The organism is Enterobacter sp. JBIWA003, assembly GCF_019968825.1.
GTDB classification, from domain to species: Bacteria; Pseudomonadota; Gammaproteobacteria; order Enterobacterales; family Enterobacteriaceae; genus Enterobacter; species Enterobacter quasiroggenkampii.
This window is the reverse complement of sequence record NZ_CP074170.1, coordinates 3602773-4522629: the sequence shown is the minus strand read 5'-3', so window position 1 is coordinate 4522629 and position 919857 is coordinate 3602773. Positions and strand designations below refer to the sequence as shown.

Sequence of the window (919857 nt, the reverse complement as noted above, 5' to 3'; positions counted from 1 at the left end):
GCACGCGGATGACGGAGTCCAGCTCTTCTGCGCTGTAGTTAAATTGCTTCTGGTAGCTGGCGAGGGTGTCATCGTCCAGCTCGCGGCTGCCCACTTCTTCGTCCGACAGATCTTCAAACGGCACCAGACGACGCACGTTTTTCTCCATCCACTCTTTGTACGGGTGGCGGCTCTTCAGATCGTTGTCGGTTTCGGCGGAGTGCAGGATGCGCCCACCGCGGGTGTCGATCACCATCAGCTCGCCCGGACCGACGCGGCCTTTCTCGACCACTTCGTCTGGCTGGTAATCCCAGATGCCGACTTCAGAGGCACAGGTGATGAGCTTGTCTTTGGTGATGACGTAGCGCGCCGGACGCAGGCCGTTACGGTCCAGGTTACAGGCGGCAAAACGACCGTCGGACATGACGATGCCCGCCGGACCGTCCCACGGCTCCATGTGCATGGAGTTAAAGTCGAAGAACGCGCGCAGCTCAGGATCCATATCCGGGTTGTTCTGCCAGGCCGGTGGCACGAGCAGACGCATAGCACGCACGATATCCATCCCGCCCGCCAGCAGCAGTTCCAGCATGTTATCCATTGAGCTGGAGTCCGAGCCGGTTTCGTTCACGAACGGCGCGGCATCGTGCAGATCGGGGATCAGCGGCGTCTGGAATTTATAGGTACGGGCGCGGGCCCACTGGCGGTTACCGGTGATGGTGTTGATCTCGCCGTTGTGCGCCAGGTAGCGGAACGGCTGAGCCAGCGGCCAGCGTGGTACGGTGTTGGTGGAGAAGCGCTGGTGGAACAGGCAAATGGCCGATTCCAGACGCAGGTCCGCCAGGTCCAGGTAGAAGCGCGGCAGGTCAGCCGGCATACACAGACCTTTATAGATGTTCACCAGGTTAGAGAGGCTACAGACGTAGAACTCTTTATCGTCCTGGAGACGTTTTTCAATGCGGCGGCGGGCAATAAACAGACGGCGTTCCATATCACGCGGACGCCAGCCCGCAGGCGCGTTGACGAAAATCTGTTCAATACGAGGCAGCGAGGAGAGGGCGATTTCACCGAGCACCCCTTCGTTGGTTGGCACATCGCGCCAGCCGACAATCGACAGGGTTTCACGCTGAAGTTCTTCTTCGACGATGCGGCGTGAGGCGGCAGCCTTTTCAGGATCCTGATTCAGGAACAGCATGCCGACAGCGTAGTTTTTGGCTAAACGCCAGCCGCGCTCTTCCGCCACGATACGGAAGAAACGATCCGGTTTTTGCAGCAGCAGGCCGCAACCGTCGCCGGTTTTACCATCGGCAAGGATGGCGCCACGGTGCTGCATACGGGCCAGTGCGTGAATAGCAGTACGCACTACCTTGTGGCTAGGTTCGCCTTCTATGTGGGCGATCAGGCCGAAACCACAGTTATCCTTCTCAAGGGATTTATCGTACAACATATCAGTGAACCTCCCCAGGCTCGTCGGGCTTCCCACTGAACTTTACCGTGGCGCACAGGCACAGAAAGAGCATGGCGACGGGGTTTGCGTTTCATACGCGGACCTCGCATTCGCCCTCTTTTTCATCCTTTCGCGCAGGTAAACAAGTTTGAGGACTTGCTTCAGAGGGAATCTCAATTACTGCATAAATATGATGAGCAGGCCGCTCATCCAGAAAGCTTCCAGCGGATTTCCAACTTATCGGGAATTGGTACACAGGTCAAATGGCAATCTTATTTATACAAAAATGTGCTAAAGAGTGATTATCTGATTGTTTCTAAAGGTTATTTAACTAGTTTTACATTGATTGAATGCCCTGAAAGAGCGCAGCGGAGTGTGATCTGACTCACTATATGAAAGCGGTATTATCAATGTAGCGTGCTGAATAGCGGTTTTATAGCAGAATAATAATCTGGCATTGTCTGCAAACCCGCATAAACACACTGTTTTTCAGTGCTGGCGTTATAAATGAAAAAAACAATCAGAACATAAGGAAAAGTAATCACGTACGGCGTGAATGAAATTGCAGTAATCCTGAGTATTTATTCATATAGATAAAGGCCGTCCAGGGCGATTGATCCAGGTCATCGCCGAAAGAGGCTAAAAATGGCAGGCTTGTCCCCTTTCTTCGGGACGGTCTATCAGATTATGCAGTTACAGAAATTAGTCAATATGTTTGGTGGGGATCTTTTGCAGCGGTACGGGCAAAAGGTTCATAAGCTGACGCTGCACGGCGGGTTTAGCTGCCCGAATCGCGACGGCACCATCGGGCGCGGCGGCTGCACCTTCTGTAACGTCGCGTCGTTTGCCGATGAGGCGCAGCAGCACCATTCTATCGCTGAGCAGCTTGCCCACCAGGCCAGCCTGGTGAACCGCGCGAAGCAGTATCTGGCCTATTTTCAGGCTTATACCAGCACGTGGGCGGAGGTGCAGGTACTGCGTTCGATGTATCAGCAGGCCGTCAGCCAGGCCAGTATCGTTGGGCTGTGCGTGGGAACGCGTCCGGACTGCGTTCCGGACGCGGTGCTGGACCTGCTCAGCGAGTACAAAGAACAAGGCTACGAGATCTGGCTGGAGCTGGGCTTGCAAACGGCACATGACAAAACGCTGCACCGAATTAACCGTGGGCATGATTTTGCCTGCTACCAGCGCACCACGCGCCTGGCCCGCGAGCGCGGGCTGAAGGTCTGTTCGCACCTGATTGTTGGGTTACCCGGCGAAGGTCAACAGCATGGCCTTGAAACGCTGGAAAAAGTCGTTGAAACCGGCGTGGACGGCATCAAGCTGCATCCGCTGCATATCGTGAAAGGCAGCATTATGGCGAAAGCCTGGGAGGCCGGGCGGTTAAGCGGTATCGAGCTTGAGGACTATACGGTGACGGCGGGGGAGATGATTCGCCACACGCCGCCGGAGATTGTCTACCACCGCATCTCGGCCAGCGCCCGCCGTCCAACGCTTCTGGCACCGCTGTGGTGTGAGAACCGCTGGACGGGGATGGTGGAAATAGACCGCTACCTGCAGGAGAACGGCGTACAGGGTTCGGCGCTGGGCCGCCCGTGGGTTCCCCGTTTACCTGCGACGGCCGCCTAACAAACTCCCCAGCATGCCGCGCACGATCTGATTGGTGACCTGTCGGGCTGCGCTTTTCGCCATGGTCTGCACTACGCCATCGCGCTTGCCGCCGCGCGGCCCGGTGCTGCCGAACAGAATGTCTTTGAGCCCACCAAGAATGCCGTCATCCACGGCGACTGATTGCCCTTTAGCGGCAGGTGCATCCTGCGATTCCGTTGTCGCCTGGACCCCTTTTTGCAGCATCTCGAACGCGGACTCGCGATCCACCTCGTCTTCGTATTTCCCGTAAACCGGAGAGTGGTTAATCAGGCCGTTGCGCTCATCGTCGGTCACCGGCCCCATGCGCGAGCAAGGTGCAATGACCATGGCGCGTTCCACCACGGACGGGCTGCCCTTCGCATCGAGGAACGAGATCAGCGCTTCACCGGTGCCTAACGCCTGAATCGCCGCTTCGGTATCAAAGGCCGGATTGGCGCGCATGGTTTGCGCGGCGGCTTTCACCGCTTTCTGATCTTTCGGCGTAAAGGCGCGCAGGGCATGCTGCACGCGGTTGCCGAGCTGCCCGAGCACGTTGTCGGGGATATCCGACGGGTTTTGCGAGACAAACCAGACGCCGACGCCTTTGGAGCGGATCAGGCGGATAACCTGTTCGATCTTATCCAGCAGTACCTGAGGTGCATCGTTAAACAGCAGATGCGCTTCGTCAAAGAAGAAGACCAGCTTCGGTTTTTCCAGATCGCCTGCTTCAGGTAATTGTTCATAGAGTTCGGAGAGCATCCACAGCAGGCTGGCGGCGTAGAGTTTCGGCATCTGGTAGAGCTTCTCTGAGCTCAGGATGTTGATAATGCCTTTGCCACTGCTGTCGGTGCGCATCCAGTCTTTGATATCCAGCATGGGTTCACCAAAGAAATGTTCAGCGCCCTGTTGCTCAAGCGTCAGTAGCCCACGCTGAATAGCGCCCACCGAGGCGCTGCTGATGTTGCCGTACTGGTTCTGGAAGGATTTGGCGTTATCGCCGATGTACTGCGTAATGGCGCGCAGATCTTTGAAATCAAGCAGCAGTAGCCCCTGGTCATCGGCAATGCGGAAGATAATATTCAGCACGCCGGACTGCACGTCGTTGAGGTTAAGCAGACGGGCCAGCAGCAGCGGGCCAAGATCGGAGACGGTGGCGCGTACCGGGTGGCCTTTTTCACCGAAGATGTCCCACACCACCACCGGGTTACCGTGCGGCGTCCAGTCCGTGATGCCAATATTTTTCAGCCGTTCGAGCAGTTTTTCAGAGGCCGTCCCTTCCTGAGCCACACCGGTTAAATCGCCTTTTACGTCAGCCATAAAGACCGGTACGCCAATCTCCGAAAGCGACTCCGCCAGCTTTTGCAGGGTGACGGTTTTCCCCGTCCCGGTCGCGCCGGTGATCAGACCGTGGCGGTTCGCCATCGCGGGCAGTAAATAGAGCTCTTTTTCCAGCGTCCGGGCAATTAACAATGGTGTACTCATGATGCGCTTCCTCTCTTAGTCCTGGGTGGAGTATAGGCAACCTGATAGCAATTTGGTTGAGTAAATTCCTGACTTTGCGGCGCATTATCCAGCGCGGACTATGCTTTTGCATACGGTTCACAAAATAGTGGGAAACTATGTCCAGATTCTTCTTTAACGATCGCAAACAGCTGGTCAACGATGCCATTGAAGGCATACTGCTTTCTGCGCCACATGCCAATCTCGTCAAGCTTGATATCGATCCGGCCATCAGGATCGTCGCACGCGGCGACTGGGACAAAAGCCGCGTGGCGGTGATCTCGGGCGGCGGCTCAGGCCACGAACCCGCACACGCCGGGTTTGTCGGCAAAGGGATGCTGACGGCGGCAGTGTGCGGCGATCTGTTTGCCTCGCCGAGCGTGGATGCGGTGCTGAATGCCATTGTCGCGGTCACGGGCGATCGCGGCTGTCTGCTGATCGTCAAAAACTACACCGGCGACCGCCTGAACTTTGGCCTGGCGGCCGAAAAGGCCAAGCGCTACGGCCTGAAGGTGGAGATGGTGATTGTGGCAGACGATATCGCGCTGCCGGATAACAAGCAGCCGCGCGGTATTGCCGGTACGGCACTGGTGCACAAGATTGCGGGCTATGCGGCGGAGCAGGGGAAATCGCTGAGTGAGGTGCGGGATATTGCGCAACAGGCCTGCGATAACCTCTGGAGCCTGGGCGTGGCGATGCAAACCTGCAACCTGCCGGGCAGCGACGATGAAGAGGGGCGCATTAAACAAGGCCATGTCGAGCTGGGCCTGGGCATTCACGGCGAGCCCGGGGCTTCCGTGGTGGATACGCAAAACAGCAAAGCCATTATCGACACCCTGGTGACGCCGTTAAGCGCGCAGGCGGGTGAGGGGCGTTTTGCGGTGCTGATTAACAATCTTGGCGGCGTATCGGCGCTGGAGATGGCGCTGCTGACCAAAGAGCTGGCGCATTCGGCGCTGAAAGAGAATATCGCGTACCTGATTGGCCCAGCGCCGCTGGTCAGCGCGCTGGATATGAAAGGCTTTTCTCTGACGCTGCTGAAGCTCAACGATTTCTTCGAAAAGGCGATTCACGCCGACGTCGAGACGCTGGGCTGGCAGAAGCCCGTCGCGTTTGCGCCACTGCGCACCGTGGCGCATAGCGCCATTCATGACCGTGTGGAGTATACCCCCTCTGACAATCCCCAGGTGCGTGCGTTTGTCTCCTCCGTGTCGACAACGCTAATCCAGCTGGAAAACCGCCTGAACGCGCTGGATGCCAGGGTGGGGGATGGCGATACCGGCTCTACCTTTGCGCAAGGGGCGCGGGATATTGCGCAGCGCCTGGAGGAGAACACGCTCCCGCTTAATGACGTGTCTAAGCTGCTGCTGCTGGTTGGCGAGCGTCTAGCCACGGTGATGGGCGGGTCGAGCGGGGTGCTGATGTCGATCTTCTTCACCGCGGCCGGGCAAAAGCTTCACGATGGTCAGACGCTCCCGGAGGCCTTGCTCAGCGGACTTGCGCAGATGAAGCAGTACGGCGGAGCGGATCTTGGCGATCGCACGCTGATCGATGCGCTGCAACCGGCGCTGGAGGCGTTACAGAAAGGCAATATTCAGGCGGCAGCGCAGGCCGCGCAGCAGGGCGCAGAAGCAACGGCAAAAATGGCGAAAGCCGGCGCGGGACGCTCGTCGTATGTCAATAAAGAGAACCTGGATGGGGTGATGGATCCGGGAGCGGTCGCGGTAGCGGAAGTATTTAACGTATTGGCGCAGCAGTGAAAGTAGGCCGGGTAAGGCGAAGCCATTACCCGGCAATGTCATATCAGAAATCTGCTTTCAACACCACGCGGTAACGGGCTTTGCCGTCGCGCACGTGCTGGATCGCTTCGTTGATTTTCGACATCGGATACAGTTCGGTGGTCGGCGCCACTTTGGTGCGTCCGGCAAATTTCATCAGTTTGCGCAACTCGTACGGCGTACCGGTAGCGGAGCCTGACACGCTGCGATCCCCACCGATCAGGGTAAACGCCGGAACCGGCAGCGGCTTCATCACCGCACCCACGGTATGGAAGTTACCGCCGTAGGCCAGCGCTTCAAAGTACGGCTGCCAGTCGAGATCCACGTTAACGGTGTTGATGATCAGGTCAAACTGGCCCGCCAGCGCGTTCAGCGCTTGCGGATCGCGGCTGTTCACCACTTTATCCGCCCCCATCGCCAGCACTTCTTTCTCTTTCGCCGGGTTCGAGCTGAACGCCGTGACTTCACAGCCCATCGCGTGCAGCAGCTTAATGGCAATATGCCCCAGTCCGCCGATACCGATGACGCCGACGCGGCTGGTGGCGGTGATATGGTGCATTAGCAGCGGTTTGAAGACGGTGATACCACCACACAGCAGCGGACCGGCGGATTCGATATCAATGCTTTCCGGCAGCGGGATAACCCATTGCCAGTCGGCGCGCAGTTTATCGGCAAAACCGCCTTTGTTCAGAATGGTGGGAACGGCGCCTTCGAGGCAGTTGATCTGATTGCCGCTGATACAGGCATCGCAGTGACCACAGCTGCGCGCTGTCCAGCCAATGCCTACGCGCTGGCCCACTTTCAGCCCTTTGTCCTGCGCGGCGCTACCGAGCGCCACGACGCGGCCAATGACTTCGTGTCCGGCAACCAGCGGATAGCTGGAGAAGCCCCATTCGTTATCGATCATCGAGAGATCCGAGTGGCAGATCCCGCAGTAATCAACCTGTACTTCGACGTCTTCTGCTTTTAGTTCGCCCGCATCGTACTCGTACAGCTCAAGTTCTGCACCCGCCTGCGGTGCGGCGTAGCTTTTTATCTTTGACATCGTGTTTCCCCCGTTGTGGTGTGAACTGAGAGTGTAGAGCATTCAGTTTACAGCCGCTTAACAGAAGAGGGCAGGAACGAAAGTTACAGACTTTTCAGCATCCTGACTTCGCAATCAACGTGGCCGGTACAGCCCAGCGGCGCATCGATATGCTCAAAGCCCAGATGTTCATACAGGCCGATGGCCTCTTTGAGGAAGGCGGTCGTTTCCAGGTAGCAGCGGGTAAAGCCCTGCTTGCGCGCGTGGTCCAGCGCCATCAGCGCCAGCTTTTTGGCCAGTCCTTGTCCGCGTGCCGTTGGCAGGAAATACATTTTTTGCAGTTCGCAGATATCCGGCTCGCTGCAACTGAGGGGCGCCACGCCGCCGCCGCCGACTACCTGGCCGTTCTGCTCGATTACCCAGTAGGCATGTCCCGGCTGGCTGTAAAGCTGGAAAAGCGCGTCCAGATTCGGGTCGGCAACCGTGTAGCCTTTGTCAGCCGTCAGGCCATATTCGGCAGAAACGGTGCGAATAACGGCGGCGATAGCCGGATTATCCTGCTCAGTGATCCGACGCATCGTCGTCGCGACGGGGGTAATCACGCTCATAGCATTACTCATTACAAAAATTGACACATAACTGCTGTTAATAGCACCGCAGAAAGGGGAGTGCAAGCGAGGAGTTTTCAGGAAGGTTACCCCTTACGCCCTGAAGCGTAAGGGGTAAAAGCATTACAGGGCAGCGATAACCGCCTGCTGCTCAATCAGCTTGGTCTTCGCATCGGCGAAGGCAACCAGACGCTCACGCTCTTTCGCGATGACCGCTTCCGGCGCGCGGGCAACAAAGCCTTCGTTCGCCAGTTTGCTTTCGATTTTGCCAATTTCCACGTCGACCTTCGCCACTTCTTTCGCCAGACGAGCCAGCTCAGCGTCTTTGTCGATGAGACCCGCCATTGGGATCAGCAGCTCGGCACCGTCGATGATTTTGGTCACGGAAACCGGACCTTTATCATCCGCAGGCAGCACGGTGATGCTTTCCAGACGCGCCATGGTTTTCAGGAAGGTGTTGTTCTCGGTGACGCGACGAATGGCCGCTTCGCTGCAGCCGCGCAGCAGCAGCTCCAGCGGTTTGCCCGGGGCGATGTTCATTTCAGCACGAATGTTACGTACCGCCACGATCGCCTGCTTCAGCCACTCGGTATCCGCAGACGCCGCTTCATCGACTTTCGCCGCATCGAATGCCGGGAACGGCTGCAGCATGATGGTGTCGGCGTTGATGCCTGCAATCACCTTCACGCGCTGCCAGATGGTCTCGGTGATGAATGGAATAACCGGGTGCGCCAGGCGCAGCAGGCCTTCCAGAACGGTAATCAGCGTGTTACGCGTGCCGCGCAGCTCTGCCTCAGTGCCGCCGTTCATGACCGGCTTCGCCAGCTCCAGATACCAGTCACAGAACTGGTTCCAGGTGAATTCATACAGAATGCCCGCCGCGATGTCGAAGCGGTAGCTGTCCAGCGCCTCGCGGAACGCTTTCACCGTCTGGTTGAATTCCGCAAGGATCCAGCGGTCAGCCAGGGAGAGAGTCATCTCGCCGCCGTTGAAGCCGCAATCCTGATCTTCGGTGTTCATCAGCACGAAGCGGCTGGCGTTCCACAGCTTGTTACAGAAGTTACGGTAACCTTCCAGACGCTTCATGTCCCAGTTGATGTCACGACCGGTCGAGGCCAGTGCCGCCAGGGTGAAACGCAGGGCGTCGGTACCGTGAGCCTCAATCCCGTTCGGGAACTGCTTCTCGGTGCGCTTGCGGATTTTCTCCGCCAGCTGCGGCTGCATCATGTTGCCGGTGCGTTTTTCCAGCAGCTCTTCCAGAGAGATACCATCAACCATATCCAGCGGGTCGATGACGTTACCCTTGGATTTGGACATCTTCTGGCCTTCGTCGTCGCGGATCAGACCGGTCATGTAGACGGTATGGAACGGAACCTGCGGCTTGCCGTCTTCATCTTTGATGAAGTGCATAGTCATCATGATCATGCGGACAATCCAGAAGAAGATAATGTCGAAGCCGGACACCATCACGCTGGTTGGGTGGAACTGACGCAGCGCGTCGGTGTTTTCTGGCCAGCCGAGGGTGGAGAAGGTCCACAGCGCGGAGGAGAACCAGGTATCCAGCACGTCTTCGTCCTGACGCAGGGCTACGTCAGCGCTCAGGTTGTTTTCCTGACGCACTTCATCTTCGCTGCGGCCAACGTAAACGTTGCCGTCGTTGTCGTACCATGCCGGGATACGGTGACCCCACCACAGCTGACGGGAGATACACCAGTCCTGAATATCGCGCATCCAGGAGAAGTACATGTTTTCGTATTGCTTCGGTACGAACTGAATGCTGCCGTTTTCAACCGCTTCCACAGCCGGTTTCGCCAGCACGTCGGCACGTACGTACCACTGGTCGGTCAGCATTGGCTCGATAACCACGCCACCACGGTCGCCGTACGGCACGGTCAGGTCGTGAGGCTTGATCTCTTCCAGCAGGCCCAGTGCGTCAACGGCAGCCACAATCGCTTTACGCGCGGCAAAGCGTTCCAGCTTCTGGAACTCGGCCGGGATGTCGCTGGAATAAACGTCGGATTCGTTGCCTTTGGTGTCGTACACTTCTGCGCTTTCGCGGATATCGCCGTCGAAGGTCAGAATGTTGATCATCGGCAGGGCGTGACGACGACCCACTTCATAGTCGTTGAAGTCGTGCGCCGGGGTGATTTTCACGCAGCCGGTGCCTTTTTCCATGTCGGCGTGTTCGTCGCCCACAATCGGAATACGGCGGTTTACCAGCGGCAGCACCACGAATTTGCCAATCAGATCTTTATAACGCGGATCTTCCGGGTTAACGGCCACGCCGGTATCGCCCAGCAGGGTTTCCGGACGGGTGGTCGCGACCACCAGGTAATCTTTACCGTCGGCGGTTTTTGCGCCGTCGGCCAGCGGATAGCGGATATGCCACATGGAGCCCTTGGACTCGCGGTTTTCCACTTCCAGGTCAGAAATTGCGGTGCGCAGTTTCGGATCCCAGTTGACCAGGCGTTTGCCACGGTAAATCAGGTCTTCTTTGTACAGACGGACGAAGACTTCTTTCACGGCGTTGGAGAGGCCTTCATCCATGGTGAAGCGCTCGCGCTCCCAGTCCACGGAGTTACCGAGGCGGCGCATCTGACGGGTAATCGTGCCGCCGGATTCCGCTTTCCACTGCCAGATTTTGTCGATGAACGCGTCGCGACCGTAGTCGTGGCGGGTTTTCCCTTCTTCAGCGGCAATTTTACGCTCAACCACCATCTGGGTCGCGATACCCGCGTGGTCAGTCCCCGCCTGCCACAGTGTGTTTTTACCCTGCATGCGCTGGTAGCGGATCATGGTGTCCATGATGGTCTGCTGGAAAGCATGACCCATATGCAAACTGCCGGTGACGTTCGGCGGCGGGATCATGATGCAGAAGGACTCTTTGCTTTCGTCGCCGTTAGGCTTGAAATAGCCCTGCTGTTCCCAGTGCTCGTAAAGCGGCTGTTCGATATCGCGTGGGTTATATGTCTTTTCCATTATTTCCAGGTTGCCGTATTCAGGTTAAAACCAGCCAGGCGGTACGCTTTATAGCGTTCGCGCGCCAGTTGTTTCAAAGATTCTTCGTAAGGGACAAAGTCTACCACTTCTGTGAAAGCGGTGGCAAAATCTGCAAAATCTATCCGCAGGCTAATCAGAATGTCGCGCGCGCTGCTGTTGCGCTTTTGCGGCCAGGCAATTTCAACCGGTGCCCCGACGCGTGGCCCTTCGCCTGACAGGTTATGCGGAACAAAACTCTCCGGCGGGCGAGCCCACAGCGCTTCATCGAGACGAATGGCCTGCTGCTCATCTTCACAGGCGATCAACACGCGTTTGCCTGCGCGCCAACGTTCTGCGGCAATTTCACACACCAGCTGTTCGACGGCGCTGAGGCCATCCTGATGGGTGTCGTTGTCCAGAAGGTAGAACGTTGCATTCTTCATATATGGGGCTTCTTAGTTTTGGATTCAAATGCAAAGCCGGGTGGCGCTACGCTTACCCGGCCTACGGTTGAATGACGTTGTAGGCCGGGTAAGGCGAAGCCGCCACCCGGCATTTTATATCATTCGTCGCCGTTAAAACCCGCACGATTGAGCAGGAACTGCGACAGCAGCGCTACCGGACGACCGGTTGCGCCTTTGGCCTTGCCGGATCGCCATGCGGTACCCGCGATATCCAGGTGCGCCCAGTTGTACTTACGGGTGAAACGCGCCAGGAAGCAGCCCGCGGTGATCGCCCCGCCAGGACGTCCGCCGATGTTCGCCATATCCGCGAAGTTAGACTCCAGCTGCTCCTGATATTCGTCACCCAGCGGCAGACGCCATGCGCGGTCACCGGCCTGCTCCGAGGCACCAATCAGCTCGTGCGCCAGTGGATTGTGGTTCGACATCAGGCCTGTAATGTGGTGGCCCAGCGCAATCACACAGGCGCCGGTGAGCGTGGCGACGTCAATGACCGCTTCAGGTTCGAAGCGCTCAACGTAGGTCAGCACATCGCAGAGTACCAGACGGCCTTCGGCGTCGGTGTTCAGTACTTCAACGGTCTGGCCGGACATGGTGGTCAGGACGTCACCCGGACGATAAGCGCGACCGCCAGGCATGTTTTCGCAGCCCGCCAGAACGCCGATCACGTTGATGGGCAACTGAAGTTCCGCGACCATGCGCATGACGCCGTAAACCGCCGCCGCGCCGCACATGTCATACTTCATCTCGTCCATGCCTTCGGCAGGCTTGATGGAGATACCGCCGGAATCGAAGGTCAGGCCTTTACCGACCAGCACGACAGGGCGCGCGTCTTCGGCCGGGTTGCCCTTGTACTCGATGACGGACATCAGGGATTCGTTCTGCGAACCGTTACCGACTGCCAGGTAAGAGTGCATTCCCAGCTCTTTCATCTGCTGTTCGCCGATGACGCGGGTAATGACGTTTTTGCTGTAGGCGTCGGCCAACTGACGTGCCTGAGAGGCCAGGTACGCCGCGTTACAGATGTTGGGTGGCATGTTGCCGAGATCTTTAGCCGCTTTAATGCCGGCAGCAATCGCCAGACCATGCTGGATCGCGCGTTCGCCGCTGGTCAGTTCGCGACGGGTTGGCACGTTGAAGACCATTTTACGCAGCGGACGACGCGGCTCGCTTTTATTGGTCTTCAGCTGATCGAAGCTGTACAGGCTCTCTTTTGCCGTTTCGACCGCCTGACGCACTTTCCAGTAGGTGTTACGCCCTTTAACGTGCAGCTCGGTCAGGAAGCAGACGGCTTCCATTGAACCGGTATCATTCAGCGTATTGATTGTTTTCTGAATCACCTGCTTATACTGACGTTCATCCAGCTCGCGTTCTTTGCCGCAGCCAATCAGCAGAATGCGCTCTGAGAGTACGTTCGGAACATGGTGCAGTAACAGCGTCTGCCCAGGTTTGCCTTCCAGTTCGCCACGGCGCAGCAGGGCGCTAATATAGCCGTCACTGATTTTATCGAGTTGCTCGGCGATCGGGGAGAGTCGGCGTGGTTCAAAGACGCCCACAACGATGCAGGCACTCCGCTGTTTCTCCGGGCTACCGCTTTTTACACTGAACTCCATGCACTACGCTCCTGAATCTTAAAGACAACGGCGGCTGCTACGGATAGAATTGAAACCTTTCGTAACTCATGTCCGCTGTTGTGGTGACTTCGTGTTAATCTTACGTTACTACGGTTTCGACACGTCAGAAAAAGTCCTGAAGCGTGAATCCGCCGGATGTTTTAATCTTAGCGATGATTTCGACGACTCAAGAGAATAAATGACGTTTAAGCCATGAAACAAGCGATTTTCCAGCAAAGAGACGGGTTTTTACGGGCGTATTTAAAGTGATAATCATAAGATATCTGGTGCGGGAGACGCTCAAAAGCCAACTGGCGATCCTCTTCATCCTGCTGCTGATTTTTTTCTGTCAGAAGCTGGTTAAGATCCTCGGTGCGGCCGTTGACGGCGAAATTCCAACAAATCTGGTGCTTTCCCTGCTTGGTTTAGGGATCCCGGAAATGGCGCAGCTTATCCTGCCGCTAAGTCTTTTCCTTGGCCTGCTCATGACGCTTGGGAAACTCTATACCGAGAGTGAAATCACGGTGATGCATGCCTGTGGCCTGAGCAAAGCGGTCCTGGTGAAAGCCGCCATGATACTGGCGCTGTTCACGGGTATCGTTGCGGCGGTGAATGTGATGTGGGCGGGCCCCATGTCTTCCCGCCATCAGGATGAAGTGCTGGCCGAAGCGAAAGCCAACCCCGGCATGGCGGCGTTAGCCCAGGGGCAGTTCCAGCAGGCAACCGACGGAAACTCCGTGCTGTTTATTGAGAGCGTTGACGGCAGTAAATTCAACGATGTCTTCCTGGCGCAGCTGCGTCCTAAAGGTAACGCACGTCCTTCCGTGGTGGTGGCAGATTCCGGTCAGCTGGCTCAGCGCAAAGATGGTTCTCAGGTCGTGACGCTGAACAAAGGCACCCGTTTCGAAGGCACCGCGATGCTGCGTGACTTCCGAATTACGGATTTCCAGAACTATCAGGCCATTATCGGCCATCAGACGGTGTCGCTCGATCCAACCGATACCGAGCAAATGGACATGCGTACCCTCTGGAATACCGATACCAACCGCGCGCGCGCTGAGTTCCACTGGCGTATTACGCTTGTCTTCACCGTGTTTATGATGGCGCTGATTGTCGTTCCGCTGAGCGTGGTGAACCCGCGTCAGGGACGCGTGCTCTCTATGCTTCCGGCGATGCTGCTTTACCTGATCTATTTCCTGCTGCAAACCTCGATTCGCTCCAACGGCGCGAAGGGCAAGCTGGATCCCATGATCTGGACGTGGTTCGTCAACAGCCTGTACATCTTACTGGCGCTGGGGTTAAACCTGTGGGATACGGTGCCTGTGCGCCGCATACGTGCCCGATTCTCGCGTAAAGGAGCCATCTAATGCAGGCGTTTGGCGTTCTTGATCGCTATATCGGTAAAACCATTTTTACCACCATCATGATGACGTTGTTCATGCTGGTGTCGCTCTCCGGCATTATCAAATTTGTCGATCAGCTGAAAAAAGCCGGGCAGGGGAGCTATGACGCGCTGGGCGCGGGGATGTATACCCTGCTCAGCGTGCCGAAAGATGTGCAGATCTTCTTCCCGATGGCGGCCCTGCTGGGGGCGCTGCTGGGGCTGGGTATGCTGGCGCAGCGCAGCGAGCTGGTCGTTATGCAGGCCTCGGGTTTTACCCGCATGCAGGTCGCGCTGTCGGTAATGAAAACCGCCATCCCACTGGTGCTGTTGACCATGGCGATTGGCGAGTGGGTCGCGCCGCAGGGCGAACAGATGGCGCGTAACTATCGTGCTCAGGCGATGTACGGCGGCTCACTGCTCTCGACTCAGCAAGGTTTATGGGCCAAAGACGGAAAAAACTTCGTCTACATCGAACGGGTGAAGGGGAATGATGAACTGGGCGGAGTGAGCATCTACGCTTTCGATGACCAGCGCCGTCTGCAGTCCGTTCGCCACGCCTCTTCGGCGAAGTTTGACGCCGAACATAAGCAGTGGCGGTTGTCCCAGGTTGATGAATCTAACCTGACCGATCCGAAACAGATTACGGGTTCTCAGACGGTAACCGGTACGTGGAAAACCAACCTGACGCCCGATAAGCTCGGCGTCGTGGCGCTGGATCCTGACGCGCTCTCCATCAGCGGTTTGCACAACTATGTGAAATACCTGAAGTCGAGCGGACAGGATGCGGGACGCTATCAGCTCAACATGTGGAGCAAAATCTTCCAGCCGATGTCCGTGGCGGTAATGATGCTGATGGCGCTGTCGTTTATCTTCGGCCCGTTGCGCAGCGTGCCGATGGGGGTTCGCGTCGTGACCGGTATCAGCTTCGGCTTTGTGTTCTACGTGCTCGATCAGATCTTCGGTCCGCTGACACTGGTTTATGGCATTCCGCCGATTATCGGTGCGCTGCTGCCAAGCGCCAGCTTCCTCCTGATCAGTCTCTGGCTGCTGTTGAAACGCTCCTGATTGACCTTACCTCGCTTCCGGTTGCCCGGGAGCGAGGCTAATCTCCTGTTTCACCCCGCACTTTTTCTCACAACCTTCAACGTCCTGCCGCGAATTTGAGTATTATTGAGCGATAACGTCGTGAAGGGATCCTCTATGAAGCAAATTCGAATGCTTGCCCAGTATTACGTCGACCTGATGATGAAGCTTGGGCTGGTGCGTTTTTCCATGCTGCTTGCGCTGGCGCTGGTCGTTCTGGCCATTGTCGTGCAAATGGCGGTTACCATGGTTCTGCATGGTCAGGTCGAGAGTATCGACGTCATCCGCTCCATCTTCTTTGGCTTGCTTATTACTCCCTGGGCGGTCTATTTCCTTTCCGTAGTGGTTGAACAGCTGGAAGAGTCCCGTCAGCGTCTGTCTAAGCTGGTGGATAAACTGGAAGAGATGCGCGAGCGCGACCTCAAGCTCAACGTCCAGCTCAAAGACAACATTGCGCAGCTGAATCAGGAGATTTCAGATCGTGAGAAGGCGGAGGCCGAGCGTCAGGCCACCCTGGAGCAGCTGAAAATCGAAATGAAAGAGCGCGAGGTCACGCAGATCCAGCTTGAGCAGCAATCCTCTTTCCTGCGGTCGTTCCTGGATGCGTCGCCGGATCTGGTGTTTTACCGTAATGAAGATAAAGAATTTTCCGGCTGTAACCGGGCGATGGAATTGCTTACCGGGAAAAGCGAGAAGCAGCTGATTCACCTGAAGCCGCAGGACGTTTACTCTGAAGAGGCGGCGGCCAAGGTCATGGAGACCGACGAAAAAGTCTTCCGTCATAACGTCTCGCTGACCTATGAACAGTGGCTGGATTACCCGGACGGGCGCAAAGCCTGCTTTGAGATCCGTAAGGTGCCGTACTATGACCGCGTGGGCAAACGCCACGGCCTGATGGGCTTTGGCCGCGACATTACCGAGCGTAAGCGCTACCAGGATGCCCTGGAGCGTGCCAGCCGCGACAAGACCACCTTTATCTCCACCATCAGCCACGAGCTGCGTACGCCGCTTAACGGCATCGTCGGGTTGAGCCGTATTCTGCTGGATACCGACCTGACCGCAGAGCAGGAAAAATACCTCAAGACTATCCATGTCTCAGCGGTCACGCTGGGTAATATCTTCAATGATATTATTGATATGGATAAGATGGAGCGCCGCAAAGTTCAGCTTGATAACCAGCCGGTTGATTTCACCAGCTTCCTTGCCGATCTGGAAAACCTGTCCGGCCTGCAGGCGCAGCAGAAGGGCCTGAGCTTTGTTATGGAGCCCACCCTGCCGCTGCCGCATAAAGTGGTGACTGACGGTACGCGACTGCGCCAGATCCTGTGGAACCTGATCAGCAACGCGGTGAAATTCACCCAGAAGGGGCAGGTGGCGGTGCGTATCCGCTATGACGAAGGCGACATGCTGCACTTCGAGGTAGAGGACTCCGGAATTGGTATTCCGCAGGAGGAGCAGGACAAGATCTTTGCTATGTACTACCAGGTGAAAGACAGCAACGGCGGGAAACCGGCGACCGGAACAGGCATTGGCCTGGCGGTCTCTAAACGTCTGGCGAAGAGCATGGGCGGTGATATCACCGTAGCCAGCCAGCCGGGCAAAGGGTCAACCTTCACGCTGACGGTCCATGCGCCAGCGGTGGCGGAAGAGGTAGAAGATACCTTTGAAAATGACGATATGCCGCTGCCAGCCCTGCACGTCCTGCTGGTGGAAGACATTGAGCTGAACGTGATCGTGGCGCGCTCGGTGCTGGAAAAACTGGGCAACAGCGTGGATGTCGCGATGACCGGCAAAGCCGCGCTGGAGATGTTTAAACCCGGCGAATACGATCTTGTTCTGCTGGATATTCAATTACCGGATATGACCGGGCTGGATATCTCGCGCGAGCTGACGCGTCAGTACGCGGCCGACGAACTGCCGCCGCTGGTTGCCCTGACGGCGAACGTGCTGAAAGATAAAAAAGAGTATCTCGATGCCGGTATGGACGATGTACTCAGCAAGCCGCTGGCGGTGCCTGCTCTGACCGCTATGATCAAAAAGTTCTGGGATACCCATGATGAAGAGGAGAGCACCATGACGTCTGTTGATAGCGCAAAAGCCCAAACGATACTCGATACCGCGATGCTGGAGCAGTATATCGATCTGGTGGGGCCGAAACTGATTACCGACGGTTTGGCCGTGTTCGAAAAAATGATGCCGGGCTATCTGAGCGTGCTGGAATCCAACCTGACGGCCCGTGACCAGAAGGGTATCGTGGAAGAAGGACATAAAATCAAAGGTGCAGCCGGCTCGGTTGGCTTACGCCACCTGCAGCAACTGGGACAACAGATTCAGTCGCCTGATTTACCTGCATGGGAAGATAACGTGGGTGATTGGGTTGAAGAGATGAAGCAAGAGTGGCAAAACGATGTTGCGGTGCTTAAAGCCTGGGTTGACGCCAGAAAAAAATGACCCCGGATTAACCGGGGTGCGCGAATACTGCGCCAACACCAGGGAAATCGTGGCTGCGCCTGTTTTTAAACGTTATTTTCGAAAGGGCGCTGCCTGAAAAATTTAGGCCGCACGCAGATAAGATAGCAAATCTTAAATGGTTTGTTACATGAATCAGTGAAATGTGTGAAGCATAACGTTTTAATCAAAATTATTAATGTGCTTCAGCAAGTTGCAGAAAAGGATTGTCATGATGAAAAAGATTGGTGTCGTGCTCAGCGGATGTGGTGTTTACGATGGTTCTGAAATACACGAAGCCGTCATTACGCTGCTGGCCCTGGCTAAGCAGGGAGCAGAGGTGATTTGTTTTGCGCCAGACAAAAATCAGGCGGATGTGATTAACCATCTGACCGGTGAACCAATGGCGGAAACCCGTAACGTGCTGATTGAAGCCGCACGTATTGCGCGAGGTGACATCCATCCTCTTATTCAGGCAGACGCCGCAGAGCTTGATGCGCTCATTGTGCCGGGGGGATTTGGCGCGGCCAAAAATCTCAGTACCTTTGCCGCGCAGGGCGCGGAGTGTCAGATCGATCCTCATCTCAAAGCGCTGTCGCAGGCCATGCATGCGGCAGGGAAACCGCTGGGCTTTATCTGTATTGCACCGGCGATGTTGCCTAAGATTTTTGATTTCCCGCTGCGCCTGACCATCGGGACGGATATTGATACTGCGGAGATCGTCGAGGAAATGGGGGGCGAACACGTTCCGTGCCCGGTGGATGACATTGTGGTTGATGAAGATAATAAAATTGTCACCACGCCGGCCTATATGCTGGCGCAGAATATTGCAGAAGCGGCTACGGGAATCGAAAAGCTGGTCGCCCGCGTGCTGGTGCTGGCTGAATGAGTCGTCAATCCGGCGCAGGTGCGTGGGTAAAACGTACTTTATTGCGCATCGTTCTGGTGCTGGCGGTGTTTTGGGGCGGTGGACTCGCCCTGTTCAGCATTATGCCGGTTCCGTTCTCCGCCGTGATGGTTGAGCGTCAGCTCGGTGCGTGGCTCAGCGGTGATTTCGGCTATGTCGCCCATTCTGACTGGGTAAGCATGGACGAGATCTCGCCGTTCATGGGGCTGGCGGTCATCGCAGCGGAGGACCAGAAATTCCCGGAGCACTGGGGATTCGATGTGGCCGCGATTGAGAAGGCACTGGCGCATAACGAACGTCATGAAAACCGCGTGCGTGGCGCGTCAACGTTGTCGCAGCAGACGGCCAAAAATCTGTTTCTTTGGGACGGCCGCAGCTGGGTGCGAAAGGGGCTGGAAGCAGGATTAACCCTGGGCATGGAAACGGTCTGGAGCAAAAAGCGCATTCTGACCGTGTATCTCAACGTTGCCGAGTTTGGCGACGGTGTTTTTGGCGTGGAAGCTGCAGCGCAGCGTTATTTCAATAAGCCAGCCAGCCGTCTGAGCATGTCAGAAGCAGCGCTATTGGCCGCTGTTTTACCGAATCCCATCCGCTTTAAAGCCAGTGCCCCATCAGGGTACGTGCGAAGCCGTCAGGCGTGGATTATGCGCCAGATGCGTCAGTTGGGAGGAGAAGGGTTTATGGAGAGCAACAAACTTATGTAGGGCGGGTAAGCGCAGCGCCACCCGCCTGAAGGGGAGAGACCTTAATCTTCGTCGAACCCCGCGTTAAACAGCGCAATCACCGCCGCCAGCGCTTCCTCTTCCTGAGGGCCGGTGGCTTCGACTTCAATCTGACGCCCTTTGGCGGAATCCAGCATCAGCAGCGCGATCACGCTGTTCGCTTCCGCTTCGGTACCTTCGTCATTCCGCAGCAGAACTTCTGCATCGAAACCCTGCATCAGCTCAAACAGCTTCATCGCCGGGCGCGCATGCATGCCCAGCTTATTGGTGATCTCAACGGTCTGTTTTACGGTCATGTTTTACGTTTTTCCAGCGTGCGATGACGGGACTGAACGTTCTTCCCGCGCGAGCGGAAATAGTCGGCCAGCTGTTCGGCGATATAAACCGAACGATGTTTACCGCCGGTACAGCCAATCGCTACCGTCAGATAGCTACGATTGTTTGTCTCCAGCATAGGTAACCATAGCTCAAGGTAGCTTCGCGTCTGGTAGATAAAATTGTGAACTTCTGTGTGCCTGTCGAGGAAGGCCGCAACGGGTTTATCCAGACCGGTCATGGGACGCAGTTTCGGATCCCAGTGCGGGTTCGGCAGGAAGCGCACGTCGAAAACATAATCCGCATCGATCGGGATACCGTGCTTGAAGCCAAAGGATTCGAACACCATCGTCAGTTCGCGCTCGCGTTTACCCAACAACCGGGTACGCAGCATTTCTGCCAGCTCGTGAACGGACATCTCAGAGGTGTCGACAATCAGGTCGGCACGAGAACGCAGTGGCTCCAGTAGATCGCTCTCTTCATCGATAGCACTCTCCAGAGAGAGGTTCTTACTGGAAAGCGGGTGCAAACGACGGGTATCGCTGTAGCGGCGGATCAGGGTATTACGGTCTGCATCAAGGAACAGCAGCTGCGGCGAGAATGCGTCGGGCAGGTTACTCATGGCCTGTTCGAAGATCTCTGGCGATTCCGGCATGTTACGAACGTCGATACTGACGGCGGCCGAGGTTTGTCTCTCCGCCAGCGTACGGGCCAGTTCGGGCAACAACACGACCGGCAGGTTATCGACGCAGTAAAAACCCATGTCTTCCAGCGCGCGCAGAGCAACGGATTTCCCCGACCCTGAACGGCCACTGACAATCATCAGCACCATGTTCCGTTTCTCCTCAGGACAACAGATGTGAAGGCCATCTCCTGGTTATGCATCATCCTGATTGCCTTCTGCTTCAGTGATAATTTGATAGAGCTCTTCATCACTTTGAGCCGAGCGCAGTCGACGGCAAATGGTTTTGTCAGCCAGACGCTTGGCGACCAGCGACAGCGTATGCAGATGGGTTTTCGTCTGGTCAGCAGGCACCAGCAGCGCGAAGAGGAGATCGACGGGCTGGTTATCAATGGCATCGAAGGCGATCGGTGTTTCAAGCTGCACAAACACACCGACGGCACGCAGGGTATCCTCTTCCAGTTTGCCATGCGGGATCGCGATGCCGTTGCCGATACCGGTACTGCCCATCTTTTCACGGGTCAGAATCGCTTCGAACACCACCTGCGGCGGCAGGCCCAGCTGTTTTGCGGCCAGTTCACTGATGATCTCCAGCGCACGTTTTTTGCTCTGGCAGTGAACCGCACTGCGGGTACATTCCTGGTTAAGGACATTGCTCAGTTGAAGAGCGGAATCGTTGTTCATCATAATTTCACCTAAGCGCTAACTGTACAAATGGCCTGTTGTGTTTCACAACAGGCCGTCCTGCACCCGTTAACTGCCCGGACAATTAGTGTTGTTTCAGTTTATCTTTATGTTTATTGAGCTGTCGCGCAAGCTTATCAATCAAGCCGTCGATAGCAGCGTACATGTCTTGCCCTTCCGCACTGGCATGCAGTTCACCCCCGTTAACATGCAGGGTGGCATCCGAGATATGAGTCACTTTCTCCACTTTCAACACAATATAGACCTGATTGATCCTTTCGAAATACTGCTCGAGTTTTGCAAACTTCGTGTTCACAAAGTCGCGTAAAGCCTCAGTAATTTCGACGTTTTGTCCAGTGATGTTGAGCTGCATAGTGTCTTCCTTATCGGTTGTGTCAGACCAGCTGTTTACGCTGGTTAGACGGCGGAATGGATAAAGACTCTCGATACTTCGCAACAGTACGACGAGCCACCATAATACCCTGATCGGACAGCATGGTGGTTAACTTACTGTCGCTTAGCGGCTTCGCGGGGTTCTCCGCGGCGATCAACTTCTTCACCAGGGCACGAATGGCCGTGGACGACGCTTCGCCGCCGCCCTCGGTATTCACATGGCTGGAGAAGAAATACTTAAGCTCAAAAATACCGCGTGGACTGTGCAGATACTTCTGCGTGGTGACACGGGAAATGGTTGATTCATGCATCTCGACGGCCTGGGCGATATCCGCCAGCACCATCGGTTTCATATACTCTTCACCCTGCTCAAAGAACGCCTGCTGCTGTTCGACAATGCAGCGGCTGACGCGTAGCAGCGTATCATTTCGGCTCTCCAGACTTTTGATCAGCCATCGCGCTTCCTGCAAATTGCTACGAATATATTGATTGTCGGAGTCGTTACGCACGCTGGTGCACATGGAGGCATACTGCTGGTTGATTTGCAGGCGAGGGATACTGTCAGAGTTCAGTTCAACGACCCAGCGACCGTTATTTTTTCTGACCAGCACATCCGGAATCACGTACTCGGGTTCGCTGGTCTGGATCGACTGACCGGGGCGCGGATCGAGCGACTGGATCAGATTCACCGCTTCTTTCAGCACCTCTTCTTTCAGGCGCGTGACGCGCATCAGGGTGCGGAAATCGTGGTTCGCCAGCAGATCAAGATGATCGCTGATGATCACGCGCGCCTCGTCGAGCCATGGCGTCTCTTTGCTGAACTGAGAAAGCTGGATCAGCAGGCAGTCGCGCAGATCTTTTGCGGCTACGCCTACCGGATCGAAACGCTGGATGCGCTTCAGAACAGCTTCAACTTCCTCAAGCTCAATCTCGTCGTCGCCCATGCTTTCCAGAATATCGTCCAGCGTGACGGTCAAATAGCCAGTGTCGTCAACGGCATCGACAATTGACGTGGCAATCGCGCGGTCGGTATCGGAGAAGGGGGTGAGTTCCACCTGCCACATCAGGTAATCCTGCAGCGACTGGGTGGTTTCTCCCTGATAGACCGGTAGCTCATCGTCCTGGTAGTCTGCACGCGTACCGGAAGGGGTGCCGGCGGTGTAGATTTCATCCCAGCTGGCATCCAGCGGAAGCTCGTCGGGCATCTCTTTTTGTTCGAGTGCATCCGCGGTATCGAGCGCTTCTGTATCCTGCGATTGCTGGGTATCTACCTCGTCATGAAGATCGGTTTGTTCCAGCAGGGGGTTGCTGTCCAGCGCCTGCTGGAGCTCCTGCTGAAGTTCTAACGTGGACAGTTGCAACAGGCGAATTGCCTGCTGTAGCTGCGGCGTCATCGCCAGTTGTTGGCTGAGCCTTAATTGCAAACCTTGCTTCATGTTCAGAGCATTTTTCTCCGGTTCGGCGTTACGTTACCTCTACCCTATCAGAGTCTGAAGTCTTCCCCAAGATAGACGCGCTTAACATGATCGTCTTCGAGGATCTGCTGCGGCGTACCGTGGGCGATCAGATTGCCCTGGCTCACAATATAGGCGCGTTCACACACGGCCAGCGTTTCACGCACGTTGTGGTCGGTGATCAGTACGCCAAGCCCGCTGTCGCGCAGGTGTTCAATGATACGTTTGATGTCGATAACGGAGATCGGGTCAACGCCCGCAAACGGTTCATCCAGCAGGATAAATTTCGGGTTTGCGGCCAGCGCACGCGCAATCTCAACACGACGGCGTTCGCCCCCGGAGAGTGCCTGACCGAGGCTGTCGCGCAGATGCTCGATGTGAAACTCTTCCATCAGCTCGTTGGCACGATCCTGACGCTGTTCGTTGGTCAGATCGTTACGAATTTGCAGGACCGCCATCAGGTTGTCGTAAACGCTGAGACGACGGAAAATGGAGGCTTCCTGCGGCAGATAGCCGATCCCGCGACGCGCGCGCGCGTGCAGCGGCAGAAGGCTGATGTCTTCATCGTCAATGATAATGTTGCCGGCATCGCGCGGCACAATACCCACGACCATGTAGAAGGTTGTCGTTTTACCTGCACCGTTCGGGCCAAGCAGCCCCACGATTTCGCCGGAATTAACGGTCAGACTGACATCTTCTACGACACGGCGGCCCTTATAGGCCTTCGCGAGATTTTTTGCAGTTAATGTTGCCATAACGAATTAGTTACTCTTCTTCTGTGCCGGGGCCTGGCCCTTGCCTTTATCCTGCAGTTGCGACGGAACCAGAACGGTGGTGACGCGTTTGCCTTTCTCGCTGGAGGCCTGCATTTTTTGCTCTTTAACCAGATAGGTAATCTGGTCGCCGGTAATGTTGCTGTCCAGCTGTTCCAGATAGGCATTGCCGGTCAGGATGACCAGGTCCTTCGCCAGCTCATAGTGCATGTGCGTGGCGCGGCCTTTCACCGGCTTGCCGTTGTCCTGCATCTGGTAGAAGGTCGCCGGATTACCATAGCCATCGATAATCTCTTTGCCCTGCTCGCCACCCGGACGGGTCACGACCACTTTGTCGGCGTTGATTTTGATGGTGCCCTGGGTCATGACGACGTTACCCGTGAAGGTGACGACGTTACCCTGCATATCGAGAGACTGGGTGTCGGACTCGATATGGATCGGCTGGTCGGTATCGCCCGTTACAGCAAGCGCGGGGAGACTGGTCGCCAGCATCGCGCTGGCGATAATTACTTTAAGGCTGAGTTTGTTTGTTTTGAATTTCATAGGAGGTTCTAACCTTTTCAATCAGCTCGGCGTTCTTGCTGCGTAAGTTCCCGCGCATTCTCAAACCGCTGGAATTAAATGTTGTGCCATACAGTGTGACCAGATCCTGCGACGTCACGTCCTGGGTTACCAGGTTGATCTGGGCATTATCCGTCGTAATTTTTCGCAGTTGCGAGTCGGCGGTCAGGGCGTTGACTTCAACGTGACCATACAGATAAAGCATACGGTCATTTGTCAGTTTTGCCCGATCTGACTTAATTGACCACGTCGGCACTTTGTCCTTATCGAAGGTGGTCATGACAGGCTGGGTAAACCACGAAATACCGTCATCTGAAAAATATTCAACATGCTGGGCAATCAGGCGATAGTTCAGCGCGCCTTCCGGGCTGTAGACCACGGTGTCGCTGTGATCGCTTTTATAGGTTGGATCGTTATTGTTGATCACTTCCGTTTGCGTATCGTCGCGATCGGCAAGGTTCACGCCAATCAATACCAGTGCGACAAGCGAAAGCAAAATGATAATCCAACGTCTGGTTTTACTCATATCGATTGCCCTTTGGCCTCATCAAGCTTGCCCTGCGCCAGCAGAAGCAGATCGCAGACTTCACGGACAGCGCCGCGGCCACCGTTGATGTGGGTAACGTAGTCGGCACGCGGAATCAGCAGCGGATGCGCATCGGCAACGGCGATGCTCAGCCCAACTTCAGCCATCACGGGCCAGTCAATCAGGTCGTCCCCGACGTAGGCCACGTTTTCCGGCGCGATAGCCAGTTTACCCAGTAAATCATTGAACGCCGCCATCTTATCGGATTGGCCCTGATACAGATGGGTAATACCTAAGGTTTCACAGCGGTCTTCTACCAGTTTAGCGTTTCGCCCGGTGATGATCGCCACCTCAATCCCCGAGGTGAGCGCACAGCGGATACCGTAGCCATCGCGAACGTTAAACGCCTTCAACTCTTCACCATTATTGCCCATGTAAATCAGGCCGTCGGAGAGGACCCCATCCACATCCAGGATCAGCAGACGAATGTTTTCCGCCTTTGCCATCATCTGTGTACTGACCGGCCCATAACAGGTTGCAAGGGATGCACCCGCATTACTCATTGTCTTATCCTTCATTACACTACGCCTGCGCGCAGCAGATCATGCATATGTACCACACCCAGCAACTGGTCGCCATCGGCAACCATAACGGAGGTGATATGGCGGGACTGCATCAGGTTCAGCACGTCCACGGCCAGCGTACCCGGACGGACGCGGATACCGCCGGGCGTCATTACATCGGCAATACCGAGCGTGCGGACATCGACACCCATATCGAACACGCGACGCAGGTCGCCATCGGTGAAGATCCCCTGAATTTTCATCAGATCGTCGCACACGACCGTCATCCCCAGATTCTTGCGGGTGATTTCCAGCAGCGCATCACGCAGGGAGGCTTCTTTACTGACGTGAGGGATCTCATCCCCGGTGTGCATAATATCGTTTACCCGCAGCAGGAGCTTGCGCCCGAGCGCGCCGCCCGGGTGGGACAGCGCGAAATCTTCCGGCGTAAAGCCACGGGCTTCCAGCAGCGCCACGGCAAGCGCATCGCCCATAACCAGTGCCGCGGTGGTGCTGGAGGTCGGCGCCAGGCCGAGTGGACAGGCCTCCTTGGGAACCTTCACGCACAGGTGAATATCGGCTGCGCGCGCCATGCTGCTTTCCGGACGGCTGGTCATGCAAATCAGCGGCACCTGCAGTCGCTTCAGTACCGGGATCAGCGCCAGGATTTCATTGGACTCACCGGAGTTGGAGAGTGCGATGACGATATCCTGCGGCGTGACCATACCCAGGTCCCCGTGCGCGGCTTCCCCCGGGTGGACAAAGAAGGACGAGGTGCCGGTACTGGCAAAGGTTGCCGCCATTTTGCGTCCAATGTGGCCGGACTTGCCCATCCCCATCACCACGACTTTGCCGGCACAGTAGAATATCTTCTCACATGCCAGACTAAAATCCTGATTTATGTACTGATCTAACTGCGCCAGACCTTCACGTTCAATCTCCAGAACGTCTTTGCCTGCTTTCTGAAAGTCAAAACCCGGCTGCAATTCTATTTGCGACATAATGCGTTTCCGTTTACCCAGAGAGAAGAGGCGAGAGCCAGTACAGCATCGCCATCCATACGATAAATCCACCCGTCAGCAGCGCGCCTGCGCCTTTACCGATCTGTCGTTGCCGCCGCCAGCAGAGCAGGGCAAAAATCACGCTGACCAGCAACATCACGCCGTAATCACGTGAGAACGCCAGGGGATTAAAGGGCCCTGGCGAAATCAGGGCCGGCAGGCCCATCACAATGGCGATATTAAAAATGTTAGAGCCGATGATATTACCAATGGCAATGTCATCCTCACCTTTACGGGCCCCCGCAATGGCGGTGGCCAGCTCCGGCAGGCTGGTGCCGATGGCAATCACCGTCAGGCCAATGGTCAGCTCGCTGATGGCAAAATAGTTCGCCAGCACCGTCGCATTATCCACGACCATGCGCGTTGCCATCGGCATGATGATCAGCGCGACGCCCAGCCAGAGCAGGGCAACAGGCAGCGTGCCTTCTCGTGGAAGCTCGGCGACCTGCTCACGCGTGAGGCTATCCTGACCCTGCTTTTCAGCCTGACGGGCGATTTTAACACTATACAGCAGCCAAATAACGGCCAGCGCCAGCAAGAAAATGCCGTCGCTGTAGCTCAGTACGCCATCGTAAAATACGCACCCTGCCAGCAGGCTTACGAGTAACATTAGCGGCAATTCACGGCGCAGAACATCAGAATGCACGCGAAATGGATGGAGCAGCGCGGCCAGGCCCAAAATCAATAAAATATTGACGATGTTAGAGCCAATCGCGGTGCCGACTGCCAGGTCTACCTGGCCATGCAGCGATGCCGAGACAGAGACGATGATTTCAGGAAGTGACGTTCCTACGCTGACCACGGTCATCCCGATGACGACAGGCGGTACGCCACTCAGGCGACACAGGATAGATGCAGCAAACACTAAACGGTCAGCACTGTAGACCACCAACAGTAAACCAATTATTAACAGTGCTGTTGCTAAAAGCATCAAAAGTCCTTTCTTCAGGTATACTCGTCGGTCCATTGCTCGGGAATGGCTGGACTGCATACAGTCTGAGGCGTAACGAATTCCTAATTTTGACTTTATGCGCCGGAAAAGTAAAACAAATGCCAGCTTTCGCTAACCTCTACGGTTATTATTCTGTAAAAATGCTGAGTTTAGGGCTGATTCAGGCTACATGCCTTAACGTGAGCAGGATAAGAAAGGAACCATAAATGAGCCAAACCATGGCGAATTTAGTCGATGTCCGCGGGGTGAGTTTTTCTCGCGCCAACAGATTGATATTTGATGATATTTCGTTGACCGTGCCGCGTGGCAAGATCACTGCCATCATGGGGCCGTCCGGGATCGGTAAAACGACCCTGCTTCGCCTTATTGGCGGGCAGATCCCACCGGATAGCGGTGAGATCCTCTTTGATGGCGAAAACATCCCGGAGATGTCACGCTCGCGCCTGTATACTGTTCGCAAACGCATGAGCATGCTCTTTCAGTCGGGTGCCTTGTTCACCGACATGAACGTCTTTGATAACGTGGCCTATCCGCTGCGCGAGCATACCAGCCTGCCGCCTGCGCTGCTGAAAAGCACGGTGATGATGAAGCTTGAAGCCGTCGGGCTGCGGGGCGCCGCGAAACTGATGCCTTCGGAGTTGTCCGGCGGGATGGCGCGTCGTGCCGCGCTGGCGCGCGCCATCGCACTAGAACCTGATTTAATCATGTTCGACGAACCGTTTGTCGGGCAGGATCCCATCACGATGGGCGTGCTGGTGAAGCTCATCTCTGAACTGAATAGCGCGCTTGGCGTCACCTGCATTGTGGTGTCTCACGATGTACCTGAAGTGCTGAGCATTGCCGATTACGCCTACATCGTAGCGGACAAAAAGATCGTCGCACATGGTAGCGCCCAGGCGCTGCAGGAAAATTGCGATCCACGCGTGCGGCAGTTCCTTGACGGTATTGCCGATGGCCCTGTGCCGTTCCGCTACCCGGCGGGCGACTATCGTGACGATTTACTGGGAATAGGGAGTTAAGCCACTCATGCTGTTAAATGCGTTGGCCGCTCTCGGACACCGTGGCATAAAAACCATCAGGACGTTCGGGCGTGCCGGATTGATGTTATTCAACGCGCTGGTCGGCAAGCCGGAATTCCGTAAGCACGCGCCGCTATTGGTGCGGCAGCTTTATAATGTCGGCGTGCTGTCGATGCTCATCATCATTGTCTCCGGTCTGTTTATCGGGATGGTGCTGGGTCTGCAAGGCTACCTGGTGCTGACTACCTACAGTGCGGAAACCAGCCTCGGGATGCTGGTGGCGCTCTCGCTGCTGCGTGAACTGGGGCCCGTTGTGGCGGCGCTGTTGTTCGCCGGGCGCGCGGGGTCAGCCTTAACCGCTGAAATTGGCCTGATGCGCGCGACCGAGCAGCTCTCCAGCATGGAGATGATGGCGGTCGATCCGCTGCGTCGCGTGATCTCGCCGCGTTTCTGGGCGGGGGTTATCTCTTTACCGCTGCTGACGATACTGTTTGTCGCCGTGGGTATCTGGGGCGGTTCGCTGGTTGGCGTGCACTGGAAAGGCATTGACGCCGGTTTCTTCTGGTCTGCCATGCAGGACGCCATTGACCTGCGAATGGATCTGGTTAACTGCCTGATTAAGAGCGTGGTATTTGCCATTACGGTTACCTGGATTGCATTGTTTAATGGTTACGATGCGATTCCGACGTCGGCGGGCATTAGCCGCGCTACTACACGTACAGTCGTTCATTCGTCGCTGGCCGTACTGGGTCTGGATTTTGTGCTCACCGCACTGATGTTTGGGAATTGAGTTCATGCAAACGAGAAAAAATGAAATTTGGGTCGGTGTATTCCTGCTGCTGGCGCTGCTGGCCGCGTTGTTTATCTGCCTGAGAGCGGCAGATATCACGTCTGTACGCACCGAGCCGACGTATCGCATCTATGCCACCTTCGATAACATCGGCGGGCTGAAGGCGCGTTCACCGGTCCGTATTGGCGGCGTGGTGATCGGCCGCGTATCTGACATTACGCTGGATGAAAAGACCTATCTGCCGCGCGTCGCGATGGATATCGAAGAGCGTTACAACCACATTCCGGACACCAGCTCCCTGTCTATCCGGACTTCCGGTCTGCTGGGCGAACAATATCTGGCGCTTAACGTCGGTTTTGAAGACCCCGAGCTGGGAACGACTATCCTTAAGGACGGGAGCGTGATCCAGGACACCAAGTCCGCCATGGTGCTGGAAGATATGATTGGTCAGTTCCTTTACAACAGTAAAGGGGATGATAAAAAGTCTGACAATGCCCCTGCGCAGAGTGAAGACCATACCAATGCCGCGCCGACCCCAGGTGCTGCGAATTAATATCAGGAGAAGTCATTCATGTTTAAACGACTGTTAATGGTTGCCATGCTGGTCATCGCCCCTCTCACCGCGGTGCACGCGGCGGATCAGAGTAACCCGTACAAACTGATGGACGAGGCCGCGAAGAAAACCTTCGATCGTCTTAAAAACGAGCAGCCTAAGATTCGTGCTAATCCTGATTACCTGCGTGACGTGGTTGACCAGGAGCTGCTGCCGTATGTGCAGATCAAATATGCAGGAGCGCTGGTGCTGGGCCGCTATTACAAAGACGCGACCCCGGCGCAGCGTGAGGCCTATTTTGCCGCTTTCCGTGAATACCTGAAGCAGGCTTATGGTCAGGCGCTGGCGATGTACCACGGTCAGACCTATCAGATCGCCCCGGAGCAGCCGCTGGGTGATGCGACCATCGTCCCTATTCGCGTAACGATCAACGATCCTAACGGCCGTCCGCCGGTGCGTCTGGATTTCCAGTGGCGTAAAAACAGCCAGACCGGCCATTGGCAGGCGTATGACATGATCGCCGAAGGCGTAAGCATGATCACCACCAAACAGAACGAGTGGAGCGACCTGCTGCGCACCAAGGGGATTGATGGCCTGACCGCGCAGCTGCAGTCCATTGCTCGTCAGAAAATCACGCTGGACGAGAAGAAGTAATGTCACAGCAACTCAGCTGGTCGCGTGAAGGTGAGACATTAAAGCTGTCCGGTGAGCTGGATCAGGATCTGCTGAACCCCTTATGGGATAAACGCCATGAGGCCATGCAGGGCGTGACGCTCATTGACTTAACTGACGTCACGCGGGTGGATACGGCAGGCGTTGCGCTGCTTGCCCATCTGGTTGCGGTAGGGAAAAAGCAGGGGGCGAGCGTCACGCTTCGCGGCGCGAGCGAGAATGTCGTGACCCTTGCGCAGCTCTACAATCTCCCTCAGGACGTATTGCCTCGTTAATATTTTCAGTGCGTTACTTCCGAAAGCCCTGACAGTTTCATCGTCGGGGCTTTTTGCTTGTTTAAGACGACGCCACTTTGCTCTAAGATGTTGGGCTTGTTTTCACTATCAGATGATTAAGAACCCATGGAAAATCATGAAATCCAGACAGTGCTGATGAATGCACTCTCCCTTCAGGAAGCCCACGTCACTGGCGATGGCAGTCACTTCCAGGTTATTGCTGTGGGTGAGATGTTCGACGGTATGAGCCGTGTGAAGAAACAGCAGGCTGTGTACGCGCCGCTGATGGAATATATTGCGGATAACCGCATCCACGCCCTGTCGATTAAAGCGTTCACCCCGCAAGAGTGGGCACGCGATCGCAAACTAAACGGTTTTTGAGCTGAGGGCGACAGGCCCGCAGCACGGTTGAATTTATAAGAGAGCACACAATGGATAAATTTCGTGTACAGGGGCCAACGCGTCTCCAGGGCGAAGTCACAATTTCTGGCGCGAAAAACGCCGCGCTGCCCATCCTCTTTGCTGCGCTGCTCGCGGAAGAGCCGGTAGAGATTCAGAACGTACCGAAGCTGAAAGATATCGACACCACCATGAAGCTGCTCACCCAGTTGGGCACGAAAGTCGAGCGTAACGGTTCCGTCTGGATCGATGCCAGCAAGGTAAACAACTTCTCTGCGCCTTACGATCTGGTGAAAACCATGCGTGCTTCCATCTGGGCGCTTGGCCCGCTGGTGGCGCGTTTCGGTCAGGGTCAGGTTTCGCTGCCGGGCGGCTGCGCCATCGGTGCGCGTCCAGTTGACCTGCACATCTTTGGTCTGGAAAAACTGGGCGCAGAGATCAAGCTGGAAGAAGGCTACGTTAAAGCGTCCGTCAATGGTCGTCTGAAAGGCGCGCACATTGTTATGGACAAAGTGAGCGTAGGCGCAACGGTAACCATTATGTCTGCGGCAACGCTGGCAGAAGGGACCACTATCATCGAAAACGCCGCGCGTGAACCGGAAATTGTGGATACCGCTAACTTCCTCGTGGCACTGGGCGCGAAGATCTCCGGTCAGGGTACCGACCGTATCACCATCGAAGGCGTTGAGCGTCTGGGCGGGGGTGTCTATCGCGTACTGCCGGACCGTATCGAAACCGGTACCTTCCTGGTCGCTGCCGCGATCTCTGGCGGGAAGATTGTTTGTCGCAACGCACAGCCTGATACGCTGGATGCGGTGCTGGCGAAACTGCGTGATGCGGGAGCGGATATCGAAATCGGTGAAGACTGGATCAGCCTCGATATGCATGGACAGCGTCCAAAAGCGGTCAATGTGCGTACGGCGCCACACCCGGCGTTCCCAACGGACATGCAGGCGCAGTTCACCTTGTTGAACCTGGTCGCCGAAGGGACTGGCTTCATCACTGAAACCATTTTCGAGAACCGCTTTATGCACGTACCGGAGCTGATCCGTATGGGTGCACGTGCTGAGATCGAAAGTAATACCGTGATTTGCCATGGCGTTGAGACACTGTCCGGCGCTCAGGTGATGGCAACCGATCTGCGTGCGTCTGCCAGCCTGGTGTTGGCGGGTTGTATCGCGGAAGGTACAACGATCGTGGATCGTATTTATCACATCGATCGTGGCTATGAGCGTATCGAAGATAAACTGCGCGCGCTGGGTGCCAATATCGAGCGTGTGAAGGGCGAGTAATCGTTCCGGCAGCCCCCTGCCAGACATGACCGGGGGGTTGCTGTTCCTGTCAAAAAACGCGTTATTCCTGCGGTTCTTTTTTTACTTTTCTCTGGCGAATCATGCGCGATCTGTCGATAAATTCATGGGTAACGGGATCGTGGTAGCGCGAAGGCCAAATCACCCACGGATGCGTATCCAGCGCCGTCGCGATAATTAATTCTCCTTTTGGCCAGGGGCGGGTGAGGGCGTTTGCCAGAGTTGAAGAACTCAGTCCATGGCGGCGGGACTCTGCTGCCAGTGAAGTGCCTCTTTTGCGCAGTGCGGCAATAATATCAGCCGTGTGCCAGTCGATAAATTTCGTATCCATAACGCCGTCCTTAAGTTCGGATTCACCTACGCCGTTTCTTCTGAAACGACGGGTTTACTATACCCATTTCGAACTCTTGTTCTAAAAAGTTCGCGTTACTTGAAGGAATATTCAGAATAAGACACGGCTTTATTCATGCGGTCTCTAAACCGATGAATTTACGTGAATGCGGAATTTACGGGTGTGTACTGGAATCTCCCCGCCAGGAACGCGGGGAGAGAAAGCAAGATTAACGGTCGCGCTGAACGGCGATGTGGGCAAGGCCAATCAGTGCCTCGCGCCATGGGCTGTCGGGAATGACCTGGAGTGCTTCGATGGCTTTGTCGGCTTCTTCTTCCGCACGCTGACGCGTCCATTCCAGCGAGCCGCAGATCGCCATGGTTTCCAGCACGGGTTCCAGAAGATGGCGGCCATTTCCCTGCTCAATCGCTTCACGGATCATTTTCGCCTGATCGGCCGTTCCGTTACGCATGGCGTGGAGCAGCGGCAGGGTCGGTTTGCCTTCGTTCAGGTCATCGCCAACGTTTTTGCCGAGCGTTTCGCCGTCCGCACTGTAGTCCAGCAGATCGTCAATCAGCTGGAAGGCTGTGCCCAGATAGCGGCCATAGTCCTGCAGGCCTTTTTCCTGTGCTTCGGTACAGCCAGCCAAAATGCCGGAACACTGGGCCGCCGCTTCAAACAGACGCGCGGTTTTGCTGTAGATGACGCGCATGTAGTTTTCTTCGGTGATGTCCGGGTCGTTGACGTTCATCAGTTGCAGCACTTCGCCTTCAGCAATGACGTTTACGGCTTCGGACATCACCTCCAGCACTTTCAGGGAACCCAGGCTGGTCATCATCTGGAAGGCGCGGGTATAGATAAAATCCCCCACCAGGACGCTGGCGGCGTTCCCGAACGCGGCGTTAGCCGTGGCTTTACCACGACGCATATCCGATTCATCCACCACATCGTCGTGCAGAAGCGTCGCCGTGTGGATAAATTCGATGAGCGCTGCGATAGTGATGTGAGCATTTCCCTGATAGCCAACGGCTCTGGCAGCCAGAATGGCAATCATCGGACGAATGCGTTTACCGCCGCCGCTGACAATGTAATAGCCCAACTGATTGATCAGCTGAACGTCAGAGTTGAGTTGCTCCAGGATTGCTGCATTCACACCCGCCATATCTTGCGCGGTTAACTCGTTGATTTTTTCTAAATTCATCGCAAAAGCCGGGCTTTTTATCCTGTTGATCCCATCTTCAATGGGGTAACGAAGGGTTTCGGTTTATCAATAGTAGTGCTGATTGTACTGAAAAAACGGCTCAGATAAACGTTACCGTACGTGTTGTGTTTTTTTTCTTCATGTATTGACGGTAGCACTTGTCAAAGGCTCGCGTTTTGCGTAATATTCGCGCCCTATTGTGAATATTTATAGCGCACTCTGATTCATACGAGGACGTGCGCGGAAGCGGAGTTTATATGTACGCGGTTTTCCAAAGTGGTGGTAAACAACACCGAGTAAGCGAAGGTCAGACCGTTCGCCTGGAAAAGCTGGACATCGCAACTGGCGAATCTGTTGAGTTCGCGGAAGTTCTGATGATCGCAAACGGTGAAGAAGTCAAAATCGGCGTTCCTTTCGTTGATGGCGGCGTTATCAAAGCTGAAGTTGTTGCACACGGTCGTGGCGAGAAAGTTAAAATCGTTAAGTTTCGTCGTCGTAAGCACTACCGTAAGCAGCAGGGCCACCGTCAGTGGTTCACTGATGTGAAAATTACTGGCATCAGCGCCTAAGACCTGAGGAGAGATTTAAATGGCACATAAAAAGGCTGGCGGCTCCACACGTAACGGTCGCGATTCAGAAGCTAAACGCCTGGGCGTTAAGCGTTTCGGTGGCGAATCCGTTCTGGCGGGTAGCATCATCGTTCGTCAACGTGGTACCAAATTCCACGCTGGCAACAACGTAGGTTGCGGTCGTGACCACACTCTGTTTGCTAAAGCAGACGGTAAAGTGAAATTTGAAGTTAAAGGCCCGAACAACCGTAAATACATCAGCATCGTTGCTGAGTAAGGTTTTCTCGGTCCGGTAACGGATTAAAGCCCCGCACCCTGTTGCGGGGCTTTTTACATTGGAAACCCGGTAATTTTTTCTGTAGGGAAAACGGGCATGAAGCAGCAGGCCGGCATAGGAATTCTTTTGGCGCTCACAACCGCAATGTGCTGGGGTGCGCTGCCAATTGCAATGAAGCAGGTACTGGAAGTGATGGAGCCGCCTACGGTGGTCTTTTATCGCTTTCTGATGGCAAGCATCGGCCTCGGGGCGATTCTGGCCGTCAAAGGTAAGCTTCCACCCTTGCGGCTCTTCCGTAAACCGCGCTGGCTGGTGCTGCTGGCTATCGCGACGGGTGGTCTGTTCGGTAACTTCATCCTGTTCAGCTCTTCCCTGCAATATCTCAGCCCCACGGCGTCGCAGGTGATTGGTCAGCTTTCGCCGGTGGGCATGATGGTCGCCAGCGTCTTTATCCTCAAGGAGAAGATGCGCGGTACGCAGATTATCGGGGCCAGCATGCTGTTGTGCGGTCTGGTGATGTTCTTTAACACCAGTCTGATCGAGATTTTTACCCGCCTGACGGATTACACATGGGGTGTCATTTTCGGTGTGGGGGCAGCAACGGTCTGGGTGAGCTATGGCGTCGCGCAAAAGGTGTTATTGCGTCGGCTTGCCTCACAGCAGATCCTCTTTTTGCTGTACACTTTGTGTACAATAGCATTACTGCCATTAGCGAAGCCGGGCGTAATTACCCAGCTTAGCGACTGGCAACTGGCGTGCCTCATTTTTTGTGGGCTGAACACGCTGGTCGGTTATGGCGCGCTGGCCGAGGCGATGGCGCGCTGGCAGGCAGCACAGGTGAGCGCGTTGATCACGCTTACCCCGCTGTTTACGCTGTTATTTTCAGATTTGTTATCAATGGCCTGGCCCGATGTCTTCGTCAGACCGATGCTCAACCTGTTGGGTTATCTCGGTGCGTTTGTCGTGGTTGCGGGCGCGATGTATTCCGCCATTGGTCATCGTCTCTGGGGACGTTGGCGCAAAAATGAAGCGGTTGTAGTAGTCCCCCGCTCAGGCGAATGAGTTACGGAGAGTAAAATGAAGTTTGTTGATGAAGCGACGATCCTGGTCGTGGCTGGTGATGGCGGCAACGGTTGCGTGAGCTTCCGCCGTGAAAAGTATATCCCTCGTGGCGGTCCTGATGGCGGCGACGGTGGGGATGGTGGTGACGTGTGGCTGGAGGCGGATGAGAACCTCAACACGCTGATCGACTACCGTTTCGAAAAATCCTTCCGCGCTGAACGTGGTCAGAACGGCCAGAGCCGTGACTGTACCGGGAAACGCGGTAAAGACGTCACCATTAAAGTGCCGGTCGGTACGCGTGTGATTGACCAGGGGACGGGTGAAACCATGGGTGATATGACCAAACACGGTCAGCGCCTGATGGTGGCGAAAGGCGGCTGGCACGGTCTGGGTAACAGCCGTTTCAAATCTTCCGTTAACCGTACGCCGCGTCAGAAAACGATGGGTACGCCGGGCGATAAGCGCGACCTGCAGCTGGAGCTGATGCTTCTGGCTGACGTGGGCATGCTGGGTATGCCAAACGCAGGCAAATCGACGTTTATTCGCGCCGTCTCTGCAGCCAAGCCAAAAGTGGCGGACTATCCGTTTACCACGCTGGTACCAAGCCTGGGCGTTGTCCGTATGGATAACGAGAAGAGCTTTGTGGTTGCCGATATTCCGGGTCTGATTGAAGGCGCCGCGGAAGGGGCGGGTCTGGGTATTCGCTTCCTGAAACACCTTGAGCGCTGCCGCGTGCTGCTGCACCTTATCGATATCGATCCTATCGACGGTTCCGATCCGGTTGAAAACGCCCGCATCATCGTTAGCGAGCTGGAGAAATACAGCGAAAAACTGGCGAATAAACCACGCTGGCTGGTCTTTAACAAGATCGACCTGATGGACAAAGCCGAAGCGGAAGCAAAAGCAAAAGCCATTGCTGAAGCGATGGGTTGGGAAGATAAATACTACCTGATCTCTGCGGCAAGCCAGGTCGGCGTGAAAGATCTGTGCTGGGATGTGATGACCTTCATCATTGAGAACCCAATTGTTCAGGCGGAAGAAGTCAAACAGCCTGAAAAAGTCGAATTCATGTGGGATGACTACCACCGCCAGCAGCTCGAAGAGCTGGAAGCGGAAGAAGACGATGAAGACTGGGACGATGACTGGGATGAAGACGACGAAGAAGGCGTCGAGTTCATCTACAAGCACTAATTGCTGTTCAAAGCCCCCGTTATGGGGGCTTTTTTATTCCAGCGTTGCGGGCAGCCAGCAACTGGCGATTAAACCGCCTTCAGCGCCATTCTCAAGCGTCAGCCTGCCGTGGTGGAGCTGGACGATGCGCTGCACGATGCTCAGGCCCAGACCGCTGCCTCCGTAGCGCTGGTCAAGACGGCGGAATGGCTCGGTAATGGACTGCCGGTGCGCTTCATCAATCCCCGGGCCCTGATCGATAACGCTGATCTGCGTCCCGCCGTCGACCTCGGTTAATGTCACTGTAATCGTTGTCCCTGCCGGGCTGTAGCGCCCGGCATTCTCCAGCAGGTTGCGCAGCATCAGGCGCAGGAGAACGGCGTCTCCCTGAACCGTGAGCGCGCTTTTAGCGGGCCAAATCACCGTATGCTCTTTGGCTTCATGCCCAAGGCCGAGAGGTTCGATGATATTTTCCGTCCAGCTCACGGTTTCGTAGTGGCCGCTCGCCATTGCCTGTCCGGCACGGGCCAGCATCAGCAGCTGTTCGACGGTATGCATGAGCTGATCGATACGGCTAACCAGCGTGGCGGCCTGAGGCGCACCTGACTGCGACATCAGCTCCAGATGGAGCCGGATACCGGCCAGAGGCGTTCTCAGTTCGTGTGCGGCGTCTGCGGTGAAGAGACGCTCCTGTTGAATGGTGCTATCCAGCCGGGCCAGCAGCTGGTTCAGGGAGGTCGTCACCGCGCCAATTTCTTCCATGTCGGAATACATAGGAAGCGGGGTTAAGTTATCGGCTGAGCGGTTAGCGAGGCTGTCGCGGAGCTTATTCAGCGGCCGGGTTATCCAGGTGACGGCCCAGAAGGAGAAGAACAGGGTAAAACCGACCATCACCAGGGAAGGGACCAGCAGCGAGGCAATCGCTTCGCGGATCTCTTTCTCAACGTGATTATTGCGCGCTTTCGCTGACAGCGTTTCGTTGACCAGAAAACCAATCTGTTCACGGCTTTCATGCCACAGCCAGATGACGCTTATCAGCTGGAAAAATAACAGAATGACCGCCAGCAGCACCATCAAACGCCGACGCATGCTGTTCATTTCTGGCTCTCCAGACGGTAGCCGACGCCGCGAACGGTTTTGATCCTGTCTTTGCCGAGCTTACGCCGCAGGTTATGAATATGGACCTCAAGGGTATTGGACCCGGGATCGTCCTGCCAGGAGTAGATATCCTGCTGGAGCGTTTCTCGGTGTACCGTTTGCCCGCTGCGCATAATCAGACGCGTAAGCAAGGCGAACTCTTTTGGCGTCACCTCTACGGCCTGATCCTGACGCAGCACCTGCTGGGTTTGCAAATTCAGCGTTATATCGCCGTCGGTCAGTAAGTTATCACTATGGCCCTGATAGCGGCGAATCAACGCTCGTACCCGAGCCTGCAGCTCCGCGAGCGCAAAAGGCTTCACCAGGTAATCGTCTGCGCCTGCATCGAGGCCGGTGATACGGTCTTCAATGGCATCACGTGCCGTCAGGATCAATACCGGGTTGGCGATGCCGCGACGTCGCCACTGGCTGAGCAGCGTGGCGCCGTCTTTATCCGGCAAGCCCAAATCGAGGATCACCAGGCTGTATTCGCCGCTCTGGATCAGGGCATCCGCCTCTGCTGCGGTGCCTGCACAGTCGAGAGCATACCCTTCATTGGCCAGCCCCAGCGCCAGCCCTTCCTGCAATAACAGATCGTCTTCAACTATAAGTAGTTTCATCGCTAGTTATTCTGGTAGATGTCCTTATAAAGCCTGCTTTCGAAGCGAACCAGTGGAATACGACGATTGCGCTGGTCGGTCGGTTCGACGGCATAGCCGGAAAGATACTGCACGAATGCCATGCGCTGTCCGCTGGCGGTAGTGATGAAGCCTGCAAGGTTATAAACCCCCTGCAGTGAGCCTGTTTTCGCGGAGACTTTGCCATCCACGCCCGCGGCGTGAAGCCCTGCGCGGTACTGCAGTGAACCGTCATGCCCGGCCAGCGGCAGCATTGAAATAAAGTTTAGCTCAGTGTCATGTTGTGCAATGTACTGAAGCACCTGCATCATCGTGGCCGGAGAGATCAAATTATGGCGCGATAGTCCGGAGCCATCGACGGCGATGGTATTACCCAGATCGATCCCCGCCTGCTGGCGCAGGATCTGCCGAACCGCGTCTGAACCCGCGCGCCAGGTTCCCGGCACGCCGAAACGGGCGTGACCAATCATGCGGAACACCGTATCGGCAATCATGTTGTCCGACTTTTTCAGCATTATTCGCAGTAAATCGTGCAGCGGCGCAGACTGTTTGCTGGCGATGACCGTGCCGGGCTGGTTGACCTGCGTCTGACGAAGCAGGGTGCCGGAATAGGTTATTCCCGCTTGTTTCAGCTCATCTTTCAGAATGGCGCCTGCATAGCTTGCGCCATCCTGTATCGCAAAAGCCAGCGGCAACGGATCGGCGCGCTGCGTCAGGCAGCCGGTCAGCGTGAAGCGGTTAAGATCGCCTGGCACCACATCCAGTTCGCAATACTGTGCATCAGGAGAGCCCTTGGCCAGCGTGCGGACCTGACTAAACATGGTGACCGGGTAGTAGGACGCTATGCGGATAAACGCTAAATCATCCGGCTTTGGCGCACTGTAAAGCGAAACCGAGAAGCAGTTGCGGTCAACAATCGCGGCGGCGGGCGGGGCGCTAAAGCACTGCGTCATGTCGTTCCACGGCCAGCCCGGGGCTTTATCGTGGCTGGCAAAGATGGAGGTATCGATCAGCACATTGCCGTCAATTTTCTGCACGCCGGTTTTTTTCAGCACCGCAACCATATTGCGGATATCCTGGCGTTTAAAGGTCGGATCGCCGCCAAAACGGGCGATAAGATCGCCTTTTAGTTCGCCACCCTCGACGTTACCTTTGGTTTCAAGGGTGGTAGTAAAACGGAAGTCAGGCCCGAGCTGGAGCAGGGCGGCGAGGGCGGTGATCACCTTTTGGGTACTGGCAGGCAGCGCCATCTGTTGACTGTGATAGTCAATCTCGGGAGCCTGTGCGCCAACCTTCTGCACCATCAGGGCGAGGTTCGCGCCTGCGGGAAGCTGATTAATGTACTCATCAACATTCGCGGCCTGAGCGGTGAACGTTATACTGGTAGTCAATCCGATGATAAAACTGGAAAATCGCATAATCTCGCGCTAACAACCCGAAAACAAACCGTCATACTACGGTGCATGGCACTGCAAAGTAAACGATGACCCATAGTGAACTTCGCGGTAAAATGCGTATCAAATTGAAAAATTGCTGCTGACCTGGGGCATCGCTCCCGGGTCGGTTTTCTTTTTGCTTCTTGCCCGCTTAAAGGGGGGCAGGAGCAGGGAACACTGCTCCCAACAGGAATGTTTAAGAGGTATAACAAATGCAAGCTATTCCGATGACCTTACGTGGTGCCGAAAAACTGCGCGAAGAGCTGGATTTCCTGAAATCCGTGCGTCGTCCTGAAATCATCGCCGCTATCGCGGATGCGCGCGAGCATGGCGACCTGAAAGAGAATGCTGAATACCACGCCGCGCGTGAGCAGCAGGGCTTCTGTGAAGGGCGTATTAAAGATATCGAAGCAAAGCTGTCCAATGCGCAGGTTATCGATATCACTAAGATGCCAAATAATGGCCGTGTGATCTTTGGTTCTACCGTTACCGTGCTGAACCTGGACAACGACGAAGAGCAGACCTATCGCATCGTGGGTGATGATGAAGCTGACTTCAAACAGAACCTGATTTCGGTGAACTCGCCGATTGCTCGCGGCCTGATTGGCAAAGAGCAGGACGATGTTGTCACCATCCGCACCCCTGGTGGTGAAGTAGAATACGAAATTATTAAGGTTGAATACCTGTAATTCGCTTCTCGACTAAGATGTTGATACATTGTAAAGAAAAGAAAAAGGCCGCGTAGCGGCCTTTTATCAACTCAAGGAGCATGGCATTTTGCTCGCCTGCTGACAGAAATCCCTCGTTTCACACAGAAAATGTGTTTAATTCAGGATATCCTTAACGTGGCAGCGAGATTTTACGCTCTTTAGACGGGCGGTAGAGCACCAGCGTTTTACCGATGACCTGTACATTACAGGCGCCGGTTTCGCGCACGATGGCTTCCACGATCAGGTTTTTAGTGTCTCTGTCTTCAGAGGCGATTTTCACCTTGATCAGCTCGTGGTGTTCCAGCGCTTGTTCAATCTCGGCAAGCACCCCTTCGGTCAAACCATTGTTGCCAAGCATCACTACAGGCTTGAGCGGATGTGCCAGACCTTTAAGGTGCTGTTTTTGTTTAGTACTCAGATTCATCGTATATTTTTGCTTACGTTGGGATTGAAAACGGTTCATTCTACCGCCATCTCCCTTATATCGCCAAATAGCTGCGTAGAAATTTACGTCACAGGCAAGCAACGATGAACCAGGACGGAAATGTTAAATGACAGGTAAAAAGCGTTCTGCCAGCTCCAGCCGCTGGCTCCAGGAACACTTTAGCGATAAATATGTTCAACAGGCACAGAAAAAGGGGTTGCGTTCCCGTGCCTGGTTTAAACTTGATGAAATACAGCAAAGTGACAAACTTTTTAAGCCGGGGATGACGGTTGTTGACCTCGGGGCGGCACCTGGCGGATGGTCCCAGTATGCGGTAACGCAGATCGGCGGAACGGGCCGAATCATCGCGTGCGATCTTTTACCAATGGATCCCATCGTCGGTGTCGACTTCCTTCAGGGCGACTTTCGTGATGAATTAGTGCTGAAAGCGTTACTTGATCGTGTAGGTGACAGTAAGGTCCAGGTTGTCATGTCAGATATGGCACCAAATATGTGCGGAACACCGGCGGTGGATATCCCCCGCGCCATGTATCTGGTGGAGCTAGCGTTAGAAATGTGTCGTGATGTACTAGCGCCTGGTGGTAGTTTTGTTGTGAAGGTGTTTCAGGGCGAAGGTTTCGAGGAGTATCTTAAGGAAATTCGCTCCCTGTTTGCGAAGGTCAAAGTTCGTAAGCCGGACTCTTCCCGGGCCCGTTCCCGTGAAGTGTATATTGTAGCGACCGGGCGAAAATGATAACCGGGAGATTTCAGACGAAAGTTTGAATGAAACTGGATATAGAGTATCCTGACGCTGTTTTTAACACAGTTGTAATATGAGGTTAATCCCTTGAGTGACATGGCGAAAAACCTAATACTCTGGCTGGTCATTGCCGTTGTGCTGATGTCAGTATTCCAGAGCTTTGGGCCCAGCGAGTCGAATGGCCGCAAGGTGGATTATTCTACCTTCCTGCAGGAGGTCAATCAGGACCAGGTTCGCGAAGCGCGTATCAACGGACGTGAGATCAACGTTACCAAGAAAGATAGTAACCGTTACACGACTTACATCCCGGTGAACGATCCTAAGCTGCTTGATAACCTTCTGACTAAAAACGTCAAGGTGGTAGGTGAACCGCCAGAAGAACAAAGCCTGCTGGCTACTATCTTCATTTCCTGGTTCCCGATGCTGCTTCTTATCGGCGTCTGGATCTTCTTTATGCGCCAGATGCAGGGCGGCGGTGGCAAAGGTGCCATGTCGTTCGGTAAGAGCAAGGCGCGTATGTTGACGGAAGATCAGATCAAGACCACTTTTGCGGACGTTGCCGGGTGTGACGAAGCGAAAGAAGAGGTCGGTGAACTGGTTGAATACCTGCGTGAGCCGAGCCGTTTCCAGAAACTGGGCGGTAAAATCCCGAAAGGCGTGCTGATGGTTGGCCCTCCGGGTACCGGTAAAACCCTGCTGGCGAAAGCCATCGCGGGTGAAGCGAAGGTGCCGTTCTTTACTATTTCAGGTTCTGACTTCGTCGAAATGTTCGTGGGTGTTGGTGCATCTCGTGTGCGTGACATGTTCGAGCAGGCCAAGAAGGCAGCACCGTGCATTATCTTCATCGATGAAATCGACGCCGTAGGCCGCCAGCGTGGCGCAGGCCTGGGTGGTGGTCACGATGAACGTGAACAGACGCTGAACCAGATGCTGGTTGAGATGGACGGCTTCGAAGGTAACGAAGGTATCATCGTTATCGCGGCGACTAACCGTCCGGACGTTCTTGACCCGGCGCTGCTGCGTCCAGGCCGTTTCGACCGTCAGGTTGTTGTCGGTCTGCCGGATGTTCGCGGTCGTGAACAGATTCTGAAAGTTCACATGCGTCGCGTACCGCTGGCACCCGACATCGACGCGGCAATCATTGCGCGCGGTACTCCGGGCTTCTCCGGTGCGGATCTCGCTAACCTGGTCAACGAAGCTGCACTGTTTGCCGCTCGTGGTAACAAGCGCGTCGTGTCGATGGTGGAGTTCGAGAAAGCGAAAGACAAGATCATGATGGGTGCGGAACGTCGCTCCATGGTGATGACGGAAGCGCAGAAAGAGTCCACGGCTTACCACGAAGCCGGTCACGCGATTATTGGTCGTCTGGTGCCGGAACATGATCCGGTGCATAAAGTGACGATTATTCCGCGCGGTCGTGCGCTGGGTGTGACCTTCTTCCTGCCTGAAGGCGACGCGATCAGCGCCAGCCGTCAGAAGCTGGAAAGCCAGATCTCAACCCTGTACGGCGGTCGTCTGGCCGAAGAGATTATCTACGGTCCGGAACATGTTTCTACCGGTGCGTCGAACGACATTAAAGTGGCGACAAACCTGGCGCGTAACATGGTGACTCAGTGGGGCTTCTCCGACAAACTCGGTCCACTGCTCTATGCAGAGGAAGAAGGCGAAGTGTTCCTGGGCCGCTCCGTGGCAAAAGCGAAACATATGTCCGATGAAACAGCTCGTATCATCGACCAGGAAGTGAAAGCGCTGATTGAACGTAACTACGGTCGCGCGCGTCAGATCCTGAATGACAACATGGACATTCTGCATTCCATGAAAGATGCGCTCATGAAATATGAGACCATCGATGCACCGCAGATTGACGACCTGATGGCGCGCCGCGAAGTGCGTCCGCCAGCAGGCTGGGAAGACCCAGGCGCTTCCAATAACTCTGACAACAATGGCACCCCGCGTGCGCCGCGTCCGGTTGATGAACCGCGTACGCCAAACCCGGGCAACACCATGTCAGAACAGTTGGGCGATAAGTAAGTCACTGCTGTTGAAGCGTTTGTCTGTAACTCAAACCCTGGAGCTTGCTCCGGGGTTTTTCATTTCTGTTTAACCATTTAGATATCAGGGTTTTCGCCATGAAATTATTCGCTCAGGACTCGCATCTCGATCTTTCACATCCCCATGTGATGGGGATCCTGAATGTTACCCCTGACTCCTTCTCTGACGGTGGCACGCATAACACGCTTATCGAGGCGGTTAAGCACGCGAATTTAATGATCAATGCAGGTGCCACCATCATTGACGTTGGCGGCGAATCGACGCGTCCCGGTGCGGCGGACGTGTCTGTGGAAGAAGAGCTGGCGCGCGTGGTGCCGGTCGTTGAAGCTATCGCGCAGCGGTTTGAAGTGTGGATCTCCGTTGATACCTCCAAACCGGAAGTGATCCGTGAAGTGGCGAGAGTGGGCGCTCACATTATCAATGATATTCGTTCACTTACCGAACCGGGGGCGATTGAGGCGGCTGCGGAAACCGGGCTGCCGGTTTGCCTGATGCATATGCAGGGGCAGCCGAAAACCATGCAGGACGCGCCGAAGTATGACGATGTCTTTGCCGACGTAAACCGCTTCTTTATTGAGCATATCGAACGCTGCGAACGTGCAGGTATCCCAAAAGAGAAATTGCTGCTCGACCCGGGGTTCGGTTTCGGTAAAAATCTCTCCCACAACTATGCGCTGCTTGCGCGCTTATCGGAATTTCATCACTTTGGCCTGCCGCTGCTGGTGGGGATGTCGAGGAAATCGATGATTGGCCAGTTGCTGAATGTAGGCCCGAGCGAACGCCTGAGCGGCAGCCTGGCCTGCGCGGTGATTGCGGCGATGCAGGGTGCGCACATCATTCGTGTCCATGACGTCAAAGAAACAGTAGAAGCCATGCGTGTGGTGGAAGCCACACTGGCAGCGAAGGAAAACAAACGCTATGAGTAATCGTAAATATTTTGGTACCGACGGTATCCGCGGGCGCGTAGGCGATGTTCCCATCACCCCTGATTTTGTCCTGAAGCTCGGCTGGGCTGCCGGCAAGGTTCTGGCGCGTCATGGCTCACGTAAAATTATCATCGGTAAAGACACCCGTATTTCCGGCTATATGCTGGAATCCGCGCTGGAAGCGGGGCTGGCGGCGGCTGGACTGTCCGCCTCTTTTACAGGCCCAATGCCAACGCCTGCGGTCGCGTATCTGACGCGCACCTTCCGTGCGGAAGCGGGGATTGTTATCTCGGCCTCTCATAACCCGTTCTACGACAACGGCATTAAATTCTTCTCTATTGATGGCACCAAGCTGCCGGATGAGGTGGAAGAAGCCATTGAAGCTGAAATGGAAAAAGAGATCACCTGTGTTGATTCCGCAGAGCTGGGTAAAGCGAACCGTATCGTTGATGCGGCGGGTCGCTATATCGAATTCTGTAAAGGCACCTTCCCGAATGAGCTGAGCCTGGCGCACCTCAAAATTGTGGTGGACTGCGCAAATGGCGCGACCTACCACATCGCCCCGAATGTCTTCCGCGAGCTCGGTGCGAAAGTGATCGCCATTGGCTGTGAGCCGGATGGTCTGAACATCAACGAGCAGGTCGGTGCGACGGACGTTCGTGCCCTGCAGGCGCGCGTTCTGGCAGAAAAAGCCGATCTGGGCATTGCGCTGGACGGCGACGGTGACCGCGTGATCATGGTTGATCACGAAGGTAACAAGGTCGACGGCGACCAGATCCTCTACATTATTGCGCGTGAAGGTCTGCGTCAGGGTCAGCTGCGCGGCGGTGCGGTCGGGACGCTGATGAGTAACATGGGCCTGGAACTGGCGCTGAAACAGCTCGGTATTCCGTTCGTTCGCGCGAAAGTGGGTGACCGCTATGTGCTGGAAAAATTGCAGGAGAAGGGCTGGCGTATCGGCGCGGAGAACTCAGGTCACGTGATCCTGCTCGACAAAACCACCACCGGTGACGGAATTGTGGCCGCGCTGCAGGTGGTTGCCGCAATGGCGCGCAACCATATGAGCCTGCACGACCTGTGCAGCGGCATGAAAATGTTCCCACAGATTCTGGTCAACGTACGTTTTACTGCCGGCAAAGGCGACCCGCTGGAAAATGAGAACGTGAAAGCGGTGATGGCGGATGTTGAAGCGGCCCTCGGCAGCCGTGGACGCGTGCTGCTGCGTAAGTCTGGTACCGAACCGCTGATCCGCGTAATGGTGGAAGGCGAAGACGAAGCGCAGGTAACCGAATTTGCGCACCGTATTGCGGATGCCGTAAAAGCTGCATAATCTTGCACGCTAAATGTTTAAAAAGGCGGCGTTTGCCGCCTTTGTTTTAAGCAATTAATGGCTTTTTGCTGTTTTTTTCCGCAGTTGATACAATGCGTCGAAAATGCCCTTGCGAAGGTGATTCGCTTTGGTTAGTATTCACACCCGCTTCAGTGGGAAACAAAAATCCTGCTAATTGGTCGAAGCATTGGTATGCGGCAAATCCGCAAGGAACAGGTTGATTATGTACGAAGCTCTTTTAGTTGTTTTCCTTATTGTAGCCATCGCTCTCGTAGCGCTGATTATGCTGCAGCAAGGTAAAGGCGCTGATATGGGAGCCTCCTTCGGAGCAGGCGCTTCCGGTACGCTGTTTGGTTCAAGTGGTTCTGCGAACTTCATGACCCGCACTACGGCGATTCTGGCTACGCTGTTCTTCATCATCAGCCTGGTGCTTGGCAATATCAACAGCAACAAGACCAGCAAAGGAAGCGAGTGGGAAAACCTGAGCGCGCCAGCGAAAACTGAGCAGACTCAGCCAGCTGCACCGGCTAAGCCAACCAGCGATATCCCGCACTAAGTATTCTGTACCGAGGTGGTGGAATTGGTAGACACGCTACCTTGAGGTGGTAGTGCCCTAACGGGCTTGTGGGTTCGAGTCCCATCCTCGGTACCAATATTCCAGAAGAAAGACGTCGAAAGACGTCTTTTTTTTCGTCTGTAAATTATGTGTAGTTTTTCGTAGGCCCGGTAAGCGCAGCGCCACCGGGCAAAATGGCGGGTGGCGCTGCGCTTACCCGCCCTACGAAAGGCCAAATAAAAAAGGCGTCCCCAGGACGCCTTTTGCATGCTACATCAGCGATTATTTCTTATCGCTGTGCTCCAGGTTTTCAACCTGCGGCAGGCCGTTACCTGAACTGGCTGACAGCAAACCGTTCTCAACATAGTTGAACAGCTTCTCACGGGTATCGGTGATGTCCAGGTTACGCATGGTCAGCTGGCCAATACGATCGTCCGGTGAGAACACGGATTCACCTTTCTCCATGGTCAGACGCTCTGCTTTATAGGTCAGGTTGTCAGACACGGTGTTCAGAATGGAGTAGTCGTTACCGCGACGCAGTTCCAGGGTCACTTCACCGGTGATTGCACTCGCCACCCAACGCTGCAGCGCATCACGCAGCATCAGCGCCTGCGGATCGAACCAGCGGCCCTGATACAGCAGTTTGCCCAGCTGACGGCCATGAGAGTGATACTGCTCAATGGTGTCTTCGTTGTGAATGCCGGTCAGCAGACGCTCGTAAGCGATGTGCAGCAGCGCCATCCCCGGGGCTTCATAGATACCACGGCTTTTCGCTTCGATGATACGGTTTTCAATCTGATCGCTCATGCCCAGACCATGACGACCGCCGATGCGGTTTGCTTCCAGCATCAGCTCCACATCGTCAGAGAAGGTTTTGCCGTTCAGCGCAACCGGATGACCGCGTTCGAAACGAACGGTCACTTCTTCTGCCGGGATCTTCACGTTCTCGTCCCAGAACTTCACGCCCATGATTGGGTTAACGATCTTCACGCTGGAGTTCAGGAATTCCAGGTCTTTCGCTTCGTGCGTCGCACCCAGCATGTTGGAGTCGGTGGAGTAAGCTTTCTCGACTGACATCTTATAGTCAAAACCGCAGGCGATCATAAACTCGGACATTTCATGACGACCACCCAGCTCGTCGATGAAGTCGGTATCCAGCCACGGTTTGTAAATCTGCAGTTCGGCGTTGGTCAGCAGGCCATAACGATAGAAACGTTCGATATCGTTTCCTTTATAGGTGCTGCCGTCACCCCAGATGTTAACGCCGTCTTCTTTCATGGCGGCAACCAGCATGGTGCCGGTCACCGCACGGCCCAGCGGAGTGGTGTTGAAATAGGTCAGGCCGCCGGTGGTGTTATGGAATGCACCACACTGAATCGCCGCGATACCTTCCGCGACCAGTTGCTTACGGCAGTCAATCAGGCGCGCGTTCTCTGCACCATACTCTTTCGCGCGACGAGGAATAGCATCATAATCGTCCTCATCCGGCTGACCCAGGTTCGCAGTATAGGCATACGGAACCGCTCCCTTCTGGCGCATCCACAGCAGTGCAGCGCTGGTATCCAGGCCACCTGAGAAAGCGATGCCAATACGTTGTCCTACCGGAAGATGCTTGAGAATCGTCGTCATAGAATAAAACCCTGCTTGATTGACTGATTAGAGACCGCTTTCGCTCTCTTGTGCATTTTTATGCAAAATAAGTGAGTATTCATTTAATCATCTTTTGGCGAAGACCGGAAGAGACTCGTGCGTTTTTTGTAAAAATTTTGGTCTGATCGATCTGGCGGAAGTCGCCTTGACAGGTGGGGTCAACTATCAATATACTAAACGCCGATTTTACGTCCCGTCTTCGGTACCAAATCCCAGCATTATTTGCAAATTCTGTCCAAAACGCGTAGAATTTGCCACGTTTCAGGCGCGGGGTGGAGCAGCCTGGTAGCTCGTCGGGCTCATAACCCGAAGGTCGTCGGTTCAAATCCGGCCCCCGCAACCACTTTCCCATAAAGTTCTTTTTCAAATATACTGTGAAGACTTAGAGCCTTCGTAGCTGGATTTGAAAAAATTCTTTAGGAAAGTGCTCCAGGCCACAGTTGTGGCTATAGGGTTCAGTTATCTAAAGCCCCGATTTATCGGGGTTTTTTGTTATCTGACTACAGAATAACTGGGCTTTACGCCCTTTTTTTATGTCTTGGGGGTGGGCTTGTCCACATTAGAGCAAAAATTAACAGAGATGATTACTGCACCGGTCGAAGCACTGGGCTACGAACTGGTCGGCATCGAATTCGTTCGCGGCCGTACATCGACGCTGCGCATCTATATTGATAGTGAAGATGGCATCAATGTTGATGATTGTGCTGATGTCAGCCACCAGGTGAGTGCGGTTCTTGATGTTGAAGACCCAATTACCGTTGCGTACAACCTGGAAGTTTCCTCACCTGGCCTCGATCGCCCGATGTTCACGGCCGAGCACTATGTGCGCTTTACCGGTGAAGAAGTGGCTCTCGTTCTGCGTATGGCCGTACAGAACCGCCGTAAATGGCAGGGAATTATCAAAGCCGTTGATGGTGAAATGATCACGGTGACAGTCGAAGGCAAAGATGAAGTGTTCGCGCTGAGTAATATCCAGAAGGCGAACCTGGTTCCCCACTTTTAACAGTCTGGATTGAGGTGAAAAGCCCGCGATGAACAAAGAAATTTTGGCTGTTGTTGAAGCCGTCTCCAACGAGAAATCACTGCCGCGTGAGAAGATTTTTGAAGCGCTGGAAAGTGCACTGGCTACAGCAACCAAGAAAAAATACGAACAAGAGATCGATGTTCGCGTAGAAATCGATCGTAAAAGCGGTGACTTCGATACATTCCGTCGTTGGGTAATCGTTGAAGAAGTGACCCAGCCGACCAAAGAGATCACGCTGGAAGCCGCCCGTTTTGAAGACGAAAGTCTGAACGTGGGTGACTACGTTGAAGATCAGATTGAATCTGTGACCTTCGACCGTATCACCACCCAGACCGCTAAACAGGTTATCGTGCAGAAAGTGCGCGAAGCCGAGCGCGCGTTGGTTGTCGATCAGTTCCGCGATCAGGAAGGCGAAATCATCACCGGCGTGGTGAAGAAAGTGAACCGCGACAACATCTCCCTGGAGATCAAATCCGAAGGATTGCCGGGTAACGCTGAAGCCGTGATCCTGCGTGAAGATATGCTGCCGCGTGAAAACTTCCGCCCAGGCGACCGTATTCGCGGTGTTCTGTACGCCGTTCGCCCTGAAGCGCGTGGTGCACAGCTCTTCGTGACCCGTTCTAAACCAGAAATGCTGGTAGAACTGTTCCGTATCGAAGTACCGGAAATCGGTGAAGAAGTTATTGAGATTAAAGCGGCGGCTCGCGATCCGGGCTCCCGTGCGAAAATTGCGGTGAAAACCAACGACAAGCGTATCGACCCGGTCGGTGCTTGCGTCGGTATGCGCGGTGCGCGTGTCCAGGCAGTTTCTACTGAGCTGGGCGGCGAACGTATTGATATCGTTCTGTGGGATGACAACCCGGCGCAGTTCGTGATCAACGCAATGGCTCCGGCTGATGTGGCGTCTATCGTTGTTGACGAAGACAAACACACCATGGATATCGCTGTTGAAGCGGGCAACCTGGCGCAGGCAATCGGCCGTAACGGTCAGAACGTACGCCTGGCGTCACAGCTGAGCGGCTGGGAACTCAACGTCATGACCGTTGATGACCTGCAGGCTAAGCATCAGGCTGAAGCCCATGCGGCGATCGATACCTTCACGAAATACCTGGATATTGACGAAGACTTCGCCACTGTTCTGGTTGAAGAAGGTTTCTCTACGCTGGAAGAACTGGCCTATGTGCCAATGAAAGAGCTGCTGGAAATTGACGGTCTGGATGAACCAACCGTTGAAGCCCTGCGTGAACGCGCTAAAAACGCACTGACCACCCTGGCACTGGCTCAGGAAGAAAGCCTTGGCGATAAGAAGCCGGCTGATGACCTGCTGAATCTGGAAGGTCTTGATCGTGCGATTGCGTTCAAGCTGGCTGCCCGTGGTGTTTGTACGCTGGAAGATCTCGCTGAGCAAGGCGTTGATGACCTGGCTGATATCGAAGGTTTAACCGACGAGAAAGCCGGCGAGCTCATCATGGCCGCACGTAATATTTGCTGGTTCGGCGACGAAGCGTAATAAACTGTAGCAGGAAGGAACAGCATGACTGATGTAACTGTAAAATCGCTGGCTGCTGAGATTCAGACCTCCGTGGACCGCCTGGTACAGCAATTTGCTGATGCAGGGATCCCGAAGTCCGCTGATGACTCGGTGACCGCGCAAGAAAAACAAACCTTGTTAACGCACCTGAACCGTGAACACGGCTCTACGCCTGACAAGTTAACGCTGCAGCGCAAAACGCGTAGCACGTTAAACATCCCTGGTACCGGTGGCAAAAGCAAATCGGTACAAATTGAAGTCCGCAAGACGCGCACCTTTGTAAAACGTGATCCGCAAGAGGCAGAACGCCTTGCTGCGGAAGAGCAGGCACAGCGTGAAGCGGAAGAACAAGCTCAGCGTGAGGCGGAAGCAGCCGCCAAACGTGAAGCAGAATTAAAAGCTGAACGTGAGGCCGCAGAAAAAGCGAAACGCGACGCAAGTGATAAAGTGAAGCGTGACGCTGCGGAAAAAGACAAAGTGAGCAATCAACAGACAGACGAAATGACCAAAACCGCCCAGGCTGAAAAAGCCCGCCGTGAAAATGAAGCTGCCGAGCTGAAGCGTAAAGCGGAAGAAGAAGCCCGCCGTAAGCTGGAAGAAGAAGCTCGCCGCGTCGCCGAAGAAGCGCGTCGTATGGCTGAAGAAAATGAGAAGAACGGTGTTGATACCGCTGAGCAGTCTGAAGACACCAGCGACTATCACGTGACCACTTCTCAGCACGCACGTCAGGCTGAAGATGATAACGACCGTGAAGTAGAAGGCGGCCGTGGCCGTGGTCGTAATGCAAAAGCAGCGCGTCCGGCGAAAAAAGGTAACAAGCACGCTGAATCCAAAGCTGACCGTGAAGAAGCACGCGCGGCGGTTCGCGGTGGTAAAGGCGGCAAGCGTAAAGGTTCCGCTCTGCAGCAGGGCTTCCAGAAGCCGGCTCAGGCCGTTAACCGTGACGTTGTGATCGGCGAAACCATTACCGTTGGCGAACTGGCGAACAAGATGGCGGTTAAAGGCTCTCAGGTCATCAAAGCGATGATGAAGCTGGGCGCGATGGCAACCATCAACCAGGTGATCGATCAGGAAACTGCACAGCTGGTTGCGGAAGAGATGGGCCACAAAGTTATCCTGCGTCGTGAAAACGAGCTGGAAGAAGCAGTAATGAGCGACCGTGACACAGGTGCTGCGGCAGAACCGCGCGCACCGGTAGTGACCATCATGGGTCACGTTGACCACGGTAAAACCTCTCTGCTTGACTACATTCGCTCTACCAAGGTTGCCTCTGGCGAAGCGGGTGGGATTACCCAGCACATCGGTGCATACCACGTAGAAACTGACAACGGTATGATCACCTTCCTGGATACCCCGGGCCACGCCGCGTTTACCTCTATGCGTGCTCGTGGTGCTCAGGCGACGGATATCGTTGTTCTGGTTGTTGCGGCGGACGACGGCGTCATGCCGCAGACCATCGAAGCTATCCAGCACGCGAAAGCAGCCGGTGTGCCGGTTGTGGTTGCCGTGAACAAGATCGATAAGCCAGAAGCGGATCCCGATCGTGTTAAAAACGAACTCTCCCAGTACGGTATCCTGCCGGAAGAGTGGGGCGGCGAAAGCCAGTTCGTACACGTGTCTGCGAAAGCGGGTACCGGTATCGACGAACTGCTGGACGCGATCCTGCTGCAGGCCGAAGTTCTGGAGCTGAAAGCCATCCGTAACGGTATGGCGAGCGGTGCGGTTATCGAATCCTTCCTGGATAAAGGACGTGGCCCGGTTGCTACCGTTCTGGTTCGTGAAGGTACGCTGCATAAAGGCGATATCGTTCTGTGCGGTTTCGAATACGGTCGCGTTCGTGCGATGCGTAACGAACTGGGTCAGGAAGTGCTGGAAGCGGGTCCGTCCATTCCTGTGGAAATCCTGGGTCTGTCCGGTGTTCCGGCTGCCGGTGACGAAGTGACCGTTGTGCGTGACGAGAAGAAAGCGCGTGAAGTGGCACTGTATCGTCAGGGCAAATTCCGTGAAGTTAAACTGGCTCGTCAGCAGAAATCTAAACTCGAGAACATGTTTGCCAACATGACCGAGGGCGAAGTTCACGAAGTGAACATTGTGCTGAAAGCCGACGTTCAGGGCTCTGTGGAAGCGATCTCCGACTCCTTGCTGAAACTGTCTACCGACGAAGTGAAAGTGAAGATCATCGGTTCTGGCGTAGGTGGTATCACCGAAACCGACGCAACCCTGGCTGCTGCGTCCAACGCTATCCTGGTTGGCTTCAACGTTCGTGCGGATGCGTCTGCGCGTAAAGTGATTGAATCCGAAAGTCTGGATCTGCGTTACTACTCCGTCATCTATAACCTGATCGACGAAGTGAAAGCAGCGATGAGCGGCATGCTGTCTCCTGAGCTGAAACAGCAGATCATCGGTCTGGCTGAAGTACGTGACGTGTTCAAATCACCGAAATTCGGTGCGATCGCGGGCTGTATGGTTACCGAAGGTAACATCAAGCGTCACAACCCAATCCGCGTACTGCGTGACAACGTGGTTATCTATGAAGGCGAGCTGGAATCCCTGCGCCGCTTCAAAGATGACGTTAACGAAGTCCGTAACGGCATGGAATGTGGTATCGGCGTGAAGAACTACAACGACGTTCGCGTTGGCGATATGATCGAAGTGTTCGAGATCATCGAAATTCAGCGTACCATCGCTTAATTACCGATTGTAAGCCGGGATCGCCTCGCGCCACCCGGCAATAATTTCAAAAAGGGGCTTTAGCCCCTTTTTTGTCTGGAGAATTTATTATGGCGAAAGAATTTGGTCGCCCTCAGCGCGTAGCGCAGGAAATGCAGAAAGAGATCGCACTCATTCTGCAACGTGAAATTAAAGACCCACGCGTCGGCATGATGACCACCGTTTCCGGTGTGGAAATGTCCCGTGACCTGGCCTATGCCAAAGTGTTCGTCACCTTCCTGAACGATCAGGACGAAGCCGCAGTGAAAAACGGCATCAAAGCGCTGCAGGAAGCGTCTGGTTTCATCCGCTCTCTGCTCGGTAAGGCGATGCGCCTGCGTATCGTGCCTGAACTGACCTTCTTCTACGACAACTCGCTGGTCGAAGGTATGCGTATGTCCAACCTGGTGACCAGCGTGGTTAAACATGACGATGAGCGTCGTGTTAACCCGGCGGACGACAGCAAGGAGGACTGATGAGTCGTCCTCGTCGTCGTGGTCGCGACGTGCATGGTGTGCTGCTGCTGGATAAACCCCAGGGCGCTTCCAGCAACGACGTGCTGCAGAAAGTTAAGCGTATTTTTAACGCCAACCGTGCGGGCCACACCGGCGCGCTCGACCCGCTGGCAACCGGCATGCTGCCGGTCTGTCTGGGAGAGGCGACAAAGTTTTCCCAGTACCTGCTCGACTCCGATAAGCGTTACCGCGTTATCGCTAAGCTGGGCCAGCGCACGGATACCTCCGACGCGGATGGTCAGGTCGTGGAGGAGCGTCCGGTGACGTTCAGCGCGGAGCAGCTTGATGCGGCGCTGGAGAGCTTCCGTGGGGATACGATGCAGGTACCGTCGATGTATTCGGCGCTGAAGTATCAGGGGAAAAAACTCTACGAATATGCGCGCCAGGGCATTGAGGTCCCGCGTGAAGCCCGTCCGATTACCGTGTATGAGCTGCTCTTTATTCGCTATGAAGGCGATGAGCTGGAGCTGGAAGTGCACTGTTCGAAAGGGACCTATATTCGCACCATCATCGACGACCTCGGTGAAAAACTGGGCTGCGGCGCGCATGTGATTTACCTGCGTCGTCTGGCGGTGAGCAAGTACCCGGTGGAGCGGATGGTGACCCTGGAACATTTGCGCGAGCTGGTTGAACACGCTGAAGCGCAGGGGATCGCGCCGGCAGATTTGCTGGATCCGCTGCTGATGCCGATGGACAGTCCGGCTGCGGACTTCCCGGTTGTTAATCTTCCTTTAACATCGTCCGTTTACTTTAAGAACGGCAACCCGGTTCGTACGGCGGAGGCACCGCTGGAAGGCCTGGTACGCGTGACCGAAGGTGACGAAGGGAAATTCATCGGGATGGGCGAAATGGATGGCGAAGGGCGCGTTGCGCCGCGTCGTCTGGTCGTCGAATATCCGGTCGACGCGTGACGGTGATAACGGCTCACCTTGCGATAAGCAGGGGAGACGAGTAGAATATCGCCGCTTAACGCCTGGTAAATTGTTTAACAATCTGCGGGGCGTACATGGGATTGCTGAATTAGAGATCGGCATCCTTACATTCTTTATACTTTGGAGTTTGAAAATGTCTCTAAGCGTTGAAGCTAAAGCTAAAATCGTTTCTGAGTTTGGTCGTGGTACTAACGACAGCGGTTCTACCGAAGTTCAGGTTGCACTGCTGACTGCACAGATTAACCACCTGCAGGGTCACTTTGCAGAGCACAAAAAAGATCACCACAGCCGTCGTGGTCTGCTGCGTATGGTTTCTCAGCGTCGTAAACTGCTCGACTACCTGAAACGTAAAGATGTTGCACGCTACACCGCGCTGATCGAGCGTCTGGGTCTGCGTCGCTAATTCTTGCGAGTTTCAGAAAAGGGGGCCTGATGGCCCCTTTTTTCAAGCAGACGGCAGCAATTCACTGGAAACTATTGTATTGTTGCTATAAATGATCTTCATTGCAGAGGTTCGCGCGGCTAATGAGAGGCTTCACCCAGGGGGGTGTTGGTTGTCATTAGTCGCGAGGATGCGAAGAAGGTCGGGTCAAATCGACAGCACACCGGTGGTGTGCTGTCAAACATTTAAGAAAGGACAGAACTTTGCTGAATCCGATCGTTCGTAAATTCCAGTATGGTCAACATACCGTCACGCTGGAAACCGGCATGATGGCACGTCAGGCTACTGCTGCCGTTATGGTAAGCATGGATGACACCGCGGTATTCGTTACCGTTGTGGGCCAGAAAAAAGCTAAACCAGGTCAGGACTTCTTCCCGCTGACCGTTAACTACCAGGAGCGTACCTACGCTGCCGGTAAAATCCCGGGTGGCTTCTTCCGTCGTGAAGGCCGTCCAAGCGAAGGCGAAACCCTGATCGCGCGTCTGATTGACCGCCCGGTTCGTCCGCTGTTCCCGGAAGGCTTCGTTAACGAAGTACAGGTTATCGCGACCGTTGTTTCCGTTAACCCACAGGTTAACCCGGACATCGTGGCGATGATCGGTGCGTCCGCTGCCCTGTCACTGTCTGGTATTCCATTCAATGGCCCAATCGGTGCCGCGCGCGTCGGTTACATCAACGACCAGTACGTGCTGAACCCAACTCAGGAAGAGCTGAAAGAAAGTAAGCTGGACCTGGTGGTTGCGGGTACCGAAGCCGCTGTGCTGATGGTTGAATCCGAAGCAGAACTGCTGAGCGAAGACCAGATGCTGGGTGCTGTGGTCTTCGGCCATGACCAGCAGCAGGTTGTTATCCAGAACATCAACGATCTGGTGAAAGAAGCCGGTAAACCACGTTGGGACTGGCAGCCAGAAGCAGCTAACGACGCGCTGAATGCACGCGTTGCAGCTCTGGCAGAATCTCGTCTGAGCGATGCGTACCGCATCACTGACAAACAGGAGCGTTACGCTCAGGTTGACGTGATCAAGTCTGAAACTATCGCAACGCTGGTTGCTGAAGACGAAACGCTGGATGCTAACGAGCTGAGCGAAATTCTGCACGCTATCGAGAAAAACGTTGTTCGTAGCCGCGTTCTGGCAGGCGAGCCGCGTATCGATGGCCGTGAAAAAGACATGATTCGTGGTCTGGATGTGCGTACTGGTGTGCTGCCACGTACTCACGGTTCCGCGCTGTTCACCCGTGGCGAAACGCAGGCGCTGGTTACCGCGACCCTGGGTACGGCACGTGACGCACAGATCATCGACGAACTGATGGGCGAGCGTACTGACAGCTTCCTGTTCCACTACAACTTCCCTCCGTACTCCGTAGGCGAAACCGGTATGGTTGGCTCGCCGAAGCGTCGTGAAATTGGTCACGGTCGTCTGGCGAAGCGCGGCGTGCTGGCAGTCATGCCAGAAGCAGACAAATTCCCGTACACCGTACGTGTGGTGTCTGAAATCACTGAATCCAACGGTTCTTCTTCTATGGCTTCCGTGTGTGGTGCCTCTCTGGCGCTGATGGATGCAGGCGTGCCAATCAAAGCCGCCGTTGCGGGTATCGCAATGGGCCTGGTGAAAGAAGGCGACAACTATGTTGTTCTGTCTGACATTCTGGGCGACGAAGACCACCTGGGCGATATGGACTTCAAAGTAGCGGGTTCCCGCGACGGTATCTCTGCGCTGCAGATGGATATCAAAATTGAAGGTATCACCAAAGAGATCATGCAGGTTGCTCTGAACCAGGCTAAAGGTGCGCGTCTGCACATCCTGGGCGTGATGGAACAGGCTATCAACGCGCCACGCGGTGATATCTCTGAATTCGCACCGCGTATTCACACCATCAAGATCAATCCAGACAAGATCAAAGATGTTATCGGTAAGGGCGGTTCCGTAATCCGTGCGCTGACCGAAGAGACTGGCACCACCATCGAAATCGAAGATGACGGTACTGTGAAGATCGCAGCAACCGACGGCGAGAAAGCGAAATTCGCGATCCGTCGCATCGAAGAAATCACTGCAGAAATCGAAGTGGGCCGCGTCTATGCAGGTAAAGTGACCCGTATCGTTGACTTTGGCGCGTTCGTTGCCATCGGTGGCGGTAAAGAAGGTCTGGTTCATATCTCTCAGATCGCTGACAAGCGCGTTGAGAAAGTGACCGATTACCTGCAGATGGGTCAAGAAGTACCGGTTAAAGTTCTGGAAGTTGATCGCCAGGGCCGTATCCGTCTGAGCATTAAAGAAGCAACCGAGCAGTCTCAGCCAGCTGCTGCGCCAGAAGCACAGGCCGCAGAACAGCAAGGCGAGTAAGTTGCCATTTGCCCTCCGCTTTGCGGAGGGCCTATTATCAGGCAGGACGCCTTGTTAAGCCGCCGGGGGACAGGACGTTCATCCAATAGTTGTCTTCGGGAGTGGGAAATGAAGCCTTTTTTGCGCTGGTGTTTCGTTGCGACAGCTTTAACGCTGGCAGGATGCAGCAACTCTGCCTGGCGTAAGAGCGAAGTCCTCGCAGTGCCATTGCAACCGACTTTGCAGCAGGAAGTGATCCTGGCACGCATGGAACAAATACTTGCCAGTCGGGCTTTAACCGATGACGAACGCGCACAGCTTTTATATGAGCGCGGAGTGTTGTATGATAGTCTCGGTCTGAGGGCATTGGCGCGAAATGATTTTTCACAAGCGCTGGCTATCCGACCTGATATGCCTGAAGTATTCAATTACTTAGGCATTTATTTAACGCAGGCAGGCAATTTTGATGCTGCCTATGAAGCGTTTGATTCTGTACTTGAGCTTGATCCAACTTACAACTACGCGCACTTGAATCGCGGTATCGCTTTGTATTACGGCGGTCGTGACAAGTTAGCGCAAGATGATCTGCTGGCGTTTTATCAAGACGATCCTAATGATCCTTTCCGTAGCCTGTGGCTTTACATCGTTGAGCGGAAGCTCGATGAGAAGCAGGCAAAAGAGGCACTGAAACAGCGCTTCGATAAATCGGACAAGGAACAGTGGGGATGGAACATTGTCGAGTTCTACCTGGGCAACATTAGCGAAGCAACGCTGATGGAACGCCTCAAGGCGGACGCAACGGATAACACCTCGCTCGCTGAGCATCTCAGTGAAACCAACTTCTATTTAGGTAAGTACTACCTAAGTCTGGGGGATAAGGACAGCGCTACGGCACTGTTCAAATTAGCGGTTGCTAACAACGTACACAACTTCGTTGAGCACCGTTATGCATTGTTGGAATTATCGCTCTTGGGCCAGGAGCAAGACGACCTGGCAGAATCGGACCAGCAATAGCTGACGACATAAACATCAGCCCGTAATCTTTTGATTGCCATCACCTTAACTGGTGAGGGCGTTGTTGTTCGTCAATACACCTACTTTGAGCCGGTTCACACTTTTCAATGAAAATTGCTAATCATTTTCACGATGAGCTAAGTAGACTGGCCGCCATTGACATTGAGGCACTCGTACTACATGGCTGAATTCGAAACCACTTTTGCAGATCTGGGCCTGAAGGCTCCTATCCTTGAAGCCCTTAACGATCTGGGTTACGAAAAACCATCTCCGATCCAGGCTGAGTGTATCCCACACCTGCTTTCTGGTCGTGACGTGCTGGGCATGGCCCAGACTGGTAGCGGTAAAACTGCAGCGTTCTCGCTGCCGCTGCTGAACAACATTGATCCGGACCTGCGTGCACCGCAGATCCTCGTTCTGGCACCAACCCGTGAACTGGCTGTTCAGGTTGCAGAAGCCATGACGGAATTCTCTAAACATATGCGCGGCGTAAACGTGGTTGCCCTGTACGGCGGCCAGCGTTATGACGTGCAGTTACGCGCCCTGCGCCAGGGCCCACAGATTGTTGTCGGTACGCCGGGCCGTCTGCTGGATCACCTGAAGCGCGGTACCCTGGACCTCTCTAAACTGAGCGGTCTGGTACTGGATGAAGCAGATGAAATGCTGCGTATGGGCTTCATCGAAGACGTTGAAACCATTATGGCGCAGATCCCGGACGGTCATCAGACCGCGCTGTTCTCTGCAACCATGCCGGAAGCTATCCGTCGCATTACCCGCCGCTTCATGAAAGAGCCGCAGGAAGTGCGTATTCAGTCCAGCGTAACCACTCGCCCGGACATCAGCCAGAGCTACTGGTCTGTGTACGGCATGCGTAAAAACGAAGCGCTGGTACGTTTCCTGGAAGCGGAAGATTTTGATGCGGCGATTATCTTCGTTCGTACCAAAAACGCGACCCTGGAAGTGGCTGAAGCCCTGGAGCGTAGCGGCTACAACAGCGCAGCGCTGAACGGTGACATGAACCAGGCCCTGCGTGAGCAGACTCTGGAGCGTCTGAAAGACGGTCGTCTGGATATCCTGATTGCAACCGACGTGGCAGCACGTGGTCTGGACGTTGAGCGTATCAGCCTGGTTGTTAACTACGACATCCCGATGGATTCCGAGTCTTACGTTCACCGTATCGGCCGTACCGGTCGTGCGGGTCGTGCTGGTCGTGCGCTGCTGTTCGTTGAGAACCGCGAGCGTCGTCTGCTGCGTAACATCGAACGCACCATGAAGCTGACCATTCCAGAAGCGGACCTGCCAAACGCAGAGCTGCTGGGCAAACGCCGTCTGGAAAAATTCGCCGCCAAAGTACAGCAGCAGCTGGAAAGCAGCGATCTGGATCAGTACCGCGCGCTGCTGTCGCAGATTCAGCCTGTTGCTGAAGGCGAAGAGCTGGATATGGAAACCCTGGCTGCAGCACTGCTGAAAATGGCTCAGGGCGAACGTAGCCTGATCGTGCCACCAGATGCGCCGATGCGTCCTAAGCGTGAATTCCGTGACCGTGACGATCGCTTCGAACGTCGTGGCGACCGTAACGATCGTGGCCCACGTGGTGACCGTCCAGAGCGTGGTGGTGAAGACCGTCCACGTCGTGAACGTCGCGACGCAGGTGACATGGAACTGTACCGCATTGAAGTGGGTCGTGATGATGGCGTTGAAGTTCGTCACATTGTTGGCGCGATCGCTAACGAAGGCGACATCAGCAGCCGTTACATCGGTAACATCAAGCTGTTCGCATCCCACTCTACCATCGAGCTGCCAAAAGGCATGCCGGGTGAAGTACTGCAGCACTTTACGCGTACCCGTATCCTGAACAAGCCGATGAACATGCAGCTGCTGGGCGATGCACAGCCACGTCCTGACCGTGGCGGCGAACGTCGTGGCGGTGGTCGCGGCTTCGGCGGCGAGCGTCGTGAAGGCGGTCGCAGCGAAGGTCGCGGTGGTGAAGGTCGTCGTTTCTCCGGCGAGCGCCGCGAAAGCCGTGGTCCACGTCGTGAAGAAGGCACCAGCCGTCGTCGTTTTGGTGACGCGTAAGCCTTACGCTTCTGACGTAAAGTAAAATATACAGCCCCGATACATGCTATCGGGGCTTTTTTTATTCCCTTTGTACTCTTGTACTGGTACAGTGCGTCACATTAAAATGCAGAACCGCATGATTGACTGGAGAAAAGGCTGTATGGCGACACTAACCACCACCCAAACGTCACCTTCGCTGCTTGGCGGCGTGGTGATCATCGGCGGAACCATTATAGGTGCCGGGATGTTCTCCCTGCCCGTGGTCATGTCCGGTGCGTGGTTCTTCTGGTCGCTGGCCGCGCTGGTCTTTACCTGGTTCTGTATGCTTCATTCCGGGCTGATGATCCTCGAAGCCAACCTGAACTACCGCATTGGCGCGAGCTTTGACACCATTACCAAAGACCTGCTGGGCAAAGGCTGGAACCTGGTGAACGGTCTGTCCATCGCGTTTGTGCTCTATATCCTGACCTACGCATATATTTCGGCGAGCGGTTCGATTCTGCATCACACCTTCTCTGAGATGTCGCTGAACGTTCCGGCGCGTCTGGCCGGGCTGTGCTTTGCGCTGGGCGTGGCGTTTATCGTCTGGATGAGTACCAAAGCGGTAAGCCGGATGACGGCAATCGTACTGGGCGCGAAGGTCATCACCTTCTTCCTGACCTTCGGCAGCCTGCTGGGGCACGTGACGCCCGCCACGCTGTTTGACGTTGCCGAAGTGAATACCTCCTATACGCCGTACCTGCTGATGACGCTGCCTTTCTGTCTGGCGTCGTTCGGCTACCACGGCAACGTGCCGAGCCTGATGAAGTACTACGGCAAAGATCCGCGCACCATTGTGAAGTGTCTGGTCTACGGCACGCTGCTGGCGCTGGCGCTGTACGTCATCTGGCTGCTCGGAACGATGGGCAACATCCCGCGCCCGGAATTTATCGGTATTGCGCAGAAGGGCGGTAATATTGACGTGCTGGTGCAGGCGCTGAGCGGCGTGCTGAACAGCCGCAGCCTGGATCTGCTGCTGGTTATCTTCTCTAACTTTGCGGTGGCGAGCTCTTTCCTCGGCGTGACGTTGGGCCTGTTTGACTACCTGGCGGATCTGTTCGGCTTTGATGATTCTGCGATGGGGCGCTTCAAAACCGCGCTGCTGACCTTCCTGCCGCCGATTGTGGGCGGCCTGCTGTGGCCGAACGGCTTCCTGTACGCCATCGGCTATGCCGGACTGGCGGCAACCATCTGGGCGGCAATAGTGCCCGCGCTGCTGGCGCGTAAATCACGTAAACGCTTCGGTAGCCCGAAATTCCGCGTCTGGGGCGGTAAGCCGATGATTGCGCTGATCCTGGTGTTCGGCGCGGGCAATGCCCTGGTACACGTGCTGTCGAGTTTTAATCTGTTGCCTGTCTATCAGTAAATGCAAAGCCCGGTGGCGCTACGCTTACCGGGCCTACAGGGATCGCGTAGGCCGGATAAGGCGCAGCCGCCATCCGGCAAAAAACTACCCCACCAACTCCTCTTTCACCTGCATGGCTAGCTCAAACGAGTGCAAACGCGCCTGGTGATCGAAAATCTGGCCGTTAACCATAATTTCATCCGCCTGCGTTTCACGCAGTACCGCCTCCAGTCCGTGACGCACTTTCGCTTTATCGCCTACCAGCGACATGCTCAGCGCCTGCTGAACGCCATACTGCTCTGAAGCTGACCACAGCTGATGCATATTCTCCACCGGCGGCGGAAGCTGGCCCGTCTCTCCGCGACGCAGCTTCACAAACGCCTGTTGCATGGAGGTGAACAGGAATTCCGCGTCGCGATTGCTGTCGGCAGCAATGATGTTGATACACACCATCGCGTACGGTTTCTCCAGACGCTCGGACGGTTTGAAGTGCGTACGGTAAAGATGCAGCGCCTGATGCAGCATATCCGGCGCGAAATGGGAGGCAAACGCAAACGGCAGCCCCAACTGGGCGGCGAGCTGCGCGCTGTAGAGGCTTGAGCCCAGCAGCCATACCGGGATCTTCTCGCCGTAACCCGGTACCGGGCGCACGTGCGGGTTCGGGTCACGCGCGTCGAACCAGTCCACCAGTTCGGCCACGTCGCGTGGGAAGTTATCAATATCGCCGCTCATATGGCGACGCAGGGCGCGCATGGTCGGCTGGTCGCTGCCCGGCGCACGGCCAAGCCCTAAATCGATACGGCCCGGATAGAGGGTATTCAGCGTGCCGAACTGCTCGGCGATCACCAGCGGGGCGTGGTTCGGCAGCATCACGCCGCCGGAGCCCAGGTGCAGCGTGGTGGTATTTGCCGCCAGATAACCAATCAGTACCGAGGTGGCGGCGCTGGCAATGCCCACCATGTTGTGGTGTTCGGCCAGCCAGTAGCGGTGATAGCCACGCTTTTCGGCCAGCTGAGCCAGATCCAGAGAGTGCGAAAAGGCTTCTCTCGCCGAGGAGCCTTGTGGGATCGGCGCCAGATCCAGCACCGAAAACGGAAGGGTTTTGTCAGTCATAACAGCTCACTTTGTCGACGGTCAATCTTTAATACTGCATTAAAAAATGATAACCGTTGTTAACAAAGTGAGCCTTTTTTAGGCCTGCAGTTCCAGCCCGGCCAGACGCTTCCAGTAGCCGTTACAGTCGCTATTCGCCGTCAGCGGCAGCGGAGCGGCACCGTTTTCGTTGGCGCGGAAGGCATCCAGCATCGCGAACACGCCGGTATCGAGCGGCGACAGGCGCACCATATCTACCAGCCCGTCCATCGACGCCAGCTCGTTGCCGAGGTTATAGACATAGCCGCTCATGGTCTGGATACCGTTGAGAACAAATACCTGCTGGTTCTCCTGCGACAGCATGCTGCGCCCGTTTGGGTACTTAATGCAGCAGGTTTCGCACTCGTCTTTCGGACGGTCTTCCGAGCGTGCGGTAAAGCAGCGGGCGGAATAGGCCAGCGGCAGATGCCCGTAGCTCAGCACTTCCACTTCAAACTTGTTGCGAATGCCCAGCTCTTCGCACTGCGTGAGCAGGTTTGCCAGCCAGTCGCGGGAGAGTTCAACCGGCATGCACCAGCGCGTCATGCCTTGTTTGAGCAGCAGGCGCAGGGTCACGGCGTTGTAGCAGTTCAGGGCATGGCCCGCGACAAACGGCAGCCTGCGTTCAGCGCACATGTTCACCACGCCGAGATCGCTCGCTTCCAGCAGGAACTCGCCGTTCTCTACGTAGCGTTTCAGCTCGCCCAGTTCAGAAGAGGCCTGCACCAGCGCGAGGGTGGAGAGCACGACCTGTTTGCCGCTGCCGGCCAGGCTTTTCGCCATCTCCAGCCAGTCGCCCACTTTGGTGGCCCGGCGCTTACTGCACACCGCCTCGCCGAGGTAAATCACATCGACGCTGCTGGTGGCGGCCTGTTGGTAAAAATCTTCCAGCGTCTCTTTTGGCCAGTAGTAAAGCACCGGCCCTAATGAATATTTCATGATTTTCTCACTGCCATTTACGGTGATACGCGCCCAGCGTGGTTTGCGTGCCTTCGGACATCGATCCGAGCGTCTCCATCCAGGCCTGCTGCGGAGCGTAGTTCTGCGGGTCCGCCATGCAGCGGTCGATGGCCTGACGCCACACTTTCGCCACCTGGCTCACGTAGGCCGGGCTACGCTGGCGACCTTCGATTTTCACCGAGGCAATATTGGCCGCCAGCAGTTCCGGCAGCAGCTCCAGCGTGTTGAGGCTGGTGGGCTCTTCCAGGGCGTGGTAACGCTCGCCGTCGACCAGATAGCGGCCTTTACACAGGGTGGGATAACCGGCGTTTTCACCGTCCTGATAGCGGTCGATCAGCACCTCATTCAGGCGGGATTCCAGCCCCTGCGGCGTTTGCTGCCAGCGGACAAAGCGGGCAGGGGAGCAGGCCCCGACGGTATTAGGCGACTCGCCGGTCAGATACGAGGAAAGATAGCAACGGCCTTCGGCCATAATGCACAGGCTGCCAAAGGCAAAAACTTCCAGCGGCACTGGCGTGACGCGTGCGAGTTGCTTAACCTGATGAATAGAGAGCACGCGCGGCAGCACCACGCGGGCCACGTCAAAGTTTCGGTGATAAAAACGCACGGCCTCTTCGTTGGTGGCAGATGCCTGAACAGAGACGTGGCGCTCAATATGGGGATAGCGTTCTGCCGCATACTCAAGCATGGCGAGGTCGGCCAGAATCAGCGCATCGGCACCCAGTTGTGCCGCCATATCCACCGCGCGCTGCCAGCGGGCGTACCCGTCAGGATGAGCAAAGGTATTGATGGCGATATGCAGCTTGCGGCGGTGCTGGTGAACGAAGTTAACGGCTTCCTGAAGCTTTTTCTCCGTAAAGTTGAGGCCAGCAAAATGGCGGGCATTGGTGTCATCTTTTAGCCCGATATAGACCGCATCGGCCCCATTTTCGATGGCCGCCTTAAGCGCCGGAAGGTTTCCGGCAGGGCAGAGCAGCTCCATAATTTATCCTGATGTTGTCGATCGCAAAAATGTTAACGAGCTGGGATTTTAATTAACCCATACGCGACAATTTTTGATTTAAGGCAGCTAATGGCGTATTGATGGCACCAATAATGAGGTTGTCCGGACGACGGTTTGTTGATTTACGCCGCTATGTTGTGCGTCGGATATGGCAAAATAGCAGGACTATAGATATCAGGGAGTAAAGCTCGTGCTGGATAAACTGCGTTCACGTCTCGTACAATTTGGTCCATCAATGCTGAGCGTGCCGGTCAAGCTGGCGCCGTTCGCGCTTAAACGTCAGGTGCTGGAGCAGGTTCTGAGCTGGCAGTTCCGCCAGGCGCTGCAGGATGGCGAGCTGGAATTCCTGGAAGGCCGCTGGTTGAGCATTGAGGTGCGTGACATCGGGCTGCGCTGGTTTACCTCCGTTGAGAATGACCAGCTGATCGTACGCGAAACCGCCGAGGCGGACGTGAGCTTTAGCGCCAACGCCAGCGATCTGCTGATGATCGCCGCGCGTAAACAGGATCCGGATACGCTCTTCTTCCAGCGCCGTCTGGTGATTGAAGGCGACACGGAGCTGGGGCTGTACGTGAAGAATTTAATGGATGCCATTGAGCTGGAGCAGATGCCGAAAGCGCTGCGCGTGATGTTGATGCAAATGGCAGATTTCGTTGAGGCCGGGCTGAAAGCCCCGCCGGACAGTAAACACACTTCAGTAGGTGAGCCATGCTGATTCGAGTCGAAATAGGGATTGATGCGCCGGGGATCGATGCGCTGCTGCGCCGTGCTTTCGCGAGCGATGCCGAAGCCCAGCTGGTCCACGATCTCCGCGAAGACGGTCTGATTACGCTGGGGCTGGTCGCCACCGATGACGAAGGTCAGGTGGTGGGCTATGTTGCCTTCAGTCCGGTCACCGTTCAGGGCGAAGAGCTGCAGTGGGTCGGTATGGCACCGCTGGCGGTGGATGAAAACTATCGCGGGCAGGGGCTGGCGCGTCAGCTGGTCTATGAAGGACTGGATTCGCTCAATGAGTTCGGTTATGCGGCCGTTGTTGCGCTGGGCGATCCGGCGTTCTATGGCCGTTTAGGCTTCGAGCAGGCCGCGCATTACGATCTGCGCTGCCGCTGGCCGGGTACGGAATCCGCGTTCCAGGTGCACCGTCTGGCGGACGACGCGCTCAACGGCGTCAATGGCCTGGTCGAGTACCACGACCATTTCAATCGCTTTTAATCAGGCTCTCGCGTAGCGCCTCAAAGGAGCCGTCTCCGGTCACGAGGCGCTCTTTCTGGCGCTTCGTCAGCTGTTTGATGCGGTATTCCAGCCTGAGCGCCAGCGATCGGTCACCGACGGGCGCCGAAAAGGCGAGCTGTAATTCCCCTTTCCCTCGCAGCGCTTTTGCCCCTTTCCCCGTTTGATGTTGTAAAAAACGCCGCGCCACATCGGTGGTTATCCCGGTGTAGAGTGCGTTATCAGCGGTTCGGACAAGATAGAGAAACCAGCACACGGTAAACAGATTCAGTATGTTAAGGTGAACGCACCATAGCATGAGAGAGAACGAAAATGGAAACACTGGCAGCCATCAACCGCTGGCTGGCGAAGCAGCACGTCGTCACCTGGTGCGTCTACAGCGAGGGTGAGATGTGGTGCGCAAACGCGTTTTACTACTACGATCCGGAGCGCGTCGCGTTTTATGTCATGAGTGAAGACAAAACGCGTCATGCACAGATGACCGGCCAGCAGGCGAAGGTCGCGGGCACGGTGAATGGCCAGCCGAAAACGGTCGCGCTGATCCGTGGCGTGCAGTTTAAAGGGGAAATCCGTCGTCTGGACGGAGAAGAGAGCGACGCGCGTCGTAAGCACTACACGCGCCGCTTTCCGGTTGCCGCTGCGCTAAAAGCCCCGGTGTGGGAAATCCGCCTCGATGAGCTGAAATTTACCGACAACACCCTGGGCTTTGGCAAGAAGCTGCACTGGCTACGCGCCGAGCAGGCGTAGCGCTTCGCGGTTAAACGCCGGGAGATCGTCCGGGGTCCGGCTGGTGATCAACTGGTCTTTGTCGTTGACCACCTCCTGATCGTAAAATTCGGCACCCGCATTTTTCAGATCGATAACGATCGGTTTCACCGCCGTGAGCTTACGCCCGCGGACAACCTCCGCGCTGATGAGCAACTGCGGGCCGTGACAGATGGCAAAGACCGGTTTGCCGGTAGAGACAAAGTCCCGGGTGAAGGTCACGAAGCGCTCGTCTCCGCGCAGGGAATCCGGTGAATGGCCGCCGGGTAACAGCAGGGCGTCAAAATCGGAGGGGCTAACGTTATCGATAGTCTCGTCGATGGTCACGCTGGCCTCGCCCTTATGGCCTGTCACCGTTTTGCCCGCCTCTTTTTCAATGGTGATGACCTCATGTCCCGCCTTGCGGAACGCCTCTGCAGGAGATGTGAATTCTGAATCTTCAAACTCGTCGGTAATCAATACTGCGATTTTCTTGCCCATGCTTCCTCCGTTGTTTTGGCTTCAGACTGATTTTTCTCCGCTTGTGGTAAATACTTACCTGTAACAGACTTCTAAGTGTGGTCGACGACGCTGAGTTCGCAAACGGACAATTCTGTAAAGGGGATACGATGAGTCAGGTACTGATTACCGGGGCTACCGGGCTAGTGGGCGATCATCTGCTGCGGCTGCTGATTCAGGATCGCCGCGTGAACTACATCGCCGCCCCGACGCGTCGACCGCTGGCGGACATCTCCGGCGTCTTTAATCCGCACGATCCTCAACTGACGGATGCGCTGGCGCAGGTGCAGGATCCCATTGATATCGCGTTTTGCTGTCTGGGCACCACGCGGCGGGGAGCAAAGAGGCATTTATCCACGCCGACTATACGCTGGTGGTGGACACCGCGCTTACGGCGAAAAAGCTGGGGGCCAGACATTTTCTGGTGGTCAGCGCGCTGGGCGCCAGTGCCGGATCGCCTTTCTTCTACAACAAGGTGAAGGGCAAGATGGAGGATGCACTGATTGCGCAGAAATGGGAGCAGCTGACGATTGTGCGCCCCTCGATGCTGATCGGCCACCGCGACGAGCGCCGCTTTAACGAGTCGATCCTGGCCCCGCTGTTTCGGATCCTTCCCGGCAACTGGAAAGCCATCGAGGCGCGGGACGTCGCGCGGGCGATGTTAAAAGAGGGACTGGCCCCTTCAAAAGCGGGCGTAAACATTATCCCTTCGGCAAAACTGCGTGAAATCGCGCAGGGCGAGGCGTAAACTCCCCCGGCTAATTACTCATACTCTCCGGGGAATGCTATGACTGGTCAGTCTTCATCTCAGGCGGCAACACCTGTTCAATGGTGGAAGCCCGCACTCTTCTTTCTCGTGGTCATTATTGGCCTCTGGTACGTGAAATGGCAGCCGTACTACGGCAAAGCCTTCACCGCCGCCGAAACGCACAGCATCGGTAAATCTATTCTCGCTCAGGCTGATGCCAATCCGCTTCAGGCGGCGTGGGACTATGCCATGGTCTACTTCCTTGCCGTCTGGAAGGCTGCCGTCCTGGGCGTGATCCTGGGTTCACTGATTCAGGTGCTGATCCCGCGCAACTGGCTGGTGAAAACCCTCGGACAGCCGCGCTTTCAGGGGACGCTGCTGGGAACGATCTTCTCCCTGCCGGGCATGATGTGCTCCTGCTGTGCTGCACCCGTGGCGGCAGGGATGCGCCGCCAGCGCGTATCAATGGGCGGCGCACTGGCGTTCTGGATGGGCAACCCGCTGCTCAACCCGGCAACGCTGGTGTTTATGGGCTTTGTCCTGGGCTGGCATTTCGCGTTCATTCGTCTGGTGGCCGGACTGCTGACCGTGCTGGTGGTGGCGACGCTGGTGCAAAATCTGGTGAAGGATAAGACGCCAGAGTCCGCGTCTGTTGAGCTGGACGTCAGCGAGCCGCAGGGCGGGTTCTTTGCCCGCTGGGGCAGGGCGCTATGGCAGCTTTTCTGGAGCACCATCCCGGTCTATATCCTGGCGGTGCTGGTTCTCGGGGCGGCGCGCGTCTGGCTCTTCCCGCATGCGGATGGCGCTATCGACAACACGCTGTTGTGGGTCATTGCGATGGCCGTTGCAGGCTGCCTGTTTGTGATCCCTACCGCCGCAGAAATTCCCATTGTTCAGACCATGATGCTGGCCGGCATGGGCACCGCACCGGCGCTGGCGTTGCTCATCACGCTGCCTGCCATCAGCCTGCCGTCGCTGATTATGCTGCGTAAGTCATTCCCGGCGAAAGCGCTGTGGCTGACCGCAGGGCTGGTGGCGTTGAGTGGGGTGATGGTGGGGAGTATTGCGCTTCTGTGAAAAACGCCCGGTGGCGCTACGCTTACCGGGCCTACAAAAAAATCCCCTCACTTGAGGGGATTTTTTTATTTAATGTAAGTAAACGCGGTGGTGACGTGCTTCACGCCGCTCACCCGGCTGGCAATATCGGCCGCCGCTTTCCCTTCACGGTCGGTCACCAGACCCAGCAGGAACACTTCACCGTTTTCCGTCGTCACCTTCACGTTGGAGGATTTCACCTGGTCCGAACCCAGCAGTTGGGAACGCACTTTGGTGGTGATCCAGGTATCGGAAGAAGCATCACCCAGGCCAATTGGCTTGCCCTGACGCACTTCGTTAAACACCTCAGTGGTCCCTTCAACGCCCATCGCAATCTGTTTCGCACGCGAGGCGAGTTCCATATTCGGCGCCTGGCCTGCCAGCAGCACTTTGCCCTGGTAAGCCGTCACGTTGATACGCGCCTCTTTCTTGATCTGTTCGTCTTTCGAGAGCGCACTGTTGACGCGCAGCTCCAGCGTACCGTCATCCACCTGTGTCCCCACAGAGCGCGGATCGGTTGCCGCTTTGGTGCCTACTGCGGCGGTACCCACAACGGCCGCAGCGATACATCCCTGAAGCAGTAATGCAGACATAAGGACTGCGAGGGTCGATAAAGCCTTCATAAGAACTCCTTAATCATCCTGGTGAGGGAAAAGCGTGTTATCGATCAAGTCACATAAGCAGTTCACCGTGAGCATATGCATTTCCTGAATACGCGCGCTCCGGTGAGACGGAATGCGGATTTCCACATCCTGCGGCCCAAGCAGACCCGCCAGCTCACCCCCGTCATAGCCGGTTAAGGCCACGATAGTCATGTCGCGGGTGACGGCGGCTTCAACGGCTTTGACAATATCCCGGCTATTGCCGCGCGTGGAGATGGCCAGCAGCACATCTCCGGCATGACCCAAGGCTCGCACCTGCTTTGCGTAAATTTCGTCATGCAGACGATCGTTAGCAATCGCCGTTAAGACCACATTATCGGTATTAAGTGCAATGGCAGGTAAACTCGGGCGTTCTGTTTCAAAACGATTGATCATGCTGGCAGCAAAATGCTGTGCGTTGGCTGCTGACGTGCCGTTGCCACAACAGAGGATTTTGTTGCCGTTTAGCAGGGATTGCACCAGCGTCATTGCGGCACGCGAGATAGCATCCGGAAGGGCTTCCGCCGCGGCAATCTGAGTCTGGATGCTTTCTGTGAAGCACACTTTAATTCTTTCGAGCACGTTATCCCTTTTAAATCTTAATTATGCGTCTTCGCCAAAAGCGTTTTTAAGCCATTCGATCTCATTTCCGGTGAAGGCTATCACATCGAACCGGCAATCCACAGTATCAAAACTCCCATTATGGCGGGCAAGCCACAAGTGGGCAGTCTGTAATAATTTATGTTGTTTGGCGAGCGTCACGCTGGCGGCAGCACCGCCAAAACGGGAGGACTGTCGAAAGCGCACTTCTACAAACACGATGACCTGACCGTCTTTCATGATCAGGTCGATTTCGCCGCCACGCCCGCGGACGTTGGCGGCGATGAAATGCAGTCCTTTGCCTTCAAGCCAGCGACGCGCCTTTAGCTCCCACGCATCGCCGGTCTGTTTACGGCTTAACTGGCCGGGACGATCTGCCCCTGCTGGTATTTGAGCCATGATAACTTCCTGTTAATCACACAATCCTGAGTGGCGGTCAGATCGCCGGTGTTGCCGTTAAGCTCGAAGCCCGGTACCTGACGCATCTGGGTAAAGTGGTTCGCCAGCGCCCACGCATCAACCCCCATCGCATACAGACGCGCCAGAGAGTAATCGTTACGCACCGCGCTCAGCGCCTGCTGCATCAGGGATGGATTGCTGCCAGCCAGCATCGGGATTTCACTGTACTGCAGACCGTCCATTTCCAGACGGAAATCCGGGCCTGCGGTGCCTTGTGCGCTGCGGGAGCTGGCGTAGAGCGTTGCGCCGCTCTGGCTGCCGTTACGCATTGCAATCATCGGTTTGATAAAGGCGATCTCCTGCGGTGTGGCAACGATATAGGCCGCATCCACTTTACCGCCACCGCTAATCTGCGCGTCGGTTGGCGGCGCAGGGATCGTCAGGCCGCCAATCGTCACGCCCTGCTGCTGTGGCAGGCTCGCGGTGACCGGGCTACCGTTAAGCGCGATACCCGCCCCGCCGTTGACGCCCGCGCGCAGTTCAGAGACGGAACCGAATTTCTGCTGCAGTACCACGCCGCCGCCCAGCTTCTGCCACTCATCGGCAAAGGCATTGGCCACGCGATCGCCCAGTGCGCTGCGTGGGATGAGCAACAGCGGTGCCTGCTTACCCTGCTCGTGAATATGACGCGCCGCGTCGCGGGCTTCATCTTCCGGAGAGAGCGCGAAGTAGCAGATATTGGCCCGGTTCTGAACCTGCTCTGGCTGGTTGAGCGCCAGCACGTTCAGCGTGGTATTGCTCTTCATCAGCTCTTCCACGTTGTTTTTCAGCAGCGGACCGACAACGATGCTCGCGCCATCCTGTTGAACCTGCGCCAGAACCTGGTCAAGCGGCTGCGAACTGGTATCGTAGATTTTCAATTCAGCGCCCGGGTTGGCGCTGGTGGTTGCCACGGACTGCGGCTGCGCGGCAGGTTGAGCAGTCGGCTGTGCAGGCTGCTGTTGAGGCTGTTCTGCTGTTGTGGCTGGCGCTGGAGCAGATGCTGGCGCCGCTTGCGTCTCGGCCGGAGCCTGGGTCGCTGGTGCTGTAGTAGACGGAGCTGCTGTCGCTGGCGGTGTCGTCGGGGCCGTCACCGGGTTTTGCATCGTGCCCTGCGCTGGCGCTTGCGCCGTGGTCAGGTCGCTGGTCTCTGCGGCGGATGGGCTGACAACATCATTCACGTTAGCCGCCTGGGCCGCCTGTGCGGGAACGGCGCTGCCGGTGACCGCCGTCGTGCCGTTTTTCGCCGCTTCAAAGCCCTGCTGAATGGTGCGTCCAAATACCGCCGCCTGGCCGTTGAGTGGCAGAAGGAGGGCGATTTTGCTGGTCGAGGCAGGCTTAAAGTTCTGCACGTTCACCAGCTGGGTTGGCAGCATTTTCGCGCCCGGGTTTTGTGGGTAGCGCGTCTGCCAGTCCGTAATGCCGGCTTTCAACATCTTAGGATCGCTGCGGTTGTTAAACCACATCTGCTGCAGATCCAGCCAGCCCTGCAGGACGTTTTCATCCGCGTTGATGACCAGCGCCTGCGCCTGTTCCTGCGTCATCGACGCCAGCGCTTGCCAGGTGGCATCAATATTTTTCTGCTTATCAGCACCGCCAAGCAGCGGCTCTTGCGCGACGAGCGCACGGAGCAAGGTCAGGGAAGGACGTCCCTCCTCAGCGGTAATGCCCGCCTGCCAGAAGCGCGCCTGCTGGTTTTTATCCAGCGCGCTCACGTCGATATCACCGAGGATCTTCTTCGCGGCGGCGTAATCTTTCAGCGCAACTTTCAGCTCGGCAGCGAGCAGGCTCTGCTCACGACGCTGGGCGTCGTTAAGATCTTTTGGCAACTGGTTAAACAGTTCGGCTGCCCGCTGGGTTTTACCCTCTTTCAGCAGTGCACGAATGGCGAGTAATTGCCAGTTGGTCTTGGTATCATTTGAACTCTGCGACATTTGTTGCAGATAAAAGCCAGAATCAGCCTGAGCAGAACCCTGGAGATGGGCGGTGCTCTGGTCAGGTGCCTGGGTGCCACAGCCTGCAAAGATCAGGGCTGCCAGCAGAAGCGGCACGCTGCGCGCGGCTTTTTTTCGAAGAAACGTTAACGGTACCATACTGTATCCAGTGATTTTTTTTACGCAATGCTCAATATTAAATCGGCAATACGGACGAAACAATGAAACAACACGAAACGGCAGATAATTCTCAAGGCCAGCTTTATATTGTACCTACTCCTATCGGGAATTTGTCTGATATTACCCAACGTGCGCTGACCGTACTGCAAGCTGTTGATTTAATTGCTGCTGAAGACACCCGCCATACCGGCTTACTGCTGCAACATTTCGCGATTAACGCCCGTTTGTTTGCTCTGCACGATCACAATGAGCAACAAAAAGCCGAAACGCTGGTGGCCAAACTGAAAGAGGGGCAAAACATTGCCCTGGTCTCCGATGCCGGTACGCCGCTGATCAACGATCCGGGCTATCACCTGGTGCGTACCTGTCGCGAAGCCGGTATTCGCGTGGTACCCCTGCCGGGACCGTGCGCCGCGATTGCTGCGTTAAGCGCCGCAGGTCTGCCGTCTGACCGTTTCTGCTATGAAGGCTTCCTGCCCGCTAAATCCAAAGGCCGCCGCGACGTCTTAAAAGACCTGGAAGCGGAACCGCGTACCCTGATTTTCTACGAATCCACGCACCGTCTGCTGGAGAGCCTGGAAGATATGGTGACCGTCTGGGGGGAAGGCCGCTACGTGGTGCTGGCGCGCGAGCTGACCAAAACCTGGGAAACCATCCACGGAGCGCCGGTAGGTGAACTGCTGGCGTGGGTGAAGGAAGACGAAAACCGCCGCAAGGGTGAAATGGTGCTGATCGTCGAAGGGCACAAGACGGAAGAAGACGCGCTTCCCGCCGACGCGCTGCGTACGCTGGCGCTGCTGCAGGCGGAACTGCCGCTGAAGAAAGCCGCTGCGCTGGCGGCAGAAATTCACGGCGTGAAGAAAAATGCGCTGTATAAGTATGCGCTGGAGCAGCAGGGGGAGTAAGGCATCCCCTGCCCGTTTTTGCCGGGTGGCGGCTACGCCTTACCCGGCCTACAGATCTTTAACCGTCTTTTAGCTAGCAGGTATCGCCTCAAACACCAGCGTTTCCAGCGGTTGCAGCGTAATCACCACGGCGTTTTTGTACGCCTCCGGTACGGTTGAATTACGGCCATACACCGCCTTCAGACTAAACTGCGCCGCGTTTCCTGTCGGGACTTCGAAATCTCTCGTCAAATCCAGGTAGTAGCTTTGTGGCTTATCCGACGGGTTACGCAAGCCGAGAATCGCTTTGTCCTTGCTCCATGATGCCCAGCCGTAAACCTGCAGCGCCGTTGGGTCGCCGCCTATCCAGTGGGTGTCCACCAGCACGCTGGCGTTTTCCCGGGACCATTTCGCGGCCTGCGCCAGGGTGTCCCACTTCGCCTCATTCAGCATTGACGGGGTGATATACAGCTCCTGCAGCTGCGTACCGGTCGCGAAGTAGCTCCAGACCTGGTCGGCAAAATCGCTGTCCGTTTGTACCTTCTCCAGACCGTAGTAGGCATTCTCCGCGCTGACGATCCCGTGGTACATCAAGGAGTTCAGCGGGAACAGCGGGCCCTTGCGCACAATCGAGCGGTACGTTTCCGCATCGCGGTAGGTCATCCACTGCTGCACCGGCGTGCCAGGGCCGTACAGGTTGATGTCGTCCCCCTGGCGCCAGATCGAATCAGCGTAGAACAGCCAGGACGGGCTGGCGTTGGTCCCGGTGGTCAGGTTGATAAACAGGTTTGGGTTAGCGCTGCGCATGTTATGCAGCAGGGCGATAGAGGCGTCAAAATCCGAGGCGAACGGACTGCCCTTAATATGCGAATTGGCGTTTCCCATCCCATCAAGTTTGAACGAGGTAATATGTTCGTTTTTGATCAGCTTAACGATCTGCTCATTGAAGTTCTTAAAGTAGTTCGGCCCTGACAGCGCCAGCTTCCCGTCGACGGTTTCGAATTCATACTCTTTTGCATGCGAGACGCGAACGTCGCGGGGCTTGTTGTAGCCTCCCCACGGTGAGAGCCACAGCCCGACCGAGCTGTGCAGGCTGTCGGCTTTTTCCCGTACCTTGCCAAAACCGTTGCTGAATGCCGGGCCAAACAGCCAGCGCCCGGTAAGGTCGTCCCAGCCGTCGTCCAGCAGGAACGCGTCCAGCGCCACGCCGCGTCCGGTGATAAATTCCTTATTCCACTCGTCCATCCGCCCCAGCACATCCTGCTCGGAGTAAGGTGTAAAGAAGCCGATGTCCATCCAGCTGTTGTAGTGCAGATAAGGCTTGTTCGGTCGCGGACGAACGGCATCAATAAACTGGTTCACGCTGCGGCGCAGCTGGCTGATTTCCGGGAAAGTGCCGAAATACATCGTGTAGCTGACCGGCGTTTCAGGCTGAATGGGGGTTTTCAGCTCGACGTTGAGGTTGGTCGTCGCTTCATAGGCGTAAGTATTCACGATCGGTTTATCCGGCAGAATAAAGAACGAATCAGCTACGATCGGCGAACTGTTAATGGCCCCGTCAACATATGGTGCCTGTGACTGCTTTTTCGTCGGGAAGAAGGTGATTTTCGCCACGTCTCGCGGCTGACCAACAGCCGCGAGGGTGTAATCGATACTGGCATACTTATCCTTCACCAGATTCAGCTTCACCGTTACGTTAAAATCCGGGCGCGTAAAGTCGATGACAATCGCGTTGTCCCGCTTTTCGACATGCTTGATGGAGAAATCAGCGGCGTGGATTTTTGTCTCATCCGGCAGCGTCAGAAAGAACAGCTCCTGGGGCGTGAGCGGATGGTTAGCCTTGCTGTCCTTCACTACTACCGTTGCGTTTGCATCATCAAACGAAAGGGCAATATTGTCGTTATTGAGCGCGTAGTTGGCGGCCGCCGCGCCATGAGAAACAGAGAGAGCCAGCAGCGAAAGAGTGAGCACTTTTTTCATCGGGTTTAGATCCTTATCAGTAATGCTTCAGCATTCGGGTGATGGACTGCTCCAGCCAGTAGCGCTGGGTGCCGAAGTTAATCCGCAGGTAGTTTTCGCCGTTTTGCACGTAGTGGCTGCCGTCTTCAATGACCACGCCCGCCTGCCGGGCAAAATGTTGGGTTAACTGGGTGGCGCTGCGCTCGTCGGCGCTCACGTCTATCCAGGCCAGATACGACGATTCCGGGTTCATCATCTTCCACGCCGGGAAGTGGGTCTGAATCGCGTCCGCAAGGTAGCGCGCGTTGCCTTGCAGATACCCGTTCAGCGAGTCGAGCCACGGCAGACCGTGCTGGTAGGCGAGGATAATCCCCCATACGCCGAACATATTGGGGGAAGTAATCGAGTTCTTCTCAAGCTGCTGGCGGAAGCGCTGGCGCAGCGAATCGTCCGGGATCATCGAATAAGACGTTTTCAGCCCGCCCAGGTTGAAGGCTTTATTGGGCGACGTCAGCACGATCAGGTTGTCCTGCGCGGCACAGCCCGAAGTCAGACAGCTGACGAATGTACCGTCCAGAATGTGCTCGGCGTGAACCTCATCGACCACCAGAATCGTGCCGTAGCGTTTACAGAGATCGGACACCTGCCGTATCTCATCTGCGCGCCAGATTCGGCCCGAGGGGTTATGCGGCGAGCAAAAGAACCACAGTTTTGGACGGTGGGTTTTGAGCTGATCTTCAATCAGATGAAAATCCAGCTGATAGCGGTTTTCCTCAACGCGAAGCGGGTTAGCGAGGACCTTAACGCCCTGGCGCTGTGCCGCCATTGCAAACGGGTCGTAGACCGGGGTGTTCATCATCACGCTGTCGCCAGCCCTGCAGAACGCCTGAACCGTGTAGTGCAGTGTGGACACGGTGCCGTAGGTTAGCGTGATCCACGACCTGTCTACCTCAACCTGATGACGCGTGCGCTGAAAGGCGATCGTCGCATCGTAGAATTCGTCGAAACACCACGTATAGCCAAAGGTGCCGTGCTCCACGATGCGCTGGAAGCCTTCAATAACGGCGGGCGGTGAGGTGAAATCCATATCTGCGATCCACAGCGGAATAAACCCCTCCGGAACATCACCAAAGCGTGAGCAGACAAACGCATGGTCCCATTTACGGCACTTATCGCTTTTACGCTCGATGATTTTGTCGAAATCAAACACAACGACCCCCTGTTAAATTAAGGCTTCAATGCCGGTTTTGACGCTCTGCACCTGCGGGCCGATGATCACCTGTACGCTGTGAGCATCCAGCACCACCACCGACAGGGCGCCCGCTGCTTTCAGCGCCTGCTGATCGATAAGGCCCATCTCTTTCACCACCAGACGCAAGCGGGTGATGCAGTTGTCGAGCGACTCGATGTTCTCTTTGCCACCGAGCGCCTGCAGGATAAGCCCATGATCGTATTTCGATTTTCCACGCGCGCGGGTGTTGGCTTCGACAGCCTGCTGTGCAGCCTGTACATCCACTTCACGTCCCGGCGTCTTGATATCGTGTTTGAGGATGTACCAGCGGAAGACGACGAAGTAGATAGCAAACCAGGCGATACCGACCGGGAACAGCAGATACCATTTGGTCGACATCCCCTGCATCACGCCAAAGATCAGCAGATCCAGAATCCCACCGTCGGTGTTGCCGATGGTCACCCCAAGCAGGGCCATCACCATCAGCGCCAGGCCCGACATCACGATATGGAAGGCGTAAAGCGCAGGGGCGATAAACAGGAACAGGAACTCAATCGGCTCTGAAATACCGGTAACGACGGACACCAGCACGCCGGAAAGCAGCAGTCCCTTAATCACCGGGCGGTTTTCCGGACGCGCGGTGCGGTAGATGGCGTAGGCCACGGCAGGTAAGCCAAAGATAAAGGTCGGCATAAACCCTTGTGACAGAAACGCGGTAACGTGCGGGCTAAACGGCAGTCCGGCTTTCAGCTCGGCGTAGAAGATATTCAGCGCGCCGGCCACCTCATGGCCGTTGACCATCTCAATCCCGCCTGCTGGCGTGAAGCGCACCATCGCCAGCAGAATGTGGTGCAGGCCGAAGGGTTTAAGCAGCAGCACGCCCACGCCGTAAAGGAAGGGGCCGAAAACGCTGGTGCTCTGGATAATATGGCCAATCCCGGCAATCCCCAGCGCCACGTATTCCCACAGCAGGGGAATGAACAGCCCGACCAGCGAAAGGATAAGGGCGGTGATAATCGGTACAAAACGGATGCCGCTAAAGAAGGCAAAGGCGTCGTGGAGGACCGTGTCCTGAAAACGCTCGTGCAGGAAATAGGTAATCACCCCCACCACGATGCCGCCCAGCACGCCCATCTCCAGGGTCTGGATCCCCAGCACGATCGATTGTCCCACCTGTCTCATGGTCGCGGCATCGGCAAGCTGGTGGGTGGCGGTCAGGTAGTAGTTGATGCTCATGTTCATCAGCATGTAGCCAACGAACCCGGCAAAAGCGCCCACGGCCTTGTTGCGTTTCGCGAGGCCCATCGGGATCGCCATGGCGAACATCAGCGGCAGATAGGTAAAGGCGAAGCCGCCCACCATGGCGATAAAGCCAAAGGTCAGCTGCGTTAACTCGCCGCCCAGAAAGGGAAAGCTTTTAATGGTGGAAGGGCTGGTGACGGAGCTACCGATCCCCAGCAGCAACCCCATAAAGGCCAGCAGGGAGACCGGGAACATAAAGGTCTTTCCCAGGCTTTGGAAAAATTCCCACGCTTTCGATTTAAACGACTTTTCCTGTGTCATGTAGGGACTCCTCGGATTTTTAGGATAATGGAAGGCGCTGTCCGGCTTAAGGACGCGCCTTCATATTTGCGAGGCTTATAGTTATTTTTAAGTACTGACGTAATGCGCGATGGGATCAGGCTTCCGCTGGAAGCAGCAGCCGGTTTGCGGAGCCGCAAACGGTGATTTTGCTTCTGACCACCTCTTTCATGGCGTCCATGCCGACCCGCATATAGAAGCGCGGATCGTTGCCCTGCGGGTTGTCGGCAAACCAGGCTTTCACCGCGTCAGAGAAGGCGATTTTCAGCTCGGTTGCCACGTTAACTTTGCACACGCCCAGTTCGATGGTGCGACGCACATCCTCATCCGGCACATCGCTCGCGCCGTGCAGCACCAGCGGCACGGTGACCACTTCACGGATCTCGGCCAGCCGCTGGAAGTCTATTTTTGGGCGCTTGGTATACAGGCCGTGAGCGGTGCCGATGGCGACGGCAAGGCTGTCGACGCCGGTCAGTTCGACAAAGCGTTTCGCTTCCTGTGGATCGGTGAGAAACGCGCTTTCCGCATCAACACTCATGTCATCTTCCACACCGCCCAGGCGGCCCAGTTCGGCTTCGACGCTGCAGTCGTTGAGGTGGCAGAAATCGACCACCGACTTCACCAGCTTCACGTTCTGTTCAAACGGATAGTGGCTGCCGTCGATCATCGCGCTGCGCACGCCCGCGTTGACCTTGCGGCGAATATCGTCCAGCGATTCGTGGTGATCGAGGTGCAGCGCCAGCGGCATGTCGTAGGTGAGGGAGTAGGCGCTGCACAGGGCGTAAATCTCTTCCAGCGCAATATGCTTAAAGGTGCCCGGCGTGCCCGCGAGGATCACTGGCGATCGCATTTCGCTGCACACTTCGAGGATCGCCTGGATCGTCTCCGCGTTGTGGATGTTGAACGCCGGAACGGCATAGCCTTTTGTCTGCGCGTCCTGGAGAAGATATTTCGTCGAGATAATACTCATAATCAGATCCTCTTAAGCCTGCCACGGATGAATAACAACGCCCTGCACCACGCGATTGACCGTCCCGCTGGCGGATGGCGTATCGGGCGTATTGCCTACGCTGAGCGACTGGGTAAGGGCAAAGACCTGCGCATACACCAGGAAGCAGAACGCCTGTTCCATATCGCTAAACGGACGGGAAGGCGGCAGGAGAATATGCGGCCCCGCTTCAATGGCCGGATCGTTTTCAGCGGCGATGGCGACGACGCGCAGGGCCTGGCGATCGCGGCGCAGTTCGGCCAGCAGATCCAGATCGTACTGGCGCGTATACGGATGGCTGGAGATGAACACCACCACCAGCGTTTCGTTATCCACCAGCGACTTCGGCCCGTGACGGAAACCGGTGGGGGAATCGTAGAATGCCGCCAGCTTGCCCGCCGTCAGCTCCAGCACCTTCAGCGCCGATTCGCGCGCCGCGCCCTGCAGACCGCCGCTTCCCAGATACACGATCCGTTTCCACGGTTCGCTGCCAAAGACGCCATGGCTGAAATCGCCGAGCGAGGTGAGGATCGCCTGACAGCGATCGGCCACGTCGCGGAAGGTGTGACTGTTGATCGTTTCCGGGGCGAATACGGCCAGACAGCTCGCCATCATGGTGGTGATGCTGCTGGTCATCGCGAACCCGCGATCGTGCGTTTCGGCAGGCATCAGCAGGGCATAAGCGTTATCGCTGTCGACGGCGGTCTGGTAAAGGCTTCCGGCCTCGTTACAGGTGATCGACAGGTGGTAGCACTCCGGTACGAACTGATTGGCCAGCTCAACGGCTGCAACGCTTTCCGGACTGTTGCCGGATCGGGCAAACGAAACCAGCAGCAGCGGATGCGCAGGGCTGAAGTAATCCATCGGGTTTGTGACCAGGTCAGTGGTCGGGACGGCGGAGATAGTTTTCCCGGTGTGGCTCGCAAGCCATGGCGCAATGATATCGCCGATAAACGCGGACGTGCCCGCGCCGGTCAGGACGATCCGCAGATCGTGCTTGCGCAGCAGCGGCGTAAGGAAGCTGTCGATCGAAGAGCGCAGGCTATCGATATTGTTGAGCGAGCGGATCCAGCTGGCAGGCTGCTGGCGGATCTCTTCCTCGGTCCAGGTGCCGGTTGCGGCGGTGGTAGTTTGTGGCATAACTCAGTCCTTAGTCGTGTGAATTCCACATCAGACGCTGGCAATCGTGTCGCTATCTTTCGTTTCGTTTCACTTGTTCACTTTAGCAGTTAAATAAAATCTATAGAAAAGAAATCGAAACTTCAATGAAAGAAAAGAAATAAAACGAAAAGTGTGATCATGAAAGGAAGAGGCAGATTAAAGGAAAGGAAAAGAAAGGCCTTACGGTTTCAGGCCGTAAAGCCAAAAGGAGACACAATGAAAGGGCTAAAGGGGGAGAGCCTGGCCCTGAATCCAGATCTGCTGGAGGTGTAAACCCCCGTTCAGCGCGTTGAGATTCGCGCGTTTACCCGGCGCTAACGAACCGAGTTGGTTATCCATACCCAGCAGGCGGGCGGGATGCAGCGAGGCCATATGAATGGCGTCTTCGGCAGTGATGCCCGTATGTTCCACCATATTGCGTACAGCGGCATCCAGCGAGAGCGTGCTCCCGGCCAGCCCGCCGGAGCCGGTTCGAACCACGCCGTTTTGCATCGTGACCGCTTCACCACAGAGCGTATACCGACCGTCCGGCATACCGGCTGCCTGCATGGCATCGGTGATCAGCACCAGGCGTTCTTTTGCACAGCAACGGCATAACCGCATGGCTCCCGGATGGACATGGTGGCCGTCGGCAATCAGCTCCAGCCACGCCCGTTTGTCCGTCAGCCCTGCGCCGACCATGCCGGGTTCCCTGTGGTGCAGTCCCGTCATGCCGTTATAGCAGTGCACCAGCCCATCGGCACCCGCGTCAAACGCGGCGAGGGTTTGATCGAACGTAGCGGCGCTGTGGCCCAGCATCACGCGTATTCCGCGCTGTTTGAGATGGCGAATCGCCAGCAACGCGCCAGGTTTTTCCGGCGCCAGCGCCACCACCCGTAACGTGCTCAGTGAAACGTCAATCAGGCTGTCCAGCTCGGCGATATCCAGTTCCCGGAACAGGTCAGGCGGATGCGCCCCTTTGTTCTGCGGCGTAAAGTACGGTCCTTCCAGGTAGCTGCCCAGGATCTGCGCGCCGGGGCCGCCCGACTGACAGCGACGGGCGATTCGCGCGAGCGCGCCGTGGATAGCCTCCAGCGGCGCGGTAACGGTAGTGGGTAAAAAGGCGCCCACGCCTTCGCGCGCTTTATGCATCGCGAGAATATCCAGCACGTCAGGCGGATCATCCATCACGTCCACGCCCGCGCCGCCATGGACGTGCGTATCGATATACGCCGGGCAGAGCAGTTCCGCATCGCGCGACGTCACGCCCGCCGGGACAGGCTCAATAGCCGCAATCACGCCGTTTTCAATGCGTAGCTGGTGGTCATCCAGCCAGCCCTGTTCGGTAAGCACCCGCCTCGCGCGCAGCAGCTGCCTCATATCCCTTCCTCGGCAGGGGCTTCCTCGCGACAACGTCCCAGTTCGTCTACGAGGCTCGTCAGGCCGCGGTGCCCGCACTCCAGCGCCTGCAGACGAAACGCTTCGCTGCTTAATCCGTCGCGCTCCAGCACCATCTCCAGCAGCAGCTGCAGGTTGGTCCCGGTGATCACTTCGCTGCCCGGCCGTTGCATGGCGAGCGTCGATGCCACGCGAAACGGCGTGCCGCCGAGCAAATCGGTGAGAAACACAATATCGTGCTCTGCATCGAGTTCACTCACTGCCTGCTCAAGCTGAGCGGTCAGTCGCGCGGTGGTGGATGTTTCAGGAAAATCGATGGCGATAAACTGCGGCTGCTCGCCGAGGATCTGCTTCATCGCCTGCTCAAGCCCGCTGGCAAAACCGCCGTGACCCGTCAAAATAATGCCTAACATCGCAACCTCTTTGCTTTTACAGGAAGTGACAGAACTTACCGACTACGCCCAGCAGCACGGTGATACCGATCAGCCGCAGCGGGCTCCAGCCGCGGCGCACCAGCCAGAACATGGTCAGGGTGTAGACCAGCGGCAGGAACGCGGGCATCAGCTTGTCGATAACGTCGGCCTGCAGTTTGACGACGGCATCACCCGCCTTAATTTCAAGCGTCGTATTGAGTCGGACATAGGTTGCCACCAGCGCGCCAATCACCGTCATCCCGACGATAGACGCCGCGTGACCGACCTTTTTGGTGTTGGCTTTGATCAGCGGAATGGCCGCCACGCCCATCCGGTATGCGTAGTGCGCCAGACCAAAACGCAGGCCGAGGTGCACCACGTTAAAGAGTACGATAAAGACCACGGCCCCCAGAATCGACCCTTGCAGCGCCAGGCTGGCGCCGATACCGCCGCAGATGGGCAGCAGGGTTAGCCAGAACATGGCGTCGCCGATACCGCCGAGCGGCGCGCCGACGGCAATTTTGGTGCTCTGGATGCTGTTCACATCCTGCTTGGAGCGCTCCATCGCCAGAATGATGCCGATAACAAAGGTCACCAGGAACGGGTGGGTGTTAAAGAAGCCCATATGGCCTTTCATTGCCCGCGCCAGATCCCGCTTGTTGGTGTGGATCTTTTTCAGCGCGGGCAGCAGCCCGTACAGCCAGCCGGAGGCCTGCATACGTTCATAGTTAAACGAGGCCTGCAGCAGCATTGAACGCCAGGCCACGCGGTTAATATCTTTTTTCGTCAGTTCGGCACCGATGCTCTGGTCTTCGTAGACGTTTTCGTTGACGCCGGTCAGCAGCGTCTCTTCGGATTCAGACACGCCCGGTAACGTTGTTTGATTAGATGCCATCTTCGAATTCCTCTTTCTGGGCCGCTGTAGCCGTCGGTTCAGGTGATTTACGCATCAGGTCGATCAGCGCCATGGCCAGCGCGGCGGCCGCAATCGCCAGCACCGGAAGCTTGAGCCAGGCGGCGGCGACAAAACCGATAATGAAGTAAGGGATGTAGACGTTTTTCATCATGATCTTCAGCAGTACGGCGAAGCCGATGGCAGGCATGATGCCGCCCGCAACGCCGAGGCCGTCAATCAACCGTGCCGGCAGAACATCAATGGCGGTTTTCGCATGTTCCGCACCGAAGTAGATCGGCAGGAAGGCGCACAGAAAATAGAAGATGCCGAGCGCCAGCAGCGCAAGATAGTTCACCCGTTCAATACCGTGAGTATCTGCATTGGCCGCCATGCGATCGCAGCGTGACATCACGCCGGACATCACCGAGAAGAGGAACGTAATTCCCATCTGTACCGCGACGGCAAACGGGACGGCGACGCCCACGGCAACTTCTGGCTTCACCCCGGTGCTGATGGCAAATGCGGTACCCACAATGGTGCCGATAATGACGTTCGGCGGCTGGGCACCGGCGAGCGGGGCCAGCCCCATCCAGACCAGCTCTAACGTGCCGCCGGTCAAAATACCGGTATGCAGGTCGCCCAGAATCAGGCCGACCAGCGGCCCGAGCACCACCGGGCGGTGCATGTGTGTTAACCCGTTAAACATATCCAGACCGGCGATAAAGGCGAGTATGCCCAACCCCAGCGCCTGCAACAGACTGATTTCCATTGTGAATCCCTCAGAGCAGTTTAAAGAGATCCAAAGCAGTTTCTGTTGGAACGCCCTGAACGAAGCATTCCACCCCGGCCGCTTTCAGGCCGTTGAACGCGGCGATGTCGTTCGCGTCGACAGAGACCGTTTTGGCAATTTGTTGTTTGCCACTGGCGTAGTGCATGTTTCCTACGTTGATACGGGTGATGGGCACGCCGCCCTCAACCAGCTTCAGAAAATCAGCGGGTGATTTGCAGACCAGCAGGATTTTCTGGCGGTCAGCGGCGCGGTGAATGTTGTCGATCACTTTTTGCAGTGACCAGAAGCGCACGGCGATCCCTTCCGCGAGCACCATCTCCATCAGGTTCTGTTGAACCGGATCTTCAGCCACCTCATCGTTGGCGACGAGTACCAGGTTTGCCCCCGCAAACCCCACCCACTGCACGCCCACCTGACCGTGAATCAGGCGTTCATCAATGCGGCATAAGACAATGTTTGGCATAGCGCTTTCCTCTTTTTATTATGCGTTTTGCGTTGTTACACCTTCGCAGGCGGCGTGGTACTGCTGGAGTATGTCCTGAATGTGGTCGATGATGAGTTCCCGCGGCGTTGACTTGAGAGCGCCCTCGCGAACTTTCCCGTACTGCAGCGGCAGGTACTGGCTGATCAGCGGCAGCGGAATGGGCTCGTCTGCCAGGTTGCGCACCAGCCGTTCAAAAGCGTCGTCAATCTGGCTGTCCGGCCAGTAATAGCGCACGCGGTCAGAGTAGCTGTAGCCGCGGGCCAGGCGACGCGCGTTGCCGTCACCGTGGTAATGGCTTTGCCAGTATTCCGGGCGATCGAGCATGACGTTTTCCAGCACGTGACGCAGGCCAGAAACGGCTTTCGCTGGCAGCAGTTCCTCTTCGATGGCGGCCAGCGCGAAGAGCGCTTCGCGCAGGGCGAAGGTCAGGGCAGGGCCAACCTTCAGAATCGCAAAGTGATCGTTGACCAGTTTTCGCAGCGCCTGCGGCGTCTGGTAGTCGGTGGAGTGGGCTTCAAACACCAGCGTGTCGTAGGCTTCAACCATTTTGCTCAGGGCGACGGCTTTCTGCGGCTGATAGTCGCAGACGTGCGCATGGTCGAACTCCACGCCGGGCTGGACGACCAGACCAATAATGCGCGGCCAGATGTCGGTTAAGCCTTCCTTTTCGAATGCATGACGGTGCGCTTCAAGCGTGGCGCGGGCCGCGTCCGGCGTGGTGACTTCAAGTTCGGTGAGCGTCTCGTGCGCGCCACCGGGAACCGGTACTTCCGTGCCGATAACGTAGACCAGATCGGCTACACCAAACTGCTCGCGACAGGTCGCTTCGGCAATCTTCGCCAGGCGTGCGGCGCGTCCGGCGACGATCGCATCGGTCAGGGGAACCGGATCGTCCTCACAGGACATGCTGCAGTCGAGGTGGATCTTTTTGAATCCGGCAGAAACATAGCTTTTGATCAGATCGTCTGCGTTGGCCATCGCCTGTTCCGCAGGGAGATTTTGCCAGCGGTTGGGGCCTAAATGATCGCCGCCGAGGATCAGCTGCGACGTCGGGAAACCGAGCGACTCGGCAAGCTTGCAGACAAACCCGTGAAAATCAGCGGGCGTCATGCCGGTATAGCCGCCAAATTGATCCACCTGGTTGGAGGTGGCCTCGATCAGCAACGGGGATCGATGCGAATGCGCATAACGAATGGCCGCTTCCAGTACCAGCGGATGCGCGGAGCAGACGGCGTAAATCCCGTTTGAATTCCCCCGTTTATGGTGTTCCACCATTTCTGTCAGATGTTTCACTTTCCTCTCCATTTCGGATGGCAATGATATTTATCTTTCGTTTTGTTTCATTTAATCCTGCATCATGGTGATATAAAAATAAAACGAAAGATAATAGTTTTCCGATCTGTTTCACAAAAGAAACATAATGAAAGGTTTCAGCGCGATGCCAGCTTGCGTATCGTCACCATGCAGGGCTTGCATTCCCTTAAAGGAAAGGCCTTAATAGGCAAAACGAAATGAAACGAAAGAATATTGATTAAGGAGCTCGTATGAGCAGCACCGATTCATCCGCAGAAAAGCGCATCACCGGCACCAGTGAAAGGCGAGAACAGATCATTCAGCGGTTGCGGGCGCAGGGAAGCGTGCAGGTTAACGATCTGTCTCATCTGTACGGCGTTTCGACGGTGACGATCCGCAATGACCTCGCCTTTCTTGAGAAGCAGGGCATTGCCGTTCGCGCCTACGGCGGGGCACTGATTTGCGAAGGTAATGTGCCGGGCGCTGAGCCTTCCGTGGAAGATAAAAGCTCGCTGAATACGGCGGTTAAGCGCAGCATTGCTCAGGCCGCTGCCGCGCTGGTCAAACCCGGGCACCGCATCATTCTGGATTCGGGTACCACGACGTTTGAAATCGCCCGCATGCTGCGCCAGCACACGGACGTGATTGCGATGACTAACGGCATGAACGTAGCGAATGCGCTGCTGGAAGCTGATGGGGTGGAGTTGCTGATGACCGGCGGGCATTTGCGTCGTCAGTCGCAATCCTTCTACGGTGACCAGGCCGAGCAGTCGCTACAGAATTACCATTTTGACCTGCTGTTCCTGGGCGTCGATGCCATCGATCTCGATCGGGGCGTGAGTACGCATAACGAAGACGAAGCCCGACTGAATCGCAAAATGTGCGAGGTGGCGGAGCGTATTATCGTTGTTACTGACTCCAGCAAATTTAATCGCTCAAGCCTGCATAAAATCATTGATACGCAACGGATTGATATGATTATTGTCGATGAAGGTATTCCAGCGGAAAGTCTTGAAGGATTACGGAAAAGCGGGATTGAGGTGGTGTTGGTTTAAATTTTTTTACCCTCTCCCTGGGGGAGAGGGTAGAGTGAGGGGAAATCACGTCACCGGTGCCGGGTTAAACACCGCCAGCTGGTTGTGTAATCCCCACTGATCCGAAAAGGTTTTCTTCCGCCCGCTGGCGACATCGAGAATGAAGTGGAACAGCTTCCAGCCCACGTCCTCAATACTCTCTTCTCCGGTGGCGATGGTGCCCGCGTTGATATCCATTAAGTCATACCAGCGGTTCGCCAGCGCGGTGCGGGTCGCCATTTTAATCACTGGCACCGCCATCAGGCCGTACGGCGTGCCGCGCCCGGTGGTAAAGACCTGCACCGTAATGCCGGATGCGACCTGCTGCGTGCCGCACACAAAATCGCTGGCCGGCGTTGCCGCGTAGATCAGGCCGCGTTTCGTCGGGCGCTGTCCCGGAGAGAGCACCTCTGCAATGGCGCTCTGCCCGGATTTGGCAATAGAGCCGAGGGCTTTTTCCACCACGTTTGCCAGGCCGCCTTTCTTGTTCCCGGGGGAGGGATTGGCGCTGCGGTCGGTTTTGCCCATATCGAGATAGTTATCGTACCAGGCCATCTCCTCAAGCAGGCGCTTGCCGACCTCTTCATTAACCGCGCGCGGCGTCAGCAGATGGATGGCGTCTCGCACTTCGGTCACCTCGGAGAACATTACCGTGGCGCCGCAGCGAACAAGCAGATCGGATGCAAAGCCCACCGCCGGGTTGGCCGTCACGCCGGAGAAGGCATCGCTGCCGCCGCACTGGGTACCCACAACCAGCTCAGAGGCCGGGCACGTTTCGCGCTGGCGGCGGTTGAGCTTGTCCAGATGTCGCTCTGCTACCTGCAAAATATCGTCGACCATTGAGCGGAAACCGACGTGGCGTTCGTCCTGCAGGCGCACGATGCTGGCCTCGTCTGCCGGGATGGCTTTGACATCCTCGGTCCCCTGCAGCAAACGTTCTGGCTGCAATTTTTCACAGCCGAGGCCAATGACCATCACCTCGCCGCCAAAGTTCGGGTTCAGGGCGATATTGTGGATGGTCCGGATAGGCACCACGGCAGCGGGCGCGTTAATCGCCACGCCGCAGCCGTAGAGGTGGTTCAGGCCCACCACGCCGTCGACGTTCGGGTATTTTGGCAGCAGATCGCGTTCGATGATTTTCACCACGTAATCCACTACACCCGCCACGCAGTGCACGCTGGTGGTAATGCCGAGCAGATTTTTGGTGCCGACGCTGCCGTCCGCATTGCGATAGCCTTCAAAGGTATAGCCTTCCAGTGGGGGAAGCGGTTCCGGCACGCGGGTTGCCAGCGGAAGCGTATTCAGCGGCGGCGCTTCTGGCAGCGCCACCAGCGACTCCTCCACCCAGCTTCCCTGCGGTATCGAACGAACGGCATAGCCGATGACTTCACCGTAACGCACGATTTCGATGTTAACAGGGATATCCACCAGGGCGACTTTATGTCCCTGCGGAACATGCTCAATCAGTTCCAGCCCGTCCGGAAAGCGGGTTCCCGCTTTTAAGCCATTGTCGTTGACGATAATCGCTACGTTATCGGCGTCGTGCACTTTTATATAAAACGCCGTCGGCGGTGCCTGTCGAATTTCAATGTCGGCCATTGTTCAGTATTCTCCAGCAAAAAGTCTGATAATAAATTCAGCCATTTTTCTAATGGTAGAAATAAATACGCGGCTTTCAGAAATAAAGCATGTCAGCAGAATGAATCGCAAAATGTGATCCCGATCGCTTCAGAACCCGTAATCCTTGATTCTGTGCATTAGCGCCCAGTGCTTTGTGCATATGCAAAAATTTTTATCAAAATATACCGTAATACCTGAGCATTAAAACAATGTGCGGTCGCGGATAGCGTCTTATACTGAATGACGTTTTTATCACGCCAGAATACGGCAGAATAATAAATATCATGCTGGCGCGGTGTCTGAATAAATAAAATGATGCTGAAAAAGGCTGCTGAATTAAAAAGGTAAATACGATGAATAACGCGATCTTCCCGAATAAATTTAAAGCGGCTCTCGCGGCGCACCAGATTCAGATTGGCTGCTGGTCCGCGCTGGCAAATCCCATCAGCACCGAAGTGCTGGGCCTGGCCGGTTTCGACTGGCTGGTGCTGGACGGCGAGCATGCGCCGAACGATATCAGCACCTTTATTCCGCAGCTGATGGCGCTGAAAGGCAGCCACAGTGCCCCGGTGGTGCGTGTCCCCACCAACGAACCGGTGATTATCAAGCGTCTGCTGGATATCGGCTTCTACAACTTCCTGATCCCGTTTGTGGAGACGGAAGAACAAGCGGCACTGGCCGTTGCGTCTACGCGCTACCCTCCCGAAGGGATCCGCGGCGTCTCCGTTTCACACCGCGCCAATATGTTTGGCACCGTCCCGGACTATTTCGCGCAGTCCAACAGCAACATCACCATTCTGGTTCAGATCGAGAGCCAGCAGGGCGTTGATAACGTCGACGCGATTGCCGCCACAAACGGCGTGGACGGGATCTTCGTCGGTCCAAGCGATCTGGCTGCCGCCTTTGGCCATCTGGGCAACGCCAGCCACCCTGACGTGCAGCGCGCGATCCAGCACATCTTTGCCCGCGCCAAAGCACACGGTAAACCGTGCGGCATTCTGGCGCCGGTTGAGGCTGACGCACGCCGCTATCTGGAGTGGGGAGCCACGTTCGTTGCCGTCGGCAGCGACCTCGGCGTTTTCCGCTCGGCTACGCAGAAATTAGCGGACGCTTTTAAAAAATAACCATCATTGAGGAAACAGATTATGACGCTGAAAGTGGGCTTTATTGGCCTGGGGATCATGGGTAAACCAATGAGTAAGAACCTCATCAAAGCGGGTTACTCACTGGTGGTATCCGATCATAATCCACAGGCCGTGGCTGAGGTGATGGCGGCGGGAGCAGAAACGGCCACCACCGCGAAAGCGATTGCTGAGCAGTGCGATGTCATCATCACCATGCTGCCAAACTCCCCGCATGTTAAAGAGGTTGCGCTGGGTGAAAACGGCATTATCGACGGCGCGAAGCCAGGCCTGGTGCTGATCGATATGAGCTCTATCGCACCACTTGCAAGCCGTGAAATCAGCGAGGCGCTAAAAGCAAAGGGCGTCGATATGCTGGATGCGCCGGTCAGCGGCGGTGAGCCGAAAGCGATCGACGGCACGCTGTCAGTGATGGTCGGCGGCGATAAAGCTATTTTCGATAGATTTTACGACCTGATGAAAGCCATGGCGGGCTCCGTGGTGCACACCGGAGAGATTGGGGCGGGTAACGTGACCAAGCTGGCAAACCAGGTGATTGTGGCGCTCAACATTGCCGCCATGTCTGAAGCGCTGACGCTGGCAACCAAAGCGGGCGTCAATCCGGACCTGGTCTACCAGGCCATTCGCGGTGGTCTGGCGGGCAGTACCGTGCTGGATGCCAAAGCGCCCATGGTGATGGATCGCAATTTCAAACCTGGTTTCCGCATCGACCTGCATATCAAAGATCTGGCCAACGCGCTGGATACCTCCCACGGCGTGGGCGCACAGCTGCCGCTGACCGCAGCGGTCATGGAGATGATGCAGGCGCTGCGTGCCGATGGCCTGGGCACGGCCGATCACAGCGCAATTGCATGCTACTACGAAAAACTGGCGAAGGTGGAAGTGGCGCGTTAATCACGCCTTACCTGTACCTGAGGGTGACAGCGGCGCGCAAACCCTCTATACTGCGCGCCGAAGCTGACCAGACAGTCGCCGCTTCGTCGTCGTCCCTTTCGGGGGAGACGGGCGGAGGGGAGGAAAGTCCGGGCTCCATAGGGCAGGGTGCCAGGTAACGCCTGGGGGGGAAACCCACGACCAGTGCAACAGAGAGCAAACCGCCGATGGCCCGCGCAAGCGGGATCAGGTAAGGGTGAAAGGGTGCGGTAAGAGCGCACCGCGCGGCTGGTAACAGTCCGTGGCACGGTAAACTCCACCCGGAGCAAGGCCAAATAGGGGTTCACATGGTACGGCCCGTACTGAACCCGGGTAGGCTGCTTGAGCCAGTGAGCGATTGCTGGCCTAGATGAATGACTGTCCACGACAGAACCCGGCTTATCGGTCAGCTTCAACTTCTTCTAAAACAATTCGTTGGTGTGCCTCAGGCCTTCACAGGCGAAAATGAAACACAGACTGTGATACAAACGAGGCACACCAACGGCTGTTCCATCCCGACTATCCTGAAACCTGGCAACCGCGACAGCCTTCATTTCTGACTACCTTCAGGTGGTTTTTTCGTATGTCTCTGGATTGCGATTCATGTTTATTCCCTGTCAATATTTGATCTACAGACCACCCTGGCTCACTAAAATGTATGAGAAAAATAAATGAATCGTTAATAAATACAGTTTACCCCTAATTAATTTCTGAAAATGAAGAGGGGCTATTGCTACAGGATGATAAGAGCGCTTAACTCAACGCCTAATTTACCCATCGGTATTCAGTTGAGCATGAACAAAAAAAACAAACGAAAAAAACTGATTAAATATCATAGAAATATGCTGAAAAATCGCCGATACCAGCCTGATTTGGCAGGTGCAGACCTGCGGTTTATGGATCTCAGGGGGCTCTATTTATGCAATATTGATTTATCGGGATGCGATATTTCGTTTTGTGATCTTCGTGGAGCCGATTTCTCCTGTGCTAATCTTGCAGGCGCTAATCTTAGCTACTGTAAAACGGAAGGTACTATTTTTAGTCATGCTGATTGTACTTGCGTGGATTTTACTGGAAGCGATATCCATAATGCCTGCTTCAACGATCGCACCGGGCCATTGACGGAACATGAGAAAATTGAAAGTGACATGCCACTATCCCGACCACTCATCTCCATCTATATGCCAACCTGGAACCGCCAGACATTGGCGATCAGAGCCATACAATCGGTGCTGAATCAAGACTATGTGCACTGGGAACTCATTATCATTGATGATTTCTCATCGTCATTTGACCAGCTCTTGACGTATATCACTGAACTGAATGACCCGCGCATTACCTATATTCGCAATGAATTTAACTCTGGCGCTTGTGCAGTTCGAAATCAGGCTATACGGATGGCCCGGGGTGATCTTATTACGGGTCTGGACGATGATGATGAATGGCTGCCGACACGCCTGTCCTCCTTTCTTACTTGTCAACATCAACTTCAGTTGCACAGTTTTTTATACGCAAATGATTATCTCTGTGACGGTACCGGATATCATCACCCTGATGAGTTGCAGGTATATCCGAAACCGGCTTATAAAAAAAGCCTGTTTGATAAAAGGAATATTATAGGCAACCAAATGCTGACCTTAACCAGTAGAATGCAACAGATCCTGTTCGACGACGCCTTGCCTGCGGCTCAGGATTATGATGCGTTTTATCGGCTGGCAGAAACCTTCGGTGAACCTTTCAAACTGGATGACATCACCCAGGTGCTTTATGTCAATCACGGCGACGTCCGCATTACCTGCTCAGGACGAAAATTTTCAGGTTATCTACGTTTTTACCGGAAACACAAAGCCAAATTAGACGTACCGAGTAAAAAATATCAGCTCTTCACTCTTTACTACATTCGCAACAAAAAAATGCGCCCGCAAACCCTGATGAAATTGATGACGCTACGCAATCTGAAACGCTATCTGATGATGTATACCCGCTTCCGGAACAAAAAGTTCTAAGGCGTACAAACGCCAAGAGTCGTGGTGGTGTTCAGAATGAGTAGATTGATACGGAAATCTTAGCGACGAGGGGCTGGATAAGTCGCCGGGAATCACCCCGGCAGACAACCACGACGAACGGGTAAGCGCTGCGCCACCCGACAACCACACAAACGACATCAATTCTCATATTTGCGACATTAAGCACATTTCACTGTTTTTCCCTTATCAATTCCAACCCGGCATCTGCATACGATCGACATCACAAAATTTAAATCCAAAAAACCGACGATATGTAGTATTGATAATTTGTTATGATTGTTAGCTTAATGATCGCAAATCTTTTCTCGTTTGATATGCACATATTGAAATCAAATACATTTCTCCCATGAATGTGTGACGTATTCCACTCTTTTCCTGAAGTCTGAAAATTCACGCCGTAAAAAATTGATAAATTGAAAGAATGTTTCAAACAAATAACGGTTATTTATTGGTCTTTAATTGCCTGAAATATCGTCTTTATTGATTTTTTAAGAGCGGTGAAATTTATCCGGGTTATCGCCATAAAATAAATTTATTCCCGCTATTTTTGTTGATCAATATCAGCGTTGTAGCGTATTTTTATGTTTCTACTCTGTTGATTTGTAAGGTTTTTAATGGATTTTTGAGAGGTGAGGTAAAAGGGCTGAAAAGCAAATTGTGAGTAACAGCACATACCCCTTTAAACATAATTGAGTAGAATTCACCCCGTCATAGGGAAATAAGCGCAGAATATTATGAACACTATTATTCTACCGAAAACACAGCACCTCGTGGTATTTCAGGAAGTCATTAAAAGTGGCTCCATAGGTTCTGCAGCAAGGCAGCTGGGCCTGACGCAACCCGCCGTCAGCAAAATCATCAGCGATATTGAGTCCTACTTCGGCGTGGAAGTGATGGTGCGCAAAAACACCGGCGTGAAACTGACCGCCGCGGGCCAGGTTCTGCTCTCGTACTCAGAGTCGATCACCCGCGAAATGAAAAACATGGTGAGCGAAATCAACAGCCTGAGCTTCAGCACTGTTATGGATGTCTCCTTTGGCTACCCGTCACTGATCGGCTTTACCTTCCTGTCCGGGATGATCAAAAAATTTAAGGAAGTGTTCCCGAAAGCGCGCGTCTCAATGTATGAAGCCCAGCTCTCCTCTTTCCTCCCGGCCATTCGCGACGGTCGTCTGGATTTTGCCATCGGTACGCTGAGCGACGAAATGCTGCTGCAGGATCTCCACGTCGAACCGCTGTTTGAGTCCGAGTTTGTGCTGGTCGCCAGCAAAACGCGAACGTGCACCGGCCCGACGACACTGGCATCGCTCACGCACGAGCAGTGGGTGATGCCGCAAACCGATATGGGCTACTACAAAGAACTCCTGACTACTCTGCAAGACAACCACATCAGCATCGAAAACATCGTCCAGACCGATTCGGTCGTCACCATTTATAACCTTGTCCTGAATGCCGATTATCTGACGGTGATTCCCCGTGACATGATCGCCCCATTCGGTTCGGATCAATTTATTGTGCTGCCTGTGGAAGATGAATTACCCGTGGCGCGTTATGCCGCCGTGTGGTCTAAAAATTACAGAATTAAAAAATCGGCGTCCGTATTAGTTGAGCTGGCAAAACAATATTCGTCGATGAATGTCGAAAGACGACGATAAATAATAAGTTACTATTTTAAAAATACCCAGAGCTTAACGCATTAACGCTCTGATACCCTGACTTTGCCTGAAAAGAATGAATTATTATAACGAGGATATTATGCATATTACTTACGATCTCCCGGTAACCATTGAAGATATTCAGGATGCCAGAAAACGCCTGGCAGGCAAGATATATAAAACCGGTATGCCACGCTCGAATTATCTCAGTGAACGTTGTAAGGGCGAAATATTCCTGAAGTTTGAGAACATGCAGCGTACCGGTTCGTTCAAAATTCGCGGCGCGTTTAATAAATTAAGCTCGCTGACCGATGCTGAAAAACGCAAAGGCGTGGTCGCCTGCTCAGCGGGAAACCACGCGCAGGGGGTTTCCCTTTCCTGCGCCATGCTCGGCATCGATGGCAAAGTGGTGATGCCAATGGGCGCACCAAAATCCAAGGTCGCCGCGACGCGCGACTACTCAGCGGAAGTGGTGCTGCACGGTGAGAACTTTAACGACACCATCGCCAAAGTCAGCGAAATCGTCGAGATGGAAGGGCGTATTTTTATTCCGCCTTACGATGACGCCAAAGTGATTGCCGGTCAGGGCACCATCGGCCTGGAAATTCTCGAAGATTTATACGACGTGGATAACGTGATTGTCCCTATCGGTGGCGGCGGTTTAATTGCCGGTATTGCAACGGCGATTAAATCCATCAACCCGACCATTAATATTATCGGCGTACAGTCTGAAAACGTGCACGGAATGGCAGCCTCCTGGCAGGCAGGAGAAATAACCAACCATCGCGTCACCGGCACGTTAGCCGACGGCTGCGACGTCTCTCGCCCGGGCAAATTAACCTTCGAAATCGTTCGTGAACTGGTCGATGACATTGTGCTGGTGAGCGAAGACGATATTCGCAACAGCATGATTGCTCTTATTCAGCGAAATAAAGTGGTGACGGAAGGCGCTGGCGCACTGGCCTGTGCGGCGTTATTAAGCGGCAAACTGGATCACTATATTCAGGGCCGCAAAACCGTCTGCATTATTTCCGGCGGCAATATCGATCTCTCCCGTGTTTCCCAAATTACCGGCTTCGTTGACGCATAAAGGTGACCTATGAGCAACACAGAAAGCATTATCGTTGGCCAGACAAAAACGTCCTCCTGGCGTAAGTCTGATACCACCTGGACGCTTGGCCTGTTTGGTACCGCCATTGGCGCAGGCGTGCTGTTCTTCCCCATTCGCGCAGGCTTTGGCGGATTAATCCCTATCCTGCTGATGCTGGTTCTCGCGTTCCCGATTGCGTTTTACTGCCACCGCGCGCTGGCGCGCCTCTGCCTGTCCGGCAGCAACGTCTCCGGCAACATCACCGAAACGGTGGAAGAGCATTTCGGTAAAACCGGCGGGGTGGTGATCACGTTCCTCTACTTCTTTGCCATTTGCCCGCTGCTGTGGATTTACGGCGTCACCATTACTAACACCTTCATGACCTTCTGGGAAAACCAGCTCCAGCTGCCTGCGCTGAACCGCGGCGTGGTGGCGCTGTTCCTGCTGCTGCTGATGGCTTTTGTTATCTGGTTCGGTAAGGACCTGATGGTGAAGGTGATGAGCTTCCTGGTATTCCCGTTTATTGCCAGTCTGGTGCTGATTTCGCTGTCTCTGATCCCTTACTGGAACTCCGCTGTGATCGACCAGGTCAACCTGAGCGATATCGCCTTCACCGGCCATGACGGCATCCTGGTCACGGTGTGGCTGGGGATCTCCATCATGGTCTTCTCCTTTAACTTCTCGCCTATCGTCTCCTCGTTTGTGGTTTCCAAGCGCGAAGAGTACGAGCCGGAGTTCGGTAAAGAATTCACCGAGCAGAAATGTTCCAAAATCATCAGTCGCGCCAGCATGCTGATGGTCGCCGTGGTGATGTTCTTCGCCTTTAGCTGCCTGTTTACGCTCTCTCCGCAGAACATGGCGGATGCCAAAGCGCAGAACATCCCGGTGCTCTCTTACCTGGCGAACCACTTTGCCTCCATGTCCGGCACCAAATCGACGTTTGCGACGGTACTGGAATACGGCGCTTCCATTATTGCCCTGGTCGCTATCTTCAAATCCTTCTTTGGCCACTACCTGGGCACGCTGGAAGGGCTGAATGGCCTGATCCTCAAGTTCGGCTACAAAGGCGATAAGAAGAAGGTCTCTTTCGGCAAACTGAACACCATCAGCATGGTCTTCATCATGGGCTCCACCTGGATTGTGGCGTACGCCAACCCGAATATTCTCGACCTTATCGAAGCCATGGGCGCGCCAATTATCGCCTCTCTGCTGTGCCTGCTGCCGATGTACGCCATCCGCAAAGCGCCAGCCATGGCGAAATATAAGGGCAAACCCGAGAACATCTTCGTCACGGTTGTGGGCCTGCTGACCATTCTGAATATCGTTTACAAACTGTTCTAAACCATTGCTCAGGAAGAGCGGAGTCACATGATGATTGAGTTTCCGGTTGTACTGGTAATTAACTGCGGTTCGTCCTCTGTTAAGTTTTCGGTGCTCGACGCCAGCAGTTGCGACGCCTTGATGACGGGCATTGCTGACGGCATCAACACTGAAAAGGCCTTTATTTCCGTGAACGGGGGTGAGCCAGCCAGACTGGTTCACCAGGACTACGAAGGGGCGCTGGCTGCCATCGCCCTGGAGCTGGAGAAGCGTGACCTGATGAGCAGCGTGGCCTTAATTGGCCACCGCATTGCGCACGGTGGCGACCTCTTCAGCGAGTCGACCCTGATTACGGAAGAGGTGATTGAGCAGATCCGCCAGGTCTCTCCGCTGGCGCCGCTGCATAACTACGCCAACCTGAGCGGCGTGGAAGCCGCAGAGCGTCTGTTCCCGGGCGTGCAGCAGGTCGCGGTATTTGATACCAGCTTCCACCAGACGCTGCCGCCGCAGGCGTATCTGTACGGTTTGCCGTACCGCTATTTTGAAGCGCTGGGCGTGCGCCGCTACGGCTTCCACGGCACCTCTCACCGCTATGTGACCGCGCAGGCTCATTCGCTTCTCGGGCTGTCCCCCGATGACAGCGGCCTGGTGATCGCCCATCTCGGCAACGGGGCGTCCATCTGCACGGTGCGCAACGGCCAAAGCGTGGATACTTCCATGGGGATGACCCCCCTGGAAGGACTGATGATGGGTACGCGTTGCGGCGACGTGGATTTTGGCGCGATGGCGTGGATTGCTCAGCAGACCGGTCAGTCGTTTGAGGATCTGGAGCGCGTGGTCAACAAAGAGTCCGGGTTGCTGGGGATCTCCGGCATCTCTTCTGACCTGCGGGCGCTGGAGAAAGCCTGGCATGAAGGCAACGAGCGGGCTGTGCTTGCGATCCAGACCTTCGTTCACCGCATTGCGCGACACATTGCCGGGCACGCGGCGTCGCTGCACCGCCTGGATGCGGTGATCTTTACCGGCGGCATCGGCGAAAACTCAACGCTGATTCGCGCCCTGGTGGCTGAACGCCTGAAGGTGTTTGGCGTCATCCTCGACGACGCCAAAAACTCCCTGCCGGGCAGCGCGGGTGAGCGCGTCATCAGCACCGATTCGTCCCGCGTGGTCTGCGCGGTGATCCCTACCAACGAAGAAAAAATGATCGCGCTGGACGCCCTCCGTCTTGGGAAGGTTACCCCGGCTGCGGCTTACGCCTGATAAAGCGAGAAACACATGAACGTAACAATCGATACGGGCGTCGCCCCCTACAGCGACGCATGGGCCGGGTTTCGCGGTGAAGAATGGAAAAACGCCGTCAACGTGCGCGATTTTATTCAGCATAACTACACCCCTTACGACGGCGATGAAGCTTTCCTCGCGCAGGCGACGCCAGCAACGACGGCGCTGTGGCAGAAGGTGATGGTCGGCATTCGTCAGGAGAATGCCACCCACGCCCCGGTGGACTTTGACACCAACATTGCCACCACCATTACGGCCCACGGGCCGGGCTATATCGACCAGGATCTGGAGACGATCGTCGGCCTGCAAACCGACAAGCCGCTCAAGCGCGCCCTGCATCCGTACGGCGGGATCAACATGATCCGCAGCTCGTTTGAGGCCTACGGGCGGGAGATGGATCCGCAGTTTGAATATCTCTTTACCGAGCTGCGCAAAACCCACAACCAGGGGGTGTTTGACGTCTATTCGCCGGAGATGATGCGCTGCCGCAAATCCGGCGTGCTGACCGGTTTGCCGGACGGCTACGGGCGCGGGCGCATCATCGGCGATTACCGCCGCGTGGCGCTCTACGGCATCCGCTATCTGGTACGCGAGCGTGAACTTCAGTTCGCCGATCTGCAGGGCAGGCTGGAGCGCGGCGAAGATCTGGAGGCGACGATCCGCCTGCGTGAAGAGCTGGCGGAGCACAAGCGCGCGCTGCTGCAGATCCAGCAGATGGCGGCGAACTATGGCTTTGATATCTCACGCCCGGCGATGAACGCCCAGGAAGCGGTGCAGTGGCTCTATTTTGCCTACCTGGCAGCGGTGAAATCCCAGAACGGCGGAGCCATGTCGCTGGGGCGCACGGCCTCGTTCCTCGATATCTACATCGAACGCGACATGCAGGCGGGACGCCTGAATGAGGTGCAGGCGCAGGAGCTGATCGACCACTTCATTATGAAGATCCGCATGGTGCGTTTCCTGCGCACGCCGGAATTCGACACGCTCTTCTCCGGCGATCCGATCTGGGCCACGGAAGTGATCGGCGGCATGGGGCTGGACGGCCGCACGCTGGTGACCAAAAACAGCTTCCGCTATCTGCACACGCTGCACACCATGGGACCCGCGCCGGAGCCGAACCTGACGATCCTCTGGTCAGAACAGCTGCCGATCGCGTTCAAGAAATATGCCGCGCAGGTGTCGATTGTCACTTCGTCGCTTCAGTATGAAAACGACGACCTGATGCGTGCCGACTTCAACAGCGACGACTACGCGATTGCCTGCTGCGTCAGCCCGATGGTGATCGGTAAGCAGATGCAGTTCTTTGGCGCGCGCGCCAACCTCGCCAAAACGCTGCTGTATGCGATCAACGGTGGGGTGGACGAGAAGCTGAAGATCCAGGTCGGCCCGAAAACCGAGCCGCTGCTGGACGACGTGCTGGATTACGACACCGTGATGGCGAGCCTCGATCACTTTATGGACTGGCTGGCGGTGCAGTACATCAGCGCGCTGAATCTCATTCACTACATGCATGATAAGTACAGCTACGAAGCCTCGTTGATGGCGCTACACGACCGGGACGTTTACCGCACCATGGCCTGCGGCATTGCCGGGCTATCGGTAGCGGCGGACTCCCTGTCCGCCATTAAATACGCCACGGTGAAGCCGGTGCGCGACCATACCGGTCTGGCGGTCGATTTCGTGATAGAAGGGGACTATCCGCAGTACGGCAACAACGACGATCGCGTGGACAGCATCGCCTGCGATCTGGTGGAGCGCTTTATGAAGAAAGTTCAGTCGCTGCCAACCTATCGCAACGCGGTACCGACCCAGTCGATCCTGACCATCACCTCCAACGTGGTTTACGGGCAGAAGACCGGGAACACGCCGGACGGACGCCGCGGCGGCACGCCGTTTGCTCCAGGCGCGAACCCAATGCACGGCCGCGACAGAAAAGGGGCGGTGGCCTCGTTAACGTCGGTCGCCAAGCTGCCGTTCACCTATGCCAAAGATGGCATCTCCTACACCTTCTCCATCGTGCCGCAGGCGCTGGGCAAAGATGAGCTGGTGCGTAAAACCAATCTGGTAGGGCTGCTGGACGGGTACTTCCATCACGAAGCGTCTATTGAAGGCGGGCAGCACCTGAACGTTAACGTGATGAACCGGGAGATGCTCCTCGATGCCATTGCGCATCCCGAGAACTACCCGAACCTGACCATCCGCGTCTCGGGCTATGCGGTGCGGTTTAATGCCCTGACGCGCGAGCAGCAGCAGGATGTGATTTCGCGAACGTTTACCCAATCTATCTAAATGTGAGTTCTCATGCCCCCTCAACGCAGGGGGCTTTTTTTTGCCCGCTAAACATACAAAATTGTTTATATAATTACTCACACATATTCATCCGCTCTTGAAAAACAATACGCCTGCTTTCCCCTATAACAGAATGTAAGGACAGTAAGATGATGAAAATGACCCGTATTGCGTTGGCCGCCGCCACGCTGGCCGTGTGCAGTTTTACGGCACAGGCCGCTAACGTTGAGGCTGCTCCGTCTCCATCGCAGGACCCGCTGGTTCAGCACCTGAAGCTCAGCAACGAGCAGGTTAAGAAGATTGACGATCTGCATAAGCAGCTGGAACAAAATGTCAGCAAGATCCCAATGACGGGCGTGAAGGACGGTGCGCTGATCGACATGTTCCAGGCGGGTAAATGGGACGAAAGCACGGTGAAAAGCCAGCTTAGTGCATTCAGCAAAATTGAAGAGCAGACCCGCTATTACCGCGTGAAATATTACTTCGACGTCAGCCAGGTGTTAACACCTGAACAGCGCAAACAGATTAGAACGGATATGGCTAACGCGCTGGCTGAGTAATCCTGAAATCATTCATTAGAAATGAGACCTCACAGAATCGCTTTAAATAGATTCTGTGAGGAATGATCCTGACTTTCATGCTGATGCCCGTTCATTCCATGCATCTGAGAATTGAATGTTCCCATCGCAATAGGTCCAGGTCGCTTTTTCGTAGCGCAATTGAATAGATTCAAGGTGGCCAGTACCAGGACAGTGACGAGTATCGTTAACAATTGGGGAGATAGAGACAACTTTCACACTGTCCAGCTCAGTTTTAAAATATTCTACCTCCCGACCTGCGTCATTAATTCGGTAATATCTAATCTCAACTTTCTTAAGGTTTTGTCCTGTCGCTACCGCCTTATAAAGATAGGGAGATGAGCTATCAATTTCCTTCTCGAAAAGAAAAGGAGCGTGTTTCCTCGTCCCGGTTAATCTTCCGGAGAGTGGATCGGTTGGAATACTCACATTATGGGTTAAACCTCTAATTTCAACACTCCCTTCACGATCCTGAACATCACATGAACCTTTAATGAGTGAGCCACCATCGTCATAGAACCAAATATGAACAGGTACGGCCATTATAAATACTCCTTCTAAATATCAATCGTGTATCCATTTACCTGCTTTAACCGCTTCGGCAAACATTCTTACCGTCAATGGCTTTGATATTTGCTTAACCGGTTCTTTAGTAAACCATTTCCTGAAAAACCAGGTTTGAGTCCAGGGGAAATAATTTTCAGTGTTAACGTCGATAAGGTACACTTTTTCAAATCTCTCAATGGCATATACAACATCATCCAGATCGGTGTAATCCTGTAGAACATCATCCATCTCAAGTGGGATTCGCTTGCCAGTAAATGTTCCTTGTTCTGGTAAAATATCTCTGAAGAATTTCAAAACATCCGTTTCACTCGTCATATTCACCAAATCCGATCTTTAGGATGAGCAATTGTATTATAGCGTGAGAGCGTTTTGTAACTTATCATTGCAACATCTGCAGTAAGTATGGTTATTCCTAATGCCGGTATCCATCTACCGATGAATGCACCTAAGTTTTTTGTATACATTGGTTTTCGGTATCTGAAGCTTGCAAGTGTAATTGTAGGTAGTCGGTGTGGTAGCTGTACATTCAGTAGATCTCGCAGGTATTTAGATGCTACAGATGTGCCTATTGTAGCCGTTTCTGGCTTTGTTCTGGTTTCAAGTATCGGTAAACCAAGAACCATAGTGGCCATCATTACGACATCCTTTAATCCGCCGAACTGTTCATCGGTGGCATCCAGAAAAATCCAAAAAAATAACTCAGATGCTGAGATGTTACATACTCCTTTATAAAAGTATGTTCCATTGAGTTCTTCAACGCTGTCCATAGTAACCGTAATCATCCGGTGGTTTGTTGAAATATCATCCTATAAAAAAGAAAAGGCGGAGAGTAGGGCTTTCATCTTTATAAATTCTGAAATATTCTCGTTTTAATGATGATATGATTTCTTGAACTGAATCACTTTTGGAAAATGTTATCTGTTTTTGATGGTTTAATAGAATTTCTTACTCTTAATGCGGAAAACTCTCATAAAAGTTGTGACTTTTTTCTCCCTCGCTCCGGTTAAGATTTTCTCACACCAATAACAAGCACCTGCTGCCATCTGAATCGCAATCGCTGGCGATCGGAACCCTATAAAAACAACTGTTTACCCTACAAAATAAGCGAGTGCCCCATGGATACGGCAACAAACAGCAGTGTCATTGTGAATGATTCCCCCGCGGCAAGGCGGGCGGGAATGAGTGAAAGCGAGTGGCGAGAGGCGATTAAATTCGATAGCACCGACACGGGTTGGGTCATCATGAGTATTGGGATGGCTATCGGCGCGGGGATTGTTTTTCTCCCCGTGCAGGTCGGATTAATGGGGCTGTGGGTATTTTTGCTCTCCTCCATTATTGGTTATCCCGCCATGTATTTATTCCAGCGGTTGTTTATTAACACGCTGGCGGAATCCCCGGAATGCAAAGACTACCCGAGCGTAATTAGCGGGTATTTGGGTAAGAACTGGGGGATTTTATTAGGTGCGCTCTATTTCGTCATGCTGGTGATCTGGATGTTTGTCTATTCCACGGCCATTACCAACGACAGCGCCTCGTATTTGCACACCTTCGGCGTGACCGACGGTTTGCTCTCGGAAAATCCGTTCTACGGTTTATTTCTGATTTGCATTCTGGTCGCGATTTCTTCACGCGGTGAGAAGCTGCTGTTTAAAGTGTCCAGCCTGATGGTACTTACCAAGCTGTTTGTCGTTGCGGCGCTGGGGCTGTCAATGATTGGCCTCTGGCATTTAGCCAACGTGGGCATGCTGCCGCCGCTGGGGCTGCTGATTAAAAACGCCATCATTACGCTGCCCTTTACCTTAACCTCCATTCTCTTTATTCAGACCCTGAGCCCGATGGTGATCTCGTACCGTTCACGTGAAAAATCGGTGGAGGTGGCGCGTCATAAGGCACTGCGGGCGATGAACATTGCCTTTGGCATCCTGTTTGTGACAGTCTTCTTCTACGCCGTCTCCTTCACTCTGGCGATGGGGCACGATGAGGCGGTCAAAGCCTACGAGCAGAATATCTCTGCCCTGGCGATTGCGGCGCAGTTCATCAGCGGCGACGGCGCGGGCTGGGTCAAAATCGTCAGCGTGATCCTCAATATCTTCGCTGTAATGACTGCGTTCTTCGGCGTTTATCTCGGCTTCCGCGAGGCTACGCAGGGTATCGTCATGAACATCCTGCGCCGCAAAATGCCGGCAGAAAGAATCAATGAAAACGCTGTCCAGCGCGGGATTATGCTGTTCGCCATTCTGCTGGCCTGGAGCGCGATAGTCCTGAACGCGCCGGTGTTGAGCTTCACCTCCATTTGCAGCCCCATCTTCGGCATGGTGGGCTGTCTGATCCCGGCATGGCTGGTCTACAAGGTACCGGCGCTGCATAAATATAAAGGCGTATCGCTGGTGATAATCATCATCACCGGACTGCTGCTTTGTGTTTCTCCTTTCCTCGCATTCTCCTGAGGGTCATTAAGGTCGTAACGATGTCTGAGCAAACTCATCCTTTATGGAATCAATTTATTCGCGCGGTGCAGGAAGAAGTGAAGCCTGCCCTTGGGTGTACCGAACCCGTCTCTCTGGCACTGGCCTGTGCGATTGCCGCAGACTTTCTGCCGGGGGAGGTCACACGGATTGAGGCGTGGGTCTCGCCGAACCTGATGAAAAACGGACTGGGCGTGACGGTGCCGGGTACCGGCATGGTCGGGTTACCGATTGCGGCGGCGCTGGGCGCGATTGGCGGTAACGCGCACGCCGGACTGGAGGTGTTGAAAGATGCCACAGCCGATGCACTGGTCCGCGCCAAAGCCCTGCTTGAGGCTGGGAAAGTGCAGGTAAAACTGCAGCAGCCCTGTGATGAGATCCTCTATTCCCGGGCCTGCGTTTATGCCGGGGATATCTCGGCGATGGTGACCATCGCGGGCGGGCATACCCGGGTGGTGGAAGTGGTTTGCCAGGGGGAAACGCGCTTTACGCTGGATAAGCCAGTAGCCGAGACAGATGGCGATCCGCTGGCGGTACTGTCGCACGCTACGCTGTCGCAGATCCTGGAGTTTGTCGAGCAGGTGCCGTTTGAAGCCATCCGCTTCATCCTGGAAGCAGGACAACTGAACGATGCGCTCTCTCGCGAAGGGCTCAGCGGGAAGTGGGGGCTGCATATTGGCGCAACGCTTGATAAGCAGCGCTCGCGCGGATGGCTGGCGCAGGATCTGGGTTCAGACATTGTTATTCGCACCAGTGCCGCCTCGGATGCCAGGATGGGCGGCGCGACGCTGCCAGCGATGAGCAATTCGGGCTCCGGTAATCAGGGGATCACCGCCACCATGCCCGTCGTTGTTGTGGCTGAGCATCTTCAGGCCGGTGACGAACGGCTGGCGCGGGCGCTGATGCTGTCGCATCTGTCGGCGATCTATATCCATTATCAGCTTCCACGCCTGTCCGCACTGTGTGCGGCGACAACGGCGGCGATGGGCGCTGCGGCGGGAATGGCGTGGCTGATGGGTGGCCGTTACCAGACCATCGCGATGGCGATCGGCAGTATGATCGGCGACGTCAGCGGGATGATTTGCGACGGCGCGTCAAACAGCTGCGCCATGAAGGTCTCTACCAGCGTCAGTAGCGCCTGGAAAGCGGTGATGATGGCGCTGGATGAGTCGGGCGTGACGGGCAACGAGGGGATTGTCGCGCACGATGTGGAGCAGTCGATCGCGAACCTGTGCGCGCTGGCGTGCCGCTCGATGCAGGCAACGGACCGGCAGATTATTGAGATTATGGCGAGTAAGGTGTCGTGATTTAATCCCACCCGTTATCCCTCACCCTAACCCTCTCCCCGGGGGGAGAGGGAACCGATCGAGCGAGGGAGCGTGTTTATCTTAAACCGGCAAATCAATCAGCAGCGCGCGCAGTGGCGTATCCGCCACCAGGGTGATATTCGCTTCATCACGAATAAACGCCCCGTCGCCGCAGGTGAGGGCTTCTTTCTCTTCCGTGTGCGTCACCGCATGCACCGTACCGTGAATGGACTGCAGATAGGCGCGCGGACCATGAAGCTGGAAGCTTGCCTGTTCACCTTTTTTCAGCTCGATATGATGCAGCCACACCTGCTGACGCAGCTGCAGGCTCCCTTTGCTGCCATCCGGCGATGCAATCAGCTGCTGCTTATCGCCCGTTAAATCTAACTTCTGTACCAGCGGATTTTCCCGCTCAGGGCAGGCGTCGAGCCACAGCTGCATGCGCGTCAGCGTTTTGTCTTTGCTGAGGTTATGCTCGCTGTAGCTGATGCCCGGCTGCGTGGAAATTAACAACGCTTCGCCAGCCTTTGCCTGGACATGATTGCCCTCGCTATCGCGGTATTCTGCCTCGCCTTCCAGGATCAGGTTCAGGATATCGACTTTCGGGTACGTACGCGGCTGGAAGGAGGCACCCGGGGCGAGCACTTCCTGGTTCAACACGCGCAGTGAAGCGTAACCGAGGAGTTTAGGGTCAAAGTAGTGTCCAAAGGAAAAGGTGTAGCGGGCCTGCAGCCAACCGAAATCGGCTTGTCCGCACTGTTTAGCTGTTCTTGTCGTAATCATAAACTTGACCTCTCTTTACACTAAAACAATGGTAAAGGTATGGACGCTTCATTGTTAGTCAGATATTCTGCCTGGTATGTTCAAATTTCCTGAATGAGAACGAGATGGCTAAAGAGAGAGCATTGACGCTTGAGGCGCTTCGCGTCATGGACGCGATTGACCGGCGCGGCAGTTTTGCGGCGGCGGCCGATGAACTGGGGCGCGTTCCGTCTGCGCTGAGCTACACCATGCAGAAGCTGGAAGAAGAGCTGGACGTGGTGCTTTTTGACCGCTCCGGTCATCGAACAAAATTCACCAACGTGGGCCGAATGCTGCTGGAGCGCGGCCGCGTGCTGCTGGAAGCGGCGGATAAGCTGACGACAGACGCCGAAGCGCTCGCGCGCGGCTGGGAAACGCATCTGACGTTAGTTACCGAAGCGCTGGTCCCGACCGAAGCGCTGTTCCCGCTGGTGGATCGCCTGGCGGCGAAGGCCAATACGCAGTTGTCCATCATCACCGAGGTGCTGGCAGGGGCGTGGGAACGTCTGGAGACGGGCAGGGCAGATATCGTTATTGCGCCGGACATGCACTTCCGCTCATCGTCAGAAATCAACTCGCGCAAGCTCTACAGCGTCATGAACGTCTACGTTGCCGCCCCCAACCACCCGATTCACCAGGAGCCGGAGCCGCTCTCTGAAGTCACACGCGTGAAGTATCGCGGCGTGGCGGTCGCGGATACCGCGCGTGAGCGTCCGGTGCTGACGGTGCAGCTGCTGGATAAACAGCCTCGTCTGACGGTGACCTCACTGGAAGACAAACGGCAGGCGCTGCTGGCCGGTCTGGGCGTGGCGACGATGCCGTACCCGTTTGTGGAAAAAGATATTGCGGAAGGGCGACTGCGGGTCGTGAGTCCGGAGTACACCAGCGAAGTGGATATCATTATGGCATGGCGTCGCGACAGCATGGGCGAAGCCAAATCGTGGTGCCTGCGTGAAATTCCAAAGCTGTTTGCGCACCACAACAAATAAGCATGTAGGCCCGGTAAGCGAAGCGCCACCGGGCTTTTTTTTATGCGCCGATCTTAGGATCCGGACCAAAGCGGTTTTCGCCCGGCGTCCCACTCTGACAGTTGAAGATCAAAATCACAATCCAGCCCACGATCGGAATCAGCAGCAGCAGTAACCACCACGCCGAACGATCGGTATCGTGCAGTCGACGGAACAGTACCGCCCATGATGGCAGCAGGACTAACAGGCCATAGATGGTGGTCAGTACGCCTTCACCGCCAGCCCGCTCCCAGCCGAGAATTTTATCCACGATGCCCAGCACCATAATCAGGACGAAGTTCACCAGAACAAACATCCAGTACTCTTTGCGGCGGGCGCGGCCACCAAATCCAATGTAGTTGCGCAGTACTTTTAAATACCAGTCCATTTTCCTTGCCTCAATAATCGGTCAATCACTTGTTTTCTAAGCAATCAAAGTAAGGATAGATGGAGATTGTGAATTAAAAAAGGGCATCTGGTGATGCCCTTACTATTTATCCAAAACGCACGTCGCGCCCGTGCGGTTCATCCAGGTCTTGCCAAGGGCCGATGGAGATAATACCCGTCGGGTTGATGGTCTTGTGGCTGCGGAAATAGTGGGTGCGAATATGGTCGAAGTCGACCGTCTCCGCGATACCCGGCATCTGGTAGATGTCGCGCAGGAAACCATACAGGTTCAGGTAGTCGCTGATGCGGTGTTTATCGCACTTAAAGTGGGTGACATAGACCGGATCAAAGCGAACCAGCGTGGTCCACAGGCGAATGTCCGCTTCCGTCAGGCGATCGCCCGTCAGGTAGCGATGCTGGCCCAGAATCTGTTCCAGGCGTTCCAGTGATTCAAACACCTTCCCGACCGCTTCGTCATACGCTTCCTGGCTGGTGGCAAAACCGGCCTTATAGACACCGTTGTTGACGTTGTCGTAAATCCAGCTGTTCAGCTCATCAATCTTATCGCGCAGTTCAACCGGGTAGTAATCCCCGGCACGGGCGCCGTGGGCATCAAATGCGGTATTGAACATGCGGATGATTTCCGCAGACTCATTGCTGACAATCGTCTGGTTTTTCTTGTCCCACAGCACCGGCACGGTCACGCGACCGGTGTAATGCGGATCGGCGCGCAGATAGAGCTGGTACAGGAAATCGTGGTGATAGAGTTCGTCGCCGGTTGCCGCAGGGAAATCACTGTCAAACGTCCAGCCGTTTTCCAGCATCAGCGGGTTAACGACGGAAACCGGAATGAAGGATTCGAGACCTTTCAGCTTGCGCACGATCAGCGTGCGGTGGGCCCACGGGCAGGCGAGGGAAACATAAAGATGATAACGATCTTTCTCAGCCGCGAAGCCGCCTTCGCCGCTTGGGCCCGGCGCACCGTCGGCGGTCAGCCAGTTACGGAAGGCCGAAACAGAGCGCTTAAAGCGACCTCCGGTGGATTTGGTGTCATACCAGACATCCTGCCAGACGCCGTCTACGAGTTGTCCCATTTTTTCTCCTCCGTCAGATAGCAAAAGCGAGGAGATGTCTCCTCGCTTTGTGTTTATTCAGTATAGCGTGCTTACCATTTCTTATTCAGAAGACGGTCGATGCTGTATGCGCCCGGGCCAGTAACGGCCAGCAGCAGGAAGCCACCCGCGATGGTCAGGTTTTTCATGAACATCAGAGAGTTCACGCCTTCCGCAAAGTTGCTGTGGAAGATGAACGCTGTCAGCACGGTGAAGCCTGCAGTAAACAGCGCGGTGGTGCGGGTCAGGAAGCCGAACAGGACTGCCAGGCCGCCGCCGAACTCAAGAAGAATGGTCAGTGGCAACAGGAACCCCGGAACGCCCATGGCTTCCATATACTGCTGGGTACCTGCATAACCGGTGATTTTTCCCCAACCTGCCACGATGAACAGAATTGGCATCAGAATACGCGCTACCAGTACACCAACATCTTCTAATTTTTTCATTTTACTCTCCAGGAAACCACATCAGCGGCTGAACATTATTTGTCTGCAATTCCGGGTAGATACCGCGTCGTTGCTGTCGATGGAGAGCATCATAAACGTGACGGTGGGCGATTGTTAGCAAGGAAAACTGTCAATCTTCTTCAAAGATATTGAGTAAGGGAGGCGGAGAGGATTTTGCCGGGAGGCGCTGCGCTTACCCGGCCTACGCGTGCAAGTAGGCCGGGTAAGGCGTAGCCGCCACCCGGCGAGAAGGCTACCGCAACTGCTGCTGACGAATCGTGGCTTTCACCAGACGCCAGGCGCTCCAGGCACCAAATCCACGTCGCGCCCAGCGGATCAGCATATTTGGATGACGAACCGTCCAGATAGCCATCACGCTGCTGCCGACCAGCGCCCATGAACGCAGGCTCAGGAAGGTGTTCCAGCCCCGGTCAAACCGTCGCGTCGCGTCAATCCAGTCGCGGCGGCTCGCCGACAGATCCAGCCGTTGCTGCTGGATCTGGCTTAGCAGGTACGCTTTTCGCTTTTGACGTTCGGCTTTACCGCTCACGGCTTGTCATCCTCCAGCAGGGCGCGATCGTTAGCCAGCTCCTGACGCGTATGACGCAGGAACGTGGATTTACGCGCTTTACGCAGCGTCCAGATACCGCCTATCAACGCGGCGACCAGCAGAACGACAGTGGTGGCAATCATCGCGTTAAGACGATACTGCGGGTCAATGGCCCAGATGATTAACACCATCAGGCTCATCAGACCAAACGCGGCGAAGAGCATGGTAAGTCCGAGCATCAGCAGCATCTGGAAGAGGTTGGCTTTCTCCTCTTCCAGCTCCACCACTGCCAGTCGGACGCGCGTTTCGGCAATCCCGACCAGCGTCGTTAAAATACGCTGGCCGATGCCGAGGACGTTGTTAGCAGGCCCTTGTGCGTGACGAGGATCTTCCATATCAACGACGCGTCAGCAGGACACCCAGTACCACACCGACTGCGGCACCAATCCCTACGCCCGTCCATGGATTATCACGCACGTATTCGTCCGCACGCGCGGCCGCTTCGCGGGTCTGTTTTGCCAGTGCATCACCGGTTTCACCCAGGCGATAGCGGCTCTCCTTGAGCGCCTGCTCCGCTTTGCTGCGCAGCTTGCTGACCTCTTCTTTTGACTTGTCAGCAGAGGAGTTCAGCACCTCTTCAAGGGTATCGGCCAGGGATTTCAGTTCAGCGCGCAGATGTTCAGACGTCGTATCTTTTGACATGATTCTCTCCTGTTGAGATTTCCGTTAACTCAATAATCGCGAGCTTCCAGCGCTTTCAGGTCGTCCTGCGCTTCTTTCAACTTCTTCTCGCGCTTAGCAATTTTTTCCGCATCCCCTTTCTCTTTCGCTTCCTGCAGGTCGCGACGGCGCTCGGCTATCTCGTCCTTCTGTTCAGCGATTTTCTTCTGGTGGTCGGCACGAAGCTTGCTGTCTGAACAGTTCGCTTTCACTTCGCTCAGCGCTTTTTTGAGACCATCAACACGGTGCTGATTGTTATGCTTTTCGGCATAACCGATCTCACGCTGAATATCCTGTTCTTTCTCCTGACAGAGAGAATTGGCGAAGGATGCTGTGCTTAAAGAAAAAAGGGCCAGAGCCAGAGTCATGCGGAATTTCATTATCGAAACCTTCCATTGTGTTGCGGCGTAAGCCGCTATCCAAAGTTATGCGGAGTACAGTCGAGGGGTGCTCCGCGTACTTAAGCATAGTAAGTAAACGGGGGATTCACCAAAGTGAGTGAAAAGATTCGGAATCCTGGTAATTATCCAAATCGATGCGACGTATCGCGAATCAGCGACAGCCAGGCTGCAGGCTGGCTGTCATCTTCCTGCTGAGCAATGATATACCCCTGCGGCAGCGTACGGTCGAGAACCACTTTTGCGGCGGCACTTTGCGCACGGGAATCAAACTTGATCAGTAAAACATCGTCCTGAGGGGTGATGCTCTTAAAACGTATCCCGTTCGCATCCAGATGATGCCAGACAGAAAAACCGTCAGGCACGCTGGCACCCTGGTTCACCGGGCGAATGGCCAGCGTGGATTCCTGGTGCGAAAGCGCGCTCCATACCAGCAGCATGGCGCTAAGCACCACCAGCGTCATCACGGCACAGGCAAAACGGCGCAGGGCGAGCGGTGAGATAGCCATCGTTAGCCTCTGGCTCCGTATTTCTTTTTCCACAGCACGACCAGAGAGCCGATCAGGCCGAAGACCAGCAGCACAACGGGCAGCAGCATCAGGCAGGACATCAGCTGGTCTTCATATTTCATAAAGACCGGCGTTTTACCCAGGGCATAGCCGAGCGTTGTCAGAATAAGCACCCATAACAGACCGCTCATCCAGTTAAAGAACTGGAAGCGCGCGCTGCTCAGCCCCGACAGACCGGCAATGGTCGGCAACAGGGTACGTACAAACGCGATAAAGCGGCCAATCAGCAGCGCGGAAAGCCCGTGCTTATGGAAAAGGTGGTGCGCCCGCTGATGATAATGTGCAGGCAGGTGCGAGAGCCAGTTCTGGACGATCCGGGTATTGCCCAGCCATCTTCCCTGGATGTAACTCACCCAGCAGCCGAGGCTGGCCGCGACGGTCAGTAATAAAATGGTGTGCGGAAACGCCATCGCCCCTTTGGCACACAGCACGCCGACGAGCACCAGCAAACTGTCACCGGGCAGGAAGGCTGCAGGCAGCAAACCGTTCTCAAGGAACAGGATCATAAACAAGACGAAATAGAGCATGCCAATCATGGAAGGGTTGGCCAGCGTTTCAAAGTCCTGCGCCCAGAGGGCATGCAGTAGTTGGGTCAAAAGTTCCATTCAGTGTTCCTGGAAATCGGTTAACGTCACGCCTGTTATCCGGGGCAAACAGCACGGCGACATTGTTGTGATTTCATTATGGTCGCTCGCGGACACATTGCGGTGTGGCCAACACGGTTCCCTGTTAATTGGCTGGTTAGCAAGCACTAACTTACAAAATAACGAAGTGAATCCAATTGTAACAAAGCCCAACGTTCTGCGTCACAGAATTTGCAGGCGTGAGTTGATTTTGGCGTAAGCCCAGGAAGTGAGCGAGGGGATTTACAAAGGCTGACACTATATATGTTTTGCTTACCCACTGAAGCCAGAAGGCGCAGCGAGGCGCCTGCCAGCGGGAAGGTCATCTATTTTGCGGCACTGGGGGCCGTATCGAGATGAACAACGGGATTATCGGCGAAAAGATAGCGGTCAGCGTTAAATTCGAAGTCATCGCTGGTTTCATTGAACAGCATCTGCTTGGTGTTCTCCAGGTGCTGCCACATCGCCAGTTTAGCGGCATGCGGATCTTTACGAATCAGCGCCTTAAGGATTTGGTCGTGATCGTCACACCAGTTGTCGACGGTACGGGAATCGATATGGTCGTGCAGTTTTTTCCAGTACGGGTTGTGAACGCGCTGAGTCCACATTTTCTCAACGATTGCCGCCAGCGCCGTATTCTGGGTTGCCAGGGCGACCTGGACGTGGAACTGCAGATCCCACTCTGAATCGCGGAAACATTTTTCCTTACGGGCATTCTCCTGGATTTCCATCAGCTTCATGATGTCCTGCTTGGTCACCTGCGTCGCCGCAAATTCGGCAATGTTGCTTTCAATCAACTGGCGAGCCTGGAGCAGCTCAAACGGACCATAGCTGGCAAATTCCAGACTTTCGTCCGCGACAGGCGAGTGTTTCGGCAGATTGGAAATGACGTGAATGCCGGAGCCTTTGCGTACCTCAACGTAGCCTTCCACTTCCAGCATGATGATCGCTTCGCGCACCACGGTGCGGCTGACGCTTTTTTCATCCGCGATGAAGCGCTCGGCGGGCAGTTTATCACCGACAAGATAGACCCCTTGCTCGATGCGATCTTTCAGCTCCGCAGCAAGTTGTTGATATAAACGACGTGGTTCGGTGATTTCCATATGCGCTCCAGACAGGGTACGGCAGATGATTTGTTATACCACTTTTGCGTGCCACTCTCCAGATTTGCCATTAAAAAAGCCGCTACTGAGCGGCCTTTAAATGCCCGGTGGCGCTTCGCTTGCACGGGCCTGCGGGTTTTGTAGGCCGGGTAAGCGTAGCGCCACCCGGCGGGAAAATGGTTGCTAACTCTGCGTCGCCGGTTTCCCGAGCGACTCTTTCGCCAGCTCCTCTGCCGATTTGCTCTTGAGCACCGTCCAGATCACCACCGCGCCCAGCAGGTCGAAGATAGCCAGCACGGCGAACAGCGGGCTGAAGCCGATGGTATCTGCCAGCGCGCCGACGACCAGCGCAAACATCGTACTCGCGGTCCAGGCGGCCATCCCGGTCAGGCCGTTGGCGGTGGCCACTTCGTTACGACCAAAGACGTCAGACGAGAGCGTAATCAGCGCGCCGGACAGGGACTGGTGCGCAAAGCCACCGATGCACAGCAGGGCAATCGCGACGTATGGGCTGGTGAACAGGCCGATCATGCCCGGGCCAATCATCAGCAGGGCGCCCATGGTGACTACCATCTTACGGGAAACAATCAGGTTCACCCCAAACCAGCGCTGGAACAGCGGTGGCAGGTAGCCGCCCACGATACAGCCCAGGTCAGCGAACAGCATGGGCATCCAGGCGAACATCGCGATCTCTTTCAGGTTAAAGCCGTAGACTTTAAACATGAACAGCGGGATCCACGCGTTAAAGGTCCCCCAGGCCGGTTCTGCCAGGAAGCGCGGCAGGGCGATACCCCAGAACTGACGGGTGCCCAGGATCTGCCAGACGGTCATTTTCTTGCCGTTGTTGGTCTGATGCTGTGCTTCCTGACCACCAATGATGTACTCGCGTTCTTCTTCGGAAAGTTTTTTCTGATCGCGTGGGTGCTTATAGAAAACCAGCCACGCGATTGCCCAGGCGAAGCTCAGCACGCCGGAGATGATGAAGGCCATCTGCCAGCTGTGCATCACGATAGCCCACACCACCAGCGGTGGCGCAATCATTGCCCCGATGGACGAGCCCACGTTGAAGTAGCCAACAGCGATAGAGCGCTCTTTTGCCGGGAACCACTCGGAGCTGGCTTTCAGGCCCGCCGGGATCATCGCAGCTTCTGCCGCACCGACCGCACCGCGCGCCAGCGCCAGGCCGCCCCAGCTTCCCGCCAGCGCGGTGGCTCCGCAGAACACCGCCCAGGCGATGGCGAAGAAGGCATAACCGATTTTGGTACCGAGGATATCCAGCACATAGCCTGCAACAGGCTGCATGATGGTATACGCCGCGGAATAGGCGGCAATGATGTAGGAGTATTGCTGTGTGGAGATATGCAGCTCTTCCATTAACGTCGGCGCTGCGGCTGCCACGGTGTTACGTGTCAGGTAGCCCAGCACGGTGCCTAACGTCACCAGTGCGATCATATACCAACGTAACCCTTTAATTTTACGCATCTAAAACCTCATCGTTATGTTATGTCCGCGCCAGAGCACGGCAACTTCTCAACCGTTTCCGGGAGCAGTTGTGTAACGGGAGGGGCGTAGCCGGAAGCATGTCCCGGAACGGCCCGAACCTTGCCATAAGTAAGCGTGCATAAGTCGGTATCCGTACCGTTAAACCCGATGCCTCTCACACCGGTAATGCATTCCGTCGGCTTAGCGTTTGCGACGGCGAAAAGATAACTTGTCATACAACTTTAAAAGGTGAGTGACATCACAAATGTATGATTCTTTGTAGGGACATTTATCGCTGCGCGCAAAGTCAGTAATGGCGCGGCCTGTAGAAGGGTTTACGCCTTAGAGGGTAATTTATTTGTTAGCGTTTATTGATCTCACTCACGAAAAAAGCTTCGGTGGCTGGAAATTGGTGTGATAACTTTGCAGCATATTAACATACGCTTTCTGACGCTCCCGTAATGAGGAAGACGATAATGACGCCGTTTATGACCGACGATTTTTTGTTAGATACCGAATTTGCTCGCCGCCTGTACCACGACTACGCAAAAGACCAGCCAATTTTCGACTACCACTGCCATCTGCCGCCGCAGCAGGTTGCCGAAAATTATCGTTTCAAAAACCTGTATGATATCTGGCTGAAGGGTGACCACTACAAATGGCGCGCCATGCGCACCAACGGTGTGGCGGAACGCCTGTGTACCGGTGACGCCACCGACCGCGAGAAGTTTGATGCCTGGGCGGCGACCGTCCCGCACACCATCGGTAACCCGCTATACCACTGGACGCACCTTGAGCTGCGTCGCCCGTTTGGCATCACCGGCAAACTGCTCTCCCCAACGACCGCCGATGAAATCTGGGAGCGGTGCAATGCGCTGCTGGCTGAGGAGAACTTCTCCGCGCGCGGCATCATGAAGCAGATGAACGTGAAGATGGTGGGCACCACCGACGATCCAATTGACTCCCTGGAGCATCATGCCGTTGTCGCCAAAGACACCTCGTTTGATATCAAAGTGCTGCCAAGCTGGCGCCCGGACAAAGCCTTCAACATTGAGCAGGCCACGTTTAACGACTACATGGCGAAGCTGGCGGAAGTGTCCGATACCGACATCCGTCGTTTCGCCGATCTGCAAGCCGCGCTGACCAAACGTCTGGATCACTTCGCGGCGCACGGCTGTAAAGTCTCTGACCACGCGCTGGACGTCGTGCTGTTCGCGGAATCAAACGAGGCCGAGCTGGACAGCATTCTGGCGCGTCGCCTGTCCGGTGAATCGCTTAGCGAGCACGAAGTGGCGCAGTTCAAAACGGCGGTGCTGGTGTTCCTCGGCGCGGAATACGCGCGTCGCGGCTGGGTACAGCAGTACCACATCGGTGCGCTGCGCAATAACAATCAGCGCCAGTTTAAGCTGCTGGGCGCGGACGTGGGCTTTGACTCCATCAACGACCGTCCGCTGGCGGAAGAGCTGTCAAAACTGCTGAGCAAACAGAACGAACAAAACCTGCTGCCGAAAACCATTCTCTACTGCCTGAACCCGCGCGATAACGAAGTGCTGGGCACCATGGTGGGCAACTTCCAGGGCGAAGGGATGCCGGGCAAGATGCAGTTCGGCTCCGGCTGGTGGTTCAACGATCAGAAAGACGGCATGGAGCGTCAGATGACGCAGCTGGCGCAGCTTGGTCTGTTGAGCCGCTTTGTCGGCATGCTGACCGACAGCCGCAGCTTCCTGTCCTATACCCGTCATGAATATTTCCGCCGCATTCTGTGCCAGATGATTGGCCGCTGGGTGCACGCAGGCGAAGCGCCGGCGGATATCCAGCTGCTGGGCGACATGGTGAGAAACATCTGCTTTAACAATGCGCGTGACTACTTCGGCATTGAACTGAACTAAGGCCGTTTGAGGTTGATATGCAATACATCAAAATCCATTCGCTGGATAACGTGGCCGTCGCGCTGACGGATCTCGCTGAAGGCGACGTGGTGACCGTTGATAACCAGAGCGTCACCCTGCGTCAGGCGATTGCTCGCGGACACAAGTTTGCCGTGAAGCCTCTCGCGAAAGGGGACAACGTCATTAAGTACGGTCTTCCGATTGGGCATGCGCTGGCGGATATCGTGCCGGGTGAACATCTTCATTCCCATAATACCCGCACCAATCTGAGCGATCTGGACGAGTACAGCTATCAACCTGATTTACCTGGGGAACACGAGCAGGCGGCGGATCGTGACGTGCAGATCTACCGCCGCGCCAGCGGCGACGTGGGGATCCGCAACGAGCTGTGGATCCTTCCGACCGTCGGCTGTGTGAACGGGATTGCGCGTCAGATCCAGACGCGCTTCCTGAAAGAGACCAACAATGCCGAAGGCACCGACGGCGTGCATCTGTTCAGCCACACCTACGGCTGCTCCCAGTTGGGGGATGACCACATTAACACCCGCACCATGCTGCAAAACATGGTGCGTCACCCGAACGCGGGCGCGGTGCTGGTGATTGGCCTGGGCTGCGAGAACAACCAGGTTGATGCCTTCCGCGACACGCTGGGCGAGTTTGACCCTGAGCGTGTGCATTTTATGGTGTGTCAGCACCAGGATGACGAAGTGGAGGCGGGCGTTGAACAGCTTCACCAGCTGTATAACGTGATGCGCCACGACAAGCGCGAGCCGGGCAAGCTGAGCGAGCTGAAGTTTGGGCTGGAGTGCGGTGGGTCTGACGGCCTTTCCGGTATCACCGCCAACCCGATGCTGGGTCGCTTCTCGGACTATGTGATCGCTAACGGCGGCACGACGGTGTTGACCGAGGTGCCGGAGATGTTCGGCGCGGAACGTATTCTGATGAGCCACTGCCGCGACGAGGAGACGTTTGAAAAAACCGTCACCATGGTGAACGACTTCAAACAGTACTTCATTGCCCACAATCAGCCCATTTATGAGAACCCGTCTCCGGGTAACAAAGCGGGTGGGATCACCACGCTGGAAGAGAAATCTCTCGGCTGCACCCAGAAAGCGGGTGCGAGCCAGGTGGTTGACGTTCTGCGTTACGGCGAGCGCCTGAAAACGCACGGTCTGAACCTGCTGAGCGCGCCGGGTAACGATGCTGTCGCCACCAGCGCGCTGGCGGGAGCTGGCTGCCATATGGTGCTGTTCAGCACCGGTCGCGGCACGCCGTACGGCGGTTTTGTGCCGACGGTGAAAATCGCCACCAACAGCGAGCTGGCGGCGAAGAAAAAACACTGGATTGACTTTGATGCCGGGCAGCTTATCCACGGCAAGGCGATGCCGCAGCTGCTGACGGAATTCGTGGACGCGATTGTGGAATTTGCCAACGGCAGGCAGACCTGCAACGAGAAGAACGATTTCCGCGAGCTGGCGATCTTTAAGAGTGGTGTGACGCTTTAAGTACTTTGTCGGGTGGCGCTAGCGCTTACCCGACCTACTGAACCCTGTAGGCCCGGTAAGGCGTAGCCGCCACCGGGCTTTTCTTTTTAACTGCGCAGGGCGTTCTTCGCTAAACGCGCGTCTTCCGCCTGGCACACGGCGGCGGTAAACATCACGTCGGTGGAGGAGTTGATCGCGGTTTCGCAGGAATCCTGCAGCACGCCGATGATAAAGCCTACCGCAACCACCTGCATGGCGATCTCGTTCGGGATGCCGAACATATTACATGCCAGCGGGATCAGCAGCAGGGAACCGCCCGCCACGCCGGATGCGCCGCAGGCACACAGCGAGGCTACCACGCTCAGCAGCAGCGCGGTTGGCAGATCCACCGGAATACCCAGCGTATGCACCGCGGCCAGCGTCAGCACCGTGATGGTGATGGCCGCTCCCGCCATATTGACGGTCGCACCCAGCGGAATGGATACGGAGTAGGTATCGCGGTCCAGATTCAGCTTCTCACACAGGGACATGTTGACCGGAATGTTTGCCGCCGAGCTGCGGGTGAAGAAGGCGGTCACGCCGCTTTCGCGCAGGCACATCAGCACCAGCGGGTACGGGTTACGACGGGTCTGCAGAAACACCAGCAACGGATTAATCACCAGTGCCACGACGGCCATACAGCCAATCAGCACCAGCAGCAGCTGCGCATAGCCCCACAGCGCGCCGAAACCGGTGGTAGCCAGCGTGGATGCCACGAGGCCAAAAATACCAATCGGCGCAAAGCGGATGACAACCGTCACGATAAAGGTTACGGCGTGAGAAAGATCGTTAACCAGGTTTTTGGTCGTGTCGTTGCTGTGGCGCAGAGCGAAGCCCAGACCGACGGCCCATACCAGAATCCCGATGTAGTTCGCGTTAATCAGCGCATGGATCGGGTTGGCGACAATGCTCATCAGCAGGCCGTGCATCACCTCAACAATACCCGCGGGCGGCGTAATGTCGGTCGCGCCGGTGGTCAGTTGCAGCGTGGACGGGAAGATAAAGCTCACGACAACCGCCGTCAGCGCAGCCGAGAACGTCCCCAGCAGATACATCCACAGAATCGGGCGAATATTGGTTTTCTGCCCCTGCTGGTGGTTGGCGATTGAGGCCATCACCAGCGTCAAAACCAGAACCGGCGCGACCGCTTTCAGTGCGCCGACGAACAGTGTGCCGAGCAGGCCAGTGGCCTCGGCGGCAGGTTTTGAGATCAGTGCCAGCGCGACGCCGAGCACCAGTCCAACCAGTATTTGCTTAACAAGGCTGCCGCGCGACAGGCGCGCAAGCAGGCCCGATGAGGTTGTCGTCATGAGTGTTCCTTAAGTGAAATTGCGTTCCATCCCGGATGTGCTCTTAGTCACATTTATGTCCGGATGTAAGTAAATGTTTGCCTGGTCGAGTATAGGGAAAGCGTCTGCGGAGGGAAGCGTAAAATGCTGGATTTTACGTGTTGCGTCATGTTTTTTAACTATTGATTAACGAAAGTGCCGGGTGGCGTTGCGCTTACCCGGCCCACGAGGTGTCGTTGTAGGCCCGGTAAGCGCAGCGCCACCGGGCAAAACGCACTAAGCCTGCTGCTTCTTATCGTGCTGGCGGTTAACCCAGGTATTGATGATCAGCGTCACGATCAGAATGCCAAACACCACGCCGAGCGAAATGGCGATCGGGATATGGTAGAAATCGACGATCAGCATTTTAATACCGATAAACACCAGGATCACCGACAGGCCGTACTTCAGCATTGAGAAGCGCTCCGCCGCGCCTGCCAGCAGGAAGTACATGGCGCGCAGGCCGAGGATGGCGAACAGGTTAGAGGTCAGGACGATGAACGGGTCGGTGGTCACCGCAAAAATGGCCGGAATGCTGTCCACGGCGAAAATCACGTCGCTCAGCTCAACCAGGATCAGCACCAGCAGCAGCGGGGTGGCAAACAGCAGGCCGTTCTTGCGTACGAAGAAGTGCTCGCTCTCGATCTTGTCGGTCATGCGCAGATGGCCGCGGATCCACTTCACCAGCGGGCGATCGCCTATCGCAGAGCCGTCCTCTTTCGCCAGCGCCATTTTGACCCCGGTGAACAGCAGGAACGCGCCGAAGACGTACAGCAGCCATTCGAACTGAGTAATCAGCCAGCTGCCAGCGAAGATCATGATGGTACGCAGGATAATCGCGCCCAGCACGCCGTAGACCAGCACGCGGCGCTGCAGGGCCGCAGGTACGGCGAAGTAGCTGAACAGCATCAGCCAGACGAAGACGTTATCGACCGCCAGGGCTTTTTCAATCAGATAGCCTGTGAGGAAGGCGAGGGCCTGAGGATCGGCCACCGCGCGGCCTTCGGTCGAGGCCAGATACCACCAGAAGGCGGCACAGAAGAGCAGGGAGAGGGTGACCCACACCAGCGACCAGGCCGCAGCCTGTTTCATGGTCATGCCGTGCGCGCCGCGACGCCCCTGTAAAAAGAGGTCGATCGCCAGCATGATGAGCACGACAACCGCGAATCCGCCCCACAACATGGGAGTGCCGACAGAATGCATACTATTTTCCTTACACATAAAAAACAAAAACGGCCATGGTCAGAAGACGATAGCCGTTAGCTTTTTATGCATAGACCTCGCCTTCCGGCAAGGTCTCACTTACAACCACGAGGGTTGCCCGGCGACCGGATGCGGTATTGCACGCATCGTAATGACGATCCACCGACGAAGAAGTTACTCCCCTTTGCAGGTAACAAAATATGTCAGACCATTGGTTTCGTCAATGGTCTGCGCCGTTTCATTACACAGCTTTACGCGATAACTTCCGCGCTCACGCCGTCTGCCGGGAACACCACGCCGGTCTGACGGCGGATCTCCGTTTGCAGCTTCGCCGTGGTGCGGCTCACCGCAAGGCCTGGGTGATTCACTTCGTTGTCTTCCACCAGACGGGCGAAGACCTCTGCCTCATAGAGCATAGTGTTTATATGCTGAGGCTGCGTCAGCTCCTGAGCTTTGCCGCCGCGCGGCACAAAGCTCACCTTCTGGCACTCGGAGATCTTCTCGATGACCAGCGAGCCCGCTTCGCCCTGAATTTCGCTCGGCAGGACAGAGTCGCTCACCTTGGAGTGCTGCAGCGTCACGCTGAAATCACCGTAATCCAGCACCGCGACACCGTGCGCATCCACGCCACTCTCCAGCAGGCTGGCGGTGGCCGTGACGCCGTGCGGCTCGCCCCACAGGGCCACGGCAGAGGCCAGGCAATAGAAACCGATATCCATAATCGAGCCGTTAGAGAAGGCCGGATTAAAGGTGTTCGGGTTCTCGCCGTCGAGATAGCGCTGGTAGCGCGACGAGTACTGGCAGTAGTTGATAAACGCTTTGCGCACTTTGCCCACCTTCGGCAGGGACTGCTGCAGCAGCAGGAAGTTCGGCAGGCTGGCGGTTTTGAAGGCTTCGAACAGCACCACCTGGTTTTCGCGGGCAAGCGCAATGGCGGCTTCGACTTCATCGATGTTCGACGCCAGCGGCTTCTCGCAAATCACATGCTTTTTATGGCTGAGGAACAGCTTCGTTTGCGGGAAGTGCAGGGAGTTCGGGCTGGCAATATAGACCGCGTCAATGGCGTCGCTTTGCGCCATCTCATCAAGCGAGGTGAAGAGATGCTCGACGAGGTAGTCGTTGGCAAAACTCTGCGCCTGCTCAAGGCTGCGGGAATAGACTGCGGTAAGTTTCAGTTTGCCGGTTTCGTGGGCGGCGTCGACGAACTGGCGCGTAATCCAGTTCGTTCCAATGACTGCGAAACGTATCATAAACGTTTACGTACTCCGTAGCGGGGAACCTTTAGCCACTGTAGCACGTCATCATGACAATTCGCGTGCGCTATTCCGCATTACCTTTTAACGATAAATGCGTAAGCCACAGCCGGGTATCAAACTCCAGCTGGTGGTACTGCGGCTCCATATGGCAGCACAGGGAATAGAACGCTTTGTCGTGCTCTTTTTCTTTCAGGTGTGCCAGCTCATGGACGACGATCATCCGCAGAAAGGCTTCCGGCGCGTTGCGGAAAACCGTCGCGACGCGGATTTCGGCCTTTGCCTTCAGCTTGCCGCCCTGCACGCGGGAGACGGCGGTGTGCAGGCCGAGCGCGTTTTTCAGCACGTGGATCTTGTTGTCGTACATCACCTTGTTGATCGGCGGGGCGCTCTTCAGATACCGGTTTTTCAGATCCTGCGTATACTGCCAGAGGGCCTTATCGGTCGCGAAATCGTGGGTGCCGGGGTAGCGTTTTTCCAGCACCGCGCCCAGCTTCTGCTCGGCAATCAGGCTGCGAACCTGAGTCAGTAAATGCTCCGGGTAGCCCTGGAGATAAGTAAGTTGGTTCATCAACGCCCCAAATCGACAATAAAACGGGTATACTCACGCACCCTTTTCAGGGATACGCCAAATTTTACCATTCAGGAGGGCCGATGAGCCACTTAGACAACGGTTTCCGTTCACTCAACCTTAAACGTTTCCCGGAGACGGACGACGTTAACCCGCTTCAGGCGTGGGAAGCGGCGGATGAATATCTGCTGCAGCAGTTGGATGACACTGAAATCCGCGGCCCGGTTTTGATCCTGAATGACGCGTTTGGCGCCCTGGGCTGTGCGCTGGCGGAACACACGCCGTACAGTATCGGCGACTCCTACCTGAGCGAGCTGGCGACGCGTGAAAACCTTCGCCATAACGACATCGAAGAGTCCAGCGTGAAGTTCCTCGACAGCACTGCGGACTACCCGCAGGCGCCGGGCGTGGTGCTGATCAAAGTGCCAAAAACCATGGCGCTGCTGGAGCAGCAGCTGCGCGCGCTGCGTAAGGTCGTCACGCCAGAAACCCGCATCATCGCGGGTGCCAAAGCGCGCGATATTCATACTTCGACGCTGGAGCTGTTCGAGAAAGTCCTTGGCCCGACCACCACCACGCTGGCCTGGAAAAAAGCGCGCCTGATCAACTGTACGTTCGCCGCCCCTGAGCTGGCTGACGCGCCAGAAACGCTGAGCTGGACGCTGGAAGGGACCGACTGGACCATCCATAACCACGCGAACGTCTTCTCCCGCACCGGTCTGGATATCGGCGCGCGCTTCTTTATGGAACATTTGCCGGAAAATCTGGAAGGTGAGATTGTCGATCTTGGCTGCGGCAACGGCGTGATTGGCCTGACGCTACTGGCGAAGAACCCGGAAGCCAGCGTGGTGTTCAGCGACGAGTCGCCGATGGCGGTGGCCTCCAGCCGTCTGAACGTAGAAACCAACCTGCCGGACGCGCTGGACCGCTGCGAGTTTATGATCAACAACGCGCTGTCGGGGGTAGAGCCGTTCCGCTTCAACGCCGTGTTCTGCAACCCGCCGTTCCACCAGAAGCACGCCCTGACGGATAACGTCGCGTGGGAGATGTTCCACCACGCGCGCCGCTGCCTGAAAATCAACGGCGAGCTGTACATCGTGGCGAATCGCCACCTGGACTACTTCCACAAGCTGAAGAAGATTTTCGGTAACTGCGTCACCATTGCGACGAACAATAAGTTTGTGGTGCTGAAGTCGGTGAAGCTGGGACGTCGTCGTTAAGATTGTTTTGCCCGGTGGCGCTTCGCTTACCGGGCCTACAATGGCCTCGGACCCGTAGGCCGTGCAAGCGCAGCGCCGCCCGGCAATGTTCTAGATCATCAGAGCTAATTTCGTCCCCTGCACAATCGCGCGCCGCGCATCCAGCTCCATCGCCACGTCACACCCGCCAATCAGATGCACCGTTTTACCGGCCTCGCGCAGCGGATCGGCCAGATCGCGCTTCGGCTCCTGCCCGGCACATAAAATCACATGATCCACGCGCAGCAGCTGCGGCTCGCCGCCGATCGTGACGTGCAGCCCTTCGTCGTCGATCTTCTGATAGCTGACCGCCGGGATCATCTTCACCCCGCGTGAGAGCAGGGTAGCGCGGTGGATCCAGCCGGTGGTTTTGCCCAGCCCTTCGCCCGGCTTGCTGGCTTTACGCTGCAGCATCACGATCTGACGCGGGCTTTTTGGCAGCTGCGGCCCTTCGGGGCGCAGTCCGCCGGACTGGCTGAGGCTGGTATCAATGCCCCATTCGACGCAAAACTCGGCAATGTTCTGGCTGGTCGCCTCGCCCGGCTGGCTCAAATACATGGCGGTATCAAAGCCGATCCCGCCGCAGCCGATAATCGCCACCTTCTCGCCAACCGGTACTTTGTCACGCAGCACGTCGAGATAGCTCAGCACTTTTGGATGATCGATACCCTCGATCGCAGGCGTGCGCGGTACGATCCCGCTCGCCAGGATCACCTCATCGAAATCAGTCAGATCCGCCGCGTGGACAAACTGGTTAAGCCGCAGCTCGACGCACGTCAGCTCGATCATCCGGCGGTAGTAGCGCAGCGTTTCGTAGAACTCCTCTTTGCCGGGGATCTGTTTGGCGATATTAAACTGCCCGCCAATCTCCCCCAGCGCATCAAACAGCGTCACGCTGTGCCCGCGCGAGGCGGCATTGACCGCAAACGCCAGGCCCGCAGGCCCTGCGCCGACAACCGCCAGGCGTTTTTTCGCTGTCACCGGGATCACCGGCATTTTGGTTTCGTGGCAGGCGCGCGGGTTGACGAGGCAGGAGGTCACTTTCCCGACGAAGATCTGATCCAGGCACGCCTGATTACAGCCAATACAGGTGTTGATCTCATCCGCACGGCCGCTTTGCGCTTTGGACAGCAGCTCGGCATCGGCCAGGAACGGGCGCGCCATCGAGACCATGTCGGCATCGCCGCGTGAAATCACATCGTCCGCCACCTGCGGATCGTTAATGCGGTTGGTGGTGACCAGCGGAACAGACACTTTCCCTTTCAGCCTGCGCGTCACCCAGCTGAACGCCGCGCGCGGCACCGGCGTGGCGATGGTCGGAATGCGCGCCTCGTGCCAGCCGATGCCGGTGTTGATAATGGTGGCCCCCGCGGCTTCTATCGCCTGCGCCAGCTGCACGGTTTCGTCAAACGTGCCGCCGCCCTCCACCAGGTCGAGCATCGACAGGCGGAAAATAATAATAAAATCCGCGCCCGCACGTTCGCGCACGGCGCGCACGACTTCTACAGCAAAGCGCATCCGGCGGGCATAGTCACCGCCCCATTCGTCGTCGCGCTGGTTGGTGCGGGCAGCCAGAAACTCGTTAATCAGATAGCCTTCAGATCCCATCACCTCAACGCCGTCGTAGCCCGCTTCACGCGCCAGCGCCGCGCAGCGGGCGAAGTCGTCAATCAGCGCCAGGATCTCGTCGTGGCTCAGGGCATGCGGAGTGAAGCGGTTAATCGGCGCCTGAATGGCTGATGGCGCGACCAGATTCGGCTGATAGCTGTAGCGTCCGGTGTGCAGAATTTGCAGGGCGATTTTACCGCCCTCGTTGTGTACCGCGTCGGTCACAATGCGGTGGTGCGGCAGCTGTGACGCATCGTTCAGCACCGCGCCGCCCTCCATGCCGACGCCGGAAGGGGCAGGGGCCACGCCGCCGGTGACGATCAGCGCTACCCCATGGCGGGCGCGTTCGGCATAGAAGGCTGCCAGACGCTCGGCCCCGTCCGGATGCTCCTCCAGCCCGGTGTGCATCGAGCCCATCAACACGCGGTTTTTGAGTGTGGTGAACCCCAGATCGAGGGGGGCGAATAACGACGGGTAGCGGCTCATAGTCTCTTCCAGTGTAAAATTATTGTTATGTGGTCGGATGAGTTACTAATTTAGCCAGCGGCAGCGGAAAGGTAAAAGCGGGATCGAATGATTGTGATAGATCTCAAAGAACCTTCCCCCCACCCTAACCCTCTCCCCGGAGGGGAGAGGGGACTGGCCGGTGCGGCCTTAAAGAATCAACTCGATCTGGTTTTTTCCCTTTCCCCTATGGGGAGAGGGGGATGGGTTTTTACTAACCCCGGCGCCTGCCACATCGACGTCGTCAACCCGCTGTCCACCAGCCCGAGCTGGTCCGCATATACCGCCTGCCATTTCTGCATCATGCCGTCGTACAGTTCGCGATGTACCGGGTTTGGCGTGAATTCGCGGCTCCATTTCACCAGCCGCTCGCCCGTCGAGGCCATATCTGCAAACAGCCCCGCGCCAACGCCTGCCGCAATGGCGCAGCCCAGTGCCGTAGCCTCTTTGACCTCCGGCACGCGCACCGGCAGGCCGGTGACGTCGCTTAAAATCTGACTCCACAGCGCACCTTTCGAGCCCCCGCCCGCAAAGACCAGGCTTTCAAACGTCACGCCGGAGAAGTTGGAGATCTGCGCCAGGTTACAGGCCGAGACGATCGCCGCGTTCTCCTCCAGGGCGCGGAACAGCGTCGCTTTATTGCATTTTTCCGGGTCGATGGAGAGGTTAATAAACGACGGCGCGGCGTGGTACCACTGCTTAAAATGCATGGCGTCGGAGAAGATTGGCATCACCCCGTGGGAGCCCGCCGGCACCCGGCTGGCCATCTCTTCCAGCAGAGAATAGGTGTCCATCCCCATCCGCTCGGCAATCAGCTTTTCCTCGGCGCAGAATGCGTCGCGGAACCAGCGCATGGTCAGCCCGGTAAAGAAGCTGATCGACTCCGCCTGCGCCATGCCGGGAATCACGTGCGGGTTCACCCGAATGTTCATGCCAGGGTCGGTGCGCACCTGCGGCAGGTTCACGACCTGCTGCCAGAAGGTCCCACCCAGCACCGCCGTTTGTCCGGCGCGGACTACCCCCAGACCCAGACAGCCCAGCTGCACGTCGCCGCCGCCCATGACGACCGGCGTGCCTTCGCGCAGGCCGCTTTGCTGTGCGGCCTCTCGGGTGATAGCGCCCAGCACGGTGCCGGTCTCTTTTACCGGGGAGAGAATATCGGCGCGCAGCCCGGCCATGTCCAGCAGCGCCGGACGCCAGTCGCGGGAGAAGAGATCCAGCATGCCGGTGGTGCCCGCGTTAGACGGGTCGACCGCCAGCTCGCCGGAGAGCTTCGCTGCCAGCCAGTCGCTGATCATGGTGATGGTGGCGGCGCTGCGGTAAATATCCGGACGATGGTGTGCCAGCCACAGCAGGCGCGGCATCGCGCTCAGCGCCAGCGTCTGGCCGGAGACGTCATACACTTCGGATTCAAAATGGTTGTCGTGGATCTCTTTGAGTTCGGCCACCTCGCGGCTGGCGCGGGCGTCAACGTTGGCGCAGGCCCAGATGGCCTCGCCGTTGCGGTCGTAAAGCACTATCCCTTCGCGCATGGAGCAGCAGGCGACGGACTGAATATCCGCCGCGCCCAGATTCGCGCGCGTCAGCGCCTGATGAATGCACTGGCAGGCCAGCCGCCAGTTGGTGTCGAGGTCGAACTCCATCGAGCCCGGCACGTTCTCCACGCTCAGGTGCTTCCACTCGGCCTGGCCGACGGCAATCTGGTTGCCCTGCAAATCGAAAATCACGGCGCGAACGCTGCCGGTCCCTGCATCTAACGCTAAAAGGTAACTCATGAGCTTGCCTCGCTGTTAGCGCAGGGCGGGCTCTTACTTGGCCAGAGCCAGCACCGCGCGGGCTGTCGTCTCCTCCGTCACCAGGCCATTGATACGGCGACCCTTCAGTGCGGCATAAATCGCATCGGCTTTCTCTTCCCCTCCGGCCACGCCAACGATGGTGGGCAGCTGCGCCAGCTCATCAAGCGAGACGCCGAGTAATTCTTTATGGATCTCCAGCTCCTCGACGCACTCCCCTTCGGCATTGAGGAAATAACCGAGAATATCGCCGACCGCGCCTTTGCGGGCGTACATCAGCTGTTCACCTTCGCTGATGTAGCCGGAGCGCAGGATCGTGGCATCGCGGCGCTGGTTGACTGAACCAATACCCACCACCGCGACGTCGGCAGCGGTGGCCGCGAGGATCACGTCCCGCACGCTGGTTTCGCGTTTTAAGATCCCGGCCACCTCTGCGGAAGACACGCGAAGCGGGGCGGGGATCATGCTGACGCTGCAGGCCGCGTCCAACTGGCCGATACCGGTCATGTACGGCCCGACGCCGCCGGAGAGCGTCACCAGGCGGATCTGCTGTGAGCTGATAAATCCGCTCAGGTGCTGCAGGCTGCTCATGGTGGTTTCACCGAACCCCACCGCCAGCAGCTGGCCGGGTTCCAGCACGCCCATCAGCGACTGTGCTGCGCCAATGCCCAGCCGTACGTTCATCGGCGGCGTGTTTAAGGCAGGCATCACGCGCACCAGCTTCAGGCCAAAGCGCTGCTGCAGCTCGGTTTCCAGCGCCAGACAGCCCTCGTAGCGGGAGTTGATCTGCACGCGGATCACCCCGGACTGACGGCCTTTCTCAAGCAGACGGGAGATTTTTAATCGCGGCAGCCCGAGGCGTTCGCCGATATCGTTCTGGGTCAGCCCGTCGTGGTAGTAACACCAGGCCACGCGCGCCACCAGCTCCTCTTCCGCCAGCGCCAGCCCGGCAAACCGTCCTTCTTCCGCAGTGCGTTTATCGCTCATAGTTGAACTCTTATAAAAATTTAGATCATATGTTCGTAATGGCGCGAAGGGAAAGTGTGAGCCACGCGACAAAACGGATCATTTCGATCGTTTCTGGTTTATCTGAATCTCAATCGATAAAACTGTGATCCCTGCACGGTTGTAAATATAGTTCACCGTCTACGCTTTTGAACATTATTAAATCTAAAAATCATTTGTTCAATAGCGGAGCGATGATGACCTCACTTCTCGACGCGCGGAATATCAGCAAGCAGTTCTCAGGCGTGCCGGTTCTAAAAGGCATTGATTTCACGCTGCTTGCGGGCCAGATGCACGCGCTGATGGGCGGAAACGGCGCAGGAAAATCGACGCTGATGAAGATCATCGCCGGGGTCGAGACGCCGGATGATGGTGAACTTTCCGTCGAGGGGCAGTCATATGCGCGGCTGACGCCCGTGCAGGCGCACAGGCTCGGCATTTACCTCGTGCCGCAGGAGCCGCTGCTGTTCCCCAACCTGACAGTGCGGGAAAATATCCTGTTCCGCCTGCCGCGCGAGCGCGATCGGGAAAAGCGGCTGGCGGAAAAACTTGAGCAGTTGCAGTGCCAGCTCAACCTCGACGCCGCCGCCAGCACCCTGGAAGTGGCGGATCAGCAGATGGTGGAGATCCTGCGCGGATTAATGCGCAACGCCCGGATCCTGATCCTCGACGAACCTACGGCCTCCCTCACGCCGGGCGAAACCGAACGGCTGTTCCGCCAGATCCGCGCCCTGCAGGCACTCGGCGTCGGGATTGTTTTTATCTCCCATAAGCTGCCGGAAATTCGCGTGCTGTCGAGCCACGTCTCGGTGATGCGCGACGGCGCGGTGGTGCTGAGCGGGGAAACCGCGCAGTTCGACGATAACGCCCTGATTGCCGCCATGACGCCGGTGAGCCGGGAGAAATCCCTGAGCGATACGCAAAAGCTGTGGCTGGCGCTGCCGGGCAACCGTCGCACCCAGCCGCAGGATTTCCCGGTGCTGCGGGTGGAGGATCTCACCGGGGAAGGGTTTATCGATCTGAGCCTTGAGATCTACGCCGGGGAGATCGTCGGCCTGGCCGGGTTGGTAGGCTCCGGACGTACCGAGTTTGCCGAAACCCTTTACGGCCTGCGGCCGGTACGCGGGGGACGCATCTGGCTGGAGAACCAGGAGATCGCCAACGAGCCGGTGCGCTCGCGGCTAAACAGAGGCCTGGTCTACCTGCCGGAAGACAGGCAGGTGTCCGGCCTGTTCCTCGACGCGCCGATCCGCTGGAACACCGTGGCGCTGAACGAGCCGTCGCTCTGGCAGCAGCGCAAGCGGGAGTCTGCGGTCGTGGAGCGCTATCACCGGGCGCTGGGGATCAAGCTCAACCATGCGGATCAAACCGTGCGCACGCTCTCCGGCGGCAACCAGCAGAAAGTGCTGCTGGCGCGCTGTCTGGAGGCCAATCCTTTACTGCTGATCGTCGATGAACCGACGCGCGGCGTGGACGTCTCGGCGCGTGCCGATATCTACCAGCTCATCAAAAGCGTGGCGGCGCAGAACGTGGCGGTACTGATGATCTCAAGCGATCTTGATGAGTTTCCGGGCCTCGCGGACCGCGTGTTGGTGATGCACCAGGGCGTGCTCAGCGGCGAGCTGCCGCGCCATGCCGTCAGCCTCGATCGCATGATGGCGCTGGCGTTTGGAGGGCAAGCATGAAGATCTTACTGAAAAACCGCGAGCTGAGCGCGTTTCTCGCCATTCTGGCGCTGTTCGCCGTGCTGGTGGCGCTGAACCCGTCCTACTTCAGCCTGCAGACGCTGGGGATGATTTTCGCCAGCTCGCAGATCCTGATCCTGCTGGCCATCGGTGCGGCGCTGGTGATGCTGACCCGCAATATCGATGTCTCCGTCGGCTCCACGGTCGGGCTCTCCGCCATTGCCGTCGGCGTGGCGCTGAACGGCGGCTACAGCCTGCCCGTTTCCATTCTCTTCGCGCTCATGGTTGGCGCGCTGGCCGGGGCGTTCAACGGGTTGCTGGTGGTGGGGCTGCGCATCCCGGCGATCGTCGCCACCCTCGGCACGCTGGGGCTGTACCGTGGAGCGATGCTGCTCTGGACCGGCGGAAAGTGGATTGAGGGGCTGCCGCCGGGGCTGAAATCGCTCTCTGAGCCTGCGGCCATCGGCGTGTCGCCCCTTGGCATGGTGGTGTTGATTATCGTGGTCACCGGCGCGTGGACGCTGTCGCGCACCGCGTTCGGGCGTGATTTCTACGCGGTGGGGGATAACCTCGCCGCCGCGCGGCAGCTGGGCGTGGCGGTGAACCGCACCCGCATGAGCGCCTTTACCCTGAACGGCATGCTGGCGGCCTGCGCCGGGATTGTCTTTGCCGCGCAGATTGGCTTTGTGCCCAACCAGACCGGAAGCGGGCTGGAGATGAAGGCTATCGCCGCCTGCGTCCTCGGCGGCATTTCGCTGTTGGGCGGTACGGGCACGCTGATCGGCGCGTTGCTCGGCGCGTTCTTCCTCACCCAAATCGACACCGTGCTGGTGCTGTTCAGGCTTCCTGCTTGGTGGAATGATTTTATCGCCGGGCTGGTGCTGCTGGGCGTGCTGGTGCTCGACGGGCGTCTGCGCCAGGCGCTGGCGCGGCATCAGCGGGCGCTGAAGTATGGTCGCTTCCAGCCGGGTAACAGAGGGGGAAAGCACGTCACCCCCTTTCCCAAACGCAAAAAAGAGGTGGCGTAAATGAGGCTTAACTGGGAAAGCGCGCTGCTCATTTTGCTGGTGCTGGAGATCCTGCTCTTCGGCGCCATCAACCCGCGCATGCTCGACATCAACATGCTGTTATTCAGCACCAGCGATTTTATCTGCATTGGCATCGTGGCGCTGCCGCTGACGCTGGTGATTATCAGCGGCGGGATCGACATCTCCCTCGGCTCGACCATCGGCCTGTGCGCGATTGCGCTGGGGGTGATGATGCAGGCCGGGTGGCCGATGGCGGTCGCCGTTCCGCTGACGCTGCTGCTGGGACTGCTGTGCGGGCTGGTAAACGCGGCGCTGATCCACTACACCGGCATCAGCCCGCTGGTGATTACCCTCGGCACGCTCTACCTCTACGGCGGCGGGGCGCTGCTGCTCTCCGGCATGGCGGGGGCCACGGGCTACGAAGGCATCGGCGGCTTCCCGGACAGCTTTACCGCCTTCGCTAACCTCACGGTATTTGGCCTGCCGATCCCATTGGTCTTGTTCGCGGCTATCACCGTCTTCTTCTGGCTCATTACCCACCGCGGGCGCTTTGGGCGCCATCTGTTCCTGATTGGGCAGAATCCGCGCGCGGCGCGCTATGCGGCGCTGTCGGTGAACGGCATGCCCTACGCGCTGTACGGACTGGTGGGCGTAGCCTCGGCGATTGCCGCGCTGGTAATGGTCTCCTATTTCGGCTCCGCGCGTTCGGATCTGGGGCGCGATTTACTGATGCCCGCGCTCACCGCCGCCGTGCTCGGTGGTGCCAATATCTACGGCGGGTCAGGTTCGGTTGTCGGTACGGCGCTGGCGGCGCTGCTGGTGGGGTACCTGCAACAGGGTTTACAGATGGTCGGCATCCCCAACCAGGTGTCGAGCGCGCTGTCAGGGGCGCTGCTGGTTGTGGTGGTGATGGGACGTTCGCTGAGTCTGCACCGCGAATGGGTGCGATCTCTCTTTAGAAAACTATCCGGAGCGTAAGATGAAAACAAAACTGCTCGTCCTGGCAATGGCTCTCAGCTTCGCTTCGGCGCAGGCGGCGGACCGCATTGCCTTTATCCCGAAGCTGGTGGGCGTCGGCTTCTTCACCAGCGGCGGCAACGGCGCGAAAGAGGCGGGGAAAGATCTTGGCGTGGACGTCACCTATGACGGTCCGACCGAGCCGAGCGTCTCCGGTCAGGTGCAGCTCATCAATAACTTCGTCAACCAGGGCTATAACGCCATTATCGTCTCCGCCGTGTCGCCGGACGGGTTGTGTCCGGCGCTGAAGCGCGCGATGCAGCGCGGCGTTAAGGTTCTGACCTGGGACTCCGACACCAAACCGGAGTGTCGCAGCATCTACATCAACCAGGGGACGCCGGAACAGCTGGGCGGCCTGCTGGTGGACATGGCGGGCAAGCAGGTCACCAAACCGAATGCCAAAGTGGCGTTCTTCTACTCCAGCCCGACCGTCACCGATCAGAACCAGTGGGTGAAAGAGGCGAAGGCCAAAATCGAGAAAGATCATCCGCAGTGGCAGGTCGTCACCACCCAGTTTGGCTATAACGACGCCACCAAATCGTTGCAAACCGCCGAGGGGATCTTAAAAGCGTATCCGGATCTGGATGCGATCATCGCCCCGGACGCCAACGCCCTGCCTGCCGCGGCGCAGGCGGCGGAGAACCTGAAGCGGGAAGGGGTGGCGATTGTCGGCTTCAGCACGCCAAACGTGATGCGTCCGTACGTTGAGCGCGGCACGGTGAAGGCCTTTGGCCTGTGGGATGTGGTGCAACAGGGCAAAATTGCGGTCAATGTCGCCGATCGTTTGCTGAAAAAAGGCGATCTTAATGTCGGCGACAGCGTGGACGTAAAAAACATCGGGGCGCTGAAGGTCGAGCCGAACAGCGTGCAGGGCTACCAGTATGAGGCGAAGGGCAACGGCATCGTGCTGCTGCCGGAGCGGGTGGTGTTCACCAAAGAGAACATCAGCAAATACGATTTCTGACGGGGGAGCAAATGGCTGATTTAGACGATATCAAAGACGGTAAGGATTTTGGCATCGGCACGCCGCAGCAGAATGTGCCGTTCACGCTGAAGGGCTGCGGCTCGCTGGACTGGGGCATGCAGTCCCGCCTGGCACGCATCTTCAACCCGCAGAGCAACCGTACGGTGATGCTGGCCTTTGACCATGGCTACTTTCAGGGGCCGACCACAGGCCTTGAGCGTATCGATCTCTCCATTGCGCCGCTGTTTGGTGAAACCGACGTGCTGATGTGTACCCGCGGCATCCTCAGGAGCCAGGTGCCTGCTGCGACCAATAAACCGGTCGTGCTGCGCGCCTCCGGTGGTAACTCGATTCTGGGCGAGCTGTCCAACGAATGCGTGGCAGTGGCGATGGAAGACGCGTTGCGCCTGAACGTCTGCGCGGTGGCGGCGCAGGTCTATATCGGCAGCGAGTTTGAGCATCAGTCGATCAACAACATCATCAAGCTGGTGGACGCGGGGGCGCGCTACGGCATGCCGACGCTGGCGGTGACGGGCGTGGGGAAAGAGATGGCGCGTGACGCGCGCTATTTCTCGCTCGCCAGCCGCATCGCCGCCGAAATGGGGGCGCAGTTCGTCAAAACCTACTATGTGGATGAAGGCTTTGAAAAAGTGACCGCCAGCTGTCCGGTGCCGATCGTCATCGCCGGGGGCAAAAAGCTGCCGGAGCACGAGGCGCTGGAGATGTGCTGGCGCGCGATTGACCAGGGCGCGTCGGGCGTGGACATGGGGCGCAACATCTTCCAGTCCAGCGCGCCGCTCGCCATGCTGAAGGCGGTGAAGAAAGTGGTTCACGAGAACTGGAATGCCCGCGATGCGTTCCAGTTCTGGCAGGAAGAGAAACAGGGAGAAGCAAAATGAATGTGACGCTGGTGGAGATCAACATTAAGCCCGAGCGGGTAGACGAGTTTCTGGACGTGTTTCGCGCCAACCACGAAGGCGCGATCAGGGAGCCGGGGAACCTGCGCTTTGACGTGTTGCAGGACCCACGCGTGAAAACCCGGTTCTTTATCTACGAGGCCTACAAAGACGAAGAGGCGGTGCTGGCGCATAAGCAAACGCCGCACTACCTGGCGTGCGTGGATAAGCTTGAGGAGCTGATGTCGGAGCCGCGCAAAAAGCGCAGCTTCGTCGGGCTGTTGCCGGAGTAACCTCGTGTCCGATGACGTGCTTTTGCGCGTCATCGGAAAGAAAAGCGTTCGGGCTATCCTTTGGCTTTCTGAATCGCCATGATTAATGCATCAGCAGAAACATTGCCGGACATAACGCTAATGCGCTGAATGACGGGATCTTTTTCCTGAGGCAAAACGACAAACGCTGGCATGTTGGTAAAACCGATCTGCTTCACTAGCGTCACGTTTTCCTGTGATGCTTTGTTTGCCGACCCGGCTGAAGGCAATTTTTTAAAGATAAAACGTACATCCGGATTGGCATTGATAAGCTCTTGTGTGATGTTGCAGTTCACACAGTTTTCCTCCACGAAAGCCACCACGGCGGCTTTTGCGTCAACGGGGCCGACGACGGGATCGCCGGCGGCAAGTAACCGATCGCGATGGATCACGGCATTTTGCACCATGGCTTGCTGCTGGGCTATCTGTTGGCGCTGGCGAAGGCTTTCGCCCGCCGCAACCAAAAACTCAGGATGCTCGGCAAGATAGGTCGAGACAATTTCTCCTATTTTTTCAGGGTGTGCAGCGAAATAGGCTTCTGCCGCTTTTCCTGTTTGCTCGATCTGCTGGGGCGTGGCGGGCTCTGCCTGCGTTGCGGTGGAGAAAACAAGTGCCGCAGCAAGGGGGACTGAGAGGCGACAAAGGACGGTAGGGATTTTCATACTATTATTCCGTAAAAAGAGTAAGAACTGGACTACGGCAAAAGTGTTTGCATTCGAACAGGCATAATGCGGCCATAGTCATTAATCGTTTGCCAGCGTACCTGGCACAGCGCGGCGTCTTTACAGCCTTCGAGCTCGCGCTTGCTAAAAGGGGCGACAACGCCGCCGTCGGGTATGTTCTTCCCCCCGAGGCTGAGCTGATAAAGCGTGATGTAATAAGGCGTCGGGTTATACACGACGACCTTACTTTTGTTTCGCGACCAGCGTAGAGTCTGATAAGCATCATCAGGATTACCGGTGAGCCCGGCGGGGCGATAAAAAAGTTTAAAGCGTGAACGCACTGCAGTCTGAACGCCTGCGGAGTGCTTGTTCGCAGAAGGAATGGCCGAAACGCTTAACGTGAACAGCGTTTCGCGATCTTCAGGTATGACGCCTCCCGTAAATATCAGGCGAACCGTATTTTCACGTTCAGGATGCAATGAAAACAGCTGTGGCGTGGCGACAAATGCTGATTGCAACCCGGGCGGGGTTTCAGAGCCTGCCCAGAGACCGCCTGGCTCGACTTTGGTGTAGATCAGGTAAGAAGCGTCAGAAGGGTTACGGACAGAAAAACTGATTGATTTCTCTCGTTCCGGATAGACAAAACGTGTTCCACCGATCGTGACCCCAGCCCTTGCCTGGGGCACGATCATCGAGAATAAAAAGAGAAGCAGCATCGTCGCCGGGAATAAACGTTCACGCATAATTAAGAATAAATGTCGTCGTCGCATTTGCCGTCCCCGTGGTGACGGTACTGGCAGTGGCAATGTAGCGGGCGTAAAAATGCAGAATGGCGTCGCTTTGATGAGGGATAATCAAGATATCCTGGCTTTTACTTCCGATGGAAATCAGCGATTTGTCCTGATTGTAAATACCTACACCGATGCCCGTCGCATAGCCTTCACCGCCGATGAGCGTGAGCAAATCGGGGTTTACCGTGTCGGGTGTGCCATCAAAGGTAATACTGACGGAGCCTTCTGTTCCGGCACAGTTTTCCACATTAATGGCAAACGGGTGATAATCGGCCCCCATACCCGGTTGGGTGAAGTAGAGGCTTTGAACGCTGTCCATTGGAACCGTCAGCGTCTGTGAGTCAGGCGCGATAGTGCACGTCTTTTTATGGATAACGCCAGTGATATAAATTGTACCGTCGTGCGCCAGTGTACATTCAGAAAACAATGCCACCAGAAAAAGCGCGGTGAATATCATTGTTAATTTTTTTTTCATTTCCGCATCCTACTGATAGAGCAAATCAAAATACATAATGGCCGTTGCATTCCCAGGCGTAACCGCTGGCAGAGTAGATTTATACCGTAAATTAAACGTCAGGCTATTATCGCCTTGCTTTAACGGATAGATTGCTGATTCCACATTATTTATCTTGATTGGATTCAGTTCGGCATTGAGAAGCTCCACGCCAACGCCGGTCGCCATTTCGGTGGCCGTGCCTTTACCCGTGTCGCTCAGGGCTAACAGATCGGGATTATTACTATCGGGCGTACCGCTGAACCAGACTTTTGTTCCCTGGATGGCACGTGAACAATTATTCAGGTCGATGGTAAACGCTTTTTCTGGCGACGTTGTTCCCGGTACTGGAAATTCCGATGCGTCAAAGTCGCCCAGATCAACCGTTTGTTCTTTACTGTTCACATCAACATCACAGGACTCACCAATAATGGTGCCGAATATCTGGAGGTTAATTGACGCGCCATCATCCGCATAGGTGACCGGCATTCCGGAAAACAGCATCGCCAGCGGGAAAAAATAAATGATTTTCATTATTCACCCCTTACGCAAAATCGATACGTAAACATGCCAGAGCTGTGAAAACACCTTCTGCTGGAGCATTGCCTGTGGTGCTGATAGGGTAGGTTTTTAACGTTACATCGGCATGGCCCGTATCATCAGTAATAAAATCAGCGACACTGGACGTGTCGTTAGGGATCATGACGGTGCCATTTTCGTTGGTTACCACGACGCCAACATCTTTATTATCGGTTGCAAGCGCCTGGCTAACGTGTGTGTCTGCTGTTGCCACCAGTCGAAGCGTGAGATGCGCGGGTGATATCACGTCCGCATTACATTCGACAGGAACGTTAAAGGTTTTTACCGGCGCGTTATACGGCTTCTCACCGACGGTCGTGAATGAAGAACTGTTTAGTTTTCCCAGATCAACAGTGATCACCTGTCCCGCATTAATGACGCAGTTTTGCGGCACGGTTACGGCGCCGTTGTAGGTAATTTGATAAACAATAGTATTCAGCGGGTCAGTGTTCGTTGTTGTAACATAAACATTGAACATCACTTTATTGGGGATAATCACCGTGCCAATAAACGGTTTGACAATTTTTATTCTGAACACCAGATTGGAATCATATACTGAAAAGGGTTCGTTAAGATCTTCTCTATCGATCCTCCAGTCTTTCCCCATATGGATGTAATCCGCAGGGGGATAATAATCACCAATATCAGAGTCGGTAATGCGCATCGCCCCCGCGATATAGGTTGGGTCGAGGCTCATATATTTCCACTGATCTTCTGTGAAGATAACCGGAAAGGGGCTTCGGTATGAACGATAGGTTCGAGAATCCCCGTCAGGGTGTTGCGCGCATATGGCTTCGACGCCCACATCCTGTGACTTAATCAGTTCAACAGCCTTTCCCAGCTGGTTTTCTTCTTTGGTCAACGTCGTTGACAGATCGTAATTTACAATCGTAATGCTATTTGAAAAATTATGGCAGATCACCGCCAGGCTTTTCGCTGACGTGACAAGACTCAGTAATAAAATAAAAATACGTAATTTCACCTATCGGCACTCCGCTTTTAAACGCACGAGGGACTGCTTTGTTTCAGTTAGCTTATAGATCGCAATACATTTTTTATCGCGGGTGTCGCCCCATTGCGCTGTCAGGGTGCCTGTTGAGCCCAGCCCTGACAGATAAGCTTCGCCGTTCTCGCCTACAATCGTGTCTCCCCCTTCATCACCGCGCGTGACAATGGCACCAAAGGGCACCGGTTGACCGTTATGAATTAATGAGATCATGGCACGATTGCCGGAGCGGGCTTTGAAGGTCGCGCGTACAAGGGCACCCTGGGTGGGAACAACCTGGGTAACGGCCTCGTCAATGTCCAGGTCGTCGCTCAGGGAGTTGGTATTCAGCGCCATACGGTTACGGTGGTATGCGCTGGCGTACGGCACAACGGCATAGCCTCGCCAGTCAGTGTGGATCCCGGGTCCGTCTTCAACCTTAACGTTGCTTGCGCCTGGCGCTGCGATCAGGACATTGGTATCGCCTAACGGCTGGCTCAAGGTAATGCCATTGCGGTGGGCGACAATACCGCCGCTGAGGCCATAGTTTATCTGTTGGTAGTCACCGTTATTACTGTAGTTGTACCCCAGGTTCGCATTACCGTAGGCGCTATCATATTCCGTACTGACGCTACCGCTGGCACCGGCATGCTGGTTTTGATAACCCTGCTGAACGCTGTAGCTCAGGTTGTTATCCTCAAGCAGCGTTCCGTTAATGCCCGCTGTGTTGGTAACCCTACCATTATCATCGGCGCTCATGCCGTAAGTGGTATAAATGCTGTTTAAACGTTTGGTCACGTCTCCACCCGGGTGGAGCCAGAGATTAAGCGGGAATGAGAGCGTTAACGAATAAATGCGATCGCTGTTGCTCATGCCTGGCGCTTTATTGTAGTTATACGTCAGGTTATAGCTCACGCCTGCTGCCGTTCCGCTATAGCCTAGCTGCAGAAGCGTGTTTTTTTCATCGGTATGCCAGTATGTTTGCTGACTGCCGTTGAGGAAAATCGACCCGGCCTGACCCAATTGCTGGGAAATATTGGCCTGTAACTTACCGCGTTTGGTGTAGTAGAGATTGTAATAATCAGTCCACACGGGCTCATGGTCTTCGGTGCCGTTATTCGGATCGTCCTGGCCGATATACCCTTTCATCTGCTTATAGGTGGTTTCATCCAGCGTATAAAAACCGGATGTTGAGTAGCGATAACCTAACAGCTGAAAGTTGGTTCCAACGTTGTTCAGCGATTTTGCATATAAAAAACGTATTGATTGCCCGCTGTGTGAGCTACCGTCGCTCAGTTCGCTTTGGGCATGGGTGAAATCGGCCGAGACAGCACCAAAGTTACCCAGGTTTACGCCGGAACCGGCGGCAAAGGCGGCGTATTTTTCCGTCAGCTGAGAACCGCCATAAACCGTAAACCCTTTGGGTAAACCCCAGATGAGCGTCCCCTGGACAAAGTTCACGTCCTCTTGCTGATCGCTGCTACTGCGATAACGGGCAGCGGTAGCGGAATATTTTACGCTACCTTCACGCTGTAAAACCGGAACCGCAGAATAGGGTACGGAGTAACTGTTGATCGTACCGTCAGATTCTTTTACCTCGACATTCAAATCGCCGCTGGATGAGGTGGGGTAAAGATCGGTAATCGCAAATGCGCCTGGCGGGACATAGCTTTGATAGATGGTGTAACCGTTTTGTTTAACCGTCACCTGGGCATTGGATTTCGCGATCCCGCGAATGGTGGGGGCAAAACCCTTCATGCTATCCGGCAGCATGTTTTCATCCGAATTGATCTGCACTCCCCGAAACGGCAGGCTATCGAAAATATCCGACGTTGTGTAATTTTCACCTATTGTGAGCTTGCTCTTCAGTGGGATAACGGCACGTTCGACGTAGGTTTTAATGTGCTGCCAGTCTGTGTAAGTCTCTGAACCGCTGCTGCTGTAGTTCCATGTGGAAAAATCCCGCAGTCGCCAGGGACCCAGGTTAAACCCGCTGTTCATTCCTAAAAAGTAGTTGTCGGTTGTCGAACCATGATCGCCGCTATTACGGCTGTGTGAACCCGTAAAGTCGTAATTCAGCAACAGGGCATTGATCCCTTCATCCCATTGTTCTGGAGGAATATAACCACGTGCGTTATTACGCAGCGCAGCTTGCGGGATGCTGATATCCAGGCGTTGCCGTTCAAAATCAAAAAGGGTGCTGGCCGCAGGGATGGCAGAAGGTAAGTCCGCACACTGGCTCTCTTTTTCGTCTTTCAAGCCCGGAAATGCATCGACATTAACGCCCATTGCATCCAGTGATTTGAGCGATAAACAGGGCGCGAGCCCCGTATCATCATCTGTGGGTTTTGACACCTTACGAATATTAAAGGTGATGTCGCGCGTGGCGATAAAATTGTCATTCAGCCAGACGTCTACGCGGTAAACCCCGGGCGCCTGACCTGAAGTACTAAAACGGGATAAATCCGCAACCGCAGCAGGATCGCTTGAGAGGAAGGCAGGGTTGAAATAATAGTTTGCATCCGCGCTAACGGATGATAAGGCACCGAGCATGGCCAGTGTGAGAGGGGCCAAACGATGAATGACAATCCTTGTCTGATACTTACGACACTTCATTTTTCCTGCCTGCTTCAACGCGCTATGTTCGTGTTTTTTCGGGAACGTTATGCTCCAGGGCATGACTGAACAGGTGTGGTAGCACCAAAATCATTAACCGTCTGGAAACTCACCTGGCTCCCGCTTCCTGCCGGGAGATCAATGACCAGACTGTTCATGGGCGAAACCATTGTGTTTGTTAATTTCGCGCTTCCGACTTTGAGTTGAACCAGAGAAACGTAATAAGGCGATGGGTTTTTGATGGTCAGTTTGCCGTTAGCCAGCGCGCAACGCAGCGTCTTTGGCGCATCAATGGACGGCGTCGGTAACTTTTTAGGACGAATAAAAAGCTTAATAACGCTTTGGGTTGCAATCTGCAGCGTATTTCCCTGCAACTTGCTTTTATCGACCGCCGGGATGGCTTTACTGTTGAAAAAAAAGACGCTTTCTCTGTCCGTAGGCAGATCCGGTCCAGCGTACATTATTCGCACAGTGTTTTCTTTTTTTGGATGCATCACAAAAAGTGGGGGAGTAACAATAAAATCCTGAGATTTAGACTGGTCAGCATTTGCTACCCAGGATTGCACTAAAAAGGCATTGTTCTCGGAAGTATTCGTAACAGGCAATGAAATCTGCTTATCACCCTGCGGATAAATGATTCGCGTTGCGCCAAGGCCGATACCACCAGCGTGAGCCATAGTCAGCATTGAAGCGGCTAATAAGAAAGAATGAGTAATCAGCTGGCTGATAAAAGTTGCTGGAGTAATTCGTGTCATTTATATTTCACTTTCTTAAATATATAACTGAATACACAGGACACCGTATTTCGTTTAATCCTCTGTATTCAATACATATAAAAATGCGTGTTTACATTGAAAAAACCTCCTTCACACCGGGGCGTGAAGGAGGTTCAACAACCTTCCGTCCAGATCAGGAATAAACCATCTGGAAAGTTGCCGTAGACGCTACGTTACCCGGTGTTGCCGCGCCAGTCGCGATATAGTCAACGCTCAGTGGAATGATATTTTCACCGTTAATCAGACCGATCGCTGAAGACGTGGTTCCCAGGTCAAGTTTTTTACCGTCAGGGCCAAACAGTTGCAGAGCAACGTTCAGCGCAGACCCTGCACCCGCAGTATTCGCCATCGCACCCGGCTGAGTGGCATCCTGCTGGGCGTTAAAAATGACGGCAGCATTTTGGCTCACGGACGTGTCGCAGTCTTCCAGCTTGATGTGGAAATCTTCTTTCTGATTGGCCAGCATTCCGCTTTCAGTCAGTTTTACGGTACGAACCTGGCTAAGAATTACGGTCTGGTCGACGGAGTCTGCAGCGACTGAACACGCTGCATTCACAACCTGACCTACGAAGTTAACGGTACCGCCACTTACCGTTACCGTTGTGCTTTCCGCTTGTGCATTCATGGTTACAGCGCTTGCCATTGTGGCCGCAACAACCATTGCTAAGACATGCTTTTTCATACAAATCCTTTTAAATAAACAGTTCTCTGTCAAGTTGAAACAAAATTGTAAATACCTGAATCAAATAATGCTGGTTTAAAAAGCCTTGATATACAGCATTATACAATAAATATGTTTCGCACATTCTCATGATGTTCCGGGGAATTATTTTATGCGCTGATAAATATTATATCAATCTGTTGATTTCTCATTTTAAATTAGAAATTCTAAATGTATTTTTAACTTTATCTTTATTAATTTTTAGTATGAGTTAGTACAGTAAATACTCGCCGCGGTGAAATTTTGCGGGTTTGTATCGCTGAGATTGATAATTGGAGTGTATTATTAAGCGTTGTCTTACAGTAAAGATTAAATATTTAATTTCGGGCTGAAATTACACGTCAAGTGAAGAGGCTATTCATTTTCATTATGGAATACTTGATTACAAATTGAAATGATTCGCGTCGGCGCTAACGTCACCTCTTCTTGCGAAAGCTGTACGGTCCGGGAATGAAGTCAATATCTGTCAACTCTGTTCCCGGACCGTACAAAAGAAAAGAGGAATAATTATATTTCTTCCACTTTTACCCGCAGCGCCACCAGCGCTTTACGCGCCGCTTTCAGCACCTGCTCACACTGCTCAATCGTCAACGTCAGCGGGGGTTCCACGCGGATGGTTTTTGAGTTGTTGAGCGTGCCGGCCACCAGCACCCGCTGGCGGAACATCTCGCTCGCGAAGCTGTAGCCGATTTCGTTGTCAACAAACTCAATGGCCATCAGCAACCCTTTGCCGCGCGCATCCTGGATCAAATCCGGGAATTCACGGCCCAGCTGGCGGAAGCCATCCAGCAGCATGTCGCCTTTTTGCTCCGCCTGCGCAGGCAGGTTTTGCTCCAGCAGCACGTTGATGGTCGCCAGCGCCGCCGCACAGGCCAGCGGGTTACCGCCAAAGGTGGTGGTATGCAGGAACGGATTGTCGAACAGCACCGAGAACACCTCTTCGGTAGCCACCGTTGCGCCAATCGGCATGACGCCGCCGCCCAACGCTTTCGCCAGGCACAGAATGTCCGGTTGAACGTTCTCGTGCTCGCAGGCAAACATCTTGCCGGTGCGCCCCATCCCGGTCTGGACTTCGTCGAGGATCAGCAACGCGCCAAACTCATCGCACAGCTGACGCACGGCAGGCAGATAGCCCTGCGGAGGGAGGATGACGCCGCCTTCACCCTGAATCGGCTCCAGGATCACCGCCGCCACGTCATCGCCGGTTTTACGGCATTCGCTTAGTGCGGTGCGCATGGCGTTAATGTCACCGAACGGCACGTGGCGGAAGCCCGGCAGCAGTGGCATAAACGGTTTGCGGAACGTGGATTTCGCGGTCGCCGACAGTGCGCCCAGGGATTTACCGTGGAACGCGCCGCTGGTGGCGATGAAGGTGAATTTCCCGCGCGGCGACTGGTACGCTTTGGCGAGCTTAATCGCCGCTTCGACCGATTCCGTGCCGCTGTTGCTAAAGAAGCTGTATTTCAGTTTGCCGGGCGTTAAGGCCGCCAGCGTTTTCGCGAGCATGGCGCGAAGCGGGTCGAGCAGTTCCTGGCTATGGAGAGGTTGTTTCGCAAGTTGATTCTGTACGGCGGAAACCACAACTGGATTACGGTGCCCCACGTTGAAAATTCCAAAACCTCCCAGACAATCGATAAACTCCTGTCCCTGGGTGTCGACAAGCGTGTTCAGACTTCCCGCTTGCCACTCTACGGCTCCGTAATCCCCGCCGGCGGTAACAGATTTGCGATACTCCAGAAACCCTGGATTGACGTGCTCTTTAAAGTAATCGATGACCTCTCGGTTAAGTTGTTTCATCTCCTCATGATCAAGCGTTCGCTTCTCAATGAGATTCAGTGCGTGCGCGGTACAGGCAAGAGCCGAGGCGCTGGAAGGTAACCTGTTCAAAATGTGCTCCCGGGGATCGCGTATCACATGATACTGGTTTAAGTATTGCAGGGATTACGCCACTTCAGATGCCTTAACGAAAATCGGGATAAACGCCAGGTTAAAATAATGTTGCACAATATTTAATCATGCCGATAGAAGCCAAACGGGATTTAGCGGTACGGGGCAGAGAATATAAAGAAGGGGGTAAAAGCGCCGCTGCACTAAAGAAGTGCATATGATGCGACTTAAGCGGGCATTAACGGGTCATGCTTTGTGGGTAATTTCTCTGCGAAAGTATTTGAAATCAATGGATTAAAAAATCGTACAAAAAGTATGGTTTAAGTCAAATCTGCGATCTCCATCAAGTTTAACAACTAAAGATAAATTGTTTACCGCCGAAAAAACAATGACCCACAAAATTAACATTCAAATAACCTGCAAGGGATGCACGCCATGTCCTCTCCAACCTATGTCACCCAGAATGAATATCCTCTGGACGATGACACCACCTTAATGTCTACCACAGACATCCACAGCTACATTACCCACGCCAACGACACCTTTGTGCAGGTGAGCGGTTACCAACTCGATGAGCTGACGGGCCAGCCGCACAATATGGTGCGCCATCCCGATATGCCAAAAGCCGCGTTTGCCGATATGTGGTACACGCTGCAGCAGGGCGAGCCGTGGAGCGGGATTGTCAAAAACCGGCGCAAAAACGGTGACCACTACTGGGTGCGTGCTAACGCGGTGCCGATGGTGCGCCGCGGGCAGGTGACGGGCTATATGTCGATTCGCACCAGAGCCACAGCGGAAGAGATCGCCGCCGTGGAGCCGCTCTACCGGGCGCTGAACGACGGGCGCTGTAAAAAACGTATTCACAAAGGGCTGGTGGTGGGAAAGGGCTGGCTGGGTAAACTGCCGGCCATGCCGCTGCGCTGGCGCGTGCGCAGCGTGATGGCGGTGCTCTTTGCCGTACTCGCCGCCACGCTGGCCGCGACCTCCGCAGGCTGGACGCCGCTCGCCGCGGCCGCGGTGGTGATGCTGCTGGGAACGCTGCTGTTTGAGCAACAGATTGTCCGCCCGATCGAGAATGTGGCTCGACAGGCGTTGAAGGTCGCCACCGGCGAGCGCAATAGCGTGCAGCACCTGAACCGCAGCGACGAGCTGGGCCTGACGCTGCGCGCGGTAGGGCAGCTTGGCCTGATGTGCCGCTGGTTGATCAATGACGTGTCGAGCCAGGTGGTGAGCGTCCGTGACGGCAGCGACAGGCTGGCGCAGGGAAATGAAGATCTGAACGATCGTACGCGTCAGACCGTCGCGAACGTGCAGCAGACCGTCGCGACAATGAACCAGATGGCCGCGTCCGTTCAGAGTAACTCCGAAACCGCCGCCGAGGTGGACAAACTCTCCGTGGCCGCGAGCAGCGCGGCAACGAAAGGGGGCAATGCGATGCAGACCGTCGTTAAAACGATGGATGACATTGCCGACAGCACGCAGCGAATTGGCTCGATTACCTCTCTGATTAACGATATCGCTTTCCAGACCAATATTCTGGCGCTGAACGCGGCGGTTGAAGCGGCAAGGGCAGGCGAGCAGGGTAAAGGGTTTGCCGTGGTCGCGGGCGAAGTCCGCCATCTTGCCAGCCGCAGCGCCAGTGCGGCTAATGATATTCGTAAACTCATTGATGCCAGCGCCAGCAAGGTGCAGTCCGGCTCTGAGCAGGTACACGCTGCGGGCCGTACGATGGATGATATCGTTGTGCAGGTGAAAAACGTGACGCAGCTTATCGCCCAGATCAGCCACGCGACCTCCGAGCAGGCAACCGGATTATCAGAGTTAACCCGTGCGGTGGCTGAACTTGACAGCATCACGCAGAAAAACGCCGATCTGGTGGAGGAGAGCGCGCACATTTCTGCCATGGTGAAACATCGCGCCGGACGTCTTAAGGATGCGGTGACCGTGCTCCATTGAGTCAGTCATGTTCCAAAAAAGCCGTTTATACCATAAGGAATAAACGGCTTTTTATTTTTCCTATTGTGACTATTAATGTGGTTTATTGTTAATTTAATATTAAATAACTAAAGAAAGTGCCTCAGTTATTTATTCCTGCCTAAGTCAGTTCTTCAGAATCCTGTTTCAAAAATACCCCGTTTGACGGTCTGGTAACGATCGATGAAGCAATATTAATAGCCTGCACCTATGCATTGTGAGGGTTATGAAATAAAAAAACGATCAAAGTCATAAAGTTAGCCAATCCGTTACCGATAACAGCGATCGTCTGAGAAATAATCACATCGATGGAGTAAATATGTTCTTACATGACGTAAAGATCGGCACGAAATTATTTCTGGCGTTTGGGTTCTTTATTGTCCTGATGGCGATCAGCGCAAGTGTGTCTTTGCTGAGCCTGAACCGGGCAAATAATGGGATGCAATCCATTATTACCCATGACTATCCGACCACGGTAAAAGCGAACCAGTTAATCGATAACTTCCAGGAATTTATTAGCACTCAACAGCTGATGCTGCTGGACGAGCAGGGTACTTACACGGGGCAATCTCAGCAGCGTCTGAAAGAGATCAGCGAGCATATTACGGTGATTCTGGGCGAGCTGAACAACGCCTTGCAGGATCAAAAGTCTCAGCAGGTGCTGGCGGATATCCGCAGCGTGCGCCAGCAGTATCTGGATTCGCGCTACCGTATTTTGCAGGCAGTGCAAAACAACAACCGTGCGGGCGCCATTCAGGAGATGATGACCACCACCCTTGCCGTGCAGCAGGCTTATAAAGCGAAGGTGAAGGAGCTGATTGCCATTCAGAACAGCGAGATGCAGCGTGCGGGTACGCAGGTGGAAGGGGATTTCAGGTCTAACCGTCTGCTGCTGATCCTGCTCACGCTCTTTAGCGTTGCGGCAGGCAGCCTGATTGGCTGGTTTATCGTGCGCGCTATCACCCGCCCGCTCGGTGAGGCGGTGAATTTCGCAAAAGCGATTTCAGAGGGCGATCTGACGGGCAGCATCACGCCGCACGGTAAAGACGAAACGGGCTTGTTGCTGCATGCGCTGATGGAGATGAAGACGCGTCTGCTGGACATTGTGCAGCAGGTGCAGACCGGCTCGGAGAATATCTCCAGCGCAGCCGCGCAGATTGTCGCCGGGAACCAGGATCTGGCCGCACGTACGGAAGAGCAGGCCAGCTCCGTTGAACAGACCGCCGCCTCGATGGAGCAGATCACCGCGACGGTGAAAAATACCGCCTCGCATACCGGTGAAGCGACCAATCTTTCTGCCGATGCCGCCACAGTGGTCAAAAACAACGGTGAGATGATGAAGCAGGTGACCAGCAAAATGCGCCTGATTAACGAGACCTCCAACCGGATGTCCGACATTATCGACTTGATCGACGCCATTGCATTCCAGACCAACATTCTGGCGCTGAACGCGGCGGTGGAAGCGGCGCGCGCCGGTGAGCACGGCCGCGGCTTTGCGGTGGTCGCCGGAGAGGTGCGCCAGCTTGCCCAGAAGAGCGCGTCGTCTGCCAGCGAAATCCGGGAGCTGATTGAGAGCTCCACCAGCCAGACCCAGGACGGGATGAACCTGGTCGAAAAAGCGAGTGGGCTGATTAACGGCATGGTCGGCAACGTGGAGGAGATGGATGCGATCCTGCGTGAGATCCGTCAGGCCAGCCATGAGCAGACGGAGGGGATCTCGCAGATCAACAGCGCGATTGGCCTGATTGACGCCACCACCCAGCAAAACTCCGCGCTGGTGGAGGAGTCCGTCGCGGCGGCGGCATCGCTTAATGAACAGGCGATGCACCTTAAAGAGCTGGTACGCGTCTTCCGCGTGAGCGAGCACGCACCGGCTTAATCCAGCTGGGAGATCTCCAGCGCCGCGCGGTCAATCACGCCGATAATCTGCTTAAGCTGCGCGTCGCTGAGCTCTCCCTGATTTACCTTCAGGTCCAGTACCGCTTTGAAGTTATCCAGCGCCCGCTTCATCTGCGGGTTTTTGCGTAGCTGAAAGCCGACGCTGCGCGCTTTGATACGCACCTGGATCTGTTCCAGCTGTTCCTGGTTTTCATCCAGCCAGCGTTGTCCTTCAGCGGTAATCGCAATGCGCTTACGCCCGTTTTCTTCTTCCGTAATGGTGATAAATGTCTGATCCTGCAGATAATCCAGGGTGGGATAGATGACGCCCGGGCTCGGGGTGTAGTTTCCCTGCGTCAGGTTCTCGATCTCTTTGATCAGCTCGTAGCCGTGGCTTGCGCTACGGGTCAGGATATCCAGAATCACCAGCCGCAGATCGCCGTGGCCAAAAAAGCGCGGTCGACGTCCGCCGCCATCGTGTTCGTGTCGCATAATATGCCCTTCATTTTGATATATCTAAACTATATCTAAGATATATTCAGATGCAATCTAAAAGATCTTGCATTTTTCCTTATTAGTAATCATTATCATTTGAAAATTGATTTAGATATATCGTATTCACCAGAAAAGGGTCTAAAAATGGCATCTACCCGTTATCCACAGCGTGTTCGTAATGACCTGCGTTTTCGCGAACTGACGGTGCTCCGCGTTGAGCGCGTCAGCGCGGGTTTCCAGCGCATTGTGCTAGGCGGCGAGGCGCTGGAGGGCTTTAGCTCCCGCGGTTTCGACGACCATACCAAAGTCTTTTTCCCGGCACCCGGGACGACGTTTACGCCGCCGGTGGTCACCGATGAAGGCATCGACTGGGGTGACGGCGTGCGTCCGCAGGCGCGCGACTATACGCCGCTCTATGATGAGGCCCGTCATGAGCTGGCGTTGGATTTCTTCATTCATGACGGCGGCATAGCCAGCGGATGGGCGCTACAGGCGAAGGTAGGCGATAAGCTGACCATCGGCGGCCCGCGCGGTTCGCTGGTGGTGCCGGAGGATTACGCCTGGCAGCTGTACGTGTGCGACGAGTCCGGCATGCCCGCGCTGCGTCGACGCTTAGAGAGTATTGCGCAACTGCCAGTTCGCCCGGATGTGCAGGCGGTCGTGACGGTTGGGGATGAATCGTATAAGGACTATCTGGCGCACCTGAGCGCGTTCAACATCACCTGGGTGGTGGGCCACAGCGAGCAGGCAGTCGCGGACCATCTGGCGACGCTGACCGTTCCGGGGGACGATTACTTTATCTGGCTGACCGGGGAAGGGAAGGTGGTGAAAAGCCTGAGCCGTCAGTTTGAAGCCGACGCCATTGACCCGCAGCTGGTGCGTGCCAGCGCATACTGGCACGCCAAATAATCAGGCTGCCGAATCCAGCTGCGCTTCGCTCACCTGATGTTCGAGCGAGGTGCGGACCTCGTGCAGCGCTTTCTCCTGCTGAGCAAAGTACGCTTCCATATTGCTCAGCGAGGAGACCAGCAGCCAGGACTCCTCTTTCTCCAGCTCCGCCAGCTCGTTCACTAAGGTGTCGATCTGCTCGCGGACCTGCGCCATTTTTTTGCGGATACGTTCCAGATCGTTCAGCCTGTCGCTGGCCATCAATGGCTCGAAGCCCTGCTGCAGGCGGGCCACCAGCGAGCGAATGGCTTTCACATCGCCGCGCTGCTTCGCCTGGTTAAGCTGCACCATCATGTTGTTGGCTTCTTCTTTCAGATCGTCCGCCACCAGATCCGGGTGGCAGAGCTTGCTCGCCTGCCGCCAGAGACGCTTGAGTTCGTTCTGATCCTCTTGCGAAAGATGCTTACCTTTGCGCAGCCGCACTTCGGCATCGTGATGCTGTTCGCGATACTTCTCATACTCTTCGTTGGCCTCGTCGCGAGCCTGACGCGCAGGCTCCTCTTCGCGCGTTAAGCCGCTCTCCAGCTCCTGCGCTTCGGCCAACAGGTTGGCAATCAGATTGCTTTGCTGCTCCAGATGCTTACGCGCCTCGGCGGCCTGGACGGAGTCCGCCGGGAGATCGCGCCAGCGCTGGGTGAGCGTCGCCAGCACTTCTACCGCCTGCGCCATATAGTGCTGGCAGCGACGGTAATCCTCCTCGCGACGACGCGCTTCCGCCTGCTGACGACGCAGGTTCAGCTCCGCCAGCGTTTTTCGCAGGGCGAGGATCTGCTGCATCAGAGGCCCGAGGCGGGAGAAATAGAGATCGTTGAACTCATCAAGCTGCTGCACCCGCGCGTTGCGGCGGTCAATCAGATCGCGCAGACGCTCTTCCAGCGCCTTCAGCTCCAGCTTGCTGGCCGCCACCTGCGGATCGCGCCACGGGGTCACGGCGCGCTGGCCCTGCAGCCAGGCGGTAATTGCCGCCATGGCCGCGGTGTAGTTCTTCTCCTCGAGCGCCACGACGATTGCCTGTAGCTCATCGTCAAACGCTTCATTTTTCAGGCGTGTCAGCTGGCTCTGGATGATGTCGTCATCTTCCAGTTCAATGGCATTTTTAATGATTTCTAGCCGTTTGATCGGTGTGCTCATGATGCCTTTCGCTTTGGCGCTTAAGTATTTGAGTTAAGGTTAGTTGTTGTAAAAGCTACAGGAAATAATACACACGGATGATGATCGGCGCGATGGGGGATTTCTTTAGTTTTGCAGTTTGGGAGTAAAGGAACTGGAGGGGTTGAGTTTACGGTTCCCGCTCTGCCAGTGTTGCCACGCTTGAAGAGTGAGCCAACATTGGCGATTCGTTGTTCAAAGAGTATTAATAAACTCCTCAAAATCCAACGGCACGCGCATTTTTATTACACTAAACCTAAATTTATTTTTTTTAGTTGACCTTTATATCTATGAGTGATTTGTTAATAGCATTCAGGGATGTTAATGCCTCGGGGTGTCTCTCTGAAAAATAAGCAAGGATATATATAAAGGTAACTGTATGCGATTTTTAAAATATATAATTATTCCAGCAATAGTGAGTCTTTCTGGCTGCAGTACTTTCTTTCCTGAGCCGAAAATGTACACGCCACCGCCGAGTAGCGAGGATGTCGCTAAGCTTCGTCTCATTGGCCCACCGATGAGTTATGGCATCTATCAGTATGATAAATCTGGTAAAGAAACAGGTGGGTGGGTACTTAAGCACAATCGTTATTTGAACCCTTTCCTTGGGTCGACGAAAGATATTGGTCTCCCTAAAGTCACGGGGAAGAAATACGATAAAGACTATTTCGAAACGTTGATTGTGCCAGATGAAAAAACCACTATCCAGCACGCTTTATATCAGGGATGTAATGTATCGCTGACTTTCACGCCAGAAAAGAAAAAGATCTACGAAGGGCATATTAGCTATAGCGATAAAACGGGATATTGCGTGCTTTATATGAAAGAAGTCGCGCTTGATACCGTCAATGGCATTTATGTTGAAAAGGATTTTGTACAGTGAAAGCCATTAACTTTTTAGGTGTGGCGTTAGCCTGTCTCCTGAGCGTCTCATGTGCATCGAACTACGACGGAACCAAGGCGACCAGCCTGGCTCAGTATTCGGAAAAAGAGATAAAGCAGAAGCTGATCCCAGAGGTCACGACCCGCAAAGATGTGCTGATTGCTTTTGGCGTACCAGCAAATACGGCTGACTACAATAATACGCGCCACTGGGAGTATACGTCGCAGATCATCGATCGTCGTATCTATCTCATCATTCCTCTTAATCTGGATCGCAAGCAGCACCTGTCCGTCGATTTTTCTGACAAAGGAATTCTGACTTCTTACAACTACATCGAAAAATAGCGTTTAAAATCAACCAAAAGGCTGGCGAATCTCGTCAGCCTTGAATTTAGTATCCTCAGCTTACTTCGCTATAGATCCCCACCACGCGCCCTACCGTTTTTATCTCGTCGATACCGCATTCAAAGGGAACCTTGCCGCCCGCCACGTGAAGTTTTTTCCCGGGCAGCAGCGTCAGGTCGCGGATGCTGGCGGTGCCTTCAATCTCAACAAGCCACAGTCCGTCGGTTAACGACGCCTCTTTTTCGATAAAGTGCAGTTTCCCCTCCGCGCGGACGGCGATGCCGCGCGTCAGCGGTTTGCTAAAGAAAGCAGCGTCGATACTCAAAATGGAATTTTCTTCCAGCCTTCCGTCACTGAGTGTGAATGTCGCAACCGAAACGGGATCGCCCGGGGCGGGGTTTCCTGCAAACTGCGCACCCTGGCCGGTCATCAGCCAGCGGAGGCTGGCGCCAGTGTCCAGCGCACACTGAACCGCAAAGTCGTAAGAGATGGTACCGCGCGCGTAGCGGTTCTGAAGCGAGCTGGCGGCGATATTAAAGTGTCGGGCCAGCTGAATTTTCTGCGTGAAACCATATACCTGACAGATTCTATCGAGCAATTCTTCATTATTCACTTGAGAATCTAGTATCAAAATATATTCCTTTGGGTGTTTACTAATACTCATTTGGGTATTAGTATCATTACAAATTCGGGCAATCAGCGGCAGACGTTGGCAAACTGAGGCTAATGATTGCAGGCATTATCAAAATGGGAATCATGCAGCATGGCTTCCGAAATCGCAATCCTCAAACGGCGGAAAAAGCCGTGCTCTGCCCGTTTTGAACGCATTAGCGTGCATACATTTACGCGAGGGGAGATATGGCGATAGAAGCTGCCCGTGCAAGGGTTCCACTAAGCGTGGGGGCGCGTCTTAGCGGGCTTAACCACATCGCTGAACTGCGCGCCCGCTACGGGAGCGATAGCGGGAAAGAGCTGGCACGGTTTATGACTGACATGCGCGATAAGCGCGATCCCTTTTTTGAGGAGAACAGCAGGGCGCTGGCCGCTCTCTTTTTCCTGGCGAGATTACCCGTCGCCCGTCATGAGTGCGATATCAGCGAGCTGACCACAGAGGAGAAAAGAGCGCTAATTACCGCGATGAATCATTTTCGTGCTGTTGTGAGTTTATTTCCTGAACGGCTGACCATGCCGTTGTAACCCAACCCAAAAACGAATGGCGTAAACCCGCCGGGCACCCTGTTGCCTGAATTTAAGGAGAACGCGTAATGCGACACAGTGAAAACCGCCCTTATCCGATCGGAAGTGAAGAACTGCAACGCCTGCTGATGGAGGCAAAAACAGAGGAACGATGCGCGCGCGCCCTTGCGGTCTCCCTGCGTCTGGAGGCGCTGGCAAGCCAGATCTACAAAACCGGCATGAGCGGAGAAGACGTTGCCGAACTGCTGTGCCACGAGGCGGCCCGCTACGAGCGTGAATCCCAGGAGCTGCACTGATGGCCGATTTTATCGATCTTGCCCAGGCGCGCGAGCAGGAAGACAGAGAGCGCCACATTAATAGCGCCCGCAGACGACCCGCATCGCCTTCGCGTTTCTTCTGCGAGGAGTGTGAGGCTCCAATACCGCAGGCGCGCCGTATGGCGGTGCCCGGCGTGGCCCTGTGCGTCACCTGTCAGGAGATCGCGGAGATGAAAAATAAACACATCCGGGGAGGGTGAGTTGGCTACGTCATTCGCTTATCCGTGGAATGCGCCGCGGTCAGCTATTGCCAGCCCTTATCTTACCCATGCCCAGCAGCAGCGTCGCGATCGCTTCTTCGCGGCGCTGCAGCAGGCAAGAATGGCCCTCTCACAGCAGCCTGACTGCGTGCGTTTTGAGGTCTGGCGCGCCGTTGACGCCCTCGAACAGCATCGGGGCAATCCGCAGGCTAACGCCTTTTTGATCCGCTTCTGCAACAGGATATTGCCCCGCCTGCGGCGGGTCTCTGAACGCTATGCCTGCGCAGGTTTGCATGACGCAGTCTCCCGAGCCGTGTTTAAAGGCCATTTCGATACCCAGCTTCTGCAGTACCTTGCCTCGCGAATGGTTGAACTGGTTGCCCGCTATAACCGTCTGCCGGATATGTCCCGCGCGGATATCGACCTGCTGGCTGGCGATATTGCCAGCTTTATTCGCGGCGAGCTGGCGAATATTAACGATGCTGATATGGGCGAATACCAGACGCTCTTCATCTGGTATCAGCGCGCTGGACTGATTGCCCGGCAGTTTAACGTGGAGCCTCCGCACTGGGAGCGGGTATCGAAGACATTTTTCAACAAAGACGATGTTGCCGCCGCGGTGATGCGGATGTTTTCCGAGGCGTGGTGGCGCGGGCGTTTACGTCGGATCGCGGCTGCCTGGCGCGAGCATTTGCAGATTGCCCTCGGCAACGTCAGCAAAAAGAGAATGGCGTACGCGAGCAAACGCTGCGTGACCGAGTGGCGCGAGCAGAAGCGCCGCACCCGTGAATTTCTCAAGGGCATGGAGCTGGAAGATGAAGAGGGCAACCGCATTAGCCTGATTGAAAAATACGATAGCTCGGTGGCCAACCCGGCGATACGTCGCTGTGAGCTCATGACCCGCATTCGCGGGTTTGAAAATATCTGCCAGGCGCTGGGCTATGTGGGCGAATTCTATACCTTAACCGCCCCCGCGCAGTATCACGCCACCGTGAAATCGGGCTACCCCAACGCGAAGTGGAACGGGGCCAGCCCGGCGGATACGCAAGGCTACCTCACCCGGGTGTGGGCGCGCATCCGCGCAAAGCTGCACCGGGAGGGCCGCCGTATCTTTGGTATCCGCGTCGCGGAACCCCATCACGACGGTACGCCCCACTGGCACATGCTGATGTTTATGAGGCCGGAAGACGTCGAATGCGTTCGCCGGATTATAGGGGACTACGCCCGGGAGGAGGATGCCGCTGAGCTGCAGAGCGAAAGCGCCAGACAGGCTCGCTTTCACGCGGACGCGATCGATCCGCAGAAAGGCAGCGCTACCGGCTATATCGCCAAATACATCTCAAAGAATATCGACGGCTATGCGCTCGATGGCGAGACCGATAACGAAAGCGGCGGCCTGCTGAAGGAGACGGCGTCCGCCGTATCGGCCTGGGCAGGGCGCTGGCACATTCGCCAGTTTCAGTTCATCGGCGGCGCGCCGGTAACGGTCTACCGCGAGCTGCGCCGACTGGCAGACGCAGAGACCGCGCGTGGTCTGAGCGTCGAGTTTGCTGCCGTCCATGAAGCTGCCGACGCCGGTGACTGGGCGGGTTACGTCACTGCACAGGGCGGCCCGTTTGTGCGTCGCGATGATTTACAGGTGCGCACGCTGTATGAGCCGGGTACCGGGTTTAACCAGTACGGCGAAGAAACGGTCCGCATCCGCGGCGTGTACGATTCCGCCGTCGGCGCGGGCAGCCCGGTTTTAACCCGGCTCACGCAGTGGAAAATTGTGCCGAAGCGGGCCCAGGAGCCTGAGGATGTATCTGCGCCTTCTCGGAGTTCTGTCAATAACTGTACGCTGAGCGATCTCTCTCAACCCCTCAACCGGCGTGCGAGACGGGCATTAACCGAGCGTATTAAGCGCATCCGGCCCGGCGCAGCGGCGCCCTTTGTCTACGAGCGGGATCCGCAAAACGGGGTCCCGGAGAAGGTGATTGATGAGGTTCGGCTCGCCACCGGAATCGCCATCAGCCGCGCAGAGGCCCTGCATCTTATGGCGGGCGGCGTAAGCCGTTTTAACGACAAATGGTGCAGAGGCGCAGTTGACGGAACGCTCTTTCCGGCAGCGCGTTCTTATCAGCATAAGGCGCGGAAAATCCTTGAGCGTATTGGGCATTTATCGGATCTGTTCGCTCTGAGAGCACGCTAATCTCCATCGATATCATGCACATACCGTGAAGAGTTCTGATTTTTCGCTTCACTCTTTTTATGAATACGTGCTACTGTATGTTTATACAGTATCTCGTGGTGGAGGTTGTGTGGACAGAGAGTTGAACGAGCAGGTCATGATTGAACGCGTCGAGATGATTGCTCGACTGACGACAGAAGGAACATGTCAGGAAAGAGATCGTGAGATTGCCCTGAATTTGATTGCTGAGATTGCGCGGGGAAATTTAATCAAAAACAACGCGTTTACCGTTGTTTTCTCAGCATCGCCTGTTCCGGAACGCATCAAAAAAGAGGGTAACGTTCGGGTGAACATTACGCTTGATAAAGACCAGCAGATTGGCCATGGCGTCGTCGAGGCCTTCCAGAACGAACTGACCCGCCGAATAAGATCCCTGTTCCCGTCATCGCGGGTGACCGTGAAAATAGGATCGATGACGGGAGTAGAGCTCCAGGGGCTCGAAGGAGAAGCCGATCGCGAGCTGCTGGATAATATTCTCCGGGAAGTCTGGGAAGACGAGAGCTGGCGCTAGCCCAGCATCATTACCCGAATGCACGCCCTCATTCTGATTTTGCGCTTTCGTTGACCCACGCTTCGCTGCTTGTGGACGGTCTGTTGTGTCCGCGATTGTCCATCCGTCAGCGATAGCGAAAAGGCCGCCAGCCCGGGAAACTCTACAGTACCTGGTAACCGGATGTTGGGAGCGTCTGATGAAGATCTATGCAATGCAGGGGGACACGCTTGATGCCGTTTGCGCCCGCTATTATGGGCGCACGGCTGGCGTCGTAGAAGCCGTTCTGAAGGCCAATCCTGGCCTCGCGGAGTCAGGCGTTATCTTGCCTCACGGCACGCCGGTAGAGATGCCGGAGGTAAATAGCGCCCCCACCAAAGAATCCGTAAATCTATGGGACTGAGCCTGGAGAAAATCACCACGTTTATCGCCTACTGGCTGGCCGTGGCGCTGGCCTGGTTCGGGGCGATGTCGCCTGAAAAGGTCGCGCTGTACGTGGGGAGTGTTTGCGCCATTTTTACCGCACTGACGAACTACTGGTTTAAGCGAAAAACCTGGCGCTATCTCCAGTCGCTGGGCCTCGATAAGAAGAGCATTCGTGAACTCAATCATTAAGCGTTGCAGCGTCGCCGGCGTGCTGGCCCTGGCTGTGCTGATGCCCGATTTTCGTTTACTGAAAACGTCCCCTGAGGGGCTGGCGCTGATTGCCGATCTCGAAGGATGTCGCCTCTCGCCCTACCGGTGCAGCGCTGGGGTATGGACGTCAGGCATTGGCCACACGGCAAACGTTGTGCCGACGCGGGACATTACCGAGCGTGAGGCCGCGGTAAATCTGGTTGCTGATGTACTCAACGTTGAGCGACGACTGGCGACGTGCGCGCCGGTGGAGATGCCGCCGCGGGTCTACGACGCGCTGGTGAGTTTTACCTTTAATGTTGGCGCAGGCGCCGCCTGCCGTTCGACTCTGGTGTCTTTTATTAAGCGTAAACAGTGGTCGCAGGCGTGCGAACAGCTTACCCGCTGGGTGTACGTCAACGGCGTCAAAAATACCGGTCTGGAAAACCGCCGTGTCCGCGAAAAGGCCTGGTGCATGAAGGGGCTGCCATGAGAGTCCTCATGCTGATGCTGGCCGGGCTGCTGGCGATCGCGCTGTGGCTTCGTCATGACAACCAGACCCTGTCCCGTTCCTTAGCCACGGCCAACCGGGTCGCCAGCGAACAAAAAAATGCCCTCGCCACGCTCAACCATCAGCTGTCCCAGTCGCAACGGATGGCCAGAGCAAACGAAAACGCCCAGGTCAGGCTCCGTGAAGAGCTTGTCGCTGTGGGTGAGGAGAGGGCAAGACGGGAAGCGACTATCGGGAGATTACTCAATGAAAATGAAGCGTTACGCCGCTGGTATACCGCTCAGTTGCCTGATGCTGTCCGCAGGTTGCACACCCGCACCGCCTGCGCCTCCGCAGCCCATTGTTTACAACGCCTGCCCGAAGGTGAGCCGCTGCCCGATGCCGGGAAGCGAACCCGCCACTAACGGCGATCTCAGCGCCGATATTCGCAGGCTTGAGTACGCCCTTATCGCCTGCGCGCTGCAGGTTGAAACCATTAAAGACTGTCAGGATAAACTCGATGCACAAACTCAAGAGCCTGCGTCAGGCATTAATTGACGCGATCCCCCAACTGAATGCCAACCCGGAGCGCCTGCAGATGTCGGTCGGCAGCGGCAATATAGACGCCCGCCTGGCCTCCTCGCTCTCCTTTGAAAAACGGTATGTGCTGAACGCGAAGGTTAGCGGTTTCACCGGCGACAGCGAGGGATTTTTTGTCCCGATACTGGCCTGGCTGCGGGAAAACCAGCCGGACATTTTTACCCTCGATGACGGACGCAAAAACGGATACACCTTCGCGATCGTTTTAAACGATGACGCTACGATGGATATCAGCATCAGCATGCAATTAACCGAGCGCATTCTTGTTTCCGAGGAACAGGGCGTTCTGCACACGACCTATTCCCCGGAGCCGCCGCTGCCGGAGCCCGTCACGCGTCCGAAGGCGTTGTACATCAACGGTGAGCTGGTCAGCCAGTGGGAGGACTAAGCTCCCCACGCTGAAGGCCGCCAGCCGCCAGCTGTCTGGACCGCTTGTTGTATCATCCCGCAGAAAACCCCGTCTCGTTGCTGCCGTTCCTCCTGAACGGCATTCTCTTCTCATGAATACATTAACTTCCATGCACGGTATCGCTCGCGCGATCCGCAATCTGATTCGTATCGGTGTTGTGACCGACGTTGACCTCAACAGAGGGCTTTGTCGTGTCCAGACCGGCGGGATGAAAACCACCTGGCTGAACTGGCTAACCTGCCGTGCGGGACGTTCGCGCGTGTGGTGGGCCCCTTCCGAGGGAGAGCAGGTGCTGCTGCTGGCCATCGGCGGTGAGCTGGATACCGCCTTTGTGCTGCCCGGCATTTTCTCTGACGACCATCCGGCGCCGTCCGGGTCGCCTGACGCATTCCACGTCGCGTTCCCTGACGGCGCGGTGATCGAGTACGAACCCGGACGCGGGGCGCTGAGGGTTTCAGGCATTAAAACGGCCGACATTTCCGCTTCTGAATCGCTGACCGCCACCGTGCCGGAGGTGCGGGTGATCTCAACGTCCCGTATCACGCTGGATACGCCTGAAGTGGTGTGCACCAACAAGTTAATTACCGCCTCGCTGGAAGTGCAGAAGGGCGGGGTGATGACCGGAAATATTGAGCACTCCGGCGGTAAATTGACCTCCAACGGAGTGCAGGTGGACAACCACGCGCACGGCAGTGTGCAAAGCGGCGGAAGCTGGACTAAGGGGACACAATGACGGTGCGTTACAGGGGAATGAACAGGCAGACCGGGCTAAGCCTTTCAGAGGCTGACCACATCCGGCAGAGCGTGCGCGACATTCTGGTTACGCCGATTGGCTCGCGGGTCATGCGCCGGGATTACGGCTCGCTGCTGGCGGCGATGATCGACAGGCCGCAGAGCCCGGCGCTGCGCCTGCAGATCATGGCCGCCTGTTATTCCGCCATCCAGAAATGGGAGCCGCGGATAAGCCTGACGGCCATCACTTTCGAACGTTCGGAGAACGACGGGACGTTGTATGTCGATATCACCGGCACGCGCCCGATCTCCGGACAATCTTTTTCTATCACCATTTCACTGAGTTAAACGCTATGGCTATTGTTGATCTGAGCCAGCTCGCCGCGCCTGATGTCGTGGAGGAGGTGGATTATGAAACGCTGTTGGCAGAACGAAAGGCCACCTTTGTCTCCCTCTATCCGGAAGAGGAGCGAGAGGCGATTGCACGGACGCTGACCCTGGAATCCGAGCCGATTGTGAAGCTGCTGCAGGAGAACGCCTACCGGGAAGTTATCTGGCGCCAGCGCGTAAACGAGGCTGCACGGGCGGTCATGTTGGCCTATGCGGCAGGCCGCGACCTGGACCAGATCGGGGCAAACGCGAACCTTGCGCGTCTGACAATTACCCCTGCCGACGACACCACGTTACCGCCCACTCCGGCTGTGATGGAGTCCGATACCGACTTTCGGCTGCGCATCCAGCAGGCACCGGAAGGGCTGAGCGTGGCCGGTTCAACGGGCGCGTATCAGTTCCACGGCCGCAGTGCAGATGGTCGGGTGGCTGACATTTCCGTCATTAGCCCACAGCCCGCAAACGTCACGGTTTCCGTGCTCTCCCGGGAGAATAACGGCGTAGCGTCTGAGGAACTGCTCGCCGTTGTTCGCAATGCGCTGAACGATGAGGACGTCAGGCCCGTCGCCGACCGCGTGACCGTCCAGTCGGCCAACATTGTCGACTACAGCATTGAAGCATCGCTTTTCCTTTTTCCCGGCCCCGAAAGTGAACCGGTACTCAATGCGGCAAGAGCCCGATTACAGACCTACATCACGGCTCAGCATCGGCTGGGACGCGATATCCGCAAGTCAGCCATTTACGCTGCCCTTCACGTGGAAGGGGTGCAGCGGGTGGAACTCACCGCACCCGCGGCTGACATCGTGCTTGATGAAACCCAGGCCTCCTGGTGCAGCCACTACAGCGTAACCGTGGGGGGAAACGATGAATAATGCCCGCCTTTTACCGGTTGGCTCATCGGCGCTTGAGGTCGCCGCGGCGCGCGCCTGCGCGGACATCGAAAATACGCCGGTTCCGCTGCGTCATCTCTGGAGTGCGGACACCTGTCCGGCGAATCTGCTGCCCTGGCTGGCGTGGGCGTTTTCGGTTGACCGCTGGGATGAGAACTGGCCGGAGGCCACCAAACGGGAGGTGATCCGCGCCGCGTGGTTTATTCATGCCCACAAGGGAACGATAGGCGCTGTACGTCGCGTGGTGGAGCCGCTTGGCTATCTGATTAACGTTACCGAGTGGTGGCAAACCAACGATCCGCCCGGCACCTTCCGCCTTGATATCGGCGTACTGGACACGGGCATCACCGAGGAAATGTATTACGAAATGGAGAGGCTCATCGCCGATGCGAAGCCTGCCAGCCGCCACCTTATTGGCCTGAATATCATCCAGGACATTCCGGGTTATCTCTATACCGGTGCCCTGAGCTATGACGGCGACATCATCACGGTTTATCCCGGATAAGTGAGAGCACAATGACAGTGAAATATAAAACGGTTATCACCAAAGCCGGTGCCGAAAAACTGGCTGCCGCGACCGTCCCGAACGGCAAGAAAGTCAATTTTACGGCGATGGCCGTGGGTGACGGTGGCGGCACATTGCCGGTTCCTGATGCCGGGCAGACGAAGCTGGTTAATGAAGTCTGGCGCCATGGGCTGAATAAAATTAGCCAGGACAATAAAAAGCTTAACTATGTAATCGCGGAGCTTCTCATTCCTCCCGAAGCGGGTGGTTTCTGGATGCGTGAGATGGGGCTTTACGATGACACCGGTACGCTGATTGCCGTCGGCAACATGGCGGAAAGTTACAAACCATTACTGGAGGAGGGATCGGGCCGTGCACAGACCGTGAGAATGGTGATCATGGTCAGTGATATCGCCTCGGTCGAGCTCTCGATAGATACGTCTACGGTGATGGCGACCCAGGAGTACGTTGATGAGAAGCTTGAAGAGCATGAGCAGTCTCGCCGTCATCCCGATGCCACGCTAACGGCTAAAGGATTTACGCAGCTCAGTAGTGCGACTGATAGTGTGTCTGAAACGCTGGCCGCAACGCCGAAAGCGGTTAAGGCTGCCTACGACTTTGCCCGTGGTAAGTATACGGCTCAGGATGCGACTACCGGACAAAAGGGGATTGTTCAGCTTAGCAGTGCGACCGATAGTGCTTCAGAGACGCTTGCGGCCACACCAAAGTCTGTGAAGACTGTCAGTGATGATCTCATAAAACTGAAAAACAGTCTGGGTACTGCTGCTGGTAAAAATGCCCAGGAAAGTCGTGACGACATCACGCCCGGGCGCGTGGTGGTTAACGGTGGTGCGCTTGCTATACGGTCTGTTGCTGCTGAAGCGAGCAGAGAGATTAAAGACGCAAGCGGTCTTCCTGCTAATTCCGTAAGTTTCTGTTATGCCAGTGCTGCCTATTCACCTGGCTATGAGGCGACAATTCTTGATGTGGGAGGACTGGGTGGTAACTATCGGGTGCAATATGCTGCGTCTTATAGTGATGGTGGTAAACAACTAAAATTCCGTACCTTAAATGGAGATAACGGATACTGGGGGAGCTGGACGAAAGTTCTCACAAACTACGGGGGAAGCGTTGATTATCTCGATGGTGCAAAGTATTACGCCACTAAGCCGGAATACTGGCAGGGAGGTGGGGCATTTGCACATCAATATACGAATGGCTCAGCACCGTTTTTTGTTGGTGGATACACTACCGCTAAAGATAATTCGGTATACCTTCCGATCGTGAAAGGAACGTCTGTAACGAGTGGTCATGGATATGGCGCTTCTGTTAGTTTTGGCATATTACGATCGGGTAAAAATGATTTTGGTTCCGCAGTCGTTCATATCATTGGGGATTCTGGCAGTGGTGCCCTGTATTCTTTTGATGCAAACGGAACATTCAATGCACCCCAACGGCTTTATAGCGGTGACTCAATTTTTGCTGCTGGGCAAATTAACAGCGGAGGCAATATCGTTGCGGGTCAAGGGGTGTTTGAATCCGGCGGGCAGGTAAGGGTTTATTCTTCGAACAACCCACCACCGAACCAGTCAGGGTCGACCACCACCGGAAACAGCTCCGCCTATTACCGTCACGGCAACGGTCAGGTGTTCATGCAGTGTATTGGCGGGGTTGCTTCCAACTCCAATTCCAACCCGGATGTCACTGTTTATCTTCCGGCTGCTTTTCCTAACGGAATCCTCGCAATAGGTGGCTCTTTCAGCGGAACAGGGGGAAATGACAAAGATTCTTACTGGACAGCTAACCCTTTAAGTGCAAGTGCTTTCTCTCTTCACTCGCGAAATATGAGCGGCTATTTCTCTTTTGTGGTAACAGGATATTAGTTATGCATAGTCAGTTATTCAGCAATAAAACGCGCGGCTTTTATCCGATTAAAAGTTTGCGCTATTACAAGTCTGTTAACGCTCTGCCGGATGACCTTGTCCGGGTCCGTGATTCAGAGCATGAAAAATTTGTCGGCGCCGCTCCCGTTAACTGCGCCCCCAGTTACAACGTCGAGAGCAAACAGATGGAGTGGGTCACTGTAGCCGCACCGGTCAGGGCACCAGAAGAAATCCTCGCGGCTAATCGCAGAGAGCTATTGAGCAGGCAACGCGAGGCGGCGGTAAGCGCTTTTCCGCTGCAGTCTGCAGTTGATTTGGGGATGGCTACCGAGGAAGAAAAAACACAACTGGAAGAACTGAAAAAATACGTTGTTGAACTGACGGGGGTTGACCTCAGTGTACCAGACTGGCCTAAAACTCCTGAGTGGATATCTGTTTAAACTGTCTTATTATAAAGAAAAGGCCCGCATCACGCGGGCTATTTCTTATTTATAGGGGCATCACTCATATTTTTCTGTTTTATTACCGATAAAAAATTTGAGCCAGTAATAACCAAAAATTCATCATGCAGTCAGACCGCCAGCTAACCAGAGTAAAATCGTTATTACCTCGTTAATGGCGCAACGATATCGATAATATTCACTCATTAATAATGGTAATCGACGATCAATTACTTATGATTGATCGCTCAAAACGCTCAGTCACCTTTCCCGCGCGGGTCAACCACTCACTCTATGTTGTGCTGCCCTACCTCCAACGGCATTACGTTTCATACCTCCTTCGCCCAAGAGAAAATAGCCTCACCACTAAACGAAGGAGTTAACCGGATGGGCGACTATCACCACGGCGTGGAAGTTATCGAAATCAACGATGGCACCCGCACCATTTCCACCGTCTCGACGGCAATCATCGGTATGGTCTGTACGGCCAGCGATGCTGACGACAAGACATTTCCTTTAAACGAGCCCGTGCTCATTACCAACGTGCAAACTGCGATTGCGAAAGCTGGCAAGGCGGGGACGCTGTCCGCTTCTCTGCAGGCGATTGCTGACCAGTGTAAACCGGTTGTCGTTGTTGTTCGCGTGGCTGAAGGCACCGCTGAAACCCCGGAAGAGGCGCGCAAACAGACCGTTTCCAACATCATCGGTACCACCGATGAAAACGGTAAATATACCGGCCTGAAGGCGCTTCTCACGGCGAAAACGGTAACCGGCGTTAAGCCACGTATTCTCGGCGTGCCGGGGCTGGATTCTCAGGAAGTGGCAACCGCGCTGGCCGCGATGTGCCAGAGCCTGCGCGCGTTCGGCTATGTCAGCGCATGGGAATGTAAAACCATTTCTGAGGCGATCGACTACCGCAAAAACTTCAGCCAGCGCGAGCTGATGGTTATCCACCCTGATTTTCTGGCATGGGATACCACCACGAACGCAACGACGACGGCCTGGGCAACCGCTCGCGCGCTTGGCCTGCGCGCCAAAATCGACCAGACCATCGGCTGGCATAAAACCCTGTCAAACGTTGGCGTCAACGGCGTCACCGGCGTAAGCGCTTCTGTCTCCTGGGATCTGCAGGAACAGGCTACCGATGCGAACCTGCTTAACCAGGCGGGCGTCACCACGCTGATTCGCAACGACGGCTTCAAATTCTGGGGTAACCGTACCTGCTCTGACGACCCGTTATTCGTCTTTGAAAACTACACCCGTACCGCGCAGGTGCTGGCCGATACCATGGCGGAAGCGCACGCGTGGGCGATGGATAAACCCATCACGCCAACGCTTATCCGCGACATCGTTTCCGGTATTAATGCCAAGTTCCGCGAGCTGAAAACCAACGGCTATATCGTCGACGGCTCCTGCTGGTATGACCCTGAGTCTAACGACGCAACCACCCTGAAAGCGGGGAAACTGTATATCGATTACGACTACACCCCTGTCCCGCCGCTGGAAAATCTGACCCTGCGCCAGCGCATCACCGATACCTATCTGGCAGACCTGTCAGATTCGGTTAATAGCTAAGGAGCTGAAGCATGGCGTTACCACGCAAACTTAAGTACCTGAATATGTTCAACGATGGCCTGAGCTATATGGGCGTTGTTGAGTCTGTAACTCTACCGAAGCTTACCCGCAAGCTGGAGAAGTATCGTGGCGGCGGTATGCCGGGCTCGGTCTCTGTCGATCTCGGTCTGGACGATGATGCCCTGGCGCTGGAGTGGACCGTTGGCGGTCTGCCGGACGCCGCGCTGTGGGCGCAGTACGCCTCTCCAGGCGCGGACAGCGTGCCGCTGCGCTTTACCGGCTCTTTCCAGCGTGATGATACCGGCGAAATCTCCGCCGTCGAAATCGTCATGCGCGGCCGTCATAAAGAGTTTGATGGCGGCGAGAACAAGCAGGGCGAAAGCGGCACCACCAAGATGTCCACCGAGTGCGCGTACTACCAGCTGACCATTGATGGCAAAGAGATCATCGAGATCGACATCATCAACATGGTGCTGAAAGTCGACGGCGTCGATCGTCTGGCTGAACACCGTAAGGCCATCGGCCTGTAACCCTTTAACCGGCCGGGATAGCCGGCCGGTAAGCTAACTTTCAGAAGAGTAATGAAATGGAAAATAGCAACGAGAACGCCATGAACAACAGCTCATACATTGTCACGCTTGATAGTCCCGTTCTGCGCGGCGAGCAAAAAATTGAACAGGTGACGGTCTCCAAACCGAATGCCGGGACTCTGCGTGGGATCTCGCTGGCCTCGCTGGCGCAATCCGACGTTGATGCGCTGATCAAGGTGCTGCCGCGAATGACCTCGCCGGCTCTGACCGAGCATGAAGTTGCGCGTCTGGATGCCTGCGATCTGCTCTCTTTTGCCGGTAAGGTGATCGGTTTTTTGTCACCGGCTTCGGCTCGCTGAGATTTCCCGAAAATCTGTCGGTCGACGATCTGATGGCGGATATCGCGGTGATTTTTCACTGGCCGCCGTCAGAGCTGTACTCCCTTAGCGTGACCGAACTCCTCTTATGGCGCGAAAAAGCGCTGCAGCGAAGCGGAAACCACCATGAGTAATAATGTCAGTCTTCAGGAGTTGCTTAAGGCAGTTGATCGTGCAAGCCGACCGCTTAACGCTCTCCAGAACGCCAGCCAGACTCTCGCGAGCGATATCCATGATTCGCAGACGGCGCTGGGGGCGCTCGACGAGCAGGCGGGGCGCATTAACGGCTTCAGAAAAGCAAATGCCCAGCTCGCCACGACGGAGCAGTCGCTTGCTCAGGCGAAACAGCAGGCGGCGGCGCTGGCGTTGCAGTTTAAAAACACACAAAATCCTACTCAGGCACAGGCTGATGCGCTGTCCGCAGCCCGAAAATCGGCAGCCAACCTCAAGCTTGAGTACAACAGCTTACGTTACTCGGTACAGCGTCAGCGGACTGAACTCGCTCAGGCGGGAATCAACACGCGAACGCTTTCGTCGGATGAGCGTCGTTTAAAAAGTCAGATCGGCGAAAAAACGCAGCAGCTTAACCGACAGCGGGATGCGCTGGCCCGCGTCAATCAGCAGCAGGCGCAGCTGAGTACCGTTCAGAATCGCTACGAGTCAGGCAAACGCGCTGCCGCGCGGGTGCATCAGCTGGCTAATGCGGGCGTGGGCATGGCCAAAGCGGGCTTTGATCAGACGTCCCGGTTTATGGCGCCTGGCATCAGTTTTGAAAAACAGATATCGACTATTCAGGCAAGCCTTGGTCTGGAGAAGGGCGACGCCCGGCTTGAGGCCATTCGTCAGCAGGCGCGGGAGGTCAGTGCCAGGACCGGAGTCCCCGCAGATACGGTCGTCCGTGCACAAACCGAACTGGCTCGTTCAGGCTACGACGCCGATGGGGTTATTGCTGCCACTGTACCCACGGTTAACCTCAGCCTGGCGGGGAATGTCGACGCGGCTAAAGCGGCCGATATGATCGCCAGCACGCAGGCCGCCTATAACCTGACCGATACGGATGCGGGACGCATCGCAGATTTACTTACCCGCGGGTTTACCTCTTCGAACACCAGTCTCGTTGAGATGGCGGCGGCCGTCACCTCCGCTGCGCCCGCTGCGGATGCGACCGGTATGGGTCTTGAAGAGACAATCGCGCAGCTTGGCGTTCTGACGGAAAAGGGAATGAACGGTGCCGCCGCCGGGGACGCGCTCAGCGCGATGCTGCGACAGCCACAGGCTCCGGATGCACTGCGTTCAGCCGCGGGTAACGGCGCGCTTGATAAAAAACGCCAGCAGTTGCAGGGGGCAACAGGCAGTGCCGCGCTCGTGGCTTCCGTGCAGACCGACAATCTTGACGGCGATATCAGCAAATTCCAGGCCGCGTGGAGCGGGCTGAAGATTGACGTATTTGATAAAGCAGATGGCGCTTTGCGCAACCTGATAACAACCGCAACCGGCTGGCTTGGCACGGCCTCCCTGTGGGTGAATGCCAACCCTGAGCTGACGCAGACCCTTGCCAGCATTGTTGTCGGCGCGCAGGCGTTTGCTGGGGTACTGGGTGGCGTAGGCACGGTTATTGGTCCGGTTTTGACGGGCATCAATATGGTTATTACCGCGGCCGGGATGTTAGGAACGGTATTCAGCGTGGTGGGCGGTGCCGTCATGACGGTGCTGGGCGCCCTTAGCTGGCCGGTGATAGCCCTTGGCGCGGCGATTGCCGCCGGAGCCTTGCTGATTTTCAAATACTGGGAGCCCATCAGCGCCTTCTTTGGCGGGGTGATTGAGGGACTGTCTGCAGTCTTCGCACCGCTGGGCGAGTTGTTCTCTCCGCTCTTACAGGCGTTTGGTTTTATCTCAGAAAAACTGGGCGGGATCTGGCAGTGGTTCACCGATTTGATTGCGCCGATTAAGGCGACGCAGGAAACGCTGGATAGCTGTAAAAACGCTGGCGTGATTTTTGGTCAGGCGCTGGGGGATGCGCTAATGGCACCGCTTAATCTCTTTAACAGCCTGAGCGGTAAGGCCAGCTGGCTGCTGGAGAAACTCGGACTGATCAAAAACGAGTCGGGTCATCTCGACGCCGCGGCGGCAAAAGCAGACACGGCATCTTCTCCTGCGGGCAGTGCGTCCATTCCGGTGGCGGGGATCTCTGGCGGCGGCCAGGGGTATCAGCCAACCCTCGTGCCGGGAGGACGCTCTTACGTCGATCAGAGTAAAAGCGAATATCACATCACACTGCAGGGGAGTGCGGCCTCCGCAACGGATCTGACGCGTCAAATCCGGGAGGAAATCGAGAACAGTGAGCGTGATAAAGCGAGACGGCAGCAATCCAGCTTAATGTATGGTTGAGGAGAGATAAAATGTTAATGGTGCTGGGTCTGTTTGTCTTTGAACGACGAACCTTACCCTATCAGACAATGCAGTTTACAAAGGATTACCGCTGGGCGTCCAACGATCGGATCGGGAAACCTAAAGCCTGGCAGTACCTTGGCGAAGGCGAGACATCTTTTACCCTCTCCGGACTGCTTTACCCGGAACTCACGGGAGGGCGGCTTTCCCTTAAGGCGGTCGAGCTGATGGCGAATGAGGGGCGGGCATGGCCGTTGATAGACGGTACCGGCATCATTCACGGCATGTTTATCATTGAGAAAGTCACGCATACGCATTCGGATTTTTACAGTGACGGTACTGCCCGAAAAATTAATTTTACGCTGGAACTGAAACGCGTGGACGAATCGCTGGTGACGATGTTTGGCGATCTGAGAACCCAGGCCGAAGAGCTGGTGACGAGCGCACGTAATAGCATTGGAGGGCTGGTGGGATGATCACCGAAATGAATATCCGAGCGGGTGGGAAAATCGCCCCTGATTTTATGCTTAAGCTTGACGATCGCGATGTCACACAGAATTTCAGCCACCGTCTTATCAGTCTGAGCATGATCGACAAACGTGGGCTGGAAGCCGATCAGCTGGATATTCAACTGGATGATTCCGACGGGCTACTAGACTTGCCGGCCCGGGGGGCAAGGCTCTCCTTATGGCTGGGATGGGAGGGAACCCCGCTTGAGGAGAAAGGGGACTTTACGATTGATGCGATTCAATTCCGGGGCGCGCCGGACACGCTGACCATCCGGGGATTCAGCGCAGATTTTCGTGGAAAGCTAAACGTGCGGCGCGAACAGTCGTGGCATGACACGACGATTGGCGCGATAGTCGATACCATCGCTCAGCGTAACCAGTTGACCGCCAGCGTCGCGTCGGGGCTTGCATCCATCGCCATCTCTCATATTGACCAGTCTCAGGAGACAGACGCGGCGTTCCTCTCCCGCCTTGCTGAACGTAATGGAGCATTTGTTTCAATCAAAGCCGGGAAGATTATCTTTATGAAAGCGGGCCAGGCCGTGACGGCCAGCGGCACGCCGATTCCCTTAATGATGATTGAGCGTGGGGATGGTGATAAGCACCTTTTTTCCGTCGCTGACCGTGAAAATTATTCCGGCGTGACGGCCAAATGGCTGCAAACGCGCGACCCAAAGCAACAAAATCCTCAATTGAGTATTTCACGTCAATCAGGGGGGCAGCCGACAGAAGCACTGCAGCACCCGGATGCCGTCGCACCAGTAGCGGAAACAGGAGGCAAGGAGCAGAAGCCGCAAGAGAGGCTGGTGGGATCGGCGGAAAACGTATTTGAGCTCACCACGGTCTATGCCTCTGAAGAGCAGGCGCTCAGGGCCGCAGAGGCTAAGTGGCGCGCGCTTCAGCGGGGAACCGTAGAGTTTTCCATCCAGCTTGCCCTGGGACGCGCCGATCTGTTCCCCGAAACGCCGGTGCTGGTAAACGGTTTTAAACGCGTCATCGACGAGCAGGCGTGGATCATCAGCGAAGTGGTGCATACCCTCAACGATAGCGGATTTACCACGCAGCTTAAGCTTGAGCTGAACGTCAGCGACGAAAAATTTACTGTTGATAGTGAGTAATGTAGTTGCTATTGGTTTTATTTTGGGTATTATTGATTCACAAAATGTGAATTAAGTGGAGGGGTACATGTTTCATTGTCCTAAGTGCAAGCATTCAGCGCATGCGCGTACCAGTCGCTATTTAAGTGAAAATACCAAAGAGCGCTATCACCAGTGCACAAATGTTGACTGCAGCTGTACGTTCGTGACGATGGAGTCCGTAGAGCGTCTGATTGCGACCCCTGGTGCCTCTGGAGGTGTCCAGACGGCTTCGCTGAGCCAAGGTTAGCGGGTTCAAAAAAACAATAAAAAAGCCACTCAATCGAGTGGCTTAATTATATGATTCTAAAGCTAAAATTTGGTGGCCCCTGCTGGACTTGGACCAGCGACCTGGCAATTCTTAGCCCCATTTTAAAGGCTTATAAGTCAATGATTTACTCTGTTTTTTTAATGGTTTTTTTGCATCGAATAATGTTAAATATGAAAGCATAGTGAATAGATCTGCTGCCATTTTGCTGACAACGATGCCTATAAAAAATGATAATCGCCATTTAAGAGGTAGAGGGCTAAACCAATCATAAAGGAGCCGAACAGCGAAAACACAGTGTTATACCAGTAGAAGTAGATAGGTGTTTCGGATCGGTAGATGTAGTAATTTTCATATGTGCCTTTATACCAACCGACGAAGACCCCACTTCTAAGAGCTTTTGCTGAATGAAAAATCATCCACAATCCGCAAAGAAGTACACAGATCAATACTAATAATGTATCCCATTCCATAGCTTGTCTTCTAAAAATAACGGCTTATCAAAGTGTTAGTGGGTTGAGCAATGTCGCTTCGTTCAGGTGACAAGGTGTAAAGTGAGCATAGCGCATCGTTACCTTAATATCAGTGTGTCCGGGAATACGCTGGAGTACAAGGATATTGCCTCCGAGCATCATAACCTCTACATCCGAAGGTGGCGCATCAACAACTTTCGTACTGGTCCGCTGCTGGCGTGTTTTTTATGAAACTCCTGCTGCCATTTTGCTGCCAATGGGATTTGAATAAACAAAAAGGCCACTCGGGAGAGTGGCCTAACTGTATGTATTTACTGCTAAAATTTGGTGGCCCCTGCTGGACTTGAACCAGCGACCAAGCGATTATGAGTCGCCTGCTCTAACCACTGAGCTAAGGGGCCGTGGCGGTGAATTATAAAGTAACTCCCCGCAGCAATCCAGCCATTCACACCTGCCTGCTGTTTTTATAAACAACGCATAATCAATCCTTTATACTTCCATAACGATGTATCAGCGGGAGTAAAGATGATCAACGATATTCTGGCCCCTGGCCTGCGGGTGGTGTTCTGCGGAATTAACCCGGGCAAGTCCTCGGCGCACACCGGTTTTCACTTTGCCCATCCGGGCAATCGCTTCTGGAAGGTGATCTATCAGGCCGGGTTTACCGACAGGTTACTCAAGCCTGAAGAGGAGCAGCACCTGCTGGACACGCGCTGCGGCATAACCATGCTGGTCGAGCGGCCGACGGTGCAGGCAAGCGAGGTCAACCTGCATGAACTGCGCAGCGGCGGGCGGGAGCTGGTGAAGAAGATTGAAGACTACCAGCCTGCCGCGCTGGCGATCCTCGGCAAGCAGGCCTACGAGCAAGCATTTAGCCAGCGCGGGGCTAAGTGGGGTAAGCAGAGCATCATGATTGGCGTGACGCAGGTGTGGGTGTTGCCGAACCCGAGCGGGCTCAACAGGGCGACGCTGGACAAGCTGGTAGAGGCGTATCGGGAGCTGGATGAGGCGCTGATGGTGCGGGGGCTTTAAGCCTCTGCGGCCTGATGCCCTCACCCTCTCCCCACATGACTGAGGGATCCCCACAACGTTATGGCAGCACGGAACAGTCCCCTCGCCCCTCCGGGGAGAGGGTTAGGGTGAGGGGAATATACGGCCGTGGTGGTCATTCCGTTCACTTTATGTTCCTTGCTACTCTGTCACGACATGACCTGTGAACGTGCCAGGATGGCTCAGTCGCCACCACCCTGGCGACCCGCCCTCTCGGCGCATCCATGCGCCTCGCCCCGGCCTGCAGGAAACGCCTCAGCGATTTACAGCCGGACCAGAGCATCGCTGAAAGTCTTCACTCGTTCTGAAACAAGGTTATTGCTTCTGCTTATAAATTACTGGGGAGCCCACAGTCCAAAGGGAGAGGGAATAAACAAAAAAAAAGCTCCCGATTGGGAGCTTTTTCACGGTCAGGACAGGTTAGTCGTCCAGGAAGCTACGCAGTACTTCAGAGCGGCTTGGATGACGCAGCTTACGCAGCGCCTTCGCTTCGATCTGACGGATACGTTCGCGGGTCACGTCGAACTGTTTACCCACTTCTTCCAGCGTGTGGTCGGTGTTCATATCGATACCGAAACGCATACGCAGGACTTTCGCTTCACGGGCGGTCAGGCCAGCCAGGACGTCGTGCGTTGCGGCACGCAGGCTCTCGGTGGTGGCAGAGTCCAGCGGCAGCTCGAGGGTGGTATCCTCGATGAAATCACCCAGATGCGAATCTTCATCATCACCGATTGGTGTTTCCATGGAGATTGGCTCTTTGGCGATCTTCAGCACTTTACGGATTTTGTCTTCCGGCATCAGCATGCGTTCGGCCAGCTCTTCTGGCGTCGGCTCGCGGCCCATCTCCTGCAGCATCTGGCGGGAAATACGGTTGAGCTTGTTGATAGTCTCAATCATATGCACCGGAATACGGATGGTGCGCGCCTGATCCGCGATAGAGCGGGTGATAGCCTGACGGATCCACCAGGTTGCGTAGGTAGAGAACTTGTAACCACGACGGTATTCAAACTTGTCTACCGCTTTCATCAGACCGATGTTGCCTTCCTGAATCAGATCCAGGAACTGCAGACCACGGTTGGTGTATTTCTTGGCGATAGAGATAACCAGACGCAAGTTCGCTTCAACCATCTCTTTCTTCGCACGGCGGGCTTTCGCTTCACCGATGGACATGCGACGGTTGATGTCTTTGACCTGCTCGATGGTCAGGCCGGTCTCTTCTTCAATCTGCTGCAGCTTCTGCAGGCCGCGATACACGTCTTCTTTCACGTCGTGCAGTTTTTCAGACCACGGCTTGTTCATCGCAATAGCCGCGTTGAACCAGGTTTCGCTGGTTTCGTTGCCGGTGAAGAGGGTGATGAAGTTCTTCTTCGGCATTTTGCACTGCTCAACGCACAGCTTCATGATGATACGTTCCTGGGTGCGTACGCGATCCATCATCACGCGCATGCTGTTCACCAGGTAGTCGAACTGTTTTGGCACCAGGCGGAACTGTTTGAACACTTCAGACAGCTTCAGGATCTCTTCCTGAGCGGCAGCGTGGCTGCGGCCTTTCGCTTTGATGGTGTCACGCGTCACTTCGTACTGGGTACGCAGCTCGGCAAACTTCTCGCGCGCCAGCTCCGGGTCGATGCTGTTGTCATCGTCCGCGGTGTCGTCGTCGCTCTCCTCCTCATCTTCGTCTTCGTCGTCATCCATCTCTTCCTGAGACAGCTCAGAACCGACGTGAGTGGCGGTAGGCGCCATATCTTCTTCAGCGTTCGGGTCGACAAAACCGGTGATCAGGTCAGACAGGCGCGCTTCTTCCGCTTCAACGCGATCGTACTGCTCCAGCAGATAGGTGATCGCTTCCGGGTACTCGGCAACAGAGCACTGAACCTGGTTGATCCCGTCTTCGATGCGTTTTGCGATGTCAATTTCGCCTTCGCGGGTCAACAGTTCAACGGTACCCATTTCGCGCATGTACATGCGGACCGGGTCAGTGGTACGCCCGATTTCAGATTCCACGCTGGACAGTACCTGTGCAGCAGCTTCTTCCGCATCTTCGTCAGTGTTGTTGGAGGTTTCAGCCAGCAACAGATCATCGGCATCCGGTGCTTCTTCCATCACCTGAATGCCCATGTCATTGATCATTTGGATGATGTCTTCGATTTGATCTGAATCGACGATATCTTCCGACAGATGGTCATTGACCTCGGCATAGGTCAGATAGCCTTGCTCCTTACCACGTTGGACAAGAAGTTTCAGCTGTGACTGCGGGTTTTGCTCCATAAGACGGTATCCACACTTAATTCGTTTGATTGGTGTCGGCGATGGGGCTGCCAACCTTTAAAGCGAGGGCGTACTTATATTTTTGCCGCTGCCTCTCAGTGCGGCTGCCGGGGGCTTCCCGATCGATATTCGGCACTTAAGCCGTTAAATACTTCATCCTTCACGTTGTCTCTGCGTTAGCTGCGTTCTCTCATCCTGATCATGTACTTATGTACACTCCCAGGACTTCGTTCGCTTGCTGCCTTGATACAACGCGAATGATTTTGTCTTTCACTTATTTTCTTGCCAGTTCCTGGTTAATCATCCAGAGCTCCCGGCGTTCTTCGCTGCTTAAACCGTGTGTGCGCTCGCGAGCTATCAACTCTTCCTGGCGCAGCTCAAGCATCGAATCAAACATATGGTTGAGTGAGTCGGTGAACGTTTTTTCTGCAATGTCCTTATCTGCTATATCGTCCCACATCGACAATTTTTCAAGGGTAGCGGCCTCTTTTGTGCCGCGATAATGCTCTAAAAGTTGTCCGGTGGTCAGACCTGGCTGAGACAAACACGTGTTGACCAGTTCTGAAAATAAGCCAAGTCCGGGCAATTTTTCGTGGTTCAAACCCGCCAGCGACGGCACCTGTGGCGCCAGCTCGGGGTTTTGGACCAGTAACCCTATCAGTATACGCATGGTTGTGCGTTTTAGCTGAGGCGCGGGGCGAACCGTGCCGTTTTCAGCCTGTTTAGGCATTAAACGTTCAAGCTGGCTGTCATCCAGAATGCCGAGCTTGTTGCCTAGCTCCTGACGCAGGTAGATGCGCAGCGTTTCGCCGGGCACCTGACTGATTAACGGCAGCGCCAGCGTGCTGAGCTGCGCGCGCCCGTCAGGGGTACTCAAATCGACCTGCGGCATCAGGCTGTTAAACAAAAACGTGGAGAGCGGCTGAGCCTGCTCCATCCGCGCTTCAAACGCCGCTTTACCCTCTTTACGCACCAGCGTATCCGGGTCTTCACCATCGGGCAGGAACATAAAGCGCAGCTGACGCCCGTCGGTCATATAGGGTAGCGCGGTTTCCAGCGCGCGCCAGGCGGCATCGCGTCCGGCGCGGTCTCCGTCGTAACAACAAATCACGTTGTTGGTCACGCGGAACAGCAGCTGAATGTGATCCGCTGTCGTGGACGTTCCTAACGACGCCACCGCGTAGTTGATGTCGTACTGCGCCAGCGCAACGACGTCCATATAGCCTTCGACGACCAGAAGACGCGGAGGTTCCGCGTTATCCTGCTGCGCCTCATAAAGACCGTAAAGCTGGCGGCCCTTATGGAAAATATCGGTTTCCGGGGAGTTGAGGTACTTCGGCAGGGCATCACCCAGCACGCGACCACCAAAACCAATTACCCGGCCTCGCTTGTCGCGGATTGGGAACATCACCCGTTCGCGGAAGCGGTCGTAGCTTCGTCCCTGGTCGTTGGTGACCAGCATGCCTGCATCGATGAGAGATTTACGATCTTCGCTATTGCCGCCAAAACGCTTTAACACGTTGTCCCAGCCGGGCGGGGCGTAGCCAATAGCGAAACGCGCAATGACATCGTCGCTCAGTCCGCGCTTGTTCAGATACTGACGCGCAGGCTCAGCCGCAGAGTGCTTAAGAGACTGTTGGTAAAACGAATTCAGGCCATCCATCAGTTGATACAGCGTTTGCCGTTGATGGCGCTCGATCTGACTTGGCCCACTGCCTGCTTCATACGGCACTTCAAGGTTATGCATTGCCGCCAGCTCTTCGACGGTTTCAACGAACTCGAGCTTGTCGTAGTTCATTAAAAAATCAACGGCATTACCGTGAGCACCACAGCCGAAGCAATGGTAAAACTGCTTTTCACCGTTTACGGTGAAGGAGGGGGTTTTTTCGTTATGGAACGGACAGCACGCATGATAATTCTTGCCCTGCTTTTTCAGCTTTACCCGCGCGTCGATGAGATCGACGATGTCGGTTCTGGCGAGCAGGTCATTGATGAAAACGCGTGGGATTCTTCCGGCCATATGCCCCAAAATTTAAGCGACTTATAAACGAAAACAAGCCGCGCATTCCTTCCGGAAGCACGGCCTTACGACTATTACTCTGTCTGTCAATTGAGGGCTGAGGCCCTCAACCAATTAGTACAGACGAGTACGGCGTGCGTTTTCGCGAGCCAGTTTCTTCGCGTGACGTTTCACAGCGGAAGCTTTAGCGCGCTTACGTTCGGTCGTTGGTTTTTCATAAAACTCACGACGACGAACTTCAGCCAGAACACCTGCTTTCTCGCATGAACGTTTGAAGCGACGCAGTGCTACGTCGAACGGCTCGTTTTCACGTACTTTAATTACCGGCATGTAACTCTCACCTTTAATAAATTCGGTTTGCCGCTGGCATCAACGCCAGCTTATTTCAAAATGGTGCGGAATTTTACTGCAAATGCTGCTGCTTTGTAAAGCACCGATGCGATTTTGAAAGGGACTTTAATAAGGGTGAGGAGTATACACGAGCCTTCTTCCTGGGGCGAACAAAGTTTTACATCAACCCGCCCAGGCTCTACACTGCGCGGTATTGAAACGAGGTAAAACAAGTCATGCGTGTACTGGGTATTGAAACATCCTGCGATGAAACCGGCATCGCCATTTACGACGACGAAAAAGGGCTTCTGGCCAACCAACTGTATAGTCAGGTGAAATTGCACGCTGACTACGGCGGCGTCGTGCCTGAACTGGCCTCTCGTGACCACGTGCGTAAAACGGTTCCCCTGATCCAGGCGGCGCTGAAAGAGGCCGGGTTAAGTTCAACCGATATTGATGCCGTGGCCTATACCGCCGGTCCGGGCCTGGTCGGTGCGCTGCTGGTCGGCGCGACCGTTGGCCGTTCGCTGGCCTTCGCGTGGGACGTGCCGGCCATCCCGGTTCACCATATGGAAGGGCACCTTCTGGCGCCGATGCTGGAAGAGAATCCGCCTGAATTCCCGTTTGTGGCGCTGCTGGTCTCCGGCGGCCATACGCAGTTGATTAGCGTGACGGGCATTGGCAAGTACGAGCTGCTGGGCGAGTCGATCGACGACGCCGCCGGTGAAGCGTTCGACAAAACCGCCAAGCTGCTGGGACTCGATTACCCAGGCGGCCCGATGCTGTCCAAAATGGCGGCGCAGGGAACGGAAGGGCGCTTTGTCTTCCCGCGTCCGATGACCGACCGTCCGGGGCTGGACTTCAGCTTCTCCGGGCTGAAAACCTTCGCGGCCAACACGATCCGCAATAACGACGACAGCGATCAGACCCGCGCCGATATCGCCCGCGCGTTTGAAGATGCAGTGGTGGATACGCTGATGATCAAGTGCAAGCGCGCGCTGGATCAGACCGGCTTCAAGCGTCTGGTGATGGCGGGCGGCGTCAGCGCCAATCGCACGCTGCGCGCGAAGCTCGCCGAGATGATGCAAAAGCGTCGCGGAGAAGTGTTCTACGCGCGTCCGGAATTCTGCACCGATAACGGGGCGATGATCGCCTACGCCGGGATGGTGCGCCTGAACGCTGGCGCAACGTCTGACCTGAGCGTGTCCGTGCGTCCGCGCTGGCCGCTGGCGGAACTGCCTGAGGCGTGAGTTTTTTTGCCGGGCGGCACTTCGTTTGCCCGGCCTACGGTTTTGTAGGCCCGGTAAGCGCAGCGCCACCGGGCAACAAACCGCACTACACCCGCAGCATCCCTTTCTCTTCCAGAAACGCAATAATCGTCCCCAGGCCGTCCCCCGCCTTCAGGTTGGTAAAGGTCCATGGACGCTCGCCGCGCATGCGGTTGGTATCGCGCTCCATCACCTCCAGCGAGGCGCCGACGTACGGCGCGAGATCGGTTTTGTTGATCACCAGAAAATCGGATTTGGTGATCCCCGGCCCGCCCTTGCGCGGAATTTTTTCCCCTTCGGCCACGTCGATCACGTAGATGGTCAGATCCGCCAGCTCCGGGCTGAACGTCGCGCTGAGGTTGTCCCCGCCGCTTTCCACGAAGATCAGATCCAGATTACCGAATTTCTCGCTGAGCGCTTCCACCGCCGCCAGGTTCATTGAGGCATCTTCGCGGATGGCGGTATGCGGGCAGCCGCCGGTCTCCACGCCCACAATGCGCTCCGGCGCCAGCGCGCCCGCTTCGGTCAGGATGCGCTGATCCTCTTTGGTGTAGATATCGTTGGTTACCACCGCAAGATGGTAGGTATCGCGCATCGCCTTGCAGAGCGCTTCCAGCAGCGCGGTTTTACCCGACCCTACCGGGCCACCCACGCCCACGCGCAGGGGATGTTTGTAATCAGCCATGTTGACTCCTCAGGAACGGAATAGTCGTGAATATTGGGTTTCGTGGCGCGCAGAGGCGATGGCGGACAGCGGCGTTGCTGCCCCCAGCGCGTCGTCGCGACGTAAAAAGGCCTGTTCAAGCCCGGCGGCAAAATGGTCGCTCAGTTCGATAATCAGCTGCTGCGCGGCCTGCTGCCCAAACGGCACCAGCTTGACGCCCGCCATGACCGCGCTCTCAATCCAGCTGTATCCCAGGCTCAGCGCCAGCTCGCGCACGTCAATGCCCCATCGCACGCCGAGCCACGCCATGCCGCACAGCTGGCTTTGCCTGCACAGCGCCAGCCATTCTGCCGGGCAGTCCGGCTCCCAGCTTTTAATCAGGCGCGTAAAGGCCGCTCCGCGGTTGCGTTCTTCTTCGCGCAGCTCGCGCGTTTCCCGACAGGCGAGCAGGTATGCCGTCCAGCGTCTGGCCGTTGCCAGATCGTGCCTATCGCAGGCCTGACAGAGACGGTGAAACAGCGGCAGATCGACGCAGAAAAAGCTCTGCTCCATCTGCTGGATCTGCCAGCGTTTAAAGGCGTCGGCGTCCGTGACCCAGCCCGCCTCAACGGCCCACTCCAGCCCCTGCGACCAGGTAAACGACCCGACCGGCAGGCTGCTGCTGGAGAGCTGCATCAGGCGCAGCCTCTGGCGGGCGTGCTCCATCAGCTCATCAGCGCCAGCAGGGCGGAAACAATCAGCCCGCCGCCAAAGGTTTTACGCAGCCCGTCGTGACGGCGCAGCAGCAATCCTGCGGCGAAACTGGCGCACAGCACCGTGGCGCTGGCGAACATAAACCCGCTGGTGAAGAGCCAGAAGTTATGGCCGGACATCTCCACGCCGTGCGCCCAGCCGTGGAACATCGCCAGGGCAGGCACCGCCAGCAGCAGGCGATTTTCGGTTTTAAACATCATCACGCCGCTGACCGCCAGCGAGGCGATAATCAGCATCTCCATGCCGCTAAAGCCGCCGAGCAGACTGCCCGCAACGGCACCGACAAGCATCATCCCGAGGGTGGCAAACGGCAGCAGGAGCTTGCGGCCGCTCAGCGCCGACAGCACGCCTGCACCGGTCAGCATCAGGAGATGATCGAGCCCGGTCAGCGGGTGGAAAAAACCGGCCTGAAAGCTGTCGGCGCCGTGGCCGGGATGCGCGAGCGCGGGAACGGAAAAGGCCAGCAGTAACAGGGGGAGTAACTTGCGCATGATGGATCCTTAATGTGAATGGGTATGAGCGTGGCTATGGCTGTGGGCATCGCTGGCGTACGCGCCCGCTTCCGGTTCAAACGGCAGGCTGGCGTAGGTTACCTCCAGCCCAAACTGGCGCAGCATGTCGTCGAGAACGTGATCGTGGTGATAGCGCAGCTCGCCGGGCATGACCTGCAGCGGCACGTGGCGGTTGCCCAGGTGGTAGCAGGCGCGGGCGAGCAGGAACGGATCGGCGCAGCGCACCACGGAGACTGACTCAGGTGCGGCGATCACTTCGATCACTTCACTGCCGTCGTCGGTGGTCAGCAGGTCGCTCCCGCGCAGCAGCAGGCCGCGCGGCAGCATCAGCCCGGCTTCGCGGCCGTCGTTAAGCGCCACGCGGGCGCGGCTTTTCACCCGCACGTCAATCGGCAGCGTGACGCTGGCGGTAGTCTGATGCGCATGGTCCAGGCGTTGGGTCAGATAAATCATCATCACTCCTCAAAACAGGAAATAGCGTTGCGCCATCGGCAGAACGTCAGCCGGTTCGCTGGTAATCAGTTCGCCGTCGACTCGCACCTCGTAGGTTTGCGAATCAACGGTGATGTTCGGCTGCAGAGCGTTGTGGATCATGTCGGCCTTTTTCACCGTCCGGCAGCCTTTTACCACCGCCGTGGCGCTCTGCAGGTTGAGCTGCTGGGGGATACCGTTCGCGTGAGCCGCCTGCGAGACAAACGTCAGCCGCGTGGCGTGGCGCGCGGCACCCAGCGCGCCAAACATCGGGCGGTAATGGACCGGCTGCGGCGTGGGGATTGAAGCGTTGATGTCACCCATCGGCGCACAGGCGATCATCCCGCCTTTGACGATGGTGGCGGGTTTTACGCCGAAGAACGCCGGGGACCAGACCACCAGATCTGCCAGCTTGCCCGCCTCAATCGAGCCTACTTCATGGGCGATACCGTGGGTCAGCGCCGGATTAATGGTGTATTTGGCGACGTAGCGCTTCACACGGAAATTGTCGTTCTCGCCGGTCTCTTCCGGCAGCGCGCCGCGCTGGACCTTCATGCGGTGCGCCACCTGCCAGGTACGGATAATCACTTCCCCGACGCGGCCCATAGCCTGCGAGTCTGACGACGTGAGCGAGAACGCGCCGATGTCGTGCAGCACGTCTTCGGCGGCGATGGTCTCCCGACGAATGCGGGATTCGGCAAACGCCACGTCCTCGGCGATATCCGGGTCGAGGTGATGACAAACCATCAGCATGTCGAGATGCTCGTCGATGGTATTCACCGTGTAGGGCAGCGTCGGGTTGGTGGAGGAGGGCAGAATATTCGGGTGCGCGCAGGCGGTGATGATATCCGGCGCGTGGCCACCGCCCGCCCCTTCGGTGTGGAAGGTGTGGATGGTGCGCCTGCCAATGGCGGCCAGCGTATCTTCGACAAACCCGGACTCGTTCAGCGTGTCGCTGTGCAGCGCCACCTGAATGTCCATCTCTTCGGCCACCTCCAGAGAACAGTTGATCGCCGCAGGCGTCGCGCCCCAGTCTTCGTGGATCTTAAGCCCGATGGCGCCCGCGGCAATTTGCTCGCGCAGGGCGTCCGGATTGGATCCGTTACCTTTGCCGAGCAGGCCGATGTTCACCGGCAGCGTATCGGCGGCCTGCAGCATGCGGGCGATATACCACGGCCCTGGCGTGCAGGTGGTGGCGTTGGTGCCCGCTGCGGGTCCGGTGCCGCCGCCGATCATGGTGGTGACGCCGGAGACCAGCGCCTCCTCCGCCTGCTGCGGGCAGATCCAGTGGATGTGGGTGTCGATCCCGCCTGCGGTGACGATCTTCCCTTCGGCGGCGATGACTTCGGTTGCGGCACCAATCGGGATCGTCACGCCGGGCTGAATGTCCGGGTTGCCGGCTTTGCCGACGGCAAAAATCCGCCCGTTCTTGACGCCGATATCGGCTTTCACGATCCCCCAGTGATCGACGATCAGCGCGTTGGTCAGCACCAGATCCACGCAGTCGTCTGCGGTCATCTGCCCCTGGCCCATGCCGTCGCGGATCACCTTCCCGCCGCCGAACTTGACCTCTTCGCCGTAGATCGTGAGATCGTCTTCCACTTCAATCCACAGCTCGCTGTCGGCCAGCCGCACTTTATCGCCGGTGGTGGGGCCGAACATATCGGCATAGGCCTGGCGCGAAATCTCAGCCATGTTTCACCTCACCCATTACCTCGCCGCGAAAGCCGACAATGCGCTGCGCACCCGTGACCTGAACCAGCGTCACTTCGCGCTTCTGGCCGGGCTCAAAGCGCACGGCGGTACCTGCCGGGATGTTCAGCCGGTAGCCCCGGATCACCTCGCGGTCAAACTTCAGCGCCGGGTTGACCTCGTAAAAGTGATAGTGCGATCCGACCTGGATCGGCCTGTCGCCGTGATTTTCGACAACCACGGTTTGGGTTTCGCGCCCGACGTTGATCGCAATCGCGCCGGGCTGGATCTGGTATTCGCCTGGGATCATCACGCGCTCCTTAGACGATCGGATTGTGGACGGTGACGAGCTTGGACCCGTCCGGGAAGGTGGCTTCCACCTGGATATCCGGGATCATCTCCGGCACGCCCTCCATCACCTGGTCGCGGGTCAGGACGTGGCGGCCCGCCTCCATCAGCGAGGCGACGGTTTCACCATCGCGCGCGCCTTCCATGATGAAGGCGCTGATCAGCGCGACCGATTCCGGGTAATTGAGCTTTACCCCGCGCGCAAGGCGGCGTTCGGCAACCAGCGCGGCGGTGAACAGCAACAGCTTGTCTTTTTCTCTGGGGGTCAGTTCCATAACGTTTCTCTTATGTCTGCCAGATACGCGGCGAACAGGCGGTTTTGGTGGTGAGAAGCGGGCGAAGCGACTGCCAGACGTCGCGCATCACCCGCTGACAAATCAGGTTATCGTGGGAGAGAAAGCGCACCGACATGAGATCGTCTGCGAGCGTGGCGCCCGCAAACGTATCCAGCGGGGCGAGCAGCGCACGCGCCGCGTCGAGATGTTCTTCTCTGGCCGGGTAGAACAGCAGCGTGCCAATCCACGGATGCCCGGCGACGGGCGTGAGATCGCCGTCGGCAAGGTGCTGACGTTCAATCAGGCGTGGCTCGTCCTCAACCCAGACTTCAAGGCGGCTTTCCAGCGTGCCGTGGCTGAAGGTCTCATTGATTACCGGTCGTCCCAGGCAGTACAGCTCCCACGCCAGCAGCGTGCTGGAGGCCTTCAGGTGGAAGACGGAGCGCAGCGCGGCATTCGCACCGGGGAAGATAATGGTGTCCTGCGGCAGCCACTCCAGCGTGGATCCCTCATCGAGATAAAAGTGCTGATGCAGGCGAGCCTGCGGGCCGCTGCTGCGATAGAACTTGCTGGCGCCGGGCATGGTGATAAGCGCATGGCTTTTGGCCTCCAGACGCACGGTGATATCCAGCGTATCCCCGCCCACAACCCCGCCCGGCGGGTGCAGAAGATAGAGGTGGCAGGTCTCGCCTTCGGGATAAAATGGACGCTGAACGGTAAGCGGCCCGACGTGATGAGCGGAGTGCAGGAGGGTTTTCTCAGGGGTGTGACAAAACTGCAGGGCAAGCGACGCCTGCCAGCCTTTGTACGAATTATCAGTGACCTGAGCTGCTAACATGCTGCATCCATCTGCTCATCATCGGGTCGTTTCAGTATGCCCTGGCAGAAATGAAGGCTGTCATATGAGTCGCTTATGGATAGCGGTTAAGACGAAACAAAAAAGCACGCCCGGAGGGCGTGCTGTCTGACAAACATCGCGATGCCGTTATTTCAGGTGCTCATGCAGCGCTGCGCCAGCCTGCTCCAGGGCTACCTTGACCGTAGGCTCTTCGCTCAGGGGATTGAGCAGGCCGTAATCGTGGATCATGCCGTTATAGCGCGTGACGGTCACCGGGACGCCAGCCGCATCCAGCTTACGCCCGAATGCTTCACCTTCATCCCGCAGAACGTCCAGTTCTGCTGTCTGAATCAGCGTCTCCGGGAAGCCTTTCAACTGCGCGGCGCTGGCGCGAAGCGGAGAGGCAAGGATATTGTTGCGATCGGCCGCGTTGGTGGTGTAGTTATCCCAGAACCATTTCATCATGTTTTTCGACAGGAAATAGCCGTTCTCGAACTGGTTATACGAGGCAGTATCAAAATTCGCATCGGTCACAGGCCAGAGCATGACGTTGTAGCGAATTTTTGGCCCATTAAATTGTTTTGCCTGCAGCGCCACGGAAGCCACCATATTGCCGCCCACGCTGTTACCGACCAGACCCAGACGGCTACCGTCCACGCCAATTTCCTGACCGTGCTCGGCTACCCATTTTGTCGCTTCAAAGGCCTGATGAATGGCCACCGGGAAATGGGCCTCAGGTGACGGCGTGTAATCAACGTAAACCGCTGCGGCACCTGACGCGCGAACCAGATCTCGGATTAAGCGTTCGTGGGTTGGGAAATCACCCAGCACCCAGCCGCCGCCGTGGAAGAACATAAATGCCGGGAGCGTGCCGGTCGCCTTTTCAGGTTTCACTATTTTCAGTTTGATCGCCTGACCATTTACCTGGATCGTTTTTTCTGAAACCTGAGCGGGCGGCAGTTTAGCGCCTTGCTGCGCGCCGATCAGTACCTGGCGGGCCTCCTGCGGGGTCATCTGTTCCATTGGCTTGCCCTTGCCCGAATTCAGAACATTAAGAAATGCCTGTACGCCTGCGGTCGGGGTAGGAGTATTGGTGGTGTGAGCGGACGCTGCAGCAGACGCGAACACGGAAGAAACCAGGATGGCGGCTAATGTTTTCATGGTAGTACCTCTTTAAGCGAGAGTTAAACAGTGACGTTATTTAAGTAGTGCGCTATTGAGTTGTTGTTGTAATACTTGCGCGCAAGATACTTTTAGTCAAACTTTATTTATAATTTTTTTATAAAACTGACTAAGGGTTGAAAGAGAAATGAAAGAAAACAAGACGTTAGATGATTTACTTTGCTTCTCACTGTACTCGGTCACCAACGCGTTCGTTCGGCAATATCGTCCCTTATTGCAGGAAATGGATCTTACCTATCCGCAATTTGTTGTTTTGATGGCGCTTTATGAGAAAGACAACATTCCACTTCGCGACCTCAGCGATAAGACGTTTTTTGATTCGGGCACATTGACCCCGCTGGTGCAAAAGCTTGAGGTAAAAGGGTTTCTCAACCGTATCGCGGTTGTGGGTGACGAAAGAATGAAAAATGTCGTTCTGACGGAGAAGGCTAACGCACTGAAAAAGCAGGTGATGGCGCTGCCGGACCAGATACGCTGCAGCATGCGGATGAATGATGAAGAGCTTGAGATGCTGAAAAAACTTTCCCGAACGCTGCTGGATGATTTGTAAGAATCCTTCGGTGGGGTTAACCCACCGAAGCGAGGTCATTATCGGTAATCCTCCGCATCCACATCATACCCCGACGGCTCCCAGCGGATCGCCAGCAGCGAGGCCAGGCCGATAAACGGCGCCAGCGCAATTACCCAGAACACGGCGGTATCGAGTGAGGCGACCAGCAGCGGGAATAGAAACAGCGACAGCGTCGAGCTGCTGCGCATCAGCGTCTGGTTAAGGCCGACGCCAACGCCGCGCAGCGAGGTCGGGTAGCTCAGCGAGGCAAACGTCATGGTATGTGCGCCCGGGCCGAAGCCCTGGCCGAACAGGAATAGCGCCAGCATCGCCACGGCAAGCACGCCTTCGGTGGCGCCTTCCGGACGACCAATCAGCCTCAGGCCCAGCAGCGCGACCAGCTGGCAGGCGTAACCCGCCAGCGACATTCGCCATGCGCCGAAGCGTGGCACGTATCGTACCGCCAGCAGTCCGCCAACGAAGGCAAACAGCAGGTTAAGCGCCAGAGATATCAGGATGGTGGTCAGCATCGACTGGACAAAGAAGCTGGAGATGATCACTGGCAGACCAAACGCCACCGCGTTATAGGCGAACGAGGAGACGACGGACAGCAGCGTGGCGAGCGTGGTGCGCCGCAGATAGATCCCGCGGAACAGGTTCAGGTAGTTGGATCATTTCGCTTTATTCACGACGGGGGCTGGCTGGCTCAGCGCATCCTGCGGTACGTGGGCATTGATGTTGTATGAGTGGCGTAAAATGGACGCTGCCTCCTTCAGGTTGCCCTGATTTGCCGCCCAGACCGGCGATTCGCTCATATAGCGGCTGCGGATGGCAATAATCACCAGCGCCGGCACGGCACCAAAGCCGAGAATCAAACGCCACAGCCAGTCGCTGTGGCTTTCCGGCAGCACGGCGTAGAAGAAAAGCACCAGCAGGTAGGAGATACTGATGGCGGCATACCAGGTGGGGCACCACATGGCGACGCTGGAGGCCTTATTGCCGGGGCCTTTCAGCCTGGCGAACTCGCTTAAAAACGCCATCGCCACGGGCAGGTCGATCCCGACGCCAAGCCCCATGACAAAGCGGGCACCCGCCAGCACATATTCGTTCGGAGCCAGCGCACAGGCAATAGCCGCTACGACGAAGAACACCATATCAGCCATAAAGACGCGATAGCGCCCGATTTTATCCGTGAGATAACCGCCGAGCAGCGCCCCGACAATGGCGCCAAAGGTAATGGCCGAGGCCACCATGCCGGTACCGGCGGGCGTCAGGTTAAATTCGCGGGTGATGTCTTTAATGCCGAAGGCCAGCGCGCCCAGATCGTAGGCATCGAGGAAAATCCCGCCCAGCGCGATACCGACCACGATGCGAGCATTGGCCCGACCCTGAGAACCGTCATTAACGAGGCGTGAGACATCCGAGGCGCTGCGCACCCACTGGATGTCGCCATCGGGGTGTTTTCCTGCCGTTGAAAGGGGAGTGGTTTCTGTGATTTCTGCCATTTTCTTCTGATGTGGTTGTGTTGTGTCATTAACAGTTACCACAGGCAGAAGGTGACCAAAATCACATTTGGCTATAAGGCATAACTAACCTTACGGGGCGTCTTTTTTCTTCCTCTTGAGCTTCGTCCAGATTTTTGTCTCCTGACGACGCCACAGGCGCTGAATATTATCGTGATGACGCAGCAGGATAAGGCAGGAGAGCATCGACACCGGGAAGGTAAACTGGGGCTTGAACCACCAGACGTAGAACGGCGCGATCAGCGCGCTGACGATGGCGCCCAGCGACGAATAGCCGCTCAGCAGAATGGTCAGTAGCCAGGTCCCGGCCATCACGCCGGTTAGGTCCCAGCCGATAGGCGCAATGGCACCAAAGGCGGTCGCCACACCTTTGCCGCCTTTAAAACCGAAGAATACGGGCCAGATGTGGCCGACACAGGCAGCAATCGCAATAAGCCCCAGCCAGAACGGCGTGACGCCCAGTGCATACGCGCCCCAGACGGGCAACATCCCTTTCAGAACATCAAAAATCAAAACCGCTACGGCTGCTCCCTTGCCGCCAATTCGTAGTACGTTGGTCGCTCCCGGATTCCCGGAACCACTTTCACGCGGGTCAGGTAACCCGGCGATGCGGCAGACCAGAATGGCGCTGGAGATTGAGCCGCAAAGATAGGCGAGGAGGATCATTCCAGGCGCGATTGCACTCATAACGCTGTTCCGTTTTGAAAATGTATCTGTATTCTCAGCATCTGTGGATAATACGCATAATTCGCCGGAAGTGGTATCCGGTTTAGCCAAAAAGCAGGCAGGTCGTGATGGATATTGTATTTATAGAGCAACTTTCGGTAATCACCACTATTGGTGTTTACGACTGGGAACAGACCATCGAGCAGAAGCTGGTGTTCGATATCGAAATGGGCTGGGATAACCGCAAGTCGGCAAAAAGTGATGACGTGAATGACTGTCTGAGCTACGCCGATATCAGTGAAACGGTCATCGCCCACGTTGAAGGGCAACGTTTTGCGCTGGTCGAACGGGTGGCGGAAGAAGTCGCAGAACTGCTGCTGAAAAAATTCAACTCACCGTGGGTGCGCATCAAGCTGAGCAAGCCGGGCGCGGTGGCGCGCGCCGCCAACGTTGGCGTCATCATCGAGCGTGGCACAAATCTGAAAGGCAAGATTTAACGTCATAATAGCTAAACCCTTTTAGGTTATATCTGTCTTATAGCTGTATCTTTCACGGTAGCCGTTGGGGCGACCGTTTTTTTTATTTTTTTTTAGGGGTTTATAGATGAGCGATATGCACTCGCTGCTGGTGGCGGCAATACTGGGTGTGGTCGAAGGATTGACGGAGTTTTTACCGGTTTCCAGTACCGGCCATATGATTATCGTTGGCCATCTGCTGGGCTTTGAAGGCGATACCGCCAAAACGTTCGAAGTGGTTATCCAGCTGGGTTCGATTCTGGCGGTGGTGGTGATGTTCTGGCGCCGTCTGTTTGGCCTGATCGGTATCCATTTTGGCCGTCCTCCGCAGCACGAAGGGATGAGTAAAGGCCGCCTGTCGCTGATCCATATTCTGCTCGGGATGGTCCCGGCAGTGGTGCTGGGGCTGGTTTTCCACGACGCCATCAAATCGCTGTTTAACCCAATTAACGTGATGTACGCGCTGGTGGTGGGCGGCTTCCTGCTGATCGCCGCGGAAGTGCTGAAGCCAAAAACGCCGCGCGCGGAAGGGCTGGACGATATGACGTATCGTCAGGCGTTTATCATTGGCTGCTTCCAGTGTCTGGCGCTGTGGCCGGGCTTCTCGCGTTCAGGCGCAACCATCTCCGGCGGGATGCTGATGGGCGTAAGCCGTTACGCCGCGTCAGAGTTCTCTTTCCTGCTGGCGGTGCCGATGATGATGGGTGCCACCGCGCTTGACCTCTATAAAAGCATCGGTTTCCTCACCACGGGCGACATTCCCATGTTCGCCGTTGGCTTCATCACCGCGTTTATCGTGGCGCTGATTGCCATCAAAACTTTCCTGCAGCTGATTAAGCGTATCTCGTTCATTCCGTTCGCGATCTATCGCTTCATCGTTGCCGCTGCGGTATACGTGGTCTTCTTCTGACCGATGGCCCTCAGTCTTTTGGCTGAGGGCAATGCTTTTCCTTCCAGTCAGAGACCGCCTGAATTCGCCGTTTCGTGAGTTCTTCGCGAATTTCCGGTCCTTTGAATCCCGCCTCGACGACGTCCTTCGTCGGCACCGCTTTCGCTACCTCCCAGGCTTTACGCAGTAAACGTCCCTGCGGGTAGTCGCACGCTTCAAACCCGGTACGCCCGCGCACGTCAGCTTCGCTGGTCAGCGCGATTTGCTCCACGCGCTGGGGTTTGCGCCAGGCGTCGATGTTATCGAAAAGCTTAACGATGGTGGCCGGTTTCAGGATGGGGAAGGTGTGGATCAGATCGTGGAATTCGGCCACCAGTTTCGCCAGATCGCGGATTTCGTTCGGCACGCGCAGACGCTGGCACAGCCCCTCGACCAGCTTCACCCCTGCCGGACCGTGACCGTGGTGCCGTGGCCAGAGCTCTTTTGGCGTTAAGCCTTTGCCCAGATCGTGGCACAGGGTGGAAAAACGCACGTCCACGTCAGGGCTGAGCATGGCCGCCATGCTCAGGGTCATCAGCGTGTGCACGCCGGTATCAATTTCCGGATGCCATTTCGCCGGAGCCGGGACGCCAAACAGCGCGTCTATTTCCGGGAACAGCACCTTCAGCGCGCCACAGTCGCGCAGGACCTGGAAAAAGACCTGCGGGTTACGCGTGGTGAGGGCATTCTCCGTCTCTTTCCAGACGCGCTCTGGCGTCAGGTGTTCAAGTTCGCCCGCCTCGGTCATGGCGGTCATCAGCGCCATTGTCTCATCGGCAATACGGAAGCTGAGATGGGCGTAACGCGCGGCAAAACGCGCCACGCGCAGCACGCGGAGCGGATCTTCAGAAAACGCCGGGGAGACGTGGCGTAAAAGACGGTTGCGCAGATCGTCCTGGCCGCCATAAGCGTCAACAATCTGGCCGTGCTCGTCCTGCGCCAGCGCGTTAATGGTCAGATCGCGACGCAGGAGATCTTCCTCCAGCGTGACGTCAGGCGCGGCATAGCAGGTGAAGCCCGTATAGCCCGAACCTGATTTCCGCTCGGTACGCGCCAGGGCATACTCTTCGCGGGTTTTCGGGTGCAGGAACACGGGAAAATCGCGGCCTACCTGCTGGTAGCCCGCGTCGAGCATCTCTTCCGGGGTGGCGCCCACCACCACCCAGTCTTTATCTTTGACCGGCAGACCTAACAACGCATCACGAACCGCACCACCGACCAGATAACTCTTCACGCCTGACACTCCCGTTTTCTCTTTTCCAGAATGATACGTAAGTCTGGCAGAGAAGACGAATTAGTTCATCCAGCGATCTTTACGCTTACGGCTTGGGATCAGGTGCGGCAGAACCAGACCCAGCACCAGACCGACGCCCAGCACGCCGCCGCCATACATAAACCACTGCATGATGATGGTGCGCTGTTTGTCATCGAGCTGCAGGTTGGCGGCATTCACTTTCTTCTGCGCGACAATCAGCTCGTTTTTCAGCTTCTGGTTCTCTTCTTTCAGCCCGTTAATCACACCGTCGCTCTGCGCCACTTTCTGCTGCATTTCGGCGGTACGCTGGTTCCAGGTTCCGTCGATGTTGTTCAGCTTGTCGGTCAGGGTTTTCACCTGATTTTCCAGATCCGGCACGCGGGTGCGCAGGCTTGGCACGGTGCTCAGCTCTTTCAGCGGGATCCAGGACGTACGGCCAGAGCTGTCGCGAACCTGACCGTAGTTGGTGTCCGCGTTGGTCTGTAACAGGGTGACTTCCTCGCCGGCATTGACCGTGCCCACGAGGCGATAATTATCTCCGGGGCCACTGCGTACCCAGGTGTTCAGTTCGTCAGAAACGTAACGCTTCTCTTCAGCGTGCACGGCTGTTGCGGCGCTAAAAGCGAGTAAAGTAAGTCCAATCAGGCGTAATTTAAGCATCATTAGTCGTTATTTTCATAAATAGTGGAACGATAGTAGTGGCAACAGTGTCTCTACGCAAAGCATTCGTCAGCAATCAGAATCATCTGTGTCACGACTCTGGACATTTACGCCCGACAAATTGCTCATTGCATGGCAATTTGGCGCAAAATACTATGTACTGACAAACAAATGGCGAGGAAGTTCGCCCTCATTGACGCGTCTGTGACGCCCGCAAAAGTACAAGGCTATGGCTCAGGAAATCGAATTAAAATTTATCGTCGAAAAAGACAGCGTTGACGCACTCCGCCAGCATCTGCATACGCTCTCCGGCGAACACCATGCACCGGTACAACTGCTTAATATCTATTACGAAACGCCGGACAACTGGCTGCGCCGTCACGATATGGGGCTGCGCATCCGTGGCGCGAGCGGGCGCTACGAGATGACGATGAAAACTGCCGGCCGCGTGGTCGGCGGGTTACATCAGCGTCCGGAATACAATATCGACATCAGTCAGCCAGAACTTGAGCTCGAACGCTTCCCGGCGGACGTCTGGCCGGAAGGCGAGCTGCCTGCCACGCTGGCAGAACAGGTGCAGCCGCTGTTCAGCACCGATTTCTGGCGCGAGAAATGGCTGGTGACGGAAGGTAAAAGCCGCATCGAAATCGCTCTCGATCTCGGTGAGGTGAAGGCGGGGGAGTTCCAGGAACCCATTTGTGAACTGGAGCTTGAACTGCTGGAAGGGGACGCAAATGACGTGCTGAAGCTGGCGCGCAGGCTGGTGAGCCAGTCCGGACTGCGTCAGGGAAGCCTGAGTAAAGCCGCGCGGGGTTACCATCTGGCGGCCGGAAATGCGCCGCGCGTCCTTAAAGAGACGACCATTTTGCGCGTTGCGCCGAAAGCCAGCGTTGAGCAGGGGCTGGAAGCTGCGCTGGAGCTGGCGCTTTCGCAGTGGCAGTACCACGAAGAGCTGTGGGTGCGAAATGTGAAAAACGCTAAATCTCACGTTCTCGCGGCGATTGCCCTGGTGCGCCATACCCTGGCGCTGTCCGGCGGTATCGTTCCTCGCAAAGCGAGCGCTCACTTACGTGATCTGCTGACGCAAACCGAAACGCTGATGTTCTCGGACGTCTCGGCGCAAACGGCGATTTACAGCCCGCAAGCCGCTTCGGCAAAACTGGCGCTGACCGAGTTTCTGGTCACGCGCGGCTGGCGCGCCTTCCTGGATGCGAAAGCCGAGGCCAAAATCGCGGAAAACTTTAAGCGTTTCGCGGACATTCATCTTTCCCGCCATGCCGCTGAACTGAAGAGCGCCTTTGCGTATCCGCTCGGCGATAAGTATGGCGATCAGCTTCCCCGTCTTTCGCGCAACATCGACAGCATGCTGCTCCTTTCCGGTGCCTACGACGGGCCACAGGCGCATGCGTGGCTGGAAAACTGGCAGGGGCTGAAGCATGCCATCGAAACCCGTCAGCATATTGAAATTGAGCATTTCCGTAATGAGGCCATTTCGCAGGAGCCGTACTGGCTGCACAGCGGAAAACGTTAACTCTGGCAAGGAACACCTAGAATGCCGCTTTCTTCACCGTTACAGCAGCAGTGGCAGACCGTTTGCGAACGTCTGCCTGAGTCATTACCGGCGTCATCGTTAAGCGAGCAGGCGAAAAGCGTACTCGCCTTCAGTGATTTTGTGCAGGAAAGCATCGCCGTCTACCCGGACTGGCTGGCTGAGCTTGAGAACGCACCGCCGCAGGCGGACGAGTGGCGGCATTATGCCGGCTGGCTGCAGGCCGCGCTTGAAGACGTCGCGGATGAGGCGACGCTGATGCGCGTCCTGCGTCAGTTCCGCCGTCGTGTGATGGTGCGCATTGCCTGGGCGCAGGCGCTGGAACTGGTGAGTGAAGAGAGTACGCTGCAGCAGTTAAGCGAGCTGGCGCAGACGTTGATTGTCGCCGCGCGCGACTGGCTCTACGCCGCCTGCTGTAAAGAGTGGGGCACGCCGTGCAGCGAGGAAGGGGTTCCTCAGCCGCTGTTGATTCTGGGGATGGGCAAGCTGGGCGGTTGCGAGCTGAACTTTTCCTCCGATATCGACCTGATTTTCGCCTGGCCTGAGAACGGCTCCACGCGCGGCGGCCGTCGCGAGCTGGACAACGCCCAGTTCTTTACCCGTCTCGGTCAGCGTCTGATTAAGGCGCTGGATCAGCCGACGCAGGATGGTTTTGTCTACCGCGTGGACATGCGCCTGCGTCCGTTCGGCGATAGCGGGCCGCTGGTGTTGAGCTTTGCCGCGCTGGAAGATTACTACCAGGAGCAGGGGCGCGACTGGGAGCGCTACGCGATGGTCAAAGCGCGGATCATGGGCGACAGCGAGGATACTTACGCCAACGAGCTGCGCGCCATGCTGCGCCCGTTCGTGTTCCGTCGCTATATCGACTTCAGCGTCATCCAGTCCCTGCGCAATATGAAAGGGATGATTGCCCGTGAGGTTCGCCGTCGCGGGCTGAAGGACAACATCAAGCTTGGCGCGGGCGGTATTCGCGAAATCGAATTTATCGTCCAGGTCTTCCAGCTGATTCGCGGCGGGCGCGAGCCGTCGCTACAATCCCGCTCGCTGCTCCCGACGCTGAGCGCCATTGAGCAGCTTCACCTGCTGCCGGACGGCGACGCGCAAACCCTGCGCGAGGCCTATCTGTTCCTGCGTCGTCTGGAAAACCTGCTGCAAAGCATCAACGACGAACAGACCCAGACCCTGCCGGGGGATGACCTTAACCGGGCGCGTCTTGCCTGGGGCATGCGCGTGGATGACTGGTCAACGCTGACCGAACGGCTCGATGCCCACATGGCAGGCGTGCGCCGCATCTTTAACGAACTGATTGGTGATGATGAAAGTGAATCGCAGGACGATGCGCTTTCCGAGCACTGGCGCGAGCTGTGGCAGGACGCGCTCCAGGAAGATGACACCACGCCGGTGCTGACGCATTTAACCGACGACGCGCGCCATCGCGTGGTGGCGCTGATTGCCGATTTCCGTCTTGAGCTGAACAAGCGCGCCATCGGCCCGCGCGGTCGACAGGTGCTGGATCACCTGATGCCGCACCTGCTGAGCGAGGTCTGCTCGCGGGCGGATGCGCCGGTGCCGCTGTCGCGCATGATGCCGCTGCTGAGCGGGATCATCACGCGCACCACGTACCTTGAACTTTTGAGCGAGTTTCCGGGGGCACTCAAGCACCTGATTACGCTCTGCGCCGCCTCCCCGATGGTGGCCAACAAGCTGGCGCGCTATCCGCTGCTGCTGGATGAACTGCTCGACCCGAATACCCTGTATCAACCCACGGCGACGGATGCCTACCGTGACGAGCTGCGTCAGTATCTGCTGCGCGTGCCGGAAGAGGACGAAGAGCAGCAGCTGGAGGCGCTGCGTCAGTTTAAGCAGGCCCAGATGCTGCGCGTGGCGGCGGCGGACATCGCTGGAACGCTGCCGGTGATGAAAGTGAGCGATCACTTAACCTGGCTCGCGGAGGCGATCATCGACGCGGTCGTGCAGCAGGCGTGGGTGCAGATGGTGGCCCGCTACGGCCAGCCGAAGCACCTTGCTGACCGCGAGGGACGAGGGTTTGCCGTGGTCGGTTACGGCAAGCTCGGCGGCTGGGAGCTGGGATACAGCTCCGATCTGGATTTAATCTTCCTGCACGACTGCCCGGTTGACGTGATGACCGACGGCGAGCGCGAGATTGACGGGCGTCAGTTCTATCTGCGCCTGGCCCAGCGCATTATGCACCTGTTCAGCACCCGCACCTCGTCGGGCATTTTGTATGAAGTCGATGCGCGCCTGCGTCCGTCCGGCGCGGCGGGCATGCTGGTCACCTCAACGGAATCCTTCGCCGATTACCAGAAGAATGAAGCCTGGACGTGGGAGCATCAGGCGCTGGTGCGCGCCCGCGTGGTGTATGGGGATCCGCAGCTCAAAGCGGAGTTCGATGCCATTCGTAAGGACGTCATGACCACCCCGCGCGAGGGCAGTACGCTGCAGACCGAAGTGCGTGAGATGCGCGAGAAAATGCGCGCGCATCTGGGTAATAAACACCGCGATCGCTTTGATATCAAAGCCGACGAGGGCGGGATTACCGATATTGAGTTCATTACCCAGTATCTGGTGCTGCTCCACGCGCACGACAAGCCGAAGCTGACCCGCTGGTCCGATAACGTGCGCATTCTGGAACTGCTGGCGCAAAACGACATCATGGACGAGCAGGAGGCGCAGGCCTTAACCCGCGCCTACACGACGCTGCGCGACGAACTTCACCACCTGGCGCTGCAGGAGCAGCCGGGCCACGTGGCGCTGGACTGTTTTGTCGCAGAACGCGCTCAGGTAACGGCCAGCTGGCAGAAGTGGCTGGTGGAACCGTGCGTAACAAATCAAGTGTGATATTATCGCGCGCAAATTGTGAATCTTTCTGGAGTCAGGAATGAAAGTAACACTGCCAGAGTTTGAACGTGCTGGAGTAATGGTTGTTGGGGATGTGATGCTGGATCGCTACTGGTATGGACCGACCAGCCGCATCTCTCCGGAAGCACCGGTACCGGTGGTTAAGGTCGACACCATTGAAGAGCGTCCAGGCGGCGCGGCAAACGTGGCGATGAACATAGCCTCTCTGGGCGCGCACTCGCGTCTGGTTGGCCTGACCGGTATCGACGATGCGGCGCGCGCGCTGAGCAAGTCGCTGGCGGACGTGAACGTGAAGTGCGACTTCGTTTCTGTTCCGACCCACCCAACCATCACCAAACTGCGCGTGCTGTCACGCAACCAGCAGCTGATCCGCCTCGACTTTGAAGAAGGGTTCGAAGGCGTTGATCCCGAGCCGCTGCACGAGCGGATTAACCAGGCGCTGGGCAATATCGGCGCGCTGGTGCTGTCCGACTACGCGAAAGGCGCGCTGGCCAGCGTGCAGACGATGATCCAGCTGGCGCGTAAGGCCAGCGTACCGGTGCTGATCGACCCGAAAGGCACCGACTTTGAGCGCTATCGCGGCGCAACCCTGCTGACGCCAAACCTCTCCGAGTTTGAAGCGGTGGCGGGCAAATGCAAAACCGAGGAAGAGCTGGTTGAGCGCGGCATGAAGATCATTGCTGACTTCGAGCTCTCTGCGCTGCTGGTGACCCGCTCCGAGCAGGGGATGACGCTGCTGCAGCCGGGCAAGGCGCCGCTGCATATGCCAACCCAGGCGCAGGAAGTGTACGACGTGACCGGTGCCGGTGATACGGTGATCGGCGTGCTGGCGGCGACGCTGGCCGCGGGTAACTCCCTGGAAGAGGCGTGCTACTTCGCTAACGCCGCGGCGGGTGTGGTCGTCGGTAAACTCGGTACCTCAACCGTGTCCCCAATCGAGCTGGAAAACGCGGTGCGCGGCCGTGCTGACACCGGTTTCGGTGTGATGACCGAAGCCGAGCTGAAGGTGGCTGTCGCCGCCGCGCGCAAGCGCGGTGAGAAAGTGGTAATGACCAACGGCGTATTCGACATTCTGCACGCGGGCCATGTCTCCTATCTGGCGAATGCGCGCAAGCTGGGCGATCGTCTGATTGTGGCAGTGAACAGCGATGCGTCGACCAAACGTCTGAAGGGGGAAACCCGTCCGGTGAACCCGCTGGAGCAGCGTATGATCGTGCTCGGCGCGCTGGAAGCCGTGGACTGGGTGGTGTCGTTTGAAGAAGACACGCCGCAGCGCCTGATTGCCGGTATTCTGCCGGACCTGCTGGTGAAAGGCGGGGATTACAAGCCGGAGCAAATCGCAGGCAGCGAAGAAGTCTGGGCCAACGGCGGCGAGGTGATGGTGCTCAACTTTGAGGACGGGTGTTCCACCACCAACATCATCAAGAAGATCCAGAAAGACAGTCAGTAAAAAAAACGGGCCAGTTGGCCCGTTTTTTTATGTCGGGTGGCGGCTGCGCCTTACCCGACCTACGCGTTCATGTAGGCCCGGTAAGGCGTAGCCGCCACCGGGCACAACAGGCCGCACTTACTCCTGGTCGTCCACCGGTGGAATAGCCGGTGCCGGCTTCACTTCTTCCGGTGCATTACGGTTTTCCAGCTCGGTCAGACGCTGTTCCAGCAGTGCCAGCTTCTCGCGGGTGCGCAGCAGAACCTGGGTCTGCACGTCAAACTCTTCGCGGCTGACTAGATCAAGGCGAACCAACTGCGCCTGCAGCGTCTGGCGGATTTTCTTCTCAACGTCATCACCAAATTCACGAATGCCTTTCGGCATGGATTCATGAACCTGACGCGCAATTTGCTCAATTTTCTTCGGGTCAATCATTGTCGTTTCCCTTGATGGAAAGGTGTCAGTGTCCATTGTAGCGCGTCATGCCCGGGGTAAACAAAATTGTTTGATGCTTATGCATTGCCCAGGATAATCAATAGCGTTATAGTTATCTCGCTTATTCTCAGGGCGGGGCGAAATTCCCCACCGGCGGTAAATCAGCTTAACGCTGAAAGCCCGCGAGCGCTTTGGGTGAATTCTCAAAGGTCAGCAGATCCGGTGTAATTCCGGGGCCGACGGTTAGAGTCCGGATGGGAGAGAGTAACGATCCAGTCGGGCATGGGCCCGCTCACGTTATCTTTTTGCCGCTTATACGGCGCTCCTAAGACTGCCCTGATTCTGGTAACCATAATGTTAATGAGGTTTTTTTACCATGAATCAGACGCTACTTTCCTCTTTTGGCACTTCAACTCAACGTGTTGAACATGCACTGGATGCACTGCGCGAAGGCCGCGGTGTGATGGTGCTTGACGATGAAAACCGTGAAAACGAAGGCGACATGATTTTCGCCGCCGAAAACATGACCGTTGAACAGATGGCGCTGACCATCCGTCACGGCAGCGGCATCGTATGCCTGTGTATTACTGAAGATCGTCGTAAGCAGCTCGAGCTGCCGATGATGGTCGAAAACAACACCAGCGCCTTTGGTACCGGATTTACCGTGACCATTGAAGCGGCGCATGGCGTGACCACCGGTGTGTCTGCGGCTGACCGTCTGACCACCGTACGTGCCGCCATTGCTGATGATGCGAAGCCCTCCGATCTGCATCGTCCAGGCCACGTCTTCCCACTGCGCGCGCAGGCTGGCGGCGTCCTGACCCGCGGCGGCCACACCGAAGCGACCATCGATCTGGTGACGCTGGCGGGCTTCAAACCTGCGGGCGTGCTGTGTGAACTGACCAACGATGACGGCACCATGGCGCGCGCGCCGGAGTGCATCACCTTTGCGCGTCTGCACAACATGCCGGTGGTCACGATTGAAGATCTGGTCGAGTACCGCCAGGCGCACGAGCGCAAAGCCAGCTGAAACAGCTGATGTGAAAAAGCCGGGGAAACCCGGCTTTTTTACGTTTAGTGGTAGTTAATTTTGAACAGCACCACGGTTTCAAACGGTCCGGACTGGATCGCCTTACCCGGTACCGGCGTCAGCTCAGCGGTATAGGTCTGTTCGTACTGCAACGTACTGCCGGTAAAATCGGCATACTCTTCGTATCGGTTAAAGGTGTAGGGCTGCGTTCCGTTCAGGATGCGTAATTTCAGGCCGTTACCGATGAGCAGGGCGGTATCTTCTTCGCTCAGCGTCTCGTTCGTATAGAAAGACGAATCCATTTTAAACCCATCGGAACACTCGGCGTCCTGTATCTTGGTCGTTCTGACCGAGAACGTGCGCGTTCGCTTTCCCTGATTCATTATGTCGCGAGCGCTGAACGTACCAAAATCAATCTCCTGATTTTCCGGATAGATGCTGAAGGTCGCCCCGCAGTCCAGCACGGTGATATTGTTCAGGCCATTAATATGATACTTCAGGTTTTTCGCGTCGGACATCTGGTTGACGCCGCCCTTGCCGTCGAACTGCACCACGATATAGTCCCCGAGCGTGCTGACGTAGCCGTGCGGCGGCATGACCTTGATTCTGACGTACAGACGAAAGCGCACGATGAACGTGCGTGAGGTGTGAATGTCGTTCGCATTGCCGGAACAGATGCGGTTCTCCCAGCCCATTTGCTGGATTTGGGCGGGGGTATAGATAGTGATCTGTTTGTTATCAAGGCACTGGGAGGTATCAACCCCGTTGGGTTGCCCCGTCGCATCGTAGTCAATCCCTTCATAGGTTACGCCGAGCTCGTAGTAGGGATCGGACGCCGACGGGTAGGGGTTAACCCAGGCGTAGATGTCCTCTTTTTCAAAATTACTGGTGGTGTTGTGGTCGCAGGTCACAGGGACTTTGATATCGTCAGATTCCCATATCTTTTCCCCCACCTGCGCGTTGCTGGGAATGGCAAAAGGGGAGATCGTTTTTGTCTCCTCGACGGGCCCGCCGGAAACGCCGAGATAGCAGTCAAGCGCCAGCGCCTCTCTGACGGGAAGAAGGGTAAACAGCAGCAAAAACAGACAATTAACGAGCTTGCGCATTGTTTTGACCCTTCCGCTCGCTGAGCTGGCATGGCGCCTTACCCGCACAGGTAACGTCCACTTTTTTCAGCGCGCCGTAATCATCAATGTAACCCACGCTGTAGTAGCTCCCGTGGTAGTCGCCGGTAGAGGTGGACGCCGTGGCAAACGGAGCAATCATCAGGCTGTCGAAGCCCGGCAGCTGGGTTTTCGCATTTTTACTCAGCCACGCGAGGGTGATGTAATAGGGCGTGGGGTTATGCACGCTGAGCCCCGTTGCGGTGGCGGTAATTTCCATGCGCATTTCGCTTTGATCACCCGGCTTTTTGGTGATGGCTTTTGGCCGCCAGAACAGCTTAATGCGGCTCTGCATGGCCACCTGCATAACGCTGCGCGCCTCGCTGGCGCCGCTTTTGGGCGGAACTTCGCGCAGGTTGAAGTAAAACAGCGACTCTCTGTCCTTCGGCAACTGCCCAACCGCCGCCTGCTTCACAATCCTGACCTGCGATGATGCGCCCGCTTCTATGCGCTGAATGGGCGGCAGCGCCATGAAGTGGCTGTCCTCTTTGCGCCCGTTTTCGTCTTCAATCCAGGAAAGCGCCAGGTAGGGTAAGGTTTTGCTCTGGTTATCGACTTTCAGGCTGCTTGCCTTGTCCCCTTCGGGAAAAACGATCCGCGTGCGGTCCAGGTTAATGGCGGCATGCGCGTTCAATGCGGTGCCGAGCAACATCAGGCTCAGGGCCTTGAGTGGGGTGAGTTTCATCATGGTTTCTTACTGGCAAGGCAGCATGAGCTGCATACTGTTTTCAAGGTGAGAAGGTAACGAGAAGCGACACTGTTGGTTGTCTCCCCACGTGACCAGGAACTGTTGCTCAGGCTGGACGGCGCCCAGCCAGACGCGGCCCTCCTCGGCGACCATGCCGACCTGCAGGCCGTTATCCTGCAGGCGGACCAGGGCGCCGAGCGGCGGTGTCCCGGAAGGCGTTCGCAAAATGCCGGCAATATCGTTACCGGCTCGGGTCGCGATTTGACGATAGCCGATGGCGCCTTCTGTCCAGGTGGAGGTGACCACCCGCGTATCGACGTCAACGCCGTCAGGCAAATTGTTCATGTTGACCCGCACGCTGGCCGGGGTATAGCTGGAAAACGACGGCAGAACGCCGATACCCGACGCGTTGGTTTCGTCATGCGATACGTTCAGCGGGATATGGCCCACGCCGTCAGTGCTGACCATGACGCGTGGCTCATTGCCGTAGCTGCGACGGTGCAGGGCAAACCCTTTCGCCGTCCCGGTAAACGATCCGTTCCAGCTGGCGCTCATTGAGTTGTACTCATTCGCCTTATAGCTGCCCGAGACGTTGAGATCCCCCAGTGAAGAATAGTGCTGATAGTTTCCGCTGAACTGTGCGCCCGCATCGGCTTTTTCGCTCTCGGTGCCAGCAGAAACGCCCCAGGTATTGTTCCGGTCAGAGGTATCGTACCAGGAGACGCTCTGGCTCAGGCTGTCGCCGTTCCGCAGGTCGTAGTTCAGGCGATGGTCAGGATCGAGCGGCACGCTCAGCGAGAGATAAAACTGGTTATCGTCCTCTTCATCATCTTCGTAATGGGTTCTGCTCAGCGACAGGGTCAGGCCAAGGTTTTTCCAGCGGCCAAGGTCGAAGTTATAGCCTGCGGTGACGCTGCCGGTCGTGGAAGGCGAGTCGTCCCACCAGGTTTGGCGCAGCATGCTCAGATAAAGGTTTAGCGAGAGGGCCGATATGTACTGACTGGCGGTGACGCTGAGGGTCTGTTTTTCCGTCTGGCTGTCGCTGTTGTCGTCATCCAGATAGCGCGCATAGCTCAGGAACTGACGGTCCGAGTAGCGGTAGCTCGCCAGCGTAAGCTGGCTACCGGTGGTGTCGAACCGTTTACTGTAGTTAAAACGGTAGCTATAGCCCGTCTGCGGATCCGCGCCCGGCAGCTGGCTGGTGGCCCGGGTGATATCAAACGAGAGTGCGCCCAGATACGCCATGTTTTGTCCCAGCCCGGCGGCCAGAGCGCGGTAGTGGTCACCATCGGCCAGCGTTCCGCCATAGAGCGAGGTTTGCGACAGCATACCCCAGGAAAACTCGCCGCTCATGAAGGTGCTGTCCTCAACGTCATGCGATGCGTCCTTTCGCGGCTTGCCTGCCGCCAGCTTGTAGCGAACCTGGCCCTGACGCGTCAGGAAGGGGACGGATTCGGCGGAGACCTGGAACGTACTCACCCGGCCATCTTCTTCCGTCACCTTCACGTCGAGCGTGCCCTGCACCGACTGGTTGAGATCCTGAATGATGAACGGGCCCGGCGGGACTTTTGTTTGATAGATGACCCTGTCGGCAAGGCTTACGGTGACCGTCGCGTTGGTTTGGGCAATACCGGAGATTTGTGGCGCATAGCCGCGCAGTGACCACGGCAGCATGCGTTCATCGCTGATAAGCGACGCGCCGGTGTAGGTGAAGGCGTCGAAAATTGACGACTGGAAATCCGTCTCGCCGAGCATCAGCTTTGCGCCCATGGTGGGGAGGGGGCGGAACATATAAACGCGCGAGAAGCGCCCGTTATGCTCTGAACCGCCGTCCGCGTGCGTCTGGTTGTATTGATAATCGCTGCGCAGCCGCCAGGCGCCGACGTTCGCGCCCGCCGTGCCGTAAGTGTTGGCATTATCTGAACTGCTACCGCTGTTGGGCTGGTAGTGGCTGGCAAAAAGATTGTAGTCCAGCAGGACGCCCGCCACGCCGTTATCCCAGGTTGACGGGGGCATCCAGTCGGCAGAACGGTACTGCAGCCACGCCTGGGGAATGGACACGTTTAGCGTCTGGCTTGCTTGTTCAAAGGTAAAATGAATGTCCGGCAGCGGGGCGAAGTCTATACAGCCCTCTTTTTCAGTGAGCGATTCCCGTATTTTATCCTGCAGGCCGAACGTGTCGGCCAGTTCGGCGGGAATACAGACCTGAACTGCATCATTCACTTTTTTCCACGTTAACTGCCAGCCGTTTGCTAAGGGGGTGTCATTAATTGAAACCGTAACAAAATAACGACCGGGGACGACGGAGGCGCGATCTTTAAACTGTGTTAAATCGACGCTGTTGCGCTGATCTTTATCGATGGCATTAATATTAAATTCGGTACCAGAGGCGACTTTCGTCATTAACAGGGTGGTAATGATGATTATGCATGTTGATTTATGTTTCATCATCCTGTTGCTCAAGGTAAATATAAAATGCCGACTGGCATAACGAGCCAGTCGGTAGATAACGAGGTAAATTCGAATTATTTATATGCCAGCACATAGTTTGCGGTGGCTTCAACCTGACCCGGCGTTGCCGTTTTGCCGCTCAGCACTTCCATCTGCGCCTTAAAGTGCAGCGTCTGGGTGGCGGAGCCTGCCAGCAGGGTAACTTCACTGGCGCTACCCAGGGTGATGTTCGCTTCCGCATTATCCAGCAGACGGACGCCCACGTTCTGCGCACCGCTGGCATACGTGTTGGTCATCAGGCTGGTATCCGTTGTATCTGTGGCGGAGCTGGTGAACGTGACGTCAACTTTGGTGATTGGGGTATCGGTTTCATCGCCTGGATCGTCCAGCTGGCAGTTTTCCAGGTTGATATCTACCGCAACGGGTGACGATTTTTTATTGGCATTAATTACGGCAGTCGTAATTTCACCCAGATCGACTTCTTTATCAACGCTATCAGGAGCAATGCTGCACGGCGCATCAATCACCACCCCTTTGAATTTGATCTTGCCTGAGCCTTGTTCTGCAGCCAATGCCGATCCAGAAATAAGCGTGGCCATTGCCACGGCTAAAAGCGCTTTTTTTCCTGTAAACATGAAAATATCCTTTTTCAGTTGAATTCATATCCTGAATATTAATCAGAATATTGCCAGGAAAGTATACCGATCTCCGGATGGGCAATGCGATTAACCACGCTTAAAAATCATTGTAGATATAATTAAAATATAAATATGGGTTATTGTAACTGGATGAATTTCAAGAAGTGTAAATTATAATGCCGGATGCATTGTTTAGTGTTATTACGCACAGTAATGTTCAATAAAAAACTTGATTTTTTTATAAGGAAGGAGGCGGGGCGTATATTGCGTAAAAAGTTATTCCTTTAACAAATAATAGGCGCCTCCGTTTCAGGAGGCGCCCGTCACGTCAGCCAATGCCTGCGGCCTGAAGTAAGACCAGACTTAGCCCCATCACCGACATCCCGCACAGGACGCCATAGCTTGGGTTGTTGTTTGGATCGATCTCTTTCGCCAGCGGCATCAGCTCGTCTACCGACAGCGCAACCATAATCCCCGCAACCGCGGCCATAATGGCAGCCATGACGACCGGCGAAACCAGGCTACCGAGGATGAGCCAGGCCAGCACGCCGCCAAGAATTTCCGCCATGCCGGAGATCCCGGCCCAGAAGATTGCCGTGCGCTTTGAGCCCGTAGCGGCATAGACCGGACCGGCCACCGCGAGTCCTTCAGGAATATTGTGCAACGCCACCGCCAGGGCGATGCCGAGGCCCATTTCCAGGTTGCTGCTGGCGGTGACATACGTCGCCACGCCTTCCGGGAAGTTGTGCAGGCTTATGCCGAGCGTCAGCAAAATGGCGGTGCGCTTAATGTTGCGCGGCGCGGGCGCTACGTTTTTTTGCATTAAGTCCTGAGGGTGCGCGTGGGGCAACATGCGGTCGAGCGCGAAGTATCCCAGCAGGCCAACGACAAACATGCCGTAGCCCAGCAGCGGAGACATGCCTTCCGTGCCCAGCGCCGCAGGGAGCATCTCCATCAGGGAGATGAGCAGCATGATCCCGGCAGCAAAGCCCAGCGAGAAGGCCAGCACGCGGTTTGATGGCTTTTGACCAAGCACGCCGAGGATCGCGCCGATGAACGTCGCGGCGCCCGCCAGTATGGTCAGGATCAGAGGGACTGACATGCATTGCTCCTTATGATAATGATTCTCATTAATATAAATGATTCATTTCTGGCAAAGCGAGGGGCGAACCCCGGCTTTACACATTCCTTACATTCAAATTTCCTGATGATGATCTTCACGCTTATCTGCGTTCATCTTTGCCGGATTGCGCGTAATGTAGCACCATTAAATTGACACCTTCTGTAAGGATATCATCATGACTTCTTCCCGTATGCCAGCCCTGTTTTTAGGCCACGGCAGCCCAATGAACGTTCTGGAAGACAACGTCTATACCCGCGCATGGCGTAGCCTGGGCGAGACGCTGCCGCGTCCAAAAGCGATTGTGGTGGTATCCGCGCACTGGTTCACCCGCGGCACGGGCGTGACCGCCATGGAAGCGCCAAAGACCATTCATGATTTTGGCGGCTTCCCGCAGGCGCTGTATGACACGCACTATCCGGCCCCCGGCTCGCCTGAGCTGGCACAAAGGCTGGTGGAACTGCTGGCGCCTGTTCCGGTTGCGCTGGATAAAGAAGCCTGGGGTTTTGACCACGGCTCGTGGGGCGTGCTGATTAAAATGTATCCTGATGCGGATATCCCGATGGTGCAGTTGAGTCTCGACAGCACCAAACCGGCCGCCTGGCATCTGGAGTTGGGCCGTAAGCTGGCAACGCTTCGTGATGAAGGCATCATGCTGGTGGCCAGCGGCAACGTGGTGCACAACCTGCGCACGGCACGCTGGCACGGTGAGAATACGCCTTACCCGTGGGCGACCGCTTTTAATGACTACGTTAAAGCGAACCTGACCTGGCAGGGTCCGGCTGAGGCACATCCGCTGGTGAACTATCTGGACCATGAGGGCGGTTCGCTCTCTAACCCGACGCCGGAGCATTTCCTGCCGCTGCTGTACGTGCTTGGCGCGTGGGATGGCCAGGAGCCGGTGACGATCCCGATCGATGGGATTGAGATGGGAAGCCTGAGTATGCTGTCGGTGCAGGTGGGGTGAAAATATGCCGGGTGGCGGCTTCGCCTTACCCGGCCTACAGGTCGAGCGTAGGCCCGGTAAGCGCAGCGCCACCGGGCAAGTCTTACTCCACAAAAATATGCGGATAGAACCGTGACAGGTCCTGCGTGATCAGCGCGCGATCTTCGCGAATGCCAATTCCAGCAGGTTGATCGTTAATGAGCCAGCTGCCAATTAGCGTATAGCTGTCGCCAAACTTCGGCAGTGGATAGAACTCCTGGACGATCATCCCTTCTTCACCGTACGGCCCTTCAACCGCTTCCAGCGTTTTACCGTTTTCGATAATCGACACGTTCGCGCCTTCGCGGGAGAAGATCGGCTTAACGACGTATTTCTCCATCTGCGGGTAATTATCTTCCGCGAAGTACGCTGGCAGCAGGTTCGGGTGATTCGGGAACATTTCCCACAGCATCGGCAGCAGGGCCTTGTTGGAGATAATGCTTTTCCAGGCCGGTTCCAGCCAGCGTACGCCCGCGTCTTCCAGCTTGGTGGAGAACATCTCGCGCAGCATGTATTCCCACGGGTAGAGCTTGAACAGGTTGCTGATCACCTGATCCTGCATGTCCGTGAACTGACCTTTTTCACCCAGGCCGATATCCTCGATATAGAGGAACTCGGTCGCCACCTCCGCTTCGGCGGCGCAATCCTGCAGATACTGAACCGTGCCACGGTCTTCTTCCGTGTCGCGGCAGCAGGCGAGATGCAGCAGGTTAAAGCCAAACTGCTCGCGTAGCTCGGCGAAGCGCTCGATCAGCTTCTCCTGCAGGCTGTTGAACTGGTCGCTGCCTTCCGGCAGGTTGCCGGCATTGGCCTGGTCTTCCAGCCAGATCCACTGAAAGAACGCCGCTTCGTACAGGGACGTTGGGGTATCGGCGTTGTTTTCCAGCAGCTTAGGCTCGCCTTTGCCGTCCCACGCCAGATCCAGGCGAGAGTAAAGCGAAGGCTGATTCGTTTTCCACGACTGGCGGACAAAGCTCCAGGTGTGCTTTGGAATGCGGAACTTGGCCATCAGCTCGTCGCTGTCGATGACCTTTTCCACGACCTTGAGGCACATCTGGTGCAGCTCGGCCGTTACCTCTTCCAGCTTCTCAACCTGGGCCAGCGTGAGCTTGTAGTAAGCGTCTTCACACCAGTACGGCTCGCCGTACATGGTGTGGAAGTTAAAGCCGTACTCGGTGGCTTTTTCACGCCAGTCCGGACGCTCGGTAATACTGACTCGTTCCATGATCAGCCGCCCATTGAGCGAGTAGAAGAGGTGCCTGTCGCGCTGCGCTGCATGCTGGTCTGTTTCGCCACAGACTCACCGAACCCGCCGCGGGTGATTGTGCTGGTGGTCGCAGGCTTCGGCGCCATCGCCGTTTTCGGTACCGTCACGGTGCGGCCAGGGGTGGCTGCGCCGTAGCCTTTGCCGCTGGCATCGGTATATTGACCATAAGCCGGGCTGGCCGGGTTTTTCGAGCTAAACAGCGGCTGCTGCTGGTAGCCTGCACCGCCGCCCATCAGACGACCCATCATGTAACCGGCCATCAGCGGCATCCAGAAGCTGCCGCTGGACTGCGCCTGCGCCTGATTTTCTGGTGCAGTGCCGGCCTGAGCCGGTGCCTGCTGGCATTGACCTTCGCCAAACTCCGCTACGCAGTCTTCGCGTGAGGCATATTTCGGCGCGGTGCGTTCCGCTTCTTTCAGCGCGCTGGTGTAGGCCGTTTTACATTCGGCCGCTTTACCGGTGGCGGCGGAGCAGTCGTCCGCGTTTTGATACAGCGAAACCGTTTCATCGTTTTTTTCACAGCCTGCCAGCATAAAGACAGCGGTAACCGCCAGCGCAACAGGAGTGAGGTGACGTGCGTTCCAGCTCTTGCGGAACGACGCGTGATTGATCGTTTTTGTCCGTTTCATATTTGTCTTCCAGGACCCAGTGGTAATAACGCTCAGGATAGAGGATGAGTGGTTGAAAATGAAGCGAAGAGGGGCGGAATCAGGGGGATCTTTACGTTGGCTTACGTTCGGATGTTATTTTGCGCCGGCTGGCGCTGCGCTTACCCGGCCTACGATTCAGTAGGCCCGATAAGCGCAGCGCCATCGGGCAATGCTTAGTTACGGAACGGATTATTGCTCTTGCTGGCAGGCGCGGTAGTGCGCGCGGCAGCAGGCTGTGCAGCAGGGGTCGTGCCGTTAGCGTTGAAGTTATCAACCGCGGCAACCTGCTCAGGGTTCTCCGGCGCAACGCTGTCAGGAGAGGTAGAGACCGGCTTGCCCAGTGCGCTGTTCAGCATCTGCAGGTCTTGCTCGTTCAGCGTACCCAGAGCCTGCTTAATGTTCAGCTGGTTAATCAGGTACTGATAACGCGCGCTGGAGAGCTGCTGTTTCGCGTTGTACAGCGTGGTGGTCGCGTCGAGCACGTCAACGATAGTACGTGTACCGACGGAGTAACCGGCTTCCATCGCGTCCAGGGAGCTTTGTGCAGACACAACGGCCTGTTTATAGGCGTTGATGCTGCTGATTGAGGCGTTCACGTTGTTGAAGGATGAACGTACGGTCTGCACCACGTTGCGGTGGGCGCTTTCCAGCTGCTCGCTCGCGCCAACAAAGTTGTACTGCGCCTGTTTCACCTGGGAGTTGACCTGACCGCCCTGATACAGCGGCAGGGAGAAGCTCAGGCCCACCTTGTTCTGGCCCATATTGCTGTCATTATAACCCTGCGAATTGGCACCATTCGTTTTAGAGCCACTGTAAGTGGTGTCAGAGATGCCGGTAGAGGCGCTCAGGCTCAGGGTTGGCAGATGGCCGTCCTGCGCCTGACGAATTTGCTCGCGGGCCAGGTCCTGGCTCAGACGCGCCTGCAGCAACGTCAGGTTGCGGTTTTCCGCCTCTTTCAGCAGGGCGTTAACGGCCTGCGGCTTATCCGTTTTGAAGCTGTCGACGTTCAGGGAGGCCAGCTCAGGATAGTAATTTCCGGTAACCTGACGCAGGGATTCCAGCGCGTTGTCGAGGTTGTTACGCGCGGTCACTTCGTTGGCCAGCACGGTGTCGTACTGTGAACGAGCGTTCTGCACGTCGGTGATCGCCACCAGACCCACGTTGAAGCGCTGGGTGGTTTGATCTAACTGACGGTAAATGGCCTGTTTCTGCGCTTCGGTGTAGGAGAGCGCGTCAATGGCGCTCAGCACGTTGAAGTACGCCGTGGCCGTGTTCAGGATCAGCGTCTGCTGGTCGGTCTGATAGGTCACATCCTGGATGCCTGCGCTTTTTTCCTGCAGGGTCAGAGCACGCCATTTGGACATATCAAACAGCGTCTGTGTTAATTGCAGTGAGGCGCTGGTAGCATTGGAGTTTACGCCGTTAGCGTCGCGGAAACCGTTGCTGTAGGTATAATCTGCACCTAACCCTAACTGTGGCAGCAAGGGGCTACGCGCTTCGTTAATCTTTTCAAACGCAGCATCACGATCGGCCGCTGATTTACGTAAATCAGGGTTGCCCAGACGTGCCTGCTGGTAGACCTGTAACAGGTTTTCCGCCTGGCTCATTGCACTGAAGCCCGTCAGGCTCAGGCCGATAAGGATGGGGAGCAATTTCTTCATTTGCATTCCTTGTTGTGAAGCAGTATTAGCGCTGATCTAATTAAAAAATAATTGCCGATTCTAACAGAATCATCCACACCAAAAGGTTGGCGTTACGTGCCATCTGGCGGTAATTTGCACCAATCTACCATATAGCCTTACAAACGGCAGCCAAACAGCCTTGAAATTCACAATTTCATCACCATTGCTACCAGGACTCGACTCATGCAAAAACCAGATAAGTTGCCCGTGACTTTCGCCAAAAACGATGTAGAAATTATTGCACGAGAAACGCTTTATAGCGGTTTTTTTTCAATGGATCTTTACCGTTTCAGGCATCGCCTGTTTAACGGGGAAATGAGCGGCGAAATCAGACGCGAAATTTTTGAGCGCGGGCATGCGGCAGTCTTGCTACCCTTTGACCCAGTGCGTGACGAAGTTGTGCTGGTGGAGCAGATCCGCATCGCCGCTTATGACGTCAGTGAGAGCCCGTGGCTGCTGGAGATGGTGGCCGGGATGATCGAAGAAGGCGAGTCGGTTGAGGACGTCGCCCGGCGCGAGGCGCTGGAAGAGGCGGGGCTGGTGGTCGGCCGTACCAAACCGGTGCTGAGCTATCTGGCAAGCCCGGGAGGCACCAGCGAACGCTTATCCATAATGGTGGGCGAAGTGGACGCCACGACCGCAGAAGGCATTCACGGTCTGGCTGATGAAAACGAAGATATTCGGGTTCATGTGGTAAGCCGGGAACAGGCTTACCAGTGGGTAGAAGAGGGGAAAATCGACAACGCAGCGTCTGTCATCGCCCTGCAATGGCTGCAGCTGCATTATCAGACATTACGAAACGAGTGGAAAAAATGAAGCGCTATACGCCTGACTTCCCAGAAATGATGCGCCTGTGCGAAACCAATTTCGCACAATTGCGCCGCCTGCTGCCGAGAAACGACGCACCCGGCGAAACGGTAAGCTATCAGGTGAGCAACGCGCAGTATCGATTAACGATAACAGAATCAACGCGCTACACTACGCTGGTGGAAATTGAGCAAACGGCTCCCAGCATTAGCTACTGGAGCCTGCCGTCGATGACGGTACGCCTCTATCACGACGCGATGGTCGCTGAAGTGTGTTCAAGCCAGCAGATCTTTCGCTTCAAGGCGCGGTATGATTACCCGAATAAAAAGTTGCATCAACGCGACGAAAAGCATCAAATTAACCAGTTTTTAGCCGACTGGCTAAGATATTGTTTAGCACATGGAGCAATGGCGATTCCGGTTTGTTAGCGTCATAAACCTACCTAAGGACACCATTTGGAAAGCCTGTTGAACCTGACTGTTGCTGGTGGGGCACCAGTCAGGATATTACAAATCACCGATACCCACCTTTTTGCCGAAAAGCATGAAACGCTGCTGGGGGTGAACACCTGGGAGAGTTATCAGGCGGTACTGAGCGCCATTCACGCTGAAAACCGTGCATGCGATCTGATTGTCGCAACGGGCGATCTGGCGCAGGACCAATCTTCCGCGGCCTACCAGCATTTTGTTGAAGGCATCGCGAGCTTTAGCGTGCCCTGCGTCTGGCTACCAGGCAACCACGATTTCCAGCCCGCCATGTACAGTTCTCTTCAGGATGCGGGGATTTCTCCGGCGAAATGTGTTTTTGCGGGTGACCAGTGGCAGATCCTACTGTTGGATAGCCAGGTGTTTGGCGTCCCGCACGGTGAGTTAAGCGAGTTTCAGCTCGACTGGCTGGAGACCAAACTGGCTGCTGAACCTGAACGTCACACGCTGCTGTTGCTTCATCATCATCCTCTGCCGGCGGGCTGCAGCTGGCTCGATCAGCACAGTCTGCGCAACTCCGCGGCGCTGGATCGCGTGCTGGCGAAGTTCCCGCGGGTGAAAAATCTGCTGTGTGGGCATATTCACCAGGAGCAGGATCTCGACTGGAACGGGCGCCGCATGCTGGCGACACCGTCGACCTGCGTTCAGTTTAAGCCGCACTGCGCCAACTTTACGCTGGATACCATCGCGCCAGGCTGGCGCTGGCTGGAACTGCATGCCGACGGCACGCTGACCACGGAAGTCTGCCGTTTGACCGGCGCACAATTCCGCCCGGACACCGCTTCAGAAGGCTATTGATGTCTACGCTCCTTTATCTGCACGGATTCAACAGCTCGCCGCGCTCCGCAAAAGCGACACAGTTTCGCCAGTGGCTGAGCGAGCATCACCCCGACGTTGAGATGATTATCCCTCAGCTGCCGCCTTACCCGGCAGAAGCCGCGGAGATGCTGGAATCCATTGTGCTTGCGCACGGCGGCGAAACCTTCGGTGTGGTCGGTTCATCGCTGGGCGGGTATTACGCCACCTGGCTCTCGCAATGCTTTATGCTGCCCGCCGTGGTGGTTAATCCGGCGGTACGGCCATTTGAGCTGCTGCGGGACTTTCTTGGCGAAAACGAGAACCCCTACACCGGCCAGCAATATGTGCTAGAGTCACGCCATATTTACGATCTCAAAGTTATGCAGGTCGACCCGCTCGAGGCGCCGGATCTCATCTGGCTGCTGCAGCAGACGGGAGATGAAGTGCTGGATTACCGCCAGGCAGTGGCGTATTACGCCTCCTGCCGCCAGACTATAGAAGAGGGCGGAAACCATGCTTTCACTGGCTTTGAGAATCATTTCACCCAGATTGTCGATTTTCTTGGACTGCACAGCCACTGACAATCAATGCGAATTGCTAGTTTAAATCATGACGCAAACCTATAACGCTGATGCCATTGAGGTCCTCACCGGGCTTGAGCCGGTTCGCCGCCGCCCGGGGATGTACACCGATACGACGCGCCCAAACCATCTGGGCCAGGAAGTTATTGATAACAGTGTGGACGAAGCGCTGGCGGGCCATGCCAAACGCGTTGACGTCATCCTGCACGCCGATCAGTCGCTGGAAGTTATTGACGACGGGCGCGGCATGCCGGTGGATATCCACCCGGAAGAGGGCGTCCCGGCCGTTGAGCTGATCCTCTGTCGTCTGCATGCGGGCGGTAAGTTCTCCAACAAAAACTACCAGTTCTCCGGCGGCCTGCACGGCGTGGGGATTTCCGTCGTCAACGCCCTGTCCAAACGCGTGGAAGTGAACGTCCGTCGCGATGGTCAGGTGTACAACATCGCGTTTGAAAACGGCGAGAAGGTGCAGGATCTGCAGGTTGTCGGGACGTGTGGCAAACGCAACACCGGCACCAGCGTTCACTTCTGGCCTGACGAGAGTTTCTTCGACAGCCCGCGCTTTTCCGTTTCCCGCCTGACGCACCTGCTGAAAGCCAAAGCGGTGCTGTGCCCGGGCGTGGAAATTACCTTTAAGGATAACGTTAACAACACCGAGCAGACCTGGCGCTACGAAGATGGCCTTAATGACTATCTGTGCGAAGCGGTAAACGGCCTGCCGACGCTGCCGGAAAAACCGTTCGTCGGCAATTTCACCGGCGACACCGAAGCGGTGGACTGGGCGCTGCTGTGGCTGCCGGAAGGCGGCGAGCTGCTGACCGAAAGCTACGTTAACCTGATCCCCACCATGCTCGGCGGTACCCACGTCAACGGCCTGCGTCAGGGGCTGCTGGATGCGATGCGCGAATTCTGCGAATACCGCAATATCCTGCCGCGCGGCGTGAAGCTGTCGGCGGAAGATATCTGGGACCGCTGCGCCTACGTGCTCTCCGTGAAGATGCAGGATCCGCAGTTTGCCGGTCAGACCAAAGAACGCCTGTCGTCACGCCAGTGCGCGGCGTTCGTTTCCGGTGTGGTGAAAGATGCGTTTACCCTGTGGCTGAACCAGAACGTTCAGGCGGCAGAAATGCTGGCTGAAATGGCGATTTCCAGCGCCCAGCGTCGTCTGCGTGCCGCGAAGAAAGTGGTGCGTAAAAAGCTGACCAGCGGCCCTGCGCTGCCGGGCAAGCTGGCAGACTGTACCGCGCAGGATCTCAACCGTACCGAACTGTTCCTCGTGGAAGGGGACTCGGCGGGCGGGTCGGCCAAGCAGGCGCGCGATCGTGAATATCAGGCGATCATGCCGCTCAAGGGTAAGATCCTGAACACCTGGGAGGTCTCGTCTGATGAAGTGCTGGCCTCGCAGGAAGTCCACGATATCTCGGTCGCGATCGGCATCGATCCGGACAGCGACGATCTGAGCCAGCTGCGCTACGGCAAGATCTGTATCCTCGCGGATGCGGACTCCGATGGTCTGCACATCGCCACGCTGCTGTGCGCGCTGTTTGTGAAGCACTTCCGCACGCTGGTGAAAAACGGTCACGTCTATGTGGCGCTGCCGCCGCTGTACCGTATCGACCTCGGCAAAGAGGTGTACTACGCACTGACGGAAGAAGAGAAAGCGGGCGTGCTGGAACAGCTGAAGCGTAAGAAGGGTAAGCCTAACGTGCAGCGCTTTAAAGGGCTGGGCGAGATGAACCCGATGCAGCTGCGCGAAACGACGCTGGATCCGAACACGCGCCGTCTGGTGCAGCTGACGATCAGCGACGAAGACGAACAGCAGACCAACGCTATGATGGATATGCTCCTTGCCAAGAAACGTTCGGAAGACCGTCGTAACTGGCTGCAGGAGAAAGGCGATATGGCGGATATTGAGGCCTGATGCTGAAAAAGCCCTGCGATGCAGGGCTTTTTTTTGCCCGGTGGCGCTGCGCTTACCGGGCCTACGATCGATCCCCTCGCCCCTTTGGGGAGAGGGTTAGGGTGAGGGGAACACCCCGCACTGACATCAAAACTCCATCTTCACCGTAAACTGCACTTCGCGCGGGTCGCCAATCTGGTTGCCCAGGTTGTTGGTCGCAATGGACGACGTGTAGTAGGTCTTATCAAACAGGTTCTTCACGTTCACCTGCAGCGTCACCGGATACTGCAGCTTCATTTTATACGCTGCAAATACATCCGCCACAAAATAGCCCGGCAGATAGTAATCCGCACCGTTGGTTGCGGAACGACGGCTCACGCCGTGCCCGCCGCCGCCCAGCGTCAGGGTATTCCCGGCAAACGCATTATGAATGTCGTAGGTCAGGAACAGTGAGCCGGTGTGGCGCGGCACGTTCGGCAACGGTTTGCCCGCGTAGTCCGGGTCTTCCAGCACCTTCGCGTCGGTATACCCGTAGCTGGCGATGATATTGGTGTTCTCGGTCAGCGATCCGGCAAGATCCACCTCCACGCCCTGGGAGCGCACGCGGCCCGCGGTTTTGGCGATGGTTTCACCCCCCACGCTTTCGTTGTACAGCACGTTGCGTTTGTGAATATCAAACAGCGCGATATTGGCCGTAACCCCGTCGAACAGGTCGAACTTCGCGCCCACTTCGTAGGCATTTGAGGTTTCCGGTGGCAGGTCGCCGATGTAGCTCGCAATGGACGACTGCGGCATAAACGTCTGCGAGTAGTTGGCAAACAGTGAGACGGATGGCGTGAGCTTATAGACCAGCCCCAGCTTTGGCGTCCACTGTTCGTCGCGGCTGTCAGTGTTGACGTTGAACGGGCGGCCTTTGCCCGCGTACTGGGTGTAATACTGATAGCGCATCCCGGCGACGGCGATCCACTTATCGGTCAGGTACAGGGCATCCTGCGCGTACGCAGAGTAGCTTTCCTGCTTGAGCGTCTGGTCGCTGTCGGACGCCGACACGGTGGTGCATTTGCCGAGATGGCCATACGTCGGGTGATAGATATTGAAATCCTTGACGTTTTTACAGCGCATCATGTCCGTGCGCAACAGATCGTAATTCTCATACGACACGCCAGTCAGGATCTCATTGTAAAAGCCCGCAATATCCACATTCCCCTGCAGATCCGCGCGGGTGCTGTGCATGCGTTGGGTCGAGCCCTGGGTCGCATCCACGCGGCGGGTCAGGTTGCCGGTTTTTGCATCGTAGGCCATGACGCGGGCCTGGTTATCGCTGTATTTGTCCTGGCTGTAGCTGTAGTCGAACTTCGCGGTCCACTGGCTGTTAAGACGGTATTCCGCGTTCAGCTGAGCGAGGTCGGACTGGCCGTCGGTGATGTTAAACGGTTCGTCAAAGCGGGTTTTGCGATCGACATCAACGGCCTTTTTGGTGTTGAGATCGAAGATCGTACCGCGATCGAACGGCGTCTTATAATCGCGATGTGAATAGAGCACGGTCACGGTGGCATCATCGCCGAACCAGGTGAGCGACGGGGCGATAAAGGTGCTGCGTTCGTTGCCAAAATTACGCCAGTAATCTTCGTCCTGATACTCCCCCGTGAGGCGATACGCCAGGCGCGTGCCGTCGATCGGGCCTGTCACATCGACCTGTCCGGTGCCGCCGCCAAAGCTGGAAGAGGTGGCAGAAATTGAACCGCCGAAGGTCTTCTCCGGGCGTTTGGTGACGACGTTAATCAGGCCGCCCGGATCGAGAATGCCGTACAGCGTGGAGGCCGGGCCTTTCAGCACCTCCACGCGCTCGGTGGCGGCGTTAAAGCTGCGCGGCAGGACGGTGCGCAGGCCGTTGGTCATGATTGACCCGTCGCGGTTCGCGCCAAACCCGCGGCGCACAAAGGCATCCTGCGTACCGCCCAGGGTATTGGTCTGCACCACGTTGCTGACGTTATAGAGCGCTTCATCCAGCGTGGTGGCGTGCTGATCCTCCAGCACGTTATCGCTGACGGTATTGACCACCTGCGGGATATCCAGCATCGGCATGTTGGTCAGCGTTGCGGTGGAGGTATTCAGCGGCTGGTAGCCGTTGGTGGCTTCCGCCGAAGTATTTGGATCGGCGATGACGGTAAGCGTTTCGCCGTCTTTAGCCGCGGTGGTGTCTGCTGCCTGCACCAGCGGCGCCATAAACAGCAGTGAAAAGAGCGCGCGCCCTTTTATCCCTGAGAGTGAAGGTGTGAACGTAGCCATTACATCTGTTATCCCGAAATATCCCGCGAATGCGTTCGCGGCAAACTGTGTGAGTCATTGCCCTTTACGGTCTGTCCGTTAGCCGGAAATGGCATCGGACATGTAATTGAGAATCATTCAATCATGAGGGAATGTAGTAGTAAATGGAAAAAAGAAAAAATCGACTACAGCAGTTAACCGCGTGCGTAAGCGCAGTGGGTTGATGTTTAACTCGTTGAAATAAATGTTATTATCAGCCTTGCTGGATTCATTTTCTCTCAGGTTTAACCCTGGTTTTTCCAGGGTGTTTCTTCGCTTGACTACTACATGGCGCAGCGTCAAACTCTCAAAAGAGAATGAGTTTTATTTTTATTTGTTGGTTTTTCATTACGTTGGCGTTCACGTGGCTCACAACACACACAAACCGGGTCTGGTTCTGGAGAACCTCTCTGCGGGCTATCAGAAAAAAATCATCGTTGATGATATCTCCCTTGCGATCCCTCAGCAGAAAATGACGGTGCTGGTCGGGGCGAACGGCTGTGGAAAATCCACACTGTTGAGCACTATCGCGCGGCTGCTGCAGCCGCTTGGGGGAACCGCGCTGCTGGATGGTAAAGCCATTCATGAGCAGCCCACCAAAGCGGTCGCCCGTCAGCTTGGCATTCTCCCGCAGTCGCCGCTGCTGCCGGAAGGGTTAACCGTTTTTGAACTGGTCTCGCGCGGGCGTTTTCCCTGGCAAAACGTTATGCGTCAGTGGAGCGACGAGGACGAGCGAGCGGTGGAAGAGGCCCTGCGACTGACCGGAACGGCAGAGTTTGCCCATATGCCGGTGGAAAGATTATCCGGCGGCCAGCGCCAGCGCTGCTGGATCGCCATGGCGCTGGCGCAGCAAACGCCGTATATCCTGCTTGACGAGCCGACGACGTACCTCGATCTTCGCTATCAGGTGGAGATCCTGGAACTGCTGCACGCCCTGACCCGCCAGCACGGGCGTACCGTGGTGGTGGTGCTGCACGATCTCAACTTTGCCGTGAACTACGGTGATTCACTGGTCTTTTTACGCCAGGGGAAAGTCGAGGGGGTGTTACATGAAGGCGACGCTTGCACGCCGGAGCTGATCAAAGCGGTGTTTGATGTGGACGTGCATATGTCCATCAACCCCTTGACCGGCAAACCGTTCTTTATGCCGTTTCGCCAGAGCCTTGAACAGCCATGATGCGCGCTTCTCTCGCCTTCCTGATTTTTACATTACTGCTGGCGCTGGGCGCGATTGTGCATCTCGGTATCGGGGCGCGGTTTATCCCTCCCCGAACGGTAGTCGAGGCATTCTTTCACTTCGATCCGCGCAATTTCGACCATAACATCATCATCAGACTACGGCTGCTGCGCCTCTGCGCCGCAATGGTGACAGGCGCCGCGCTCGGCGTGGCGGGCGTGCTGCTGCAGTCCGTGATCCGCAACCCGCTCGGCGAGCCGCATATTCTGGGGCTCAACGCCGGGGCAGCGCTGGCGGTGGTGATCGCCAGCGCGCTTGGACTTTCGCTGCCGTTTGGTCGCCCGCTGATTGCCGCCGCCGGTGCCGCCGCGCTGTTTCTGCTGGTGCTGATGTTCTCCTCGACCGGTCGCACCGGGCTCACGCCGATGAAGGTCACCTTGTGCGGCGTGGCGATGTCGGCGTTTGCCTCGTCGATTACCGCCGCGGTGTTAATCCTGGATGAACAGACGCTGCTCTCTCTGCGCACCTGGCTGGCAGGTGATATCGCCGGAGTCAACGCGCAGATGCTCCAGAGTGCCCTGTGGGCTGCAGCAGCCGGTTTTGTTCTTGCTATCGGGCTGTCGCCCTCGCTCAACATGCTGGCGCTGGGCGACAGAATGGCGCAGGGGCTTGGCGTGTCGCTGCTGAAAACCCGCCTCCTTGCCCTGCTGGCCATCGCGCTGCTCTGCGGCACGGCCGTCTCCCTCGCCGGACCGATTGGCTTTATCGGCCTTGTGGTGCCGCAGCTCCTCCGCCGTCTGGTGTCGGTCGATTTGCGCGTGATGGTGCCGCTGTCGGCCCTGTGCGGCGCGCTGGTGTTGCTGCTGGCGGATATCGCTGCCCGCACGCTGTTTACCCCCTGGGAGCTGGCAACCGGCATCATGACGGCCCTGGTCGGCGCGCCCGTGTTCATCTTTATGGCGTCGAGGATGTTCAAATGAACCGGGCCGGACTCCGCGCGATCCGCGTTGGCCACCTGTCGGCGCTGATTCGCCCGAAAGCGCTGGCGTACCTGTCGCTTTTCGCGCTGGCGGCGCTAAGCCTGCTGGGCTTTGGCCTGACGCACGGTTCTCTGCCCATTCCAACCTCCGCCATCGGGCGCGCGCTGTTTTCGCCTGAAAGTCTGACGACGGAGACGCGCTACGTCGTGATGGATATCCGCCTGCCGCGCCTGCTGATGGCGGTGCTGTGCGGCGCGATGCTCGGCATGGCGGGGGCGGCGATGCAGTCCATCACCCGCAACGGTCTGGCTGACCCGGGGCTTATCGGCGTGAAGGAGGGCTGTAGCGCGGCGGTACTGCTGCTGATTTTTCAGTTCCCGGCGCTGAGCCTGGCCTGGCGTCCGCTGGTCGGCATGGCCGGTGGGCTGCTCACCGCGCTGCTGGTGATCGTCCTGGCGCGCGATATCTCGCGCCCGCGGTTCATCCTGATCGGCATCGGCGTGTCGTGGGCGTTTGCCGCAGCGATGGGCGTCTTTATGACCACCGCCGACGTGCGTGACGTGCAGACGGCGATGCTGTGGCTGGCGGGAAGCCTGCATGCGGCAAACTGGACGCTGGTGGGCCTGGCCGCACTCTGGGCCGCCCCCGCGTTTGCGCTGCTGCTGTTTACCGCCCGGGCCGCGGACGTGGCGTTGCTCGGCAATCAGGCCGCTACGGGCCTTGGCGTGCGCACAACCCGGCTGGCGCTGCTGCGGGTTCTCGCTCCGGTGGTGCTGACGGCGGCCTGCGTCTCCTGCGTGGGCAGCATTGGCTTCGTGGGGCTGATTGCCCCGCACATGGCGCGCCTGCTGCTGCGCGGTGGGCAAACCGCGCTCCTGACGGGAAGCGCCGTGCTGGGGGCGTTGCTGGTGCTGCTGGCGGATAACGTCGGCCGTCTGGCATTCCTCCCGCTGCAGCTGCCGGCGGGAATTGTGATTTCATTGATTGGCGGACCGTTTTTCCTGCTGCTGCTCTGGCAGCGTCGGGACAGATTTTAGGGGACTATGATGCGCGTACTGTTTTCGATGCTGTTGCTGGTGGGGTTCGCGGTGAGCGCGGCGGAGCCGACGCAGGTATTTACCGACGATTTGGGACGCAAGGTCGTTGTGCCGGTTCATCCGAAGCGGATTGCTTCCTTACACGACCTGGATATCACCATTCCGCTGATTGAGCTTGGCGTGCCGCCGGTGGCGAGCCATGGCCGCACGCGGCCGGACGGCAGCCACTTTCTGCGCTCCAGCGGCATGTTAACCGGCGTCGACTTCGATAATTCCGATATCAAATTTATCGGCACGGCGGATATCGACATCGAAGCCATCGCCGCCGCAAAACCTGACCTGATCGTTACCGAACCGACCCGCAACACCCCGGTGGCACAGCTGGCGAAAATTGCCCCGACGGTGAGCATCGATCATCTCGACGGCGGCGCGCCGGAAATCTACCGCAAGCTGGCGCAGCTCACGGGCACGCAGGCAAGGCTAAACATTCTGGAACGGCGATATCAGGAACAAATCAAGGCGCTGAAGGCGACCATCGACACGCGCAAAATCACCGTGTCGGTGATTCAGGCCAATCAGGGGAAAATCAACGCCATGCACAGCTACCACTCGCTGGGCCGCGTTCTGCGCGACGCCGGATTCAAATTCCCGCCACTGATTGAGTCCATCCCGGAAGGGGGGCGGATCGACGTCAGCGCCGAGCGCCTGCCGGAGCTGGATGCCGATTTCGTCTTCGCTACCTGGCGCGGGGATACGGGCGGTAAACCGCAGGACGAGCTGGCGGCAATGGAGGCGGTCATGCCGGGCTGGTGTCAGTTCCTGACTGCCTGCCGAACCGGGCACTACGTGCTGATCTCGCGTGAAGAGGCGATCTCGAATTCGTTCGCGTCATTAGGGCTGATGGCCGCGCAGGTGCAGTCGCAGATTGCCGGGCGTCCGCTGCCGGAGGCGTCACGGTGATCCGCAAAGAGAAAGGGCGCGTGGATGTCTATGGCGACCGCTTTCGCGCGCGGGCGCATCAGCTGACGCCGCGTCTGCTGCAGGTCGCACGCTATATCCATGACAACCGCGAGGCGGTGATGGAGCAAACTGCCATGGAGATTGCTGCCGTAGTGAAAACCTCGGATGCCACGGTGGTCCGCGCCATACAGGCGCTGGGTTTCGCCGGGCTGCGCGATCTCAAACAGACGCTGGAACAGTGGTTTGGCCCGGTGGTCACCTCCAGCGAAAAGATGTCCACCACGGTGAACACGCTCGCCAGCGACGTCAACGCGAGCATTGATTTCGTGCTGGAGGGACATCAGCACACCTGCGAGGTGTTATCTGAGCCCCACAACCGCTACGCGATGGCGCAGGCGGTCTCACTGCTGGCACAGGCAAGGCAGGTCGCCATATTTGGCATTGGCGCCTCCGGCATTCTGGCCGAGTACACCGCCAGGCTGTTCAGCCGTATGGGGTTACCCGCCACGCCGCTCAACCGTACCGGGATAGGGCTTGCCGAGCAGTTGATTGCGCTTCAGCGCGGTGACGTGCTGGTGATGATGGCGCAGAAATCCGCGCACCGGGAGGGGCAAACCACCCTGCGTGAAGCAAAACGTCTGGGCATTCCCACCATCCTGCTGACAAACGCCCTTGATTCGCGTTTCAGTAAGGAGGCCAGCGTGGTGATCCACGTTCCGCGCGGTGGCGAAAAGGGTAAAATCCCGCTCCACGGCACGGTGCTGCTCTGTCTGGAGATGATCATTTTGTCCGTCGCTTCTACCGAGCCGCAGCGCACCATCAAGTCAATGAAGCGCATCAATGAGCTCCATCGCGGGTTAAAACCGGGGAAGAAAAGCAGCTAAAAACAACAAAACCCGGTGGCGCTAGCGCTTACCGGGCCTATGGTTCAGGTTTTGTAGGCCGGGTAAACGCAGTGCCACCCGGCAAATTCCACGAACTTAAACCCCTTGCTCCAGGATGCGGATGTGGGTTTCCAGCACGTCGCCCTTCACCGCGTCGCTCCACGCTTTCATGTGCGCGGTCTGCAGATGCGCTTCAAGATGCGCGACGGTTTCCCACTGCTCAACCATGATGATCGAGTCCGGCGCGGTCGCCTGGAAGCTGGCATCAGTGGCGGCATCCACCATCGGCGCGTAGCCGTGGCAGCCTTCTTCTTTCAGTACGGTCGGGATAATTTTCGCGAACTGATCCAGCACCGCCTGGCGGTGATGTTGACCTGGACGAGTACGGATTTCTGCGATAACGGTAAGCATGTTTACTACTCCTTTAATTCCAGGCTACCAGTTAAGCAAAAATTTTCGCGAGATGCTTGCGATATTCTGCGATATAGCTCGGGACATCAGGCATTTTAATCACGTCGTTGACGATAAAGGTCGGCAGCGGATCCATGCCCAGGAACTGATTCGCCTTGTGGAACGGCAGGTACGCGCCGTCCACGCCCACGCCTTCGAAGAACTGCTCTTTATCGGTGAAGGCTTCCAGCGGTGCGTTCCAGGTCAGTGACAGCATATATTTTTTGCCCTGAATCAGGCCGCCTGAACCGTATTTTTTGGACGCGTCGGAGCGGGTGCGGCCATCGCTGGCATACAGAGAGCCATGACCTTCCGTGAACACGTCGTCCATGTATTTTTTCACGGTCCACGGCGCGCCCATCCACCAGCCAGGCATCTGCCAGATCACCACGTCAGCCCACAGGAAGTTCTGCACTTCGGCTTTCACGTCGTAGTTGCTGTCTGCACGCACGACCTTAACATCATGCCCGGCGTCGCGCAGGAAACCATCCGCGACCTCGGTCAGGGTGTCATTCAGCTGGCCTTTAGAGTGCGCAAATTCTTTTGCACCGTTAATAATCAGAATGTTGCTCATTTTTTGTCCTCGGTGATGAGAGTATGCCGGGTATTCTACGCGCGAGGACGGAGCGGAAAAATGAGCAAAATGTGCAAAGTCTTTTGCTGGAGATGCAATAATCCGTTACCAGTTGACCTTCACCTCAAAGCCGCCTTCCGCCGCATTGCTCAGCGAGACGCGCATTCCGTGCAGCGCGGCAATGCGCCTGACGATAGAGAGTCCCAGCCCGCTGCCCGTGGCGTTCTGGCCAGGTGGACGATAAAAACGCTCGCCGATGCGCGCCAGCACCTCGGGGTCAACGCCGGGACCGTTGTCGCGCACGCTAAAGCTACGCGCGTCCAGCGTAACGTCCACCACGCTGCCGCGCGGACTGTAGCGGATGGCATTGTCCAGCAGGTTGCGCACCAGCAGGCTGAGCAGCAGGGGCTGTCCCTGACGCTTGACCTGCGGGGCATGGTTGTTGAGGCGAATATCAATCCCTGCCTGCTGCGCCGGATGCCAGATATCCAGCACCGCCGACTGCAGTAAATCGGCAAGCGTTATCGGTTCGACATCGTCCAGGTTGTCCAGCGAGTCCAGACGCGACAGCGTGAGGAGTTGGTCCACCAGCCGGGAAGCGCGGTCGATTCCCGCATGCAGCTGCGCCAGCGCTCTTTCCCGCGCCTGCGGATCGTCCTGCGAGAGCTGCGCCACGTCAGTTTGCACCTTCAGGGCCGCCAGCGGGCTGCGCAGCTCGTGGGCCGCGTCGGACGTAAATCGGCGCTCGCGCGTCATCATCTCCTGGGTACGCGCGAAGAGGTGATTCAGTGAGTCGAGCAGGGGGCGCACTTCCGTGGGGACGCCCTGAAGCACAAGCGCCTCGGTCGCATCCGGCGAGCGGGAGCGCAGGGTCTGTGCCAGCTTTTTCAGCGGCCTCAGCTCCCGGCTCAGAAGGAGAATCAGCAAGAGCAGCATCACGGGCAGCGCTACCAGCCAGGGCGTGAGCTGCGAGCTGACCACGTCCAGCGCCATATCCTGGCGGTACTCCCACTCCTGACCGACCACCACGCGGTACTTCCCGTCGGGTGAGGTCAGCCACAGGAAACGCCATTCGTCGTTATCGTCCTGGAGCCGCCCGTTAGCAAATCCGTCGCGGCGATAGTGGTACGGAATATCGCGCCCGTTCTCGCCGTCGTTTAGCAGCATTTTGCCGTCGACGGCGTAAATGGCGAAAGCCAGCGCGTCGTCATCGAGACGGCCATGCTTCACTTTTTTCGGGATCTCGCGCATCCGTTCGGGGGCGCGGATCTCGTCAAGATCCATCGTCAGCAGCCGTTTGGCAAACAGCATCTGCTGCGTGTCGAAGAGCTTATCCAGCTTGTGGGTGGTCTGCTGCCAGGCCACCAGGCTGGCGGCAAACCATGCCGTCAGGGAGAGCGCTAAAAAGAGGAGCGTCAGGCGCAGCTTCAGGCTCAGGCGTTGCGTCAGCTTCATGCGTCACCCAGGGTATAGCCGATGCCGTGCACGGTGCGGATAAACTCGCTGCCAAGCTTGCGGCGCAGGTGATGAACGTGGACTTCTACCGCGTTGCTGGAGACGTCGTCATCCCAGGTATACAGTTTTTCCTCAATCGTCTTGCGAGGGAGCACGCGGCCTGCATTGCGCATCAGCAGTTCCAGCAGCGCGAACTCTTTCGGCTTCAACGTCAGCGGTTCACCGTCCAGCGTGGCGACGAGTCGGGTCGGATCGAGCGTGACCTTGCCGTGGCGTAGCTCGCTATGCGTCTGGCCGTGGCTGCGGCGGACCAGCGCCTCAAGGCGGGCGCCCACTTCAATCAGCGCGAACGGCTTGCAGAGATAATCATCCGCGCCAAGACGCAGCCCCTCCACGCGCTGGTTAAGCGCATCCCGCGCGGTCAGGATCAATACCGGCTCGCTGCGCCCGCTTTCGCGCCACGCGCGCAGGATGTCCAGACCGTCGATTTCCGGCAGCGTCAGATCCAGCACCACGGCATCATAGGGCGCAGACGCGAGCGCGGCCTGACCGGTTTTACCGTCGGTAAACCAGTCCACGCTAAAGCCCATTTTGCTTAAACCCGCCCTGATACCGTCGCCGATTAACGTGTCGTCTTCTACCAGTAAAATGCGCATATTCCCTCCTTGATGCCGTCAGTAAACCCTCTGTAAGCGCCTGCTGTACAGCAATAATAAATAAATTTTTCCCTTAAGAAGTTGTTAAGGATTACCCTGTTTAATGGACTGCGAAACCAGATTAAAGGGAGAGTTAATATGAAAAAATTCGCTGCTATTGCCGCCATCATGATGATGACCACTGCCCCCGTTTTTGCCGCGCAGGGCGGATTTAACGGCCCGTCTGCCGCACAGACCCAGACCCAAACGCAGGCAGGCGGTTTTGTCGATAACGACGCCAACCTCACCACCGCGGTGAAGGTCAAAGAGATGAAGGACGACAGCTGGGTGAAGCTGCGCGGGAACATCACCCAGCGCCTGTCCGATGACCGCTACACCTTCCGCGATGAGACCGGCACGGTGAACGTGGAAATTGACCACAAGCGCTGGAACGGCGTGACCGTCAGCCCTCAGGATAAAGTGGAAATCCAGGGCAAGGTCGATAAAGAGTGGAACGATTTTGAAATCGACGTGAAGCAGGTCATTAAGCTGAACAAATAACCCGGAAAGGGCCGCATAAGCGGCCCTTTTTCTTTGTGACTCAACTCGTCAGATAGGGTAGTATCTGCGGCAATATTGCCTGAAACCCTTCGGTTTCTGAGTTGAGGAATCACACGTAATGAGCGATATGGCAGAGCGCCTCGCGCTACATGAATTCACGGAAAACGCCTACCTGAACTACTCCATGTACGTCATCATGGACAGGGCGTTGCCGTTTATCGGGGATGGCCTGAAGCCCGTTCAGCGCCGCATCGTGTATGCGATGTCCGAACTGGGGCTGAACGCCACCGCCAAGTTCAAGAAATCCGCCCGTACCGTCGGTGACGTGCTGGGTAAATACCATCCGCACGGCGACAGCGCCTGTTATGAAGCGATGGTGCTGATGGCCCAGCCGTTCTCTTACCGCTACCCGCTGGTGGATGGTCAGGGGAACTGGGGTGCGCCGGACGATCCGAAATCCTTCGCGGCGATGCGTTATACCGAATCCCGCCTCTCTAAATATGCCGAAGTGCTGCTGGGCGAGCTGGGGCAGGGGACCGTTGACTGGGTACCGAACTTCGACGGTACGCTGCAGGAGCCGAAGATGCTGCCTGCGCGTTTGCCGAACATCCTGCTGAACGGCACCACCGGGATTGCGGTCGGTATGGCGACGGACATTCCGCCGCACAACCTGCGTGAAGTGGCGAAAGCCGCCATCACCCTGATTGAGCAGCCGAAAGCCTCGCTCGACGATCTGCTGGATATCGTGCAGGGTCCGGATTTCCCGACCGAAGCCGAAATCATCACCTCGCGTGCGGAAATCCGCAAAATCTACCAGAACGGTCGCGGCTCCGTGCGCATGCGTGCGGTGTGGAATAAAGAAGACGGCGCCGTGGTCATCACCGCGCTGCCGCATCAGGTTTCCGGTGCCAAAGTGCTGGAGCAGATCGCCTCCCAGATGCGCAATAAAAAGCTGCCGATGGTCGACGACCTGCGCGACGAATCGGACCACGAGAACCCGACCCGTCTGGTGATCGTGCCGCGCTCCAACCGCGTGGACATGGAGCAGGTGATGAACCACCTGTTTGCCACCACCGATCTGGAAAAAAGCTACCGCATCAACCTGAACATGATCGGCCTCGACGGACGCCCGGCGGTGAAAAACCTGCTGGAGATCCTCACCGAATGGCTGACATTCCGCCGCGATACGGTACGCCGTCGTCTGAACCATCGTCTCGAGAAAGTGCTTAAGCGCCTGCATATCCTTGAAGGTTTGCTGGTGGCGTTCCTCAATATCGACGAGGTGATTGAGATCATCCGTACCGAGGACGAGCCGAAGCCTGCGCTGATGTCGCGCTTTGGCATCAGCGAAACCCAGGCCGAAGCGATCCTTGAGCTGAAGCTGCGTCATCTCGCCAAACTGGAAGAGATGAAGATCCGCGGCGAGCAGAACGAGCTGGAAAAAGAGCGCGATCAGCTGCAGGCGATCCTCGCGTCCGAACGCAAGATGAACACCCTGCTGAAGAAAGAGCTGCAGGCCGATGCCGACGCGTTTGGCGACGACCGTCGTTCTCCGCTGCACGAGCGCGAAGAAGCGAAGGCGATGAACGAGCACGACATGCAGCCGTCCGAGCCGGTGACCATTGTCCTGTCGCAGAGCGGCTGGGTGCGCAGCGCCAAAGGCCACGATATCGACGCGCCGGGGCTCAGCTACAAAGCGGGCGACAGCTTCAAAGCGGCGGTGAAAGGCAAGAGCAACCAGCCGGTGGCGTTTATCGACTCCACCGGGCGCAGCTACGCCATTGACCCGATCACGCTGCCTTCCGCGCGTGGGCAGGGCGAGCCGCTTACTGGTAAGCTAACGCTGCCGCCGGGCGCGACGGTTGACCATATGCTGATGGAAGCCGATGACCAGAAGTTGCTGCTGGCGTCTGATGCGGGCTACGGCTTTATCTGTACCTTCAACGATCTGGTTTCCCGCAACCGTGCCGGTAAGGCGCTGATTAGCCTGCCGGACAACGCTCACGTGATGGCACCGCTGGTGATCGAGAACGAAAGCGACATGCTGCTGGCGATCACCACCGCCGGACGCATGCTGATGTTCCCGGTCAGCGATCTGCCTGAGCTGTCAAAAGGCAAGGGCAACAAGATCATCAACATCCCGTCGGCGGAGGCCGCGAAAGGCGAAGATGGCCTGGCGCACCTCTTCCTGCTGCCGCCGCAGAGCACGCTGACCATTCACGTCGGCAAGCGCAAAATCAAGCTTCGTCCGGAAGAGCTGCAGAAGGTGGTGGGTGAGCGCGGTCGCCGCGGTTCGCTGATGCGCGGTCTGCAGCGTATCGATCGCGTGGAGATAGACTCTCCTGCACGCAGCGCTGCGGGTGACAGCGAAGAGTAATGTCGTGATATCCCCCTCTGTCCGGAGGGGGAATTTCAATAAAATTTCCCGTAAAATCGTTGTTAATTCGTGCGTTGCGATTAACAATACGCGCTCGTAATAAAGTCCTTACCTGGCCACAGGTGAAGTATAATTGTCAGCTGTTAGGGCTTCAGAGGTCGCTATGCTATATATTGTTCGTCTTATTCTTACCGTTATCTACTGCATTCTGGTCTGTATTTTCGGCTCTATTTATTGCCTGTTCAGCCCGCGTAATCCGAAGCATGTCGCCACTTTTGGCCATATGTTCGGGCGCCTTGCGCCGCTGTTTGGTCTGAAGGTTGAAAAACGTCTGCCGGAAGGGGCGGAGAATTTCGGTAACGCCATCTATATCGCCAACCATCAGAACAACTACGATATGGTGACGGCCTCTAATATCGTGCTTCCACCGACCGTGACGGTGGGCAAAAAAAGCCTGCTATGGATCCCGTTTTTTGGTCAGCTTTACTGGCTTACCGGTAACCTGCTGATCGACCGTAATAACCGTGCAAAAGCGCACAGCACCATTGCGGAAGTGGTGAATCATTTTAAAAAGCGCAAAATTTCAATCTGGATGTTCCCGGAAGGGACGCGTAGCCGCGGCCGCGGCCTGCTGCCGTTTAAAACCGGTGCGTTTCATGCCGCAATTGCGGCAGGTGTTCCAATTATTCCTGTGTGCGTTTCCAATACTTCGAATAAGATTAATCTTAACCGCCTGAATAACGGGCTGGTGATTGTCGAAATGCTGCCACCCGTCGATACCAGCAAATACGGTAAAGACCAGGTGCGCGAGTTGGCCGCGCACTGCCGTGATCTGATGGCTGAGCATATTGCGCTGCTCGACAAAGAAGTCGCAGAGAGAGAAGCCGCCGGTAAGATTTAATCCGGCGTTGAAGGGAAAACGAATTCCCGCGTTGTTAGTCGTTTCAGATGGAGCTTATATGTCACTCAGTCGGCGTCAGTTTATTCAGGCTTCGGGGATCGCCCTTTGTGCGGGTGCGATGCCGCTGACAGCCAGCGCCGCCGGGCAGCAACAGCCGCTGCCTATTCCGCCACTCATTGAATCCCGTCGCGGTCAGCCGCTTTTCCTGACGCTGCAGCGCAGCCACTGGTCCTTTACCCAGGGGACGCGTGCGCCGGTCTGGGGCATTAACGGACGTTACCTTGGGCCGACCATACGCGTGTGGAATGGCGATGACGTTAAGCTCATCTACAGTAACCGTACCCCTGAAAATGTCGCCATGACCATCAGCGGCCTGCAGGTGCCTGGCCCGCTGATTGGCGGCGCGGCGCGCATGATGTCACCCAGTGCCGACTGGGCGCCCGTTCTGCCGATTCGCCAGAGTGCGGCAACCCTGTGGTATCACGCCAACACGCCTAACCGCACGGCGCAGCAGGTCTATAACGGCCTGGCCGGCATGTGGCTGGTGGAAGATGAAGTCAGCAAATCCCTGCCGATCCCGAACCACTACGGCGTGGATGACTTCCCGATTATCATCCAGGACAAACGTCTGGATAATTTCGGCACGCCGGAATACAGCGAGCCGGGCAGCGGTGGCTTCGTCGGCGATACCCTGCTGGTTAACGGCGCGCAGAGCCCGTATGTCGAAGTGTCCCGTGGCTGGGTGCGCCTGCGCCTGCTCAACGCGTCTAACTCGCGCCGCTATCAGCTGCAGATGAGCGATGGCCGTCCGCTGCACGTCATATCCGGCGATCAGGGCTTTTTACCGGCGCCGGTGTCCGTCAAACAGCTGGCGCTCGCGCCGGGTGAGCGTCGCGAAATTCTCATTGATATGACCAACGGGGATGAAGTCTCTGTCACCTGCGGTGAAGCGGCCAGCATTGTCGACCGTATTCGCGGGTTCTTTGAACCGTCGAGCATTCTGGTCTCTACCCTGGTGTTGACCCTGCGTCCAACCGGCCTGCTGCCGCTGGTGACCGATAGCCTGCCCATGCGTCTGCTGCCGCAGGAGATCATGAGCGGCTCGCCGGTGCGCAGCCGTGATATCAGCCTGGGCGACGACCCGGGCATCAACGGCGCGCTCTGGGACGTCAACCGCATTGATATCACCGCGCAGCAGGGCACCTGGGAGCGCTGGACGGTGCGTTCAGATATGCCGCAGTCGTTCCATATTGAAGGGGTGTCGTTCCTGATCCGCAACGTCAACGGCGCGATGCCGTTCCCGGAAGATCGCGGCTGGAAAGATACCGTCTGGGTGGACGGTCAGGTGGAACTGCTCGTCTACTACGGCCAGCCTTCGTGGCCGCACTTCCCGTTCCTGTTCCACAGCCAGACGCTGGAGATGATGGACAGGGGGTCGGTTGGGCAAATGCTGGTCAACCCGGCGCCGTAAAACGAGTCGGGTGGCGGCTTCGCCTTACCCGACCTACAGCCCCCCAGGCCCGGTAAGCGTAGCGCCACCGGGCAATAAATACCCCTTCATTTCCCACAATGATCCAGCGTATAATCCCCGCCCTTTTGTCTATTTTTTCTTCGGAAGCATTATGAGCGCAATTTCCCTGATCCAGCCGGATCGTGACCTCTTCTCCTGGCCCCAGTACTGGGCGGCCTGCTTTGGACCGGCGCCGTTCCTGCCGATGTCCCGGGAAGAGATGGACCAACTGGGCTGGGACAGCTGCGACATCATTCTGGTCACGGGCGATGCCTATGTTGACCACCCGAGCTTCGGCATGGCCATCTGTGGCCGTATGCTTGAAGCGCAGGGCTTCCGCGTGGGGATCATCTCCCAGCCTGACTGGAACAGCAAAGACGACTTTATGCGTCTGGGTAAACCCAACCTGTTCTTCGGCGTGACCGCAGGCAACATGGACTCGATGATCAACCGCTATACCGCCGACCGTAAGCTGCGTCATGACGACGCCTACACGCCGGATAACGTGGCGGGCAAACGTCCGGATCGCGCGACCCTGGTCTATACCCAGCGCTGCAAAGAAGCCTGGAAAGACGTCCCGGTGATCCTGGGCGGCATCGAAGCGAGCCTGCGCCGTACCGCGCACTACGATTACTGGTCTGATACCGTGCGCCGCTCGGTGCTGGTGGATTCCAAAGCCGACATGCTGATTTACGGAAACGGCGAGCGTCCTCTGGTGGAAGTGGCGCACCGTCTGTCGCAGGGCGAGCCGGTGAGCAGCATCCGCGATGTGCGCAATACCGCGATCATGGTAAAAGAGGCGCTGCCGGGCTGGCGCGGCGTGGATTCCCGCATCATCGATATGCCGGGCAAAATCGACCCGATCCCACACCCGTATGGCGACGATCTGCCGTGTGCCGATAACAAACCGGTAGAGCCAAAGAAAGCGGAAGCGAAGGCTATCGTCGTGCAGCCGCCGCGCCCGAAGCCGTGGGAAAAGACCTACGTGCTGCTGCCGTCCTATGAGAAGGTGAAAGCCGATAAGGTGCTCTACGCCCATGCGTCCCGTATTCTGCACCATGAAACCAACCCGGGCTGCGCCCGCGCGCTGATGCAGAAGCACGGCGAGCGCTTTATCTGGATCAACCCGCCGGCCATCCCGCTCTCCACCGAAGAGATGGACAGCGTCTTTGCGCTGCCGTACAAGCGCGTGCCGCACCCGGCGTACGGCAACGCCCGTATCCCGGCGTATGAGATGATCCGCTTCTCGATCAACATCATGCGCGGCTGCTTCGGCGGGTGCTCCTTCTGCTCCATTACCGAGCACGAGGGGCGCATCATTCAGAGCCGTTCGGAAGAGTCGATCATCAACGAGATCGAAGCCATTCGCGACACCGTACCGGGCTTTACCGGCGTGATTTCCGATCTTGGCGGTCCAACCGCGAACATGTATATGCTGCGCTGCAAGTCGCCGCGCGCGGAGCAAACCTGCCGCCGTCTCTCCTGCGTCTATCCGAGCATTTGCGAGCACATGGATACCAACCACGAGCCAACGATTAACCTCTACCGACGCGCGCGCGATCTGAAGGGCATCAAGAAGATCCTCATCGCGTCCGGGGTACGTTATGACATTGCCGTGGAAGATCCGCGCTACATCAAAGAGCTGGCGACGCACCACGTCGGCGGCTATCTGAAGATTGCGCCGGAGCATACCGAAGAAGGCCCGCTGTCGAAGATGATGAAGCCGGGCATGGGCAGCTACGACCGCTTTAAAGAACTGTTCGATACCTACTCGAAGCAGGCGGGCAAAGAGCAGTATCTGATCCCGTACTTCATCTCCGCGCACCCGGGCACGCGTGATGAGGACATGGTCAACCTGGCGCTGTGGCTGAAGCAGCGCCGCTTCCGCCTGGATCAGGTGCAGAACTTCTATCCGTCACCGCTCGCCAACTCGACGACCATGTATTACACCGGCAAGAACCCGCTGAGTAAGATTGGCTACAAGAGTGAAGAGGTGGTGGTGCCGAAAGGGGACAAACAGCGTCGTCTGCACAAGGCGCTGCTGCGTTACCACGATCCGAAAAACTGGCCGCTGATCCGCCAGGCGCTGGAAGAGATGGGTAAAAAACATCTGATCGGCTCGCGCCGCGACTGTCTGGTACCGGCCCCGACGCTGGAGGAGATGCGCGAAGCGCGTCGCCAGAACCGCAATACGCGCCCGGCGCTGACCAAGCACACGCCAATTGTGCATCAGCGTTCGAACGGTGGAGCGGGAATGAAGAAGAACGTAAAACGTAAGATCGGTTAAACCTGTAACAAAGCCCGGTGGCGCTGGCGCTTACCGGGCCTACAGGTCAGCGCGTAGGCCGGGTAAGGCGCAGCCGCCACCCGGCTTTTTTCTGCATAAGGGTAGGAGGCCCAAAATGAAAATTAGGAAGTTAACAGGAGCGATGCTGATTGGCCTTACGTTATGCGGTTGTGTAATGCACCGCCAGACACAGCCAGAAGTGGAAGGACGTCTAATCGACAGCGCAGGTAAGCCAGTCCCGGGCGCTAAAATAACATTAGAGAGGGAGCAAACGCTTTCTGACGACAACGGTCGTTTTGCTTTTCAGAGCCAGCATGAGTGGATCTTTTTTCTGCCAATAGGTCCGATGGACTGGATTTATCACACCCCGCTCCAGATAAGCGTCAACGGAAAGGAATATGGTGCAGAAGTAGGCGGCGGTCTCGGTGGGCCACATAAACTGGAAGGGAAAGCGTACAACGTTATTTGCACATTACCTGATCTTCCCGGAGAAGCGAGATGTCAGTCCGGTTTATAAATTAAAACGAGCCCGGCGGAAGACCGGGCTCGTTTTAAGTATTATCCGCCAAACTGATCCGGGTCAGGCCCTAAACGCTTGCCCTTATCCAGCTTCGCAATCTCGCCCAGCTCATCTTTGTCCAGCCGGAAATCCCAGACGTCGAAGTTCTCGGCGATGCGCGATGGCGTGACCGATTTCGGGATCACCACCAGGCCGTTGTCCAGATGCCAGCGAATGACGATTTGCGCCGGGCTTTTGCCGTATTTATCCGCCAGTTCACGGATAATTTTTTGATCGAACACGCCCTGGCCACCCTGCGCCAGCGGACTCCAGGACTCGGTCTGGATTTTGTGCGTGGCGTTCCAGGCATGAAGCTGCCGCTGCTGCAGCAGCGGGTGCAGCTCGATCTGGTTAATGACGGGCGCGACGCCCGTCTCGTCAATCAGCCGCTGCAGGTGATGAACCTGGAAGTTACAGACGCCGATACTTTTCACCAGCCCCTCTTTCTGCAGTTCAATCATCCCTTTCCAGGCATCAACGTAATGGTCGATGGCCGGAACCGGCCAGTGCATCAGATACAGGTCGACGAAATCGAGCTGGAGTTTCTCCAGGCTCTCCTGCAGGGCTTCGCGGGGACGCTTTTGATCGTCATTCCACAGTTTCGTGGTGATGAACAACTCATCGCGAGGGACACCGGCGCTGGCCAGTGCGGTACCTACGCCGTCCTCGTTTTTGTACGCGGCGGCGGTGTCAATCGACCGGTAGCCGACTTCCAGGGCTTTATGAATGGCGGAGACGACCTCGTCGTTACCGGCTTTCCATACACCTAGCCCCAACTGGGGCATCACGTTGCCGTCCTGCAGCTTGATTACGGTTTGGTTTGCCATTTTTCCTCCTTCAGGTGCGCATCGCCGGAGGGAGACTCCGGCGATGGGGTGTGCATTAAGTCTGGACGAAATGTCAAAAAACGAAAGTCGGGGGGACAAAAACGCTTAGCGTGCCGCCTCGTAAATACGACGGCTGACGTCCAGCGTGATGTCGCCGTGCTCGCCCAGATGGGTCATGCCGTGCTCTTCGAGTTTCGCCAGCAGGGCTGGGATGGAGCTGCCGTCCAGGCCGTAGCCAGACAGACGCGTTGGCACGCCCAGACCTTCAAAGAAGCTGCGGGTTGCTTCGATGGCAGCATCAATGCGCGCGTCGTCAGAACCCTCGGTAATGTTCCACACGCGCTCGGCGTACTGCAGCAGCTTGGCGCGTTTGGTGTCGCGTTTTTCGTTCCACAGTGCAGGCAGCACAACGGCCAGCGTCTGCGCATGATCCAGACCGTGCATCGCCGTCAGCTCGTGGCCCAGCATATGGGTTGCCCAGTCCTGCGGCACGCCAGCGCCGATCAGGCCATTCAGCGCCTGTGTAGCCGCCCACATCACGTTGGCGCGAACGTCGTAGTTTTCCGGCTCTTTCAGCGCTTTCGGACCCTCTTCGACGAGCGTCAGCAGAATGCCTTCCGCGAAGCGATCCTGAATTTTGGCATTCACCGGATACGTGACGTACTGCTCAACGGTATGTACAAAGGCATCGACCACGCCGTTCGCCACCTGACGCGCTGGCAGGGTGTAGGTGTAAACCGGATCCAGAATGGCGAACACTGGCTGAACGTGTTCGTTCATGAAGGCCTGCTTGTCACCGGTGGTTTTACGGGAGATCACCGCGCCCTTATTGGATTCAGAACCCGTCGCTGGCAGGGTCAGCACGGATCCCATCGGGATGGCGCTTTTGATGTCGCTGCCGCGGGTTTCCAGAATGTGCCACGGATCGATGCCGTCAGCGTAGTGCGCCGCAGCGGCGATGAATTTGGTACCGTCCAGCACGGAGCCGCCGCCGACCGCCAGCAGGAAGGTGATGTTTTCTTCGCGGGCGATTTTTACCGCATTCATCAGCGTTTCGTAGGACGGGTTTGGCTCAATGCCGCCGAACTCACGCACGTCCAGACCGTCCAGCGCGCTGTAAACCTGATCCAGCACGCCGGTTTTTTTCACGCTGCCGCCACCGTAGGTGATCAGCACGCGGGCGTCAGCAGGGATCTGTGCGCGCAGGTCAGCGATAGCGTCTTTACCAAACAGAATGCGGGTTGGGGTGTGGAGATTAAAGTTGTTCATTGCTCGTTCCCTTTAGTGGGTGAAAAACCGTGGTGCGCAGAGGGCGACCTGATGCTGCTCATTGTGGCGATCCGGGGCTACGCCCTCAATGCACATTCCTGCCGATGTCTTGCCCATTTCTACAGAGCGCTGGAGAAAGCGCGGAAAACAACGCACACTGTCAACGTCGAAAACCGCACCCGGAGTAACGCAAGATGAACCGTGAGGCTATCTGCCAGCAGCTCACTGTGCAGATTAAGAGATTGATAGATAATGAAAATCGTGCCAGCGAGCTGCTGCCGGACATTCGCCTGCTCTATGGTACGCAGCCGGGGACACGCACGCCGGTCATGTACCAGCCGGGCATCGTTTTTCTCTTCTCGGGCCATAAAATTGGCTATATCAACGAGCGCGTGTTCCGCTACGACACCAATGAATATCTGCTTCTGACGGTACCTTTACCCTTTGAATGTGAAACCTTCGCGACAGAGGCGGTTCCGCTGGCGGGTATTCGCGTCAATGTCGACATCCTTCAGCTGCAGGAGCTGCTGATGGAGATTGGCGAAGATGAACTCTTCCAGCCTTCGATGGCCTCAAGCGGGATTAACTCGGCGACGCTGTCGGAAGAGATCCTCTGCGCCATTGAGCGTCTGCTGGATGTGATGGAGAGGCCGCTGGACGCGCGCATTCTGGGCAAGCAGATCGTCCGCGAGATTCTCTACCACGTGCTGCTGGGCCCGGGCGGTGGCGCGTTACTCGCTCTGGTGAGCCGACAGACCCACTTCAGCCTGATAAGCCGCGTGCTCAAGCGTATCGAAAGCCAGTACACGGAAAACCTCAGCGTCGACCAGCTGGCGGCGGAAGCGAACATGAGCGTCTCGGCGTTTCACCATAACTTTAAATCGGTGACCAGCACTTCGCCGCTGCAGTACCTCAAAACCTACCGGCTGCATAAGGCGCGGATGCTGATGATCCACGACGGCATGAAGGCCAGCGCGGCGGCGATGCGGGTGGGCTATGAAAGTGCCTCGCAGTTCAGTCGGGAGTTTAAGCGCTATTTCGGCGTCACGCCGGGAGAGGATGCGTCACGTATAAGAACGATGCAGGGAGTCTGACGAAAAACGTAGGCCGGGTAAGCGATAGCGCCACCCGGCTTTGTTGAATTATGCGCTGCAGTACTTCTTCTTAATCACCACCGCGATGGTTCCCACCAGACCCGCCACCAGCAGGAACATCGGCAGCACCATTAGGAAGGTCATCACCTGATCTTCGTGGTGTTTCACGAAGGGGATCATATTCAGCGCGTAGCCGAGCGTTGTGACCACGCCAACCCACAGCAGGGCGCTCAGCCAGTTGAAGAACTGGAAGCGGCGGTTCGACAGACCGGAAATGCCCGCCATCGTCGGCAGAAGGGTGCGAACGAACGCGAGGAAACGCCCGGCCAGCAGCGCCAGCAGGCCGTGCCGGTCAAACATGCAGGTCGCGCGCTGATGATATTTATGCGGCAGCTGCGCCAGCCAGCTTTTGACGACGCGCGTGTTCCCCAGCCAGCGGCCCTGCAGATAGCTCAGCCAGCAGCCCAGGCTGGCAGCGGAGGTCAGGATAACCATCGTTGGTGTGAAGTCCATGACGCCTTTACCGATTAACGCCCCGGCAAGTAAAAGCAGGCTGTCACCGGGTAAAAACGAGGCTGGCAGTAATCCATTTTCCAGAAACAGAGTTGCGAACATCACGAAATAGACGATACCGACGACGTGAGGATCCGCCAGCGCGGCAAAATCGTGGTGCCAGAGCGCCGCGATAATATCTTGAATAACAGCCATGGACTTTCCTGTGGAACAGCAGATATAGCGCTATTGTACTCCCTTATTCGCCCGTCGGGTTTGATCCCGGGCGCAACTCATGCAGACTTTTCCGCTTGCGGTGTCCACAAAAGCGTCCAGGGAGTACATTTTCAGCCAGCACTCTACACGATACGCTCGAACCCTGCTGCTAAATCCGCAATCAGATCGTCAACATTTTCTAAACCAATATGCAGTCGAATCAGGGTACCGCTGAAGTCCACGTCGCCACCGGGGCGCAGGGCCGCAATCTGTTCCGGCTGGTTAGCCAGGATCAGGGATTCAAAACCGCCCCACGAGTAGGCCATGCTGAAGAGGGTAAAATTATCCAGATAGCTTGCCAGCTCGTCATTATTCAGCCGTTTTTTCAGCACGAACGAGAACAACCCGCTGCTACCTGTAAAGTCACGCTGCCAGAATTCATGGCCTTTACTGCCGGGTAGCGCGGGATGATTCACGCGCTCAACCTGCGGATGCTGCGCCAGCCATTCGGCCACCGTCAGACTGCTTTCATGGTGCTGACGCAGGCGAACGCCCAGCGTGCGAAGTCCGCGGCTGGTCATGTAGGCCGTGTCGGCATCCACCATCTGGCCCATCAGGTAGGCATTTTCACGCAGTTGATCCCAGCAGCGCGCGTTGGAGACCGCGGTGCCAATCATCCCGTCAGAGTGGCCAATCAGGTACTTCGTCGCCGCCTGAATCGAAATATCAATGTCGAAGTCCAGCGCTTTGAACAGCACGCCTGCCGCCCAGGTGTTGTCGATCATAACGATCGCCTCTGGCGCTTTACTGCGCACGGCCTTCACGATAGCCGGCACGTCGTGGACTTCCATGGTGAGTGACCCCGGCGATTCCAGGAACACAATGCGCGTGTTTGGCTGAATAAGTTCGGCAATACCTTCACCAATCAGCGGGTCGAACCAGCCGGTCGTCACGCCGAGCTTGCTGAGGATTTTGGTACAGAAGTCCTGGCTGGGCTCGTAGGCGGTGTTGGTCATCAGGATGTGATCGCCCTGTTCCACAAACGCCAGAATGGTATTGGCGACCGCCGCCGCCCCGCACGGGAACAGCGCGCAGCCTGCACCGCCTTCCAGCTCGCACATCGCTTCCTGCAGAGAAAAATGGGTTAGCGTGCCGCGACGGCCATAAAACAGCCCGCCTTTTGCGCGGTTGCGCGTGGCGATTTTTTTCTCCTCAACGGTGTCAAACACCAGCGAGGAGGCGCGTTGAATCACGCTGTTAACCGATCCCTGGGTATATTTTTTGCTGCGTCCTGCCTGTACCAGCGTGGTATCAAGATGCTTCGTTGTCATGTTCGCTAACCCTGTTTTTATACGTCTGGACGTCCAGACTACCACGATTGGAAAAAACTGCACCCGCAGGCTTATCGAATAAGCAGAAAATATTAGCAAAAAACCGCATAAGAAATTTTTACTGCGTAAGCGCAAGGAAAGTGAACGAAAATTGCGGCACTATGCAAATACTAATGAGAACTACTATCAATTCGACGACGTTTTGATATTATTACGTTCAGATTTTGTGATTTGCGTCCTGGAGATACAGAGTGGGTAATAATTTGATGCAGGCGGATCTCTCCGTTTGGGGCATGTATCAGCATGCTGACATCGTGGTTAAGATTGTGATGATCGGCCTGATTCTGGCGTCCGTTGTCACCTGGGCTATCTTCTTCAGTAAGAGCGCCGAGTTGCTTTCGCAGAAGCGTCGCCTCAAGCGGGAACAGCAACAGCTGGCAGAAGCCCGCTCTCTGGATCAGGCTTCAGATATGACCTCATCCTTCCACGCGAAAAGCCTGACTACCCTGCTCGTGAATGAAGCACAGAACGAGCTGGAACTCTCCGCGGGCAGTGAAGATAACGAAGGCATCAAAGAACGTACCGGTTTCCGTCTGGAGCGTCGCGTGGCGGCCGTTGGCCGACACATGGGGCGCGGTAATGGTTATCTGGCGACGATCGGCGCGATCTCACCGTTTATCGGTCTGTTCGGTACGGTCTGGGGCATCATGAACAGCTTTATCGGTATCGCGCAGACTCAAACCACCAACCTGGCGGTTGTGGCCCCGGGTATCGCAGAAGCGCTGCTGGCGACGGCGATTGGTCTGGTCGCGGCGATTCCGGCGGTGGTTATCTACAACATCTTCGCGCGCATGATTGGCAGCTACAAAGCGACGCTCGGTGACGTTGCCGCGCAGGTACTGTTGCTGCAGAGTCGCGATCTCGACCTGAATGCCAGCGCCGTTAAGCCGGTGCACGCGGCGTCCAAACTGCGCGTGGGTTGATATTATGGCGATGCGTCTAAACGAAAATCTGGACGATAACGGCGAAATGCATGAGATCAACGTGACGCCGTTTATCGATGTCATGCTGGTTCTGCTGATTATCTTCATGGTGGCCGCGCCGCTGGCCACGGTCGACGTGAAGGTGAATCTTCCGGCCTCGTCCAGCCAGCCGCAGCCGCGTCCGGAAAAGCCTGTCTATCTGTCCGTGAAGGCCGATAAATCCATGTTCCTTGGCAATGACCCGGTAACGGCCGACTCTGTCATCCCGGCGCTGGATCAGCTTACCGGCGGTAAGAAAGACACTACGGTCTTCTTCCGTGCGGATAAAACCGTGGATTATGAAACCATGATGAAGGTAATGGACACGCTGCATCAGGCGGGTTACCTGAAGATTGGGCTGGTCGGCGAAGAGAAAGCGGCCAAAAAATAGAACGAAAGCTGGCGAAAGCCAGCTTTTTTGTTTTCTGCCACGCAACATCGTTATTATTTTCTGCTGTATATCCCCATTCTTCATATTTCTTTATCAATAAAGCCAACGTTAATAATGTATTGATAGTTAAGTAAATATCAGTATTCGGCTGCGCCATTAAAATATATCTTTTGCTGAAATGGCGTCGTGGAACATCCCCACTACGCTTAAAAAAAGATAATAAAAACAGTCCTTCTTCGAAGGATCTTTTCACCTGCACAGCAAGAGACTCCCTATGGCTACGATGACATGGCTGTATCCGCACGCGCCTCAAAACGATCTGTTTTCGCTTTCTGCCATTCGACGACGCGCCGACAGGCTAATACTGGTGCTCATCTGGTCGCTGTGGGCCATCTCGCTGGGCGTGGGCTATATCAACGAAAACATCATACAGGGGGCGATTGTCGGCACCTCTCTGGCCTGTTTATCGACGCTGCTGACGATGGTGTTCCCCGGCGCGCTGTTGCTCCGCCTGAGCTCTGCGTTTGTGCTAATGGCATTTTCCGCGCTGCTGATTCATCTGGGCGAAGGTGAAACCGAATACCATTTCTCGGTTTTCGTCCTGCTTTCCGCGCTCCTTGCCTGGCGAGACTGGCGCCCGCTGGTGATGGGGGCGGCGGTCATCGCATTACATCACCTGGTGTTCAACTATCTGCAGGAAAACGACCTGTACGGCGTCGTGGTGTTCATGCACACCGGCTTTCATATGGTGGTTTTCCACGGGCTGTTTGTGGTGGTCCAGACCGCGATCCTGGTTCTGCTGGCGATTCGTATGGAGCAGGACGCCCGCTCGGCGAGCGAGGTGGCAAGGCTGGCGGGGGTGATCAACCGCGAACCGGGGTACCTCACGCTGGCCGTCGATGCGGCACCCGCAGAGTCTCCCTTTGCCCGCACGTTCAGCCTGACGCTGGGCACCATGCGCGCCACGCTTGAGCAGGTCAGCGCCAATATTGGGCAACTGCTGGAGGCATCCCGCGCGTTAGGACAACGCAACAGCGCGCTGTCGGAACGTACCGATCACCAGGCAAGTTCGCTGGCGACGGCGGCCAGTGCGATGGAACAACTGAGGGCTGTCGCTACCCTGACCAGTGAAAAAGCCCGCCAGGTTCGGGAGGTGGCGTTCAGTACCAGTAATGTGGCGGAGCAGGGAGGCCATAACGTACGGCAGGCGATTGCGGCGATGGAGCACATTCGCGAGGAGTCGCAGCGCATTTACGCCATTCTGGAGCTGATCGACGGGATTGCGTTCCAGACCAATATCCTGTCGCTCAACGCCTCGGTCGAGGCTGCCAGAGCGGGGGAACATGGCAAAGGCTTCGCAGTAGTTGCCTCGGAAGTGCGCGTGCTGGCCCAGCGCAGCGAGGGGGCTGCAAAAGACATTCGCCAGCTGCTGACCGCATCGCAGGCAACCACGCTGCAGGGCGTCGAGCAGGTTGAGCAGGCCGGTATGACAATGAAGTCGATCATTGAGAGCATTGAAGGGCTCCGCTCGCTTCTGGAGGAACTGTCGCAGATGAGCGAGCAGCAGCGGGCGAGCATTGCGCAGATGAACGACAGTATTGCCAGCATCGATGCCAGCGTGCAGGAGAACGTGCGTCACGTAGCGCAAACGCTGCAGGTGGCTGAAGCGCAGCGGCAGCAGACGGGGCAGTTAAAAGAGGCGATTGCCGTATTCAGATTTAATTAGCGTTGCGGTTCGGAAGGGGCGCTGGCGCCAGACGCCAGCGCGTCCTCATCAAGCGCAACGCAGGTGACGTTTGAGGTACGGTACTCACCGTCTGACAGTTTGCGCGTCAGGCGCAGAGTGGCGATTTCTCTGGCAAGCAGATACTGGTAATTGGCCTCGAGGCGACCCAGAAGCTTCTCTTTCAGCTCTGGCCGCTGTTCCATGATGGCGTTCATCACGGCACCGTAAATTTCTTCTTTGACCTGTAGCGGATAAATTTCACGGCGATTCTGCCATTTCAGCCGCACCAGCGTTGCCGGGATCGATACCAGGTCCTGGGTAATACGCGTCATCTCGTCATTTTTTGTGTTTCGCAGCGCATCGAGATTTTGCTTTAAGATAAATTCATCACTTTTCTTATCATCTAAAGTCAAATAAACGTCGTTGTTTTTAACTTCCTTCACGTTAATCCTCCCCCAGGCTATAAAAGATTGGGTTGTTTTTTTCGCGCGTAATTAAGTTAAGCCAAATTTCATTGCCCGCTTCGTTAATTTCTTTGGTCTTTTCGGCCAATATTTGACTTAGTTTCTGGGCATCTATTTCTCCTTCGGCCTGCAGATCGTTCAGCAGGTGGACGAAGGCTTCAATTTTTATGGCGCGAAATAAGCGGTCTTTAATATGGCGATCGTGCTCTTCCAGCAACATATTACGGGATTTGCCGGTGCGGGAAACACCAATTAATATATCAGGCTCGAAATCAGAGAGCTTTCTTTTCCCCTGAGTGAAACTGACCTCTTTTTCTGCTTCCGTCGGTTGCTGTTCCACAGGCGTAATGTGGTACTTAGCCGGGACGAGATAGTCGGGCAGCATTTTTAATTTCCTTTAATTTCAACAGGGTGGGGTTGGTAAAGGCGTGAGATTCGTTGACAATATCATGAGGCAAATTTAAAATCAAAAAAAATGGAGCCTACCCATGAACAGCATCTTTTTTACGGTCATCACATTACTATTACTGACCGCTGGTGTGCTTTTATTGATGCAGGAGTTCAATAAAACGAAAGTGTCGAAAGACGCCAGTGAACCGCCGCAACCGGAACTCATGACAAAAGAGGAAGGAGAAGACCATTTCTCTGTATTGATGAACTCCGCTACGCCTGTCTGGTACTGGCGGGTGAACCATGAATATATCGACTTTTTACACGCGACAATTAAACGCATGAAAATGTCGGAAATTAATGACACGCCAGGACTGTTTGAGGCACAGCGTCGCTGTAGCGACCTGAATTCAGCCGTGTATAAATATTATGACAATATCAAAAAACGCTGCCTTAACGGCGAGAAGGTCTCATATTCCGATCTGGACGTATTAAATTTGCGTCAGTGTTTTCGTGAGTTCAGCCTGGAAGCCTACCCGGAGCTGGTGGTGCTGGTCTGGCCGGAGTATGCCCGTCCGGAAGTTAACCCCGACAACGTCTGAGTCACCAGACTGGTGAGTTATTGCAAACAGTCAGCGCCATTGGGATATACTGGGCGCTGGTTTCTTTTGCAAACAGGACTTTATGGAACGCTTTTTTGAAAACGCCATGTACGCCTCTCGCTGGATACTGGCCCCCGTCTATTTTGGCCTTTCGCTGGCGCTTATCGCGCTGACGATTAAGTTCTTTCAGGAAATCCTGCACGTTCTGCCGAACATTTTTTCTATTGCCGAGGCGGATTTGATACTGGTTCTGCTGTCGCTGGTGGATATGACCCTGGTGGGCGGACTGCTGGTGATGGTGATGTTTTCCGGCTACGAGAATTTTGTCTCCCAGCTGGATATCGACGAGCGTAAAGAGAAGCTCAGTTGGTTGGGCAAAATGGATGCCTCGTCGCTGAAGAATAAAGTGGCCGCGTCGATTGTGGCGATCTCTTCTATCCACCTGTTACGCGTGTTTATGGACGCGAAGAACGTGCCGGATAACAAACTGATGTGGTATGTCATTATCCATCTGACGTTTGTGCTGTCTGCGTTTGTGATGGGGTATCTGGATAAGATCAGTAAGAAGTAAAGTACACCTTACCCATCACTCTAACCCTCTCCCCAAAGGGGAGAGGGGACTGCTCTGTGCGGCCTTATTTATCCGACGACGCCTGCCACAGATTCAACTCTCCATCCGCAACATGCTGGTCAATCCGCTTGAGTTCGTCCTCAGTAAAGTGCAGGTTATCCAGCGCCCGAACGTTCTCCTCAATCTGTTCCGGGCGGCTTGCGCCAATCAGCACTGACGTCACGCGCGCGTCTTTCAGCAACCAGCTCAACGCCATCTGCGCCATGGTCTGACCCCGCGCCTGCGCCATCTCACTCAGCAAACGCAGGCTGTTCAGGTTGGCTTCGGTCAGCATTTTTTCGTTCAGACCGCGGACTTTCTTGCCTTCACGCTGCATGCGAGAATCTTCAGGAATACCGTTCAGGTATTTTCCGGTCAGCAGCCCCTGCGCCAGCGGGGTAAAGGCGATACACCCGGTCCCGTTTGCTGCCAGCGCATCCAGCAAACCGGTCTTATCGACCCAGCGGTTGAGCAGGTTATAGGACGGCTGGTGGATCAGCAGAGGGATCTTCCACTCGCGCAGCAGCTCGGCCATTTTTTGCGTGCGCCCGGTTGAGTAGGAGGAAATGCCCACATACAGCGCTTTCCCACTCTGCACCGCCTGTGCCAGCGCAGAGGCTGTCTCTTCCATCGGCGTGTTTTCATCCACGCGGTGGGAATAGAAAATATCCACGTATTCGACGCCCAGGCGCTTCAGGCTCTGATCGAGGCTGGCGAGCAGATATTTGCGTGACCCGCCCGAACCATATGGCCCCGGCCACATGTCGTAACCGGCCTTGGTGGAGATAACCAGCTCGTCGCGGTACGCGGCAAAGTCCTCCCGCAGCAGGCGGCCGAAATTCTCTTCCGCGCTACCCGCCGGAGGTCCGTAGTTATTGGCCAGATCGAAATGGGTGATGCCGAGGTCGAAGGCTTTGCGCAGCAGCGCCCGCTGGGTTTCAAGAGGCTGGACGTGACCGAAGCTGTGCCACAGTCCCAGCGACAGCGCGGGCAGGCGCAGGCCACTCTTGCCACAGTGGCGGTACTGCATATTCTCGTAGCGGTCAGGGGCAGGGTACCAGGACATGATGTCTCCTTTTCTTATCGATAATTTTTTGAAACGTCGTTTTCATTCTGTCCTTATCAAAACACAAATCCCGGGGAGAAGCGATGGCAGAACTCCCTGCCAGCAATTTTCCCCGGGATGCGTCAGACATTGAGCCCTGCACTGCCCGGTACACGCAGGTCACCGGGCAATCAGACGACTATCAGAAGCTATAGCTCATCCCCGCCTGTACGCTGGCATCGTTATCCACATCGCCAGTACCGACATAGACGCCAGTGGTCAGGGTGAAGTTATGGGCGATGGTGGCGTTGATGCCTGCCCCAAAGATGCCCATGGTGTTGTTGTGACCGGCGGTATTGTGATAATCCGCCGCCTGAATGTCGGTGTTATCGCTGAACTCTTTCTGGAAGCGCGCGTCGATCCACGGCATCACCTTCACGTTTTTGTTCAGATCGCGAAGGGTGGTGGTGAGCCTCACGCCCGCGCCGCCGTTCCAGGAAGAGACCTGGCTGTCGGCAAAGGTGACTTCGCTGTCAGAGAAGCCGTTCGCTTTGGTTTGATCCCAGCCAAGAGTGGCGTAGGGTTGCAGCAGCGTTTCGCCTGGCAGCAACACGTTCACCCCGGTGCGGGCCTGCGTCAGATACAGACTGCCATCGGTGGAGCCGTGCAGCGCTTCCGTCATGCCGCTGGTATCGCCCGTCACGTTGTTGGCAGACAGCGAGTAACGCATATCGCCGTAGCTGAAGCTGCCGTCAGCAAACAGACCCCAGGTTCGGCCGTTCAGCGCCTGCTGCCAGCCGCCATACAGGCTGTAGTAGTTACCGTAAACGCTGTCTTTGAAGCTATCCGCGCCGTCGCTGGTGTCCTGCACGCGGCTGCGCGTCCATGCCAGCGCGATACCGCCGGTGACGCTGTCGCCGTTGTCCAGATGCGCCGTCCAGTCTACGCCGCCCTGTGCACCCTGAGTGATGCTTTTATAGTCGACGTCGTTGCTGAAATTACCGTTTTGATAAAGGAAATCGCCCCAGACCTGCGCACCGTCCTGCTGTTCTCCCAGCAGGTTTGCCAGATGCACCTGGTTCATGTGGTTGCTGATGTCATCCGCTACCTGATGCCCGGCCTGTTCCGCTGCATCCAGGCCGGCTACCAGCCCCTGAACGTCGCTCGCAAGGTTGCCCTTCTGGCTATTAAATTCAATATTCCAGCTCTGGCTATTATCTGCAGTCAGCTGAGCCTGAGGCACGCTGTCGGCTGCAACAATATTCAGACTGTTGTTGTAGTTATATGCGCCGCTACGGTTCTCCACGGTCTGGTCGCCGTTGGTAAACGTGGCTGCTGCATAATTCTGCGGCGCACTGCTGCCCGACGTGGTGAAGGTCCCCAGGACTATCCCCTGCTGATTTTGCGCTGACGGCGTAATGCTGTTCACCACCACGGCGTTATTTGCGCCGGTAATATTACCGAAATTCACGTAGCTGTCGGTGCTCATGGTAACCAGCGCATTGCTGCCGGTGGTGCTGGCAATCAGGGTTGAACCGTTTTGCAAACTCCAGTTGGTTGCATCGTTAATTTTATCAATGGCAATGCTGTTATCGCTGGTGGTATTTACCGTTTCAAACTGGCTTATTTGTCCGGATATGGAGCTGCCCGCATCCATTGACAGAGTATCGTTGCCGTCACCACCGTTAACATTGCCATTGACATGTGAATCATTGGTCAGCACGACCGTATCATCACCTGCACCCGTTGTAATATCACCGTTGACGGTTGCGTTGTTCTGCAGCGTAATTGTGCTATTGCCCGTATTCTGGCTGGTATTTATCTCGCCATTCACGGTGCTGTTATCCACCAGAACGGAATTTGCGGAGTTACCATCGACGGTCACATTGCCATTTACCACGCTGTTATTGGTCAGTGAAATCAGCGTGGTGCCGTTTTCGTTAAAGGCCCCAATGTCGCCGGTGACCGTGCTGTTATTCAGCGCCAGCGAATCAGCCTTCGTTCCGTACATCGCGATGGCGACATCGCCAAAAGCATCCAGGTTGATGTCGCTGAAGGGCTTGTATTCGCTCAGTTTTACCGCCAGCGTGTCGATGTTCTGCGCGATTTCGCTCTGCGAGGCATCCACGGAAGCGTTAGTCAGCGTAATATTGGTATCAGATTTATCGCTACCCGCGTAAATACCACCTTTATCCATCGTGCTGTTGCTGATGGCAATATTTTGTGCACCGGCTCCGGCACTGAGAATACTGCCGTGCAGCATGCTGCCGTCCTCAACGTTGACGGTGTGGTAACCTTTATCCATGGGGTCGAGGTAAATGGCGGAACCCATCATATAGGCTTTCTTGCCCTCGTAGCTTCCGGCGTCATTTTCGCCATTCAGCGTGGCGTCATCGATGGTTACCGTCGTATTGGTGGTTGCACCGGTATTGCCCACTTCGATCATATCGACGGTGGCGCCGTTATTCACCGTAATATTAGCCGTCCCCCCGTTGCTGCCCTGAATATAATGGCCGGACATGTCGGTACCAGAAACGGTTAATGATTGGGTATCCCCTGATTCACGGCTTCCATCCATAAAGATATTATTTGCGTTGGCGTCGGCCATAATGGCATTAGTCACGCCGGGATCTTCATAGAAACTATTATCTTTATATTTCGATAAGCCGCAGGTCTGCGACGTCACGCCAGGCTGACAGGGCGTAGCGGGAGTGACGGCAGCCTGGGCACCAAATGACGTTAAAGCCACTAAGACACATTGCGAAAGCAACGTACGATTCATTAATTTGCGCATTTTAAGTTCTCTGGATGAGTCGAAAATTGTCCGGCTATTTTTAATTGAATTTATTTAAAATAAGAACTTTCCTAGCAACTAAGGATGTAATGAAATCTAAAGATATATATCGAGCAATAATTGACGTTTAAATAATTAAATCTAATTAATAAATTTGAATTAATTCATGAGATAAATATTTTTGAATGATTTGCATACAAATTAAAGGGTTTCTTGACCGGTCGTGCGGTTCTTTGACCTTTTTATTCACCGGGATATTAACCCTTTCGGATTATGAGGTTAATTAACTGTTTGCCTGTTTTACATTTTGACGGCTGCTGAAATATGGAAACATGTATTGTGCAGTTAGATTTACCCCGCGGCGATTATCCTTCTCCAGCGAACGGCAGGGTAGTGAAGATTTTTATAAAATTACGCGCGAAATAGTATAACTTCGCCAGTTTCTGCCGATAACGAGGGTAAGACTCGCCTCTGGGCGAATTCACCCTCACGGCAAGGAAGACTTATGAATATGCTCCGTAATTTCACGATCCGTTTCGTCATGCTGACGATTCTCGGGATCTTTTGTGTAATGTGGGCGGGTGTTGGCTTGTACAGCACCTGGTCCCTGTCTCGCGTTTCAGATGGCAACGAGGTGGACCGCCAGCTGGTCAAGCAGATGACGGTGCTCAGCCAGGGGAACGATCAGTATTTCCGCTTTGTGACCCGCCTGAGCCGCGCAATGGAAGTCAAAGCCGCAGGCGGCACGCCGGATCTGGCCTCTGCCCAGCAGGCGCTGGATAACATGGGCAAGAAGCTGGCCGAGATGAAAGCCATTTCTCCAGGCCCAATGGATGAGCAGGTCTCTTCACGGGTGATCGGTGCCTGGCAGGCGCTGCTCGAACAGGGCGTGACGCCGCAAATGCAGCAGGCGAAACTGGGCGCGCTGGACGGCTATCGTCAGCAGGCCAACAACGTCACCCCACCGCTGAGCCGCGCGTTCGGTGCGGCGGCTGAAGAGTTCAACAATGCTGCCGCGAAGTCGCTCGACAGTACCCGCGTGGTGGTGGACGGCCTGACCAGCATGACCCGCACGGTGATTATCATCGCCACGATCGTCGGCCTGCTGATCCTGCTCTTCACCGACCGTTACCTGGTGGCGATGCTGGTTAAACCGCTGGATCGCATTCGCCAGCAGTTCCGCCAGATCGCCCAGGGCGATCTCAGCCAGCCCATCGAGCCGTTCGGCCGCAACTGCGTGGGCCAACTGGTGCCGCTGCTGAGCGCCATGCAGGACAGCCTGCGCGAAGCGGTCAGCACGATCCGCTCCGGCAGTGAAAATATCTGGCGCGGCGCGACGGAGATTTCCAGCGGTAACAACGATCTCTCCTCCCGTACCGAAGAGCAGGCGGCGGCGCTGGAAGAGACGGCTGCCAGCATGGAGCAACTGACCGCCACGGTGAAACTGAACGCGGAGAGTGCGCGCCAGGCAAGCCAGCTGGCCGATGTGGCCTCAACCACCGCCAGCCGCGGTGGCTCGCTGGTGGAAGAGGTGGTGACCACCATGAGCGGTATTTCGGAAAGCTCGAAGAAAATTGCTGAAATCACCAACGTCATTAACAGCATTGCCTTCCAGACTAATATTCTGGCACTCAACGCGGCGGTTGAAGCGGCGCGCGCGGGTGAACAGGGCCGAGGCTTTGCCGTCGTCGCAGGCGAAGTTCGCAACCTGGCAAGCCGCAGCGCCAATGCGGCAAAAGAGATTGAAGGGCTGATTACTGACTCCGTGTCCCGCGTCGAGCAGGGGGCGAAGCTGGTGGGCGATACCGGCACCACCATGGATGCGATTTTGCGGGACGTGACGGAAGTGACGACCATTATGAAGCAAATTGCCTCGGCCTCTGAGGAGCAGAGTAAGGGTATTTCGCAGGTCGGAATTGCCATTACCCAGATGGACGGTGTTACCCAGCAAAACGCCTCGCTGGTGGAGGAGGTTTCCGCGGCGGCGGCGGCGCTGGAGCGTCAGACCGAAGATCTTCAGCGCTCGGTGCAGAAGTTCCGCCTGACGGCATAACGCAACGTGATAAGGCCGCCTTGTGCGGCCTTATATTATTAATGCCTTCCTCATTCAGCGGCGCTGAAACTGCTATTCTTTTGCTAACCCCTGACGTTCTGGGCTCTCTTCTACGAGGTGTTGCTATGAACAGATCGTTATCTTTTATCCCTGTCCTTTCTCTCATTTTTCTGACGCTTTTCTCGGTTTCCGCCAGTGCGACCCAGCAGGCGCAAGAACGGCGCGTAGCGCGTGATGTCAGGCAGGAAACCCGCGATGCGTCACGGCAGGTGAAGCAGACCTGCGTGGCGAACAATAACCAGAGTAATCACGACTGCCGCCAGGACAAGCGTCAGATGAAACAGGCCGGACGGCAAAAAGCGCGGGATATTAAGTATTAACATAACAGGTAAGGCGGCATGCAAGCGTATTTCTTGCCGCCTTTTTAAAAAACGTAAGTCAATATTTTTTAAATATTAAATTATTCACTTGTAACAATATATTTGGCATTTTCTGCACATTCCAGAACATGAAAATTAATATTGTCTTAAGATTTAGTCGACATAATGAATTATCTTCTTGATACCGGAAATAATTCAATTTATGAAAAACCGTATTATTTTATTTGCTGCCCTGGCAGGTTTTGCCGTGGTCAATACAGCGATGGCCCAGAGCGTCACGGTCGATGTTCCTGCCGGGTATAAGGTCGTGATTGTTCCGCAGTCAGCTACGGTTCCTGAGGCGGTAAGCGTTGCGCCTGCACCTGCACAAACAACATATGCCGCCCCTGCACCGGTCTATCATCCGCGTGCACGCCATGTGGCGAGCGTGGCGGAAGGGATGGTGATTGAGCATCAGTATGACGATCACCATTGATGTATTCCGGGTGACATTTCTGACCATAAGTTGAGGGCAAATAGTCGAGATTGGGTGCAGGGAGTTATTACTGAACAGCCATGAGGCCGGGCACGCGCTGCGACGCCCGGCGAAAACTATTAGTGCGTCGCTTCACCAATCAGCGCGCCCGTGCCTGCGCCAACGGCTGCACCTTTCAGCACGCTCTTGCCGGTAACCGCCGCGGCACCTGCGCCCACGGCAGCCCCTACGGCGCCGCCTTTACGCGCGGCTTTACCTTTGTCGCCGTTTTTGAACATGGCACCCGTGCCTGCGCCAACAACGGCACCGCCAACGGTCGATTTCAGATCTTTGCCCGTGGCCGCGCCAATGGCAGCGCCTGCTACCGCGCCAGCGGCGGTTTTATCGATGGCCATTCCCGAGGTGGAAAAAATGAGGGCGCTGATAACCAGCGTTGTTTTAATAACTTTCATAACAGATCCTTTGTGACTGCTGTCGGTTGATACGTTGCTTCTCACTCTGAGATGAGAAAAACGCACAGATAGTGCCAGCAATACCGGCTCAACCTTTAGGCCAATCATGCCCTGAGCAAGGATCTCTGTTGCCGGGCGGCGATCCGCCCGGCAGAACATTACGCCTGACGCTTATCTTCCGTATTCGTCTCGAAGTCGCTCGCCGCGTGGCGTTCGTGGAGCTGCTCGTTCAGCTCGCCGCTGGTGCGGTTAACTATGCGTCCGCGCTTAACGGCATGGCGATTCGCCACGTCTTTCGCCCAGCGCTGCACGTTGGTGTACTTCTCTGCATCCAGGAACTCGGCGGCGTTGTACACGCTGCCCAGCGCCACGCAGCCGAACCATGGCCAGATGGCGATATCCGCGATGGTGTACTCCTCACCCGCCACGTAGCGACCACGCGCCAGCTGTTTATCCAGCACGTCGAACAGGCGTTTGGCTTCCATGGTGAAGCGGTCAATCGCGTACTCGATTTTCACCGGGGCATAGTTGTAGAAGTGGCCAAAACCGCCGCCGAGGAACGGCGCCGCGCCCTGCAGCCAGAACAGCCAGTTCAGCGTCTCGGTGCGTCCCGCCGGATCTTTCGGCAGGAAGTGGCCGAATTTCTCTGCCAGGTAGAGCAGGATATTGCCGGATTCAAATACGCGCGTTGGTGGGTTCGTGGAGTGGTCACGCAGCGCCGGGATTTTCGAGTTCGGGTTCACCTCAACGAAGCCGCTGGAGAACTGATCGCCCTCGCCGATGCGGATCAACCACGCGTCGTACTCCGCGCCCGTCACGCCCAGCGCCAGCAGCTCTTCAAGCATGATCGTCACTTTCTGGCCGTTCGGTGTGCCCAGCGAGTAGAGCTGCAGCGGGTGAGAACCGACAGGAAGATCTTTCTCATGGGTCGCGCCGGAAATGGGGCGGTTGATGTTGGCGAACGCGCCGCCGTTGTTCTTTTTCCATTCCCACACTTTGGGGAGCTGATAGGTGTTGTCTGACATGTTGGCCTGCCTTTTTTGTGATGTGTTGAGGCAGTGTAGCAGGAGATTTGTGAACCGTTTAACGTTGTGAGCGCAAGCAATTAACCGCTATTCCTTCTGCTGCTTATATATATCAAATCCGGCATAAGCTTAATCGAAAATCGCATTTTCATAACTAATGCGTTAATGGATAAAGCTGCATATGATGCTTCAACATAAATAAAAGATGCAGTCATAAACACTTTATAAGGCAAGGAGTTAGTGAGATGCGCAAGCTTCTGTTATCGGCAGTGGTCGTTTCGATCGCGTTAGGCCTGGCGGGCTGTGATGATGCGAAAAATAAAGAGACCAATACGCCCCCTGCGGCAAAAAGCGACGCGCCAAAAGCGGGCGGTTCGCTGATTATCGGGATTACCTCCGGCGATCCGTTAGCCGTGAATCCGCTCTATGCCAGCGACCGTACCACGTTAACCATCATGCAGGCGCTCTATGCCCCGCTCTATAGCTTCAACAACGGTAAGATCGAGTGGGGCCTGGCGGAAAGCCTGACGCCCTCCGCCGACAACCTGAGCTACACCCTGACGTTAAAACCCAACCTGAAATGGCAGGACGGACAGCCGCTGACGGCGGACGACGTGGTCTTTACGTTCAATAAGCTGCTGGATGCCAAACAGCACAGCTTCTTCCGCAGCATGTTCACCTACGGCGGCAAGCCGGTACAGGTAAGCAAGGTTGACGACCGCACCGTTAAGTTCACCTTACCGCAGGTCAGCGCGGCCTTTACCGGCACACTGGTACAGATCTACCCGATCCCGCAGCACGTGTTCGCCAGCGAAGGCGACCTGGAAAAGAGCAGCAAAAACGATGCACCGGTCGGCTCCGGGCCGTTCAAATTTAAAGAGTACCGCGCCGGACAATATTACGCCCTGACCCGTTTTGACGATTACTGGAACGGCAAAGCGAAGCTTGATTCGGTCACCTACCGTTTCGCCAAGGACAGTAACGCCGCCAACCTGGCGCTGCAAAACGGTGAAATCAACCTCAAGATGGTTGATCCGCAGGATGTGAACCGTCTGAAAAACACCGGTAAGTTTGACTTCGTGGTCTATCCGGAAGGCCGCCTGGCCTATATGACGTTCAACCAGAACGTGCCGGTGATGAAGAGCAAAGAGCTGCGTCAGGCCATTGCTTACGCCATCAACAAAGACGAGCTGACCCAGACCGCCTTTACCTCGCTGGACTACGCCAAACCGGCGACCTCGTTCCTGACGCCCGATACGCTTTACAAAACGGATGACGTTGAACAGTACACATTCGATCTGCAAAAGGCCAAAGAGCGGCTTAAAGCATCCGGCGCGCCGGACAACCTCAAGCTGCGCCTGGCGTATGTGAACACCAACAAAACCCAGGAGAGCATGGCGCTCTATATTCAGCAGGCGCTGAAGGGTATTGGGGTGAACGTGGAGTTGATGCCGCTGGACTCCAACGCCATGTCTCAGCGCAGCCTCGATATGAACAATACCGCGTGGGAGCTCAACCTGGGCGGCTACATCATGGGTTCCGAGCCGGACGGCTACAAATCGCTGTTCATGAGCAACGAAGCCTATAACTACGCGCATTACAAAAATCCGCAGTTTGATGCCCTGTGGGATAAAGGCGCCGTGGAAACTGACGCCGCGAAACGGGCTGATATCTACAAGCAAATTCAGCAAACGGTGGCGAACGACATGACGTACTACCCGATCGCCTATACCAATGCGACCGTCGCGGTGGACAAGCGTTTTGGCGGTACCGAGGAAGCGGAGCCGAAACCGGTCTATCTGTTCCAGGATCTGTCAAAAATCTATCAGAAATAAGCGATTGCCCCGACCGTCGGGTCGGGGCCTTGGTAAGGGCATGTCGTGAACACACTTCTCACGCGTCGGCTGCTGCAGCTGCTGCCGATGCTGTTCTTTATTTCGCTGGTGGCGTTTTTGCTGGTCAAGCTCGCGCCTGGCGATCCGGTGGCGGCGTACATTACGCCGCGTATGGCTCCGGAAGATATCGAACGTATTCGCCAGAGCCTGGGGCTGGATAAGCCCCTGGTCACGCAGTACGTCCTGTGGCTGAAAAACGTCCTGCAGGGCGATCTCGGCTATTCGCTGATCTACCACCGTCCGGTGCTGGAGATGATCGGCGAACGCATTCCAGCCACGCTGGGGCTGATGGGCGCGTCGCTGCTACTGGCGATCGTGCTGGCCATCCCGCTCGGCCTGCTGGCGGGGGCATTTAAGCACCGCTGGCTGGATCACGTGCTTAACCTGTTTGCCTATATCGGCATCTCGGTGCCGATTTTCTGGTTCGGCATCTTGCTCATTACGGTCTTTGCCGTGCAGCTTAACTGGTTCCCCAGCATGGGGATGCGCACCATCGGCATGGAAGATAATGCGCTGGACGTGCTGCGTCACGGCGTGCTGCCGTGTATTGCCCTCACGTTCTACAACCTCTCCAGCTATGTGCGCTACATCCGCTCCAACACCATCTCGCAGCTCTCGGCCGACTACGTGCAGACCCAGTTGGCTTACGGCGCCACGCGTTCCAGCATTCTGTTCCGCCACGTGCTGAAAAACGTGCTGCTGCCGGTGATCACCCTGTTTGGGCTGTCGTTCGGTGAGCTGATTGTGGGGGCCTATGTGACGGAAAGCGTCTTCTCGTGGCCGGGGATGGGGCTGCTTGGGATCCAGTCGATCGCCTCGCTGGACTACCCGCTGATCATGGCGATCATCATGCTCTCTTCGATGATGCTGATCGTCGGTAACCTGATCGCCGATCTGCTTTATCGCTTCGCCGATCCCCGCATTCGTACGCTGAGGTAACCCGGATGAGCAGACGCTGGCAGCAGGTTCGTCACCAGCTGCGCCGCAATCGTCCGGCGCAGTTCTCCCTGTTTGTGCTTTTTATTTTCGTTGTCGCCGCGCTCTGTGCGGGGTTAAGTCCGTACGATCCGGATCGGATGGCGCTCGGCGCACGCACGCTACCGCCGGATGCCGCACACTGGTTCGGCACCGACGAGTATGGACGCGACTACTTCACCCGCGCGCTATATGGCGGCCAGATCTCCCTGATGGTCGGTTTTCTTGCCATGCTCTTTTCCACGCTTATCGGTACGGTGGTGGGAACGGTAAGTGGCTATTTTGGCGGCTGGCTGGATAACCTGATGATGCGCGCCGTGGATATCCTGATGGCCATTCCGGCCTTCTTCCTGCTGCTGGTGGTGAATGCTTACCTCAAGCCGGGCGTGGATAACATCATTCTGATCATCAGCCTGCTGACGTGGATGAACATGTCGCGGCTGGTGCGCGCAGAAACCCTATCGGTGAAAGAGCGCGAGTATGTGCTTTATGCCCGCGCGTCGGGGGAAAACCCGCTGCGCATCATCGTGCGCCACATTATTCCCGGCGTGCTGCCGACCATTATCGTGGCCGCCACGCTCAATATCGCCTCGGCCATTCTGATGGAGTCGACGCTCAGTTTCCTTGGGCTCGGCGTGCAGGCACCGGCGGCATCGTGGGGAAGCATGCTCAACAACGCCCAGTCGTATATTGGCGAAGCGTCGTGGCTGGCGATGTTCCCCGGTATTCTGATCCTGCTGACGGTGTTCAGCTTTAACGTGCTGGGCGATGTGTTCCGTACCGCCTTTGAGCCAGGAGCGAATCGCGATGAGTAACCTGTTAGCGCTTGAGAACCTGCAAACCACCTTCCGCACCCGCGAGGGCGAGGTTCACGCGGTGCGCGGCGTGAGCTTTCAGGTGCAGCCGGGCGAACTTGTCGGCATTGTTGGCGAGTCGGGCTGCGGGAAAAGCGTCACCTGTAAGTCGATCATTCAGCTTCTGGGGAACAATGGACGGATAACCGGCGGCAGCATTCGCTTCCAGAATGACGATCTGGCGCAGAAAACCCCTGCGCAGATGCGCGCCATTCGCGGCAACGAGATCGCGATGATTTTCCAGGATCCGATGACCGCCCTGACCCCGGTGCTGACCATCGGCAAACAGATGGCCGAGATCCTGATGCGCAATAAAGGGCTGACCAAAAAAGCGGCCAAAGCGGCGGCGATCGCCATGCTGGAACAGGTGGGGATTGCTGAGGCCGGGCGCCGATACGACCAGTATCCCCACGAGTTTAGCGGCGGGATGCGCCAGCGGGTGATGATCGCCATTGCGCTCTCCTGCAACCCTAAGCTGCTTATTGCCGATGAGCCGACCACCGCGCTGGACGTCACCATTCAGGCGCAGATCCTGCGTCTGCTGAAAAGCCTGCAACAGCAGACCCAAACCGCGATTCTGCTGATCACCCATGATCTCGGCGTGGTGGCACAGGTCTGCAGCCGCGTGGTGGTGATGTACGGCGGGCTGGTAATGGAAGAGGGGAGCGTGGAAGACATTTTTTATCGCCCTGCGCATCCTTACACCCAGGGGCTGCTGGCCTCGCTGCCGCGCCCGGATGAGGTTAATCAACGTTTATCGCCCATTGAAGGCGCGCCGCCTGGCCTGCTTAACCCGCCGCCGGGCTGTCCCTTCGCCGAACGCTGCCCGAAACGCATGCCCCAGTGTGAACGGCAGCCCGCTTTTTACGCCATGGGAGAGGGCCATCGCGCCGCCTGCTGGCTATGGGCCGATAAGGAGATGCAGGCATGAGTGAACAACATGTGCCATTAGTGAGCGTGCGCGATCTGCGCAAACACTATCCGCTTAACGGCAGTTTGCTGCGTAAAGGCGCGGCCGTGAAGGCGGTTGATGGCGTGAGCTTTGATATCCAGCCCGGCGAGACGTTTGGCCTGGTGGGGGAGTCAGGCTGCGGGAAATCCACTCTCGGGCGCGCCATCCTGCGCCTCTTCGATATCACCGCGGGCGAAATCCACTTTGCCGGACAGGCGATTGCCCATGCTCGCGAAAAAGAGCTCAAGCCGCTGCGTAAACGGATGCAGGCAATTTTTCAGGACCCTTACTCCTCGCTTAACCCCGGCATGACGGTACGACAGCTGGTGGCCGAGCCGATGCAGATCCACGGCTACAGCCGTGAAGAACAGCGCGAACGGACGGAAACGCTGCTCTACAAAGTGGGGCTGAAGCAGGAACATCTTGAGCGGTTCCCGCATGAGTTCAGCGGCGGGCAGCGCCAGCGCATCAGTATTGCCCGCGCGTTATCCGTACGCCCTGAATTTGTGCTGTGCGATGAGCCGCTCTCGGCGCTGGACGTCTCGGTGCAGGCGCAGGTGGTGAATATTCTGCAGGATCTGCAGCAGGAGCTGGGGCTGACCTATCTGTTCATTGCCCACGATCTCTCGATGGTGCGTCATATCTCCAGCCGCATTGGGGTGATGTACCTCGGTAAGCTGGTGGAGGTGGCGCCGGCGAATGAGCTGTATCAGCGTCCGGCGCACCCTTATACCCGCGCGCTGCTGGCGGCGGTTCCCCAGCCCGACCCGCGCATTCGCAACCTCGAAGACGCAACCCTGCGCGGCGAAATGCCCGGCCCTACGTCCGCGCTGCCGGGCTGTAAATTCTGCAGCCGCTGCCCGCATAGCATGCCGGTTTGCCAGACACAAGAGCCAGCGATGCAGGAGATCGCGCCAGGACATTTTGCGGCGTGCTGGTTGTTTAAGATGTGAGCCTTAAACGTGTCGGGTGGCGCTTCGCTTACCCGACCTACAGGGTTTTGTGTTTTGTCGGCCGGGTAAGGCGAATTATTTACCACGCAGGTGTATGATAAACGCTCCTCTGTCAGGTTAATTACAACGTGCAGACGACGACAACCTATAAAAATTGCCGCCTGCCTGTTTTAGGTTGGATACATGCGTAAAGGAACGTTAAGCAGTGATGCGCCCTTCGGGACATTGTTAGGCTATGCGCCCGGTGGCGTGGCGATTTACTCTTCAAATTACGGCAGTCTGGACCCGCGCAACTACCCGCAAGACGCGGATTTTCGCAGCTACATCGGCAACGAATACATGGGCCACAAGTGGCAGTGCGTTGAGTTTGCCCGCCGTTTCCTGTTTCTCAACTATGGCTTCGTGTTTACCGACGTCGGCATGGCGTGGGAAATTTTCTCTCTGCGCTTTTTGCGTCAGGTGGTGAACGATAACATTCTGCCCCTTCAGGCTTTTGCCAACGGCTCAAAACGTGCGCCGTGCGCCGGGGCGCTGCTGATCTGGCAAAAGGGCGGCGAGTTTCATGAGACCGGCCACGTGGCGGTGATCACCCAGCTTCTGGACGATAAGGTGCGAATTGCGGAGCAGAACGTCATTCACTCTCCGCTGCCGCTCGGGCAGCAGTGGACGCGCGAGCTGCGCCTGAGCGTGGAAAACGGGTGTTATACAATCCATGACACCTTCAACGACACGGAAATTCTCGGCTGGATGATCCAGACCGACGATACGGAACACAGCATTCCCCAGCCGGAAATCGACGGCGAACTGCTGAAAATCAGCGGCGCGCGGCTGAAAAACAAACGTCAGTTCGACGGCAAGTGGCTCAACGAAAATGACGCGCTGCAGCAGGCGTATATTCGCGCCAACGGTCACGTAATCAACAAAGATCCCTGCCAGTACTTCACCATTACCGAAAGCGCCGAGCAGGAGCTGATCAAGGCCACCAACGAACTGCACCTGATGTACCTGCACGCCACGGACAAGGTGCTGAAAGACGACAGTCTGCTGGCGCTTTTCGACATCCCGAAAATCCTCTGGCCGCGCCTGCGCCTCTCCTGGCAGTGGCGTCGTCACCATATGATCACCGGTCGTATGGATTTCTGTATGGATGAGCGCGGCATCAAGGTCTACGAGTACAACGCCGACTCCGCCTCCTGCCATACCGAGGGCGGGCTTATCCTTGAGGAGTGGGTGAAAAATGGCTATCGCGGCAACGGGCATAACCCGGCAGAAGGCCTGCTGGAAGAACTGACCGGCGCCTGGAAGCACAGCCACGCCCGGCCCTTCGTGCACATCATGCAGGACAACGATGTCGAAGAGGACTATCACGCGCTCTTTATCCAGCGTTCGCTGATGCAGGCCGGGTTCGAGACCAAAATCCTCCACGGGCTGGGGGCGCTCAGCTGGGATGCCGCCGGACAGCTGATTGACGACGAAGGTCGCCACGTCAACTGCGTGTGGAAGACCTGGGCGTGGGAAACGGCGATTGAGCAGATCCGTGAGGTCAGCGAAACCGAATATGCCGCCGTGCCGATCCGCACTGGACATCCTGAAGGCGAAGTGCGCCTGATTGACGTCCTGCTGCGCCCGGAGGTGCTGGTCTTTGAACCGCTGTGGACCGTCATTCCCGGCAACAAAGCGATTCTTCCGGTGCTGTGGCAACTGTTCCCGAATCACCGTTACCTGCTCGACACCGATTTTGAGGTCAACGATCTGCTGAAGCAGACCGGATATGCCGTCAAGCCGATTGCCGGGCGCTGCGGCAGCAATATCGACCTGATTAGCGCCCAGGACGAACTGCTGGATAAATCCAGCGGCAAGTTTGTCGACCGTAAAAACATCTACCAGCAACTGTGGTGCCTGCCAAACGTCGACGGCAAGTACATTCAGGTCTGTACCTTTACCGTGGGCGGGAACTACGGTGGGACCTGTCTGCGCGGCGATGACTCGCTGGTGGTGAAGAAAGAGAGCGATATTGAGCCGCTGATCGTGGTTAAAGATAAGTAGCTCTTACCCGCAATAAAAAAGCCCCCGCAGGGCATCCTGCGGGGGCTTTTTGTTACTGTTCTTCCTCTTCCTCTTCCTGCCCGTTGATCTTCAGATCGATGATGCGGCCAATCTGGTCATGATAGACCGTCAGCAGGTTGTACTGGCTCATCTCGGAGATGATCTGCGGTGAGACATTAAAGCTGCGGGCCAGCTCCTCCTGATGAAAATAGCCCGGCTGACGCCGCCTCACGTGGGCCCGACGGCGATTGTACTGATACCACAAAATCAGCAGCCAGCCGTTGAGCGCGGCAAACAGCAGGTAGAGCAACACCGTATTAAAAGACGCAATAATGACGCCCCAGCGGTAGTCGCTCTCCTCGGTGAGCTGCATCCAGAGCCGGGCATACAGGAAAAACAGAAAGCCTCCCCACGCCACCAGCGTTAACGCGGCATCGAAAAGACGTGGCAACAGCCGATGTTCGGTCAGAATTAAGGTATTTTCGTTCATTAAATGCGTCCTTTTCCCCGGTCTGGACTGATCCAGCGCGCGCGGGCACGCTGGCGTTTAAGCATGACTTTTGGAAATGCGACAAGGGTGGTGAACAGGCCGATCATCCAGTACACCATCGGGAACCAGATCACCCAGAAAAGCGAGCTGGCCACCTTCCGTTCATAGCGCCGTTCGATGTACAAACTGACGAGGAACTGCAGCAGGCACATCACGCCCAGCAGTAGCCCGGTAAACTCCGGTGGAAAAAGGCTCTCCACGGTCAGCCTGGCAGGAACAGGAGCGATATGGCTGAGAATAAATAACAGCACCGTCATCGCGTAGGCGAAGGCCCACAGCGTTGACAGGGCATACTCAAGAAACAGGGGCCACATGCGGTGATGCTCCCAGCGCACAATCCTGCGAAGGTTGACCAGAAACACCTCCGCGCCGCCCTGGGCCCAGCGCAGACGCTGTTTCCACAGGCCCTTGAGCGTCTCCGGCATCAGGATCCAGCACAGCGCCCGCGGCTCGAAAAAAATATCCCAGTGGCGCAGCTGCAGCTTCCAACTGATGTCGATGTCTTCGGTGATCATGTCCGGGCTCCAGTACCCGACATCTGCCAGCGCCTGTCGGCGAAAGGCGGCGATGACGCCCGAGACGGTAAAGACCCGGCCATAGATCCGCTGTGTCCGCTTGATGAGCCCAATAATGGATGAGAACTCGCCCACCTGGATGCGGCCAATCAGCGTGGAGCGCGTGCGGATACGCGGATTCCCGGTGACCGCCCCGACGTGGGGATACTGAATCAGCGGGGCCACCAGATACGCTGCCGTATCGCGGTCGAGCAGGGCGTCGCCGTCAATGCAGACCAGCAGATCGCCCCGGGCCGCCGCTGCACCGGCTTTGAGCGCCAGCGCTTTCCCCTGGTTTTCCGCGAGATTAATTACCCGCAGGCGCGGATGTTCCTGCGCCAGCGCCTGCAGCACCTGCGCGGTGTTGTCAGACGAGCCGTCGTTGATGGCGATAACTTCGATATTTTCATACCGCTGATCCAGCGCGGCGCTAATCGTCTCCCGGGCATTTCGTCCCTCGTTGAAGCAGGGGATAAGAATGGAGATGAGCGGCTCACCGGCGAGCGTCGGGGCGGGCGTCTCTTTATCCCACGACCAGTGGCGTTCAAGCTGAAACCAGAAATAGAGCCCGCCGGTTATCCAGAGCACGGACATGAACAGCGGCCAGAAGAACACAAAGTCCAGAATCAGCTCGCCGGTAAAGAGGGCGGCCACGCCTAACGGCAACCCGAATACCAGACATAAAATGGAAAAGGCGATAATGCGATCAGTCATTGTCAGGGTACCAGTACGAAGAAAATACAGGCCTGATGCGTGAGATATCAGGTTGGTTGTTGATGAAATCATCGGGGTAGTAACCGTAGTTTTTGACGCCGTTCAGCTGGAGTACGCGCATCCACTGTGCCAGCTGGCTGTCGGAAACGGCGCGCTGCGGTTTCCGATCCCAGTCCCTGGCCTGCAGTTCAAAAATGGTTTTATCGAGCCCGCCGGGACGCGTGGCGACTGCTTTCACCAGACGCGCCAGCCAGGCATCACTTTCGTCTGCCGGGACGGACTCCATCAGCGGCATGGCCATCGGCACCGTCCAGTCATACTCCGCCAGAAAATCGTCAAGATTCTGCGCGAACCACGCTTCGCTTTCGGGCTGCAGAATGGGTAAGGCGAACATATTGCGGGCGGTTTTTATCTGCGGGCCGCGGATGTGCTTCACCGCCAGGCTCAGGGCGTGGGTAAACCCAATCAGCAGCTGGCTTTTCTGACGCGTGGTGTTCTGAGCAGCGTCCTGCCCGCCATCGTCCACGTCGGTCAGCACCGCATCGTCATGGAACAAGATCCCGTTGAAGCTGGCGTAGCGGGCCAGATCTTCATAGATGTCCGTCACCTGCTGGCGCACCTGCGGGTTCCACGGAGAAAGCCGGATATAGGGCTCGGTGGCATCGCTTAACCGGCCGGTCTGACGATCCCGACGCTGCACGCGCGGCAGGGCAGGATCGAGATCGAACGAGAGCACCGGCATCCACGCGAAGACTTTCACGCCCGCGCGGGTTTGCAGCTGCCAGGAGACAAAATTAAAGAGATCGGCCCGGACCGGCAGCTGGCGGTTGGGAAAATAGAGCGCCTTGATCCTGCCGTCGCCCTGCGGGTCGGCAAACGCCTGCAGGAAAACATGGCTGATTTTCATGTCGTAGACCCGCTGGATCAGCCTGTTGATATTTTGGGTCTGCTGGGCCGGATCGGGATCGTAAACGTAGTCGAGATCGACGTGCATGACGCGCACGGGTTCGCGCTCCTGAACCTGGCTGACCGTACTGGCAAATGCCTTGAGCGAGGGATTGCCGGCGATCAGCAGACGGGGGATATTGCCCAGCTCCTGCACGTTCCCCAGCCCGTCCTCAAGGGTAAAGGCCAGCTGATAACCCTGCTGTCTGGTGATCGCAAGCGACGTGCCGTTGGCGGCGCCATAGGGCCAGACCCAGGCGCGCGGCGCCTTGCCCGTTACCTGCGTGATTTTGTCTGTCACTTTGCGAACGTCATCGCCGATCCGCTGGTTGAACTGCCGATCGGTTTCATAGCGGCCCGTCGCTTTATCATAAAAGCGGTTGGCGATGGCCGGTTCGCGGCTGCCCTGCGGGTTAGCCGGAATGCCGTAATGCGAGGCCCAGGTGTGCGATCCGATCTCAATCAGCGGAGACCGGCTGAGCTCGCGCACCATGTCCCACGTCGCGAAGCGATCGCGGGGCGTCATCAGGCCGCCGAAGTTAACTTTTTGATTTTCCGGCGTATCCACCCAGCTGCCCACCGGCGCCCACAGCGCAGGAACGTTCCACGCCTGAAGCAGTGGCCAGACGCGGGTGTAAAAGCTGCTGTAGCCATCGTCAAAGCTGAGCAGAACGGCTTTGGGCGGCAGCGTTTTTTTTCCGTCATGGGCATCGAGAATGTCCTGCACGCTGATGACGTGATACCCGTTGTGCAGCAGCCAGCTTATCTGCTCGTTTAGCGCGCTGGTGCGCACGGAGAGGTAGCGCTGATCGGCGGCATCGTCTTCGACGTCGTGGTAGGCCAGCACCAGAAATTGGTTCTGCGGCCAGGGTTTGCTCGCTTCCAGCTGCGGCCGATCTTTGGGCGCAATAAACGAAAATGCCTGCGCGCAGACGCTCGCGCTGAGGCAGAGCCAGCCGATGAGTATCAGGCTCGCGGAAAAACGTGTGTTCATCATCATCATCCTTAAAAGCGTAAAGTCGCATCAAACGTGACGGAGAGGTTGCTCTCGCGTTTGCCGTCGTAAGGGCGCTTGTCCCAGTTCAGCATCACGCCGGTATCCATGACGTTGTTCCACTGAACGCGTTGTCCGTAACCCAGTAGGGCGATGGCGCCAGCGGACTGATTTTTCTGCCAGTAGCGGCCGCCTCCCGCCACGAACTGCTGGCTCCAGAGGGTGTCGTAATGGCGGAGCATCTCATGGTCAACGGCCAGGGCGGCCGTCACGGAGAGATCCCGCGCCGGGTTGTAATAGAGGGTGTCCCGCAGGCTGTTTTTGCTGGCAGCGATCCCCGGTTCGAGATCCAGCGTCAGGGACGGGGTCTGCCAGAGACGCTCCTTACCCGTGAGGGTGTATTCCTGTCGGCGGTTATGGTCCGAGAAGCGGCTGAGGGCGGCGTTGAACTGATATTCGCGACGCTCGTTTTGATACCAGCGCACGCCACCTTCTCCCCGGTTGGCGCTGATCCCGTTGCGTAACGCCCGCAGGGGCGTGGTGCGCGACAGGCGCTCAAGGCTGCCGCTGACCTGCCAGTTATCGGTGACAAAGTACGTTGTTGAGAGGCGAGCGCCCGGCTTGTTCGCCCCGTGATAGCGGTTGCTGGAGAGCTCGGCTTCAAGCTGGAGATCGCGTGGCCGCCATTCGATACCGCCCAACAGGTGGCGGCTAGTGCCTTTGCCTTCATCGAAATTACCCTCTGCATAGCGGGTGCCGGCAAACAGCCGCCAGTTATCCGCTACGGGCGGGCCATAGAGCGTGGCGTCCCAGTTGAGGTCGTGCGTCCCGCTGACGGGGTTATCGGAGTGCAAACCCTTGCTTGCGTTGAGGCGCAGCTCGGACATATGGTGGACGGTGCGGAGCCTGTCCAGACGCCTGGCACTGCGATCGCGCGGCGCGCGGGCAACGACGTCGTCAGCCAGTAAATCCATCTGCCGCCACTCCTGCAGATCCATGGCGACGTAAGCCTGCTGCTGCTCAAGCTCCAGATTCGAGGGCTCCAGCGCCTCCGCCATTTTCAGCGTTTGCTCCGCCGCGCGCGGCAGACCCCGCGTCTGAAGCAGCGTGGCGTAGTCAATCTGCAATCCCTGATTGCCCGGCGCGGTTGTTGCCAGACGTCGCGCCAGCTTTTCGGCTTCTGGCAGGGCATTCGTCGCCAGCAAATAGTTAAAACGGAGCGACTGGCCGGCAAGCCATCGATCGTTCGGCTGAGGGGTAGGGGAGCCGAAATCGTAACGGGTCCAGGGAACGTTGCGGGTCTGGCGCTCTGCATACCGGCGGGCGGACGGATACTGTCCCGTATCCAGCCAGGCGTAGAAAAGCGCGTGCTCTTCGTCCTGCGGGTCAGATGCGTATTGCGGATAGCGTTGCAGAAGCGCGAAGGCGGCGGCAGCGTTTTTCTCCTGCAGATATGCGGAGATCACCCAGCCGATTGCCCAGCCCGGTACCGGATGACGGGCCGTCGTCAGATCCTGATATTCGCTGATGACCTGTGGGTAATCGGCATGAGCGTAGAGCGCGCCGAGCCGGTCGATACGCGCAAGAACGATGTCTTCCGCCGCCTGTGGCTCGCCTTGCCAGCGAGACAGCAGCGCGTCGTAACGATTCAGCGCAGATTGCGCAAGCTGCAGGCGCTCCTTTTCTGATCTGCCTGGCACATCTGCAAGGCGAACGCTTTCGGCTGCGGCATTCAGCTCAAGACGACGACGTTCCGCGGGGGACAGCGCCACCTTTTGTGAAAGCAGGAGCGCGGGGGTATTGACCCGGTTATCCGTTAGCGCGTCGATCAGCTCGCGAAGAAGCGCGTGATTTTCTGGCGCGATATCCAGTGCGCGCGTGTCGGCTAAAAGCCGATCCCAGCTTTTTCCCTGGCGTTGCCAGACATACGCCAGCGTCTGAAGATGTGCCTGCGAGGGATCCTCCGCCACCAGCTGTCGGGCTTCCTGCAGGGCAATCGTATCTTTACGGGCATCGGCCAGGGTTTTGATATAGCCGATACGATAATCGTCGTTATCCGGCTCAAGGCTGCGCGCTTCTTTCCAGAGCGCCAGAGCGGGCTGCCACGCTTTCTGATTTCGCCTGGCCTGTGCGACAGCCGCAATGCCGCGGGCGGGCAGCGGCATATAAATGCTGTAGCGCTGCCAGACCTGAATAACCTCGTCATCATGGCCTGCCCAGGCCGCCACCTGTAACCAGTCCGCAACGTGTTCAGGCGTCAGGGCATGCTGCTGCTGATAACGCTGAAGATAATCGAGAAACGACGTGTAATTACCGTTACGCGCCTGTTGAATCTGTTGCTCATAAACGGATTCCGTAGCCTGAACCAGAACAGGAAAGAGTAATAACAGAAACAATAATGTTGGGGTGCGATAAAAGAATAATGTACTGAAGCTAAGTGATCTTTCCATATCTATTTGCCATTTGTTTTTCATGAATCCATTGCATAACACGGCCGCCTTTAAGCTCAGCGTAAAAGGCCATAAATGAGAACATTAAATCTGAATGCAGTGATGTTACGGGGTACTTACTTAAAGGTAATTATGGATCCTCATCTCAGTAGACTGGATGGGAGGTAATGTACACCTGATATGTTGCCGGATAAATATGCTGAAAAGCGGCTGCGTAGTTTTGAGATAATTCTGTAATGAGCAGCTTTTTGTGTTTATTTTGAATTGAATCATTAATTCTAATGCTTTGAAATATAATGGTTTTATTTTTATTGTGACAGTTTTGTATATATTTTTAATGACGCGTATCTGCCTCAATTAAAGTACTTTCTGGTGCATGTTTGGGAAGTTTCATGACAAAAATTCTTAATGTTTAGAGAAGTGACTTTTCTGCGATTGTTTTTTATTTATAATTAATGGCAGACATTGAATGATAGTCTACAGGAAGTCTTACTCATCAATGTGTGTATTGAGGGATGTCCAAAGCCAGAATACATTTATCGTTAATATAAAAGCGCTATAAAACGAAGGCGGTCTTCTTTTCGCAGGATCGTTCTTGCTTTAATCTAAAAGGGATGGTTAGTGGCAACTTCAATAGTGTTAGTGACTCAGGATCGCTACCTTGTCAGGGGCATGCGGATATTTTTTCCGGATATTATCCTGCTCGATTCGATTGACAGAAACATATTTGATAACGGTGCAGATGAATATTCTGTATTGATTGATAGTCGTTGTCCGCTCCGTTTATATGATTACCTGATACGCCATCCGGCCAGAACGAGAAAAACGATCTGCTGCGTTATGCTTGATATGCGCCACCGCGAGGAGAATCTGCTCAGTATGAAGCTGTTTATGAATACGTCGCTGACGGCGCCGGACATGGCCTCGCTGTTTAATCTGGTGCTCAATATGAAGGGCAGGCGCCTGACCACGAAGTGGCTGCTGAATTTACGGCTGAGCACGCATGAAACGATCATGTTGCGGTTGCTGAGGGCAGGGATGTCAATGGAGGAGATTGCAGGCGAGCTGAATACGTCGGTGAAAAGTCTCTATCGCAAACGGACGGCGCTCTCAGAACGGCTGGGGGCGGAGAACTTCAACGAGGCGTGTTTGTTTATCTTCAAAAACAAACTGCTGGGCACAGGTGGGAACGATCCCTAGGTTGGGGAGAGAACAAAAGCATAATTGCGGGCGGTATTCTGAGGTTTGAGAACGCTGGATGAGGACAACTTCCTGGCCTTGGGTTTGGATTTACTCTGGCTCAAAACGACATAAGGACGTTGTCATGGACACGATTGAAGAGTCTGGTCACCGCCACTGTAAGATATCTTCAACTATTTGATATAAATATAAATTTGACAAATATCGTCAGGTAGCGATTTATCCGTCAAATTCAGTTAAACTTCGTCACATGTTTCAGTGAGTTATGGGACGGTTAGTAGAATGACCAGCGAAGAAGCACTTTTAAAATCAGGTTTTAGTAAACGAGATCTTCAAAAGCTTAAAAACAATATCGAGAATTACGGTGGTTCGTTTGATAGCGTAACTCATGATCTGGCCAATCGTTTTAAGGCAATGAAGTGGATAACTATTATTGCCTTTATCATACTGGCTTTAACTCTTTTACTTGCATCCAGGGATACAAGTCTGACACTTGCGCTCACGTTATTGATTGTACTACCTTTTATCTGGTATATAACGCCAGCAAAACTTGGCTACAAATCCTGGCGTTACCGTAAAATGCTGACTAATTCTGAGACGGGTCGCTGACGGATAACAGATCAAAAATAATCTTAGCTTTCACGCCGTAACCCGCTATTTTCATTGTAAGCTGCGGGCGGCTCAATGTGCTCACCTTTCGGTAATGGTCTGTGGGTAGATAACGAAACAGTCGCCAGGTACCAGGTCGCCGTAACAAGCCAAAAATGGTATACGCATTAGCGGCCAGTGAGATTGATTTGTAGACACCTAAACCATTCTCACGACTAAAGCCCATAAACTCAGCTGTAGACATCGCGGCATTCGCGACCAGCCCTTCACTGGTAGTGTTGTTCGTTGCGTAGCGAGCCACTTCTTTACTGATGCTGTTTGCCCCGTCAGTAACCAGAATCGCACCAGCAAGAACTCCGAGAGGGGTCATCGTGCCAATCAGTGTAAATCCTGCGGCTATTTCAGCACCGGCCAGGACAACACTAACTGCCGAGATAACATACCCAACAATTTTGTTATTCTCTCGGATGAACTCGACTTTCGCGTAAAGCTTCGCTGCCTTCGTTCGTAATAAACGAGCTTGTTCCAGGAGGTTATAGTTTTCTTCTCGAAGTATTTTAACGCAGTCCATGCATTCTTTATCTGATTTAGCCTGACGAGCTAGCGTAAACTGTTGTTCTATGAGGTCCCGAATTTCCTGAATGAACTTCATTCGAGTCAGACCATCGCTGAGATGAAAAGCCGACAGAGTGTTGGCTGTATTTACCAGTTTCCTGGCTTCCATATTCACCATCGTTTCCGCCCAGGCTTTATTTCTTCCACCTGATTGCATCATGTTAAGCAATGCTGCATCCATTGTAATTCCTCTCAATTGCTTTACCGGCGTCTGTTTAGACTGATAAACGGCTCCCTCTGACTGCCATGCGTGCCAACGCATGCACAATATAGTAGCAATGTGGTTACGGGGTCTGAAGCAGAAGTCGCTTTTTGCAGCTACACACCTCGGCCTACTAGACGGCTTTCACCGGGCATCACCGGAAGTATCAGGCCAGATTTTTGCTCAATGGCATCAATGAGAAGCCCGTTCTCGCTTGAGTGGCCGCTGTAGTAGGGAAAGGGCAACACCAGCGGAAAGCCAGCCGTTTTTGTCGGGAATTTCACCATCAATCAGGCCGGATGTGCAGCACGACTGGACGTTTTCGGAGGCCCTGGGCAATCCGGCATGTGTCCACTGTATAGTGTAGTGCGCCCCAAAAGTTAGACACCAGATCAAAAACTGAGGGCGCATGGCAAAATTTTCATTGGAATTCAAAAAGGAAGTGTCAGAGAAGTATCTGGAAGATGAGTTGAGTCTGAAATCTGTAGCCAGGATGTACGACATAAGCCCTTGCACGGTAAGAAAATGGGCTTATGCCTACCGGGAGCATGGGATCGGTGTGCTTACGGGTAAAAAGGGACGCTACTCTGCTGATTTCAAACTTATGGTAGTAAAAGAAGTTGTGGATGATGGCTTCTCTGTTCGTGAAACTGCGGTAAAACATGGGATACCAGCCTTTGGTACTGTATGTACCTGGCTTGAAAAATATAGAAAACATGGCGAGGATGCTTTCACCCGAAAAAATCAAAAGATCATCCCAGTGCCAGATAAAAGCATCACGCCAGTCCCACCACAGCCAGCATTAACCGATGTTGAGCGAGAGGAACTTGAACAACTCAGGGTCGAGAATGCCTACTTAAAAAAGCTGAAGGCCTTGGTTCAGCAGAAAACATGCTCAGCGCCCAGGAAAAAGTGAGCATTGTAAGTGAACTAAGGCAGGAATGGCCATTGTCCCGATTGTTAATCGTTGCTGGGCTGCCCCGGAGTACATTTTACTATCATGTAAAACGTCTTGCGGCTCCGGACCGATACCAGTCTGCCAGAGCGCTTGTGCTGAAAATTTATCACCAGCACAAAGGTCGCTATGGTTACAGACGCATCAGGCTGGCATGTCGTAACGAGGGGGTTTTACTTAATGGCAAAACCGTTAGAAAACTCATGAAGGAACTGGGTATTAGCAGCCTGATTCGCGTCAAAAAGTACCGTTCATATAAAGGAGAACAAGGACGAATTTGCGATAATCTCCTGAAACGCCAGTTTGACGCAGAACGCCCCAACGAGAAGTGGGTCACAGATGTCACTGAGTTTAAAGTGAATGGCAAAAAGCTGTATTTGTCGCCCATCATGGATCTTTATAATGGCGAAATCATTGCTTATAACCTCGCTAACCGCCCTCTACCTTCAATGGTGCAGACTATGCTCACGGATGCGCTGAAACAGTTGCCGAAAGACGAACACCCAATATTGCACAGCGATCAAGGCTGGCAATATCAGATGTCACGCTGGCAACGATGGTTAAAAGATAGTGGCATCGCCCAGAGTATGTCTCGTCGGGGAAATTGCCTTGATAATGCAGTGATAGAGAGTTTTTTTGGAACATTGAAATCAGAATGTTATTACCTCAATGAATATAAAAATGTGGATGACTTAAAGCGAGACATTATCGATTACATTGATTATTATAACCAATTGAGGATAAAGGAAAAACTTGGCGGTCTTAGTCCGGTACAATATCGATTGAGTCAGGCTGCATAAGTTGTCCAAGATCTGGGGCGCAGATCATATAGTAGGTGCCGTTTCGGTCTTTGGTAGGCTTTATCATAATGCCCATTTTGTACCACCGGGAAGCGGGGCCGGAGGAAAGATAAGAGGGGTAACTACTGATAAACCAACAAGTTGTTGACTCAGAAAGCAAAAACCCGCCACGAGGGCGGGTTCTTTAAATAGTGGTGCCCGGACTCGGAATCGATTTTTATATTTAACTTTTTGAATTATAAGGTTTATTTTTAATTCGCTTATTTTTGTACCCTCATTTGTACCCTCGGTCCGTTTGCATTGATTCTGGTGACTCGAATTTGGGTTCAGGTACGAGGTGGTAGGGTTGCAGGAAAATAGCTGGTAACTATTTCGTTCATCTTATCAATCAAATCAGAGCGTTTAAAGATGATATGCCCAGTGCCTTTCTGGAAGTAAAGTATCTCAACATACTCGTCTTCGTAAACGGAAACGTGCTGTTTGCGGATATGAGCATCCAGCCTGACGGAAAGATCGTTGCGATTCTCCGGAACAGGTTTACCATCCAGAAGATGCAGCATACGATCTAAATCCGCTAACTGCTCACGTCTGCGCCCATGACGAAAGTGAAATCCCCAACGATCATATTGTACCAGACCATCAACGATGATCTTCTTCCCGAACTTGCAGGGGCTGTTGCTCTTGTAATCCCAGCTTAGTCCTTTAAACACGTTAATGATTCCCCGCTGGAACACCTCCGCTTTACTCTGATGTGGCTGCTCAAAGGTACTGAGAATATTCTCTTCACTGACAGCGGGAATATCGTCCTTTTCTAGGCTGTTGTACCACTCGTCGCGTGCCTGTGCGTCCATGAGCGCCAGCATTCCCGACTTATTCATCAGGTCTTTCCAGATGCTGCGATCGATATTTTGGGTGATGGCTTTTATCGCTGTTTCTGGTTTATCCATCAACCAGCAGTCGTAACGGTATTGTCGTACTCCCCATTCATTCGATTTACCTCCGCCGACACTGCTTGTCAGGGCAGAGATATTGTCAAGCTGCTGTATCAACGTTTCAATCTCCGCCAGTGCGGCATTATGTCCGGTAACAATGCGCTCAATACTGGTGGAGCAAATCACGTCGGTATGGTCGGTTAGTACTTCGGGGTCGGTGAGAGTCAGTTGTGACATCATTTCTGTCCTCTATATAAAAGCAAAGCGCCAGTCGGTGAGGACTGGCGCTTATCTGCGTGTGATAAGTCTGGCTCGGGGCTAATCTGTTCTGGCCTGTTGCAGAAGCTGCAGATGGCGGAGATCGCGAACGTCCTGTAATGCCTGTTCAATCCAGGGCAACAGGGCTGCTGAGTCAATGTTGTCTTTGTCGTTATCGAAGATAATCTCGCTGCCACAATCAATATTGTCCTGCAGCCAGCCAGTCAGAATGTTGAGAGCGACCTCAGTGGTTAATTCTGGCATTAGAACTCCTTGTTGTGATTGATGTTGAGTTACCAGTCAAAGGTGGGAAAGCCTGGCAGCACTTCGCCTCAGGCATCAAAATGAACAATGCCAATGGCGTAACGACGCATAAGAGTTACCACCAGACGACGACAGGATTTAGACAAACCCAGGCGTTTTAGCCGCAACACCGGAAATGACCACGCCCCCTGGTGGAGCAGATAGCCCGACCCGGTGTACAGGATCCACTCGCTGTCGCCAAAGTCTCCGTTCTGGTGTGAAAGGGTAAACAGCAGAGTGTTATCGGCTACGGTGATATGCGCGGTACTGCACTGGATACCGTTAACGCGGGCTATGGTCGGAAGCGGATCTTCCACGACCAGCTTTCCGGGGGGATCAGCAATACGAAGCGAGTAACCGTTATCACAGACCACATCTATTAGACTGGCCAGTTCAATACCGTCGATATCAATGGCGATCCGGCCCATGTTGAGGGCCAGTACATTGATGCTATCGGCTTCTACTGTGAGGGACAGTTTCATTTCAGCCCTCCGGAAGAGCGTCCACTGATGGCGCAAGTCACCGCTTTATAACCGGTACGTTGCATCAGGCCGATGGCCTTTCTGGCCCGGAGTATATCAATAGCGCTGATGAACGGAGACTGATGCTGAATGGAGAAACCGGGGCGATCAATTCGTACCAGTTCAGATTTTTCAACGAGAAAATTGAGTGCATCTGCCAGTGAAAGCCCGGCGTCAATATGCTGCTGAATGACACCGTCGTTGCCAAACTGTGTGTCGTTAAGCGAAAGGCCGTAATGCCTTTCCAGCAGATACGTAAGAAGTCGCTGCCAGATTTCAACGGGCGTTGGGTGTGATGGTGCCTTCCGAGCCGGAATGGCGGATAAGGTTTGCATAATAAAATGCTCCTGAATAAAGTCGGGTTGAAAAGGGGATGGATTAGAGGGGGAAGTTAGCGGGGGATGCTGTTGCCTGACGTCGGATAAATCGCGATATAAAGGTAACCACAACTGCCCAGTGTATCTGCGTCGAGGGTCAGACCTTTTGCATACAACGTGACGCAATGCTGATTGCGGGGATTGAGTTCACCGGAAACCAGCATTAACTCAAGCTGCTTCATTAGTACCGGAAAGGCCTGGTCGAGATGACGTAAATCCGCGTCGCTGAATGTTCCTTCGATAGTGCTGCGGTCAGCCAGATAATGCAGGTGGTTGCCTTCCTGTACCAGTCGTGCGCCAAAGCATGGCGTGACGGTGGGTTTAAGTCCCCACCAGGGCTCAGAAATATCATGGTTTGCTACAGGTGTTGTGTTCGGCATTTAAGTAATCCTTAACAGTGCGTTAATTCAGGGTAACGCTGCGCAATACGACATACGGGCCATTGCGGTCCTGGCGACGCTCAGCGAATACGGCCAGCACGCCGGCGATGTCCTGTACCTCCCGACCGGCATAGTGGCAGATACTGCCGGACCACTGATACTTCCCGGTACAGAAGCGAAACAGCCGGGACTGCGGATGCTGACGGTATATCGTCATTGCCTGACGTTTACTGATGATTTTCATCGTTATATCTTCCTTACAACCAGCCACGTTAGGCAAAAGACACAATATCCATCCCGCCAACCACCAGGTGGTCCAGCAGGCGAATATCAACCAGCTCCAGTGCTTGTTTCAGGCGCATAGTAATTAACCTGTCGGCCTTACTGGGTTCAGCTTCCCCAGACGGGTGGTTATGGGCCAGCACGGCAGCGGCGGCATTATTTTTCAGTCCGGATTTAACGACCTCACGCGGATGGACGGTGATGCTGTTAATCGCCCCGAGGAACAGCGTGTCGTGGGCCAGCAGGCGATGCTGATTGTCGAGCCAGAGAACCGAGAGTGCTTCTCTTTCCAGTGCCGCGAGCTGCAGGCGCAGCCAGTCGCGGACAGCATGGCTGGAAGTAAATGACGTGCCGGGCTCACGTAGCTGACCCTCCAGCAGGGTTAAGGCTTCCCTGACCGCCTGCTGGTCGGTAGGGGCTAATTCACGGGCAAACAGCGGTAACTGTTGTTCCATAGCATCTGACCTCAGTCGATGATGTGCATGATGGCGCTGCATTCCGCGTGGTTAAACGCGTAGTCCCGCAGGCGATAGTAGTGCTCCGCCATGGCGTCGCATTCGGTGCGCATAGCGTGATGGCTGTAAGTCATCAGACAGACGGCAATTCCGGCGGCTTCGGCACTGAATTCGCCGCCGTTGCCGTTCATGGTGTTAAATAGCGACCACTTCTCATCGGTATCTCCATTTGTTTCCGGGGCCATAAATGCACCGCCGTTACTTAGTATGTAAAAATTCCAGATCCCCCCGCTGTAGTCTGTGCAGAAGCGGTCCATCCAGGCGAAGACAGTTGGCTCAATGATTATCCACTGCGGGATGCAGCCGAAGTGCTACGGCCAGAAGCTGCTCCGCTGCTCATCCTGTACGAGGGTGGCGGTCAGCGCTGGCGAAGAACTGGCAGGTTGTGGCGGTAACGGGAGGGTATCGTTAAAAGGTTAATAATGTCGTTCATGCTGGTTTTTCCTTGTTTATTTATCGGGTTGGGGATGCTGGTTAAGCCGGAGTGACGGGCAGGCCTGCGCATAGCCATCCTCATCACAGCGTGACGGCCAGTGCCCCTCCGGGAGGCTTAAGCTGCACAGGCTGCGTTCACCGGGGCGATAAAGAAGGTGAGAGCACCAGGCGCAGAGATCGTCGTCAGAGATGGAGCGGCTGCAGGGATTGTTCTCCGGAGCGGTCGGATAAAGGGTGGCCTGGCGGGCGTTATCAGGCCGCGGTGGCATCAGCTCAGCGCCTGCTGCAGTTCTTCTGCCATTACCCAGAGCGCCCGGTTGAGCTTCACATCGCCGTCGATACCTTTAACCGCGCGGGTATGGCTGCGTTTGCCTCTGGCAGTACGTCCTGGCAGACCCCCTTTCAGCAGGTTCTCCTGGCAACGATTGAAAACTGACCACAGGTCTTCCTGACGGTCTTCATAGCGTCGGGGCGTCAGTATCTGGGATGCCGTCACCGGCTGATGCTCTTCACCAAAGCGGTACGTCAGCGCGGCTCTGGCAAACGCCTGTTGTGCAGGGGGCGGGAGTAAAAGCGACTCCATAACGCCACGTTTTTCTTCCACCTTGTCAAATATCCCCAGGACTTCATAAGCGCCTTCAATGACTTTCTCCACCACGTTACCCCGGTGCGGAACTCTGATTTCGCCAAACGACTGTCCGCAGACGAGCGAATTCGTGCAGACGCTTCGGAATATTCCCGGAAGTAACTGAAAACTGGATTCGCCACCGTGCGAATTTAGGATGATGATTTCCGGCACCTGCTGACCGTTTATCTGACCGGCGCGACGCAGGCGGAGCATATGCTTTGTGTGCTCCCGACGGTCCGGATCCCGAACGCGTGACTGGCAGGCAAAGAACGGCTTGAATCCTTCGCGCTGCAGGTTCTCCAGCAGGGTGATGGTGGGAATAAACGTGTACTTTTCACTCCTGGAAGCATGTTTGTCCTCTCCGAAGACGCTGGGGACATGCTGCATCAGTTCTTCACGGGTTAATGGACGGTCACGGCGTATCTGGTTTATCCGCCCGAAGCGGCTTGCTAAGCGCATGGTGAGTACCTCTGTAGTTAATGAAATGGCATAAACAAAAAAAACCATGCTCCCCGGAGGGAACATGGCCTGTTGGTATGGCAGCTGTTTGGATTGTGGTGAATCAGTTCTTGGGTATACCGTGGCTGACCAGGTAACGGTTAAGCCATCCCCCGGCGTTGGCTTCAAAATTCCACGCCCGCCAGATCAACAGGTTTTCACTGTCGCGAATAACCAGCCGGAAATGTGTCCCCTGGTCGTCTTCGATAGCAACATTGCGGTAAACCGCCACCACAGCCTCCGCCTGTTCACGGGTGAACGGACCGGGAGGTAACGGTGAGTCGTAAATGTTTTGCATGGTGAGTTCCTTAGCAGGCACAAAAACAAACGCCCTGCTCATTCGAGCGGGGCGTTTGCGGGTTTAATGAGAGTATCAGGAGCAGTACGTGAATCAGTGATTTTCGAGAGCGAGGGTTTTCGCCTTACCACTGATATAGCGGATATTCAGCGTTGTGACGCCCGCCTTGATGGAGGGTTTCAGGTCTGCAATTTCATCGCATCCCATCCCGGTGATTTCCCGGATTTCTGGATTTTCACGGGTTTTGCTGACGACATACCAGTTCCCGGCAGGGCAGGCAATACCGCCGTCCTGCTTCAGCAGGGTGAGGAACGGTGAATCAATAAGCTGAGTATATAATCCGGCCTCGTCAGCACCGTTAATCAGCGTATCTTTCTCTTTACCGCCGCAGTTACGGCAAAAGAGCCTGTCGTCCTGTGAACGCAGAATCTGGGCTGTATAAGCCGGTGCTTCATTATCCAGCGAGAAGGTATTACGTTCTCCGTTCTTCCAGATAACGCTGAGCAGCGTGACGCCATTTTTTTCTGTTACCGATACACTTCTGGCGCTGCTCAGGTTTGAGCGGTCATTATCGAACTGAATGCTGCTGATGGCAGGCGTTGCCGCGAGTTTATCAATGTAGAAAAAATCAGGCGTCTGATTCGCCGCCGCTCCCGGGGCACTGTCAGACATCAGAATGGCATAGCGGCTCGTATCCTGGATTTTGCTGTAGCTGGCGGTCTTTACTTTATATCCCTGGGGGTAATCCGCCAGAAAATAACTGTCCTTTTTCTCCGGCCCGCAAAGGTGGCAGACCATATGCCCTTCGCTGTCGGTTGTCAGACGGGGAAGATTGTCAGCCGGAGCGGCGGCAGCCGGTTGGGTAAACATCAGGTACAGGGACGCTATCACCAGTCCGGTGACGCGGATGATTTTTTGTCTGTTAATCATAAAGTTGTCCGTAAATGTTTATAAAGAATAGCGTTGTCTGGCGGAAAGAGAACCTTCTCATTCCGCCATGCATTCAGCAGCAGCCTGACCGGTGTAAGCAATAAAATCAGGCGAGGTAAAAATTTGGGGGGGATTCCCCCAGTCCTGACCGTAACGCTGAACGAGTTTCTCCCGGGCACAGTCACACAGGGCGGTATCACCCTGTGCGGTGCATTCGCGCATAAAGGCACGTTTTCCCCTGGGCTCATCACAGGCGGTTAACAGCAGGAGGAAGGCAAGAAAAAGCCCTTTGTGTTTCATCATCACGATTTACGCATAAACAAACCGAGGATGAGCAGGAACACGATGATGATTATCCAGATGAGCCCGCCGATAATGCTGCCGAGTGAAGGGAACCAGACTGCGGGCCATACCAGCCCCTGTCCGATGGCATAAGCCAGGCCACGCCATGCCTGAGTCCCCCATACAACCTGATAAATGGCCGTGATAAGAGTCAGCACACAATAAATACTGATAATAAAGCGTTTCATTCATGACTCCATTTGAACAATAAAAAGCGCTGGTGGCGGGAGAGGAAACGGCTGTTGATAAGGGGGCTGATTTAGTCACTGACGGTGAAGGTGCCCTGGTCGGTGAATATCCGGGCCTCCAGGAAATTACACGAGATACCGGTCTGCCAGAGTGGATTTCCGAAACGCCAGGTCAGACTCTCGGCAAACTGCATTTTGCGGGGGGTAAACGTACCTTTATTGGGCCACCATCCTTCCGGGGTGGTCTTCCCGTTATACGTTGTCTTTCCCTGCTTCAGTTGCGGGCATCGCCCCCGGTTAACATCAATTTTGTCTATCTGAATGTTGTCTGTTCTGGCGGTCACGGTGACGTAAACGCAGTCATGGCATTCGTAGCCACTTTTCTCGATATTAACTTTTATAGCGTCCTCATCAGCCGCCTGAGCGGGCATCGCGGCCAGTACAGCAAGGGTGGCGAACGCGATAAGAACAGTTTTCATGACACTTTCTCCGTATGTGACAAATCCTGCGATATATCACATTGATTTTTAATGGATAAATAACATAACCCTATGATTCCCGGTTGATTATGTAATCACGGGATTCATCAGGTACAGCGATGAATTTCGATCGGCTCGATCGACAAAATCGATCGTCATTGAGCACAAAAACTTATCGATACACGTCTTCAGGTTTATCGAAAATGAAGAGGTTAACCGAAGAAAAATCCCCAGAGGGAGCCTGCTGTACGGGCGACGGTGTGGGTCACCGCATGCAGTGCTGTGCGGGCCACCTGCGGCAGCGGTGCGAGATCAATGATGTTATCAATCACCTCTACCACGGCATCGCCAAAGCTGCTGCTGGCGGTATTGATAACGGTATCAGTGCGATACCGGTTCTGCAGATGAGGCACAAGTGGACTGCGGGCTTGCTTTGGGAGGCGGGTAATCATGGCCTCCACCAGGCGCGACAGCCGGTAACGCCCCCGGACAGAGACTGGCAGAATATCTATTTCTGCTATCTGCAACTGACGTGCCACAGCCTGCTGTTTCTGCGCAATATGCTCCGCCTGTAACGCCGAGGGTTGAGCCGACAACCATCGCCACTGCTCGGCGGGTTCGGTTTTGTCCACCTGGTTGAGTATCCACAGCACTGGCGGTATCGGTCCTCTGAACTGTGCGAACACGTCCTGATAAAATTGCTCTTCCACCGCAAATGCGCGGTCATCGGCCTTGAGTACCCATAGCACCAGATCCATCTCCGACAGCATCCGCTGGTACAGCTCACGGTATTCGCCATCGCGGGTAACACTCTCACCCACACCGGGTAAATCCACGAGCGTCAGGTAATGCTGACCGAAGCGTAGCCTGACACGCTGTGGCTGACGGGTGCAGGCTTCCACCGCATTGACGGCGCAGATTTCGCTGCGGAACAACGCATTGCACAGCGAGGATTTACCGACGCCGGTTTTCCCCATAATGCCAATCACCGGCTCATAGGTGACCAGCCGGTTAAGCTCCTGCAGCAGATGCTGGCGCAGTGCATGTGGGTAACGTCGCAGATGGCGGCGGATAAGGGCGTAGCCCGAGGGATGTTTCATATCGGCCTCTGAATGAAAAAAGACCATCCGGAGGGGATGGCCTGTTAGATAAAAACGGGAGGGAATTCAGTAATGTGATATATAACTGAGAAAAATTAAAATATCAGGATTTATTATACTGCTCGTAAAAACGCTCAATCAATTCATTGACCACATCTTTCCTTGAGGGGAGTCTGAAAATTTTCTGAAGTTCCTTAAGTTTTGGGATGTTTTCATCCCTGATGTCAAAGTGCAGGTCAGAATATCCATCTTTATTTTTCCTGCTTCGCCATGAGGATAACCCACTAGACATTTTTCTCATGAGATTTTCTGTTACAAGATGGCCATTCCTTGCAGCACCATGTAAATAGTCAAAAAATGCCATTATAATATCTTTATATTCAAAGCCTGAAGCCTCACAGAATTCAAGAATGAATGCAGCTTTTCTTTCTGACATTGAGGGGGTTATATCACCCATTCCTTTATCCTTGAGGTAGGTATAACAATATGTTATATCGCTCGGTTCTTTTTTAGCGAGCCAGGGATACGCTTTGTTTGATTTTATCCCCATCCACTTGTCTTCATAATTCCTCATTTCATTCAAAACATCCCTATGCTCCCATGAATACATTTCCTTATCAAGCCATGCAACCGCTGAATAATATGCAGACTTTGAGTGCGTGTTTAATTTGTTATTGTTGATAATGCTATCAATTAAACTGTAGGGAGTATCGCGAATGAGTACATTAAACAAAAACCAGAAGCATGCCCTACGCTCCCCCTTTAACCAGCTGATTTCTTCTTCAGGCATGGCTTTTTCTCGATAGCTATTGATCATTTCGTCAATAGTGTAATCAATATCCCTCCCCCGTAACTCAGATTTATAAAGTGCATTTTGTATGAGGGCTTTGATCTGGTTAATGTCAGCATAATCCATCCCAGAGATATAACGACGAGTCTTATCGTTGCACTGTAAAAAATGGACGTAATACATCAACTCCCGTTCACTGCTCTTCAGGAGTGCTTCAAGTTTAGTCGCTCCGGGAACGGCAACCCGCTTACCATTATCATTAAATGCCATTATATTTGCCTCTCAAAGTGGTGGTCATGGCGTGATTTTGTCGTGATATTACCACAAAAGCTCCCATTTTAGCCCATGATTTAGACGTTTTTTATCCGTGTATTAGCCGTCTGTTTTCCGAAAGATTTTACTGTTTACAGGGTCCTAAACCGCTTTTGGGCGGCCCTTGCTGCTCTGTTGAGCACAATTGTCAACAGGTACCCTCGCCTGGGTTTATGGTGAAATTCCCAATAAACCGGTCTTCTGCAACTGGTTGTGCTTACAGTTAAAGAACAACACAGTGAAGTGAAAATGTTAAAATGAAGGATAAAACGCTTACATCAGTCTGGCGAAGATATTATTCTCACCATGTTCCATTGCGTGTATGTTCATTCCTGAGTGCTTTCATTTTTTACATTCCCCTGTAATTATACGAAGCTTTACCCTTACAGGTTCCGGCACTGGCGTAGCCGTTGTGCCAATATAACTGACCAGAGGTGGAACACCCATCACTCTGCTATCAGAGTGGCGAAAATAAGCTACCCTGAGATACAGATGAGTGAAGGCAGTGAACGACATCCTCGCATAACGCCTGTACGGCAACTTACGTGAATGCACGGTGAAGTTAATCAGGTAAAACCGGATTAACAGTGTTCCCCCAGACGATGTGTATCTGCAGAAATACATCACGACAGCAGACGAGTAACTGGATACTGACTAAACCTCAAAATAAATTCATTTAGGTTATTAGTGTTATTTTATAAAGAAGCGTACTGATACTCCCCATCGGCAACCACATCAACGGGACATCCATCCGCAGAGTTTAGCCGTATACACTCAGTGTGATTAATCTCATCTCCAGTCTGAACCTTATGCACTCATGCTAAACACAGGTCCCGAATAATACCGTGAGGATGACATGAACAAATATCCCCTCACGCTGATAATACGCTGCTGACGGTCCCAGTAACTTTGTTCAGCATGAGCCTGCTCATCCATCCGGTTAAATCCACGCAGTAAAAAATAACACGCTGCTGTAATCCCATGACCACTATTCATCACGGGATAACATCATGCTTCACAATACCAACAGAAATCACCAACCCGATAGTTCTCTACAGAACGTGTTATTCCACCATCAGAGCCAGCTCTTCAACTGCTACTCGAAACTGTTAATGCTGCGGGTGGATTTTGCCTATCGCCAGAATAGTGATTCATTTAACGCCGCTGACTTAAATCAACTGGTCGCCGATATGACCTGGCTGACGGAACAGAGTTCGGCATCATCAGGGCTGGTGGGGTATGCCTGGGTACTGGAATACACAGCAGATCACCGTTACCACGTCCATGCTGCATTTTATCTCAATGGTCAGCGTCACAGGAAGGTCTGGTGCTTCTGGGAAGCCATTCAGTCGCTGTGGGAGGACATCACGGATGGAGAAGGCTATGCGCACCGCTGTGAGCCAAAGGGACATTACCGTGTAAGAGGCGAACGCGTGGTGAGTTTTTCCGACAGCAGAGGGCGGGAGGGTATGGCTTTTATCCTGAGCTACCTCGGTAAGCAGTCCCAGCGTACAAAGCGGCGGATTTACAGAGTCAGCGCTGTCCCGGCCCCGGCAGTCAGCGGCAGGCGGCGTAAGTACAGCTAACCCGCCGATAAAAAAATACGCCATTACCTCATCGTTTGAAGAAGTCTGCACCATTCGCATCCCTGACTTCTTCTCCCTTATCACCAACGGAGAAAAAACGATGACCACAGATTACAGCGTTCTTAAAGACCAACTGGTAACGATGGCGTTTATCACCCAGCTTACTGGCTTAACCGACAAATGGTTTTATAAGCTCATACAGGACGGTGAGTTCCCGAAGCCCATTAAGCTGGGCAGAAGCTCCCGCTGGCTTGAAAGCGAAGTGGAAGCCTGGCTACAGCAACGCATCGCGCAGTCCCGTCAGTAATCTATCGAACGCAATCACATCTCACACCTGATTTAGAGCCACCGGTCGTATGACCTGCACTGATGCCCTCTCCGGGACGGAACACTGCTGCCTGTCGTATGGCAAAGGACCCATTAATATGACGATTGACGCCAAATCTTTTATCGCGCTTGACGGCATTCAGCGCCTCACGGGCGCGGTCACTGCACAGCTTCACCCTTACGACCGCTACACCTGCCACCTCTGCGGCAGCGCTCTGGTATTCCACCCTGGATGGGGTACTAACCGCCCGTGGTTTGAACACACATGGGAAAACCTGACCGAGAACGGTCGTCACCATTGCCCGTACGTACACCCTGAGCCGATAGAAGCGCGGCGCATACGCATGCTGCGCCGTTACGTCCCAGATGTCCTACCGATAGTGAGGAAGGCCGACTGGCACTGTTCGGAGTGCCAAAGTGATTACCACGGCGAACGGTACTGCCTGAATTGCCGTACCGGTGAGCACAGTACCGAAGTTATCCGCAGCGAGGTGGCATGATATGCGTACCACAGCGAGCCGCGTTTCTCCACGCGGAATGGTTTTCGTGCACCAGTGTATCTGCACTGGAGTACGGTCATGATGCAGTTCAAACCAGTTGAACACGCCATCACTGACGACGGAGAATGGGTAACCGTTCAGGACGTCCCATACAGCTACGTCGGGCGCCTGCTGTGTGATTCCTGCCATACTGAGGTGATTATTCAGGAGGTTGCTCCGGGTAAGGAGATATTTGTTCATGCACGCCGCAACCGTATAGAGAGGCTTAAAAATCAGGGCTGCCAGTACGCGATAAGACCACCACGGCGAGCTACACCGGTAAGGCCTGCTGGCAGACGAGAGCGGAATACGGCTTTCCAGGGGCCGCTGCACACACGAACCCGAAACTGGCGATGTACCCGATGTGAATATACTTACTTTGGCAGCAAGAAATGCTCACGCTGTAACGACTGGATCTATACGGTGGCGCGATAAAGGTGGTGCCGGGGCTTGAGAATACAGGCGCCCGCAACACTGGATGCCTAATCACGTGTTCTGGTCGAGTTACCCGACGATAACCATAGGTGGGCAGATCGCCGATAACGGTATGGATACGGGCCAGCGCGTCAGTATCATCAGGTTTGCGCTTGCACCGACGATCCTGCCAGTCCTTCGACCGACGGGCCATGGCATGCAGTTGCGAACGTGAGACCCGGAGGCAACGACTGACAAGGCTTATTCGCCATCCTCCGGCAACAAGGGCACGTGCGCTATCCACTTTTTTGTCGGCCATATTCAACGGCTTCTCTTAGCAGCTCGTTTTCCATGGTTTTCTTGCCCAACAGGCGCTGCAGCTCTTTAATTTGCTTCATCGCAGATGCCAGCTCCGACGCGGGCACAACCTGTTCTCCTGCGGCAACGGCTTTGAGGCTGCCTTCCTGATAGTGCTTACGCCACAGGAACAGCTGACAGGCAGCAACGCCATGCTGACGGGCGACCAGCGACACGGTCATTCCGGGCTCAAAACTCTGCTGAACAATGGCGATTTTCCTGAACACTTCGCCGTCTGCGCTTCTCTGGACCTAAAGCATCAATCATCCGGACTCCAACGACTAGTCTAAAAACTAGTATTAAGACTATCACTAACTTAAGTGATTCCCACTGTCTGGAGATTCATGGGGCCAGTCTATGGCGCGATGCCGGAGTCTTCGAGCGCTTCTGGCAGAACGGTTTGCTTGCCTGCGGGCATCTGGACAGCATTGACTGGTCCTGGCTGTCAATGGACGGCTGTATGACCAAATCGCCGCTGTCAGGAACAAAAAACATGCCGCAACCCCACTGAGAGAGGGAAACAAGGCGTAAAGCGCGGGCTTCTGACGGACGCCAGCGGGTTTCCTCTGTCTCTGGTTGTCGCAGCAGCGAACACGCACGACATGAACCTGGTTGCGGATACGCTCGATGCGCTTCAGGCGGGTCGTCCGGGGCAAAAACTCAGACTCTGCCTGGACAAAGGTTACGATGCTGGCTGGCTGAAAACATATCTACAGGGCCGCCGCTACGAACCGCATATCCAGTCCCGTAAAGAAGAGTCATATGCCAGTAAAAACAAGGACTTCAAAGCCCATTGCTGGGTTGTCGAAAGAACTTATAGCTGGATGAATCGTTTTCGCCGTGTCCTGACCCGATGGGAAAAGAAGACAGAAAATTACGAGGCCATGTTGCATTTTGCCTGTGGTCTTATCGTCTGGAATAAAGTCCTATTGAGAGAGGCTTTAAGCGTAAGTGAGCTGAAACACGTGGTGGGAGTCACGGTAGCGAAATTTGCCATGGCCTTTAAGTTTTGACCATGGCTGTAAACCTGAGCGGACTGACAACGGGGACAATGAACGTTAACGCTGGCCATGAGAGAACCTTAAAAGCCCACATTATAAATCAGATTAAACCAATTAGAGGCATCACCACTTTTAATTTGTATTTTTATATGCATGCATTTATGTATTTGTGTATTTATATGCTTGGTGGTGTTGATTATCATCAAAGCTAAATAATATTTAGGAATGAGTTCGTTATGAAAAAAACGCACCTAGTAATTATCTCTGTTATTTCTTCACTCCTGATTGGATGTAATTCGGTCGGAAAGACCCGGCCTTCTTCAGTTTCTCTTGTTTCATCTCAGGGCCAGAAAAGCAGCATCAGCGCAAAATCAGATGGTCGCCAGTGTGTTGATAACTTCGACCTCCTGAAGCAACTTAATATGTCTGCGTATTCCGGATATAAAGCCCAGTTTGACAGCGTTAACCGACAGTACGCGTACTATAAAGCTAATGAAGAATTAATGGAAAAGGACCCTAAAGAAGTTATGGTCATCACTCTGAATGATAAGCTGAATATGATTTGTGACAGGGTTAAAAGTCAGACGTTTGTTGAAATACGAAACCGCATGTTACAGGTTTCTAAGATTTAATTATTGATATATTCGGGGGGCTGTTTGTGTTTGCTGACATCAGGGTTTTTGAAAAAACGCGGCTGTTTGTTTTATTTTACTGGGTCATAAGTAGTTTTCTTTTCCCTCTTGCCCCGCTTGCATTTGCTTCCCAGCCTGATGGGATGGAAAGGCTCGGGGAGATGAGTCATCTGATGGAGGCTGGTCACGGGAAGACGGAGGCATTGCTCTCTGAACCTTACGGAAAGGCATCGTCACTCCCGGCGCCTGAGGTGTCTGTTGTTAAGCCATCCTCAGAGCCTTTGCGGGGTGCAGCGTTTCCCGGCAAAAACAACAACCACAGCAACCCTGATATTTCAGTTCATTCAGCCGGAACGGACTCTTCAGAGCCTGCGAGTCCACCATTAATGCCGGGCAGTATACATAATGAAACTTCCCCCCAAAAAACCGAACCCCCTCAGGCCCTGCTGAGCGGGGTTCAGTCCGTCTGGGGAGTTATGGGGGCGGATGACCGCGCCGGGGCTGCGCGCTCAGCAGCGCTTGGACGTATCAACGGAATGGCCAATGGGGTGATGAATAATGCCATACGTGACTGGCTTGGGCAAAAAGGCAATGCACGTGTTCAGATAGATACGGAAAAACGCGGGAGCGCTGATTTACTGGTTCCTCTGGTGGATGCTCAGGAGCATCTTATTTATGGTCAGGCCGGCGTGCGGCGTGACAGAGACAGAACAATCTGGAATGGCGGTCTGGGCGTGCGGTATTACCCGGCAGAGGAATTCATGCTGGGAGTTAACAGTTTTTATGATTATGACCAGACGGGCAATAATGCCCGTTATGGTGTAGGGCTCGAGGCCAGAACTGACTATATCAGTCTTTCAGCGAACCGTTATTTCCGAATTACTGACTGGCATCAGTCGGTGCTTGATTCCATGCGTGATTATGATGAGCGCCCTGCTAACGGTTATGACCTGAGGGCCAGGTACTGGCTGCCGGCATATCCGCAGGTTGGTGGGGAATTTACCTACGAAAAATATTTCGGAAAAGGAATAGCTTCCGGAACAGGCTCTGCCTCTCCTGATTCCCTCCGGGATGCTCCGCAGACCTTTACGACTGCCGTAAATTATACGCCTTTCCCGTTAATGACAGTCACTGCCGGTCACCGTTCAGGTGACTCATCTGACCTGTTTGCCAGGATTGATTTTAACTGGCGGTTTGGATTGTCGCTTTCTGAGCAGTTAAGTGCTGACAATGTCAGCATTATGCGTAGTCTTAAGGGCGGCCGTTATGACCTTGTTGACCGTAACTATAATATTGTCATGCAGTACCGCAAGCAGGAGCTTGTTTCATTGTCATTACCTCCGTCATTTGAGGGGGAGGCGCTGACGAGTATTCCGGTTACCGCAAAGGCGAAGGCAAAGTACGGAGTTTCCCGCGTTGAGTGGGAGGCCGGCGCCTTTATTGCAGCCGGAGGGCAGATTGTCACAGGGGCAAATCCTCTTGAGGTCAGCTTGGTGTTGCCTGCCTGGAATTCGCCTGAAACGGGAAAAGAAAATACCTACACTCTTACTGCAGTAATGACCGACAGGGAAGGCAACAAAGCGGAAGCCCGGACGGTTATAACCGTGAAGGCGTCTTCCGTTCAGGCCACTCTCAGCGTTGTGTCAGATAATGCGCTTGCAGACGGGCGGTCTGCCAATCAGGTGGTGGTTAAGGTGACGGACGCCAGCGGGAAGCCAGTGTCCGGAATGGCGCTGAAGGTGATTATATCCCCTTCGACAGGAAAGAATGAATGTACCATCAATGGCTCGTCTGACTGCGGAGGGTTTGCGGCAACAACGGATGCTTCAGGCCAGGTTGCTCTCAATATAACTCACTTAAGGGCGGGCCAGTACGCGCTCAGTACAACGCTCATCAACGGCAACAGTTTTGTAACCGGTGTGACTTTTGTACCGGTGAATGCCTCCGTTACCGGTATGACCCTGCTGGCAACTTCTCCTGTAACAGCCGGGCAGAGCAGCATGCTGACGTTAAAGGTTGTCAACCGCGATTCAGCTCCTGTAACAGGCCTGCAATCCTCTGATATCGTGCTGAGTAACACCCTGACGGGACAGGATTACAGTGGAATTGTCTGGACAGACAACGGAGACGGAAGTTATTCCGCGAGCGTTGTGATGACGTCTGCCGGCATAAACACTCTTAAAGCGAATATACCAGCCAGTAACATCGCGGCAGATGCCAGCGTGAGCGTGACGGCGGGCGCGCCGGATGCGGCCCGTTCATCGCTGGCCGCGGCGCCGGCGACCATAGCGGCTGACGGGGTGGCGGCGAGCACGCTGACCCTGACGCTGCGCGACGCGCTGAACAACCCGGTGAGCGGGCAGGCGGTTGCCTTTGCCTCGACCCTCGGGGGGGTGACCTTCAGCACGGTGACGGACAACGGAGACGGCAGCTACACGGCGACCCTGACCGGAACGACGGCGGGCGCTGCGGCGGTGAGCGCCACGCTGGGCGGTGCGGCCTTCGGGGTGGCCCCGGCCGGTGTCACCCTGACGGCGGGTGCGCCGGATGCGGCCCGTTCATCGCTGGCCGCGGCGCCGGCGACCATAGCGGCTGACGGGGTGGCGGCGAGCACGCTGACCCTGACGCTGCGCGACGCGCTGAACAACCCGGTGAGCGGGCAGGCGGTTGCCTTTGCCTCGACCCTCGGGGGGGTGACCTTCAGCACGGTGACGGACAACGGAGACGGCAGCTACACGGCGACCCTGACCGGAACGACGGCGGGCGCTGCGGCGGTGAGCGCCACGCTGGGCGGTGCGGCCTTCGGGGTGGCCCCGGCCGGTGTCACCCTGACGGCGGGCGCGCCGGATGCGGCCCGTTCATCGCTGGCCGCGGCGCCGGCGACCATAGCGGCTGACGGGGTGGCGGCGAGCACGCTGACCCTGACGCTGCGCGACGCGCTGAACAACCCGGTGAGCGGGCAGGCGGTTGCCTTTGCCTCGACCCTCGGGGGGGTGACCTTCAGCACGGTGACGGACAACGGAGACGGCAGCTACACGGCGACCCTGACCGGAACGACGGCGGGCGCTGCGGCGGTGAGCGCCACGCTGGGCGGTGCGGCCTTCGGGGTGGCCCCGGCCGGTGTCACCCTGACGGCGGGCGCGCCGGATGCGGCCCGTTCATCGCTGGCCGCGGCGCCGGCGACCATAGCGGCTGACGGGGTGGCGGCGAGCACGCTGACCCTGACGCTGCGCGACGCGCTGAACAACCCGGTGAGCGGGCAGGCGGTTGCCTTTGCCTCGACCCTCGGGGGGGTGACCTTCAGCACGGTGACGGACAACGGAGACGGCAGCTACACGGCGACCCTGACCGGAACGACGGCGGGCGCTGCGGCGGTGAGCGCCACGCTGGGCGGTGCGGCCTTCGGGGTGGCCCCGGCCGGTGTCACCCTGACGGCGGGCGCGCCGGATGCGGCCCGTTCATCGCTGGCCGCGGCGCCGGCGACCATAGCGGCTGACGGGGTGGCGGCGAGCACGCTGACCCTGACGCTGCGCGACGCGCTGAACAACCCGGTGAGCGGGCAGGCGGTTGCCTTTGCCTCGACCCTCGGGGGGGTGACCTTCAGCACGGTGACGGACAACGGAGACGGCAGCTACACGGCGACCCTGACCGGAACGACGGCGGGCGCTGCGGCGGTGAGCGCCACGCTGGGCGGTGCGGCCTTCGGGGTGGCCCCGGCCGGTGTCACCCTGACGGCGGGCGCGCCGGATGCGGCCCGTTCATCGCTGGCCGCGGCGCCGGCGACCATAGCGGCTGACGGGGTGGCGGCGAGCACGCTGACCCTGACGCTGCGCGACGCGCTGAACAACCCGGTGAGCGGGCAGGCGGTTGCCTTTGCCTCGACCCTCGGGGGGGTGACCTTCAGCACGGTGACGGACAACGGAGACGGCAGCTACACGGCGACCCTGACCGGAACGACGGCGGGCGCTGCGGCGGTGAGCGCCACGCTGGGCGGTGCGGCCTTCGGGGTGGCCCCGGCCGGTGTCACCCTGACGGCGGGCGCGCCGGATGCGGCCCGTTCATCGCTGGCCGCGGCGCCGGCGACCATAGCGGCTGACGGGGTGGCGGCGAGCACGCTGACCCTGACGCTGCGCGACGCGCTGAACAACCCGGTGAGCGGGCAGGCGGTTGCCTTTGCCTCGACCCTCGGGGGGGTGACCTTCAGCACGGTGACGGACAACGGAGACGGCAGCTACACGGCGACCCTGACCGGAACGACGGCGGGCGCTGCGGCGGTGAGCGCCACGCTGGGCGGTGCGGCCTTCGGGGTGGCCCCGGCCGGTGTCACCCTGACGGCGGGCGCGCCGGATGCGGCCCGTTCATCGCTGGCCGCGGCGCCGGCGACCATAGCGGCTGACGGGGTGGCGGCGAGCACGCTGACCCTGACGCTGCGCGACGCGCTGAACAACCCGGTGAGCGGGCAGGCGGTTGCCTTTGCCTCGACCCTCGGGGGGGTGACCTTCAGCACGGTGACGGACAACGGAGACGGCAGCTACACGGCGACCCTGACCGGAACGACGGCGGGCGCTGCGGCGGTGAGCGCCACGCTGGGCGGTGCGGCCTTCGGGGTGGCCCCGGCCGGTGTCACCCTGACGGCGGGCGCGCCGGATGCGGCCCGTTCATCGCTGGCCGCGGCGCCGGCGACCATAGCGGCTGACGGGGTGGCGGCGAGCACGCTGACCCTGACGCTGCGCGACGCGCTGAACAACCCGGTGAGCGGGCAGGCGGTTGCCTTTGCCTCGACCCTCGGGGGGGTGACCTTCAGCACGGTGACGGACAACGGAGACGGCAGCTACACGGCGACCCTGACCGGAACGACGGCGGGCGCTGCGGCGGTGAGCGCCACGCTGGGCGGTGCGGCCTTCGGGGTGGCCCCGGCCGGTGTCACCCTGACGGCGGGCGCGCCGGATGCGGCCCGTTCATCGCTGGCCGCGGCGCCGGCGACCATAGTGGCTGACGGGGTGGCGGCGAGCACGCTGACCCTGACGCTGCGCGACGCGCTGAACAACCCGGTGAGCGGGCAGGCGGTTGCCTTTGCCTCGACCCTCGGGGGGGTGACCTTCAGCACGGTGACGGACAACGGAGACGGCAGCTACACGGCGACCCTGACCGGAACGACGGCGGGCGCTGCGGCGGTGAGCGCCACGCTGGGCGGTGCGGCCTTCGGGGTGGCCCCGGCCGGTGTCACCCTGACTGGAGAGATAACAGGTGTCACCGCAGGTGGATTTACCTTTGCTACTACGGCAGGTTTCCCGACAACTGGTTTTAATAATGCCTCATTTACCATTAATACAGTGGGGGCTGCAGCAGGATATAACTGGACAAGTAGTGATACGTCGTGGGTTTCGGTATCTTCTACTGGTAGAGTGACGTTTACTGCAGAGGGTACCACATCGCCTGTAACCATTACGGCAACACCAATTGCCGGGGGGGATGCATTGACTTATACATTTACAGTTAATAAATGGTTTATTAATAATGGTGCAACTCGGTTAACGGGAAATAATGCCAGAGATTGGTGCATTGGTAGGGCTCTAAATTTGCCTGTTCTCAGTGATATGACGGTTAACAACAGTAATATTGCTACAGGAGTCCGTGGTATAGGTGCTCTTTGGAATGAGTGGGGGGCTTTAGCGGTGTATCCGGGTTCAGGCTTTACTAATGGATCGTATTGGTCTGCACAAGCTTTAAATGTTTCCACTTGGTATGAGGCAAGCATGGGATCAGGTATAGTGTATACTGGTTCTATAGTTGCGGTAGATTATGTTATGTGTAGTAAATATTTATAATATTTACCTGCATATTTTGGGCCTGCACCCGAAAAATTGGACTTCCAACAAAGTAAGGTGCAGTTCGGTTCATAGTTGATGAACAGATTCCAATTGTTGATTGAAATTTGATGTCAATCCGTGTTCGAATGAAGTTAAACAAGTCTCAGCATCGGCAGAATGAGTATATACCTGCGTAAAGCCTTTTCCAGTAGTGGTACCAAACGTTTAACCCAACTGTGCAGCGTGGAATGGTCAATGACATGCAATGCTCATCCATAATATCTTCGAGAACATTCAGACTCAGTGAGTCATTTAGATACTAGCGTATGCTTTGAGTAATAATATCTACTGGATTGTACAGGCGTTTGAAGGTATTTCGATTAAAATATATTAACAGGCAACATAAAAAACAGTTTGTTACTTGATGAAGGATTAACCGATAGAGCATTTAGTCGAGTATCCACTATTCGTAGATAGGATATAAAGACTGAAAGGACGTGAAAGAAATACATGCTCCCCTGAATGGGCTTACTGCCAAATTTGTATGATGTATCCATAGTTACTAATTTCTAATTATTCCTTTTGGAGTTTGTATGTTTAAGTTTTTTACAATGTTTTTTTTCATGCAAATGAGTATATCTGCTCTGGCTCAAGATAAATTTCAGGATTTTTTTGAAACAAGCTTTGATTGTACTAAAGCGCATTCTAAAAATGAAGTATTGATTTGTTCAGATAAACGACTAGCTGAGCTGGATTATAATTTATCTGAAACATTCTGGTTGGCAAAAAAAGCTGCAAAAGATAAAATAGTGTTTTTAAAATATAGTCAAGAAAGCTGGCGTGCAAGAGAAAAAAGTTGTAATGATAAAGAATGTCTATTAAGATGGTATTATTCTAGGAAAAAAGAGCTTGAAAATACTATTCAAACCGGGAGTGTATTTTTACAAGTCAATGCTGATAAATAATCTGTGGAGTGCCGCCATTTTTTCAACGTAATGTGGGGAATAAAATATGCAGAGTTGGAAATCCGTTAATCCAGCGACTAACGGATGAACGTCCATTATGAACTGCTTGCTGCATCAGGCGTAGTTCGACATGGGGTATCGGTGCTGATCGGCATCGCTCAGTCCAGTTGCTGATTTTGGTTGGTTTGCCGATTGATCAGAATGCATAATCCGAGCTTAGTTTCTTTTAAATTATGTACTATTCTGCGCAGTTGTTTAAGTTAACTACCGATAAATTATACCTTACTCCTGTTATAGATAATAGAATAATATTATGCATTGTTGTTTTGAATATGCACGGTATCAGGTTGCCCTTTTATTTAATTAATAGATTGCCTCAAAGAGAAAATTAAGGGCGTTAGTCTCTGCAAGTGCATGTTGTTATTTATGGTAAGTCAGGATAGGACGGCATGTATAATACCACGGTAAAGCAAGTTAGCAATCACATAATCTAAATTTTTATTATCTTAAGGGTTGGAAATATATAAAGGCAGGAAAAGCCTGCAATAAAGGCTAGCGCTGGCTATGCGTACATGAAACTATCCCGTTTATAGTAATCAATGTATAATTTTTATTATCTCTAAGTATGGCATTTCCGCACTAAAGAAAAAAGCCCACCAGCGTGGGCCAAAACCTCAAGGGAATAGCAAAAAGTAACACCACAAAACCATCTTATAAATTATAATGGCTTCTCAGAATTGTTGATTTGTTTATTTACACATCTATTTAATTAATTTTGGTGAACAAGAACTGTGACTAAGTTGTCATGATAATATCGTAGTTTCGTGGGCTTGTGCTAATTTATAGATTCCTGTAAGGTAATATAGTCCATATTGAACGATCGGTGAAGTCCATCAGGGGGCGACTTCAGATGAAGTCTCCTCCGCCATGCAGTGTTACGGCAAATACAACTTCTTTACCACTGCGTCTGCACGCCGTTTCACTTCTTTGTTTAATTGCTCCAGCGTGTCGGTCGAGAGGATTTTCACCCGGTGCGCTTTCAGGAACCCGAGGTATTCCAAAACGTCCCGCTCAGCTTCGTCGATCATCACCGTGACCGCCGGTTTGATTTTTTCCATCTGACCGGAAACTTCGAGCCAAGTTGCATGTGCACTTTTCACATGCGTATTTTCACGAACGGACATCACCCACTAACGGCGTTTTACAAGGGAGTTGTCGCCTGATGTATTAAAATTACGTTATGCCGCCTCTTTATCCTGGTTAAGGTAAGCCTCCGAAATATGGTCGCAGTTGCATAGTAGTTTACTCCAGCGTTCTGGATGGTGTTGTAGGCTAACCTGTAAACAGATTTTCTGGCAACCAGTATTTTCTTATCCAGGCTCCGATGCAGCTCATCTGGCGTGACGTATTTTATCTCCCTGTGTTTATGTTCAACGTTGTACCAGTTTGCGAAATGGCTGATCCATGCCCGTGCATCCACTATTGTGTGAAAGCCGTTCTCTGGTACCAGGAGCAATATTTTAGTGTGCGGAACAAAGATTCTGAATACGGATTGTCATTGTTGATCCGAGGACGAGAGTAAGAACTCAGTACGCCGAGAGCATATATTTTTGCCAACAACATATAGCTGCGCATTGGGCTTTCGTTATCGGAATGAAGTACCAGATTACTGGGTGAACGTTTTTTATTCCATACCGCTCGTTGTAGCAGTTCTGCTGCAGGCTGCCCGGTCTCACTGGTGAATACTTCTGCGGCGATAACATTACGGCTATAAATATCCATGATCATATATAGGTATAAATGCTGGCCTTTTACCCAGGACAGTAAACAACTGATGTCCCAACTTCAGATCTAGTTTAGTGCCACAGCCTTAAGCACATCAGGCCGCTTGTACTGACATTCGCGGTCAACTGACAGGCTGATTGTAATACACGATAAAATGTTGATTCGGAGTCAATATAAACACCTTTATCTGCCTGCATCGGTACGATCACATTTGGAGGCAAAGATGCAAACTCTGGAGAGTTGTGTAGTTCCATGATCTGCTGCCTTTCTGCTTTTGATAATTTATTTCTGGGGGCCCGATCTTTCTTATCGGGCCTGCTGTCTGCACTGATCACTTCACCATCAATCCAGCGTTGAAGCGTTCGGATCGAAAACCCTATACACTGGCAGGCCTGGATTTTACGGGCCCTGTGAGCGACAGCGTCACGGACAAGAGAAATAATCTTCTGCCGCTCCGGAAGTGGGGTTAGCCTTCATCGCTGTTGTCCCAGAGGGCATTGAACTTTTCCTGCAGCATCCGGAGCGCAGCAGCTTCTGCCAGAGCTTTATCTTTGCGGGTCAGCTCTTTTCCCAGTTCACGTAATCGGCTTCTGATATCACGCAACTCTTTATCTGCACGACGATTTTCCGTAAGCTTCATTTTATAAGCTTTAATCGAAATAATCTGCCACTCTCTAACCTGCTCAACGAAAAGTCCCTGACGGGGACAATAATCAGTAAGTTCCATTTCATACAATGACGCTGTTTAAAGAACAACCGAAAAGCGACGCTCTGGGGTGCATCCATCACCATCCACAGAGGAAATGCTTTCATATTTTTGCAATAAGCCTTGTGCCACCAGTTCAAGTCTCAATTTTGCAACGACGGAAGAACTCAGAGCCAGTTTTTGTGCAATGTGTCTGACAGACCAGCTATAGAGGAGTAAAAGCCACATCACTCCCTTTTCTTTCACATCAATCGGTACAGCATGTGCAGGCATAGTCATTTTCCTTCAAAAAGTAAGCGACAACCATGCTGACACAGGGGGGTACTCACCGATCTCCTTCATGGTAATACGCACGCCTCCAGTGCGCACTATTTAAGGTTCAGCAGGAAGGAAAGCCAGAACGCTTTGGCTTCTGACTCACCGATGCCCATTCCGATAATTTCCCGTCTTCCGTCCGGGTTAACCGCGCAGGCGATTATGACCACGACGCTTACCATCCGATCATTGTTACATACATTCACATAAGCCGCGAAAAGCTACATTTAGGGCCATTCTCATTCCAGCGGACGGTGCTGAAACACCAGTACGCACTCATGGATAACGCGGCAGATGGACGACACCTGGTTGCGGGGGATACCGGTTATTCTCATCGAATGGACCTTGCGTCAACCTTGCGGATTTAAATTAGCTGTCCACTTTTAAATCTTAATTTGTATTTATTTGCATATCCATATCCCCTTCTGTAAGCTAATCTTGCACTGTGTGGTAAATTAATGCTGAGCGGTGGGGCGAACTACAGGTATATTTGTGATTCGTAATTGTGGTAAATAATCGCCGTGAAGCAGTTGTTGCCACTCGCGCCAGTATCTTACTTATATGTACATTGTGTTTTCAGATGCAATGATGTGAAATCCTATATTGCCCATGAGCATCATATTTGTCTGATGGCCCCGCCTAGGGGCTTTTTTTGTCCTAGTATTTGCTTGGTTTTTATTTGCGCCGGAAGTAACACGTTACCTGCCCCCCAATAATAGATACAACTGTCAGTTAGTAATGTCGGTTTGTTTACCTTCACATTTTCCATTTCGCACCGTGCTGCAAACTCTGATGGCGCCTGATAATTCAGTGCCGAATGTGGCGGACACTCGTTATAATCCTGCCGCCAGTCGTTAATGATTTTCCTGACGTGAACGATATAGCGGAATCAGTGCTCATTCAGACATTCATCGTGAAATCGTCCGTTAAAACTCTCAATAAATCCGTTCTGCGTTGGTTTACCCGGCTGGATTAACCGTAACTCAAAACCATTTTCAGAGGCCCATTGATCCAGTGCGCGGCGAGTGCACTCCGGTCCCTGGTCCGTTCTTATCGTCGCCGGATAGCCCCGAAATAGTATAATGCTGTCCAGAATACGCGTGACCTTAGCGCCTGAAATCCCGAATGCGGTAATAATTGTCAGACACCCCTTCGTGAAGTCGTCCACACAGGTCAGGCACTTGATCCTGCTACCGGTGGCCAGCGCGTCCATGACGAAATCCATCGACCAGGTCAGGTTGGGCGCCGCCTGGCGGAGCAGCGGCAGACGTTCCGTTGCCAGTACTTTACGAAGTCGTCTGCGTTTTACACCCAGCCCGCAGAGATGATAAAGGCGGTACACGCGCTGAAGGCCTTCACGGCGCAGTAACTGCCAGATACGGCGATAGCCAAAACGCCTGCGCTCCAGTGCCAGCTCAGTGATGCACCATGATAAATTCGCATCAGCCGCGGACGCTGAGCCTAGTAGCGGCAGGTTGACAGAGACAAACCTGTAAGTCTGCAGGCACGACGTTGCGACAGACCGGTCGCATCACACATCAACTCCACGGCTTCTCGATTCTGGTCTGTCGTCAGTACTTTCGTCCCAGAGCCACCTGAATTGCCTCCTTACCCAGCATTGCTTCGGCAAGCAGCTTCTTGAGTCTGGCGTTCTCTTCCTCAAGCGATTTCAGGCGCTTAACCTCGGGCACCTCCATAACGCCATACTTCTTACGCCAGGTGTACAAAGTGGCGTCGGAAATGGCGTGCTTGCGGCAGAGCTCACGGGCAGAAACCCCGGCTTAAGCCTCGCGGAGAATACTGATGATCTGTTCGTCGGAAAACGCTTCTTCATGGGGATGTCCTCATGTTGCTTATGAAGACATTACTAATATCGCGGTGTGTTAATCAACGGGGAGCAGGCCAGAATATCTGCGCCCAAAAATCAAGATAAGTCCCGAAAAATGAGAATAATGGAGCAAAAAAAGATTTTGAGCAAATACTTCAGACTTTTAAAGTAATATATTTTTAATGCGGGCGATGATCAATGTGCGTTCCACTTTTCGCACCTTCCCTTACAGGAGCACAGCCCTGAAATCAAAGCGTTTTACAGAACATATAGAGTTGTTGTTTATTTTTTAAATTTAATTTTGAAAGTATATTCCGCCTGTGACAACTCAGTGTTGTTTTTGTTATATTTAAACTTTGTGCGATTTTATTATCAGTATAATTCATCTTAAAATAAGTACAAATCCTATGTTCTTTTGGTGATAATGTAGAGAGTCGATTGTTAGTCTGGCTATATTCATCAATAAGCAGTTCCCTACATAACTCATCAACTGATTTCGACATTTCAATAATTTTAAATTTCGACGTGCTAATATCACCCTTTAAAATCTTAGAGGTGATATTTTCACAAAAAATAAAGTGCCTAAAAAAAACGTTGGCAAAGAACTTTCATCATGGAGACATTGGTGATAGTTTTGGAAGTTAGTTCTGGTTATTTTAATGAAATCTTTATTGAAAACTTTATGTAAACACTCAATCAAACCCAAAACAAAATACTGATTTTCAGTAATGATAATGATATTAATCAAAATAAATACCCCACGCCAATATAAGAGAATGAACAGCATTACCACCTACACTACTGCTTTAATATGATAAATCAATCCTGAATGAAAATTTGATTGAGACACACTATGCCTATTCCAGACACTGTGCCCTACTTTCATCAACCCAATGAAAAACATGCTGCTCAGTAATTACCTGTGAAGAAATAAAAATATCGCGGCATATAAAAAACAACAATTTTCTCATGGGCTTACTTTAAATGATTGAATCTATTGTAAATTCAATTTCCTGAGATTCTTTTAGGGGAGGCTCCCGTTGTTGGTCTACTCAGTTTTGCCGCTACGCACTGAACCTTAAAAACCATTTAAGATTTCGCTACCGTAATTACCAATACATTTTTTAACTCACTTACGTTTTGATGCCCCTAAGCCGGGAGTTAAATAAATACACTTGCAATTTTCATTAATATCGTCCTCAAGGCTTCAAAACTCGCACCAAACCAAATAACGCATTGACGCGCAGAACATGCTGATATGCCGCTTATTTGCAAACTCGTCGATAAATAGATACTCGTTGGCAGCATCATCAAACACTACTGGCTCTGCAGGACTGCAACCTAAAAAGATACAGTGCACCGCTCTTTAACACTCTGCTAAATGAAACCAAGCGGTAGATAATGGCGAACAAAAAGTTCTATGTCTTATACTCAGTTGAGAATCACACAAAAGCATTCTAAATGATTATTAGAAATCCTATGCTGCCAATTAGGATTATCTCCTTATTTTGTTAAGGCAGAATAGCATCCTTTAAAACCGAAAATAACTTTACAACCCCACCATGTCTAATCTCGCCAATATATCGTTTTCTTTTTGTATTCATATGTTTTTTAAAACAAAAGAAAGCCGCAGCAAACAGCAGAACGCTTAATATGCAACTCAAAAAATCATACATAACGTTAGGGTCCATGCCATTTATATGTTGTTAGGTATATTATAATTAAGTTATGTGTATATGTAGTGTAAAATTATACAAATATAAAAACAAAAAAGAATGGATATTATAGGTGAATAACAACCCAATGGCAGAAAACATAAACGGCCTGTATAAGGCGGAGGTGATACATAAAAAAGATGGAAAACCAAGCAGGAAGTGGAGCTGGCTATGCTGACAGGGAGGGACTGGTACAACAATCGCTGGCTGAGAACACCTGCTGTATCGCCGCCTTCAGGCCGCTGTGCGAGTTGGAGATAACCAGCTTCACGCCCTCCAGTCCATGCTCTTTAAGGTTGAGCAGGAAAGCCAGCCAGAACACTTTGGCTTCTGTCTCACCGATGCCCATTCCGATAATATCCCGACGTCCGTCTAGGTTAACCGCGCAGGCGATTATTGACGCGACGCTAACCACCCGCCCGTTCTTGCGCACCTACACTTAGGTTGCATCCAGCCACAGGTAGGGCCGCTCCTCTTCCAGCGGCCACTGCAGAAAGGCCTGCATAAGTTCATCGATACTGCGGAAGATGGATGACACCTGGCTTCTGGAGATATCGGTCATCCCCATCGACTGGACCAGCGCGTCAACCTTACGGGTCGAGACGCCGTTATCCACACTTCCCAGATAACCGCGTTGAGCGCGTTCTCCTACAGCCTTCAAGCTTCGAGGAAGGATGAGAAGTAGGTGCCTTCACGCAACTTCGGGATTCGCAGGTCGAGCATACCGAGACGGGTTTTCTAATGGGGATCACGGTAGCCGTTGCGGTAGTTCTCTCGTTCATCGCTGCGCTCATGCAGCTCTGCGTTTATAAGCTGTGTGACCTCGGCCTCCATTATACGGTTGAGCATAAATTTAGTGAGTTCACGGAGAAATTCCTCGCCGCTGTGTTGCATCATGGTCTTGCTGAATGTCATGTTGTTGTCACCATCGGTTGACTCCTTTTAAAGATAATGTCTTTGCAACCATTATCCTACCGGATAAGCCGATGGCTCTTACCATACTTCCAAATTTACACCATGCCCTAAGACGGGCAACGACGCCTCGTGAGGGGCTGAGTCGGTCGTTGTAGATGACGTGCCTATTCAGGCGAAGATGAACCATGGTTCCGGAGGAACGTGAACGCGTTATTTCCTAACCTTCACAGGGTGATCAATACAGCGGAGCCGAAACCGGCAGGCACGCCCCATGTTGGTATCGATTAATGGGCATGGCATCGGGGTTACCGTTACGGCACGTTAATAGTCAATCTTGATACTCACCGTCCCCTCGTCCTGCATCCCGGCCGCGATCTGCCTGGTTCAGGAAATATCCGGAAACACAGGTGGTCTCTCGCGATCGCGGCGGTATCTATGCTATAGCAGCACGTGAAGTTGCTCTTCAGGCTAGGCAGGTGGCCGATCGCTGGCACTTGTTGGAAAATATTGGTGATGCACTCGAACTGATGATGTACAGACATATGCCTCTGATACATCTTGTTGCCGGTGAGTTATCACCAAAGAATCACTTGAACTAGAACGGGTACAGCCAGCTCCATATATCCGTCGCCCGGAGCGACTTACACAGCAGACTCGTAATAAACGTCACCAACGCTTGGTGGAGGTAACCCTCCGTCGCTGGTTGCCCATCGCTGGGATAGTATGGCGCAGGGCGGCTCCGACGCTGTGTATCCGTGATCCACATAAAGATGAAAAGATGGCCGCCATCCATAAAGCGCTGGACGAATGCAGCACAGAGCACCCGGTCTTTTATGAGGATGAAGTGGATAACCAACTCAATCCCAAAATCGGAGCGGACTGGCAGCTGCGCGGGCATCAAAAATGTGTGGTCACACCGGGGCAGAATGGAAAATATTATCTGGCCGGGGCGTTACACAGCGGCACAGGAAAAGTCAGTTACGTGGGAGGCTGCAGCAAAAGTTCGGTACTGTTTATCCGCCTGCTGAAACACCTTAAAGCCACGTATCACCGGGCAAAACCATCACGCTTATCGTGGATAACTACATCATTCATAAAAGCCGTGAAACGCAGCGCTGGCTGAAGGAAAAACCGAAGTTCAGAGTGATTTTCCAGCCGGTTTACTCGCCGTGGGTGAACCACGTTGAGCGACTCTGGCAGGCCCTGCACGATACGATAACCCGGAACCATCAGTGCCGGACAATGTGGCAGTTGTTGAGAAAGGTTCACCATTTAATGGAAACCGTCAGCCCGTTCCCCGGAGGAAAACATGGGCAGGAAAAGTGGAGCGGTATTAGATGCAGCTATTTAGTAAGTGATCCGCTTAAGTTCTTAACTCTTCGATTTCACGAAGTAATTTCTAAATTTCAGCCCGTTTATCATCACTCCGGCCACGTGAATTCTGGTTACGTAACTTACGTACCCATACCGGCAGCGTTTTGTCACTTATACACAGCGATGATGCGGCTTTCCCGAGCGAATAACCCTGCTCAATCACCAGCTCGACCGCTTCCTTCTTAAACACGTCTGCATATTTGGTTTTCTGGTTCATTAAATACCTCCATTATGGATGTAAGTTTAGTGTCCGGTTTATTCAACAACATCATACAGCTTCTGTACGGTGTTTCATGGTGCTACATCGCGTGGGAGCCGTGAAGGTTGCCCTGAAAAGACGATGCTGCCCATTCATGTTATGTGTATAAAGGTGTTTATAAATATGTACAAATATGTATTTGAGGTCTTGTTGAGATATGTAAGTGAATGTAAAATTGAAATTGAAATTGAAATTGAAATTGAAATTGAAATTGAAATTGAACAAGATAATAATCTTGTGCGGTAGCTATATTAAAGCAGTTTCAGTACGAAGTATTTAATTAAAATTTTGAATAGATATCAATATGATTATGTAATAAGATTACACTAGAAGATGAATTAATTACAAAGGCAGTCTAGCGCACGAAAAGTGCAAAAGAATAGCATATAAATTGTGTATTTGATAGTTTTGGGTGCTAGCAAAGATTAAACTTATAAGTAAAATAGCATAGAATGCTGGGTTAATACTTGGTGAGTGAGGTTTCTGAATTTATGGCTGAAACCTTTGTGTTTGGTTTAATGTTATTAAAAATACTGAGGAACAATTGAAAAACGATGATATCGTTTGGCTCAATCATAAAGTTTTTGATTTATGACTCTAATTGGTTGAATTTCATTTATAATTCGAGTTGAACAAATCAATTAAGAGTTAGTGTTAATGTTTTCCTCCGGTTGCTCCTTTGCTAAGGTGCATTTCAATACCCAGAAGCCAAAATTCGTGATAGTGACTTGTACCGTATGTTAATGCCCACTAACTTATATTCCGCCTTAAAATCTGGCTTTAAGCGAAGTAGAGAAACCACCAGGATAGTTTCAAATGGGCTTGGAGTTCGATATGCCTACAGATCATTAAAGTCGACATCAACACTGTTATCCAACCTTTATAGACTCTCACCACAATTTTTAATAGTAAAAACCAATAATACTTAAATATTGATGTGCATTATTCAAGATGAAGTTAATGGATTAGGGGGGGGCAGTAATTTACTTCGAATTATGAATGTTTTTTATATTGAGTTTTTGAATGGTCACAGCAACAGGGTATTGTATGAAAATAGGAACTTCCGAGTTTGTATACAACCTTACTTTTCGTCTTGAACCTATTGTCAGTAGAGAAAATTATATTTATGGGTATGAGTTGCTGACTGAGATTTATAGTGAGTATGAAGGGGGGATAATTAACCCTGGTGTTTTTTTTAATACACTCAGTTTGGAAATGTGTGCAAAAGTACTTAATGTGCAAATAGGGAAGGTCAATATACTTAAAAAAAATATAAACAAACCTATTTCTTTGAATCTGAATGAGAGACTGTTGATATTGTTAGTGGAAGACCATGAGTTACTTTCTTCTATTCATATGTTACGTAATATCCTTCGGGTTGAAATAAGTGAGGAAATAGATCTTAAAAAAAATTTGAAGTTTTTGATGAAATTACGAAGGTTTGCTCCACTATGGTTAGATGATTTTGGGGGAGGCGATATAACGATTCAAAAAAAATACTTAAAATTATTTGAAGTTGTAAAAATAGACAGGGTTTTCTTAAAGAATATACTGGAGTTTAAATATGGAGTAAAATTAATTGATGAGATTATATGCAATCTCCATATGGAAAATATTGATGTTATATGTGAGGGGGTTGAAAACATTACCGAACTGAAAGCTTATTATAAACATGACTTTGAAGCGTATCAGGGCTGGTTTTGGAAGTCTAGAGTAATATGAGGGGCGGGTTGACTGTGTTAATATTCACTATTTGCCTTCTATTGTGTCTTTATATTTATTCTTTTATGTTTAAAATGTGCGTTTCACCTGAATCAATAATTACGGACATGAGATATTATAAAGTAGTAGATGATATTGATTGTGAATTGTCTTGGGTTAAATATCTTTTGAGAAAGTTAAGGTATTCTATACTTTTGCTACGTTAATTAGTAGAGTATAGTGGTGAGGGATGTACATTTCTAGGTATGAATAGATTGTATTTCCATAGAGTTCGATAGAAGGTTTTGATTTTATGGAGAATATATTTTTATCAAAACAAGTTTTTGCCAAGCTCAGACTGATACGGACGCTTCATGTGGCCGCAAACGTTACGACGCCTGGAAAATCTATCTTAAATACCATTCATTCGTTCAACAGATTTTTAGATAGTACAATCAGATCTACATGGAAATTTCCCTTGCCAGCCAAGCCTTACTTTCAGCGGACTTTATTTAGTGATGCAGTTTACCCCACAGGGCATAGACCTGGGTTGCGTAAAGGTTAAGTTCATGGGCGCAATAACTCCGAATTTTTCCACAAGTCTTAATGCTTCGTTACTTTATTCAGGAAGGTATTTGCCACGAAGTTTATTGCTGATTGTGGTTGGTCTCATTATGAGTCAATAATGGTTGATAGTTTACTCACTAAGTAAGTATTCCTGAATCGCATAATTTTCTGTAAAATAGTCTGATGCAACCTAGTATCTCCATAGCCAGATAATTTCTTGCCTTTTGTCGTATCATGTGGCGATAATTTTTCAGGAGAATAATTCTACATTCATAAACATTGCGATTGCGGTATGCTTCACGCTCTAATTGTGAACGAATATATGATGCCATTTTCTCATTTTATTTTCGAGGGATAATAGCTTTATCCCTATGCTTATAAGAACCTATCCCAGAAGAGATTGTCAGATGTCGTAACTGATAATTTCTGAAGGCGAAAATATGACGGGCGGCAAATGGCAGATCAGCGATGAGCTCGGGAAAATAATGGCACCGCTTATCCCTGAGCACAAAACCTGCCATCCACTCGGTACGCACCGTAAACGCGTTGATAACCGTGCTGCCATGGACGCCATATTCTTCGTTCTCAGGACCGGTTGCCAGTGGAACGCCCTGAACGCCACCGGGATATGTTCATCGAGTTCTGCACGCCGGCGCTTTAAGTGATGGCGCGATGCCGGAGTCTTCGAGCGCTTCTGGCAGAACGGTTTGCTTGCCTGCGGGCATCTGGACAGCATTGACTGGTCCTGGCTGTCAATGGACGGCTGTATGACCAAATCGCCGCTGTCAGGAACAAAAAACATGCCGCAACCCCACTGAGAGAGGGAAACAAGGCGTAAAGCGCGGGCTTCTGACGGACGCCAGCGGGTTTCCTCTGTCTCTGGTTGTCGCAGCAGCGAACACGCACGACATGAACCTGGTTGCGGATACGCTCGATGCGCTTCAGGCGGGTCGTCCGGGGCAAAAACTCAGACTCTGCCTGGACAAAGGTTACGATGCTGGCTGGCTGAAAACATATCTACAGGGCCGCCGCTACGAACCGCATATCCAGTCCCGTAAAGAAGAGTCATATGCCAGTAAAAACAAGGACTTCAAAGCCCATCGCTGGGTTGTCGAAAGAACTTATAGCTGGATGAATCGTTTTCGCGGTGTCCTGACCCGATGGGAAAAGAAGACAGAAAATTACGAGGCCATGTTGCATTTTGCCTGTGGTCTTATCGTCTGGAATAAAGTCCTATTGAGAGAGGCTCTAAGTATCTTCCGTAACATATACCCGGAGTAAGCTTTATCCGGCAGAAATGCATTAGTACATCGCTTCATATTGCTGTTCTGATACTGCATATCAATACCGTCCAGAAGTCGTTGTGCTCACTCCGTGTCCACTATTCGCGGTTATGGCATGCAAGGAAAATGAACCGTAACTTTAACCACAGGAAATCTCACATACACATAGAATGATAGGAAGATATGCCTATTGATAATTATAACCCGTAAATTTAATTTACTTTTGTAAGTTTCTTAATGTAATTATTAGTTTAAGCATGGAGTTATATGGAAATTAAAACAGAGGAAAGAGCAGTACGCGATGAAGGCTCAATTTTGGATTTACCATCATCAGCCATATCAATGTTATTTGATGGGTATAGTGATTTGTTTAAAATGAGACATGCTAAAGGGAGGAGTTACTTTCTGATAAAAGATGTTGTATTCATTCATTCAGGTAGTGTTTCTATCGCCAGAACTGACGGTTTGATTATTTTAAAATACAAATCTCCATTTGTTATTGGTTTGGCTGAGCTTTTTTCAAATGAAGAATATACTATATATTTTAATGTGGATAGCATATATTCCCTCATTCCTAACAGCAGTTTTATAAAAGTGGCTGACCGACTTGGGTTATGGAAGCATATCTGTGAAATACTTTCTTACTCAAATCAGCTTTTAACTTTTAGAGAAAATTCAGTTAACAGGAGAACAAAGTACGAAATTGTTAAAGCTCAACTTGAGATCCTATGGGGATTACCACCTAATGAAAGGGAGGGAATATCATTGTTTGATTTTGTACTTTCACAAGTTAATATTTCAAGGAGCTCTTTGAGTAAGATTATTGCTGCGCTTAATGAAGGCGGATATATTAAAACAAAAAGGGGTAAGCTCATTCATTTGTCTAAGCTTCCTGAAAGATATTAAAGAGGTATATATGTTCGATGACATTAAGTTAAAGATAAAATCGTGCGATGATTTATTAAAGCTTGAGCGATTGCATGACTATATTATAAAGGTTGTACCAGCAACTGAAAGAAATTGTTACATTAATCTTTTGCACGACAGAGAAGAAGAACTTCTTATTGATGCAGATAAGAACCTCTATTACATAAAATAACCTATAACATATCCGCTTATATCTATATGAATATAATATGTTCGTGTATTTTTCTTCGTTCTGCACTAATTGATTTAGGTTTGGTAGAAAATAAAAGTACTTTACATGTTTGCATCATGGATTTTTCTGATGTAAATGGTATTTACAAAGAGGTAAATAGGAAGCAGAGTAAATTAGATATAATACTATATTTATCGAAACGACTTTATAAATATAAGCGTTTCTTTTGTATGATATTTCCAAATGTCATTGTGGTTAAAAACATATATAATCTACACAATGCAATATCTGTTAAATCATGTGCATTAAATAATCGTGGGATATTGCTCAATCTTACAAAAATGAATATAATGTATGTCTTGTATCTTTCAGGAGTAAAACAATCATTCTTTCGAGGGAAAAGTGTTAAAGATATTTCTAATTTTAGAACGTCTCTTCTTTCTAAGTTAGGGTTAGGGAATTTTCATCAGTTGATTATAATATTGCCAACATTAAATCATTTCATTTTAAATAAAAGGTGAGTTGTGATGGTTTCTTGCATAGTTGTGTGTTGTTGAACTTAATTAACGTATTGTATATCACCTGGTGTTTTCTTATACGCGTTTTGATGACTTGTCGTGTTTCTCAACTGATTTTTTGAAGCAGATTGCTAAATATGTTCGCGGGGTGTAGGTTATTATGCGTGATGTTTGTGTGGGTGATTCCTATAATTAGTTTAATGTCTTATATAATGATCGCTTTGAGGTTTACTCATCGTCAGCCTTAATGTCTTTGTCCCCGTTGTAAAACCTCTGTGATTTATCGACATTGGCAGAACCCAAAAAGAAACGACTGTTTTCGCTGCCGTAACTGTCATCGCGTATTTTAACTCATTTACTCCTACAAAGCTCAAAGGCCGGGGGAAAGAGCAGTACACTGAAATAACCTTCAACGGTTCTGGGGATCGCGATACCGCTAAGATACTGAAAGTCGACATCACCACCGTAATCTGCAATGCCCATACTGATCTCGCACTTATCTGCTAACCCTATGAGAAATTGAGATTTTTTAGTGGAAAATCCCTACCGCACAGGTTTGGGACGCGTACGACATGGAAAATAGTTGCATTCTGGCCTGCATATTTTGCTTATGAAATTATGTAACCTTTCGTTAACTATTGGCCTTGGGTAATCTTTTAAGGGGGGCATCATAACCAGCGATGACTCGAGGTGTTATACCAGAGAAGTACCGAAGTATAAGCATCTAGTCGGAGAAATTACAGCGCAGCGTATTCAGCAAAACAGCATGATGCTGCAAACCAGAACAATCGACTGCTCCTAAAAATCAATAGTTTTTCCGCTCTATTAAGTTAAATGAATAAGTCATCGGAGCATACATAGGAAAATACATTTTCTACTAATTGAGTAAGCGCACCATCTACGACGTCTTGTGAAAACTGTCCTGTCTGGCAACAATCGCGTCCATCTATATTGATCTGCGCCCCAGATCTTGGACAACTTATGCAGCCTGACTCAATCGATATTGTACCGGACTAAGACCGCCAAGTTTTTCCTTTATCCTCAATTGGTTATAATAATCAATGTAATCGATAATGTCTCGCTTTAAGTCATCCACATTTTTATATTCATTGAGGTAATAACATTCTGATTTCAATGTTCCAAAAAAACTCTCTATCACTGCATTATCAAGGCAATTTCCCCGACGAGACATACTCTGGGCGATGCCACTATCTTTTAACCATCGTTGCCAGCGTGACATCTGATATTGCCAGCCTTGATCGCTGTGCAATATTGGGTGTTCGTCTTTCGGCAACTGTTTCAGCGCATCCGTGAGCATAGTCTGCACCATTGAAGGTAGAGGGCGGTTAGCGAGGTTATAAGCAATGATTTCGCCATTATAAAGATCCATGATGGGCGACAAATACAGCTTTTTGCCATTCACTTTAAACTCAGTGACATCTGTGACCCACTTCTCGTTGGGGCGTTCTGCGTCAAACTGGCGTTTCAGGAGATTATCGCAAATTCGTCCTTGTTCTCCTTTATATGAACGGTACTTTTTGACGCGAATCAGGCTGCTAATACCCAGTTCCTTCATGAGTTTTCTAACGGTTTTGCCATTAAGTAAAACCCCCTCGTTACGACATGCCAGCCTGATGCGTCTGTAACCATAGCGACCTTTGTGCTGGTGATAAATTTTCAGCACAAGCGCTCTGGCAGACTGGTATCGGTCCGGAGCCGCAAGACGTTTTACATGATAGTAAAATGTACTCCGGGGCAGCCCAGCAACGATTAACAATCGGGACAATGGCCATTCCTGCCTTAGTTCACTTACAATGCTCACTTTTTCCTGGGCGCTGAGCATGTTTTCTGCTGAACCAAGGCCTTCAGCTTTTTTAAGTAGGCATTCTCGACCCTGAGTTGTTCAAGTTCCTCTCGCTCAACATCGGTTAATGCTGGCTGTGGTGGGACTGGCGTGATGCTTTTATCTGGCACTGGGATGATCTTTTGATTTTTTCGGGTGAAAGCATCCTCGCCATGTTTTCTATATTTTTCAAGCCAGGTACATACAGTACCAAAGGCTGGTATCCCATGTTTTACCGCAGTTTCACGAACAGAGAAGCCATCATCCACAACTTCTTTTACTACCATAAGTTTGAAATCAGCAGAGTAGCGTCCCTTTTTACCCGTAAGCACACCGATCCCATGCTCCCGGTAGGCATAAGCCCATTTTCTTACCGTGCAAGGGCTTATGTCGTACATCCTGGCTACAGATTTCAGACTCAACTCATCTTCCAGATACTTCTCTGACACTTCCTTTTTGAATTCCAATGAAAATTTTGCCATGCGCCCTCAGTTTTTGATCTGGTGTCTAACTTTTGGGGCGCACTACAATATTGATGGACACGAACGATGAATTCCCGGAAAACAAAAGATATTCCCTGCTTCCGTTCTTATCTACCCGATGCTCTGCGATTAAGATTTGAAGACAAGTTAAGCATCAGGATCATCGCCCAGCGTCTTGGCCTCAGTCACTCGACAATACATACGCTTTTTCAGACATTTATTGCATCCGGTTTCGCATGGCCGTTTCCTGACTCAATTTCATTCTCTCAGCTTGATGCCATCCTTTATGCCAACCGAAAAATGAATCCACTCGTCCTGAAATTAACGAAGGAAAATGGCGCAAAGACAGGCGTGCCAGTTACAGCCGTGAATTTAAAGTCAGCCTGGTGAAGCAGGCATTACGACCAGGTGCTGTCGTTGCCCGGATCGCCAGAGAGCACGATATAAATGATAACCTGCTGTTTAAATGGAAAAACCAGTACGAGGACGGCTTACTGAGCGATGATGACATACAGGAATGCCAGCCTGTGCCGGTGGCGCTGACTGATACGCCAGAGCCGATCAGGGCAGTGACGAATCCCTTCTGGCGAAACAAACCTGATGATTCTCCTGGAGATGAGCCCGGAAACGCGCCACGGTGCGAGCTGCATCTTAAATCAGGCGTTGTAAAGTTGTTTGACCCGGTGACCCCGGAGCTTCTTCGGGCGCTAATCCGCGAAATGAAAGGTGGTGTCCGATGATAACGTTGCCGACTGGCACCAGAATCTGGATCATCGCGGGCGTCACAGATATGCGTTGCGGCTTCAACGGTCTGGCCTCGAAGGTGCAGAACACGCTGAAAGATGATCCGTTCTCCGGGCATATCTTCGTGTTCCGTGGTCGCAGCGGCAAAATGGTGAAAATCCTGTGGGCCGATCGTGACGTGCTATGCCTGTTCACCAAACGCCTCGAGCGGGACCGCTTCGTGTGGCCGGTGACTCGTGAAGGGAAAGTGCATCTGACGCCCGCCCAGTTGTCCATGCTGCTGGAGGGGATCGCGTGGCAGCATCCAAAACGAACGGAACGGCCTGGCATACGGATATAACCCATGATAAAACAGGGGCATGAACAGTTCACTCCCCGATGACATCGAGCAACTGAAGGCCCTGCTGGTCGCACAACAGGCGGTTATCGTTCGCTTGTCCGATGAAATAACTGGCTATGCCCGCGAGATCGACTCACTCAGAGCGCTGGTCGCTAAACTGCAGAGAATGCTGTTCGGCCGCAGTAGCGAGAAAAACCGCGAGAAGATAGAAAAGAAGATCGTGCAGGCTGAAAAGCGCATAACCGAACTCCAGAACAGGCTTGGCGAAGCGCAGTCGCAGCTCACCTCAATGGCCGGAGATAATACGCCGAAAGCATCAGACTCATCTGTCCGTAATTCGCTTCCGGCAGCACTCCCCCGCGACAGGCAGTTTATCTACCCACCAGAAAACGAATGCCCCGTCTGCAGTGGTAAACTGAAACCTTTGGGCGAAAGTATCTCCGAACAGCTGGATATCATCAACACAGCCTTCAGGGTTATCGAAACGGTGCGGCCAAAACTGGCCTGCAGCCGGTGCGACTGTATCGTGCAGGCACCGCTGCCGCCGAAACCCATCGAGCGTAGTTACGCCAGCCCGGGCCTGCTGGCCCGCATCATCATGGCAAAGTTCGCTGAACATCTTCCCCTGTATCGTCAGGCTGAAATCTACAGCCGCCAGGGCGTGGAGCTGAGCCGCAATACGATGGGACGCTGGGTTGATGTTATAGGAGAGCAGCTTCGTCCGTTGTATGAAGAACATAACCACTATGTGCTGATGCCGGGTAAAGTACATGCCGACGACAGTGTGACACGAAGGACGGAACCGGGAAGGCTCCGTCCATGCTGTGTCTGAGATGGAAGATGGCCTTCCGTATTCGCCTTACAGGAGGAGGATACAAACCACCTCAGACTGTTGTGGTAAAGAGCCACAGCAGGAAGCGCTGGGGAAAAGGCGGCAAGAAGCCGTCAGGTAGGAGCAGAGAAGATGAACGCGAGTGAACCACTGGACAAGTGTCGTTACGTGTAAGCGTTGTCAAAACCGGGTTCTTGTCGTTACCCCGGGATAAGGATGGTGGAAACCTGTTTACTGACCATCCGGCAACCGGCATTGAGGTGGCATGATCTCTTCTCAGGCTCAGATACGGAACGTGTGAACCTGACACGCCGATGCTAAGGGAGAAACTGTGGCAAAACACCGCGCAGAAAGAGTACCGATGTGGCGTACAGGGACGGAGTTCCCCGTAGTAGTGACGAAGGCGCTGTAACGGTGCTGGAGCGAAGGGGGAACGTTATTCAGCTTTGTTTAAAGCAACAACTGCTGACAGGATGATTAATTTGAACAAAGCAAAACCTTATCTGATCGATAAAACCATTATCTGGAGAGCCTGGCTGGCTGTCAAAGCCAACAAAGGATCAGCTGGTGTGGATGGAATGACAATTGAAGCGTTTGAGCATAATCTGTCCCGGAATCTTTACAAGATCTGGAATCGGTTAAGCTCTGGCTGTTATATGCCGCCGCCGGTGAAGCGTGTGGAAATTCCTAAGTCAGACGGGAAAACTCGTCCATTGGGGATCCCCACTGTCAGCGATCGTGTAGCACAGATGGCCGTCAAGATGATACTGGAACCGCAGTGGGACCTGTTGTTCAGCGATTCTTCATTTGGCTATTGACCGGGAAAATCTGCGCATGATGCCGTTGCACAGGCAAAAGTGAACTGCTGGAAATACGAATGGGTGATTGATCTGGATATCAAAGGTTTCTTTGATAATCTTGATCATGCTCTGCTGTTGAAGGCTGTGGATCATTTGCATCCTGCCCCATGGGTCAGACTCTGCATTGTGCGATGGCTGAAAGCTGAGATCATTTTCCCGGACGGGCATCGTCATTCACCAGAAAAGGGTACCCCGCAGGGTGGCGTAATCAGTCCACTGCTGGCAAATCTTTTTCTGCATTACACCCAGGATAAATGGCTGGAGAAACACTACCCAAATAATGCATGGGAAAGGTATGCCGATGACAGCGTCATTCACTGTCGGAGCCGATGGGAAGCGCGTTTGCTTCTCAGCCAGCTCAGGGAACGAATGAAAGACTGCGGGTTAGAGCTACATCCGGAGAAAACCCGGATCGTGAACTGTCACCCACTGGCCAGACGCAAAAGCGATGGTCACTATTCATTCGATTTTCTTGGGTTTACCTTCCGCCGCCGTGCAGCAAGGAAGATTGCAGGTGGTCTGTTCACCGGATTTCTACCGGCAATAAGCAATAAGGCCCAGAAAGCCATCGTCCGGACATTCCGTAAATGGAATATTCAGCGGCTGACAAGCCTGTCGGCAGAAGAAATTGCGGAAAGAATCAACTCGCAGCTGCGTGGATGGATCAATTATTATGGGAAGTTTTATCCAAGTGAAATGAACAGGTTATGGCGAATACTGGACTGGCGGTTGGTAAAGTGGGTCCGGTGCCGTTATAAGCAATATCGGTGGCATCAAAGTCGCGCCAGTGAAGTACTGGAGCGGATCAGACAGCGTAATAAGACACTGTTTGTACACTGGAAGTTCATGATCAGATAGAGTTGAATAACAGGAGCCGTATGAGCTGAGAGCTTCACGTACGGTTCTGTGAGCGGCCAGAGGGGGAGGATCCCTCTGGTCTACTCGACCGCCGGTGAATGTACTGGAGCCCGGTAATGGTAAAACCCGTACCGGTCGGCTGTGGGTCTATGTTCGTGACGATCGCAACGCTGGTTCGACCATGCCGGCAGCCGTGTGGTTCGCCTATAGCCCGGACAGAAAAGGACTCCACCCGCAGAGCCATCTTGCTGGCTTCAGCGGCGTGCTGCAGGCAGATGCGTATGCCGGGTTCAACGAACTGTACCGCAATGGACAGATAACAGAAGCTGCCTGCTGGGCTCACGCCCGCCGCAAGATCCATGATGTGCACGTTCGCACGCCATCAGAGCTGACGGAGGAAGCCCTGAAACGTATAGGCGAACTGTATGCCATCGAGGCTGAAATACGGGGAATGCCAGCAGAGCAGCGCCTTGGCGAACGTCAGCAGAAAGCGAAACCGCGACTGAAATCACTGGAAAGCTGGCTGCGTGAAAAGATGAAAACGTTGTCGAGGCACTCAGAGCTGGCGAAGGCGTTCACGTACGCTCTGGACCAGTGGCCGGCACTGAAGTACTATGCGGAAGACGGCTGCGTCGAAGCTGATAACAACATCGCTGAAAATGCGCTGCGGATGGTCAGCCTGGGTCGCAAAAACTCTTATGACCTTTGTCAAGAATTTCGGCCGTACTTGTCCTGCACAGCCTGATTTTTCTGTGCTTTAAAACAGTCGCAGGCGTCAGAGAACCTGAAGTGACCGAGCTGTATCCTGAATTGAACAGACTCTTATTCGGGGATTAGTTGCCCCACGAAGGTTTTCGTAGTGAGCTTGCCTCTTTCTACCTGCTGGTATCGGATTGTTGCCTTCCGACCTACGTTCTTGACGAGGATCACTCATTCCGTGCCCGGCACTTCAGGGTTTAACGCTGTACTGTTACCCTGATTGTCGAGCCGCCAGGGCAATATACCACATGAATCCTGTCAGTTCCCTGGCGACCGCTGTAACAGCAATTTGTGACCGTTTACCTCTCTGTAAGAGCGCTTTGTAGCGGGCACATAACCGCTGTTGAGCTTTCCAGGCAATGTCTTTTGATTCCTGTGTGGTTTCAGTTGGTCGGTAGGTAATGAGCCAGCTTCCAACTTTTGCCGGAGAACGATATGCCCACGCAGCTTCGTACAATAGCCTTCGTAGTTCACTGTTACCGGTTTTTGTTATGCCCCGGGAACGAGTTTTGTTACCACTGGAATATTCCCCCGGAATTAACCCTATATAGGCCATGATTTGTTTTGGATTAGGGAAACGAGAGAAATCGCCAAGTTCTGACACAAGTGAGATTGCAATCGTTTTACCCACGCCTTTTAGCGCCTGAAGCTGGCAGACTAGATTGTATAACGACCATTCGGGTAACAGCCGATCAATCTCTTGATCCAGTTGTATTATTCGGCTTTCTATTTGTTCGAGGCTCTGACAATAGTGCTGAAATGCAATCTGTTGCGATGGTAGAGGAAAAGTCTGGTTGGCCAGCCAGATCCGATGTTTGTAACTCCACGGCTTCTTGTCATATCTCCGGTCATTACGCAGCAATATGCTCTGTATTCGCTGCCTGGCAATGCGGCTATCTTGCTTTGAAGCAGCCCTGGCCCGAACCAGATCACGCATTGCTTCGTGCGTCAGGTCAGGGATCCAGACTGGGGTTAATTCACCGGCACGTAATAATCTTGCCAGACCAACTGCGTCACGGTGATCGTTTTTGATGCGGTCTGTGGGTGATTTTGGGATCCGTGATGGCGCTACAACAATACACTCAACGTCCATAGCTGTTAGCTGGTGATAAATATTGTATCCACAGGGACCCGCTTCATAACAAGCCATAATGTATGAGTATTGCTTTTTTATCTTTAAAAATAAGTGATTAATGCTTTGCTGTTGATTTGGGATGTTACCATAAAAGCGGATTTCTCCACCGCGCTCAGGACTGGCTATCGCGATAGCCAGTGATTCTTTATGCACATCCAGACCAACATAAATCGAAGGGGAATTTTGTAACATGATGACCTCCAATAATGCACCGATGCTAAAGTGATTATATAAAGGTCATACCATCTTCCTGTTCTTCGGCTCTGACCACGGTGGTGAGCGCGGAGCGCTACTGTACAGCCTGATCGGTACATGCAAGCTGAACGGCGTGGATCCAGAGAGCTATCTCCGTCATGTGCTCAACATCATATCTGACTGGTCGGTCAACCGGGTCAGCGAGCTGCTACCGTGGCGCGTCACGCTGCCAGCGGAATAACCCTCTTCGTTAATACGGCTCCTGCTGTACGCTTACATTTAATGAGAGCAAACAGTTTTTCATCGTTGAGGGTGTGAAGCTCAAAAAAGAAAGAATACCCCATACTGGCATTTTTTGTATGGTGCTGAGACTGAAAATCGTTTGCCAGAAAGGTGGACTGTTAGGTGAAACTACCGGCGTCGGTATCGGCATGGTTCCTGATGAGGCGTAGAATACGCTCGGTATTGGAGAATTCAGTAAACCGGAACATGTTTCGCTTAATGCAGATTTCATTCGTTCCAGAAAAAATCGACGTGTTCAGGTGGTGAGATTTCACTCAGCAGCACGGGGATCTCCAGCTCTCCGCCAACGATATGGAAATCATTCGTTTTATTGCTAGTGCATTAATTTCTTCATCCGTTAAAAAATGATAGTGATATCCCGTTATTTTGTGTCTATTTTATTGTTAATCGCTGTGACAGGTTTCAACCTGGGTAGTATAGGTAGTCCATTTTCCCTGCGTAAAATATTTCAGCACAGGAGCAGGTGTTAATGATTCCCCAGCCCTCGGTGAAGAAAGGTATACAGAGAAAAAAATAAGGAAATATTCTCCCGGCATTTTTGTCGGGAGAATAGATTATAATTGTTGTCTGGCGTAATCGAAAGGTGAGACCGGTTTTTCACTGTTTGCATCCAGAAAATCCCCCCACCACTGCAGCATCAACCTGCGCTCATCCAGAAACTCCGCTTTATGGATATAAGCTGCACGCACGCCATTACGTTCCTGATGACTCATCTGGCGTTCAACAGCATCCCTGGACCATAACCCTGACTCAATCAACGAACTACAGGCCATTGCCCGGAAACCGTGACCACAGACCTCGACCTTTGTATCGTAGCCCATCAGTCGCAGTGCGTTATTCACCGTGTTCTCACTCATGGGTTTCCATGGATTGTGATTGCCGGTGAAAATCAGTTCATGATCTCCACTGATGGTGTGGATCTGCTGCAGTATATTCAACGCCTGAGTAGAGAGTGGCACAAGATGTTCTGTTTGCATTTTTGAGCCACGATAGGAATACTTGACCCCTTCAATAGGTTTCCGCTCAGGAGGAATTTCCCACATGGCTTTCCTGAAGTCGATCTCGGACCACCTGGCAAAGCGTAGTTCACTGGAACGGATGAAGATAAGCAGGGTGAGTTTAGTTGTTAGCCGGGTGAGAGGTTGTCCTCTGTATGCATCCAGTCGTTCAAGAAGCTCTGAAATGCGATTTAAGGCGAGGGCAGGGCGGTGCTGGCGTTTCACCGTCGTTAAAGCACCAGCCATATCCACGGCAGGGTTATAGGTGATAATACCTGACTGGGCAGCATAACGCATGATTGCAGTGATACGCTGCTGAAGGCGCGCTGCAATCTCATAGATCTCTTTGGCTTCGGCAGCCTTTACTGGAACAAGTAAATCGGGAGTTCTGAGGGTGGTAATGTCACGTGAGCCAATAAAGGGAAATACATGATTTTCTAGGCTTTTCAGTATTTTCTCACTATGTGAAGCTGACCATTTTTTGTTGCTCTTATGCCACTGTCTTGCGATTCCTTCGAATGTCAGAGCTGTTTCAGGTACAGACTTTTTGATCCGTTTCTGTTCGCACGGGTCGGTTCCTTCTGCTATCAGCTTCCTCGCTACATCGCGTTTTTCCCTTGCTTCTGATAACGAGACTTCAGGATAGACACCCAGAGCGAGTGTTTTTTCTTTGCCCAGATACCGATAGCGGAGCCGCCAGTAGCGCGAGCCGTTAGGGTGAACGAGCAAAAACATGTTGCCGCTGTCGGCAAGTTTATAAGGTTTTTCATCCGGTTTAGCTGCACGGATCTTAGCGTCAGTTAGCGCCATTGGGGGTATCTCCTGATAGTAAAAGGGGTATAAATCTTATCGAATCAGACTATACCCTCAGTTGTACCCTCGCAAGGGACTTGATGCGGGTTGAAGTTGATTGAGTTGTGGAGTTAAGGGATTGAAGAGGAGTTGGTTTTGGCGGGCTTAGAATGCAAAAACGGACCTCCGTGGAGGTCCGTTGATATGAATTTGGTGCCCGGACTCGGAATCGAACCAAGGACACGGGGATTTTCAATCCCCTGCTCTACCGACTGAGCTATCCGGGCAACGGGGCGCATTAAACCCGATCTGCCCGGTGGCGTCAACGAAAAATGTTGTTTTCGTTACGGACTGCGCAATCTCTCACCATTTCGCCGCATCCTTAAGCGAAAAAGTGCGTCCAGAGCGCGGAGAGCGGCATGGCGAGCAGCAGTGCGGGCAGCATGTTCACCACGGCAAACATCTTGATCCCACAGATGCGCAGCCCGGTAGCCAGCAGCAGCAGGCCGCCGACGGCGGTAAAGTCTGCCATCATCGCCGGCGTAGTGAGCGGGAGAATTAACGTGGCGCAGGTAGCCAGTGCCAGCTGGATCAGCAGCATCGGGACGCAAATCGCCGCCACGGCAATGCCGAGCGTGGTGGCAAAAATAGTGGCGGTGAAGAAATCAAGAAACGCTTTTGCGATCAAAATGCTCGGGTCGCCCGTCATCCCTTCCTGCATCGAACCGAAAATCCCGGTGCCGCTGGCGCAAAACAGAATAATGATGGCGACATAGTTCTGAATAAACGTCTCGTGCGTGCCGTGTTTCGCCTTGCCCGGTCGGGCTATCAGGTTTTTGGCTTTGCTCACCGCGCTGTTAATGCCTTTTTCCAGATAGCAAAATTCGCCAATCAGCGCGCCGAGCAGGGTGGCCAACACCATCACCGGCAGGTTGGCGCATTTGACCACCAACAGAATACCGATCCCTAACGATGCCAGGCCGAATATTGAGGGCATGGAGGTGCGAATACGCTCCGGCAGCCGCTGGCTTAGCACTGCGCCGAGTACGCCGCCCAGCAATACGGCTCCTGCGTTGATAAATGGCCCGATAACCAAAGTTAACTCCTGTTATTTAATCATTGATATTGCATTATTATGGCACGTCAGCGCTGCGCGGGCCTTAGCTTTGGGTGGTTTCGTGCATACTGATTCCTTCTTGCACCTCAAAATAAAAGGTGACATTATTGCGCGAATTTTCTCCTCCCTGTCTCACCGTTCGGTGAGGGTAATTGCGCTTATGAAAACCATGAAAATCGCCGTCAGCCGCGAGCTGCTCTCAACTGTGTCTACGCACCGCGAAAAGGTGACGTTGGACAGCACGGATTTCACCGATGTGGCAGCCGTCGTCATGACGACGACAGAGAGTCGCAGTGGCATCCTTGCATTGCTGAAACGCACGGGCTTTCATTTACCGGTGTTTATTTTCTCTCAGGAACCAACGGAGGTGCCTGACGGCGCCACCGCGGTCATCTTGGGTAAAGATCAGGAGTTTCTGGAACTGGAAACTGCTGCCAGCCGTTACGAAGAGAACCTGCTGCCACCGTTTTTCGACACCCTGAGTCAGTATGTGGAGATGGGTAACAGCACTTTCGCCTGTCCAGGACACCAGCACGGCGCCTTTTTCAAAAAACACCCGGCAGGGCGGCAGTTCTATGATTTCTTCGGTGAGAACGTATTTCGAGCCGACATGTGCAATGCCGACGTGAAGCTGGGGGATCTGCTGATCCACGAAGGGTCCGCCAAGCATGCGCAAAAATTCGCGGCGAAAGTGTTCAACGCGGATAAAACCTACTTCGTGCTGAACGGGACGTCGGCGGCCAACAAGGTGGTGACCAACGCGCTGCTCACCCGCGGCGATCTGGTGCTGTTCGACCGCAACAACCATAAATCTAACCACCACGGGGCGCTGATCCAGGCGGGTGCCACGCCGGTTTATCTGGAGGCCGCACGTAACCCGTTTGGCTTTATTGGCGGGATTGACGACCACTGCTTTGATGACGCGTATCTGCGGGATCTGATCCGCGAGACGGCGCCGGAGAAAGCCGACGAGGCGCGTCCGTTCCGCCTGGCGATCATTCAGCTAGGCACCTACGACGGGACGATCTACAACGCCCGTCAGGTGATCGACAAGATCGGCCATCTGTGCGACTACATCCTCTTTGACTCCGCCTGGGTGGGCTACGAGCAATTTATTCCGATGATGGCGGAAACATCCCCGCTGTTGCTGGAGCTGAACGAGAACGATCCTGGGATTTTCGTGACCCAGTCGGTGCACAAACAACAGGCCGGATTCTCGCAAACCTCGCAGATCCATAAAAAGGATAACCACATTCGTGGTCAGGCGCGTTTCTGCCCGCACAAGCGGCTGAACAACGCCTTTATGCTGCATGCCTCCACCAGCCCGTTTTACCCGCTATTTGCGGCACTGGATGTCAACGCGAAAATACATGAAGGGGAGAGCGGACGCAGGCTGTGGGCGGAGTGCGTCGAGCTGGGCATTGAGGCGCGCAAGGCGATCATCGCCAACTGCCATATGATTAAACCGTTTATCCCACCGGTGGTGGCGGGGCGGCCGTGGCAGGATCATCCGACGCACGCCATTGCCAGCGAGCTGCGCTTCTTCAGCTTCGAGCCGGGGGCCAACTGGCACGGGTTTGAGGGCTATGCGAGCGAGCAGTACTTTGTCGACCCGTGCAAGCTGCTGCTGACCACGCCGGGCATCGATGCCGAGACGGGGGAGTACACCGATTTCGGGATCCCGGCGACGATTCTGGCGCACTACCTGCGTGAAAACGGCATCGTGCCGGAGAAATGCGACCTTAACTCGATTCTGTTCCTGCTGACGCCTGCTGAAAGCAGCGAGAAGCTGGCGCAGCTGGTGGCGATGCTGGGGCAGTTTGAACAGCATATTGAAGACGATACGCCGCTGGCGGACGTGCTGCCGACGATCTTCCAGAAATACCCGGTGCGCTACCGGGATTACACCCTTCGCCAGCTGTGCCAGGAGATGCACGATCTCTACGTCAGCTTTGACGTGAAGGATTTGCAGAAGGCGATGTTCCGCAAGGAGAGCCTGCCTGAGGTGGTGATGAACCCGCAGGATGCCAATCAGGCGTATATTCGCGGAGACGTGGAGCTGGTTCGCATACGGGATGCCGAAGGGCGAATTGCGGCCGAAGGTGCGCTGCCCTATCCGCCGGGCGTACTGTGCGTGGTCCCGGGTGAAGTCTGGGGCGGGGCGGTACAGCGTTACTTCCTGGCGCTGGAGGAGGGCATCAACCTGCTGCCGGGCTTCTCGCCGGAGCTGCAGGGCGTTTACAGCGAGAAGGATGCCGACGGGATTAAGCGGCTGTATGGGTATGTGTTGAAGTAGACCCCCTCACCCTAACCCTCTCCCCAAAGGGGAGAGGGGATTGCACGGAGCCGTCTTTTCACCCTCGCCCCTTTGGGGAGAGGGCCGGGGTGAGGGGAGTTAAACCGCACTACGCTTGTACATCCTCCTCGGATGCCCGATCTTCCCGTACAGCATCTCCACGCTGAGAAACCCCGTCTCCACGCAGTGCTCCAGATAGCGACGGGTGGTGGTTTTACTCAATCCCGTCTCGCTCACCACCTCATCCACGGTAAAGCAGTGCGTTGCCTTGTCGTTAAACAGCGACTGCACCCGCGCCAGCGTATTTTCCTCAATGCCCTTGCTGCCGTTGTCCTGGCGGTAATTTTTTGCCTGAAGCTGATACAGCGAATCAACGTTCTGCTGGTCGACAATCTTCCAGACCCGCTGCTGTTCTGCAAACTGCACGAAGCGCTCCAGCGACTGGCTGAGCCGCTTCCAGGAGACGGGTTTGAGGATGTAGTCGAACGCGCCGTTGCGGATCGCCTGGCTGCAGGTGTCCATATCGCTGGCGGCAGTGATAAAAATCACCGAGCAGTTGGCGCGGGCCAGCATGGGGTTATTGATCAGCGAGATCCCTTTGCCGTCCGGCAGATAGTTATCCAGCAGCACCAGCTGCGGCTGTTTGTTTGCAAGCTCTGCCTGGGCCGCAGCCAGCGACGAGGCAATACCCACCAGCCTCAGACGCGGATGTTTGCCTATCAGCTCCGCGTGCAGTTGCGCCAGTTCGTTCTCGTCTTCAACAATCAGTACGTCGATAAGTTCATGTTGCATAGTCGGTGTCTTCCAGTTGCCGGGCGGTTCCCGTGGCCGGGATAAACAGGGAGAAAATGGCGCCGCGCGGCGTATTATCGGCAACTTCTATCGCGCCGCCAGCCTGTGTGACATAGCTTTCGATCAGATACAGACCAATCCCATGATCGCCGCGTGTTTTGGTGGTGATGCCGCGCTCAAAGATCCGGTCACGGATCTCTGGCTTGATGCCCACGCCCTGGTCGGCCACTTCAATGATCAGCTCCTGTTCGCTGAGCTTTATCAGCACCTCCACCGGCGCGTGGGGAAGCGGCGACCGCTGTGTCGCTTCGATGGCGTTATCCAGCAGGTTGCCAATAATCGAAATCAGCTCTTGCTCCCCCAGCGGCAGGAACGGTCTGTCCAGACGACAGGCCGGGTCGAAACTCAGTTCGACGCCTTTCTCCCGCGCGCGGGCGGCTTTGCCCAGCAGCAGGCCGCACAGGGTCGGGGAGCTAAAGCGCGAAGAGATAAAGTCCAGCAGCTCCTGGGCGTGTTCAGACTGCGCCTGAATGTAGCCAATCGCCTCCTCATAGCGGCCCATGTGCAGCAGGCCGGAGAGGGTCGTCATCCGGTTTAGCTGCTCATGACGCATTATGCGGAGGTTATCGACATAGCGTTTGACCTGGCTAAGCTGGGCGCTCAGCGAGTCGATCTCGTTGCGATCGCGGAAGGTGATCACCCAGCCCTGCAGCGACCCCTCAAGCATGATGTGGACCCGGCTGGCAATCACCGTCAGATCGTTAAAACGGCAAATCTCGTCATGGGTATCTTTCGCCAGCATCGTCTGCGTGTCGAAGAACGGGACCGGATCGATCACCTGACTTATCAGCTGCCCGCGCAGCTCGCGGGCCGGCTGGCTCAGCCCCAGCAGCTTGCGCGCCGCCTGGTTGATCACCTCAATCCGCCTTTGATCGTCAATGGCAATCACCCCTTCATAAATAGACTCCATCAGCGCCTTCTGCTGGCGCACCAGCAGGCCGATCTCGCGCGGCTCGAGGGAGAAGATCTGCTTCTTAATACTGCGGGTAAAGAACCAGGAGAAGATAAAGAGAGCAATTAGCAGCAGCACCGCGGCAATCAGGATATTGACCACTTTACTGACGGTAATGGTGTCCAGGTAGCTGGTGAGATAGCCGACCGAAACAATGCCGACCACCTGTCCGGCAGCGTTGAAAATGGGGGCCTTACTGCGCAGCGAAATGCCCAACCCGCCTTTGCGGATGGTGGTGGTGCTTTTACCCTGCAATACGGCGTCGTTGTCGCCACCTACCAGCGTGGTGCCCACTCTGTCGGCGAAGACGGAGTGAAAAAGATGCTGGCCCTTATTATCGCCAATCACAATAAAGCTGGCGTCACTGTGCGCAGAAATCTTCTGCATAAAATCATGGATGGCGCTGATATTCTTTTGTTCAACTTCATGTCGCAACGTTGGAATAAGCGCAATCTCTTCAGCCTGTATTTTTGCGCGTGTGCTCATTTCCTGATAAAGCTGTTTGCCGACGTCGGCATAATAATATCCGCCCAGTAACGTAAAAAGCACTGAGAAAAAGGCAACCAGCGAAATAAACAGCTTGATCTGGAAAGAGACTTTCATAACTCTCACGCAAGGTAGCGACAAAGATCGCCAATATATCATCTTTTTTCACGCGGACGTCCGCTTTGCCGAAAACTTGTGATCCCTTGCACAGCGGGCGTTGTAAAAGCATCATCCCAAAGACGGGTGGCCTCTGGCTGCACGAATAAATGTTATTTGTTTGTTCAATTCAGAAAAGAAACCATAAAAACCACGACCATAAATAAGGCATAAATCACATTAAATAAAAGAAACCATTAAAACCATAGCTGCCATTAAAACTTCGCTTTTAATATGTCATTCCTCACATAAAGTAAGCCTTTGTGACTCTAAGCTGAACGCACAAAATAACCAAGGGGCTTATTATGAGCACAACTGACGATTCTTTCTCTGTTACCCACGACCCGATTGAAATTGAGCGACCTTCGCTTAAAGAGCGCTGGTGGCATATTATGGATACCTGGAAAATCGGGATTATTCCTCTGCCGCTGTTCGTTCTGGCGGGCGCGCTGATCGCCATTGATTGCCTGGGCGGAAAACTGCCGAGCGATATCGTGGTGATGGTGGCGACGCTGGCCTTCTTCGGCTTTGCCTGCGGCGAGTTTGGCAAACGCCTGCCGATTGTCGGCAAGCTCGGCGCGGCGGCGATTTGCGCCACCTTTATCCCTTCCGCGCTGGTCTATTACGGCCTGCTGCCGGACGTGGTGGTCGAGTCCACCACTAAGTTCTACAAATCCACCAACATCCTCTACCTCTATATCTGCTGCATTATTGTCGGCAGCATCATGAGCATGAACCGCACGGTGCTGATTCAGGGCTTCCTGCGCATCTTCTTCCCGATGCTGTGCGGCGAAATCGTCGGCATGCTGGTGGGGATGGGCGTCGGCCTGGCGCTGGGTCTTGAGCCATTCCAGATCTTCTTCTTTATCATCCTGCCAATCATGGCGGGCGGCGTTGGGGAAGGGGCGATCCCGCTTTCCATCGGCTATGCCACCCTGCTGCATATGGACCAGGGCGTGGCGCTCGGTCGCGTGCTGCCGATGGTCATGCTCGGCGGTCTGACGGCGATCATCATCTCCGGCTGCCTGAACCAGCTTGGTAAACGCTACCCGCATCTGACCGGTGAAGGCCAGTTGATGCCTAACCGCGCTAATGCCGATGCCACCGTCTCTCAGCCTGCGTTCTCCGGCAAAGCGGACGTGACCACGATCGCCTCCGGCGCGCTGCTGGCGGTGCTGCTCTACATGCTGGGCATGCTCGGCCACAAGCTGATTGGCCTGCCTGCGCCGGTCGGCATGCTGTTTATGGCGGTGCTGGTGAAGCTCTGCAACGGCGCCTCTCCGCGCCTGCTGGAAGGCTCTCAGGTGGTGTACAAATTCTTCCAGACCTCTGTGACCTACCCGATTCTCTTTGCCGTTGGCGTGGCCATCACCCCATGGCATGAACTGGTGGCCGCCTTCACGCTGACCAACCTGCTGGTGATTATCAGCACCGTCTCCGCGCTGGTGGCGACCGGGTTCTTCGTCGGCAAAAAGATTGGTATGCACCCGATTGATGTCGCCATCGTCTCCTGCTGCCAGAGCGGACAGGGCGGTACCGGCGACGTGGCGATCCTGACCGCAGGCAACCGCATGAGCCTGATGCCGTTCGCCCAGATTGCTACCCGTATCGGCGGGGCGATTAACGTCTCCATCTCTCTGCTGATTCTGGGCAACTTCCTCGTTTAAGTTTTCAGGAAAGAACAATGAAACTCGCAAGCTTTTTATACCAGGGAAAACGCAGCTACGGCATCGTGCAGGCCGACGGCGTGATTGATTTAGGCCGCCGTCTGGGCGACCGCTACAGCGACCTCAAGGCGCTGCTGCAGGGCAACGGGCTGGCGCAGGCCACCCGCTACCTGAACGATGCCGTGGACGTGCCGATGAGCGCCATCACCTTCTTACCGGTGATTGAGCAGCCGGAAAAAATCCTCTGCGTGGGCATGAACTACGCCGACAAGCGCAAGGAGTTTGACCAGCACAACCCGGCCCCGACGCTGTTTGTCCGCTTCCCGGATTCACAGACCGGCCACAACGAGCCGGTGCTGAAGCCGCGCCACTCCAGCGAATTCGACTACGAAGGCGAACTGGCGGTGATCATCGGTAAAGGCGGGGAGAACATCAGCCGCGACGACGCCCTGCGCCACGTGGCGGGCTACAGCTGCTACATGGACGGCTCCGCCCGCGACTGGCAGCACACCTGGTTCACCGCCGGTAAAAACTGGCGTCAGACCGGCGCGTTTGGTCCGTGGATGGCGACGGCGGATGAGATCCCCGATCCGCACCAACTGGCGATTCGCACCTGGCTGAACGGCCGCATGGTGCAGGAAGACAACACCAGCAGCATGATCCACAAGGTTGCGGAGCTGATCGAGTACATCAGCACCTTCACCCGCTTAAGTCCTGGCGATGTGATCATCACTGGATCCCCTGGCGGGGTGGGTAAAAAGCGTAACCCGCCGCTGTTTATGAAAGAGGGCGATCGCATTGAGGTGGAGATCGAGCATATCGGTCATCTGAGCAACGTGATTGTGGAAGCGCCAGCCGTCGGGCTTGCGGCGGCACACTGAGTAAGGCGGCATGAACAGTCAACCCATCGATTTTCGCCACACCCTCGTGGCGAAGCACCCGGAACGCTTAAGCCAGATCCGTTACCTGCTGGCAGACAGCGGCCTTGGCCTGGACAACGACATCACGCTGTTTGTCGAAGCCTGGTCCGGCCCGCAGCTGGTGGGTTGCGCAGGGCTTGCCGCCAACGTCATCAAGTGCGTGGCGGTCAACGAGCAGCTTCGCGGCGAGAACCTCAGCGCGCGGCTGCTGGCAGAGGTGGAACATGCGGCGCTGGAGCGCGGCCATTTTCACCTCTTCCTCTGTACCCGTCCGTGCAACCGGGAGCGTTTTGCCCGCAGCGGCTTCTGGCCGATTGCCCAGAGCGGGAACAACGCCGTGCTGATGGAGAACACCCCGCAGGGGATCGCGCGCTACTGCCGTTCTCTGCGCGCGAACCGCAAGTGCGGGGAGAAGATTGGCGCCATCGTGATGAACGCCAATCCGTTCACCCTCGGCCACCGCCATCTGGTGGAGCAGGCGGCGGCGCAGTGCGACGCCCTGCACCTGTTCGTGGTGCGCGAAGACGCCTCGTTCTTCCCGTTCAGCGCGCGGCTCGAGATGGTGCGCGCGGGCGTGGCGCATCTGCCGAACGTAGTGGTGCATGAAGGCTCGCAGTACATCATCTCTCGCGCCACGTTTCCGGCCTACTTCCTGAAGGAGACCGGCAAAGTGCAGCAGGCGTGGAGCGAGATCGACGTGCTGATCTTCCGGGACTTTATCGCCCCGGCGCTCGGCATTACGCACCGCTTCATCGGCTCGGAGCCGTTCTGCGATATCACCCGTCAGTACAACCAGACGCTGCACGACCTGCTGGCCTCGCATATCGAGGTGGTGGAAATGCCGCGCATCAAGGCCACCGGCAACGCCATATCGGCGTCCGAAGTGCGCCGATTACTGAAGACACAGCAGTTTTCCCGGATCCGGGAGATTGTCCCGGACTCCACCTTCGCGCATCTCGAAACGCATTATCGTGCGAGTGCGGAAGTCGCTTAACTACCAGGAATTTATCATGAAAATTGTAAGGGAGGCGCTGGCCGGAACGCAGGAGTCCAGCGACCTGATGGTGAAAATCGCGCCCGCTCACGGCGAGCTGGAGATCGTCATCCACAGCGAAGTGATTAAGCAGTTTGGCGAGCACATTCGCCAGGTGGTCAACGACACATTGCGCGCCATGAACGTGCACCAGGGATTAATCATTATTGAAGACAAAGGGGCGCTGGACTGTGTGATTCGCGCCCGTCTGCAAAGCGCGCTGATGCGTGCCGCCGATGAACAGGCCATCAACTGGGGGGCGCTGAAATGAGCAAACTCCGCCGCAGCATGCTGTTCCTGCCGGGCGCTAACGCCGCCATGCTCTCCACCGCCTTTATCTACCGTCCCGACTCCATCATGTTTGACCTGGAGGACGCCGTTGCCCTGCGCGAGAAGGATACCGCGCGCATGCTGGTGTTCCACGCGCTGCAGCATCCGATGTATCAGGATATCGAAACCGTGGTGCGCATTAACCCGCTGAGCACGCCGTTTGGCCTGCTGGATCTGGAAGCCGCCGTGCGGGCAGGCGTGGATGTGATCCGTCTGCCGAAAACCGACACTCCGGACGATATCTTCGAGCTGGAGGGTCACCTCGAGCGCATCGAGCAAGCGTGCGGCCGCGAGATCGGTTCCACCCGCGTGATGGCGGCGATTGAGTCGGCCATTGGCGTCATCAACGCCGTGGCGATTGCCCGCAGCTCTCCGCGCCTCATCGGCATTGCGCTGGCCGCCTTTGACTACGTGATGGACATGCAGACCGAGCGCGGCGACGGCACCGAGCTGTTCTACGCCCGCTGCGCCGTGCTGCACGCCGCCCGCGCGGCGGGTATCGACGCCTTCGACGTGGTGTGGTCAGACGTTAACGATGAGGCCGGGTTCCTGCGCGAGGTCGATTTGATCCGCAAGATGGGCTTCAACGGCAAATCGCTGATTAACCCGCGTCAGATTGACCTGCTGCACAACGCCTACGCCCCGACGCAGGAAGAGGTGGATCACGCCAGAAGGGTGATTGAGGCAGCAGAAGAGGGCGAGCGTAACGGCTTGGGCGTGGTGTCGCTTAACGGCAAAATGGTGGATGCACCGATTATTAACCACGCGCAGGTGGTGCTGGAGCGCGCGGCGGCTTCCGGCGTGCGTCGGTAAGGATAAGACAATGAATCAGACTGAACTTCTCCATGTGAATTTTCCCCATCTGCGGGACTTAAAACCCTTTGATACCGCCCACAGCACCACGCCGTGGCTGGCGGACAGCGATGCGAAGCACAGCCGAAAGCTGTGCGCCTCGATTGAAGAGGCAGTTAAGCGCTGCGGCCTGCAGGACGGGATGACCATCTCCTTCCACCATGCGTTTCGCGAAGGCGACCGGGTGATCAACACCGTCGTGGCGCTGCTGGCGCGGATGGGCTTCAAAAACCTGACGCTGGCCTCCAGCTCGCTGATGACCTGCAACGACGCGCTGATCGAGCATATCGAAAGCGGCGTCATCACCCGGATTTACACCTCGGGCATGCGCGGCAGGCTGGCGGACGCCATCTCCCACGGGCTGATGGACGAGCCGGTGCAAATTCACTCCCACGGCGGGCGCGTGAAGCTGCTCCAGGACGGCGAGCTGAATATCGACGTGGCATTTCTCGGCGTGCCGTGCAGCGATGAGTTTGGCAACGCCAACGGCACGCACGGCAAATCGTGCTGCGGTTCCCTGGGCTACGCCATGGTGGACGCGCACTTTGCCCACAAGGTGGTGCTGCTGACTGAAGAACTGGTGCCGTTTCCCAATATGCCCGCCAGCCTGGTGCAGGACCAGGTGGACTACATCGTTCAGGTCGAGAGCGTGGGCGACCCGGCGAAAATCAGCGTCGGCGCGGCGCGCGTCACCAGCAACCCGCGCGAGCTGATGATCGCCCGCTATGCGGCGGACGTGATCGAGCATTCCGGCTACTTCAAACCGGGCTTCTCGATGCAGACCGGCTCCGGCGCGGCAGCCACGGCCTGCACCCGCTTTATGGAAGAGAAGATGGAGCGCAGCGGCGTGAAGGCGCGCTTTGCGCTCGGCGGCATCACCGGCAGCCTGGTGGATCTGCACGAGAAGGGGCTCATCGAAAAGCTGCTCGATACCCAGTGCTTTGACGGTCAGGCGGCGGCCTCGCTGGCGCGCAACCCGAACCACGTCGAGATTTCCACCAACGTTTACGCCAACCCCGGCAGCAAGGCGGCAAGCTGCGATCAGCTCGACGTGGTGATCCTCAGCGCCCTGGAAATCGACGTCGAGTTCAACGTCAACGTCATCACCGGATCCGACGGCGTGATGCGCGGCGCGTCCGGCGGGCACTGCGACGTGGCCGCCGCGGCGAACCTGACCATCGTCGTTGCCCCTCTGCTGCGCAGCCGCATTCCGACGGTCGTGAAGCGGGTTACCACGCGCCTCACGCCGGGCGAAAGCATCGACGTGCTGGTTACCGATCACGGCATCGCGGTCAACCCGGCGCGCCCTGAAATCCGCGAGCGGCTGCTGGAAGCCGGGCTGAAGGTGGTGGATATCAACGCGCTGTACGAGCGGGCGATCTCCCTGACCGGCGTCCCGAAACCGATTGAGTTTACCGACAAAATCGTCGGGGTGATCCGCTACCGCGACGGCAGTGTGATCGACACCGTGCGACAGGTGAAGGAGGAAGTATGACTTTAGCGACACCCGTGCGGGCGGGTGTCAGCCTTGACGAACTGCTGGCGGCGAAAGAGCGCCGCGCAGCGCGCCAGGCTGACATGCTTGAGCACTATCAACAACCGGTGATTTCCCTCACGCTGGTCACGCCAGGGGAAATCAAGGACAGCCTGCGCTATCGCAATACCATGGGCGTAGCGCTGCAGATGTGCGACCAGCTGCTGTGGGAAAACCGCTGGCAGGTGCTGGACCGTCAGGTGCTGTGGCTCCCGACCGGGCCTGAAGCCCTCTGGTGCGTGGCCCATCCGGCGGTAGAAATCAAAGCACACTGTGCGGATCTGGAGCAGACGCACCCGCTCGGCAGGCTGTGGGATCTGGACGTGATTTGCCCTCAGCACGGCCACGTCGGGCGTCAGTCGCTGGGGGCGAATCTCAGGCGCTGCCTGATCTGCGACGCGCCCGCCCACGCCTGTTCCCGTTCGCGCAACCACCCCGTTGAGCAGGTGGTTTCCCGCGTGGAGAAGACGATCGATGACTGGTTTGCTCGCGACTAAACCGCGCCCGGCTGACGTGCCCGCGCTTGCCGAAGCGGCGCTGTGGCAGGAGCTGGAGCTGACGCCCAAGCCGGGGCTGGTGGACAGGCTCAACAACGGTTCCCATCGCGATATGGACCACGCGCTGTTTGTCCGCAGCATCGTGGCAATTACGCCGTGGTTTTCGCGCTTTGCCGAGCTGGGCAGCGCGCATGCGGATAAACCCGCTGGCGAACAGCTACGCCTTCTCCGCCCTATGGGGCTGGCCTGCGAGCAGGCGATGTATGCCGCGACGAACGGAGTGAACACCCACAAAGGCGGGATTTTTGCCCTGGGTTTACTGTGCTTCGCCGCCGGTCGTGTGAAAAATATTTCCTCAGAGAGCCTCTGTTGTGAGGTGAGTAACATCTGCCGCGGGCTGGTATCGCGGGAGCTGGCCGCACGCAGCGGACAGGCGACGGCGGGCGAGCGACAGTTCCAGCAGTACGGCTTAACCGGCGCGCGCGGTGAGGCGGAGAGCGGCTTTGCGACGGTGCGTAAGGCGCTGGCGCAGTGGAATGGACATTCACTTCACGGCCTGCTGTTACGCCTGATGGCCGTCAATCAGGACAGCAATCTGGTATCTCGCGGCGGCATGGAAGGGCTGCGCTACGTTCAGGGCTACGCGCGGGAACTGCTGGTTAACGGTTGGGACCGCGAGGCGTTGATCAGAATGGATAACGCACTGATTGAACGGAACCTGAGCCCGGGCGGCAGCGCGGATTTACTGTCGGTGGGGTGGGTGCTGTCTGGAATAAAATAGCCGGGTGGCGGCTTCGCCTTACCCGGCCTACGGTCTGGTTTTGTAGGCCCGGTAAGCGTTAGCGCCACCGGGCACAACAATCAATGCGCGATCGGCTGCGCACCGTGCGGTTCACGCACGTGCTTGTACTTGAACAGCGCGATGAACGCGAAGAACAGCACCAGCGAGTACGCCGCGAAGATCAGCCACACCGGCTGCCAGTTGGTGATGCCGTTGGTGGTGTACATCTCAACCACTTTACCACTCACCACGCCGCCCAGAATACAGCCGAAGCCGTTGGTCATCATCAGGAACATACCCTGCGCGCTGGCGCGGATTTCAGGCTTCACTTCTTTTTCCACAAACACCGAACCGGAGATGTTGAAGAAGTCGAAGGCGCAGCCGTAAACAATCATCGACAGCACCAGCAGCACGGTACCGAACGGGCTTGGGTCGCCGTAGGCGAACAGACCGAAGCGCAACATCCACGCCGCGATACTGATCAGCATGACGTTCTTGATGCCGTAGCGGCTCAGGAAGAACGGGATGGTCAGGATGAACAGCGTCTCAGAGATCTGAGAGATGGACATCATCACCGACGCATGTTCAACGATAAAGCTGCCGGAGAACAGCGGATTGTTATCGAAGCTGTGCAGGAAGGTGTTGCCGAACATGTTGGTGATCTGCAGCTCCGCGCCCAGCAGCATGGAGAAGATAAAGAAGATCGCCATGCGTTTGTTTTTGAACAGCGCGAAGGCATCCAGGCCGAGCATGGTGCTCCAGCTCTGGTTTTTCTGCTGGTTAGACACCGGAATGGTTGGCAGCGTCAGGGTGAAGATCGCCAGCAGCACGGAGAGCGCCGCACCGATATAGAGCTGCATATGGCTCAGTTCGAAGCCCGCGAAGCTCACGCCCCACATCGCCATGATAAAGCCGATGGTGCCCCAGATACGGATTGGCGGGAAATCGGTCACGATATCCATATCCGCGGATTTCAGGCGGTAGTAGGAGATGGTGTTGATCAGCCCAAGCGTTGGCATATAGGCCAGCGAGTTAAGCAGGATCACCATGAACATTGCCCCCGGCGTGGTCACCTGGGCTGCCATAAACAGCGTCCCCGCGCCCACCAGATGGCAAAGCATGTACAGCCATTTGGCGCTTAGCCATTTATCCGCCACGATCCCCAGCAGCGTCGGCATGAAGACCGCCGCAATACCGAGCGAGCTGTATACGGCACCGATTGACGCACCATCGAACTTGAGCGTCACAAACATATAGGAGCCGAGTGTAGTCAGCCAGCTACCCCACAGGCAGAACTGCAGAAACGACAATATTTTAAGCTGCAGCTTAAGGTTCATGTTACTTTCCTCACAAGTGAGCGGGAGATATGTTGTTATAGGAACATTCAGGGTTGTTATTTGATGCAATTCTATCAGTTGGCAACGATATGTTTTGTTACCTCCCGCAAAAAAATGCAATCCACATTAATTTGCAGTTTGGATTGTGATGCAAATAACATTTTCGTATGGGTGGGTGGAAGCAGAACACCTTCTCCTTGCAGGAGAAGGTGTGTTGATTATCGACGACGATAGTTTTTCTGCGCCGTATTCACCTTATACAGGTACCGGCGGGATTCCGCAGAAGGGTGGCGGGTGGTGAGGGTGGAGTAGACATCTCCCGGCGCCATGCTGTTGATGATGTTCGCGGCCTGCACTTTGTCATTCGAGAAGACGCGCAGCACGCTGCCCGCGCCGCCGTTATAGGCGGTGATCACCGCATAGCGACGCGACGTTGGGTTATCGATACCGCCGAGATACACATTATTCAGCATCGCCAGATAGGCGGTGCCGGTATCAATGTTGCTCTGCGGGTCGAACAGATAGCTGCGGCTCGGCGTGCCGGATTTCCCCTGCGCGCGGAAGACGTCTTTCCCGGCGCTGTGCTGTACCACCTGCATCAGCCCCAGGGCGTCGGAACGGCTTACCGCATAAGGGTTAAACGAGGATTCGGTCTGCATAATCGCCAGGATCAGCGACTCATCCACGCCGTACTTACGCGAGGCCTGACGCACCATGCCCAGATACTTATGCGCACGCTTGTCGAGGTGGTTCGGGACGAGGTTGATGGTGACGCTATAGATGATCTTCAGACCGTTAGAGCGGCTTTTCAGGCGCGTCTGCAGCAGGTAGTCGGCAAATTTCGTGGCGCGACCTTCCCAGCGGATCGGCTGACCGGTCTGATCGACGACCTGACCGTACAGGAACGGCTCTTTCGAGATGGTAATGTCGTCGGCATCGGAGTAGAGATCGATGGAGCCCGGATCGTCACCCATCAGCAGGGTTTTGATAATCGCCTGACGGAGTCGTGCCGCAGGGTTCGTGCCTGCAATGGTCTCAATCGTGATCGTCCCCTCATCAAAGTTGATATGGCTACGGGTCAGATAGGCGTCGGTGTACTTAACGTAGTCCTTAGGTCCGGCAATAAGAACTTCGTTAAATCCCCATATATTCTCGATGTTATGGGCAAACTGCCCCATCAAAATGTCAAAACCGTTGGTGTCCTTGATCCAGGCCTCGTTGTAATCATCGCCTTTTTTTGACGAACACGAGACCAGCAACGGCGCAACAAGGGCTAGCGCTAAAAGTTTTTTCATCATTCCGGGAGTGCGTGTTGTGTTTGCCTGGTCGTTGCTGTTGCCCGGCGGCGCTATGCTTGCACGGGCCTACGGTTTTGTAGGCCGGGTAAGCGTAGCGTCACCCGGCAACAGCCGCTCGATATTATTTTTCCGGTGGCGTATAGCCTTCGATGTGCACGTCTTTACCTTCGAACAGGAAGCTCACCATCTCCTGCTCCAGCAGCTTGCGGTGTTCCGGGTTCATCATGCTGAGTTTCTTCTCGTTGATCAGCATGGTCTGCTTTTTCTGCCACTGTCCCCAGGCTTCTTTGGAGATTTCATTGTAGATGCGTTTACCCAGCTCGCCCGGATAAAGCTGGAAATCCTGGCCTTCAGCGTCACGCTGCAGGAAAGTACAAAAAATCGTTCTGGCCATACTCATTCCTCTTTTTTGACCGATGCTAAACCATTGCACCGGCACGTAATTGCTGTAACAGGCGCTCCACGGGAGCCGCCAGCCCGACTGATGGCGGTTGCGCTAAGTTATACCAGAGAGCGGTGCCTTCATCCATGCACGAGGCGAAGGAGGACACGGGAAGCCACATCGGCACAATATCCAGATGGAAATGGCTGAAGGTGTGGCGAAACGCGGTCAGCTGCGTCAGGTTATCGGCAGCAATCCCACGCTGTTTAAGCCATTCACGCAGCAAGTCTTCATCTTCAAACTGTGGGAAGCAGTATAGACCACCCCACAGACCGCTCGGCGGACGCTGGGCCAGGAAGACCTCATCGCCGTGCTGCATCAGCAGCATATAGCCGGTGCGCTCCGGCAGCGTCTGTTTGGGTTTCTTGCCCGGATACTGCGCCCAGGAATGGTTGGCATACGCCACGCAGAGGTTACTCACCGGGCAGAGTTCGCATTTGGGTTTTGAGCGTGTGCAGACCATCGCGCCAAGATCCATCATCGCCTGGTTAAAACGCTCCACCCCTTTCGCCGGAGTGACCGCTTCACTGATTTCCCACAGGCGTTTTTCAACGTCCTTCTTCCCCGGCCAGCCGTCAACGGCATAGCAGCGTGCCAGCACGCGCTTTACGTTGCCGTCGAGGATCGGGAAATGCTTGCCTAAAGACAGAGAGAGAATAGCGCCTGCGGTTGAGCGTCCGACGCCGGGGAGATCGGCCACCTCGTCGAAGGTTTCCGGGAATTTCCCGTTGTGGCGCGTCGCAACCTGCTGAGCGGCTTTGTGAAGATTACGCGCGCGGGCGTAATAGCCAAGACCGGTCCACAGGTGCAGCACCTCGTCCAGCGGGGCGTTGGCCAGATCGGTCACCGTCGGGAAGCGCGCCATAAAACGCTCGAAGTAAGGGATTACCGTGGCGACCTGCGTTTGTTGCAACATCACCTCGGAGAGCCATACTTTGTAAGGCGTTTTTTCAATTTGCCAGGGCAGGGTTTTACGCCCGTATTTGTCGTACCAGTCCAGCACCTGGGCTGAAAATTGAGAGGCTTGCATGGTCATCGATTCGCATAATCAGGGACGCAGATTGCAGCACAGCGTCAATCTGCTGTAAACCGGATCTTTCCCATGCTTGCATAGAAGCCTTAACTTTGGATAATGCCCGTTTCCCGAACATTCTCACAAGCAGACAACTCTTTTATGAAAAACGACGTCATTTCACCGGAATTTGATGAAAACGGTCGCCCGCTGCGCCGTATTCGCAGCTTTGTCCGTCGTCAGGGCCGCCTGACAAAAGGTCAGCAACACGCGCTGGACAACTACTGGCCGGTGATGGGCGTTGAGTTCAGCGAGCAGCCTCTGGATTTTGCCGAGCTGTTTGGCCGCGACGCGCCGATCACGCTGGAAATTGGCTTCGGTATGGGCGCCTCACTGGTGACCATGGCGAAAGCGCGCCCGGAGCAGAACTTCCTCGGTATCGAAGTCCACTCCCCGGGCGTCGGTGCGTGTCTGGCAACGGCCCATGAAGAGGGCGTTGAGAACCTGCGCGTGATGTGTCACGACGCGGTGGAAGTGCTGCACAAAATGATTCCTGACAATTCTTTAACCATGGTTCAGCTCTTTTTCCCTGACCCGTGGCACAAAGCGCGTCATAATAAACGCCGTATCGTTCAGGCGCCGTTTGCCGAGCTGGTTAAAAGCAAGCTGAAGCTGGGCGGTGTCTTCCATATGGCGACCGACTGGGAACCGTATGCGGAACATATGCTGGAAGTGATGTCGTCGCTGGACGGCTACAAAAACCAGTCTGCGAGCAACGACTATGTACCGCGTCCGGAATCGCGTCCGGTAACGAAATTTGAACAGCGTGGCCATCGTCTTGGTCACGGTGTATGGGACTTAATGTTCGAGAGGGTGAAATAATGGCAAAGAATCGTAGCCGTCGTCTGCGTAAAAAGATGCACATCGAAGAATTCCAGGAAGTGGGCTTCTCCGTTGCGTGGCGTTTCCCGGAAGGCACCAGCGTTGAGCAGATCGATCAGGACGTGGATGCGTTCATCAACGAGGTGATCGAGCCAAACAAACTGGCCTTCGACGGTAGCGGCTATCTGGCCTGGGAAGGTCTGATCTGCACCCAGGAAGTGGGTAAATGCACCGAAGAACATCAGGCTCTGGTCCGTAAATGGCTTGAAGACCACAAGCTCGAAGATGTCCGCGTCAGCGAACTTTTCGACGTTTGGTGGGACTAATTAAGCAGTAAGGGGCCAGCATTAGCTGGCCCGTTTTGTCTGAGGGAGTGTTTAAGATGCGCAAAACGTTGCTGGCTGTTGCTTTAATGGCAACCGGATTCACCGCCCATGCGGATTATCAGTGTAGCGTCACCCCGCGTGATGACGTGGTGTTAAGCCCGCAAACCGTGCAGGTCAAAGGCGAGAACGGCAATCTGGTGATTACGCCAGAAGGGAACGTCACCTATAACGGCAAGCAGTACAACCTGACTGCCGCACAGCGCGAGCAGGCGAAAGACTACCAGTCAGAATTGCGTACCGCGCTGCCGTGGATTAATGAAGGTGCCCTGACGCGCGTCGAAAAGAGCCGCGTGGCGCTGGATAAGATCATCACCAAAGAGGTGGGGGAGAGCAGTAACATGCGCACCCGCCTGACGAAGCTGGACAAGCAGCTTAAAGAACAGATGAACCGCATTATTGAGACGCGCTCCGACGGCCTGACGTTCCACTACAAGGCGATTGATCAGGTCCGTGCCGACGGGCAGCAGCTGGTGAACCAGGCGATGGGCGGCATCCTGCAGGACAGCATCAACGAGATGGGTGCCAAAGCGGTGCTGAAAGGCGGCGGTAACCCGCTGCAGGGCGTGCTGGGCAGTCTGGGCGGCCTGCAAACCTCCATTCAGAACGAGTGGAAAAACCAGGAAGATGATTTCCAGCAGTTCGGCAAAGACGTGTGTAAACGCGTGGTGTCGCTGGAAGACAGCCGGAAGGCGCTGGTGGGGACGCTGAAGTAAGGTCTCTGCGCGCTGGGCCCCTCACCCTAACCCTCTCCCCAGGGGAGAGGGTGTAATCGTTCCCTCTCCCTGTGGGAGAGGGTTAGGGTGAGGGCATCAGGCATTGCAGTCGTTGCAGAATAGCCATCATTACCTCCTCCTCATTAGCTCTGAATTCATTATTCCAGAACCGCAGTATTTCCCAGCCGTTTGCATGCAAAAATTCAGCACGACGTGAATCATACATTTCGTTGTTCTGATGTTGTCCACCGTCCAGCTCGATAATCAGCTTCGCCTTAAAACAGGCAAAATCCACGATATACGCACCAATCGGCATCTGGCGGCGAAACTTATAGCCAAAGAAGCGGCGTCCCCTGAGTAAATACCAGAGGCGTAACTCTTCGGGCGTCATTTGTTTGCGGAGTTGTTTTGATTTGTCCATTCCCACACTCTGCCAGCCTTTCCGTCAGCCGGCAGAGCGGGATGCAAAATCCTGAATCAGCCTTCAGGAATCTTCGGCGAGGAACAGCTCAAGAAGGGAATTGAGGAACAGTTTGCCGTGCTCGGTGATCTGCCAGTAATCATCACATTCCGTGAGATATCCCTGGGCCAGCGCCTCGTCGAGCTGCGGGCGAATCACCGATTCCGGCAGCCCGGTGTACAGCGCAAACTCCGCGCGCGGCGCGGCTTCCAGCAGGCGGAAGCGGTTCATAAAGAACTCAAACGGTTTATCCGCCGCCTCGACGTCGTGCTGACGCTCCAGGTAGCGGCCTTCCATATACCCGCGCGGGTGACGGGTTTTGGCGGTGCGCAGAATGCGCCCGTCCGGGAAAGTCACCTTACCGTGCGCGCCGCAGCCAATCCCGAGATAGTCGCCAAAGCGCCAGTAGTTCAGGTTGTGCTGACACTGGTAGCCCGGCTTCGCATACGCCGACGTTTCGTACTGCTGATAGCCCGCAGCGGTTAAAAGCCTGTGACCCTGCTCGAAGATATCCCACAGCGCGTCGTCATCCGGCAGCACCGGCGGGCGCGAGCCAAACAGGGTGTTGGGCTCGATGGTGAGCTGGTACCACGACAGGTGCGGCGGGTTCAGCGCAATGGCCTGGCGCAAATCGTCCAGCGCCTCGTCCAGCGACTGATCCGGCAGGCCGTGCATCAAATCGAGGTTAAAGCTGCGAAGATTAAGACCGGTCGCCAGGTTTGCCGCGCGCTTCGCCTCTTCCGGGCCGTGAATACGCCCCAGGCGCTTCAGTTTCGGCTCGCTAAAGCTCTGCACGCCGATGGAGATGCGGTTAACGCCCGCGCGCTGATAGTCGACAAAACGGTCGGCCTCAACGGTGCCGGGATTGGCTTCCATCGTAATTTCAGCATCCGCTGCCAGGTTCAGGCGCGCACGCACGCCGTCCAGCAGCGTTTGCATCGCCGGGCCTGACAGCAGGCTCGGCGTACCGCCACCAATGAAAATGGTCTTAACTTCACGTCCCTGTGCGTAAGGTACATCGGCGTCCAGGTCGGCCAGCAGATGCGCCACGTAGTCATCGTGCGGCACTTCGCCCTTCAGCGCGTGCGAGTTGAAATCGCAGTACGGGCATTTCTGCACGCACCACGGGATGTGAATATAAAGACTCAGAGGTGGCAAATTAGCCATTACGCAGTGCTTCCAGTAACAGTTTCAGCGCGCGTCCACGGTGGGATATCGCGCTTTTCTCTTCGCGGGTCAGTTCCGCAGCGGTTTTGCCCTCGGAAGGGACAAAGAAAATCGGGTCATAACCAAAGCCGCCGTTGCCAGCCGCTTCACGGGTAATCACGCCTGGCCAGCTGCCGTGGCAGACGATCGGCGTCGGGTCCTCCGCGTGACGCAGATAGACCAGCACGCAGTGGAACTGCGCGGTGCGCTGCTCGTCCGGGACGTCTTTCAGGGCGACAAGCAGCTTTTCCAGATTCTGTTGGTCGGTAGCGTCAACGCCGGAATAGCGCGCGGAGTAGATCCCCGGCGCGCCGCCAAGGGCGTCTACGGCCAGGCCGGAGTCGTCGGCAATCGCGGGCAGGCCCGTAATCTGCGCGGCATGGCGTGCTTTGAGGATCGCGTTTTCGATAAACGTCAGCCCCGTCTCTTCGGCGGAATCCACGTCAAGATCGGTCTGGGCGACCACGTCCAGACCAAAATCATTTAATAGCGAGGCCAGCTCGCGCACTTTACCGGCGTTGCCGGTCGCGAGAACAACTTTCTGCATGGTTTAGTCCTGTTCTGTCAGAGCCGCGACTTCCGTCGGGATAGATTGCGGATTAAGGATTTTTACCTGTTTATGTCGCCCCAGTTCGCCTTTTTCAATGATGACCTGGCTTTTGGCGACGCGAAACTGTTTTGCCAGATATTTGGTCAGATGCGCGTTCGCCTGGCCGTCAACCGGCGGGGCGGTGATGGCGACTTTTAACTCGTCGCCATGCAGTCCAACAATATTGTCACGGCTGGCTTTCGGCTGAATATACAGCCGTAAAACCAGCCCGTCAGCGCAGGTGCTTACTGCACTCATAGCGCCATCCACAGCCCCGGCAGCAGCATATCGCCCGTGGACTGCAGCAGTTCAGCGATCCCCATGTTGATCACATAGAGCAGCAGAACCAGGATCATCGGCGAAAAATCGATGCCGCCCATAGACGGAAGCAGGTTACGGATTGGACGCAGCAGCGGCTCGGCCAGCTGAATCAAGGCATACTCTACCGGGCTACGGCCCTGGCTCACCCAGCTCATGATCGCCATGACCAGCAGCACCCAGAAAATCAGCAGGCCGATGGTTTTGATCAGAATCAGAACGGCGGCAATCCAGATAATCGGCTGGAAGGTGATGACCATAAACAGCACGATCGCTTTGATAACGCTCAGAATAAACGCCACCAGCAGAGACGAGCTGTCGATGGGACCCATGGCCGGGATAATACGGCGCAGCGGTCCGACTACAGGTTGCGTGATTTTCACGACAAACTGCGAGAACGGATTGTAAAAATCACAGCGGGCCCACTGCATCCAGACGCGCAGCAAAAGCGCCATCGTGTACAGCTCAATGACCGTTGAGAGCAGGAAAGTCAACGTCTTCATGGCGTTCCTCAGGTTTCCTTATTATTTTGAGTAGTCGCGCGCACCGAAAATTGCCGTGCCGATGCGCACCATCGTGCTGCCTGCCGCAATGGCGGCTTCCATATCATCCGACATGCCCAGAGAAAGCGTGTCTACCGTGTGATAGCGCGCTTTAAGCGCCTCAAATGCTACAGCCATTTGCTGTGCCACGGCAAACTGCCTTTCATAACTTGACTCAGGCGCCGGGATTGCCATCAAACCACGCAGGGTTAAGCGCGGCAGTTCGGCCACTTCGGCTGCCAGCGCATCCAGCTCGCTCAGCGCAATGCCGGACTTGCTGTTTTCGTCACTGATGTTGACCTGAATCAGCACGTTAAGCGCTGGCATCTCTGCCGGACGCTGGTCGTTCAGACGCGTCGCAATACGCAGGCGGTCAATGGTGTGACACCAGTCGAAGTGCTCTGCCACCAGACGGCTTTTGTTCGACTGCAGTGGGCCAATAAAGTGCCACTGCAGATCCGTCTTCCCCTGTTCCTGGAAGTAGCGAATTTTATCCACGCCTTCCTGCACGTAGTTTTCACCAAACGCCCGCTGGCCTGCGTAAATGGCTTCTGCGATGGCGCTCGCAGGCTTGGTTTTGCTGACTGCAAGCAGCGTAATTTCTTCTGAAGCCCGGCCGCAACGCGCTGCGGCGGCTGAGATTTTGTCCCGGACCTGTGCCAGGTTATGCGCAATGTCGTTCATTTTCCGAGGAGTAGTCTATGGATGTGGAAGAAATTGTGGCCCTTAGTGTAAAGCATAACGTCTCCGATCTACACCTGTGCAGTGATTCGCCACCCCGCTGGCGCAGAACAGGCCGCCTTGAACCGGCACCGTTTCCTCCTCCCGACGTCGGGGCGTTGTTAAAAGCGTGGCTCAACGATGAGCAGCAGGGCATATGGTGGGCCAGCGGGCAGGTGGATTTTGCCGCGACGGTGGCGGGAGGTCAGCGCCTGCGCGGCAGTGCCTTTAAGCAGATGCGCGGTGTCTCTGTGACGCTACGGCTGTTGCCGCGTACCTGTCCGCAGCTCGCTTCACTGGGTGCGCCGAGGGCCATCCCGGAACTGTTAACCAATGAGTCCGGGTTGATTCTTGTGACGGGGGCGACCGGCAGCGGTAAATCTACGACGCTGGCGGCGATGGTCGATTTTCTCAACCACCATACTGACGGCCATATCCTCACGCTCGAAGATCCGGTGGAATTTATCTACCAGAGCGAGCGTTGCCTGATCCAGCAGCGGGAGATTGGTCAGCACAGCCCGTCATTTGCCGACGCGCTGCGCAGCGCCTTACGCCAGGATCCTGACGTGATTTTGCTCGGGGAGCTGCGCGACAGCGAAACGATCCGCCTGGCGCTAACGGCAGCAGAGACCGGGCATCTGGTGCTGGCGACCCTGCATACGCGCGGGGCATCGCAGGCGATTGAGCGGCTGGTCGATACGTTCCCGGCGCAGGAGAAAGATCCGGTGCGTAACCAGCTGGCCGGCAGCCTGCGGGCGGTGCTGGCGCAGAAACTGCTTCCCGATCTTCAGGGCGGGCGCGTCGCGCTGTATGAACTGCTGGTGAATACCGCCGCGGCGGCGAATCTCATTCGTGAAGGGAAAACGTGGCAACTTCCCGGCATCATTCAAACCGGTCAGCAGGCAGGAATGCAGAACTTTGACCAGAGCCAGGCGGAGAGACGGGCGCAGGGGCGGCTGTAGGCCCCTGTGCTTAAAAGCCCTGCTCGAAATAGCTTTCGAGGATGATGACGGCAGAAGCGGAGTCCACGCTGCCTTTGTTCAGCGCCCGGAAGCCGCCGTGCTCAAACAGACCCGCGCGCGCTTCGACGGTGCTCAGACGCTCGTCGTGCAGCTTCACGGAGACGCCAAAGCGGCCATGGATTTTGTTGGCGAACTTACGCGCCCGGGCGGTCAGCGGCTGTTCGGTACCGTCCATGTTCAGCGGCAGCCCTACAATCACGTCATCCGGCTGCCACTCCTTGAGCAGGCGCTCAATGAGGTTCCAGTCCGGCGTACCGTCGTTGGCCTTCAGGGCCGTAAGCGGGCGCGCGGTACCGGTGATGCGCTGCCCCACGGCGACGCCGATGCTTTTGGTACCAAAATCGAAGGCCAGAAGCGTTCCGCTCATCAGGCGTGCCCCGCTACGCCAGGCATGGTCAGAATATCAATACCAATCAGTTTCGCCGCGTCGCGCCAGCGATCGGCTATCGGCGTTTTAAACAGGATATTCATGTCCGCAGGCGCGGTGAGCCAGGCGTTATCGAGGATCTCCTGCTCAAGCTGGCCTTTCTCCCACGACGAATAGCCCAGCGCCACCAGCACTTCAGAAGGCTGCTCTGCGGTGCCCAGCGTTTCGAGCACGTCACGCGAGGTCGTGATAACGGTGTTGTCGGAGATGCGAATGCTGGAAGAGAATACCGGCGGCGTATGCAGGATAAAACCGCGATCTTCTGCAAGAGGTCCACCCAGCATCACGGGCTTATCAAGCCGGATTTCCGGCAGTCGCGCTTCAGCCGGGATTTTCAGCTTGTCCAGAATCCCTTCAACCTGAAGATTTTCCAGCGGTTTATTAATGATAATACCCATCGCGCCGTCTTCATTGTATTCACAAATATAAACCACGGCGCGGCGAAAAATCGGGTCCTGGAGAGCAGGCATGGCAATAAGAAAGTGATGCTGTAAATTCATTGTCAGAGGTACTGTTTCCTGGTTTAAAAAGCGACAGCGCCCAGTATGGGGACAAACTCAGGCGCTGTCACTAATAGTATTGTTAGGTTATTTTTGTAAACGTTTTTCGATAGCGTCCATCAGCATGCCGGTGATTGAGACAGGGAATTCCGCCTCAATTTCACGAATGCAGGTCGGGCTGGTGACGTTCACTTCGGTCAGACGATCGCCGATGATATCCAGACCGACGAAGATCAGGCCTTTGGCTTTCAGCGTAGGGCCAACGCGGCGGGCAATTTCCCAGTCGCTTTCGGTCAACGGACGCGGCTCACCACGGCCACCGGCCGCCAGGTTACCACGGGTTTCGCCACCCTGCGGGATACGCGCCAGGCAGTAAGGGACCGGTTCGCCATCCACCACCAGAACGCGTTTGTCGCCGTCTTTGATCGCCGGAATATAGTTCTGCGCCATGCAGTAACGCGTCCCCAGTTCGGTCAGCGTTTCGGCAATCACGCCAATGTTCGGATCGCTCTCTTTCACGCGGAAAATCGACGCGCCGCCCATGCCGTCCAGCGGCTTCATGATGATGTCGCCGTGCTTCTGCCAGAATGCTTTTAGCTGGGCTTTGCTGCGGGTCACCAGGGTTTCCGGCGTCAGGTCAGAGAACCAGGCGGTATAGAGCTTCTCGTTACAGTCGCGCAGGCTCTGCGGCTTGTTGACGATCAGCGTTCCCTTCTCTTCGGCACGTTCGAGAATATAGGTGCAGTAGATGTACTCGGTGTCGAACGGCGGATCTTTACGCATCAGAATGACGTTGAGATCGGCCAGCGCAATGTCCTGCTCGGTGCCGAACTCATACCATTTGTCGTAGTTCTGCTCGACGTTAACGATGCGGGTGCGGGCGCGGGCTTCACCGTTGATCAGGTAAAGATCGTTCATCTCCATATAGTGGAGTTCATAGCCGCGACGCTGCGCTTCCAGCAGCATGGCGAAGCTGGAATCTTTCTTGATGTTGATGTTTGCGATGGGGTCCATCACGATGCCGAGCTTGATCATCTTTCTCTCCAATAATGCGTCAACCCAGATCGCCAAACCGTACCTGTAGCGCGGTAATGGCCGTGAGTGCCGTTGTCTCAGTGCGCAGAACGCGTGGTCCCAACAGAATATCAGTAAACTGGTAACGTGCCGTCATCGCAATTTCGTCCGCCGACAGGCCGCCTTCGGGGCCAATCAGCAAGCGAACGCGCTCAACGGGCAGCGGCAGCGTATTGATGCTGGCGCTGGCGCGCGGATGAAGATTGAGCTTCAGCCCACTGTCCTCTTCAGCACACCACTCCTCCAGGTCCATCGCCGGGCGGATCTCCGGAATCCGGTTGCGGCCACTCTGTTCGCAAGCCGCGATGGCAATTTTCTGCCACTGCTGGATCTTTTTGTTCAGACGTTCCGCATCCAGTTTAACGCCACAGCGCTCAGAAAAAAGTGGCGTAATGAGGCTTACACCCAGTTCAATGGATTTCTGGATCGTGAACTCCATTTTCTCGCCGCGCGACATCACCTGGCCCAGATGGATATGCAGCGGTGATTCCCGGTCATCCACTTCACCGCGCAGGACGTTCACGTGTACGCTTTTTTTATCTGCCCGCGTAATTTCGGCGTCGAAAACCTGGTTGGATCCGTCGAACAGCTGTATTGCCTGACCGGCGCCCATGCGCAGCACGCGGCCAACGTGGTTGGCGGCGTCATCAGACAGGGCGATTTCGCGGCCTGCGGTAATCAGTTCAGGATGGTAAATGCGGGGAATGCGCATAGTCAGAAATTCCGTGTCTCATACGATGTAAGCGAATTGCCGCTAGTGTAGGTTAGCTCTTTTGCGCCTGGCAAGCCCGCTGGACGTAAGGGTTGTGATTCCCCTGGACTCTGGCAATACGTTCGTCGCGCTGGCATTCCCACTCTGTCACCGGGTACTGCTTGTCCCAGGCGTTGAACAGCTGCGTCTGCTGGCGGGAAAGGTTGAGATCGTAACGGTCGCGCATATAGAAGTAGGTGCGGGCAATGCTGCCGCGCGCGCGGGCAGGGGGCTCGGCGACTTTCTCTTTAAAATCAATCTTCATACCGCACTGGCCGTACTGGCCTTCGCCACCGTTCCACTGGCTGTACATGAAGTTACCCCGGTCGCCGTTCACTTCGCCCACCGCAGGCTGCAGGTTATGCATATCGCTTTCCATCTGGCGGTAAACCGGGTCTTTGGCACAGTTTTTACGTCCGCCATCCTGCCAGCACTGGCGCTGGTGGCCAAACTGCCATGCCGGAACGACATGTTCCCATTCAATACGGCTGGCGCGGTTTTCGTTTTTACGCACCTTGTAGCCGCAGGACTCAAGGTCAACGACCCCTTTTTTACCCTGCCAGTTAATTTTACAGCCGCAGTAGAAATCGCCCGGCACGTCGGCGTTGACCTTAACACCGGCCGCTTTGGCCTGAGAGAAACTGTTGATACCGTCGGCCAGGGCGTGGCCTGAGAGCGCTGTCGTCAAAAAGGCGACCGCAAGAGAAAAATTACGGGACATCTTACACTCCGTGTCAAAACGAGCCCGCAACGTAACGAATGTTGTTCCTGTATGCAATCAGTCAGATCAGGAAAGTTCCTGAAAGTTCAGATAATTATTCCGCCACCAGCGGCTCGCCACATTTGACGCAGCGGTAGGTCGCCTCGCCGCGCACCACGCGATTATGGCGACGGACGGTAAGCTGGTGCTGCTGGCACTGACAGCGGTAGGGGAAGGTATTGCGGCGTACCGATTCCAGCTCGAACTGATGCGTGCGGCGGGCCGGAACGCCGAGCACCGCCTCCATCATCCACTTCCACTCTTTTCCATGCGGCGCGACGCGGCCAAAGTGTTTCCACACCAGCAGGTGCGCCAGCTCGTGCGGTACCACCTCATCGATAAACGCCTGCTGGTTTTCCATCATCAGCACCGGGTTAAGGCGGATCTCATACGACTCAAGCCAGGCAGTACCGGCCGAGGTGCCACGCTGCTGGTAGACGAGTTTGGGTTCAGGGTAGTTGCGACCGAGCTTCAGGTTCGCCTGGGCGAGTTTTTCCCGCAGGCTGCGCATAACGGCCTGCTGAATGGCGATGGGGAGACGGGGTGCTTTCATAGGGGCAGAGCATAAAGCGCGAAGCGGGGAGGCGCAAGAGGCGCCTCCCGTTAGAGGATCAGTCGTGGGCGCCGATTTCGCGCAGAGGACGACCTTTCATCAGGTTACGTTCAATATGTTCCAGAGACACGTGTTTGGTTTCTGGAACCAGCCAGATGGTCAGCACAATAAAGAAGATGTTCAGACCGGCGTAGACCCAGAAGGTGTTCGCATTGCCCAGGGTATTGAGCATGGTCAGGAACGTTGCGCCGACGATCATGTTAGCAATCCAGTTGGTTGCGGTAGAGCAGGTGATACCAAAATCACGCCCTTTCAGCGGCTGGATCTCAGAGCACAGCACCCAGATCAGCGGACCGGCGCTCATCGCAAACCCGACGATAAACATCAGCAGCATGCCTACCGCAAAGTACTGGGCGGTTGGGGAGTGAATGCCCACATGCATCATGGTACCGAGGACGCCCATACCGGCCGCCATCACCAGGAAGCCCAGCGTCAGGGTTGGCTTACGTCCCCAGCGGTCCACCAGACCGATGGCGATAAAGGTCGCCAGCACGTTGGTCAGACCCACGATGACGGTCCCCCACATCTGCTCGGTGGTGTTGGTATAACCCGCCAGCTCAAAGATTTTGGGCGCGTAGTACATGATGACGTTCATCCCCGTGAACTGCTGCATCACCTGCAGCAGTACGCCGAGGAAAACGGCACGACGGAAGTTGCTGTTCTCTTTAAACAGCGCCCAGCCGGACTGTTTGACCTTCAGGCTTTCGCGGATCTCTTCCAGCTCGTTTTTCGCTTCTGCGCTGGTATCGCGCAGGCGCATCAGCACGCGTTCGGCATCGTGGAAGCGACGTTTTGCAGCAAACCAGCGCGGGCTGTCCGGCAGGAAGAAGACGCCAATCAGCAGCAGAACTGCAGGGATGATGATCACGCCGAGCATCCAGCGCCATGCGCCGCTGTAGCTAAACGCTGTATCGGAAAGGTACGCGCCCAGGATACCGATGGTGATCATCAACTGGTACATCGAAATCATACTGCCGCGGATTTTCTCCGGCGCGATTTCAGACAGGTAAAGCGGGGCGGTATAGGACGCCACGCCCACGGCCAGACCGAGCAGCACGCGGGAAACCAGCAGGACCTCAACGTTAGGCGCTGCGGCAGAGAAGAGTGAGCCGGCAACGAACAGGATCGCGCCGATCATCAGGCTCTTTTTACGTCCGAGCTTGAAGGAGAGCCAGCCGCTGCCGACGGCCCCGACGGCCGCACCAAACATCATGGAGCTCACCACCCACTCCTGGGTGTGAGCGCTGATCTGGAACTCGTCAGTGATGAAAGGTAATGCACCGGCAATCACGCCGATATCCAGGCCAAAAAGTAATCCTGCCAGGGCGGCGAGGAAACAGACGAAGAATGTCATCGCCTTGTTGGACGTACGCCCCTGTTTTTTATTGTCAGGCATTCTGCCCTCCAGTTGGGTTATCAGTTTTATTGATGTTAAGGGTAGGTGAGCGACCCGTAAAAATATGTGAGATTAATCACATTGGTGTAATCGGTTACACTCGTGTGTAACCGTAAATAAAATTAAGGCTTTGAAAATATAGAGGTAAATGAGGTGATGCGCATCGCGAAAGGACACATTTCAGACTTAACTGAAAGGGAATGTAACAGCAGAAGAAAGGCGATCACGCAAAGAGAATATTCTGAAAGCGGAAGACATCCGCTGCGGTGTAATCGGTTCCAAACGGTGCGCCTTTCAACCGGGTGGCGGCTGCGCCTTACCCGGTCTATAAAAACTCCGTACCCCGTAGGTCGGGTAAGGCGTAGCCGCCACCCGACAAAAAAAAGGCCAGCCCGAAGGCTGGCCTTTTAAAAGCGATGTCAGTCGATTACTTCAGACCGGCAGCTTCACGCAGCAGCGCGGCTTTGTCGGTTTTTTCCCATGGGAAATGTTCGCGACCAAAGTGACCGTATGCAGCGGTTTCTTTGTAGATTGGGTGCAGCAGATCCAGCATCTGAATCAGGCCGTATGGACGCAGGTCGAAGAACTCGCGCACCAGCAGGGTCAGCTGTTCTGAAGGCACTTTCTCGGTACCAAAGGTTTCCACCATGATGGAGGTGGGTTCAGCCACGCCGATAGCATAGGACACCTGAATCTCACAGCGGTCAGCCAGGCCGGCAGCCACAATGTTTTTCGCCACATAACGTGCCGCGTACGCTGCAGAACGGTCCACTTTTGATGGATCTTTACCGGAGAATGCGCCGCCACCGTGACGCGCCATGCCGCCGTAGGTATCAACGATAATTTTACGACCGGTCAGACCGCAGTCACCCATTGGGCCGCCGATCACAAAGCGTCCGGTTGGGTTGATGAAGAATTTGGTGGCGCTGCTCAGCCATTCGGTAGGCAGAACCGGCTTGATGATCTCTTCCATCACTGCTTCCTGCAGGGATTTCTGATCGATCTCTTCGGAATGCTGGGTGGACAGAACGACCGCATCAATACCGACAATTTTACCGTCGTCGTACTGGAAGGTGACCTGGCTTTTTGCATCCGGACGCAGCCACGGCAGGGTGCCGTTCTTACGCACTTCAGCCTGACGCTGCACCAGACGGTGTGCGTAGGTGACCGGTGCTGGCATCAGCACGTCGGTTTCGTTGGTTGCATAGCCGAACATCAGGCCCTGGTCGCCCGCGCCCTGTTCCAGCGGATCGGCACGGTCAACGCCCTGGTTGATGTCTGGAGACTGTTTACCAATCGCGCTCAGTACCGCGCAGGAGTTGGCATCAAAGCCCATATCAGAATGCACATAACCGATCTCACGCACCGTGTTACGGGTGATCTCTTCGATATCAACCCATGCGCTGGTAGTGATCTCACCGCCAACCAGAACCATGCCGGTTTTGACATAGGTTTCACACGCGACGCGCGCTTTTGGATCCTGCGCGAGGATCGCATCCAGCACCGCATCGGAAATTTGGTCAGCAATTTTATCAGGATGTCCTTCTGATACGGACTCGGACGTAAACAGGTGTTTTGCCATGTTTTATTTCACCTAAGAGGAATTTGGTTAGCTCAAGCTGCTGTGTGGAATAGCCAAAGGAGATAATTCTACCAAGGCCTGCAGGTTTTTGACACTGGCAGTATGAGTGTTAATCAGTATAGATGGATTAACATCTGGATGGCTATTTTAGGTCACTTCTTCACCCGATTTCCAGTTTTTTTTGACTCATCTCTCACTCAGTTGAAATTGCTGCTGGCAAAAATTCCTGACGGTGCTGGCAACACGCGCATTTTTGTTTTGCTTTTTAGCCCCCTTCTCGGTATAAAACGCGGCGCGCGGCTCATATAAAATAAGCGCTCGATGAACTCATCGTGTCGCCACTTCCAGCCGGGTAAAGCAGTGAACTTTTAGCTTTGGCTTGGGGTCCGTTTCAGCAGAGGCGGCCGTGGAGGTGATACGAGATAATGAACCATCGTTTTCCGCTAATTCAGCGCAGCCGTTCTGGCGCGCATTTGATTCCCGCAACCCGCATTTCTAGTCTGCAAACCTGCCGATGTTATACCCATCTCGGCGCTTCTCAGGATTCCAGGGCCGGTCACGCTTTGTGAAAACTGAACAAGGGCGCTCTTGTTAATACAAGAGTTTTCTCGTGGTTTCGCCGAACCTTGTCATACAGAGTTCGGATACGTGTTTTACAATGATATGAATAAGAAACCGGTCGCACGGTCTGGATTTCAGCATACTCTGCTGGGAAACGGAGCCGTTTATGGGTTGTTATCGCCGTATAACGCTGCGATAGTAGTCAACTGTTTTACACTTAATACAAAGAGTTGAGGTTCGCTATGTCTGACGACATGTCTTCTTTTTCGCCTTCGTCAGCGGGCGAACAGGGTGTACTACGTTCTATGCAGGAGGTTGCGATGAGCTCCGAGGAAGCCAGCAAGATGCTGCGCACTTACAATATTGCCTGGTGGGGCAATAACTACTACGACGTCAACGAACTGGGCCACATCAGCGTTTGCCCGGATCCGGACGTCCCTGAAGCGCGCGTGGATCTCGCCAAACTGGTGAAAGCCCGTGAAGCTCAGGGCCAGCGTTTGCCTGCACTGTTCTGCTTCCCGCAGATCCTGCAACATCGCCTGCGTTCGATTAACGCCGCGTTCAAGCGCGCGCGTGAATCCTACGGCTATAAAGGCGACTACTTCCTAGTTTACCCCATCAAGGTAAACCAGCACCGCCGCGTGATCGAATCTCTGATCCACTCCGGCGAGCCGCTGGGTCTGGAAGCCGGCTCCAAAGCGGAGCTGATGGCGGTTCTGGCCCATGCGGGCATGACCCGTTCAGTGATCGTCTGTAACGGCTATAAAGACCGTGAATACATTCGTCTGGCGCTGATTGGCGAGAAGATGGGCCACAAGGTCTATCTGGTTATCGAGAAGATGACCGAAATTGCCATCGTGCTGGAAGAGGCCGAGCGTCTGAACGTCGTGCCGCGCCTTGGCGTGCGTGCGCGTCTGGCGTCACAGGGTTCCGGAAAATGGCAGTCCTCCGGCGGCGAAAAATCCAAGTTCGGCCTGGCGGCAAACCAGGTGCTGCAGCTGGTGGAGATCCTGCGCGAGCGCGGGCGTCTGGACAGCATTCAGTTGCTGCACTTCCACCTCGGCTCGCAGATGGCCAACATTCGCGATATCGCGACCGGCGTGCGTGAGTCAGCGCGTTTCTACGTTGAGCTGCACAAGCTTGGCGTGAATATTCAGTGCTTCGACGTGGGTGGCGGCCTGGGCGTGGACTACGAAGGGACCCGCTCGCAGTCTGACTGCTCTGTGAACTACGGCCTGAACGAATACGCGAACAACATTATCTGGGCGATCGGCGATGCCTGTGAAGAGAACGGCCTGCCGCACCCGACGGTGATCACCGAATCCGGTCGCGCGGTCACCGCGCACCATACGGTGCTGGTCTCGAACATCATCGGCGTTGAGCGCAGCGAAACCACCGAAGCGACGCCGCCGGCAGACGATGCGCCGCGTTCCCTGCAGAGCATGTGGGAAACCTGGCAGGAGATGCACGAGCCGGGCACGCGTCGTTCCCTTCGCGAATGGCTGCACGACAGCCAGATGGACCTGCACGACATTCACGTCGGCTACTCTTCAGGCACCTTCAGCCTGCAGGAGCGCGCGTGGGCGGAGCAGCTCTATCTGAACATGTGCCATGAAGTGCAGAAACAGCTCGACCCGAGCAACCGTGCGCACCGTCCGATTATCGACGAGCTGCAGGAGCGAATGGCGGATAAGATCTACGTCAACTTCTCTCTGTTCCAGTCGATGCCGGATGCCTGGGGTATCGATCAGCTGTTCCCGGTTCTGCCGTTGGAAGGGCTGAACCACGCCCCGGAACGTCGCGCGGTGCTGCTGGACATCACCTGTGACTCTGACGGTGCAATCGACCACTACGTTGATGGCGACGGTATCGCAACGACGATGCCAATGCCGGAGTATGACCCGGAGAACCCGCCGATGCTGGGCTTCTTTATGGTCGGCGCGTATCAGGAGATCCTCGGCAACATGCACAACCTGTTCGGTGATACCGAGGCGGTTGACGTGTTTGTCTTCCCTGACGGCAGCGTGGAAGTTGAGCTGTCTGACGAAGGGGATACCGTGGCGGACATGCTGGAATACGTTCAGCTCGATCCGAAAACCCTGCTGACGCAGTTCCGCGACCAGGTGAAAAACACCGGGCTGGACGATGCGCTGCAGCAGCAGTTCCTGGAAGAGTTTGAAGCGGGTCTGTACGGTTATACGTACCTGGAAGACGAATAACGCACGAATGGGGCGTTAAAAAAAGGGTCTGACGAAAGTCAGACCCTTTTGTTTTAGCTGTACTGCTGGTCGGTGAAGGTGATGGTCACCGGGGCATAGATATTAATCGGTCGATCGATTTGCAACGCCTTCCACTGGGGACGCACGTTCATCGCACCTTTGCTCATGTCGCCGTTCCACTGCTTGTGTTCAGGCGTTTTCGGCATATCCATCCCGGTTTGACCAGTGGACGATCCCGGAGAGAGCTTAACGTCATCGCCTTTGGTGTTGCTGGACGGCGCAACGCCGTTGGTCATGTCGCCATTCCACTGCTTGTGCTCCGGCGTTTTCGGCATATCCATCCCGGTTTGGCCGGTGGACGACCCCGGAGAGAGCTTGACGTCATCGCCTTTGGTGTTGCTGGACGGCGCAACGCCGTTGGTCATGTCGCCATTCCACTGCTTGTGCTCCGGCGTTTTCGGCATATCCATCCCGGTTTGGCCGGTGGACGACCCCGGAGAGAGCTTGACGTCATCGCCTTTGGTGTTGCTGGACGGCGCAACGCCGTTGGTCATGTCGCCATTCCACTTCCTGTGGTCCGGTGTTTTCGGCATGTCTTTACCGGTTTTAGCCGTCGCGGAGCCCGGAGAAAGCACCGGATAGTGAGTTTCCGGTACGGCCCATTTCTTCACTGGCGTAACCGTTGCGGCCTCTGGTTTTGCTTTTGGCGTCAACGGCTGAGACGCTGACGGCACGACTTTCGGCACGGCTTCACTGTGTGCTGTTTCAGACGCGACGGCCTCTTTATGCACCACCGAAGAGGCGGACGTGGAGGTCGTTGACGCCGTCGTTTTCTCAACCGTCATGTGCTGAGAATCGGACGTGGTGCGCGTCGTCGTTGTCGTGGTCTGCTGCGCTGAGCCCGGCTTAGTCGGCGTACACTTGTGTGGACAACCGCCACCGCCCGTATGGCCGTCATCCGGCACCGCTGGCGTATCGCTGTCTGCATCAGCGCCGTTTTTCTTCTTCTTGCGGATGCCCGGATCGGCGAGCGTGTAGGAGATGTTATTTCCTGCTTCTTTCTCATCACGCGTCACGGTCGACATTGCCTCTTTATCGGCGTTGAGCTCACCGTTTACCGCCGCGCTGGTCGTGTCACCCACTGCGATGGTGGATTTCTGCGTTTCGTTGTAGTGAATTTCATCCACGGTATCGACGTAGATGTTCGCAGACGGCACGACGGCCTTTTTGTCCTTCACGCTCAGGCCGATACCGCCACCGCCGTACAAACCATCCTGCTCAACGTGGTCTTCCAGCGTTTTCGCATTGATATCGCCTGCAACGTTCACCGAGCCCGTGCGGTCCTGAGACACCAGGTTGGCCCCGGTCATGTTCAGGTCGCCGCCGGTTTTGACATTCAGTTCGCCCGTGGTATTGATACCGGACTGCTTCGCTGTTTTAGCCGAATCGTAACTCTCGGAGCCTCCGCCCCCGTTTACGGATACGTTAGGGATAACGCCTGTCGACGTGCCCGATATGCCCACCGAGGCGCCCCAGTTACCGCGGCTGCTTTCGGTGTGCTCGGTATCCTGTACGGAGGTGACAGTCATGTCGCCCGCGACATTCACATCGGCCTTCGCAGCATCAATGTTAGCGCCCTTCATGTGCATATCACCGCCCGCGTTCACCGTCACATTTTCGCCGGTGAGGGTACTGTTCTGGTACGACGTCGAGCTGCCGGAACCGTGCTCCGTACTGCCGTTGTAATCGACCGAAACGCCGCCGCTTATGCCGGTAATATCCACGCCTACGCCTGCGGTAATACCGCCTTTGTGTTTGTCGGTTTCACTGGTGTAAGAGGTTGTTGATTTCGCCGCGTTGATGTCCACATCGCCACCCGCATTGATCTCCGTCTTCTGCGAGTTCACGTTCACGCCGTTGAGCGTGGTATCGTTAGTCGAATTAATGCTGACGTTTTTAGCATTGATATTGGTGATGTTCTCCGCCGTTGCGGTGCTCGTTTCTTTCGTTTTCGTCGTATTACCGCCGAAAGTGACGGAGGCGCCAGCAAGATCGTTCAACAGGATGTTGGACACATCGCCCAGCACTTCCGCCGTCGTGGTTCCGCCGTTAATTGACTGACCTTTCTGCGATTTATCAATCAGATTACCGGTTTTGTCGATCGCGTCAGCTACGGCACTGTGGGCCTCACCTGAAATACCGACAAAGCGGTCTTTGTGTGTGGTGGTGGTTTTGGTTTCATCCTCGTATTTGGTACTGGCGACATCCTGCGCGTTAATGCTGAGCTTATCGCCGGCTGAAAGGTCAGCGCCGCCAATATCCGCCGTTTTTCCTGCAGTCACGGAACCGGAATCGGCAAAATTAATGGACGCGTTGGTGTTCTGCTTGCTCTGGGTCGACACGGTATTGGTCGTGTCTTCCATACCCACCCTGAAGCCTGCCGTATCGGTGATCGGCGCGCGGCCCGGTTTGTCGCCAACCGCGGAGGTTTCAGAGCTACCGCCCGCGCTGGAGTAGTCGCCAGAGGTGGTATTTTTTGTGGTGCCCTCGTTTTTGCCGTAGGACACTGAGGCGGATTTACCGCCGCCGCTGATAGAGGCATCAGCAATAAACTGACGAGACTGCGTGGTTTGTTCCTGAACGGACACGTTTTCAGAGGTTTTTATCTCAACGTTTTCTGCCGCATTGATGGCGCCGCCGTTGGCGTTAATGCTGCCACCTTCCATGACCACATTCTTGCTGGCATCAATCTGAACGTTACCGCCAGCCTTAACGGTTGAGCCGATAGCTTCCCCGCTGACCGTTTTGGTGTCGGTGGTGGTATAGCTGGACAGACCGGTGATCTCGGTATTGATGGTACGGGTAGAATCAATCTGATGTAGGTCGTTGAAGGTGACGTCACCTTCGCTTGCCTTCATGTTCACATCCTGGCCTGCCGTAATATCCGCCGCGTTGGAGGTGATAGTTTTCGCCTGCATATTGATACTGCCGCCAGCGGTGACGCCGTCATCGTGCGCATGAATCATCTGTTTGCCGTCTTCGCCGTGGCCGACAGACGCGGTCAGAGTGATGTCGCCTTGTTCAGCCTTCATGTCAATGTCGCCACCGGCGTTCACTGCCGCACCGTTAGAGGCAATGTTGCCCTTTTCCGACGTCATTGAGACGTTATTACCCGCAGAGATGCCGGCATTGGTCGCGTTGCTGATATTTTTGATATCACCCTCGGCCACCAGCGTAACGTCACCCCGGGAGGAGAGGGTACCGTTCACGTTGTTGATGGCGGTGGCATCAACAGACAGGCTATTCCCGGCAGCGATGGACGCTGTGCCATTGCTGATATCACCGGAAGCCAGCTGGCGAAGGGTTTCAGGGCAAAGGTAGACCACCGGCACCAGCACTTCCGTCCCTTTGATGTTCTGGCTCACGAACCAGACGATATCCTGGGTCAGCCCATTGCGCTGCTCTTCGCTCAGGGGCTGGCCCACCATCAGATTCAGATCGCTGTTTTTCGCCGCAATACCGGCGTTATCCATCAGATTCTGCACCAGCGCATCGCCTTCGAGACCGTCTCGTATCGCAAACATGCTGCCCACGGAGCGGCTGATCTCTCGACGAATCAATTCGGAGATGAAGTAGTTATCCCCAATGACGTTAACGGTCTCGGTGGTGGTGTAATCCACCTTGTCGAAATAGTAGTCAGAGCCGCTGTACTTGCTCTGGTCGATCATTTCCGGGCGCGTTTCGAAAATTGGAATGATGTGGTTGGCCGGGCCGCTGTATTCGGTACCGTTTTTCGCCGCCGCGGAGGCTTTTTTGAATTCGTCTGTGACTTCAAACATCCCCGGCAGGGAGACCAAATCCTTTATGGTCGGCAGCGGGCTAATCCCCATGGCCAGCTCTTCCAGCGTTTTGGTATTGACGGCAACATCATAGCCCGCAATGACCGTATCTACGCTGTAGTCACCCACGTCGATATTCTGAACAGTGGCGTTCTCTCTGATCGTACCCGCGTTCGCCAGTCCGTTATCCAGGGTGCCGCCATTGTGCGTGAAGTTACGACCCGCCGTGATTTCGCCTTTTTCAGACGGCACAAAGTAGATCATATTCTTCTTCAGTGAGTTAGTGCTGGCATCACCGTCGTTGAGACTGTGCCATGCTGCGCTCAGGGTACCGTACTCCTGCGCGTTCCACGTTTCGCCAAACACTTTGCTCATGACATAGCTGAGCTGGGTTGAGGTATTTGCGGCGTCGATCAGAGATTTATAGCTACGATCTCTGTTCGGATCCTCGCTGCCGCTTTTGGTCTCGGGCTCGCCGTCGCCAAAGACGAAATCGAGGTATTGATACAGCGAGCTGAAGGTCAGCGTCGTGTAGTGCTCCGATGCCACCTTCCAGAAGTCGGTCAGCACGATCGGTTCATTGAGCGTGAGGTGCAGATAATCATACATCGATTCCGACGTATATTTTGGCGAGTTCAGAAGATTACCGGTAATGGTGATATCACGTCCCGCCTGGATCAGGCCGCCGGTATTTTTGATCTCTTTGTCCGCGAAGATATCGCGCTGGTTGATATTGATATCTTTGCCCGCGCTGATTTCGCCAAGTTTGTCCATGGCGATATCGGAGCTCAATACCGGAATGTGCAGCACCGTGGTGATGCTGACCTGCGTCATCACGTTATCTACACCGGACCACTGGCCCACTGCGTCCTGCGTTTGGGTTTGCGAAATCGTGCCGCCCGTATAGGTACTTTGGTTTTCCAGATAGGCTGCATCAATATTAATATTTTGCTCGGAACGAATGATCCCGGCGTAGTTAATCAGGCTTTTCGCGATGAGCGACATGTCGCCCATGCTCAGAATGTTGCCCGTAAAGTCATTCACAAAGGTGCCATTGCGGACATCAATATCCATCTGCCCTAGCGACCAAAGCAGGCTGTTACTGTTGTTCGTCATCCCACCGGCATGGATGTGCATATCCCCGCCCGTCACGACAGACTTGCTGTTGACAAATTTACCGTCTGCCTGCAGCGTCAGGTTGCCAATCACTTCCATCATGGTGTTATTGAACAGGGAGCCTTCGGTGCTCAGCGTCATATCATGACCCGCGCGGATATTGCGGGTCATGTCATCCAGGGTGAGGGAATCTTTCACCCTGAGCATTAAATCATGACCCGCTTCGAGGATGCCGCTGGTGTTATTTAGCGTGTCAAGGTTGAGATTCATGTCGTTTCTGGCGACTGTTACGCCAGATTCATGATTATTCAGTTTCGACGCGTTGATCGTGACGTTATTACCGGCGATCAGACCATTTCTTTCGTTGGTGATCGTTCCTCCGGCCACATTAAGGGTGGTGTTATTTGCCCCAGAAATCACTGCCGCGTCAGAGTTGATCACATTGTGAGCGACCTTAAGAGACAAGTCGCTTTGCGTCGACACAATCACCGCCTGTTCGGTGTTGGCCAGGTTTTGCGCGTTAATCGTGATGTCGCCGCCCGCCACGATAGTGGACACTGACTGCTGTCCATCATCAGCGGTGATGCTGCCGAGATTGCTCAGCGTGTCGGCAACAATCTCCAGCGGTCCATTAACGGCCTGGATGATGCCCGCCGTGCGGTTTGTCACAACGCCAATGGCGTTCAGGACCGTTTTCATATTGGCGGAGATCACCGCGCTGTCGCTGTTGACGAGGGACTCAACATCTTCAATCGTCAGATTACGCAGCGCAACCAACACATGATCTTCGCCTTTGTTGGTCAGGTTTTTAACGTTGCGGATGATCAGATCCAGGCCCGCCTGAACCACACCTTCGTTTTTCAGGTCGTCAACGTCGTCGATCGCAATGGTCCCGTTGCCGATCATAACGGCGCGGTTGTTTAACGTTTTCACGCCGCTGATAGTCAGATCGCCAGCAGAGGCAATCACCGCATCGCTGCTGTTGTTAAGCGTGGTTGCTCCCGCGATGGAGAGAGCGGCATCCGATTTAATCATCGAGGCGCCGCTGTTATTCAGGGTACCTACGTTTCTCAGCGTGGTGTTTTCTGCGCCGAACAGGGTTGCACCTTCAGTGTTATTGAGGGTGTTCACATCGGACAGTGACAGCGTGCCGTCAGAAATCACAAAGCTGCCGGTGTTATTGAGCGTGTTGAGATGGGTCAGTTGCAGCGTCTTGCTGGCATACAGCGTGGCGGCGTTCAGGTTATCGACGGCGCTAACGCGATCGAGCGTCAGGCTACCGGCCTGAATCGTTGACGCGTCGTTAAGCAACGATGTTGCTGAAACGGAGAGGTTTTCTCTTGCCGCGATCAGTGCGTCATGCGTGTTTGCGAGGGTGGAAATTCCGCTGGCATGGACATTTTCACCCTGGATCAGCGCATCGTTATTGTTTACAGCCAGCGCGCCGTCGCCATTTAGGGTTAGATTCTTTCCGGCAACAATGCTGCCTTTTTGACTGTTCAGCAGCGCTTTTTTGACATCAAGCTGCATGTCTGTGCCCGCACTCAGCGTGCCGCCCTGGTTTTCCAGATTCTCGGTGGCGATGGTCAACTTCTCGCTCGCGCTGACGCTGCCGCGGTTACTGACGGTTGCACCGGACTTACGGGTACTGGCGGAGACATTACGCCCTGCAATACGTCCGGTATTGCTGAGGGTGTCACCGCCGGATGTCAGCGTCACGTCATGCTTGTTGCTGGCAATGGTGCCGTCGTTGACGATATTACCGTCGGCATCAATAAAGATCAGCGCATCGTTACCGCTCAGGGTACCGCTGTTTGACAGATCACCGTTGACGTTAATGCGCACCTCACCGCTATCCGCACCGATATGACCACTGTTGTTAAGGGCGCTGGCGGTCATGACCAGATTGTTATCCGCGTAGAGGCGGCCTGCATTGTCAAGATGACCGACAGACAGCGTCTGGGCGTTGCTGGCATAGAGAATGCCATTGTTCTTCATCGAACCTGATGCAATCCGGATATCCCCTGTGGCGCTGACGGAACCCTTGTTTTCAAACGCGCCGGTCAGGTTGAACTGAAGTGTTCCTCTCTTCGCGAGAATAACGCCTTCATTGTTGGTCATGCTGCCCGCAGTGATGTTGATATCACCACTGTTGCTGACGACCTCCGCGTCGGAGACGAGAGTGCTGAATGGCACCTGCTGGCCATTCTGAATGACGACAAAATCGCCATTTTTTAACGTAACGACGCCACCGGAAATGACGGCTCCGTTAGCATCCAGCGCCTTGAGTTTGCCGGAAAGGGTGTACTGCCCGGCAACATTAATCTGAATCGCGGGAACCGCTGTCGTCGCACTGTTTTGCGTGAGGATCGCCGCCGTGTTTTGCAGCAGGGTAGACGCATCAATGCGGATGGTACCGGTACGGGAGATCAGGTCGTTATTCACCGTCAGGCCGGAGAGGGCATGCAGGATAATATTATTCTGCGCTTCGGTGCTCCCGGCGCCGCTGCTGTTTTTATTAAGGGCAATATTGTTGCCGCTGACGGTGACGTTTTTGTCGCTGCGTATGCCCGTCAGCGTCACGTCGCCGTTAGCGCTGATCTCAATATCATCCGTGGCTATGATACTGCCCTGGTGACGGACGCCCGCGCCGGACTCGGTACTGATAAGCTGAATTTTACCGCCGTACATCGACCCCATTGCCCGACCATCAATCGCGACATCCGGTGCGTGTCCGTCACCCGCATTGCGAACGCTATGCACGCGGCTGGAGAGGTCGTAATCGTTCTGGCCCGCAACAACCTTGATATCGGCCTGACCCGCAATTTCACCTTCCAGTTGAGCGCTGCGGCTGACGATGTCGAAGTAAGTCAGCCCTTCGGTAGAAATGCCTTGTCCCGTGACAGAAACGTTACCTTTCTCAACCGCAAGTTTATAGTTGCCGTCCTCTTTCATCTGTACCTTACCGGTACTCAGCGTCAGGCTGTTGGCATTAATGGTGGTGGCGCCGTTAACGCTAATGCCGTTTTCGTTGGCAACGATCACGTCCGCTTTTCTGCCAAAGACTTCCATCGTGCCGTTAATATAGGACGCCTGGGCACCCGTCACTTCACTGATAATGGCTTTTGCTTCATGCTCAAGCTGGGCGTTTTTAACCGTATAGCCCCCGATCTTAGACACGCCATCCTGCATGCTGTTGTTAAAGATCAGACCATTTTTATCAACGTTAAACTGGTCAAATTTATTCAGTGAAACACCTTTCGCATTCGGATCGGTGATATTCACGACTGGTGTGCCGTTAGCCGCCTGGCCCATGGTTGGCCCTTTGCTCTGGCTGGCATCCGGCACCGTCGCGGCTTCGGCATTAGCGGCGAGGATACCCGCTATCGAAATAAAAAGGGGACAAAGGTGTTTATGCAAATTCCCAGCGGTTAGCTTCGTTTTTGAAGTTTTATTATTGCTCATAAAAATTCCTTAAATTAGAAAGTTACTTCCATCTTGTAATAAACGACCGTGTTATCGACGGTATTCTCTTCCAGTGAATCTGGTTTTTTTATAGGCCAGCCCGCGAGGACATATGTTGAAAAATGGCTACCGGTAGCTTTAATTCCGAACGAGCCACCCATCATGAATTGGCTGTCACATACGTTGACGCCTTTAGGGCAATTATCTTTGGCAAAGCCCAGGTCATAACCTAAATAGGGAATAAGCTGATAAATACCGCCGATGCCAATATCAAAAGGAAACTGCAGCGTATTGGCGATCCAGCCGCCGCTATCAACCAGCAGGCTATCGTCCTTAAATCCGCGCACGGTGAATTCATCGCCCAGCGTTAATTTTGCATCGCTGACCAGGACGTGCGGGGTGTACTGGAACCCGGCGTTGAGTTCATAGACGCCACCCAGACGGCCAGCCTGAAAAAGCGGACGCGTCCAGCTGGCAATGCCGTTGTACTTGACGTAATCAAGGTCAAAACCTTTGAGATCGGCATCGTTTTTCCAGGCAGAACCGAACCAGGGAACCGCCGCCGTCACGCCCACATCGCCATAGAACCAGCCGTTCACCAGGGCGCCGACCCACGTTGCGCCTGACGACATCGCGGTATAGGTTTTAGAGCTGACGTCTATACGGTGGTTTTCAATGCTGTTGTCGCTGTTACGTCTTTCGACTTTTGCCCACCAGCTGGTTTTACCCGTGGCGTTACGGCCCAGCATGCGGCTGATACGCAGTGAAGCGCGGTCTGAATCTCCGTCAGACGCGTAGCTGGCGTTATTGCCGGCAAGGGTTTTATCGTAGCTGGATTTGTAATAAAGCGCGTCGAATGACCAGTAACCCAGCGGGATGCTGTAACTCGTTGACCACGAACCCTGATTATCCTGGTTATTTTTCAGGTTATTCCATGAATAATAAACGTTGAAAATATCATTGATACCGGCGATGTTTTTAGCGGTTACGCTGCCATAATACTGCTGCCAGCCGTCAGCCTTAATGCCAGAGTTGTTAAGGCCCGCGGCAACGGAAAGGGGGAACTCAGGTTCATGCAGCAGATTAAGATCGGAATAGCTGTTTACAATCGACGGCTGAATATCAATATTGTCTTTGGGATAAACACGCAGCAGGTTTTCGACCATCTGATCGATATCCTGCATGTTCAGAATCTTGTCTTTCGCAAAGGGGTAGGCAGTGAACAGGCGCGTGCGTTCACGGAGAGACGGTTCATGCCCGTTAACCTTAAGATTGTTTATTTTCCCCCACAGCACCCGTAGAGAGAGCGTACCCGTTTTGATATTGCCTGGCTCAATACCAATAAGCGTTGTGGCATAACCGCGGGAAATATAAAAATCGGTCAGCTCTTTAACCAGTTCAAATATTTCTGTTCTGCCGAGCATTTTGCCTTCATAGCGATCGATAATCGCCTGACGCAGTGGCGAACCGTCAAACAGGACATCATCAAGAATAACGATATGATTGATCTGAAATCGCCAGCTCGAGTCGCTGCTGGTCAGGGTTTCTTCTCCGGCTTCACGCAATTTTTTTTGTTGCTGGATTAACCGTTCGTTCCGCTTGGCTTCTTCTATTAATGCCTGGCTGGTTTGTCTTTCGAGACGATCCAGTTCCTGTTTATTTTGCTGGCCGGGAAGTGCCGCCGCCGTAGCGTGAGCCAAAGGAATGAGCGGCACTAATAAAAGCGCATATTTTGAAAAACGCTGAAGCACGAATCTCTCCTAGATAATTATTTTATAGCCATGGTGTATTGAATTGCGCCGACTACCCTGCCAGCACTTAATGAATTTGCGCGATTAACTTCTGTAGGAACGTAAATCTGAGCCTGATAGTTTTTCGTTAATCGGGATGAAACCGGGAAAACAATTTCTTTCCCAAGAATAAGAGACGTTGAGACATAAGGACTTGATTTTTCGTAAACCATAATCGCGAAGTTTTGGGCGTAGCCTTCGCCGGTCTCCACCCCCAGAATACCGCTCGATTCTGCGAATTTTGTCCCGAGCATAGAAGAGATAGTTAAGCCAACCTGTTCCTGTTTCGGACAAGTGATGGTAATAGAAAAGTCTTTTTTATCGCCCTGGTAATTTTGCGTGTTCTGGAATGAGGCAATACTGTAGGTCCCTAAATTGACGTTTGTTGACGAGGGATAAATGGAGCATGAACGCGTATTCACTTTAATCGGTACTGATAAATTGATAGTAAGAATACGAAGCTCATCCTCTGGCGTGAGCAAAGGTTTGACTTTTACGTTAACCATTTCACCGGCAGGGATCTCGGTTTCACCCTGATTAATGGTGCCGGTCTGAACAAACTCCAGTAGCACCGTGCTGTTATCGATTGAACAGCTCGGACTACAGGTCACAGGAGAGCCGGAGTTACCCGGTACCCAGGCGTTTCCGGTATTGGCTGGCCATTTCATCCGAATACCAATGCCCGGAATTTCGGTTGCATAGACTTTATCTATCGAGGAAGAGAGATAATTTCGGCTGTATGCAGTGTGCCACTGCGTTTGCGTTGATTCATCACAGCTATATTTGATGTTAGGTGCGGTATAGGTTTTAGACCATAATACCGTTCCTGCGGAGCCTTTATCCGCAGGGTTCAGCGTAATGTTGTCTGTGATATTTAACACTTTTTCCACACCGTCGATTCTGCACGCTGAGGCTTTTACTTCAAGGCTAAATATCCATAACAGTGATAATATAAGGAGATAAAGCAGAGTCGTAATGTATTTATTCATTTTCTCTTAAAGGCCTTTGCAGATAATATCTATTGCATCAAAGGAGGTGGCTTTATTCATATTGCGGTTTTTTCTGTTATCAGAAAGGTGATTGACCTCTGCTGAGCACGTATTCATCACCTTATTGCTTTTCCATTTAATAACGATCGGCTTGCCAGATTCAGGCAAGGTCAACATTGCCAGGCCACCCTGGCCGACCATACCGAGCGTGGCGTCGCTACCGTCGGAAATGGATGCGCCGAAGGGTATCTTCTGCCCGGAGGCATGTGTGAAGCGCACAAAGGTCTGTTGCTTCTGCTGCGTTTCCATTTTGATATGCACGGCGGCACCCGCGGTGGGCACAATGCTCTTACGCGTATCCTCGACGTCGACGCTCATTGATGTACCTTTTGGATCAATGAAGACATCGTTGTATCGGTAAGGCGTCAGATAGCCGACAATGCCATAGCCGTTATCTTTAATGACCGCATTTGAATCAGGGTAAACTCTTGCCCCTTCAGCGCCTTTGGCCTCGATTACGCCAATGGTGTCGCCTAACGTTGGGGTCAAATTGATGCCGCCACGGTGCACAACCACGCCACCGTTCATATTCAGACCGCCCATGAAGCTGTGGAGGGACTGGCTGAACGCGACGCCGCCGGAAGCGCTATCGCCCACGTAAGAAAGGTTGGTACCGAAGTTGGTTTCCGGCCTGCTGGACTCGCTGAAGTAGCCGCTGAAGCCATACTGTGAACGCTCACCAGCCGAGCCGCTGAGCGAGGTGCGGATGGTGGCCTCATCGCTGTTGTAGCTAAAGTTCGCCCCCAGGCGGGCCTGTTTTTCATAACGATGGCCAAGCGGCATGGATACGCTCAGGTAGATCGTATCGTCATGACCACCGTCTTCATTATTGGTTCGGCCAAGTGAAATACCCCAGGTCGACGTGCCAAACCGGTTGTTGTATCCCAGCGCGTAGTTGGATTTTTCCGTGCGGCCCAGTTCATCGTTCCAGATGTTGCCGATGAAACCACTGACGTAAAAACTTCCCCAGCCCGCAGGCAGCATCTGGTTGATGTTTGCTTCCAGGCGTTCACGGTAGCGCTCGGGTAAATATCGGTCGTTACCGTGCTCCAGCGCCTGCTTCACGCTGACGGCATCCGCCAGCGAGTAGTAATCTTTACTGGAGTAGCGGTAACCTACCAGGCTGAAGTTTGTACCGGTTTCTGAAAGGTTTTTAGCAAGACTGATTCGCAGGGACATGTCACACAGTGAACCGCAGTCATCGCTCCCCATACCTGTGTTAAAGTTCGTATAAGAGCGGGTAACGTCCAGACCTAATGCCCCGAGCGGGGTATTGATGGCCACACCACCCAGCAGGGCGTTGTAATCGCCATCAAACGCGGTTTGCGCACCCACGTACCCCGTCAGATTATTCAGCAGACCGTACTGAAGCGTGCCCTCGGTCATCCATGGCGCATCGGCAAGATACGTATTACGCATTTCCCCCGACGAGAGCGAATAGCGGAAGTAACCTTCGCGCAGCAGCTGCGGAACGCTGGAGTAGGGGACCGTAAAGGTGTTGATGGTGCCATCCGTCTCTTTGACGGTGACCTCCAGATCGCCGTTGTAGCCTGTTGCATAGAGATCGCTGATGGCAAACTCACCCGGCGGCACCACTTTTTCGTAGAGGGTGCTGCCGGACTGCTTGATGGTGACTGTGGCGTTGCTGTTGGCAAAACCCCGTACAACAGGCGCGTAGTAGCGCACGGAGTCCGGCAGCATGCGATCGTCGGTGGCAAGCCTTGCGCCGCGAATGGCCGTTGTATCAAACATCTCCCCGCTGGTGTTGAGATCGCCCAGCACCACTTCAGACTGCAATGCTGCAATCCCCCGGCTGGCAAATGCCTGCAGATGATCGACCCCCTCATCGTCAATATCGTTGCCGAGGTTCAGGGTGTCATAGGTCACAAAACGCCACGCCCCGAGGGTCATCGCCGTTTGCAGGTTACCAAAGAGATAGTTGCTGGTTTCGCCCAACTCACGGTTGCGCGTGCTTGAACCACTCAGCGCATAGGAGGCCATGAGGGTAGGTTCACCGTCGTCCCATAGCTCAGGGCTGATGTATCCCTCCGGCGTATTAAGCAGCATCGCCTGCGGGACGGTGACGTCCAGACGCTCATCATCCTGGTTGTAGGTCACGGTTGCGCCGGGCACAAGTGTTTCAAGGATCAGGCAGCGGCCCGTCTTCCAGTTTTCCGGCAGTTTGCGGGTATCGACGTCAAAGCGGATAATCATTTCCGGCGTCATGCAGGCATTTACGCCCTGCTTATTTTTTGCCGGAATAAATGAAATGGGCCAGGTGCCTAATTTCCGCAGGTTGCTAAATACTTCCAGTTTGTAATCTCCGGGTTGGATTTTATCTACCCCGTCGAACTGGCTAAGGTCTAACCCACTGTTATAGAAATTCATAAAGCCGCGAGAAAAGTTTACCGCTTTTTTCTCTGCTTCGGCGTTAGCCTGGCCTGAAACGCACAATGCCAGAATAATGATCTGGCCAAGGGTACTTTTCGCTTTTTTGAGAAGCCTGTATTTATTATGGCGTGCGGACATTTAACCTTCCCAAAGGTAGAACGTATAAAATATTAAAAGTTATAAGTGCGCTTAATATATGCGCCTAAATCAGTGATATAGTTGTATTTAAATATGCCGCGTCCGCTCACTGCGCTGACCTGCGGAAAGTGATAAACCAGCGTTCCATAAGGGACAATCATGTCACCCGGGATCTCGATGTCTTTATTGTCGGCATTCGTCAGCCAGACGCTGGTCATGCTCACGTGGAAAGGTGAGTTATTGGTTCCCACCACGTCGTAGCCTTTTGCCGCTTTACGCAATTCCCACTTCAGATCGTCGCCCGCCTGCATGGGATTGCCCTTCAGGCCCGCTGGGCGATAGAAAAATTTGATCATTGTGCGGAACGCCATTTTTATCTGGTTCTGATCCGCCTCTTCAGGCAGTTCTGGTGGAATATCCAGCACGTTTAGCCAGAGCAGCGTTTCGCGATCTTTCGGGTATTTTCCTGCGGCTTCCGCTGTCTGGAAGATACGGAAAACTTTCCCTTTTTGACCGTTAACGCGCGCAGCGGGAGGGTTGATAAAGAACGGAAGGTTCTCCTTCTCTGTTCCATCGGTTTTATCGGTGCTGGAAAGCCATACCTGCACCAGCTCCGGGTTTTTACTGAGGTTATTCACGCGAACGGTTTGTTCACTCTCGTTTGCATTGAATGCCACGCGAGTCGTTAAAATTTGTATAGTGGCGTTGGCGCAGGGGAACCACGTCAATGTCACCATTAACATCACTTTGAAAATATTACTGACCATCAGGCTCAACGTTCCTAAATGTGGCAGGGAAAGCAGTGGGATAAATCCCACTGCTTAGAGGTATTACTGGTACTTAATGGAATAAACGACGTCAGTGGTGACTTTACCGGCCGTCGCCGCACCGCCGGTGGCAACGTATTGCGCCCAGTAGTCGAAGCGAGCGGTATTACCTGTAATGGTCGCTGTTTTCGGGCTGTTGTTTGCGGTGTTCAGGTTCATAACCGCTTTGCTGGAATCTAACAGACCGATTTCAACTTTATCGGCACCGCCCGTCGTGACGGTGTTTCTCAGGTTACCGGTGGTGGCGTTGATATTGGTGCTCTGTGCCAGTTCGAAGAAGACGCTGGCGACTTTGTTGTTGGTGCAATTTGCACCGCTCAGTTTAATGAAGAATGGCGTGTCACCCGCGCGTTGACCAGCTGTTGCCAGCGCGGTGGTGCTGACGCTTGGCAGATGCACGGTGAAATCAGGAGAGGTGGATTCACCCTGTGCATCACCGCCTGTAATAGCACAGGTTGCGTCACTGATAGTACCGTCAAAGGTAATCGTGCCATCTTCTGCCGCTGCTGCAGAACCCGCTCCCGCCAGAATGGTAAAAAGACCAATTTTTAAATATTTGTTCATAAGTAATTCCATTTAGAAATAAATTTTAATAAAGCGGCGGGATTGTAGGGAGTAAAAAAAGAGAAAACTACACGCTATAACTAAATAAAATCCAAATTCGGACTATCTCATGCTGTCTATGTATGTATGAATGTGTTATGGAAAGGCTTTACTGTTGAATTATAAGGGGTGAGCCCGTAATGGGAGTATTTAAATATTCATTGGGGAAATATTAAGAATGTAAAGATTATAATATTTTTATGGCTATTGTTTTATTCGATGAATGGTAAGGGTTGGCTATATAATTTGTATTTATGAGTCGCTTGAATTTAATGGAGTCAGGCGCTATTCTTAGCGCCATACAGCATTACGATATGAAACGATCCCTTCCTCGTCGGGCTTAACGACGCGGAAGGGATTTTTTTTCACCTTTAACAACGATCGTCTATCTATGATACGAGGACAGGACATGAGCACTTTAGGTCATCAGTACGATAACTCTCTGGTATCTAACGCGTTTGGTTTTTTACGCCTTCCGATGAACTTCCAGCCGTACGACAGTGACGCGGACTGGGTGATCACCGGCGTGCCGTTCGACATGGCAACGTCAGGCCGTGCGGGTGGGCGTCATGGCCCGGCGGCGATCCGTCAGGTTTCCACTAACCTGGCCTGGGAGCACAACCGTTTCCCGTGGAACTTCGACATGCGCGAGCGCCTGAACGTGGTGGACTGCGGTGACCTGGTGTATGCCTTTGGTGATGCGCGTGAGATGAGCGAAAAGCTGCAGGCCCACGCCGAGAAGTTGCTGGCTGCCGGTAAGCGCATGCTCTCCTTCGGCGGCGACCACTTCGTGACCCTGCCGCTGCTGCGTGCCCACGCGAAGCACTTCGGTAAAATGGCGCTGGTACACTTTGATGCGCATACCGACACCTACGCGAACGGCTGTGAGTTTGACCACGGCACCATGTTCTTTACCGCGCCGAACGAAGGTCTGATCGACCCGAATCATTCCGTGCAGATCGGTATTCGCACTGAGTTCGACAAAGATAACGGCTTCACCGTGCTGGATGCAGGTCAGGTTAACGACCGCGGCGTGGATGACATCCTCGCGCAGGTGAAGGAGATTGTGGGTGATATGCCTGTGTATCTGACCTTCGACATCGACTGCCTGGATCCGGCATTTGCACCGGGTACCGGTACCCCGGTAATCGGCGGCCTGACCTCAGACCGCGCCATCAAGCTGGTGCGCGGCCTGAAGGATCTCAACATTGTCGGGATGGACGTGGTGGAAGTGGCGCCTGCGTACGACCAGTCCGAGATCACTGCGCTGGCCGCAGCGACCCTGGCACTGGAAATGCTCTACATCCAGGCAGCCAAAAAAGGCGAATAAGCCTCTTCTGGCGTAAAAAAAACCTCTCCCTGGAGAGGTTTTTTATTGCCTTTAGAACACGTTAAACGGGTATTCCACGTAAGCGCGGATCTCGTCCCCGCCCACGTTATAGTCGCTGGCGTTGCTGGAGACGCGCAGCACGGAATAGCGCAGTTTCAGTTTCAGATCCTTCGCCGGGCCATCCTGCACCTGGTACTGGATCTGGTTAAACCACTCGTGCTCTTTGCCGTTGCTGGTTTCCGCGGTTTTGATGTTGTCCCCGCGCACGTAGGCGGTGGTCCAGCTCAGACCCGGCAGGCCAAGGCCGCCAAAGTCCAGACCGTAGGATGCCTGCCAGGAACGTTCATCTTCGCCGTTAAAATCAGACCAGTAGGAGTTTGCCAGCCAGATGGTGTTACCGCCATCACCTACGCCGCCCTGGTCGCGGTAGCCGCCGTAGTTGTAGCCGGTGCTGCCGCTGCTCTGCTGGTACGCCACTTTGAACGTGTGAATATCCCAGATGTAGCTCGCCGCCAGGCTCCAGATAGCGTTGCTGCGGCCCGTATCGAGGCTGTCCGCGTAACTCTGATCGAGACGGGAGTTATAGCCGTTGAAGTCGAGCACCAGCTGCTGCCCGGTGCTGAACGGCTGTTTGAAGTTCAGGCCCAGATACTGCTTGTTCATCACCTCTTCATTGTGAGAGGCGTAAAACGCGCCGCTGAACTGATCGTTGAACTGGTAGCTCGCGCCGCCGAAGGAGAGGCTCTTCAGCCCGCTGTCGTGGCGGTCGTCACTTTTACGCTGCTCGTCGGTGAAATAACCGGCGTTAATTTCCAGACCGTCGATCTCTTTTGAGGTCAGCATAGCGCCGGTGTAGCTTTCAAAGAGCAGGCGAGAGCTGTCGGCATTGACGATGGGCAGCTCAGGACGCTGATTCCCGTAGCTCAGTACGGTATTCGAGATGCGCATTTTGGCGGTTGCGCCAAACTTTGCCAGATCGGATTTTGCCCGGCCGTCGTCTTCCTGCTTAAAGAAGTCGATGCCGCCTGCGCCGCTCTTGCCGCGACCGCCGTCCAGGCGCACGCCGTATTGAGCAATACCGTCCACACCAAAGCCCACCAGCCCTTCGGTATAGCCGGATGCAAACGTGGCGATGATCCCCTGACCCCATTCGGCTTTGTCCTGCTGGCCCTGATGATAATCACGGCTGATATACGCATTGCGTAAAAACAGGTCCAGATGGCTGTCGTCAATAAAACCCTGGCTGTCGGATTGCTGGCTTGCAGCGGCAGGTAATGCGGAAAATAAACTTAAAGCAATTAATGATAATTCTTTTTTCACGGAGGGAACGTCTCTGTCTGGATATATTAATTGAATAACTGCAGGGGTGATAATTACCGGAAAAAGTGACCTTTGCAATAATTATGTGACCAGACATTTCAATGTGACAGGGCAGGTTTGGCGGGGCTTTCAGAGGTGTTATCGATACGTGCTGTTAAGTTAACAATTCATGCGAAATAAAAAGGAGGCAAAACTGCCTCCTTCTGAAATTATTTAATTCCGTCTGCGGTCATACGGTCGCGAATATGCTGTGCGCGTTCTTCTGAGGCAGGGTGATCGTCAAACATTGAGCTTTGACGTCCTGCTTCCAGTTTGGCCAGTTTTTCAAAGCTGGTGGCTAAACCGGATGGATTAATGCCGCGTTTGCGCAACAGATCGTAGGAGTAGTCATCCGCTTCAGACTCCTGACGCTGGGAGAACTGGGAGTTCACCAGTTTTTCACCCACGTCGCCAAGCTGTGACTGGGACAGGCTGCCAACGATACCGCCCGCTGAGGCCGCCGCTGCGCGGATGGCATTGGTGCCTAAGGCAACCTGCATCCCTTTCTTCACGTGGCCCAGCGCAACGTGGCCCATTTCATGGCCGATGACCGCTTCTACTTCGTTGTCGGTCATCATATCCATGAGGCCGCTGTAAACGCGGATACAGCCGTTCGCCATCGCGAAGGCGTTGACGTCTTTCGCCATGTAAACCTTGTAGTTCACCGGCTGGCCGTTGATGTTATCGCCCAGCGCGGAAGCAATCTTATTCAGACGCTGCGTGTAGGTACTGTTAGCCGGCGCAAGCGTGGCTTTTCCGTCCATATCTTTACAGGCCTGGTCGCTCAGCGCTTTTACTTGCGCATCGCTCAGGGAATAGGCCTGAAAGGCCTCTGCGCCTGAGGTCATCAGGCCGTTAGAATCCATATTCTGACAGCCGCTCAGCAGGAGCGTTGTACCCAGGGCCAGCACTATTGCACGCATTTTCATGAGGTTGCTTCCGTACTCGTTAATCTGAATAAAATCCGAAAAGTGCACCGTCAGCGAAGCCGGTGTCGGGCTAAGTATAAGGAATATCTACAGGGCCGGGCGAGCAGATTGCGCAACATGCGAGCATGATCCAGAGATTTCTTAAGCTGCAAAAGAATGGTCCATGTACATGGCATGCCGCTTGGGTTACATTGTTGGCACTTTTTTCCGGCGTAGCCCAAAACGCGCTGTCGTCAAGGGCATGGCCTTTAACAGTCCGATCTGGAGTTAAAATGTCCTCACGTAAAGAGCTTGCTAATGCTATTCGTGCGCTGAGCATGGACGCAGTACAGAAAGCCAAATCCGGCCACCCAGGGGCCCCTATGGGTATGGCTGATATCGCCGAAGTCCTGTGGCGCGATTTCCTGAACCACAACCCGCAGAACCCGTCATGGGCTGACCGCGACCGTTTCGTACTGTCTAACGGCCACGGCTCTATGCTGATCTATAGCCTGCTGCACCTCACCGGCTACGATCTGCCTATCGAAGAGCTGAAAAACTTCCGTCAGCTGCACTCCAAAACTCCAGGTCACCCGGAAGTGGGCTACACCGCTGGCGTAGAAACCACCACCGGCCCGCTGGGTCAGGGTATTGCTAACGCTGTGGGTATGGCGATCGCTGAGAAGACCCTGGCGGCGCAGTTCAACCGTCCTGGCCACGACATCGTTGACCACTTCACCTACGCGTTCATGGGCGACGGCTGCATGATGGAAGGCATTTCTCACGAAGTGTGCTCCCTGGCAGGTACCCTGAAGCTGGGTAAACTGGTTGCGTTCTATGACGACAACGGTATCTCCATCGACGGTCACGTTGAAGGCTGGTTCACTGACGACACCGCTAAACGTTTCGAAGCTTACGGCTGGCACGTTGTGCGTGGCGTTGATGGTCACGATGCTGACTCGATTAAACGTGCAGTAGAAGAAGCGCGCGCTGTGACGGACAAACCGTCCCTGCTGATGTGCAAAACCATCATCGGCTTCGGTTCCCCGAACAAAGCGGGTACGCACGACTCCCACGGCGCGCCGCTGGGCGACGCGGAAATTGCACTGACCCGCGAAGCGCTGGGCTGGAAATACCCTGCATTCGAAATCCCATCTGAGATCTATGCTCAGTGGGATGCAAAAGAAGTAGGCCAGGCGAAAGAAGCGGCGTGGAACGAGAAGTTCGCGGCTTACGCAAAAGCCTTCCCACAGGAAGCGGCTGAATTCACCCGTCGTATGAAAGGTGACATGCCGTCTGACTTCGACGCAAAAGCGAACGAGTTCATCGCTAAGCTGCAGGCGAACCCGTCTAAAATCGCGAGCCGTAAAGCGTCTCAGAATGCCATTGAAGCGTTTGGTCCTCTGCTGCCTGAATTCCTCGGCGGCTCCGCTGACCTGGCGCCATCTAACCTGACCCTGTGGTCCGGTTCTAAGCCAATCAACGAAGACACTGCCGGTAACTACATCCATTACGGTGTACGTGAATTCGGTATGACTGCGATTGCCAACGGTATCTCCCTGCACGGTGGTTTCCTGCCGTACACCTCTACCTTCCTGATGTTCGTCGAATATGCGCGTAACGCCGTGCGTATGGCGGCGCTGATGAAACAGCGTCAGGTGATGGTTTACACCCACGACTCCATCGGTCTGGGCGAAGACGGTCCAACTCACCAGCCGGTAGAGCAGGTGGCTTCCCTGCGCGTGACCCCGAACATGAGCACATGGCGTCCGTGTGACCAGGTTGAATCCGCGGTAGCGTGGAAATACGGCGTTGAGCGTCAGGACGGTCCTACCGCGCTGATCCTCTCCCGTCAGAACCTGGCACAGCAGGAGCGTACGCCAGAGCAGCTGGCGAACATCGCTCGCGGTGGTTACGTGCTGAAAGATTGCGCGGGTCAGCCAGAGCTGATCTTCATCGCTACCGGTTCTGAAGTTGAGCTGGCTGTTGCCGCATGGGAAAAACTGACTGCCGAAGGCGTGAAGGCGCGCGTGGTCTCCATGCCGTCTACCGACGCGTTCGATAAGCAGGATGCCGCTTACCGTGAATCCGTACTGCCTAAAGCGGTTTCCGCTCGCGTGGCAGTGGAAGCGGGTATCGCTGACTACTGGTTCAAATACGTGGGCCTGAACGGCACTATCGTCGGCATGACCACCTTCGGTGAGTCTGCTCCGGCAGAGCAGCTGTTCGAAGAGTTCGGCTTCACCGTTGAGAACGTTGTCGCGAAAGCGAAAGAACTGCTGTAATCGCCGTTTTTCCCGGTGGCGCTACGCTTACCGGGTCTACAAATGGCTCGAAAGTAGGCCGGGTAAGCGCTAGCGCGCCACCCGGCTTTTTTTGCGTCATTATTCCACCGAAAATGTGACGCAAGTCATATAGCTCGCTTATTCATCTGGACAGACATTCCTTTTATTCCCCGATTCGCTTATTCTTGCTGAAGCGTTTCAGTCGATTAAATGTTCGACAATTGACCAATCAATCGCAGTTTGTGACAGCAAGGATTCCCCTTCGGGCGTAGCTGGATTACTCTTTCAGCCACCTCACACTCAGGGATTGCTTTGCAGGAGATCTATGACCGTACGCGTAGCGATTAATGGCTTCGGTCGCATCGGGCGTAATGTGGTTCGTGCTTTGTATGAATCCGGACGTCGGGCGGAAATAACCGTGGTGGCAATCAATGAACTGGCGGATGCTGCGGGCATGGCGCATTTATTGAAGTATGACACCAGCCACGGACGCTTTGCCTGGGACGTGCGCCAGGAAAGAGATCAGCTTTTTGTGGGTGATGACGCGATTCGTGTGCTGCATGAGAACAGCATCTCCGGGCTACCCTGGCGTGAACTGGGTGTGGATGTCGTACTTGACTGTACCGGTGTGTATGGCAATCGCGAACATGGCGAAGCGCATCTGACAGCCGGCGCGAAAAAAGTCCTGTTTTCTCATCCCGGCAGTAACGACCTCGACGCGACCGTCGTGTTTGGCGTCAACCAGCATGAGCTGCAGGCCGAACACCGCATTGTTTCCAACGCCTCCTGTACCACCAACTGCATTATTCCGGTCATCAAACTGTTAGACGATGCGTATGGCATTGAGTCCGGCACCGTGACCACGATTCACTCCGCCATGCACGATCAGCAGGTCATTGACGCTTACCACCCGGATTTACGGCGCACGCGTGCAGCGAGCCAGTCAATCATTCCGGTGGATACGAAACTGGCGGCAGGGATCACCCGAATTTTTCCGCAGTTCAATGACCGTTTTGAAGCGATTGCCGTGCGCGTCCCAACGATCAACGTCACCGCAATCGACCTTAGCGTAACGGTGAAAAAACCGGTAAAAGCCTGTGAAGTCAACCTGTTGCTGCAAAAAGCGGCACAGGGGGCATTTCATGGTATAGTTGACTATACGGAATTACCGTTGGTCTCAGTAGATTTTAACCACGACCCGCACAGCGCCATCGTCGATGGCACGCAAACGAGGGTCAGTGGCGCACACCTTATCAAGACGCTGGTCTGGTGTGATAACGAATGGGGCTTTGCTAACCGAATGCTCGACACCACGTTAGCAATGGCTGCTCAAGGTTTCAGGTAAGACGCATCGTGCGTCTGCAAAACTTTAAGAATCAACGAGAGGATTCACCATGTCTGTAATTAAGATGACCGATCTGGATCTGGCTGGTAAACGCGTTTTCATCCGTGCCGATCTGAACGTACCGGTTAAAGATGGCAAAGTGACCAGCGACGCGCGTATCCGTGCATCTCTGCCAACCATCGAGCTGGCTCTGAAGCAGGGCGCGAAAGTGATGGTCACCTCCCACCTGGGTCGTCCAACTGAAGGCGAGTACAACGAAGAGTTCTCTCTGCTGCCAGTGGTTAATTACCTGAAAGACAAACTGTCCAACCCGGTTCGCCTGGTGAAAGATTACCTGGATGGCGTTGACGTAGCAGCCGGTGAACTGGTTGTTCTGGAAAACGTTCGCTTCAACAAAGGCGAGAAGAAAGACGACGAAACCCTTTCCAAAAAATACGCTGCACTGTGCGACGTGTTCGTGATGGATGCCTTCGGTACGGCGCACCGTGCTCAGGCGTCTACCCACGGTATCGGTAAATTCGCAGACGTTGCGTGTGCCGGTCCTCTGCTGGCTGACGAACTGGAAGCGCTGGGTAAAGCACTGAAAGAACCTGCTCGTCCAATGGTGGCTATCGTTGGTGGTTCTAAAGTTTCTACCAAACTGACCGTTCTGGATTCCCTGTCTAAAATCGCTGACCAGCTGATCGTTGGCGGTGGTATCGCAAACACCTTCGTTGCCGCTCAGGGCCACAACGTGGGTAAATCCCTGTACGAAGCAGACCTGGTTGACGAAGCCAAACGTCTGCTGGGTACCTGTGATATCCCGGTCCCAACTGACGTTCGCGTCGCGACCGAGTTCTCCGAAACCGCAACCGCGACTCTGAAGTCTGTCAACGACATCAAAGACGAAGAGCAGATTCTGGATCTGGGCGACGTTTCTGCACAGAAACTGGCTGAAATCCTCAAAAACGCAAAAACTATCCTGTGGAACGGTCCGGTTGGCGTGTTCGAATTCCCGAACTTCCGCAAAGGGACTGAAATCGTGGCTAACGCAATCGCAGACAGCGAAGCGTTCTCTATCGCAGGCGGTGGTGACACCCTGGCAGCAATCGACCTGTTCGGTATCGCTGACAAGATCTCCTACATCTCCACTGGTGGCGGCGCATTCCTCGAATTCGTGGAAGGCAAAGTACTGCCAGCAGTAGCAATGCTCGAAGAGCGCGCTAAGAAGTAAGCCATTCAAGGGCAGGGAAACCTGCCCAATTTTCAGCGCGCTTTTAAGAGCTCGCACCTTTTCTAACGGCCGAAGATACAGGACTAAGCAACATGTCTAAAATTTTTGATTTCGTAAAACCTGGCGTTATCACTGGTGATGACGTACAGAAAGTGTTCCAGGTAGCTAAAGAAAACAACTTCGCTCTGCCAGCAGTTAACTGCGTGGGTACCGACTCCATCAACGCCGTACTGGAAACCGCTGCAAAAGTTAAAGCACCGGTTATCGTTCAGTTCTCTAACGGTGGCGCTGCGTTCATCGCTGGTAAAGGCGTGAAAACTGACATTCCTCAGGGTGCTGCAATCCTGGGCGCTATCTCTGGTGCGCACCACGTTCACCAGATGGCTGAGCACTACGGTGTTCCAGTTATCCTGCACACTGACCACTGCGCGAAGAAACTGCTGCCGTGGATCGACGGTCTGCTGGACGCGGGTGAAAAACACTTCGCGGCAACCGGTAAGCCACTGTTCTCTTCTCACATGATCGACCTGTCTGAAGAGTCACTGCACGAAAACATCGAAATCTGCTCTAAGTACCTGGCGCGCATGGCCAAAATGGACATGACCCTGGAAATCGAACTGGGTTGCACCGGCGGTGAAGAAGACGGCGTGGACAACAGCCACATGGACGCTTCTGCACTGTACACCCAGCCAGAAGACGTTGATTACGCTTACACCGAGCTGAGCAAAATCAGCCCACGCTTCACCATCGCAGCGTCCTTCGGTAACGTACACGGCGTTTACAAACCAGGTAACGTGGTTCTGACCCCAACCATTCTGCGTGATTCTCAGGAATACGTTTCCAAGAAACACAACCTGCCGCACAACAGCCTGAACTTCGTCTTCCACGGCGGTTCCGGTTCTTCTGCTCAGGAAATCAAAGACTCCGTAAGCTACGGCGTTGTGAAAATGAACATCGATACCGACACCCAGTGGGCAACCTGGGATGGTATCCTGCAGTACTACAAAGCGAACGAAGCTTACCTGCAGGGCCAGCTGGGCAACCCGAAAGGCGAAGACCAGCCGAACAAGAAATACTACGATCCACGCGTATGGCTGCGCGCAGCGCAGACGTCCATGGTGACCCGTCTGGAGCAGGCTTTCAAAGAACTGAACGCGATCGACGTTCTGTAATTTGAGCTGCTAACAGCATCAGAAGGCCCGCAAATGCGGGCCTTTTTTTATGCTTTTTCAATACCCTGCCAGACCTGCTTTTGTGATCTGTTTGGCAAAACCGGTGCTTTTTGTTTACCCTTTACAGACCTGCCTGTCTCCATGGGGGATGGATTTTGTGTTTTGGTTTAACAAAAGGAAGAATAAATGGAACAACTCGATGTTGTAGACAGCATCAATAACGCCGGTAACTGGCTGGTGCGCAACCAGGCCCTGCTGCTGAGCTATGCCGTGAACATCGTCGCGGCGATTGCCATCATCATCGTCGGGATGATCGTGGCACGTATTGTCTCGAATACGGTTAACCGCGTAATGCTGGCCCGTCACATTGATGCCACGGTGGCTGACTTCCTCTCCGCACTGGTGCGTTACGGCATTATCGCCTTTACGCTGATTGCGGCGCTGGGCCGTGTTGGAGTGCAAACCGCCTCCGTCATCGCCGTTCTCGGTGCCGCCGGTCTGGCTATTGGTCTGGCGCTGCAGGGCTCGCTTTCAAACCTGGCGGCAGGCGTTCTGCTGGTGACCTTCCGTCCGTTCCGCTCCGGCGAGTACGTTGACCTTGGCGGCATTGCCGGAACCGTGCTGCAGGTACAAATTTTCTCAACGACCATGCGCACCGTCGATGGCCGCATCGTGGTCGTGCCGAACGGGAAAATTATCGCGGGCAACATCATTAACTTCTCCCGTGAGCCGGTGCGTCGTAACGAACTGATTATTAGCGTGGCATACGACTCCGACATCGATCAGGTGAAGTCGCTGATTACCAACATCATTGCTTCAGACGACCGTATCCTGAAAGACAAAGAGCAGACGGTTCGCCTGAATGAACTCGGCGCTTCCTCCATTAACTTTGTGGTGCGTATCTGGAGCAAAAGCAGCGATCTGCAAAACGTGTACTGGGACGTGCTGGAACGCATTAAGCGCGACTTCGACGCCAACGGCATCAGCTTCCCGTACCCGCAGATGGACGTAAACGTCAAAAAAGTCAAAGAAGCAGAATAACGTCACCCGTAGGCCCGGTAAGCGCTAGCGCCACCGGGCTTTATTTTTATAAGCTCCGCTAATACCCAATTAATATTATCCATTTCCTCTTATGTAATTCGCGCAGTATAGTCGGCTTCCAGAACAACACTGCGAGAAAATCGTCATGCTATCTTATTATTTTCAAGGGCTTGCCTTAGGTGCAGCCATGATCCTTCCCCTCGGCCCGCAAAATGCGTTCGTGATGAATCAGGGCATCCGCCGCCAGTACCATCTGATGATTGCCCTGCTGTGCGCGGTAAGCGATTTACTGCTGATCTGCGCCGGGATTTTTGGCGGCAGCGCGCTGCTGATGCAGTCTCCGTGGCTGCTGGTGCTGGTCACCTGGGGCGGCGTGGCGTTTCTGCTCTGGTACGGATTCGGCGCCCTAAAAACGGCGATGAGCAGCAACCTCGAGCTGGCGAGCGCGGAGGTCATGAAGCAGGGCCGCTGGAAGATTATCGTCACCATGCTGGCAGTGACCTGGCTAAACCCTCATGTCTATCTCGACACCTTCGTCGTGCTGGGCAGCCTGGGCGGTCAACTGGACGTTGAACCGAAACGCTGGTTTGCGCTCGGCACGGTCAGCGCCTCTTTCCTGTGGTTCTTCGGTCTCGCCATTCTGGCGGCATGGCTGGCGCCCCGTCTGCGTACGGCCAAAGCCCAGCGCATCATTAATACCCTGGTCGGCCTGGTGATGTGGTTTATCGCTTTCCAGCTGGCGAAAGAGGGGATTCATCATGTCCAGGAATTGTTCAACTAATCCTTGTCTTATGGACAACTGAACAAGACCCGCTAAGCTTGCTGGCATGCGCCCTGTTAATGGGCACTCTTCGCAACATGGAGGAATGACAGTGAAGTTTAAAGTGATGGCCCTGGCGGCATTAGTAAGTTTCGGTGCGGTGTCGGTGCAGGCAAGCGAATTGCCGGATGGCCCGCACATCGTCACGTCAGGCACCGCAAGCGTGGACGCGGTACCCGATGTTGCAACCCTGGCAATTGAGGTGAATGTGGCGGCGAAAGATGCGGCGACGGCCAAGAAGCAGGCTGACGATCGCGTTGCGCAATACCTCTCTTTCCTCGAGCAGAACGGTGTCGGTAAAAAAGATATCAACTCTGCGAACCTGCGTACTCAACCCGATTACGACTACCAGAATGGCAAAAGCATCCTGAAAGGCTACCGTGCCGTGCGTACCGTTGAAGTGACCGTGCGTCAGTTGGATAAGCTTAACTCGCTGCTGGACGGTGCGCTGAAGGCGGGCCTGAACGAGATCCGTTCCGTGTCGCTGGGCGTTGCGCAACCGGAGAAATACAAAGACGAAGCGCGTAAAGCGGCGATCGATGATGCCATTCACCAGGCGGAACAGCTGGCTTCTGGCTTTAAGAGCAAGCTCGGTCCGGTTTACAGCGTGCGTTACCACGTCTCTAACTACCAACCAAGCCCGATGGTTCGTATGATGAAGGCTGATGCCGCCCCGGTGTCCGCTCAGGAAACTTACGAGCAGCCAACCATTCAGTTCGACGATCAGGTGGATGTAGTCTTCCAGCTGGAACCCGTTGCAGCACAGCCGAAACCGGCTCAGTAATCTGTAAGCCGGGTAAGGCGTAGCCGCCACCCGGCTTTTCTTTTTAATCCTGTCTCAATACTTTATGCCCGTACGCCAGCAGCGCGTCGGTGACGTTGCGCATCATCCGGCTTTCCGGCGCAAAACGGTGCCAGTAGAGCATCCGGCGCTGATACAGCCCTGGCGTCAGGTCAATCAGCTCACCGCTTTTCAACTCTTTCTCAATCTGCAGATGCGGGATCATGCAGCAGGTGGTGCCCTGGCGCGCAAGCTGAACGAAGGCTTCAGACGAGTTAACGATATGGCACGGCACGCTGCCCGGCGGCAGATCGAAGTTTTGCTGCAGGAACGCCTGATGCATATCGTCCAGATGGTCGAACGCCACGGCAGGGGCTTTCAGCAGTGCCGCGCGGGTGACGCCGTTGGGGAAGTAGCGTTCCGCAAAGGCTTTTGAACCCACAAACAGGTAGTCCAGGGCGCCTAACTGATCGACAAGACAGCTTGGCAGCGCCTGAGGCTGGATACTGACCGCCCCAACTACCTCACCGCGACGCAGGCGCTCCTGAGTGCGGGTTTCGTCTTCAACCTGCAAATTCAGGCGGATAGGGGAGTCCGCGAGAACCGGCGCCAGGGCCGGCAGCAGCCAGGTTGCCAGACTGTCGGCGTTGACCGCCAGAGAGAGCAGCAGCGGCGTAGAGCCCGTTTGCTCGTCACCCAGCCACTCGTCTTCCAGCAGTTCAACCTGGCGCAGCAGGGCGAGGAGCTTTTGTCCTTGCTCGGTTGGACGTGGCGGTACGGTACGCACCAGCAGCGGCTGGCCGAACATATTTTCAAGCTGTTTGATACGCTGAGAGACGGCGGACTGCGTGATGCAAAGCTTTTGCGCCGCGCGCTCAAAACCTCGTTCACGAATAACTGCATCAAGTGCCTGTAGTGTTCTGTAGTCCGGACGTTTCATTGCTCTGGCTGGCTCCTTAATTTTGCTTATTCTGCACTATGACACAATTTTCCCTTTGTGGCAGACGAATTCCATTCGACGTGTTCTATAATGCGCCCTGAGTTTTCACACCACAGGCAAAACGATCATGACGCAGGATGAACTGAAAAAAGCAGTAGGATGGGCCGCTCTCCAGTACGTACAGCCGGGTACCATTGTCGGTGTCGGTACGGGATCAACCGCGGCACACTTTATCGATGCGCTGGGCACGATGAAGGGGCAGATCGAGGGCGCGGTTTCCAGCTCTGATGCTTCCACGGAAAAGCTGAAAAGCCTCGGCATTACCGTTTTCGATCTCAACGAAGTGGATCGTCTGGGGATTTACGTTGATGGTGCGGATGAAATCAACGGCCACATGCAGATGATCAAAGGCGGCGGCGCGGCGCTGACGCGTGAAAAAATCATCGCCTCCGTTGCGGACAAGTTTATCTGCATCGCCGACGCCTCCAAGCAGGTGGACATTCTGGGGAATTTCCCGCTGCCGGTTGAAGTGATCCCGATGGCCCGCAGCGCGGTTGCCCGTCAGCTGGTGAAGCTGGGCGGTCGCCCGGAATATCGTCAGGGCGTAGTGACCGACAACGGTAACGTGATCCTCGACGTTCACGGTCTGGAAATTCTCGACGCGATTGCGCTGGAAAATGCCATCAACGCCATTCCTGGCGTCGTGACCGTAGGGCTATTCGCCAACCGTGGCGCGGATGTGGCGCTGATCGGCACCGCTGACGGCGTGAAAACCATCGTAAAATGATCTGACGGGGGGGCCCTCCCCCCGCTAAAAAATTTTTGATACGCTAAATTTGGTGACTTGTGTCACGTTTTTATGCCTCTTTTGCCGATCCTTCCGCGTTTGTAAATTTCCATAGCATTTTCCTCTGCCATTTTGCGCTGTATGACTTTCCTTCAGCGTGCCGACGCAAACGTTCATATTGCTGCAATAGTTTTTTTTGATATGTTGGCTACAGCGGATTTATATCCAGCACAACATCAGTTCAGACAAAAACAGGGTCGGGTAAATGGCAAAGGTATCACTGGAGAAAGACAAGATTAAATTCCTGCTGGTCGAGGGCGTGCATCAAAAAGCAATCGATAGCCTTCGTGCGGCAGGTTACACCAACATCGAATTTCACAAAGGCGCGCTCGATACCGAAGAGCTGAAAGCGTCCATCCGTGATGCCCACTTCATTGGCCTGCGATCCCGTACTCACCTGACTGAAGATGTGATTGCCGCGGCGGAAAAGCTGGTGGCTATCGGCTGCTTCTGCATCGGTACCAACCAGGTTGATCTGAATGCTGCCGCGAAACGCGGTATTCCTGTCTTCAACGCCCCGTTCTCCAACACCCGTTCCGTGGCGGAGCTGGTCATTGGCGAACTGCTACTGCTTCTGCGCGGCATTCCGGAGGCTAACGCCAAAGCACACCGCGGCGTCTGGAACAAACTGGCGGCGGGCTCCTACGAAGCCCGTGGGAAAAAACTGGGTATCATCGGCTATGGCCACATCGGTACCCAGCTGGGGATTCTGGCGGAATCTCTCGGTATGCATGTCTATTTTTACGATATCGAAAGCAAGCTGCCGCTGGGCAATGCCACCCAGGTTCAACACCTGTCTGACCTGCTGAACATGAGTGACGTGGTGAGTCTGCACGTGCCGGAAAATGCGTCCACCAAAAACATGATGGGTGCAGAAGAGCTGGCGCTGATGAAGCCGGGCTCATTGCTGATTAACGCCGCGCGCGGCACGGTTGTCGATATCCCTGCGCTGTGCGATGCGCTGAAGCGTAAGCATCTGGCGGGCGCCGCCATCGACGTTTTCCCGACGGAGCCTGCGACCAACAGCGATCCGTTTACCTCTCCGCTGTGCGAGTTCGACAACGTGATCCTGACGCCACACATCGGCGGTTCAACCCAGGAAGCGCAGGAGAATATCGGTCTTGAAGTGGCGGGTAAGCTGAGTAAATACTCCGACAACGGTTCTACGCTTTCTGCGGTGAACTTCCCGGAAGTGTCGCTGCCGCTGCACGGTGGCCGTCGTCTGCTGCACATCCACGAAAACCGTCCAGGCGTGCTGACCGCGATTAACCAGATCTTTGCCGAGCAGGGCGTTAACATTGCCGCGCAGTATCTGCAGACCAACTCGCAGATGGGCTATGTGGTTATTGATATCGAAGCGGATGACGATGTGGCCGAGAAAGCGCTGCTGAGCATGAAGGCCATTCCGGGGACGATTCGCGCGCGTCTGCTGTACTGATGGTGCGGTCTGTGGTGTCGGGTGGCGGCTGCGCCTTACCCGACCTACAACGGTCGTGCGGTCTGTGTGTCGGGTAACGCTTACGCTTACCCGACCTACAATGTTCGAGGATTTATGTAGGCCGGGTAAGGCGTAGCCGCCACCCGGCTTTATTCTACCAGGTCCAGGTTTTACTGGGCGTCACCACCGCCGGTAACGGCACATCCCATTTTTCTACCGGCAACGCCTCCACGCCCTGGCAATCATGCGCGTAGCCCACCGGCTGCAATCCATACTGCTGCCAGTTTTGCAGCGTCCGGTCGTAAAAACCACCGCCCATTCCCAGGCGCTGTCCCTGCTCATCAAACGCGACCAACGGCGTAATCAGCACATCCAGCTGTGACAGAGGCAGCACGTCGCGCACGTCGAGTTTCGGTTCGGTGATTTTCAGACGATTCACCACCAGCTCGCTGTGCGGGTGATAGTGCAAAAACAGCAGATTGCCTTCACTGAACGGGTGTAGCACCGGCAGGTATACCTTCTTCCCGGCGCGCCAGAGTTGCTCTATTAGCGGTTGGGTATCCAGCTCGCCGTCAAACGACAGAAAGAGGGCAACCGTGCGCGCCATCACGACAGGAGGATACGCCATCATACGGGCGGCGGCCTGCTGGGCAAAATGCGCTTGCTGAATGGGGGTTAACGCACGACGGCGTTGACGAATGAGCTGACGAATGTCCTGGCGTGAAGCCGAAACTTCAGGGAATTGAGTCATGGTAGTCGGTAGAAGAAAAGAAAGGGAATCTCCGAGATGCCGCCGCAGGCTGTAACCCTTGAACCCTTGGTTCAAGGTGAATGTGTCGTCATAGTTTTAAGGCTTCTCGGACGGACCGAGCATGCTCACCAACCATGGAGCGCCACATTCTTGTGGTATGAAATATCGGCTCAGGGGACTGGCCCGCTTGCGAACATCTCAGAGAAATTTTGTCTTCACAGTTACTCTACCATAGTCAACTGAGAAGTGTTATTCAAACTTGGGGCCCGGTCTTTCGGGATTGCGACCTTGATCAAGCAATGCCTGTTCTATGGTCTGCTGGAGCATTTTAATGCGCTGCTCCATGCTTGCCGCGTAGTCGCGGGTCTTCGCTTTTTCCTGAGTTAGTTCATAGCTGATGTTCAACGCGGCGATGAAAACCAGCTGCTCAGTATTTGTGACTCTAGTGCGTTCTTTTAGATCTTGCAACCGCTGATTCAAATCGTCCGCAGCCTGATTCAAAGCATCCCTTTGTTCAGGCGGACAATTCACTCGCAGTGAACGGCCAAAAATCTGGAGATCGACGGGTTGTGCAGACATGCCACCTTCCTGCTGATTGACTGCGCTGCCTTCGCCTGATGCCCCGGGGGCTGCGAAGGGGCGACACTATAGCTACCCTGATGTGAAGATACAAGCCCTTTTCTGGTATCACCAGGGTCCAAAGTGGTAGCATATCATGAAACTTCCCCCCAATGATGACGAATGCGCATGTCTATACAGAACGAAATGCCTGGTTACAAGGATTTAAACCAGTTACTGAACCAGCAGGGAGTCGGTTTAACCCCTGCCGAAATGCACGGTCTGATCAGTGGCATGCTGTGCGGCGGAAACAGCGACAGCTCATGGCAGCCGCTGATCCATGACCTCACGAATGAAGGTCTGGCGTTTGGTCACGAGCTGGCGGAAGCGCTGCGTAAAATGCATGCCGCCATCAGTGATTCGCTGGAAGACGATGGCTTCCTTTTTCAGCTTTATCTGCCTGAAGGCGACGACGTCAGCGTGTTCGATCGCGCCGATGCGCTGGCGGGGTGGGTAAATCACTATCTGCTGGGTCTGGGCGTCACGCAGCCTAAACTGGATAAAGTCACCGGTGAAGCGGGTGAAGCGATCGACGATCTGCGCAACATCGCCCAGCTTGGCTACGATGAAGACGAAGACCAGGAAGAGCTGGAAATGTCTCTCGAAGAGATCATCGAGTACGTGCGCGTGGCGGCACTGCTGTGCCACGACAATTTTACGCGCTCACAGCCGACTGCACCGGAAGTCCGCAAGCCAACCTTACATTAAGAAAAATAACGCACAGGAGGGTGTCATGGTTATCTCGAGTCAAGAGTATTCGCGCCGCCGTCAGGCGCTGCTGGCAAAAATGCAGCCGGGCAGCGCCGCGCTGATTTTTGCCGCGCCCGAAGTGACGCGCAGCGCCGACAGCGAATATCCCTATCGCCAGAGCAGCGACTTCTGGTACTTCACCGGCTTTAACGAGCCGGAAGCGGTACTGGTGTTGATTAAGAGCGATGACACCCACAACCACAGCGTGATTTTCAACCGCGTGCGCGATCTGACGGCCGAAATCTGGTTTGGTCGCCGCTTAGGGCAAGAGGCCGCACCGGAAAAGCTGGGCGTCGACCGTGCGCTGGCGTTTAGCGAAATCAACCAGCAGCTCTACCAGCTGCTTAACGGCCTCGACGTGCTCTATCACGCGCAGGGCGAATATGCTTACGCCGATGAGATTGTCTTCACCGCGCTGGATAAGCTGCGCAAAGGCTCGCGGCAGAACCTGTCCGCACCGGCCACGCTGACGGACTGGCGTCCGGTGGTGCATGAGATGCGCCTGTTCAAGTCTGAAGAAGAGCTGAACGTGATGCGCCGCGCGGGCGAAATCAGCGCGCTGGCGCACACTCGCGCGATGGAGAAATGCCGCCCCGGGATGTTCGAATACCAGCTGGAAGGCGAAATTCACCACGAATTTAACCGCCACGGCGCGCGCTATCCCTCCTACAACACCATTGTCGGCGGCGGGGAAAACGGCTGCATTCTGCACTACACCGAAAACGAAAGCGCGCTGCGCGACGGCGATCTGGTGCTGATTGACGCCGGTTGCGAATATCAGGGCTATGCGGGGGACATCACCCGGACCTTTCCGGTGAACGGTAAATTCTCGCCGGCACAGCGCGCGATTTACGACATTGTTCTGGAATCCCTTGAGACGGCGCTCAGGCTGTATCGTCCGGGTACCTCCATCCAGGAAGTGACCGGTGAAGTGGTGCGCATCATGATTACCGGTCTGGTCAGGCTCGGTATCCTGAAAGGGGACGTAGATACCCTGATTGCTGAAAATGCGCATCGACCGTACTTTATGCACGGCCTGAGCCACTGGCTGGGGCTGGACGTGCATGACGTCGGCGCATACGGCACCGACCGTTCCCGCGTGCTGGAGCCGGGCATGGTGTTAACCGTGGAGCCGGGTCTCTATATCGCGCCGGATGCCGACGTGCCTGAAGCGTACCGCGGGATTGGTATTCGTATTGAAGATGACATCGTGATTACCGAAACCGGTAACGAAAACCTGACCGCCAGCGTCGTGAAAAACGCTGACGATATCGAGGCGCTGATGGCAGCGGCGCGCGCATGAGCGTGATTATCGTTGGCGGCGGCATGACCGGGGCCACGCTGGCGCTGGCCATTTCGCATTTGACGCAGGGGCAGCTTCCGGTGCACCTGGTGGAAGCCGTTGCGCCAGAGGCGTCCAACCACCCCGGGTTTGATGCCCGCGCCATCGCGCTGGCGCAGGGCACCTGCCAGCAGCTTTCGCGCATTGGTATCTGGCAGGCAATTGCCGACCGTGCTACGGCGATCGGGACCGTTCACGTCAGCGATCGCGGCCATGCGGGCTTTGTCACGCTGGACGCACAGGATTACCGGATTGATGCCCTGGGTCAGGTTGTTGAGCTACACGACGTCGGATTGCGTCTGTTCCGCCTGCTCCAGGACGCGCCGGGCGTCACGCTGCATTGCCCCGCGCGCGTGGCCAGCGTGAGCCGAAGTGAAGCGTCGGTCAGCGTGACGCTGGAAAACGGCTCTGTTCTTGAAGGCCAGCTTCTGGTCGCTGCGGACGGTTCGCGCTCGTCGCTCGGCACCCAGTGCGGCGTGGAGTGGCGCCAGCAGCCTTACGGCCAGGTGGCGGTCATTGCGAACGTCGCTACCGCAGCTGACCACAACGGCAGGGCGTTTGAGCGCTTTACGCAGCATGGCCCACTGGCGATGCTGCCGATGTCGGACGGGCGCTGTTCCCTGGTCTGGTGCCATCCGCAGGATAAGGCTGAAGAGGTGAAGGCCTGGTCCGACGAACGTTTTTGCACCGAGCTGCAGAAAGCCTTTGGCTGGCGGCTGGGGCGTATTACCCATGCCGGCAAGCGGACGGTCTATCCGCTTTCGCTGACTACGGCATCTCAGTCCATCTCCCATCGTCTGGCGCTTGTCGGTAACGCCGCGCAGACGCTGCATCCCATCGCGGGGCAAGGCTTTAACCTTGGCTTACGCGACGTCATGAGCCTGGCCGAATCACTGGCGCAGGCGTGGGGCGAGCAAAAAGACTGCGGGGCGTATTCGGTGCTGAGTCATTACCAGAAGCGCCGTCAGGCGGATAAAGAGGCTACCATCGGTGTGACCGATGGCCTGGTCCATCTTTTTGCCAATCGCTGGGCACCGCTGGTTGCGGGTCGCAATCTCGGGCTGATGGCGATGGAACTATTCATTCCGGCACGTGACGTGCTGGCGCAGCGGACCCTGGGTTGGGTCGCGCGTTAAGGAGTTATCACCGTGCAAAATGTTGATGTCGCCATCGTTGGCGGCGGAATGGTCGGACTGGCATTGGCCTGTGGATTACAGGGCAGCGGCCTGCGCGTGGCGGTGCTGGAGCAAAAACAGCCCCAGCCCGTTGCCCCGGATGCGCCGCCGGAACTCCGCGTCTCGGCCATTAATGCGGCCAGCGAAAAGCTGCTGACGCACCTTGGCGTCTGGTCAGATATTGTGGCGAACCGCGCCAGCTGTTATCACGGCATGGAGGTGTGGGATAAAGACAGCTTTGGTCATATTGCTTTTGATGATGAAAGCATGGGCTATAGCCATCTGGGCCACATCGTTGAAAACGCGGTGATCCACCACGCGCTGTGGCAAAAAGCACAGCAGTGCAGCGACGTGACGCTGATTGCGCCTGCGCAGATCCAGCAGGTGGCGTGGGGCGAAAACGAGGCGTTTATCACCCTGCAGAGCGGCGACATGCTGACCGCGCGCCTGGTGGTCGGTGCTGACGGTGCCAACTCCTGGCTGCGTAATAAAGCCGATATCCCGCTGACCTTCTGGGACTATCGTCATCACGCTCTGGTCGCGACGATCCGCACCGAAGATCCGCACGGCGGCGTGGCGCGCCAGATTTTCCACAACGACGGCATACTGGCGTTCCTGCCGCTTGCCGATCCGCACCTGTGCTCGATCGTCTGGTCCCTGGTGCCGGACAAAGCCCGGCAGATGCATGAGGCGACGCCGGAGGCCTTTAACCAGGCGCTGTGCGTGGCCTTTGATAACCGCCTTGGCCTGTGCACGCTTGAAAGCGAGCGTCAGGTGTTCCCGTTAACCGGCCGCTACGCGCGTCAGTTTGCGGCGCACCGTCTGGCGCTGGTGGGGGATGCGGCGCATACCATTCATCCGCTGGCCGGGCAGGGCGTTAATCTTGGCTTTATGGACGCGGCGGAGCTGGTCGAGGAGCTGCGTCGCCTGCATCGCGAAGGAAAAGACATCGGCCAGCATCTCTATCTGCGTCGCTACGAGCGCAGCCGCAAGCACAGTGCGGCGATGATGCTGGCGGGCATGCAGGGCTTCCGCGAGCTGTTTGCCGGGGCAAATCCGGCGAAAAAACTGCTGCGCGATATCGGTCTTAAACTGGCCGATACGCTTCCTGGCGTCAAACCTCAACTTCTCCGTCAGGCGATGGGTCTTAACGATCTCCCTGACTGGCTGCGCTAACTTAGATCCCCGTCACACTTTATTTTCCCGGCCTCTGCGCCGGGGAAATTCCCTCGTTTGAAATATTCTAATTTCACGTCATTTTTCGCATTAGATAATCTAATGTCGCATTTTTCTCGTTACGGAAATTCGGCCCGATTTTCCGCACGAAATATCACCATGTGCTAAATCCTGTTAGATCATTGTTAATTTTGTGCGGGGTTAATCGCATTTTTCCAGTGAATAACTCTGTAGGCTTTTTAGCGATTTTTGGTCATAAGCTAATGTGATGACCCATTTTGCCTTATGGTTAACCGCCGGTTTCGGTGGTAAGTTCAGGTAAAAGAGAACGTTTGCGTCGGTGCCCGAACGCGGGGCCGATACCGGGTTTCACGGTGAATTTTTCAACGAGGACAAGATGGCTCAACAGACTCCTTTGTACGAACAACACGTGTTATGCGGCGCCCGCATGGTGGACTTCCATGGCTGGATGATGCCGCTGCACTACGGCTCGCAGATTGATGAGCACCACGCGGTGCGCACCGATGCCGGTATGTTCGACGTGTCCCATATGACAATTGTCGATCTGCGCGGTAGCCGCACCCGGGAGTTTTTGCGTTATCTGCTGGCAAACGACGTCGCCAAACTGAAGACGCCGGGTAAAGCGCTCTATACCGGCATGCTGAATGCCTCGGGCGGCGTGATTGATGACCTTATCGTCTATTACTTCACTGAAGATTTCTTCCGCCTCGTTGTAAACTCCGCCACCCGCGAAAAAGACCTCTCCTGGATCACCCAACACGCCGAACCTTATGCCATCGACATCACCGTCCGTGACGATCTGTCGCTGATCGCCGTGCAGGGACCAAACGCGCAGGCGAAAGCCGCCTCTCTGTTTAACGACGAGCAGCGCAACGCCACCGCTGGCATGAAGCCGTTCTTTGGCGTGCAGGCGGGCGATCTGTTTATCGCCACCACCGGCTACACCGGTGAAGCGGGCTACGAAATTGCGATGCCAAACGAGAAGGCCGCTGATTTCTGGCGTGCGCTGGTGGAAGCGGGCGTGAAGCCTGCGGGTCTGGGCGCGCGCGATACGCTGCGTCTGGAAGCGGGCATGAACCTCTACGGTCAGGAGATGGACGAAGGCGTCTCTCCGCTGGCCGCCAACATGGGCTGGACCATCGCGTGGGAACCGGCTGACCGTGACTTTATTGGCCGTGAAGCGCTGGAGATGCAGCGCGAGAAGGGCACTGAACAACTGGTGGGCCTGGTGATGACCGAGAAGGGTGTGCTGCGCGGCGAACTGCCGGTGCGCTTTACCGATGCTGACGGCAATCCTCGCGAAGGCGTGATCACCAGCGGAACCTTCTCACCGACGCTGGGCTACAGTATTGCACTGGCACGCGTGCCGGCGGGGATTGGCGAAACGGCGGTGGTGCAAATCCGCAACCGCGAAATGCCGGTCAACGTGACCAAACCGATTTTTGTTCGCGCCGGTAAGCCGGTCGCCTAATCATTTTTATCAGGAGAACTTCAATGAGCAATGTGCCAGCAGAACTGAAATACAGCAAAGAACACGAGTGGCTGCGCAAAGAGGCGGACGGCACTTACACCGTAGGGATCACCGAGCACGCGCAAGAGCTGCTGGGCGACATGGTGTTTGTTGACCTGCCTGACGTGGGCACGACCGTGAGCGCGGGCGACGACTGCGCCGTGGCGGAGTCCGTAAAAGCAGCATCCGATATCTACGCGCCGGTAAGCGGTGAGATTGTTGCCGTGAACGACGCGCTGAGCGATTCGCCAGAGCTGGTTAACAGCGAGCCTTATGAAGGCGGCTGGATCTTCAAGATCAAAGCCAGCGACGAATCTCAGGTTGCCGCGCTGCTGGATGCGACCGCATACGAAGCACTACTGGAAGACGAATAACGTTGTGCCGGATGGCGCTGCACTTATCCGGCCTGGAGATCAACGTAGGCCCGGTAAGCGTTAGCGCCACCGGGCAACAGCGTTACAGATAACTACGATTCACTGCACGTTTCAGGAACCATCGCTCATGACACAGACTTTAAGCCAGCTTGAAAACCGTGGCGCCTTCATCGAACGTCACATTGGGCCGGATGCTCAGCAACAGCAGGAGATGCTAAAGACAGTTGGCGCGGATTCATTAAACGCACTGATCGGCCAGATTGTGCCAAAAGACATCCAGCTTGCCACGCCGCCTCAGGTGGGGGAAGCCACTACGGAATTCGCCGCGCTGGCGGAGCTGAAGGCCATCGCCGGCCTGAACAAGCGCTATAAGTCTTACATTGGCATGGGCTACACCAACGTGCAGTTGCCGCCGGTGATCCTGCGCAACATGCTGGAAAACCCGGGCTGGTACACCGCTTACACCCCGTATCAGCCAGAAGTTTCCCAGGGCCGTCTGGAAGCGCTGCTGAACTTCCAGCAGGTGACGCTGGACCTGACCGGCATGGATATCGCCTCCGCTTCTCTGCTGGATGAAGCGACAGCTGCCGCCGAAGCGATGGCGATGGCTAAGCGCGTGAGCAAGCTGAAAAACGCTAATCGCTTCTTCGTGGCGGCGGACGTGCATCCTCAGACGCTGGACGTGGTGCGCACCCGTGCGGAAACCTTCGGCTTTGACGTGATTGTCGACGACGCTGACAAAGTGCTGGATCATCAGGATGTCTTTGGCGTGCTGCTGCAGCAGGTGGGCACCACCGGTGAAGTTCACGACTACGGCGCGCTGATTGCCGAGCTGAAATCCCGTAAGGTGGTTGTGAGCGTTGCCGCCGATTTTATGGCGCTGGTGCTGCTGACGGCGCCGGGCAAACAGGGCGCGGATATCGTATTCGGCTCAGCACAGCGCTTCGGCGTACCGATGGGCTACGGCGGCCCGCACGCGGCGTTCTTCGGCGCGAAAGATGAATTCAAACGTTCCATGCCTGGCCGTATTATCGGCGTCTCCAAAGATGCTGCCGGTAATACCGCGCTGCGCATGGCGATGCAGACCCGCGAGCAGCATATCCGCCGCGAGAAAGCGAACTCCAACATCTGTACCTCACAGGTGCTGCTGGCTAACATCGCCAGCCTGTACGCCGTGTTCCACGGCCCGGCTGGTCTGAAACGCATTGCCAGCCGCATTCACCGCCTGGCCGATATCCTGGCCTGCGGCCTGCAGCAAAAAGGTCTTAAGCTGCGCCATGCCCACTACTTCGACACCCTGTGCGTGGACGTGGCGGACAAGGCCGCCGTGCTGGCCCGCGCGGACGCGGCAAAGATCAACCTGCGCAGCGACATCCACAACGCCGTCGGCATTACGCTGGATGAAAGCACCACCCGCGACGATATCCTGAACCTGTTCAGCGTGCTGCTGGGTGACGCGCACGGTCTGGACATTGATGCGCTCGACAAAGAAGTTGCGCTCGACAGCCGCTCCATTCAGGACAGCATGCTGCGTAACGACGCCATCCTGACGCACCCGGTCTTTAATCGCTACCACAGCGAAACCGAGATGATGCGTTACATGCACTCTCTGGAGCGCAAGGATCTGGCGCTGAACCAGGCGATGATCCCGTTGGGATCCTGCACCATGAAGCTGAACGCCGCGGCAGAGATGATCCCAATCACCTGGCCTGAATTCTCCGAGCTGCACCCGTTCTGCCCGCCAGAGCAGGCGGAAGGTTATCACGTGATGATCAACCAGCTTTCCGACTGGCTGGTGAAGCTGACCGGTTACGACGCGCTCTGCATGCAGCCGAACTCCGGCGCGCAGGGTGAATATGCGGGCCTGCTGGCAATCCGTCACTATCACGAAAGCCGCAACGAAGGCCATCGCGATATCTGCCTGATCCCAAGCTCCGCCCACGGCACCAACCCGGCCTCTGCCCAGATGGCGGGCATGGAAGTGGTGGTTGTGGCGTGCGATAAAAACGGCAACATCGACCTGGCTGACCTGCGCGCGAAAGCCGAGCAGGCGGGCGACCGACTCTCCTGCATCATGGTGACCTATCCGTCCACCCACGGCGTGTATGAAGAGACCATCCGTGAAGTGTGCGACGTGGTGCACCAGTTCGGCGGTCAGGTATACCTCGACGGCGCAAACATGAACGCGCAGGTGGGCATTACCTCGCCGGGCTTTATCGGCGCGGACGTATCGCACCTCAACCTGCACAAAACCTTCTGCATTCCGCACGGTGGTGGCGGCCCGGGCATGGGGCCAATCGGCGTGAAAGCGCACCTGGCGCCGTTTGTGCCGGGCCACAGCGTGGTTCAGATTGAAGGCATGCTGACCCGTCAGGGCGCGGTTTCTGCGGCACCGTTCGGTAGCGCCTCTATCCTGCCAATCAGCTGGATGTATATCCGCATGATGGGCGCGGAAGGGCTGAAGCAGGCGAGCCAGGTGGCCATTCTGAACGCCAACTATATTGCGACGCGCCTGAAGTCTGCCTTCCCGGTGCTCTATACCGGCCGCGACGGTCGCGTGGCGCACGAGTGCATCCTCGATATTCGTCCGCTGAAAGAGCAGACTGGCATTAGCGAACTGGACATCGCCAAGCGTCTGATCGACTACGGCTTCCACGCGCCTACCATGTCGTTCCCGGTTGCGGGCACGCTGATGGTGGAGCCAACGGAGTCCGAAAGCAAAGCCGAGCTGGACCGCTTTATCGACGCGATGCTGGCTATCCGCATGGAGATCGACCGCGTACAGGACGGTGAGTGGACGCTGGAAGATAACCCGCTGGTTAACGCCCCGCACACCCAGCACGAGATGGTGGCTGAGTGGAACCACGGTTATTCCCGCGAGCTGGCGGTCTTCCCGGCAGGTGTGGCGAACAAGTACTGGCCGACCGTGAAGCGTCTCGATGACGTCTACGGCGACCGTAATCTGTTCTGCTCCTGCGTGCCGATGAGCGAATACCAGTAACATTGCTGATGTAGTAACGTAGGCCGGGTAAGGCGAAGCCGCCACCCGGCTTTTTTATTGGGAGAAGATAATGGCAATTGCACTGGTCACCGGCGCCAGCCGGGGCATAGGGAAGGCCACCGCGCTGCAGCTGGCTCGCGAAGGCTACACCGTGGCGGTGAACTATCATCACAACATTAACGCCGCGCAGGACGTCATCAGGCAGATTGTGGATGCGGGTGGTCAAGCCTTTGCTGTACGTGCAGACATCAGCGATGAAGCTCAGGTGCTGGAGATGTTTAACAGCCTCGATCGCGAAGGTGAGCCGCTGACCGCGCTGGTCAATAATGCGGGGATCCTGTTTGAGCAATCCACCATCGAGAATCTTTCGGCCGAGCGCATTAACCGCGTCCTGGCGACCAATGTCACGGGCTACTTCCTCTGCTGCCGGGAAGCGGTAAAACGCATGTCCTTCAAACATGGCGGCAAGGGCGGGGCGATAGTGAATGTCTCTTCCGCAGCGTCCCGTCTGGGCGCGCCGGGTGAATATGTGGATTACGCCGCGTCCAAGGGGGCGGTGGATTCGCTGACAACGGGTTTATCGCTTGAGGTCGCAGCGCAGGGCATTCGCGTTAACTGCGTCCGTCCGGGTCTGATCTATACCGATATCCATGCCTCCGGCGGAGAGCCGGGGCGAGTGGATCGCGTAAAATCGTTACTGCCGATGCAGCGCGGCGGCCAGCCGGAAGAGGTCGCCCAGGCGATTGTCTGGCTGCTGAGCGAAAAGGCGTCGTACGTAACGGGGAGTTTTATTGAGCTGGCGGGTGGGAAGTAAACCCCTCACCCTAACCCTCTCCCCAAAGGGGAGAGGGGATCAATCGTAGGCCGGTGCAAGCGTAGCGCCGCCCGGCGTTACGGCGTTAAAGTTTCTCGCCGTTGCTGGCAATCACGCCTTTATACCACTCGAAGCTCTTCTTACGGGAACGGGACATGTCGCCCGTGCCGTCGTCGTGCTTGTTCACGTAGATAAAGCCGTAGCGCTTGCTGTACTGGCCGGTGGTGAACGACACGCAGTCGATGCAGCCCCACGGCGTATAGCCCATCAGATCCACGCCATCGTGGGTGACGGCCTTGATCATCTCTTCCACGTGGGCACGCAGGTAGTCGATGCGATAGTCATCGTTAATGCTGCCGTCTTCTTCCACCTTGTCGTAGGCGCCGAATCCGTTTTCCACGATAAACAGCGGCTTCTGGTAACGCTCGTACAGTTCGCACAGGGAATAGCGCAGGCCTACCGGGTCAATCTGCCAGCCCCAGTCGGAGGCCTTCACGTGCGGGTTCGGTACGCTGCCTTCGAAACCGGAAATGGCATCGCCGGTACCGCCTTCCGCCTTCACCGCGTTGGTCATGTAATAGCTGAAGCCTAAGTAGTCGCAGGTGCCTTCACGCAGGATCTGCTCGTCATCCGCTTCCATTTTAATGGAAAACCCGCGGCGCTCCCATTCGTTCAGCACGTAGGACGGGTAGTAGCCGCGCAGCTGGACGTCGGTAAAGACGTAGCGCTCGCGCATTGATTCCTGGGCGAACATCACGTCTTCCGGTTTGCAGGAGAACGGATAGAGCGCCACCATCGCCAGCATGCAGCCGACTTTCATCTCCGGATTGATGCGGCGCGCGGCTTTCACCGCAAGGACGCTGGCCACAAACTGGTGGTGCAGGACCTGATACATGGTCTCTTCCGGATTTTCATGTTCGGTATAGACCACGCCCGAGCAGCAGTAGCCGAACAGCGGCGCGCGCCAGTTACGCTGGTTGTTGATTTCGTTGAAGGTCATCCAGTATTTGACCTTGTTTTTGTAGCGCTCGAAGACCACTTCCGCGAAGCGTACAAAGAAATCGACCACTTTACGGTTGGTCCAGCTACCGTACTCCTTCACCAGGTGCAGCGGCATTTCGAAGTGGGAGAGGGTGATCACCGGTTCGATGTTGTATTTCAGCAGCTCATCGAACATGTCGTCGTAAAACTTCAGCCCTTCTTCGTTTGGCTGCGTTTCGTCACCGTTCGGGAAGATACGCGTCCAGGCAATAGACGTGCGGAAACACTTGAAGCCCATCTCGGCAAACAGCTTGATGTCTTCTTTGTAATGGCCGTGGAAATCAATCGCCTCATGATTGGGATAATATTTCCCCGGCACCACGTCCTGCGTGATTTCGCGCGGCACGCCGTGTGCGCCGCCGGTTAATACGTCGCAAATGCTTGGCCCTTTGCCGCCTTTGTTCCAGCCGCCTTCAACCTGGTGAGCGGCAACCGCGCCACCCCATAAAAAATCTTTTGGTAAGGTCAATTTTTTCATCGGTGCTATTCTCAATAAATGGCTTATTGGCATCGAGTCTAGCAAAGCGAAATTAAATGTCACGATATAACAATTTACGGTAAATGTGATTTGTCACATCAAAAAAACAGGGTGTTTTATTCTGCAAGTTTCTTCGCCAGCTTACGACCGAGAGATTCCAGAATATAGATGACGGGAATTTGCGTGGTGATATCGTAGACGCCCGCAATACGCGTCTGGGGAACGTGCCAGGAGAGATTAAAGTCGGCCAGTTTTGCGAGACGCGAGTGCTCGTGGCTGGTAATGGAGAGCACCTTGCAGTGATGCAGGCTAAACTGGCTGGCGAAGCGCAGGATCTCCTCGGTCTCACCCGAGACGGAGAGCACAATCGCCAGCGCATTTTTCGCCATGTCATTGGTGACCGGGAAATAAGGGTCATCAATATGGTTACTGAATTTTCCGATATTAGAAAAGAAACGTGCGCCATATTTTGCCAGCGAGCCTGACGTTCCTGCGCCGACAAATATAATGCGTTCCGACGATAAAATAATATCGACCGCATCATCTAGTAACGTGTCGAACTCTTCATTATTTACGCTTTTAAAGAAGCTGATAATTTCGCTGGCGCCGAAGTTCGCCTGCTGGGGCTCGTTCTGTTCAAGATAAAGCTTAAAGCGTACGCGAAACTCCGAGTAGCCTTCGCAGTTAAGCTTGCGGCAAAAGCGCAGGATAGTGGTCGTCGAGACACCCGCTGCATCCGCCAGCTCGCGGATGGTCATGTACATGACTTTGTCACGGTTTTTAATGACATAGTTGTAGACCATCATCTCCAGGTTATTGAGACTGGCAATGGCGGAGTGGGTAAACATACTCACAATGGCATAACTCTTATTCAGACCTCATGTATCCATCATAACATGCGGCCAGACGGCAGGATCCATTTTTATGCTCTTGATTCTTAATGGTTAAATTTTAATGTGAACAAATGTTAGGTGAAAAATTCATTTATGCCTATGATTTTTAGGTATAAATCACTGAAGTGAAATTATTTTAGCTAACAGGTGTTCACTGGAATCATTCTCAGTTAGCATAGTGATGCGATGAATAATCATCTTTTGTTTTCCCGGAGTTTTGTATGGTGAGTAGACCATTAATCGCACAGGGATATTCGCTGGCTGAGGAAATAGCCAACAGCATCAGCCACGGCATTGGCCTGGTGTTTGGGATTGTCGGTTTAGTATTATTGCTGGTGCAGGCGGTCGATACCAATGCCAGCGCGATGGCTATTACCAGCTACAGCCTGTATGGCGGGAGCATGATCCTGCTATTTCTGGCCTCGACGCTGTATCACGCGATCCCGCATCAGCGGGCCAAGATGTGGCTTAAGAAGTTTGACCACTGCGCTATCTACCTTCTTATTGCAGGCACCTACACGCCGTTTCTGCTGGTGGGGCTCAACTCACCGCTGTCGCGCGGCCTGATGATTGTTATCTGGAGCCTGGCGCTACTCGGGATCCTGTTTAAGCTCACCATTGCGCACCGGTTTAAGGTGCTGTCGCTGGTCACCTATCTGACCATGGGCTGGCTGTCGCTGATCGTGGTGTACCAGCTGGCAATCAAACTGTCGATAGGGGGCGTCACGCTTCTGGCCTTAGGCGGCGTGGTGTATTCGCTCGGCGTCATTTTCTACGTCTGCAAGCGGATTCCGTACAACCATGCCATCTGGCACGGCTTTGTGCTGGGCGGCAGCGTGTGCCACTTTTTGGCGATTTATTTGTATGTGGGGCAGGCGTAGTTTTTTGTCGGGTGGCGGTTTCGCCTTACCCGACCTACGGGATAAGTAGGCCCGGTAAGCGCAGGGCCACCGGGCGATACAGCATCACTCTTCCAGTGAATAGGGCAGAGGCTCGATGCTCAGTGTGTTCACATCGTCACGCACGCGGAACACGCTGTCCGCTTCCATGTCGTTGTTCATAACGGCCTGCACCAGAAGACGTCCATCATCCAGCTGTACGGCGGCTAATACGGTGCCGGTACGGCGCCAGTTTTCACCCATCTTCAGCTCTAAATCTTCCCCTGCTTCAGGTACGCGGCTGGCATGGCCCGCGAGTGTCCATAACGCGCGTTTGTTTGCCCCGCGGAATTTTGCTCGTGCGACCATCTCCTGGCCGGTGTAGCAGCCTTTTTTAAAGCTGATGCCGCCCAGCGCCTGCAGGTTCGTTGCCTGAGGAATAAACTGCGCGCTGTTTGCGGCGTCAATGATCGGCAGACCCGCTTCGATGTTCAGCGCCAGCCACTGCTGACTGTTGTTAAGCTGCGCTTCGCCGCGCAGCGCCTCGGTGACGCGCTCGGCGGTTTCAGCATCGGTGACTAACAGAAAACGCTCAGCCGGGTGTTCAAACCACAGGATAGAGGTGGCACCTTCGCTGACGAGCTGCTTTTCGGCATCCGGCAGTTCGCTGAACAGATTTTTCAGCGCCGCACGCGCCTGGAAGCCTGCCACACCCAGCAGGACATGTTCGTCGTCCGGGGCGATAGTGACTTTGGAGAAGACCGCGTATTTTTTCAGCTCTTTGAGCTGGGCGTCACGCAGGCTGCGGCGCTCAATAAAGGCAAAACCGTCCTGACGGCGGAACAGACGTAGGTTGCTCCACATTTTGCCTTTTGGGTCGCAATGGGCGGCCAGCAGGTGCTGGTGTTCGGTCATCTGACTGACGTCGGCGGTCACCTGGCCCTGCAGATATTTTTCGGCGTCGGCACCGGTGAGCGTCGCCAGCGCCCAGTCATCAAGAGAAATAAGCGTCAGCGGCAGACGCGCAGAGGCGGCGGGCTGGCGAGGAGAAAATGGTGTAAAGGCCATAACGATATCCTGAATTGCTTAACGCTTTGATAATGCCTAATGGTAAAAGAGCCTGCAGGCAATGCAAGCGCTTTCAACAGGCCATTTGTGCCATAAACCGGTTGTGCGTAATACCACGCAAAATAATGTAATCCGCTGTCTTTGTAGGGATTATTCTGGAAGCCTGCTCGTCGATCGCAATATTCCAGTAATGAAACGCTCAAAAACACGTTACACTAGCTGGTGTCCCCGTAGAGAAATAAAGAATACTGAATGGGGTACCGACTGTGCCAAACGTAATGCAGGAAACTGAACATGGATATTAACAACAAGGCCCGTATTCACTGGGCGTGCCGTCGCGGCATGCGTGAACTTGATATTTCCATCATGCCTTTCTTCGAATATGAGTATGACACCTTAAGCGACGATGATAAGCGTCTGTTTGTTCGCCTGCTTGAGTCTGACGATCCGGATTTATTCAACTGGCTGATGAACCACGGCAAACCCGCCGACACCGAGTTGCAACGGATGGTGCAATTAATTCAAACACGGAATCGGGAACGTGGTCCTGTGGCAATCTGATCTTCGCGTTTCGTGGCGCTCGCAGTGGATGTCTTTGTTGCTCCACGGCCTGGTTGCGGCCTTTGTGTTACTGATGCCGTGGCCGCTGAGCTATACGCCGCTGTGGCTGCTGTTACTCTCGTTTGTCGTGTTTGACAGCGTACGCAGCCAGCGTCGCATTAATGCCCGTCAGGGAGAGATCAAGCTACTGATGGATTCCCGCCTGCGCTGGCAGGGAAAAGAGTGGGATATTCTCGGTATGCCCTGGATGCTCAACTGCGGCATGATGTTACGGTTACGCAAGGTGGACGGCGGGCGTTGCCAGCATCTTTGGCTGGCGGCTGACAGTATGGATGCTGCCGAGTGGCGAGACCTGCGCCGGATGCTGTTGCAACAGACGACGCAGGGGTAATAGGCGTTAGCTAAACTTTTCTGCCATTTCGCCCAGAATCTGCTCGCACCAGTTTTGCAGGCGTTCATCGCTAAGATCGTACTGGTTGGTTTCATCCAGCGCGAGCCCAACAAACAGCTCGCCGTCGGCAATAATCGGCTTTTTACTGGTGAACTCGTAACCTTCGGTTGGCCAGTAGCCGATGAACGACACCCCTTTCGGCGCCAGCTTGTCGTGCAGCATGCCGAGCGCGTCCAGGAACCACTCCCCGTAACCCAGCTGATCTCCCATCCCGTACATGGCAACAATCTTGCCGTCGAGATTGACTGAATCGAGTTGATCCCAGATGGCTTCCCAGTCTTCCTGTATCTCACCAAAGTCCCAGGTTGGGATGCCGAGGATCAGCACATCGTACTGTTCCATCAGCGCGACCGCGTCATCTTTCAGGTTATGCAACGTCACCAGTTCCGGGCCAATGATGTCGCGAATTTTCTCTGCCGCCATTTCGGTGTAGCAGGTGCTGGAACCATAGAACAGACCAATATTCATCGCGTAACTATCTCAATTCTTGCGTTGACTTTGCGCGTAGTGTACCAGAAACAGGTCACAATCAGGCATAATGACCTGACTGCAGAATCAAAGGGGCTGATGTGGAAAAGGATCTCGCACTCGTTGAACAGTTTCTCGACGCGCTGTGGCTGGAAAAAAATCTGGCCGAGAATACGCTCAGCGCCTATCGGCGCGATCTTACCATGCTGGTGGAGTGGCTGGCCCGTCGGCAGCTCTCGCTGGCGAGCGCGCAAAGCGACGACCTGCAGGCGCTGCTCGGTGAACGTGTAGAAGGGGGCTACAAAGCGACCAGTTCTGCGCGCTTGCTCAGCGCCATGCGTCGGCTGTTCCAGCATCTCTACCGTGAGAAGATCCGCGAAGACGATCCCAGCGCGCTGCTGGCATCCCCAAAACTTCCGCAGCGGCTGCCGAAAGATCTCAGCGAAGCACAAGTTGAGAGATTATTACAGTCACCGGCAGTTGACCTGCCGCTGGAGTTACGCGATAAAGCCATGCTTGAGCTATTGTATGCTACCGGCCTGCGCGTTTCGGAACTGGTTGGCCTGACGATGAGCGACATCAGCCTGCGTCAGGGCGTGGTGCGCGTCATCGGTAAAGGAAACAAGGAAAGGCTGGTTCCGCTGGGCGAAGAGGCGGTTTACTGGCTGGAAACGTATCTGGAGCACGGTCGCCCGTGGCTGCTCAACGGCGCATCTATCGACGTTCTGTTTCCGAGCCAGCGCGCACAGCAGATGACGCGGCAAACGTTCTGGCATCGCATCAAGCATTACGCCACACTGGCCGGTATCGACAGTGAAAAGCTTTCGCCGCACGTATTGCGTCATGCCTTCGCGACGCATCTGCTCAACCACGGCGCGGATTTACGCGTGGTGCAGATGCTGCTGGGACATAGCGATCTTTCCACGACGCAAATTTACACCCATGTCGCGACGGAACGCCTGCGGCAGCTACACCAACAGCACCACCCTCGTGCGTGAGTGCCGACGAATTGTAACAGGATCAACTATGAAAAAGAGTTTCGCGCTGTTCACCCTGCTGGCAGCCTCCTTTACCGGTTTCGCCCATGCTGACGACGCCGCTATCAAACAGTCGCTCGCTAAGCTTGGCGTCACCGGCAGCGATATTCAGCCAGCACCGGTCGCTGGGATGAAAACGGTACTGACCAACAGCGGCGTGCTGTACGTCACCGAAGACGGAAAACACATTATTCAGGGGCCAATGTACGACGTGAGCGGCGCGCAGCCGGTCAACGTGACCAACCAGCTGCTGATGAAAAACCTGAACGCGCTCGAAAAAGAGATGATCGTTTATAAGGCGGCGCAGGAAAAACACGTCATTACCGTCTTCACCGACATCACCTGCGGCTACTGCCACAAGCTGCATGAAGAGATGAAAGATTACAACGCGCTGGGTATTACCGTGCGCTATCTGGCCTTCCCGCGCGCGGGCGTACAGAGCCAGCCAGAGCAGGACATGAAGGCCATCTGGTGTGCGAAAGACCGCAACAAAGCCTTTGATGATGCGATGAGCGGAAAAGAGGTTAAGCCAGCCTCCTGCGATATCGACATTGCTAACCACTACGCGCTGGGCGTGCAGTTTGGCGTGAGCGGTACGCCAGCAATTGTCCTGAGCAACGGGTATGTCGTTCCGGGCTATCAGGGACCAAAAGAGATGAAAGAGTTCCTCGACGCGCACCAGAAACAGGTTAGTGGTAAATAATCCGCGTGAAAGCCCCGATAAAATTGCGCCGCCGCGAGGCGGTTGAACCGGTTGATTTACCGGACGATCTCCCGCCGCTGCTGAAGCGCCTCTACGCCAGCCGCGGCGTGCGTCGCGCTGAAGATCTTGAACGCAGCGTGAAAGGGATGCTGCCCTGGCAGCAACTGAACGGCATCGAAAAAGCCACTGAAATGCTCTACAACGCCCTGCGTGAGAACACGCGTATTGTGGTAGTAGGGGATTTCGACGCCGACGGCGCCACCAGCACCGCGCTGAGCGTGCTCAGCCTGCGCGCGCTGGGCTGCGATAACGTTACGTATCTGGTGCCGAACCGTTTTGAAGACGGCTACGGCCTCAGCCCGGAAGTGGTCGATCAGGCCCACGCCCGCGGTGCGCAGATGATCATGACCGTCGATAACGGGATCTCTTCCCATGCGGGGGTCGATCATGCCCACGCGCTGGGGATCCCGGTGCTGGTTACCGATCACCATCTCCCCGGTGAAACGCTGCCTGCCGCCGAGGCGATTATTAACCCCAACCTGCGCGACTGTGATTTTCCGTCGAAATCCCTTGCGGGCGTAGGCGTGGCGTTTTATCTGATGCTGGCGCTGCGTACCTTGTTACGCGACAAGGGCTGGTTCGAATCCCGCGGTATTGCCGTACCGAACCTGGCCGAATATCTCGATCTGGTGGCACTGGGTACCGTCGCTGACGTGGTCCCGCTCGATACCAATAACCGTATTTTGACCTGGCAGGGCTTAAGCCGTATTCGGGCAGGCAAGTGCCGTCCGGGGATCAAGGCGCTGCTGGAAATCGCCAACCGCGACCCGCTCAAGCTGGCGGCAAGCGATTTGGGCTTTGCCCTTGGGCCGCGCCTGAACGCGGCCGGAAGACTGGACGATATGTCCGTTGGCGTCGCGCTGCTACTGTGCGACAACATCGGTGAAGCGCGCGTGCTGGCCAACGAGCTGGACGCCCTGAACCAGACACGTAAAGAGATTGAGCAGGGGATGCAGGCCGAAGCGCTGACCCTGTTTGAAAAACTGGAGCGCAGCGGCGATACGCTGCCGGGCGGCCTGGCGATGTACCATCCCGAGTGGCATCAGGGCGTGGTCGGCATTCTGGCGTCGCGCATCAAAGAGCGCTTCCACCGCCCGGTGATCGCCTTCGCCCCCGCGGGCGACGGCACGCTGAAAGGCTCTGGCCGCTCGATTCAGGGTCTGCACATGCGCGACGCGCTGGAGCGTCTCGATACGCTGTATCCGGGCCTGATGATCAAGTTCGGCGGCCATGCGATGGCGGCTGGCCTGTCGCTGGAAGAGGCGAAATTCGACGAGTTCCAGCGCCTGTTCGGCGAGCTGGTCACCGACTGGATTGACCCGGCCCTGCTGCAGGGTGAAGTGGTGTCCGATGGCGAGCTTTCACCGCTTGAGATGACGATGGACGTGGCGCAAATGCTCCGCGATGCCGGTCCATGGGGGCAGATGTTCCCGGAGCCGTTGTTCGACGGCCGTTTCCGCCTGCTGCAGCAACGCATCGTCGGCGAACGTCATCTGAAGGTGATGGTTGAGCCGGTCGGCGGCGGCCCGCTGCTGGACGGTATTGCCTTTAACGTTGACACGGCGGTATGGCCGGACAACGGCGTACGCGAGGTCGAGCTGGCGTACAAACTGGACATCAACGAGTTTCGCGGTAACCGCACCCTTCAGATCATCATCGACAATATCTGGCCAATTTAGCGGCAGTAATCTCTATAAAAAAGGGCGTGGATTCGGTACAATCCCGCTCTTATCACCGCATTTTGACAAGTCCATAAAAGAAAACAGACCATGTTTGAAATTAATCCGGTAAAAAACCGTATTCAGGACCTCACGGAGCGCTCTGACGTTCTTAGGGGGTATCTTTGACTACGATGCCAAGAAAGAGCGTCTTGAAGAAGTAAACGCCGAGCTGGAACAGCCGGACGTCTGGAACGAACCTGAACGCGCACAGGCGCTGGGTAAAGAGCGTTCCTCTCTCGAAGCTATCGTAGATACGCTGGATCAAATGGCCCAGGGGCTGGAAGATGTTTCCGGTTTGCTGGAGCTGGCCGTCGAAGCCGACGACGAAGAAACCTTTAACGAAGCCGTAGCAGAACTCGACGTGCTGGAAGAGAAGCTGGCGCAGCTTGAATTCCGTCGCATGTTCTCCGGCGAATACGACAGCGCTGACTGCTATCTCGATATTCAGGCAGGTTCTGGCGGTACCGAAGCGCAGGACTGGGCCAGCATGCTGATGCGTATGTATCTGCGCTGGGCCGAAGCGCGCGGCTTTAAAACTGAAATTATCGAAGAGTCTGAAGGTGAAGTGGCCGGTATTAAATCCGTCACCATCAAGATCATCGGTGATTACGCCTACGGCTGGCTGCGCACTGAAACCGGCGTTCACCGCCTGGTGCGTAAGAGCCCGTTCGACTCCGGCGGCCGTCGTCATACCTCCTTCAGCTCCGCGTTTGTTTACCCGGAAGTTGATGAAGATATCGATATCGAAATCAACCCGGCGGACCTGCGTATCGACGTTTATCGCGCATCCGGCGCGGGCGGCCAGCACGTTAACCGTACGGAATCGGCGGTGCGTATTACCCACATTCCAACCGGGCTGGTAACGCAATGCCAGAACGACCGTTCCCAGCATAAGAACAAAGACCAGGCCATGAAGCAGATGAAAGCGAAGCTTTATGAGCTGGAGATGCAGAAGAAAAATGCTGAGAAACAGGCGATGGAAGACAACAAGTCTGACATCGGCTGGGGCAGCCAGATCCGTTCTTACGTCCTTGATGACTCCCGCATCAAAGACCTGCGTACCGGGGTTGAAACCCGTAACACGCAGGCGGTGCTGGACGGCAGCCTGGACCAATTTATCGAAGCAAGTTTGAAAGCAGGGTTATGAGGAACCAACATGTCTGAACAACAAGCACAGGGCGCTGACGCGGTAGTCGATCTTAACAACGAACTGAAAACCCGCCGCGAGAAGCTGGCAGCGCTGCGCGAGCAGGGCGTGCCGTTCCCGAACGATTTTCGTCGTGACCACACCTCAGACCAACTGCACGCTGACTTCGACGCGAAAGAGAACGAAGAGCTGGAAGCGCTGAACGTTGAAGTGGCCGTTGCGGGCCGCATGATGACCCGTCGTATCATGGGTAAAGCCTCCTTCGTGACCCTGCAGGACGTTGGCGGCCGTATTCAGCTGTACGTTTCCCGTGACGATCTGCCGGAAGGCATCTACAACGAGCAGTTCAAGAAGTGGGACCTGGGCGATATCCTGGGCGCAAAAGGTAAACTGTTCAAAACCAAAACCGGTGAACTGTCTATCCACTGCACCGAGCTGCGTCTGCTGACCAAAGCCCTGCGCCCGCTGCCGGACAAATTCCACGGCCTGCAGGATCAGGAAGCGCGCTACCGTCAGCGCTACCTGGATCTCATCTCTAACGATGAATCCCGCAAGACCTTCAAAATTCGCTCCCAGATTATGGCCGGTATCCGCCAGTTCATGGTGAACCGCGACTTTATGGAAGTGGAAACCCCGATGATGCAGGTGATCCCTGGCGGCGCGTCTGCGCGTCCGTTCATCACCCATCACAACGCCCTGGACCTGGACATGTACCTGCGTATCGCGCCGGAACTGTACCTGAAGCGTCTGGTGGTTGGTGGTTTTGACCGCGTGTTCGAGATCAACCGTAACTTCCGTAACGAAGGTATCTCCGTTCGTCATAACCCAGAGTTCACCATGATGGAACTCTATATGGCGTATGCGGATTACAAAGATCTGATCGAGCTGACCGAATCCCTGTTCCGTACGCTGGCGCAGGATATTCTGGGCACCACGCAAGTTCCTTACGGTGAAGAAGTCTTCGACTTCGGCAAGCCGTTCGAAAAACTGACCATGCGCGAAGCGATCAAGAAATACCGTCCGGAAACCAACATGGCCGATCTGGATAACTTCGATTCTGCGAAAGCGATCGCCGAAAGCATCGGTATCAAGGTTGAGAAGAGCTGGGGTCTGGGCCGTATCGTGACCGAGATCTTCGAAGAAGTGGCCGAAGCGCACCTGATTCAGCCGACCTTCATCACCGAATACCCGGCGGAAGTCTCTCCGCTGGCGCGTCGTAATGACCAGAATCCGGAGATCACTGACCGCTTCGAATTCTTCATCGGCGGCCGTGAAATCGGCAACGGCTTTAGCGAGCTGAACGATGCGGAAGACCAGGCTCAGCGCTTCCAGGATCAGGTTGATGCGAAAGCGGCAGGCGACGACGAAGCGATGTTCTTCGACGAAGACTACGTGACCGCGCTGGAGCACGGCCTGCCGCCAACGGCGGGTCTGGGGATTGGTATCGACCGTATGGTGATGCTGTTCACCAACAGCCACACCATCCGCGACGTGATCCTGTTCCCGGCGATGCGCCCGGTGAAGTAAGGCGTTAAGATGTAAAAAAAGCCCCGAAAGGGGCTTTTTTATTGCGCCGCGAAGGCTTTGAGTTTTTCGCGGGCGGTTGTCGCTTCCATGACCATCCACGGGCTAAAGGCCCAGGGCGTCGCGTCCAGCGCGCGGAATAGAGCGTCCAGCTCAACCCACTGATAGTCCATCACTTCATCTTCGTTTATCGTCACGTCATTGGTGATGCGGGCGGCGAATACCGGGCAAATTTCGTTTTCCACGATCCCGGACGGGTCGGTTTCCCGATAGCGAAATTCAGGGGCGACGGCGGTGATATCGGTCAGTTCTGCGCCCACTTCAAAGCGGCAGCGGCGGATTATCGCCTGGACTGTTTCTTCACCTGACTGCGGGTGGCCGCACACGGAGTTGGTCCAGACGCCGGGCCAGGCTTTTTTGCTTAAGGCGCGTCGGGTGATCAGACACTCGCCTTTTGCGTTAAAAAGCCAGGAAGAGAACGCCAGATGCAGCGGGGTATGTAACGTGTGCGCGGCATATTTTTCCTGAGTGCCAATCACCATTCCCTGGTCGTTTACCAAAATAACGTGTTCTTGAATACTCATTGATGCTCCAGTGCCAAATTGCCGAGTGGTTCAGCACCATCAGCCGAAGCATTATACTGCATTCTTATACGAACGGTTTGGCTCGTAGAGCGGAAAAGGGCATGACCCCTGTTCGTTTTGGCTGTTATCATAGTGCGCCATTCACGCTGACCGAGGATCTGTTTTGTTTGCAGGAAGCCTGACGAGAAAACCCCTTACCGCTATTGTTTGCCTGACGCTGACGCTATTACTGGCGGGCTGTTCAGGGAGCAAATCTTCGGATACGGGAAGCTATTCCGGTTCGGTCTACACCGTCAAACGCGGGGACACCCTGTACCGGATTTCGCGCGCAACGGGAACCAGCGTGAAGGATCTGGCGCGGCTGAATAACCTCTCGCCGCCCTACACCATCGAGGTGGGGCAGCAGCTGAAGGTTAGCGGCGGATCGTCCGCGGGTAAAAAGTCCTCTTCGAAAGGCAAAACCGCCAAAGTGACGCCGTCCTATCAGGTGCCGCAATCGTCATGGCCGCCGGTTGGACAGCGCTGCTGGATTTGGCCTGCCAGCGGTAAAGTGGTCGCCCCTTACTCACTCTCTGAAGGTGGCAACAAGGGTATTGATATCGCCGCTGCGCGCGGTACGCCGGTTTATGCCTCCGGGGCCGGGAAGGTGGTTTACGTCGGTAACCAGCTGCGTGGCTACGGTAACCTGATCATGATTAAGCATGGCGAAGACTACATCACGGCCTATGCGCACAACGACACGATGCTGGTCAACAACGGGCAGAACGTCAAAGCCGGGCAGAAGATTGCCACCATGGGCAGCACCGGTACGGATTCAGTGAAGCTGCATTTCCAGATCCGCTATAAGGCGACGGCCATCGATCCGCAGCGCTATCTTCCTGCGCCCGGCAGCAAACCGAAGTGCTAAGTGATTATTTAATCGCCGGTTAGTTTTGAAGAGGCTTGTATGAAGGTGCGTAAGGTCTATAATGCCTTACGCACCTCAAAGCGGGCGTAGTTCAATGGTAGAACGAGAGCTTCCCAAGCTCTATACGAGGGTTCGATTCCCTTCGCCCGCTCCAATCTCCTGACAAATCAACAAGTTATTATTTATCAGTCAGTTACGTTGCCCGCTTTAGCAGGTACAACTTAAACTACCCATTGTTCTACGCCCGCACCTGTCGCGTGATTGGTCTGTGGTACAAGGGAGCACATCATCACGCTGGCGGTGGTTCCAGGTTCTTACCGCGACAGCAAAACAACGAACAAAAAGCCGCATATCTGGCATAACTCCCGAACAGATTGATCATACGCATTTAAGCCCGATGTGCGGCCTTGTGGCTGCGTAAACAGGTGTATAGTGGTAAACGTACCTGCACACGATATGCAGGCCCTTCCAGCGCTTCGCTCACGCTCCGAAAGGTACACGAGCACCCTGATAAGGTGTGATCCCTCTGACAATCTGATTTGGTCACTGGTGACTTTCGCAAAGCGAAACCAACTAGGTTGGCCTGATGCAGTCGCTATGCTCCGCTTGTTGCTTGTACCACTAACGGGGCTTTATGGCTTCTATTGTCTGAAATCTAATACATTGCACAAACATCAAGTGGATTACTGTAAAGTTCATCTCTATGATTATGTGTGCCATTGCCAGTTAAGAAATGCGGAGAGGACAATATGGATGTTACTGATGAGGCTTTGTTGAGTTCTGGCTTTACACCATCGGATTTGAAGAAGATAAAGAACAACGTTGAAAGCTATGGTGGAACGTTGGGGAATGCAATCAGGGACCTGGCCAGGCGATTTATTCTTGCCGTGTGGGTTGTATCCGGTTGCCTTGCTGTATTCATTTTTCTTGTGATGTTCGCATCTGAGCAGAGTGTTTTCTCTGGTGCTATTGGCCTTTCTTGTGGCGCAGCGGTTGCAATTTTTATACAACCGCCTGTACTTGCTTATAAATCTTGGCGATTCTGTAGAGCGAACAAATCTTAATTAGTACTGTTATCAGTAGCCAGAAGATCAAAAATGACTTTCGCTTTGACACCATATCCAGCGATTTTCATCGTTAGCTTAGGCTTGCTCATTGTGTCAACTTTTCGGTAGTAATCACGCGGCAGCCAACGGAATAATCGCCAAGCTCCGGGTTTCCTTGCTAAGCCGAAGATACTATAGACACTCGTCCCTAGAGTCACCGTATTATAAAGAGCTAATCCACTTTTTGGGCTAAACCCCATAAATTGTGCGGTCTCCATTGCGCCATCAGCAAAAATTCCTTCCGATTTGGATTGTTCACCATAGCGAAGATGGCTTGCTTCTTTTGTTATACCGTTAATACCATCAACAAATAAAACTGCTCCTGCAAGAACTCCAACAGGGGTCATAGTGGACATCATAACCATCCCACCAAATAATGCTGCTCCAGATACCACTATATGAATTGCCGAAATCACGTATCCGACGATTTTATTGTTTTCCCTGACAAACTCGACCTTTGCATAAAGTTGGGCGGCTCTGGTTCTTAACAAGCGTTCTTGTTCTTGCAGATTATCTGTTTCGGCACGCAGATTTTTGATGCATGCAATGCATTCTTCATCGGTTTTGGCCCGTAGCGCAGTTTCAAATTCTTTCTCTACGACCTGCCTTATCTCTTCGACAAACTTGATACGTGTTATCCCATCTTGCAAATAGAATGCTGATAGCCGATTTGCAGTTTCGACGAGTTTCCGGGCTTCCAGATTTACCATGGTATCTGACCATGTTCTGTTCCACCCCCTGTTGAGCAGCGCAATATCCATTAAAGACTCCATCCCAAAATGTGTCTGGTCATTTTACGTGCAATAAGGTCGAAGACAACAGGAAGTACTTTCACAACCCGCCCCCGTAGGTGTCCCGTTGCTTTATCCTTCCAGTTTACATTCTCCTGTTCAAAATATCCCCGGCTCTGTTGGTGATCTGCTAGACCGTCAGCCCTGGCCCTCGGTGAAAAGCACTTTTCTGCGCCAAATATCGCTACGTGATGCCTTCAGCGACACGCCTCACTGCAACAAGCAGTGCAGTTACACAATGGTGCTTTGGGCTGACGCAAGGGAGATAACTTGATGTTTTGAAGTGCACCTGTTCACTAATTGTACGGCTATTTAATATATTCTTTGTTATGCGTACTAATTTTGTAACTGCAATATTCTGATGTCACTTTTAAACCATTTAGTGATGTCACTTTTTCTGGCATAAAGTATCCAGCCTTTGTGTCATGGAGACATTTGGATTTGTCGTACAGTATTTTCCGCGGCACGCCGCCAAAGAAGCTGAACGCATTAGGGTGACAGGTTTCCAGCGTGTCGAAGCGCATATTGTCGGTGAACTCGATGTACAGCATTCTGCTGTACCCCAGAACGGCAACGAACAAATGAAGCGGGGATTTGCCGTTCCGCATGGTCCCCCAATCGACCTGCATCTGCCGTCCGGGCTCGGTTTCGAAGCGAACAACAGGCTCAGGCTCCTGAGGTATGGCAAAGGAACGTATGAACTCTCTCAGGATGGTCATACCACCACGATAGCCCTGTTCCATGATTTCGCGAGCGATAACCGTTGCTGGAATTTTATAAGGGTGGGCATCAGCGATGCGTTGGCGAATATAGTCCCGGTATCCGCCCGGACCACCTCCCGAATTTTGTATATTCTCTTCCTGATGCGTTCTTTTTTACGTGAACTGAAGAACGATTCGGTGAGAGAATTGACGCGCCTGTGTCAGTCGCAGACATCTGACACGGGTGAGGTCCGATACGATCCATAGATAGCGTTCACGGACGGTATCGCGTTTTGGTACCGCAGGGTCTTTTTGTCCGATAGGCCTTCGCCTGTCCATCTGTCAACACTGACTTTTGTTTGCGGATCACTACACATCAGCACAAGGGGCTAACTGGCACGTGCCCAACCTTATCGTCAGGTGAGCGCTGATCCCTGCCACGACTACAAATGAGACATAAGAAGACTACCTGTTTTTGATTTGTCTGGGGAGCAAGAAAGTGGTATTGATTATCATCAGATAATGGCCTTAGCGTCTTCAATATCGTATTGCATAAATGATGCAGCTCTTACAGGTTCTATATTTATAGCAATAACACCATGACTGTCGAAATGACGAGTCTAATTTAACTTAAAGTGGTTGGAAGCCAAGATGAAACTGTGTTTTTTGTGGGTGGATCGTTTTAAAAATCTTGCTAATTTATCCGCCAGTTTCTGCAGTGAATATCAGTATGCCTTTGACAGCGAAAAAAAACAGTTAACACGTTTCGCAAAGCCCCCATTGCCTGATAGCCGTCTGCTCGAACCACACCTTTCACATATCTCCGGTGTGCTGGGTGCCAATGGTACGGGTAAAACAACGCTTCTGGAACTCATTTGCTTAGTCACCAAAGCGAAAGACGATCTCAACAGTAATTACATTCTGATTTACGAGAGTGAAGGCGAGCTTTTTTATTATTCCTCTGAGGACAGCAATAAAAACCTGATATCGTCATTTGAGATTCAGCACAGTCATGGTGCCTCTCATTTGGAGCAATTGAATGTTATTTTCTTCTCCAATGTTTATGATGACGGTTTTTTAAACTTAGGATCTCCTATCAAAGATATTTCCGTTAACCGGCAGGCAAGGTATTTTGGGAAAGAAGAAAATGACAAAAGCAAGTTTATTCAGGATCTCGATTTCATAAAATCTGATGCATTCCGCTATCTGCGCTATCCTTCCCCGCGTCGGGCATCAGTCAAAATTGACCCTCAGTTCTGGTCGCGATATACGAACAGAGATCTGAATCATGAAGATAACAGCGTTATTCGAAAACTTCGGGATATATACTCTATTAAACGAAGGGCCAGAATAAGTGTAAAAGAACATGCCTGCGTGGTCATCAAACTGGGGGTATTAGCTCGAATTTATGTCGATTTTTATTCGGATGCATCTGTAAGCAACATATTTCAGAAAAATTTGTCCGATGAGGATGACTTTACACCTGACCTAGACCTGTTAATGATAAAGCTTATTAAGGGTTTTGAAAATGATCATCCTTCGGTGGCAAATATGCTTTCCTTGTTACGAAATATTGACGAGATGTTTGAAATGGTCAATTTGAAAGAGGAACGTCGCTATCGTAATTATCAGATTAATTTCACGATCGCTTTAAAGAGAAATAATTTGTCGGCATTTGAGGGAATAGTGGCTTTAGTCCATATTATCCCCAGGGCGAATATGCAATGGGCGGAACTGAGCTCAGGGCAAAGAGCCTATGTTAATCTTTTCAGCTCCGTCTGGAATGCCCTTGCCGACAGCAGAGATACTGATGCACTGGTCTGTATTGACGAAGGAGATCTCTATTTACACCCTCAGCTTCAGGTTGAATTTATTGAAAAGCTGGTCCGGGTCATGCCTCATCTGACGCATAAAGAAATGCAGATAATCGTCACGACGCACTCACCGCTGCTGGTGACGGATTTACCCGGCCAGTGTCTGACAGTGCTGACAAAAGATAAAAACGGTCTGACTCAGGCGAAGCAGGGTGGAAAAACGTTTGGCGCCAACCTTTATGATATTTACCGGAATACCTTTCAATTAGATAATCAACGCACAGGCAACCTGTCGCAAGATTATATGACCAGCATTATCCGGTTACTGGACAAGGAGGTACTCATGGATGCAGATATTGTCGACCTGACTGCTTCGCTCAATATCATTGGAGATAAACTGCTGCGGTATCATATCGAGAAGAAACTGAATGCTTATCAACAACAAGCTGGCATAATGGGTGGCCAGTATGATTAGTATAAGACATCATTTATCGAATTCATTTTACGATCCTGATACGGTTCTGAATGAGAAGGCGCAGGCCGTCTGGCGCTATCTTAATAAGGAGAACGTGGTGGGGGCAGGTGCCGTGCGGGGTAAATCCATCACAAAGCGGGCCCAGGAATTCCTGACTATTGTCGAAAGTCACGAACATACATGTCACTATTCCAGACCCGCAGCCCGTCGTCACAGCGCGCTCATGAAGGCTCTGCTGAATGACGGAACACTGGAAAAACTGATCACTTCCGGCCCGCGAGAACTCGACGCCCTTGCAGATACACTTTCTCCAATCCTGGCCAATGCTGACTTCGAGAAATGCGGGACTCATGTCGCCTTTTCTGAATTGCTGCAAAATAAAGTTTTCAACTATAAAGCCTACCGTGATTCGGATTTTTGTTCCTCTTTATACATTGAACTGAAATTCACCACTGTAACCTGCCCATATTGCAATGAATATCCGGTCAAGGTCATACTGCGTTCAAAAGGCAAGGACAAGAAACCCATCCTGCATTTTGACCTGGACCATTTCTATCCCAAGAATAAATACCCTTTTCTGGCGTTGTCTTTTTATAATCATATTCCCAGCTGTAAATATTGTAACAGTCTGCATAAGCAGGCTCGGCCTTTTACAATAAGGACGCATACTCATCCGTATCTTGATAACTTCGACAGTCTGTCCTCATTTTCGTACAGCCATGGGGCCCTGATTGGACGCGATGTTAATTCAGTCAGCATTAACAATACTACCCCAAATGCGCTTAATTTGTGTGGTGACCTTAAACTTGAAGAACGCTATCAGCAGAATATTGGCTACGCAAAAATCAATCAACTGGTCCGTATCCTGGCTGACAATGCAGACCTGTTTATTGACGAAGAGGAGGAGAGTGTCACGACTGAATTCTTGCACCTGAAAATGAGGCTCACCGATTTCGGACTGACGCATGATGCCAGCCGCATTATGGAACAACCCTGGAGTAAAATGCAGCGCGACCTGGTTAAATTCTTTGATGTAAACAATATCATACTCAGGAAATAACAACGCCCAGTTCACCTTACGTTCAGAAAGCCGTTTTCTTCTGACCCCTTCGGCTGCACCGAGGGGGACAGTCGCTCAGGCATCTCCGGTAACTCTACCGGGCGTATTGCCATTCCTGAATGAGGATCGCTTTTTAACCCCCGCGAGCCGATGGCCAGTATTTCACTATCCCGACAAACATGGCGGGTATCTCAGACAGCCGGCAGACCGCTAACTCACGTACCACCGGTGCCGCCATGGCCAATAGACTCCGAACATGCGTAAGAGTGGAGACACTGGAAAGCTGTGTTCATCCCATTTGCCTAGTCTGGAAATGAAGAAAACTACTTTACTTATTAAAATGTACCTTTGAAAAGTAGACTCTCTGCGGTACGCTTTCCGGAATCATTCACCTCGATTTTTCACGCAGCGCGCCGGAGGACTTCCGCCCCGGACGAGCCCTGAATGTCCTGATACCCGATGATGATCCTGCGCTTAACCTGTCGCTGGCTGTCATTCTGCCCAATGAGAATTTCATGCCGATGCTGCCCGGAGGTAAAGACCCGGTTAATCCTGCCCGGTCCTACCTGCTTTCCCTCAACTTTGCCCGCAGTTGGCTGACTAGGGCCTCGTTCCTCGGTATTGTTGCCGGCATGCTCGGAGCCGCTTCCCTGAGTCCTACAGCTGGGGCAGCCTGCGGCGCCATTACGTAATGGCCGTCACGAAACTCCTGCGCGATACCGGCCGTGCCACTGCCACCATCTGCGGCAGCCTAGGTATTCCGCAATCTCAGTAAACCAGGCAAGTGCAGACGTTGCTGACAACGGAAAAGTAACATTTGAGAGGTAGATTGCATGCTCTCACTCTGTCAAAGCAAAAAAGGCCGCATCCCGCAGCCTTTTCCTCTTAAATTCACCCTTTCGGAAACACCCACACATGCTTCTCCGGCAGCGAAAGATGGCAGTGCTGCGGATCCCGCACCTCATGCCCATACGCGCGAATGACAAAATCATCCCCCACCGTGCGGAACAGGTACTCCCAGCGGTCGCCGAGATACATGCTGGTGAGCAGCGGTAGCTCAAGCTGATTTTCCCCTGGCCCCTCGACCACCGCCACGCGCTCGACGCGGATCACCGCCGTGGCGTCAGCGCCACTCTGCACGCCTTCACCGGCCTGGCCCCACAGCACCCAGCCTTTGCCTTCGATACGCGCTCTGCCGTCGCGCACTTCGGTGACCTTGCCGTGCAGGCGATTGTTGCTGCCCATAAACTCGGCGGTAAACAGCGTCTTCGGCGAGCCGTACATCTCCTGCGGCGTGCCCTGTTGCTCAATTTTGCCGTTGTTGAGCAGCAGGATGCGGTCGGAAATGGACATCGCTTCGTTCTGGTCGTGCGTCACCATCAGCGCGGATAGCCCGAGCTTGATAATCAGCTCGCGCAGGAACACGCGGGCCTCTTCGCGCAGCTTGGCGTCGAGGTTGGAAAGCGGCTCGTCCAGCAAAATCACCGGCGGGTTGTACACCAGCGCGCGGCCAATCGCCACGCGCTGCTGCTGCCCGCCGGAGAGCTGGTGCGGGTGACGTTTGCCAAGATGGCCCAGGCCAAGCTGGTCCAGCACGTCCTGCACGCGCTGCTGGATCTCTTTGGCCGGGACTTTGCGCAGCTTGAGCGGATAGGCCACGTTCTCAAACACGGTTTTGTGCGGCCACAGGGCATAGGACTGGAATACCAGCCCCAGGTTACGCTCTTCCGCCGGGACCTCACTGCGCGGCGTGCCGTCGTAAACTTTATTGTTGCCAATCACAATCGACCCCTGGGTCGGTTTTTCCAGACCCGCGACGGCGCGGAGCAGGGTGGTTTTGCCGCTGCCGGAGGGGCCTAACAGGGAGACCACTTCGCCGCGCTTCAGGTTCATGGAGACACCTTTTAAAACAGGATTGTCGCCGTAGGTTAAGTGCAGATCGTCAACCGCTAATTCAATCATGTATTTTCACTCCGAAACGAAGGGCAATGCCCAGACCTACCACGACAAGCAGGATGTTAATGAAAGAGAGCGCCGCCACGATATCGATGGCACCCGCGGCCCAGAGGGAAACCAGCATCGAGCCGATGGTTTCCGTGCCGGGCGAAAGCAGATACACACCCGTTGAGTATTCGCGCTCAAAGATCAGGAACATCAGCAGCCATGAACCGATAAGACCGTAGCGGGAGAGCGGAATGGTGACGTGGCGGGTGATCTGCCCGCGCGTCGCCCCGGTGCTGCGCGCCGCCTCTTCAAGCTCCGGCCCTACCTGCAGCAGCGTGGAAGAGATAAGCCTCAGCCCGTAAGCCATCCACACCACGGTATAGGCCAGCCAGACGCTGAAAATGGTGCTGCGCAGCGAACGCAGCCAGACGATGACGTTTTCACGCATCCAGTCGGTCCAGGCAAACCCGGAAAGCCAGCCGGATTTCAGCGAGTTATCCAGCCACATCGGCAGGAACAGGAACACCCACAGGAACGCCAGACCCGCCAGCAGGCCAGGCACGGCGCGCGGCACCAGCACGCTGTAGTCCAGGAAACGCGTGGTGTTATCCGGCTTGCGGTGCATGGCAATGCCGACAAACAGGTAGCACACCACGGCCAGCGCGCCGCCAATGACGCCAATCGCCATGGAGTTGACGATGGCGCGCAGCAGGTTGGGCTGCGCCCAGATGGTGCGGAAGGTGTTCAGAGAAAGCTCGTCCCACAGCGAAACGCCCACGCCCCAGTTGGAGATAAACGCGCGCAGCACCACGCCGAGCAGCGGAACGCCGATGGTAACGGTGAGCCAGAAGGCAATCACCGCGCCAGCCACCCAGCGCCATTTACCCAGCGGTAGCGCGCGGGCCTGCGAGGCCTTGCCCTTCATGGTGACGAAGCGGTTGGCAGTACGCATCAGGCGACGCTGGAGCATCACCAGCGGGATTGTGATGCAGATCAGCACCACGGCAACCGCCGCCATCAGGTTATAGGATGGGGTACCCATCTTGTTCGTCAGCTTATAGAGATAGGTCGCCAGCACCATGTTGCCTTCCGGGTCGCCGAGGACCAGCATCAGGCCGAACACTTCCAGCCCGAGGAAGAACAGCAGCACGGTGGCGTAGAGAATGGACGGGCGCACCATCGGCAGGCTGACGGAGGTCATCACCTGCCAGGGCGACGCGCCCGCGGTGCGCGCGGCTTCTTCCACGTCCGAGCCCACGCTGCGCAGCGCTGACGAGATATACAGATAGGCGTGCGGGACGTGCGTCAGGCCGGCTATGACCACAATGCTCGACATGTCGTAGATGTTCCACGGCACAAAGCCAATCAGCGCCTCAGCCCACTGGGAGAGAAAACCCACCGGACCGGCGGCCACCACGTAGCCGAAGCCCAGCACCATCGGTGAAACGAAAATCGGGACCAGGATCAGCGGCTCAATCAGCCGGCGACCGGGCAGGTCGGTACGCACCATCAGAAACGCCAGCACGCCGCCCAGCGGGATAGAGATAAAGACCAGCCCGAAAGCGAGAATAAACCCGCTTTTCAGGGCCTTATAAAAATCGGGGTCGGTGAAAATAAAATCAAATGATTCAAAGCTCCACTCTTTTGACGGCGAAAAGAACGGCGCGGACAGGAAGCTCTGGATCACGATAAACGACAGCGGCGTGTAGATAACCAGGGCGGTTATCAGCACGACGATGCCTCGCGGCAGGCTTTGCCACTTTCTGCGTAATGTATTCATGGGGTATCCCTGGTATTGCAGCCCAGAAAAACGAACTCAGTCGATAAGGGAGCGCGGCGGCCAGCGCCGCGCTCAGACGCTTATTTACCGGCGGCGGTACGCCACTCTTTGATGTACTCGAGGCGTTTTTTCGGCTGCAGGTATTCCAGCAGCGTTTCATCAACCGGGATCGGCTTCAGCGCGTTGCCGAGGATTTTGGTCAGGCCGTCGATATCGTTCTTGCCTTCGATATCGTTACGAATGGAGGGGATGTCCGCCTGATTGGCCAGAATGTTTTGCCCTTGTTCAGACAGCACATAGTCCAGCCACAGCTTCGCGGCATTGCTGTTTTGCGATTGCTGGCTGATGAACGACACGCGCGACAGCACCAGGGTGTAATCCTTCGGATAGGAGATGCCGAGTGACGGATCGTTCTTCGCACGCGCTTCCGCATAAGAACCGAGGATGTTGAAGCCGATCAGGTTTTCACCGGAGGAGACGCGCTCCATCATGGTGCCGGTAGACGACTGCACCGACAGGCCACCTTTAGCGACGTCGGCCAGGGTCTTAAAGTAGTTCGGATCGGCGTTGTGATCCTGCACCGAAAGCATAAAGCCCAGACCCGATTTTTCGATATCGTAGGTGGTGACTTTGTTCTTGAATTTGTCCGTCTGGCTGGCGATAAGCTTCGCCAGCGCGGCGTGAGAATCCGGCACGTCGCCAGCCGGGATCAGACGCTTGTTGTAGATAAAGACCACCGGCTCATAGGTGGTGCCGTAGGCCTTATCTTTCCAGACCGCCCATTTCGGCAGCTGGCTTTGCTCCGGAGATTTGTACTCCATGGCGTAGTCGGTGGCGAGCTTCAGGCCGGTGTCCATCGAGGAGCTCCAGACCACGTCGCCGCTCACGCCGCCGGAAGCCTGTTCGCTAATGAAACGGTTGTACAGCTCGGTGCTGTTCATGTCGTTGTATTCGACTTTAATGCCCGGGTAGGTTTTTTCGAAGCCCTGGATCAGCGGCCCGGCAGCTTTGATGTCGGTGGTGGAATAGATGACAACCTTGCCCTCTTTCGTGGCGGCATCAACCACTTTTTGATACTCAGCAGGATAACCCTGCGGCAGGGCAGACAGTGCAGAAGCAGAGAACAGTACGGTAGCGGTAAGCAGAGAAATTCGGAACGTGTTCGACATTATAGTTAACCTTTTAGTTACATTTTAGGAACTAATTGTCAACATAGCGTAAAGCGCGCCTCCGACAATAGGGAGGCGAGGGCAATGATTCCGAAGTGTGATTGTCGCCGTCGTTTCAGCAATTAACACCATAAAATCCGCGAACGTTAGCCAACGAACGGTTGCGGATCACGGTTTATCGGGGGCTTTGCGGTATAACCGGCGAGGATGACCAATATTGCCGTACAGCATTTCAACGCTGATTAACCCGCTTTCCACGCAGTATTCGAGATAGCGGCGCCCCGTGGTTTTGCTGATCCCCACGTTTTCCACCACCTCCTCAACCGACATCGCGCTGTCGGGATGCTCGGCGAACAGGCGTTTAATGCGTTCCAGCGTCTGGGGCTCAATGCCCTTTGTGGACGGCGTAACGGAGGCTTCCGCGGCAGGCAGATGAAACAGGCGATCCAGCGCATGCTGGTCGACCACCTTCACCTGCTGCACGGTGTGGATGAAGCGCATAAACCGCTCCAGCGAGGCGTGCAGGCGCTGGAAAAAGACGGGCTTGATGAGGTAATCAAACGCGCCGCTGCGCATGGCGTGGCTGCAGGTCTGCATATCGCTGGCGGCGGTGATGAAGATCACCGAACACTCATAGCTTTTCAGCAGCGGGTTATCGATGAGCTCCACGCCTTTACCGTCCGGAAGATAGTTGTCCAGCAGGATAAGCCGCGGCTGATGCTGACGAATCAGGCTACATGCCTGCTCAATCGACGCGGCGATACCCACCACGCGTAAATGAAAATTCTGCTTGATATACTCGCGATGCAGCTCCGCCAGGTGCGGCTCATCTTCAACGATCACAACATCAAGTGCTCGGGTCATGCTTTAGCCCATTCGGAATAAACACAGAAAAAATAGTCCCTTGTGGCGTGTTGTCGGCAATCTCAATGCTGCCGCCAGCCTTATCGATATATCCTGCCACCAGATACAGGCCAATACCGTGCTCGGTGCCCACAATGTCGTTTTCACGTTCCGGTTTGCTGCTGAATCCCTGGCGGAAAATATGCGGCTTCATCGCATCCTCCACCCCACAGCCCCGGTCGGCCACCTCGATCAGCAGCTCCTGGTTACGGTCAGAAATGTAGAGTTCCACCGGCGCGGGGACCGGAGCCTTAAGGGTCGCGTCCACCGCGTTATCCAGCAGGTTACCAATAATGGACATCAGCTCCGTTTCGTTGAGCGTGGCAGGCATGCGGGTGAGCTGGCAGGCGGGGTCAAACAGCAGCTCAATGCCTTTTTCGCGCGCACTGACGTATTTTCCAAGCAGCAGACCACACAGCGCGGGAGAGGAAAAACGGGCGGAGACGAAGTCCAGCACCCGCTGCGCGCCTTCGGACTGCACCTGGATGTAACGAATCGCCTCGTCATAGTGTTTCATCTGCAGCAAGCCCACCAGCGTGGCGGTCCAGTTCAGTTGCTCGTGGCGCATAATGCGCAGGTTATCGGCATAGCGCTTGATCTGACTGAGCTGGCTGCTGAGGGTGTTGATGTCATTTTTGTCGCGAAAGCTGTAGACCCAGCCGCTTTCAACGCCGGGTTCGACCTCAATCGCCACCCGGTTGACGATCACCTCGCGCTGGTTCAGCACGGCAATCTGGTCGTGGCGGCCAGCGCTCACCGAGGCGTAGCGCTGGGATAAAAAGCCCGGCGACGTCTGCAGAACGTCTTCCAGCGGTTTGCCGATCAGCGCTTTCTCACTTTGCCGAATATCCAGCATTTCTCGTGCGGCGCGGTTAATTAAAATCAGCTGCTTCTCTTCATTGACGGCAAATACCCCCTCATACATGGCTTCTAATAGCGCGCGCTGCTGCAAAACCAGCTGAGCGATATCTTTCGGCTCCAGTCGGAACATCTGTTTTTTGAGATTGCGGGTAAACAGCCAGGAGAACATAAACAGCAGCAGCAGAAGAGCCGCGCCGTACAGCCCGGACTGCCAGAGAATGCGGGCATTAATATTGGCAATATAGGAGGTCAGATAGCCGACCGAGACAATACCAATCACCTGGTGCTGCGCGTTAAAGATCGGCGCTTTGCTGCGCAGTGAAACCCCAATCCCGCCCTGGCGCACGGAAATAATGGTTTTGCCCTTTAATACCTCCGCATTATCTCCGCCGATCATCGGTAAATTAATCCGCTCCGGGGATTCCGAATGATAGAGGTGCTGTTCCTCGGTATCGCCAATCACAATGTAGCTGGCATCGCTTTCGGCGCGCAGCGGCTGGATTAACCGGGCGATGCCGGGGATATCTCTGGCCGCAACCATTGCCGCCAGACCCGGCATCAGCGCGATCTGGCTGGCCTGAACCCGGGCACGCTGGCCGAGATCGTGATGGAGCTGCCGGTCAATAAAATGAAACAGGATCGTTCCCAGCAGAACTAACAGCAGGCAAGAGAAGCACACCAGCGCTAAAAATAGCTTTACCTGAAAAGAGAGTCTGCGTTTCATTCAACCTGCGGATGTTATGTAAAAGTGACATTTGCCGAGCCTGACATGGGCAAATAGCGGACGCAATCTGGCAAGAAAAGAGTTGTGACCTGGCTTTTCGTTTTCGGCGTTATAGCCATCAGGATCCCGTCAGGCTATTCTTCATTCAGCACGATAATAATTACAGAGGCAATGTCATGGATAAAGAGCTACTGGATGCGGGTTACCGGGCCTATACCGGCGAGAAAATTGACGTTTACTTCAACACCGGGATCTGCAAACACTCCGGTAACTGCGTGCGTGGCAGCGCAAAGCTGTTTAATCTGAAACGTAAACCGTGGATTATTCCCGATGAAGTGGACGTTGAAACGGTTGTCCGCGTGATTGATACCTGCCCGAGCGGTGCGCTGAAGTATCGCCAAAAATAAGCGAGGAACCATGGATATTCTGGAAGGCCATAACAAGTTTTACGTGAATGATGCGAACGGCAACCAGGTCGCGGAGATTGTCTTCGTGCCGACTGGCGAGCACCTCAGCATTATCGAGCACACCGATGTGGATGAGAGCCTGAAAGGGCAGGGCGTCGGTAAACAACTGGTGGCGAAAGTGGTGGAGAAGATGCGCGGTGAGAACCGCAAAATTATTCCGCTGTGCCCGTTCGCGAAACATGAGTTTGATAAAACGCGGGAATATGACGATATTCGGGCGTAAATAACACCGGCGATGGCCGGTGTTTTTTTATCTTACCTGCTCAAGCAGCAATACCATCGCGATCAGCACCATTATCCCTCCAGATGCCATGCTCACCCGACGCGCCGCCTGTGGCCGGGTCGCCAGCACCGCTTTCGAACCATACCCCACCAGCAGATAGACCAGCGTACAGGTGATAAGGTGCATCATCCCAAGCGTGGACATTTGCATTGCTAACGACCAGCTCCCGGTCGGGTCTGTAAACTGCGGGAGCAGGGCCAGGAACAGCAAAAACACTTTCGGGTTTAGGCCGCTAATACAGAGCCCTTTCACCGCCCACTGTCGCCAGTTTCCCGCGTGGTGGCTCGCTTTTTCCGGGGCGGCAGGGTGCCGCAACAGTCCGATGCCGAGCCACAGGAGATACGCGGCCCCCGCGAGGGTCAGCCCGGTTAACGCCAGCGGATGTTGAGCAATCACGACCCCCACGCCAGCCACGACAATGAGCGTGGCTAACAGATGCCCTGACATCAGCCCCAGCACCGCCGGTACCACGCGTCGCCCGTTAATCCCGGCGCTAATGGCGTAGGCCCAGTCGGCGCCTGGCGTCATGATGAGCAGAAACGAAACCACCCAAAAGCCGGCCACAATACTCATTTCCATCGTTCTGAAAACTCCCGCAGTGCGTTAAACGTTGCGAAAAAGAATATCGTTAACCCTGCGAAATAGGCTTTCAATGTTATGCTCATAACACGGTGAAATTGAGAAAATCTTCCAAATGGACAGCATCGATCGAAAAATTCTTGCGGCGCTCCAGTCTGATGGACGCCTGTCGCTTACCGAGCTGGCTGAGCGGGTCAATCTGAGCCTCTCGCCCTGCCATCGTCGCGTGCGGGCGCTGGAGCAAAGCGGGGCCATAACGGGATACCGTGCAAGCCTCGACCCCGCCAAAATGGGGTTTAACTTCCTGGCAATCGTCTTTGCGACGCTGAAAGAAGGGGACCGAAAGGCGGTTAGCGCATTTGAAGAGGCGGTGGAGGAGATCCCGCAGATCGTGCTGGCGCAGCGTCTGTTTGGCGATCCCGATTATCTGATGCACGTTGTGACCCGCGACCTCTCCGCTTTCCAGAAGCTCTATGACGAGAAGCTTTCCGCCATGCCTGGCGTGCAGCATCTTCGCTCAACGCTTGTCATGAAAACGGTGGTGCAGGACAGACCTTTTCCGCTGGACGTTACGGGACGAGACTGAATGACATGCCCGGCAGAGCGCCGGGCATCAAAGAGGGGTTAGCCGACGAACATTACCGACACGCACAGCACCCCGACGATCAGCGTCAGCAGGTTGCCAATGGAACGGTACGGTTTCAGGGAGGGGATGAGATACGTCGACAGCGTCGGCATGATAAACAGGATCATGGCGATAAGCGGGCCGCTGATGGCGTAAATCATCGAAATGGCGTTCGGGTTAATGCAGCAGACGGCAAAGGTGATTAACGACACCCCCATAATGGAAATCGCGCGGTTAAAGGCGCGGCTCTTTTTCACCCCCACTTGATTCAGCGACGACTTCACGATCTCCGTCGCCCCTTCAATCACCCCAAAATAGGTGCCGAGGAACGATTTCGACATCGCAATTATCGCCACGACAATCCCGGAAATTCCCAGCCACGCCGGTGAAGAGGGCATCATCGACAACGCGGACAGGATCGTCACCCCTTCCTCTTTGGCGGCCACAATGTACGACGGCGGAATAGAGAGCAGGCAGCTGAAGACAAAGAACAGCACGCTCAGGCAGATAATCAGGTACGCCACCTTCATGATTTTCTTGCATTTATCCATGGCGCCGTCGCCAAATTTCTCGCGACGGTCAACGGCAAACGTGGAGATAATCGGGGTATGGCTGAACGCAAATACCATCACCGGAATCGAAATCCAGACCTGGTGCAGCGTGTGGCGATCGACGGCCATCTGGCTGGTCAGCAGCGAGGGCTGCCAGCTGCCGATCAGATAGAGCGAGACAAACAGGAAATAGGCAATCAGCGGAAACACCAGGAAGCCCATCACTTTTATCGTGATATGCCGTCCCATCAGGAAGATCAGATTCAGGACCAGCACCACGCCAAGGCTGACCAGCACGCGAACAGCGGTATCCACCGTCAGGTGTTTTCCCAGTTGCTCGGTTAACGAGTTGGTGATGGCCACCGCATAAATCTGCACCACCACAAAGAAGGCGATGAAATAGAGCGTGGTGATCAGGTTGCCGATCTTCCGGCCGTAATAGTGCGAAACGGCGCCGGTGATCCCTTCGTTGCCTTTCGTTTTTGACGAGAGGATAAATTGCGCCAGCGCTTTGTGCGGCCAGTAGGTTAAGGGGTAGGCCACGAGGGCAGTAATAAACAGGACGATTGCGCCTGCGGAGCCCAGCTGAATGGGCAGGAAGAGCGTTCCTGCGCCCACGGCCGTGCCGTAGAGAGCGAAACTCCAGAGAGTCTCATCTTTTGACCAAATTTTCGACATTAGAGCAACGTATCAACTATCAAACCATCAGAATGGAGTGCAATTTACCATAGTTATGCACGGAGAGCGCAGTTGCTTCGAAGGCGTTTGGCCGGAACGGGCGTCCGGCCAGAAGGCATTTAGCCTGCCAGGGCGCGCCGTTGCTGGCGGCGCTTAAGAAATTTCTCGCGAAGGCAATCGTACGCCCAGTTATAGAACATGGTGTACGGCAGGAAGAACAGGAAGAAACCTATTTCCAGTGTGAATGCCTGCAGCAGGGTGACGCCCAGCACGGCGGCGACAATCGACACCCCAATCACAATAAACCCGCATTCGAAACCCAGGGCATGCAGCGCACGCACTTTTGCCGTACGTTTGACGCGCTGAACGGGCCAGAAACGGTCGAAGCCGAAGTTATAAATAATGTTCCACAGCATGGCGGTGGTCGCCAGAATAATGGTCAACCCACCCATTTCCAACACGGAACGCTGCATGAGCCACGCTGCCGTAGGGGCGAGGATCGCCGTCGCGATCCCTTCAAAACAGACAGCATGAAAGATCCGCTCCGGCAGTTTACGTTGGAGTGCATCCTGATGTTGCATAGCGATAGACCTCGTTATTCGCCGGTATCGGCGTTGATGTGGCCTATTTTCATCGCTAAAGCTGATATATTAAAGATAGTATCCATCGCTAAAGTAGATAGGTTATGCGCTATTCACCCGAAGCCCTTACCGCGTTTGTCGAGACCGTTGCGGCAGGCTCTTTCTCTGCGGCCGCACGCCGGCTGCGTAAAAGCCAGTCGACGGTCAGCACGTCCATTGCCCATCTTGAAGCCGACCTGGGCTTCGAGCTGTTTGACCGCTCGGCACGCCAGCCGGTGTTAACGGCCCAGGGGGAACAGGTGCTGGGCTATGTGCAGGCTATTCTCGCCGCCAGCACGCGGCTGGATGAGCTGGCGGTGTCGCTATCGGCGCAAACGGAGGCGCGTCTGACGTTTGTCCTTTCCGATACCCTCAACCCGGACGTGCTGGAAGAGATGATGAAACAGTTTGACGCGCGCTTTCCCCATACGGAATTCGAATGTCTGATTGGCGAGGAGGAGGACGTGATCGATCTCCTGCAAAAGGAGCGCGCGCAGATTGGCCTCACCGAGGCGCGAGACGGTTATCCTACGGATATCGGCGCTATCCGGCTGCCGATGCAGACCCGCATGGCGATCTATGTCGCGACTACGCATCCGCTCGCCGGACAACATGACGTTCAGCGTGACGAGCTGCACGGTTGGCGAGAGCTGCGCCTGAGCACCTATCTTGAGCGCGAGGCGGAGATCGCGCGCGGGCCCGTCTGGTCAGCCCCGAATTACCTGTTACTCTTGAGTATGGCGGTACAGGGATTTGGCTGGTGCGTCTTGCCGTGCGCGCTGGTGGATGAGTTTGCCGCCGCGAAATCCCTGGTACAGCTCAATGTTCCCGGCTGGCCGCGGGCGATCGGCATCGATCTGCTGTGGAATAAACGATCCCCTCCCGGCGTTGCCGGAAGCTGGCTGCGACAGTATCTGCAGGATGCACGCTGATCCTTGTGATTAAACTCACTATTTTTAAACAATTAAGATAATTGCCAGTAACAATCCTCTACTATCGTCATGTCATTTAACACAGAGGTCGTGATGAAAGATGTCGTAATAGTGGGTGCGTTGCGTACAGCTATCGGCTGTTTTCAGGTGATTAGACTTGAGATAAATGACAGGGAATAAGTGAGATAATTATGGGAAGAACTGGGTCAACATGGGAAGAGACTGGATGGAATATGCAATAACGTTACAGTATGTGAAAATCAGACCGGCCCGAAAAAAACAGAACTCGCGCCAGCCTGATTGCAGATGTTACTCCTTTTTCCCCGTATCGGCATCGGGTTCACCATCAAACAGTTTGCCCTGCATCCGATCCAGTTCTTCTTTTCTGACCCGCTTCACCACGCTGTAGACCCACTGTAGCGAAACGCCAAATTTGCGGGCCAGTTCGTGATGGTTGCGTCCGTCAAACTCAAGGAAGATTTCCCGGTCGCGCTGGCTAACCTTCCAGACCATGCCCATCGGAAAATAGACGTTTTGCCCGCCCCAGACCTGCATCATGCGGTTCGCGACAGCCTGACCAATCTGGTCGGCAACTACGGGTTCGATTTCAATAATCTCGCGGACGGTCTCAGAAGTGTGCTGTGCCAGTTCCACCAACAGTTCCGGCCCTTTACTACGAAACTGATTCAAGTCGTCGCTCATTGCTTCACCCCCGCAGCCCTGCGCTGCCACTTCTTCAGTTTCTCAATTACGCTACTTGCCTGCTCATTGCTGAGCCAGCGTAACGCGCTGATGCCCGTTTCCCGTTTAACCCAAAGCGTCAGCGCCTGCTCTGAACTGTCACGGATGACGCCTGCCGCAGCCATTTCAAGCCATAGCGCACGGATTTTTTTTGACTGCGGATGGCTATCCAGCGGTAAACCGGACCTGGCTTTCCCGGCAGGCTTAATGCGAAAGCCTTTCTTTTTCATGGATTCCAGCACGCGGTTTAGCTGTGGGGTATCCATCCCTTTGGTTGAGGCTATGCCGGTCAGCCCCTGTAGCATCTGGCGGTAGGTGTCCTCATCCATCTGGAGGTCGCTGCGGGCAATATGAATGAGTTGAATAAGACGCTGCTTAGTCATCATCGCCACTCCTTTTACCTGCGCCACCGATATAGTCGACATATAAAGGAAGCGCGACAGGCCAGCACAGAAACATAACGGCCCAACTGATCCAGTGTCCGGCACCGCTGTAACGTGAGTAAAACCCTGAACGGCGGTGCAGTTCAGCGGTACACCACCCCACGAAACCATACCAGAACAGGGCACATACAATTGATTCAGCCATCATAATGAATCCCACCCCAGTTAATATGAATGTTACGGGCTGTAGTAACCGGATCGTTATTCCACCATGCACCTGACATGTAATTTTTAACTTGCTCTCGTCCAGCAATAACACCAATTTGAATGCCGGGCCTTACGTTCTTAAAAAAGGCGCGAGCAAAAAGATATTTAGCAGCTGTACGACAAGGGGGCGGTGCTTTCTTCTTACGCGATAACATCATCTTTCAGCCCTCAGTTTATGCTGCTCCTGCCCGCCAACGGGCTGATGCAGGCGGACGTTTTCCCCTTCTCTGTAACCGATGTGGCGGGACATGTCTGCGTCCCGTGATTTCCCGGCCCCACGCCCCGTGGTTGTGCCTGAGTCAGGGTATTTTTGTTCAAGCCAGAGGCTTGCCAGCTCCCGTTCTTCGCGGGACATAGCAAATAAATGAACCTCGCTGCGCACGGCCAGAACCCAGCCTTCGGCAAATTTGTCACCACGGCTGGTCTTGGTCGTGTTTTTGATCCTTTTATTCTGCTGTCGAATATAGTTTTTACGGGCCACGATTAATTGTCTGGCCAGTACTTCCCATGTATATGAGGCCAGTTCAACCCTTTCTTTATTCCCGTAAAAACCAACGCTGGGTTTAAAGCCGGAGTGAATAATAGACTTAACGCCAAATGCTACCTGGATAATATCCAGCAGACCCAGCATGTATCGCGGCGGGTTAACGCTACCTGCTGCCCAGTAGTTACTGACGCTTTCATCAATATCGCTGAGTGCGAGGTCAGCCTGGGTTATGTTATAGGCCTGCATCAGCTTCTGGGCGCGTTGCAGGGCCAGCGCCGCTTCATGGGGGTTGTCAGATTTAGCCAGCGCCAGCAGCTTTTTTAACTTCTCCAGCAGCTTTTCATTATTCTGCGGCATAAGTCACCCCCAGGCGTTCGGCAAGGCGTTCCAGCTTTTTCTGCTTATGAAAGTCAATCATCAGGCCCATCCCGTTGAGGCGGAACTGTTCAATCATGATTTCAACGTCAGCCAGCTCGCCAGCCAGATCAACTTCATTGCCCAGTCCGTTCATGTTGCGGGCAGCGGCAGCGGCCAGTTCGGCGGCTTCTTCCATCAGCTTCAGCGCCTGTGCTTCAGGGCCAAAGGTTTTTAGGGCCAGATTGTAGATCGTCGAACGGTTATATAATTTCATGCCTTTCATTGTTTTGCCTCGCAGGGGATGAACTCCATGGCCGGAACTTCGGTGTAGTAATGCTGGCTACAGTGCGGGCATACCAGCGTGATGAGGACGGCTGGCACACGGTACTTACCGGAGGTAATGACGCTGGCGTCGCTGAATTTCAGGGTGGTGATACCTTTCTGGCAATTGGTACATTTGATGGACATAATTTATTCCTCAATGCTGTTTTCGGCGTGCAGAAGCCCACGGCGCTGACGCCGAAATAAAAAGAAATTGAATTAAAATTAAATGGCAGCGATATCTAACGGGATATTAATTAGCTTCCCGTGTTTATCTTTCTCCCGGAAATTAATATAGGTTTTGGACATTGCCACCTGCAGTGATTCCGATATGGCCTCCATTGCCCGGTTCCAGCGCTCGTCCTGAATCTTGACGCGGCGCAGGGAAAGAATACGTCCGGTATTAAGCTGGCCCTCTTTGTCCACCTGGAAAGCATCGCTGATGATGGCCCGCAGGTTGGCGTTCGCACCTTCCGACCACTCGGTGACGCACTCGTCTATCAGGTCTTTGGCAATCTGCAGTTCAGGTCCGAAGGTCAGGGTTTCCTGCACGCGGATGGTGATCTGCTGAGCACCGTCGAAGCTGCTGAAGGTTACGTTGCCTTTGGCACCGCCGCGCGTTCTGCCGTACTTCTCGGCCACAAGGTCAAGCCAGGCATAGCACTCGTCAAAGGCTCGACGCTTGAAGTCGCTGAGTTCGTCGCGTTTAACCTTCGCAGCGGCAACCTGTTCTTTAACGAAAGAGTCCATCGCAAGGTCATAGTCAGACACCTGGTCAACCGGCACCAGGCGCCCCTTGCGGTCTTTCATGTAGTCTTCTTTATTTACTTCGCTCATCTCTGTTCACCTTATGGTTAATGTAATGACTCTGACCAGGTAATACGGCAGCCATGCAGTTCAAAGACGCCCTGACGAAAGCGCCCTGAGCCGTCATGACCAACACGGGTATAACTCGCTTTGCCCTGCTCCAGCAGGCGGGCACAGTGCCCGTTGCGGGCGATACGGATAACCGGCTTACTGCCCGCAATCATGACGCTCTGCACGGTAGTGTTCATGGCGTTTAGCGCCATAATGGCGGACTGCACCTTGTTCATCTGCTGATTGATATCGGCGATGGATTTCATGATTAAACCCCTTTGACGACGTCGGCGTTGACCTGCGGAACCCCGATTTCAGCAGCCAGATTCATGGCTGCTATCACCAGGTTACTGACGGCCAGCGGATACAGCAGGCTGACCATGCTTTTTCGGTTGCTGCCCAGATTGCTCAGGCGGGCGCGGATGGCTTCTACTGCGCTGGCGTCCATGATGTCGGCCAGCTGCTTACCGGCGCGTTGCAGTTTGAACGTCAGAAACTCTTCGAGGCTGTTGTCCAGAGGCAGCAGTTCAACCACCTCGCAGCGCTGGACGACCTCACGGACTTCCATGTTGCGTTCGGACAGTTTGTCCGCCAGTTCAGGCTGGCCAATCAGCACGATGGACAGCAGTTTTTTAAAGCCTGATTCCAGCTCGAAGAAGCGTTTGAGGTGCTTCAGCGTCGGGATGGGCAGGCTGTGGGCCTCCTCAATCACCAGAACGTGGCTGAAGCCCGCCTGGCTGCTGTCCTTCAGGACGCGGTGCAACTGGCGGAAACGGGCGTCCTGGCTGCGTTTGATACTCTCCAGTGGCGCGATGGTGCTGATGATGGCCTCGGCGATAGCTGCTGCCTTCAGGGTTTTGCCCTTCACGTCGTTGTCTTCCATGGCGATGATGTATGGCTCGATAACAATCACCGGCGCGTTCTCGCGGTTGACGCGTTCAATCAGGTCGCGGCGCAGCGTGGATTTACCCGCACCGGACTCGCCGATAACCGCCAGAAAGCCACCGTGGCGGGCGGTCTGGAACAGCGCCTCACGCACGTAGCGGATATCCGGCGTGGTGAACACATCGTCCGCGCCCTGCATGGCTTCATCGGCAAACGGGTCACGGAAAAGGCCAAACGCTTTTTTGGTTGCTGGAAATAACACCTGCTTTTTGAGTAACATGTTCTCTTCCTCACTGAGGTTGGTTTTATCGGTAGTACCCGCTGTACGGGGCGTGACAGCGCCCCGTGCAGCATCAAAACTTTTCGCTGTATCAATCCCCTGACTTTCCAGCCAGGACGCCAGACGCTGGCGTACCTCTTCGGGGCTGGTGCGTGGCCACTCGTTATGGTTCACAATCTGGGCCAGTGTGGCCTCGGAAACGGCGACGGCTCTTGCCACCACTGCCTGCGGGATGCGGGCCTCTTTCAGTTGTTGCTTCAGTACCAGCATGTCTTCCTCCTCAGTTGCCGTTAACGATGCTGATAACGCTGTTGTGGGCCGGAGCGGTCAGGGTGACCATCACTTCATCCAGTGCAGCTTCCGGTACGCCTTCCGGGTACCGTGCCGTTAACTGGCGGTAACATTCCGGCGTCCAGGTATGGCCGTTCGCGCTGAACTTCTCGCGCAGGGCTTTCGCGGCCTCCACATGGGTCAGCGGACGCTGCTCAATACGCGGGCCGCGCACGTCTGAAGCCTGACCGCGCTTAGGCATATAGGCCGGAAGCGTGGTGTCGTCGATATGTTTATACGGGTCCAGTCGCCCGCCAAACGGCAGCGCCTTCGCCTTGCGTGCAGCAGCTGCATCGGCGGCGTTATCCGTGCCGGTGACCAGCTCTTCGATTTCTTTTGCCGCCGTCTGCGCCGGGGTCTCCGGCAGGGCTTTGTAGTTTTCGCCAAATACCGCCGCGCTTTCGGCAAAGCCAAACTCGTTCTTTCTGACCTCTTCGACCAGGAAGAACGTCTCGTGGCCGTCTTCGCCGGTCAGCACCACCTGCGCCACATCGCTGCGCCACGGGTTACGGGTAATCATCAGTTTTTCACCGACCATCACGCCCGGCACCGTCGAAACATCAAACTCTGCGCCCCGGAACGGTACACGCAGTTTTGATGTGACCTTGCGGCTTTCCGGCGCAGCCACCGCCAGTTCGCGGCATACCTCGACGGAAGGTGCTTTCTTCAACTGCTCTGCGGTGATTTTCAGCCAGATATCCGTGCGGGTTTTACCGTGGCGACTGTGGACTGCAGTGGCGTTAAAGTGGCTGCGCCATTTCACGGCCAGCGCGTTCAGTTCTTCCAGGCTGTGAACCGGCTGGAACTTGAGACCCGGCTCCAGCTTGCGTTCGATAATGTCACGGGCCTTTTCCACCTGCCCGGTAGCGCGGGCGTTATGCGGCTTGTGCGCTATCAGGTCGATGCCAAGCGAGCGGCACATGTTTTTCGTCATGCCAGCGGTGTTCGCCGAGCCGGGGTCGAGATAGAGTATTTTCGGCACACCGTGCAGTACGTCTGCGCCGCCGCGCTCCTGCATGGCGTTGATAAGCACAGAGCAAAGGTTTTCACCCGACTCCGCGCCCATCACGTACTCAACGTAAATCCAGCCGCTGGTATGGTCGGTAATCTCATAACTCCACACGCGGTCACTGGCGATGCGGGCGATGTTGGCAGGCTTGTTCTTGTAGAACTTCGCGCTGTCCATCACCTGCAGCCCTTTATGCCCGTTACTCAGGTAGTAAAGCGTACAAAGTGAGGCATCAATCTCCCAGACGTGGTTAGGGTGCAGGCTGGCCATTTCGGAGGACGGGGCCGGTGCGTCAAGCTGTTCCGGGTGCAGACCATAGTTACGCAGGGCGCGGCTGATGGTGTCCTCGGACAAAGGGAAAAACTCGCCGGTGGCCTCGTCCGTTCTGCCTGCGGTGATAAGGCCGTTTGAACGCAGGGTCTCCACAGCATCCGCGATGGAATACAGGCGCTTGCCGTTCTTACGGGTGGCCTCGCGCAACGTGGCGGATATCAGCGCGGCTTCGTCGCGGCTCAGGGCGCTGCGCCCGGCATCGGCGCGTTTTTTGCGTTTATCAGTCACTGATACCTCCTTCAGTTTGCGCAGCAGGGTGGCGCGGGACATGCCCAGTTCAGCGCAGGCGGCGTCGTATATTGCACCGCGCTTACCATGCCCCGCGTCACGTGCCGCGCGGGCAACATAAACCAGTCGTTCAGTCAGGGCGGCACTCATCGGTTATGCCTCCTGCCCGTTAATCTGTGGCGTCGGGTCAGTCAGCCATGAAGGGGCGGCGTTACCTGTCGGCTCATCCGGCAGGTCAAATGTGGAGCGCAGGCCACGCGCGGTGCTTTCCAGCTGGCAGACCAGACCGGCCATAAAGTCTCTGGGGGTATCAATCATGTTTTCAGCGCAGTATGCGCACAGGGTCTCAAAGGCGCTGGACAGTCGAACCGCGATGGCAGATTCCGCCTCAACCGCTAACGCCGTCACTTCTGCCCGCATCTTCTTCACCTCTTCGTCAGGCTTAGGCGGCTGGATACGGGATTTCTTCTCCAGTTTTGTGGAAAGCGAGTCGATTTTTTCGTTTTTGTCGGCCAGTACGCGCTGTTGTGCTGCGTTGGTTTCGCGGGCTTCGCGAAGAGACTGGCGCAACTCACGTACCGACATGCGATCAACATCATCTAGCGTCAGGCCTGCCACTGTGCCGCCATCTGCTAATTGAGCCAGTTCTTCATCATCTTCCAGCATTAGTTCGTATAACTTTGAGCGTCCTAAAAGCGAAAACGTTTTCGCTTTTGACTCCAGTTCTGGAGATAGAAATTTGAGTGCGGCCTGCGCCATTTTTTGCGCAATGCGAGGTTCAATGCCGAGATGCTCCCTGACAATCTCAACAAACTCGCCATGCGGCTCATTCTCTTTAAGGATAATCAGCCGCTTACCAGCTTCCAGCATGGCTTCAGCACTCTGAGCCATGTAGAAGCGTGTCTCGTGAACGATGCGGTCACGTTCATATGGCAGGCCATCACCAAACTGCTGCATGATTTCGAGGCGATGTTCAGACATAGCATTAAGATTGACACTGAGACCATCGGTCAGCGGCGCATCTTCCACTAATTCAACTGGTTGTGATTTTGTGCGTCCCATTTCAACTCCTTAGCGACTGCCAGCCATAACACGCTGGTTGATTTCATTGATACGATCCTGCGCCCGTGCCATTTCGGTACTGTGCGCCATGGCGATTTGTAAGAGCTGGACTCCAGGGGCAAAACGCCCGTTATCCAGTTTCAGGGCCAGTCCTTCTTCGATAAGGGTATTCAGCGCACGGTTGATATTCGCCGGTGACTCACCCAGAGCCGATGCCAGTTCACCGTTAGAAACACCGTTCAGAGCGTGACCGCGCAAAGCTTTAAGGACACGCAAAATACGGGTACCTGAGCTTGATGTATTTGGTTTACTCATGACGCCTCCTTGAGGATGCCGGGGGTAACTTCTTTGCCTATTGCGACCGAAAGGTCTCGCAAAATCCGATAAGTCAAACGACCGCGTGGTAGTTCGCTTTTTCCTGCCCAGCGGCTGACAGCTTGGGTGACTGTTCGTGGCTCATAGCCCGCGTTAAGCGCGAACTGGCGCAAGCTACTGCCTCGTTCAACCAGCCGTGCCCGAACTTGTTGTTTGTTCATATGCACCGTGTTCCTGTTGGGTTATGATGTACTCTATTGGGTCTATTGTACGCACCCAAACGGGTATGTCAAATTGAGATATGTTCAAATGAGTATAAAAGAGAGATTGCGCGAAGCGATGGATGCTAAGAGTTTGACAATAAAAGCATTGTCAGACTTGTCAAAAATTCCATATCGCTCACTTCAAAACTATCTGCGTGGAGAGAGAGAACCTAATGCGGAGGCTCTTGTTGCGTTAAGCACCCATTTGAACATATCAATAGATTGGCTACTTACTGGTAAAGGGGAAGCTGTTGGGGTAGAGAAAGAACAGCCAGCTAATCAGGAGCAGCATTTCAACCAGTCTGATCTGAAGTTATTGGAACTGCTCAACCAACTGGAGCCAGAGGTGCGAAAAGAGTTGCTGCGAGGCGCTGAGGAAAAACAGCGAATGATTGATATGGAAAAACAGCTTAAGGAGCTGTCCGCAGCGTTCGATAGATTAAAAAATACGGGTTAATCTGTTCCTATTAAGAACATTAGAGGTATAAGGACATGACTATGCGCAAATTATTTTTACCGTTGATATTTGTTTTATCTGGGTGTGGAGATAATACCGATCCTGCTGATACGTCCACCACAGCTAAGGAGCACACGGTTTTTAGCGTTGAAACAGATAATCCGGTTATTAAACGCGAATTACCGTTTATTCGCCAACAACTCCCCGGCCTGGATAAGTACGCGGACAGTTTTGAAAAAATCGAAGTATCCGAGGATAGCGAACACCCGGTGACAACGGTGCAGTTTCATATTAAAGACGAAAATAATATTCCAAGTGACTACATAGCCTCTGGTCATAATTGTTATTTGTTCATATCAAATAATGCCCACGAAGTGAAAATATCTAAATCAGCATGTCAGGCTGTTTTTTTCGATAAAACGGATGTTCCCGGTGGAGACCTGACCGTGAAACTTGATAAGGAAAAAGTTCCTATGACAGATGATGGTAAGCCTCCGCGAGCAGGTTGTTTGAAGGCTTATTCACCAGAGCCAGATAATGATTATTGGACTTGTCCAAGGCAGGATTAAATGTTTAGGTGGTGCTGCAGATGCACCACCACCTTTAACTACCTCTTTCAAAAATTACAAATTACCAGCTCTTTCTTCGGGCTGGGTTTGCCTGTTACCTTCAGGTTGTAGCTGATATCAACTGTCTGAATGTTCAGTCCATTGAACGCCTGCCGCATTTCCGGGATATCGTTCACCGATATAATCATCTTCCCTTTGATCCTACGCGCCAGCTCTGCCATGTGATCATAGTTTTCCAGCCCGAACTCCACACCATAGCCTTCCGTTCCCCAGTACGGTGGGTCACAGTAGAACAGCGTATGCGGGCGATCATATCGCTCTATGCACTGGTTCCAGTCCAGATGTTCTATCAGCGTTCTGGACAGGCGCAGGTGTGCCATCGACAGTTCTTCTTCGATGCGCAGGAGATTGAAGCGCGGTGCACTGGTTGTAGAGGTTCCGAAAGTGTGATCGGCGACCTTACCGCCAAACGCCTGTTTCTGCAGGTAGTAGAACCGGGCCGCCCGCTGTATGTCGGTGAGTGTCTCCTCCGGCGTATCCTGCAGCCATTTGTAAATCTGACGGCTGACCAGTGCCCATTTGAACTGGCGGACAAACTCTTCCAGGTGATGTTTTACCACCCGATAGAGGTTCACCAGTTCGCCGTTGATATCGTTAATGACCTCGATCTTGCTGGGTGTCTTAAGAAAATAGAGCGCAGCTGCCCCGCAGAACGGCTCCACATAGCAGGTATGGGCTGGGAAAAGCGGCAGAATATGCTTAGCCAGACGACGTTTGCCGCCAATCCAGGGAACGATGGGTAAAGATTGTTCTTTCATTATCCGTAAGCCTTTTGCAATCAGTGAAAATATGGCAGGCTAGTCTGGTCTCGCGAGACTGACTGAACCCTGGTCGGCTCACAGTGCATACCTGTGGGTTGATGACCAGCCCGGTGTTCGCGCACCGGGCTGGTCGTTCTTTCACTGTCAGGATGAGGTTTAGGGATAACTGTTTTCTATTAACGCAATTTACTGGATGTGTAACCTACGTGCAGTGTTAGTTCGATAAGGATTGTTTTCTGAATGGGTACGTATTACACACTTGATTCCGCTAATCGTCTGCCTTCGCCTTGCCATGTAATTACCGGGAAATACGAACCTGAAGCGCCTGAGTTAGCCGCCTTTCTTCATCAGATGTATCCCGATGGTCTATCCAAGCACGGTCATAACTATCTCTATAACCCCGGCCCTAAAATGGAAGATGACAGCGGAGTCAGCAGAAGTCTGTTGGTCGGTCTGGTGTTTGAGTTGGTTCGCCGTAGCCATTTTCCAGACAAACCCTCCCGCTATCAGTCACTGTTTGCCTGTCAGCATCTGAGTGAAGTCAGGAAGTTCCGGCGATTACTGGCCGATGAGAGGGCCGAAGAGGAAATCAGAACGGCACCGATATATGAAGTCATCACAGATGAGCCGGTGCATCGCGGAGATATGAGGTTATTGAACAGTGATTGCCCGGTGCTGGAACTGTATCACCGGGCCTGGCTTTACTGGTCGGGAGAAGCGGCCCCGGTTAAGACTGGTGAGGAAGAACCGTTCTGGGAGCTGCTGATTCCGCTTCCAGTATTCGTTGGTCGCAGGATAACTGAGTAGCAGGATTAGGTGCGGCTTTATATCGTGATGTCGCCGCCACATTGCCAATCATCATGACGTTGTTTTCTCCGCTGGCGAAATGACTTCTTCTCTCTTCAAGTGCAACCAGCGCGTTTTTCAGTTCTGCAATCGCTTCGGTTGGGCAACATGCATCCACGCTTAGCGTGTAAGTTTTATTTTTCTCTCCGGTTCTGATCCCAAAGAGGAACCCTTTTTTAAAACCGGGCTGTTTCGGTTCAGTCATCGTGCTTGCCTCCCCTGTGTTTTGTGTGCCACCATTCTGGCCGCTTCCCTCTGCGAACACTTATAACGCGCTTTAAAATCCGTATCCCGCCACATTTGTGATGCTGTCTCCCACACAACAAGGAGACACTCATGAAAAACCTGAAAAAATTCATTCCCCCTGTTAAAAAGCCCCGTCTCAGCGGCTGGCTGCTGACCTCTGTGCTGTTGCTCGGCACCATCGGTCTGGTATCGCCTCAGCAGCTGCCGGTGGTTATCTACAAGCTGTCACTCATCACGCTGGCAGCTGTGCTGGGCTACTGGCTTGATCGTTCGCTATTCCCCAAAGCCCGTCCCGGTCAGTACCTGAAGCATGATGACAGGCTGATGGCTGATGGTCGCTTCCCCGTCCAGACTGGCCTTCACCTGGTCTTTTCCGCTGCGCTAATCCGCCGTGCGCTGATTGTTGCCGCAGTCTGTCTGGCCGTAGCGACGGGGCTGTAATCATGAACTGGCCTCAAATCACCCTCATCATCCTGCTTGCCTTTGGTCTGGGCGTAACCGCCATCAAGCATGGCGAGCCACGCAACGATAAATACAGCTTCTGGTGGCAGCTCGCTGGCAACCTGGTTATTGCCTGGCTGCTCTGGTGTGGCGGCTTCTTCAGTCAGGCCCGCGCAGCGCAGCCACCGCAGGCTGCGCTGCAGTATCGCGACGATGTGATCCGTAATGCCCGGCTTGAATGGGGAATGTCAGCGCCGGTGGCCGACTTCGCCGCACAGCTGCATCAGGAAAGCGGCTGGCGACCTGATGCGGTCTCGCCGGTTGGCGCTCAGGGGCTGGCGCAGTTTATGCCCGCCACCGCCGACTGGATAAGCCAGCTGATGCCGGGGCTGAACAGCCGTGAGCCGTTTAATCCGGCATGGGCCATCCGGGCGCTGGTCAGCTATGACCGCTGGCTGTGGCAGCGCGTCAGCGCCGCCAACAACTGTGAGCGTATGGCCATGACACTGTCGAGCTATAACGGCGGTCTGGGCTGGGTACAGCGGGACAAACGGCTGGCCTCACAGAAGGGGCTGGACAGTACCCGCTGGTTTGGACATGTCGCCACGGTGAATGCCGGGCGAAGCGCTGCCAACTGGCGGGAGAACCGCCACTATCCGCAGCGCATCCTGCGGGAGCTGGCACCGCGCTATCTCACATGGGGAGGCAGCAGCTGTGTGGAACCTGGTTAAAAGATTACCGTGGCGCGGCATGGTGCTGGCGCTTGTTCTGGTGGCTGCTCTTTATGGACTGAACCGCTGGGGCTATCACGACGGTTCTGAGGACGCAAAACGTGACGGTGACGCAGCGCTCAGTCGGCTGCAGTCAGCGTTTGATACCTATAAAACCGAACAAACGACGCTTGAGAACGCAGCGCTGCGGGCCTGGGCAAAACGGTATCAGGAGCAGGTTGCCGCCGGGCATCAGGCCGAAGCCAGTTACCTTGAGCAGATTGCTCAGCTAGAGAGCCAGAACAAACAACTACAGGGGCAAATTAACGATGTCACACAGCGCTGGATTGATGAAAAAGGTAAGAGCCATCCCATTGAGTGCGTGTTTACTCGCGGTTTCGTGCGCCAGTACAACGCCGCGCTCGGATATGACAACGCATCCGTCGACGCCGGTCATTCAGACGCAACTGCCGCCGCTGGCACCGGCACTCGCGCAGCGTCCGGGCAACCTGCAGCCGCTGACGCCTGGCTACGCGACTCAGGCGTCTCCCAGCGTGACGTCCTCGCCAACATCATCGACAACGCGAAGCAGTGCCGCATCTGGCGTGGCCAGATAAACGGGCTGCTGGACGAACGGGAAGGATTACAGAAATGACGTTGCAGGTTGAATTCTGGACGGTGGTGGGCTTTCTCATTACCTTCATGAGCTTTGTCGGCGGTATGGCCAAGTGGCTGTTCAGTAAAGCGGAGGAGCGTCAGGCGGCTCGGTTCGCCTCCCTTGAGCAGTCGCTGCAACAGTCCGCCTCCAACTGGGGCGAGCTGGAAAAAGAATTTATGCGGTTTAAGGCGGATTTACCGCTGAACTACGTCCGCCGCGAGGATTACATCCGTGGCCAGACGGTCATCGAGGCCAAGCTGGACGCACTCTACAACAAACTGGAAGTGGTACAGCAGTACCGTCATACAGGAGGTCACCATGGTTGATATCGCCCGCGTGCGCCGGGAATCCCTGCGCTGGAGTCTGCTGGTTGCTCTGAACAAAACCCGCCCGTATACCGCCAGCGAGACGCTGCTGCTGGATGTATCCCGCGCCATCTACCCGGACACCACGCCGCTGGAGCTGCGCCGTGAGCTGGATTATCTGGCCGACCGCAAGATGGTAGATCTGGAGAAAAAACCCTCCGGCGACTGGTTTGCCGACCTGACCCGCCTCGGCGTTGACTTGGTGGAATACACCGTGGAATGCGGCCCTGGCATCGCCCGCCCGGAAAAGTACTGGAGTGAATGATGGCCAGACGCAGCACGATAGAAAAGCTGCCGGAAGACGTGCGTCGCTGGCTTGAGCGGGCGCTGACTGAATCCGGCTTCAGCGGGTACAACGAGCTGGAGTCCCTGCTGCGTGAGCAGGGTTACGTCATCAGCAAATCGGCTATCCATCGCTATGGCCAGAAGATTGAGCGCCGCTATGGCGCTATCCGTGCGGCGACAGAAGCGGCACACATGCTGACCGAGGGAGCTGCTGACGATCAGGATGCGCGTTCGGAAGCGGTGATCGCCCTGATTCAGACTGAGCTGTTCGAGAGTATTGTCCAGCTGCAGGAAGCGGAAGAAGGCGAAGTCGACCCCAAAGAGCGCGTGGCGCTGCTGTCGAAGGTGGCGAAGAACGTGGCCACGCTGTCCCGCGCGTCCGTCAACCTCAAGAAGTTCCAGTCCGAAGTCCAGGCCAGAACGCAGCAGGCAGCCAGCAACGCCGAGAAAATTGCCCGTAAGGGTGGACTGTCAACCGATGCAGTACAGGCGCTGCGCCGTGAAATTCTGGGGATTGCCACATGAGCCAGCTTGCTCCCGTTTTGCCTGATACCTCGGCGCTGGATATCCCCGCCGTTCTGATGCCTTACCAGCAGCGCTGGGTGGCTGATACGTCGCCGCTCAAGGTGATTGAGAAGAGCCGCCGTACCGGTATCACCTGGGCTGAAGCGTCCGATGATGTTCTGACCGCAGCCTCTTCAGCACCTGCGGGCGGGATGAACGTGTATTACATCGCCTATAACCAGGACATGACCGTCGAATATATCCAGGCGTGTGCGATGTGGGCGCGGGCATTCAACTATGCCGCCAGCGAAATCGAAGAGGGTTTCTGGGAAGAAGACGAAGACGACAAACACATCAAGACCTACACCATCAAATTCCCTGATTCAGGCTTCCGCGTTGTTGCGCTCTCAAGCCGCCCGTCTAACCTGCGTGGCCGTCAGGGCATCATCGTTATCGACGAAGCGGCGTTCCATGAGCAACTGGATGAACTGCTGAAGGCGGCGCTGGCGATGCTTATCTGGGGTGGCAAGGTGCGCGTTATCTCCACCCATGACGGTGACGATAACCCGTTCAATACGCTTATCGGTGATATCCGGGCCGGACGTCAGGGGGGCAGCGTACACCGTATTACTTTCCAGGAGGCCGTGGCGGAGGGACTGTTCCACCGCGTCTGCCTGCGTACCGGGAAAGAATGGTCGCAAGCGTCCGAGCAGGCGTGGATGGCATCGGTGTACAAATTCTACGGTGCCGGTGCATCCGAGGAGCTTGACTGTGTCCCGGCCAACGGAGGCGGCGCCTGGCTGTCCCGCGCCCTGATTGAGTCCCGCATGTCACCCGATACGCCGGTGCTGCGCCTGACCTGCCCGGAGGGCTACGAGCTGAAGCCCGACGACGTCCGCTGGAGCGAGACGCAGGACTGGCTGGACGAACACCTCAAACCGTTGCTGGAAGCTCTGCCTGCTGACGCACGTTCTTTCCTGGGGCGCGACTTTGGCCGCAGCGGTGACCTGTCGGTGGACTATCCCCTGTTGCAGGAGAAGAACCTGGTACGCCGCGTACCGTTCGTGCTGGAGCTGCGCAACGTGCCGTTCAAACAGCAGGAGCAAATCGCGTGGTATCTGATGGACGGCCTGCCAAACCTGATGGGCGCGGCGCTCGACGCCCGTGGTAACGGCTCTTACCTCGCCGAATACGCCATGCAACGCTACGGCTCCAGCCGGGTTAAGCAGGTCATGCCTACTGAAAACTGGTATCGCGAGCATATGCCGCCGGTCAAGGCTGCGCTGGAAGATGGCAACCTGGTGGATTTACCGAAGGATGAAGACACGCTGGACGACCTGCGGGCCGTTCAGGTGGTCAACGGCGTTCCCCGCGTGCCGGAACAGCGCTCAAAAGCGAAGTCTGACAGTGGCAAACGTCACGGGGATTCAGCCATCGCGCTGGCGCTGGCGTACTTCGCCAGCCGTGAAATTAACAAAGGGCCGGTGAAGGCAAGCTCACGCCGTCGTCGTCAGGCGGCCCGTATGCTGGAGGATTACTGATGGCCCGTGGACTCTGGGTTTCACCCAATGAGTTTGTCTCTTTTGCCGAACCCAATAAAACGCTGACGGAGCAGATCGCCTCGCGCAGCCGCTCCATCGACTTCTTCGGGCTGGGGATGTACCTGCCTAACCCTGACCCCATTCTGAAATCTCAGGGCCGGGATATCCGCATCTATCGCGAGCTGCGTACCGACCCGCTGGTCGGCGGCTGCATCCGCAGGCGTAAGGCGGCGGTCAAGTCGCTGGAGCGTGGTCTTGAGCGCGGTCATGCCCCGGCGCGGGTATTCAGCTTCATCCGGGATATGCTCGACGATCTGGATTTGTCCCGCATCATCGGCGAGATGACCGACGCCGTTCTCTACGGGTATCAGCCCTGTGAGGTCATATGGGGACGCTCTGTTAAATCCTGGGGCATCGCCGATATCGTGGGCAAGCCACCGGAGTGGTTCCAGTTCGACAATGATAATCTGCTGCGCTTTCGTGCTAAAGACGCCGGGCTTGAAGGCGAGCCGGTACCGCTGAACAAGTTCGTGGTACCGCGTCAGGACGCGACCTACGATAACCCGTATGGCTTCCCTGACCTGTCGATGTGCTTCTGGCCCGTGACCTTCAAAAAAGGCGGCATGAAGTTCTGGGTGCGCTTTGCCGAGAAATACGGCTCACCGTGGGTTATCGGCAAGCATCCGCGCGGTACCGCTCAGGGTGAGATTGACCTGCTGCTGGATTCCATGGAGGCAATGGTGGAAGACGCGGTGGCCGCTATCCCTGACGATTCCTCTATCGAAATCAAGGAGGCCGCAGGCAAGGCCGACAGCAGCGATATTTATCAGAACCTGATAACGCTTGCCCGCAGTGAAATCTCCATAGCCCTGCTGGGGCAGAACCAGACCACCGAGGCCAACAGTAACCGCGCCTCCGCGCAGGCCGGACTGGAGGTCACCGATGATATCCGTGACGCTGACGCTGATATCGTGGAAAGCGCGGTGAATCAGGCCATCAGGATGGCGGTATCAATGAACTTTGGCGATGTGGCCAGCCCCGTCTGGAAGATGTGGGAACAGGGAACGGTCGACGATACTCAGGCAACCCGCGACGAGAAACTCAGCCGCGCCGGTGTGGTCTTCACCCCGCAATACTTCAAGCGTGAGTACCAGCTGCAGGACGGCGATATTGACGAGACACCACCGTCAGAGCGCCAGAAGAACATGCTGCCACTGTCGTTCGCCGAGGCCATAGATGCTGATATTCAGGCCCAGCAGGACCTCGATGATGCGCTGGATATTCTGATGAACGGTGGCACCTTAAACGGCGTACTTGCGCCGGTGCTGGAGCCGCTCTTTAACCAGGTGAAAGACGGCGTTAACCCGTCTGAGCTGCTAGGAGCGCTGGCTGAACTGTACCCGCAGATGAATGCGGATGACCTGCAGGAGCGGCTGGCCCGTATCATGTTTGTTGCAACTGTCTGGGGGCGTCTGCATGAGCGTGACAACGGCTGAACTGGCGTACTGCATGACGCTGCCCCCCAAACGGGCTATCAGCTACCTGAAGTCCAAAGGGTATAGCTTCACGTGGGACTGGGAGGAGATGTGGCAAGATGCCCATGCCCGCGCCTTTACCGTCGCCAAAGTGACCCGGCTGGATATTCTGGAAGATATCAGGAGCGCCCTGCAGCAGGCACTGGATGAGGGCAAGACTGACCGCTGGTTCCGCCAGCAGCTGGAGCCGGAGCTGCTGCGCAAGGGATGGTGGGGGCCACGTGACACCACCGACCCGGTAACGGGCGAGCCGGTCACCATCCAGCAGGGCAGCCCGTGGCGGCTCGACACCATCTTTCGTACCAATATGTCCGTACTCTACAGCGCTGGTCGCTGGGCGGAGCAGATGGAGAACGTCGACGACAGGCCGTACTGGATGTATACCGGCATCAACGACAGCCATACCCGCAAGAGCCATCTGGCGCTGCATGGTCTGGTGCTGCGCTATGATGACCCGTTCTGGCAGGCGTTCTACCCGCCGAACGGCTGGCGCTGCCGCTGTGGTGTCATTGCCCTGAGCGCAGCCGATGTGCGTGCCCGTGGCCTGAAGGTGTCAGATTCTGGCTCAGCCATGGGATGGGAGCTGAAGCTGGTCTCAGAGAAAACGGGCGAGATGCAGAACGTCGCCACCTTCAATACCGGTACCACGAAGGTGGCCACCGACGTCGGCTGGTCTTACGCGCCGGGGGCTGCATACCGTCCCGACCTTGCCCGCTATCAGGGTACGCTTCAACCGCTGGCACAGCAGGAACTGAGAGGATAACGATGGCTTCCGATAACCTGGTCAATATCACCATTAACGATGAATCCCTGCGCCGGAGCCTCCGTGCGCTGGACCTGGCTGCCACAGACCTGGAACCCGCGATGCGCAAAATCGCCGGAACCCTGCTGGCGGAGACGCAGTTTAACTTTCTCGATGAGGGGCGTCCGGGGTGGACTCCCTCGCTGGCAGCAGAAGAGCGCGACGGGCAAACACTGCAGGATACCGGGCGTCTGATGGGGTCAGTATCAACCGACCATGACGACCGGCAGGCAGCGGTTGGCACTAATGTCGTTTATGGGCCGATTCACCAGTTCGGTGGTAAAACGGGGCGTAATGAGTCCGTTGAACTTCCGGCCCGTCCGTTCCTGCCGCTGACAGGGGACGGTGAGCTGCAGCCTGAAGTGGTTGTCCCCATCCTCGATACGATTGTCCGCCATCTTGAAGCAGCGGCCCGTCGCTGAGTTTTGTCTCTGCAGGCGGGTGATTTATCATTGCCAGCCGCTGAGGGGCTGTATTACCTTTATAAAGGCTTTACAGCCCCCGCTTTGCACCACTATTCGCCTGCAGCGTGACATTCCCCGTACTGATACCCCCGATTTTTTCTAAAGCAGATTAAAAGCGCTGCTGATGCTTTTTCCACAGACTGTCCCCGACAACGTAACGCGGGACAGCAAAATGCCAGCCATTCACATTTTTAAAGCCGGTACTCATACCGATATGCACGGCACGAAACTGCCGTTCACGCAAAGCGATCTTGCCGCCTGCGTGAAAGCCTATGACCCGTCCGTCCATGAAGCACCACTCGTTATTGGCCACCCCAAAACGGAAGACCCGGCGTGGGGCTGGGTGAAATCCCTGTCGCTTAACGGCGGCGATCTGCTGGCAGAGCCTGACCAGCTCGACCCGCAGTTTGCCGAACTGGTGGGCAACGGACGCTTCAAAAAGGTCTCCGCCTCGTTCTATCTCCCTGACTCACCGAACAACCCGAAGCCCGGTACGCTTTACCTGCGTCATGTCGGCTTTCTGGGGGCGCAGCCACCTTCCATTAAGGGGCTGAAGCAGGTTTCGTTTGGTGAGAAAGAAGAAGGCGTCGTCGAGTTTTCCGACTGGGGCGATATCACCAACGCCTCACTGTGGAGCCGTCTGCGCGATTTCCTGATCGCCCGGTTCGGGATTGATGAGACCGACAAAATCATCCCGCCGTGGCAACTGGATTCACTGCGTGATGAGGCTTACCGCGACACCGGGAAGTCTGAACCGGACTTCAGTGAACACAATCCCAACCCTCAACAAGAGAACAGCACCATGACTGAAGAAGAAATCAAGGCGCTTCAGGCGGAAAACACCCGTCTGAAAGCCGAAGCGAACCAGCGAGCTGAGCTGGAAGCGAAGAACAAACAGGACAAACTGCACGCGGACAACGTCTCCTTTGCCGAGAAGCTGGTCGGCACGGGGCGCCTGACCCCGGCAGCAAAACCGGTTGTTGTTGCCATTCTTGATGCGGTAGCCGGTGGCGATAAGCCTGTCGAGTTCGCCGAGGGCGATACCCGCACCCCGCTGGCCACGGCGTTTAAGACACTGCTGGATGGCACTGCCCCGGTACTGAATTTCAGTGAACACGCGACCAAAGACCGCGTGAGCACGGATATCAAAACGACGTCAGCGGAGTTTGCTGAAGCCGACCCGGAACGTCTGGCGCTGCATCAGAAAGCGCTGGAACTGTCGAAAAAAGAAGGCATCAGCTACGACGCTGCTGTCTCCCGCTGCCTGTAATTAAGGAGAGAACATGTCTGACTATTTAAAGGGTAAGCGCGTCGTTGACCCGGTGCTGACCAGCATCGCACGCGGTTATAAAAATGCCGCGTTTATCGGCGAACGCATTTTCCCCATCGTCCAGACCGATAAAGAAGGCGTGACCGTACCGACCTTCGGTAAATCCGCTTTTGTGGAGTACGACACCGAGCGTGCCGTGGGGGCTGACAGTAACGTTCTGGTGCGCGAGAAAACCGGCAAGCTGGATCTGGTACTCAACGAGCACGATCTGGCCGCGCCGGTGGACTATCGCGAGCAGGCCGAGTCGATGTTCAACGAAGAGGCCAAAGCCATTCGCCGTGTGACGAGCGGCGTCAACCTGAAACGCGAACTGTATGCGGCCCGTCTGGCCCAGGACAAGAACGTCTATCGCGCGGCTAACGTCAAAGCGCTGGCTGCGGCTGACCGCTGGGGCGGTGGCAAGGGTGACCCGATTGGCATCATTGAAGGCGGGATTGAAGCGGTGCGTAACGCCACTGGTCTGCGTCCGAACCTGATGACCATGGGGGCAAGCGTCATGTCGCTGCTGAAGTTCCACCCGGCGATTCAGGCCGCGATTGGAGCCAACGAGCGCAAGCGTATCACCATCGAAATTCTGAAAGACCTTTTCCAGTTGGACGATGTTGCGATCGGCGAGCCGGTCTCCATGGCCTCCATGAAAGACGCGCAGAACAAGGACAAAGTCCCGACCGATATCTGGGGCGACAACCTGATGCTGCATTACGTCGGTAACCCCCAGCCGGGCACCGACAGCGCCGACGAAAATGAGCCGTCATTCGGTTACACCCTGCGCCGTAAAGGGATGCCGGTGGCGGATAAATACGACGGCATCGGCGGCAAGGTGAAGTACTGCCGTTATACCGATATCTACAAAGTCGCCGTGGTCGGTGGCGATGCCGGGTATCTCGTCACCAACATCGTGAAATAAGGAGACGGTCATGGGTACAACTCAACAGGTCATTCTGACCACTACCGTGACGGCCAGCGCGGCGCTGACGCAACAGCGCTTTGTCGGTGCCGATAACGCCCCCTGTCAGGCTGGAGCCGTCGCGCTCGGCGTGGCAGAGGTGGATGCCGCTGCCGGTGATGTAACGCCAGTCAATGTACTGGGTATTGTTGCCGTCGAGGCCGGTGCGGCAGTCTCCAGAGGGCAGATCGTTCAGTCGGATGCGAACGCATGCGCCGTTCCTCAGGTCCCCGCAGCCGGTGAGACCCCGGCAGGCATTTCTGCCGGGATTGCGCTGGATGAGGCACTCGCCGAAGGCGACATTATCCGCATCCTGCGCGGGGTGTGATATGTACTGCACCCTCGCGGATTTGCTTGAACAGGTTCCTGAGCGGACGCTTATCCAGCTCACCAACGAGGAGCTGGACTTCGACTCGCCCGCGACGGTGAAAACTGAGGTGGTGGACAGCTGTATTCGCTATGCCGATGAACTGATTGATGCCCATCTGCGCGGACGCTATACCCTGCCGCTGGCGGAGATACCGACCGTTCTGCGGGACATTGCCATCACGCTGGTGCGTTATCGGCTCTACACCCGCCGCCCGGAAGGGGCTGTCCCGGACACCGTGAAGGATGATCACAAAGAGGCCCGGCGTCAGTTGGAGGCTATCCGCGATGCAAAACTCACGCTGGGGCTGCAGTCCACCCAAAAAGATGTGCCCGAGTCCGGTGAAATCCGGGCACGGGCACGCCGTCCCACCTTTGGCGGGCGCGACGGTTTGCTGGAGAAATACTGATGAACGTTCTGCCCGTCCTTGATGCTGTACTCGCCCGGTTACGCGAGAAACTGCCCCAGCTGCAGGTTGAGTACTTCCCGGAGAAACCGGCTGAATATCGCCTGAATCATCCGGTTGGGGCGCTGCTGGTGAGCTATGCCGGGTCGCGTTTCGACAAGCCCAATGATATCGGCGCGGTGATCCAGCCCCAGACCATCCAGCTCTGCGTCACGGTGGTCTTCCGCCAGCTCAACGGTAAAAGAGGTGCGATTGACGTCCTGGATGCTGTCCGTCGCATCCTCGGCGGTTACACCCCGCCGAACTGCCGCCGTCGTATCTGGCTGACCCGTGAGGTCTTTATCGGGGAGGTCAAGGGGCTGTGGCAGTACGCTCTCGACTTCGCCACTGAAAGCGTCTTTATCGAAGACAGCAATTTACCGTCCGGTCCGCTGTTAACCGAAGTGAATTATGAGGAAAGCGAGTGATTAAAACATACCGCTATTCCGGCCCGGCCAGCGGCGTCACGCTGTCGGACGGAACCGAAATACTGCTCTGGCCGGGGAAGAACGTCTCCCTGCCGGAGGAGCATGACTATGTGAAGGTACTGGAGGCGCTGAAGCATCTGACCCCGGTACCAGAGGAAACCAGCCCCGCCAGCCCTCCAGCTCTGCAGTTAGCGAAACGCAGGAACGGTGGCGACAACGATGTGAAACCGGAGGACTCCAATGTCAGCTAACTATCTGCACGGTGTCGAAACCATTGAAGTGGAAAACGGTGCCCGCCCGGTTAAGACGGTGAAATCTGCCGTTATTGGCCTGATTGGTACTGCCCCGACGGGAGACGTGAATACGCTGGTACAGTGCCTGTCTGAGAAAGATGCAGCGAAATTTGGCAGCCAGCTCACCGGCTTCACCATTCCGCAGGCGCTGGATGCGATCTACGACCATGGCGCAGGTACCGTTCTGGTTATTAACGTACTTGATCCGGCGGTGCATAAAACCGCAGTGGCCGATGAAGATGTCACGTTCGACAAGGCGACAGGCAAAGCTAAACTGGCCAACCCGGTTGTCGCACAGCTGGTACTGAAGCCATCCACCGACGGTCAGCCTTATATGGAAGGTCAGGACTATTCGCTTGATGCGCAGACCGGGGTGATTACTAACCTCGGGAAGAGCATTGCTGCTGATGCCACGGTGAAGGCCAGCTATAACTTCGCTGACCCGACCAAAGTCACCCCGGCTGATATCATTGGAGCGGTGAACGCCGCAGGCAACCGCACCGGCATGAAGCTGCTTAATGACAGCTTCAACCTGTTTGGCTACTTCGCCAAAATCCTGATTGCCCCTGTGTTCTGTACCCAGAACAGCGTCTCGGTTGAGCTTATCGCCATGGCTGAAAAGCTGGGCGCGGTGACCTACATCGACGCGCCGGTGGGTACCACCTTTGCGCAGGCTCTTGCGGGACGTGGCCCGGAAGGCACCATTAACTTCAACACCAGCTCTGACCGCGTCCGTCTGTGCTATCCGCACGTTAAGGTGTACGACGCGGCCACCAACAGCGAACGGCTGGAGCCGCTGAGTCAGCGAGCTGCGGGTCTGCGTGCCAAAGTCGACCTGGACAAGGGCTACTGGTGGTCGTCCTCCAATCAGGAGATTCTGGGTATCACCGGCGTGGAGCGCCAGCTGTCGGCAATGATTGACGACCCGCAGAGCGAGGTGAACCTGCTCAACGAACAGGGTATCACCACGGTCTTCAGCAGCTACGGCAGCGGCCTGCGTCTGTGGGGCAACCGGACAGCAGCATGGCCAACGGTTACGCATATGCGCAACTTTGAGAACATTCGCCGCACCGGCGATGTGATCAACGAGTCCCTGCGCTACTTCAGCCAGCAGTACATTGATATGCCCATCACCCAAGCGCTGATTGATGCGCTGACGGAGTCGGTAAACGCCTACGGGCGCAAGATGATTGGCGATGGCGCTCTGCTGGGCTTTAAATGCTGGTTCGATCCTGCCCGTAACGAAGAGACGGAGCTTGCCGCCGGTCACCTGTTACTGAGCTACAAATACACGCCACCGCCTCCGCTGGAGCGACTGACGTATGAGACCGAGATCACTTCGGAATACCTCTTAACCCTGAAGGGGAATAGCTGATGGCAAAGATTGAGATCAACCGCATCACCAATGCCAACATCTATCTGGATAGCGCTAACCTGCTGGGCCGGGCCGAGGAGGTCAAGCTCCCCGACGTGTCGATGACCATGCAGGAACATAAAGCGCTGGGGATGGTGGGCAAGGTGGAACTCCCGTCAGGCTTCGACAAGCTGGAAGGTGAGATCAAGTGGAACAGCTTCTACCGCGACGCGATGCTGTCTGCCGCGAACCCGTATAAATCGCTGGCGCTGCAGTGCCGTTCCAGCGTTCAGCGCTACAGCTCTCAGGGGCTAATTGATGAAATCCCGCTGGTGACGTTCCTGACGATCATGTTCAAGAAGAACCCGCTGGGCACTTTCAAGCAGCATGAGAACGCCGAGTTCTCCAGTAGCTTCACCTGCACATACATCAAGCAGGTACTGGATGGCGAAGAGCTGCTGGAGCTGGATTATCTGGCCAACATCTTCCGCGTCGGCGGCGTTGACCAGTTGACTGACTACCGCATCAATATCGGGGGCTGACGGTGACCGTCAAGATTGAAGACAAAGGCGGGAACTGTGGTTCGATTGGTATGGGGAATTGTACCTGGTTTACCATTCTCGATATTCCGGGGGTGGAACACCTTTTTAACACCCAAAAAACCAATGACACGATTGACAGTACCCGCGCTAAAGCACGGAAGCTGGCTGACCTGATTGAGGCATGGGAACCACCAGACCACTGGTTTACCGGCATCGGCAAAGCCGAAGGTAAGGCGCTCATTATCGAGTTTCTTCGTAACTGCAAAGGCTTTCGCACTCACTGATATCACAGGGGCTTCGGCCCCTTTCTTCTTAATCCCCTTTAATATCCGCCACGTTCTCCACCAGACATACTGCCCTGAAATCACACAGGAGCACGATCATGTCACAGACCAAAACCGAAGCCGAAATCTTCGTCCTGCAGTTCCCTTTCACCACGGCAGCAGGTAACTCCATTTCTCAACTCACCCTTAAGCGCCTGACGGTTAAAGACCTCAAACTGGTCAAGAAAACGCATAAAGACCCGGCAGACTGGGATGAGCCACTGATTTCCCGCAGTACCGGCCTGCTCCCGGAGGACATGGACAACATGGACCTGGCCGATTATCTGGAGCTGCAGACCCGATTTCAGCAAGTCACTGGGCTGGGCAAAAGCAACAAAGACCCTGACGCAGGCACAGGGACTGCTGGCGAGGTGGTTTAGATTTCAGCCGGGGGAGATTGATGCCCTCGATACTGACGATCTGGAGATGTGGCTCGACCAGGCCGAAGAGCAGATCAAAAGCGAGTACGGCGACAACCAATAACCCTCAGCACTTAACAGCCGCTTCTTGCGGCTGTTTTGCATGACTCTCCACTTTCAGAGGATAGCCACCGTGGCAAGTGAATTTTCAGTCGGCGTCATCATTGGCGGCATTGTCGGGAGCAGCTTTCGCTCTGCCGTCAGCGGTACCCGACGTGCCCTCGACTCCCTTGGCGATACGTCACGTCGCCTCCAGGAGCGTCAGAACGCCTTAACCCGCGCAACAGAGCGCTATGGGCAACTGGGTTCATCCCGGATGCAGCGCCTCAACAGCGATCTACTGCGTGTAAGCCGCACCATGGAGCAAATTGAACGCCAGCAGCGCCGTCTGTCGGCAGTATCTGCCACCAGTGATGCGCTGAAAGCTAACCGCATGGCGCTCTATGGTCAGGGGGCTGAGACCTATGCCATAGGCAGAACACTGGGGGCACCAGTTATGGCCTCAATCAAACAATATGCCTCGTTTGAGTCCCAGCTTCGCGATATCAGCGTGACCGGCGATCTGGATGCACGTCAGGAGCAGGCTATCGGTACTGCTATTCGTCAGGCATCGCTCAGGGTTAACCAGCTGCAGGAGTCTCTGCTGGGTGGCGTTGGTCAACTGGTTGCTGATGGTATGAACCCGGAACAGGCAGCAAAGTTTGCCGGAATGCTGGGCAAAGCAGCCACGGCCACCAAAGCTGATATGACTGACCTCGCCAAAATGACTTATGCCTTCAGCGATGCGCTTAAAATTACCGATGCGAAGGAGCTGGAGCAGGCTTTTGGAATTGCGGCAACCGGGGCAAAGCTTGGGTCATTTGAACTGAAAGATATGGCGAAAGCGTTACCCGGTATGGCCAAAGCTTTCGCGGCCCGTGGTATTTACGGTAAAGACGCCATAACCCAGATTGTCGCCAGTCTGGAAGTGGGTAAAGGCAGCGGCTCTGCAGAGGAAGCAGTCACCAATATGTCTAACTGGCTGGCGGCAATGGGGCGCGGAGATACCATTCAGAAATATGCCAAAGCCGGAGTGGACTACCAGGGGTCAATGCAAAATTATGTAGCACAGGGACTCTCTCAGTATGAAGCCTCTCTGATGATTGCCAACCGATTTATCGACGGTAAAGGCAAGGCATTCGTACAACAATGGAAAGCTGCAGGATCAAGAGGCGATCAGGAAGGCCAGCAGAAGTTGATGGAATCCTTTGGACTGGCGGAAGTGTTCACCGATATTCAGACTGTCAACCATCTGCTGGCGATGCGCCAGGGCTGGGATAAATACCAGTCTAATAAGCAGGAAATGAACACTCCATCTGCAATGACTACGCTGGACAAGGATGCCGCGAAACAGAATGACACGCTCGAAGGACGCTGGAGAAGTACGCAGATTGGTTTTAACGACTCGGCCATTAGTATCGGAGAGTCATTACGCCCGGCTTTAATCCAGTTAGGGGAAACATTCATCCCCTTAATGAACAGCGTTGGCAAATGGATAGCGGCAAATCCGCAGCTGGTAAGTGGCACCATTAAAATAGTGGGTGCATTACTTGCCTTCAAGATGGCCACAATCGGTCTCAAGCTGGGGCTGAATCTCCTTATCTCACCATTTACCAGCGTATGGGGAAGTGTTGTCAGGCTTCGAGCTAACTGGCTTCGTCTGACCCTTGCACTGGGTGAAGGCGGCAAATTCCGCTGGTTAGTGACCGGCTTCAGCGCTGTCGCCAGAGGGGCCGGTACGCTGGGGCGTGTACTTGGTGGCAGTCTTGTTCGCGGCATTATGCTCGTCGGACGGGCAGTTCTCTGGATTGGCCGGGCGCTGATGATGAACCCTATCGGTCTGGCCATCACCGCTGTTGCTGTGGCTGCTTACCTTATTTACCGCAACTGGGGAGCGGTTAGCGGCTGGTTTAAACAGCGCTGGGCAGACATTAAAACGGCGTTTAACGGCGGTATCGTGGGGATTGGTAAGCTGTTGATGAACTGGTCGCCGGTTGGTCTGCTCTACAAAGCCTTTGCGGCTGCACTGAAGTATCTCGGTATTGATCTGCCAGCGAAGTTCACTGACTTCGGTGGCCATCTTATCGACGGACTGATAAACGGCATCAAAAACAAATGGGACTCGCTCAAAACCACCGTCACCGACATGGGTGACAGTGTTGGCGGTTGGTTCAAGGAAAAGCTGGGCATCCATTCGCCGAGCCGCGTGTTTATGGGCTTCGGTGACAATATCGCGCAGGGGGCCGCTATCGGCCTGCAGCGCACCACACCACTTGCAGCACTGGCTGGTCAACGCCTGGCTGCCGAAATGACACCGGATGTACCCCGTATCCCGTCGCCGGAAATCATGGCTGCGGGGTATTCAGGCCGTGGTGCAGCTGCAGCCGGTGGCGGAATGTCTGGTGGTATTCAGGTCGACTTTAATCCTCAGTTTTATCTCAATGGCAAAGAGACAGCAGTGCCATCCGGGCTGGCAGGTGCGCTGAATATGAGCGTGCACGAGCTGGAAAAAATGCTGGAGCGCCTGCTGGCTCAGCAACAACGCAGGAGGTACAGCTGATGTTTGCAGTTCTGGGCGATATTGAGTTTGAGCTGATTACCTACTGGGACGGCTTCGAGGCGACATTCGGCGTCGATTACGCCGAGCATGCCCGCATCGAAGGGAAGCCCGGCCTGCAGTTCATTGGCGACAAGCTGGACGAAATCCAGATAAGCCTGGTCTTTCACCAACATTATTGCGTGCCCGACGTCGAGCTGGCACGCCTCAGAACGGCGATGAAGGCCCATCAGGCGCTGGCGCTGGTCTTCGGGAATGGCGACTATCGCGGCTGGTTTGTGATTACCGACGTGACCGCGACCAGCGAGCAGACCGACAGCACCGGCAACGTGCTGGCCGTCAATGCCACCGCGTCTCTCCGGGAGTACATCGGCGATCCTAAAAACCCCCTGAAGCCGCCCGCTATCCGTACACAGGTGCCGGGTACCGGCGCGGTGTCTTCTGCGGTTCCGTCACCTTCCGGCGTGGCGCAGTATGTCCGGGACGGCGTCAACTATGCAAAGCAGGCACAGTCAGTGCTCCAGACCACCATGAGCGCGGTGCGGATTGCACAGAAAATGAAGGATAACCCGACTGTGGCGCTGACCCGCGTACCAGGATTGATGAGCGGGCTGGGGAATATCTCTGGTTCGCTGGGGAGCAGTATCCCGGCGTTTAATGCGCTGGCAGAGTCCATGCCGGAAGCCGTCAGCCTGGCTCGGGCCACCGGTGAGGCCGCCTCGTATGTTCAGCAGGCACAGTCCGCGCTGAACGGCGTCGACGGCAGCAATATCGCGGCGGCGCTGGATACGGTTTCAGGCCAGCTTAACTCCGCCAGCACCACGTTCACCCGTATGTCGCCGGGGTTAAGCACCATGGCAGCCAGAATCATGGCGAGGAGTGTGTGATGTTTCTTGAACATGTCACCCGAGACGGGGAGCGCTGGGACGCGCTTGCCTGGCAGTATTACGGCGACCCGATGGGCTATCCCCGGATTATTGCCGCCAATCCGCACGTGGCCATCACACCAGTACTGCCCTCCGGGCTGCTGTTGCTTATCCCGGTGATTGAGGCTGAAGAAGCCACGACAGAAGAGGATACTCCGCCATGGCTGAGGTAAGCAATTCGCAGGCATCGTCTGCCCTGACTGGCGTCAGCGACGTACTTTCACCGGTGTTCACCCTGTGGTATCTGAAAAAAAATATCACCAGCGATATCACCCCATACGTCACCCGCATTACGTACAGCGATAACATCAAAAATGAGTCCGACACCATCGAGGTGGAGCTGGATGATACCGATGGTCGCTGGCTGGATGCATGGTATCCGGGCAAAGGCGACACGCTGACCCTGAAGGTGGGCTACCAGGGCGAGAAGCTACTGTCCTGCGGTACCTTCTCGATCGACGAGATAGAGGTCAGTTCACCCGCGTCCGTCGTCTCTATCCGGGGCGTAGCCACCTCAGTCAACAGCGCGTTACGGACGAAATCAAGTCGGGGTTTCGAGAGCACAACGCTGGCGGCCATCGCCGGGCGTATTGCCAAAAAGCATCAGCTGAAGCTTGTCGGCAGCATCGAGGCCATCAAAATTGACCGTGTGACGCAGTACGCCGAGACCGACGTGGCCTTTCTGCACCGGCTGGCCAGCGAGTACGGTTATGCGGTGAAGATTGTCAGCGACCAGCTGATATTTTCGCATCTGGCCACGCTTCGCAGCCAGGAGCCGGTGCGGCAGCTGAAGCCGCAGGATGTGGCCCGCTACTCGCTTCGCGATACCATCAACCGGGTCTACAAATCCGCCAGGGTCAAGCACCAGAAGAGCAGCACAAAAAAGCTGATTGTGTATGAGGCTGACGGCGGGACCAGCGAGAGCAGCAAGCAAACCAAAGGCGGCAAGGTCACCAGCGCCGACCGGCTTCAGGTCAACAGCCGTGTCAGTGACCCGGACAGCGCCCGCATCAAGGCCGATTCCGCGCTGGCCCGTCACAACGAATACCAGCAGAGCGGCTCCCTGACGCTGATGGGTGCATCCCAGCTGACGGCGGGCAATAAAATTGAGCTGTCAGGCTTTGGCCAGCTATCCGGGCCGTGGCTGATAACCACAGCCCGCCATACACTTGACCGCAGCAGCGGCTACGTGACCGAGCTGGATGTGGCGCGGGGGCCGGTGACGCGGGGTAAGGCGAAGAAAGGCAATAAGACCGGCAAGACCCAGACGCTCACCGTCTACAAGCCGGACGGCACCACATCCACGGTAATAAAGGAAAAGAAAAAATGACAGGCGTAACCCTGCAGACCGGTACAGTCAGCGCCGTCGATGCTGATGGCGTGAAAGCCCGCGTCCGTTTGCCTGAGTGCGATAACATGCGCACCAACTGGCTGGACGTCCTTCAGCGCAATACCCAGAACAACAAAGACTACTGGCTCCCGGATGTGGGGGAACAGGTCAAAGTGCTGCTGGATGAAAACGGCGAAGATGGTGTGATTCTTGGCGCAGTCTATTCCGACATTGATAAACCATCGTTCAGCGACAAGAACGTTCGCGGCACAACATTCAGCGACGGGGCGGAGTTCAGCTACCACCGGGGCACCCATACGCTCACCATTAAGGGCGGGATCGAGCATCTTGTGATTGAGTGTAGTGCTGACGTGTTCGTGAAAACGCAGAAAGCCACAATTGATGCGCCACAGACCGAAATGACCGGGGACCTGCTTGTCAGGGGCAAGCTAACTTACGAGGGTGGCATGGCTGGCTCTGGCGGTGAAGGTGCCACCGCAACCATTCAGGGCAACATTGAGATTGAGGGAAATGCCCACGCCACCGGCAGCATGCTGTCTGATGGCGCAAACTCCAACCACCACTCCCACTGAACCTTCTTAAACGCCTTTAATATCGGCAATCCCTTCCGGGGGCAATACTGCCCCCATGAAAACGACCTCAGTATTCTGGCAACCGGCCCTGCAGGCCCCCGGCGAAATTGTCCAGGGGCTGGATGATATCTGGCAGGCCATTCAAATAATTCTGCGCACTCCTCGCGGCAGCGACCCGCACCGCCCGGAGTTCGGCAGTAATCTGCACCTTTATATCGACTGGCCCGTTGATCGTGCCATTCCGCACGTCGTTCGCGAGTCCGTCGATGCCATTCGCCGCTGGGAGCCTCGCTGCCAGCTGACGTCAGTTAAACCCGCCGTTGACGGTGAACATCTTACGCTCCGGGTGAGCTGGAAAGGCTCAGACGGACAACCCCGGACTCAGGAACTGCTATGGCGCTGACAGAACCCGATTTTATTGAACGCGATGCCGACAAAATCACGGCAGAAATGATTGCGAAGTATGAGGCGGATACCGGCAAAACGCTGTATCCGGCACAGGCCGAACGTCTGCTGATTGACCTCTGGGCCTATCGCGAAATGCTGGTCAGGGTGGCGGTACAGGAGGCGGCGAAGCAGAATCTGGTCGCCTTTGCCCGTGAGCCGATGATTGATTACCTCGGTGAACTGGTTGGCGTGTACCGTCTGGCCGCGCAGCCTGCATCCACCACGCTCCAGTTCGCTCTCGACGAACCGCTGGCAATGGATGTGCTGATACCGGCAGGGACCCGCGTCAGTGCCTCCGACAGCATCATTTTCGCCACCGACGCGGACGTGGTGCTGAAGGCGGGTCTGTTGCTGGTCAATGCCACGGCAACCTGTACCGAACCCGGTGATGCCGGTAACGGCTGGCAACCTGCTCAGGTCAGTCAGTTGCTCGATGAGATTGACAACGTTGACCTGCAGGTCACCAATCTGTCCGCCAGTTCCGGCGGTTCAGAGCAGGAAGACAATGACCGTCTGCGTGAGCGTATCATGCTGGCTCCGGAGTCCTTCACCAATGCCGGTAGCCGTGGCGCATACCGTTTTCATGCCTTGCAGGCCCACCCCAGCATTGTCGACGTCGCCGTTCTCTCCCCGGTACCCGGCACCGTTGAGCTGTATCCGTTGCTCAGCACCGGCCTGCCGGACGACAGTATCCTCACGCTGGTCGAGAGCTTCTGTTCGGATGAGAAAGTCCGACCGCTCACCGATACCGTTCATGCCAGAACGCCGGTACAGGTGGACTACGCCATCGACGCCCGCATCACGGTTTATCGCGGTCAGGACGTCAGTTCGATAAAAGACGCCGCCAATAATGCTATTCAGCGCTGGGTGGCTGCTCGTCGGGCAAAACTGGGGCTGGATATCGTGCCTGGGCAGATTAACGCCGTCCTGTCCGTTGAGGGGGTATATCAGGTTGAACTGCCCGGACTGGCGCTGGTTGTGGTGGCGGAAAACGAGTGGGCTAACTGTACCTCCATCAACATCACCATGTCGGGGGTAGCCGATGGCTGAACCGCTACAACTTCCGCCGCCGCTTGAGGGGGATGTCAGCCTCAGAACGCTGGGCAGACTGGCCGGGCGACTGGACAGCATCAACCTGGAAGCCCTGATGGTCTACCTGGTGGATATCGTCGACAGCTCTGCGCTGCCATGGCTGGGCGAGCAATTCTCTCTGTTCGGCGACGGCTGGGAACTGGCTGAAGCTGATGACGTGCGCCGTGCCCTGATTAAATCGGCCATTGAGCTGCACCGCTACAAGGGGACGCCGTGGTCAATCCGGGAAATCATCCGCCGCTTTGGTTTTGGCGAGGTCGACCTGATTGAGGGGACCGGTCAAATCGGCTACGACGGCAGACACACGTACAACGGTATATATGTTCATGGAGATGCCGAGGCCTGGGCGGTTTATCGCGTTATCCTCCGGCAGCCCATCACTAACGACCAGGCTGCGCTTTTGCGACAGACCCTCGCCGCGTTCGCACCGGCCCGCTGTCACCTTGCCAGTCTGGAGTATCAGTCTGTCGCAATTCGCTACAACAACACCGTCAACTATGACGGCAGCTATAACCACGGGAGCAGTTAATCATGGCAAACCTACCTGAAACCCCGCAGTGGGAAGACGGCATCTACCAGATAGAGGTCTCTGACCCTGTTCTGGGTGGGCCTGACGGGATTTCTAATCGTCAGGCTAAGCAACTGGCCAAACGAACGTCATACCTTAAGCAGCAGGTTGAGAAAGGCGGAACGGATCTTGCTGCGCACATCGCGGCAGCAGACCCGCATACTCAGTACGCGCCAAAGGCCAGCCCGACATTCACCGGCACGCCGACTGCGCCAACACCGGCAAACAGTGACAACAGCAAAAAGCTGGCCACAACGGAATTTGTGGCCAAAGCGCTTGCCGCACTTGCTGGTAGCGCACCTGAGACGCTGGATACGCTCAAAGAGCTGGCCGATGCCCTGGGTAACGATCCAAACTTTGCAACCACGGTACTGAACAAGCTGGCGGAGAAGCTGGCCAAAGACCAGAACGGCGCGGATATTCCTGACCCGGTGCTCTTTGTCAAAAACCTTGGTTTGGGAGATAGCGGTGGATTTGTAGGTCGTCTGCTTGCACCGCCGATGCGATTGACGGCATCGGGGGTATACAACCCATCGCCTGAAGCGAAATATGCTCTTGTTGAATTGCAAGCTGCCGGAGGTAATGGCGGGAACGCCCCAGCTACGGGAAGCGGCGTTGTAGGTATTGCCGTTGGAGGGTCAGCAGGTGGTTACGCCAAATTCCTTGTTAAGATTAGTGATATCACTAACTTCAATTACACCGTCGGGGTTCACGCATCGACATCAAATTCTGCCACGGCTGGGGGGAGCACGTCATTTTGCGGTATTACTTGCGCAGGCGGAACAGGATCAACCCTTGCAGGGACTTCATCTGGGTCATCGCCGGTGCAATCACGTGGTCTCCTGGGCGGTAACGTCACAAATGCCGGAACAACGCCATTAACTTTAATCGAATCCACCCAGGGGGATACGAGCGGTAACGCCCTTTACACGAGCCCTGGTAACTCAGTATCGGGCAATGGCGCACCCAGCAGGTTTGCACCGGGACCAATTGGTATAGGTGGAAGTAGCGGAAATGGGATTAATGCTAAAGATGGGGCGGGAGGTAGTGGCGCAAACAGTACCAATAACCCTGGCGGAGGTTTTACGGGTGGATTAGGTGGTGATGGGCTTATGATTCTATGGGAGCTTGCGTGATGATAAAGCGGTATGCACTGGTAAAAGATGGCGTTGTGGAAAATCTGGTTTCCTGGAATGGTGAAGGGGAACTCTTCTCTGAATTTGTTACCGTCGAGCTGAATAATGATTCCGTTGCGAGCGTTGGCTGGTCATACGACGGAAAAGAATTTATGCCACCGCCTGAACCAGAAAAAACATACGCGGAGCTGGTCATTGAAGCTGAAGCAGAAAAACAATCCCGCCTTGATTATGCCGCAAGCAAAATCGTCGTCTGGCAGACGAAGTTGCTCATGGGCCGCAAATTGACCACTGACGAAACGGCATCACTTAATGCCTGGATGGACTATATTGACGCGGTCACTGTGATAGATACAAAAACCGCGCCAGGTGCTATTAGCTGGCCGCCTCTCCCGGAGGTGTAGGCCATACAATATCGGGGGCTTTTGAAGTATCAGCGCGCATCAACAGCACCCGATATTTCTTCCATTCTGCCAGAGAAGCGGTTTCATCCTCCGTTGCTATCCCAGCATCAACGGCATCCTGCCTCCAGGCAATCTGAGCGTCGGAGGCCAGTCGAAGCGAGTTTTTTACCTGCTGTGCCTGTACTACATAATCAATCACTGGCTCGGTAAGCTCTGGGTGGCCGCCAGCGCCTGGTGTTATTTCCATCCCTTTTTGCTGTCCATCAAGCAGTTGATGATATTCATCAACATTAATTTCGATAGCATCATCAGGTATTACGGTGTGGATATCAGACTGGTAAAAACCACGTGTACCCGGAGAGTAAAAATATTTATTCATCAGTTTATTGTCCCAATTGATAGCCACATAACGCCTGTAACACTTTGCGTGTTAGTTGATGCCAGGGTGATACTCGTCTTTGTTGAGGTAGCCACACCGACGCGGTAGTTATTTATTGACGAAACATCTATCGGCGTACAGAACTGGGCCAGCCCTAAATCCAGAGCCAGAAGATACGTAGCAGAGGCTGACCCGGCTGTCGGTACGGTTACCGTTCCCCACTGAATCACCAGCTTTTTTGTCCCTAGCGGGATGACCGCATAACCAGGTGAAGTTAGCGATCCTACAAAACCAAGGTTTTTGGAAAAGCGGTTACACATAGCGAAATCTGTAAAAATCCTCCCACCGCGACAAAGAGGAGGAAAATAGATGGCCGTAATTGGTTATATCCGCGTATCAACAATCGACCAGAACAGCGATTTACAGCGTAATGCCCTCACAAGCGCAAACTGTGACCGCATTTTTGAAGACCGCATGAGCGGAAAAGTTGCCAGCCGCCCCGGTCTTAAACGCGCTTTAAAGTGCGTTAATAGCGGAGACACCCTGGTCGTGTGGAAACTGGACAGGCTGGGACGCAGCGTTAAAAACCTGATCGCACTGATATCAGAGTTACATGAACGCGGTGCCCACTTCCGCTCTTTAACAGACAGTATTGATACCAGCACTGCCATGGGGCGTTTCTTTTTCCACGTGATGTCTGCACTGGCGGAGATGGAACGCGAGCTGATCGTCGAACGAACACTGGCTGGGCTGACAGCAGCTAGGGCACAGGGGCGCATCGGTGGAAGACCCAACGCATTAAAGCCGCATGAGCGGGAACAGATTGGGCGGCTATTGGCTAAGGGGCATACCCGCCAGCAGTTGGCCATTATCTACGGGGTGGGGTTATCGACGCTCTACCGGTATTTTCCGGTTGATGGCCAGAGGAAGGATGACGCGGTAGGATTGTAATTCTTTTGCAAATGTTGAAACGCCGCAGCGATGCCATTTATCTCACGGAAATGGGCGCATTTATCGCGCGGCGCATCATTCAGGGAGCGCTTGCGCGTCACTCGGCGGTTGACCTGGGGAGCGTGGTGGTGAAAGCGCTCGTGGAACGTAGCGGGATCGCAGCACATGAAGTTGACGAGGTGATTCTGGGACAGGTCCTCACGGCCGGTGCCGGGCAAAATCCTGCGCGTCAGGCGGCGCTGAAGGGTGGGCTGCCCAATACCGTCTCCGCTATCACCATCAACGACGTCTGTGGTTCAGGATTAAAAGCGCTGCATCTCGCGACGCAGGCCATTCAGTGTGGTGAGGCGGACGTGATCATTGCGGGCGGGCAGGAGAATATGAGCCGCGCGCCGCACGTGTTGACCGACAGCCGCACTGGCGCACAGCTGGGCAACAGTCAGCTGCTCGACAGCCTGGTGCATGACGGCCTGTGGGATGCCTTCAATGACTATCATATGGGTGTGACGGCGGAAAATCTGGCGCGCGAGTACGGTATCAGCCGTGAGGTGCAGGACGCCTATGCGCTGAGCTCGCAGCAAAAAGCGCGTGCGGCGATTGATTCCGGTCGTTTTCGCGACGAAATTGTCCCGGTCAGCGCGCTGCGTCAGAACGGCGAGGTGATGGTTGTGGATACCGATGAACAGCCGCGCACCGACGCCAGCGCTGAAGGGCTGGCCAGGCTGAATCCTGCTTTTGAAATGCAGGGCTCGGTGACGGCGGGAAACGCCTCTTCCATTAACGACGGCGCTGCCGCCGTCATGATGATGAGCGAAAGCAAAGCCCTCGAACTCGATCTTCCCGTGCTTGCCCGCATTAAGGCATTCGCCAGCGTGGGGGTTGATCCTGCGCTAATGGGGATCGCGCCGGTCTACGCCACCCGTCGCTGTCTGGAGCGTGCGGGGTGGCAGCTTTCTGATGTGGATCTGATCGAAGTGAACGAAGCCTATGCCGCACAGGCGATCTCCGTCGGAAAAATGCTGGAGTGGGATCCGCTTCGGGTTAACGTGAACGGTGGGGCGATCGCGCTGGGGCACCCGATCGGGGCGTCCGGCTGCCGGATCCTGGTTTCGCTGGTCCACGAAATGAAAAAGCGCAATGCCCGCAAAGGGATTGCCACGCTCTGTATCGGCGGCGGGCAAGGGGTGGCGCTGGCCATCGAACGCTAACCTTTCCTCATTGAAAAGACCTCCTCCGGGAGGTTTTTTTGTGCCCTTTTTCTCCCGTCGGTTTAATTGTGATCCGAACATCATTTCCGTTATAAACAAAAATAAAAAATGAAACGTTGTTTTAAATGTAATTGAAAAGCTCACTTTATGCCGATAGTATGTGCTTATTATGAAAAACGGAACGCTGTTTCGTTTTACTTCCCGCCTTCGGGCATGACCACATCTGGAGGTTACCGTGGACGTCAGAGAAAGCATCCACAGCGCGCACGCCAAAACGCTGGATACTCAGGGGCTGCGCAAGGCATTTTTAGTCGAGCAGATATTCGAGGCCGACAGGTACACCATGGTTTACAGCCATATCGACCGCATTATTGTGGGCGGCATTATGCCCGTCACGAAAACCGTCTCCGTGGGCGGCGAGGTCGGTAAACAGCTGGGCGTGAATTATTTCCTCGAGCGTCGCGAGCTGGGGGTGATCAATATCGGTGGGCCGGGCACCATCACCGTAGACGGACAGTGCTATGAGATTGGCCATCGCGAGGCACTGTACGTAGGTAAAGGGGCGAAAGACGTGGTCTTTGCCAGCATCGACGCCAGCAAGCCTGCGAAGTTTTACTACAACTGCGCGCCGGCTCACACCACCTGTCCAACCAAAAAAGTGACCACGGCAGACGTCGCGCCCGTGACGCTGGGCGACAACCTCACCAGCAACCGCCGTACCATCAATAAATACTTCGTGCCGGACGTGCTGGAGACCTGTCAGCTCAGCATGGGGTTGACCGAGCTAGCGCCAGGGAATCTGTGGAACACCATGCCGTGCCATACCCACGAGCGCCGCATGGAAGTCTACTTCTACTTCAACATGGATGAGGACGCCTGTGTGTTCCACATGATGGGACAGCCGCAGGAAACGCGCCATATCGTGATGCACAACGAGCAGGCGGTGATTTCACCGAGCTGGTCTATTCACTCCGGCGTTGGGACAAAAGCCTACACCTTTATCTGGGGAATGGTGGGCGAAAACCAGGTCTTTGATGATATGGACCATGTCGCGGTCAGCGATCTGCGCTAGTCGCGGGCGGTGAAGCATAAACCTGCCTGTGAGTGACAGGCTCTGAAAGAGTAAGGAATAAACATGATTCTGGATGCATTCTCTCTGCAGGGGAAAGTGGCGGTGGTTTCCGGATGTGACACCGGGCTGGGTCAGGGGATGGCGTTAGGCCTGGCGGAAGCGGGCTGCGATATCGTCGGGATTAATATCGTTGAACCGACGGAAACCATCGAACGCGTGACGGCGCTGGGTCGCCGTTTCCTGAGCCTGACCGCCGACCTGCGTAAAATCGATGCCATTCCTGAACTGCTGGATCGCGCGGTGGCGGAATTCGGCCATATCGACATTCTGGTCAACAACGCCGGGCTGATTCGCCGTGAAGATGCGATCAACTTCAGCGAACGCGACTGGGATGACGTGATGGATTTGAACATCAAGAGCGTATTTTTCATGTCCCAGGCGGCGGCAAAGCACTTTATCGCCCAGGGGAACGGCGGCAAGATCGTGAATATTGCCTCCATGCTCTCGTTCCAGGGCGGTATCCGCGTGCCGTCTTACACCGCGTCCAAAAGCGCCGTGATGGGCGTGACCCGCCTGCTGGCGAACGAATGGGCGAAGCATAATATTAATGTGAATGCCATTGCGCCGGGTTACATGGCGACCAACAACACCCAGCAGTTGCGTGCAGACGAGCAGCGCAGCGCGGAAATCCTCGACCGTATTCCGGCGGGGCGCTGGGGTCTTCCGCGCGATCTGATGGGACCGGTGGTCTTTCTGGCCTCGTCGGCATCGGACTATATCAACGGCTACACCGTGGCGGTTGATGGCGGCTGGCTGGCACGTTAATTCCACCTGCATGACGAACCTCTGCCCTCGGGTGGAGGTTTTTTTTGGCTAAAAATTGCCATTATCCATATGACATAAGATGAAAAATCCATACTGAAAATTCATAAATGACGAGCTTCACAGTTTTATTGTTTAAATATTAGGTAATTAATAAAAAACAGTGCGATTTCAGCATTAGTTGAAATTGTAATGTCCATCACAGATCGTGATGCCATAGCGAAATAATCCATATCTTCACGAATTCCCGCCTGACACTTTTCTTCACTATCTCGTAATTTCATTTAACGAATTTTGCTGTTGAGGCAGGAAAAATATGACATCTATAAATGACTCTACCCTAATGCCCGCTGCGCTGCGCGATACCCGGCGCATGAATCAGTTTGTCTCCATTGCCGCTGCCGTGGCGGGCCTGTTATTTGGACTGGATATTGGCGTCATTGCCGGTGCATTACCGTTTATTACCGATCACTTTACCCTGAGCAGCCGCCTGCAGGAGTGGGTGGTGAGCAGCATGATGCTGGGCGCGGCCATCGGCGCGCTGTTCAACGGCTGGCTCTCGTTTCGTCTGGGGCGCAAATACAGCCTGATGGCCGGGGCGATTCTGTTTGTCGCCGGCTCCATTGGCTCCGCGTTTGCCGCAAACGTTGAGGTTCTGCTGCTTTCCCGCGTGCTGCTGGGCGTGGCGGTGGGGATTGCCTCCTATACGGCACCGCTTTATCTCTCCGAAATGGCGAGTGAGAACGTGCGCGGGAAGATGATCAGCATGTATCAGCTGATGGTCACGCTGGGTATTGTGCTGGCGTTCCTGTCTGACACGTACTTCAGCTACAGCGGCAACTGGCGCGCAATGCTCGGCGTGCTGGCGCTGCCAGCGGTGGTGTTGATTGTCTTAGTGATTTTCCTGCCGAACAGCCCGCGCTGGCTGGCGCAAAAAGGGCGCCACGTGGAGGCAGAAGAGGTGCTGCGCATGCTGCGCGATACCTCCGAAAAAGCCCGCGAAGAACTGAACGAGATCCGCGAAAGCCTGAAGCTCAAGCAGGGGGGCTGGGCGCTGTTTAAAATCAACCGCAAGGTGCGCCGGGCGGTCTTCCTCGGCATGCTGCTGCAGGCGATGCAGCAGTTCACCGGCATGAATATCATCATGTACTACGCGCCGCGCATTTTCAAAATGGCCGGGTTCACCACCACGGAACAGCAGATGATCGCCACCCTGGTGGTCGGGCTGACCTTCATGTTCGCCACCTTTATTGCCGTATTCACCGTGGACAAGGCGGGCCGCAAACCGGCGCTGAAAATTGGCTTCAGCGTGATGGCGCTCGGCACGCTGATCCTCGGCTACTGCCTGATGCAGTTTGATAACGGTACGGCTTCCAGCGGACTTTCCTGGCTTTCTGTCGGGATGACCATGATGTGTATCGCAGGCTACGCGATGAGCGCCGCGCCCGTAGTGTGGATCCTGTGCTCCGAAATCCAGCCGCTTAAATGCCGTGACTTTGGCATCACCTGCTCCACGACCACCAACTGGGTGTCGAACATGATCATCGGCGCGACGTTCCTGACGCTGCTGGACGCGATTGGCGCAGCGGGAACGTTCTGGCTCTATACGGTGCTGAACGTGGCGTTTATTGGCATCACGTTCTGGCTGATCCCGGAGACTAAAGGCGTGACGCTGGAACACATCGAGCGCAAGCTGATGGCCGGGGAGAAGCTGCGAAACATCGGCGTGTGATCGTATTGCCTGTTTACGTATTCCAGCGTATGCAGACGATAACCGATATTGGTTTAACAAGGCGCTGAACAGAGCGCCTTTTTTTATTGGCACCGGTTATGTTAAAAGAAGAAATCAACGGAAAGGAGGGATGATGAAAACGATCGGCCTGTTAGGTGGAATGAGCTGGGAATCGACAATCCCTTATTATCGCCTGATTAACGAAGGGGTGAAGCAGCGTCTGGGTGGTCTGCACTCCGCGAGCCTGCTCCTGCACAGCGTGGATTTCCATGAAATCGAAGCCTGCCAGTCGAGCGGCGAGTGGGATAAAGCCGGGGAGATCCTGGCCCTGGCGGCGCTCGGGCTTGAGCGGGCCGGCGCCGAGGGGATAGTGCTGTGTACCAATACCATGCACAAGGTGGCATCACATATTGAGAACCGCTGCTCGCTGCCGTTCCTGCATATTGCTGATGCGACCGGGCGCGCAATTGCGGCATCCGGGATGCGCCGCGTAGCGCTGCTGGGCACACGCTACACCATGGAGCAGGATTTCTATCGCGGGCGCTTACACAGCGAGTTTGGGATCGAAAGTCTGATCCCGGAAGAAGAAGACCGGGCGCGCATCAATCAGATTATCTTTGACGAGCTCTGTCTCGGCACCTTCAGTGAAACCTCCCGCGCCTTCTACGTCAGCGTCATCGAGAAACTCGCGCAGCAGGGGGCCGAAGGGGTGATCTTTGGCTGCACGGAGATCGGTTTGCTGGTACCCGTTGAGCGAAGCCCTCTCCCGGTATTTGATACCACCGCTATCCATGCTACGGATGCCGTGGCGTTTATGCTGTCATAATGGATCCTGCAGGTCAGGTAAGCGAAGCGCAAGCTGACGCGCGTGATCCATGACGTGTTCGGTGAAAGCATCCACCAGCGCGGAAGCCGGACGGTGTAGCGGGCGGATCAGGCTCACGGTAAACGGGACGGAAACGCTAAAACGGCGCACGACGATCCCGCTCCCGGCATAGTCCAGCGCCGTAAGCGGATTCACCACCGCGACGCCGACGCCTGCGCGCACCATCGCACAAATCGAGGCCGCGCTGTGCGTTTCTACCACCATTCGCCGTTTGACCTGATGCTCGGCAAATAGGGTATCCAGCAGCTGTCGATAACTGTCGGTCTGCGACAGGCTAATATAGTTTTCCCCATGGAAATCTTCCGGCGTGAGCACCGCCTTACCGGCAAGCCGATGTCCGGCGGGCAGAACGCACACTTCATCTAATGAGAGTAATTCCGTGCGCGCCGTGCCCGCTGGGGAGGAGAGTGTCTCGGTTATCCCTAAATCATGACGCTGAGCCGAAAGCCACTCTTCAAGCAGGGGAGACTCCTGCGGCACGATGGTGAGGCTGACCTCCGGATAGCGCGCCAGAAAGGGCTGGAGCAGCATCGGCAAAAAGGATTGGGAGAAGACGGGCAGGCAGACAATCGACAGCTCGCCCTGGCGAAACTCGCGCAGGCTTTCCGCGGCACTCACTATTCTGTCCAGCCCGTACCAGGAGCGCTGGACTTCCTCAAACAGACGTAGCCCCTGTACCGTCGGGTGAAGCCTGCCCCGGGTGCGTTCGAACAGCTTCAGCCCCAGCACTTTCTCGAAGCGGGCCAGCTCGCGGCTTACCGTCGGTTGCGAGGTATGCAGCATCTGTGCGGCTTCGGTGAGATTGCCGGTGGTCATCACGGCGTGGAAAATCTCGATATGGCGTAAATTGACGGCGGGCATAGGGCACCTGAAAGCAGAGAACTGTCCATATCATTTTTGCATAGACTCGCAATAAAACGATATTTTTTATTCTCTTTGCGCTGTGGCGTAATCATCAAAACGCATTTATCCGGAGAAGACCATGCCACGCCCGCTGAACCAGACTGATACCGATTTGAACGCCGACAACCTGCTGCGCCTGCCTGCCGAGTTTGGCTGCCCGGTGTGGGTCTACGACGCGCAGATCGTCCGCGAGAAGATCGCCGCCCTGCATCAGTTCGACGTGGTGCGTTTTGCCCAGAAGGCCTGCTCCAATATTCATATTCTGCGCCTGATGCGCGAGCAGGGCGTGAAGGTGGACTCCGTTTCACTCGGCGAAATCGAGCGCGCGCTGGCGGCCGGATACGATCCGAAAGCCGACAGCGACGCGATCGTCTTTACCGCCGATGTGATCGACGATGCGACGCTGGCGCGCGTTCACGAGCTGCAGATCCCGGTGAATGCCGGTTCTGTGGATATGCTGGAACAGCTGGGTCAGGTTTCTCCCGGCCATCGCGTCTGGCTGCGCGTGAACCCGGGCTTTGGTCATGGCCACAGCCAAAAAACCAATACCGGCGGCGAAAACAGCAAGCACGGGATCTGGTATGCCGATATGCCTGCCGCGCTGGAGGTATTACAACGCTACAGCCTGAAGCTGGTGGGGATTCATATGCACATTGGCTCAGGGGTGGATTACGGCCACCTGGAGCAGGTGTGCGGCGCGATGGTGCGTCAGGTTGTCGACTTCGGTCAGGATCTGGAGGCGATCTCTGCGGGCGGCGGTCTCTCCATTCCTTATCGCGAAGGGGAAGAGGCGATCGATACCGATCACTATTACGGTCTGTGGAGCGCCGCGCGCGATCAAATCGCCGCGCATCTTGGCCACGCGGTAAAACTGGAAATTGAGCCGGGCCGTTTCCTGGTGGCAGAAGCCGGTGTGCTGGTTTCGCAGGTGCGCAGCGTGAAGGAGATGGGGTCTCGCCACTTCGTACTGATTGACGCGGGCTTTAACGACCTGATGCGTCCGTCCATGTACGGCAGCTATCACCACATTACCGCCCTGGCTGCCGACGGCCGCGATTTAACGCAGGCGCCGCGCGTTGAGACGGTCGTTGCGGGGCCGCTGTGCGAATCGGGTGACGTGTTTACCCAGCAGGAAGGCGGCAAAGTAGAAACCCGCGCGCTGCCAGAGGTCAAGCCGGGTGATTACCTTGTGCTGCACGACACCGGCGCGTACGGGGCGTCAATGTCCTCTAACTACAATAGCCGCCCGCTGCTGCCGGAAGTGCTGTTTGATAACGGCAAGGCGCGGCTGATCCGCCGTCGCCAGACCATTCAGGAACTGCTGGCTTTAGAACTCATCTGAGTAAAGTAGGGCCCGGTGGTGACCGAATCGCGTAAGACCAGCGTGCCGGTAAACGGCGGGATGGCATCGACCGGCTGGTTTCTTGCCAGCCGGATCGCCTGATCGATGGCGGTGACAATCATATTGTCGATGGGCAAATAAACCGATGAGAGCGCAGGCTCCAGCCATTTCGCGCTAGGGGCATCGTCAAAGCCGAACAGTGAAATATCCTGCGGGATTTTAAGCCCCGCCTGGTGCAACGCTTTGGACGCGCCCAGCGCCATGTCGTCGTTACAGGCAAACAGGGCGCTAAACGATACACCGTCGGCAATCAATTCCTTGCAAAGCTCATATCCCCCGGTCATTCCCGCATCGCCGTACTTTATCCGACGCTCGTCCAGACGGATGCCGTGCTTTTCCAGCGCCTTGCGATAGCCCATCAGCCTCGCTTTCCCGGTTGGGGTATGGATCGGGACGGTGATACAGGCGATCTCCCGATGCCCCTGTTCGATCAGATAATCCACAGCCTTAAATGCGGCATCCTGCTGTTCGAAGAACACGCAGCGATCCGGCGCCTGGCTCACTTCACGGTTAATGACCACCAGCGGTGTTTTTACCGAGTTCATCAGTTTGATGATCGCTTTTTCGCTCATATAGCGCGTATAAAGCACGATGGCATCGCACTGGCGATCGGCCAGCATCTGCACCGCCTGTTCTTCCTGTTCCGGCGCGTCGTGACCGTCGGTGACGATCAGCTGTTTCCCGTGGGTTTCAGTCTGCCGCGACGCCTGCTGGAGAAGGCGGCCAAAGTAAAAGCCGTCGAAGGTCGAGACGACCAGACCAATGCTGTTGCTGGTCTGGTTAGCCAGCGAGCGTGCGAGAAAGTTCGGCCGATAGCCCAGCTCTTCCATCGCAGCAAACACCTGCTGACGCGTACTCTCTTTAACCTGACCCGTGCCGTTCAGCACGCGCGATACCGTGGCCTTCGACACGCCCGCGCGCAGTGAGACATCCAGCATTGTTGCCATTCTACATTCCTGCTTCCACGTAATGATCTGCAGTTTAACACAGAGCTTACGCCGTATAAGCGATGCGGGAAGCGCAAAAATTCCGCCACGATCACGCTTTTTGGTAACGATTCGTCAGGCCTGCCTGAAGTCAAACTAAATAGTCTGGCTCTGGTAAAATAATCGCCAATCGAGCTGGAGACGTCAGGCCAGCCCATTAATGAGAATACGCAGGTGAAACGTGAAAAAGACAGTTATCCTCCCGCTCTACGATGCACCGCAGTATGCTGAGCAGGTTACCGACTGGATCTGGCAGGCCTTTGGCGAAGGGCTTCCCCGGGAATTTTTCCACAGTATTGTTGAGCACAGCCAGACGCCGGGGGCATTACCGCTGACGTTTATTGCCGTTGAGGACGAAAAGCTTCTTGGTACGGTGGGGCTCTGGCGCTGCGATTTGATCACCCGACAGGATCTCTGTCCGTGGCTGGCGGCGCTGTACGTTGACGACGCGGCGCGAGGCAAGGGGCTGGCGGGAGAACTTCAGCGGCATGTTATCGCTTACGCCGCGCAGTCCGGGTATGAGGAACTCCATCTCTGGTCTGCCTGCCGCGACTTCTACGAACGTTACGGCTGGCAGTATATTGGTGATGGGCTGGAGTACCCCAACACGCCGGTTCACCTCTACCGTTATTCGCTCTGCGCTTCCGCAGGCGACGCAACGGAGTGACGACGGACCAGCGTCGGGCTAAACAGATGCGTTATTTCCGGCGGCTGACGCTGTTCAGCCAGCGCGAGTGCCAGCTCGGCGGCCTGCGTTGCCATGGTGATGATTGGGTAGCGCACGGTGGTCAGCCGCGGGCGAACGTAGCGGGAGACCAGCACGTCGTCGAAGCCAATCAGTGAAATTTCGGCCGGTACCTCAATCCCGTTGTCATTCAACACCCCCATCGCCCCTGCGGCCATGGAGTCGTTATAGCTGGCAACCGCCGTGAAATTCCGTCCGCGACCCAGCAGCTCGGTCATGGCCTGTTCACCGCCGCTCTCGTCCGGTTCACCGTAGGCCACCAGACGGTCATTACACGGCAGCCCGTTTTCACGCAGGGCGTCGTAGTAGCCCTGCAGGCGATCCTCCGCATCGGAAATCGGGTGATTGGAACAGAGATAGCCAATTCGGGTATGGCCCTGCTGAATCAGATGCCGCGTGGCAAGCCAGGCGCCGTAGCGGTCGTCGAGGGCCACACAGCGTTTCTCAAAGCCGGGAATAATGCGGTTGATAATCACCATGCCCGGCATCTGCTTCATCAGATGAATCAGTTCGGCATCCGGGATCATTTTGGCGTGAACCACCAGCGCCGCGCAGCGGTGGCGGATCAGCTGTTCAATGGCCTGGCGTTCCTTTTGTTCGTTATGATAGCCATTGCCGATCAGCAAAAAATTGCCTGTCTGATAAGAAACCTGTTCAACCGCTTTCACCATGGCGCCGAAAAAGGGATCAGAAACATCGCCCACCACCAGACCAATCGTTTCTGTGGACTGCTGGGCGAGCGCGCGAGCGTTGGCATTGGGATGATAATTCAGGGATTCCATGGCGCTTTGTACCGCCTGACGTGATGCGTCACTGGCCTTTGGTGAATCATTAATCACGCGCGAGACGGTTGCCACCGACACGCCAGCCAGACGGGCCACATCCTTTATTGTCGCCATTCAATACCTTCTTATTGGGGGTAAGCGTTTACACACCAAATAGTGTTGCGGAAAAGCGGCGTGCATTCAAGGGGGGCGGATTTTCGCGCTCCACAAACGTGACGCAGCACACCCCTGGCGGTGTAATCGTTACACGCCCAGTCATGTCTGAAGAATGTGAATCTGAACCTTTAGTTACACTTTGCCTCAGGCTGTTGCGATTGTCCGATAGCAAGGGTGTTAAAGAGGTTGATACAGTTGAGATCCCAGAGGTATTGATTGGTGAGAATTCTTAGTACGGTTTCGTACTCATCTCTTGCACCAACCTGCGCGGATGCGCAGGTTTTTTTTCGCCTCCACTTTTGCTGTCGCTCCCTTACCACTTCTCGTGTAATCTGCCACCATTTACTATCGACCCTCCACACTGGCTGGCAAAGGGAGTTGAGATGCTATTTGGGTTCTTCCGTACGCTTTTCCGTATTCTGTTTCGCATCCGCATCACCGGCGATGCCCGGGCGCTTCGCGGCGAACGCGTTCTCATCACACCAAACCATGTTTCCTTTATAGACGGCATTCTGCTGGCGCTGTTTTTGCCCGTGCGCCCGGTGTTTGCGGTGTATACCTCCATCAGCCAGCAGTGGTACATGCGCTGGCTCACGCCGTTGATTGATTTTGTCCCGCTCGACCCGACAAAACCGATGATGATTAAACATCTGGTACGCCTGGTTGAGCAGGGGCGCCCGGTGGTCATTTTCCCGGAAGGGCGTATCTCCGTGACCGGTTCGCTGATGAAAATCTACGACGGCGCTGGGTTTGTCGCGGCGAAGTCAAAAGCGACCGTGGTGCCGCTGCGTATTGAAGGCGCGGAGCTGACCCATTTCAGCCGTCTCAAGGGGCTGGTGAAGCAGCGTCTGTTCCCCAAAATCACACTGCATATCCTGCCGCCAACGTCGTTACCGATGCCCGACGCGCCGCGTGCCCGCGATCGCCGTAAAATCGCCGGGGAAATGCTGCATCAGATTATGATGGAAGCGCGTATGGCCGTGCGCCCGCGCGAAACGCTGTACGAATCCCTGCTTTCCGCGCAGTACCGCTATGGCGCGAAGAAAAACTGCATCGAAGACATCAACTTTACCCCGGATACCTATCGCAAACTGCTGACCAAGACCCTGTTTGTGGGCCGTATTCTGGAGAAGTACAGCAAAAAGGGCGAAAAGATTGGCCTGATGCTGCCTAACGCGGGCATCAGCGCGGCGGTGATTTTCGGCGCGGTTTCCCGGGGCCGGATCCCGGCGATGATGAACTACACGGCGGGCGTGAAGGGGCTGACCAGCGCCATTGCTGCCGCTCAGATTAATACCGTCTTTACCTCCCGTCAGTTTCTGGACAAAGGCAAACTCTGGCACCTTCCCGAGCAGCTCACCCAGGTGCGCTGGGTCTTCCTGGAGGATCTGAAAGCGGACGTGACCACCGGCGACAAGCTGTGGATATTTGCGCATCTGCTGGTGCCGCGTCTGGCGCAAGTCAAACAGCAGCCGGAAGATGACGCCATTATCCTCTTCACGTCAGGCTCAGAGGGCAACCCGAAAGGCGTCGTCCACAGCCACAAGAGCATTCTGGCGAACGTTGAGCAGATTAAAAGCATCGCCGACTTTACCGCGAACGACCGCTTTATGTCGGCGCTGCCGCTGTTCCACTCCTTTGGCCTGACGGTGGGGCTGTTCACGCCGCTCCTGACCGGCGCAGAAGTGTTCCTCTACCCGAGCCCGCTGCATTACCGCATTGTGCCGGAGTTGGTGTATGACCGTAACTGTACCGTTCTGTTCGGGACCTCAACCTTCCTGGGGAACTATGCGCGCTTCGCCAATCCGTATGATTTTTATCGCGTGCGGTATGTGGTGGCTGGCGCGGAAAAACTGCAGGAGAGCACGCGCCAGATCTGGCAGGACAAGTTTGGCCTGCGCATTCTCGAAGGCTATGGCGTTACCGAGTGTGCGCCCGTGGTCTCGATTAACGTGCCGATGGCGGCGAAACCGGGCACGGTTGGCCGAATTCTGCCGGGGATGGACGCGCGTCTGCTGGCGGTGCCGGGCATTGAGGACGGTGGCCGCCTGCAGCTGAAAGGGCCAAACGTGATGAACGGGTATCTGCGCGTGGAAAATCCGGGCGTGCTGGAAGCGCCGACGGCGGAAAACGTCAACGGCGAGATTGAAACCGGCTGGTACGACACCGGCGATATCGTCCGTTTCGATGAGCAGGGCTTTGTACAGATTCAGGGACGCGCGAAACGCTTCGCCAAAATCGCCGGTGAAATGGTCTCTCTGGAAATGGTGGAGCAACTGGCGACGGCCGTGTCCGCGGATAAGATGCATGCGACGGTGGTGAAGAGCGATGCCAGCAAAGGCGAGGCGCTGGTGCTGTTTACGACCGACGGTGAGCTGAAGCGCGACAGGTTACTGAGCTATGCGCGTGAACACGGTATTCCTGAACTGGCCGTGCCGCGCGATATTCGCTACCTGAAACAGCTCCCGGTGCTGGGCAGTGGAAAACCCGATTTCGTGACCCTGAAAGGCATGGTTGAAGAGGCGGAGCAGCAAAATGCGTGAGTCAGTACACACTAACACATCCCTCAGGTCGAAAGGCATGATGGCCGTCATTGCCGCGCAGTTTCTCTCTGCGTTCGGCGATAACGCGCTGCTGTTTGCCACGCTGGCGCTGCTGAAAGCCGAGTTTTACCCCGACTGGAGTCAGCCGATCCTGCAGATGGTGTTTGTGGGCGCTTACATAATTTTTGCTCCGTTTGTGGGGCAGGTGGCGGACAGCTTCCCGAAAGGCCGGGTGATGATGTTTGCCAACGGCCTCAAGCTGCTGGGTGCCGCCAGCATTTGCTTTGGCTTCAATCCGTTTATTGGCTACACGCTGGTGGGCATTGGGGCCGCCGCCTACTCTCCGGCGAAGTACGGCATTCTCGGCGAGCTGACCACCGGGGATAAGCTGGTGAAAGCCAATGGTCTGATGGAGTCATCCACTATTGCCGCTATCCTGATTGGCTCCGTTGCGGGCGGCGTGCTGGCCGACTGGCATGTGCTGGCGGCACTGGGCGTGTGTGCGGTGGTGTATGGCGGGGCGGTCGTGGCGAACCTGTTTATTCCGAAGCTGCCTGCGGCTCGCCCGGGTCAATCCTGGCGATTTAAACCGATGACCGGCAGTTTCTTTACCGCCTGCCGCGTGCTGTGGCGTAACGGTGAAACGCGTTTCTCCCTGATGGGGACCAGCATGTTCTGGGGCGCGGGCGTCACGCTGCGCTTCTTGCTGGTTCTGTGGGTGCCGGTGGCGCTGGGCATTACTGATAATGCGACGCCAACCTATCTTAATGCGATGGTGGCCATCGGCATTGTGGTTGGGGCGGGCGCGGCGGCGAAGCTGGTCACGCTGGAGACGGTCGCACGCTGCATGCCTGCAGGGATCCTGATTGGCGTCGTGGTGCTTATCTTCTCGCTGCAGCATGCGTTATTGCCCGCGTATGCCCTCCTCATCCTGATTGGTATTCTGGGGGGCTTCTTCGTGGTGCCGCTGAATGCGTTACTGCAGGAGCGGGGCAAGCAGACCGTCGGGGCAGGCAATGCCATTGCGGTACAAAACCTGGGTGAAAACCTGGCGATGCTGTTAATGCTGGGGCTTTACTCGCTGGCGGTAAAAGTGGGTGTGCCGGTGGTCGGGATTGGCGTCGCGTTTGGCGGGCTGTTTGCGATTGCGATTGCTGCATTATCGCTCTGGCAACGTCGCCGTTGATATCTGGCCGGGTGGCGGCTTCGCCTTACCCGGCCTGGGTTTGAGCACCTGTAGGCCCGGTAAGCGTAGCGCCACCGGGCAAAAGCGTCAGGCTATGGTGCAGGATAAGTATAAACCTGATGCACTGCTTCAATCTCCGCTAACACCTCTTCACTCAGGTTCAGGTGGAAACTCTCAATATTGGTTTTCAGCTGTTCCATCGTGGTTGCGCCCAGCAGGGTACTGGCAACAAACGGCTGACGACGCACGAAGGCCAGCGCCATCTGCGCAGGGTCAAGACCGTGACGCTTCGCGATATCCACATAAGCGGCAACGGCTTTCTGCGTCTGCTCGCCGCTGTAGCGGGTAAAGCGGCTAAAGAGGGTGTTACGCGCCCCGGCCGGTTTCGCGCCGTTCAGGTATTTCCCCGTCAGGGTGCCGAAGCCGAGACAGGAGTAAGCAAGCAGTTCCACTTCTTCATACTGCGTCACTTCGGCCAGACCCACTTCATAGCTGCGGTTAAGCAGGCTGTACGGGTTCTGAATAGTCACGATACGCGGCAGATCGTGCTTATCCGCCAGGTGCAGATAGCGCATGACCCCAAAGGCCGTTTCGTTAGACACGCCAATGTAGCGGATTTTTCCCGCACGCTGGCATTCGGTCAGCGCTTCCAGTGTTTCCAGCAGCGTCACCGCGGGGGCGCTCTCATTCCAGCTGTACCCGAGCTTGCCAAAGCAGTTGGTTGGCCGCTGCGGCCAGTGTACCTGGTACAGGTCGAGATAGTCGGTTTGCAGGCGCTTGAGGCTGGCGTCCAGCGCGGCGCGGATATTTTTGCGATCGAGGATCTGGTTCGGGCGGATCCCGGTATCGTTGTTGCGCGCGGGGCCGCTGACTTTGGAGGCAATCACCAGCTTTTCACGGTTGCCGCGTTTTGCCAGCCAGTTACCGACGTAGGTTTCGGTCAGTCCCTGCGTCTCAGGGCGTGGCGGAACAGGGTACATCTCTGCGACATCAATCAGGTTAATGCCCTGGCTGACGGCATAATCGAGTTGTGCATGGGCATCGGCTTCGCTGTTTTGTTCACCAAATGTCATCGTGCCCAACCCCAGTTGGCTAATTTCCAGAGCGCTGTGGGGGATACGGTGATAATGCATAGCCGGCTTCCTCAGTAGACATATAAACCGCGTCAGGGCGTACCCGACAAAGGAATATAAACATGGCAGAGGGGAAGCAAAAGGGGAAGAAAAAAATCAAAAAGGCCAGCAAGCGACTGACCTCTCTCTGATTATCGCTCGATAATTTGCGATACTTCGTCGCGATTGATCTGCATTTTATTGCCTTCCTGGTCGCGGTAGCTGACCAGACCGGTATCATCGTCGACTTCGGGTTTACCGTCGGTCAGGATCATTCGACCATCTTTTGTCGCCATGACGTAATCGCTACTACAGCCCGATACGGCAAACGCTAAACCGACTGCTGACACTAATACTGCCCATTTTTTCATCGTTATCGTCCTCATCTGGCTTGTATCAAATCATAATCTAGTATTAACCCGATATGGCGAGTTGAGGAAGCGGTAAAATCTTAAAAAGCAGTCGATTATGTTTGAGAGCTCTCAAAATAAGTAAAAAACTATGTTTTCAACAGGAAATGACGTGCGAGTAGTGCGCCGGTGAAATTCTTTTTGAGATAAAAACCGCGCGGCAACGTCAGTATCGGCTCACCCTGCGCGCCGATTGCCTCGGTAAGGGCTTTACTGTTGGCGGCTTTTGGGCGCAGCTGTAACACTTCTCCGTGTCGGGCGGTGATGCGCTCAACCTGCCCAAGAACAATCATGTCCATCAGCTCCTCCCAGTCCAGACGCAGCTGATGCTCCTCATTCTCGTCCGGGCTCCAGAGCAGCGGCGCGCCAACGCGACGGTCGGCCAGGGGAATCTGACGTTCACCCTCAACCGGTACCCATAATACGCGCTTCAGCTTGTGACGAACGTGGCTGGTTTCCCACGTTACGCCGGTATTGCCGGTTAATGGCGCAACGCAGACAAAGGTGGTCTCAAGCGGCTTGCCCTGGCGGTCAACAGGAATGGTTTTTAGCTCCACGCCAAGGGCTGCAAAATCTTGCTCAGGTTTGCTCCCTGCGCTGGCACCCAGCCACAGCTCCAGCAGCATGCCGATCCAGCCTTTATCCCGTTTCAGATCCTTCGGGATCGGCAGCCCGGCCATTGCTGCCAGCTCGCCAAGCGAAAAACCGGCCAGACGCTGTGCCTGCAGTAGCAACTGGCTCTCGCTGGACGGTGGTGAGCCCAAGGGTGTAAGCGGATGCATGACGGTAACCTTTTGATTAAAAAATAAACGAAGAAATTGTCCCCTGTGGATAGAGTTTAACTTTTTCTGTACCAATATGACATCTCTATGATTTATAGGTTTTTTTATTGGTCTGAAATCGTTTCGCCTGGGTGGAAAAAGCGGTTGTTCAAATCTGGTCACTGACAATGAACAGGATCTTACACCATGTTATCCACAGAAAAATGGGATAACTGGGCATAACCCTGACTACTGTTTCCATTTACAGCCTTGACGTGCGATGAAAATCGAATTTTCACACAAATTGTGACTAACTTATTGGCACAATCTGTGGATAAAACCGACGCTGTTCGATCTTTCATCAGCACGACGATCCCTGGTGTGACGATCGTCACGCTATTCAGTTTTTTGTTTACGTAAATGCATCTAACTCTATGAATATAATCATTTTAATGAATGCGAGCAAAAGAGGGTGTGCGGCGGTTGTTGAGGTTGTTCATCGGTAATCAGACACTTCTTCACAACTATATCCACAGAAAAGGTGAATAAAATTCCCTTCGCTGTCGCTCATCTGTTTATAACTCAGCACTTATTTGTGAGTTATTCAATTGTTATTAGGTTGCAGGCCTGTAAGAGAGTGGTTTACCGCCTCCCTGTAGTGTGAAACAATCATTCATATATAAGGTTTAGTTTGGGGTAGTCCGGTGATTGATGACGATGGCTACCGCCCGAACGTAGGAATAGTAATTTGTAATCGTCAGGGCCAGGTGATGTGGGCCCGTCGATATGGTCAACACTCCTGGCAGTTCCCGCAAGGCGGGATCAATCCAGGAGAGTCCCCAGAACAAGCGATGTACCGGGAGCTTTTTGAAGAGGTCGGTTTGAGCCGAAAAGATGTTCGCATCCTGGCTTCGACCCGCAACTGGTTGCGTTACAAGTTACCGAAACGTTTGGTGCGTTGGGACACAAAGCCGGTTTGTATCGGCCAGAAACAGAAGTGGTTTCTGTTGCAGTTGGTGGGCAACGATTCAGACATCAATATGCAAACCAGCAGTACGCCGGAGTTTGATGGCTGGCGCTGGGTGAGCTATTGGTATCCTGTTCGTCAGGTCGTGTCATTTAAGCGTGATGTTTACCGTAGGGTGATGAAAGAGTTTGCAAGTGTGGTGATGCAGCTTCAGGAGATCCCGCCTAAGCCGCAGAGCGCACCTGCCTGGCGACGTAAAAGAGGTTAAGCTACGCAAATCATGCTCACCCGCTTGCGAGAAATAGTCGAGAAGGTGGCCAGCGCGCCGCGTCTGAACGAGGCGTTGAATATTCTGGTCACCGACATCTGTCTTGCGATGGAGACCGAGGTCTGTTCGGTGTATCTGGCCGACCACGATCGGCGCTGCTATTACCTGATGGCGACCCGTGGTTTGAAAAAACCACGTGGACGCACCGTTACGCTCGCATTTGATGAAGGTATCGTGGGTCTGGTTGGGCGACTGGCTGAACCCATTAACCTTGCTGACGCGCAAAAACACCCCAGCTTTAAATACATCCCCTCCGTAAAAGAAGAGCGCTTCCGCGCTTTCCTTGGCGTGCCGATTATCCAGCGTCGCCAGTTGCTCGGCGTGCTGGTTGTCCAGCAGCGTGAGCTACGTCAGTACGACGAAAGCGAGGAGTCTTTCCTCGTCACGCTGGCCACGCAGATGGCGGCGATCCTCTCTCAGTCTCAGCTTGCCGCGCTCTTTGGTCAGTATCGCCATACGCGCATTCGTGCCCTTCCGGCATCGCCAGGTGTGGCGATCGCTGAAGGCTGGATGGACGCCACGCTGCCGTTAATGGAGCAGGTTTACGAAGCCTCAACGCTTGATGAAGCGCTTGAGCGCGAGCGTCTCACCGCCGCGCTGGAAGAGGCGGCGAATGAATTTCGTCGTTACAGCAAGCGTTTTGCCGCAGGCGCGCAAAAAGAGACGGCGGCCATCTTCGACCTCTATTCGCACCTGCTTTCCGATGCGCGTCTGCGTCGTGAGCTTTTTGCGGAAGTGGATAAAGGCTCGGTCGCAGAGTGGGCGGTTAAGAAGGTCATCGAAAAATTTGCCGACCAGTTTGCGGCGCTGACCGACGGTTACCTGAAAGAGCGGGCAGGGGATCTGCGCGCTCTGGGGCAGCGCCTGCTGTTCCATCTTGATGACACCATTCAGGGCCCGAATGCCTGGCCAAAACGGTTTGTTCTGGTCGCCGACGAACTTTCGGCAACGACGCTGGCTGAACTGCCGCAGGACAGGCTGGCCGGTGTGGTGGTGCGCGATGGTGCCGCCAACTCACACGCCGCTATTATGGTGCGCGCGCTGGGCATCCCTACCGTTATGGGGGCGGACATTCAGCCGTCGGTGCTGCACCGACGTACGCTGGTGGTCGACGGCTATCGCGGTGAGCTGCTGGTCGATCCTGAGCCGGTTCTGCTCCAGGAATACCAGCGTCTTATCAGCGAAGAGAATGAATTAAGCAAGCTGGCGGAAGATGACGTTAACCTGCCCGCCCAGCTTAAGAGCGGTGAGCGGATCAAAGTCATGCTCAACGCCGGTTTAAGCCCCGAGCACGAAGAGAAGCTGGGCAGCCGCATCGACGGGATTGGCCTGTACCGTACTGAAATCCCGTTCATGCTGCAGAGCGGTTTCCCCTCTGAAGAGGAGCAGGTGGCGCAGTATCAGGGCATGCTGCAGATGTTTAACGACAAACCAGTCACCCTGCGAACCCTGGACGTCGGGGCGGATAAACAGCTGCCCTATATGCCGATCAGCGAAGAAAACCCGTGCCTGGGCTGGCGTGGGATCCGCATTACGCTCGATCAGCCGGAGATCTTCCTGATCCAGGTGCGCGCGATGCTGCGCGCTAACGCGGCGACGGGCAATCTCAGCATCCTGCTGCCGATGGTCACCAGCATCGATGAGATCGACGAGTCCCGGCGACTGATCGAACGTGCTGGCCGTGAAGTGGAAGAGATGATCGGCTATGCGATCCCGAAACCGCGGATTGGGGTCATGCTTGAAGTGCCTTCGATGGTCTTTATGCTGCCGCAACTGGCAAACCGCGTTGATTTTATCTCGGTCGGCACCAACGACCTGACGCAATATATTCTGGCCGTCGACCGTAACAATACCCGCGTCGCCAGTATCTACGATAGCCTGCATCCGGCGATTATTCGCGCCTTAGCGATGATTGCCCGAGAAGCGGAGCAGTACGGCATTGATTTACGCCTGTGTGGTGAAATGGCCGGGGATTCCATGTGCGTTGCGATCCTGATTGGTCTGGGATACCGCCATCTGTCGATGAACGGTCGCGCTGTTGCTCGCGTGAAATACCTGTTGCGGCATATCGACATCGATGATGCCCGCGAGCTGGCAGAACGCAGCCTTGAGGCGCAGCTGGCAGCGGAGGTCCGTCATCAGGTCGCGGCGTTTATGGAACGACGCGGTATGGGCGGTCTGATCCGCGGCGGCCGCTAAAGCCTTTCTCCCTCTCCCACAGGGAGAGGGGCGAGGTGAGGGCACAAGCGCGCATAAAACCCTATACACATCTTTTACATCTCTGGCGCATCCTCCGCGCCCGCCTTATGCTATGATTCGCAACTTTGGAGCCTCTGCTTACGGCAGAATCGCATTTCTACCGCTGTCCACTTTCAGCGGAATAACAACATCTTGTGGTGACAGATGAACAGTGGTTATCTGCATTTTCCGGAATTTGATCCGGTCATTTTCTCAGTAGGACCTGTTTCGCTTCACTGGTACGGTCTGATGTACCTGGTGGGCTTCATTTTTGCCATGTGGCTCGCGGGTCGTCGCGCCAGCCGTCCTGGCAGCGGCTGGACTAAAAACGAAGTTGAAAACCTGCTGTATGCGGGCTTCCTCGGCGTGTTCCTCGGTGGCCGTATTGGGTACGTATTGTTCTATAACTTCCCGGTATTCCTGAACGATCCGCTCTATCTGTTCCGCGTCTGGGACGGCGGCATGTCCTTCCACGGCGGTCTGATTGGGGTGATCCTGGTGATGGTGATTTTTGCCAAACGCACCAAACGCAACTTCTTCCAGGTGTCCGATTTTATCGCGCCGCTGATCCCGTTTGGTCTCGGGGCGGGCCGTCTGGGCAACTTCATCAACGGTGAGCTGTGGGGCCGCGTCGACCCGAGCGTTTCCTTTACCATGCTGTTCCCGGGCTCGCGCGCGGAAGACATGGCGCTGCTGCCGTCGCATCCTGAGTGGCAGTCCATTTTCGATACCTACGGCGTGCTGCCGCGCCATATGTCTCAGCTGTACGAGCTGGCGCTGGAAGGCGTGGTGCTGTTTATCATCCTCAACCTGTTTATCCGCAAACCGCGCCCGATGGGGGCTGTCTCCGGCCTGTTCCTGATTGGCTACGGTGCATTCCGCATCATCGTCGAATTCTTCCGCCAGCCGGACGCACAGTTTACCGGCGAGTGGGTACAGTACATCAGCATGGGGCAGATCCTCTCCATTCCGATGATTGTCGCGGGTGCCATTATGATGATTTGGGCGTATCGTCGTCGTCCACAGCAACAGATTTCCTGAGGAACCATGAAACAGTATCTTGAACTGATGAAAAAAGTGCTCGATGAGGGCACGCCGAAAAACGACCGCACCGGTACCGGTACGCTCTCCATTTTTGGCCACCAGATGCGCTTCAATCTGCAGGAAGGCTTCCCGCTGGTGACGACAAAGCGCTGCCATCTGCGCTCGATCATTCATGAACTGCTCTGGTTCCTGCAAGGCGATACTAACGTTGCGTATCTGCACGAAAATAACGTCTCAATCTGGGACGAATGGGCAGATGAAAACGGCAATCTGGGCCCGGTTTACGGCAAGCAGTGGCGCGTATGGCCCACGCCTGATGGCCGCCATATTGACCAGATCACCACCGTGATGAACCAGCTGAAAAACGATCCGGACTCGCGCCGCATCATCGTTTCCGCCTGGAACGTCGGCGAGCTGGATAAAATGGCGCTGGCACCGTGCCACGCGTTCTTCCAGTTCTATGTGGCGGATGGAAAACTCTCCTGCCAGCTCTATCAGCGCTCCTGTGACGTGTTCCTCGGCTTGCCGTTTAATATTGCCAGCTATGCGCTGTTAGTTCACATGATGGCGCAGCAGTGCGACCTGGAAGTGGGCGATTTCGTCTGGACCGGTGGGGATACCCATCTCTACAGCAACCATATGGAACAGACGCATCTCCAGCTGACCCGCGAACCGCGTGCGCTGCCGAAGCTGATTATCAAACGCAAACCGGCATCAATATTCGATTACCGCTTTGATGATTTCGAGATTGAGGGCTACGACCCGCACCCGGGCATCAAAGCGCCCGTCGCGATCTGATGCGATAAAGCCTGACACAACCGGTGCTGTTTAGCGCCGGTTTTTTTTCGCCTTTCTCCCGTTTCCCGAAGCGCTATCCAGAAAGCGTGCAACGCGCTGCAACTCTCCCACTTCTCCGGATGACGTCTCGTAAAACGAGGATCCGATGCTCGTCATGTCCACGGCGCTTCGCCACACTCCCGGTATGAAAAAAGAGAACGGTTTTACGCTTATCGAAACGCTGGTCGCCGTTTCGCTTGTCGTCATCCTTAGCGCCTCCGGTCTGTACGGCTGGGACAGCTGGCAACGGCAGCAGCGGCTGTGGCAAACCGCCAGCCAGGTGCGAGATTACCTGCTGTTTCTGCGCAACCATGCCAACCGCCACAACCGCGACCATCAAATTACCCGTCAGCGGATGGGGGACCGGGACTGTCTGGCGAGCTCTGCCGTGCAAGGCTGTGAAAAGGACAGTCCCTTTGTGCTGATTCCACTCTGGCCTGAGGTCACGATCGGTGAGGTCACGCCGTCCCTCGGGTTCTACGGATTACGGGATACGGCATGGGCGGGGCGGATAAGCGTTCAAAGCCGTGCTGGAGAATGGTTGATTATTGTCTCAAATGGAGGACGCATCAGGATGTGTCAGGTCTCTGAGGGAGGTTCATGTTGATGAGGCAGTGCGGTTTCTCACTGACAGAAGTGTTGATTGCCACGGCGATGAGCAGCCTTTTGCTGATAAGCGCATCGCGTTTTTTACCCGGGCTACAGCGGGCCGTACTACTGCAATCTGGCCAGCGAGAGCTGGAAGAAGAGGTCTGGCAACACCTGTTCGCCCTCGGCAAGCAGCTTCAGCGTGCGGGATACTGCGCGGGAAATTGCCAGGGACAGGCGCTGGCGATCGGCAGGCAGGGGAGCTGCATCATTGTGCGATGGGATGCCAACAGTAACGGTCGCTGGGATAGCAGCGCATCAGAAAATGACAGCACCGGTTTTCGTCTGGAATCGGGGGCACTGGAAACCCTGCGTGGCGCGACGTCGTGTGAAGGAAAAGGGTGGGAAAAGCTCACGGACCCGGACAGGCTTGCGATCGCGTATTTTGTCGTGAGGAAAGTGGAACATGCCGGTTTTGCGCCAGAGGTAAATATCGAACTGGCCGCGAGACGTAAAGGCGATAAAGGAGAACCCTGGCAGGCGTTGTATACGGTCACGGGGTATAACCTGTGAGCCGTCAACGCGGGATATCTTCGCTGGCGCTGGTTCTGCTTTTACTGGTGCTCGGTACCCTGATCCTGACGGGGCTAAACCAGCAGGTCACAACGTTCAGTGCGCTCGTTGGCGGTGAGAGCCGCTCGCTTCAGCAGCAGGCGACGGTACAGTCCGCGCTTGAGTGGGGACGTGTTCAGCGCTGGGCACCAGAGCTACAAATCCAGTGCAAAACGACATCGACATGGCGAGTGTGTTTGCGTCAACTGAGTGAGGCGCGTGTACTACTGATAGCCAGCGGCAACGACCTGCTGCTCTGGCGCGCAGGAGAGATCGTCGACGGGAACGTTCGCTTTTCGCCTCACGGCTGGAGCGATTTTTGTCCCCTTAAGGAGAGCGCGTTATGTCAGTTGCCGTGAGCAGAGAAAAAGGGTTTAGCATGGTTGAGGTCCTGCTGGCGATGATGCTGCTGGTGGTGGTCGTGACCGCACTGTCGGGGTATCACCGGGCGCTGGCGGCGCGGTTCACCGCATTTAACCAGTATCGCCAGCTCTGGCACCATGCCTGGAACCAGTCTCAGCTCTCAACAAATGTTCTTCCTGCAGGCTGGCAGGCCCGTCGGGGGCAGACAACGCTCGCAGGATGTGTCAGCATCACGGTTACACTTATTTCTCCTCTGGGGCGGCGCGGTGAGTTAACGCGTCTGCATTGCCCGGTTAGCCAGTAGTCGGGAGCGTCTATGTTAAGGGTCTACCACTCAAATCGTCTGGATGTGCTGGAAGCACTGATGGAGTTTATCGTTGAGCGCGAGCGGCTTGACGATCCTTTTGAGCCTGAAATGGTGCTGGTGCAGAGCACCGGTATGGCACAGTGGCTGCAAATGTCGCTTTCCCGCAAGTTTGGTATTGCCGCGAATATTGATTTTCCGCTGCCGGCGAGCTTCATCTGGGAGATGTTTGTCCGCGTGTTGCCGGATATCCCGGAGCAGAGCGCGTTCAACAAGCAGGCCATGAGCTGGAAGCTGATGGCGCTGCTGCCGGAAATGCTGCAGCACGATGAATTTGCCATGCTGCGTCACTACCTCAATGACGATACCGACAAGCGCAAGCTGTTCCAGCTGGCGTCGCGCACCGCCGATCTCTACGACCAATACCTTGTTTATCGCTCTGACTGGTTAATTCGTTGGGAAGCGGGCGAGTTGGTTGAAGGCCTGCCGGAGGCGCAAATATGGCAGGCCCCGCTGTGGAAAGCCCTGGTAGAGCATACGGAGAAACTGGGCCAGCCTAAGTGGCACCGTGCCAATCTCTACGATCGGTTTATCTCGATACTTGAAAATGCGTCGGAGCGCCCGGCCCGACTGCCGTCACGCGTATTTATCTGCGGAATATCCGCATTACCCCCTGTCTATCTGAAAGCGTTGAATGCGCTGGGTAAACATATTGATATCCATATTTTGTTTACCAACCCTTGCCGACAGTACTGGGGGGATATCCTCGACGAACGCTGGCTGGCACGGCTGGTGACCCGCCAACGAAAACGCCTTTTTGAAGAACGATCCATCCCGCTGTTTAAAGACGGCTCGACGGCCGGGCAGCTTTTCGATGAAGACGGTATTCAGAACCTGCCCAATCCGCTGCTTGCCTCATGGGGAAAGCTGGGGCGTGACTACATTCACATGCTTTCAGACATCACTTCCTCAGGTGAAGGTGACGTGGATGCCTTTGTTGAGATCGCCCCGGACAGCCTGCTGCATAATATCCAGTTAGATATTCTGGATCTGGAAAACCGTGCCGTCATGGGTGTGACGGCGAACGAGTTCGAACGCAGCGACAATAAGCGAAAACTGGATCCTGACGATCGCAGCATCACGATCCACGTTTGCCACAGCCCGCAGCGTGAGGTCGAAGTGCTTCACGACCAGCTGCTGGCGATGCTGCAGGAAGATCCCGACCTGACGCCACGCGATATCGTAGTGATGGTGGCGGATATCGACAGCTACAGTCCCTTTATTCAGGCCGTTTTTGGCAGCGCGACGGGCGAGCGATACCTGCCTTACGCGATATCTGACCGTCGTGCCCGCCAGTCGCATCCGGTATTGCAGGCGTTTATCACTCTCCTGTCACTGCCGGATAGCCGGTTTATCTCCGAAGATGTCCTGGCGTTGCTGGATGTTCCCGTGCTGGCTGCACGCTTCAACATCAATGAAGAGGGGCTGCGCTACCTTCGTCAGTGGGTTAACGAGTCTGGCGTACGATGGGGGATCGATGACGATAACGTTCAGGAATTCGAGCTTCCCCCTACAGGGCAGCACACCTGGCGATTTGGCCTGACGCGTATGCTGTTGGGCTATGCCATGGAAAGCAGCCAGGGCGAGTGGAATGAGGTGCTGCCTTACGATGAGTCCAGCGGGTTAATTGCTGAGCTGGTGGGGCATTTAGCATCGCTATTAATGCAGCTTAACCGCTGGCGATATGCGCTGTTGCAGCCGCGTCCACTTGAAGAATGGCTCCCGGTCTGCAGGGCGTTACTCAATGATTTCTTCCTGCCGGACAATGACACCGAAGCGGCCATGGCGCTCATTGAAACCCAGTGGCAGGCTATCATCGACGAAGGCGTGAATTCCTACTACCACGAGGCCATCCCGCTCTCGCTGTTGCGGGATGAGCTGACGCAGCGGCTTGACCAGGAGCGAATTAGCCAGCGTTTCCTGGCGGGTCCTGTCAATATCTGCACCCTGATGCCCATGCGTTCTATCCCGTTTAGGGTGGTCTGCCTGCTTGGCATGAACGACGGTGTGTATCCGCGCGCGCTGCCGCCGCTGGGGTTCGACTTGATGAGCGCAAACCCAAAACGGGGCGATCGTAGCCGCCGTGATGATGACCGCTACCTCTTCCTGGAAGCGCTCATTTCCGCGCAGAGTAAGCTCTATATCAGCTATATCGGTCGTTCCATTCAGGACAACAGCGAGCGTTTCCCCTCCGTACTGGTGCAGGAGCTGGTGGACTATATCGGCCAGAGCCACTACCTACCGGGAGATGAGGAGCGCAACTGTGATGAGAGCGAGCAGAGGGTGAAAGCCCATATCACCTGTTTCCACAGCCGCATGCCGTTTGACCCGGTGAACTATATTGCCAGCGAGCGCCAGAGCTACGCCCTTGAGTGGTTGCCGGCGGCGAAAAAGGAGGGGAATGCGCATACCGATTTCATTCAGGAACTTGACCCGCGCCCTATCGACACTCTGACCTTCGAGCAGCTTCAGCGGTTTTGGGCGCATCCGGTGCGCGCCTTTTTCCAGCAACGACTGCAGGTCAACTTCCGCTCTGAAGAGAGCGAAATTCCTGAGGCAGAGCCGTTTACGCTGGAAGGTCTGGAGCGCTATCAGTTAAATCTGCAGCTGCTGAATGCGCTGGTTGAAGAGGAGGATGCCGACAAACTTTACCGCCGCTACCGTGCTGCAGGGCAACTGCCTTACGGAGCGTTTGGGGAGATCGTCTGGGAGGCGCAGTGTCAGGAGATGACCGCCCTGGCAGAGCGCGTACGAGCGTGCCGACAGCCAGGGAAAAGTATTGAAATCGATCTCAACTGCAACGGGGTACAGCTCACGGGCTGGTTAACCCAGGTTCAGCCGGATGGGCTGCTGCGCTGGCGGCCCTCTATACTCAGCGTTTCCCAGGGTTTGCAACTCTGGCTCGAACATCTTGTCTACAGTGCGGGAGGGCATAAAGGTGAAAGCCGGATTTTCGTGCGCAAAGAGGGCGAGTGGCGCTTCCCGCCGATGGAAGCCGAGCAGGCGTTAGGGTATCTCTCTTTGTACATTGAGGGCTACCGCCAGGGAATGAACAAACCGCTCCTGTTACTGCCGGAAAGTGGCGGCGCCTGGATAAAAGCCTGTTATGACGCGCAGAATGATGCGATGTTAACGGATGAGGCTTCGCTGCAGAAAGCACGCAGCAAATTTATGCAGGCCTACGAAGGAAACATGATGGTGCGGGGCGAAGGGGATGATGTCTGGTATCAGCGTTTGTGGCGAACGCTCGAGCCAGAATACCTGGAGGCTATCACGGAAGAGGCGCAGCGCTACCTGCTGCCGTTGTTTAAATTTAATCAGTCCTGAGCGCTGTATAAAAATTGCGCAGATAAGGGTGTTCATTTATGATGCATTTCTTATCACGGACTGATGTACCCAAAGAAAGAGATGTTGGCGTGTCCAGCAAGCAGTTTGTTAATGATGTAGCCGTGATAAAGAGGTCGTAATGCCAGGCAGCACCTTGTTTAAAGCGTTTGTTTTGTTTATTGCCCTTTGGGCGCCCGTCACTCACGCAGACTCCGGTTGGCAACCCGTTCAGGAAACTATCCGTAAGAGCGAAAAGGATACCCGTCAATATCAGGCTATTCGCCTTGATAACGGGATGACCGTGCTGCTGGTTTCCGACCCGCAGGCGGTGAAATCCCTGTCGGCATTAGTGGTGCCGGTTGGGTCGCTGGAAGATCCTGACGCTCATCCTGGTCTTGCGCACTATCTGGAACATATGACGCTGATGGGGTCAAAAAAATACCCGCAGCCAGATAGCCTGTCCGAATTTCTGAAGATGCATGGCGGCAGCCACAATGCCAGTACGGCGCCGTACCGCACGGCCTTTTATCTCGAAGTTGAAAATGATGCGCTGGAAGGGGCGGTCGATCGCCTCGCTGATTCCATCGCCGCGCCGTTGCTGGATAAAAAATACGCCGAGCGTGAACGCAATGCGGTGAATGCCGAGCTCACCATGGCCCGCACACGAGACGGTATGCGCATGGCGCAGGTCAGCGCCGAAACCATCAACCCTGCGCACCCGGGTTCGCGCTTCTCCGGTGGTAACCTGGAAACCTTGAGCGACAAACCGAACAGCCCGGTGCTGGATGCCCTGCACGCGTTTCGCGATAAATACTACTCCGCCAATCTGATGAAAGCGGTCATCTACAGCAATAAACCGTTGCCAGAGCTGGCAGGCATGGCGGCCAAAACCTTTGGCCGGGTGCCGAATAAAAATATCGACCTGCCGCAAATCACCGTTCCGGTGGTCACTGACGCGCAAAAAGGCATCGTGATCCACTACGTTCCTGCTATGCCGCGTAAAGTGCTGCGCGTGGAATTCCGCATTGATAACAATACGGCGCAGTTTCGCAGTAAAACCGATGAGCTGGTCACCTACCTGATTGGTAACCGTAGCCCGGGTACGCTGTCTGACTGGCTGCAAAAGCAGGGGCTGGCGGAAGGCATTCGCGCCGACTCCGATCCGGTTGTGAACGGCAATAGCGGCGTGCTGGCGATCTCCGCGACCCTGACTGACAAGGGACAGGCCAACCGCGATGAAGTCGTGGCGGCTATCTTTAGCTACCTCGCTTTACTGCGCGAAAAAGGCGTCGATAAGCGCTATTTTGATGAACTCGCGCACGTGCTGGATCTTGATTTCCGCTACCCGTCCATCACCCGCGACATGGACTATGTGGAGTGGCTGGCGGATACCATGATCCGCGTGCCGGTGGAACATACTCTCGACGCGGTGAATATTGCCGACCGGTACGATGCCGGGGCGGTAAAAGCCCGCCTGGCGATGATGACGCCGGAGAATGCCCGCATCTGGTACATCAGTCCGAACGAACCGCATAACAAGACGGCGTATTTTGTCGATGCCCCTTATCAGGTGGATAAAATCAGCGCTCAGACCTTCGCCGACTGGCAGAAAAAGGCCGGGGAGATTGCGTTGAAGTTGCCGGAGCTGAACCCCTATATTCCGGATGACTTCTCGCTGATCAAAACAACGAAAGATTACCCGCACCCGGAACTCATCATTGATGAGCCAACGCTGCGCGTCGTGTATACCCCAAGCCGCTATTTCGCCAGTGAGCCTAAAGCCGATGTCAGCGTGGTGCTGCGTAACCCGAAAGCCATGAACAGCGCCAAAAATCAGGTGATGTTCGCGCTCAATGACTATCTCGCCGGTATCGCGCTCGATCAGCTTAGCAACCAGGCCGCCGTGGGCGGGATCAGCTTCTCCACCAACGCCAATAACGGTTTGATGCTTAATGCAAACGGCTATACCCAGCGCTTGCCTCAGCTGTTCCAGGCCCTGCTGGAGGGCTACTTCAGCTACACGCCGACGGAAGAGCAGCTTGAGCAGGCTAAATCCTGGTATGCCCAGATGATGGACTCTGCCGAGAAGGGCAAGGCTTACGATCTGGCGCTTATGCCGGCGCAAATGCTGTCACAGGTTCCTTATTTCCAGCGTGAGGATCGCCGCGCGCTGCTGCCTTCCATCTCCTTAAAAGACGTGCTCGCGTACCGCGATGCGCTGAAAAGCAACACGCGTCCGGAGTTCCTGATCGTCGGCAACATGAGTGAGGAGCAGGCCAAAACCCTGGCGGAGAATGTTCGCACTCAGCTCGGCTCTAAAGGCGACGAGTGGTGCCGCAACCAGGACGTGCTGGTTGAGAAAAAACAGAATGTGATTTTTGAAAAGGCGGGCAACAGCACGGATTCCGCGCTGGCCGCGGTCTTTGTGCCAACGGGCTACGATGAATTCGCCAGTTCAGCGCAGAGCGCCGTGCTGGGACAGATTATTCAGCCTTGGTTCTATAACCAGTTACGCACAGAGGAGCAGCTTGGCTACGCGGTGTTTGCCTTCTCCATGAACGTCGGTCGTCAGTGGGGGCTGGGTTTCCTGCTGCAAAGCAGCGATAAACAACCGGCGTATCTCTGGCAGCGTTACCAGGCCTTCTTCCCGCAGGTGGAAGCAAAACTGCGCGCCATGAAGCCGGAAGAGTTTGCCCAGATCCAGCAGGCCGTCATCGCGCAGGTGATGCAGCCGCCGCAGACGCTGGGTGAAGAAGCCTCGCAGCTGAGCAAAGATTTCGATCGCGGTAATCTGAAATTTGATTCGCGTGATAAAGTAGTGGCCGAGATAAAACAGCTGACGCCGCAGAAGGTTGCCGACTTCTTCCATCAGGCGGTCATTAAGCCGCAGGGTATTACCATCCTGTCTCAGGTTTCCGGTAGCCAGAACGGGAAAACGGAGTACGTAAACCCGAAAGGCTGGAAAGTCTGGAAGAGCGTCAGCGCGCTGCAGCAATCTATGCCCTGGAGTAAGAAAGAATGACCGATACCGCTGAGTCCCTTGATCCCTTACGTTTACCTCTGCTGGGTGAACGATTGATTGAAGCCTCAGCGGGAACGGGAAAAACCTTCACCATCGCCGCCCTCTATCTGCGCCTGCTGTTAGGGCTTGGCGGCAACGCTGCTTTTCCACGTCCTTTGAGCGTGGAAGAGCTGCTGGTGGTCACCTTCACCGAGGCCGCTACCGCGGAGCTGCGGGGCCGTATTCGTACCAATATCCACGAGCTGCGCATCGCCTGTCTGCGTCAGAGCACGGATAACCCCCTCTACGCCAGCCTTCTGGAAGAGATTGCCGATATGCAGCAGGCCGCCCAGTGGCTGCTGCTTGCTGAACGGCAGATGGATGAAGCGTCCGTCTTTACCATTCACGGTTTTTGCCAGCGCATGCTGAGCCTGAATGCGTTCGAGTCCGGAATGCTGTTCGAACAGCAGCTTATTGAAGATGAATCCGTGCTTCGCTATCAGGCCTGCGCGGATTTCTGGCGTCGCCACTGCTACCCCTTACAGCGTGATATCGCCGAAGCGGTACATGCGCTCTGGAAAGGCCCGGAAGCGCTGCTGCGCGCGATCGATCGTTATCTGCAGGGGGAAGCGCCGGTCATCAAATCCCCGCCGCCGGCAGATGAAACCCTGGCCTCACGGCATGAAAAAATCATCGCGAAAATTGCGGATATCAAGCAAAAATGGATGGAGTCAGTCGGCGAGATTGACGCCATTATCGAAAATTCCGGGATTGACCGTCGCAAGTTCAACCGCGGCAATCAGGGAAAATGGATCGATAAGATCAGCGCCTGGGCGCAGGAAGAGACGCGGGGCTATCAGCTCCCGGATGCGCTGGAGAAATTCTCCCAACGTTTCCTGGCTGAGCGGACCAAAGCCGATGGCATTGTGCCTGAGCATCCGCTGTTTGTGGCGATTGAAACCCTGCTGGCGGAGCCCCTTACGCTCAACGATCTGATGATCACCCGCGCCATGACCGAAATTCGTGAAGCCGTGGCGCGCGAGAAACGCCGCCGGGGTGAACTGGGTTTCGACGATATGCTGAGCCGCCTGGATGCGGCGCTGTGCAGTGAGAATGGCGAAGCGCTTGCCGCCGCGATTCGCACCCGCTTCCCGGTCGCGATGATTGATGAATTTCAGGACACCGACCCTCAGCAGTACCGCATTTTCCGCCGTATCTGGCGCCAGCAGCCCGACACCGCGCTGCTGTTAATCGGCGATCCGAAACAGGCCATCTACGCCTTCCGCGGCGCGGATATTTTCACCTATATGAAAGCCCGCAGCGAGGTTGACGCGCACTACACGCTCGATACTAACTGGCGCTCCTCTCCCGGCATGGTGGAAAGCGTCAACGCGCTGTTTAGCCGTATGGATACGGCGTTTATGTTCCGGGAGATCCCGTTTCAGCCGGTAAAATTTGCCCCGAAAAATGCCTCGCTGCGCTTCGAGTTTAACGGCGTGACGCAGCCTGCCATGAACTTCTGGCTGCTGGATGGGGAAGGCTGCGGCGTTGCCGACTATCAAAATGCCATGGCCCAGCACTGTGCCGCGCAAATCCGTGACTGGCTCAGTGCCGGGGCGCGGGGTGAGGCGCTGCTGTGGAAGGGGGATAACCCCGCCCCGGTAAAGGCATCGGATATTACGGTTCTGGTGCGCAGCCGTCAGGAGGCCTCATTCATCCGCGACGCCCTGACGTTACTGAATATCCCCTCCGTCTACCTCTCGAACCGTGACAGCGTCTTTGAAACGCTTGAGGCGCAGGAGATGTTATGGCTGCTCCAGGCCGTACTGGCCCCGGAGCGGGAAAGTACATTGCGCAGCGCATTAGCCAGTGCGATGCTCGGACTGAACGCGCGCGATATTGATACCCTCAACAATGACGAAGCCGCGTGGGATGCCGTGGTAGAGGAGTTTGTGCGGTATCGCGAAAAATGGCAGAAGCGCGGCGTGATGGCGATGGTGCGCGAGTTCATGGCTCAGCGCCACATTGCGGAGAATATGCTGGCTACCGCAGGTGGCGAGCGGCGTTTGACCGATATTTTACACATCAGCGAACTCTTGCAGGAAGCGGGTACGCAGCTGGAGAGCGAGCACGCCCTGGTGCGCTGGCTGGCGCAGCAGATTGCCGATCCGAACAGCAATTCCTCCAGCCAGCAGATGCGCCTCGAGAGTGATAAACATCTGGTGCAGATCGTCACCATTCACAAGTCGAAAGGTCTGGAATATCCGCTGGTCTGGCTGCCGTTTATCGCCAATTACCGCGTGCAGGATCAGGCTTTTTACCACGATCGCGAGTCTTTTGAGGCGGTGCTCGATCTCAGCAACGCGGAGTCCAGCGTTGAGCTGGCAGAGGCCGAACGTCTGGCGGAAGATTTACGCCTGCTCTACGTGGCGCTAACCCGCTCGGTCTGGCACTGCAGCCTGGGTGTTGCGCCGCTGTTCCGGCGTCGGGGCGAAAAGAGCGGGGAGAGCGATTTTCATCTGAGCGCGCTGGGGCGGCTTATTCAGCAGGGTGAACCCAAAGACGCGGCGGGCCTGCGCCAGTGCATCGAATCCCTATGCTCTGAGCATGTTGCCCTGCATATTCCTTCGCTGCCCGACAACAGCCGCTGGCACATGCCGGAGCCGCACGAGTCAGATCTCCATGCCCGTCGGGTGGTACGCACGATTGCGGACGACTGGCGCGTGACCAGCTACTCCGGCTTACAGCAGCACGGGCAGAGTATTGCGCAGGATCTGATGCCAAAACTGGACGTGGATGCCGCAGGCGCCGGTAGCGTACCCGTTGAGCCGGTGCTGACGCCGCACCAGTTCCCGCGCGGCGCCTCGCCGGGCACGTTTTTGCACAGCCTGTTTGAAGAACTGGATTTTACCCAGCCGGTTTCCGAAGAGTGGGTGCTAAAGATGTTACAGAGCGGTGGTTACGACGCGCAATGGCAGCCGGTTCTCACCGACTGGATCCGCGCGGTTCTGCATGCTCCGCTCACCGCGCAGGGGATCTCGCTTAGCCAGTTGACCGCCAAAGATAAGCAGGTGGAGATGGAGTTTTACCTCCCCATCGCCAGCCCGCTCAGGGCCGAGGCGCTTGATGCGTTGATCCGCGAGTACGATCCGTTATCCGCCGGATGCCCGCCGCTGAACTTCCGCCAGGTGCAGGGGATGCTAAAAGGCTTTATCGACCTTGTTTTCCGCCACGAAGGGCGCTACTACCTGCTGGATTACAAATCGAACTGGCTGGGCGAAAACAGCGAAGCCTATACCCAACAGGCGATGGCGTCGGCTATGCAAATGCATCGCTACGATCTGCAGTACCAGCTTTATACCCTGGCGCTGCACCGTTACCTGCGCCATCGTATTGCCGATTACCGTTACGACGCGCATTTTGGCGGCGTGATTTACCTGTTCTTGCGCGGCGTGGATGCCAACGACCCACGTTCCGGCGTCTTTAGCACGCGTCCGGCTGTGGAACTGATTGAAAAAATGGATAACCTGTTTGCTGCAGGCACGGAGGAGGTGGCATGACGATGCAGGCGCTACTGCTGGACGCCGTTGAACAACGATTACTGCGCCACCTGGACGTGCAGTTTGCCATGATGGTGGCAGGCGAGGAGCCTGCCGTCATGCTTGCCGCCGCCATTCTGAGCAAAGACGCTGGGGAGGGGCACGTATGTCTGCCGCTGTCGCGTCTGGCGGTGGATGAGAAAATGCCTCCGGCTTTACAGGCGTGTTTCGCGCTGCTGGGTGACGCCGTGGACTGGCAGGCGATACTACTCCGTTCGCCTGCCGTGAGCGGAGCCGATACCGGGACGCCAATGATTCTGGTCGGCGAGCGTTTGTATCTTAACCGGCTGTGGCGTAACGAACTGACGGTGGCGCGCTTTTTCAGCGAGACCAACGCCCCGCTTCCCTGCGATGAAACGCGCCTCCGGCAAACGCTGGATACGCTGTTTTCCTCTGACGAGGCGACAGACTGGCAGAAAGTGGCGGCAGCCGTGGCCTTAACGCGACGGATCTCGGTGATTTCAGGCGGTCCGGGCACCGGGAAAACGACCACCGTGGCAAAACTGCTTGCCGCGCTGATTCAGCTCTCGGGTGAGCAAAAGTGCCGTATTCGCCTGGCGGCCCCCACCGGTAAAGCGGCGGCGCGTCTGACGGAGTCGCTGGGCGGCGCGTTGCAAAAGCTGCCGCTTACCCGGGAGCAGCTTGCGCTTTTCCCCAACGAAGCCAGCACGCTGCACCGTTTGCTTGGCGCTCAGCCAGGTAGCCAGCGTCTGCGCTACCATGCCGGTAATCCGCTGCATCTTGACGTGCTGGTGGTGGATGAAGCGTCGATGATTGACCTGACGATGATGTCGCGTTTGATTGATGCGCTACCGCCGCACGCGCGCGTCATTTTTCTCGGCGATCGTGACCAGCTTGCCTCCGTGGAGGCGGGGGCCGTACTGGGCGATATCTGCACCTATGCCAGCCTGGGGTATACCGCTGAACGCGCCCAGGAGCTCGCCCGTCTCACCGGATGTACGCTCACCTCTGAAAGCCACTCGCTTGCGGGCGCGCTGCGCGACAGCCTGTGTCTGCTGCAGAAAAGCTACCGTTTCGGCAGCGATTCCGGCATCGGCCAGCTTGCGGCGGCCGTAAACCGGGGAGACAGGCACGCCACCTCCGCGGTGTTTGCCGGAACCTTTACGGATATTGAGAAAAAATCGCTGGAAAGCGGAGAGGCGTATCAGGCGATGCTGGATGATGCCCTGCAAGGGTATCAGCACTTTCTGACGGGGGTACAACAGCAGCGTCCGCCGGAGCAGGTCATTGCCGCGTTTGGTGAATATCAGCTGCTCTGTGCGCTGAGGGAAGGTCCCTTTGGCGTCCGGGGCCTGAACGACAGGCTTGAACAGCTGCTGGCGCAAAAACGCAAAATTAACCGTACCCCGCACTCGCGCTGGTATGAAGGGCGGCCGGTGATGATTTCCCGCAACGACAGCGCGCTGGGGCTCTTTAACGGGGACATCGGGATTGCGCTCGACTGCGGCCAGGGGCTGCGCGTCTGGTTCCAGATGCCGGACGGGAGCGTGAAGTCTTTCCAGCCCAGCCGTTTGCCCGAGCATGAAACCGCCTGGGCGATGACGGTGCATAAATCCCAGGGGTCCGAGTTTAACCACGCGGCGCTGATCCTGCCCACGCAGCTTTCCCCCGTCATTACCCGCGAGCTGATCTATACCGCCATTACGCGCGCGCGTCAGCGCCTGTCGCTGTATACCGATGAACGCGTGCTGGTGCAGGCGATAGCCACCCGCACGGAACGCCGAAGCGGGCTGGGCGCGATATTTGAGTCCCTCTGAACGAACGCCCTCGCCGGACGGTGAGGGCGTCGTATCATCCCAGGTCTGCCATCAGCACTTTTGAACGGCGCTGATAGTTGTACATCTCTTTCTTCGTTTCTGGCAGGGAATCAATATCCACCGGCGTGAACCCGCGCTCCTGGAACCAGTGAATGCTGCGCGTCGTCAGGACGAACAGCTTGCTCAGCCCCATCTGGCGCGCCTGTGCCGCCACGCGTTCAAGCAGCATTTCACCGCGTGAAGAGCTACGGTAATCAGGATGCACCGCCACGCAGGCCATTTCACCGATCTTCTCTTCCGGGAACGGATAGAGCGCGGCGCAGGCGATGGTCAGGTTATCGCGCTGAATAATGGTGAATTTGTCGATCTCCATCTCCAGCTGCTCGCGTGAACGACGCACCAGAATACCCTGCTGTTCCAGCGGGCGGATCAGTTCCAGAATACCGCCGATATCGTTGATGGTGGCGCGGCGTATCTGCTCCGCGCTCTCCATGACAATCTGCGTACCAATACCGTCGCGGGAGAACAACTCCTGCAGCAGGGCGCCATCTTCCTGATAGCTGATCAGGTGGCTACGGCGCACGCCGCTGCGGCAGGCCTTCACGGCGCCACGCAGGAAGCGGACGGTGCCGGAGTAGTAATCGCCTTCGGCTTCCAGCTCCTCCACGCGGGCCTGGGCTTCATTCGGGAAGAGTTCCGGCACGATCGTTCCTTCATCGTTCACGACCCCCTGGGAGGAGCAGAACCCAATCATTTTTTCCGCCTTCAGCTTGATCGCCAGCTGCGTGGCGATCTCTTCTGAGGTGAGGTTAAAGCTTTCGCCGGTCACCGAAACGGCGACCGGGCCCATCAGGACGATGGCTCCGCTGTCCAGCTGGCGGTGTATGGCTTCTTCATCAATACGACGAATGCGGCCGCTGTGGCAGTAATCCACGCCATCGTCCACGCCGAGCGGCTGGGCAATGATGAAGTTGCCGCTCACGACGTTGATATGCGCGCCCTGCAGCGGCGTGTTGTTCAGGCTCATGGACAGGCGAGCGGTAATATCCAGCTGCAGCAGACCCGCCGCCTGCTTCACCAGCTCAAGGGTTTTGGCATCGGTGACGCGGGTATGCTTGTGGTAAATCGGCTCGTGGTGGTGAGCGGCCAGGTTGGCGTCGATCTGCGGGCGCGCGCCATAGACCACCACCAGGCGGATCCCCAGGCTGTGCAGCAGGCCAATGTCATTGACGATGCTGGAAAAATTTTCATGCTCAATGGCTTCGCCGCCAAGCATGATGACAAACGTTTTTCCCCGATGGGCGTTGATATAGGGAACAGAATGGCGGAATCCCTGGACCAGTTCGGTTCTACGTTCCTTCACCATGGCACAACCCTTAATGAATGTTTATTCGTAATTTCTGTATTTTTATTCGATTGTGGCCGCGTGTGCAAGCGCAAATTTTCCGCGACCCACAGAAAATGATAAGTAATCCGTGCGTTAGCGTATGATTGTTTACCCTTTTATAGATGACAGTTTATGCGTCATTCGTTAAAGTTTTCGGTCAATCTGGACATTTTGTATATCAGTCAGTGTTCTTGCTCGGGAGAAGCATGTCGGGATCCAATTCAGCAATAAGCCGCCGCCGTTTGTTAAAAGGGGCCGGGGCAATGTGGTTGCTTAGCGTCAGTCAGGTCGGTCTTGCCGCCACCAGTCAGGTCGTGGCGGTGCGCGTCTGGCCATCGTCGACCTATACGCGCGTGACGGTCGAATCCAATCGCGTGCTGAAATATAAGCAATTTGCCCTCAGCAACCCGGAACGTGTGGTGGTGGATCTCGAAGGCGTTAACCTCAACTCCGTGCTGAAAGGGATGGCGGCGCAGATCCGCGGCGACGATCCGTTTATTAAATCGGCGCGCGTCGGGCAGTTCGATCCGCAAACCGTGCGCATGGTGTTTGAATTGAAGCAGAACGTGAAGCCGCAGCTGTTTGCCCTGGCGCCTGTCGCGACGTTCAAAGAGCGCCTCGTCATGGATCTCTACCCGGCCAATGCGACGGATATTCAGGATCCGCTTCTCGCTCTGCTGGAGGACTACAACAAGGGCGATCTGCAGCGTCAGGTTCCGCCGGCGCAAAGCGGTCCGCAGCCGGGGAAAGCAGGGCGCGATCGTCCGATTGTGATCATGCTCGATCCAGGCCACGGCGGCGAAGACTCCGGTGCGGTGGGGAAATACCGCACGCGTGAAAAAGACGTGGTTCTGCAAATTGCCCGTCGTCTGAAGGCGCTGATTGATAAAGAAGGCAACATGCGCGCCTATATGACGCGTAATGAAGACGTCTTTATTCCGCTGAAGGTCAGGGTGGCGAAAGCGCAGAAGCAGCGTGCAGATTTGTTCGTCTCGATCCATGCGGATGCGTTTACCAGCCGTCAGCCAAGCGGCTCGTCGGTGTTTGCGCTCTCAACCAAAGGCGCAACCAGTACCGCCGCGCGATACCTGGCGGACACTCAGAACGCCTCGGACCTGATCGGTGGCGTGAGCAAAAGCGGCGATCGCTACGTCGACCACACCATGTTCGATATGGTGCAGTCGCTGACCATTAACGACAGCCTGAAGTTTGGTAAAGCGGTGCTGGGCAAGCTGGGCAACATCAATAAGCTGCATAAGAACAGCGTTGAACAGGCCGGATTTGCGGTACTCAAGGCGCCGGATATCCCGTCCATCCTCGTTGAAACCGCGTTTATCAGTAACGTGGAAGAGGAGCGTAAGCTCAAGACGGCAAAATTCCAGCAGGAAGTGGCGGAGTCGATTCTGGCAGGGATTCGTGCGTATTTCTCTGACGGGGCGACGCTGGCTCGGCGCGGGTAGATCTTTTGGCCGGGTTTACGCCCGGCAAATTCACAAACGACAGATACAAAAAAACACCCTTAAGGGTGTTTATTGTTTTAGAAGTGTTGGTTGCGGGGGCCGGATTTGAACCGACGACCTTCGGGTTATGAGCCCGACGAGCTACCAGGCTGCTCCACCCCGCGTCCGTCTTTCTACTCTTGTAGAAGCTTACTTCTTCAAATTTGATTGGTTGCGGGGGCCGGATTTGAACCGACGACCTTCGGGTTATGAGCCCGACGAGCTACCAGGCTGCTCCACCCCGCGTCCGTCTTTCTACTGTCGTAGAAGATACTTCATCAAATTTTAATTGGTTGCGGGGGCCGGATTTGAACCGACGACCTTCGGGTTATGAGCCCGACGAGCTACCAGGCTGCTCCACCCCGCGTCCGTGGATGCGCACTATACTCGGATAGGTTTGTGATGCAACCCCTTTTTCACATTTATCATGATTTTGTATGCAAATTGAACGACATGGCGCTGTTTGGACTATTTTTGCGCAAAATTTGCCAAAGGGCATGCGATCGCATTTCATTAGCCCTGGCGGTTTGTTATCTTCATCACGCGGAAATGGGCAACTTAAAGACGAGACAGAATGAAAGGACGTTGGGCGAAGTATCTGATGGCGGGCGCAATGGTAGCGATTCTTGCGGCCTGTTCTTCCAAACCGACCGATCGCGGTCAACAGTATAAAGACGGGAAGTTATCCCAGCCTTTCTCTTTAGTTAATCAGCCTGATGCTGTCGGCGCACCGATTAATGCCGGTGATTTCTCCGAGCAGGTCTACCAGATCCGCAACGCGTCACCGCGTTTATATAGCGCACAGAATAACGTTTATAGCGCGGTACAGGACTGGCTGCGGGCGGGCGGCGATACGCGCAACATGCGCCAGTTTGGTATCGACGCCTGGCAGATGGAAGGGGCCGATAACTACGGCAACGTTCAGTTTACCGGCTACTACACCCCGGTTATCCAGGCGCGACACACGCGTCAGGGCGAATTCCAGTACCCTATCTACCGTATGCCGCCAAAACGCGGTCGTCTGCCGTCGCGCGCCGAAATCTACGCCGGTGCGCTGAGTGAAAATTACGTTCTGGCCTACAGCAACTCCCTGATGGATAACTTCATCATGGACGTTCAGGGCAGCGGCTACATTGATTTTGGCGACGGTTCACCGCTTAACTTCTTCAGCTATTCCGGTAAAAACGGCCACGCCTATCGCAGTATTGGCAAGGTGCTGATCGACCGCGGCGAAGTGAAGAAAGAAGACATGTCGATGCAGGCGATCCGCGAGTGGGGTGAAAAGCACAGCGAGGCCGAGGTGCGTGAGCTGCTGGAGCAGAACCCGTCGTTTGTCTTCTTTAAACCGCAAAACTTCGCGCCGGTGAAAGGGGCGAGCGCGGTACCGCTGATTGGCCGTGCGTCGGTAGCATCGGATCGTTCGATTATTCCTGCGGGCACCACGCTGCTGGCAGAGGTCCCGCTGCTGGACAACAATGGCAAGTTCAACGGCCAGTATGAGCTGCGTCTGATGGTGGCGCTGGACGTCGGCGGCGCGATCAAAGGTCAGCACTTCGATATCTATCAGGGCATTGGCCCGGATGCAGGCCACCGTGCAGGCTGGTATAACCACTACGGACGCGTGTGGGTACTGAAGGCCGCACCGGGTGCCGGAAACGTATTCAGCGGCTGATTGTGGTATTCTGAGCGCAATACGGATTACTGTTCAGGGTGAGGAGAACCTCACCCTTTTTACATCTGAGGTGTTATGTCTGTGGTAATCAGCGATGCCTGGCGCCAGCGTTTTGGCGGCACGGCACGTCTCTATGGTGAAAAAGCCCTGCAGCTGTTTGCGGATGCGCATGTCTGCGTCGTGGGCATTGGTGGTGTGGGGTCGTGGGCCGCAGAAGCGCTGGCGAGAACCGGTATTGGCGCAATCACGCTGATTGATATGGATGACGTGTGCGTCACCAACACCAACCGTCAAATCCACGCCCTGCGTGATAACGTCGGCCTGGCAAAATCTGAGGTCATGGCGGAGCGCATCCGTTTGATCAACCCGGAGTGCCGCGTGACGGTGATCGACGACTTTGTGACGGCAGATAACGTCGCGGAGTACATGAGCAAAGGCTACAGCTATGTGATTGACGCCATCGACAGCGTGCGTCCAAAAGCCGCGCTGATCGCCTACTGTCGTCGTTACAAGGTCCCACTGGTGACGACCGGCGGCGCGGGCGGGCAAATCGATCCGACGCAGATCCAGGTGGCCGATCTGGCGAAAACCATTCAGGATCCTCTTGCCGCCAAGTTGCGTGAACGCCTGAAAAGCGACTTTAATGTTGTGAAAAACAGCAAAGGCAAGCTGGGCGTTGACTGCGTGTTCTCGACCGAAGCGCTGGTCTACCCGCAGGCGGATGGCTCCGTGTGTGCGATGAAAAGCACGGCGGAAGGGCCAAAAAGAATGGATTGTGCCTCAGGCTTTGGCGCGGCCACCATGGTGACCGCTTCCTTCGGCTTTGTGGCGGTGTCTCACGCCCTGAAGAAGATGATGGCGAAGGCGGAACGTCAGGCTTGAGCCTGACGGGCGGCGTCCAGTACCGCGTCGCTGAGCGCGATCAACCCCTGACCGCGCGAGGCACTGAGCTGCGCGCGCAGCCCCAGCTCATCAAATAACGCCAGCGGCGAGTGCGCCAGCAGTTCCGCCGCGCTTTTCCCTTCCACTGCCGTCAACAATACGGCCAGCAGGCCCCGAACGATGCGGCCTTCGCTGTCGCCGAAGAAGTGCAGCTTCTCGCCGGACACGCTTACGCCCAGCCAGACGCGGTTTTCACAGCCAGCGATCTCTTTCGCCTGCGCCTTGAGATCGTCAGAGAGGGTCGGTAATTGCTTACCAAGAAGAATCAGCTGGCGATATTTATCTTCCCACTGTGAAAGCGGGGCAAAGGTCTGTTTTAACGTCTCTTCAGTGATGACGGTGCCAAACGGATGTCCGGCTAAAGCAGCGTGAGTCATTAATCCACCAGTATTTCAAGCGCGCGGTCAACGGCAGCGACCAGCGCGTCAACATCGCTTTGTGTGTTATAGGGCGCGAACGAGGCACGCAGCGTACCGCTCACGCCGAGCGCCGCCAGCAGCGGCTGCGCGCAGTGCTGCCCGGCGCGCAGGGCGATGCCATACCCGGCCAGCAGCGTCACCATGTCGCTGTGATGCACGCCCGAAAAATCAAAGGCGAGCAGGCTTGAGTCCTGAACGCGGAACGAGCGGAAACCCGGGCGCTTTTTCAGTTCTTCCTCTGCCAGCGTCGCCAGTCCCCGGCTCCAGCTTTCAGCCTGAACAACGTCTTTTTCTGCCAGCCACTCCAGCGCCGCGCTTAGGCCAATGACACCCGCCACGTTCGGCGTACCGGCTTCCAGGCGGTAAGGTACATCCTGCGTTTTGAAACCGTCAAAAGTCACTTCCGTGATCATCTTGCCGCCCCCGAGCCACGGCGTCATTTTTGCCAGCAGTTCCGGCTTGCCGTACAACGCCCCTATACCGGTTGGTCCGTAGAGCTTGTGCCCTGAGAAGGCATAGAAGTCGATATCCAGCGCCTGCACGTCGGCGGGGAAGTGCACCACGCCCTGCGCGCCGTCGACCATCACCACCATCCCGCTGGCATGGGCTATCCGAATAGCCTGAGCCAGGTCCGGGCAACCACCGGTAACGTTGGACATCTGCCCGAGCGCCAGAATGCGGCTGCGGGGGGTAATCAACTCGGGGAGACGGGCCACATCGGGCAGAAGGTCTGCGCCAAGCGGAAGCTTCACCACGCGTGCACCCGTTTGTTCGGCCACCATCAGCCACGGCACCAGGTTGGCGTGATGTTCCGCCTCGCTGACGACGATCTCATCGCCCGGCTGAAGTAGCGGGCGCGCATAGCACTGGGCCACCATATTGATGGCCTCGGTGGTGCCACGCGTCCAGACGATGCTCTTCCCGCTTTCGGCATTGATCAGGTGCGCAACCCGATCGCGCGCCGCTTCATAGCGCGCGGTTAATCGCTGCGCTTCGGCAAACTGGCTGCGATGCACGTTCCCGGCGCTCAGGCTGTAGAACTGCTGCGTGGCGTCAATGACCGCCTGTGGCTTGAGGGCGGTGGCGGCACTGTCCAGATAAATACCGGCATCGGCCAGCGCCGGAAACTGTGCGCGGAACTGCGCAGGACTGAAAGCGTTCATGGGATTCCTCATTTCAATATCACGATCGTCGCGCAATTTCAGCGGCAGGGCAAGGAGGTTGATATCTATCGGAATTGTCTGCTTATCCAGATGACCCCAAAAAAGCAGGTTATGCTAAATAGTGTTAGGCGGATGTTTTAGCCTGTTATAAATCGAGGTTTGAATAGCATTAATTGCTAAAGGAGAATAATCATGAATAAGACAGCTGCAATCATCTCTGCCTGTGCGTTTACTTTTGCCCTGAGCGCCTGTTCCGGTAACAACTACGTGATGCACACCAACGATGGTCGTTCCATCGTTTCGGAAGGGAAACCGACAACCGATAACGATACCGGGATGATTTCGTACAAAGATGCTAACGGGAACAAGCAGCAGATCAACCGCACGGACGTGAAAGAGATGAAAGAGATCGAGCATTAACAGATCGCAGGCGAAAAAAAAGCACCGCAAATTGGCGGTGCTACATTAATCACTATGGACAGACAGGGTAAATGTACAGGAAGTGAAAAATTGGTAGCGTTGCTACCGTGGTCTGAATCGCAGACCAATTGCAAACACAACAACACAACATCACAACCGTAAGCCAAAAGCCCTTCAGAACACGCATTCCGAAAAAAGCTCTTCGTTCCGGCTCAGGAAGTGCCGCCACTATAGGTATTTGCTGGTAGTTCCTCAACGGACAAATTATAATGGCTCAGATAAAAAAAACTAATAGGTTAAACGTTGTTTCCTATTTGTTAAATTCCGTTAACATCTAAGCCAGATAACCATGTCAAAGCGATTGCCCCCCCTCAACGCATTACGTGTTTTTGATGCAGCAGCACGTCACCTGAGCTTCACCCGCGCAGCCGATGAGCTTTTTGTGACACAGGCCGCAGTAAGTCACCAAATCAAGTCTCTGGAGGATTTTCTGGGCCTTAAGCTGTTTCGTCGACGCAACCGCTCGTTGCTGTTGACCGAAGAGGGGCAGAGCTATTTTCAGGATATTAAAGAGATTTTTTCGCAGCTCACTGAAGCCACGCGTAAGCTACAGGCCCGCAGTGCAAAAGGTGCCCTGACTGTCAGTTTATTGCCCAGTTTTGCCATTCAGTGGCTGGTGCCAAGACTCTCAAGCTTTAACTCAGCTTATCCGGGGATAGACGTTCGAATCCAGGCCGTGGATCGTCAGGAAGACAAGCTGGCCGATGATGTGGACGTCGCGATTTTTTATGGTCGCGGTAACTGGCCGGGCTTGCGTGTTGAGAAATTATACGCAGAATATCTCCTGCCGGTCTGTTCTCCCCTGCTGTTAACGGGTGACAAGGCGCTGAAGTCCCCCGCTGACCTTGCGCAGCATACGCTTTTACATGATGCCTCTCGACGCGACTGGCAAACTTATACCCGTCAATTAGGTCTTACTCATATAAACGTGCAGCAGGGACCCATCTTTAGCCACAGTGCGATGGTGTTACAGGCTGCCATTCACGGGCAGGGCGTGGCGTTGGCGAACAACGTCATGGCGCAGTCCGAAATTGAGGCAGGTCGCCTGGTCTGCCCTTTTAATGATGTACTGGTCAGCAAGAATGCGTTTTATCTGGTTTGTCATGACAGTCAGGCAGAACTGGGTAAAATAGCCGCCTTCCGGCAGTGGATACTGGCGAAAGCGGCAAGCGAGCAAGAAAAATTCCGCTTCAGGTATGAACAATAACGTTTGTGTGCCGGGCACGCATTAATTCAGGACTTAAACATGACCAGCCGATTCATGCTGATTTTTGCCGCGGTGAGTGGCTTTATTTTTGTTGCACTGGGCGCCTTCGGCGCACATGTCTTAAGCAAGTCGTTGGGCGCTGTAGAGATGGGCTGGATCCAGACCGGCCTTGAATATCAGGCGTTCCATACGCTGGCGATCTTTGGGCTGGCGGTGGCGATGCAGCGCCGTATCAGCATCTGGTTTTACTGGAGCAGCGTCTTCCTGGCGCTGGGCACGGTGCTTTTTAGCGGCAGCCTCTACTGTCTGGCACTTTCGCATTTACGCCTGTGGGCGTTTGTTACACCTGTCGGCGGCGTCAGCTTCCTGGCGGGTTGGGTATTAATGTTTATCGGAGCTATCCGTCTGAAACGCAAGGGCGTTGTTCATGAATAAGGTTGTTTTATATTGTCGCCCGGGGTTTGAGAAAGAGTGCGCCGCGGAAATTACCGATAAAGCGGCGAAGCGCGAAATCTTCGGCTTTGCTCGCGTAAAAGAAAACGCGGGTTACGTGGTTTTTGAATGCTATCAGCCTGAAGATGCGGATAAGCTGGCACGCGAGCTGCCGTTCAGCTCGCTGATCTTTGCGCGCCAGATGTTTGTCGCGGGTGAGCTGCTCAAAGACCTTCCCCCGGAAGACCGCATCACCCCCATTGTCGGCATGCTGCAGGGCGTGGTGGAGAAGGGCGGCGATCTGCGCGTTGAAGTGGCGGATACCAACGAAAGTAAAGAGCTGATGAAGTTCTGCCGTAAGTTCACCGTTCCGCTGCGTGCGGCGCTGCGTGATGCGGGCGTGCTGACGAACTACGAAACGCCGAAGCGTCCGGTGGTGCATATCTTCTTTATCGCACCGGGCTGCTGCTATACGGGCTATTCGTACACCACCAACAACTCTCCTTTCTTTATGGGCATCCCGCGTCTGCGCTTCCCGGCCGATGCGCCAAGCCGTTCCACGCTCAAGCTGGAAGAGGCGTTCCACGTCTTTATCCCGGCGGATGAGTGGGATGAGCGTCTGGCAAACGGCATGTACGCCGTCGATCTCGGCGCGTGCCCGGGCGGCTGGACCTATCAGCTGGTGAAACGCAACATGTGGGTATCGTCCGTTGATAACGGCCCAATGGCGCAAAGCCTGATGGATACCGGGCAGGTCACCTGGCTGCGTGAAGACGGCTTCCGCTATCGCCCGAACCGTAACAACATCTCATGGATGGTGTGCGACATGGTTGAGAAACCGGCGAAAGTGGCCGCGCTGATGGCCTCCTGGCTGGTAAACGGCTGGTGCCGCGAGACCATTTTCAACCTCAAGCTGCCGATGAAAAAGCGCTATGAGGAGGTGTCGCAGAACCTGGCCTACATTCAGGAGCAGATGGACGAGCATGGGATTAACGTGGAGATCCAGGCGCGTCAGCTGTATCACGACCGCGAAGAGGTGACGGTGCATATTCGTCGCTGGTGGGCGGCCGTAGGCGGGCGTCGCGACGAGCGCTAATACGTGCTTTGTTTTGCCCGGTGGCGCTGCGCTTACCGGGCCTTCAAAACCGTGTCGTCGCTTTAACGTTCTAACCTTAACTGCTGTAAATTCCCATCCAGCTGTAAATCCGTCTGTAGCGTTGCGATTTCCCGGCAGATAAACGCCATCTCTTTATGCGCCTCCAGCTTCTTGCGCCATTTTTCTGGCACCTCGTCCAGACGAGCGTAAATGCCTTCCAGACTCTGAAAATCGGTCAGCAACTGCGCGGCGCTCTTCGGCCCAATCCCGGCCACTCCCGGTACTTTAGAACTGCTGATCCCTGCCAGGCCCCAGTAATCCGGCAGTTGCTCAGGCGATACGCCAAACTCGCTGGCGATGAACGGCGCGTCCAGCCAGCGTTTTTGAAAATAGTCGCGAATGCGGATAGTGGGGGAGAGCAGCTGGCAGTAGCCTTTGTCCGTTGAAACGATCGTGGCCTGATGCCCGGCACTCGCCACCTTTACGGCCAGGGTGGCCGCGAGATCGTCGGCTTCATTTCCCTGTGCGCCCCAGCAGGGGACGCCCCGCTGTTCAAATGCGGCGCGCAGCATGGGCAATTCGGCGTGAAGATCGTCCGGCATCGGTGCGCGTCCGGCTTTGTAGTCGGGCATACGCTGGTGCCGCCAGCCCGTATTGCGGGCTTCGTCATCAAATACCGCGACCGCATGGGTGGGTTCACTGTGGCGGATAAGCTGTTCCAGCGCGTGCAGGCAGGTGTCTTTACAAGGCGTCCCCTGTACCGCATGGATACGGCGAATCAGGTTAAGTGCATCGACGATAAGTAAATGAACGGCCACAGATAATCTCCCTTCTATCTAATGCATGAAGGGTAACACTGTCAGCAGCATGAAACTATGAATGGTGGGGAAAACAGGAAGAAGCCTCGCAAAACGAGGCTTCCTGAGAGGCTTAATCGCAGGTTACGATCTTCATCGCCAGGCCGCCGCGAGAGGTTTCGCGGTATTTGGCGTTCATATCTTTACCGGTTTCGTACATGGTCTCGATAACCTTATCGAGACAGACGCGCGGTTCGCTGGTGCGGCGCAGCGCCATACGCGCCGCGTTCACCGCCTTCACGGAGGCAATCGCGTTACGCTCGATGCACGGAACCTGTACCTGGCCAGCAACCGGGTCACAGGTCAGCCCCAGGTTGTGTTCCATGCCGATTTCCGCAGCAATGCACACCTGCGCCGGGCTTGCGCCCAAGAGCTCCGCCAGACCCGCTGCCGCCATGGAGCACGCCACGCCGACTTCACCCTGGCAGCCCACTTCCGCACCGGAAATGGAGGCGTTCATCTTATACAGAGAACCAATCGCACTGGCCACCAGCAGGTAGCGCGCCAGCGAGTTCGCATTCACTTCACGGATAAACTTGTCGTAGTACGCCAGTACCGCCGGAACGATGCCGCAGGCACCGTTGGTCGGTGCGGTGACCACACGGCCCCCAGCGGCGTTTTCTTCGTTTACCGCCAGGGCGAACATGTTGATCCAGTCCACCACGGCCATCGGGTCCGTAGTCGTTTTGTCGGTGCTTACCAGCATACGGCGCAGCGCTGCCGCACGACGCGGTACGCGAAGCTTGCCCGGCAGAACGCCTTCGGTGGTGATCCCGCGCTCAATACCGCCGCGCATCACATCCCAGACGTTAGCGAAGTGCTGTTCCAGCTCCTCTTTGCTGTGCAGCGCCAGCTCGTTTTTCATCATCAGACCGGAGAGGGAAAGGCCCGTCTCCTGGCAGTGACGCTGGAGGTCTGCCGCCGTTTTGTACGGATACGGCACCTCGACAGAAGAGGTGTTGGTTTGACCAAAGTGGTCTTCGTCGACGATAAAACCGCCGCCGATAGAGTAATAAGTCTGGCTGTATACCGCTTTGTCGCCTGCCAGCGCGGTAATGCGCATACCGTTTTCGTGCAGCGACAGGTTGTCCGCATGGAAATTCATGCATTGGTCAACCGGGAATTCAACCTCGTGCTCGCCGTTCGCCAGCAGCAGGCGCCCGTGGGTGTTCACGTCCTGGATAAAGCCAGGGATCGTATCAATATCAACGGTATCCGGCAGGTTTCCCGCCAGGCCCATGATAATGGCGATATCGGTGTGGTGGCCTTTCCCGGTCAGGGAAAGCGAGCCGTATACATCGACAACCACGCGGGTGATGTCGTGCAAGATGCCGCGTGCAATCAAGTCATCCGTGAACTGCTTACCGGCTTTCATCGGTCCGACGGTGTGAGAGCTGGAAGGACCAATACCGATTTTGAAAATATCGAATACGCTAATCATGATGCGTCCATTGCTTTCAGTCAGAGAGGAGGGAGTGCGCCGTCCGGGGACGGCGCGGGTGAGAATCAGAACATGGTGTACAGGGAGTAGAAGATCGCAGAGATAGCGATAAGCCCCATGATAACCACAAAGACGTTGCTGACATGACCGCTGTACTTACGCATAGCCGGGACTTTCTGAATCGCGTACATCGGCATCAGGAACAGAATCATCGCGATGACCGGGCCGCCCAGGGTTTCAATCATGCCCAGGATGCTTGGGTTCAGCGTCGCTACCGCCCAGGTGGTGAGCAGCATGAACAGTGCAGTGATTTTGTTCAGCTTGTTGATTTCAATGCTCTTGCCTTTACCGCGCAGAGATTTAATCACCATACCGTTGAAGCCTTCACGTGCGCCCAGGTAGTGGCCCAGGAAGGATTTGGTGATGGCGATCATCGCGATGATCGGTGCCATCCACGCAATCAGCGGTGCGTTAAAGTGGTTCGCCAGGTAAGACAGAATAGAGATGTTCTGCTCTTTCGCTGCCGCCAGGTCCGCCGGGGAGAGGCTCAATACGCAGCTGAAGACGAAGAACATAACGGTCAGCACCATCATGATGTGAGCGCGTGCCAGAATGCTGGAGCACTTCTTCTCTGCACCATTGCCGTACTCTTCACGTTTCGCCACGGCGAAAGAGGAGATGATAGGAGAGTGGTTGAAGGAGAAGACCATTACCGGGATCGCCAGCCACAGGGTCATCAGCAGGCCGTTACCGGTCGCAGACGCGCTGCTCAGGGACAGGGTTTCCAGCGCTGCACCGTTCCACTGTGGGATCAGGTAGCAGGCCAGCAGCATCAGTGCGGCCACAAACGGGAACACCAGTACGCTCATCGCTTTCACAATCATCTGCTCACCGAAGCGCACGATGGTCATCATGCCGACAATCAGGATCAGAGACAGGATGGCACGCGGTGGCGGCGTCATGTGCAGCTGGTGCAGCATGAAGCTTTCAACGGTGTTGGTGATCGCCACGCTGTAAACCAGCAGGATAGGGTAAATCGCGAAGAAGTAGAGCAGGGTAATCAGTTTACCTGCGCCCACGCCGAAATGCTCTTCAACCACTTCAGTGATGTCTTCACCCGGGTTTTTACCGGACAGCACGAAGCGGGTCAGACCGCGGTGTGCAAAGAAGGTCATCGGGAAAGCAATGATAGCCATAATGATCAGCGGGATCAGACCGCCGACGCCTGCGTTGATAGGAAGGAACAGTACACCAGCGCCGATTGCCGTGCCGTAAAGGCCAAGCATCCACATGGTATCCGTTTTGCGCCAACCACTTCGGGATTCAATCGAAGCAACGGTGCTGGTTTGAGTGGTTTCCATCTGTATCTCCTGGAGGAAGCGAATTGTCAGGTTTTTAGTCAAATCCGATGAAAAAGTGCCTGACGGTAATATGAAATTCGTTCAGTGACGGTTTTTTAATAATTTTTGCCCGTAACTATTGGCGGGCGGAAAGATACATTCTAGTTATGAATCTATCAGTGATCGTGATCCCAAATGCAATAATCCACTTATGATGTGGGCATCTTTAGACCATTTATCTGTTAAAAAAACATCAAAGAGAATTTACGGGCGCGAAGGCTACCACCAACGACATGTGCGCTGAAAGACCGCCCCGTGATATAGGTGTCTTTCGCTGTAAAGAAATGGGTTTTTAGTATTTTCTGGCAGGTAATTTGGATTAAGGCTGATAATTTACGGTTGCAAAATGCAGGTAATCGTTTGCGTATGTGACAACTTTGTAAAAGATATAAGTGATGCCTATGAATTACATCAGGAATAAAAAAAGCCGGGACGCGCAACAGGGCGACCCGGCTTTGATGAGATATCGCTAAGCGTCAGGTGCAGATTTCGTAGCAAGGAATATAGGCAGAGCCCGGCAGCTTCATGCGGTGCTGGGCGACAAAGCCCTGAAGCATGTCATCCATACGGCGCATCATCTCCGGATCGCCGTGGATCTTGTACGGACCGTACTGCTCAATGGCGCGGATACCGACCTCTTTGACGTTGCCCGCCACAATCCCGGAGAAGGCGCGACGCAGATCGGCGGCCAGGACTTCCACCGGCTGATCCGGGTAAAGTTTCAGGTTCGCCATGTTCTCGTGTGTAGGCTCGAACGGGATCTGCAGATCCGGTGCAATGCGGATTGACCAGTTAAAGCTGTAGGCATCCCCGGTATCGCGACGGTTCTCTTTCACCAGCGGCATCGCTTTTTTCATCTGACGCGCCACTTCCGCAGCATCGTCGATGATGATGCGATAGTGACGACGCGCGGCTTCACCCAGCGTGTGCACGATAAACTCGTCCAGCACGCGGAAGTAGTCGGCGCTCTCTTTTGGTCCGGTCAGGATCAGCGGCAGAACCTGATCTTTGTTGGCCGGGTTCATCAGAATACCCAGCAGATAGAGCAGCTCCTCCGCTGTCCCCACGCCGCCCGGGAAGATGATGATGCCGTGGGCGATACGGACAAACGCTTCAAGACGTTTCTCGATATCCGGCATGATAATCAGTTCGTTAACCAGCGGGTTAGGTGGCTCAGCGGCGATGATGGACGGCTCGGTCATACCGATAAACCGTCCCTCTTTGTAGCGCTGCTGCGCGTGACCCACTGCGGCACCTTTCATTGGCGCTTCCATCGCACCCGGACCACACCCGGTACAGATATTAAGTTCGCGCAGGCCAAGCTGGGTGCCCACCCGACGCGCATAAAGGTATTCGGTTTCGTTAATGGAGTGACCGCCCCAGCAGACGACCATGTTCGGCGCTTCACCCACGTGCAGGGCACGGGCGTTGCGCAAAATGGAGAACACCAGGTTGGTGATATGGACCGAGCTTTCCAGATCGAGATGCTGGAAACGGCCTGCGTTGTGGATCTGCCCGTTAACAAACAGGATGTCACGCAGCACGGCAAACAGGTTAGCCTGAAGTGAACGGATGATGCGTCCGTCGACAAACGCCTCTTCCGGCGGGTTGATGACTTCAAGCTTCACGCCACGCTCGCGGCGCAGCACGTTGATATCAAAGCTTTCGAAGCGGGACAGCAGTTCTTTACTGTTATCTGTCAGGCTTCCGGAGTTCAGAACGGCAAGTGAACAGTTACGAAACAGTTGATAAAGATCGCTGCTGGCCGTGCGTTTAAGCATGTCCACTTCCAGCTGCGACAACATATCCATTGAGCCAAGCGGGCTAATATGTGTAATCAAGTGAGCTCCTTACGGGACGATTATCGTCTTTCCCTGTTGATTACAATAGCCCTGGCGCGTGACGTTTCACAACCTAAAGCGCGGAAGATACCGCGCATATTGTGAAAATATTTATATTACTGACGCACCAGCCGGCCCGTCGCCGGCACAAAATCGGTATTGGTGCGCCACGGGTTAATGTCCAGACCGCCGCGGCGGGTGTAGCGCGCGTAAACGCTCAATTTTTCTGGCTGGCAGAAACGTTGAATATCGCTAAAGATGCGCTCCACGCACTGCTCGTGGAATTCATTGTGATGGCGGAACGACACCAGGTAGCGCAGCAGCTTCTCCCGGTCAATTTTCGGGCCGCGGTACTGGATCTGCACCGAGCCCCAGTCCGGCTGATGCGTGATCAGGCAGTTGGATTTCAGCAGATGGCTGACCAGCGTTTCCTCGACCACCTTGCCGCTCGCCGCGTTTTCGAGGTAGTCCGCGCTGAATTCATAATTCTCCACCTCGATATCCTGATCGTCGATGCAGGTTCCGTTGAAGTGGGCGACCGGCTGGCCTTCCAGCTCGTGCAGGCGATAGAGTGAGACGCTCACCTTTCCCTGCGCGCAGGCGCTTAAATCACGTTCCAGGGTGTGCTGAACGTCGTCCCAGCTGTTGAATTTGGTCTGGTTAAAGCTGTTGAGATAGAGCTTAAAGCTTTTCGACTCGACGAGATTCACGCTGGCGTAGTCCAGCTCAACGTGGCCCACCGCCACCTGCGGCAGGCCGCGCGCGTTGAGCCACGAGAGTTCGTACAGCGTCCAGATATCGCCCCCCACGAACGGCAGGGCGTCCGCGTGCAGTCCCAGAGGATCGCGGTTCAGGCTACGCGGCACGCCCTGCAGCAGGCTAGCATCGTAGGTATCGCGGTAATCGGTCGATTTACCCAGCGTTAAGCCGGTTAACGCCTGATGATTTTCGTAAGACATGTTTCATAGCCACTTTACAGGTACACTTATGGCCTGAGTTTATCCTGTCTGACAAGAAGAGAGAAATCGGTGGACATCGAAACTGCAAATGCCCTCACTACCTTTACGACCCGCTACTGCGACGCATGGCATGAAAAGCAGGGCACGTGGCCGCAAAGTGCTGATTTATATGGCGTCCCTTCGCCATGCATTATCTCTTCGCTTGATGATTACGTGATCTGGCAGCCGAAGCCGAATACCGGCGAGCAGAATGTAAATGCGGTTGAACGGGCAATGGACATTGTGGTACAACCAGCGGTTCATGCGTTTTATGCCACGCAGTTTGCAGGGGATATGCCTGCGCGCTTTGCGGACATGACGCTGACGCTGTTGCAGACCTGGAGCGAAGACGATCTGCAGCGTGTTCAGGAAAACCTGATCGGTCATCTGGTCACGCAAAAACGCCTTAAGCTTTCTCCGACTCTCTTTATCGCCACGCTGGACAGCGAGCTGGACGTTATCTCCGTCTGTAACCTGTCAGGTGAAGTGATTAAAGAGACTATCGGTACCCGCAATCGCGAGACTCTCGCCCCCTCTCTTGCGGATTTCCTCACCCGACTTGAGCCCCTTCTGTAATCCATGCTGCTACAGCGCGTGTGAGAGATCTCTTACAAGGTTTGTGAGAGATCGCTGGAACATTCAGTATTACCTCATTTTATTCAGATTAATATCACTCTATTTTTCAATGCATTAGTTGTTCATCCTATTATTTTTAGGGAGTCCCGGCGTCTTACAACGCTGGCTGAGTGGGTTGTAAGACGAAGCGGAATAGCGGATTCTATCTCCGTCGACAGGAAGCCGACACGAGAAACGAACATCAGGATGATGGCGTTTCTCACACAGGACTCGTCAGGATGGCGCTGCAGGAAGGCTTCAGGATGAAGCAAAGTGGATAACGCAGGATGCGTAAGGGACACCTCCAGGAAGGAGAACGAGAGCCGGTCAGGATGGTCGGTGGGTCAGGAAGGCCAGGACGTTTCAGGATGAAACAAACACGTCAGGAAGATGTGTGCAGGATGCGAAAGGTAGACGGATGACCAGGCCTTCGGGCTTCAGGAAAAGTTGTCACGGATGAGCAGGGAGCACGAATTGTAGCTGGAATGCTGCGGAACGAACCGGGAGCACTGTTTTTACAGTGCTCCCTTTTTTTATTTCTGCCTTTCGCAATGCTATGCTGCGCGCCGTTCACTTTTTCAGTTGAGGTTACTATGACGCAACACGATAGCGTTCGTGCTCAGTTGCACGCCATCGAAGCCCTTTTGCGCCAACATCAGCTGTGGCAGGAGACCGCGCCGCAGCCAGAAGCGTTCGCCAGCACCCAGCCCTTCTGCCTGGATACGCTGGCGCCTTTCGAGTGGCTGCAGTGGGTGTTAATTCCGCGCATGCACGCCCTGCTTGAGGGGGGGCACCCCTTGCCGCAGGCGTTTGCTGTCTCTCCCTATTATGAAATGGCGCTCGAAGCGACGCACCCTGCGCGCGACGTCATGCTGGTCGAACTGGAAAAACTGGATGCCCTGTTTGCCGGTGAAGATGCATGACGCTTGAGATCCTCTATCAGGACGAGTGGCTGGTGGCGGTGAATAAACCGTCAGGCTGGCTGGTGCACCGCAGCTGGCTGGATCGCGACGAGAAAGTGGTGGTGATGCAGACCGTTCGCGACCAGATTGGTCAGCATGTATTTACGGCCCATCGCCTCGACCGGCCGACCTCCGGCGTGCTGCTGATGGGGCTTTCCAGCGAAGCTGGCCGTCTGCTGGCGCAGCAGTTCGAACAGCACCAGATCCAGAAGCGCTATCACGCGGTCGTGCGTGGCTGGCTGACCGAGTCCGCCACCCTGGACTATCCGCTGGTGGAGGAACTGGACAAAATCGCCGATAAATTTGCCCGGGATGACAAAGGCCCGCAGCCCGCCGTGACGGATTATCGCGGCATGGCGACGACGGAAATGCCGGTAGCCACCAGCAAATTTCCGACCACACGCTACAGCCTGGTTGAGCTTCTGCCCAAAACCGGGCGTAAGCACCAGCTGCGACGCCATCTTGCGCATCTGCGTCACCCGATTATTGGCGACAGCAAACACGGTGATTTGCGCCAGAACCGCAGCGCGGCCGAGCACTTTGGCTGCCATCGTCTGATGTTACACGCAAGCGAACTCAGCCTGACGCACCCGTTTACCGGCGAGCCGCTGACTATCCGTGCGGGGCTGGACGACGTCTGGATGCAGGCGCTGTCACAGTTTGGCTGGCTCGGACAACTCCCCGAAAATGAAAGGGTTGAGTTTGTATCGGGCAACGTTCAGGATGAAGAGTAAGCGCATTCACTATGGGAAAATAGCATGGCTGAAGTAGGCATTTTCGTCGGCACAATGTACGGCAACTCGCTGCTGGTCGCGGAAGAGGCGGAGGCGATTCTGGCAAGCCAGGGTCATAAAGCCACGGTCTATGAAGATCCGGAGCTGGCGGACTGGGAAAAGTATAAAGATAAATACATTCTGGTGGTGACCTCCACCACCGGGCAGGGCGATCTGCCGGACAGCATCGTGCCGCTGTTCCAGGGCATTAAAGACCAGCTTGGCTATCAGCCAGATGTTCACTACGGCATCATCGCCCTCGGCGATAGCTCTTACGCTAACTTCTGCGGCGGCGGCAAGCAGTTCGATGCGCTCCTGCAGGAGCAGAGCGCCCAGCGCGTGGGCGAAATGCTGCTGATTGATGCGGGTGAGCACCCGGAGCCAGAAAGCGAATCAAACCCGTGGGTGAAGAACTGGGCCTCACTTCTCAAATAACACTCTGCCCGGCGGCGCTTCGCTTGCGCGGGCCTACGGGTTTTCCAGGCCGGGTCAGGCGTAGCCGCCACCCGGCATTACCCCCCGCCCCAAACGCCATTTCCGTGAACCACCTTCCACTCCTCTGGGCTTATGCCCTAAACAACCTCCCTCACACCCTTTAATACTGTGTTTTTGCACGGTGAGGTGAAGAGGCACTCCTTCATATACTTTTCCGGTCACGATAAAACGGCTTCAGGCCGTACCAAAACGACAAAATCAATCTCATTCTGCTTACCCTACCGGTGCTGTACAGAATGAACCAGGCGAAAGCTATGTTTCAGGAGTGCAACAATGAGTTCATTAAGCCACGCAGCGAGCAGCGCTGAAAAGCGCACCAATGCTCGCTACTGGATAGTGGTGATGCTGTTTATCGTCACGTCCTTTAACTATGGTGACCGCGCCACGCTGTCGATTGCCGGCTCGGAAATGGCAAAAGATATCGGCCTCGATCCCGTGGGTATGGGTTACGTTTTCTCCGCCTTCTCGTGGGCCTACGTCATCGGGCAAATTCCTGGCGGCTGGCTGCTGGACCGCTTTGGCTCGAAACGGGTCTACTTCTGGTCCATCTTCATCTGGTCTGCCTTTACCCTGCTGCAGGGCTTCGTCGATATCTTCAGCGGCTTCGGCATTATCGTGGCGCTCTTCACGCTGCGCTTCCTGGTGGGGTTAGCGGAAGCGCCTTCCTTCCCGGGCAACAGCCGCATTGTGGCGGCCTGGTTCCCGGCACAGGAGAGGGGAACGGCGGTGGCGATTTTCAACTCCGCACAGTACTTCGCGACGGTGATCTTTGCGCCCATTATGGGCTGGCTGACCCATGAGGTGGGCTGGTCGCACGTGTTCTTCTTTATGGGCGGACTCGGGATCGTCATCAGCTTTATCTGGCTGAAAGTGATCCACGAACCCAACCAGCACCCTGGCGTAAACAAAAAAGAGCTGGAGTACATTGCAGAAGGCGGCGCGCTGATCAACATGGATCAGAAATCCTCGACGGCGAAAGTCCCGTTCAGCCAGAAATGGGCGCAGATCAGGCAGCTCGTCGGTTCGCGCATGATGATCGGGATCTATCTGGGCCAGTATTGTATCAACGCCTTGACCTACTTTTTCATTACCTGGTTCCCGGTTTACCTGGTGCAGGCACGCGGCATGTCGATTCTGAAAGCGGGGTTTGTCGCCTCGGTTCCGGCCATCTGCGGCTTCGTGGGAGGCGTGCTCGGCGGGGTCATTTCCGACTGGCTGATGCGCCGCACTGGTTCCCTGAACATCGCGCGTAAAACACCTATCGTGCTCGGCATGCTGCTCTCCATGACCATGGTGTTCTGTAACTACGTCAATGCCGAGTGGATGATTATCGGCTTTATGGCGATGGCCTTCTTCGGCAAAGGCATTGGCGCGCTGGGCTGGGCGGTGATGGCGGATACGGCCCCGAAAGAGATCAGCGGTCTGAGCGGCGGTCTGTTCAACATGTTCGGCAATATCTCCGGGATTGTTACACCCATCGCTATCGGCTACATCGTCGGCACCACCGGATCGTTCAACGGTGCACTAATCTACGTGGGTGTGCACGCGCTGGTGGCGGTGCTGAGTTACCTGGTGCTGGTGGGGGATATCAAACGCGTCGAACTTAAACCTGTTGCGGAGCGTGGCTGATGACAACGCAATCGAGTCCAACCATCACTGAGATGAAGGTCATCCCGGTGGCCGGGCAGGACAGCATGCTGCTCAATATTGGCGGTGCGCATAACGCCTGGTTTACCCGTAATATCGTCGTGCTGAAAGACAGCGCAGGAAATACCGGCGTGGGCGAGGCACCAGGCGGAGAGGTGATTTACCAGACGCTTGTCGATGCCATTCCGCAGGTCGTGGGGCAGGAGATTGCCCGCCTGAACAAGGTGGTTCAGCGGGTGCATAAGGGCAATCAGTCGGCAGACTTTGAGAGGTTCGGAAAAGGTGCGTGGACGTTTGAACTGCGCGTCAACGCGGTTGCCGCCCTGGAAGCGGCTCTGCTTGATTTACTGGGGAAGGCGCTCAATGTCCCGGTCTGCGAACTGCTGGGGCCCGGCAAACAGCGCGATGCGGTCACCGTGCTGGGCTATCTGTTCTACGTTGGCGATCGCAATAAAACCGACCTCCCCTATCTGGCCCGAACCGCGGGCGACCACGACTGGTATCAGTTGCGCCACCAGGAAGCGCTCTCCAGCGACGCGGTGGTGCGGCTGGCCGAGGCGGCGCAGGATCGCTACGGCTTTAAGGACTTCAAGCTGAAGGGCGGCGTGCTGCCCGGCGAGCAGGAGATTGAGACGGCCCGGGCGCTGAAACGGTGCTTCCCGGATGCACGGATCACCGTCGATCCGAACGGCGCATGGCTGCTGGATGAAGCCATTAGCCTGTGCAAAGGGCTGGGGGATGTCCTGACCTATGCGGAAGACCCCTGCGGCGCGGAGCAGGGCTTCTCGGGCCGCGAAGTGATGGCCGAGTTCCGTCGTGCCACCGGGCTGCCGGTGGCGACCAATATGATTGCCACGAACTGGCGCGAAATGGGGCACGCAGTGATGCTGAACGCCGTCGACATACCGCTGGCGGACCCGCACTTCTGGACGCTCTCCGGCGCAGTGCGCGTGGCCCAGCTGTGCGATGACTGGGGGCTCACCTGGGGCTGTCACTCGAACAATCACTTTGATATTTCGCTGGCGATGTTTACCCACGTTGGCGCCGCAGCGCCGGGTAACCCGACCGCCATCGACACCCACTGGATTTGGCAGGAAGGGGAAGCCCGCCTGACGAAAAATCCGCTGGAAATCACAGAGGGCAAAATTGCCGTACCGGATGCGCCGGGCCTGGGCGTGGAGCTGGACTGGGATCGGATCCAGAAAGCCCATGAGGCGTATAAAAAATTGCCGGGTGGCGCGCGTAACGACGCGGGCCCGATGCAGTACCTTATTCCCGGCTGGACATTTGACCGTAAGCGCCCTGTTTTCGGACGTCACTGATAAAAGGATTGAATGATGAGTACTTTTTCTACCCCTGTCGTCACCGCCATGCAGATCGTTCCGGTTGCGGGCCATGACAGCATGTTGATGAACCTGAGCGGCGCGCACGCGCCGTTCTTTACCCGCAACATTGTCATTATCAAAGACAATGCTGGCCATACCGGCGTGGGCGAAATTCCGGGCGGGGAGAAGATCCGCAAAACCCTGGAAGAGGCCATTCCGCTGGTGGTGGGCAAAACGCTGGGGGCGTATAAAAATGTCCTCAACACCGTGCGCAATACCTTTGCCGATCGCGATGCCGGGGGCCGGGGCCTGCAGACCTTCGATCTGCGCACCACTATCCACGTGGTGACCGGAATTGAAGCCGCGATGCTGGATCTGCTGGGCCAGCATCTGGGCGTTAACGTTGCGTCGCTGCTGGGCGAGGGGCAGCAGCGCAGCGAAGTGGAAATGCTGGGCTATCTGTTCTTTGTCGGCGACCGCAAGCTGACGCCACTGCCGTACCAGAGCCAGCCCGAAGAACAGTGCGACTGGTACCGGCTTCGCCACGACGAGGCAATGACCCCTGATGCGGTGGTGCGCCTGGCGGAAGCCGCTTACGAGAAATATGGCTTCAACGATTTTAAACTGAAGGGCGGCGTGCTGGCCGGGGAAGAAGAGGCGGAAGCCATCACCGCGCTGGCAAAACGCTTCCCGCAGGCGCGCGTGACGCTGGATCCGAACGGTGCCTGGTCGCTTGATGAAGCGATCGCGATCGGCAAGCAGCTGAAAGGCGTGCTGGCGTATGCGGAAGATCCATGCGGCGCTGAACAAGGCTTCTCTGGCCGTGAAGTGATGGCGGAATTCCGTCGCGCTACAGGGCTGCCAACCGCGACCAATATGATTGCTACCGACTGGCGTCAGATGGGGCATACCTTATCCCTCCAGTCAGTCGACATTCCGCTGGCTGACCCGCACTTCTGGACGATGCAGGGCTCGGTGCGCGTGGCGCAGATGTGCCATGAGTTTGGCCTGACCTGGGGTTCGCACTCCAACAACCACTTCGATATCTCTCTGGCGATGTTCACGCACGTCGCCGCCGCCGCGCCGGGCACCATCACCGCTATCGACACCCACTGGATCTGGCAGGAAGGTAATCAGCGTCTGACTAAGCAGCCGTTTGAGATCAAAGGCGGCATGGTGCAGGTGCCTTCCACGCCGGGGTTGGGGGTTGAGCTGGATATGGATCAGGTCATGAAGGCCCATGAGTTGTATCAGAAACACGGTCTGGGCGCGCGCGACGATGCGATGGCGATGCAGTATTTGATCCCGGACTGGACATTCGACAATAAACGTCCGTGCATGGTACGATAAACGCATTGGGACCGCTCCCACGAGCGGTCTTTTACGTGGTGTATGCTTAACGTAACGACTATGCGTAAGGATGGCTTATGAAAATTGTTATCGCACCGGACTCGTATAAGGAAAGTTTGAGTGCGCTTGAGGTTGCGACAGCGATAGAACGTGGTTTTCGCGAGATCTTTCCCGAGGCGGTTTATGTGAAACTGCCGGTCGCGGACGGTGGCGAAGGGACGGTTGAGGCGATGATCGCAGCAACGCAGGGAAGCATTGTGCATGTTCCGGTGACCGGCCCGCTGGGCGAGCGCGTGGAGGGGTTCTATGGCTTGTCCGGAGATAAGCAGAGCGCCTTTATTGAAATGGCGGCGGCAAGCGGCCTGGAGTTGGTTGCGCCTTCGCAGCGTAATCCGCTAAAAACCACCTCCTGGGGCACGGGCGAACTGATTCGTCACGCGCTGGATGCGGGCGTTAAGCATATCATTATTGGCATTGGCGGCAGCGCCACCAATGACGGCGGCGCAGGCATGGTGCAGGCGCTGGGGGCGAAGCTGCTGGATGACAATGAACAGCCTCTTGGGCTGGGCGGGGGCGAGCTGGGAAAACTCGCGGGTATCGACCTGAGCGGGCTGGACAGACGTCTGGCGGAGTGCCGGATTGAGGTGGCCTGCGATGTAACCAATCCGCTTACCGGGAAGGACGGGGCGTCAGCCGTATTTGGCCCGCAGAAGGGGGCCACACCCGAGATGATCGTCACCCTGGACCACGCGCTTGCGCACTATGCGAGCGTGATTGCCCGGGACCTGGATATTGATGTGCTAAACCTTGCTGGCGGCGGCGCAGCGGGGGGCATGGGCGCGGCGCTCTATGCCTTTTGCGGCGCGCAGCTGCGCCAGGGCATTGAGATCGTGACCGATGCGCTACACCTGGCCGATCAGGTGGCCGATGCGGATTTGGTGATCACCGGTGAAGGCCGTATTGACAGCCAGACGATCCACGGCAAAGTCCCGGTGGGGGTGGCGAAGGTGGCGAAACGCTTTAACAAACCCGTTATCGGCATTGCAGGAAGCCTGACGGCGGACGTTGGCGTGGTACACGATCACGGCATTGATGCGGTGTTTAGCGTGATCTACACCATCTGCTCGCTGGAAGACGCGCTGGAAAATGCCGGTGAGAACGTCAGGATGGCCGCAAGAAATATCGCGGCGGTGCTGAAAGTGGGGCTGGCATTTTAGCTGTGATTGCCGGGTGGCGGCTTCGCCTTACCCGGCCTACGTTAGTGCACCTGTAGGCCCGGTAAGCGTAGCGCCACCGGGCTTCTACCTCAGATCCCCAATACCTTCATTGCTTCCCGCGTCACGTTATCCATTTCATCCAGCAGCTCCAGGAACTCCGGTTCAAGCTCCGATTCCGGCGTGCCCGCACGCAGCTGCTGCTCCAGCAACTGGCAGAGGTTTTTCAGCCGCGGTACGCCGCTGTACCCGCAGCTGCCGTGCAGCTTGTGGATTGCGTCCAGCAGATCTTCCGGGTTTTCCCCCACCAGCTGCTCTTCCACCTTATTGCGAATTTCCGGCAGAAACGCGACCAGCATTTGCAGCATGTCGCGGGCGAGATCGGGTTTACCTGCCGCCTGGCGCAGCGCAAGCTGCCAGTCAAAGGTGGCGTTCTGATTAACGCTTATCTCAGCCTGCTCGCTGGAAACCGTGTACGTTCCGCCAATATGACCCGGCTTGTAGCGCAACAGCAGGCTATGAAGTTTCTCTTCATCGATGGGCTTTGCCAGATAGTCATTCATCCCGGCGCTCAGCAGCTTCTCCTTCTGGCCCGCCATCGCGTGCGCGGTGACAGCAATGACCGGCGTTTGCTGCTGATGCGGCAACTGGTGGATCAGCTCGCAGGCCCGAATGCCGTCCATGCCCGGCATCTGAATATCCATCAGGATTAAATCAAACTGCATCTGCTTAGCCTGTTCAACCGCCTGCGCGCCGCTGGTGCACAGCTCAACATGCTGAACCTGGTCTTCAAGCAATGCGCCAATGAGCTTCAGGTTGGCCGGATTATCATCCACCGCCATCACGCTCATCGGCAATTTTTGCTCATCGTTAATCAGCGGAAGGGCATGCTGGCTAAGACGGCAATATTCCGTGAGCGCGGGCAGCAGGCGGGTCGCAGTGAGCGGTTTAAGCAAGCAGGCGGCGGCCCCGTCATTTTTCAACTCTTCTGCATTCAGCTGCGCGTGGCAAGGTAACGCCAGCAGCAGGTAGTCGGTCATCGACGCGGCTTTCGCCAGCCGCTCCTGCTGCATGGTCAGCTCGCCGGTGAAGGTGACCGGGATCCCCATCAGCAGGATGTCATAATGCTCAACGGCCAGAGCGGAGAAGGTGGGGCTGTAGACCACCTCCAGCGGCGTGGTGCTTAAGATGTCGAGCGCACACTGCGCCGCCGCAGCGTTAGGTTCAACGTAGGCCAGACGCTTGCCTTTCAGGCAGTCCGTCACCGGGCCATCGGTCAGCACGTTCGGATTGAGGTCCAGATTAATGTGGAACCAGAAGGTTGAACCGCGGTTTGGCTGGCTGTGGAAAGAGATATCGCCGCCCATCTCGTTCACCAGACGCTGGGTGATCACCAGCCCCAGACCGGTGCCGCCATGACGGCGGGAGATACTGGCATCCGCCTGACGGAACGCCTGGAACAGACGCGACTGGTCGCGCTCCGGAATGCCGATGCCGGTATCGCGGATCTGGACTTCAATCTGGACCTTATTGCTGCTGATCGAGCGTTTCTCTACCAGGACGTCGATATTACCGCTTTCGGTGAATTTAATGGCGTTCCCGACAAGGTTGGTAATGACCTGCTGCAGGCGCAGCGGATCGCCAATGACGTTATCCGGCACGTCGTTTTTAATGTTAAGCGTCAGCTCAAGGCCTTTGTCGTGCGACGAGTGCGCAAGCAGCGTCACCACTTCATCGAGCGTGCTGCGCAGCGGGAAGGGAATACTCTCGAGGATCAGCTTGCCCGCTTCCAGCTTGGAGAAGTCCAGCACGTCGTTGATGATCGCCAGCAGGTTGTTGGCCGAGCGTTCAATGGTGTGCAGGTGATCCCGCTGAGTAGGATTCAGCTCGCTTTTCAGGGTCAGACGGGTAAAGCCGATCACGCCATTGAGCGGCGTGCGCAGCTCGTGCGACATATTGGCAAGGAATTCCGATTTGATACGCGCCGCTTCCTGAGCGCGCTTTTTCGCCAGATCCAGCTCAACGTTCTGGATCTCCATCTGCTCCAGCGTTTCGCGCAGGTCGGACGTCGCCTGGTCAACGTTGTGCTGCATCTCTTCGTGATAGGCCGCCAGCGACATCGCCATCGAGTTGATGCCGTTTTTCAGCATATCCAGCTCACCCAGCATAAACCCTTCCACACGGCTGTCGAGCTGTCCCCGGCGAATGCGGTCAACCGTGTTAACCATGTTGCGGATGGGACCCGTCACGTCGCGCATCAGGCGCCAGCCGAAGATCAGCGCAATGCCGATGCAGAACAGCATCATCACGCCGGAGATGAAAATCTCTTTGTACTGCTGTAGCCGGACCGACTTGAGATCCAGCTCCAGCGCCACATATCCCAGCATATTATTGCTGGATTTGGCGTCGGACTGCGCAGACTCATCGGGGGAATAACTCTCCGACACGATCGGCGTGCGCAGGATCATGATATCGCCGCGCCGCAGTACGGTGAGGTGACGCGGGAACGGCGTACCGTCCGGGATCTTTAAGGCCGCCGGATCGAGATGAAAATTCGAGGTGACAAACAGGCGGTTATGTTCGTCGTAAACGGAAATGGCGCGTACGATGTCCGAGTGGCGGCGGTGGAGTACGCTGATTAACTGCCCAATGGATTCGCGGTTTTGCAGGTTCATGCCGTACTCGCTGGAGACGGCAAGCGGTTCGATAATGCTGGCGCCTGCATCCTCCAGCTGTCGCTGCAAATCGTTATAGCGGTGCACCACAAAGAAGATACTCAGCAGCAAACCGATGAGAACGGTGGGGGCGAGGATCAAAATCATCATGCGCGCGCGCAGGCTGTAGTTGGTCATGGCGTTCCGTTATGGGACAATTAAGATAATTATGTTTATGTGAGAAAAATCTCGGCGATGGCGCAATTCTACTCTGCAAAGCGACGCGTGACGACGCGTCAAATCATCACTGTTGAGGCCACGGACCTTGATCCGTTTGGTCAGGGAGTGGCACGCCACAATGGTAAGGCTCTGTTTATAACAGGTTTACTGCCAGCAGAACGAGCAGAAATTACGCTGACGGAAGATAAACGCCAGTTTGCGCGCGGGCAGGTTAAGCGTCGCCTCAACGATAGCCCGGAGCGTGTGGCGCCCCGCTGTCCTCATTTTGGCGTGTGCGGCGGCTGCCAGCAACAGCACGCGAGCACAGAATTACAGCAAAAAAGCAAAAGCCGCGCGCTGGCGCGTCTGCTTAAACATGACGTTAACGAAATCCTTGCCGATGCGCCCTGGGGCTATCGTCGTCGCGCGCGCCTGAGCCTCAGCTATCAGCCAAAAACGGAGCGGCTGGAGATGGGGTTTCGCAAGGCCGGCTCCAGCGACATCGTTGATGTGAAGCAGTGCCCCATTTTGGTGCCCCATCTTGAGGCATTGCTTCCGGAAGTGCGCATCTGCCTCTCCGGGCTGGACGGCGTTCGCCATCTTGGGCATGTCGAACTGGTCATGGCAAACAATGGCCCGCTGATGGTGCTGCGCCATACCGCGCCGTTGTCGAAAAAAGATCGCGAAAAACTGGAACGCTTTTCGCATTCCCACGACCTGGCGCTTTTCCTTGCACCACAAAGCGAGATACTTGAACAGGTTACCGGTGAGGCGCCCTGGTATGCGTCAAACGGGCTACGCTTAATGTTCAGTCCGCGGGATTTCATTCAGGTCAATGATGGCGTTAACCAGCAGATGGTGGCGAAAGCGCTGGCGTGGCTGGATGTTCAGAAAAGCGACCGGGTGCTCGATCTGTTCTGCGGAATGGGCAACTTCACACTGCCGCTGGCGCGAGAAGCGGCCAGCGTCGTCGGCGTGGAAGGCGTTGAGGCGCTGGTGGCGAAAGGGCAGGAGAACGCGCGGCAGAACGGCTTGCAAAATGTGACATTCTTTCATCAAAATCTTGAGGAAGATGTCACCCAACAGCCGTGGGCAAAGCAGGGCTTCGATAAAATTTTGCTCGACCCGGCACGTGCCGGTGCCCCGGGCGTGATGGCACATATTATTAAACTCGCGCCGAAGCGTGTGGTCTATGTTTCCTGTAACCCGGCAACGCTTGCCCGGGACAGCGAGGCATTACTCAGCGCGGGTTACCAGATTCAGCGTCTGGCAATGCTGGACATGTTCCCGCACACTGGGCATCTGGAATCGATGGTGTTGTTCGAGCACATCTAATTTGTTTGGCTTGTCGACTTCGACAGGCCCTGGTCCCTAAAGGAGAGGACAATGGTTGCGGTAAGAAGTGCACATCTCAATAAAGCTGGGGAGTTTGACCCACAAAAATGGATCGCAAGTCTGGGAATTTCCAGCCAGCAGTCGTGTGAACGCTTAACCGAAACCTGGGCCTATTGTCTGCGCACCACGCAGGGGCATCCCGACGCCGATCTTCTCCTGTGGCGCGGCGTGGAGATGGTTGAAATCCTGTCCATGCTGAACATGGACATCGAAACGCTGCAGGCCGCGCTACTGTTCCCACTCGCGGATGCGGACGTTGTCAGCGAAGACGTGCTGCGCGACAGCGTCGGGAAATCCGTCGTCGCGCTGATCCACGGCGTACGCGATATGGCGGCTATCCGCCAGCTTAAAGCCGCGCACACCGATTCCGTCTCCTCAGAGCAGGTCGATAACGTTCGCCGGATGCTGCTGGCCATGGTGGATGATTTCCGCTGCGTGGTCATCAAGCTGGCCGAGCGTATTGCCCACCTGCGAGAGGTGAAGGATGCGCCGGAAGACGAGCGCGTGCTTGCCGCCAAAGAGTGTACAAACATCTATGCGCCGCTGGCGAACCGCTTAGGGATTGGTCAGCTGAAATGGGAACTGGAAGATTACTGCTTCCGCTATTTACACCCGGCGGAATATAAACGGATTGCCAAACTCCTGCACGAGCGCCGTATCGATCGCGAGCACTATATCGAGGAGTTTGTCGGCGGCCTGCGTCAGGCGATGAAAGAAGAGAACGTGCGCGCCGAAGTCTACGGTCGACCAAAACACATCTACAGCATCTGGCGCAAAATGCAGAAGAAACACCTCGCCTTTGACGAGCTGTTTGACGTGCGCGCCGTGCGTATCGTGGCGGAGCGTCTGCAGGACTGCTACGCCGCGCTGGGGATAGTACACACTCACTTCCGTCATCTGCCGGATGAGTTCGATGACTATGTCGCCAACCCCAAACCGAACGGCTATCAGTCTATTCATACCGTGGTGCTTGGCCCGGGCGGTAAAACGGTCGAGATTCAGATCCGCACCAAACAGATGCATGAAGATGCCGAACTGGGCGTTGCCGCGCACTGGAAATACAAAGAAGGCACGTCCGGCGGGGCGCGTTCAGGCCACGAAGACCGCATTGCCTGGCTGCGTAAGCTGATTGCGTGGCAGGAAGAGATGGCCGATTCCGGCGAGATGCTCGACGAAGTGCGCAGCCAGGTCTTTGACGATCGGGTGTATGTCTTTACGCCGAAAGGGGACGTTGTTGACCTGCCGGCCGGCTCTACGCCGCTCGATTTTGCCTACCACATCCATAGCGATGTGGGGCACCGCTGCATCGGGGCGAAAATTGGCGGGCGTATCGTACCGTTCACCTATCAGCTGCAGATGGGTGACCAGATTGAAATCATTACCCAGAAGCAGCCGAACCCGAGCCGGGACTGGCTTAACCCGAACCTGGGGTATGTCACCACCAGCCGCGGACGCTCGAAAATTCACGCCTGGTTCCGTAAACAGGATCGTGACAAGAATATCCTTGCCGGTCGTCAGATCCTCGACGACGAGCTGGAGCATATCGGAATCAGCCTGAAAGAGGCGGAGAAATTCCTGCTGCCGCGCTACAACTTCAACGAGCTTGATGAGCTGTTAGCGGCCATTGGCGGCGGTGATATTCGTCTGAATCAGATGGTGAATTTCCTGCAGGCGCAGTTCAATAAGCCAAGCGCGGAAGAGCAGGACGCGGCGGCGCTGAAGCAACTGCAGCAGAAAACCTACGCGCCGCAGCAGCGCAGCAAGGACAACGGCCGCGTGGTGGTCGAAGGTGTCGGTAACCTGATGCACCACATCGCCCGCTGCTGCCAGCCAATCCCAGGGGATGATATCGTCGGCTTTATCACCCAGGGGCGCGGAATTTCGATTCACCGTTCCGACTGCGACCAGCTTGCCGAGCTGCAGTCCCATGCGCCGGAGCGCATCGTGGAAGCGGTCTGGGGGGAAAGCTATTCCGCTGGCTACTCGCTGGTAGTGCGTGTTACCGCCAACGACCGCAGCGGCCTGCTGCGCGACATTACGACTATTCTCGCCAACGAGAAGGTCAACGTGCTGGGCGTCGCCAGCCGCAGCGATACCCGCGAGCAGCTTGCCACCATCGATATGACCATCGAAATCTACAACCTGCAGGTGCTGGGCCGCGTGCTCGGCAAGCTGAACCAGGTGCCGGATGTGATTGACGCGCGTCGTCTGCACGGCGGCTAAACATCCTCTTCCGTAGGCCGGGTAAGGCAACGCCGCCACCCGGCATTTTTTCATCAGGACAGAACTATGACTCAAATCGACCGCCTGCTCGGCATCATGAAGCGCCTGCGCGACCCGGAAAACGGCTGCCCGTGGGACAAAGAGCAGACTTTCGCCACCATCGCCCCGTACACCCTTGAAGAGACCTACGAGGTGCTGGACGCCATTTCCCGTGAAGATTTTGACGACCTGCGCGGCGAGCTGGGCGATCTGCTGTTCCAGGTGGTGTTCTACGCGCAGATGGCGCAGGAAGAAGGGCGCTTTAACTTTGACGATATTTGCGCTGCCATCAGCGACAAGCTTGAGCGCCGTCATCCCCATATTTTTGGTGACGCCACCGCAGGAAACAGCACCGAAGTGCTGGCCCGCTGGGAGCAGATCAAAAGCGCAGAGCGGGCAGAAAAATCCCAGCACTCCGCGCTGGATGATATCCCGCTGAGCCTGCCCGCGCTGATGCGCGCGCACAAAATCCAGAAACGCTGCTCCGCGGTGGGGTTTGACTGGACCTCCCTCGGCCCGGTGTTGGATAAAGTGCACGAAGAGATAGATGAGGTCATGCACGAAGCGCAGCAGGCGGTGGTGGATGAAGCAAAGCTTGAGGAAGAGATGGGCGATCTGCTGTTTGCGACCGTCAACCTTTCTCGCCACCTGGGTGTAAAAGCGGAAACGGCACTGCAAAAAGCCAACCTGAAATTCGAACGCCGCTTTCGCGAAGTAGAGCGGATTGTCGCCTCGCGAGGCCTGGAAATGAGCGGTATTGACCTCGACGCGATGGAAGAAGTCTGGCAGGAAGTAAAGCGCCAGGAAACTGATCTCTAACGAAATTTTGCGATCAAGCGCAATTTGTGTGATTTTTTAAATGACAAGCGCTTGATTTGCGTCAAAAACATTTACCCAAAAGGGGCTATTTTCTCACTCCTTATGTTTGTCATGGCCTGGAATGGAGACGGAGAATGAAAGTTTGTGGCGCTCGCCGTGTTCGGGTATACTACTTTCCCGTCCTGGTTATTCCATCGTTTCACCCTAACTTCTCAGGTTCAGCATGACAACGAACTATATTTTTGTGACCGGCGGGGTCGTATCCTCTCTGGGTAAAGGCATTGCCGCAGCCTCCCTCGCAGCCATTCTTGAAGCCCGTGGCCTCAATGTGACCATGATGAAACTGGATCCGTACATCAACGTCGATCCGGGCACCATGAGCCCAATCCAACACGGGGAAGTGTTCGTTACTGAAGACGGCGCTGAAACCGATCTGGATCTTGGCCACTACGAGCGTTTCATCCGCACCAAAATGACCCGTCGTAACAACTTCACGACCGGCCGCATTTACTCCGACGTTCTGCGTAAAGAGCGCCGTGGTGATTATCTGGGTGCCACCGTTCAGGTTATCCCGCACATCACTAACGCCATCAAAGAACGCATTGTTGCGGGTGGCGAAGGCCACGACGTGGTGCTGGTTGAAATCGGCGGTACCGTGGGTGATATCGAATCCCTGCCATTCCTGGAAGCGATTCGTCAGCTGGCGGTAGACATTGGCCGTGAACACGCGCTGTTCATGCACCTGACGCTGGTGCCGTACATGGCCGCTGCAGGTGAAGTGAAAACCAAACCGACTCAGCACTCAGTTAAAGAGCTGCTCTCCATTGGTATTCAGCCAGACATCCTGGTTTGCCGTTCCGATCGTGCGGTGCCGGCGAACGAACGTGCGAAAATTGCATTGTTCTGTAACGTGCCTGAAAAAGCCGTTATTTCAATGAAAGATGTCGATTCCATTTATAAAATCCCGGGCCTGTTGAAATCTCAGGGCCTGGACGATTATATTTGTAAACGATTCAGCTTGAACTGTCCGGAAGCCAACCTGTCTGAATGGGAACAGGTTATTTACGAAGAAGCCAATCCGGCAGGCGAAGTGACTATCGGTATGGTCGGCAAGTACATTGAGCTGCCGGATGCCTACAAGTCCGTGATCGAAGCGCTGAAACACGGTGGTCTGAAGAACCGTGTCTCCGTGAACATCAAGCTGATTGATTCGCAGGATGTTGAAACGCGTGGCGTTGAAATCCTGAAAGATCTGGATGCTATTCTTATCCCTGGCGGCTTCGGCTACCGTGGTGTAGAAGGCAAGATCGCCACCGCGCGCTATGCGCGTGAAAACAATATTCCATACCTCGGCATCTGTCTGGGTATGCAGGTTGCGCTGATCGAATTTGCGCGCAACGTAGCGGGAATGGAAAACGCGAACTCTACGGAATTTGTGCCAGACTGTAAGTACCCTGTTGTGGCGCTTATCACCGAATGGCGTGACGAAGAAGGTAACGTCGAAGTCCGTACCGAGAAGAGCGATCTGGGTGGCACCATGCGTCTTGGCGCACAGGCCTGCCAGCTGACTGACGATAGCGTGGTTCGCAAGCTGTATGGCGAGCCGGTCATCACCGAGCGCCATCGTCACCGCTATGAAGTCAACAACATGTTGTTGAAACCTATTGAAGCCGCGGGCCTGCGTGTTGCGGGACGCTCCGGGGATGATCAGTTAGTCGAGATCATTGAAGTGCCAAACCATCCGTGGTTTGTCGCCTGCCAGTTCCACCCGGAATTTACTTCAACGCCACGTGACGGGCATCCGCTGTTTGCAGGCTTTGTGAAGGCCGCCAGCGACTACCAGAAGCGTCAGGCGAAGTAAAAAAAGTTAGAACGGCAACGCGTACCTTTGGTACGCGTTGTTTGTCTGGAGTTTTAGTTTAACTTGTACTGAGGAAAATCTAATGTCCAAAATCGTTAAAGTCATCGGTCGTGAAATCATCGACTCCCGTGGTAACCCGACCGTTGAAGCCGAAGTTCACCTGGAAGGTGGTTTCGTTGGTATGGCTGCTGCTCCATCAGGTGCTTCTACCGGTTCCCGCGAAGCGCTGGAACTGCGCGATGGCGACAAATCTCGCTTCCTGGGTAAAGGCGTACTGAAAGCGGTTGGCGCTGTAAACGGTCCTATTGCTCAGGCAATCATTGGCAAAGACGCCAAAGACCAGGCTGGCATCGACAAGATCATGATCGATCTGGACGGTACTGAAAACAAATCTAACTTCGGTGCGAACGCAATCCTGGCTGTTTCTCTGGCAAACGCCAAAGCGGCTGCGGCTGCGAAAGGTATGCCACTGTTCGAGCACATCGCTGAACTGAACGGCACCCCAGGCAAATACTCCATGCCTGTACCAATGATGAACATCATCAACGGTGGTGAGCACGCAGACAACAACGTTGATATTCAGGAATTCATGATTCAGCCAGTTGGCGCGAAATCCCTGAAAGAAGCGGTACGTATGGGTTCTGAAGTGTTCCACAACCTGGCTAAAGTTCTGAAAGCTAAAGGCATGAACACGGCTGTTGGTGACGAAGGTGGCTATGCGCCAAACCTGGGTTCTAACGCAGAAGCACTGGCTGTTATCGCAGAAGCAGTAAAAGCTGCAGGCTACGAGCTGGGCAAAGACATCACCCTGGCGATGGACTGTGCAGCATCTGAATTCTACAAAGACGGTAAATACGTTCTGGCTGGCGAAGGCAACAAAGCGTTCACCTCCGAAGAGTTCACTCACTTCCTGGAAGACCTGACCAAACAGTACCCAATCGTGTCTATCGAAGACGGTCTGGACGAGTCTGACTGGGCTGGCTTCGCATACCAGACTAAAGTACTGGGCGACAAAATCCAGCTGGTGGGTGACGACCTGTTCGTAACCAACACCAAGATCCTGAAAGAAGGTATCGAGAAAGGCATCGTTAACTCCATCCTGATCAAATTCAACCAGATCGGTTCCCTGACCGAAACGCTGGCTGCGATCAAAATGGCGAAAGACGCTGGCTACACCGCGGTTATCTCTCACCGTTCTGGCGAAACTGAAGACGCTACCATTGCTGACCTGGCTGTGGGTACCGCTGCAGGCCAGATCAAAACCGGTTCTATGAGCCGTTCTGACCGTGTTGCTAAATACAACCAGCTGATTCGTATCGAAGAAGCGCTGGGCGAAAAAGCACCATACAACGGTCGTAAAGAGATCAAAGGCCAGGCATAATCGCCTAAGCCTTAAAATGAAAATGCCAGTCGAATGACTGGCATTTTTTTTGGCTATTTAAAATCGACCGCCATTTGCTCCGGAATCGTCAGCCCCTGGGTGGTTTGCACGCAGCGGGCGATGTAATCCGTAAACCGGGGTGGCTTCGGCATCCCCATGCTCAGCAGCTTATCGTTGCTGAAGCGCACGTTTAGCGTGGCAAACGCACCGTATAACCGCATGGCTTTCAGCATCAGACGCTCGTTGCACGGCCCAAAAATATGTTTCAACTCGCGGCGCATTCTGACCAGCGTTTCGTAGCTGACCTGAGCATATTTATCCCCGACGGGGGCTTTCTCCAGCGCCTGCGCCATCGCCTGATCGATATCCGCAAAGCGAACGCTGTTCTCTTCACCGGCAGAAATGTGTACCACTTCCCCCGGACGCGCGTTGCTGTTCAGCAGCATTAACAGCGCGTCGGCGCAATAATCCACCGGAACAACGTCGATCCTGTCTTCCATGGAGCACATAAACTTCTGCAGCATCAGGCCCATGCTAAAGACCCAGAAAATGCTACTCGACGGCGTGCAGCCGTGGCGGGTATGGCCGACAACGATGGACGGACGCGCGATGAGCAGCGGCAGGTTCGGACACTTCTGGCGCATCAGCTGTTCGATGGTTGACTTCGAATAAGTGTATTCCACCAGGTGTTCAGCATTCTCTCTGAATTCGGCGCTTTCGGCGACCAGGGAATCCTGCTCCGGCGTGCATGACATTGCCGTACCCACGTGGAGGAAACGCTGCAGTCCTGAGACTTGCTCCATACGGCGCGCCAGCGCCAGCGTTCCTTCAACGTTGACCTTCCAGATGAGCGGGTTGTTACCAAATGAGGCGACAGCCGCACAGTTCACGACATGAGTGACCCGATCCAGACGGGTATCGTTCAGGAAGGCTTCAGGCTGGCTGAGGTCGCCAATCAGGATATTATCCACATTCAGAGAGTCCAGTTTGTCCTCAGGAACGTTGAACTTGCGCATGTTCTCCAGCACGCGCTCCAGCCCGCTCTGCGGATCGCTGGCACGCGCGAGCAAAAGCAGTTTTACGGGTTGATCGCTGGTGAGTATTTTTTCCAGTACTGCACCGCCCAGAAATCCGGTCACGCCTGTAATCAATAACATCTTCATTAATACCGTCTCATTATGATTGATGAGGCGGATTGTAGGCGGGCAAAAGTAAACGGCATTTAAATAATAAAACGCCGAAATCAATGGCGTCTTAAGCTTATTTTAAGGAAAGAAAATCAGGTGGAGATATTGGACATTACAGGTTGGGTAAAAATTCAATTTATTAAAATTAATATTTTAAGGTGTTGATTTTAATGTTTTTTATGGCTTGGCCACCAGGTGGTTAGCTTAATTCAAAATGTAATAAATATAATACTTTGTTACACCAAACATTTACCGGATAAATGATTTAAACGCCCCTTAACGTAAATCAGACGACACAAGACGCAGGCTGTTTTATTTAGCCTGCGAATGATTTTCAGAGTAAAAGGGGAAGCGTGGCGCTGGCTGTTTGCTGGCTAACGTCGCCGTAATGACCATCCAGCGCAATCAGGGACGTAGTCAGCAGCTCGACCAGCAGCATGACCCCAACCTTAGCATTGAGCGCGCCCGCGCTAAGCGGCCCCTCTGGCTTGGCGGCCACCAGCTGCATGTCGCTCAGGGACGCCAGCGGGCTGCGGGGCGTATTGCTGAGAGCCAGTACCTTAACGCCACGTTTGCGGGCAAGCTTCACCACGTGGAGTAAATCCCGCGTTGAACCCGAGCTGGAGATAGCCACCACCAGGGTCTCTTTTGAAAGCGTTGTCGCATTCATGGCCGCGCGGTGCATATCGCTAAACAGCTGTGCGGGTTTCCCCAGACGCAACAGCTTGTAGTGGAGATACTCCCCGAGGATCGCGCTGGCCGCAACGCCATAAATCTGCACCGACTGCGCCTGATGCAGCGCCAGCGCGGCCTTTTCAAGCAGCGTGCGGTCAAGAAGCCTGGCGGTATCCTGCAATGCCTGCACCGACTCATCCACCACGTTATCAATCTCATCCCCCGCCTGACGCGCGGGCTGGCCCTGCTGAATATCCAGCGCAAGCGCCATTTTAAATTCGTTATAGCCCTTGCAGCCCAGCGTCCGGCAAAGACGCGTGACGCTGGCCTCGCTGGTGTGGCTCTCGCGCGCCAGCTCGGTGATCGTCAGGTAGAGCACCCGGGCTGGATCGCTGAGGACAAACTCACCGAGTTTTTGTTGTGTTGGGCTGTACCCGGAAGCCTCCTGGCGTAGCTTCAGCAGCAGGTTTTCATGGTCTGACATGCTCGATCCTTAATGCGTTTCTCTGCGACTAGTGTGGCGGAAAGCGGGGGAAAGATGCCAGTCATTTTGAAAAAGTATGATCGTCGTCCTGGTTCTTGATGATAATTTTCACTATTAAATATTTATATGGTAAAAATTTTCATCGTTTAATGAGGGGATGAAAAAATGATGCAAATATTCAGTGGGGCTTCTTCAGGAGGATGGTTTGAAAAAGCGCAGCGCTTTGGCAAATCCTTTATGTTGCCGATTGCCGTGTTGCCTGCGGCGGGTCTGCTGCTGGGGATAGGCGGCGCGCTATCGAATCCCAACACGCTGGCAGCCTATCCGTTTTTAGACGTGAGCTGGCTGCAGGCCATTTTCACCATCATGAGCAGCGCAGGCTCCATCGTGTTTGCGAACCTCTCGGTGCTGTTTGCCGTTGGGGTGGCCGTCGGGCTGGCAAAAAGCGATAAGGGCACGGCGGGTCTGGCGGCGTTACTCGCGTTTCTGGTGATGAATGCCACCATCAACGCGCTGCTGATCCTCACCGGCAAACTGGCGCATGAGAACCCGGGGGCCGTGGGGCAGGGCATGACGCTGGGTATTCAGACGCTGGAAACCGGCGTGTTTGGCGGCGTGGTGATTGGACTGGTGACCTGCGCGCTACATCATCGGTTTAATAAAATTGCGCTTCCGCAGTTCCTGGGCTTTTTTGGCGGCTCGCGCTTTGTTCCTATTATCAGCTCGCTGGCGGCGATACTCGTCGGTGCGCTCATGACCGTGGTCTGGCCGCATTTCCAGAAGCTGATTTTTGGTCTGGGCGGGCTGGTGGATGCGACCGGCTATCTGGGCACCCTGCTGTACGGCTTTATTCTTCGCATGCTGGGCCCGTTCGGTCTGCACCACATCTTCTATCTGCCTTTCTGGACCACCGCGCTTGGCGGGAGTGAAATCGTCAACGGACACCTCGTGGAAGGCACGCAGCGGATCTTCTTCGCTCAGCTGGCTGACCAGAACACGCAACATTTCTATGAGGGAACGTCACGCTTCATGTCCGGGCGCTTTATTACGATGATGTTTGGCCTGCTCGGGGCGTGCCTGGCGATGTACCACACGGCAAAACCCGAGAACAAAAAACGCGTTGCCGGACTGCTGCTTTCTGCGGCGTTAACCTCGTTCCTGACGGGGATTACCGAGCCTATCGAATTCTCGTTCCTGTTTATTGCGCCGGTGCTCTACGTCATCCATGCGCTGTTTGACGGGCTGGCATTCATGCTCGCGCACATGCTGCATATCACCATCGGGCAAACCTTCTCCGGCGGTTTCATCGACTTCGTGCTGTTCGGCATTTTGCAGGGAGAGGCCAAAACCAACTGGATGTTCGTTCCGCTGGTCGGCGTACCGTGGTTCTTCCTGTACTACTTTACCTTCCGCTATCTGATTAACCGCTTTGATTTCGCGACGCCAGGTCGGGAAAAGGAGGCGATGGCTGACGAAGTCAGTCTGCCGCAAAACGAACGCGCTGCTGCGGTGATCGCCGGATTAGGCGGAAAAGACAATCTCGACGAGGTGGACTGCTGCGCCACGCGTCTTCGCGTGACGGTTAAAGACGGCAGCAAAGTGAATGACGCGGCGCTGAAAGCCACCGGGGCGCGCGGCGTTATCGTGCGCGGCAACGGCGTTCAGGTCATCTATGGCCCGCACGTCACGATTATCAAAAACGAAGTGGAAGAGATCTTATCGTAATGAAAACTGTACTGGATACCCTGAAGGGAAAACTGGTCGTCTCCTGTCAGGCGCTGGAAAATGAACCGCTGCACAGCCCGTTTATTATGTCGAGAATGGCGCTGGCGGCGGCACAGGGCGGGGCCGCGGCTATTCGCGCCAACAGCGTGGCGGATATTGAGGCCATTAAGCAGCAGGTGTCTTTGCCGGTCATCGGCATCATCAAACGGGATTATCCCGAAAGTGAGGTGTTTATCACCGCGACAATGAAAGAGGTGGATGAGCTCATGAGCGTCTCGCCGGACATCATTGCGCTTGATGCGACGGCGCGGGAACGTCCCGGCGGCGAATCTCTGGAAACACTGGTCTCGCGCATCCGCTCACGCTATCCCGCGGTGCTGCTGATGGCGGATATCTCCTCCGTGGACGAAGCCGTGACGGCGCAGGCACTGGGCTTCGACTGCGTCGGCACCACGCTATACGGCTACACGGCGGAAACCGCGGGCCATACATTGCCTGACAACGACTGCGCGTTCCTGAAAGCGGTGCTGGCGGCCGTGACGGTGCCCGTGGTTGCCGAAGGCAACGTGGATACGCCTGAACGTGCGGCCAGATGCCTGGCGCTGGGCGCGCATACGGTGGTGGTCGGCGGCGCGATCACCCGTCCACAGCAAATCACGGAACGGTTCATGGCGGCGATTGGCGCGTAAAGCACCGATGGAGCATGACCATCCGGCGGGGATCTGCGATACTTATCGTTTATCCCCTTTACTGAGATGACTATGCAGTACCCGATTAACGAGATGTTCCAGACCCTGCAAGGCGAGGGTTACTTTACCGGCGTTCCCGCTATTTTCATTCGTTTACAGGGATGCCCGGTTGGCTGTGCCTGGTGTGACACCAAACATACGTGGGATAAGCTCGCAGATCGGGAAGTGTCGCTGTTTAGCATTCTGGCGAAAACCAAAGAGAGCGATAAGTGGGGCGCGGGCAGTGCCGAAGATCTGCTGGCCATTATTGGCCGTCAGGGCTGGACGGCCCGTCACGTCGTGATCACCGGCGGTGAACCCTGCATCCACGATCTGACCCCGCTGACCGAGCTGCTCGAAAAGAACGGCTACAGCTGCCAGATCGAAACCAGCGGCACCCATGAAGTGCGCTGCTCGCACACCACCTGGGTGACGGTATCGCCAAAAGTGAATATGCGCGGCGGGTACGACGTGCTGTCTCAGGCGCTGGAGCGCGCGGATGAGATTAAGCACCCGGTAGGGCGCGTGCGAGATATCGAAGCGCTGGATGAACTGCTGGCCACCCTGACGGATGAAAAGCAGCGGGTGATTGCCCTGCAGCCTATCAGCCAGAAAGACGATGCAACGCGCCTGTGCATTGAAACCTGTATTGCGCGCAACTGGCGCCTGTCGATGCAGACGCACAAATATCTGAATATTGCCTGAAAAAAAGCCCGGTGGCGCGAACGCTTACCGGGCCTACGGTTCGAGGCGCTTGTAGGCCGGGTAAGCGTCAGCGCCACCCGGCAAGCATCACTCCCCGCGATAGATGCAGCCCGCGGTGCAGGTCTCTTTGATCATCACCGCGCTCAGCAGCGGTACCCGCGGTTTCATCTGATCCCAAATCCATTTTGCCAGCACTTCGCTGGTCGGGTTTTCAAGGCCCGGGATCTCATTCAGGTAGTAGTGATCCAGACGATCGTAGGTCGGCTTAAACGCCGCCTTCAGCTCGGCAAAATCCATGATCCAACCGGTATGCGGATCAACTTCACCGGTGATCTCAAGACGCACCATGAACGAATGCCCGTGCAGACGGCCACATTTATGCCCTTCAGGGACATGCGGAAGGTGGTGGGCGGCTTCGAAGGTGAAATCTTTAAACAGTGTGGTGGACATGATCGCTCTCAGTAATGCGGAAAAAACCGCCGCATAGTACCGGAAAGCACAATTTTTAGCATTAACTAAAACGGCTCTGAGCGGCAACCGCCTCGTATTCAGGGTGTTTATTGCTATTTGTTCTTTTATTTCATAAGGTTATTTAATCGGTTTTATCGCTAAGCATGACAACCAAAACAGGTTAGTCCATTTGGTTATTTATTATTTCCATCCCTTCTTTAATTGTTATTATCCTCGCCGTTAACCTTATCTTCAGTTTGGATTTATTCGCTTAAAGTCCGCTTGGCTACTGGAACATAACGACGCATGACAACACAGGCCCCACCTTCAAATTTGCTTCCCCTGAACCCGGAGCAACTGGCGCGCCTTCAGGCTGCCACCTCTGATTTTTCTCCCACTCAGCTTGCCTGGGTCTCCGGTTATTTCTGGGGAATGCTCAATCAGCAGCCTGGCGCTGTGGCGGGTGCACCGGCCACAGCCGTTGAAATTCCGGCCATTACCCTGATTTCCGCCTCGCAGACGGGCAATGCCCGCCGCGTGGCCGAAGCGCTGCGCGACGACCTGCTGGCCGCGAAACTGAATGTGAACCTGGTCAACGCCGGAGATTACAAATTTAAGCAAATCGCGTCGGAAAAACTGCTGGTGGTGGTTGCCTCTACGCAGGGTGAAGGTGAACCCGCTGAAGAAGCGGTGGCGCTGCATAAGTTCCTGTTCTCGAAAAAAGCGCCGAAGCTGGATGGCACGGCGTTTGCCGTCTTTGGCCTGGGCGATACTTCCTATGAATTCTTCTGCCAGTCCGGCAAAGACTTCGACAGCAAGCTGGCGGAGCTGGGCGCGGAGCGCCTGCTGGACCGCGTTGACGCGGATGTTGAATACCAGGCCGCCGCCGCCGAATGGCGCGCCCGCATCGTTGAGGTGCTAAAAGCGCGCGTGCCGAAAGAGACGTCGGCGCAGGCCGCGTTCACCGCGACGGGTGCTGTTAACGACATCCACACCAGCCCGTACACCAAAGAGGCGCCGCTGACGGCGAGCCTGTCGGTGAACCAGAAAATTACCGGCCGCGATTCAGAAAAAGATGTGCGCCATATCGAAATCGATCTGGGCGACTCGGGCCTGCGCTATCAGCCTGGTGATGCGCTGGGCGTCTGGTATCAGAACGATCCGGCGCTGGTGAAAGAGCTGGTTGAGCTGCTGTGGCTGAAAGGCGACGAGCCTGTCACCGTTGACGGTAAAACGCAGCCGCTTTCTGATGCGTTGCAGTGGCATTTTGAGCTGACGGTGAACACCCCGAATATCGTCGAAAATTATGCCACCTTGACGCGCAGCGAATCCCTGCTGCCGCTGGTGGGCGACAAGGCGAAGCTGCAGCATTACGCCGCGACGACGCCGATTGTCGATATGGTGCGCTTCTCTCCGGCTCAGCTGGATGCCGATGCGCTGATCGGTCTGCTGCGTCCGCTCACTCCGCGCCTGTACTCCATCGCCTCTTCCCAGGCTGAAGTGGAGAGTGAAGTGCATATTACCGTCGGCGTGGTGCGTTACGATATCGAAGGCCGCGCCCGCACGGGTGGGGCATCAGGCTTCCTGGCGGATCGTGTGGAAGAAGAGGGCGAAGTGCGCGTCTTTATCGAGCACAACGATAACTTCCGCCTGCCGGTCAACCCGGAAACGCCGGTCATTATGATTGGCCCGGGCACCGGCATTGCGCCGTTCCGCGCCTTTATGCAGCAGCGTGCGGCAGACGGCGCGCCGGGTAAAAACTGGCTGTTCTTTGGCAATCCGCACTTTACCGAAGATTTCCTCTACCAGGTTGAGTGGCAGCGCTATGTAAAAGAAGGCGTACTGACCCGCATCGATCTGGCCTGGTCCCGCGACCAGAAAGAAAAAGTATACGTACAAGACAAACTGCGCGAACAGGGCGCAGAGCTGTGGCGCTGGATCAATGACGGTGCCCACATTTATGTCTGCGGCGACGCCAATCGCATGGCGAAAGACGTTGAGCAGACTTTGCTGGAAGTGATTGCCGAATTCGGCGGTATGGATGCCGAAGCGGCGGACGAATTTTTAAGTGAGCTGCGCGTTGAGCGCCGTTATCAGCGAGATGTCTACTAATGAGCGAAAAACATCCAGGGCCACTGGTGGTCGAAGGTAAACTGACAGACGCCGAGCGCATGAAGCTGGAAAGCAACTATCTGCGTGGCACCATTGCTGAAGATCTGAATGACGGTCTCACCGGCGGTTTCAAAGGCGACAACTTCCTGCTGATCCGTTTCCACGGCATGTACCAGCAGGACGACCGCGACATCCGCGCCGAGCGTGCAGAGCAGAAGCTGGAGCCGCGTCACGCGATGCTGCTGCGCTGCCGTTTGCCGGGCGGGGTGATTACCACCAAACAGTGGCAGGCGATCGACAAGTTTGCCGGTGAAAACACGATCTACGGCAGCATCCGTCTGACTAACCGTCAGACCTTCCAGTTCCACGGCATTCTGAAGAAGAACGTCAAGCCGGTGCACCAGATGCTGCACTCCGTTGGGCTGGACGCGCTGGCGACCGCCAACGACATGAACCGTAACGTGCTCTGCACCTCGAACCCGTATGAGTCCGAGCTGCACGCCGAAGCGTACGAGTGGGCGAAGAAGATCTCCGAGCACCTGCTGCCGCGCACGCGCGCCTATGCAGAGATCTGGCTCGATCAGGAAAAAGTCGCGACCACGGACGAAGAGCCGATCCTTGGCCAGACCTACCTGCCGCGTAAGTTTAAAACTACAGTGGTGATCCCGCCGCAGAACGATATCGACCTGCACGCCAACGACATGAACTTCGTGGCGATTGCCGAAAACGGCAAGCTGATTGGCTTTAACCTGCTGGTGGGCGGCGGCCTGTCCATCGAACACGGTAACAAGAAAACCTACGCCCGTACCGCCAGCGAGTTCGGCTTCCTGCCGCTGGAGCATACGCTGGCCGTGGCGGAAGCGGTGGTGACGACCCAGCGCGACTGGGGTAACCGTACCGACCGTAAAAACGCGAAAACCAAATACACCCTGGAGCGCGTGGGCGTGGAGACGTTCAAAGCGGAAGTGGAGCGTCGCGCGGGCATCAAGTTTGAGCCGATCCGCCCTTATGAATTCACCGGTCGCGGCGATCGCATTGGCTGGGTGAAGGGTATCGACAATAAATGGCACCTGACGCTGTTTATCGAAAACGGCCGTATTCTGGATTATCCGGGGCGTCCGCTGAAAACCGGTCTGCTGGAAATTGCGAAGATCCATAAGGGCGAGTTCCGCATTACCGCTAACCAGAACCTGATCATTGCCGGCGTGCCGGAAAGCCAGAAGGCGAAGATCGAGAAGCTGGCGCGCGAACATGGGTTGATGGATGCGGTGAAGCCGCAGCGCGAAAACTCAATGGCCTGCGTGTCGTTCCCGACCTGCCCGCTGGCGATGGCGGAAGCGGAACGTTTCCTGCCGTCGTTTACCGACAAAGTGGAAGCGATTCTGGAAAAACACGGCATTCCGGACGAGCATATTGTTATGCGCGTCACCGGGTGTCCGAACGGCTGCGGTCGTGCGATGCTGGCCGAGCTCGGACTGGTGGGGAAAGCGCCGGGTCGTTACAACCTGCACCTGGGCGGTAACCGTATCGGTACGCGCATCCCGCGTATGTTCCGCGAGAACATCACCGAGCCGGAAATTCTTGATTCCATCGACGAGCTTGTCGGGCGCTGGGCGAAAGAGCGCGAAGCGGGTGAAGGCTTCGGCGACTTTACGGTGCGTGCGGGCATCATTCGCCCGGTGCTCGATCCCGCCAGGGATTTCTGGGAGTAAACACGAGAGGTAATTATGTCCGTACTCGATCTAAACGCCCTTAATGACCTGCCAAAAGTCGAACGCATTCTGGCGCTGGCAGAAACCAATGCCCACCTTGAAAAGCTGGACGCCGAAGCGCGCGTGGCGTGGGCGCTGGAAAACCTGCCGGGAGAGTATGTGCTCTCGTCGAGCTTTGGTATTCAGGCGGCGGTCAGCCTGCATCTGGTGAATCAGATCCGTCCGGACATTCCGGTGATCCTCACCGATACCGGCTACCTGTTCCCGGAAACCTACCAGTTCATTGACGAGCTGACGGACAAGCTCGGACTGAACCTCAAAGTTTACCGCGCGACGGAGAGCGCGGCCTGGCAGGAGGCGCGCTACGGCAAGCTGTGGGAGCAGGGCGTTGAGGGCATTGAGAAGTACAATGAGATTAACAAAGTTGAGCCGATGAACCGGGCGCTGAAAGAGCTTAATGCGCAGACGTGGTTTGCGGGTCTGCGCCGCGAGCAGTCCGGTAGCCGGGCAACCTTACCGGTACTGGCGGTCCAGCGCGGGGTCTTTAAAGTGCTGCCGATTATCGACTGGGATAACCGGACGGTGTATCAGTACCTGCAAAAGCACGGGCTGAAATACCATCCGCTGTGGGACCAGGGCTATCTGTCGGTGGGCGATACCCACACCACGCGTAAGTGGGAACCGGGAATGGCGGAAGAAGAGACGCGATTCTTCGGGCTGAAGCGCGAGTGCGGGTTGCACGAAGGGTGATAACCTTTTTGCCCGGTGGCGCTGCGCTTACCGGGCCTACAAAGGCTCGTTCCCTATGTAGGCCCGGTAAGGCGTAGCCGCCACCGGGCTTAACGGCCTCAGGCTTTCCCCGCTTTCGCCAGCTCCTTCACCAGCGGCAGCATCACCTTCACCACATCACGACTGCGGTGCTCAATCCGCTGCGGCAGCGCGCGATCGATGTGCTGCTGATTGTCCAGCATCACGTTGTGCCAGCTCGTCCCGTCCGGGAAGGCCTTCGATTTAGCCCGCTGCTGGTAGCCATCTTTTTTGCCCAGCGCCCAGTTTGTCGCTTCCACGTACAGCACCGGAATGCCCGCCTTATCGAACACTTCCCCGTCGTTGCAGCAGCCTGTGCCTCGCGGATAATCCGGGTTACCGCCAGGGTTGCTGGTGGCATAAACACCATGGCTGCGGGCTATCGCCAGGGCCCGGTCGCGCGTCAGTTTCCGCACGGTACCCGGCGTACTCTGCCCGCTGTTGAAATAGAGCTTGTCGCCGACGATCAGGTTGTCGAGGTTAATCACCAGCAGCGTATTTTTCTTCTCCTCAGCACTCATGCGCTTAAGGAGATTCTCAGCGCCGAGTTTGCCCTCTTCTTCACCGCTGGTGGCAACAAAACGAATGCCATATTGGGTGGGAATATCTTTCATCCGCTCGGCCAGTTCGAGCATCACGCCCAAGCCTGCGGCATTGTCGTCCATGCCCTGCAGCGTCAGCCCGCCAAGATTATTATCCGTATCGGCGTCACTCATCGGGGCGTAGGTATCAAGGTGCGCCATAATAATAATTTGCTCTTTTGCGGTGCCTTCGTGGGCCGCAATCACCGTACTGCCGGTCACGTTATGCCAGTTTTTCGTTTTATTTCGTGAGGTATAGACGTAGCGGCTGTGAAACGACCGGATATCGCTCTGATAACCCATGTCGGCAAACTGCTGGCGAAGATAGTCTGCGGAGAGCATTTCCGCAGGCGATCCGGTCATGCGCCCGGGGAAAACGGTGGCAATATGCCGCGCCTGCATATTGGCGATTTCACCATAAGGTTGGTTTTTTGCCTGAGCGGGAAGAATAAAGCAAACGCCGAGCGCCAGGGCAGCAATACGGTGGCGCGTTGCGGAAAACATAGTGAGTCCTTAAAAACAGAGCAAAATAGTCACCCGCCTAGTATGAAACTGTGATCGTCCATACACAATTTGAATTGCTCTTAAATGCCCGAAATATCGCGTGTTAAGCACTTTTTGGTATTAGCATTTTCATCGCGTTATTCCATTGAGTAACTACTCATTCCAATTCGTAATTTCATTCGGTCTAAGCCGCCCCCTATAGTCCCTCTATTCCTCGTTGTTAGTGAGTTGTTGCCTGTGGACTATCTGCCCTTATTTGCTGCGATTAAAGAGAAACCAGTGCTGGTTGTTGGCACGGGTGAAATCGCCGATCGCAAAATTGCGTTTCTGCAGCGTGCAGGGGCGCAGGTGCAGATCGTTGCAGAGGCAGATTTTCACGAGTCACAAATCGATAGCGTCGTGCTGGTGATTGCGGCGACCGAAGATCGTGACCTCAACCGGCGGATCTCCGACGCCGCTCAGGCCCGTTACCGCCTGGTTAACGTGGTGGACGACCAGCCTTTATGCTCGTTTATTTTCCCGTCGATCGTTGACCGCTCGCCGCTGCTGGTGGCGATCTCCTCCGGCGGGACCGCGCCGGTGCTGGCACGCGTGCTGCGGGAAAAAATCGAAGCGCTGCTACCGACCAGCCTCGGGCGGATGGCTGAGAAAGCCAGCCACTGGCGCAACCATCTGAAAACGCGCCTGACCAGCGTGACGGAACGCCGTCGCTTCTGGGAGCGCGTGTTTCGCGGCCGCTTTGCCAGCCTGATGCATGCCGGTAATGAGACAGCGGCGCAGAAAATTCTTGAAGACGAACTGGATAACCCCGGCAGCACCGGCGGGGAGATCATTCTGGTGGGCGCGGGGCCGGGCGATGCCGGGCTTCTGACGCTGCGCGGCCTGCAGGTGCTGCAGGACGCGGACGTGGTGTTCTACGACCATCTGGTCACCGACGGCGTGCGCGAGTTGATCCGTCGCGACGCGGAGCAAATCTGCGTGGGCAAACGGGCAGGCGAGCACTCTGTGCCGCAGCACGACACCAACCAGATGCTGGTTGACGCCGCCAAAGCGGGCAAAACCGTGGTGCGCCTGAAGGGGGGCGATCCGTTTATCTTCGGTCGCGGCGGCGAAGAGCTGCAGGCGGCGGCCGAAGCGGGCATACCGTTCCAGGTGGTGCCCGGCATCACGGCGGCCTCTGCGGTGACGGCTTACGCCGGTATCCCGTTGACCCACCGCGATTACGCCCAGAGCGTCACCTTTGTGACCGGCCACTATAAGCCGGACAGCACGCCGTTTGACTGGTCGCATCTCGCCCAGAGCCGCCAGACGCTGGCGATATACATGGGCACGATGAAGGCGGCGGACATCAGCGAACAGCTTATTCAGCACGGTCGCGAGGCGACGACGCCCGTTGCCGTCATTTCTCGCGGCACGCGCGTCGATCAGCACGTTGCGACGGGCACCCTGGAACATCTTGCAACCCTGGCGAAAGACGCCCCTATGCCCGCCCTGATCGTGGTGGGGGAAGTGGTGCAGCTGCACAGCACGCTCGCCTGGTTTCAGCACACAACCGATACAGAAGGCTTTGGTTCTTCTGTTGTAAATTTGGCTTAAGGAACGGTTATGGACCAAAAACGTCTTACACACCTGCGGCAGCTCGAAGCGGAAAGTATCCATATCATCCGCGAAGTGGCCGCCGAGTTTTCTAACCCGGTGATGATGTACTCCATCGGTAAAGATTCCAGCGTCATGCTGCATCTGGCGCGTAAAGCGTTTTATCCAGGTACGCTGCCGTTCCCGCTGCTGCACGTGGATACCGGCTGGAAATTCCGCGAGATGTACGAGTTCCGCGATCGTACCGCGAAAGCCTACGGCTGCGAGCTGCTGGTGCATAAAAACCCGGAAGGGGTAGCGATGGGCATTAACCCGTTCGTCCACGGCAGCGCCAAACACACCGATATCATGAAGACCGAAGGGTTGAAGCAGGCGCTGAACAAATACGGTTTTGATGCGGCCTTCGGCGGTGCGCGCCGTGACGAAGAGAAATCCCGCGCTAAAGAGCGTATCTACTCCTTCCGCGACCGCTTCCACCGCTGGGACCCTAAAAACCAGCGTCCGGAGCTGTGGCACAACTACAACGGCCAGATTAACAAGGGCGAAAGCATCCGCGTCTTCCCGCTCTCCAACTGGACCGAGCTGGATATCTGGCAGTACATCTATCTGGAAAACATCGAAATCGTTCCGCTGTACCTGGCCGCCGAGCGCCCGGTGCTGGAGCGCGACGGCATGCTGATGATGATCGACGACGATCGCATCGACCTGCAGCCGGGCGAAGTGATCAAAAAACAGATGGTCCGTTTCCGCACCCTCGGCTGCTGGCCGCTGACCGGCGCGGTGGAGTCCAGTGCGCAGACGCTGCCGGAGATCATCGAAGAGATGCTGGTGTCGACCACCAGCGAGCGACAGGGGCGCGTGATTGACCGCGACCAGGCAGGCTCCATGGAGCTGAAGAAACGTCAGGGTTATTTCTAAGGAGCCGCCATGAACACCACTATTGCTCAACAAATTGCCAAAGAAGGCGGTGTGGAAGCGTATCTGCATGCGCAACAACACAAAAGTCTGCTGCGTTTTCTGACCTGCGGCAGCGTGGATGACGGGAAAAGTACCCTGATTGGCCGCCTGCTGCACGATACGCGCCAGATTTATGAAGATCAGCTCTCTTCCCTGCATAATGACAGTAAGCGTCACGGTACCCAGGGTGAAAAGCTGGATCTGGCGCTGCTGGTGGATGGCCTGCAGGCGGAGCGCGAGCAGGGCATCACTATCGACGTGGCCTACCGCTATTTCTCTACCGAGAAGCGCAAATTTATTATCGCCGACACCCCGGGGCACGAACAGTACACCCGCAATATGGCGACCGGCGCGTCGACCTGCGACCTGGCGATCCTGCTGATCGACGCGCGTAAAGGCGTGCTGGATCAGACCCGTCGCCACAGCTTTATCTCCACGCTGCTGGGGATCAAACACCTGGTGGTGGCGGTCAACAAGATGGATCTGGTGAACTTCAGCGAAGAGAAGTTCGAGGAGATCCGCCAGAGCTATCTGACCTTTGCTGAACAGCTGCCGGGCAACCTGGATATCCGCTTTGTGCCGCTCTCGGCGCTGGAAGGGGATAACGTCGCCTCCCAGAGCGCGAACATGCCGTGGTACAGCGGCCCGACGCTGCTGGAAGTGCTGGAAACGGTTGAAATCCAGCGCGTGGTCGACACCCAGCCGATGCGCTTCCCGGTGCAGTACGTCAACCGTCCAAACCTCGACTTCCGCGGTTTCTCCGGCACCCTTGCGTCAGGCTCCGTGAAGGTCGGTCAGCGCGTCAAGGTGCTGCCATCCGGCGTGGAATCGACCATCGCCCGTATCGTCACCTTCGACGGTGATCTGCAGGAGGCGGGCGCCGGTGAAGCGGTTACGCTGGTGCTGAAAGACGAGATTGATATCAGCCGGGGCGATCTGCTGGTGGACGCGCAGGAAACCCTGGCCGCCGTACAGGGAGCTTCCGTGGATGTGGTGTGGATGGCGGAGCAACCGCTGACGCCGGGCCAGAGCTACGACATCAAAATTGCCGGCAAGAAGACCCGCGCCCGCGTGGACGGTATTCAGTTCCAGGTGGACATCAACAATCTGACCCAGCGCGAGGTTACCGAGCTGCCGCTGAACGGTATTGGTCTGGTCGATCTGACCTTCGACGAACCGCTGGTGCTGGATCCGTATCAGCAGAACCCGGTGACGGGCGGGCTTATCTTTATCGACAGGCTGACCAACGTTACCGTCGGGGCCGGTATGGTACGCGAACCGATTAAACAGGCTGCCGTGGCCTCTGAATTCAGCGCCTTTGAGCTGGAACTGAACGCGCTGGTGCGTAAACACTTCCCGCACTGGGGCGCGCGCGATCTGCTGGGAGGCAAGTAATGGCCGCGCATGATGAGAACGTCGTCTGGCATCCTCATCCGGTCACCGTCGCCCAGCGCGAACAGCTCCACGGTCACCGTGGGGTTGTGCTGTGGTTTACCGGGCTGTCCGGCTCGGGTAAATCGACGGTGGCGGGCGCGCTGGAAGAGGCATTGCATCAGCAGGGCGTAAGCACGTACCTGCTGGATGGCGACAACGTGCGCCATGGCCTGTGCAGCGATTTAGGGTTCAGCGACGACGACCGCAAAGAGAACATCCGCCGGGTCGGGGAAGTCGCCAGCCTGATGGCCGATGCCGGGCTGGTGGTGCTGACCGCGTTTATCTCTCCGCACCGCGCCGAGCGCCAGATGGTGCGCGAACGCGTCGGTCAGGATCGCTTTATTGAAGTGTTTGTGGATACGCCGCTGGAGGTTTGCGAAGCGCGCGACCCGAAAGGGCTGTACAAAAAAGCGCGTGCCGGAGAACTGCGCAACTTCACCGGAATTGACGCGGTCTACGAAGCACCTGAATCGCCTGAAATTCACCTGGAGGGTCAACAATTGGTAACAAATTTAGTAAGCCAATTATTAGACCTGCTCAGACGGGACGATATTATCAGATCCTGAGACGGTATCGTTCGGGAGCTGTCTTCCCGAACGATGAGTCACGGTCACAGGACTAGCTATGCGCAACAGTGAACATTACATTACCACCACCGGGTCGGAGCCGCTTGCGACCGACGACGAAACGACCTGGTCATTTCCTGGGGCCATCATTGGCTTCGTCTCATGGTTGCTGGCGCTGGGTATCCCGTTTCTTATCTACGGCGGCAACACGCTGTTCTTCTTTCTCTACACCTGGCCTTTCTTTCTGGCGCTGATGCCCGTGGCGGTTGTCGTCGGCATTGCGCTGCACTCGCTTCTCAATGGCAAGCTGCTCTACAGTACCGTGGTCACGATTGTGACGGTGGTTCTGATGTTTGGTCTGTTATTTTTGTGGCTCATGGGCTAACTTCAGCCATAATTCAAACCGTAACCAACTGTGTAACGATATTGAGCAGGACGATTCTGCGGAAAAAATGTGGTACATTTGCTCGCGATGTTGCGGCATCTCTGTTACTCCGGCGTAGTGCTCTGGGGAAGTCTTGGGATGATGATGCCGTTTTTCAGGGGGCAGGATGGGTAAACTAACGCTGCTGTTGCTGGCTTTGCTAATCTGGCTGCAATATTCGCTGTGGTTCGGTAAGAACGGACTGCACGACTATAGCCGGGTGAGCGATGACGTCGCGGCTCAGCAGGCAACAAACGCCAAACTTAAGGCGCGAAACGATCAACTCTTCGCTGAAATTGATGACCTCAATGGCGGGCAAGAGGCGATTGAGGAACGCGCACGCAATGAACTCAGTATGACTAAGCCGGGCGAAACCTTTTATCGTCTGGTTCCGGATGCGTCTAAACGCAATCAGGGCTCAGCACAAAACAATCGATAATCAGGCCCAGGATTACGACATGGCAGTAACTTTTTCGGACGTATGCGCCGTGGTGCCGGCCGCAGGTTTTGGCCGGCGCATGCAGACAGAATGTCCCAAGCAATACCTCTCTATTGGCGATAAAACGATCCTCGAGCACGCCGTGGCGGCGCTGCTGGCGCACCCGCGGGTGACGCGGGTGATCATCGCTATCAGCCCGGGCGATGCGCGCTTCGCGCAGCTACCGCTGGCAAATCATCCACAGATTACCGTTGTCGATGGCGGTGCCGAGCGCGCCGATTCCGTGCTGGCAGGCATTCAGGCTGCCGGTAACGCGCCGTGGGTGCTGGTGCATGACGCGGCGCGTCCGTGTCTGCATCAGGACGATCTCGCTCGCCTGCTGGCGTTGAGCGAAACCAGCAAAGTGGGTGGCATTCTGGCCGCCCCCGTGCGCGACACCATGAAGCGTGCCGAGCCGGGCAAACGGGCTATCGCCCACACCGTCGATCGCGTCGATCTATGGCACGCGCTGACGCCGCAATTTTTCCCCCGCGAATTACTCCACGACTGCTTAACGCGCGCGCTTAACGAAGGTGCGACCATTACGGACGAAGCCTCTGCGCTGGAGTACTGCGGTTTCCACCCAACGCTTGTTGAAGGACGTGCTGATAATATTAAAGTGACGCGTCCGGAAGATTTACAGCTCGCGGAATTTTATCTTACCCGTTTGACCCATCAGGAGAAGGCATAATGCGAATTGGACACGGTTTTGATGTACACGCCTTTGGCGGCGAAGGCCCAATTATCATTGGCGGCGTGCGCATTCCTTATGAGAAAGGGCTGCTGGCGCATTCTGATGGCGACGTGGCGCTGCATGCGCTGACCGACGCGCTGTTGGGCGCGGCCGCACTGGGTGATATCGGCAAGCTGTTCCCGGACACCGACCCGGCGTTTAAAGGGGCAGACAGCCGTGAACTGCTGCGCGAAGCGTGGCGCCGCATCCAGGCGAAAGGCTACACCCTTGGCAACGTCGACGTGACGATTATCGCCCAAGCCCCGAAAATGCTGCCGCACATTCCGCAGATGCGCGTGTTTATCGCAGAAGATCTGGGTTGCCATATGGACGACGTGAACGTCAAAGCGACGACGACCGAGAAGCTGGGCTTCACTGGGCGTGGCGAAGGGATTGCCTGTGAAGCCGTGGCGCTGCTGGTGAAGGCGAGCAAATGACAGACTTCGACAACCTGACATATCTGCATGGCAAACCGCAGGGGAACGGGGTGCTGAAAGCCAGCCCCGAAGATTTCCTCGTGGTCGAGGATCTGGGCTTTGAGCCGGATGGCGAAGGCGAACATATCCTGGTGCGTATTCTGAAAAATGGCTGCAATACCCGCTTTGTGGCCGACGCGCTGGCAAAATTTCTCAAAATTCATGCCCGCGAGGTGAGCTTTGCCGGGCAGAAAGATAAACACGCCGTCACCGAACAGTGGCTCTGCGCGCGCGTTCCCGGCAATACGATGCCTGATTTAAGCAAATTTGAGCTTGAGGGCTGTAAGGTACTGGAATATGCCCGCCACAAGCGCAAACTGCGTCTGGGGGCATTGAAAGGCAACGCGTTTACGCTGGTACTGCGCGAAGTGACTGATCGTGAAGACGTTGAAAAACGTCTGAACGCCATCAGTGACCGCGGCGTACCGAACTACTTTGGCGCGCAGCGCTTCGGCATTGGCGGCAGCAACCTGCAGGGCGCACTGCGCTGGGCGCAAAGCGACGCGCCGGTGCGGGACAGGAATAAACGCAGTTTTTGGTTGTCGGCGGCCCGCAGTGCGTTGTTTAATCAGATTGTGAGCGAAAGGCTGAAAAAACCGGACGCGAATCAAGTTGTTGTTGGCGATGCGCTACAATTAGCGGGACGCGGAAGCTGGTTTGTGGCAACGGCCGAAGAGATGGCCGATGTCCAGTCGCGCGTGGACGCAAAAGGGCTGCTGATCACCGCCGCGTTGCCCGGTACGGGCGACTGGGGAACACAGGGCGACGCGCTGGCCGCCGAGCAGTCAGCCGTGGCGGATGCGCCAGAATTGCAAGCCTTGCTGGTGCGGGAAAAAGTCGACGCGGCACGCCGCGCGATGCTGCTCTATCCGCAGCAGTTAAGCTGGAACTGGTGGGATGACGTGACCGTCGAGTTACGCTTCTGGCTGCCGGCAGGCAGCTTTGCCACCAGTGTTGTCAGGGAACTTATCAACACCTCGGGTGATTATGCGAATATTGCTGAGTAACGATGACGGGATCCACGCGCCAGGCATTCAGACCCTGGCGAAACACCTCCGTGAGTTTGCGGATGTGCAGGTCGTGGCACCCGATCGTAACCGCAGTGGAGCGTCTAACTCGCTGACGCTGGAGTCGTCGCTTCGCACCTTTACCTTTGAAAATGGCGATATTGCCGTACAGATGGGCACGCCAACCGACTGTGTTTTTCTGGGCGTGAACGCGCTGATGCGGCCGCGTCCAGATATCGTCGTCTCCGGCATTAACGCCGGGCCTAACCTCGGCGATGACGTGATTTACTCCGGCACCGTGGCGGCCGCAATGGAAGGACGTCACCTGGGGTTCCCGGCGCTGGCGGTCTCGTTGAACGGCTACACGCACTACGATACCGCCGCCGCGGTGACCTGTTCGATCCTGCGGGCGCTCGGCCGCGAGCCGTTGCGTACCGGACGCATCCTCAACATCAACGTGCCGGATCTTCCTCTTGATGAAATTAAAGGCATCCGCGTCACCCGTTGCGGGAGTCGACATCCTGCCGATCAGGTGATCCCGCAGCAGGATCCGCGCGGCAACACGCTTTACTGGATCGGCCCTCCCGGCGATAAGTGCGATGCGGGTCCGGATACCGACTTTGCCGCCGTGGAGGAAGGCTATGTTTCGGTTACCCCGCTGCACGTAGATTTAACCGCGTATAGCGCGCATGATGTGGTGTCGGGCTGGCTGGATCGCGCAGGAGTGAACGCGCAATGGTAAACAAACGTGTACAAACTCTTCTGGAACAACTACGCGCGCAGGGGATCCGCGACGAGCACGTGCTTGAAGCGCTCGCCCTGGTTCCGCGTGAAAAATTTGTAGACGAGGCGTTTGAACACAAAGCGTGGGAAAACGTGGCGCTGCCCATCGGGCAGGGCCAGACGATTTCGCAGCCTTACATGGTGGCTCGCATGACGGAGCTGCTGGAGCTGACGCCCGACTCCCGCGTGCTGGAGATTGGCACCGGTTCGGGGTATCAGACCGCGATCCTGGCGCATCTGGTGCATCATGTTTGCTCCGTTGAGCGGATCAAAGGTTTACAGTGGCAGGCGCGTCGTCGCCTGAAACAACTTGATTTACATAATGTTTCGACACGACACGGTGATGGATGGCAGGGTTGGAAGGCTCGTGCCCCGTTTGACGCGATCATCGTGACGGCGGCCCCGCCTGAAATTCCAGCAGCCCTGTTGTCGCAGCTGGACGAGGGGGGCATTCTGGTTCTGCCTGTCGGGGACGAGCAGCAGCTGTTGAAGCGCGTTCGTCGGCGCGGCGGCGAGTTTATTATCGACACCGTGGAAGCCGTGCGCTTTGTGCCTCTGGTGAAGGGGGAGTTGGCCTGAGACTCGGAATTATCCAGGGTTATTAAGGCAAATTCAGCGTATGGTGTGGCGCGAAAGATTCGTGCCATCACGGTAAATTTTAAGTCACTGGTAGTTAACACATTCCTGGGGGATAAATGAGCGCGGGAAGCCCTAAATTCACCATCAGCCGTGTTGCGGCATTATCACTGGTTTCGCTCTGGCTGGCAGGCTGTACAAGTTCTAACAACGCGCCTGCGCCCGTCAGTTCCGTCGGCGGAAACAGCGGCTCCGGTAACACGTCCAGCGGAATGTTAATCACGCCGCCACCTAAAATGGGAACTGCTGCGCCGCAGCAAACACCACAAATTCAGCCTGTGCAACATCCTGTTACACAGCCAATGCAGGTTCAGCCAGTTGAACAGCCTGTTCAGACCCAAAATGGCCGCATAGTCTATAACCGCCAGTATGGGAACATTCCGAAAGGTAGCTACACCGGTGGCAGCACCTATACCGTGAAACGCGGTGATACGCTGTTCTACATTGCGTGGATCACCGGGAACGATTTCCGTGACCTCGCGCAGCGCAACAACGTCCAGGCCCCATACGGTCTGGAAGTCGGGCAAACCCTCCAGGTGGGCAACGCGACGGGCACGCCGCTTACGCCTGGCAACACGGTTTCAGCGGCCGATGTGACGGCTCAAAATAACAGCGTTAAGCCTGCACAAAAATCCACCACGGTGGTTGCTTCACAACCTGTAATTACGTATTCTGAGGATTCAGGTGATCAGACTGCTAACAAAATGTTGCCGAATAATAAAGGGACTGCGACTGCTGTCACAGCACCGGTTACGGCACCTGTGGTTAGCTCTACTGAACCGACTGCCAGCAGTATGACCTCCAGTTCGCCGATTTCTGCATGGCGCTGGCCGACTGACGGCAAGGTTATCGAAAACTTCTCTTCCTCCGAAGGGGGAAATAAAGGGATCGATATCGCAGGGAGTAAAGGACAGGCTATCATCGCGACCGCAGATGGACGCGTTGTGTATGCCGGTAACGCTCTGCGCGGTTACGGTAATCTTATTATCATCAAACATAACGATGATTACCTGAGTGCCTACGCCCATAACGACACAATGCTGGTCCGGGAACAACAAGAAGTTAAGGCGGGGCAAAAAATCGCTACCATGGGTAGCACCGGAACCAGTTCTACACGCTTGCATTTTGAAATTCGTTACAAGGGGAAATCCGTAAACCCGCTGCAGTATTTGCCGCAGCGATAATTTGACGGGGCATGCCAGCCAGGGTGTCTCGTTCAGGGATCACGGGTAGGAGCCACCTTATGAGTCAGAATACGCTGAAAGTTCATGATTTAAATGAAGACGCGGAATTTGATGAGAACGGAGTAGAGGCTTTTGACGAAAAAGCCTTAGTAGAAGAGGAACCCAGTGATAACGATTTGGCTGAAGAAGAGCTGTTATCGCAGGGTGCCACACAGCGTGTACTGGACGCGACTCAGCTTTACCTTGGGGAGATTGGTTACTCCCCACTGCTAACGGCCGAAGAAGAAGTCTATTTCGCACGTCGTGCTTTGCGTGGTGATGTCGCCTCGCGTCGTCGCATGATTGAAAGTAACCTGCGACTGGTCGTGAAAATTGCCCGCCGTTACGGCAATCGTGGTCTGGCTCTGCTGGATCTGATTGAAGAGGGCAACTTAGGTCTCATCCGCGCAGTTGAGAAGTTTGACCCGGAACGCGGGTTCCGTTTCTCAACCTACGCGACCTGGTGGATTCGTCAGACCATCGAACGGGCTATTATGAACCAGACCCGTACGATCCGCCTGCCGATCCACATCGTCAAAGAGTTGAACGTTTACCTGCGCACCGCACGCGAGTTGTCCCATAAACTGGACCACGAGCCAAGCGCAGAAGAAATTGCCGAACAACTTGATAAACCGGTTGATGACGTAAGCCGTATGCTGCGTCTCAACGAGCGCATTACCTCCGTTGACACCCCGCTGGGTGGCGACTCCGAAAAAGCGCTGCTGGACATCCTGGCCGATGAAAAAGATAACGGTCCGGAAGACACCACGCAGGACGATGACATGAAACAGAGCATCGTCAAATGGCTGTTCGAACTGAACGCCAAACAGCGTGAAGTGCTGGCACGTCGTTTCGGTTTACTGGGGTATGAAGCTGCGACACTGGAAGACGTCGGCCGTGAAATTGGCCTGACCCGTGAACGTGTTCGTCAGATTCAGGTTGAAGGTCTGCGCCGCCTGCGTGAAATCCTGCAGGGGCAAGGTCTGAATATCGAAGCGCTGTTCCGCGAATAAGCAACCTTTTGTCAAAAAAGGCCCGTCGTGAGACGGGCCTTTTTCTTTTGTGTTACGGCTGTGCCGCCGTCTCGTGCAGCAGACGCCACGTTATTTTGTCGCCTTCCTGACTGAGCACCGCGGTCGACCAGCGCACGTTGACGGGCAGGTCTGGACGGGTTTGCGTCTCCCGGTAGTGAAGCACAGCACCCCGTTCGCCGCTTTGGATCGTGGTTAATTCGTCAATGACAATTTTCAGCCCGGGACGGCTTCCGCGCTGTTTTTCCAGAAAACTGGCCAGGCCGCGATAGTCGATCTGCACACCGCCCGGCGGGATCATCAGAAAATCGGGACGGAAACGGGCGAGCAGGGCGTCGGGATCGCCTTCACCTTTGCCTAACCAGTCTTCAAGCGCAATGTGGAGGTCGATAATGTCGTGTTCGAAAGGCGTCATGAATTCTCCTGTCGCAGTTGGTTTAGCACCTGCGTATTGTTAAGACGAAAAACGTACGGTACAGGCAGCAAGGTCATGCCTGCAGCAAAGATAAACATCCCGTGCCAGGCGGCGTGAGGTGTCAGCCACGCCTGCGCCAGGTTCAGCACCTGCGCAAGCAGCAGGGCACCGGCAAAAAAGCTCAGCTGACGATTGAGATTCCACAGCGCGCTGGCATCCGGCATCTCGTCCCGGCGCATTGTCAGAAACGCGCTGCTCTGAGCCGTACTGCTGCACAGGCTTCCTCCCGCGCCCATCAGGGTAAACGCGACGGCAGGCAACAGTGTTGACGAGCTGACGTCAATCAAAAGCAGAATACCCGCCGCCTGCAACAGGCAGCCGATGACGATCAGCGGCCGGGGGCCGATACGGTTAAAATAACGTCCCGTCGCCGTGATGGCGAGAAACGATGCCACAGACCACGGCAGCATGAGCATTCCCGTTGCGGCTGGGCTCATGTTCGCCTCGTGCTGAAGATAAAACATGCCCGTGACGTTCACCCCAATAAATATGCCGGGGACGCATAAATAGACAAGCATGGAAAATCGCAAAAGCGGGTCCGCGAGCAAGGTCAGGTTTAGCAGTTTGGCCGCGTTCATCGTGGGTTTTTCGTGTTTAAGCCACAGACAGGCCAGAACAAAGGTCACAATAGCCACCGGGAGCGTGGCGAAAAAGATCCATCGCCAGCCCAGCGTCTGCACCAGCACGCCGCCGACAGCCGGGGAGCAGGCCGGGGCAAGCAACGCAACCAGCATCACCGCTGAGGAGAGTCGGGCCCGCTCGTGCGGCCTGAACTGTTGCCAGGTCAGCGCCTGTCCGACCGGGATCAGTAAGCCTCCTCCTGCGCCCTGAAGCACTCGCCAGGCGATCAGACTCTCAAGCGTTGCCGACGTGCCTGCCGCAGCAGAGGCGGCACTGAACAGAAAAAGCGAAAACAGGATGACGCGCTTTGGCCCGATGCGGCGCGTGAGCACGCTGCTGAACGGGATCACCAGCGTCAGACCGGCAATATACCCGTTACTGACCCAGGCAAGCGCAGAAGGCGTGGCAGTAAAGGCGTGAGCCATTGCCGGAAAGGCGACGCTGGCAATAAACATGTTGATCAAATCAAGAAAAAAGCCCAGCAGATAGACAACGGCAATTTTGCTGCGATACGTCATGGTGGATCCTCCGGTGAGGGGGCGTATCGTATCGGCTCGGGAATCACGGATAAACCTGACAAAGCGCGATATACTGTCAAAAATATTTTGACAGTGTCGGGCGAGATGATGATTAACCTACAGCGGACGCAGATGTTTATCGCAGTGGCCGACACCGGCAGTTTTACGGCGGCCGCCGAGGCGATGGGGCTGACAAAAGCGGTCGTCAGCTTCAATATTCGCCAGCTTGAAGATGAGCTGGGCGTTACGCTGCTGCTGCGCTCCACCCGTCGACTGACGTTAACCGAGGCGGGCGTGCTGTTTCATCAACGCAGCGTGGCGCTTATAAAGGACGCCGAACGGCTGCAGGATGATGTCCGCGCGAACCATGCGGGGCTCACCGGCGAACTGCGGATCACGACCACGCCGGAATATGGCGCCCGGGTCGTGGTGCCGCTGCTGGCCAGATTTAGCCACCAACACCCGGATCTTCGCGTACGACATGCTTCGTCGTCACTGCATGCTGATCTTATCTCGGAGCGTTTTGACGTGGCCATCCGGCTGGGGACGCTTGTCGATTCGCGCAACCACGCCGCACTGATTTCTCATTTTTCTATTCTCCCCGTCGCAACGCCCGAGTGGCTTGCGCGAAACCCGATCGACTCGCTTGCGCAGCTGTCGCAAGCCGACTGGATCATCCACGAGCGATTAGCATCGCCGCTGCGCTGGCAGGTGAAAGATGTCCGTGGTGTGCCTGACATGCTGGAGATAAAAAAAGCGCCGCGTTTGTTTGCCGACAGCGCTCAGGCACTAATGGCTTTTGCGCTCGCAGGCGGTGGCGTGGCGTTACTGCCGGAATGGCTGGTGCGCGATGCGCTTGATGCGGGAACGCTGGTGACGGTTTTACCGGGGTATACCTTTGCGCGGCAGGGCATCTATGCGGTCTATCCTGATGCCCGGCATGTGTCAGCGAAAGTGCGCACCTTTATCGATTATATGCGCACCAGCGTGAATTAATCGTGCATCATCTTTTTGATGAGAGCCGAGAACTGCTCCCGCTCGGCCTTGTTTAGACGGCCTAAAAAGGCCTCATCAACCTCATTGCCTACCGGCTTACAGTCTGCAAGCAGGGCCTCACCTTCTGGCGTGAGGAAGACAAAGCGACGGCGCTTATCCGCAGGGTCGTGCTCGCGTTTGACCAGCCCGCGCGCCTCCATGCGGCTGAGCATTTCCGCCAGGGTCGCTTTCGTGCTGACCGCGACTTCAGTCAATGCCACCTGTTCGATGCCTGGATGCTCGGCAATGGAGCGCATCACCGCATACTGCGGCTTGGTCAGCTCCGGTAATGCATGTTGCCACTGGGCGGTATGCTGTTGAAAAAGCTGACGTAACAGGTGGAACGCCTCTTGTCTTAGTTCCATGAACACTCCGACGGAAAAAATCTCCCTCTATGATAGCCGCTCTTGCTCTGGATTTTAACGCGGCATTTTTTAGCAATTCGTGTGATCGTATGCGAACAATCTTGTCAGGAAATCGATCCGGGAGTAGTTTACTCATAATGTTCGTGTACGAACAAATTAATTGAGGTGCTGAATGAGATTAATCGTGGGAATGACGGGAGCAACGGGTGCTCCGCTGGGCGTGGCGCTGTTGCAGGCGCTGCGGGAAATGCCGGAAGTAGAGACGCATCTGGTGATGTCGAAGTGGGCAAAAACCACCATTGAACTGGAAACCCCTTACACCGCGCAGGACGTTGCTGCGCTGGCTGACGTCGTCCACAGCCCGGCTGACCAGGCCGCCACCATCTCCTCCGGTTCATTTCGTACCGACGGCATGATCGTCATTCCCTGCAGCATGAAAACGCTGGCCGGGATCCGCGCGGGCTATGCCGAAGGGCTGGTGGGCCGTGCGGCGGATGTGGTGCTGAAAGAGGGGCGCAAGCTGGTGCTGGTGCCCCGTGAAACGCCGCTCAGCACCATTCATCTGGAGAATATGCTTGCGCTCTCCCGCATGGGTGTGGCGATGGTGCCGCCTATGCCTGCGTATTACAACCACCCGCAAACCGCCGATGACATTACCCAGCATATTGTGACCCGCGTGCTTGACCAGTTTGGTCTGGAGCATAAAAAGGCGCGCCGCTGGAACGGGTTGCGGGAGGCGAAACATTTTTCACAGGAGAATAAAGATGGCATTTGATGATTTGAGAAGCTTCCTGCAGGCGCTCGATGAGCAAGGGCAACTGCTGAAAATTGAGGAAGAGGTAAACGCCGAGCCGGATCTGGCGGCGGCAGCCAACGCGACCGGCCGCATCGGTGACGGCGCGCCCGCGCTGTGGTTCGACAACATTCGCGGGTTTACCGATGCCCGCGTGGTGATGAACACTATCGGCTCCTGGCAGAACCATGCCATCTCGATGGGGCTGCCTGCGAACACGCCGGTGAAAAAGCAGATCGACGAGTTTATTCGCCGCTGGGATAAATTCCCGATTGCGCCAGAGCGCCGCGCCAATCCGGCCTGGGCGCAGAATACGGTGGACGGTGAAGACATTAACCTGTTCGATATTCTGCCGCTGTTCCGTCTGAACGACGGCGACGGGGGGTTCTATCTCGACAAAGCGTGCGTCGTCTCGCGCGATCCGCTTGACCCGGATCACTTCGGCAAGCAGAACGTCGGCATCTACCGCATGGAAGTGAAGGGCAAGCGCAAGCTCGGCCTGCAGCCGGTACCGATGCACGATATCGCTCTGCATCTGCACAAAGCCGAAGAGCGCGGCGAAGACCTGCCGATTGCTATTACCCTCGGCAACGATCCGATCATTACCCTCATGGGCGCGACGCCGCTGAAATACGATCAGTCAGAGTATGAAATGGCCGGCGCGCTGCGTGAAAGCCCATATCCGATTGCTACCGCGCCGCTGACCGGCTTCGACGTGCCGTGGGGTTCTGAAGTGATCCTGGAAGGGGTGATTGAAGGCCGTAAGCGCGAAATTGAAGGTCCGTTTGGCGAGTTTACCGGGCACTACTCCGGTGGCCGTAACATGACGGTTGTGCGTATCGACAAAGTTTCTTACCGCACCAAACCGATTTTCGAATCCCTTTATCTCGGTATGCCGTGGACCGAGATTGATTATCTGATGGGGCCAGCCACCTGCGTGCCGCTCTACCAGCAGCTGAAAGCGGAGTTCCCGGAAGTGCAGGCGGTGAACGCGATGTACACCCACGGCCTGCTGGCGATTATCTCCACCAAAAAGCGTTACGGCGGTTTTGCCCGCGCGGTCGGCTTGCGCGCCATGACCACGCCGCACGGCCTGGGCTACGTGAAGATGGTGATCATGGTGGATGAGGATGTCGACCCGTTCAACCTCCCGCAGGTGATGTGGGCACTGTCGTCGAAGGTTAACCCGGCAGGCGATCTGGTGCAGTTGCCGAATATGTCGGTGCTGGAACTGGATCCTGGATCCAGCCCGGCGGGTATTACCGACAAACTGATTATCGATGCCACCACGCCTGTCGCACCGGATACCCGGGGCCACTATAGCCAGCCGGTACAGGATCTCCCTGAAACCAAAGCCTGGGCTGAAAAACTGACCGCGATGCTGGCTGCACGCCAATAAGGAGGAAAAGATGATTTGTCCACGTTGTGCCGATGAGCATATTGAAGTGATGGCGACGTCGCCGGTGAAAGGGGTCTGGACCGTTTATCAGTGCCAGCATTGTCTGTATACCTGGCGCGATACCGAACCGTTGCGTCGTACCAGCCGCGAACATTACCCGGAAGCGTTCCGCATGACGCAGAAGGATATCGATGAGGCGCCGCAGGTGCCGACAATCCCGCCGCTGCTGTAAAAAAGCCCGGTGGCGTTGCGCTTACCGGGCGATAACATCGTGCGGTCTGTTTTGCCGGGTGGCGGCTTCGCCTTACCCGGCCTACAAAAACCGTAGGCCCGGTAAGCGCAGCGCCACCGGGCAAAGATCGCAGAAAACTAAACCAGACTCTTCAAACGATAAATCCACTCCAGCGCCTGACGTGGCGTCAGCGAATCCGGATCGAGGTTTTCCAGCGCTTCCACGGCAGGCGATGTCTCTTCCGCCGGTACCAGCAGCGACATCTGCGTTCCGTCAATCTGCGTCGCCGCCGCATTCGGTGACAGGCTTTCCAGTTCACGCAGTTTCTGACGCGCGCGTTTGATCACCTCTTTCGGTACACCAGCCAGCGCCGCAACGGCCAGACCATAGCTCTTGCTTGCCGCGCCATCCTGCACCGTGTGCATGAAGGCGATAGTGTCGCCGTGCTCCAGCGCATCAAGGTGGACGTTAGCCACCCCTTCCATTTTCTCCGGCAGTTGCGTCAGCTCGAAGTAGTGGGTGGCGAACAGCGTCATGGCCTTGATTTTATTCGCGAGGCTTTCCGCACAGGCCCATGCCAGCGACAAACCGTCATAGGTTGACGTTCCGCGTCCGACTTCGTCCATCAGCACCAGGCTGTGCTCCGTCGCGTTATGCAGAATGTTAGCCGTTTCAGTCATTTCAACCATGAAGGTTGAGCGACCGCTCGCCAGATCGTCCGCAGCTCCAACACGGGTAAAGATACGGTCGATGGGGCCAATCTCCACGTTTTGCGCCGGAACGTAGCTGCCGATATAGGCAAGCAGGGCAATCAGCGCCGTCTGACGCATATAGGTACTCTTACCGCCCATGTTCGGACCGGTAATGATCAACATTCTTCTCTGCGGCGACAGGCTCAGCGGGTTGGCGATGAACGGTTCGTTCAGCACCTGCTCGACCACCGGATGACGGCCTTCGGTAATACGAATGCCGGGCTTGTCGGTAAAGGTCGGGCAGGTGTAGTTCAGCGTTTCTGCGCGTTCCGCCAGGTTCACCAGCACGTCCAGTTCCGCCAGCGCGCTGGCGCTCAGCTGCAGGTCGGCCAGGTGCGGCATCAGCATGTCGAACAGCTCTTCATAGAGCTGTTTTTCCAGCGCCAGCGCTTTCCCTTTCGAGGTGAGGACTTTGTCTTCGTACTCTTTCAGCTCGGGAATGATATAGCGTTCAGCGTTTTTCAACGTCTGGCGGCGCACGTAGTGAATCGGCGCCAGGTGGCTCTGCCCGCGGCTGATTTGAATGTAGTAACCGTGAACCGCGTTATACCCCACTTTCAGGGTGTCGAGACCAAGACGCTCGCGCTCGCGGATCTCCAGCTTATCAAGGTAGTCTGTCGCACCGTCCGCCAGCGCGCGCCATTCGTCCAGCTCCTCGTTGTAGCCCGGGGCAATCACGCCACCATCACGCACGAGAACCGGAGGCGCATCAATAATGGCGCGTTCAAGCAGCTCGCGGAGTTCGGTAAATTCACCCATGGTTTCGCGGAGTTTCTGTACCGGCGCGCTGTCAACGTCACTCAGCTGCGCGCGCAGTTCCGGTAACTGCTGGAAAGCATGACGCATCCGCGCGAGGTCGCGAGGTCGCGCCGTGCGCAGCGCCAGACGGGCCAGGATTCGTTCCAGATCCCCCACCTGGCGCAGGACAGGCTGCAGCTCGGTATACCGATCCTGCAGGGCAGCAATCGTCTGCTGGCGGCAAACCAGCGTTGCGGTATCGCGAATCGGCATATGCAGCCAGCGTTTCAGCATACGGCTGCCCATTGGCGTGACCGTACTGTCCAGGACCGACGCAAGCGTATTTTCTACGCCACCCGCCAGGTTCTGCGTGATCTCCAGGTTACGGCGCGTGGCGGCATCCATGATGATGCTGTCCTGCTGGCGCTCCATGGTGATAGAGCGAATGTGCGGCAGGGCAGTGCGCTGGGTATCTTTCACGTACTGCAGGAGGCAACCTGCCGCGCACAGCCCGCGTGGGGCATTTTCAACGCCAAAGCCAATCAGATCGCGGGTGCCAAACTGCAGATTCAGCTGCTGGCGCGCGGTATCAATTTCGAATTCCCACAGCGGACGGCGGCGCAACCCGCGACGACCTTCAATCAGCGCCATTTCGGCGAAATCTTCGGCGTAGAGCAATTCTGCCGGGTTGGTGCGCTGCAGTTCGGCTGCCATTGTTTCACGATCGGCCGGTTCACTCAGACGAAAACGCCCGGAGCTGATGTCCAGCGTCGCGTAGCCAAACCCTTTGCCGTCCTGCCAGAGCGCGGCCAGCAGGTTATCCTGGCGCTCCTGAAGCAGGGCTTCATCACTGATGGTGCCTGGCGTGACGATGCGCACGACTTTGCGTTCCACCGGACCTTTTGAGGTCGCAGGGTCGCCGATCTGTTCGCAGATGGCGACAGATTCACCCTGATTCACCAGTTTCGCCAGGTAGTTTTCTACCGCGTGGTGCGGAATGCCTGCCATCGGGATGGGCTCACCTGCCGATGCGCCACGTTTGGTCAGCGAGATGTCGAGCAGCTGCGATGCACGCTTAGCATCGTCATAAAACAGCTCGTAAAAATCGCCCATACGGTAAAACAGCAGGATTTCCGGATGCTGTGCCTTCAGCTTCAGATACTGCTGCATCATCGGCGTATGTGCGTCGAAATTGTCGAGTGTGCTCATGGAGTTATGATGTCCATTTCTTTGAATATAAACCGTTTTGAGCGGCTCAGTGGCCGTTTGTTCCTTCTATTGTCGCATGAAAAAAAGGTACGGCGCAGAAAAATGTCGTCGCTTTACGAGGCATCTTCCGACATTAACTCAATGACTATTTTTCCATGCTCAACGCCCACGCGAACCCGGGAGTGGGTGGTAAACCCAGCCTGTTCAAGCCAGTCTCCTTTTAAGCTCAGCGCCGCATGCACGCTGTAGCGCTTCGGTATCTTGGTATTGCGGTCTTCATGGCGCTTTCTGAAATATCCCACGGTTAAATGGCGATAGGGTTTGTTGATAGCGAGTTCTTGCATAGGGTCTCCCGACAACACGGATAAAAGTCATTACTGATGCCTGTATAAAATACCAGTGATTGTCGGGCGGTGCAGGGCTAAAACTGGAATCAGGCTTCAGAAAACCGCATGCAAAAACTGAAATTCTGCATTGAAAGGTGTATTATTTTTGCACTTTATTGTTCGGTAAGTCGCTATGTCCGGTAAACGAATTTCACGCGAAAAAGAGACCATCGCGAAAATGATCGCGCTGTATCAGAAGCAGTGTCCTCAGGCCTCTGCGGAAGAGGGGCACTATCAGGCGCTAAATGCCTATGCCGATAAGCGCCTGGATAAATGCGTTTTCGGGGAGGAAAAGCCTGCCTGTAAACAGTGTCCGGTCCACTGCTACCAGCCTGCCAAACGCGAAGAGATGAAGCAAATTATGCGCTGGGCAGGCCCGCGAATGCTCTGGCGTCACCCCATTCTGACCGTCCGTCATCTGATGGATGATCGTCGTCCCGTACCGGAACTGCCGGAAAAGTATCGTCCGAAAAAGTGACCGGTTCAGCTTCTGAGCGGGCGGCAAATCACGTTCATGGCCAGCGCGCTGCAGAGCGGGAAGAGGGCCAGCAGCAGCCAGGGGAGCATCGCCTGCGTGGAGGGCACCAGGGCGCGATCCAACAGACTGCCAAACAGCAAATTCCCCGTCAGGACCGCGACTCCGCCAGCGGTGGCGAGTGCGCCATAGTGCGCCCCCAGCGTGGACTCTTCGGCAAACCTTGGGATCAGATCCTTTGCCGAGGGTACCAGCAGCATCTGCCCCAGCGTCAACAGCGTCACGAAACAGACCGACGGCAGCAGGCGCAGCCAGCCCTCTGGCGGTGCCGTCGACGCAAACATTGCCACGCTTGCAAAGGCGGCGGAGAGCAGCAAAAAGCCCACCGGCAGGATCCTCACCGCGCCCACGCGCCGGGCGAAACGTGCCAGCGGCAGTTGTAAAGTGATGATCAGAATGGAGGCCAGCATAAAAAGCGGGCCGAGATCTTTCTCGTTACCGCCGGAACGCTGGATCTCTACCGGCAGCGCCAGATAGAGCTGGTTATAGCTCAAAAGCCACGAGCTATAGGCAATGATAAAGGCGACAAAGCGGGGCTGGCGGAACGTCGTCCACCAGGGAACGAGCTTCAGCGTCCGCGAGGCGTGGCGTGACGCGGGCAGGCAAAAGTAGAGCACCACCAGCGCAACGATAAAGACCCCTGCGCCCGCCAGCGCCACCTGGCGAAAGCCCAGGCCGGTGAGCAGGGCGCCGGCAACCGGGCCCAGTACCGCACCGAGTTCCCCGCAGACCGCAAAGAGCGCGAACCACTCCGCCCGGCTTCGTTTACCTTTCGCCTCGCTGTGCGTGCCCGCTTTCGCCAGCAATGCTTCAATCGACGGAGAAAACAGCGCGCCGCCCACGCCTGTCAAACATGCGCCCAGAATAATCGGCCACAGTGATCCTCCGAACGCCAGCAGCAGATACCCCGCAACGCGAACAATACAGCCGCTCAGGATAACGACTTTCGCGCCAAACCTGTCCGAGAGCGCACCGCCGACGATAAACATCCCCTGCTGAGAGAAGGTGCGCAGGCCGAGGATCAGCCCGATCAGCCCGCCGGAGAGCAGCATGTCGTCGCGCAGGAATATCGCCAGGAAGGGAACAACGGCGTAAAAGCCAATGTTAAAAACAAACTGGCTACCCAGTAAGACGGGCGGCCAGAGCGTGGTGGCAGGGCGAAGGGGCATCGTTATTCACTGGCCCCTAAACGATAAAGTGAATGTGCTTTTTGCCATGGAACGGTGAGATCTCAATTTTGGTTTTGACCCGGAAGACGTCCCAGAGCAGCGACTCGGACAGGATGTCCTGCGGTGTTCCCGTCGCCACAATGTGCCCTTTCTGCATCACAATCAGCGAGTCGCAGAACATCGAGGCGTGGTTGAGATCGTGGATGGCGACAATGCTGGTGACCGGTAATTCACTGATCAACTGCATCAGCTGCATCTGATGATGAATGTCCAGGTGGTTGGTCGGTTCATCCAGCAGGATTTCCGTCGGGGTCTGGGCCAGCGCGCGGGCAATGTGGACGCGCTGTCGCTCGCCGCCGGAGAGGCTCAGCCAGCCCTGGTCACTTTTATCCAGCATATCCACGCGCTGCAGAGCGGCGGTGACGGTCTCGTCATCGTGCGTGCTCCAGTTGGAAAAGGCGGAGTGGTGCGGAATACGTCCAAGTTTCACCACGTCGCGCACGCGCATGTTGGCGTCAGTCATGCCGTGCTGTTCCACGAAGGCGACCCGGCGGGCAAGCTGTTTTTTGGCGATGCGGGTAATGTCCTGTCCGTCCAGGGTGACGCAGCCAGCATCCGGGCGACGCAGCCCCGCGAGGATACGTAAAAGAGAGGATTTACCGCAGCCGTTAGGGCCAAGCAGTCCTACCGTTTCGCCCCGTGACACCTTCAGCGAGACGTCATTAACGATGACTTTTTTGCCGACCTTCCAGGTAATATTTTCCGCGCAGATGCTCATCACTTATTCCTTGAACGGTAGATAATCACGGCAAAGAAGGGGACGCCAACCAGCGCGGTGACCACGCCGACGGGCAGGCTTTGCGGTGCTATCAACATGCGTGAGGCAATGTCTGCCAGCACCATCAGGATCGCGCCTGCCAGCGCGCTGGCAATCAGCAGCGTGCGGTGCAGCGGCCCGAACAGGAAACGCATCACGTGCGGCACCACCAGCCCGACAAAGCCGATTGACCCCGCCATGCTGACGATGGTTGCGGTAATCAGCGCGGTGGTGGTAAAGAGCGCCAGGCGCACCCAGGGAACGGCAATGCCCAGCGACGCGGCGGCGTCGTCACCGAACGTAAAGGCATCCAGCGCCCGGGAATAGTAGAGGCAAATGGCTAACCCAATCAGCACCACGACCAGTGCCAGCTGGAATTCAGGCCAGCGTACGCCGCTGAAGCTGCCCAGCAGCCAGAACATCACGTCGCGCGCCTGCTGGGCGCTGGCGGAGGTGCTGATGGTGTAGGCGGTAATGGCGTTGAACAGCTGCGAGGCGGCGACGCCTGCCAGAATAGTACGTTCATTCCCGCCGCGCGCGCCGTTCGTCAGAAACGCGACAAACGCAAACGCGGCGAATGCCCCGGCGAAGGCACCGGCAGAAAGGGAGACCGCACCGGTGCCGATCCCCAATACGACAACAGAAACCGCCCCGGTCGACGCGCCCGCGGACACGCCGAGCACGTAGGGTTCCGCCAGCGCGTTCTTCAGCAAGCTCTGCAATACGGCACCGCAGATGGCCAGCCCCGCGCCGCAGCAGGCCGCCACCAGCGCGCGGCTCAGGCGAAAGTCCCAGATGACGCTTTCATAGATGCGAGTGAGCGGAACCTGGGTGAGCCCCATTTTATTGCTGATGGCGTAAAACACGTTATCCAGCGGGATGGACAGCTCGCCGACGCTGACGCTCAGGGCGATCACCAGAAATAGCAGTACCAGGGCGAGCAAAGCCGAGGTCGTCAGAACCAGGCTCTGCCGGGCCTGAAGAACGGCGATTGTCATCAGTTCAGCCCCAGCTTTCTGAGCTGTTCGCCGACCTGCTCAGCCCCGTAAATCGTGCGAATCGTCGGGTTCATGGCCTGACCGTCCATCACCACGATGTGGCCTTTTTTCACGGCGTCCAGCTGGCTGACGGCCGGATCGCTCTTCAGGAATTTGATTTTTTCTTCCGCGTTATCCAGCGCCCAGCGGTTGCGGTCCAGGCTGGAGACCACAATCACATCCGGATTGGCGGCAATAATGCTTTCCCAGCCCACGGTTGGCCATTCGGTTTCGGAGGTGATGGCGTTATGCCCGCCCATCAGGCTCGCAATAAACCCGGAGGGGCTATTTTTACCGCCTACGTAGGCGTCCGCAGAGGGGGATGAGCTGGAGAACCAGAAGACAAACGAGAGGTCTTTTTTGTTCTTGCCGAATTCCTTACGCAGGTCGGCCTCACGTTTTTTGAAATCGGCAATCACGGCCTGACCGCGGTCTTCAACGTTAAAGATTTTGGCGAAATCCTCAATCTCCTGATAGAGATACGTCATATCCCACAGTTTCTGGCGGCTGCCGTACATATCGCCCGTGGCTTTTTTGGTCGCGCACATGCCCGGTGACACGTAGCTGTTCACGCCCAGGGTCATCAGATCGTCGCGTTTTGCGACCTTGCTTTCCGGCCCCAGCAACAGCGGCGTTTGGGCGGGGACAAAGTCGGGATTTTGCGCAAGCACGGATTCAAGGGTAGGGATTTCAACCGTCAGGGTTTTGATTTTTGCGTTCTGTTCCGCGAGCTGCGGCAACACTTTCGTCGGCCAGAAGGCGCTGGCCTTCACCTTATCTTCCAGCCCCAGCAGGAGCAAGATTTCGACGGTATTCTGACCCAGGGCCACGACGCGTTCCGGCGCTTTGGTGAATGTCTCTTTATAGCCACAGTTTTCAATGGTCAGAGGATATGTGGTTGCCAGAGCAGAACTGACCGACGCAACCGCCAGGCCTAACGCGCAGATGACCTTCTTCATGAAACGCTACCCTTGGTTAATATTATTATTGATGCAAATGAAACTCATTATTAAGGCGGAATTTTATACAGAGGAAACGATTTTGTGTCAATGAGGGACAATTGCGCAGGGTAACGAAAGGCGGTGTCAGAGCAACACCGCCGGATTGGGGGGCTTAAACCAGGCTCTCTTTATCGATCCCGAGACGTTTCATGCGCGACAGCAGGGTAGTGCGTTTTAACCCTAAACGCTGGGCGGCACCTTTTGGCCCGGCGACCACGCCGTTGGTCTCTTTGAGTACGCGCATAATGAGCTGATATTCATCTTCTCCCTCTTTCGCTGTCTCGGCGGCGGGCACGGTCACGTCAGGCAGCGTCACTTCAGGCAGGGAGAGCTGCAGGACATTCCCGCGCGTCAGCAGCACCGCACGCTCGATGACGTTTTCCAGCTCGCGCACGTTGCCGGGCCACTCCATCGATGAAAGGGTACGTAACGTCTCGGCAGGAATGCTGTCGATATTTCGCCCCATCCGTCGCGCGATCTTGGCGGTAAACGCTTTGACCAGCAGGGGAATATCTTCCGGGCGCTCGCGCAACGGCGGCAGGAAGATCGGGAACACGTTCAGGCGATAGTAGAGATCGCTGCGGAACTCGCGGTCGGCGACCATCTTTTTCAGGTCGCGGTTAGTGGCGGCAATCAGCCGCACGTCAGTCTGGATAAGCTTGTTGCTGCCAAGACGTTCAAACTCTTGCTCCTGCAGGACGCGCAGCAGTTTCGGCTGTAGCTCCAGCGGCATATCGCCCACTTCGTCGAGGAACAGCGAGCTTTTGTCCGCCAGCTCAAACCGGCCCAGCCGCTGGCTGCTTGCCCCGGTAAAGGCGCCCCGTTCGTGGCCGAACAGGTCGCTTTCCAGAAGCCCTGCGGGCATCGCCGCGCAGTTCATCTTCACCATCCGACGGCTGTTGCGGTTGCTCAGGTTGTGGATGGCGCGGGCAATCAGCTCTTTACCCGTACCGGTTTCGCCCAGAATCAGTACCGTGCTGTCGCTTTGCGCCACCATCTCAACCTGCTTGAGCACGTTGTACATGGCGTCGCTACGTCCGATGATTTCACCAAACTCGCTGTCCACGTTGTTGAGCTGTTCGGTCAGGGCCAGGTTCTCATCCACCAGCCGCTCCTTCAGACGATGAATTTCCTGATAGGCGAGGGCGTTATCCAGGGCGATGGAAATACGCTCGGCGATCTGTCGCAGCAGCTTCAGGTTGGCGGTGGTAAAGACGCCTTCCTCGCACTGCGCCAGCTTAAGCACGCCCAGCATGGTGTTGCCGGACATCAGCGGCAGCAGGCACAGGGTCTGAATTTTATTGCCCCAGGTGTTAAACAGCATCCGCTCGTACGGTGCCACCGGATCCTGTTCGTTGAGGTTGATCAGGAGGATCTCTTTGCTTTTGAAGACCCGCTCCGAAAGGGTCCCCGCTTCATCCACTTCACTCTGCTCGTGTGCCGGGTTGGCTTCATCCAGATAATGCGTGGAGTAGATGTTCAGCTTGCCCTTGCGATGGCCGCGAAGCGCGATGCTGATGGCATCGATTTTGAAATAGTGATGGATCTCTTTCGACACTTCGCTGACCAGCTCGTCCATATCGAGCCGTGACAGTACGGCGTTAGTGATGGCGACCAGAATGCGGAAGTTGTCGCGTTCGCGGCTCAGCAGGTCGTAATCCACATTATTGGTCACGCGGCTTTGGATCTGCTCCGCAACGACGGCCACAATCTGGGTAAAGGTGTGCAGGCGTTCGTATTCCGCCTCGCTCCAGGGCTGGTCGGTCGTGCGGATAAACTCACAGCCGCCAAAAATCTGACCCTCTGCTGCCAGCGGCAGCATGCAGTAATGCCCGAACGGCTGATAGAGGTTACTCTCCGCGAGCCGCGGCCACGCCTGCCGGAACTCCTCAAAGTTACAGTGCAGCACTTCAGGTCGGGAGAGAATGCGGCGCACCGGGCCATGCGCGAGATACGTTTCGTCTTCGTATTCAAACGTTTTGCCATTGTCACGCGTTGAGTAGTAGCTCGCGCGGTGCGTTCCGCTATGCCACAGTACAATCGCGGCGCTGTCGGCCAGCGCCGACTGCCTGACCAGCCGCGTCAGGGCATCGCTCAGCGCACCGAGATCGGGCTGCTGTAAAAGTGTGCGCGTAATGTCAAACAGGCCCTGCTGTCCAAGATCGCTCATCGGTGTATACGGCATAGTGCTTTCCAGTAGAAACGAGCAAAAAATCCATGCTGGTCGCTTGTGGCGCGGCCTAGCAAATACGGGGTAAGGGTTCAGCGTGCGGCAGATCCAGCGTGCGCTTCACGCCATAAAGTCCGGTCAGGCGCACCCCTTTGCGCTCAACCACTTCACCAATTATCGCCGCCTCTTTTCCTGACGGATGAGCCTGCAGCTGTTCAAGAACGGCTTGTGCCGCGGCCCGTTCAACGCCAATCACCAGCTTGCCTTCGTTTGCAAAGTTGAGCGGGTCCAGCCCCAGCAGTTCGCAAAGCCCACGAACGGCGGGCTTAACGGGCAGGCTGCGCTCGGTGAGTTCAATCCCGCATCCGCAGCTTGCCGCAAACTCATGGACCACGGCGTTGACACCGCCTCGCGTGGCATCCCGCAGGGCCTTCACGCCGGGAAAACCGCGCAGCGTCTGAATCAGCGGGGTGAGTACCGCGCAGTCGCTGCGCAGTTCGCCGTCCAGCCCCAGGCCTTCGCGCAGGTTCAGGATGGTCGCCCCGTGGCAGCCCAGCGTGCCGGTCACGATCAGCACGTCCCCCGCACTGAGGCGCTGCGCACCCCAATGAATATCGGCGGGGATCGCGCCCATGCCGGCGGTGTTGATAAACAGCTTGTCGGCCGCGCCGCGCTGCACCACTTTGGTGTCGCCGGTGACGATAGCTATCCCCGCCTCGCGCGCGGTCTGCGCCATGCTGTTGACCACGGCCGTGAGCGTCTCCATCGGTAATCCCTCTTCAAGGATAAACCCGCAGGAGAGGTAGCGCGGGATGGCGCCGCTGACGGCGACGTCGTTTGCCGTGCCGCAGACGGCGAGCTTGCCGATATCGCCGCCCGGGAAGAACAGCGGATCAATGACGTAGCTGTCGGTGGAGAAGGCCAGCCTGTCGCCCTGGGCGGTGAGGGTGGCGAGGTCAATGCGCGCCTGGTCTTCCTGTTCGGCGAGCCAGGGGTTGTTAAAGGCCTCCATAAACAGCCGGTTAATCAGCTGCTGCATCGCCTGTCCGCCGCTGCCGTGCGCCATTTCAACCGTATTCATGCTTCACTCTCCTGGTTGCGATACTGATACCACGCGGCACACGCCCCTTCGGAGGAGACCATCAGCGCACCAAACGCCGTTTGCGGGTTACAGGTATTGCCAAATAACGGACACTGATGCGGTTTGCATTTGCCGGTGAGCACCTCGCCACAGCGTGCCCGGGGATCGTCGCAAACCTGCTGCGGCTGCGGGCGGAAATGCGCTTCGGCATCGAACGCGCGATAGGCTGGCGTCAGGCGCACGCCGGATTCAGCAATCAGCCCCAGGCCGCGCCATTCGCTGTCGCCCTCAACGCTAAACACGTCGGCTATCGCCTGCTGCGCTCGTTCATTTCCCGCATCCGGCACCACGCGGCGGTACTGATTTTCCACGGTACTCAGGGCCGCTATTTTCTGCTCAACCAGCATGGTGACACCTTGCAGTAGATCAAGTGGTTCGAAACCAGCCACCACTAACGGACGATTGTACTGTTCAGCGATAAAACCGTAGGCGTCTGTGCCAATCACCATGCTGACGTGGCCCGGTGCCAGAAAGGCGTCAATGCCGTTGCCTGGCTCTTCCAGCAGGCTGCGCAGGGTGGGGATGAGCGTAATGTGCTGGCAGAAGAAGAAAAAGTTATCGACACCGCGTGCTTTCGCCTGCTGCAGCGTGATGGCGGTGGCGGGCATGGTGGTTTCAAACCCCAGGCCAAAAAACACCACCTTGCGCGCGGGGTTATCCGCTGCCAGCGTCAGGGCATCCATCGGCGAATAGACGATCCGGATGTCTGCGCCGCGCGCTTTCGCCTGCAGCAGCGAACCATTTTTCCCCGGCACGCGCATCGCGTCGCCAAAGGTGCAGAAAATGACGTCGGGCTGGCTGGCAATTTCAATACAGCTGTCGATGCGCCCCATCGGCAGCACGCAGACCGGGCAGCCGGGGCCGTGGATAAACTCAATGTTTTCCGGCAGCAGCTGGTCGAGGCCAAATTTGAAGATCGCGTGCGTGTGCCCGCCGCACACCTCCATGATCCGCAGCGGCCTTTCTTTCGTGTAGTCCAGCCGCGCTGCGCGCGTTTTCAGGTGGCCGATAAGCTGCAGCACCTGCTCCGGCGCGCGGTATTCATCAACGTAACGCATGATTATCGCTCCTCGCCGTACAGCAGCGCGCCCACGTCAGGCTCCACGTCGAACATATTTTGCAGGGCGTCGAGCGTGTCGCGGGCTTCCGCTTCGTTAATCACGCTCATGGCGAACCCCACGTGGACCAGCACCCACTGGCCGAGACGCGAGGCGCCCGTTTCATCGGTGCTGCCCACCAGCGTCAGGTCGACGTCGCGCAGGATGCCGCAAACCTCGACTTTGGCCTGATTACCGTCGATGGCGTGAATTTGTCCCGGTACGCCTATGCACATCGTTCGCTCTCCAGCCAGTGTAGCCAGCCGTCCATGCCGTCGCCGCGCGTGGCGGAAACCAGCAGGATCTCAATCTCCGGGTTCACCTCGCGGGCATACGCCAGGCACTTATCCACGTCGAAATTCAGGTACGGCAGCAGGTCGACTTTGTTCAGCAGCATGACGGACGCGGCGGCAAACATGTGCGGGTACTTCAGCGGCTTGTCTTCGCCTTCGGTCACTGAAAGCACCGCCACCTTGTGTCGTTCACCGAGATCGAAGCTCGCCGGGCAGACGAGGTTGCCAACGTTTTCAATAAACAGGATGCCGTTATCCGCCAGCGGCAGGCGCGGGGCGGCGTCGGCAATCATCTGCGCATCCAGGTGGCAGCCTTTGCCGGTGTTGACCTGAATCGCCGGGGTGCCGGTTTCGCGAATGCGCGCCGCGTCGTTAACGGTTTGCTGGTCGCCCTCGATCACCGCGCAGGAGACGCGCCCGTTCAGACGCTTGAGCGTTTCGGTCAGCAGCGTGGTTTTACCGGAACCGGGGCTGGAGACCAGGTTCAGCGCCAGCTGTTTGCGGGTGGCAAAGCGGGCGCGGTTGCGGGCGGCGAGCTGGTTATTTTTGTCCAGCACGTTGATTTCCACCTCCAGCATCTGGCGCTGGCTCATGCCCGGCGCGTGGGTGCCCGCTTCGCCGTGGCCGTAATGCAGGTCGCCCGCATCGGAGCGTTGCGGCGCAAAGGTAATGCCGGTCAGGGCTGCCGCAGGGCGTGGGGCGGGTGAAAAGGGCGCGGAGCGAAACGCGGAGTGGGGGCGGTGTTCATCCCCTTCTATATACAGGTTGCCTTCGGCGCAACCGCAGGTACTACACATACTTTACTCCTTCTCGATTTCGAGGCGTTGGATCTGCATGCCGTCATCCGCCACGATGCGCAGACCGCCGCTCTGACACTGCGGGCAGCGCTGTACCTTCGATGACAGCAGGGTGACGTACTGCTGACACTGCTCGCACCAGCACTCCGCCTGCTGTTCTTCAATATGCAGTTCGCAGCCTTCCGCCAGCGTGCCGCGGCAGACCAGCTCAAAACAGAAGGTCAGGGCGCTGGTCTCGACGCAGGAAAACGCTCCGACCTTCAGCCAGACGCCGGTGACGCGCTTCGCGTGGTTTTGCACTGCCTGCTGTTCGATAAGTTCCAGAGCCCGCTGGCAGAGGGTGATTTCGTGCATGACGCCTCCTCAATGAATTGCCCCGGTAATGCAATAACAGTGCCAGCTTGATTTTTGTTAAGGCGTGACGATGTCAACGCTGTCGAAATGACACGTCGACACCGCGGTGATGACAGCGGTTTTTCAGTTTAATCCCTTTAAAATCAGCAAAATAAAAACTGGCATGGAATCTGCTTAACAGCCGCTATCTCCATTAAACGGATACCTTCTATGACTATTTGGGAAATCAGCGAAAAAGCAGATTACATCGCGCAGCGTCATCAACAGTTACAGGACCAGTGGCACCTTTACTGCAACTCGCTGGTTCAGGGCATTACCTTGTCGAAAGCGCGTCTTCACCACGCGATGAGCTGCGCGGCGCAGGGGGATATGCGCTTTGTCCTCTTCGGCCATTTCACCATCAACGTGACCCTGGCGGATAACTTCAACAGCCACACCATTGAGTACTACCTCGAGACAAAAGACGGCGAAAAACAGTGTATTGCGAAGGCGCAGCTGATGGCCGACGGCATGGTGGACGGCCACGTCAGCAACCGCGATCGCCAGCAGGTGCTGGAGCACTATCTGGAAAAAATCGCGCCGGTTTATAACGGCCTGTACGCCGCCGTTGAGCACGATCTTCCGGTCAACCTGAAGCAGCTGATGGATGGAAATGCCTCAGCGAACGTGGCCTGACCCATGCGTGTCGAGAAGTGTCGACAAGACAGCTTTTCGACAAAAATGACTATCACCAGAGGATAACCCGGTGAACCGTTTTGTAATTGCTGACTCGACGGTCTGCATTGGCTGTCGAACCTGTGAGGCGGCGTGTTCGGAAACGCATCGTCTGCATGGGCTGCAGTCCATGCCGCGCCTGCACGTCATGCGTAATGAAAAAGAGTCTGCCCCGCAGCTCTGCCATCACTGTGAAGATGCCCCGTGCGCGGGTGTCTGTCCTGTAAATGCCATCACCCGCGTGGATGGCGCAGTCCAGTTGAACGAAAGCCTGTGCGTAAGCTGCAAGCTGTGCGGCATTGCCTGCCCGTTCGGCGCGATTGAATTTTCCGGCAGCCGCCCGCTGCATATTCCGGCCAATGCCAACTCGCCTAAAGCCCCGCCCGCGCCGCCAGCGCCTGCACGCGTCAGCACGCTGCTGGACTGGGTGCCCGGCATCCGTGCCGTGGCGGTGAAGTGCGACCTGTGCAGCTTCGATGAACAGGGCCCGGCCTGCGTACGGACCTGTCCGACGAAAGCGCTGATTCTGGTTAACATTCGCGACATCGCCCGTACCAGCAAGCGCAAGCGCGAGCTGACCATCAACAGTGATTTTGGCGACCTTTCTCTGCTACAGGCGTTTAACGAGGGGGCGAAATGAACGCGGCCATGATGATTACCGGCGCGGTAGCTTGTTTTATTGCCGCAGCTATTCTGGCGCCGATCTTCTCCTTCCATAAAACCCTGAGCGGCGGGGTTGCCGGGATTGGCGGGGCGGCAGGTAGCCTGTTGACGCTGGCGGCAGGCGGCGCTGTTCTGCTCGGCGGACAATCCGTTGACACCCTCATACCGCTGGTTCGCCACACCGTTGAGATTACGCCGCTGAACGCCCTCTGGCTGGTGACGTTTGGCCTGTGCGGGCTGTTTATCAGCCTGTTCAATATCGAGTGGCATCGCCACCCGCACGCTAAAGCCAACGGCCTGTTGGTGAACCTGCTGATGGCGACGGCGGTCTGTACCGTTACCGCCAGCAACCTCGGCGCGCTGGTGGTGATGGCGGAGATCATGGCGCTCTGCGGCGTGTTCCTGACCGGCTGCAGCGCCTCCGGGAAATTATGGTTTGCGCTGGGACGCCTCGGGACACTGCTGTTGGCGCTGGCCTGCTGGCTGGTGTGGCAGCGCTTCGGCACGCTGGACTTCGCTGCGCTTAACGGGCATCCGCTGGGGAATGACGTCTGGCTGCTGGGCGTGATCGGCTTTGGCCTGCTCGCCGGCATCATTCCGCTGCACGGCTGGGTGCCGCAGGCGCATGCGAATGCTTCCGCGCCCGCCGCCGCGCTGTTTTCTGTGGTGGTGATGAAGGTCGGTCTGTTTGGGATCCTGGCGATTACGCTGACCGGCGGACAACCGCCGCTGTGGTGGGGCGTGGTGCTGTTGATTGCGGGCATGATCACCGCCTTCGTCGGCGGCCTGTACGCGCTGATGGAGCACAATATCCAGCGTCTTCTGGCGTACCACACGCTGGAGAATATCGGCATCATTCTGCTCGGCATTGGCGCGGGCGTGACCGGGCTGGCGCTGAATCAACCGGCGCTGATTGCGGCCGGTTTTATCGGCGGTCTTTATCACCTGATCAACCACAGCCTGTTTAAAAGCACCCTGTTCCTCGGGGCGGGCAGCGTCTGGTTCCGCACCGGCCATCGGGATATCGAAAAGCTCGGTGGGATTGGCAAAAAAATGCCGGTGATTTCGCTGGCGATGCTGGTCGGGCTGATGGCGATGGCCGCGCTGCCGCCGCTGAACGGCTTTGCCGGGGAGTGGGTGATCTATCAGTCCTTCTTCGCCCTCGGTCAGAGCGAGGCGTTTATCGCCCGTCTGCTGGGGCCGTTGCTGGCGGTCGGGCTGGCGATTACCGGTGCGCTGGCGGTGATGTGCATGGCGAAAGTTTATGGCGTGACCTTCCTCGGCGCACCGCGTACGCGTGAGGCTGAGAACGCCTGCTGCGCACCGCTACTGATGGGCGTAAGCGTGGTCGCGCTGGCGCTGTGCTGCATCGCGGGCGGCGTCGCCGCACCGTGGCTGCTGCCGCTGCTGGGCAATGCCATTCCGCTGCCGCTGACCGCGGCGAACACCACCGTTTCCCAGCCCATGATCGCGCTGCTGCTGATAGGCGCACCGCTGCTGCCGCTGGTGCTGATGCTGTTCTTCAAACGCGACCGGCTCACCTCCCGCTCGCGCGGTGCAGCATGGGCCTGCGGCTACGAACACGAACAGTCGATGGTCATCACCGCCCACGGTTTCGCTATGCCGGTGAAAGAGAACTTTGCCGCCGTGCTGAAGCTGCGCCACTGGCTGAACCCGGTGCGCTGGGTACCCGGCTGGCAGAGCGCTGCCGCACCCGCGCTGTTCCGCCGTCTGGCGGTTATCGAGCTGGCGGTGCTGGTGATCGTTGTGATTTCACGAGGAGCCTGACATGAGTCTGTTACTGGCAATTCTTCAGGCGCTGGTGCTGTTTGCCGCCGCGCCGCTGCTGTCGGGCATCACGCGCGTGGCGCGCGCCCGGATGCACAACCGTCGCGGGCCTGGCGTGCTTCAGGAGTACCGCGATCTCTTCAAACTGCTCTCGCGTCAGAGCGTCGCCCCGGATGCCGCAGGCTGGGTCTTCCGCCTGACGCCGTTCGTGATGGTGGGCGTGATGCTCACCATCGCCACCGCGCTGCCGGTGGTGACGGTGGCTTCGCCGCTGCCGGCACTCGGGGATCTAATTACGCTGATCTACCTGTTTGCCATCGCCCGCTTCTTCTTTGCGATTGCGGGTCTCGACACCGGGAGCCCGTTTACCGGCATCGGCGCCAGTCGCGAGGCGATGCTCGGCGTGCTGGTTGAGCCGATCCTGCTGCTGGGGCTGTGGGTTGCCGCGCAGGTTGCGGGCTCAACCCATATCAGCTTTATCACCCACGCCGTGTACCACTGGCCGGTTGCCCGCTCCCTTCCGCTGGTGCTGGCGCTGTGCGCCTGCGCGTTCGCCACCTTTATCGAGATGGGCAAGCTGCCGTTCGATCTGGCCGAAGCCGAGCAGGAACTGCAGGAAGGACCGCTCACCGAATACAGCGGCTACGGCTTTGCGGTGCTGAAGTGGGGCATCAGCCTTAAACAGCTGGTGGTGCTGCAGATGTTTGTCGGCGTCTTCTTCCCGTGGGGGCAGATGACGCACTTCTCCGCGGGCGGTCTGCTGCTGGCCGTCGTGGTTGCCGTCCTCAAGCTGCTGGTCGGCGTGCTGGTCATTGCCCTGTTCGAAAACAGCATGGCGCGTCTGCGTTTTGTGGAAACGTCACGCATTACCTGGGCCGGTTTTGGTTTTGCATTTTTAGCGTTCGTCTCCTTGCTGGTGGCGTGATTAAAGAGAGTGTTTATGTCTGAAGAAAAGAAAGGTCAGCAGTATCTCGCCGCATTGCATCAGGCTTTCCCCGGCGTGGTGCTGGAGGAATCCTGGCAAACCAAAGACCAGATCACCGTCACCGTAAAGGTGAACTATCTGCCAGAAGTGGTGGAGTTTCTCTACTACCGGCAGGGCGGCTGGCTGTCGGTGCTGTTCGGTAACGACGAGCGCCAGCTGTGCGGCAATTACGCGGTGTACTACGTGATGTCGATGGAGCAGGGCGAGAAGTGCTGGATCACCGTGCGCGTCGAGGTCGACCCGAATAAACCGGAATACCCGTCCGTCACGCCGCGCGTGCCCGCTGCCGTCTGGGGCGAGCGTGAAGTGCGCGACATGTATGGTCTGGTGCCGGTTGGCCTGCCGGATGAACGCCGTCTGGTGCTGCCGGACGACTGGCCGGACGAACTCTATCCGCTGCGCAAAGACAGCATGGACTACCGCCAGCGTCCGGCCCCGACCACCGACAGTGAAACCTACGAATTCATCAACGAGCTGGGCAGCAAGAAGAATAACGTGGTGCCGATCGGCCCGCTGCACGTCACTTCCGACGAGCCGGGCCACTTCCGCCTGTTCGTCGACGGCGAAAACATTATCGACGCCGACTACCGCCTGTTCTACGTCCACCGCGGCATGGAAAAGCTGGCGGAAACCCGCATGGGCTACAACGAAGTCACGTTTCTTTCTGACCGCGTGTGCGGCATCTGCGGCTTCGCCCACAGCACCGCCTACACCACCTCGGTAGAGAACGGCATGGGGATCGTGGTGCCGGAACGCGCGCAGATGATCCGCGCCATCCTGCTGGAGGTGGAGCGCCTGCACTCGCACCTGCTGAACCTCGGGCTGGCCTGCCACTTCGTCGGGTTTGACTCCGGGTTTATGCAGTTCTTCCGCGTGCGTGAAGCGTCGATGAAGATGGCGGAGATCCTCACCGGGGCGCGCAAAACCTACGGTCTGAATCTGATCGGCGGGATCCGCCGCGACCTGCTGAAGGATGACATGATCCAGACCCGCCAGCTGGCGCAGCAGATGCGCCGCGACGTGCAGGAGCTGGTGGACATGCTGCTCAGCACGCCCAACATCGAGCAGCGCACCGTCGGCATTGGCCGCCTCGATCCGGAGATCGCTCGCGACTTCAGCAACGTCGGCCCGATGGTGCGCGCCAGCGGCCACGCCCGCGACACGCGTGCCGATCACCCGTTCGTCGGCTACGGCCTGCTGCCGATGACCGTGCACAGCGAGCAGGGCTGCGACGTCATCTCCCGTCTGAAGGTGCGCATCAACGAGGTGTTCACCGCGCTGAACATGATCGACTTTGGTCTGGACAACCTGCCGGGTGGCCCGCTGATGGTGGAGGGCTTCACCTACATTCCAAATCGCTTTGCCCTCGGTTTTGCCGAAGCGCCGCGCGGGGACGATATTCACTGGAGCATGACCGGCGACAACCAGAAGCTCTACCGCTGGCGCTGCCGTGCGGCGACCTACGCCAACTGGCCAACCCTGCGCTATATGCTGCGCGGCAACACGGTTTCCGATGCGCCGCTGATCATCGGCAGCCTCGACCCATGCTACTCCTGCACCGACCGCATGACCGTCGTGGACGTGCGCAAGAAGAAAAGCCAGGTGGTGCCGTACAAAGAGCTTGAGCGCTACAGCATCGAGCGTAAGAACTCGCCGCTGAAATAAGGATTCGTCATGTTTACCTTTATCAAAAAAGTGATCAAAACCGGCACGCAGACCAGCCGCTATCCGCTGGAGCCGATGCCGGTCGACAAAAACTTTCGCGGCAAGCCGGAGCACAACCCACAGCAGTGCATCGGCTGCGCGGCCTGCGTCAACGCCTGTCCGTCGAACGCCTTAACGGTGGAAACGGATCTCAAAACCGGCGAGCTGGCCTGGCAGTTTAACCTCGGGCGCTGCATCTTCTGCGGCCGCTGCGAAGAGGTCTGCCCGACGGTCGCCATTCGCCTGTCGCAGGAGTACGAGCTGGCGGTGTGGAAGAAAGAGGATTTCCTGCAGCAGTCGCGCTTTGACCTGTGCCACTGCCGCGTCTGCCAGCGCCCGTTCGCCGTGCAGAAAGAGATCGACTACGCCATCGCGCTGCTGCAGCACAACGGCGACGCCCGCGCGGAGCATCACCGTGAAAGCTTTGAAACCTGTCCGGCGTGCAAGCGACAGAAGTGCCTGCTGCCGTCCGACCGCATTGATATCACCCGCCACATGAGAGAGGCCAGCTGATGGACAATTTACTTGGCCCACGCGACGCTAACGGCATTCCGGTGCCGATGACGGTGGACGAATCCATCGCCAGCATGAAGGCGTCGCTGCTGAAAAAAATCAAACGCTCGGCCTACGTCTACCGCGTGGATTGCGGCGGCTGCAACGGCTGCGAGATTGAGATCTTCGCTACGCTGTCGCCGCTGTTTGACGCCGAGCGCTTCGGCATCAAAGTGGTGCCGTCCCCGCGTCATGCGGACATCCTGCTGTTCACCGGGGCCGTCACCCGCGCTATGCGCTCGCCCGCGCTGCGCGCCTGGCAGTCCGCGCCGGACCCGAAAATCTGCATCTCGTACGGCGCCTGCGGCAACAGCGGCGGCATCTTCCATGACCTCTACTGCGTCTGGGGCGGCACCGACAAAATCGTGCCGGTGGACGTCTACATTCCGGGCTGTCCGCCGACGCCCGCCGCCACGCTGTACGGCTTCGCGATGGCGCTCGGCCTGCTGGAGCAGAAAATCCACGCCCGCGAGCCGGGCGAACTCGACAACCAGGCTGCGGCCATTCTGCACCCGGACATGGTGCAGCCGCTGCGGGTGAAGGTCGATCGCACGGCGCGCAGGCTGGCGGGCTATCGCTACGGCCGTCAGATTGCCGACGACTATCTGCGCCTGCTGAGCCAGGGCGAGCATCAGGTCGCACGCTGGCTGGAGGCGGAAAACGATCCGCGCCTCAATGAGATTGTGGCGAACCTGAACAGCATCGTCGATGAGGCGCGTATCCGATGAGTGAAACGGTGGTGTTCAGCCAGCTGAGCCGTAAGTTTATTGATGAGAACGATGCCACGCCGGATGCGGCGCAGCAGGTGGTCTATTACAGCCTGGCGATTGGGCATCACCTCGGGGTGATTGACTGCCTGGAGGCCGCGCTGAGCTGTCCGTGGCCGGAATATCTGGCGTGGATTGCCACGCTGGAGGAGGGCAGTACGGCGCGGCGCAAAATGGAAGGCGTGCCGAAGTACGGTGAGATCGTGATCGATGCGAACCACATTGCGATGCTCGCCAACGCCTTTGACGCGGCGCTCGGCAGACAAACCCCGGAGCAGCAGGCGTGGAGCAAAACGCTGCTCGGTATGCTGCATGATATTCATCAGGAGAGTGCCATCTACCTGATGGTGAGGAGATTACGTGACTGACGTTTTACTGTGTGTCGGCAACAGCATGATGGGCGACGACGGCGCGGGTCCGCTGCTGGCGGAGATGTGCGCCGCGAACCCGCAGGGCAGTTGGGTGGTGATTGACGGCGGCAGCGCGCCGGAAAACGACGTGGTCGCCATCCGCGAGCTGCATCCGGACAGGCTGTTAATCGTCGATGCCACCGATATGGGACTCAACCCCGGCGAGATCCGCCTGATTGATCCGGACGACATCGCCGAGATGTTTATGATGACTACCCACAATATGCCGCTGAACTACCTGGTGGATCAGATCAAAGGTGACGTGGGCGAGGTGCTGTTTTTGGGCATTCAGCCGGACATCGTAGGGTTTTATTACCCGATGACGCCGCCGGTGAAGGAGGCGGTGGAGGTGGTGTATTCACGGCTAGCGGGATGGGTTGGGAACGGAGGGTTTTCTCAGCTCTGAGCAGCGCCCGGTGGCGCTACGCTTACCGGGCCTACGGTTTTGTAGGCCGGGTAAGGCGAAGCCGCCACCCGGCAAAACAGGCTACGCCAGATCCGCCCCGTTACTCGCAATCACCTTCTTATACCATCCGAACGATTTCTTGCGTTTCCGCTCCAGCGTGCCGTTCCCGGCGTCGTCGCGGTCAACGTACACAAACCCGTAACGCTTGCTCATCTCACCGGTTGAGGCCGAGACCAGGTCAATGCAGCCCCAGGTGGTGTAACCCATCAGCGGCACGCCGTCCTCAATCGCATCGCCCATCGCGCGGATATGCTCGCGCAGATAGCTGATGCGGTAGTCGTCGTTAATCTCGCCGTTTTCATCAACGACATCTTTCGCCCCCAGGCCGTTTTCCACCAGGAACAGCGGCTTCTGGTAGCGGTCGTACATCATGTTCATGGTGATGCGCAGGCCGAGCGGGTCGATGCCCCAGCCCCATTCGCTCACCTGAATGTGCGGGTTGCGCAGAGATTTAACGATGTTCGCCGCATTGGTGTTGTTCGCGTTCATATCCGCCGAGGCGCAGCGCGAGGCGTAATAGCTGAACGAGACAAAATCGACGGTATTTTTCAGCAGTTCGTCATCGCCCGGGTCTTTAACAATCACGACGCCTTTCTCGCGGAACACGCGGGCAGAATAGGCCGGATAGCTGCCGCGCGCCTGCACGTCGATAAAGAACAGGTTCTCGCGGTCTTTCTCCAGCGCCATCCACACGTCTTCCGGCTTGCAGGAGTAGGGGTAGAAGTTACCGCCCGCCAGCATGCAGCCGACCTGGTTTTCCGGGTTCACCTCGTGAGCGATTTTGGTCGCCAGCGCGCTCGCCACCAGTTCGTGGTGCGCGGCCTGGTATTTCACCTGGTCTTCGTTTTCGCCTTCCTCAAACACCAGCCCCGCGCCGGAGAACGGGCTGTGCAGCATGATGTTGATTTCGTTGAAGGTCAGCCAGTATTTCACCAGCCCGTTAAACTCCTCGAAGCAGGTGCGGGCATAGCGGGCAAAGAAATCCACCATTTTGCGGTTGCGCCAGGAGCCGTACTCCGTCACCAGGTGCATCGGCACGTCGAAGTGGCAGAGGGTCACCAGCGGCTCGATGTTGTATTTTTTGCACTCCTCGAACACCGCGCGGTAAAAGGCAATACCCTCTTTGTTCGGCAGCGGTTCGTCGCCGTTCGGATAGAGGCGGCTCCAGGCGATCGAGGTGCGGAACACCGTAAAGCCCATCTCCGCCATCAGGGCGATGTCTTCTTTATAGCGATGGTAAAAATCAATCGCCTCGTGGCTCGGGTAGAATTCGTCGTCACGCAGCGAAAAACGCTTTTCCTTACCGAGCTTCACCGCCAGGCGGTTCGCGCCGTGGGGGATCATATCGACCGTTGTCAGCCCTTTGCCGCCCTCACGGTAAGCGCCTTCACTCTGGTTGGCGGCAAGCGCGCCGCCCCATAAAAATCCTTGTGGAAAAACAGACATTCTTACCTCGCTTTCAATTTATGCTTTTGCTGCGTTGTTCTGTACCGGTGCGGTCTGCAGGGCGCGCGCTTTTTCGGCGTCGTCTTCGACCGGAATATCCTCAAAGCCCAGTATCAGGGTCAGAACAAACGACAGCACGACTGCCAGACCCATCACGCCAAACACCCAGACGATGGTCATCGGGTTCGCCGGGTCGAAGAACTGTACGCTGGTAAACAGCCCCGGTGCCGCCATCGAGTGGCTGGCAAGACCCGCGATACCGGCAACCGCGCCGCAGATAAAGCCGCTGATCAGGCTTGCAATCAGCGGGCGTTTCAGACGTATTGCGACGCCGTACAGGGCCGGTTCAGAGATCCCCGCCATGATGGCGGAGGCCGCCGCCGCCAGCGCCGTCTGGCGCAACTCCGGGTTTTTGGTTTTCCACGCCACCGCCAGCGACGAACCGCCGAGCGACAGGTTGGCGCCAATTTCCGACGGCATCACCATCCCTTCCTTGCCCGTCTCGGCAATGGTCTGAATGATGGTTGGCGTAAACACGCGGTGCATGCCGGTCATGACCAGCAGCGGCCACAGCGCGCCCATGATGGCCACGGAGAGCCAGCCCAGATAGCCGTGAATGGTGTAGACCAGCGCGGAGATCGCACTACCGATCCAGATGCCCAGCGGTCCAATCAGCACGATGGCGAGCGGGGCGGCAATCAGCACGATTAGCATCGGCTTGAGGAAGTTTTTCGTCACCGCCGGGGTAATGCGATCCACCCAGCGCTCGATGTACGACAGGCACCAGGTCATCACCAGCGCGGGGATGACGGTGTAGGTGTATTTCACCGCCGTCACCGGGATAAAGGCGAACTCAACGTGCTCGCCCTGCGCGGCTTTCGCCATCAGCTCGATAAAGCTCGGGTGCACCAGCACGCCCGCAATGGCTATCGCCAGCGACATGTTGGTTTTGAATTTCACCGCCGCCGAGGCCGCCACCATCAGCGGCAGGAAGAAGAACGCGCCGTCGCCGATGACGGTCAAAATGGTGAGCGTCGGCGCGCCTTTGGGCAGCACGCCGGTCATCTCAAGGATCATCGCCAGAAGCTTGACCATCGAGCCGCCGATGATCGCCGGGATCAGCGGGGACATGGTGCCGATCAGCGCGTCGAGGATCCCGGCGCCAATGCGGCGCAGCGTCAGCTTTTGCGGGCCTTCCGGCACCGCGGGCTGCAGGTCAGCGGGCAGCAGGCTTACCACCTCGCGGTACGCCTGGGAGACGGTATTGCCAATAATCACCTGGCACTGGTTGTCGTTGCGCACCACGCCGAGCACGCCGCTGATGCTTTTCAGGCGCGCGGCGTCGGTGAGGGTTTCGTCTTTCAGAACGAAACGCAGTCGCGTCATGCAGTGGGTGACGGCGACGATGTTCTCTTTGCCGCCCAGCGCGCTGATAACGTCGTTCGCCAGCGCAGCGTAATTTTTGGCCATCGGATGTGATCCTGTTATCGTTGTGTGAAATGTAGGAAACCGGTTCCACATAATCATCATGAGTTTTTATGAATGAAACAAGATCGCTTTTTGACCATTTTTTTATTTCGTGACGCCGATCACCAGCAGGAACCCAAAGCGTGATGTCGCCGCTGCGACAATTTTTCTGCAGTGCAGTACACTGCGCTCCATCAGATTCAGACGGAATAACAACATGACCACGATGCTTGAAGTGGCGAAGCGGGCAGGCGTTTCGAAAGCGACGGTATCCCGGGTGCTGTCGGGCAATGGCTATGTCAGCCAGGAGACCAAAGATCGGGTGTTTCAGGCCATTGAAGAGAGCGGCTATCGCCCAAATTTGCTGGCGCGCAACCTGGCGACCAAACGTACCCAGACGCTGGGCCTGGTGGTGACCAACACCTTGTATCACGGCGTCTACTTTAGCGAGCTGCTGTTTCACGCAGCGCGCATGACGGAGGAGAAAGGGCGGCAGCTGATCCTCGCGGACGGCAAGCACAGCGCCGATGAAGAGCGCGAGGCGATCCAGTATCTGCTCGATATGCGCTGCGACGCGGTAATCATCTATCCGCGTTTTCTGAGCGTGGAAGAGATGGATGAGATCGTCGAGAAGTGCGAGCAGCCCATTATGGTGCTCAACCGCCGCCTGCGGAAAAATAGCAGCCACAGCGTGTGGTCCGATCATAAAGCCTCCAGCCAGGACGCGGTGTCACAGCTGATTGCGAAAGGGCATCGTGAGATCGCCTTTATCACCGGCTCGCTGGATTCTCCCACCGGGGTAGAGCGTCTCTCCGGCTATAAGGACGCGCTGGCGCAGCACGGTATTCCGCTGCGCGAGGGGCTGATTGCGCAGGGGAAGTGGAACCCCGCCAGCGGCGCGGCGGCGGTGTCCGAACTGCTTGCTCGGGGTGAGCGCTTTACGGCGCTGGTGGCGAGCAATGACGATATGGCCATCGGTGCCATGAAGCAGCTGCACGACAGCGGCGTGGCCACGCCGGACGCGGTGTCGGTGATCGGTTTCGACGATGTGGCCATCGCGCCTTACATTGTGCCGTCGCTCTCCAGCGTCCGCATCCCGGTAACGGAGATGATCAAAGAGACCATCAGCCGCCTGATCTTTATGCTCGACGGCGGTGAGTTTAAATATCAGCAAATTTTCTCCGGCGAGCTTGTCCTGCGCGACTCGGTTATTGACGGCCCGCACCGCTGATGTCGACAGCTGTCATCGTCATAAGTGACGATGACGGCACCGCTTTAATTTTTAAAATGAAATAAAATCAATAAGTTAATTATTGGCACGGTTTATGAATATCTCCGCGCATAACTGTAATGCTGGAGAAGCAGATGAACCGTTTTATTATGGCCGATGCCAGTAAGTGTATTGGTTGCCGTACCTGTGAAGTGGCGTGCGTGGTTTCCCATCAGGCGGAGCAGGACTGCGCGTCGCTTACCCCTGACACCTTCCTGCCGCGCATCCACGTCATCAAAGGCGTGAATATTTCCACCGCCGCCATCTGTCGCCAGTGCGAAGACGCACCGTGTGCGAACGTCTGCCCGAACGGGGCGATTAAACGTGAGAAAGGCTTTGTGCACGTGATGCAGGAGCGCTGCATTGGCTGCAAAACCTGCGTGGTCGCCTGCCCGTATGGCGCGATGGAGGTGGTGGTCCGTCCGGTAGTGCGTAACAGCGGTATGGGGCTGAGTGTGCGCGCGGACAAAGCCGAAGCCAACAAATGTGACCTGTGCTACCACCGTGAGGCCGGCCCGGCCTGTATGGAAGCCTGCCCGACGCACGCGCTGGTCTGCGTGGATCGCGACAAGCTTGAGCAGATGAGCGCCGAAAAGCGCCGTCGCGCGGCGTTCGACACCTCGTCATCACTGCTGTTCTGAGCCGTATGAGCAGCAACGGCGTTCAGCTGCGGGTGCGCGGCAAAGTGCAGGGCGTCGGGTTTCGTCCCTTCGTCTGGCAGCTGGCGCAGGCGCTTCAGTTGACCGGTGACGTCTGCAATGACGGAGAGGGCGTGCTGGTGCGCCTCGCGGGTAATGGGGGGGCCTTTACCGCGAGGCTGCATCAGGACTGCCCGCCGCTGGCACGCATTGACCGCGTGGAAGCGCAGCCGTTTACCTGGTCGCGCGTGCCGGAGGACTTTACCATCCGCCACAGCGCGGCCGGGACGATGGACACCCAGATTGTCCCCGATGCGGCGACCTGCCCGGCGTGTCTGGCTGAGATGGGCGACCCAGGCGAACGCCGTTATCGCTATCCATTTATCAACTGCACCCACTGCGGGCCGCGGTTTACCATTATCCGCGCCATGCCCTACGACCGCCCGGCCACGGCAATGGCGCCGTTCCCGCTCTGCGGGCCGTGTGAAGCCGAGTACCGCAATCCTGCCGACCGCCGTTTTCACGCCCAGCCGGTCGCCTGCCCGGACTGCGGGCCCGCGCTTATGTGGCGTGCGGGCGACATGACTGCTGAGCGTGAAGCTGCGCTGCGCGCGGCGGTGGCGATGCTGAAAAGCGGCGGTATTGTCGCCGTCAAAGGGCTGGGGGGCTTTCACCTCGTCTGCGACGCGCGTAACCCGCAGGCGATCGCGATGCTTCGGTCACGCAAGCAGCGGCCCGCGAAGCCGCTGGCGGTGATGATCCCGCATGCGGATGACCTGCCGGAGACGGTTCAGACGCTGCTACGCTCACCCGCCGCACCCATTGTGCTCACGCCAAAAGCCTGGCTGCCCGCGTTCCCGGAAGGTATCGCACCCGGTCTGGATTCCGTGGGCATCATGCTTCCTGCGAACCCGCTGCAGCACCTTCTGATGATGGACTGCCAGCGCCCGCTGGTGATGACCTCCGGCAACCTCAGCGGCAGACCACCTGCCATCACCAACCGGCAGGCGCTGGATGAGCTCAGCGGCATCGCGGACGGTTTCCTGCTGCATAACCGTGACATTCTGCAGCGGATGGACGATTCGGTGATGGATTGGGACGGTGCGATGCTGCGCCGCGCGCGCGGTTTTGTGCCCGATGCCATCACGCTGCCTGCCGGGTTCGACAATATCCCCGCCATGCTGTGCACCGGGGCGGAGATGAAAAACACCTTCTGCCTGGTGCGTGGGAATCAGGCGGTGCTGAGCCAGCATTTTGGCGATCTCGGTGACGAGGGGGTGGAAGCGCAGTGGCGTTCCGCGCTGTCGGTGATGCAGGACATTTACGCCTTCCAGCCGGCGCGCGTGGTGTGTGATGCCCATCCGGGATATCGCGCTCGTCAGTGGGCGCAGGCGCAGGCGTTGCCCCTTGAAGAGGTATACCACCATCACGCTCACGCCGCGGCGTGCCTGGCCGAAAACGGCTGGCCGCGCGATGGCGGAGACGTTATCGCCCTGACGCTGGACGGGATCGGTATGGGGGAAAACGGCGCGCTGTGGGGCGGAGAGTGCCTGCGGGTCAGCTATCTCGACTATGCGCATTTGAGTGGTCTGCCTGCCGTTGCGCTGCCGGGCGGCGATCTGGCGGCCATGCAGCCGTGGCGTAATCTGCTCGCCCACTGCCTGGCGTTTGTACCCGACTGGCAGCAGTACCCGGAAACCCATGCGGTTCAGCGCCAGAACTGGCCGTTGCTGGCGACGGCGATCCAGCGTGGCATCAACGCGCCGCGAGCTTCTTCCTGTGGTCGCCTGTTTGACGCGGTTGCCTGTGCGCTCGGCATCGACATGCAGCGTTACGAAGGGGAAGCGGCCTGCCGACTGGAAGCACTGGCATCGCAGTGCGCGGGTGTCGACCATCCGGTGACGCTGGAAGTGGATAACCTCGCGCTTTTCTGGCAGCAGTGGCTGAGCTGGCAGGCGGAACCCTGCGCGCGCGCCTGGGCGTTTCACGATGCGCTGGCAAAAGGGCTGGCGGAGCTCGCCGCGTTTCATGCCCGGCGCCTGTCGCTTTCGACAATCTGTCTCAGCGGCGGGGTATTACACAACCGTCTGCTGCGCGCGCGTCTGCGTCATTATCTTTCTGACTTTACGCTTCTTTTTCCTTCGCGCCTGCCCGCAGGTGACGGAGCGATCTCCTTCGGGCAGGCGGTGGTCGCCGCTGCCCGGTCATGTTTACAAAGGACTAAAAATGTTACGACTGTTACGCAATGAACCTCGCGCCGCGCTTCTGCTGCTGGCTCTGGTAATGGCAAACCTGCTGGCCTGGGGATGGGCATGGCACACCTTTAGCGGCAGCACGGCGCTGATGGCGGCAAGCCTGCTGGCGTGGTGCTACGGACTGCGTCATGCGGTGGACGCTGACCACATCGCAGCCATAGATACCGTGACGCGTAAGATGATGCAGCAGGGCAAACGCCCGTCCGGCGTGGGGGCGTGGTTCTCGCTGGGCCACTCCACCATCGTGGTGCTGGCTTCCATTGCCATCGCCGCTACCGCCACGGCGTTTCAGAAGAACATGGCGTGGTTCCACGAAACCGGCAGCCTGATTGGTACCGCCGTTTCCGCGACCTTCCTGCTGGCGATGGCGCTGGTGAATATGGTGATCCTGCGCGGCGTCTGGCGCAGTTTTCAGGCGCTGAAACACGGCAGGCCCGTGCAGGACGACATCACGCTACCTGCTCAGGGCGGGGTAATGAACTGGCTGTTTGGCAAGACCTTCCGCCTCGTCAATAAAAGCTGGCAGATGTACCTGGTTGGCTTCCTGTTTGGTCTCGGCTTTGATACGGCCACCGAGATCGGCGTGCTGGGGATCTCTGCCGCCAGCGCGTCCAGCGGGATGTCGGTGTGGTCAATCATGATCTTCCCGGCACTCTTCGCCAGCGGCATGGCGCTGGTAGATACCCTCGACAACCTGCTGATGGTCGGCGCCTACGGCTGGGCGTTTAACAAGCCGCAGCGCAAGCTCTACTACAACATGACCATCACCGGCACCTCCGTGGTGGTGGCGCTGTTTATCGGCGGGCTGGAAGCGCTGGGTCTGCTGATGGATAAATTTGCCCTCAGCGGCGGCCTCTGGGATCTGATTGGCACGGTGAACGACAATCTGGGCAACGCCGGGTTTGTCGTCGTGGGTCTGTTTGTCGCCTGCTGGCTGATTTCCATGGCGAATTACCGCTGGCGCGGCTACGACGCGCTGGTGGTACGTTCCTGAACGACCCAGCCCGGCGGCGCTACACTTGCACGGGTATGCATGTAGGCCGGGTAAGCGGAGCGCCACCCGGCATTACGAGGGTTAAGCAGGGAGCGATTTCAGCAGGGCGAAGGCCTCTTTCATCCTGTCTTCACTGACGACAAAGGCGCGCATCTGACCGTCATTATCCGTACCGCGCGCCACCATGCCCTGCGGCGAAAGGGCAATCTGCCAGTCCAGATCCTGACGCTGCGTTTCGCCTGCGAGATGCAGCGGTAATTCCGGCGTTTTCACTTTGACCAGCATGGCGGGTAATTTCACCGGCGTACTGCCGCCGAGCAGGTTTTTCGCCAGAGACAGCGCGCTTAATTGAATCGGCTGTAAAAAGGGCAGCACCTGGCCGTTAATTTCCGCGCAGTCGCCCAGGGCATAAATGTCCGGCTGGGTGGTTTGCAGGTAGCTGTTAACCTTCACGCCGCGGTTGATTTCGGCGCCTGCGCGATGCGCCAGCGCCGTTTCCGGGCGCAGCCCCGTCGCCGCAATCACCACATCCACTTCCACGCTGCGGCTGCGGTCGAGCGTTACACGTATGCCGCTGCCGGTTTTGCTCAGGCTCTGCAGCTGCGATTTCAGCAGCAGATGGACGCCCATGTCGGTCAGATGATGCTGTAAGCGGCTGCTCACTTCAGCGGGCATCAGCGCTGACAGAATGCTCGCCGCGTGGTCGACCAGGGTGACGGATTTACCCGCACGGCAGAAATCCATCGCCAGTTCGGTGCCGATCAGCCCGCCGCCGACAATCATCACCCGCGTGGCGTCGTGAAGCTCCGTTTCGCTGGCCTGATACGCCTGCTGGCTGTTGAGCGTGACCATCAGCTCGCGGCCCTCAACCGGCGGCACAAACGCAGAGGCACCCGTGGCCAGCACCAGCTTGTCGTACTGCCAGGTTTTATCTTTCGCTTTCACCATACGGGCGTCGGCGTCGATATCGGTGACCCAGGTGTACGGAAACAGACGCAGGTTAAACTGTTCTGCGAACGCCCCCGCCGTCTGGCGGGTGAGATCGTCGGCGCGCTGATTCTGGCTAATGACGTGGCTTAAATCAGGCTTGTTGTACTCGTCCATGCTGTCGGCGGCGATCACCGTCAGCGGCACGTTAGCATCCTGTTTGCGGATATTTTTCACCAGCTGACGGGCGGCAAAGCCCGAGCCGATAATGACGATACCGTGGCTCATTTTGCCTCCGTTGCCAGTTCATCAAAAACGTCTTTCCCGAGGGAACATTCCGGGCAAAGGAAGTTGTCCTGCACCTCACTCCACGGCGTGCCCGGGGCGACATCCTGCAGCGGCTCGCCCCGTTCCGGGTCGTAAATCCACTGGCAAACGCTGCACTGCATGCATGGACCGAGGTCGGCAGCGGCAGCTTTTGCTTCGGCTTCCGGCGCAACCGCCGCGGCGGGGGTGGTTTCCGGCAGCGGTGCGAGCGCCCACTGACGGGCGATGTCACGGCCGTGCTGGCGACAGATTTCCAGGGCGTCGATATCCGGCCGCCATTTCGCTTTCAGGCTCATCGACATCTCAAACCCTGCATCCTGTAAACGGGTAGAGAGACGGTCTACCGCGCCGCCGCTCCAGCCGTGGGAGCCAAATGCGCTGGCGCGCTTGTTGCGAAAACGCAGGCCGGTCATCTCTTCGACCAGACCGGCAATCTTCGGCATCATCACGTTATTCATGGTGGAGGTGCCCACCAGCACGCCCTTAGAGCGGAAAACGTTGGTTAATACCTCGTTCTTATCGCTGCGCGCCACGTTGAAGATTTTCACCGCCACGTTCGGGTCCACTTCGTTGATGCCCTGGGCAATGGCGTCCGCCATCATGCGGGTATTGTTGGACATGGTGTCGTAGAAGATCGTGATGCGGTCTTCCTGATAATCCGCCGCCCATTTCAGGTACAGCTCGACGATCTGGGTGGGGTTTTCACGCCACACCACACCGTGAGAGGTGGCAATCATCTCCACCGGCAGGTTAAAGCCGAGGATCTCGGTGATTTTTGGCGTCACCAGGCGGCTGAACGGGGTCAGGATGTTGGCGTAGTAACGCTGGCACTGCTCGAAAAGCTCGGTCTGATCCACTTCGTCATTAAACAGGCGTTCGTCGCAGTAGTGCTGGCCGAAGGCGTCGTTACTGAACAGCACCGCGTCGCCGGTCATGTAGGTCATCATGCTGTCCGGCCAGTGCAGCATGGGCGTTTCCACGAAGATCAGCTGTTTGCCATTGCCGATATCCAGCGCGTCGCCCGTTTTCACGGTGTGGAAGTTCCACTCCGGATGGTGGTGGTGACCGTTGATCGAGTCGATGGCGTTGGTGGTGCAGTAGATCGGAGTGTCCGGAATATACGACATCAGCTCGGTCAGGGCACCGGCATGATCCTCCTCCGCATGGTTGATGATGATGTAGTCGATGGCGTTCAGGTCGATTTCACCGCGCAGGTTCTGCACGAACTCGCGGCTGAACTTGTGATCGACGGTATCGATCAGCACGTTTTTTCCTTCGCGGATGAGATAGCTGTTGTAGCTGCTGCCGCGCAGCGTTTTATATTCCGTCCCGTGGAAATCGCGCACTTCCCAGTCACGTTGACCCACCCAATGAATGTTATTTTTAACCAGAATAGACATAGCAAACCTCAGCGTAATATCGCGTTTTTCAAAATAGGATGCTTTGCTTATATCAAGCTGCGTGCCAACTTTTAATTTATTGATTTTTATATATTTATATTTTAATGATCCGTAATGGTTAGTCATTTTGACTATCAAAAGCAGTGTCACTATGACAATATGCATTGTCAAAATGACAGCGAGGCAGAAATGAGCTTTTCCGTAGACGTGCTGGCGAAGATCGCCATTGAGCTGCAAACCGGTATCGGCCATCAGGACCGCTTTCAGCGGCTGATCTCCACGCTGCGCCACGTGCTGGCGTGCGACGCTTCGGCGCTGCTGCGCTACGAAGGGCGGCAGTTTATTCCCCTGGCGATCGACGGCCTGGCGAAGGACGTGCTCGGGCGGCGCTTTACCCTTGAAGGCCATCCACGTCTGGAGACCATTGCCCGCGCGGGTGACGTGGTGCGTTTCCCGGCGGACAGCGATCTGCCCGACCCGTATGACGGGCTGATTCCCGGACAGGAGAGCCTGAAGGTGCACGCCTGTATTGGCCTGCCGCTGTTTGCCGGGCAAAATCTGATTGGGGCGCTGACCCTCGACGGCATGTCGCCGGACCAGTTCGATACTTTCAGTGATGAAGAGTTGCGCCTCATTGCGGCGCTGGCTGCCGGGGCGCTTAACAACGCGCTGCTGATTGAACAGCTGGAGAGCCAGAATATCCTTCCCGGCAGCCCGGCGGCGTTTGAGCAGGTCACGCACACGGAGATGATTGGCCTCTCTCCGGGCATGGTGCAGCTCAAAAAAGAGATTGAGATTGTTGCCGCGTCCGATTTGAACGTGCTGATCTTCGGGGAGACCGGCACCGGCAAGGAGCTGGTGGCGAAGGCAATTCATGAAGCGTCGCCGCGCGCGGTCAATCCGCTGGTGTACCTCAACTGCGCCGCGCTGCCGGAAAGCGTGGCGGAAAGCGAATTGTTTGGTCACGTCAAAGGGGCGTTTACCGGCGCCATCAGCAACCGCAGCGGCAAGTTCGAAATGGCCGATAACGGTACGCTGTTTCTGGATGAAATAGGCGAGCTCTCTCTGTCGCTTCAGGCCAAACTTCTGCGCGTATTACAGTACGGCGATATCCAGCGTGTGGGCGATGACCGCAGCTTAAGAGTGGATGTGCGCGTGCTGGCGGCGACCAACCGCGACCTGCGTGAGGCGGTGCTGGCCGGGCAGTTCCGCGCCGACCTGTTCCACCGCCTGAGCGTGTTCCCGCTTACCGTGCCGCCGCTGCGCGAGCGCGGGGACGACGTGGTGCTGCTGGCGGGCTATTTCTGCGAACAGTGCCGTCTCAGGATGGGGCTTTCCCGCGTGGTGCTGAGTCCGGGGGCGAGGGCGCATCTGCTGAGCTACGGCTGGCCGGGCAACGTGCGCGAGCTGGAACACGCGATTCACCGTGCGGTGGTGCTGGCGCGAGCGACGCGTTCGGGTGATGAAGTGGTTATACATGCCCGGCATTTTGCGCAGCAGGATGAAACCGCACCCACGATTGCCCATGCAGCTCCGGAGATAACGAGCGAAAACCTGCGTGACGCGACAGAGGCGTTTCAGCGTCAGATGATTATCCGCGCGCTGGATCAGAACAACCGCAACTGGGCGGCGTGCGCCCGGGCGCTGGAGATGGACGTCGCCAACCTGCACCGGCTGGCGAAGCGTCTCGGGCTGAAGGGTTAGATAATCCCGGCCTGATAGAAATCCTGCAGGTTGATGGCGCCGCACAGCCTGCCAGTGTCATCCACCACCGGTGCGGCGGTGATTTTGCGCTTCATCAGCACCTCTTTGGCTTCAATGGCGCGGCTCTCGGCGTTCAGCGTCAGCCCGCCCTGGGTCATGGCGTCCGACACTTTGGTTTCCAGCTTGCCGCCGCCCACCAGCCAGCGGCGCAGGTCGCCGTCGGTGAACACGCCTTTGACGTACCCGTCGTCATCGCACACCGCCACCAGCCCCAGACCGGTGCGGCTGAGCTCCAGCATCGCGTCCATGACGCTGGTATTGAGTTTGACCTGCGGAATCGCATCGTCAGTGCGCATCAGGTGGTGAACCTTGTTGAGCAGGCGTGCCCCGAGCGCCCCCGCCGGATGCGAGCGGGCGAAATCTTCTTCGTTAAACCCGCGCGCCTGCATTACCGCCATCGCCAGCGCGTCGCCCATCATCAGGGTATTCACGGTGCTGGAGGTGGGGGCGAGGTGCATCGGACAGGCTTCACGCTCAACGGAAATATCCAGCGTCGCTTTGGCGGCCAGCGCCAGGGGCGAGCGGGATTTCCCGGTCATCGCCAGCAGGGCAACCGATTTTTCCTGCAGACGTGGAATAATGAGATCCAGCTCTTTCGCCGAACCGGAGTAGGAGATAAACAGCATCACGTCGCGGCTTTCAATCATTCCCAGATCGCCGTGCAGCGCCTCTGCAGGATGCACGAAGAAAGCCGGGGTGCCGGTGCTGGCCAGCGTCGCGGCAATCTTTTTGCCGATGTGGCCGGATTTACCGATGCCCGCCACGATCACTTTGCCTTCGCAGTGGATAATGGTGTTGGCGGCACGGACAAAATCCTCGCCCAGACGTTCCGGCAGGCGGCTGGCTTCCTGCAGCTCCAGCATCAGCGTCTGGCGGCCCGTTTCTAACAGAAAATCACTCATCTCTCTCTCCGGTTACGATCACGTCGATGCCTTTCTCTTCCAGCGCTTTTTTGAACGCCGGATCGATACCTGCGTCGGTAATCAGCTTGTCGACGCTTTCCAGGCTACAGACAATGTTGGGGCTTTTGCGGCCAAACTTCGACGAGTCTGCCATCAAAATCACTTCCCGCGCGGCGTTGCACATGGCTTTACTGACGCTGAACACTTCGTTGAACGTCGTGACGCCCGCGTTCAGATCGATGCCGTCGGTGCCCATGAACAGTTTATCAAAGCTGAAGTGGTCGAAGGCGTTCTCCGCCAGCTGTCCGTGAAATGAGGCGGATTTTTTGCGGAAGGTCCCGCCGGGCATCAGGATGGTCTGCTCGCTGTCGAACTCCGACAGGGCGTTGACGATGTGCAGGCTGTTGGTCATCACCGTGATGTTGTTAAAGCGGCTGAGCAGCGGGATCATCTGCAGGACGGTACTGCCGGCATCCAGAATGATGGAGTCGCCATCGTGGATAAATTTTACGGCGGCTTCGGCAATCAGCGCTTTCTGGTGGGTATTGATCAGCGTTTTGTGGTCGATAGGCGGATCGGCTTCGTCTTTATTGAGCACCACGCCGCCGTAGGTTCGAATGACGGCGCCAGAGTTTTCGAGCAATACGAGGTCCTTGCGTATCGTTGTGCCGGTGGTGTCAAAGTAGTGGGCCAGATCCTCTACCGAGCATTTTCCCTGCTTTTGCAGATGCTCAAGAATGGCCGCCTGGCGCTGACGAGGTTTCATAGGCGCTTCGTTCCTTAGGTTGCGAAATGATAATTTCGCAAGTCTAGAGCTTTCACAACGAAATTATCCATGTTTCAGATTAAGCGCTAATGATAGTGCATTCTGACAGAGTGGATCATGGGGAAAGATCACATCAGGCTGTAATTCCTGCAGCGAAATGCCGTTGATTGCCTGGATTTTCACCGGACGGGCAAAGACGGTCATGCCGCGCATGATGAGGGAATCGCAGACGTTATTGTTTTCATCCAGCGCAATAGCCACGACGACGCGTGGTTTAAAGCGTCCGCCGGAACGTCCGACGCCCACGCGGCCTTTCTGGCACAGGGCGTCAAACGCGCGGTTAAATTGGTGAATTTGCCAGCCGCCGAACGCCATCTGACAGAGCCAGGCGAGGGCGGCGACGGTGATGAGTGCGGTAACCATATCTGCTCCTTTAATGGCCGGGTGGCGGCTGCGCCTTACCCGGCCTGCGGGGATGGTAGCCCCGGTAAGCGCAGCGCCACCGGGGAATGAACTCAGAACATCACCTGCCCGCCAGTGACGTTAATCGACTGTCCAGTGCAGTACGAGGCTTTCGGGCTGGCGTAAAACAGCAGCATGTTCAGCACGTCCTGGTAATCGCACCCGCGCTTGAGCGGCACTTTATCGATGTAGTACTGCTCCACTTCTTCCGCTTTGATGCCGAGCTTGGTGGCGTACTGCGGCAGCAGGGACTGGAACATCGGCGATTTCAGCAGGTTGCCGAGCATTAGCGAGTGAACGGTAATACCGTATTCGGCCAGATCCAGCGCCAGAGACTGCGTCAGCCCCACGCCGCCAAACTTCGCCGCGCTGTAGCCGGAGTTATGCTTGCTGCCCACTTTCCCTGATTTTGAGTTGATCTGAATGATGCGCCCCTGAATGCCGTCGCGGATCATCAGACGGGAAAACTCGCGGGCACAGAGGAAATAGCCCACCAGATTGACCTGCAGCGAGCGGTCAAAATCCCCCAGCTCGAAATCGCTGATAAAGGCCGCTTTCGCAATTCCCGCGCTGTAGACCAGCAGGTCGGTACGGCCAAAAATCTCGTCCACGCCGCGGGCCAGCGCCATCACGCTCTGCTCGCTGGTGGCGTCGGCGCCAAACCCGTACGCCATTCCTTCACCAAACTCGGTGTTGATGGTGTCCGCCACACGGGCGGCTTTTTCACTCTGGATGTCCACTACCGCCACGCGGTAACCCTCTGCGGCAAGCCCACGGCAGAGGAACTCGCCTAAGGTTTGTCCCCCACCAATGACAACGGCAACCTGACTCATGTCTATCTCCTTAATTACGCAACAAATTTTAACGTGCAGCCTGGGGTGACAGCCTGCGGAGCCGGACCCTCAACGTGAACCGTGCCGGGATACTCCGCCTGCGGCTGGCCGTCGAAACGCAGGGTGATGTGGCCCAGCTCGCGCAGGTTTTGTTCAGCGACGTCGCCGACGGCGGTCACGGCATAGCGCGCCTCGCCCAGCTCCAGCTGGCTCCCGGCCTTCAGCTCACCGTTCAGCTCGCCGTGGCAGTGGATGAAGCAAAACTCTTCGATATCAGCAGGCGCCCCTTCGCGAAAGGTGATCAGCATCTGGTCGCTCAGCGCGTCGGCGGCGCTCTGGCCGATGCGGGTAATGGTGGTCTGGTAAATCACGGTCATGGCAGGCACCTCTTATTGATAAATAAAGCCGGAAACAAACCAGGCAATCAGCACCGTCGGCGCACCCGTCAGGAAGCGGCTGACCAGCACAGACGGCACGCCCACGCGCACGGTGTCCTGGCGCGCTTCGGCCAGCGACAGCCCCACAGGGATAAAGTCGCAGGCCGCCTGGGCGTTAATGGCAAACAGGGCGGGCAGGGCGAGGTGCGGGGGAATGTTCCCCAGACCAATCTGCACGCCAATCAGCACGCCGATGACCTGAGCAATCACCGCGCCCGGGCCGAGGAACGGCGACAGCAGCGGGAAGGAGCAGATCAGCGCCAGCGTCACCAGCCCAAGCGGGTGGCTGGCGAGCGGGGCGAGGCCATGGGCAATCCAGTCGCCCAGGCCGGAGGCCATGATGATGCCGATCAGCGCCGAGACGAACGCCATAAATGGCAGAATGGTCTTCAGCACCGTGTCGATGGTGTCGCGCCCGGACTGGAACAGCACCGCCACGGCGGACCCCATCCCCATCCCGACTTTCGCCAGCAGGCCATCGCTCTGCTCGGTAATTTTCTTGCTGGTGTCGTACTCGCGCGGAGCCGCTTTTTGCGGTGCAGACGTCCCCTTCACCAGGGTGATGTTGTCTTCCTTAACGCCTGAGACATAAATGTCTTCGAGGATGTACTGCGCCAGCGGGCCGGATTTCCCGGTGGAGTGAATATTTACCGTCGGAATGCGGCGCTTCGGGTAGATGCCGCAGCGCAGCGTGCCGCCGCAGTCGATCACCGCCACGCCGATTTCCGCCTCCGGCGGTTCCCCTTCTTTGAAGCCGTCGACCGCTTCCCAGCCCGTCAGCTCGCGCAGCCTGTCGACGATCGCCGGGCGGGTACCCGCGGTGATGTAAACAATCTTTTTGCCTTCGGTGGCGTCGAACTCCAGCGGGCCGCCCCAGCCGCCCGTGCCTTTCTCAATGCGGATCCGGTTCATGCTGTGGCTCCTGAAAGATGGACCTTCTGTTCAAGCTGGATGCCCATTTTTTTCTCAAAAATAGCGGTGGTGAGGTCGGTCACCCAGCCGCGGAAGAAGTTGGTGACCAGACCGACCAGCAGGTAGCTCACCGCCAGCGGGCCGAGCGGCAGGCCAAGCGTGGTAAGGCCGCTGGCGATCCCGAGATAAACGAACAGCTCGCCGGGGTTGATGTGCGGGAACAGGCCGTTCATCGAATGGCAGCTGTAGGAGGCGGCGGCGTAATAGCTCGGCTTGTACTTCTCTGGCATAAAGCGGCCGAGGCTTAAGGTCATCGGGTTGCAGAACACGAAGGTGCCGATAAAGGGCAGTATCAGGTAGCGGGACAGCGGGTTTCCGGCGCAGCGCTGGGCGAAGCGTTCAATACGCTGTTGCCCGATAAAGTTAATCAGCGCGTTCATGATAACCAGCAGGCTGATCAGCAGGGGCAGGATCCCGGTCACCATGCCGGTGAACACTTCTCCGCCTTTCTGAAACAGCCCGATGAACCACTCGGCGCCGTGGGTGATGGTTTCTATCATTCTTCTCTCCTGTAGGGCGTTTGTTTTTGTCTATCTGCGGCTAATAATAATCACTTTGAAAGGTTTTAAAGTGTTAGTTAGATCTCACAATGAAAGAAAAATGTATTATTTTGAAAGTTAATTGGCGTGGTGAATGATTTTCGGGGGAAAAAATCACGGATTTGCGTTGGGGAGGTGCGTACCGCTTCCTTGAGGTGTTGCGGATGCTTTACCATACTGGGTTCTTATCGAACCCGTTAAATGGATGTCTCATGTTCAAGCGTCGTTATGCAGCGCTGTTGCCTGCGCTTATTCTGCTGTCTGCCTGTAGTAGCAAACCTAAGACCGAAGCCGTTCAGCAAACGGCGGGCGCGCCTTCCGGAGGATTCCTGCTGGAGCCGCAGCACAATATGATGCAGATGGGCGGCGACTTCGCGAATAACCCGGCGGCCGAGCAGTTCATCGATAAAATGGTGAGCAAACACGGCTTTGACAGACAGCAGCTGCACGAAATTTTGTCTCAGGCCAAGCGTCTGGACTACGTGCTGCGCCTGATGGACAGACAGGCGCCGACGGCCCAGGTGCCGAGCGGGCCAAACGGGGCGTGGCTGCGCTATCGCAAACAGTTCATTACCCCGGACAACGTGCAAAACGGCGTGGCGTTCTGGAATCAGTATGAAGAGGCGCTCAACCGCGCGTGGCAGGTGTACGGCGTACCGCCTGAAATCATCGTCGGGATTATCGGTGTGGAAACCCGCTGGGGCCGCGTGATGGGCAAAACCCGCATCCTGGACGCGCTGGCGACGCTCTCCTTTAACTATCCGCGCCGCGCGGAGTATTTCTCTTCCGAGCTGGAAACCTTCCTGTTGATGGCGCGTAACGAACAGGACGATCCGCTCGATCTGAAAGGGTCGTTTGCCGGCGCGATGGGCTACGGCCAGTTCATGCCGTCGTCCTATAAACAGTATGCCGTCGACTTTAACGGAGATGGCCATATCAACCTGTGGGATCCGGTGGATGCCATCGGCAGCGTGGCGAACTACTTCAAAGCGCACGGCTGGGTGCCGGGCGGCCAGGTGGCGGTGCAGGCGAACGGTCAGGCGCCGGGGCTGGAAAATGGCTTCAAAACTAACTACAGCATTTCGCAGCTGACCGCGGCAGGCTTAACGCCAACGCAGCCGCTGGGCAATGCACAGCAGGCGAGCCTGCTGCGTCTGGATGTTGGAACGGGCTATCAGTACTGGTACGGACTGCCGAACTTCTACACCATCACCCGCTATAACCACAGCACCCACTATGCGATGGCCGTATGGCAGCTGGGGCTGGCGGTATCGCAGGCCCGCGTGCCGGCGGCGTCACCGTTTAGTCAGTAAGTTACCCCGACGGGTAGGCCGGGTAAGGCAACGCCGCCACCCGGCATGGCTGCGCACACAGTGCGGCCTGATGCCCTCTCCCATGGGAGAGGGCGTTTTGCAGAAACATTTCGCCACACTCCCTTTTCAAACCTGCCATTTACATCTTAACCACCTTTCATTATTGTTATGTTATAACATTTAAACTGGTATCGAGATGTCAACGTCCCTTTTTTCTCTGTCTGCTCCGGTTCGGCTTTTGCTGGCGCTGGTGCTTATTGTCGTTCTCGGGCTGGCCGTGCGCTGGGCGGTGGCGTTGCCATGATTGTGATGAATGAACTGGTCGCGGGTTATGAACGCCAGCCCGTGACGCGGCCCCTCTCGGGCACGATTGCGCGTGGAAGTATGACCGCGATTGTCGGCGCTAACGGCTGCGGGAAATCTACCTTACTGAAAACGCTCGCCGGGTTTATCCCGCCCGTAAGCGGCAGTTTTCGCTGGCAGGGAAAGCGTCCGGTGATTGGCTGGCTGGCACAGCGCCACGCGCTGGAGGCGCAGTTTCCGCTAACCGTTCGGGACGTGGTAAGCATGGGCTGCTGGCCTGGCATTTCGCTGTTTTCCGGGTTTCGCCGCGAAACGCGGCTGCGCATTGCCAGCGCGCTTGAGCGCGTCGGGCTGGAATCCATGGCGTTATCCACCATCGATGAGCTCTCCGGCGGCCAGTTCCAGCGCATGCTGTTTGCCCGCGTCCTGGTGCAGCAGGCGCCGCTGGTGATGCTGGATGAGCCCTTTACCGGGGTCGATGAGGCCACCTGCAACGTGCTGATGGATGTGATGCTGGAGATGTATATGCAGGGGCAAACGCTGCTCGCGGTACTGCACGACAGCGAGCGCGTGTCGCGCCACTTCCTGCAGACGTTACGGCTGGATGCTGACGTTCCTCAATGGAAAACCGGGCGGGTGAGGGTGGCATGATCTGGCATCTCTTTTTTCAGCCGTTTATCGAGTACGGCTTTATGCGCCGCGCGCTGGTGGTTTGCCTGGCGCTCTCGGTCAGCACCACCGCGCTTGGCGTGTTTCTTCAACTGCGCCGGATGAGCCTGATGGGCGATGCCCTTTCTCACGCCATTTTACCGGGCGTCGCCGTGGGATACTTGCTCAGCGGCATGTCGTTGCTGGCGATGAGTATCGGCGGTTTTATCGCGGGCATTACCGTGGCGCTGCTGGCCGGTCTGGTCAGTCGCCGCACGCCGCTTAAGGAAGATGCCAGCTTTGCCGGGTTTTATCTTGGCTCACTGGCGCTGGGGGTTACGCTGGTGTCGCTTCGTGGGTCGAATGTCGATCTGCTGCATTTGCTGTTTGGCTCCATCCTCGCCGTGGACAACGACGCCGCGCTGTTTGTCACGGGCGTGTGCATCTTCACCCTTATCGTGCTGGCGATGTTCTATCGCGGGCTGGTTACCGAAGCGTTTGACACCGCCTGGCTACAGGTGAACGCCCGCTGGCTGCCCGGCCTGCTGCACGGACTGTTTCTGGCGCTGCTGGTCCTTAACCTGGTGGCCGGTTTTCAGGTGCTCGGCACGCTGATGGCCGTTGGTCTGATGATGCTGCCGGCTGTGGCGGCTCGCTGCTGGGTACGCACGCTACCGGCGTTACTTCTGATGGCGGGCATCAGCGGTATTTTCTGCGCATGGCTGGGGCTGAGCCTCTCCTGGGCGATGAGTCTTCCGGCCGGGCCATCCATCGTGCTCACCGCCAGCGCGCTGTTCTTTATTTCCATTTTACTGGGTACGCGAAGCAGGCTCGCTGGCAGTCTGCGGGCGTATTTTTAACGCAAGGGGAAACGATGAAACGTACAGGATTAGCAGTGGCGCTCGCGCTGGGGATGATGTCGCACGGCGTGATGGCGAAAACGCTGAATGTGGTCACCAGCTTTTCGATACTGGGGGATATCACCCAGGAGGTGGGCGGTGATCACGTGAAGGTGACGACGCTGGTGGGGCCGGACGGCGATCCGCATACCTTCGAGCCGTCGCCGAAAGACAGCGCGGCGCTGAGCAAGGCCGATGTGGTGGTGGTAAACGGCCTGGGGCTGGAGGGCTGGCTTGACCGTCTGGTGAAAGCCTCCGGGTTCAAAGGACAACTGGTCGTTGCCTCAACCGGGGTGAAAACCCACACGCTTGAGGAAGATGGAAAGACCGTGACCGATCCACACGCGTGGAACAGCGCGGCGAACGGGGCGCTGTATGCACAAAATATTCTGAACGGGCTGGTGAAAGCCGATCCGCAGGACAAAGCCGCGCTGGAAGCCTCCGGTAAAACCTATATCACGCAGCTTAACCAGCTGGATAGCTGGGCCAAAACGCGCTTTAGCCAGATCCCGCAGGCGAAGCGTAACGTGTTGACCAGCCATGACGCGTTCGGCTATTTCAGCCGTGCCTACGGCGTGAGGTTTATGGCGCCGCAGGGACTGTCCTCCGAGAGCGAGGCCAGCGCGGCGCAGGTTGCTGAGATTATCAATCAGATCAAAGCCGACGGCGTAAAAACCTGGTTTATGGAAAATCAGCTCGATCCGCGTCTGGTGAAGCAAATTGCATCAGCGACGGGCGCGCAGCCGGGGGGCGAGCTTTACCCCGAAGCGCTGTCGGCCAAAGGCGGGGTGGCAGACACCTACGTTAAGGCGTTTCGCCACAATGTGAATACGCTCGCCAACAGCATGAAATAACTTTTCCACGGCCGGTGCGCCCGCACCGGCTTTTTTCTGAAGCACCCTCGTAAAACCCGAAGCGCATCCCCACATCTGACGAGAAAGTGCTATCTTGTGCAGCACGTTTTTCTGATGCCTGGAGCGAGAATGACTGACCATGAATTGATGCAGCTTAGCGAGATAGTTGGCCTTGCGCTTAAGCAACGTGGGGCGACCCTTACCACCGCTGAGTCCTGCACCGGCGGCTGGGTGGCGAAAGCGATTACCGACATTGCCGGCAGTTCCGCCTGGTTTGAACGCGGATTTGTGACCTACAGTAACGAAGCTAAAGCACAGATGATTGGCGTGCGCGAATCCACGCTGGAACAGCACGGCGCGGTCAGCGAACCGGTGGTCATCGAGATGGCGATTGGCGCGCTCAAAGCGGCGCGTGCAGATTTCGCCATTTCCATTAGCGGCATCGCGGGGCCGGACGGCGGCAGCGACGTGAAGCCTGTCGGCACCGTCTGGTTTGGTTTTGCCACCGCGAAAGGCGAAGGGATCACCCGCCGGGAGTGCTTTAGCGGCGATCGCGAAAGCGTGCGTCGTCAGGCAACCGTTTATGCGTTAAAAACGCTCTGGCAACAATTTCTACAAAACACTTGATACTGTATGACCATACAGTATAATTGCACCAACAGAACAGAAATCCACGGTGAAGCACAGTCGCTTCTCCCGGCATGACAGGAGTAATAATGGCTATCGACGAAAACAAACAGAAAGCGTTGGCGGCAGCACTGGGCCAGATCGAAAAGCAATTCGGTAAAGGCTCCATCATGCGCCTGGGTGAAGACCGTTCCATGGATGTGGAAACCATCTCCACCGGTTCGCTTTCTCTGGATATCGCGCTGGGCGCTGGCGGTCTGCCTATGGGCCGTATCGTAGAGATCTACGGGCCAGAGTCCTCCGGTAAAACCACCCTGACGCTGCAGGTCATTGCCGCAGCACAGCGCGAAGGTAAAACCTGTGCGTTTATCGATGCCGAGCACGCGCTGGACCCTGTGTATGCCCGTAAGCTGGGCGTCGATATCGACAACCTGCTGTGTTCTCAGCCGGACACCGGTGAGCAGGCGCTGGAAATTTGTGACGCGCTGGCGCGTTCTGGTGCCGTTGACGTTATCGTGGTCGACTCCGTTGCTGCACTGACGCCAAAAGCGGAAATCGAAGGTGAAATCGGCGACTCTCACATGGGCCTCGCGGCACGTATGATGAGCCAGGCGATGCGTAAGCTGGCGGGTAACCTGAAGCAGTCCAACACGCTGCTGATCTTCATCAACCAGATCCGTATGAAAATCGGCGTGATGTTCGGTAACCCGGAAACCACGACCGGGGGTAACGCCCTGAAATTCTACGCTTCTGTCCGTCTGGATATCCGCCGTATTGGCGCGGTGAAAGAGGGTGAGAACGTCGTCGGTAGCGAAACCCGCGTCAAGGTTGTGAAGAACAAAATCGCTGCGCCGTTCAAGCAGGCTGAGTTCCAAATCCTCTACGGCGAAGGTATTAACTTCTTCGGTGAGCTGGTTGACCTGGGCGTGAAAGAGAAGCTGATTGAAAAAGCGGGCGCCTGGTATAGCTACAACGGTGACAAGATTGGTCAGGGTAAAGCGAATGCCATCTCCTGGCTGAAAGAGAACCCGGCTGCGGCGAAAGAGATCGAGAAGAAAGTGCGTGAGCTGCTGCTGAACAACCAGGACTCCACGCCAGATTTCGCGGTTGATAGCGCGGATGCTGAAGAAACTAACGAAGACTTTTAATTCTTTCGTTTAACAATGAAGGGCTGCTGATGCGGCCCTTTTTGCATTTCTGAATCAGCAGGTTTTTTTATGAGTGAACCGACAACACGTCGACCCGCGTATGCACGCCTACTGGATCGCGCGGTGCGCATCCTGGCCGTTCGTGACCACAGTGAACAGGAGCTGCGGCGAAAACTGTCGGCACCGGTGATGAGTAAAAACGGCCCGGAAGAGATTGATGCCACCGCGGAAGATTATGACCGCGTCATCGCATGGTGCTATGAGCATCGCTATCTTGATGACGAGCGTTTTGCCTCGCGGTTTCTCGCCAGCCGTGGCCGCAAGGGGTACGGGCCCGCGCGCATCCGGCAGGAGCTAAACCAGAAAGGGGTGGCCCGGGAGTCCATCGAAAAAGCGATGCGCGAATGCGACATTGACTGGTGCGAGCTGGCAAAAGAGCAGGCTATTCGTAAGTACGGCGAACCGCTGCGGCGTGAATTTTCAGAAAAAGTCAAAATCCAGCGCTTTTTGCTCTACCGCGGCTTTCTGATGGAAGATATTCAGGATATCTGGCGTAATTTTGCCGATTGAACGCATGCGGGATTTTACTTCCCACCAAAGAAAACTTATCTTATTCCCACTTTTTCCAGTAGCTGGTCTGTCCAACGGTTTACCGATACAGGCTGGCTACGACATTTCGTTAGCTTGATTTCAGGATAATTATGAGCAAGAGCACCGCTGAGATCCGTCAGGCGTTTCTCGATTTTTTCCATAGTAAGGGACACCAGGTTGTTGCCAGCAGCTCCCTGGTACCGAACAACGATCCGACTCTGCTGTTTACCAACGCCGGGATGAACCAGTTCAAGGATGTGTTCCTTGGTCTCGACAAGCGTAATTATTCCCGCGCCACAACCTCACAGCGTTGCGTGCGTGCGGGCGGTAAACACAACGACCTGGAAAACGTCGGTTACACCGCGCGTCACCACACCTTCTTCGAAATGCTGGGTAACTTCAGCTTCGGCGACTACTTTAAACACGATGCTATTCAATATGCGTGGGAACTGCTGACCGGTGAAAACTGGTTCAACCTGCCGAAAGAGCGTCTGTGGGTTACCGTCTATGAAACCGATGACGAAGCCTACGAAATCTGGGAAAAAGAAGTCGGGATCCCGCGCGAGCGTATTATTCGCATCGGCGATAACAAAGGCGCGCCTTACGCGTCCGACAACTTCTGGCAGATGGGTGACACCGGTCCTTGCGGTCCGTGCACCGAGATCTTCTACGATCACGGCGACCACATCTGGGGCGGCCCTCCAGGCAGCCCGGAAGAAGACGGCGATCGCTACATTGAGATCTGGAACATCGTCTTCATGCAGTTTAACCGTCAGGCCGACGGTACGATGGAGCCGCTGCCGAAGCCGTCCGTTGATACCGGTATGGGTCTGGAGCGTATTGCCGCGGTACTGCAGCACGTTAACTCCAACTATGAAATTGACCTGTTCAGCACCCTGATCAAAGCCGTTGCGGAAGTGACCGGCGCGACCGATCTGAACAACAAATCGCTGCGCGTTATCGCGGACCACATTCGTTCCTGCGCGTTCCTGATTGCCGACGGCGTTATCCCGTCGAATGAAAACCGTGGCTACGTGCTGCGTCGTATCATTCGTCGAGCTATCCGTCACGGCAACATGCTGGGCGCGAAGGATACCTTCTTCTATAAACTCGTTGGGCCACTGATTGGCGTGATGGGGTCAGCCGGTGACGAGCTGAAACGCCAGCAGGCGCAGGTTGAGCAGGTTCTGAAAACCGAAGAAGAGCAGTTTGCTCGTACGCTGGAGCGTGGTCTGGCGCTGCTGGACGAAGAACTGGCGAAGCTTAAGGGCGACACGCTGGATGGCGAAACTGCTTTCCGCCTGTACGATACCTACGGCTTCCCGGTTGACCTGACGGCGGACGTTTGCCGCGAGCGTAACATTAAAGTTGACGAAGCGGGCTTCGAAGCCGCGATGGAAGAGCAGCGCCGTCGTGCGCGCGAGTCCAGCGGCTTCGGTGCAGACTACAACGCGATGATCCGCGTTGACAGCTCGTCTGAATTCAAAGGCTATGAGGCGCTGGAACTGACCGGCAAAGTGACCGCTCTGTTTGTTGACGGTAAAGCCGTAGACAGCATCAGCGCGGGCCAGGAAGCCGTAGTCATTCTGGACAAAACGCCGTTCTACGCCGAATCCGGCGGCCAGGTTGGCGATAAAGGCGAACTGAAGGGCAATGGCTTTAGCTTCAGCGTGACCGACACTCAAAAATACGGTCAGGCGATTGGTCACCAGGGCAAACTGGTTTCCGGTTCTCTGAAAGTGGGCGAGGGCGTCCAGGCTAACGTTGATGAAGCTCGCCGCGCGCGCATTCGTCTGAACCACTCGGCAACCCACCTGATGCACGCTGCCCTGCGCGACGTACTCGGTACCCATGTTGCACAGAAAGGTTCTCTGGTTAACGACAAAGTGCTGCGCTTCGACTTCTCGCATTTTGAAGCGATGAAGCCGTCTGAAATCCGTGCGGTGGAAGATCTGGTGAACGCGCAGATCCGTCGTAACCTGCCAATCGAGACCCATATCATGGATCTCGAAGACGCGAAGAAAAAAGGTGCGATGGCGCTGTTTGGCGAGAAATACGACGAGCGCGTTCGCGTGCTGAGCATGGGCGACTTCTCTACCGAGCTGTGCGGCGGTACGCACGCCTCGCGCACCGGTGATATCGGCCTGTTCCGCATTGTTTCCGAGTCGGGAACGGCGGCAGGTGTGCGTCGTATTGAAGCGGTGACCGGTGAAGGTGCGATTGCCAGCCTGCATGCGCAGAGCGATCAGCTGCACGACATCGCGCAGCTGCTGAAAGGCGATAGCCAGAACCTGGGCGAGAAAGTGCGCGTTGCGCTGGATCGCACGCGTCAGCTGGAAAAAGAGCTGCAGCAGCTGAAAGAGCAGGCTGCGGCGCAGGAGAGTGCAAACCTCTCCAGCAAGGCTGTAGACATTAAGGGCGTCAAACTGCTGGTCAGCGATCTGGCGGGCGTTGAGCCTAAGATGCTGCGTACTATGGTCGACGATCTCAAGAACCAGCTTGGTTCTACCGTTATCGTGCTGGCGACAGTGGCAGAAGGTAAGGTTTCTCTGATTGCGGGCGTCTCTAAGGATGTGACTGACCGCGTAAAAGCAGGGGAACTGATTGGTATGGTCGCTCAGCTGGTGGGCGGCAAGGGGGGCGGTCGTCCGGACATGGCGCAAGCCGGTGGTACGGATGCGGCGGCACTTCCTGCGGCATTAGCCAGCGTTGAAAGCTGGGTAAGCGCGAAACTGTAATAACTACAAAGCACAAGCAGACGCCATAGCGGTAACGTTATGGCGTCTTGTTCACTGTGCTATCGATAACGATAAAGTCAGGTTGAGTTTGTGTATATCGGCTAAACTTACGTTTAACAGAATGTGATGCCGTGACTGCTTACACTTTACGTGTTTGTCATCGCTTACTTTTTGGCGTTATATGATGGATAATGCCGGGATACAAGAGACCCGACTCTTTTAATCTTTCAAGGAGCAAAGAATGCTGATTCTGACTCGTCGAGTTGGTGAGACCCTCATGATTGGGGATGAGGTCACCGTGACAGTTTTAGGGGTAAAGGGTAACCAGGTACGTATTGGTGTTAACGCTCCTAAAGAAGTATCTGTCCACCGTGAAGAGATCTACCAGCGTATCCAGGCTGAAAAATCCCAGCAGTCCAGTTACTGATATTGTCGCGTCTCGCTGTCGGGCGAGACGCAACCCTCCCGCTATTTTTCCTGCTCAAAGTTACCGTTTAATTTCAATCGCTCTCTTTTTAACCACTCCGCTACCCTTATCTCGTCCCAACACTGTCCTTTCTGCATCAGTTTTCTGTGAAGATGCCTGCAAAATCCGCTTATAAAACACCCTCTTTGCGGCTTTTACATGCGAATTGCGTGTGATTTGTGCAAACGATAAAAGCTTTTGGAAAATTGTTTGACTTATAAGTCCCAGAAAGTAATATATGCGCCACGCAGCGACGAGAAGCTCTTAACGAGTTGCTCGAAGCACTCGAAAGAGGCGTTGTGTGGTGAGGTGGCCGAGAGGCTGAAGGCGCTCCCCTGCTAAGGGAGTATGCGGTCAAAAGCTGCATCCGGGGTTCGAATCCCCGCCTCACCGCCATTTTGCATCCGTAGCTCAGCTGGATAGAGTACTCGGCTACGAACCGAGCGGTCGGAGGTTCGAATCCTCCCGGATGCACCATTTACTATTTCTGAAAGCAGTACCCTGATGCATCCGTAGCTCAGCTGGATAGAGTACTCGGCTACGAACCGAGCGGTCGGAGGTTCGAATCCTCCCGGATGCACCATTACTGTTTCTAAAAGCATTTCCCGATGCATCCGTAGCTCAGCTGGATAGAGTACTCGGCTACGAACCGAGCGGTCGGAGGTTCGAATCCTCCCGGATGCACCATATTCTCCTGGATAACAGCGATGCTGTTGTTTTAAGGTCAGCGAGTTAATCGCAAGCACCAGGGAGGATAACGTTGCTTTAGCAACGGCCCGCAGGGCGAGGCGTAAGCCGAGTAATCCTCCCGGATGCACCATCTTCTCCTTCTTTGTTTATTCCTTCGACGTTCCGTCAGCAATCACACTCTCTGTCAGCGACAAAAACCACCATTTACGATAAAGTAATGCTTTGTTAATCGGTTAGCGAGAGCACGATGTACGCACAGTATGACGGTTTGATCTTCGATATGGATGGTACCCTTCTGGATACCGAACCCACGCATCGTCAAGCCTGGACCGACGTCCTGGGCCGCTACGGTATGCGTTTCGACCTTCAGGCGATGATCGCCCTCAACGGCTCCCCAACCTGGCGTATTGCACAGGCCGTGATTGAACTGAATCAGGCCGATCTCGACCCGCACCTGCTCGCACGCGAAAAAACCGATGCGGTAAAAGCCATGCTTTTAGATACCGTACGTCCTTTGCCGCTAATTGATGTGGTAAAAGAGTGGCACGGGCGTCGCCCAATGTCGGTGGGGACGGGCAGCGAAAGCGCGATTGCAGAGGCATTACTCAATCATCTTGGCCTGCGCCACTATTTCTCTGCCGTGGTTGCCGCCGATCATGTTAAACATCACAAGCCTGCACCGGACACCTTCCTGCTCTGCGCAGAATTAATGGGCGTCCCGGCGGCAAAATGCGTCGTGTTTGAAGACGCCGATTTCGGCATCCAGGCCGCGCGTGATGCTGGAATGGATGCGGTGGATGTGCGCTTACTGTGAGTGACGCGCTGTCACTTGCCTCATTATTCGCCAGCAGTTTTCTCAGCGCCACGCTGTTACCGGGCAATTCGGAAGTGGTGCTGGTGGCGATGCTGTTGTCCGGCGTGAGTCAGCCCTGGCTGCTTGTAGTAATAGCAACAATGGGTAATAGCCTTGGAGGGCTGACTAACGTTATTCTTGGGCGTTTCTTTCCGCTGCGTGAAAAATCGCGCTGGCAGGAAAAGGCAGTCGGCTGGCTAAAACGCTATGGCGCTGCCACGCTGTTATTAAGCTGGATGCCTGTAATAGGCGATTTACTGTGTCTGCTGGCGGGATGGATGCGCATCTCCTGGGGACCGGTGCTCTTTTTTTTGTGCCTTGGCAAGGCGTTGCGTTATGTCCTCGTGGCATGGGCAACGCTGCAGGGTATGACGTGGTGGCACTAATTGGTGGAATGAATACGCGACCTTCAATCGTCAACCATTACAATTATGCTGAGTAACATTACTTTGACAGGCGGGAGGTCAATTTGATCCCGGACGTATCTCAGGCGCTGGCCTGGCTGGAAAACCACCCTCAGGCATTGAAGGGTATTCAGCGTGGTCTCGAGCGTGAAACGCTGCGCGTTAACGCGGACGGCAGTTTAGCGACAACGGGTCACCCGAAGGCGTTAGGCTCGGCGCTGACACATAAATGGATCACAACCGATTTCGCTGAAGCGCTGCTGGAGTTCATCACCCCAGTAGAGGGTGATATTGATCATATGCTGACGATCATGCGCGATATTCATCGCTACACCGCGCGCAACCTGGGCGACGAGCGCATGTGGCCCCTCAGCATGCCGTGCTATATCGAGCAGGGCCAGGAGATTGAGCTGGCACAGTACGGCACGTCAAATATCGGCCGGCTGAAAACGCTTTACCGTGAGGGGCTGAAAAACCGCTACGGCGCGTTGATGCAGACCATCTCTGGCGTGCACTACAACTTCTCGTTGCCAATGGCATTCTGGGAAGCGAAATGCGGTGAAACGGATAAAGACGCCATCTCAGCAGGCTACTTCCGCCTGATCCGAAACTATTACCGTTTCGGCTGGGTGATCCCGTATCTGTTCGGCGCATCGCCTGCTATTTGCTCATCCTTCCTGCAGGGAAAACCGACGACGCTGCCGTTCGAGAAGACTGACTGCGGAATGTACTATCTTCCGTACGCCACCTCTCTGCGCCTGAGCGATCTCGGCTATACCAATAAATCGCAAAGCAATCTCGGTATTACGTTTAACGAATTGCACGAATATGTGGCAGGATTGAAGCGGGCGATCAAAACCCCGTCGGAAGAGTACGAGAAAATCGGCCTCGAAAAAGACGGTAAGCGTTTGCAGATCAACAGTAATGTGCTGCAGATTGAAAACGAGCTCTATGCGCCTATTCGTCCTAAGCGCGTGACGCGCAGCGGGGAAACCCCGTCGGATGCGCTGCAGCGCGGCGGGATCGAATACATTGAAGTGCGCTCGCTGGATATCAACCCGTTCTCACCGATTGGCGTTGATGAACAGCAGATTCGCTTCCTGGATCTGTTTATGGTCTGGTGCGTGCTGGCGGATGCGCCGGAAATGAGTTCAGATGAACTGCTCTGTACCCGTACAAACTGGAACCGCGTGATTCTGGAAGGGCGTAAGCCGGGTCTGACGCTGGGTATCGGCTGCGAAACGGCACAGTTCCCGCTGACGAAAGTCGGCAAAGATCTGTTCCGCGATCTGAAGCGTGTTGCCCGGACGATGGACAGCATCGACGGCGGGGATGCGTATCAACAGATTTGCGACCAGCTGGTGGAATGCTTTGATAACCCGGAACTGACGTTCTCAGCACGCATTCTGCGTTCTATGATTGATCAGGGCATTGGTGGTACGGGGCGTTCACTCTCGGCGGAGTACCGTGAGATGCTGATCCAGGAGCCGTTAGAAATCCTGAGCGAAGCAGATTTTGTCGCGGAACGCGAAGCGTCCGTTGTGCGTCAGAAAGAGGTTGAAGCGGCGGATACCGAGTCGTTTGAGGCGTTTCTGGCGAAGCAGGCTTAAGCAGAAAAGAAAAAGGCCACATCGCTGTGGCCAAAATATACATCTCTGAATTCAGGGATGATGATAACAAATGCGCGTCTTTCATATACTCAGACGCGCATTCTGTAGAAGAGTTCAGTTTATTTTAAAAAAAATCACTATCGGAGGTGACGTATGCCGTTATTAGATAGCTTTACTGTCGACCATACCCGTATGGAAGCACCTGCAGTCCGCGTGGCAAAGACCATGCACACCCCGCACGGCGACACGATCACCGTCTTCGATCTGCGTTTCTGCGTGCCAAACAAAGAAGTGATGCCGGAGAAAGGCATTCATACGCTGGAACACCTGTTCGCTGGCTTCATGCGTGACCACCTGAACGGCAACGGCGTTGAGATCATCGATATCTCTCCGATGGGCTGCCGTACCGGTTTCTACATGAGCCTGATTGGTCAGCCTGAAGAGAAACGTGTGGCAGATGCCTGGAAATCGGCCATGCAGGACGTGCTGAAGGTGAAAGAGCAGAACCAGATCCCTGAGCTGAACGTTTACCAGTGCGGTACCTACCAGATGCACTCTCTGGAAGAAGCGCAGGAGATCGCGCGCCACATCATCGAACGCGACGTTCGCGTGAACAGCAACGAAGAGCTGGCCCTGCCGAAAGAAAAACTGCAGGAACTGCACATCTAGTATTGTGCCTGTGGATGCCCGGTGGCGCTTCGCTTACCGGGCCTACATTGTGTTGGTGCCTCCTTTGACCACAACCTTAACCTTCTCCTTTACCCACCGTCCCCTCGTTCCGTTTGCCCATGATTACGTTCATGGTGACAGCGAACCCTGGCACAAGCACGACTGCGCGCAGCTGCTGCACACCCTGAGCGGCGTGGTACGGGTGGATACCGCATCAGGCTGTTGGGTTGTTCCTCCCGGTCGCGGCGTCTGGCTGCCTGCGGGCACGCAGCATTCCCTGCGCATTACCGGCAACGTGGCGGCGCGAACGCTGTTTATCGATCCGCTGGCGCGGGCCGATCTCCCGGCCACCTGCCAGATCGTGCAAATAACGCCGCTGCTGCGCGAGCTGATCCTCGTCTGCCTTGCTTTACCTGAATCGTACTCACCCGGAAGCCGGGATGAGCGCGTCTATGAGCTCATTCTCGATGAAATCCGCACTATGCCAGTGCTGCCGTTTCACCTGCCGGAGCCGGAAAGTGAGGCGCTACGTCGCCTGTGTCTGCAAATCCGGCAACACCCGGGTGAAAGCTGGAGCAGCGCTCAGGCTGCGAGCATGATGAACATGAGCGAGCGCACGCTGAACCGCCATTTTCAGCAGCAGACGGGATTAAGCTACGGAGAGTGGTTGAGAAGGGCGCGCCTGCTGGAAGCCTTAGTGCGGCTGGCGCAGGGCCAGCCGGTATTACGCGTGGCGCTGGATCTGGGGTACGGCAGCCACAGCGCCTTTACGGCCATGTTCCGTCGGGTGATGGGCGTCTCTCCCAGCGATTACTTTAAGAACGACTGACGGCGTTAAAGAGCGCCTGAAGCGACGCGCGCGCCACGTCGCTATCAATGCCCACGCCCCAGCGGCTGCTGCCGTCCTGGAACAGACAGCGGATGTAGGCCACCGAGCGGCTGTCGCTGCGTTCACCTAACGTATGCTCGTGATAATCCTTAATCACGAACGGGGTGTTGACCCAGCGGCTCAGGCCGTGAGCGGCGGCGGAGAGCAGACCGTTGCCCTGACCTTCCAGTTGGCGCGTTCCTCCCTGTGTGACGACGCTGGCCGTCAAACGCAGCTGGCCGTCCTGCTGGCTGTCGCTGCGGTAGGATTGCAGCGCATAGTGCGGCGTGGCCACCAGGCCGTAGCGGGTGCGGAACAGCTGCCACAGTGCATTTTGCGTCATCTCTTTTCCGTGACGATCGGTTTCCTGCTGCACGTGCTGGCTGAAATCCTGCTGCAGGGCGCGGGGCAGTTTCAGACCATGATTCTGCTCAATCAGCCACGCGCTGCCGCTTTTTCCTGACTGGCTGTTTACGCGGATCACCGCTTCGTAGGTGCAGCCAATATCCTGAGGATCGACAGGCAGGTAAGGCATCTCCCAGCGATCGCCTGGCCTGCGGGCATCAAAGCCTTTTTTAATCGCGTCCTGGTGCGAACCGGAGAAGGCGGTATAGGCCAGCCGTCCTGCCCACGGATGGCGCGGGTGGACCGGCAGCTGATTGCAGGTTTCCACCACTTCCACCACCCGATTCATATCGCTAAAGTCCAGATTCGGGCTAACCCCCTGGCTGTAGAGGTTCATTGCCAGCGTCACCAGGCAGACGTTGCCCGTACGTTCCCCGTTACCAAACAGACAGCCCTCCACGCGGTCAGCCCCCGCCATTACGGCCAGCTCCGCGCAGGCAACGCCGGTACCGCGGTCGTTATGCGGATGCACGCTGATGCAGACATCGCGGCGGCGGCTGAAGTGGCGGCAGAAATACTCGATCTGGTCGGCATAGACGTTCGGCGTGCTCACTTCGACGGTGGCAGGTAAGTTGATCACCATCGGGCGTTCGTCGCACGGCTGCCAGATTTCCGCCACGGCTTCACAAATCTCCAGCGCAAACTCCGGCTCGGTAAAGCAGAAGGTTTCCGGGGAGTATTCATATTGCCAGCGGGTGTCGGGATTTTCCTCACACAGCTGGCGAATAAGCCGCGTCGAGCGCGTCGCCAGCTCAACGATTTGCGCTTTCTCCATACCGAAGACCAGGCGGCGGAACAGCGGAGCGGTGGCGTTATACAGATGGACGGTAGCCTGCTTCGCGCCGCGCAGGGATTCAAAAGTGCGATGGATGAGATCTTCCCGTGCCTGAGTGAGCACCTGAATCGTCACGTCATCCGGGATGCGGTTCTCTTCAATCAGCTGGCGAACGAAGTTGAAATCCGTCTGTGAGGCGGAAGGAAAGGCAACCTCGATCTCTTTGAATCCGCAGCCCAGCAGCAGTGCCCAGAACTGCAGCTTGCGGGCGCTGTCCATCGGCTCGGCAAGGGCCTGGTTGCCGTCGCGCAGGTCGGTCGAGAGCCAGCGCGGCGCGCGGGTGATGCGTTGCTCCGGCCAGCGACGGTCGGGCAGGGAAAGGGTGGGATAGGGTTGGTACTTGTCGGCGGGTGTGTTCAGCATGATGCGCTCCTGTTGTCTTTTCACTATCGTGAATCGATTTCAGGCGCGCTGCTTTATCGGAACTGACAATGGCTGTCGCGTTCTGGACACAGTGCGGTTTTTTGCCGGATGGCGGCTACGCCTTATCCGGCCTACGTTCGTAGGCCCGGTAAGCGTAGCGCCACCGGGCAACCGTCGCACAGAACTAGTGCGCGCCGCCACCGCCGCCACCAGCACCAAACGGCGGTCTGGCAAACCACACCAGCCCCAGCAGGACGATAAAGATCCCTGCCGATATCCAGAAAATCTCGTTGGCCGAGATAATCAGCCCCTGGTTGGTGATCTGCTGGGCAATCCAGCCGGACGCCTGCTGCTCCGTCATTCCCATCCCCTGAAGCTGGCTATACATCTGCTGAGCATTCGGGTTGTACGGGTTCACCGCTTCGGTCAGCTGGGCATGGTGCATCGATTCGCGGTTCGTCCACAGGGTGGTGGTGATCGACGTCCCGATGGAGCCTGCCAGCGTACGGGTGAAGTTCGACAGGCTCGACGCGGCCGCCAGACGCTCGGGCGGTAAGCCAGAGAGCGTGATGGTGGTCAGCGGCATAAAGAAGCACGCCACCGCAAAGCCCTGAATGAACTGCGGCCACGCCGAGGCGCCAAAGTCCATTCCCGGTTCAAAGGTATACGCACGCCAGTAGAAGCACACCGCATACATGATGAAGCTGAACGTCACCAGCCGACGCATGTCGAGCTTATGGGCGAAGCGGCCAATTATCGGCGACAGCAGGACCGGGATCACCCCAACGGGTGCCGACGCCAGACCCGCCCAGGTGGCGGTATAGCCATACACCTCCTGCAACAGCTGCGGCAGCAGAACAATCGCGCCGAAGTAGAGCATATAGGCGAGGCTGATACACAGGCAGCCGATGGTGAAGTTTCGCGACTTAAACAGCGAGAGATCGACTATCGGGTTGTCGTCCGTCAGCTCCCAGACGATCAGGAAGCTGATCGACACCACCGCGACAATGGTCAGGATGATAATTTCCTGCGAGTTGAACCAGTCGAGCTCTTTACCGCGGTCGAGCATAATCTGCAGACTGCCGATACCCAGGATCAGCAGCGCCAGCCCGATGCTGTCGATACGCCGTTGTTCGGTGCGCGTCTCTCGTCCCCGCAGCGACTGCAGCGTCATCAATACCACGACGGCGCCAATCGGTACGTTGATGAAGAAGATCCAGCCCCAGTGGTAGTTATCGCTGATGTACCCGCCCAGAATCGGTCCGCAGATAGGCGCGACGATAACGGTCATCGACCAGAGCGCCAGCGCGACGGAACGTTTTGCGGGAGGGTAGTTGCTCAGCAGCAAACTCTGAGAAAGCGGGATCAGCGGCCCCGCGACAATCCCCTGAATGACGCGGAAGAAAATCAGCATCGTCAGGCTGCTGGACATGCCGCACGCCCACGAGGCCAGTACAAACGCCACCGTGGACCAGAGGAACAGCTTCACCTCACCGACGCGCTTTGCCAGCCAGCCGGTGATCGGAATGGAGATGGCGTTTGCCACCCCAAACGAGGTAATGACCCAGGTCCCCTGGCTCAGCGACGAGCCAAGGTTACCGGCGATGGTTGGGATCGCCACGTTTGCGATGGTGGAGTCCAGCACCTGCATGAATGTCGCCAGCGACAGCGCAATCGTCATAATGACCAGCTGCGCGCCTTCGAGCGGTTTTTGCGGCTTTTGCTGTTGCATAACGCTCACCTTCGGATTAACCGGCGTTTGCCTTCACGATGTCATCGATCAGCTTGTTGACCGGATCGAGGCTAATTTCACGGGCGTTACTTTCATAAGCCGGGCTGCTACGCACCTGGCTTGCCAGGATCTGACCGTCGCGGTTGGCGGTGTCAACCGTCACCAGCGTGGAGAGGCCGATACGCAGCGGGTGATCCGCCAGCTGTTTGGCATCCAGTTCGATACGCACGGGCAGACGCTGTACGACTTTGATCCAGTTACCGGTGGCGTTCTGCGCAGGCAGCAGGGAGAAGGCGCTGCCGGTCCCCATATCCAGACCCACCACTTTCCCGGTGTACTTCACGTCATCGCCATAGATGTCGCTGACAACCGTCGCGGTCTGGCCGATACGCATATGCGCAAGCTGCGTCTCTTTAAAGTTGGCGTCGACCCACAGGTTGTCTGCCGGTACGACCGCCATCAGCGGCGTGGTCGGGCTAATCTGCGCCCCAGGCTGAACGGAACGACGGGAGACATAGCCGGTCATTGGGCTGACGATTTTAGTACGCTGCAGGGCAAGCCACGCGTTGCGCACTTCGGTCGCCGCCTGCTGAACGGCAGGCTGGTTTTCCAGGCTGGTGCCCAGCACCATCGCCTGGTTGGCGTTGTACTGTTGAATGGCCACATCCAGCTGTGCCTGAGCGCTGGCGACGGCGTCGCGGGCGTGCTGCAGCTCTTCACGGCCAATCAGGTTGGCGGTGCCGAGCGGCACGCGGCGGTTCAGATCGCTCTGCGCCTGTGCGAGTGCAGTTTTCTGCACGTCGATGTTGGCCTGCAACTGCTTGCTGTTGATCATCAGCTGGCGGGTCTGACGGACGCTGGAGGCCAGCGCGGTCTGTGCTTTTTCAAACGCCTGCTGGGCGTCGGTTGGATCGAGAGTCACCAACACATCGCCTTTTTGCACAAAGTCGGTATTGTCAGCCCAGACTTTCGTCACGCTGCCCGACACCTGCGCCATAATTTGTACCTGGTTCCCTGCCACGTACGCGTCGTCAGTCTCTTCAGCATGACGCAGTACTAAAAACCAATAGATCCCATATGCCACGGCAATAATGATAAAGAGCAAGGTCAACAGAAGAAGGGCGCTCTTACGTTTGCCTTTCTTGTTGGCCGGTTGCTGCGGGGTAGTGCTCTCCGCATTTGCGCTCATTGTTGTTCTCCACGATCTTCTTATTTTCACATCGGCTGAGCCGACCTGTTGTCAGAAAGGCCAGCAGTGTGACGTGCTGGCCTGTCGGTTTTCTTATGAATCTGGAATGGTGAGCGTGTCGTCGCGTTAGCGCAGCGCCTCAAGAACGGCGCCGTCTTCATCCATCTGGTCCAGACGGGTGAGCAGCTTGCGAGTGATGTGCTCAAGCTGGTCACGCTCGGCGGTGCTGAGGGCGGACCAGAGTTTGTGCAGGCAATTGTGCTGAGGTGGCAGCACCTCGCGCAGGAACTGGTGACCTTTATCGGTCAGTTGCAGATGCAGGCAGCGGCGATCGTTGTCGCTTTCACGGCGCTCAATCCAGCCACGCTTTTCGAGCTCATCGGCAATTCGGGTCGCATTGGTACGGGAGGAGCCCAGCGCGCAGCTCAGCTCGGAAGGCTGAATGCTGTGGTTTTCCTGAGACTCCAGCGTGATCAACGCCATAAACAATGTCTCGTTAATCCCTTGAGCTTTCAGCATTTTATTACGGTTTTCCAGTAGCTTACCCTGCATGTGCATGCACAGGCGAGTCAGCAGGATTTCCTGGTACGGGAAGTCCTCATGGCGACTGGCGCGGAATTTAAGCATTTGTTCAATGGGCGTAAACGAACTATCCATTTGGGCATAACCTCATTAATTACAGCCGATATAGTAACGATAGTGACAAATAATGTAAATGAATTATTTGTGCGGTTATATCCGCCAAATTAATGTCACCATCAGAAAGCGCCGGGTAAGTCCGTGACCCGGTGAGCACAGAAAGCGTAGGGTGTGAACCCGCTGAAGAGAGGATGTGAGGACGGGGGTCTGAACTATTCATGCCAATTGTAAATATGTCACCCACATTAAAATTTCTGGGATAAATGATTACGTTTACATTAACAGAGTGAAGGGCCTCTTAACACCCTAAGAGGCCAACGCAATGTAAAACTTAATGAATTGCATCCTGACGATGGTAGCCGCGCCACCATACTAGCAGGTTAAGCGTGGCGACGATGGCGCCGATCGCACATACCCCTGACCAGCCGGCATGCTGCCACGCCGAGGCGGAAATGAGCGAGCCCGCCGCGCCGCCAATGAAGTAGCTGGTCATGTACCCGGCCGTCAGGCGGTTACGCGCCTCTGGCTTCACGCGATAGATGACGGTCTGATTGGTGATGTGAACGCCCTGCACGGTGAGATCGAGCACCAGGATACCGACGATCAGCGCCAGCACCGAGACGTGCCCATACCAGATTGCCGCCCAGGAGAGCAGGAGTAATATCAGCCCCGCGGAGGTGGTCAGGTGGGATTTGCCCTTGTCGGCCAGCCCGCCTGCGGGACGCGCGCCCAGTGCGCCTGCGGCACCGGCCAGACCGAACAGGCCAATCACCCCTTCGGAATAATTGAACGGCGGCGCGGCCAGCAGAAACGCCATCGACGTCCACAGAATGCTGAAGTTGGCGAAGGTGAAGCAGCCCAGCAGGGCGCGGGTGCGCAGAAGTTTATCCTGGGTGAACAGGCTGAAAACGGAGGCCAGCAGCTGCGGGTAGTTCAGGTGATTTTCCTGCTTCACTTTTGGCAGCCCGCGCCACAGCGCCAGCGCCATGACGACCATCAGCACGCTCGCCACCCAGTATACGGTGCGCCAGCCGCCGAGGCTTGCCAGCAGCCCGGCAACGGTACGCGCCAGCAAAATCCCCAGCAGCAGGCCGCTCATGATGGTGCCCACCACCTTGCCGCGTTTTTCCGGGGAGGCGAGGGTCGCTGCGAGCGGGACCAGAATTTGCGCTACTACGGAGAACAACCCCGTCAGCGCGGTACCGATAATCATCATCGTCAGCGACTGGCTGCTGGCGGTGATCAGCATCCCACCGGCGGCCAGCAGGGTCATGGAGACGATCAGCATTCGGCGTTCAAACATATCGCCGAGCGGCACCAGGAACAGCAGCCCGGCGGCATAACCGAGCTGGGCTGCGGTGACAATAAAGCCTGCTGAACTGGCGGAAAGGTCAAACGCGCGGGCGATGGTGTCGAGAAGAGGTTGCGCGTAATAGTTGCTGGCGACGGCCAGACCCGTGGCCACGGACATTAAAAGAATGAGTGCGGGGCTAAGCCCTTGAGCTGTTTTTGTCATTAGTTTCAGGAATCGTTAGTTAAGTGATTATTTTTCCGGAAACCATAATAGCGAATGATTGTGAATGTTGGGGGATTGTTATGTGTGTGTTTGTGCGGTTAGCCCCTCACCCCAGTCCTCTCCCCTTTGGGGAGCGGGTTAGGGTGAGGGGCAGGGTTTTGTTTTTTACTTCTGCGCCTCAAGCGCCTCTTTTACCCAGCCGTCAAACTGCTGCTGGTGGGCTTTGATCCAGCCGTCGACGTGGCCTTTGACATCTGCCTCAGACGATTTACCCGCGTGCATCATCGCGTTCTGGGCGTTGATGTCCGCCAGCGGCAGCTTCATCACCGAGAACAGCTTCGCCGCGGCCGGGTTTTTCTCGGCCCAGGCTTTGTTCGCCACGATATGCATGGTGTTCACCGGGAAGCCGTAGTTCATGCCGTTCGGCAGTTTGGTGTCGATATCTTTCTGCTCGCCCGGCAGGGAGGAGAACGGCACCTGCAGCCACACCACGTCTTTCCCCGGCTTCAGCACGTCGCTCACCCAGTATGGCGTCCAGGTGTAGTAAATCACCGGTTTACCCTCTTTGAAGCGGGCAATGGTGTCGGCCATCATCGCAGAATAGTTGCCGTGGCTCACGTCGACCGTTTTCGCCAGATCGAACGCCTTGTTCTGGTGGTTAATCACCGCTTCACAGCCCCAGCCCGGCGAGCAGCCCATCATGTCGGCCTTGCCGTCACCGTTGGTGTCGAACAGTTTGGCGATCTTCGGATCTTTCAGCTGTTCGATATTGGTGATGTGGTACTGGTCGGCGGTTTTCTTGTCGATCAGATATCCCTGCGCCGCGCCGGTGACAAAGGTGCCTTCACGGTAGAATTTCTTGTCGCCACCGGCGGCGGCATACATGTCGTCGTGCAGCGGCTGCCAGTTCACGGCGGTGAAGGTGGCGTCACCGGAGGCAATCGAGGTATAGCCCACGTTGTAATCCACTTCGCTCGGCGTGTTAACCGTGTAGCCGAGTTTTTCCAGCGCGCGGCTGACGATCAGGGTCTGGAAGCTCTCTTCCGAAATGGTGCTCTGCACCGGCTGCACGGTAATGCCTTTCCCCGGCAGATCAGCCGCGAACGTGCTGGTGGAGACAAGGGTGGCAAACGCTGTGGCAAAAAGGACGTTATGTCGCATCGTTGTTCCTTATTTTCTAAAGGGGCGGGTGAGTAACCCGACAGGGCCGGTGGAATACCAGCGACGGTTGCCGCGACTGCGTGAATCGCGACCGACGGCCTGGGTCAGGCGGTCAAGAATAATGGCGAGGATCACGATCCCGACGCCGCCGACGGTGGCCAGCCCCATGTCGAGACGGCCAATGCCGCGCAGCACCATCTGGCCGAGACCGCCAACGGCGATCATCGAGGCAATCACCACCATCGACAGGGCCAGCATCAGCGTCTGGTTAACGCCCGCCATGATGGTTGGCATGGCCAGCGGGAGCTGAACCTTAAACAGCATCTGGCGCGGGCTGGCACCGAACGAGCGTGACGCTTCGATCAGGTCCGCAGGCACCTGGTTGATCCCGAGAATGGTCAGACGAATAATCGGCGGCAGGGCAAAGATAATGGTGACCACCACGCCCGGCACGTTGCCGATGCCGAACAGCATCACAATCGGCACCAGATAGACGAACGCCGGGGTGGTCTGCATTGCATCCAGCAGCGGACGGATAATCTTCGCTGCCCGCGGGCTGCGCGCCAGCCAGATCCCCATCGGCAGGCCGATGACAATGCAAAAGAGCAGGGCGGTCAGCACCAGCGCCAGGGTGATCATCGCCTGCGACCAGGCCCCAATCGCGCCGATGGCAATCAGCGAAATCAGCGTGGCGACACCCATGCCGGCGCTGCCAAACTGCCAGGCGATCAGGGAGAACAGGATAATCGCCACCGGTGCCGGCATGCCCAGCATCAGCTGCTGGAAGCCGTTCAGGATGTAATCCACCGGGATGCGGATCCCCTGGAACACCGGGCGGAAGTGCGTCACCACCCAGTCGATCCCCTCCGTGACCCAGCTGTCCAGCGGGATCAGCGTTTTATGGAACGGGTCCATGATGTTGAAGTGTTCTGGCGCAGGCGCGGGGGCGCTGTTCAGCCAGTCTGCCGCGCCGCCGCCGTCGGCGGGGGCTGGCGTGGAACCCCACGCGTCGGCGGATTGTGCAGCGTTATCCGCCGCTTCAGTGGTACCCCACGGGTTAGTTTGGTCAGCCATTGTTTGCCCCCTCGCGATCTAAAGCCTGCAGCAGCATCCGTTTTGAGATGATGCCGACGTACTGTTGTTCCTCACCCACCACCGGCACGGCGCACGGCGCCTGCCCTACGTGAGAGAGCAACTCGCTGAGCGGCGTTTCGGCGTCCACGGCAAGCGGAGCGTCAATCAACGCCGCATCGATCCCCTGGTTTTCGCTGAGCGCGGTTTTCAGAGAGTCGATGGAGACAACGCCGACAAATTTATTGCCGCGTTCAACCAGATAACCGTATTCACGGTCTTCGTCCTGCAGCAGCTTAAGCGCCGAGCGCGGGCCGAAGCCTGGGGTTTTACGAATAATGCCGTTTGGCGTTCGACGGGCAATATCTTTGGCGCTAAAGACCTGGCTAATATCCACGCCGCGGAAGAAGGTGCGGACATAATCATTCGCCGGATTATTGAGTATTTCATCCGGCGTGCCGACCTGCACCACTTCACCGTTTTGCATAATGGCTATACGGTCGCCAATACGCATGGCTTCATCCAAATCGTGGGAAATAAAGACAATGGTTCGCTGATGTTTAGCCTGTAATTTTACCAGCTCATCCTGCATCTCGGTGCGAATTAACGGATCGAGGGCGGAGAAAGCTTCGTCCATTAATAAAATGTCTGGATTAATGGCTAATGCGCGGGCTAATCCCACGCGCTGACGCATACCGCCGGAAAGTTCATCCGGGTACGCATGCGCATAATTTTCCAGCCCTACCTGACGCAGGGCATCAAGGGCTTTTTCCTGACGTTCCTGCGCGGGTGTGACGGCTAATTCCATGCCGAAAGCGGTATTATCCAGCACCGTCATGTGCGGCATCAGCGCGAATGACTGGAATACCATTGCAATCTTCTTTCTGCGCACCTCGCGAAGTTCGGCGTCTGATATTCTGGCGATATCCACGCCGTCAATCAGTACCTGTCCGCGGGTGGGTTCAATCAGGCGATTGAGAAGGCGAACCATAGTGGATTTACCCGAACCGGATAATCCCATGATGACAAAAATCTCGCCTTCTTCAATGGCCAGACTGGCGTCTTTAACGCCAAGCGATAGCCCGGTTTTTTCCAGAATTTGCTCTTTCGAAAGGCCTTTCTCAATATATTTGAATGCGCGCTGCGGATGCTCGCCAAATACTTTATAAAGATTTTTCACTTCTAATTTAATTGCCATGCAATAGAGAGTGTCCTGTTATTTGTTTATGTCGATATGATTACCATGGTAAATTGTTAACGGGCATAACCCTAACATACTGAGAATCTGAGACAACCCTGGGTTTGCTTATGACGTGAATTTTCAGGGAAGCGAAACGGCTGTATTTCCCATGAGTAAAGGGCTGAGCGTGATCTGAATTTTTCTCAATTTTTTGCTGTGGCGCAGGAGAATTTCGCCTGAATCGGGTGATTCAGGCGAATATGACGCAGAAATGACAGTGTAGTTGCTTTGTAAATATTAGAGAGGAAATTGTTGGGTTTATATTAAATTAACGAACGTTAACGTTCATTAAAAATCCCAGTCTTCATCCTCAGTTTCCACCGCTTTGCCCATCACGTACGATGAACCCGACCCGGAGAAGAAATCGTGGTTTTCGTCGGCGTTGGGCGACAGCGCGGACAGAATCGCCGGGTTCACCTCCGCCATCTCCGGTGGGAACAGCGCCTCGTAACCCAGGTTCATCAGCGCCTTGTTGGCGTTGTAGCAGAGGAAGGCCTTCACGTCTTCCTCCCAGCCGGTACCAGCGTAGAGCTCTTCGGTATAGCTCAGCTCGTTGTCGTACAGATCCATCAGCAAATCGAGCGCAAATCCCTTAAGCTCCTCGCGCCTGGCCTTGCTGACTTTTTCCAGCATTTTCTGATACTTATAGCCGATGTAATACCCGTGCACCGCTTCATCCCGAATGATGAGGCGAATCAAATCGGCGGTGTTGGTGAGCTTGCCCCGGCTCGACCAGTACATGGGCAGCCAGAAGCCAGAATAGAAGAGGAAGGATTCCAGAAACACGCTGGCGATCTTCTTCTTCAGCGGCTCGTCGTTCCGATAATACGTCAGCACCAGCTCCGCCTTTCTCTGTAGTGACTCGCTTGCTTCACTCCATGCGTAGGCCGCGTCCACGTCTTTGGTCTGGCACAGCGTGGAGAAAATCGAACTGTAGGAGCGGGCGTGCACCGCCTCCATAAAGCTGATGTTCGACATCACCGCCTCTTCGTGCGGCGTCAGCGCGTCACTCATCAGAGCCGGTGCGCCGACGGTATTTTGAATGGTGTCGAGCAGCGTCAGGCCGGTAAAGACGCGGATCGTCAGCTGCTGCTCGGCGTGGCTCAGGGTTTGCCAGGCCGGAATATCGTTGGAGAGCGGGACCTTTTCTGGCAGCCAGAAGTTGCTGGTCAGGCGGTTCCATACCTCCAGGTCTTTATCGTCCTGGATTTTGTTCCAGTTAACGGCACTCACGCGTGACAGTTTCATCCTTTCTCCTTACAGCGCGCAGGACACGCAGCCTTCAATTTCGGTGCCTTCCAGCGCAAGCTGGCGCAGGCGAATGTAGTAGAGCGTTTTGATGCCTTTCTTCCAGGCGTAGATCTGGGCTTTGTTGATGTCCCGCGTGGTGGCGGTATCCGGGAAGAACAGCGTCAGCGACAGCCCCTGATCCACGTGTTTCGTCGCCTCGGCGTAGGTATCGATGATTTTTTCCGGGCCAATCTCGTATGCGTCCTGATACAGAGCCAGGTTCTCGTTGGTCATAAACGGGGCAGGGTAGTAAACGCGTCCGGTTTTGCCTTCTTTGCGAATTTCAATTTTCGACACGATCGGGTGAATGCTCGACGTGGCGTGATTGATGTAGGAGATCGAGCCGGTTGGCGGTACGGCCTGCAGGTTCTGGTTGTAGATGCCGTAGCGCATCACGTCATCACGCAACTGCTGCCACATCGCGCGCGTCGGCAACACAATTCCGGCGCGAGCAAACAGTTCGCGTACTTTTTCGGTTTTCGGCTGCCAGTCGCCTTCAAGATACGGACTAAAATACGCCCCGCTGGCGTAGCGGGACTGCTCAAAGCCCGCAAAATGCTGGTTGCGCTCGCGCGCCAGCATCATCGAGGTATGCAGCGCGTGCCAGGTGACGGTGTAAAAATAGAGGTTGGTGAAGTCTAGCCCTTCCGGACTGCCGTAGGCGATGCCCTCCCGCGCCAGATAGCCGTGGAGGTTCATCTGCCCCAGCCCGATAGCGTGCGACGCAGCGTTGCCCGCTTCGATGGACGGCACGCTGCGGATGTGGCTCATGTCCGACACCGCCGTCAGCCCGCGAATGGCGGTTTCTATCGTGCGGCCAAAGTCGGGGGAATCCATGGTGTGGGCGATATTCAGCGACCCGAGGTTGCAGGAGATGTCTTTGCCGATCTCCGCATAGTCCAGATTCTCGTCATAGCCGGACGCGCTGTTGACCTGCAAAATCTCCGAGCACAGGTTGCTCATGTTGATGCGCCCGGCAATCGGGTTCGCGCGGTTTACCGTATCTTCGTACATGATGTACGGATAGCCGGACTCAAACTGAATTTCGGCAAGCGTCTGGAAGAAATCGCGGGCGTTGATATATTTTTTGCGAATGCGCTCGTCGGCTACCAGCACGTCATAAAGTTCGCTGATGGCCACGTCGCCAAAGGCTTTGCCATAGATTCGCTCAACGTCATACGGCGAGAAGAGCGCCATCTCGGCATTCTCTTTGGCCAGTTTAAAGGTGATATCCGGGATCACCACGCCAAGCGACAGGGTTTTGATACGGATTTTTTCGTCGGCGTTTTCGCGCTTGGTATCGAGAAAACGCAGAATGTCCGGATGGTGCGCGTGCAGGTAAACCGCTCCCGCGCCCTGGCGCGCGCCAAGCTGGTTAGCATAGGAGAACGCATCCTCCAGCATCTTCATCACCGGGATCACGCCGGAGGACTGGTTTTCGATGCGCTTGATCGGCGCGCCCGCTTCGCGCAGGTTAGAGAGCAAAAACGCCACGCCGCCGCCGCGTTTGGAAAGCTGCAGCGCCGAGTTCACCGCGCGACCAATCGACTCCATATTATCTTCGATACGTAGCAGGAAGCAGGAGACCAGCTCACCGCGCTGGGCTTTGCCGCAGTTGAGAAAGGTGGGCGTGGCGGGCTGGAAGCGGCCGGAGAGGATCTCGTCGGTGAGCTGTTGCGCCAGCGCTTCATCGCCCTGCGCCAGGGTCAGCGCGACCATCACCACGCGATCTTCAAAGCTTTCTAAGTAGCGCTTACCGTCAAAGGTCTTCAGGGTGTAGCTGGTGTAGAACTTCCACGCGCCAAGGAATGTCTGGAAACGAAAGCCGCTGGCGTGGGCGCGTTCAAACAGCTTCACGACGAAGGCGCGTTCGTAGCGGGTGAGGACGCGCGCATCGTAGTAACCCTCGTTAACCAGGTGGTCGAGACGTTCATCCTGGCTCGTAAAGGTCACGCTGTTGGGCCGCACGTGGGCGGCAAAAAAGGCGTCCACCGCCTCACGGTCTTTATCAAACTGAATGCGTCCCTCCCGGTCATAGAGGTTAAGCATCGCGTTTAATGCGTGGTAATCCGGCGTCGCCTGCATTACCCGTTCTGCGGTTGTCGTTGCCAAAATTCGTTCACTCCTTTACGCACGTTTTCGACGTCCTGCTGTGTCCCCATCAGCTCAAAGCGATAGAGATACGGCACGCCGCATTTTTGAGAGATGACATCTCCGGCGCGGCCAAAGGCGTCGCCGAAATTGCGATTCCCCGCCGCAATGACGCCGCGGATCAGCTCCCGGTTATGAGGATCGTTCAGAAAGCGGATCACCTGGCGAGGCACTGCGCCCGCCGTGCCGCCTCCGCCATAGCTGGGCACCACCAGAATGTAAGGTTCCTCTACCCGGATCCGCTCCCGCTCGTTAAGCGGAATGCGCACCGCAGGCAGCCCGACGCGCTCAATAAAACGGAGCGTGTTTTCCGAGCTGCTGGAGAAGAACACCAGTCTGCTCATGCCCGTGCGGCCTGCGCGGCGATGCGGTTGATCATGTCCGGACGGAAGCCAGACCAGCTGGTCTCCCCGGCCACCACCACCGGAAGTTGACGGAAACCCTGCGCGCGAAGGGTATCGGCGGCCTCGGGCTGCTGGTCAATATTCACCATCTCAAACGCCACGCCGCGGCTTTCCATCGCCCGTTTGGTCGCGTGGCACTGAACACAATCGTTACGAGTGTAAATAATAATGCTCATGATTCGTATTTCCATTTAAAATGAGAGAACGGCGCGAATCATCGCGTCAGGTTATGTGTGTCTTGCTAAAAGGAATACTAGATGTAGTTGTCTTAAGTTTCAACCATACAAGATATGGGAAATTCAGATTGATGTTGTCACGATGATGAGCTCAGCGGGGCAGGGCAGGCTATACGGGTTTTACAGGCGAGAAGGCAAAGAAAAGCCCCGGCAGCCACTGACCACCGGGGCAGATAACGGTGCGTGAGCAGGTTATTTACGCAGGCTAAGCAGAGCGCCCACAAAGATACCGACTGCCGCTACCGTGCCGAGCGTACAGAGCGGCTTCTCGCGCACGAAGGTCGTTGCGCAGCTGACCGCATCGCAGGCAGCCTGTGTCGTACGCGTGCGGCCGTTTAAGCGCGCGCGGGTTTCACGGAGCAGAGACTGAGCCTTACGTTTTGCGGCATCCGCTTCGTCCTTCGCGTCACTTCCCCAGGATTTCAGCACCTCTTCCAGCGTGTCCGCTAATTGGCTGACATCATTACGAATATCCTGCGCATCGTCATTAATATCGTTTCGGTTCGGTCTGTTAAACATACGATCCTCCGTAATTTTGCGTTCCCGTTCAGTTTAGTTCAGAAATTTAATATCTGAAGCGCATCACGCGTTATCCGGCAGTTTATGGACTATTCTGAAAGCCCTGCTAATGCTGAATACTGTAAGGTTGCCGGGCAGGAAAAGATAACGAGGAAAAGATATGTATTTACGACCTGATGAGGTGGCGCGCGTTCTTGAAAAAGAGGGATTCACCATGGATGAGGTGACACCAAAAGCGTATGGATATCGCCGTGGCGAGAATTATGTTTACGTTAATCGTGAAGCAAGAATGGGACGTACCGCTCTCATTATTCACCCGACGCTGAAAGACAGAAGCCTGTCATTTGCTGAGCCTGCCTCGGATATTAAAACCTGCGATCACTATCAGCAATTTCCGCTCTATTTAGGCGGAGAGACGCATGAGCATTATGGTATTCCGCATGGTTTCAGTTCGCGTATGGCGCTGGAACGGTTTTTGAAGGGACTGTTTGGCGACGTACAGTAAATTTGCGACTGGCGTGCGCCAGTCGCTTCACATCACGCTTTTGCCTGGCTGTACTGGCTGACCTTAAACAGGCGGCGACAGTAGTCGAGGAAATAGCCATATACCGCCCCCATCAGCATTGAAATCACAATATTCGAACTGACCGCCGCAGCGATCTGGTGCCAGTCCGCGCCCACCGTCAGCAGAATAGCCACATAAACCGGCGACTGGAACGTCACATAGGCCAGTACGTCCGCCAGGTTTTTCACCCAGCCTGCGGGGCTGATACGACGTGCGAAACGCATGACGGCATCGCGGTATAAGCCGTAAGGCCATGCAATAATAATATTGACCGGGATCGCCACCAGACGAGAAGAAAGTGACTGCTCGAAGGTCATTCCGGAGAGGAATATTTCGATCAGCATGTTCACAACGGAACAGTAGACAACCATCGCGAAAGTATCCGCCACTGCATGGCGAAGGCGTGATTGCGGTGAGAACATGTCTGAACTCCTTGAGAAGAACACAAAAGAAACGATTTTCCCGAAGCGATTAGTGCTTTAGGTTGGTTTGTTTGATATGTATAGCGTATATCTCTATGTTTGAACTAACAACTAGTGATTAATTTTTATTTAAACGCGTTTTGTCCACAAAATTCTCTAAAATTGATGGTTTTTTGTTCGCTTCGTTATAATGTGTCTCGTGTGAAGATTTTTTAATGTAAATCAGTTAGTTGTGTCTCATCTCACTGACGAAGGCCTCAACCCGCTTCTGGACAGCGCAGGATGCTGAAATTTTGATTAAGGATGACCATTTATATTGATGGGATGAATGAATCCATGCGTATCCCACAGGCGTTATAAGATAATATTAAGGGTGGCAGTAAAACATATTTACGCTATTGGCCGGGACGCCCCGCGGGTAGATATTTCAGCGGAAATGAATTATTCTGTCGGTGATTTATCTATTTACCCTAAAGAGAAGGTTTTCAAATAATATGTCTTTGACGTTACAGAATCTTAATAATATCCGAACTCTGCGCGCCATGGCACGCGAATTATCCCTGGACGTTCTTGAGGAAATGCTGGAAAAGGTCAGGGTCGTTGCTGAAGAGAAACGTAGTGAGCTGGCGGAATTAGAGCAGCAGCGGGCTGAACAGCAGGAGAAAATTAATGCCCTGCTGGAACGAATGAAAGCCGATGGTATTTCACCGACCGATCTGCTGGGCTCTGAACTGGGGCAGGCGGGTAAGCCAGTGAAAAAGCGCAAGCCGCGTGATGCCAAATATCGCTTTATTGACCAGAACGGTGAAGAGAAAACGTGGACCGGCCAGGGCCGCACGCCGAAGCCTATTGCCAGCGCGCTGGCAAACGGCAAATCACTGGAAGATTTTCTGATCTAAACAGGTAAACCGGGCGGAACACGCCGCCCGGCATTTTTTCAGCAGACGCCGAAATCACCGTCTTCAGTATACGGCGCCAGATCGGCCGCTTTCAGGGTATATTTCTCGCCTTGCTCATTGCTGGCCTGTACCGCCACAACGCTGTCACCATTCACTTCAAGCACTTTCAGCTTCGGGCCGCCTTTACGCGGTTGAACATAATCACCGACAGAAAACATATTACCTCCTCATCGTTTTAGCGATCTTCACCTTAGCCCACGTATGACGGCGGGTACAGCGTATTTCAGCGATTACTGCTTATGAGGTACGACGGTTCCAGGGCATCACCTTGAGCAGCCTCGCCATGCCGCAAAAACCGGTCACACCGGCGAACAGCAGCCCGGCCCCTACGAAGCCGCTGAGCAGGAAAAAGCCGCCGGAGACGCTATAGCCCAGCACCACGCCGCAGAGAATGAGCAGCCCGGCGGCAATTTGCACCTGACGCATCAGCGGCAGCGGCTGGGTTTTGTCTTCGACAGTCTGCAGACCCGCCTGCTTCCAGCCCTGAATGCCCCCTTCGACCACCAGTGCCTGAGCGGGGGCGGCGGCCTGCGCAAGGCGATCGGCATTGCCTGAGGTGCGGGCGCCAGACTGGCAGTGAAAAATCACCGTTTCGCCCGCGTGCGTTTTAAGTCCACCGGGTAAGGTATCCAGCGGCATGGACTGCGCGGCGGGAATATGCTCGCGGGCGTACTCGTCGGCATCACGAATATCAATCAACTTTGCACCTTCAGCGATGCGGGCGCTGGCCTCGCGCGGCGAAATAAGGGGAAGTGACATGGCGGCTCCTTACGGGCAATAAAGGGTTTTCAGGGTGCTGATGAGCTGATGCACCGCATCGTTTTTAATGAAATAGCGAATGCGCTGTGCCTCGCGGGTACTGTCAATCAGACCTTCCTCACGCATGCGCGCCAGATGCTGCGACGTGGCGGAAGGGCTTAGCCCCGTCGCGCGGGCCAGTTCCCCCGCGCTGGTGCCGGGGGCGCCGCACAGCGTGCAGAGGATCAGCAGGCGACGCGGATTGCTCATCGCTTTTAAAAGGTTTGCGGCCTGCTCTGCGCTGGCCTGAAGCTGTTCGAGTTCGGTCATGATAGTTTAGTATTTTCTTAATTAAGTTAATGCTAAAGTAATTGTGCGCATTACGCCAGCGTCAAAAGCGTAAAAGAGGGTAAACGCGGGGGAGAGAACTGGCGCAGACAGGTAAACTGGCTATGCTTAGAGATAGTTCTCTTTATTATTTTCAATGGATTAGCTTGCACGGAGTTTTGATATGGGTTTTTGGCGTATTGTTTTTACCATCCTGTTGCCGCCGCTGGGCGTGCTGTTGGGCAAAGGTTTCGGCTGGGCGTTTATTATCAACATTATTCTGACGCTGCTGGGCTACATCCCGGGTCTTATCCACGCTTTCTGGGTTCAGAGTAAGAGCTAAGCACGCCAGAGTAAGTCGCTGTAGATCCCGGTCAGTACGCCCTGAGGGCCAAACTGCTGTTTGATCCAGCGCGTGACCTGGCCGGTCGCGGCATGCTGCGTGGCGAGCAGCATGCGAGAATCCTGACGCGGGTTATTGATACGCCGCGTCACCAGCAGCCCGTCTTCCACCGCTTCCCGCGCCATATACTCCGGTAAAAAACCTATCCCTTCGCCCAGGATCTGACACTGGCATTTGGTATTAAAGTCCGGCACCAGAATCGCCTCCTGCCCGTGTAGCAGCCAGCCCACCTTCTTGTTAATGGTGTGCGCGGTATCTTCCACCATGATGTTGGGGTACAGGCGCAGCTGGCTTTCCGCTATCGGTTCCGGAACAAACGCCAGCGGGTGCGCCGGCGCGATGGCAAACACCCAGCGAATGGCGCCGATCTCGGTATAGTCAATTCCGCCGCCGTCGAGCAGCGTGTCCGGTGCGCCAATGGCGATATTGGCCTGGTTGTTGATGATGGAGTCCCATACGCCGTTATAGACTTCGGTGGTGACGGTGATCTGGCAGGTGGGAAACTGCTTTTTCAGCACCTGCAGCAGCCGCGCGGTATGGCGCGGCGTATACAACAGCTGGTTGATACAGATGCGCACCCGCGCCTCGATGCCCTGTGAGATGGTATCAATCCCGCGCTTGATGGCGTGAAAGTCGTTAAGCAGGTCGGTGGCTTTGCGGTAAAAGTAAAAGCCGGACTCGGTCAGCTCAATGCTGCGCGTGTTACGCACGAACAGCACCACGTCCAGCCCGGTCTCCATGCGCTTAATGGTGTAGCTGATGGCGGAGGTGGTGACGCCCAGTTCGGCGGCGGCTTTGCTGAAGCTGCCAAAGCGGGCGGCGGTGGTGAAGGCCAGCAGGTTCTCTTCGGTAAAGATGGAATTCATATCACGGCTCCGTCAGACATCAGTTTTGAACATATTTTAACAACGCTGTTACAACGCATTTGAAGCCGATCACAGTTCTGACGCTTTGCCGAAAGCCCTGGTGCATAAGGCTTTATCAGACATAAGCATAATGCGTTTTGACGCGCTAAAAAGCGGTTAAACATAAGAAAAAGGTTGCACAGACGCACGTTTTGACCGAACTGTTGAATTTAACTCAACAATGAATTGACTGTCGATGAATCATTTTTAAGCGGATTCTTTTATGACCAGGCTGTTGCTATTCTCAGGTCAACAGAAAGAAAAACATCGGGAGTCTGAATATGTCTGCAACTGAACTGGTTACCGAATTTCTGCTGGCGGCAGAAGAGGGCAATAGCGATGCGCTAAAAGCCTGTCTGGAGAAAGGCGTGGATATTAACGCCACTAACCGCCAGAAAAGAACCGCCGTTACGATTGCCAGCCTGAAAAAACACTATTCCTGCGTAGAATTTTTAATTGCCGCCGGGGCAGATATTGATAAACAGGATCAGACCTGCTTTAACCCTTTCCTCATTAGCTGCCTGACCAATGATTTAATCCTCCTGCGGCTGGTATTGCCCGCGAATCCGGATCTCGACCGCCTGACGCGTTTTGGCGGCGTGGGCATTACGCCTGCCAGTGAAAAAGGGCACGTGGAGATCGTGCGCGAGCTGCTGGAAAAAACCGATATCAACGTTAACCACACCAACTTTGTCGGCTGGACGCCGCTGCTGGAAGCCATCGTGTTAAACGACGGCGGCGCAAAGCAGCAGGCGATCGTGAAGCTGCTGCTGGATCACGGCGCGAACCCGCATATGACCGACAAATACGGCAAAACCCCGCTCGAACTGGCGCGGGAGAAAGGCTTCACTGAGATTGCCGACCTGCTGATGGCGGCGGGCGCGTAAAACGATCGGTCAGCCCGTTCCGGCTGGCCGCTAATTAAATAAAGCATTTTTTACCGACGTGCATTGTGCACGACGGCGGCCCCCTTTTATCCGCGAACAGGTGCAAATAATGCCAACGAAAATCGTGATTAAAAAGAACACCTATTTTGACTCCGTGTCATTAATGTCCGTTTCCACTAAAGCCAATAAATTGCCGGGCGTTGAACAGGCCTTTGTCGCCATGGCAACGGAAATGAATAAGGGCGTATTAAAAAACCTCGGGCTGTTAACGCCGGAATTAAATGAGGCGAAAAACGGCGACCTGATGATCGTCATTAAAGGCGACGCGGCGAATGGTGAAACGCTGGCCGCTATTGAAGCGCTGTTCACGCGTAAAGAGAGCGCGGGCTCCCATGAAGCGCGCTACGCGACGATTGCCAGCGCTAAAACCCATCGCCCGGAGAGCAACCTTGCGGTGATCTCCGTCAATGGCACCTTCGCCGCCCGCGAGGCGCGTCAGGCGCTGGAAAACGATCTCAACGTGATGCTCTTCTCCGATAACGTCTCGCTCGAGGACGAGCTGGCGCTGAAGCAGCTGGCGCACCAGAAAGGACTGCTGATGATGGGGCCGGACTGCGGCACCGCCATCATCAACGGCGCGGGACTGTGCTTCGCCAACGCGGTGCGTCGCGGACCGATTGGCATCGTCGGCGCATCCGGCACCGGCAGCCAGGAGCTGAGCGTGCGCATTCACGAGTTTGGCGGCGGCGTGTCGCAGCTGATTGGCACCGGCGGGCGCGATCTTAGCGAGAAGATCGGCGGCCTGATGATGCTGGACGCCATCGACATGCTGGAAGCCGACGAGGGCACCCAGGTTATCGCGCTGATCTCCAAACCAGCGGCTCCTGCCGTGGCAGAAAAGGTGCTGGCCCGCGCCAGAGCCTGCCGCAAGCCGGTGGTTGTTTGCTTCCTCGGGCGCAATGAACCGCCCGCCGATGAGGACAGACTGCAGTTCGCGCGCGGCACCAAAGAGGCGGCGCTGAAGGCCGTTCTGCTCACTGGCATCAAAAAAGAGTCCCTTGATCTGCACCCGCTCAACTGGCCATTGATTGAAGAGGTGCGCGCCCGCCTGACCCCGCAGCAGAAGTACATTCGCGGCCTGTTCTGCGGCGGCACCCTGTGCGACGAGGCGATGTTTGCCGCGCTGGAGAAGTTCGACGACGTGTACAGCAATATCCAGCCGGATCCCGCTAAACGCCTGCCGGACGTCAGCGTCAGTAAAGCCCACACCTTCCTCGACTTTGGCGACGATGACTTCACCAACGGCAAGCCGCATCCGATGATCGACCCGACCAACCGCATCAGCCGCCTGCTGCAGGAGGCGCGGGATCCGGAAGTGGGCGTCATCGTGATGGACTTTGTGCTGGGCTTCGGCGCGCACGAGGATCCGGTGGGGGTGATGATCGAGGCGATCAAAGAGGCGCAGGCCATCGCGAAGGCCGATAACCGTCCGCTTGAGATCCTCGGATACGTGCTCGGCACCGATCAGGATCCGCAGTCACTGGCGCAGCAGTGCCAGATGCTGACCGACGCAGGCGTCATCTGGGCCAGCAGCAGCACCAACACCGGATTACTGGCACGCGAATTTGTCTGCAAAGGGGAGAACGCATAATGACCACCTTATTTAACCAGCCGCTGAACGTCATTAACGTGGGTATCGCGATGTTCAGCGACGATCTTAAAAAGCAGCACGTTCCCGTGACCCAGCTCGACTGGACGCCGCCGGGGCAGGGCAATATGCAGGTGGTTGAAGCGCTGGATCAGCTGGCGGAAAAACCGCTGGCGGAGAAGATCGCCGCCGCCAACCAAATCGCGCTTGAGCGCATTATCCAGTCCCATCCGGTGCTGGTGGGCTATGACCAGGCGATTAACGTTGTGCCGGGGATGACCCGCACCACCATTCTGCACGCTGGTCCCCCAGTCTCCTGGGAAAACATGTGTGGCGCGATGAAAGGCGCGGTCACCGGTGCGCTGGTGTTTGAAGGACTGGCGAAAGATCTGGACGACGCGGCACGGCTTGCCGCCTCAGGGGAGATCACCTTCTCGCCGTGCCACGAGCATGACTGCGTGGGCTCCATGGCGGGCGTCACCTCCGCGTCGATGTTTATGCACATTGTTGAGAACAAAACCTACGGCAACCGCGCCTTCACCAACCTCAGCGAGCAGATGGCGAAGATCCTGCGCATGGGGGCCAACGACCAGAGCGTCATCGATCGCCTGAACTGGATGCGCGACGTGCTCGGCCCGATGCTGCGCGACGCGATGAAGATTATCGGCGAAATCGACCTGCGCCTGATGCTGGCCCAGGCGCTGCACATGGGGGATGAGTGCCACAACCGCAACAATGCGGGCACCACGCTGCTGATCCAGGCGCTGACCCCGGGGCTGATCCAGGCGGGCTATCCGGTTGAGCAGCAGCGCGAGGTATTTGAGTTTGTCGCCAGCAGCGACTACTTCTCCGGCCCGACGTGGATGGCGATGTGTAAAGCCGCCCTGGACGCCGCCCACGGCATTGAATACAGCACCGTGGTTACCACCATGGCGCGTAACGGCTACGAGTTCGGCCTGCGCATTTCCGGCCTGCCGGGCCAGTGGTTCACCGGCCCGGCGCAGCAGGTGATCGGCCCGATGTTCGCGGGCTATAAGCCGGAAGACTCCGGGCTGGATATCGGCGACAGCGCGATCACCGAAACCTACGGCATCGGCGGCTTTGCGATGGCGACGGCCCCGGCGATCGTCGCTCTGGTGGGCGGCACGGTGGAGGAAGCTATCGACTTCTCCCGCCAGATGCGTGAAATCACCCTCGGCGAAAACCCGAACGTCACCATTCCCCTGCTCTCGTTTATGGGGATCCCGACCGCCATCGACATCACCAGAGTCGCCGGCAGCGGCATTCTGCCGGTGATTAACACCGCCATTGCCCACAAAGACGCGGGCATCGGCATGATAGGGGCGGGCATCGTTCACCCACCGTTTAGCTGTTTTGAAAAGGCGCTGTTGACCTTCCGCGATCGCTACTTTTTATAAGGCATGCATCCATGAAAAACATGAAACTGGAGTGGAAAAGAGGTGACTGGGCGGCGTATTTCGGGTTGATGACCAACAACCTGACCAATTTGCTGACCATGATGGGGTTGCTCATTTTTGTCGTCGGCATCCCGAAGGAGATTGTTTATGGACGCATTGCGCCAGCCTTCGGGCTGGCGGTGCTGACCGCGAGTATTTGCTACGCCTGGTTTGGCATGCAGATGGCACGCGCCACCGGGCGCACGGACGTCACCGCGCTGCCGTCCGGCCCCAGCGCGCCGTCTATTTTTACCGTAACCTTCCTGGTGCTGATGCCGGTCTATCAGCAGACCGGTGATGCGGAGTTCGCTATCCAGATTGGCCTGGTGTGGTGCTTCGTGGAGGCGATGATCCTGGCGGGTGGCTCGTTTTTAGGGGAAACCATCCGCAAGATGATCCCGCGTACCGTGCTGCTGTCGTGCCTGTCCGGTTTGGGTCTGCTGCTGCTGGCGATGAACCCGATGCTGCAGGCGTTCGAGGCGCCGACCGTGTCGTTTATCGTGCTGCTGCTGATTTTCATCAACTGGTTCGGTAAAAAGCCGATCTTTGCCCGCATCCCAACCGGATTGCTGCTGCTGATTGCCGGCACGGCCCTGGCGTGGATCTCCGGCCTGCAGAGCCCGGAGGCGATTAAAGCTTCCATGTCATCCTTCGGCTTTAACCCGCCGCAGGTGCACGTGGAAGGTTTCCTGCAGGGGCTGCCGCACGCGCTGCCGTATCTCGCCTCTGCCGTACCGCTGGGTCTGGCGAACTACATCTTTGACCTGGAGAACATCGAAAGCGCCCACGCGGCGGGGGATGAATACCCGACGCGTAAAGTCATGCTGGCGAACGGTCTGGCCTCCATGCTCGGCTGCCTGATGGGGAACCCGTTCCCGGTGACGGTTTACGTCGGCCACCCTGGCTGGAAAGCGATGGGCGCGAGCATCGGCTACACGCTGGCCTCCGGCGTGACCATGTTCATCGTGCCGCTGTTCGGTCTGGGGGCGTTTATGCTCGCCATCATTCCGATGACTGCCATCGTGCCGATTCTGGTGTTTATCGGCGTGGTCACCGCCAACCAGGTGGTGAGGGAAACGCCGAAGGTGGAAGTGCCCGTGATCTTCATATGCCTGTTCCCGTGGATCGCCAACTGGGCGCTGACCATGATGAACAGCGTGATGGGCGCGGCGGGCACGAATGCCGCCAAAATCGGCACCGACGTGCTGCACAGCAAAGGGATCTACTACGAGGGATTAGTCCATCTGGGGAACGGGGCACCGCTCGCCAGCATGCTGTGGGGCTGTATCGCCATTTTCGCCATCATCAACAAACCGCTGCGCGGTGCTGTTGCCGCTGCGGGCGGGGCGCTGCTGGCGCTGTTCGGGGTGATCCACGCTCCGGTCGTGGGCTTTGCCGAAGGCAGTTCGCTGATGTTCGTCACCGCGTATCTGATGATGGGCGGCATGTTTGTGGTGAAGCATGTGCTGGATAGTCGTGAAGCGGCGAGCGCTGAGCCGGGTACTGTTGCGAAGGAGCACGTATGAAAGAGCTTATGGTCGTCGCCATTGGCGGCAACAGCATTATCAAAGACAACGCCAGCCAGTCGGTTGAACATCAGGCGCAGGCGGTTAAAGCGGTGGCAGAGTCCGTGCTCGAAATGCTGGCCTCCGACTATGACATCGTGCTTACCCACGGCAACGGCCCTCAGGTGGGGCTGGATCTGCGCCGGGCTGAAATTGCCCACGAGCGGGAGGGGCTTCCCCTCACGCCGTTGGCAAACTGCGTGGCGGACACCCAGGGCGGCATCGGCTACCTGATCCAGCAGGCGCTGAACAACCGCCTGGCCGCGCGCGGGGAGCAAAAAGCAGTTACGGTCGTCACGCAGGTGGAAGTGGATAAAAACGATCCCGGTTTTACGCACCCGACGAAACCGATCGGCGCGTTCTTCAGCGAGGCGCAGCGCGACGAGCTGCAGCGCACACACCCGGACTGGCACTTTGTTGAGGATTCGGGCCGGGGATATCGTCGCGTGGTGGCCTCTCCGCAGCCGCTGCGCATTGTCGAGGCCGATGCGATCAAGACCCTGACGCAAAAAGGCTTTGTGGTGATTGGCGCGGGCGGCGGCGGTATTCCCGTGGTGCGCTCGGCGCAGGGCGATTACCAGAGCGTTGATGCGGTGATAGATAAAGATCTCTCCACCGCGCTACTGGCGCGCGAGATCCGCGCCGACGTGCTGGTGATTACCACCGGCGTGGAGAAGGTGTGCGTCAACTTCGGCAAGCCAAACCAGCAGGCGCTGGACACCGTCAACGTAGCGGAGATGACGCGCTACAGGGAAGAAGGTCATTTCCCGGCGGGCAGCATGCTGCCCAAAATCGTCGCCTCGCTGGAATTTTTACACCACGGCGGCAAGCGGGTGATCATCACCTCGCCAGACTGCCTGCCCGCCGCGCTGCGCGGGGAAACCGGTACCCATATTGTGAATGAAGGAAGATGAGATGAGTGAAAACAAAAGCCGCCGTGAATTTATCAGCCAGAGCGGCAAAATGGTGACCGCCTGCGCGCTGTTTGGTGCGACCGGATCCGTCGCGTATGCTGCTGACTCCGCAAAGCCACTCTGCGAGACCGGTAAATCTATGAATATCACCGCGAAACATTACTATCTGGACAACGTGCTGCTCGAAGCCGGGTTTAACTTCCACGGCGGCGTGGCGACGAGCACCCGTACCGAGCTGAAAACGCTGGAGATCAAGGACGGGAAGATCGTCGCCCTGCACGACAACAAGCGCCACGCCGACGCCACGCTGCCGCACTACGATGCGGGCAACAAGCTGATGCTCCCGGCAATGCGCGACATGCACATCCACCTGGATAAAACCTTCTACGGCGGCCCGTGGCGATCGCTCAACCGCCCGGCGGGCACCACGATTCAGGATATGATCCGCCTGGAACAAAAGCTGTTGCCTGAGCTGCAGCCCTACACCCAGGAGCGTGCGGAAAAGCTGATCGACCTGATCCAGTCGAAAGGCTCCACCATCGCCCGCAGCCACTGCAATATTGAGCCGGTTTCCGGCCTGAAAAACCTGGAAAATTTGCAGGCGGTCCTGGCGCGCCGCAAACCTGGTTTTGACTGCGAAATCGTCGCCTTCCCGCAGCACGGGCTGCTGCTGTCGAATTCTGAAAAGCTGATGCGCGAGGCGATGCAGGCCGGGGCGCACTACGTGGGCGGGCTGGATCCAACCAACGTCGACGGCGCGATGGAGAAATCTCTCGATCTGATGTTTCAGATTGCGCTGGACTACGACAAAGGGGTGGACATTCACCTGCACGAAACCAGCCCTGCGGGCGTGGCGGCGGTGAACTACATGGTCGAAACCGTGGAGAAAACGCCGGCTCTGAAGGGGAAACTCACCATCAGCCACGCCTTCGCGCTAGCGACGCTCAACGAACAGCAAGTGGATGAGATCGCCACCCGCATGGCGGCGCAGCAGGTGACCATCGCTTCGACCGTGCCGATTGGCACCCTGCATATGCCGCTGAAGCAGCTGCGGGACAAGGGCGTGTTTGTGATGACCGGCACCGACAGCGTGATCGACCACTGGTCGCCGTACGGTCTGGGGGACATGCTGGAGAAAGCCAATCTTTACGCCCAGCTCTACATCCGCCCGAACGAGCAGACGCTCTCCCGCGCGCTGGGGATTGCGACCGGCGACGTGCTGCCGCTTAACGACAAAGGGGAGCGCGTGTGGCCGAAAGTGCAGGATGACGCCAGCTTTGTGCTGGTGGACGCCTCCTGTTCCGCCGAAGCCGTGGCGCGCATTTCCCCGCGTACCGCAACGTTCCATAAAGGAAATCTGGTCTGGGGTACGGTGGGCTAATGGGGGGCCGGGTGGCGCTGCGCTTACCCGGCCTACGGTTCGGAGATTTTGTAGGTCGGGTAAGGCGCAGCCGCCACCCGACAATGCAGTATACTGCTGTGCACATTCTTAAAGAGGGATCTGCCATGGCACAAAACATCTACGACAACCCGGCGTTTTTTGAAGGCTACGCCCAGCTTCCGCGTTCGGTGCAGGGGCTGGACGGCGCGCCGGAGTGGCCCGCGCTGAAAAGCCTGCTGCCCGATTTAACCGGTAAATCGGTTGTCGATCTCGGCTGCGGCTACGGCTGGTTCTGCCGCGCCGCGCGCGAGCTGGGTGCTGCTCACGTCACGGGGATCGATATCTCAGAAAAGATGCTCGCCCGCGCAGCGGAGCTTACCGCGGATCCACTGATTCACTATCAGCGTAGCGATCTGGACTCTCTCAGCCTAGACGAAAACAGCGTCGATCTGGTCTACAGCTCGCTGGCGCTGCACTATCTGCCGGAACTGGACACGGTATTTGCCGAGGCTCAGCGCGCGCTTAAGCCCGGCGGCAGCCTGGTCTTTTCGATGGAACACCCGATTTACACCTGCGCCTCGCGTCAGGGCTGGCTGACCGACGATAACGGCGAGCGGTTCTGGGGCGTGAATCATTATCAGGACGAAGGCCAGCGTGTCAGCAACTGGCTGGCAGACGGGGTGATCAAATACCACCGCACGCTGGGCACCACGCTTAACGCGCTGATCAAGGCCGGATTAACGATAAGCAACGTCAACGAGTGGGGACCAACGCAGGCGCAGATTGACGCCTGGCCCGCGCTGGCCGAGGAGGCGGAGCGCCCGATGCTGGTGCTGATCGCCGCCCGCAAGGATCAGTAGCCGACCTTGTATACGCGCCCGGTCTGCACGCCTTCCACGCTGCGACGATAGGCTTGCGCCACCGTGGCGGCAGGCACGCTTTCGAAGCCCGGGAAGAAGCCATCGTACGTGTCGACCGATTCGGTGAGCACCGTCGGGCTGATCAGGTTGATGCGGATCCCGCGCGGCAGTTCGCAGGCTGCGGCGCGAACAAACCCTTCCAGCGCGGCATTCACCGTGGTGGCGTTCACGCCCTGCGCAATCGGCTCGTGTGCCACGACCTCGCTTATCAACGTAATCGAGCCGCCTTCATTCAAGTAGTGCTGGCCGATCAGCGCCAGGCGCACCTGCCCCAGCAGCTTATCCTGCAGTCCCTGGTTAAAGTCGCTGTCTTTCATGGTCGCGAGCGGGCCGAAGTAGAGGCCACCGCTGGCGGACACAATCGCATCCACCTGGCCGATTTTCTCGAACAGCGCCTGAACGCTTGACTGCGAGGTGATATCCACCTGTTCGTCGCCCTGCGTGCGACCGACGCGGATGACCTCGTGGCGACGACTCAGCTCTTCCGTTACCGCACGACCGACCGTACCGCTGGCACCAATAATGACGATTTTCATAGCCGACTCCTTATGTTGTGAGCCTTCATTCTTTAATAAATTAAAATGCGGATAAACTGGGCTAAAGTTAGAAGATTGCTAACAAGAGGTTTGGAATATGGATAAGCTTCGCAGTATGGAGACGTTTATTGCCGTGGTGGAAAGCGGCAGCTTCACCGGTGCGGCGGCGCGGCTGGAGATGTCGGCGGTAATGGTGGGGAAGTACGTTGCGCTGCTGGAATCCCAGCTTGGCACCCGCCTGCTGGAGCGTAATACGCGCCGCCAGAGCCTGACGGATGCCGGACGCGTCTATTTCGACGAGGCGAAGCGGGTGCTGGAGCAGGTCGTGATTGCCGAAAGCGCGGTTGAACGGCTGCGCGCCGCGCCGTCTGGCACCCTGCGCGTCACGGCGCCCACGTCGTTTGGCGGCTGCGTGATCGCCCCGCTGACGGCAACCTTTTTACAGCGCTACCCGGAGGTACGCATTGAGCTGGATCTCACCAACCGGATGGTCGATCTGGTGGAGGAGGGCGTCGATCTGGCCATTCGCATTGGTGACGTTCGCAACGACGATCTGGTGGCGAAATACCTGTGCCCCTACAACATGGTGATCTGCGCCGCACCGGACTATTTAGCGCGACACGGCACGCCGCAAACGCCTGACGATCTGGTGGATCATCTCTGTCTTTCGCACACGGTGTGGACGGCACGCAACGAGTGGCGGCTGCCAGGCGTGGAAGGGGAGGTGCGCTGGAAGCGGGATGCCGTATTACGGTGCAACGACGGCTACGGCTTACGCATGGCGGCGCGAGCCGGGGCGGGGCTATTGCTGCAACCGGAAGTGCTGGTGGCGGAAGAGCTGGCAAGCGGCAGACTGGTGCGGGTAATGGAACCGTTCACGCCCGCGCCGAGGCCTGTGCATCTACTGTGGCGCCAGGATTTGCGGCCGCTGCCTAAGCTGACGGAATTTATCGCCCATATTCTGCTAAGATTGAGCACACTATAAAAACAGAAGGTAAGCAAAGAATGTCCGTGAGTAAACTCGCCAGCAGCGCGCAGGGCCTGCAATCATCTGCCATCCGTGAATTATTAAAACATAGCAAAATGGCGGGCGTGATCTCGCTGGGGGGCGGTATTCCAAACCCTGACCTGTTCGATCGCGAAGGGCTGAAAATCGCTGCTGATGCCGTATTATCTCAGCATTTTGGCGAGGCGTTTCAGTATGGCCTGACCGAAGGCGTACCGGGACTGCGGGAAGAAATCCAGCGCATTTGCGAAGGGCGAGGCATTCGCTGTAAGGCGGATGACGTGGTCGTAACCTCCGGTTCACAGCAGTCCCTCGACGTGCTGGCGCGCGCGTTAATTAACCCGGGCGATATTGTTGTCGTCGAGCGTCCAACCTATCTCGCCGCCCTGCAGGTATTCGGCCTGGCGCAGGCGAATTTTGAATCCGTTGGCACCGACGGCGACGGTATGAAGGTGGACGAACTTGAGGCCCTGGTGGCCAAAAAAGCCATCAAAGCGGTCTATATCGTTCCAACGTTTGGTAACCCCGGCGGCGTCACGCTTTCCGAAGCGCGCCGTAAGCAACTGGTGGAACTCTCGAAGCGCTATGACTTCGTGATCATTGAAGACGATCCGTACAGCGAAATTAACTATACCGATGAAGTCTTCCGTCCGTTAATTGCCCATGCCAAAGATATCGGCAATGAAGAGAACGTGGTGTATACCTCAACCTTCTCTAAAATCCTCGCGCCGGGCACGCGCGTAGGCTGGGTGATGGTGCCGGAATGGCTGAAGCGCGCGGTGGTGAACCTGAAGCAAACCACCGATCTGCACACCAGCACGCTGTCGCAGCTGATGACGTATGAGTACCTGAAGACCGGCCGTCTGGCCGATCAGATTAAAACGATCCGCGAAGCCTATCGTCAGAAATACCAGACGTTCGCCACGGAACTGGAAGCCGAGCTGGGCGACGTGATGTCGTTCCACAAGCCGAAGGGCGGCATGTTCCTGTGGGCGAAAATGAACAACGGCATGAACACCACCCGCTGGCTGGAAAAAACGTTAAGTAACGGCGTGGTATTTGTGCCGGGCGAATTTTTCTACTGCAATGAGCCGGACCCAGCGACGCTGCGCATGTCGTTTGTCACGCCAACGGATGAAGAGCTAAAAGAGGCCGTTCGACGCCTGAAAGCCTCTTTATAACAGAATGGTGGGGTATGATTCTGGACGTTATTTAAGCGGTGAAGCTGAAAATGCAGATCAGGAACTTCACGTTAACTTGCGCAGGATCATACCCGGGCCATGTTTTTGGATTGTATTCGAAAAGTAATACCAAAATTAACATTATCTAACTCATTAATTATTAATGCTTTTCTTCCAAGAAAAGCATTTTTTGTATTATCCTTTTTCGGATTGCTCTTACACTTGTTGCCCATATTCTTATTTGCATCTCATTCATTTTGATCTGAATAATGTCTCATGGAATAAGCGCAGTCGTTGGATGATTTTTTAGCGTTCGCTCAGGGTTAAATCACTTCACAGGCTCTATTCCCGGAATGTTATACATGGATCAGTATAAGGTTACGGATGATGATTATTTGTGTATCTGATAATGTCTGGTTCAGAATTGGGTTGAGTGAAATCATACAAAATTGCCAGAGAGATAAGCAGGAACTGAAGTTTTTAGCATTTGAAAAAGCCAGCGTAACGCTGAGCACGATGGTAATGAGATCACCGGTCACGATAATCATTGACTATTATATTGCTGACCACGGTTTACTGTTGTTACTGTTAAAGATGAAGCGCCAGAATGTTTTTGACAATATACTTATTATTACGACTAATGCGCGAATTGTGGAAGTGACTGAAAATATTTTGCTGGACTCGGTTGCGGATATCTTAATTGATAACAGCGAATCATTTGATAAACTCAGCACTTTTATGGTCAAAGATAAGGCTGGCCAGATTATTTCAAAATCCGTGACCAATAAAACCTGGGCGATGATTAAGAAAAATTCAAATCTCACCCACCGGGAATTAGACCTGATGCCATTTTTTATTACAGGGAAAGGTAATAAAGAGATCTCCCGGCAGGTCGATATTAGTGAGAAAATGGTCAGTATTCACCGGCGTAATATTTATTCCAAACTCCAGGTTGAGAGTCTTACCGGGCTTTATCATTACCTGACAACGGATATAAAGGTTACATAACGTTCGCCGGGAAATGAAGCGTTTTATGCGGGTGTAGTATTCAGGCAGAAACGATGCACTGTTATTCATAATATGTTGTATAAACAGAAGGAGCTGTATATGAAATTGAAATCTCTTTGCGCGGCGATGGTTGCCCTGGGGCTTTTTACCTCTTTTGCCCATGCGGCAGACGGTAAGTTAAAATTTGTAGGGCAAATTGGCTCATCATCCTGCAAGCTCTCCGGGGAAAGCACTGCCGAAATTACGGTTCCGATGGGAACTATACCGATGGAAACCTTAAAACAAGATGCCAACGGTCCGGAGGTGGGCTTTGCCATTAACCTGACTGGCTGTCAGCCGGGCACCTATTATCTGGTTCTTGACGGCGTCAGCCCGTCCGGTCAGCCGAACGTGCTGGACCTGGATAACGCGACCGCCAGCACCACGGCAAAAGGGGTGGGGATTCAAATTAAAGATATCTCCGACCAGAACATTACCTTATCCAAAACCCTTGATAAATCCGATGCCAGCATCACCATTGCTGAAGGCGACACCTCGGGCAGCGGGACGTTCTTCCTGAAAGCAAACTATTACGCCTATAACAAAGATGCGGTCACCACCGGGGAAGCAAACGCAACGGCCACCTTCACCATTGTTCAACAATAACAGGAGCAGGCCTTCGGGCCTGCTTTTAAGGTGGTATGATGAAGTCACTTATTATTGCGCTATTCGCGCTGTACTCCGCATCGGCTATTTCAGCAATTCAGATTGAAAGTTCACGGGTGATTTATTCCGGTGAGAATAAATCGGCTTCGTTAACGCTGCATAACGCGTCGCAAAAAAATTATATTATCCAGACCTGGCTGGACGAAGATTCAGACAAACCCGGAAAAGAGATGGTGGTGACGCCGCCAATTATGAAGGTGAAACCCGATCAATCCGCCGTGTTACGTTTTATCTATTCCGGTAAAGGATTACCGACCGACAGAGAAAGTGTTTACTGGATTAACGTTCAGGAAATACCGCCCCGGGCCAGCGAGCCTAATGTGATGCAGCTGGCGATTCGAACGCGCCTTAAGCTTTTTTATCGCCCGGTTGGGATGAAGGCAAAACTGGACGAGCAGATAGGTCAGTTAACGCTGAGGAAAAGCAGTGAGGCATTGGTCGTCAGCAATCCCGGGCCTCTGCATATTAGCCTGAGTCAGTTAATGATTAAAACCCCGCAGGGAAAAGAACAAAAAATAACGGCCCCGATGATCGCTCCCTTTGGCAGCGAAACGATTTCTTTTCCCAAAGGCTCGCGGGTGGTTGGCTTAACGTACATTAACGATTACGGCGGCGTTGCCGACGTGAAAATGCACTAAGCCCACGGTTGCAGATTATTAAATAATGTCATGGATGAATCATTATGCAACGAACATGGATCCCCCTGTGCGCGCTTACCTCTTTACTGGTTTCCGGCAGCGAATGTCTGGCGCAAAGTGAATATAACACCGCATTTTTTCATGGGACGGGCGAGCAATCGTTCATTAATTTGATCGACCCTGATTCCGGCATTATTCCCGGAACCTATTCCCTCGATGTTTACGTTAACCGAAAGCTCGTTGAACAGCGTGACGTTGAGATCGTCCGCGATAAGCCCGACAGCGCGCTGTACCCGTGCATTAGCGCCGATCGGCTGCGCGCGTGGTCCGTCGCACTTCCCGCTGACGATGACGAGTCGTGCTATCCCCTCGAGCGCCGGATTGCGGGTGCGTCCATGAACGTTACGATGACCGAGCACCGGCTGGATATTCAGGTTCCCCAGCTCAATATGCTGACACAACCGCGTGGAACGGTACCCGCCACGCGTTACGACGAGGGCATCAATGCCGCTTTTGTGAACTACAACCTGGCGGCGAACACCATCAGAAGCGACGGGCAAAACAGCCAGTACGCCTACCTTTACCTGAATAACGGCATCAATATAGGGGCGTGGCGCTTGCGCCAGATGGCGAACCTGACAAAGCGGGATGAGGAAACGGGCCACTGGAAAAATGTCTCGTCGTGGGCTGAAAGGGCACTTCCGTCAATCAGGAGTCGTCTGCTGCTGGGACAAGGGAGTACCGGAACAACCCTCTACGACAGTATTCCGTTTCGCGGGGTGCAGCTGGCCTCGGAGCCCATGATGCGTGCAGACAGCCAGTCGCGCTATGCCCCTGTCGTCAGAGGCGTGGCGGAAAGCAATGCCCGCGTGGAGGTTCGACAGAATAAGTATCTGATCTACTCTACCAACGTGCCGCCGGGACCGTTCGCGTTTGATGACATTGTGCCGGTCAGTCAGAGCGGGGATCTGTTTGTCACCATCATTGAAACCGACGGACGGAAAACCAATCTGGTGATCCCCTATACCGTGCTCCCGGGACTGGTTCGCAAGGGGCAGTGGAACTATGAAATCACGGCCGCAAAATATCATGACGGTGCCGACGGCTATGCCCCTGCGTTTGTTGAAAGCCAGCTCGCCAGAGGGATGAGCGATACGGTGACCCTGTCGGGAGGTCTGCTTTCGGCGGAACACTACCGCAGCGCGGCGATGGGCGTGGGCAAAAACATGGGGCATTTTGGCGCGGTGTCCGTCGATCTGGCGTTATCCGACACGCGGCTGGCGCGGGGCGACGATGAGCAAGGGGGGAGCGCTCGCTTCCTGTACGCGAAATCCTTTCTCGATTCCCGCACCGATTTCCAGGTGGCGGGCTATCGTTACTCCTCGTCCGGTTATTACGATTTCCAGGAGTCGGTTCAGGAACGTCGCCGCTGGGATAATGGCCGATATAAAACCTATTACTGGGATGACGCCGATCAGGATAACCCTGACTGGGTCGCGTCAAAGCCTGAAATCCATTACGACAGCCGCTACGCAACCAAAAAAGCGCGGCTGGATATCTCAATGAGCCAGCAGATAGGTGAGATCAGCCAGCTTTATCTCACCTTCAGCAAGCAAAGCTACTGGCAGGATGCCGGTTCTGATACCACGGTTCAGTCTGGCTTTACCTCACGGCTGGGCAATGTGACCTGGAGTCTGTACTACCAGAATACGCGCAACCACTACATTGCACATGACAGCAGCATTAACCTGCGCCTGTCCCTGCCGCTCAGCTTTGGCAGCCACCCGGCGACGGCGACGACAGACCTTCACGCCGATCGTGCCGGAAACGTGTCCTCCTCCGCGGGGCTGAGTGGCTCCCTGCTTGAGGATAACCGCCTTAGCTATGCCATGCAGGTGCAGCAAAACGATGCCGAGGGGACGGCGGGCGATCTGAGCATGGGCTACAAGGGGGGCGCCGGAAATCTGTGGCTGGGCTATTCCAGAGCGGAAGATGTGCAGCAAAGCAGCATGAACCTCAGCGGCGGCATTCTTGCTCACGCTGGCGGCGTGACGCTGTCCCAGCCACCGGGCAGTACCTTTACCCTGATTGAGGCTCAGGATGCGCAAGGGGTGAGGGTAGAGAATCAGGCCGGAGTGCGGATCGACGCTGCGGGCTATGCCGTTGCCCCGCATGCGATTCCTTATCGCAACAATACCTGGTCGTTAAACACCCAGGACTTCCCGGAGGGGCTGGACGTGCCTGTTGCCACCCAGAATAACGTCCCTACCCGCGGCGCGATTACGCGCGTGACGTTTGAAACATATCGGGGCGACAGCGTGCTGATTCACAGCAAACGACCCGACAACAGCGTGCCGCCGGTTGGCGCGCAGGCCTACAGCCGGGGCGAGCGTAACAACGGCATTGTCGGGCCTGACGGGGATATTTTTGTTTCAGGCGTGCTGCCGGGCGAAGCGATCGCCATTCGCTGGGGGGAGGGGGATGACGAACAGTGTCGCATCCAGCTTCCGGATGAGGAATGGCGTGAACAGGATACCGCGGGCTATCGCGAGGTCAGCGCAATTTGTCGATAAAGGAGAGGACAATGCAATTTCAGGGACGACATATGCTGTACGCCGCGGTGATTTTTTGCTTCGGCCTGTTTTCTTCCACCGTTATGGCGCTGACCTGTAAAGCCCAGGGCTCGGTGAGCCAGTACGTTGCCATTAACAGCATCATCAAAGCGTCGATCGGTGACTTCGGCACCAACACCAAAATATGGGTATCGTCACCGATCACGGCGACGTTTACCTGCTCTGACACGGACGCCTATCCAAACGGCGAGAGCGCCTATTTATGGCTCGATCCGAAAGATGCGGTGAAAAACGTGCACAACTCTCTGGAGATTGGCATCACCTTCAGGAACGTCGATTACAAGCTGAAGAAGGGCGATAAAATAGAGATTGGTCCCGGTACCGTGTGCCGTCCTAACGGCAACAAAGGCTGTCTCTCCCCGGCGGCCCCGCAGACGTTCACGCTCACCTATCAGGTTTACATCAAAACCACCGGCCTTCCGGCGGCCACCAATGGCAAAGTGATGGGGGACGTCAGCCTGTCGCTCTTCCAGGTAGATGGCGTCGGCGGTCTGCGAGGCGGCACGGTGACTCAGGACGGTAACTTTAACCTGACCATTACCGGGCTGGATAAAATCACCTTTCTGGCCTGCACGCCAAAAGTGCTGCTGGTACCCGATACCCTCGACTTTGGCGTCATCAACGGCAGCTGGGCGACGCCCGGTAAGATTGAAAAAACAAAACCCTTTACGCTACAGGTCGATTTGACGCGTGAAGCCAGCGGTAAAACCTGCACGGGGGAGACGTTGCTGATGACGTTAAGCTCGACGAATACGGTCAAAGACGGAGCAATCATCATGCCCGCGGCAGACAGCGGCTTTGGCTTTATCATTTCCGCCAGCAGCCTGATGGAGCCGCGCATTACGCTGAACACGCCGCAGGAGATAGGAACGATCGGCGGAGACCGGCTCACGCAAGATTATTACGCAGGGTTTATATGGACGACCACGACGCCGAAGCTTGGGGATTACAGTGCGACAGCCACCTTTACCGTGACGTTCAAGTAACAAAAGTGGGGATTGCGTGCGGGCTATTTTGCGTAATACTTATCCCGCGCGATAACGGCCGCGTGACGCCCACGGTAAACAGCTATGTTCGAACAACTGACTGGTATTCTGACGCACACCCCCATCTGGGTCTGGGTGCTGTTTGTGTTTCTGGTTTCTCGTGGGCTCCGGGCCCGCCGGCCCGCCACGGTCACGCTGGAAAAACTGGCGATAATTCCGGCCATTTTTCTGCTATGGGATATTTACGATCTGGTGATGTACCGCTCTCTCAGCGTCGCGACGCTGTCGATGTGGCTTGCGGGCATTCTGGCTGGCGCTGCGCTGGGTTACGCATTGATTCGCCCGACGGCGGTGACTCGTGCCGCCGCGCCGCGCACCCTTTGCCGCCAGGCTGACTACACCGCGCTGCCGTTTATGATGCTGGCGTTCGCGGTGAAATACGTGCTGGGGGTAATGAGCGCCATCGCGCCGCAGACGCTGCAGCAGCCCGCCATCAGCGCCCTTGCGATTGTCTCCGGCGGGCTGTTTGCCGGGGTGTTTATCGGCAAGTTTACGCGGTATGTTGAGGTGTTTAGCCGTACCGCGCCGCGCCCGGCGGAGTGACGTTATTCTGTCGCGTGTGCCAGGGTGCGATCTGAAGCATCGCCGCTGAGGGCTCGCGTGACTTCATGGATCCGCCAGATTTTCCCTTCACGCAGCGCGGCAAACAGGTAAACCTCTATCTCTGCCTGACGACCATCAGGATAGGTGACCGTCACGATATGCCGGTCAGCCAGAAGTTCGTCATGACAGGTTATCTCCGCCACGCTAAAGGCGATCGCGCGGATCTGCGAGCGAACGTGGTTCAGGTGCTGAATAAAACCCCGGTAGTCAAGAGCGTGACCGTCCGTAAACTGCTGGTAATCGGGCGTAAATACCTCTGCCGGGTCGATATCGCCGCTGAATAAGCGGGTTAACAGGCACGCCATTTTTTCGCGCTGCGCGGCGTTATCAGGCTGGGCTACCAGGAACGTGATAATGCTCATATGGGCTCCTTATGTGGTTGAGTCCCCATTATCCTTGACAGCCGAAGACGTAGTTTCTGTAATAGGTCGATAAATAACGATTTTCGGTCAAAATGAGATGGTCAGTTTTGAAACGCTCCGTCATCCCGGCGGGTATCGAACACCGTGGCACAGTCATCGCACCGGCCAGCTGTGGCGTATTGCAACGGGTCTGCTGGTCATTGAGACGCAGCAGGCGCGCTCGGTCGTACCGGCAAAACACATCGGCTGGATCCCGCCAGGTCAGCAGCATGCCGCCTTTTCAGAAAGCGCAATAGAAGGCTGCGCCATCTATCTTGACCCCGCCTGCTGTGCAGGGCTTCCCGATGCGCCCGCGCTGTTCGAGCCCGACGATCTCACTCATGCACTGTTTTCCCGTTTATGTGGTGCAGAGAACGAGTACGATCCGCGAAAGCTGACTTTGCTGCTGGATGAGCTTGCCCTGACGCCCCAGGTTCACTTTTCTCTGCCCGTGCCGACGGATCCGCGTCTGAAGAACGTGGTCAGCCATTTGCTGCAGTTTGTCGATGATAACCAGACGGTCGAGAGTCATGCTATTCATGCTGGGATGAGCGTGCGTACGTTCAATCGTCGGTTTAGTGCCCAGACCGGAATGAACTTTGTTAACTGGCGGCAGCTGGCGCGCGTCATGCAGGCAATGGAGTGGCTGGCGGCGGGGAAGCCGGTAGGGTGGATTGCGCTGTCCTGCGGCTACAGCAGCGTCAGCGCATTTATTGAGGTTTTCAGAGCATGGACCGGTAAAACACCGGGGCAGTGGGCGATGTTGCGGTCTGATGCCCTCCCCACGTCCCGCTGAGCTTTACAATGTAGGCCGGGTAAGGCGAAGCCGCCACCCGGCGATTGACTACCGCTCCCTCAGCGCCTCTTTCGCCCGGTTAAACGGCTTGATCAGATAATCCAGCACCGTTTTCTCGCCGGTCTTAATGTCCACCGTGGCAATCATCCCCGGCACAATCGAGAAATGCCTGCCTGCCTTATTGACCAGGTAATCCTGGCTGGTGCGGATAAATACCCGGTAGTAAAACACCTCCGGCTTGGCCTCATCCTGAATAGTGTCCGGCGAAATCGTCTCCACGACCCCGTGCAGCCCGCCGTAAATGGCGTAATCGTAGGCGGTGATCTTCACCAGCGCCTCCTGATTCGGGTGGATAAAGGCGATATCACGCGGCGACAGGCGGGTTTCAATCAGCAGATGATCGTCAACCGGCACAATCTCCATCAGCTCGCCGTTGGGCGGGATCACGCCGCCGATGGTGGTGACCTTGATGTTTTTGACGATCCCGCGCACCGGGGATTTTACCGTCAGACGGGTGACGGAATCCTGACGGCCCTTGAGGATCGCCGAAACCATATCCACTTCCGCGTTGGCCTTGGAGAGCGCCTCGCGGGCCTGGACGTAATACTGCGAACGCACGTCGGTGAGCTTCAGTTCCAGATCGCTTTTCTGCCGCTGCAGGCGCAGCACCTCCACGTGGCTGGCGGCCCCGGTCTTCACCAGCCGCTGAGTAATGGCCAGCTCTTTATTCGCCAGATCTAACGCGGCGCGAAGCTCCCGCTGGGTATCCTCCAGCTGCGCGCGGCGCGAGTTGTACAGCCGCGTTTCGTCGGCAATCAGATCCGGCCATTTCGCCAGCGAAGGAGGGAACTTCAGCGGCAGATCGTTCACCTCGGCATACAGGCGGGCGCTGGAGGCCAGAGAGGCGCGGTAGCGCGCCGCGCTTTCGCCGACGTTTGATTCGGAACGGGTAGGGTCAAGCCGCGCCAGCACCTGTCCGGCCTGCACCTGATCGCCCTCGTGGACGTTCAGCTCGGTGAGGATCCCCCCGTCCAGCGACTGTAAAACCTGCTCGCGCGAGCTGGGGATCACTTTCCCCGATCCGGTTGACACCTCATCCAGCACGCCAAACCACGCCCAGACGCCCAGCACCACAAACATCAGTAGCGAGAAGATCACGATCCGACGCGCGCCGGTGTAGCCGCTTTCGGAGTCGAGGGCATTATCCAGATCGTCCATTGCCGCCACGTCACGCTGACTGATTTTCATTTTTCCACTCCCGTCCGGTTGCTGCCTGCTGCTGTTGCTGCTGCATACGGCTGTTGCTCAGCGCCTGGGCTTTTGGCGCGTCCATCACCAGCATCCCATCTTTCAACACGACCACGCGCTCCACCAGCTCCAGCACCGGTACGCGATGGGTGGCGACGATCAGGGTGCGGTGCCCGAGCCAGTCGCCCAGCCGCTGGATAAATTCCCGCTCGGTGTGCTCGTCCAGCGAGGCGGTGGGTTCATCCATCAGCACGATATTCGGATCGCGCAGCAGCATCCGCGCCAGCAGAATCGACTGACGCTGCCCGCCGGAGAGCCCCACGCCGTTTTCCATGATCGGGTAGTCCAGCCCCTTGGGCAGCTTCTGCACGAAACTTGCCGCGCCGGTCAGTTCCAGCGCCTCAAAGATCTCTTCGTCGGTGGCGCGCGGCATGCCGAGGGTGATGTTCTCGCGCAGGGTGCCGTAAAACAGCCGCGCGTTCTGGGTCATAAAGCCGACGTTGCGCCGCACGTCCGCCACGTCGAGATGCGGCAGGCTGAAGCCGTCGAGCCGCAGCTCGCCCGCCGCCAGATCCATCCCGCCCGCCATCGCCTGCAGCAGGGTCGATTTGCCCGCGCCGTTGCGCCCGAGGATCGCCACTTTCTCACCCGGCCCGATCTCCAGGCGGTTAATGCGCAGCGCCATGCGCGGATCGTCCGGCTGATAGCGGAACTGCGCCTGCTCAAAGAGGTAGTGACCGCGCAGCACGTCCTGGCGGATCGGCGTCTCCTCGCGCTGGTTTTCGGTTGGGAGCTGCATGATGCTGTCCAGCCCCTCTTTTGCCGCTTTGACCTGCTGCCAGCGGGCCAGCACGCCGCACAGCGTCGCCATCGGGGCGATCATGCGGGAGGCCAGCATCGAGGCGGCGACCACCGAGCCGGTGGTCAGGGTGCCGTCGATCACCATCGGCGCGCCGACCACAATCACGGCGGCGTAAACCAGGCTCTGGATGGTCATCCCCCAGCTGATCAGGTTCTGCGTCAGCTCGCGGGTGCGCAGGCCGGATTCGGCGGTGATCTGGATATAGCTGTTCCACTGCTGCAAAAAGCGGTTTTCCGCCTGCATCAGCTTGATGTCCTCCAGCCCCTGAACGCTCTCCACCAGCACCGCATTGCGCAGGGTTGATTCATGGGCCGACTGCTTTGCCAGCTCCGCCAGCTTTTTCTGCAGCAGCAGGCCGGGCAGAACCATAATCACCGCCGCGACCGGGGCGATCCACGCCAGCTGTGGGGCGATGATCGCCAGCACCACCACGAACAGTAAAAAGAAGGGCAGGTCGACAATCGTCGAGATAGTGGACGAGGTGACCATCTCGCGGATCTGCTCCAGCTCGCGCAGCTGTGAGATAAAGCTGCCGGTGGAGCGGGGAATCGCGCTGTTGCGCAGCCGCAGCGCGTGGCCGAAGACGCGATCCGAGACGCGCATATCCGAGCGCTTGCCGAGCAGATCCATAATGTGGCCGCGCGCCACGCGCAGTACGAAGCCAAACAGGGTGGCGATCAGCACCCCAATGGTCAGGACGTACAGCGTCGGGTAGGACTGGGCGGGGATCACCCGGTCATAGACCTGCATGGAAAAGACGATCCCGGAAAGCGACAGCACGTTGATAAACAGCGCGGCCAGCATCACCCAACTGTAGGGGCGGAGATCGCGCATCACCAGCCGGTAGAGCCAGTCCGGACGGTATTTTGAGATATAGGCATCCACGCGGCTGTCCTTCAGCGCGGCGAGTGGCCGCAGGGCAATGACGTGGCGGATGGCGGGCAGCATGGCCGTCATCGACAGCCGGTTAGTGTAGGTCTGGTCGTCGAAGAAGCTGACTTCCAGCGTGTCGTCGCCGTCGAAGTGCTCGATCGCACCGACCCGGCCGTCATTCAGCGCCACCACCACCGGCAGACGCCAGCTGTTGATTGATTGCTGGTCAGCGGTGAGCAGTTGAAACGACAGCCCCGCCTCACGCGCCAGTTGGGTGAGGGCGGGCACCATCGGTTTGCCTTTCAGCCACGGTGCGCCTGCGATCAGCGCGCCGGGCGAGCAGGCGACGCGGTAGCGCGTGGCGATAAAGCCAAAGGCCTGCGCCCACTGCGCCAGCGCCTCATCCGTCATGTTTTCACCTTGCGGGATATCACGCTGCTTCATGGCTGGATCTCCACGGTCTGGATGGTGCGGTTATCAAGGTCGAACGCATGACGCAATTGCCCGGTGTTATACAGGCAGTTGAGCTGCAGCTGGTGCAACTGACCGAGGGTCTGCTGCTGGGTGAAGCGCGCCTGATAAACCTCCTGTTCGGCGTTGAGCACGTCGAGCAGCGGGCGCGAGCCGAGGTCAAGATACTGCTGCTGGTACAGTTCGCGGGTGCGGGCGCTGAGCGCCTCCTGGCGGCCCTGAATTTGCAGCGTGCTTTGCAGGCTCATCACCTGACTGCGGGCTTCCAGCAGTTTCTGGCGGACATCCAGGCGTGTGCGCTGAATGGTGGACTGTGCCGCTTCCACCGCGTGTCCGGCGGCGTTACGCCGGGCGGTGAGGCCGCCGCCCTGATAGAGCGGCATCTGTACTTTCACCCATGCGGAATACTGGGTGCGATCCCGCGTGTCGCTGCCCGCGTAGCGATCGTTCATGTAGTGGCGCACCTCCGGCTCCAGCGAGACGGTTGGCGTCATCTGCGCGTCGGCGTAGTCGAGGTTAGCCTGGGCGACGTTAGCCTGCGCCCAGGCGGCGAGCACCGCAGGGACCAGGCGGTCATCCGGCTCGGCGACATCGCAGCTGCGGGCCAGCTTTTGCGGAAAGTCGTTGCTGATCGCGTTCAGGCTGTTCCAGCCGAGAAAGCTCATCAGCGTCGCGCGGGCGCTCTCCAGGCTGGCCTGGTACTGCATCAGCTGGGCGCGCGCGCCTTCGATACGGGCATCGGTCTGCACCACGTCAGAGAGCGACGTGGCGCCCTCGTCGTTACGCTGGCGAGTTAGCGTGCCGATGGAGGAGAGGGCCTCAAGCTGCTCTTTGGCGGTGTCGACCATCTGCTGCCAGGTCTGCACCTGTACCATGGCGACGGCGGTATCGTGGGCGATGGTGTCGATACTCACCAGCACGTTGGCCTGCTGCTGCGCAACGCCAGCGCTCTCGGCGCGCACCTGGCTGGCCACTTTGCCGAAGTCATAGAGCATTTGAGAGAGAGAAAGCACCAGCGATGGCGTAAAGCCGTTCTGGTCGCCGTCGTGGGAATACCCGTTGTCCACGCCGGCATTAATCTGCGGATAGTATTTTGACTTCTCGACGTCCACCTCTTCGCTCTGCTGGTAGAGTTTGCCCACGGCTTCGCTGATGGCCGGGTGCCACGTGACGGCACGGTTAACGGCTTCGCCAAGCTGTAATGAACCGGGTGCGGCGTTGCCAGCCACCGGGGCCACGCGGCCGTTGAGTGAGGGGAGTTCCTGCGTTTCGCGAAGCTGTCCGGTATTGATGGTTGCCGCCGGATTTGCGCAGAAAGCGGGCACAGATATCAGGCAGCACGAGAGCCACCAGTAAGGCATCTTCATTCCCATGTCATGTCCCTAATAAAAATGTACAGCTTTATTATTAATGCCCGGGCGCTGTGCGCCCGGGTCATCTCTTGCAGGTGCTATCAGGTAATGATGTGTTGCTGGTTAACGAGCTCGTCGTACGTGGTCTGAACGTTATCAAGCGTAACGAGTGCAGTATTAGTGTAGGTGGACCCTGCACCATCACGGTCGATGGAGATCACGGTATTGCCATTACTATTAGTAACATGGAGATAATTTCCGAGCGTTGAGGCGCTACCGTTCCAGCCCACCAGCAGATCGCCGATGTCGATTTTGTCCCCCTGCGCCAGCGAGAAGTTGGTCCAGTGATCGCCGGTGCTGTTCCCCGCCGTGGCGTTGCCTGCGGTGCTGTTCAGCACCTGGTAAATCAGCGTATCGCCGTAGGCCGTACCGGTAATGACGTCGTTATGTTCAGAGCTGATGAACTGCGGCGCCATATTGATGGTCAGCGTGGCGCTGTCCGTTTTCCCGTTGGCATCGGTCAGGGTGTAGTTGAAGATCTCCTTTGAGGTGATGGATGAGAGTGACACCCCGGTATTGAGGGTGTAGGTATAGTGGCCGTCCGCGCCAATCGCCAGCGTGCCGTAATGGCCGACCACGTTCACCATGGTGCTGCCGGTATACGGATCCAGCGTGGTGGTCACGCCGTTGTACCCGGTAATGCTTACGCGGGTGTCCACCGAGTGCAGCTGATCCATCGCCCCGGCGGAGTCCGTGCCGTCGAAGATGTTGCCGTTAACGAAGTGCCCACTGGTCGCGTCGAACTGGCTGAGCGAGTAGGTGGTTCCGTTCACGCTTGGGGTAATGGTGATGGTGCCCACGCTCAGCCCCGGTACGCTGCCGGTATAACTCAGCGTATAGGTCCCGGCGCTCAGGTCCAGCCCGCTCAGCGGGACGTCGATACTGCCGCTGAGCAGCGAACCGCCGCTAAAGGAGCCGTTACGGATCACCCCACTGGCGTCGCTGATCGCCCAGTTCACCGTCAGTCCGCCCAGCGCCAGCAGCGAGGAGACGCTAAAGTGCAGCGACGCGTTATGCAGCGCGGTGTTTGGATCCACCACAAAGGTGCCGCTTCCGCTGCCCTGGGTGGACGAGAGCAGTGCCGTCGTCCATTGGGCGCTGCCCACGGTGGTATCGGAGTATGTCGACGTGTGGTGTACCGAGGTCACGTCCATCGCGGCACTGACGTCGTTAACCGCATCCATCGCCCGCGCGGTTGGGGTGATGTTAAGCGTCGCGGTATCTTTCGACCCGTCTGGCGCAGTGATGGTGTAGACAAACGTATCCGGGGTGCTGATATGGTCCGCACCCATGCCACTCTTCAGGGTATAGGTGTACTGGCCGGACGAATCGATTGTCAGCGTGCCGTATTCCCCCTGAATGGTGGTGGTGCCGCTGCTGTTGACCGCCACACCGTTCACTTCCGAGACTACCGTTCCTGCCGGAACCGGGTCATTGGTCAGCACGTCGCCCGTGGTCGTTTCGCTGATACTCGCCACGCTGTAGACATGATCCTGCAGGACGCTCAGCGTGTAGGCCGTCAGGGCGGTTATCCCGGACGCGGTATTCAGCAGGAACAGGTACTCCCCGGCAGGCAGGTTCAGCGTTAGCTGCGGTGACGTTCCTCCCAGCAGCGGCGCGCGCAGCCAGCCCGACTCGACGCGGACCTGCTCGAAGGTCTGGGTCGCGTTGTTGAACTTATAGACGTACAGATCGAACACCGACGCCAGCGCCACGCCGCCCACGGAGGCCTGGATGGTCATGGTGCGGGTCGTGCCTTCCTCCACGTTGTAGATGATCGGGTTGGTCATATCGTCCAGCAGGTTAAGCCCCAGCGTGCTGCCGAGATTAATGCCCACCAGGGTAAAGCCGCCCTGAGAGGAGGTGCCGTTATTAATCTCACTTACGGTGGTGTCAAAGGTCAGCGAGGCCGTGTCGTCCACCGCCACAATGCCGTTGAGTACCGTACCGGCACCCAGAGACAGCACCAGGTTCGCCGACGCGCTGACGCCGTTATGGGTGATGGTGTAGGTGAAGCTCTCCGTCCGGCCAATGACCGCGGCGCTGGTGTCGGTCAGGTTGTAGGTGTAGCTGCCGTCGCGGTTGATGGTCAGCGTACCGTATTTGCCCTGGATCACCGTGCCGTCGGCGTTCACGCTGGTGGTCACGCCCTGCGCGTTAGTAACCGTGGAAATGGTGGTTCCGGCCGGGGCATTGTCGCTGCCGGCGGTCGGGTCCGTATCGAGGATCACGTTGCCGTTGAGGCTGGTATCGCCCGTGACCGTACCCGGACCGGTCTCTTTCACCGCCACGTCGAGGCTGGTGTAGGAGCCGGTCGCCAGCAGGTTGGTGTTATAGCTGAGTACGCGGTAGTTGCCGTCGGCCAGCCCGGTCAGGTTCAGCGAGACGCCGGTAGCGCCGAGGGTCAGGAGATCGGCAAACTGCGGCTGGCCGGTATCCACCACAGTAGTCCAGACACCGTTGACGTAGTGCTGCACCACCAGCTCAAGGGTATTGAGCAGAGAGAGCACCGCCCCTGTGGCGTTGGCGTTTACCACGATGTCCGCGCTGCCGCCGTTGCCCACCGTGAAGTTCACCTGCGCGGTGTCATTACCGATCAGCGTCAGGACGTTGCCCACGGCGCCGACCAGCAGGAAGCCGTAGTCGCTGTACTGGCTGTTGGTCACGGTGGCGGTGGTACTGAGATCCAGCTCTTCGACGTTATTGCTGGCGGAGAGCGGCACCACCGGCGCGAGGGCTGAACCCGGTTGCGAGGTGTTGCCCGCGACGTCGGTAGCGGTGATCTGCAGCGTCTGGCCTTCGATCTGCTTGTTCGTGAAGGTGTAGCTGTAGGTGCCGTTGCTGCCCGCAATGGCGGTCACCGTTGAGCCGTCCGCAAGGCGGATTGTGACGGTACTGCCCGCCTCCGCGCTCCCGGTCAGGACGCTACCGTCGGCGTTGAAGGTCCCGGTCGGTGCCGTTGGCGCGGTCGTATCGACGATAATCGTCGTCACGGCTGACGCCACGCTGGTGTTGCCCGCCGCATCGGTGGCCGTGGCGGTGAAGTTATGCGTGCCCTGCGTCAGCGTGGTGGTGGTTTGTGGCAGGGTCCAGTTGCCGCTGCCATCGGCGGTGACCGTGCCTACCAGCGTGATGCCGTCGTAGATCCGAACCGTGGCATTCGCTTCGGCGGTCCCGCTCAGCGTTGGGCGGGTGTCGTTAGTCGGGTTCGTACCGGTCACGGGGCCGGTGACGCTGCCGACATCATCAATGACTGAACTGATGACAGGCGCGGCTGGCGGGAGGGTATCGACGTTAATCACATATCCGGCGGTGGGCGCGCTGGCGTTGCCCACCGCATCGGTGGCGGTAAAGGTCAACGTGTGCGCGCCGTTGCTCAGCGCCGGAGATGGCGTAAAGCTCCACGCGCCGCCGGTCGCCGTCACGCTGCCGATCTGGACCCCGTTATCAAAGATTTTCACCGTGGACCCCGCTTCTGCCGTGCCGCTGAGCGTCGGCTGCGCGTCGTTGGTGAACCCACCGTTGGCAACCGGCGTCGCCGCGTTGCCCACGTCATCCAGAATACTGGTCAGCACCGGCAGCGCAGGCGGCGTGGTGTCGACGGTGAGGCTGAAGCTGGCCGACGACACGCTGGTGTTGCCTGCCGCATCCGTGGCCTGCGCGGTGAAGTTGTGCGGGCCACTCGCCAGCGTGGTGGTGAGCAAGATACTCCAGCTCCCGCTGCCGTCCGCGGTGCCCGTTCCGACCAGGGTGGTTCCCTCATAGATCTTCACGGTGGCAAACGGTTCGCTGGTTCCAACAAGCCGCGGTACGGTGTCGTCGGTCGTCTGCCCGGACGTGAGCGGTCCGGTGAGGCTGCCTACGTCGTCTATCGCCTGGCTGATAACCGGCGCGTTCGGTGCCGTGGTATCGACAATCAGGGTAAAGTTTGGCGACGCCGGGCTGACGTTGCCCGCTGCATCGGTGACCGTGGCGGTCCAGGTGTGGCTGCCGCTGGACAGCGGCGTTGACGGCGTAAAGCTCCAGTTGCCGCTGCCGTCCGCCAGCACGGTGCCGACCGGCTGTCCGTTTTCATATACGGTGACCGTGGCGTTGGCGCTGGCGGTGCCGTTCAGTGTCGGCGTGGTGTCGTCGGTGCTCTGCCCGGAGGAGAGCGGGGTTTGAATACTGCCCACGTTGTCACCCGCGGTCGAGATGACCGGAGCCGACGGCACGCCCGTATCCACCGTCAGGTTAAACGGTGCCGTTGTGGTGCCGGTGTTGCCTGCCGCATCGGTAGCGTTGAAGGTGATCGTATGGGACCCGTCGCCCAGATCGGTGCCCGGGGTGAAGGTCCAGTTGCCCTGGGCATTCACCACCGCCGTACCTATTTCGCTCCCGTCGACAATCACGTGCACTGTGGCACCGACGTCGCCCGTGCCGTTGAAGGTCGGACGCGCGTCGTTAGTGCTGTTGCCCGACGTGAGCGTCCCGGTGACCGGACCGACATCGTCAACCACGCTGGTGACTACCGGTACGCCAGGGGCTGCGGTATCCACGGTAAAGGCGAAGACCGATGAGTTAGCCGAGGCATTGCCTGCCGCATCCGTTGCATAGACGCGAAGGGCGTAGCTGCCGTCGCCCAGCGGCGTGGTCGGGGTAAAGGACCAGTTCCCGCTTCCGTCAACGGTTGCAGTACCAATCTGCGTCCCGTTGTTCATGATGTGAACAGTGCTGCCTGCCTGTCCGGTGCCGCTAATTGTAGGGGTGTTGTCGTTGGTCACCTGCCCGCTGGTGAGGTTGCCCTGGACGCCGCCTGGGACGTTGTCATTTACCGTATCCAGCGTTGGAACCGTCGGTGCCGTCAGGTCAATCACCACGCTCCAGGGCGCGGAGACCGCGCTGAGGTTGCCCTGCGGGTCGGTCGCCTGGACGGTGAAGCTGTGCGAGCCTTCGCCGAGGGCGGTATCAGGGGTAAACGTCCATGCGCCGGTACTGTCAGCTGTCACTACGGCAATCTGCGTGCCGCCGTCGAAAAGGGTCACCACGCTGTTTGCGTCCGCTGTCCCCGAAAGGGTTGGCGTGGCGTCGTTGGTGAGACCACCGCTGACCACCGTGGTGGCGGCATTGCCCACATTATCCGTGACGTTGGTGATGACCGGCGTGGCGGAAACGGAATCCACCACGACGGTGAAGCCCGCCGAAGGACCGCTCTGGTTTCCCGCCGGATCGGTCTCGCGGATGGTCAGGACGTGATTGCCCTCTGCCAGGACAGGCGTGGTGTAGCTCCAGGTGCCGGTGATGCCGACCTCTGCGGTCCCCAGTAACACGCCGTTGTTGTAGATGGAGATAGTATCACCCACCGCACCGGTGCCGGTGAGGGTCGGCTGGTTGTCATTGGTGGTCTGGCCGCTGGTCAGCGGGCCGGTGCCCGGACCAACATCGTCAATCACGGCGCCGATGGTCGGCGTGCCCGGCGCGGTAAGGTCAACGGTGACGCTGGCCGCCGGAGAGCGACCGCTGGTCTGACCGTTGAGGGTCGCGGTCACCTCAAAGGTGTGCAGCCCTTCGCCAAGCGCGGCTGGCGTATAGCTCCAGTTGCCGCTGCCGTCGGCGGTGACCGTCGTCAATGGCGTCGCGCTACCGTCCAGATAGATAGCGATCTGGCTCCCCGCCTGAGCCGTACCGGTGAGGGTCGGGGTGGTGTCGTTGGTGGTTTTGCCTTTCACGTCGCCAATGATTGGGTCGACGTCATCGTTGATCGCCGTGATGACGGGTACATCAGGAAGATTCGGAAGCGTACCGGTGACGTTATAAGTTGCATCAACGCTGATACGTCCGGAAGCATCGGTCGCGGTCACGGTCAGTGTCGCGCCATCCTGCGGGGCCGGGCTGACCGCAATGGAGAAACTGCCGCCGGTCGCCACCCCGGTACCAATGACGTTACCGCCACTATCCTTAACGGTGATGAGTGCGCCTGCTTCGGCGGTACCGGTCAGCGGTGTACCTTCTGGAGCAAGGCTAAGATTGCCCGGGGCGGTTGGGTCCTGGGTATCCACCGTCACGCTCAGTGACGCTGAACCGTTTGACGGATTGCCAGCCTGATCGACTGACGAGACAGTAAAGGTATGCGAACCATCCTGGAGTGTTGTGCCTGCGGTCCAGCTCCAGCTACCGTCCGACTGGATCGTGACCGGCACCCCTGACGGGATACCGTCGACGGAGACAATCACGGTGGTGCCGGGTTCGCTTGTCCCGGTAAGGGTCGGCGTGCCGTCGCGGGTGTAGAGCACGTTGTTGGTGAGCTGGCTGTCTGAGACGGCACTGATCTGCGGGATCCCTGGCGCAACGGTATCGAGCGTGACGGTAAAGACCGAACTCGGCGCGCTGACGTTGCCCGCTGTGTCCACGCCCGCCACGGTAATGTTCAGCGGGCCGTCCGTTTGCACTGGAAGCGTCAGGCTCCATTCTCCGTTCACCACCGCGACACGGCCCAGCTCGACGCCGTTGTTGTAGACGATCACCGTCTCACCGTTAACGCCGGTTCCGCCCACTATCGGCGTGGTATCCGTGATGTAGCCCCCGTTCGGTTCACCGCCCACGGCGCTGATCGCTGGCGTAGCCGGTGCCACGGTATCCACGGTGATCGCGATCGCCGGGGAAGCGTCAGAGACGTTGCCCGCTTCATCGGTGGCGGTGGCGGTATAGACGTGGCTGCCCTCCGCAATATTACTGTCAGGGCGCCAGCTCCAGTTGCCGTTGCTGTCTACCGTGACGGTACCAACGATAGTTGGCGTGCCGCCGTTGACCGTGTCAGTGATGTTGATAACGTCGTTCGGCGTACCGGTGCCGCTCAGCACCGGGCGCGGATCGTTGGTGGTGCCGCCATTGGGGACGGGGCCGGTGATCTGGGTGACGCTGTCGGTGACGATCGGTGCCGCAGGCGTAGCTGGCGGGTCGGTGTCAATGGTGATGGTGACCGGCTGCGACGGGGCGCTTTCGTTGCCCGTGCCGTCCACGTTGGTGACGGTCAGGGTGATGTCATAGGTGCCGCCAGCCAGGGGAGATGGAGGCGTCCAGTTCCAGTTGCCGGTATTGTCCACGACAGCGTCGCCGATTTTGACGCCGTTGTTGTAGATCGTCACGGTATCACCCGGATTGCCGGTACCGCTCAGGGTCGGCGTGGTGTCGCGGGTGATTTCGCCCGGGTTCAGCGGCGTTGCTGTGCCGTCAGGATTGACGGTAATGGCCGGGATATCCGGCGTGGCAGGCGCAACGGTATCCACCGTCAGTTCAAATGGCGTTGAGATGGTGGTATTGCCCGCGGCGTCCGTGGCGTGCACCGTCAGGGAATGCGGACCGTCGGTAAGCGGGGTCACGGGCGTGAAGCTCCAGCCGCCGCTGCCGTTGAGGATGGCGGTGCCAAGCAGAGTCGTGCCGTCATAGACGGTGATCACCGTGTCTGCAGGGGCGGTGCCCTGCAGCAGGGGGCGAGTGTCATCCGTGGTATCGCCGCTGTTGAGCGAACCCTGTACGCCGCCAACATCGTCGGTCACGGTGGCGATGGTGGCCGCCGCTGGCGCAGTGATATCGACGTTCAGGGTGAAGTCGTCTGACGGCTGGCTGGTGTTACCCGCCGCGTCGGTGGCGATGACGCTAAAGGTATGAGGACCTTCGCCAAGCGGCGTGGTAAGGGTATAGGTCCAGGTGCCGCTGCCGTCGATCAGAATCGTAGTGAGATCGCCGCCATCCAGGCGAATAGTGACGGTTGAACCCGGTTCAGCCGTGCCGTTGAGCGTTGGCGTGGTGTCGTTGGTGCTGTCGTTAGGGTTGAGCGCGCCGAGGCGCTCCGGCACATCATCGAGCACCTGGGTAATGACCGGCGCCGCAGGCGCGACGCTGTCAACCGTCAGGGTCCAGGTGTTGGAGATGGGGCTGGGGTTGCCTGCCGCATCGGTTGCGACGGCGGTCAGGGCGTGGGGGCCTTCACCGATTGAGGAGGAAGGGGTAAAGCTCCATACGCCGAGGCCATTGGCAACGGTTGTACCAATTTCAACACCGTCCACGCGCAGGCTGATCGTCGCGTTTGCTTCAGCGGTACCGCTGAGCGTCGGGGTGGCGTCGTTGGTGGTCCCGTTCAAGTCGATCGCGCCGGTCTGCCCTGGGATATCGTTTGCAACCTGTAAAATCACCGGGGCGGTTGGCGCCGTCCCGTCAACGTTAATTGTCCACGCATTTGATATCCCGCTCGGGTTACCGGCGGGATCCGTCGCCTTCGCGGTCAGCACCCAGGTGCCGTCGGTCAGCGGTGTGGGCGGCGTAAAGCTCCACTGGCCGGAGGAGGGAACAACCACCGTACCGAGGGCATCACTGCCGTTATAAATCGTGATGGTCGAGCCTGCCTCGCCCGTGCCGTTCAGGGTCGGTGCCCGGTCGTTGGTCAGCCCATTCTGGGCCACGGGGCCGGTGGTGGCCTGCACGTCATCAATCACCGACAGGATGACCGGGGTCTGCGGCGGGGTAATATCCGGTGCCGCCGCGGAGGTGGTTGGACTGGTGTTGCCCGCCGTGTCGGTGGCGTCAGCGGTCAGGATTTCGCCGTTGATCCTCGGCGGGCTCAGCGTCAGGCTGAAGTTCCCCTGGCTATCAACAACCACTGTGCCAAGAGTGAAATCGCCTTCACGGATGGTCACCGTGCTGCCTGCTTCTCCGATACCGCTGATGGTACCGCCATCATTCGACACCACGAGGTTTCCTGGGGCAGACGGCGGCGTGGTGTCCACGGTAAAGGTGATGGGTTCAGAGGCCGTACTCTGGTTTCCGGCGGCATCGGTTTCAGTGACGGTGATCGAATGCGTACCGTCCGGAAGCGGGCCCCCTGGGGTAACGCTCCAGGTACCGTTAGGTAGCACCGTCGTTGTGCCAATCGCCACGCCGTTATCGTAAATAGTGATGGTTCCACCGGGTTCGCCCGTTCCCGCCAGAATCGGCTGCGAGGCATCGGTAGGCACGCCCGACGTGATTGTTCCTCGGATAATGCCCGTATCGTCGAGCAGCACAATCGCGGTGGGTGCTGTCGGAGGGGTGAGATCGACGGTGAGGGTGAATACCGGTGAGGCTGGTCCGGTGTTGCCGGCGGCGTCGGTTGCCCGTACGGTAATCTGGTGGGTGCTTTCATTCAGGTCGACGGACGGGGTGAATGTCCATGTGCCATTGCTGGCGACGACCGCGGTGCCAATGGCTATTCCGCCGTCATAAATCGTCACGGTGGAGCCCGCTTCGGCGGTGCCGGAGAGTTGCGGCCGCTGATCGTTGGTGCTGCCGCCGTTGGTCACCGTCCCCGTCTGAGGGGCGATATCGTCGATTACGCTGCCAATCGTTGGTGCATCGGGTGCGGTGAGATCCGGTGCGGTGACGCTTGAACCCTGGCTGGTATTCCCGGCGCTATCCGTTGCGGTGGCAGTTACCTGCTCGCCGTTGGTCAACGGTGTCCCGAGGGAGACGCTAAAGTTGCCGTCGCTGCCCGTTTTTCCTGTACCAATGACGTTGCCGTTCGCGTCTTTCAGCGTGATGGTGCTGCCGGGTTCGGCGGAACCGGTGACGGTTTTACCGTCTGACGAGAAACGAAGGCTGGATGGCGCATTCGGCGGTGTCGTATCCGGATCGGCGGGGTCGACCGGGGTGTTGGGGTTGGTGCTGTTGTTATTACCGTCATCGCCACCACCACCTCCTCCGCCAGTACTTGCCGCGGCCGCGATACCGCCCGCAGCCGCAATACCGCCCAGAGCCCACGGCCAGATGGCGGCGCCACCGGCATCACTTCCTGACGCTGCAAGCAGCACATCCGTGGACGCGATAGATTCGTACGTGGCGGCACCAGCCGGATCTTCAATCCACCATAACGCGCCGTTGCTGTCCTGCAGAACCAGTTGGCTCACGCCCTGCGCATCCGCGACGTAGAAATTTTTAAGGGTGATCACTTCGCCGGAGTGCAGTGTCACCAGCAGGTCGTTACCGCTTCGCGCGAAGTGGGAGACGCTCGCTCGCTCGACGTGAAGCTCAACGACAGAGGAATGGTTCAGCGTAACCTGTGTACCTTCCAGGGTCGTTTCTACGCCAGTAAGTTTTGAAATAACAGAGATTTGGCTCATTTTGTTATTACTCCAGCAGAAGTGTCATGAACGGCGAGCAAGACGAGCCATCTCTGCTGAAGGTAAAGGGCGCCCCCGGCGCAGTTGCTGTTATAAAGCAGCTCACACCGTAGAATTCAGCGCGCACGATGCCCGCCATGCGTCAGAGTGGCAACATCAGAGCGAATCTAATGACTTATGAAAAAACGTTTTAATGGGTGTTTTGTATTTTATAAAACCCTGTAATTAATAGAGGAATTGGTTTCTGGAATATAAAAATGATATAGACAGAAAATGCGTGTTGTGCAAATTAAGCTTTCGTAAATAAAGGTGGAAACAATGAAGGGGGCATTAATTTATTGATGTGTTTTATAATTCATATTTGTTATCTTTTTGTTTTTGAATGATTTTTATTTAATGTGATGACTCTGTTATTTAACGTTTACGACCCAGTATGATAATTGGTAGGGAGCATTTTAAATAACATGTTAAGCGTTATTGTTTAAGCGGGCTTAACGTGTGTTTAAGTTAGGGTAACGTTTTTGATGTAAGATATATTATGTCATTGAGGTAATGAAATATATTCTTGTACAGGGTTAAAACTCTGCTATCACGCATAAGCAATAATAACGGGCAAGCAAAGAGAAAATAAGCTGATTTATTTCCTTTCCGACTGAGGCACGGGCAGGACTTCAGGACAGCAAAAAATTCACCGAAGAATGAATAAAAATCGTCAGCCGGACGTTTACTGACGTCACTCCCCACTTACCCTGGAGTTTTGTATGAACACGACCTCGTTTCGTTTGATCCCGGTGCTGATTTTTTCCCTGCTGTCTCCACTGGCGCTGGCCATGGGCAATAATAGTACCGAGAGCAAAACGCCTGATTGTCCTTCCGGACAGGTGTATGACAGCGCCACGCAGAAATGCGTGCCGGACAAGAGCAGCAGCCTCAGCGACCAGGACAAAACCAACTACGCGTACCATCTCGCGAAGAAAGGGGAGTACCAGGCGGCGCTGAATCTGCTTGATTCGCTGAAAAATGGCAATACGGCTGAAGCGTGGAACTATCGCGGGTTCGCCACGCGCAAATTGGGCCGCACGGACGAAGGGATTGGTTACTACCAGCGCGCGCTGGCTATCGCGCCGGATTATGCCAAAGCCCGGGAGTATCTCGGTGAAGCGTGGATGGTGAAAGGACGTCCCGACCTCGCGAAAGAACAGCTGAAGGTGATTGCCGGTATCTGTGGCCAGTCCTGCGAGGAGTACCGTGACCTGCAGGCCGCCATCAATGGACATCCGGAATCCTGATTATCTCGTGGAGGGAAAACCCATCGCAACCCCTGAGGTTCGTCAACAGCTCGCCGCACTCCTGCCGCGTCTCTGGCGCTATGGGCTGGTGCTGTCGCGAAACAGGGATATCGCCGAAGAGCTGGTTCAGTCCACCTGCGTGCGTGCGCTTGAAAGAAGCAGCCAGTATACGCCTGGCACGCGCATCGACAGGTGGCTGTTCGCGATCCTGCACTCCATCTGGATCTCTGAGCTTCGGGCACGACACGTTCGCCAGGGGCAGGGATTTGTTCCCAGCGACGAGCTGCTGGCACCGGACACCCACGAACAGAATGAGACGCGTCTGCATTACCTTCAGGTAATGCAGCGCGTTAACGCGCTGCCTGAAGCCCAGCGCAACGCGGTATTTTTGGTTTATGTCGAAGGCTTTACCTACCAGGAGGCGGCGGAGACCCTGGCGGTGCCGATCGGTACCGTGATGAGCCGGCTGGCGACGGCGCGGGCTCGGCTTGCCAGATCCGCTGACGCACTCCCTCCGGTAAAGGAGAACCGCTCTTGAACGCGCACCGTTTTACACCGCCCTATAACGACGACGCCATCGTGGCCTGGATAGATGGCGAGATGTGTCGCGCCGACGCGCAGCAGTTTGAAGAACAGTTAAAGCGTGACGAACGCCTCGCCGGGCGAACCGATGAACTGATGAAAAGCAGCCAGGATTACGCCGGGGCGTTTGCTTCCCTGCTGGATGACGCGCCTCTTGAGACGATGCAGGCGCGTCTTGCGGCACTTCCCGACCCGCAGTCCGCCACGCCGACTGGCGTCAGCCGACGGGCGCTGATCGCCGCCTCGGTCAGTTTCTTGCTGGTCGGCTCCGGGCTGGGCTACCTGCTGCGGCCTGCTGCTGGCCCAGAGGATGAGAACGCCCATATCCGCGACCTCGAAGCGCAATATATGTCCCTGTACAGCGTCGAGACGCTGCTGGATATGGACAGCGCAACGCCGGTTCTGCAGCGCGGGCTGGAACGGGCCGGGCAGGACATCGGCATGACGCTAAACCTGTCGCAGCTTACCCTGCAGGGGGCAGAGCTTAAAATGGTGCGCATGCTACGCTATGAAACGACGTCTATCGCGCAGATTGCCTGGATCAACGCCGACTACGGCCCGATGGCCCTCTGTATTTCGCCTGTTGATGAGAAGGCGACGGCCTCGCTCCAACAGGAGCAGCGGCACAGCATGAACCTGGCGTGGTGGCTGGAGGCGGGCTACCAGTTTGTCCTGATTGGCCGCAACCCGCCGTCCTATCTGCGGGAACACGCGGAGCAGCTACAGCGCCTGATCTCAGGGTGACGGCACCTTGTTCGTCTGAATCGCAATGGCGATGGCAATACGATCGTCCACGACCAGGGCAAACTTATCCATCCCATAGGACGCGCGCGAGATCGCCGTGGTGGCGTCCAGCGTGGGGGCCTGCGCATGCGGGTCTTTCACCACGGCCTCCAGGATCACCGGCCGGGCAATGTTTCGTACGGTCAGCGTGCCGAACACCCTGAATCGTCCGCCGCCCTGGGCGACCACGCGAGAGCTGATGAACTCGATGGTCGGGTAGTGCTCCGCATCAAAAAACATGTCGCTTTTTAATTGCCAGGTGAGCAGCTTGTTTGAGGCCACCAGGGTGTCCACAGGAATGGTGACGTGGATGTGGTCGTCAACGTCGTTATCCGGATTGAGCGTCACGGCACCCGTTACGCCGCTGAACGTTGCCCAGGATAGGATGCCGCCGAAGGCATGCCACGAGAGCCGAATGGCGGTGTTATCGGTATCGATAAGGTAGCTTTTCGGGGCAGCATGCAGGGAAGGGCACAACAGCAGAACGGTCAGAAAGGCCAAAAGGCGGTACATAGTGGTTTCTCCGATAAGTGCGCACTGCGTAAACGCCTGAGGTGCTAATTATATTCGAAGAAATAAAAAAGGCCGCAAGCGCGACCTTTTCGTGAGTATAACGACTTACTCAGTGACTTTCTTTTCCAGCTCGCTGGCACCCTCTTTGGTTTTGTTCCAGCCTTTCTCAGCGCCTTCTTTGGTGGCATCCCACCCTTTCTCGGTGCCTTCTTTGGTTTTATGCCAGGCTTTCTGGGAATCTTCGCTGACCTTGCTGCCCAGGCTCTCGCTCTTGCCTTCCGCAGCATGCTTCTGTTTCAGCTTCAGCTCTTCACCTTTGTTCTGCTCTTCGTGCAGTTTTTGCTTCGCCTCGTTGGCGTTTGCGTTCGCCGCCGCGACGGTATCGTCAGTTGCATGTGTGGTCGCAGCAAATACTGGGGAAGCCAGCAGAACGGCAGATAATGCGATAATTGTTTTTTTCATAATATCCTCATTTAACGTTATCGGTTATGAGCGTGATTCAGCATGGCACAGGCGAAACGGGATGGCTTTAGGAAAAAACTGTAATGAGATCAACATGCCCTGATGAGAGGTATTTCGCCTGAGGATTATCCAAAGGATAAAACGCCTATTTCCGCGAGGGCGGCGAGCGTCAGAAGAATGAATATGATGACGGTTATGGGTCTGTACATGGTGGCGTTCCTTCCGGGTTAAGCGGCTATTCCGTAGCGCGGGGTGGTGTGGGTAATTTTGCACAGGAGGGAGGAAGAGGGTGTTGATATTTGTCAATGTCATGGGGTTAACAATACAACTACTGGCCCGTAGGTCGGTTTTTTTTTGCAAAGATCACGGTATACTTGCTCTGATTAGAAGGAGAGGAATGTCATGGCGATAACAGAAGAAGCGTTGCTTAGGTCGGGTTTCACAAAAGAAGAGCTGCAAAAGCTTAAACGTTATGTGGATACTCAGCATTCGACGCTGGATATTTTGCTTCCTGCGCTTTCAAATCGGTTTAAAGGGACAATCATTCTTTCCGTCGTACTTACGGTTCTGTTCATCCTGGCGGTATGCTTTGCTTCCCGAGAAAATATCATCTCATCAGGCATTGCTGTAGTGTTTATCTTTGGTATCTTCTGTTGGATGACTCCCCTCAAATTAACGTATAAAGCCTGGCGTTTTAAGCAGGATTATTATCAATAGACAGCAAGTCAAAAACAATTTTTGCGTTTATGCCATATCCGATGATTTTCATGGTGAGTTTTGGCCGACTCATAGAGTCCATTTTTCTGTAAAAATCTGAGCGCATAAAATAAAAAAGACGCCAGGAACCCGGTTTGCGAAGTAAGCCGAATACGCTGTACGCATTTGCAGCAAGGCTTACCGTTTTATACGCAGCCAGACCAGTCTCACCGCGAAATCCCATAAACTCTGCAACCGACATTGCTGTGTCAGCAACAAATCCCTGCGAATCAGGTTTGTTCAGTAATTGATTATTCACTTCTCTGGATACGGTATTAGCCGCATCAATCACCAGTGTGGCACCTAACAACACACCGACAGGCGTCATCGAGCTCGCAAGGAGTAATCCACCTGCGGCTTGTAACCCAGCAAAAACAACCTGTACAGCGGAAATGACATAGCCAACAATTTTATTGTTTTCCTTAATGAACTCAACCCTTGCATAAAGCTGCGCTGCTTTCGTTCTGAGCAGGCGATCTTGTTCAAGAAGATTTTCGTTCTCTGCCCTGAGATTTTTTATATAGGAAATCCCTTCTTCGTCGGATGTCGCTCTGCGGGCAAGAGAAAATTGCTCAGTGATAAAAGACTTAATGTCTTCCATAAACTGAATTCTGGTGAGCCCATCTTTGAGATGGTCAGCAGCTACCCTATTTGCGGTATTAATGAGTTTACGTGCTTCCAGATTAATCATGGTCGCTGACCATGCGTTTGTCTGTTGTCCTGTAAGCAGTGAAATGTCCATATATATCCTCATGAACGCGTTATGCCAGCACCGGCCAAAAGCATATAACAATGTTTACTCGTTTGCATATGTTCTTGCAGAGCAAGGGCTACGCAGAGGGCCGTGTCATAATCTCATAAGGACTGCTTTGTTACCTTTACTGGTACGACTATGTTAGTCAGATATCCGAGTAATCGACGATGGTAAGAAATTTCTCCGAGTTTACAGGGCAATATAACGCATCGGGAGAACCCTCTCAGGACATTATTGTTCCTGCAAAAAATATCTGGCCTGCCTATAAACAGCGCGATACTCTGTAATGCTTTGTCTTTTTTGTGAATAGGAAAAAGTATGCTTAGTACGTTACCCGATTTACACAGAAGTTTTGCAGAGCAACTCAAGCTTAAATTTCAGGCTGATTCGCGGATTCACTCCCTTCTCGCTGGCGGCTCGCTTGTTCATGGCGGGTTCGATAAATACTCCGATCTCGATTTTGTCGTTGTGGTAGACCCTCTCTATTATGACGAAATCATGGCTCAGCGTATTGTGTTCGCCGGAACATTGGGTCACCTGCTCCATGCTTTCACCGGGGAACATGTGGGAGAGCCTCGTCTGCTTATCTGCCTGTATGGCCCCGAACTTCTTCATGTCGATCTGAAATTTGTCACCCTCGAAATGCTCACTCAACGCGTTGAGGAGCCAGCGGTGTTATTTACCCGTGATAACCTGGCTCTGGAGCGCCAGCTGGCAAAATTTAGCGCTCACTGGCCCAACATGACGCCGGAGTGGTTTGAGTCCCGAGCCTGGATCTGGCTTCATTACGCGGTCGTGAAGCTGGAAAGGGGAGAACTCTTTGAAGCGATAGGCATGCTGGCATTCTTCCGGGAGCAAGTGCTGGGGCCGATGCTATACCGTCGAGCAAATCTACCGCAACGTGGGGTTCGCCGCATCGAATTCCTCAGCATTGATCCTGATGCCCTGCTGACTTCGACGCTGGCAACGCACGAACGTGATTCCGTTAGCATGGCCATCAGAAAGGCTGTTGATGCTTATATCACTCTGCGGGCTGATGCGCTGCCGGAAAATATCGCAGACGATGCGGCACGTTGGGCGGTTATTGCCATGCTCGAAGCCAGAACCTGACCTTAAAAGGTTTGGTCTGTTCCGCACCCATGTTCAGACGACGTTTGCTAAAAAATGGTCGTCTGAATTTCGGTTGTGAGGTTCTTCCTGAGTGCTTAGATTCATTTTCAATCTATCGAGAGGATATGAATATGAACTTTGCAGAACGCCACTATCAGCATGAGCCTCTTCTTATCGCCAACGTCTGGGATGCCGCCAGTGCTGTCGCAGCGCAAAAAGCAGGCTACCAGGTTCTGGGAACGTCCAGTGCAGCTATAGCGTCCACACTGGGATATGACGACGGGCAGGGAGTGCCGTTTGATGAGTTATTTTATATGGTCACCCGGATCCGGGCTGCCAGCAGTCTGCCATTGAGCGTTGACATGGAAGCAGGGTATGGTGATTCAGCCGAAGAGATAGCAGACAATCTGCGGCGCCTTGCTCAGACAGGCGTCGCAGGCGTTAACTTCGAAGACAGCCGAGTCATAAACGGGGTTCGTCAGCTTGACGATGCCTCTGATTTTTCCCGTAACCTGAGAACAGTATGCGATACGCTGAGAAGCGAAAATTACAGCCTGTTTCTGAACATCCGGACTGACACGTACCTGCTCGGACATGAAGACGCGTTGCAGGAGACGATATTACGGGGTCAACGCTATAAAGCTGCAGGTGCTGACGGCTTTTTTGTTCCCTGCCTGACGTCAGAGAAAGACATCAGCCTCATTGCAGAGGCAACGGGGTTACCTTTGAATGTCATGTGTATGCCCGATCTTCCGTCATTCGACAGGCTGAAACGGGCAGGGGTAAGCCGCATTTCAATGGGCAATTTTGTTCATTCAGCGATGCAGTCAACGCTGACTGATGTCATGCATGCGATCCGATCTCGTCAGACGTTTGAAGGACTTTTTGGCGATGAAAATAACCGATAAAAATCTGTGTGATATCTGGTATCAGGCATTACTTGAACGTGCTTCAGACTACACTGGCGTGTTTTTTGTTGGCGTCAAAACCACTGGCGTATTCTGCATTTCGGTATGCCGGGCGCGAAAGCCCAAGCGCGAAAATGTCGAATTTTATAAAGATGCCAAATCTGCCCTGGCGGACGGCTTTCGTCCCTGTAAGGTCTGCAGACCTGCGGAAAATGCGCACAGCGCGCCATTATTCGTTGAGCAGGCGCTTGCGCTTGTCAGGCGCGATATCAAATCCCGTGTAGCAGACGCGGAGCTTCGTCAGCATGGCATCAGCCCGGAGCGGGTAAGGCGCTGGTTCCTGCAACATCACGGCATCACTTTTCAGGCTTTCCAGCGAATGCAGCGGGTGAACGTTGCCTTGCAGGAGCTGAAAAGCGGACGAGCGGCGACTGACGTTGCGCTGGACAATGGCTATGAATCGCTTAGCGGCTTTGGTTATACCTACAAGCGGCTTACTGGCGCAGCGCCGACTCAGGCAACCCAGATGATAGTCATTCACCGGTTTACCACGACGCTTGGACCGATGTTTGTCTGCGCGACAGAGCGGGGAGTCTGTCTGCTGGAGTTTACCGATCGCCGGATGTTGGAAACAGAATTCCGCGATATCCAGCGTTTATTTAACGCCAGAATCGTCACCGGCGAAAACAGCCATACCCGGCAGACAGTAAAAGAGATCGGCGAGTATTTTGCCGGAACGCGCCGACAGTTTGATCTGGCTTTAGATGCTCCGGGCAGTGATTTTCAACAATCCGTCTGGCATGCTTTGCGTGCTGTTCCCTATGGACAGACCTCACACTATCAGGCCATTTCACTACGGCTTAATAAGCCCAATGCAGTGCGCGCCGTCGCTGCCGCTAACGGTGCCAACCGGATTGCGATTGTGATCCCCTGTCACAGGATAATTGGAAAAGATGGGACGATGACAGGTTATGGAGGGGGGATTTCACGCAAAGAATGGCTTATTGAGCATGAGAAAAACAATGTTTAATGGCGTGAAGTTGCTGTGTCGCCGGGAAAATTTACGGACTTCGCGGGACATGTTGAGGGTACAAAAAAGCCCGCAGGGCTTGCGCCGTGCGGGCTTTCAGGACTTCATCAGACGCAGAGCCTGCATACTTTTCAGGAGCATTTATCCAGCTCAGCAGAAAGCCTTTTCATTCTGTTAAATAATGACTTCAGCTTACGTTTTCCGACGCCGGTGCGGCAGATATCGTTATGTACTTTTTCAGACCAGACTCCCGTTTAACCCCTTTGGGATCGGAAACAAAAGGAAGCCGCAAGCGAGGTGAATCGGACACTGTCAGTGTCCAGATATAATCCCCAATAAACTTGAAGTCCACGCTATCGTCAGTGACCTGGAGATCCGCAAAAGTTCCTGTCGAGTACTCATTGCCCAAACGAACAATTTCTTTAAGCCCGTCATGAACGTCAATAAGGGCAATCGTCAGGGATTCTTCAAAAATAATGTCATCCGTTAGAAACAGGATGTAACGTTGCTCATTAACCTGGACCGCTGCTTCAAGCACTTGCCCCGGCACAATAATGCCGGTGCTTTTACCATTGAGCACAACGTCAGATTGAGCCTGGGATACATCGGTAGTGTCACTAACCTTAACCAATGTTATTGAATTAACCTGTTGCATAATCAATTCCACAAACGTCCCATTTCCCATGCAGCAAGCGCGCCGCCGACGAAGCCACCGATGAGCACGCAAACAGGTGCGCCTGGCCCACACATTAATCCCGCCATTGCACCACCTGCGGCAGCACCGGCAATACCTGCACCATTAATCGCTATCTGTCTGCCTGATTCAGAAACCTTATCATCAGCGGCATAAATTTCGTAAACAGAAATCGCAATCGAAAGAACAATTAACCCCCTTCCAACGCGCGAGAGCTGCATCATTTTCATGTTTACTTGTGGGTTAGACTTGCCTGCGGATTCAACGATACCTGCATATATCTGATTTTTTTGTACTTCCGAAAGGTTGTTAAAATTTGCCTGTGGGCCGAATAAAGCTTTCGCTTTTTTTGCTACCAACTCATTAAGCGTCTTACCCTCGCTTTTTATTCGTTCGGCCATTGCCCGTCCGAGTGGAGTGCTGCGAGAGCGCACCATCTCCATGATCAAATTTCTCGTTTCCTGAGCCTCTCGTGCCGCTTTGTCCCAGGAGATCACACCAGCATTGGCCTTTGCGCGTAAGTCTACGGACATTTCTTTGATTCTTTTTGAGTACTCAAGGCGTAAGCGGGGATCAACTGACAACCTCGCGGCCGCAGCGGAAACATCGCCTTGCAAGGCATTCATCGCGCTTTCAAATTTATCGCGTCCATCAGTATCTAATGCGCTCAGCAACGTCGTATCCATATTCTCATTGTTCCTGCTATTGGCTCTGAGATACGTTGAACAAATTTCTAGCACATTATCGGCAAAAGGTCTTTTTAATATTTATTAGGCACGCTTTAAGCTTTATATTTTTTATATGAACGCATCCCGTTTGCAAGGCATCCATTGTTCTGACTCTGACGGGTAGGTTACAGTTTTATATCCGGCTTTTTTGCAGCCATAAAGCTGCGAGCCCCTATGTAATCCGCTGACTCACGCCTTATTTCCTTAGCGAGCTTTAAGCTCAGAAAAATATTCAGGTTTAGCGAGTCCCGGTCTTACCTGTCTTTGTCATCACTCTGTCCACCATAGCAACCTTTCAGCATTCACCCTTTTTTAAGAGTTAATGTTTGTCGGTATCAGCGATTAATACGGCCTGACACTGACATGATTTTTATCGTATTGACGATCATGGGCTGCTATCGCCCATACCGTCCGCGCCAGTTTGTTTGCCATCGCTACGATAGCCACACTGGTCGGACGCCGTTTTTTCAGTTCTGTTATCCATGGGCCGGGCTCTTTCGCTACTAATGAAGCAGCCCTTGCTCCGTGGATAAACAGAGTTCGCAAATAAGTGTCACCGCGTTTGCTTATCCCCAACAGGCGAACTTTCCCTCCTGAACCCGTTTGTTTCGGTACAAGGCCGACATAAGCGGCGAACTCTCGCCCTGATTTAAACGCGGATGCTTCTCCCATGGTGGCAACCGCCGCTGTAGCGATTAACGGTCCCACACCGGGAATTTCCATCAGTCGCTTACAGGTTTCATTCTGTCGCGCCACACTGTTAAGCTGTTTTTCAAGGCCATCTATCAGCGTATCCAGCTCATTCAGCCTGTGGTACTGGTCTTCCAGTACGGTGATAAGATACGGTGGCAGTTTCTCCTTCAGGCGCTCCAGGGCTGCCGGTAATTCCCTGTCCATCGCTGCCCGGCCTTTGTGGATGGTTTCGCCAAACTCCAGCAATGTCCCGTGCAGCGCGTTAATCTGTGCAGTTCTGAACTTCACCAGTTGTCTGCGTGAACGGTGTATAACCAGTACCGATTGCTGTTCTTCCGTTTTTACGGCTATCGCCTTCCCTGGCTGCTGTACCGCCATCCAGATAGCGCGGGCATCCATGACATCGTTCTTGTTGCCCATGACGAACGCCTTGACGAACCTTCCCTGCATCAGCCGGACTTTATGCCCCAGCTTTTCCAGTTCCCGCGCCCAATGCTGAGAACCTCCACAGGCCTCCATACCAATCAGGCAGGGTTCCCGGTTACTGAAGAAAGCCAGAAAGTCTTTACTGCGTACCTGTTTATCCACCACTTCACCTGTGTGCTCATTGATGAAGTGAACCTGAATCAGATGTTTTGCGATATCAACGCCAACCGGTGTATATTTCATGCTGTGGAGTCTCCAGTCTGAGGGAGCTTTATGCATCCCGTATTGGGCACTATGATGCCGAAAATCTGCGAGACTCCACACCTGCCGACTTCACGCTTTCAACCATCATGTTGCTCCGAACTTAATGAGTAGGATGCGTTCATTACATTTCCTTTTTCTTTCAATGTCATATGAGGTGCGTTAGGGGGCTTCGTTATGAACGATTTGTCTTATAAAAAGAATAGAGATTGTTGTTAATGGGGATTACTTTGATGGTTCAACGCTCTTTGGTAGTGGGCCGATTTTATGTTCTTCTCGAAAAGCAGGCTAAAGATGGCTTAATGAAGTGTGGCAAAAGCATGTTTTACTGCACGTTCCGCGCACTTTAATCCACTTAAGGGATTACCCGTTCACCGGCTATTGAGCCGGTTATCCACATGCCTGCACCGGGAGCCACCGCTACCGCGCAGATGCGTTAACACGATCAGGCATAACTGGAAACTTACGGGACCACACTGAGACTACGGAAATCCTTTGAGGCCTGTCAGGCAAACAAATCTGCCTGGCTGCAACGCAGGGAAGAACTGACGCAGGCCGAAAAGGCATACCGCGAATAGCTTGCCGGCAGCGGCCACAGCGGCCGGAGCCTGCAAACGCTGCGCGAGATTATCGACGTGAAAAAGTGGGAAATTAATCAGGCTGCCGGTCGCTATATCCGTTCGCATGAGGAGGTGCAGCGCATCAGCATCCGCGACCGATTAAATGATTTTATGCAGGCGCACGGCGCGGAGTTGGCCGCCGCCCAAGTCCCTGAGCTGATGAATTATTCTGGGTAACATTCCGCCGTTCAGCGCGCCGCCATGCAGCACTCACGCGACTGTCTGCGTAAGGCGCTACAGGTCTGGCTGGCCGCCGGTGAAAAAATTAATTATTCGGCGCAGGATAATGACATTTTGAACGGCCATTGGATTCAGGCCTGACGCGGCTTCGCGCGATGATGGTCGTGAATAATTTACGCCTGCACAGAACCTGAATTACACCCGCCGCCGTGCAGAACTGGCCGTGCAGTAGTCCTTTCAAAATTCCCGCAAATCCCGATGTTTTCCCGTAAAAAGCCATGCATAAGGTGCATGGTTTTGCATGCGTTTTACCGATACTGGAACCCCCGCCAGCGCCAGTACTGGCGCGCCCTGAGGCCGGTCATGCACCTGCATTAAAAGCGCCCCCTTAAGCGGGCAGGCGTGGCGGGGAGAGCATTGCGCGCTATGATTGCAGATGTGGTAATTTATTTTCTTGTCTATTATAAGTATGTGGACTGAATTGAAAAAGATCCAAAGTTTCAACAATCATGTGATAGATTCATGAGCTGCTGTTGTTATATATGGTAGAGTTATTGCGCTACTTAATAAATTTATGAAAGGACTGTAATAAAAATGAAGAATAGCGTTTTTTATGATTATATAGATAATGAACTTCAGGCTATAATTAATAGTGAGGTTTATTCTGGCTTTTTTGATAATTTAAAGCAAGAACAGCAAAAAAATCATTCTCCTTTCTTATATGGTTCTTAAATAGTTATGCGAGCATATCGAATGTTGAACAATATATAACTGATGGTCATGATGATTCTTCGTGTGACATTATATTAGATAAAGTTGATTCGCAAGGTGAAAAGTCATTTTATATAGTTCAGTCAAAATGGAATGCAGTTTCTAACTGTGATTCTGATTTTGATAGTAAAGAATTGAAATCATTCCTTAGCGACATACATGCTATTCTAAAAGGAGAAAAACAAAAGGGCACTAACGAAAGATTTAATGCTCAATATGATGCGTTGAGAGAGCATATTAGGAAAAATGGTCGAGTTAAAATAATTTATTTATGTTTAAAAAATAATTGTAAGGATGCAGATGATAACATCAAGGCCCTGAAGAATTCCATAGGTGGGAATATTGAGGTTGAAGGCTTTGATATTCATCGCTTGAAAATTGATTATATTAGTCGTGAATATAAAAAGAGCTTCCCTCCCAACCCTTTGGAAAATGTATATAACCCAGAGCTAGATAATATATCTGTGTCTATACTGAGAAGTGAAGGGAGTAATAGCATTGAGGTTCATTCGCCGTTTAACGCTTATGTGTTTCTTGTTCGCCCTAGACTGATTTACGATCTAGTAAATAAATATGGCGTGTCATTATTTGAGAGGAACGTCAGAAATCCATTAATGTCCTCAACGATTAACGAAGAAATAAAGAATACTTTATTAAAAAACCCATCTTACTTTTGGTATTATAATAACGGTGTGACAGGCATTACAAGGAGAATGCCGAAGATAAATAGTCAAGCCGAAGAATTTGATATCCTTGGGTTACAGATAATTAACGGTGCTCAAACTGCATACTCGATATATCGTGCTTATAAAGAATGCAGTCAGGAAGAGCGCATGATTCTTGATGAAGAGGCTAAAATTACATTTAGACTTTTAAAGTCAGGTGGCAGTGATTTCGACTTAAAAGTGACAAAGTATACAAACTCTCAAAATCCGGTGTCAGAGAGAGATTTTTGGTCAAATGACCCTATACAGAAAAAATTACAGGATTATTTCTTTAATACCCAGGTGTGGTATGAAAAGCGCGACGGTGAATTTAGAGAAGAGCCTGATGATGTATATGTCATTCCCAACAGGATTTTTGCAAGTGCTTATATGGGCTTTTGGTTGCTCAAACCTGTTGATGTTGTAAAATCGGCTCTCGCATATAGTGATAATGAAAGTGATAGAATTTTCTCGTCGAGAACTGAAAGTGCAGAGGGATTGTATGAAACTATCTTTAACTCTCAAACAGATCCTAAAATCGTTCATGCTTCCTTTATTCTTTTTGACATATTAACGGATGTTAGACCGTTTGCTAAAAGAAGGGATAGCCTTATTTTTACGAATATATTTCATGTGCTAAGTATTATCAGAATAGTAAGTGAAAAATATGTGCGTGAGAAGTATGATTCTAAGGCTAATTTAATATCCTTCATTCTTAAACATAGTGATGACGATAAAAATGAAATATTGAAACGCCTGGTAGCATATTCACTGGATTTACTACTTGAAGCAGTGGAGTCCAAACCTGAAAAGGAAAGAGGCGACTATATCTTCTCAATGATGTCTAAACAGGCTTATATAGATATGTTCCTTGAGGATGTAAGGTCAAAAGATATCACTGTTGAAATGATTGAAAATCAAGATCTCGAGATTTTTCTTAAAGAAGATGAAGATGAAGATGAAGATGAAGATGAAGATGAAGAGGTCAAGGATTAGTTTTATTGTTTGCTAATGTTTGAAATGACTTTGATTAATTTGCAAGGCCTTTTAATAAAGGCCTTTTATTCAAATTTGATGAATTTTATCCCCCCACCATTTCATTAGTTCTCTTCTTTTTTCTAAATAATTAGAACGGTTATAAGCTCTTCTAATCTCATTCTTATGTATATGGGATAAAGCAGCCTCTATTACATCTGCATTAAAAAAAGCCTCATTCATTGCAGTACTTGCGATAGAGCGCAGGCCATGAGCAACAAGTTTCCCACCATAACCTATGCGTTTAAGTGCAGCATTTGCAGTTTGGCTATTCATTGGTTGCTTGGGATCATTTCTGCTTGGGAATACATGTTCTCGATGTGCACTGATTGGTTTCATCACTTCCAGAATCTCTAATGCCTGTGGTGATAGGGGCACGATATGCTCACGCTTAGCCTTCATCCGCTCGGCAGGAATAGTCCAGAGCTTTGCATCAAGATCGATCTCTGCCCACCGAGCCCCGGATGCCTCAGAAGGGCGCACAAGGGTCAGGAGCTGCCACTCAATCAGACAGCGAGTCGAAACAGATAGATTTGACATGACTAGAGAACGCATCAGTTTTGGCAATTCCTCTGGCCGCAGCGTCGGCATGTTTTGCTTTTTGGGCTTCTCAAATGCCATTCCAACACCTGATGCTGGATTGGGATCAATCAGACCAGTGTTAACAGCATAAATCATTATCTCGTTAATGCGTTGCACCAGTCGACGTACAGTTTCAAGCGCCCCACGAGCTTTGATTGGCTCAAGTGCTTCAACCAATGTACGGGCTTTGATTTGCTGTACGGGGGTTTCACCGATGGCAGGGAATACATCTTTTTCCAGTGAGCGCCAAATGTCTTTTGCGTAATCAGGCGTAACACTTTTGCTTTTGAGCTGGAACCAGTTAGCGGCGACTGTCGAAAAAATACTGTCCAGAGCGATTTGCTGCTGTTCCTCTGCAACTTCAGCTTGAATCTGCGGGTCGATTCCGTTGGCTAATAAGGCAAGGTAATCCGCTCTCAACCCTCGGGCATCAGCAAGCGAAAGGGCGGGGAAGGCACCGAGCCCCATCATTGTTCGCTGCTTTGTTGCCGGACGTTGATAACGGAAACGCCAGAGCTTTTTCCCACTGGTTTTCACTATCAGGAACAGCCCATCGCCATCATGCAGCGTTAGATCCTTCTCTAACGCTTTAGCGCGCAGAACTTCAGTGTTGGTCAGGGGGCGTGTTGTCCGTGCCACTATGACCACTCCTTCATGAATTGGTATACGCTTTTAGGTATACATCCTACCGTATACCTAAACGTATACCAATAATCACCGGATTTAGCCGAATGTTCTCGGACAATGACGGACACAAAAAAGCCCGCAGGGCTTGTGCCATGCGGGCTTTCTGTACTTCGCCGGACGTATCCGGATCATTATTTGGTGGAGCTGGCGGGAGTTGAACTCGCGTCTGAAATATATTTAACTCATTGAAAATAAACAATTCTTTCACTGTGATATACCTCAGGTGCATTTTACGTGCATATTGAGGTCTGTCTAACGTCCTGATTCTGTCCAACATTTTGAAATATTTACCCCGCTACAGCGCGGCTGAAATCGCGGTTTTACCGTCATATTCAGCCAGGTATTTACCGTAGTTGCGGAATATCATTTCCGGCCCTTTGTGGCCCATCTGTCCGGCAAGCCAGAAGAGGTTAACGCCCTGGCTAATATGCTTGGTGGCGAATGTGTGCCGCGTCTGGTACGGGTTACGGTAGCGCACGCCAGCTTTTTTCAGGGTCGGCACCCATGCTTTTTTACGGATAGCGTCGGCGTTCGCCCAGGGTTCTCCCGTTTTCGGATCGCTGAATATGAACTCACTTTTCATAAAGGTGTATTGCTTCTGCGCCTGCAGGGCCGCCAGCGCCTCACTGTTCAGCTCCACCTTGCGGGTACCGGCTTTTGTCTTGGTGCCTTTAAGTACCCCTACGACACTGGCCGCCTGAACGTGGGCTGTGTTCGCGATGGTGTCGAGATCAGGCCAGCGCAGCGCGCACAGTTCGGAGCTCCGCAGACCGGTATTGAAAGCAAAGCGGAACAGGTTTTCCCATTCCGGGTACCTGCAGTTCTGGTAAATGGCGAGGGTCTCCGCTGGCGTGAACGGGTCAACCTCGTAATCGTCGGCGCTCGGGCTGCTGTCGATCACGTGGTACCGGCTGGCGCTGACGAGGGTTACCGGGTTAATGGTCAGCAGGCCATCCGTAACAGCTTCATCGATGGCGCTGCGCAGAAACGAAAGGTTATTCCTGGTCGTTTTCAGCTTTGTTTTCCGGCTGGCTATCCAGTTTTTAAGGACCGCTGGCGTCAGTTCTGACACGTGGAGTTTATGCAGAGCTGACAGCGCCGACAGGCATTTTTCATAACCATTTATAGTCGACGGGGACAGGTTGCGGTTCTGGCAGATTTTCAGGTACTCGTCCAGGTAGGACTTTATGTTTTTGGTTTTCTTCACCACCCCGAACAGCTCCAGCTTTTTGGAGTTGGGGAAATATTTCGCATATTCAAAGGTGCCACTGACGATCTGGTTTTGTATCTCCCCGAGCAGCCGCTCGGCGTACTTCACACCGCGCGCGTTTGCTTCCATTTTGGAGAGGGGCTCCCGGCACAGAACCCCTTTGTATGTGAACGTGATAACCAGAGTGTCGCCAGTTTTATGCTGGCGGATGGTTACTCCTCTTGGGAGAGATAATGATCCTTGTTCTTTCTTGCCCACTTTGAAACCTCCGTTAAGTCAATCCAGCGTTCTTTAACGCCATCGACTTTTAATACATGTACTCCCTCCTTCCATAACCCCCTTTGTATCCGTTTGTTAACGGCTTCTACCGTTTCCCCCGCGTCCCTGCAGTACGTAGAAAGGGGTACACAGTCAAGACTCATGGATGACCTCCTGCCCGAAAGCCTGGGCATTTTCCAGTTCATTAGCGGCATAAATCAGGGCGTTGTGATGCGCGCGAAAACCACCATCTAGTTCGCGAGCAGCTCTGTCGCGCAAGATGTCGATCGCAGCCTGATAGTCATTCTGGCAATCGGCCGACTTTTCGGCCGAACTGGCCGGCAGCTCCCCCAGCACCATCAACATGTTTTCAGGGTCGATGGGAATGGTGGTGAGCCCCAGCTCTTTGGCCTTCGCTGCTAAACGGGTCCAGCGTTCAATAATTTCAGTGGTACCTTTTTTCATGGCATACCTCAGAAACCTATCAAAAATTTATACTCAATCAGCGCGCCGAAAACGACGGCCACCAGCAACAGGCCAAACAGCATAGAGAGGAGGAAATACTTCATCGTGATGCCTCCCGAAAAACAGCTCTGTACGCACGGAGCATGTCCCGAGACTTGCCGGATAAAACCGTTTTCATGAAGAACATCCCGCTACGGGTTGCTACGATTCCGGGTGTGTGTAGCAGCGTGACATCTACCACTCTGTTATGTTTACGGAACTCAAACAGAGTGCTTGTGATAACGATGTTCGCCACGGCGCCATAGTCCTGATGTTGAATTTTCATTTTCTGTCCTTCAGTTTGCTGTATCGTTCATGGCTCATTACTTCCCAGTTCTGGCCGCCGTCTCGGGACAGCAGCCGCCAGCGGCGATTAACCCTCAGGCTCAGGTTTCCGGAGCCGTGCATTCGGCAGGGATGAATCCGCCTGGCCCTGAACTGGCGGAGTACATGGACCGCCTGCAGGTGTACCCACTCAGGAATTCGTATCGCTGTCAGGGCCATTGTCCTTCTCTCCTGCTGGTGGGGTGACCGTGTAACCGGCTTGCTCAGCCATCCACAAAAACGTCTCCAGCGATGCTGTAACCTCGCCGTTATGGACCGGCCGCGCGTGGATAACCTTCCCGTTCTCGATTGTCAGCACGATATTTACTGGTTCGTGCGTGATAATTGGTGTCTGATCACTCATGGCTTGTCTCCGCAGTGACTGATTTTTGTTTCTTGGCAAACTCGACCAGCTCAGCAATGAGATCGTCGATTAATGCCTTTCCGCTTTCTGTCAGGAACTCACCGCTGCCATTCACATCCACGGCGTTGCTGTAAATTCCTCTGATGGCTTTTACGCCGTCGACATTCCCGTATTCACTGAGAGCCAGCTTTTCGAATCGTCTCAACAAACCATCAAGCAGTATTTCTGTTAATTCGACTGTGTTTATTCCACCCTTAGGCATATTAATAATGATGCAGGTGCTTCCGGTTTTTCGCTGGTGGCGTAATAACGCAGCCTTTAAAATTCTTCGGCGATACGTAGTGATTAAGTTATCCATTTAATTAATCTCCCTTTGCGCATCTTCATTCGCTAAAACGATAGTTTCTTCCTTCTCTGTCCAGTTATAAATCAAACTGGCTAGGTCATAATCCAGACCTAAAAGGCCATCCAGTTGGTGACGGTCAAATTGTTCATGATGAGCGTGAATTGTTTGCATCAAGGCATTTAACTGCTCAGCTTTAACATTCACGCCTTGTATATCCTGGCGTTCTTGAATTGGCATTGTTTACCTCCCATATGCTTTTTTAAGATAAAGCCTGGCGATTACTTCGTAACCACACGCCGCATAAAGGCACGCTGTTCTATATGCCGTTTTGTCTTTGATGAAAGTCATATGAAGTGCCTCACAGCCAAAGAAGCGACAACTCTTCCGTGAATACGTATGTCTTTTTGCTCACCCGAGTTAAGCGTGAAAGTTGGGTAATGGTGATTGTCAGAAATAATCTTTAGTGACCCGTCCAGCAACGGTTCTATTCGCTTGATAAAGAGGCAGTTACGGCCAAAAACATCGCCAGTAAAAACATAAATGCCGGGTGTAAGAACGCGGCCTCCACAATCAACAAAAGCTACAACCTCACAGGGTTCGATAGTCGGCTGCATTGAATCACCTTCCATCCTGCAGCTCTTAACTCTGTTTCCAAAATCATTAATATTGTCAGAGCCGAACAGCATTTGTGGTGTTTTAATTGTCTCGTTAAAAGAAAGTGAATTTTGCATTTTCATTTCCTCGGGGTGAGTTCGGTCACGCCATTTAAGGCGTTATATTTATTTCTATATTTATTTAATTAATGATCTAGCAGAAAACATATTTTTAATATCAGGATGCTCATCAATGATTTTTTTAGCTTCATCACAGGCATCATCATAGCTTTTGAAAAAATCAACTAATACGAAATAGTTTTTGTATCTTTGGTAAATCGCAAATTCTATCCCATCGATAAGATTGGTGATAAATTCGTAATTAGCATCGCCATGATAGGGTTGCGCCGTTTTTAAATATACCCAATGGCTTCTGCTTTCTTTGATTTTTTTATGAATATCAAAGTGCCTATTACCCGTTACCGCTTGTGGATCTCTTTTCATTTCTCTGGCTCCGTCACTTGCCGATGAAATGAATAATACTAGATGTTTTAGTATCTGCAATACTAAAAGTATAGTTTTGTGGTGGAGATGGGCTTACTTATTGAAATGTAAAGAAATAAAAAAAACCTGTCAGGAGGACAGGTTTTGTACTGTTAGTAGCTTAATCAGAGCCACATCATAGCTTGAACAACGACACCTATGATCCTGCAATTGCCGTTGATTGGAATGAGAGGATATTGAGGATTCAATGGCTTGAGATAGGTTTTCCCGGCGTCAATTACCAGTTTTTTAAAGGTCGCTTCGTTTGCGTCGGTAAGCTTGGCAACTACTAAACTCCCATTGATTGGTTCTTTACCTGTGTCGACTAAAACGTACATACCTTCAGGAATGCTCATACCGACAGGAGAAGTCATTGAGTCACCCTGGACTTTCAACCAGAATCCTTGACCTTCAATGTGTGCATCCGAATCGTACCATTCATCAATGTCTTTTAGTGTGTACGGTTCTATAGCCTCACACCATGCCCCTGCACTTACCCAGCTAATGAGTGGGTATGTCCCACGTGGTTTGGCCGGGCCATGATAAGTAACGTTTGATACCTGGGATAACAGCTCAGCTTCTTTAGCAAGAGCTGGGCTGAAACTCGAAATCGGCTCATGAAGCAGTTTCGCAAACTTAGCTGCAACTGGAAGATTCAGTGGGTTTCTACCGTTCAGGTAATGACCGACAGCTCCCTGAGAAATGTCCAGTTCGTCGGCCATATCAGCTTGGGTGATGCCCAATTCTTTTTTCTTCGAGTCATACAAGGCCTTAAGGCGCGCTGCGTCTTGAAGCTGTTCTGTCGTCAATCTGCTTTTCTTTTCCATAGCCTGATTTAATACCAAAAGTTTGATTATGTCTCCTACCTATAGTACCCTTCATTTTAATACTTTTAGTAGTATTTAATCGTAGAGGACGTATGAACCAGATTACTCTTAAGGAATACGTGAAAGAGCACGGCCAGGTAAGAGCTGGCGCAGCGCTCGGAGTAACGCAAATTGCCATAAGCAAAGCATTAAGAGCCGGTCGGGAAATCTTTGTTGTGATTTCTGAGGAAGGGACTGTTTCAGCTTTTGAAAACAAAGCATTCCCATCTAAGCGGCGAAGCGATGAAACCAGAGCCTGAGTTACTCAGCATCTTACCTTCCGATTTTAGCCAAGCGGATGCCGAGTGGATTAAGCAGCAGTTACTTAGCCTGACACCAACTGCACGACAAAAAGCTATCCAGCGTTATGCAGCTGTGTATCAGGAGACGTTCGAAGCTGAACCCGTTTCCTACCGCAAGGAGAACCGGGCAAGGCATGAAGCAAACACAAGGCTTCGCCTGTTTGTGAGAAATCAGGGCAGAGCTTTACAGGGGTATACCGCCGAACCTCCCCTGGCTGGAACGCAATCGCGCTCCTCATTGTTTCGGGTTTAAAGGTACCCGAACAGAAACAGGCTTAAAGGTGCCTGTTCAGGATGGCAACCAACTGACCCAACTCCTCATATGTACTAGGGAAGTAGTACGTTTTTATGGGGAAGAGGGAAAGGGGGGTAAGGGGGGATTGGGTGTAGGGGCAGGAATAGGGTCTTTTCCAACAGGAGAGATCCATTGGTTAGGTAGATCACTGTCTTAAGGGCGCAATTTAAAAAAACGCCTGTATCAGCAAGGTAGTACAAAGCGCTCAGGCGCTGAGAAACGAAAAGGGTTCTTCCTGGAAGAGTGATTTTTCAGAGGAGCTGAATCAGAAGGGAGGCTGGCAGCCTTTGGGGAGGCCACCAGCCATGTGAGGGGGAATCCATGAAAACCACATCACAAAATTATTATCTCATCAGCACGGGAGCAGCACAATGGAGCTGACGATCACGCCGAATTTTGCACAGGAACGAGCGCTAAACATGTTGCGCCGTGACTGGAAGGCAAACGACACCTTCATGGTGTATTCGCCAACCGGTAGCGGTAAAACGGGTTTGGCCGCCTTCATCGTTGCCGGGTTTGTCAGCCGTGGTATGCGCGTCCTGTTCTGTGCACCGTACACCATCCTGATCGGTCAGACGGCTAATCGGTTTGTGGAGTATGGATTACCGGGGGATGAAATCGGTTATATCTGGGCGGATCACCCGAACTACGATCCGGACCGGAAAATTCAGATTGCCAGCGCCGACACGCTTATTCGTCGTGTTTTTCCTGAAAATATCGATCTGCTGATTATCGACGAAGCACACCTGCGTAAAAAACGCATCCTGAAGGATATCGAACGTCTGCGCGGCAAAGGCGTAAAGGTGATTGGCCTGTCGGGTACTCCGTTTTCCCCGTTCCTGGGCAAATACTATGACCGACTGATTAAGCCGACCACCATCGGCGAGTTAATCCAGCGTGGCGATCTGAGTAAATACGAATTTTACGCGCCAACTAAGCCGGATCTGAAAGGTGTTAAAACCAAAGCATCGCTTGAGTACGGCAGCGATTACAACGAAACGCAGCTGGCAGAAATCATGTGCGGCTCTACGCTGGTGGGCGACATCGTACAGAACTGGCTGGAGAATGGCCGGGATCTGCCTACCATCGCTTTCTGCGTCAACGTTGCCCACGCCAATTACCTGACAATCCAGTTTAACCTGGCGGGTGTTAACGCTGAGGTAATGACCGCCGACACTCCAGTCGATGAGCGCCAGACCATCATTCACCGCTTTGAAACCGGTGCAACGAAAATCATCGTTAGTGTGGGCGTTCTGGTGGCCGGCTTCGATAGTGACGTTCGTTGCATCATCTACGCCAGGCCAACAAAAAGCGAAATTCGCTGGCTGCAGGCGCTCGGGCGTGGCCTGCGCACCGCACCTGGTAAAGAGTCCTGCCTCATCTTCGATCACAGCGGAACCGTGCACCGTTTGGGTTATCCGGATTCAATCGAGTACGACGATCTTCCCGGTAAGTCTGACGGGATGGAGGAAAGCGCGCGCCGCGCAGCTGAGGAACGGGCCGAAAAGCTGCCACACGAATGCTCTCAATGCCATTACATGAAGCCAGCTGGCGTCTATGTATGTCCGAAATGTGGGCATAAGCCGCTGGGCGGTGAGGACGTCGATACCGACACCGGCCGCAAACTCAAAAAGCTGGGTAAAAACCAGCATCAGCCCACTAAGGCAGAGAAACAGGCCTGGTGGAGTCAGATCAAATTCTATCAGCGCCAGCGCGTATCGCAGGGGAAAAAGCCCGTCAGCGATGGCTGGTGTGCAAATACCTTTCGCGAACGGTTTGACGAGTGGCCTAACGGGTTGAGCGATTTCCCGATGGAGATCACGCCGACCGTCTCTAATTTCATCCGGCACAAATTGATTGCGTATGCGAAAGGGCAGGAGAAGGCCAAGCGCCTGCAGGAGGCATCAGGCACGGTTGCCCCATCCTCAGTACAACAAGCACAGAAAGCGATTAGCGATATCAAACAGCAGTTAGGAAAACGAGCATGAAGACGGCAGAAGCGGCAAAAGGTCAATGGGCAATGATTTTTGAGCACTTCGGGTTACCCCCTATTAATGCCAGAAATCATTTTAAAGGCGAATGTCCGGTATGTGGTGCGCGGGGAAAGCTGCGTATTGATGATCGGGATGGCCGGGGAACATGGATCTGTACCTGCGGCAGCGGTGACGGAATGAAGCTTGTCACTCTGACACAAGGGAAGCCATTCAATGAAATTTGCAGGGAAATAGACCAGCTGATTGGTAATAACTTTACCCGCGAAGCGTTCCCGCGCACTTCAGATGCAGTAAGCGCCCGTGATCGGGTTCTGTCCAAATTTTCGAAACTGGTCAACCTGAAAGGAACTACCGGGGCGGATTATCTGCAGGCCAGGGGAATTTATCAGCTCCCACAAGAGGCGGTGAAGTTCAATGATAAACAACGCTACGGCGGTAAGGTTTACCAGTGTCTGTATTCACTCGCAACTGACGACAAAGGCGAGCTTTGCTATCTGCACAGAACCTTACTGGACGGCAATCAGAAAGCCCAACTAAGGGATTCTGCCGGAGCTAAGCGCCAGAAATCTCTTCAGGACGAAAGCTATCTGGATCATGCCCGTTCCGTCGCTATTCGCATGTTCCCGGTAGCGACGACCCTCGGAATTGCAGAGGGTATCGAAACGGCTCTTTCCTGCAAGCAGCTGTACAACGTTAACACCTGGGCCACCATGACCAGCGGATTCATGAAGAAATTCCGTGTTCCTGCAGGTGTGAAAAATTTGATTATTTTCGCAGATCGAGACGTAAACAGCGCCACTGGATTGGCTGCGGCCACGGAATGCGCCCATGCCAACTTACTGGCAAAAAATGACCTGGAAAAAATCAGCATCTACTACCCGGATCACGGGGATTTTAACGACATGCTCATGAACGGCGATCAGGTTCGTGAGGTGGTTTTCTTCAAGAAAAAGGCGGCTGCGTAATGCGTATTGATAACAACGAACATAAAGCACTATTCACCATCCCGACGGCAGCGCATAGCTCCGCCCTCGCAAACATTAAGCCTCTGCCCGAGCAACGGAGAATCACCGGGCATAAGCAGACTGACGCTTATCTTTGGGTGCTGGAGGTAATCCGCCTGAACGAACCCGCACATTTGGACGCAGCCGAAGCCGCGCTGGACAAAATTAAAATCTCCCCAAAAGAGGCTGAGGAACGCTATTCGCGTTATCTGCTGGAGAATGGTGGCGATCCTTTCCAGGTTGCTTTCGGTACCATCGGCATGGATAACCCGGCCCGGGCAATCAAGAACGCACGGGATAGCATCAAAAAAGCAGCATCAGTCAGGGCTACTTTCGGCAGCTATGAGGCAGCGCTCGAAGATGTTGAAGCTGAGAAAGTAATCAAGTCTTCCCCGAAATTTATCGCCGATCACCGTTGGGGATGGACTCCGGCTGAGAAGAAAGCAGGCAGCATTAACGGCAGCCGTATGTATGAAATTGATGATCTGCGTCGGGCATTTGTTGATGGATATCGCGATGTGTTGCCTGAGCCACACACGCTTTCGGATGTAGTCCGTGAGCTGATTTATTGGGACTGGCTTTACTGGGCGCGCAACACTGCCGGGAACGAGCTCGAACACGAATACGGCTATTCCGAACATCATGAATCCGTACATGACCGTGAGCGTTACCTTGAAAAATTGCTGGCAACCATCAAACCCGTGACGCGAGCTGAAGCTATCGAGGTATGTCGTTGGTTCCTTGAAAGTGAAAAGACCCAGTACATGGAAAACCACGGCGCGGCGGTGATTCTTAACCTGGTAGGGGAGTGTGAAGAATGAAACTGGAGGCATCACTCAAACATTTTAGCCCTCAGGGAATGCACATCAGCGACGACGTGAAAGGAACCTCTCCAGATCGTATCACCGGCACCGATGTTATGGCGGCCATTGGTACCACCAGCAGCCGAGCGCGGTTTGGTCTGGCTGCATTCTTTGGTAAGACCGGGATCAGCAAAAGCGATGAGCAGTTGGCTGTACAGGCTCTGGCGCGTCATGCAATGGAATCAGCGCCCAGGAATGTGCGTAAAGCAGCTGCAGGAGAGTTTGGCTGGTGCATGCTGGTGCTCGCACAATTCGCCTTTGCAGAATACTCCCGTTCAGCGGAAACCAGCGTGACGTGTCACAGCTGCAGCGGCAGCGGATTAACCTCTCAGTATGAGGATGTGATCAAATATCCTGGAGTATTCAACTCTGACGGAATGGAAATCGTGCCGCCGAAAATCAAGCACGAACTGGTCAAGCGTAAATGCGCGGCATGTAACGGTAAAGGTGAGCTGCTGGCCCGATGCCGTTGCGGCGGCAAAGGTGAGGTGCTCGACCGCAAAGCCACAAGCGAGCGCGGCGCGCCGGTGTTCAAAACCTGCGAGCGCTGCAGCGGAAATGGATTTTCTGGGGTGCCGTCTACTGCAGCTTATAAAGCGATACTGAAGCGAGTCCCGGATCTGCACGTCAGAACATGGACCCGTAACTGGAAACCGTTTCTGGAGGGGCTTGTCGACGTCTGCTACAGAGAAGAACAAAAAGCAGACTCGGCGTTTCAGGACGCAACGAGCTTTCGTGATGATGTGAACAAAATTTAGCATATTAGCCACATTAAGCTTGATTTTGTCCGAACTTGTCGTGTATGCTTCAAATCGTAGGTTATTGCGCCTGCACGAAATCAAACCCGCCTCCGAGCGGGTTTTTTTATGCCTAAATTTGGTCGCCGCGAATGAATACATTCATCATTTGTGCATCCGGCCCGTCTCTCAATAAATCAGATTGCGAACTGATATCCGGATCGGGGCTGCCGGTTATTGCTGTTAACTCCACCTGGCAAGCCGTGCCTGATTGTGAATACATTTACGCGGGTGATCTGCGCTGGTGGGATGCAAACATCGATGTTCTGCCGTCCTCCGCCTCTCGCTGGACCTGTAATTACCGGGCTCATAAACGCTATGGGCTAAATCTGTTTGATACAGATACACGGTGGGCCTTCAACTCCGGGCAGCGCTCGATTCTGTTTGCTGCCAGCCTGGGGGCGAAAAACATCATCCTGTTAGGGTTTGACTGCTCCATTAATGACGGCAGTCACTGGCATGGTGATCACGTCGGGCTTGATAACCCAACAGCAGAGAGTGTTACGAGATGGCGCGGGGAGTTTGCCACTACCGCCAGAGCGCTGGCCGGTAAGGTGAATATCATCAACAGTAGCCGCCAGACAGCGCTTAAGTGCTTCCGGCGTCTCGGCCTCAATGAGGCTTTACGCGAGGTTGCACTTTGAACGTTCCTCTTTTTATCGATGGCATGCTGGGCATGGGTGACAACATCTACCAGCGCGCTTTCGTTAAGCAGTTGCCCGCCGGTACTTATATCCGGACCGCCTGGCCCGAACTGTATGAAGATTTGCCCGTTCTGCCCGTTCGCAGTTTTACAACGCTCCGCACGCAGCGCAAAAACGAGTACCGGACGCAGGCTGCTTTTCACCTGCCGCCAGATATGCGCCAGACAAAACGGATTTTCTACGGTCCGGATCATCTACGGCGCGGTTCAATATTTGACGCGATGCGCCAGCAGTTTGGCACCGAGCCGTCAGAACTCGACTTGCCCTCTTACGGACCCGCTGAATTTACGTCTGAAAAGCCGATCGCGGTAATTCGTCCGGCAACTGTTCGCAGCGAATGGCGCAGCGACTCCCGTAATCCTGATCCGGATTACCTGCTGCAGGCATCCCGGCTACTGAGAAAGCATTTCTGCGTAATCAGCGTGGCTGACCTGCAGGAGGGGGAGGAGTGGGCCGTCGGTGAACTTCCCGAAGCAGATCTGCGCATGCACTCCGGCCAGCTCAACTTCAAATCGCTGATGCGCCTGATTGAGCATGCCGCCGTGGTGGTTACGCCGGTGGGCTGGGCGCTTCCTGCTGCTATTGCCTATAAAACGCCGGTGTACGTTGTCGCTGGTGGGCGAGGTGGTCACAACGCCCCGGAAATCGTAACCGATCTGGCGATGGACCTCTCCCGGGTTGGCTGGGCAATTCCCGACAATTACTGCCGCTGTGAAGCATGGGATCACCACTGCGACAAGCGGATTTCAAATTTCTCCGATAAATTCGAGGCCTGGCTCCATGAAGTCGTTTTATCAGGAACTGGAAAGCGGGCTGGTATTTTTACCGGAGCTGGGGATCGGACGTTATCCCGTTCCGGCATCACGCCCGTATGACGAGCAGTATTTCGCAAAGTATCAGCAGCTGGCCGACACCGAAACGGGCAGAGCTTTAACGCAATCCCGTATTGAGCTGGTGGAGCGCCATTTTCACGGCCCTGTTCTCGACGTTGGTATCGGTGCCGGTCAGTTCGTCTCTACCCGACCGGGAACGCTTGGGTATGACGTTAATCCGGCTGGTATTGCCTGGCTGAACGAGCGGGGCGCATTCGCAGATCTCTACGCCAATAAGTGGCGAGCACTGACGATGTGGGATGTACTTGAACACATCGACGAGCCGGAGCTGGCGGTACAGCAGGCCAGTGAATACGTGTTCGTGTCGATCCCGATTTTCACTGATGCCGGAGACATTCTCCGCTCCCATCATTTCAGAAAGAACGAGCACATCTGGTATTTCACTGATGAAGGTATCAGGCGCTGGTTTGCAGAGCAGGGCTTCGAATGCGCAGAGCAAAACACAATCGAATGCCAGTTAGGGCGTAAAGGCGTCGCGTCGTACGCTTTCCGCAGAATTTAACTTCCTTTCACACACACAGCACCCCGAACCCGGAGGTGTGGAATGCACAGAACTATGCCTGACAAAATCGCATCGATAGCGGGGTACTGTACATCCGGCGGCCTCATTTGCTGGGGTGGCATAGCTAAATGGATACATGACCTTGACTGGAACCTTGTCGCAGTCGTCGGCGGCTTCGTTATTGGCTTGCTGACTTTCTTCGTTAACTTTTACTTCAAACGCCGCCAGACAAAAGCCTATGAGGCAGCGCTGGCGCGTGGCTATGTTACCCCTCCACCGCAGGACAACTAATCATGGCATCAATGAAAAGCAAGCTCAGCGCGGCCATGCTTGGGTTATTGGCTGCCGGTGCCACTGCGCCGGTGCTCATGAGTCAGTTTCAGGATGAAAAAGAAGGCACCAGTCTGGTTGCTTACCCTGATGCTGGTGGCGTGTGGACGATTTGCGGCGGTGTGACTCGCGTTGACGGCAAACCCGTGGTTAAGGGCATGCAGCTGACGCGCCAGCAGTGCGACAAAATCGACCAGGCAGAGCAGGCAAAAGCTTTGGCCTGGGTGGAAAAAAATGTTCGAGTTCCGCTAACCGAGCCACAAAAAGTCGGTATAGCGTCCTTCTGCCCCTGGAACATCGGCCCCGGAAAATGCCTGCCGTCAACGTTCTGGAAAAAGCTCAATGCTGGTGATCGGCCCGGCGCCTGCGCAGAGATAAAGCGCTGGATCTATGACGGCGGTCGCGATTGTCGTATCCGCTCGAACAATTGTTACGGGCAAGTTCTACGCCGTGACCAGGAATCCGAACTGGCATGCTGGGGGCTCGATAAATGACCCTGAAAACCTGGTTACTTCTGGGTGTTGAGTTGCTGCTGTCCGGAATCATTATTTTTGTGCTGCTAGGACAGGTTAGCGAACAACGTGGCAGGGCAGAAAAAGCAGAGCAAGAGGTCGATGGCCAGCGGCAGGTGATAGCCACTCAGGCTTTCAACATCAATCGTTTCAATCAGATTGCCGACTATACCAACCGGAACAATTCACTGATTGATGCCAGCTCCGATAAAACGGTTATTGAATATCGGGAGATCCTCCGCCGTGAAAAAACCTGTGATCTGCCTGTTCCTGCTGATGTCGCTGGTGGGCTGCTCGAATACACGCACCGTATACGTGCCAGCGCAATGCACACCGATTCCGGGGACGCTGACGCAGCCGGTGATAGCGCCACTACCACCAGCGCGCTGACGTATTGCCAGGCTGTTCTCTGGATCAAGCCGCTGCTGGCCGCTATCGAAAAAGCGAATAACCAGCTGGCTGGGATACGTGAAATAGAGAAAACCAGAGCCTCGCAATAGCGGGGCTTTTTTCTGCGCCTCGTACGCGCATTTCAGAGAGTCTTTCAGTAGTGAGCCTGAGGAGCATCGTTAAAGGTGGCGACCTCTCTCGGGCGGTGCTTCTGTACGACAGGCTCACACCTCAAAGGAAACGCAATGAAGAAATTCATGACTAAGATCGTAAGCAACGTAATTAATTATACTCTGCTGTCTCTTTTGTTATTCGCAGTATTCACAGGTGCTAAATCGTTAGTTGGTGTTCTGGCTGCTGTTTACTGGGTGATGATTTCACTTTGCTTTGTCATCGGTCCATTTTTTTACATCCTGAGTTATGCGGCTAAAAGCGCCAAGGACGAGGACTCTCGTCGTAAGGCACTGGAGCTTATTGGGGATGTAGCGAAAAAGAAAAACGTACTATTGCGAGTTCTGGGATGGCTTGAGCTTATTATTATAAGTTGCTTGATGGCGTATGCTGGGTGGGTTTTTACAGCCGTTTGTTATGTTCTCTCATCATTATATCTGCGTCTTTTTGTTTCATTGGCTCGCGAAAATGTTGCTGCAGCAAAACCTAACGATAAAGAGGTGGCCTGATGGCTCGCTTAAATGTCGAAGTAATTCCGCCGAGTAATGAGCAAATAAACCAGGTGATTGAAGAAATAAGCCGGAAATACGCACGTAAGCCACTTACCCCGCAGATCGAAGGTGAGCTCCAGCGTGAAGCTGCTCGACTGGTGCGCCGGTTTACCAAAACGAAAGTTACTTTAGTGAGAGATTAACGCGATGAAAAAAATAACAGTCACCGTATAGGGACCTTCTCCATTTCAAATGGAAGTGGATTATCGCCCAGAAAAAAGTGAATTAGGTAATATTCTACGCGCTCTTTCATGTGCAACTGAAATTGCTGCAAGAGAGGCGTTGAAAATCGGCGAGGAAATATCCGTGGATATACGTCGTGAAACTGAATTACCCATTCATTCAACGGATTGTGAGCCTGCCGATACCGGGGGAACCGTTTATGAGGCAGTTTTTGAACTGAATGATGGTAAAAAAATCCTCGGCTATTCGGATCAAGACCAACCGAAGGCGAACGGAGATTATTACCACTGTGCAGCTACCAAAGGTCTGAAAGGGCGGGTTATCGTGGTGGCTAAATATGTTACTAGTTTCCGTTTTACTCCTCTATAAAGCTGATATTACAGGAGCCCTTTACTGAGGGGCTTCGATAATGTTATTTGATTGAGGATTGTTCAGTATGGCTTCGATAAAAGAATCCACTGATGCCAATGGACAATCAAAATATTACGTCCACTGGAAGGATGAAAAATCCGGTCATGGACGCCGCCGCATCTTTAAGAATATTGACGATGCAGCACATCTTTTCTGGCAAAAACAGAATGTCGAACTGGATTGTCGAACTGCCAGCTGGACCGGAATAGACCATTCATGGACTTTCCGAAAGTTAATTCTGTTTTATCTGGGGTATCAGGCCGGCAAGCTGGAAAAAAATATCATACGGCTGTCGTCATATACGAAATGCCGCCACGATCTTCTCGCTGTTGACGGGCCGATACTGGAAAAAAATATTCTCCATATCAGCCATCGGGATATCGTTGATTCGGTTCGCACCGGCTGCCATCGCTGGATTCGTTCGGCTTTTTTCCTGCTGGTGGAAAAGCGGCTCATCACTTTTAACCCCGTTGACCGTCCCGCGCGCCGGAAGCGTCGACCCATCACCATACCGCCATCATCATCGGTCAGGGAGTTACTGAATAACGCGCCAGTTCGTGAGCGTATCGCGTGCTGGCTCGGGATTTGTGGCCTGCGAATCGGTGAGGCTCTGGCGGTTACGTATAACGACGTGTCAACCGACTGGATCGACATCCGGGGGCATGTTGTTGACGGTGTTATACATGAGGGGCTGAAAAGAGGAGTGGAGCGCCGGGTACGGATGCCGCGTGAGCTTTTCGCGTTGCTGGATAAAAGTAAACTCGGTACCTCTGAGCCTCTTATCTGCAACCAGTTTACCGGCGCATGCCTCGCTACCAGCTACGGCACTCAGGGCGTTCTCGTCAGAACCCTGAACGACTATGGCATTAAGCGATTCCATCATCTTCGCCACTTTGCTGTATCTCGCCTGGCAAACAAAGGCGTCGATATCCTGAAGGTTTCCCGACTTATTGGGCATTCGAACATCAAAACCACAATGGACGTTTACGGTCACCTGTTCGGTGAAGTGGTGGAGATGGATTTGGACTGAGTTATCCACATAGTGGAAATATTAGGGCGATCCACTATCTCCCCATTCTGCGCGGCCTCCGGGCATCAAATCGCAGTTTTCCCGAAAAAAAGGATATGCCGCATTTTTACCCCCTCTGATATGCCGCACTTGGCACCAGAGAGGACGCGGCCTGCACGCCAGAATTTACCGCGTGATACGCCGCACCCGGATCGGAGAAATTGGATTTTGAACAAAAAATAATCACATTGACTTAGGCGGAAGTATGGCTCCTAAAAAAAGCTTCAGAAAAGCCTACGTCGGTATCGTTATGGACATGGCATTAGCCCGTAGCAAAATCAGCAATCGGATGGTTGCTCAGCGCTTAGGTGTGGACGAGACGACGATCCGTCGCTGGCGTAAAGAGAATATCGAGTTTGAGCGCGCTTTCACTGAGGCTCGCGAAGCTCTCAGAGAGAAAATAAACCGCGTCGCCGGTAAGAGCCTGGACGTTCGCAAACGGAAGGTTGTCACCACATCGCCGGATGGTGTGAAAACCACGATTGAAGATGTGCTGCCCACGCACAACGATATTGCTGTTTTCTCAAAGGTGCTCGGTCTTGGTACCAGCGTCTATAGCGAGGAAGAACGTCAGCGTGATGTGCTTCGCGAGGTGATGAAAAACAAGGTGGCCGGAAAATACTCCGCGCTGGAGGCGGCACAGCTGCTTGAGGCTGAGGGGGTAAAAGTTCCGGCAACCCTGCAAATGGAGCTGGGAGCACCGAAAATTTTCGAACCGTTCAACAATATGGACGAGGCAGCCAAAGCCGACGCGGCGAACCTGACCCCGCAGGAAGCAGCCGATATCTACAAAAAATACCTGGGCTGAAAATTGCAAAAACAGGCGTTTCGAACCGTAAAAACGCTATGCACTTTTTGACCCGTTTTATGCACGTTTTATTCATCCCGATTTGACCACTTTTCTGTTCAAAACAGAGGCTTCACGCCGTTTGCGTGATGGGTGCTGTTGCGCCAGTGCGGGTAACGACCATTATGTTAAATCGGGGCGTTTTTGAGGAATTTTTCTGTGCCGATCCCGTTCCCCTTTGACTTCCGTAAACCGGACTATACAGCCGTGTTTGAGTGGAGAATGGAGAGGCTGGAGCGGATCAGGAAAGCGCCTGAAATGCTTCCGGCACTCCGTGAGTTTTACCGCACTAACCCGGCCCAGTTCATCATCGACTGGGGCATGACAACGGACCCGCGTAACCTCGATTATGGCCTGCCTGCGACCATCCCGTTTTTGCTGTTCCCCCGCCAGGAGGAATGGATTAACTGGATCATGGACAGGCGCGCCAGTCTTGAGCATGGACTGACAGAAAAAAGCCGAGAAATGGGGCTGAGCTGGACCTCTATCGGTCTGGCCTGTTCGCTTTGCCTGTTCAACAAAGAAATGGTGATCGGGTTCGGTTCCCGTAAAGAGGAATATGTCGACAGTACCGGCGACCCGAAAGCGCTGTTCTGGAAGGCACGGAAGTTTGTCGAGCTGCTGCCGGTTGAGTTTCGCGGTTCATGGAGTGACAAAAAACATGCCCCTTATATGCGCGTGGAGTTCCCGGAAACGGGCGCGGTCATTAAGGGAGAGGCTGGCGATAACATTGGCCGTGGTGACCGTACCACGCTTTATTTCGTGGATGAGTCGGCATTCCTCAAACGGCCATTTCTCATCGATGCTGCGCTATCACAGACCACCCGCTGCCGTATAGACCTCTCTTCGGTCAACGGCATGAATAACCCGTTTGCCCGTAAGCGCCACAGCGGAAATATCCCGGTGTTTACGTTCCACTGGCGCAGCGACCCGCGCAAGGATGATGAGTGGTACCGCAACGAATGTCTGAAAATTGATGATCCGATTATTGTTGCTCAGGAACTGGACCTGAACTACAGCGCATCCACAGAGGGGATTCTCATTCCTTCTGAATGGGTGCAGGCTGCCGTCGATGCGCATATCAAACTGGGTATTCAGCCCAGTGGCCAGCGCCTCGGCGCAATGGATATCGCAGACGAAGGGAAAGACAAAAACGGCTTTTCTTGCCGCTATGGCTTCCTTCTGCAGAACGTTCACGAATGGTCTGGCATTGGCAGCGACATCTACGCTTCTGTCGTTAAATCGTTTGGGTACTGTGACGATTACGGTCTGGATGAGTTCCGTTTCGATGAGGACGGTCTGGGTGCTGGTGCGCGTGGCGATGCTCGCGTGATAAACGAGCTCAGGCAGGCTGAAGGCCGGGGAACAATCACAGCTACGCCTTTCCGTGGTAGCGGTAGCGTATTCGATCCGGAAGATGAAGCCGTCCCTGGTGATAACGGTAAAGCGGCGCGCCTGAATAAAGACTTCTTCGCGAACGCGAAAGCACAGAGCTGGTGGCATCTTCGCAAGCTGTTTCGAAACACCTTCCGCGCGCTGAACGGGATGGACTACAACCCCGACGAAATCATTTCGATAAGCAGCGAGATAGAAAATATTGACCGCCTGCTGATGGAGCTTTCACAGCCTACATGGTCGAAAAACGCCGTCGGTAAAATCCTCGTGGATAAACAGCCGGAAGGTACAAAATCGCCGAACCTCGCCGACGCCGTGATGATTAACTACGCGCCGATGGATTCCTCTCTTGATAATTGGGCCAAACTGGCCGGAGCGTGACATGTCCCGTAAGAAACGCCAGAACGGCGCACAAAAGCCCGTTGCGACAGCTGACGGGTACAACAATTTCACGGCCAAACTTGGCAGCGACACCAGAAACATACAGACGGGCGGAATGTACATGCCCGGGTACATCAGCCGTAACAGGGTGATGCTGGAGTTTGCGTATCGTTCATCGTTCCTCGTTGGTGCCGGTGTGGACGCGATGGCGGATGATATGACCCGCAAGGGGATTAACATCAGCTCAAAGCTGAAACCCGGACAAAAGGGCAAACTCGAAACCTTCTGGGATGAGCTCGCTATATGGGATGGTCTTAACGATAACCTCAAATGGTCACGATTGTACGGTGGCGCGGTGCTGGTGGTCCTGCTTGAAGGGCAGGATATGTCCTCCCCGCTGAAACTGGATCGCATCAAAGAGGGGCAGTTTAAGGGAGTGATGAGCCTTGACCGCTGGATGGTTAACCCGAGTTATTACGATCTCGTTACCGATTACGGTCCCGATTTTGGGAAACCGAAATATTACAAGGTAATCACGAACCAGCAGGGGATTCCACCCTGGAAGATCCACCATAGCCGCGTTATCCGCATGGAGGGCGATACGCTTCCTTTCCAGCAGGCCCAGACGGAAAACGGCTGGGGGATGTCTGTTGTGGAGCGTATTTTCGAGCGTATCGAGGCGTTTGATACTGCGACCGTCGGCACCACACAGCTGATCCACAAAGCGCATCTGCGAACCTACAGCATTGAAGACCTGCGCAAGATTCTTGCTACCGGAGGCGACCTTGAAAAGGCGCTGATGAAGCACCTGGACATGATACGTCAGTTCCAGACCATAGAAGGCATGACCATCATGGATGGTAAGGATAAGTTCGAAACCCACAGCTATACGTTTGCGGGTATCGCTGATGTCCTTCTGCGCTTTGCTGAGCAGGTTTCCGGCGCGACGGGAATTCCTCTCGTCCGTTTGTTCGGGCAGTCCCCTGCAGGTTTCAACACCGGCGACGGCGATCTGGAAAACTACTACAGCCGGGTTAACTCGCTGCAGGAGAGACGCTTACGCCGCCATATCCGCTGGCTGCTCGATATCTCCTGGCGTTCTCTGTTCGGTGAACCACTACCTGACGATTTTACTTTCGAGTTTAACAAGCTCTGGGAGATGTCAGACGTGGACCGCGCAACGATGGCGAACAATGTGGTTACTGCACTCGGTACCGCCGTTCGTGACCTCGGAATGCCTCCGGCAGCCGCGCTTAACGATCTCAGGAACATTTCTGATGTGATTGGGATCGGTGGTTCTATCACTGACGAGGACATAGAAGATGCGAAGGCCCAGTGGGAGGAGGATGAACCTGAAACCATCCCTCCGCCGCCGTTCGGAGATCCAGTATCGAAAAAGCCTGTTGGCGATAGCAAACCAGATAGGGCAGATCGTCGATGGTACCTACGATGGTTCACAGGCCAGCGCTGACAGCATTTCGAAAACGCTGGTGGACTATTCCGAGGTAATCAGCGACTGGGCAGAGCAGGTCGGGCGAAGGATGTTTGCCCAGGTCGAGCAGGAGGAATGGAATCAGTGGAAATCGGTATCAGAGGAAATCGGCGCTGGCCTGCGCGATGTGGTGGGTAATACCCCCGTCGGGCAGGTGGCGCAGGATATCGTTTACCGCCAGATTCAGCTGATGAAGTCCCTGCCGCTGGAAGCAGCCGATCGCGTGAGGGACATACAACAGCGCGCAATGCAGGCTGTTATCACTGGCGAACGTCCGGACGAGCTCTATGAGATGATCATGGCCTCCGGTGACGTGGCCGCCAGCAGGGCGCAGCTGATTGCCCGTACAGAGATTGGACGAGCTACCGGCGCGCTGACGCAGGCCAGAGCGCTTTCGGTTGGCTCAGAGGGCTACTGGTGGCGTATCGAGGGGGCCGGAACGCGGGATTCTCACCGCAAGATGAAAGATAAATTTGTGCGCTGGGATAACCCGCCGACGCTGGACGGTATGACCGGACACGCTGGATGTTTGCCGAACTGCAAATGCTGGCCTGAAGTACAGATTCCTGCACCGAGAAAATGAAAAATACGGCTTTGAGCATTCATTTCATGCGAACTGCAATACCCGCGAAATGTTATGAAAATGTTGTATTCGAAAAGACCGATTTTCAGCCCAGTTAATCGCTACTTTTACGGCTTTAAGGGGACATTTTAATCGAGTCCATTTTCGGCGGTGCGGGTAAGAACCCTTATGTTAAATAGCCCGTTATTTCGAACATTTTTCCCATCTCACAAGGTCGCCTCCGGGCGGCCTTTTTGTTGCCCGTAATCGAGCAGGTAACCCATGAAATATTTCTTCACTACACGCCTGGGCGAAACGCGCTATCTGCAGGCGGACGGCTCTCTGCTGTGTAAAGACGTGCCGATCGCACGCACAGGGACGCAGGTCTATTTACCTGAGGAAATCGACCTCGAACCGGACGGCACCGGCACGGTGACAGTCTGGCGAACAGAAGACGAGGTGTTTTCCCCTGAGACGATGGCGAGCTTTGAGGGCGTAGCCGTCACGCTGGGGCATCCAGAGGACAGTCTGGGCAACATCGTTTTCGTGAACCCTTCTAACTTCGCAGAGCTGGCGCACGGACACATTCAGAACGTCCGGCGCGGCACCGGCGATAAATCGGATCTGCTCATTGCTGACGTGCTTATTAAACGGCAGGAAGCAATCGACGCGGTGAATTCTGGCCTGACCGATGTCAGCTGTGGCTATGACGCGCAGTACAAGCAGTTGGCCCCCGGTAAGGGCAAGCAATACCAAATCACAGGTAACCACCTCGCTGTCGGCATCGACCGGGGGCGTGCTGGTGGCCGCTGTGCAATCGGGGATTCCATCCCATCAACAACAAAGGAGAAGCCTGTAATGTCATGGCTTAAAAAACTGGCTCAGGCCATTAAGACGAAAGATGAGGATGCACTGGCAAAACTCATCGACGAAGCGCCGGATATGCCGTCTGATGGCATGCCTTCAATCCCCGGTTCCTCTATCACTATCAACATTCCTTCACAGGCCACCGCCTTGCCTGAAGGCAATCGCACCACCACCACGGACGAAGGCGATCCGAACAAAGACAAAACCGGCACGGGCGATGAAGAAATTCCGGCCTGGGCGAAAGCGCTGCTGGTTCGTCTGGAAAAGCTGGAGGGTAAAACCACCGACGGCGATCCGGACCCGGGCAACATGACCACCGACGAAGACGAAGAAGAAAACCGCAAAGTGACAGGTGACGCGGCCTTTAAACGCAACCTGATCGCCGATGCGGAAATTATCTGCCCTGGCTTCCAGCCTGCTGGCGATAAGAGCCTTAAACGTCAGGTGCTGAATCACGCAATGCGCACCGGTGACAGCCTGAAATCGTTCGGTGTGGATGATTTCTACAAAGCGCCTAAGGCAACTGTCGACGCGGTGTTTACTGCCGCTGTGGCGCTGCATAAGGCGAAAAATCGGCTGACCCCGCTGAACAACATTACCCGCACCACAGACAGCGGAATCAGCACTAAACACCTTTCCCCGGCAGAACTGAACAAGGTCAACGCCGAATTCTGGGCAAAAAACAAATAAGGTAAATCATCATGGCAGGTACTGCATATTTAACGCGCATGCCCCTGGGCATTGCCGGGGGCGTTACCCGTCCTCGTGATCTCACCATCGAGCCGGTTAGCCTGGACCACACGAAGCAGTTCGCGTCCTACGGGCTGGTTGGTAAGTACGTGAACGATAAATTCGTTCCGCTGGAATCTGGCGACACCATCAGCAAAGTGAAAGGGATTCTGGTTCGTCCGTTCCCGATCACCTCTGCTCTGGACCTTGCTTACATCGGTGTGACGGCTAATCAGGTTGGTGACAACCTGAAACGTGGTTACATCTGCGTAACTGCTACCGCAGGCAACGCGGCGACCGCGAAAAAGGGCGATCCGGTTTACGTTCGCGTGGCTGGTGGCACCACTCAAAGCCCGATTGGCTCCTTTGTGCTGTCTCCGGACTCTACCGCATCAAATACACCTCAGCTGCCAAATGCAGAGGTCATGGGGCCGGGTGAAGCCGACGGCCGTATTGAAATCGCTTATAACATCTGAGGGAATAATTAATGTTTACAATTGACAGAGCGACCATCGACTCCACCGGCGCGTTTCTCGTCGGCGAACTGGAGCGCATGGATCAGACGCTGAACATGCCTTTAGTGTCCTACAAATGGTCACGCGACATGCCGCTGCGCAGCGATATTTCTATCGCTGATGAAGTGTCATCCTTCACTAACACCGATTTCGTCGGCGTTGGTGGTCCAAACCCTAACGGTAAAAACTGGATCGGTAAAAAAGCTACTGCCATTCCTGGTATCGAACTCGATATCCAGCCTACCCGTAACAACCTCACCTTGTGGGGGCAAGAAATCAGCTGGACGGTACCGGAACTGGCTTCTGCCCAGAAACTGGGCCGTCCGGTTGATGTCCAGAAATACGAAGGCATGAAGCTGAAGTGGAACATGGACACCGACGAACAGGTTTATATCGGTGATAACGAGCTCGGCGTTGCTGGCCTGCTGAACCTGCCGGATGTTACTCCTGTTGCTGCAGCTGCAGCGTGGACCGCAACCACCGATCCGGATGTGATTGTCCAGGATATCAACCTGGTGCTGTCTGATGGCTGGGTTCGTTCTGGTTATGCGGTCTGCCCGGCAAAAATCGGCCTGGCACCGGAGTTATTCGGCCTGCTGGCGAGCAAAAAGGTTTCCTCTGCAGGGAATATCTCCGTGCTGGAATACGTGAAGATTAACACCATCGCGTTCCAGGAAAACGGCACACCACTGGAGATCGTCTCCATGAAGTGGGCCTCCAAGCGTGGCGCTGGTGGCGCGCATCGTATCGTTGCTTACACCCAGGACGAAAAATACGTTCGCTTCCCAATGGTCCCTCTGCTGAACACGCCGCTGGAGTATCGCGGCCTGCAGCAGCTGACCACTTACTACGGCAAGCTGGGCCAGGTGGAAACCCCGTATTCCAATACGATCTCTTACCTGGACGTTCCGGCGTCTTAACCTGAAACAGGCGGGGAAACCCGCCTTTTTTTATGGAGCAAAAAACATGAAATACGTTGTTTCCGGTGGCGCTACTCTCAGCTTTTCCGACGGTTCTAAATTTGAGCTGTCTCAGGGCATCCACGACAGTTCCTCTTTCCCGAAAGAAGTGAAGGACCACTGGGCCTTTAAAGCCTATGCGCGCCCGATTGACGAAGCCGACCTGGCGAACGAGCAGAGCAATGAAGACCTTTCCGCGAGCCTTGTTCTCCTGGCAGAAGAAAATAACACCCTGAAAGCGCAGCTGGCTGAGCATGAAAAAACCATCACTGCGCTGGGGAATGAAAACACAGACCTGAAAGCGCAGCTGGCAGCTGCTCAGGCACCAGCAGGCGGTAAACCTGCCGACAGCACGGACAAAACCGATAACACCGGCGGGGACGCGAAAAATGCCAAAAAACAGCAGGCTTCCGACTAACGAGCAGTTCCGCACCGACTTTCCCGAGTTCGCCGATAAAACCCGCTACCCTGACCCCTCAGTGAATTTCTATCTGGGGCAGGCCGATTCACTCCTGAATCAGGACGTACAGGGCGATCAGTTCGTCTACCTTGCTGAACTATTCACGGCTCACTATACGGAGCTGCGCGGCCGCACGCTGGCCGCCGCTGCCGCTGGTGGTGTGAACAGCAACGGCGCAGCAGGTGTCGTGTCCTCTAAATCAGTGGATAAGGTTTCAGTGAGCTATGACGTGTCCGGAGTAATTAACCCGGATGCCGGTTTCTGGAACAGCACCGCCTACGGGCGCGAGTTCTACTGGTGGTGGTCGATGTTCGGCGCTGGTGGCAGGCAGCTGCTATGAAAAGCGGGTTGACGGTTCGCGCTGACAACGCCGTGGCTGTTCTGGAATCCCTCCGGCAGCTATCCGGAATGGATGTGCTGGTGGGAATACCTGAGGACAAGGCAGGGCGCGAGGATGGCTCTCCGATTAATAACGCGGAACTGGGCTACCTCCACTCGACGGGGGCAACGGTGGAAATCGACGGTACAACGATCACGCTTCCCCCGCGTCCTTTTCTGGATATGGGGATCGAGGATTCAAAACCCCGAACCACTGCGCACCTGAAGGCAGCGGCAACCGCCGCGCTGGAGGGGCAGACTGAAGCTGCAGTGTGTGAGCTGGAGAGTGCCGGACAGATTGCCCGTGACGCTGCAAAAGCCGTTATCGGAGCTGGCGACAGATTGCACCCGCTTTCTGAGAAAACCCTCGAACGCAGACGGGCCGAGGGCATTCCCGGCGAAAAGCCGCTGTATGCCCACGGTTACCTGTTGCGCTCAATTAACTACGTCGTGAGGAAAAAATAATGCCTCTTCTCGATGTGAGCGATGTTCTTCTTGATCCCGACTTCATGGACACCAGTCTGGTTTGTCACCGGCAGGTTCAGACGGTAGATGAGGACAATTTCACGAAAAACACAGCTCAGGATATCCCATTCTCTGGCGTGGTGACGGTTGACCGTTCTCTGGAAGCCAGGCGAATGGAGGCTGGCCAGAACATCAGTGGCGCGATCCTCATCGTGACGCAGTTCAGATTAACCCAGGGCCAGCCCGGTACAGACAGCGCCCCGCGACTTGATGCCGATATCGTGAGCTATAACGGACGCGACTATCGAGTGACGTTCGTCGACCCGTACACCAGTTACGGTGCTGGATTCGTCCAGGCACATTGTGAGCTGGTGGACTTTAACGGAGGGACGCCAGTTGAGTAACGACAGCACCACGCGCGGTTACCTGACGCCTGTCGGGGATAGCCCCCAGTATGACGAGGCGCTGGAGCGTGAAATCAGCCGATGGATTCGTGGTGTTTCTGGCTTGCCGGCCGCGCTTGTTTTTCCCCGATGGACTGACCCGCAGCCTCAGATCCCCAACAACGGGGTGACGTGGTGCGCCTTCGGCATCACTACCGTTCCCCAGCCGTTAAGCCAGTCCGATGTTCAGGTTTCGGAAGAACAGTCCGAGCAATGGACATGGGAACAGGTAACGGTGATTTGCTGCTTCTATGGCCCTCTGGGGGCCAACACTGCATCAACTTTCCGAGCGGGGATATTCGTCGAGCAAAACAACGCCGAACTGAATCGCTCGGGGCTTTCGCTGGTGGAGGCCGGGACTATCTACAACCTGCCAGAGCTCATTAATAAACAGTGGGTAAGGCGCTATGACCTCACCATCACGTTGTCCCGCAAAAACATTCGTACCTACAACGTCCGGACGCTGCAAGATGCGCCCGTCTCATTTTTCGGAGACTAAATTATGCCGCAGGGATTACCTGTATCTAACGTCGTTAATGTCGACGTGATCATTGGGCCGCGTGCGGCTACTGGTCGAAACTTTGGTTCGCTGCTCATTCTCGGGAGCTCAACAGTTATCCCGGTTTCTGAGCGCATTCGCCTCTACTCATCCCCGGAAGATATCGGCACAGATTTCGGCGTGGATAGCCCGGAATATGAAGCCGCTACGGTGTATTTCTCGCAATCACCGAAACCTCAGCAGGTGTATGTCGGTCGCTGGGCTAAAACGCTGGTATCGGCTGAAAGCGGTTCGACGGAAACGCTGCTGCAGGCGGTGAACGCCGTTCTGAATTACACGAATTGGTACGGTCTGGCCGTGGCTGACGATGAAGATATCGACGATGCCGACTGGCTGAGCGTGGCCGCTGCGATCGAGGCCTCCAGTCTCAGCCGAATTCTGGCGATTACCACTGCAGAGCCTGAGACGGTAAACGCGACCTCCACTACCGACCTGGCTTATAAGCTGAAGGCGGCAAAATACGCTCGCACGTTTGTGCAGTATTCCACCAGCAGCAAGTACGCCGCGCTTTCTGCGTTTGGCCGGGCGTTTACGGTGAATTTCAACGGCAGTAACACGACCATTACCCTGAAATTCAAGCAGGAGCCGGGTATCACCTACGAGACACTGGATCTCAGCCAGGCTAAGGCGCTGGATACCAAAAACTGTAACGTCTACGTGTATTACGAAAACGATACGGCAATCCTGCAGCAGGGCGTCATGTCCAGCGGCGATTTCTTCGATGAGCGCCACGGGCTCGACTGGCTGCAGAACTACGTTCAGACCAACCTGTATAACCTGCTCTACACCAGCACAACCAAAGTCCCACAGACTGATGCGGGTGTTACGCGCCTCCTTTCTAACGTTGAGAAATCAATGGATCAGTCTGTCACGAACGGTCTGGTAGCTGCTGGCGTATGGAACGGAGGTCCGATTGGGCAGCTGGATTCCGGCGACACGCTGACAAAAGGCTATTACGTCTACGCGCAGCCGATTTCAGAGCAGGCGCAGGCAGACCGTGAAGCACGTAAGGCACCGGTGATTCAGGTGGCCTGTAAGCTGGCGGGTGCGGTCCATTTCGCTGATGTGCAGATCAACGTCGTTCGCTAAGGAGAACACGAATGTCTACTTATTCTTTTATGGACGTCACGGCGTCCCTCTCCGGCCCGACTGGCGAGATTGATCTGGGCTACGGTTCCGCCAGTTCAGAGGAGGGGATCACCGTTGCAATGGGCGGCCCCAAAAATACCATGACCATCGGCGCTGACGGCGAAGTGATGCACAGCCTGCACGCGGATAAAAGCGGCACGGTAACCGTCAACCTGCTGAAGACCTCACCGACAAACAAAAAGCTGTCGCTGGCGTACAACGCGCAGAGTCAGTCCTCAGGTACCTGGGGAAACAACGTCATTGTGATCCGAAACAAGGTGAGCGGTGACATCATCACGGCGCGCAGCGTGGCGTTCCAGAAACAACCGGATAACGCCAACGCTAAAGCCGGTAATACGATGCCCTGGGTGTTTGACTGCGGCAAAATCGACCAGGTTCTCGGAGAGTTTTAACAGATGGAATGCTCAATCAAAGGCCACGATTACCGCGTGGCAAAACTCAGCGTTTTTGACCAGCTGAAAGTGACCCGCAAACTGCTGCCGGTGCTGGCGGGCATGATGTCAGATTTCGGGAGCATTCGCTCCCTTCTGCCTGCTGATGGCAAAATCGACAACGTGAAATTCGATAAACTACAACCGGTGTTTGAAACCCTTCTGCCGTGTATCGCTGAAAAACTGTCCTCCCTGACCGAAGAAGACACCAACGCGATTATTCATCCATGCCTGGCCGTGGTATCACGCAAGCACATGGACGGATGGACGCCGGTATTTAACAGCGGTCAGCTGATGTTCGATGATATCGATCTGCTGACCATGCTGCAGCTGGTGGCGCGGGTGGTCGCCGATTCACTGGGAAATTTTTTGCCCGTGAGCCCTACCAGCGCGACGCTGGGCCAGCCTCAGGGTTAACCCTCAACAGCCTGCCTGACGGGCTGTCTTATCTCCTTGACCCGGTTGATGCCGGGTTAATCCCTTATTACGCGCTGAAGGATGGATCAGTCGATCTGTGCGATATCGCGCTGATGAATGACCACCTGGCCGTTAAGGCTGACAACCAGCGCCGTATTGAGAAATGGAGAGAGGATAATGAACGCTGAGACTATTAAAGATTTTCTCGTCTCGCTCGGATTCGATATCGATGAAGCGGGCGCATCAAAGTTCGACTCTGTTCTCGCCGGTACGACCGCAAACGCCATCAAAATGGGGCTGGCCGTCGAAGGTGCCGCGCTTACCGTGGTGGCCTTCACGGCTAAGATCGCCTCGGGGCTGGATAATCTCTACTGGGCGTCACAGCGCACCGGCGCGACGGTTCAGGGGATTCAGTCTATTGGCTATGCGGTTTCGCAGGTAGGCGGCAGCGTTGACGCGGCGCGAACCTCTCTGGAAAGCCTCTCCCGGTTTGTTCGTAACAATCCCGGCGCGGAAGGTTTCCTGAATCGCCTGGGCGTACAGACCCGTGACGCCAGCGGCAACATGCGCGATATGGCCGCTATCTTTACGGGTGTCGGCCAGAAGCTCAGCAGCATGCCGTATTACCGGGCTAACCAGTATGCGCAGATGCTGGGCATTGACGAAAATACCCTGATGGCGATGCGTCGGGGTGTGGGCGGTTTCTCCGGGCAGTACAGCGCAATGGCGAAAGCTATCGGCTTCAATGCTGACGAGGCGGCCAGAAGCTCCAACAAATTCATGACCTCCCTGCGCGAGTTCGGCGCGATGGCAGGCATGGCCCGTGACAAAATCGGCTCTAATCTTGCTGGTGGTCTGGCGGGTTCGCTGGACACGCTGCGCCGACACATCCTGGATAACTTCCCGCGCATCGAGCAGACCCTGACGAAAGCCATAAAAGGCATTCTGGCGCTCGGGGACATTATCGGGCGGCTGTTCTTCAGGCTTATTGAGGGGACATCCAGCCTTATCACCTGGTGGCAATCGCTGGATAAGCAAACCCGGGAGCTGATCTCGCTGTTTGGCGCGCTGACGATTGCGCTGCGCATTCTGAACAGTACGTTCTGGATGTCGCCGATTGGCCTGATTACCGCGCTTGCGGCGGGAATTGCCCTTCTGTGGGAGGACTATCAGACCTGGAAGGAAGGCGGGGACAGCCTGATTGACTGGGGCAAGTGGAAGCCGGAAGTCGACGCCGCGCTGAAGATGGTTCGTGACCTTAAAACGACCGTTAACGAACTGGCGAAAGCGCTGGCGAAACTGCTCAATATTGACCCCAAATCATGGTCCCTGAAGTGGGATTTCAGCAACTTTATCGACCAGATGGGCGAGTTCAGCAAAATGCTGAATATGATCGCCGACCTGCTCAACGCCATTAAAGATGGCCGCTGGGCTGATGCCGCCAGCATCGGCAAACAGATGCTTAATCAGGGCAGCGAAAATCCGTCAGCGATGCCGATGGTAACAGACAGCGCCAACGGTACCGCCGACTGGATTAAAGAGCACTGGGGATTCGATCCTCGCAGCGTGGGCCGAACGGTGCGCGGCTGGTTTGGTGAGGATGATCCTGAACAGCTCGGCCAGTCAGTAAAGCGGCCACAGCCAACCAAAGCGGGCTCTGAGCTGCTGGGATGGATGCAGCCGATGCTTACCAACCTGGAACAGCTCTACCGGCTTCCGGAGGGGTTACTGCGCAGCGTGGCCATAACGGAATCGGGCGGTAATCAGTTCGCCGTTTCAGGCGCTGGCGCTAAAGGCCTGTTTCAGTTTATGGACGGCACGGCGCGCGACATGGGTCTGCGCGGGAATGATGTTTTCGACCCGGAGAAGGCCGCGCAGGCAGCCGCAAAGTATCTTTCACAGCTGCTGCAGGCTAACGGCGGTGACCTGAGCAAGGCGCTGGCCTCATACAACTGGGGGATCGGGAACGTGCAGAAGCACGGTATGGCCCTCATGCCTCAGGAAACCCGCAACTACATTCCGAAGGTGTTAAGCAACATGCCCGCGCCCGGTGCTCAGGTACAGCAACAGAACACCTATCACATCTACGGTGGTGGTGACCCGCGTTCTGTCGGTACCGAGGTCGAGCGTCGGCAGCAGTCGGCAAACGCCCAGGTCATGCGCGGTAATCAAACGAAGGTGGGCTAATGGATATTCTCTCTACGCTCTTTCAGCAGCAGAGCCGAAAAATAGGGATGATTGTCCCCAGCGTGGTTGTTTCTGAGAAGCATACCGACACGCTGGAGATAACAGAGCACCCTGTCGAGGTCGGGGCCGCCATCGCCGACCATGCCTACAAAAAACCGTCTGAAGTGGTGATGGAGGTCGGTTTCGCTGGTGGCGGATCGTTGCTGGATTTTGCCAGTAACCTGACGGCTACCAGCCTGCTCGGTCTAAGTCCCCAGCAGACGTATCAGGAGATACTCGACCTGCAGGCGAGCCGTATTCCTTTCGATGTTGTGACCGGCAAACGGCTGTACAGCAACATGCTGATCCGCGCGCTGGAAGTGACGACAGACAAGACAACCGAAAACGTCCTGTCTGCCGTTCTCACCCTGAGGGAGGTTCTTATCTCGCAGACGCAGCAGATCACCGTCGCGGATAAAACTAACATGAAGGACGGGGCCAGCACGTCGGCGGTACTGAACACCGGCAACAAAACCACAAAGCCGCCAAATACCTCGCTGCTGAAAAGCATCACGGGTAACGCGGCGTCATTACTGGGACTCGGCTAATGGCAATTCAGGAAATCCCGCTGACAGCGGATAACCAGCAATTCAGCATCATTCTGGCGGGGACCACCTGGCGGATTAGTATCACCTGGCGCGATCTGTACTGGATTATGGACCTACAGAACGACAGAGGGGAGCCGGTAATCTCCGGTATTCCTCTCGTCACCGGCGCTGACCTGCTGGCGCAGTACGCCTATATGGGCCTCGGCTTTAAGCTGGTGGTGGTCTGTGACGACAGCACACAGGATTATCCGACGAAAACCGACCTGGGCGGCCGCAGTCATTTACTGGTATCAACGGAGTAAGCATGTCACAGAACTGGATGAGACATTTCGAGCTGCAGCTCCTGGACGAGAACGGGCAGGGGATTGAGCTCAGCGATTTTAAAGTGACCTTTACGATCGACTGGTTCAACATCAGCAGCGCGTCACGGGTGGGAACGTTCAAAATCTACAACCTGTCTGCTGATACCTCCAACCGGATCACCGGTAAAGAGTTTTCGAAAGTGCGGCTGATTGCCGGTTATGACGGTATCGCGCCGGAGGTATCGGCAAGCGATGTCGGGACCGTGCGTGAAGTCGACGCGGCGGATGTTGGCCAGAGCGATGGCCGCAACTACGGGCTGATTTTCAGCGGTGAAATTCGCTACTCGGTCACCGGTAAAGACAGCCCTATTGATTCCTATGTCCTGATTCAGGCAGCAGATACGGATCTGGCTTTTGCCACCAGCATAACGTCGCAGACGCTGGCAGCCGGTTACACGGTCGCAGACGTGAACCGCGCGCTGATGAAAGACTTCGAGGCCAAAGGCGCGACCGAAGGCCTGACGCCTGAAATGCCTGCTACTGTGTTCCCACGGGGCCGGGTGCTTTTCGGCATGACACGGCATCTTATGGATAACGTGGCCGGACAATGTGGCGCAACATGGCAGTTCGTTGACGGGCAGCGCCAGATGGTGGCGAATAACGAATATGTTCACGATGCGATTGTGCTCAACAGCGCCACCGGGCTTATCGGCATGCCGCAGCAGACCATCGGCAACGGCGTAAACGTCCGCGCGCTGATTAACCCGAACATCCGGGTTAACGGACTCATTCAGCTGGATCAGGCTTCCGTGTATCGTACCGCGCTGTCGAACAACGATATCGCTATGGCTGGTGGGCAGATCACCGACCAGAACACAGGCGGCAATATCACGCTAAGCGGCACCACGGCGCAACCTGCCAGCATTGCAACGGATGGCGTTTATATTGTGCGCGGGATTATGTACACTGGCGACACAAGGGGCCAGGCGTGGTACATGGATATGATGTGCGAAGCGCGTGGCGCGGCGGATTTACTCTCGTCCTCAGCGCAGCAAAGGATATATTCATGAAGCGTGTGAAGTTATTTCTGACAATTTCGTTACTGTTTTCCTGCTCTGCGGCTTTCGCTGATTTACAATGCGGCGGATACCGACTTCATGCAGCTGATAACGGCTGGACGAAAATCAATGGCGAGCAAGTTACATCTCAAAAAATCAAGTTTCTCGGTAAGAAGGACGATTGGAATAACGTTAAAACGGATATGGGGCTGATGCCTGCACGTGACGGTAATAATTACGGTTTCGAATTTGTGAAGCGTGGAGGGAAATCGTTCCTCAATGTCCAATTGCTTCAAAATAGCATGAATGCTCCCAAGCTAATTGGTTCCTACCCATGTTCACAAATTAAGGGTGAGTGACCAATGATGAAAAAGGTTATTGCTGCTCTGTTTTTATGCTCTGTTCCTTTTGCTGCTATTTCAGCTGTTAAAAACATAACGTTTAGTGATAGCGAAAAGGTCATGCTTAAGCATCTTTTTAAATATGACCTTCAACAATTCATCCATTCTGACGCCCATATGTTTTCTTATGAAACGGTGATTGTTTCCGCTGAAAAAATTGCAGAGGATTATGATGCAAATGAAGCGAGGGGCGACAGAGACTATAAGGGTAAACCCATTGTCGTTTCTGGAACTGTCGAAAAAATTAGATCCACCATGGGCGATGTTCCAGCAGTAGAGCTAAAAACTAATGTGGGGATTAAGGGAGTTTCTTTATATTTCACTAAAGAAAACGAGAAGCTTGCGATTGATTTGAATAAGGGCGATAAAGTCAGTTACGCCTGTATAGGTGATGGCTCAGTATTAGGTGACCCTGTTCTTCGCGGGTGTCTGCCAACAGATGAATATGTAAATACAGCATCTGACGTTATGTATAAAGATTCAATGGCGATGCTGAAAGATATTAAAGACCCTAAATCAGACGCTAACACTTTTATTTTATTTACTAAAATGATTACAAGATTAACTGATGATTATAAATTGTGCGCAGCCACTGATGCGAAATGTATCGTTAATATAATTGATACAACACCTATGGAAAAACGAAAGGCTATGGCTAGGGAAATGTCCAAAGAACTTGGTGTCAATGTCAGCGTAAAATAGCCGTCATACCTTCGACCTCATAACCCGCCACCCGGCGGGTTTTTTGCTTTCTGGAGCCTACGAAATGGCAGTATCTGACCAGACCCGCAGCGGCGACCTTGCCGAAACATTCAAATCTGAGCGGGACACAACAAAGAACCAGATCCGCGTCGCTTTGCCTGGCATTGTTCAGTCATTCGACCCTGACGCGGTTACGGCGGTTGTGCAGCCTGCTATCCGTTCGGTAGAAACGGACAACGACGGGAACCGCATTACCAAAAATTACCCGCTGCTGGTGGATGTGCCGGTGGTATTTCCGCGCGGCGGGGGATGCACGCTAACGTTCCCGGTTAACGCCGGTGATGAATGCCTGGTGATTTTCGCCGATCGCTGTATCGATTTCTGGTGGCAGAACGGCGGCGTGCAGGAGCCTGTAGACGACCGGGTGCATGACTTATCGGATGCGTTCTGTATCGTCGGGCCGCAGTCACAGGCGCAGAAAATCAGCGGAATCAGCACAGGGGCCGCTCAGCTGCGCAGCGATGACGGAAGCACGTTCTTTGAGCTCAATCCCTCTACTCAGAAAATTAAAATCGTAGCGCCTGGCGGCCTTGATGTTGTTACCCCGCAGGCCGACTTCTCGGCGAAAGTTACCATTCACGGGCTCCTGTCCTGGCTGGGTGGAATGGTGGGTTCTGTTGCTTCTGGCGTTGCATCCAAAATCACCGGCGCTGTCGAGTTTATCGGTACCGTTAAAGCTAACGGCAAGTCAATCGATGATACGCACACGCATGGCGGGGTTCAGCGAGGCGGAAGCAACACAGACGGGGTGAACTGATGCGATACAGACGTGAAGAAGCCAACGGTGATTACACCTTTGGCAGCGGCGATGATACCTGGCTGATTAACTCACCTGAGGCCGTGGCGCAGGCGGTGAAAACGCGGTTCGAATTATGGTACGGGCAATGGTTCCTCGACACCACCGAGGGGACTCCGTGGATTCAGTCCGTACTTGGTAAGCAGAAGCCGGAAACCTACAACCTGGCGATCCGTAAGCGCATCCTCGAAACGAGGGGCGTTAAATCCATCCTCTCTTTCAATACGACAGTGAACACGACGACGCGCCGCGTCCAGTTCTTCGCTGAAATCGACACCATCTACGGAACAACGACAGTAACCAGCGAGGCATAAATGGCCCTCAATTTGGACACACTCGGCTTATCGGCAACGGTAACCGCTGAGGGGATCAGTGCGCCTGATTATTTTAATATCTATGAATCAATACGTTAACGTTCAATAAAGCGCGGTGTGGCTGGGTTTAGTCCCTGCTTATGGTGTTTGAATCCATTCGATTACTTTCGTCTATCTGGGGTTCAATTCGCCATAAGTGGGACTACGAAAGAAACCACAGCGGAAGCAGTGATAGGAGCTGATGATGCTTGTTAAACCACTCACCAATGCAGAAGTTAAGAACGCGAAGCCACAGCTTAAAGATTACAGTCTTCATGATGGGTTTGGACTTCTTCTGTACGTTACTAAGTCAGGCGGTAAATCGTGGCGATTCCGCTATGCGCACCCCATAACCGGGAAAAGGCAGACATTCACTATTGGCCGATATCCAGAATTTAGTCTCGCAGAAGCGAGGGAGGCGAGAGAAGAAGCCAGAAGGAAAGTTGCCCGAGGGATAGATCCAAATGAGGTTAAAAAAGAAGAACTCAGCGACAGACGGAAAAAACATGCGCAGCAGTTTTCAGTTATCGCTGATAACTGGCTGAAAATAAAAATCACGGAGGGCATCCGTAGCAATACAATTCGAGGCTACGAGGGGGCTTTAAAAACGCTGAATAGTGTTCTTGGTGACGAGCCGGTACATAAAATGAATGCCGCCTCAACAATTCAGGCAATGAGAGAGTTTGCCGATCGTCCCGCCTCTTTGGAAAAGATGATAGTTGTGCTCAATTCAGTAATGGATTATGCGGTAAACACCGGAGTCATTGACCATAATTGCCTGCTAAAAATCGGCAAGGCTTTCCCAGCCAAAAGAAGCGTACCAATGCCCGTGATGGATAAAGGCAGATTGCCTGTGTTCCTTTCTGAATGGCTGGGGCTGAGTATGTGGGAGCCGATAAGGCTGTGTGTCTACTTCCAGCTTTTAACGATGGTAAGGCCATCTGAGGCTCGCCTGGCTGTTTGGGACGAAATTGATTTAGACAGTGCTGTCTGGAAAATTCCGGCTGAAAGAATGAAAGGGAAAAGGCCACACGCTGTACCGCTGTCCGCGCAAGCAATAGCAGTTTTACGCAATGCTGAAAAATGGCGTCGCGGGGCGTTTATTTTTCCTTCCGGCAAAAAGGGAGATAAGCCGATTGGAAAATGTACCGGGCAGATCGCTATTCATAAAACATCGCTAAGCGGAGAGGTTGTTACTCACGGTCTTAGGTCGCTTGCATCAACTGTGCTGAATGAAGAAGGGTTTAACCCTGATGTTATTGAGGCGGCACTTGCTCACAGAAGCAGGAACGCGATCCGCAATATCTACAATCGTACTGATTACTTTGAACAGCGGCGTATGCTCATGCAGTGGTGGGGGGATTATGTCGATAGCGCAGAGCGCGGAGAACTGCTTGAGACAAAGGGCGATAAAGGATTAAGGCTGATTGGTTAGTCCTCAAAACTCGACGTTTATTGCTGGCTATACGCCAGATTTTTTATTCCATTCAAACGCCGAAATGTATCTTTTTTATTCATAATTGTTATAATTGATTCATATATATACGGAGGTTTTTATGTCTGAATCGAATAGTGAAATACTACTTAAAGGCGAGGTTAAAGCGCGACTTCGCTACCGTTCTGATTCTGCGTTCTATGATTTCCTCAAAGATGAGGGAAACGGTTTTCCGATGCCTTTTAAAGTGGGAGGCCGTAACTGCTGGTATCGTGACGAGGTTGAAGCGTGGATCGGGAAACAAAGTGAAAAGCGCGGGATCTGTACCGCATGAAAGCGGAGCAAATAGACGGGGCTTGTTACCGAAAGGGGCAAGCCTTTTTTATTGTCTGTTGCCAGCAACGGTAACTTACACCAGCCAGGGAAAGGCATTTCATCGGGTAGCGGCGGAATGTTTGCAGAAAAATGCACAAAGGTATTCATAGTGTTCATGATTTAAATTTAGTCATAAAAAATCATACAGATAGACTATGAACACCTTTATCTAAGGTATTCATAGGGTATTCATAGTGTTCATAAGTTAGTGGCTGTCTTTATTGCTGGTGGTCAAACGTTGAGCCGACGAAATTCGTATGCACAAATTAACTGCGTACGTTTAACGTACGGACATCGAGATAAACACGAACAGTATTCGGGTTCAGTGCAAAACAACGTTAAACGTGGTTCAGAGGTTCCGATGAATAACGTAGAGAGCTGCTGTGATGCTGAAAAATACTATTATGAGGAAAACCAACAACCTGCATTTTTGCACGATGGAAACCGACTATCTCTGAGCGAGCCGGTTAACCAACCCTCTTTAAGAGGGTCAGTTAACAGCATTACGGGGAGTAACCCTGCTCACCCAAAGGAAAATGGGCGGGTTTTAAATTCTACTCTCTGGCTGGCGTTGGTTTGAAAGTTACCGATGGCGCGAACGGTGAAAATGGCTTTCTATCGACTTGGTTTCGACCGCAATTTAAGATGGCTCATAATCTCGGTTTAAACGGACATTAGGATGATGAAAAAACGAACTAAAGCCCTCATGCAATTGGCTATCTTTATCCCTTTCGCATTCCCTCTGGCCTCATGTACCGCCGGAAAAATAGATCCAGCCAAAGCCTTAAATCAGATGCATATTGTCAAAAGTGATGCTTACAAAAAGCGTCCCGGATGGGATGCGCTGGTTCGTTTAGGTATCGATGATTGTAAAACATACAAAAATGGCGGAGACAGTCTTTTCAAGTGGGATGGGCTGCAATGCGACGACAATAACATTATTAAATCAGTGAATGAAAAACCGAAGTTAATTCCAATTTTCTATGCGGCATACCATGAGTACGGTAGCTATGAGGTTGGCTCTATATCAAATTTTGAGCCGGGGGCGAGGGCTGGCGAGGAGATGGTTAAAATCTTGGCTAATCTGGCGTCTGTACTCGGTAATCCAGCAAAAATTGATGCCATTTATGATGATTATGAAAATGACCGCTGGAGTATGGGATTAAACAAGGTTAGCAAAAGCGATTTTATAAATGGTGTTGCAAATTTTAGTAAAAACAGAGACGCATTAGCCTCCAACTATCAAAAGACTCATGATGAAAATCAAAAACAATATCAGGCTGAACGGGATGCTCGACTTAAGCGTGAAAAGGAAGAGTCAATAGCCTCTGAGCGAGAGATTAACCTTGTCTTGTGGCAGAACCCTACACCAGAACAGCAGGTTATTGTTGATGCGTTTCGCACGGTAAAATTCACTATCAGAAATGATGGGGTTGCATACGCCAATGGCCGACGCTTTATGTCCGTAGCAGGGCTGGAATCTCTTAAAAATAGCCTGAACATGAGCATGGAGTCGTGCTCTGATGTTGGGGCTTACGTTGATGAAAAGGTAATAAGTCGGGCATGTGTGCAAGGTTTGGCTGAAGGAATTATTGAATGGGGTAAAACAGCCAAAGACAAAACCATTTCAGATCGCGCATGGAACGCCGCAGCCGTTCAAGGGAGTATTAATTACAATCCTGTTAAATATGAAATTCTGTTCTCGCACTGGGCTGGTATGGCTCGGGTTTACGCTTCTCGTGGGTACTAATCGTAGGTTTCAGATCTATGCGCAGGGGATATTTTCCTTGCGCTAAAGGGGTTAGTGTGGTTATGATTATTTCGCACCTCACAAAACGGGTGCCGGGTTTAGCAGCCTGAACGTCCGAGCGGGTAGCCGCTGATTTCCGTATAGCGGTATTTTTACGCCCGTAATTCACCTATGCCCCCGATTTATGGCGGGGCGTGGTGGGGAGGCTTCGGCCTGCTGGTATCTTGGACGCCAGTCTGCTAACCCCGCTACGTCTCGCCACCCATGTTTAGCAGCATCTGGCGAGACTCCTTAAAAATGTCCAAGGAGCCGCTAAAATGGCTAAATCAACCTGCCCCAAATATACCTGGCTGTTTCTGGCCACACCGAAAAAACACGACTGCACACCAATCGTATTGCGCACAATGGCTGATACCGAAGAAGAAGCCCGCGATACCTTCCCATGCTGGAATCTGACTTTTGCCGCAAAAATCCGCACTGAAAGCAGCCTGCGTGATTCTGGCTGTGGATCTTATGGCCTGAACCTCCTGACTCCGGAAATGCTGGAGGTGCACAATGTTTAACCTCCAGACTCTGACGGCCAAAGCCCGCGAATTGCGCGGCAACGTGGTTAAAGCGGTTAGCACTAAGGGCAGTCGCACAATGACGCCAGTTTATGACCGTGACGAACAGCGCAAGCTACGCGAACGCATACAGCAGACACAACCGGATTGGGTGCTGCTCTGGTGGGACATTGCGACCGTAACCGGCTGGCGTACCAGCGACGTTTGCAACCTGCGCTATTCCTGCATCAATTGGGAAACGGGGCAGGCGACAATTATCGTTGCCAAACAGACCAAAGCTGCCGAAGCGCGGGCAACCCGCAAAGGCATTGAAATCGTGCGCCAGCAGCGCAAGGACGCCGCGAGGCTTGCCGCTGACCATATCGCCTACATGAAGTGGGACAGCATCAACTGTGATGCGCTGGCAGCGGATATGACCGACGAAGAACAGGCGATAGTATTCGGGCTGGTGGCTAAAGCAGACGTTAAGCACGACACCAAACAGTTACCGCCGGGCATCATCAAGCGGCTTCGCGAACGTCAGGAGCGGAATCTGGTAGAGGACGACCTGATATTTTCCCGCTCTCAAATCGAAAGTAACCGTTGTCAACGTCTGGAAGGTAGCGTGACCCGCCAAACCATCTGGCGAAAACTTCATGGCGTAATGGTGTGGTTTACCCGCTTCATAAACGCCAAGCTGCGCCTGAGCGCGTACTCAAGCCGCAAAATAGCAGCGTTTAACCTCATGTCAGCAGGCGGTGAACAAGGCTTGTTGGTGGCCTCTGAAATGCTCGGGCATAGCAACCCGGCAATAACACGCACATATCTGCAGTTAGGTAGTAAAGCGGCCGCGATCCAGTCTCGTCTGGCTATGGAGGTGTGCAATGCGTAAAACCTTCCAGATTGATGGCTACGCTGTTAACAAACGCGGTCTTACCGTTGGTATTCACTACACCATGACCAGCACCGGCCCTGAAACAGCGAAAGCTACGGCGCAGCTACTTGCTCAGAAAGGCGGGTATAAACACGTCCGTATTAACTTTGTCCGGGAGGCGAAAAATGCGTGAGCCAATCAGCTTAGACCAGGCTGAATATAAATCAGCACTGGCCGCTTCACTCTTTGAAACCATTCTGGAAAAAGCCTGCGCTGAATGTTCGGAAACCCTGCTGAACCATATCTCACTGGCATGTGACCTTAATCAGGAAATTCACCGGGCATTAGTCGCTGAGCTGCATATGGGAGATAAAAAATGAGACAGGTTCCCTTTGATGTTTTGATGCACGTCGAGAATGCCCTATCCGAAAGTGAATGCACGTATGAGGTTCTCAGCATGTGGCTGGACAGCATTACTAACGATGAGAGTTCACACAGCGAAGCGTGTCGGGTGGGCGCTATCATGTCACTGCTGAATAAATCTATTGGCGAGCTGGTAAAGGCGCGGGACGCTTACAAGCCAAATAGCGAGATATAACAAATGAAAAAGAAAAATACTGGCTTAATTGCCAGCGGATTATCTCAACCTGAAATCAGGCAGGGCGATAAATGGCGTGATGGATGGGGCGATATTGTGACAGTCGAAAGTTACCGATTCAACAGAGTGACATTTATTCGTGATGGTTATTTATCTCCATGCACTCTGAATGAATCACGATTTATCAAAGAATTTAATCTGGTAGGCGAGGTGATGCCGTGAAAGATAATTTCATTAATGAAATTCGTAGCAGGGCTAATAATAACTGGCCTGCAATTATGGAGCGCCTTGCCATTCCTACAAACAGCGCAGAAGGGCCATGTCCGGCGTGCGGCGGCAAAACCCGCTACCGGTTCGACAATAAAGATAACCGGGGAACCTATTTCTGTTCGCACTGTGGCGCGGGTACTGGGCTGGATCTGGTGATGAAGGTCAACCAGTGCGGCCCGAGAGAAGCGGCTGAGCTGGTGGCCGAAGCTATGTCGCTGCCTATGCCGGAACCGAAGCAAGCCAGAGAGAAGCCTCAAACGGATATCGCCGGGAAAGTTGCGGCGCTGGCCGCCAAAGCCTCTCCGGGGCAGTCTGCTTACCTTACATCAAAGGGGCTTGAATGCCCCTTCCCGATGCTGTCCGACGGATCGCTGCTGCTGGTGCTGAAAAACGGTGCTGGTGCGGCGACTGGCGCACAGGTGATTAAACCTGATGGCAGTAAGCGGCTGGTGGCCGGAACGGTGAAGAAAGGCTCTTTTTGCGTGGTTAATTCCGGCGCAACGTCGGAAACGGTGATTATCGCCGAAGGGCTGGCAACGGCGCTTTCGGTTCAGCAGTTCCGCCCTGATGCGACAATTATCGCAGCTATTGACGCTGGGAACCTGCTGCCCGTTGCTCAGGTGATGCGCAAAAAATACCCGAACGCGCGGATCATCATTGCTGCAGATAATGACCAGTGCGCCGAAAGTGACAGAAGCGGAGAAGTGAAAGTTAACACAGGTAAGGAGTGTGCAGAGAAAGCCGCTAAAGCCGTTGCTGGCTGGGTTTCTTTGCCCCCTGTGGACTACAAGGCGGACTGGAACGACTACCACCGACAAAACGGACTGGAAGCCGCTATAGCAGCATTTAACGATTCGATGTATCAGCCGGAGGGGGAAAGTGTGGGCGCAAAACTTAAAGTAGTCGATGGCGGTAAAAAGCGCGGGCGCGGAGAAATCAACCTGATCCAGATGGCGGATAATGAAAAAGCGCTGATGCTGGCAGACCGTTACGAGGGAATAGCCATTCACGCAGAGAGCGAGGCTGTATATCTGTACCGTGAAGGTGTATGGGTAAAAGCAGCGCCATTAGAACTAAGCCGCGAAATGGTGGCTATCTACAACGAAAATCAGACTAATTTCAGTAAACGCTCAGTAAATAACGTAATTGAAGCATTGAAGATTGTCATTCCTGTTATGGGCCAGCCTCGCCGGAGCCTGATCCCGTTCAAAAATGGCGTGTACGACATGGAAACCGGGACTTTCTCGCAGCATTCATTAGATAACTGGCTTACTAACGATAACGGTGTGATCTATACGCCGCCGGAGCCTGGCGAAAATCTTCACGACCATGCGCCAAACTTCCATAAATGGCTAAGTTACACAGCAGGAAGAGACGCACTTAAAATGAAGCGGATCGCCGCTGGGCTTTTTATGGTGCTGGCGAACCGCTACGACTGGCAACTTTTTCTTGAGATAACCGGGGAGGGAGGTAGCGGCAAAAGCGTTTTCACTCACATTGCTACTATGCTGGCTGGCGAACACAACACGGCCAGCGGAAATATGGCCGCACTGGATAGCGCCAGAGGTCGGGCGCAGTTCGTAGGCAAAAGTATGATAACCCTACCAGACCAGCCAAAATATTCAGGCGAGGGAACGGGTATAAAAGCGATTACGGGCGGCGATGCCGTAGAGATTGACCCGAAGCATGAACACCAGTACACCGCCGTTCTGAGGGCTGTTGTAGTCGCTACAAACAACACGCCGATGATTTTCACCGAACGGGCCGGAGGCGTTGCCCGCCGTAGGGTGATTTTTCAGTTTAATAACCGGGTTCGAGAGGAAGACAAAGACCCCGATTTGTCGGAAAAGATATCCGCAGAAATCCCGGTTATTGTCCGCCGGCTCCTGGCTAACTTTTCTGATCCAGAGAAAGCAAGGGCGCTTTTGTTGGAACAGAGGAACAGTGAAGAAGCGCTGGAGGTTAAACAGAAAACAGACCCACTTTATGCTTTCTGCGCATACCTTGAAAAGTTGTCAGAGTGTACGGGAATGCTGGTAGGGAACCGCAATCCGCCTCTCTACCCACGCGTGTATCTCTATCATGCGTATCTGGCCTTTCTGGAGGCTAACGGATTCGATAAGCCGCTAACCCTTAATAAATTCGCTGAGGGCATGGAGAGCGCAATGCGCGAGTTTAATCACGAATATCGGAAAGAGAGAAAGACGCGAGGAGTTGTAACCAACGTGGAACTTTCAGGAAGTGCTGAGGACTGGCTGCCACAGCCTTATCCCAACCCGACGAAGAAGTAAGCAAATAAAAAGCCCGCGAAGGAAGGCGCGGGCTTTGCTTAGTATCACGATTGTGCAATCGGTGGGGGATTCCGTACCCACGAATACAGAATAGCAGAACTCTACACCTATTTACCACTTTTTGTGGTTGATGTTGTGTTTTGTATCTGTTTTTATGGTTTGCATGTATAATATTCATACCGACAATCCCGTCGAGGTTACAGGACAATTTGACCATGCCAAACATGACTCGCTTTAATGCGACCCCTTCCGGATCTGGCGTAATCATTACTGCAAATTTTGATAATGATACGGAGATTCAATTCCCTACAGACCCCGCATCTGCAGACTTTATGACATCCATCGTTAGAGCCTTAGCAGAAGCGAATGACCGCATTATCGCCGCTGAAAATCGTGCAGCAGCAGCTAACCGAACAGCAGACCGGCTAAAGAAAAGAACTGGCGATCAGCAGCCTGCAGGCTCAGGCCAGCCGCCTCAATCCCATGCTGAGTTTCTCAAGTTAGTATGGAAAGCCGTGCCAGATTTCACGGTTGGCGTTGAACGCAACCCGGAAAACATCGCCATTGAGGCACTTCGGTTTGTGCCCATCGCAGTTCTGAAAGCGATTTCCGGCTATACGTTGCCTGAAAATATTCCACGCAGTGAGGCTGTCTCGTTACTGGAAATTGCCGGGGAATACATGGAGGCGAACAACATCAAATCGAAACCATATATCCCTAGTATCAATGCTAAAGAAGCAGCTCAAAAGCGCCGGGATTTTGATGCTGATGTGAATAAAAACATTCAGCTTCAGCAGCAGCTTGATCAGCACTGGGAGCAGCAGAAAGTCGATGAGAAGGAAAGACAAAAAACCATCGATAAGCACATGCGCCCATACACTTATTATTAACTCTTACGCCCGGTAATTAGCCGGGCTCTGTCATTTAGGATATGAGAGTTAGCAATGACTACGCCACCTGAAAATAGTGATTTTTTCAACTGGATTGCAAACGGTAAGGCCTGTGTTGCTCATCATGAAGCTGGTCACGCCGTTGCCAACTGGAGTTCTTGTTTAAAAATATGGCATGTCAGTATCATGAATGAGAACGGCTACATAAGGGATGAGCACTACAATGAAGCTAAATGTTTAGGGGTTGTATCAAGCCAATTTAGAGATGATTACAATCTCAAGAGATTATTGGCAAGTAAGTCAGGAATAGTAAATAGAGACGGCAGTATTACGCCTTTCATTGAACATCACTCAAAAGAGATAAAAAAATACGCCAAAAGGGAAATGCTTATATCGCTGGCTGGTCCTGTAAGTGAGGTTGCGTATGGAGGAGGGGACATATTTGGTAAAGCATGTTCATTCAGTAAAAAATCAGCAGGCTCAGACCGGGAGAGGGTAGAGGAACTGCTTGATTTATATTGCGAAACAAATAAAGAGGTCAGCAGAATTGATGTTTTAAATAATATGATAAAAGAGACTGAGTTATTCGTTATGCGGCATTGGGATAAAATTCATAATATAGCAAAAATTCTTGAGCGTGATTATGTTATTAAAGGGGAGCGTGTTAACTCGATTATAGGTATCAATCTATCTGATAGCGTGACCCCAATGTTTAAAGACTAAATTGCAAAGAAGTGCTCATGGGGTGAATGTTGGTTAAATGTTAAATTTATAACGGAGAGCATGAACACCTATGTACACTTATGAAGGGTTATGAATACTGGTGTTCATGCTTTATCTATATGAATAATATGATTAATATCGCGAATATGAATACCATGAACACCTTGAGAGCAAGTTCTCTAAAACACGCCCTAAATGCAGCGTTTAAAGTATAAAAGCCATTTTTATAGTTCAAAAAAGAATATGCATTAACAATTCATTATCATTTGGTTTGGCGGCATTTATAAGCTTTTACGCACAGAAAATAACCATCTTGTTAGCCGTATTAAATGTCAGACGAGAGGAACGGTAACTTAAAATGAAAAATAGCGTTACTAATGCAAACTCCTGCTCTGATACGCAGGAAATTGAAAGTTTACCTGCATACAGACAGGCGCTGGCCGATGAAGCTGTAAGTAATAAGGTGTCTGCTGTAGAACGTATCCGGGCAAGGTTGGCGCTTCTGGAGAGCTATATTCCTGATTCGCTTGTGCCACAAGACGAGGTAGCCGAATTTCGTGGCCGCATCACCGGATTATTCGGTGAACTGGAGGTGGGCGGTAAACACGGCACTGTACTGATTCATGCACATCGAAAATTACGCGATTTAGAGGATCGGATTTACATTCCTGTACGCCGGATGGCCGCTGAACAGTTTGACCAACTGCGTCGGGAAAAACCGGACATGACGGGCGATGTATTACTGAAAACTCTGCTGGGCGATGAAATTGGCGAATATCAGACGAGAAACCCTGAGGCGTCAAAAATAGCCACGCTGGCCGCGCTTATGAGGTCATCACCCCGTGCGGATATTCTCATAAACATGATCCGTCAGCGAAACGATGAGCATCCGGTAGCAGTGTTTAGCTGGTGTCCTCTGGAATTACCTTTGCAGGGTGTGTAGGGGGAAACATGGCATCTATCCGTGAGATTGGCTCGGAAAAGCGCCTGCGTTATGTCGTTAACTGGCTGGATAAAGAAACCCGCACCGGACGGCGCAATACCTTTCACAGCATCGACGATGCGGCGGCGTTGCTGTATCAACTGGAAGTGGCAGCCCTTGACTGGCGAACGGCAGACAATGCTGAGGCGGTAAAACGCTGGACGCTGCAGAAACTGTCCTGGTTATGGCTGGGATATCAGCGTGACAGGCTGAACCGGAACCGGATCAGGGCAACCAGTTACGACCGCTACCGCTATTGCCTGCTAAACCTTCCGTCTGACCTGCTGAATAAAAACCTGAATAAAATAACTTCACGCCAGCTTAGCGAGCGGCTTAACCGACAGTCGCTTGTGTACATCGGCGCGGCTTTTGCTTATCTCGTGCGGTCCGGGATGATTGCGCATAATCCGGTTCGCCAGAGCCGATCACCGGCAGACAGGCCGTGGCAAATCCCGGATGAAGATACCGTGTTAGCCATGCTGGATCGTGCAGAGCGGCGCGAAAGGATTGCTATCTGGCTGGGCGCGGCTTGCGGCCTGCGTATCAGCGAAGTGCTGGCGTTAACCTATCGGGATGTGAGCGCTGACGAAATACAGGTTCGCTGCCATCTGACTTCACGCGGTATTATCCGGGGCAGAAAGCGCGGCAGGGGCCGTTCCGTCGATATGCCGGTTGGCCTGTTTGAGTGCCTCGATAAAACGCTGCTGGGAACGGATACACCGCTGATTGCCGGGAGCAACGGACAGAGGCTGAGCCTGAACTACAGCACATCCGGCGTGATGAAACGCCTGCTCTCTGAATTCGGGATAGCGCGATTTCATGACCTGAGGCATTTTGCGGTGTCCAGCCTGGTAAAAAACGGCGTTGATATTCTGGACGTGTCTGACATGGTGGGCCACTCCCGGCCGTCGGTGACGTTGAATATTTACGGGCATCTTTTCCGCGAAAAACCGTCACTCAAGAACGCTCTGAGAGGAGGGGTAAGGAGAATATAGTAAACTCCTTACTTTCCCGGTGTGATGCGGGTTCATCGACTGAAAGCGACGATCTAGCCATTTTTGGATAATACCGCACTTTTTCACGCTTTCCGGACGGGTGAGCAACAAAATGCGGAGAAATGAGGAATGACACGGCCTGTAGCCCGACAAAGTGCGGCATATCACATGAGCGCAGGCCGCATTCTACCGTTATCGATACGCCGCGGACTTTTTGAGGGTTCGTGAGCACGTCCCGTTTTTTGCCGATGGTGGACAGAGTGAGGAAAAATGAACGTTTTAGCAGCCGCTGAAAATGGCTTCCGGTTTAAGGGGATCTGGTGGACGGAGGAGACCTTTACTGACGTATTACGCACGGTACTGAACCTGCACCGTGCTATGAGTAATCACCGGGTGGCTTTTCACTTTGGAGTTTCTGAAAAAGCCGTCAGGAAATTGAGAGCACGCAGCGATACCGCCAATGGGGTGATACTGCGCCTGATGGAAGAAGCGAAACTCAGCAGGAGCAGGCCAGCACAGTATCGCGAACGCAACTGGTACAACAATTACCCGGAAGACATCGAGGCCAGAAAAATACTGATAGCCGCAGAGGAGGAAAGGGAAAGGCAGCGGGTGGTTCGACATGAGCAGCGAAAGCAGAGAACGCGCCGGGTTACTGATGGCGCTGTACGTCTTGAGCGGATTAGAGCGCAGCGGCGTGAGGCGGTACAATGCTGTAAACGGTCAGGATTAACTCAGGTGCTGGCAGCAGAAAGCCTGTCATGTTCGCTGAGCACTGTCCGGCGGTACTGGTGAATGTTGAGCGACCGTAGCCGTTAAGTTTCACTTCTGGTAATGAGTAACTTACATGCTGAAATCTGATGTGATCGAGTCTGCAATAGCAGAGATGGTAACAAAGCAAGGGCGAGATTTAGACGCTACTGACATGCTGGAGATACGCCGTAGGGTAGCAGGAGCGCTCGCCGCAAAGGAAAGGCACCGCCAGCGCATGGCAGCCCCGGAATATCGTTGGAGTAAGCCTGCACCTCGCAGATAGCAATCCGCACACCTAAGAACAGTTAACGGACTAGATTCTCACCACCTTAAAAATAAAATCCATATATATCAATAACTTTATCATTGTTATTGAATCAGTGCGCCTGATTACCAGACGATACTCGATACCCTGACGAGCTATTTTCAGCAGATTTATGGCAGTGACGCTTATCTGGAGCCAGACAGCAAAGACGGCCAGATGGTGGCGCTGGTGGCGCTGGCTATTCACGATGCCAACAACACGGCCATCTCCGTTTATAACTGCTTCTCACCTGCTACGGGTTACGGCGCAGCGCTGACCAGTAACGTTAAAATTAACGGTATCGCGCGCCGGGGGGCGACGAACTCTACCGTGGATCTGCTTCTGACCGGTACCGCCGGGACATCCATCACAAACGGTACCGTGAAAGACACGAATAACGTGATCTGGCGGCTTCCTGCCTCGGTGACCATCGGTGTCGGCGGGACCGTGATGGTAACTGCAACCTGTTCAAACAGCGGAGCAGTTGCGGCGCTGGCCGGGACTATTACCACTATCAACACGCCGACCCGTGGCTGGGCATCGGTAACCAACCCGGCGGCGGCCACCGTAGGCGCCCCGGCTGAAACCGACGCAGAACTGCGCATCAGGCAGGGGCAAAGCGTCGCTCTGCCGTCACTCACACCGTTTGAAGGTGTCGACGGTGCGATCGCCAACGTTGCAGGCGTGACTCGTCACAAGCTCTACGAGAATGATACTGGTGCTACCGACAGCAACGGGCTGCCTCCTCATTCCATTTCCGCCATCGTCGATGGAGGTGATGTTACCGAGATAGCCCAGACAATCAGGGGAAACAAAGGGCAGGGAACAGCCACCTACGGGACAACATCTGTCACGGTGCTGGACACCTACGGTAACCCACACGTGATCAGTTTTTCGCGGTCTACTGATGTCCCGATTTATGGGCATATCACCCTGAAGGCATTCACCGGCTACACGTCGCAAATTGGCGTTCAGATTCAGCAGGCCGTCGCGGATTACATCAATGGGCTGACGATCGGCGACGATGTGCTGCTGAGCAGGATTTATTCACCGGCGAACCTCGGCGTAGTGAGTGGTGGCAATGCGCGCTACTACGACATACAGGAGCTGCTGATTGGAAAATCAGCCGGTAGCGTAGCGGCGGCAAACATCATCATTGCCTACAACGAATCCGCGTCGTGTAAACCCGAAAACATTGTTCTAACGGTGACGTCATGAGCAGGTACACGGACTTAATCACCAACTATCACGCCACGAAGCCGAAATTTTTTGATCACGTCGACCTTAGCACGCGGCCACTGATTGATATCACCGGCGCCACCCGGGGGCTGGTAAGCGCTTTCGATATTGATACTGCTGTCGGCGTCCAGCTCGATACGCTCGGCCTCTGGATTGGTCGCAGTCGCATAGTCAGCCAGCCGATAAGCGGCGTTTATTTCAGCCTTGATACTGACGGGCTCGGGTTCGATCAGGGGGTATGGCAAGGCCCGTATGACCCCGATTCAGGCTACACCACGCTAAGCGACGAAACTTATCGCATCGTCCTTAAGGCGAAAATCGCTATCAACAACTGGGACGGCCGGAATGATTCGCTGCCTCCCATCCTTGACGCTGCAACTGCAGGCTCTGGCCTGAGGATGCAGATCGTCGACAACCAGGACATGACGATCTCGGTCTGGGTTTTTCCCGAGACTGATATTTCAGATGTGTCTCTCGAACTGATCGCCGCTATTAAGCAGGGCTATCTCACCGTTAAAGCCGCTGGCGTGTGGGCCGGTGACGTTGAAACGCCTTCGGTAGAAACACCGTCAGAGGGTAATCGATTCTTCGGTTTTGACATGGACAACGAATATATCGCCGGATTTGATGATGGCGCATGGGGGAAATTACTGTAATGGCTAAAAATGACTTCAAACCTTTTGCTACCGGCGCTGGTGCAAATGTAATGTCCCAGGCTGACTGGGAAGCTCTTCCTGCTCTACTTTCTGGATTTACAGCAGGCAAAGCATCCAGTGCGCAGGTCAACAAAGCTATTCGGCAGTCAGCTTTTATCGCGGCCGCGCTGGCGCAGTACACCGCCAACAAAAGCGGGCTTGATGTGCTGGATGATGGTGATGTGAGCGGGTTCATTGCCAAAATGACCACCGCGCTCGGTAAGGACTTTCAGGGGCTTGATGCCACACTGACGGCACTTGCCGGCCTCGCTACAGGGGCAAATAAGCTTCCGTATTTCACCGGGGCAGATACCGCAGCGCAGACGGATCTTACTTCAGTCGGGCGTGACATTATCGGTAAAAGTACGATTGCCGACATTCTCACATACCTCGGTTTTGTAGGATCGTTAACTTCACCTGGTTATGCGGTTATTCCGCTGGGGACGAAAAAGCTGGTGATTCAGTGGGGATCTGTAACTGTACCGACTGCCGGGTCAGCATCTGCCACTTATCAGCTGGCGCTTAACGCGGGTCTGGCACAGTTCTGTACGCCGGTTGATGTTTCGTCAATAAATAACTACCGTGTCGGTGTGGCCACTTCAACAAATACGAGTATCACCCTGGCATCAACCAACACGCAAAGTGTTACCGGTGTTATGTGGCTATCAATTGGGACGATTAACTGATGAATAAATATTATTACTCCCCGTCAATGCGCGGATTTTATCAATCGCAGATTCATAAAGAATACCCTGCCGATGCCGTTGAAATTGATGAAAGCGAATATTTCCGACTCATTCAGGAACAGCAAAACGGAATGGAGATAACACCAGGCACTGATGGCAGTCCCGTACTTACCGAGCCAGTGATTGATTATGTAGCACAGGCACAGCAAGTAAAAAACTCGCTCCGCCTGACTGCTGATGCAGAAATTTCATGGCGCCAGGACGCTGTTGATGCTGGGATAGCAACAGAGAATGAGACTGCTGCTCTGGCAGAATGGAAAAAATACCGGGTGCAGTTGATGCGCGTTGATACTTCAAAAGCCCCCGATATTGTTTGGCCTACACCTCCGGATGGATCGGCCAGCTAATAGCATCTGGCGCGGTTTCTGTATCTACCACAGTGACCGCGTCAATATAGTCCATCCAGGCATTTAGTGATGCCGTTTCGTCAGTTGTCAATTTGCGGCCCATTAGCAACTTCGTCTGCCAGACGACGATTTTGTTTGCGGCATAATCAAGGCGGGATTGTTTTTCTGCATCAGCTTCAATGACCAGCTCCGCGTGTGTTTTTTCTGGTTCTGGTGGAGGCGTGAATTCTTTTCCGTCGTAATTCCACCCGACGCTGCACGGCGTTTCTTCTGCAAGCTCAACCGTAAGGAATTCACTAAATAAATCGCCTTCTCCATCCCATGCAACAATATTTTCCACAACGTTATTTTTCACAAGTGCATATCGTGAAACAGTCATTATGCATACTCCCAGAACTGAATTACCCCATCACCACCAAGGCCACCACTGAAACCGCCGGTCGGGTTGGAAACTCCATTTGCGCCAGAACCTCCAGCGCCGTCTTGCGCGTCAACACCATTCGCATTTCCTCCCCCAACACCTATGGAACCCGCTGAAAACTCACTATCGCCACCATATCCAGAGACTGCGTTTCCAAGTGCTGTGGCGACCGCATTACCTCCTATTGATCCTTTCTTGGACTTAAGCATGAGCAATGTTGTCGTACCGGCATTAGTAACTATGCCTCCATCATTTCCTCGCGACTGGACAGGCAATGACGACGTAGCAGTTGCGAATGCCTGTCCTCTGCCGCCAGTGCATGTTACTCCGCAAAATGACGAACTCCCGCCCTGAGTTGCTGAGGATGACAGTGCAGCGTGCTGACCAATGGTGAAACTAAAATTAGTAATATCAGTAATATTCACCAAAAATTCGGCATAAGCACCAGCAGATCCTCCGGTACCGCACGCAACCTGGCCGCTTGCTGTCGCTGCTGCGTTCGCTCCATTGCCCCCTGCAGCTTGCAGTTTGGCAATTACGAATTTGGTGCCTGCCGTTGGGGTGTAAGTGCCGGAAACAGACGGGGTCTGGATATTGATAAGACGCCCCACTTTCCCGTTTGTTACTAAACCGAGGTTTAAGAGAATGAATATTTCCTCCTTGTCTGGCATTGTTTCGGCTTTTGCCTGGAGGAAAAGGTGTGCTTATTGGCTACGTGAGGGTGTCAACTAATGACCAGAACACCGCATTGCAGAGAAATGCGCTCGATAGCGCAGGATGTGAGCTGATTTTTGAAGACAAGATGAGCGGTAAGACATCCGAAAGGCCAGGACTCAAAAAGGTACTCCGGACGCTATCAGAAGGCGACACACTGGTGGTCTGGAAGCTCGATCGGCTCGGGCGAAGCATGAGGCATCTTGTCGTTCTGGTGGAGGAGCTGCGGGAGCGAGGGATAAATTTTCGCAGTCTGACCGACAGTATAGACACGTCTACCCCGATGGGGCGATTCTTCTTTCATGTTATGGGCGCGCTAGCAGAAATGGAAAGAGAGCTCATTGTTGAGCGTACCCGTGCAGGATTAGCAGCTGCGCGAGCAGAGGGGAGGATAGGCGGCCGCAGGCCAAAACTGACGGATGAGCAGTGGGCGCAAGCAGGGAGATTGATCGCTGCAGGGGAGACGCGCCAGCGAGTGGCAATTATTTACGACGTAGGCGTTTCGACACTTTACCGAAAATTTCCGGTAGGTAGTGGTTAGACATGATGCAGGCCGCCGGTGAATGTATAGGCTGGCAGCCTGCACAATTTTAAAGTCCAACCTGGCGAACGGTCGGGAACTCTGAAACCAGCCACATATCGGACTCTTCAAACATATCCTCCAGCATGCGGTTCAGCTTTTCCCGATCGCTTTTGCTGGCATCGCTATTCAAGCCGTTCGCCTGCATCGGCTTCACCCTCACTTCGGCATCAGGGAAGATCTGGTGCACTCGCTTCGTCAGCTCTGCCAGGATAATCTCTCTGGCTCCTTCAAGTCCCTCTACATTGCGTTTGTCATAAACCAGTTCAACGAACATAAAAGCCTCCGGAAAACCACTGTGGTTGTATACAGTATTTTTACTGTAAAAATAAACAGTGTCAAGGCGAGCGGAGCGCGAAAGGGGGATGGATTTTTGTTACCCTTAGTTACAAATAGAAAAACCCCAGACCGTGAGATCTGGGGTTCTTTTAAAGTGCACGTGCATTTCACGTGCATATTTTTGTCTTTTCTCGGTCTGCGCTCTGTCTGGTCAGAGTCTGTAAGTGGCTGTTTTTATTGCCACTGTCCGGTTGCAGTCCTATCAAAAGTGGTGGAGCTGGCGGGAGTTGAACCCGCGTCCGAAATTTCTACATCCTCGGTACTACATGCTTAGTTTGTCTTTACATTCGCACGCCAGCTGCGGACAGACACGCCACTAACGAACTAGCCTGATTAGTTTTAACGCTTCAACCCCAGGCAGGGCTTCCACGCGATCTCTTTTGGGTTTGACCTCTCTTTGATCCCCGTCTTAAGAGCGGAAGCTAGGGAGAGAGGGCTCAGAGCAGGTTATTAAGCTGCTAAAGCGTAGTTTTCGTCGTTTGCGACTATTTTTTTGCGGCTTTTAACGAGGCAAACCGCCCCTCGGCATGCACCTTGGGTTTCGCAAATCCCGTCGAATCCAGAATCAGCCCCAATAGTGTTGAACTGAGTATACCAGATTTCACTTCCTGGATACCAGCCCGGAACGCTAACTTATTGAATAGTACAATAAGTGTGCAGAATCAACGTCCTGCGTTTTTCATAATGCGCGCTTTGTCCAGCTGCCACTCGCGCTCTTTCAGGTCAGTACGTTTGTCGTGCTGTTTTTTACCCTTCGCGACGCCAACTTTCACTTTGCACCAGGCGTTTTTCCAGTACAGCGACAGGGCGACCACGGTGAAACCTTCACGATTGATGCGTCCGTAGAGGGATTCCAGCTCACGCTTGTTCAGCAGCAATTTACGCGTGCGCGTAGGGTCACACACGTAGTGTGAAGAGGCGACGGTCAGCGGCGTAAAGTTCGCGCCGAACAGGAAGGCTTCGCCATCTTTCAGGATCACGTAGCTATCGCCAATGTTGGCTTTCCCGGCGCGCAGCGATTTTACTTCCCAGCCCTGCAACGCAAGGCCAGCTTCGAATTCTTCTTCAATGAAATACTCGTGGCGAGCACGCTTGTTGAGCGCAATGGTCGCCGAGCCTGGTTTATGTGCTTTTTTCTTCGTCATAAGTGTCGTAAAGCCGTCGGTAATCTGATTTCAAAAAGTCACCTCATTGCGTCCTGTGAGGTCTAACGCGCTATCTTAGCACGAGATGAGGCTTAGCGTTTTTTTAACAGGTGATAAATGTTATTATTTGTCCGTTGTGTGACCATGGGAAATGCTATGCCTCAGATTAGCCGTACTGCGCTTGTGCCTTACAGCGCGGAACAAATGTATCAGTTAGTGAACGATGTTCAGTCTTATCCAGAATTTATTCCGGGATGCACCGGGAGCCGCGTTCTGGAGTCTGGCCCGACGCAGATGACCGCGGCGGTGGATGTCTCCAAAGCGGGGATCAGCAAGACGTTCACCACCCGTAATACGCTGACGAGCAATCAGAGTATTTTGATGCATCTGGTGGATGGTCCCTTTAAGACCCTGATGGGGGGCTGGAAGTTTACGCCGCTGAGCGCTGACGCCTGCCGCATTGAGTTCCATCTGGACTTCGAGTTCACCAATAAGCTGATTGAGCTGGCGTTTGGCCGCATCTTTAAAGAGCTGGCATCGAATATGGTTCAGGCGTTCACCACCCGCGCCAAAGAGGTTTACAGTGTCGCATAAGATTGCTGTAGAAGTGGTGTACGCGCTGCCGGAGAAGCAGTATCTGCAGCGCGTGACGCTGGAAGAGGGGGCGACCGTTGAGGCGGCCATCCGTGCTTCCGGCATACTTGAGCTTCGCAGCGATATCGACCTGACGAAGAACAAGGTCGGGATTTACAGCCGTCCGGTGAAGCTCGGCGATGTGCTGAAAGAGGGCGACCGAGTGGAGATTTATCGTCCGCTGATTGCCGACCCGAAAGAGCTGCGTCGTCAGCGCGCGGAGAAGGCCAGTAAGTAGGGCTTTCTTCCCCTCACCCTGACCCTCTCCCCAAAGGGGCGAGGGGATCAACACAAAACAAAAAAGGTGCTCAATGAGCACCTTTTTGCATTTTTGACACCGGATTATTTGGTCAGGGCAGGCTTGTTGTCGATGTTGGTCAACACACCGGCGCTGCTGAAGGTCAGCGTCAGGGTCTGCTGGGTCGCATCTTCATGGCCCGGCTTCTGACGGAATACATAGAACCAGGTGTTAGTGCCGAACGGATCGGACATCATCGGGGTTCCCAGTGCATAAGCGACCTGCTGTTGTGTCATCCCCACGCGGATTTTGGACACATCGTTAGGGGTAAGGTAGTTCCCCTGGTTGATGTCAGGACGGTAAACCACTTTCTCCAGAGTGGAACAGCCTGCGGTCAACATCAGAAGAACCGCTGCGGCAGCGGTCAGCATTTTACAACGCATAGTGATTTGATTCCTTTTCGGGCCCGAGCAGAACGCGGCTCATATGTAATATGCCGATGATAATAGACCTTGCCCCACTTTGAAACCGGTCTGGCGGCGTTTTTGTTGTTCTGTATGACCCTGAGATCCCGAAAAAGTTTATGCCGCCAGCAGTTCTTTCGCGTTCGCGAGCGTGTTACGCGTGACTTCGCTGCCGCCGAGCAGGCGTGCCAGCTCCTGCAGACGCGCACGTTTATCCAGCGGCTTCATGTGCGTTTCGGTCATTTCACCGTCGGTTTCTTTGCTGACGATAAAGTGATGATGGCCACAGCCCGCGACCTGTGGCAGGTGGGTGACACACATCACCTGCGTGGATTCGCCGAGCTGGCGCAGCAGTTTACCCACCACCGCCGCCGTCGGGCCGCTGATGCCGACATCCACTTCATCGAAAATCAGCGCCGGGGTATCCATTTTACGCGCGGTGATCACCTGAATCGCCAGCGCAATACGCGACAGTTCACCGCCGGACGCCACTTTGGAAATCGCCTGCAACGGCTGCCCCGGGTTGGTGGTGACGCGGAATTCGATGCGATCCGCACCTTCCGCCGTCAGGTGATTCTCTTCAAAGCGAACGTCAATGGTGAAGACGCCGTGCGGCATCGCCAGCGTGTGCATGCTGTCGGTAATGTGCTGGCTTAACTCCTGAGCATAGTGCTGACGAATTTCATGCAGCTTTTGCGCTGTCGCCAGCGCCTGTTCATGATGCAGGCTCACTGCCAGAGAGAGGGTTTCCAGCGAGTCAGCCTGATCGTCAAGCTGCTGCTGCTCGTCCAGCAGAGACTGATAGTAGCCCGGCAGCTCTTCCGGCGTAACGTGGTGCTTGCGCGCCAGCGAGATCTGACGGGAGATACGCTGTTCCAGCTCAAACAGACGGTTCGGGTCGAGATCCAGACGCTCACAGTAGTGGCGCAGTTCGTCACCGGCTTCAGAGATCTGAATGGCCGCCTCTTCCAGCATATCCAGGACGCCAGACAGTTTGCTGTCCATGCCGACCAGTTCGGTAAGCAGCTGACGGACGTTATACAGCTGGCTCTGCAGGTTCACGTCTTCGCCATCCGCGAGCAGGTTGAGCGCATTCTGGCTGGTTGAGAGCAGATGTCCGCTGTTCGCCAGGCGCTTGTACTCTTCGTCGATTTGCTCAAACTCACCCGCCTGCGGGTTAAATTCGTTCAGCTCTTTGAGCTGGTATTCCAGCAGCTCCGCACGGGCGGCGCGCTCCTGGCTTTGCTGCTGGTGCTGAGCGAGCTCGCGGCAACTCTGATGCCACTGGCGATAGTGCTCCGCCATAAGCTGAGTAAGCGCGTACTCACCCGCATAGCCATCCAGCAGCGCTTTCTGCTGTTCGGGTTTAACGAGTTGCTGATGCGCGTGCTGGCCGTGGATCTGGATAAGCAGCTGGCCGAGTTCACGAAGCTGGGAGAGCGGGACCGCCGTACCGTTGATAAAGCCGCGTGAGCGACCGTCGCTGCTGATCACACGGCGAAGTAAACACTCACGTCCATCTTCAAGCTGGTTCTGCTCCAGCCAGCGCTGAGCAGCAGGGGTGTCTTTCAGGGAGAAGCGGGCGCACAGGTCGGCACGGTTTGCGCCCATGCGCACCATGTCGCCCTCGGCGCGGCCACCAAGGCACAAGCCGAGGGCATCAATGGCAATGGATTTACCCGCACCGGTTTCCCCGGTGATCGCCGTCATGCCGCTGTGGAAATCGATCTCAAGCTCACGAACAATGGCAAAGTTGCTGATGGTCAGTTGTGCCAGCATAATTGTTTTCCTGTATGAAAAACCATAACTGTGTTTTCATACAGTATAAACTGGTTTTATATACAGTAAAGTCCTGGATGCAAAATCAGAACAATTTTTTTGACCAGCCAAGCTTCGAGCTTAATGTATTGAAATAGCTGTAATCTTTCGGATGAATCAAATTCAGGTGGTAATCACACCGGCGAATAAGCACATCTTCACCTTCCTGGATCGGCAGCGCTATCTGGCTGTCACAGCTGATCTCCAGGTCGTTACGGCGGTGCGAGAAGCGCAGACGGATCGTGCTGTCGCCGTTGATGACCAGCGGGCGGGCGGAGAGCGTGTGCGGGAACATCGGCACCAGGGTAATGGCGTCAAGAGAGGGGGTCAGGATTGGGCCGCCGGCAGACAGCGAGTAGGCGGTTGAGCCGGTCGGGGTGGAGATAATCAGCCCGTCAGAACGCTGGGAGAAGGCAAAGATTTCGTCGATATAGACTTCGAACTCAATCATGTGCGCCACTTTTCCGGGGTGAAGAACTACCTCGTTAATCGCGGTGCTGATGCGCTTCTGGCAGTCCTGCTGGCACACCTGCGCTTCCAGTAAAAAACGTTTTTCGCTGATATAGTGGCCTTCCAGCACGTCGGCCAGCTGCTGCTGCGCATTGTCCGGGTCGAGGTCGGTTAAAAAACCGAGATTGCCACGGTTGATGCCGATGACCTTGATGTCATAACGCGCCAGCGTGCGGGCCGCGCCGAGCATGTTGCCGTCGCCGCCCACCACCACCGCGAGATCGGCCTGTTGGCCAATTTCCGCCAGCGTGCCGGTTTTGACGCTCTTCAACTGCAGCTCCTGGGCAATCTGCTGCTCGACCATCACTTCATAGCCTTTGCTACACAACCAGCGATACAACATTTCATGTGTCGTTAGTGCGGTAGGGTGACGCGGATGCCCGACGATCCCAATACACCTGAAATGATTATTCATTTTCTGGAGGTCCTTGTGCCTGATGAATGATGACAATCTGTCTTGTTCCCTTGAATCCCGGAAACTGATCCCCATAATAAGCGAAGTTAGCGAGATGAATGCAGAAAAACGCGGAGAAATTCATGAGTAGTAAAGAACAGAAAACGCCTGAGGGGCAAGCCCCTGAAGAAATTATCACGGAACAGCACGATGAAGTTGAGGCTGTAGAGCCAGACGCATCTGCTGAGCAGGTGGACCCGCGCGATGAAAAAATTGCGAATCTGGAAGCCCAGCTGGTAGAAGCACAGAATCGCGAACGCGACAGTCTTCTGCGCATCAAGGCGGAAATGGAAAACCTGCGTCGCCGTACCGAGCAGGACGTTGAGAAGGCGCATAAATTTGCGCTGGAGAAATTCGTCAACGAACTGCTGCCGGTGATCGATAGCCTCGATCGTGCGCTGGAAGTGGCTGACAAAGCGAATCCGGACAACGCCGCAATGATCGAAGGTATCGAACTGACGCTGAAATCCATGCTCGACGTGGTGCGTAAGTTTGGCGTGGAAGTGATTGCCGATACCGACGTTCCGCTGGATCCAAACGTTCACCAGGCGATTGCAATGGTTGAATCTGAAGAGATTGAAGCCGGTAAAGTGCTGGGCGTAATGCAGAAAGGTTACACCCTGAACGGCCGTACCATTCGCGCTGCGATGGTGACCGTGGCGAAAGCGAAAGCGTAATTCGCTATCCGTAGTGCCGGGTAGCGGCGTCCGCCTTACCCGGCCTATAACCTTACTCCGCGATACTTTCGCGCAGGGGTTTAACGGGCAGGACTTTCACCTGCTTGATCATATTGTCCTGCACGTCCAGGATATCAATATCGTACTGCTCAATGCGCACCCGCGTGCCCGCGGCCGGGATCTCTTCCAGCGCTTCCAGAATCATCCCGTTAATGGTGCGAGCCTCATCTTCCGGCAAATGCCAGTTAAAGGCTTTGTTGAGTTCACGAATGTTTGCGCTTCCGTCAATCAGCACCGAGCCGTCGTTTTGCGGGGTGACCTCTTCCGCGAGGGAAGGCGACATTGAGGTGGTAAAGTCCCCGACAATCTCTTCCAGAATATCTTCGACCGTCACCAGCCCCTGGATATCGCCGTACTCGTTGACCACCAGGCCGACCTTCTTCTTGTTGCGCTGGAATTTCACCAGTTGCGTGCTGAGCGGCGTTCCTTCCGGCACGTAGTAAATCTCGTCGGCGGCGCGCAGCATCACCTCTTTGGTGAACTCTTTTTTCTCGGTCATCAGACGGTAGGCTTCGCGCACGCGGAGCATGCTGATGGCGTCATCCAGCGAGTCGCGGTACAGCACAATGCGCCCGTGCGGAGAGTGCGTCAGCTGGCGAACGATGGCTTTCCAGTCGTCATTGATGTCGATACCGACGATTTCGTTACGCGGCACCATGATGTCGTTCACGCTCACCTTTTCCAGATCCAGCACCGACAGGAGCATGTCCTGATTGCGCCGGGAGATCTGCGAGCGGGATTCATTCACGATAGTGCGCAATTCCTCTTTGCTGAGTGCGCTGCTGATAGTGACGTCGGCTTTGATTCCCACCATCCGCATCAGGACGCGCGTCACCATGTTCAGCAGCCAGACCAGCGGCATCATCAGGATCTGCAGCGGTGCCAGCAGGAAGCTGCTCGGGTAGGCGACCTTCTCCGGGTAAAGCGCGGCGATGGTTTTCGGCAGCACTTCGGCAAACACCAGCACCACGAACGTCAGCACGCCGGTGGCAATCGCCACCCCGGCGTTACCGTACAGGCGCATCCCGACGATGGTGCCGAGGGCGGAGGCCAGAATGTTGACGAGGTTGTTGCCGATGAGCACCAGGCTTATCAGGCGATCCGGCTTGCGGAGCAGCTTTTCAACGCGACGGGCGGCGCGGTTACCCTGTTTAGCACGATGCCGTAACCGGTAGCGGTTTAAGGTCATCATGCCGGTTTCCGAGCCGGAGAAATAGGCGGAGATGACCACCATGACGATCAGCGTAATGATCAGCGTGGTGGTAGAGATGTGTTCCAGGGGGAACTCCTTTGTTTCTTAGCCAGCAAATTGCTGTATGAAGCGGCTGCCAAAATAGGCAAGGGTGAGAATGCCCGCACCCGCGACGTTGAACCAGACCACGCGACGACCGCGCCAGCCTTCATGATAATGGCCCCATAACAGGACAATATAGACAAACCACGCGATGATGGAGAGCACTGCTTTATCGATATTCTCCACGCTGAACAGGTTCTTCATGTAAAACAGGCCCGTGCAGAGCGTGAGCGTCAGCAGCACCACCCCCACCTGGGTGATGTGGAACATCTTACGCTCAATGACCATTAGCGGCGGCATTTCATGGTTAAAGGCCAGCTTTTTGTTTTTCAGCTGGTAGTCAATCCAGGCGAGCTGCATGGCGTAAAGCGCGGCGATAATCAGCGTCGCGTAGGCAAAGAGCGACAGGCCGATATGCACCAGCATCCCCGGCGTCGCCTCCAGATGCGTAATGAACTCATTAGGCATAAAGGTGGCGAGGGCCAGATTGATCAGCGCGAAGGTGTAGACAATCGGCAGCAGCAGCCAGCCGCGATTTTTAGACGCGACGATGGTCATTACCGTACAGATCATCAGGCTGACCAGCGAGCCGACGTTGAGGACGCTCAAGTTTTGCACGCTGCCGTCGCCGGGGATGATGCGTGATTCCAGCGCAAAGGCGTGGCTAATCAGTGCGATGACCGCAGAAAGAATAGCCATGCGCCGCCAGCCGCTGTTTTTTTGCAGCAGTCCGGGAACGATCAGCGCGAGGCTGACAGAGTAGGCAACAAGGGCGATCAGTGCGAAAACAGGCATATAGGCATCGACAGTTGTCTTAATAAGAAAGAGAAGCAGTATAACGTTACGTGACGCCTGCTCCAACCGTTGCATAACAACAAAGGCGCCTTCATGTTATACTCCGGCAAAATTCTGTGTATGTGTCGCTCATGGCGGCCCAACGTTTCTACTCAGGCGAGAGACAATGTTTGATAATTTAACCGATCGTTTGTCGCGCACGCTGCGCAACATCAGCGGCCGCGGACGCCTTACTGAAGAGAACATCAAGGAAACGCTGCGCGAAGTGCGCATGGCGCTGCTGGAAGCAGACGTCGCGTTGCCGGTTGTTCGTGATTTTATCAACCGCGTAAAAGAGAAGGCGGTTGGTCATGAAGTTAACAAGAGCCTGACCCCGGGTCAGGAGTTCGTCAAAATCGTTCGTAATGAACTGGTTTCGGCGATGGGCGAAGAGAACCAGGTGCTTAACCTGGCCGCTCAGCCACCGGCCGTGGTGCTGATGGCGGGTCTGCAGGGTGCGGGTAAAACCACCAGCGTTGGTAAGCTGGGTAAATTCCTGCGCGAAAAGCACAAGAAAAAAGTGCTGGTGGTCTCTGCGGACGTCTATCGCCCGGCGGCGATCAAGCAGCTGGAAACCCTGGCAGAGCAGGTTGGCGTGGATTTCTTCCCGTCCGACGTGGCGCAGAAGCCTGTCGACATCGTTAACGCCGCGCTGAAAGAGGCGAAGCTGAAATTCTACGACGTGCTGCTGGTGGATACCGCCGGTCGTCTGCACGTTGACGAAGCGATGATGGACGAGATCAAGCAGGTGCATGCCTCTATCAACCCGGTAGAGACCCTGTTTGTTGTCGATGCCATGACCGGTCAGGATGCCGCGAATACCGCGAAAGCGTTTAACGAAGCGCTGCCGTTAACCGGCGTGGTGCTGACCAAGGTGGACGGTGACGCCCGCGGCGGTGCGGCCCTTTCGATTCGCCACATTACCGGCAAGCCGATCAAGTTCCTTGGCGTGGGCGAAAAAACCGAAGCGCTGGAGCCGTTCCACCCGGATCGTATTGCCTCCCGTATCCTCGGCATGGGCGACGTGCTGTCGCTGATCGAAGATATCGAGAGCAAGGTTGACCGCGCGCAGGCCGAGAAGCTGGCCAGCAAGCTGAAAAAAGGCGACGGTTTCGATCTCACCGACTTCCTTGAGCAGCTGCGTCAGATGAAAAACATGGGCGGCATGGCCAGCCTGATGGGCAAACTGCCGGGCATGGGCCAGATCCCTGACAACGTGAAAGCGCAGATGGATGACAAGGTGCTGGTGCGTATGGAGGCGATCATCAACTCGATGACCCTTAAAGAGCGCGCTAACCCGGATATCATCAAAGGTTCCCGTAAACGCCGTATTGCAGCCGGTTGCGGCATGCAGGTGCAGGACGTTAACCGCCTTCTGAAACAGTTCGACGACATGCAGCGCATGATGAAGAAAATGAAGAAAGGCGGCATGGCGAAGATGATGCGCGGCATGAAAGGGATGATGCCTCCCGGTTTTCCAGGGCGTTAATCGCTTTTGAGATTGCTTTTTGCCCGAAAATGAGTAAAATTTTCGGGCTTTTAATATGACACCCGGGCTCCGTTCCTCGATGGGGCCCGGTTGTTTTATTCACACAAGAGGATGTTATGGTAACTATTCGTTTAGCACGTCACGGCGCTAAAAAGCGTCCGTTCTACCAGGTTGTTGTGACTGACAGCCGTAATGCACGCAACGGTCGCTTCATCGAGCGCGTTGGTTTCTTCAACCCACTGGCCGCTGGCGCAGAAGAAGAAACTCGTCTGGATCTGGATCGTATCGCTCACTGGGTTGGCCAGGGCGCTACTGTTTCCGATCGCGTTGCTACGCTGATCAAAGCAGCAAACAAAGCAGCTTAATCTGTCACGGTGGTCATGATGAGCAATAAAGCACCTGTTGAACCGATCGTATTGGGAAAAATGGGTTCTTGCTACGGTATCCGTGGTTGGCTCAGAGTGTTTTCCTCCACTGAAGACGCTGATAGCATTTTTGATTACCAGCCCTGGTTTATCCAGAAAGGCGGTAAGTGGGAAGAGGTCGAGCTGGAAAGCTGGCGTCACCACAATCAGGACATCATCATCAAGCTGAAAGGCATTGACGATCGTGATGCCGCGAATGCGCTGACTAATTGTGAAATTGTCGTGGATTCGTCGCAGTTGCCACAGCTGGAAGAGGGCGACTACTACTGGAAAGACCTTATGGGTTGCCAGGTAGTCACTACCGAAGGCTATAGCCTGGGGAAAGTCATCGATATGATGGAAACCGGGTCAAATGACGTTCTCGTCATTAAGGCAAACCTGAAAGATGCATTTGGCATCAAGGAGCGGTTGGTCCCGTTCCTCGATGGACAGGTTATCAAGAAAGTCGATCTCACTACTCAAACCATTGAAGTAGATTGGGATCCTGGTTTTTAAATTCTCCGGATAAACGGTAAAAGACGGCGCTATGTGGATTGGCATAATTAGCCTGTTTCCTGAAATGTTCCGCGCGATTACCGATTACGGGGTAACTGGCCGGGCAGTAAAGAATGGCCTGCTGAGCATCCAGAGCTGGAGTCCTCGTGACTTTACTCATGACCGGCACCGTACCGTGGACGATCGTCCTTACGGCGGCGGACCGGGGATGCTAATGATGGTGCAACCCTTACGGGACGCCATTCACACAGCAAAAGCCGCGGCAGGTGAAGGCGCAAAGGTGATTTATCTGTCACCTCAGGGACGCAAGCTTGATCAAGCGGGCGTGAGCGAACTGGCGACGAATCAAAAGCTGATTCTGGTCTGTGGGCGCTACGAAGGGATAGATGAGCGCGTAATTCAAACCGAGATTGACGAAGAATGGTCTATCGGCGATTACGTTCTCAGCGGTGGTGAGTTACCGGCAATGACGCTGATTGACTCCGTCGCCCGGTTTATTCCGGGTGTTCTGGGCCATGAAGCTTCGGCAACGGAAGATTCCTTTGCCGATGGATTGCTGGACTGTCCACACTATACTCGTCCTGAAGTGTTAGAAGGGATGGAGGTCCCGGCAGTGTTACTGTCTGGAAACCATGCCGAGATACGTCGCTGGCGTTTGAAGCAGTCGCTGGGCCGAACCTGGCTTAGAAGACCTGAACTTCTGGAAAACCTGGCTCTGACTGAAGAGCAAGCAAAGTTGCTGGCCGAGTTCAAAACTGAACACGCGCAACAGCAGCATGAACATGATGGGAATGCGTAATACGCTCCCGAATATCAGTTTACCCAGGATAAGAGATTAAATTATGAGCAACATTATTAAGCAACTTGAACAAGAGCAGATGAAGCAGGACGTACCTTCCTTCCGTCCAGGTGACACCGTGGAAGTGAAAGTATGGGTTGTTGAAGGTTCCAAAAAACGTCTGCAGGCATTCGAGGGCGTGGTTATCGCTATTCGTAACCGCGGTCTGCACTCTGCATTCACTGTTCGTAAAATTTCCAACGGCGAAGGCGTTGAGCGTGTCTTCCAGACTCACTCTCCGGTAGTTGACAGCATTGCTGTTAAACGTCGTGGTGCTGTACGTAAAGCTAAACTGTACTACCTGCGTGAGCGTACTGGTAAGTCTGCTCGTATTAAAGAGCGTCTGAACTAAGATTCGCTTAAGCGACATCCTGTTAGAAAGGGCTGGCCGAAAGGCTGGCCCTTTTTTTATCCTATCGCACCTCTCGCGTTAACCCTTTCGTCATAAATCATTTACAATGCTTGCCTCTTGAATGGAGGGGAAGTGGATAACGTACTGCATCAGCATAGCTGGAAACGCGCAGCGGCATTGACCGCGCTGTTCGCGATCCTGCTGATCGTCGTGGCGCCGCTGATCTCCGTCTCGCTGCAAAAAGATCCCATGAGCGCGATGCCTGGCATGCATCATGAGATGAGCATGATGTCGATGGACGAGCATCACGGCGATATACCGCACTCGATGCCTGTCGACCATGCGGAAGCGTGCGGCTACTGCGTGCTGTTAGCGCATGTCCCTGGCGTGATGCTGGCGCTCATCGTCCTGCTCAGCATGGTGCTGCAGAGGCTTCGCGTTAAGCCGCCGCGTCAGGCGGTCAACCACTGGCACTTCTTCCCCTGGCTTTACCCTGATACCCGCGCGCCGCCGCGGCAGTCTGCTTTTTCACAATAAAAAATATCGATAACTTTTTGCCTTAAAAAGGAAAAGTATGACTACCTGCACCTCGCGCGCGGCATGGGGAAACCTGCTGCGTCGCCTTCATTTCTACGTTGGGCTGTTTGTCGGCCCGTTTATCTTCTTCGCCGCGCTGACCGGGACGCTGTATGTGGCGACCCCACAGCTGGAAAACGCACTCTACCGGCACGCGCTCCACGCGGATTCCGTGGGCGAGCCACAGCCTCTGGCGGAACAAATCGCCGTGGCGGAAAAAACCGTTGGATCAGATTTACGTTTGCACGCCGTTCGTCCGGGGCTGGTTGCGGGCGAAACCACCCGCGTGATGTTCGCTGACCCGAAACTTGGGCCATCGGAGAACCGGGCTATCTTTATCGATCCGGTGAGCCTGGCGGTGCTGGGAGATCTGACGGTATACGGCACCAGCGGGATTTTACCCCTGCGTCAGACTATTGATTACCTGCATACGTCCCTGATGCTGGGCGACATTGGGCGCCTCTACAGCGAGCTTGCGGCCTCGTGGATGTGGGTTGCCGCGCTGGGCGGTATTGCCCTGTGGTTTTATACCCGACCCAAACGACGGATCAACAATCGCTTCCAGAACCGGCGTCGGGTGCACGTGACGCTGGGCTGGGTTCTGCTGGGAGGAATGCTGCTGTTCTCCGCAACCGGCCTGACCTGGTCCCAGTGGGCTGGCGGGAACGTGGATAAGCTGCGTGCAGAGATGAACTGGCTCACCCCGCAGGTGAACACGACGCTATCCGGCCAACATGAGATCGTGGATGAACATGCCGAACATCGCGGTCATCACGGTGGGATGATGATGCCGGAAATGGCGATGGATCTGACGCAGTTTGACGGGGTGTTAAGTGCGGCGCGTCACGCGGGGATTGATGCCAGCAAGCTGGAGATCCGGCCGGCGAAAACGAGGGATCGTGCCTGGACCGTGACGGAAATCGATCGCAGCTGGCCGACCCAGGTGGACGCCGTTGCGGTAGATCCCCATACGATGCAGATCCTGGACAGGACCCGATTCGAGGATTTTCCGTTAATGGCTAAACTGACCCGCTGGGGCGTGGATTTCCATATGGGGATCTTATTCGGCCTGGCAAATCAGCTGCTGCTCGTGGCGTTCGGCCTCGCCCTGTGCGTGCTCATTATCTGGGGATACCGGATGTGGTGGATGCGTCGTCCTGCGCAATCGGCAGTGAGTCCGGTACAGACGCTGTGCCAGAGCTGGCTGGCGCTGTCAGAATGGGGAAGAGGCGTTACGGTGATAACCAGCGTGCTGTTGGGGCTGGCCCTGCCGGTAATGGGCGTGAGTCTGGCGCTGTTTGTTCTGGTGGACTGGCTGCGCTGGCGAGCGGCAACCCGAGTGACGCTCGCCGATTCATCCGCTAAATAACCCTATGGCGTGCTGATCACCACTGCGACGCGGCGGTTTTCAGCGCGCCCTTGCGGGGTACTGTTGCTCGCAACAGGGTATTTTTGACCTAATCCCCGCGTGGTGAGATTGCTGCGCGGGATATTTGCCCCCTTCGCCCAGGCGTCGGCCACGGCGTTGGCGCGTTTTAACGACAGCGCTTCGTTGTAGCTTTCTTCCCCGTAGTTATCCGTGTGACCGTCCATTCGCGCGTGGTTCAGGCCGGTTTCCGCCAGGCGAGAGGCCATGGACTGGATCTGCGTTTCACTTTCCGGGCGCAGTCGGGCGTCATTTTTATCAAAGAGGATGGTGTCCGACATGCCAAGCGACCAGTCACCGTTCAGTTCGTTAAAACCGTAAGACTTCATCGCCGCAATTTGCTCAGGAGTGAATTTGCCTTCCGGCGGCGACTGACAGCCTGCCAGAACCAGTGAGGCCAGTACTAACGGCGCGAAGTAACGTTTTAACATAGTGTATCCTTTCTAACTTATTGTTTTCGTACGCTGGTTTTTAACCTGGTACATATTGCGGTCAGCCCTCTCCAGTAATGCTTCCACGGAAGCATTTTCCCACGCAAGAGCAAAGCCAATGCTGAGTGACATCGATGCTTTTTGTCCGTTATGAAGATCAAACGGACGGATAAACTGCTGCGAAAGCGCAGCACAAATGTGTTGAACCTCAAGCTCGGAGTGAACGCCGTACAGCACCATGGCAAATTCGTCTCCGCCAAGACGGTAAGACTGATGACGTTTGTCGCCAAACTCCATCATCCTGCTGGCGACTTCGATCAGCACACAGTCTCCTGCCGCGTGTCCCCAGGTGTCGTTAATAAACTTAAAATTATCACCGTCGAGGAAGAGCAGGGCCGAGTTTGTTCTGGCTGAAGGGTCGTTCATTAATGCCGCAATGCTGTTACGAAACGCCGCGCGGTTGGCAAGACCGGTAAGCGGGTCGTGCATGGCGGTCCGCAACAGCTGAGCGTTCTTCGCCTGAAGCTTCAGTTGCCACTCTTCCATTTCATCCAGAAGACTGTTGAAGTCCTCGCCAAACTGGTGAAATTCTTCGATACGGCCGTCTTTCACCCGGCGGGAGAAGTTGCGGTTCGTGCGTACGTCATGCACGACGTCGGTAATGTTCTGCAGGGCCGTGACCATTCCACGATGCAAAGACTGGGTAATGATGAGCGCGACGACGGCGGCAAAGAGAATGCAGCCGGTCAATACGGCAAACGATGTCCAGATGAAATGGCTGATCAAACTGTCGCGTGCGGTAAGGCGGATTTCGCCGATCGTTAAGCCGTTATGCATGATGGGCTGCGCAACCGGTACGGGGAAAAGCCAGCGACTGACCAGCGCGCCCAGCGTGTCGTTGTTATCCTCCGGGTTCCAGGACCAGTAGGCGAACCGCTTTTTATGCGCGTTAATCACCTCCGCCGCGGCAAACTGCCCCTGTTTGCCCAGGGCGGCAAGCGTTTCGTTGGCCGCCAGCGAGTCGTTGAAAACCAGCGAGGCTTCCAGGCTGTGGCTCATTGTGGCGCCGGTTAATTCGAGATTCTTTTGCGCGTATTGTTTTAACGTCACGACGGAAGCAAAACAGAGCAACAGCCATATTAACGTCATGGTAATAATGACGCTTATCATGCTGTTTCGCCTCAACGTTCTTTTAAACGTCGGACGTGGCGTTGATGTGAAATCTTTATCCATGCTGCTTATTCCGTGCCAGCATTAATACATCCGGATTGACTCTTACGCCACTGCGCGTCAATGCATCCAGGTTGACGGAAAACCGTACCTGGCCGCGATCGATCATCAGGCAAAAGGCACTGCCAATTACACATTCCGGATTTTGCTCTGAGATTAATAGCAACGCTCTGCCCTGATATTGACTTATTAATTCAAGTTGTTTTGCCGGTGATTCAGACCCGAAATATATCGCATCGCACGTCGCGGCCAGGGCTTCCCGATCGTTACGTACAATAACGGGAGTATAGGGTAACTCGTTGTACCCTTCGTCGCCGCTGAGCGCGTGTGTATAGTGAGAAGTGGCATAGACGCAAAGTCTGGGCTGCCCGGATAGTGACGGCCATCGCGTATAGCTCACAATGCCTGAGACAATCGAACGTACCGATTTATCCGTTTCCGTAAGCGTGCCTGCCGTCGCTGGGCCCACCATAAGGAACAGCATTAACACCAGAGTGAGTCGGAAAAAAGAGATCAAGAATAAATTTCTCACCAGAATCCGCCACATCGCTCCGGAAATAGATGTCCTTAAGAGTTGCGGGCAGAATACCATTGTTTATCAGAGCCGTCATTATGTCAGAAATAGCCTCAGGCCAACCTAAGCTAAATCCTACTGTTGTTTATTTTCCGGTGGTTAAAAGCAGACTTAATTGAGTCTGCTGGAACGCATACCTTCATCCATTCCTTTTTGCCATGACGCACGCAGTTTTGTCGCGTTTTCGACAGTATCGCAACTGGCAGGGAAAGATTTGCCCGCTAATCCCCAGGCGTGAATAAACCCTTCTTCGCAGACTCTCTTCTGACCATCGGCATAGCCGCGAAGATATTCGCTACGATCAACGTGGGTGTCGTTAAAACTATCGGCCAGGGTCTGGTTATCTTTAACCGGCAGGCCATTCATGGCGTCTTCTTTACCGGCATCAAACCAGGATGGACTGGTCCAGTCGGGCTGGAAGGTGTAAGGATTGATCTGGCAGCCCGTTAAAAACAGCGACAACAGCGTGAGAGCAATTGAACGCATAGCCATTCTCCTTTTTTCTTCAGCATAGCCTGGCTTAAGAAAATATGTCTGTAATTTAAACTTTACGTTTTTATCGGCTGATTTTTGCAATAAATTGGCTTATGTAAACTAATGTGTACGTATTTTGGATTGAAATGTTTACTTTTTATGGTATCGTGGTCTCACCTCATTGAGGAAAACAACTATCGCAAACGAGCTTTACAGGATCGCCATCATGCAAAAAGACGCGCTGAACAACGTACATATCACTGACGAACAGGTTTTAATTACTCCGGATCAACTGAAAGCGGAATTTCCGCTGAGCGTCGCGCAGGAGGCTCAGATTGAGCACTCGCGTCAGACCATTTCAAATATCATCGCCGGCCGCGATCCGCGCCTGCTGGTGGTGTGTGGTCCTTGCTCCATTCACGATCCTGAAACCGCCATTGAGTACGCTCGTCGATTTAAAGCATTAGCGGAGGAGGTCAGCGATAGCCTCTATCTGGTGATGCGCGTCTATTTTGAGAAGCCACGTACCACCGTCGGCTGGAAAGGGTTGATTAACGATCCGCACATGGATGGCTCGTTTGATGTGGAAGCAGGTCTGAAGATTGCGCGTCGCCTGCTGGTGGAGCTGGTCAGCATGGGGCTGCCTCTGGCAACCGAAGCGCTGGATCCGAACAGCCCGCAATACCTTGGCGATCTGTTCAGCTGGTCCGCGATTGGCGCGCGTACCACGGAATCGCAAACCCACCGCGAGATGGCGTCTGGTCTGTCGATGCCGGTTGGTTTTAAAAACGGTACCGATGGCAGTCTGGCGACGGCGATCAACGCCATGCGCGCTGCCGCCATGCCGCACCGTTTCGTCGGTATCAACCAGGCGGGCCAGGTTTGCCTCCTGCAAACGCAGGGCAACCCGGACGGTCACGTGATCCTGCGTGGCGGGAAAGCCCCGAACTACAGCCCGGCGGACGTGGCGCAGTGTGAAAAAGAGATGGAGCAGGCGGGACTGCGCCCGGCACTGATGGTAGATTGCAGTCATGGTAATTCGAATAAAGATTACCGTCGCCAGCCTGCGGTTGCGGAATCCGTGGTCGCACAGATCAAAGATGGCAATCGTTCGATTATCGGTCTGATGATTGAGAGCAATATTCATGAAGGCAATCAATCATCTGAACAACCGCGCAGCGCCATGAAGCACGGCGTCTCCGTGACGGATGCCTGCATCAGCTGGGAGACCACCGATGCGCTGCTGCGTGAGATCCATAAAGATTTAAACGGCCATCTGGCGACGCGTCTGGCTTAAGAGGGTAGTTATGGTTGCTGAATTGACCGCACTGCGCGATCAAATTGATGAAGTGGATAAGGCGCTGCTGGATCTGCTGGCGCGCCGCATGGCCCTGGTTGCCGAAGTCGGTGAGGTGAAAAGTAAATACGGCCTGCCGATCTACGTCCCGGAGCGCGAGGCCTCCATGCTGGCCTCCCGTCGCAAAGAGGCGCAGGCGCTGGGCGTTTCGCCGGACTTGATTGAGGATGTTCTGCGTCGCGTGATGCGGGAGTCCTATTCCAGTGAAAACGACAAGGGCTTCAAAACCCTTTGTCCGACCCTGCGTCCGGTGGTGATTGTCGGCGGTGCAGGACAGATGGGGCGCCTGTTTGAAAAAATGCTGACCCTTTCTGGTTATCAGGTGCGCATTCTGGAAAAAGAGGACTGGGCCCAGGCGCCGGAACTCATGAAAGATGCCGGAATGGTTATCGTCAGCGTGCCGATCCACGTGACGGAGCAAATCGTCGGGAAGCTGCCTCCTTTACCGAAAGATTGCATCCTGGTGGATCTGGCCTCCGTCAAAAATGGTCCGCTACAGGCTATGCTGGCGGCGCATACGGGGCCGGTGCTGGGTCTGCACCCAATGTTTGGCCCGGACAGCGGCAGCCTGGCTAAGCAGGTGGTGGTTTACTGTGACGGTCGTCAGCCGGAAGCCTATCAGTGGTTCCTGGAGCAGATTCAGGTATGGGGCGCACGGCTGCACCGCATCAGCGCGGTTGAGCACGACCAGAACATGGCGTTCATTCAGGCGCTGCGCCACTTTGCGACGTTTGCCTACGGCCTGCATCTGGCGGAAGAGAACGTGCAGCTTGAACAGTTGCTGGCGCTCTCTTCACCTATCTATCGTCTGGAGCTGGCGATGGTCGGGCGTCTGTTCGCGCAGGATCCGCAACTGTACGCGGATATTATTATGTCCTCGGAAAATAACCTGGCGCTGATCAAGCGCTACTATCAGCGCTTTGGTGAAGCCATTACGCTGCTGGAGCACGGAGACAAACAGGCCTTTATCGACAGCTTCCGCAAGGTCGAGCACTGGTTTGGCGATTACGCGCAGCGTTTCCAGAGCGAGAGCCGGACGCTGTTGCGCCAGGCAAATGACAGTCGCCAGTAATGCGATGATGTATATACTGAAAGCCAGCATTGCTGGCTTTTTTCATTTTGGGGAACTGTCATGGCCGAACCGCAGCTGCTGTTGAATTACACCGGGCATTTGCCTGAATGCCCGACGTGGAGCGCCGACGAGCACGCGCTCTACTGGGCCGATATTCTGGAAGGAGAGATCCACCGCTACCATCTGCCGACGGCGGAACACACCGTGCTTTCTTTCCACGAGGAGGTGGGCTGTTTCGCGCTTCGCGAGCGCGGCGGGTTTATTGTCGCCATGCGCAATGGCATCTGGCTTGCCGATAAGCATGGCCTTCTGCAGCGCAAGGTGTGCGACAACCCCTCTAACCCGCAGCTGGCGCGTTTTAACGATGGGGGTACCGACCATCAGGGCCGGTTCTATGCGGGCACGTTCTGGGGACCCGGAGATTACAACGGCGCCCTGCTGATGCGCATCGACAACGACCTGACGCCGAAGGTGATCCAGTGCGATATTCACGGGCACAACGGCTTAGCGTTTAGCCCGGATAAGCAGTGGATGTTTACCTCAGACACGCCAAACGGTGTGATTTACCGTACTCCGCTTGATGAGCAGGGCGAACCGGGTAAGCGAGAGGTGTTTAGTCAGTTTAAAGAGGGCGAGGGGATACCGGACGGCGCGGCGATGGATGTGGAAGGTTGCTACTGGAGCGCGCTGTTTGACGGCTGGCGCATCGCGCGTTTTTCACCGCAAGGGGAGCAGCTGGAAGAGTATCGCATGCCGGTACGTTGCCCGACGATGGTCTGCTTTGGCGGCGATGATATGAAAACGCTGTTTATTACCACCACGCGGGAAAATATGGATGCGGAGGAGGTGACGAAATATCCGCTCTCCGGCGCCATCTTCACCCTGCCGGTGAGCGTGGCAGGGATGAAGAAAAGCCGCTTTATCGAACGTTAGATCGGATCGACCGGGACGACGTTTTCGCTCGGATAGCAGCCCAGCACTTTCATGGAGCGGGTGATTTCGCCCAGCTCGCGCAGGGCTTTCTGCATGGAAGCAGACTCGAGGTTGGCCTGGATATCGAGGTAGAACATCTCTTCCCATGGGTTACCGTGGATTGGGCGCGATTCCAGCCGGGTCATGATCAGGTTGTGATTACGCAGTACCAGCAGGGCTTCAACCAGCGCACCGGCCTGTTGGCCGGTAGCCATCAGCAGCGTGGTTTTAGCCGGTACCTGGTCAGAGACATTGATTGCCTTGCGGGCCAGCACCACGAAGCGGGTAATGTTTTGCGTCTGGTTTGCCAGGTTGCGTTCCAGCACCTGTAAACCATACAGCGCGCCGCCCGCTTCGCTGCCGAGCGCCGCGACGGTGGGGGAATTCGCCTGGGCGACTTTTTCCATCGCCGCCGAGGTGCTCTCGGTATACTCAATTTTCCAGTTCGGATAGCGGTTCAGGAACTGGCTGCACTGCTGGAACGGCTGCGGGTGGCTGTAGACGGTTTCGATCGTGTTCAGGTCCGTTGAACCGGAGACCAGCACGCAGTGATCGATAGGGATCGTCAACTCGCCGACCAGCGACAGGCTGGTGTGCTGCAGCAAGTCGTAGACATCGTTGATGGCGCCGGAGCTGGTGTTTTCAATCGGCACCACGGCGTAATCCGCCTGGCCGGTCTCGACCTGGTTAAAAATGTCGGCAAACTTCGCGCAGCCGCTTTCAATAAATTCTTCGAAATGGCGAGCGGCATACTGACGTGCGGCCAGGTGAGAATAGGAGCCCTTTGGCCCGAGGAAAGCGATACGCGCAGAGTGCGGATTGGTTTTATTGAGATGCTGCTGCAGTAGCGCTTGCTGGGTCAGAACGGAATCTTCGATGATGAGCTGGAACAACCGGGTGATGTAGTGGGCATCGAGGTGATGCGCTTTGCCGAGCTGAATGAGCCGTTCCAGCAGATCCCGCTCGCGGTCGATATCACGGACCGGACGATGGGAGTCCAGTTTGGCTTTACCCACTTCAACGGCAAGGGCGCGGCGTTCGGCCAGCAGCGCCAGCAGTTTCTCATCCAGCGCGCTGATTTTTACTCGCAGATCCAGTAACGGGTTTTCCGGTGTCATAGTGTTGCCTGTCTCATCTTATCGTTATCAATAAAAAAGGCCCCCCGGTGTGGGAGGCCTTGTTGTTCGTCTTCGCATTCTTTATCACACGACGAAACGCCTCCCGTTCAGGGGAAGGTAAAAAAGAATGCGAAGAAGAACGGCGTAAGTTTCATAAAGTCATCCTGTGAGTGATACCGTTAAAGTACCCGTACTGTTTTCACCCTGTCAATAAAAAACAAAAAACGCGCCCGAAGGCGCGTTGGCGGTACACTCAATTTAAAGGATTACTCTTCTTCAACTTCTTCCGCGAAGCTGGCGTCTTTCACCGACGTTGTGGCGCGACGGGCTTCACCTTTGTGTTGCACTTTATTGAGCTGCCGTTCCAGCTTGTTGATCAAATCGTTAATAGCGGTGTACATATCCTCATGTTTTGCGCTGGCGACCAGATGGCCGTTTGGAGTATTGATAGTTGCGTCAGCGATGAAACCCTGCGGCTCCTTGGACAGGATGATATGTGGATTAATCAAATGTGTTTGCCATTTATCCAGTTTGGCGAGACGGTCTGCGACGTGCTGGCGAATTGCCGGAGTAATTTCCATTTGTTTACTGGTAATGTTCATTGTCATAAATTTTACCTCTTGTCTTTCCGTCTTGGTGATTCCAGCATACCCGACCTAATGTCAAAATGTGTGATTTAGATCACGTTATTTTGTCGGTTTTTGTCAGGGAATCTTTTTTGTGAGGCAGGGCAGGAAGAGGTGAGATTTACCTTGTAGAAGGCATAAATTGGGGCCATAGTTGACAGGATGTGTTGAGGCTAACGCGCTTCAGCGACGCTCAGAAACGAATAAAAAAACGGCAGCCTTCGGGCTGCCGTTTTGCATTGAGGCAAAATCAGGTGTTGCTGCTGTTCGCGGCGATGATTTTCGCCACTTTTTCAGCCTGAGCGGTCATCTGCATCTGACGGTAAGCATTTTCCATCAGCTTCAGGCCGTCGCGCGTTGCCTGAGTATCCGGGTAATCACGCAGCATACCTTCTACGCGGTTAACCACGGCAACCCATGCGCCACGGCGGGTATAATATTCCGCCACAGAGTATTCATATTTCGCCAGACGATCTTTCAGGAACACCAGACGTTTGGTGGCGTCGGTCACGTACTGGCTGTTCGGATAGCCGCGCACCAGCTTGGAGAAGTCATTGAAAGCATCACGCGCATGCTGCGGGTCACGGTCGGAACGATCCACGCCGAAGAAGCCCTGCAGCGCACTGTCGTCCAGCGCCATGTTGGTGAGGCCGCGCATGTACATCACGTAGTCGATGTTAGGATGAGTCGGGTTCAGACGCATGAAACGATCGATGGTTGCCTGAGCCAGCGGCAGATCGGCATTTTTATAGTATGCGTAGATGAGATCTAACTGTACCTGCTGCGAATACGGACCAAATGGATAGCGATTATCCAACGCTTCCAGTTGCGTTATTGCCTGTTTCCAGTTACCGTCCTGCAACTTTTGTTGTGCAGTCGCATAGATTTCATTCGGCGGATTGTCAGGGACCTGTTCATTTGAACCGGAGCAGCCCACCAAAGCCAGGCTCAACGTGGCCGCTGCCACCAGATATTTCATGCGCGTCATGACGTTTTGACTTTCCTCAAATGTTTGTCCGGGAGAAACTCTGTTCCTGCTCCCGATTAAGACCAGCTACAATAGCACACTATATTAAACGGCAAAGCCGTAAAACCCAACGTTAAACGAAGAAGCAGTTTATGGCACAACGAGTAGAACTCACCGCAACAGTCTCCGAAAATCAGCTCGGTCAACGCTTAGATCAGGCTTTGGCCGAATTGTTCCCTGATTATTCGCGTTCACGCATAAAAGAATGGATCCTTGACCAGCGCGTGATGGTAAACGGCAAGATCTGGGACAAACCAAAAGAGAAAGTGTTAGGTGGGGAAGCTGTCGCCATCAATGCTGAAATCGAAGAGGAAATCCGCTTCGAGCCGCAGGATATCCCACTGGACATCGTCTATGAAGATGATGACATTCTGGTGATCAACAAGCCGCGCGACCTGGTTGTTCACCCGGGTGCGGGAAACCCTGACGGTACGGTACTTAACGCACTTCTCCATTATTATCCGCCGATCGCGGATGTTCCGCGCGCGGGCATCGTGCACCGTTTGGATAAAGACACTACCGGTCTGATGGTGGTGGCGAAGACCGTTCCTGCTCAGACACGTCTGGTGGAGTCGCTGCAGCTGCGCGAAATCACCCGTGAGTATGAGGCGGTAGCCATTGGGCATATGACCTCTGGCGGGACGGTAGAAGAGCCTATCAGCCGTCACCCGACCAAGCGAACCCATATGTCGGTGCATCCGATGGGTAAACCGGCGGTGACGCACTATCGCATTATGGAGCATTTCCGTATTCATACGCGTCTGCGTCTGCGTCTGGAGACCGGACGTACTCACCAGATCCGCGTGCATATGGCCCACATTACCCATCCGCTGGTGGGGGATCAGGTCTACGGTGGTCGTCCTCGCCCGCCTAAAGGCGCATCGGATGAGTTCATCAGCGTATTGCGTAAATTCGACCGTCAGGCGCTGCACGCGACCATGTTGCGTCTTTACCATCCTATTACCGGCATTCAGATGGAGTGGCATGCGCCTATCCCGCAGGATATGGTGGACCTTATTGACGCCATGCGTGCCGATTTCGAAGAACATAAGGATCAAGTGGACTGGTTATGACCAAACTGATTGTCCCGGAGTGGCCATTGCCTGCTGGCGTGGCTGCCTGCAGTTCAACCCGTATTGGCGGTGTTAGCCAGGGCGCGTGGGAGTCGTTGAACCTCGGCGCACACTGTGGCGATAACCTGGAACACGTGGAAGAGAACCGCAGGCGTCTGTTTGCTGCGGGGAACCTGCCTTCAAATCCGGTCTGGCTGGAACAGGTTCATGGCAAGGCGGTGCTGAAGTTGACGGGAGAACCCTATGCTTCTAAACGTGCTGATGCCTCTTACAGCAACACTCCGGGAACCGTTTGTGCCGTAATGACCGCCGATTGTCTGCCGGTGCTATTCTGCAACCGCGCAGGCACCGAGGTGGCTGCAGCACACGCGGGCTGGCGTGGACTGTGTGAAGGCGTGCTGGAAGAAACCGTCGCCTGCTTTAAGGATGAGCCCGCCAATATTATGGCCTGGCTTGGCCCGGCCATTGGTCCTCGCGTTTTTGAAGTGGGGCCGGAGGTTCGCGAAGCCTTTATGGATAAAGATCCGCAAGCGGTGGACGCCTTCCTGCCTTCTGGAGATAAATATCTGGCCGATATTTATCAGCTTGCTCGTCAGCGCCTGAACAGCGTCGGCATAACGCAGATCTTCGGCGGCGATCGCTGTACATTCACCGAAAAGAGTGATTTTTTCTCTTATCGCCGCGACAAGACGACGGGGCGTATGGCAAGTTTCATTTGGCTGATATAACCTAAAGAATCAAGACGATCCGGCACGTGCCGTTTTCTTTTCACATAATTCAGGTCATTAACCTTGAATAATTGAGGGATGACCTCATTTAATCTCCAGTAGCAAATTTGACCTGTTATGGGAGGAGTTATGCGTCTGGATCGTCTTACTAATAAATTCCAGCTTGCTCTCGCCGATGCCCAGTCCCTCGCACTGGGGCACGACAACCAATTTATCGAACCTCTTCATTTAATGAGCGCCTTGCTGAATCAGGAAGGGGGATCGGTACGTCCTTTATTAACGTCCGCTGGCATTAATGCTGGCCAGTTACGCACCGCTATCGATCAGGCGCTGAGCCGTTTACCGCAGGTCGAAGGGACCGGCGGCGACGTTCAGCCGTCGCAGGATCTGGTGCGCGTCCTGAACCTTTGCGACAAGCTGGCGCAAAAACGTGGGGACAATTTTATTTCGTCAGAGCTGTTTGTTCTGGCGGCGCTTGAATCACGCGGTACCTTGACCGACCTGCTGAAATCCGCCGGTGCGACCACCGCCAATGTGACTCAGGCGATTGAGAATATGCGCGGAGGTGAAAGCGTGAACGATCAGGGAGCCGAAGACCAACGTCAGGCTTTGAAGAAATTTACGGTCGATCTGACCGAGCGTGCTGAACAGGGCAAACTTGACCCGGTGATCGGCCGTGATGAAGAAATCCGTCGTACCATTCAGGTACTGCAGCGTCGTACCAAGAACAACCCGGTACTGATAGGTGAACCGGGGGTCGGTAAAACCGCCATCGTTGAAGGGCTGGCGCAGCGTATTGTGAACGGTGAAGTGCCAGAAGGGCTGAAAGGCCGCCGCGTACTGGCGCTGGACATGGGCGCGCTGGTGGCCGGTGCGAAATACCGCGGCGAGTTCGAAGAGCGTCTGAAAGGCGTGCTTAATGACCTGGCGAAGCAGGAAGGCAACGTTATCCTGTTTATCGATGAGCTGCACACGATGGTCGGTGCCGGTAAGGCAGACGGCGCGATGGATGCCGGGAACATGCTGAAACCTGCGCTGGCGCGCGGTGAACTTCACTGCGTCGGTGCCACCACGCTGGATGAGTACCGTCAGTACATTGAGAAAGATGCTGCGCTGGAACGTCGTTTCCAGAAAGTGTTTGTTGCCGAGCCAAGCGTTGAAGATACCATCGCGATCCTGCGTGGTCTGAAAGAGCGCTATGAACTGCACCACCATGTGCAGATCACTGACCCGGCCATCGTTGCGGCGGCGACGCTTTCGCATCGTTATATTGCTGACCGTCAGTTGCCGGATAAAGCGATCGACCTGATTGATGAAGCGGCGTCGAGCATTCGTATGCAGATTGACTCGAAGCCGGAAGAGCTGGATCGACTCGACCGACGCATCATTCAGCTCAAGCTGGAACAGCAGGCGCTGAAGAAAGAGTCTGATGAAGCCAGTAAGAAACGCCTCGATATGCTCAATGAAGAACTGGACGATAAAGAGCGCCAGTATTCTGAGCTGGAAGAAGAGTGGAAAGCCGAGAAAGCCTCCCTTTCTGGTACGCAGACTATCAAAGCTGAACTCGAACAGGCAAAAATTGCCATTGAGCAGGCGCGACGCGTGGGCGACCTGGCGCGAATGTCAGAGCTGCAGTACGGCAAAATTCCTGAGCTGGAAAAACAGCTTGAGATCGCGACGCAGTCAGAAGGTAAAACGATGCGTCTGTTGCGTAATAAAGTGACGGATGCCGAGATCGCGGAAGTCCTGGCGCGCTGGACCGGTATTCCCGTGGCGCGCATGCTGGAAGGCGAGCGTGAAAAACTGCTGCGCATGGAGAACGATCTCCACAATCGTGTGATTGGTCAAAATGAAGCGGTTGAAGCGGTATCGAATGCTATTCGTCGTAGCCGTGCAGGGCTGTCCGATCCGAACCGCCCGATTGGTTCGTTCCTGTTCCTGGGGCCGACCGGTGTCGGTAAAACCGAGTTGTGCAAAGCGCTGGCTAACTTTATGTTCGACAGCGACGATGCGATGGTGCGTATCGACATGTCCGAGTTTATGGAGAAACACTCCGTCTCGCGTCTGGTCGGGGCGCCTCCAGGATATGTGGGCTATGAAGAAGGTGGGTACCTGACAGAAGCGGTGCGTCGTCGTCCTTATTCCGTCATCCTGCTGGATGAGGTGGAAAAAGCGCATCCGGATGTGTTCAACATTCTGCTTCAGGTGCTGGATGATGGTCGTCTGACCGACGGGCAGGGGAGAACGGTCGACTTCCGTAATACGGTTGTCATTATGACCTCGAACCTGGGTTCCGATTTGATTCAGGAACGTTTCGGTGAACTGGACTACAGCCATATGAAGGATTTGGTGCTGGGTGTAGTAAGCCATAACTTCCGTCCGGAGTTCATCAACCGTATTGATGAAGTGGTGGTATTCCATCCTCTGGGTGAGAAACACATTGCGTCGATTGCGCAGATCCAGCTGCAGCGTCTGTACAAACGTCTGGAAGAGCGTGGATATGAAATTCACATCTCCGACGATGCGCTGAAGCTGCTGAGTAAGAATGGTTACGATCCGGTGTACGGTGCGCGTCCATTGAAACGCGCTATCCAGCAGCAGATCGAAAACCCGCTGGCGCAACAGATCCTCTCCGGGGAGCTGGTTCCTGGCAAAGTTATCCGTCTGGAAGCCAACGACGATCGCATTGTGGCAGTGCAGTAAGTCACAAAACGCAAAAACGAGCCGCTTGCGGCTCGTTTTTGTTTAAAAACCAGGCGAAAATTGAGGTCTGGAGTCGGTTTTGCCTGGAAAGTGAGCGGTCAGTAAATAAATTTCACTTTATCCTTGCAGGTTCAGAATTACTCCCTATAATGCGCCTCCACTGACACGGAACAACGGCACACACGCCGCCAGGTCAGCAGAGAAAAGCGAAAATAAACGCTTGACTCTGAAGCGGGAAGGCGTAATATGCACACCCCGCGCCGCAGCGAAAACGAAGCGGCACTGCTCTTTAACAATTTATCAGACAATCTGTGTGGGCACTCAAAGTGACATGGATTCTTAATGTCTTCGGACAATAAATGAATACCAAGTCTCTGAGTGAACATACGTAATTCATTACGAAGTTTAATTCACGAGCATCAAACTTAAATTGAAGAGTTTGATCATGGCTCAGATTGAACGCTGGCGGCAGGCCTAACACATGCAAGTCGAGCGGCAGCGGAAAGTAGCTTGCTACTTTGCCGGCGAGCGGCGGACGGGTGAGTAATGTCTGGGAAACTGCCTGATGGAGGGGGATAACTACTGGAAACGGTAGCTAATACCGCATAACGTCGCAAGACCAAAGAGGGGGACCTTCGGGCCTCTTGCCATCAGATGTGCCCAGATGGGATTAGCTAGTAGGTGGGGTAACGGCTCACCTAGGCGACGATCCCTAGCTGGTCTGAGAGGATGACCAGCCACACTGGAACTGAGACACGGTCCAGACTCCTACGGGAGGCAGCAGTGGGGAATATTGCACAATGGGCGCAAGCCTGATGCAGCCATGCCGCGTGTATGAAGAAGGCCTTCGGGTTGTAAAGTACTTTCAGCGGGGAGGAAGGCGGTGAGGTTAATAACCTCATCGATTGACGTTACCCGCAGAAGAAGCACCGGCTAACTCCGTGCCAGCAGCCGCGGTAATACGGAGGGTGCAAGCGTTAATCGGAATTACTGGGCGTAAAGCGCACGCAGGCGGTCTGTCAAGTCGGATGTGAAATCCCCGGGCTCAACCTGGGAACTGCATTCGAAACTGGCAGGCTAGAGTCTTGTAGAGGGGGGTAGAATTCCAGGTGTAGCGGTGAAATGCGTAGAGATCTGGAGGAATACCGGTGGCGAAGGCGGCCCCCTGGACAAAGACTGACGCTCAGGTGCGAAAGCGTGGGGAGCAAACAGGATTAGATACCCTGGTAGTCCACGCCGTAAACGATGTCGACTTGGAGGTTGTGCCCTTGAGGCGTGGCTTCCGGAGCTAACGCGTTAAGTCGACCGCCTGGGGAGTACGGCCGCAAGGTTAAAACTCAAATGAATTGACGGGGGCCCGCACAAGCGGTGGAGCATGTGGTTTAATTCGATGCAACGCGAAGAACCTTACCTACTCTTGACATCCAGAGAACTTTCCAGAGATGGATTGGTGCCTTCGGGAACTCTGAGACAGGTGCTGCATGGCTGTCGTCAGCTCGTGTTGTGAAATGTTGGGTTAAGTCCCGCAACGAGCGCAACCCTTATCCTTTGTTGCCAGCGGTTCGGCCGGGAACTCAAAGGAGACTGCCAGTGATAAACTGGAGGAAGGTGGGGATGACGTCAAGTCATCATGGCCCTTACGAGTAGGGCTACACACGTGCTACAATGGCGCATACAAAGAGAAGCGACCTCGCGAGAGCAAGCGGACCTCATAAAGTGCGTCGTAGTCCGGATTGGAGTCTGCAACTCGACTCCATGAAGTCGGAATCGCTAGTAATCGTAGATCAGAATGCTACGGTGAATACGTTCCCGGGCCTTGTACACACCGCCCGTCACACCATGGGAGTGGGTTGCAAAAGAAGTAGGTAGCTTAACCTTCGGGAGGGCGCTTACCACTTTGTGATTCATGACTGGGGTGAAGTCGTAACAAGGTAACCGTAGGGGAACCTGCGGTTGGATCACCTCCTTACCTTAAAGAACCTGCCTTTGCAGTGCTCACACAGATTGTCTGATGAAAAGTAAATAGCAAGGCGTCTTGCGATTGAGACTTCACGTCCCCTTCGTCTAGAGGCCCAGGACACCGCCCTTTCACGGCGGTAACAGGGGTTCGAATCCCCTAGGGGACGCCACTTGCTGGTTCGTGAGTGAAAGTCACCTGCCGTCATATCTCAAAACTGACTTGCGAGTCACGTTTGAGATATTTGCTCTTTAAAAATCTGGATCAAGCTGAAAATTGAAACGACACATCTTTAAGGTGTGTTCGAGTCTCTCAAATTTTCGCAATCAGAAGATGAAACATCTTCGGGTTGTGAGGTTAAGCGACTAAGCGTACACGGTGGATGCCCTGGCAGTCAGAGGCGATGAAGGACGTGCTAATCTGCGAAAAGCGCCGGCGAGGTGATATGAACCTTTGACCCGGCGATGTCCGAATGGGGAAACCCAGTGCAATTCGTTGCACTATCGTTAACTGAATACATAGGTTAACGAGGCGAACCGGGGGAACTGAAACATCTAAGTACCCCGAGGAAAAGAAATCAACCGAGATTCCCCCAGTAGCGGCGAGCGAACGGGGAGCAGCCCAGAGTCTGAATCAGCTTGTGTGTTAGTGGAAGCGTCTGGAAAGTCGCACGGTACAGGGTGACAGTCCCGTACACGAAAACACACAGGTTGTGAACTCGAAGAGTAGGGCGGGACACGTGGTATCCTGTCTGAATATGGGGGGACCATCCTCCAAGGCTAAATACTCCTGACTGACCGATAGTGAACCAGTACCGTGAGGGAAAGGCGAAAAGAACCCCGGCGAGGGGAGTGAAAAAGAACCTGAAACCGTGTACGTACAAGCAGTGGGAGCACCCTTGTGGTGTGACTGCGTACCTTTTGTATAATGGGTCAGCGACTTATATTCTGTAGCAAGGTTAACCGTATAGGGGAGCCGAAGGGAAACCGAGTCTTAACTGGGCGTTAAGTTGCAGGGTATAGACCCGAAACCCGGTGATCTAGCCATGGGCAGGTTGAAGGTTGGGTAACACTAACTGGAGGACCGAACCGACTAATGTTGAAAAATTAGCGGATGACTTGTGGCTGGGGGTGAAAGGCCAATCAAACCGGGAGATAGCTGGTTCTCCCCGAAAGCTATTTAGGTAGCGCCTCGTGAACTCATCTTCGGGGGTAGAGCACTGTTTCGGCTAGGGGGCCATCCCGGCTTACCAACCCGATGCAAACTACGAATACCGAAGAATGTTATCACGGGAGACACACGGCGGGTGCTAACGTCCGTCGTGAAGAGGGAAACAACCCAGACCGCCAGCTAAGGTCCCAAAGTCATGGTTAAGTGGGAAACGATGTGGGAAGGCACAGACAGCCAGGATGTTGGCTTAGAAGCAGCCATCATTTAAAGAAAGCGTAATAGCTCACTGGTCGAGTCGGCCTGCGCGGAAGATGTAACGGGGCTAAACCATGCACCGAAGCTGCGGCAGCGACACTATGTGTTGTTGGGTAGGGGAGCGTTCTGTAAGCCGTTGAAGGTGTGCTGTGAGGCATGCTGGAGGTATCAGAAGTGCGAATGCTGACATAAGTAACGATAAAGCGGGTGAAAAGCCCGCTCGCCGGAAGACCAAGGGTTCCTGTCCAACGTTAATCGGGGCAGGGTGAGTCGACCCCTAAGGCGAGGCCGAAAGGCGTAGTCGATGGGAAACAGGTTAATATTCCTGTACTTGGTGTTACTGCGAAGGGGGGACGGAGAAGGCTATGTTAGCCGGGCGACGGTTGTCCCGGTTTAAGCATGTAGGCGGAGGTTCCAGGTAAATCCGGTACCTTTTAACGCTGAGGTGTGATGACGAGGCACTACGGTGCTGAAGTAACAAATGCCCTGCTTCCAGGAAAAGCCTCTAAGCATCAGGTAACATCAAATCGTACCCCAAACCGACACAGGTGGTCAGGTAGAGAATACCAAGGCGCTTGAGAGAACTCGGGTGAAGGAACTAGGCAAAATGGTGCCGTAACTTCGGGAGAAGGCACGCTGATATGTAGGTGAAGCCCCTGCGGGTGGAGCTGAAATCAGTCGAAGATACCAGCTGGCTGCAACTGTTTATTAAAAACACAGCACTGTGCAAACACGAAAGTGGACGTATACGGTGTGACGCCTGCCCGGTGCCGGAAGGTTAATTGATGGGGTTAGCGGCAACGCGAAGCTCTTGATCGAAGCCCCGGTAAACGGCGGCCGTAACTATAACGGTCCTAAGGTAGCGAAATTCCTTGTCGGGTAAGTTCCGACCTGCACGAATGGCGTAATGATGGCCAGGCTGTCTCCACCCGAGACTCAGTGAAATTGAACTCGCTGTGAAGATGCAGTGTACCCGCGGCAAGACGGAAAGACCCCGTGAACCTTTACTATAGCTTGACACTGAACACTGGTCCTTGATGTGTAGGATAGGTGGGAGGCTTTGAAGTGTGGACGCCAGTCTGCATGGAGCCGTCCTTGAAATACCACCCTTTAATGGCTGGTGTTCTAACGTAGACCCGTAATCCGGGTTGCGGACAGTGTCTGGTGGGTAGTTTGACTGGGGCGGTCTCCTCCCAAAGAGTAACGGAGGAGCACGAAGGTTAGCTAATCCTGGTCGGACATCAGGAGGTTAGTGCAATGGCATAAGCTAGCTTGACTGCGAGAGTGACGGCTCGAGCAGGTGCGAAAGCAGGTCATAGTGATCCGGTGGTTCTGAATGGAAGGGCCATCGCTCAACGGATAAAAGGTACTCCGGGGATAACAGGCTGATACCGCCCAAGAGTTCATATCGACGGCGGTGTTTGGCACCTCGATGTCGGCTCATCACATCCTGGGGCTGAAGTAGGTCCCAAGGGTATGGCTGTTCGCCATTTAAAGTGGTACGCGAGCTGGGTTTAGAACGTCGTGAGACAGTTCGGTCCCTATCTGCCGTGGGCGCTGGAGAATTGAGGGGGGCTGCTCCTAGTACGAGAGGACCGGAGTGGACGCATCACTGGTGTTCGGGTTGTCATGCCAATGGCACTGCCCGGTAGCTAAATGCGGAAAAGATAAGTGCTGAAAGCATCTAAGCACGAAACTTGCCCCGAGATGAGTTCTCCCTGAGACTTTAAGTCTCCTGAAGGAACGTTGAAGACGACGACGTTGATAGGTCGGGTGTGTAAGCGCAGCGATGCGTTGAGCTAACCGATACTAATGAACCGTGAGGCTTAACCTTACAACGCCGAAGATGTTTTGGCGAAGAGACGAACAATCAAAATTCAGCCTTGATACAGATGAACAGAATTTGCCTGGCGGCTTTAGCGCGGTGGTCCCACCTGACCCCATGCCGAACTCAGAAGTGAAACGCCGTAGCGCCGATGGTAGTGTGGGGTCTCCCCATGTGAGAGTAGGGAACTGCCAGGCATCAATTAAGAAGAACCCCGTACCGTAAGGTGCGGGGTTTTTTGCTTTTGTTTTCCCACTCTGGCTTTTGTCTTAATCCCTTATCCTGCTAATGGAATGTGTGATCTCTGTCTCAATGTGATTTATAACAAAATTATAACATTTCATTTACGAGGTTATTGAGTCTCCAGGCTCAATACGCCGCAGTTTATGGCAGGAGCATAATCACAATGACAGAAAGCATGACATCAAACGGGACGCTGGCTCACAGTGATACCCGAAGAAGGGTATGGGCAATCATCAGCGCCTCTTCAGGGAATCTGGTTGAATGGTTCGACTTTTACGTCTACTCATTCTGTTCACTCTACTTCGCACATATTTTCTTCCCCTCCGGCAACACCACCACGCAGCTGCTACAAACGGCAGGAGTCTTCGCCGCAGGCTTCTTGATGCGACCCATCGGGGGTTGGCTGTTCGGCCGTATTGCGGACCGTCGCGGGCGTAAGGCCTCTATGCTGATCTCGGTGTGCATGATGTGCTTTGGCTCGCTGGTGATCGCCTGCTTACCGGGATATGCATCGATTGGTACCTGGGCACCGGCGCTACTTTTGCTGGCCCGCTTATTCCAGGGATTATCGGTGGGCGGTGAATACGGTACCAGTGCAACCTACATGAGTGAAATTGCACTGGAAGGCCGTAAAGGTTTTTACGCCTCATTCCAGTACGTCACGCTGATTGGCGGTCAACTGCTGGCCATTCTTGTGGTGGTGATCCTGCAGCAAATTCTGACGGACGAACAACTTCACGCCTGGGGATGGCGGATCCCTTTCGCAATGGGCGCTGTACTGGCGGTCGTTGCACTTTGGCTACGCCGTCAGCTAGATGAAACCTCTCAGAAAGAGGTCAGGATGCTGAAGGAGGCGGGAACATTCAAAGGGTTATGGCGTAACCGCAAAGCTTTCCTGATGGTGCTGGGCTTCACTGCAGGCGGCTCTCTCAGTTTTTATACGTTCACCACCTATATGCAAAAATACCTGGTAAACACCACCGGCATGCACGCAAACGTCGCCAGCGTGGTCATGACCGTGGCACTGTTTGTCTTTATGCTCATACAGCCGATCGTCGGCGCGCTCTCGGATAAAATTGGCCGACGTACGTCGATGCTCATTTTTGGCGGATTGTCGGCATTATGTACCGTCCCCATTCTGACTGCGCTTCAGCATGTCTCTTCACCGTATGCTGCCTTTGCGCTGGTGATGGTGGCGATGGTGATTGTCAGTTTCTACACCTCCATCAGCGGGATACTGAAAGCCGAGATGTTCCCGGCGCAGGTCCGTGCGTTAGGGGTAGGGCTCTCTTATGCAGTCGCCAACGCGGTGTTTGGCGGATCGGCGGAGTACGTAGCGCTGTCGCTTAAATCATGGGGAAGCGAAACGACATTCTTCTGGTACGTAACGGGAATGGGGGCACTGGCGTTTGTTGTCTCCCTGATGCTGCATCGCAAAGGGAAAGGCATTCGACTTTAATACCGCGCCATCTGCCATACGGCATAGCCGGTCGTTGCGCCAGCGACATCCCAGGCGAAATCTTTCCAGCTCCAGCCGCTCCCTGCGGGGCGGCTATCCCACAGTTCTTTTGATGCCCCAAGACTTACTGAGAACATCAGCCCGATCGCCGCGCTACGATCCAGGCTGTATCCCTGATGCTGGGCATATTCATTACCGGCTGCGGACAACATCGCGGAGGCGAGAAAATGCTGTGCTTTATCCTGTCCGGACCAGCTATCGTTGGCCATATGGCTACAGCCACTCAGGAAAATGACGCTCAGTAACAAAGGAATACGCATCAACGGGCCCCATAAAAAAGCCCTGCGGGTGACAGGGCCTGGACATTACAGAATACGGCTGATAAGTCGGTCGATACGGATACGACGTAAGCGGCGAATAAGCTTGCGAACTTTCACCGGATAATCAGCAATGCTCTGCAGTTCGCGGTAGTGATTCACCACGGTGGTATGGGTGCGAATCAGCTCCAGCTCGCGTTCACGTTGGGCGGCTAACTCATGCTGCGGATCATGGATCAGGATAGCGTTTTCCAGATCCAGTCGCCACGCGCGCGGGTTCAGGTTGTTACCGGTCAGCAGCATCCACTCATCATCGACCCACATGCCTTTCAGATGGTAACTATTGTCTTCATCTTTCCAGAGACGCACAACCAGCTGGTCAGTGTTGACGTAATACTGTAAGCGGCTCAGGAAACGGCGAAGGTTAATCTCATAGAGATAAGGCAATGCACCGATGATTTTGAACGGCTGATCTTCGGGAATAAAGAAGTCGTTTGCCGTTTTATCACCCACGATGATTTCCACTTTTTTACCCTCGCGCAGCAGCTGAATGATATTACGCACCAGCACGGCAGGAAGGTTGAAATACGGCGTGCAGATAGTGAGTTTCTGCTCCGCGCACGGCATCAGATGGAAAATCGTTTTGTTCAGCAGGCTTGATTTGCCGAGCCCTACCAGCGGGGTAACGGATAACTCTTCGTTGTTCGCATCGCCCTGGAAATGATAGACCGCATCGCGCAGCTCCTGGCGGAAGGCGCGAACATCATTTTTGATTTCCGGGCTTTTAGGGCGCTCGGGATCGTCAAGACGATTAACGCCACGGCCATGAACCAGATTTTTATCAACCCAGTTGAACATGATATCGGCCATCTGCGGATTACGGATCAGATGGTAACGGTCGTAGCGATATTTATCGAGCTGATGAAGGTAGACATCATTGAGACTGGCGCCGCTGTATAGCGCGCTGTCATCAATGATGAACCCCTTGAAATGAAGAACGCCGAGCGCTTCACGGGTATTCACCGGGACGCCATAAACAGGGACGTCAACACCAGGATTTTCCTGCGCCGTGCGGCAATACCAGTCAGCATTGGTGTTTGACGCGGCAGCGCCAATTCGGCCACGCTGGGCGCGATGCCAGTCTACCAGCACGCGAACATCCAGTTCCGGACGCTGACGTTTGGCTTCATAGAGCGCGTTCAGGATCGCGCGCCCGCCTTCATCCTGTTCAAGATACAGTGCCACAATGCAAATGCGTCGCGTGGCGCTGGCAATCTTTTCCAGAAGCGTCTCCCGAAAATGAGCGGGAGCGTAAAAGAACTCTACATCATCAACTGACTGAGAAATCTTCGGTAGTTGAGCAAGGTGTTGTTGATGTTTATTACGCTTAAATTTTGACAACATCACAGTGCGTTTCTTCTCTGTTCATTGAAGGGTTGTCTGTACTATGCAAACAACATAAGCGGACAATGATACCACCAGTCCCGTCCAAAGTGGGTAACATTTCCAGTAGCTTACTCGCGTTTGTCTGCTGATGTCAGACTGAGGGACAAGGCTACAATACCTTCGTCCAGCTGAATATCAACGTCAAATCCAAGTTTTCGCGCCAGGGTCACCATACCGCGATTGTTAGGCATAGTAATGCCATTAAGGCGTAACAATCCGTGATCTCGCGTATAACTGATGAGTTTTTCCAGCAGTCGTCTTCCCAGGCCCAGACCTTTAAGATCGGAGCGTACCAGCACGGCAAACTCCGCATCGACGTTATCCGGGTCAGAAATCGCACGCGTGACGCCGAGGATCTCATCACCCTTATCGGCGCGACGAACGGCAACAAACGCCATTTCTCGATCGTAGTCGATCTGGGTCATATTGGCTAAATCATCGTGGGTAAATTCGTTGATTTCGCTAAAATAGCGATAATAAAGATCCTCTTTCGTAACCTGAGAGATAAAGGCCCGCAACTGGGGCTCATCTTCCGGCAGAATAGGGCGGAACAAGGCGCGTTCCCCATTTTTCATCTCAACCCACTCCTCCAGCTGCAGGGGATACGGGCGGATCGCGAGACGACTCTCTCTGTCTCCTTCGAATGGCGCGATATCCAGGGTCACGTCCAGCGCCGTAAACTCATTGCCGGAGGCGAGCAGCGGATGAATGTCCAGCCGCTGGATCTCGGCACAATCCACAATCAGGTTAGAGACCTGCACCAGGAACTGACTTAGCCCGGCAATATCAAGTGGACGCAGCGCGCTCCGGCCGCGGATCTTTTTGCTTTTGATCGCCTGGATAATCAGATAACGCGCCAGGTTCATGTTCAGCGGCGGTAACGCCACCACAGCCTGTTCCTCCGGGCGCCACTCCACACCACCTTCACCCAGCATGATGAGCGGGCCGAAGACGGGATCGTGTTCGACCACCACCCGTAACTCCTGAGCGCCTGCGCGGTTAGCCATGCTTTGCACCAGCAAGCCGTGGATCCTTGCCTGCGGCCACGCCATTTTGACCCGGTCAAAAATGGCATCTGTGGCCTGCTGCACCTCAGTCGCCGTACGCAGGTAGAGCATCACACCCTGAACGTCAGACTTATGCGGAATATCCGGGGAGCGCAGCTTCAGGGCAACCGGATAGCCAATCTGCTCGGCAATATGCACGGCCTCAGCGCTATCGCTGGCGATCCAGGTCGGCAGGGTCTGCATCCCGTAGCTGCCCAGAATGGGCTGGACTTCATGCGTATCCAGCGACGTCGCGCCTTCTTCGATTGCCTGCTGCAACAGCCGGTGAACGTCGACGGTATTGGCCGTCAGATTACCGGGCAACGCCGGCGTCTCGCGGAGCTGTTTCTGGTTGCGGCGATATTCCACCATATGCATAAACGCGGTAATGGTGCCTTCCGGCGTGCGGTAGGTTGGCAGTCCGGCTTCGCTGAACAGACGTCGCGCCTCCTGCGAAGAAAACTCTCCGCACCAGTTGGTCAGCAGGGTGACATATTTGCCTCGCGGATGATTGCGCACGGCCTCAATGAGCGCGCGCGCGCTTTCGCTGCCCGGCGCGACCGCGCTGGGGGAGTGGATAATCATCAGCGCATCGAAATCCTGGCTATCCAGCAAAATGGAAATGGCCCTGATATAGCGGTCACTGCTGGCGTCATCGCGCAAATCAAGCGGATTGCCGGGCGTCACGCTGGTCGGAAGCGCGTCTTTCAGGCGCTGCAGCGTCTCTTCACTCGGCGTGGCCAGCTTGCCGAAGCGCCGCCACAGCTCATCCAGGGCGAGTGCGGCAGGGGCGGCGCCGTTACTGACAATCATTAACTTCTCGCCGCGCAACGGGCGCATATGGCTTAACGTCTCAACGGCGGAAAAAAGCTCGTGCGTATCCTGTACCCGCAGCAAACCCGCGCGCTGAATGGCGGCGTCCCAGGCGGGATCCATGCCGGAATGCGAATGCAGCAGACGCTGTGCCGCAGGGCTACGTCCGCTTTTGATCACCAGGATCGGCTTATTGCGCGACGCGCTTCGCGACGCCGAGACAAAACGACGTGCGTCGCTGAGGTGCTCAAGATAAAGCAGGATCGCACTGGTTTTACTGTCGCGCGCCAGAAAATCCAGTAGCTCATCAACGTCGATATCCAGACTGTCGCCGAGCGCAATGAAGTAAGAGAATCCCATTTCACGCTGCTGCGCCCAGTCGAGAATGGTGTTCGATACCGCAGCCGACTGCGAGATAAACGCGAGCTTGCCTTTGCGGATTGGAACCGGAGAGAAGCTGGCATTCAGCCCCTGCCAGGGGGCGAGCAGGCCCAGACTGTTTGGCCCAAGAATGCGCATTTGATAGCGGCTGGCGCAGGCCAGAAGCTCGGCTTTCTGTTCCGGCGGAGACGAGAGAATAATGCAGGTTTTACAGCCTTTCTTGCCGAGCGATTCCAGCAGTTCCGGATTCCGTTTTGCGTTTGTACACAGTACGGCAAGATCCGGCACGAAAGGCAGGCTTTGTACGTCAGGCCATGCAAGCACCCCCTGAACGGCTTTATACGCCGGTGTGACGGGCATGACGGGGCCATTAAATCCCCCGGCCAGCAGGTTGCGCATCATCAGATAGCCAGCACGATCCGGTTTCATTGATGCGCCGATGACGGCAATGGATTTAGGACGAAGCAGCGCTTCTAACCCTCGCTGGCTCATGCAGGCCTCCTGTGAATGCAAGCGACCTGATGATTTTAAACGCTTTCCGTCTCGGCTGCTGTGACGCTGCCCTTATGAACGGTTTTTCCCGCCAGATAGCGTTCCCGGAAACAGGAGAAATGGTTGCCCAGGGCGTGAGCCGCAGCGGTATCACCCGCCAGGTCCAGAAGCGCAATGGCCACTTCGGCGGTGCAGTATTGCCCGTCAGCATGCGCTTCACGCAGGCGATAGGCGGAGACGCGGGACAGATCGACAGAAATCACCGGCAGTGCGTCGAGATACGGGCTTTTACGAAACATTTTTCGCGCTTCGGTCCAGGTGCCGTCCAGCATAATAAACAACGGCGGTTTACCGGCTGGCGGCGTCGAAAGCACCTGGCGATCGACACCTGCATATGACGCAGGGAAAACGACCATCGGCTGATAGTCCGGGCTTGCCACTAAGTCGAGCAGCGCCTGAGGAGGCTCCGTACGGGACCACTGAAATGCCGCGGTATCCGGCAGAATATCGGCAATGAGGCGACCTGTATTGCTGGGCTTCATCGGCTCGGTATCAAACATGACCAGACAAAAACGGCTCTGGGCCGTACTCGGTGCCAGCGTCTCGCACAGGCAAACCTTCAGCGGCAGCAGGCAGCGCTGACAGCGGCGAATACGGTTTCCGCGCGCGAGAAACGGTCGGGTAGCGCGCGCAAGGCGTTCGGCGCGTAATTGAAGAACAGCGTTATCAGTCATGGGCGAAATGCAGGAAAAACCCTATTTTCGCAGAGGCGAGAACGGGGCACAAGATGTGCCCCGAGAATGTTACAGCGACTCGTTTAACCAGCTTTCAAAAGGCGCTTTAGGCACCGCACCGTTGAGCATATCGAGCACTTCACCATTTTTGAAAATCATAATGGTCGGGATGCTGCGAATGCGAAAACGGGCGCTCAGTTCAGGTTCAGCTTCAGTATTGACCTTAACGAAACGTATTTTTCCGCTGCGCTCTTCGGCCACGTCTTCGAAGATCGGCGCGAAGCTACGGCATGGGCCGCACCAGGGCGCCCAGAAATCAACCACAACAGGAAGATCGTCCTTGAGGAGTTTGTCCAGCGTAGCACCCGTCGCGTTAATGACCTCGCCATCAAACAATTCATGGCCGCAGCGTCCGCATTTCGCACCATCTTCAATCCGATCGTCCGGAATGCGGTTAAGAGCCTGACAGTTGGCACATACGGTATTCATAACTAACCTCTGATAGAGCCGTGGGACAGCGGCAAAAAGCCGATAATGTTTCTAATATGTTACATATTATCAATGAGCCTGTTTGAAACAACAATGCGTTTTATTCAATGAGAACAATAGTCACAGGCTTTTGTACGAAATTATGGCTATGCGCTGGCACATCGGGTAATCTGCGCGCTTCGCGCAGCGCTGGTGGAGAAAAGCATGAACGACGAAATGAAAAATAAAAGCGGCAAGGTCAAAGTGATGTATGTCCGCAGTGATGATGACTCTGATAAACGCACCCAAAATCCGCGTACCGGAAAAGGTGGCGGGCGTCCGGCGTCTTCTCGTGCAGACGGTGGCCGTCGCCCCGCCCGCGATGACAGAAACAACCGCGGTGATGACCGCAAACGTGATGACCGCAAGCGTGACGATCGCAAACGCGATGACCGTCCGCGGGATGACTTCTCACGTGATAACGCCTCCCCGTGGCGCACCGTTTCTCGTGCCCCTGGCGACGAAACGCCAGAAAAGGCCGATCACGGCGGTATCAGCGGTAAAAGCTTTATCGACCCGGAAGTGCTGCGCCGTCAGCGTGCGGAAGAGACTCGCGTGTATGGTGAGAACGCCTGCCAGGCGCTGTTCCAGAGCCGTCCTGAATGTATCGTCCGCGCCTGGTTTATTCAGAGCGTAACCCCGCGCTTTAAAGAAGCGCTGCGCTGGATGGCGGCAAACCGCAAAGCCTACCACGTGGTTGATGATGCCGAGCTGACCAAAGCATCCGGTACTGAACACCACGGCGGCGTCTGCTTCCTGATCAAAAAACGTAACGGTACGACCGTTCAGCAATGGGTCAGTCAGGCGGATGCCGATGACTGCGTGCTGGCGCTGGAAGACGTGGGCAACCCGCATAACCTGGGCGCAATGATGCGCAGCTGCGCGCACTTTGGCGTGAAAGGCGTGCTGTTGCAGGATGCCGCGCTGCTGGAATCCGGTGCCGCGATCCGTACTGCGGAAGGCGGAGCCGAACACGTACAGCCGATCACCGGCGACAGCGTGCTGGATGCCCTTGAGCAGTTCCGTAAAGCGGGTTATTCCATCGTGACCACCTCGAGCCATGCCGGTACGCCGCTGTTTAAAGCGACGCTGCCACGCAAAATGGTGCTGGTGCTGGGTCAGGAACGCGATGGTCTGTCTGATGCGGCGCTCTCCAGTGCGGATCTGAGCGTCTCTATTGATGGGACAGGCAATGTGGAAAGTCTGAACGTATCCGTTGCAACCGGCGTACTGCTGGCCGAATGGTGGCGTCAGAATAAGGCATAAGCCTCTTCATGTGCCGGGGCCGACCCGGCACATTCAAATACTATTCGCTCTCTGCCGGTAACACAGGCATCCAGTCAATGGGCGTTTCGCCACGTTTTTCCAGCCATTCGTTCGCCAGAACAAAATGATTACTGCCAAAGAAACCGCGATGTGCAGACAGCGGTGACGGATGCGGCGCTTTCAACACGTGATGACGCTGACGGTTAATAATCGCCCCTTTCTTCTGCGCGTGCGATCCCCAGAGTAAAAACACGACCCCTTCACGGTGTTCGTTGATCAGGCTGATGACTTTATCGGTGAACGTCTCCCAGCCCAGGCTGGCGTGCGAGTGCGCCTGGCCGGCCCGAACGGTGAGTACCGTGTTCAATAACAGCACGCCCTGACGCGCCCAGCTTTCCAGGTAGCCATGGTTTGGCCGGGTAAACCCGGGCACGGTTCCCTCAAGCTCTTTATACATGTTGAGCAGAGAAGGGGGGATCGCCACGCCGGGACGTACGGAAAACGCCAGCCCATGCGCCTGACCCGGGCCGTGATAGGGATCCTGGCCCAGAATGACCACTTTCACATCGCTCAGTTCGGTGTAGCGAAAGGCGTTGAACACATCTTTCTGCGGCGGGTAAATCGTCTGTCCGGACTGGCGCTCAGCCGCAACGGTGCTGAGCGTATTGATAAAATAGGGCTGCTGCTTTTCTTCTGCCAGCACGTCATGCCAGGTTAAAGGTGTCGTCATCTCGCTCTCCTGCGAATTTCAATCTCTGACTAGCTTACCTGTTAAAGCCCGGTGAGCAAAATAGCACACTGAAATGCGCGCTAAGTGGCTAAATTTATGTTGAAAATGTGCAGGTTAAATTGAATTGGTAAGGTCATGAAATTGATCTAAAGCAATAAATTCAAACCACACTCTTTATGTGGTTGGTGTTTTTGTTGATTTAAATCAATAAATCACCGGGGTGTGAATGATATATATACACACAAGAAACAATGGTTTTACCAATTGGCCGCGAGAGGCCGACATCAGTTAATGTAGCCTAAGGGAGGCAACACATGATTACAGGTATCCAGATTACTAAAGCTGCAAATGACGATCTGCTCAACTCTTTCTGGCTGCTGGACAGCGAGAAAAACGAAGCGCGCTGTGTCGTCGCGAAAGCGGGTTTTGCTGAAGATGAAATCGTGCCGGTGAGCAAACTGGGCGAAATCGAATACCGTGAAATTCCAATGGAAGTGAAACCGGAAGTGCGCGTGGAAGGTGGTCAGCACCTGAACGTAAACGTACTGCGTCGCGAAACGCTGATGGACGCGGTTGAGCACCCAGAAAAATACCCACAGCTGACCATTCGCGTGTCCGGCTATGCGGTACGCTTCAACTCTCTGACCCCAGAACAGCAGCGCGACGTTATCGCGCGTACCTTTACTGAAAGCCTGTAAGGCTTCAGCTACGGGGGGAATAAAAAAGCCGGGGATTTCCCCGGCTTTTTTTTACTCTTCCGTTTTTGTCTCTGGTGCAGCAGAGCTTGGCTTACGGCGCTTACCAATATTTTTGGTATCGCGGTGGCGCTGCTTCACGCGCGGTTTCTCTTTTTCTTTCTCTTTTCTCTCAGCACGTTTCGCGAGCGCTTTCTTGGACGGTTTACCCGTCATTTTTTCACTCGGCGCACGCGTGGTTGGGCGCAGGCCATCAATAACGCGCGCTTTCAGCGGCTCGTCAACATAGCGGCCAATTTTCTGCAGCAGCAGGTAGTCATGCGCTTCGACCAGTGAGATAGCAATCCCTTTGCGGCCCGCGCGGCCGGTACGGCCAATACGGTGCAGATAGGTATCGCCGCTGCGCGGCATATCGAAGTTAATGACGTGGCTGACGTCAGGGATGTCGATCCCGCGAGCGGCAACGTCTGTGGCAACCAGCACGTTAACGCGGCCATCGGTCAGGCGCTTAATGCCTTCGGTACGCTTGATCTGCGCCATCTCGCCTTCAAGATAGCAGTTGTTGATCCCGGCGTTACGCAGCATTTCTGCCAGCTCATGCACGCGCTCGCGCTTACGGACAAACACGATTGTGCGCAGCGCATCTTCCTGCTTCAGCAGGTGTTTGAGCAATTCGACCTTGTGCTCAAGGTTGTCCGCGCGGTAGTACCACTGGTGGATCTTCTTACGCTCACGGGTGGACGGCGTCGCCGACACTTCTACCGGATCTTCCAGCAGACGCTCTGCGAAGTCTTTAATCGCTTCCCCTTCGAGGGTGGCAGAGAACAGCATCGTCTGGTTACGCCAGCGCGTTTCCCCGGCAATGTGCTCGATATCCTGTGCGAAGCCCATGTCCAGCATACGGTCGGCTTCGTCGAGGATCAGTGTTTCAACCGCACGGCAGTCGAAGTTCTCTTCTTTAATGTACTGCAGCAGGCGGCCCGTCGTCGCAACGACGATGTCCTGGTTTTCGCTGAACACTTCGGCGTGGTTCATATACGCAACGCCGCCGGTGATGGTCGCGATATCCAAGTGGGTATTTGCCGCAAGTTCACGCGCGTGATCGGCCACCTGCATGGCCAGTTCGCGCGTCGGCGTCAGGATTAAAATACGCGGCGGGCCAGATTTTTTACGTGGAAAATCGAGCAGATGCTGCAACACAGGCAGCAAATAGGCTGCTGTCTTCCCCGTGCCGGTTGGCGCAGAACCGAGCACATCGCGGCCCTCAAGCGCAGGCGGAATGGCCGCTGCCTGAATGGCGGTCGGGCGTGTAAAGCCTTTGCTCTCAAGTGCATTGAGCAGGCTTTCATCGAGTTCAAGTTCGGAAAAAGTCGTTACAGTCATGTTCTACCTCTGTGTGGGGCGCTGATTATAGACGTTACGGCTGTAATCTTCATCTGTTTGTATGGATATCGCTTTTCGGCCACTTCGCTTTCCCCTATGCTACTCCAGTTTCACTTAGAAGGTTGCTCCGACATGTCTCAACTCAAAGCGCAGCTGCGCCGCGATGGTTTTACGTTTAAACAATTTTTTGTCGCTCACGATCGCTGTGCCATGAAGGTCGGTACGGACGGTATTTTACTGGGCGCGTGGGCGCCTGTCGCAGGGGTTAAGCGTATTCTTGATATCGGTACCGGCAGCGGGCTGGTGGCGTTAATGCTGGCGCAGCGCACGGAAGAGCATGTCACCATCGATGCCGTCGAGCTGGATGCGCAGGCGGCAGAGCAGGCAAGTGAAAACGTGGCCGAATCCCCTTGGGCTGCCCGCATGAAAGTGGACTGCGCCGATGTGCTCGCCTGGGCGCCTGAACAAACCGCGCGTTACGATCTGATCGTCAGCAACCCTCCCTACTACGCGCCCGGCGTTGAGTGCGGGACACCCGAGCGCGAACAGGCGCGTTATACCCGTTCCCTCGATCATAAAGCGCTGCTCACCAGTGCGGCCGAACTCATCTCCGAAGAAGGATTTTTCTGCGTGGTCCTGCCAGAGAGTACCGGCAACACGTTCATCGGTATCGCGCAGGAGATTGGCTGGACGTTACGTCTGCGTACCGATATTTCGGATACGGAAGGCCGACTGCCACACCGCGTGCTGCTGGCGCTCTCGCCGAAAGAGGGTGAATGCTTTAACGATCGAATGGTGATCCGTGGGCCAGACCAGCGTTATTCCGAAGATTACACTGCCCTGACCCAGGCGTTTTATCTGTTTATGTAAACCTGCGGGGCGAGGATCGACGGGCCGGACTCCGCAAGCTGATCCGGATAGTCCAGCGTATAGTGCAACCCGCGGCTCTCTTTACGCATCATCGCGCAGCGAACGATCAGCTCGGCAACCTGCACCAGATTGCGCAGCTCCAGCAGATTATTCGATACGCGGAAATTGGCATAATACTCATCAATTTCCTGCTGCAGCATCGTGATGCGGCGCAGCGCGCGCTCAAGACGTTTCGTGGTGCGCACAATCCCGACGTAATCCCACATGAACAGCCGTAGCTCATGCCAGTTATGCTGGATCACGACCAGCTCGTCCGGATTTTCCACGCGGCTTTCATCCCAGGCAGGCAGGCGCTCTGTCTCACGGGCGTAGGGCATGCGTTTGGTGATGTCTTCTGCGGCCGACCAGCCGTAGACCAGGCACTCAAGCAGCGAGTTAGACGCCATACGGTTCGCGCCATGAAGCCCGGTATAGCTGACCTCACCGATAGCATACAGGCCATCGACATCGGTACGCCCATGATCGTCAACCATCACCCCACCGCAGGTATAGTGGGCGGCTGGCACAATTGGCACCGGATCGCGCATTAAATCGATGCCAAGGTTGAGCAGCTTTTCGTAAATCATCGGGAAGTGCTGGCGAATAAACTCTGCAGGTTTGTGGCTGATATCAAGATACATGCAATCCACGCCAAGACGCTTCATTTCATGGTCGATGGCGCGGGCAACGATATCGCGCGGGGCCAGTTCGCCACGAGAGTCAAAGTCTGGCATAAAGCGGGTGCCGTCAGGGCGTTTCAGATAGGCACCTTCGCCGCGCAGGGCTTCCGTCAGCAGGAAGTTGCGCGCCTGAGGATGGAACAGGGCGGTTGGGTGAAACTGATTGAACTCAAGGTTCGCCACCCGGCAGCCGGCGCGCCAGGCCATCGCGATACCGTCTCCGGAGGCAATGTCCGGGTTCGTGGTGTACTGATACACTTTAGAGGCGCCGCCCGTGGCCAGCACTACAGCCTTCGCCTGGCAAGTTTCCACCTTCTCTTTATTGCGGTTCCAGACCCAGGCGCCCACCACGCGACGCGTGCCCGGCAGGCCAATCTTGTCGGAGATAATCAGGTCAACGGCGTTACTTCGTTCAAGCACACGAATATTAGGATGGCTCAGCGCCTTGCCGACCAGCGTGGTCTCCACTTCTTTCCCGGTGGCATCCGCTGCGTGCAGGATGCGGCGGTGGCTATGACCGCCTTCACGCGTCAGGTGGTAGCTCTCTTCACCGTTGGGTTGAACCTGCGTATCGAATAAGACGCCCTGGTCTATGAGCCACTGCACGCAATGGCGGGCATTGCTGGCGACAAACTCTGCGGCGTGCGCATCCACGATCCCGGCCCCGGCAATCAGCGTATCGTCGACGTGGGAGGCAATGCTGTCTGTCTCATCAAACACGGCGGCAATTCCGCCCTGGGCATAAAACGTGGAACCCTCGCTTATCGGCCCTTTACTCAGAACGATAACGTTTTGATGCTCGGCCAGGCGTAGCGCCAGAGAGAGACCGGCAGCGCCGCTGCCGATGATCAGTACATCACAATGGAGTTCAGGTGTTGTGTTCATGATTGTTGTTTAATTTACTAAACAGTGTTAGGCCAGAATAGCACCTGAATGCGATTTATCGCACGTTTTTTTTAATGTCTGTTGCAATGACTAAACGCGTAAGCAGAGGTAAACGGAGGGTAAATGAGTGAAATTATTTTGCGAAGCAGATCGTTAGCGTCAGATTTTGTGATGAAATAAAGACTGGCTTGCGTTACTCTTCTGGCGGGAAAAAGATGTTTCTTGTCAGAAAGTGGTGCGTATCGTGAACAGACTTATAATGAGAGAAAATGAACAGTCTGCGGCGCGATGAACAAAAACAAAGGCGTTACGGAACTTATTGAAGATCAGACACTCTAATTCGGTGCTTGCTCAAAGTGCGGTATTTTTAGAGTGGCGTTTCGATAACGCGTGGAATTTAGGTTTGGGGAGACATTACCTCGGATGAGCGAGCAGTTAACGGACCAGGTCCTGGTTGAACGGGTCCAGAAGGGAGATCAGAAAGCCTTTAACTTACTGGTGGTGCGCTACCAGCATAAGGTGGCGAGCCTGGTTTCCCGCTATGTACCGTCAGGCGATGTGCCTGATGTGGTGCAAGAGTCTTTTATTAAGGCCTATCGCGCGCTGGATTCGTTCCGGGGAGATAGTGCTTTTTATACCTGGCTGTACCGTATTGCGGTCAATACGGCAAAGAATTATCTGGTCGCTCAGGGCCGTCGTCCGCCTTCTAGTGATGTGGACGCAATCGACGCCGAAAACTTCGAAAGTGGCGGCGCATTGAAAGAAATTTCGAACCCTGAGAACTTAATGTTGTCAGAAGAACTGAGACAAATCGTTTTTCGCACGATCGAGTCGCTCCCGGAAGATTTACGCATGGCAATTACGTTACGGGAGCTGGATGGTCTGAGCTATGAAGAGATAGCCGCTATCATGGATTGTCCGGTCGGCACGGTACGTTCAAGAATTTTCCGTGCGCGAGAAGCTATTGATAATAAAGTTCAACCGCTTATCAGGCGTTGACGATAGCGGGATACTGGAAAAGGTATTAGGCATGCAGAAAGAAAAACTTTCCGCTTTAATGGATGGTGAAACGGTGGATAGTGAGCTGCTCAACGAGCTGTCTCATTCTCCCGAAATGCAAGAGACCTGGGAGAGTTACCATCTCATCCGTGACACCCTTCGCGGTGACACCGGCGAGGTTCTCCATTTCGATATCTCAGCCCGCGTTATGGCGGCGATTGAGAATGAGCCTGTTCATCAGACCACTCCGCTGATTCCTGAAGCTCAACCCGCCCCTCACCAGTGGCAGAAAATGCCATTCTGGCAAAAGGTGCGTCCGTGGGCCAGCCAGCTTACCCAAATGGGTGTGGCTGCATGCGTATCGCTTGCAGTTATCGTTGGCGTCCAGCACTATAATACTCAGTCTGAAACTAATCAGCAGCCAGAAGCGCCAGTGTTTAACACACTGCCGATGATGGGCAAAGCCAGCCCGGTAAGCCTGGGCGTACCGGCTGATGCTTCCGCCAGCGGCGGTCAGCAACAGCAGGTTCAGGAGCAGCGCCGTCGCATTAATGCGATGTTGCAGGATTACGAGTTGCAGCGTCGTCTGCACTCTGAACAGCTTCAGTTTGAGCAGGCGCAGACACAGCAAGCTGCTGTGCAGGTGCCCGGAAACCAAACTTTAGGAACGCAATCGCAGTAATGAAGCAACTTTGGTTCGCCATGTCTCTGATGGCGGGTAGCCTGTTCTTCTCTGCCAACGCCTCGGCTGATGTATCATCCGGGGCGTTGTTGCAGCAAATGAATCTGGCCAGCCAGTCACTCAATTACGAGTTGGCATTTATCAGCATCAATAAGCAGGGCGTCGAGTCGTTACGCTATCGCCACGCCCGTCTTGATAACCAGCCGCTCGCCCAGCTTTTACAGATGGATGGCCCGCGTCGGGAAGTTGTCCAGCGTGGTAACGAAATCAGCTATTTCGAGCCCGGCCTGGAGCCTTTCACGCTGAATGGCGACTATATCGTTGATTCTCTGCCGTCACTCATTTACACCGACTTCAAACGGCTGGCCCCTTACTACGATTTTATCTCGGTAGGGCGTACGCGTATTGCGGACAGACTGTGTGAGGTAATCCGCGTTGTCGCCCGGGATGGAACGCGCTACAGCTATATTGTCTGGATCGACGCGGAAACCAAACTCCCCATGCGTGTAGACCTGCTTGACCGTGACGGTGAAACGCTGGAACAGTTCCGCGTTATCTCCTTCAGCGTGAACAATCAGGTTGGCAACAGCATGCAGAATCTGGCTAAGGCCAGCCTGCCGCCGCTGCTTTCCGTTCCGGCAGGCGATTCCGTTAATTTCAACTGGGTACCTGCCTGGATCCCACAAGGGTTTAGCGAAGTGTCCAGCAGCCGTCGTCAACTGCCAACGATTGAAACGCCGGTGGAATCGCGCCTGTATTCCGATGGTTTGTTCAGCTTCTCGGTGAATATCAATCGCGCAACGGCAAACAGCGCCGAACAAATGCTGCGTACCGGGCGCCGTACGGTGAGCACAACGGTACGCGATAACGCAGAGATCACTATTGTGGGTGAACTTCCTCCGCAAACGGCGAAGCGCATCTCCGACAGCATTAAATTCAGGGCCGCACAATGATCAAAGAGTGGGCGACGGTAGTCTCGTGGCAAAACGGCATTGCGCTGGTGAGCTGCGATGTAAAAGCCTCATGCAATAGCTGCGCATCCCGAGCCGGTTGCGGCAGCCGCGTGCTGAATAAGCTCGGGCCGCAAACATCGCACACGATTTCTGTGCCAAGCGAACAGCCGCTGATGGCCGGGCAGAAGGTTGAACTGGGCATCGCGGAAGGCAGTCTGCTCAGCTCCGCCATGCTGGTCTACCTCTCTCCGCTGATCGGGCTGTTTATTATGGGCGGCGTTTTTCAGATGCTGTTTGGCACCGACGGAGCCGCCATGTGCGGTGCCGCATTAGGTGGTCTGGGGGGATTCTGGCTTGCCAAAGGCCTCTCCCCGACGCTTGCCGCGCGCGAGGAGTGGCAGCCTGTCATTCTCAGCGTTGGGCTGGCGCCAGACCAGCTTCGCGTCGAGACGCTCTCTTCTGAGGCCCGGTGATTCATCGGGCTTTATCATTTTTACGTCTTAAAACAGAAAACGTCCTTTCTTCACGCTATACCCGGCGCTAAGTCCATTTCCAGGTAGCGGAGATGTAGTGTAGAATGCTGCGTTTTCGCACTGAAAAACGTCAGGCTAAGAACAGCGGCCTCCAGGAATTCGTAAGGCATAATTATTTAACTATATGAAGAACATACGTAACTTTTCGATCATTGCTCACATTGACCACGGTAAGTCGACGCTGTCTGACCGTATTATCCAGATTTGCGGTGGCCTGTCTGATCGTGAAATGGAAGCCCAGGTTCTGGACTCCATGGACCTGGAACGCGAACGCGGTATCACCATCAAAGCGCAGAGCGTCACGCTGGATTACAAGGCGGCTGATGGCGAAACCTATCAGCTGAACTTTATCGACACCCCAGGCCACGTTGACTTCTCCTATGAGGTTTCACGCTCGCTCGCGGCCTGTGAAGGCGCGCTGCTGGTAGTCGATGCCGGGCAGGGCGTAGAAGCCCAGACCCTGGCAAACTGCTACACCGCGATGGAAATGGACCTCGAAGTTGTGCCGGTTCTGAACAAGATTGACCTGCCAGCCGCCGATCCTGAGCGCGTCGCGGAAGAGATTGAAGATATTGTCGGCATTGACGCGACCGATGCCGTGCGCTGCTCAGCTAAAACCGGTGTCGGCGTGACCGACGTGCTGGAACGTCTGGTGCGTGATATTCCGGCCCCGGAAGGCGATCCGGATGCCCCGCTGCAGGCGCTGATTATCGACTCCTGGTTCGATAACTATCTGGGCGTTGTCTCCCTGGTGCGTATTAAAAACGGCACCATGCGCAAAGGCGACAAAATCAAGGTTATGAGTACCGGACAGGTCTACAATGCTGACCGTCTGGGTATCTTCACGCCAAAACAGGTTGACCGTACCGAGCTGACATGCGGCGAGGTAGGCTGGCTGGTATGCGCCATCAAAGACATCCTCGGTGCACCGGTGGGCGATACTCTGACCGGTGCGCGTAATCCGGCAGAAAAAGCGCTGCCGGGCTTTAAAAAGGTGAAGCCGCAGGTTTACGCGGGCCTGTTCCCGGTTAGCTCTGACGACTATGAAAACTTCCGTGATGCGCTTGGCAAGCTGAGCCTGAACGATGCCTCCCTGTTCTACGAGCCAGAAAGCTCAACGGCGCTGGGCTTCGGCTTCCGCTGCGGCTTCCTCGGCCTGCTGCACATGGAGATCATTCAGGAACGTCTGGAGCGTGAATACGATCTGGACCTGATCACCACCGCGCCGACGGTAGTGTATGAAGTTGAAACCACCTCGAAAGAAGTGATCTACGTCGACAGCCCGTCCAAGCTGCCGCCGCTGAACAATATTCACGAGCTGCGTGAGCCTATTGCCGAATGTCACATGCTGCTGCCGCAGGAATTCCTCGGTAACGTCATTACGCTGTGTATTGAGAAGCGCGGCGTGCAGACCAACATGGTTTACCACGGTAACCAGGTCGCGCTGACCTACGAAATCCCGATGGCGGAAGTGGTACTCGACTTCTTCGACCGTCTGAAGTCCACCTCCCGTGGCTATGCGTCACTGGATTACAACTTCAAACGCTTCCAGGCCTCCAACATGGTGCGTGTGGACGTGCTGATCAACGGCGAGCGTGTGGATGCGCTGGCGCTGATCACCCACAACGACAATGCGCCATACCGTGGTCGCGAGCTGGTTGAGAAGATGAAAGATCTGATCCCGCGTCAGCAGTTCGATATCGCGATTCAGGCTGCCATCGGCAACCACATTATCGCGCGTTCCACCGTGAAACAGCTGCGTAAAAACGTTCTGGCGAAGTGCTATGGCGGTGACGTCAGCCGTAAGAAAAAGCTGCTCCAGAAGCAGAAAGAAGGTAAGAAGCGTATGAAGCAGGTCGGTAACGTCGAGCTGCCGCAGGAAGCATTCCTTGCCATCCTTCATGTTGGTAAAGACGGCAAATAACCCTAAGGAGTTGGCATGGCGAACATGTTTGCCCTGATCCTGGTCATTGCTACCCTGGTGACAGGTCTGCTGTGGTGTCTGGATAAGTTTATCTTCGCCCCTAAACGTCGTGAACGTCAGGCTGCCGCACAGGCAGCCACTGGCGATGGTATTGACGCGAAAACCCTGAAGAAAGTCGGTCCGAAACCGGGCTGGCTGGAAACGGGCGCCTCGGTGTTTCCGGTGCTGGCGATTGTGCTGGTGGTACGTTCGTTTATTTACGAACCGTTCCAGATCCCATCAGGTTCAATGATGCCAACGCTGCTGATTGGTGATTTTATTCTGGTAGAGAAGTTTGCCTACGGCATTAAAGATCCGATCTACCAGAAAACGCTGATCGAAACCGGTCATCCGAAACGTGGCGACATCGTGGTATTCAAATATCCGGAAGATCCGCGCCTGGACTACATCAAGCGTGCGGTAGGTCTGCCGGGTGACAAAGTGACTTACGATCCGGTTGCGAAAGAAGTCACCGTTCAGCCAGGCTGCAGTTCCGGTACCGCATGTGAAAACGCGCTGCCAATCACCTACTCAAACGTCGAGCCAAGTGATTTTGTGCAGACCTTTGCCCGTCATAACGGCGGTGAAGCGACCAGCGGATTCTTCCAGGTACCGAAAGGCGAAACCAAAGATAACGGTATCCGTCTGGTTGAGCGCAAAGAGACGCTGGGCGACGTGACGCACCGGATCCTCACCGTGCCAATCGCGCAGGATCAGCTGGGTATGTACTATCGTCAACCGGGTCAGCAGCTGGCAAGCTGGATTGTACCGCCGGGTCATTACTTCATGATGGGTGACAACCGCGATAATTCTGCGGACAGCCGTTACTGGGGCTTTGTGCCGGAAGCGAATCTGGTGGGTAAAGCGACCGCGATCTGGATGAGTTTTGAGAAGCAGGAAGGCGAATGGCCGACCGGCGTACGCCTGAATCGTATTGGCGGAATCCATTAATTCTCGCTAAATGAACGTGTAGCCGCTAATTAAAGCGGCTACACGAATTATTTCACCGATAAATCTCTTCGAACTAACGACATCCCCTGTCGTTGTGTATAGAATATTCCCCCGAAGTTTAAGGTTGGCCCTGCAAGGGTGCCACGGCACACGAAACCGCGTTGGTTTTCTCAGGTCGGTTTCGTGTGCTGCATTTTTGACGCATTCATTTATTGGTATCGCATGAACCCCATCGTAATTAATCGGCTTCAACGGAAGCTGGGCTACACTTTTCATCATCAGGAGTTGTTGCAACAGGCATTAACCCACCGCAGTGCCAGCAGCAAACATAATGAGCGTCTCGAGTTTTTAGGCGACTCTATTTTAAGTTTCGTGATTGCGAATGCGCTTTATCATCGTTTCCCGCGTGTGGATGAAGGGGATATGAGCCGCATGCGTGCCACGCTGGTTCGGGGTAATACCCTTGCGGAAATCGCGCGCGAATTTGAACTGGGCGAATGTCTGCGTCTTGGGCCGGGTGAACTGAAAAGCGGCGGCTTCCGTCGTGAATCTATTCTTGCCGATACGGTCGAAGCATTAATTGGTGGTGTGTTCCTGGACAGCGATATCCAGACCGTCGAAAAGCTGATCCTGAACTGGTATCAGACCCGTCTGGACGAAATCAGCCCGGGCGATAAACAGAAAGATCCGAAAACGCGCCTGCAGGAATATTTGCAGGGTCGTCATCTGCCGCTGCCATCTTATCTGGTGGTGCAGGTTCGTGGCGAAGCGCACGATCAGGAATTTACCATCCATTGCCAGGTCAGTGGCCTGAGTGAACCGGTGGTGGGCACAGGTTCAAGCCGTCGTAAGGCTGAACAGGCTGCCGCCGAACAGGCGTTAAAAATGCTGGAGCTGGAATGAGCGAAGATAAGACCTATTGCGGATTTATTGCCATCGTCGGACGTCCGAACGTTGGCAAATCTACTCTGCTGAATAATCTGCTTGGGCAGAAGATTTCTATCACCTCGCGTAAGGCGCAGACCACGCGTCACCGCATCGTCGGTATCCATACTGAAGGCGCGTATCAGGCGATCTACGTCGATACCCCGGGCCTGCACATGGAAGAGAAGCGTGCCATCAACCGTCTGATGAACAAGGCGGCGAGCAGCTCGATTGGCGACGTGGAGCTGGTGATTTTCGTTGTGGAAGGCACCCGCTGGACGCCGGACGACGAGATGGTGCTGAACAAGCTGCGCGACGGCAAAACGCCGGTCATCCTCGCCGTCAACAAAGTTGACAACGTGCAGGAAAAGGCCGATCTGCTGCCGCATCTGCAGTGGCTCGGTAGCCAGATGAACTTCCTTGATATCGTCCCGCTGTCTGCAGAGACGGGGCTGAACGTGGACACCATCGCGGGCATCGTGCGTAAGCATCTCCCGGAAGCGATTCACCACTTCCCTGAAGAGTACATCACCGATCGTTCTCAGCGCTTTATGGCGTCTGAAATCATCCGTGAAAAGCTGATGCGTTTCCTGGGTGCTGAACTGCCGTACTCTGTGACGGTGGAGATCGAGCGTTTCCAGAGCAACGAGCGTGGCGGCTACGACATCAACGGCCTGATCCTCGTTGAGCGCGAAGGGCAGAAGAAGATGGTGATCGGCAACAAAGGCGCCAAGATCAAAACCATCGGCATTGAAGCCCGTAAGGACATGCAGGAGATGTTCGAAGCGCCGGTTCACCTCGAACTGTGGGTGAAAGTGAAATCTGGCTGGGCCGATGATGAGCGTGCTCTGCGCAGCCTCGGTTACGGCGAAGACCAGTAACTCAAGACGACGAGCATATGGATGGATGGCAGCGCGCCTTTGTCCTGCATAGTCGTCCCTGGAGCGAAACCAGCCTGATGCTGGACGTCTTCACGGAAGAGTCGGGCCGCGTGCGCCTTGTTGCGAAAGGCGCACGTTCCAAACGTTCTACCCTGAAAGGTGCCTTACAGCCTTTCACGCCGCTGCTGGTACGTTTTGGTGGGCGAGGGGAAGTTAAAACCCTGCGCAGCGCCGAAGCCGTCTCCCTGGCGCTTCCTCTCTCGGGCATCACGCTCTACAGCGGTCTGTATGTCAATGAACTCATCTCTCGCGTTCTTGAACATGAGACGCGCTTCTCTGAACTTTTCTTTGATTATCTGCACTGTATCCAGGCGCTGGCTGGCGCAACCGGCACGCCCGAGCCTGCGCTGCGGCGTTTTGAACTGGCGCTGCTTGGCCATCTTGGGTACGGGGTCGATTTTCTGCACTGTGCGGGCAGCGGTGACGAAGTGGAAGACACCATGACCTACCGCTACCGCGAAGAAAAGGGCTTTATTGCCAGCATCGTGATCGACAACAGCACCTTTACCGGGCGCCAGCTCCGGGCGCTGTATGAGCGCGAGTTTCCCGATCAGGATACCCTGCGCGCAGCAAAACGCTTTACCCGGATTGCCCTCAAGCCGTATCTTGGCGGCAAGCCCTTAAAGAGCCGCGAATTATTCAGGCAGTTTGTGCCGAAACGTTAGACTACAGAATCGAAAAGAAAACCGAGGATTGTCATGGCTGAATTACTGTTAGGCGTCAACATCGATCACATCGCCACGCTGCGTAATGCGCGCGGCACGGCGTATCCCGATCCGGTTCAGGCGGCGTTTATCGCTGAACAGGCTGGCGCCGACGGCATTACCGTTCATCTGCGTGAAGACCGTCGCCACATCACCGACCGCGACGTACGCATTCTGCGCCAGACGCTGGATACCCGTATGAATCTGGAGATGGCGGTTACCGAAGAGATGCTGGCGATTGCCTGTGAGACCCAGCCGCACTTCTGCTGCCTGGTGCCGGAAAAACGCCAGGAAGTGACGACCGAAGGCGGCCTGGATGTGGCCGGTCAGCTCGACAAAATGCGCGATGCCTGCAAGCGCCTGGCGGATGCCGGTATCCTGGTTTCGCTGTTTATTGACGCCGATTTCACCCAGATTAAAGCGGCAGCCGACGTGGGCGCGCCGTATATCGAAATTCACACCGGCTGCTATGCCGATGCCAAAAATGATGAAGAGCAGGCGAAAGAGCTGGAGCGTATTGCCAAAGCGGCTACCTACGCGGCGAGCCTGGGTCTGAAGGTCAATGCCGGTCACGGCCTGACCTACCATAACGTGAAGCCCATTGCCGCCATCCCGGAAATGCACGAGCTGAACATCGGTCACGCGATTATTGGCCGTGCGGTGATGAGCGGCCTGAAAGAGGCGGTCTCAGAAATGAAACGCCTGATGCAGGAAGCGCGTCAGTAATGGCCATTCTGGGCTTAGGCACTGATATCGTTGAAATAGCCCGCATTGAAGCGGTGATCGCCCGCAGCGGCGATCGCCTCGCAAGACGCGTGCTGAGCGATAACGAATGGGCCATCTGGGAAGCGCATCAGCAGCCTGTGCGTTTCCTGGCGAAGCGCTTTGCGGTAAAAGAGGCGGCCGCCAAAGCCTTCGGAACCGGCATTCGTAACGGTCTGGCGTTCAACCAGTTTGAAGTGTTTAACGATGAGCTGGGTAAGCCAAGCCTGCGCTTATGGGGCGAGGCGCAAAAGCTGGCCGAGAAGCTGGGCGTGAATCACGTGCACGTGACGATCGCGGATGAGCGTCACTATGCCAGCGCAACGGTGATCATCGAAAGTTAAAGTTTGTCCGCGTGGTGCATCAGGACAAACTTATCCCACAGCTGCTCTTCGCTCTCGACGTGTGCCGGATCCTTCAGGATGGTATTGGGGATCGGGCACACTTTCTGACAGGTCGGCGTTTCATAGTGGCCGATGCATTCGGTGCAGCGGTCGCTGTTAATCTCATAAATGCTGTCGCCCATCGAAATGGCCTGGTTCGGGCATTCGGGCTCGCACATATCGCAATTAATGCATTTTTTGGTAATTAACAGCGCCATCAGGAAATTCTCAGAAACAACACAAACTGGGCGGGCATTATACGCGTCAAACCAGTTTCTTTACCAGTTCTTCGCTGTGGCGAATGCGCTCGGGCGCACGCTCCAGATCCTGCTGCACCAGCGCCATAAACAGCAGGTCCGTCAGCATCATTTGTGCACTGGTGGACGAGATAGCCGCGCTGCGCGTGGCCTGCTCCTCGGCAATGGTATATAAACAGCGCGTGGCCCGCTGCTGCAGGGCATTCGGCGTAAAACCGGTGATCGCCAGAATTTTACCGCCGACGCGCAGGACTTCATCGGTGGCCATGTTGATCTCGCGGCGCTCGCCGGAATAGGAGATCGCCAGCAGCAGATCGTCAGGATCCATCGCCTGTACGGTCGCCAGCAGGGCGTGCATATCCTGCTCGACGATGGCGTTAAGGCCAATTTTTGTCAGCTTCCAGCCAAAGTTACGCGCCACAAGTCCGGACGCGCCGATGCCGGTCAGAATGATTCGCCGCGCGCCGCGCAGCATCGCCACGCTCTCCAGCAGCTTCTCTTCCGTATTCACATCAAGCGTCGCATGCATGGCCGCCACGTTCTCTTTGATCAGCTTTTCGCCGACCAGCCGCATCGGATCGTCTCCGCGGATCTGATTATGCACTGGCATGGACTGCGGATTGGGGTTACTGACCAGCGCTTCACTGATCGCCAGCTTGAGGGCGGGGAATCCCTTAAAGCCAATCTTCTGCGCAAATTTCACCACGCTGGACTGGCTCACGCCGGCTTCACTCGCCAACTGCTGCGAACTGAGATGGCGCGCGTGATCGGGTTGAGAAAGCAGAAAATCCGCCAGCTTCTTGTCGCTTTGGGCAAAGCCTGCGTAGCGCTGGCGAATGCGAATTAAACAGTTCATACGGTCTCCTGGCGAAAATGTGATTATCTGCGCAAATACGGATTTTGCTCGCCTGAATGAATTTTATATTCCATTATAGTGTGATTATTATGAATTAAAAATTCTTGAGGTAAAAAAATGAATCTTGGCTCACTTGTTTCTGAAACGCGTAACCCGCAAACCATGGATCTGGATGCGCTCTCCACCCTGGAGCTGGTTAACCGCTTTAATCAACAGGATACGCTGGTCGCGCAGGCAGTGAAAGAGACATTACCTGAGGTGGCGAAAGCGGTGGATGCGGCGGCGGAAGCCCTCAAGGCCGGTGGACGCATTATTTACATGGGGGCGGGGACCAGCGGGCGTCTTGGGGTCCTGGACGCGTCAGAATGTCCGCCCACCTTTGGAGTGCCGCATGGTCTGGTGGTTGGGCTGATTGCTGGTGGACCCGGTGCGCTGCTGAAGGCCGTTGAAGGGGCGGAGGATAACAAACAGCTGGGCGAGGATGACCTGAAGGCGCTGAATCTGACGGCGAAGGATCTGGTGGTCGGGCTGGCGGCATCCGGGCGCACGCCGTACGTGATTGGCGGGCTGGAATACGCTAACCAGACCGGCTGCACGACGGTCGCCATCTCCTGTAACCCAGGCTCACCGATTGCACAGGTGGCCGCTATCGCTATCTCTCCGGTGGTCGGGCCGGAAGCGCTCACCGGCTCCACGCGCCTGAAATCCGGGACCGCGCAAAAGCTGGTGCTCAATATGATCTCCACCGGCGCGATGGTGAAGTTCGGCAAGGTGTATCAGAACCTGATGGTGGATATGCAGGCCACCAACGTCAAGCTGGTGGACAGAGCCTGCCGCATGGTGATGGAGGCGACGGGCGCAGGCCGTGAAGAGGCGGAAGCGGTGCTCAAACAGACCGATCACGATGTTAAGCCTGCCATTCTGATGATCTTAAGCGGGCTGGATGCGGCGAGCGCGAGAGCCAAACTCGATGCGCATAACGGCTTCTTACGGGCGGCATTAGAAAACTAACAGAGGCGTGTATGGACAAAACAGCAGCGCTCGCCAGCGGTATCCTGCAGGGGATCGGTGGGGAAAAAAATATTCAGCGTCTCGAAAACTGCATGACGCGCGTACGCGTCGAGGTGCATAACGACGACCAGCTTGACGTGCCACGTCTGAAGCAACTGTCCGGGGTCAGCGGCTACGTGAAACAGGGTCAGCAGCATCAGCTGATTGTCGGCCCGGGGAAAGCGGCGCAGGTTGTCGATGCCATGCGGGCGCTGATGGGCGTTAGCGCGAGCGTGTCGATTGACGATGCTGAGCGCACCAAAGCGCAGGTGAAGGCCAAATATAAAGCCCCGATGAGCGACGCGCTGCGACAGCTCGCAAACGTCTTTATTCCGCTGATCCCGGCGTTTATTGCTTCGGGCCTGATCACCGGGATCATCAATATCCTCAAGCGACCGGATATTGTGGGGGATTTCGCCACGCAGTATCCGAACCTACTGGGGATTCTTGGGATCTTCGGCAGCGCGGTGTTCGCCATCATGAACATTCTGGTCGGGGTCAATACCGCGAAGGTGTTTGGCGGATCGCTGGCGATGGGCGGGGTGATGGCGGGCATCTTGTCCAGCCCGCAGCTGGCGCAGATCACGCTGTTTGGTGAGGCGCTTCAGCCGGGCCGCGGCGGGGTGATCGCGGTGCTGCTGGTGGTCATCCTGATGTGCTGGATCGAGAAACGGCTGCGCGCGGTTCTGCCAGGCTCGATTGAGCTGATTCTCAACCCGCTGCTGACTACGCTGATTACCGGTAGCGTAGCGATTGTCGCCCTCCAGCCGTTAGGCGGGTGGATCTCTGAAGCCATCGCCCACGGTGCGTCGCTGGCGATTGACCGCGGCGGCCTGTTAGTGGGCGCGGTGCTGTCGGGTACTTTCCTGCCGCTGGTGCTGACCGGGCTGCATCAGGGTCTGGTGCCGATCCACGTCGAGCTGGTGCAGGCGCATGGCTATAATGCGCTGCTGCCTATCCTGTCGATGGCGGGGGTAGGGCAGGTCGGCGCGGCAATTGCGGTACTGATGAAAACCCGCAACGCGCGTCTGAAAAAGGTGATTAAAGGCGCACTCCCGGTCGGCCTGCTCGGTATTGGCGAGCCGCTGATTTTTGGCGTCACGCTGCCGCTGGGTAAACCGTTCCTCGCGGCCTGTCTGGGCGGCGCAGTAGGCGGGGCGCTGATCAGCTACTGGAAGGTCGCAACCGTTATTACCTTTGGCATTTCGGGTTTACCGCTGGCATTAACCATCGTGACCGGAAAAGTGATGCTCTATCTGTTAGGCTATTTAGTAGCGGTGATCGCCGGGTTCCTGTTTACCTGGCTATTAGGATTCAACGACCCAGAGGAGTAAGGTTTGGCAAATCACGCGCGTCGCGTTGTCTTTTTCGACCTGGATGGCACGCTGCATCAGCAGGATATGTTTGGTACGTTTATGCGTTACCTGCTGCGGCGTCTACCTCTGAATGCGCTGCTCGTGCTACCGCTCTTACCGGCGATCGGTATCGCGCTGCTGGTGAAAGGCCGTGCGGCGCGATGGCCGATGAGCCTGCTGCTGTGGGGATGTACGTTTGGGCACAGCGAAGCGCGGCTTAAGCAGCTGGAGCAGGATTTTGCGCACTGGTTTCGCGGCCACGTTGCCGCCTTTCCGGTGGTGCAGGCGCGCCTTACCGGCTATCTCGACGCGAACGATGCCGACATCTGGCTGATTACCGGCTCCCCGCAGACGCTGGTGGAGCAAGTCTATTTTGATACCCCCTGGCTACCGCGCGTGAATCTTATCGCCACGCAAATTGCCCGCGGCTACGGCGGTTGGGTACTGACGATGCGCTGCCTGGGGCATGAAAAAGTGGTCCAGCTGGAGAAACGCATCGGTACGCCGCTGCGCCTGTACAGCGGCTACAGCGACAGTAAACAGGACAACCCGCTGCTCTATTTTTGCCAGCACCGCTGGCGCGTTACGCCATCAGGTGAACTCCAGCAACTCGAATAGTCTTATCCATAATCGGCGTGTATAATGCCGCCCGCTTTTCGACTGGAGTATCAACCGTTGTCCAACCCTGAACTCGACCATGAATACTGGATGCGCCATGCGCTGACGCTGGCTCAGCGTGCCTGGGACGAGGGCGAAGTGCCCGTGGGCGCCGTGCTGGTCCACAATAACCAGGTGATTGGTGAAGGATGGAACCGCCCCATTGGTCGCCACGATCCTACCGCGCACGCCGAAATCATGGCGCTTCGTCAGGGCGGTCTGGTGCTGCAAAACTATCGCCTGCTTGATACCACGCTGTATGTGACGCTTGAGCCATGCGTGATGTGTTCCGGGGCGATGGTACACAGCCGGATCGGGACTTTAGTCTTCGGTGCGCGGGATGAAAAAACCGGCGCGGCCGGTTCACTGATGGACGTGCTGGGTCACCCGGGGATGAACCACCAGGTGAAGACTATCGGCGGGGTGCTTGCACCAGAGTGTTCGGGGCTATTAAGCGATTTCTTTCGAATGCGCCGTCAGCAGAAAAAGCAGCAAAAGGCAGAATTGAAGCCGTCGGCCGATTAAGCTCGTCCGGCGCCACGACAGGGTAGCTTTGGGCCAGCTGTTTGGCCTCTGTCGCCTCTTTCTCTTTCTCCAGCAGATACCCGACCAGGCTAATCTGATATTTACGGATATTTTCCACGTAGGCGTAGGCTTCATGCCCGCGCGCGTAGCCGTACGTCAGCTTGTTATACCATGGCTTCTGGCTCAGCAGCGGCAGCCGCTGCTTTACGTCTGACCAGCTGTCCGGGTTGCCTTTCGTTTTTGCCGTCAGCGCTCGCGCATCCAGCATATGCGCATAGCCCATATTGTAGGCCGCCAGCGCGAACCAGATCCGCTCCTCTTCCGGCACCGTTTCCGGGACTTTGGCCATCATATCCTGCAGGTAGCGCGCGCCGCCGCTGATGCTCTGTTCCGCATCGGTACGGTCATTGACGCCCAGGCTCAGCGCGGTATTTTTGGTTAACATCATCAAACCACGTACGCCAGTCGGAGACGTGGCCTGGGTATCCCAGTGGGATTCCTGATACGAAATAGCCGCCAGCAGTTTCCAGTCAATTTCCTGGGCGTATTTTTCGAACAGCGGCTGCAGGTCCGGCAGGACGCTGTCTACCGCACGCAGGAAGCTGCGGGTGTCAACGTAGTCAAAGTCATCACCATGCCCGAGGTACTTCTCCTCCAGGCGCGCCAGCGTACCGTCTTCATTCATGGTGTTGAAGAAATCGAGCATCGCGGCAGAGAGGGTCTGATCGTCATCGAGCTGAGTAAACCAGGTCACAGGCTGCTCGTCGGTGACGTCCAGCGCCACGGCGATTTCAGGATGCACCCGCTGGAACAGGCTGATCGCGACCGAATCGGCGATGGTGTAGGGGACTTTCTGATCTTTTACCTGCTCCAGCAGCTCCGTCGTGCCGAGTTTCGCATCCACTGTCCAGCTCAGGTCCGGATATTTCTTCTCCTTGAGCTCACGCAGATCGTCAATTACCACGTGACCGGGGGCAATCGTCAGCTGCCGATCGTTAATCGAGGCCAGCGAGCGCGGGCGCAGACTCCCGACGCGATAAACCAGCTGCTGCGAAACGGAGTAGTAGGTCGGGCCTGGCTGGTAGTTTTTGCTGCGCTCGCTGTTATACACCAGCCCGGCGGCAAGCATATCGGCATCGTCGTTATCGAGGTCATCAAACAGCTGGTTGATATTCTGGCGGACGGTGATTTTTAGCTTCACGCCAAGATAATCGGCGAACTGTTGTGCCAGTTCATAATCCAGACCAATGATTTTGCCGTTGATGTCGCTGTAAATCAGCGGAGAGTTAAGGGTACTGACGCGCAATTCCCCCCGCTCCTGAATGGCGGCGATACGGTTTTCGGCTTTGCCGATCCAGGGGAGGGAAGGCCAGAGGGCCACTGCCAGCAGCAACGTTACAATGCCGATGAGCAGATAATTAATCTTTAATTTTTTCAATTAGTTAATTCTCTGCGACGCCGGTTGCCTCAGTCTGCTGTAGCCATGTTAACAATAAGGTTTGCCATTGAATGAGCGGCATTTTGCGTAAACTTGCGCCACTTGGCAACCAATTAGAGAGACAGGTCACATCTATTGTTAAATCTCTTCGTCAATTTTATTTCGACGCAAACGGTTTCGTCGGCGCTCAGGATTCTCTATAATGACGCCCGTTTTCCCCCCTTGCGCACACTGTAAGCGCCCCGGCGCTTCGAAGACGAGAGACTTATGATGGAAATTCTGCGTGGTTCGCCTGCACTGTCTGCCTTCCGTATTACCAAACTGCTGGCACGTTTTCAGGCGGCCGACCTTCCGGTAAGCAATATTTACGCTGAGTATGTCCATTTTGCTGACCTGAATGCCCCCCTGAATGCAGAGGAGCGCGTACAGCTGGAACGCCTGCTCAAGTATGGCCAAAGCCTCAGCAGCCATACGCCAACCGGCAAACTGATCCTTGCGACGCCGCGTCCGGGCACCATCTCCCCCTGGTCTTCCAAAGCCACCGACATCGCCCACAACTGTGGCCTGAGCCAGATTAACCGTCTGGAGCGCGGCGTGGCGTACTACGTGGAAGCCTCTACCCTGAGCGACGCGCAGTGGCAGGCGGTTGCGGCTGAACTGCACGACCGCATGATGGAGAGCGTGTTTGCCTCTCTCGATGACGCGCAGAAGCTTTTCTCCCACCATCAGCCTGCGCCGGTACAGAGCGTGGATCTGCTGGGGCAGGGCCGTCAGGCACTGATTGACGCCAACCTGCGTCTCGGCCTGGCGCTGGCAGAAGACGAAATCGACTACCTGCAGGATGCGTTCGTTAAGCTCAACCGTAACCCGAACGACATCGAGCTCTATATGTTCGCGCAGGCGAACTCTGAGCACTGCCGTCACAAGATTTTCAATGCCGACTGGATTATTGACGGCGAACAGCAGCCAAAGTCGCTGTTCAAAATGATCAAAAACACCATGGAGCAAACCCCTGACCACGTGCTGTCTGCCTATAAAGACAACGCCGCGGTGATGGAAGGTTCCGAGGTGGGCCGCTTCTTCGCCGATCGCGAAGCAGGGCGCTATGACTTCCATCAGGAGCCCGCGCATATCCTGATGAAGGTTGAAACCCACAACCACCCGACCGCGATCTCCCCGTGGCCGGGTGCGGCGACCGGCTCCGGCGGTGAAATCCGTGACGAAGGGGCGACCGGTCGTGGTGCAAAACCCAAAGCGGGTCTGGTCGGTTTCTCCGTCTCCAACCTGCGTATCCCGGGCTTTGAACAGCCGTGGGAAGAAGACTTCGGCAAGCCAGAGCGCATTGTGACCGCGCTGGATATCATGACCGAAGGCCCGCTGGGCGGCGCGGCGTTTAACAACGAATTTGGTCGTCCGGCGCTGAACGGTTACTTCCGTACCTATGAAGAGAAAGTGGACAGCCACAACGGCGAAGAGCTGCGCGGCTACCACAAACCGATCATGCTGGCGGGCGGGATCGGCAACATCCGTGCCGATCACGTGCAGAAAGGCGAGATCGTCGTCGGCGCGAAGCTGATCGTGCTCGGCGGCCCGGCGATGAACATCGGTCTGGGCGGCGGTGCGGCCTCTTCGATGGCCTCCGGCCAGTCGGATGCGGATCTCGACTTCGCGTCCGTGCAGCGTGACAACCCTGAGATGGAGCGTCGCTGCCAGGAAGTGATCGACCGCTGCTGGCAGCTGGGCGATGCTAACCCGATCCTCTTTATCCACGACGTGGGCGCGGGCGGTCTGTCCAACGCCATGCCGGAGCTGGTGAGCGACGGCGGTCGCGGTGGCCGTTTCAACCTGCGCGATATCCTGAGCGATGAGCCGGGCATGAGCCCACTGGAAATCTGGTGTAACGAATCCCAGGAGCGCTACGTGCTGGCCGTTGCGGCGGATCAGCTGCCGCTGTTTGACGAGCTGTGCCGCCGCGAGCGCGCGCCGTATGCCGTCATCGGTGAAGCGACCGAAGAGCAGCACCTGACTCTGAGCGACACCCATTTCGACAACCAGCCGATCGATCTGCCGCTCGACGTTCTGCTCGGTAAAACACCGAAGATGACCCGCGACGTGCAGACCCGTAAAGCGGCGGGCAAAGCGCTGGATCGCCAGGGCATTACCGTGGCTGAAGCCGTTAATCGCGTGCTGCACCTGCCAGCTGTTGCTGAGAAAACCTTCCTGGTGACCATCGGCGACCGTACCGTGACCGGTATGGTATCCCGCGATCAGATGGTTGGCCCGTGGCAGATCCCGGTGGCGAACTGCGCCGTGACCACCGCGAGCCTCGACAGCTACTACGGCGAAGCGATGGCGCTGGGTGAACGCACCCCGGTCGCGCTGCTGGACTTCGCGGCCTCTGCCCGTCTGGCGGTCGGTGAAGCGCTGACCAACATTGCCGCCACGCAGATTGGCGACATCAAACGTATCAAGCTCTCCGCAAACTGGATGGCCGCTGCCGGTCACCCAGGCGAAGACGCGGGCCTGTATGAAGCCGTGAAGGCGGTGGGTGAGGAGCTGTGTCCTGCCCTCGGACTGACCATTCCGGTGGGCAAAGACTCCATGTCGATGAAAACCCGCTGGCAGGAAGGTAACGAGCAGCGCGAGATGACCTCCCCGCTGTCGCTGGTGATCACCGCGTTTGCCCGCGTGGAAGACGTGCGTCACACCGTTACGCCGCAGCTGGCGACCGAAGATAACGCCCTGCTGCTGATTGACCTGGGTAAAGGCCACAACGCGCTGGGCGCCACCGCGCTGGCGCAGGTTTACCGTCAGCTTGGCGATAAGCCAGCCGACGTGCGCGACGTGGCACAGCTGAAAGGCTTCTACGACGCCATCCAGGCGCTGGTGGCGCAGCGTAAGCTGCTGGCCTACCACGACCGTTCCGACGGCGGCCTGCTGGTGACCCTGGCAGAGATGGCCTTCACCGGCCACTGTGGGGTTGAAGCCAACATCGCTACGTTGGGTGAAGATCGTCTGGCGGCGCTGTTTAACGAAGAGCTGGGCGCCGTGATTCAGGTGCGTGCGGCAGATCGCGACGCGGTTGAAGCGATTCTGGCGCAGCACGGTCTGGCTGACTGCGTGCACTATCTGGGTAAAGCCGTTCAGGGCGATCGCTTCGTCATTGAAGCTGACGGTCACGCCGTGTTCAGCGAAAGCCGCACCACGCTGCGCATGTGGTGGGCGGAAACCACCTGGCAGATGCAGCGCCTGCGTGATAACCCGGAATGTGCCGATCAGGAGCACAACGCGAAGGCCAATGACCAGGATCCAGGCCTGAACGTGAAGCTCTCCTTCGACATCAACGAAGACATCGCCGCGCCGTACATTGCGACCGGTGCGCGTCCGAAAGTGGCCGTGCTGCGCGAGCAGGGCGTTAACTCCCACGTTGAGATGGCTGCCGCCTTCCACCGCGCGGGCTTTGACGCTATCGACGTTCATATGAGCGACCTGCTGGCCGGACGTACCGGTCTGGAAGATTTCCAGGCGCTGGTGGCGTGCGGTGGTTTCTCCTACGGTGACGTGCTGGGTGCGGGAGAGGGCTGGGCGAAATCTATCCTCTTCAACAGCCGCGTGCGCGACGAGTTCGAAACCTTCTTCCATCGTCCGCAGACCCTGGCGCTGGGCGTGTGTAATGGCTGCCAGATGATGTCTAACCTGCGCGAGCTGATCCCGGGCAGCGAAGCCTGGCCGCGCTTTGTGCGTAACCAGTCTGACCGCTTCGAAGCGCGCTTTAGCCTGGTGGAAGTGACCCAGAGCCCGTCTCTGCTGCTGCAGGGAATGGTCGGGTCGCAGATGCCAATCGCGGTGTCCCATGGCGAAGGTCAGGTCGAAGTGCGTGATGCCGCGCATCTGGCTCAGCTGGAGAGCAAAGGTCTGGTAGCGCTGCGCTTTGTCGATAACTTCGGCAAGGTCACCGAAACCTACCCGGCCAACCCGAACGGTTCGGTGAACGGTATTACTGCGGTAACCAGCGAAAGCGGTCGTGCAACCATCATGATGCCGCATCCTGAACGTGTGTTCCGTACCGTGAGCAATTCCTGGCACCCGGAAAACTGGGGCGAGGACAGCCCGTGGATGCGTATCTTCCGCAACGCGCGTAAGCAGCTGGGTTAAGTTTCAGCGTCCTGACTGTAGGCCCGGTGAGCGCGAGCGCCACCGGGCTTTTTTGTATCTGTCGCAAAATCGCGACAACCCTTTGGTTTGAGTGTCTCCAAAAGGAGACATTTAACTTATTGATTTATATGTGGCAGGAAAGGTTCCCGTTAAGGTGTTGCTGAACAGCGACACTTAGCCTGAAAATCATTCAACCGATAACGAACGGTTTAAGCGAGTAAAAATTATATATTTCAAGGTGTTAATTTTTTGTTTTGCATTCTGGCACGGGTGTTGCATAATATTAACCAGTGGCTCATTCACCTTCTTATGTCAGCCCCTTCGGGACGTGCTACATAAACTTCGAATGACGCACAAAAAGGTGCCTGCCGTCCAACTACTGATCATAGCGATGCTTTATCAGGCCAGGGCGAAACGTCGAGTTAGGCACCGCCTCATTCCATGACAAAGCCGGGTTTTTACCCGGCTTTGTTGTATCTGAAGGGCAGACTCAGTTACGCTCTGCGTAAACCCCCATTAAGAGAGTAATGCGTTGAAACGCTGGCCCGTTTTTCCCCGCTCCCTGCGACAGCTCGTCATGATGGCCTTTCTGCTGATCCTGCTGCCGTTGCTGATCCTTGCCTGGCAGGCGTGGCAAAGCCTGAACGCGCTGAGCGCGCAGGCGGCATTAACCAACCGCACGACGCTTATTGACGCCCGGCGCAGTGAGGCCATGACCAACGCCGCCCTGGAGATGGAGCGCAGCTATCGTCAGTACTGCGTGCTTGACGATCGCACGCTGGAAAAGGTGTACCAGAGTCAGCGCAAGCGCTACAGCGAAATGCTGGATGCCCACGCCGGCGTATTGCCTGACGACAAGCTGTATCAGGCGTTACGTCAGGATCTGAACGATCTCGCACAGCTGCAGTGCCAAAATAGTGGACCCGATGCCGCCGCCGCCGCGCGCCTGGAAGCCTTCGCCAACGCGAACACCGAGATGGTGCAGTCAACGCGCACGGTGATTTTCTCGCGCGGCCAGCAGCTTCAGCAGGAGATCGCCGAGCGCGGCCAGTTCTTCGGCTGGCAGGCGCTGGTGCTGTTCCTCGTGAGCCTCGGGCTGGTTCTGCTCTTTACCCGCATGATCATCGGCCCGGTGAAGGGCATTCAGCGGATGATCAACCGCCTGGGGGAGGGGAAATCACTCGGAGATACGGTCGCCTTTAAAGGTCCCCGCGAGCTGCGATCCGTAGGCCAGCGCATTATCTGGCTGTCCGAGCGCCTGGCGTGGCTTGAATCACAGCGTCATCAGTTCCTGCGCCATATCTCCCATGAGCTTAAAACCCCGCTGGCCAGCATGCGCGAAGGGACGGAACTGCTGGCGGACGAAGTGGCAGGGCCGCTTACGCCCGAACAGAAAGAAATTGTCGAGATCCTGGATAACAGCAGCCGCAATCTGCAGAAGCTGATTGAGCAACTGCTGGATTACAACCGCAAGCTGGCTGACGGGGCGGTTGTACTGGAAAACGTCGACATTGAACCGCTGGTGGATATGGTGATCTCCGCCCATAGCTTGCCAGCAAGAGCTAAAATGATGCATACCGGTGTAGAGCTGAATGCGCCGACCTGTCTCGCTGAACCCATGCTGCTAATGAGCGTGCTGGATAATCTTTATTCCAATGCGGTGCACTATGGTACTGAATCCGGTAACATTTATATCCGAAGCTATACGAAGGGTTCCCGGGTGTTTATAGACGTCGCTAACACCGGCACCCCGATCCCCGATGACGAAAAAACCATGATCTTCGAGCCCTTTTTCCAGGGGAGTCATCAGCGGAAAGGTGCGGTGAAAGGCAGTGGTCTGGGCTTAAGCATCGCCCGGGACTGCATACGACGCATGCAGGGTGAGCTAAACATTGCCACGGACGAACGTTCGGATGTTTGCTTCCGTATTGAACTGCCCCTGAGCCGGAAAAATCAATAAAATGAATCTATGTCTGGTGAGTATGTCACACGTCTTTTCCCGCGCCGTACGCGCGGTGTTTTCCCGCAGCACGCTTCGCCTGAGCCTGCCCTGTTTATTTCTGGCTGGGTGTGTTTCCCATGTGCCGCAAAGTGCGATTAGCGATAAACAAGAAGATAAATGGCCCGATAACCAGCTGGCCGATTTCCTCTCAACCCGCTGTGACGACATCTGGAACCTGTCAGGGCATGACGTCGAAAGTAACCCGCTGTTCTGGCTGCGCGGGATAGACTGCGCCCAGCGTCTGGCGCCGGTTGATGCCCGCGCGAAAGCGGCGATGCTGGATGATGATACCTGGCAGGACGCGTTCAAGCGTGGGATTTTGCTGGCGGATGCGAAAATCACTCCCGTCGAACGCCGCGCCAACGTGACCCGACTTGACACGTTTGTGGTCAATCTTCCGGTACAGATCCGCCCGGTATACCAGCTCTGGCGCGAGGGACAGACGCTACAGCTTCAGCTTTCTGAAGAGCGCTCCCGCTACAGCAAGCTGCAACAGTCAACCGATAGCGAGCTTGATACACTGCGCCAACAGCAGCAACATTTACGTACGCAGCTGGATACCACGACGCGTAAGCTGGAGAACCTGACCGATATCGAAAGACAGCTCTCGTCGCGTAAATATCAGCCGGGGAGTTCATCCGCTGCGCCGGACAGCGATACGCCGAAACAAGAGGATGTGAAGCATGACGAGCCGTAAACCAGCCCATCTCTTACTGGTGGATGACGATCCCGGTCTGTTAAAGCTGCTGGGGATGCGTCTGGTGAGTGAAGGCTACAGCGTCGTGACCGCGGAAAGCGGGCTGGAGGGGCTGAAAATTCTCAGCCGCGAGAAAATCGATCTGGTGATAAGCGACCTGCGGATGGATGAAATGGACGGCCTGCAGCTGTTCGCGGAGATCCAGAAGCAGCAGCCGGGGATGCCCGTGATTATCCTGACCGCGCACGGGTCGATCCCGGATGCGGTTGCCGCGACGCAGCAGGGGGTGTTCAGCTTCCTGACCAAGCCGGTGGACAAAGACGCACTGTATAAGGCTATCGACAGCGCGCTGGAACATGCCGCTCCGGCGGGGGATGAAGCGTGGCGGGAGCCTATCGTCACCCGCAGTCCCGTGATGCTGCGCCTGCTTGAACAGGCGAGGATGGTGGCGCAGTCTGACGTCAGCGTGCTCATCAACGGCCAGAGCGGAACCGGAAAAGAGATCCTCGCGCAGGCGATTCATAACGCCAGCCCGCGCAGCAAGAACGCCTTTATTGCGATTAACTGCGGCGCGCTCCCGGAGCAGCTGCTTGAATCTGAACTGTTTGGTCATGCCCGCGGCGCATTCACCGGCGCGGTAAGCAGCCGTGAAGGGCTGTTCCAGGCGGCGGAAGGCGGCACGCTGTTCCTGGACGAGATTGGCGACATGCCCGCGCCGCTGCAGGTCAAGCTGCTGCGCGTGCTGCAGGAGCGCAAAGTGCGCCCGCTGGGCAGCAACCGCGATATCGATATTAACGTGCGAATTATCTCCGCTACCCACCGCGATCTGCCAAAAGTGATGGCCCGCAACGAGTTCCGCGAAGATCTCTACTACCGTCTGAACGTGGTCAACCTGAAGATCCCGGCGCTGGCCGAGCGTGCGGAAGACATCCCGCTGCTGGCGAACCATCTTTTGCGTCAGGCGGCCGATCGTCATAAACCGTTCGTGCGCGCGTTTTCCACCGATGCGATGAAGCGGCTGATGGCCGCAAGCTGGCCGGGTAACGTGCGTCAGTTGGTCAACGTGATTGAGCAGTGCGTGGCGCTGACCTCCTCACCGGTCATCAGCGACGCGCTGGTGGAGCAGGCGCTGGAAGGGGAAAATACGGCGCTGCCGACCTTTGCCGAAGCGCGTAACCAGTTTGAGCTGAACTATCTGCGCAAGCTGCTGCAGATCACCAAAGGCAACGTGACCCACGCGGCGCGGATGGCCGGGCGCAACCGCACCGAGTTTTACAAGCTGCTCTCGCGTCACGAGCTGGAAGCGAACGATTTTAAAGAGTAGTACCGCAAAATTCGCCTGAATATGGTACTGTGAGCAATCGATTACGAGGCAGCTTACAGGCAAGAGTTTAAGGACCCACCATGAAAAAGATTGATGCGATTATTAAACCTTTCAAACTGGATGATGTGCGTGAAGCGCTGGCGGAAGTCGGCATCACCGGGATGACCGTGACGGAAGTGAAAGGTTTTGGTCGTCAGAAAGGTCACACCGAGCTTTACCGTGGCGCAGAATACATGGTCGACTTTCTGCCGAAAGTGAAAATTGAAATCGTGGTCAGCGACGATATCGTGGACACCTGTGTGGACACCATTATCCGCACGGCGCAAACCGGCAAAATTGGCGACGGTAAAATCTTCGTCTTTGACGTGGCGCGCGTGATCCGTATCCGTACCGGCGAAGAAGACGACGCCGCGATTTAACGTTCTTGCCGGGTGGCGCTGCGCTTACCCGGCCTACAAAACTCTTCGTAGGCCCGCGCAAGCGAAGCGCCGCCGGGCGATTACAGCACCTTATGCGGGCCAAAGCACTCGTAATGAATGCTGTCTTTGTTCACACCCAGCCCCACCAGCTGCTGCGCGGCATACTGCATAAACGCCACCGGCCCGCAGACGTAGAACTGCATGTCCGGCGCGCTAAACGCCCCTTCCATATGGCTTAAATTCATCAGACCTTCGCTGTCAAACCGTGCGGCTGCGCGATCTGCATCCGTCGGCAGGCGATACCAGGTGTGCGCGGTGAAACGCGGCAGGGAGGCCCCGAGCGTTTTCACCTCATCCGCAAAAGCGTGCACGTCGCCGTTCTCGGCGGCATGGAACCAGTTAACCTGCGCACCGTGGCGAGATTTTGCCAGCGTATCAAGCATCGCCAGCATCGGCGTCTGGCCGACGCCCGCAGAGATCAGCGTGACCGGCGTATGGGCTTCAACGGCCATAAAGAAGTCGCCCGCCGGCGCGGCCAGATGGACCACGTCGCCCACGTTTGCTTTGTTGTGCAGCCAGCTGGAAACCTGACCGCCGTCCTCACGCTTCACCGCAATGCGGTAGCCTTTACCGTTTGGCTTGCGGGTAAGAGAATACTGACGGATCTCCTGATGCGGGAAACCTTCAGGCTTCAGCCACACGCCCAGATACTGCCCTGGCTGGTAATCGGCCACCGGTTGACCGTCCACCGGCTCAAACTCGAAGCTGGTGATTAACGCGCTGCGCGGCGTTTTCTCAACGATGTGGAACGCGCGCGTGCCTTCCCAGCCGCCGTTCTTACTGGCGTTTTCGCTGTAGATCTGCGCTTCACGGTTGATAAACACGTTTGCCAGCACCCCGTAGGCTTTACCCCACGCGTCCAGCACCTCCTGGCCCGGGCTGAACATTTCGTCCAGGGTTGCCAGCAGGTGACCACCCACGATGTCGTACTGCTCGGGTTGGATCTGGAAGCTGGTATGTTTCTGCGCGATTTTTTCCACCGCAGGCAGCAACGCTGGCAGGTTTTCAATATTGCTGGCGTACGCCGCGATGGCGTTGAACAGCGCTTCACGCTGATCGCCGTTACGCTGGTTGCTCATGTTGAAAATCTCTTTGAGCTCCGGGTTGTGCGTGAACATGCGATCGTAGAAATGGGCGGTGAGTTTAGGGCCGGTTTGCACCAGCAGGGGAATGGTGGCTTTTACGGTAGCGATGGTTTGAGCGTCGAGCATGAGCGCGTCCTTTTGATGTTACTTTAATAATGTATTTTAAATGCATCTTATAAAAAATACCCCTGCGTTGTAAATGGTTCTTTGCAAGATGAAAAATATGCATCACAAACCTGAAAAGAAATCCGCTGGAAAGGGCGAGAGCTTTATTCCTCAAACCCTTGCGTGGCGGGCAGGAAAACGTTTGCGTAAAATCGTTTGTCAAGACCTGTTATCACAGAACTAATCAGTTATACTGTTGCCCGTCGTCCAACAGGACTGCCTTTTCAGGCCAAAATTTACTTGTTAGCTGAGTCAGGAGATGCGGATGTTAAAGCGTGAAATGAACATTGCCGATTATGATGCCGAACTGTGGCAGGCTATGGAGCAGGAAAAAGTACGTCAGGAAGAGCACATCGAACTGATCGCCTCCGAAAACTACACCAGCCCGCGCGTTATGCAGGCGCAGGGTTCTCAGCTGACCAACAAATACGCTGAAGGTTACCCGGGCAAACGCTATTACGGTGGTTGTGAGTACGTTGATATCGTTGAGCAGCTGGCTATCGATCGTGCGAAAGAACTTTTTGGCGCTGACTATGCAAACGTCCAGCCGCACTCTGGCTCTCAGGCTAACTTCGCGGTCTACACCGCGCTGCTGCAGCCGGGCGATACCGTTCTGGGTATGAACCTGGCACAGGGCGGCCACCTGACTCACGGCTCCCCGGTTAACTTCTCCGGCAAACTGTACAACATCATCCCTTACGGTATTGATGAGTCCGGTAAAATTGACTACGAAGACATGGCGAAGCAGGCTAAAGAGCACAAACCGAAGATGATCATCGGTGGCTTCTCTGCTTACTCCGGTATCGTTGACTGGGCAAAAATGCGCGAAATCGCAGACAGCATCGGTGCTTACCTGTTCGTTGACATGGCGCACGTTGCGGGTCTGATCGCTGCAGGCGTTTACCCGAACCCGGTTCCACACGCTCACGTTGTGACCACCACCACCCACAAAACCCTGGCGGGTCCACGCGGTGGCCTGATCCTGGCGAAAGGCGGTGACGAAGAGCTGTACAAAAAACTGAACTCCGCGGTGTTCCCAAGCGCGCAGGGCGGCCCACTGATGCACGTTATCGCGGCAAAAGCGGTCGCGCTGAAAGAAGCGATGGAGCCAGAGTTCAAGGTTTACCAGCAGCAGGTTGCTAAGAACGCCAAAGCGATGGTGGAAGTGTTCCTGAACCGTGGCTACAAAGTGGTATCCGGCGGGACTGAAAACCACCTGTTCCTGCTGGATCTGGTTGATAAGAACCTGACCGGTAAAGAAGCTGACGCAGCCCTGGGCCGCGCCAACATCACCGTGAACAAAAACAGCGTGCCAAACGATCCGAAGAGCCCGTTCGTGACGTCCGGTATCCGTATCGGTTCTCCGGCCGTGACTCGCCGCGGCTTCAAAGAAGCGGAAGTGAAAGAGCTGGCTGGCTGGATGTGTGACGTTCTGGACAACATCAATGACGAAGCGGTTATCGAGCGCGTCAAAGGTAAAGTTCTGGATATCTGCGCACGCTTCCCGGTTTACGCATAATTCCTCTGCTTTGCAGAAATAAAAAAGGCCGCGCATGCGGCCTTTTTTTATGGCTTAACGCCGGTCCAGGGAGATGGCGCCTGGCCCCACAATCGCCAGCAAAATAAAGGCGCCAGCAATACTGACGTTCTTGTAGAAGTTAATCATATTCGGTACGACCGCATCGCCGGTCATATCCCAGTAGTGATGCCCAATCACCGCCGTTCCGAGGGTGTAAAACACAAACAGTACCGCGAGAGGACGGGTGAAAAAGCCCAGTACGATCAGAATGGCGGCAGGTACTTCCATCACTACCGCAATAATGGCCGCCAGCATGGGCATCGGTGTGCCCAGCGAGGTCATGTATTGTACGGTGCCGCTAAACCCCGTCAGTTTTGGATAACCAAAGATAATAAACAGCACGACAAGCGCGATGCGGCCAATGAGCAGCAGCAGGTGACGTGACTGGCCGAAATCGAGATAACGTAGTGAGTTCATGGCAGAAAAACCTCTGCAAGTGGAGTAATTTAAACGTAATACATATTTTCATTCCCTGCCATAAGCCAGACGATTGCACAAGATGTTAATTTTTCGTTAATTTATAGCAGGCTATCTACTTGCTTAATTTTTATATTCTCGCCAGACTATGGCCTCGATTTCGGGAGGGATTCATGGTCTTGCATTCCACGCGCTGGCTGGCGCTCAGTTATTTCACCTATTTCTTTAGCTACGGCATTTTTCTGCCTTTCTGGAGCGTCTGGCTTAAGGGTATCGGCCTGACGCCCGAGACCATCGGCGTTCTGCTGGGAGCCGGGCTGGTGGCGCGTTTCCTCGGCAGCCTGCTGATCGCCCCGCGCGTCAGCGATCCCTCCTTACTGATCAAGGCCGTGCGCATTCTGGCTCTGTTGACCCTGGTCTTTGTGGCCTGCTTCTGGGTCAGCCACCAGTTTGCCTGGCTGATGGTGGTGATGGTTGGCTTTAACCTGTTCTTCTCACCGCTGGTGCCGCTGACGGATGCCCTGGCGAACACCTGGCAAAAGCAGATCACCATGGACTACGGTCGCGTGCGCCTGTGGGGCTCTATCGCTTTTGTGATTGGCTCGGCGCTGGTGGGCAAACTGGTCAGCCTGTACGATTACCGCGCCATTCTTGCCCTGTTGAGCATCGGTATTGCCTCGATGCTGCTGGGCATGCTGCTGCGACCATCGGTGATGCCGCAAGGGGAAAGCCGCCATCAGGAGAGTGCTGGCTGGCCCGCATGGCGGAGCCTGGTCGCACAGAGCTGGCGTTTTCTGGCGTGCGTATGCCTCCTTCAGGGGGCACATGCGGCGTACTATGGTTTCAGCGCCATCTACTGGCAGGGGGCGGGATATTCTGCTTCCGCCGTGGGCTATCTGTGGTCGCTGGGCGTGGTGGCCGAAGTCATTATCTTTGCCCTGAGCAAAAAACTGTTCCGCCGCTTTGGCGCGCGTGACCTGCTGCTCCTTTCCGCCGTGTGCGGGGTGGCGCGCTGGGGGATTATGGGCTGGACGACCGATCTGCCGTGGCTGATTGTGGCGCAAATTCTTCACTGCGGCACCTTTACCGTGTGCCATCTGGCGGCCATGCGCTATATCGCTGCGCGCGAGGGCGGGGACGTGATTCGCCTGCAGGCCGTCTATTCGGCAGTGGCAATGGGGGGCAGTATCGCGATCATGACGGTCTTTGCAGGGTTCCTCTACCAGCATCTGGGGCATGGCGTGTTCTGGGTAATGGCTCTGGTGGCGCTACCGGCAATGTTTGTTCGACCGAAAGTGGCCGCACGCGCGTAACTACGATTCCAGCATGGCGCGAATATGTTCTTGCTGCTGCGCGTTCAATGTCTCAACGGCATGAATCAACGGCGGCGAGAACAGCGGCAGGGCCGTAGGGTAGGGGGTGATAACCAGCGCAGCTTCGCGCGGCGCTCCCTCTTTCTGGAAAGCCTGCAGCGTCAGATAACGAATGTTGAGCGGCAGCAGCGTAAGCTCGCGAAGCTGCTGTTCGATCTGTTCCTCACTGGCTTTATCGTCTCCCGTCAGCAGGATCACCTGTTTTTCATGCAGGTCGGTCTCCTGCATCAGCCAGGCCCCAAAAATCACCGCCACGAGGCTCATCTCTTCATCGGAAAAACGTAGCCCAAATTCCGCCTCCAGCTCAAACAGCGCCTCTTTCGTAGTGCGTAACAGTCGGGGATAAAGGCGGTGGATCTCCTCCGGCAGGCTGTTGTCGATGCCAATCTCAAACAGCGAACGGTCCAGCGCCTGAGCCAGATGGATATACAGCTGATCGGTCAGCCCTTGTTCATCGCTGAAGTTCATCCCGGTCTGCGAACGAAAGCGGGCCACCATGCGCACGATGGCCCGGCGCAGACGCTGATCCTGCTGGTGCTTATCAAGCACCGGATCGGGCGTGCGGAGCATCATAAACAGCAGCGCCAGAAACAGCTGTTCATCCCCGTGGGCACCCTGCGGGACGCGCCGTCTCCAGTGGCGCACGATCTCCTGCGCCGTAAAATACTCCCCTCTCGACTGGGTCCAGCTGCGCTGAACGTGGGAAAACTGCGGCGTATTCCCGAGCTGGTGCTGAATAAGGCAGTATTGCAGATAGAGCTGTAAAAACTGGACGTCGCGGCATTCAAACTGGCGCTGGAGCTTGCGTGAGCAGAAGCCGATCAGCGCCCGCAGGTTCGCATCGTCGTAAAGCGGGCGCGCGATGCCGTGTTGTTTAAGCGCGGTTTTTAATGCGGGGGTAAACTGGTGCGAGACGAACTGCGGGCAAAGCCGTAGCGCCCGGCGCAGCCAGTGCAGCAGGCATAAACGCTGATTCAGGGCTGTGCCTTCAATCCGGTAGCAGCCGTCGTGGTGCGTAACGATATCCAGCCGGTGATAGCGCTGGATTTCATCGCGCGTCTCGGCTATATCTTGCCGTGCCATCGCGTCGTCCACGCCGTTGGCAGCGATTATGCTCTGTGCGGTGACGGCAGCATCGGGCAGGTAAAGCATCAAAAGCACCTGGCAGCGGCGCTGCGAACTGGAAAGCACAGATGGAATTTCAAGCGTCGTCATCATCTGTCGGGTATCCAGTGTGAATGTTTGATAAGAATAGCTAAAGGATGAGCGCTGAAAAGCGCGCCGGCAGGCCTTTCATTCAGGATTGCTGGGGAACATCACAGAATTTTTGACGTGAGGAATTGATGCAAACAGTTAAACAATGTGCGATGGCGTTATTTTTGGCGGTTATCAGCTTAACTGCCAGCGCACACCCTCACAGCTTTATTGACCTTAAAACCGAGCTGGTCACCGACGGCACGCAATTGAGCGGCCTGAAAATGCGCTGGACGATGGATGAAATCACCTCGGCTGACCTGCTCTATGACGCGGGAAACGCGAAGCCCGGCGACGAGATCTGGAAAAAGCTGGCAGCGGAAGTAATGGCCAACGTGCTCGGCCAGCACTACTTCACCGAGTTCTGGCATAACGGCCAAAAGGTCAAATTTCTGAACCGACCAACGGAATACGGGATGACGCGTGAAGGGCACCAGGCGGTGCTGACGTTCGTGCTTCCGCTGGCGCATCCTCAGCCGCTGGCCGGGCAAACGTACACGTTTTCCACTTTTGATCCCACCTACTATGTTGATATGCGCTATGACAAAGACAGCGACGTACGACTGCCGGACGCGCTGCAAAAAAGCTGCAAAATTGGCGTTCATACCCCGAAGCCCAGCGAAGAGATGCTGAACTTTGCGGTCTCACTCGACAAGGACGATGCCCCACCCGAGGATATGGAATTGGGTAAACAGTTCGCACAGGAGGTGACGTTACAATGTCAGTGATCTCCTCTCCGGTTCGGAAACCTCGCCGCTGGCTGCATCTCTGGCCGCTGGCGCTCTTTTTGCTGTTAGCGGTTTGCGGCGCGCTGTGGCTGTGGCAGGCCTGGCCGCAGGTCATGATGAAAAGCATTATCTGGCAGCGTGAGGTCAACCAGCAGATGAGCGGACTGCTGAAGGCGGTGGCGGAGAACCCGACCAAAGCGGGCGGATCCCTGCTGGCGTTCAGTTTTATCTATGGCGTTCTGCACGCGCTGGGGCCGGGGCACGGCAAAATCGTGATTACGACCTGGCTCGCCACCCATCCGTCAAAGCTGAAATCGAGCATCGGCCTGACGCTGGCCTCCTCGCTGCTGCAGGGCGGCGTGGCGATTGCGCTGGTCGTTGTTGTGCTTTCACTTTTGCAGCTTCCGGCGCGCCAGCTGCACATGAGCAGCTTCTGGCTGGAGAAAGGGAGCTACGCGCTGGTGGGCGTGCTGGGGCTGATCCTGTGCTGGCGGGCGCTGAAAAAGCTGCGCGTGCTGCTGCAAAAACCGACATTCAAAACCTTTACGCCGCACCACGTTCATGATGAACACTGCGGCTGCGGACATCAACATTTGCCCACGCAGGAACAATTACAGAACGGCGACGACTGGCGCGCCCGGCTGATGATTATTCTCTCGATGGGGATGCGCCCGTGCTCGGGGGCCATCATGGTGCTGCTGTTCAGTAAGGTCATCGGCGTGTTCGGCTGGGGCATGCTGTCCGCGCTGGCGATGGCGGCAGGAACCTCTCTCACCATTTCGTCTTTAGCGCTGCTGGTACACAGCTTTCGTCAGCTGGCGGTCAAACTCAGCGGCAATAAAACGCCGGTGCTGTGGCGACAAATAGGGTGGACCACGCTTGCGCTGGCGGGTGGGGTGATTCTGCTGGTGGCTGCGGTGACAATGTGGATGAGTGCGGTACCGGTGGGAAGGGGATTACGGCCTTTCTAGCATACTGAGGGATTATGTAGGCCCGGTAAGCGTAGCGCCACCGGGCTTAACAAAGTGGATTAACGCTTCAGCGCATCGCTCAGTTCATCACGCATGTTGGCCAGCATGGCTTTAACAACGCGTGGGTTACCCGCAACGATGTTGCCGGTAGACATATAGTTATGGCCGCCGGTGAAGTCACACACAATGGCGCCTGCTTCACGCGCGATCAGCTCGCCCGCAGCAAAATCCCATGGCTTCAGTGAGAGTTCGAAGTAACCGTCAACGCGGCCGGTTGCCACGTAGGCCAGATCCAGCGCAGCAGAACCGGTGCGACGGAAGTCCGCACATTCGGTGAACAGTTTGCCCAGGATATTCATATAGGTGGTCGCGTGCTGTTTCGCCTTGAACGGGAAACCGGTCGCCAGGATGGTGCCGTCCAGATCACGTGCGTTGCTGCAGCGCAGACGGTAGCCGTTCAGCTGCGCGCCCTGACCGCGGGTCGCGGTGAACAGTTCGTTACGCATTGGATCGTACACAACGGCGACTTCAGTACGGCCTTTAATGCGTACTGCGATAGACACAGAGAAGTGTGGCAGGCGTTTGACGAAGTTGGTGGTGCCATCCAGTGGATCGATAACCCATTGAACATCCTGATCGGTACCTTCATGTTCACCGCTTTCTTCGGTGATGATGGTGTGCTGTGGGTAAGATTTGCGGATCGTTTCGATAATAATCGCTTCTGCGGCTTTATCGACGTTTGTCACGAAATCATTGCTGCCTTTCTGGCTGGTTTCTACGGAGTCTGGCGTTTCGTAGTGTTTGGCAATTACATTACCCGCCTTGCGCGCTGCGCGCACGGCGATGGTCAGCATCGGATGCATCGGTCTCTCTCACTGGATGTTAAAGAACAGGAAAATCGGCGCAGAGTATAGCAGCGGGATCGGATTATGTCTCCCGTTTATGATAATATGCCCGAATATTCTTCAGACACTGAATTCAGACATTAAAAATTATGCTGCAAAACATTCGAATTGTGCTGGTCGAAACATCGCATACCGGCAACATGGGCTCCGTTGCCCGCGCTATGAAAACCATGGGCTTAACGAACCTGTGGCTGGTTAACCCGCTGGTGAAACCTGACTCGCAGGCTATTGCGCTGGCGGCCGGGGCCAGCGACGTGATCGGCAATGCCCAGATCGTCGATACCCTTGACGAAGCGCTGGCTGGCTGCAGCCTCGTTGTCGGTACCAGCGCGCGTTCGCGCACGCTGCCGTGGCCAATGCTCGATCCGCGTGAATGCGGCCTGAAAAGTGTCTCGGAAGCAGAACAGGCACCGGTTGCGCTGGTATTTGGCCGCGAGCGCGTTGGCCTGACCAACGATGAACTGCAGAAGTGTCATTATCACGTCGCGATTGCGGCAAACCCGGAGTACAGCTCGCTGAACCTGGCGATGGCGGTGCAGGTTATCGCCTATGAAGTGCGTATGGCGTGGCTGGCAACGCAGGAAAAAGAGGTTGAGCCTAAAGAAGAGACGGCTTACCCGCTGGTGGACGACCTTGAGCGTTTCTACGGTCACCTGGAGCAGACGCTGCTCTCGACCGGCTTTATCCGCGAAGGCCACCCGGGTCAGGTGATGAATAAGCTGCGCCGTCTGTTCACCCGCGCGCGTCCGGAAAGCCAGGAGCTGAACATCCTGCGCGGGATCCTGGCGTCGATTGAGCAGAAGAATAAAGAGTAGTGTCGTCTGTTCGCCGGGTGGCGCTTCGCTTACCCGGCCTACAAAACCGTCGGTCGGGTACGCGAAGCGTCACCCGACAAAAAACGGCACGGAAGGTTAAATACCTGACTAAAACAGTCAAGTAAATAGTTGACCATTTTAGTCAGGAATGTCAGACTTGGCCCTGCTATGCAATACCCCATTTTACAATAAAAAACCCCGGGCAGGGGCGAGTTTGAGGTTAAGTAAGACATGAGACTGACATCTAAAGGGCGTTATGCCGTGACCGCGATGCTGGACGTTGCGCTCAACTCCGAAGCGGGCCCGGTTCCGTTGGCTGATATTTCTGAACGACAAGGGATCTCCCTCTCTTATCTGGAACAGCTGTTCTCCAGACTGCGTAAAAATGGACTGGTTTCCAGCGTTCGTGGCCCAGGCGGCGGTTATCTGCTGGGTAAAGACGCGGGCAGTATTGCAGTTGGCGAAGTGATCAGCGCAGTTGACGAATCCGTTGACGCGACCCGTTGCCAGGGTAAAGGCGGCTGCCAGGGCGGCGATAAGTGCCTGACCCACGCGCTGTGGCGCGATCTGAGCGACCGTCTGACCGGCTTCCTGAACAACATCACCCTCGGTGAGCTGGTGAACAACCAGGAAGTTCTGGACGTATCGGGCCGTCAGCACGGCCATGATTCCCAACGCAGCACCCGCGCGCAGGACGCTATCGACGTCAAATTACGCGCGTAATAAAACGATAAGTATTTCAGAATCAGGCCGGGGCGAAGACTCGCCCCGTGTACTCGGTCGTACATCCAGCCGGTTGCCTGATTCCTTGCATTGAAGCGATGTACGGAGTTTATAGAGCAATGAAATTACCGATTTATCTCGACTACTCCGCAACCACGCCGGTGGACCCGCGTGTTGCCGAGAAAATGATGCAGTGTCTGACCCTGGACGGAAACTTTGGTAACCCAGCTTCCCGTTCACACCGTTTTGGCTGGCATGCTGAAGAGGCGGTTGATATCGCCCGTAATCAGATCGCTGACCTGGTGGGTGCCGACCCGCGTGAGATTGTTTTCACCTCCGGTGCGACCGAATCCGACAACCTGGCGATCAAAGGTGCAGCCAACTTTTATCAGAAAAAAGGCAAGCACATCATCACCAGCAAAACCGAACACAAAGCCGTGCTGGACACCTGCCGTCAGCTGGAGCGTGAAGGGTATGAAGTCACCTACCTGGCGCCACAGAGCAACGGCATTATCGATCTGAAAGAGCTCGAAGCGGCCATGCGTGATGACACCATTCTGGTCTCCATCATGCACGTCAACAACGAAATCGGCGTGGTACAAGACATCGCGACCATCGGCGAAATGTGCCGCGCGCGCGGTATCATCTACCACGTGGACGCGACCCAGAGCGTGGGCAAACTGCCTATCGACCTGAGCCAGCTGAAAGTGGACCTGATGTCCTTCTCCGGCCACAAAATCTATGGCCCGAAAGGGATTGGCGCGCTGTACGTTCGTCGTAAACCACGTATCCGCATCGAAGCGCAGATGCACGGTGGCGGTCACGAGCGCGGCATGCGTTCCGGTACGCTGCCTGTTCACCAGATCGTGGGCATGGGCGAAGCCTACCGCATTGCAAAAGAAGAGATGGAAACCGAGATGGCACGCCTGCGCACGCTGCGTAACCGTCTGTGGGACGGCGTGAAAGATATGGAAGAAGTGTATCTGAACGGCGATCTCGAGCAGGGCGCACCGAACATCCTCAACGTCAGCTTCAACTATGTTGAAGGCGAGTCGCTGATCATGGCGCTGAAAGACCTGGCGGTTTCTTCCGGTTCTGCCTGTACGTCTGCAAGCCTTGAGCCATCCTACGTGCTGCGTGCGCTGGGTATGACTGACGAGCTGGCACATAGCTCTATCCGTTTCTCTTTAGGTCGTTTCACTACCGAAGAAGAGATTGACTACACCATCAAGCTGGTTCGCAACTCCATTGGCCGTCTGCGCGACCTTTCTCCACTGTGGGAAATGTTCAAGCAGGGCGTGGATCTGAACAGCATTGAATGGTCACATCACTAATCGGTACATAAGGAGAATTCAATCATGGCATACAGCGAAAAAGTCATCGATCATTACGAAAACCCACGCAACGTTGGCTCTTTTGACAACAGCGACGAATCTGTTGGTAGCGGCATGGTCGGTGCGCCAGCGTGTGGCGACGTGATGAAGTTGCAGATTAAAGTCAACAATGAAGGTATCATTGAAGACGCGCGCTTCAAGACCTACGGCTGCGGTTCTGCAATTGCGTCCAGCTCCCTGGTTACCGAATGGGTGAAGGGCAAGTCTCTGGACGAAGCACAGGCAATCAAGAACACGGATATTGCTGAAGAACTCGAACTGCCACCGGTGAAAATTCACTGCTCAATTCTGGCAGAAGACGCGATCAAAGCCGCTATTGCGGATTACAAAAGCAAACGTGAAGCAAAATAATTGAGGTTTGAGTATGTCGATTACCCTTAGCGACAGCGCTGCCGCGCGAGTAAGCTCTTTTCTGGCGAACCGTGGTAAAGGCTTTGGCCTGCGACTGGGCGTACGTACCTCCGGCTGTTCTGGTATGGCTTACGTACTGGAGTTTGTTGACGAACCGGCGTCTGACGACACCGTGTTTGAAGACAAGGGCGTGAAGGTGGTGGTCGATGGCAAAAGCCTGCAATTCCTCAACGGCACTCAGCTGGACTTCGTTAAAGAAGGCCTGAACGAAGGGTTCAAATTCACGAACCCGAACGTCAAAGACGAGTGTGGTTGCGGCGAAAGCTTCCACGTTTAACCGCGCGTCATCCGAAACCCCACCGTGGCGTTACCCGCTACGCGTGGGGTTTGTTTTAACAGGCTACCCCTGAGATTGTTATGGATTACTTCACTCTCTTCGGACTACCCGCTCAATACCCGATTGATCTCCAGGCGTTGACGATCCGTTTTCAGGATCTGCAGCGTCAGTACCATCCGGACAAATTCGCGAGCGGTACTCAGGCAGAGCAGCTGGCTGCGGTTTCCCACTCTGCCACCATCAACCAGGCCTGGCAGACGCTGCGCCATCCGCTGGCGCGCGCTGAATATCTGCTCTCGCTCCACGGTTTTGATCTGGCGAGCGAACAGCACACCGTGCGTGACACGGCGTTTCTGATGGAGCAGCTGGAGCTTCGCGAAGAGCTCGATGAGATTGAACAGGCCAAAGACGAAGCGCGTCTGGAAAGCTTTATTACGCGCGTAAAGGGCATGTTCGATACCCGCCATCAGCAGATGGTGGAGCAACTGAACAACGAGACCTGGGACGTGGCGGCAGATACTGTGCGCAAACTCCGTTTTCTCGATAAACTGCGAAGCAGTGCTGAACAACTCGAAGAAAAGCTGCTCGATTTTTAATTTCGGAAGCAATTATGGCCTTATTACAAATTAGTGAGCCTGGCTTAAGTGCCGCACCGCACCAGCGTCGTCTGGCGGTGGGTATTGATCTGGGCACCACCAATTCCCTCGTGGCGACCGTGCGCAGCGGCCAGGCGGAAACGCTGGCTGACGAGCAGGGGCGCCATCTGCTGCCTTCCGTGGTCCACTACCAGCAGCAGGGTCACGCGGTAGGTTATGACGCCCGCGCTAATGCCGCGCGCGATCCGGCGAATACCATCAGCTCCGTCAAGCGCATGATGGGCCGCTCGCTGGCCGATATTCAGACCCGCTACCCGCATCTGCCGTATCAGCTGCAGGCAAGTGAAAACGGCCTGCCGATGATTGCGACCGCGGCCGGTCTGCTGAACCCGATTCGTGTTTCTGCTGACATCCTCAAAGCGCTGGCTGAGCGCGCTACGGCAACGCTCGGTGGCGATCTGGACGGCGTGGTGATCACCGTTCCTGCCTACTTTGACGATGCACAGCGTCAGGGCACCAAAGACGCCGCGCGTCTGGCGGGCCTGCATGTGCTGCGTCTGCTGAACGAACCGACGGCGGCGGCGATTGCCTACGGCCTCGATTCCGGTCAGGAAGGAGTGATCGCGGTTTACGATCTCGGCGGCGGGACGTTTGATATCTCTATCCTGCGCCTGAGCCGCGGGGTGTTTGAAGTGCTGGCGACCGGCGGGGATTCCGCGCTGGGCGGTGATGACTTCGACCATCTGCTGGCGGACTACATCCGCGAGCAGGCGGGCATCAGCGATCGCAGCGATGCGCGCGTACAGCGTGAACTGCTGGATGCGGCCATCGACGCCAAAATCGCCCTGAGCGATGCGCAGATGGTTACCGTCAATGTTGCGGGCTGGCAGGGTGAGATCTCTCGCGATCAGTTCAGCGATCTGATCGCCCCACTGGTGAAACGCACCTTACTGGCCTGCCGTCGCGCATTGAAAGATGCGGGCGTTGAGGCGAACGAGGTGCTGGAAGTGGTCATGGTGGGCGGTTCGACCCGCGTGCCGCTGGTGCGTGAGCGCGTGGGCGAATTCTTTGGCCGCACGCCGCTGACCTCCATCGACCCGGACAAAGTGGTTGCCGTAGGTGCCGCGATCCAGGCCGATATTCTGGTCGGCAACAAGCCGGACAGCGAAATGCTGCTGCTGGACGTCATCCCGCTGTCGCTGGGCTTAGAAACCATGGGCGGCCTGGTGGAGAAAGTGATCCCGCGTAACACCACCATTCCGGTGGCGCGCGCGCAGGAGTTCACCACCTTTAAAGACGGCCAGACCGCGATGTCCATCCACGTGATGCAGGGCGAACGCGAGCTGGTGCAGGACTGCCGTTCTCTGGCGCGCTTTGCGCTGCGCGGTATCCCGGCGCTGCCTGCGGGCGGGGCGCATATTCGCGTCACCTTCCAGGTGGATGCCGACGGCCTGCTGAGCGTCACGGCGATGGAAAAATCCACCGGTGTGGAATCGTCCATCCAGGTGAAGTCGTCGTACGGCCTGACCGATGGCGAAATCGCCTCCATGATTCAGGACTCAATGAGCTACGCCGAGCAGGATGTGAAGGCGCGTATGCTGGCGGAACAGAAAGTTGAAGCCGCACGCGTGCTGGAGAGCCTGAACGGCGCGCTCGCTGCCGACGCCGCGCTGTTAAGCGCCGCTGAGCGTCAGGTGATTGACGAAGCCGCCGCGCGCTTAAGCGCCGTGGCCGAAGGTAATGACGCTGACGCAATAGAAGAAGCCATTAAAAACGTTGATAAACAAACCCAGGACTTTGCTGCTCGCCGCATGGACAAATCTGTCCGCGTCGCGCTGAAAGGCCAGTCCGTGGACGAGGTTTAATATGCCAAAGATTGTAATTTTGCCTCATGCGGACCTCTGTCCGGATGGCGCTGTTCTGGAAGCGAAGACCGGTGAAACCATTCTCGATGTTGCCCTGCGTGCAGGTATCGAAGTGGAACACGCCTGTGAAAAATCCTGTGCCTGCACCACCTGCCACTGCATCGTGCGTGAAGGTTTTGACTCTCTCGCCGAGAGCACCGAAGACGAAGACGACATGCTGGATAAAGCATGGGGTCTGGAGCCAGACAGCCGCTTAAGCTGCCAGGCTGCGGTGACCGATGAAGATCTGGTCGTGGAGTTCCCACGCTACACCATCAACCACGCACGCGAGCATTAATATGGGATTGAAGTGGACAGACAGCCGTGAAATCGGCGAAGCGCTCTACGACGCGAACCCGGATCTCGATCCGAAGACCGTACGATTCACCGATATGCATCAGTGGATCTGCGATCTGGAAGATTTCGACGACGATCCAAACGCATCCAATGAAAAAATTCTGGAGGCGATTCTGTTAGTCTGGTTAGATGAAGCAGAATAAATAACAAAACGGGCTGCCTTCAGGCGGCCCGTTTGCTAGTTGCTAATAAGGAAAAATAAAATGACCGAAGCGATGAAGATTACGCTCTCTACGCAGCCCGCCGACGCGCGCTGGGGCGAGAAAGCCAGCTACAGCATCAACAACGACGGTATTACCCTGCACCTGACGGGCAACGATGATTTGGGCCTGATCCAGCGCGCCGCGCGTAAAATTGACGGTCTGGGCATTAAGCATGTCTCGCTGGAAGGCGAAGGCTGGGACACCGACCGCAGCTGGGCGTTCTGGGCGGGTTACAAAGGGCCGAAAGGCACCCGCAAAATTGAGTGGGCGAACCTCGACGAAGTCGGTCAGAAAGAGCTGGAAAGCCGTCTGCAAATCATCGACTGGGTACGCGACACCATTAACGCTCCGGCGGAAGAGTTAGGCCCTGAGCAGCTGGCGCAGCGCGCCGTTGACCTGCTGTGCGGCGTGGCGGGCGACAAGATGTCCTACCGCATCACCAAGGGCGAAGACCTGCGCGAGCAGAACTACATGGGGATCCACACCGTGGGCCGTGGTTCTGAGCGTCCACCGGTGCTGCTGGCGCTGGACTACAACCCAACCGGCGACAAAGACGCCCCTGTCTTTGCCTGCCTGGTAGGTAAAGGCATCACCTTCGACACCGGCGGCTACAGCCTGAAGCAGAGCGCGTTCATGGACTCCATGAAGTCCGACATGGGCGGCGCGGCCACCATCACCGGTGCGCTGGCGTTTGCCATCACCCGCGGTCTGAAAAAGCGCGTGAAGCTGTACCTGTGCTGCGCGGACAACATGGTCAGCGGTAACGCCTTCAAGCTGGGCGACATCATTCGCTACCGTAACGGCAAAAACGTTGAGGTGATGAACACCGACGCCGAAGGCCGTCTGGTGCTGGCCGATGGCCTGATCGACGCGTCTGCCCAGAAGCCTGAGCTGATCATCGACATGGCGACTCTGACCGGTGCGGCGAAAACCGCGTTGGGTAACGACTACCACGCGCTGTTCAGCTTTGACGACAAGCTGGCCGCACGCCTGCTGGCCAGCGCCGCGGCGGAAAACGAACCGTTCTGGCGTCTGCCGCTGGCCGAGTTCCACCGTAGCCAGCTGCCGTCCAACTTTGCCGAGCTGAACAACACCGCAAGCGCGGCGTACCCGGCGGGTGCAAGCACCGCAGCAGGCTTCCTGTCTCACTTCGTTGAGAACTACCATGAAGGCTGGCTGCACATTGACTGCTCCGCAACGTACCGCAAAGCGGCGGTTGAGCAGTGGTCCGCGGGCGCGACCGGTCTGGGTGTGCGTACCGTGGCGAACCTGCTGACGGCTGAGTAATCTTTTTTGCCGGGTGGCGCTACGCTTACGCGCGCCTTCGGATTCATCATATTGCCCGGCGGCGCTGCGCTTGCACGGACCTACGGTTTTGTAGGCCGGGTAAGCGAAGCGCCACCCGGCGTTTTTTGAAGTAGCCAAACTATGTCAGATACCAAAAACGAATTAGAGACCCTGCTGGAGCAGGCGGCGACCGAGCCCGCCCACCGTCCGGCATTTTTCCGCACGCTGCTGGAGTCCACCGTCTGGGTGCCGGGTACCGCCGCGGAAGGTGAGCAGGTCGTAGAAGACAGCGCGCTGGATCTGCTGCACTGGGAGAAAGACGACGGCACGTCGGTGATCCCGTTCTTCACCTCGCTGGAAGCGCTGCAGGAAGCGGTTGAAGACGAACAGGCGTTCGTGGTGATGCCGGTGCGTACCTTGTTTGAAATGACGCTCGGCCAGACGCTGTTCCTCAACGCGAAGCTGCCGACCGGGAAAGAGTTTACGCCGCGTGAAATCAGCCACCTGATTGGCGAAGAGGGCAACCCGCTCAGCACGCAGGAAGTGCTGGAAGGGGGCGAAACGCTGCTGCTGTCTGAAGTGGCCGAGCCGCCCGCGCAGATGATTGATTCTCTGACGACGTTGTTCAAAACGCTCAAGCCCGTCAGGCGCGCGTTTCTCTGCTCCATCAAAGAGCGCGCGGACGAAAAGCCGGTGCTGTTGATCGGTATTGAAGCCGATGGCGATTTCGACGAGATCGTTCAGGCGGCGGGCAGCGTGGCGACCGACACGCTACCGGGCGATGAGCCGATTGATATCTGTCAGGTGAAAAACGGTGAGAAGGGCATCAGCCATTTTATTACCGAGCACATCACGCCGTTCTATGAGCGTCGCTGGGGCGGGTTCCTGCGCGATCTCAAAACCAACCGCATCATCTGATTTCTGCGGGGTGAATGTCACCCCGTTGCTTCCAGCAGCAGTAAATCCATCAGCAACACCAGATTCGACTCAAACGACGTCACCCCTGCGGCTTCGGCGGCGTAGTGCACCGCTTCGTCATAGAGCGCAAAGTGAATGTCGGCCATCTCCGCCAGCGTGTTGGCCGAGGCGCGGGTAAACGCGACGATGGTCATGCCAACGTTTTTGGCTATCCGCGCTTTATCCAGCACCTGTTCCGTTTCGCCGCTGCGTGAGACGGCAATAAACACCTGATAGCGAGCGGCATTGCTGAGAAAAATGTTCCGGCTGTCGCCCGGTCCGGAGATAAACGCCGTTTTACCCAGCACCTGCAGCTTCTTGGTCAGGTACTCCGCAAACAGATAAGAGAACCCGGCCCCGTAGAGAAAGAAACTCTCTTTCTGGCGCAGCAGGTTAGCAAACTGCTGGCGTTTGTCCTGGGTGACCCACTGAAAGGTGTGCTGATAGTTGGCGATAAACTGATTAAACAGCGCCGGGAGCTCAGGGGGCGATTGCCCCTGAACGGCAATGTGCGGCGTGTCGGTGAGCAGCTGCTTGCAGTGCCAGATAAACTCGCTAAAGCCGCTGAACCCGAGCTTCTGGCACAGCCGCATAATGGTGGCGGTAGAAACGAACGTCGCCTGCGCCAGCTCGCGAACCGTAATATTGCCCACCAGCAGCGGATGCTCCGTGAGGTGGGCGAGGACGCGATACTCCGCGCGGGTCAATGACGCTCCGCGCGTTAACAGCGTGGCCAGGCGGTTATCCATTATTTTGCGGGTTCGACAGGCAGATCGTCTCGCGCACCCCATTCGCTCCAGGCGCCGTCGTAGAGCGTGACGTCGCTTATGCCGAGCGTGGCGAGTGCCAGAATGACCACGCAGGCCGTTACGCCGGAACCGCAGCTGGCAATCACTGGACGATGCAAATCAACCCCTGCCCGGTCAAAAATGGCGCGCAGTTCGTCAGTAGTTTTCAGCTCGCCCTCAAAAACCAGATCGCCCCACGGCACGTTCAGCGCGCCCGGAATATGTCCGCGCTTCAGCCCCGGACGCGGTTCATCCGCTTCGGCATTGAAGCGAGGAGCAGGGCGGGCATCGACGATTTGCGCCGTTTTTTCATGGCTCACGACCAGCACGTCGGTCAGGCGTTTTACCACGTGGGTGTCAAAGGTCGCGTCGAATTCACCTTCCGGCAGCGTGACATCACCCTGCTGAAGCGGCAGCTCGTCGCGCTTCCAGCCCGCCAGCCCACCGGCAAGAATCGAGACTTTTTCCACGCCGAAGTTTTTCAGCATCCACCACGCGCGCGGCGCGGAGAAGAGGTTACCTTCATCATAGACAACGAGGTGTTTGTCTTTGCTGATGCCCAGCTCGCGCATCGCCACGGAAAACGCTTCCGGGCGCGGCAGCATGTGCGGCAGGGGAGAGGTGTGATCGGAGAGGGCTTCAATATCAAAAAAAACCGCACCCGGCAGATGCCCGGCACGGTATTCACCGGGCACATCACGATGCTCTTGTCCCGGAGGGGCCATACGCACGTCGATAATCTGAACTTCCGGATCGTCGCCGTGCTCAATCAGCCAGTCGGCAGCGACAAAATATGAGGTGGACATGGGTTGCCTCCATTCTTTTCCGTAAAAAAGGATTGTCGGTGTTTTTTCTGACACCGACAAGCAAACCACGTTCAACTCGCGAGCAAGCCCCTATTTTTTTACCGGTTCGCCGTCCTGCCAGGCTTTTTGCAGCGCTGGCCAGTAGTCGCGGTTGGCCTCAATCATCTCATCCAGAATGGCTTTTGCATGTTCCATGGTCGGCACGGTCCGGTTGAGAGTAAACGCCTGCAAGGCTTTCTCATAGCTGCCTTCGATAGTCGCCTCCACCAGCAGCTGTTCAGATGCGAGCTGCTGTTGCAAAAGCGTCTGATGGAACAGCGGCACCTGACCAATACGGATCGGTTCTGGGCCCTCGGAGGTGATATAAGCGGGAACTTCCACCACCGCATCGTACGGCAGGTTGGTAATCGCCCCGCGGTTTTCCACCATCACCAGATGGCGGCTTCGCAGGTTAAAGGCCAGCGAGCAGGCCACATCGACGATAAACTCGCCGTGGACGCCCACGTGAAAGGCATCCGGTAAAATTCCGGTGCGTTGATATTCTTCGGCGGCGGCGAACAGCTTTTTCTCGCGCCCGTCCATCACTTCATTAGCGCGGGTATAGTCCGGGTTCTGGTGCGCCACAATCTGGTTCGGCATCAGGTAATACTGCAGATACGGGTTCGGCAGATACTCGGGGAAATTGTCCATGATCGGCTTGATGTTGCGCCAGGTTTTCACCCAGGAGGGGTCGGAATGCTGCGGATCGGTTTTAGCCGCATCTTCCGTCAGCAGGCCAAACTTAGCGATATGCTTACGCAGCGCCGGGAGCTTGTCTTCGCCGTCCACCAGCACGCGGGTAAACCAGCCGAAGTGGTTCAGGCCGAAGTAGTCCACTTCCAGCTTGCGGCGATCGACACCCAGAATCGCCCCCATATTGCGCATGGCGGCCACCGGCATATCGCAGATGTTCAGCACCCGCGCATTTGGCCGCAGACGGCGCACGCCCTCCGCGACGATCGCCGCCGGGTTGGAGTAGTTCACGATCCAGGCTTTTTCATGCGCGTAGCGATCGACCAGATCGATAAGCTCCACCATCGGCAGGATCGTGCGCAGGCCGTAGGCCAGCCCGCCGGGGCCGCACGTTTCCTGGCCCACCACGCCGTGACGCAGCGGGATCTTCTCATCCTGCTCGCGCATCTTATACTGACCGACGCGCATCTGGGCAAAGACGAAATGGGCGCCGCTGAAGGCCACTTCCGGGTCGCTGGTGACGGTAAATTTGATGTGCTGACTTTGGTCGCGAATGACCTTCTCGACGACCGGCGCAATGGTGTTCTGACGCGCCTCGTCGATATCGTACAGGCGAATTTCGGCCAGCGGGAAATCCTGCAGGCGCACCATCAGGCTTTTCACAATGCCTGGCGTGTAGGTGCTGCCGCCGCCGGCAATCGACAGAATGAACGGGGGTGTAAACATCTTTAGCTCCTTTCAGAGAAACGTCTCAACGGCTTCTCGCATTTTTTTGACATGCAGCCCGTAGACCACCTGAACGTTGTTACCTTGTTTGATAATCCCTTTCGCGCCGGTCGCCTTCAGACGCGGCTCGTCGATAATGGCGACGTCCTTTACCGTGACGCGTAAGCGGGTGTAGCAGTTGTCCACCACTTCAATATTTTCCCGGCCGCCCAGCCCCACCACGATGGACTCGCCCAGACCGTCGTTATTGCCCTTCGCCTGGTACTCCTGCTTGCTGTAGAGGCGCGTCTCCTGGTCCTCATCTTCACGGCCCGGCGTTTTCATGTTGAAGCGCAGGATCAGGAAGCGGAACACCACGAAGTAGAGGGCGAACATGATCAGCCCGACCAGGATGTACATCGGCCAGTTGGACTTGGTCGTGCCGAGCGGCAGGTTGTAGAGGATGAAGTCGATAATCCCGTTGGCGCCGATGGCGTGAACGCCCAGCAGGGAGAACAGCATCATGCCGATGCCGGTCAGCACCGCGTGCACCACGAACAGCAGCGGGGCGACGAACAGGAAGGAGAACTCAATCGGCTCGGTGACTCCGACCAGCTGCGAGGTCAGCGCCGCCGGGATCAGAATCGCTTTCGCCGCCGCTTTACGCTCTGGCCTGGCGGTCATATACATCGCCAGCGCCGCGGCGGGCAGGCCAAACATCTTGCTGATGCCGCGGGCGTCCCACACCACGGTGCTGCTGAGCTGCTTCACGTCCGGGCAGGCCATCTCAGCGAAGTAGATGTTGCGCGCGCCCTGATACACCGTGCCGCAGACCTCCTGCGTGCCCCCGAGTTCGGTATAGAGGAACGGGGTATAGACCAGATGGTGCAGGCCAGTGGGGACCAGAATGCGTTCCAGGAAGCCGTAGATGGCCACGCCAAACGGTCCGGAGCCTTTGATGGCCAGCGCCAGGGCGCTAATGCCGTGCTGGGCAAACGGCCACAGTTCGCTCATCACCACGCCGAGCAGCATGGAGACTGGAAGCATTACAATGGCGACAAAACAGTGGCCGGAGTAAATCGCCATCGCGCCGTTAAACTGTACGCCGGAGTATTTGTTGTACAGATATCCGGAGAGCGCTCCGGTCAGGATCCCGGCGAAAACGCCCATCTCCAGCACCTGGACGCCCAGCACCATGGTCTGCCCGGCCGCCTTCATTTCGGCTGCAGGCGCCAGCGCGCCCTGCAGCTGCAGCGTGACGTTCATGGCGTTGATGAATACGACAAAGGTGACCAGGCCAATCAACGCGGCATAGCCTTTATCGCGCGTCGCCAGACCAATCGGAATACCAACGGCAAACACCAGTGCCAGGTTCACCAGCACCGACACGGCCGATTTCGCGATAAGCTGACCAAGATGCTGAATCAGCGGATGGCCAAGAAAGGGCAGGTATTCAGCGAGATTACCGTTACCCAGCACGTTACCAAAGGCGATAAACAGACCGACGATCGGTAAGATAAGCACCGGTCCGTACAATGATTTTCCGAAATTTTGTAGGGCATTCACGGCTCGTTTCATGGCTTTCTCTCTTATTGAACCGCGCACTCGGGGTGCGTCATGGCTATAAAATTAGCAGCCTTCATGGACGCTTATCCAGCTATCCTCTTGTTTTAAAAACAAATGACGTGAAAGGTAACATGTGACGTTTGGGGCTGTGATCGCGATTCCATCACGGCGTAGCGGCGTGCTGCCATTCTGCGAGGCGCTTTCCAGATTCTAAAATTGGACTTTTTGAATTAATGAAACTTGCGGATAATACTTATCCGGACGACGACCAACAGGCCCCCTCAGGGCCAGGGACAAAGGATGAAACCGTTTCGCTTAGCCGCGCTCTCCCTTGCGCTGCTTACCACGTTTACGCTTGTCGGCTGTGATAACAGCGACGATAAATCTCAGGCTGCGGCTCCCGCGGCATCCACCGCATCCACACCGAAAGCCGCGGAAAAGCCAAATGCTGAAACGCTGGCTAAGCTCGCCGCCCAGAGTCAGGGAAAAGCGCTGACCCTGCTGGATGCCTCTGAAGTTCAGCTCGACGGTGCCGCCACGCTGGTGCTGACATTCTCGGTTCCGCTGAATCCCGATCAGGATTTCGCGAAAACCGTGCATGTCGCGGACAAAAAAAGCGGCAAAGTTGACGGGGCGTGGGAACTTGCGCCTAACCTGAAAGAGCTTCGCCTGCGCCATCTGGAGCCCAACCGCAACCTGGTCGTCACCGTTGAACGGGGCCTGCAGGCGCTGAACAAGGCGACGTTCGGCATTGATTATGAGAAAGCCCTGACCACCCGGGACGTTGAACCCACCGTTGGTTTTGCCAGCCGCGGCTCGCTGCTGCCGGGTAAGGTGGTGGAAGGGTTGCCGGTAATGGCGCTCAACGTCAACAATGTTGACGTCAACTTCTACCGCGTGAAGCCGGAATCGCTGGCTTCCCTTGTCAGCCAGTGGGAGTACCGTAACTCGCTGACCAACTGGGAATCCGACAACCTGCTGAAGATGGCGGAGCTGGTTTACACCGGTCGATTCGATCTTAATCCGGCGCGCAACACGCGCGAAAAATTACTGTTGCCCCTGAAGGATATTAAACCGCTCCAGCAATCTGGCGTTTATATCGCGGTCATGAACCAGGCCGGGCACTACAACTACAGCAACGCCGCGACGCTCTTTACCTTAAGCGATATTGGCCTGTCCGCTCACCGTTATCATAATCGCCTGGACATCTTCACCCAGAGTCTGGAGAACGGTGCGGCGCAGTCCGGCGTCACCGTCACCCTGTTGAACGATAAAGGGCAGACGCTTGCCGAAGCGAAAAGCGACGGCGATGGCCACGCAAAGCTTGAGACCGACAAAGAGGCCGCGCTGATCCTGGCCAGTAAAGACGGCCAGACCACGCTGCTTGACCTCAAGCTGCCGGCTCTTGATCTGGCGGAGTTTGATATCGCAGGGAGTCCGGGCTACAGCAAGCAGTTCTTTATGTTTGGCCCACGCGATCTCTACCGCCCGGGCGAAACGGTGATCCTCAACGGCCTGCTGCGCGACAGTGACGGTAAGCCACTTCCCGATCAGCCCGTGAAGCTTGACGTGCTGCGTCCGGATGGACAGGTCGCGCGTACGATCGTCGTCAAGCCGGAGAACGGACTCTATCGCTTCAACTATCCACTGGACAGCGGGGCGCAGACCGGCATGTGGCATATCCGCGCCAACACGGGCGATAACCTGCAGCGTCTGTGGGACTTCCACGTTGAAGACTTCATGCCAGAGCGTATGGCGCTCAACCTGAGCGGACAAAAAACGCCGGTTTCACCACAGGATAACGTGGACTTTAACGTGGTCGGCTATTACCTGTATGGCGCTCCGGCCAACGGTAACTCTCTGCAGGGCCAGCTCTTCCTGCGTCCGCTGCGTGACGCGGTGGCCGCGCTGCCGGGCTTCCAGTTTGGTGATATCGCTGAAGAGAACCTGAGCCGCAGCCTGGATGAAGTGCAGCTTACGCTGGACGAGCAGGGACGTGGGCAGGTTTCTACCGAAAGCCAGTGGAAAGAGGTGCACTCTCCGCTGCAGCTGATCCTGCAGGCCAGCCTGCTGGAGTCGGGCGGTCGTCCGGTGACGCGTCGTGCTGAGCAGGCTATCTGGCCCGCAGCGGAATTGCCGGGTATTCGCCCTCAGTTCGCCAGTAAAGCCGTTTACGACTACCGCACCGATACGACCGTCAACCAGCCGATTGTTGATGAGAACGGCAACGCCAGCTTCGACATCGTGTATGCCGATGCCAGCGGCGCGAAAAAGGCCGTTTCCGGGTTACAGGTTCGTCTGATTCGCGAGCGTCGGGACTACTTCTGGAACTGGTCTGAGAGCGAAGGCTGGCAGTCTCAGTTCGATCAGAAAGACCTGGTCGAAGGCGAGCAGGAGCTGACACTTAAGGCCGATGAAACGGGTAAAGTCACCTTCCCGGTGGAGTGGGGCTCTTATCGTCTGGAGGTGAAAGCGCCTGATGAGATGGTCAGCAGCGTGCGCTTCTGGGCGGGGTACAGCTGGCAGGATAACAGCGACGGCACCGGCGCTGCACGCCCTGACCGTGTGACCTTGAAACTGGATAAGCCAGCCTATCAGCCAGGCGACACCATCAACCTGCACATTGCCGCGCCAGCCGCAGGCAAGGGCTATGCGATGATCGAGTCCAGCGAAGGGCCGCTGTGGTGGAAAGAGATCGACGTACCGGCAAACGGACTGGATCTCGCTATCCCGGTCGACAAGGCCTGGAAGCGTCACGACCTCTACCTGAGTACGCTGGTGGTACGTCCCGGAGATAAATCCAAATCCGCCACGCCGAAACGCGCGGTCGGCCTGCTGCATCTGCCGATGGGTGACGAAAATCGCCGCCTGAATATTGCGCTCAATAACCCGCAGAAAATGCGTCCAAACCAGACGCTCTCGGTGAAGGTGAAAGCCAGCGTGAAAGAGGGGGCCGTGCCGCAGAAGGTGAACGTCCTGGTATCGGCGGTGGACAGCGGCGTGCTGAATATTACCGATTACGTCACGCCGGATCCGTGGCAGGCTTTCTTTGGTCAGAAGCGTTACGGCGCGGATATCTACGATATATACGGCCAGGTCATTGAAGGGCAGGGCCGTCTGGCCGCGCTGCGCTTTGGTGGCGATGGGGATGAACTGAAGCGCGGCGGCAAACCGCCGGTGAACCACGTCACCATCATTGCCCAGCAGGCACAGCCGGTTACGCTGGATGCCAACGGGGAAGGCACAATTACATTGCCAGTTGGAGACTTCAACGGTGAGCTGCGTCTGATGGCGCAGGCCTGGACGGAAGAGGATTTCGGCAGCAGCGAAAGCAAGATTATCGTGGCCGCGCCGGTCATTACCGAGCTGAATACCCCGCGCTTCCTGGCAAGCGGAGATACCTCGCGGCTGACGCTGGATATCACTAACCTGACCGACCAGCCGCAAACGCTGAATATCGCCCTGAACGCGACAGGCAAACTGGCGCTGGAAGGCTCGCAGCCTCAGCCGGTTCAGCTGCCACCGGGGGCGCGCAGCACGCTGTTTATTCCGGTACGCGCGCTGGACGGTTATGGTGACGGTGAAGTGACCGCGCAGGTGACCGGCCTGCAGCTTCCGGGCGAGACCTTCGCCCCGCAGCAGAAGAGCTGGAAAATCGGCGTGCGTCCGGCGTTCCCGGCGCAGACGGTCAATACCGGTGCCATGCTGAACCCTGGCGAATCCTGGACTGCACCGGCGCAGCACAGCAACGGTTTCTCTCCTGCCACCCTGCAGGGGCAACTGCTGCTGAGCGGCAAACCACCGCTCAACCTGGCGCGCTATATTCGCGAACTGCAGGCCTATCCGTATGGCTGTCTGGAGCAGACCACCAGCGGTCTGTTCCCGTCGCTCTACACCAACGCGGCGCAGCTTACGGCGCTTGGCATCAAAGGTGATACGGACGATAAACGCCGTGCCGCCATTGATATCGGTATTTCCCGTCTGCTGCAGATGCAGCGTGAAGACGGCGGGTTCGCGCTGTGGGATAAAAACGGTCCGGAAGAGTACTGGCTGACGGCCTACGTGACCGACTTCCTGGTCCGTGCGGGCGAGCAGGGCTACAGCGTGCCTGCCGATGCGGTGAATAATGCCAATAGCCGGTTGCTGCGCTACCTGCAGGACCCGGGCATGATGTCTATTCGCTACAGCGACGATACGCAGGCCAGCAAGTTCGCCGTGCAGGCCTATGCCGCGCTGGTGCTGGCACGTCAGCAAAAAGCGCCGCTGGGCGCGCTGCGTGAAATCTGGGATCGTCACGCTCAGGCGGCGTCCGGCCTGCCGCTGATGCAGCTGGGCATGGCGCTCAAGCTGATGGGCGATGCCCCGCGCAGCCAGCAGGCGCTGGATCTGGCGCTCAAAACGCCGCGCAACGACAGCAAAACCTGGATGGCCGATTACGGCAGCCAGCTTCGCGATAACGCGCTGATGCTCTCTCTTCTGGAGGAGTACAAGCTGCTGCCGGATGCGCAAAATACGCTGCTGAATGCCCTGTCTGAGCAGGCCTTCAGCCAGCGCTGGTTGTCCACTCAGGAGAGCAATGCACTGTTCCTGGCCGGTCGTTCGCTGCAAACCTTGTCGGGTGCGTGGCAGGCGAAAACCTCCCTGTCAGATTCCGCATCAGGTGGCGATAAAGCGCAGGTACAAAACGTGAGCGGCGACCAGCTTGGCGCGCTGCAGGTGACCAATACCGGCACTTCACCGCTGTGGGTACGCCTTGATAGCACCGGTTATCCTGACTATGCTCCTCAGCCGAGCTCGAACGTGCTGCAGGTTGAACGCCATATTCTGGCTACGGACGGCAGCACGAAATCGCTCTCTTCGCTGAAGAGCGGCGAGCTGGTGCTGGTATGGCTGGAAGTCAAAGCCAGCCAGAACGTCCCGGACGCGCTGGTGGTTGATCTCCTCCCTGCGGGTCTGGAGCTGGAAAACCAGAATCTGGCAAGCAGCAGCGCCAGCCTGCAGGACAGCGGTAGCGAAGTGCAGAACCTGCTCAGCCAAATGCAGCAGGCGGACATTCAGCATATGGAATTCCGCGACGACCGCTTTGTGGCGGCCGTGCCGGTAAATGAAGGTCAGCCGGTTACGCTGGTTTATCTGGCGCGCGCCGTGACGCCGGGAACCTACCAGGTGCCGGTTCCGATGGTCGAGTCTATGTATGTGCCGCAGTGGCGGGCAACGGGTGCGGCCAGTGGCCCGCTGATTGTTGTTCCGTAATATGCGAATGGCACGTTTGACACGCTCCCGCTGGCTGTGGCTGGCGGGAGCGCTTCTCGTTTTATGGGGGCTGATTGTCGCCGCCGACCGCCTGTGGCCGTTGCCGCTGAAAGAGGTTAACCCTGCCCGGGTGGTGGTGGATGAGAAGGGCACGCCGCTCTGGCGTTTTGCCGATAGCGACGGGATCTGGCGCTATCCGGTTACGATCGAAGAGGTCTCTCCCCGTTATCTTGAGGCGCTGATCCAGTACGAAGATCGCTGGTTCTGGGATCATCCCGGCGTAAACCCGCTTTCTGTCCTGCGTGCCGCCTGGCAGGATCTCAGTTCCGGGAAAGTCATCTCTGGCGGAAGCACGCTCACCATGCAGGTCGCGCGACTGCTGGACCCGCATCCGCGCACCTTTGGCGGTAAAATTCGCCAGCTCTGGCGTGCCATGCAGCTGGAGTGGCATCTTTCCAAACGCGAAATCCTCACGCTCTATCTCAATCGCGCCCCATTTGGCGGTACGCTGCAGGGCGTGGGTGCGGCAAGCTGGACGTATCTCGGCAAGCCGCCGTCGCAGCTCAGCTATTCCGACGCGGCGCTGCTGGCGGTGCTGCCGCAGGCACCGAGTCGTTTACGCCCGGATCGCTGGCCTGAACGGGCCGAAGCGGCGCGCAATAAAGTGCTCGACCGCATGGCGACGCAGGGCGTCTGGTCCGCAAAGCAGGTCAAAGAGTCCCGTGAAGAATCAGTATGGCTGGCGCCCCGGCAGATGCCGCAGCTGGCGCCGCTCTTTGCACGCATGATGCTCGGCAAAAGTCGCGACACGAAAATTGTCACCACGCTGGATGCCGGACTGCAGCGGCAGCTGGAAGAGCTGGCGATGAACTGGAAATCCCGCCTGCCGGCACGCAGCTCGCTGGCGATGATCGTGGTCGATCATACCGATATGAAAGTGCGCGGCTGGGTGGGATCGGTGGATATCAACGATGACACGCGTTTTAGCCATGTGGATATGGTCAATGCGATCCGATCGCCGGGATCGGTGTTAAAACCTTTTATCTACGGCATGGCGCTGGATGATGGCCTGATCCATCCCGCCTCGCTGCTTCAGGACGTTCCCAGAAAAACCGGTGACTATCGGCCCGGGAATTTTGACAGCGGGTTTCATGGACCGGTCAGCATGAGTGAAGCGCTGGTACGCTCCCTCAACCTGCCTGCCGTTCAGGTGCTGGAAGCCTACGGACCAAAACGATTTGCCGGGATGCTGAGCAACGCAGGCTTGCCGCTGATCCTGCCTGCGGGGGCGCAGCCGAATCTGTCTCTGATCCTCGGCGGGGCAGGCGCGCGGCTGGCAGATATCGCCGCTGCCTACAGTGCTTTTGCCCGACACGGTAAGGCGGGTAGGCTGCGCCTGCAGCCAGGCGATCCGCTAACTGAACGTCCGCTGTTATCACCGGGCGCGGCGTGGATTATTCGCCGTATTCTGGCCAATGAAGCGCAGCCGCTGCCGGATAATGCGCTACCCCAGGTTGCGCCGCTGGCGTGGAAAACCGGTACCAGTTACGGCTACCGTGATGCCTGGGCCATCGGTCTGAATGCCCGTTATGTGATAGGCATCTGGACCGGACGACCGGACGGCACGCCCGTGGCGGGACAGTTCGGGTTTGCCAGCGCGGTTCCGCTATTAAACCAGGTCAATAACCTGCTTCAGTCGCGCTCAACGGTAGACGAAGCCCGTCTGCCGCGCGATCCGCGTCCGGCAAGCGTCGGACGGGGCGTGATCTGCTGGCCGGGCGGCCAGTCGCTACCGGAAGGCAGCGAAAACTGTCGACGTCGCCTGTCGACCTGGCTGCTGGAAGGGAGTGAACCGCCCACGCTGCTCCTGCCCGAACAGGAGGGCATACGCGGGATCCGTTTCCCGGTCTGGCTGGATAAAACCGGCAAACGCGTGGCCGCAGATTGCCCGGATGCTACTGAAAAAGTCCTGGATGTCTGGCCGCTGCCGCTGGAGCCGTGGCTGCCTGCAACCGAGCGTCGTGCGGTACGGATTCCGCCTTCATCAAGAATCTGTCCTCCGCTGTCGCAGGACGCACCTGCACCACTCATTCTGACCGGCGTGCGTGAAGGGGCCGTTATTAAACGTCTCCCGGGTGAATCCCGCGTTTCGCTGCCGCTTCAGGCGACCGGCAATAGCGGTGAGCGCTGGTGGTTTTTGAACGGTGAACCGCTGAATGTGAAAGGAAGCGTTTACACATTACAGCTTGATAAGTCGGGCGATTATCAGTTACTCGTTATGGATGAGACCGGGCAGGTCGCGACGGTGAATTTTACGCTTCAGTGACCTGAAAACAGCTTTCTGATGTGAGCTGTTGCTAAAACTCGTCTTATTTTAAAAAAATGTTACCTGAATCCATAGGCAATGGCGCCATTGCTCATTATAATCCGCGCCACACCATACTCAGGTATGCAAAACAACAGAACATTGACAGAGGTTATCATGGCTATTGAACGTACTTTTTCCATCATCAAACCAAACGCGGTGGCAAAAAACGTTATTGGCAGCATCTTCGCTCGCTTTGAATCTGCAGGGTTCAAAATTGTTGGCACCAAAATGCTGCACCTGACCGTTGAGCAGGCGCGCGGCTTCTACGCTGAGCACGAAGGTCGCCCATTCTTTGACGGCCTGGTTGAGTTCATGACCTCCGGTCCAATCGTGGTATCCGTACTGGAAGGCGAAAACGCCGTACAGCGTCACCGCGATCTGCTGGGTGCAACCAACCCGGACAACGCGCTGGCAGGAACTCTGCGCGCTGACTACGCTGACAGCTTCACCGAGAACGGCACCCACGGTTCTGACTCTGTTGAATCTGCTGCACGCGAAATCGCTTTCTTCTTCGCAGAAGGCGAAGTGTGTCCACGTACCCGTTAATTTAACGGTTTCGTTTACACATTATTTTCGTAAATGCCGCGTCCAGACGTGGCATCCCTGCGCCAGACTTTGTACAATGCAACGCCCCGGACGAGCAGACCGCTTTCCGGGGCGTTTCTATTCAACCCTCCATGGGCCATAACGTGTAACAACGAGGCCGGTAAATATTATGTCTGAATTAGTGAATACCTCCGAAGTCGCCATTCCTGCGGTTCCCAATAAAAATGGAAAAATCAACCTGCTGGATCTGAACCGTCAGCAGATGCGCGAGTTCTTTAAAGAGATGGGCGAAAAGCCGTTTCGTGCCGATCAGGTCATGAAGTGGATGTACCATTACTGCAGCGACAATTTTGATGACATGACTGACATCAACAAGGTCCTGCGCAATAAGCTCAAAGAAGTGGCTGAAATCCGTGCACCGGAAGTGGTGGAAGAGCAGCGCTCCGCGGATGGCACCATCAAATGGGCGATTGCGGTCGGCGATCAGCGTGTTGAAACCGTCTACATCCCGGAAGAAGACCGCGCGACGCTGTGCGTCTCCTCCCAGGTTGGCTGTGCGCTGGAGTGCAAATTCTGCTCAACCGCGCAGCAAGGTTTTAACCGTAACCTGCGTGTTTCAGAAATTATCGGCCAGGTCTGGCGTGCCGCGAAAATCGTGGGCGCGGCAAAAGTCACCGGTACGCGCCCTATCACCAACGTGGTGATGATGGGGATGGGTGAACCGCTGCTGAACCTGACCAACGTCGTTCCGGCGATGGAAATCATGCTGGATGACTTTGGCTTTGGCCTGTCCAAGCGTCGCGTCACGCTGTCGACCTCAGGCGTTGTGCCTGCGCTGGACAAGCTCGGCGACATGATTGACGTCGCGCTGGCGATCTCCCTGCACGCACCAAACGATGAAATTCGTGACGAAATTGTGCCGATCAACAAAAAGTACAATATCGAAACCTTCCTCGCCGCCGTACGTCGCTACCTGGAGAAATCCAACGCCAACCAGGGCCGCGTGACCATCGAGTACGTGATGCTGGACCACGTCAACGACGGCACCGAACATGCGCATCAGCTGGCTGAACTGCTGAAAGATACGCCATGTAAAATCAACCTGATCCCATGGAACCCGTTCCCGGGCGCGCCGTATGGCCGTAGCTCGAACAGCCGTATCGACCGTTTCTCCAAGGTACTGATGGAGTATGGTTTCACCACCATCGTGCGTAAAACGCGTGGTGATGATATTGATGCCGCATGTGGACAGCTGGCTGGTGATGTTATTGACCGCACTAAGCGTACCCTGCGTAAACGCATGCAGGGCGAGACGATCGCGGTTAAAGCTGTTTGATTATTATGCACTCGCGGCGCATTATCTGCGCCGTGAGACATAACCTTACTGAATAATCAGTCAGATTCGTGAAGACTGATCAATAATTACGGTGCGTTTCATCCGACTTTCGGGCAGTATGTAACGACGTAACAACAGTTTAGCCGTACGGGCAGGGCTGTACTGTCATCTCCGGGCTGACAGTCTTATACTCTCTGTTCAAGGTTAACTGACCAGAAGTTTCGCGGTGCGGGTGGCATTGTGACTCACCGGCGCCTGAACCCTTATTTTTCACGTACCAGTAGTTGTAGCGAATGAATACTGAAGCCACTCACGACCAACATGAAGCACTCTCCACTGGCGTTCGTCTTCGCAACGCCCGTGAACAACTCGGACTCAGCCAGCAAGCCGTTGCGGAACGCTTGTGCCTGAAGGTTTCCACGGTTCGCGATATTGAAGAAGATAAGGCGCCTGCCGATCTGGCTTCAACGTTCTTGCGCGGTTATATCCGCTCTTACGCAAAACTGGTGCACATCCCCGAAAACGAATTACTGCCAATGATGGAGAAGCAGGCGCCGGTCCGTGCAGCAAAAGTTGCGCCGATGCAGACCTTCTCCCTGGGGAAACGTCGTAAAAAACGTGATGGCTGGCTGATGAGCTTTACGTGGCTGGTGCTGTTTGTGGTGGTCGGTCTGACCGGTGCATGGTGGTGGCAAAACCACAAGGCGCAGCAGGAAGAGATCACCACCATGGCCGATCAATCCTCCGCCGAACTCAACCAGGCCGGAAATGATAACGCCCAGAGCGTGCCGCTGAATACCGACGGTGCGGCGTCCTCCAGCGAGCCACAGACCGCAGCGCCAGACGCATCGGCGACTGGTGCAGCACAGGCCCCGGCAGCAACGGCTAACACCGCTGCGCCGCAGGCTCAGGATCAAAACGCGGTGGTTGCCCCTTCTCAGGCAAATGTTGATACGGCGGCGAACGCGCCTGCAGCTACTCAGCCTGCAGACAATACCGCAGCGTCTCTGCCAACCAGCCCGGCGGGTACGGCGACACCCGCAGCCGATCCTAACGCGCTGGTCATGAACTTCAGCGCCGACTGCTGGCTGGAAGTGACTGACGCGACAGGTAAAAAACTGTTCAGCGGCCTGCAGCGCAAAGATGGCACGTTAAACCTAACAGGCCAGGCTCCTTATAAACTTAAAATCGGCGCTCCGGCAGCGGTACAGATCCAGTATCAAGGAAAACCTGTCGACCTGAGCCGCTTTATCAGAACTAACCAGGTTGCACGTCTTACCGTTAATGCCGAACAATCAGCAGCACAGTAACAGACGGGCAACGCGGGAGATTTTTCATGCATAACCAGGCTCCGATTCAACGTAGAAAATCGAAACGGATTTACGTTGGGAATGTGCCAATCGGCGATGGGGCACCTATCGCCGTTCAGTCGATGACCAATACGCGCACCACCGATGTGGAAGCGACGGTCAATCAAATCAAAGCATTAGAACGTGTAGGCGCGGACATTGTTCGCGTCTCCGTCCCGACCATGGATGCCGCTGAGGCGTTCAAACTGATCAAACAGCAGGTCAGCGTTCCGCTGGTGGCGGATATTCACTTCGACTACCGCATCGCACTGAAAGTGGCCGAATACGGCGTCGATTGCCTGCGTATTAACCCGGGCAACATCGGTAACGAAGAGCGTATCCGCATGGTCGTGGACTGCGCCCGCGATAAAAATATTCCTATCCGTATCGGCGTTAACGCCGGTTCGCTGGAAAAAGATCTGCAGGAAAAATACGGTGAGCCTACCCCACAGGCGCTGCTCGAATCCGCGATGCGTCACGTCGATCATCTCGATCGTCTCAACTTCGATCAGTTCAAAGTCAGCGTAAAAGCCTCCGACGTGTTCCTTGCCGTAGAATCTTACCGCCTGCTGGCAAAGCAGATCGACCAGCCTCTGCACCTCGGGATCACCGAAGCGGGCGGCCTGCGCAGCGGCTCGGTAAAATCCGCGATCGGTCTGGGGCTGCTGCTCTCTGAAGGGATCGGTGACACCCTGCGCGTCTCGCTGGCGGCCGATCCGGTCGAAGAGATCAAGGTCGGTTTCGATATCCTGAAGTCGCTGCGTATTCGCGCGCGTGGGATCAACTTCATTGCCTGCCCAACCTGTTCGCGTCAGGAGTTTGATGTGATCGGGACGGTGAATGCCCTGGAGCAACGTCTGGAAGACATTATCACCCCGATGGACGTCTCCATCATCGGCTGCGTGGTGAACGGTCCGGGTGAAGCACTGGTGTCAACCCTGGGCGTGACCGGCGGTAACAAGAAAAGTGGTCTCTATGAAGATGGCGTTCGTAAAGATCGTCTGGATAATAGCGACATGATCGACCAGCTTGAAGCCCGCATCCGTGCGAAAGCCGCCATGATGGACGAGACACAGCGTATTAACGTTCAGCAGGTTGAAAAATAACGTGATGGGAAGCCGCGAGCTTCCCATGTATGATTGAACCCATTCTTTGGGTTTTTTTTGTATATAGAAAGAGAATAAACGTGGCAAAAAACATTCAAGCCATCCGCGGCATGAACGATTATCTGCCTGGCGAAACCGCCATCTGGCAGCGCATTGAAGGCACGCTGAAGCAGGTGCTCGGCAGCTACGGTTACAGCGAAATCCGTTTGCCGATTGTAGAGCAGACCCCGTTATTCAAACGCGCGATTGGTGAAGTTACCGACGTGGTTGAAAAAGAGATGTACACCTTTGAGGACCGCAACGGCGACAGCCTGACCCTGCGTCCGGAAGGGACGGCGGGCTGCGTACGCGCCGGCATCGAACATGGTCTTCTGTACAATCAGGAGCAGCGCCTGTGGTATATCGGCCCGATGTTCCGCCACGAACGTCCTCAGAAAGGGCGTTATCGCCAGTTCAATCAGCTGGGTGTGGAAGTCTTCGGCCTGCAGGGCCCGGACATCGACGCTGAACTGATTATGCTGACCGCCCGCTGGTGGCGTGCGCTCGGTATTGCCGATCACGTTTCCCTCGAGCTGAACTCTATCGGTTCTCTGGAAGCGCGCGCTAACTACCGCGATGCGCTGGTGGCGTTCCTGGAACAGCATAAAGAGAAGCTGGACGAAGACTGCAAACGTCGCATGTACAGCAACCCGCTGCGCGTTCTGGATTCCAAAAACGCAGATGTTCAGGCACTGCTGAACGATGCGCCTGCGCTGGGTGATTATCTGGATGAAGAATCTCGCGAACACTTCGCGGGCCTGTGTAAGCTGCTTGAAGCGGCTGGCATCGCCTACACCGTAAACCAGCGCCTGGTACGCGGTCTGGACTACTACAACCGTACCGTGTTTGAGTGGGTGACCACGAGCCTCGGCTCTCAGGGCACCGTGTGCGCGGGCGGTCGTTATGACGGTCTGGTTGAGCAACTTGGCGGTCGCGCAGCACCTGCTGTAGGCTTCGCGATGGGTCTTGAGCGACTTGTTTTGCTGGTTCAGGCAGTTAATCCGGAATTTAAAGCAGATTCCGTTGTCGATATATACCTGGTGGCCTCAGGCGCGGAAACGCAGTCTGCGGCAATGCAGCTTGCCGAACGCGTGCGCGATGCGCTGCCGGGCGTTAAGCTGATGACCAACCATGGCGGCGGCAACTTCAAAAAACAGTTTGCTCGTGCCGATAAGTGGGGCGCAAGTATCGCACTGGTGCTGGGTGAGTCCGAAGTGGCCAACGGCGAAGTGGTGGTGAAAGACCTGCGCTCTGGTGAGCAGACAACGGTAACGCAGGACGGCGTTGCGGCGCACTTGCGCACTCTATTGGGCTAAGGAGAAGGACTGCGTGGAAATTTACGAGAACGAACACGATCAGGTCGACGCGATTAAACGCTTCTTTGCTGAAAACGGCAAAGCGCTGGTTGTTGGGGTTATTTTAGGTGTCGGTGCGCTGGTAGGCTGGCGTTACTGGAACAATCATCAGGCGGATTCCGCGCGCGGCGCGTCCCTGTCCTATGAAAATACCGTGAGCGCAATTCGTGCCGATCAGCCGCAAACGCTGACGGCGGCAGAAAAATTTGCGGCTGACAACAAAAACACCTACGGTGCACTGGCTGCGCTGGAAGTGGCTCAGCAGTACGTTGATAAGAACGAACTGGATAAAGCCGTAGCACAGCTGTCTCAGGGCCTTGCTGCCGCCAGTGATGAAAACCTGAAAGCGGTGATCAATCTGCGCCTGGCACGTATTCAGGTTCAGCAGAAGAAAGCTGACGATGCGCTGAAAACGCTCGATACCATCAAAGGCGAAGGCTTTGCTGCCATCGTTGCCGATCTGCGCGGTGAAGCACTGCTGAGCAAAGGTGACAAAGCGGGCGCGCGTAAAGCGTGGCAAGCTGGCGTAGAGAGCAATGCTTCACCTGCGCTGAGCGAAATGATGCAGATGAAAATAAATAATTTGTCCGTCTGAGAGGGACCCGATGCAATTGCGTAAATTACTTCTGCCAGGACTGCTTTCTGTTACGTTATTGAGTGGTTGTTCACTGTTCAGTGGCGAAGAAGACGTTGTGAAAATGTCCCCACTGCCGACGGTTGAAAACCAGTTTACCCCATCCACCGCGTGGGATGTCTCCGTGGGCAATGGGATTGGTGATTTCTATTCCAACCTTCATCCAGCGTATGCAGACAGCGTTGTCTATGCGGCTGACCGCAAAGGTACCGTGAAAGCGGTGAACGCGGATGACGGAAAAGAAGTGTGGTCCGTTAACCTGGCGGAAAAAGACGGCTGGTTCTCCCGTAAGCCGGCACTGCTGTCTGGCGGCCTGACCGTTGCCGGTGGCCACGTCTACGTGGGCAGCGAAAAAGCGCAGGTTTATGCCCTGAACAGCAGCGACGGCTCCATTGCCTGGCAAACAACCGTGGCGGGTGAATCCCTGTCGCGTCCGGTAGTGAGCGACGGCCTGGTGCTGATTCATACCAGCAACGGCCAGCTGCAGGCGCTGAACGAAGCGGACGGTCTGGTGAAATGGACCGTTAACCTGGATATGCCTGCGCTCTCTCTGCGCGGCGAATCTGCCCCGGCTACCGCATTTGGTGCTGCCATTGTCGGCGGTGACAACGGTCGCGTGAGCGCCGTGCTGATGCAGCAGGGCCAGATGATCTGGCAGCAGCGTATCTCTCAGGCCACAGGCTCAACGGAAATTGACCGTCTGAGCGACGTGGACACAACGCCGGTCATCGTTAACGGTGTGGTTTACGCGCTGGCCTACAACGGCAACCTGACCGCGCTGGATCTGCGCAGCGGCCAGATCATGTGGAAACGTGAGCTGGGCTCGGTAAATGATTTCATCGTTGAGGGTAACCGCATCTATATGGTTGACCAGAACGACCGTCTGCTGGCCCTGAGTACCGAAGGCGGCGTGACGCTGTGGACGCAAAGCGACCTGCTGCACCGTCTGCTGACTGCGCCAGCGCTGTACAACGGTAGCCTGGTTGTGGGCGACAGCGAAGGGTATATGCACTGGATCGATCCGGATAACGGCCGCTTTGTTGCGCAGCAAAAAGTCGACAGCTCCGGTTTCCTGACCGACCCGGTTGTGGCCGACGGCAAACTGCTGATTCAGGCAAAAGACGGCACGCTGTACGCGATCACGCGTTAATTACCCGGCGGTTGTAGTATACTAAACGGCTCCTGTTCACTCAGGAGCCGTTTTGACATTTTTAAAAACGCCGCGAAAGCGACGTTATTTTGAATTTTATGAGGCTTCAAACATGGTACCTGTGGTCGCGCTTGTCGGGCGCCCTAACGTTGGAAAATCCACTCTTTTTAACCGTTTAACACGCACCCGTGATGCGCTGGTTGCGGATTTCCCGGGGCTGACGCGTGACCGTAAGTACGGTCGTGCAGAGGTGGAAGGACGCGAGTTCATCTGTATTGATACCGGTGGTATTGACGGCACAGAAGACGGCGTGGAAACCCGCATGGCGGAACAGTCGCTGCTGGCGATTGAAGAAGCGGACGTGGTGCTGTTTATGGTGGATGCACGCGCTGGCCTGATGCCGGCGGACTCCGCTATCGCTAAACACCTGCGTTCACGCGAAAAACCAACCTTCCTGGTGGCGAACAAAACCGACGGCATCGATGCCGATCAGGCCATCGCGGATTTCTGGTCTCTGGGCCTGGGTGAAATCTACCCTATCGCGGCATCGCATGGCCGTGGCGTTACCAGCCTGCTGGAAACCGTTCTGCTGCCGTGGGTTGACGAAGTGAACCCGCCGGAAGAGGTGGACGAAGACGCTGAATACTGGGCGCAGTTTGAAGACGGAGAAGAGGGCGAAGAAGAAGAGCCTGAGGACGACTTCAACCCGCAGGATCTGCCGATCAAGCTGGCTATCGTGGGCCGTCCAAACGTAGGTAAGTCTACACTTACTAACCGTATTCTGGGTGAAGAGCGCGTGGTCGTTTACGACATGCCAGGCACCACCCGCGACAGTATCTACATCCCGATGCAGCGCGATGAGCGTGAGTATGTCCTCATCGACACTGCCGGGGTGCGTAAGCGCGGGAAAATCACCGATGTGGTGGAAAAATTCTCCGTTATCAAAACCCTGCAGGCGATCGAAGATGCCAACGTCGTGCTGCTCGTCATCGACGCACGCGAAGGGATCTCCGATCAGGACCTCTCTCTGCTCGGCTTTATCCTCAATAGTGGGCGCTCACTGGTTATCGTGGTCAACAAATGGGATGGCCTGAGCAACGAGGTTCGTGAGCAGGTGAAAGAGACCCTCGACTTCCGTCTGGGCTTTATCGACTTTGCTCGCGTACACTTCATCTCTGCGCTACACGGCAGCGGCGTGGGTAACCTGTTCGAATCCGTGCGCGAAGCTTACGACAGCTCCACCCGTCGTCAGAGCACCGCCATGCTGACCCGTATCATGAATATGGCTGCGGAAGACCATCAGCCGCCGCTGGTGCGCGGTCGTCGCGTGAAGCTGAAATACGCCCACGCCGGTGGTTATAACCCGCCAATCGTGGTGATTCACGGCAACCAGGTGAAAGACCTGCCGGATTCCTACAAGCGCTACCTGATGAACTACTTCCGTAAATCGCTGGACGTGATGGGCACGCCTATCCGTATCCAGTTCAAGGAAGGGGAAAACCCGTTTGCCAACAAGCGCAACACCCTGACGCCAAACCAGATGCGTAAGCGTAAGCGCCTGATTAAGCACATTAAGAAAAGCAAGTAAGCTATCAGGGCGATTCACCCACCAGCACGAAATCCATAAAGCCCGCATATGCCGGGCTTTTTTGTTATCAGGGGCTATCATAACGACGCACCAGAGTGCATGATAATGTTGTACACAAGGTTGTACCCTGCATGGGGTATCGCTGTTTTGGGTACGTCTTGGGTAGTTTTTGGGGCAAATTACGTTGTACCCATGACTAAATAAACTGGTTTAACGGGTATTCGCACATGCCAAAACTTACAGATATGCAAATTCGCGCTTGGGTTAAGAGCGGGGAAAGATTCGAGGGACGTGCAGACGGTGACGGGCTGTATCTGAGGTTTCGTAAAGAGGATAAAACCCCTTTTTGGCGCTACCGCTATCAAATGGCTGGTAAGTCCAGAACTATGCTGATTGGCTCTTACTCTGACTTCCCTTTGTCTAAAGCAAGGGAAATAGCAAGGGAGCTTTCCGCACGCGTTGCGCTGGGTTATGACGTGGCAGCAGAGAAGCAGCAGCGAAAAGCCGATGCTATGGCAAAGATCGAGGCTGAGAAGAACGCCATTAACGTTTCGGCGCTTGCCGCTGAGTATTACACCCGCCAGATAGAACCAAATTACAAACACCCTGACCTTTTCCGCAGCAGCCTACAAAAAAACATCGTGGCGCTAATTGGCAAGATGAACGTCGAGGACGTGCGCCCGCGTCATATTGATAGCATTTTGCAGGACGTGCTACAGCGCGGATCTCCCACAGTCGCTAATGATGTATTGAGAATGCTAAAGCGCCTGTTTGATTACGCTGTGGTGCGCGGAATGATTGAGGTGAACCCCGCTATATCCTTTGGCTCGAAGGATGCCGGGGGCAAGGAGCAGGGGCGAAAACGCGCCTTATCACGCGATGAATTAATCCAGTTCTTTAAAGCGTTACGCCGTGGGCGCGGGATAAGCAGGGAAAACGAGCTTACTTTTAAAATCATTCTTGCGCTGGGCGTCAGAAAGATGGAGCTATGCGCCGCAGAATGGGATGAGTTTGATTTGAAAAATGCCGTCTGGCACCTGCCGGGAACCCGTGCAAAGAATGGGGATGATATCGACATTCCCCTACCGCAGCCGGTAATCGAGTGGATCGAAGAAATAAGGCTCTTTGCCGGAGACAGTCGCTGGTTAATTCCGGCCAGGCGAGCCAGAACGACCTCACACGTCAGCCGCGCCACCCTGAATATGGTTATGCCCGCCGTCCTGAAAGAAATGCCGGACGTTGAGCCATTCAGTATTCACGATCTGCGCCGCACGATGCGCACTCAAATGGCAGCGTTGGGGATTGACCCTGTGATAGCTGAGCGATGCCTGAACCACAAAATACCGGGCGTTGAGGGTATCTATAACCGTCATGAATATTTCGACGAACGCAAAGCAGCGCTGGCGCAGTGGGCGGATTTGCTGGTGGCTCTGGAACGCGGCGAAGAATACAACGTAACGCCATTGAGAAAGGCGAAGTAACCACGACCAGTAACCACGATTAGTAACCAGAATTAACAGACAGATTGAGCCTAGCCCGACGGGGCGAAAAGCGGGAAGCCTTACCGCCTGACTCAATCGCTCATTAAGGCGTAGCGTGAAAGGTGACGCAGTGAAAAAGCTTTTTAAACTAAAAGAGTGGTTAACATTAAATGAGGCAGCCAAAAGACTTACTGTTTCTTTTGGAGAGGAAATAAGTGAGGTTGATTGCCTTCAATTGGCTTTAGATGGTCATATAACAATATCTATTCTCTTATCCGACTCTAGGTATGCAGTTAAAGCAAAAATCGTTACAACCTCTAAAAGAGAATTGTTCTCGCGCACCATAACGGAAACGACAAGTGAAGGAGCATTCTCCTCGCTTCTAAATGACGTAAGGTTTTTTACAAATGCAGAGTTGGATTTTGAATATGAAACTATCAAAAGGGAGGGGGCAGTCGTTAGGTTGAGACATGACATTTATGACTTGCCTTGCCCTCTGCTGGGGAGCGAGGAGCTTGATGTCATGCACTTATTCGACATTAAGCAAGGCAGAAATCCGAGGGAGTTTGTGAATACCGAGGGTGCTTTCGTGCTCAGCGGGGGAGAACTCTATAACATTATGGAGAGTTTCAACCCTCTTGAGTTTAAGAGAATGAATGATGATGTGTTGGCTTATTGTGACAGCGTGACAGGTGAAAAGGTTGATTTTGATAATCACCATAGATTCTTTTATCCTGCCGACGGATTGGGAGATGTTGAGTTTATTTTTAGGCGCGAGAATATTGAGAAGTTTGAGCAGCAATCGCTTGGAAGAGACGATGGCGATTTGACCTTAAACGAAAGCTTATTAGTGATAGGTTCAATGCTGAAAGCTTTAAAAAAAGCTGAACCAACCTCTAAAAGGTGGACACAAGAAGCACTCAAAGCGGAAATGCTGGATAGGGGTTCAAAATTAAGCTCCCGCTTACTGGATGAATATTTCTCATCGGCTAACAAATCTTTTAAATCATAAAGTTAATTTCGCAGCGAAAATTCATTTTTCGTTGCGATGACATCGAATCCCCCTGAGCACATGATTACCGTAACTTCAACAGCTATCACAGGAGTTACAGGACATATGACAGCACATCAAGCGGCAATCTCCGCTATTCCAACCACAGGGTACATCCGTCGTTTCCGCCTTCCAGAAATGTTGGGTGTATCCATGCCAACCATTGACCGCTGGGTTAAGAATGGCACGCTGCCGCGCCCGGTAAAACTCACCGATAACGTGACCGCCTTTGACGCGGTAGAGATTAATAACTGGCTGGCTGAGCGCCGGGGAAAGGTGGCGTAATGAAAAAGAAAAACCGCCCATTACAGGCGGCTAATTCAGATATTCGCACGTCTGATGTTACGCCGACCACCAGCACCGTACAACCATTCAAACGCACACCGAAGAAACACCGCGCCCGCGTCTATATGCTGCGCACTGGCGTAGAGGGATGGACAGAGAACGACATTCTTCGTTATTGCCGACTTTCGTCTGGCAGGAACTACGCCAGCGAGTTAGAACGCCAGCTTGATATCCGACTGGAGCGTATCGACGAGAAAAACCCGGACGGCATCGGCGCACACCTGCGCTACCGTTTTGCGTCCCGTGGTGACGTTCTCAAGGTCATTCAGCTTGTGAATCACCTTGCCGTCATTAACGAACATCGCGGGTTATCTCAGCAGGATATTGCCGACATTCTCAACCTCTACCCGGACGCATTCAACGCCGCATAACGGAGTCTGAAATATGAAACTCGAAAAAAGCCGATTCACTTCGGAGGCCGCCCCACAATCTAACGTAGGCCAGGGCGTAATTATCAATAACGACTTTGCCGCCATTGTGCCGGTTAATTCAGGTCTGATTGGCGGGCGTCAAACCAATATTGTGAGCGCCAGAGATCTGCATAAAGCGCTCGGTGTTGGCAAAGATTTCTCAACGTGGATCACCGACCGTATTACTGATTATGGCTTTGCTATTGGCAGTGACTACATCGTTAACAAGGCAATTTCCCCAAAATTGGGGAAAAGCCCTACTGGCGCGGCTTGCAGCCCGGTAACTGTAGGCAGACCGGGTAAGGACTATCTGCTGTCTATCAGTACCGCCAAAGAAATCGCAATGCTCGAGCGCAACGAACAAGGCCGAGCTGTTCGCCGCTACTTCATCCAGTGCGAGGAAGCGCTATCCCGCAGCGTGCCGGAGATTGCCGCGCAGTACCGTCGCCAGCTTAAAGCCCGCATTGGTGCCGCAAACCAGTTTAAGCCGATGTGCGAGGCGCTGGAGGCTTCACGCGCAGAGCAGGGCAAGCAGACGCTGCCACGCCACTACAGCAACGAGAGCAACATGATTAACCGTATCGTGCTGGGTGGGCTGACGGCGAAGCAGTGGGCGCAGGCTAACGGCATCGATGGCGAACCCCGCGACAGCATGAGCGCCGCACAGCTTGAACACCTGACTTATCTGGAAAGCACCAATATCACGCTGATTGAGTTAGGTCAGGACTACCAGCAACGCAAAGATGAGTTAACGCGCCTGTCTCAGCGCTGGCTGGCTAAGCGTCTGGAGGTTCACTAATGGCTCAGACAACCAGCACCCCACGCCCGCAGCAGCGCTACAAGGACTCACACGGCGCTAGCGTGACCGTTGAGCGCGTCGAGCATAACCGCGTGACGTTCTACCGTGACGGATATCAATACCCGTGCATACAGCCGATTGAGCGTTTCATGAAGGAGTTCGCGGAGGTGGAGCAATGATTGCCGTCCAGAGTAAGAGCCTCTCACTGGCTGGCAGCAAAGAGCCTGATGTTAACGGGTTGCCGCTTTCGATGGTTGACCAGTGGCAGGAGTACCAGACTACCCGAACCTTTGCGGTATCCGTGCCCTCCGCGCTACGTCGCCAGTATTACCCTGACGATGCCGCATTCGGTAAGGCGATGCGTGATGCGGGTTATGTGACTATCCGCACTCGCAAGTTAACGGGGAAGCTGGAAAGTTTCTGGCTCTACCGTGTGACGGGCGATGATAAGGGGGTATGCACAGCAGAACCCGCACAGCGCAAGGCTTGTAGCGTAGTTGTCCAGACCATGACAAAGCCGCATCCGTGGTTTAAACGTGTGGCACTCGATGGCAAATGGCAGTACGTCTATGCAGACCACATCCGTTTTCTGACGAAGAAGCGCCACCGCGTTGATGGTGTGCGTGTGCAGGGCTTTACCGCTGGCGGGCTGTCTGTGGAGGTGATTGCATGACGGCGTTTGTGAACTATGAGGGGAAGGGCTTCTCACTGGCTGGCCTGTTAGCGGATATAAGCTGTTATAGTCCTGTTATGGAGAAAAACCACCCTATTTTTGCTGGTGGAGTGGAGTGTTTTACTGTCTTTGTGAGCTATGCCACTGCGACTTTTGTGACCAGTACGCGCGTGAGCGAAGGTGGGTTTTTGGAGTCCATAAAAAAGGGCGAGTATTTGACACCCGCCCTTTGGTTATGCGCCAGAGTGGATCACCCCTCCGGCGTGTCTGCTTTTGGTTTGCGGCGTTTAGTTATCGTGGCTTGTAGCGTTTCGGCTACACGCTCATTCAGCGCGATTTTGCGCCCGCTATACAACGGGTTCCATCGCCCCCATAAGCTACTGGAATTTAAACGCGCTCCTTCCAGCAGGAAGCGAATTGGTTTGTCTGGCGAAGACCCGTCTAACTCGTCGTCCACTGGCTTATCGTCTTCTGGCTCGCTCATGGATCACGCCTCTTGCTCGTCCGATTTTGGCTTACGGCGCTGGCGCTCTCTTAGTTCACGCAGTACCTTCTCAGGTAGAAATCCCGTAGGCTTGTTCTCTGGCGCGACTGGCACTTGTTTTATGTTCATGAATCATCCTTTCGGCTCAATGCCGCGCTTATCTAGCTCACGGCGTAGTAAGCGCTTTATCCAACCTGAGCGGTTATCGTCGCCGTCTTCTTGCATGGCAATAGATAGCCTCTCGTACAATTCTGCATCCAGACGTAATTGTACCGCAAAACGTTCTTTCTTGTTGTCATTGGTTGACATTGTAAACCACCTGAGTGTATCTTTCTTTCAGGTTGATAATGTATACCAGAGTCAACAAAAACAAAACCCCGTAAGTGCGGACACACCTACAGGGCTTCTAACCACCACCGATAACAACACTATCGAGGCAGCTATGGAAAATAGTACCACACACCCGCAAGGGCGGGATTCGCACACCCTGAATAAATTCATCTGGCGTTTTCTGGCGCTGAGTACAGCCAAACCACGCCTGATTACCATTGAGGCCGCAACCGAAGCGGAAGCCCGCCAGCAGTCACCCGATGGCTGCGTGATGGTGTTCTCTGCCCGTTTCAGAGCGGGGGTGAGCCATGCGTAAAAAACCACTGAAAAGTAGCATTGAGTTTGCTCAGAAATCATTAGAGCAAGCCTCTGCCGTGCTGGTTGCCGTCAGCCTTTCCGCTGAAAGGATGGATGCGACTGATATATCCATCGCTATAGACGCGTGTTCGGGGCTGGTCAACGACGCCCTTTCAGAGCTGGCAATCATGGAGGCCGGAGAATGAACCACTTCCACATTACAGGCTACGGCGTTAATAAGCGCGGCCTGACCATTGGCATTAATTACCGGATCGCATCATCCAGCATGAGAGAGGCAAAGGCGCACGCCATGAACAAGGCGCAGCACGAAGGGTTAACCAGTGTCCGCATTACCCGCGTCATTGCCTTTGCCTCGCTAATTACTGCGACTGGTGCCGGGGATATGGAGGTTTCAGCATGAGCAATTGCCAGATTGAGGGAGCAAGGGCGGTCAGTATGCGCATTCGCGCCGCTCTGGGTTGCGATGAAGTACCGAAACCAGACGCAGCGGAGAACGTTTCACGCGCCCGCCTTTTGCGTGCGCACGCAGGACTGACCCATGTACTGACGGAGATTATGCCGGGAATAACAGAGAGCGCGGTACGTGACGAGTTATGCGCGTGGTTGTTTGAGATTCACTCAATTACAGGCGTGGAAGAGTGTCAGGCGAGAGCGGAGGCTGGCAAATGAGCGTAAGTGACGACATGGCTGATGTTTCTGCGCGAGTGGAGCAGGTACAGGCGATTTTATCCCTCTGGCTAGGTAATGCGCGCGGAGATACCACTGAGGGGCGACTGATTGGCTCTGTTTTAACGATTCTCGACGGAATACCGGATTGCGCCCGCCGCGCTGAGGGGGCGCTTATAGCTTATGAGGCGTTTCTAAAGGCGGGCAAATGAAACAGTTCCGAATTTTCGCTACCTGTCTTGATGGCGCGGGAGCGTCGATAGCGGTCACATGGTACGGCGAGGGCAGTACGCCAGATATTGCCGTTCAGCAAATGAGAGACGAAGCACACGGCAACGGCTGGAGCGTGGAAGCTATCGCCGCTGTTCAGCAGCGTGAGAAACAACAGGAGTCAGCAGCATGATTACATTACACCGGGCAGAGGCCACACCGGACGGCGTGAACATCATGACCCGCAACGATGCCGGGATTTATGAACATGTAGCAATTATCACCTATGAGAGCGCTGTAAGCCGTCTGGATGCGGGAGAGTACGACGATAAGCCAGATATCGGCTACGCCATTCATTCTGCCGTTGCTGATGGCGGGGCGTGTGGCTGGTTCGACTTCACTGCGCAGCATAACGTGACTATGTGGCGCTGGCTGGTTGCCGCTGTCTTTATCTCTGACATGAAGCGTGAGAACGGCACAACCTCCGTCACTGAGGCTGACGGCACAACGTCAAAGGTAGCGATTTACTCAAATGGTAAGACGGGGATTGTGGTTTATCCGTTCTCTGAACGTCTGGCGATGGCGAACAACATCGAGGGTGCGATGATTGAGCGCTACGGAATTGAACAGGGTACAGAGCACGCCATTACGTTTTATGCCCGAATGATTGACGCTGATGCCGGGGTTATTTCGGATTTTGGGCGTGAAGTACTGGCGCAGTTACACGATCACTTTATCGCAGACCTTGAACAGAACGGGCTGCCAGAGCAGCCGCTGGCGCACTGAGGGACAGCATGATTACTAAAAATTTCCAGCTTAATTCACTGGCTAACCAGTATGCGGCGGCACTGTATGACCATATCACCGCCACCAGCGGCGGCGCTTATTTCATGGTTGATGTAGGCGGGCAGTCTGTTCGCGTGGACATTATCGGCGGCGTCAAAGGGGTGCGTGACCTTATCGACAGTTACGCACTGGAGGCGCTCAGGGACAACTACCCGCATTGGGAAAGTATCGGGATCGCGCTAATGACAAGATGCGCCGGGCGCGGCGGTATCACTGACACCGGGATAGAGATTTGGCAGAGCATGACTAACGATATGGGCGCAACGGTTTCGGGTAATGGCGGGGGTGTGAATGCGTAATATCGACCTTATCCGCGAAGTGACCAGCGCAGCAGCGAATAACTGGCCTCATGTGCTGGCTGGCCTGAATATTGATGTTCCTGATTCGCCCCACCGACACGCCGGATGCCCCGTGTGTGGCGGTACGGATCGCTTTCGGTTCGACGACAACGGGCGCGGCGCTCACATCTGCAATCAGTGCGGTGCGGGCGACGGCTTAGACCTGATTAAGAAGGTGAACAACTGCGACACCACGGAGGCGGCGAGGCTTGCCGCTGGTGTGCTGGGTATTGATTACCGGACAGCAGAAGCAGACCCGACAGCAGCGAGCCAGAGAAGGGAGCAACTGGAAGCTGACCGCCAGCAGCGAGAGCAGGAGCGCCAGAAACAGGCCGCAGAGAGAGCAAAGCAGCGACAGGCTACCTTTGCCAGTCTGTACGCCGGAATGCGTGACAGCGCCGTACAGCGTGAATCTGAATACCTGATTGCTAAGGGGCTGGACGGGTTCACTTTCCCGCTATTGCCTGATGGTTCAGTCCTGCTTGAGCTGGTGGACGAATCCGGCGCGGTGGCAGCAGCGCAGACCATTACCCCGCAGGGAGAAAAGCGCCTCCTGACGGGTTCGGCAAAGCGCGGGGCATACCATGCCGTAAACGCGCCAGAATCGCCCCATAGCGTTTTAATCGCCGAAGGGCTGGCAACGGCATTATCAGTTCACCTGATGCGCCCTGACGCGCTCACAGTGGCAGCAATTGACGCCGGGAACCTGACTCATGTAGCCGGGGTAATGCGCCGGAAGTACCCGGACGCAGAAATCATCATTGCCGCAGATAACGACCACCACGAAGACGGGCAGCCCAATACAGGCAGAGAGGCCGCAGAGAAAGCCGCCTTGTCCGTGGCGGGCTGGGTATCCGTTCCACCGACAGGCCACAAGGCAGACTGGAATGACTACCACCATGAAAACGGGCTGGAAGCCTCTGTAGTGGCTTTTAACAATTCGATGTACCAGATTAAGGGGGAAGATGTGAACGTCCAACTGAGAGCGATTGAGGGCGGTAAAAAGAGCCGCCGAACAGAAAACGGTGACATTTCCCAGATGGCAGCAAGCCAGAAAGCAAAGTTGCTTGCGGCTCGCTGGGACAGGCTGGCGGTAAATGCTGATAGCGGCGTGGTGTATCACTACGGCTCGGGCGTGTGGGAAAAACTGCCAGACAGTGAGCTTGAACGCGTCATGGTGTCCATTTTTGAGGAGCACGAAGCCCATTACACGGAAAAGGGAATTAAGTCCGTGGTGGCGACGATGAAGCTACAGCTACAGCCCACCGCTGACCAGCGAGCAGATTTAATCGGTTTTAATAATGGCGTGTACGACCTCAACACACGTACATTTTCCGATCACAGCCCGGATAACTGGCTGATGAACCACAACGGGATCGACTACACACCACCAGCTCCGGGAGAAAGCCTTACAGAGCACGCTCCACACTTCACGCGATGGCTGAACCACGCCAGCGATGGCGACCACGGTAAAGGTGAGCGCATCAAAGCGGCCTTGTTTATGGTGCTGGCAAAGCGTCACGACTGGCAGCTATTTATTGAGGTGACGGGGGAAGGTGGCAGCGGTAAGTCCGTATTCAGCAGCATTGCCGCGACGCTTGCCGGGGAGCACAACACAGCCAGCGGTAGCATGAGCACGCTCGACCTTGCACGCGGGCGGGCGCAGTTCGTCGGAAAGAGCCTGATAATTATGCCAGACCAGACGCGCTACGTTGGTGAGGGGGCGGGTATCAAGGCCATTACAGGCGGCGATCCGGTTGAAATCGACGGCAAGTACGAAAAGCAGTTCACAACGGTACTGAATGCGGTTGTGCTGGCGACCAATAACGAACCAATGACATTTACCGAGCGTAACGGGGGCATTGCCCGCCGCCGTGTGATATTCCCGTTCAATAATCCAGTTTCTGAGGCAGATAAAGACCCGGATCTAACCGCTAAAATTCGGCTCGAAGTACCGGTAATCATTCGTCACTTGCTGGGTGCTTTTTCCGACCAGAACAGGGCTAAGTTACTTTTGCTGGAGCAGCGCGATTCACTGGAGGCGCTGGACGTTAAGCGCGGCACAGACCCCGTGATCGACATGTGCGCAGCGCTGTTTTTCATGACCGAGCCTAAAGGGCTGATGATGGGCGGCGGAACATGGGCGGGACAGCCTGAACCGAGAGCGTATCTTTATCACCTGTATTTATCTTTCCTGGAATATCACGGGCTGGGTAAACCTCTCTCTGTGGAGAAGTTTTCTCGGGCGATGAAAAACGCCGCGAAGGAGTACCGGAGTCAGTATCTGACACGGAAAGTTAAGGGGCGCACTCAGACCAACCTGAGCATAACGGAGCTGGCAGAGGAATTTATTCCCCGCGCATACGGGGTTGATGTTCCAGATACCCCCGTGTGAAAACTTTTTAGGGGTGACTTACGTCTACACGTCTACCCTTTTTGCTTTCAGGCCAGTGATGGCAAGGGTTACAGGCAGGTAGATGTATATATATTTACCTCTACCTTACGTCTACATACGTCTACCTATTTTGATGCTGTATAAATAAACAGGGTAGACGTAGGTAGACGTAGGGTAGACGTATGAAAACAAACGTCTACCCCTCTGCAAGCCGCGTAATTACTGGGTTTTTTGATTTTTTTTGCCGCAGGTAGACCGGGTAGACCAACAACACCCCCAAAAAGATTCACAGGGGGGGATGAATCAGAAGGAATGGAAAAAATGAACGAGCACCACAAAAAGCAGATCGAAGTTATCAGGGAAATTGAGGCGCAGGGCTTCAACACGCAGGAGGCGGCGACCTTGTTAGTGGCTGGCGAATTGTCCCGACTGAATGAAATCATGGACTACCTGAAACGCTGGGGATTCTCTCTATGGCGGGATTCCTGAGTGCTGAGCAAGCTAACCCACATCACTAACCAGTAAAATTCAATAACAGGATGCGTAAATAAATACACAATTGGGAATCCCAGACCATTAATATGATTTTGTTGGTTATGATAGTTTATCCCATTGGCATTATTGACTCTTTTGGCTCACTCCGGTGAGCTTTTTTTTGCTTTATCGCTGCTAGAAATAGGTGTTGCGTGGTTAAAGACAGTAAAGCCGAAGAACTTGAGGCAAAAGGATTATATCGCAGGGCAGCGAGGCGATGGCAGGATGTTATGATGACCAGAGCCAGAAGCGACGAACAGGAATGGGTGAGGCGGCGTTGTGATTCGTGTCTGGCGAAACTGAAAAGCCAGGCAGTGAAAGCTGATGATTATGGCGATCTGCATAAAGCCGCTACTGGTACACAACACCACAGGAGATAGCAGCATTGACAGCCGCCAAGCTGGAGCATGAAGGCCACCAGCTTACCCCGGTAGAGGTTCGGGAGATGGAGCGCGTGATTAAGGCCGATATAGTCCGGCGCGACAGGTTCCGCGAAATGATGCGATCACCCGCCTACCAGTGGAAGAAACCAGCGCCACGCAGGTAGGTGAGAACAAGGTTGTGAGCCATCACAGACCATCACTAGGGCGCACTTTACGACGCGCATTAAGTTTGTTTATATGCGACTATTGTTTGTAGTAGACGCCGATAAATTGCAGGAGGCTTTATCATGGCAGCAACAAACCTTAATAGTGTGGCTGATTATCTGCTTTTCTTTGCTCAGGATCACGGGGACGTAATGACCCCCCTGAAGCTGCAAAAGATGGTTTTTTATGCCGACGCTTGGTACATGGCTTTAAATGATGGGGATGAGTTGATATCAGACCAGTTTGAAGCCTGGGTTCATGGTCCGGTAGCGCGTGCTCTGTATGTCAGATTTGCAGAATATAAATGGCGACCGATTACCGAAGATATCGCCTGCCCAGAACTCCCTGAGAAGGTAACTAGCCATCTTGACGAAATTTATCAAGTCTTTGGCGGGTTTACTGCTTATGAGCTCGAGCAAATGACGCACCAGGAAAAGCCATGGCTCCAGGCTCGCAATGGCATTCCATCCGATTCAACATGCCAAAACATTATAGATAAAGGTATTACGGCAGAGTTTTATCGCTCAATGGCTTCATGAAAATGAAAAAGTCTATCAGACCATCAAAAATCACCCCAGTGCAGACACGGATTGTGCCTGGAATGGCTGGCGCTGGGGTGGCAACCATAAACTTTTCTTTTAGCTTTATTGATGCCGCTCATCATAAATTTAATTTCAATGCGCAGAGCGCAGCCTATTTCTGTAAGGTGCTCGACAGACTTAAGGCGCTTTCCACAATGACAGAGCGGGAATTCACTGCGGATCGTGGCGGTTCGCTAAAATCTCACCCCATTGACTGGTGTCAAACCTCAGAGCCAGAGGGCTTCCAGCATCTTAACGAGCAATTCCAGAGCTATAAGCCTTATCAGTTCGCGGTATCACGCAATGAACACGGGCGCGTGCATGGATTTTTCATTGGTAACGTGTTCCACGTTGTATGGCTTGACCCTGACCACCAGCTGTACCCGGGGGGCAATAAAAGTTAATCCAATCGCTCTCATCCCCCATAAATCGCGCTATCAGCGTCGCTAAGTTAGCTACCACGCGCTCGGATCGCCGCCGCCAGCTTGTCGCCATGCCCTCCCTGCCGCTTCCATGCGCTGTAAATGTCTTTATCCCATGCCTTGCCCGCCTTAGTCTGATAACCAGCTTCATTGAGCCGCTCAGCAATCACGCGCCCATTATCGAAGCCCTGACGGATAGTATCGGCGATAATCCGAATCACAGCAGACTCGTTGTACGGCTGGGGCGGAATTCCCTGCTTTCCTCCTGCCAGAGCAGCGGCGGCTGTTTCCATTCGCTCCACCAGCGCCAGCATACGTGACTGAGGGTTACTCTCTGGCTGGTTCAGTTTGCTGCGCAGCGCGTCTAGAAGCCATGCTGTTTTGTCCCCTCCAGATCCCGCCACGGATTGATTAAACGCCTCCAGTAACTCAGCCGGGACACGGAACGCTACAAGACTGGATTTACTCATGATTTGCGACCTTATAAGTGTTTATCTTTGAACAGAATATCACTGTATAACACCGTTATACATCATGAGAAGATGCGAGAAAATCCCGTATGTAGAACAGCCAGCCGCACACGGAAAATGATTACGTCATTCATTTCAAAAATAGCAACAAAGACAATGATTGTTTTAAATAATGCAATTAAAATTACTGTGTAAATATCAGGGGGTACAAATGTCTAAACAAAACGTAAAGCCTGTATTGCTCAGTGAAACGCAGATACAGGCCATTCGAAACATTCAGAAGCAACACCGCGAAATTTCAGGTATCGGGGTTGCTCCATCTATTCACGAGATCGCCCGCGGGCTTATTGATAGTGCTCTGGCGACCCACGCAAAAATGAAGGTAACAGCATGATAGTCACTCAACTGGCCTACGAGGTCACGCTAAAGGCTGACGAGTTTCTCAACGGCAAGAAAAAGGTCAGTCAGGAAGTAACAAATCTCAATCGGGTCATGGAGCGCTCTGAAAAGGACGCTGAAAAGGCCGAAAAAGCGCGAGCGGCAGAACGGAAGAAGCAACAACAGGAATTTGAGAAGTCCGCAAAAAACGCTGTCTCTGCCTTTCGTAATGTGACCGCTGCCGCCGCCGGGTTTCTCGGTATTGGCGCCGGACTGTACGGCATTAAGCAGCTTTTCACTTCCACGGCGAATGAGATTGCCCGCGCCAGCACTCAGGCTAAATTTTTCGGCACTGACGTAAATAAGATATACGGAATGCGCAGGGGCTTTAAGCAAGCCGGGCTGGATTCCGAGGCGTTTATAGGCGCGTCTGGCGGTGCCCGTATGGCACTGGCAAACATCAAAGACCCGACAATATTTGGCGGATTAACTGGCGCAGCGCAAAACCTTCTGACGCTGGGAGCGCGTACAGGGCTGGACATCAATGAGCTTGGCGACCCGAACAAGGCGCTGAGTGAGTTCACCCGGTACGGAAAAACCCACTCGCAGGAAAATCTGATGCAGGTGATGGCGGCAGCCGGATTCGACCCTTCCGACGCTGCCAAAATCAAATCTGGCGAACTTAAAACGCTGGTGGACTCTGAAACCAAAAAGTCCGACCTGACGGCTCAGCAGGTGAAGGAGCAGGAAGCGATTGTTAAGACGCTGGGTGAGTTTGACGCAGAGCTAGACCGACTGAAGAAGGATTTGGTTGTTGCCTTTGCGCCTGATGTCATATCGGCAATGAAAGCCTTTGGTGACTGGATAAAGAACAACCACGGCGACATAGAGGGCTTTTTCAAAACTGCAGGCGATACGGTGAAGAAATTCACCGAAGCCGTTGGTGGGGCTGAAAATGCGCTATTGATTCTGGCGGGTACATACCTTGGAGGCAAGGCGGTATCTGGAGCAGCGTTAAGGGCAGTGTCGGGCGCTGTAGTCGGTGGAGGAGTAGCCGCCGGAGTTGCGGGAAACTCTGCGACAGGTGCGGCTGCGAGGTTGGCTGCCAGATTATCACCGTGGGCGGCAATGCTTTATTCTGGAGATGCCGGGGAAGCGTCAACAAAAGACATCATGGAAAGGACAGGCGCAACATGGCAATACCAGTTACTGCCAGAGAAAGATAGAAAATATTACCGAGCTGATGACACGATGCTTGACGCGGTGAGACAGGTAGAGTCCGGCGGCGGGAAAAAACTGTACAGCCCAGCGGGGGCGGTTGGTGATTTTCAATTCATGAAGCCAACAGCTATTGAGATGGGATTGCGAGTTGATAGTGATATTGACGAGCGACTAGACCCGGAAAAATCCCGCGCGGCGGCTCAAATCTATCTAAACAGGATGCTAAAAAAATATAGCGGAAACTTAGATGATGCTCTCATGGCTTACAATTGGGGACAGGGGAACGTTGACCAGTGGATAGAGCAGGGAAGGGGCGATGGTTTCACTGATAAGAAGGGGAATTGGCGTCCCGTTCCGAAAGAGACGATGGAGTACGGCGGTAAGGTTAAATCGGTAATGGGTTTTGATACTGACGCCACGAAGTATTACCAGCAGCAGCTAGCGTTAGCCAGCATCCCGCCATCCAGCACGACAAACCACACCAATAACAGCCAGACAAGTTCAGTCCACGTTGGTACTGTTCACGTCAACACGAACCCGCAAACGGTTGACGCGCTTGCCGATAGCCTCAAGAAGCAAACCATGAGAGCGGGGACTGTTCAGGCGTTTGCGAGCGGTGTTCAGGCGTGACGGGTGCGATTGGTTGTACAGAAACCCTAAGGTTTCCCTAAGGTGACACTAAGGTTTGGCTAAGGTTTGGCGACAAAGGGCGGAAAGTCATTTAGGCAATTACGGGTTTCTGACAGAAAATAATTTAATCAGAAGGTTAGACACATCATCATGCCACGGACGGCTGACATTAATATCTACCATGCGCCCGACATGGTACGGTAAGGTGACGGTAAGGGTGACGGTAAGGTTTGGCGGCAAGGGATCGGAGAAGCTGCGAAATTTTCGTAGTTCAAAAAGTGAGCTAAAAAGCAGAGCACTTTGATTTTGGTTGTACACATGGTTGTACCCATTTTTATTTAATGAATTATAAATTCATTTAAAATCAATGTATTTATCGCTTTATTTGTCTTTCACATTAAGAAAAGCAAATAAGCTTTGCTGCTCTCACGAAAGCCCGCGATGATCGCGGGCTTTTTTTTGCCCAATCATACCGCCGGTTTTCCCTGTGTGAAGTCAATCACTATTCACTTTTAACCATGTTTAAATCTAAGAAAGTAGACAATCGTCGAATTTTCATCTTAAAGTCCAGGGTCCGGTACTAGACAAAACTAGCGCCTGGTTATCAAATGGTTAACTAACTTTTCGCCGCATGTAAAAAATCGGCCAGATACGTAACTGGCCGGCGTACCTGCTGGTGTTTACAAGCACGACGACATACCTTTCGGGAGAATTATGCAATCCTCTGTTAATCAAAAAGAAAGCCGAACGTTCTTCGGCCATCCTTATCCGCTCGGTTCCCTGTTCTTCACCGAGATGTGGGAGCGTTTCTCGTTTTACGGCATTCGTCCGTTACTGATCCTGTTTATGGCCGCCACCGTCTATGACGGCGGGATGGGTCTGGCGCGTGAAAACGCCTCGGCGATTGTCGGTATCTTTGCCGGTACCATGTACCTGGCTGCGCTGCCGGGCGGCTGGCTGGCGGATAACTGGCTCGGTCAGCAGAGAGCCGTCTGGTACGGTTCGATCCTGATTGCGCTCGGTCACCTGTCGATTGCGCTCTCGGCGGTGATGGGCAACAACCTGTTCTTTATCGGCCTGATGTTCATCGTGCTCGGCTCCGGGCTGTTCAAGACCTGTATTTCAGTCATGGTCGGTACCCTGTATAAAAAAGGCGACGCGCGTCGCGACGGCGGTTTCTCGCTGTTCTATATGGGTATCAACATGGGCTCGTTCATCGCGCCGCTGATTTCCGGCTGGCTGATTAAAACCCACGGCTGGCACTGGGGCTTTGGCATTGGCGGTATCGGGATGCTGGTGGCGCTGATTATCTTCCGCGTGTTTGCCGTTCCGGCCATGAAACGCTATGACGGCGAAGTCGGCCTCGACTCCACCTGGAACAGCCCGGTGGTGAAGCGTAACGGCGTGGGCGTTTGGCTGCTGGCGCTGGCGGCAGGCGTGGCAACGCTCGTGACGCTGATTGCGCAGGGCGTGATTGTGATTAACCCGGTCGCGGTAGCCAGCGTGCTGGTCTACGTGATTGCGGCGTCCGTGGCCCTCTACTTTATCTATCTGTTTGTCTTTGCGGGCCTGAACCGTAAAGAGCGCGCCAGACTGCTGGTCTGCTTTATTCTGCTGATCTCCGCGGCGTTCTTCTGGTCCGCGTTTGAACAGAAGCCAACCTCGTTCAACCTGTTTGCCAACGACTACACTAACCGCATGATCGGCGATTTCGAAATCCCGGCGGTGTGGTTCCAGTCAATCAACGCCCTGTTCATCATCCTGCTGGCACCGGTATTCAGCTGGGCGTGGCCGAAGCTGGCGAGCATGAACATTCGCCCGAGCAGCATCACCAAGTTTGTTATCGGTATTCTGTGTGCCGCAGCGGGCTTTGGCCTGATGATGCTGGCGGCACAGAACGTGCTGAGCAGCGGTGGGGCGGGCGTATCGCCGTTCTGGCTGGTGGGCAGCATCCTGATGCTGACGCTCGGCGAACTGTGTCTCAGCCCGATTGGCCTGGCGACCATGACGCTGCTGGCGCCGGAGAGAATGCGCGGTCAGATGATGGGGCTGTGGTTCTGTGCCAGCGCGCTGGGTAATCTGGCGGCGGGTCTGATTGGCGGCCACGTGAAGGCCGACCAGCTGGATATGCTACCGGATCTCTTTGCGCGCTGCTCCGTCGCGCTGCTGATTTGTGCCGCGGTACTGATCGTCCTCATTGTTCCGGTACGCCGCATGCTGGAAAATGCGCAGACTAAACCGGCAGCTAACGCCTCATAAACCTCGGGCTTGCCGGGGCGGCGTTATGCCCCGGCAATTTACTCAACGAGGTAAGAACATGCTTTTAGGGTTTGTTGGTCTTGGCGCAGTCGTTGAAACAGCTTACCTGCCCGCAATACGAAAATGCTTTGATAATCTCCCGCACTGTTTAGGCTTTGATATCCAGCCCGTAAAACAGCCGGAGGGGGTAACGCGCTGTGCCACACTGGCTGAACTCCTCTCCCGGCCGCTTGATACCCTGTTTATTACCACGGCGTCGCTCCACCATCTTGAGGTGCTTGAACACGCTCTCGCCTCATCGGTTTCCCGCATCGTGGTTGAAAAACCGATCGTTGCCACGCTTGCCCAAATCGCAAAGCTCAACGCGCTGCTGGCAAACCCCGACGTTGCACCCCGCGTGCTGGCGCTCGATCACTGGATGGCGCGCCTCGAAACGGTGAAGCGGTCGCTGGTGGGTACTGTCTCTGAGATCGTCAAAATCGACGGCTTTTTGCAGGAGCCGAGCGGAGTTAACGCCGCAGGGGAGCCCATCGCGCTTAACTTTGCTACCGGCGAACCGGACACCCGTAAGCTTCGCCACCCGGATGGCGTGATTCTGGATATCGGCACGCACGTGCTGGCGATGCTGCGCGAAACGCTGCGTTATCTGGACGGGAATGATGAGATGACGTTGCAGGTGGTGACGGCTAAAGACCGCCTGGGCCGCGCTATTGCCAAAGGCGACCTGACCACGGCGGAGGGCGAGGCGCATCTGCAGGGCCGCATCAGCGGCGTGCCGGTGGATCTCTGGCTTAATAAATATGCGGGACCCGCTGGCGGGCAAAAAGGCTTACGGCTCTGGTTACGCGACGGGCGGACCATCAGTTACGACCGGCACGGCGCTGAAGATGTGCTGGAGATGATCGATGGCGACACGCGCCAATGCTGGACAATTCCCGGCTCGATCTACGAGCACTGTCTTACCGGACACATTCTGGGCACCAACAGCCTGTTTGAACGGGATCCGCACGAGGTGAGCCGCACGACGCGTCGCCGAATCGAGGAAGTTGAGCTGCTGCTGACCTTGTAGCAACAGCTGCGTGGCCCGCACTGAACGCAACGTGGTAAAATTATTGCAGACCAGAATGCTTTAAGGAGTCACCATGACGATTACCTGCCCGGATTGCCAGGCACCGCTTGAGCCCCTGAACGGGGTGGCACACTGCGAGAGCTGTAATAAGGATATTGCGCTTGAAGCCCGCTGCCCGGAGTGCCATCAGCCACTCCAGGTCTTAAAAGCCTGCGGGGCGGTGGACTACTTCTGCCAGAACGGCCACGGTCTTATCTCTAAAAAACGCGTGGAGTTTGTTCGGGCCGAAGGTTAATCGCACACGCAGCCTTCGCCTTTCTTCCACAGCTCGACCAGCGACTCGGGCGCTTCCTGCTCCGGTACCAGCACGATGATATCGGCGTAGTGCGCCTGATTTTGCCCGGTCCAGATAATCTGGATGCGGAAATAGCGCTGGTCGCCGCTGCCGGGTGACGAGGCCTGTCCCGGCGGCTGACCGCGCGGAAAGGCCTGCTCCAGGATGCTTATCAGACGCTGGCGCTGGGCCTCATTGAGCGAGGAGAGCGCGATGGTGCGCTGGCCGCTCAGCTTGGGAATATAGGCGACGCCGCCTTCCCGGGCCAGCTCAACCACGGCGTCATCCGTCAGTTCCGGAACCTGCATTTACAACACTCCCACCTGTTCCCAGGCTTGTTTAATGGCCGCCCCAACGTCGCCGCCGGAGCGTTTCTCTCCGTGCGCGATCGTCAGTTTTGCGAAGGCCTCAAAATCTGCATCCTGCGCCAGATTGCGATCGCAAACCGTGTCGTACCAGGCATAACCCGCTTTTTCCCAGGCGTAGCCGCCGATCGCCGTCGCGGCCAGATAAAATGCCCGGTTGGGGATGCCGGAGTTCAGATGTACGCCGCCGTTATCCTCACGCGTTTTGATGAAATCCTTCATATGTGCAGGCTGCGGGTCTTTGCCGAGCAGCGGATCGTTGTAGGCGGTGCCCGGTTCAGACATCGAGCGCAGCCCTTTGCCGTTGATGCCTTTTGCCAGTAATCCCTCACCAATCAGCCAGTCCGCTTTATCAGCGGTTTGCTTCAGATGGTACTGCTTCACCAGTGAGCCAAACACGTCCGACAGCGACTCGTTCAGCGCGCCGGACTGCTCAAAGTAGATAAGCCCGGCTTCGGTCTCGGTCACGCCGTGGCTCAGCTCATGCGCCACGACATCTATGGCGATGGTGAAGCGGTTAAATATTTCCCCGTCGCCGTCGCCAAAAACCATCTGCTGACCGTTCCAGAAGGCGTTCTGATATTCCCGGCCATAGTGAACGGTACCGGTTAAAATAAGCCCTTTGTTATCGAGCGAATCGCGCTGATATTCCTTCCAGAAGAAATCATGGGTAATACCCAAATACTCGTAGGCTTCGTCTACTGCCACATCGCCGTTCGACGGCTGACCTTCATAACGCACCTGCGTACCCGGTAGCTCCTGAGTTTGCTTCGCGTCGTAGATATCCCGCTCCAGCTGCCCGGCTTTATTCACGTGCGGCGCGGCGGGTTTGCCCGGCATATGGGCCATCAGCGTCTGGACGTGGGTTAAGGTCTGGCGGGCACAGCGCTGCTGCGGTTCGGAACCGCTTTCGATAATACGACGAAGAATATACGGGGGGATCACGCTATAAAGATGGGACATGCTGCTCTCCTTATTAAAAAAGGGAATAGCAGCAGTATAGTAAGTAACCGGCGAAGAATTATCCGGTTTTACGCTGACGGGTCTTTTTCACCGGTTTAATTGATTTCACTTCGCTTTCTACCCAGCCGTCTGACAGACGCGTCTTCAGCACATCGCCGGTATTCACCTGTTTGGTTTGCTTCAGCACCTTGCCGTCTGTTGCCGTCGTCACGCTATAGCCGCGCGCCAGCGTGGAGAGGGGGCTGACCGCTTCAAGGTGGGTCACCGCATTGCCAAAGCGTTCGCGGGTGGTGCTCAGTCGCGCGCGGAGAGTTTCCGCCAGACGGTACTCCAGCTGTTGAATCCGCGTTTGCGCGCGATAAATTTTCGGCTGCGGGTTCTGCTGGTTCAGACGCTGCGTCACGCGCTGCTGGCGCGACACCGCGCGCTTGATCTGCGTGTCCATCGCCACGTTCATGCGCTGGCGCAGACGCTCCAGCACGGTTTGCTGACGCGCCAGACGCAGCTGCGGATGTTGCTGCTGGAGACGGTGATTAAGCTGGGTAAAGCGCCGGGTCCGATTGGCGAGGTAGTAGTCCATCGCCATCTCAAGACGCTGCTGGCCGCTCTGGATCTGACGCAGCAGTTCCAGCTGGTTGCGGCTGACCACCTCTGCCGCCGCGGACGGCGTCGGCGCGCGGAGATCCGCGACAAAATCGGCGATCGTCACGTCCGTTTCGTGGCCGACGGCGCTCACCACGGGGATCTGACTTGCAAAGATTGCCCGCGCCACGCGCTCGTCGTTAAAGCTCCACAGATCTTCCAGCGAGCCGCCGCCGCGTCCGACGATTAAGACGTCGCACTCCTGACGGGCGTTCGCCAGCTCAATGGCGCGCACAATCTGCCCCGGCGCATCGTCACCCTGCACGGCGGTCGGGTAGATGATCACGGGCAGGGAAGGATCGCGACGTTTCAGGACGTGCAAAATATCGTGTAGTGCCGCACCGGTTTTCGAGGTGATGACACCCACGCAGTGGGCAGGCGAGGGTAGTGGCTTTTTGAACTGCTGGTCGAAAAGTCCCTCTTCTGAGAGCTTCGCCTTTAACTGTTCGTACTTTTGCTGCAGCAGGCCTTCGCCCGCAGGCTGCATGCTCTCGACGATAATCTGATAGTCGCCGCGCGGCTCATACAGGGTGATATTGGCGCGCACCAGAACCTGCTGGCCGTGCTGAGGACGGAACGTCACGCGGCGGTTGCTGTTGCGGAACATCGCGCAGCGCACCTGGGCGGTATCGTCTTTTAGCGTAAAGTACCAGTGGCCGGAGGAGGGCTGCGTGAAGTTAGAGATTTCACCGCTGATCCAGACCTGCCCCATTTCCTGCTCAAGCAGCAAACGCACCGTCTGATTCAGGCGGCTGACGGTATAAATTGAGGGGGATTGTGAGGATAACATGTGAGCGGGATCAAATTCTAAATCAGCAAGTTATTCAGTCGATAGTAACCTGCTGAGAGGCAATCGCAAGCTTTTTTATAAAAAAGTGTAGATGCAATCGGTTACGCTCTGTATAATGCCACGGCAATATTTAACCACCCAGGTCAGAGATATTGCCCATGCTACGTATCGCTAAAGAAGCACTGACGTTTGACGACGTCCTCCTCGTTCCCGCTCACTCCACTGTTCTGCCGAATACTGCCGATCTCAGCACGCAGTTGACGAAAACCATTCGCCTGAACATTCCTATGCTCTCTGCGGCAATGGACACCGTGACTGAAGCGCGCCTGGCTATCGCCCTGGCACAGGAAGGTGGCATTGGCTTTATTCACAAAAACATGTCTATCGAACGTCAGGCGGAAGAAGTTCGCCGCGTGAAGAAACATGAATCCGGCATCGTGTCCGACCCACAGACCGTTCTGCCAACTACCACCCTGCACGAAGTGAAAGCCCTGACCGAGCGTAACGGCTTCGCCGGTTACCCGGTGGTGACTGAAGAGAACGAGCTGGTTGGTATTATTACCGGTCGTGACGTGCGTTTCGTGACTGACCTGAACCAGCCTGTCAGCGTGTACATGACGCCAAAAGAGCGTCTGGTCACCGTTCGCGAAGGTGAAACCCGCGACGTGGTGCTGGCAAAAATGCACGAAAAACGCGTTGAAAAAGCGCTGGTTGTTGACAGCAACTTCCACCTGCGCGGCATGATCACCGTTAAAGATTTCCAGAAAGCAGAACGTAAGCCTAACGCCTGTAAAGACGAGCATGGCCGTCTGCGCGTTGGCGCTGCGGTAGGCGCAGGTGCTGGTAACGAAGAGCGCGTTGACGCGCTGGTTGCTGCGGGCGTTGACGTCCTGCTGATTGACTCCTCTCACGGCCACTCCGAAGGCGTTCTGCAGCGTATTCGCGACACCCGTGCCAAATACCCTGACCTGCAGATCATCGGCGGTAACGTGGCCACTGGCGCAGGCGCTCGCGCGCTGGCTGACGCTGGCTGCAGCGCGGTCAAAGTGGGTATCGGTCCTGGCTCTATCTGTACTACGCGTATCGTGACCGGCGTGGGCGTTCCGCAGATCACCGCGGTGTCTGACGCGGTTGAGGCGCTGGAAGGAACCGGTATTCCGGTTATCGCTGACGGCGGTATCCGCTTCTCTGGCGACATCGCGAAAGCGATCGCTGCGGGTGCAGCGGCGGTGATGGTGGGCTCCATGCTGGCCGGTACCGAAGAATCTCCGGGTGAAATCGAACTCTACCAGGGCCGTTCTTACAAATCCTACCGCGGCATGGGCTCCCTGGGCGCGATGTCCAAAGGTTCCTCCGACCGTTACTTCCAGACCGATAACGCTGCTGACAAACTGGTGCCGGAAGGTATCGAAGGTCGCGTTGCCTATAAAGGCCGTCTTAAAGAGATCATCCACCAGCAGATGGGCGGCCTGCGCTCCTGTATGGGTCTGACCGGCTGTGGTACCATTGACCTGCTGCGTACTAAAGCGGAATTCGTACGCATCAGCGGTGCGGGTATCCAGGAGAGCCACGTTCACGACGTGACGATCACCAAAGAGTCCCCGAACTACCGTCTGGGCTCCTGATAAGTTTCCGCGCCCGGCTCCTGCCGGGCGCTCTGTTTTTGTTTCACTTGCCTCGGAATTAGCGTCAATGACGGAAAACATTCATAAACATCGCATTCTCATCCTGGACTTTGGTTCTCAGTACACTCAGCTGGTGGCGCGTCGCGTACGTGAACTGGGCGTTTACTGTGAACTGTGGGCGTGGGATGTCACGGAAGCACAGATTCGCGAATTCAATCCAAGCGGCATCATCCTGTCCGGCGGCCCGGAAAGCACCACCGAAGAGAACAGCCCGCGCGCGCCGCAGTACGTGTTCGAAGCTGGCGTGCCGGTATTCGGCGTTTGCTACGGTATGCAGACCATGGCAATGCAGCTGGGCGGCCACGTAGAAGGCTCCAGCGAGCGCGAGTTCGGCTATGCGCAGGTTGAAGTGGTAAACGACAGCGCGCTGGTGCGCGGTATCGAAGACTCCCTGACCGCAGATGGCAAACCGCTGCTGGACGTGTGGATGAGCCACGGCGATAAAGTCACCGCCATCCCGTCTGACTTCGTGACCGTTGCCAGCACAGAGAGCTGCCCGTTTGCCATCATGGCGAACGAAGAAAAACGCTTCTACGGCGTGCAGTTCCACCCGGAAGTAACCCACACCCGTCAGGGTATGCGTATGCTGGAGCGCTTCGTGCGCGACATCTGCCAGTGTGAAGCCCTGTGGACCCCGGCAAAAATCATCGACGACGCCGTTGAGCGTATCCGCCAGCAGGTTGGCGATGACAAAGTGATCCTCGGCCTCTCCGGCGGCGTGGACTCCTCCGTGACCGCGATGCTGCTGCACCGCGCCATCGGTAAAAACCTGACCTGCGTCTTCGTGGACAACGGCCTGCTGCGCCTGAACGAAGCCCAGCAGGTTATGGACATGTTCGGCGACCACTTCGGTCTGAACATCGTTCACGTGGAAGGCGAGCAGCGCTTCCTGGACGCGCTGAAAGGCGAGAACGATCCGGAAGCGAAGCGTAAGATCATCGGCCGCGTGTTCGTGGAAGTGTTCGACGAAGAAGCGCTGAAGCTGGACGACGTCAAATGGCTGGCGCAGGGCACCATCTATCCTGATGTGATCGAGTCTGCGGCCTCCGCCACCGGCAAAGCGCACGTTATCAAATCTCACCACAACGTGGGCGGCCTGCCGAAAGAGATGAAGATGGGTCTGGTTGAGCCGCTGCGCGAGCTGTTCAAAGACGAAGTGCGTAAGATCGGTCTGGAACTGGGTCTGCCGTACGACATGCTCTACCGTCACCCGTTCCCGGGCCCGGGTCTTGGCGTGCGCGTGCTGGGCGAAGTGAAGAAAGAGTACTGCGATCTGCTGCGTCGCGCGGACGCGATCTTCATTGAAGAGCTGCACAAAGCTGACCTGTATAACAAAGTGAGCCAGGCGTTCACCGTGTTCCTGCCGGTTCGCTCCGTTGGCGTAATGGGCGACGGCCGCAAGTACGACTGGGTTGTTTCCCTGCGTGCGGTGGAAACCATCGACTTCATGACCGCGCACTGGGCGCACCTGCCGTATGACTTCCTGGGCCGTGTGTCTAACCGCATCATCAACGAAGTGAACGGCATTTCCCGCGTGGTGTATGACATCAGCGGTAAGCCACCGGCTACCATTGAGTGGGAATGATTTCCCAACCGGATACGTCTGGTACTAACAGGTTCTAAATTATCTCTAAGCCCGCGGATTGCGGGCTTTTTTTTGGGCCATGGCTGGCAACATCATGTCAGGTGAGTGCCAGGAGCGGGCGCAACGTAATACTATCCATTAAATCCTTATTCGATGCGTTCCACATTTGGATGACGATCGGTTGCGGCTTCATGGAAAATGTCACCCAGCCAACCGGCAATCTCACCTTCAGTCATATCGTCAGGAATAGCGATGTCATAGAGTCGAGAAAACTTTCTCTCCGTCAGGTCAGCACGAAATACCAGCCACCGATCATGCTTACGTTGAACGCCAATATGCCGTCCAAAAACGTTATATATCAGCATATGCAATCTCCGATCATGCTAGTGAGTTCCTGTATCTATGATACATGTCAGATCAGGCCAGAGTGTAAATTGTACAAAGATGAAAGGTCAGCGTTCGCATCTCGCTCACAGTGGACATCATGCTTCTGTATCTGCTCTGTCTGCTCTGTGCCTGCAGCAGACGCTGCAGTATATTCCACTTTCGGCTCGAATCGGACTGAGGTAACGTAGCAGAAATATTTATCCGGACTCAACCAAGATGCCTTCCATCGAAACGTTTATCACTTTTCTTCTCGCGCTGACGCTTCTGGAGATTTCTCCGGGGCCAGACATGATGCTAACTATCGCCAGAGGCGTCGGTCAGGGAAGACGTATTGCACTGTTTACGGTACTGGGTAATGTATTTGTAGCGGGTTTTGTGCAAGTTTCTTTTCTTGTCCTGGGGCTGGTAGCCGTTGTTCATGCCTGGCCGGTTGCACTAGATCTGTTAAGGTGGGCTGGAGCGGCTTATCTGATGTGGCTGGGCATAAAAATGATTGCGACTTCAGGCACAGATACGCGGCTGCGAAAAACGGCCAAAATTTCTGACTGGAGTGCCGTTAAGGAAGGCGCCCTGAACAGCCTGACTAACCCAAAATCCCTGCTGTTCATGTTTGCTTTTCTTCCTCAGTTTGTCGATCCTGCCGCGGGTCCTGTCTGGCTGCAATTGCTTGTTCTGGGTAGTATCCAGAAGCTGGCAGGAATTATTTCCCTGGGGTCAGTCGCGATGGCATCAGGGACATTTGGAAACTGGCTAAGTAAACACCCTGGCTTTATCAAATGGCAGGAACGATTTACAGGTGTTGTCATGATAGGCCTCGGTATCCGCATGTTGTTTAGCGGGTCTGGTGTCGTATCGAAATCTTCCAGTTAAGTTTTACCGAAAGGGTAAACCCAGTGTCCGCTCCGTGCCAGAAGCGGACACTGTCGAAGAAGGATGTGTAGAAATAAATAACAGAAAGATAAAACGCTTATTGGCTCTCTGTTTCTTGATCGGTTAGTCCCAATTTTTCCGGTACGATATCTTTGAATATTGCTATCAACTCAGGATCCATAAAAAGATAATCGTCAGAGATATCGAGCACATGCAGAGGCTTGAATGCGATGATCCTGCCATATTGGGCCACTAAGCGATTTTTGTGCTTCTGCTCCATCACACAGACAACATCAGCCCATTGAAGCAATTCGGCAGAAACTCTTTTTTTTGCATTCCGGCTAGTCCCAGCGGAAAGTACGGCAAGGGATGGATAACGGCGGAACACCTGTTCCGCCGTGGGGCTTCGCCATTGATTACGACTGCATATAAAAAGTACGTTCATCCGAATAGAGGTATTCTTCCAGACCTCTCAAGGCAAGCTGTTGGTTAGTAATACGTGGATACTCAAGCCCCAGTTGTGCGGCACGCAACAATTTATCCGACCGCGTGTAAAGCATCTTCCAGTTTTTTTCGCCACGGAATTTTAATAAGGTCTTGCGGATATCACGAGACTTGTTACGTCGCTTCTGTGCATTGCGCCAATCTCGAGTACGTTTTGTTTCCATTGTTTTACTCTCTCAGATTAATCGGGTCAGCAGCCGCGATAATACGGGGAGAACAAACTGTAGAAGCTTAGCATCTTACGGGGGCAGTTAATACTCCCGTTTATGGTGAGTCATAGTCAAGTTTCTGGCTTCGGTGATAGGTATACTCCGCTCAAACGAAGGGTGAATACCCCATCAAAACAGAACATTCGTTTTTAGAAAATTGTCCGAAAATGGTCGAGTTAATCATAAAGCTCACTTCCACTCCTGGCTCATATAGGACAACCATAATCACATCTACTAACCCAATGGAGATTGAACATGACAATAGCTCCATGGAACAAAAGCCGCATTATGGGTCAGAAGGGTTGTAAAATGCGTGAGGCACCCTTCCTGGCTGGATAAAAACCAGTCCAAATCATATTCTACAAACTCATCGTCAATTTCCTTCATTTTTAACACCACGTAGCAGTCATATTAATCAGCCCTGTCTTTTCCAGACAGTGATGTCACTGCTTGTTGCCGATATAATTAACTCACCATCCCATGAGAAACCAACACAGTGAAAGTAATCATTCGCAAGTCTGAGACACCCTTCTTTATGGGATGTGATTAATGCACTCTTGCCCGGCGGGCACCAGATTAACATTTCCAGAGGCCACTCTGGCGATACTCGCTCGAGTGCTTCTCCATACCGGTTATACATTGGTAAACCACCGCCACACAGACCGGCGATGGAAAGAGTTTCACCGCTCAGCGGTCCTATACCTGTACATGCAAGGCCAATTGAGTCGTACCAGTTACCATATTCTTCATAATCTCTGGCAATAATCTCTCCACTCAGGCAATCAAGCACCCCTCTTCCGGAAGAGGAAATGATCAGGAGCAAGTGGTTATAATTGCGTGAAAAAGCGACTTCGGTTAAACCACCTACAGCCCTCTTGACACAAGGCACCCAATTACAATCAGGAATATCTCTGAGTAGCAATTTAAGGCTATTTTCGCGGCTCTTTGGCTGCCAGATAGACATCTGAACTCCTTATCAGTGTTAGGCGGCACATAGCATCTCATAATGAGTAGAAATGTTATTTTAACAGCAGTTAGGATGAAGTGTCATAAACTGTCATCTATACGCGCGCCCCTTCGTTCAGGTTCAGACAGACAAGCATTGACCTGCACCCTGTTGATTCGCTCAGAATGCTGTTAGCAATGTCCGCTGGTCAGATAGCAGGGGAGCAAACTGCCATGGACAGAATCACTGCAAAATCCACCAGAACGAAAACGAATATCACCCCTACATTTAGTGGTGAGTGGTGGCTACGTGAAGTTGGTTCATCTATTCTGCTTGTATCAGCGGGCAGGGCGGAGTCACTCTTTGTGGATAATCCATCCTTCAGAAAACCATCATTACCTTTATTCTCATCCTGTGGGTAATCGATGAATTCAGGGCCAGGAAAAGAAAATGTTCTGACCCCGCTATTGAAGCAGCTGATGCCAGAGAACGCCATGAATGGCGCTATCTCAGATGGGGGTTCCGGACTATACAAGTGGCAGCGACAGTGTATATCTTTGTTCAGCTGATTCAGGTATTACTGAGATAAATGCCACAGGCAGGTACAACTGGACAAAAACATCTTACTGTCCAGTTGAGCCTCATGATCGCCGTTGTGTAGGTCACCTGAGTGCCAAGAACGGACATTTCACACTTCTGTCTATGTTGCCAAAATCGGAATGCCACTACGCCGGACTATCCTGCGGGTACGGGTTATTTCAATATATACTCGAACTTTTCTTCCCAATTTGAATTCAGGTCTTGCAGTTTTGCCCTCTCAAAAACCTTGATAATTTCGTCGAAATAACTGCCAAGATATATTCTGGATAAGTCAGAGTTTAACCATATTATTTTTACCGGCCTTTCAATATCGGTGCTAAGGCGATCCCACAATGCATCGAGATTTCTACCATAGTAAGGCCCAAAGTCTAATGATGCAGACATAATGGAATGAAACTCTTTTTCAGATAGGACGTGCGCTCCATCCAAATACAATTCACCTACACTCATTCCTGTTCACTCACTTTGACTTTCTACCCGTTAATTAATACACGACAATGCACGTAATGTCCGCCTTGATGGTTTCAACAATTACCATCTTCCGCTCTTCGCTCAGAGCGGACCTAACCCGCCCCACAAACCCACTCCGTATACAGCATATTAGTTCAGCTCTTTAAAATCGCATGACTCACCGGGATAGGGCCCTTACAATTGCCTACGAGCTGAACTTTCGACGACGTTTCGGTCGACAAAAAGCCATTCGGGGCGTTCCCTGCTGAAGCTTAAAACCCTCCAGGGTTTTTCACCCTCATGATGGTTCCACCGCGCCCGGCGTAAAGCCGACATTCATTAACCAACGGAGATTATCATCTTGAACAAATCAATACTCGCATGCTCTGTGGCCGCGCTGCTGGCCGTGTCCGCCATGTCCGCCCAGGCCAGGACCCCCGCCAGGCTCAAGTCGCCAGTATCGGGCGTGCTCTGCGACCGATATGTATGCGCCAATGACAAGGGATTATCCCGCGCGTTGACAGAGACCTATCTCGGTAAGAAGGCTGCTGCAAACGAGGTGTTCACGTCGAGCAATGTCGATCTGACTGAATTCACCTTTGCCAACGGTATTTTCTGCGATGTGAAGGAGCGACTGTGCCGTGAAGATCGCTATTATGGCGCGAACGGACAGCGCTCCGGGGCGGTATCTAAAAAGTACACAACGCTGCTGTTTGGCGAATAATGGCGATGAAAAGAGACCACAGTGAAAGGCTACGTTATAGAGATATAAATTATATTTTGTAGTGTATATTATAAATTATGATCGGGTTGTCAAAATTAAATTTCTTGTTAGTGGTTATGTTGCGGAATATTACTCTGTCACTACGCTTTAGCTGAGCGTAACAGTGAAGCGGTCTGGTTACGTGAATTCCCATTCACTACCATGAGCGAATAAAGGAATGAAAAACCGCATAATGATTGTCGGCGGCGGCACGGGAGGAACCATTGTTGCCAACCTGCTGGCCAGGAAATTACGACGTGAAATTGCTGCCGGTCAGGTAGAGCTGGTACTGATTTCCGAATCACCAGTGCACTACTACAAACCCGCCTTTATGTACGTCGCCTTTAACCTCTTCCATCACCATGAACTGGCCCGGCCTGAACGGCAATTACTGAGTCCGGAAATTCAATTTATTACCGACAGGATTGAATCTTTCGATTTTAAGCAGCGTCGACTGTACGGGGCCAGTAAGCGACATTACGACTGGGACCTGCTGGTTATCGCCACCGGCTGCACACCTTTTACACAAAAAATCCCTGGCCTTGCCGACGCGGGTGATCATTTTTATCAATATGCGGCGGCAAGACAGCTAGCGCATAAGCTCGCCACCATTGAAAAGGGGCGAATTTTTATTACCGTCTCTTTCCCGGAAACGCCGAATGTGCCCCACCAGTGCGGCATCGCCCCCATTGAAACCACGCTGATGGTTGATGACTATTTGCGTCAGCGCGGCGTACGTAATCAGGTTGAGATTGTTTATACCTATCCGACCGTCGCGCAGTTGCTGCGAAACTGCCTGTTCCTGCAACGTCCGGTGGGGGAGGCGCTTGGCGATATTTTTGCCGCCAAAGGAATACAGCATCAGCGTGGTTTTACCTTAAGCCATGTCGATCCTGACAGCAAAATTGCCTATTCCGCCGAGGGCGATTCACAGAATTTCGACATCCTGATGGCAACGCCGCCCATCCGGGCAGTCGACGCGGTGCGTGATACCGGGCTTAGCGAGGTTCAGAACGGGGAAGGCTGGCTACCGACGGATCACCAGACGCTGGGCGTCTACGGTTTAGAAGGCGTATATGTGATCGGCGATACCGTCGATCTGCCGATCAGTAAAGCGGGAGGGTCGTGCCACAACCAGGCGCCCGTCATTGCTGACAACATTGTGGCGGAGCTCTACGGCAGACTGCCCGGAAGTGGTAACCATTATGATGGACGGGTTCAGGCCGTCGCGCAGATGGGGCTCTGGGCCGGCATGCCGTTGGTATATGACTATCGCAATGACGTGACCCCCATGCCGGCGACAAAACTCGGCGGCATGCTGCGAAACGGTTTTAACCGTGGACTGTATTGGGGCGTCGTGAGGGGGATGTTCTGATGAGTGACCAGGAACAGTTACTAAAAAGCCTTGCCCCGCTTATGGCGGGCAATCGCCTGAATAATCTGGTTGATCTGCTTGCCGTCGTCGCAGACCTGCTGGAAATGGCCGATAACGCGATGGTCGAAAAACTGGCTGGCGTTTTTGACGATGTCGTGACCGTCGGCTGGGAAGGGGGAACCGCGCTACGCATGGCGTGGGGGGAGCAGGTTAACCGGGAAGGGGATATCTCGCTTCGTCAGGTGTTCACTATGCTCAACGACCCTGATACCCGACGCGGCATCATGCTTCTGCTGCGCGTGTTACAGATTACGGGGCAGCGTCTAAATGCCCTCGCTTCGGTCAGCTATCCTGAGTGTCCTGAGATCGAAAACCGCTAAGATCGGGCGGATGTACACCGGAAACGGCGATTATGCCGGGTAGCGGGTTTATGTTACCCGGCCTGTTGAGCGGTACCGTGGGCTATTTATCCCCGCCACCCAACCGATACGCCAGCGCCACCACCAGCGACTGCACCAGGCACAGCGTCGCCGACTGAGACCGAAACGCGTCCACCTGCGCCTCTTTCACCACAAAGCAGAGATCGCTGAACGTCGCCAGCGGGCTTATCTGGCTGTCCGTAATCACAATCTGCCGCGCGCCAACGCTGGCGGCGGTTTCGCTGACCATCACCGTCTCTTCCGCGTACGGTGAGAAGCTGATCGACACCACAATGTCGCGTGCCTTAATGCGGCTGATCTGCTCGCGCAGCATCCCGCCCATGCCGTCGAGCAGGATAGGGCGGCACTCCAGATGGCTCAGGGCATAGGTAAGGTACGCGGCGACGCTAAAGGATCGACGCAGTCCGGCGATGTAGATGGTGTCGGCGTCGGCCAGCAGCTGTACCGCGCGCTCCAGCATCTCTGGTTCGGCGCGGGCGGCCAGCTGCTGCAGCGCCTGCGCGTTTGAGCGGGCAAACTCCTGCAGGATATCGAGCGGCGTTTCCGGCACGGCCTCGCTCTCCATCTCGCGGAACAGACGGGCGCGGTCGCTGTAGCTGGCGGTCTCCTCCACCAGGTTCATGCGAAACAGCTGTTTCATTTCGTTGAAGCCGGTGAAGTCAAAGGCGTTGGCAAAGCGGATCAGCGTCGAAGGCGGCACGTCGGCGCGCTCGGCAATGACGGCAACCGTATCGAAGGCCACGCTGTTGGTATTGTCCAGCACGTAGCGGGAGACCTGCTGCAGCCTCTTGCTCAGGCTATCGTAGCGATCGCGGATTTGCTGCTGCAGTTCGTTCAGGCTGGTTGCTGTCGTCATCTTTTCCCCCAATACAGTCATATGATTCTAAACGCAAAACCGCGTCTTTTAAATGTCGGCCATCCATCTGGCAGCAAAAATGAAACAGAAACTTCAGTCATTTCCTCGCCCGAAATCCCTTAATAGCGCACGCGGCGTCAGTGGTGCTGGCTGTTAACATAAAAATCCATCCTTGATCACAATAATCATCATTTATTTTATTTCAACTTAAAATGGAATATTTGTTTCATATATAGTGGTCAGTACACAGTGTTCAGGTCACAGTCACGTATCAACAGCGAGAGGTTAAGGATGGAGACGGTAGCGAATTTTATTCACGGCGAATGTGTCACCGGTTCAGGCCAGCGCGTTCAGGCGATCTTCAACCCGGCCACCGGCGAGCAGATCCGCCAGGTGGTGATGAGTACGGCAGAGGAAACGGAGCAGGCGATTGCCGCCGCGCAGCAGGCGTTTCCGGCGTGGGCGCGTCATGCTCCGCTTAAGCGCGCGCGCGTGATGTTCCGCTTCAAAGCGCTGCTGGAAGAGAACATGGATCGCCTGGCCCGCCTCATCAGCGAAGAGCACGGCAAGGTCTTCTCCGACGCGGTGGGCGAACTGACCCGCGGCCTGGAAGTGGTGGAGTTTGCCTGCGGTATTCCGCATCTGCAAAAGGGCGAACACTCGGCGAACGTCGGGACCGGCGTCGACAGTCACTCGCTGATGCAGCCGCTCGGCGTCTGCGCCGGGATCACGCCGTTTAACTTCCCGGCGATGGTGCCGATGTGGATGTTCCCGATTGCGCTGGCGACCGGGAATACCTTCGTGCTGAAACCGTCGGAAAAAGACCCTTCTCTGGCGCTCGCGCTGGCGCAGCTGCTGAAAGAGGCCGGCCTGCCGGACGGCGTCTTCAACGTGGTGCAGGGCGATAAAGAGTCCGTTGACGTGCTCCTGACCGACCCGCGCGTGCAGGCGGTGAGCTTTGTCGGCTCCACGCCGATTGCGGAATACATTTACCAGACCGCGTCCGCCCACGGTAAGCGCTGCCAGGCGCTGGGCGGTGCGAAAAACCACTGCATTTTAATGCCGGATGCCGACATGGAGATGGCGACCAACGCCATCATGGGCGCGGCCTACGGCGCGGCGGGCGAGCGCTGCATGGCGCTCTCGGTGGTGCTGGCGGTGGGGGATAACACCGCCGATGACCTCTGCGCCCGGCTCGAAAAACAGATTGCCGCGCTGCGCGTCGGACCGGGGCTCGACCAGTCGCCGGAAAACGAAATGGGGCCGCTCATCTCCTCCGCGCACCGTAGCAAGGTGCTGGGCTACATCGACAGCGGGGAAGCACAGGGGGCGACGCTTCGCGCGGACGGCCGCGGCTTTAGCGTGAAGGGCCACGAGCAGGGCTATTTCGTCGGGCCGACGCTGTTCGATAACGTCACCCCGGAGATGACCATCTATAAAGAAGAGATTTTTGGTCCGGTGCTTTCTGTGGTGCGCGTAGCAGATTACGCCAGCGCGGTGGACCTGATTAACCGCCATGAATATGGTAATGGCTCGGCAATCTTCACCCGCGACGGCGGCTGCGCGCGTCGCTTCTGCGAAGAGGTTCAGGCGGGCATGGTGGGGGTCAACGTGCCAATCCCGGTGCCGATGGCATTCCACAGTTTCGGCGGCTGGAAGCGCTCCATCTTCGGGGCGCTCAACGTCCACGGCAACGACGGCGTGCGTTTCTACACCCGAATGAAAACCATCACCGCGCGCTGGCCGGAAATGCAGCAGGAGACAGGCGCTGCGTTCTCCATGCCGACGCTGGGCTGACAGGAGGCGTTATGCAAACCGAACGTATGACCATGGCCCAGGCGCTGGTCCGGTTCCTTAATCAACAGTACGTTAGCGTGGATGGTCACGAAACGCCCTTCGTGGAGGGCGTCGCCACCATCTTTGGGCACGGCAACGTGCTGGGTATCGGCCAGGCGCTGGAGCAGGATCCCGGTCATCTGCAGGTGATGCAGGGCTGCAACGAGCAGGGCATCGCCCATATGGCGACGGGATTTGCCAAACAGCACCGTCGTCAGCGCATCTTTGCCGTCACCTCCTCCGTCGGGCCGGGCGCCGCCAATATGGTCACGGCGGCGGCAACCGCCACGGCGAACCGTATTCCGCTGCTGCTGCTGCCGGGCGATATCTATGCCAGCCGCCAGCCCGACCCGGTGCTGCAGCAGATTGAGCAGTATCACGACCTCAGCATCAGCACCAACGACTGTTTCCGTCCGGTCTCCCGCTACTGGGATCGCATTAACCGCCCCGAGCAGCTGATGAGCGCGATGCTCAGCGCGATGCGAACGCTTACTGACCCGGCAGATACCGGTGCGGTGACGATTTGCCTGCCGCAGGATGTGCAGGGGGAAGCGTGGGATTACCCGCTGAGCTTCTTCGCGCGTCGCGTGCACCACATCGAGCGCCGTCCGCCCGATCCGCAGCGTCTGGCGCAGGCGCGGGCGCTGATCGCCCGCAAGCGTCGTCCGCTGGTGGTGTGCGGCGGCGGGGTGCGTTATTCCGGCGCACATGAGGCGTTTCGCGACTTTGTCGAGACGCTGCAGCTGCCGTTTGCCGAAACCCAGGCCGGAAAGGGGGCGCTGGTAAGTGACCACCCACTTAACCTCGGTGGCGTAGGGGTGACGGGCGGAATGGCGGCCAACCAGCTCGCGCCGCAGGCTGATCTGGTGATTGGCATCGGCACGCGCCTGACCGACTTTACCACCGGCTCCAAGGCGCTCTTTTCCCATCCGGATGTCGAATTCCTGCTGCTGAACGTGGCCGAGTTTGACGCCCTGAAGGTGGACGCCACGGCGCTGATTGCCGACGCTCAAACCGGGCTCGAGGCATTGACCCACGCGCTTGGTGATTACCGCAGCGGCTGGGGAGAGGCAATCGCTGAGGCGAAATCCGCCTGGCGCGACGAGTGCCGTCGCCTGTGGGATCGCCAGTGGCGTCCGGACGACGCGCCAGAAGTGGCGGGGCACCTGGACGCGCAGTTGGCGGAGTACGGCGAGACGCTCAACACCCGCCTGACCCAGACGCGGGTGCTGGGGCTGATCAACCAGCATATTGAAGATAACGCCATCGTGGTGGGCGCGGCCGGTTCGCTGCCGGGCGATTTACAGCGCCTCTGGCAGGTCAAAACGCCGGACAGCTATCACCTGGAGTACGGCTACTCCTGCATGGGCTACGAGATTGCGGCAGCCATCGGCGCGAAGCTTGCCCGACCCGGGCAGCCGGTATACGCCATGGTGGGGGATGGCTCCTACATGATGCTGCACTCCGAGCTGCAAACCGCCGTTCAGGAGGGCATTAAGGTCACCGTTCTGCTGTTTGATAATGCCAGCTTCGGCTGCATTAACAACCTGCAGATGGGGCACGGCATGGGCAGCTTTGGCACGGAAAACCGCCATCGCAATCCGGAAACCGGACGGCTTGACGGTCCGCTGGTGAAGGTCGACTTCGCGCAAAATGCGCAGAGCTACGGCTGTCGCGCGTGGCGGGTGCACGACGAGCAAACCCTGCTGGCGGCGCTGGAGGCGTCCCGCGCGCATCCTGGCCCCACGCTGCTGGACATCAAGGTGCTGCCGAAGACAATGACCCACGACTACGCCTCCTGGTGGCGAACCGGTGATGCGCAGGTGGCGGAATCGTCTGCCGTGCGTAAAGCCGCGGAGCAAACGCAGGCGCAGGTGAAAAAAGCCCGTCAGTATTAAGTTTTTCCGTCGTAACGAAATTTTCATTTCATTTTCCCCTCACCCTAATCCTCTCCCCAAAGGGGAGAGGGGATGGTGTGGTGCACTCTTTTCTCCCTTGCACCTTTGGGGAGAGGGCCGGGGTGAGGGGAGCTGCTGTATGTCCTCCCATGTTGTGAGATTGATAACAAAATTTATCTCATTCATCTCAAAAGTGTTAACCCGCACTCAAAAACATAATTTTCACTATTTATAAAAATGAAATAAATGTTTTATTTATAGGGTCGTTAGTTCACAGCATTCACCAACACCGGGAGCCGTTATGTTTAACATTGCTTTACTGGGCGCTGGCCGAATTGGCCAGGTACATGCAGCTAACATCGCCAGCCACGGCGCGACCACGCTCTGGTCCGTGGTTGACCCGAATCAGGAATTTGCCACCCGCCTCGCCACGCAGTATCAGGCCCGCCAGCAGAGCCTGGATGAAGCGATGACCGACCCTAACGTTCACGCCGTGCTGATCGCCTCCGCCACCGATACCCACGCGGACCTGATTGAAATGGCCGCCCGCCACGGCAAGGCCATCTTCTGTGAAAAGCCGGTCCACCTCGACCTCGCCCGCGTGCGCGACTGCCTGAAGGTGGTCAAAGAGTATGACGTGCCGCTGTTTATCGGCTTTAACCGCCGCTTTGACCCGCAGTTCCGCCGCGTGAAAACCGACGTGCAAGCCGGGCGCATCGGCAAGCCGGAATCGCTGCTGATCATCTCCCGCGACCCGTCTCCACCGCCTGCGGAGTACGTGCGCGTCTCCGGCGGCATGTTCCGCGATATGACCATTCACGATTTTGACATGGCCCGCTTCATCATGGGCGAAGAGCCGGTGTCGGTGTATGCCCAGGGCAGCAACCTGGTGGATCCGGCGATTGGCGAGGCGGGGGATATCGATACCGCGTTTATCGTCCTGAAATACGCTTCCGGCGCGATGGCGACCATCGTCAACAGCCGCCGCTCCTCGTATGGCTACGACCAGCGTCTGGAGCTGCACGGCTCCGAAGGGCTGCTGTGCGCGGGCAACATTCTGGAAAACCAGGTGCAGCACTACGGCAAACAGGGCTGCACCAGCGCGCTGCCGGAACACTTCTTCCTGCAGCGCTACAAATCCGCTTACGCCGCGGAATGGGAACACTTTGTCGCGGTCCTGCGCGGCGAAGCGGTGCCTGACTGCAGCGGCGATGATGGTGAACGTGCGCTGTACCTTGCGGATAAAGCGCTGGAGTCACTGCGCAGCCAGCGCGAGATCGTCCTCTAAACACCACAACCCTACACAGAGAGACATAATAATGAAAAAACTGATCGTAGCCGTCCTCATCGCCATGACGTCCGGGGCCGCCCTCGCCGAAAACGAGCAAATTGTTTTCAGTACGCCAAACCTGGCCATGCCGTTTGAAGTTCACATGCAGCGCACGGCGGTAAAAGCCGCAAAAGAGATGGGCGTGAAGCTTCAGGTACTGGACGGGCAGGGCAGTTCACCGAAGCAGGTGGCTGACCTGGAAAACGCCATCACCCGCGGGGCGCAGGGCTTTATCGTCTCCCCGAACGACGTGAACGCGGTCTCCAGCGCGGTGGATGAAATTCAGGATGCGAAGCTGCCGGTGGTCACCCTTGACCGTTCCGTCGACAGCAAGAAGAAGGTGCCGCACTTTGGCGCCAACAACTACAAAGGCGGCCAGGCGATTGGCGACTTCGTCAAAACCAAATTCCCCGACGGGGCGGAGATCATTCTGCTGACCGGCCAGCCGGGCTCCTCCTCCAACATCGAACGCACCAAAGGGATCCGCGACAGCCTGAAGGCGGGCGGGGATAAGTACAAGATCGTCGCCGATCAGACCGGCAACTGGATGCGTTCTGAAGGGATGCGCATCGTGGAAAGCGTGCTGCCTTCGCTGCCGAAGCGTCCTCAGGTGATCCTCTCCGCCAACGACGACATGGCGCTGGGGGCGATTGAAGCCCTGCAGAGCCAGGGCGTGAAGCCGGGCGAAATTCTGGTCACCGGTTTTGATGCGGTACCGGAAGCGCTGGCCCGCGTGCGCGACGGCTGGCTGGCGGTGACGGCGGATCAGCGTCCGGGCTTTGCGGTGCAGACGGCGATGAGCCAGCTGGTGGCCAACGTGCGCGAGAAAAAAGCCATTACCGGTGCCGACTACCCGCCGACGCTGATCACCAAAGAAAACCTGCAGCAGGCTGAGCGTATCGGTGAGGCCGGTAACTGATTTATCCGCAGCCGCCGCTGGCGCGGCGGCTCACTCTAAAGGAGGAGCAGACCGATGTCGCAACCCTTACTGAAAGTGACCGACCTGGCAAAAAGCTTTTCCGGCGTCTGGGCGTTAAGCAGCGCCCAGCTGACCGTCGGCGCGGGCGAGATCCACGCCCTGCTGGGGGAAAACGGGGCGGGTAAATCCACGCTGCTGAGGGCGCTCGCGGGGGCGCAGCCGCAAACCCGCGGGGAGATCTGGTTCAACGGCGAAACGCTGCCGGTGGACGACTCCCCGGTGGAACGGCAGAACAAGGGCATTATCACCATCTATCAGGAATTCAACCTGCTGCCCAACATGACCGTCGCGGAAAACATGTTTCTCGGGCGCGAGCCGCGTAAACGTAACCTGATCGTCGACGAAAAGGCGGTCAATCAGGAGGCGCAGGTCATTCTCGACTATCTGCAGCTGAACGTTGCGCCGACCACCCCGGTCGCCCGCCTGAGCGTGGCCCAGCAGCAGATGGTGGAGATCGCCCGGGCGCTGACCCTCAACGCCAGGCTCATCATTATGGACGAACCCTCCGCCGCGCTGAGCGACAGCGAGGTGGAAAGCCTGCACCGCGTGGTGCGCGAGCTTAAAAACCGTGGCGTGAGCATTATCTATGTCACCCACCGCCTGCACGAAGTTTTCCAGCTCTGCGACCGCTTCACCGTTTTCCAGGACGGCCGTTTTACCGGCACCGGTGCGGTGGCGGAGACCAACGTCGAACAGCTGATCCGCCTGATGGTCGGGCGCGACGTGGCCTTTAACCGTCGTCCCGCCAGCGAAACCCATCATGAGGACAAACCCGTCCGCCTGGCGGTGAAGGGGCTGAGCCGCGAAAAGCCGCCGCTGGATCCGCACGGCATCGCCCTGCACGACATCAGCTTCCACGTTCACGCCGGGGAGGTCTTAGGCATTGCCGGACTGGTGGGCGCTGGGCGCACCGAAGTGGCCCGCTGCCTGTTTGGCGCAGATGCCTTTACCTCGGGCAGCTTTGAACTGGATGGCGTACCGTACCAGCCGCGCGACCCGCTCTATGCCCTTGACCAGGGCGTGGCGCTGGTGCCGGAAGACCGCAAAAAAGAGGGGGCGGTGCTGGGGCTGTCGATTCGCGACAACCTGTCGCTCTCCTGCCTCTCCTCGCTGCTGCAGTGGCGCTGGTTCGTGAACACCCGCAAAGAGGACGATCTGATCGAGTCCTACCGCAAGGCGCTGCAGATCAAAATGGTCAACAGCGCGCAGGAGGTGCGCAAGCTCTCCGGCGGTAACCAGCAAAAAGTGATCCTCGCGCGCTGCATGGCGCTCAACCCGCGGGTGCTGATCGTTGATGAGCCGACGCGCGGCATCGACGTGGGGACCAAATCGGAAGTGCACCAGGTGCTGTTTGACATGGCGAAAAAGGGCGTGGCGGTGATCGTGATCTCCTCCGATCTGCCTGAAGTGATGGCGGTGTCAGACCGGATCATCACCCTCAGCGAAGGCCGGGTGACCGGCGAGATCCACGGTGACGACGCTAACGAAGAACGGCTGATGACGATGATGGCCATCAACCACAACGCCCTGAACGCGGCATAACGGAGTTTCTCATGACGCAGATGATTTCTAAAACGCAGGCCCCGGTCAAACGCGCCGGACGCATCGATCCCATCGCCTTCTTCGAGCGCTTCGGGGTCCTGATTTTCATGATCCTGCTGCTGATCTTCTTCCAGTCGCAGAACAGTAATTTTTTCTCTGAACGCAATATTTTCAACATCCTGACCGAAGTCTCCATCTACGGGATCATGGCCGTGGGGATGACCTTTGTCATCCTGACCGCCGGGATTGACCTCTCCGTGGGTTCTATTCTGGCGGTCTGCGCCATGACCGCGGCGTACGTGATCAAGGGCGACAACTTCACCACCGTCGACCCGAACGCCTGGGGCGGCATGAGCTGGCTGATTGGGCTGGGGATTTGCCTGGCGATGGGCACGGCGATTGGCTTCCTGCACGGTCTGGGCGTGACCCGCCTGCGCCTGCCGCCGTTCATCGTGACCCTCGGCGGGATGACCATCTGGCGCGGCCTGACGCTGGTTATCAACGACGGCGCGCCGATTGCCGGTTTCGATCAGGGCTACCGCTGGTGGGGGCGCGGGGAGCTACTCGGCATCTCCATTCCGATCTGGATCTTCGCCATTGTCGCCCTCGGCGGCTATCTGGCGCTGCATAAAACCCGCTGGGGCCGCTTCGTCTACGCCATCGGCGGTAACCCGGAGGCGGCGCGCCTGGCGGGAGTGAACGTCAAGCGCGTGCTGGTCAGCGTCTACGTGCTGATCGGCTGCCTGGCGGGGCTGGCGGGCTTCATTCTGAGCGCGCGTCTGGGGAGCGCTGAGGCGGTGGCCGGGATCTCCTTTGAGCTGCGCGTCATCGCCTCGGTGGTGATTGGCGGCACCTCGCTGATGGGCGGCTACGGGCGCATCGGCGGCACCATTATCGGCTCCATCATCATGGGGATTCTGATTAACGGCCTGGTGCTGATGAACGTCTCGGCCTACTACCAGCAGATTATCACCGGATTAATTATCGTTCTGGCGGTGGCGTTTGATACCTACGCCAAGAGCCGTCGCGGCGCACTGTGAGGATCACGATGAAAGAGGTTCGTATTGGATTGATTGGCACCGGGTATATCGGCAAGGCGCACGCTATCGCCTATGCCCAGGCCCCGACGGTGTTCAACCTGCGCGGCAGGCTGGTGCGCGAGATGGTGGCGGAAGTCACGCCGGAGCTGGCGGCAGCGCGCGCGCAGGCGTTTGGCTTCAACCGCTCCACCGGCGACTGGCGGGCGCTGGTGGCCGACCCGGCGATCGACGTGGTGGATATTTGCTCACCCAACCATCTGCATAAAGAGATGGCGCTGGAGGCGATCCGCCACGGCAAGCACGTCTACTCGGAGAAGCCGCTGGCGCTGAACGCCCACGACGCGCGCGAGATGGTCGACGCCGCGAAGCGGGCCGGGGTGAAAACGCTGGTGGGGTTCAACTACATGAAAAACCCGACGGCGCAGCTGGCGAAGGAGATTATTGCCCGCGGCGAGATTGGCGAGGTGATCCACTTCTACGGCACCCACAACGAAGACTATATGGCCGACCCGCGCTCGCCCATTCACTGGCACTGCTTTAAAGAGACCGCCGGGCTGGGGGCGCTGGGCGACCTGGCGGCGCATATCGTCAACATGGCCCAGTACCTGGTCGGGGAGATTGAGCAGGTTTGCGGCGACCTGAAGATCGTGGTCCCGGAACGCCCGGCGAAGGCCGGCTCGTCGGACATGGTTGCCGTCGAAAACGAGGATCAGGCCCACGCGATGGTGCGCTTCGCGGGCGGGGCGCAGGGCGTGATTGAAACCTCCCGCGTCGCCTGCGGCCGCAAGATGGGGCTGTCGTACGTCATTACCGGGACGAAAGGCGCCATCAGCTTCACCCAGGAGCGCATGGCGGAGCTGAAGCTCTATCTGCATGACGATCCGGTGAACCGTCAGGGATTCCGTACCTTACTCGTCGGCCCTGCACACCCGGACTACGCCGCGTTCTGCATGGGCGCAGGCCACGGGATAGGCTTTAACGATCAAAAAACGGTGGAGGTGCGCGACCTGGTGGACGGGATTGCCGCCGACGCGCCGATGTGGCCGGACTTCGAAGAGGGCTGGAAGGTGTCGCGCGTGCTGGACGCGATCGCGCTCTCGCACCGGGAAGGCCGCTGGCTGAACGTGAACGACATTGTCTGATGAGGTATCAACGTGGAAAAGCAGTTTGATGTGATATGCATGGGCCGCGTGGCGGTAGACCTCTACAGTCAGCAGATTGGTGCCCGTCTGGAGGATGTGTCGAGCTTTGCCAAATACCTCGGCGGCTCGTCCGGCAACGTGGCGTACGGCACCGCGCGCCAGGGCCTGCGCTCGTCGATGCTGGCGCGCGTCGGCGATGAACATATGGGCCGCTTCCTGCGGGAAGAGCTTAACCAGGTGGGCTGCGATACCAGCCATCTGATTACTGATAAAGACCGCCTCACGGCGCTGGTGCTACTCGGCATTAAAGACCGGGACACCTTTCCTCTGATTTTTTATCGCGATAACTGCGCGGATATGGCCATTACGGCCAGCGATGTGGACGAAAGCTACATTGCCTCCGCACGTTGTCTTGCCATCACCGGGACTCACCTTTCTCATCCTCAGACCCGCGAGGCGGTGCTGACGGCGCTGGGCTATGCCCGCCGTCACGGCGTGCGCACGGTGCTGGACATCGACTACCGTCCGGTGCTGTGGGGGCTGACCTCCTTAGGCGACGGTGAAACGCGCTTTATCGCCGCCGATAAGGTCACCCGCGAGCTGCAGGAGGTGCTGCACCTCTTCGACGTCATTGTCGGCACCGAGGAGGAGTTTCACATTGCGGGCGGCAGCACGGAGACCCTGCAGGCGCTGGGGCAGGTGCGTGCCGTGAGTGAAGCAACGCTGGTCTGCAAGCGCGGCGCCCTCGGCTGCTCGGTCTATACCGACGCCATTCCACCCCGGCTGGACGACGGCCTGACGGTGACTGGCGTGCGCGTGGAGGTACTGAACGTCCTCGGCGCGGGGGACGCGTTTATGTCCGGCCTGCTGCGCGGCTACCTGAACGACGAGGGCTGGGAGCAGGCGTGTCGCTATGCCAACGCCTGCGGCGCGCTGGTGGTCTCGCGCCACGGCTGCGCCCCGGCGATGCCGAGCAAAATCGAGCTGGATGACTATCTCTCCCGCGCTGCGGATGTGCCGCGCCCGGACCTCGACCCGCGTCTGAACCACCTCCACCGGGTGACCACCCGCCGCCGCGAGTGGCCGGAGCTGTGCGTAATGGCCTTCGATCACCGCAGCCAGCTTGAGGAGATGGCGCTGCAGTGCGGCGCGTCGATCGGGCGCATTCCGGCGCTGAAGCAGCTGATCCTGCAGGCCAGCCGCGAGGCGGCGAGCCGGGCCGGGCTGGAGGGCAAAGCCGGCCTGCTGTGCGACGGCACCTTTGGTCAGGACGCGCTGAACGCCATCACCGGCGAGGGGTGGTGGATTGGTCGCCCCATTGAGCTGCCGGGCTCGCGTCCGCTGGAGATGGAGCATGGCAACATCGGCACCCAGCTCATCAGCTGGCCACAGGAGCACGTGGTGAAGTGCCTGGTCTTTTTCCATCCGGAAGACGCTCACGGCCTGCGCCTGGAGCAGGAGCAGAAAATTGCCGAGGTGTATCACGCCTGCTGCCGGTCCGGGCACGAGCTGCTGCTGGAGGTGATCCTGCCTGCGACCATGCCGCGCAGCGACGAGCTCTACCTGCGCGCCATTTCCCGCTTCTACAACCTCGGCATTTATCCCGACTGGTGGAAGCTGCCGCCGCTCTCAGCGGAGGGCTGGACGGCGCTGAGCGAGATTATCGAACGCCGGGACCCGCACTGCCGCGGGGTGGTGATCCTCGGCCTGGACGCTCCGGCGGAACAGCTGCGCGCCGACTTCAGGGCCGCAGCGGGGCAGACGGTAGTAAAAGGCTTCGCCGTAGGGCGCACGCTGTTCGGCGATGCCTCCCGCGCGTGGCTGAAGCACGATATTGACGATGCGCACCTGGTGGCGCGCATCCGGGACAACTACCTGCAGCTTATCGCCTGGTGGCGCGAGCGCGGACACGCATAATGGAGACGACAATGAGTGTACAACTGGGCATTAACCCGCTGACGTGGACAAACGACGATCTGCCTTCACTCGGCGCGGAGACGTCGCTGGAGACCTGCCTGAGCGAAGGTAAAGAGGCCGGTTTTGCCGGTTTCGAGCTGGGCAATAAATTCCCGCGCGAAGCGCGCCTGCTCGGCCCCATCCTGCAGCGCCACGACCTGCAGCTGGTCTCCGGCTGGTATTCCGGCCGCCTGCTGGAGCGCAGCGTGGAGGAGGAGATCGCCGCCGTGCAGCCCCACCTGACGCTCCTGCGCGAGCTGGGGGCGAAGGTGCTGGTCTTTGCGGAAGTGAGCGGCTGCATTCACGGCGAGCAGCAGACCCCGGTGCACCTGCGCCCGCGCTTCCCGCAGTCGCGCTGGAAGGAGTACGGCGAGAAGCTTACCGAATTTGCCCGCTACACCCAGCAGCAGGGCGTGCAGATTGCCTACCATCACCATATGGGCACGGTGATTGAGTCCGCCGACGACGTGGACAACCTGATGACCCACACCGGCGACGCGGTGGGGCTACTGCTTGATACCGGTCATCTGACCTTTGCCGGGGCCGATCCGCTGGCGGTGGCGCAGCGCTGGGCGTCGCGTATCAACCACGTTCACTGCAAAGACGTGCGCGCCGACGTGCTGGCGGACGTGAAAAACCGCAAAACCAGCTTCCTTGATGCGGTACTGAGCGGCGTGTTTACGGTGCCGGGCGACGGCTGCGTGGATTATCCGCCGATTATGCAGCTGCTGAAGGCGCAGGACTATCACGGCTGGCTGGTGGTCGAGGCGGAGCAGGATCCGGCCATTGCCCATCCGCTGACCTACGCCCGTCTGGGGTATAACAATCTGAGCCGTCTGGCGCGCGACGCCGGACTGATTTGAGGAGGTGACATGTCACGTCTGTTATCACGCTGGCAACAGCCGAACGCGGAGGGACGCACCCAGTCCGTCACGCCGGAAAGCGCAGGGTGGGGGTACGTCGGCTTTGAGGTGTATGAGCTGCAGGAGGGGCAGACGCTGACGCTGCCCGCCGTCCGCGAAGAGCGCTGTCTGGTGCTGGTCGCCGGGCGCGCCTCCATCAGCACGCCTTCCGCGCAGTTTAACGACATCGGCGAGCGGATGAGCCCGTTCGAGCGCATCAAGCCTTGGGCGGTGTACATCACTCCGCAGGAGACGGTGCAGGTGAAGGCGCTGACGACGCTGGAGCTGGCGGTCTGCGCTGCGCCGGGCAAGGGCACCTGTCCGACGCGGCTGATTGCGCCGCAGGATATCGACGCTGAGGCGCGCGGCAAGGGCCATAACCAGCGCTACGTGCACAACATTCTGCCGGAAGACAAGCCCGCCGACAGCCTGCTGGTGGTGGAGGTCTGGACCAACGAGGGCTGCACCAGCTCGTACCCGAGCCACAAGCACGACACGGATAACCCGCCCCAGGAGACTTACCTGGAGGAGACCTACTACCATCGCCTCAATCCGGAGCAGGGGTTCTGCATGCAGCGGGTTTACACCGACGACAGAGCGCTGGATGAGTGTATGGCGGTCTACAACCGTGACGTGGTCATGGTGCCGAAGGGCTACCACCCGGTGGCGACGATGGCCGGGTATGACAGCTATTATCTCAACGTGATGGCTGGGCCGGTGCGCAAATGGATGTTCACCTGGGAAGAGGACCACGCTTGGATTAATCGGGATTATCCCGCGGATGGCGGGCGCTGAGGCTGTTTTTGCCGGGTGGCGCTGCGCTTACCCGGCCTACAATTCGCAAAAAATTACTTTGCTTCAATCGCCTGCTCAATCGTCCGGGCAACGATCTGCGGCTGGCTCACCATCGACACGTGGCTCGCCGCCACCTCGGTGGTTTTAGCGTGGATCGTCTTCGCCATCGCGCGTTCAAGCGCCGGGTTAATCATCCGGTCATTCTGACTCACCACATACCAGCTCGGTTTGTTGTGCCACGCGGCGTGAGTCACTTTTTCTGCGAAAGCTTCGCCCTTTATTGGCCCCTGCGTGGCCGCAATGGTCTGTTGTTCACCCGGTTTCACGTCCGGCGCGAAATCCTTCCTGACGGCTTCCGTCGGCAGGTATAAATAGCCGTCCGCTGTTTTGGCAATGCCCGCGCTGCCCGGCGGTGCAGGGTAGCTTCCTGCCAGGTCCGCCGTCGACTGGCCGGAGTCCGGCGCGAAAGCCGCCACATACATCAGCGATTTTACCCGCGCATCGTTGCCCGCTTCGCTAATGACGGTGCCGCCCCAGGAGTGACCCACCAGCACTACGTCACCCCGCGCGCGGGCGATGGCCCGCTTTGTGGCGGCAACGTCATCTTTTAGCGACGTGAGCGGCAGCTGGACGGCAATGACCTCTGCGTGCTGTTTCTGCAACAGGGTAATGACCTTATTCCAGCTGCTGCCGTCGGCAAACGCGCCGTGGACCAGCACGACGCTGGTTTTACTCTGTGCAAAGGCGCTGGCGGAAAGCGCCAGCAGGCCTGCCGTGACTACAGACAGTGCTTTCATCTTCAGACTCCTTAAAAATGGTGGACCGCCGCGTGGGGCGGGACGGTGAATTCAACGGTTTTGTGGTCGAGCGGCTTGTGCGTCGGGTCGGCCAGAATTATTGTCACCTTGTGTTTACCGGCGGGCAGCCCCACCAGGATCACCGGCTCTCCGCTGGTGTCAGCCCAGTGCCACGGCGCGTCATCCACCACCACGTGAATGTGCCCGATGCGCGGGGTGACCTTGAGCGCGTCGGGCCCGAATACCGGCTCGATGCGAAGGTTTTCGGCGCGGTACTGGATAAACACCGCGCCTTTGCTCAGCGGCCCGGCAAGCGGCGGATCGACGATCAGTTTTGCAGGCGGCTGCGGCTGCGCCAGCGGGGCAACGGCGGCGGGGCCGTTAACGTCCGCGGCGCTCAGATTGTCCAGGGGAGTGGCCTGGGCACCTGCGACGGATGTCAGGACAAGCAGGGGGAAAAGTACGTAGCGACGAATCATTGCTCTCTCTCCTCATCAGTTCTCAATGGCGACAGGGAAAGAAAACCATTTTTATGTATCGGAGATATTTGCCGGAGGGGGCGTTTTGTACCCGTTTGTCATCGTGGCCCGCGGGATACAGTGCGATACAGTTTGCCTCCCGGGACGGCGCACAATGGCTATCGCCAGCCCGGCAATCAGCAGCGTCAGGCCCGTCGATACCCCCATTGCACCCGCGATCCCCAGCGTTTTATTTAGCCACGCATAGGCATACGGTGAGGCTGCGGCCATCAGCTGGCCGGGGATAAGCAGCATGTCCGTGCGGCGGGCATAGCTTTCCGCGCTAAACAGCTCCAGCGGCAGGGTGGCTTTGACAAGGGTAACCAGCCCGTTGATGGCCCCATAGACCAGCACAAAGCCGGCCGCACACCAGACAAACAGGGCGCTGCTCAACCCAACAAGAAAACAGAGCGGCATGGCGAGAGCGGTAAAAAGCGTTAACGTGAAGGGCGTTAAGCGAGCCCCCGCCAGCACTTCCAGCGAGCGCGCGCCCGTCTGGCCGATTCCCCACAGCATGCCGATAGCGACCGGCAGGCCGTAGTGGGCAATAAACTCCGGCAGATGGGTGGAGGTGCCGTTAGAGACAAAGGTGATGAGGGCAATGAAGGCGGCATAAAGCCAGCCGTTTCGGCGCTCGTTGTTCAGCGGCGGTGCGGCGATTTTCGTCGTCACCGTCAGCCGCTGCCGGGGAAGCGTGCGAATCAGCAACGCGCTCAGCAGGCCAAGCAGGGCATAAATGCGTAATGCGTCCTGCCAGCGCATCACGTGAAGCAGCGCATCGCCCAGCGGCCAGAAGACGACGGAGGCCAGCCCGCCCGCCAGCGTGACGCGCGAGATTGTTCTTCGCGCCTGTTGTCCGTAGAGGTTGACCAGTGCGGCGAACAGCGCATCGTACAGCGACAGGCGCATTCCCACGCCCGTGATCAGCCAGGCGCCGTACCAGCCATAAAGCGTCCGGGTATACGCCATACAGGCGCAGCTTGCGGCGATCAGCAGCGTTCCGCCCATCACCACCTTTTGACCGCCTAAGCGTGCCAGCAGGCGGGCGACAAAAGGGGAAACCGCCGCCATCACCAGCATCGCCAGCGTCAGGCCGAGGTAAATCTGCGGTGATGACCATCCCCGGTCGGCTGAAATGGCCAGCGCAAAGGTGCCGGGCATATAAAACGAGATCCCCCAGTTGATGAGCTGATTGCACCCGGCCGTGAGGGCGAGGCGGTGTGGCAGGGCAGGTGTTTCCATGAGTGTTCATTCCGCTATGCAGTTGTCCTGAGCATAACGGGCGCGGTATTGTGCTGGCAGGGCCGCAACCTTATGCGCGGTATAAGAGAAACTTTGAATGACGACGCTTAATCTGGGCTATCTCGCCACCTTCCGTCTGGTGATCCAGCGCGGCAGTTTTTCAGCGGCAGCGGACGTGCTGGGTCTCTCCCAGCCCGCCGTCAGCCTGCAAATACGCCAGCTGGAGCAGTTTCTGCAAACGCGGCTGGTGGAGCGTACCGGACGAGGGATTAAGGCGACGGCTGCCGGAGAAACCTTGCTGGCGCACGGGGAGCGTATTCAGCAGGTGGTGGATGACGCCATCCGGGCCGTGAATGCGTTTAGCCACGACGTAAGCGGCACCATTACGCTTGGCACGGGGGCAACGGCCTGCATCCATCTTCTGCCGCCGCTGCTGGAGGAGCTACGCCGCGACTATCCGCTCCTGAGCGTGGGGGTGACGACGGGCAACACCCTCGACATCGTCAGAGCTATCGAAGAGAACCGTCTCGATATGGGGCTGGTCACGCTGCCGGTGAGTGGCAGAGCGTTGGACGTGATGCCGGTGATGGACGAAGAGTTTGTCTTTATCGCTTCAAGGGAACAGCAGGCTGCATTCAGGGACTTCACCCCAGCCGCGCTGCACGTTCATCCGCTGATAGCCTTTGAATCAGGCAGTGGGACCCGGGCGCTGATCGACGGCTGGTTTGCCGCCCAGGGTTTAGCGATCGCGCCGGTGATGCAGCTTGGCAGCATCGAGGCGATCAAACGGATGGTTCGCGCAGGGCTGGGCTACAGCATCGTGCCGCGCATGGCGGTGGAACAGGAGGTCGATCGCGAAGGGCTATGCGTGATGTCGCTGATGCCCATGCTGCAGCGGCAGCTGGCGGTAGTCATGCGGCAGGATAAAATCCTCAGCAAAGGGATCGCGGCCCTTATTCGGCTCGTGCAACAGCCTTCGGCGGTTTAGCGGTCAGCGGTGTCGACGGTCAGGCTGGATTGCTGCGACTGGGTTTTATCCTGATGGTGGTACCAGGCGCCAATCGAAGAGTAAACGAAGCGGCCAAAGAAAAACAGGAAGCTGATGAGCAGTATGATGCGGGTCATTCGGGTGTTAAATCGATGTCGTTTGCGCATACGCGTGACCTGACTCACTCTGTTTTTCCTGGATAAGCCCTTCCGGGCGATAAGGATATTAAGGCACAGCGGGAAGGTGGGGTCAATTCTGTGATGTGTAAATAACCGTCAATGTTTACATTAATTAATGTTATTGAAATTAATCAACGCATTTACCATATTGATAATATGAAGAAAAAGATGGCGAAAAAACGCCACAAAATGTTATTTGCGTAAAGTAGTTTGATTTATGTCAACGGATTCCCGGCCCTGATATTTAAAATCCTTCCTCCACACTGTTCGCCCGACATGCTGCCGGGTGGCGCGTACGTCAGGTTGGATGCCTGTCTTTATTTCCCTCTGGAGCGATAGGGGTTTAACCGGGCATCTATGACTATTCTCGCTTTCCTGAAAAACAATGCAAACCGCTGGTGGGCATTGCCGCTTATTTTACCTGTGGTTTTACTTCCCGCGCTGAGCGTCGCGAATACGTTTACGCAGCTGGGCGACGGCATTGTGGCACTCTATTATTTACCGCTCTCATTTTTGCTTTCGCTGATGATGTTCTTTGGCCTGGAAGCGCTGCCCGGGATCGTATTATCCCTGTTTATCCGCTATTACCCGTCGGTCGGGATGTTTGAAACGGTTGCCGGTGTGCTCCATTTTATCGTCCCTTTAGTGCTCAGCTGGGGCGGCTACCGGGTGTTTGCGCCCAGACGCAATATGACGGCGTACGGCGACATCCGCTTGATGGCGCAGCGCATCTTCTGGCAGGCCTTCTGCCCCGCGACGCTGTTTCTGGTGCTGTTTCAGTTTGCCGTGTATCTGGGCGTGTATGAGAGCCGCCAGAGCCTTGCGGGGTTGAACCCTCTTAACATTCGTACGCTCATCAACTACCAGGCGCTGCTGGTCAGCGGGCTGACGGGCGTGCCGCTGAGCTATCTGCTGATCCGCCTGATTCGTCATCCGCGCTATATCAAAAGTCTTCTCTCGCAGATCCGTGCCCAGATAGACAAAAAGGTGACGGTCGCTGAGTTTGTGCTGTGGGCGATTGCGCTAGGCGGGCTGCTTACGCTGCTGCTGCTCCCGATGAATGAAAACAGCTCCATATTCACCACAAACTATACCCTGTCGCTGCTGATGCCGGTGATGCTCTGGGGCGCGATGCGTTTTGGCTATAAGCTGATATCGCTGATCTGGACGCCGGTGCTGCTGGTGTCTATTCACTACTATTATCACTATATCCCGCTGAACCAGGGGTATGACATTCAGCTGGCGATCACCTCGTCCAGTTACCTGGTTTTCTCGTTTGTGGTGATTTATATGTCGATGCTGGCGACTCGCCAGCGCGCCGTGAATAAACGCTCCCGCAGGCTGGCGCTGCTCGACCCGGTCGTCCATATGCCTAATCTGCGGGCGCTGTCGCGCGATCTGGCGAAGAATCCGTGGTCGGCGCTCTGCCTGCTGCGCATTCCGGAGCTGGAAATTCTGGGCCGAAATTACGGCGTGCTGCTGCGTATTTTGTACAAACAGCAGCTGGCGCAGTGGGTAAACGGTACCCTCCAGCCCAACGAGCAGGTGTATCACCTCACCGGGTATGACATGGCGGTGCGGCTCAACGCGGAATCGCACCAGCAGCGAATTGAAACCCTGGACGAGCATATCAAGCAGTTCCGCTTTGTCTGGGACGGCATGCCGCTGCAGCCGCAGGTGGGCGTAAGCTACTGCTATGTCCGGTCCCCGGTTAACCATCTTTATCTGGTGCTGGGTGAGCTGGGGGTGGTGGCCGATCTGTCACTCTCCTCAAACCATCCGGAAAATCTTCAGCAGCGTGGTGCCGTCCATTTGCAGCGCAGCCTGAAGGATAAAGTCGCGATGATGAGCCGCCTGCAAAAGGCGCTCGATAACGACGAATTCACCCTGCTGGTTCAACCCGTTCGCGGCCTGCGTGGCGATCGCTATCACGAAGTCCTGCTGCGGATGCCGGATATAAACGGGCTATTGATCTCTCCCGACCAGTTCCTGCCTGTCGCGCAGGAGTTTGGTTTGTCCTCCCGGGTGGACCTGTGGGTGCTTGAGCATACGCTGCGCTTCCTGGCCGCGCATCGCGAGAGCCTGCCCGGCCAGCGTTTTGCCATTAATCTGGCCCCCTCAACCGTATGCCGGGTGCCGTTCCCGCTTGAGGTGAGTCGCCTGCTGGCGAAATACGCCATTGAGCCGTGGCAGCTGATTTTTGAGGTGACGGAGTGCAGCACCTTCGGCAGCGGGGAGCAGGCGCTACACATCCTCCAGCAGTTGCAGAAAATGGGGGTACGCATTGCAATTGATGATTTCGGGACCGGCTATGCAAGCTATGCGCGGCTGAAAAGCGTGGATGCCGACATTCTCAAGATCGACGGCAGCTTTATCCGCAATATCGTCAACAACAGCCTGGATTATCAGATCGTGGCGTCTATCTGCCATCTGGCGCGCATGAAGAAGATGCTGGTGGTGGCAGAGTATGTCGAGACCGAGGAGATACGTAGCGCGGTTCACGCGCTAGGCATCGATTATGTGCAGGGCTATCTGATTGGCAGGCCAGCGCCGCTGGAATCACTGCTGGAAACGGAGGCGTCCTGCGCGGACGCCTGAACCGTTACGCGGCGACGTCAGCGCTCTCTTCTTCAATTTTGAGCAGCCAGCCGGTGACCGCTTCCCAGTACTGTTGCTCTTTTTCCAGGTCCAGCAGGACCAGCGCATTCTGGCTGAACCAGTCGTGCGGGAAGCTCAGCGTCCAGTGATGGTCGTCGGTTTTAAGCTTCAGCGTGGGCGGCGTGGTGGTCGCCTGACGCTGGTTATTGAGTAGCACGCCAAGACGCAGCAGCTGAATGAGCGGCAGGAACTGCTTTTTCTTGAACAGCGTGAAGCGCGGCAGATCGTCGAGCTTAATGGCTTTGCGGTGATACCGCACCAGGGTCGCCATCATGGTTTGCTGCTCCTGGTTGAAGCCAGGCAGATCGCTGTTTTGCAGAATATAGGCCGAATGGCGGTGCATGCCGCTATGGTTGATGTTCAGCCCCACCTCATGGAGCATCGCGGCCCATTTTAACAGCGCGGCAAGCTGCGGGTGCGCGAGCTTCGGATTCTGCTCTTCCCACTGCTCGTACATCTGCACCGTGGTGTCCAGCACGCGCTTCGCCTGCTCGCGGTCGATGTTGTACTGGTTAGCCAGGCTTTGCGCGGTGCGGCTGCGAATATCCTGATGGCGGAAACGGCCTTCCATTTCGTACAGCACGCCTTCGCGCAGCGCGCCGTCGGAAAGGCGCAGCTCTTTAATGGCGAGGGCATCAAACACGCCGCAGAGGATGGCCAGCCCCGGCACGAAGACCGCCTTACGTTCGTCGGAAAGACCCGGCAGGCTTAAGGCGTCAAAACTTTTATGTTTCAGCACTTCGTCTGTCAGCAGCGTCAGGCGTTCGGGCGTGATGAACCCGTCTTTTTCACCCATTGCCAGCAGCACCTCATGTGCCGCTTTGATGGTGCCTGACGCGCCCAGCGCCACGTTCCAGCCCTGAATACGGTACTGCCAGGCCAGGTTTTCCAGTTTCTGGACAGCTGCCATACGCGCACGCTGGAAGTTCTCGCGGGTGATGGTGCCGCCCGGGAAATACATCTGCGCGAAGCTGACGCAGCCCATACGGCGGCTTTCCACCAGGCGAGGCTCAAAGTCTTCGCCGATCACCAGCTCCGTAGAACCGCCGCCGATGTCGATCACCAGCTTGCGCCCTTTTTCCGGCTGGGTGTGTTCGACGCCCATGAAAATCAGACGCGCTTCCTCGTTACCGGAGATGATCTCAATCGGGTAGGGGATCACCTTTTCGGCCCGCTTGAGAAACTCTGGCGCGTTCAGCGCCTGGCGCAGGGTGTGGGTGCCCACGATGCAGACGCTGGAGGGCGAGAAGCCCTGCAGGCGTTCAGCAAACAGCGACAGGCAGTTTAACCCACGCTCCATTGCCTCTTCGCTGAGCATGCTGCGTTCATCAAGGCCATCCGCCAGGTGCACGCGCTGCTTCAGACGACCGATGATCTGCAGCGCGCCATCCACCTCACGGGCGATGACCATATGGAAACTGTTAGAGCCTAGATCGACCGCGGCGAATTCCTGCGGGCGTGGGGTCTTATCATTTATCGGCATAGGTTAATCGGGTTGCTCGAGTGATTTGATATAGTCGTAAATCGCCAGTTGCGACCGCACTTTGCGGCGGTTGCCGCGCGGTACATAGCGGTTACTGAGTTCTTTGTCGATATAGCGTGCTTTCACGGTATCGCTGAACAGAATCTCGATGATGTCGAGGATCTGCTGCTTCAGGCGCGGATCCAGCAGCGGTGCCGCGACTTCAATTCGGTAGTCAATATTGCGCGTCATCCAGTCTGCCGAAGAGAGATAGACCTGTTTATCACCCGCATTATCGAAAATATAGACCCGATCGTGTTCTAGGTAGCGGTCAACAATGCTGATCACGCGAATATTGTCGCTGATGCCTTCCAGTTCCGGGATCAGCGAGCACATGCCGCGGATCAGCAGGTTAACCGGTACGCCGGAGCTGGACGCGGCGTACAGCCTGTCTACCAGCCCTTTGTCCACCAGGTTGTTGAGCTTCAGCGTGATGCCGGACGACAGCCCTTTCTGGGCATTGGCGATCTCTTTATCGATCATATCGTACAGCAGACGGCGCGAGTTCTGCGGCGAGACCAGCAGATAGTCGAAGCTTACCGGACGGTACGGGTTCTCAATAAAGTTAAAGACCCGGCGCACCTCGTTGGTGATGCGGGCATCGGCGGTCAGCAGCGAGTAGTCGGTATAGATTCGCGCCGTTTTCTCGTTAAAGTTCCCGGTACCGATGTGCGCGTAGCGCACCACCTCGTCGCCCTCTTTACGGGAGATCAGGAACAGCTTGGCGTGAATTTTCAGCCCCGGCGCGGAGAAGATGACGTGTACACCGGCTTCCGTCAGACGACGCGCCCAGTGAATATTCGCCTCTTCGTCGAAGCGCGCCTGCAGCTCCACCACCACGGTCACTTTTTTGGCGTTGTGCGCCGCGTGGATCATCGCATCGATGATGCGGGAATCTTTTGCCACGCGGTAGATGTTGATTTTGATCGCCAGCACGCTCGGGTCGAACGAGGCCTGACGCAGCAGTTCCAGCACGTGCTCAAAGGTGTGATACGGATAGTAGAGCAGGACATCGCGTTCGCGGATGGCGTCAAATCCGTTGCGGAATTTATCGAACCAGAGATGGCGCAGGCGCGGCAGCGGCTTGTTCACCAGATTGGCTTTGCCGACGTTCGGGAAGCCAATAAAGTCTTTAAAGTTGTGGTAACGGCCACCCGGCACGATGGAGTCATAGCGCGAAATGGTCAGCTTCTCGCGCAGCATCTCCACCATGGCGTCTGGCATATCGCGCTGATAGACAAAGCGCACTGGCTCGGCCGTCAGGCGCTGTTTCAGGCTGGAGGACATCAGCTCCATCAGGCTGGCTTCCATCTCGTGCACCAGGTCGTATTCGGCGTCACGGGTCATCTTCATCGAGTAGGCGTTTAACGCATCGTAATCGAAGAAGCCTTTGAAGATGTCGTCCAGACAGTAGCGCAGGATGTTATCTAGCAGGATCATTGGCTTGCGTCTACGCGGGGTTTCCGGCGGCAGGTTCACGAAGCGCGGGACCTTGTCGGACGGGATCTCCAGCAGCGCGTAACGGATGGATTCACCGCGGATAATTTCTACGGCCAGATAGGTGTAGTCATCTTTCAGGAACTGCACCAGATCGGTTTCGCGGTTGATGAGAATCGGGGTAATGTGCTGGCGCAGGTACTGTTTAAAATAGTGGCGCAGCCAGTTTTGTTGGTTAACGGAAAGCTGACGTTCGTTAATCAGGAAGATTTGATTACGCGCCATCTCCAGCAGCAGTTCGTTATACAGGCCGTCAAATTCCTGATCGGCTTTCAACACGCGGGACTGGATTTTGCCCAGCAGGTGCCGCGAGTGCGAGTTTAGGCCCTGTTCTTCGCTGATGATGATGCGTCTCTTCAGCTCGGCAAAGCGAACCTTGTAGAACTCATCCAGGTTGTTGGAATAGATGCCCAAAAAACGCATGCGTTCGATCAGCGGGTTACTTTTGTCAGCCGCTTCCTGGAGTACACGTTCGTTAAATGCTAACCAGCTTAGCTCTTTCTCGATATATAACTTTTCCTGACCCATTACAGCTCACACTCCAGTTCAATCACAGGACGTGGTAAATCCGTCTCGTCCTTATTATGGCGAGCATTTCCACGATATGTCCAACAGTGCCAGAAAAGTATGACAGTTATTTTTTTTGTTGGGGAATTTAGAGGGTTGGGGGAGAGGGGGCGGGTGGCGCTTCGCTTCCCACGACCTACGAGACCGTAGGCCCGTGCAAGCGAAGCGCCGCCGGGCAATTCAAAGAGACTACTCTTCGGCAGCATGACCCTGCGGGGGTAACTTCACGCCATCCAGCCAGGCTGCGCCGTCGCGCATTTCAAGACGCCCGTCGACAAACCAGCTTACCACCAGTGGGTAAATGGCATGCTCCTGGGTCTGCACGCGTTCGGTCACGTCTTCTTCGCTGTCGCCTTCAAAGACCGGGACTTTGGCCTGCAGGATCACCGGACCGCCATCCAGCTCGTCAGTCACGAAATGCACGGAGGTGCCGTGCTCCTCATCGCCGTTTTCCAGAACCTGACGATGGGTGTGCAGGCCGGGATATTTCGGCAGAAGAGAAGGGTGAATATTCAGCAAACGTCCGGCGTAGTGCGCGACAAAGGCCGGGCTCAGAATGCGCATATAGCCCGCCAGCACCACGACGTCCGGCGCGTAGGCATCAATCTCCTGAACCAGCTCGCGGTCAAAGGCTTCACGCCCGGCGAACTGGCTGGCTTCCAGCGCGTGCGCGGGTATGTTCGCTTCCCGCGCGCGCTCAAGGCCGAACGCGTCGGCCTTGTTGCTGAATACTGCCCGAATGGTGCCGTTGATTTTCTTCTGCTTGCAGGCGTCTATGATGGCCTGCAAATTACTTCCGTTGCCGGAAATGAGCACCACGATGTTTTTCATTCAATGACCACACGCTGTTCGGAATCGGAGGCTTTAATCGTACCGATTTTCCACGCATTTTCACCTTTCTCGGTCAGCAGCTTGACCGCTTTATCCGCTTCGCTTGCCGGCAGGGCGATAACCATGCCCACGCCGCAGTTAAAGGTGCGGTACATTTCGTGAGAGCTCACGTTGCCTGCGGTCTGCAGCCAGTTAAAGACCGCTGGCCACTGCCATGAGGACTCGTCGATCACCGCCTGGGTGTTGTCCGGCAGCACGCGCGGGATGTTTTCCCAGAAGCCACCACCGGTCAGGTGGGCAATAGCGTGCACGTCAACGTTCTCGATCAGTTCCAGCACGTTCTTCACGTAGATGCGGGTTGGGGCCAGCAGATGGTCAGCCAGCGGTTTCCCTTCAAGCTCGGTCGTCTGTGGGTCGCAACCGCTCACCTCGAGGATTTTACGCACCAGGGAGTAGCCGTTGGAGTGCGGGCCGCTGGAGGCCAGCGCGATCAGCACATCGCCATCCGCCACTTTGCTGCCGTCAATAATTTCTGATTTTTCTACTACGCCGACGCAGAAGCCTGCGACGTCATAATCTTCGCCGTGATACATGCCCGGCATTTCCGCGGTTTCACCGCCGACCAGCGCACAGCCAGACTGCAGGCACCCTTCGGCGATACCATTAATGACGCTTGCAGCGGTATCCACGTCCAGTTTGCCGGTCGCGTAGTAATCGAGGAAGAACAGCGGCTCTGCGCCCTGAACCACCAGGTCATTCACGCACATCGCGACCAGATCGATACCGATCGTGTCGTGACGTTTTAAATCCATCGCCAGGCGCAGTTTGGTGCCTACACCGTCAGTTCCCGAGACCAGAACAGGTTCACGATATTTTTGCGGCAGCGCGCACAGTGCGCCGAATCCACCCAGACCACCCATCACTTCCGGGCGGCGGGTTTTTTTCACCACACCTTTGATTCGGTCAACCAGCGCATTACCTGCGTCAATATCAACACCGGCATCTTTGTAGCTGAGAGAAGTTTTGTTGGTCACGGCTTAAATCCCCACGCGATTGCATAGCTAGTAAGAAAAATCGGCGCAATTCTAACAGTCCAGGCAAACGTTTGCGAGCCTATTCTCGGCGAGAGGATCTTTTTTTACGTGCAGCCTGCCAGTGCGCCCAAACTTGCGTCTGTTCACGAAAATGAAACCGGTTTCGGTATTCTCCTTGCAACCCGAAACGGCTTTGCACATCATTCAACTGAAACCGGTTTCTGTAATTGTTTTTGCAGAAAATAACGCAGAATGAGGGAAAGCGAATGTCAGGATTTAAAGCAGATTTTCTGTGGGGCGGTGCGGTTGCGGCGCACCAGCTGGAAGGTGGCTGGAAAGAAGGGGGTAAAGGCGTAAGCGTAGCCGACGTCATGACTGCAGGCGCGCACGGCGTGCCGCGTGAAATCACCAACGGCGTGCTGCCGGGGAAAAATTACCCTAACCATGACGCCATCGATTTCTACCACCGCTATAAAGAAGACATCAAACTCTTTGCCGAGATGGGGTTCAAATGCTTCCGCACCTCTATCGCCTGGACGCGCATTTTCCCGAAAGGGGACGAGCGTGAGCCGAACGAGGCTGGCCTGAAATTCTATGACGACCTGTTCGACGAGTGCCTGAAGTACGGCATCGAACCGGTTATTACCCTCTCTCACTTCGAGATGCCTTTCCACCTGGTCACCGAATACGGCGGCTGGCGCAACCGTAAGCTGATCGACTTCTTCGTTCGTTTTGCAAAAGTGGTTTTCCAGCGCTATCAGCATAAAGTGAAGTACTGGATGACCTTTAACGAGATCAACAACCAGGCCAACTTCCATGAAGACTTTGCGCCGTTCACCAACTCCGGGCTGAAGTACGCGCCGGGCGAAGACCGTGAGCCGGTGATGTTCCAGGCCGCGCACTATGAGCTGGTGGCCAGCGCGCTGGCGGTGAAGGTGGGGCGCGAGATTAACCCGTCCCTGCAGATCGGCTGCATGATTGCCATGTGCCCAATCTACCCGCTGACCTGCGCGCCGGACGACATGATGATGGCGATGAACGCCATGCACCGCCGCTACTGGTTCACCGACGTGCACGTGCGCGGCAAGTACCCGCAGCATCTGCTCAACTACTTTGCGCGTCGCGGCTTCACGCTCGATATCACCGAAGAAGATAAAGCCGCGCTGACGCAGGGCTGCGTGGATTACATCGGGTTTAGCTATTATATGTCCTTCGCCACCAAGGCGACGGCGGACAACCCGCAGCTGGACTATGACGAAAGCAAGAGCCTGGTCTCCAACCCGTACGTGCAGAAATCCGACTGGGGTTGGCAGATTGACCCGGTGGGGCTGCGCTACTCCCTCAATTGGTTCTGGGATCACTACCAACTGCCGCTGTTTATCGTTGAAAACGGTTTTGGCGCAATCGACGTGCAGGAGCGTGACGGCACGGTGAACGACCAGTACCGCATTGACTACCTGGCCGCCCACATCCGCGAGATGAAAAAAGCGGTGGTGGAAGATGGCGTAGACCTGATGGGCTATACCCCGTGGGGCTGTATCGACCTGGTGTCTGCCGGTACCGGTGAAATGAAAAAACGCTACGGCTTTATCTTTGTCGATAAAGACAATGAAGGAAACGGCACGCTGAACCGCAGCAAGAAGAAGTCGTTCGACTGGTATAAGCAGGTGATCGCGAGCAACGGGGAGCAGCTATAATTGCCCGGTGGCGCTGCACTTACCGGGCCTACGGGATGTGTAGGCCGGGTAAGCATTAGCGCCACCCGGCAGAACCCCGCACCCAAGCCGGAGCCCAGGCTCTGGCTTTTTTGTTTTTGATTGATGTACATCAAGCAACATGGGTATGGCCTAATCCGAAAAAAGCGGTATAATCCCGCGATTTTTTTGCGGATGCCATTCAGAGGAGAAAGAGAATGAAGATTGTGGAAGTGAAACACCCACTCGTTAAACACAAGTTGGGCCTGATGCGTGAGCATGACATCAGCACGAAGCGTTTTCGCGAACTGGCCTCTGAAGTCGGCAGCCTGCTGACCTACGAAGCGACCTCTGATCTGGAAACGGAAAAAGTCACCATCGAAGGCTGGAACGGTCCGGTACAGGTTGAGCAGATCAAAGGTAAGAAAATTACCGTCGTGCCTATCCTGCGTGCTGGTCTCGGCATGATGGAAGGCGTGCTGGAGCACGTGCCAAGCGCGCGCATCAGCGTGGTGGGGATCTACCGTAACGAAGAAACCCTCGAGCCAGTTCCTTACTTCCAGAAGCTGGTGTCCAACATCGACGAGCGTATGGCGCTGGTGGTTGACCCGATGCTGGCAACCGGCGGTTCAATGATTGCCACTATCGACCTGCTGAAAAAAGCGGGTTGCAGCAGCATCAAAGTGCTGGTGCTGGTTGCGGCACCGGAAGGGATCGCGGCGCTGGAAAAAGCGCACCCGGACGTTGAGCTGTATACCGCCTCTATCGACCAGGGCCTGAACGAGCACGGGTACATCATCCCGGGGCTCGGCGATGCCGGCGATAAGATCTTTGGTACGAAATAATCGAATAACGATAAATAAGCCGACTTTGATAGTCGGCTTTTTTTTGAATAAAACACCAACAACGATACTACTCAGAGGAAAACACTATGACGCGCCGTGCTATCGGGGTGAGTGAAAGACCGCCGCTTTTACAGACTATCCCGCTTAGTTTGCAGCACCTGTTCGCCATGTTTGGCGCAACCGTGCTGGTGCCAATCCTGTTCCACATTAACCCGGCTACCGTGCTGCTGTTCAACGGCATCGGTACGCTGCTGTACCTCTTCATCTGTAAAGGCAAAATCCCGGCGTATCTCGGGTCGAGCTTTGCCTTTATCTCTCCGGTGTTATTGTTGCTGCCGCTGGGTTATGAGGTCGCGCTGGGCGGCTTTATCATGTGTGGCGTGCTGTTCTGTCTGGTCTCATTCATCGTGAAGAAAGCCGGTACCGGCTGGCTGGACGTGATGTTCCCACCAGCGGCGATGGGCGCCATCGTGGCCGTCATCGGTCTCGAACTGGCGGGCGTGGCGGCGAATATGGCCGGTCTGCTGCCTGCTGACGGCCAGTCACCGGATTCCAAAACCATTATCATCTCGCTGGTAACGCTGGGCGTAACGGTCTTTGGCTCCGTGCTGTTCCGCGGCTTTATGGCGATTATCCCGATCCTGATCGGCGTGCTGGCAGGCTATGCGCTCTCCTTCGTGATGGGCGTGGTGGATACCACCCCGATTGCCGAGGCGCACTGGTTCGCGCTGCCAACCTTCTACACGCCGCGTTTCGAATGGTTTGCGATCTTCACCATTCTGCCTGCGGCGCTGGTGGTGATTGCGGAGCACGTCGGCCACCTGGTGGTAACGGCGAACATCGTTAAGCGCGATTTAATCCGCGATCCGGGCCTGCACCGCTCCATGTTTGCGAACGGTTTCTCCACCATCATCTCCGGTTTCTTTGGGTCTACGCCAAACACCACCTACGGTGAAAACATCGGCGTGATGGCGATTACCCGCGTTTACAGCACCTGGGTTATCGGCGGCGCGGCGATCATCGCCATTCTGCTCTCCTGCGTCGGCAAGCTGGCGGCAGCGATTCAGATCATCCCGGTTCCGGTGATGGGCGGCGTGTCTCTGCTGCTGTACGGGGTAATTGGTGCCTCCGGTATTCGCGTGCTGATTGAATCTAAAGTGGATTACAGCAAGGCGCAGAACCTGATCCTGACATCAGTGATCCTGATTATCGGCGTGAGCGGCGCGAAGGTGCACATCGGCGCGGCCGAGCTGAAAGGCATGGCGCTGGCAACCATCGTCGGCGTGGGCCTGAGCCTGATTTTCAAGCTGATCTCCGTGATCCGTCCGGAAGAGGTGGTGCTGGACGCTGACGAAAACGAAAAAGCGTCACACTGATCCTATAACCGGGCGGACGATCCGCCCGGTTCTCTCCTTGCAGGTTCCGTGTTAAACTCCATGCCGATTTTATGTCAGATCTGGTTGAGGTACTTCTGAACGGACCGGCACAGCTCTCTCTGCCACTCTATCTCCCTGACGACGAAACGTTTGCAAGTTTCTGGCCGGGTGATAACCCCTCTTTACTGGCTGCACTGCAAAACGTGCTGCGTCAGGAACACAGCGGATACATCTATATCTGGTCACGCGAAGGCGCGGGGCGCAGCCACCTGCTGCATGCCGCCTGCGCGGAGCTCTCTGCGCGCGGTGATGCGGTAGGCTATGTGCCGCTGGATAAACGAACCTGGTTTGTCCCTGACGTGCTGGAGGGGATGGAACATCTCTCCCTGGTCTGCATCGATAACATCGAATGCGTGGCGGGGGATGAGCCGTGGGAAATGGCGATCTTTAACCTCTACAACCGCATTCTGGAATCGGGCAAAACCCGGCTGCTGATCACCGGCGATCGTCCGCCTCGCCAGCTGAATCTGGGACTGCCGGATCTGGCGTCTCGCCTGGACTGGGGCCAAATCTATAAGCTTCAGCCGCTGTCGGACGAAGATAAGCTTCAGGCGCTACAGCTGCGCGCAAAGCAGCGCGGCTTTGAGCTGCCGGAAGACGTGGGCCGTTTCCTGCTGAAGCGGCTGGATCGCGAAATGCGTACGCTGTTTGACACGCTGGATCAGCTCGATCGCGCCTCCATTACCGCCCAGCGCAAGCTGACCATTCCGTTTGTGAAAGATATTCTGAAGCTATAGTTGTGCCGGGTGGCGGCTGCGCCTTACCCGGCCTACATATGGCACCCGTAGGCCCGCTAAGCGCAGCGCCACCGGGCGAAACCATCAGAGGATCTCGAGCACGTCTTCCGGCGGGCGTCCAATGCGCGCCTGGCCGTTCGCCACGACAATCGGGCGCTCAATCAGCTTTGGATTTTCAACCATCGCCTGTATCAGCTGGGCCTCGGAGAGACGGCTGTCATCCAGGTTAAGCGACGTATACAGATCTTCTTTCTTGCGCATCAGATCCCGCGCACTGCCCATGCCCAGCATATGCAGCAGCTGGCGGAGGGTCTGCGCGTCCGGTGGGGTGTCGAGGTACAGCACCACCTCCGGCTCCACGCCGTTAGACTTCAGCAGGCTCAGGGTATCGCGGCTCTTGGAGCAGCGCGGGTTGTGGTAAATTTTTACGGCGTCTGTCATGACGTGAATTCTCCTTGATTACATCTTCTCGTACGGCTTGAAGCGCTGCTGCAGGCCGCGAAGCTGATCGATACGCGCGTCGTATCGGGCCTGCTGGAGGCTGCCGAGTTTGACCTGCGAGCTGGCGCTACTGAGCGCGGAAATGGCCTGATCGAGGCGCCCCACCAGGGCAAAGCCTTCTGCGCGTGCCGCCAGCTCCTGATCGCGGTTGCCGAGCTGGGCTTCCGCCTGAGCGAGCAGATCCCAGCCGTTTTGATCGTCTTTATTATTAAAGGTGTAGCGGTTCAGGATGGTCGCTGCTTCACCCGGCTGGCCGCCCTGCAAGTAAGCGTTCGCCAGGTTAAGCTGCAGCACCGGGTTGGTACGGACGTCTTTTGCCCCTTTCAGGCGGTTAATCGCATCGGCAGGCTTCTTCTGCCCCAGATCGATATCCGTCGACAGATCGAGGTACCACGGATTGTTTGGGTCGGCAGCCAGAAGCGGCTGCAGCGCCTTACGCGCCTCGTCGTATTTGCTGGCTTCCATCGCCTGGAGCGCCTGACCATACTGCGCGGCGTTCTTCTCGCGCACGTTGCCTTTCGCCAGGGTATCCAGCAGGTCGCTGGTGAGCTGGTTACGCCCGGAATTGTACATCCCCAGCGTTCTCACTTTCGCCATGTAGAAATCCTGCGAAGACTGGACCACGACCGGGCGCATCTGGTTGGCACGGTTACGCGCGTCCGACAGACGGCTTTCAGGCAGCGGGTGCGTGAGCAAAATTTCCGGTGGACGGGAAGAATAACGCGCTTGATCGAGCAGTTTTTCAAGGAAGCTCGGCATGGCCTGCGGGTCAAAGCCTGAACGCTGTAACACCTGAATGCCGATGCGGTCTGCTTCCTGCTCATTCTGCTGGGTAAAGCTGATCATCCCCTGGCGCGTTCCTGCCAGCGTACCGGTCAGCGCTGCCATCCCGGCCTGCGGGCTGGCCATCGCCAGCAGAATCGATCCCAGTGCGCCCACCCAGGTAAGGGGAGCGTTACGTTTCTGGTCTTCCATGGCACGCGCCAGGTGACGCTGCGTGACGTGCGAAATTTCGTGCGCCATCACCGAGGCCAGCTGGCTTTCGTTGTCTGAGTAACGGAATAACGCCGAATGCAGCACCACGTTACCGCCAAAGAAGGCGAAGGCGTTGATTTCGTCGTTATTGATTAAATAGAAATGGAAGGGGGTTCTGACCGAATCGGCGTGCGCCACCAGACGCATTCCCAACCCGTTTATGTACTGTACCAGCAAAGGGTCGTTAATCAGCGGGGCGCTGCCGCGCAGCTGGCGAACATAGTAATCCCCCATTTGCATCTCTTGCCCAATAGAGAGCGTGCTTCCTGCTGTGGTGCCCATGTCCGGCAATGTATCGGACGAGTCAGCAAAAGCGGGCAACACCTGACCGACCGTCACCGCGGCAATCAGTGTTGCAACCAGTGTTTTTCTCAATTGCCTGAACATAACCACTGTCCTGTATGTTGGATGTGCTAATTTGACCGATGAACCGGCATATCGTTCATCTCTGCTGCCCTGCGAGTGTAGCCGTGTTGTAGCATGAAGAAAATCCCATTCATCAGGCTTTTGCGGATTGCGATCGGGATACAAAAAGCGAAAGTCTTTTTTGTGACAGTTAGATACAATTCACCGTCTCACTCCCGCCATTCGATTCAGGGAAGGGTTGTATGCTCGAAATGTTAATGCAGTGGTACCGGCGTCGCTTCAGCGACCCGGAAGCCATTGCTTTGTTGGTTATTCTGGTTGCCGGGTTCGGTATCCTGTTCTTCTTCAGCGGTCTGCTTGCCCCTCTGCTGGTGGCGATTGTGCTGGCGTACCTGCTGGAGTGGCCCACGGCGCGCCTGGAACATATCGGCTGTTCCCGCCGCTGGGCGACCAGCATCGTGCTGGTGCTGTTTGTTGGCATCCTGCTGCTGATGGCCTTTGTGGTGATGCCGGTTGCCTGGCAACAGGGAATCAACCTGATCCGCGATATGCCCGGCATGCTGAACAAGCTGTCTGATTTCGCCGCCACGCTGCCGCGTCGTTATCCTGCGCTGATGGATGCCGGGATTATCGACGCGATGGCCGAAAACATGCGCGCCCGCATCATGACGATGGGCGATTCGGTGGTGAAGTACTCGCTGGCGTCCCTGGTCGGACTGCTGACGCTGGCGGTCTACCTTGTGCTGGTGCCGCTGATGGTCTTCTTCCTGGTGAAAGATAAAGACCAGATGCTTAACGCCGTGCGCCGTATTCTGCCGCGCAACCGCGGGCTGGCGGGGCAGGTCTGGGAAGAGATGAACCAGCAGATCACCAACTACATTCGCGGCAAGGTGCTGGAGATGATTGTCGTGGGGGTCGCCACCTGGATTGGCTTCCTGATTTTCGGCCTGAACTACTCGCTGCTGCTGGCGGTGTTGGTGGGGTTATCGGTCCTCATCCCGTATATCGGCGCGTTTGTGGTGACCATTCCGGTGGTTGGCGTGGCGTTGTTCCAGTTTGGGTTGGGGACCGAGTTCTGGAGCTGCTTCGCGGTGTACCTGATTATTCAGGGGCTGGACGGTAACCTGCTGGTACCGGTGCTGTTCTCCGAGGCGGTAAACCTGCATCCGCTGGTTATTATCTTATCGGTGGTGATTTTCGGCGGGCTGTGGGGATTCTGGGGCGTGTTCTTCGCCATTCCGCTGGCAACGCTGATTAAAGCGGTCGTCCACGCGTGGCCGGATGTGCCGGCGGTAGAAGAGCAGTAAGTTTTGCCGGGTGGCGCTGCGCTTACCCGGCCGACTTATCCTTGTAGGTCGGGTAAGGCGAAGCCGCCACCCGACACTCACTTTCAGGCACTTTCTTTCAGCCAGTTCAACACCACGTCGTGGTGGTTGCTGGTTTTGAAGTCGTCAAACACGTGTTCAACTTTACCGTCAGCGTCAATCAGGAAGCTGATGCGGTGAATGCCGTCGTAGGTTTTACCCATAAACGTCTTCTCGCCCCAGACGCCGAACTGCTCGCAAACCTGATGATCTTCATCAGAAAGCAGCGTGAAGTTCAGCAGCTCTTTTTCAGCAAATCGTGACAGCTTTTCTGGTTTATCGGTGCTGATACCCAGCACTTCCACGCCGACTTTCTTCAACTCATCCATGTTGTCGCGTAAGCCGCAGGCCTGTACGGTGCAGCCGGGGGTCATGGCTTTCGGGTAGAAATAGACCAGAACACGCTGTCCCTGGAAGTCGGTCAAATTTACTTGCTCGCCGTCTTGATCCGGTAAGCTAAATTTCGGTGCGATGTCACCGGCTTTCAGTGGATTCATTACTCAACTCCATCCTGTTCGTGCTGCGAATAATTGACGACGCTTATACTGCCCTGCGCGTTTAATTCTGTACAGAGGGCTTTGAACGCTTGCTCGATATTTGACGCATCCTGTGATGCAGGACTGTGCGCGGTAATTTGAATAAAGAGCGTGGGAACCGTGCTTGCGTCGCCCGGCTGTGTGCGGGAAACGAGCTCGGCGATGTTCATCTGATGGCTGTCAAACAGCGCGGTGAAGCGCTCAATCAGATGCGGAGAATCAGGCACTTCAACCTGCACCCAGACGGTAGAAGGCATAGCTGGACGCGGTCGCGCGGTGGTGCGCTTCATGACGATCAGCAAGTCCAGCTCGGCGCCTTTCAGCGGCAGGGTCGATTCAATCAACGTGATGGCGTTCCATGTCCCGGAAAGCAACATAATGAATGTGAACTCTTCGCCGAGCATGGCCAGACGGCTGTCTTCGATATTACAGCCGCAGCTGCTTACGTGGCGGGTGATGGTGTTCACGATACCCGGCCTGTCGGCACCCAGCGCAGTGATAACCAGGTAATGTTGTGATGAGGTTGTCAAACCTGTTCTTCCTTTGCATGGTTAAGTCTTCCTAAGGAAAGCATAAAAAAAACATGCATACAACCGCCTGAGGGCCTCAGGTCGCTTGCTTTTATTACAGTTCCAAACGTACCATTGAGACTCTTGTTCGCACAGAGGATGGCTCATGTTCACGGGAAGTATTGTCGCGCTTGTAACACCGATGGATGAAAAAGGTAACGTCTGCCGGTCTAGCATGAAGAAGCTGATTGATTACCATGTCGCCAATGGAACCTCGGCGATCGTTTCGGTAGGGACTACCGGTGAATCTGCAACGCTGAGCCACGACGAGCACGGCGATGTGGTTATGCTGACCCTGGAACTGGCTGACGGACGTATTCCGGTCATCGCGGGCACAGGCGCGAATGCCACCGCAGAAGCGATCAGCCTGACTAAACGTTTTAACGACAGCGGCATTGTCGGCTGTCTGACGGTGACCCCTTACTACAACCGTCCCACTCAGGAAGGTTTGTTCCAGCACTTCAAAGCCATCGCTGAACATACTGACTTGCCACAAATTCTGTATAATGTGCCGTCCCGTACTGGTTGCGATATGCTGCCGGAAACCGTTGGCCGTCTCTCGGAAGTAAAAAATATTATCGGTATTAAAGAGGCGACAGGGAACTTAAGCCGCGTTCATCAGATCAAAGAGCTGGTTTCAGACGACTTTATCCTGTTGAGCGGTGATGATGCGACCGCGCTGGACTTTATGCAGCTCGGTGGTCATGGCGTGATCTCCGTAACGGCAAACGTTGCGGCGCGCGACATGGCTGAAATGTGCAAACTGGCCGCGGCCGGTCACTTTGATGAAGCGCGTGTCATCAATCAGCGTCTGATGCCGCTGCACAATAAATTATTTGTCGAACCCAATCCGATCCCAGTGAAATGGGCATGTAAGGAGTTGGGGCTTGTAGCAACCGACACGCTGCGTCTGCCAATGACACCGATTACCGACCACGGTCGTGATATCGTCAGGGCAGCGCTGAAGCATGCCGGTTTGCTGTAGAGTTTAGGGAGATTTGATGGCTTATTCAGTACAGAAGTCGCGCCTGGCGAAGGTTGCGAGTGTTTCGCTTGTTATGCTGCTCGCTGCCTGTAGTTCAGACTCGCGCTACAAGCGCCAGGTGAGCGGTGATGAATCCTATCTGGATGCGACCCCGCTTGCTGAACTTCACGCACCGGCTGGTATGATCCTGCCGATTCAGAACGGCGATTATAATATTCCCGTGACCAACGGCAGCGGCCTGGTCGGTAAAGCGCTTGATATTCGTCCACCAGCACAGCCTCTGGCGCTGGTTAACGGGGCGCGTACCCAGTTCACCGGTGATACCGCGTCTCTGATGGTTGAGAGCGCGCGCGGTAGCACGCTTTGGCCACAGGTTGTCAGCGTCATTCAGTCGAAGAACTACACCATCGATAAACGCGATGACGCCAGCCAGACGTTAACCACCGACTGGATCGAATGGAACCGTCTGGATGAAGATCAGCAGTACCGTGGTCGCTATCAAGTCTCCGTAAAACCACAGGGTTACCAGCAGGCGGTCAACGTTAAGCTGTTGAACCTGGAGCAGGCGGGTAAACCGGTTGCGGATGCCTCGTCCCTGCAGCGTTACAGCACCGAAATGCTGAACGTGATTGCCGCAGGTCTGGATAAAACCGCGACCGATGCCGCCAACGCCGCACAGAGCCGCAACGGTGTAACCTTCGATGTCCAGAGCGGCGCGGATGATACCGGCCTGCCAATGCTGGTGGTGCGCGCACCGTTTAACCAGACCTGGCAGCGTCTGCCAGCGACGCTGGAAAAAGTGGGCATGAAAGTCACTGACAGCACCCGCTCAACCGGCAGCATGACGGCAACCTATAAGCCGCTCTCCGACAGCGCGTGGCAGGAACTGGGTGCGAAAGATCCTCAGCTTGCCTCCGGTGACTACAAAATTCAGGTCGGTGACCTTGATAACCGCAGTAGCCTGCAGTTTATCGATCCAAAAGGTCACACGCTGACCCAGTCGCAGAACGATGCGCTGGTCGCTGTCTTCCAGGCAGCATTCAGCAAATAAATACGAGGGCTGGTGAATCCAGCCCTTTTTATTTTCGTGCTACGCAAACGTGTGCGTGGCATAATATCCCCAGTTTTGAACACAAATCATCACACCAGGAGTAATGAAGATGCAGAAGCAAGCTGAGTTGTATCGTGGCAAAGCGAAGACCGTATACAGCACGGAAAACCCGGATCTGTTGGTGCTCGAGTTCCGCAATGATACGTCAGCAGGGGATGGCGCACGCATTGAGCAGTTCGATCGTAAAGGCATGGTGAACAACAAGTTCAACCACTTCATTATGACCAAACTGGCCGAAGCGGGTATCCCGACTCAGATGGAAGCGTTGCTGTCCGATACGGAATGTCTGGTGAAAAAACTGGATATGGTTCCGGTTGAGTGCGTTATTCGTAACCGTGCGGCGGGCTCCCTGGTGAAGCGTCTGGGCATTGAAGAAGGTATCGAACTGAATCCACCGTTGTTCGATCTGTTCCTGAAAAACGACGCCATGCACGACCCGATGGTCAATGATTCCTACTGCGAAACCTTCGGCTGGGTGAACAAAGAGAACCTGGCGCGCATGAAAGAGCTGACCTACAAAGCCAACGACGTGCTGAAAAAATTGTTTGATGACGCGGGCCTGATCCTCGTCGACTTCAAGCTGGAGTTTGGTCTGTTCAAAGGCGAAGTGGTGCTGGGCGATGAGTTCTCACCGGACGGCAGCCGCCTGTGGGACAAAGAAACCCTGGATAAAATGGACAAAGACCGTTTCCGTCAGAGCCTGGGTGGTCTGATTGAAGCGTACGAAGCGGTTGCTCACCGTTTAGGCGTTAAGCTCGACTAACTCCCTCACTTGCCAAAGGATGTTCGCATCCTTTGGCGTCTTACCTTTGTTTCCTATGGTAATCTTGCCGTTAACCGCCTACGATCATAGCTATTATAAATGGAATAGTTCGAGGTGGTTATGCGCTGGCAAGGGCGTCGTGAAAGTGACAATGTAGAAGACAGACGCAGTGATGGCGGCGGCGGTCCTTCCATGGGGGGACCCGGCTTCCGCTTACCCAGCGGCAAGGGCGGTATTATCCTGCTGATAGTGGTGCTGGTCGCGGGGTATTACGGCGTCGATCTCACCGGGTTAATGACCGGTCAGCCGCTGCAACAGCAGCAGCATTCTCAGCGCTCCATCAGCCCGAATGAAGATGAAGCGGCCAAATTTACCTCCGTGATCCTCGCCACAACGGAAGACACCTGGGGTCAGCTGTTTGAGAAGATGGGGCGTACCTACCAGCAGCCAAAGCTGGTGATGTACCGGGGCGCAACCCGCACCGGATGCGGTACCGGACAGTCCGTGATGGGGCCGTTCTACTGCCCGGCGGACGGCACCGTCTATATCGATCTCTCCTTTTACGATGACATGAAACGCAAGCTTGGCGCTGACGGCGATTTTGCCCAGGGCTACGTGATCGCGCATGAAGTTGGCCATCACGTGCAAAAGCTGCTGGGGATTGAGCCAAAAGTGCGCCAGCTGCAGCAAAATGCGTCTCAGGCGGAAGTGAACCGTTTGTCCGTCAAAATGGAGCTGCAGGCGGACTGCTTCGCGGGCGTCTGGGGCCACAGCATGCAGCAGCAGGGCGTGCTGGAATCCGGCGATCTTGAGGAGGCGCTGAATGCCGCTCAGGCGATCGGTGACGACCGCCTTCAGCAGCAGAGCCAGGGGCGCGTCGTGCCGGACAGCTTCACCCACGGTACCTCACAGCAGCGCTACAGCTGGTTTAAACGCGGTTTCGACAGCGGCGACCCGGCGCAGTGTAATACCTTCGGCAAAGCGATGTAATGCTGGCGTTTGATCAGCTGATACGCGAGCTTGAGCGCACCGGCCATCGTCGGCTGGTGGTGCTCAGCGGCGAGGCGCAGTGGACGTTGAGTCAGGCGACTGACCTGCGTAATACCCTGCTGGGAGACTGGCTGTGGCTGGATGATAATCCCTCTAAAGCCCTCAGCGGACTGCTGGGACGCGAATATCGGCATGCTGTCTTTGACGCGCGCGCCGGGTTTGACGTCTCAGCGTTCGCCGCGCTCAGCGGAACGCTGCGCGCCGGAAGCCTCCTTGTGCTGCTGGTTCCTCCGCTTGCTGACTGGGCCGACAGGCCAGACAGCGATTCTTTGCGCTGGAGCGACAGCGCGGAGCCGATCGCCACTCCACACTTTGTGCACCACTTCTGCCGGACGCTTGCCGCCGATTCGGATGCGATTGTCTGGCAGCAGCATCGTCCCTTGTCCGTTCCCGTTGCGCCGGATTTACCCGCCTGGCAGCCTGCCAGCGGCGCACCGCAGCGCGAGCAGGCGGAGATCCTCGACGCGCTTCTGACCATGCCTGCGGGCATTGCCGCGGTAACGGCACCGCGCGGGCGCGGAAAGTCAGCCCTGGCGGGGATGCTGCTCAGTAACATTCAGGGGAGTGCGGTGGTCACGGCACCGGCTAAAGGGGCAACGGATGTCATTGCGCGCTTCGCGGGCCAGCATTTTCACTTTATGGCCCCAGATGCGCTGCTGGCCTCCGCGCTGCAGGCCGACTGGCTGATTGTCGATGAAGCGGCTGCCGTCCCGGGCCCGCTGCTGGAGACGCTGGTCACGCGCTTTCCGCGCGTGGTGTTAACCACCACGGTGCAGGGCTATGAAGGGACAGGCAGGGGGTTCCTGCTGAAGTTTTGCGCCCGTTTCAGCGGACTGCGGCATTATGCCTTATCGACCCCCATTCGCTGGGCTGCCGGATGTCCGCTTGAGCGGTTCGTGGCGAATGCTCTGTTATTTGATGATGCGCTTATCGACCGCAAACCGGAAGGCGACGTGCGTATAACGCCGCTGGCGCCGTGGATGTGGGAGAGCGACCCGGCACGCGTGGCAAGCGTTTATGAACTGCTGTGTGCGGCACACTACCGCACGTCACCGCTCGATTTACGCCGGATGATGGACGCGCCCGGCCAGCACTTTGCTGTCGCCGGGACGGAGGCAGAGATTGCAGGCGCGCTCTGGCTGGTGGAAGAGGGCGGGTTGTCCCCTGAGCTTAGCCGCGCCGTGTGGGCGGGATACCGGCGTCCACGCGGGAATCTCGTGGCGCAGTCTCTGGCGGCACACGGCGGATCGCCACTCGCGGCAACGCTGAAAGGGCGACGGGTTAGCCGCATTGCGGTTCACCCCCTGCGCCAGCGGGAAGGCATCGGGCAACGGCTTATCCGTAGCGCCCGCGGGGAAGATTATCTGTCGGTGAGTTTTGGCTACACCGACGAACTGTGGCGTTTCTGGCAGCGGTGCGGGTTTGTGCTGGTGCGGATGGGGAGCCATCGGGAAGCCAGCAGCGGCTGCTACACGGCGATGGCGCTGCTGCCGCTGAGCGAGGCAGGGCATCGGCTGTGCGCGCAGGAACATCAGCGTTTGTGCCGGGATATGCGCGTCCTGTCGGCCTGGAACGGTGAAAAGATCCCGGTGGACGACGGCTGGGAAGCTACCCTTAATAGTGATGACTGGCGGGAGCTGGCCGGGTTTGCGTTTGCCCATCGCGCGTTTTCAACCTCGGTTGCCGCGCTGACGCGGTTGTTGCTCACCGTTGATATGCCGCTTCCGGCCCTGCGGGGGAAAATGGCAGGGAAAACGGATGAGGTCGGGCGAAAAGCGTTGCTGGCCAAGCTGCGCAGTGAAACCGCGCAAGCGCTTGAAAGCCTTGATTATCCCCGCTGCCAGCAGTTGAAGGAAGCCATTTTGCAATGGCAATTTTTTCAATGACTTCTTCAGTAAAGTGGCATGGTCATTCCCGCCGGGAGGCGTAGAATCCAGGTCATCTATTAAGGAGACCACCATGAAACATGACCATTTTGTTGTTCAAAGCCCTGACAAACCGGCTAAACAGTTACTGCTTCTGTTTCATGGGGTTGGCGATAATGCCGTCAATATGGGGCAGATTGGCAGCTGGTTTGCGCCCGTTTTCCCCGACGCGCTGATTGTCAGCATCGGGGGCGTAGAGCCATGCGGCCCGAACGGGCGCCAGTGGTTCTCGGTTCAGGGCGTGACGGAAGAGAACCGTCAGGCGCGCATTGATGCCATCATGCCGACCTTTATCGAGGTCGTTCGCTACTGGCAGCAGCAGAGCGGCGTAGGAGCCGATGCGACCGCGCTGATTGGCTTCTCGCAGGGGTCAATCATGTCGCTGGAAAGCGTAAAGGCGCAGCCAGGTCTTGTGTCACGGGTGATCGCGTTTAACGGCCGTTTTGCGACGTTACCGACAAGCGCAACCACGCAGACCACGATCCACTTAATCCACGGCGGTGAAGACCGGGTGATTGAACTCTCGCATGCGGTTGCTGCCCAGGAAGCGCTGATTCGGGAAGGTGGGGATGTGACGCTGGATATCGTTGACGATCTGGGCCACGCCATTGACGACAGCAGCATGCAGTTTGCGCTCGATCGTTTACGCTATACCGTACCGAAGCACTACTTTGATGAAGCGCTCAGCGGCGGTAAGCCGGATAACGATGATATTGTTGAGTTTATGTGAGGTTATCCCCTCTCCACAGGAGAGGGGATACAGACCGGTTACTTCTTCTGGTCTTTCTTCGGCCAGTCGTCGTCATCGTCCCACTTGTCGTTGAAATCACGGTGCGGGGGAAGATCCGGTTTGTTGGCGAGAAATTTTTTATGGTCCACGCGCTTAAGGTCTTTAATCACGTTAAGCAGTACGCCGACCAGAAAAACCAACACCAGAACCCACCAGTACTTTGAAAGCCAATCCATTCGCTATTCCTCTCAGAGCGTTCGTCAGGCGACGATTTGCTCCATAATACGTTGATACATACGGGCCAGCAGTTGTAAATCTGCCGCATTGACACACTCATTTATTTTATGAATGGTTGCGTTCACTGGCCCCAGTTCGACAACCTGAGCACCCATACGGGCGATAAAGCGTCCGTCTGAGGTACCACCCGTTGTCAGCAGCTGTGGCTTAATTTCATTATAGTGCTCGATGGCGTTCACCACCGCATCCACCAGTTTGCCACGCTGCGTCAGGAACGGCTGGCCGGAAAGCCACCACTCCACGGTGTAGCGCAGCTGATATTTTTCCAGCAGGGCGATAACGCGCGCCTTGATCATCTCATCGGTCAGTTCCGTGCTGAAGCGGAAGTTGAACTGGACGAAATAATCCCCCGGGATCACGTTATTGCTGCCGGTCCCGGCCTTGACGTTTGCTATCTGCATGCTGGTCGGCGGGAAGAACTCGTTGCCCTTATCCCACTCAATCGCCACCAGCTCGCTCAGCATTGGCGCGGCGCGGTGAACCGGGTTATCGGCGAGATGCGGATACGCAACGTGGCCCTGAACGCCGTGAATGGTCAGGTTACAGGTCAGCGAGCCACGGCGTCCGTTTTTGACGACGTCACCCACCACTTCGGTGCTGGACGGCTCACCGACCAGGCAGTAGTCGAGACGCTCGTTGCGTGCCATCAGCGCTTCAACGACCTTCACGGTACCGTTGTGCGCGCTGGCTTCTTCGTCGGAGGTGATCAAAAACGCGAGACGGTTTTTGTGGTTCGGATGCTGCGCCACAAAGCGCTCTGCCGCCACGACCATCGCCGCCAGAGAGCCTTTCATGTCTGCCGCGCCGCGACCAAACAGCATGCCATCCCGAATGGTCGGCTCAAACGGCGGGTTAATCCAGCGATCCGCGTCACCGGCGGGAACGACGTCAGTATGCCCGGCGAAGGCCAGCGTTTCGCCCTGTCCGCGCCACGCCCAGAAGTTCTGGGTATCGCCAAAATCCATGCGTTCAACGGTAAAACCGATGGCGCGCAGGCGTTCAATCATAAGAGCCTGACAACCTGCGTCGTCCGGGCTAAGGGAAGGACGGCGAATAAGCTGCTGAGTCAGCTCAATGACCGGGCATGACATAAACTACACCTCAACGAAAAAAGTCGGAATAAAGGGTTTCACTGAAACCCAGCAGCATAGGCTGCCCTGGCGCGCAGAGCAATGGGCGTTTGATAATTGCCGGCATCTCGAGCATCAGTTTTGCCGCGCTGTCGGCATCTTTGATGCTGGCGCGCAGAGAGTCGTCCAGTTTACGCCAGGTGGTACCGCGGGTGTTCAGCAGGGCTTCCCAGCCCAGTTCGCGAATAGCGCTATGCAGAAATTCTGCATCGAGCCCATCGGCACGGTAATCGTGGAAGCGGTACTCTACGCTGTTAGCGTCCAGCCAGCGGCGGGCTTTTTTGATGGTGTCGCAATTTTTAATGCCGTACATCACAACCATGGTGAATCCTTTTGATGTTCTGATAATTAAATGTTCAGTAAATTCGAAGATATATCCTTAAGTGGAATATAACACATTCAGGAATTGTCTGGATTAATGCGCCTGCTTAATTCGACTCACAACTGTACGCTGAATATTCTTTCATCATTTAAGCATAGATGTCCATAAACTTTAAAAACCCAATAAACTCAGCCAATAAAATAAAACTCACCCGTTCGTAGGGTTATTTCAAAATATTGCTGGTCGTCACAAAAAATTGAGGGCTCTCCGTTCATATTTATCATAAATCCCCGCAGGACGTGGGGTACAATCACAGCAATTGGTTAAATAGTCTTCACAATGATGGTACGTTTTTGTAGAATGCGCATAATAATAAGAGAGGTTGTTATGATTGAACGTGAACTGGGGAACTGGAAAGATTTTATCGAAGGCATGCTTCGTAAATGACATTCAGTAAGAATTGCAAGAGCACTAAAATAAGTAAAATAACCATAGTGTGAATTAATCACACAGTAAAAAGGCGGCCGATAAAGCCGCCTTTTTTTATTTCAACCACTTACTCAGGACGTTCCTTTAGCGGGAAGCGGCGACGCACCAGCACAAAGAACAGCGGAACGAAGTAAATGGCCAGGATGGTGGCCGAAATCATGCCGCCCATCACTCCCGTGCCGACGGCATGCTGGCTGCTGGAGCCTGCGCCAGTGCTGGTCGCCATCGGCAGTACACCAAAAATAAACGCCAGTGACGTCATCAGGATTGGACGCAGGCGCTGACGGCAAGCGTGCAGAGTGGCGGCCATCAGCTCGTGGCCTTTGGCATTCATCTCGTTGGCAAACTCGACGATCAGAATGGCGTTTTTCGCCGATAGCCCAATGACGGTGAGCAGGCCCACCTGGAAGTAAACATCGTTCTCCAGGCCGCGCATCCAGGTCGCGAGCAGCGCACCGATAACCCCAAGAGGCACGACCAGCATGACCGAGAACGGGACCGACCAGCTCTCATATAGTGCGGCAAGGCAGAGGAAGACCACCAGTAGCGAGAGCGCGTAAAGGGCCGGGGCCTGCGCCCCTGAGAGACGCTCCTGGTAAGACATGGCCGTCCACTCGAGACCAAAACCGGCGGGCAGCTGTTGCACCAGTTTTTCCATGGTGTCCATGGCGGTACCGGTGCTGACGCCCGGCGCGGCTTCTCCGACGATTTCAACCGCAGAATAGCCGTTATAGCGTTCCAGGCGTGGCGATCCGCTCTCCCAGTGTGAACTGGCAAAGGCGGAGAACGGCACCATGCCGCCAGTATTATTTCTGACAAACCAGCGGTTAATATCATCCGGCAGCATGCGGAACGGCGCGGCGGACTGGACATACACTTTTTTCACGCGGCCGCGATCCATAAAGTCATTCACATAGCTCGACCCCCACGCCGTTTGCAGGGTGTCGTTGATATCGTTGATCGAGACGCCCAGCGCCTGCGCCTTACGCTGGTCGATATCCACCTGAAGCTGCGGGCTGTCGTCGAGGCCGTTATGGCGAACGCGGGTCAGGCCAGGATCGTTGCCTGCCAGCGCTAACAGCTTATCGCGTGCCGCCATCAGCGCCGTATGGCCTGCACCGGCGTGATCCTGCAGCTCCATATCGAACCCGGCGGAACTGCCCAGCCCGCTTATCGCCGGCGGACTGCTGGCAAAGACGCGCGCCTCTTTGATGTGCGCAAAGGCTTTTGTCGCACGTTCAATAATGGCAAACGAGGTGCCCGTCCGGGTATCGCGCTCGTCCCAGTCCTTCAGGCGGACAAACATGCGGGCGACGTTCTGCCCGTTACCACCCGGGCCAGAGCCGACGGTAGAGAAGACCGACACAACGTTATCTTTCTCTTTGGTGAAGAAGTACTGTTCCACTTTCTGCACCACTTTCAGCGTCTGCTGCTGCGTTGCGCCGCTCGGAAGCTGCACCGAGGTGGTGAACATCCCCCGGTCTTCCATCGGCAGGAACGAGGTGGGCAGGTGCAGGAACAGCCAGACCATGCCGCCCAGCAGCACAACGTAAATCATCATCCAGCGCAGGCTGCGGTGCAGTACGCGACCAACGGCAGATTCATACCGCGCGGCGTTGCGGTTGAACATGCGGTTAAACCAGCCGAAGAACCCTTTCTGCCCGTGATGCTCCCCTTTGTGCAGCGGTTTCAGAATGGTGGCGCACAGCGCGGGGGTGAGGATCAGCGCGACCAGCACGGAGAGCACCATCGCCGAGACGATGGTGATCGAGAACTGGCGGTAAATCGCCCCGGTGGTGCCGCCAAAGAAGGCCATCGGGATAAAGACGGCCGACAGCACCATCGCAATCCCGACCAGCGCCCCCTGAATTTGCCCCATGGACTTGCGCGTCGCCTGGCGCGGAGAGAGCCCTTCTTCGCTCATGATGCGCTCGACGTTTTCAACCACCACGATGGCATCATCCACCAGAAGGCCGATTGCCAGCACCATCGCAAACATCGTCAGGGTATTAATGCTGTACCCGAATGCGTAGAGCACCGCAAAGGTCCCCAGCAGCACCACGGGGACGGCAATGGTGGGGATCAGCGTCGCGCGGAAGTTTTGCAGGAACAGGTACATGACCAGGA

The 919857-nt window shown here is 55.6% G+C and carries 891 protein-coding genes, 13 tRNA genes, 3 rRNA genes, 3 other RNA genes, 29 pseudogenes, 1 riboswitch and 1 other annotated feature (2 of these 941 cut by a window edge); of the genes and pseudogenes, 562 read left to right on the top strand and 377 right to left on the bottom strand.

All coding sequences use genetic code 11. The annotated features are described in order from the left end of the window. Positions 1–1423, bottom strand: the beginning of a protein-coding gene (gene gltB, locus KGP25_RS21940) for a glutamate synthase large subunit (protein ID WP_048225139.1). It extends 3038 nt beyond the left edge of the window; the window shows 1423 of its 4461 coding nt (coding positions 1–1423); the start codon lies at positions 1421–1423; the stop codon falls past the left edge of the window. A gap of 687 nt (positions 1424–2110) precedes the next feature. Between gltB and KGP25_RS21935 the strand changes: the two genes are divergently transcribed. Next, the gene (locus KGP25_RS21935; protein ID WP_223540598.1) at positions 2111–3052 is read left to right on the top strand and encodes a TIGR01212 family radical SAM protein; all 942 of its coding nucleotides are present in this window, start codon (positions 2111–2113) and stop codon (positions 3050–3052) included. Here the strand turns inward: KGP25_RS21935 and KGP25_RS21930 are convergent. Continuing rightward, positions 3032–4534 carry a helicase HerA-like C-terminal domain-containing protein gene (locus tag KGP25_RS21930; RefSeq protein ID WP_008502820.1) on the bottom strand — a complete coding sequence of 501 codons (1503 nt, stop codon included), beginning with the start codon at positions 4532–4534 and terminating at the stop codon, positions 3032–3034. The genes KGP25_RS21935 and KGP25_RS21930 overlap by 21 nt on opposite strands. 137 nt (positions 4535–4671) lie before the next feature. On the opposite strand from KGP25_RS21930, the gene KGP25_RS21925 reads away from it, so the two are divergent. Beyond that, a complete protein-coding gene (locus KGP25_RS21925) occupies positions 4672–6312 on the top strand; it encodes a dihydroxyacetone kinase subunit DhaK (protein ID WP_223539623.1) in 1641 nt (546 codons plus the stop codon). 43 nt (positions 6313–6355) lie between these two features. On the opposite strand, the gene KGP25_RS21920 is transcribed toward KGP25_RS21925, so the two are convergent. The 5 genes from KGP25_RS21920 to pepA form a co-directional block, all read right to left on the bottom strand. Beyond that, positions 6356–7375: an NAD(P)-dependent alcohol dehydrogenase gene (locus KGP25_RS21920; RefSeq protein WP_126534122.1), complete on the bottom strand. Its 1020-nt coding sequence runs from the start codon at positions 7373–7375 to the stop codon at positions 6356–6358. Between the two features lie 83 nt (positions 7376–7458). Further along, positions 7459–7962 (bottom strand): GNAT family N-acetyltransferase, encoded by a 504-nt coding sequence (locus tag KGP25_RS21915; RefSeq protein ID WP_111967955.1) that lies wholly within the window; start codon positions 7960–7962, stop codon positions 7459–7461. 123 nt (positions 7963–8085) lie between these two features. After that, positions 8086–10941: a valine--tRNA ligase gene (locus tag KGP25_RS21910; protein WP_223539622.1), complete on the bottom strand. Its 2856-nt coding sequence runs from the start codon at positions 10939–10941 to the stop codon at positions 8086–8088. After that, entirely contained in the window at positions 10941–11384 is a 444-nt protein-coding gene (gene holC / locus KGP25_RS21905) for a DNA polymerase III subunit chi (RefSeq protein WP_223539621.1), read from the bottom strand. The genes KGP25_RS21910 and holC overlap by 1 nt, the downstream gene beginning before the upstream one ends. A gap of 119 nt (positions 11385–11503) precedes the next feature. Then, on the bottom strand, positions 11504–13015 hold the full coding sequence (gene pepA, locus KGP25_RS21900) for a leucyl aminopeptidase (RefSeq protein ID WP_024906344.1): 1512 nt from the start codon (positions 13013–13015) through the stop codon (positions 11504–11506). Between the two features lie 266 nt (positions 13016–13281). Between pepA and lptF the strand changes: the two genes are divergently transcribed. The 5 genes from lptF to mtgA all read left to right on the top strand — a co-directional run bounded on the left by lptF (position 13282) and on the right by mtgA (position 19541). Continuing rightward, positions 13282–14382 (top strand): LPS export ABC transporter permease LptF, encoded by a 1101-nt coding sequence (lptF, locus tag KGP25_RS21895; protein WP_048028830.1) that lies wholly within the window; start codon positions 13282–13284, stop codon positions 14380–14382. Then, positions 14382–15464 (top strand): LPS export ABC transporter permease LptG, encoded by a 1083-nt coding sequence (gene lptG / locus KGP25_RS21890; RefSeq protein WP_045910114.1) that lies wholly within the window; start codon positions 14382–14384, stop codon positions 15462–15464. The genes lptF and lptG overlap by 1 nt, the downstream gene beginning before the upstream one ends. A gap of 135 nt (positions 15465–15599) precedes the next feature. Then, entirely contained in the window at positions 15600–17933 is a 2334-nt protein-coding gene (arcB, locus tag KGP25_RS21885) for an aerobic respiration two-component sensor histidine kinase ArcB (protein WP_048225127.1), read from the top strand. Between the two features lie 232 nt (positions 17934–18165). Next, positions 18166–18819 (top strand): isoprenoid biosynthesis glyoxalase ElbB, encoded by a 654-nt coding sequence (gene elbB, locus KGP25_RS21880; RefSeq protein WP_048029292.1) that lies wholly within the window; start codon positions 18166–18168, stop codon positions 18817–18819. Further along, entirely contained in the window at positions 18816–19541 is a 726-nt protein-coding gene (gene mtgA / locus KGP25_RS21875) for a monofunctional biosynthetic peptidoglycan transglycosylase (protein ID WP_048225123.1), read from the top strand. The genes elbB and mtgA overlap by 4 nt, the downstream gene beginning before the upstream one ends. Before the next feature lie 41 nt (positions 19542–19582). Here the strand turns inward: mtgA and npr are convergent, their stop codons facing one another. From npr to KGP25_RS21820, 11 genes are all read right to left on the bottom strand, one after another. Continuing rightward, positions 19583–19855: a PTS phosphocarrier protein NPr gene (gene npr / locus KGP25_RS21870; protein ID WP_003861872.1), complete on the bottom strand. Its 273-nt coding sequence runs from the start codon at positions 19853–19855 to the stop codon at positions 19583–19585. Then, the gene (rapZ, locus tag KGP25_RS21865; protein WP_045910110.1) at positions 19852–20706 is read right to left on the bottom strand and encodes an RNase adapter RapZ; all 855 of its coding nucleotides are present in this window, start codon (positions 20704–20706) and stop codon (positions 19852–19854) included. The genes npr and rapZ overlap by 4 nt, the downstream gene beginning before the upstream one ends. Before the next feature lie 45 nt (positions 20707–20751). Next, positions 20752–21243 carry a PTS IIA-like nitrogen regulatory protein PtsN gene (ptsN, locus tag KGP25_RS21860; protein ID WP_008501443.1) on the bottom strand — a complete coding sequence of 164 codons (492 nt, stop codon included), beginning with the start codon at positions 21241–21243 and terminating at the stop codon, positions 20752–20754. 82 nt (positions 21244–21325) lie between these two features. Further along, entirely contained in the window at positions 21326–21613 is a 288-nt protein-coding gene (gene hpf / locus KGP25_RS21855; protein ID WP_013098943.1) for a ribosome hibernation promoting factor, read from the bottom strand. 22 nt (positions 21614–21635) lie between these two features. Then, positions 21636–23069: an RNA polymerase factor sigma-54 gene (gene rpoN / locus KGP25_RS21850; RefSeq protein WP_045910109.1), complete on the bottom strand. Its 1434-nt coding sequence runs from the start codon at positions 23067–23069 to the stop codon at positions 21636–21638. Between the two features lie 47 nt (positions 23070–23116). Continuing rightward, positions 23117–23842, bottom strand: coding sequence for an LPS export ABC transporter ATP-binding protein (lptB, locus tag KGP25_RS21845; protein WP_008501446.1), 726 nt, complete (start codon positions 23840–23842; stop codon positions 23117–23119). A 6-nt stretch (positions 23843–23848) separates the two neighbouring features. Then, positions 23849–24403 (bottom strand): lipopolysaccharide ABC transporter substrate-binding protein LptA, encoded by a 555-nt coding sequence (gene lptA, locus KGP25_RS21840; RefSeq protein WP_020883526.1) that lies wholly within the window; start codon positions 24401–24403, stop codon positions 23849–23851. Then, complete coding sequence (gene lptC, locus KGP25_RS21835; protein ID WP_024906353.1) at positions 24372–24947, bottom strand: LPS export ABC transporter periplasmic protein LptC; 576 nt, start codon at positions 24945–24947, stop codon at positions 24372–24374. The genes lptA and lptC overlap by 32 nt, the downstream gene beginning before the upstream one ends. Then, complete coding sequence (kdsC, locus tag KGP25_RS21830; protein ID WP_008501449.1) at positions 24944–25510, bottom strand: 3-deoxy-manno-octulosonate-8-phosphatase KdsC; 567 nt, start codon at positions 25508–25510, stop codon at positions 24944–24946. The genes lptC and kdsC overlap by 4 nt, the downstream gene beginning before the upstream one ends. 14 nt (positions 25511–25524) lie before the next feature. Further along, complete coding sequence (gene kdsD, locus KGP25_RS21825) at positions 25525–26511, bottom strand: arabinose-5-phosphate isomerase KdsD (protein WP_008501450.1); 987 nt, start codon at positions 26509–26511, stop codon at positions 25525–25527. Positions 26512–26524: 13 nt separating this feature from the next. Then, positions 26525–27502 carry a calcium/sodium antiporter gene (locus tag KGP25_RS21820; protein ID WP_045334591.1) on the bottom strand — a complete coding sequence of 326 codons (978 nt, stop codon included), beginning with the start codon at positions 27500–27502 and terminating at the stop codon, positions 26525–26527. 227 nt (positions 27503–27729) lie between these two features. Here KGP25_RS21820 and mlaF point away from each other — a divergent pair, with 227 nt between their 5' ends. The 7 genes from mlaF (at position 27730) to murA (ending at position 32523) form a co-directional block, all read left to right on the top strand. Beyond that, positions 27730–28542: a phospholipid ABC transporter ATP-binding protein MlaF gene (gene mlaF / locus KGP25_RS21815; protein ID WP_008501452.1), complete on the top strand. Its 813-nt coding sequence runs from the start codon at positions 27730–27732 to the stop codon at positions 28540–28542. A 7-nt stretch (positions 28543–28549) separates the two neighbouring features. Continuing rightward, complete coding sequence (gene mlaE, locus KGP25_RS21810; protein WP_010436044.1) at positions 28550–29332, top strand: lipid asymmetry maintenance ABC transporter permease subunit MlaE; 783 nt, start codon at positions 28550–28552, stop codon at positions 29330–29332. Between the two features lie 4 nt (positions 29333–29336). Next, positions 29337–29885 carry an outer membrane lipid asymmetry maintenance protein MlaD gene (gene mlaD / locus KGP25_RS21805; protein ID WP_008501455.1) on the top strand — a complete coding sequence of 183 codons (549 nt, stop codon included), beginning with the start codon at positions 29337–29339 and terminating at the stop codon, positions 29883–29885. Positions 29886–29903: 18 nt separating this feature from the next. Then, entirely contained in the window at positions 29904–30539 is a 636-nt protein-coding gene (mlaC, locus tag KGP25_RS21800; RefSeq protein WP_045910107.1) for a phospholipid-binding protein MlaC, read from the top strand. After that, entirely contained in the window at positions 30539–30832 is a 294-nt protein-coding gene (mlaB, locus tag KGP25_RS21795) for a lipid asymmetry maintenance protein MlaB (RefSeq protein WP_048028841.1), read from the top strand. The genes mlaC and mlaB overlap by 1 nt, the downstream gene beginning before the upstream one ends. 126 nt (positions 30833–30958) lie before the next feature. Next, a complete protein-coding gene (gene ibaG, locus KGP25_RS21790; RefSeq protein WP_008501458.1) occupies positions 30959–31213 on the top strand; it encodes a BolA family iron metabolism protein IbaG in 255 nt (84 codons plus the stop codon). A gap of 50 nt (positions 31214–31263) precedes the next feature. Continuing rightward, positions 31264–32523, top strand: a complete 1260-nt coding sequence (gene murA / locus KGP25_RS21785) for a UDP-N-acetylglucosamine 1-carboxyvinyltransferase (RefSeq protein ID WP_045910105.1) — start codon at positions 31264–31266, stop codon at positions 32521–32523. 61 nt (positions 32524–32584) lie between these two features. Here murA and sfsB read toward each other — a convergent pair whose 3' ends face one another. Then, entirely contained in the window at positions 32585–32872 is a 288-nt protein-coding gene (gene sfsB, locus KGP25_RS21780) for a DNA-binding transcriptional regulator SfsB (protein WP_048028843.1), read from the bottom strand. Between the two features lie 229 nt (positions 32873–33101). Further along, complete coding sequence (ispB, locus tag KGP25_RS21775) at positions 33102–34073, bottom strand: octaprenyl diphosphate synthase (RefSeq protein WP_008501461.1); 972 nt, start codon at positions 34071–34073, stop codon at positions 33102–33104. A gap of 257 nt (positions 34074–34330) precedes the next feature. On the opposite strand from ispB, the gene rplU reads away from it, so the two are divergent. The 4 genes from rplU (at position 34331) to cgtA (ending at position 37172) form a co-directional block, all read left to right on the top strand. After that, a complete protein-coding gene (gene rplU, locus KGP25_RS21770) occupies positions 34331–34642 on the top strand; it encodes a 50S ribosomal protein L21 (protein WP_003025032.1) in 312 nt (103 codons plus the stop codon). A gap of 19 nt (positions 34643–34661) precedes the next feature. Beyond that, positions 34662–34919 (top strand): 50S ribosomal protein L27, encoded by a 258-nt coding sequence (gene rpmA / locus KGP25_RS21765; RefSeq protein WP_004385076.1) that lies wholly within the window; start codon positions 34662–34664, stop codon positions 34917–34919. A gap of 96 nt (positions 34920–35015) precedes the next feature. Further along, the gene (locus KGP25_RS21760) at positions 35016–35981 is read left to right on the top strand and encodes a DMT family transporter (protein ID WP_014833443.1); all 966 of its coding nucleotides are present in this window, start codon (positions 35016–35018) and stop codon (positions 35979–35981) included. A gap of 15 nt (positions 35982–35996) precedes the next feature. Continuing rightward, positions 35997–37172 carry an Obg family GTPase CgtA gene (cgtA, locus tag KGP25_RS21755; protein ID WP_111967957.1) on the top strand — a complete coding sequence of 392 codons (1176 nt, stop codon included), beginning with the start codon at positions 35997–35999 and terminating at the stop codon, positions 37170–37172. 33 nt (positions 37173–37205) lie between these two features. Here the strand turns inward: cgtA and pmrB are convergent, their stop codons facing one another. From pmrB to dacB, 3 genes are read right to left on the bottom strand one after another with little or no spacing between them, the layout of a single operon-like run. After that, positions 37206–38249 carry a two-component system sensor histidine kinase PmrB gene (gene pmrB, locus KGP25_RS21750; RefSeq protein ID WP_223539620.1) on the bottom strand — a complete coding sequence of 348 codons (1044 nt, stop codon included), beginning with the start codon at positions 38247–38249 and terminating at the stop codon, positions 37206–37208. Next, on the bottom strand, positions 38246–38908 hold the full coding sequence (gene pmrA, locus KGP25_RS21745) for a two-component system response regulator PmrA (RefSeq protein ID WP_024906362.1): 663 nt from the start codon (positions 38906–38908) through the stop codon (positions 38246–38248). The genes pmrB and pmrA overlap by 4 nt, the downstream gene beginning before the upstream one ends. Before the next feature lie 2 nt (positions 38909–38910). Continuing rightward, entirely contained in the window at positions 38911–40344 is a 1434-nt protein-coding gene (gene dacB, locus KGP25_RS21740) for a serine-type D-Ala-D-Ala carboxypeptidase (RefSeq protein ID WP_021242259.1), read from the bottom strand. 230 nt (positions 40345–40574) lie between these two features. Between dacB and greA the strand changes: the two genes are divergently transcribed. After that, positions 40575–41051, top strand: coding sequence for a transcription elongation factor GreA (gene greA / locus KGP25_RS21735; RefSeq protein WP_014171793.1), 477 nt, complete (start codon positions 40575–40577; stop codon positions 41049–41051). 151 nt (positions 41052–41202) lie between these two features. On the opposite strand, the gene yhbY is transcribed toward greA, so the two are convergent. Continuing rightward, positions 41203–41496 carry a ribosome assembly RNA-binding protein YhbY gene (gene yhbY / locus KGP25_RS21730; RefSeq protein ID WP_003861814.1) on the bottom strand — a complete coding sequence of 98 codons (294 nt, stop codon included), beginning with the start codon at positions 41494–41496 and terminating at the stop codon, positions 41203–41205. Between the two features lie 127 nt (positions 41497–41623). Here yhbY and rlmE point away from each other — a divergent pair, with 127 nt between their 5' ends. The 6 genes from rlmE (at position 41624) to KGP25_RS21700 (ending at position 47216) form a co-directional block, all read left to right on the top strand. Next, entirely contained in the window at positions 41624–42250 is a 627-nt protein-coding gene (gene rlmE / locus KGP25_RS21725) for a 23S rRNA (uridine(2552)-2'-O)-methyltransferase RlmE (RefSeq protein WP_003861812.1), read from the top strand. Positions 42251–42352: 102 nt separating this feature from the next. Further along, positions 42353–44287, top strand: a complete 1935-nt coding sequence (ftsH, locus tag KGP25_RS21720; protein WP_032622921.1) for an ATP-dependent zinc metalloprotease FtsH — start codon at positions 42353–42355, stop codon at positions 44285–44287. 98 nt (positions 44288–44385) lie between these two features. Continuing rightward, positions 44386–45234, top strand: coding sequence for a dihydropteroate synthase (gene folP, locus KGP25_RS21715; protein WP_045910100.1), 849 nt, complete (start codon positions 44386–44388; stop codon positions 45232–45234). Beyond that, positions 45227–46564, top strand: a complete 1338-nt coding sequence (gene glmM, locus KGP25_RS21710) for a phosphoglucosamine mutase (RefSeq protein WP_223539619.1) — start codon at positions 45227–45229, stop codon at positions 46562–46564. The genes folP and glmM overlap by 8 nt, the downstream gene beginning before the upstream one ends. Positions 46565–46787: 223 nt before the next feature. Further along, positions 46788–47120 carry a preprotein translocase subunit SecG gene (gene secG / locus KGP25_RS21705; protein ID WP_023309338.1) on the top strand — a complete coding sequence of 111 codons (333 nt, stop codon included), beginning with the start codon at positions 46788–46790 and terminating at the stop codon, positions 47118–47120. 9 nt (positions 47121–47129) lie between these two features. After that, positions 47130–47216: transfer RNA gene (locus KGP25_RS21700), tRNA-Leu, on the top strand. A 186-nt stretch (positions 47217–47402) separates the two neighbouring features. Here KGP25_RS21700 and argG read toward each other — a convergent pair. Beyond that, positions 47403–48749, bottom strand: a complete 1347-nt coding sequence (argG, locus tag KGP25_RS21695) for an argininosuccinate synthase (protein ID WP_014833433.1) — start codon at positions 48747–48749, stop codon at positions 47403–47405. 287 nt (positions 48750–49036) lie between these two features. Here argG and KGP25_RS21690 point away from each other — a divergent pair. The 11 genes and pseudogenes from KGP25_RS21690 (at position 49037) to mtr (ending at position 62721) form a co-directional block, all read left to right on the top strand. Further along, positions 49037–49113 (top strand) — tRNA-Met (locus KGP25_RS21690). A gap of 207 nt (positions 49114–49320) precedes the next feature. Then, entirely contained in the window at positions 49321–49773 is a 453-nt protein-coding gene (gene rimP / locus KGP25_RS21685; protein WP_014833432.1) for a ribosome maturation factor RimP, read from the top strand. Positions 49774–49801: 28 nt separating this feature from the next. Beyond that, positions 49802–51304 (top strand): transcription termination factor NusA, encoded by a 1503-nt coding sequence (gene nusA, locus KGP25_RS21680; RefSeq protein ID WP_003861798.1) that lies wholly within the window; start codon positions 49802–49804, stop codon positions 51302–51304. Positions 51305–51328: 24 nt separating this feature from the next. Continuing rightward, a complete protein-coding gene (gene infB / locus KGP25_RS21675) occupies positions 51329–54016 on the top strand; it encodes a translation initiation factor IF-2 (RefSeq protein ID WP_045910098.1) in 2688 nt (895 codons plus the stop codon). Between the two features lie 89 nt (positions 54017–54105). Beyond that, positions 54106–54510, top strand: a complete 405-nt coding sequence (rbfA, locus tag KGP25_RS21670; RefSeq protein ID WP_003024988.1) for a 30S ribosome-binding factor RbfA — start codon at positions 54106–54108, stop codon at positions 54508–54510. Further along, positions 54510–55460, top strand: a complete 951-nt coding sequence (gene truB, locus KGP25_RS21665) for a tRNA pseudouridine(55) synthase TruB (RefSeq protein WP_223539618.1) — start codon at positions 54510–54512, stop codon at positions 55458–55460. The genes rbfA and truB overlap by 1 nt, the downstream gene beginning before the upstream one ends. 154 nt (positions 55461–55614) lie before the next feature. Further along, on the top strand, positions 55615–55884 hold the full coding sequence (rpsO, locus tag KGP25_RS21660; RefSeq protein WP_003861789.1) for a 30S ribosomal protein S15: 270 nt from the start codon (positions 55615–55617) through the stop codon (positions 55882–55884). Positions 55885–56126: 242 nt separating this feature from the next. Beyond that, positions 56127–58323 (top strand): annotated as a pseudogene (gene pnp, locus KGP25_RS21655) (polyribonucleotide nucleotidyltransferase). Positions 58324–58373: 50 nt separating this feature from the next. Then, positions 58374–59258 carry a lipoprotein NlpI gene (nlpI, locus tag KGP25_RS21650; protein WP_008501476.1) on the top strand — a complete coding sequence of 295 codons (885 nt, stop codon included), beginning with the start codon at positions 58374–58376 and terminating at the stop codon, positions 59256–59258. 180 nt (positions 59259–59438) lie between these two features. Then, positions 59439–61334 carry a DEAD/DEAH family ATP-dependent RNA helicase gene (locus tag KGP25_RS21640; protein WP_048028855.1) on the top strand — a complete coding sequence of 632 codons (1896 nt, stop codon included), beginning with the start codon at positions 59439–59441 and terminating at the stop codon, positions 61332–61334. A 142-nt stretch (positions 61335–61476) separates the two neighbouring features. Further along, a complete protein-coding gene (mtr, locus tag KGP25_RS21635; protein ID WP_223539617.1) occupies positions 61477–62721 on the top strand; it encodes a tryptophan permease in 1245 nt (414 codons plus the stop codon). 84 nt (positions 62722–62805) lie between these two features. On the opposite strand, the gene KGP25_RS21630 is transcribed toward mtr, so the two are convergent. From KGP25_RS21630 to KGP25_RS21620, 3 genes are all read right to left on the bottom strand, one after another. Then, positions 62806–63813 (bottom strand): LLM class flavin-dependent oxidoreductase, encoded by a 1008-nt coding sequence (locus KGP25_RS21630; RefSeq protein ID WP_047959535.1) that lies wholly within the window; start codon positions 63811–63813, stop codon positions 62806–62808. A gap of 78 nt (positions 63814–63891) precedes the next feature. After that, positions 63892–64770 (bottom strand): U32 family peptidase, encoded by an 879-nt coding sequence (locus tag KGP25_RS21625; protein WP_223539616.1) that lies wholly within the window; start codon positions 64768–64770, stop codon positions 63892–63894. A gap of 7 nt (positions 64771–64777) precedes the next feature. Next, a complete protein-coding gene (locus tag KGP25_RS21620; RefSeq protein ID WP_021242249.1) occupies positions 64778–65773 on the bottom strand; it encodes a peptidase U32 family protein in 996 nt (331 codons plus the stop codon). 211 nt (positions 65774–65984) lie between these two features. On the opposite strand from KGP25_RS21620, the gene KGP25_RS21615 reads away from it, so the two are divergent. Continuing rightward, on the top strand, positions 65985–66509 hold the full coding sequence (locus KGP25_RS21615) for an SCP2 domain-containing protein (RefSeq protein ID WP_045910093.1): 525 nt from the start codon (positions 65985–65987) through the stop codon (positions 66507–66509). Then, positions 66503–67006 carry an N-acetyltransferase gene (locus tag KGP25_RS21610; RefSeq protein ID WP_045910092.1) on the top strand — a complete coding sequence of 168 codons (504 nt, stop codon included), beginning with the start codon at positions 66503–66505 and terminating at the stop codon, positions 67004–67006. The genes KGP25_RS21615 and KGP25_RS21610 overlap by 7 nt, the downstream gene beginning before the upstream one ends. Here KGP25_RS21610 and KGP25_RS21605 read toward each other — a convergent pair. Next, the gene (locus KGP25_RS21605) at positions 66993–67322 is read right to left on the bottom strand and encodes a GIY-YIG nuclease family protein (protein WP_008501484.1); all 330 of its coding nucleotides are present in this window, start codon (positions 67320–67322) and stop codon (positions 66993–66995) included. The genes KGP25_RS21610 and KGP25_RS21605 overlap by 14 nt on opposite strands. Before the next feature lie 14 nt (positions 67323–67336). On the opposite strand from KGP25_RS21605, the gene KGP25_RS21600 reads away from it, so the two are divergent. Continuing rightward, positions 67337–67771 carry a YhbP family protein gene (locus KGP25_RS21600; RefSeq protein ID WP_008501485.1) on the top strand — a complete coding sequence of 145 codons (435 nt, stop codon included), beginning with the start codon at positions 67337–67339 and terminating at the stop codon, positions 67769–67771. On the opposite strand, the gene KGP25_RS21595 is transcribed toward KGP25_RS21600, so the two are convergent. Further along, on the bottom strand, positions 67751–68269 hold the full coding sequence (locus KGP25_RS21595) for a type 1 glutamine amidotransferase domain-containing protein (RefSeq protein WP_115876340.1): 519 nt from the start codon (positions 68267–68269) through the stop codon (positions 67751–67753). The two genes, KGP25_RS21600 and KGP25_RS21595, sit on opposite strands and share 21 nt — an antisense overlap. Before the next feature lie 128 nt (positions 68270–68397). On the opposite strand from KGP25_RS21595, the pseudogene KGP25_RS21590 reads away from it, so the two are divergent. Both KGP25_RS21590 and KGP25_RS21585 read left to right on the top strand, forming a co-directional pair. Then, a pseudogene (locus KGP25_RS21590) lies at positions 68398–69035 on the top strand (NAD(P)H-binding protein). 39 nt (positions 69036–69074) lie between these two features. Beyond that, positions 69075–70112, top strand: coding sequence for a permease (locus KGP25_RS21585; protein ID WP_223539615.1), 1038 nt, complete (start codon positions 69075–69077; stop codon positions 70110–70112). Positions 70113–70177: 65 nt separating this feature from the next. Here the strand turns inward: KGP25_RS21585 and dolP are convergent, their stop codons facing one another. The 4 genes from dolP to KGP25_RS21565 are packed head-to-tail and all read right to left on the bottom strand — an operon-like array spanning position 70178 to position 73902. Continuing rightward, complete coding sequence (gene dolP, locus KGP25_RS21580) at positions 70178–70753, bottom strand: division/outer membrane stress-associated lipid-binding lipoprotein (RefSeq protein ID WP_024906379.1); 576 nt, start codon at positions 70751–70753, stop codon at positions 70178–70180. Between the two features lie 9 nt (positions 70754–70762). Beyond that, positions 70763–71353 (bottom strand): DnaA initiator-associating protein DiaA, encoded by a 591-nt coding sequence (gene diaA, locus KGP25_RS21575; RefSeq protein WP_003861754.1) that lies wholly within the window; start codon positions 71351–71353, stop codon positions 70763–70765. 21 nt (positions 71354–71374) lie between these two features. Next, positions 71375–71770: a YraN family protein gene (locus tag KGP25_RS21570; RefSeq protein WP_045910089.1), complete on the bottom strand. Its 396-nt coding sequence runs from the start codon at positions 71768–71770 to the stop codon at positions 71375–71377. After that, positions 71728–73902 (bottom strand): penicillin-binding protein activator, encoded by a 2175-nt coding sequence (locus KGP25_RS21565; RefSeq protein ID WP_223539614.1) that lies wholly within the window; start codon positions 73900–73902, stop codon positions 71728–71730. The genes KGP25_RS21570 and KGP25_RS21565 overlap by 43 nt, the downstream gene beginning before the upstream one ends. 62 nt (positions 73903–73964) lie before the next feature. Here KGP25_RS21565 and rsmI point away from each other — a divergent pair, with 62 nt between their 5' ends. Continuing rightward, positions 73965–74828, top strand: a complete 864-nt coding sequence (rsmI, locus tag KGP25_RS21560; protein WP_223539613.1) for a 16S rRNA (cytidine(1402)-2'-O)-methyltransferase — start codon at positions 73965–73967, stop codon at positions 74826–74828. 69 nt (positions 74829–74897) lie between these two features. Here the strand turns inward: rsmI and KGP25_RS21555 are convergent, their stop codons facing one another. From KGP25_RS21555 to kbaZ, 11 genes are all read right to left on the bottom strand, one after another. Next, on the bottom strand, positions 74898–76787 hold the full coding sequence (locus KGP25_RS21555; protein ID WP_223539612.1) for an enterotoxin: 1890 nt from the start codon (positions 76785–76787) through the stop codon (positions 74898–74900). Between the two features lie 16 nt (positions 76788–76803). Then, positions 76804–77976 (bottom strand): PatB family C-S lyase, encoded by a 1173-nt coding sequence (locus KGP25_RS21550; RefSeq protein ID WP_223539611.1) that lies wholly within the window; start codon positions 77974–77976, stop codon positions 76804–76806. Positions 77977–77988: 12 nt separating this feature from the next. Further along, complete coding sequence (gene malX, locus KGP25_RS21545; protein ID WP_196352803.1) at positions 77989–79560, bottom strand: maltose/glucose-specific PTS transporter subunit IIBC; 1572 nt, start codon at positions 79558–79560, stop codon at positions 77989–77991. Between the two features lie 115 nt (positions 79561–79675). Further along, entirely contained in the window at positions 79676–80548 is an 873-nt protein-coding gene (gene kbaY / locus KGP25_RS21540; RefSeq protein ID WP_048225073.1) for a tagatose-bisphosphate aldolase subunit KbaY, read from the bottom strand. A gap of 12 nt (positions 80549–80560) precedes the next feature. Continuing rightward, on the bottom strand, positions 80561–81706 hold the full coding sequence (locus KGP25_RS21535) for an SIS domain-containing protein (RefSeq protein ID WP_223539610.1): 1146 nt from the start codon (positions 81704–81706) through the stop codon (positions 80561–80563). A gap of 246 nt (positions 81707–81952) precedes the next feature. Further along, on the bottom strand, positions 81953–83086 hold the full coding sequence (gene nagA, locus KGP25_RS21530) for an N-acetylglucosamine-6-phosphate deacetylase (RefSeq protein WP_223539609.1): 1134 nt from the start codon (positions 83084–83086) through the stop codon (positions 81953–81955). Then, on the bottom strand, positions 83083–83517 hold the full coding sequence (gene agaF, locus KGP25_RS21525) for a PTS galactosamine/N-acetylgalactosamine transporter subunit IIA (protein WP_045355421.1): 435 nt from the start codon (positions 83515–83517) through the stop codon (positions 83083–83085). Before agaF ends, nagA begins: the two co-directional genes overlap by 4 nt. A 16-nt stretch (positions 83518–83533) precedes the next feature. Further along, positions 83534–84412 carry a PTS N-acetylgalactosamine transporter subunit IID gene (gene agaE, locus KGP25_RS21520; protein WP_024906386.1) on the bottom strand — a complete coding sequence of 293 codons (879 nt, stop codon included), beginning with the start codon at positions 84410–84412 and terminating at the stop codon, positions 83534–83536. After that, on the bottom strand, positions 84402–85181 hold the full coding sequence (gene agaW / locus KGP25_RS21515) for a PTS N-acetylgalactosamine transporter subunit IIC (RefSeq protein ID WP_223539608.1): 780 nt from the start codon (positions 85179–85181) through the stop codon (positions 84402–84404). Before agaW ends, agaE begins: the two co-directional genes overlap by 11 nt. 10 nt (positions 85182–85191) lie before the next feature. Then, entirely contained in the window at positions 85192–85665 is a 474-nt protein-coding gene (agaV, locus tag KGP25_RS21510; RefSeq protein WP_023333561.1) for a PTS N-acetylgalactosamine transporter subunit IIB, read from the bottom strand. Between the two features lie 18 nt (positions 85666–85683). After that, positions 85684–86991, bottom strand: a complete 1308-nt coding sequence (gene kbaZ, locus KGP25_RS21505) for a tagatose-bisphosphate aldolase subunit KbaZ (protein WP_196365218.1) — start codon at positions 86989–86991, stop codon at positions 85684–85686. 239 nt (positions 86992–87230) lie between these two features. On the opposite strand from kbaZ, the gene KGP25_RS21500 reads away from it, so the two are divergent. Beyond that, complete coding sequence (locus KGP25_RS21500; RefSeq protein WP_045415290.1) at positions 87231–88034, top strand: DeoR family transcriptional regulator; 804 nt, start codon at positions 87231–87233, stop codon at positions 88032–88034. 45 nt (positions 88035–88079) lie between these two features. Here KGP25_RS21500 and garD read toward each other — a convergent pair whose 3' ends face one another. Beyond that, positions 88080–89651 (bottom strand): galactarate dehydratase, encoded by a 1572-nt coding sequence (garD, locus tag KGP25_RS21495; protein WP_223539607.1) that lies wholly within the window; start codon positions 89649–89651, stop codon positions 88080–88082. Positions 89652–90025: 374 nt separating this feature from the next. Here garD and garL point away from each other — a divergent pair, with 374 nt between their 5' ends. The 11 genes and pseudogenes from garL to KGP25_RS21440 all read left to right on the top strand — a co-directional run bounded on the left by garL (position 90026) and on the right by KGP25_RS21440 (position 101948). After that, positions 90026–90796, top strand: coding sequence for a 2-dehydro-3-deoxyglucarate aldolase (gene garL, locus KGP25_RS21490; protein WP_048992584.1), 771 nt, complete (start codon positions 90026–90028; stop codon positions 90794–90796). 21 nt (positions 90797–90817) lie between these two features. Then, entirely contained in the window at positions 90818–91708 is an 891-nt protein-coding gene (garR, locus tag KGP25_RS21485; protein ID WP_045415285.1) for a 2-hydroxy-3-oxopropionate reductase, read from the top strand. A gap of 59 nt (positions 91709–91767) precedes the next feature. Further along, positions 91768–92144: RNase P RNA component class A (gene rnpB, locus KGP25_RS21480), an RNA gene on the top strand. A gap of 298 nt (positions 92145–92442) precedes the next feature. Next, positions 92443–92775 (top strand): annotated as a pseudogene (locus KGP25_RS26800) (pentapeptide repeat-containing protein); the annotation flags it as partial. A gap of 99 nt (positions 92776–92874) precedes the next feature. Continuing rightward, entirely contained in the window at positions 92875–93732 is an 858-nt protein-coding gene (gene wcaA, locus KGP25_RS21470; RefSeq protein ID WP_223540597.1) for a colanic acid biosynthesis glycosyltransferase WcaA, read from the top strand. 755 nt (positions 93733–94487) lie between these two features. Then, on the top strand, positions 94488–95408 hold the full coding sequence (gene tdcA, locus KGP25_RS21465) for a transcriptional regulator TdcA (RefSeq protein WP_045910073.1): 921 nt from the start codon (positions 94488–94490) through the stop codon (positions 95406–95408). Positions 95409–95508: 100 nt separating this feature from the next. After that, complete coding sequence (gene tdcB / locus KGP25_RS21460; protein WP_023326154.1) at positions 95509–96498, top strand: bifunctional threonine ammonia-lyase/L-serine ammonia-lyase TdcB; 990 nt, start codon at positions 95509–95511, stop codon at positions 96496–96498. A 9-nt stretch (positions 96499–96507) separates the two neighbouring features. After that, entirely contained in the window at positions 96508–97839 is a 1332-nt protein-coding gene (gene tdcC / locus KGP25_RS21455; RefSeq protein WP_223539606.1) for a threonine/serine transporter TdcC, read from the top strand. A 30-nt stretch (positions 97840–97869) separates the two neighbouring features. After that, complete coding sequence (gene tdcD / locus KGP25_RS21450) at positions 97870–99078, top strand: propionate kinase (protein WP_223540596.1); 1209 nt, start codon at positions 97870–97872, stop codon at positions 99076–99078. 15 nt (positions 99079–99093) lie between these two features. Further along, positions 99094–101388 carry a formate C-acetyltransferase gene (gene pflB, locus KGP25_RS21445; RefSeq protein ID WP_223539605.1) on the top strand — a complete coding sequence of 765 codons (2295 nt, stop codon included), beginning with the start codon at positions 99094–99096 and terminating at the stop codon, positions 101386–101388. A gap of 149 nt (positions 101389–101537) precedes the next feature. After that, positions 101538–101948: a Spy/CpxP family protein refolding chaperone gene (locus KGP25_RS21440; RefSeq protein WP_223539604.1), complete on the top strand. Its 411-nt coding sequence runs from the start codon at positions 101538–101540 to the stop codon at positions 101946–101948. A 75-nt stretch (positions 101949–102023) separates the two neighbouring features. On the opposite strand, the gene tssD is transcribed toward KGP25_RS21440, so the two are convergent. From tssD to KGP25_RS21425, 3 genes are read right to left on the bottom strand one after another with little or no spacing between them, the layout of a single operon-like run. Continuing rightward, the gene (tssD, locus tag KGP25_RS21435) at positions 102024–102509 is read right to left on the bottom strand and encodes a type VI secretion system tube protein TssD (RefSeq protein WP_223539603.1); all 486 of its coding nucleotides are present in this window, start codon (positions 102507–102509) and stop codon (positions 102024–102026) included. Positions 102510–102530: 21 nt separating this feature from the next. Beyond that, a complete protein-coding gene (locus tag KGP25_RS21430) occupies positions 102531–102848 on the bottom strand; it encodes a DUF1493 family protein (RefSeq protein WP_223540595.1) in 318 nt (105 codons plus the stop codon). Positions 102849–102850: 2 nt separating this feature from the next. Continuing rightward, positions 102851–103300, bottom strand: coding sequence for an STM2901 family protein (locus tag KGP25_RS21425; protein WP_111967435.1), 450 nt, complete (start codon positions 103298–103300; stop codon positions 102851–102853). 348 nt (positions 103301–103648) lie between these two features. Here KGP25_RS21425 and KGP25_RS21420 point away from each other — a divergent pair, with 348 nt between their 5' ends. Further along, positions 103649–104980 carry an amino acid permease gene (locus KGP25_RS21420; RefSeq protein ID WP_045910069.1) on the top strand — a complete coding sequence of 444 codons (1332 nt, stop codon included), beginning with the start codon at positions 103649–103651 and terminating at the stop codon, positions 104978–104980. A 20-nt stretch (positions 104981–105000) separates the two neighbouring features. After that, on the top strand, positions 105001–106305 hold the full coding sequence (locus KGP25_RS21415; RefSeq protein ID WP_223539602.1) for a serine dehydratase subunit alpha family protein: 1305 nt from the start codon (positions 105001–105003) through the stop codon (positions 106303–106305). 81 nt (positions 106306–106386) lie between these two features. Here the strand turns inward: KGP25_RS21415 and KGP25_RS21410 are convergent, their stop codons facing one another. After that, positions 106387–107088, bottom strand: a complete 702-nt coding sequence (locus KGP25_RS21410; RefSeq protein ID WP_023309295.1) for a pirin family protein — start codon at positions 107086–107088, stop codon at positions 106387–106389. 104 nt (positions 107089–107192) lie between these two features. Here KGP25_RS21410 and yhaJ point away from each other — a divergent pair, with 104 nt between their 5' ends. Further along, positions 107193–108095: a DNA-binding transcriptional regulator YhaJ gene (gene yhaJ, locus KGP25_RS21405; protein ID WP_008503135.1), complete on the top strand. Its 903-nt coding sequence runs from the start codon at positions 107193–107195 to the stop codon at positions 108093–108095. Between the two features lie 40 nt (positions 108096–108135). Here yhaJ and KGP25_RS21400 read toward each other — a convergent pair whose 3' ends face one another. The 11 genes from KGP25_RS21400 to KGP25_RS21350 all read right to left on the bottom strand — a co-directional run bounded on the left by KGP25_RS21400 (position 108136) and on the right by KGP25_RS21350 (position 115503). Then, complete coding sequence (locus tag KGP25_RS21400; RefSeq protein ID WP_023615581.1) at positions 108136–108501, bottom strand: DUF805 domain-containing protein; 366 nt, start codon at positions 108499–108501, stop codon at positions 108136–108138. 106 nt (positions 108502–108607) lie between these two features. Then, positions 108608–109594 (bottom strand): glutathione S-transferase family protein, encoded by a 987-nt coding sequence (locus KGP25_RS21395; protein WP_045910067.1) that lies wholly within the window; start codon positions 109592–109594, stop codon positions 108608–108610. A gap of 71 nt (positions 109595–109665) precedes the next feature. Beyond that, positions 109666–110058, bottom strand: coding sequence for a DoxX family protein (locus KGP25_RS21390; protein WP_014885331.1), 393 nt, complete (start codon positions 110056–110058; stop codon positions 109666–109668). Between the two features lie 253 nt (positions 110059–110311). Beyond that, positions 110312–110608, bottom strand: a complete 297-nt coding sequence (locus tag KGP25_RS21385; protein WP_008503139.1) for a YqjK-like family protein — start codon at positions 110606–110608, stop codon at positions 110312–110314. Continuing rightward, entirely contained in the window at positions 110605–111003 is a 399-nt protein-coding gene (locus KGP25_RS21380; RefSeq protein WP_014885329.1) for a phage holin family protein, read from the bottom strand. Before KGP25_RS21380 ends, KGP25_RS21385 begins: the two co-directional genes overlap by 4 nt. A 1-nt stretch (position 111004) precedes the next feature. Next, entirely contained in the window at positions 111005–111310 is a 306-nt protein-coding gene (locus KGP25_RS21375; protein ID WP_008503141.1) for a YqjD family protein, read from the bottom strand. A 29-nt stretch (positions 111311–111339) separates the two neighbouring features. Continuing rightward, complete coding sequence (locus KGP25_RS21370) at positions 111340–111708, bottom strand: DUF1090 domain-containing protein (protein WP_008503142.1); 369 nt, start codon at positions 111706–111708, stop codon at positions 111340–111342. A gap of 143 nt (positions 111709–111851) precedes the next feature. Next, positions 111852–112235, bottom strand: a complete 384-nt coding sequence (gene mzrA, locus KGP25_RS21365; RefSeq protein ID WP_045910066.1) for an EnvZ/OmpR regulon moderator MzrA — start codon at positions 112233–112235, stop codon at positions 111852–111854. Between the two features lie 2 nt (positions 112236–112237). Beyond that, positions 112238–112900, bottom strand: coding sequence for a DedA family general envelope maintenance protein YqjA (yqjA, locus tag KGP25_RS21360; RefSeq protein WP_023309289.1), 663 nt, complete (start codon positions 112898–112900; stop codon positions 112238–112240). 344 nt (positions 112901–113244) lie between these two features. Beyond that, positions 113245–114021 carry a transcriptional regulator ExuR gene (gene exuR, locus KGP25_RS21355; RefSeq protein ID WP_023615584.1) on the bottom strand — a complete coding sequence of 259 codons (777 nt, stop codon included), beginning with the start codon at positions 114019–114021 and terminating at the stop codon, positions 113245–113247. 183 nt (positions 114022–114204) lie between these two features. After that, positions 114205–115503 (bottom strand): MFS transporter, encoded by a 1299-nt coding sequence (locus KGP25_RS21350; protein ID WP_045910065.1) that lies wholly within the window; start codon positions 115501–115503, stop codon positions 114205–114207. Between the two features lie 476 nt (positions 115504–115979). On the opposite strand from KGP25_RS21350, the gene uxaC reads away from it, so the two are divergent. Both uxaC and KGP25_RS21340 read left to right on the top strand, forming a co-directional pair. Continuing rightward, on the top strand, positions 115980–117392 hold the full coding sequence (gene uxaC, locus KGP25_RS21345) for a glucuronate isomerase (protein ID WP_111967428.1): 1413 nt from the start codon (positions 115980–115982) through the stop codon (positions 117390–117392). A gap of 17 nt (positions 117393–117409) precedes the next feature. Beyond that, positions 117410–118897: an altronate dehydratase family protein gene (locus tag KGP25_RS21340; RefSeq protein ID WP_126534102.1), complete on the top strand. Its 1488-nt coding sequence runs from the start codon at positions 117410–117412 to the stop codon at positions 118895–118897. Positions 118898–118983: 86 nt separating this feature from the next. Here KGP25_RS21340 and sstT read toward each other — a convergent pair whose 3' ends face one another. The 4 genes from sstT to KGP25_RS21320 all read right to left on the bottom strand — a co-directional run bounded on the left by sstT (position 118984) and on the right by KGP25_RS21320 (position 123270). Next, positions 118984–120225 carry a serine/threonine transporter SstT gene (gene sstT / locus KGP25_RS21335; protein ID WP_048028904.1) on the bottom strand — a complete coding sequence of 414 codons (1242 nt, stop codon included), beginning with the start codon at positions 120223–120225 and terminating at the stop codon, positions 118984–118986. 255 nt (positions 120226–120480) lie between these two features. After that, positions 120481–121446 (bottom strand): TerC family protein, encoded by a 966-nt coding sequence (locus tag KGP25_RS21330; RefSeq protein ID WP_021242367.1) that lies wholly within the window; start codon positions 121444–121446, stop codon positions 120481–120483. Between the two features lie 251 nt (positions 121447–121697). After that, positions 121698–122696, bottom strand: a complete 999-nt coding sequence (locus tag KGP25_RS21325; RefSeq protein ID WP_045910061.1) for a Gfo/Idh/MocA family oxidoreductase — start codon at positions 122694–122696, stop codon at positions 121698–121700. A 70-nt stretch (positions 122697–122766) separates the two neighbouring features. Next, entirely contained in the window at positions 122767–123270 is a 504-nt protein-coding gene (locus KGP25_RS21320) for a M48 family metallopeptidase (RefSeq protein WP_024906411.1), read from the bottom strand. A gap of 83 nt (positions 123271–123353) precedes the next feature. Between KGP25_RS21320 and rlmG the strand changes: the two genes are divergently transcribed. Then, positions 123354–124490, top strand: coding sequence for a 23S rRNA (guanine(1835)-N(2))-methyltransferase RlmG (gene rlmG / locus KGP25_RS21315; RefSeq protein ID WP_048225022.1), 1137 nt, complete (start codon positions 123354–123356; stop codon positions 124488–124490). 90 nt (positions 124491–124580) lie between these two features. Here the strand turns inward: rlmG and KGP25_RS21310 are convergent, their stop codons facing one another. From KGP25_RS21310 to lsrR, 3 genes are all read right to left on the bottom strand, one after another. Beyond that, complete coding sequence (locus KGP25_RS21310) at positions 124581–126602, bottom strand: NADPH-dependent 2,4-dienoyl-CoA reductase (protein ID WP_223539601.1); 2022 nt, start codon at positions 126600–126602, stop codon at positions 124581–124583. A gap of 176 nt (positions 126603–126778) precedes the next feature. Beyond that, a complete protein-coding gene (gene lsrK, locus KGP25_RS21305) occupies positions 126779–128395 on the bottom strand; it encodes an autoinducer-2 kinase (RefSeq protein WP_223539600.1) in 1617 nt (538 codons plus the stop codon). A 33-nt stretch (positions 128396–128428) separates the two neighbouring features. Then, positions 128429–129400, bottom strand: a complete 972-nt coding sequence (gene lsrR / locus KGP25_RS21300) for a transcriptional regulator LsrR (RefSeq protein WP_003862617.1) — start codon at positions 129398–129400, stop codon at positions 128429–128431. Between the two features lie 215 nt (positions 129401–129615). On the opposite strand from lsrR, the gene lsrA reads away from it, so the two are divergent. From lsrA to lsrG, 6 genes are read left to right on the top strand one after another with little or no spacing between them, the layout of a single operon-like run. Continuing rightward, positions 129616–131103, top strand: a complete 1488-nt coding sequence (gene lsrA, locus KGP25_RS21295; protein WP_223540594.1) for an autoinducer 2 ABC transporter ATP-binding protein LsrA — start codon at positions 129616–129618, stop codon at positions 131101–131103. Further along, positions 131100–132131, top strand: a complete 1032-nt coding sequence (gene lsrC / locus KGP25_RS21290) for an autoinducer 2 ABC transporter permease LsrC (protein WP_223539599.1) — start codon at positions 131100–131102, stop codon at positions 132129–132131. Before lsrA ends, lsrC begins: the two co-directional genes overlap by 4 nt. After that, positions 132132–133109, top strand: coding sequence for an autoinducer 2 ABC transporter permease LsrD (gene lsrD, locus KGP25_RS21285; RefSeq protein ID WP_167213333.1), 978 nt, complete (start codon positions 132132–132134; stop codon positions 133107–133109). It begins immediately after the preceding gene. A gap of 1 nt (position 133110) precedes the next feature. Continuing rightward, positions 133111–134112 (top strand): autoinducer 2 ABC transporter substrate-binding protein LsrB, encoded by a 1002-nt coding sequence (gene lsrB / locus KGP25_RS21280; protein WP_223539598.1) that lies wholly within the window; start codon positions 133111–133113, stop codon positions 134110–134112. Positions 134113–134123: 11 nt separating this feature from the next. Next, positions 134124–135011, top strand: a complete 888-nt coding sequence (gene lsrF, locus KGP25_RS21275; RefSeq protein WP_032653516.1) for a 3-hydroxy-5-phosphonooxypentane-2,4-dione thiolase — start codon at positions 134124–134126, stop codon at positions 135009–135011. Next, complete coding sequence (gene lsrG / locus KGP25_RS21270) at positions 135008–135301, top strand: (4S)-4-hydroxy-5-phosphonooxypentane-2,3-dione isomerase (protein ID WP_223539597.1); 294 nt, start codon at positions 135008–135010, stop codon at positions 135299–135301. Before lsrF ends, lsrG begins: the two co-directional genes overlap by 4 nt. A gap of 53 nt (positions 135302–135354) precedes the next feature. Here the strand turns inward: lsrG and KGP25_RS21265 are convergent, their stop codons facing one another. The 9 genes from KGP25_RS21265 to ygjG form a co-directional block, all read right to left on the bottom strand. Next, positions 135355–135981, bottom strand: coding sequence for a hypothetical protein (locus tag KGP25_RS21265; RefSeq protein ID WP_223539596.1), 627 nt, complete (start codon positions 135979–135981; stop codon positions 135355–135357). Between the two features lie 32 nt (positions 135982–136013). Further along, on the bottom strand, positions 136014–136751 hold the full coding sequence (locus KGP25_RS21260; RefSeq protein ID WP_223539595.1) for a molecular chaperone: 738 nt from the start codon (positions 136749–136751) through the stop codon (positions 136014–136016). Then, the gene (locus KGP25_RS21255; RefSeq protein WP_223539594.1) at positions 136717–137247 is read right to left on the bottom strand and encodes a fimbrial protein; all 531 of its coding nucleotides are present in this window, start codon (positions 137245–137247) and stop codon (positions 136717–136719) included. The genes KGP25_RS21260 and KGP25_RS21255 overlap by 35 nt, the downstream gene beginning before the upstream one ends. 9 nt (positions 137248–137256) lie before the next feature. Further along, positions 137257–137799, bottom strand: a complete 543-nt coding sequence (locus KGP25_RS21250) for a fimbrial protein (RefSeq protein ID WP_223539593.1) — start codon at positions 137797–137799, stop codon at positions 137257–137259. A gap of 10 nt (positions 137800–137809) precedes the next feature. Then, positions 137810–138826, bottom strand: a complete 1017-nt coding sequence (locus KGP25_RS21245; RefSeq protein ID WP_223539592.1) for a fimbrial protein — start codon at positions 138824–138826, stop codon at positions 137810–137812. After that, positions 138827–141382 (bottom strand): fimbrial biogenesis usher protein, encoded by a 2556-nt coding sequence (locus KGP25_RS21240; protein ID WP_229226359.1) that lies wholly within the window; start codon positions 141380–141382, stop codon positions 138827–138829. Between the two features lie 110 nt (positions 141383–141492). After that, complete coding sequence (locus KGP25_RS21235; RefSeq protein WP_223540593.1) at positions 141493–142131, bottom strand: fimbria/pilus periplasmic chaperone; 639 nt, start codon at positions 142129–142131, stop codon at positions 141493–141495. A 223-nt stretch (positions 142132–142354) separates the two neighbouring features. Continuing rightward, a complete protein-coding gene (locus KGP25_RS21230; RefSeq protein WP_048028925.1) occupies positions 142355–142903 on the bottom strand; it encodes a fimbrial protein BcfA in 549 nt (182 codons plus the stop codon). 546 nt (positions 142904–143449) lie between these two features. After that, positions 143450–144829: a putrescine aminotransferase gene (gene ygjG / locus KGP25_RS21225; RefSeq protein ID WP_048224989.1), complete on the bottom strand. Its 1380-nt coding sequence runs from the start codon at positions 144827–144829 to the stop codon at positions 143450–143452. Positions 144830–145264: 435 nt separating this feature from the next. Here ygjG and KGP25_RS21220 point away from each other — a divergent pair, with 435 nt between their 5' ends. Together KGP25_RS21220 and KGP25_RS21215 are read left to right on the top strand one after the other, a co-directional pair. Next, complete coding sequence (locus KGP25_RS21220; RefSeq protein ID WP_047072884.1) at positions 145265–146785, top strand: PAS domain-containing methyl-accepting chemotaxis protein; 1521 nt, start codon at positions 145265–145267, stop codon at positions 146783–146785. Between the two features lie 337 nt (positions 146786–147122). Next, positions 147123–148682, top strand: a complete 1560-nt coding sequence (locus tag KGP25_RS21215) for a methyl-accepting chemotaxis protein (protein WP_045910045.1) — start codon at positions 147123–147125, stop codon at positions 148680–148682. Here the strand turns inward: KGP25_RS21215 and KGP25_RS21210 are convergent. Next, the gene (locus KGP25_RS21210) at positions 148679–149173 is read right to left on the bottom strand and encodes a PadR family transcriptional regulator (RefSeq protein WP_045910044.1); all 495 of its coding nucleotides are present in this window, start codon (positions 149171–149173) and stop codon (positions 148679–148681) included. The genes KGP25_RS21215 and KGP25_RS21210 overlap by 4 nt on opposite strands. A 147-nt stretch (positions 149174–149320) precedes the next feature. On the opposite strand from KGP25_RS21210, the gene KGP25_RS21205 reads away from it, so the two are divergent. After that, a complete protein-coding gene (locus KGP25_RS21205; protein ID WP_063622465.1) occupies positions 149321–150085 on the top strand; it encodes a siderophore-interacting protein in 765 nt (254 codons plus the stop codon). Here KGP25_RS21205 and KGP25_RS21200 read toward each other — a convergent pair whose 3' ends face one another. Beyond that, on the bottom strand, positions 150086–151255 hold the full coding sequence (locus KGP25_RS21200) for a DNA repair protein (RefSeq protein WP_223539591.1): 1170 nt from the start codon (positions 151253–151255) through the stop codon (positions 150086–150088). A gap of 397 nt (positions 151256–151652) precedes the next feature. On the opposite strand from KGP25_RS21200, the gene KGP25_RS21195 reads away from it, so the two are divergent. Both KGP25_RS21195 and KGP25_RS21190 read left to right on the top strand, forming a co-directional pair. Continuing rightward, on the top strand, positions 151653–152156 hold the full coding sequence (locus KGP25_RS21195; RefSeq protein ID WP_080347321.1) for a hypothetical protein: 504 nt from the start codon (positions 151653–151655) through the stop codon (positions 152154–152156). After that, a complete protein-coding gene (locus KGP25_RS21190; protein ID WP_063622461.1) occupies positions 152153–152500 on the top strand; it encodes a hypothetical protein in 348 nt (115 codons plus the stop codon). Before KGP25_RS21195 ends, KGP25_RS21190 begins: the two co-directional genes overlap by 4 nt. Positions 152501–152555: 55 nt before the next feature. Here the strand turns inward: KGP25_RS21190 and KGP25_RS21185 are convergent, their stop codons facing one another. Continuing rightward, positions 152556–153131 (bottom strand): phage repressor protein CI, encoded by a 576-nt coding sequence (locus KGP25_RS21185; RefSeq protein ID WP_045910040.1) that lies wholly within the window; start codon positions 153129–153131, stop codon positions 152556–152558. Positions 153132–153358: 227 nt separating this feature from the next. On the opposite strand from KGP25_RS21185, the gene KGP25_RS21180 reads away from it, so the two are divergent. From KGP25_RS21180 to KGP25_RS21060, 25 genes are all read left to right on the top strand, one after another. After that, positions 153359–153697, top strand: coding sequence for a DUF5347 domain-containing protein (locus KGP25_RS21180; RefSeq protein WP_048224979.1), 339 nt, complete (start codon positions 153359–153361; stop codon positions 153695–153697). 68 nt (positions 153698–153765) lie between these two features. Next, positions 153766–153993: a DUF2732 family protein gene (locus KGP25_RS21175; protein ID WP_023616297.1), complete on the top strand. Its 228-nt coding sequence runs from the start codon at positions 153766–153768 to the stop codon at positions 153991–153993. Beyond that, positions 153993–154214 (top strand): TraR/DksA family transcriptional regulator, encoded by a 222-nt coding sequence (locus KGP25_RS21170; protein ID WP_223539590.1) that lies wholly within the window; start codon positions 153993–153995, stop codon positions 154212–154214. The genes KGP25_RS21175 and KGP25_RS21170 overlap by 1 nt, the downstream gene beginning before the upstream one ends. 1 nt (position 154215) lies before the next feature. Then, entirely contained in the window at positions 154216–156405 is a 2190-nt protein-coding gene (locus KGP25_RS21165; RefSeq protein WP_223539589.1) for a replication endonuclease, read from the top strand. Between the two features lie 109 nt (positions 156406–156514). Then, entirely contained in the window at positions 156515–156955 is a 441-nt protein-coding gene (locus KGP25_RS21160) for a DinI-like family protein (protein ID WP_223539588.1), read from the top strand. 178 nt (positions 156956–157133) lie between these two features. Further along, positions 157134–157337, top strand: coding sequence for a tail protein X (locus KGP25_RS21155; protein WP_024906438.1), 204 nt, complete (start codon positions 157134–157136; stop codon positions 157335–157337). After that, positions 157328–157549, top strand: coding sequence for an HP1 family phage holin (locus KGP25_RS21150; protein ID WP_023616187.1), 222 nt, complete (start codon positions 157328–157330; stop codon positions 157547–157549). Before KGP25_RS21155 ends, KGP25_RS21150 begins: the two co-directional genes overlap by 10 nt. Then, positions 157533–158042 carry a lysozyme gene (locus tag KGP25_RS21145; RefSeq protein ID WP_023616186.1) on the top strand — a complete coding sequence of 170 codons (510 nt, stop codon included), beginning with the start codon at positions 157533–157535 and terminating at the stop codon, positions 158040–158042. The genes KGP25_RS21150 and KGP25_RS21145 overlap by 17 nt, the downstream gene beginning before the upstream one ends. Further along, positions 158039–158464 (top strand): Rz-like lysis system protein LysB, encoded by a 426-nt coding sequence (gene lysB / locus KGP25_RS21140; RefSeq protein ID WP_223539587.1) that lies wholly within the window; start codon positions 158039–158041, stop codon positions 158462–158464. The genes KGP25_RS21145 and lysB overlap by 4 nt, the downstream gene beginning before the upstream one ends. Continuing rightward, positions 158352–158597, top strand: coding sequence for an Rz1-like lysis system protein LysC (gene lysC / locus KGP25_RS21135; RefSeq protein ID WP_229226321.1), 246 nt, complete (start codon positions 158352–158354; stop codon positions 158595–158597). The genes lysB and lysC overlap by 113 nt, the downstream gene beginning before the upstream one ends. Further along, on the top strand, positions 158560–159027 hold the full coding sequence (locus KGP25_RS21130) for a phage tail protein (protein ID WP_223539586.1): 468 nt from the start codon (positions 158560–158562) through the stop codon (positions 159025–159027). The genes lysC and KGP25_RS21130 overlap by 38 nt, the downstream gene beginning before the upstream one ends. A 112-nt stretch (positions 159028–159139) precedes the next feature. After that, a complete protein-coding gene (locus KGP25_RS21125; protein ID WP_223539585.1) occupies positions 159140–159781 on the top strand; it encodes a phage baseplate assembly protein V in 642 nt (213 codons plus the stop codon). Further along, the gene (locus tag KGP25_RS21120; RefSeq protein WP_063622458.1) at positions 159778–160128 is read left to right on the top strand and encodes a GPW/gp25 family protein; all 351 of its coding nucleotides are present in this window, start codon (positions 159778–159780) and stop codon (positions 160126–160128) included. Before KGP25_RS21125 ends, KGP25_RS21120 begins: the two co-directional genes overlap by 4 nt. Positions 160129–160133: 5 nt before the next feature. Beyond that, positions 160134–161042, top strand: a complete 909-nt coding sequence (locus KGP25_RS21115) for a baseplate assembly protein (RefSeq protein ID WP_045910030.1) — start codon at positions 160134–160136, stop codon at positions 161040–161042. Next, a complete protein-coding gene (locus KGP25_RS21110) occupies positions 161035–161565 on the top strand; it encodes a phage tail protein I (RefSeq protein ID WP_223539584.1) in 531 nt (176 codons plus the stop codon). Before KGP25_RS21115 ends, KGP25_RS21110 begins: the two co-directional genes overlap by 8 nt. Before the next feature lie 11 nt (positions 161566–161576). Beyond that, on the top strand, positions 161577–163448 hold the full coding sequence (locus KGP25_RS21105; protein ID WP_223539583.1) for a phage tail protein: 1872 nt from the start codon (positions 161577–161579) through the stop codon (positions 163446–163448). Between the two features lie 2 nt (positions 163449–163450). After that, on the top strand, positions 163451–163888 hold the full coding sequence (locus KGP25_RS21100; RefSeq protein ID WP_223539582.1) for a tail fiber assembly protein: 438 nt from the start codon (positions 163451–163453) through the stop codon (positions 163886–163888). A 387-nt stretch (positions 163889–164275) separates the two neighbouring features. Continuing rightward, the gene (locus KGP25_RS21095; RefSeq protein ID WP_023616179.1) at positions 164276–165463 is read left to right on the top strand and encodes a phage tail sheath protein; all 1188 of its coding nucleotides are present in this window, start codon (positions 164276–164278) and stop codon (positions 165461–165463) included. Between the two features lie 11 nt (positions 165464–165474). Next, positions 165475–165993, top strand: a complete 519-nt coding sequence (locus tag KGP25_RS21090) for a phage major tail tube protein (RefSeq protein WP_045910027.1) — start codon at positions 165475–165477, stop codon at positions 165991–165993. Positions 165994–166049: 56 nt separating this feature from the next. After that, complete coding sequence (locus KGP25_RS21085; protein WP_023616177.1) at positions 166050–166352, top strand: phage tail assembly protein; 303 nt, start codon at positions 166050–166052, stop codon at positions 166350–166352. A gap of 32 nt (positions 166353–166384) precedes the next feature. After that, entirely contained in the window at positions 166385–166504 is a 120-nt protein-coding gene (locus KGP25_RS21080; protein ID WP_023616176.1) for a GpE family phage tail protein, read from the top strand. Further along, a complete protein-coding gene (locus KGP25_RS21075) occupies positions 166497–168758 on the top strand; it encodes a phage tail tape measure protein (protein ID WP_223539581.1) in 2262 nt (753 codons plus the stop codon). Before KGP25_RS21080 ends, KGP25_RS21075 begins: the two co-directional genes overlap by 8 nt. Positions 168759–168769: 11 nt before the next feature. Beyond that, positions 168770–169234 carry a phage tail protein gene (locus tag KGP25_RS21070; RefSeq protein ID WP_045910024.1) on the top strand — a complete coding sequence of 155 codons (465 nt, stop codon included), beginning with the start codon at positions 168770–168772 and terminating at the stop codon, positions 169232–169234. Continuing rightward, entirely contained in the window at positions 169231–170385 is a 1155-nt protein-coding gene (locus KGP25_RS21065) for a phage late control D family protein (protein ID WP_063622452.1), read from the top strand. The genes KGP25_RS21070 and KGP25_RS21065 overlap by 4 nt, the downstream gene beginning before the upstream one ends. Before the next feature lie 67 nt (positions 170386–170452). Continuing rightward, complete coding sequence (locus KGP25_RS21060; RefSeq protein ID WP_053076393.1) at positions 170453–170653, top strand: ogr/Delta-like zinc finger family protein; 201 nt, start codon at positions 170453–170455, stop codon at positions 170651–170653. Positions 170654–171171: 518 nt separating this feature from the next. On the opposite strand, the pseudogene KGP25_RS21050 reads toward KGP25_RS21060, so the two are convergent. Together KGP25_RS21050 and KGP25_RS21045 are read right to left on the bottom strand one after the other, a co-directional pair. After that, positions 171172–171306, bottom strand: a pseudogene (locus KGP25_RS21050) (site-specific integrase); the annotation flags it as partial. A 163-nt stretch (positions 171307–171469) separates the two neighbouring features. Continuing rightward, positions 171470–171545, bottom strand: a tRNA-Ile gene (locus KGP25_RS21045). 124 nt (positions 171546–171669) lie between these two features. Here KGP25_RS21045 and mug point away from each other — a divergent pair. Then, positions 171670–172176, top strand: coding sequence for a G/U mismatch-specific DNA glycosylase (gene mug, locus KGP25_RS21040; RefSeq protein WP_008503183.1), 507 nt, complete (start codon positions 171670–171672; stop codon positions 172174–172176). A gap of 438 nt (positions 172177–172614) precedes the next feature. On the opposite strand, the gene rpoD is transcribed toward mug, so the two are convergent. The 3 genes from rpoD to rpsU form a co-directional block, all read right to left on the bottom strand. Further along, the gene (gene rpoD, locus KGP25_RS21035; protein ID WP_223539580.1) at positions 172615–174462 is read right to left on the bottom strand and encodes an RNA polymerase sigma factor RpoD; all 1848 of its coding nucleotides are present in this window, start codon (positions 174460–174462) and stop codon (positions 172615–172617) included. Between the two features lie 274 nt (positions 174463–174736). Next, positions 174737–176482, bottom strand: a complete 1746-nt coding sequence (gene dnaG, locus KGP25_RS21030; protein ID WP_048028960.1) for a DNA primase — start codon at positions 176480–176482, stop codon at positions 174737–174739. A gap of 114 nt (positions 176483–176596) precedes the next feature. Continuing rightward, on the bottom strand, positions 176597–176812 hold the full coding sequence (rpsU, locus tag KGP25_RS21025) for a 30S ribosomal protein S21 (protein WP_001144069.1): 216 nt from the start codon (positions 176810–176812) through the stop codon (positions 176597–176599). Positions 176813–177048: 236 nt separating this feature from the next. Between rpsU and tsaD the strand changes: the two genes are divergently transcribed. Continuing rightward, positions 177049–178062 (top strand): tRNA (adenosine(37)-N6)-threonylcarbamoyltransferase complex transferase subunit TsaD, encoded by a 1014-nt coding sequence (gene tsaD, locus KGP25_RS21020; protein ID WP_045909996.1) that lies wholly within the window; start codon positions 177049–177051, stop codon positions 178060–178062. Between the two features lie 85 nt (positions 178063–178147). Here tsaD and ureG read toward each other — a convergent pair whose 3' ends face one another. The 9 genes from ureG to KGP25_RS20975 form a co-directional block, all read right to left on the bottom strand. Then, the gene (gene ureG / locus KGP25_RS21015) at positions 178148–178765 is read right to left on the bottom strand and encodes an urease accessory protein UreG (protein ID WP_008503187.1); all 618 of its coding nucleotides are present in this window, start codon (positions 178763–178765) and stop codon (positions 178148–178150) included. Positions 178766–178774: 9 nt separating this feature from the next. Continuing rightward, complete coding sequence (locus KGP25_RS21010) at positions 178775–179449, bottom strand: urease accessory protein UreF (protein ID WP_024906474.1); 675 nt, start codon at positions 179447–179449, stop codon at positions 178775–178777. Next, positions 179449–179988: a HupE/UreJ family protein gene (locus KGP25_RS21005; RefSeq protein WP_023619349.1), complete on the bottom strand. Its 540-nt coding sequence runs from the start codon at positions 179986–179988 to the stop codon at positions 179449–179451. The genes KGP25_RS21010 and KGP25_RS21005 overlap by 1 nt, the downstream gene beginning before the upstream one ends. A 9-nt stretch (positions 179989–179997) precedes the next feature. Then, a complete protein-coding gene (gene ureE, locus KGP25_RS21000; RefSeq protein WP_223540591.1) occupies positions 179998–180462 on the bottom strand; it encodes an urease accessory protein UreE in 465 nt (154 codons plus the stop codon). Positions 180463–180471: 9 nt separating this feature from the next. Next, positions 180472–182175: an urease subunit alpha gene (gene ureC, locus KGP25_RS20995; protein ID WP_048224935.1), complete on the bottom strand. Its 1704-nt coding sequence runs from the start codon at positions 182173–182175 to the stop codon at positions 180472–180474. Beyond that, a complete protein-coding gene (locus KGP25_RS20990) occupies positions 182168–182482 on the bottom strand; it encodes an urease subunit beta (protein ID WP_223539579.1) in 315 nt (104 codons plus the stop codon). The genes ureC and KGP25_RS20990 overlap by 8 nt, the downstream gene beginning before the upstream one ends. A gap of 10 nt (positions 182483–182492) precedes the next feature. Then, positions 182493–182795, bottom strand: coding sequence for an urease subunit gamma (locus tag KGP25_RS20985; RefSeq protein ID WP_003862556.1), 303 nt, complete (start codon positions 182793–182795; stop codon positions 182493–182495). A gap of 10 nt (positions 182796–182805) precedes the next feature. Continuing rightward, on the bottom strand, positions 182806–183633 hold the full coding sequence (locus tag KGP25_RS20980) for an urease accessory protein UreD (RefSeq protein WP_223539578.1): 828 nt from the start codon (positions 183631–183633) through the stop codon (positions 182806–182808). 147 nt (positions 183634–183780) lie between these two features. Beyond that, the gene (locus KGP25_RS20975) at positions 183781–184794 is read right to left on the bottom strand and encodes an alpha/beta hydrolase (protein ID WP_223539577.1); all 1014 of its coding nucleotides are present in this window, start codon (positions 184792–184794) and stop codon (positions 183781–183783) included. Between the two features lie 148 nt (positions 184795–184942). Between KGP25_RS20975 and KGP25_RS20970 the strand changes: the two genes are divergently transcribed. Then, a complete protein-coding gene (locus KGP25_RS20970) occupies positions 184943–185365 on the top strand; it encodes a MarR family transcriptional regulator (RefSeq protein WP_045909991.1) in 423 nt (140 codons plus the stop codon). A 38-nt stretch (positions 185366–185403) separates the two neighbouring features. Here KGP25_RS20970 and KGP25_RS20965 read toward each other — a convergent pair. After that, positions 185404–186870: pseudogene (locus tag KGP25_RS20965) on the bottom strand (MFS transporter). Between the two features lie 90 nt (positions 186871–186960). Further along, complete coding sequence (gene plsY / locus KGP25_RS20960) at positions 186961–187575, bottom strand: glycerol-3-phosphate 1-O-acyltransferase PlsY (RefSeq protein WP_008502955.1); 615 nt, start codon at positions 187573–187575, stop codon at positions 186961–186963. Positions 187576–187682: 107 nt separating this feature from the next. Between plsY and folB the strand changes: the two genes are divergently transcribed. Further along, a complete protein-coding gene (folB, locus tag KGP25_RS20955; RefSeq protein WP_023309215.1) occupies positions 187683–188051 on the top strand; it encodes a bifunctional dihydroneopterin aldolase/7,8-dihydroneopterin epimerase in 369 nt (122 codons plus the stop codon). Positions 188052–188157: 106 nt separating this feature from the next. Then, the gene (gene bacA / locus KGP25_RS20950) at positions 188158–188979 is read left to right on the top strand and encodes an undecaprenyl-diphosphate phosphatase (protein ID WP_023617357.1); all 822 of its coding nucleotides are present in this window, start codon (positions 188158–188160) and stop codon (positions 188977–188979) included. A 10-nt stretch (positions 188980–188989) separates the two neighbouring features. Here the strand turns inward: bacA and KGP25_RS20945 are convergent, their stop codons facing one another. Further along, positions 188990–190231, bottom strand: a complete 1242-nt coding sequence (locus KGP25_RS20945; protein ID WP_223539576.1) for a multifunctional CCA addition/repair protein — start codon at positions 190229–190231, stop codon at positions 188990–188992. 60 nt (positions 190232–190291) lie between these two features. Beyond that, positions 190292–190912 carry a TIGR04211 family SH3 domain-containing protein gene (locus KGP25_RS20940; protein ID WP_025912514.1) on the bottom strand — a complete coding sequence of 207 codons (621 nt, stop codon included), beginning with the start codon at positions 190910–190912 and terminating at the stop codon, positions 190292–190294. A 229-nt stretch (positions 190913–191141) separates the two neighbouring features. Here KGP25_RS20940 and KGP25_RS20935 point away from each other — a divergent pair, with 229 nt between their 5' ends. The 3 genes from KGP25_RS20935 to hldE are packed head-to-tail and all read left to right on the top strand — an operon-like array spanning position 191142 to position 196791. Continuing rightward, positions 191142–192443, top strand: coding sequence for an inorganic triphosphatase (locus KGP25_RS20935; protein WP_223539575.1), 1302 nt, complete (start codon positions 191142–191144; stop codon positions 192441–192443). Positions 192444–192464: 21 nt separating this feature from the next. Further along, positions 192465–195320, top strand: a complete 2856-nt coding sequence (glnE, locus tag KGP25_RS20930; RefSeq protein WP_223539574.1) for a bifunctional [glutamate--ammonia ligase]-adenylyl-L-tyrosine phosphorylase/[glutamate--ammonia-ligase] adenylyltransferase — start codon at positions 192465–192467, stop codon at positions 195318–195320. Between the two features lie 40 nt (positions 195321–195360). After that, positions 195361–196791: a bifunctional D-glycero-beta-D-manno-heptose-7-phosphate kinase/D-glycero-beta-D-manno-heptose 1-phosphate adenylyltransferase HldE gene (hldE, locus tag KGP25_RS20925; protein WP_223539573.1), complete on the top strand. Its 1431-nt coding sequence runs from the start codon at positions 195361–195363 to the stop codon at positions 196789–196791. Positions 196792–196908: 117 nt separating this feature from the next. Here hldE and ubiK read toward each other — a convergent pair whose 3' ends face one another. Further along, complete coding sequence (gene ubiK / locus KGP25_RS20920) at positions 196909–197205, bottom strand: ubiquinone biosynthesis accessory factor UbiK (RefSeq protein ID WP_014071796.1); 297 nt, start codon at positions 197203–197205, stop codon at positions 196909–196911. Positions 197206–197324: 119 nt separating this feature from the next. Next, a riboswitch (FMN riboswitch) is annotated at positions 197325–197475 on the top strand. Positions 197476–197581: 106 nt separating this feature from the next. On the opposite strand from ubiK, the gene ribB reads away from it, so the two are divergent. Continuing rightward, positions 197582–198235 (top strand): 3,4-dihydroxy-2-butanone-4-phosphate synthase, encoded by a 654-nt coding sequence (ribB, locus tag KGP25_RS20915; protein ID WP_028017147.1) that lies wholly within the window; start codon positions 197582–197584, stop codon positions 198233–198235. Between the two features lie 44 nt (positions 198236–198279). Here the strand turns inward: ribB and KGP25_RS20910 are convergent, their stop codons facing one another. The 5 genes from KGP25_RS20910 to zupT all read right to left on the bottom strand — a co-directional run bounded on the left by KGP25_RS20910 (position 198280) and on the right by zupT (position 204277). Further along, positions 198280–199341: a type 1 fimbrial protein gene (locus tag KGP25_RS20910; protein ID WP_069719953.1), complete on the bottom strand. Its 1062-nt coding sequence runs from the start codon at positions 199339–199341 to the stop codon at positions 198280–198282. Then, complete coding sequence (locus tag KGP25_RS20905) at positions 199325–200083, bottom strand: molecular chaperone (protein WP_069719954.1); 759 nt, start codon at positions 200081–200083, stop codon at positions 199325–199327. Before KGP25_RS20905 ends, KGP25_RS20910 begins: the two co-directional genes overlap by 17 nt. 9 nt (positions 200084–200092) lie before the next feature. Further along, positions 200093–202537 (bottom strand): fimbria/pilus outer membrane usher protein, encoded by a 2445-nt coding sequence (locus KGP25_RS20900; RefSeq protein ID WP_223539572.1) that lies wholly within the window; start codon positions 202535–202537, stop codon positions 200093–200095. A 74-nt stretch (positions 202538–202611) separates the two neighbouring features. After that, complete coding sequence (locus KGP25_RS20895) at positions 202612–203172, bottom strand: fimbrial protein (protein WP_045909983.1); 561 nt, start codon at positions 203170–203172, stop codon at positions 202612–202614. 331 nt (positions 203173–203503) lie between these two features. Further along, the gene (gene zupT / locus KGP25_RS20890; RefSeq protein ID WP_045909982.1) at positions 203504–204277 is read right to left on the bottom strand and encodes a zinc transporter ZupT; all 774 of its coding nucleotides are present in this window, start codon (positions 204275–204277) and stop codon (positions 203504–203506) included. A 196-nt stretch (positions 204278–204473) separates the two neighbouring features. On the opposite strand from zupT, the gene ygiD reads away from it, so the two are divergent. Beyond that, positions 204474–205262, top strand: a complete 789-nt coding sequence (gene ygiD / locus KGP25_RS20885; protein ID WP_223539571.1) for a 4,5-DOPA dioxygenase extradiol — start codon at positions 204474–204476, stop codon at positions 205260–205262. An 82-nt stretch (positions 205263–205344) separates the two neighbouring features. On the opposite strand, the gene KGP25_RS20880 is transcribed toward ygiD, so the two are convergent. The 3 genes from KGP25_RS20880 to tolC form a co-directional block, all read right to left on the bottom strand. Next, positions 205345–206505, bottom strand: a complete 1161-nt coding sequence (locus tag KGP25_RS20880; protein WP_111967464.1) for a glutathionylspermidine synthase family protein — start codon at positions 206503–206505, stop codon at positions 205345–205347. 2 nt (positions 206506–206507) lie between these two features. Continuing rightward, positions 206508–207176 carry a DUF1190 family protein gene (locus tag KGP25_RS20875; RefSeq protein WP_048028997.1) on the bottom strand — a complete coding sequence of 223 codons (669 nt, stop codon included), beginning with the start codon at positions 207174–207176 and terminating at the stop codon, positions 206508–206510. 194 nt (positions 207177–207370) lie between these two features. Beyond that, a complete protein-coding gene (gene tolC / locus KGP25_RS20870; protein ID WP_069719957.1) occupies positions 207371–208858 on the bottom strand; it encodes an outer membrane channel protein TolC in 1488 nt (495 codons plus the stop codon). A gap of 204 nt (positions 208859–209062) precedes the next feature. Here tolC and nudF point away from each other — a divergent pair, with 204 nt between their 5' ends. From nudF to parE, 5 genes are read left to right on the top strand one after another with little or no spacing between them, the layout of a single operon-like run. Next, positions 209063–209695, top strand: a complete 633-nt coding sequence (nudF, locus tag KGP25_RS20865; protein ID WP_024906492.1) for an ADP-ribose diphosphatase — start codon at positions 209063–209065, stop codon at positions 209693–209695. Continuing rightward, complete coding sequence (locus KGP25_RS20860; RefSeq protein WP_003862516.1) at positions 209692–210114, top strand: DUF1249 family protein; 423 nt, start codon at positions 209692–209694, stop codon at positions 210112–210114. The genes nudF and KGP25_RS20860 overlap by 4 nt, the downstream gene beginning before the upstream one ends. Positions 210115–210141: 27 nt before the next feature. Further along, positions 210142–210969 (top strand): 3',5'-cyclic-AMP phosphodiesterase, encoded by an 828-nt coding sequence (cpdA, locus tag KGP25_RS20855; RefSeq protein WP_223539570.1) that lies wholly within the window; start codon positions 210142–210144, stop codon positions 210967–210969. Beyond that, the gene (yqiA, locus tag KGP25_RS20850; RefSeq protein WP_008502976.1) at positions 210969–211550 is read left to right on the top strand and encodes an esterase YqiA; all 582 of its coding nucleotides are present in this window, start codon (positions 210969–210971) and stop codon (positions 211548–211550) included. The genes cpdA and yqiA overlap by 1 nt, the downstream gene beginning before the upstream one ends. Positions 211551–211578: 28 nt before the next feature. After that, a complete protein-coding gene (gene parE / locus KGP25_RS20845) occupies positions 211579–213471 on the top strand; it encodes a DNA topoisomerase IV subunit B (RefSeq protein ID WP_014833290.1) in 1893 nt (630 codons plus the stop codon). A 126-nt stretch (positions 213472–213597) separates the two neighbouring features. Here parE and KGP25_RS20840 read toward each other — a convergent pair whose 3' ends face one another. Then, a complete protein-coding gene (locus KGP25_RS20840; protein WP_223539569.1) occupies positions 213598–215739 on the bottom strand; it encodes a TonB-dependent siderophore receptor in 2142 nt (713 codons plus the stop codon). A 382-nt stretch (positions 215740–216121) separates the two neighbouring features. Here KGP25_RS20840 and KGP25_RS20835 point away from each other — a divergent pair, with 382 nt between their 5' ends. The 5 genes from KGP25_RS20835 to KGP25_RS20815 are packed head-to-tail and all read left to right on the top strand — an operon-like array spanning position 216122 to position 220795. Beyond that, complete coding sequence (locus tag KGP25_RS20835) at positions 216122–216934, top strand: ABC transporter ATP-binding protein (protein ID WP_223539568.1); 813 nt, start codon at positions 216122–216124, stop codon at positions 216932–216934. Beyond that, positions 216931–217914, top strand: coding sequence for an iron ABC transporter permease (locus tag KGP25_RS20830; protein WP_223539567.1), 984 nt, complete (start codon positions 216931–216933; stop codon positions 217912–217914). Before KGP25_RS20835 ends, KGP25_RS20830 begins: the two co-directional genes overlap by 4 nt. After that, the gene (locus KGP25_RS20825; protein ID WP_032675504.1) at positions 217911–218951 is read left to right on the top strand and encodes an iron ABC transporter permease; all 1041 of its coding nucleotides are present in this window, start codon (positions 217911–217913) and stop codon (positions 218949–218951) included. The genes KGP25_RS20830 and KGP25_RS20825 overlap by 4 nt, the downstream gene beginning before the upstream one ends. A gap of 9 nt (positions 218952–218960) precedes the next feature. Then, complete coding sequence (locus tag KGP25_RS20820) at positions 218961–219911, top strand: iron-siderophore ABC transporter substrate-binding protein (RefSeq protein ID WP_223540590.1); 951 nt, start codon at positions 218961–218963, stop codon at positions 219909–219911. Further along, complete coding sequence (locus KGP25_RS20815; RefSeq protein WP_039025548.1) at positions 219908–220795, top strand: MurR/RpiR family transcriptional regulator; 888 nt, start codon at positions 219908–219910, stop codon at positions 220793–220795. The genes KGP25_RS20820 and KGP25_RS20815 overlap by 4 nt, the downstream gene beginning before the upstream one ends. Positions 220796–220891: 96 nt before the next feature. Here the strand turns inward: KGP25_RS20815 and KGP25_RS20810 are convergent, their stop codons facing one another. The 4 genes from KGP25_RS20810 to qseB all read right to left on the bottom strand — a co-directional run bounded on the left by KGP25_RS20810 (position 220892) and on the right by qseB (position 223930). Further along, positions 220892–221206 carry a putative quinol monooxygenase gene (locus KGP25_RS20810; protein WP_008502984.1) on the bottom strand — a complete coding sequence of 105 codons (315 nt, stop codon included), beginning with the start codon at positions 221204–221206 and terminating at the stop codon, positions 220892–220894. Positions 221207–221237: 31 nt separating this feature from the next. Further along, positions 221238–221819 (bottom strand): NAD(P)H-dependent oxidoreductase, encoded by a 582-nt coding sequence (locus KGP25_RS20805; protein ID WP_063622439.1) that lies wholly within the window; start codon positions 221817–221819, stop codon positions 221238–221240. Between the two features lie 105 nt (positions 221820–221924). Continuing rightward, positions 221925–223274 (bottom strand): quorum sensing histidine kinase QseC, encoded by a 1350-nt coding sequence (qseC, locus tag KGP25_RS20800; protein WP_223539566.1) that lies wholly within the window; start codon positions 223272–223274, stop codon positions 221925–221927. Next, a complete protein-coding gene (gene qseB / locus KGP25_RS20795; protein ID WP_023326078.1) occupies positions 223271–223930 on the bottom strand; it encodes a quorum sensing response regulator transcription factor QseB in 660 nt (219 codons plus the stop codon). Before qseB ends, qseC begins: the two co-directional genes overlap by 4 nt. A gap of 138 nt (positions 223931–224068) precedes the next feature. Between qseB and KGP25_RS20790 the strand changes: the two genes are divergently transcribed. The 6 genes from KGP25_RS20790 (at position 224069) to KGP25_RS20765 (ending at position 232062) form a co-directional block, all read left to right on the top strand. Further along, positions 224069–224470, top strand: a complete 402-nt coding sequence (locus KGP25_RS20790) for a NirD/YgiW/YdeI family stress tolerance protein (protein WP_045334456.1) — start codon at positions 224069–224071, stop codon at positions 224468–224470. A gap of 118 nt (positions 224471–224588) precedes the next feature. Next, positions 224589–226847, top strand: coding sequence for a DNA topoisomerase IV subunit A (gene parC, locus KGP25_RS20785; RefSeq protein WP_045909972.1), 2259 nt, complete (start codon positions 224589–224591; stop codon positions 226845–226847). 163 nt (positions 226848–227010) lie between these two features. Beyond that, positions 227011–227748 carry a 1-acylglycerol-3-phosphate O-acyltransferase gene (gene plsC, locus KGP25_RS20780; RefSeq protein ID WP_024906505.1) on the top strand — a complete coding sequence of 246 codons (738 nt, stop codon included), beginning with the start codon at positions 227011–227013 and terminating at the stop codon, positions 227746–227748. Positions 227749–227806: 58 nt separating this feature from the next. Then, complete coding sequence (gene ftsP, locus KGP25_RS20775) at positions 227807–229219, top strand: cell division protein FtsP (RefSeq protein ID WP_045909971.1); 1413 nt, start codon at positions 227807–227809, stop codon at positions 229217–229219. Between the two features lie 151 nt (positions 229220–229370). Next, positions 229371–231545, top strand: coding sequence for a YgiQ family radical SAM protein (locus tag KGP25_RS20770; protein ID WP_045909970.1), 2175 nt, complete (start codon positions 229371–229373; stop codon positions 231543–231545). 115 nt (positions 231546–231660) lie between these two features. Further along, a complete protein-coding gene (locus KGP25_RS20765) occupies positions 231661–232062 on the top strand; it encodes a carboxypeptidase-like regulatory domain-containing protein (protein WP_025912494.1) in 402 nt (133 codons plus the stop codon). Positions 232063–232103: 41 nt separating this feature from the next. Here KGP25_RS20765 and dkgA read toward each other — a convergent pair whose 3' ends face one another. Then, positions 232104–232931 carry a 2,5-didehydrogluconate reductase DkgA gene (gene dkgA / locus KGP25_RS20760; protein ID WP_045909968.1) on the bottom strand — a complete coding sequence of 276 codons (828 nt, stop codon included), beginning with the start codon at positions 232929–232931 and terminating at the stop codon, positions 232104–232106. 105 nt (positions 232932–233036) lie between these two features. Continuing rightward, positions 233037–234200: an alcohol dehydrogenase gene (yqhD, locus tag KGP25_RS20755; RefSeq protein ID WP_024906510.1), complete on the bottom strand. Its 1164-nt coding sequence runs from the start codon at positions 234198–234200 to the stop codon at positions 233037–233039. A gap of 194 nt (positions 234201–234394) precedes the next feature. Here yqhD and KGP25_RS20750 point away from each other — a divergent pair, with 194 nt between their 5' ends. Continuing rightward, a complete protein-coding gene (locus KGP25_RS20750) occupies positions 234395–235294 on the top strand; it encodes an AraC family transcriptional regulator (RefSeq protein WP_045909966.1) in 900 nt (299 codons plus the stop codon). Positions 235295–235342: 48 nt separating this feature from the next. Here KGP25_RS20750 and yghB read toward each other — a convergent pair whose 3' ends face one another. Both yghB and metC read right to left on the bottom strand, forming a co-directional pair. Continuing rightward, the gene (yghB, locus tag KGP25_RS20745; protein WP_024906512.1) at positions 235343–236002 is read right to left on the bottom strand and encodes a DedA family general envelope maintenance protein YghB; all 660 of its coding nucleotides are present in this window, start codon (positions 236000–236002) and stop codon (positions 235343–235345) included. Between the two features lie 143 nt (positions 236003–236145). Continuing rightward, the gene (gene metC, locus KGP25_RS20740) at positions 236146–237333 is read right to left on the bottom strand and encodes a cystathionine beta-lyase (protein WP_045909965.1); all 1188 of its coding nucleotides are present in this window, start codon (positions 237331–237333) and stop codon (positions 236146–236148) included. Positions 237334–237584: 251 nt separating this feature from the next. Between metC and exbB the strand changes: the two genes are divergently transcribed. The 3 genes from exbB (at position 237585) to KGP25_RS20725 (ending at position 240472) form a co-directional block, all read left to right on the top strand. Further along, positions 237585–238316, top strand: a complete 732-nt coding sequence (exbB, locus tag KGP25_RS20735; protein ID WP_021242115.1) for a tol-pal system-associated acyl-CoA thioesterase — start codon at positions 237585–237587, stop codon at positions 238314–238316. Positions 238317–238320: 4 nt separating this feature from the next. After that, complete coding sequence (gene exbD / locus KGP25_RS20730) at positions 238321–238746, top strand: TonB system transport protein ExbD (RefSeq protein ID WP_045909964.1); 426 nt, start codon at positions 238321–238323, stop codon at positions 238744–238746. 274 nt (positions 238747–239020) lie between these two features. After that, positions 239021–240472, top strand: coding sequence for a methyl-accepting chemotaxis protein (locus KGP25_RS20725; RefSeq protein ID WP_045909963.1), 1452 nt, complete (start codon positions 239021–239023; stop codon positions 240470–240472). Here KGP25_RS20725 and KGP25_RS20720 read toward each other — a convergent pair. Together KGP25_RS20720 and KGP25_RS20715 are read right to left on the bottom strand one after the other, a co-directional pair. Further along, positions 240469–240915, bottom strand: coding sequence for a hypothetical protein (locus KGP25_RS20720; protein ID WP_045909962.1), 447 nt, complete (start codon positions 240913–240915; stop codon positions 240469–240471). The two genes, KGP25_RS20725 and KGP25_RS20720, sit on opposite strands and share 4 nt — an antisense overlap. A gap of 1 nt (position 240916) precedes the next feature. Beyond that, on the bottom strand, positions 240917–241321 hold the full coding sequence (locus tag KGP25_RS20715; RefSeq protein ID WP_008499807.1) for a hypothetical protein: 405 nt from the start codon (positions 241319–241321) through the stop codon (positions 240917–240919). Between the two features lie 103 nt (positions 241322–241424). On the opposite strand from KGP25_RS20715, the gene KGP25_RS20710 reads away from it, so the two are divergent. Further along, positions 241425–241928: an RNA helicase gene (locus KGP25_RS20710; protein WP_223539565.1), complete on the top strand. Its 504-nt coding sequence runs from the start codon at positions 241425–241427 to the stop codon at positions 241926–241928. Positions 241929–242010: 82 nt separating this feature from the next. Beyond that, the gene (locus tag KGP25_RS20705; RefSeq protein WP_008499805.1) at positions 242011–242499 is read left to right on the top strand and encodes a TIGR00645 family protein; all 489 of its coding nucleotides are present in this window, start codon (positions 242011–242013) and stop codon (positions 242497–242499) included. 64 nt (positions 242500–242563) lie between these two features. Here the strand turns inward: KGP25_RS20705 and KGP25_RS20700 are convergent, their stop codons facing one another. Together KGP25_RS20700 and KGP25_RS20695 are read right to left on the bottom strand one after the other, a co-directional pair. Further along, on the bottom strand, positions 242564–243604 hold the full coding sequence (locus KGP25_RS20700) for an aldo/keto reductase (RefSeq protein WP_126534065.1): 1041 nt from the start codon (positions 243602–243604) through the stop codon (positions 242564–242566). A gap of 181 nt (positions 243605–243785) precedes the next feature. Further along, a complete protein-coding gene (locus KGP25_RS20695) occupies positions 243786–246332 on the bottom strand; it encodes an autotransporter domain-containing protein (protein ID WP_223539564.1) in 2547 nt (848 codons plus the stop codon). Positions 246333–246882: 550 nt separating this feature from the next. Between KGP25_RS20695 and KGP25_RS20690 the strand changes: the two genes are divergently transcribed. The 3 genes from KGP25_RS20690 (at position 246883) to KGP25_RS20680 (ending at position 249285) form a co-directional block, all read left to right on the top strand. Then, positions 246883–248430 (top strand): methyl-accepting chemotaxis protein, encoded by a 1548-nt coding sequence (locus tag KGP25_RS20690; RefSeq protein WP_069719969.1) that lies wholly within the window; start codon positions 246883–246885, stop codon positions 248428–248430. A gap of 125 nt (positions 248431–248555) precedes the next feature. Next, on the top strand, positions 248556–248810 hold the full coding sequence (locus KGP25_RS20685) for a hypothetical protein (protein WP_048029030.1): 255 nt from the start codon (positions 248556–248558) through the stop codon (positions 248808–248810). 202 nt (positions 248811–249012) lie between these two features. Continuing rightward, a complete protein-coding gene (locus KGP25_RS20680; protein ID WP_045909956.1) occupies positions 249013–249285 on the top strand; it encodes a hypothetical protein in 273 nt (90 codons plus the stop codon). Between the two features lie 119 nt (positions 249286–249404). Here KGP25_RS20680 and KGP25_RS20675 read toward each other — a convergent pair whose 3' ends face one another. Further along, positions 249405–249737, bottom strand: a complete 333-nt coding sequence (locus KGP25_RS20675) for a glycine zipper domain-containing protein (RefSeq protein ID WP_045909953.1) — start codon at positions 249735–249737, stop codon at positions 249405–249407. A 158-nt stretch (positions 249738–249895) separates the two neighbouring features. After that, positions 249896–250762: a glutathione-dependent disulfide-bond oxidoreductase gene (gene yghU / locus KGP25_RS20670; RefSeq protein WP_045335208.1), complete on the bottom strand. Its 867-nt coding sequence runs from the start codon at positions 250760–250762 to the stop codon at positions 249896–249898. A 245-nt stretch (positions 250763–251007) separates the two neighbouring features. Between yghU and KGP25_RS20665 the strand changes: the two genes are divergently transcribed. From KGP25_RS20665 to gss, 6 genes are all read left to right on the top strand, one after another. After that, positions 251008–252597 carry an ABC transporter substrate-binding protein gene (locus tag KGP25_RS20665; protein ID WP_223539563.1) on the top strand — a complete coding sequence of 530 codons (1590 nt, stop codon included), beginning with the start codon at positions 251008–251010 and terminating at the stop codon, positions 252595–252597. A 45-nt stretch (positions 252598–252642) separates the two neighbouring features. Further along, complete coding sequence (locus KGP25_RS20660; protein WP_080347320.1) at positions 252643–253596, top strand: ABC transporter permease; 954 nt, start codon at positions 252643–252645, stop codon at positions 253594–253596. A 5-nt stretch (positions 253597–253601) separates the two neighbouring features. Next, positions 253602–254447, top strand: a complete 846-nt coding sequence (locus KGP25_RS20655) for an ABC transporter permease (RefSeq protein WP_021242100.1) — start codon at positions 253602–253604, stop codon at positions 254445–254447. Further along, positions 254440–255417, top strand: a complete 978-nt coding sequence (locus KGP25_RS20650) for an ABC transporter ATP-binding protein (RefSeq protein ID WP_223539562.1) — start codon at positions 254440–254442, stop codon at positions 255415–255417. Before KGP25_RS20655 ends, KGP25_RS20650 begins: the two co-directional genes overlap by 8 nt. Then, positions 255414–256391, top strand: a complete 978-nt coding sequence (locus KGP25_RS20645) for an ABC transporter ATP-binding protein (RefSeq protein ID WP_223539561.1) — start codon at positions 255414–255416, stop codon at positions 256389–256391. Before KGP25_RS20650 ends, KGP25_RS20645 begins: the two co-directional genes overlap by 4 nt. A gap of 183 nt (positions 256392–256574) precedes the next feature. Further along, positions 256575–258437, top strand: a complete 1863-nt coding sequence (gene gss / locus KGP25_RS20640; RefSeq protein WP_223539560.1) for a bifunctional glutathionylspermidine amidase/synthase — start codon at positions 256575–256577, stop codon at positions 258435–258437. A 52-nt stretch (positions 258438–258489) separates the two neighbouring features. On the opposite strand, the gene pgaD is transcribed toward gss, so the two are convergent. The 4 genes from pgaD to pgaA are packed head-to-tail and all read right to left on the bottom strand — an operon-like array spanning position 258490 to position 264644. Then, positions 258490–258927, bottom strand: coding sequence for a poly-beta-1,6-N-acetyl-D-glucosamine biosynthesis protein PgaD (pgaD, locus tag KGP25_RS20635; protein WP_223539559.1), 438 nt, complete (start codon positions 258925–258927; stop codon positions 258490–258492). Next, a complete protein-coding gene (gene pgaC, locus KGP25_RS20630; protein WP_223539558.1) occupies positions 258927–260255 on the bottom strand; it encodes a poly-beta-1,6-N-acetyl-D-glucosamine synthase in 1329 nt (442 codons plus the stop codon). The genes pgaD and pgaC overlap by 1 nt, the downstream gene beginning before the upstream one ends. Beyond that, positions 260248–262197, bottom strand: coding sequence for a poly-beta-1,6-N-acetyl-D-glucosamine N-deacetylase PgaB (pgaB, locus tag KGP25_RS20625; protein ID WP_223539557.1), 1950 nt, complete (start codon positions 262195–262197; stop codon positions 260248–260250). Before pgaB ends, pgaC begins: the two co-directional genes overlap by 8 nt. An 8-nt stretch (positions 262198–262205) precedes the next feature. Continuing rightward, entirely contained in the window at positions 262206–264644 is a 2439-nt protein-coding gene (pgaA, locus tag KGP25_RS20620) for a poly-beta-1,6 N-acetyl-D-glucosamine export porin PgaA (protein WP_223539556.1), read from the bottom strand. 672 nt (positions 264645–265316) lie between these two features. Here pgaA and KGP25_RS20615 point away from each other — a divergent pair. Together KGP25_RS20615 and KGP25_RS20610 are read left to right on the top strand one after the other, a co-directional pair. Beyond that, positions 265317–265844, top strand: a complete 528-nt coding sequence (locus KGP25_RS20615; protein ID WP_045909946.1) for a LuxR C-terminal-related transcriptional regulator — start codon at positions 265317–265319, stop codon at positions 265842–265844. Between the two features lie 282 nt (positions 265845–266126). Beyond that, a complete protein-coding gene (locus KGP25_RS20610; protein ID WP_039265473.1) occupies positions 266127–266453 on the top strand; it encodes a hypothetical protein in 327 nt (108 codons plus the stop codon). Here KGP25_RS20610 and KGP25_RS20605 read toward each other — a convergent pair. After that, entirely contained in the window at positions 266431–267249 is an 819-nt protein-coding gene (locus KGP25_RS20605) for a DUF4225 domain-containing protein (RefSeq protein WP_223539555.1), read from the bottom strand. The genes KGP25_RS20610 and KGP25_RS20605 overlap by 23 nt on opposite strands. Positions 267250–267679: 430 nt before the next feature. Between KGP25_RS20605 and KGP25_RS20600 the strand changes: the two genes are divergently transcribed. Then, positions 267680–269025, top strand: a protein-coding gene (locus tag KGP25_RS20600; RefSeq protein WP_123060779.1) for an IS3 family transposase whose coding sequence is annotated in 2 segments (ribosomal slippage) — positions 267680–268162 and positions 268165–269025 — 1344 coding nt in all. Because the reading frame shifts where the segments join, the coding sequence is not laid out codon by codon here. 326 nt (positions 269026–269351) lie between these two features. Here the strand turns inward: KGP25_RS20600 and KGP25_RS20595 are convergent. The 16 genes and pseudogenes from KGP25_RS20595 to KGP25_RS20520 form a co-directional block, all read right to left on the bottom strand. After that, positions 269352–270194 (bottom strand): DUF4942 domain-containing protein, encoded by an 843-nt coding sequence (locus tag KGP25_RS20595; RefSeq protein WP_123060714.1) that lies wholly within the window; start codon positions 270192–270194, stop codon positions 269352–269354. A gap of 81 nt (positions 270195–270275) precedes the next feature. Next, a complete protein-coding gene (locus KGP25_RS20590) occupies positions 270276–270479 on the bottom strand; it encodes a DUF957 domain-containing protein (protein WP_123060713.1) in 204 nt (67 codons plus the stop codon). Positions 270480–270547: 68 nt separating this feature from the next. After that, positions 270548–271000, bottom strand: a complete 453-nt coding sequence (locus KGP25_RS20585; protein ID WP_143345536.1) for a DUF5983 family protein — start codon at positions 270998–271000, stop codon at positions 270548–270550. Next, positions 270997–271374 carry a TA system toxin CbtA family protein gene (locus KGP25_RS20580; protein WP_123060711.1) on the bottom strand — a complete coding sequence of 126 codons (378 nt, stop codon included), beginning with the start codon at positions 271372–271374 and terminating at the stop codon, positions 270997–270999. Before KGP25_RS20580 ends, KGP25_RS20585 begins: the two co-directional genes overlap by 4 nt. Before the next feature lie 56 nt (positions 271375–271430). After that, on the bottom strand, positions 271431–271796 hold the full coding sequence (locus tag KGP25_RS20575; protein ID WP_123060710.1) for a type IV toxin-antitoxin system YeeU family antitoxin: 366 nt from the start codon (positions 271794–271796) through the stop codon (positions 271431–271433). Positions 271797–271818: 22 nt separating this feature from the next. Further along, positions 271819–272040, bottom strand: coding sequence for a DUF987 domain-containing protein (locus KGP25_RS20570; RefSeq protein WP_123060709.1), 222 nt, complete (start codon positions 272038–272040; stop codon positions 271819–271821). A gap of 28 nt (positions 272041–272068) precedes the next feature. Continuing rightward, on the bottom strand, positions 272069–272533 hold the full coding sequence (radC, locus tag KGP25_RS20565; protein WP_123060708.1) for a DNA repair protein RadC: 465 nt from the start codon (positions 272531–272533) through the stop codon (positions 272069–272071). An 11-nt stretch (positions 272534–272544) separates the two neighbouring features. Continuing rightward, positions 272545–273026, bottom strand: a pseudogene (locus KGP25_RS20560) (antirestriction protein). 16 nt (positions 273027–273042) lie between these two features. Then, on the bottom strand, positions 273043–273297 hold the full coding sequence (locus KGP25_RS20555) for a hypothetical protein (protein ID WP_123060707.1): 255 nt from the start codon (positions 273295–273297) through the stop codon (positions 273043–273045). Further along, entirely contained in the window at positions 273297–274115 is an 819-nt protein-coding gene (locus tag KGP25_RS20550; RefSeq protein ID WP_143345534.1) for a DUF932 domain-containing protein, read from the bottom strand. Before KGP25_RS20550 ends, KGP25_RS20555 begins: the two co-directional genes overlap by 1 nt. Positions 274116–274218: 103 nt before the next feature. Continuing rightward, positions 274219–274452, bottom strand: coding sequence for a DUF905 domain-containing protein (locus tag KGP25_RS20545; RefSeq protein WP_123060706.1), 234 nt, complete (start codon positions 274450–274452; stop codon positions 274219–274221). Between the two features lie 93 nt (positions 274453–274545). After that, positions 274546–275382, bottom strand: a complete 837-nt coding sequence (locus KGP25_RS20540; RefSeq protein ID WP_123060705.1) for a hypothetical protein — start codon at positions 275380–275382, stop codon at positions 274546–274548. A gap of 302 nt (positions 275383–275684) precedes the next feature. Beyond that, positions 275685–275912 (bottom strand): hypothetical protein, encoded by a 228-nt coding sequence (locus KGP25_RS20535; protein ID WP_123060703.1) that lies wholly within the window; start codon positions 275910–275912, stop codon positions 275685–275687. 71 nt (positions 275913–275983) lie between these two features. Beyond that, positions 275984–276391 (bottom strand): hypothetical protein, encoded by a 408-nt coding sequence (locus KGP25_RS20530; protein ID WP_032233521.1) that lies wholly within the window; start codon positions 276389–276391, stop codon positions 275984–275986. A 212-nt stretch (positions 276392–276603) separates the two neighbouring features. Beyond that, a complete protein-coding gene (locus KGP25_RS20525; protein ID WP_164472290.1) occupies positions 276604–277491 on the bottom strand; it encodes a GTPase in 888 nt (295 codons plus the stop codon). Positions 277492–277594: 103 nt separating this feature from the next. Beyond that, positions 277595–278551, bottom strand: a complete 957-nt coding sequence (locus tag KGP25_RS20520) for a hypothetical protein (protein WP_123060701.1) — start codon at positions 278549–278551, stop codon at positions 277595–277597. A 1052-nt stretch (positions 278552–279603) separates the two neighbouring features. Here KGP25_RS20520 and KGP25_RS20515 point away from each other — a divergent pair. The 3 genes from KGP25_RS20515 to KGP25_RS20505 all read left to right on the top strand — a co-directional run bounded on the left by KGP25_RS20515 (position 279604) and on the right by KGP25_RS20505 (position 281006). Beyond that, complete coding sequence (locus KGP25_RS20515) at positions 279604–280179, top strand: inovirus-type Gp2 protein (RefSeq protein WP_123060700.1); 576 nt, start codon at positions 279604–279606, stop codon at positions 280177–280179. Between the two features lie 100 nt (positions 280180–280279). Next, a complete protein-coding gene (locus tag KGP25_RS20510) occupies positions 280280–280486 on the top strand; it encodes an AlpA family transcriptional regulator (protein WP_057055960.1) in 207 nt (68 codons plus the stop codon). A gap of 118 nt (positions 280487–280604) precedes the next feature. After that, positions 280605–281006 carry a zinc-ribbon domain-containing protein gene (locus KGP25_RS20505; protein WP_223539554.1) on the top strand — a complete coding sequence of 134 codons (402 nt, stop codon included), beginning with the start codon at positions 280605–280607 and terminating at the stop codon, positions 281004–281006. A 544-nt stretch (positions 281007–281550) separates the two neighbouring features. Here the strand turns inward: KGP25_RS20505 and KGP25_RS20495 are convergent. Next, positions 281551–282083: pseudogene (locus KGP25_RS20495) on the bottom strand (transposase); the annotation flags it as partial. Positions 282084–282174: 91 nt separating this feature from the next. Between KGP25_RS20495 and KGP25_RS20490 the strand changes: the two are divergent. Then, positions 282175–282748: pseudogene (locus tag KGP25_RS20490) on the top strand (IS5 family transposase); the annotation flags it as partial. A gap of 15 nt (positions 282749–282763) precedes the next feature. Here KGP25_RS20490 and KGP25_RS20485 read toward each other — a convergent pair. After that, positions 282764–282888, bottom strand: a pseudogene (locus KGP25_RS20485) (IS1 family transposase); the annotation flags it as partial. Positions 282889–283053: 165 nt separating this feature from the next. Here KGP25_RS20485 and KGP25_RS20480 point away from each other — a divergent pair. Continuing rightward, positions 283054–283449: a hypothetical protein gene (locus tag KGP25_RS20480; RefSeq protein ID WP_223539553.1), complete on the top strand. Its 396-nt coding sequence runs from the start codon at positions 283054–283056 to the stop codon at positions 283447–283449. A gap of 476 nt (positions 283450–283925) precedes the next feature. Next, on the top strand, positions 283926–289277 hold the full coding sequence (locus KGP25_RS20475) for an invasin domain 3-containing protein (RefSeq protein ID WP_223539552.1): 5352 nt from the start codon (positions 283926–283928) through the stop codon (positions 289275–289277). A 170-nt stretch (positions 289278–289447) separates the two neighbouring features. On the opposite strand, the pseudogene KGP25_RS20470 reads toward KGP25_RS20475, so the two are convergent. Further along, positions 289448–289650 (bottom strand): annotated as a pseudogene (locus KGP25_RS20470) (IS6 family transposase); the annotation flags it as partial. 202 nt (positions 289651–289852) lie between these two features. On the opposite strand from KGP25_RS20470, the gene KGP25_RS20465 reads away from it, so the two are divergent. After that, entirely contained in the window at positions 289853–290224 is a 372-nt protein-coding gene (locus tag KGP25_RS20465; RefSeq protein WP_143345528.1) for a hypothetical protein, read from the top strand. Between the two features lie 938 nt (positions 290225–291162). On the opposite strand, the pseudogene KGP25_RS20460 reads toward KGP25_RS20465, so the two are convergent. The 5 genes and pseudogenes from KGP25_RS20460 to KGP25_RS20435 all read right to left on the bottom strand — a co-directional run. After that, positions 291163–291381 (bottom strand): annotated as a pseudogene (locus KGP25_RS20460) (transposase); the annotation flags it as partial. A 1094-nt stretch (positions 291382–292475) separates the two neighbouring features. After that, positions 292476–292736 (bottom strand): transposase, encoded by a 261-nt coding sequence (locus tag KGP25_RS20450; protein WP_123060788.1) that lies wholly within the window; start codon positions 292734–292736, stop codon positions 292476–292478. Between the two features lie 18 nt (positions 292737–292754). Then, the gene (locus tag KGP25_RS20445) at positions 292755–292988 is read right to left on the bottom strand and encodes a helix-turn-helix domain-containing protein (protein WP_123060787.1); all 234 of its coding nucleotides are present in this window, start codon (positions 292986–292988) and stop codon (positions 292755–292757) included. A gap of 98 nt (positions 292989–293086) precedes the next feature. Then, positions 293087–293374 (bottom strand): annotated as a pseudogene (locus KGP25_RS20440) (transposase); the annotation flags it as partial. Positions 293375–293758: 384 nt separating this feature from the next. After that, positions 293759–294838, bottom strand: a pseudogene (locus KGP25_RS20435) (IS3 family transposase). A 1814-nt stretch (positions 294839–296652) separates the two neighbouring features. On the opposite strand from KGP25_RS20435, the pseudogene KGP25_RS20425 reads away from it, so the two are divergent. Next, a pseudogene (locus tag KGP25_RS20425) lies at positions 296653–296834 on the top strand (hypothetical protein); the annotation flags it as partial. Here KGP25_RS20425 and KGP25_RS20420 read toward each other — a convergent pair. After that, a pseudogene (locus KGP25_RS20420) lies at positions 296776–297488 on the bottom strand (IS256 family transposase); the annotation flags it as partial. The pseudogenes KGP25_RS20425 and KGP25_RS20420 sit on opposite strands and share 59 nt — an antisense overlap. Positions 297489–297710: 222 nt before the next feature. Between KGP25_RS20420 and KGP25_RS20415 the strand changes: the two are divergent. Together KGP25_RS20415 and KGP25_RS20410 are read left to right on the top strand one after the other, a co-directional pair. Continuing rightward, positions 297711–298176, top strand: a pseudogene (locus KGP25_RS20415) (transposase); the annotation flags it as partial. Then, positions 298177–298802 (top strand): annotated as a pseudogene (locus KGP25_RS20410) (IS630 family transposase); the annotation flags it as partial. Positions 298803–298887: 85 nt separating this feature from the next. Here KGP25_RS20410 and KGP25_RS20405 read toward each other — a convergent pair. Then, positions 298888–299079, bottom strand: coding sequence for a transposase (locus tag KGP25_RS20405; protein ID WP_123060784.1), 192 nt, complete (start codon positions 299077–299079; stop codon positions 298888–298890). 1089 nt (positions 299080–300168) lie between these two features. Between KGP25_RS20405 and KGP25_RS20400 the strand changes: the two genes are divergently transcribed. From KGP25_RS20400 to KGP25_RS20385, 4 genes and pseudogenes are all read left to right on the top strand, one after another. Continuing rightward, a complete protein-coding gene (locus KGP25_RS20400; protein ID WP_172621922.1) occupies positions 300169–300843 on the top strand; it encodes an EAL domain-containing protein in 675 nt (224 codons plus the stop codon). Between the two features lie 986 nt (positions 300844–301829). Continuing rightward, positions 301830–302670, top strand: a pseudogene (locus tag KGP25_RS20395) (IS5 family transposase). Positions 302671–302939: 269 nt separating this feature from the next. Beyond that, complete coding sequence (locus KGP25_RS20390; protein ID WP_143345522.1) at positions 302940–303578, top strand: helix-turn-helix domain-containing protein; 639 nt, start codon at positions 302940–302942, stop codon at positions 303576–303578. Between the two features lie 986 nt (positions 303579–304564). Further along, positions 304565–304760 (top strand): annotated as a pseudogene (locus tag KGP25_RS20385) (IS1-like element transposase); the annotation flags it as partial. Positions 304761–305268: 508 nt separating this feature from the next. Here KGP25_RS20385 and KGP25_RS20375 read toward each other — a convergent pair. After that, a protein-coding gene (locus KGP25_RS20375; protein WP_123060779.1) for an IS3 family transposase occupies positions 305269–306614 on the bottom strand; the annotation gives its coding sequence in 2 pieces (ribosomal slippage) (positions 305269–306129 and positions 306132–306614; 1344 coding nt in all). A 66-nt stretch (positions 306615–306680) separates the two neighbouring features. Between KGP25_RS20375 and tnpA the strand changes: the two are divergent. The 6 genes and pseudogenes from tnpA to KGP25_RS20345 all read left to right on the top strand — a co-directional run. Then, a pseudogene (gene tnpA / locus KGP25_RS20370) lies at positions 306681–307354 on the top strand (IS66-like element accessory protein TnpA). Continuing rightward, positions 307351–307698, top strand: a complete 348-nt coding sequence (gene tnpB / locus KGP25_RS20365) for an IS66 family insertion sequence element accessory protein TnpB (protein WP_123060778.1) — start codon at positions 307351–307353, stop codon at positions 307696–307698. Before tnpA ends, tnpB begins: the two are co-directional and overlap by 4 nt. 19 nt (positions 307699–307717) lie before the next feature. Continuing rightward, positions 307718–308482, top strand: a pseudogene (locus KGP25_RS20360) (transposase); the annotation flags it as partial. Positions 308483–309012: 530 nt separating this feature from the next. Continuing rightward, the gene (locus KGP25_RS20355; RefSeq protein ID WP_223539550.1) at positions 309013–309348 is read left to right on the top strand and encodes a hypothetical protein; all 336 of its coding nucleotides are present in this window, start codon (positions 309013–309015) and stop codon (positions 309346–309348) included. A 39-nt stretch (positions 309349–309387) separates the two neighbouring features. Beyond that, positions 309388–310248 carry a reverse transcriptase domain-containing protein gene (locus KGP25_RS20350; protein ID WP_223539549.1) on the top strand — a complete coding sequence of 287 codons (861 nt, stop codon included), beginning with the start codon at positions 309388–309390 and terminating at the stop codon, positions 310246–310248. 91 nt (positions 310249–310339) lie between these two features. Beyond that, a pseudogene (locus KGP25_RS20345) lies at positions 310340–310942 on the top strand (IS66 family transposase); the annotation flags it as partial. Positions 310943–311218: 276 nt separating this feature from the next. On the opposite strand, the gene KGP25_RS20340 reads toward KGP25_RS20345, so the two are convergent. Continuing rightward, a complete protein-coding gene (locus tag KGP25_RS20340; RefSeq protein WP_223539548.1) occupies positions 311219–312334 on the bottom strand; it encodes an IS110 family transposase in 1116 nt (371 codons plus the stop codon). Positions 312335–312389: 55 nt separating this feature from the next. Here KGP25_RS20340 and KGP25_RS20335 point away from each other — a divergent pair. Beyond that, positions 312390–312578: pseudogene (locus KGP25_RS20335) on the top strand (transposase domain-containing protein); the annotation flags it as partial. Positions 312579–313194: 616 nt separating this feature from the next. On the opposite strand, the gene KGP25_RS20330 reads toward KGP25_RS20335, so the two are convergent. From KGP25_RS20330 to KGP25_RS20320, 3 genes are all read right to left on the bottom strand, one after another. Beyond that, entirely contained in the window at positions 313195–314448 is a 1254-nt protein-coding gene (locus KGP25_RS20330; protein ID WP_123060776.1) for an integrase arm-type DNA-binding domain-containing protein, read from the bottom strand. 193 nt (positions 314449–314641) lie between these two features. Then, a tRNA-Phe gene (locus KGP25_RS20325) sits at positions 314642–314717 on the bottom strand. 95 nt (positions 314718–314812) lie between these two features. Then, positions 314813–315526 carry a DUF554 domain-containing protein gene (locus KGP25_RS20320; RefSeq protein WP_032653359.1) on the bottom strand — a complete coding sequence of 238 codons (714 nt, stop codon included), beginning with the start codon at positions 315524–315526 and terminating at the stop codon, positions 314813–314815. Between the two features lie 181 nt (positions 315527–315707). Here KGP25_RS20320 and KGP25_RS20315 point away from each other — a divergent pair, with 181 nt between their 5' ends. Beyond that, complete coding sequence (locus tag KGP25_RS20315; protein ID WP_223539547.1) at positions 315708–317843, top strand: ornithine decarboxylase; 2136 nt, start codon at positions 315708–315710, stop codon at positions 317841–317843. A 99-nt stretch (positions 317844–317942) separates the two neighbouring features. On the opposite strand, the gene KGP25_RS20310 is transcribed toward KGP25_RS20315, so the two are convergent. Next, complete coding sequence (locus tag KGP25_RS20310) at positions 317943–318635, bottom strand: response regulator (RefSeq protein WP_048029052.1); 693 nt, start codon at positions 318633–318635, stop codon at positions 317943–317945. Next, positions 318625–320250 carry a sensor histidine kinase gene (locus tag KGP25_RS20305; protein ID WP_223539546.1) on the bottom strand — a complete coding sequence of 542 codons (1626 nt, stop codon included), beginning with the start codon at positions 320248–320250 and terminating at the stop codon, positions 318625–318627. Before KGP25_RS20305 ends, KGP25_RS20310 begins: the two co-directional genes overlap by 11 nt. 344 nt (positions 320251–320594) lie before the next feature. Here KGP25_RS20305 and KGP25_RS20300 point away from each other — a divergent pair, with 344 nt between their 5' ends. From KGP25_RS20300 to citG, 8 genes are read left to right on the top strand one after another with little or no spacing between them, the layout of a single operon-like run. After that, the gene (locus KGP25_RS20300; RefSeq protein ID WP_223539545.1) at positions 320595–321956 is read left to right on the top strand and encodes a 2-hydroxycarboxylate transporter family protein; all 1362 of its coding nucleotides are present in this window, start codon (positions 320595–320597) and stop codon (positions 321954–321956) included. A gap of 17 nt (positions 321957–321973) precedes the next feature. Further along, positions 321974–322837, top strand: a complete 864-nt coding sequence (locus KGP25_RS20295; protein ID WP_045134818.1) for a fumarylacetoacetate hydrolase family protein — start codon at positions 321974–321976, stop codon at positions 322835–322837. A 10-nt stretch (positions 322838–322847) separates the two neighbouring features. Beyond that, complete coding sequence (citC, locus tag KGP25_RS20290) at positions 322848–323870, top strand: [citrate (pro-3S)-lyase] ligase (RefSeq protein ID WP_223539544.1); 1023 nt, start codon at positions 322848–322850, stop codon at positions 323868–323870. A gap of 16 nt (positions 323871–323886) precedes the next feature. After that, positions 323887–324180 carry a citrate lyase acyl carrier protein gene (gene citD, locus KGP25_RS20285; protein WP_021242087.1) on the top strand — a complete coding sequence of 98 codons (294 nt, stop codon included), beginning with the start codon at positions 323887–323889 and terminating at the stop codon, positions 324178–324180. Next, entirely contained in the window at positions 324177–325052 is an 876-nt protein-coding gene (citE, locus tag KGP25_RS20280; RefSeq protein ID WP_048224834.1) for a citrate (pro-3S)-lyase subunit beta, read from the top strand. Before citD ends, citE begins: the two co-directional genes overlap by 4 nt. Before the next feature lie 10 nt (positions 325053–325062). Next, positions 325063–326586 (top strand): citrate lyase subunit alpha, encoded by a 1524-nt coding sequence (gene citF, locus KGP25_RS20275; RefSeq protein WP_223539543.1) that lies wholly within the window; start codon positions 325063–325065, stop codon positions 326584–326586. Beyond that, positions 326583–327122, top strand: coding sequence for a citrate lyase holo-[acyl-carrier protein] synthase (gene citX, locus KGP25_RS20270; RefSeq protein WP_023618643.1), 540 nt, complete (start codon positions 326583–326585; stop codon positions 327120–327122). The genes citF and citX overlap by 4 nt, the downstream gene beginning before the upstream one ends. Further along, on the top strand, positions 327100–327903 hold the full coding sequence (gene citG, locus KGP25_RS20265; RefSeq protein ID WP_223539542.1) for a triphosphoribosyl-dephospho-CoA synthase CitG: 804 nt from the start codon (positions 327100–327102) through the stop codon (positions 327901–327903). Before citX ends, citG begins: the two co-directional genes overlap by 23 nt. A gap of 80 nt (positions 327904–327983) precedes the next feature. On the opposite strand, the gene KGP25_RS20260 is transcribed toward citG, so the two are convergent. The 4 genes from KGP25_RS20260 to mutY form a co-directional block, all read right to left on the bottom strand. After that, the gene (locus KGP25_RS20260) at positions 327984–329240 is read right to left on the bottom strand and encodes a nucleoside permease (protein WP_008499767.1); all 1257 of its coding nucleotides are present in this window, start codon (positions 329238–329240) and stop codon (positions 327984–327986) included. Positions 329241–329458: 218 nt separating this feature from the next. After that, a complete protein-coding gene (mltC, locus tag KGP25_RS20255; protein WP_223540587.1) occupies positions 329459–330535 on the bottom strand; it encodes a membrane-bound lytic murein transglycosylase MltC in 1077 nt (358 codons plus the stop codon). A 124-nt stretch (positions 330536–330659) separates the two neighbouring features. Next, positions 330660–330932, bottom strand: coding sequence for an oxidative damage protection protein (locus KGP25_RS20250; RefSeq protein WP_008499765.1), 273 nt, complete (start codon positions 330930–330932; stop codon positions 330660–330662). 25 nt (positions 330933–330957) lie between these two features. Then, a complete protein-coding gene (mutY, locus tag KGP25_RS20245; RefSeq protein ID WP_196346577.1) occupies positions 330958–332010 on the bottom strand; it encodes an A/G-specific adenine glycosylase in 1053 nt (350 codons plus the stop codon). A gap of 144 nt (positions 332011–332154) precedes the next feature. Here mutY and trmB point away from each other — a divergent pair, with 144 nt between their 5' ends. Genes trmB through KGP25_RS20230 form a run of 3 tightly spaced genes read left to right on the top strand, consistent with a single transcriptional unit; the run spans position 332155 to position 333973 of the window. Next, positions 332155–332874 carry a tRNA (guanosine(46)-N7)-methyltransferase TrmB gene (trmB, locus tag KGP25_RS20240; RefSeq protein WP_048224819.1) on the top strand — a complete coding sequence of 240 codons (720 nt, stop codon included), beginning with the start codon at positions 332155–332157 and terminating at the stop codon, positions 332872–332874. Next, entirely contained in the window at positions 332874–333200 is a 327-nt protein-coding gene (locus KGP25_RS20235) for a YggL family protein (RefSeq protein ID WP_003862421.1), read from the top strand. The genes trmB and KGP25_RS20235 overlap by 1 nt, the downstream gene beginning before the upstream one ends. A gap of 56 nt (positions 333201–333256) precedes the next feature. After that, the gene (locus tag KGP25_RS20230; RefSeq protein ID WP_008499762.1) at positions 333257–333973 is read left to right on the top strand and encodes a DUF2884 domain-containing protein; all 717 of its coding nucleotides are present in this window, start codon (positions 333257–333259) and stop codon (positions 333971–333973) included. Between the two features lie 82 nt (positions 333974–334055). Here KGP25_RS20230 and KGP25_RS20225 read toward each other — a convergent pair whose 3' ends face one another. The 6 genes from KGP25_RS20225 to KGP25_RS20200 all read right to left on the bottom strand — a co-directional run bounded on the left by KGP25_RS20225 (position 334056) and on the right by KGP25_RS20200 (position 337772). Next, entirely contained in the window at positions 334056–334394 is a 339-nt protein-coding gene (locus KGP25_RS20225) for an endonuclease domain-containing protein (RefSeq protein ID WP_196365307.1), read from the bottom strand. Between the two features lie 63 nt (positions 334395–334457). Continuing rightward, a complete protein-coding gene (gene hemW / locus KGP25_RS20220) occupies positions 334458–335600 on the bottom strand; it encodes a radical SAM family heme chaperone HemW (protein WP_223539541.1) in 1143 nt (380 codons plus the stop codon). Continuing rightward, on the bottom strand, positions 335593–336186 hold the full coding sequence (locus KGP25_RS20215; RefSeq protein ID WP_223539540.1) for an XTP/dITP diphosphatase: 594 nt from the start codon (positions 336184–336186) through the stop codon (positions 335593–335595). The genes hemW and KGP25_RS20215 overlap by 8 nt, the downstream gene beginning before the upstream one ends. Before the next feature lie 3 nt (positions 336187–336189). After that, positions 336190–336486, bottom strand: a complete 297-nt coding sequence (gene yggU, locus KGP25_RS20210; RefSeq protein ID WP_045909934.1) for a DUF167 family protein YggU — start codon at positions 336484–336486, stop codon at positions 336190–336192. Next, positions 336483–337049: a YggT family protein gene (locus tag KGP25_RS20205; RefSeq protein WP_045909933.1), complete on the bottom strand. Its 567-nt coding sequence runs from the start codon at positions 337047–337049 to the stop codon at positions 336483–336485. The genes yggU and KGP25_RS20205 overlap by 4 nt, the downstream gene beginning before the upstream one ends. 21 nt (positions 337050–337070) lie before the next feature. Continuing rightward, on the bottom strand, positions 337071–337772 hold the full coding sequence (locus KGP25_RS20200) for a YggS family pyridoxal phosphate-dependent enzyme (RefSeq protein ID WP_223539539.1): 702 nt from the start codon (positions 337770–337772) through the stop codon (positions 337071–337073). A gap of 17 nt (positions 337773–337789) precedes the next feature. Here KGP25_RS20200 and KGP25_RS20195 point away from each other — a divergent pair, with 17 nt between their 5' ends. Further along, the gene (locus KGP25_RS20195) at positions 337790–338770 is read left to right on the top strand and encodes a type IV pilus twitching motility protein PilT (protein WP_223539538.1); all 981 of its coding nucleotides are present in this window, start codon (positions 337790–337792) and stop codon (positions 338768–338770) included. Positions 338771–338780: 10 nt separating this feature from the next. Here the strand turns inward: KGP25_RS20195 and ruvX are convergent, their stop codons facing one another. The 8 genes from ruvX to metK form a co-directional block, all read right to left on the bottom strand. Further along, the gene (gene ruvX, locus KGP25_RS20190) at positions 338781–339197 is read right to left on the bottom strand and encodes a Holliday junction resolvase RuvX (protein ID WP_021242076.1); all 417 of its coding nucleotides are present in this window, start codon (positions 339195–339197) and stop codon (positions 338781–338783) included. Further along, entirely contained in the window at positions 339197–339757 is a 561-nt protein-coding gene (locus tag KGP25_RS20185; RefSeq protein ID WP_008499752.1) for a YqgE/AlgH family protein, read from the bottom strand. The genes ruvX and KGP25_RS20185 overlap by 1 nt, the downstream gene beginning before the upstream one ends. Positions 339758–339844: 87 nt before the next feature. Beyond that, complete coding sequence (gene gshB / locus KGP25_RS20180; RefSeq protein ID WP_023326040.1) at positions 339845–340792, bottom strand: glutathione synthase; 948 nt, start codon at positions 340790–340792, stop codon at positions 339845–339847. A 19-nt stretch (positions 340793–340811) separates the two neighbouring features. Continuing rightward, positions 340812–341543, bottom strand: coding sequence for a 16S rRNA (uracil(1498)-N(3))-methyltransferase (rsmE, locus tag KGP25_RS20175; protein ID WP_021242075.1), 732 nt, complete (start codon positions 341541–341543; stop codon positions 340812–340814). A gap of 52 nt (positions 341544–341595) precedes the next feature. Continuing rightward, positions 341596–342303, bottom strand: coding sequence for a deoxyribonuclease I (gene endA / locus KGP25_RS20170; protein ID WP_021242074.1), 708 nt, complete (start codon positions 342301–342303; stop codon positions 341596–341598). Between the two features lie 94 nt (positions 342304–342397). Further along, positions 342398–342895: a SprT family zinc-dependent metalloprotease gene (locus tag KGP25_RS20165; protein ID WP_021242073.1), complete on the bottom strand. Its 498-nt coding sequence runs from the start codon at positions 342893–342895 to the stop codon at positions 342398–342400. A gap of 58 nt (positions 342896–342953) precedes the next feature. After that, complete coding sequence (gene galP, locus KGP25_RS20160; protein WP_008499747.1) at positions 342954–344351, bottom strand: galactose/proton symporter; 1398 nt, start codon at positions 344349–344351, stop codon at positions 342954–342956. A gap of 427 nt (positions 344352–344778) precedes the next feature. Further along, entirely contained in the window at positions 344779–345933 is a 1155-nt protein-coding gene (metK, locus tag KGP25_RS20155) for a methionine adenosyltransferase (protein ID WP_014885184.1), read from the bottom strand. Positions 345934–346071: 138 nt separating this feature from the next. Here metK and KGP25_RS20150 point away from each other — a divergent pair, with 138 nt between their 5' ends. From KGP25_RS20150 to speA, 4 genes and pseudogenes are all read left to right on the top strand, one after another. Next, on the top strand, positions 346072–346242 hold the full coding sequence (locus KGP25_RS20150; RefSeq protein ID WP_045335271.1) for a hypothetical protein: 171 nt from the start codon (positions 346072–346074) through the stop codon (positions 346240–346242). Positions 346243–346412: 170 nt separating this feature from the next. Next, positions 346413–346502: pseudogene (locus tag KGP25_RS26760) on the top strand (hypothetical protein); the annotation flags it as partial. Positions 346503–346596: 94 nt separating this feature from the next. Then, positions 346597–346728, top strand: coding sequence for an acid stress response protein YqgB (gene yqgB, locus KGP25_RS20140; RefSeq protein WP_127312443.1), 132 nt, complete (start codon positions 346597–346599; stop codon positions 346726–346728). An 8-nt stretch (positions 346729–346736) separates the two neighbouring features. Further along, positions 346737–348713 (top strand): biosynthetic arginine decarboxylase, encoded by a 1977-nt coding sequence (gene speA / locus KGP25_RS20135; RefSeq protein WP_008499744.1) that lies wholly within the window; start codon positions 346737–346739, stop codon positions 348711–348713. A 53-nt stretch (positions 348714–348766) separates the two neighbouring features. On the opposite strand, the gene KGP25_RS20130 is transcribed toward speA, so the two are convergent. The 6 genes from KGP25_RS20130 to KGP25_RS20105 all read right to left on the bottom strand — a co-directional run bounded on the left by KGP25_RS20130 (position 348767) and on the right by KGP25_RS20105 (position 363892). After that, positions 348767–357133 (bottom strand): hemagglutinin repeat-containing protein, encoded by an 8367-nt coding sequence (locus tag KGP25_RS20130; protein WP_223539537.1) that lies wholly within the window; start codon positions 357131–357133, stop codon positions 348767–348769. A 14-nt stretch (positions 357134–357147) separates the two neighbouring features. Continuing rightward, on the bottom strand, positions 357148–358884 hold the full coding sequence (locus tag KGP25_RS20125) for a ShlB/FhaC/HecB family hemolysin secretion/activation protein (protein ID WP_223539536.1): 1737 nt from the start codon (positions 358882–358884) through the stop codon (positions 357148–357150). Positions 358885–358901: 17 nt separating this feature from the next. Further along, positions 358902–359813 carry a fimbrial protein gene (locus KGP25_RS20120; RefSeq protein WP_223539535.1) on the bottom strand — a complete coding sequence of 304 codons (912 nt, stop codon included), beginning with the start codon at positions 359811–359813 and terminating at the stop codon, positions 358902–358904. 105 nt (positions 359814–359918) lie between these two features. Next, entirely contained in the window at positions 359919–362501 is a 2583-nt protein-coding gene (locus tag KGP25_RS20115) for a fimbria/pilus outer membrane usher protein (protein WP_090392762.1), read from the bottom strand. 32 nt (positions 362502–362533) lie between these two features. Beyond that, positions 362534–363268: a fimbria/pilus periplasmic chaperone gene (locus KGP25_RS20110; RefSeq protein ID WP_196365315.1), complete on the bottom strand. Its 735-nt coding sequence runs from the start codon at positions 363266–363268 to the stop codon at positions 362534–362536. A 63-nt stretch (positions 363269–363331) separates the two neighbouring features. Continuing rightward, positions 363332–363892, bottom strand: coding sequence for a fimbrial protein (locus KGP25_RS20105; RefSeq protein ID WP_045909925.1), 561 nt, complete (start codon positions 363890–363892; stop codon positions 363332–363334). A 448-nt stretch (positions 363893–364340) separates the two neighbouring features. Between KGP25_RS20105 and speB the strand changes: the two genes are divergently transcribed. Continuing rightward, complete coding sequence (gene speB / locus KGP25_RS20100; protein ID WP_223539534.1) at positions 364341–365261, top strand: agmatinase; 921 nt, start codon at positions 364341–364343, stop codon at positions 365259–365261. Between the two features lie 51 nt (positions 365262–365312). Here speB and KGP25_RS20095 read toward each other — a convergent pair whose 3' ends face one another. Further along, positions 365313–366581: an OprD family outer membrane porin gene (locus KGP25_RS20095; RefSeq protein ID WP_048029098.1), complete on the bottom strand. Its 1269-nt coding sequence runs from the start codon at positions 366579–366581 to the stop codon at positions 365313–365315. A gap of 209 nt (positions 366582–366790) precedes the next feature. Beyond that, complete coding sequence (locus KGP25_RS20090; protein WP_198886179.1) at positions 366791–367549, bottom strand: M48 family metallopeptidase; 759 nt, start codon at positions 367547–367549, stop codon at positions 366791–366793. Between the two features lie 272 nt (positions 367550–367821). On the opposite strand from KGP25_RS20090, the gene tkt reads away from it, so the two are divergent. The 7 genes from tkt to KGP25_RS20055 all read left to right on the top strand — a co-directional run bounded on the left by tkt (position 367822) and on the right by KGP25_RS20055 (position 376188). Continuing rightward, positions 367822–369813 (top strand): transketolase, encoded by a 1992-nt coding sequence (gene tkt, locus KGP25_RS20085; RefSeq protein ID WP_223539533.1) that lies wholly within the window; start codon positions 367822–367824, stop codon positions 369811–369813. Positions 369814–370138: 325 nt separating this feature from the next. After that, positions 370139–371158, top strand: coding sequence for an erythrose-4-phosphate dehydrogenase (gene epd, locus KGP25_RS20080; protein ID WP_045909922.1), 1020 nt, complete (start codon positions 370139–370141; stop codon positions 371156–371158). 49 nt (positions 371159–371207) lie between these two features. Further along, entirely contained in the window at positions 371208–372371 is a 1164-nt protein-coding gene (pgk, locus tag KGP25_RS20075; protein WP_008499732.1) for a phosphoglycerate kinase, read from the top strand. Positions 372372–372463: 92 nt separating this feature from the next. Then, positions 372464–373543: a class II fructose-bisphosphate aldolase gene (gene fbaA / locus KGP25_RS20070; RefSeq protein WP_008499731.1), complete on the top strand. Its 1080-nt coding sequence runs from the start codon at positions 372464–372466 to the stop codon at positions 373541–373543. A 186-nt stretch (positions 373544–373729) separates the two neighbouring features. Further along, the gene (locus KGP25_RS20065; protein WP_039265487.1) at positions 373730–374584 is read left to right on the top strand and encodes a small-conductance mechanosensitive channel MscS; all 855 of its coding nucleotides are present in this window, start codon (positions 373730–373732) and stop codon (positions 374582–374584) included. A 145-nt stretch (positions 374585–374729) separates the two neighbouring features. After that, positions 374730–375365 (top strand): arginine exporter ArgO, encoded by a 636-nt coding sequence (argO, locus tag KGP25_RS20060; RefSeq protein ID WP_048029102.1) that lies wholly within the window; start codon positions 374730–374732, stop codon positions 375363–375365. Between the two features lie 91 nt (positions 375366–375456). Then, the gene (locus KGP25_RS20055) at positions 375457–376188 is read left to right on the top strand and encodes an oxidative stress defense protein (protein ID WP_008499728.1); all 732 of its coding nucleotides are present in this window, start codon (positions 375457–375459) and stop codon (positions 376186–376188) included. A 43-nt stretch (positions 376189–376231) separates the two neighbouring features. On the opposite strand, the gene argP is transcribed toward KGP25_RS20055, so the two are convergent. Then, complete coding sequence (gene argP / locus KGP25_RS20050) at positions 376232–377125, bottom strand: DNA-binding transcriptional regulator ArgP (RefSeq protein ID WP_008499727.1); 894 nt, start codon at positions 377123–377125, stop codon at positions 376232–376234. Between the two features lie 127 nt (positions 377126–377252). Here argP and rpiA point away from each other — a divergent pair, with 127 nt between their 5' ends. Further along, positions 377253–377912 carry a ribose-5-phosphate isomerase RpiA gene (rpiA, locus tag KGP25_RS20045; RefSeq protein WP_014885151.1) on the top strand — a complete coding sequence of 220 codons (660 nt, stop codon included), beginning with the start codon at positions 377253–377255 and terminating at the stop codon, positions 377910–377912. 265 nt (positions 377913–378177) lie between these two features. Continuing rightward, positions 378178–379410, top strand: a complete 1233-nt coding sequence (gene serA, locus KGP25_RS20040) for a phosphoglycerate dehydrogenase (RefSeq protein WP_021242062.1) — start codon at positions 378178–378180, stop codon at positions 379408–379410. 154 nt (positions 379411–379564) lie between these two features. Here the strand turns inward: serA and KGP25_RS20035 are convergent, their stop codons facing one another. From KGP25_RS20035 to zapA, 3 genes are all read right to left on the bottom strand, one after another. Further along, the gene (locus KGP25_RS20035) at positions 379565–380161 is read right to left on the bottom strand and encodes a 5-formyltetrahydrofolate cyclo-ligase (RefSeq protein ID WP_223539532.1); all 597 of its coding nucleotides are present in this window, start codon (positions 380159–380161) and stop codon (positions 379565–379567) included. A gap of 24 nt (positions 380162–380185) precedes the next feature. Next, a non-coding RNA gene (gene ssrS / locus KGP25_RS20030) (6S RNA) lies at positions 380186–380369 on the bottom strand. 41 nt (positions 380370–380410) lie between these two features. Beyond that, positions 380411–380740, bottom strand: coding sequence for a cell division protein ZapA (zapA, locus tag KGP25_RS20025; RefSeq protein WP_006811891.1), 330 nt, complete (start codon positions 380738–380740; stop codon positions 380411–380413). Between the two features lie 168 nt (positions 380741–380908). On the opposite strand from zapA, the gene KGP25_RS20020 reads away from it, so the two are divergent. The 8 genes from KGP25_RS20020 (at position 380909) to KGP25_RS19985 (ending at position 390942) form a co-directional block, all read left to right on the top strand. Next, positions 380909–381487, top strand: a complete 579-nt coding sequence (locus KGP25_RS20020; RefSeq protein ID WP_024906571.1) for a YecA family protein — start codon at positions 380909–380911, stop codon at positions 381485–381487. Positions 381488–381518: 31 nt separating this feature from the next. Further along, positions 381519–382832, top strand: a complete 1314-nt coding sequence (gene pepP / locus KGP25_RS20015; RefSeq protein ID WP_086374948.1) for a Xaa-Pro aminopeptidase — start codon at positions 381519–381521, stop codon at positions 382830–382832. Further along, positions 382829–384007 (top strand): 2-octaprenyl-6-methoxyphenyl hydroxylase, encoded by a 1179-nt coding sequence (gene ubiH / locus KGP25_RS20010; protein WP_196365316.1) that lies wholly within the window; start codon positions 382829–382831, stop codon positions 384005–384007. The genes pepP and ubiH overlap by 4 nt, the downstream gene beginning before the upstream one ends. 12 nt (positions 384008–384019) lie before the next feature. Next, positions 384020–385222, top strand: a complete 1203-nt coding sequence (gene ubiI / locus KGP25_RS20005; RefSeq protein WP_223539531.1) for an FAD-dependent 2-octaprenylphenol hydroxylase — start codon at positions 384020–384022, stop codon at positions 385220–385222. Between the two features lie 397 nt (positions 385223–385619). Then, positions 385620–386714 (top strand): glycine cleavage system aminomethyltransferase GcvT, encoded by a 1095-nt coding sequence (gcvT, locus tag KGP25_RS20000; RefSeq protein ID WP_045910150.1) that lies wholly within the window; start codon positions 385620–385622, stop codon positions 386712–386714. Between the two features lie 23 nt (positions 386715–386737). Then, a complete protein-coding gene (gcvH, locus tag KGP25_RS19995; protein WP_008499718.1) occupies positions 386738–387127 on the top strand; it encodes a glycine cleavage system protein GcvH in 390 nt (129 codons plus the stop codon). A gap of 127 nt (positions 387128–387254) precedes the next feature. Further along, positions 387255–390128 carry an aminomethyl-transferring glycine dehydrogenase gene (gene gcvP / locus KGP25_RS19990; RefSeq protein WP_048029111.1) on the top strand — a complete coding sequence of 958 codons (2874 nt, stop codon included), beginning with the start codon at positions 387255–387257 and terminating at the stop codon, positions 390126–390128. Positions 390129–390198: 70 nt separating this feature from the next. Further along, complete coding sequence (locus KGP25_RS19985; protein WP_196346591.1) at positions 390199–390942, top strand: SDR family oxidoreductase; 744 nt, start codon at positions 390199–390201, stop codon at positions 390940–390942. 85 nt (positions 390943–391027) lie between these two features. Here the strand turns inward: KGP25_RS19985 and KGP25_RS19980 are convergent, their stop codons facing one another. Beyond that, a complete protein-coding gene (locus KGP25_RS19980) occupies positions 391028–392461 on the bottom strand; it encodes a 6-phospho-beta-glucosidase (RefSeq protein ID WP_223539530.1) in 1434 nt (477 codons plus the stop codon). Positions 392462–392577: 116 nt separating this feature from the next. Beyond that, positions 392578–393309 carry a MurR/RpiR family transcriptional regulator gene (locus KGP25_RS19975; RefSeq protein ID WP_223540586.1) on the bottom strand — a complete coding sequence of 244 codons (732 nt, stop codon included), beginning with the start codon at positions 393307–393309 and terminating at the stop codon, positions 392578–392580. Between the two features lie 266 nt (positions 393310–393575). Here KGP25_RS19975 and KGP25_RS19970 point away from each other — a divergent pair, with 266 nt between their 5' ends. Further along, complete coding sequence (locus KGP25_RS19970) at positions 393576–394235, top strand: hemolysin III family protein (RefSeq protein ID WP_223539529.1); 660 nt, start codon at positions 393576–393578, stop codon at positions 394233–394235. An 84-nt stretch (positions 394236–394319) separates the two neighbouring features. Here the strand turns inward: KGP25_RS19970 and ygfZ are convergent, their stop codons facing one another. Further along, the gene (ygfZ, locus tag KGP25_RS19965; protein ID WP_045909913.1) at positions 394320–395300 is read right to left on the bottom strand and encodes a tRNA-modifying protein YgfZ; all 981 of its coding nucleotides are present in this window, start codon (positions 395298–395300) and stop codon (positions 394320–394322) included. 294 nt (positions 395301–395594) lie between these two features. Here ygfZ and sdhE point away from each other — a divergent pair, with 294 nt between their 5' ends. Together sdhE and KGP25_RS19955 are read left to right on the top strand one after the other, a co-directional pair. After that, on the top strand, positions 395595–395861 hold the full coding sequence (sdhE, locus tag KGP25_RS19960) for an FAD assembly factor SdhE (RefSeq protein ID WP_006178375.1): 267 nt from the start codon (positions 395595–395597) through the stop codon (positions 395859–395861). Continuing rightward, the gene (locus KGP25_RS19955) at positions 395842–396252 is read left to right on the top strand and encodes a protein YgfX (RefSeq protein ID WP_021242050.1); all 411 of its coding nucleotides are present in this window, start codon (positions 395842–395844) and stop codon (positions 396250–396252) included. Before sdhE ends, KGP25_RS19955 begins: the two co-directional genes overlap by 20 nt. Positions 396253–396258: 6 nt before the next feature. Here the strand turns inward: KGP25_RS19955 and fldB are convergent, their stop codons facing one another. Next, entirely contained in the window at positions 396259–396780 is a 522-nt protein-coding gene (gene fldB / locus KGP25_RS19950) for a flavodoxin FldB (RefSeq protein ID WP_045909912.1), read from the bottom strand. 101 nt (positions 396781–396881) lie between these two features. On the opposite strand from fldB, the gene xerD reads away from it, so the two are divergent. The 5 genes from xerD to lysS all read left to right on the top strand — a co-directional run bounded on the left by xerD (position 396882) and on the right by lysS (position 402975). Then, positions 396882–397778: a site-specific tyrosine recombinase XerD gene (gene xerD, locus KGP25_RS19945; protein WP_008499709.1), complete on the top strand. Its 897-nt coding sequence runs from the start codon at positions 396882–396884 to the stop codon at positions 397776–397778. Between the two features lie 28 nt (positions 397779–397806). Then, on the top strand, positions 397807–398520 hold the full coding sequence (dsbC, locus tag KGP25_RS19940) for a bifunctional protein-disulfide isomerase/oxidoreductase DsbC (protein ID WP_023333302.1): 714 nt from the start codon (positions 397807–397809) through the stop codon (positions 398518–398520). A 5-nt stretch (positions 398521–398525) separates the two neighbouring features. After that, positions 398526–400259, top strand: coding sequence for a single-stranded-DNA-specific exonuclease RecJ (gene recJ, locus KGP25_RS19935; RefSeq protein WP_223539528.1), 1734 nt, complete (start codon positions 398526–398528; stop codon positions 400257–400259). 90 nt (positions 400260–400349) lie between these two features. After that, positions 400350–401448, top strand: a protein-coding gene (prfB, locus tag KGP25_RS19930) for a peptide chain release factor 2 (protein ID WP_095908218.1) whose coding sequence is annotated in 2 segments (ribosomal slippage) — positions 400350–400424 and positions 400426–401448 — 1098 coding nt in all. Because the reading frame shifts where the segments join, the coding sequence is not laid out codon by codon here. A 9-nt stretch (positions 401449–401457) separates the two neighbouring features. Continuing rightward, entirely contained in the window at positions 401458–402975 is a 1518-nt protein-coding gene (gene lysS, locus KGP25_RS19925) for a lysine--tRNA ligase (protein ID WP_021242046.1), read from the top strand. A gap of 38 nt (positions 402976–403013) precedes the next feature. Here the strand turns inward: lysS and idi are convergent, their stop codons facing one another. Next, entirely contained in the window at positions 403014–403556 is a 543-nt protein-coding gene (gene idi, locus KGP25_RS19920; RefSeq protein WP_039265495.1) for an isopentenyl-diphosphate Delta-isomerase, read from the bottom strand. 163 nt (positions 403557–403719) lie between these two features. Here idi and actS point away from each other — a divergent pair, with 163 nt between their 5' ends. The 3 genes from actS (at position 403720) to KGP25_RS19905 (ending at position 405527) form a co-directional block, all read left to right on the top strand. After that, complete coding sequence (gene actS, locus KGP25_RS19915; protein WP_048029126.1) at positions 403720–404463, top strand: amidase activator ActS; 744 nt, start codon at positions 403720–403722, stop codon at positions 404461–404463. Positions 404464–404543: 80 nt separating this feature from the next. Next, a tRNA-Gly gene (locus KGP25_RS19910) sits at positions 404544–404617 on the top strand. A 595-nt stretch (positions 404618–405212) separates the two neighbouring features. Beyond that, a complete protein-coding gene (locus tag KGP25_RS19905; protein ID WP_015673660.1) occupies positions 405213–405527 on the top strand; it encodes a hypothetical protein in 315 nt (104 codons plus the stop codon). On the opposite strand, the gene KGP25_RS19900 is transcribed toward KGP25_RS19905, so the two are convergent. Together KGP25_RS19900 and KGP25_RS19895 are read right to left on the bottom strand one after the other, a co-directional pair. After that, entirely contained in the window at positions 405524–406330 is an 807-nt protein-coding gene (locus KGP25_RS19900) for a DUF4225 domain-containing protein (protein WP_223539527.1), read from the bottom strand. The two genes, KGP25_RS19905 and KGP25_RS19900, sit on opposite strands and share 4 nt — an antisense overlap. A 473-nt stretch (positions 406331–406803) precedes the next feature. Next, positions 406804–407181: pseudogene (locus tag KGP25_RS19895) on the bottom strand (DDE-type integrase/transposase/recombinase); the annotation flags it as partial. 531 nt (positions 407182–407712) lie between these two features. Between KGP25_RS19895 and KGP25_RS19890 the strand changes: the two are divergent. The 3 genes and pseudogenes from KGP25_RS19890 to KGP25_RS19880 form a co-directional block, all read left to right on the top strand. Next, complete coding sequence (locus KGP25_RS19890) at positions 407713–409350, top strand: AAA family ATPase (RefSeq protein ID WP_223539526.1); 1638 nt, start codon at positions 407713–407715, stop codon at positions 409348–409350. Further along, on the top strand, positions 409334–410410 hold the full coding sequence (locus tag KGP25_RS19885; RefSeq protein ID WP_223539525.1) for a hypothetical protein: 1077 nt from the start codon (positions 409334–409336) through the stop codon (positions 410408–410410). The genes KGP25_RS19890 and KGP25_RS19885 overlap by 17 nt, the downstream gene beginning before the upstream one ends. 485 nt (positions 410411–410895) lie before the next feature. Beyond that, positions 410896–411152 (top strand): annotated as a pseudogene (locus KGP25_RS19880) (integrase); the annotation flags it as partial. A gap of 149 nt (positions 411153–411301) precedes the next feature. Here the strand turns inward: KGP25_RS19880 and KGP25_RS19875 are convergent. The 5 genes from KGP25_RS19875 to KGP25_RS19855 all read right to left on the bottom strand — a co-directional run bounded on the left by KGP25_RS19875 (position 411302) and on the right by KGP25_RS19855 (position 417791). Then, positions 411302–412372 carry an ABC transporter ATP-binding protein gene (locus tag KGP25_RS19875; RefSeq protein ID WP_021242036.1) on the bottom strand — a complete coding sequence of 357 codons (1071 nt, stop codon included), beginning with the start codon at positions 412370–412372 and terminating at the stop codon, positions 411302–411304. After that, positions 412365–414134 (bottom strand): iron ABC transporter permease, encoded by a 1770-nt coding sequence (locus KGP25_RS19870; RefSeq protein WP_023294491.1) that lies wholly within the window; start codon positions 414132–414134, stop codon positions 412365–412367. The genes KGP25_RS19875 and KGP25_RS19870 overlap by 8 nt, the downstream gene beginning before the upstream one ends. A gap of 80 nt (positions 414135–414214) precedes the next feature. After that, positions 414215–415303 (bottom strand): ABC transporter substrate-binding protein, encoded by a 1089-nt coding sequence (locus tag KGP25_RS19865; protein ID WP_048224731.1) that lies wholly within the window; start codon positions 415301–415303, stop codon positions 414215–414217. A gap of 168 nt (positions 415304–415471) precedes the next feature. Continuing rightward, entirely contained in the window at positions 415472–416167 is a 696-nt protein-coding gene (locus tag KGP25_RS19860) for a response regulator (RefSeq protein WP_223539524.1), read from the bottom strand. Next, positions 416151–417791 (bottom strand): sensor histidine kinase, encoded by a 1641-nt coding sequence (locus KGP25_RS19855; protein WP_045909905.1) that lies wholly within the window; start codon positions 417789–417791, stop codon positions 416151–416153. The genes KGP25_RS19860 and KGP25_RS19855 overlap by 17 nt, the downstream gene beginning before the upstream one ends. Positions 417792–417967: 176 nt before the next feature. Here KGP25_RS19855 and yjdI point away from each other — a divergent pair, with 176 nt between their 5' ends. Together yjdI and KGP25_RS19845 are read left to right on the top strand one after the other, a co-directional pair. Beyond that, positions 417968–418198 carry a 4Fe-4S mono-cluster protein YjdI gene (gene yjdI / locus KGP25_RS19850; protein WP_008499689.1) on the top strand — a complete coding sequence of 77 codons (231 nt, stop codon included), beginning with the start codon at positions 417968–417970 and terminating at the stop codon, positions 418196–418198. A 10-nt stretch (positions 418199–418208) separates the two neighbouring features. Then, complete coding sequence (locus KGP25_RS19845; RefSeq protein WP_008499687.1) at positions 418209–418481, top strand: GNAT family N-acetyltransferase; 273 nt, start codon at positions 418209–418211, stop codon at positions 418479–418481. A gap of 27 nt (positions 418482–418508) precedes the next feature. Here KGP25_RS19845 and KGP25_RS19840 read toward each other — a convergent pair whose 3' ends face one another. Continuing rightward, entirely contained in the window at positions 418509–419120 is a 612-nt protein-coding gene (locus KGP25_RS19840) for a LysE family translocator (RefSeq protein ID WP_048029141.1), read from the bottom strand. Positions 419121–419235: 115 nt separating this feature from the next. Here KGP25_RS19840 and KGP25_RS19835 point away from each other — a divergent pair, with 115 nt between their 5' ends. Further along, positions 419236–419706: an Lrp/AsnC family transcriptional regulator gene (locus KGP25_RS19835; protein WP_008499685.1), complete on the top strand. Its 471-nt coding sequence runs from the start codon at positions 419236–419238 to the stop codon at positions 419704–419706. Positions 419707–419744: 38 nt separating this feature from the next. Here KGP25_RS19835 and KGP25_RS19830 read toward each other — a convergent pair whose 3' ends face one another. Both KGP25_RS19830 and KGP25_RS19825 read right to left on the bottom strand, forming a co-directional pair. Beyond that, positions 419745–420974: an amino acid permease gene (locus tag KGP25_RS19830; protein WP_045909904.1), complete on the bottom strand. Its 1230-nt coding sequence runs from the start codon at positions 420972–420974 to the stop codon at positions 419745–419747. Between the two features lie 119 nt (positions 420975–421093). Continuing rightward, positions 421094–421555 carry a multidrug/biocide efflux PACE transporter gene (locus KGP25_RS19825; protein ID WP_223539523.1) on the bottom strand — a complete coding sequence of 154 codons (462 nt, stop codon included), beginning with the start codon at positions 421553–421555 and terminating at the stop codon, positions 421094–421096. 104 nt (positions 421556–421659) lie between these two features. On the opposite strand from KGP25_RS19825, the gene KGP25_RS19820 reads away from it, so the two are divergent. Beyond that, complete coding sequence (locus KGP25_RS19820) at positions 421660–422526, top strand: LysR family transcriptional regulator (RefSeq protein ID WP_045909903.1); 867 nt, start codon at positions 421660–421662, stop codon at positions 422524–422526. 309 nt (positions 422527–422835) lie between these two features. On the opposite strand, the gene KGP25_RS19815 is transcribed toward KGP25_RS19820, so the two are convergent. From KGP25_RS19815 to KGP25_RS19750, 14 genes are all read right to left on the bottom strand, one after another. Next, the gene (locus tag KGP25_RS19815) at positions 422836–423228 is read right to left on the bottom strand and encodes a Mor transcription activator family protein (protein ID WP_050101241.1); all 393 of its coding nucleotides are present in this window, start codon (positions 423226–423228) and stop codon (positions 422836–422838) included. Continuing rightward, on the bottom strand, positions 423225–423650 hold the full coding sequence (locus KGP25_RS19810) for a regulatory protein GemA (RefSeq protein WP_181599841.1): 426 nt from the start codon (positions 423648–423650) through the stop codon (positions 423225–423227). The genes KGP25_RS19815 and KGP25_RS19810 overlap by 4 nt, the downstream gene beginning before the upstream one ends. After that, complete coding sequence (locus tag KGP25_RS19805; protein WP_050101243.1) at positions 423643–423858, bottom strand: hypothetical protein; 216 nt, start codon at positions 423856–423858, stop codon at positions 423643–423645. The genes KGP25_RS19810 and KGP25_RS19805 overlap by 8 nt, the downstream gene beginning before the upstream one ends. Continuing rightward, positions 423848–424075, bottom strand: coding sequence for a hypothetical protein (locus tag KGP25_RS19800; protein WP_050101244.1), 228 nt, complete (start codon positions 424073–424075; stop codon positions 423848–423850). Before KGP25_RS19800 ends, KGP25_RS19805 begins: the two co-directional genes overlap by 11 nt. Further along, a complete protein-coding gene (locus tag KGP25_RS19795; protein ID WP_174349455.1) occupies positions 424072–424761 on the bottom strand; it encodes a DUF2786 domain-containing protein in 690 nt (229 codons plus the stop codon). Before KGP25_RS19795 ends, KGP25_RS19800 begins: the two co-directional genes overlap by 4 nt. Further along, a complete protein-coding gene (locus KGP25_RS19790) occupies positions 424748–425044 on the bottom strand; it encodes a hypothetical protein (RefSeq protein ID WP_001569383.1) in 297 nt (98 codons plus the stop codon). The genes KGP25_RS19795 and KGP25_RS19790 overlap by 14 nt, the downstream gene beginning before the upstream one ends. Then, positions 425041–425229, bottom strand: a complete 189-nt coding sequence (locus tag KGP25_RS19785; protein WP_063930246.1) for a hypothetical protein — start codon at positions 425227–425229, stop codon at positions 425041–425043. Before KGP25_RS19785 ends, KGP25_RS19790 begins: the two co-directional genes overlap by 4 nt. A gap of 78 nt (positions 425230–425307) precedes the next feature. Next, entirely contained in the window at positions 425308–425919 is a 612-nt protein-coding gene (locus tag KGP25_RS19780) for a DUF3164 family protein (protein ID WP_006118595.1), read from the bottom strand. 17 nt (positions 425920–425936) lie between these two features. Continuing rightward, complete coding sequence (locus tag KGP25_RS19775; protein WP_223539522.1) at positions 425937–426206, bottom strand: hypothetical protein; 270 nt, start codon at positions 426204–426206, stop codon at positions 425937–425939. Positions 426207–426208: 2 nt separating this feature from the next. Then, the gene (locus KGP25_RS19770; RefSeq protein WP_050101248.1) at positions 426209–427375 is read right to left on the bottom strand and encodes an AAA family ATPase; all 1167 of its coding nucleotides are present in this window, start codon (positions 427373–427375) and stop codon (positions 426209–426211) included. A 10-nt stretch (positions 427376–427385) separates the two neighbouring features. Beyond that, positions 427386–429155, bottom strand: coding sequence for a DDE-type integrase/transposase/recombinase (locus tag KGP25_RS19765; RefSeq protein WP_050101249.1), 1770 nt, complete (start codon positions 429153–429155; stop codon positions 427386–427388). A gap of 3 nt (positions 429156–429158) precedes the next feature. Then, complete coding sequence (locus KGP25_RS19760; protein ID WP_050101250.1) at positions 429159–430067, bottom strand: hypothetical protein; 909 nt, start codon at positions 430065–430067, stop codon at positions 429159–429161. Between the two features lie 9 nt (positions 430068–430076). Next, positions 430077–430382, bottom strand: coding sequence for a helix-turn-helix domain-containing protein (locus KGP25_RS19755; protein WP_000042842.1), 306 nt, complete (start codon positions 430380–430382; stop codon positions 430077–430079). Next, positions 430379–430603 (bottom strand): hypothetical protein, encoded by a 225-nt coding sequence (locus KGP25_RS19750; RefSeq protein WP_001041677.1) that lies wholly within the window; start codon positions 430601–430603, stop codon positions 430379–430381. Before KGP25_RS19750 ends, KGP25_RS19755 begins: the two co-directional genes overlap by 4 nt. A gap of 88 nt (positions 430604–430691) precedes the next feature. Between KGP25_RS19750 and KGP25_RS19745 the strand changes: the two genes are divergently transcribed. Together KGP25_RS19745 and KGP25_RS19740 are read left to right on the top strand one after the other, a co-directional pair. Beyond that, positions 430692–431102, top strand: a complete 411-nt coding sequence (locus KGP25_RS19745) for a helix-turn-helix transcriptional regulator (protein WP_214146868.1) — start codon at positions 430692–430694, stop codon at positions 431100–431102. Between the two features lie 41 nt (positions 431103–431143). Beyond that, a complete protein-coding gene (locus KGP25_RS19740) occupies positions 431144–431671 on the top strand; it encodes a hypothetical protein (RefSeq protein WP_223539521.1) in 528 nt (175 codons plus the stop codon). Between the two features lie 47 nt (positions 431672–431718). Here the strand turns inward: KGP25_RS19740 and KGP25_RS19735 are convergent, their stop codons facing one another. Beyond that, entirely contained in the window at positions 431719–432489 is a 771-nt protein-coding gene (locus KGP25_RS19735) for a DNA adenine methylase (protein ID WP_029464117.1), read from the bottom strand. Positions 432490–432732: 243 nt separating this feature from the next. Here KGP25_RS19735 and KGP25_RS19730 point away from each other — a divergent pair, with 243 nt between their 5' ends. The 32 genes from KGP25_RS19730 (at position 432733) to KGP25_RS19575 (ending at position 456428) form a co-directional block, all read left to right on the top strand. Next, complete coding sequence (locus KGP25_RS19730) at positions 432733–433299, top strand: DUF2441 domain-containing protein (RefSeq protein WP_214146866.1); 567 nt, start codon at positions 432733–432735, stop codon at positions 433297–433299. 375 nt (positions 433300–433674) lie between these two features. Then, positions 433675–434025, top strand: a complete 351-nt coding sequence (locus KGP25_RS19725) for a putative holin (RefSeq protein WP_032637451.1) — start codon at positions 433675–433677, stop codon at positions 434023–434025. A gap of 2 nt (positions 434026–434027) precedes the next feature. Then, positions 434028–434756 carry a transglycosylase SLT domain-containing protein gene (locus tag KGP25_RS19720; protein WP_223539520.1) on the top strand — a complete coding sequence of 243 codons (729 nt, stop codon included), beginning with the start codon at positions 434028–434030 and terminating at the stop codon, positions 434754–434756. Beyond that, complete coding sequence (locus KGP25_RS19715; RefSeq protein ID WP_023214056.1) at positions 434740–435390, top strand: lipoprotein; 651 nt, start codon at positions 434740–434742, stop codon at positions 435388–435390. The genes KGP25_RS19720 and KGP25_RS19715 overlap by 17 nt, the downstream gene beginning before the upstream one ends. Beyond that, positions 435387–435719 (top strand): hypothetical protein, encoded by a 333-nt coding sequence (locus KGP25_RS19710; RefSeq protein WP_000175096.1) that lies wholly within the window; start codon positions 435387–435389, stop codon positions 435717–435719. The genes KGP25_RS19715 and KGP25_RS19710 overlap by 4 nt, the downstream gene beginning before the upstream one ends. Beyond that, positions 435712–436023: a hypothetical protein gene (locus tag KGP25_RS19705; RefSeq protein ID WP_006122433.1), complete on the top strand. Its 312-nt coding sequence runs from the start codon at positions 435712–435714 to the stop codon at positions 436021–436023. The genes KGP25_RS19710 and KGP25_RS19705 overlap by 8 nt, the downstream gene beginning before the upstream one ends. Beyond that, positions 436023–436568 (top strand): DUF3486 family protein, encoded by a 546-nt coding sequence (locus tag KGP25_RS19700; protein ID WP_223540585.1) that lies wholly within the window; start codon positions 436023–436025, stop codon positions 436566–436568. The genes KGP25_RS19705 and KGP25_RS19700 overlap by 1 nt, the downstream gene beginning before the upstream one ends. Beyond that, positions 436565–438088 (top strand): hypothetical protein, encoded by a 1524-nt coding sequence (locus KGP25_RS19695; RefSeq protein ID WP_016246282.1) that lies wholly within the window; start codon positions 436565–436567, stop codon positions 438086–438088. The genes KGP25_RS19700 and KGP25_RS19695 overlap by 4 nt, the downstream gene beginning before the upstream one ends. Beyond that, on the top strand, positions 438088–439584 hold the full coding sequence (locus KGP25_RS19690; protein WP_080189903.1) for a DUF935 domain-containing protein: 1497 nt from the start codon (positions 438088–438090) through the stop codon (positions 439582–439584). Before KGP25_RS19695 ends, KGP25_RS19690 begins: the two co-directional genes overlap by 1 nt. Beyond that, complete coding sequence (locus tag KGP25_RS19685; RefSeq protein WP_214146864.1) at positions 439565–440386, top strand: phage minor head protein; 822 nt, start codon at positions 439565–439567, stop codon at positions 440384–440386. Before KGP25_RS19690 ends, KGP25_RS19685 begins: the two co-directional genes overlap by 20 nt. A 2-nt stretch (positions 440387–440388) precedes the next feature. Continuing rightward, positions 440389–440847, top strand: coding sequence for a phage virion morphogenesis protein (locus KGP25_RS19680; protein ID WP_006122439.1), 459 nt, complete (start codon positions 440389–440391; stop codon positions 440845–440847). A 214-nt stretch (positions 440848–441061) separates the two neighbouring features. Further along, positions 441062–442159, top strand: coding sequence for a peptidase (locus KGP25_RS19675; protein ID WP_214146863.1), 1098 nt, complete (start codon positions 441062–441064; stop codon positions 442157–442159). 13 nt (positions 442160–442172) lie between these two features. Beyond that, the gene (locus KGP25_RS19670) at positions 442173–443126 is read left to right on the top strand and encodes a hypothetical protein (protein WP_214146862.1); all 954 of its coding nucleotides are present in this window, start codon (positions 442173–442175) and stop codon (positions 443124–443126) included. Between the two features lie 10 nt (positions 443127–443136). Beyond that, positions 443137–443493, top strand: coding sequence for a DUF2190 family protein (locus tag KGP25_RS19665; protein ID WP_214146861.1), 357 nt, complete (start codon positions 443137–443139; stop codon positions 443491–443493). 1 nt (position 443494) lies between these two features. Further along, positions 443495–443941, top strand: a complete 447-nt coding sequence (locus KGP25_RS19660) for a DUF1320 domain-containing protein (RefSeq protein ID WP_214146860.1) — start codon at positions 443495–443497, stop codon at positions 443939–443941. Next, on the top strand, positions 443941–444405 hold the full coding sequence (locus KGP25_RS19655) for a Gp37 family protein (protein ID WP_214146859.1): 465 nt from the start codon (positions 443941–443943) through the stop codon (positions 444403–444405). Before KGP25_RS19660 ends, KGP25_RS19655 begins: the two co-directional genes overlap by 1 nt. Further along, positions 444405–444656, top strand: coding sequence for a hypothetical protein (locus tag KGP25_RS19650; RefSeq protein WP_214146870.1), 252 nt, complete (start codon positions 444405–444407; stop codon positions 444654–444656). The genes KGP25_RS19655 and KGP25_RS19650 overlap by 1 nt, the downstream gene beginning before the upstream one ends. Continuing rightward, complete coding sequence (locus KGP25_RS19645; RefSeq protein ID WP_214146858.1) at positions 444646–446073, top strand: phage tail sheath subtilisin-like domain-containing protein; 1428 nt, start codon at positions 444646–444648, stop codon at positions 446071–446073. The genes KGP25_RS19650 and KGP25_RS19645 overlap by 11 nt, the downstream gene beginning before the upstream one ends. After that, on the top strand, positions 446070–446594 hold the full coding sequence (locus KGP25_RS19640) for a phage major tail tube protein (protein ID WP_175086660.1): 525 nt from the start codon (positions 446070–446072) through the stop codon (positions 446592–446594). The genes KGP25_RS19645 and KGP25_RS19640 overlap by 4 nt, the downstream gene beginning before the upstream one ends. Positions 446595–446596: 2 nt before the next feature. Further along, positions 446597–446878 carry a hypothetical protein gene (locus tag KGP25_RS19635; protein ID WP_214146857.1) on the top strand — a complete coding sequence of 94 codons (282 nt, stop codon included), beginning with the start codon at positions 446597–446599 and terminating at the stop codon, positions 446876–446878. 98 nt (positions 446879–446976) lie between these two features. Next, positions 446977–447297, top strand: coding sequence for a phage tail assembly protein (locus KGP25_RS19630; RefSeq protein WP_223539519.1), 321 nt, complete (start codon positions 446977–446979; stop codon positions 447295–447297). Then, positions 447260–447400, top strand: coding sequence for a GpE family phage tail protein (locus tag KGP25_RS19625; RefSeq protein ID WP_152958661.1), 141 nt, complete (start codon positions 447260–447262; stop codon positions 447398–447400). The genes KGP25_RS19630 and KGP25_RS19625 overlap by 38 nt, the downstream gene beginning before the upstream one ends. A 69-nt stretch (positions 447401–447469) precedes the next feature. Beyond that, entirely contained in the window at positions 447470–449935 is a 2466-nt protein-coding gene (locus KGP25_RS19620) for a phage tail tape measure protein (RefSeq protein ID WP_162648078.1), read from the top strand. Further along, complete coding sequence (locus KGP25_RS19615) at positions 449935–450819, top strand: phage tail protein (protein WP_162648077.1); 885 nt, start codon at positions 449935–449937, stop codon at positions 450817–450819. The genes KGP25_RS19620 and KGP25_RS19615 overlap by 1 nt, the downstream gene beginning before the upstream one ends. Next, a complete protein-coding gene (locus KGP25_RS19610; RefSeq protein ID WP_181497797.1) occupies positions 450819–451031 on the top strand; it encodes a tail protein X in 213 nt (70 codons plus the stop codon). The genes KGP25_RS19615 and KGP25_RS19610 overlap by 1 nt, the downstream gene beginning before the upstream one ends. Beyond that, complete coding sequence (locus KGP25_RS19605) at positions 451019–452188, top strand: contractile injection system protein, VgrG/Pvc8 family (protein WP_162648076.1); 1170 nt, start codon at positions 451019–451021, stop codon at positions 452186–452188. The genes KGP25_RS19610 and KGP25_RS19605 overlap by 13 nt, the downstream gene beginning before the upstream one ends. Beyond that, complete coding sequence (locus tag KGP25_RS19600; RefSeq protein ID WP_162648075.1) at positions 452185–452781, top strand: phage baseplate assembly protein V; 597 nt, start codon at positions 452185–452187, stop codon at positions 452779–452781. Before KGP25_RS19605 ends, KGP25_RS19600 begins: the two co-directional genes overlap by 4 nt. A gap of 55 nt (positions 452782–452836) precedes the next feature. Then, positions 452837–453184 carry a GPW/gp25 family protein gene (locus KGP25_RS19595; protein ID WP_054181147.1) on the top strand — a complete coding sequence of 116 codons (348 nt, stop codon included), beginning with the start codon at positions 452837–452839 and terminating at the stop codon, positions 453182–453184. Next, the gene (locus tag KGP25_RS19590) at positions 453175–454278 is read left to right on the top strand and encodes a baseplate J/gp47 family protein (RefSeq protein WP_162648074.1); all 1104 of its coding nucleotides are present in this window, start codon (positions 453175–453177) and stop codon (positions 454276–454278) included. The genes KGP25_RS19595 and KGP25_RS19590 overlap by 10 nt, the downstream gene beginning before the upstream one ends. Then, positions 454271–454849 (top strand): phage tail protein I, encoded by a 579-nt coding sequence (locus tag KGP25_RS19585; RefSeq protein ID WP_162648073.1) that lies wholly within the window; start codon positions 454271–454273, stop codon positions 454847–454849. The genes KGP25_RS19590 and KGP25_RS19585 overlap by 8 nt, the downstream gene beginning before the upstream one ends. Positions 454850–454851: 2 nt before the next feature. Further along, a complete protein-coding gene (locus KGP25_RS19580) occupies positions 454852–456024 on the top strand; it encodes a hypothetical protein (protein ID WP_223539518.1) in 1173 nt (390 codons plus the stop codon). A gap of 35 nt (positions 456025–456059) precedes the next feature. Next, entirely contained in the window at positions 456060–456428 is a 369-nt protein-coding gene (locus KGP25_RS19575) for a tail fiber assembly protein (RefSeq protein WP_223539517.1), read from the top strand. Here KGP25_RS19575 and KGP25_RS19570 read toward each other — a convergent pair. Then, the gene (locus KGP25_RS19570; RefSeq protein WP_223540584.1) at positions 456400–456807 is read right to left on the bottom strand and encodes a tail fiber assembly protein; all 408 of its coding nucleotides are present in this window, start codon (positions 456805–456807) and stop codon (positions 456400–456402) included. The two genes, KGP25_RS19575 and KGP25_RS19570, sit on opposite strands and share 29 nt — an antisense overlap. Positions 456808–457176: 369 nt before the next feature. On the opposite strand from KGP25_RS19570, the gene KGP25_RS19565 reads away from it, so the two are divergent. The 6 genes from KGP25_RS19565 (at position 457177) to KGP25_RS19540 (ending at position 463418) form a co-directional block, all read left to right on the top strand. After that, positions 457177–457758: a recombinase family protein gene (locus KGP25_RS19565; RefSeq protein WP_137445288.1), complete on the top strand. Its 582-nt coding sequence runs from the start codon at positions 457177–457179 to the stop codon at positions 457756–457758. Positions 457759–457808: 50 nt separating this feature from the next. Continuing rightward, positions 457809–458966, top strand: a complete 1158-nt coding sequence (locus KGP25_RS19560; protein ID WP_223540583.1) for an acetyl-CoA C-acetyltransferase — start codon at positions 457809–457811, stop codon at positions 458964–458966. 235 nt (positions 458967–459201) lie between these two features. Then, positions 459202–460038, top strand: a complete 837-nt coding sequence (kduI, locus tag KGP25_RS19555) for a 5-dehydro-4-deoxy-D-glucuronate isomerase (RefSeq protein WP_045909902.1) — start codon at positions 459202–459204, stop codon at positions 460036–460038. 63 nt (positions 460039–460101) lie between these two features. Continuing rightward, entirely contained in the window at positions 460102–460863 is a 762-nt protein-coding gene (kduD, locus tag KGP25_RS19550) for a 2-dehydro-3-deoxy-D-gluconate 5-dehydrogenase KduD (RefSeq protein WP_048224726.1), read from the top strand. 313 nt (positions 460864–461176) lie between these two features. Then, positions 461177–462592 (top strand): sugar porter family MFS transporter, encoded by a 1416-nt coding sequence (locus KGP25_RS19545; protein WP_223539516.1) that lies wholly within the window; start codon positions 461177–461179, stop codon positions 462590–462592. Between the two features lie 133 nt (positions 462593–462725). Further along, positions 462726–463418 carry an aspartate/glutamate racemase gene (locus tag KGP25_RS19540; protein ID WP_223540582.1) on the top strand — a complete coding sequence of 231 codons (693 nt, stop codon included), beginning with the start codon at positions 462726–462728 and terminating at the stop codon, positions 463416–463418. Here KGP25_RS19540 and KGP25_RS19535 read toward each other — a convergent pair. Beyond that, the gene (locus tag KGP25_RS19535; protein WP_048029153.1) at positions 463413–464339 is read right to left on the bottom strand and encodes a LysR family transcriptional regulator; all 927 of its coding nucleotides are present in this window, start codon (positions 464337–464339) and stop codon (positions 463413–463415) included. The two genes, KGP25_RS19540 and KGP25_RS19535, sit on opposite strands and share 6 nt — an antisense overlap. Positions 464340–464460: 121 nt before the next feature. On the opposite strand from KGP25_RS19535, the gene lysA reads away from it, so the two are divergent. Beyond that, entirely contained in the window at positions 464461–465723 is a 1263-nt protein-coding gene (gene lysA / locus KGP25_RS19530) for a diaminopimelate decarboxylase (RefSeq protein ID WP_045909895.1), read from the top strand. Here lysA and KGP25_RS19525 read toward each other — a convergent pair. Next, positions 465693–466730 carry a LacI family DNA-binding transcriptional regulator gene (locus KGP25_RS19525; protein ID WP_045909894.1) on the bottom strand — a complete coding sequence of 346 codons (1038 nt, stop codon included), beginning with the start codon at positions 466728–466730 and terminating at the stop codon, positions 465693–465695. The two genes, lysA and KGP25_RS19525, sit on opposite strands and share 31 nt — an antisense overlap. Positions 466731–466950: 220 nt before the next feature. Between KGP25_RS19525 and KGP25_RS19520 the strand changes: the two genes are divergently transcribed. Further along, positions 466951–467436: a GNAT family N-acetyltransferase gene (locus KGP25_RS19520; RefSeq protein WP_223539515.1), complete on the top strand. Its 486-nt coding sequence runs from the start codon at positions 466951–466953 to the stop codon at positions 467434–467436. On the opposite strand, the gene galR is transcribed toward KGP25_RS19520, so the two are convergent. Beyond that, entirely contained in the window at positions 467397–468413 is a 1017-nt protein-coding gene (gene galR, locus KGP25_RS19515; protein WP_021242019.1) for an HTH-type transcriptional regulator GalR, read from the bottom strand. The two genes, KGP25_RS19520 and galR, sit on opposite strands and share 40 nt — an antisense overlap. A 425-nt stretch (positions 468414–468838) precedes the next feature. On the opposite strand from galR, the gene aas reads away from it, so the two are divergent. Continuing rightward, on the top strand, positions 468839–470998 hold the full coding sequence (gene aas / locus KGP25_RS19510) for a bifunctional acyl-ACP--phospholipid O-acyltransferase/long-chain-fatty-acid--ACP ligase (protein WP_223539514.1): 2160 nt from the start codon (positions 468839–468841) through the stop codon (positions 470996–470998). Then, entirely contained in the window at positions 470991–472184 is a 1194-nt protein-coding gene (lplT, locus tag KGP25_RS19505) for a lysophospholipid transporter LplT (protein WP_223539513.1), read from the top strand. Before aas ends, lplT begins: the two co-directional genes overlap by 8 nt. A 92-nt stretch (positions 472185–472276) precedes the next feature. On the opposite strand, the gene KGP25_RS19500 is transcribed toward lplT, so the two are convergent. The 3 genes from KGP25_RS19500 to mutH form a co-directional block, all read right to left on the bottom strand. Then, the gene (locus tag KGP25_RS19500) at positions 472277–473317 is read right to left on the bottom strand and encodes an NADP(H)-dependent aldo-keto reductase (protein ID WP_023309049.1); all 1041 of its coding nucleotides are present in this window, start codon (positions 473315–473317) and stop codon (positions 472277–472279) included. 131 nt (positions 473318–473448) lie between these two features. After that, positions 473449–473667 carry a YgdI/YgdR family lipoprotein gene (locus KGP25_RS19495; protein ID WP_008499668.1) on the bottom strand — a complete coding sequence of 73 codons (219 nt, stop codon included), beginning with the start codon at positions 473665–473667 and terminating at the stop codon, positions 473449–473451. Positions 473668–473795: 128 nt separating this feature from the next. Beyond that, positions 473796–474488 carry a DNA mismatch repair endonuclease MutH gene (gene mutH, locus KGP25_RS19490; RefSeq protein ID WP_045909890.1) on the bottom strand — a complete coding sequence of 231 codons (693 nt, stop codon included), beginning with the start codon at positions 474486–474488 and terminating at the stop codon, positions 473796–473798. Positions 474489–475171: 683 nt separating this feature from the next. On the opposite strand from mutH, the gene rppH reads away from it, so the two are divergent. The 12 genes from rppH (at position 475172) to recD (ending at position 493513) form a co-directional block, all read left to right on the top strand. After that, positions 475172–475702, top strand: a complete 531-nt coding sequence (gene rppH / locus KGP25_RS19485) for an RNA pyrophosphohydrolase (RefSeq protein ID WP_013098553.1) — start codon at positions 475172–475174, stop codon at positions 475700–475702. Between the two features lie 12 nt (positions 475703–475714). After that, positions 475715–477961 carry a phosphoenolpyruvate--protein phosphotransferase gene (gene ptsP / locus KGP25_RS19480; RefSeq protein ID WP_032643187.1) on the top strand — a complete coding sequence of 749 codons (2247 nt, stop codon included), beginning with the start codon at positions 475715–475717 and terminating at the stop codon, positions 477959–477961. A gap of 204 nt (positions 477962–478165) precedes the next feature. After that, positions 478166–479041: a prolipoprotein diacylglyceryl transferase gene (gene lgt / locus KGP25_RS19475; RefSeq protein WP_048224706.1), complete on the top strand. Its 876-nt coding sequence runs from the start codon at positions 478166–478168 to the stop codon at positions 479039–479041. Positions 479042–479047: 6 nt separating this feature from the next. After that, the gene (gene thyA, locus KGP25_RS19470) at positions 479048–479842 is read left to right on the top strand and encodes a thymidylate synthase (protein WP_223539512.1); all 795 of its coding nucleotides are present in this window, start codon (positions 479048–479050) and stop codon (positions 479840–479842) included. A 184-nt stretch (positions 479843–480026) separates the two neighbouring features. Then, complete coding sequence (locus KGP25_RS19465) at positions 480027–480488, top strand: prepilin peptidase-dependent protein (RefSeq protein ID WP_111967523.1); 462 nt, start codon at positions 480027–480029, stop codon at positions 480486–480488. Then, positions 480482–481042 (top strand): prepilin peptidase-dependent protein, encoded by a 561-nt coding sequence (locus tag KGP25_RS19460; protein ID WP_111967512.1) that lies wholly within the window; start codon positions 480482–480484, stop codon positions 481040–481042. Before KGP25_RS19465 ends, KGP25_RS19460 begins: the two co-directional genes overlap by 7 nt. After that, the gene (locus KGP25_RS19455) at positions 481039–481440 is read left to right on the top strand and encodes a DUF2509 family protein (protein WP_223539511.1); all 402 of its coding nucleotides are present in this window, start codon (positions 481039–481041) and stop codon (positions 481438–481440) included. Before KGP25_RS19460 ends, KGP25_RS19455 begins: the two co-directional genes overlap by 4 nt. Next, positions 481425–481748, top strand: coding sequence for a prepilin-type N-terminal cleavage/methylation domain-containing protein (locus tag KGP25_RS19450; protein ID WP_223539510.1), 324 nt, complete (start codon positions 481425–481427; stop codon positions 481746–481748). The genes KGP25_RS19455 and KGP25_RS19450 overlap by 16 nt, the downstream gene beginning before the upstream one ends. A gap of 12 nt (positions 481749–481760) precedes the next feature. Continuing rightward, positions 481761–485135, top strand: a complete 3375-nt coding sequence (gene recC / locus KGP25_RS19445; RefSeq protein ID WP_223539509.1) for an exodeoxyribonuclease V subunit gamma — start codon at positions 481761–481763, stop codon at positions 485133–485135. A gap of 139 nt (positions 485136–485274) precedes the next feature. Further along, entirely contained in the window at positions 485275–488157 is a 2883-nt protein-coding gene (gene ptrA, locus KGP25_RS19440; RefSeq protein WP_063622382.1) for a pitrilysin, read from the top strand. After that, positions 488154–491696 (top strand): exodeoxyribonuclease V subunit beta, encoded by a 3543-nt coding sequence (gene recB, locus KGP25_RS19435; RefSeq protein ID WP_223539508.1) that lies wholly within the window; start codon positions 488154–488156, stop codon positions 491694–491696. The genes ptrA and recB overlap by 4 nt, the downstream gene beginning before the upstream one ends. After that, a complete protein-coding gene (gene recD / locus KGP25_RS19430; RefSeq protein ID WP_223539507.1) occupies positions 491693–493513 on the top strand; it encodes an exodeoxyribonuclease V subunit alpha in 1821 nt (606 codons plus the stop codon). The genes recB and recD overlap by 4 nt, the downstream gene beginning before the upstream one ends. Positions 493514–493547: 34 nt before the next feature. Here the strand turns inward: recD and argA are convergent, their stop codons facing one another. Continuing rightward, positions 493548–494879, bottom strand: coding sequence for an amino-acid N-acetyltransferase (argA, locus tag KGP25_RS19425; protein ID WP_223539506.1), 1332 nt, complete (start codon positions 494877–494879; stop codon positions 493548–493550). Between the two features lie 227 nt (positions 494880–495106). On the opposite strand from argA, the gene amiC reads away from it, so the two are divergent. Beyond that, on the top strand, positions 495107–496360 hold the full coding sequence (gene amiC, locus KGP25_RS19420; protein ID WP_021242006.1) for an N-acetylmuramoyl-L-alanine amidase AmiC: 1254 nt from the start codon (positions 495107–495109) through the stop codon (positions 496358–496360). An 87-nt stretch (positions 496361–496447) separates the two neighbouring features. On the opposite strand, the gene KGP25_RS19415 is transcribed toward amiC, so the two are convergent. The 3 genes from KGP25_RS19415 to KGP25_RS19405 all read right to left on the bottom strand — a co-directional run bounded on the left by KGP25_RS19415 (position 496448) and on the right by KGP25_RS19405 (position 496766). Next, a tRNA-Met gene (locus tag KGP25_RS19415) sits at positions 496448–496524 on the bottom strand. A 44-nt stretch (positions 496525–496568) separates the two neighbouring features. Next, a tRNA-Met gene (locus tag KGP25_RS19410) sits at positions 496569–496645 on the bottom strand. A 44-nt stretch (positions 496646–496689) separates the two neighbouring features. Next, a tRNA-Met gene (locus KGP25_RS19405) sits at positions 496690–496766 on the bottom strand. Positions 496767–496973: 207 nt separating this feature from the next. Between KGP25_RS19405 and mltA the strand changes: the two genes are divergently transcribed. Both mltA and tcdA read left to right on the top strand, forming a co-directional pair. Then, complete coding sequence (mltA, locus tag KGP25_RS19400) at positions 496974–498071, top strand: murein transglycosylase A (RefSeq protein ID WP_021241890.1); 1098 nt, start codon at positions 496974–496976, stop codon at positions 498069–498071. Between the two features lie 75 nt (positions 498072–498146). Then, positions 498147–498953 (top strand): tRNA cyclic N6-threonylcarbamoyladenosine(37) synthase TcdA, encoded by an 807-nt coding sequence (gene tcdA, locus KGP25_RS19395; protein WP_006811804.1) that lies wholly within the window; start codon positions 498147–498149, stop codon positions 498951–498953. Here the strand turns inward: tcdA and csdE are convergent. Beyond that, complete coding sequence (gene csdE, locus KGP25_RS19390; RefSeq protein ID WP_045908462.1) at positions 498944–499390, bottom strand: cysteine desulfurase sulfur acceptor subunit CsdE; 447 nt, start codon at positions 499388–499390, stop codon at positions 498944–498946. The two genes, tcdA and csdE, sit on opposite strands and share 10 nt — an antisense overlap. Continuing rightward, positions 499390–500595, bottom strand: coding sequence for a cysteine desulfurase CsdA (gene csdA, locus KGP25_RS19385; RefSeq protein WP_223539505.1), 1206 nt, complete (start codon positions 500593–500595; stop codon positions 499390–499392). Before csdA ends, csdE begins: the two co-directional genes overlap by 1 nt. A 192-nt stretch (positions 500596–500787) precedes the next feature. Between csdA and KGP25_RS19380 the strand changes: the two genes are divergently transcribed. The 4 genes from KGP25_RS19380 to rlmM all read left to right on the top strand — a co-directional run bounded on the left by KGP25_RS19380 (position 500788) and on the right by rlmM (position 503810). Continuing rightward, complete coding sequence (locus KGP25_RS19380) at positions 500788–501015, top strand: YgdI/YgdR family lipoprotein (RefSeq protein WP_008499648.1); 228 nt, start codon at positions 500788–500790, stop codon at positions 501013–501015. Between the two features lie 349 nt (positions 501016–501364). Further along, positions 501365–502282 (top strand): glycine cleavage system transcriptional regulator GcvA, encoded by a 918-nt coding sequence (gcvA, locus tag KGP25_RS19375; protein WP_008499647.1) that lies wholly within the window; start codon positions 501365–501367, stop codon positions 502280–502282. A gap of 39 nt (positions 502283–502321) precedes the next feature. After that, a complete protein-coding gene (locus tag KGP25_RS19370; protein WP_008499646.1) occupies positions 502322–502717 on the top strand; it encodes a DUF423 domain-containing protein in 396 nt (131 codons plus the stop codon). Beyond that, positions 502710–503810: a 23S rRNA (cytidine(2498)-2'-O)-methyltransferase RlmM gene (gene rlmM / locus KGP25_RS19365; RefSeq protein ID WP_048029185.1), complete on the top strand. Its 1101-nt coding sequence runs from the start codon at positions 502710–502712 to the stop codon at positions 503808–503810. Before KGP25_RS19370 ends, rlmM begins: the two co-directional genes overlap by 8 nt. 62 nt (positions 503811–503872) lie before the next feature. Here the strand turns inward: rlmM and xni are convergent, their stop codons facing one another. The 5 genes from xni to queF form a co-directional block, all read right to left on the bottom strand. After that, positions 503873–504628, bottom strand: coding sequence for a flap endonuclease Xni (xni, locus tag KGP25_RS19360; RefSeq protein ID WP_223539504.1), 756 nt, complete (start codon positions 504626–504628; stop codon positions 503873–503875). A 112-nt stretch (positions 504629–504740) separates the two neighbouring features. Continuing rightward, on the bottom strand, positions 504741–506108 hold the full coding sequence (sdaB, locus tag KGP25_RS19355) for an L-serine ammonia-lyase II (protein ID WP_223539503.1): 1368 nt from the start codon (positions 506106–506108) through the stop codon (positions 504741–504743). A gap of 65 nt (positions 506109–506173) precedes the next feature. Continuing rightward, a complete protein-coding gene (locus KGP25_RS19350) occupies positions 506174–507469 on the bottom strand; it encodes an HAAAP family serine/threonine permease (protein ID WP_008499642.1) in 1296 nt (431 codons plus the stop codon). Positions 507470–507984: 515 nt separating this feature from the next. Continuing rightward, on the bottom strand, positions 507985–509349 hold the full coding sequence (ppnN, locus tag KGP25_RS19345) for a nucleotide 5'-monophosphate nucleosidase PpnN (RefSeq protein ID WP_223539502.1): 1365 nt from the start codon (positions 509347–509349) through the stop codon (positions 507985–507987). 116 nt (positions 509350–509465) lie between these two features. Further along, complete coding sequence (queF, locus tag KGP25_RS19340) at positions 509466–510308, bottom strand: NADPH-dependent 7-cyano-7-deazaguanine reductase QueF (protein WP_021241894.1); 843 nt, start codon at positions 510306–510308, stop codon at positions 509466–509468. Between the two features lie 69 nt (positions 510309–510377). On the opposite strand from queF, the gene syd reads away from it, so the two are divergent. From syd to KGP25_RS19300, 8 genes are all read left to right on the top strand, one after another. After that, a complete protein-coding gene (syd, locus tag KGP25_RS19335) occupies positions 510378–510923 on the top strand; it encodes a SecY-interacting protein (protein ID WP_045908467.1) in 546 nt (181 codons plus the stop codon). Between the two features lie 632 nt (positions 510924–511555). After that, positions 511556–511885 carry a YqcC family protein gene (locus tag KGP25_RS19330; protein WP_023309024.1) on the top strand — a complete coding sequence of 110 codons (330 nt, stop codon included), beginning with the start codon at positions 511556–511558 and terminating at the stop codon, positions 511883–511885. Beyond that, a complete protein-coding gene (gene truC, locus KGP25_RS19325) occupies positions 511882–512658 on the top strand; it encodes a tRNA pseudouridine(65) synthase TruC (RefSeq protein WP_045908468.1) in 777 nt (258 codons plus the stop codon). Before KGP25_RS19330 ends, truC begins: the two co-directional genes overlap by 4 nt. 24 nt (positions 512659–512682) lie before the next feature. Further along, a complete protein-coding gene (locus KGP25_RS19320) occupies positions 512683–513132 on the top strand; it encodes a flavodoxin (RefSeq protein ID WP_223539501.1) in 450 nt (149 codons plus the stop codon). A gap of 333 nt (positions 513133–513465) precedes the next feature. Then, positions 513466–514821, top strand: a complete 1356-nt coding sequence (gene gudP / locus KGP25_RS19315) for a galactarate/glucarate/glycerate transporter GudP (RefSeq protein WP_032675441.1) — start codon at positions 513466–513468, stop codon at positions 514819–514821. Continuing rightward, positions 514821–516161, top strand: a complete 1341-nt coding sequence (locus KGP25_RS19310; RefSeq protein WP_223539500.1) for a glucarate dehydratase family protein — start codon at positions 514821–514823, stop codon at positions 516159–516161. Before gudP ends, KGP25_RS19310 begins: the two co-directional genes overlap by 1 nt. Before the next feature lie 12 nt (positions 516162–516173). Then, on the top strand, positions 516174–517514 hold the full coding sequence (gudD, locus tag KGP25_RS19305) for a glucarate dehydratase (protein WP_126533985.1): 1341 nt from the start codon (positions 516174–516176) through the stop codon (positions 517512–517514). 77 nt (positions 517515–517591) lie between these two features. After that, the gene (locus KGP25_RS19300; protein ID WP_223539499.1) at positions 517592–518731 is read left to right on the top strand and encodes a glycerate kinase; all 1140 of its coding nucleotides are present in this window, start codon (positions 517592–517594) and stop codon (positions 518729–518731) included. An 89-nt stretch (positions 518732–518820) separates the two neighbouring features. On the opposite strand, the gene barA is transcribed toward KGP25_RS19300, so the two are convergent. Further along, complete coding sequence (gene barA, locus KGP25_RS19295) at positions 518821–521580, bottom strand: two-component sensor histidine kinase BarA (RefSeq protein ID WP_045908472.1); 2760 nt, start codon at positions 521578–521580, stop codon at positions 518821–518823. Positions 521581–521637: 57 nt separating this feature from the next. Here barA and rlmD point away from each other — a divergent pair, with 57 nt between their 5' ends. From rlmD to eno, 5 genes are all read left to right on the top strand, one after another. Further along, complete coding sequence (gene rlmD, locus KGP25_RS19290) at positions 521638–522936, top strand: 23S rRNA (uracil(1939)-C(5))-methyltransferase RlmD (protein WP_223539498.1); 1299 nt, start codon at positions 521638–521640, stop codon at positions 522934–522936. Between the two features lie 51 nt (positions 522937–522987). Beyond that, complete coding sequence (gene relA / locus KGP25_RS19285) at positions 522988–525219, top strand: GTP diphosphokinase (protein WP_008499628.1); 2232 nt, start codon at positions 522988–522990, stop codon at positions 525217–525219. Between the two features lie 66 nt (positions 525220–525285). Continuing rightward, on the top strand, positions 525286–526077 hold the full coding sequence (gene mazG, locus KGP25_RS19280; protein ID WP_196365339.1) for a nucleoside triphosphate pyrophosphohydrolase: 792 nt from the start codon (positions 525286–525288) through the stop codon (positions 526075–526077). Between the two features lie 223 nt (positions 526078–526300). Next, complete coding sequence (gene pyrG / locus KGP25_RS19275; protein ID WP_032648095.1) at positions 526301–527938, top strand: glutamine hydrolyzing CTP synthase; 1638 nt, start codon at positions 526301–526303, stop codon at positions 527936–527938. A gap of 82 nt (positions 527939–528020) precedes the next feature. Then, positions 528021–529319, top strand: coding sequence for a phosphopyruvate hydratase (eno, locus tag KGP25_RS19270; protein WP_024909267.1), 1299 nt, complete (start codon positions 528021–528023; stop codon positions 529317–529319). A gap of 53 nt (positions 529320–529372) precedes the next feature. On the opposite strand, the gene KGP25_RS19265 is transcribed toward eno, so the two are convergent. Together KGP25_RS19265 and KGP25_RS19260 are read right to left on the bottom strand one after the other, a co-directional pair. After that, a complete protein-coding gene (locus KGP25_RS19265) occupies positions 529373–530482 on the bottom strand; it encodes an SDR family oxidoreductase (protein ID WP_223539497.1) in 1110 nt (369 codons plus the stop codon). 358 nt (positions 530483–530840) lie between these two features. Further along, positions 530841–531665 (bottom strand): MurR/RpiR family transcriptional regulator, encoded by an 825-nt coding sequence (locus KGP25_RS19260; protein ID WP_048224648.1) that lies wholly within the window; start codon positions 531663–531665, stop codon positions 530841–530843. Positions 531666–531830: 165 nt separating this feature from the next. On the opposite strand from KGP25_RS19260, the gene KGP25_RS19255 reads away from it, so the two are divergent. From KGP25_RS19255 to queE, 3 genes are all read left to right on the top strand, one after another. Beyond that, positions 531831–533390 (top strand): PTS transporter subunit EIIC, encoded by a 1560-nt coding sequence (locus KGP25_RS19255; RefSeq protein WP_223539496.1) that lies wholly within the window; start codon positions 531831–531833, stop codon positions 533388–533390. Continuing rightward, positions 533390–534079 carry an N-acetylmannosamine-6-phosphate 2-epimerase gene (locus tag KGP25_RS19250; protein WP_048224643.1) on the top strand — a complete coding sequence of 230 codons (690 nt, stop codon included), beginning with the start codon at positions 533390–533392 and terminating at the stop codon, positions 534077–534079. The genes KGP25_RS19255 and KGP25_RS19250 overlap by 1 nt, the downstream gene beginning before the upstream one ends. Positions 534080–534151: 72 nt before the next feature. After that, entirely contained in the window at positions 534152–534823 is a 672-nt protein-coding gene (gene queE, locus KGP25_RS19245; protein ID WP_021241905.1) for a 7-carboxy-7-deazaguanine synthase QueE, read from the top strand. A gap of 87 nt (positions 534824–534910) precedes the next feature. Here queE and queD read toward each other — a convergent pair whose 3' ends face one another. After that, positions 534911–535273, bottom strand: coding sequence for a 6-carboxytetrahydropterin synthase QueD (gene queD / locus KGP25_RS19240; protein WP_023294450.1), 363 nt, complete (start codon positions 535271–535273; stop codon positions 534911–534913). Between the two features lie 306 nt (positions 535274–535579). Here queD and cysJ point away from each other — a divergent pair, with 306 nt between their 5' ends. The 3 genes from cysJ to cysH are packed head-to-tail and all read left to right on the top strand — an operon-like array spanning position 535580 to position 539847. Then, positions 535580–537385 carry an NADPH-dependent assimilatory sulfite reductase flavoprotein subunit gene (cysJ, locus tag KGP25_RS19235; RefSeq protein ID WP_048029214.1) on the top strand — a complete coding sequence of 602 codons (1806 nt, stop codon included), beginning with the start codon at positions 535580–535582 and terminating at the stop codon, positions 537383–537385. Beyond that, complete coding sequence (gene cysI / locus KGP25_RS19230) at positions 537385–539097, top strand: assimilatory sulfite reductase (NADPH) hemoprotein subunit (protein WP_024909261.1); 1713 nt, start codon at positions 537385–537387, stop codon at positions 539095–539097. Before cysJ ends, cysI begins: the two co-directional genes overlap by 1 nt. A gap of 15 nt (positions 539098–539112) precedes the next feature. After that, a complete protein-coding gene (gene cysH, locus KGP25_RS19225; protein ID WP_167213685.1) occupies positions 539113–539847 on the top strand; it encodes a phosphoadenosine phosphosulfate reductase in 735 nt (244 codons plus the stop codon). Positions 539848–539945: 98 nt separating this feature from the next. Here cysH and KGP25_RS19220 read toward each other — a convergent pair whose 3' ends face one another. After that, entirely contained in the window at positions 539946–540989 is a 1044-nt protein-coding gene (locus KGP25_RS19220) for an aminopeptidase (RefSeq protein WP_048029216.1), read from the bottom strand. A gap of 246 nt (positions 540990–541235) precedes the next feature. On the opposite strand from KGP25_RS19220, the gene cysG reads away from it, so the two are divergent. The 13 genes from cysG to rpoS all read left to right on the top strand — a co-directional run bounded on the left by cysG (position 541236) and on the right by rpoS (position 552315). Continuing rightward, on the top strand, positions 541236–542585 hold the full coding sequence (gene cysG, locus KGP25_RS19215; RefSeq protein ID WP_223540581.1) for a siroheme synthase CysG: 1350 nt from the start codon (positions 541236–541238) through the stop codon (positions 542583–542585). Positions 542586–542594: 9 nt separating this feature from the next. Then, positions 542595–543503, top strand: coding sequence for a sulfate adenylyltransferase subunit CysD (cysD, locus tag KGP25_RS19210; protein ID WP_006811770.1), 909 nt, complete (start codon positions 542595–542597; stop codon positions 543501–543503). 9 nt (positions 543504–543512) lie between these two features. Beyond that, positions 543513–544937, top strand: coding sequence for a sulfate adenylyltransferase subunit CysN (cysN, locus tag KGP25_RS19205; RefSeq protein WP_048029217.1), 1425 nt, complete (start codon positions 543513–543515; stop codon positions 544935–544937). Beyond that, positions 544937–545542: an adenylyl-sulfate kinase gene (gene cysC / locus KGP25_RS19200; protein ID WP_021241908.1), complete on the top strand. Its 606-nt coding sequence runs from the start codon at positions 544937–544939 to the stop codon at positions 545540–545542. Before cysN ends, cysC begins: the two co-directional genes overlap by 1 nt. 58 nt (positions 545543–545600) lie before the next feature. Next, complete coding sequence (locus KGP25_RS19195; protein WP_008499610.1) at positions 545601–545927, top strand: DUF3561 family protein; 327 nt, start codon at positions 545601–545603, stop codon at positions 545925–545927. A gap of 166 nt (positions 545928–546093) precedes the next feature. Continuing rightward, on the top strand, positions 546094–546405 hold the full coding sequence (ftsB, locus tag KGP25_RS19190) for a cell division protein FtsB (RefSeq protein WP_008499609.1): 312 nt from the start codon (positions 546094–546096) through the stop codon (positions 546403–546405). A gap of 19 nt (positions 546406–546424) precedes the next feature. After that, positions 546425–547135 (top strand): 2-C-methyl-D-erythritol 4-phosphate cytidylyltransferase, encoded by a 711-nt coding sequence (ispD, locus tag KGP25_RS19185; protein ID WP_048029219.1) that lies wholly within the window; start codon positions 546425–546427, stop codon positions 547133–547135. Beyond that, a complete protein-coding gene (ispF, locus tag KGP25_RS19180; RefSeq protein WP_008499607.1) occupies positions 547135–547614 on the top strand; it encodes a 2-C-methyl-D-erythritol 2,4-cyclodiphosphate synthase in 480 nt (159 codons plus the stop codon). The genes ispD and ispF overlap by 1 nt, the downstream gene beginning before the upstream one ends. Further along, positions 547611–548660: a tRNA pseudouridine(13) synthase TruD gene (gene truD / locus KGP25_RS19175; RefSeq protein WP_126533973.1), complete on the top strand. Its 1050-nt coding sequence runs from the start codon at positions 547611–547613 to the stop codon at positions 548658–548660. Before ispF ends, truD begins: the two co-directional genes overlap by 4 nt. Further along, positions 548641–549402 (top strand): 5'/3'-nucleotidase SurE, encoded by a 762-nt coding sequence (gene surE, locus KGP25_RS19170; protein WP_021241911.1) that lies wholly within the window; start codon positions 548641–548643, stop codon positions 549400–549402. The genes truD and surE overlap by 20 nt, the downstream gene beginning before the upstream one ends. Next, the gene (locus KGP25_RS19165) at positions 549396–550022 is read left to right on the top strand and encodes a protein-L-isoaspartate(D-aspartate) O-methyltransferase (RefSeq protein ID WP_008499604.1); all 627 of its coding nucleotides are present in this window, start codon (positions 549396–549398) and stop codon (positions 550020–550022) included. The genes surE and KGP25_RS19165 overlap by 7 nt, the downstream gene beginning before the upstream one ends. Before the next feature lie 116 nt (positions 550023–550138). Then, complete coding sequence (nlpD, locus tag KGP25_RS19160) at positions 550139–551263, top strand: murein hydrolase activator NlpD (RefSeq protein WP_008499601.1); 1125 nt, start codon at positions 550139–550141, stop codon at positions 551261–551263. A gap of 59 nt (positions 551264–551322) precedes the next feature. Further along, positions 551323–552315 carry an RNA polymerase sigma factor RpoS gene (rpoS, locus tag KGP25_RS19155; protein ID WP_008499600.1) on the top strand — a complete coding sequence of 331 codons (993 nt, stop codon included), beginning with the start codon at positions 551323–551325 and terminating at the stop codon, positions 552313–552315. Between the two features lie 52 nt (positions 552316–552367). On the opposite strand, the gene KGP25_RS19150 is transcribed toward rpoS, so the two are convergent. Further along, positions 552368–552748, bottom strand: coding sequence for a DUF4440 domain-containing protein (locus KGP25_RS19150; protein ID WP_223539495.1), 381 nt, complete (start codon positions 552746–552748; stop codon positions 552368–552370). Beyond that, positions 552745–553947 carry an MFS transporter gene (locus tag KGP25_RS19145; RefSeq protein WP_223539494.1) on the bottom strand — a complete coding sequence of 401 codons (1203 nt, stop codon included), beginning with the start codon at positions 553945–553947 and terminating at the stop codon, positions 552745–552747. The genes KGP25_RS19150 and KGP25_RS19145 overlap by 4 nt, the downstream gene beginning before the upstream one ends. Positions 553948–554055: 108 nt before the next feature. Between KGP25_RS19145 and KGP25_RS19140 the strand changes: the two genes are divergently transcribed. Next, the gene (locus KGP25_RS19140) at positions 554056–554943 is read left to right on the top strand and encodes a LysR family transcriptional regulator (protein WP_223540580.1); all 888 of its coding nucleotides are present in this window, start codon (positions 554056–554058) and stop codon (positions 554941–554943) included. On the opposite strand, the gene KGP25_RS19135 is transcribed toward KGP25_RS19140, so the two are convergent. Continuing rightward, entirely contained in the window at positions 554940–555347 is a 408-nt protein-coding gene (locus KGP25_RS19135; protein ID WP_023294441.1) for a MarR family transcriptional regulator, read from the bottom strand. The genes KGP25_RS19140 and KGP25_RS19135 overlap by 4 nt on opposite strands. A 172-nt stretch (positions 555348–555519) precedes the next feature. Between KGP25_RS19135 and KGP25_RS19130 the strand changes: the two genes are divergently transcribed. The 3 genes from KGP25_RS19130 to KGP25_RS19120 are packed head-to-tail and all read left to right on the top strand — an operon-like array spanning position 555520 to position 557771. After that, positions 555520–556122: a non-oxidative hydroxyarylic acid decarboxylases subunit B gene (locus KGP25_RS19130; protein WP_008499595.1), complete on the top strand. Its 603-nt coding sequence runs from the start codon at positions 555520–555522 to the stop codon at positions 556120–556122. After that, positions 556112–557539 carry a non-oxidative hydroxyarylic acid decarboxylases subunit C gene (locus KGP25_RS19125; protein WP_048029223.1) on the top strand — a complete coding sequence of 476 codons (1428 nt, stop codon included), beginning with the start codon at positions 556112–556114 and terminating at the stop codon, positions 557537–557539. Before KGP25_RS19130 ends, KGP25_RS19125 begins: the two co-directional genes overlap by 11 nt. A 10-nt stretch (positions 557540–557549) precedes the next feature. Continuing rightward, on the top strand, positions 557550–557771 hold the full coding sequence (locus tag KGP25_RS19120; protein ID WP_003862116.1) for a non-oxidative hydroxyarylic acid decarboxylases subunit D: 222 nt from the start codon (positions 557550–557552) through the stop codon (positions 557769–557771). A 137-nt stretch (positions 557772–557908) separates the two neighbouring features. Here the strand turns inward: KGP25_RS19120 and mutS are convergent, their stop codons facing one another. Together mutS and KGP25_RS19110 are read right to left on the bottom strand one after the other, a co-directional pair. Further along, on the bottom strand, positions 557909–560470 hold the full coding sequence (gene mutS, locus KGP25_RS19115; RefSeq protein ID WP_023616757.1) for a DNA mismatch repair protein MutS: 2562 nt from the start codon (positions 560468–560470) through the stop codon (positions 557909–557911). Between the two features lie 113 nt (positions 560471–560583). After that, positions 560584–560814, bottom strand: coding sequence for a SymE family type I addiction module toxin (locus KGP25_RS19110; RefSeq protein ID WP_045908493.1), 231 nt, complete (start codon positions 560812–560814; stop codon positions 560584–560586). Between the two features lie 175 nt (positions 560815–560989). Between KGP25_RS19110 and KGP25_RS19105 the strand changes: the two genes are divergently transcribed. Beyond that, positions 560990–561334: a nitrous oxide-stimulated promoter family protein gene (locus KGP25_RS19105; protein ID WP_045418265.1), complete on the top strand. Its 345-nt coding sequence runs from the start codon at positions 560990–560992 to the stop codon at positions 561332–561334. Positions 561335–561339: 5 nt separating this feature from the next. Here KGP25_RS19105 and KGP25_RS19100 read toward each other — a convergent pair whose 3' ends face one another. The 10 genes from KGP25_RS19100 to hypA all read right to left on the bottom strand — a co-directional run bounded on the left by KGP25_RS19100 (position 561340) and on the right by hypA (position 571267). Continuing rightward, positions 561340–562560: an MFS transporter gene (locus tag KGP25_RS19100; protein ID WP_048029224.1), complete on the bottom strand. Its 1221-nt coding sequence runs from the start codon at positions 562558–562560 to the stop codon at positions 561340–561342. Positions 562561–562576: 16 nt separating this feature from the next. Next, positions 562577–563338 carry an ABC transporter ATP-binding protein gene (locus KGP25_RS19095; RefSeq protein WP_045908495.1) on the bottom strand — a complete coding sequence of 254 codons (762 nt, stop codon included), beginning with the start codon at positions 563336–563338 and terminating at the stop codon, positions 562577–562579. Further along, positions 563338–564375 (bottom strand): iron ABC transporter permease, encoded by a 1038-nt coding sequence (locus KGP25_RS19090; protein WP_223539493.1) that lies wholly within the window; start codon positions 564373–564375, stop codon positions 563338–563340. Before KGP25_RS19090 ends, KGP25_RS19095 begins: the two co-directional genes overlap by 1 nt. Then, positions 564375–565373: an ABC transporter substrate-binding protein gene (locus tag KGP25_RS19085; protein ID WP_048029226.1), complete on the bottom strand. Its 999-nt coding sequence runs from the start codon at positions 565371–565373 to the stop codon at positions 564375–564377. The genes KGP25_RS19090 and KGP25_RS19085 overlap by 1 nt, the downstream gene beginning before the upstream one ends. A gap of 154 nt (positions 565374–565527) precedes the next feature. Further along, positions 565528–567600: a formate hydrogenlyase transcriptional activator FlhA gene (gene flhA / locus KGP25_RS19080; protein ID WP_063622356.1), complete on the bottom strand. Its 2073-nt coding sequence runs from the start codon at positions 567598–567600 to the stop codon at positions 565528–565530. A 55-nt stretch (positions 567601–567655) separates the two neighbouring features. Continuing rightward, positions 567656–568666 (bottom strand): hydrogenase expression/formation protein HypE, encoded by a 1011-nt coding sequence (hypE, locus tag KGP25_RS19075; RefSeq protein ID WP_223539492.1) that lies wholly within the window; start codon positions 568664–568666, stop codon positions 567656–567658. Then, a complete protein-coding gene (gene hypD, locus KGP25_RS19070; RefSeq protein WP_167213728.1) occupies positions 568663–569784 on the bottom strand; it encodes a hydrogenase formation protein HypD in 1122 nt (373 codons plus the stop codon). The genes hypE and hypD overlap by 4 nt, the downstream gene beginning before the upstream one ends. A gap of 2 nt (positions 569785–569786) precedes the next feature. Then, positions 569787–570059 carry a HypC/HybG/HupF family hydrogenase formation chaperone gene (locus KGP25_RS19065; protein WP_063622353.1) on the bottom strand — a complete coding sequence of 91 codons (273 nt, stop codon included), beginning with the start codon at positions 570057–570059 and terminating at the stop codon, positions 569787–569789. Next, positions 570050–570913, bottom strand: a complete 864-nt coding sequence (gene hypB / locus KGP25_RS19060) for a hydrogenase nickel incorporation protein HypB (RefSeq protein ID WP_045908502.1) — start codon at positions 570911–570913, stop codon at positions 570050–570052. The genes KGP25_RS19065 and hypB overlap by 10 nt, the downstream gene beginning before the upstream one ends. Before the next feature lie 3 nt (positions 570914–570916). Beyond that, complete coding sequence (gene hypA, locus KGP25_RS19055) at positions 570917–571267, bottom strand: hydrogenase maturation nickel metallochaperone HypA (RefSeq protein ID WP_039265546.1); 351 nt, start codon at positions 571265–571267, stop codon at positions 570917–570919. A 210-nt stretch (positions 571268–571477) separates the two neighbouring features. Between hypA and hycA the strand changes: the two genes are divergently transcribed. The 9 genes from hycA to hycI all read left to right on the top strand — a co-directional run bounded on the left by hycA (position 571478) and on the right by hycI (position 579256). Then, positions 571478–571942, top strand: a complete 465-nt coding sequence (gene hycA / locus KGP25_RS19050) for a formate hydrogenlyase regulator HycA (RefSeq protein ID WP_032653166.1) — start codon at positions 571478–571480, stop codon at positions 571940–571942. Between the two features lie 70 nt (positions 571943–572012). Next, on the top strand, positions 572013–572621 hold the full coding sequence (locus KGP25_RS19045; protein ID WP_223539491.1) for a 4Fe-4S dicluster domain-containing protein: 609 nt from the start codon (positions 572013–572015) through the stop codon (positions 572619–572621). Continuing rightward, entirely contained in the window at positions 572618–574432 is a 1815-nt protein-coding gene (gene hycC / locus KGP25_RS19040) for a formate hydrogenlyase subunit 3 (protein WP_223539490.1), read from the top strand. Before KGP25_RS19045 ends, hycC begins: the two co-directional genes overlap by 4 nt. A gap of 1 nt (position 574433) precedes the next feature. Then, positions 574434–575357, top strand: a complete 924-nt coding sequence (locus tag KGP25_RS19035; RefSeq protein WP_223539489.1) for a respiratory chain complex I subunit 1 family protein — start codon at positions 574434–574436, stop codon at positions 575355–575357. Positions 575358–575372: 15 nt separating this feature from the next. Next, positions 575373–577082 carry a formate hydrogenlyase subunit HycE gene (gene hycE / locus KGP25_RS19030; RefSeq protein ID WP_045908505.1) on the top strand — a complete coding sequence of 570 codons (1710 nt, stop codon included), beginning with the start codon at positions 575373–575375 and terminating at the stop codon, positions 577080–577082. A 9-nt stretch (positions 577083–577091) separates the two neighbouring features. Next, positions 577092–577634, top strand: a complete 543-nt coding sequence (locus tag KGP25_RS19025) for a formate hydrogenlyase complex iron-sulfur subunit (protein ID WP_008499573.1) — start codon at positions 577092–577094, stop codon at positions 577632–577634. After that, entirely contained in the window at positions 577634–578401 is a 768-nt protein-coding gene (locus KGP25_RS19020; protein WP_104950236.1) for an NADH-quinone oxidoreductase subunit B family protein, read from the top strand. The genes KGP25_RS19025 and KGP25_RS19020 overlap by 1 nt, the downstream gene beginning before the upstream one ends. Beyond that, a complete protein-coding gene (locus KGP25_RS19015) occupies positions 578398–578808 on the top strand; it encodes a formate hydrogenlyase maturation HycH family protein (protein ID WP_023294422.1) in 411 nt (136 codons plus the stop codon). The genes KGP25_RS19020 and KGP25_RS19015 overlap by 4 nt, the downstream gene beginning before the upstream one ends. Further along, positions 578801–579256: a hydrogenase maturation peptidase HycI gene (gene hycI, locus KGP25_RS19010; RefSeq protein WP_223539488.1), complete on the top strand. Its 456-nt coding sequence runs from the start codon at positions 578801–578803 to the stop codon at positions 579254–579256. Before KGP25_RS19015 ends, hycI begins: the two co-directional genes overlap by 8 nt. A gap of 81 nt (positions 579257–579337) precedes the next feature. Here hycI and KGP25_RS19005 read toward each other — a convergent pair whose 3' ends face one another. Both KGP25_RS19005 and ascF read right to left on the bottom strand, forming a co-directional pair. Beyond that, positions 579338–580762: a 6-phospho-beta-glucosidase gene (locus KGP25_RS19005; protein ID WP_028014207.1), complete on the bottom strand. Its 1425-nt coding sequence runs from the start codon at positions 580760–580762 to the stop codon at positions 579338–579340. 18 nt (positions 580763–580780) lie between these two features. Then, complete coding sequence (ascF, locus tag KGP25_RS19000; RefSeq protein WP_024907719.1) at positions 580781–582232, bottom strand: PTS cellobiose/arbutin/salicin transporter subunit IIBC; 1452 nt, start codon at positions 582230–582232, stop codon at positions 580781–580783. A 214-nt stretch (positions 582233–582446) separates the two neighbouring features. On the opposite strand from ascF, the gene KGP25_RS18995 reads away from it, so the two are divergent. From KGP25_RS18995 to KGP25_RS18980, 4 genes are all read left to right on the top strand, one after another. After that, complete coding sequence (locus KGP25_RS18995) at positions 582447–583460, top strand: LacI family DNA-binding transcriptional regulator (RefSeq protein ID WP_069720345.1); 1014 nt, start codon at positions 582447–582449, stop codon at positions 583458–583460. A gap of 134 nt (positions 583461–583594) precedes the next feature. Beyond that, positions 583595–584140: an electron transport protein HydN gene (gene hydN / locus KGP25_RS18990; RefSeq protein ID WP_032643033.1), complete on the top strand. Its 546-nt coding sequence runs from the start codon at positions 583595–583597 to the stop codon at positions 584138–584140. A 5-nt stretch (positions 584141–584145) separates the two neighbouring features. Beyond that, on the top strand, positions 584146–586386 hold the full coding sequence (gene hypF, locus KGP25_RS18985) for a carbamoyltransferase HypF (protein WP_223539487.1): 2241 nt from the start codon (positions 584146–584148) through the stop codon (positions 586384–586386). Then, positions 586364–587386, top strand: a complete 1023-nt coding sequence (locus KGP25_RS18980; protein WP_045908512.1) for a HoxN/HupN/NixA family nickel/cobalt transporter — start codon at positions 586364–586366, stop codon at positions 587384–587386. Before hypF ends, KGP25_RS18980 begins: the two co-directional genes overlap by 23 nt. A gap of 81 nt (positions 587387–587467) precedes the next feature. On the opposite strand, the gene norW is transcribed toward KGP25_RS18980, so the two are convergent. Together norW and norV are read right to left on the bottom strand one after the other, a co-directional pair. Then, entirely contained in the window at positions 587468–588601 is a 1134-nt protein-coding gene (gene norW, locus KGP25_RS18975) for an NADH:flavorubredoxin reductase NorW (protein WP_223539486.1), read from the bottom strand. Further along, on the bottom strand, positions 588598–590040 hold the full coding sequence (norV, locus tag KGP25_RS18970) for an anaerobic nitric oxide reductase flavorubredoxin (protein WP_223539485.1): 1443 nt from the start codon (positions 590038–590040) through the stop codon (positions 588598–588600). Before norV ends, norW begins: the two co-directional genes overlap by 4 nt. A gap of 189 nt (positions 590041–590229) precedes the next feature. On the opposite strand from norV, the gene norR reads away from it, so the two are divergent. Continuing rightward, positions 590230–591744 (top strand): nitric oxide reductase transcriptional regulator NorR, encoded by a 1515-nt coding sequence (gene norR, locus KGP25_RS18965; protein WP_223539484.1) that lies wholly within the window; start codon positions 590230–590232, stop codon positions 591742–591744. On the opposite strand, the gene gutQ is transcribed toward norR, so the two are convergent. From gutQ to srlA, 7 genes are all read right to left on the bottom strand, one after another. After that, positions 591741–592706, bottom strand: coding sequence for an arabinose-5-phosphate isomerase GutQ (gutQ, locus tag KGP25_RS18960; RefSeq protein ID WP_069720350.1), 966 nt, complete (start codon positions 592704–592706; stop codon positions 591741–591743). The two genes, norR and gutQ, sit on opposite strands and share 4 nt — an antisense overlap. Next, positions 592699–593472 (bottom strand): DNA-binding transcriptional repressor, encoded by a 774-nt coding sequence (locus KGP25_RS18955; protein WP_032640855.1) that lies wholly within the window; start codon positions 593470–593472, stop codon positions 592699–592701. The genes gutQ and KGP25_RS18955 overlap by 8 nt, the downstream gene beginning before the upstream one ends. Positions 593473–593535: 63 nt before the next feature. Further along, positions 593536–593895: a transcriptional regulator GutM gene (gene gutM, locus KGP25_RS18950; RefSeq protein WP_045908515.1), complete on the bottom strand. Its 360-nt coding sequence runs from the start codon at positions 593893–593895 to the stop codon at positions 593536–593538. A 92-nt stretch (positions 593896–593987) separates the two neighbouring features. Continuing rightward, positions 593988–594767 (bottom strand): sorbitol-6-phosphate dehydrogenase, encoded by a 780-nt coding sequence (gene srlD / locus KGP25_RS18945; RefSeq protein WP_023294411.1) that lies wholly within the window; start codon positions 594765–594767, stop codon positions 593988–593990. Positions 594768–594781: 14 nt separating this feature from the next. Next, positions 594782–595144: a PTS glucitol/sorbitol transporter subunit IIA gene (srlB, locus tag KGP25_RS18940; protein ID WP_223539483.1), complete on the bottom strand. Its 363-nt coding sequence runs from the start codon at positions 595142–595144 to the stop codon at positions 594782–594784. Positions 595145–595156: 12 nt separating this feature from the next. Then, a complete protein-coding gene (locus KGP25_RS18935; RefSeq protein ID WP_039025237.1) occupies positions 595157–596116 on the bottom strand; it encodes a PTS glucitol/sorbitol transporter subunit IIB in 960 nt (319 codons plus the stop codon). Then, complete coding sequence (gene srlA / locus KGP25_RS18930) at positions 596113–596676, bottom strand: PTS glucitol/sorbitol transporter subunit IIC (RefSeq protein ID WP_003862164.1); 564 nt, start codon at positions 596674–596676, stop codon at positions 596113–596115. Before srlA ends, KGP25_RS18935 begins: the two co-directional genes overlap by 4 nt. Before the next feature lie 251 nt (positions 596677–596927). Between srlA and mltB the strand changes: the two genes are divergently transcribed. The 18 genes from mltB (at position 596928) to KGP25_RS18840 (ending at position 611357) form a co-directional block, all read left to right on the top strand. Next, positions 596928–598028: a lytic murein transglycosylase B gene (mltB, locus tag KGP25_RS18925; protein ID WP_045908517.1), complete on the top strand. Its 1101-nt coding sequence runs from the start codon at positions 596928–596930 to the stop codon at positions 598026–598028. 300 nt (positions 598029–598328) lie between these two features. Beyond that, positions 598329–598982: an ATP-binding cassette domain-containing protein gene (locus tag KGP25_RS18920; RefSeq protein WP_223539482.1), complete on the top strand. Its 654-nt coding sequence runs from the start codon at positions 598329–598331 to the stop codon at positions 598980–598982. Further along, positions 598979–599839, top strand: a complete 861-nt coding sequence (locus KGP25_RS18915; RefSeq protein WP_111967743.1) for a metal ABC transporter permease — start codon at positions 598979–598981, stop codon at positions 599837–599839. Before KGP25_RS18920 ends, KGP25_RS18915 begins: the two co-directional genes overlap by 4 nt. A 14-nt stretch (positions 599840–599853) precedes the next feature. Beyond that, positions 599854–600732, top strand: a complete 879-nt coding sequence (locus KGP25_RS18910) for a metal ABC transporter substrate-binding protein (RefSeq protein ID WP_223539481.1) — start codon at positions 599854–599856, stop codon at positions 600730–600732. A 129-nt stretch (positions 600733–600861) separates the two neighbouring features. Then, positions 600862–601359: a nicotinamide-nucleotide amidase gene (gene pncC, locus KGP25_RS18905; RefSeq protein WP_045908520.1), complete on the top strand. Its 498-nt coding sequence runs from the start codon at positions 600862–600864 to the stop codon at positions 601357–601359. Between the two features lie 89 nt (positions 601360–601448). Further along, on the top strand, positions 601449–602507 hold the full coding sequence (recA, locus tag KGP25_RS18900; protein ID WP_024907698.1) for a recombinase RecA: 1059 nt from the start codon (positions 601449–601451) through the stop codon (positions 602505–602507). 69 nt (positions 602508–602576) lie between these two features. Beyond that, the gene (gene recX, locus KGP25_RS18895) at positions 602577–603077 is read left to right on the top strand and encodes a recombination regulator RecX (RefSeq protein ID WP_223539480.1); all 501 of its coding nucleotides are present in this window, start codon (positions 602577–602579) and stop codon (positions 603075–603077) included. A 131-nt stretch (positions 603078–603208) separates the two neighbouring features. Continuing rightward, complete coding sequence (gene alaS / locus KGP25_RS18890; RefSeq protein WP_223539479.1) at positions 603209–605836, top strand: alanine--tRNA ligase; 2628 nt, start codon at positions 603209–603211, stop codon at positions 605834–605836. Positions 605837–606077: 241 nt separating this feature from the next. Beyond that, positions 606078–606263: a carbon storage regulator CsrA gene (csrA, locus tag KGP25_RS18885; RefSeq protein ID WP_000906486.1), complete on the top strand. Its 186-nt coding sequence runs from the start codon at positions 606078–606080 to the stop codon at positions 606261–606263. Between the two features lie 342 nt (positions 606264–606605). Further along, positions 606606–606698, top strand: a tRNA-Ser gene (locus tag KGP25_RS18880). 4 nt (positions 606699–606702) lie between these two features. Beyond that, positions 606703–606779 (top strand) — tRNA-Arg (locus KGP25_RS18875). Positions 606780–606808: 29 nt separating this feature from the next. Next, a tRNA-Arg gene (locus tag KGP25_RS18870) sits at positions 606809–606885 on the top strand. A gap of 27 nt (positions 606886–606912) precedes the next feature. Next, positions 606913–606989 (top strand) — tRNA-Arg (locus KGP25_RS18865). Positions 606990–607239: 250 nt separating this feature from the next. Continuing rightward, positions 607240–607806 carry a fructose-1-phosphate/6-phosphogluconate phosphatase gene (yqaB, locus tag KGP25_RS18860; protein WP_032648006.1) on the top strand — a complete coding sequence of 189 codons (567 nt, stop codon included), beginning with the start codon at positions 607240–607242 and terminating at the stop codon, positions 607804–607806. After that, the gene (locus KGP25_RS18855) at positions 607803–608231 is read left to right on the top strand and encodes a YqaA family protein (RefSeq protein WP_021241956.1); all 429 of its coding nucleotides are present in this window, start codon (positions 607803–607805) and stop codon (positions 608229–608231) included. The genes yqaB and KGP25_RS18855 overlap by 4 nt, the downstream gene beginning before the upstream one ends. A gap of 83 nt (positions 608232–608314) precedes the next feature. Next, on the top strand, positions 608315–609859 hold the full coding sequence (gene gshA / locus KGP25_RS18850) for a glutamate--cysteine ligase (protein ID WP_045909305.1): 1545 nt from the start codon (positions 608315–608317) through the stop codon (positions 609857–609859). A 153-nt stretch (positions 609860–610012) separates the two neighbouring features. Continuing rightward, positions 610013–610528 (top strand): S-ribosylhomocysteine lyase, encoded by a 516-nt coding sequence (luxS, locus tag KGP25_RS18845; protein ID WP_223539478.1) that lies wholly within the window; start codon positions 610013–610015, stop codon positions 610526–610528. Positions 610529–610592: 64 nt separating this feature from the next. Further along, entirely contained in the window at positions 610593–611357 is a 765-nt protein-coding gene (locus KGP25_RS18840) for a helix-turn-helix transcriptional regulator (protein WP_223539477.1), read from the top strand. On the opposite strand, the gene leuA is transcribed toward KGP25_RS18840, so the two are convergent. From leuA to KGP25_RS18775, 13 genes are all read right to left on the bottom strand, one after another. After that, positions 611344–612999, bottom strand: a complete 1656-nt coding sequence (leuA, locus tag KGP25_RS18835) for a 2-isopropylmalate synthase (protein WP_223539476.1) — start codon at positions 612997–612999, stop codon at positions 611344–611346. The genes KGP25_RS18840 and leuA overlap by 14 nt on opposite strands. Positions 613000–613183: 184 nt before the next feature. After that, positions 613184–614731 (bottom strand): multidrug efflux MFS transporter permease subunit EmrB, encoded by a 1548-nt coding sequence (emrB, locus tag KGP25_RS18830; RefSeq protein WP_028014182.1) that lies wholly within the window; start codon positions 614729–614731, stop codon positions 613184–613186. A 16-nt stretch (positions 614732–614747) separates the two neighbouring features. After that, complete coding sequence (emrA, locus tag KGP25_RS18825; protein WP_045909303.1) at positions 614748–615920, bottom strand: multidrug efflux MFS transporter periplasmic adaptor subunit EmrA; 1173 nt, start codon at positions 615918–615920, stop codon at positions 614748–614750. 126 nt (positions 615921–616046) lie between these two features. Continuing rightward, positions 616047–616577: a transcriptional repressor MprA gene (gene mprA / locus KGP25_RS18820; RefSeq protein WP_023308933.1), complete on the bottom strand. Its 531-nt coding sequence runs from the start codon at positions 616575–616577 to the stop codon at positions 616047–616049. Positions 616578–616890: 313 nt separating this feature from the next. After that, on the bottom strand, positions 616891–618075 hold the full coding sequence (locus KGP25_RS18815) for an MFS transporter (protein ID WP_045909302.1): 1185 nt from the start codon (positions 618073–618075) through the stop codon (positions 616891–616893). 165 nt (positions 618076–618240) lie between these two features. Then, positions 618241–619236, bottom strand: a complete 996-nt coding sequence (gene proX, locus KGP25_RS18810) for a glycine betaine/L-proline ABC transporter substrate-binding protein ProX (RefSeq protein WP_048029249.1) — start codon at positions 619234–619236, stop codon at positions 618241–618243. A gap of 9 nt (positions 619237–619245) precedes the next feature. Further along, positions 619246–620310: a glycine betaine/L-proline ABC transporter permease ProW gene (gene proW, locus KGP25_RS18805; RefSeq protein ID WP_008502575.1), complete on the bottom strand. Its 1065-nt coding sequence runs from the start codon at positions 620308–620310 to the stop codon at positions 619246–619248. Beyond that, positions 620303–621505 (bottom strand): glycine betaine/L-proline ABC transporter ATP-binding protein ProV, encoded by a 1203-nt coding sequence (gene proV, locus KGP25_RS18800; RefSeq protein ID WP_223539475.1) that lies wholly within the window; start codon positions 621503–621505, stop codon positions 620303–620305. Before proV ends, proW begins: the two co-directional genes overlap by 8 nt. Positions 621506–621835: 330 nt before the next feature. Then, on the bottom strand, positions 621836–622795 hold the full coding sequence (gene nrdF / locus KGP25_RS18795; protein WP_223539474.1) for a class 1b ribonucleoside-diphosphate reductase subunit beta: 960 nt from the start codon (positions 622793–622795) through the stop codon (positions 621836–621838). Positions 622796–622804: 9 nt separating this feature from the next. Beyond that, positions 622805–624949: a class 1b ribonucleoside-diphosphate reductase subunit alpha gene (nrdE, locus tag KGP25_RS18790; protein WP_223539473.1), complete on the bottom strand. Its 2145-nt coding sequence runs from the start codon at positions 624947–624949 to the stop codon at positions 622805–622807. After that, on the bottom strand, positions 624922–625332 hold the full coding sequence (gene nrdI / locus KGP25_RS18785) for a class Ib ribonucleoside-diphosphate reductase assembly flavoprotein NrdI (RefSeq protein ID WP_024907682.1): 411 nt from the start codon (positions 625330–625332) through the stop codon (positions 624922–624924). Before nrdI ends, nrdE begins: the two co-directional genes overlap by 28 nt. Next, positions 625329–625568: a glutaredoxin-like protein NrdH gene (gene nrdH, locus KGP25_RS18780; protein ID WP_008502570.1), complete on the bottom strand. Its 240-nt coding sequence runs from the start codon at positions 625566–625568 to the stop codon at positions 625329–625331. Before nrdH ends, nrdI begins: the two co-directional genes overlap by 4 nt. A gap of 252 nt (positions 625569–625820) precedes the next feature. Continuing rightward, entirely contained in the window at positions 625821–626147 is a 327-nt protein-coding gene (locus tag KGP25_RS18775) for a DUF883 domain-containing protein (RefSeq protein ID WP_008502569.1), read from the bottom strand. 160 nt (positions 626148–626307) lie between these two features. On the opposite strand from KGP25_RS18775, the gene KGP25_RS18770 reads away from it, so the two are divergent. Continuing rightward, on the top strand, positions 626308–626652 hold the full coding sequence (locus KGP25_RS18770) for a DUF2002 family protein (protein WP_008502568.1): 345 nt from the start codon (positions 626308–626310) through the stop codon (positions 626650–626652). 32 nt (positions 626653–626684) lie between these two features. Here the strand turns inward: KGP25_RS18770 and alaE are convergent, their stop codons facing one another. After that, the gene (alaE, locus tag KGP25_RS18765) at positions 626685–627134 is read right to left on the bottom strand and encodes an L-alanine exporter AlaE (protein WP_023617655.1); all 450 of its coding nucleotides are present in this window, start codon (positions 627132–627134) and stop codon (positions 626685–626687) included. 494 nt (positions 627135–627628) lie between these two features. Between alaE and stpA the strand changes: the two genes are divergently transcribed. Then, the gene (stpA, locus tag KGP25_RS18760) at positions 627629–628033 is read left to right on the top strand and encodes a DNA-binding protein StpA (protein ID WP_048029252.1); all 405 of its coding nucleotides are present in this window, start codon (positions 627629–627631) and stop codon (positions 628031–628033) included. A 38-nt stretch (positions 628034–628071) separates the two neighbouring features. Here the strand turns inward: stpA and KGP25_RS18755 are convergent, their stop codons facing one another. The 3 genes from KGP25_RS18755 to KGP25_RS18745 all read right to left on the bottom strand — a co-directional run bounded on the left by KGP25_RS18755 (position 628072) and on the right by KGP25_RS18745 (position 629161). Next, positions 628072–628251 (bottom strand): hypothetical protein, encoded by a 180-nt coding sequence (locus KGP25_RS18755; RefSeq protein ID WP_048029253.1) that lies wholly within the window; start codon positions 628249–628251, stop codon positions 628072–628074. A gap of 79 nt (positions 628252–628330) precedes the next feature. After that, positions 628331–628852, bottom strand: coding sequence for a rhodanese family protein (locus tag KGP25_RS18750; RefSeq protein ID WP_048226627.1), 522 nt, complete (start codon positions 628850–628852; stop codon positions 628331–628333). Between the two features lie 9 nt (positions 628853–628861). Then, positions 628862–629161: a metalloregulator ArsR/SmtB family transcription factor gene (locus KGP25_RS18745; protein ID WP_048029255.1), complete on the bottom strand. Its 300-nt coding sequence runs from the start codon at positions 629159–629161 to the stop codon at positions 628862–628864. Positions 629162–629342: 181 nt separating this feature from the next. Here KGP25_RS18745 and KGP25_RS18740 point away from each other — a divergent pair, with 181 nt between their 5' ends. Beyond that, the gene (locus tag KGP25_RS18740; RefSeq protein ID WP_045909293.1) at positions 629343–629501 is read left to right on the top strand and encodes a YqaE/Pmp3 family membrane protein; all 159 of its coding nucleotides are present in this window, start codon (positions 629343–629345) and stop codon (positions 629499–629501) included. Here the strand turns inward: KGP25_RS18740 and KGP25_RS18735 are convergent. Next, entirely contained in the window at positions 629498–630427 is a 930-nt protein-coding gene (locus KGP25_RS18735) for a LysR substrate-binding domain-containing protein (RefSeq protein WP_045909292.1), read from the bottom strand. The genes KGP25_RS18740 and KGP25_RS18735 overlap by 4 nt on opposite strands. 320 nt (positions 630428–630747) lie before the next feature. Here KGP25_RS18735 and KGP25_RS18730 point away from each other — a divergent pair, with 320 nt between their 5' ends. From KGP25_RS18730 to KGP25_RS18700, 7 genes are all read left to right on the top strand, one after another. Next, a complete protein-coding gene (locus tag KGP25_RS18730) occupies positions 630748–631353 on the top strand; it encodes an ankyrin repeat domain-containing protein (RefSeq protein ID WP_223539472.1) in 606 nt (201 codons plus the stop codon). A gap of 109 nt (positions 631354–631462) precedes the next feature. Beyond that, on the top strand, positions 631463–633004 hold the full coding sequence (gene fdrA / locus KGP25_RS18725; RefSeq protein WP_223539471.1) for an acyl-CoA synthetase FdrA: 1542 nt from the start codon (positions 631463–631465) through the stop codon (positions 633002–633004). Next, the gene (locus KGP25_RS18720; RefSeq protein WP_048226633.1) at positions 633004–634419 is read left to right on the top strand and encodes a DUF1116 domain-containing protein; all 1416 of its coding nucleotides are present in this window, start codon (positions 633004–633006) and stop codon (positions 634417–634419) included. Before fdrA ends, KGP25_RS18720 begins: the two co-directional genes overlap by 1 nt. Before the next feature lie 11 nt (positions 634420–634430). Next, complete coding sequence (locus KGP25_RS18715; protein WP_048226635.1) at positions 634431–635984, top strand: hypothetical protein; 1554 nt, start codon at positions 634431–634433, stop codon at positions 635982–635984. Next, complete coding sequence (locus tag KGP25_RS18710) at positions 635981–636937, top strand: carbamate kinase family protein (RefSeq protein ID WP_223539470.1); 957 nt, start codon at positions 635981–635983, stop codon at positions 636935–636937. The genes KGP25_RS18715 and KGP25_RS18710 overlap by 4 nt, the downstream gene beginning before the upstream one ends. Position 636938: 1 nt before the next feature. After that, positions 636939–638318, top strand: a complete 1380-nt coding sequence (locus tag KGP25_RS18705; protein WP_223539469.1) for an amidohydrolase family protein — start codon at positions 636939–636941, stop codon at positions 638316–638318. A gap of 125 nt (positions 638319–638443) precedes the next feature. Next, the gene (locus tag KGP25_RS18700; RefSeq protein ID WP_069720366.1) at positions 638444–639178 is read left to right on the top strand and encodes a class I SAM-dependent methyltransferase; all 735 of its coding nucleotides are present in this window, start codon (positions 638444–638446) and stop codon (positions 639176–639178) included. On the opposite strand, the gene KGP25_RS18695 is transcribed toward KGP25_RS18700, so the two are convergent. After that, entirely contained in the window at positions 639172–639774 is a 603-nt protein-coding gene (locus tag KGP25_RS18695) for a short chain dehydrogenase (RefSeq protein WP_223539468.1), read from the bottom strand. The two genes, KGP25_RS18700 and KGP25_RS18695, sit on opposite strands and share 7 nt — an antisense overlap. A gap of 97 nt (positions 639775–639871) precedes the next feature. Between KGP25_RS18695 and KGP25_RS18690 the strand changes: the two genes are divergently transcribed. The 8 genes from KGP25_RS18690 (at position 639872) to KGP25_RS18655 (ending at position 648534) form a co-directional block, all read left to right on the top strand. Further along, complete coding sequence (locus KGP25_RS18690; RefSeq protein WP_048029264.1) at positions 639872–640759, top strand: LysR family transcriptional regulator; 888 nt, start codon at positions 639872–639874, stop codon at positions 640757–640759. Between the two features lie 20 nt (positions 640760–640779). Then, positions 640780–641961 carry a PLP-dependent aminotransferase family protein gene (locus KGP25_RS18685; RefSeq protein WP_223539467.1) on the top strand — a complete coding sequence of 394 codons (1182 nt, stop codon included), beginning with the start codon at positions 640780–640782 and terminating at the stop codon, positions 641959–641961. A 384-nt stretch (positions 641962–642345) separates the two neighbouring features. Beyond that, positions 642346–642969, top strand: coding sequence for a LuxR C-terminal-related transcriptional regulator (locus tag KGP25_RS18680; protein ID WP_063622322.1), 624 nt, complete (start codon positions 642346–642348; stop codon positions 642967–642969). A gap of 99 nt (positions 642970–643068) precedes the next feature. Continuing rightward, on the top strand, positions 643069–643614 hold the full coding sequence (locus tag KGP25_RS18675; protein WP_045909280.1) for a fimbrial protein: 546 nt from the start codon (positions 643069–643071) through the stop codon (positions 643612–643614). Positions 643615–643649: 35 nt separating this feature from the next. Then, positions 643650–644312: a molecular chaperone gene (locus KGP25_RS18670; protein ID WP_348984747.1), complete on the top strand. Its 663-nt coding sequence runs from the start codon at positions 643650–643652 to the stop codon at positions 644310–644312. A 44-nt stretch (positions 644313–644356) separates the two neighbouring features. Next, positions 644357–646885, top strand: a complete 2529-nt coding sequence (locus KGP25_RS18665) for a fimbria/pilus outer membrane usher protein (RefSeq protein ID WP_223539466.1) — start codon at positions 644357–644359, stop codon at positions 646883–646885. An 11-nt stretch (positions 646886–646896) separates the two neighbouring features. Then, on the top strand, positions 646897–647931 hold the full coding sequence (locus KGP25_RS18660) for a fimbrial protein (protein ID WP_223539465.1): 1035 nt from the start codon (positions 646897–646899) through the stop codon (positions 647929–647931). A gap of 84 nt (positions 647932–648015) precedes the next feature. After that, on the top strand, positions 648016–648534 hold the full coding sequence (locus KGP25_RS18655) for a DUF6622 family protein (RefSeq protein ID WP_048029268.1): 519 nt from the start codon (positions 648016–648018) through the stop codon (positions 648532–648534). 2 nt (positions 648535–648536) lie between these two features. Here KGP25_RS18655 and KGP25_RS18650 read toward each other — a convergent pair whose 3' ends face one another. Continuing rightward, positions 648537–648956 (bottom strand): nuclear transport factor 2 family protein, encoded by a 420-nt coding sequence (locus KGP25_RS18650; RefSeq protein WP_223539464.1) that lies wholly within the window; start codon positions 648954–648956, stop codon positions 648537–648539. 97 nt (positions 648957–649053) lie between these two features. Here KGP25_RS18650 and KGP25_RS18645 point away from each other — a divergent pair, with 97 nt between their 5' ends. Beyond that, a complete protein-coding gene (locus KGP25_RS18645) occupies positions 649054–649791 on the top strand; it encodes a helix-turn-helix transcriptional regulator (protein ID WP_048226659.1) in 738 nt (245 codons plus the stop codon). A 48-nt stretch (positions 649792–649839) separates the two neighbouring features. On the opposite strand, the gene KGP25_RS18640 is transcribed toward KGP25_RS18645, so the two are convergent. The 4 genes from KGP25_RS18640 to KGP25_RS18625 form a co-directional block, all read right to left on the bottom strand. Continuing rightward, positions 649840–651009: an HlyD family efflux transporter periplasmic adaptor subunit gene (locus KGP25_RS18640; protein ID WP_086374946.1), complete on the bottom strand. Its 1170-nt coding sequence runs from the start codon at positions 651007–651009 to the stop codon at positions 649840–649842. Between the two features lie 10 nt (positions 651010–651019). Next, positions 651020–653218 (bottom strand): type I secretion system permease/ATPase, encoded by a 2199-nt coding sequence (locus KGP25_RS18635; RefSeq protein WP_063622316.1) that lies wholly within the window; start codon positions 653216–653218, stop codon positions 651020–651022. Next, positions 653215–654618 (bottom strand): TolC family outer membrane protein, encoded by a 1404-nt coding sequence (locus tag KGP25_RS18630; RefSeq protein WP_223539463.1) that lies wholly within the window; start codon positions 654616–654618, stop codon positions 653215–653217. The genes KGP25_RS18635 and KGP25_RS18630 overlap by 4 nt, the downstream gene beginning before the upstream one ends. A gap of 80 nt (positions 654619–654698) precedes the next feature. Further along, positions 654699–664787, bottom strand: coding sequence for a BapA/Bap/LapF family large adhesin (locus KGP25_RS18625; RefSeq protein ID WP_223539462.1), 10089 nt, complete (start codon positions 664785–664787; stop codon positions 654699–654701). 761 nt (positions 664788–665548) lie between these two features. Between KGP25_RS18625 and KGP25_RS18620 the strand changes: the two genes are divergently transcribed. The 3 genes from KGP25_RS18620 to KGP25_RS18610 are packed head-to-tail and all read left to right on the top strand — an operon-like array spanning position 665549 to position 667402. Next, positions 665549–666076 (top strand): tetratricopeptide repeat protein, encoded by a 528-nt coding sequence (locus KGP25_RS18620; protein ID WP_023294382.1) that lies wholly within the window; start codon positions 665549–665551, stop codon positions 666074–666076. Further along, the gene (locus KGP25_RS18615; RefSeq protein WP_223539461.1) at positions 666057–666614 is read left to right on the top strand and encodes a sigma-70 family RNA polymerase sigma factor; all 558 of its coding nucleotides are present in this window, start codon (positions 666057–666059) and stop codon (positions 666612–666614) included. Before KGP25_RS18620 ends, KGP25_RS18615 begins: the two co-directional genes overlap by 20 nt. After that, positions 666611–667402, top strand: a complete 792-nt coding sequence (locus KGP25_RS18610; RefSeq protein WP_223539460.1) for a hypothetical protein — start codon at positions 666611–666613, stop codon at positions 667400–667402. The genes KGP25_RS18615 and KGP25_RS18610 overlap by 4 nt, the downstream gene beginning before the upstream one ends. Here KGP25_RS18610 and KGP25_RS18605 read toward each other — a convergent pair. Both KGP25_RS18605 and KGP25_RS18600 read right to left on the bottom strand, forming a co-directional pair. Then, on the bottom strand, positions 667394–667954 hold the full coding sequence (locus tag KGP25_RS18605; RefSeq protein ID WP_223539459.1) for a YceI family protein: 561 nt from the start codon (positions 667952–667954) through the stop codon (positions 667394–667396). The two genes, KGP25_RS18610 and KGP25_RS18605, sit on opposite strands and share 9 nt — an antisense overlap. A gap of 105 nt (positions 667955–668059) precedes the next feature. Continuing rightward, on the bottom strand, positions 668060–668416 hold the full coding sequence (locus KGP25_RS18600; RefSeq protein WP_023333137.1) for a hypothetical protein: 357 nt from the start codon (positions 668414–668416) through the stop codon (positions 668060–668062). Positions 668417–668818: 402 nt separating this feature from the next. Here KGP25_RS18600 and KGP25_RS18595 point away from each other — a divergent pair, with 402 nt between their 5' ends. Beyond that, entirely contained in the window at positions 668819–669133 is a 315-nt protein-coding gene (locus tag KGP25_RS18595; protein ID WP_045909269.1) for a hypothetical protein, read from the top strand. Here the strand turns inward: KGP25_RS18595 and KGP25_RS18590 are convergent. Next, positions 669111–669914, bottom strand: coding sequence for a DUF4225 domain-containing protein (locus KGP25_RS18590; RefSeq protein ID WP_048226669.1), 804 nt, complete (start codon positions 669912–669914; stop codon positions 669111–669113). The genes KGP25_RS18595 and KGP25_RS18590 overlap by 23 nt on opposite strands. Before the next feature lie 330 nt (positions 669915–670244). On the opposite strand from KGP25_RS18590, the gene KGP25_RS18585 reads away from it, so the two are divergent. The 3 genes from KGP25_RS18585 (at position 670245) to KGP25_RS18575 (ending at position 672974) form a co-directional block, all read left to right on the top strand. Continuing rightward, entirely contained in the window at positions 670245–671036 is a 792-nt protein-coding gene (locus KGP25_RS18585) for a nucleotidyltransferase domain-containing protein (protein ID WP_196352661.1), read from the top strand. Positions 671037–671167: 131 nt separating this feature from the next. Continuing rightward, positions 671168–671944 (top strand): isocitrate lyase/phosphoenolpyruvate mutase family protein, encoded by a 777-nt coding sequence (locus tag KGP25_RS18580; protein WP_223539458.1) that lies wholly within the window; start codon positions 671168–671170, stop codon positions 671942–671944. Then, positions 671928–672974 carry a methylated-DNA--[protein]-cysteine S-methyltransferase gene (locus KGP25_RS18575; RefSeq protein ID WP_223539457.1) on the top strand — a complete coding sequence of 349 codons (1047 nt, stop codon included), beginning with the start codon at positions 671928–671930 and terminating at the stop codon, positions 672972–672974. Before KGP25_RS18580 ends, KGP25_RS18575 begins: the two co-directional genes overlap by 17 nt. Positions 672975–673161: 187 nt before the next feature. Here the strand turns inward: KGP25_RS18575 and KGP25_RS18570 are convergent, their stop codons facing one another. The 3 genes from KGP25_RS18570 to KGP25_RS18560 all read right to left on the bottom strand — a co-directional run bounded on the left by KGP25_RS18570 (position 673162) and on the right by KGP25_RS18560 (position 675758). Continuing rightward, the gene (locus tag KGP25_RS18570; RefSeq protein ID WP_223539456.1) at positions 673162–673629 is read right to left on the bottom strand and encodes a hypothetical protein; all 468 of its coding nucleotides are present in this window, start codon (positions 673627–673629) and stop codon (positions 673162–673164) included. A 2-nt stretch (positions 673630–673631) separates the two neighbouring features. Next, positions 673632–674354 carry a hypothetical protein gene (locus KGP25_RS18565; RefSeq protein ID WP_045336591.1) on the bottom strand — a complete coding sequence of 241 codons (723 nt, stop codon included), beginning with the start codon at positions 674352–674354 and terminating at the stop codon, positions 673632–673634. Between the two features lie 384 nt (positions 674355–674738). Next, complete coding sequence (locus KGP25_RS18560; protein WP_223539455.1) at positions 674739–675758, bottom strand: IS110 family transposase; 1020 nt, start codon at positions 675756–675758, stop codon at positions 674739–674741. Positions 675759–676231: 473 nt separating this feature from the next. Here KGP25_RS18560 and KGP25_RS18555 point away from each other — a divergent pair. From KGP25_RS18555 to KGP25_RS18545, 3 genes and pseudogenes are all read left to right on the top strand, one after another. Beyond that, positions 676232–676748: pseudogene (locus KGP25_RS18555) on the top strand (phage polarity suppression protein). Positions 676749–677170: 422 nt separating this feature from the next. After that, a complete protein-coding gene (locus KGP25_RS18550) occupies positions 677171–677308 on the top strand; it encodes a hypothetical protein (protein ID WP_223539454.1) in 138 nt (45 codons plus the stop codon). Positions 677309–677481: 173 nt separating this feature from the next. Continuing rightward, the gene (locus KGP25_RS18545) at positions 677482–679047 is read left to right on the top strand and encodes an AIPR family protein (protein ID WP_223539453.1); all 1566 of its coding nucleotides are present in this window, start codon (positions 677482–677484) and stop codon (positions 679045–679047) included. Positions 679048–679116: 69 nt separating this feature from the next. Here KGP25_RS18545 and KGP25_RS18540 read toward each other — a convergent pair whose 3' ends face one another. The 12 genes from KGP25_RS18540 to KGP25_RS18485 form a co-directional block, all read right to left on the bottom strand. Beyond that, positions 679117–680307: an integrase domain-containing protein gene (locus KGP25_RS18540; protein ID WP_223539452.1), complete on the bottom strand. Its 1191-nt coding sequence runs from the start codon at positions 680305–680307 to the stop codon at positions 679117–679119. Between the two features lie 343 nt (positions 680308–680650). Beyond that, on the bottom strand, positions 680651–681823 hold the full coding sequence (locus KGP25_RS18535) for a DUF3596 domain-containing protein (RefSeq protein ID WP_222697763.1): 1173 nt from the start codon (positions 681821–681823) through the stop codon (positions 680651–680653). Continuing rightward, the gene (locus KGP25_RS18530; RefSeq protein WP_000050710.1) at positions 681778–681987 is read right to left on the bottom strand and encodes a hypothetical protein; all 210 of its coding nucleotides are present in this window, start codon (positions 681985–681987) and stop codon (positions 681778–681780) included. Before KGP25_RS18530 ends, KGP25_RS18535 begins: the two co-directional genes overlap by 46 nt. After that, on the bottom strand, positions 681977–682288 hold the full coding sequence (locus KGP25_RS18525) for a hypothetical protein (RefSeq protein WP_223539451.1): 312 nt from the start codon (positions 682286–682288) through the stop codon (positions 681977–681979). Before KGP25_RS18525 ends, KGP25_RS18530 begins: the two co-directional genes overlap by 11 nt. Positions 682289–682388: 100 nt before the next feature. Further along, positions 682389–682613 carry a hypothetical protein gene (locus tag KGP25_RS18520; protein ID WP_223539450.1) on the bottom strand — a complete coding sequence of 75 codons (225 nt, stop codon included), beginning with the start codon at positions 682611–682613 and terminating at the stop codon, positions 682389–682391. Beyond that, positions 682610–682831 (bottom strand): hypothetical protein, encoded by a 222-nt coding sequence (locus tag KGP25_RS18515; protein WP_023325729.1) that lies wholly within the window; start codon positions 682829–682831, stop codon positions 682610–682612. Before KGP25_RS18515 ends, KGP25_RS18520 begins: the two co-directional genes overlap by 4 nt. Next, the gene (locus tag KGP25_RS18510; RefSeq protein WP_063417306.1) at positions 682803–683015 is read right to left on the bottom strand and encodes a hypothetical protein; all 213 of its coding nucleotides are present in this window, start codon (positions 683013–683015) and stop codon (positions 682803–682805) included. The genes KGP25_RS18515 and KGP25_RS18510 overlap by 29 nt, the downstream gene beginning before the upstream one ends. Further along, the gene (locus KGP25_RS18505; RefSeq protein ID WP_223539449.1) at positions 683008–683373 is read right to left on the bottom strand and encodes a hypothetical protein; all 366 of its coding nucleotides are present in this window, start codon (positions 683371–683373) and stop codon (positions 683008–683010) included. The genes KGP25_RS18510 and KGP25_RS18505 overlap by 8 nt, the downstream gene beginning before the upstream one ends. After that, positions 683374–683598 carry a hypothetical protein gene (locus KGP25_RS18500; protein ID WP_223539448.1) on the bottom strand — a complete coding sequence of 75 codons (225 nt, stop codon included), beginning with the start codon at positions 683596–683598 and terminating at the stop codon, positions 683374–683376. It lies immediately after the preceding gene. Positions 683599–683705: 107 nt separating this feature from the next. After that, positions 683706–684092 carry a S24 family peptidase gene (locus tag KGP25_RS18495; protein ID WP_223539447.1) on the bottom strand — a complete coding sequence of 129 codons (387 nt, stop codon included), beginning with the start codon at positions 684090–684092 and terminating at the stop codon, positions 683706–683708. 60 nt (positions 684093–684152) lie between these two features. After that, complete coding sequence (locus KGP25_RS18490; protein ID WP_223539446.1) at positions 684153–684458, bottom strand: hypothetical protein; 306 nt, start codon at positions 684456–684458, stop codon at positions 684153–684155. Positions 684459–684622: 164 nt separating this feature from the next. Continuing rightward, the gene (locus KGP25_RS18485) at positions 684623–685324 is read right to left on the bottom strand and encodes a LexA family transcriptional regulator (RefSeq protein WP_103142036.1); all 702 of its coding nucleotides are present in this window, start codon (positions 685322–685324) and stop codon (positions 684623–684625) included. A 92-nt stretch (positions 685325–685416) separates the two neighbouring features. On the opposite strand from KGP25_RS18485, the gene KGP25_RS18480 reads away from it, so the two are divergent. The 61 genes and pseudogenes from KGP25_RS18480 to KGP25_RS18180 all read left to right on the top strand — a co-directional run bounded on the left by KGP25_RS18480 (position 685417) and on the right by KGP25_RS18180 (position 730638). After that, entirely contained in the window at positions 685417–685623 is a 207-nt protein-coding gene (locus KGP25_RS18480) for a Cro/CI family transcriptional regulator (RefSeq protein ID WP_060569205.1), read from the top strand. After that, entirely contained in the window at positions 685607–685918 is a 312-nt protein-coding gene (locus KGP25_RS18475; protein ID WP_214600527.1) for a hypothetical protein, read from the top strand. Before KGP25_RS18480 ends, KGP25_RS18475 begins: the two co-directional genes overlap by 17 nt. Before the next feature lie 413 nt (positions 685919–686331). Then, positions 686332–687948 (top strand): DEAD/DEAH box helicase, encoded by a 1617-nt coding sequence (locus KGP25_RS18470; protein ID WP_126325624.1) that lies wholly within the window; start codon positions 686332–686334, stop codon positions 687946–687948. Further along, positions 687945–688919 carry a toprim domain-containing protein gene (locus KGP25_RS18465; RefSeq protein ID WP_223539445.1) on the top strand — a complete coding sequence of 325 codons (975 nt, stop codon included), beginning with the start codon at positions 687945–687947 and terminating at the stop codon, positions 688917–688919. The genes KGP25_RS18470 and KGP25_RS18465 overlap by 4 nt, the downstream gene beginning before the upstream one ends. Then, positions 688919–689779: a helix-turn-helix domain-containing protein gene (locus tag KGP25_RS18460; RefSeq protein WP_223539444.1), complete on the top strand. Its 861-nt coding sequence runs from the start codon at positions 688919–688921 to the stop codon at positions 689777–689779. Before KGP25_RS18465 ends, KGP25_RS18460 begins: the two co-directional genes overlap by 1 nt. Beyond that, positions 689776–690579: an antitermination protein gene (locus KGP25_RS18455; protein WP_223539443.1), complete on the top strand. Its 804-nt coding sequence runs from the start codon at positions 689776–689778 to the stop codon at positions 690577–690579. Before KGP25_RS18460 ends, KGP25_RS18455 begins: the two co-directional genes overlap by 4 nt. A gap of 131 nt (positions 690580–690710) precedes the next feature. Then, entirely contained in the window at positions 690711–691262 is a 552-nt protein-coding gene (locus KGP25_RS18450; RefSeq protein ID WP_223539442.1) for a hypothetical protein, read from the top strand. Continuing rightward, entirely contained in the window at positions 691259–692197 is a 939-nt protein-coding gene (locus KGP25_RS18445) for a hypothetical protein (protein WP_223539441.1), read from the top strand. Before KGP25_RS18450 ends, KGP25_RS18445 begins: the two co-directional genes overlap by 4 nt. Then, entirely contained in the window at positions 692103–692717 is a 615-nt protein-coding gene (locus KGP25_RS18440; protein WP_223539440.1) for a methyltransferase domain-containing protein, read from the top strand. Before KGP25_RS18445 ends, KGP25_RS18440 begins: the two co-directional genes overlap by 95 nt. Positions 692718–692759: 42 nt before the next feature. Next, positions 692760–693008: a class II holin family protein gene (locus tag KGP25_RS18435; RefSeq protein WP_023331998.1), complete on the top strand. Its 249-nt coding sequence runs from the start codon at positions 692760–692762 to the stop codon at positions 693006–693008. Between the two features lie 2 nt (positions 693009–693010). Continuing rightward, on the top strand, positions 693011–693541 hold the full coding sequence (locus KGP25_RS18430) for a lysozyme (protein ID WP_223539439.1): 531 nt from the start codon (positions 693011–693013) through the stop codon (positions 693539–693541). Beyond that, positions 693538–694059 (top strand): hypothetical protein, encoded by a 522-nt coding sequence (locus tag KGP25_RS18425; RefSeq protein WP_223539438.1) that lies wholly within the window; start codon positions 693538–693540, stop codon positions 694057–694059. Before KGP25_RS18430 ends, KGP25_RS18425 begins: the two co-directional genes overlap by 4 nt. A gap of 135 nt (positions 694060–694194) precedes the next feature. After that, positions 694195–694629 (top strand): hypothetical protein, encoded by a 435-nt coding sequence (locus tag KGP25_RS18420; protein ID WP_223539437.1) that lies wholly within the window; start codon positions 694195–694197, stop codon positions 694627–694629. Continuing rightward, the gene (locus KGP25_RS18415) at positions 694629–694814 is read left to right on the top strand and encodes a hypothetical protein (protein ID WP_023150213.1); all 186 of its coding nucleotides are present in this window, start codon (positions 694629–694631) and stop codon (positions 694812–694814) included. The genes KGP25_RS18420 and KGP25_RS18415 overlap by 1 nt, the downstream gene beginning before the upstream one ends. A 49-nt stretch (positions 694815–694863) precedes the next feature. Beyond that, the gene (locus KGP25_RS18410) at positions 694864–695223 is read left to right on the top strand and encodes a hypothetical protein (protein ID WP_223539436.1); all 360 of its coding nucleotides are present in this window, start codon (positions 694864–694866) and stop codon (positions 695221–695223) included. A gap of 67 nt (positions 695224–695290) precedes the next feature. After that, a complete protein-coding gene (locus KGP25_RS18405) occupies positions 695291–696295 on the top strand; it encodes a tyrosine-type recombinase/integrase (protein ID WP_223539435.1) in 1005 nt (334 codons plus the stop codon). 244 nt (positions 696296–696539) lie between these two features. Then, positions 696540–697142, top strand: a complete 603-nt coding sequence (locus tag KGP25_RS18400) for a hypothetical protein (protein ID WP_094935931.1) — start codon at positions 696540–696542, stop codon at positions 697140–697142. A 198-nt stretch (positions 697143–697340) separates the two neighbouring features. Continuing rightward, positions 697341–698957 (top strand): TerL protein, encoded by a 1617-nt coding sequence (locus tag KGP25_RS18395; RefSeq protein WP_223539434.1) that lies wholly within the window; start codon positions 697341–697343, stop codon positions 698955–698957. A 1-nt stretch (position 698958) separates the two neighbouring features. Then, positions 698959–700428: a DUF1073 domain-containing protein gene (locus KGP25_RS18390; RefSeq protein ID WP_023150219.1), complete on the top strand. Its 1470-nt coding sequence runs from the start codon at positions 698959–698961 to the stop codon at positions 700426–700428. Positions 700429–700498: 70 nt separating this feature from the next. Further along, entirely contained in the window at positions 700499–701032 is a 534-nt protein-coding gene (locus KGP25_RS18385) for a phage minor head protein (RefSeq protein ID WP_348967970.1), read from the top strand. Between the two features lie 261 nt (positions 701033–701293). Beyond that, a complete protein-coding gene (locus KGP25_RS18380) occupies positions 701294–702568 on the top strand; it encodes a DUF2213 domain-containing protein (RefSeq protein WP_223539433.1) in 1275 nt (424 codons plus the stop codon). 11 nt (positions 702569–702579) lie between these two features. Next, a complete protein-coding gene (locus KGP25_RS18375) occupies positions 702580–703083 on the top strand; it encodes a hypothetical protein (RefSeq protein WP_148244146.1) in 504 nt (167 codons plus the stop codon). A gap of 11 nt (positions 703084–703094) precedes the next feature. Then, a complete protein-coding gene (locus tag KGP25_RS18370; protein ID WP_016247459.1) occupies positions 703095–704042 on the top strand; it encodes a DUF2184 domain-containing protein in 948 nt (315 codons plus the stop codon). 46 nt (positions 704043–704088) lie between these two features. Continuing rightward, the gene (locus KGP25_RS18365; protein ID WP_088728362.1) at positions 704089–704499 is read left to right on the top strand and encodes a hypothetical protein; all 411 of its coding nucleotides are present in this window, start codon (positions 704089–704091) and stop codon (positions 704497–704499) included. After that, complete coding sequence (locus KGP25_RS18360) at positions 704471–704881, top strand: DUF4054 domain-containing protein (protein WP_023150225.1); 411 nt, start codon at positions 704471–704473, stop codon at positions 704879–704881. The genes KGP25_RS18365 and KGP25_RS18360 overlap by 29 nt, the downstream gene beginning before the upstream one ends. Continuing rightward, positions 704878–705384, top strand: coding sequence for a hypothetical protein (locus tag KGP25_RS18355; RefSeq protein WP_223539432.1), 507 nt, complete (start codon positions 704878–704880; stop codon positions 705382–705384). The genes KGP25_RS18360 and KGP25_RS18355 overlap by 4 nt, the downstream gene beginning before the upstream one ends. Continuing rightward, complete coding sequence (locus KGP25_RS18350; protein ID WP_148244148.1) at positions 705384–705788, top strand: head-tail adaptor; 405 nt, start codon at positions 705384–705386, stop codon at positions 705786–705788. The genes KGP25_RS18355 and KGP25_RS18350 overlap by 1 nt, the downstream gene beginning before the upstream one ends. Next, complete coding sequence (locus KGP25_RS18345; protein ID WP_223539431.1) at positions 705781–706326, top strand: hypothetical protein; 546 nt, start codon at positions 705781–705783, stop codon at positions 706324–706326. Before KGP25_RS18350 ends, KGP25_RS18345 begins: the two co-directional genes overlap by 8 nt. A gap of 3 nt (positions 706327–706329) precedes the next feature. Then, the gene (locus KGP25_RS18340) at positions 706330–707475 is read left to right on the top strand and encodes a DUF3383 family protein (RefSeq protein WP_223539430.1); all 1146 of its coding nucleotides are present in this window, start codon (positions 706330–706332) and stop codon (positions 707473–707475) included. Between the two features lie 11 nt (positions 707476–707486). Beyond that, positions 707487–707927 carry a DUF3277 family protein gene (locus KGP25_RS18335; protein ID WP_003826314.1) on the top strand — a complete coding sequence of 147 codons (441 nt, stop codon included), beginning with the start codon at positions 707487–707489 and terminating at the stop codon, positions 707925–707927. A gap of 3 nt (positions 707928–707930) precedes the next feature. Further along, on the top strand, positions 707931–708383 hold the full coding sequence (locus tag KGP25_RS18330) for a phage tail assembly chaperone (protein ID WP_223539429.1): 453 nt from the start codon (positions 707931–707933) through the stop codon (positions 708381–708383). An 11-nt stretch (positions 708384–708394) separates the two neighbouring features. After that, a complete protein-coding gene (locus tag KGP25_RS18325; protein ID WP_024131618.1) occupies positions 708395–708571 on the top strand; it encodes a hypothetical protein in 177 nt (58 codons plus the stop codon). Further along, a complete protein-coding gene (locus KGP25_RS18320) occupies positions 708561–710570 on the top strand; it encodes a transglycosylase SLT domain-containing protein (RefSeq protein ID WP_223539428.1) in 2010 nt (669 codons plus the stop codon). The genes KGP25_RS18325 and KGP25_RS18320 overlap by 11 nt, the downstream gene beginning before the upstream one ends. Beyond that, positions 710570–711157, top strand: coding sequence for a phage baseplate protein (locus KGP25_RS18315; protein WP_016247449.1), 588 nt, complete (start codon positions 710570–710572; stop codon positions 711155–711157). The genes KGP25_RS18320 and KGP25_RS18315 overlap by 1 nt, the downstream gene beginning before the upstream one ends. Beyond that, the gene (locus tag KGP25_RS18310; RefSeq protein WP_032666013.1) at positions 711157–711459 is read left to right on the top strand and encodes a hypothetical protein; all 303 of its coding nucleotides are present in this window, start codon (positions 711157–711159) and stop codon (positions 711457–711459) included. The genes KGP25_RS18315 and KGP25_RS18310 overlap by 1 nt, the downstream gene beginning before the upstream one ends. A 2-nt stretch (positions 711460–711461) precedes the next feature. After that, entirely contained in the window at positions 711462–712529 is a 1068-nt protein-coding gene (locus tag KGP25_RS18305; RefSeq protein ID WP_223539427.1) for a hypothetical protein, read from the top strand. Continuing rightward, positions 712526–712876, top strand: a complete 351-nt coding sequence (locus KGP25_RS18300) for a hypothetical protein (protein ID WP_058657614.1) — start codon at positions 712526–712528, stop codon at positions 712874–712876. Before KGP25_RS18305 ends, KGP25_RS18300 begins: the two co-directional genes overlap by 4 nt. A gap of 3 nt (positions 712877–712879) precedes the next feature. After that, positions 712880–713620, top strand: a complete 741-nt coding sequence (locus KGP25_RS18295) for a hypothetical protein (protein ID WP_207167743.1) — start codon at positions 712880–712882, stop codon at positions 713618–713620. Positions 713621–713684: 64 nt separating this feature from the next. Beyond that, a complete protein-coding gene (locus tag KGP25_RS18290) occupies positions 713685–714437 on the top strand; it encodes a Gp138 family membrane-puncturing spike protein (RefSeq protein WP_223539426.1) in 753 nt (250 codons plus the stop codon). After that, positions 714437–714790: a hypothetical protein gene (locus KGP25_RS18285; RefSeq protein WP_223539425.1), complete on the top strand. Its 354-nt coding sequence runs from the start codon at positions 714437–714439 to the stop codon at positions 714788–714790. Before KGP25_RS18290 ends, KGP25_RS18285 begins: the two co-directional genes overlap by 1 nt. Continuing rightward, positions 714791–714883: pseudogene (locus KGP25_RS18280) on the top strand (hypothetical protein); the annotation flags it as partial. Between the two features lie 148 nt (positions 714884–715031). After that, positions 715032–716264, top strand: coding sequence for an integrase arm-type DNA-binding domain-containing protein (locus tag KGP25_RS18275; protein ID WP_223539424.1), 1233 nt, complete (start codon positions 715032–715034; stop codon positions 716262–716264). A 121-nt stretch (positions 716265–716385) separates the two neighbouring features. After that, the gene (locus KGP25_RS18270; protein WP_003826341.1) at positions 716386–716598 is read left to right on the top strand and encodes an AlpA family phage regulatory protein; all 213 of its coding nucleotides are present in this window, start codon (positions 716386–716388) and stop codon (positions 716596–716598) included. 720 nt (positions 716599–717318) lie between these two features. Next, a complete protein-coding gene (locus KGP25_RS18265) occupies positions 717319–718389 on the top strand; it encodes a hypothetical protein (protein ID WP_223539423.1) in 1071 nt (356 codons plus the stop codon). Positions 718390–718706: 317 nt separating this feature from the next. Further along, positions 718707–718952 carry a host cell division inhibitor Icd-like protein gene (locus tag KGP25_RS18260; protein WP_223539422.1) on the top strand — a complete coding sequence of 82 codons (246 nt, stop codon included), beginning with the start codon at positions 718707–718709 and terminating at the stop codon, positions 718950–718952. After that, entirely contained in the window at positions 718945–719823 is an 879-nt protein-coding gene (locus KGP25_RS18255) for a tyrosine-type recombinase/integrase (protein ID WP_223539421.1), read from the top strand. The genes KGP25_RS18260 and KGP25_RS18255 overlap by 8 nt, the downstream gene beginning before the upstream one ends. Beyond that, complete coding sequence (locus KGP25_RS18250) at positions 719816–719998, top strand: hypothetical protein (RefSeq protein ID WP_219290596.1); 183 nt, start codon at positions 719816–719818, stop codon at positions 719996–719998. The genes KGP25_RS18255 and KGP25_RS18250 overlap by 8 nt, the downstream gene beginning before the upstream one ends. Beyond that, positions 719991–720185: a hypothetical protein gene (locus KGP25_RS18245; protein ID WP_223539420.1), complete on the top strand. Its 195-nt coding sequence runs from the start codon at positions 719991–719993 to the stop codon at positions 720183–720185. Before KGP25_RS18250 ends, KGP25_RS18245 begins: the two co-directional genes overlap by 8 nt. A 77-nt stretch (positions 720186–720262) precedes the next feature. Continuing rightward, positions 720263–720403: a hypothetical protein gene (locus KGP25_RS18240; RefSeq protein ID WP_223539419.1), complete on the top strand. Its 141-nt coding sequence runs from the start codon at positions 720263–720265 to the stop codon at positions 720401–720403. Between the two features lie 3 nt (positions 720404–720406). After that, complete coding sequence (locus KGP25_RS18235; RefSeq protein ID WP_223539418.1) at positions 720407–720625, top strand: DUF4222 domain-containing protein; 219 nt, start codon at positions 720407–720409, stop codon at positions 720623–720625. Beyond that, the gene (locus KGP25_RS18230) at positions 720622–722964 is read left to right on the top strand and encodes a toprim domain-containing protein (RefSeq protein ID WP_223539417.1); all 2343 of its coding nucleotides are present in this window, start codon (positions 720622–720624) and stop codon (positions 722962–722964) included. Before KGP25_RS18235 ends, KGP25_RS18230 begins: the two co-directional genes overlap by 4 nt. 215 nt (positions 722965–723179) lie before the next feature. Continuing rightward, positions 723180–723854: a hypothetical protein gene (locus tag KGP25_RS18225; RefSeq protein WP_223539416.1), complete on the top strand. Its 675-nt coding sequence runs from the start codon at positions 723180–723182 to the stop codon at positions 723852–723854. Between the two features lie 54 nt (positions 723855–723908). After that, complete coding sequence (locus tag KGP25_RS18220; RefSeq protein WP_223539415.1) at positions 723909–724577, top strand: peptidase M41 family protein; 669 nt, start codon at positions 723909–723911, stop codon at positions 724575–724577. Between the two features lie 358 nt (positions 724578–724935). Then, the gene (locus KGP25_RS18215; protein ID WP_223539414.1) at positions 724936–725520 is read left to right on the top strand and encodes a hypothetical protein; all 585 of its coding nucleotides are present in this window, start codon (positions 724936–724938) and stop codon (positions 725518–725520) included. Between the two features lie 8 nt (positions 725521–725528). Then, a complete protein-coding gene (locus tag KGP25_RS18210; RefSeq protein WP_223539413.1) occupies positions 725529–726554 on the top strand; it encodes a tyrosine-type recombinase/integrase in 1026 nt (341 codons plus the stop codon). 270 nt (positions 726555–726824) lie between these two features. Continuing rightward, entirely contained in the window at positions 726825–727349 is a 525-nt protein-coding gene (locus tag KGP25_RS18205) for a hypothetical protein (protein ID WP_223539412.1), read from the top strand. 52 nt (positions 727350–727401) lie between these two features. Then, positions 727402–727590, top strand: coding sequence for a hypothetical protein (locus tag KGP25_RS18200; protein WP_151571653.1), 189 nt, complete (start codon positions 727402–727404; stop codon positions 727588–727590). Positions 727591–727683: 93 nt separating this feature from the next. Then, entirely contained in the window at positions 727684–728829 is a 1146-nt protein-coding gene (locus KGP25_RS18195) for a baseplate J/gp47 family protein (RefSeq protein ID WP_223540577.1), read from the top strand. Continuing rightward, entirely contained in the window at positions 728826–729506 is a 681-nt protein-coding gene (locus KGP25_RS18190; protein WP_223539411.1) for a DUF2612 domain-containing protein, read from the top strand. Before KGP25_RS18195 ends, KGP25_RS18190 begins: the two co-directional genes overlap by 4 nt. After that, positions 729506–729940, top strand: a pseudogene (locus KGP25_RS26795) (hypothetical protein); the annotation flags it as partial. The gene KGP25_RS18190 and the pseudogene KGP25_RS26795, both read left to right, overlap by 1 nt. 290 nt (positions 729941–730230) lie before the next feature. Beyond that, positions 730231–730638 carry a tail fiber assembly protein gene (locus KGP25_RS18180; protein ID WP_282441159.1) on the top strand — a complete coding sequence of 136 codons (408 nt, stop codon included), beginning with the start codon at positions 730231–730233 and terminating at the stop codon, positions 730636–730638. On the opposite strand, the gene KGP25_RS18175 is transcribed toward KGP25_RS18180, so the two are convergent. Then, positions 730610–731017 (bottom strand): tail fiber assembly protein, encoded by a 408-nt coding sequence (locus KGP25_RS18175; protein ID WP_223539409.1) that lies wholly within the window; start codon positions 731015–731017, stop codon positions 730610–730612. The genes KGP25_RS18180 and KGP25_RS18175 overlap by 29 nt on opposite strands. Next, positions 731017–731730 (bottom strand): hypothetical protein, encoded by a 714-nt coding sequence (locus KGP25_RS18170; RefSeq protein ID WP_223539408.1) that lies wholly within the window; start codon positions 731728–731730, stop codon positions 731017–731019. Before KGP25_RS18170 ends, KGP25_RS18175 begins: the two co-directional genes overlap by 1 nt. A 29-nt stretch (positions 731731–731759) precedes the next feature. On the opposite strand from KGP25_RS18170, the gene KGP25_RS18165 reads away from it, so the two are divergent. Further along, on the top strand, positions 731760–732314 hold the full coding sequence (locus KGP25_RS18165; protein WP_023325687.1) for a recombinase family protein: 555 nt from the start codon (positions 731760–731762) through the stop codon (positions 732312–732314). Positions 732315–732363: 49 nt separating this feature from the next. Here the strand turns inward: KGP25_RS18165 and KGP25_RS18160 are convergent, their stop codons facing one another. From KGP25_RS18160 to smpB, 3 genes are all read right to left on the bottom strand, one after another. Further along, entirely contained in the window at positions 732364–732630 is a 267-nt protein-coding gene (locus KGP25_RS18160; protein ID WP_045354872.1) for a DinI family protein, read from the bottom strand. 271 nt (positions 732631–732901) lie between these two features. Continuing rightward, positions 732902–733265: a transfer-messenger RNA gene (gene ssrA, locus KGP25_RS18155) on the bottom strand. 89 nt (positions 733266–733354) lie between these two features. Then, positions 733355–733837 (bottom strand): SsrA-binding protein SmpB, encoded by a 483-nt coding sequence (gene smpB / locus KGP25_RS18150; RefSeq protein WP_008502505.1) that lies wholly within the window; start codon positions 733835–733837, stop codon positions 733355–733357. 156 nt (positions 733838–733993) lie between these two features. Here smpB and KGP25_RS18145 point away from each other — a divergent pair, with 156 nt between their 5' ends. Both KGP25_RS18145 and KGP25_RS18140 read left to right on the top strand, forming a co-directional pair. Further along, positions 733994–734431: a type II toxin-antitoxin system RatA family toxin gene (locus tag KGP25_RS18145; protein ID WP_014832955.1), complete on the top strand. Its 438-nt coding sequence runs from the start codon at positions 733994–733996 to the stop codon at positions 734429–734431. Next, the gene (locus tag KGP25_RS18140; RefSeq protein WP_048029281.1) at positions 734421–734708 is read left to right on the top strand and encodes an RnfH family protein; all 288 of its coding nucleotides are present in this window, start codon (positions 734421–734423) and stop codon (positions 734706–734708) included. The genes KGP25_RS18145 and KGP25_RS18140 overlap by 11 nt, the downstream gene beginning before the upstream one ends. Positions 734709–734812: 104 nt before the next feature. On the opposite strand, the gene bamE is transcribed toward KGP25_RS18140, so the two are convergent. From bamE to nadK, 3 genes are all read right to left on the bottom strand, one after another. Continuing rightward, on the bottom strand, positions 734813–735151 hold the full coding sequence (gene bamE / locus KGP25_RS18135) for an outer membrane protein assembly factor BamE (RefSeq protein ID WP_008502502.1): 339 nt from the start codon (positions 735149–735151) through the stop codon (positions 734813–734815). A gap of 138 nt (positions 735152–735289) precedes the next feature. Next, a complete protein-coding gene (recN, locus tag KGP25_RS18130) occupies positions 735290–736951 on the bottom strand; it encodes a DNA repair protein RecN (RefSeq protein ID WP_048029282.1) in 1662 nt (553 codons plus the stop codon). An 85-nt stretch (positions 736952–737036) separates the two neighbouring features. Further along, entirely contained in the window at positions 737037–737915 is an 879-nt protein-coding gene (gene nadK, locus KGP25_RS18125; protein WP_008502500.1) for an NAD(+) kinase, read from the bottom strand. 122 nt (positions 737916–738037) lie between these two features. Here nadK and grpE point away from each other — a divergent pair, with 122 nt between their 5' ends. After that, entirely contained in the window at positions 738038–738631 is a 594-nt protein-coding gene (gene grpE, locus KGP25_RS18120) for a nucleotide exchange factor GrpE (protein ID WP_053076389.1), read from the top strand. Between the two features lie 52 nt (positions 738632–738683). Here the strand turns inward: grpE and KGP25_RS18115 are convergent, their stop codons facing one another. Beyond that, the gene (locus KGP25_RS18115) at positions 738684–739970 is read right to left on the bottom strand and encodes an HlyC/CorC family transporter (protein WP_048029284.1); all 1287 of its coding nucleotides are present in this window, start codon (positions 739968–739970) and stop codon (positions 738684–738686) included. Positions 739971–739988: 18 nt separating this feature from the next. Next, positions 739989–740780: an inner membrane protein YpjD gene (locus KGP25_RS18110; protein WP_014884879.1), complete on the bottom strand. Its 792-nt coding sequence runs from the start codon at positions 740778–740780 to the stop codon at positions 739989–739991. Positions 740781–740946: 166 nt separating this feature from the next. On the opposite strand from KGP25_RS18110, the gene ffh reads away from it, so the two are divergent. The 7 genes from ffh to KGP25_RS18075 all read left to right on the top strand — a co-directional run bounded on the left by ffh (position 740947) and on the right by KGP25_RS18075 (position 746363). After that, the gene (ffh, locus tag KGP25_RS18105) at positions 740947–742308 is read left to right on the top strand and encodes a signal recognition particle protein (protein ID WP_014884878.1); all 1362 of its coding nucleotides are present in this window, start codon (positions 740947–740949) and stop codon (positions 742306–742308) included. Positions 742309–742424: 116 nt separating this feature from the next. Continuing rightward, complete coding sequence (gene rpsP / locus KGP25_RS18100; RefSeq protein ID WP_003863133.1) at positions 742425–742673, top strand: 30S ribosomal protein S16; 249 nt, start codon at positions 742425–742427, stop codon at positions 742671–742673. 15 nt (positions 742674–742688) lie between these two features. Further along, complete coding sequence (rimM, locus tag KGP25_RS18095) at positions 742689–743228, top strand: ribosome maturation factor RimM (protein WP_032640972.1); 540 nt, start codon at positions 742689–742691, stop codon at positions 743226–743228. Between the two features lie 31 nt (positions 743229–743259). Continuing rightward, positions 743260–744027 carry a tRNA (guanosine(37)-N1)-methyltransferase TrmD gene (trmD, locus tag KGP25_RS18090; RefSeq protein ID WP_008502493.1) on the top strand — a complete coding sequence of 256 codons (768 nt, stop codon included), beginning with the start codon at positions 743260–743262 and terminating at the stop codon, positions 744025–744027. 43 nt (positions 744028–744070) lie between these two features. After that, entirely contained in the window at positions 744071–744418 is a 348-nt protein-coding gene (gene rplS / locus KGP25_RS18085; protein WP_002914145.1) for a 50S ribosomal protein L19, read from the top strand. Positions 744419–744550: 132 nt separating this feature from the next. After that, positions 744551–744955, top strand: coding sequence for a DUF2946 domain-containing protein (locus KGP25_RS18080; protein WP_223539407.1), 405 nt, complete (start codon positions 744551–744553; stop codon positions 744953–744955). A gap of 37 nt (positions 744956–744992) precedes the next feature. Continuing rightward, complete coding sequence (locus KGP25_RS18075) at positions 744993–746363, top strand: PepSY-associated TM helix domain-containing protein (protein ID WP_223539406.1); 1371 nt, start codon at positions 744993–744995, stop codon at positions 746361–746363. Positions 746364–746365: 2 nt separating this feature from the next. Here KGP25_RS18075 and KGP25_RS18070 read toward each other — a convergent pair whose 3' ends face one another. From KGP25_RS18070 to KGP25_RS18055, 4 genes are all read right to left on the bottom strand, one after another. Then, entirely contained in the window at positions 746366–746851 is a 486-nt protein-coding gene (locus tag KGP25_RS18070) for an OmpA family protein (RefSeq protein WP_045909260.1), read from the bottom strand. A 12-nt stretch (positions 746852–746863) separates the two neighbouring features. Beyond that, on the bottom strand, positions 746864–748084 hold the full coding sequence (gene dgcN / locus KGP25_RS18065) for a diguanylate cyclase DgcN (RefSeq protein ID WP_045909259.1): 1221 nt from the start codon (positions 748082–748084) through the stop codon (positions 746864–746866). Beyond that, complete coding sequence (locus KGP25_RS18060; protein WP_198920986.1) at positions 748077–748628, bottom strand: YfiR family protein; 552 nt, start codon at positions 748626–748628, stop codon at positions 748077–748079. The genes dgcN and KGP25_RS18060 overlap by 8 nt, the downstream gene beginning before the upstream one ends. Before the next feature lie 138 nt (positions 748629–748766). Beyond that, positions 748767–749141, bottom strand: coding sequence for a DUF2799 domain-containing protein (locus KGP25_RS18055; RefSeq protein ID WP_045909257.1), 375 nt, complete (start codon positions 749139–749141; stop codon positions 748767–748769). Between the two features lie 214 nt (positions 749142–749355). Between KGP25_RS18055 and aroF the strand changes: the two genes are divergently transcribed. Genes aroF through KGP25_RS18040 form a run of 3 tightly spaced genes read left to right on the top strand, consistent with a single transcriptional unit; the run spans position 749356 to position 752491 of the window. After that, positions 749356–750426 carry a 3-deoxy-7-phosphoheptulonate synthase AroF gene (gene aroF / locus KGP25_RS18050; RefSeq protein ID WP_045909256.1) on the top strand — a complete coding sequence of 357 codons (1071 nt, stop codon included), beginning with the start codon at positions 749356–749358 and terminating at the stop codon, positions 750424–750426. A gap of 10 nt (positions 750427–750436) precedes the next feature. Beyond that, on the top strand, positions 750437–751558 hold the full coding sequence (tyrA, locus tag KGP25_RS18045; protein WP_126796488.1) for a bifunctional chorismate mutase/prephenate dehydrogenase: 1122 nt from the start codon (positions 750437–750439) through the stop codon (positions 751556–751558). Positions 751559–751618: 60 nt separating this feature from the next. After that, positions 751619–752491 (top strand): SMP-30/gluconolactonase/LRE family protein, encoded by an 873-nt coding sequence (locus KGP25_RS18040; RefSeq protein WP_223539405.1) that lies wholly within the window; start codon positions 751619–751621, stop codon positions 752489–752491. Here KGP25_RS18040 and pheA read toward each other — a convergent pair. From pheA to bamD, 4 genes are all read right to left on the bottom strand, one after another. Then, positions 752488–753648 (bottom strand): bifunctional chorismate mutase/prephenate dehydratase, encoded by a 1161-nt coding sequence (gene pheA / locus KGP25_RS18035; RefSeq protein ID WP_021242003.1) that lies wholly within the window; start codon positions 753646–753648, stop codon positions 752488–752490. The genes KGP25_RS18040 and pheA overlap by 4 nt on opposite strands. 30 nt (positions 753649–753678) lie before the next feature. Then, positions 753679–753804, bottom strand: a sequence feature (Phe leader region). After that, positions 753756–753803 (bottom strand): pheA operon leader peptide PheL, encoded by a 48-nt coding sequence (gene pheL / locus KGP25_RS18030; protein WP_100249759.1) that lies wholly within the window; start codon positions 753801–753803, stop codon positions 753756–753758. It overlaps the preceding feature by 48 nt. A gap of 110 nt (positions 753805–753914) precedes the next feature. Further along, positions 753915–754256: a ribosome-associated translation inhibitor RaiA gene (gene raiA / locus KGP25_RS18025; RefSeq protein ID WP_008502470.1), complete on the bottom strand. Its 342-nt coding sequence runs from the start codon at positions 754254–754256 to the stop codon at positions 753915–753917. Positions 754257–754524: 268 nt separating this feature from the next. After that, the gene (gene bamD / locus KGP25_RS18020; protein ID WP_023308867.1) at positions 754525–755262 is read right to left on the bottom strand and encodes an outer membrane protein assembly factor BamD; all 738 of its coding nucleotides are present in this window, start codon (positions 755260–755262) and stop codon (positions 754525–754527) included. Positions 755263–755393: 131 nt separating this feature from the next. On the opposite strand from bamD, the gene rluD reads away from it, so the two are divergent. The 8 genes from rluD to KGP25_RS17980 all read left to right on the top strand — a co-directional run bounded on the left by rluD (position 755394) and on the right by KGP25_RS17980 (position 766714). Next, positions 755394–756374 (top strand): 23S rRNA pseudouridine(1911/1915/1917) synthase RluD, encoded by a 981-nt coding sequence (rluD, locus tag KGP25_RS18015; RefSeq protein ID WP_008502468.1) that lies wholly within the window; start codon positions 755394–755396, stop codon positions 756372–756374. Further along, entirely contained in the window at positions 756371–757102 is a 732-nt protein-coding gene (gene yfiH, locus KGP25_RS18010; RefSeq protein WP_223539404.1) for a purine nucleoside phosphorylase YfiH, read from the top strand. Before rluD ends, yfiH begins: the two co-directional genes overlap by 4 nt. A gap of 129 nt (positions 757103–757231) precedes the next feature. Continuing rightward, the gene (gene clpB, locus KGP25_RS18005) at positions 757232–759805 is read left to right on the top strand and encodes an ATP-dependent chaperone ClpB (protein ID WP_045909253.1); all 2574 of its coding nucleotides are present in this window, start codon (positions 757232–757234) and stop codon (positions 759803–759805) included. A gap of 427 nt (positions 759806–760232) precedes the next feature. Further along, positions 760233–761774: ribosomal RNA gene (locus KGP25_RS18000) — 16S ribosomal RNA — on the top strand. A gap of 84 nt (positions 761775–761858) precedes the next feature. Further along, a tRNA-Glu gene (locus tag KGP25_RS17995) sits at positions 761859–761934 on the top strand. 183 nt (positions 761935–762117) lie between these two features. Next, positions 762118–765021 (top strand): 23S ribosomal RNA (locus KGP25_RS17990). 72 nt (positions 765022–765093) lie between these two features. Then, positions 765094–765209, top strand: a 5S ribosomal RNA gene (rrf, locus tag KGP25_RS17985). Together the 16S, 23S and 5S rRNA genes with 1 tRNA gene alongside form the textbook arrangement of a ribosomal RNA operon. A 209-nt stretch (positions 765210–765418) precedes the next feature. After that, positions 765419–766714, top strand: a complete 1296-nt coding sequence (locus KGP25_RS17980; protein ID WP_045908524.1) for an MFS transporter — start codon at positions 765419–765421, stop codon at positions 766712–766714. Here KGP25_RS17980 and KGP25_RS17975 read toward each other — a convergent pair. The 5 genes from KGP25_RS17975 to trxC form a co-directional block, all read right to left on the bottom strand. Then, positions 766711–767034, bottom strand: coding sequence for a YfiM family lipoprotein (locus KGP25_RS17975; protein ID WP_223539403.1), 324 nt, complete (start codon positions 767032–767034; stop codon positions 766711–766713). The genes KGP25_RS17980 and KGP25_RS17975 overlap by 4 nt on opposite strands. A 45-nt stretch (positions 767035–767079) precedes the next feature. Further along, on the bottom strand, positions 767080–768435 hold the full coding sequence (gene pssA, locus KGP25_RS17970; RefSeq protein ID WP_223540575.1) for a CDP-diacylglycerol--serine O-phosphatidyltransferase: 1356 nt from the start codon (positions 768433–768435) through the stop codon (positions 767080–767082). Between the two features lie 110 nt (positions 768436–768545). After that, positions 768546–771209, bottom strand: a complete 2664-nt coding sequence (gene pat, locus KGP25_RS17960; RefSeq protein ID WP_223539402.1) for a protein lysine acetyltransferase — start codon at positions 771207–771209, stop codon at positions 768546–768548. Between the two features lie 35 nt (positions 771210–771244). Further along, on the bottom strand, positions 771245–771943 hold the full coding sequence (gene tapT, locus KGP25_RS17955) for a tRNA-uridine aminocarboxypropyltransferase (RefSeq protein ID WP_048226270.1): 699 nt from the start codon (positions 771941–771943) through the stop codon (positions 771245–771247). A gap of 69 nt (positions 771944–772012) precedes the next feature. Next, positions 772013–772432 (bottom strand): thioredoxin TrxC, encoded by a 420-nt coding sequence (trxC, locus tag KGP25_RS17950; protein WP_045908528.1) that lies wholly within the window; start codon positions 772430–772432, stop codon positions 772013–772015. A 204-nt stretch (positions 772433–772636) separates the two neighbouring features. Here trxC and KGP25_RS17945 point away from each other — a divergent pair, with 204 nt between their 5' ends. After that, positions 772637–773737: a tRNA/rRNA methyltransferase gene (locus tag KGP25_RS17945; RefSeq protein ID WP_008502192.1), complete on the top strand. Its 1101-nt coding sequence runs from the start codon at positions 772637–772639 to the stop codon at positions 773735–773737. Between the two features lie 40 nt (positions 773738–773777). Here the strand turns inward: KGP25_RS17945 and ung are convergent, their stop codons facing one another. Further along, positions 773778–774467, bottom strand: a complete 690-nt coding sequence (ung, locus tag KGP25_RS17940) for a uracil-DNA glycosylase (RefSeq protein ID WP_048029572.1) — start codon at positions 774465–774467, stop codon at positions 773778–773780. A gap of 314 nt (positions 774468–774781) precedes the next feature. On the opposite strand from ung, the gene grcA reads away from it, so the two are divergent. Next, positions 774782–775165 carry an autonomous glycyl radical cofactor GrcA gene (gene grcA, locus KGP25_RS17935; protein ID WP_008502190.1) on the top strand — a complete coding sequence of 128 codons (384 nt, stop codon included), beginning with the start codon at positions 774782–774784 and terminating at the stop codon, positions 775163–775165. 51 nt (positions 775166–775216) lie between these two features. Here the strand turns inward: grcA and srmB are convergent, their stop codons facing one another. Further along, positions 775217–776545 carry an ATP-dependent RNA helicase SrmB gene (gene srmB, locus KGP25_RS17930; protein ID WP_023344704.1) on the bottom strand — a complete coding sequence of 443 codons (1329 nt, stop codon included), beginning with the start codon at positions 776543–776545 and terminating at the stop codon, positions 775217–775219. A 132-nt stretch (positions 776546–776677) separates the two neighbouring features. Here srmB and KGP25_RS17925 point away from each other — a divergent pair, with 132 nt between their 5' ends. Next, positions 776678–777415 (top strand): tRNA1(Val) (adenine(37)-N6)-methyltransferase, encoded by a 738-nt coding sequence (locus KGP25_RS17925; RefSeq protein WP_045908530.1) that lies wholly within the window; start codon positions 776678–776680, stop codon positions 777413–777415. Here the strand turns inward: KGP25_RS17925 and nadB are convergent. Then, positions 777400–779019, bottom strand: a complete 1620-nt coding sequence (gene nadB / locus KGP25_RS17920; RefSeq protein ID WP_223539401.1) for an L-aspartate oxidase — start codon at positions 779017–779019, stop codon at positions 777400–777402. The genes KGP25_RS17925 and nadB overlap by 16 nt on opposite strands. A 423-nt stretch (positions 779020–779442) precedes the next feature. Between nadB and rpoE the strand changes: the two genes are divergently transcribed. The 11 genes from rpoE (at position 779443) to acpS (ending at position 788775) form a co-directional block, all read left to right on the top strand. Further along, complete coding sequence (rpoE, locus tag KGP25_RS17910) at positions 779443–780018, top strand: RNA polymerase sigma factor RpoE (RefSeq protein WP_006176728.1); 576 nt, start codon at positions 779443–779445, stop codon at positions 780016–780018. Positions 780019–780049: 31 nt separating this feature from the next. Continuing rightward, positions 780050–780700 (top strand): anti-sigma-E factor RseA, encoded by a 651-nt coding sequence (rseA, locus tag KGP25_RS17905; protein ID WP_008502186.1) that lies wholly within the window; start codon positions 780050–780052, stop codon positions 780698–780700. Then, positions 780700–781653: a sigma-E factor regulatory protein RseB gene (rseB, locus tag KGP25_RS17900; RefSeq protein ID WP_023308851.1), complete on the top strand. Its 954-nt coding sequence runs from the start codon at positions 780700–780702 to the stop codon at positions 781651–781653. The genes rseA and rseB overlap by 1 nt, the downstream gene beginning before the upstream one ends. Further along, a complete protein-coding gene (rseC, locus tag KGP25_RS17895; RefSeq protein WP_032653064.1) occupies positions 781650–782126 on the top strand; it encodes a SoxR-reducing system protein RseC in 477 nt (158 codons plus the stop codon). The genes rseB and rseC overlap by 4 nt, the downstream gene beginning before the upstream one ends. 184 nt (positions 782127–782310) lie before the next feature. Next, positions 782311–784110 carry a translation elongation factor 4 gene (gene lepA, locus KGP25_RS17890; protein ID WP_008502183.1) on the top strand — a complete coding sequence of 600 codons (1800 nt, stop codon included), beginning with the start codon at positions 782311–782313 and terminating at the stop codon, positions 784108–784110. A gap of 15 nt (positions 784111–784125) precedes the next feature. Then, a complete protein-coding gene (gene lepB, locus KGP25_RS17885; RefSeq protein ID WP_045908532.1) occupies positions 784126–785100 on the top strand; it encodes a signal peptidase I in 975 nt (324 codons plus the stop codon). 222 nt (positions 785101–785322) lie between these two features. Beyond that, positions 785323–786003 (top strand): ribonuclease III, encoded by a 681-nt coding sequence (rnc, locus tag KGP25_RS17880; RefSeq protein WP_003860711.1) that lies wholly within the window; start codon positions 785323–785325, stop codon positions 786001–786003. Further along, positions 786000–786905, top strand: a complete 906-nt coding sequence (gene era, locus KGP25_RS17875) for a GTPase Era (RefSeq protein WP_069719826.1) — start codon at positions 786000–786002, stop codon at positions 786903–786905. Before rnc ends, era begins: the two co-directional genes overlap by 4 nt. A 17-nt stretch (positions 786906–786922) precedes the next feature. Continuing rightward, on the top strand, positions 786923–787630 hold the full coding sequence (gene recO / locus KGP25_RS17870; RefSeq protein WP_196346717.1) for a DNA repair protein RecO: 708 nt from the start codon (positions 786923–786925) through the stop codon (positions 787628–787630). A 33-nt stretch (positions 787631–787663) separates the two neighbouring features. Further along, positions 787664–788395 (top strand): pyridoxine 5'-phosphate synthase, encoded by a 732-nt coding sequence (pdxJ, locus tag KGP25_RS17865; RefSeq protein WP_045908533.1) that lies wholly within the window; start codon positions 787664–787666, stop codon positions 788393–788395. Continuing rightward, a complete protein-coding gene (gene acpS, locus KGP25_RS17860; RefSeq protein ID WP_008502178.1) occupies positions 788395–788775 on the top strand; it encodes a holo-ACP synthase in 381 nt (126 codons plus the stop codon). The genes pdxJ and acpS overlap by 1 nt, the downstream gene beginning before the upstream one ends. Here the strand turns inward: acpS and KGP25_RS17855 are convergent. After that, positions 788772–789032, bottom strand: coding sequence for a YfhL family 4Fe-4S dicluster ferredoxin (locus tag KGP25_RS17855; protein ID WP_008502177.1), 261 nt, complete (start codon positions 789030–789032; stop codon positions 788772–788774). The genes acpS and KGP25_RS17855 overlap by 4 nt on opposite strands. A gap of 46 nt (positions 789033–789078) precedes the next feature. Further along, complete coding sequence (locus KGP25_RS17850) at positions 789079–789927, bottom strand: MurR/RpiR family transcriptional regulator (RefSeq protein WP_045908534.1); 849 nt, start codon at positions 789925–789927, stop codon at positions 789079–789081. Positions 789928–790044: 117 nt separating this feature from the next. Between KGP25_RS17850 and murQ the strand changes: the two genes are divergently transcribed. The 4 genes from murQ to tadA are packed head-to-tail and all read left to right on the top strand — an operon-like array spanning position 790045 to position 793514. Then, positions 790045–790938: an N-acetylmuramic acid 6-phosphate etherase gene (gene murQ, locus KGP25_RS17845; RefSeq protein ID WP_045908535.1), complete on the top strand. Its 894-nt coding sequence runs from the start codon at positions 790045–790047 to the stop codon at positions 790936–790938. An 11-nt stretch (positions 790939–790949) separates the two neighbouring features. Then, positions 790950–792311: a PTS transporter subunit EIIC gene (locus tag KGP25_RS17840; RefSeq protein ID WP_045908536.1), complete on the top strand. Its 1362-nt coding sequence runs from the start codon at positions 790950–790952 to the stop codon at positions 792309–792311. A 3-nt stretch (positions 792312–792314) separates the two neighbouring features. Beyond that, positions 792315–792950, top strand: a complete 636-nt coding sequence (yfhb, locus tag KGP25_RS17835) for a phosphatidylglycerophosphatase C (protein WP_045908537.1) — start codon at positions 792315–792317, stop codon at positions 792948–792950. A 24-nt stretch (positions 792951–792974) separates the two neighbouring features. Next, entirely contained in the window at positions 792975–793514 is a 540-nt protein-coding gene (gene tadA, locus KGP25_RS17830) for a tRNA adenosine(34) deaminase TadA (RefSeq protein ID WP_045908538.1), read from the top strand. Here the strand turns inward: tadA and mltF are convergent. Beyond that, complete coding sequence (mltF, locus tag KGP25_RS17825; protein WP_048029578.1) at positions 793402–794952, bottom strand: membrane-bound lytic murein transglycosylase MltF; 1551 nt, start codon at positions 794950–794952, stop codon at positions 793402–793404. The two genes, tadA and mltF, sit on opposite strands and share 113 nt — an antisense overlap. 267 nt (positions 794953–795219) lie before the next feature. On the opposite strand from mltF, the gene purL reads away from it, so the two are divergent. The 5 genes from purL (at position 795220) to glnB (ending at position 803549) form a co-directional block, all read left to right on the top strand. Continuing rightward, on the top strand, positions 795220–799107 hold the full coding sequence (gene purL / locus KGP25_RS17820; protein ID WP_223539400.1) for a phosphoribosylformylglycinamidine synthase: 3888 nt from the start codon (positions 795220–795222) through the stop codon (positions 799105–799107). Positions 799108–799639: 532 nt separating this feature from the next. Further along, positions 799640–801067, top strand: a complete 1428-nt coding sequence (qseE, locus tag KGP25_RS17815; RefSeq protein WP_048029580.1) for a two component system sensor histidine kinase QseE/GlrK — start codon at positions 799640–799642, stop codon at positions 801065–801067. A gap of 1 nt (position 801068) precedes the next feature. Continuing rightward, positions 801069–801806 (top strand): two-component system QseEF-associated lipoprotein QseG, encoded by a 738-nt coding sequence (gene qseG / locus KGP25_RS17810; protein WP_023325881.1) that lies wholly within the window; start codon positions 801069–801071, stop codon positions 801804–801806. Beyond that, positions 801793–803130, top strand: a complete 1338-nt coding sequence (gene glrR, locus KGP25_RS17805) for a two-component system response regulator GlrR (protein WP_045908542.1) — start codon at positions 801793–801795, stop codon at positions 803128–803130. Before qseG ends, glrR begins: the two co-directional genes overlap by 14 nt. Positions 803131–803210: 80 nt before the next feature. Next, positions 803211–803549, top strand: coding sequence for a nitrogen regulatory protein P-II (gene glnB / locus KGP25_RS17800; protein ID WP_003860685.1), 339 nt, complete (start codon positions 803211–803213; stop codon positions 803547–803549). Between the two features lie 80 nt (positions 803550–803629). On the opposite strand, the gene hmpA is transcribed toward glnB, so the two are convergent. Further along, on the bottom strand, positions 803630–804820 hold the full coding sequence (gene hmpA / locus KGP25_RS17795) for an NO-inducible flavohemoprotein (protein WP_223539399.1): 1191 nt from the start codon (positions 804818–804820) through the stop codon (positions 803630–803632). 304 nt (positions 804821–805124) lie between these two features. On the opposite strand from hmpA, the gene glyA reads away from it, so the two are divergent. Beyond that, a complete protein-coding gene (gene glyA / locus KGP25_RS17790; RefSeq protein ID WP_008502165.1) occupies positions 805125–806378 on the top strand; it encodes a serine hydroxymethyltransferase in 1254 nt (417 codons plus the stop codon). 54 nt (positions 806379–806432) lie between these two features. Here the strand turns inward: glyA and KGP25_RS17785 are convergent, their stop codons facing one another. Continuing rightward, positions 806433–806855 (bottom strand): DoxX family protein, encoded by a 423-nt coding sequence (locus KGP25_RS17785; RefSeq protein ID WP_008502164.1) that lies wholly within the window; start codon positions 806853–806855, stop codon positions 806433–806435. Positions 806856–807028: 173 nt separating this feature from the next. Between KGP25_RS17785 and KGP25_RS17780 the strand changes: the two genes are divergently transcribed. Next, positions 807029–808168, top strand: a complete 1140-nt coding sequence (locus KGP25_RS17780) for a 3-phenylpropionate MFS transporter (RefSeq protein WP_045908544.1) — start codon at positions 807029–807031, stop codon at positions 808166–808168. Here the strand turns inward: KGP25_RS17780 and csiE are convergent, their stop codons facing one another. Next, entirely contained in the window at positions 808169–809446 is a 1278-nt protein-coding gene (gene csiE, locus KGP25_RS17775; RefSeq protein ID WP_126534752.1) for a stationary phase inducible protein CsiE, read from the bottom strand. A gap of 125 nt (positions 809447–809571) precedes the next feature. Between csiE and KGP25_RS17770 the strand changes: the two genes are divergently transcribed. After that, entirely contained in the window at positions 809572–810210 is a 639-nt protein-coding gene (locus KGP25_RS17770) for a DUF1007 family protein (RefSeq protein ID WP_167211952.1), read from the top strand. Continuing rightward, positions 810201–811181 (top strand): nickel/cobalt transporter, encoded by a 981-nt coding sequence (locus KGP25_RS17765; protein ID WP_223539398.1) that lies wholly within the window; start codon positions 810201–810203, stop codon positions 811179–811181. Before KGP25_RS17770 ends, KGP25_RS17765 begins: the two co-directional genes overlap by 10 nt. 59 nt (positions 811182–811240) lie before the next feature. On the opposite strand, the gene suhB is transcribed toward KGP25_RS17765, so the two are convergent. Then, the gene (gene suhB / locus KGP25_RS17760; RefSeq protein ID WP_003860668.1) at positions 811241–812044 is read right to left on the bottom strand and encodes an inositol-1-monophosphatase; all 804 of its coding nucleotides are present in this window, start codon (positions 812042–812044) and stop codon (positions 811241–811243) included. Positions 812045–812175: 131 nt separating this feature from the next. On the opposite strand from suhB, the gene trmJ reads away from it, so the two are divergent. The 11 genes from trmJ (at position 812176) to sseB (ending at position 820971) form a co-directional block, all read left to right on the top strand. Then, on the top strand, positions 812176–812901 hold the full coding sequence (gene trmJ / locus KGP25_RS17755) for a tRNA (cytosine(32)/uridine(32)-2'-O)-methyltransferase TrmJ (RefSeq protein WP_008502159.1): 726 nt from the start codon (positions 812176–812178) through the stop codon (positions 812899–812901). Between the two features lie 231 nt (positions 812902–813132). Further along, the gene (gene iscR, locus KGP25_RS17750) at positions 813133–813624 is read left to right on the top strand and encodes a Fe-S cluster assembly transcriptional regulator IscR (RefSeq protein ID WP_045399615.1); all 492 of its coding nucleotides are present in this window, start codon (positions 813133–813135) and stop codon (positions 813622–813624) included. Positions 813625–813743: 119 nt separating this feature from the next. Beyond that, the gene (iscS, locus tag KGP25_RS17745; RefSeq protein ID WP_008502157.1) at positions 813744–814958 is read left to right on the top strand and encodes a cysteine desulfurase; all 1215 of its coding nucleotides are present in this window, start codon (positions 813744–813746) and stop codon (positions 814956–814958) included. 24 nt (positions 814959–814982) lie between these two features. Next, entirely contained in the window at positions 814983–815369 is a 387-nt protein-coding gene (gene iscU, locus KGP25_RS17740; protein ID WP_003860661.1) for a Fe-S cluster assembly scaffold IscU, read from the top strand. Positions 815370–815382: 13 nt separating this feature from the next. Beyond that, the gene (gene iscA / locus KGP25_RS17735; protein WP_003860659.1) at positions 815383–815706 is read left to right on the top strand and encodes an iron-sulfur cluster assembly protein IscA; all 324 of its coding nucleotides are present in this window, start codon (positions 815383–815385) and stop codon (positions 815704–815706) included. A gap of 80 nt (positions 815707–815786) precedes the next feature. After that, positions 815787–816302 (top strand): co-chaperone HscB, encoded by a 516-nt coding sequence (hscB, locus tag KGP25_RS17730; RefSeq protein ID WP_024908642.1) that lies wholly within the window; start codon positions 815787–815789, stop codon positions 816300–816302. Between the two features lie 14 nt (positions 816303–816316). Then, the gene (gene hscA, locus KGP25_RS17725; RefSeq protein ID WP_223539397.1) at positions 816317–818167 is read left to right on the top strand and encodes a Fe-S protein assembly chaperone HscA; all 1851 of its coding nucleotides are present in this window, start codon (positions 816317–816319) and stop codon (positions 818165–818167) included. 1 nt (position 818168) lies between these two features. Beyond that, positions 818169–818504 carry an ISC system 2Fe-2S type ferredoxin gene (gene fdx / locus KGP25_RS17720; RefSeq protein ID WP_003860652.1) on the top strand — a complete coding sequence of 112 codons (336 nt, stop codon included), beginning with the start codon at positions 818169–818171 and terminating at the stop codon, positions 818502–818504. A gap of 1 nt (position 818505) precedes the next feature. After that, entirely contained in the window at positions 818506–818706 is a 201-nt protein-coding gene (gene iscX, locus KGP25_RS17715) for a Fe-S cluster assembly protein IscX (RefSeq protein WP_003860650.1), read from the top strand. Positions 818707–818766: 60 nt separating this feature from the next. Further along, entirely contained in the window at positions 818767–820053 is a 1287-nt protein-coding gene (pepB, locus tag KGP25_RS17710) for an aminopeptidase PepB (protein ID WP_223539396.1), read from the top strand. A gap of 141 nt (positions 820054–820194) precedes the next feature. Further along, positions 820195–820971: an enhanced serine sensitivity protein SseB gene (gene sseB, locus KGP25_RS17705; protein ID WP_032648693.1), complete on the top strand. Its 777-nt coding sequence runs from the start codon at positions 820195–820197 to the stop codon at positions 820969–820971. Between the two features lie 17 nt (positions 820972–820988). Here the strand turns inward: sseB and KGP25_RS17700 are convergent, their stop codons facing one another. The 4 genes from KGP25_RS17700 to KGP25_RS17685 form a co-directional block, all read right to left on the bottom strand. Continuing rightward, a complete protein-coding gene (locus tag KGP25_RS17700) occupies positions 820989–821759 on the bottom strand; it encodes a MurR/RpiR family transcriptional regulator (protein ID WP_223539395.1) in 771 nt (256 codons plus the stop codon). Next, a complete protein-coding gene (gene sseA / locus KGP25_RS17695; RefSeq protein WP_223539394.1) occupies positions 821759–822604 on the bottom strand; it encodes a 3-mercaptopyruvate sulfurtransferase in 846 nt (281 codons plus the stop codon). Before sseA ends, KGP25_RS17700 begins: the two co-directional genes overlap by 1 nt. A gap of 90 nt (positions 822605–822694) precedes the next feature. Then, the gene (locus tag KGP25_RS17690) at positions 822695–824062 is read right to left on the bottom strand and encodes a 6-phospho-alpha-glucosidase (protein WP_223539393.1); all 1368 of its coding nucleotides are present in this window, start codon (positions 824060–824062) and stop codon (positions 822695–822697) included. A gap of 12 nt (positions 824063–824074) precedes the next feature. Continuing rightward, on the bottom strand, positions 824075–825619 hold the full coding sequence (locus KGP25_RS17685) for a PTS transporter subunit EIIC (RefSeq protein WP_223539392.1): 1545 nt from the start codon (positions 825617–825619) through the stop codon (positions 824075–824077). 288 nt (positions 825620–825907) lie between these two features. On the opposite strand from KGP25_RS17685, the gene KGP25_RS17680 reads away from it, so the two are divergent. The 17 genes from KGP25_RS17680 to KGP25_RS17600 all read left to right on the top strand — a co-directional run bounded on the left by KGP25_RS17680 (position 825908) and on the right by KGP25_RS17600 (position 847090). After that, the gene (locus KGP25_RS17680; protein WP_223539391.1) at positions 825908–830860 is read left to right on the top strand and encodes an alpha-2-macroglobulin; all 4953 of its coding nucleotides are present in this window, start codon (positions 825908–825910) and stop codon (positions 830858–830860) included. A gap of 1 nt (position 830861) precedes the next feature. Beyond that, on the top strand, positions 830862–833186 hold the full coding sequence (gene pbpC, locus KGP25_RS17675; RefSeq protein WP_223539390.1) for a peptidoglycan glycosyltransferase PbpC: 2325 nt from the start codon (positions 830862–830864) through the stop codon (positions 833184–833186). Positions 833187–833342: 156 nt separating this feature from the next. Further along, positions 833343–833774 (top strand): nucleoside-diphosphate kinase, encoded by a 432-nt coding sequence (gene ndk / locus KGP25_RS17670; protein WP_003860625.1) that lies wholly within the window; start codon positions 833343–833345, stop codon positions 833772–833774. 169 nt (positions 833775–833943) lie between these two features. After that, complete coding sequence (locus KGP25_RS17665) at positions 833944–835110, top strand: bifunctional tRNA (adenosine(37)-C2)-methyltransferase TrmG/ribosomal RNA large subunit methyltransferase RlmN (protein WP_014171168.1); 1167 nt, start codon at positions 833944–833946, stop codon at positions 835108–835110. Between the two features lie 293 nt (positions 835111–835403). Further along, a complete protein-coding gene (gene rodZ / locus KGP25_RS17660) occupies positions 835404–836420 on the top strand; it encodes a cytoskeleton protein RodZ (RefSeq protein WP_223539389.1) in 1017 nt (338 codons plus the stop codon). Between the two features lie 26 nt (positions 836421–836446). Beyond that, positions 836447–837565, top strand: a complete 1119-nt coding sequence (ispG, locus tag KGP25_RS17655; protein ID WP_008502138.1) for a flavodoxin-dependent (E)-4-hydroxy-3-methylbut-2-enyl-diphosphate synthase — start codon at positions 836447–836449, stop codon at positions 837563–837565. 80 nt (positions 837566–837645) lie between these two features. After that, positions 837646–838920 carry a histidine--tRNA ligase gene (hisS, locus tag KGP25_RS17650; RefSeq protein WP_032622984.1) on the top strand — a complete coding sequence of 425 codons (1275 nt, stop codon included), beginning with the start codon at positions 837646–837648 and terminating at the stop codon, positions 838918–838920. Positions 838921–838933: 13 nt separating this feature from the next. Continuing rightward, positions 838934–839554, top strand: a complete 621-nt coding sequence (locus tag KGP25_RS17645) for a YfgM family protein (RefSeq protein ID WP_008502136.1) — start codon at positions 838934–838936, stop codon at positions 839552–839554. A gap of 10 nt (positions 839555–839564) precedes the next feature. Further along, positions 839565–840743 (top strand): outer membrane protein assembly factor BamB, encoded by a 1179-nt coding sequence (gene bamB, locus KGP25_RS17640; RefSeq protein ID WP_008502135.1) that lies wholly within the window; start codon positions 839565–839567, stop codon positions 840741–840743. A gap of 112 nt (positions 840744–840855) precedes the next feature. Next, a complete protein-coding gene (gene der, locus KGP25_RS17635) occupies positions 840856–842331 on the top strand; it encodes a ribosome biogenesis GTPase Der (protein WP_024908655.1) in 1476 nt (491 codons plus the stop codon). 227 nt (positions 842332–842558) lie between these two features. After that, positions 842559–843812, top strand: a complete 1254-nt coding sequence (locus KGP25_RS17630; protein WP_223539388.1) for a site-specific integrase — start codon at positions 842559–842561, stop codon at positions 843810–843812. Positions 843813–843942: 130 nt separating this feature from the next. Then, positions 843943–844824, top strand: a complete 882-nt coding sequence (locus tag KGP25_RS17625) for a hypothetical protein (RefSeq protein WP_223539387.1) — start codon at positions 843943–843945, stop codon at positions 844822–844824. Positions 844825–844929: 105 nt separating this feature from the next. Beyond that, positions 844930–845148 carry an AlpA family phage regulatory protein gene (locus KGP25_RS17620; RefSeq protein WP_055322430.1) on the top strand — a complete coding sequence of 73 codons (219 nt, stop codon included), beginning with the start codon at positions 844930–844932 and terminating at the stop codon, positions 845146–845148. Beyond that, positions 845148–845579, top strand: a complete 432-nt coding sequence (locus KGP25_RS17615) for a hypothetical protein (RefSeq protein ID WP_223539386.1) — start codon at positions 845148–845150, stop codon at positions 845577–845579. Before KGP25_RS17620 ends, KGP25_RS17615 begins: the two co-directional genes overlap by 1 nt. Positions 845580–845592: 13 nt before the next feature. Further along, entirely contained in the window at positions 845593–846417 is an 825-nt protein-coding gene (locus tag KGP25_RS17610; RefSeq protein ID WP_223539385.1) for an antA/AntB antirepressor family protein, read from the top strand. Further along, positions 846417–846596 (top strand): DUF4222 domain-containing protein, encoded by a 180-nt coding sequence (locus tag KGP25_RS17605; RefSeq protein WP_223539384.1) that lies wholly within the window; start codon positions 846417–846419, stop codon positions 846594–846596. Before KGP25_RS17610 ends, KGP25_RS17605 begins: the two co-directional genes overlap by 1 nt. Further along, positions 846593–847090, top strand: a complete 498-nt coding sequence (locus KGP25_RS17600) for a hypothetical protein (RefSeq protein WP_223539383.1) — start codon at positions 846593–846595, stop codon at positions 847088–847090. The genes KGP25_RS17605 and KGP25_RS17600 overlap by 4 nt, the downstream gene beginning before the upstream one ends. Before the next feature lie 250 nt (positions 847091–847340). On the opposite strand, the gene KGP25_RS17595 is transcribed toward KGP25_RS17600, so the two are convergent. From KGP25_RS17595 to KGP25_RS17590, 3 genes are read right to left on the bottom strand one after another with little or no spacing between them, the layout of a single operon-like run. Beyond that, positions 847341–847574: a hypothetical protein gene (locus KGP25_RS17595; RefSeq protein WP_223539382.1), complete on the bottom strand. Its 234-nt coding sequence runs from the start codon at positions 847572–847574 to the stop codon at positions 847341–847343. A gap of 3 nt (positions 847575–847577) precedes the next feature. Beyond that, positions 847578–847703: a hypothetical protein gene (locus tag KGP25_RS26755; RefSeq protein ID WP_282441158.1), complete on the bottom strand. Its 126-nt coding sequence runs from the start codon at positions 847701–847703 to the stop codon at positions 847578–847580. A gap of 3 nt (positions 847704–847706) precedes the next feature. Next, entirely contained in the window at positions 847707–847883 is a 177-nt protein-coding gene (locus KGP25_RS17590) for a hypothetical protein (protein WP_223539381.1), read from the bottom strand. Between the two features lie 133 nt (positions 847884–848016). On the opposite strand from KGP25_RS17590, the gene KGP25_RS17585 reads away from it, so the two are divergent. The 13 genes from KGP25_RS17585 (at position 848017) to KGP25_RS17525 (ending at position 854783) form a co-directional block, all read left to right on the top strand. Then, positions 848017–848220: a host cell division inhibitor Icd-like protein gene (locus KGP25_RS17585; protein WP_223539380.1), complete on the top strand. Its 204-nt coding sequence runs from the start codon at positions 848017–848019 to the stop codon at positions 848218–848220. Next, a complete protein-coding gene (locus KGP25_RS17580) occupies positions 848213–848407 on the top strand; it encodes a hypothetical protein (RefSeq protein ID WP_223539379.1) in 195 nt (64 codons plus the stop codon). Before KGP25_RS17585 ends, KGP25_RS17580 begins: the two co-directional genes overlap by 8 nt. Further along, positions 848404–848622, top strand: coding sequence for a hypothetical protein (locus tag KGP25_RS17575; protein ID WP_223539378.1), 219 nt, complete (start codon positions 848404–848406; stop codon positions 848620–848622). The genes KGP25_RS17580 and KGP25_RS17575 overlap by 4 nt, the downstream gene beginning before the upstream one ends. After that, the gene (locus KGP25_RS17570; protein ID WP_223539377.1) at positions 848619–848891 is read left to right on the top strand and encodes a transcriptional regulator; all 273 of its coding nucleotides are present in this window, start codon (positions 848619–848621) and stop codon (positions 848889–848891) included. Before KGP25_RS17575 ends, KGP25_RS17570 begins: the two co-directional genes overlap by 4 nt. Then, positions 848888–849100 carry a hypothetical protein gene (locus tag KGP25_RS17565; protein WP_223539376.1) on the top strand — a complete coding sequence of 71 codons (213 nt, stop codon included), beginning with the start codon at positions 848888–848890 and terminating at the stop codon, positions 849098–849100. Before KGP25_RS17570 ends, KGP25_RS17565 begins: the two co-directional genes overlap by 4 nt. Next, the gene (locus KGP25_RS17560) at positions 849097–849291 is read left to right on the top strand and encodes a hypothetical protein (protein WP_223539375.1); all 195 of its coding nucleotides are present in this window, start codon (positions 849097–849099) and stop codon (positions 849289–849291) included. The genes KGP25_RS17565 and KGP25_RS17560 overlap by 4 nt, the downstream gene beginning before the upstream one ends. Continuing rightward, positions 849288–849884, top strand: coding sequence for a hypothetical protein (locus tag KGP25_RS17555; RefSeq protein WP_223539374.1), 597 nt, complete (start codon positions 849288–849290; stop codon positions 849882–849884). Before KGP25_RS17560 ends, KGP25_RS17555 begins: the two co-directional genes overlap by 4 nt. An 8-nt stretch (positions 849885–849892) precedes the next feature. Then, on the top strand, positions 849893–850243 hold the full coding sequence (locus KGP25_RS17550; RefSeq protein WP_223539373.1) for a hypothetical protein: 351 nt from the start codon (positions 849893–849895) through the stop codon (positions 850241–850243). After that, positions 850236–852677, top strand: coding sequence for a toprim domain-containing protein (locus KGP25_RS17545; RefSeq protein WP_223539372.1), 2442 nt, complete (start codon positions 850236–850238; stop codon positions 852675–852677). Before KGP25_RS17550 ends, KGP25_RS17545 begins: the two co-directional genes overlap by 8 nt. A 321-nt stretch (positions 852678–852998) precedes the next feature. Further along, complete coding sequence (locus tag KGP25_RS17540) at positions 852999–853166, top strand: hypothetical protein (RefSeq protein WP_223539371.1); 168 nt, start codon at positions 852999–853001, stop codon at positions 853164–853166. A 197-nt stretch (positions 853167–853363) separates the two neighbouring features. Beyond that, complete coding sequence (locus KGP25_RS17535; RefSeq protein ID WP_223539370.1) at positions 853364–853591, top strand: PerC family transcriptional regulator; 228 nt, start codon at positions 853364–853366, stop codon at positions 853589–853591. Positions 853592–853881: 290 nt separating this feature from the next. After that, positions 853882–854337, top strand: a complete 456-nt coding sequence (locus KGP25_RS17530; RefSeq protein ID WP_223539369.1) for a type II toxin-antitoxin system antitoxin SocA domain-containing protein — start codon at positions 853882–853884, stop codon at positions 854335–854337. A gap of 2 nt (positions 854338–854339) precedes the next feature. Beyond that, a complete protein-coding gene (locus tag KGP25_RS17525) occupies positions 854340–854783 on the top strand; it encodes a hypothetical protein (RefSeq protein ID WP_223539368.1) in 444 nt (147 codons plus the stop codon). Positions 854784–854830: 47 nt separating this feature from the next. Here KGP25_RS17525 and KGP25_RS17520 read toward each other — a convergent pair whose 3' ends face one another. Further along, positions 854831–855271 (bottom strand): hypothetical protein, encoded by a 441-nt coding sequence (locus KGP25_RS17520; RefSeq protein WP_223539367.1) that lies wholly within the window; start codon positions 855269–855271, stop codon positions 854831–854833. A 211-nt stretch (positions 855272–855482) separates the two neighbouring features. On the opposite strand from KGP25_RS17520, the gene KGP25_RS17515 reads away from it, so the two are divergent. The 5 genes from KGP25_RS17515 to KGP25_RS17495 all read left to right on the top strand — a co-directional run bounded on the left by KGP25_RS17515 (position 855483) and on the right by KGP25_RS17495 (position 861123). Then, positions 855483–855665 carry a hypothetical protein gene (locus KGP25_RS17515; RefSeq protein WP_223539366.1) on the top strand — a complete coding sequence of 61 codons (183 nt, stop codon included), beginning with the start codon at positions 855483–855485 and terminating at the stop codon, positions 855663–855665. Then, positions 855662–857500: a transglycosylase SLT domain-containing protein gene (locus KGP25_RS17510; RefSeq protein WP_223539365.1), complete on the top strand. Its 1839-nt coding sequence runs from the start codon at positions 855662–855664 to the stop codon at positions 857498–857500. The genes KGP25_RS17515 and KGP25_RS17510 overlap by 4 nt, the downstream gene beginning before the upstream one ends. 714 nt (positions 857501–858214) lie before the next feature. Next, positions 858215–859759 carry a peptide MFS transporter gene (locus KGP25_RS17505; RefSeq protein WP_111967887.1) on the top strand — a complete coding sequence of 515 codons (1545 nt, stop codon included), beginning with the start codon at positions 858215–858217 and terminating at the stop codon, positions 859757–859759. A gap of 58 nt (positions 859760–859817) precedes the next feature. Continuing rightward, positions 859818–860828, top strand: coding sequence for a Gfo/Idh/MocA family oxidoreductase (locus KGP25_RS17500; protein WP_223539364.1), 1011 nt, complete (start codon positions 859818–859820; stop codon positions 860826–860828). A gap of 73 nt (positions 860829–860901) precedes the next feature. Beyond that, a complete protein-coding gene (locus KGP25_RS17495) occupies positions 860902–861123 on the top strand; it encodes a zinc ribbon domain-containing protein (RefSeq protein WP_023294288.1) in 222 nt (73 codons plus the stop codon). Here the strand turns inward: KGP25_RS17495 and KGP25_RS17490 are convergent. From KGP25_RS17490 to xseA, 3 genes are read right to left on the bottom strand one after another with little or no spacing between them, the layout of a single operon-like run. After that, entirely contained in the window at positions 861120–861470 is a 351-nt protein-coding gene (locus KGP25_RS17490; RefSeq protein ID WP_048226224.1) for a protealysin inhibitor emfourin, read from the bottom strand. The genes KGP25_RS17495 and KGP25_RS17490 overlap by 4 nt on opposite strands. Next, positions 861471–862490 carry a M4 family metallopeptidase gene (locus KGP25_RS17485; RefSeq protein WP_048226222.1) on the bottom strand — a complete coding sequence of 340 codons (1020 nt, stop codon included), beginning with the start codon at positions 862488–862490 and terminating at the stop codon, positions 861471–861473. Between the two features lie 58 nt (positions 862491–862548). After that, positions 862549–863922, bottom strand: coding sequence for an exodeoxyribonuclease VII large subunit (gene xseA / locus KGP25_RS17480; RefSeq protein WP_223539363.1), 1374 nt, complete (start codon positions 863920–863922; stop codon positions 862549–862551). A 158-nt stretch (positions 863923–864080) separates the two neighbouring features. Between xseA and guaB the strand changes: the two genes are divergently transcribed. Together guaB and guaA are read left to right on the top strand one after the other, a co-directional pair. Next, positions 864081–865547, top strand: a complete 1467-nt coding sequence (guaB, locus tag KGP25_RS17475) for an IMP dehydrogenase (protein WP_008502128.1) — start codon at positions 864081–864083, stop codon at positions 865545–865547. Positions 865548–865614: 67 nt separating this feature from the next. Continuing rightward, the gene (gene guaA, locus KGP25_RS17470) at positions 865615–867192 is read left to right on the top strand and encodes a glutamine-hydrolyzing GMP synthase (RefSeq protein WP_008502126.1); all 1578 of its coding nucleotides are present in this window, start codon (positions 865615–865617) and stop codon (positions 867190–867192) included. Positions 867193–867338: 146 nt separating this feature from the next. Here guaA and KGP25_RS17465 read toward each other — a convergent pair whose 3' ends face one another. Continuing rightward, positions 867339–867557, bottom strand: coding sequence for a hypothetical protein (locus KGP25_RS17465; protein ID WP_032648750.1), 219 nt, complete (start codon positions 867555–867557; stop codon positions 867339–867341). Between the two features lie 238 nt (positions 867558–867795). Here KGP25_RS17465 and KGP25_RS17460 point away from each other — a divergent pair, with 238 nt between their 5' ends. After that, positions 867796–868449, top strand: a complete 654-nt coding sequence (locus KGP25_RS17460; RefSeq protein WP_032675326.1) for a LysE family translocator — start codon at positions 867796–867798, stop codon at positions 868447–868449. A gap of 97 nt (positions 868450–868546) precedes the next feature. Here the strand turns inward: KGP25_RS17460 and KGP25_RS17455 are convergent, their stop codons facing one another. From KGP25_RS17455 to KGP25_RS17445, 3 genes are all read right to left on the bottom strand, one after another. Then, positions 868547–868894: a phosphotyrosine protein phosphatase gene (locus tag KGP25_RS17455; protein ID WP_032651266.1), complete on the bottom strand. Its 348-nt coding sequence runs from the start codon at positions 868892–868894 to the stop codon at positions 868547–868549. Next, on the bottom strand, positions 868866–869117 hold the full coding sequence (locus tag KGP25_RS17450; RefSeq protein ID WP_023292816.1) for a hypothetical protein: 252 nt from the start codon (positions 869115–869117) through the stop codon (positions 868866–868868). The genes KGP25_RS17455 and KGP25_RS17450 overlap by 29 nt, the downstream gene beginning before the upstream one ends. 460 nt (positions 869118–869577) lie before the next feature. Continuing rightward, the gene (locus tag KGP25_RS17445) at positions 869578–870126 is read right to left on the bottom strand and encodes a hypothetical protein (protein ID WP_223539362.1); all 549 of its coding nucleotides are present in this window, start codon (positions 870124–870126) and stop codon (positions 869578–869580) included. Between the two features lie 358 nt (positions 870127–870484). Between KGP25_RS17445 and KGP25_RS17440 the strand changes: the two genes are divergently transcribed. After that, positions 870485–870697, top strand: coding sequence for a hypothetical protein (locus tag KGP25_RS17440; RefSeq protein WP_072001482.1), 213 nt, complete (start codon positions 870485–870487; stop codon positions 870695–870697). 164 nt (positions 870698–870861) lie between these two features. Here the strand turns inward: KGP25_RS17440 and KGP25_RS17435 are convergent, their stop codons facing one another. Then, positions 870862–871092, bottom strand: a complete 231-nt coding sequence (locus KGP25_RS17435) for a barstar family protein (RefSeq protein WP_229226268.1) — start codon at positions 871090–871092, stop codon at positions 870862–870864. Between the two features lie 427 nt (positions 871093–871519). Between KGP25_RS17435 and KGP25_RS17430 the strand changes: the two genes are divergently transcribed. The 3 genes from KGP25_RS17430 (at position 871520) to KGP25_RS17420 (ending at position 873676) form a co-directional block, all read left to right on the top strand. Beyond that, positions 871520–871882 carry a YcgJ family protein gene (locus tag KGP25_RS17430; protein ID WP_023344670.1) on the top strand — a complete coding sequence of 121 codons (363 nt, stop codon included), beginning with the start codon at positions 871520–871522 and terminating at the stop codon, positions 871880–871882. A 217-nt stretch (positions 871883–872099) separates the two neighbouring features. Next, entirely contained in the window at positions 872100–873296 is a 1197-nt protein-coding gene (locus KGP25_RS17425; RefSeq protein ID WP_223539360.1) for an FAD/NAD(P)-binding oxidoreductase, read from the top strand. Beyond that, entirely contained in the window at positions 873296–873676 is a 381-nt protein-coding gene (locus KGP25_RS17420) for a DUF1641 domain-containing protein (protein WP_023617688.1), read from the top strand. Before KGP25_RS17425 ends, KGP25_RS17420 begins: the two co-directional genes overlap by 1 nt. 82 nt (positions 873677–873758) lie before the next feature. Here KGP25_RS17420 and KGP25_RS17415 read toward each other — a convergent pair whose 3' ends face one another. After that, positions 873759–874592 carry a MurR/RpiR family transcriptional regulator gene (locus KGP25_RS17415; RefSeq protein ID WP_023344667.1) on the bottom strand — a complete coding sequence of 278 codons (834 nt, stop codon included), beginning with the start codon at positions 874590–874592 and terminating at the stop codon, positions 873759–873761. Positions 874593–874883: 291 nt separating this feature from the next. On the opposite strand from KGP25_RS17415, the gene KGP25_RS17410 reads away from it, so the two are divergent. The 10 genes from KGP25_RS17410 (at position 874884) to iolB (ending at position 888012) form a co-directional block, all read left to right on the top strand. After that, entirely contained in the window at positions 874884–876389 is a 1506-nt protein-coding gene (locus KGP25_RS17410; RefSeq protein WP_223539359.1) for a CoA-acylating methylmalonate-semialdehyde dehydrogenase, read from the top strand. A gap of 11 nt (positions 876390–876400) precedes the next feature. Beyond that, positions 876401–878326, top strand: a complete 1926-nt coding sequence (iolD, locus tag KGP25_RS17405; protein WP_223539358.1) for a 3D-(3,5/4)-trihydroxycyclohexane-1,2-dione acylhydrolase (decyclizing) — start codon at positions 876401–876403, stop codon at positions 878324–878326. Between the two features lie 301 nt (positions 878327–878627). Further along, the gene (gene iolG / locus KGP25_RS17400) at positions 878628–879614 is read left to right on the top strand and encodes an inositol 2-dehydrogenase (RefSeq protein ID WP_047745161.1); all 987 of its coding nucleotides are present in this window, start codon (positions 878628–878630) and stop codon (positions 879612–879614) included. Positions 879615–879645: 31 nt separating this feature from the next. Then, the gene (locus tag KGP25_RS17395) at positions 879646–880575 is read left to right on the top strand and encodes a sugar ABC transporter substrate-binding protein (RefSeq protein WP_223539357.1); all 930 of its coding nucleotides are present in this window, start codon (positions 879646–879648) and stop codon (positions 880573–880575) included. 54 nt (positions 880576–880629) lie between these two features. Beyond that, positions 880630–882177, top strand: a complete 1548-nt coding sequence (locus KGP25_RS17390) for a sugar ABC transporter ATP-binding protein (RefSeq protein ID WP_223539356.1) — start codon at positions 880630–880632, stop codon at positions 882175–882177. 11 nt (positions 882178–882188) lie between these two features. Next, complete coding sequence (locus KGP25_RS17385; protein WP_008502116.1) at positions 882189–883217, top strand: ABC transporter permease; 1029 nt, start codon at positions 882189–882191, stop codon at positions 883215–883217. A gap of 8 nt (positions 883218–883225) precedes the next feature. Next, the gene (locus KGP25_RS17380) at positions 883226–884359 is read left to right on the top strand and encodes a Gfo/Idh/MocA family oxidoreductase (protein ID WP_032646810.1); all 1134 of its coding nucleotides are present in this window, start codon (positions 883226–883228) and stop codon (positions 884357–884359) included. Between the two features lie 12 nt (positions 884360–884371). After that, on the top strand, positions 884372–886276 hold the full coding sequence (gene iolC, locus KGP25_RS17375; protein WP_223539355.1) for a 5-dehydro-2-deoxygluconokinase: 1905 nt from the start codon (positions 884372–884374) through the stop codon (positions 886274–886276). Positions 886277–886287: 11 nt separating this feature from the next. Further along, positions 886288–887178 carry a myo-inosose-2 dehydratase gene (iolE, locus tag KGP25_RS17370; protein ID WP_115875984.1) on the top strand — a complete coding sequence of 297 codons (891 nt, stop codon included), beginning with the start codon at positions 886288–886290 and terminating at the stop codon, positions 887176–887178. A gap of 9 nt (positions 887179–887187) precedes the next feature. Further along, complete coding sequence (gene iolB / locus KGP25_RS17365) at positions 887188–888012, top strand: 5-deoxy-glucuronate isomerase (RefSeq protein WP_223539354.1); 825 nt, start codon at positions 887188–887190, stop codon at positions 888010–888012. 53 nt (positions 888013–888065) lie between these two features. Here the strand turns inward: iolB and KGP25_RS17360 are convergent, their stop codons facing one another. Genes KGP25_RS17360 through KGP25_RS17350 form a run of 3 tightly spaced genes read right to left on the bottom strand, consistent with a single transcriptional unit; the run spans position 888066 to position 890569 of the window. Continuing rightward, on the bottom strand, positions 888066–888809 hold the full coding sequence (locus tag KGP25_RS17360) for an alpha/beta hydrolase (protein WP_223539353.1): 744 nt from the start codon (positions 888807–888809) through the stop codon (positions 888066–888068). Between the two features lie 11 nt (positions 888810–888820). Continuing rightward, positions 888821–889288 carry a DUF6130 family protein gene (locus tag KGP25_RS17355; protein WP_063622244.1) on the bottom strand — a complete coding sequence of 156 codons (468 nt, stop codon included), beginning with the start codon at positions 889286–889288 and terminating at the stop codon, positions 888821–888823. A gap of 51 nt (positions 889289–889339) precedes the next feature. Next, positions 889340–890569 carry an MFS transporter gene (locus KGP25_RS17350; protein ID WP_223539352.1) on the bottom strand — a complete coding sequence of 410 codons (1230 nt, stop codon included), beginning with the start codon at positions 890567–890569 and terminating at the stop codon, positions 889340–889342. A gap of 97 nt (positions 890570–890666) precedes the next feature. Between KGP25_RS17350 and KGP25_RS17345 the strand changes: the two genes are divergently transcribed. Then, complete coding sequence (locus tag KGP25_RS17345) at positions 890667–891557, top strand: LysR family transcriptional regulator (protein WP_223539351.1); 891 nt, start codon at positions 890667–890669, stop codon at positions 891555–891557. On the opposite strand, the gene KGP25_RS17340 is transcribed toward KGP25_RS17345, so the two are convergent. After that, positions 891554–891742 carry a YfgG family protein gene (locus KGP25_RS17340; RefSeq protein ID WP_021241815.1) on the bottom strand — a complete coding sequence of 63 codons (189 nt, stop codon included), beginning with the start codon at positions 891740–891742 and terminating at the stop codon, positions 891554–891556. The two genes, KGP25_RS17345 and KGP25_RS17340, sit on opposite strands and share 4 nt — an antisense overlap. A 351-nt stretch (positions 891743–892093) precedes the next feature. Between KGP25_RS17340 and KGP25_RS17335 the strand changes: the two genes are divergently transcribed. Then, entirely contained in the window at positions 892094–894334 is a 2241-nt protein-coding gene (locus KGP25_RS17335) for an EAL domain-containing protein (RefSeq protein ID WP_048226192.1), read from the top strand. A gap of 4 nt (positions 894335–894338) precedes the next feature. Here the strand turns inward: KGP25_RS17335 and ppx are convergent, their stop codons facing one another. The 4 genes from ppx to purM all read right to left on the bottom strand — a co-directional run bounded on the left by ppx (position 894339) and on the right by purM (position 899845). Then, the gene (gene ppx, locus KGP25_RS17330; RefSeq protein ID WP_008501646.1) at positions 894339–895877 is read right to left on the bottom strand and encodes an exopolyphosphatase; all 1539 of its coding nucleotides are present in this window, start codon (positions 895875–895877) and stop codon (positions 894339–894341) included. A 3-nt stretch (positions 895878–895880) separates the two neighbouring features. Further along, complete coding sequence (ppk1, locus tag KGP25_RS17325; protein WP_048029611.1) at positions 895881–897941, bottom strand: polyphosphate kinase 1; 2061 nt, start codon at positions 897939–897941, stop codon at positions 895881–895883. A 228-nt stretch (positions 897942–898169) separates the two neighbouring features. Further along, positions 898170–898811, bottom strand: coding sequence for a phosphoribosylglycinamide formyltransferase (purN, locus tag KGP25_RS17320; RefSeq protein WP_223539350.1), 642 nt, complete (start codon positions 898809–898811; stop codon positions 898170–898172). After that, complete coding sequence (gene purM, locus KGP25_RS17315; protein ID WP_025758936.1) at positions 898808–899845, bottom strand: phosphoribosylformylglycinamidine cyclo-ligase; 1038 nt, start codon at positions 899843–899845, stop codon at positions 898808–898810. The genes purN and purM overlap by 4 nt, the downstream gene beginning before the upstream one ends. Positions 899846–900111: 266 nt before the next feature. Here purM and KGP25_RS17310 point away from each other — a divergent pair, with 266 nt between their 5' ends. The 4 genes from KGP25_RS17310 to KGP25_RS17295 all read left to right on the top strand — a co-directional run bounded on the left by KGP25_RS17310 (position 900112) and on the right by KGP25_RS17295 (position 904557). After that, positions 900112–901542, top strand: coding sequence for a 6-phospho-beta-glucosidase (locus tag KGP25_RS17310; RefSeq protein WP_223539349.1), 1431 nt, complete (start codon positions 900112–900114; stop codon positions 901540–901542). Between the two features lie 215 nt (positions 901543–901757). Continuing rightward, positions 901758–902384 carry a uracil phosphoribosyltransferase gene (upp, locus tag KGP25_RS17305; RefSeq protein ID WP_008501641.1) on the top strand — a complete coding sequence of 209 codons (627 nt, stop codon included), beginning with the start codon at positions 901758–901760 and terminating at the stop codon, positions 902382–902384. 86 nt (positions 902385–902470) lie between these two features. Beyond that, on the top strand, positions 902471–903760 hold the full coding sequence (gene uraA / locus KGP25_RS17300; RefSeq protein WP_032675304.1) for a uracil permease: 1290 nt from the start codon (positions 902471–902473) through the stop codon (positions 903758–903760). A 95-nt stretch (positions 903761–903855) separates the two neighbouring features. After that, entirely contained in the window at positions 903856–904557 is a 702-nt protein-coding gene (locus tag KGP25_RS17295; RefSeq protein WP_213014348.1) for a DnaA inactivator Hda, read from the top strand. Between the two features lie 84 nt (positions 904558–904641). Here KGP25_RS17295 and arsC read toward each other — a convergent pair whose 3' ends face one another. Next, on the bottom strand, positions 904642–904998 hold the full coding sequence (gene arsC, locus KGP25_RS17290) for an arsenate reductase (glutaredoxin) (protein ID WP_032675303.1): 357 nt from the start codon (positions 904996–904998) through the stop codon (positions 904642–904644). 18 nt (positions 904999–905016) lie between these two features. Beyond that, positions 905017–906480 carry a beta-barrel assembly-enhancing protease gene (bepA, locus tag KGP25_RS17285; protein ID WP_045908582.1) on the bottom strand — a complete coding sequence of 488 codons (1464 nt, stop codon included), beginning with the start codon at positions 906478–906480 and terminating at the stop codon, positions 905017–905019. Between the two features lie 221 nt (positions 906481–906701). Between bepA and KGP25_RS17280 the strand changes: the two genes are divergently transcribed. Further along, positions 906702–907766, top strand: coding sequence for an AI-2E family transporter (locus KGP25_RS17280; RefSeq protein WP_045908583.1), 1065 nt, complete (start codon positions 906702–906704; stop codon positions 907764–907766). 83 nt (positions 907767–907849) lie between these two features. On the opposite strand, the gene bcp is transcribed toward KGP25_RS17280, so the two are convergent. Continuing rightward, entirely contained in the window at positions 907850–908320 is a 471-nt protein-coding gene (gene bcp, locus KGP25_RS17275; RefSeq protein ID WP_008501635.1) for a thioredoxin-dependent thiol peroxidase, read from the bottom strand. Beyond that, positions 908320–908889 carry a glycine cleavage system transcriptional repressor gene (locus KGP25_RS17270; RefSeq protein ID WP_023325845.1) on the bottom strand — a complete coding sequence of 190 codons (570 nt, stop codon included), beginning with the start codon at positions 908887–908889 and terminating at the stop codon, positions 908320–908322. Before KGP25_RS17270 ends, bcp begins: the two co-directional genes overlap by 1 nt. Positions 908890–909034: 145 nt before the next feature. Here KGP25_RS17270 and dapA point away from each other — a divergent pair, with 145 nt between their 5' ends. From dapA to ypfH, 6 genes are all read left to right on the top strand, one after another. Continuing rightward, complete coding sequence (gene dapA, locus KGP25_RS17265; RefSeq protein ID WP_008501633.1) at positions 909035–909913, top strand: 4-hydroxy-tetrahydrodipicolinate synthase; 879 nt, start codon at positions 909035–909037, stop codon at positions 909911–909913. A gap of 16 nt (positions 909914–909929) precedes the next feature. Next, positions 909930–910964 (top strand): outer membrane protein assembly factor BamC, encoded by a 1035-nt coding sequence (gene bamC, locus KGP25_RS17260; protein ID WP_048029613.1) that lies wholly within the window; start codon positions 909930–909932, stop codon positions 910962–910964. A gap of 109 nt (positions 910965–911073) precedes the next feature. Then, entirely contained in the window at positions 911074–911787 is a 714-nt protein-coding gene (gene purC, locus KGP25_RS17255; RefSeq protein ID WP_008501631.1) for a phosphoribosylaminoimidazolesuccinocarboxamide synthase, read from the top strand. Between the two features lie 120 nt (positions 911788–911907). Further along, positions 911908–912777 (top strand): neutral zinc metallopeptidase, encoded by an 870-nt coding sequence (locus KGP25_RS17250; protein WP_028016137.1) that lies wholly within the window; start codon positions 911908–911910, stop codon positions 912775–912777. Next, positions 912777–914723, top strand: a complete 1947-nt coding sequence (locus KGP25_RS17245; protein ID WP_223539348.1) for a GNAT family N-acetyltransferase — start codon at positions 912777–912779, stop codon at positions 914721–914723. The genes KGP25_RS17250 and KGP25_RS17245 overlap by 1 nt, the downstream gene beginning before the upstream one ends. Positions 914724–914796: 73 nt before the next feature. Next, positions 914797–915492 carry an esterase gene (gene ypfH, locus KGP25_RS17240; protein WP_223539347.1) on the top strand — a complete coding sequence of 232 codons (696 nt, stop codon included), beginning with the start codon at positions 914797–914799 and terminating at the stop codon, positions 915490–915492. Between the two features lie 38 nt (positions 915493–915530). Here ypfH and KGP25_RS17235 read toward each other — a convergent pair whose 3' ends face one another. Genes KGP25_RS17235 through KGP25_RS17225 form a run of 3 tightly spaced genes read right to left on the bottom strand, consistent with a single transcriptional unit; the run spans position 915531 to position 917241 of the window. Beyond that, positions 915531–915728 carry a YpfN family protein gene (locus KGP25_RS17235; RefSeq protein WP_008501627.1) on the bottom strand — a complete coding sequence of 66 codons (198 nt, stop codon included), beginning with the start codon at positions 915726–915728 and terminating at the stop codon, positions 915531–915533. A gap of 24 nt (positions 915729–915752) precedes the next feature. Further along, on the bottom strand, positions 915753–916880 hold the full coding sequence (gene dapE, locus KGP25_RS17230; protein ID WP_023294260.1) for a succinyl-diaminopimelate desuccinylase: 1128 nt from the start codon (positions 916878–916880) through the stop codon (positions 915753–915755). A gap of 10 nt (positions 916881–916890) precedes the next feature. Then, on the bottom strand, positions 916891–917241 hold the full coding sequence (locus tag KGP25_RS17225) for an ArsC family reductase (RefSeq protein ID WP_023294259.1): 351 nt from the start codon (positions 917239–917241) through the stop codon (positions 916891–916893). Between the two features lie 387 nt (positions 917242–917628). Here KGP25_RS17225 and ypfM point away from each other — a divergent pair, with 387 nt between their 5' ends. Beyond that, entirely contained in the window at positions 917629–917688 is a 60-nt protein-coding gene (ypfM, locus tag KGP25_RS17220) for a protein YpfM (RefSeq protein ID WP_015572204.1), read from the top strand. 109 nt (positions 917689–917797) lie between these two features. Here the strand turns inward: ypfM and acrD are convergent, their stop codons facing one another. Then, positions 917798–919857 carry the 3' portion of a multidrug efflux RND transporter permease AcrD gene (gene acrD, locus KGP25_RS17215; protein ID WP_150147810.1) on the bottom strand. Its footprint extends 1054 nt past the window's final position, so the window shows 2060 of its 3114 coding nt (coding positions 1055–3114); its start codon lies off the right edge, out of view; its stop codon occupies positions 917798–917800.

Coding starts and splice junctions, on each gene's coding strand:
- lptB (WP_008501446.1), bottom strand. CDS start 23,842: ATGGCAACATTAACTGCAAAAAATCTCGCGAAGGCCTATAAGGGCCGC.
- KGP25_RS18435 (WP_023331998.1), top strand. CDS start 692,760: ATGCACAGAACTATGCCTGACAAAATCGCATCGATAGCGGGGTACTGT.
- KGP25_RS18240 (WP_223539419.1), top strand. CDS start 720,263: ATGTGGCTGGACAGCATTACTAACGATGAGAGTTCACACAGCGAAGCG.
- csiE (WP_126534752.1), bottom strand. CDS start 809,446: ATGATGACGACGCTTGAAATTCCATCTGTGCTTTCCAGTTCGCAGCGC.
- tcdA (WP_006811804.1), top strand. CDS start 498,147: ATGTCTGTGGTAATCAGCGATGCCTGGCGCCAGCGTTTTGGCGGCACG.
- rnc (WP_003860711.1), top strand. CDS start 785,323: ATGAACCCCATCGTAATTAATCGGCTTCAACGGAAGCTGGGCTACACT.
- KGP25_RS18190 (WP_223539411.1), top strand. CDS start 728,826: ATGAGCAGGTACACGGACTTAATCACCAACTATCACGCCACGAAGCCG.
- lptA (WP_020883526.1), bottom strand. CDS start 24,403: ATGAAATTCAAAACAAACAAACTCAGCCTTAAAGTAATTATCGCCAGC.
- KGP25_RS18330 (WP_223539429.1), top strand. CDS start 707,931: ATGGAATGCTCAATCAAAGGCCACGATTACCGCGTGGCAAAACTCAGC.
- KGP25_RS17840 (WP_045908536.1), top strand. CDS start 790,950: ATGGACAAAACAGCAGCGCTCGCCAGCGGTATCCTGCAGGGGATCGGT.
- bcp (WP_008501635.1), bottom strand. CDS start 908,320: ATGAATCCACTGAAAGCCGGTGACATCGCACCGAAATTTAGCTTACCG.
- flhA (WP_063622356.1), bottom strand. CDS start 567,600: ATGCCGTATACACCGATGAGCGATCTTGGACAGCAGGGCCTGTTTGAC.
- pflB (WP_223539605.1), top strand. CDS start 99,094: ATGAACGTAACAATCGATACGGGCGTCGCCCCCTACAGCGACGCATGG.
- emrA (WP_045909303.1), bottom strand. CDS start 615,920: ATGAGCGCAAATGCGGAGAGCACTACCCCGCAGCAACCGGCCAACAAG.
- purN (WP_223539350.1), bottom strand. CDS start 898,811: ATGAAAAACATCGTGGTGCTCATTTCCGGCAACGGAAGTAATTTGCAG.
- era (WP_069719826.1), top strand. CDS start 786,000: ATGAGCGAAGATAAGACCTATTGCGGATTTATTGCCATCGTCGGACGT.
- fbaA (WP_008499731.1), top strand. CDS start 372,464: ATGTCTAAAATTTTTGATTTCGTAAAACCTGGCGTTATCACTGGTGAT.
- KGP25_RS18740 (WP_045909293.1), top strand. CDS start 629,343: ATGGGTTTTTGGCGTATTGTTTTTACCATCCTGTTGCCGCCGCTGGGC.
- rseC (WP_032653064.1), top strand. CDS start 781,650: ATGATCAAAGAGTGGGCGACGGTAGTCTCGTGGCAAAACGGCATTGCG.
- KGP25_RS18910 (WP_223539481.1), top strand. CDS start 599,854: ATGAAACGTACAGGATTAGCAGTGGCGCTCGCGCTGGGGATGATGTCG.
- KGP25_RS20685 (WP_048029030.1), top strand. CDS start 248,556: ATGAACAGATCGTTATCTTTTATCCCTGTCCTTTCTCTCATTTTTCTG.
- KGP25_RS21820 (WP_045334591.1), bottom strand. CDS start 27,502: ATGCTTTTAGCAACAGCACTGTTAATAATTGGTTTACTGTTGGTGGTC.
- KGP25_RS18715 (WP_048226635.1), top strand. CDS start 634,431: ATGAAAAACATGAAACTGGAGTGGAAAAGAGGTGACTGGGCGGCGTAT.
- KGP25_RS17460 (WP_032675326.1), top strand. CDS start 867,796: ATGCCTTCCATCGAAACGTTTATCACTTTTCTTCTCGCGCTGACGCTT.
- speA (WP_008499744.1), top strand. CDS start 346,737: ATGTCTGACGACATGTCTTCTTTTTCGCCTTCGTCAGCGGGCGAACAG.
- KGP25_RS21325 (WP_045910061.1), bottom strand. CDS start 122,696: ATGATACGTTTCGCAGTCATTGGAACGAACTGGATTACGCGCCAGTTC.
- KGP25_RS19775 (WP_223539522.1), bottom strand. CDS start 426,206: ATGAAATCCATCGCCGATATCAATCAGCAGATGAACAAGGTGCAGTCC.
- KGP25_RS19695 (WP_016246282.1), top strand. CDS start 436,565: ATGAGCCAGCTTGCTCCCGTTTTGCCTGATACCTCGGCGCTGGATATC.
- ubiH (WP_196365316.1), top strand. CDS start 382,829: ATGAGCGTGATTATCGTTGGCGGCGGCATGACCGGGGCCACGCTGGCG.
- KGP25_RS21535 (WP_223539610.1), bottom strand. CDS start 81,706: ATGCCACAAACTACCACCGCCGCAACCGGCACCTGGACCGAGGAAGAG.
- bacA (WP_023617357.1), top strand. CDS start 188,158: ATGAGCGATATGCACTCGCTGCTGGTGGCGGCAATACTGGGTGTGGTC.
- KGP25_RS20970 (WP_045909991.1), top strand. CDS start 184,943: ATGAAAGAAAACAAGACGTTAGATGATTTACTTTGCTTCTCACTGTAC.
- KGP25_RS19095 (WP_045908495.1), bottom strand. CDS start 563,338: ATGAGCATCTGCGCGGAAAATATTACCTGGAAGGTCGGCAAAAAAGTC.
- rpmA (WP_004385076.1), top strand. CDS start 34,662: ATGGCACATAAAAAGGCTGGCGGCTCCACACGTAACGGTCGCGATTCA.
- KGP25_RS20580 (WP_123060711.1), bottom strand. CDS start 271,374: ATGCAAACCTTATCCGCCATTCCGGCTCGGAAGGCACCATCACACCCA.
- ruvX (WP_021242076.1), bottom strand. CDS start 339,197: ATGAGCGGAACGCTTCTGGCCTTCGATTTTGGTACCAAAAGCATCGGC.
- metK (WP_014885184.1), bottom strand. CDS start 345,933: ATGGCAAAACACCTGTTTACGTCCGAGTCCGTATCAGAAGGACATCCT.
- KGP25_RS18170 (WP_223539408.1), bottom strand. CDS start 731,730: ATGCCAGACAAGGAGGAAATATTCATTCTCTTAAACCTCGGTTTAGTA.
- KGP25_RS21100 (WP_223539582.1), top strand. CDS start 163,451: ATGCATAGTCAGTTATTCAGCAATAAAACGCGCGGCTTTTATCCGATT.
- ftsB (WP_008499609.1), top strand. CDS start 546,094: ATGGGTAAACTAACGCTGCTGTTGCTGGCTTTGCTAATCTGGCTGCAA.
- yqhD (WP_024906510.1), bottom strand. CDS start 234,200: ATGAACAACTTTAATCTCCACACCCCAACCCGCATTCTGTTTGGTAAA.
- KGP25_RS21555 (WP_223539612.1), bottom strand. CDS start 76,787: ATGAAAAAAGTGCTCACTCTTTCGCTGCTGGCTCTCTCTGTTTCTCAT.
- KGP25_RS19790 (WP_001569383.1), bottom strand. CDS start 425,044: ATGAAAGGCATGAAATTATATAACCGTTCGACGATCTACAATCTGGCC.
- iolB (WP_223539354.1), top strand. CDS start 887,188: ATGTCACGTCTGTTATCACGCTGGCAACAGCCGAACGCGGAGGGACGC.
- KGP25_RS19545 (WP_223539516.1), top strand. CDS start 461,177: ATGACATCTATAAATGACTCTACCCTAATGCCCGCTGCGCTGCGCGAT.
- rplS (WP_002914145.1), top strand. CDS start 744,071: ATGAGCAACATTATTAAGCAACTTGAACAAGAGCAGATGAAGCAGGAC.
- KGP25_RS17390 (WP_223539356.1), top strand. CDS start 880,630: ATGTCGCAACCCTTACTGAAAGTGACCGACCTGGCAAAAAGCTTTTCC.
- KGP25_RS19680 (WP_006122439.1), top strand. CDS start 440,389: ATGGCTTCCGATAACCTGGTCAATATCACCATTAACGATGAATCCCTG.
- mlaD (WP_008501455.1), top strand. CDS start 29,337: ATGCAAACGAGAAAAAATGAAATTTGGGTCGGTGTATTCCTGCTGCTG.
- rpoS (WP_008499600.1), top strand. CDS start 551,323: ATGAGTCAGAATACGCTGAAAGTTCATGATTTAAATGAAGACGCGGAA.
- KGP25_RS21235 (WP_223540593.1), bottom strand. CDS start 142,131: ATGCTGACTATGGCTCACGCTGGTGGTATCGGCCTTGGCGCAACGCGA.
- KGP25_RS19525 (WP_045909894.1), bottom strand. CDS start 466,730: ATGGCAACAATGCTGGATGTCTCACTGCGCGCGGGCGTGTCGAAGGCC.
- KGP25_RS21620 (WP_021242249.1), bottom strand. CDS start 65,773: ATGGAGCTGCTCTGCCCTGCCGGAAACCTTCCGGCGCTTAAGGCGGCC.
- KGP25_RS18425 (WP_223539438.1), top strand. CDS start 693,538: ATGACCCTGAAAACCTGGTTACTTCTGGGTGTTGAGTTGCTGCTGTCC.
- kbaY (WP_048225073.1), bottom strand. CDS start 80,548: ATGAGTATTATCTCGACGAAATATCTTCTCCAGGACGCGCAGACAAAA.
- KGP25_RS19330 (WP_023309024.1), top strand. CDS start 511,556: ATGACGCAACACGATAGCGTTCGTGCTCAGTTGCACGCCATCGAAGCC.
- dapE (WP_023294260.1), bottom strand. CDS start 916,880: ATGTCATGCCCGGTCATTGAGCTGACTCAGCAGCTTATTCGCCGTCCT.
- nlpD (WP_008499601.1), top strand. CDS start 550,139: ATGAGCGCGGGAAGCCCTAAATTCACCATCAGCCGTGTTGCGGCATTA.
- norR (WP_223539484.1), top strand. CDS start 590,230: ATGAGCTTTTCCGTAGACGTGCTGGCGAAGATCGCCATTGAGCTGCAA.
- kdsC (WP_008501449.1), bottom strand. CDS start 25,510: ATGAGTAATGCGGGTGCATCCCTTGCAACCTGTTATGGGCCGGTCAGT.
- rapZ (WP_045910110.1), bottom strand. CDS start 20,706: ATGGTGCTGATGATTGTCAGTGGCCGTTCAGGGTCGGGGAAATCCGTT.
- mazG (WP_196365339.1), top strand. CDS start 525,286: ATGACTCAAATCGACCGCCTGCTCGGCATCATGAAGCGCCTGCGCGAC.
- nagA (WP_223539609.1), bottom strand. CDS start 83,086: ATGAGGCAGCTGCTGCGCGCGAGGCGGGTGCTTACCGAACAGGGCTGG.
- sstT (WP_048028904.1), bottom strand. CDS start 120,225: ATGACGACAACCTCATCGGGCCTGCTTGCGCGCCTGTCGCGCGGCAGC.
- argA (WP_223539506.1), bottom strand. CDS start 494,879: ATGGTGAAGGAACGTAGAACCGAACTGGTCCAGGGATTCCGCCATTCT.
- KGP25_RS18070 (WP_045909260.1), bottom strand. CDS start 746,851: ATGTTAAAACGTTACTTCGCGCCGTTAGTACTGGCCTCACTGGTTCTG.
- gutM (WP_045908515.1), bottom strand. CDS start 593,895: ATGGTTACCGCACTCATCACCGTCGCCGCCCTCGCCTGGCTCTGTCAG.
- KGP25_RS20975 (WP_223539577.1), bottom strand. CDS start 184,794: ATGAAAACATTAGCCGCCATCCTGGTTTCTTCCGTGTTCGCGTCTGCT.
- galR (WP_021242019.1), bottom strand. CDS start 468,413: ATGGCGACAATAAAGGATGTGGCCCGTCTGGCTGGCGTGTCGGTGGCA.
- KGP25_RS19795 (WP_174349455.1), bottom strand. CDS start 424,761: ATGCCGCAGAATAATGAAAAGCTGCTGGAGAAGTTAAAAAAGCTGCTG.
- KGP25_RS18250 (WP_219290596.1), top strand. CDS start 719,816: ATGCGTAAAACCTTCCAGATTGATGGCTACGCTGTTAACAAACGCGGT.
- KGP25_RS18665 (WP_223539466.1), top strand. CDS start 644,357: ATGCAACGAACATGGATCCCCCTGTGCGCGCTTACCTCTTTACTGGTT.
- KGP25_RS21170 (WP_223539590.1), top strand. CDS start 153,993: ATGGCCGATTTTATCGATCTTGCCCAGGCGCGCGAGCAGGAAGACAGA.
- KGP25_RS21265 (WP_223539596.1), bottom strand. CDS start 135,981: ATGAAAATCCCTACCGTCCTTTGTCGCCTCTCAGTCCCCCTTGCTGCG.
- citC (WP_223539544.1), top strand. CDS start 322,848: ATGAACAGTCAACCCATCGATTTTCGCCACACCCTCGTGGCGAAGCAC.
- mutH (WP_045909890.1), bottom strand. CDS start 474,488: ATGCATCCGCTTACACCCTTGGGCTCACCACCGTCCAGCGAGAGCCAG.
- KGP25_RS21400 (WP_023615581.1), bottom strand. CDS start 108,501: ATGGACTGGTATTTAAAAGTACTGCGCAACTACATTGGATTTGGTGGC.
- KGP25_RS19765 (WP_050101249.1), bottom strand. CDS start 429,155: ATGAGTGCCGCCCTGACTGAACGACTGGTTTATGTTGCCCGCGCGGCA.
- nusA (WP_003861798.1), top strand. CDS start 49,802: ATGAACAAAGAAATTTTGGCTGTTGTTGAAGCCGTCTCCAACGAGAAA.
- KGP25_RS19135 (WP_023294441.1), bottom strand. CDS start 555,347: ATGGAACTAAGACAAGAGGCGTTCCACCTGTTACGTCAGCTTTTTCAA.
- KGP25_RS20655 (WP_021242100.1), top strand. CDS start 253,602: ATGAGCAGACGCTGGCAGCAGGTTCGTCACCAGCTGCGCCGCAATCGT.
- uraA (WP_032675304.1), top strand. CDS start 902,471: ATGACGCGCCGTGCTATCGGGGTGAGTGAAAGACCGCCGCTTTTACAG.
- KGP25_RS18645 (WP_048226659.1), top strand. CDS start 649,054: ATGGTCAGTTTTGAAACGCTCCGTCATCCCGGCGGGTATCGAACACCG.
- KGP25_RS19100 (WP_048029224.1), bottom strand. CDS start 562,560: ATGCCCCTTCGCCCTGCCACCACGCTCTGGCCGCCCGTCTTACTGGGT.
- tssD (WP_223539603.1), bottom strand. CDS start 102,509: ATGGCCGTACCTGTTCATATTTGGTTCTATGACGATGGTGGCTCACTC.
- wcaA (WP_223540597.1), top strand. CDS start 92,875: ATGCCACTATCCCGACCACTCATCTCCATCTATATGCCAACCTGGAAC.
- pgaA (WP_223539556.1), bottom strand. CDS start 264,644: ATGGAAAGATCACTTAGCTTCAGTACATTATTCTTTTATCGCACCCCA.
- KGP25_RS18340 (WP_223539430.1), top strand. CDS start 706,330: ATGCCGCAGGGATTACCTGTATCTAACGTCGTTAATGTCGACGTGATC.
- KGP25_RS20230 (WP_008499762.1), top strand. CDS start 333,257: ATGCGCAAAACGTTGCTGGCTGTTGCTTTAATGGCAACCGGATTCACC.
- rseA (WP_008502186.1), top strand. CDS start 780,050: ATGCAGAAAGAAAAACTTTCCGCTTTAATGGATGGTGAAACGGTGGAT.
- argP (WP_008499727.1), bottom strand. CDS start 377,125: ATGAAACGTCCGGACTACAGAACACTACAGGCACTTGATGCAGTTATT.
- KGP25_RS21565 (WP_223539614.1), bottom strand. CDS start 73,902: ATGGTACCGTTAACGTTTCTTCGAAAAAAAGCCGCGCGCAGCGTGCCG.
- hmpA (WP_223539399.1), bottom strand. CDS start 804,820: ATGCTCGACGCTCAAACCATCGCTACCGTAAAAGCCACCATTCCCCTG.
- KGP25_RS19585 (WP_162648073.1), top strand. CDS start 454,271: ATGGCTGAACCGCTACAACTTCCGCCGCCGCTTGAGGGGGATGTCAGC.
- KGP25_RS21260 (WP_223539595.1), bottom strand. CDS start 136,751: ATGCGACGACGACATTTATTCTTAATTATGCGTGAACGTTTATTCCCG.
- mzrA (WP_045910066.1), bottom strand. CDS start 112,235: ATGGCTATCTCACCGCTCGCCCTGCGCCGTTTTGCCTGTGCCGTGATG.
- smpB (WP_008502505.1), bottom strand. CDS start 733,837: ATGACGAAGAAAAAAGCACATAAACCAGGCTCGGCGACCATTGCGCTC.
- KGP25_RS17555 (WP_223539374.1), top strand. CDS start 849,288: ATGATTACATTACACCGGGCAGAGGCCACACCGGACGGCGTGAACATC.
- truB (WP_223539618.1), top strand. CDS start 54,510: ATGAGTCGTCCTCGTCGTCGTGGTCGCGACGTGCATGGTGTGCTGCTG.
- KGP25_RS20310 (WP_048029052.1), bottom strand. CDS start 318,635: ATGCAACATGAACTTATCGACGTACTGATTGTTGAAGACGAGAACGAA.
- KGP25_RS20705 (WP_008499805.1), top strand. CDS start 242,011: ATGGAACGCTTTTTTGAAAACGCCATGTACGCCTCTCGCTGGATACTG.
- KGP25_RS21180 (WP_048224979.1), top strand. CDS start 153,359: ATGGCGATAGAAGCTGCCCGTGCAAGGGTTCCACTAAGCGTGGGGGCG.
- idi (WP_039265495.1), bottom strand. CDS start 403,556: ATGAGTATTCAAGAACACGTTATTTTGGTAAACGACCAGGGAATGGTG.
- queD (WP_023294450.1), bottom strand. CDS start 535,273: ATGTCCACCACACTGTTTAAAGATTTCACCTTCGAAGCCGCCCACCAC.
- KGP25_RS18560 (WP_223539455.1), bottom strand. CDS start 675,758: ATGAAATATACACCGGTTGGCGTTGATATCGCAAAACATCTGATTCAG.
- KGP25_RS20150 (WP_045335271.1), top strand. CDS start 346,072: ATGGCTATTTTAGGTCACTTCTTCACCCGATTTCCAGTTTTTTTTGAC.
- KGP25_RS17360 (WP_223539353.1), bottom strand. CDS start 888,809: ATGAAAGCACTGTCTGTAGTCACGGCAGGCCTGCTGGCGCTTTCCGCC.
- rodZ (WP_223539389.1), top strand. CDS start 835,404: ATGAATACTGAAGCCACTCACGACCAACATGAAGCACTCTCCACTGGC.
- KGP25_RS18745 (WP_048029255.1), bottom strand. CDS start 629,161: ATGACCGAACTCGAACAGCTTCAGGCCAGCGCAGAGCAGGCCGCAAAC.
- KGP25_RS18525 (WP_223539451.1), bottom strand. CDS start 682,288: ATGAAAAAAGGTACCACTGAAATTATTGAACGCTGGACCCGTTTAGCA.
- KGP25_RS20465 (WP_143345528.1), top strand. CDS start 289,853: ATGTTTAAGTTTTTTACAATGTTTTTTTTCATGCAAATGAGTATATCT.
- KGP25_RS18530 (WP_000050710.1), bottom strand. CDS start 681,987: ATGAGTCTTGACTGTGTACCCCTTTCTACGTACTGCAGGGACGCGGGG.
- ubiK (WP_014071796.1), bottom strand. CDS start 197,205: ATGATTGACCCGAAGAAAATTGAGCAAATTGCGCGTCAGGTTCATGAA.
- KGP25_RS21420 (WP_045910069.1), top strand. CDS start 103,649: ATGGATACGGCAACAAACAGCAGTGTCATTGTGAATGATTCCCCCGCG.
- KGP25_RS17690 (WP_223539393.1), bottom strand. CDS start 824,062: ATGTTTACACCCCCGTTCATTCTGTCGATTGCCGGCGGCGGCAGCACC.
- KGP25_RS18390 (WP_023150219.1), top strand. CDS start 698,959: ATGTCCCGTAAGAAACGCCAGAACGGCGCACAAAAGCCCGTTGCGACA.
- KGP25_RS18635 (WP_063622316.1), bottom strand. CDS start 653,218: ATGAAGCAGCGTGATATCCCGCAAGGTGAAAACATGACGGATGAGGCG.
- KGP25_RS17455 (WP_032651266.1), bottom strand. CDS start 868,894: ATGAACGTACTTTTTATATGCAGTCGTAATCAATGGCGAAGCCCCACG.
- KGP25_RS17510 (WP_223539365.1), top strand. CDS start 855,662: ATGATAGTCACTCAACTGGCCTACGAGGTCACGCTAAAGGCTGACGAG.
- fldB (WP_045909912.1), bottom strand. CDS start 396,780: ATGAATATTGGTCTGTTCTATGGTTCCAGCACCTGCTACACCGAAATG.
- queE (WP_021241905.1), top strand. CDS start 534,152: ATGCAGTACCCGATTAACGAGATGTTCCAGACCCTGCAAGGCGAGGGT.
- mutY (WP_196346577.1), bottom strand. CDS start 332,010: ATGCAAGCCTCTCAATTTTCAGCCCAGGTGCTGGACTGGTACGACAAA.
- KGP25_RS18205 (WP_223539412.1), top strand. CDS start 726,825: ATGAACGTTTTAGCAGCCGCTGAAAATGGCTTCCGGTTTAAGGGGATC.
- KGP25_RS19220 (WP_048029216.1), bottom strand. CDS start 540,989: ATGTTTTCCGCAACGCGCCACCGTATTGCTGCCCTGGCGCTCGGCGTT.
- KGP25_RS20790 (WP_045334456.1), top strand. CDS start 224,069: ATGAAAAAATTCGCTGCTATTGCCGCCATCATGATGATGACCACTGCC.
- KGP25_RS19705 (WP_006122433.1), top strand. CDS start 435,712: ATGGTTGATATCGCCCGCGTGCGCCGGGAATCCCTGCGCTGGAGTCTG.
- lysB (WP_223539587.1), top strand. CDS start 158,039: ATGAGAGTCCTCATGCTGATGCTGGCCGGGCTGCTGGCGATCGCGCTG.
- lsrB (WP_223539598.1), top strand. CDS start 133,111: ATGAAAACAAAACTGCTCGTCCTGGCAATGGCTCTCAGCTTCGCTTCG.
- csdA (WP_223539505.1), bottom strand. CDS start 500,595: ATGAACGCTTTCAGTCCTGCGCAGTTCCGCGCACAGTTTCCGGCGCTG.
- lsrR (WP_003862617.1), bottom strand. CDS start 129,400: ATGAGCGATAAACGCACTGCGGAAGAAGGACGGTTTGCCGGGCTGGCG.
- KGP25_RS21310 (WP_223539601.1), bottom strand. CDS start 126,602: ATGAGCCGCTACCCGTCGTTATTCGCCCCCCTCGATCTGGGGTTCACC.
- KGP25_RS18680 (WP_063622322.1), top strand. CDS start 642,346: ATGATGATTATTTGTGTATCTGATAATGTCTGGTTCAGAATTGGGTTG.
- recN (WP_048029282.1), bottom strand. CDS start 736,951: ATGCTGGCACAACTGACCATCAGCAACTTTGCCATTGTTCGTGAGCTT.
- KGP25_RS21205 (WP_063622465.1), top strand. CDS start 149,321: ATGGCATCTACCCGTTATCCACAGCGTGTTCGTAATGACCTGCGTTTT.
- KGP25_RS19865 (WP_048224731.1), bottom strand. CDS start 415,303: ATGTCGAACACGTTCCGAATTTCTCTGCTTACCGCTACCGTACTGTTC.
- KGP25_RS20615 (WP_045909946.1), top strand. CDS start 265,317: ATGCGGATATTTTTTCCGGATATTATCCTGCTCGATTCGATTGACAGA.
- KGP25_RS17345 (WP_223539351.1), top strand. CDS start 890,667: ATGACGACGCTTAATCTGGGCTATCTCGCCACCTTCCGTCTGGTGATC.
- KGP25_RS17770 (WP_167211952.1), top strand. CDS start 809,572: ATGCAAACAGTTAAACAATGTGCGATGGCGTTATTTTTGGCGGTTATC.
- pncC (WP_045908520.1), top strand. CDS start 600,862: ATGACTGACCATGAATTGATGCAGCTTAGCGAGATAGTTGGCCTTGCG.
- lepA (WP_008502183.1), top strand. CDS start 782,311: ATGAAGAACATACGTAACTTTTCGATCATTGCTCACATTGACCACGGT.
- murQ (WP_045908535.1), top strand. CDS start 790,045: ATGAATCTTGGCTCACTTGTTTCTGAAACGCGTAACCCGCAAACCATG.
- KGP25_RS17575 (WP_223539378.1), top strand. CDS start 848,404: ATGAACCACTTCCACATTACAGGCTACGGCGTTAATAAGCGCGGCCTG.
- dacB (WP_021242259.1), bottom strand. CDS start 40,344: ATGCGATTTTCCAGTTTTATCATCGGATTGACTACCAGTATAACGTTC.
- tsaD (WP_045909996.1), top strand. CDS start 177,049: ATGCGTGTACTGGGTATTGAAACATCCTGCGATGAAACCGGCATCGCC.
- lptC (WP_024906353.1), bottom strand. CDS start 24,947: ATGAGTAAAACCAGACGTTGGATTATCATTTTGCTTTCGCTTGTCGCA.
- KGP25_RS19810 (WP_181599841.1), bottom strand. CDS start 423,650: ATGACTAAGCAGCGTCTTATTCAACTCATTCATATTGCCCGCAGCGAC.
- KGP25_RS19165 (WP_008499604.1), top strand. CDS start 549,396: ATGGTAAACAAACGTGTACAAACTCTTCTGGAACAACTACGCGCGCAG.
- cysD (WP_006811770.1), top strand. CDS start 542,595: ATGGACCAAAAACGTCTTACACACCTGCGGCAGCTCGAAGCGGAAAGT.
- KGP25_RS18320 (WP_223539428.1), top strand. CDS start 708,561: ATGAACGCTGAGACTATTAAAGATTTTCTCGTCTCGCTCGGATTCGAT.
- guaA (WP_008502126.1), top strand. CDS start 865,615: ATGACGGAAAACATTCATAAACATCGCATTCTCATCCTGGACTTTGGT.
- KGP25_RS17225 (WP_023294259.1), bottom strand. CDS start 917,241: ATGGTTGTGATGTACGGCATTAAAAATTGCGACACCATCAAAAAAGCC.
- ffh (WP_014884878.1), top strand. CDS start 740,947: ATGTTTGATAATTTAACCGATCGTTTGTCGCGCACGCTGCGCAACATC.
- KGP25_RS21240 (WP_229226359.1), bottom strand. CDS start 141,382: ATGCTCGGTGCCTTATCATCCGTTAGCGCGGATGCAAACTATTATTTC.
- KGP25_RS18510 (WP_063417306.1), bottom strand. CDS start 683,015: ATGAGTGATCAGACACCAATTATCACGCACGAACCAGTAAATATCGTG.
- proV (WP_223539475.1), bottom strand. CDS start 621,505: ATGGCAATTAAATTAGAAGTGAAAAATCTTTATAAAGTATTTGGCGAG.
- sseB (WP_032648693.1), top strand. CDS start 820,195: ATGTCAGATACCAAAAACGAATTAGAGACCCTGCTGGAGCAGGCGGCG.
- KGP25_RS19495 (WP_008499668.1), bottom strand. CDS start 473,667: ATGAAAAAATGGGCAGTATTAGTGTCAGCAGTCGGTTTAGCGTTTGCC.
- dnaG (WP_048028960.1), bottom strand. CDS start 176,482: ATGGCCGGAAGAATCCCACGCGTTTTCATCAATGACCTGCTCGCCAGA.
- KGP25_RS18245 (WP_223539420.1), top strand. CDS start 719,991: ATGCGTGAGCCAATCAGCTTAGACCAGGCTGAATATAAATCAGCACTG.
- KGP25_RS21350 (WP_045910065.1), bottom strand. CDS start 115,503: ATGCGTAAAATTAAAGGGTTACGTTGGTATATGATCGCACTGGTGACG.
- KGP25_RS18815 (WP_045909302.1), bottom strand. CDS start 618,075: ATGACAAAAACAGCTCAAGGGCTTAGCCCCGCACTCATTCTTTTAATG.
- rlmD (WP_223539498.1), top strand. CDS start 521,638: ATGGCGCAATTCTACTCTGCAAAGCGACGCGTGACGACGCGTCAAATC.
- KGP25_RS20830 (WP_223539567.1), top strand. CDS start 216,931: ATGATGCGCGCTTCTCTCGCCTTCCTGATTTTTACATTACTGCTGGCG.
- recB (WP_223539508.1), top strand. CDS start 488,154: ATGACCGATACCGCTGAGTCCCTTGATCCCTTACGTTTACCTCTGCTG.
- ptsP (WP_032643187.1), top strand. CDS start 475,715: ATGCTCACCCGCTTGCGAGAAATAGTCGAGAAGGTGGCCAGCGCGCCG.
- glnE (WP_223539574.1), top strand. CDS start 192,465: ATGCCGCTTTCTTCACCGTTACAGCAGCAGTGGCAGACCGTTTGCGAA.
- KGP25_RS18730 (WP_223539472.1), top strand. CDS start 630,748: ATGTCTGCAACTGAACTGGTTACCGAATTTCTGCTGGCGGCAGAAGAG.
- KGP25_RS20605 (WP_223539555.1), bottom strand. CDS start 267,249: ATGGATGCAGCATTGCTTAACATGATGCAATCAGGTGGAAGAAATAAA.
- KGP25_RS19890 (WP_223539526.1), top strand. CDS start 407,713: ATGAAACTGTGTTTTTTGTGGGTGGATCGTTTTAAAAATCTTGCTAAT.
- rlmE (WP_003861812.1), top strand. CDS start 41,624: ATGACAGGTAAAAAGCGTTCTGCCAGCTCCAGCCGCTGGCTCCAGGAA.
- parC (WP_045909972.1), top strand. CDS start 224,589: ATGAGCGATATGGCAGAGCGCCTCGCGCTACATGAATTCACGGAAAAC.
- hpf (WP_013098943.1), bottom strand. CDS start 21,613: ATGCAGCTCAACATCACTGGACAAAACGTCGAAATTACTGAGGCTTTA.
- KGP25_RS18365 (WP_088728362.1), top strand. CDS start 704,089: ATGAAATACGTTGTTTCCGGTGGCGCTACTCTCAGCTTTTCCGACGGT.
- KGP25_RS21230 (WP_048028925.1), bottom strand. CDS start 142,903: ATGAAAAAGCATGTCTTAGCAATGGTTGTTGCGGCCACAATGGCAAGC.
- yghB (WP_024906512.1), bottom strand. CDS start 236,002: ATGGCTGTTATTCAAGATATTATCGCGGCGCTCTGGCACCACGATTTT.
- KGP25_RS21155 (WP_024906438.1), top strand. CDS start 157,134: ATGAAGATCTATGCAATGCAGGGGGACACGCTTGATGCCGTTTGCGCC.
- KGP25_RS18075 (WP_223539406.1), top strand. CDS start 744,993: ATGACTACCTGCACCTCGCGCGCGGCATGGGGAAACCTGCTGCGTCGC.
- mlaF (WP_008501452.1), top strand. CDS start 27,730: ATGAGCCAAACCATGGCGAATTTAGTCGATGTCCGCGGGGTGAGTTTT.
- pat (WP_223539402.1), bottom strand. CDS start 771,209: ATGAGCCAGCGAGGGTTAGAAGCGCTGCTTCGTCCTAAATCCATTGCC.
- KGP25_RS20590 (WP_123060713.1), bottom strand. CDS start 270,479: ATGCCAGAATTAACCACTGAGGTCGCTCTCAACATTCTGACTGGCTGG.
- KGP25_RS17590 (WP_223539381.1), bottom strand. CDS start 847,883: ATGTCAACCAATGACAACAAGAAAGAACGTTTTGCGGTACAATTACGT.
- KGP25_RS20200 (WP_223539539.1), bottom strand. CDS start 337,772: ATGAACGACATTGCGCATAACCTGGCACAGGTCCGGGACAAAATCTCA.
- mltA (WP_021241890.1), top strand. CDS start 496,974: ATGAAAGGACGTTGGGCGAAGTATCTGATGGCGGGCGCAATGGTAGCG.
- KGP25_RS21935 (WP_223540598.1), top strand. CDS start 2,111: ATGCAGTTACAGAAATTAGTCAATATGTTTGGTGGGGATCTTTTGCAG.
- pbpC (WP_223539390.1), top strand. CDS start 830,862: ATGCGAATGGCACGTTTGACACGCTCCCGCTGGCTGTGGCTGGCGGGA.
- KGP25_RS21500 (WP_045415290.1), top strand. CDS start 87,231: ATGAGCAGCACCGATTCATCCGCAGAAAAGCGCATCACCGGCACCAGT.
- serA (WP_021242062.1), top strand. CDS start 378,178: ATGGCAAAGGTATCACTGGAGAAAGACAAGATTAAATTCCTGCTGGTC.
- yqjA (WP_023309289.1), bottom strand. CDS start 112,900: ATGGAACTTTTGACCCAACTACTGCATGCCCTCTGGGCGCAGGACTTT.
- yfiH (WP_223539404.1), top strand. CDS start 756,371: ATGACCAAACTGATTGTCCCGGAGTGGCCATTGCCTGCTGGCGTGGCT.
- gutQ (WP_069720350.1), bottom strand. CDS start 592,706: ATGAGTGATTTTCTGTTAGAAACGGGCCGCCAGACGCTGATGCTGGAG.
- KGP25_RS20445 (WP_123060787.1), bottom strand. CDS start 292,988: ATGCCTGCACATGCTGTACCGATTGATGTGAAAGAAAAGGGAGTGATG.
- KGP25_RS19700 (WP_223540585.1), top strand. CDS start 436,023: ATGGCCAGACGCAGCACGATAGAAAAGCTGCCGGAAGACGTGCGTCGC.
- KGP25_RS18380 (WP_223539433.1), top strand. CDS start 701,294: ATGAAATATTTCTTCACTACACGCCTGGGCGAAACGCGCTATCTGCAG.
- KGP25_RS18200 (WP_151571653.1), top strand. CDS start 727,402: ATGCTGAAATCTGATGTGATCGAGTCTGCAATAGCAGAGATGGTAACA.
- KGP25_RS18470 (WP_126325624.1), top strand. CDS start 686,332: ATGGAGCTGACGATCACGCCGAATTTTGCACAGGAACGAGCGCTAAAC.
- mprA (WP_023308933.1), bottom strand. CDS start 616,577: ATGGATAGTTCGTTTACGCCCATTGAACAAATGCTTAAATTCCGCGCC.
- folB (WP_023309215.1), top strand. CDS start 187,683: ATGGATATTGTATTTATAGAGCAACTTTCGGTAATCACCACTATTGGT.
- recC (WP_223539509.1), top strand. CDS start 481,761: ATGTTAAGGGTCTACCACTCAAATCGTCTGGATGTGCTGGAAGCACTG.
- KGP25_RS20390 (WP_143345522.1), top strand. CDS start 302,940: ATGGAAATTAAAACAGAGGAAAGAGCAGTACGCGATGAAGGCTCAATT.
- KGP25_RS21390 (WP_014885331.1), bottom strand. CDS start 110,058: ATGAAAAAATTAGAAGATGTTGGTGTACTGGTAGCGCGTATTCTGATG.
- KGP25_RS18520 (WP_223539450.1), bottom strand. CDS start 682,613: ATGAAAATTCAACATCAGGACTATGGCGCCGTGGCGAACATCGTTATC.
- cysJ (WP_048029214.1), top strand. CDS start 535,580: ATGACAACACAGGCCCCACCTTCAAATTTGCTTCCCCTGAACCCGGAG.
- KGP25_RS18595 (WP_045909269.1), top strand. CDS start 668,819: ATGGCGATAACAGAAGAAGCGTTGCTTAGGTCGGGTTTCACAAAAGAA.
- KGP25_RS19310 (WP_223539500.1), top strand. CDS start 514,821: ATGACAACGCAATCGAGTCCAACCATCACTGAGATGAAGGTCATCCCG.
- ppx (WP_008501646.1), bottom strand. CDS start 895,877: ATGCCGATAAATGATAAGACCCCACGCCCGCAGGAATTCGCCGCGGTC.
- ibaG (WP_008501458.1), top strand. CDS start 30,959: ATGGAAAATCATGAAATCCAGACAGTGCTGATGAATGCACTCTCCCTT.
- mltB (WP_045908517.1), top strand. CDS start 596,928: ATGTTCAAGCGTCGTTATGCAGCGCTGTTGCCTGCGCTTATTCTGCTG.
- KGP25_RS20205 (WP_045909933.1), bottom strand. CDS start 337,049: ATGAAGACGTTGACTTTCCTGCTCTCAACGGTCATTGAGCTGTACACG.
- KGP25_RS26755 (WP_282441158.1), bottom strand. CDS start 847,703: ATGAACATAAAACAAGTGCCAGTCGCGCCAGAGAACAAGCCTACGGGA.
- KGP25_RS18485 (WP_103142036.1), bottom strand. CDS start 685,324: ATGGAAAAGAAAAGCAGATTGACGACAGAACAGCTTCAAGACGCAGCG.
- ung (WP_048029572.1), bottom strand. CDS start 774,467: ATGACGACACCTTTAACCTGGCATGACGTGCTGGCAGAAGAAAAGCAG.
- bamD (WP_023308867.1), bottom strand. CDS start 755,262: ATGACGCGCATGAAATATCTGGTGGCAGCGGCCACGTTGAGCCTGGCT.
- nrdI (WP_024907682.1), bottom strand. CDS start 625,332: ATGAGCAGACTGGTGTTCTTCTCCAGCAGCTCGGAAAACACGCTCCGT.
- qseB (WP_023326078.1), bottom strand. CDS start 223,930: ATGCGCATTTTACTGGTAGAAGACGACACGTTAATCGGCGACGGTATC.
- KGP25_RS21760 (WP_014833443.1), top strand. CDS start 35,016: ATGAAGCAGCAGGCCGGCATAGGAATTCTTTTGGCGCTCACAACCGCA.
- ndk (WP_003860625.1), top strand. CDS start 833,343: ATGGCTATTGAACGTACTTTTTCCATCATCAAACCAAACGCGGTGGCA.
- rbfA (WP_003024988.1), top strand. CDS start 54,106: ATGGCGAAAGAATTTGGTCGCCCTCAGCGCGTAGCGCAGGAAATGCAG.
- KGP25_RS19125 (WP_048029223.1), top strand. CDS start 556,112: ATGGCATTTGATGATTTGAGAAGCTTCCTGCAGGCGCTCGATGAGCAA.
- KGP25_RS19665 (WP_214146861.1), top strand. CDS start 443,137: ATGGGTACAACTCAACAGGTCATTCTGACCACTACCGTGACGGCCAGC.
- KGP25_RS18215 (WP_223539414.1), top strand. CDS start 724,936: ATGAAAAATAGCGTTACTAATGCAAACTCCTGCTCTGATACGCAGGAA.
- KGP25_RS19265 (WP_223539497.1), bottom strand. CDS start 530,482: ATGAAGATGTTATTGATTACAGGCGTGACCGGATTTCTGGGCGGTGCA.
- ftsH (WP_032622921.1), top strand. CDS start 42,353: ATGGCGAAAAACCTAATACTCTGGCTGGTCATTGCCGTTGTGCTGATG.
- glnB (WP_003860685.1), top strand. CDS start 803,211: ATGAAAAAGATTGATGCGATTATTAAACCTTTCAAACTGGATGATGTG.
- ptrA (WP_063622382.1), top strand. CDS start 485,275: ATGCCAGGCAGCACCTTGTTTAAAGCGTTTGTTTTGTTTATTGCCCTT.
- KGP25_RS20195 (WP_223539538.1), top strand. CDS start 337,790: ATGGATGTGGAAGAAATTGTGGCCCTTAGTGTAAAGCATAACGTCTCC.
- KGP25_RS18915 (WP_111967743.1), top strand. CDS start 598,979: ATGATCTGGCATCTCTTTTTTCAGCCGTTTATCGAGTACGGCTTTATG.
- KGP25_RS21085 (WP_023616177.1), top strand. CDS start 166,050: ATGGAAAATAGCAACGAGAACGCCATGAACAACAGCTCATACATTGTC.
- KGP25_RS19450 (WP_223539510.1), top strand. CDS start 481,425: ATGTCAGTTGCCGTGAGCAGAGAAAAAGGGTTTAGCATGGTTGAGGTC.
- KGP25_RS20750 (WP_045909966.1), top strand. CDS start 234,395: ATGAACCGTGAGGCTATCTGCCAGCAGCTCACTGTGCAGATTAAGAGA.
- KGP25_RS19740 (WP_223539521.1), top strand. CDS start 431,144: ATGCGCAAATTATTTTTACCGTTGATATTTGTTTTATCTGGGTGTGGA.
- KGP25_RS17680 (WP_223539391.1), top strand. CDS start 825,908: ATGAAACCGTTTCGCTTAGCCGCGCTCTCCCTTGCGCTGCTTACCACG.
- arsC (WP_032675303.1), bottom strand. CDS start 904,998: ATGACAGACGCCGTAAAAATTTACCACAACCCGCGCTGCTCCAAGAGC.
- KGP25_RS17600 (WP_223539383.1), top strand. CDS start 846,593: ATGATTGCCGTCCAGAGTAAGAGCCTCTCACTGGCTGGCAGCAAAGAG.
- KGP25_RS20340 (WP_223539548.1), bottom strand. CDS start 312,334: ATGTTACAAAATTCCCCTTCGATTTATGTTGGTCTGGATGTGCATAAA.
- KGP25_RS19120 (WP_003862116.1), top strand. CDS start 557,550: ATGATTTGTCCACGTTGTGCCGATGAGCATATTGAAGTGATGGCGACG.
- KGP25_RS17505 (WP_111967887.1), top strand. CDS start 858,215: ATGCAATCCTCTGTTAATCAAAAAGAAAGCCGAACGTTCTTCGGCCAT.
- csdE (WP_045908462.1), bottom strand. CDS start 499,390: ATGACTCACGCTGCTTTAGCCGGACATCCGTTTGGCACCGTCATCACT.
- KGP25_RS20105 (WP_045909925.1), bottom strand. CDS start 363,892: ATGAACAAATATTTAAAAATTGGTCTTTTTACCATTCTGGCGGGAGCG.
- KGP25_RS18225 (WP_223539416.1), top strand. CDS start 723,180: ATGCCAAACATGACTCGCTTTAATGCGACCCCTTCCGGATCTGGCGTA.
- KGP25_RS21090 (WP_045910027.1), top strand. CDS start 165,475: ATGGCGTTACCACGCAAACTTAAGTACCTGAATATGTTCAACGATGGC.
- KGP25_RS20530 (WP_032233521.1), bottom strand. CDS start 276,391: ATGAAAACTGTTCTTATCGCGTTCGCCACCCTTGCTGTACTGGCCGCG.
- bamB (WP_008502135.1), top strand. CDS start 839,565: ATGCAATTGCGTAAATTACTTCTGCCAGGACTGCTTTCTGTTACGTTA.
- KGP25_RS18285 (WP_223539425.1), top strand. CDS start 714,437: ATGCGATACAGACGTGAAGAAGCCAACGGTGATTACACCTTTGGCAGC.
- iscX (WP_003860650.1), top strand. CDS start 818,506: ATGGGATTGAAGTGGACAGACAGCCGTGAAATCGGCGAAGCGCTCTAC.
- KGP25_RS19725 (WP_032637451.1), top strand. CDS start 433,675: ATGAAAAACCTGAAAAAATTCATTCCCCCTGTTAAAAAGCCCCGTCTC.
- KGP25_RS19760 (WP_050101250.1), bottom strand. CDS start 430,067: ATGGGACGCACAAAATCACAACCAGTTGAATTAGTGGAAGATGCGCCG.
- yjdI (WP_008499689.1), top strand. CDS start 417,968: ATGGATAAAGAGCTACTGGATGCGGGTTACCGGGCCTATACCGGCGAG.
- KGP25_RS18655 (WP_048029268.1), top strand. CDS start 648,016: ATGTTCGAACAACTGACTGGTATTCTGACGCACACCCCCATCTGGGTC.
- hydN (WP_032643033.1), top strand. CDS start 583,595: ATGAACCGTTTTATTATGGCCGATGCCAGTAAGTGTATTGGTTGCCGT.
- KGP25_RS18235 (WP_223539418.1), top strand. CDS start 720,407: ATGAAAAAGAAAAATACTGGCTTAATTGCCAGCGGATTATCTCAACCT.
- nadB (WP_223539401.1), bottom strand. CDS start 779,019: ATGAACACAACACCTGAACTCCATTGTGATGTACTGATCATCGGCAGC.
- KGP25_RS21910 (WP_223539622.1), bottom strand. CDS start 10,941: ATGGAAAAGACATATAACCCACGCGATATCGAACAGCCGCTTTACGAG.
- alaS (WP_223539479.1), top strand. CDS start 603,209: ATGAGCAAGAGCACCGCTGAGATCCGTCAGGCGTTTCTCGATTTTTTC.
- ygiD (WP_223539571.1), top strand. CDS start 204,474: ATGACTTCTTCCCGTATGCCAGCCCTGTTTTTAGGCCACGGCAGCCCA.
- tdcD (WP_223540596.1), top strand. CDS start 97,870: ATGATTGAGTTTCCGGTTGTACTGGTAATTAACTGCGGTTCGTCCTCT.
- KGP25_RS20650 (WP_223539562.1), top strand. CDS start 254,440: ATGAGTAACCTGTTAGCGCTTGAGAACCTGCAAACCACCTTCCGCACC.
- KGP25_RS19870 (WP_023294491.1), bottom strand. CDS start 414,134: ATGAATACATTACGCAGAAAGTGGCAAAGCCTGCCGCGAGGCATCGTC.
- KGP25_RS18385 (WP_348967970.1), top strand. CDS start 700,499: ATGTTTGCCCAGGTCGAGCAGGAGGAATGGAATCAGTGGAAATCGGTA.
- KGP25_RS19005 (WP_028014207.1), bottom strand. CDS start 580,762: ATGTCTGTTTTTCCACAAGGATTTTTATGGGGCGGCGCGCTTGCCGCC.
- endA (WP_021242074.1), bottom strand. CDS start 342,303: ATGTCCCGTAATTTTTCTCTTGCGGTCGCCTTTTTGACGACAGCGCTC.
- KGP25_RS17355 (WP_063622244.1), bottom strand. CDS start 889,288: ATGATTCGTCGCTACGTACTTTTCCCCCTGCTTGTCCTGACATCCGTC.
- KGP25_RS21075 (WP_223539581.1), top strand. CDS start 166,497: ATGAGTAATAATGTCAGTCTTCAGGAGTTGCTTAAGGCAGTTGATCGT.
- KGP25_RS17415 (WP_023344667.1), bottom strand. CDS start 874,592: ATGACGACAGCAACCAGCCTGAACGAACTGCAGCAGCAAATCCGCGAT.
- KGP25_RS19970 (WP_223539529.1), top strand. CDS start 393,576: ATGGTGAGTAGACCATTAATCGCACAGGGATATTCGCTGGCTGAGGAA.
- dkgA (WP_045909968.1), bottom strand. CDS start 232,931: ATGGCAAACCAAACCGTAATCAAGCTGCAGGACGGCAACGTGATGCCC.
- KGP25_RS20525 (WP_164472290.1), bottom strand. CDS start 277,491: ATGAAACATCCCTCGGGCTACGCCCTTATCCGCCGCCATCTGCGACGT.
- KGP25_RS20550 (WP_143345534.1), bottom strand. CDS start 274,115: ATGCGCTTAGCAAGCCGCTTCGGGCGGATAAACCAGATACGCCGTGAC.
- bamE (WP_008502502.1), bottom strand. CDS start 735,151: ATGCGTTGTAAAATGCTGACCGCTGCCGCAGCGGTTCTTCTGATGTTG.
- emrB (WP_028014182.1), bottom strand. CDS start 614,731: ATGCAACAGCAAAAGCCGCAAAAACCGCTCGAAGGCGCGCAGCTGGTC.
- KGP25_RS20555 (WP_123060707.1), bottom strand. CDS start 273,297: ATGCCACCGCGGCCTGATAACGCCCGCCAGGCCACCCTTTATCCGACC.
- plsC (WP_024906505.1), top strand. CDS start 227,011: ATGCTATATATTGTTCGTCTTATTCTTACCGTTATCTACTGCATTCTG.
- citX (WP_023618643.1), top strand. CDS start 326,583: ATGACTTTAGCGACACCCGTGCGGGCGGGTGTCAGCCTTGACGAACTG.
- yqgB (WP_127312443.1), top strand. CDS start 346,597: ATGAATAAGAAACCGGTCGCACGGTCTGGATTTCAGCATACTCTGCTG.
- KGP25_RS20450 (WP_123060788.1), bottom strand. CDS start 292,736: ATGGAACTTACTGATTATTGTCCCCGTCAGGGACTTTTCGTTGAGCAG.
- nlpI (WP_008501476.1), top strand. CDS start 58,374: ATGAAGCCTTTTTTGCGCTGGTGTTTCGTTGCGACAGCTTTAACGCTG.
- KGP25_RS18360 (WP_023150225.1), top strand. CDS start 704,471: ATGCCAAAAAACAGCAGGCTTCCGACTAACGAGCAGTTCCGCACCGAC.
- pepA (WP_024906344.1), bottom strand. CDS start 13,015: ATGGAGTTCAGTGTAAAAAGCGGTAGCCCGGAGAAACAGCGGAGTGCC.
- iolG (WP_047745161.1), top strand. CDS start 878,628: ATGTTTAACATTGCTTTACTGGGCGCTGGCCGAATTGGCCAGGTACAT.
- acpS (WP_008502178.1), top strand. CDS start 788,395: ATGGCCATTCTGGGCTTAGGCACTGATATCGTTGAAATAGCCCGCATT.
- rpoN (WP_045910109.1), bottom strand. CDS start 23,069: ATGAAGCAAGGTTTGCAATTAAGGCTCAGCCAACAACTGGCGATGACG.
- KGP25_RS21070 (WP_045910024.1), top strand. CDS start 168,770: ATGTTAATGGTGCTGGGTCTGTTTGTCTTTGAACGACGAACCTTACCC.
- lplT (WP_223539513.1), top strand. CDS start 470,991: ATGCGTGAGTCAGTACACACTAACACATCCCTCAGGTCGAAAGGCATG.
- KGP25_RS17425 (WP_223539360.1), top strand. CDS start 872,100: ATGAAAAACCGCATAATGATTGTCGGCGGCGGCACGGGAGGAACCATT.
- KGP25_RS19150 (WP_223539495.1), bottom strand. CDS start 552,748: ATGACGCCTTTCGAACACGACATTATCGACCTCCACATTGCGCTTGAA.
- KGP25_RS18650 (WP_223539464.1), bottom strand. CDS start 648,956: ATGAGCATTATCACGTTCCTGGTAGCCCAGCCTGATAACGCCGCGCAG.
- recX (WP_223539480.1), top strand. CDS start 602,577: ATGAGTGAACCGACAACACGTCGACCCGCGTATGCACGCCTACTGGAT.
- KGP25_RS21595 (WP_115876340.1), bottom strand. CDS start 68,269: ATGGGCAAGAAAATCGCAGTATTGATTACCGACGAGTTTGAAGATTCA.
- KGP25_RS19830 (WP_045909904.1), bottom strand. CDS start 420,974: ATGTCGAAAATTTGGTCAAAAGATGAGACTCTCTGGAGTTTCGCTCTC.
- KGP25_RS21915 (WP_111967955.1), bottom strand. CDS start 7,962: ATGAGCGTGATTACCCCCGTCGCGACGACGATGCGTCGGATCACTGAG.
- KGP25_RS21175 (WP_023616297.1), top strand. CDS start 153,766: ATGCGACACAGTGAAAACCGCCCTTATCCGATCGGAAGTGAAGAACTG.
- KGP25_RS21625 (WP_223539616.1), bottom strand. CDS start 64,770: ATGAAATATTCATTAGGGCCGGTGCTTTACTACTGGCCAAAAGAGACG.
- KGP25_RS19905 (WP_015673660.1), top strand. CDS start 405,213: ATGGATGTTACTGATGAGGCTTTGTTGAGTTCTGGCTTTACACCATCG.
- norW (WP_223539486.1), bottom strand. CDS start 588,601: ATGAGCCACGGTATCGTCATTATCGGCTCGGGCTTTGCCGCCCGTCAG.
- KGP25_RS19105 (WP_045418265.1), top strand. CDS start 560,990: ATGTCCGGTAAACGAATTTCACGCGAAAAAGAGACCATCGCGAAAATG.
- lsrD (WP_167213333.1), top strand. CDS start 132,132: ATGAGGCTTAACTGGGAAAGCGCGCTGCTCATTTTGCTGGTGCTGGAG.
- KGP25_RS18260 (WP_223539422.1), top strand. CDS start 718,707: ATGGCTAAATCAACCTGCCCCAAATATACCTGGCTGTTTCTGGCCACA.
- gcvP (WP_048029111.1), top strand. CDS start 387,255: ATGACACAGACTTTAAGCCAGCTTGAAAACCGTGGCGCCTTCATCGAA.
- KGP25_RS17310 (WP_223539349.1), top strand. CDS start 900,112: ATGTCAGGATTTAAAGCAGATTTTCTGTGGGGCGGTGCGGTTGCGGCG.
- KGP25_RS18505 (WP_223539449.1), bottom strand. CDS start 683,373: ATGGATAACTTAATCACTACGTATCGCCGAAGAATTTTAAAGGCTGCG.
- pgk (WP_008499732.1), top strand. CDS start 371,208: ATGTCTGTAATTAAGATGACCGATCTGGATCTGGCTGGTAAACGCGTT.
- KGP25_RS21110 (WP_223539584.1), top strand. CDS start 161,035: ATGAATAATGCCCGCCTTTTACCGGTTGGCTCATCGGCGCTTGAGGTC.
- KGP25_RS20260 (WP_008499767.1), bottom strand. CDS start 329,240: ATGAACCTTAAGCTGCAGCTTAAAATATTGTCGTTTCTGCAGTTCTGC.
- KGP25_RS17435 (WP_229226268.1), bottom strand. CDS start 871,092: ATGTCTGCATCATTAGACTTTGGGCCTTACTATGGTAGAAATCTCGAT.
- KGP25_RS17605 (WP_223539384.1), top strand. CDS start 846,417: ATGGCTCAGACAACCAGCACCCCACGCCCGCAGCAGCGCTACAAGGAC.
- KGP25_RS17585 (WP_223539380.1), top strand. CDS start 848,017: ATGGAAAATAGTACCACACACCCGCAAGGGCGGGATTCGCACACCCTG.
- KGP25_RS19250 (WP_048224643.1), top strand. CDS start 533,390: ATGAAAACTGTACTGGATACCCTGAAGGGAAAACTGGTCGTCTCCTGT.
- suhB (WP_003860668.1), bottom strand. CDS start 812,044: ATGCATCCGATGCTGACCATCGCCGTGCGCGCAGCGCGCAAGGCGGGT.
- KGP25_RS19735 (WP_029464117.1), bottom strand. CDS start 432,489: ATGAAAGAACAATCTTTACCCATCGTTCCCTGGATTGGCGGCAAACGT.
- KGP25_RS19260 (WP_048224648.1), bottom strand. CDS start 531,665: ATGTCAGACCATGAAAACCTGCTGCTGAAGCTACGCCAGGAGGCTTCC.
- KGP25_RS21220 (WP_047072884.1), top strand. CDS start 145,265: ATGTCCTCTCCAACCTATGTCACCCAGAATGAATATCCTCTGGACGAT.
- iolD (WP_223539358.1), top strand. CDS start 876,401: ATGCAAACCGAACGTATGACCATGGCCCAGGCGCTGGTCCGGTTCCTT.
- KGP25_RS18415 (WP_023150213.1), top strand. CDS start 694,629: ATGGCTCGCTTAAATGTCGAAGTAATTCCGCCGAGTAATGAGCAAATA.
- grpE (WP_053076389.1), top strand. CDS start 738,038: ATGAGTAGTAAAGAACAGAAAACGCCTGAGGGGCAAGCCCCTGAAGAA.
- KGP25_RS17565 (WP_223539376.1), top strand. CDS start 848,888: ATGAGCGTAAGTGACGACATGGCTGATGTTTCTGCGCGAGTGGAGCAG.
- KGP25_RS18455 (WP_223539443.1), top strand. CDS start 689,776: ATGAAACTGGAGGCATCACTCAAACATTTTAGCCCTCAGGGAATGCAC.
- KGP25_RS17570 (WP_223539377.1), top strand. CDS start 848,619: ATGAGCAATTGCCAGATTGAGGGAGCAAGGGCGGTCAGTATGCGCATT.
- KGP25_RS19090 (WP_223539493.1), bottom strand. CDS start 564,375: ATGACAATCGCCGTTCTTCAGGCCCGGCAGAGCCTGGTTCTGACGACC.
- ppk1 (WP_048029611.1), bottom strand. CDS start 897,941: ATGGGTCAGGAAAAGTTATATATCGAGAAAGAGCTAAGCTGGTTAGCA.
- KGP25_RS21920 (WP_126534122.1), bottom strand. CDS start 7,375: ATGTCAAAGATAAAAAGCTACGCCGCACCGCAGGCGGGTGCAGAACTT.
- KGP25_RS17595 (WP_223539382.1), bottom strand. CDS start 847,574: ATGAGCGAGCCAGAAGACGATAAGCCAGTGGACGACGAGTTAGACGGG.
- KGP25_RS18620 (WP_023294382.1), top strand. CDS start 665,549: ATGAACACGACCTCGTTTCGTTTGATCCCGGTGCTGATTTTTTCCCTG.
- KGP25_RS20905 (WP_069719954.1), bottom strand. CDS start 200,083: ATGAAACTCACCCCACTCAAGGCCCTGAGCCTGATGTTGCTCGGCACC.
- KGP25_RS17925 (WP_045908530.1), top strand. CDS start 776,678: ATGTCTCAACTCAAAGCGCAGCTGCGCCGCGATGGTTTTACGTTTAAA.
- citG (WP_223539542.1), top strand. CDS start 327,100: ATGACTGGTTTGCTCGCGACTAAACCGCGCCCGGCTGACGTGCCCGCG.
- KGP25_RS17495 (WP_023294288.1), top strand. CDS start 860,902: ATGACGATTACCTGCCCGGATTGCCAGGCACCGCTTGAGCCCCTGAAC.
- KGP25_RS18110 (WP_014884879.1), bottom strand. CDS start 740,780: ATGCCTGTTTTCGCACTGATCGCCCTTGTTGCCTACTCTGTCAGCCTC.
- KGP25_RS17515 (WP_223539366.1), top strand. CDS start 855,483: ATGTCTAAACAAAACGTAAAGCCTGTATTGCTCAGTGAAACGCAGATA.
- KGP25_RS17490 (WP_048226224.1), bottom strand. CDS start 861,470: ATGCAGGTTCCGGAACTGACGGATGACGCCGTGGTTGAGCTGGCCCGG.
- agaF (WP_045355421.1), bottom strand. CDS start 83,517: ATGTTAGGCATTATTTTGACGGGTCACGGCGGTTTTGCCAGCGGGCTT.
- KGP25_RS19300 (WP_223539499.1), top strand. CDS start 517,592: ATGAAAATTGTTATCGCACCGGACTCGTATAAGGAAAGTTTGAGTGCG.
- fdx (WP_003860652.1), top strand. CDS start 818,169: ATGCCAAAGATTGTAATTTTGCCTCATGCGGACCTCTGTCCGGATGGC.
- KGP25_RS19815 (WP_050101241.1), bottom strand. CDS start 423,228: ATGAGCGACGACTTGAATCAGTTTCGTAGTAAAGGGCCGGAACTGTTG.
- KGP25_RS19020 (WP_104950236.1), top strand. CDS start 577,634: ATGGACAATTTACTTGGCCCACGCGACGCTAACGGCATTCCGGTGCCG.
- KGP25_RS17545 (WP_223539372.1), top strand. CDS start 850,236: ATGCGTAATATCGACCTTATCCGCGAAGTGACCAGCGCAGCAGCGAAT.
- holC (WP_223539621.1), bottom strand. CDS start 11,384: ATGAAGAATGCAACGTTCTACCTTCTGGACAACGACACCCATCAGGAT.
- KGP25_RS18570 (WP_223539456.1), bottom strand. CDS start 673,629: ATGCAACAGGTTAATTCAATAACATTGGTTAAGGTTAGTGACACTACC.
- ascF (WP_024907719.1), bottom strand. CDS start 582,232: ATGGCCAAAAATTACGCTGCGCTGGCGAACGACGTTATCAGCGCGCTG.
- der (WP_024908655.1), top strand. CDS start 840,856: ATGGTACCTGTGGTCGCGCTTGTCGGGCGCCCTAACGTTGGAAAATCC.
- KGP25_RS20090 (WP_198886179.1), bottom strand. CDS start 367,549: ATGAAAATGCGTGCAATAGTGCTGGCCCTGGGTACAACGCTCCTGCTG.
- cysC (WP_021241908.1), top strand. CDS start 544,937: ATGGCCGCGCATGATGAGAACGTCGTCTGGCATCCTCATCCGGTCACC.
- mtgA (WP_048225123.1), top strand. CDS start 18,816: ATGAGTCGTCAATCCGGCGCAGGTGCGTGGGTAAAACGTACTTTATTG.
- KGP25_RS18460 (WP_223539444.1), top strand. CDS start 688,919: ATGCGTATTGATAACAACGAACATAAAGCACTATTCACCATCCCGACG.
- KGP25_RS19675 (WP_214146863.1), top strand. CDS start 441,062: ATGCCAGCCATTCACATTTTTAAAGCCGGTACTCATACCGATATGCAC.
- lysS (WP_021242046.1), top strand. CDS start 401,458: ATGTCTGAACAACAAGCACAGGGCGCTGACGCGGTAGTCGATCTTAAC.
- KGP25_RS20305 (WP_223539546.1), bottom strand. CDS start 320,250: ATGAAAGTCTCTTTCCAGATCAAGCTGTTTATTTCGCTGGTTGCCTTT.
- nudF (WP_024906492.1), top strand. CDS start 209,063: ATGCAAAAACCAGATAAGTTGCCCGTGACTTTCGCCAAAAACGATGTA.
- guaB (WP_008502128.1), top strand. CDS start 864,081: ATGCTACGTATCGCTAAAGAAGCACTGACGTTTGACGACGTCCTCCTC.
- KGP25_RS20545 (WP_123060706.1), bottom strand. CDS start 274,452: ATGCAAAACATTTACGACTCACCGTTACCTCCCGGTCCGTTCACCCGT.
- plsY (WP_008502955.1), bottom strand. CDS start 187,575: ATGAGTGCAATCGCGCCTGGAATGATCCTCCTCGCCTATCTTTGCGGC.
- tdcA (WP_045910073.1), top strand. CDS start 94,488: ATGAACACTATTATTCTACCGAAAACACAGCACCTCGTGGTATTTCAG.
- KGP25_RS20405 (WP_123060784.1), bottom strand. CDS start 299,079: ATGAACCAGAAAACCAAATATGCAGACGTGTTTAAGAAGGAAGCGGTC.
- KGP25_RS21375 (WP_008503141.1), bottom strand. CDS start 111,310: ATGTCAAAAGATACGACGTCTGAACATCTGCGCGCTGAACTGAAATCC.
- dgcN (WP_045909259.1), bottom strand. CDS start 748,084: ATGGATAAAGATTTCACATCAACGCCACGTCCGACGTTTAAAAGAACG.
- KGP25_RS19560 (WP_223540583.1), top strand. CDS start 457,809: ATGGGCGCATTTATCGCGCGGCGCATCATTCAGGGAGCGCTTGCGCGT.
- KGP25_RS21200 (WP_223539591.1), bottom strand. CDS start 151,255: ATGAGCACACCGATCAAACGGCTAGAAATCATTAAAAATGCCATTGAA.
- iolE (WP_115875984.1), top strand. CDS start 886,288: ATGAGTGTACAACTGGGCATTAACCCGCTGACGTGGACAAACGACGAT.
- KGP25_RS19900 (WP_223539527.1), bottom strand. CDS start 406,330: ATGGATATTGCGCTGCTCAACAGGGGGTGGAACAGAACATGGTCAGAT.
- KGP25_RS20840 (WP_223539569.1), bottom strand. CDS start 215,739: ATGGCTACGTTCACACCTTCACTCTCAGGGATAAAAGGGCGCGCGCTC.
- KGP25_RS21250 (WP_223539593.1), bottom strand. CDS start 137,799: ATGAAAATCATTTATTTTTTCCCGCTGGCGATGCTGTTTTCCGGAATG.
- tnpB (WP_123060778.1), top strand. CDS start 307,351: ATGATAACGTTGCCGACTGGCACCAGAATCTGGATCATCGCGGGCGTC.
- KGP25_RS18335 (WP_003826314.1), top strand. CDS start 707,487: ATGTCTACTTATTCTTTTATGGACGTCACGGCGTCCCTCTCCGGCCCG.
- KGP25_RS18495 (WP_223539447.1), bottom strand. CDS start 684,092: ATGCAAAATTCACTTTCTTTTAACGAGACAATTAAAACACCACAAATG.
- KGP25_RS17450 (WP_023292816.1), bottom strand. CDS start 869,117: ATGGAAACAAAACGTACTCGAGATTGGCGCAATGCACAGAAGCGACGT.
- KGP25_RS21630 (WP_047959535.1), bottom strand. CDS start 63,813: ATGACTGACAAAACCCTTCCGTTTTCGGTGCTGGATCTGGCGCCGATC.
- iscS (WP_008502157.1), top strand. CDS start 813,744: ATGAAATTACCGATTTATCTCGACTACTCCGCAACCACGCCGGTGGAC.
- KGP25_RS20725 (WP_045909963.1), top strand. CDS start 239,021: ATGGCTACGATGACATGGCTGTATCCGCACGCGCCTCAAAACGATCTG.
- KGP25_RS18160 (WP_045354872.1), bottom strand. CDS start 732,630: ATGTTCGTTGAACTGGTTTATGACAAACGCAATGTAGAGGGACTTGAA.
- tdcB (WP_023326154.1), top strand. CDS start 95,509: ATGCATATTACTTACGATCTCCCGGTAACCATTGAAGATATTCAGGAT.
- KGP25_RS20645 (WP_223539561.1), top strand. CDS start 255,414: ATGAGTGAACAACATGTGCCATTAGTGAGCGTGCGCGATCTGCGCAAA.
- KGP25_RS18310 (WP_032666013.1), top strand. CDS start 711,157: ATGGCAATTCAGGAAATCCCGCTGACAGCGGATAACCAGCAATTCAGC.
- KGP25_RS18420 (WP_223539437.1), top strand. CDS start 694,195: ATGAAGAAATTCATGACTAAGATCGTAAGCAACGTAATTAATTATACT.
- queF (WP_021241894.1), bottom strand. CDS start 510,308: ATGTCTTACGAAAATCATCAGGCGTTAACCGGCTTAACGCTGGGTAAA.
- gcvA (WP_008499647.1), top strand. CDS start 501,365: ATGTCAAAGCGATTGCCCCCCCTCAACGCATTACGTGTTTTTGATGCA.
- KGP25_RS18700 (WP_069720366.1), top strand. CDS start 638,444: ATGGCACAAAACATCTACGACAACCCGGCGTTTTTTGAAGGCTACGCC.
- tdcC (WP_223539606.1), top strand. CDS start 96,508: ATGAGCAACACAGAAAGCATTATCGTTGGCCAGACAAAAACGTCCTCC.
- thyA (WP_223539512.1), top strand. CDS start 479,048: ATGAAACAGTATCTTGAACTGATGAAAAAAGTGCTCGATGAGGGCACG.
- hscA (WP_223539397.1), top strand. CDS start 816,317: ATGGCCTTATTACAAATTAGTGAGCCTGGCTTAAGTGCCGCACCGCAC.
- KGP25_RS20980 (WP_223539578.1), bottom strand. CDS start 183,633: ATGTTAGCAGCTCAGGTCACTGATAATTCGTACAAAGGCTGGCAGGCG.
- lsrC (WP_223539599.1), top strand. CDS start 131,100: ATGAAGATCTTACTGAAAAACCGCGAGCTGAGCGCGTTTCTCGCCATT.
- KGP25_RS20825 (WP_032675504.1), top strand. CDS start 217,911: ATGAACCGGGCCGGACTCCGCGCGATCCGCGTTGGCCACCTGTCGGCG.
- KGP25_RS18615 (WP_223539461.1), top strand. CDS start 666,057: ATGGACATCCGGAATCCTGATTATCTCGTGGAGGGAAAACCCATCGCA.
- eno (WP_024909267.1), top strand. CDS start 528,021: ATGTCCAAAATCGTTAAAGTCATCGGTCGTGAAATCATCGACTCCCGT.
- lgt (WP_048224706.1), top strand. CDS start 478,166: ATGAACAGTGGTTATCTGCATTTTCCGGAATTTGATCCGGTCATTTTC.
- KGP25_RS17560 (WP_223539375.1), top strand. CDS start 849,097: ATGAAACAGTTCCGAATTTTCGCTACCTGTCTTGATGGCGCGGGAGCG.
- KGP25_RS17855 (WP_008502177.1), bottom strand. CDS start 789,032: ATGGCGCTGTTAATTACCAAAAAATGCATTAATTGCGATATGTGCGAG.
- KGP25_RS18210 (WP_223539413.1), top strand. CDS start 725,529: ATGGCATCTATCCGTGAGATTGGCTCGGAAAAGCGCCTGCGTTATGTC.
- KGP25_RS18370 (WP_016247459.1), top strand. CDS start 703,095: ATGTTTACAATTGACAGAGCGACCATCGACTCCACCGGCGCGTTTCTC.
- upp (WP_008501641.1), top strand. CDS start 901,758: ATGAAGATTGTGGAAGTGAAACACCCACTCGTTAAACACAAGTTGGGC.
- hypF (WP_223539487.1), top strand. CDS start 584,146: ATGAGCAGCAACGGCGTTCAGCTGCGGGTGCGCGGCAAAGTGCAGGGC.
- trxC (WP_045908528.1), bottom strand. CDS start 772,432: ATGAATACCGTATGTGCCAACTGTCAGGCTCTTAACCGCATTCCGGAC.
- KGP25_RS20690 (WP_069719969.1), top strand. CDS start 246,883: ATGAATATGCTCCGTAATTTCACGATCCGTTTCGTCATGCTGACGATT.
- mlaB (WP_048028841.1), top strand. CDS start 30,539: ATGTCACAGCAACTCAGCTGGTCGCGTGAAGGTGAGACATTAAAGCTG.
- KGP25_RS17250 (WP_028016137.1), top strand. CDS start 911,908: ATGCGCTGGCAAGGGCGTCGTGAAAGTGACAATGTAGAAGACAGACGC.
- KGP25_RS18175 (WP_223539409.1), bottom strand. CDS start 731,017: ATGACTGTTTCACGATATGCACTTGTGAAAAATAACGTTGTGGAAAAT.
- KGP25_RS19720 (WP_223539520.1), top strand. CDS start 434,028: ATGAACTGGCCTCAAATCACCCTCATCATCCTGCTTGCCTTTGGTCTG.
- hycE (WP_045908505.1), top strand. CDS start 575,373: ATGTCTGAAGAAAAGAAAGGTCAGCAGTATCTCGCCGCATTGCATCAG.
- KGP25_RS17420 (WP_023617688.1), top strand. CDS start 873,296: ATGAGTGACCAGGAACAGTTACTAAAAAGCCTTGCCCCGCTTATGGCG.
- KGP25_RS21120 (WP_063622458.1), top strand. CDS start 159,778: ATGACGGTGCGTTACAGGGGAATGAACAGGCAGACCGGGCTAAGCCTT.
- KGP25_RS17620 (WP_055322430.1), top strand. CDS start 844,930: ATGACAGCACATCAAGCGGCAATCTCCGCTATTCCAACCACAGGGTAC.
- lsrG (WP_223539597.1), top strand. CDS start 135,008: ATGAATGTGACGCTGGTGGAGATCAACATTAAGCCCGAGCGGGTAGAC.
- KGP25_RS18600 (WP_023333137.1), bottom strand. CDS start 668,416: ATGAAAAAAACAATTATCGCATTATCTGCCGTTCTGCTGGCTTCCCCA.
- srlD (WP_023294411.1), bottom strand. CDS start 594,767: ATGAGTCAGGTTGCCGTTGTCATTGGTGGGGGACAAACCTTAGGCGAG.
- radC (WP_123060708.1), bottom strand. CDS start 272,533: ATGGAACAACAGTTACCGCTGTTTGCCCGTGAATTAGCCCCTACCGAC.
- KGP25_RS21425 (WP_111967435.1), bottom strand. CDS start 103,300: ATGGACAGCGTTGAAGAACTCAATGGAACATACTTTTATAAAGGAGTA.
- aroF (WP_045909256.1), top strand. CDS start 749,356: ATGCAAAAAGACGCGCTGAACAACGTACATATCACTGACGAACAGGTT.
- KGP25_RS20065 (WP_039265487.1), top strand. CDS start 373,730: ATGGAACAACTCGATGTTGTAGACAGCATCAATAACGCCGGTAACTGG.
- KGP25_RS17525 (WP_223539368.1), top strand. CDS start 854,340: ATGAAAAAGTCTATCAGACCATCAAAAATCACCCCAGTGCAGACACGG.
- KGP25_RS19855 (WP_045909905.1), bottom strand. CDS start 417,791: ATGAAACGCAGACTCTCTTTTCAGGTAAAGCTATTTTTAGCGCTGGTG.
- rpiA (WP_014885151.1), top strand. CDS start 377,253: ATGACGCAGGATGAACTGAAAAAAGCAGTAGGATGGGCCGCTCTCCAG.
- KGP25_RS20575 (WP_123060710.1), bottom strand. CDS start 271,796: ATGCCGAACACAACACCTGTAGCAAACCATGATATTTCTGAGCCCTGG.
- KGP25_RS20585 (WP_143345536.1), bottom strand. CDS start 271,000: ATGAAACTGTCCCTCACAGTAGAAGCCGATAGCATCAATGTACTGGCC.
- KGP25_RS18040 (WP_223539405.1), top strand. CDS start 751,619: ATGGCCGAACCGCAGCTGCTGTTGAATTACACCGGGCATTTGCCTGAA.
- purL (WP_223539400.1), top strand. CDS start 795,220: ATGATGGAAATTCTGCGTGGTTCGCCTGCACTGTCTGCCTTCCGTATT.
- ureE (WP_223540591.1), bottom strand. CDS start 180,462: ATGATTTATCTGACCCAACGCCTGGACCATGCGCATCAGACTACCGCC.
- KGP25_RS21330 (WP_021242367.1), bottom strand. CDS start 121,446: ATGCATTCTGTCGGCACTCCCATGTTGTGGGGCGGATTCGCGGTTGTC.
- pgaB (WP_223539557.1), bottom strand. CDS start 262,197: ATGATGAACACACGTTTTTCCGCGAGCCTGATACTCATCGGCTGGCTC.
- rpsP (WP_003863133.1), top strand. CDS start 742,425: ATGGTAACTATTCGTTTAGCACGTCACGGCGCTAAAAAGCGTCCGTTC.
- truD (WP_126533973.1), top strand. CDS start 547,611: ATGACAGACTTCGACAACCTGACATATCTGCATGGCAAACCGCAGGGG.
- KGP25_RS18755 (WP_048029253.1), bottom strand. CDS start 628,251: ATGTTTTCTGTCGGTGATTATGTTCAACCGCGTAAAGGCGGCCCGAAG.
- KGP25_RS20475 (WP_223539552.1), top strand. CDS start 283,926: ATGGGGGCGGATGACCGCGCCGGGGCTGCGCGCTCAGCAGCGCTTGGA.
- KGP25_RS21430 (WP_223540595.1), bottom strand. CDS start 102,848: ATGACGAGTGAAACGGATGTTTTGAAATTCTTCAGAGATATTTTACCA.
- pssA (WP_223540575.1), bottom strand. CDS start 768,435: ATGTTGTCAAAATTTAAGCGTAATAAACATCAACAACACCTTGCTCAA.
- metC (WP_045909965.1), bottom strand. CDS start 237,333: ATGACAACGAAGCATCTTGATACCACGCTGGTACAGGCAGGACGCAGC.
- amiC (WP_021242006.1), top strand. CDS start 495,107: ATGTCGGGATCCAATTCAGCAATAAGCCGCCGCCGTTTGTTAAAAGGG.
- KGP25_RS20680 (WP_045909956.1), top strand. CDS start 249,013: ATGAAAAACCGTATTATTTTATTTGCTGCCCTGGCAGGTTTTGCCGTG.
- KGP25_RS19380 (WP_008499648.1), top strand. CDS start 500,788: ATGAATAAGACAGCTGCAATCATCTCTGCCTGTGCGTTTACTTTTGCC.
- KGP25_RS18935 (WP_039025237.1), bottom strand. CDS start 596,116: ATGAACCGGATCCGCATTGAGAAAGGCACGGGCGGCTGGGGCGGCCCG.
- KGP25_RS19130 (WP_008499595.1), top strand. CDS start 555,520: ATGAGATTAATCGTGGGAATGACGGGAGCAACGGGTGCTCCGCTGGGC.
- KGP25_RS19500 (WP_023309049.1), bottom strand. CDS start 473,317: ATGCATTATCACCGTATCCCCCACAGCGCTCTGGAAATTAGCCAACTG.
- citE (WP_048224834.1), top strand. CDS start 324,177: ATGAGCAAACTCCGCCGCAGCATGCTGTTCCTGCCGGGCGCTAACGCC.
- nrdF (WP_223539474.1), bottom strand. CDS start 622,795: ATGAAACTGTCACGCGTGAGTGCCGTTAACTGGAACAAAATCCAGGAC.
- hypD (WP_167213728.1), bottom strand. CDS start 569,784: ATGCGTTACGTTGATGAATACCGCGCGCCGGAGCAGGTGCTGCAGCTT.
- KGP25_RS17465 (WP_032648750.1), bottom strand. CDS start 867,557: ATGCTGATATATAACGTTTTTGGACGGCATATTGGCGTTCAACGTAAG.
- KGP25_RS19975 (WP_223540586.1), bottom strand. CDS start 393,309: ATGTTTACCCACTCCGCCATTGCCAGTCTCAATAACCTGGAGATGATG.
- KGP25_RS19085 (WP_048029226.1), bottom strand. CDS start 565,373: ATGAAGAAGGTCATCTGCGCGTTAGGCCTGGCGGTTGCGTCGGTCAGT.
- KGP25_RS20505 (WP_223539554.1), top strand. CDS start 280,605: ATGACGATTGACGCCAAATCTTTTATCGCGCTTGACGGCATTCAGCGC.
- KGP25_RS19840 (WP_048029141.1), bottom strand. CDS start 419,120: ATGGAAATGAGTATTGTGGCCGGCTTTTGGGTGGTTTCGTTTCTGCTC.
- KGP25_RS20315 (WP_223539547.1), top strand. CDS start 315,708: ATGAAAACCATGAAAATCGCCGTCAGCCGCGAGCTGCTCTCAACTGTG.
- gudD (WP_126533985.1), top strand. CDS start 516,174: ATGATGAGTACTTTTTCTACCCCTGTCGTCACCGCCATGCAGATCGTT.
- KGP25_RS20400 (WP_172621922.1), top strand. CDS start 300,169: ATGAAAATAGGAACTTCCGAGTTTGTATACAACCTTACTTTTCGTCTT.
- KGP25_RS20330 (WP_123060776.1), bottom strand. CDS start 314,448: ATGGCGCTAACTGACGCTAAGATCCGTGCAGCTAAACCGGATGAAAAA.
- KGP25_RS19845 (WP_008499687.1), top strand. CDS start 418,209: ATGGATATTCTGGAAGGCCATAACAAGTTTTACGTGAATGATGCGAAC.
- KGP25_RS21395 (WP_045910067.1), bottom strand. CDS start 109,594: ATGGGACAACTCGTAGACGGCGTCTGGCAGGATGTCTGGTATGACACC.
- mlaE (WP_010436044.1), top strand. CDS start 28,550: ATGCTGTTAAATGCGTTGGCCGCTCTCGGACACCGTGGCATAAAAACC.
- KGP25_RS20820 (WP_223540590.1), top strand. CDS start 218,961: ATGCGCGTACTGTTTTCGATGCTGTTGCTGGTGGGGTTCGCGGTGAGC.
- mltC (WP_223540587.1), bottom strand. CDS start 330,535: ATGAAAAAACTTTTAGCGCTAGCCCTTGTTGCGCCGTTGCTGGTCTCG.
- ptsN (WP_008501443.1), bottom strand. CDS start 21,243: ATGATGAACAACGATTCCGCTCTTCAACTGAGCAATGTCCTTAACCAG.
- KGP25_RS19600 (WP_162648075.1), top strand. CDS start 452,185: ATGACAGGCGTAACCCTGCAGACCGGTACAGTCAGCGCCGTCGATGCT.
- zupT (WP_045909982.1), bottom strand. CDS start 204,277: ATGTCAGTCCCTCTGATCCTGACCATACTGGCGGGCGCCGCGACGTTC.
- KGP25_RS21320 (WP_024906411.1), bottom strand. CDS start 123,270: ATGAACCAACTTACTTATCTCCAGGGCTACCCGGAGCATTTACTGACT.
- yqaB (WP_032648006.1), top strand. CDS start 607,240: ATGTACGCACAGTATGACGGTTTGATCTTCGATATGGATGGTACCCTT.
- KGP25_RS18410 (WP_223539436.1), top strand. CDS start 694,864: ATGGAAGTGGATTATCGCCCAGAAAAAAGTGAATTAGGTAATATTCTA.
- yqiA (WP_008502976.1), top strand. CDS start 210,969: ATGTCTACGCTCCTTTATCTGCACGGATTCAACAGCTCGCCGCGCTCC.
- garD (WP_223539607.1), bottom strand. CDS start 89,651: ATGGCCGACATTGAAATTCGACAGGCACCGCCGACGGCGTTTTATATA.
- iscR (WP_045399615.1), top strand. CDS start 813,133: ATGAGACTGACATCTAAAGGGCGTTATGCCGTGACCGCGATGCTGGAC.
- KGP25_RS17350 (WP_223539352.1), bottom strand. CDS start 890,569: ATGGAAACACCTGCCCTGCCACACCGCCTCGCCCTCACGGCCGGGTGC.
- KGP25_RS21210 (WP_045910044.1), bottom strand. CDS start 149,173: ATGCGACACGAACACGATGGCGGCGGACGTCGACCGCGCTTTTTTGGC.
- KGP25_RS20225 (WP_196365307.1), bottom strand. CDS start 334,394: ATGGACAAATCAAAACAACTCCGCAAACAAATGACGCCCGAAGAGTTA.
- KGP25_RS21585 (WP_223539615.1), top strand. CDS start 69,075: ATGACTGGTCAGTCTTCATCTCAGGCGGCAACACCTGTTCAATGGTGG.
- KGP25_RS18265 (WP_223539423.1), top strand. CDS start 717,319: ATGATGAAAAAACGAACTAAAGCCCTCATGCAATTGGCTATCTTTATC.
- dsbC (WP_023333302.1), top strand. CDS start 397,807: ATGAAAAAGAGTTTCGCGCTGTTCACCCTGCTGGCAGCCTCCTTTACC.
- uxaC (WP_111967428.1), top strand. CDS start 115,980: ATGACGCCGTTTATGACCGACGATTTTTTGTTAGATACCGAATTTGCT.
- KGP25_RS17630 (WP_223539388.1), top strand. CDS start 842,559: ATGCCAAAACTTACAGATATGCAAATTCGCGCTTGGGTTAAGAGCGGG.
- zapA (WP_006811891.1), bottom strand. CDS start 380,740: ATGTCTGCACAACCCGTCGATCTCCAGATTTTTGGCCGTTCACTGCGA.
- csrA (WP_000906486.1), top strand. CDS start 606,078: ATGCTGATTCTGACTCGTCGAGTTGGTGAGACCCTCATGATTGGGGAT.
- KGP25_RS21060 (WP_053076393.1), top strand. CDS start 170,453: ATGTTTCATTGTCCTAAGTGCAAGCATTCAGCGCATGCGCGTACCAGT.
- pepB (WP_223539396.1), top strand. CDS start 818,767: ATGACCGAAGCGATGAAGATTACGCTCTCTACGCAGCCCGCCGACGCG.
- KGP25_RS18590 (WP_048226669.1), bottom strand. CDS start 669,914: ATGGACATTTCACTGCTTACAGGACAACAGACAAACGCATGGTCAGCG.
- lysA (WP_045909895.1), top strand. CDS start 464,461: ATGCCACGCCCGCTGAACCAGACTGATACCGATTTGAACGCCGACAAC.
- pgaC (WP_223539558.1), bottom strand. CDS start 260,255: ATGACTGATCGCATTATCGCCTTTTCCATTTTATGTCTGGTATTCGGG.
- truC (WP_045908468.1), top strand. CDS start 511,882: ATGACGCTTGAGATCCTCTATCAGGACGAGTGGCTGGTGGCGGTGAAT.
- KGP25_RS21130 (WP_223539586.1), top strand. CDS start 158,560: ATGCACAAACTCAAGAGCCTGCGTCAGGCATTAATTGACGCGATCCCC.
- KGP25_RS20935 (WP_223539575.1), top strand. CDS start 191,142: ATGGCTCAGGAAATCGAATTAAAATTTATCGTCGAAAAAGACAGCGTT.
- KGP25_RS19580 (WP_223539518.1), top strand. CDS start 454,852: ATGGCAAACCTACCTGAAACCCCGCAGTGGGAAGACGGCATCTACCAG.
- lysC (WP_229226321.1), top strand. CDS start 158,352: ATGCTGTCCGCAGGTTGCACACCCGCACCGCCTGCGCCTCCGCAGCCC.
- lsrA (WP_223540594.1), top strand. CDS start 129,616: ATGACCTCACTTCTCGACGCGCGGAATATCAGCAAGCAGTTCTCAGGC.
- KGP25_RS19320 (WP_223539501.1), top strand. CDS start 512,683: ATGGCTGAAGTAGGCATTTTCGTCGGCACAATGTACGGCAACTCGCTG.
- KGP25_RS17610 (WP_223539385.1), top strand. CDS start 845,593: ATGAAACTCGAAAAAAGCCGATTCACTTCGGAGGCCGCCCCACAATCT.
- gcvH (WP_008499718.1), top strand. CDS start 386,738: ATGAGCAATGTGCCAGCAGAACTGAAATACAGCAAAGAACACGAGTGG.
- KGP25_RS20035 (WP_223539532.1), bottom strand. CDS start 380,161: ATGACTCAATTCCCTGAAGTTTCGGCTTCACGCCAGGACATTCGTCAG.
- mlaC (WP_045910107.1), top strand. CDS start 29,904: ATGTTTAAACGACTGTTAATGGTTGCCATGCTGGTCATCGCCCCTCTC.
- KGP25_RS19730 (WP_214146866.1), top strand. CDS start 432,733: ATGGGTACGTATTACACACTTGATTCCGCTAATCGTCTGCCTTCGCCT.
- rpoE (WP_006176728.1), top strand. CDS start 779,443: ATGAGCGAGCAGTTAACGGACCAGGTCCTGGTTGAACGGGTCCAGAAG.
- KGP25_RS20020 (WP_024906571.1), top strand. CDS start 380,909: ATGTCTATACAGAACGAAATGCCTGGTTACAAGGATTTAAACCAGTTA.
- pgaD (WP_223539559.1), bottom strand. CDS start 258,927: ATGAACGAAAATACCTTAATTCTGACCGAACATCGGCTGTTGCCACGT.
- argG (WP_014833433.1), bottom strand. CDS start 48,749: ATGACGACGATTCTCAAGCATCTTCCGGTAGGACAACGTATTGGCATC.
- KGP25_RS18515 (WP_023325729.1), bottom strand. CDS start 682,831: ATGGCCCTGACAGCGATACGAATTCCTGAGTGGGTACACCTGCAGGCG.
- KGP25_RS19770 (WP_050101248.1), bottom strand. CDS start 427,375: ATGCTGGTACTGAAGCAACAACTGAAAGAGGCCCGCATCCCGCAGGCA.
- tadA (WP_045908538.1), top strand. CDS start 792,975: ATGCCGCCCGCTTTTCGACTGGAGTATCAACCGTTGTCCAACCCTGAA.
- KGP25_RS20540 (WP_123060705.1), bottom strand. CDS start 275,382: ATGATTAACAGACAAAAAATCATCCGCGTCACCGGACTGGTGATAGCG.
- bamC (WP_048029613.1), top strand. CDS start 909,930: ATGGCTTATTCAGTACAGAAGTCGCGCCTGGCGAAGGTTGCGAGTGTT.
- pmrA (WP_024906362.1), bottom strand. CDS start 38,908: ATGAAACTACTTATAGTTGAAGACGATCTGTTATTGCAGGAAGGGCTG.
- KGP25_RS17485 (WP_048226222.1), bottom strand. CDS start 862,490: ATGTCCCATCTTTATAGCGTGATCCCCCCGTATATTCTTCGTCGTATT.
- KGP25_RS18660 (WP_223539465.1), top strand. CDS start 646,897: ATGCAATTTCAGGGACGACATATGCTGTACGCCGCGGTGATTTTTTGC.
- KGP25_RS20700 (WP_126534065.1), bottom strand. CDS start 243,604: ATGTCCTGGTACCCTGCCCCTGACCGCTACGAGAATATGCAGTACCGC.
- rimM (WP_032640972.1), top strand. CDS start 742,689: ATGATGAGCAATAAAGCACCTGTTGAACCGATCGTATTGGGAAAAATG.
- pmrB (WP_223539620.1), bottom strand. CDS start 38,249: ATGAACAGCATGCGTCGGCGTTTGATGGTGCTGCTGGCGGTCATTCTG.
- speB (WP_223539534.1), top strand. CDS start 364,341: ATGAGCACTTTAGGTCATCAGTACGATAACTCTCTGGTATCTAACGCG.
- fdrA (WP_223539471.1), top strand. CDS start 631,463: ATGCCAACGAAAATCGTGATTAAAAAGAACACCTATTTTGACTCCGTG.
- KGP25_RS18375 (WP_148244146.1), top strand. CDS start 702,580: ATGGCAGGTACTGCATATTTAACGCGCATGCCCCTGGGCATTGCCGGG.
- KGP25_RS19015 (WP_023294422.1), top strand. CDS start 578,398: ATGAGTGAAACGGTGGTGTTCAGCCAGCTGAGCCGTAAGTTTATTGAT.
- sdhE (WP_006178375.1), top strand. CDS start 395,595: ATGGATATTAACAACAAGGCCCGTATTCACTGGGCGTGCCGTCGCGGC.
- KGP25_RS21115 (WP_045910030.1), top strand. CDS start 160,134: ATGGCTATTGTTGATCTGAGCCAGCTCGCCGCGCCTGATGTCGTGGAG.
- KGP25_RS19255 (WP_223539496.1), top strand. CDS start 531,831: ATGATGCAAATATTCAGTGGGGCTTCTTCAGGAGGATGGTTTGAAAAA.
- recA (WP_024907698.1), top strand. CDS start 601,449: ATGGCTATCGACGAAAACAAACAGAAAGCGTTGGCGGCAGCACTGGGC.
- KGP25_RS21125 (WP_223539585.1), top strand. CDS start 159,140: ATGAATACATTAACTTCCATGCACGGTATCGCTCGCGCGATCCGCAAT.
- KGP25_RS18355 (WP_223539432.1), top strand. CDS start 704,878: ATGAAAAGCGGGTTGACGGTTCGCGCTGACAACGCCGTGGCTGTTCTG.
- garR (WP_045415285.1), top strand. CDS start 90,818: ATGACGCTGAAAGTGGGCTTTATTGGCCTGGGGATCATGGGTAAACCA.
- grcA (WP_008502190.1), top strand. CDS start 774,782: ATGATTACAGGTATCCAGATTACTAAAGCTGCAAATGACGATCTGCTC.
- yggU (WP_045909934.1), bottom strand. CDS start 336,486: ATGAGTGCAGTAAGCACCTGCGCTGACGGGCTGGTTTTACGGCTGTAT.
- KGP25_RS21410 (WP_023309295.1), bottom strand. CDS start 107,088: ATGATTACGACAAGAACAGCTAAACAGTGCGGACAAGCCGATTTCGGT.
- KGP25_RS20985 (WP_003862556.1), bottom strand. CDS start 182,795: ATGGAACTGACCCCCAGAGAAAAAGACAAGCTGTTGCTGTTCACCGCC.
- KGP25_RS20130 (WP_223539537.1), bottom strand. CDS start 357,133: ATGAGCAATAATAAAACTTCAAAAACGAAGCTAACCGCTGGGAATTTG.
- gss (WP_223539560.1), top strand. CDS start 256,575: ATGCGTAAAGGAACGTTAAGCAGTGATGCGCCCTTCGGGACATTGTTA.
- parE (WP_014833290.1), top strand. CDS start 211,579: ATGACGCAAACCTATAACGCTGATGCCATTGAGGTCCTCACCGGGCTT.
- KGP25_RS20300 (WP_223539545.1), top strand. CDS start 320,595: ATGAGCACAACTGACGATTCTTTCTCTGTTACCCACGACCCGATTGAA.
- KGP25_RS20295 (WP_045134818.1), top strand. CDS start 321,974: ATGAAACTCGCAAGCTTTTTATACCAGGGAAAACGCAGCTACGGCATC.
- KGP25_RS18290 (WP_223539426.1), top strand. CDS start 713,685: ATGGCAGTATCTGACCAGACCCGCAGCGGCGACCTTGCCGAAACATTC.
- rpoD (WP_223539580.1), bottom strand. CDS start 174,462: ATGGAGCAAAACCCGCAGTCACAGCTGAAACTTCTTGTCCAACGTGGT.
- KGP25_RS17530 (WP_223539369.1), top strand. CDS start 853,882: ATGGCAGCAACAAACCTTAATAGTGTGGCTGATTATCTGCTTTTCTTT.
- KGP25_RS18685 (WP_223539467.1), top strand. CDS start 640,780: ATGTCCGTGAGTAAACTCGCCAGCAGCGCGCAGGGCCTGCAATCATCT.
- KGP25_RS18220 (WP_223539415.1), top strand. CDS start 723,909: ATGACTACGCCACCTGAAAATAGTGATTTTTTCAACTGGATTGCAAAC.
- rlmG (WP_048225022.1), top strand. CDS start 123,354: ATGAGCCACTTAGACAACGGTTTCCGTTCACTCAACCTTAAACGTTTC.
- ftsP (WP_045909971.1), top strand. CDS start 227,807: ATGTCACTCAGTCGGCGTCAGTTTATTCAGGCTTCGGGGATCGCCCTT.
- KGP25_RS17245 (WP_223539348.1), top strand. CDS start 912,777: ATGCTGGCGTTTGATCAGCTGATACGCGAGCTTGAGCGCACCGGCCAT.
- nrdH (WP_008502570.1), bottom strand. CDS start 625,568: ATGAGCATTATTATTTACACTCGTAACGATTGTGTTCAGTGCCACGCG.
- KGP25_RS19835 (WP_008499685.1), top strand. CDS start 419,236: ATGGACAGCATCGATCGAAAAATTCTTGCGGCGCTCCAGTCTGATGGA.
- ureC (WP_048224935.1), bottom strand. CDS start 182,175: ATGGCTGAGATTTCGCGCCAGGCCTATGCCGATATGTTCGGCCCCACC.
- KGP25_RS18430 (WP_223539439.1), top strand. CDS start 693,011: ATGGCATCAATGAAAAGCAAGCTCAGCGCGGCCATGCTTGGGTTATTG.
- proW (WP_008502575.1), bottom strand. CDS start 620,310: ATGGCTGACCAAACTAACCCGTGGGGTACCACTGAAGCGGCGGATAAC.
- KGP25_RS20515 (WP_123060700.1), top strand. CDS start 279,604: ATGCTTCACAATACCAACAGAAATCACCAACCCGATAGTTCTCTACAG.
- ispF (WP_008499607.1), top strand. CDS start 547,135: ATGCGAATTGGACACGGTTTTGATGTACACGCCTTTGGCGGCGAAGGC.
- KGP25_RS18605 (WP_223539459.1), bottom strand. CDS start 667,954: ATGTACCGCCTTTTGGCCTTTCTGACCGTTCTGCTGTTGTGCCCTTCC.
- KGP25_RS21440 (WP_223539604.1), top strand. CDS start 101,538: ATGATGAAAATGACCCGTATTGCGTTGGCCGCCGCCACGCTGGCCGTG.
- cgtA (WP_111967957.1), top strand. CDS start 35,997: ATGAAGTTTGTTGATGAAGCGACGATCCTGGTCGTGGCTGGTGATGGC.
- rsmE (WP_021242075.1), bottom strand. CDS start 341,543: ATGCGCATTCCCCGCATTTACCATCCTGAACTGATTACCGCAGGCCGC.
- tapT (WP_048226270.1), bottom strand. CDS start 771,943: ATGACTGATAACGCTGTTCTTCAATTACGCGCCGAACGCCTTGCGCGC.
- KGP25_RS19860 (WP_223539524.1), bottom strand. CDS start 416,167: ATGACCCGAGCACTTGATGTTGTGATCGTTGAAGATGAGCCGCACCTG.
- barA (WP_045908472.1), bottom strand. CDS start 521,580: ATGACCAACTACAGCCTGCGCGCGCGCATGATGATTTTGATCCTCGCC.
- KGP25_RS18475 (WP_214600527.1), top strand. CDS start 685,607: ATGAAACCAGAGCCTGAGTTACTCAGCATCTTACCTTCCGATTTTAGC.
- mtr (WP_223539617.1), top strand. CDS start 61,477: ATGGCGACACTAACCACCACCCAAACGTCACCTTCGCTGCTTGGCGGC.
- malX (WP_196352803.1), bottom strand. CDS start 79,560: ATGACACAGGAAAAGTCGTTTAAATCGAAAGCGTGGGAATTTTTCCAA.
- KGP25_RS20770 (WP_045909970.1), top strand. CDS start 229,371: ATGAGCGCAATTTCCCTGATCCAGCCGGATCGTGACCTCTTCTCCTGG.
- cysH (WP_167213685.1), top strand. CDS start 539,113: ATGTCCGTACTCGATCTAAACGCCCTTAATGACCTGCCAAAAGTCGAA.
- KGP25_RS20715 (WP_008499807.1), bottom strand. CDS start 241,321: ATGCTGCCCGACTATCTCGTCCCGGCTAAGTACCACATTACGCCTGTG.
- KGP25_RS18550 (WP_223539454.1), top strand. CDS start 677,171: ATGAAGAATAGCGTTTTTTATGATTATATAGATAATGAACTTCAGGCT.
- KGP25_RS18955 (WP_032640855.1), bottom strand. CDS start 593,472: ATGAAACCTCGTCAGCGCCAGGCGGCCATTCTTGAGCATCTGCAAAAG.
- citD (WP_021242087.1), top strand. CDS start 323,887: ATGAAAATTGTAAGGGAGGCGCTGGCCGGAACGCAGGAGTCCAGCGAC.
- KGP25_RS19670 (WP_214146862.1), top strand. CDS start 442,173: ATGTCTGACTATTTAAAGGGTAAGCGCGTCGTTGACCCGGTGCTGACC.
- KGP25_RS19645 (WP_214146858.1), top strand. CDS start 444,646: ATGTCAGCTAACTATCTGCACGGTGTCGAAACCATTGAAGTGGAAAAC.
- KGP25_RS17520 (WP_223539367.1), bottom strand. CDS start 855,271: ATGAGTAAATCCAGTCTTGTAGCGTTCCGTGTCCCGGCTGAGTTACTG.
- ygfZ (WP_045909913.1), bottom strand. CDS start 395,300: ATGGCCTTTACACCATTTTCTCCTCGCCAGCCCGCCGCCTCTGCGCGT.
- KGP25_RS20810 (WP_008502984.1), bottom strand. CDS start 221,206: ATGCTTACCGTTATCGCAGAAATCCGTACTCGTCCAGGTCAACATCAC.
- KGP25_RS18315 (WP_016247449.1), top strand. CDS start 710,570: ATGGATATTCTCTCTACGCTCTTTCAGCAGCAGAGCCGAAAAATAGGG.
- KGP25_RS17385 (WP_008502116.1), top strand. CDS start 882,189: ATGACGCAGATGATTTCTAAAACGCAGGCCCCGGTCAAACGCGCCGGA.
- KGP25_RS19595 (WP_054181147.1), top strand. CDS start 452,837: ATGAAAACGACCTCAGTATTCTGGCAACCGGCCCTGCAGGCCCCCGGC.
- greA (WP_014171793.1), top strand. CDS start 40,575: ATGCAAGCTATTCCGATGACCTTACGTGGTGCCGAAAAACTGCGCGAA.
- glrR (WP_045908542.1), top strand. CDS start 801,793: ATGACGAGCCGTAAACCAGCCCATCTCTTACTGGTGGATGACGATCCC.
- tolC (WP_069719957.1), bottom strand. CDS start 208,858: ATGAAGAAATTGCTCCCCATCCTTATCGGCCTGAGCCTGACGGGCTTC.
- hemW (WP_223539541.1), bottom strand. CDS start 335,600: ATGGCTAATTTGCCACCTCTGAGTCTTTATATTCACATCCCGTGGTGC.
- KGP25_RS21380 (WP_014885329.1), bottom strand. CDS start 111,003: ATGGAAGATCCTCGTCACGCACAAGGGCCTGCTAACAACGTCCTCGGC.
- KGP25_RS19780 (WP_006118595.1), bottom strand. CDS start 425,919: ATGAGCGAAGTAAATAAAGAAGACTACATGAAAGACCGCAAGGGGCGC.
- KGP25_RS19570 (WP_223540584.1), bottom strand. CDS start 456,807: ATGAATAAATATTTTTACTCTCCGGGTACACGTGGTTTTTACCAGTCT.
- KGP25_RS18920 (WP_223539482.1), top strand. CDS start 598,329: ATGATTGTGATGAATGAACTGGTCGCGGGTTATGAACGCCAGCCCGTG.
- KGP25_RS19805 (WP_050101243.1), bottom strand. CDS start 423,858: ATGATGGCTGAATCAATTGTATGTGCCCTGTTCTGGTATGGTTTCGTG.
- agaV (WP_023333561.1), bottom strand. CDS start 85,665: ATGCCAAACATTGTCTTATGCCGCATTGATGAACGCCTGATTCACGGT.
- KGP25_RS20235 (WP_003862421.1), top strand. CDS start 332,874: ATGGCAAAGAATCGTAGCCGTCGTCTGCGTAAAAAGATGCACATCGAA.
- KGP25_RS18750 (WP_048226627.1), bottom strand. CDS start 628,852: ATGTCACTTCCCCTTATTTCGCCGCGCGAGGCCAGCGCCCGCATCGCT.
- KGP25_RS19610 (WP_181497797.1), top strand. CDS start 450,819: ATGTTTCTTGAACATGTCACCCGAGACGGGGAGCGCTGGGACGCGCTT.
- KGP25_RS18145 (WP_014832955.1), top strand. CDS start 733,994: ATGCCTCAGATTAGCCGTACTGCGCTTGTGCCTTACAGCGCGGAACAA.
- pyrG (WP_032648095.1), top strand. CDS start 526,301: ATGACAACGAACTATATTTTTGTGACCGGCGGGGTCGTATCCTCTCTG.
- sseA (WP_223539394.1), bottom strand. CDS start 822,604: ATGTCCACCTCATATTTTGTCGCTGCCGACTGGCTGATTGAGCACGGC.
- lepB (WP_045908532.1), top strand. CDS start 784,126: ATGGCGAACATGTTTGCCCTGATCCTGGTCATTGCTACCCTGGTGACA.
- agaE (WP_024906386.1), bottom strand. CDS start 84,412: ATGGCATCTAATCAAACAACGTTACCGGGCGTGTCTGAATCCGAAGAG.
- ispD (WP_048029219.1), top strand. CDS start 546,425: ATGGCAGTAACTTTTTCGGACGTATGCGCCGTGGTGCCGGCCGCAGGT.
- arcB (WP_048225127.1), top strand. CDS start 15,600: ATGAAGCAAATTCGAATGCTTGCCCAGTATTACGTCGACCTGATGATG.
- KGP25_RS18585 (WP_196352661.1), top strand. CDS start 670,245: ATGCTTAGTACGTTACCCGATTTACACAGAAGTTTTGCAGAGCAACTC.
- KGP25_RS21600 (WP_008501485.1), top strand. CDS start 67,337: ATGGAAACACTGGCAGCCATCAACCGCTGGCTGGCGAAGCAGCACGTC.
- qseC (WP_223539566.1), bottom strand. CDS start 223,274: ATGAAGCTGACGCAACGCCTGAGCCTGAAGCTGCGCCTGACGCTCCTC.
- stpA (WP_048029252.1), top strand. CDS start 627,629: ATGTCTTTGACGTTACAGAATCTTAATAATATCCGAACTCTGCGCGCC.
- gcvT (WP_045910150.1), top strand. CDS start 385,620: ATGGCTCAACAGACTCCTTTGTACGAACAACACGTGTTATGCGGCGCC.
- KGP25_RS20860 (WP_003862516.1), top strand. CDS start 209,692: ATGAAGCGCTATACGCCTGACTTCCCAGAAATGATGCGCCTGTGCGAA.
- bepA (WP_045908582.1), bottom strand. CDS start 906,480: ATGTTCAGGCAATTGAGAAAAACACTGGTTGCAACACTGATTGCCGCG.
- KGP25_RS20990 (WP_223539579.1), bottom strand. CDS start 182,482: ATGATCCCAGGCGAATACCAGATCCAGCCCGGCGCGATTGCGATCAAC.
- KGP25_RS20110 (WP_196365315.1), bottom strand. CDS start 363,268: ATGGTCAGTAATATTTTCAAAGTGATGTTAATGGTGACATTGACGTGG.
- dapA (WP_008501633.1), top strand. CDS start 909,035: ATGTTCACGGGAAGTATTGTCGCGCTTGTAACACCGATGGATGAAAAA.
- KGP25_RS20570 (WP_123060709.1), bottom strand. CDS start 272,040: ATGAAAATCATCAGTAAACGTCAGGCAATGACGATATACCGTCAGCAT.
- KGP25_RS20520 (WP_123060701.1), bottom strand. CDS start 278,551: ATGGCATTTAATGATAATGGTAAGCGGGTTGCCGTTCCCGGAGCGACT.
- trmD (WP_008502493.1), top strand. CDS start 743,260: ATGTGGATTGGCATAATTAGCCTGTTTCCTGAAATGTTCCGCGCGATT.
- KGP25_RS18295 (WP_207167743.1), top strand. CDS start 712,880: ATGATGAAAAAGGTTATTGCTGCTCTGTTTTTATGCTCTGTTCCTTTT.
- trmB (WP_048224819.1), top strand. CDS start 332,155: ATGAAAAACGACGTCATTTCACCGGAATTTGATGAAAACGGTCGCCCG.
- epd (WP_045909922.1), top strand. CDS start 370,139: ATGACCGTACGCGTAGCGATTAATGGCTTCGGTCGCATCGGGCGTAAT.
- glyA (WP_008502165.1), top strand. CDS start 805,125: ATGTTAAAGCGTGAAATGAACATTGCCGATTATGATGCCGAACTGTGG.
- KGP25_RS19745 (WP_214146868.1), top strand. CDS start 430,692: ATGAGTATAAAAGAGAGATTGCGCGAAGCGATGGATGCTAAGAGTTTG.
- KGP25_RS21080 (WP_023616176.1), top strand. CDS start 166,385: ATGGCGGATATCGCGGTGATTTTTCACTGGCCGCCGTCAGAGCTGTAC.
- gudP (WP_032675441.1), top strand. CDS start 513,466: ATGAGTTCATTAAGCCACGCAGCGAGCAGCGCTGAAAAGCGCACCAAT.
- KGP25_RS18465 (WP_223539445.1), top strand. CDS start 687,945: ATGAAGACGGCAGAAGCGGCAAAAGGTCAATGGGCAATGATTTTTGAG.
- surE (WP_021241911.1), top strand. CDS start 548,641: ATGCGAATATTGCTGAGTAACGATGACGGGATCCACGCGCCAGGCATT.
- KGP25_RS18580 (WP_223539458.1), top strand. CDS start 671,168: ATGAACTTTGCAGAACGCCACTATCAGCATGAGCCTCTTCTTATCGCC.
- KGP25_RS21570 (WP_045910089.1), bottom strand. CDS start 71,770: ATGGCTCAAATACCAGCAGGGGCAGATCGTCCCGGCCAGTTAAGCCGT.
- npr (WP_003861872.1), bottom strand. CDS start 19,855: ATGACCGTAAAACAGACCGTTGAGATCACCAATAAGCTGGGCATGCAT.
- KGP25_RS17380 (WP_032646810.1), top strand. CDS start 883,226: ATGAAAGAGGTTCGTATTGGATTGATTGGCACCGGGTATATCGGCAAG.
- KGP25_RS18255 (WP_223539421.1), top strand. CDS start 718,945: ATGTTTAACCTCCAGACTCTGACGGCCAAAGCCCGCGAATTGCGCGGC.
- KGP25_RS17980 (WP_045908524.1), top strand. CDS start 765,419: ATGACAGAAAGCATGACATCAAACGGGACGCTGGCTCACAGTGATACC.
- mutS (WP_023616757.1), bottom strand. CDS start 560,470: ATGAGCACACTCGACAATTTCGACGCACATACGCCGATGATGCAGCAG.
- KGP25_RS17780 (WP_045908544.1), top strand. CDS start 807,029: ATGGTCTTGCATTCCACGCGCTGGCTGGCGCTCAGTTATTTCACCTAT.
- KGP25_RS20215 (WP_223539540.1), bottom strand. CDS start 336,186: ATGCAGAAAGTTGTTCTCGCGACCGGCAACGCCGGTAAAGTGCGCGAG.
- KGP25_RS20480 (WP_223539553.1), top strand. CDS start 283,054: ATGAAAAAAACGCACCTAGTAATTATCTCTGTTATTTCTTCACTCCTG.
- lsrF (WP_032653516.1), top strand. CDS start 134,124: ATGGCTGATTTAGACGATATCAAAGACGGTAAGGATTTTGGCATCGGC.
- rseB (WP_023308851.1), top strand. CDS start 780,700: ATGAAGCAACTTTGGTTCGCCATGTCTCTGATGGCGGGTAGCCTGTTC.
- KGP25_RS20165 (WP_021242073.1), bottom strand. CDS start 342,895: ATGAAAGCACCCCGTCTCCCCATCGCCATTCAGCAGGCCGTTATGCGC.
- KGP25_RS21610 (WP_045910092.1), top strand. CDS start 66,503: ATGCTGATTCGAGTCGAAATAGGGATTGATGCGCCGGGGATCGATGCG.
- KGP25_RS19370 (WP_008499646.1), top strand. CDS start 502,322: ATGACCAGCCGATTCATGCTGATTTTTGCCGCGGTGAGTGGCTTTATT.
- agaW (WP_223539608.1), bottom strand. CDS start 85,181: ATGGAAATCAGTCTGTTGCAGGCGCTGGGGTTGGGCATACTCGCCTTT.
- luxS (WP_223539478.1), top strand. CDS start 610,013: ATGCCGTTATTAGATAGCTTTACTGTCGACCATACCCGTATGGAAGCA.
- KGP25_RS18350 (WP_148244148.1), top strand. CDS start 705,384: ATGCCTCTTCTCGATGTGAGCGATGTTCTTCTTGATCCCGACTTCATG.
- elbB (WP_048029292.1), top strand. CDS start 18,166: ATGAAAAAGATTGGTGTCGTGCTCAGCGGATGTGGTGTTTACGATGGT.
- tkt (WP_223539533.1), top strand. CDS start 367,822: ATGTCCTCACGTAAAGAGCTTGCTAATGCTATTCGTGCGCTGAGCATG.
- murA (WP_045910105.1), top strand. CDS start 31,264: ATGGATAAATTTCGTGTACAGGGGCCAACGCGTCTCCAGGGCGAAGTC.
- iscU (WP_003860661.1), top strand. CDS start 814,983: ATGGCATACAGCGAAAAAGTCATCGATCATTACGAAAACCCACGCAAC.
- KGP25_RS19035 (WP_223539489.1), top strand. CDS start 574,434: ATGAGTCTGTTACTGGCAATTCTTCAGGCGCTGGTGCTGTTTGCCGCC.
- trmJ (WP_008502159.1), top strand. CDS start 812,176: ATGCTGCAAAACATTCGAATTGTGCTGGTCGAAACATCGCATACCGGC.
- yhaJ (WP_008503135.1), top strand. CDS start 107,193: ATGGCTAAAGAGAGAGCATTGACGCTTGAGGCGCTTCGCGTCATGGAC.
- KGP25_RS18775 (WP_008502569.1), bottom strand. CDS start 626,147: ATGTTTAACAGACCGAACCGAAACGATATTAATGACGATGCGCAGGAT.
- KGP25_RS18980 (WP_045908512.1), top strand. CDS start 586,364: ATGTTACGACTGTTACGCAATGAACCTCGCGCCGCGCTTCTGCTGCTG.
- hypE (WP_223539492.1), bottom strand. CDS start 568,666: ATGAATACGGTTGAAATGGCGCACGGCAGCGGCGGACAGGCGATGCAG.
- KGP25_RS21215 (WP_045910045.1), top strand. CDS start 147,123: ATGTTCTTACATGACGTAAAGATCGGCACGAAATTATTTCTGGCGTTT.
- KGP25_RS19465 (WP_111967523.1), top strand. CDS start 480,027: ATGAAAAAAGAGAACGGTTTTACGCTTATCGAAACGCTGGTCGCCGTT.
- rplU (WP_003025032.1), top strand. CDS start 34,331: ATGTACGCGGTTTTCCAAAGTGGTGGTAAACAACACCGAGTAAGCGAA.
- KGP25_RS17410 (WP_223539359.1), top strand. CDS start 874,884: ATGGAGACGGTAGCGAATTTTATTCACGGCGAATGTGTCACCGGTTCA.
- KGP25_RS20595 (WP_123060714.1), bottom strand. CDS start 270,194: ATGTCACAACTGACTCTCACCGACCCCGAAGTACTAACCGACCATACC.
- KGP25_RS21095 (WP_023616179.1), top strand. CDS start 164,276: ATGGGCGACTATCACCACGGCGTGGAAGTTATCGAAATCAACGATGGC.
- recO (WP_196346717.1), top strand. CDS start 786,923: ATGGATGGATGGCAGCGCGCCTTTGTCCTGCATAGTCGTCCCTGGAGC.
- KGP25_RS18995 (WP_069720345.1), top strand. CDS start 582,447: ATGACCACGATGCTTGAAGTGGCGAAGCGGGCAGGCGTTTCGAAAGCG.
- KGP25_RS18710 (WP_223539470.1), top strand. CDS start 635,981: ATGAAAGAGCTTATGGTCGTCGCCATTGGCGGCAACAGCATTATCAAA.
- KGP25_RS21925 (WP_223539623.1), top strand. CDS start 4,672: ATGTCCAGATTCTTCTTTAACGATCGCAAACAGCTGGTCAACGATGCC.
- KGP25_RS18720 (WP_048226633.1), top strand. CDS start 633,004: ATGACCACCTTATTTAACCAGCCGCTGAACGTCATTAACGTGGGTATC.
- KGP25_RS19690 (WP_080189903.1), top strand. CDS start 438,088: ATGGCCCGTGGACTCTGGGTTTCACCCAATGAGTTTGTCTCTTTTGCC.
- hycA (WP_032653166.1), top strand. CDS start 571,478: ATGACTATTTGGGAAATCAGCGAAAAAGCAGATTACATCGCGCAGCGT.
- ribB (WP_028017147.1), top strand. CDS start 197,582: ATGAATCAGACGCTACTTTCCTCTTTTGGCACTTCAACTCAACGTGTT.
- KGP25_RS19785 (WP_063930246.1), bottom strand. CDS start 425,229: ATGTCCATCAAATGTACCAATTGCCAGAAAGGTATCACCACCCTGAAA.
- galP (WP_008499747.1), bottom strand. CDS start 344,351: ATGCCTGACAATAAAAAACAGGGGCGTACGTCCAACAAGGCGATGACA.
- srlB (WP_223539483.1), bottom strand. CDS start 595,144: ATGACCGTGATTTACCAGACCACCATTACCCGCATCGGCCAGAGCGCC.
- KGP25_RS19710 (WP_000175096.1), top strand. CDS start 435,387: ATGACGTTGCAGGTTGAATTCTGGACGGTGGTGGGCTTTCTCATTACC.
- KGP25_RS18630 (WP_223539463.1), bottom strand. CDS start 654,618: ATGGGAATGAAGATGCCTTACTGGTGGCTCTCGTGCTGCCTGATATCT.
- srlA (WP_003862164.1), bottom strand. CDS start 596,676: ATGATAGAAACCATCACCCACGGCGCCGAGTGGTTCATCGGGCTGTTT.
- KGP25_RS21195 (WP_080347321.1), top strand. CDS start 151,653: ATGCGATTTTTAAAATATATAATTATTCCAGCAATAGTGAGTCTTTCT.
- ispG (WP_008502138.1), top strand. CDS start 836,447: ATGCATAACCAGGCTCCGATTCAACGTAGAAAATCGAAACGGATTTAC.
- KGP25_RS17685 (WP_223539392.1), bottom strand. CDS start 825,619: ATGAAACGAGCCGTGAATGCCCTACAAAATTTCGGAAAATCATTGTAC.
- KGP25_RS20185 (WP_008499752.1), bottom strand. CDS start 339,757: ATGAATTTACAGCATCACTTTCTTATTGCCATGCCTGCTCTCCAGGAC.
- KGP25_RS19460 (WP_111967512.1), top strand. CDS start 480,482: ATGTTGATGAGGCAGTGCGGTTTCTCACTGACAGAAGTGTTGATTGCC.
- KGP25_RS19660 (WP_214146860.1), top strand. CDS start 443,495: ATGTACTGCACCCTCGCGGATTTGCTTGAACAGGTTCCTGAGCGGACG.
- KGP25_RS20900 (WP_223539572.1), bottom strand. CDS start 202,537: ATGATGAAACATAAATCAACATGCATAATCATCATTACCACCCTGTTA.
- relA (WP_008499628.1), top strand. CDS start 522,988: ATGGTTGCGGTAAGAAGTGCACATCTCAATAAAGCTGGGGAGTTTGAC.
- KGP25_RS19980 (WP_223539530.1), bottom strand. CDS start 392,461: ATGAAAAAATTGACCTTACCAAAAGATTTTTTATGGGGTGGCGCGGTT.
- KGP25_RS19535 (WP_048029153.1), bottom strand. CDS start 464,339: ATGCCCGCCGTCAATTTACGCCATATCGAGATTTTCCACGCCGTGATG.
- KGP25_RS19655 (WP_214146859.1), top strand. CDS start 443,941: ATGAACGTTCTGCCCGTCCTTGATGCTGTACTCGCCCGGTTACGCGAG.
- KGP25_RS21010 (WP_024906474.1), bottom strand. CDS start 179,449: ATGGAGCACGCCCGCCAGAGGCTGCGCCTGATGCAGCTCTCCAGCAGC.
- KGP25_RS17395 (WP_223539357.1), top strand. CDS start 879,646: ATGAAAAAACTGATCGTAGCCGTCCTCATCGCCATGACGTCCGGGGCC.
- rsmI (WP_223539613.1), top strand. CDS start 73,965: ATGAAACAACACGAAACGGCAGATAATTCTCAAGGCCAGCTTTATATT.
- KGP25_RS18640 (WP_086374946.1), bottom strand. CDS start 651,009: ATGGACGATCTGGATAATGCCCTCGACTCCGAAAGCGGCTACACCGGC.
- ypfH (WP_223539347.1), top strand. CDS start 914,797: ATGAAACATGACCATTTTGTTGTTCAAAGCCCTGACAAACCGGCTAAA.
- citF (WP_223539543.1), top strand. CDS start 325,063: ATGAATCAGACTGAACTTCTCCATGTGAATTTTCCCCATCTGCGGGAC.
- KGP25_RS19145 (WP_223539494.1), bottom strand. CDS start 553,947: ATGACGTATCGCAGCAAAATTGCCGTTGTCTATCTGCTGGGCTTTTTT.
- KGP25_RS17280 (WP_045908583.1), top strand. CDS start 906,702: ATGCTCGAAATGTTAATGCAGTGGTACCGGCGTCGCTTCAGCGACCCG.
- cysI (WP_024909261.1), top strand. CDS start 537,385: ATGAGCGAAAAACATCCAGGGCCACTGGTGGTCGAAGGTAAACTGACA.
- purC (WP_008501631.1), top strand. CDS start 911,074: ATGCAGAAGCAAGCTGAGTTGTATCGTGGCAAAGCGAAGACCGTATAC.
- KGP25_RS19750 (WP_001041677.1), bottom strand. CDS start 430,603: ATGAACAAACAACAAGTTCGGGCACGGCTGGTTGAACGAGGCAGTAGC.
- KGP25_RS18705 (WP_223539469.1), top strand. CDS start 636,939: ATGAGTGAAAACAAAAGCCGCCGTGAATTTATCAGCCAGAGCGGCAAA.
- KGP25_RS17335 (WP_048226192.1), top strand. CDS start 892,094: ATGACTATTCTCGCTTTCCTGAAAAACAATGCAAACCGCTGGTGGGCA.
- KGP25_RS21370 (WP_008503142.1), bottom strand. CDS start 111,708: ATGAAATTCCGCATGACTCTGGCTCTGGCCCTTTTTTCTTTAAGCACA.
- KGP25_RS19605 (WP_162648076.1), top strand. CDS start 451,019: ATGGCTGAGGTAAGCAATTCGCAGGCATCGTCTGCCCTGACTGGCGTC.
- KGP25_RS19685 (WP_214146864.1), top strand. CDS start 439,565: ATGAGCGTGACAACGGCTGAACTGGCGTACTGCATGACGCTGCCCCCC.
- KGP25_RS18490 (WP_223539446.1), bottom strand. CDS start 684,458: ATGAAAAGAGATCCACAAGCGGTAACGGGTAATAGGCACTTTGATATT.
- exuR (WP_023615584.1), bottom strand. CDS start 114,021: ATGGAAATCACCGAACCACGTCGTTTATATCAACAACTTGCTGCGGAG.
- KGP25_RS20510 (WP_057055960.1), top strand. CDS start 280,280: ATGACCACAGATTACAGCGTTCTTAAAGACCAACTGGTAACGATGGCG.
- KGP25_RS20940 (WP_025912514.1), bottom strand. CDS start 190,912: ATGCTTAAATTACGCCTGATTGGACTTACTTTACTCGCTTTTAGCGCC.
- sdaB (WP_223539503.1), bottom strand. CDS start 506,108: ATGATTAGCGTATTCGATATTTTCAAAATCGGTATTGGTCCTTCCAGC.
- KGP25_RS17235 (WP_008501627.1), bottom strand. CDS start 915,728: ATGGATTGGCTTTCAAAGTACTGGTGGGTTCTGGTGTTGGTTTTTCTG.
- sfsB (WP_048028843.1), bottom strand. CDS start 32,872: ATGGATACGAAATTTATCGACTGGCACACGGCTGATATTATTGCCGCA.
- KGP25_RS19195 (WP_008499610.1), top strand. CDS start 545,601: ATGCGCAACAGTGAACATTACATTACCACCACCGGGTCGGAGCCGCTT.
- KGP25_RS17615 (WP_223539386.1), top strand. CDS start 845,148: ATGAAAAAGAAAAACCGCCCATTACAGGCGGCTAATTCAGATATTCGC.
- KGP25_RS19825 (WP_223539523.1), bottom strand. CDS start 421,555: ATGCAACATCAGGATGCACTCCAACGTAAACTGCCGGAGCGGATCTTT.
- recD (WP_223539507.1), top strand. CDS start 491,693: ATGACGATGCAGGCGCTACTGCTGGACGCCGTTGAACAACGATTACTG.
- nadK (WP_008502500.1), bottom strand. CDS start 737,915: ATGAATAATCATTTCAGGTGTATTGGGATCGTCGGGCATCCGCGTCAC.
- KGP25_RS19065 (WP_063622353.1), bottom strand. CDS start 570,059: ATGTGCATAGGCGTACCGGGACAAATTCACGCCATCGACGGTAATCAG.
- pheA (WP_021242003.1), bottom strand. CDS start 753,648: ATGACACCGGAAAACCCGTTACTGGATCTGCGAGTAAAAATCAGCGCG.
- KGP25_RS20115 (WP_090392762.1), bottom strand. CDS start 362,501: ATGTCCGCACGCCATAATAAATACAGGCTTCTCAAAAAAGCGAAAAGT.
- KGP25_RS20875 (WP_048028997.1), bottom strand. CDS start 207,176: ATGAAACGGACAAAAACGATCAATCACGCGTCGTTCCGCAAGAGCTGG.
- KGP25_RS21255 (WP_223539594.1), bottom strand. CDS start 137,247: ATGAAAAAAAAATTAACAATGATATTCACCGCGCTTTTTCTGGTGGCA.
- KGP25_RS18565 (WP_045336591.1), bottom strand. CDS start 674,354: ATGGATACGACGTTGCTGAGCGCATTAGATACTGATGGACGCGATAAA.
- KGP25_RS21005 (WP_023619349.1), bottom strand. CDS start 179,988: ATGCGCAAGTTACTCCCCCTGTTACTGCTGGCCTTTTCCGTTCCCGCG.
- proX (WP_048029249.1), bottom strand. CDS start 619,236: ATGCGACATAACGTCCTTTTTGCCACAGCGTTTGCCACCCTTGTCTCC.
- secG (WP_023309338.1), top strand. CDS start 46,788: ATGTACGAAGCTCTTTTAGTTGTTTTCCTTATTGTAGCCATCGCTCTC.
- KGP25_RS17540 (WP_223539371.1), top strand. CDS start 852,999: ATGAACGAGCACCACAAAAAGCAGATCGAAGTTATCAGGGAAATTGAG.
- KGP25_RS17785 (WP_008502164.1), bottom strand. CDS start 806,855: ATGAACTCACTACGTTATCTCGATTTCGGCCAGTCACGTCACCTGCTG.
- exbD (WP_045909964.1), top strand. CDS start 238,321: ATGGCGATGCGTCTAAACGAAAATCTGGACGATAACGGCGAAATGCAT.
- KGP25_RS21105 (WP_223539583.1), top strand. CDS start 161,577: ATGACAGTGAAATATAAAACGGTTATCACCAAAGCCGGTGCCGAAAAA.
- KGP25_RS17850 (WP_045908534.1), bottom strand. CDS start 789,927: ATGAACTGTTTAATTCGCATTCGCCAGCGCTACGCAGGCTTTGCCCAA.
- rluD (WP_008502468.1), top strand. CDS start 755,394: ATGGCACAACGAGTAGAACTCACCGCAACAGTCTCCGAAAATCAGCTC.
- KGP25_RS18305 (WP_223539427.1), top strand. CDS start 711,462: ATGTCACAGAACTGGATGAGACATTTCGAGCTGCAGCTCCTGGACGAG.
- KGP25_RS19350 (WP_008499642.1), bottom strand. CDS start 507,469: ATGGAAACCACTCAAACCAGCACCGTTGCTTCGATTGAATCCCGAAGT.
- garL (WP_048992584.1), top strand. CDS start 90,026: ATGAATAACGCGATCTTCCCGAATAAATTTAAAGCGGCTCTCGCGGCG.
- KGP25_RS18500 (WP_223539448.1), bottom strand. CDS start 683,598: ATGCCAATTCAAGAACGCCAGGATATACAAGGCGTGAATGTTAAAGCT.
- KGP25_RS19800 (WP_050101244.1), bottom strand. CDS start 424,075: ATGATGTTATCGCGTAAGAAGAAAGCACCGCCCCCTTGTCGTACAGCT.
- KGP25_RS21605 (WP_008501484.1), bottom strand. CDS start 67,322: ATGCTATGGTGCGTTCACCTTAACATACTGAATCTGTTTACCGTGTGC.
- glmM (WP_223539619.1), top strand. CDS start 45,227: ATGAGTAATCGTAAATATTTTGGTACCGACGGTATCCGCGGGCGCGTA.
- KGP25_RS20805 (WP_063622439.1), bottom strand. CDS start 221,819: ATGAGCAACATTCTGATTATTAACGGTGCAAAAGAATTTGCGCACTCT.
- KGP25_RS18670 (WP_348984747.1), top strand. CDS start 643,650: ATGATGAAGTCACTTATTATTGCGCTATTCGCGCTGTACTCCGCATCG.
- folP (WP_045910100.1), top strand. CDS start 44,386: ATGAAATTATTCGCTCAGGACTCGCATCTCGATCTTTCACATCCCCAT.
- KGP25_RS18055 (WP_045909257.1), bottom strand. CDS start 749,141: ATGCGTTCAATTGCTCTCACGCTGTTGTCGCTGTTTTTAACGGGCTGC.
- clpB (WP_045909253.1), top strand. CDS start 757,232: ATGCGTCTGGATCGTCTTACTAATAAATTCCAGCTTGCTCTCGCCGAT.
- KGP25_RS18690 (WP_048029264.1), top strand. CDS start 639,872: ATGGATAAGCTTCGCAGTATGGAGACGTTTATTGCCGTGGTGGAAAGC.
- KGP25_RS18770 (WP_008502568.1), top strand. CDS start 626,308: ATGTATTTACGACCTGATGAGGTGGCGCGCGTTCTTGAAAAAGAGGGA.
- KGP25_RS20675 (WP_045909953.1), bottom strand. CDS start 249,737: ATGAAAGTTATTAAAACAACGCTGGTTATCAGCGCCCTCATTTTTTCC.
- kduD (WP_048224726.1), top strand. CDS start 460,102: ATGATTCTGGATGCATTCTCTCTGCAGGGGAAAGTGGCGGTGGTTTCC.
- KGP25_RS17445 (WP_223539362.1), bottom strand. CDS start 870,126: ATGTCTATCTGGCAGCCAAAGAGCCGCGAAAATAGCCTTAAATTGCTA.
- KGP25_RS20535 (WP_123060703.1), bottom strand. CDS start 275,912: ATGAAACGCTTTATTATCAGTATTTATTGTGTGCTGACTCTTATCACG.
- qseG (WP_023325881.1), top strand. CDS start 801,069: ATGAATCTATGTCTGGTGAGTATGTCACACGTCTTTTCCCGCGCCGTA.
- ispB (WP_008501461.1), bottom strand. CDS start 34,073: ATGAATTTAGAAAAAATCAACGAGTTAACCGCGCAAGATATGGCGGGT.
- KGP25_RS21150 (WP_023616187.1), top strand. CDS start 157,328: ATGGGACTGAGCCTGGAGAAAATCACCACGTTTATCGCCTACTGGCTG.
- kdsD (WP_008501450.1), bottom strand. CDS start 26,511: ATGTCGCAAATAGAATTGCAGCCGGGTTTTGACTTTCAGAAAGCAGGC.
- norV (WP_223539485.1), bottom strand. CDS start 590,040: ATGTCTATTCTGGTTAAAAATAACATTCATTGGGTGGGTCAACGTGAC.
- KGP25_RS19630 (WP_223539519.1), top strand. CDS start 446,977: ATGTCACAGACCAAAACCGAAGCCGAAATCTTCGTCCTGCAGTTCCCT.
- KGP25_RS19820 (WP_045909903.1), top strand. CDS start 421,660: ATGCGCTATTCACCCGAAGCCCTTACCGCGTTTGTCGAGACCGTTGCG.
- rlmM (WP_048029185.1), top strand. CDS start 502,710: ATGAATAAGGTTGTTTTATATTGTCGCCCGGGGTTTGAGAAAGAGTGC.
- KGP25_RS17765 (WP_223539398.1), top strand. CDS start 810,201: ATGTCAGTGATCTCCTCTCCGGTTCGGAAACCTCGCCGCTGGCTGCAT.
- yghU (WP_045335208.1), bottom strand. CDS start 250,762: ATGTCAGACAACACCTATCAGCTCCCCAAAGTGTGGGAATGGAAAAAG.
- KGP25_RS18270 (WP_003826341.1), top strand. CDS start 716,386: ATGTCTGAATCGAATAGTGAAATACTACTTAAAGGCGAGGTTAAAGCG.
- xseA (WP_223539363.1), bottom strand. CDS start 863,922: ATGTTATCCTCACAATCCCCCTCAATTTATACCGTCAGCCGCCTGAAT.
- KGP25_RS18575 (WP_223539457.1), top strand. CDS start 671,928: ATGAAAATAACCGATAAAAATCTGTGTGATATCTGGTATCAGGCATTA.
- KGP25_RS18405 (WP_223539435.1), top strand. CDS start 695,291: ATGGCTTCGATAAAAGAATCCACTGATGCCAATGGACAATCAAAATAT.
- argO (WP_048029102.1), top strand. CDS start 374,730: ATGCTATCTTATTATTTTCAAGGGCTTGCCTTAGGTGCAGCCATGATC.
- KGP25_RS19615 (WP_162648077.1), top strand. CDS start 449,935: ATGTTTGCAGTTCTGGGCGATATTGAGTTTGAGCTGATTACCTACTGG.
- KGP25_RS21065 (WP_063622452.1), top strand. CDS start 169,231: ATGATCACCGAAATGAATATCCGAGCGGGTGGGAAAATCGCCCCTGAT.
- iscA (WP_003860659.1), top strand. CDS start 815,383: ATGTCGATTACCCTTAGCGACAGCGCTGCCGCGCGAGTAAGCTCTTTT.
- hldE (WP_223539573.1), top strand. CDS start 195,361: ATGAAAGTAACACTGCCAGAGTTTGAACGTGCTGGAGTAATGGTTGTT.
- KGP25_RS17700 (WP_223539395.1), bottom strand. CDS start 821,759: ATGGATAACCGCCTGGCCACGCTGTTAACGCGCGGAGCGTCATTGACC.
- KGP25_RS20765 (WP_025912494.1), top strand. CDS start 231,661: ATGAAAATTAGGAAGTTAACAGGAGCGATGCTGATTGGCCTTACGTTA.
- KGP25_RS20250 (WP_008499765.1), bottom strand. CDS start 330,932: ATGGCCAGAACGATTTTTTGTACTTTCCTGCAGCGTGACGCTGAAGGC.
- KGP25_RS19140 (WP_223540580.1), top strand. CDS start 554,056: ATGATTAACCTACAGCGGACGCAGATGTTTATCGCAGTGGCCGACACC.
- lsrK (WP_223539600.1), bottom strand. CDS start 128,395: ATGAGTTACCTTTTAGCGTTAGATGCAGGGACCGGCAGCGTTCGCGCC.
- KGP25_RS17500 (WP_223539364.1), top strand. CDS start 859,818: ATGCTTTTAGGGTTTGTTGGTCTTGGCGCAGTCGTTGAAACAGCTTAC.
- KGP25_RS21640 (WP_048028855.1), top strand. CDS start 59,439: ATGGCTGAATTCGAAACCACTTTTGCAGATCTGGGCCTGAAGGCTCCT.
- KGP25_RS17550 (WP_223539373.1), top strand. CDS start 849,893: ATGATTACTAAAAATTTCCAGCTTAATTCACTGGCTAACCAGTATGCG.
- cysN (WP_048029217.1), top strand. CDS start 543,513: ATGAACACCACTATTGCTCAACAAATTGCCAAAGAAGGCGGTGTGGAA.
- KGP25_RS19565 (WP_137445288.1), top strand. CDS start 457,177: ATGGCCGTAATTGGTTATATCCGCGTATCAACAATCGACCAGAACAGC.
- KGP25_RS19755 (WP_000042842.1), bottom strand. CDS start 430,382: ATGAGTAAACCAAATACATCAAGCTCAGGTACCCGTATTTTGCGTGTC.
- KGP25_RS18275 (WP_223539424.1), top strand. CDS start 715,032: ATGATGCTTGTTAAACCACTCACCAATGCAGAAGTTAAGAACGCGAAG.
- rpsO (WP_003861789.1), top strand. CDS start 55,615: ATGTCTCTAAGCGTTGAAGCTAAAGCTAAAATCGTTTCTGAGTTTGGT.
- KGP25_RS17665 (WP_014171168.1), top strand. CDS start 833,944: ATGTCTGAATTAGTGAATACCTCCGAAGTCGCCATTCCTGCGGTTCCC.
- hycC (WP_223539490.1), top strand. CDS start 572,618: ATGAACGCGGCCATGATGATTACCGGCGCGGTAGCTTGTTTTATTGCC.
- lptG (WP_045910114.1), top strand. CDS start 14,382: ATGCAGGCGTTTGGCGTTCTTGATCGCTATATCGGTAAAACCATTTTT.
- ureG (WP_008503187.1), bottom strand. CDS start 178,765: ATGGCTGATTACAAACATCCCCTGCGCGTGGGCGTGGGTGGCCCGGTA.
- KGP25_RS18625 (WP_223539462.1), bottom strand. CDS start 664,787: ATGAGCCAAATCTCTGTTATTTCAAAACTTACTGGCGTAGAAACGACC.
- KGP25_RS18060 (WP_198920986.1), bottom strand. CDS start 748,628: ATGTGGCGGATTCTGGTGAGAAATTTATTCTTGATCTCTTTTTTCCGA.
- pdxJ (WP_045908533.1), top strand. CDS start 787,664: ATGGCTGAATTACTGTTAGGCGTCAACATCGATCACATCGCCACGCTG.
- srmB (WP_023344704.1), bottom strand. CDS start 776,545: ATGACTGTAACGACTTTTTCCGAACTTGAACTCGATGAAAGCCTGCTC.
- KGP25_RS19540 (WP_223540582.1), top strand. CDS start 462,726: ATGAAAACGATCGGCCTGTTAGGTGGAATGAGCTGGGAATCGACAATC.
- hypB (WP_045908502.1), bottom strand. CDS start 570,913: ATGTGTAGTACCTGCGGTTGCGCCGAAGGCAACCTGTATATAGAAGGG.
- KGP25_RS20880 (WP_111967464.1), bottom strand. CDS start 206,505: ATGGAACGAGTCAGTATTACCGAGCGTCCGGACTGGCGTGAAAAAGCC.
- KGP25_RS21930 (WP_008502820.1), bottom strand. CDS start 4,534: ATGAGTACACCATTGTTAATTGCCCGGACGCTGGAAAAAGAGCTCTAT.
- leuA (WP_223539476.1), bottom strand. CDS start 612,999: ATGCTGAACACACCCGCCGACAAGTACCAACCCTATCCCACCCTTTCC.
- alaE (WP_023617655.1), bottom strand. CDS start 627,134: ATGTTCTCACCGCAATCACGCCTTCGCCATGCAGTGGCGGATACTTTC.
- KGP25_RS17975 (WP_223539403.1), bottom strand. CDS start 767,034: ATGCGTATTCCTTTGTTACTGAGCGTCATTTTCCTGAGTGGCTGTAGC.
- KGP25_RS18480 (WP_060569205.1), top strand. CDS start 685,417: ATGAACCAGATTACTCTTAAGGAATACGTGAAAGAGCACGGCCAGGTA.
- KGP25_RS17580 (WP_223539379.1), top strand. CDS start 848,213: ATGCGTAAAAAACCACTGAAAAGTAGCATTGAGTTTGCTCAGAAATCA.
- raiA (WP_008502470.1), bottom strand. CDS start 754,256: ATGACAATGAACATTACCAGTAAACAAATGGAAATTACTCCGGCAATT.
- KGP25_RS20665 (WP_223539563.1), top strand. CDS start 251,008: ATGCGCAAGCTTCTGTTATCGGCAGTGGTCGTTTCGATCGCGTTAGGC.
- mug (WP_008503183.1), top strand. CDS start 171,670: ATGATCAACGATATTCTGGCCCCTGGCCTGCGGGTGGTGTTCTGCGGA.
- yhbY (WP_003861814.1), bottom strand. CDS start 41,496: ATGAATCTGAGTACTAAACAAAAACAGCACCTTAAAGGTCTGGCACAT.
- KGP25_RS18450 (WP_223539442.1), top strand. CDS start 690,711: ATGAATACATTCATCATTTGTGCATCCGGCCCGTCTCTCAATAAATCA.
- KGP25_RS19025 (WP_008499573.1), top strand. CDS start 577,092: ATGTTTACCTTTATCAAAAAAGTGATCAAAACCGGCACGCAGACCAGC.
- KGP25_RS21415 (WP_223539602.1), top strand. CDS start 105,001: ATGTCTGAGCAAACTCATCCTTTATGGAATCAATTTATTCGCGCGGTG.
- hypA (WP_039265546.1), bottom strand. CDS start 571,267: ATGCACGAAATCACCCTCTGCCAGCGGGCTCTGGAACTTATCGAACAG.
- infB (WP_045910098.1), top strand. CDS start 51,329: ATGACTGATGTAACTGTAAAATCGCTGGCTGCTGAGATTCAGACCTCC.
- KGP25_RS21340 (WP_126534102.1), top strand. CDS start 117,410: ATGCAATACATCAAAATCCATTCGCTGGATAACGTGGCCGTCGCGCTG.
- rpsU (WP_001144069.1), bottom strand. CDS start 176,812: ATGCCGGTAATTAAAGTACGTGAAAACGAGCCGTTCGACGTAGCACTG.
- KGP25_RS18440 (WP_223539440.1), top strand. CDS start 692,103: ATGAAGTCGTTTTATCAGGAACTGGAAAGCGGGCTGGTATTTTTACCG.
- hscB (WP_024908642.1), top strand. CDS start 815,787: ATGGATTACTTCACTCTCTTCGGACTACCCGCTCAATACCCGATTGAT.
- KGP25_RS18400 (WP_094935931.1), top strand. CDS start 696,540: ATGGCTCCTAAAAAAAGCTTCAGAAAAGCCTACGTCGGTATCGTTATG.
- KGP25_RS17945 (WP_008502192.1), top strand. CDS start 772,637: ATGAACGACGAAATGAAAAATAAAAGCGGCAAGGTCAAAGTGATGTAT.
- gshB (WP_023326040.1), bottom strand. CDS start 340,792: ATGATCAAGCTCGGCATCGTGATGGACCCCATCGCAAACATCAACATC.
- KGP25_RS19985 (WP_196346591.1), top strand. CDS start 390,199: ATGGCAATTGCACTGGTCACCGGCGCCAGCCGGGGCATAGGGAAGGCC.
- dolP (WP_024906379.1), bottom strand. CDS start 70,753: ATGAAGGCTTTATCGACCCTCGCAGTCCTTATGTCTGCATTACTGCTT.
- kbaZ (WP_196365218.1), bottom strand. CDS start 86,991: ATGGAGAGGAAAGTGAAACATCTGACAGAAATGGTGGAACACCATAAA.
- KGP25_RS18695 (WP_223539468.1), bottom strand. CDS start 639,774: ATGAAAATCGTCATTATTGGTGCCAGCGGTACGGTCGGTCGTGCGGTA.
- KGP25_RS20895 (WP_045909983.1), bottom strand. CDS start 203,172: ATGTTTACAGGAAAAAAAGCGCTTTTAGCCGTGGCAATGGCCACGCTT.
- KGP25_RS20910 (WP_069719953.1), bottom strand. CDS start 199,341: ATGCGCAAGCTCGTTAATTGTCTGTTTTTGCTGCTGTTTACCCTTCTT.
- KGP25_RS18300 (WP_058657614.1), top strand. CDS start 712,526: ATGAAGCGTGTGAAGTTATTTCTGACAATTTCGTTACTGTTTTCCTGC.
- KGP25_RS20710 (WP_223539565.1), top strand. CDS start 241,425: ATGAACAGCATCTTTTTTACGGTCATCACATTACTATTACTGACCGCT.
- KGP25_RS18675 (WP_045909280.1), top strand. CDS start 643,069: ATGAAATTGAAATCTCTTTGCGCGGCGATGGTTGCCCTGGGGCTTTTT.
- KGP25_RS18180 (WP_282441159.1), top strand. CDS start 730,231: ATGAATAAATATTATTACTCCCCGTCAATGCGCGGATTTTATCAATCG.
- tyrA (WP_126796488.1), top strand. CDS start 750,437: ATGGTTGCTGAATTGACCGCACTGCGCGATCAAATTGATGAAGTGGAT.
- aas (WP_223539514.1), top strand. CDS start 468,839: ATGCTATTTGGGTTCTTCCGTACGCTTTTCCGTATTCTGTTTCGCATC.
- KGP25_RS20610 (WP_039265473.1), top strand. CDS start 266,127: ATGACCAGCGAAGAAGCACTTTTAAAATCAGGTTTTAGTAAACGAGAT.
- KGP25_RS19590 (WP_162648074.1), top strand. CDS start 453,175: ATGGCGCTGACAGAACCCGATTTTATTGAACGCGATGCCGACAAAATC.
- KGP25_RS18735 (WP_045909292.1), bottom strand. CDS start 630,427: ATGAATTCCATCTTTACCGAAGAGAACCTGCTGGCCTTCACCACCGCC.
- KGP25_RS19875 (WP_021242036.1), bottom strand. CDS start 412,372: ATGATTGAATTAGCGGTTGACGATCTGCACTTAACCTACGGCGACAAT.
- KGP25_RS19110 (WP_045908493.1), bottom strand. CDS start 560,814: ATGCAAGAACTCGCTATCAACAAACCCTATCGCCATTTAACCGTGGGA.